General features: G+C 74.7%; 717 protein-coding genes, 4 tRNA genes, 10 pseudogenes and 4 riboswitches (1 of these 735 only partly in view). Of the genes and pseudogenes, 326 read left to right on the top strand and 405 right to left on the bottom strand.

Annotation, left to right across the window (positions count from 1 at the left end; genetic code table 11):
• Positions 1-876: hypothetical protein (locus ACSUPT_RS29110; protein WP_436946148.1), on the bottom strand; the 876-nt coding region annotated here is incomplete at its 3' end.
• Between the two features lie 28 nt (positions 877-904).
• Between ACSUPT_RS29110 and ACSUPT_RS29105 the strand changes: the two genes are divergently transcribed.
• The gene (locus ACSUPT_RS29105; RefSeq protein WP_351968086.1) at positions 905-1,099 is read left to right on the top strand and encodes a hypothetical protein; all 195 of its coding nucleotides are present in this window, start codon (positions 905-907) and stop codon (positions 1,097-1,099) included.
• 1,754 nt (positions 1,100-2,853) lie between these two features.
• On the opposite strand, the gene ACSUPT_RS29100 is transcribed toward ACSUPT_RS29105, so the two are convergent.
• On the bottom strand, positions 2,854-3,096 hold the full coding sequence (locus ACSUPT_RS29100) for a DUF6411 family protein (protein WP_399218555.1): 243 nt from the start codon (positions 3,094-3,096) through the stop codon (positions 2,854-2,856).
• Between the two features lie 1,109 nt (positions 3,097-4,205).
• On the opposite strand from ACSUPT_RS29100, the gene ACSUPT_RS29095 reads away from it, so the two are divergent.
• Positions 4,206-4,334, top strand: a complete 129-nt coding sequence (locus ACSUPT_RS29095; protein ID WP_436943058.1) for an endonuclease domain-containing protein — start codon at positions 4,206-4,208, stop codon at positions 4,332-4,334.
• Positions 4,335-4,401: 67 nt separating this feature from the next.
• Here the strand turns inward: ACSUPT_RS29095 and ACSUPT_RS29090 are convergent, their stop codons facing one another.
• Positions 4,402-4,560: a hypothetical protein gene (locus tag ACSUPT_RS29090; protein ID WP_399218509.1), complete on the bottom strand. Its 159-nt coding sequence runs from the start codon at positions 4,558-4,560 to the stop codon at positions 4,402-4,404.
• Between the two features lie 165 nt (positions 4,561-4,725).
• Here ACSUPT_RS29090 and ACSUPT_RS29085 point away from each other — a divergent pair, with 165 nt between their 5' ends.
• Positions 4,726-6,300 (top strand): hypothetical protein, encoded by a 1,575-nt coding sequence (locus ACSUPT_RS29085; RefSeq protein ID WP_436943060.1) that lies wholly within the window; start codon positions 4,726-4,728, stop codon positions 6,298-6,300.
• Positions 6,301-6,553: 253 nt separating this feature from the next.
• On the opposite strand, the gene ACSUPT_RS29080 is transcribed toward ACSUPT_RS29085, so the two are convergent.
• From ACSUPT_RS29080 to ACSUPT_RS29070, 3 genes are all read right to left on the bottom strand, one after another.
• Entirely contained in the window at positions 6,554-6,922 is a 369-nt protein-coding gene (locus tag ACSUPT_RS29080; protein WP_351968334.1) for an STAS domain-containing protein, read from the bottom strand.
• Positions 6,919-8,367, bottom strand: coding sequence for a PP2C family protein-serine/threonine phosphatase (locus ACSUPT_RS29075; protein ID WP_436943063.1), 1,449 nt, complete (start codon positions 8,365-8,367; stop codon positions 6,919-6,921). Before ACSUPT_RS29075 ends, ACSUPT_RS29080 begins: the two co-directional genes overlap by 4 nt.
• Before the next feature lie 834 nt (positions 8,368-9,201).
• Positions 9,202-9,339: a hypothetical protein gene (locus ACSUPT_RS29070; RefSeq protein ID WP_436943064.1), complete on the bottom strand. Its 138-nt coding sequence runs from the start codon at positions 9,337-9,339 to the stop codon at positions 9,202-9,204.
• Positions 9,340-9,993: 654 nt separating this feature from the next.
• Here ACSUPT_RS29070 and ACSUPT_RS29065 point away from each other — a divergent pair.
• The 6 genes from ACSUPT_RS29065 to ACSUPT_RS29040 all read left to right on the top strand — a co-directional run bounded on the left by ACSUPT_RS29065 (position 9,994) and on the right by ACSUPT_RS29040 (position 15,724).
• Positions 9,994-10,362, top strand: a complete 369-nt coding sequence (locus ACSUPT_RS29065) for a TolB family protein (RefSeq protein ID WP_436946147.1) — start codon at positions 9,994-9,996, stop codon at positions 10,360-10,362.
• A gap of 303 nt (positions 10,363-10,665) precedes the next feature.
• A complete protein-coding gene (locus tag ACSUPT_RS29060; protein WP_436946146.1) occupies positions 10,666-11,061 on the top strand; it encodes an amidohydrolase family protein in 396 nt (131 codons plus the stop codon).
• Between the two features lie 816 nt (positions 11,062-11,877).
• On the top strand, positions 11,878-12,909 hold the full coding sequence (locus ACSUPT_RS29055) for a hypothetical protein (protein WP_436946145.1): 1,032 nt from the start codon (positions 11,878-11,880) through the stop codon (positions 12,907-12,909).
• Positions 12,910-13,452: 543 nt separating this feature from the next.
• A complete protein-coding gene (locus ACSUPT_RS29050; RefSeq protein ID WP_436946144.1) occupies positions 13,453-13,848 on the top strand; it encodes a hypothetical protein in 396 nt (131 codons plus the stop codon).
• A gap of 246 nt (positions 13,849-14,094) precedes the next feature.
• The gene (locus ACSUPT_RS29045) at positions 14,095-14,703 is read left to right on the top strand and encodes an NPCBM/NEW2 domain-containing protein (RefSeq protein ID WP_436946143.1); all 609 of its coding nucleotides are present in this window, start codon (positions 14,095-14,097) and stop codon (positions 14,701-14,703) included.
• Between the two features lie 70 nt (positions 14,704-14,773).
• A complete protein-coding gene (locus tag ACSUPT_RS29040) occupies positions 14,774-15,724 on the top strand; it encodes a hypothetical protein (protein ID WP_436946142.1) in 951 nt (316 codons plus the stop codon).
• Positions 15,725-16,195: 471 nt separating this feature from the next.
• Here ACSUPT_RS29040 and ACSUPT_RS29035 read toward each other — a convergent pair whose 3' ends face one another.
• On the bottom strand, positions 16,196-16,639 hold the full coding sequence (locus ACSUPT_RS29035) for a hypothetical protein (protein WP_399218500.1): 444 nt from the start codon (positions 16,637-16,639) through the stop codon (positions 16,196-16,198).
• Positions 16,640-17,917: 1,278 nt separating this feature from the next.
• Between ACSUPT_RS29035 and ACSUPT_RS29030 the strand changes: the two genes are divergently transcribed.
• The gene (locus ACSUPT_RS29030) at positions 17,918-18,895 is read left to right on the top strand and encodes an L-threonylcarbamoyladenylate synthase (protein ID WP_436946141.1); all 978 of its coding nucleotides are present in this window, start codon (positions 17,918-17,920) and stop codon (positions 18,893-18,895) included.
• 160 nt (positions 18,896-19,055) lie between these two features.
• On the opposite strand, the gene ACSUPT_RS29025 is transcribed toward ACSUPT_RS29030, so the two are convergent.
• The 4 genes and pseudogenes from ACSUPT_RS29025 to ACSUPT_RS29010 all read right to left on the bottom strand — a co-directional run.
• Positions 19,056-19,697 (bottom strand): carbonic anhydrase, encoded by a 642-nt coding sequence (locus tag ACSUPT_RS29025; protein ID WP_436946140.1) that lies wholly within the window; start codon positions 19,695-19,697, stop codon positions 19,056-19,058.
• A 29-nt stretch (positions 19,698-19,726) separates the two neighbouring features.
• Positions 19,727-19,897 carry a hypothetical protein gene (locus ACSUPT_RS29020; RefSeq protein WP_436946139.1) on the bottom strand — a complete coding sequence of 57 codons (171 nt, stop codon included), beginning with the start codon at positions 19,895-19,897 and terminating at the stop codon, positions 19,727-19,729.
• Positions 19,898-20,272: 375 nt separating this feature from the next.
• Positions 20,273-21,835, bottom strand: coding sequence for an FAD-dependent oxidoreductase (locus ACSUPT_RS29015; protein WP_436946138.1), 1,563 nt, complete (start codon positions 21,833-21,835; stop codon positions 20,273-20,275).
• Between the two features lie 130 nt (positions 21,836-21,965).
• Positions 21,966-22,137: pseudogene (locus ACSUPT_RS29010) on the bottom strand (site-specific integrase); the annotation flags it as partial.
• An 802-nt stretch (positions 22,138-22,939) separates the two neighbouring features.
• Here ACSUPT_RS29010 and ACSUPT_RS29005 point away from each other — a divergent pair.
• The 5 genes from ACSUPT_RS29005 to ACSUPT_RS28985 all read left to right on the top strand — a co-directional run bounded on the left by ACSUPT_RS29005 (position 22,940) and on the right by ACSUPT_RS28985 (position 27,750).
• On the top strand, positions 22,940-23,647 hold the full coding sequence (locus tag ACSUPT_RS29005) for a carbohydrate-binding module family 20 domain-containing protein (RefSeq protein ID WP_404146202.1): 708 nt from the start codon (positions 22,940-22,942) through the stop codon (positions 23,645-23,647).
• Positions 23,648-24,092: 445 nt separating this feature from the next.
• Positions 24,093-24,218, top strand: a complete 126-nt coding sequence (locus tag ACSUPT_RS29000; RefSeq protein ID WP_399218492.1) for a hypothetical protein — start codon at positions 24,093-24,095, stop codon at positions 24,216-24,218.
• Between the two features lie 868 nt (positions 24,219-25,086).
• Positions 25,087-26,097 (top strand): aldo/keto reductase, encoded by a 1,011-nt coding sequence (locus ACSUPT_RS28995; protein ID WP_365724040.1) that lies wholly within the window; start codon positions 25,087-25,089, stop codon positions 26,095-26,097.
• Positions 26,098-26,139: 42 nt separating this feature from the next.
• The gene (locus ACSUPT_RS28990; RefSeq protein WP_351968344.1) at positions 26,140-26,559 is read left to right on the top strand and encodes an SRPBCC family protein; all 420 of its coding nucleotides are present in this window, start codon (positions 26,140-26,142) and stop codon (positions 26,557-26,559) included.
• Between the two features lie 201 nt (positions 26,560-26,760).
• Entirely contained in the window at positions 26,761-27,750 is a 990-nt protein-coding gene (locus ACSUPT_RS28985) for a phosphotransferase family protein (protein ID WP_436946137.1), read from the top strand.
• Between the two features lie 1,009 nt (positions 27,751-28,759).
• On the opposite strand, the gene ACSUPT_RS28980 is transcribed toward ACSUPT_RS28985, so the two are convergent.
• Complete coding sequence (locus ACSUPT_RS28980) at positions 28,760-29,365, bottom strand: dihydrofolate reductase family protein (protein WP_436946136.1); 606 nt, start codon at positions 29,363-29,365, stop codon at positions 28,760-28,762.
• A gap of 101 nt (positions 29,366-29,466) precedes the next feature.
• On the bottom strand, positions 29,467-29,901 hold the full coding sequence (gene tpg / locus ACSUPT_RS28975; protein WP_436946283.1) for a telomere-protecting terminal protein Tpg: 435 nt from the start codon (positions 29,899-29,901) through the stop codon (positions 29,467-29,469).
• Between the two features lie 769 nt (positions 29,902-30,670).
• Between tpg (ACSUPT_RS28975) and ACSUPT_RS28970 the strand changes: the two genes are divergently transcribed.
• Both ACSUPT_RS28970 and ACSUPT_RS28965 read left to right on the top strand, forming a co-directional pair.
• Positions 30,671-31,000, top strand: a complete 330-nt coding sequence (locus tag ACSUPT_RS28970; RefSeq protein WP_365724032.1) for a PadR family transcriptional regulator — start codon at positions 30,671-30,673, stop codon at positions 30,998-31,000.
• A gap of 2 nt (positions 31,001-31,002) precedes the next feature.
• Complete coding sequence (locus ACSUPT_RS28965; protein WP_436946135.1) at positions 31,003-31,392, top strand: DUF1048 domain-containing protein; 390 nt, start codon at positions 31,003-31,005, stop codon at positions 31,390-31,392.
• 237 nt (positions 31,393-31,629) lie between these two features.
• Here ACSUPT_RS28965 and ACSUPT_RS28960 read toward each other — a convergent pair whose 3' ends face one another.
• Positions 31,630-32,310 (bottom strand): esterase/lipase family protein, encoded by a 681-nt coding sequence (locus ACSUPT_RS28960; protein WP_436946282.1) that lies wholly within the window; start codon positions 32,308-32,310, stop codon positions 31,630-31,632.
• Positions 32,311-32,746: 436 nt separating this feature from the next.
• Here ACSUPT_RS28960 and ACSUPT_RS28955 point away from each other — a divergent pair, with 436 nt between their 5' ends.
• Positions 32,747-33,244 (top strand): TerB family tellurite resistance protein, encoded by a 498-nt coding sequence (locus ACSUPT_RS28955; RefSeq protein WP_436946134.1) that lies wholly within the window; start codon positions 32,747-32,749, stop codon positions 33,242-33,244.
• 247 nt (positions 33,245-33,491) lie between these two features.
• Here the strand turns inward: ACSUPT_RS28955 and mgrA are convergent, their stop codons facing one another.
• Positions 33,492-34,484 carry an L-glyceraldehyde 3-phosphate reductase gene (gene mgrA / locus ACSUPT_RS28950; protein WP_436946133.1) on the bottom strand — a complete coding sequence of 331 codons (993 nt, stop codon included), beginning with the start codon at positions 34,482-34,484 and terminating at the stop codon, positions 33,492-33,494.
• 113 nt (positions 34,485-34,597) lie between these two features.
• Here mgrA and ACSUPT_RS28945 point away from each other — a divergent pair, with 113 nt between their 5' ends.
• Positions 34,598-35,494 (top strand): LysR family transcriptional regulator, encoded by an 897-nt coding sequence (locus ACSUPT_RS28945; RefSeq protein WP_436946132.1) that lies wholly within the window; start codon positions 34,598-34,600, stop codon positions 35,492-35,494.
• 382 nt (positions 35,495-35,876) lie between these two features.
• On the opposite strand, the gene ACSUPT_RS28940 is transcribed toward ACSUPT_RS28945, so the two are convergent.
• Positions 35,877-36,929, bottom strand: a complete 1,053-nt coding sequence (locus ACSUPT_RS28940) for a GlxA family transcriptional regulator (protein ID WP_436946131.1) — start codon at positions 36,927-36,929, stop codon at positions 35,877-35,879.
• A 137-nt stretch (positions 36,930-37,066) separates the two neighbouring features.
• Here ACSUPT_RS28940 and ACSUPT_RS28935 point away from each other — a divergent pair, with 137 nt between their 5' ends.
• Both ACSUPT_RS28935 and ACSUPT_RS28930 read left to right on the top strand, forming a co-directional pair.
• Positions 37,067-37,990, top strand: coding sequence for an NADP-dependent oxidoreductase (locus ACSUPT_RS28935; RefSeq protein ID WP_399218554.1), 924 nt, complete (start codon positions 37,067-37,069; stop codon positions 37,988-37,990).
• A 141-nt stretch (positions 37,991-38,131) separates the two neighbouring features.
• Entirely contained in the window at positions 38,132-38,719 is a 588-nt protein-coding gene (locus ACSUPT_RS28930; RefSeq protein ID WP_436946130.1) for a peptidase inhibitor family I36 protein, read from the top strand.
• A gap of 226 nt (positions 38,720-38,945) precedes the next feature.
• Here ACSUPT_RS28930 and ACSUPT_RS28925 read toward each other — a convergent pair whose 3' ends face one another.
• Both ACSUPT_RS28925 and ACSUPT_RS28920 read right to left on the bottom strand, forming a co-directional pair.
• Positions 38,946-39,875: an EamA family transporter gene (locus tag ACSUPT_RS28925; protein ID WP_436946129.1), complete on the bottom strand. Its 930-nt coding sequence runs from the start codon at positions 39,873-39,875 to the stop codon at positions 38,946-38,948.
• Complete coding sequence (locus ACSUPT_RS28920) at positions 39,872-40,699, bottom strand: SDR family NAD(P)-dependent oxidoreductase (protein ID WP_436946128.1); 828 nt, start codon at positions 40,697-40,699, stop codon at positions 39,872-39,874. The genes ACSUPT_RS28925 and ACSUPT_RS28920 overlap by 4 nt, the downstream gene beginning before the upstream one ends.
• A gap of 158 nt (positions 40,700-40,857) precedes the next feature.
• Here ACSUPT_RS28920 and ACSUPT_RS28915 point away from each other — a divergent pair, with 158 nt between their 5' ends.
• Entirely contained in the window at positions 40,858-41,442 is a 585-nt protein-coding gene (locus tag ACSUPT_RS28915; RefSeq protein WP_351965988.1) for a TetR/AcrR family transcriptional regulator, read from the top strand.
• A gap of 391 nt (positions 41,443-41,833) precedes the next feature.
• On the opposite strand, the gene ACSUPT_RS28910 is transcribed toward ACSUPT_RS28915, so the two are convergent.
• Together ACSUPT_RS28910 and ACSUPT_RS28905 are read right to left on the bottom strand one after the other, a co-directional pair.
• On the bottom strand, positions 41,834-42,097 hold the full coding sequence (locus ACSUPT_RS28910; protein WP_361662655.1) for a GlsB/YeaQ/YmgE family stress response membrane protein: 264 nt from the start codon (positions 42,095-42,097) through the stop codon (positions 41,834-41,836).
• Between the two features lie 139 nt (positions 42,098-42,236).
• Entirely contained in the window at positions 42,237-43,952 is a 1,716-nt protein-coding gene (locus tag ACSUPT_RS28905) for a BCCT family transporter (RefSeq protein ID WP_436946127.1), read from the bottom strand.
• A gap of 991 nt (positions 43,953-44,943) precedes the next feature.
• Here ACSUPT_RS28905 and ACSUPT_RS28900 point away from each other — a divergent pair.
• Positions 44,944-46,932, top strand: coding sequence for a VWA domain-containing protein (locus ACSUPT_RS28900; protein WP_436946126.1), 1,989 nt, complete (start codon positions 44,944-44,946; stop codon positions 46,930-46,932).
• Between the two features lie 217 nt (positions 46,933-47,149).
• On the opposite strand, the gene ACSUPT_RS28895 is transcribed toward ACSUPT_RS28900, so the two are convergent.
• A complete protein-coding gene (locus ACSUPT_RS28895) occupies positions 47,150-47,554 on the bottom strand; it encodes an STAS domain-containing protein (protein ID WP_436946125.1) in 405 nt (134 codons plus the stop codon).
• A gap of 107 nt (positions 47,555-47,661) precedes the next feature.
• On the opposite strand from ACSUPT_RS28895, the gene ACSUPT_RS28890 reads away from it, so the two are divergent.
• The 3 genes from ACSUPT_RS28890 to ACSUPT_RS28880 all read left to right on the top strand — a co-directional run bounded on the left by ACSUPT_RS28890 (position 47,662) and on the right by ACSUPT_RS28880 (position 49,111).
• On the top strand, positions 47,662-47,994 hold the full coding sequence (locus ACSUPT_RS28890) for a helix-turn-helix transcriptional regulator (protein WP_361662667.1): 333 nt from the start codon (positions 47,662-47,664) through the stop codon (positions 47,992-47,994).
• Positions 47,995-48,253: 259 nt separating this feature from the next.
• Positions 48,254-48,835, top strand: coding sequence for a TIGR00730 family Rossman fold protein (locus ACSUPT_RS28885; protein WP_436946124.1), 582 nt, complete (start codon positions 48,254-48,256; stop codon positions 48,833-48,835).
• A 114-nt stretch (positions 48,836-48,949) separates the two neighbouring features.
• Positions 48,950-49,111, top strand: coding sequence for a hypothetical protein (locus ACSUPT_RS28880; protein WP_436946123.1), 162 nt, complete (start codon positions 48,950-48,952; stop codon positions 49,109-49,111).
• Between the two features lie 216 nt (positions 49,112-49,327).
• On the opposite strand, the gene ACSUPT_RS28875 is transcribed toward ACSUPT_RS28880, so the two are convergent.
• On the bottom strand, positions 49,328-50,686 hold the full coding sequence (locus tag ACSUPT_RS28875) for a hypothetical protein (protein ID WP_436946122.1): 1,359 nt from the start codon (positions 50,684-50,686) through the stop codon (positions 49,328-49,330).
• 438 nt (positions 50,687-51,124) lie between these two features.
• Between ACSUPT_RS28875 and ACSUPT_RS28870 the strand changes: the two genes are divergently transcribed.
• Entirely contained in the window at positions 51,125-52,396 is a 1,272-nt protein-coding gene (locus tag ACSUPT_RS28870) for a vanadium-dependent haloperoxidase (RefSeq protein ID WP_436946121.1), read from the top strand.
• A 614-nt stretch (positions 52,397-53,010) separates the two neighbouring features.
• On the opposite strand, the gene ACSUPT_RS28865 is transcribed toward ACSUPT_RS28870, so the two are convergent.
• Complete coding sequence (locus ACSUPT_RS28865; protein ID WP_436946120.1) at positions 53,011-53,499, bottom strand: MarR family winged helix-turn-helix transcriptional regulator; 489 nt, start codon at positions 53,497-53,499, stop codon at positions 53,011-53,013.
• Between the two features lie 65 nt (positions 53,500-53,564).
• Here ACSUPT_RS28865 and ACSUPT_RS28860 point away from each other — a divergent pair, with 65 nt between their 5' ends.
• Together ACSUPT_RS28860 and ACSUPT_RS28855 are read left to right on the top strand one after the other, a co-directional pair.
• Positions 53,565-53,933: a tautomerase family protein gene (locus ACSUPT_RS28860; protein WP_436946119.1), complete on the top strand. Its 369-nt coding sequence runs from the start codon at positions 53,565-53,567 to the stop codon at positions 53,931-53,933.
• A gap of 267 nt (positions 53,934-54,200) precedes the next feature.
• Positions 54,201-54,821, top strand: a complete 621-nt coding sequence (locus ACSUPT_RS28855; protein ID WP_436946118.1) for a hypothetical protein — start codon at positions 54,201-54,203, stop codon at positions 54,819-54,821.
• Between the two features lie 136 nt (positions 54,822-54,957).
• On the opposite strand, the gene ACSUPT_RS28850 is transcribed toward ACSUPT_RS28855, so the two are convergent.
• The 4 genes from ACSUPT_RS28850 to ACSUPT_RS28835 all read right to left on the bottom strand — a co-directional run bounded on the left by ACSUPT_RS28850 (position 54,958) and on the right by ACSUPT_RS28835 (position 58,256).
• Positions 54,958-55,509, bottom strand: coding sequence for a hypothetical protein (locus tag ACSUPT_RS28850; RefSeq protein WP_436946117.1), 552 nt, complete (start codon positions 55,507-55,509; stop codon positions 54,958-54,960).
• A gap of 355 nt (positions 55,510-55,864) precedes the next feature.
• Positions 55,865-56,734 carry an AraC family transcriptional regulator gene (locus ACSUPT_RS28845; protein WP_361662694.1) on the bottom strand — a complete coding sequence of 290 codons (870 nt, stop codon included), beginning with the start codon at positions 56,732-56,734 and terminating at the stop codon, positions 55,865-55,867.
• Between the two features lie 187 nt (positions 56,735-56,921).
• A complete protein-coding gene (locus ACSUPT_RS28840; RefSeq protein ID WP_436946116.1) occupies positions 56,922-57,314 on the bottom strand; it encodes a GntR family transcriptional regulator in 393 nt (130 codons plus the stop codon).
• A 6-nt stretch (positions 57,315-57,320) separates the two neighbouring features.
• Positions 57,321-58,256 carry a DUF1648 domain-containing protein gene (locus ACSUPT_RS28835; protein WP_436946115.1) on the bottom strand — a complete coding sequence of 312 codons (936 nt, stop codon included), beginning with the start codon at positions 58,254-58,256 and terminating at the stop codon, positions 57,321-57,323.
• 396 nt (positions 58,257-58,652) lie between these two features.
• On the opposite strand from ACSUPT_RS28835, the gene ACSUPT_RS28830 reads away from it, so the two are divergent.
• The 3 genes from ACSUPT_RS28830 to ACSUPT_RS28820 all read left to right on the top strand — a co-directional run bounded on the left by ACSUPT_RS28830 (position 58,653) and on the right by ACSUPT_RS28820 (position 62,173).
• Positions 58,653-59,366: an AAA family ATPase gene (locus tag ACSUPT_RS28830; RefSeq protein WP_436946114.1), complete on the top strand. Its 714-nt coding sequence runs from the start codon at positions 58,653-58,655 to the stop codon at positions 59,364-59,366.
• A gap of 365 nt (positions 59,367-59,731) precedes the next feature.
• Positions 59,732-61,378, top strand: a complete 1,647-nt coding sequence (locus tag ACSUPT_RS28825; RefSeq protein ID WP_436946113.1) for a serine/threonine-protein kinase — start codon at positions 59,732-59,734, stop codon at positions 61,376-61,378.
• A gap of 372 nt (positions 61,379-61,750) precedes the next feature.
• The gene (locus ACSUPT_RS28820; RefSeq protein WP_436946112.1) at positions 61,751-62,173 is read left to right on the top strand and encodes a VOC family protein; all 423 of its coding nucleotides are present in this window, start codon (positions 61,751-61,753) and stop codon (positions 62,171-62,173) included.
• Between the two features lie 184 nt (positions 62,174-62,357).
• Here ACSUPT_RS28820 and ACSUPT_RS28815 read toward each other — a convergent pair whose 3' ends face one another.
• On the bottom strand, positions 62,358-63,266 hold the full coding sequence (locus ACSUPT_RS28815; RefSeq protein ID WP_436946111.1) for a LysR family transcriptional regulator: 909 nt from the start codon (positions 63,264-63,266) through the stop codon (positions 62,358-62,360).
• A 118-nt stretch (positions 63,267-63,384) separates the two neighbouring features.
• Here ACSUPT_RS28815 and ACSUPT_RS28810 point away from each other — a divergent pair, with 118 nt between their 5' ends.
• Both ACSUPT_RS28810 and ACSUPT_RS28805 read left to right on the top strand, forming a co-directional pair.
• Positions 63,385-64,089 carry a type 1 glutamine amidotransferase domain-containing protein gene (locus tag ACSUPT_RS28810; protein ID WP_436946110.1) on the top strand — a complete coding sequence of 235 codons (705 nt, stop codon included), beginning with the start codon at positions 63,385-63,387 and terminating at the stop codon, positions 64,087-64,089.
• Positions 64,090-64,425: 336 nt separating this feature from the next.
• On the top strand, positions 64,426-65,604 hold the full coding sequence (locus tag ACSUPT_RS28805; RefSeq protein ID WP_436946109.1) for a spore photoproduct lyase family protein: 1,179 nt from the start codon (positions 64,426-64,428) through the stop codon (positions 65,602-65,604).
• A 212-nt stretch (positions 65,605-65,816) separates the two neighbouring features.
• Here ACSUPT_RS28805 and lanL read toward each other — a convergent pair whose 3' ends face one another.
• The 3 genes from lanL to ACSUPT_RS28790 all read right to left on the bottom strand — a co-directional run bounded on the left by lanL (position 65,817) and on the right by ACSUPT_RS28790 (position 69,938).
• On the bottom strand, positions 65,817-68,498 hold the full coding sequence (lanL, locus tag ACSUPT_RS28800) for a class IV lanthionine synthetase LanL (protein ID WP_436946108.1): 2,682 nt from the start codon (positions 68,496-68,498) through the stop codon (positions 65,817-65,819).
• A gap of 2 nt (positions 68,499-68,500) precedes the next feature.
• Positions 68,501-68,683 carry an SflA family class IV lanthipeptide gene (locus ACSUPT_RS28795; RefSeq protein ID WP_351966012.1) on the bottom strand — a complete coding sequence of 61 codons (183 nt, stop codon included), beginning with the start codon at positions 68,681-68,683 and terminating at the stop codon, positions 68,501-68,503.
• A gap of 487 nt (positions 68,684-69,170) precedes the next feature.
• Positions 69,171-69,938 carry an SDR family NAD(P)-dependent oxidoreductase gene (locus ACSUPT_RS28790; RefSeq protein ID WP_403504931.1) on the bottom strand — a complete coding sequence of 256 codons (768 nt, stop codon included), beginning with the start codon at positions 69,936-69,938 and terminating at the stop codon, positions 69,171-69,173.
• A gap of 411 nt (positions 69,939-70,349) precedes the next feature.
• Between ACSUPT_RS28790 and ACSUPT_RS28785 the strand changes: the two genes are divergently transcribed.
• Positions 70,350-70,604, top strand: a complete 255-nt coding sequence (locus ACSUPT_RS28785; protein ID WP_351966014.1) for a hypothetical protein — start codon at positions 70,350-70,352, stop codon at positions 70,602-70,604.
• 361 nt (positions 70,605-70,965) lie between these two features.
• Positions 70,966-71,643 (top strand): LysE family translocator, encoded by a 678-nt coding sequence (locus ACSUPT_RS28780; protein ID WP_436946107.1) that lies wholly within the window; start codon positions 70,966-70,968, stop codon positions 71,641-71,643.
• 81 nt (positions 71,644-71,724) lie between these two features.
• Here the strand turns inward: ACSUPT_RS28780 and ACSUPT_RS28775 are convergent, their stop codons facing one another.
• On the bottom strand, positions 71,725-72,072 hold the full coding sequence (locus ACSUPT_RS28775; RefSeq protein WP_399218454.1) for an NIPSNAP family protein: 348 nt from the start codon (positions 72,070-72,072) through the stop codon (positions 71,725-71,727).
• On the opposite strand from ACSUPT_RS28775, the pseudogene ACSUPT_RS28770 reads away from it, so the two are divergent.
• Positions 71,962-72,222, top strand: a pseudogene (locus tag ACSUPT_RS28770) (transposase); the annotation flags it as partial. The gene ACSUPT_RS28775 and the pseudogene ACSUPT_RS28770 sit on opposite strands and share 111 nt — an antisense overlap.
• A 159-nt stretch (positions 72,223-72,381) precedes the next feature.
• Here ACSUPT_RS28770 and ACSUPT_RS28765 read toward each other — a convergent pair.
• Entirely contained in the window at positions 72,382-73,158 is a 777-nt protein-coding gene (locus ACSUPT_RS28765) for a MerR family transcriptional regulator (RefSeq protein WP_436946106.1), read from the bottom strand.
• A gap of 95 nt (positions 73,159-73,253) precedes the next feature.
• Between ACSUPT_RS28765 and ACSUPT_RS28760 the strand changes: the two genes are divergently transcribed.
• A complete protein-coding gene (locus ACSUPT_RS28760) occupies positions 73,254-74,348 on the top strand; it encodes a serine hydrolase domain-containing protein (protein WP_436946105.1) in 1,095 nt (364 codons plus the stop codon).
• 21 nt (positions 74,349-74,369) lie between these two features.
• Here ACSUPT_RS28760 and ACSUPT_RS28755 read toward each other — a convergent pair.
• The 4 genes and pseudogenes from ACSUPT_RS28755 to ACSUPT_RS28740 all read right to left on the bottom strand — a co-directional run.
• Positions 74,370-74,791 (bottom strand): annotated as a pseudogene (locus ACSUPT_RS28755) (transposase); the annotation flags it as partial.
• Positions 74,792-74,894: 103 nt separating this feature from the next.
• On the bottom strand, positions 74,895-75,188 hold the full coding sequence (locus tag ACSUPT_RS28750; protein WP_436946104.1) for a hypothetical protein: 294 nt from the start codon (positions 75,186-75,188) through the stop codon (positions 74,895-74,897).
• 73 nt (positions 75,189-75,261) lie between these two features.
• A pseudogene (locus ACSUPT_RS28745) lies at positions 75,262-76,149 on the bottom strand (IS5 family transposase).
• A 167-nt stretch (positions 76,150-76,316) separates the two neighbouring features.
• Complete coding sequence (locus tag ACSUPT_RS28740) at positions 76,317-78,755, bottom strand: SCO7613 C-terminal domain-containing membrane protein (RefSeq protein WP_436946103.1); 2,439 nt, start codon at positions 78,753-78,755, stop codon at positions 76,317-76,319.
• A 463-nt stretch (positions 78,756-79,218) separates the two neighbouring features.
• On the opposite strand from ACSUPT_RS28740, the gene gdhA reads away from it, so the two are divergent.
• From gdhA to ACSUPT_RS28700, 8 genes are all read left to right on the top strand, one after another.
• The gene (gene gdhA, locus ACSUPT_RS28735) at positions 79,219-80,577 is read left to right on the top strand and encodes an NADP-specific glutamate dehydrogenase (RefSeq protein WP_436946102.1); all 1,359 of its coding nucleotides are present in this window, start codon (positions 79,219-79,221) and stop codon (positions 80,575-80,577) included.
• Between the two features lie 273 nt (positions 80,578-80,850).
• Entirely contained in the window at positions 80,851-81,021 is a 171-nt protein-coding gene (locus tag ACSUPT_RS28730) for a 50S ribosomal protein L32 (RefSeq protein ID WP_436946101.1), read from the top strand.
• A 4-nt stretch (positions 81,022-81,025) separates the two neighbouring features.
• Positions 81,026-82,198 carry a GTP-binding protein gene (locus ACSUPT_RS28725; RefSeq protein ID WP_436946100.1) on the top strand — a complete coding sequence of 391 codons (1,173 nt, stop codon included), beginning with the start codon at positions 81,026-81,028 and terminating at the stop codon, positions 82,196-82,198.
• 358 nt (positions 82,199-82,556) lie between these two features.
• Positions 82,557-82,859 (top strand): ArsR/SmtB family transcription factor, encoded by a 303-nt coding sequence (locus ACSUPT_RS28720; RefSeq protein WP_436946099.1) that lies wholly within the window; start codon positions 82,557-82,559, stop codon positions 82,857-82,859.
• Positions 82,856-83,248 carry a VOC family protein gene (locus ACSUPT_RS28715; protein ID WP_361659448.1) on the top strand — a complete coding sequence of 131 codons (393 nt, stop codon included), beginning with the start codon at positions 82,856-82,858 and terminating at the stop codon, positions 83,246-83,248. The genes ACSUPT_RS28720 and ACSUPT_RS28715 overlap by 4 nt, the downstream gene beginning before the upstream one ends.
• A gap of 221 nt (positions 83,249-83,469) precedes the next feature.
• Positions 83,470-84,135 carry a hemerythrin domain-containing protein gene (locus ACSUPT_RS28710; protein ID WP_436946281.1) on the top strand — a complete coding sequence of 222 codons (666 nt, stop codon included), beginning with the start codon at positions 83,470-83,472 and terminating at the stop codon, positions 84,133-84,135.
• A 520-nt stretch (positions 84,136-84,655) separates the two neighbouring features.
• Entirely contained in the window at positions 84,656-86,641 is a 1,986-nt protein-coding gene (locus ACSUPT_RS28705; protein ID WP_436946098.1) for a SpoIIE family protein phosphatase, read from the top strand.
• 468 nt (positions 86,642-87,109) lie between these two features.
• Positions 87,110-88,207 carry a hypothetical protein gene (locus tag ACSUPT_RS28700; protein ID WP_436946097.1) on the top strand — a complete coding sequence of 366 codons (1,098 nt, stop codon included), beginning with the start codon at positions 87,110-87,112 and terminating at the stop codon, positions 88,205-88,207.
• Positions 88,208-88,249: 42 nt separating this feature from the next.
• On the opposite strand, the gene ACSUPT_RS28695 is transcribed toward ACSUPT_RS28700, so the two are convergent.
• The 5 genes from ACSUPT_RS28695 to ACSUPT_RS28675 all read right to left on the bottom strand — a co-directional run bounded on the left by ACSUPT_RS28695 (position 88,250) and on the right by ACSUPT_RS28675 (position 95,481).
• The gene (locus ACSUPT_RS28695) at positions 88,250-89,845 is read right to left on the bottom strand and encodes a vanadium-dependent haloperoxidase (RefSeq protein WP_399218443.1); all 1,596 of its coding nucleotides are present in this window, start codon (positions 89,843-89,845) and stop codon (positions 88,250-88,252) included.
• 311 nt (positions 89,846-90,156) lie between these two features.
• Positions 90,157-92,685, bottom strand: coding sequence for a hypothetical protein (locus tag ACSUPT_RS28690; protein WP_436946096.1), 2,529 nt, complete (start codon positions 92,683-92,685; stop codon positions 90,157-90,159).
• Between the two features lie 48 nt (positions 92,686-92,733).
• The gene (locus ACSUPT_RS28685) at positions 92,734-92,958 is read right to left on the bottom strand and encodes a hypothetical protein (RefSeq protein WP_436946095.1); all 225 of its coding nucleotides are present in this window, start codon (positions 92,956-92,958) and stop codon (positions 92,734-92,736) included.
• A gap of 239 nt (positions 92,959-93,197) precedes the next feature.
• A complete protein-coding gene (locus ACSUPT_RS28680; protein WP_351966030.1) occupies positions 93,198-94,361 on the bottom strand; it encodes a serine hydrolase domain-containing protein in 1,164 nt (387 codons plus the stop codon).
• Between the two features lie 31 nt (positions 94,362-94,392).
• Positions 94,393-95,481 (bottom strand): alpha/beta hydrolase, encoded by a 1,089-nt coding sequence (locus ACSUPT_RS28675; RefSeq protein WP_436946094.1) that lies wholly within the window; start codon positions 95,479-95,481, stop codon positions 94,393-94,395.
• 168 nt (positions 95,482-95,649) lie between these two features.
• On the opposite strand from ACSUPT_RS28675, the gene ACSUPT_RS28670 reads away from it, so the two are divergent.
• Together ACSUPT_RS28670 and ACSUPT_RS28665 are read left to right on the top strand one after the other, a co-directional pair.
• Positions 95,650-98,157, top strand: a complete 2,508-nt coding sequence (locus tag ACSUPT_RS28670) for a helix-turn-helix domain-containing protein (protein ID WP_436946093.1) — start codon at positions 95,650-95,652, stop codon at positions 98,155-98,157.
• Positions 98,158-98,734: 577 nt separating this feature from the next.
• Positions 98,735-99,301 carry a hypothetical protein gene (locus tag ACSUPT_RS28665; protein ID WP_436946092.1) on the top strand — a complete coding sequence of 189 codons (567 nt, stop codon included), beginning with the start codon at positions 98,735-98,737 and terminating at the stop codon, positions 99,299-99,301.
• A gap of 134 nt (positions 99,302-99,435) precedes the next feature.
• On the opposite strand, the gene ACSUPT_RS28660 is transcribed toward ACSUPT_RS28665, so the two are convergent.
• Positions 99,436-99,975, bottom strand: a complete 540-nt coding sequence (locus ACSUPT_RS28660; RefSeq protein WP_436946091.1) for an SMI1/KNR4 family protein — start codon at positions 99,973-99,975, stop codon at positions 99,436-99,438.
• 354 nt (positions 99,976-100,329) lie between these two features.
• Between ACSUPT_RS28660 and ACSUPT_RS28655 the strand changes: the two genes are divergently transcribed.
• Positions 100,330-101,370: a vWA domain-containing protein gene (locus ACSUPT_RS28655; protein ID WP_399218435.1), complete on the top strand. Its 1,041-nt coding sequence runs from the start codon at positions 100,330-100,332 to the stop codon at positions 101,368-101,370.
• Positions 101,371-101,413: 43 nt separating this feature from the next.
• On the opposite strand, the gene ACSUPT_RS28650 is transcribed toward ACSUPT_RS28655, so the two are convergent.
• From ACSUPT_RS28650 to ACSUPT_RS28600, 11 genes are all read right to left on the bottom strand, one after another.
• The gene (locus tag ACSUPT_RS28650) at positions 101,414-102,511 is read right to left on the bottom strand and encodes an insulinase family protein (protein WP_436946090.1); all 1,098 of its coding nucleotides are present in this window, start codon (positions 102,509-102,511) and stop codon (positions 101,414-101,416) included.
• Positions 102,512-102,543: 32 nt separating this feature from the next.
• On the bottom strand, positions 102,544-103,734 hold the full coding sequence (locus tag ACSUPT_RS28645; RefSeq protein WP_436946089.1) for an insulinase family protein: 1,191 nt from the start codon (positions 103,732-103,734) through the stop codon (positions 102,544-102,546).
• The gene (locus ACSUPT_RS28640; RefSeq protein WP_436946088.1) at positions 103,731-104,960 is read right to left on the bottom strand and encodes an MFS transporter; all 1,230 of its coding nucleotides are present in this window, start codon (positions 104,958-104,960) and stop codon (positions 103,731-103,733) included. Before ACSUPT_RS28640 ends, ACSUPT_RS28645 begins: the two co-directional genes overlap by 4 nt.
• Positions 104,957-105,700: a hypothetical protein gene (locus tag ACSUPT_RS28635; protein ID WP_351966042.1), complete on the bottom strand. Its 744-nt coding sequence runs from the start codon at positions 105,698-105,700 to the stop codon at positions 104,957-104,959. The genes ACSUPT_RS28640 and ACSUPT_RS28635 overlap by 4 nt, the downstream gene beginning before the upstream one ends.
• On the bottom strand, positions 105,697-106,533 hold the full coding sequence (locus ACSUPT_RS28630; protein WP_436946087.1) for a hypothetical protein: 837 nt from the start codon (positions 106,531-106,533) through the stop codon (positions 105,697-105,699). The genes ACSUPT_RS28635 and ACSUPT_RS28630 overlap by 4 nt, the downstream gene beginning before the upstream one ends.
• 663 nt (positions 106,534-107,196) lie before the next feature.
• Entirely contained in the window at positions 107,197-108,207 is a 1,011-nt protein-coding gene (locus tag ACSUPT_RS28625; protein WP_436946086.1) for a hypothetical protein, read from the bottom strand.
• Between the two features lie 175 nt (positions 108,208-108,382).
• A complete protein-coding gene (locus ACSUPT_RS28620; RefSeq protein ID WP_436946085.1) occupies positions 108,383-109,315 on the bottom strand; it encodes a hypothetical protein in 933 nt (310 codons plus the stop codon).
• Between the two features lie 187 nt (positions 109,316-109,502).
• On the bottom strand, positions 109,503-110,342 hold the full coding sequence (locus tag ACSUPT_RS28615) for an aldo/keto reductase (RefSeq protein WP_403500281.1): 840 nt from the start codon (positions 110,340-110,342) through the stop codon (positions 109,503-109,505).
• A 15-nt stretch (positions 110,343-110,357) separates the two neighbouring features.
• Complete coding sequence (locus tag ACSUPT_RS28610) at positions 110,358-110,717, bottom strand: nuclear transport factor 2 family protein (RefSeq protein WP_436946084.1); 360 nt, start codon at positions 110,715-110,717, stop codon at positions 110,358-110,360.
• Entirely contained in the window at positions 110,714-110,956 is a 243-nt protein-coding gene (locus tag ACSUPT_RS28605) for a heme-binding protein (RefSeq protein WP_436946083.1), read from the bottom strand. The genes ACSUPT_RS28610 and ACSUPT_RS28605 overlap by 4 nt, the downstream gene beginning before the upstream one ends.
• A 39-nt stretch (positions 110,957-110,995) precedes the next feature.
• On the bottom strand, positions 110,996-112,201 hold the full coding sequence (locus ACSUPT_RS28600; protein WP_436946082.1) for an MFS transporter: 1,206 nt from the start codon (positions 112,199-112,201) through the stop codon (positions 110,996-110,998).
• Between the two features lie 140 nt (positions 112,202-112,341).
• On the opposite strand from ACSUPT_RS28600, the gene ACSUPT_RS28595 reads away from it, so the two are divergent.
• Positions 112,342-112,815, top strand: a complete 474-nt coding sequence (locus ACSUPT_RS28595; protein WP_436946081.1) for a MarR family winged helix-turn-helix transcriptional regulator — start codon at positions 112,342-112,344, stop codon at positions 112,813-112,815.
• 46 nt (positions 112,816-112,861) lie between these two features.
• Here ACSUPT_RS28595 and ACSUPT_RS28590 read toward each other — a convergent pair whose 3' ends face one another.
• The 3 genes from ACSUPT_RS28590 to ACSUPT_RS28580 form a co-directional block, all read right to left on the bottom strand.
• Entirely contained in the window at positions 112,862-113,350 is a 489-nt protein-coding gene (locus ACSUPT_RS28590; protein ID WP_436946080.1) for a VOC family protein, read from the bottom strand.
• A gap of 124 nt (positions 113,351-113,474) precedes the next feature.
• Positions 113,475-114,635: a low temperature requirement protein A gene (locus ACSUPT_RS28585; protein ID WP_436946079.1), complete on the bottom strand. Its 1,161-nt coding sequence runs from the start codon at positions 114,633-114,635 to the stop codon at positions 113,475-113,477.
• Between the two features lie 289 nt (positions 114,636-114,924).
• Positions 114,925-115,863, bottom strand: coding sequence for a LysR family transcriptional regulator (locus ACSUPT_RS28580; protein ID WP_436946078.1), 939 nt, complete (start codon positions 115,861-115,863; stop codon positions 114,925-114,927).
• A gap of 128 nt (positions 115,864-115,991) precedes the next feature.
• Here ACSUPT_RS28580 and ACSUPT_RS28575 point away from each other — a divergent pair, with 128 nt between their 5' ends.
• A complete protein-coding gene (locus ACSUPT_RS28575) occupies positions 115,992-117,215 on the top strand; it encodes an MFS transporter (protein ID WP_436946077.1) in 1,224 nt (407 codons plus the stop codon).
• 13 nt (positions 117,216-117,228) lie between these two features.
• On the opposite strand, the gene ACSUPT_RS28570 is transcribed toward ACSUPT_RS28575, so the two are convergent.
• Positions 117,229-117,660, bottom strand: coding sequence for a hypothetical protein (locus ACSUPT_RS28570; protein WP_351966048.1), 432 nt, complete (start codon positions 117,658-117,660; stop codon positions 117,229-117,231).
• Positions 117,661-117,926: 266 nt separating this feature from the next.
• On the opposite strand from ACSUPT_RS28570, the gene ACSUPT_RS28565 reads away from it, so the two are divergent.
• The 3 genes from ACSUPT_RS28565 (at position 117,927) to ACSUPT_RS28555 (ending at position 120,230) form a co-directional block, all read left to right on the top strand.
• Entirely contained in the window at positions 117,927-118,940 is a 1,014-nt protein-coding gene (locus tag ACSUPT_RS28565) for a beta-ketoacyl-ACP synthase 3 (RefSeq protein ID WP_436946076.1), read from the top strand.
• Between the two features lie 70 nt (positions 118,941-119,010).
• Positions 119,011-119,247, top strand: a complete 237-nt coding sequence (locus ACSUPT_RS28560) for an acyl carrier protein (protein ID WP_351966050.1) — start codon at positions 119,011-119,013, stop codon at positions 119,245-119,247.
• Positions 119,244-120,230 carry an alpha/beta fold hydrolase gene (locus tag ACSUPT_RS28555; protein ID WP_365725756.1) on the top strand — a complete coding sequence of 329 codons (987 nt, stop codon included), beginning with the start codon at positions 119,244-119,246 and terminating at the stop codon, positions 120,228-120,230. The genes ACSUPT_RS28560 and ACSUPT_RS28555 overlap by 4 nt, the downstream gene beginning before the upstream one ends.
• Before the next feature lie 60 nt (positions 120,231-120,290).
• Here the strand turns inward: ACSUPT_RS28555 and ACSUPT_RS28550 are convergent, their stop codons facing one another.
• The gene (locus ACSUPT_RS28550) at positions 120,291-121,022 is read right to left on the bottom strand and encodes a DUF4328 domain-containing protein (protein WP_436946075.1); all 732 of its coding nucleotides are present in this window, start codon (positions 121,020-121,022) and stop codon (positions 120,291-120,293) included.
• A 293-nt stretch (positions 121,023-121,315) separates the two neighbouring features.
• A complete protein-coding gene (locus ACSUPT_RS28545; protein ID WP_436946074.1) occupies positions 121,316-121,975 on the bottom strand; it encodes a TetR family transcriptional regulator in 660 nt (219 codons plus the stop codon).
• Between the two features lie 120 nt (positions 121,976-122,095).
• On the opposite strand from ACSUPT_RS28545, the gene ACSUPT_RS28540 reads away from it, so the two are divergent.
• Both ACSUPT_RS28540 and ACSUPT_RS28535 read left to right on the top strand, forming a co-directional pair.
• On the top strand, positions 122,096-123,289 hold the full coding sequence (locus tag ACSUPT_RS28540) for a cytochrome P450 (protein ID WP_351966053.1): 1,194 nt from the start codon (positions 122,096-122,098) through the stop codon (positions 123,287-123,289).
• Positions 123,286-123,510 (top strand): ferredoxin, encoded by a 225-nt coding sequence (locus ACSUPT_RS28535; protein WP_361659586.1) that lies wholly within the window; start codon positions 123,286-123,288, stop codon positions 123,508-123,510. Before ACSUPT_RS28540 ends, ACSUPT_RS28535 begins: the two co-directional genes overlap by 4 nt.
• A gap of 903 nt (positions 123,511-124,413) precedes the next feature.
• On the opposite strand, the pseudogene ACSUPT_RS28530 reads toward ACSUPT_RS28535, so the two are convergent.
• From ACSUPT_RS28530 to ACSUPT_RS28515, 4 genes and pseudogenes are all read right to left on the bottom strand, one after another.
• Positions 124,414-125,805 (bottom strand): annotated as a pseudogene (locus tag ACSUPT_RS28530) (DUF7507 domain-containing protein); the annotation flags it as partial.
• A 394-nt stretch (positions 125,806-126,199) separates the two neighbouring features.
• Positions 126,200-127,360 (bottom strand): oxygenase MpaB family protein, encoded by a 1,161-nt coding sequence (locus ACSUPT_RS28525; RefSeq protein ID WP_351966061.1) that lies wholly within the window; start codon positions 127,358-127,360, stop codon positions 126,200-126,202.
• A gap of 55 nt (positions 127,361-127,415) precedes the next feature.
• Positions 127,416-128,468 carry a polyprenyl synthetase family protein gene (locus ACSUPT_RS28520; RefSeq protein WP_436946073.1) on the bottom strand — a complete coding sequence of 351 codons (1,053 nt, stop codon included), beginning with the start codon at positions 128,466-128,468 and terminating at the stop codon, positions 127,416-127,418.
• Positions 128,461-128,811, bottom strand: a complete 351-nt coding sequence (locus ACSUPT_RS28515; protein ID WP_361659540.1) for a polyprenyl synthetase — start codon at positions 128,809-128,811, stop codon at positions 128,461-128,463. The genes ACSUPT_RS28520 and ACSUPT_RS28515 overlap by 8 nt, the downstream gene beginning before the upstream one ends.
• Positions 128,812-129,073: 262 nt before the next feature.
• On the opposite strand from ACSUPT_RS28515, the gene ACSUPT_RS28510 reads away from it, so the two are divergent.
• Positions 129,074-129,775 carry an adenosylcobinamide amidohydrolase gene (locus ACSUPT_RS28510; RefSeq protein WP_436946072.1) on the top strand — a complete coding sequence of 234 codons (702 nt, stop codon included), beginning with the start codon at positions 129,074-129,076 and terminating at the stop codon, positions 129,773-129,775.
• On the opposite strand, the gene ACSUPT_RS28505 is transcribed toward ACSUPT_RS28510, so the two are convergent.
• The gene (locus ACSUPT_RS28505; RefSeq protein WP_436946071.1) at positions 129,753-130,172 is read right to left on the bottom strand and encodes a PPOX class F420-dependent oxidoreductase; all 420 of its coding nucleotides are present in this window, start codon (positions 130,170-130,172) and stop codon (positions 129,753-129,755) included. The genes ACSUPT_RS28510 and ACSUPT_RS28505 overlap by 23 nt on opposite strands.
• Positions 130,173-130,416: 244 nt before the next feature.
• Entirely contained in the window at positions 130,417-131,058 is a 642-nt protein-coding gene (locus ACSUPT_RS28500; RefSeq protein ID WP_436946070.1) for a hypothetical protein, read from the bottom strand.
• A 203-nt stretch (positions 131,059-131,261) separates the two neighbouring features.
• On the opposite strand from ACSUPT_RS28500, the gene ACSUPT_RS28495 reads away from it, so the two are divergent.
• Complete coding sequence (locus ACSUPT_RS28495) at positions 131,262-132,122, top strand: S1 family peptidase (protein WP_351966066.1); 861 nt, start codon at positions 131,262-131,264, stop codon at positions 132,120-132,122.
• 227 nt (positions 132,123-132,349) lie between these two features.
• Here the strand turns inward: ACSUPT_RS28495 and ACSUPT_RS28490 are convergent, their stop codons facing one another.
• On the bottom strand, positions 132,350-132,967 hold the full coding sequence (locus tag ACSUPT_RS28490; protein ID WP_351966090.1) for a hypothetical protein: 618 nt from the start codon (positions 132,965-132,967) through the stop codon (positions 132,350-132,352).
• 413 nt (positions 132,968-133,380) lie between these two features.
• Here ACSUPT_RS28490 and ACSUPT_RS28485 point away from each other — a divergent pair, with 413 nt between their 5' ends.
• Together ACSUPT_RS28485 and ACSUPT_RS28480 are read left to right on the top strand one after the other, a co-directional pair.
• Entirely contained in the window at positions 133,381-133,788 is a 408-nt protein-coding gene (locus ACSUPT_RS28485) for a HEAT repeat domain-containing protein (protein WP_436946069.1), read from the top strand.
• A gap of 179 nt (positions 133,789-133,967) precedes the next feature.
• Entirely contained in the window at positions 133,968-134,831 is an 864-nt protein-coding gene (locus ACSUPT_RS28480; protein ID WP_436946068.1) for a hypothetical protein, read from the top strand.
• Between the two features lie 74 nt (positions 134,832-134,905).
• Here the strand turns inward: ACSUPT_RS28480 and ACSUPT_RS28475 are convergent, their stop codons facing one another.
• A complete protein-coding gene (locus ACSUPT_RS28475) occupies positions 134,906-136,159 on the bottom strand; it encodes a glycoside hydrolase family 64 protein (RefSeq protein WP_436946280.1) in 1,254 nt (417 codons plus the stop codon).
• Positions 136,160-136,482: 323 nt separating this feature from the next.
• Here ACSUPT_RS28475 and ACSUPT_RS28470 point away from each other — a divergent pair, with 323 nt between their 5' ends.
• Together ACSUPT_RS28470 and ACSUPT_RS28465 are read left to right on the top strand one after the other, a co-directional pair.
• Entirely contained in the window at positions 136,483-136,944 is a 462-nt protein-coding gene (locus tag ACSUPT_RS28470; protein ID WP_365729122.1) for a cupin domain-containing protein, read from the top strand.
• A gap of 210 nt (positions 136,945-137,154) precedes the next feature.
• Entirely contained in the window at positions 137,155-138,900 is a 1,746-nt protein-coding gene (locus ACSUPT_RS28465) for an ABC-F family ATP-binding cassette domain-containing protein (protein WP_436946067.1), read from the top strand.
• A gap of 157 nt (positions 138,901-139,057) precedes the next feature.
• On the opposite strand, the gene ACSUPT_RS28460 is transcribed toward ACSUPT_RS28465, so the two are convergent.
• Together ACSUPT_RS28460 and ACSUPT_RS28455 are read right to left on the bottom strand one after the other, a co-directional pair.
• Complete coding sequence (locus tag ACSUPT_RS28460; protein WP_436946066.1) at positions 139,058-140,707, bottom strand: trypsin-like serine protease; 1,650 nt, start codon at positions 140,705-140,707, stop codon at positions 139,058-139,060.
• A gap of 193 nt (positions 140,708-140,900) precedes the next feature.
• Positions 140,901-141,347, bottom strand: coding sequence for a hypothetical protein (locus tag ACSUPT_RS28455; protein WP_361659568.1), 447 nt, complete (start codon positions 141,345-141,347; stop codon positions 140,901-140,903).
• Between the two features lie 222 nt (positions 141,348-141,569).
• Here ACSUPT_RS28455 and ACSUPT_RS28450 point away from each other — a divergent pair, with 222 nt between their 5' ends.
• Together ACSUPT_RS28450 and ACSUPT_RS28445 are read left to right on the top strand one after the other, a co-directional pair.
• Positions 141,570-141,911 (top strand): tetratricopeptide repeat protein, encoded by a 342-nt coding sequence (locus tag ACSUPT_RS28450; RefSeq protein ID WP_351966074.1) that lies wholly within the window; start codon positions 141,570-141,572, stop codon positions 141,909-141,911.
• Between the two features lie 256 nt (positions 141,912-142,167).
• The gene (locus ACSUPT_RS28445) at positions 142,168-143,370 is read left to right on the top strand and encodes a globin domain-containing protein (RefSeq protein ID WP_361659571.1); all 1,203 of its coding nucleotides are present in this window, start codon (positions 142,168-142,170) and stop codon (positions 143,368-143,370) included.
• A gap of 212 nt (positions 143,371-143,582) precedes the next feature.
• Here the strand turns inward: ACSUPT_RS28445 and ACSUPT_RS28440 are convergent, their stop codons facing one another.
• Complete coding sequence (locus ACSUPT_RS28440) at positions 143,583-144,317, bottom strand: response regulator transcription factor (protein WP_361659574.1); 735 nt, start codon at positions 144,315-144,317, stop codon at positions 143,583-143,585.
• 239 nt (positions 144,318-144,556) lie between these two features.
• Between ACSUPT_RS28440 and ACSUPT_RS28435 the strand changes: the two genes are divergently transcribed.
• Entirely contained in the window at positions 144,557-145,021 is a 465-nt protein-coding gene (locus ACSUPT_RS28435) for a pyridoxamine 5'-phosphate oxidase family protein (protein WP_403503639.1), read from the top strand.
• Positions 145,022-145,219: 198 nt separating this feature from the next.
• On the opposite strand, the gene ACSUPT_RS28430 is transcribed toward ACSUPT_RS28435, so the two are convergent.
• Together ACSUPT_RS28430 and ACSUPT_RS28425 are read right to left on the bottom strand one after the other, a co-directional pair.
• The gene (locus tag ACSUPT_RS28430) at positions 145,220-146,914 is read right to left on the bottom strand and encodes a GAF domain-containing protein (RefSeq protein ID WP_436946279.1); all 1,695 of its coding nucleotides are present in this window, start codon (positions 146,912-146,914) and stop codon (positions 145,220-145,222) included.
• Between the two features lie 161 nt (positions 146,915-147,075).
• Positions 147,076-148,233 carry an FAD-dependent monooxygenase gene (locus tag ACSUPT_RS28425; protein ID WP_351966078.1) on the bottom strand — a complete coding sequence of 386 codons (1,158 nt, stop codon included), beginning with the start codon at positions 148,231-148,233 and terminating at the stop codon, positions 147,076-147,078.
• 73 nt (positions 148,234-148,306) lie between these two features.
• Between ACSUPT_RS28425 and ACSUPT_RS28420 the strand changes: the two genes are divergently transcribed.
• The 4 genes from ACSUPT_RS28420 to ACSUPT_RS28405 all read left to right on the top strand — a co-directional run bounded on the left by ACSUPT_RS28420 (position 148,307) and on the right by ACSUPT_RS28405 (position 151,571).
• Positions 148,307-148,864: a TetR/AcrR family transcriptional regulator gene (locus tag ACSUPT_RS28420; protein WP_436946065.1), complete on the top strand. Its 558-nt coding sequence runs from the start codon at positions 148,307-148,309 to the stop codon at positions 148,862-148,864.
• A gap of 339 nt (positions 148,865-149,203) precedes the next feature.
• Complete coding sequence (locus tag ACSUPT_RS28415; RefSeq protein WP_361659580.1) at positions 149,204-149,800, top strand: choice-of-anchor C family protein; 597 nt, start codon at positions 149,204-149,206, stop codon at positions 149,798-149,800.
• Between the two features lie 231 nt (positions 149,801-150,031).
• Entirely contained in the window at positions 150,032-150,370 is a 339-nt protein-coding gene (locus ACSUPT_RS28410) for a methyltransferase domain-containing protein (protein WP_436946064.1), read from the top strand.
• A gap of 142 nt (positions 150,371-150,512) precedes the next feature.
• Positions 150,513-151,571, top strand: coding sequence for a GNAT family N-acetyltransferase (locus ACSUPT_RS28405; protein WP_436946063.1), 1,059 nt, complete (start codon positions 150,513-150,515; stop codon positions 151,569-151,571).
• 298 nt (positions 151,572-151,869) lie between these two features.
• Here ACSUPT_RS28405 and ACSUPT_RS28400 read toward each other — a convergent pair whose 3' ends face one another.
• The 4 genes from ACSUPT_RS28400 to ACSUPT_RS28385 all read right to left on the bottom strand — a co-directional run bounded on the left by ACSUPT_RS28400 (position 151,870) and on the right by ACSUPT_RS28385 (position 154,820).
• Entirely contained in the window at positions 151,870-152,430 is a 561-nt protein-coding gene (locus ACSUPT_RS28400) for an RICIN domain-containing protein (RefSeq protein WP_351966083.1), read from the bottom strand.
• A gap of 328 nt (positions 152,431-152,758) precedes the next feature.
• Positions 152,759-153,211 (bottom strand): hypothetical protein, encoded by a 453-nt coding sequence (locus tag ACSUPT_RS28395; protein WP_365727036.1) that lies wholly within the window; start codon positions 153,209-153,211, stop codon positions 152,759-152,761.
• A gap of 225 nt (positions 153,212-153,436) precedes the next feature.
• Positions 153,437-154,024, bottom strand: coding sequence for a GNAT family N-acetyltransferase (locus tag ACSUPT_RS28390; protein WP_351968389.1), 588 nt, complete (start codon positions 154,022-154,024; stop codon positions 153,437-153,439).
• A 133-nt stretch (positions 154,025-154,157) separates the two neighbouring features.
• Positions 154,158-154,820: a lysophospholipid acyltransferase family protein gene (locus ACSUPT_RS28385; protein ID WP_351968404.1), complete on the bottom strand. Its 663-nt coding sequence runs from the start codon at positions 154,818-154,820 to the stop codon at positions 154,158-154,160.
• A gap of 165 nt (positions 154,821-154,985) precedes the next feature.
• On the opposite strand from ACSUPT_RS28385, the gene ACSUPT_RS28380 reads away from it, so the two are divergent.
• Positions 154,986-156,305 carry a cation:proton antiporter gene (locus ACSUPT_RS28380; RefSeq protein WP_436946062.1) on the top strand — a complete coding sequence of 440 codons (1,320 nt, stop codon included), beginning with the start codon at positions 154,986-154,988 and terminating at the stop codon, positions 156,303-156,305.
• A gap of 18 nt (positions 156,306-156,323) precedes the next feature.
• On the opposite strand, the gene ACSUPT_RS28375 is transcribed toward ACSUPT_RS28380, so the two are convergent.
• Together ACSUPT_RS28375 and ACSUPT_RS28370 are read right to left on the bottom strand one after the other, a co-directional pair.
• Positions 156,324-157,163, bottom strand: a complete 840-nt coding sequence (locus ACSUPT_RS28375) for a hypothetical protein (RefSeq protein WP_351968391.1) — start codon at positions 157,161-157,163, stop codon at positions 156,324-156,326.
• 47 nt (positions 157,164-157,210) lie between these two features.
• On the bottom strand, positions 157,211-157,831 hold the full coding sequence (locus ACSUPT_RS28370; RefSeq protein WP_351968392.1) for an L-threonylcarbamoyladenylate synthase: 621 nt from the start codon (positions 157,829-157,831) through the stop codon (positions 157,211-157,213).
• A 161-nt stretch (positions 157,832-157,992) separates the two neighbouring features.
• On the opposite strand from ACSUPT_RS28370, the gene ACSUPT_RS28365 reads away from it, so the two are divergent.
• Positions 157,993-158,280 (top strand): hypothetical protein, encoded by a 288-nt coding sequence (locus ACSUPT_RS28365; RefSeq protein WP_351968393.1) that lies wholly within the window; start codon positions 157,993-157,995, stop codon positions 158,278-158,280.
• Positions 158,281-158,525: 245 nt separating this feature from the next.
• Here ACSUPT_RS28365 and ACSUPT_RS28360 read toward each other — a convergent pair whose 3' ends face one another.
• Positions 158,526-159,011 (bottom strand): C40 family peptidase, encoded by a 486-nt coding sequence (locus tag ACSUPT_RS28360; RefSeq protein ID WP_351968394.1) that lies wholly within the window; start codon positions 159,009-159,011, stop codon positions 158,526-158,528.
• Positions 159,012-159,014: 3 nt separating this feature from the next.
• Positions 159,015-159,189: riboswitch (cyclic di-AMP (ydaO/yuaA leader) on the bottom strand.
• 442 nt (positions 159,190-159,631) lie between these two features.
• Here ACSUPT_RS28360 and ACSUPT_RS28355 point away from each other — a divergent pair.
• Both ACSUPT_RS28355 and ACSUPT_RS28350 read left to right on the top strand, forming a co-directional pair.
• On the top strand, positions 159,632-160,660 hold the full coding sequence (locus ACSUPT_RS28355; RefSeq protein WP_361664816.1) for an isopenicillin N synthase family dioxygenase: 1,029 nt from the start codon (positions 159,632-159,634) through the stop codon (positions 160,658-160,660).
• A gap of 156 nt (positions 160,661-160,816) precedes the next feature.
• Positions 160,817-161,680: an MBL fold metallo-hydrolase gene (locus tag ACSUPT_RS28350; protein ID WP_399218391.1), complete on the top strand. Its 864-nt coding sequence runs from the start codon at positions 160,817-160,819 to the stop codon at positions 161,678-161,680.
• Between the two features lie 116 nt (positions 161,681-161,796).
• Here ACSUPT_RS28350 and ACSUPT_RS28345 read toward each other — a convergent pair whose 3' ends face one another.
• A complete protein-coding gene (locus tag ACSUPT_RS28345; protein WP_436946061.1) occupies positions 161,797-162,792 on the bottom strand; it encodes an oxidoreductase in 996 nt (331 codons plus the stop codon).
• A gap of 129 nt (positions 162,793-162,921) precedes the next feature.
• On the opposite strand from ACSUPT_RS28345, the gene ACSUPT_RS28340 reads away from it, so the two are divergent.
• From ACSUPT_RS28340 to ACSUPT_RS28330, 3 genes are all read left to right on the top strand, one after another.
• Positions 162,922-163,974 carry a lactonase family protein gene (locus ACSUPT_RS28340; protein ID WP_436946060.1) on the top strand — a complete coding sequence of 351 codons (1,053 nt, stop codon included), beginning with the start codon at positions 162,922-162,924 and terminating at the stop codon, positions 163,972-163,974.
• Positions 163,975-164,014: 40 nt separating this feature from the next.
• Positions 164,015-164,407, top strand: coding sequence for an iron chaperone (locus ACSUPT_RS28335; RefSeq protein ID WP_351968399.1), 393 nt, complete (start codon positions 164,015-164,017; stop codon positions 164,405-164,407).
• A gap of 86 nt (positions 164,408-164,493) precedes the next feature.
• Positions 164,494-165,324, top strand: a complete 831-nt coding sequence (locus ACSUPT_RS28330; protein ID WP_351968400.1) for an aldo/keto reductase — start codon at positions 164,494-164,496, stop codon at positions 165,322-165,324.
• A gap of 226 nt (positions 165,325-165,550) precedes the next feature.
• Here ACSUPT_RS28330 and ACSUPT_RS28325 read toward each other — a convergent pair whose 3' ends face one another.
• Positions 165,551-166,033: a DUF6098 family protein gene (locus tag ACSUPT_RS28325; RefSeq protein WP_351968401.1), complete on the bottom strand. Its 483-nt coding sequence runs from the start codon at positions 166,031-166,033 to the stop codon at positions 165,551-165,553.
• Positions 166,034-166,281: 248 nt separating this feature from the next.
• Here ACSUPT_RS28325 and ACSUPT_RS28320 point away from each other — a divergent pair, with 248 nt between their 5' ends.
• On the top strand, positions 166,282-169,152 hold the full coding sequence (locus ACSUPT_RS28320) for a DNRLRE domain-containing protein (protein WP_436946059.1): 2,871 nt from the start codon (positions 166,282-166,284) through the stop codon (positions 169,150-169,152).
• Positions 169,153-169,179: 27 nt separating this feature from the next.
• Positions 169,180-169,698 carry a hypothetical protein gene (locus ACSUPT_RS28315; protein ID WP_436946058.1) on the top strand — a complete coding sequence of 173 codons (519 nt, stop codon included), beginning with the start codon at positions 169,180-169,182 and terminating at the stop codon, positions 169,696-169,698.
• A 177-nt stretch (positions 169,699-169,875) separates the two neighbouring features.
• Here the strand turns inward: ACSUPT_RS28315 and ACSUPT_RS28310 are convergent, their stop codons facing one another.
• Positions 169,876-170,814 carry a peptidoglycan-binding protein gene (locus ACSUPT_RS28310; protein WP_436946057.1) on the bottom strand — a complete coding sequence of 313 codons (939 nt, stop codon included), beginning with the start codon at positions 170,812-170,814 and terminating at the stop codon, positions 169,876-169,878.
• A 245-nt stretch (positions 170,815-171,059) separates the two neighbouring features.
• Here ACSUPT_RS28310 and ACSUPT_RS28305 point away from each other — a divergent pair, with 245 nt between their 5' ends.
• Together ACSUPT_RS28305 and ACSUPT_RS28300 are read left to right on the top strand one after the other, a co-directional pair.
• Positions 171,060-171,653, top strand: a complete 594-nt coding sequence (locus ACSUPT_RS28305; protein WP_436946056.1) for a L,D-transpeptidase family protein — start codon at positions 171,060-171,062, stop codon at positions 171,651-171,653.
• A 156-nt stretch (positions 171,654-171,809) separates the two neighbouring features.
• Positions 171,810-172,703 (top strand): NAD(P)-dependent oxidoreductase, encoded by an 894-nt coding sequence (locus ACSUPT_RS28300; protein WP_436946055.1) that lies wholly within the window; start codon positions 171,810-171,812, stop codon positions 172,701-172,703.
• A gap of 65 nt (positions 172,704-172,768) precedes the next feature.
• Here the strand turns inward: ACSUPT_RS28300 and ACSUPT_RS28295 are convergent, their stop codons facing one another.
• The 7 genes from ACSUPT_RS28295 to ACSUPT_RS28265 form a co-directional block, all read right to left on the bottom strand.
• Positions 172,769-173,500 (bottom strand): peptidase E, encoded by a 732-nt coding sequence (locus tag ACSUPT_RS28295; protein ID WP_361664798.1) that lies wholly within the window; start codon positions 173,498-173,500, stop codon positions 172,769-172,771.
• Between the two features lie 165 nt (positions 173,501-173,665).
• Positions 173,666-174,262 carry a dihydrofolate reductase family protein gene (locus ACSUPT_RS28290; protein WP_351964312.1) on the bottom strand — a complete coding sequence of 199 codons (597 nt, stop codon included), beginning with the start codon at positions 174,260-174,262 and terminating at the stop codon, positions 173,666-173,668.
• Positions 174,263-174,386: 124 nt separating this feature from the next.
• Positions 174,387-174,947 carry a GNAT family N-acetyltransferase gene (locus ACSUPT_RS28285; RefSeq protein ID WP_361664792.1) on the bottom strand — a complete coding sequence of 187 codons (561 nt, stop codon included), beginning with the start codon at positions 174,945-174,947 and terminating at the stop codon, positions 174,387-174,389.
• 153 nt (positions 174,948-175,100) lie between these two features.
• A complete protein-coding gene (locus ACSUPT_RS28280) occupies positions 175,101-176,405 on the bottom strand; it encodes a phytase (protein WP_351964310.1) in 1,305 nt (434 codons plus the stop codon).
• A gap of 227 nt (positions 176,406-176,632) precedes the next feature.
• Positions 176,633-178,240: an MFS transporter gene (locus ACSUPT_RS28275; protein ID WP_436946054.1), complete on the bottom strand. Its 1,608-nt coding sequence runs from the start codon at positions 178,238-178,240 to the stop codon at positions 176,633-176,635.
• A gap of 180 nt (positions 178,241-178,420) precedes the next feature.
• Positions 178,421-178,894: a MarR family winged helix-turn-helix transcriptional regulator gene (locus tag ACSUPT_RS28270; RefSeq protein WP_436946053.1), complete on the bottom strand. Its 474-nt coding sequence runs from the start codon at positions 178,892-178,894 to the stop codon at positions 178,421-178,423.
• A gap of 357 nt (positions 178,895-179,251) precedes the next feature.
• Positions 179,252-179,713 carry an SRPBCC family protein gene (locus ACSUPT_RS28265; RefSeq protein WP_351964307.1) on the bottom strand — a complete coding sequence of 154 codons (462 nt, stop codon included), beginning with the start codon at positions 179,711-179,713 and terminating at the stop codon, positions 179,252-179,254.
• A 285-nt stretch (positions 179,714-179,998) separates the two neighbouring features.
• Between ACSUPT_RS28265 and ACSUPT_RS28260 the strand changes: the two genes are divergently transcribed.
• From ACSUPT_RS28260 to ACSUPT_RS28245, 4 genes are all read left to right on the top strand, one after another.
• Positions 179,999-180,499, top strand: coding sequence for a SigE family RNA polymerase sigma factor (locus ACSUPT_RS28260; RefSeq protein ID WP_365731084.1), 501 nt, complete (start codon positions 179,999-180,001; stop codon positions 180,497-180,499).
• Positions 180,492-180,932 carry a hypothetical protein gene (locus ACSUPT_RS28255; RefSeq protein WP_351964305.1) on the top strand — a complete coding sequence of 147 codons (441 nt, stop codon included), beginning with the start codon at positions 180,492-180,494 and terminating at the stop codon, positions 180,930-180,932. Before ACSUPT_RS28260 ends, ACSUPT_RS28255 begins: the two co-directional genes overlap by 8 nt.
• A 104-nt stretch (positions 180,933-181,036) precedes the next feature.
• Positions 181,037-182,281 (top strand): hypothetical protein, encoded by a 1,245-nt coding sequence (locus tag ACSUPT_RS28250; RefSeq protein WP_436946052.1) that lies wholly within the window; start codon positions 181,037-181,039, stop codon positions 182,279-182,281.
• A gap of 110 nt (positions 182,282-182,391) precedes the next feature.
• Positions 182,392-183,366, top strand: coding sequence for a TIGR03557 family F420-dependent LLM class oxidoreductase (locus ACSUPT_RS28245; RefSeq protein ID WP_351964303.1), 975 nt, complete (start codon positions 182,392-182,394; stop codon positions 183,364-183,366).
• A gap of 78 nt (positions 183,367-183,444) precedes the next feature.
• Here the strand turns inward: ACSUPT_RS28245 and tpg (ACSUPT_RS28240) are convergent, their stop codons facing one another.
• On the bottom strand, positions 183,445-183,999 hold the full coding sequence (gene tpg / locus ACSUPT_RS28240) for a telomere-protecting terminal protein Tpg (RefSeq protein ID WP_351964302.1): 555 nt from the start codon (positions 183,997-183,999) through the stop codon (positions 183,445-183,447).
• A gap of 3 nt (positions 184,000-184,002) precedes the next feature.
• A complete protein-coding gene (tap, locus tag ACSUPT_RS28235) occupies positions 184,003-186,420 on the bottom strand; it encodes a telomere-associated protein Tap (protein ID WP_436946051.1) in 2,418 nt (805 codons plus the stop codon).
• A gap of 497 nt (positions 186,421-186,917) precedes the next feature.
• Here tap and ACSUPT_RS28230 point away from each other — a divergent pair, with 497 nt between their 5' ends.
• The 4 genes from ACSUPT_RS28230 to ACSUPT_RS28215 all read left to right on the top strand — a co-directional run bounded on the left by ACSUPT_RS28230 (position 186,918) and on the right by ACSUPT_RS28215 (position 190,488).
• A complete protein-coding gene (locus ACSUPT_RS28230) occupies positions 186,918-187,166 on the top strand; it encodes a hypothetical protein (protein ID WP_436946050.1) in 249 nt (82 codons plus the stop codon).
• Positions 187,163-188,443, top strand: a complete 1,281-nt coding sequence (locus tag ACSUPT_RS28225; RefSeq protein ID WP_436946049.1) for a globin domain-containing protein — start codon at positions 187,163-187,165, stop codon at positions 188,441-188,443. The genes ACSUPT_RS28230 and ACSUPT_RS28225 overlap by 4 nt, the downstream gene beginning before the upstream one ends.
• A gap of 168 nt (positions 188,444-188,611) precedes the next feature.
• Positions 188,612-189,796, top strand: coding sequence for a threonine synthase (locus tag ACSUPT_RS28220; protein ID WP_436946048.1), 1,185 nt, complete (start codon positions 188,612-188,614; stop codon positions 189,794-189,796).
• Positions 189,793-190,488: a helix-turn-helix transcriptional regulator gene (locus tag ACSUPT_RS28215; RefSeq protein ID WP_436946047.1), complete on the top strand. Its 696-nt coding sequence runs from the start codon at positions 189,793-189,795 to the stop codon at positions 190,486-190,488. The genes ACSUPT_RS28220 and ACSUPT_RS28215 overlap by 4 nt, the downstream gene beginning before the upstream one ends.
• An 86-nt stretch (positions 190,489-190,574) precedes the next feature.
• Here the strand turns inward: ACSUPT_RS28215 and ACSUPT_RS28210 are convergent, their stop codons facing one another.
• Positions 190,575-191,288, bottom strand: a complete 714-nt coding sequence (locus tag ACSUPT_RS28210) for a carbonic anhydrase (protein WP_436946278.1) — start codon at positions 191,286-191,288, stop codon at positions 190,575-190,577.
• Between the two features lie 180 nt (positions 191,289-191,468).
• The gene (locus ACSUPT_RS28205) at positions 191,469-192,557 is read right to left on the bottom strand and encodes an MGDG synthase family glycosyltransferase (RefSeq protein ID WP_436946046.1); all 1,089 of its coding nucleotides are present in this window, start codon (positions 192,555-192,557) and stop codon (positions 191,469-191,471) included.
• A gap of 198 nt (positions 192,558-192,755) precedes the next feature.
• Between ACSUPT_RS28205 and ACSUPT_RS28200 the strand changes: the two genes are divergently transcribed.
• Genes ACSUPT_RS28200 through ACSUPT_RS28190 form a run of 3 tightly spaced genes read left to right on the top strand, consistent with a single transcriptional unit; the run spans position 192,756 to position 195,281 of the window.
• A complete protein-coding gene (locus ACSUPT_RS28200) occupies positions 192,756-193,520 on the top strand; it encodes an SDR family NAD(P)-dependent oxidoreductase (protein ID WP_351964295.1) in 765 nt (254 codons plus the stop codon).
• A gap of 10 nt (positions 193,521-193,530) precedes the next feature.
• A complete protein-coding gene (locus ACSUPT_RS28195) occupies positions 193,531-194,412 on the top strand; it encodes a DMT family transporter (protein WP_351964294.1) in 882 nt (293 codons plus the stop codon).
• A complete protein-coding gene (locus ACSUPT_RS28190; RefSeq protein ID WP_436946045.1) occupies positions 194,406-195,281 on the top strand; it encodes a polysaccharide deacetylase family protein in 876 nt (291 codons plus the stop codon). The genes ACSUPT_RS28195 and ACSUPT_RS28190 overlap by 7 nt, the downstream gene beginning before the upstream one ends.
• Positions 195,282-195,456: 175 nt before the next feature.
• Here ACSUPT_RS28190 and ACSUPT_RS28185 read toward each other — a convergent pair whose 3' ends face one another.
• Positions 195,457-195,666, bottom strand: coding sequence for an acyl-CoA carboxylase subunit epsilon (locus ACSUPT_RS28185; protein ID WP_351964292.1), 210 nt, complete (start codon positions 195,664-195,666; stop codon positions 195,457-195,459).
• A 633-nt stretch (positions 195,667-196,299) separates the two neighbouring features.
• On the opposite strand from ACSUPT_RS28185, the gene ACSUPT_RS28180 reads away from it, so the two are divergent.
• Genes ACSUPT_RS28180 through ACSUPT_RS28170 form a run of 3 tightly spaced genes read left to right on the top strand, consistent with a single transcriptional unit; the run spans position 196,300 to position 199,239 of the window.
• The gene (locus ACSUPT_RS28180) at positions 196,300-197,454 is read left to right on the top strand and encodes a type III polyketide synthase (protein ID WP_365729116.1); all 1,155 of its coding nucleotides are present in this window, start codon (positions 196,300-196,302) and stop codon (positions 197,452-197,454) included.
• 55 nt (positions 197,455-197,509) lie between these two features.
• Positions 197,510-198,700: a cytochrome P450 gene (locus tag ACSUPT_RS28175; RefSeq protein ID WP_436946277.1), complete on the top strand. Its 1,191-nt coding sequence runs from the start codon at positions 197,510-197,512 to the stop codon at positions 198,698-198,700.
• Positions 198,697-199,239, top strand: coding sequence for a cupin domain-containing protein (locus tag ACSUPT_RS28170; protein WP_365729114.1), 543 nt, complete (start codon positions 198,697-198,699; stop codon positions 199,237-199,239). Before ACSUPT_RS28175 ends, ACSUPT_RS28170 begins: the two co-directional genes overlap by 4 nt.
• A gap of 205 nt (positions 199,240-199,444) precedes the next feature.
• Here the strand turns inward: ACSUPT_RS28170 and ACSUPT_RS28165 are convergent, their stop codons facing one another.
• A complete protein-coding gene (locus ACSUPT_RS28165; protein WP_351964289.1) occupies positions 199,445-199,900 on the bottom strand; it encodes an SPW repeat protein in 456 nt (151 codons plus the stop codon).
• Between the two features lie 205 nt (positions 199,901-200,105).
• On the opposite strand from ACSUPT_RS28165, the gene ACSUPT_RS28160 reads away from it, so the two are divergent.
• The 4 genes from ACSUPT_RS28160 to ACSUPT_RS28145 all read left to right on the top strand — a co-directional run bounded on the left by ACSUPT_RS28160 (position 200,106) and on the right by ACSUPT_RS28145 (position 203,538).
• Positions 200,106-201,077, top strand: a complete 972-nt coding sequence (locus ACSUPT_RS28160; protein WP_436946276.1) for an ADP-ribosylglycohydrolase family protein — start codon at positions 200,106-200,108, stop codon at positions 201,075-201,077.
• A 237-nt stretch (positions 201,078-201,314) separates the two neighbouring features.
• Positions 201,315-201,530 (top strand): hypothetical protein, encoded by a 216-nt coding sequence (locus tag ACSUPT_RS28155; RefSeq protein ID WP_351964288.1) that lies wholly within the window; start codon positions 201,315-201,317, stop codon positions 201,528-201,530.
• A gap of 326 nt (positions 201,531-201,856) precedes the next feature.
• Positions 201,857-202,300, top strand: coding sequence for a subtilase-type protease inhibitor (locus ACSUPT_RS28150; protein WP_399218370.1), 444 nt, complete (start codon positions 201,857-201,859; stop codon positions 202,298-202,300).
• A gap of 188 nt (positions 202,301-202,488) precedes the next feature.
• Positions 202,489-203,538, top strand: a complete 1,050-nt coding sequence (locus ACSUPT_RS28145) for a hypothetical protein (protein WP_436946044.1) — start codon at positions 202,489-202,491, stop codon at positions 203,536-203,538.
• Positions 203,539-203,735: 197 nt separating this feature from the next.
• Here the strand turns inward: ACSUPT_RS28145 and ACSUPT_RS28140 are convergent, their stop codons facing one another.
• From ACSUPT_RS28140 to ACSUPT_RS28130, 3 genes are all read right to left on the bottom strand, one after another.
• Positions 203,736-204,176, bottom strand: coding sequence for a response regulator (locus ACSUPT_RS28140; RefSeq protein ID WP_399218367.1), 441 nt, complete (start codon positions 204,174-204,176; stop codon positions 203,736-203,738).
• 191 nt (positions 204,177-204,367) lie between these two features.
• Complete coding sequence (locus ACSUPT_RS28135) at positions 204,368-205,321, bottom strand: aldo/keto reductase (protein ID WP_436946275.1); 954 nt, start codon at positions 205,319-205,321, stop codon at positions 204,368-204,370.
• 347 nt (positions 205,322-205,668) lie between these two features.
• Positions 205,669-206,070, bottom strand: coding sequence for a hypothetical protein (locus ACSUPT_RS28130; protein WP_351964286.1), 402 nt, complete (start codon positions 206,068-206,070; stop codon positions 205,669-205,671).
• A gap of 186 nt (positions 206,071-206,256) precedes the next feature.
• On the opposite strand from ACSUPT_RS28130, the gene ACSUPT_RS28125 reads away from it, so the two are divergent.
• Positions 206,257-206,634, top strand: coding sequence for a plasmid stabilization protein (locus tag ACSUPT_RS28125; RefSeq protein ID WP_351964285.1), 378 nt, complete (start codon positions 206,257-206,259; stop codon positions 206,632-206,634).
• Between the two features lie 19 nt (positions 206,635-206,653).
• Here ACSUPT_RS28125 and ACSUPT_RS28120 read toward each other — a convergent pair whose 3' ends face one another.
• From ACSUPT_RS28120 to ACSUPT_RS28110, 3 genes are all read right to left on the bottom strand, one after another.
• Complete coding sequence (locus tag ACSUPT_RS28120; RefSeq protein ID WP_351964284.1) at positions 206,654-207,322, bottom strand: HAD family hydrolase; 669 nt, start codon at positions 207,320-207,322, stop codon at positions 206,654-206,656.
• Between the two features lie 69 nt (positions 207,323-207,391).
• Positions 207,392-208,099: a DUF6766 family protein gene (locus ACSUPT_RS28115; RefSeq protein ID WP_361660344.1), complete on the bottom strand. Its 708-nt coding sequence runs from the start codon at positions 208,097-208,099 to the stop codon at positions 207,392-207,394.
• A gap of 87 nt (positions 208,100-208,186) precedes the next feature.
• Positions 208,187-208,600, bottom strand: coding sequence for a hypothetical protein (locus ACSUPT_RS28110; protein ID WP_351964282.1), 414 nt, complete (start codon positions 208,598-208,600; stop codon positions 208,187-208,189).
• Positions 208,601-208,838: 238 nt separating this feature from the next.
• On the opposite strand from ACSUPT_RS28110, the gene ACSUPT_RS28105 reads away from it, so the two are divergent.
• Positions 208,839-209,390 carry a DUF6328 family protein gene (locus tag ACSUPT_RS28105; protein WP_351964281.1) on the top strand — a complete coding sequence of 184 codons (552 nt, stop codon included), beginning with the start codon at positions 208,839-208,841 and terminating at the stop codon, positions 209,388-209,390.
• Here the strand turns inward: ACSUPT_RS28105 and ACSUPT_RS28100 are convergent.
• Positions 209,372-210,919, bottom strand: coding sequence for an ATP-dependent DNA ligase (locus tag ACSUPT_RS28100; RefSeq protein WP_436946043.1), 1,548 nt, complete (start codon positions 210,917-210,919; stop codon positions 209,372-209,374). The genes ACSUPT_RS28105 and ACSUPT_RS28100 overlap by 19 nt on opposite strands.
• A 765-nt stretch (positions 210,920-211,684) precedes the next feature.
• On the opposite strand from ACSUPT_RS28100, the gene ACSUPT_RS28095 reads away from it, so the two are divergent.
• Positions 211,685-212,731, top strand: a complete 1,047-nt coding sequence (locus ACSUPT_RS28095) for a phosphatidylinositol-specific phospholipase C domain-containing protein (RefSeq protein ID WP_403503489.1) — start codon at positions 211,685-211,687, stop codon at positions 212,729-212,731.
• 111 nt (positions 212,732-212,842) lie between these two features.
• Here the strand turns inward: ACSUPT_RS28095 and ACSUPT_RS28090 are convergent, their stop codons facing one another.
• The 7 genes from ACSUPT_RS28090 to ACSUPT_RS28060 form a co-directional block, all read right to left on the bottom strand.
• On the bottom strand, positions 212,843-214,240 hold the full coding sequence (locus ACSUPT_RS28090) for a DUF6397 family protein (protein ID WP_436946042.1): 1,398 nt from the start codon (positions 214,238-214,240) through the stop codon (positions 212,843-212,845).
• 132 nt (positions 214,241-214,372) lie between these two features.
• A complete protein-coding gene (locus ACSUPT_RS28085; RefSeq protein WP_351964278.1) occupies positions 214,373-214,780 on the bottom strand; it encodes a roadblock/LC7 domain-containing protein in 408 nt (135 codons plus the stop codon).
• Positions 214,781-214,879: 99 nt separating this feature from the next.
• Positions 214,880-215,464, bottom strand: coding sequence for a GTP-binding protein (locus tag ACSUPT_RS28080; protein ID WP_351964277.1), 585 nt, complete (start codon positions 215,462-215,464; stop codon positions 214,880-214,882).
• Positions 215,445-215,852 (bottom strand): DUF742 domain-containing protein, encoded by a 408-nt coding sequence (locus ACSUPT_RS28075; RefSeq protein ID WP_404145880.1) that lies wholly within the window; start codon positions 215,850-215,852, stop codon positions 215,445-215,447. The genes ACSUPT_RS28080 and ACSUPT_RS28075 overlap by 20 nt, the downstream gene beginning before the upstream one ends.
• Before the next feature lie 18 nt (positions 215,853-215,870).
• The gene (locus tag ACSUPT_RS28070; RefSeq protein ID WP_365727630.1) at positions 215,871-216,308 is read right to left on the bottom strand and encodes a roadblock/LC7 domain-containing protein; all 438 of its coding nucleotides are present in this window, start codon (positions 216,306-216,308) and stop codon (positions 215,871-215,873) included.
• Complete coding sequence (locus ACSUPT_RS28065; RefSeq protein ID WP_436946041.1) at positions 216,305-219,112, bottom strand: sensor histidine kinase; 2,808 nt, start codon at positions 219,110-219,112, stop codon at positions 216,305-216,307. Before ACSUPT_RS28065 ends, ACSUPT_RS28070 begins: the two co-directional genes overlap by 4 nt.
• Before the next feature lie 264 nt (positions 219,113-219,376).
• On the bottom strand, positions 219,377-220,240 hold the full coding sequence (locus tag ACSUPT_RS28060) for an MHYT domain-containing protein (RefSeq protein ID WP_436946040.1): 864 nt from the start codon (positions 220,238-220,240) through the stop codon (positions 219,377-219,379).
• A 148-nt stretch (positions 220,241-220,388) separates the two neighbouring features.
• On the opposite strand from ACSUPT_RS28060, the gene ACSUPT_RS28055 reads away from it, so the two are divergent.
• The 3 genes from ACSUPT_RS28055 (at position 220,389) to ACSUPT_RS28045 (ending at position 222,672) form a co-directional block, all read left to right on the top strand.
• On the top strand, positions 220,389-220,988 hold the full coding sequence (locus ACSUPT_RS28055) for a class I SAM-dependent methyltransferase (protein ID WP_436946039.1): 600 nt from the start codon (positions 220,389-220,391) through the stop codon (positions 220,986-220,988).
• A 214-nt stretch (positions 220,989-221,202) separates the two neighbouring features.
• Positions 221,203-221,523 carry a hypothetical protein gene (locus ACSUPT_RS28050; RefSeq protein ID WP_399218357.1) on the top strand — a complete coding sequence of 107 codons (321 nt, stop codon included), beginning with the start codon at positions 221,203-221,205 and terminating at the stop codon, positions 221,521-221,523.
• A 243-nt stretch (positions 221,524-221,766) separates the two neighbouring features.
• Positions 221,767-222,672 (top strand): hypothetical protein, encoded by a 906-nt coding sequence (locus ACSUPT_RS28045; RefSeq protein WP_436946274.1) that lies wholly within the window; start codon positions 221,767-221,769, stop codon positions 222,670-222,672.
• 425 nt (positions 222,673-223,097) lie between these two features.
• Here ACSUPT_RS28045 and ACSUPT_RS28040 read toward each other — a convergent pair whose 3' ends face one another.
• Both ACSUPT_RS28040 and ACSUPT_RS28035 read right to left on the bottom strand, forming a co-directional pair.
• Positions 223,098-223,283: a hypothetical protein gene (locus ACSUPT_RS28040; protein ID WP_436946038.1), complete on the bottom strand. Its 186-nt coding sequence runs from the start codon at positions 223,281-223,283 to the stop codon at positions 223,098-223,100.
• A 73-nt stretch (positions 223,284-223,356) separates the two neighbouring features.
• Positions 223,357-224,430, bottom strand: coding sequence for an acyl-CoA desaturase (locus ACSUPT_RS28035; RefSeq protein ID WP_436946037.1), 1,074 nt, complete (start codon positions 224,428-224,430; stop codon positions 223,357-223,359).
• A gap of 325 nt (positions 224,431-224,755) precedes the next feature.
• Here ACSUPT_RS28035 and ACSUPT_RS28030 point away from each other — a divergent pair, with 325 nt between their 5' ends.
• Together ACSUPT_RS28030 and ACSUPT_RS28025 are read left to right on the top strand one after the other, a co-directional pair.
• Positions 224,756-227,722 (top strand): DEAD/DEAH box helicase, encoded by a 2,967-nt coding sequence (locus ACSUPT_RS28030; protein ID WP_436946036.1) that lies wholly within the window; start codon positions 224,756-224,758, stop codon positions 227,720-227,722.
• On the top strand, positions 227,719-229,077 hold the full coding sequence (locus ACSUPT_RS28025; protein WP_436946035.1) for an SWF or SNF family helicase: 1,359 nt from the start codon (positions 227,719-227,721) through the stop codon (positions 229,075-229,077). Before ACSUPT_RS28030 ends, ACSUPT_RS28025 begins: the two co-directional genes overlap by 4 nt.
• A 283-nt stretch (positions 229,078-229,360) precedes the next feature.
• On the opposite strand, the gene ACSUPT_RS28020 is transcribed toward ACSUPT_RS28025, so the two are convergent.
• Positions 229,361-230,206: a bifunctional 5,10-methylenetetrahydrofolate dehydrogenase/5,10-methenyltetrahydrofolate cyclohydrolase gene (locus ACSUPT_RS28020; RefSeq protein WP_404146272.1), complete on the bottom strand. Its 846-nt coding sequence runs from the start codon at positions 230,204-230,206 to the stop codon at positions 229,361-229,363.
• 59 nt (positions 230,207-230,265) lie between these two features.
• Positions 230,266-230,354: riboswitch (ZMP/ZTP riboswitch) on the bottom strand.
• Positions 230,355-230,532: 178 nt separating this feature from the next.
• Between ACSUPT_RS28020 and ACSUPT_RS28015 the strand changes: the two genes are divergently transcribed.
• Positions 230,533-231,252 (top strand): leucine-rich repeat domain-containing protein, encoded by a 720-nt coding sequence (locus ACSUPT_RS28015; protein ID WP_361660300.1) that lies wholly within the window; start codon positions 230,533-230,535, stop codon positions 231,250-231,252.
• A 566-nt stretch (positions 231,253-231,818) separates the two neighbouring features.
• Here the strand turns inward: ACSUPT_RS28015 and ACSUPT_RS28010 are convergent.
• Both ACSUPT_RS28010 and ACSUPT_RS28005 read right to left on the bottom strand, forming a co-directional pair.
• Positions 231,819-233,150 (bottom strand): MFS transporter, encoded by a 1,332-nt coding sequence (locus ACSUPT_RS28010; RefSeq protein WP_436946034.1) that lies wholly within the window; start codon positions 233,148-233,150, stop codon positions 231,819-231,821.
• Positions 233,147-233,569, bottom strand: a complete 423-nt coding sequence (locus tag ACSUPT_RS28005) for a MarR family winged helix-turn-helix transcriptional regulator (RefSeq protein ID WP_436946033.1) — start codon at positions 233,567-233,569, stop codon at positions 233,147-233,149. Before ACSUPT_RS28005 ends, ACSUPT_RS28010 begins: the two co-directional genes overlap by 4 nt.
• 1,154 nt (positions 233,570-234,723) lie before the next feature.
• On the opposite strand from ACSUPT_RS28005, the gene ACSUPT_RS28000 reads away from it, so the two are divergent.
• Positions 234,724-235,227, top strand: a complete 504-nt coding sequence (locus ACSUPT_RS28000) for an NUDIX domain-containing protein (RefSeq protein WP_436946032.1) — start codon at positions 234,724-234,726, stop codon at positions 235,225-235,227.
• Positions 235,228-235,303: 76 nt separating this feature from the next.
• Here ACSUPT_RS28000 and ACSUPT_RS27995 read toward each other — a convergent pair whose 3' ends face one another.
• A complete protein-coding gene (locus ACSUPT_RS27995; RefSeq protein ID WP_436946031.1) occupies positions 235,304-235,699 on the bottom strand; it encodes a GNAT family N-acetyltransferase in 396 nt (131 codons plus the stop codon).
• 834 nt (positions 235,700-236,533) lie between these two features.
• Between ACSUPT_RS27995 and ACSUPT_RS27990 the strand changes: the two genes are divergently transcribed.
• Together ACSUPT_RS27990 and ACSUPT_RS27985 are read left to right on the top strand one after the other, a co-directional pair.
• Positions 236,534-240,892, top strand: a complete 4,359-nt coding sequence (locus tag ACSUPT_RS27990) for a phage tail protein (protein ID WP_436946030.1) — start codon at positions 236,534-236,536, stop codon at positions 240,890-240,892.
• A complete protein-coding gene (locus ACSUPT_RS27985; protein WP_399218349.1) occupies positions 240,889-241,542 on the top strand; it encodes a hypothetical protein in 654 nt (217 codons plus the stop codon). Before ACSUPT_RS27990 ends, ACSUPT_RS27985 begins: the two co-directional genes overlap by 4 nt.
• Here the strand turns inward: ACSUPT_RS27985 and ACSUPT_RS27980 are convergent.
• From ACSUPT_RS27980 to ACSUPT_RS27880, 21 genes are read right to left on the bottom strand one after another with little or no spacing between them, the layout of a single operon-like run.
• Positions 241,521-241,808 carry a hypothetical protein gene (locus tag ACSUPT_RS27980; protein ID WP_436946029.1) on the bottom strand — a complete coding sequence of 96 codons (288 nt, stop codon included), beginning with the start codon at positions 241,806-241,808 and terminating at the stop codon, positions 241,521-241,523. The two genes, ACSUPT_RS27985 and ACSUPT_RS27980, sit on opposite strands and share 22 nt — an antisense overlap.
• 4 nt (positions 241,809-241,812) lie before the next feature.
• Positions 241,813-244,119, bottom strand: a complete 2,307-nt coding sequence (locus ACSUPT_RS27975; RefSeq protein ID WP_436946028.1) for an AAA family ATPase — start codon at positions 244,117-244,119, stop codon at positions 241,813-241,815.
• A 5-nt stretch (positions 244,120-244,124) separates the two neighbouring features.
• Positions 244,125-245,981 carry a hypothetical protein gene (locus ACSUPT_RS27970; protein ID WP_436946027.1) on the bottom strand — a complete coding sequence of 619 codons (1,857 nt, stop codon included), beginning with the start codon at positions 245,979-245,981 and terminating at the stop codon, positions 244,125-244,127.
• On the bottom strand, positions 245,978-246,511 hold the full coding sequence (locus ACSUPT_RS27965; RefSeq protein ID WP_399218346.1) for a hypothetical protein: 534 nt from the start codon (positions 246,509-246,511) through the stop codon (positions 245,978-245,980). The genes ACSUPT_RS27970 and ACSUPT_RS27965 overlap by 4 nt, the downstream gene beginning before the upstream one ends.
• 2 nt (positions 246,512-246,513) lie before the next feature.
• On the bottom strand, positions 246,514-247,653 hold the full coding sequence (locus ACSUPT_RS27960) for a hypothetical protein (RefSeq protein ID WP_351964254.1): 1,140 nt from the start codon (positions 247,651-247,653) through the stop codon (positions 246,514-246,516).
• Positions 247,650-249,740 (bottom strand): hypothetical protein, encoded by a 2,091-nt coding sequence (locus ACSUPT_RS27955; protein ID WP_436946026.1) that lies wholly within the window; start codon positions 249,738-249,740, stop codon positions 247,650-247,652. Before ACSUPT_RS27955 ends, ACSUPT_RS27960 begins: the two co-directional genes overlap by 4 nt.
• A gap of 3 nt (positions 249,741-249,743) precedes the next feature.
• The gene (locus tag ACSUPT_RS27950; protein WP_399218344.1) at positions 249,744-251,102 is read right to left on the bottom strand and encodes a hypothetical protein; all 1,359 of its coding nucleotides are present in this window, start codon (positions 251,100-251,102) and stop codon (positions 249,744-249,746) included.
• The gene (locus ACSUPT_RS27945) at positions 251,099-253,105 is read right to left on the bottom strand and encodes a phage tail protein I (protein WP_436946025.1); all 2,007 of its coding nucleotides are present in this window, start codon (positions 253,103-253,105) and stop codon (positions 251,099-251,101) included. The genes ACSUPT_RS27950 and ACSUPT_RS27945 overlap by 4 nt, the downstream gene beginning before the upstream one ends.
• On the bottom strand, positions 253,102-255,138 hold the full coding sequence (locus ACSUPT_RS27940) for a putative baseplate assembly protein (protein ID WP_436946024.1): 2,037 nt from the start codon (positions 255,136-255,138) through the stop codon (positions 253,102-253,104). The genes ACSUPT_RS27945 and ACSUPT_RS27940 overlap by 4 nt, the downstream gene beginning before the upstream one ends.
• Complete coding sequence (locus ACSUPT_RS27935) at positions 255,135-257,075, bottom strand: putative baseplate assembly protein (RefSeq protein ID WP_436946023.1); 1,941 nt, start codon at positions 257,073-257,075, stop codon at positions 255,135-255,137. The genes ACSUPT_RS27940 and ACSUPT_RS27935 overlap by 4 nt, the downstream gene beginning before the upstream one ends.
• Complete coding sequence (locus ACSUPT_RS27930) at positions 257,072-257,566, bottom strand: GPW/gp25 family protein (protein ID WP_351964248.1); 495 nt, start codon at positions 257,564-257,566, stop codon at positions 257,072-257,074. The genes ACSUPT_RS27935 and ACSUPT_RS27930 overlap by 4 nt, the downstream gene beginning before the upstream one ends.
• Positions 257,563-258,264, bottom strand: a complete 702-nt coding sequence (locus ACSUPT_RS27925) for a phage baseplate assembly protein V (RefSeq protein WP_436946022.1) — start codon at positions 258,262-258,264, stop codon at positions 257,563-257,565. Before ACSUPT_RS27925 ends, ACSUPT_RS27930 begins: the two co-directional genes overlap by 4 nt.
• On the bottom strand, positions 258,261-259,442 hold the full coding sequence (locus ACSUPT_RS27920; RefSeq protein WP_361660248.1) for a phage late control D family protein: 1,182 nt from the start codon (positions 259,440-259,442) through the stop codon (positions 258,261-258,263). Before ACSUPT_RS27920 ends, ACSUPT_RS27925 begins: the two co-directional genes overlap by 4 nt.
• Positions 259,443-259,452: 10 nt before the next feature.
• The gene (locus ACSUPT_RS27915) at positions 259,453-260,124 is read right to left on the bottom strand and encodes a CIS tube protein (RefSeq protein ID WP_351964245.1); all 672 of its coding nucleotides are present in this window, start codon (positions 260,122-260,124) and stop codon (positions 259,453-259,455) included.
• A gap of 4 nt (positions 260,125-260,128) precedes the next feature.
• Positions 260,129-260,308, bottom strand: a complete 180-nt coding sequence (locus tag ACSUPT_RS27910) for a putative phage tail protein (protein ID WP_351964244.1) — start codon at positions 260,306-260,308, stop codon at positions 260,129-260,131.
• 5 nt (positions 260,309-260,313) lie between these two features.
• A complete protein-coding gene (locus ACSUPT_RS27905) occupies positions 260,314-260,832 on the bottom strand; it encodes a phage tail protein (RefSeq protein WP_351964243.1) in 519 nt (172 codons plus the stop codon).
• Entirely contained in the window at positions 260,829-262,343 is a 1,515-nt protein-coding gene (locus tag ACSUPT_RS27900; protein WP_436946021.1) for a phage tail sheath family protein, read from the bottom strand. The genes ACSUPT_RS27905 and ACSUPT_RS27900 overlap by 4 nt, the downstream gene beginning before the upstream one ends.
• Position 262,344: 1 nt before the next feature.
• Positions 262,345-262,800 (bottom strand): phage tail protein, encoded by a 456-nt coding sequence (locus ACSUPT_RS27895; RefSeq protein ID WP_351964241.1) that lies wholly within the window; start codon positions 262,798-262,800, stop codon positions 262,345-262,347.
• A 32-nt stretch (positions 262,801-262,832) separates the two neighbouring features.
• Positions 262,833-265,097, bottom strand: a complete 2,265-nt coding sequence (locus tag ACSUPT_RS27890) for a phage tail sheath family protein (RefSeq protein ID WP_399218335.1) — start codon at positions 265,095-265,097, stop codon at positions 262,833-262,835.
• A gap of 11 nt (positions 265,098-265,108) precedes the next feature.
• Positions 265,109-265,840: a carboxypeptidase regulatory-like domain-containing protein gene (locus tag ACSUPT_RS27885; RefSeq protein WP_436946020.1), complete on the bottom strand. Its 732-nt coding sequence runs from the start codon at positions 265,838-265,840 to the stop codon at positions 265,109-265,111.
• Positions 265,837-266,415 (bottom strand): DUF4255 domain-containing protein, encoded by a 579-nt coding sequence (locus ACSUPT_RS27880; RefSeq protein WP_351964238.1) that lies wholly within the window; start codon positions 266,413-266,415, stop codon positions 265,837-265,839. Before ACSUPT_RS27880 ends, ACSUPT_RS27885 begins: the two co-directional genes overlap by 4 nt.
• A 321-nt stretch (positions 266,416-266,736) precedes the next feature.
• On the opposite strand from ACSUPT_RS27880, the gene ACSUPT_RS27875 reads away from it, so the two are divergent.
• Complete coding sequence (locus ACSUPT_RS27875) at positions 266,737-266,934, top strand: hypothetical protein (protein WP_351964237.1); 198 nt, start codon at positions 266,737-266,739, stop codon at positions 266,932-266,934.
• Between the two features lie 203 nt (positions 266,935-267,137).
• Entirely contained in the window at positions 267,138-267,836 is a 699-nt protein-coding gene (locus tag ACSUPT_RS27870) for an AfsR/SARP family transcriptional regulator (protein ID WP_436946019.1), read from the top strand.
• Positions 267,837-268,214: 378 nt separating this feature from the next.
• Here the strand turns inward: ACSUPT_RS27870 and ACSUPT_RS27865 are convergent, their stop codons facing one another.
• Both ACSUPT_RS27865 and ACSUPT_RS27860 read right to left on the bottom strand, forming a co-directional pair.
• Entirely contained in the window at positions 268,215-269,045 is an 831-nt protein-coding gene (locus ACSUPT_RS27865; protein WP_436946018.1) for a nucleotidyltransferase domain-containing protein, read from the bottom strand.
• Between the two features lie 222 nt (positions 269,046-269,267).
• On the bottom strand, positions 269,268-269,705 hold the full coding sequence (locus tag ACSUPT_RS27860) for a hypothetical protein (RefSeq protein WP_436946017.1): 438 nt from the start codon (positions 269,703-269,705) through the stop codon (positions 269,268-269,270).
• 345 nt (positions 269,706-270,050) lie between these two features.
• Between ACSUPT_RS27860 and ACSUPT_RS27855 the strand changes: the two genes are divergently transcribed.
• Complete coding sequence (locus ACSUPT_RS27855) at positions 270,051-271,088, top strand: hypothetical protein (protein ID WP_436946016.1); 1,038 nt, start codon at positions 270,051-270,053, stop codon at positions 271,086-271,088.
• A 163-nt stretch (positions 271,089-271,251) separates the two neighbouring features.
• Here the strand turns inward: ACSUPT_RS27855 and ACSUPT_RS27850 are convergent, their stop codons facing one another.
• The 3 genes from ACSUPT_RS27850 to ACSUPT_RS27840 all read right to left on the bottom strand — a co-directional run bounded on the left by ACSUPT_RS27850 (position 271,252) and on the right by ACSUPT_RS27840 (position 272,661).
• Positions 271,252-271,593 (bottom strand): hypothetical protein, encoded by a 342-nt coding sequence (locus ACSUPT_RS27850; RefSeq protein ID WP_365726297.1) that lies wholly within the window; start codon positions 271,591-271,593, stop codon positions 271,252-271,254.
• 32 nt (positions 271,594-271,625) lie between these two features.
• Positions 271,626-272,090, bottom strand: a complete 465-nt coding sequence (locus tag ACSUPT_RS27845) for an AbfB domain-containing protein (protein ID WP_351964233.1) — start codon at positions 272,088-272,090, stop codon at positions 271,626-271,628.
• Between the two features lie 358 nt (positions 272,091-272,448).
• Positions 272,449-272,661: a hypothetical protein gene (locus ACSUPT_RS27840; protein WP_351964232.1), complete on the bottom strand. Its 213-nt coding sequence runs from the start codon at positions 272,659-272,661 to the stop codon at positions 272,449-272,451.
• Between the two features lie 430 nt (positions 272,662-273,091).
• On the opposite strand from ACSUPT_RS27840, the gene ACSUPT_RS27835 reads away from it, so the two are divergent.
• The 8 genes from ACSUPT_RS27835 to ACSUPT_RS27800 all read left to right on the top strand — a co-directional run bounded on the left by ACSUPT_RS27835 (position 273,092) and on the right by ACSUPT_RS27800 (position 284,528).
• A complete protein-coding gene (locus ACSUPT_RS27835; protein ID WP_351964231.1) occupies positions 273,092-273,511 on the top strand; it encodes a helix-turn-helix transcriptional regulator in 420 nt (139 codons plus the stop codon).
• Between the two features lie 10 nt (positions 273,512-273,521).
• Entirely contained in the window at positions 273,522-273,938 is a 417-nt protein-coding gene (locus tag ACSUPT_RS27830; RefSeq protein ID WP_351964230.1) for a VOC family protein, read from the top strand.
• An 80-nt stretch (positions 273,939-274,018) separates the two neighbouring features.
• Positions 274,019-276,409, top strand: coding sequence for an excinuclease ABC subunit UvrA (locus ACSUPT_RS27825; protein WP_351964229.1), 2,391 nt, complete (start codon positions 274,019-274,021; stop codon positions 276,407-276,409).
• A 210-nt stretch (positions 276,410-276,619) separates the two neighbouring features.
• Positions 276,620-277,177, top strand: coding sequence for a TetR/AcrR family transcriptional regulator (locus ACSUPT_RS27820; protein ID WP_399218325.1), 558 nt, complete (start codon positions 276,620-276,622; stop codon positions 277,175-277,177).
• 167 nt (positions 277,178-277,344) lie between these two features.
• The gene (locus ACSUPT_RS27815) at positions 277,345-279,042 is read left to right on the top strand and encodes an alpha/beta fold hydrolase (RefSeq protein WP_436946015.1); all 1,698 of its coding nucleotides are present in this window, start codon (positions 277,345-277,347) and stop codon (positions 279,040-279,042) included.
• A gap of 217 nt (positions 279,043-279,259) precedes the next feature.
• On the top strand, positions 279,260-281,035 hold the full coding sequence (locus ACSUPT_RS27810) for a SpoIIE family protein phosphatase (RefSeq protein WP_399218323.1): 1,776 nt from the start codon (positions 279,260-279,262) through the stop codon (positions 281,033-281,035).
• Positions 281,036-281,085: 50 nt separating this feature from the next.
• The gene (gene nadE / locus ACSUPT_RS27805) at positions 281,086-281,919 is read left to right on the top strand and encodes an ammonia-dependent NAD(+) synthetase (RefSeq protein ID WP_361664940.1); all 834 of its coding nucleotides are present in this window, start codon (positions 281,086-281,088) and stop codon (positions 281,917-281,919) included.
• Positions 281,920-282,224: 305 nt separating this feature from the next.
• Entirely contained in the window at positions 282,225-284,528 is a 2,304-nt protein-coding gene (locus ACSUPT_RS27800; protein WP_436946014.1) for a BTAD domain-containing putative transcriptional regulator, read from the top strand.
• A gap of 144 nt (positions 284,529-284,672) precedes the next feature.
• Here the strand turns inward: ACSUPT_RS27800 and ACSUPT_RS27795 are convergent, their stop codons facing one another.
• Positions 284,673-285,281, bottom strand: coding sequence for a peptidoglycan DD-metalloendopeptidase family protein (locus tag ACSUPT_RS27795; RefSeq protein WP_436946013.1), 609 nt, complete (start codon positions 285,279-285,281; stop codon positions 284,673-284,675).
• Between the two features lie 268 nt (positions 285,282-285,549).
• Between ACSUPT_RS27795 and ACSUPT_RS27790 the strand changes: the two genes are divergently transcribed.
• Positions 285,550-286,176, top strand: coding sequence for a GNAT family N-acetyltransferase (locus ACSUPT_RS27790; RefSeq protein ID WP_351964221.1), 627 nt, complete (start codon positions 285,550-285,552; stop codon positions 286,174-286,176).
• A 71-nt stretch (positions 286,177-286,247) separates the two neighbouring features.
• Here the strand turns inward: ACSUPT_RS27790 and ACSUPT_RS27785 are convergent, their stop codons facing one another.
• The 3 genes from ACSUPT_RS27785 to ACSUPT_RS27775 all read right to left on the bottom strand — a co-directional run bounded on the left by ACSUPT_RS27785 (position 286,248) and on the right by ACSUPT_RS27775 (position 291,086).
• Positions 286,248-286,700, bottom strand: coding sequence for a hypothetical protein (locus ACSUPT_RS27785; protein ID WP_436946012.1), 453 nt, complete (start codon positions 286,698-286,700; stop codon positions 286,248-286,250).
• Positions 286,700-290,257, bottom strand: coding sequence for a polymorphic toxin type 17 domain-containing protein (locus ACSUPT_RS27780; protein ID WP_436946011.1), 3,558 nt, complete (start codon positions 290,255-290,257; stop codon positions 286,700-286,702). Before ACSUPT_RS27780 ends, ACSUPT_RS27785 begins: the two co-directional genes overlap by 1 nt.
• Positions 290,258-290,498: 241 nt before the next feature.
• A complete protein-coding gene (locus ACSUPT_RS27775) occupies positions 290,499-291,086 on the bottom strand; it encodes a DUF6461 domain-containing protein (RefSeq protein WP_436946010.1) in 588 nt (195 codons plus the stop codon).
• 186 nt (positions 291,087-291,272) lie between these two features.
• Here ACSUPT_RS27775 and ACSUPT_RS27770 point away from each other — a divergent pair, with 186 nt between their 5' ends.
• Complete coding sequence (locus ACSUPT_RS27770) at positions 291,273-291,794, top strand: hypothetical protein (protein ID WP_436946273.1); 522 nt, start codon at positions 291,273-291,275, stop codon at positions 291,792-291,794.
• 94 nt (positions 291,795-291,888) lie between these two features.
• Here ACSUPT_RS27770 and ACSUPT_RS27765 read toward each other — a convergent pair whose 3' ends face one another.
• Positions 291,889-292,275 carry a VOC family protein gene (locus ACSUPT_RS27765; protein ID WP_436946009.1) on the bottom strand — a complete coding sequence of 129 codons (387 nt, stop codon included), beginning with the start codon at positions 292,273-292,275 and terminating at the stop codon, positions 291,889-291,891.
• Between the two features lie 228 nt (positions 292,276-292,503).
• On the opposite strand from ACSUPT_RS27765, the gene ACSUPT_RS27760 reads away from it, so the two are divergent.
• From ACSUPT_RS27760 to ACSUPT_RS27750, 3 genes are read left to right on the top strand one after another with little or no spacing between them, the layout of a single operon-like run.
• Positions 292,504-293,187: a HemK2/MTQ2 family protein methyltransferase gene (locus ACSUPT_RS27760; protein ID WP_351964216.1), complete on the top strand. Its 684-nt coding sequence runs from the start codon at positions 292,504-292,506 to the stop codon at positions 293,185-293,187.
• Complete coding sequence (locus ACSUPT_RS27755; RefSeq protein ID WP_351964215.1) at positions 293,171-293,389, top strand: CDGSH iron-sulfur domain-containing protein; 219 nt, start codon at positions 293,171-293,173, stop codon at positions 293,387-293,389. Before ACSUPT_RS27760 ends, ACSUPT_RS27755 begins: the two co-directional genes overlap by 17 nt.
• Before the next feature lie 2 nt (positions 293,390-293,391).
• Positions 293,392-294,420 carry an iron-containing redox enzyme family protein gene (locus tag ACSUPT_RS27750; RefSeq protein WP_436946008.1) on the top strand — a complete coding sequence of 343 codons (1,029 nt, stop codon included), beginning with the start codon at positions 293,392-293,394 and terminating at the stop codon, positions 294,418-294,420.
• 138 nt (positions 294,421-294,558) lie between these two features.
• Here the strand turns inward: ACSUPT_RS27750 and ACSUPT_RS27745 are convergent, their stop codons facing one another.
• The gene (locus ACSUPT_RS27745; protein WP_351964213.1) at positions 294,559-294,729 is read right to left on the bottom strand and encodes a DUF5670 family protein; all 171 of its coding nucleotides are present in this window, start codon (positions 294,727-294,729) and stop codon (positions 294,559-294,561) included.
• Positions 294,730-294,959: 230 nt separating this feature from the next.
• On the opposite strand from ACSUPT_RS27745, the gene ACSUPT_RS27740 reads away from it, so the two are divergent.
• The 3 genes from ACSUPT_RS27740 to ACSUPT_RS27730 all read left to right on the top strand — a co-directional run bounded on the left by ACSUPT_RS27740 (position 294,960) and on the right by ACSUPT_RS27730 (position 297,069).
• The gene (locus tag ACSUPT_RS27740; protein WP_351964212.1) at positions 294,960-295,109 is read left to right on the top strand and encodes a hypothetical protein; all 150 of its coding nucleotides are present in this window, start codon (positions 294,960-294,962) and stop codon (positions 295,107-295,109) included.
• Between the two features lie 386 nt (positions 295,110-295,495).
• Positions 295,496-296,485: a hypothetical protein gene (locus ACSUPT_RS27735; RefSeq protein WP_436946007.1), complete on the top strand. Its 990-nt coding sequence runs from the start codon at positions 295,496-295,498 to the stop codon at positions 296,483-296,485.
• A gap of 131 nt (positions 296,486-296,616) precedes the next feature.
• The gene (locus ACSUPT_RS27730) at positions 296,617-297,069 is read left to right on the top strand and encodes a peptidase inhibitor family I36 protein (RefSeq protein ID WP_403505599.1); all 453 of its coding nucleotides are present in this window, start codon (positions 296,617-296,619) and stop codon (positions 297,067-297,069) included.
• Between the two features lie 130 nt (positions 297,070-297,199).
• Here the strand turns inward: ACSUPT_RS27730 and ACSUPT_RS27725 are convergent, their stop codons facing one another.
• The gene (locus ACSUPT_RS27725) at positions 297,200-297,403 is read right to left on the bottom strand and encodes an MbtH family protein (RefSeq protein WP_436946006.1); all 204 of its coding nucleotides are present in this window, start codon (positions 297,401-297,403) and stop codon (positions 297,200-297,202) included.
• Positions 297,404-297,602: 199 nt separating this feature from the next.
• On the opposite strand from ACSUPT_RS27725, the gene ACSUPT_RS27720 reads away from it, so the two are divergent.
• The 9 genes from ACSUPT_RS27720 (at position 297,603) to ACSUPT_RS27680 (ending at position 322,563) form a co-directional block, all read left to right on the top strand.
• Complete coding sequence (locus ACSUPT_RS27720) at positions 297,603-299,927, top strand: lantibiotic dehydratase (protein WP_436946272.1); 2,325 nt, start codon at positions 297,603-297,605, stop codon at positions 299,925-299,927.
• The gene (locus tag ACSUPT_RS27715) at positions 299,927-301,432 is read left to right on the top strand and encodes an amino acid adenylation domain-containing protein (RefSeq protein WP_436946005.1); all 1,506 of its coding nucleotides are present in this window, start codon (positions 299,927-299,929) and stop codon (positions 301,430-301,432) included. Before ACSUPT_RS27720 ends, ACSUPT_RS27715 begins: the two co-directional genes overlap by 1 nt.
• Positions 301,429-302,559: a threonine ammonia-lyase gene (locus ACSUPT_RS27710; protein ID WP_436946004.1), complete on the top strand. Its 1,131-nt coding sequence runs from the start codon at positions 301,429-301,431 to the stop codon at positions 302,557-302,559. Before ACSUPT_RS27715 ends, ACSUPT_RS27710 begins: the two co-directional genes overlap by 4 nt.
• On the top strand, positions 302,556-302,840 hold the full coding sequence (locus ACSUPT_RS27705) for an acyl carrier protein (RefSeq protein ID WP_361664973.1): 285 nt from the start codon (positions 302,556-302,558) through the stop codon (positions 302,838-302,840). The genes ACSUPT_RS27710 and ACSUPT_RS27705 overlap by 4 nt, the downstream gene beginning before the upstream one ends.
• 5 nt (positions 302,841-302,845) lie before the next feature.
• Complete coding sequence (locus tag ACSUPT_RS27700; RefSeq protein WP_436946003.1) at positions 302,846-305,191, top strand: lantibiotic dehydratase; 2,346 nt, start codon at positions 302,846-302,848, stop codon at positions 305,189-305,191.
• Between the two features lie 261 nt (positions 305,192-305,452).
• On the top strand, positions 305,453-312,013 hold the full coding sequence (locus ACSUPT_RS27695; RefSeq protein ID WP_436946002.1) for an amino acid adenylation domain-containing protein: 6,561 nt from the start codon (positions 305,453-305,455) through the stop codon (positions 312,011-312,013).
• A gap of 298 nt (positions 312,014-312,311) precedes the next feature.
• A complete protein-coding gene (locus ACSUPT_RS27690) occupies positions 312,312-319,634 on the top strand; it encodes an amino acid adenylation domain-containing protein (protein ID WP_436946001.1) in 7,323 nt (2,440 codons plus the stop codon).
• Positions 319,631-321,265, top strand: coding sequence for a cytochrome P450 (locus ACSUPT_RS27685; protein WP_436946000.1), 1,635 nt, complete (start codon positions 319,631-319,633; stop codon positions 321,263-321,265). The genes ACSUPT_RS27690 and ACSUPT_RS27685 overlap by 4 nt, the downstream gene beginning before the upstream one ends.
• Positions 321,266-321,306: 41 nt before the next feature.
• Positions 321,307-322,563, top strand: coding sequence for an MFS transporter (locus ACSUPT_RS27680; RefSeq protein WP_436945999.1), 1,257 nt, complete (start codon positions 321,307-321,309; stop codon positions 322,561-322,563).
• Positions 322,564-322,667: 104 nt separating this feature from the next.
• Here the strand turns inward: ACSUPT_RS27680 and ACSUPT_RS27675 are convergent, their stop codons facing one another.
• From ACSUPT_RS27675 to ACSUPT_RS27665, 3 genes are all read right to left on the bottom strand, one after another.
• Complete coding sequence (locus ACSUPT_RS27675; protein WP_399218309.1) at positions 322,668-325,577, bottom strand: helix-turn-helix transcriptional regulator; 2,910 nt, start codon at positions 325,575-325,577, stop codon at positions 322,668-322,670.
• A gap of 150 nt (positions 325,578-325,727) precedes the next feature.
• Positions 325,728-325,961 carry a hypothetical protein gene (locus ACSUPT_RS27670; RefSeq protein ID WP_436945998.1) on the bottom strand — a complete coding sequence of 78 codons (234 nt, stop codon included), beginning with the start codon at positions 325,959-325,961 and terminating at the stop codon, positions 325,728-325,730.
• 74 nt (positions 325,962-326,035) lie between these two features.
• Positions 326,036-329,197: a type 2 lanthipeptide synthetase LanM family protein gene (locus ACSUPT_RS27665; RefSeq protein ID WP_436945997.1), complete on the bottom strand. Its 3,162-nt coding sequence runs from the start codon at positions 329,195-329,197 to the stop codon at positions 326,036-326,038.
• Positions 329,198-329,913: 716 nt separating this feature from the next.
• Between ACSUPT_RS27665 and ACSUPT_RS27660 the strand changes: the two genes are divergently transcribed.
• The 5 genes from ACSUPT_RS27660 to ACSUPT_RS27640 all read left to right on the top strand — a co-directional run bounded on the left by ACSUPT_RS27660 (position 329,914) and on the right by ACSUPT_RS27640 (position 333,998).
• The gene (locus ACSUPT_RS27660; protein ID WP_351964197.1) at positions 329,914-330,540 is read left to right on the top strand and encodes a helix-turn-helix transcriptional regulator; all 627 of its coding nucleotides are present in this window, start codon (positions 329,914-329,916) and stop codon (positions 330,538-330,540) included.
• Positions 330,537-331,265 carry a helix-turn-helix transcriptional regulator gene (locus ACSUPT_RS27655; RefSeq protein ID WP_436945996.1) on the top strand — a complete coding sequence of 243 codons (729 nt, stop codon included), beginning with the start codon at positions 330,537-330,539 and terminating at the stop codon, positions 331,263-331,265. Before ACSUPT_RS27660 ends, ACSUPT_RS27655 begins: the two co-directional genes overlap by 4 nt.
• A 170-nt stretch (positions 331,266-331,435) precedes the next feature.
• A complete protein-coding gene (locus ACSUPT_RS27650) occupies positions 331,436-331,864 on the top strand; it encodes a hypothetical protein (RefSeq protein ID WP_403502284.1) in 429 nt (142 codons plus the stop codon).
• A gap of 71 nt (positions 331,865-331,935) precedes the next feature.
• Positions 331,936-332,517 carry a carbonic anhydrase gene (locus ACSUPT_RS27645; RefSeq protein WP_351964194.1) on the top strand — a complete coding sequence of 194 codons (582 nt, stop codon included), beginning with the start codon at positions 331,936-331,938 and terminating at the stop codon, positions 332,515-332,517.
• Between the two features lie 11 nt (positions 332,518-332,528).
• Entirely contained in the window at positions 332,529-333,998 is a 1,470-nt protein-coding gene (locus ACSUPT_RS27640; protein WP_436945995.1) for a SulP family inorganic anion transporter, read from the top strand.
• Between the two features lie 282 nt (positions 333,999-334,280).
• Here the strand turns inward: ACSUPT_RS27640 and ACSUPT_RS27635 are convergent, their stop codons facing one another.
• The 4 genes from ACSUPT_RS27635 to ACSUPT_RS27620 all read right to left on the bottom strand — a co-directional run bounded on the left by ACSUPT_RS27635 (position 334,281) and on the right by ACSUPT_RS27620 (position 340,764).
• Positions 334,281-334,901, bottom strand: a complete 621-nt coding sequence (locus ACSUPT_RS27635; RefSeq protein WP_403502280.1) for a hypothetical protein — start codon at positions 334,899-334,901, stop codon at positions 334,281-334,283.
• A gap of 331 nt (positions 334,902-335,232) precedes the next feature.
• Positions 335,233-335,751, bottom strand: a complete 519-nt coding sequence (locus ACSUPT_RS27630) for a hypothetical protein (protein ID WP_403502277.1) — start codon at positions 335,749-335,751, stop codon at positions 335,233-335,235.
• 166 nt (positions 335,752-335,917) lie between these two features.
• Positions 335,918-338,869, bottom strand: a complete 2,952-nt coding sequence (locus ACSUPT_RS27625) for a tetratricopeptide repeat protein (RefSeq protein WP_436945994.1) — start codon at positions 338,867-338,869, stop codon at positions 335,918-335,920.
• Positions 338,866-340,764 carry an HSP90 family protein gene (locus ACSUPT_RS27620; protein ID WP_436945993.1) on the bottom strand — a complete coding sequence of 633 codons (1,899 nt, stop codon included), beginning with the start codon at positions 340,762-340,764 and terminating at the stop codon, positions 338,866-338,868. Before ACSUPT_RS27620 ends, ACSUPT_RS27625 begins: the two co-directional genes overlap by 4 nt.
• A 291-nt stretch (positions 340,765-341,055) precedes the next feature.
• On the opposite strand from ACSUPT_RS27620, the gene ACSUPT_RS27615 reads away from it, so the two are divergent.
• The 4 genes from ACSUPT_RS27615 to ACSUPT_RS27600 are packed head-to-tail and all read left to right on the top strand — an operon-like array spanning position 341,056 to position 343,271.
• Complete coding sequence (locus tag ACSUPT_RS27615) at positions 341,056-341,616, top strand: TetR/AcrR family transcriptional regulator (protein WP_436945992.1); 561 nt, start codon at positions 341,056-341,058, stop codon at positions 341,614-341,616.
• Positions 341,613-342,023: a DUF6463 family protein gene (locus ACSUPT_RS27610; RefSeq protein WP_436945991.1), complete on the top strand. Its 411-nt coding sequence runs from the start codon at positions 341,613-341,615 to the stop codon at positions 342,021-342,023. Before ACSUPT_RS27615 ends, ACSUPT_RS27610 begins: the two co-directional genes overlap by 4 nt.
• Positions 342,020-342,529 (top strand): hypothetical protein, encoded by a 510-nt coding sequence (locus tag ACSUPT_RS27605; RefSeq protein WP_436945990.1) that lies wholly within the window; start codon positions 342,020-342,022, stop codon positions 342,527-342,529. Before ACSUPT_RS27610 ends, ACSUPT_RS27605 begins: the two co-directional genes overlap by 4 nt.
• 7 nt (positions 342,530-342,536) lie before the next feature.
• Positions 342,537-343,271, top strand: a complete 735-nt coding sequence (locus ACSUPT_RS27600; RefSeq protein WP_436945989.1) for a YqjF family protein — start codon at positions 342,537-342,539, stop codon at positions 343,269-343,271.
• 122 nt (positions 343,272-343,393) lie between these two features.
• Here the strand turns inward: ACSUPT_RS27600 and ACSUPT_RS27595 are convergent, their stop codons facing one another.
• Entirely contained in the window at positions 343,394-343,993 is a 600-nt protein-coding gene (locus ACSUPT_RS27595) for a TetR family transcriptional regulator (RefSeq protein WP_436945988.1), read from the bottom strand.
• On the opposite strand from ACSUPT_RS27595, the gene ACSUPT_RS27590 reads away from it, so the two are divergent.
• Together ACSUPT_RS27590 and ACSUPT_RS27585 are read left to right on the top strand one after the other, a co-directional pair.
• A complete protein-coding gene (locus ACSUPT_RS27590) occupies positions 343,887-344,645 on the top strand; it encodes a class I SAM-dependent methyltransferase (RefSeq protein ID WP_436945987.1) in 759 nt (252 codons plus the stop codon). The genes ACSUPT_RS27595 and ACSUPT_RS27590 overlap by 107 nt on opposite strands.
• Before the next feature lie 60 nt (positions 344,646-344,705).
• Positions 344,706-345,515, top strand: coding sequence for a class I SAM-dependent methyltransferase (locus tag ACSUPT_RS27585; RefSeq protein ID WP_436945986.1), 810 nt, complete (start codon positions 344,706-344,708; stop codon positions 345,513-345,515).
• Between the two features lie 103 nt (positions 345,516-345,618).
• On the opposite strand, the gene ACSUPT_RS27580 is transcribed toward ACSUPT_RS27585, so the two are convergent.
• The 3 genes from ACSUPT_RS27580 to ACSUPT_RS27570 all read right to left on the bottom strand — a co-directional run bounded on the left by ACSUPT_RS27580 (position 345,619) and on the right by ACSUPT_RS27570 (position 350,293).
• On the bottom strand, positions 345,619-346,110 hold the full coding sequence (locus ACSUPT_RS27580) for a hypothetical protein (RefSeq protein ID WP_436945984.1): 492 nt from the start codon (positions 346,108-346,110) through the stop codon (positions 345,619-345,621).
• Positions 346,107-348,635 (bottom strand): molybdopterin oxidoreductase family protein, encoded by a 2,529-nt coding sequence (locus tag ACSUPT_RS27575; protein ID WP_436945982.1) that lies wholly within the window; start codon positions 348,633-348,635, stop codon positions 346,107-346,109. The genes ACSUPT_RS27580 and ACSUPT_RS27575 overlap by 4 nt, the downstream gene beginning before the upstream one ends.
• A 173-nt stretch (positions 348,636-348,808) precedes the next feature.
• Positions 348,809-350,293, bottom strand: coding sequence for a glycoside hydrolase family 71 protein (locus tag ACSUPT_RS27570; RefSeq protein ID WP_436945980.1), 1,485 nt, complete (start codon positions 350,291-350,293; stop codon positions 348,809-348,811).
• Positions 350,294-350,730: 437 nt separating this feature from the next.
• Between ACSUPT_RS27570 and ACSUPT_RS27565 the strand changes: the two genes are divergently transcribed.
• On the top strand, positions 350,731-352,233 hold the full coding sequence (locus tag ACSUPT_RS27565; RefSeq protein WP_436945978.1) for a bifunctional phosphatase PAP2/diacylglycerol kinase family protein: 1,503 nt from the start codon (positions 350,731-350,733) through the stop codon (positions 352,231-352,233).
• On the opposite strand, the gene ACSUPT_RS27560 is transcribed toward ACSUPT_RS27565, so the two are convergent.
• On the bottom strand, positions 352,223-353,188 hold the full coding sequence (locus tag ACSUPT_RS27560) for a nucleoside hydrolase (RefSeq protein ID WP_436945976.1): 966 nt from the start codon (positions 353,186-353,188) through the stop codon (positions 352,223-352,225). The genes ACSUPT_RS27565 and ACSUPT_RS27560 overlap by 11 nt on opposite strands.
• A 271-nt stretch (positions 353,189-353,459) precedes the next feature.
• Between ACSUPT_RS27560 and ACSUPT_RS27555 the strand changes: the two genes are divergently transcribed.
• The 5 genes from ACSUPT_RS27555 to ACSUPT_RS27535 all read left to right on the top strand — a co-directional run bounded on the left by ACSUPT_RS27555 (position 353,460) and on the right by ACSUPT_RS27535 (position 359,684).
• On the top strand, positions 353,460-354,086 hold the full coding sequence (locus ACSUPT_RS27555; protein ID WP_436945974.1) for a DUF6230 family protein: 627 nt from the start codon (positions 353,460-353,462) through the stop codon (positions 354,084-354,086).
• Position 354,087: 1 nt separating this feature from the next.
• Positions 354,088-354,624, top strand: coding sequence for a DUF6114 domain-containing protein (locus ACSUPT_RS27550; RefSeq protein ID WP_436945972.1), 537 nt, complete (start codon positions 354,088-354,090; stop codon positions 354,622-354,624).
• A gap of 209 nt (positions 354,625-354,833) precedes the next feature.
• On the top strand, positions 354,834-355,499 hold the full coding sequence (locus ACSUPT_RS27545; protein ID WP_351964178.1) for a hypothetical protein: 666 nt from the start codon (positions 354,834-354,836) through the stop codon (positions 355,497-355,499).
• 192 nt (positions 355,500-355,691) lie between these two features.
• A complete protein-coding gene (locus ACSUPT_RS27540) occupies positions 355,692-357,305 on the top strand; it encodes a phospholipase D family protein (protein ID WP_436945970.1) in 1,614 nt (537 codons plus the stop codon).
• 66 nt (positions 357,306-357,371) lie between these two features.
• Positions 357,372-359,684 (top strand): SpoIIE family protein phosphatase, encoded by a 2,313-nt coding sequence (locus ACSUPT_RS27535; protein ID WP_361664994.1) that lies wholly within the window; start codon positions 357,372-357,374, stop codon positions 359,682-359,684.
• Here ACSUPT_RS27535 and ACSUPT_RS27530 read toward each other — a convergent pair.
• From ACSUPT_RS27530 to ACSUPT_RS27520, 3 genes are all read right to left on the bottom strand, one after another.
• A complete protein-coding gene (locus tag ACSUPT_RS27530; RefSeq protein WP_361664997.1) occupies positions 359,628-359,936 on the bottom strand; it encodes a DUF5133 domain-containing protein in 309 nt (102 codons plus the stop codon). The genes ACSUPT_RS27535 and ACSUPT_RS27530 overlap by 57 nt on opposite strands.
• A gap of 49 nt (positions 359,937-359,985) precedes the next feature.
• Positions 359,986-360,780, bottom strand: a complete 795-nt coding sequence (locus ACSUPT_RS27525) for a GNAT family N-acetyltransferase (RefSeq protein ID WP_436945968.1) — start codon at positions 360,778-360,780, stop codon at positions 359,986-359,988.
• Positions 360,781-361,035: 255 nt separating this feature from the next.
• Positions 361,036-362,385, bottom strand: coding sequence for a UDP-glucose dehydrogenase family protein (locus ACSUPT_RS27520; RefSeq protein ID WP_436945967.1), 1,350 nt, complete (start codon positions 362,383-362,385; stop codon positions 361,036-361,038).
• A 446-nt stretch (positions 362,386-362,831) separates the two neighbouring features.
• Here ACSUPT_RS27520 and ACSUPT_RS27515 point away from each other — a divergent pair, with 446 nt between their 5' ends.
• On the top strand, positions 362,832-363,857 hold the full coding sequence (locus ACSUPT_RS27515; protein ID WP_436945966.1) for a hydroxyacid dehydrogenase: 1,026 nt from the start codon (positions 362,832-362,834) through the stop codon (positions 363,855-363,857).
• A gap of 248 nt (positions 363,858-364,105) precedes the next feature.
• Here ACSUPT_RS27515 and ACSUPT_RS27510 read toward each other — a convergent pair whose 3' ends face one another.
• A complete protein-coding gene (locus tag ACSUPT_RS27510) occupies positions 364,106-365,245 on the bottom strand; it encodes a hypothetical protein (RefSeq protein WP_436945965.1) in 1,140 nt (379 codons plus the stop codon).
• Between the two features lie 357 nt (positions 365,246-365,602).
• On the opposite strand from ACSUPT_RS27510, the gene ACSUPT_RS27505 reads away from it, so the two are divergent.
• Complete coding sequence (locus tag ACSUPT_RS27505) at positions 365,603-365,980, top strand: hypothetical protein (protein ID WP_351964170.1); 378 nt, start codon at positions 365,603-365,605, stop codon at positions 365,978-365,980.
• 201 nt (positions 365,981-366,181) lie between these two features.
• On the opposite strand, the gene ACSUPT_RS27500 is transcribed toward ACSUPT_RS27505, so the two are convergent.
• The 5 genes from ACSUPT_RS27500 to ACSUPT_RS27480 form a co-directional block, all read right to left on the bottom strand.
• Entirely contained in the window at positions 366,182-366,958 is a 777-nt protein-coding gene (locus ACSUPT_RS27500; protein ID WP_361662984.1) for a peptidoglycan DD-metalloendopeptidase family protein, read from the bottom strand.
• A 59-nt stretch (positions 366,959-367,017) separates the two neighbouring features.
• Positions 367,018-367,899, bottom strand: coding sequence for a C40 family peptidase (locus ACSUPT_RS27495; protein ID WP_436945963.1), 882 nt, complete (start codon positions 367,897-367,899; stop codon positions 367,018-367,020).
• A gap of 63 nt (positions 367,900-367,962) precedes the next feature.
• Positions 367,963-368,886: an RNA polymerase sigma factor gene (locus tag ACSUPT_RS27490; RefSeq protein ID WP_436945961.1), complete on the bottom strand. Its 924-nt coding sequence runs from the start codon at positions 368,884-368,886 to the stop codon at positions 367,963-367,965.
• Positions 368,887-369,005: 119 nt separating this feature from the next.
• Positions 369,006-369,668: a M15 family metallopeptidase gene (locus tag ACSUPT_RS27485; protein WP_436945959.1), complete on the bottom strand. Its 663-nt coding sequence runs from the start codon at positions 369,666-369,668 to the stop codon at positions 369,006-369,008.
• Positions 369,669-369,848: 180 nt separating this feature from the next.
• Positions 369,849-372,968, bottom strand: coding sequence for an AfsR/SARP family transcriptional regulator (locus ACSUPT_RS27480; protein ID WP_436945957.1), 3,120 nt, complete (start codon positions 372,966-372,968; stop codon positions 369,849-369,851).
• Between the two features lie 455 nt (positions 372,969-373,423).
• On the opposite strand from ACSUPT_RS27480, the gene ACSUPT_RS27475 reads away from it, so the two are divergent.
• The gene (locus tag ACSUPT_RS27475; RefSeq protein ID WP_351964165.1) at positions 373,424-373,810 is read left to right on the top strand and encodes a peptidase M23; all 387 of its coding nucleotides are present in this window, start codon (positions 373,424-373,426) and stop codon (positions 373,808-373,810) included.
• A 111-nt stretch (positions 373,811-373,921) separates the two neighbouring features.
• Positions 373,922-374,605, top strand: a complete 684-nt coding sequence (locus ACSUPT_RS27470; protein ID WP_436945956.1) for a TNT domain-containing protein — start codon at positions 373,922-373,924, stop codon at positions 374,603-374,605.
• 186 nt (positions 374,606-374,791) lie between these two features.
• Here the strand turns inward: ACSUPT_RS27470 and ACSUPT_RS27465 are convergent, their stop codons facing one another.
• A complete protein-coding gene (locus ACSUPT_RS27465) occupies positions 374,792-375,712 on the bottom strand; it encodes an adenosine kinase (RefSeq protein WP_436945954.1) in 921 nt (306 codons plus the stop codon).
• 368 nt (positions 375,713-376,080) lie between these two features.
• On the opposite strand from ACSUPT_RS27465, the gene ACSUPT_RS27460 reads away from it, so the two are divergent.
• Positions 376,081-377,265, top strand: coding sequence for a phosphodiester glycosidase family protein (locus ACSUPT_RS27460; protein WP_436946271.1), 1,185 nt, complete (start codon positions 376,081-376,083; stop codon positions 377,263-377,265).
• 100 nt (positions 377,266-377,365) lie between these two features.
• Here ACSUPT_RS27460 and ACSUPT_RS27455 read toward each other — a convergent pair whose 3' ends face one another.
• The 11 genes from ACSUPT_RS27455 to ACSUPT_RS27405 all read right to left on the bottom strand — a co-directional run bounded on the left by ACSUPT_RS27455 (position 377,366) and on the right by ACSUPT_RS27405 (position 388,957).
• Entirely contained in the window at positions 377,366-377,560 is a 195-nt protein-coding gene (locus ACSUPT_RS27455; RefSeq protein ID WP_351964162.1) for a hypothetical protein, read from the bottom strand.
• A 163-nt stretch (positions 377,561-377,723) separates the two neighbouring features.
• Complete coding sequence (locus ACSUPT_RS27450; RefSeq protein ID WP_399218282.1) at positions 377,724-378,416, bottom strand: ABC transporter ATP-binding protein; 693 nt, start codon at positions 378,414-378,416, stop codon at positions 377,724-377,726.
• Positions 378,409-379,473 carry an ABC transporter ATP-binding protein gene (locus ACSUPT_RS27445; protein ID WP_436945951.1) on the bottom strand — a complete coding sequence of 355 codons (1,065 nt, stop codon included), beginning with the start codon at positions 379,471-379,473 and terminating at the stop codon, positions 378,409-378,411. The genes ACSUPT_RS27450 and ACSUPT_RS27445 overlap by 8 nt, the downstream gene beginning before the upstream one ends.
• Positions 379,470-380,474: an ABC transporter permease gene (locus tag ACSUPT_RS27440; RefSeq protein ID WP_436945949.1), complete on the bottom strand. Its 1,005-nt coding sequence runs from the start codon at positions 380,472-380,474 to the stop codon at positions 379,470-379,472. The genes ACSUPT_RS27445 and ACSUPT_RS27440 overlap by 4 nt, the downstream gene beginning before the upstream one ends.
• Complete coding sequence (locus ACSUPT_RS27435; RefSeq protein ID WP_399218545.1) at positions 380,467-381,432, bottom strand: ABC transporter permease; 966 nt, start codon at positions 381,430-381,432, stop codon at positions 380,467-380,469. Before ACSUPT_RS27435 ends, ACSUPT_RS27440 begins: the two co-directional genes overlap by 8 nt.
• Before the next feature lie 191 nt (positions 381,433-381,623).
• A complete protein-coding gene (locus tag ACSUPT_RS27430) occupies positions 381,624-383,243 on the bottom strand; it encodes an ABC transporter substrate-binding protein (protein ID WP_399218280.1) in 1,620 nt (539 codons plus the stop codon).
• 103 nt (positions 383,244-383,346) lie between these two features.
• Entirely contained in the window at positions 383,347-384,441 is a 1,095-nt protein-coding gene (locus ACSUPT_RS27425; RefSeq protein ID WP_436945948.1) for an acyl-CoA dehydrogenase family protein, read from the bottom strand.
• Positions 384,438-385,625, bottom strand: a complete 1,188-nt coding sequence (locus ACSUPT_RS27420; RefSeq protein WP_351964157.1) for an acyl-CoA dehydrogenase family protein — start codon at positions 385,623-385,625, stop codon at positions 384,438-384,440. Before ACSUPT_RS27420 ends, ACSUPT_RS27425 begins: the two co-directional genes overlap by 4 nt.
• Positions 385,622-386,638, bottom strand: coding sequence for an NADPH:quinone oxidoreductase family protein (locus ACSUPT_RS27415; RefSeq protein ID WP_361663011.1), 1,017 nt, complete (start codon positions 386,636-386,638; stop codon positions 385,622-385,624). The genes ACSUPT_RS27420 and ACSUPT_RS27415 overlap by 4 nt, the downstream gene beginning before the upstream one ends.
• A 192-nt stretch (positions 386,639-386,830) precedes the next feature.
• Positions 386,831-387,598 carry a PIG-L deacetylase family protein gene (locus ACSUPT_RS27410; protein WP_361663014.1) on the bottom strand — a complete coding sequence of 256 codons (768 nt, stop codon included), beginning with the start codon at positions 387,596-387,598 and terminating at the stop codon, positions 386,831-386,833.
• A gap of 57 nt (positions 387,599-387,655) precedes the next feature.
• A complete protein-coding gene (locus ACSUPT_RS27405) occupies positions 387,656-388,957 on the bottom strand; it encodes an alpha/beta fold hydrolase (protein WP_436945945.1) in 1,302 nt (433 codons plus the stop codon).
• 300 nt (positions 388,958-389,257) lie between these two features.
• On the opposite strand from ACSUPT_RS27405, the gene ACSUPT_RS27400 reads away from it, so the two are divergent.
• Complete coding sequence (locus ACSUPT_RS27400) at positions 389,258-389,707, top strand: DUF4383 domain-containing protein (protein WP_403503523.1); 450 nt, start codon at positions 389,258-389,260, stop codon at positions 389,705-389,707.
• 35 nt (positions 389,708-389,742) lie between these two features.
• Here the strand turns inward: ACSUPT_RS27400 and ACSUPT_RS27395 are convergent, their stop codons facing one another.
• From ACSUPT_RS27395 to ACSUPT_RS27375, 5 genes are all read right to left on the bottom strand, one after another.
• The gene (locus tag ACSUPT_RS27395) at positions 389,743-391,077 is read right to left on the bottom strand and encodes a vWA domain-containing protein (RefSeq protein ID WP_436945944.1); all 1,335 of its coding nucleotides are present in this window, start codon (positions 391,075-391,077) and stop codon (positions 389,743-389,745) included.
• A gap of 13 nt (positions 391,078-391,090) precedes the next feature.
• Positions 391,091-392,266, bottom strand: coding sequence for an AAA family ATPase (locus tag ACSUPT_RS27390; protein WP_403503517.1), 1,176 nt, complete (start codon positions 392,264-392,266; stop codon positions 391,091-391,093).
• Complete coding sequence (locus tag ACSUPT_RS27385) at positions 392,263-394,140, bottom strand: ankyrin repeat domain-containing protein (protein ID WP_436945942.1); 1,878 nt, start codon at positions 394,138-394,140, stop codon at positions 392,263-392,265. Before ACSUPT_RS27385 ends, ACSUPT_RS27390 begins: the two co-directional genes overlap by 4 nt.
• Positions 394,137-395,435: a gala protein gene (locus tag ACSUPT_RS27380; protein ID WP_436945941.1), complete on the bottom strand. Its 1,299-nt coding sequence runs from the start codon at positions 395,433-395,435 to the stop codon at positions 394,137-394,139. The genes ACSUPT_RS27385 and ACSUPT_RS27380 overlap by 4 nt, the downstream gene beginning before the upstream one ends.
• Before the next feature lie 63 nt (positions 395,436-395,498).
• Positions 395,499-395,571: transfer RNA gene (locus tag ACSUPT_RS27375), tRNA-Cys, on the bottom strand.
• 82 nt (positions 395,572-395,653) lie between these two features.
• On the opposite strand from ACSUPT_RS27375, the pseudogene ACSUPT_RS27370 reads away from it, so the two are divergent.
• The 7 genes and pseudogenes from ACSUPT_RS27370 to ACSUPT_RS27340 all read left to right on the top strand — a co-directional run bounded on the left by ACSUPT_RS27370 (position 395,654) and on the right by ACSUPT_RS27340 (position 402,871).
• A pseudogene (locus ACSUPT_RS27370) lies at positions 395,654-396,813 on the top strand (CapA family protein).
• 223 nt (positions 396,814-397,036) lie between these two features.
• Positions 397,037-399,574: a nitrate- and nitrite sensing domain-containing protein gene (locus ACSUPT_RS27365; RefSeq protein ID WP_436945939.1), complete on the top strand. Its 2,538-nt coding sequence runs from the start codon at positions 397,037-397,039 to the stop codon at positions 399,572-399,574.
• Entirely contained in the window at positions 399,571-399,984 is a 414-nt protein-coding gene (locus ACSUPT_RS27360; RefSeq protein ID WP_351964146.1) for a roadblock/LC7 domain-containing protein, read from the top strand. The genes ACSUPT_RS27365 and ACSUPT_RS27360 overlap by 4 nt, the downstream gene beginning before the upstream one ends.
• Positions 399,984-400,352, top strand: a complete 369-nt coding sequence (locus ACSUPT_RS27355; protein ID WP_351964145.1) for a DUF742 domain-containing protein — start codon at positions 399,984-399,986, stop codon at positions 400,350-400,352. The genes ACSUPT_RS27360 and ACSUPT_RS27355 overlap by 1 nt, the downstream gene beginning before the upstream one ends.
• Positions 400,339-400,938: a GTP-binding protein gene (locus tag ACSUPT_RS27350; RefSeq protein WP_403504586.1), complete on the top strand. Its 600-nt coding sequence runs from the start codon at positions 400,339-400,341 to the stop codon at positions 400,936-400,938. The genes ACSUPT_RS27355 and ACSUPT_RS27350 overlap by 14 nt, the downstream gene beginning before the upstream one ends.
• Before the next feature lie 185 nt (positions 400,939-401,123).
• Positions 401,124-401,960 carry a pentapeptide repeat-containing protein gene (locus ACSUPT_RS27345; RefSeq protein WP_436945938.1) on the top strand — a complete coding sequence of 279 codons (837 nt, stop codon included), beginning with the start codon at positions 401,124-401,126 and terminating at the stop codon, positions 401,958-401,960.
• 89 nt (positions 401,961-402,049) lie between these two features.
• Positions 402,050-402,871, top strand: a complete 822-nt coding sequence (locus tag ACSUPT_RS27340) for a class I SAM-dependent methyltransferase (protein ID WP_365727615.1) — start codon at positions 402,050-402,052, stop codon at positions 402,869-402,871.
• A gap of 33 nt (positions 402,872-402,904) precedes the next feature.
• On the opposite strand, the gene ACSUPT_RS27335 is transcribed toward ACSUPT_RS27340, so the two are convergent.
• The 4 genes from ACSUPT_RS27335 to ACSUPT_RS27320 all read right to left on the bottom strand — a co-directional run bounded on the left by ACSUPT_RS27335 (position 402,905) and on the right by ACSUPT_RS27320 (position 408,391).
• Positions 402,905-403,186: a LuxR C-terminal-related transcriptional regulator gene (locus ACSUPT_RS27335; RefSeq protein WP_436945935.1), complete on the bottom strand. Its 282-nt coding sequence runs from the start codon at positions 403,184-403,186 to the stop codon at positions 402,905-402,907.
• Positions 403,072-405,807, bottom strand: coding sequence for an ATP-binding protein (locus tag ACSUPT_RS27330; RefSeq protein WP_436945934.1), 2,736 nt, complete (start codon positions 405,805-405,807; stop codon positions 403,072-403,074). Before ACSUPT_RS27330 ends, ACSUPT_RS27335 begins: the two co-directional genes overlap by 115 nt.
• Positions 405,808-405,950: 143 nt before the next feature.
• Positions 405,951-407,333, bottom strand: coding sequence for a cytochrome P450 (locus ACSUPT_RS27325; protein ID WP_399218267.1), 1,383 nt, complete (start codon positions 407,331-407,333; stop codon positions 405,951-405,953).
• A gap of 11 nt (positions 407,334-407,344) precedes the next feature.
• A complete protein-coding gene (locus ACSUPT_RS27320) occupies positions 407,345-408,391 on the bottom strand; it encodes a terpene synthase family protein (RefSeq protein ID WP_361663053.1) in 1,047 nt (348 codons plus the stop codon).
• Positions 408,392-409,210: 819 nt separating this feature from the next.
• Here ACSUPT_RS27320 and ACSUPT_RS27315 point away from each other — a divergent pair.
• The 6 genes from ACSUPT_RS27315 to ACSUPT_RS27290 all read left to right on the top strand — a co-directional run bounded on the left by ACSUPT_RS27315 (position 409,211) and on the right by ACSUPT_RS27290 (position 417,221).
• Positions 409,211-410,806, top strand: coding sequence for a M4 family metallopeptidase (locus ACSUPT_RS27315; protein WP_403504597.1), 1,596 nt, complete (start codon positions 409,211-409,213; stop codon positions 410,804-410,806).
• An 83-nt stretch (positions 410,807-410,889) separates the two neighbouring features.
• Positions 410,890-411,825: a MerR family transcriptional regulator gene (locus ACSUPT_RS27310; RefSeq protein ID WP_436945932.1), complete on the top strand. Its 936-nt coding sequence runs from the start codon at positions 410,890-410,892 to the stop codon at positions 411,823-411,825.
• A gap of 249 nt (positions 411,826-412,074) precedes the next feature.
• On the top strand, positions 412,075-413,883 hold the full coding sequence (locus ACSUPT_RS27305; RefSeq protein WP_399218265.1) for a S8 family peptidase: 1,809 nt from the start codon (positions 412,075-412,077) through the stop codon (positions 413,881-413,883).
• 203 nt (positions 413,884-414,086) lie between these two features.
• Positions 414,087-414,284: a putative ATP-grasp-modified RiPP gene (gene tgmA / locus ACSUPT_RS27300; RefSeq protein ID WP_351964135.1), complete on the top strand. Its 198-nt coding sequence runs from the start codon at positions 414,087-414,089 to the stop codon at positions 414,282-414,284.
• Positions 414,285-414,301: 17 nt separating this feature from the next.
• Complete coding sequence (tgmB, locus tag ACSUPT_RS27295; RefSeq protein WP_436945931.1) at positions 414,302-415,228, top strand: ATP-grasp ribosomal peptide maturase; 927 nt, start codon at positions 414,302-414,304, stop codon at positions 415,226-415,228.
• A 70-nt stretch (positions 415,229-415,298) separates the two neighbouring features.
• A complete protein-coding gene (locus tag ACSUPT_RS27290) occupies positions 415,299-417,221 on the top strand; it encodes a transglycosylase domain-containing protein (protein WP_436945929.1) in 1,923 nt (640 codons plus the stop codon).
• 71 nt (positions 417,222-417,292) lie between these two features.
• On the opposite strand, the gene ACSUPT_RS27285 is transcribed toward ACSUPT_RS27290, so the two are convergent.
• Together ACSUPT_RS27285 and ACSUPT_RS27280 are read right to left on the bottom strand one after the other, a co-directional pair.
• Complete coding sequence (locus tag ACSUPT_RS27285; RefSeq protein WP_436945928.1) at positions 417,293-418,195, bottom strand: AAA family ATPase; 903 nt, start codon at positions 418,193-418,195, stop codon at positions 417,293-417,295.
• Positions 418,196-418,232: 37 nt separating this feature from the next.
• A complete protein-coding gene (locus ACSUPT_RS27280) occupies positions 418,233-419,339 on the bottom strand; it encodes a UbiA family prenyltransferase (protein WP_436945926.1) in 1,107 nt (368 codons plus the stop codon).
• A gap of 96 nt (positions 419,340-419,435) precedes the next feature.
• Between ACSUPT_RS27280 and ACSUPT_RS27275 the strand changes: the two genes are divergently transcribed.
• The 4 genes from ACSUPT_RS27275 (at position 419,436) to ACSUPT_RS27260 (ending at position 423,418) form a co-directional block, all read left to right on the top strand.
• Positions 419,436-420,521 carry a type III polyketide synthase gene (locus ACSUPT_RS27275; RefSeq protein WP_403504078.1) on the top strand — a complete coding sequence of 362 codons (1,086 nt, stop codon included), beginning with the start codon at positions 419,436-419,438 and terminating at the stop codon, positions 420,519-420,521.
• Between the two features lie 12 nt (positions 420,522-420,533).
• Positions 420,534-421,082, top strand: a complete 549-nt coding sequence (locus ACSUPT_RS27270) for an isoprenylcysteine carboxyl methyltransferase family protein (protein ID WP_436945925.1) — start codon at positions 420,534-420,536, stop codon at positions 421,080-421,082.
• A gap of 220 nt (positions 421,083-421,302) precedes the next feature.
• Entirely contained in the window at positions 421,303-422,316 is a 1,014-nt protein-coding gene (locus ACSUPT_RS27265) for an NAD(P)/FAD-dependent oxidoreductase (RefSeq protein WP_436945923.1), read from the top strand.
• Positions 422,317-422,440: 124 nt separating this feature from the next.
• Complete coding sequence (locus ACSUPT_RS27260) at positions 422,441-423,418, top strand: SDR family oxidoreductase (protein WP_361664346.1); 978 nt, start codon at positions 422,441-422,443, stop codon at positions 423,416-423,418.
• A gap of 35 nt (positions 423,419-423,453) precedes the next feature.
• On the opposite strand, the gene ACSUPT_RS27255 is transcribed toward ACSUPT_RS27260, so the two are convergent.
• Together ACSUPT_RS27255 and ACSUPT_RS27250 are read right to left on the bottom strand one after the other, a co-directional pair.
• On the bottom strand, positions 423,454-425,064 hold the full coding sequence (locus ACSUPT_RS27255) for a phytoene desaturase family protein (RefSeq protein WP_436945922.1): 1,611 nt from the start codon (positions 425,062-425,064) through the stop codon (positions 423,454-423,456).
• A gap of 3 nt (positions 425,065-425,067) precedes the next feature.
• Positions 425,068-425,514 (bottom strand): SRPBCC family protein, encoded by a 447-nt coding sequence (locus tag ACSUPT_RS27250; protein ID WP_365728614.1) that lies wholly within the window; start codon positions 425,512-425,514, stop codon positions 425,068-425,070.
• A 524-nt stretch (positions 425,515-426,038) separates the two neighbouring features.
• Here ACSUPT_RS27250 and rox point away from each other — a divergent pair.
• Positions 426,039-427,487 carry a rifampin monooxygenase gene (rox, locus tag ACSUPT_RS27245; protein ID WP_436945920.1) on the top strand — a complete coding sequence of 483 codons (1,449 nt, stop codon included), beginning with the start codon at positions 426,039-426,041 and terminating at the stop codon, positions 427,485-427,487.
• 236 nt (positions 427,488-427,723) lie between these two features.
• Here the strand turns inward: rox and ACSUPT_RS27240 are convergent, their stop codons facing one another.
• Positions 427,724-427,945, bottom strand: coding sequence for a hypothetical protein (locus tag ACSUPT_RS27240; RefSeq protein WP_351964124.1), 222 nt, complete (start codon positions 427,943-427,945; stop codon positions 427,724-427,726).
• A gap of 272 nt (positions 427,946-428,217) precedes the next feature.
• Here ACSUPT_RS27240 and ACSUPT_RS27235 point away from each other — a divergent pair, with 272 nt between their 5' ends.
• From ACSUPT_RS27235 to ACSUPT_RS27225, 3 genes are all read left to right on the top strand, one after another.
• The gene (locus tag ACSUPT_RS27235) at positions 428,218-430,683 is read left to right on the top strand and encodes an aminotransferase class III-fold pyridoxal phosphate-dependent enzyme (RefSeq protein WP_436945919.1); all 2,466 of its coding nucleotides are present in this window, start codon (positions 428,218-428,220) and stop codon (positions 430,681-430,683) included.
• Between the two features lies 1 nt (position 430,684).
• The gene (locus ACSUPT_RS27230; RefSeq protein ID WP_436945918.1) at positions 430,685-432,070 is read left to right on the top strand and encodes an aldehyde dehydrogenase family protein; all 1,386 of its coding nucleotides are present in this window, start codon (positions 430,685-430,687) and stop codon (positions 432,068-432,070) included.
• Between the two features lie 329 nt (positions 432,071-432,399).
• A complete protein-coding gene (locus ACSUPT_RS27225) occupies positions 432,400-433,227 on the top strand; it encodes a lysozyme (RefSeq protein WP_436945916.1) in 828 nt (275 codons plus the stop codon).
• Positions 433,228-433,368: 141 nt separating this feature from the next.
• Here the strand turns inward: ACSUPT_RS27225 and ACSUPT_RS27220 are convergent, their stop codons facing one another.
• Positions 433,369-433,737: a cupin domain-containing protein gene (locus ACSUPT_RS27220; RefSeq protein WP_351964120.1), complete on the bottom strand. Its 369-nt coding sequence runs from the start codon at positions 433,735-433,737 to the stop codon at positions 433,369-433,371.
• Positions 433,738-434,268: 531 nt separating this feature from the next.
• Here ACSUPT_RS27220 and ACSUPT_RS27215 point away from each other — a divergent pair.
• From ACSUPT_RS27215 to ACSUPT_RS27190, 6 genes are all read left to right on the top strand, one after another.
• Positions 434,269-435,813 carry an MFS transporter gene (locus ACSUPT_RS27215; protein WP_436945914.1) on the top strand — a complete coding sequence of 515 codons (1,545 nt, stop codon included), beginning with the start codon at positions 434,269-434,271 and terminating at the stop codon, positions 435,811-435,813.
• A 16-nt stretch (positions 435,814-435,829) separates the two neighbouring features.
• Positions 435,830-437,656 carry an asparagine synthase (glutamine-hydrolyzing) gene (gene asnB, locus ACSUPT_RS27210; protein ID WP_436945912.1) on the top strand — a complete coding sequence of 609 codons (1,827 nt, stop codon included), beginning with the start codon at positions 435,830-435,832 and terminating at the stop codon, positions 437,654-437,656.
• Positions 437,657-437,966: 310 nt separating this feature from the next.
• Entirely contained in the window at positions 437,967-438,869 is a 903-nt protein-coding gene (locus ACSUPT_RS27205; RefSeq protein ID WP_436945910.1) for an endonuclease/exonuclease/phosphatase family protein, read from the top strand.
• 158 nt (positions 438,870-439,027) lie between these two features.
• On the top strand, positions 439,028-441,031 hold the full coding sequence (locus ACSUPT_RS27200) for an ATP-binding protein (RefSeq protein WP_436945909.1): 2,004 nt from the start codon (positions 439,028-439,030) through the stop codon (positions 441,029-441,031).
• Between the two features lie 540 nt (positions 441,032-441,571).
• Positions 441,572-444,034: a helix-turn-helix transcriptional regulator gene (locus ACSUPT_RS27195; protein WP_436945908.1), complete on the top strand. Its 2,463-nt coding sequence runs from the start codon at positions 441,572-441,574 to the stop codon at positions 444,032-444,034.
• Positions 444,035-444,314: 280 nt separating this feature from the next.
• Complete coding sequence (locus tag ACSUPT_RS27190; protein WP_436945907.1) at positions 444,315-444,884, top strand: hypothetical protein; 570 nt, start codon at positions 444,315-444,317, stop codon at positions 444,882-444,884.
• Here ACSUPT_RS27190 and ACSUPT_RS27185 read toward each other — a convergent pair.
• Both ACSUPT_RS27185 and ACSUPT_RS27180 read right to left on the bottom strand, forming a co-directional pair.
• Positions 444,796-445,545, bottom strand: coding sequence for a hypothetical protein (locus ACSUPT_RS27185; protein ID WP_403504012.1), 750 nt, complete (start codon positions 445,543-445,545; stop codon positions 444,796-444,798). The genes ACSUPT_RS27190 and ACSUPT_RS27185 overlap by 89 nt on opposite strands.
• Before the next feature lie 170 nt (positions 445,546-445,715).
• Positions 445,716-446,750: a helix-turn-helix domain-containing protein gene (locus tag ACSUPT_RS27180; RefSeq protein WP_436945906.1), complete on the bottom strand. Its 1,035-nt coding sequence runs from the start codon at positions 446,748-446,750 to the stop codon at positions 445,716-445,718.
• Positions 446,751-446,858: 108 nt separating this feature from the next.
• On the opposite strand from ACSUPT_RS27180, the gene ACSUPT_RS27175 reads away from it, so the two are divergent.
• Together ACSUPT_RS27175 and ACSUPT_RS27170 are read left to right on the top strand one after the other, a co-directional pair.
• A complete protein-coding gene (locus ACSUPT_RS27175; protein WP_361663926.1) occupies positions 446,859-447,758 on the top strand; it encodes an alpha/beta hydrolase in 900 nt (299 codons plus the stop codon).
• Positions 447,759-447,838: 80 nt separating this feature from the next.
• Positions 447,839-449,227: a serine hydrolase domain-containing protein gene (locus tag ACSUPT_RS27170; protein WP_436945905.1), complete on the top strand. Its 1,389-nt coding sequence runs from the start codon at positions 447,839-447,841 to the stop codon at positions 449,225-449,227.
• Between the two features lie 211 nt (positions 449,228-449,438).
• Here ACSUPT_RS27170 and ACSUPT_RS27165 read toward each other — a convergent pair whose 3' ends face one another.
• The 3 genes from ACSUPT_RS27165 to ACSUPT_RS27155 all read right to left on the bottom strand — a co-directional run bounded on the left by ACSUPT_RS27165 (position 449,439) and on the right by ACSUPT_RS27155 (position 451,231).
• Positions 449,439-449,735: a hypothetical protein gene (locus ACSUPT_RS27165; RefSeq protein WP_351964110.1), complete on the bottom strand. Its 297-nt coding sequence runs from the start codon at positions 449,733-449,735 to the stop codon at positions 449,439-449,441.
• A 373-nt stretch (positions 449,736-450,108) separates the two neighbouring features.
• The gene (locus tag ACSUPT_RS27160) at positions 450,109-451,002 is read right to left on the bottom strand and encodes a DUF2637 domain-containing protein (RefSeq protein WP_361663922.1); all 894 of its coding nucleotides are present in this window, start codon (positions 451,000-451,002) and stop codon (positions 450,109-450,111) included.
• Positions 450,995-451,231 carry a hypothetical protein gene (locus tag ACSUPT_RS27155; protein ID WP_351964108.1) on the bottom strand — a complete coding sequence of 79 codons (237 nt, stop codon included), beginning with the start codon at positions 451,229-451,231 and terminating at the stop codon, positions 450,995-450,997. Before ACSUPT_RS27155 ends, ACSUPT_RS27160 begins: the two co-directional genes overlap by 8 nt.
• 964 nt (positions 451,232-452,195) lie before the next feature.
• Here ACSUPT_RS27155 and ACSUPT_RS27150 point away from each other — a divergent pair.
• The 5 genes from ACSUPT_RS27150 to ACSUPT_RS27130 all read left to right on the top strand — a co-directional run bounded on the left by ACSUPT_RS27150 (position 452,196) and on the right by ACSUPT_RS27130 (position 456,711).
• Positions 452,196-453,377, top strand: a complete 1,182-nt coding sequence (locus ACSUPT_RS27150; RefSeq protein WP_436945903.1) for a S1 family peptidase — start codon at positions 452,196-452,198, stop codon at positions 453,375-453,377.
• Positions 453,378-453,914: 537 nt separating this feature from the next.
• Positions 453,915-454,436, top strand: coding sequence for a hypothetical protein (locus tag ACSUPT_RS27145; protein WP_351964106.1), 522 nt, complete (start codon positions 453,915-453,917; stop codon positions 454,434-454,436).
• 1 nt (position 454,437) lies between these two features.
• Positions 454,438-454,881, top strand: a complete 444-nt coding sequence (locus ACSUPT_RS27140) for a phage holin family protein (RefSeq protein WP_351964105.1) — start codon at positions 454,438-454,440, stop codon at positions 454,879-454,881.
• Positions 454,857-455,546, top strand: a complete 690-nt coding sequence (locus ACSUPT_RS27135) for a DUF3618 domain-containing protein (protein ID WP_351964104.1) — start codon at positions 454,857-454,859, stop codon at positions 455,544-455,546. Before ACSUPT_RS27140 ends, ACSUPT_RS27135 begins: the two co-directional genes overlap by 25 nt.
• Positions 455,547-455,727: 181 nt before the next feature.
• Positions 455,728-456,711, top strand: coding sequence for a YihY/virulence factor BrkB family protein (locus tag ACSUPT_RS27130; RefSeq protein ID WP_436945900.1), 984 nt, complete (start codon positions 455,728-455,730; stop codon positions 456,709-456,711).
• A 59-nt stretch (positions 456,712-456,770) separates the two neighbouring features.
• On the opposite strand, the gene ACSUPT_RS27125 is transcribed toward ACSUPT_RS27130, so the two are convergent.
• Positions 456,771-458,468, bottom strand: a complete 1,698-nt coding sequence (locus ACSUPT_RS27125) for a cellulase family glycosylhydrolase (RefSeq protein ID WP_436945899.1) — start codon at positions 458,466-458,468, stop codon at positions 456,771-456,773.
• A 191-nt stretch (positions 458,469-458,659) separates the two neighbouring features.
• On the opposite strand from ACSUPT_RS27125, the gene ACSUPT_RS27120 reads away from it, so the two are divergent.
• Positions 458,660-459,223, top strand: a complete 564-nt coding sequence (locus ACSUPT_RS27120) for a PadR family transcriptional regulator (RefSeq protein WP_351964101.1) — start codon at positions 458,660-458,662, stop codon at positions 459,221-459,223.
• A gap of 181 nt (positions 459,224-459,404) precedes the next feature.
• A complete protein-coding gene (locus ACSUPT_RS27115) occupies positions 459,405-461,126 on the top strand; it encodes an acyl-CoA dehydrogenase family protein (protein WP_403505350.1) in 1,722 nt (573 codons plus the stop codon).
• A 139-nt stretch (positions 461,127-461,265) separates the two neighbouring features.
• On the opposite strand, the gene ACSUPT_RS27110 is transcribed toward ACSUPT_RS27115, so the two are convergent.
• Positions 461,266-461,886 carry a TetR/AcrR family transcriptional regulator gene (locus ACSUPT_RS27110; RefSeq protein WP_351964099.1) on the bottom strand — a complete coding sequence of 207 codons (621 nt, stop codon included), beginning with the start codon at positions 461,884-461,886 and terminating at the stop codon, positions 461,266-461,268.
• A 131-nt stretch (positions 461,887-462,017) separates the two neighbouring features.
• On the opposite strand from ACSUPT_RS27110, the gene ACSUPT_RS27105 reads away from it, so the two are divergent.
• The 3 genes from ACSUPT_RS27105 (at position 462,018) to ACSUPT_RS27095 (ending at position 465,391) form a co-directional block, all read left to right on the top strand.
• Positions 462,018-462,956: an alpha/beta fold hydrolase gene (locus ACSUPT_RS27105; RefSeq protein WP_351964098.1), complete on the top strand. Its 939-nt coding sequence runs from the start codon at positions 462,018-462,020 to the stop codon at positions 462,954-462,956.
• A 345-nt stretch (positions 462,957-463,301) separates the two neighbouring features.
• Complete coding sequence (gene ctaD / locus ACSUPT_RS27100) at positions 463,302-465,020, top strand: aa3-type cytochrome oxidase subunit I (protein WP_351964097.1); 1,719 nt, start codon at positions 463,302-463,304, stop codon at positions 465,018-465,020.
• A complete protein-coding gene (locus ACSUPT_RS27095) occupies positions 465,017-465,391 on the top strand; it encodes a hypothetical protein (RefSeq protein WP_399218238.1) in 375 nt (124 codons plus the stop codon). The genes ctaD and ACSUPT_RS27095 overlap by 4 nt, the downstream gene beginning before the upstream one ends.
• Here ACSUPT_RS27095 and ACSUPT_RS27090 read toward each other — a convergent pair.
• The 4 genes from ACSUPT_RS27090 to ACSUPT_RS27075 all read right to left on the bottom strand — a co-directional run bounded on the left by ACSUPT_RS27090 (position 465,378) and on the right by ACSUPT_RS27075 (position 468,779).
• On the bottom strand, positions 465,378-466,196 hold the full coding sequence (locus ACSUPT_RS27090) for a cytochrome c oxidase assembly protein (protein WP_351964095.1): 819 nt from the start codon (positions 466,194-466,196) through the stop codon (positions 465,378-465,380). The genes ACSUPT_RS27095 and ACSUPT_RS27090 overlap by 14 nt on opposite strands.
• Positions 466,193-466,696: a DUF2243 domain-containing protein gene (locus ACSUPT_RS27085; RefSeq protein WP_351964094.1), complete on the bottom strand. Its 504-nt coding sequence runs from the start codon at positions 466,694-466,696 to the stop codon at positions 466,193-466,195. Before ACSUPT_RS27085 ends, ACSUPT_RS27090 begins: the two co-directional genes overlap by 4 nt.
• Before the next feature lie 274 nt (positions 466,697-466,970).
• Positions 466,971-467,570, bottom strand: a complete 600-nt coding sequence (locus ACSUPT_RS27080) for a hemerythrin domain-containing protein (protein WP_351964093.1) — start codon at positions 467,568-467,570, stop codon at positions 466,971-466,973.
• A gap of 9 nt (positions 467,571-467,579) precedes the next feature.
• A complete protein-coding gene (locus ACSUPT_RS27075; protein WP_351964092.1) occupies positions 467,580-468,779 on the bottom strand; it encodes a hypothetical protein in 1,200 nt (399 codons plus the stop codon).
• A gap of 243 nt (positions 468,780-469,022) precedes the next feature.
• On the opposite strand from ACSUPT_RS27075, the gene ACSUPT_RS27070 reads away from it, so the two are divergent.
• Positions 469,023-469,547 carry a DUF1360 domain-containing protein gene (locus tag ACSUPT_RS27070; protein ID WP_351964091.1) on the top strand — a complete coding sequence of 175 codons (525 nt, stop codon included), beginning with the start codon at positions 469,023-469,025 and terminating at the stop codon, positions 469,545-469,547.
• Positions 469,548-469,765: 218 nt separating this feature from the next.
• Here the strand turns inward: ACSUPT_RS27070 and ACSUPT_RS27065 are convergent, their stop codons facing one another.
• The 3 genes from ACSUPT_RS27065 to ACSUPT_RS27055 all read right to left on the bottom strand — a co-directional run bounded on the left by ACSUPT_RS27065 (position 469,766) and on the right by ACSUPT_RS27055 (position 471,888).
• Complete coding sequence (locus tag ACSUPT_RS27065) at positions 469,766-470,233, bottom strand: SPW repeat domain-containing protein (protein WP_351964090.1); 468 nt, start codon at positions 470,231-470,233, stop codon at positions 469,766-469,768.
• A gap of 60 nt (positions 470,234-470,293) precedes the next feature.
• Positions 470,294-471,253 (bottom strand): Rieske 2Fe-2S domain-containing protein, encoded by a 960-nt coding sequence (locus ACSUPT_RS27060; protein WP_351964089.1) that lies wholly within the window; start codon positions 471,251-471,253, stop codon positions 470,294-470,296.
• 95 nt (positions 471,254-471,348) lie between these two features.
• Complete coding sequence (locus ACSUPT_RS27055; protein ID WP_351964088.1) at positions 471,349-471,888, bottom strand: hypothetical protein; 540 nt, start codon at positions 471,886-471,888, stop codon at positions 471,349-471,351.
• Between the two features lie 134 nt (positions 471,889-472,022).
• Here ACSUPT_RS27055 and trxA point away from each other — a divergent pair, with 134 nt between their 5' ends.
• A complete protein-coding gene (gene trxA, locus ACSUPT_RS27050; protein ID WP_351964087.1) occupies positions 472,023-472,409 on the top strand; it encodes a thioredoxin in 387 nt (128 codons plus the stop codon).
• 159 nt (positions 472,410-472,568) lie between these two features.
• Here trxA and ACSUPT_RS27045 read toward each other — a convergent pair whose 3' ends face one another.
• The 3 genes from ACSUPT_RS27045 to ACSUPT_RS27035 all read right to left on the bottom strand — a co-directional run bounded on the left by ACSUPT_RS27045 (position 472,569) and on the right by ACSUPT_RS27035 (position 475,139).
• Positions 472,569-473,753 carry a thiolase family protein gene (locus ACSUPT_RS27045; protein WP_436945895.1) on the bottom strand — a complete coding sequence of 395 codons (1,185 nt, stop codon included), beginning with the start codon at positions 473,751-473,753 and terminating at the stop codon, positions 472,569-472,571.
• Between the two features lie 135 nt (positions 473,754-473,888).
• Positions 473,889-474,167, bottom strand: a complete 279-nt coding sequence (locus ACSUPT_RS27040; RefSeq protein ID WP_351968509.1) for a hypothetical protein — start codon at positions 474,165-474,167, stop codon at positions 473,889-473,891.
• 129 nt (positions 474,168-474,296) lie between these two features.
• Complete coding sequence (locus tag ACSUPT_RS27035) at positions 474,297-475,139, bottom strand: TIGR02452 family protein (RefSeq protein ID WP_436945894.1); 843 nt, start codon at positions 475,137-475,139, stop codon at positions 474,297-474,299.
• 137 nt (positions 475,140-475,276) lie between these two features.
• Between ACSUPT_RS27035 and egtA the strand changes: the two genes are divergently transcribed.
• From egtA to egtD, 4 genes are read left to right on the top strand one after another with little or no spacing between them, the layout of a single operon-like run.
• Positions 475,277-476,773, top strand: a complete 1,497-nt coding sequence (gene egtA / locus ACSUPT_RS27030; protein WP_436945892.1) for an ergothioneine biosynthesis glutamate--cysteine ligase EgtA — start codon at positions 475,277-475,279, stop codon at positions 476,771-476,773.
• A complete protein-coding gene (gene egtB, locus ACSUPT_RS27025) occupies positions 476,770-478,092 on the top strand; it encodes an ergothioneine biosynthesis protein EgtB (RefSeq protein ID WP_399218231.1) in 1,323 nt (440 codons plus the stop codon). The genes egtA and egtB overlap by 4 nt, the downstream gene beginning before the upstream one ends.
• Positions 478,093-478,099: 7 nt before the next feature.
• Complete coding sequence (egtC, locus tag ACSUPT_RS27020) at positions 478,100-478,903, top strand: ergothioneine biosynthesis protein EgtC (protein WP_436945890.1); 804 nt, start codon at positions 478,100-478,102, stop codon at positions 478,901-478,903.
• Positions 478,900-479,865, top strand: a complete 966-nt coding sequence (gene egtD / locus ACSUPT_RS27015) for an L-histidine N(alpha)-methyltransferase (RefSeq protein ID WP_351966195.1) — start codon at positions 478,900-478,902, stop codon at positions 479,863-479,865. The genes egtC and egtD overlap by 4 nt, the downstream gene beginning before the upstream one ends.
• On the opposite strand, the gene ACSUPT_RS27010 is transcribed toward egtD, so the two are convergent.
• The 3 genes from ACSUPT_RS27010 to ACSUPT_RS27000 all read right to left on the bottom strand — a co-directional run bounded on the left by ACSUPT_RS27010 (position 479,760) and on the right by ACSUPT_RS27000 (position 482,997).
• A complete protein-coding gene (locus tag ACSUPT_RS27010; RefSeq protein WP_436945888.1) occupies positions 479,760-480,815 on the bottom strand; it encodes a lysophospholipid acyltransferase family protein in 1,056 nt (351 codons plus the stop codon). The two genes, egtD and ACSUPT_RS27010, sit on opposite strands and share 106 nt — an antisense overlap.
• Positions 480,815-481,594 (bottom strand): GNAT family N-acetyltransferase, encoded by a 780-nt coding sequence (locus tag ACSUPT_RS27005; protein WP_436945886.1) that lies wholly within the window; start codon positions 481,592-481,594, stop codon positions 480,815-480,817. The genes ACSUPT_RS27010 and ACSUPT_RS27005 overlap by 1 nt, the downstream gene beginning before the upstream one ends.
• Before the next feature lie 152 nt (positions 481,595-481,746).
• Positions 481,747-482,997 carry an extracellular solute-binding protein gene (locus tag ACSUPT_RS27000; RefSeq protein WP_351966197.1) on the bottom strand — a complete coding sequence of 417 codons (1,251 nt, stop codon included), beginning with the start codon at positions 482,995-482,997 and terminating at the stop codon, positions 481,747-481,749.
• Between the two features lie 207 nt (positions 482,998-483,204).
• Between ACSUPT_RS27000 and ACSUPT_RS26995 the strand changes: the two genes are divergently transcribed.
• On the top strand, positions 483,205-483,435 hold the full coding sequence (locus tag ACSUPT_RS26995) for a dodecin (RefSeq protein WP_351966198.1): 231 nt from the start codon (positions 483,205-483,207) through the stop codon (positions 483,433-483,435).
• A 67-nt stretch (positions 483,436-483,502) separates the two neighbouring features.
• Here the strand turns inward: ACSUPT_RS26995 and ACSUPT_RS26990 are convergent, their stop codons facing one another.
• The 4 genes from ACSUPT_RS26990 to ACSUPT_RS26975 form a co-directional block, all read right to left on the bottom strand.
• Positions 483,503-483,841, bottom strand: coding sequence for an STAS domain-containing protein (locus tag ACSUPT_RS26990; protein WP_351966199.1), 339 nt, complete (start codon positions 483,839-483,841; stop codon positions 483,503-483,505).
• Positions 483,842-483,843: 2 nt separating this feature from the next.
• Positions 483,844-485,166, bottom strand: coding sequence for a PP2C family protein-serine/threonine phosphatase (locus ACSUPT_RS26985; RefSeq protein WP_436945884.1), 1,323 nt, complete (start codon positions 485,164-485,166; stop codon positions 483,844-483,846).
• Entirely contained in the window at positions 485,166-485,969 is an 804-nt protein-coding gene (locus ACSUPT_RS26980) for an alpha/beta fold hydrolase (RefSeq protein WP_351966201.1), read from the bottom strand. Before ACSUPT_RS26980 ends, ACSUPT_RS26985 begins: the two co-directional genes overlap by 1 nt.
• A gap of 253 nt (positions 485,970-486,222) precedes the next feature.
• Complete coding sequence (locus ACSUPT_RS26975; RefSeq protein WP_351966202.1) at positions 486,223-486,711, bottom strand: LNS2 domain-containing protein; 489 nt, start codon at positions 486,709-486,711, stop codon at positions 486,223-486,225.
• Between the two features lie 47 nt (positions 486,712-486,758).
• On the opposite strand from ACSUPT_RS26975, the gene ACSUPT_RS26970 reads away from it, so the two are divergent.
• Positions 486,759-487,883, top strand: coding sequence for an LLM class flavin-dependent oxidoreductase (locus ACSUPT_RS26970; RefSeq protein WP_436945883.1), 1,125 nt, complete (start codon positions 486,759-486,761; stop codon positions 487,881-487,883).
• Between the two features lie 75 nt (positions 487,884-487,958).
• On the opposite strand, the gene ACSUPT_RS26965 is transcribed toward ACSUPT_RS26970, so the two are convergent.
• The 3 genes from ACSUPT_RS26965 to ACSUPT_RS26955 are packed head-to-tail and all read right to left on the bottom strand — an operon-like array spanning position 487,959 to position 491,384.
• Positions 487,959-488,705, bottom strand: a complete 747-nt coding sequence (locus ACSUPT_RS26965; RefSeq protein WP_351966204.1) for a succinate dehydrogenase/fumarate reductase iron-sulfur subunit — start codon at positions 488,703-488,705, stop codon at positions 487,959-487,961.
• Entirely contained in the window at positions 488,702-490,651 is a 1,950-nt protein-coding gene (locus ACSUPT_RS26960; protein WP_436945882.1) for a fumarate reductase/succinate dehydrogenase flavoprotein subunit, read from the bottom strand. The genes ACSUPT_RS26965 and ACSUPT_RS26960 overlap by 4 nt, the downstream gene beginning before the upstream one ends.
• 1 nt (position 490,652) lies before the next feature.
• Positions 490,653-491,384 carry a succinate dehydrogenase cytochrome b subunit gene (locus tag ACSUPT_RS26955; protein WP_351966206.1) on the bottom strand — a complete coding sequence of 244 codons (732 nt, stop codon included), beginning with the start codon at positions 491,382-491,384 and terminating at the stop codon, positions 490,653-490,655.
• Positions 491,385-491,481: 97 nt separating this feature from the next.
• Here ACSUPT_RS26955 and ACSUPT_RS26950 point away from each other — a divergent pair, with 97 nt between their 5' ends.
• Positions 491,482-492,369, top strand: coding sequence for a LysR family transcriptional regulator (locus ACSUPT_RS26950; protein ID WP_351966207.1), 888 nt, complete (start codon positions 491,482-491,484; stop codon positions 492,367-492,369).
• Here the strand turns inward: ACSUPT_RS26950 and ACSUPT_RS26945 are convergent.
• The 4 genes from ACSUPT_RS26945 to ACSUPT_RS26930 all read right to left on the bottom strand — a co-directional run bounded on the left by ACSUPT_RS26945 (position 492,366) and on the right by ACSUPT_RS26930 (position 496,411).
• A complete protein-coding gene (locus ACSUPT_RS26945) occupies positions 492,366-492,866 on the bottom strand; it encodes an ATP-binding protein (RefSeq protein ID WP_436945881.1) in 501 nt (166 codons plus the stop codon). The genes ACSUPT_RS26950 and ACSUPT_RS26945 overlap by 4 nt on opposite strands.
• Before the next feature lie 379 nt (positions 492,867-493,245).
• Positions 493,246-493,659 (bottom strand): STAS domain-containing protein, encoded by a 414-nt coding sequence (locus ACSUPT_RS26940; protein ID WP_436945880.1) that lies wholly within the window; start codon positions 493,657-493,659, stop codon positions 493,246-493,248.
• Positions 493,656-494,768, bottom strand: a complete 1,113-nt coding sequence (locus ACSUPT_RS26935; protein WP_365730402.1) for a cobalamin-dependent protein — start codon at positions 494,766-494,768, stop codon at positions 493,656-493,658. Before ACSUPT_RS26935 ends, ACSUPT_RS26940 begins: the two co-directional genes overlap by 4 nt.
• The gene (locus tag ACSUPT_RS26930; RefSeq protein ID WP_436945877.1) at positions 494,765-496,411 is read right to left on the bottom strand and encodes a PP2C family protein-serine/threonine phosphatase; all 1,647 of its coding nucleotides are present in this window, start codon (positions 496,409-496,411) and stop codon (positions 494,765-494,767) included. Before ACSUPT_RS26930 ends, ACSUPT_RS26935 begins: the two co-directional genes overlap by 4 nt.
• Before the next feature lie 280 nt (positions 496,412-496,691).
• Between ACSUPT_RS26930 and ACSUPT_RS26925 the strand changes: the two genes are divergently transcribed.
• Together ACSUPT_RS26925 and ACSUPT_RS26920 are read left to right on the top strand one after the other, a co-directional pair.
• Entirely contained in the window at positions 496,692-497,252 is a 561-nt protein-coding gene (locus ACSUPT_RS26925; protein ID WP_351966212.1) for a VanZ family protein, read from the top strand.
• Positions 497,253-497,420: 168 nt separating this feature from the next.
• Positions 497,421-498,770 (top strand): APC family permease, encoded by a 1,350-nt coding sequence (locus ACSUPT_RS26920; protein ID WP_436945875.1) that lies wholly within the window; start codon positions 497,421-497,423, stop codon positions 498,768-498,770.
• Between the two features lie 49 nt (positions 498,771-498,819).
• Here the strand turns inward: ACSUPT_RS26920 and ACSUPT_RS26915 are convergent, their stop codons facing one another.
• From ACSUPT_RS26915 to ACSUPT_RS26900, 4 genes are all read right to left on the bottom strand, one after another.
• Positions 498,820-500,988 (bottom strand): putative bifunctional diguanylate cyclase/phosphodiesterase, encoded by a 2,169-nt coding sequence (locus ACSUPT_RS26915; RefSeq protein WP_351966214.1) that lies wholly within the window; start codon positions 500,986-500,988, stop codon positions 498,820-498,822.
• Entirely contained in the window at positions 500,985-501,797 is an 813-nt protein-coding gene (locus tag ACSUPT_RS26910) for an SAM-dependent methyltransferase (RefSeq protein WP_351966215.1), read from the bottom strand. The genes ACSUPT_RS26915 and ACSUPT_RS26910 overlap by 4 nt, the downstream gene beginning before the upstream one ends.
• A 256-nt stretch (positions 501,798-502,053) precedes the next feature.
• Entirely contained in the window at positions 502,054-503,103 is a 1,050-nt protein-coding gene (locus ACSUPT_RS26905; RefSeq protein WP_361664188.1) for an SCO0930 family lipoprotein, read from the bottom strand.
• A 225-nt stretch (positions 503,104-503,328) separates the two neighbouring features.
• Positions 503,329-503,730, bottom strand: a complete 402-nt coding sequence (locus ACSUPT_RS26900) for a hypothetical protein (protein ID WP_436945874.1) — start codon at positions 503,728-503,730, stop codon at positions 503,329-503,331.
• A gap of 118 nt (positions 503,731-503,848) precedes the next feature.
• Here ACSUPT_RS26900 and ACSUPT_RS26895 point away from each other — a divergent pair, with 118 nt between their 5' ends.
• The 3 genes from ACSUPT_RS26895 to ACSUPT_RS26885 all read left to right on the top strand — a co-directional run bounded on the left by ACSUPT_RS26895 (position 503,849) and on the right by ACSUPT_RS26885 (position 505,446).
• On the top strand, positions 503,849-503,974 hold the full coding sequence (locus ACSUPT_RS26895) for a hypothetical protein (protein WP_361664180.1): 126 nt from the start codon (positions 503,849-503,851) through the stop codon (positions 503,972-503,974).
• A gap of 18 nt (positions 503,975-503,992) precedes the next feature.
• Positions 503,993-504,757: a hypothetical protein gene (locus ACSUPT_RS26890; protein ID WP_351966218.1), complete on the top strand. Its 765-nt coding sequence runs from the start codon at positions 503,993-503,995 to the stop codon at positions 504,755-504,757.
• 164 nt (positions 504,758-504,921) lie between these two features.
• Entirely contained in the window at positions 504,922-505,446 is a 525-nt protein-coding gene (locus ACSUPT_RS26885; protein WP_436945872.1) for a hypothetical protein, read from the top strand.
• A gap of 141 nt (positions 505,447-505,587) precedes the next feature.
• Here the strand turns inward: ACSUPT_RS26885 and ACSUPT_RS26880 are convergent, their stop codons facing one another.
• Positions 505,588-506,112, bottom strand: coding sequence for a hypothetical protein (locus ACSUPT_RS26880; protein ID WP_365730894.1), 525 nt, complete (start codon positions 506,110-506,112; stop codon positions 505,588-505,590).
• A 313-nt stretch (positions 506,113-506,425) separates the two neighbouring features.
• On the opposite strand from ACSUPT_RS26880, the gene ACSUPT_RS26875 reads away from it, so the two are divergent.
• On the top strand, positions 506,426-507,103 hold the full coding sequence (locus ACSUPT_RS26875; RefSeq protein ID WP_351966221.1) for a class F sortase: 678 nt from the start codon (positions 506,426-506,428) through the stop codon (positions 507,101-507,103).
• Positions 507,104-507,218: 115 nt separating this feature from the next.
• Here the strand turns inward: ACSUPT_RS26875 and ACSUPT_RS26870 are convergent, their stop codons facing one another.
• Positions 507,219-508,103: a polysaccharide deacetylase family protein gene (locus ACSUPT_RS26870; RefSeq protein ID WP_365729735.1), complete on the bottom strand. Its 885-nt coding sequence runs from the start codon at positions 508,101-508,103 to the stop codon at positions 507,219-507,221.
• Between the two features lie 107 nt (positions 508,104-508,210).
• Positions 508,211-509,392 carry a CapA family protein gene (locus ACSUPT_RS26865; protein WP_436945870.1) on the bottom strand — a complete coding sequence of 394 codons (1,182 nt, stop codon included), beginning with the start codon at positions 509,390-509,392 and terminating at the stop codon, positions 508,211-508,213.
• Positions 509,393-509,653: 261 nt separating this feature from the next.
• On the opposite strand from ACSUPT_RS26865, the gene ACSUPT_RS26860 reads away from it, so the two are divergent.
• From ACSUPT_RS26860 to ACSUPT_RS26850, 3 genes are all read left to right on the top strand, one after another.
• Entirely contained in the window at positions 509,654-510,229 is a 576-nt protein-coding gene (locus tag ACSUPT_RS26860) for a sigma-70 family RNA polymerase sigma factor (RefSeq protein WP_399218218.1), read from the top strand.
• A 191-nt stretch (positions 510,230-510,420) separates the two neighbouring features.
• Complete coding sequence (locus ACSUPT_RS26855) at positions 510,421-510,900, top strand: hypothetical protein (RefSeq protein ID WP_436945868.1); 480 nt, start codon at positions 510,421-510,423, stop codon at positions 510,898-510,900.
• Positions 510,901-511,034: 134 nt separating this feature from the next.
• Positions 511,035-512,141, top strand: coding sequence for a carboxylate-amine ligase (locus ACSUPT_RS26850; RefSeq protein ID WP_361662057.1), 1,107 nt, complete (start codon positions 511,035-511,037; stop codon positions 512,139-512,141).
• Positions 512,142-512,179: 38 nt separating this feature from the next.
• Here ACSUPT_RS26850 and ACSUPT_RS26845 read toward each other — a convergent pair whose 3' ends face one another.
• The 4 genes from ACSUPT_RS26845 to ACSUPT_RS26830 all read right to left on the bottom strand — a co-directional run bounded on the left by ACSUPT_RS26845 (position 512,180) and on the right by ACSUPT_RS26830 (position 516,590).
• On the bottom strand, positions 512,180-513,382 hold the full coding sequence (locus ACSUPT_RS26845; RefSeq protein ID WP_361662060.1) for a sensor histidine kinase: 1,203 nt from the start codon (positions 513,380-513,382) through the stop codon (positions 512,180-512,182).
• Positions 513,379-515,112: a cation acetate symporter gene (locus ACSUPT_RS26840; RefSeq protein WP_436945866.1), complete on the bottom strand. Its 1,734-nt coding sequence runs from the start codon at positions 515,110-515,112 to the stop codon at positions 513,379-513,381. The genes ACSUPT_RS26845 and ACSUPT_RS26840 overlap by 4 nt, the downstream gene beginning before the upstream one ends.
• Positions 515,113-515,121: 9 nt before the next feature.
• Complete coding sequence (locus ACSUPT_RS26835; protein ID WP_351966229.1) at positions 515,122-515,523, bottom strand: hypothetical protein; 402 nt, start codon at positions 515,521-515,523, stop codon at positions 515,122-515,124.
• A 320-nt stretch (positions 515,524-515,843) separates the two neighbouring features.
• Positions 515,844-516,590, bottom strand: coding sequence for a LytR/AlgR family response regulator transcription factor (locus tag ACSUPT_RS26830; RefSeq protein ID WP_351966230.1), 747 nt, complete (start codon positions 516,588-516,590; stop codon positions 515,844-515,846).
• A 95-nt stretch (positions 516,591-516,685) separates the two neighbouring features.
• Here ACSUPT_RS26830 and ACSUPT_RS26825 point away from each other — a divergent pair, with 95 nt between their 5' ends.
• Positions 516,686-517,078: a hypothetical protein gene (locus ACSUPT_RS26825; protein WP_436945863.1), complete on the top strand. Its 393-nt coding sequence runs from the start codon at positions 516,686-516,688 to the stop codon at positions 517,076-517,078.
• A gap of 7 nt (positions 517,079-517,085) precedes the next feature.
• Here the strand turns inward: ACSUPT_RS26825 and ACSUPT_RS26820 are convergent, their stop codons facing one another.
• The 3 genes from ACSUPT_RS26820 to ACSUPT_RS26810 form a co-directional block, all read right to left on the bottom strand.
• Positions 517,086-517,946 carry an Fpg/Nei family DNA glycosylase gene (locus ACSUPT_RS26820; protein WP_436945861.1) on the bottom strand — a complete coding sequence of 287 codons (861 nt, stop codon included), beginning with the start codon at positions 517,944-517,946 and terminating at the stop codon, positions 517,086-517,088.
• 185 nt (positions 517,947-518,131) lie between these two features.
• A complete protein-coding gene (locus ACSUPT_RS26815) occupies positions 518,132-520,279 on the bottom strand; it encodes a SpoIIE family protein phosphatase (protein WP_351966233.1) in 2,148 nt (715 codons plus the stop codon).
• Positions 520,280-520,337: 58 nt separating this feature from the next.
• Positions 520,338-521,528, bottom strand: coding sequence for a DUF6777 domain-containing protein (locus ACSUPT_RS26810; RefSeq protein WP_436945859.1), 1,191 nt, complete (start codon positions 521,526-521,528; stop codon positions 520,338-520,340).
• Between the two features lie 224 nt (positions 521,529-521,752).
• Here ACSUPT_RS26810 and ACSUPT_RS26805 point away from each other — a divergent pair, with 224 nt between their 5' ends.
• The 3 genes from ACSUPT_RS26805 to ACSUPT_RS26795 are packed head-to-tail and all read left to right on the top strand — an operon-like array spanning position 521,753 to position 524,639.
• The gene (locus tag ACSUPT_RS26805) at positions 521,753-522,628 is read left to right on the top strand and encodes a YndJ family protein (protein WP_351966287.1); all 876 of its coding nucleotides are present in this window, start codon (positions 521,753-521,755) and stop codon (positions 522,626-522,628) included.
• Entirely contained in the window at positions 522,625-523,179 is a 555-nt protein-coding gene (locus ACSUPT_RS26800) for a DUF1990 family protein (protein WP_436945858.1), read from the top strand. Before ACSUPT_RS26805 ends, ACSUPT_RS26800 begins: the two co-directional genes overlap by 4 nt.
• Before the next feature lie 11 nt (positions 523,180-523,190).
• The gene (locus ACSUPT_RS26795; RefSeq protein WP_436945856.1) at positions 523,191-524,639 is read left to right on the top strand and encodes a lipase maturation factor family protein; all 1,449 of its coding nucleotides are present in this window, start codon (positions 523,191-523,193) and stop codon (positions 524,637-524,639) included.
• A 292-nt stretch (positions 524,640-524,931) separates the two neighbouring features.
• Here the strand turns inward: ACSUPT_RS26795 and ACSUPT_RS26790 are convergent, their stop codons facing one another.
• The 6 genes from ACSUPT_RS26790 to panD form a co-directional block, all read right to left on the bottom strand.
• Complete coding sequence (locus ACSUPT_RS26790; protein ID WP_351966237.1) at positions 524,932-525,099, bottom strand: hypothetical protein; 168 nt, start codon at positions 525,097-525,099, stop codon at positions 524,932-524,934.
• Positions 525,100-525,374: 275 nt separating this feature from the next.
• Positions 525,375-526,841, bottom strand: a complete 1,467-nt coding sequence (locus ACSUPT_RS26785) for an SDR family NAD(P)-dependent oxidoreductase (protein WP_351966238.1) — start codon at positions 526,839-526,841, stop codon at positions 525,375-525,377.
• A gap of 51 nt (positions 526,842-526,892) precedes the next feature.
• Positions 526,893-527,699, bottom strand: a complete 807-nt coding sequence (locus ACSUPT_RS26780; protein ID WP_399218214.1) for a (2Fe-2S)-binding protein — start codon at positions 527,697-527,699, stop codon at positions 526,893-526,895.
• 71 nt (positions 527,700-527,770) lie between these two features.
• The gene (locus tag ACSUPT_RS26775; RefSeq protein ID WP_436945855.1) at positions 527,771-529,144 is read right to left on the bottom strand and encodes a transglycosylase family protein; all 1,374 of its coding nucleotides are present in this window, start codon (positions 529,142-529,144) and stop codon (positions 527,771-527,773) included.
• A 224-nt stretch (positions 529,145-529,368) separates the two neighbouring features.
• The gene (locus ACSUPT_RS26770; protein WP_351966241.1) at positions 529,369-529,587 is read right to left on the bottom strand and encodes a hypothetical protein; all 219 of its coding nucleotides are present in this window, start codon (positions 529,585-529,587) and stop codon (positions 529,369-529,371) included.
• A gap of 130 nt (positions 529,588-529,717) precedes the next feature.
• Positions 529,718-530,143 carry an aspartate 1-decarboxylase gene (panD, locus tag ACSUPT_RS26765; protein WP_351966242.1) on the bottom strand — a complete coding sequence of 142 codons (426 nt, stop codon included), beginning with the start codon at positions 530,141-530,143 and terminating at the stop codon, positions 529,718-529,720.
• A 480-nt stretch (positions 530,144-530,623) separates the two neighbouring features.
• Here panD and ACSUPT_RS26760 point away from each other — a divergent pair, with 480 nt between their 5' ends.
• On the top strand, positions 530,624-533,209 hold the full coding sequence (locus tag ACSUPT_RS26760; RefSeq protein ID WP_361662096.1) for a GmrSD restriction endonuclease domain-containing protein: 2,586 nt from the start codon (positions 530,624-530,626) through the stop codon (positions 533,207-533,209).
• A 183-nt stretch (positions 533,210-533,392) separates the two neighbouring features.
• Here the strand turns inward: ACSUPT_RS26760 and ACSUPT_RS26755 are convergent, their stop codons facing one another.
• The 10 genes from ACSUPT_RS26755 to ACSUPT_RS26710 form a co-directional block, all read right to left on the bottom strand.
• On the bottom strand, positions 533,393-533,716 hold the full coding sequence (locus ACSUPT_RS26755; protein ID WP_351966245.1) for a hypothetical protein: 324 nt from the start codon (positions 533,714-533,716) through the stop codon (positions 533,393-533,395).
• 24 nt (positions 533,717-533,740) lie between these two features.
• Positions 533,741-537,985: a polymorphic toxin-type HINT domain-containing protein gene (locus tag ACSUPT_RS26750; RefSeq protein ID WP_436945854.1), complete on the bottom strand. Its 4,245-nt coding sequence runs from the start codon at positions 537,983-537,985 to the stop codon at positions 533,741-533,743.
• 735 nt (positions 537,986-538,720) lie between these two features.
• The gene (locus ACSUPT_RS26745; RefSeq protein ID WP_436945852.1) at positions 538,721-539,857 is read right to left on the bottom strand and encodes a hypothetical protein; all 1,137 of its coding nucleotides are present in this window, start codon (positions 539,855-539,857) and stop codon (positions 538,721-538,723) included.
• A gap of 153 nt (positions 539,858-540,010) precedes the next feature.
• Positions 540,011-540,640, bottom strand: coding sequence for an RICIN domain-containing protein (locus tag ACSUPT_RS26740; protein ID WP_351966248.1), 630 nt, complete (start codon positions 540,638-540,640; stop codon positions 540,011-540,013).
• A 32-nt stretch (positions 540,641-540,672) separates the two neighbouring features.
• Positions 540,673-541,311 carry an RICIN domain-containing protein gene (locus ACSUPT_RS26735; RefSeq protein WP_436945850.1) on the bottom strand — a complete coding sequence of 213 codons (639 nt, stop codon included), beginning with the start codon at positions 541,309-541,311 and terminating at the stop codon, positions 540,673-540,675.
• 278 nt (positions 541,312-541,589) lie between these two features.
• Complete coding sequence (locus ACSUPT_RS26730; protein ID WP_436945848.1) at positions 541,590-543,167, bottom strand: AbfB domain-containing protein; 1,578 nt, start codon at positions 543,165-543,167, stop codon at positions 541,590-541,592.
• A gap of 642 nt (positions 543,168-543,809) precedes the next feature.
• The gene (locus tag ACSUPT_RS26725) at positions 543,810-545,165 is read right to left on the bottom strand and encodes a GH1 family beta-glucosidase (protein WP_351966251.1); all 1,356 of its coding nucleotides are present in this window, start codon (positions 545,163-545,165) and stop codon (positions 543,810-543,812) included.
• Between the two features lie 56 nt (positions 545,166-545,221).
• Positions 545,222-546,061, bottom strand: a complete 840-nt coding sequence (locus ACSUPT_RS26720) for a carbohydrate ABC transporter permease (protein ID WP_351966288.1) — start codon at positions 546,059-546,061, stop codon at positions 545,222-545,224.
• A gap of 28 nt (positions 546,062-546,089) precedes the next feature.
• The gene (locus ACSUPT_RS26715; RefSeq protein ID WP_436945846.1) at positions 546,090-547,085 is read right to left on the bottom strand and encodes a carbohydrate ABC transporter permease; all 996 of its coding nucleotides are present in this window, start codon (positions 547,083-547,085) and stop codon (positions 546,090-546,092) included.
• 14 nt (positions 547,086-547,099) lie between these two features.
• Positions 547,100-548,416, bottom strand: a complete 1,317-nt coding sequence (locus tag ACSUPT_RS26710) for an ABC transporter substrate-binding protein (RefSeq protein WP_436945845.1) — start codon at positions 548,414-548,416, stop codon at positions 547,100-547,102.
• 190 nt (positions 548,417-548,606) lie between these two features.
• Between ACSUPT_RS26710 and ACSUPT_RS26705 the strand changes: the two genes are divergently transcribed.
• A complete protein-coding gene (locus ACSUPT_RS26705; protein WP_351966254.1) occupies positions 548,607-549,932 on the top strand; it encodes an ROK family protein in 1,326 nt (441 codons plus the stop codon).
• Positions 549,933-550,174: 242 nt separating this feature from the next.
• Here the strand turns inward: ACSUPT_RS26705 and ACSUPT_RS26700 are convergent, their stop codons facing one another.
• The 3 genes from ACSUPT_RS26700 to araD form a co-directional block, all read right to left on the bottom strand.
• Complete coding sequence (locus ACSUPT_RS26700; RefSeq protein WP_436945844.1) at positions 550,175-552,373, bottom strand: discoidin domain-containing protein; 2,199 nt, start codon at positions 552,371-552,373, stop codon at positions 550,175-550,177.
• Between the two features lie 195 nt (positions 552,374-552,568).
• Positions 552,569-555,043 carry an alpha-L-arabinofuranosidase C-terminal domain-containing protein gene (locus ACSUPT_RS26695; protein ID WP_436945842.1) on the bottom strand — a complete coding sequence of 825 codons (2,475 nt, stop codon included), beginning with the start codon at positions 555,041-555,043 and terminating at the stop codon, positions 552,569-552,571.
• Positions 555,044-555,423: 380 nt separating this feature from the next.
• On the bottom strand, positions 555,424-556,161 hold the full coding sequence (araD, locus tag ACSUPT_RS26690; protein WP_436945840.1) for an L-ribulose-5-phosphate 4-epimerase AraD: 738 nt from the start codon (positions 556,159-556,161) through the stop codon (positions 555,424-555,426).
• Between the two features lie 364 nt (positions 556,162-556,525).
• On the opposite strand from araD, the gene ACSUPT_RS26685 reads away from it, so the two are divergent.
• On the top strand, positions 556,526-557,548 hold the full coding sequence (locus ACSUPT_RS26685) for a LacI family DNA-binding transcriptional regulator (RefSeq protein WP_399218540.1): 1,023 nt from the start codon (positions 556,526-556,528) through the stop codon (positions 557,546-557,548).
• Positions 557,549-558,086: 538 nt separating this feature from the next.
• Here ACSUPT_RS26685 and yjfF read toward each other — a convergent pair.
• The 4 genes from yjfF to ACSUPT_RS26665 all read right to left on the bottom strand — a co-directional run bounded on the left by yjfF (position 558,087) and on the right by ACSUPT_RS26665 (position 562,830).
• Entirely contained in the window at positions 558,087-559,106 is a 1,020-nt protein-coding gene (yjfF, locus tag ACSUPT_RS26680; protein ID WP_361662136.1) for a galactofuranose ABC transporter, permease protein YjfF, read from the bottom strand.
• Complete coding sequence (locus tag ACSUPT_RS26675; RefSeq protein WP_436945838.1) at positions 559,103-560,206, bottom strand: ABC transporter permease; 1,104 nt, start codon at positions 560,204-560,206, stop codon at positions 559,103-559,105. Before ACSUPT_RS26675 ends, yjfF begins: the two co-directional genes overlap by 4 nt.
• On the bottom strand, positions 560,203-561,762 hold the full coding sequence (locus ACSUPT_RS26670; protein WP_403501648.1) for a sugar ABC transporter ATP-binding protein: 1,560 nt from the start codon (positions 561,760-561,762) through the stop codon (positions 560,203-560,205). Before ACSUPT_RS26670 ends, ACSUPT_RS26675 begins: the two co-directional genes overlap by 4 nt.
• 69 nt (positions 561,763-561,831) lie before the next feature.
• Positions 561,832-562,830, bottom strand: coding sequence for an ABC transporter substrate-binding protein (locus tag ACSUPT_RS26665; protein ID WP_436945835.1), 999 nt, complete (start codon positions 562,828-562,830; stop codon positions 561,832-561,834).
• Positions 562,831-563,313: 483 nt separating this feature from the next.
• Between ACSUPT_RS26665 and ACSUPT_RS26660 the strand changes: the two genes are divergently transcribed.
• Together ACSUPT_RS26660 and araA are read left to right on the top strand one after the other, a co-directional pair.
• Complete coding sequence (locus ACSUPT_RS26660) at positions 563,314-565,014, top strand: ribulokinase (protein ID WP_436945834.1); 1,701 nt, start codon at positions 563,314-563,316, stop codon at positions 565,012-565,014.
• 71 nt (positions 565,015-565,085) lie between these two features.
• Positions 565,086-566,597: an L-arabinose isomerase gene (araA, locus tag ACSUPT_RS26655; RefSeq protein ID WP_436945832.1), complete on the top strand. Its 1,512-nt coding sequence runs from the start codon at positions 565,086-565,088 to the stop codon at positions 566,595-566,597.
• A 109-nt stretch (positions 566,598-566,706) separates the two neighbouring features.
• On the opposite strand, the gene ACSUPT_RS26650 is transcribed toward araA, so the two are convergent.
• The 5 genes from ACSUPT_RS26650 to ACSUPT_RS26630 form a co-directional block, all read right to left on the bottom strand.
• Positions 566,707-567,090, bottom strand: a complete 384-nt coding sequence (locus tag ACSUPT_RS26650) for a signal peptidase I (protein WP_351966264.1) — start codon at positions 567,088-567,090, stop codon at positions 566,707-566,709.
• A gap of 263 nt (positions 567,091-567,353) precedes the next feature.
• The gene (locus ACSUPT_RS26645; RefSeq protein WP_351966265.1) at positions 567,354-567,917 is read right to left on the bottom strand and encodes a dihydrofolate reductase family protein; all 564 of its coding nucleotides are present in this window, start codon (positions 567,915-567,917) and stop codon (positions 567,354-567,356) included.
• 291 nt (positions 567,918-568,208) lie between these two features.
• Entirely contained in the window at positions 568,209-569,003 is a 795-nt protein-coding gene (locus tag ACSUPT_RS26640; protein ID WP_404145374.1) for an ABC transporter ATP-binding protein, read from the bottom strand.
• Positions 569,000-570,013, bottom strand: a complete 1,014-nt coding sequence (locus ACSUPT_RS26635; protein ID WP_436945830.1) for a FecCD family ABC transporter permease — start codon at positions 570,011-570,013, stop codon at positions 569,000-569,002. The genes ACSUPT_RS26640 and ACSUPT_RS26635 overlap by 4 nt, the downstream gene beginning before the upstream one ends.
• Positions 570,010-571,035 (bottom strand): ABC transporter substrate-binding protein, encoded by a 1,026-nt coding sequence (locus tag ACSUPT_RS26630; protein ID WP_436945829.1) that lies wholly within the window; start codon positions 571,033-571,035, stop codon positions 570,010-570,012. The genes ACSUPT_RS26635 and ACSUPT_RS26630 overlap by 4 nt, the downstream gene beginning before the upstream one ends.
• Positions 571,036-571,074: 39 nt before the next feature.
• Positions 571,075-571,276, bottom strand: a riboswitch (cobalamin riboswitch).
• A gap of 241 nt (positions 571,277-571,517) precedes the next feature.
• Between ACSUPT_RS26630 and ACSUPT_RS26625 the strand changes: the two genes are divergently transcribed.
• Together ACSUPT_RS26625 and ACSUPT_RS26620 are read left to right on the top strand one after the other, a co-directional pair.
• The gene (locus ACSUPT_RS26625) at positions 571,518-572,126 is read left to right on the top strand and encodes a hypothetical protein (protein WP_436945827.1); all 609 of its coding nucleotides are present in this window, start codon (positions 571,518-571,520) and stop codon (positions 572,124-572,126) included.
• 108 nt (positions 572,127-572,234) lie between these two features.
• Positions 572,235-573,683 carry a PepSY-associated TM helix domain-containing protein gene (locus ACSUPT_RS26620; protein ID WP_436945825.1) on the top strand — a complete coding sequence of 483 codons (1,449 nt, stop codon included), beginning with the start codon at positions 572,235-572,237 and terminating at the stop codon, positions 573,681-573,683.
• A 105-nt stretch (positions 573,684-573,788) separates the two neighbouring features.
• On the opposite strand, the gene ACSUPT_RS26615 is transcribed toward ACSUPT_RS26620, so the two are convergent.
• The 4 genes from ACSUPT_RS26615 to ACSUPT_RS26600 form a co-directional block, all read right to left on the bottom strand.
• Entirely contained in the window at positions 573,789-574,337 is a 549-nt protein-coding gene (locus tag ACSUPT_RS26615; protein ID WP_361663711.1) for a protease inhibitor I42 family protein, read from the bottom strand.
• Positions 574,334-574,822: a GNAT family N-acetyltransferase gene (locus tag ACSUPT_RS26610; protein ID WP_436945823.1), complete on the bottom strand. Its 489-nt coding sequence runs from the start codon at positions 574,820-574,822 to the stop codon at positions 574,334-574,336. Before ACSUPT_RS26610 ends, ACSUPT_RS26615 begins: the two co-directional genes overlap by 4 nt.
• A gap of 204 nt (positions 574,823-575,026) precedes the next feature.
• Positions 575,027-576,052: a hypothetical protein gene (locus ACSUPT_RS26605; RefSeq protein WP_361663717.1), complete on the bottom strand. Its 1,026-nt coding sequence runs from the start codon at positions 576,050-576,052 to the stop codon at positions 575,027-575,029.
• A gap of 135 nt (positions 576,053-576,187) precedes the next feature.
• Entirely contained in the window at positions 576,188-577,189 is a 1,002-nt protein-coding gene (locus tag ACSUPT_RS26600; RefSeq protein ID WP_436945822.1) for a VOC family protein, read from the bottom strand.
• Between the two features lie 152 nt (positions 577,190-577,341).
• On the opposite strand from ACSUPT_RS26600, the gene ACSUPT_RS26595 reads away from it, so the two are divergent.
• A complete protein-coding gene (locus tag ACSUPT_RS26595; protein ID WP_436945820.1) occupies positions 577,342-578,421 on the top strand; it encodes a MerR family transcriptional regulator in 1,080 nt (359 codons plus the stop codon).
• 28 nt (positions 578,422-578,449) lie between these two features.
• On the opposite strand, the pseudogene ACSUPT_RS26590 reads toward ACSUPT_RS26595, so the two are convergent.
• Positions 578,450-579,333, bottom strand: a pseudogene (locus tag ACSUPT_RS26590) (IS982 family transposase); the annotation flags it as partial.
• Positions 579,334-579,393: 60 nt separating this feature from the next.
• On the opposite strand from ACSUPT_RS26590, the gene ACSUPT_RS26585 reads away from it, so the two are divergent.
• Positions 579,394-579,936 carry a DapH/DapD/GlmU-related protein gene (locus ACSUPT_RS26585; protein ID WP_365727829.1) on the top strand — a complete coding sequence of 181 codons (543 nt, stop codon included), beginning with the start codon at positions 579,394-579,396 and terminating at the stop codon, positions 579,934-579,936.
• Between the two features lie 326 nt (positions 579,937-580,262).
• Here ACSUPT_RS26585 and ACSUPT_RS26580 read toward each other — a convergent pair whose 3' ends face one another.
• From ACSUPT_RS26580 to ACSUPT_RS26570, 3 genes are all read right to left on the bottom strand, one after another.
• Positions 580,263-581,261 carry a winged helix-turn-helix domain-containing protein gene (locus ACSUPT_RS26580; RefSeq protein WP_361663726.1) on the bottom strand — a complete coding sequence of 333 codons (999 nt, stop codon included), beginning with the start codon at positions 581,259-581,261 and terminating at the stop codon, positions 580,263-580,265.
• Between the two features lie 76 nt (positions 581,262-581,337).
• Positions 581,338-582,564: a YncE family protein gene (locus ACSUPT_RS26575; protein ID WP_436945819.1), complete on the bottom strand. Its 1,227-nt coding sequence runs from the start codon at positions 582,562-582,564 to the stop codon at positions 581,338-581,340.
• A gap of 181 nt (positions 582,565-582,745) precedes the next feature.
• Positions 582,746-583,594 carry a rhomboid family intramembrane serine protease gene (locus tag ACSUPT_RS26570; RefSeq protein ID WP_436945818.1) on the bottom strand — a complete coding sequence of 283 codons (849 nt, stop codon included), beginning with the start codon at positions 583,592-583,594 and terminating at the stop codon, positions 582,746-582,748.
• Between the two features lie 149 nt (positions 583,595-583,743).
• On the opposite strand from ACSUPT_RS26570, the gene ACSUPT_RS26565 reads away from it, so the two are divergent.
• The 4 genes from ACSUPT_RS26565 (at position 583,744) to ACSUPT_RS26550 (ending at position 586,491) form a co-directional block, all read left to right on the top strand.
• On the top strand, positions 583,744-584,256 hold the full coding sequence (locus tag ACSUPT_RS26565) for a gluconokinase (RefSeq protein WP_404145343.1): 513 nt from the start codon (positions 583,744-583,746) through the stop codon (positions 584,254-584,256).
• A 282-nt stretch (positions 584,257-584,538) separates the two neighbouring features.
• Positions 584,539-584,955: a DUF1622 domain-containing protein gene (locus ACSUPT_RS26560; protein ID WP_361663735.1), complete on the top strand. Its 417-nt coding sequence runs from the start codon at positions 584,539-584,541 to the stop codon at positions 584,953-584,955.
• Positions 584,952-585,248: a hypothetical protein gene (locus ACSUPT_RS26555; protein WP_436945817.1), complete on the top strand. Its 297-nt coding sequence runs from the start codon at positions 584,952-584,954 to the stop codon at positions 585,246-585,248. Before ACSUPT_RS26560 ends, ACSUPT_RS26555 begins: the two co-directional genes overlap by 4 nt.
• 187 nt (positions 585,249-585,435) lie before the next feature.
• On the top strand, positions 585,436-586,491 hold the full coding sequence (locus tag ACSUPT_RS26550) for a glucose 1-dehydrogenase (protein ID WP_436945816.1): 1,056 nt from the start codon (positions 585,436-585,438) through the stop codon (positions 586,489-586,491).
• Here ACSUPT_RS26550 and ACSUPT_RS26545 read toward each other — a convergent pair whose 3' ends face one another.
• Positions 586,492-587,040 (bottom strand): DUF488 domain-containing protein, encoded by a 549-nt coding sequence (locus ACSUPT_RS26545; RefSeq protein WP_361663738.1) that lies wholly within the window; start codon positions 587,038-587,040, stop codon positions 586,492-586,494.
• 140 nt (positions 587,041-587,180) lie between these two features.
• On the opposite strand from ACSUPT_RS26545, the gene ACSUPT_RS26540 reads away from it, so the two are divergent.
• Positions 587,181-588,353, top strand: a complete 1,173-nt coding sequence (locus ACSUPT_RS26540) for an FUSC family protein (RefSeq protein ID WP_351966284.1) — start codon at positions 587,181-587,183, stop codon at positions 588,351-588,353.
• A 45-nt stretch (positions 588,354-588,398) separates the two neighbouring features.
• Here ACSUPT_RS26540 and ACSUPT_RS26535 read toward each other — a convergent pair whose 3' ends face one another.
• The 3 genes from ACSUPT_RS26535 to ACSUPT_RS26525 all read right to left on the bottom strand — a co-directional run bounded on the left by ACSUPT_RS26535 (position 588,399) and on the right by ACSUPT_RS26525 (position 591,457).
• The gene (locus ACSUPT_RS26535) at positions 588,399-590,201 is read right to left on the bottom strand and encodes a thiamine pyrophosphate-requiring protein (RefSeq protein ID WP_361663741.1); all 1,803 of its coding nucleotides are present in this window, start codon (positions 590,199-590,201) and stop codon (positions 588,399-588,401) included.
• Positions 590,202-590,372: 171 nt separating this feature from the next.
• On the bottom strand, positions 590,373-591,041 hold the full coding sequence (locus ACSUPT_RS26530) for an NADPH-dependent FMN reductase (RefSeq protein ID WP_361664907.1): 669 nt from the start codon (positions 591,039-591,041) through the stop codon (positions 590,373-590,375).
• 242 nt (positions 591,042-591,283) lie between these two features.
• Positions 591,284-591,457, bottom strand: a complete 174-nt coding sequence (locus tag ACSUPT_RS26525; RefSeq protein ID WP_436945815.1) for a hypothetical protein — start codon at positions 591,455-591,457, stop codon at positions 591,284-591,286.
• A 233-nt stretch (positions 591,458-591,690) separates the two neighbouring features.
• On the opposite strand from ACSUPT_RS26525, the gene ACSUPT_RS26520 reads away from it, so the two are divergent.
• The 4 genes from ACSUPT_RS26520 to ACSUPT_RS26505 all read left to right on the top strand — a co-directional run bounded on the left by ACSUPT_RS26520 (position 591,691) and on the right by ACSUPT_RS26505 (position 595,930).
• Complete coding sequence (locus ACSUPT_RS26520) at positions 591,691-592,113, top strand: DUF350 domain-containing protein (protein ID WP_351968464.1); 423 nt, start codon at positions 591,691-591,693, stop codon at positions 592,111-592,113.
• 1,323 nt (positions 592,114-593,436) lie between these two features.
• Positions 593,437-594,096, top strand: coding sequence for a Pr6Pr family membrane protein (locus ACSUPT_RS26515; protein ID WP_361664912.1), 660 nt, complete (start codon positions 593,437-593,439; stop codon positions 594,094-594,096).
• Positions 594,097-594,102: 6 nt separating this feature from the next.
• Positions 594,103-594,828, top strand: coding sequence for a hypothetical protein (locus ACSUPT_RS26510; protein ID WP_436945814.1), 726 nt, complete (start codon positions 594,103-594,105; stop codon positions 594,826-594,828).
• 115 nt (positions 594,829-594,943) lie between these two features.
• Positions 594,944-595,930 (top strand): sterol desaturase family protein, encoded by a 987-nt coding sequence (locus ACSUPT_RS26505; RefSeq protein ID WP_436945813.1) that lies wholly within the window; start codon positions 594,944-594,946, stop codon positions 595,928-595,930.
• A 214-nt stretch (positions 595,931-596,144) separates the two neighbouring features.
• On the opposite strand, the gene ACSUPT_RS26500 is transcribed toward ACSUPT_RS26505, so the two are convergent.
• Both ACSUPT_RS26500 and ACSUPT_RS26495 read right to left on the bottom strand, forming a co-directional pair.
• Positions 596,145-596,639 carry a hypothetical protein gene (locus tag ACSUPT_RS26500; RefSeq protein ID WP_351968460.1) on the bottom strand — a complete coding sequence of 165 codons (495 nt, stop codon included), beginning with the start codon at positions 596,637-596,639 and terminating at the stop codon, positions 596,145-596,147.
• Positions 596,636-598,087: a WGR domain-containing protein gene (locus ACSUPT_RS26495; RefSeq protein ID WP_436945811.1), complete on the bottom strand. Its 1,452-nt coding sequence runs from the start codon at positions 598,085-598,087 to the stop codon at positions 596,636-596,638. The genes ACSUPT_RS26500 and ACSUPT_RS26495 overlap by 4 nt, the downstream gene beginning before the upstream one ends.
• Positions 598,088-598,312: 225 nt before the next feature.
• Between ACSUPT_RS26495 and ACSUPT_RS26490 the strand changes: the two genes are divergently transcribed.
• Positions 598,313-599,080 (top strand): peptidoglycan recognition protein family protein, encoded by a 768-nt coding sequence (locus tag ACSUPT_RS26490; protein WP_403505422.1) that lies wholly within the window; start codon positions 598,313-598,315, stop codon positions 599,078-599,080.
• On the opposite strand, the gene ACSUPT_RS26485 is transcribed toward ACSUPT_RS26490, so the two are convergent.
• Positions 599,046-599,717 carry an SGNH/GDSL hydrolase family protein gene (locus ACSUPT_RS26485; protein ID WP_399219919.1) on the bottom strand — a complete coding sequence of 224 codons (672 nt, stop codon included), beginning with the start codon at positions 599,715-599,717 and terminating at the stop codon, positions 599,046-599,048. The genes ACSUPT_RS26490 and ACSUPT_RS26485 overlap by 35 nt on opposite strands.
• 221 nt (positions 599,718-599,938) lie before the next feature.
• Here ACSUPT_RS26485 and ACSUPT_RS26480 point away from each other — a divergent pair, with 221 nt between their 5' ends.
• Entirely contained in the window at positions 599,939-601,687 is a 1,749-nt protein-coding gene (locus ACSUPT_RS26480; protein ID WP_436945808.1) for a sigma-70 family RNA polymerase sigma factor, read from the top strand.
• Positions 601,688-601,888: 201 nt separating this feature from the next.
• On the opposite strand, the gene ACSUPT_RS26475 is transcribed toward ACSUPT_RS26480, so the two are convergent.
• From ACSUPT_RS26475 to ACSUPT_RS26465, 3 genes are all read right to left on the bottom strand, one after another.
• On the bottom strand, positions 601,889-602,815 hold the full coding sequence (locus tag ACSUPT_RS26475) for a CAP domain-containing protein (RefSeq protein ID WP_436945806.1): 927 nt from the start codon (positions 602,813-602,815) through the stop codon (positions 601,889-601,891).
• 243 nt (positions 602,816-603,058) lie between these two features.
• Entirely contained in the window at positions 603,059-603,271 is a 213-nt protein-coding gene (locus ACSUPT_RS26470; protein WP_351967864.1) for a DUF4287 domain-containing protein, read from the bottom strand.
• Positions 603,272-603,343: 72 nt separating this feature from the next.
• The gene (locus tag ACSUPT_RS26465; RefSeq protein ID WP_436945805.1) at positions 603,344-604,012 is read right to left on the bottom strand and encodes a DUF998 domain-containing protein; all 669 of its coding nucleotides are present in this window, start codon (positions 604,010-604,012) and stop codon (positions 603,344-603,346) included.
• A 155-nt stretch (positions 604,013-604,167) separates the two neighbouring features.
• On the opposite strand from ACSUPT_RS26465, the gene ACSUPT_RS26460 reads away from it, so the two are divergent.
• From ACSUPT_RS26460 to ACSUPT_RS26425, 8 genes are all read left to right on the top strand, one after another.
• Positions 604,168-604,362, top strand: coding sequence for a hypothetical protein (locus tag ACSUPT_RS26460; protein ID WP_436945804.1), 195 nt, complete (start codon positions 604,168-604,170; stop codon positions 604,360-604,362).
• Between the two features lie 104 nt (positions 604,363-604,466).
• On the top strand, positions 604,467-604,790 hold the full coding sequence (locus tag ACSUPT_RS26455; protein ID WP_351967867.1) for a CU044_2847 family protein: 324 nt from the start codon (positions 604,467-604,469) through the stop codon (positions 604,788-604,790).
• Between the two features lie 88 nt (positions 604,791-604,878).
• Positions 604,879-606,390 carry a hopanoid C-3 methylase HpnR gene (gene hpnR, locus ACSUPT_RS26450; RefSeq protein ID WP_436945802.1) on the top strand — a complete coding sequence of 504 codons (1,512 nt, stop codon included), beginning with the start codon at positions 604,879-604,881 and terminating at the stop codon, positions 606,388-606,390.
• A 42-nt stretch (positions 606,391-606,432) separates the two neighbouring features.
• Positions 606,433-607,467: a 2-dehydropantoate 2-reductase gene (locus ACSUPT_RS26445; protein ID WP_351967869.1), complete on the top strand. Its 1,035-nt coding sequence runs from the start codon at positions 606,433-606,435 to the stop codon at positions 607,465-607,467.
• A 253-nt stretch (positions 607,468-607,720) separates the two neighbouring features.
• On the top strand, positions 607,721-608,689 hold the full coding sequence (locus ACSUPT_RS26440) for an alpha/beta hydrolase (RefSeq protein ID WP_351967870.1): 969 nt from the start codon (positions 607,721-607,723) through the stop codon (positions 608,687-608,689).
• Complete coding sequence (locus tag ACSUPT_RS26435) at positions 608,686-610,737, top strand: hypothetical protein (protein WP_436945800.1); 2,052 nt, start codon at positions 608,686-608,688, stop codon at positions 610,735-610,737. The genes ACSUPT_RS26440 and ACSUPT_RS26435 overlap by 4 nt, the downstream gene beginning before the upstream one ends.
• Positions 610,734-611,669: an AAA family ATPase gene (locus ACSUPT_RS26430; RefSeq protein ID WP_351967872.1), complete on the top strand. Its 936-nt coding sequence runs from the start codon at positions 610,734-610,736 to the stop codon at positions 611,667-611,669. Before ACSUPT_RS26435 ends, ACSUPT_RS26430 begins: the two co-directional genes overlap by 4 nt.
• The gene (locus tag ACSUPT_RS26425) at positions 611,662-616,878 is read left to right on the top strand and encodes a NaeI family type II restriction endonuclease (protein WP_436945799.1); all 5,217 of its coding nucleotides are present in this window, start codon (positions 611,662-611,664) and stop codon (positions 616,876-616,878) included. The genes ACSUPT_RS26430 and ACSUPT_RS26425 overlap by 8 nt, the downstream gene beginning before the upstream one ends.
• A 201-nt stretch (positions 616,879-617,079) precedes the next feature.
• On the opposite strand, the gene ACSUPT_RS26420 is transcribed toward ACSUPT_RS26425, so the two are convergent.
• The 4 genes and pseudogenes from ACSUPT_RS26420 to ACSUPT_RS26405 form a co-directional block, all read right to left on the bottom strand.
• Entirely contained in the window at positions 617,080-618,471 is a 1,392-nt protein-coding gene (locus ACSUPT_RS26420; protein WP_436945798.1) for an erythromycin esterase family protein, read from the bottom strand.
• On the bottom strand, positions 618,468-618,713 hold the full coding sequence (locus tag ACSUPT_RS26415) for a DUF2180 family protein (RefSeq protein ID WP_351967875.1): 246 nt from the start codon (positions 618,711-618,713) through the stop codon (positions 618,468-618,470). Before ACSUPT_RS26415 ends, ACSUPT_RS26420 begins: the two co-directional genes overlap by 4 nt.
• Before the next feature lie 174 nt (positions 618,714-618,887).
• Positions 618,888-619,784 carry a glycosyltransferase family 2 protein gene (locus ACSUPT_RS26410; protein WP_436945796.1) on the bottom strand — a complete coding sequence of 299 codons (897 nt, stop codon included), beginning with the start codon at positions 619,782-619,784 and terminating at the stop codon, positions 618,888-618,890.
• A gap of 200 nt (positions 619,785-619,984) precedes the next feature.
• Positions 619,985-622,027: pseudogene (locus ACSUPT_RS26405) on the bottom strand (glycoside hydrolase family 15 protein).
• A gap of 419 nt (positions 622,028-622,446) precedes the next feature.
• On the opposite strand from ACSUPT_RS26405, the gene ACSUPT_RS26400 reads away from it, so the two are divergent.
• Positions 622,447-624,525 carry a pectinesterase family protein gene (locus tag ACSUPT_RS26400; RefSeq protein WP_436945794.1) on the top strand — a complete coding sequence of 693 codons (2,079 nt, stop codon included), beginning with the start codon at positions 622,447-622,449 and terminating at the stop codon, positions 624,523-624,525.
• A 122-nt stretch (positions 624,526-624,647) separates the two neighbouring features.
• On the opposite strand, the gene ACSUPT_RS26395 is transcribed toward ACSUPT_RS26400, so the two are convergent.
• The 4 genes from ACSUPT_RS26395 to ACSUPT_RS26380 form a co-directional block, all read right to left on the bottom strand.
• A complete protein-coding gene (locus ACSUPT_RS26395; RefSeq protein WP_436945792.1) occupies positions 624,648-625,280 on the bottom strand; it encodes an NADPH-dependent F420 reductase in 633 nt (210 codons plus the stop codon).
• 238 nt (positions 625,281-625,518) lie between these two features.
• Positions 625,519-626,634: a hypothetical protein gene (locus tag ACSUPT_RS26390; protein WP_436945791.1), complete on the bottom strand. Its 1,116-nt coding sequence runs from the start codon at positions 626,632-626,634 to the stop codon at positions 625,519-625,521.
• Positions 626,631-627,314 (bottom strand): response regulator, encoded by a 684-nt coding sequence (locus ACSUPT_RS26385; protein ID WP_436945789.1) that lies wholly within the window; start codon positions 627,312-627,314, stop codon positions 626,631-626,633. Before ACSUPT_RS26385 ends, ACSUPT_RS26390 begins: the two co-directional genes overlap by 4 nt.
• A complete protein-coding gene (locus tag ACSUPT_RS26380) occupies positions 627,311-628,585 on the bottom strand; it encodes a sensor histidine kinase (RefSeq protein WP_436945787.1) in 1,275 nt (424 codons plus the stop codon). Before ACSUPT_RS26380 ends, ACSUPT_RS26385 begins: the two co-directional genes overlap by 4 nt.
• 198 nt (positions 628,586-628,783) lie before the next feature.
• Between ACSUPT_RS26380 and ACSUPT_RS26375 the strand changes: the two genes are divergently transcribed.
• Positions 628,784-629,227 carry a DUF6223 family protein gene (locus ACSUPT_RS26375; protein ID WP_436945786.1) on the top strand — a complete coding sequence of 148 codons (444 nt, stop codon included), beginning with the start codon at positions 628,784-628,786 and terminating at the stop codon, positions 629,225-629,227.
• Between the two features lie 322 nt (positions 629,228-629,549).
• Here the strand turns inward: ACSUPT_RS26375 and ACSUPT_RS26370 are convergent, their stop codons facing one another.
• Together ACSUPT_RS26370 and ACSUPT_RS26365 are read right to left on the bottom strand one after the other, a co-directional pair.
• Complete coding sequence (locus tag ACSUPT_RS26370; RefSeq protein WP_436945784.1) at positions 629,550-630,134, bottom strand: GNAT family N-acetyltransferase; 585 nt, start codon at positions 630,132-630,134, stop codon at positions 629,550-629,552.
• Between the two features lie 238 nt (positions 630,135-630,372).
• Complete coding sequence (locus tag ACSUPT_RS26365; protein ID WP_436945782.1) at positions 630,373-631,071, bottom strand: helix-turn-helix transcriptional regulator; 699 nt, start codon at positions 631,069-631,071, stop codon at positions 630,373-630,375.
• A gap of 62 nt (positions 631,072-631,133) precedes the next feature.
• On the opposite strand from ACSUPT_RS26365, the gene ACSUPT_RS26360 reads away from it, so the two are divergent.
• Positions 631,134-631,571, top strand: a complete 438-nt coding sequence (locus tag ACSUPT_RS26360) for a hypothetical protein (protein WP_436945780.1) — start codon at positions 631,134-631,136, stop codon at positions 631,569-631,571.
• A gap of 268 nt (positions 631,572-631,839) precedes the next feature.
• On the opposite strand, the gene ACSUPT_RS26355 is transcribed toward ACSUPT_RS26360, so the two are convergent.
• The 6 genes from ACSUPT_RS26355 to ACSUPT_RS26330 form a co-directional block, all read right to left on the bottom strand.
• Complete coding sequence (locus tag ACSUPT_RS26355; RefSeq protein ID WP_361662174.1) at positions 631,840-632,763, bottom strand: YihY/virulence factor BrkB family protein; 924 nt, start codon at positions 632,761-632,763, stop codon at positions 631,840-631,842.
• A gap of 120 nt (positions 632,764-632,883) precedes the next feature.
• Positions 632,884-634,404 carry a protein kinase domain-containing protein gene (locus tag ACSUPT_RS26350; protein WP_436945778.1) on the bottom strand — a complete coding sequence of 507 codons (1,521 nt, stop codon included), beginning with the start codon at positions 634,402-634,404 and terminating at the stop codon, positions 632,884-632,886.
• Between the two features lie 309 nt (positions 634,405-634,713).
• A tRNA-Pro gene (locus ACSUPT_RS26345) sits at positions 634,714-634,787 on the bottom strand.
• Positions 634,788-634,836: 49 nt separating this feature from the next.
• Positions 634,837-637,497: an ATP-binding protein gene (locus tag ACSUPT_RS26340; RefSeq protein ID WP_436945776.1), complete on the bottom strand. Its 2,661-nt coding sequence runs from the start codon at positions 637,495-637,497 to the stop codon at positions 634,837-634,839.
• 329 nt (positions 637,498-637,826) lie between these two features.
• Positions 637,827-638,843 carry a hemolysin family protein gene (locus ACSUPT_RS26335; protein WP_399219887.1) on the bottom strand — a complete coding sequence of 339 codons (1,017 nt, stop codon included), beginning with the start codon at positions 638,841-638,843 and terminating at the stop codon, positions 637,827-637,829.
• On the bottom strand, positions 638,840-640,171 hold the full coding sequence (locus ACSUPT_RS26330; protein WP_351967901.1) for a hemolysin family protein: 1,332 nt from the start codon (positions 640,169-640,171) through the stop codon (positions 638,840-638,842). Before ACSUPT_RS26330 ends, ACSUPT_RS26335 begins: the two co-directional genes overlap by 4 nt.
• Before the next feature lie 544 nt (positions 640,172-640,715).
• On the opposite strand from ACSUPT_RS26330, the gene ACSUPT_RS26325 reads away from it, so the two are divergent.
• The 3 genes from ACSUPT_RS26325 to ACSUPT_RS26315 all read left to right on the top strand — a co-directional run bounded on the left by ACSUPT_RS26325 (position 640,716) and on the right by ACSUPT_RS26315 (position 642,536).
• Entirely contained in the window at positions 640,716-640,934 is a 219-nt protein-coding gene (locus ACSUPT_RS26325; protein WP_351967902.1) for a hypothetical protein, read from the top strand.
• 93 nt (positions 640,935-641,027) lie between these two features.
• Entirely contained in the window at positions 641,028-642,008 is a 981-nt protein-coding gene (locus ACSUPT_RS26320; protein WP_436945773.1) for a sporulation protein, read from the top strand.
• Between the two features lie 72 nt (positions 642,009-642,080).
• The gene (locus tag ACSUPT_RS26315; protein ID WP_436945771.1) at positions 642,081-642,536 is read left to right on the top strand and encodes a tellurite resistance TerB family protein; all 456 of its coding nucleotides are present in this window, start codon (positions 642,081-642,083) and stop codon (positions 642,534-642,536) included.
• Positions 642,537-642,966: 430 nt separating this feature from the next.
• Here the strand turns inward: ACSUPT_RS26315 and ACSUPT_RS26310 are convergent, their stop codons facing one another.
• Together ACSUPT_RS26310 and ACSUPT_RS26305 are read right to left on the bottom strand one after the other, a co-directional pair.
• On the bottom strand, positions 642,967-643,902 hold the full coding sequence (locus tag ACSUPT_RS26310) for a M56 family metallopeptidase (RefSeq protein ID WP_351967905.1): 936 nt from the start codon (positions 643,900-643,902) through the stop codon (positions 642,967-642,969).
• A gap of 7 nt (positions 643,903-643,909) precedes the next feature.
• Positions 643,910-644,320 (bottom strand): BlaI/MecI/CopY family transcriptional regulator, encoded by a 411-nt coding sequence (locus tag ACSUPT_RS26305; RefSeq protein WP_361665067.1) that lies wholly within the window; start codon positions 644,318-644,320, stop codon positions 643,910-643,912.
• A 212-nt stretch (positions 644,321-644,532) separates the two neighbouring features.
• Between ACSUPT_RS26305 and ACSUPT_RS26300 the strand changes: the two genes are divergently transcribed.
• Positions 644,533-645,147 carry a DUF309 domain-containing protein gene (locus tag ACSUPT_RS26300; RefSeq protein WP_436945768.1) on the top strand — a complete coding sequence of 205 codons (615 nt, stop codon included), beginning with the start codon at positions 644,533-644,535 and terminating at the stop codon, positions 645,145-645,147.
• A gap of 177 nt (positions 645,148-645,324) precedes the next feature.
• Here ACSUPT_RS26300 and ACSUPT_RS26295 read toward each other — a convergent pair whose 3' ends face one another.
• The 3 genes from ACSUPT_RS26295 to ACSUPT_RS26285 form a co-directional block, all read right to left on the bottom strand.
• Positions 645,325-645,705: a DUF488 domain-containing protein gene (locus tag ACSUPT_RS26295; RefSeq protein WP_361665061.1), complete on the bottom strand. Its 381-nt coding sequence runs from the start codon at positions 645,703-645,705 to the stop codon at positions 645,325-645,327.
• 429 nt (positions 645,706-646,134) lie between these two features.
• Positions 646,135-647,505 carry a carbohydrate-binding protein gene (locus ACSUPT_RS26290; protein WP_436945766.1) on the bottom strand — a complete coding sequence of 457 codons (1,371 nt, stop codon included), beginning with the start codon at positions 647,503-647,505 and terminating at the stop codon, positions 646,135-646,137.
• 92 nt (positions 647,506-647,597) lie between these two features.
• A complete protein-coding gene (locus ACSUPT_RS26285; protein ID WP_399219879.1) occupies positions 647,598-648,548 on the bottom strand; it encodes a LysR family transcriptional regulator in 951 nt (316 codons plus the stop codon).
• A 428-nt stretch (positions 648,549-648,976) separates the two neighbouring features.
• Here ACSUPT_RS26285 and ACSUPT_RS26280 point away from each other — a divergent pair, with 428 nt between their 5' ends.
• The 5 genes from ACSUPT_RS26280 (at position 648,977) to ACSUPT_RS26260 (ending at position 656,613) form a co-directional block, all read left to right on the top strand.
• Positions 648,977-651,196, top strand: a complete 2,220-nt coding sequence (locus tag ACSUPT_RS26280) for an NADP-dependent isocitrate dehydrogenase (protein ID WP_351968479.1) — start codon at positions 648,977-648,979, stop codon at positions 651,194-651,196.
• Positions 651,197-651,360: 164 nt separating this feature from the next.
• On the top strand, positions 651,361-653,247 hold the full coding sequence (gene dnaK, locus ACSUPT_RS26275; RefSeq protein ID WP_436945763.1) for a molecular chaperone DnaK: 1,887 nt from the start codon (positions 651,361-651,363) through the stop codon (positions 653,245-653,247).
• A gap of 272 nt (positions 653,248-653,519) precedes the next feature.
• Positions 653,520-653,945, top strand: a complete 426-nt coding sequence (gene grpE / locus ACSUPT_RS26270) for a nucleotide exchange factor GrpE (protein ID WP_404150124.1) — start codon at positions 653,520-653,522, stop codon at positions 653,943-653,945.
• A 78-nt stretch (positions 653,946-654,023) separates the two neighbouring features.
• Positions 654,024-656,189, top strand: a complete 2,166-nt coding sequence (locus ACSUPT_RS26265; protein ID WP_436945761.1) for a SpoIIE family protein phosphatase — start codon at positions 654,024-654,026, stop codon at positions 656,187-656,189.
• A 37-nt stretch (positions 656,190-656,226) separates the two neighbouring features.
• A complete protein-coding gene (locus ACSUPT_RS26260) occupies positions 656,227-656,613 on the top strand; it encodes an STAS domain-containing protein (RefSeq protein WP_361665179.1) in 387 nt (128 codons plus the stop codon).
• An 80-nt stretch (positions 656,614-656,693) separates the two neighbouring features.
• On the opposite strand, the gene ACSUPT_RS26255 is transcribed toward ACSUPT_RS26260, so the two are convergent.
• Positions 656,694-657,635, bottom strand: coding sequence for an AEC family transporter (locus ACSUPT_RS26255; protein WP_404150129.1), 942 nt, complete (start codon positions 657,633-657,635; stop codon positions 656,694-656,696).
• A 343-nt stretch (positions 657,636-657,978) separates the two neighbouring features.
• On the opposite strand from ACSUPT_RS26255, the gene ACSUPT_RS26250 reads away from it, so the two are divergent.
• The gene (locus tag ACSUPT_RS26250; RefSeq protein ID WP_361665185.1) at positions 657,979-658,434 is read left to right on the top strand and encodes a DUF6234 family protein; all 456 of its coding nucleotides are present in this window, start codon (positions 657,979-657,981) and stop codon (positions 658,432-658,434) included.
• Between the two features lie 28 nt (positions 658,435-658,462).
• On the opposite strand, the gene ACSUPT_RS26245 is transcribed toward ACSUPT_RS26250, so the two are convergent.
• Positions 658,463-659,389, bottom strand: a complete 927-nt coding sequence (locus tag ACSUPT_RS26245) for a hypothetical protein (RefSeq protein WP_436945758.1) — start codon at positions 659,387-659,389, stop codon at positions 658,463-658,465.
• Positions 659,390-659,568: 179 nt separating this feature from the next.
• On the opposite strand from ACSUPT_RS26245, the gene ACSUPT_RS26240 reads away from it, so the two are divergent.
• Together ACSUPT_RS26240 and ACSUPT_RS26235 are read left to right on the top strand one after the other, a co-directional pair.
• Positions 659,569-659,733, top strand: coding sequence for a hypothetical protein (locus tag ACSUPT_RS26240; protein ID WP_436945756.1), 165 nt, complete (start codon positions 659,569-659,571; stop codon positions 659,731-659,733).
• Between the two features lie 90 nt (positions 659,734-659,823).
• Positions 659,824-662,094 carry a heavy metal translocating P-type ATPase gene (locus tag ACSUPT_RS26235; RefSeq protein WP_436945754.1) on the top strand — a complete coding sequence of 757 codons (2,271 nt, stop codon included), beginning with the start codon at positions 659,824-659,826 and terminating at the stop codon, positions 662,092-662,094.
• A 112-nt stretch (positions 662,095-662,206) separates the two neighbouring features.
• Here ACSUPT_RS26235 and ACSUPT_RS26230 read toward each other — a convergent pair whose 3' ends face one another.
• The 3 genes from ACSUPT_RS26230 to ACSUPT_RS26220 form a co-directional block, all read right to left on the bottom strand.
• Positions 662,207-663,787: an MFS transporter gene (locus ACSUPT_RS26230; protein WP_436945752.1), complete on the bottom strand. Its 1,581-nt coding sequence runs from the start codon at positions 663,785-663,787 to the stop codon at positions 662,207-662,209.
• Positions 663,788-664,076: 289 nt separating this feature from the next.
• Complete coding sequence (locus ACSUPT_RS26225) at positions 664,077-664,541, bottom strand: VOC family protein (protein WP_399217510.1); 465 nt, start codon at positions 664,539-664,541, stop codon at positions 664,077-664,079.
• A gap of 265 nt (positions 664,542-664,806) precedes the next feature.
• Positions 664,807-664,880 (bottom strand) — tRNA-Pro (locus tag ACSUPT_RS26220).
• Between the two features lie 558 nt (positions 664,881-665,438).
• On the opposite strand from ACSUPT_RS26220, the gene ACSUPT_RS26215 reads away from it, so the two are divergent.
• On the top strand, positions 665,439-666,635 hold the full coding sequence (locus ACSUPT_RS26215) for an acyl-CoA dehydrogenase family protein (protein WP_351968285.1): 1,197 nt from the start codon (positions 665,439-665,441) through the stop codon (positions 666,633-666,635).
• A gap of 87 nt (positions 666,636-666,722) precedes the next feature.
• On the opposite strand, the gene ACSUPT_RS26210 is transcribed toward ACSUPT_RS26215, so the two are convergent.
• The 5 genes from ACSUPT_RS26210 to ACSUPT_RS26190 are packed head-to-tail and all read right to left on the bottom strand — an operon-like array spanning position 666,723 to position 670,824.
• Positions 666,723-667,301 (bottom strand): GAF domain-containing protein, encoded by a 579-nt coding sequence (locus tag ACSUPT_RS26210; RefSeq protein WP_351968284.1) that lies wholly within the window; start codon positions 667,299-667,301, stop codon positions 666,723-666,725.
• Positions 667,298-667,924 (bottom strand): GTP-binding protein, encoded by a 627-nt coding sequence (locus ACSUPT_RS26205; protein ID WP_351968283.1) that lies wholly within the window; start codon positions 667,922-667,924, stop codon positions 667,298-667,300. The genes ACSUPT_RS26210 and ACSUPT_RS26205 overlap by 4 nt, the downstream gene beginning before the upstream one ends.
• Positions 667,902-668,273, bottom strand: a complete 372-nt coding sequence (locus ACSUPT_RS26200) for a DUF742 domain-containing protein (RefSeq protein WP_351968282.1) — start codon at positions 668,271-668,273, stop codon at positions 667,902-667,904. Before ACSUPT_RS26200 ends, ACSUPT_RS26205 begins: the two co-directional genes overlap by 23 nt.
• Positions 668,274-668,276: 3 nt before the next feature.
• Positions 668,277-668,711, bottom strand: a complete 435-nt coding sequence (locus ACSUPT_RS26195) for a roadblock/LC7 domain-containing protein (protein ID WP_351968281.1) — start codon at positions 668,709-668,711, stop codon at positions 668,277-668,279.
• Positions 668,712-668,718: 7 nt separating this feature from the next.
• Positions 668,719-670,824, bottom strand: coding sequence for an ATP-binding protein (locus ACSUPT_RS26190; RefSeq protein ID WP_436945748.1), 2,106 nt, complete (start codon positions 670,822-670,824; stop codon positions 668,719-668,721).
• 579 nt (positions 670,825-671,403) lie between these two features.
• Here ACSUPT_RS26190 and ACSUPT_RS26185 point away from each other — a divergent pair.
• The 4 genes from ACSUPT_RS26185 to ACSUPT_RS26170 are packed head-to-tail and all read left to right on the top strand — an operon-like array spanning position 671,404 to position 676,099.
• Complete coding sequence (locus ACSUPT_RS26185; protein WP_436945746.1) at positions 671,404-672,546, top strand: polyprenyl synthetase family protein; 1,143 nt, start codon at positions 671,404-671,406, stop codon at positions 672,544-672,546.
• Positions 672,543-674,111 carry a phytoene desaturase family protein gene (gene crtI / locus ACSUPT_RS26180; RefSeq protein ID WP_436945744.1) on the top strand — a complete coding sequence of 523 codons (1,569 nt, stop codon included), beginning with the start codon at positions 672,543-672,545 and terminating at the stop codon, positions 674,109-674,111. The genes ACSUPT_RS26185 and crtI overlap by 4 nt, the downstream gene beginning before the upstream one ends.
• Entirely contained in the window at positions 674,098-675,096 is a 999-nt protein-coding gene (locus ACSUPT_RS26175) for a phytoene/squalene synthase family protein (protein WP_436945742.1), read from the top strand. Before crtI ends, ACSUPT_RS26175 begins: the two co-directional genes overlap by 14 nt.
• Positions 675,089-676,099, top strand: coding sequence for a DUF5914 domain-containing protein (locus ACSUPT_RS26170; RefSeq protein ID WP_403504542.1), 1,011 nt, complete (start codon positions 675,089-675,091; stop codon positions 676,097-676,099). The genes ACSUPT_RS26175 and ACSUPT_RS26170 overlap by 8 nt, the downstream gene beginning before the upstream one ends.
• A 327-nt stretch (positions 676,100-676,426) precedes the next feature.
• Here ACSUPT_RS26170 and ACSUPT_RS26165 read toward each other — a convergent pair whose 3' ends face one another.
• The 3 genes from ACSUPT_RS26165 to ACSUPT_RS26155 all read right to left on the bottom strand — a co-directional run bounded on the left by ACSUPT_RS26165 (position 676,427) and on the right by ACSUPT_RS26155 (position 681,280).
• Entirely contained in the window at positions 676,427-677,989 is a 1,563-nt protein-coding gene (locus tag ACSUPT_RS26165; protein ID WP_436945740.1) for an FAD-dependent oxidoreductase, read from the bottom strand.
• Between the two features lie 64 nt (positions 677,990-678,053).
• The gene (locus tag ACSUPT_RS26160) at positions 678,054-679,280 is read right to left on the bottom strand and encodes a lycopene cyclase family protein (RefSeq protein ID WP_436945739.1); all 1,227 of its coding nucleotides are present in this window, start codon (positions 679,278-679,280) and stop codon (positions 678,054-678,056) included.
• 899 nt (positions 679,281-680,179) lie between these two features.
• Positions 680,180-681,280, bottom strand: a complete 1,101-nt coding sequence (locus ACSUPT_RS26155) for a MerR family transcriptional regulator (protein WP_436945738.1) — start codon at positions 681,278-681,280, stop codon at positions 680,180-680,182.
• Positions 681,281-681,441: 161 nt separating this feature from the next.
• On the opposite strand from ACSUPT_RS26155, the gene ACSUPT_RS26150 reads away from it, so the two are divergent.
• The 3 genes from ACSUPT_RS26150 (at position 681,442) to ACSUPT_RS26140 (ending at position 683,632) form a co-directional block, all read left to right on the top strand.
• A complete protein-coding gene (locus ACSUPT_RS26150) occupies positions 681,442-682,050 on the top strand; it encodes a sigma-70 family RNA polymerase sigma factor (RefSeq protein ID WP_436945736.1) in 609 nt (202 codons plus the stop codon).
• Positions 682,051-682,152: 102 nt separating this feature from the next.
• Positions 682,153-682,998 (top strand): DUF4397 domain-containing protein, encoded by an 846-nt coding sequence (locus ACSUPT_RS26145; RefSeq protein ID WP_436945734.1) that lies wholly within the window; start codon positions 682,153-682,155, stop codon positions 682,996-682,998.
• Positions 682,991-683,632 carry a class F sortase gene (locus tag ACSUPT_RS26140; protein ID WP_436945732.1) on the top strand — a complete coding sequence of 214 codons (642 nt, stop codon included), beginning with the start codon at positions 682,991-682,993 and terminating at the stop codon, positions 683,630-683,632. Before ACSUPT_RS26145 ends, ACSUPT_RS26140 begins: the two co-directional genes overlap by 8 nt.
• Before the next feature lie 337 nt (positions 683,633-683,969).
• On the opposite strand, the gene ACSUPT_RS26135 is transcribed toward ACSUPT_RS26140, so the two are convergent.
• The 4 genes from ACSUPT_RS26135 to ACSUPT_RS26120 all read right to left on the bottom strand — a co-directional run bounded on the left by ACSUPT_RS26135 (position 683,970) and on the right by ACSUPT_RS26120 (position 688,021).
• The gene (locus ACSUPT_RS26135; protein ID WP_436946270.1) at positions 683,970-684,506 is read right to left on the bottom strand and encodes a Dps family protein; all 537 of its coding nucleotides are present in this window, start codon (positions 684,504-684,506) and stop codon (positions 683,970-683,972) included.
• 268 nt (positions 684,507-684,774) lie between these two features.
• Positions 684,775-686,034, bottom strand: a complete 1,260-nt coding sequence (locus tag ACSUPT_RS26130; RefSeq protein ID WP_436945730.1) for an MBL fold metallo-hydrolase — start codon at positions 686,032-686,034, stop codon at positions 684,775-684,777.
• Between the two features lie 140 nt (positions 686,035-686,174).
• On the bottom strand, positions 686,175-686,951 hold the full coding sequence (locus ACSUPT_RS26125; protein WP_351966639.1) for an SGNH/GDSL hydrolase family protein: 777 nt from the start codon (positions 686,949-686,951) through the stop codon (positions 686,175-686,177).
• A gap of 152 nt (positions 686,952-687,103) precedes the next feature.
• Positions 687,104-688,021 carry a M23 family metallopeptidase gene (locus tag ACSUPT_RS26120; RefSeq protein ID WP_436945729.1) on the bottom strand — a complete coding sequence of 306 codons (918 nt, stop codon included), beginning with the start codon at positions 688,019-688,021 and terminating at the stop codon, positions 687,104-687,106.
• A 2-nt stretch (positions 688,022-688,023) separates the two neighbouring features.
• Positions 688,024-688,186: riboswitch (cyclic di-AMP (ydaO/yuaA leader) on the bottom strand.
• A gap of 738 nt (positions 688,187-688,924) precedes the next feature.
• On the opposite strand from ACSUPT_RS26120, the gene ACSUPT_RS26115 reads away from it, so the two are divergent.
• Positions 688,925-689,734: a tyrosine-protein phosphatase gene (locus tag ACSUPT_RS26115; protein WP_351966637.1), complete on the top strand. Its 810-nt coding sequence runs from the start codon at positions 688,925-688,927 to the stop codon at positions 689,732-689,734.
• A gap of 78 nt (positions 689,735-689,812) precedes the next feature.
• Here ACSUPT_RS26115 and ACSUPT_RS26110 read toward each other — a convergent pair whose 3' ends face one another.
• The 17 genes and pseudogenes from ACSUPT_RS26110 to ACSUPT_RS26030 form a co-directional block, all read right to left on the bottom strand.
• On the bottom strand, positions 689,813-689,992 hold the full coding sequence (locus ACSUPT_RS26110; RefSeq protein ID WP_399217847.1) for a DUF6126 family protein: 180 nt from the start codon (positions 689,990-689,992) through the stop codon (positions 689,813-689,815).
• Positions 689,989-690,600: an XRE family transcriptional regulator gene (locus tag ACSUPT_RS26105; protein WP_351966635.1), complete on the bottom strand. Its 612-nt coding sequence runs from the start codon at positions 690,598-690,600 to the stop codon at positions 689,989-689,991. Before ACSUPT_RS26105 ends, ACSUPT_RS26110 begins: the two co-directional genes overlap by 4 nt.
• A gap of 58 nt (positions 690,601-690,658) precedes the next feature.
• Positions 690,659-692,044 (bottom strand): aspartate aminotransferase family protein, encoded by a 1,386-nt coding sequence (locus tag ACSUPT_RS26100; protein ID WP_361662381.1) that lies wholly within the window; start codon positions 692,042-692,044, stop codon positions 690,659-690,661.
• 13 nt (positions 692,045-692,057) lie between these two features.
• Positions 692,058-693,080 (bottom strand): adenosyl-hopene transferase HpnH, encoded by a 1,023-nt coding sequence (gene hpnH / locus ACSUPT_RS26095; RefSeq protein WP_351966633.1) that lies wholly within the window; start codon positions 693,078-693,080, stop codon positions 692,058-692,060.
• A 5-nt stretch (positions 693,081-693,085) separates the two neighbouring features.
• Positions 693,086-693,691, bottom strand: coding sequence for a phosphorylase family protein (locus ACSUPT_RS26090; protein ID WP_436946269.1), 606 nt, complete (start codon positions 693,689-693,691; stop codon positions 693,086-693,088).
• Positions 693,692-693,859: 168 nt separating this feature from the next.
• Entirely contained in the window at positions 693,860-695,935 is a 2,076-nt protein-coding gene (gene shc, locus ACSUPT_RS26085) for a squalene--hopene cyclase (RefSeq protein WP_436945727.1), read from the bottom strand.
• Between the two features lie 169 nt (positions 695,936-696,104).
• Complete coding sequence (locus tag ACSUPT_RS26080; RefSeq protein ID WP_436945725.1) at positions 696,105-697,205, bottom strand: polyprenyl synthetase family protein; 1,101 nt, start codon at positions 697,203-697,205, stop codon at positions 696,105-696,107.
• Positions 697,202-698,608, bottom strand: a pseudogene (hpnE, locus tag ACSUPT_RS26075) (hydroxysqualene dehydroxylase HpnE); the annotation flags it as partial. The pseudogene hpnE and the gene ACSUPT_RS26080, both read right to left, overlap by 4 nt.
• Positions 698,609-698,612: 4 nt before the next feature.
• Positions 698,613-699,563 carry a presqualene diphosphate synthase HpnD gene (gene hpnD / locus ACSUPT_RS26070; protein ID WP_436945724.1) on the bottom strand — a complete coding sequence of 317 codons (951 nt, stop codon included), beginning with the start codon at positions 699,561-699,563 and terminating at the stop codon, positions 698,613-698,615.
• A complete protein-coding gene (gene hpnC, locus ACSUPT_RS26065) occupies positions 699,560-700,471 on the bottom strand; it encodes a squalene synthase HpnC (protein WP_436945722.1) in 912 nt (303 codons plus the stop codon). The genes hpnD and hpnC overlap by 4 nt, the downstream gene beginning before the upstream one ends.
• A 328-nt stretch (positions 700,472-700,799) precedes the next feature.
• A complete protein-coding gene (locus ACSUPT_RS26060; protein ID WP_351966629.1) occupies positions 700,800-701,603 on the bottom strand; it encodes an ABC transporter ATP-binding protein in 804 nt (267 codons plus the stop codon).
• On the bottom strand, positions 701,596-702,525 hold the full coding sequence (locus ACSUPT_RS26055) for an ABC transporter permease (protein ID WP_351966628.1): 930 nt from the start codon (positions 702,523-702,525) through the stop codon (positions 701,596-701,598). Before ACSUPT_RS26055 ends, ACSUPT_RS26060 begins: the two co-directional genes overlap by 8 nt.
• A gap of 109 nt (positions 702,526-702,634) precedes the next feature.
• A complete protein-coding gene (locus ACSUPT_RS26050) occupies positions 702,635-703,507 on the bottom strand; it encodes a glycosyltransferase family 2 protein (RefSeq protein ID WP_351966627.1) in 873 nt (290 codons plus the stop codon).
• Between the two features lie 5 nt (positions 703,508-703,512).
• The gene (locus ACSUPT_RS26045; protein ID WP_399217528.1) at positions 703,513-704,292 is read right to left on the bottom strand and encodes a CDP-alcohol phosphatidyltransferase family protein; all 780 of its coding nucleotides are present in this window, start codon (positions 704,290-704,292) and stop codon (positions 703,513-703,515) included.
• Positions 704,270-705,331 (bottom strand): iron-containing alcohol dehydrogenase family protein, encoded by a 1,062-nt coding sequence (locus ACSUPT_RS26040; RefSeq protein WP_351966625.1) that lies wholly within the window; start codon positions 705,329-705,331, stop codon positions 704,270-704,272. The genes ACSUPT_RS26045 and ACSUPT_RS26040 overlap by 23 nt, the downstream gene beginning before the upstream one ends.
• Positions 705,319-706,056 carry a phosphocholine cytidylyltransferase family protein gene (locus ACSUPT_RS26035; protein ID WP_361662397.1) on the bottom strand — a complete coding sequence of 246 codons (738 nt, stop codon included), beginning with the start codon at positions 706,054-706,056 and terminating at the stop codon, positions 705,319-705,321. The genes ACSUPT_RS26040 and ACSUPT_RS26035 overlap by 13 nt, the downstream gene beginning before the upstream one ends.
• Positions 706,053-707,852, bottom strand: coding sequence for a DUF5941 domain-containing protein (locus ACSUPT_RS26030; RefSeq protein WP_399217850.1), 1,800 nt, complete (start codon positions 707,850-707,852; stop codon positions 706,053-706,055). Before ACSUPT_RS26030 ends, ACSUPT_RS26035 begins: the two co-directional genes overlap by 4 nt.
• 381 nt (positions 707,853-708,233) lie before the next feature.
• Here ACSUPT_RS26030 and ACSUPT_RS26025 point away from each other — a divergent pair, with 381 nt between their 5' ends.
• From ACSUPT_RS26025 to idi, 3 genes and pseudogenes are all read left to right on the top strand, one after another.
• On the top strand, positions 708,234-709,172 hold the full coding sequence (locus ACSUPT_RS26025) for a cation diffusion facilitator family transporter (RefSeq protein WP_361662400.1): 939 nt from the start codon (positions 708,234-708,236) through the stop codon (positions 709,170-709,172).
• A gap of 228 nt (positions 709,173-709,400) precedes the next feature.
• Positions 709,401-709,904, top strand: a pseudogene (locus ACSUPT_RS26020) (GNAT family N-acetyltransferase); the annotation flags it as partial.
• Between the two features lie 121 nt (positions 709,905-710,025).
• Positions 710,026-710,619: an isopentenyl-diphosphate Delta-isomerase gene (gene idi, locus ACSUPT_RS26015; protein ID WP_351966621.1), complete on the top strand. Its 594-nt coding sequence runs from the start codon at positions 710,026-710,028 to the stop codon at positions 710,617-710,619.
• 177 nt (positions 710,620-710,796) lie between these two features.
• Here idi and ACSUPT_RS26010 read toward each other — a convergent pair whose 3' ends face one another.
• A complete protein-coding gene (locus ACSUPT_RS26010; protein WP_351966648.1) occupies positions 710,797-711,240 on the bottom strand; it encodes an ATP-binding protein in 444 nt (147 codons plus the stop codon).
• A 257-nt stretch (positions 711,241-711,497) separates the two neighbouring features.
• Here ACSUPT_RS26010 and ACSUPT_RS26005 point away from each other — a divergent pair, with 257 nt between their 5' ends.
• From ACSUPT_RS26005 to ACSUPT_RS25990, 4 genes are all read left to right on the top strand, one after another.
• The gene (locus tag ACSUPT_RS26005; protein WP_351966620.1) at positions 711,498-712,241 is read left to right on the top strand and encodes an enoyl-CoA hydratase/isomerase family protein; all 744 of its coding nucleotides are present in this window, start codon (positions 711,498-711,500) and stop codon (positions 712,239-712,241) included.
• A gap of 165 nt (positions 712,242-712,406) precedes the next feature.
• A complete protein-coding gene (locus ACSUPT_RS26000) occupies positions 712,407-713,270 on the top strand; it encodes an SCO6745 family protein (RefSeq protein ID WP_436945718.1) in 864 nt (287 codons plus the stop codon).
• Positions 713,271-713,406: 136 nt separating this feature from the next.
• On the top strand, positions 713,407-715,839 hold the full coding sequence (locus tag ACSUPT_RS25995; RefSeq protein ID WP_436945717.1) for a Tex family protein: 2,433 nt from the start codon (positions 713,407-713,409) through the stop codon (positions 715,837-715,839).
• Between the two features lie 225 nt (positions 715,840-716,064).
• Positions 716,065-716,262: a hypothetical protein gene (locus ACSUPT_RS25990; protein WP_351966617.1), complete on the top strand. Its 198-nt coding sequence runs from the start codon at positions 716,065-716,067 to the stop codon at positions 716,260-716,262.
• Between the two features lie 181 nt (positions 716,263-716,443).
• Here the strand turns inward: ACSUPT_RS25990 and ACSUPT_RS25985 are convergent, their stop codons facing one another.
• The 3 genes from ACSUPT_RS25985 to ACSUPT_RS25975 form a co-directional block, all read right to left on the bottom strand.
• A complete protein-coding gene (locus ACSUPT_RS25985) occupies positions 716,444-718,081 on the bottom strand; it encodes an ABC-F family ATP-binding cassette domain-containing protein (protein ID WP_436945715.1) in 1,638 nt (545 codons plus the stop codon).
• Positions 718,082-718,150: 69 nt separating this feature from the next.
• Positions 718,151-719,452 (bottom strand): M14 family metallopeptidase, encoded by a 1,302-nt coding sequence (locus ACSUPT_RS25980; RefSeq protein WP_436945714.1) that lies wholly within the window; start codon positions 719,450-719,452, stop codon positions 718,151-718,153.
• Positions 719,449-721,668, bottom strand: a complete 2,220-nt coding sequence (locus ACSUPT_RS25975; protein ID WP_436945712.1) for a Xaa-Pro dipeptidyl-peptidase — start codon at positions 721,666-721,668, stop codon at positions 719,449-719,451. The genes ACSUPT_RS25980 and ACSUPT_RS25975 overlap by 4 nt, the downstream gene beginning before the upstream one ends.
• A 203-nt stretch (positions 721,669-721,871) precedes the next feature.
• Between ACSUPT_RS25975 and ACSUPT_RS25970 the strand changes: the two genes are divergently transcribed.
• Positions 721,872-723,488 (top strand): M1 family metallopeptidase, encoded by a 1,617-nt coding sequence (locus tag ACSUPT_RS25970; protein ID WP_436945711.1) that lies wholly within the window; start codon positions 721,872-721,874, stop codon positions 723,486-723,488.
• 159 nt (positions 723,489-723,647) lie between these two features.
• On the opposite strand, the gene ACSUPT_RS25965 is transcribed toward ACSUPT_RS25970, so the two are convergent.
• Entirely contained in the window at positions 723,648-725,819 is a 2,172-nt protein-coding gene (locus ACSUPT_RS25965) for a hypothetical protein (RefSeq protein ID WP_399217535.1), read from the bottom strand.
• A 283-nt stretch (positions 725,820-726,102) separates the two neighbouring features.
• On the opposite strand from ACSUPT_RS25965, the gene ACSUPT_RS25960 reads away from it, so the two are divergent.
• Complete coding sequence (locus ACSUPT_RS25960; RefSeq protein ID WP_351966611.1) at positions 726,103-727,152, top strand: LacI family DNA-binding transcriptional regulator; 1,050 nt, start codon at positions 726,103-726,105, stop codon at positions 727,150-727,152.
• Between the two features lie 267 nt (positions 727,153-727,419).
• On the opposite strand, the gene ACSUPT_RS25955 is transcribed toward ACSUPT_RS25960, so the two are convergent.
• The gene (locus tag ACSUPT_RS25955; protein ID WP_436945710.1) at positions 727,420-730,188 is read right to left on the bottom strand and encodes a glycosyl hydrolase; all 2,769 of its coding nucleotides are present in this window, start codon (positions 730,186-730,188) and stop codon (positions 727,420-727,422) included.
• A gap of 248 nt (positions 730,189-730,436) precedes the next feature.
• Between ACSUPT_RS25955 and ACSUPT_RS25950 the strand changes: the two genes are divergently transcribed.
• The 4 genes from ACSUPT_RS25950 to ACSUPT_RS25935 all read left to right on the top strand — a co-directional run bounded on the left by ACSUPT_RS25950 (position 730,437) and on the right by ACSUPT_RS25935 (position 735,189).
• Complete coding sequence (locus ACSUPT_RS25950; protein ID WP_436945709.1) at positions 730,437-731,741, top strand: ABC transporter substrate-binding protein; 1,305 nt, start codon at positions 730,437-730,439, stop codon at positions 731,739-731,741.
• Between the two features lie 159 nt (positions 731,742-731,900).
• Complete coding sequence (locus ACSUPT_RS25945) at positions 731,901-732,881, top strand: carbohydrate ABC transporter permease (RefSeq protein WP_399217854.1); 981 nt, start codon at positions 731,901-731,903, stop codon at positions 732,879-732,881.
• Positions 732,878-733,714 (top strand): carbohydrate ABC transporter permease, encoded by an 837-nt coding sequence (locus ACSUPT_RS25940; RefSeq protein ID WP_351966608.1) that lies wholly within the window; start codon positions 732,878-732,880, stop codon positions 733,712-733,714. Before ACSUPT_RS25945 ends, ACSUPT_RS25940 begins: the two co-directional genes overlap by 4 nt.
• Positions 733,715-733,788: 74 nt before the next feature.
• Positions 733,789-735,189, top strand: a complete 1,401-nt coding sequence (locus ACSUPT_RS25935) for a GH1 family beta-glucosidase (RefSeq protein ID WP_351966607.1) — start codon at positions 733,789-733,791, stop codon at positions 735,187-735,189.
• Between the two features lie 226 nt (positions 735,190-735,415).
• Here ACSUPT_RS25935 and ACSUPT_RS25930 read toward each other — a convergent pair whose 3' ends face one another.
• Positions 735,416-736,288, bottom strand: a complete 873-nt coding sequence (locus tag ACSUPT_RS25930; protein ID WP_436945706.1) for an oxygenase MpaB family protein — start codon at positions 736,286-736,288, stop codon at positions 735,416-735,418.
• Positions 736,289-736,618: 330 nt separating this feature from the next.
• On the opposite strand from ACSUPT_RS25930, the gene sph reads away from it, so the two are divergent.
• Positions 736,619-737,638, top strand: coding sequence for a sphingomyelin phosphodiesterase (gene sph, locus ACSUPT_RS25925; RefSeq protein ID WP_436945705.1), 1,020 nt, complete (start codon positions 736,619-736,621; stop codon positions 737,636-737,638).
• On the opposite strand, the gene ACSUPT_RS25920 is transcribed toward sph, so the two are convergent.
• Both ACSUPT_RS25920 and ACSUPT_RS25915 read right to left on the bottom strand, forming a co-directional pair.
• Positions 737,611-738,417, bottom strand: coding sequence for a GNAT family N-acetyltransferase (locus ACSUPT_RS25920; RefSeq protein ID WP_436945703.1), 807 nt, complete (start codon positions 738,415-738,417; stop codon positions 737,611-737,613). The genes sph and ACSUPT_RS25920 overlap by 28 nt on opposite strands.
• Positions 738,418-738,497: 80 nt before the next feature.
• Positions 738,498-738,983 (bottom strand): Appr-1-p processing protein, encoded by a 486-nt coding sequence (locus tag ACSUPT_RS25915; protein WP_436945702.1) that lies wholly within the window; start codon positions 738,981-738,983, stop codon positions 738,498-738,500.
• A 125-nt stretch (positions 738,984-739,108) separates the two neighbouring features.
• Between ACSUPT_RS25915 and ACSUPT_RS25910 the strand changes: the two genes are divergently transcribed.
• Positions 739,109-739,852, top strand: a complete 744-nt coding sequence (locus ACSUPT_RS25910; protein ID WP_351966602.1) for a MerR family transcriptional regulator — start codon at positions 739,109-739,111, stop codon at positions 739,850-739,852.
• A 29-nt stretch (positions 739,853-739,881) separates the two neighbouring features.
• Here ACSUPT_RS25910 and ACSUPT_RS25905 read toward each other — a convergent pair whose 3' ends face one another.
• The 5 genes from ACSUPT_RS25905 to ACSUPT_RS25885 form a co-directional block, all read right to left on the bottom strand.
• Complete coding sequence (locus ACSUPT_RS25905) at positions 739,882-740,373, bottom strand: hypothetical protein (protein WP_436945701.1); 492 nt, start codon at positions 740,371-740,373, stop codon at positions 739,882-739,884.
• Positions 740,374-740,640: 267 nt separating this feature from the next.
• A complete protein-coding gene (locus tag ACSUPT_RS25900) occupies positions 740,641-742,812 on the bottom strand; it encodes a 3-hydroxyacyl-CoA dehydrogenase NAD-binding domain-containing protein (RefSeq protein ID WP_436946268.1) in 2,172 nt (723 codons plus the stop codon).
• Between the two features lie 95 nt (positions 742,813-742,907).
• Positions 742,908-744,122, bottom strand: a complete 1,215-nt coding sequence (locus ACSUPT_RS25895; RefSeq protein ID WP_351966600.1) for an acetyl-CoA C-acetyltransferase — start codon at positions 744,120-744,122, stop codon at positions 742,908-742,910.
• A gap of 63 nt (positions 744,123-744,185) precedes the next feature.
• Positions 744,186-745,331 carry an acyl-CoA dehydrogenase family protein gene (locus ACSUPT_RS25890; protein ID WP_351966599.1) on the bottom strand — a complete coding sequence of 382 codons (1,146 nt, stop codon included), beginning with the start codon at positions 745,329-745,331 and terminating at the stop codon, positions 744,186-744,188.
• Positions 745,328-746,473, bottom strand: a complete 1,146-nt coding sequence (locus ACSUPT_RS25885) for a CaiB/BaiF CoA transferase family protein (protein ID WP_365726453.1) — start codon at positions 746,471-746,473, stop codon at positions 745,328-745,330. Before ACSUPT_RS25885 ends, ACSUPT_RS25890 begins: the two co-directional genes overlap by 4 nt.
• 276 nt (positions 746,474-746,749) lie before the next feature.
• On the opposite strand from ACSUPT_RS25885, the gene ACSUPT_RS25880 reads away from it, so the two are divergent.
• Positions 746,750-747,943, top strand: a complete 1,194-nt coding sequence (locus ACSUPT_RS25880; RefSeq protein ID WP_436945700.1) for a saccharopine dehydrogenase family protein — start codon at positions 746,750-746,752, stop codon at positions 747,941-747,943.
• A gap of 26 nt (positions 747,944-747,969) precedes the next feature.
• Here ACSUPT_RS25880 and ACSUPT_RS25875 read toward each other — a convergent pair whose 3' ends face one another.
• The 3 genes from ACSUPT_RS25875 to ACSUPT_RS25865 all read right to left on the bottom strand — a co-directional run bounded on the left by ACSUPT_RS25875 (position 747,970) and on the right by ACSUPT_RS25865 (position 750,289).
• Positions 747,970-748,347, bottom strand: a complete 378-nt coding sequence (locus tag ACSUPT_RS25875) for a VOC family protein (protein ID WP_351966596.1) — start codon at positions 748,345-748,347, stop codon at positions 747,970-747,972.
• The gene (locus tag ACSUPT_RS25870) at positions 748,344-749,051 is read right to left on the bottom strand and encodes an endonuclease V (protein WP_436945698.1); all 708 of its coding nucleotides are present in this window, start codon (positions 749,049-749,051) and stop codon (positions 748,344-748,346) included. The genes ACSUPT_RS25875 and ACSUPT_RS25870 overlap by 4 nt, the downstream gene beginning before the upstream one ends.
• 86 nt (positions 749,052-749,137) lie before the next feature.
• The gene (locus ACSUPT_RS25865; protein WP_436945697.1) at positions 749,138-750,289 is read right to left on the bottom strand and encodes a WD40/YVTN/BNR-like repeat-containing protein; all 1,152 of its coding nucleotides are present in this window, start codon (positions 750,287-750,289) and stop codon (positions 749,138-749,140) included.
• 151 nt (positions 750,290-750,440) lie between these two features.
• On the opposite strand from ACSUPT_RS25865, the gene ACSUPT_RS25860 reads away from it, so the two are divergent.
• The 3 genes from ACSUPT_RS25860 (at position 750,441) to ACSUPT_RS25850 (ending at position 753,980) form a co-directional block, all read left to right on the top strand.
• Complete coding sequence (locus tag ACSUPT_RS25860; protein ID WP_351966593.1) at positions 750,441-750,857, top strand: SsgA family sporulation/cell division regulator; 417 nt, start codon at positions 750,441-750,443, stop codon at positions 750,855-750,857.
• A gap of 421 nt (positions 750,858-751,278) precedes the next feature.
• Positions 751,279-752,898, top strand: a complete 1,620-nt coding sequence (locus ACSUPT_RS25855; RefSeq protein ID WP_361663517.1) for an ABC-F family ATP-binding cassette domain-containing protein — start codon at positions 751,279-751,281, stop codon at positions 752,896-752,898.
• Between the two features lie 107 nt (positions 752,899-753,005).
• Positions 753,006-753,980, top strand: a complete 975-nt coding sequence (locus ACSUPT_RS25850) for an acyl-ACP desaturase (protein WP_351966591.1) — start codon at positions 753,006-753,008, stop codon at positions 753,978-753,980.
• An 18-nt stretch (positions 753,981-753,998) separates the two neighbouring features.
• Here the strand turns inward: ACSUPT_RS25850 and ACSUPT_RS25845 are convergent, their stop codons facing one another.
• The 3 genes from ACSUPT_RS25845 to ligD all read right to left on the bottom strand — a co-directional run bounded on the left by ACSUPT_RS25845 (position 753,999) and on the right by ligD (position 756,301).
• Positions 753,999-754,223, bottom strand: a complete 225-nt coding sequence (locus ACSUPT_RS25845; protein ID WP_351966644.1) for a WhiB family transcriptional regulator — start codon at positions 754,221-754,223, stop codon at positions 753,999-754,001.
• A 259-nt stretch (positions 754,224-754,482) separates the two neighbouring features.
• Entirely contained in the window at positions 754,483-755,286 is an 804-nt protein-coding gene (locus tag ACSUPT_RS25840; protein ID WP_436945696.1) for a VOC family protein, read from the bottom strand.
• Between the two features lie 7 nt (positions 755,287-755,293).
• The gene (gene ligD, locus ACSUPT_RS25835) at positions 755,294-756,301 is read right to left on the bottom strand and encodes a non-homologous end-joining DNA ligase (protein WP_351966589.1); all 1,008 of its coding nucleotides are present in this window, start codon (positions 756,299-756,301) and stop codon (positions 755,294-755,296) included.
• Between the two features lie 66 nt (positions 756,302-756,367).
• Between ligD and ACSUPT_RS25830 the strand changes: the two genes are divergently transcribed.
• Positions 756,368-757,432 carry an ATP-dependent DNA ligase gene (locus ACSUPT_RS25830; RefSeq protein ID WP_436945694.1) on the top strand — a complete coding sequence of 355 codons (1,065 nt, stop codon included), beginning with the start codon at positions 756,368-756,370 and terminating at the stop codon, positions 757,430-757,432.
• Positions 757,433-757,545: 113 nt separating this feature from the next.
• On the opposite strand, the gene ACSUPT_RS25825 is transcribed toward ACSUPT_RS25830, so the two are convergent.
• Positions 757,546-757,740 (bottom strand): hypothetical protein, encoded by a 195-nt coding sequence (locus ACSUPT_RS25825; RefSeq protein WP_351966587.1) that lies wholly within the window; start codon positions 757,738-757,740, stop codon positions 757,546-757,548.
• A 171-nt stretch (positions 757,741-757,911) separates the two neighbouring features.
• Between ACSUPT_RS25825 and ACSUPT_RS25820 the strand changes: the two genes are divergently transcribed.
• Complete coding sequence (locus tag ACSUPT_RS25820) at positions 757,912-758,172, top strand: hypothetical protein (protein WP_351966586.1); 261 nt, start codon at positions 757,912-757,914, stop codon at positions 758,170-758,172.
• A gap of 24 nt (positions 758,173-758,196) precedes the next feature.
• On the opposite strand, the gene ACSUPT_RS25815 is transcribed toward ACSUPT_RS25820, so the two are convergent.
• On the bottom strand, positions 758,197-758,646 hold the full coding sequence (locus ACSUPT_RS25815) for a YchJ family protein (RefSeq protein ID WP_351966585.1): 450 nt from the start codon (positions 758,644-758,646) through the stop codon (positions 758,197-758,199).
• Positions 758,647-758,769: 123 nt separating this feature from the next.
• Here ACSUPT_RS25815 and ACSUPT_RS25810 point away from each other — a divergent pair, with 123 nt between their 5' ends.
• A complete protein-coding gene (locus ACSUPT_RS25810; RefSeq protein ID WP_351966584.1) occupies positions 758,770-760,548 on the top strand; it encodes a hydroxysqualene dehydroxylase in 1,779 nt (592 codons plus the stop codon).
• A gap of 26 nt (positions 760,549-760,574) precedes the next feature.
• Positions 760,575-761,918 (top strand): 6-phospho-beta-glucosidase, encoded by a 1,344-nt coding sequence (locus tag ACSUPT_RS25805; RefSeq protein WP_436945690.1) that lies wholly within the window; start codon positions 760,575-760,577, stop codon positions 761,916-761,918.
• A gap of 212 nt (positions 761,919-762,130) precedes the next feature.
• Here the strand turns inward: ACSUPT_RS25805 and ACSUPT_RS25800 are convergent, their stop codons facing one another.
• From ACSUPT_RS25800 to ACSUPT_RS25790, 3 genes are all read right to left on the bottom strand, one after another.
• Positions 762,131-762,964 carry an SAM-dependent methyltransferase gene (locus tag ACSUPT_RS25800; RefSeq protein WP_351966582.1) on the bottom strand — a complete coding sequence of 278 codons (834 nt, stop codon included), beginning with the start codon at positions 762,962-762,964 and terminating at the stop codon, positions 762,131-762,133.
• A 108-nt stretch (positions 762,965-763,072) separates the two neighbouring features.
• Positions 763,073-763,309 (bottom strand): DUF397 domain-containing protein, encoded by a 237-nt coding sequence (locus tag ACSUPT_RS25795; RefSeq protein WP_351966581.1) that lies wholly within the window; start codon positions 763,307-763,309, stop codon positions 763,073-763,075.
• Complete coding sequence (locus ACSUPT_RS25790; RefSeq protein WP_436945689.1) at positions 763,310-764,176, bottom strand: helix-turn-helix domain-containing protein; 867 nt, start codon at positions 764,174-764,176, stop codon at positions 763,310-763,312.
• Positions 764,177-764,390: 214 nt separating this feature from the next.
• On the opposite strand from ACSUPT_RS25790, the gene ACSUPT_RS25785 reads away from it, so the two are divergent.
• The 4 genes from ACSUPT_RS25785 to ACSUPT_RS25770 all read left to right on the top strand — a co-directional run bounded on the left by ACSUPT_RS25785 (position 764,391) and on the right by ACSUPT_RS25770 (position 768,420).
• Positions 764,391-764,921 carry an ATP-binding protein gene (locus ACSUPT_RS25785; RefSeq protein WP_399217558.1) on the top strand — a complete coding sequence of 177 codons (531 nt, stop codon included), beginning with the start codon at positions 764,391-764,393 and terminating at the stop codon, positions 764,919-764,921.
• A 5-nt stretch (positions 764,922-764,926) separates the two neighbouring features.
• Positions 764,927-765,403, top strand: a complete 477-nt coding sequence (locus ACSUPT_RS25780; RefSeq protein ID WP_361663493.1) for a hypothetical protein — start codon at positions 764,927-764,929, stop codon at positions 765,401-765,403.
• A gap of 460 nt (positions 765,404-765,863) precedes the next feature.
• Positions 765,864-766,805, top strand: coding sequence for a homocysteine S-methyltransferase (gene mmuM / locus ACSUPT_RS25775; protein ID WP_436945688.1), 942 nt, complete (start codon positions 765,864-765,866; stop codon positions 766,803-766,805).
• Between the two features lie 121 nt (positions 766,806-766,926).
• Entirely contained in the window at positions 766,927-768,420 is a 1,494-nt protein-coding gene (locus ACSUPT_RS25770; protein WP_436945687.1) for a LacI family DNA-binding transcriptional regulator, read from the top strand.
• Between the two features lie 68 nt (positions 768,421-768,488).
• On the opposite strand, the gene ACSUPT_RS25765 is transcribed toward ACSUPT_RS25770, so the two are convergent.
• A complete protein-coding gene (locus ACSUPT_RS25765; RefSeq protein WP_436945685.1) occupies positions 768,489-768,995 on the bottom strand; it encodes a hypothetical protein in 507 nt (168 codons plus the stop codon).
• Positions 768,996-769,185: 190 nt separating this feature from the next.
• On the opposite strand from ACSUPT_RS25765, the gene ACSUPT_RS25760 reads away from it, so the two are divergent.
• Together ACSUPT_RS25760 and ACSUPT_RS25755 are read left to right on the top strand one after the other, a co-directional pair.
• Complete coding sequence (locus ACSUPT_RS25760; RefSeq protein WP_436945683.1) at positions 769,186-769,635, top strand: GNAT family N-acetyltransferase; 450 nt, start codon at positions 769,186-769,188, stop codon at positions 769,633-769,635.
• Positions 769,636-769,743: 108 nt separating this feature from the next.
• The gene (locus tag ACSUPT_RS25755; protein ID WP_436945682.1) at positions 769,744-770,454 is read left to right on the top strand and encodes a Clp protease N-terminal domain-containing protein; all 711 of its coding nucleotides are present in this window, start codon (positions 769,744-769,746) and stop codon (positions 770,452-770,454) included.
• Between the two features lie 47 nt (positions 770,455-770,501).
• Here ACSUPT_RS25755 and ACSUPT_RS25750 read toward each other — a convergent pair whose 3' ends face one another.
• From ACSUPT_RS25750 to ACSUPT_RS25740, 3 genes are all read right to left on the bottom strand, one after another.
• A complete protein-coding gene (locus tag ACSUPT_RS25750; protein ID WP_436945681.1) occupies positions 770,502-771,566 on the bottom strand; it encodes a hypothetical protein in 1,065 nt (354 codons plus the stop codon).
• A gap of 58 nt (positions 771,567-771,624) precedes the next feature.
• The gene (locus ACSUPT_RS25745; protein ID WP_399217563.1) at positions 771,625-771,924 is read right to left on the bottom strand and encodes a hypothetical protein; all 300 of its coding nucleotides are present in this window, start codon (positions 771,922-771,924) and stop codon (positions 771,625-771,627) included.
• A 337-nt stretch (positions 771,925-772,261) separates the two neighbouring features.
• Entirely contained in the window at positions 772,262-773,167 is a 906-nt protein-coding gene (locus tag ACSUPT_RS25740) for an alpha/beta fold hydrolase (protein ID WP_436945680.1), read from the bottom strand.
• A 207-nt stretch (positions 773,168-773,374) separates the two neighbouring features.
• Here ACSUPT_RS25740 and ACSUPT_RS25735 point away from each other — a divergent pair, with 207 nt between their 5' ends.
• The 3 genes from ACSUPT_RS25735 to ACSUPT_RS25725 all read left to right on the top strand — a co-directional run bounded on the left by ACSUPT_RS25735 (position 773,375) and on the right by ACSUPT_RS25725 (position 775,727).
• Positions 773,375-774,001: a TetR/AcrR family transcriptional regulator gene (locus tag ACSUPT_RS25735; RefSeq protein WP_436945679.1), complete on the top strand. Its 627-nt coding sequence runs from the start codon at positions 773,375-773,377 to the stop codon at positions 773,999-774,001.
• A 112-nt stretch (positions 774,002-774,113) separates the two neighbouring features.
• Positions 774,114-774,848 (top strand): hypothetical protein, encoded by a 735-nt coding sequence (locus ACSUPT_RS25730; RefSeq protein ID WP_436945678.1) that lies wholly within the window; start codon positions 774,114-774,116, stop codon positions 774,846-774,848.
• A gap of 24 nt (positions 774,849-774,872) precedes the next feature.
• Entirely contained in the window at positions 774,873-775,727 is an 855-nt protein-coding gene (locus ACSUPT_RS25725; RefSeq protein WP_436945677.1) for a class I SAM-dependent methyltransferase, read from the top strand.
• A gap of 70 nt (positions 775,728-775,797) precedes the next feature.
• On the opposite strand, the gene ACSUPT_RS25720 is transcribed toward ACSUPT_RS25725, so the two are convergent.
• The 3 genes from ACSUPT_RS25720 to ACSUPT_RS25710 form a co-directional block, all read right to left on the bottom strand.
• Entirely contained in the window at positions 775,798-776,250 is a 453-nt protein-coding gene (locus tag ACSUPT_RS25720; protein WP_351966568.1) for a hypothetical protein, read from the bottom strand.
• 202 nt (positions 776,251-776,452) lie between these two features.
• A tRNA-Leu gene (locus tag ACSUPT_RS25715) sits at positions 776,453-776,540 on the bottom strand.
• 152 nt (positions 776,541-776,692) lie between these two features.
• Positions 776,693-777,637, bottom strand: a complete 945-nt coding sequence (locus tag ACSUPT_RS25710) for a beta-ketoacyl-ACP synthase III (RefSeq protein WP_436945675.1) — start codon at positions 777,635-777,637, stop codon at positions 776,693-776,695.
• 206 nt (positions 777,638-777,843) lie between these two features.
• Between ACSUPT_RS25710 and fdhD the strand changes: the two genes are divergently transcribed.
• Entirely contained in the window at positions 777,844-778,698 is an 855-nt protein-coding gene (gene fdhD / locus ACSUPT_RS25705) for a formate dehydrogenase accessory sulfurtransferase FdhD (protein WP_399217568.1), read from the top strand.
• A 322-nt stretch (positions 778,699-779,020) separates the two neighbouring features.
• Here the strand turns inward: fdhD and ACSUPT_RS25700 are convergent, their stop codons facing one another.
• Positions 779,021-779,425, bottom strand: a complete 405-nt coding sequence (locus ACSUPT_RS25700; protein WP_403502758.1) for a (2Fe-2S) ferredoxin domain-containing protein — start codon at positions 779,423-779,425, stop codon at positions 779,021-779,023.
• The gene (locus ACSUPT_RS25695; protein WP_436945672.1) at positions 779,422-779,562 is read right to left on the bottom strand and encodes a hypothetical protein; all 141 of its coding nucleotides are present in this window, start codon (positions 779,560-779,562) and stop codon (positions 779,422-779,424) included. The genes ACSUPT_RS25700 and ACSUPT_RS25695 overlap by 4 nt, the downstream gene beginning before the upstream one ends.
• A gap of 547 nt (positions 779,563-780,109) precedes the next feature.
• Between ACSUPT_RS25695 and ACSUPT_RS25690 the strand changes: the two genes are divergently transcribed.
• On the top strand, positions 780,110-781,933 hold the full coding sequence (locus ACSUPT_RS25690; protein WP_436945670.1) for an AMP-dependent synthetase/ligase: 1,824 nt from the start codon (positions 780,110-780,112) through the stop codon (positions 781,931-781,933).
• A 275-nt stretch (positions 781,934-782,208) separates the two neighbouring features.
• On the opposite strand, the gene ACSUPT_RS25685 is transcribed toward ACSUPT_RS25690, so the two are convergent.
• From ACSUPT_RS25685 to ACSUPT_RS25665, 5 genes are all read right to left on the bottom strand, one after another.
• Entirely contained in the window at positions 782,209-783,009 is an 801-nt protein-coding gene (locus ACSUPT_RS25685; protein WP_436945668.1) for a hypothetical protein, read from the bottom strand.
• Complete coding sequence (locus ACSUPT_RS25680; protein WP_361663149.1) at positions 783,009-784,295, bottom strand: VWA domain-containing protein; 1,287 nt, start codon at positions 784,293-784,295, stop codon at positions 783,009-783,011. The genes ACSUPT_RS25685 and ACSUPT_RS25680 overlap by 1 nt, the downstream gene beginning before the upstream one ends.
• 160 nt (positions 784,296-784,455) lie before the next feature.
• Positions 784,456-786,507, bottom strand: coding sequence for a PE-PGRS family protein (locus tag ACSUPT_RS25675; RefSeq protein ID WP_436945666.1), 2,052 nt, complete (start codon positions 786,505-786,507; stop codon positions 784,456-784,458).
• A 44-nt stretch (positions 786,508-786,551) separates the two neighbouring features.
• Positions 786,552-787,406: a class I SAM-dependent methyltransferase gene (locus ACSUPT_RS25670; RefSeq protein ID WP_436945665.1), complete on the bottom strand. Its 855-nt coding sequence runs from the start codon at positions 787,404-787,406 to the stop codon at positions 786,552-786,554.
• A complete protein-coding gene (locus tag ACSUPT_RS25665) occupies positions 787,403-788,425 on the bottom strand; it encodes a cupin domain-containing protein (protein ID WP_436945663.1) in 1,023 nt (340 codons plus the stop codon). Before ACSUPT_RS25665 ends, ACSUPT_RS25670 begins: the two co-directional genes overlap by 4 nt.
• Positions 788,426-788,522: 97 nt before the next feature.
• On the opposite strand from ACSUPT_RS25665, the gene ACSUPT_RS25660 reads away from it, so the two are divergent.
• Positions 788,523-789,362 carry an NmrA family transcriptional regulator gene (locus ACSUPT_RS25660; protein ID WP_361663155.1) on the top strand — a complete coding sequence of 280 codons (840 nt, stop codon included), beginning with the start codon at positions 788,523-788,525 and terminating at the stop codon, positions 789,360-789,362.
• A gap of 181 nt (positions 789,363-789,543) precedes the next feature.
• On the opposite strand, the gene ACSUPT_RS25655 is transcribed toward ACSUPT_RS25660, so the two are convergent.
• Positions 789,544-789,849, bottom strand: a complete 306-nt coding sequence (locus ACSUPT_RS25655) for a 4a-hydroxytetrahydrobiopterin dehydratase (protein WP_361663158.1) — start codon at positions 789,847-789,849, stop codon at positions 789,544-789,546.
• A gap of 163 nt (positions 789,850-790,012) precedes the next feature.
• Here ACSUPT_RS25655 and ACSUPT_RS25650 point away from each other — a divergent pair, with 163 nt between their 5' ends.
• A complete protein-coding gene (locus ACSUPT_RS25650; RefSeq protein ID WP_351964778.1) occupies positions 790,013-790,819 on the top strand; it encodes a helix-turn-helix domain-containing protein in 807 nt (268 codons plus the stop codon).
• Between the two features lie 3 nt (positions 790,820-790,822).
• Here the strand turns inward: ACSUPT_RS25650 and ACSUPT_RS25645 are convergent, their stop codons facing one another.
• The 4 genes from ACSUPT_RS25645 to ACSUPT_RS25630 all read right to left on the bottom strand — a co-directional run bounded on the left by ACSUPT_RS25645 (position 790,823) and on the right by ACSUPT_RS25630 (position 793,657).
• Entirely contained in the window at positions 790,823-791,236 is a 414-nt protein-coding gene (locus ACSUPT_RS25645; protein ID WP_351964777.1) for a hypothetical protein, read from the bottom strand.
• A 276-nt stretch (positions 791,237-791,512) separates the two neighbouring features.
• Positions 791,513-791,935 carry a hypothetical protein gene (locus tag ACSUPT_RS25640; protein WP_436945660.1) on the bottom strand — a complete coding sequence of 141 codons (423 nt, stop codon included), beginning with the start codon at positions 791,933-791,935 and terminating at the stop codon, positions 791,513-791,515.
• Positions 791,936-792,002: 67 nt separating this feature from the next.
• Entirely contained in the window at positions 792,003-793,163 is a 1,161-nt protein-coding gene (locus ACSUPT_RS25635; protein ID WP_351964775.1) for a zinc-dependent alcohol dehydrogenase, read from the bottom strand.
• Between the two features lie 20 nt (positions 793,164-793,183).
• Positions 793,184-793,657, bottom strand: coding sequence for a hypothetical protein (locus ACSUPT_RS25630; protein WP_351964774.1), 474 nt, complete (start codon positions 793,655-793,657; stop codon positions 793,184-793,186).
• Between the two features lie 312 nt (positions 793,658-793,969).
• Between ACSUPT_RS25630 and ACSUPT_RS25625 the strand changes: the two genes are divergently transcribed.
• Positions 793,970-794,272, top strand: a complete 303-nt coding sequence (locus ACSUPT_RS25625; RefSeq protein WP_351964773.1) for an STAS domain-containing protein — start codon at positions 793,970-793,972, stop codon at positions 794,270-794,272.
• 332 nt (positions 794,273-794,604) lie between these two features.
• Here ACSUPT_RS25625 and ACSUPT_RS25620 read toward each other — a convergent pair whose 3' ends face one another.
• Positions 794,605-795,057 carry a DUF4383 domain-containing protein gene (locus tag ACSUPT_RS25620; protein WP_351964772.1) on the bottom strand — a complete coding sequence of 151 codons (453 nt, stop codon included), beginning with the start codon at positions 795,055-795,057 and terminating at the stop codon, positions 794,605-794,607.
• A gap of 233 nt (positions 795,058-795,290) precedes the next feature.
• Between ACSUPT_RS25620 and tdh the strand changes: the two genes are divergently transcribed.
• The 3 genes from tdh to ACSUPT_RS25605 all read left to right on the top strand — a co-directional run bounded on the left by tdh (position 795,291) and on the right by ACSUPT_RS25605 (position 798,595).
• Positions 795,291-796,319: an L-threonine 3-dehydrogenase gene (gene tdh / locus ACSUPT_RS25615; RefSeq protein WP_351964771.1), complete on the top strand. Its 1,029-nt coding sequence runs from the start codon at positions 795,291-795,293 to the stop codon at positions 796,317-796,319.
• Between the two features lie 46 nt (positions 796,320-796,365).
• Positions 796,366-797,559 (top strand): glycine C-acetyltransferase, encoded by a 1,194-nt coding sequence (locus tag ACSUPT_RS25610; protein ID WP_351964770.1) that lies wholly within the window; start codon positions 796,366-796,368, stop codon positions 797,557-797,559.
• Between the two features lie 103 nt (positions 797,560-797,662).
• Positions 797,663-798,595: a LysR family transcriptional regulator gene (locus ACSUPT_RS25605; protein ID WP_351964769.1), complete on the top strand. Its 933-nt coding sequence runs from the start codon at positions 797,663-797,665 to the stop codon at positions 798,593-798,595.
• An 84-nt stretch (positions 798,596-798,679) separates the two neighbouring features.
• Here ACSUPT_RS25605 and ACSUPT_RS25600 read toward each other — a convergent pair whose 3' ends face one another.
• From ACSUPT_RS25600 to ACSUPT_RS25590, 3 genes are all read right to left on the bottom strand, one after another.
• Positions 798,680-800,116 (bottom strand): amino acid permease, encoded by a 1,437-nt coding sequence (locus ACSUPT_RS25600; protein ID WP_436945656.1) that lies wholly within the window; start codon positions 800,114-800,116, stop codon positions 798,680-798,682.
• Positions 800,117-800,184: 68 nt separating this feature from the next.
• Positions 800,185-802,359: a phage holin family protein gene (locus ACSUPT_RS25595; protein ID WP_351964791.1), complete on the bottom strand. Its 2,175-nt coding sequence runs from the start codon at positions 802,357-802,359 to the stop codon at positions 800,185-800,187.
• 162 nt (positions 802,360-802,521) lie between these two features.
• Entirely contained in the window at positions 802,522-802,926 is a 405-nt protein-coding gene (locus ACSUPT_RS25590) for a hypothetical protein (protein WP_351964767.1), read from the bottom strand.
• 58 nt (positions 802,927-802,984) lie between these two features.
• Here ACSUPT_RS25590 and ACSUPT_RS25585 point away from each other — a divergent pair, with 58 nt between their 5' ends.
• Together ACSUPT_RS25585 and ACSUPT_RS25580 are read left to right on the top strand one after the other, a co-directional pair.
• A complete protein-coding gene (locus ACSUPT_RS25585; RefSeq protein WP_404144824.1) occupies positions 802,985-803,752 on the top strand; it encodes an MBL fold metallo-hydrolase in 768 nt (255 codons plus the stop codon).
• Positions 803,749-804,393, top strand: coding sequence for a DedA family protein (locus tag ACSUPT_RS25580; RefSeq protein WP_351964765.1), 645 nt, complete (start codon positions 803,749-803,751; stop codon positions 804,391-804,393). Before ACSUPT_RS25585 ends, ACSUPT_RS25580 begins: the two co-directional genes overlap by 4 nt.
• An 85-nt stretch (positions 804,394-804,478) precedes the next feature.
• On the opposite strand, the gene ACSUPT_RS25575 is transcribed toward ACSUPT_RS25580, so the two are convergent.
• From ACSUPT_RS25575 to ACSUPT_RS25565, 3 genes are read right to left on the bottom strand one after another with little or no spacing between them, the layout of a single operon-like run.
• Positions 804,479-805,534: an MBL fold metallo-hydrolase gene (locus tag ACSUPT_RS25575; RefSeq protein WP_436945653.1), complete on the bottom strand. Its 1,056-nt coding sequence runs from the start codon at positions 805,532-805,534 to the stop codon at positions 804,479-804,481.
• Entirely contained in the window at positions 805,531-806,790 is a 1,260-nt protein-coding gene (locus tag ACSUPT_RS25570) for an aminotransferase class I/II-fold pyridoxal phosphate-dependent enzyme (RefSeq protein WP_351964763.1), read from the bottom strand. Before ACSUPT_RS25570 ends, ACSUPT_RS25575 begins: the two co-directional genes overlap by 4 nt.
• Before the next feature lie 34 nt (positions 806,791-806,824).
• On the bottom strand, positions 806,825-807,589 hold the full coding sequence (locus ACSUPT_RS25565) for an ANTAR domain-containing protein (protein ID WP_436945651.1): 765 nt from the start codon (positions 807,587-807,589) through the stop codon (positions 806,825-806,827).
• 224 nt (positions 807,590-807,813) lie between these two features.
• On the opposite strand from ACSUPT_RS25565, the gene ACSUPT_RS25560 reads away from it, so the two are divergent.
• Positions 807,814-809,040, top strand: coding sequence for a PAS domain-containing protein (locus tag ACSUPT_RS25560; RefSeq protein ID WP_436945649.1), 1,227 nt, complete (start codon positions 807,814-807,816; stop codon positions 809,038-809,040).
• Positions 809,025-809,156, top strand: coding sequence for a hypothetical protein (locus ACSUPT_RS25555; RefSeq protein ID WP_436945647.1), 132 nt, complete (start codon positions 809,025-809,027; stop codon positions 809,154-809,156). The genes ACSUPT_RS25560 and ACSUPT_RS25555 overlap by 16 nt, the downstream gene beginning before the upstream one ends.
• Before the next feature lie 42 nt (positions 809,157-809,198).
• On the opposite strand, the gene ACSUPT_RS25550 is transcribed toward ACSUPT_RS25555, so the two are convergent.
• Both ACSUPT_RS25550 and ACSUPT_RS25545 read right to left on the bottom strand, forming a co-directional pair.
• Positions 809,199-809,990, bottom strand: a complete 792-nt coding sequence (locus ACSUPT_RS25550; protein WP_361663187.1) for a SigB/SigF/SigG family RNA polymerase sigma factor — start codon at positions 809,988-809,990, stop codon at positions 809,199-809,201.
• A gap of 482 nt (positions 809,991-810,472) precedes the next feature.
• Entirely contained in the window at positions 810,473-810,655 is a 183-nt protein-coding gene (locus ACSUPT_RS25545) for a hypothetical protein (protein WP_351964759.1), read from the bottom strand.
• A gap of 287 nt (positions 810,656-810,942) precedes the next feature.
• Here ACSUPT_RS25545 and ACSUPT_RS25540 point away from each other — a divergent pair, with 287 nt between their 5' ends.
• The 3 genes from ACSUPT_RS25540 to ACSUPT_RS25530 are packed head-to-tail and all read left to right on the top strand — an operon-like array spanning position 810,943 to position 812,383.
• Positions 810,943-811,305, top strand: coding sequence for a DUF2795 domain-containing protein (locus ACSUPT_RS25540; protein WP_351964758.1), 363 nt, complete (start codon positions 810,943-810,945; stop codon positions 811,303-811,305).
• Between the two features lie 33 nt (positions 811,306-811,338).
• Positions 811,339-811,767 (top strand): CBS domain-containing protein, encoded by a 429-nt coding sequence (locus tag ACSUPT_RS25535; protein ID WP_351964757.1) that lies wholly within the window; start codon positions 811,339-811,341, stop codon positions 811,765-811,767.
• A gap of 55 nt (positions 811,768-811,822) precedes the next feature.
• On the top strand, positions 811,823-812,383 hold the full coding sequence (locus ACSUPT_RS25530) for a type 1 glutamine amidotransferase domain-containing protein (protein ID WP_351964756.1): 561 nt from the start codon (positions 811,823-811,825) through the stop codon (positions 812,381-812,383).
• A gap of 145 nt (positions 812,384-812,528) precedes the next feature.
• Here the strand turns inward: ACSUPT_RS25530 and ACSUPT_RS25525 are convergent, their stop codons facing one another.
• Positions 812,529-813,104: a TIGR03086 family metal-binding protein gene (locus ACSUPT_RS25525; protein WP_361663193.1), complete on the bottom strand. Its 576-nt coding sequence runs from the start codon at positions 813,102-813,104 to the stop codon at positions 812,529-812,531.
• Between the two features lie 134 nt (positions 813,105-813,238).
• On the opposite strand from ACSUPT_RS25525, the gene ACSUPT_RS25520 reads away from it, so the two are divergent.
• A complete protein-coding gene (locus tag ACSUPT_RS25520) occupies positions 813,239-814,402 on the top strand; it encodes a baeRF2 domain-containing protein (RefSeq protein WP_351964754.1) in 1,164 nt (387 codons plus the stop codon).
• Positions 814,403-814,511: 109 nt separating this feature from the next.
• Here the strand turns inward: ACSUPT_RS25520 and ACSUPT_RS25515 are convergent, their stop codons facing one another.
• Genes ACSUPT_RS25515 through ACSUPT_RS25505 form a run of 3 tightly spaced genes read right to left on the bottom strand, consistent with a single transcriptional unit; the run spans position 814,512 to position 818,061 of the window.
• Positions 814,512-816,353: a transketolase gene (locus tag ACSUPT_RS25515; protein WP_436945643.1), complete on the bottom strand. Its 1,842-nt coding sequence runs from the start codon at positions 816,351-816,353 to the stop codon at positions 814,512-814,514.
• A 1-nt stretch (position 816,354) separates the two neighbouring features.
• Entirely contained in the window at positions 816,355-817,692 is a 1,338-nt protein-coding gene (locus ACSUPT_RS25510) for an NAD(P)/FAD-dependent oxidoreductase (RefSeq protein ID WP_351964752.1), read from the bottom strand.
• Positions 817,693-817,719: 27 nt separating this feature from the next.
• Positions 817,720-818,061: a hypothetical protein gene (locus tag ACSUPT_RS25505; RefSeq protein WP_351964751.1), complete on the bottom strand. Its 342-nt coding sequence runs from the start codon at positions 818,059-818,061 to the stop codon at positions 817,720-817,722.
• Positions 818,062-818,188: 127 nt separating this feature from the next.
• Between ACSUPT_RS25505 and ACSUPT_RS25500 the strand changes: the two genes are divergently transcribed.
• Together ACSUPT_RS25500 and ACSUPT_RS25495 are read left to right on the top strand one after the other, a co-directional pair.
• The gene (locus ACSUPT_RS25500) at positions 818,189-819,055 is read left to right on the top strand and encodes a class I SAM-dependent methyltransferase (RefSeq protein ID WP_436945641.1); all 867 of its coding nucleotides are present in this window, start codon (positions 818,189-818,191) and stop codon (positions 819,053-819,055) included.
• A 24-nt stretch (positions 819,056-819,079) separates the two neighbouring features.
• Positions 819,080-819,448, top strand: a complete 369-nt coding sequence (locus ACSUPT_RS25495) for a VOC family protein (RefSeq protein WP_351964749.1) — start codon at positions 819,080-819,082, stop codon at positions 819,446-819,448.
• A gap of 191 nt (positions 819,449-819,639) precedes the next feature.
• Here the strand turns inward: ACSUPT_RS25495 and ACSUPT_RS25490 are convergent, their stop codons facing one another.
• Positions 819,640-820,218, bottom strand: a complete 579-nt coding sequence (locus ACSUPT_RS25490; protein ID WP_399217584.1) for a GNAT family N-acetyltransferase — start codon at positions 820,216-820,218, stop codon at positions 819,640-819,642.
• 125 nt (positions 820,219-820,343) lie between these two features.
• On the opposite strand from ACSUPT_RS25490, the gene ACSUPT_RS25485 reads away from it, so the two are divergent.
• On the top strand, positions 820,344-821,090 hold the full coding sequence (locus tag ACSUPT_RS25485; protein WP_351964747.1) for a GntR family transcriptional regulator: 747 nt from the start codon (positions 820,344-820,346) through the stop codon (positions 821,088-821,090).
• Positions 821,091-821,164: 74 nt separating this feature from the next.
• Positions 821,165-822,259, top strand: coding sequence for an adenosine deaminase (locus ACSUPT_RS25480; RefSeq protein WP_436945637.1), 1,095 nt, complete (start codon positions 821,165-821,167; stop codon positions 822,257-822,259).
• Positions 822,260-822,296: 37 nt separating this feature from the next.
• Here the strand turns inward: ACSUPT_RS25480 and ACSUPT_RS25475 are convergent, their stop codons facing one another.
• From ACSUPT_RS25475 to ACSUPT_RS25460, 4 genes are all read right to left on the bottom strand, one after another.
• Positions 822,297-823,241: a S66 peptidase family protein gene (locus ACSUPT_RS25475; RefSeq protein WP_399217860.1), complete on the bottom strand. Its 945-nt coding sequence runs from the start codon at positions 823,239-823,241 to the stop codon at positions 822,297-822,299.
• Between the two features lie 89 nt (positions 823,242-823,330).
• Complete coding sequence (locus ACSUPT_RS25470) at positions 823,331-825,322, bottom strand: prolyl oligopeptidase family serine peptidase (protein WP_436945635.1); 1,992 nt, start codon at positions 825,320-825,322, stop codon at positions 823,331-823,333.
• A 19-nt stretch (positions 825,323-825,341) separates the two neighbouring features.
• Positions 825,342-826,703, bottom strand: a complete 1,362-nt coding sequence (locus ACSUPT_RS25465; RefSeq protein ID WP_361664272.1) for a M20/M25/M40 family metallo-hydrolase — start codon at positions 826,701-826,703, stop codon at positions 825,342-825,344.
• Positions 826,696-827,158 carry the 3' portion of a M55 family metallopeptidase gene (locus ACSUPT_RS25460; protein ID WP_351964743.1) on the bottom strand. Its footprint extends 371 nt past the window's final position, so the window shows 463 of its 834 coding nt (coding positions 372-834); its start codon lies off the right edge, out of view — the gene reads right to left on this strand; its stop codon occupies positions 826,696-826,698. Before ACSUPT_RS25460 ends, ACSUPT_RS25465 begins: the two co-directional genes overlap by 8 nt.

The raw sequence follows: 827,158 nt of genomic DNA, 5'->3' as shown, positions 1-827,158 counted from the left end.
CCCGATCGCCACCCGTGTGGCCGTGCAGCTGCGTGTCGGGGTGATGACGAAGTAGCTCACGCCTTTCTCATCCAGGGCGGTGACGTTGATGCCGATGTCCTTCTGCGGCGTCCACTCGGTCGGTGAGGAGCCGATCGGGTGCATCTTGGCGGTCAGCTGTCTGTGGGCCGGCAAGACGGTGCTGGGAGTTTGCGCCGTCCTGGTGGGGGCGTTGCTGGTCGACCTGGCGGTGGGTGAGCTGTCGGAGGGGTCTGGATCGGGGGTGCCCGAGGTGACCGGGGGACGGGTATCGGTGGTGTCGGTGGTGTCGGTGGTGTTGGTGAGGATCGCGATGCCGGCCCAGCCCAGCAGGGGCAGGGCGACAGTCGCCGTGGCCAGCGTCCAGGGCCGGGTGCGTCTTGGGCCGGCCGGAACCTGTCGGGCATGGTCGTGTGATCCGTCCGCCGCTTGGGGTGGGAGGGAGGGCAGTTGGACGTTTCGCTTTGTGGGCGGGGCGGGTGTGTCGTGTGATCCGTCCGCCGCTTGGGGTTGGGGGGAGGGCAGTTGGACGTTTCGCTTTGTGGGCGGGGCGGGTGTGGTGGAGCGGGCGGCGTCGGCGCGTTTCCAGCGTTCCAGGCACGCGGCCACCGCGGGCTCGCCGCCCAGCGCCCAGGCGATGGGCTCGGCAGTCTCCCAGCGTGGGAGTCGTTTGCCGCTGAGGACGTCGGAGATGGTGCTCTCCCGCACGGTGGCATCCGGGTACCGCGTTCGGCTCCGCCGCACGATGGTGGTGTAGCTGGGCTTTGCCGCGTCCCGGTGGAGTTCGCGCATCCAGGCGGCGAACTCCGCGACCGGTTCGGTGGCCCTTCCGGTTTCTTCGGAGTCGTTCGCTGTCATTCGGTTTCCCCCTAAGCCCAGGTCGTGGGTGGCTCACTGGTGCCTGTCCGCACTCGTCGCTATCTCATCGAGGCTCATCGTGTACGTGCTCGCCGTTCTCGCCCTGCTCATCCTTGCCGGTATCGCGATCGGGCGGATCGCCTATCAGAACCCCGCCCTGGGCACCGCCATGGTCACCGCCACCACCGTCCTCGCCCTCCTCTACACCGTCCTGCAGAGCTGACGCGGCAATGCCCGCTGCCCGCTCGGGGCAGCGGGACCGGTCGGCCGGGGCGTGGTGAGCACGCCCCGGCCGAGCAGGCTGTGCACACCGGGCGTTAAGCGCCAGGAAGACCGCCATGCCCGAGTCGGCTTGAGCAGTCCCTTGGCCGGACCTCGCACCCTCAACCTCACCACCGTCGGTGAGGGCACGCCGAGGAAAGCGGCCCACCGGCCGGGCCGAGGAGCCGGGATTCCGGAACTCGACCGGGGGGTGGCCGGGCAGCAGGCCGCACACCGGCCGGCCGGGCGGGCGGCACCGGGCCTGGCACCCCCCTTGCTTCGCTGGGTCCTCGCTTCCCTTGCGGGGCTGCCCCGGCAGCCCTTCACAGTCCCGCCACCGGCCGCGGTGGAACTTCGAACCGGTCACCGGGCGCAGCCCACGGCCGGTTCCTTCGCGGCCTCCCCGACCGGGACGGCAGGACCCCTTTTTTCACTGACTGACCGGAGGTCACCCAGCATGCTCGACACCCTGCTCACCCTCGTGCTGCCCGTGGCGCTGTGCCTGGCTGCGGTCTGCCTGACCGTCGTCTGCGTCGTCGCGCTCAGCTGGGCCCGCCGTACCGACACCGTCAAGGTGGCCCGGGCACTGCCGGAACCGATGCTGACCGTGTCCGTCCCCGTCGCGGATCTGCGGCCGGGATGGGCGGGGGGCGGAGTGGGACGGGTTCCGGGCGTTCCTTTCCGTCGACGCGGGCCGGGTGTGCTGCGCTGCAGGGGCGGTTGTGAGATGGCGCCCGGTGTTTCCGGAGATCGTGGCCGGCGCCGTGCAACTGCCGGACACAACCGCCGCCCAGCACGGGCGTGCCGCCTCCAGCGCCCAGCTGACCGCCCACCTCTCGCAGCACTCCTTCCCCGCCCCGGAGAAGCCCGGGGTGGAGGAAGCCGAACCGGCCGTGGGCTGGACGCGATGGAGGTCCTGGCGGCGAACGCTTCCCGTGGGCCCTGGCCGCGCAGGAGACGCGACTCTGGCCGGACAGGGAGTTCGTCGACGTCGCGCTGAGCGCGGTGCGCGCCGAGGAACCCTTGGGACACATCGAGCGCCTGGAGGCGTTCGTCGAGCAGCACCGCAAGCGCATCTGGCGATGCGCCCTGGACGCCGACGTCCAGGGCGCGGGCCCGCACGGCGGGTGCGGTGGCGATGCCCGGACTCACTGGCGATGCCGGACTCACTGGCGATGTCGAACTCACCGGACAGTGCGATCACGGCCACAGTGCCGTCGGTGCGTGCGGGACGTCCGAGACGGTCCCCCTCACACGGAACGCTTGTCAGTCCGGTCTCGAGAGGGTGCCGGTCGTGGACGGGGCGGGGCTCACCCACGCGCCACTGGACCGCCGGCACCCTCAACGGTGACGCCGCCGACGGCGTACTGGCGAAGGCGGCCTGGTCGCGGCCTGACACCTGGTCCTCACGACAGGGGAAGGTGCGGTGACGACCATGCGCCTCGATCCGAACCCCGGGAAGCGGAGCGCGAGCTGTCCGTCCCGTAGGACCCGAGGACCCGCCGACCCGGGCCGTGCGACGCCCGGCATCCCTGACGACCCGATGAAAGGTGCGGCTCTCGCCACTCCGCCCACAGCGGGGCGGGCACGGCCGCCGCGGTACCCGCTCTCCTGGACGGCCGGCTGCCAGGAGCCGGATGTGCTGCTCGCCCTCGCCGGCACACAGCGGCCCGGCCGCCGACGGGGATTGCGTGCCGGGCCGAACGGGGCGCGGGGTCAAAAGGGCATGTGGCCCCGCATGCGGCGGCCGAGCGAGCCACTCCTACCGACCGCCTTGGAGCTGCTGCTGAACGGCTTGCTCAAGAGGCGGCCCAGCGGGCCGGGGGCCTTGCCGCCCGCGCGGGAGCCCAGGCCGAGGGTCTTCTGAGTACCTTGCTCGGCATGCCTGGAGAGGCGGGGCAGGAAGAACGCCAGAACGGCGAGTATGACGCAGACAGCGATGATTCCGGCGATCATCATGGTGGGACCCCACCCCTTCTTCTGTGGTGCACTGACACTTCGTCGTGTGCGACCGCGTGTACCCGTCGAATCTTCCGCCACGCCCCGGCTCCGGCCGCCGCCTGCGACTTCGTCCACGACGTATGGGGCCTCAGGCGCCGTTGCCGGCGGCCCCCGGTCGACGACGGCCAGGCGGTCACGGGAAACGTCCGAGAAGCACCTGCGGGGCATCGGCAGCCTTGAGGCGCTGCGCCAGCCCGGCTGCCACCGCGAGACCGCCCACCGTTCCACGTACGCGAACAGGCCGGTGTGTTCGGTGAGCATCGCGAGCACCTGGTCGCGGGCGGCGTCCACGGCCTGGTGCTCGGTGTCGGTGACGAAGCCGAGCCGCCGTACGTGCGCGTTTTCGTCTTCGTCCTTCCCACTCCCATCGAGTCAGGTCGGGGGCGACGACCACGTCCACCGTGAGGGCGAAGGTGTCGACGTCGTTCGGTGTACGGGGGGGGTGGGATGCTCGTGTTCACGTACCAGTTCCACAGCCCGCCGCCCGTGTAGAACGCGTTGACGCTGAACCACGCGGCCAGCGCCTTCCACAGCAGCAACTCGGTCTCCCGCCACACCGCCACACCGCCCCCCCCCCCCCCCCCCCCCCCCCCGAGCCCCTACACACCGGTCGCCATCGCACCGAACACCACCACGCGCGCACCGAGCGGTCGCCGTCGGTACGGGCCTTGACGTAGAGGGCTGGCCAGTGGGTCTCGGCTCCCGGCTAGCAGGCGGCTACCAGGGCCTCGCTGGTGTCGGCGATGACGCGCCCCACCGCCTCAGCGCGCCTCGGGGCCGTGGGCAAGCCGCCGTCCGGGGACGGCGGCTTGCCCAGACTTCTCTTGGGCTTGCCCACGGCTACCGGCGCCGCCCGATCCGGAACACGCCGCGGCCCTTGGCCACCGCCGGTGGTTCGGCCGCCGCTCGGGCTACGGCCTCTTCCGCCTGGCGGCGCGCGAGGCGTTCGGCTTCGGCCCGATCCCTGGCCGCGTCCGCGCACGATCCGCACAGGCCGTCGCCCCAGGACCGGTCTCACCCGCGTACCTGCGTCCAGCGGTCGTCGGTGAGCCTCGCCCCGCAGTTCCGTGCCCACCGGCCGCTGCGCTGTCTGCGGTGAGACGGACCCTCGCATGGGCTGCGACCACAACCACGCCACCGGACTGGTGCGCGGGTCGTTGTGCGTCTCCTGCACCCTTGCGAGGGCCTCGCCGTGAGGGGCCGGCCGCGAGCATGCGCTGAGACAGCTGCCAGGGTGGGCCCGATCCCGGGAAGAAGCACTCGTTACCAGGGGATGTGGGTGAGCGCCCATGCGAGCAGGGTGCTGGTGGCAGTGGCGGTGGCGGCGCTGGCGACCGCCAGGACGAGCTGGCCGGGCCTTCGGCCGGCACGGGCCCTCATCGCGAGCCGGTGGTGCCGACGGTGGTTCGGGTGCTTCTTCACGGTCGTCTCCCCTTCGATGTGCCTGACTTCTGTGCCCCCGGATGGAGCAATTGGTATGACTGTCAGTCAGTGCGGGCCCAGGTTGAAGCGACGCAGGGTTATGGGCACGACAACCATGGCCCTGAGCCCGACAACAAGGGGTTGTCGCCCCGGGGGAGGGGACGAATGGCAGAGAACGCCAGCGGTAAAGGGGGCCGTCCGTGGGGGGAGCTGAAGGGCGGGAGGCCGGAGGCCAATGACCTGGCCACGGCGATGCGCAAGTGGCTCCGTGCCTCGGGGATGACAGCGAGGCAGTTCCACGCGAAGCTGCAGCCGGAGGACTTCACCGGCGGCAGAATCCCGTCGATCGACACCGTCTACAGCCGGTTCGCCGGCATCGCCCCGGACTGGGAGTTCGTCAGCGCGGTCGTCCACATCTGCTCGCCGGACGTGGTCACGATGAACAAGTGGAAGGGTGAAGCCCAGGAGCTGTGGAAAAAGTGGGTCGCCGCGGAGCGCGATGGCAAGAAGGCCCGCAAAGGCGTGGCGCAGCACGGTGGCCTTGTCGTCGAAGTGCCCGATATTCCCGGCCTTCCGGCCACGGCCTCCGCGGATGAGCGTCTGCTCGCCGCGTACGACAAGATCCAGCAGATGTACGAGGCTCAGCTGATTGCCACCAAGAGCCACCATCGCCTCGAGATGCTGCTGTTCCTCATGCTCGGCAGGGAGAACGACCACCTCCAGCACATCGCGCGCCTGGAGCAGCAGCTCGACAGCGTCATGGAACAGCGCACGCCGGACCCTGCCCAGATCGCCACCCTCCGCACCATGATCGAAGAGGCGGAGGTCAGGGAGCGGCAGCTCCTCCAAGCCCGGGACAAGGCGCAGACCGAGCGTGACATCGCTCAGCAGATGCTCGACCACGCCAACCGGACGATCAAGTGCCTCCAGGAGGAGATCGAAAGGCTCAAGGCCGGCGCGGTGTCCATGGGGACAACCGTCGTACGCCTTGAGGACGCCTTCGTCAGCGGCCTCAACGACGTCGACGGAGCGCTCGGGCAGATCCAGCGGATCCTCGAAGAGGAGCACGACCAGCTCTACCGCCTGCGGCGGCGACTGGGGTGGCGTCTGGTGGATGGCGGCATCGCCTCCGCCCCGCACGTCATCGCCGGGCAGGTTGTCGATCCTGCCGGCCGCGAACATCCGATAACGCCCGACAATCCGCCGACCGGGCAGCTTGCGGCCTCCGCCTTTCCCGACAACCCGGCCACCGGCCACGCACTGCCCAAGCCCAGGCCGCCCGCCCTCCTCCTGGCGCAGCGCATCGGGCGGGCCACCGCCTCCGCGAAGAGCGTGGTCCGGCGCGGCGTCCACACGGCGGTGCCGTATACGTTGCGCTTCACCGTGCTCGTGATGATCGCCGTGTGGTCGATGATCGTCGGCAGCACCTTCACGGAGATCCGTCGCGGCGACGCCTCGCTGCTGAGCGTGACTCTCAGCGCGGTGGCCGGTCTCGTCCTGCTCGGTTGTTTCCAGATCAGAGTGAGGCAGATAGTCAAACGGGGCATGACCCGGGAACACGCGTGGGAGGGCGACTCCCTGTTCATCGGCACCACCAGGCAGAGGGTCATCCAGTACTACGTCCGGACGCCGACGCTTCTTCAACTGGTGGGACTGGCGCCCTCCCTCACTGCACCCCAGTACCTCGGCCCCCTCGACACGCTGGGCCGGGAGCTCGCGCATTTCCTCGGCATGGCCTAGGGGTCGGGGTCGTTCGTGGTCTCGGCGGGGCGGTAGGGGCTGACGGGCTGACAAGGGGGCCGGTGATTGCGCCGTGTTCGTCTGGTCCTCCGACACAGATGGCGCACAAGGGGGCAGGGCCGGGGCGCGGTCGGACCGGCCCTGCCGGACGGGGGGCCGGGTCGGCCCCTTGCAGACCCGATTCGCCGGTTCGCCTCCGGGAGGGGGACTTCAGCGTCGCGGGCTGTGCAGTGCTGACCGGCGAGCGGGGGTTTCAGGCGGTGGTGCGGTTGCCTTGGCGTGCGGCGAGCGCGGCGTCGGCGCTGGGGTGGACGGGCAGGAAGGTGTCCATCCCGGTGACGCTGAGCAGGCGGCCCAGCCGGTCGGGGATGGCCGCCAGGGTCAGGGAGCCGCCGGCGTCCTTGGCGCAGCGCCAGATGCCGACGAGGGCGCCCAGGCCGGAGGAGTCGCAGAAGGTGACGCCTGAGAGGTCGGCGACCAGGTCGGGGTGGCCGTCGGCGAGGAGTTCCAGGGCGCGGGCCCGCACGGCGGGTGCGGTGGCGATGTCGAACTCACCGGACAGTGCGATCACGGCCAGGGTGCCGTCGGTGTGCGGGACGTCGATGTGGAATGCGTCGGTCATGGGCGTCGGTTCTCCTGCCCGACGGAGGCGTCGGCGGTCGGGGCGGCGGCGCTGTGGGCGGTGGTGGTGATGCCGCAGGGAGCGGCGTCGGGGGTGGGGACGGACAGGGCCAGCAGTGCCACGTCGTCGCGTTCAGTGTCGGGCAGGGTGTCCAGGAGGGCGACGGTGTCGTCGATCAGGGCGCCGGCACCGACCGGCGCCGGCCGCCGGGTCAGGAAGTCGATCAGGCCCGTGTCGGCGAGCATGCGGCCATCGGCGGTGCGGGCCTCGGTCAGCCCGTCGGTGTACAGCAGCAGTCCCTGGCCCGGTGCCAGGTGCAGGGTGCGTGAGGCGAAGGCGGCTTCGGCGAACGCGCCGACCAGCATGCCGCCCTTGGCGTGGACCGCCTCCACCAGCATGCCGCCGTCCTGGGTGGGGCTGAGGTGGTAGGCGGGCGGGTGGCCGCCGGTGGCCAGCGTGACCGTGAAACCGCCGTCCCGGGCCGGGTCGAGCAGACCGAAGACGGCGGTGCAAAAGCGGGTGCCGACCGCCGCGTCCAGCAGCAGCGCGGTGTTCAGGGCCTTGAGCGCGGCCGTGGGTTCGGCGTCGACGAGGGCTGCGGCCCGCAGCGTGTAGCGGGTCAGTGAGGTGATCGAGGCGGCTTCGGCGCCCTTGCCGCACACATCGCCCAGGAAGAACGCCCACCGGTCCCCGCCCACGGGGAAGACGTCGTAGAAGTCGCCGCCCACTTCCTGGGGGGAGGCGGTCTTGTAGTGGCAGGCCACCTCCAGCCCCGGTACCGCGGGCAGTGCCGGGGGCACCAGGGTGCGCTGCAGGGTGGAGGCGAACGCGGCGATGGCCGCCTTGTCCCGCTCCGCGCGCTGCCGGGCCTCCTCCTCCGCCTGGCGTTTGTCCTGCTCGGCGCGCACGACGTGCAGCGCGGACAGCCGCAGCTCAAGCTGGTCACGCACCACCGCGGCAAGGTCCGCGAGCGTGGCCGAATCCGCCTCGCAGATCTCGCGGGGGCGGGTGTCCAGGACGTTGACCGTGCCCAGCCGGTACCCGTCGGCGGTGATGATCGGAGCGGCGGCGTAGAACCGTACCCCCATCGGACCGGCGACCAGCGGGTTGGAGCAGGCGACCGGATCGAGCAGGGTGTCGGGGATGACGGTGGTGTCATCGGTCAGGACCGCCGAGGCGCACAGGCCCGGATCCCGGCCGATCTCGGTGACGCCCTCCAAGCCGTGCGTGGCCTTGAACCAGATCCGGTCCTCGTCCACGATCGTCACCGTCGCCACCGGCACCTCGAACAGGCGGGCGGCCAGCGCCGCGACTCTGTCGTAGGCGCCGTCCGGCGGAGTGTCGAGAATGTCGTAACGGCGCACCGCCGCCATCCGCGCCGCCTCGACCGACGCGGCCGGCGGGTCCTTCGGAGTTATCGCAGGCGGGCTGGCTTGCTCCGGCATGGTCCTCGTCTCGTCATCCCCCCCAGGAAGGCACCGACCAGGCAGCCAGCACCCCGAAACCCTACCGAACACCCCGGCGTCACCGCTCAGAAGGCGCCGCCGAGCGGCCGGTCCGTAGGCTTGCGGAAGAAGCCCGTGACCCACGGGCGTACGCGCTCACGGTCAGCCGGCGTGGCAGTGCCCACGTACTCCCCCACGATGTCGTTCCGGCCGGCGGGCCCCGTTCGGTGGAGTGGATGCCGGGCACGTGGTGTCCACTCCCGGAGGGTGGGCTCCACGCGGGGTGGAGTGGAGGCAGGGCGTTGCCGGTGCGCACCACCGCACCGGGTGCGCACCACCGGGTCCACTCGGTGGCCGGTGTCCCGGCCGCGGTGCGGTTTCGGGCTGCTGCCGGCGGTGCGCCTGCTGGCCGTCCGAGCGGACCGGGCGGACCGGACGGACCGCGTCGGAGTCGGCCTGTGCGGTGTGGCGGTCCCCCGCGGGCGCGGGCGTCGACCCGTGCGGTGTGGCGGTCCCCCGCGGGCGCGGGCGTCGGCCTGTGCAGTGTGGCGGTCCCCCGCGGGCGCGGGCGTCGACCCGTGCGGTGTGGCGGTCCCCCGCGGGCGCGGGCGTCGGCCCGTGCGGTGTGGCGGTCCCCCGCGGGCGCGGGCGTCGGCCCGTGCGGTGTGGCGGTCCCCCGCGGGTGCGGGCGTCGGCCTGTGCAGTGTGGCGGTCCGCGCGGGTGCGGGCGTCGGCGGCCGCCTTGGTGAACGCGTCCTGGAGGCGGCGTAGTCGGCCGGCGGTGAGATCGAGGGCCCACGTCCGTAGGGGACTTCCGCAGGGCCCGCAGCGCCGTCAGGGCGATCGCCTCCCCGCCAGCGGCACGTCCGGGTCCTGGTCGTCGTGCCCGGGGTCGGCCGTCCCGGGCGCGAGCAGCTGCTCGGGCATCGCCGCCTGCTGGTGGGCGACGTCGTCGTACGCCCGGCCCCGCACGGCGGTGGCGGGCGGTGGCGGGGGCGGTGGGCAGCTGTTCGCGGATTGCCGCGCCGGCGAGGACGGTGCGCTCGTACGGGAGCGGGACGCGGGGTCTCCCCGCTCCCCCGCGTCGTGGCCCGGGGGCCGGTGCGGGGCCGGGTCGCCGGGACCGGGCCCCGGGGGATGCCGGTCCGGGCCGGGCACGGGGGCTGAAGGCGGGCGGAGGGCGGCGAGCGGCGGGCGGCGGGCGGCGGGCCACGCTCCGCGCTCCTGCACCGTGTCCACTGCGCGGCCGCAGGGCGGTTGGAGGTGACGGGTGTGAGGCGGGGACGCGCCCCTCACCTTCTGTGCCCTGCGGCACGCCCGCGGCCGGTGCACGGACGGCCGGCCAGGAACGGTGTATCGGGCGGCCGTCGTTCGCGGCGCCCGACAGCATGGAGCGCGCGCCGGCGGATGCCGGGACGGCGGCCGGTGCGCAGCCGGGGTGCCGGGTGGCGTGGTGAGGGAGCGGTGAGGGTGGACGAGGGGTGTTTCAGCCGGCGCGGTCTGCTGCGGGCTTCCGCGGCAGGGCTGGCGGTGGCCGCGGTGCCGGCCGTTTCCTGCGGGGCGGCGGCCGGCGCCGGCCTTGCCGGGTGCGGGGAGGGCGGGGAGACCGTCCCTCGGTACCGGGAGGTGACCGGAGGGTCGGTCACCGCGTCGCGGGACGGGTCCGTGCTGATCGTCGAGGTGCAGGGCGTGCTGTGGCGGGTCCCCCCGCAGGGCGGGACTGCTGCGCGGATCACGGAGTGGGAGCTGGAGGCCACGCGGCCGGCGTTGTCACCGGACGGCGCGACGCCGGCGGTGGGCGGCTACCCCGGCGGCGGCTTCCATCTGTGGACGCTGCGGACCGACGGCAGCGCACTGCGGCGCATCACCGACGGGCCCTGGGACGACCGGGGCGTGGCCTGGTCGCCCGACGGCAGCCGTCTCGTCTCCGCCTCCGAGCGCGGCGCAGACCCGGTGACCGGGGCGCCGTTCGGCCTGTGGACGGCCAAAATCTGACCACCCACCTCCAGGCGACCCAGCGGCTGCCGCACGGCCACGCCACCACCCCGGCCGGCCGCCTGTACCAGGACGTCGTCGAGCAGTACGCCGACGGCGCTTTCGCCCTGGTCATGACTCCGTTCTCGGCGCAGTGCCTGCTGGGAGCGGACCCGGCGCCGGCCGACGACCCGCGGGTGCGTGCCCTGATGCCCCCGTGGGACGCCGCCGTGGTCGGGGAGCGTGCGCGCACCCCGCCCACGCGTGCGCAGCGGGCGGCGCTGGCCACCGAGATGGGCCACTACCGCCGTCTCACCGCCGCCGGTGCCCGGGCGGCGTTGGGCACCGACGCGCCCCTGGTCCCGCCCGGCCTGTCCCTCCATCTGGGTCTGCGCGCCCTGCACCAGCACGGTTTCACCCGCGGCCCGGGCGCTGCACTGCGCCACCACCGTCGCGGCACGGCTGTTCGGCGTCGACCGCGACCTGGGCACCGTCGAACCCGGGAAGATCGCCGATCTCACCGTCGTCGACGGCGACCCCTTCACCGACTTCGGGTGTCTCGTGCACACGGTGCTGGTCCTGCGCGACGGTGTCGTCCACCGCCGGGAGGACCTGGTCCGTCCCCGGGAGACCACCGCCCGCCCAGCCCCCCGCTGCGGTACCTGGCTCGACGTCGCCGAGTATCTGCAGCAGGGCTCGTGCTGCCACCCCAGCGACTGACCTCGCCCCCAGGCGGCTCGCGCAGCAGCCCAACTCGAAGGCCCGGTTTTCGTGTCGATGCGCGGTTGACAAGGGGTTCTGCTCCGGCCTGGGAGCCGGGCACCAAAGGGGGTTCCCACAGGCTCTTCGAAGTGGCGCCCCAGGGAGTCCCCTTGGGCTTGCCCAGTGCGGGCCGGGTCGGCGGTGCAGGCAAACGGGGAGCGGGAGCGGCCCGCTGGTATTGCCCCCAGAGCGCGTCTGGGCCCCGGGCCTGACCCGCACGCTCCATACCGGTAGCGACTGCCCGCGATCCTGGCCAGGGGCGGCCGGTGGGCGTGCCGGAATCCCGGTCGTCGCATCACGGCCCCGCCACCGGGAGGGGATGTGGCACCGCCCGGGGCTGCGGCCCGGCACGGCGCGGCGGTCATACGACCGGGAGCGGGGCCGTGATGCGACGGCCGCTTGTCACCGGCGGCGCAGGGCGAACGCGACATCGAACGCGCCGATCAGCGCCGAGGCCATCGTGCCCCAGCGCTGATCGGCGCGGCCGGCGAGGGGTGGGCCAGGCACAGGTAGCCGGTGGCGCCCAGGAGAAGGCCGACGACGACCACCACAAGCATGAGCACAACGGGATCGGTGCCCGCGCGCTGCTGGGTTGGCTGCACGGGCATGGCTCTGGTTGCGAGAACGGACAGCGGATGTTCGCCGGTTCAGGAGGCAGTCGGCCCCGGCGAGCGAATCGCAATGTTCACGGCTTTCGACGACAGCACTGGTACCGCGAGGTTGCTGCCGGGGCGCTCGATGGCCGGGGCCACGGGGTGTCTAAGGTCGCGTTCCATGACGAGGACCACGCCCCCACGCCCGCTCGATGTCGAGGTGCCGTTCCCGGAACTGGCTGCCTACCGAGGTACGACGACGCGGCTCCACCCGCGGCCCGGCAGCCCTCAGCTGTCGGCCAGCTCGGTGGGCGGCCCGATACTGTGGCCGGCGGACGAGCCGTGGCCGGTATGCGGTGAGGCCCACGGCCGCGGGTGGGGACGGCGCCCGGCCGACACTCACCGCGACCGGCAGGTCCTGACTGCCGCGTGGGACCCGGCACAGAACCCGCACCCCACGCAGGAGGAACGAGAGCTCCTGACCGAGCTGCGCCTGGAGCACCGGCTCCCCGAAGTGCCGCAGACGGATGCACTGCCGATGATCGGCCTGGCGCAGCTGTACCGGCGCGATGTCCCCGACCTTCCGGCGGGGCCGGACGACTGCGACCTGCTCCAGGTGTTCTGGTGCCCTTCCAACGCGCATGGCCCGAGCCAATCCGACCTGGAGCTGCACCTGCGCTGGCGGCGGTCCTGGGAAGTCGGGGACGTACTGGCCATACCCCCACAGCCGCCGGTCGCCGGGTCCGACGGGTTCGTGCCCGAGCCGTGCGTGCTGCACCCGGAACAGGTGGTCAGCTACCCGTTCGCCGGCCTCCTGCCCGAGGAACTGTGTGCCCGGCTCGACGCCTGGGACGAAGCCCAGGAAGAGCCGGCCGCTGGGTCGACTGACGCCAACGCGGCCGTTCCGGTCGGCTACCAGTACGACCTGTCCATCCCGCCCGGCTGGCGCGTCGGCGGCTTCGCCTCCTGGCACAAGACCGACCCGTACCCCATGGACTGTCGGACCTGCAGCACACCGATGCGCCTGCTGCTGACCATCGACAGCTCGGAATGGGACGGCGGCAGCGGCAGCTGGAAACCGCTTGAAGACCGAGACCTGCCCACCCATCTGCACTCCACCCCCACCAAAGTCACCGTGGGCCGATTCGGCGAGCTCAACGTCTTCGCCTGCCCCACCGATCCCGACCACCCGCACCGCTGGAGCATCCAATAACTCACCAGCCCTCACCTGGTACGGCACTCCGACCGCCGGTGAGCGCGATGCTCACGCTTCTCATGCACATCGAGCCCGCCGGGCCGCCGACGCCTCCCAGACTCGTGTACAGATGCTGTCGGCTCTCGTAAACAAAGCCACAGGCTCCCGGCCCTGGTGCTGGTGCTGGGTCGGTAGCGGTGGACATGAGGTTCCCCTCCCGGGTAGGCGCCTACGGACGATCCGCAGACAAGACGCAGCGCAGCGCGCTGCGGACCGGCACCGAGGCCGCCCTCACCCGGCACCTGGGGTGCCGGCAAGCCTCTCGGTCGGTCCGAGCCGGCCAGTGCCGGTGGACATGAAGGTCCCCTCTCCAAGTAGGCGCCTGCGGGCGGTCCGCGGACAGCAGGCGGCAATGTCGGCCTCAGGTCTGTGTCGTAGCCCGGAGACGGGCGGACAGCAGGGCGCGACAACACACAGTGCGGCGCCGGCCGATGGGCTTGTCGGCACCGTGGACTGGCCGGCCGATTGCTTCCTCTGTCTCAGTTATAGCCATCTGAAGCGGTGGACCGGCCCAGGTCGCTGAACGGCAAGGACATCACCGTCTCCGGCCTTGCCCGCGCGGCGAGGGTGGATCGCACATTCCTCTACCGACACCGGGACCTCCTCGAGCGTGTTGACCCCGCCGCATCGGTACCGCCGGCGCAAGGGCGGATCGCAGCCGTCAGCCGGGCATCCCTCCAGATCGACCTGGCCAACGTCCTCGAACGCAACAAGCGCCTCGCCGCGCGCGTTCTCCAGTTGGGAAAACGCCTCTCCCAGACCCTCGGCGAAGCCGCCTGGGCAGAGTCCGGTCTCGGGGCACCGGCCGACATCGACAAACTCCAGCGACGCATCACCATGCCCGAACAAGAACTCGCCGACACACGAGGGCAGCTGGAGAAACGAACCGACGAATAGGACGCTTCCCGGGCGGACTACCGGGAACTGACCCGGGCCCTGAACCAACCCCGCTGACCACCAGTCCAGACTAGCTGACCCCGCAGCCACCCCAGGGCAGTGACTACGCGCCGCTGCGCGGGTCGGGTGATGCACGAAGTGCGGCAGCACGTCGTGGAGGCCATGGTGGAGTGACCAGGTCGCTGCCCGTTGCGCGTCCGGAACCGGGTCCCGCCCCCGGGTGTCGTGAACCTCTCAGGAGGACGAATGACGATCTCCGCTCGCCGTCCGGGCTGGCGCAGGGCTGTGGTCAGCTGCGTCACGACAGCTGCAGCGATGGCCATAACCGCCTCCTGCGGGGGCGGGAAACCCAGTCCTGACCAAGCCACGCGCACTGTCACCAAAACGCCCCCGACCGTGACAGTCACCGCAAGCGAGACCTCCGTGCCCACGAGCAGCCCAGCCTCACAAAGTCGGTACCTCAGTGAACTGGAGCCGCTGACGTCGACCCAAGGCGTAGACACAAGCGCAGTTGAGATCAACGGGAAAGGGTTCGCCCGGAGCGTCACGCTAACCGCCAATGCTGCAGGTCCGGTCAATTCCGCCGAATACAACCTTGGTCGCCATTGGCATACATTTACGGCCACAGTTGGATTGCGCGACGATTCCCCCACCGGGGGAACCCTTACCTTCGAGGTAGCGATCGACGGGACGCGAGAATATCGGGAGACCATCCGTCTCGGAGAATCACGAGCAGTCAGACTCGATGTCAGCGATGCCCTACGACTCAAGCTGACGGTTACCTACACCGGCCATGACGCCGGAAACGTCTACTACGGCTCCTGGGGTGACGCAGGGTTGAAAAGTAGCCGTTGAGATTGGGAGGCCGGAGGGATCCCCGCTGCCGCTGCGACGGCAGAGCCTGGTAGCAGGAAGGATGGAACCCATGATCAGAGCCCGGGTGATTTTCGCTGTGGCCATGACGATAGCGCTGTCAGGCTTTGGTTCTGCAAGCGCCTCCCCACTTCTGCCATCAGATGCGCCGGCACCTCCACAGTCGAGCGGTCAGCAGTACCAACAAGCCGATGGACTTACCCTCCTACTATTGGGAATACGGCGGGAGCCTGACACGAGCAGACCCGGATGGGATCAGGTAACAGTCGAGTTGGGAATCCGCAACAATGGCCGTACGCCACAAAGCCCTTCCGTAGTCAACTGGGGTGGCGAGTTTGCGGTTGCCGAGGGAGAAGCCGCCTACTCGTTTGAGATTGAGAACGCCGCCACCTTGGAATCAACAATGCTTCCACCGGGCTTCGCCATATGTGGGAAGCTGGAAGAGAGTAGAGCCGATGTCGTCGTCCCTACGGCTGTGGGCTACATTCCCTCCACGTTGCGCCCCGCCAAGATGAACTTCAATAGCTTCCCTCCAGTGGACCTCACCAAAAGGCCAAGTTCGTCCGGATGCGCGGCGACCCCGCCTCCTCCCAATCTACCGAAAGCCCCTGTGAAAGTCCCCCTTACAGTGGCATCCGCAACTAAGGGCGAGCTGGAGATCAAAGGATATCAGCCATTCCCAACAGCTCCCTTTGGCGGGCTAACCCGCCTCAATGCGCGAATAGAGAACCCGGACCGGTTCGGCGACTTGAACCTGCCGGACCTGATATTCTGGCTAATAGACAGGGACGGGGTCGCTCGTTACGCCTATGAAATCGAAGGCAGCGAATGGGCGAGGGAGAACTGCGAAATTAATCAACCGGGTCCCCTCACTGTGCCACCCGCAACCACGGCAAACGCCCGCGCATGCTATCCCTACAGACCAGGGGGAAAGCCATTCGTCGTGATCGTCCAGGATGGAACAGAGATCCTGTCCGTAGTACGACTTCCCGTCCCGGGGTGACGCCTACAAACCCACCCGCGGTGTCGCGCTGGCTCTCCCGGACCCGGCGGCTACCGCGCAGGCCGCTTCACGCCCGGCTCGCCAAGCTCCCTGTGCGTGCTCACGCCCGCCGACCATACCGAGCGTCAGTTCGCCACAGGCTCGCGCCCCAGAGAAGCGGCGACCACTCCGCCACTTCGCGGGCCGAGCGCGGGCTGCACGCGTACTGCTCGCCCGCGTAGGAGCCGAGCCAGCACGGCCGGCCAGCCGAGGGTGAGGGGCGGAGCGCCGAGCAGCACGCGGCACGGCACCGACCGCCTGGCAGGAGTGGCGCCAGGCGGTCGGTGCCGTGCAGGACGCGATCACGGAGGCGGCCGCAGTGGCTCGGTGAGCCGCGCTGGGCGGTTGAAACAGCGCTCCGGGCCGCCGCCAGCCGCCCACAGGACCAGACGCGTCATGATCGCTGGACATGCCTAGTGGAACAGGCAGCGCTTACGTGGGCGTTTCGATGGCCCACCTTGTCCCCGCCCAGCCGGCGTGGTCCATGAGCTGAACGGTGTCGGCACCTGGGCGGCCATCAAGCATTCGGTTCCCATGCGCCACCCCGAGGCAAGTGAATACAACGGAGTTCTCTATAGGGGAGCGCAGCCATTTAGTTCCCGTAAACGGCTCGCCGATATGTTGAACAAGTTGTACGGTGCCGGTTGCCGTATTGCCGTCGAGGTATCTTTTTTCACTGAACGATTGAACGACGTCGGCAATATCGAGCAGGTTCAGGTCCTGCAAGTTGAGAAAGGTGAACTGACCAGAACCAAGGTGGGCCATCTCCCATCGCGCACCGGGAGCGTCCCTGTTTTTCAGACTCGTCGTACCGGATTGGTAATGGCCGGCGAGATACTTGTTGGCGGCTTTGTTGTAGAGGTGCACCGTCACCATGGCGGGAATCCGTTCCTTTTGCGCTAAGGGCGGATTTCGCATCGCCCCGACGCGCTTTTGCAACCCCTCTACCCAGACTCACCCGCATGCACTAGTCGTGCAACTCGCGTGGCCCCGCCCTCCTTGCCCTCGCAGTCCTCGTTGTCCGCGGACGCATCAAACGCTGGCTGGACACCGGACCGCTGACGGCCCTGCGGCCTCGGGGCGCGGCGTACGTCGGCGTAGAGGCGGGTCCGTACGCCCGACTCGCCGGGGACTCACCGGACAGTGGCGGTGCCGGACGTCGCCCACAGCCGCTCCAGGGCATCCGTCACCGTACGGGGCGGTCGCCTCGTCGGCGGCCGCGATGCTGGGTGGTGCAGGCGCGCAGGGCGGCCTCGAAGGCCCGGCCCGCGAGCGGGTCGGGCAGGGCCTCCTCCGGCGCGCCGGCTCGGCCGCCGCCTCCTGGACGTATGCGGCGAGCTGCACCGCGAACTGATGGAGGGCGGAGGGCGGCAGGTGGTGGGCGTCGGACAGGGCGAGCATCTCCTGGACCAGGCACTCTCGGGTGGCACGGCACGGCCGACCGGGGCCGCGCCGGGGAGGCCCGCGCACACCGGCCGGGAGCTCCGGCCCGCAGGGCGGGCAGAGCGTCGGCGGCCACGGGCGGTACGGGGATGGGACGCCACCGCGCCAACGGGGATGACGCCGGACAGGGCCGTGCGCAGGCCGCGCAGCGTGGCGGCGAGGCCCGGGGCGTCGAGGCGGCCCTGCCAGGAGGTCGGCGTCTCCATGCTGGTGGCGTCGGCGAGGGCGGGCCAGGTGTCGTTGAAGGTGGACAGGTCCCAGACCGCCTCGCGCAGCCGCCGCTCGTTCTCCCGGCACCAGGCGCCGGTAGCCCGGTCGCGGGCGCGCTCGGCGCGCTGGAGCTCTGGGGTAGCGGTCGCCGTGGTAGCAGGCGGCGTCGCGCTGCAGGCGGATGTAGCGGGACTTGGCGCTGCAGCGGCTGGGATGGGAGGTGGTCGGCGATCTCCTGCCAGGACGCCTCGCGGGCGCGGGCGGCCCAGGTGAGGTCGCGCTCCGGATGTGGAGGGTGGCACGGGCCTCGTCGAGGAAAGTGAGCGCGGCGAGGACGTCACTGGCCGGCATCTCCGGTTGCTCGTGGCCCTGGACCGGCACCGGGAAACGATGGAACAGCGGCTGGCGCTAGCTGTTGATCTTGGGCAGGTCATGGGGCTGTGGCCGCGTTGACATTGATCGAGGCCGTCGCCGGTCCTTTGCTCTCCTAGGATTGCGAGGATGACGGCAAGAACCAGTGACATCGCGAAGGCGGCCGCTGTGCTGCGCGCCGGCGGCTTGGTGGCTCTCCCGACGGAGACCGTCTATGGTCTGGGCGCCAACGCCGAGGACCCCGCCGCCGTCTCGCGGATCTTTCAGGTAAAGGGACGTCCGCCTTCGCACCCGCTGATCGTCCACATCGGCGACGTTGCGGACTTGGACGACTGGGTCGAGGACGTGCCCCTGGCTGCCCGCCTGCTGGCCGAACGCTTCTGGCCGGGACCCCTCACCCTGGTCCTGCGCCGCGGTCCGCGCGTCCCGCTGGAAGCGACCGGCGGCCTGGAGACGGTCGCTGTGCGTGTGCCGGACCACCCGATCGCGCTCGCGCTGCTAGAGGTGTTCGGCGGCGGTGTCACAGCCCCGTCCGCCAACCGCTTCGGCTCGGTCAGCCCCACCACCGCGGACGACGTCCGTGCCGAGCTGGGCGACGCCGTCGACTTCGTGCTGGACGGCGGTCGCTGTGAGGTCGGCGTCGAGTCCACCATCGTCGATGTCACCGGCGAGACCCCGGCCATTCTGCGCCCCGGCGGGGTGACCCGTGAGGACCTCGAAGCGGTGCTGGGATACCCGCTCATCGTGCCGACGACCAGTCACGTCCGGGTGCCGGGACAGCATCCGTCGCACTACGCACCGAGGGCGCGGGTCGTCCTGGTCGAGCCGGAGAAGGTCGTCGCCGAGGCGGAGCTGGCGCAGGAGCTGGGGCACCGGGTGGGTGTCTTCCTTCCTACCTCGTTCACGGGGGCGCCGGTGAAGGCGCACGCCGTGGTGGCGGTCCCCGCGTCGATGGCGGCCTACGCGCGCGGCCTGTACGGGTTCCTGCGCGAACTCGACCAGGAGGGATGCGACCTCATCATCGCATCCTTGCCGGCGGAGGAGGGGCTGGGACTGGCGATCGCCAACCGGCTCCGCCGCGCCGCTGGACCCCGTACCACCGTGTGAACCACCCGGACAACCAACCGCTCGCAGGCCAGGGCTTGTGAGCATGCCGATCCCACCGGAGACGACTGCCCCAGGCCCTGACCCACGTCAGCCCGCGGCCTCGCTGGGTTGGCGCGGGCGGCGGGCTGGACTCGCGGTCGATCTGAGCGAGCGGGGGAGGTCAGGACGCGGTGGGAACCGCGACGTCGAGGCCGCGGGCGGCGACGAGCTGGGCGCTGCCGTCGGCCAGCCGGTAGGACAGTCCCACCACGGCGAGGCGGCCGGCCGCCACCCGCTCGGCCAGGACGCGGGAGCGTTCCAGTAGCAGGTCCACGGTGTGTTCGATGTGCTCGGCCAGGATCTCCTCGGCGCTCTCGCGTCCGGCGGCGCGGGCCGCCAACACGCTCGGGGTCACCCGTTCGACGACGTCCCGGACGAAGCCGCCCGGCGTCTGTCCGTTCTCCAGGGCCGAGCAGGCCGCGGCGACGGCACCGCACGAGTCGTGGCCCAGGACGACGACCAGCGGCGCGTTGAGGACGCTCACGCCGAACTCGATGGAGCCGAGGACTTCCGTCCCGGCGACGTGCCCGGCCGTGCGGACGACGAACAGGTCGCCCAGCCCGCGGTCGAAGATGATCTCGGCGGCCAGCCGGGAGTCGGAGCACCCGAACAGCACGGCGAACGGCTGCTGGGACGGTGCGATCTCGGTACGGCGGACAGCGTCCTGGTTGGGGTGCTCGGGGGTGCCGGAGACGAAGCGCTGGTTACCGGCCATGAGCAGCTCGAAGGCGCCGCGGGGCGTCGGAGTCTGGATCTCGGTCATGACGGCAGCCTACGAGCGGGCACCAGCCGTCACACCACCTGGTGCCGCCCCAGGCCGCCGGGGCGGGCCACGTCGGGCAGCCTGGTCATCACCCTCAGGCGCCGGGCGAGGGTGGTCTGGGTGCGGAGTCTCAGCGCGCGACGGTGCTGCCCCGCCTCGTACGGTGACCCGTCCAGACTCCGTTCGTCGTCCACGTCCACACAACGAGCCAGGCGCTGCCCGCGCTGTCCGCCGACCGAGGGCAGACCGGCCCTTCGCCGCAGCGGCGAAGGGCCCTTCCCGACCTGCTCGGCGGCCTACGACCGCTGCGGGATCCGGGCTCGGCCGAAGAGGTGTGACCCCGGTCCGGGTGACCGCCACCGCTGATTGTCCCGGCGGAGACGGTTGCACTGGCGACCGGCTCGTAGGGCGCCGGGAGCGGTAACACCGGTGGCGGGCGTGGCGGCGGGTGCGTAGGCGGCCGGTGAGCCCCGGGCCGCTGCTGGGCCGGGACTGGGGTGCGGACGGCCGCCACACCGGGTGGGTGCAGCGGCCGTGGGTGGGATCGGCTCGTGGTTCGGGTCAGCAGCGGCGGATCACCCCGGCGTCACTGCATCCTCTGGCACGCCGAACCACTCCTCCAGCGCTTCCGCCAGCCCGGCCGTCGGCGTCGGCGCCTTCGCCTCCGCGTCGGCTGCCCAGGCGGTGAAGCCGTCCGGGCGGACGAGGACCGCTGCCAGTTTCGGGCGGGAGGGGCAGCCGGCCGTCAGGGTGTCGACGCGGCCGGCATATCCCGCAGCCAGGTCCCGGAGCTCCGGGTCGTCGGTGAGGTCGAGCAGGAGTGCGCGGCCGCCGTGGAGGTGGTCCGCGAGGCGGTCGCCGTCGGTGAGTTCGAGGTCCGGGGCGCTGCGGCCGGTTAGCGGGTGCTCGCCCGCCAGCTCGTACTGCACTTTGCCACCGTTGAGCCGCGCGGTGAGGTACGTGGTGCCCGCGACCGTCCCCGCCAGGTCGCTGACGATCTCGCGCAGGGCCCGGGACTGCGGGTCCGGGCGCATGGCCGCGACCTGGGACCGGGTCCAGTCCAGGACCCACGCACCGACCGGGTGCCGCTCGGCGGTGTACGTGTCCAGCAGCCCTTCCGGCGCCCAGCCGGCGATCACCGCGGCGAGCTTCCAGCCGAGGTTCATCGCGTCCCCGATACCCAGGCTCAGCCCCTGGCTGCCGAACGCGGAGTGCACGTGCGCCGCGTCACCCGCCAGCAGCACCCGGCCCTTGCGGTAGTCGGTGACCTGGCGGGCGTGGTCGGTGAAGCGGGTCGCGGTCTGCACTTCGGTGATCGTGATGTCCACGCCGGAGACGCGGCGCAGCCGTGCCTGGAGGTCCTCGGTGGTGACCGGCGCGTCCCGGTCGGCCGGCGGGCCGTCGAACTCCACGGTGACGACGCGGCCCGGCATCGGCCCGTAGGCATACACCCCGGTGTCCGTGGCGGTCCAGCCGATCTTCAGATCCTCGGCGCCGGTCATCTCCGCGACTGCCTGGTGACAGGTGATCTCCGGTTCCGTACCGGGAAATGCGAACCCCGCGAGCTTGCGGACCGTGCTGCGGCCACCGTCGCACCCCACGAGCCAGCCGGCGCGTATGGCCCCGTGGCTGGTCCGCACTGTGACGGTCTCGTCGTCCGCGTCGAAGCCGGTCAGCGCCACTCCCCGGCGCACGTTGACGCCGAGCTCGTCCGCCCGCTCGCCGAGCAGCCGCTCGATGTCCTGCTGCGCGACGAAAGCGATCTCGGCGGCGGGTCCGGCATCGCTGAGGCCCGGCTCCGTACGGTCGACCAGGTCGGCACGCAGCATGATTCCGGCGAAGTGCCCGACGATCCCGAGCCCTCGGCCCGCAGCCCCGCCCGCGTCCTCGCTGTGCTGCTCGCGTATGAATGCTTGGAAGCGGTCCATCGCCTGCCGCTGCACCTCGGCCAGCGCGGGCAGCATGCCCCGGCGGTAGAGCGCCTCGGCGCTGGGCGTGGTGATCGCCCCGCCCTTGATCGTCGGGTTCACTTCGGTGAGGCGTTCCAGGACGGCCACCCGCGCGCCTCCGAGACGGAGCTCGCAGGCCAGCATCAATCCGACCGGGCCGCCTCCGGCCACCACTACGTCATAGTCCATGGCGCCGACTATGACCGAGGGTCGAAAAGGCCAAAAAGGCGCAGCGGTGTCAAGGACCCGCCCCAGGAGGAGAACGTGCAAGGAACGAGGCTCATCGGCTGCTATCGCCTGGCGCGAACAGGCTGGTCAGCTACGAGATCGCCTCGGGGGACGGCTTGAAGTAGCGGCGAAGGTTCTCCGGCCTCTTGTGCCGGGACTTCACCATCAGCAGGGAGGCGCCCTGCTCACCACGTGGGTCAGGGCGGAATGGCGGTACCCGTGCAGGTCCCAGCCGGTTCCGGCCCGCGTACGGCGGTGTGGTCGCGCGCGGCGGGGACCGGCAGGCGGTGGGCGTCGGTCAGCGTGAGTGCATCTGCTGGAACAGGCGCTCGCGGGTCGCGCGGTCAGCCTGTCGACGGGCCGCGCCGGGGAGGTCCATGCTCGCCAGCCGGGGGCTTCAGCGCGCAGAGCGGGCAGGGCGTCGGCGGCCGCCTTGAGGACCCCGCCAGCCGGGCCGCGGTACCCGCGTTGCAGCCACCCAGCTCAACGCGGCCGGGGCAGTTGACAGCGGTAGGCAGCGAGGCCCGGGCCGTTGAGGCGGCCCTGCCAGGAGGCCGGCGTCTCCATGTTGTGGCGTCGGCGCGGGCGGGCCAGGTGTCGTTGAAGGTGGACAGGTCCCCAGACCGCCTCGCGCAGCCGCCGCTCGTTCTCCCGGCACCAGGCGTCGGTGGCCCGGTCGCGGGCCCGCTCGGCGCGTGTTCACGGAACAGGGGGCGGTGGCCAGGGAGTTCCCGAAGCACCGTGAAAGATTTTGCGTCATGTTGCGCAAGGCGGGAGCAGCCCCCAGCGAGGCCTGGGCACGGTCGCGAGGTGGCCTATGGGTGATCGCCGTGCGCCCGGTCGGCCGCCGTATCCTCGACGAACAGCTTGATCGACTTCGCACCCCGCTTCCGATGGTCCGTTCAGAACTTTAAGAAAGCCGCGACGCGAGCGGGGTGCAACGGCTGAATTGCATGCACGGATGAACGCTTGAAGTGCAATCAGTCACCTGAGGACTTCAAGTTGTGTTGGGATGAGCGCGGTCGGCGGACGTGGATCCGCCGCCTCATTCATCGAAGGGATGTCATGCTCTCGATACGTCACCGCGTGCCCGCCGCCCTGCGGCCGGTGCTCGCGCTCGCCGTGCTCCTGGCCGGACTGCTCATCGGCACGGCCCCCCACGCCCAGGCGGCCGCGGCGCAGGACTCCTCCGTCACCTTCCGCGTGCAGGCCACCACGGCGGGGGAGACCCTCCTCGTCACCGGCAACGTCCCGCAGCTGGGAGCCTGGGACCCGGCCAAGGCCGTTCCCCTGGGCACCACCGCGAGTTCTTATCCGAACTGGTCGGCCGGCATCCAGCTGCCCGTCGGCGCCACCGTGCAGTACAAGTACCTCAAGCGCTCCCCCACCGGCACGGTGACGTGGGAGAGCATCCCCAACCGCACCCTGACCGTCTCGCCGAACGCGCCGGGCAACCACGACAGCTGGAACGTCAGCCCCGTCTCCGCCTCGTTCCACGCCACCGCCACCACCAACTGGGGCCAGAACCTCTACGTCGTCGGCAACCTCCCCGACCTCGGCAGCTGGGACCCGGCCAAGGCCGTCCCCCTGACCACCGGCTCCGCCTCCTACCCCCTGTGGACCGGCGCCCACCAGCTGCCGCCCAACACCACCGTGCAGTACAAGTACCTGAAGAAGAACCCCGACGGCACCGTCACCTGGGAGAACGGTGACAACCGCACCGTCGTCACCCCGCCCACCGGCACCCTGACCGTCAACGACACCTGGCGCTGACGCCCGGCGTGGGGCCGAGGGATATGTGATGGATACCCCTCGGCCCCACGCCCGCCAGTATGGCTCTCCCAACGACGTCCCCGCACGACCGTGTGTCGACGGTCTGCCTCCCGACCTGAAGCGCCTGCTCGCCTTTGCCGGTGTGGCACGCGATGTGGGTGGGGCGCATCGACCGCAAGATCGCCGCAGTCCAGCAGCGGCAGGCCGAGGAGGAGCGGGCCCGTCGGCTGCGGCCCGCGCCGCCCGACTGGGTCGCCTTTTTCGGCGGCGACTTCGAGGCGCTCCCGCGCGCCCTCGACCCGAACGTGAAGCTGACGGTCGACACCCCCGACGGGGTGGTCGTCACCCTCGGCTCCACCAAGGTCGCTGCCGGCGCCCGCATGTTCTCCGGCGAAGTCGCCCGCCATCGGCCCGTGCTGCTCAACGGCGTACCCGGCCACATGTCGTGGCGCCCCGACGGACCCTCCTCTCCGTCATCGCCTTCACCGTCCTCGAAGCCCGGATCACTGCCCTCCACATCGTCGTCGACCCGGTCGAACTCGCGTCGGTCCAACTGCCCGCCCCTGCCTGAGCTGGTCTCGTCAGAGCCTCCCCACAAAGGTGCCGGCCCTGGCAAACGGGCGCAGGATGCGACAAGGTCGAAGATGCGTCGTGGTCCGCCCCGTACACACGGGGCCGCAGGCTGTCCATCCTGGCCGCCGCATCCCGCACACCACCGCCCCTTTGGCCGACCGCAGGACCTAAGCGTTCGCGGAGTTGAGGCGCGCCGCCGTCTGTGGTTCCTGGGTGGGGCCGCGCACCGGCCGAAGTCCGTTCTGCGGCCACCGGAGGAGCGCACCGAGCACCCGTCCTCCCCTGCCCGGATCAGCAGCCGGTGGACGGTCCGCCCGTCGGGGCCTGGCGGGACTGCACGGGGCTGTACCGCCAGCGGGCGCCGTCCCGGACGTACACGGCGCGACGGTGGCGCGGCGGCCACGTCGTCACCGCGGGCTCATGCCACTGCCTGATCCGAGGTGATGCCGTGGGCGGTGATGTCCTCGCGCTCACCGATCGCGGCGAGCCGCACCGCCTCACTGTGGCGGCCCTCCCGCGCGGCCCGCGCGACGGCCTGGTGCCGGGCGCCGAACGGCAGACCAAGCGCGGGGCCGGGTCGACTCGTCCTCCTCGCGGTGGGGTGCCGGCTTGTGCAGGGGCCACCGGCTCGGTAGGGGCCGTGCCTCCTCAGCGGCGGCTGTCTGCCTTCCCCCTCCTCCTGGCCGCCGTGTCTTGACGAGCGGGAACGCCGCGATGCGGACCATGGCGCGGACGCAGGTAAGCAGCTCTTGCATTAGTCGGCGTATGCAATTAGCGTCTGCTCATGGATTAGCGCGCTTGCATCTGAATGTGCGTGCCCGTACGGGGCCTCTCGGCCCTCCCCCACCCTCGCAAAGGCACTCTCCATGTCGCTCAAGCACATCCTTCCCGGCCGTCTCGGCTTCGGCACCGCTCCGCTCGGCAACATGTTCCGCGCCATCCCTGACAACGAGGCCGCCGCCACCGTCGAGGCCGCCTGGGACCACGGCATCCGCTTCTACGACACCGCCCCCTTCTACGGCGCCGGCCTGGCCGAGGAGCGGCTCGGGGAGGTCCTCGCCGGCAAGCCGCGCGACGCGTACGTGCTGTCCACCAAGGTCGGCCGGGTCGTCCTCGATGAGCACGAGACCGACGTGCCGGACTTCGGCGAGAAGGGCGGCCTGTTCGAGCACGGCAACCCGAACAAGATCCTTCACGAGTGGACCGCCGAGGCCACCGAGCGCTCCATCGAAGGCAGCCTCAAGCGGCTGGGCACCGACCGCCTGGACATCGTCTGGGTCCACGACATCGCCCAGGACTTCCACGGCGACCTGTGGCTGCAGAAATTCGAGGAGGCCCGCACCGGTGCCTTCCGCGTCCTGTCCCGCCTCCGCGACGAGGGCGTCATCAAGGCCTGGGGCCTCGGCGTCAACAAGACCGAGCCCATCGAGCTCACCCTCGCCCTCGACGAGCCGCAGCCCGACGGCTTCCTCCTCGCCGGCCGCTACACCCTCCTCGACCACGAGCACGCCCTCACCCGGCTGCTCCCCATGGCCCAGGAGCAGAACGTCGACATGGTCGTCGGCGGCCCCTACAGCTCCGGCATCCTCGCCGGCGGCACCCACTTCGAGTACCAGCAGGCCCCCGCGGAGATCATCGAGCGCGTCGGCAGGCTCAAGGCTTTGGCGGACCAGCACGGCGTCAGCATCAAGGCCGCCGCCCTGCAGTTCTCCCTCGCCCACCCGGCCGCCGCCGCCGTCATCCCCGGCGCCACCCGGCCCAGCCGGATCGCCGAGGACACCGCCGCCCTGAACGAGAGCATCCCGGCCGCGTTCTGGACCGACCTGCGCGCCGCCGGCCTGGTCAGCCCGGCCGCCCCGCTCCCGAACCACGCCTGACCTCACACCCCCGCGCCTCCCGACCGCCTCCGGAGCACCACCATGGCTTCCACATCCGTCTCCCGCGTCGTTCCCGCCTCCCCCCAGCAGGTCTGGAGCCTGATCGGCGGCTTCGACGCCCTCCCGGACTGGCTCCCGTACATCCCCCAGAGCACCGCCCTCGAAGGCGGCCGGGTCCGCCGCCTGACCAACCCTGACGGCGACGTCATCATCGAGCGCCTGGTCGGCTTCGACGAGGCCGAGCGCCACTACAGCTACGCCATCCTCGAAGCGCCGTTCCCCGTCGACGGCTACGTCTCCACCCTCCGCGTCCACACGGTCCCCGGCCGCGACGACATCGCCGAGGTCCAGTGGTCTGGTCGCTTCAACCCCGACGGCGCCACCGAGCAGGAAGTCGTCGACCTGTTCACCGGCATCTACGCCGACGGCCTCGACGCCCTGCACAAAACCCTCGCCGCCTGACACCGACGGCCCACCCGCACGGCCCGGACACGCCCCCGCGTGCCCGGGCCGCGGTCCCTTCCCGGGCTCAATCGGAACCGGGACCGACGCATACCGCCTCGCCAGCACAGGAGTACGAGCCGACGAACCCGCCAAGGCCGCCTGATGCACTGGAAGCCGACTCGGCCCAACGGAGCACCTGAGCGGGGATAGGGTCGTCGGATGCCCCAGCTCACGGATGGTGAAGCCTTGTCAGGAACCGTGCATGAGGCCCTGGGGGCGAAGGCCCGCCTCGTCGGAGTGGACCGGTTGCGCGGTGGGAGCAAGAAGGGGGTCTACCGGGTTCACACGAGCGGATCACATGCCGCGAGCGTGATCGTCTACAGCTGGGCCGCGCAGGAGAACTTCTGGCCGACTGCGGAAGCCGTCGACCCGGCCCACCCGTTCGCCCCCGCCTCCGGGCTGGCCCCCTTCCTAGCGGCCCAGCGAAGACTGGACGGGCTCGGAGTCCGGGTTCCACGAGTCCTCCTCGCAGATGACAGCCGACGCCGCTACCCGGCGGACGTGGCAGTTGTCGAGGACGTTGCCGGCGGCACTCTGGAAGCGCTCCAGGAAAGGGATCCCGTACGAGCGTCGCATGCCTTGAGCGAGCTGGCCGCCATGCTCGACGTGATGCACCGGCAGCACAGTCAGCGCTACGGCAGGGTGGACGTGCTCGAACGGGGCGACACAGCGAGTGGCGATTCATGCGAGCGACTGGTGCTCGAACGTGCCATCAAGGACCTCGCCGAGGCAGCCGAACGCGTCCCCAGCATCGGGTCAGCCGCAGCTTCTTTGCATCATCGGCTGCAGGAACTGGCCACACGAGTGGCTCCGCGCACGCAGCACGGACTGATCCACGGCGAACTCGGGCCCGACCATGTCCTGGTCGATGACTCCGGCCACCCGGTCCTCATCGACATCGAGGGCCTGATGTTCTTCGATGTCGAGTGGGAGCATGTGTTCCTGCAGCTTCGTTTCGGTGACCAGTACCCAGTCCTGTCCCGCCCCGGACTCGATCGTGCACGGCTCGACCTCTACATGCTGGCGATGCGCCTCTCACTGGTGGCCGGCCCCCTTCGCCTGCTCGACGGGGACTTCCCGCACCGCGCTGTGATGCGGGAAATCGCCGAGCACAACGCCAAGGAAGCGCTGGCTCTGGTGGTCTCATAGCACCGCCTCCGCCACATACGCATCGCCTCTGCCGCAACCTACCTCGACGGCCAGCCGCCCCTGCCGGGCGGCCGGCCGTCCGCGTTCCCCTCGGCTCACTCGGCAGAGCCGTCATTTATCCGACCGACGGACATACGGAGACGTCGGCTGTGCCAGCAGCACGCAGTCGGCCTGGTCCAGGACGTCGTGATCACCATCGGTACGTCCCCGCAGGGCGCGGAAGCCTGCTTCCGGAAGGTCGCGGTTTTCGTGGACCTGCTGGCAGCGAAAGCTGGCGGAGCGAAACAGATCCGGACGGGGAGGATCGGACGGAGCGGGGCGGGGCAGACCGGGCGGGGTGGGGCGGGTACGGCACGAGGGCCGTCGGCGGTCCCGGACGGTGGTGGAAGCGGTGGACGCAGACCGGGCCGGGGCATCGCCACCACCACCTGCCTCGGTACGCCCTTGCACGAGGCGGTCCGGCTGCGCGAGTCCCTTGCGGGCGGGCACACCGCCGTCCCGCCGCAGCAGGACGGCGGGACGCGGCGGCCATCGGCATCAGGCGGGCCGGCCCGGGCAACGAGCAGCGGGGCGGCGGGGCAGGAGGACCGTCGGCGTCGGGTGGGGCCTGGGCGGCAACGAGCAGGGAGACGGCCGGGGCCGTCGACGTCGAGGCGGGCCGGGGCAGCGCGCACCGGCCCGCCGCTGCGGGACGGCGAGCAGCGGGACGGCGGGAACGCCGGTGGTGGGGCGGGTCGGCACCAGGACGCGGCACGGAACCGTACAGACAGTTTCACCGTCGTGCCCGACGCGGCACCCACAGGACCGCTCCCCCAGCACAGGCGGCTCCCGCCAGGCCGCCGGTGCGCGCGGGTGACAGGCGTGTGCCGCCGGACGGCATCGACTCAGCCGCGGCAACGACGACGCTGCCACCCGCCGTGCCAGTTCCCTCTCCGCACCGCTGTCAGGTCCTGCTCCGCGCCCGCCGGCACCGGACTGACGGCCCTCCAGACCGGCCTTCGGGGCCACGTCACGCAGAGACGCCGAGCGGCGGGTGCTCGAGCACGCGCGGCTTGTACTCGACCAACTGGGTCCGGCCGTCGAAGGTGCGGTGATCGATCATCTCGAGGGCGACGTCCGGATAGCCGTCGTAGATGCGTTCTGCGCCCGTGGCCCCGGTGATCACCGGGAACATCACGACGCGGAAGCGGTCGACGAGCCCAGCTCGGAGCAGGGACCGGCACAGGCTGAGGCTGCCGATCGTGCTGAGAAGCCCCGAGCCATCCGACTTCATGGCGCGGACCGCCTCGACGGCATCACCGCGGACGAGCGTGGAATTGGCCCACGCCAGCGGCTCCGCGAGCGAGGAGGAGAACACCACCTTGGACGCCTGCGTGAGCGCGTCGACGGACGCCTCCTCCTCGGGCCTGAACTCGTCCTGGCCCTCCGGGACCTCGCCCGCGGCGAAGCCGGACATCAGGCGGTAGGTATTCGCTCCCATCAAGTAGGTAGCCTCGGGCTGCTCGCCGAGCCATGCGAGGTACTCCGGGCCCTCCAGGCCCCAGAACCCGGGCCATCCCTCTCCCGATGCGTAGCCGTCGAGGGAGGTGATGAAGTCGACCAGAAGCTCCGACATGGCGGTTTCCTTTCCTGGGTGTCACGAGCTTGGACCGCGCGGGAGCCGCAAACTCATCGGCCGCCCCGTGGAGCAAGAGAAAACCCATGACGCGCAGTCGATCAGATCGGCGGAGCGCCGCCCGCGAACGGCCCGGGCCTGGCCGTCATGCTCAGCCGGGCCGAGGACAACGCCCAGGGCGCACCGAACCAGCGGGCCGGGCCGGTGGAGCGACGGTCCGCCCCGAGGTCGAGGTAGTCGATGTCGGTGGACTGCATCTCCAGGTCGTCGGCGCGGCGGCCGCCGTCCTTGAAGTAGATGTCCTGGAGTCCTTCCGCGATGATCTGCCGCAGCTGCCGCTCCCCCGTGCCCGCGCCGCGGGTGGCGAAGAGGCGCTGCGCGTACTCGGGTGGCAGATGGAGCGCCACGCGGCGTACGGGACTGTCGTCGGTGGTGCGGATGGGCGCGGTGTACTCGAACCAGGCACGGGCTGGATAGTGATGTCGCCCGTGGTGGGGGCGTGCTGGCGCCGCTGTCGGCGTACGCGGGGCTGTCAGCGCTGCCGTACGGCCGCGTCGATCCGCGCGGCCACGTCAGGTCGCGGGTGCCTGCGGGCGCCCGCAGCGGTAGCGGGGCCGCCGAGTCGGCGGTGACACCGATCTACGCCGCTGGAGCAGCTGGACCCCCGCTGCGGGAGCGGAGACATGGGGGGGTGGGATGGTGGCGTTCGGTCGCAGGCCGTGCTGGCGTAGCGCGTGGGATGGCGGTGCGAGTGGCGAGCACGCTGTGGTGGTGCGGTACACCGTGTCGGGGTCGGGTTCACGGGCGTGTGGTTGTTGCCGGGGGTAGGTGGGGATGGCGTGCCGCGTCAGGCGGGTGGAGGGGCGGCGGCGATCAGATGGTGGCCGTTGGGTGCTGTGTGGGTGGATCAGCGCGCGAAGATCATGATCAGGATGCCGGTTGCGATCGCGCTGATGAGGAGTGATCCCAGACAGCCGATCCGGTTACTGAAGAAGAGCATGATGTCCGGCTACCCCGAAAGGCCTGCGACAGCCGTGATGGTTGTGGCTTTGGGTGGTGGGTTGGTCGCGTAGTTCTCCGGTGCGCGGTCGCTTGTGGTCCTTCTGTGTCGCGGGGCGGGGTGTCTTGGGGCCTTGGCGGTCGGGGTCGCGGGCGGGGGGCGCGGTGTGACGTGCGGGATGGGGGGTGCCGGCGGGTCGCCAGGTCCGACCCCCGCCCGCTACTCCGTCTTGCTAAGTACCGGTAGTCAGCGTTACGGTGTACTGGTACTCAGCGTCGCTTACTAGTGCAGGGAGGGGGTTTCGCGTGGGCAAGCTTGAGACGGAGATGCTCAAGGGCACGCTGGAGGGCATCATCCTCGCTTCGCTGTCCGGCCGTCCCGCCTACGGCTACGAGATCACGGCGCGGCTGCGGGAGCAGGGCTTCTCCGACCTCGCCGAGGGCACCATCTACGCGCTGCTGCTGCGGATGGAGAAGCGCGGCCTTGTCGACGTGGAGAAGGTGCCGTCCGAGAAGGGACCGCCCCGCAAGGTGCATTCCCTGAACGCCCAGGGGCGCCAGTACCTCGAAGAGTTCTGGAGGACCTGGAGCTTCCTCTCGGAACGACTGGAACAGCTCCGCGAAGGGGGCAAGTGATCATGTCCGATGCCGAGAAGAGCGGCCTGGTCGCGAAGCTGATCGGACCCAGGAAGCGCTGGAGGGCGTACAAGGCGCGCGTGAGCGAGCTGCCCGACGGCTACCGCACGGCCGCCGAGGCCGTCGAGCGGTACCTGATGAACTTCGTGCCGGCCGACACCGAAAGCAGCACGGCGATGTTCGAAGACCTGGCCGACCTGTTCGAGCAGGCCGCAGCGGAGGGGACACCGGTCCGCGAGGTGGTGGGCGAGGACCCGGCGGACTTCGTCGACGCGTTCGCCGCGAACTACTCCGACGGCGGCTACACCCCGGCCCGCGCCCGCAAGCAGCTGGCCGACGACCTCACGCGCGCCGACAACGAGGCCTCGAGGGCGGCCGGCAACACCCTTTAGCCCGCGGACCCGGGCGCGGCACCCACCGCGCCCGGGTCCGGCTCCCCCGCCCGGACCGCCCGGCCGACCGCCGGATCGTTTTCGGCGGTGACGACGCGGTCCCCGCGCCGTCCCGCCGGCTGGGCGGCGGCCACCGACTCGGCGCCCCCCCCAACGCAGGACTCCCGCCGAAGCCGTGCGGGCGCCACTCCCCCGCCGCACCGCCCGCTCAACCCACCGTCCAATAGTCCTCAAGGCCTACCGGAGGTGCGCCTTGACCTGGTGGTAGACCGTCCGGTCGGTGCGCAACCCGCTGTGGTCGAGGCAGGCGGTAGTGGTGTTGACCGCTCCGGTGAGAGCCACGCTGCTCGTGGGGTTGATGACACTGTCGCAGGGTGATCCCCACGTGGCGTAGCGGGCCGAGCCAGGGGTTTCATCACCGGAGTTGAGAGCGTTGAGGAACGCGGACCCCGGCCGCATCTCGACACAGGGAGCGCCACCGCACCAGCGTGCGGTCTGGGTGCCGTGGTTGGGTCCTCCCAGGGAGACCCACGCGTCGACCTTGCCGGCGCCGCCCAGGTTCTTGAGGTAGTAGCGGGAGGACAGGGCGCCCATCGAGTGGGTGACGAGATCCACCTTGGCGGCACCCGTGGCCGCCAGCACGCGTCGGATCTCGTCGGCGAGTTCCCTGGCCGTGGTGGCGTTGGACTGTGTGGCGTCGTACGTCCAGGCATGGAGATGTCCGGTCGGCCAGCCGTCGGCCTTGAACCGGTCAGCCATGGTCCGCCAGGCAGAGCCGTCGGAGTTCCACCCGTGGACGAAGACGACCGGGTCGTGGCGGGCGGCTTGCTGACGGCCGCCGGCCGCAGCGGCGGGAGCGGGAAGAAGGGCCACGAAGGCCAGGAGGAGCAGAGCCAAGCTCCGCGGCAGATTCCTGATCACTCCCGTATTCCAGCGTGCAGGCAACGGCAGCGGCTCCCTCCGCCCGCTCCACTCACCCGACCGGCTGCAGCGATTCACCACAGGAGTGACACACCCCGCCAGCCGCACGCACCCGCGCATGCATGCGTGCACAGGAGCAGACCCGCTGGCCGCCGATCACCGAACCACCGGCCACACGCCACCCCTGGCACAACAGCCGGACCACTCACCGGGCCGTGAGCCCGGGCACCGGACCGCTGCTGCGGCCCCGCTGGGACCGCAAGCATCGGCGTCCGCCCCGACCCTGCGGGTTTCGCTCACACGTGCCCCTGGGCCACCCATCGGGTGGAGTGCCGGAATCGGATGACGCGATGCGGGGCGCGGCATTGAAGATCGGATGCGGAGCGGGGCGTCATCCCAGACGCCGGCCGGCCGGAACCGTGAGGGATGGAACATGACGACAGCGCAGATGGTGCCGATGAGTGAGCTGTGCCAGGACCTGTACGGTCTTTCGGCCGCCACCCAGGAGGCGTTCCTCAACTACGGGAAGGCCCTGCTGGTGATCGCCGGTTCCGACGGCGAGGTCAGCGAGGCCGAGTACGCCTGGCTCGTCGACCACCAGCGGCGCATGGGCGCGCCGGAGGAGGTCATCGAGCTCTACAGCACGTTCGACTACCGCAAGGCCGACCTCAGGGACCTGCTGCCCGCCATCCGCACCGACGTGGAGACGTGGCAGGCCGCCCCGCACCTCGTCTACCACGCGATCCAGATGTGCGGCGCGGACGGTGTGTACACCCAGGCCGAGAAGGCACAGGTCCTGAGGGCCGCACGCCTGATGGGCGTACGCGACGACATCGTGCTGTCCCTCCATGCCCTGGTGGACATGGAACGGGCCGTACACGACCTGCGCGCCGCGCTCTTCCACGTCGACAGCGCACCGGCGAACGTCTGACCGGCGCGAGATAGGGGCGGGGGGTGCATCGCGACAGCGCACGGGCATCCGCCGACGCCGGCCGGGCAGTGGCCGGCGGCTGAGCGCTCCACTGGGGTGGGCACTGCGGCGGCGGGGGACCCGTCCACGCCTTCGCGGGTCCGCGCCCACCCCCGCCCGGCCACGCCCCGGCGGGCGCGTCAGGTCCCGCCCGGGGCGTGGCCAGGTGGAGGCGGGGCACTCGGTCCCGGCAGACGAGCCGCCCGCGCTACGGCCGCAGGACGGCATCGATCCGCGCCAGCTCCTCGGTGTCGAAACCGAGGTTGCCGACAGCCGCGACGCTGTCCTCGAGCTGCCGCGGGCTGCTGGCGCCCACCAGAGCGGACGTCACCCGGCCACCGCGCAGCACCCAGGCGAGGGCGAGCTGGGCCAGGCTCTGGCCGCGGGACCTGGCGATCTCGTCCAGCGCGCGCAACCGGGCGACCAGGTCCTCGGTGACCGCGTCCCGGGCCAGGAACGGGCTGTCGCTCGCGGCCCTGGAGCCCTCGGGGATGCCGTCGAGGTAGCGGCCGGTGAGCAGGCCCTGCTCCAGCGGGGAGTACACGACGGAACCGACCTGCAACTCGTCCAGGACATCGAGCAGGCCCTCGTCCTCCGGCCGGCGGTCCAGCATCGAGTAGCGCGGCTGGTGGACCAGGAGCGGCGTACCCAGCTCGGCGAGGATGCGGGCGGCTTCGCGGGTCTGCCCGGCGGAGTAGTTGGAGACCCCGACGTAGAGGGCCTTGCCCTGCTGCACCGCCGTGTGCAGGGCGCCCATCGTCTCCTCCAGCGGAGTGTCCGGGTCGAAGCGGTGCGAGTAGAAGACGTCGACGTAGTCCAGCCCCATGCGCTTCAGGCTCTGGTCGAGCGAGGCCAGCACGTACTTGCGTGAACCCCACTCACCGTAGGGGCCGGGCCACATCAGGTAGCCGGCCTTGGTGGAGATCACCAGCTCGTCGCGGTACCTCGCGAAGTCGGCCCTCAGCGCCTCGCCGAAGGCGGACTCGGCGCTACCGGGCGGCGGTCCGTAGTTGTTCGCAAGGTCGAAGTGGGTGATTCCGAGGTCGAAGGCGCGGCGGAGGATGGCGCGCTGGGTCTCCACGGGCCGGTCGGGCCCGAAATTGTGCCACAGGCCCAGGGACAAGGCCGGCAGCTTCAGGCCGCTGCGTCCAGTGCGCCGGTAGGGCATGCCGGCGTAGCGGTCGGGGTGTGCGGTGTACAACGCGACTCCAGAGGGATTCGGCACACGATCTGGTGGCGCCCACTCTGTCCCGGACAGCAGTCAGCGGTCCAACAGAAGAATCCGATGGGATTCAGCGACTACGCTTCTCAATCATGGAATTGCGCCAGCTCCGGTACTTCGTCGCGGTCGCCGAGGACCAGCACTTCACCCGGGCCGCCGAACGCCTGATGGTGTCCCAGTCGGCCCTGTCGGCGTCCATCCGGGCGCTGGAGCGGGAGCTGCGGGCGCCGCTGTTCGTGCGGACCACCCGCCGGGTGACGCTCACCGAGGCCGGACGCGCGCTGCTGACGCAGGCCGAACGGATCCTGGCGCAGGTGCGCTCCGCGCACGAGGCGGTGGCCGCCGTACAGGGCGTGCTGCGCGGCACGCTCGCCCTCGGCACCGAGCAGTGCATCGCCGGGGTGCATGTGGCGCGGCTGCTGGCGGCCTTCCGCCGCCGGCACCCGGACGTGGAGATCCGGCTGCGGCAGACCGGCTCCGGCGACCTGGCCGACCAGGTCGCTGCCGGGCGCCTCGACCTGGCGTTCGCCTACCGCACCCAGGCCGACACCGACCAGCTGCGCTCCCTGCCGCTGACCGACGAGCCCATGACGGTGCTGTGCCACCCCGGCCACCGCCTGGCGTCCGCCCCGGCGGTGCTCGGCCCGGCGGACCTCGCCGGTGAGGTCTTCGTCGACTTCCACCCCGACTGGGGTCCGCGCCGCACGACCGACGCCGCGTTCGCCGCCGCGGGTGTCACGCGCACGGTCGCGCTGGAGGTCAACGACGTCCACAGCCTGCTGGACCTGGTCGACGAGAACCTCGGGATCGCCGTCGTGCCCCGGCACTTCCGGCACAAGCGCCCCACGCTCAGGGCCCTGCCGCTCAAGGGCGCGGGCGACACAGCGTACGAGACGGTCGCGCTGCTGCCACCGGAACGCGCGACCAGCCCCGCCGCGCGAGCGCTGATCGCCCTCCTCGAAGCCGGAGCCGCGGACGAGGCGCGGTGACACAGACGGCAAATGCCCCGGCAGTCAGCGAGGGGCCGACACCGGCAGGCCCGACAGCGGGCGCCGGCCCGGCCGGTGGCCGCTGCGGGGCGCAGGCCCGGCCACGGGACCCGGGCCAGCGGAGGCGCGGCCCCAGCCGCAGGGCGCGGGGGCGCCGGCCCGTGACCGGCGGCCCCGCGCGAGCGCGGACCTCCGCACGTCGGCCACCGCTAGGAAGGCGACACACCCCTACACGAGGCGGTTTGGCTGCGCGAAGCCCTGGCGGGCAGGCCCCCCCCGGGTTGCCCGTCTGCGCAGCACCGATCGACCGCACCCGGACGGCATACGCCACGGGTGCGACGCGGCGCCCCGCGTTGAGCTGCCGGCACCCGCCGTGTGCTGATCACGCCGACCCCCGCGCGTCCGGGCGCTGCCCGGTGAGACCGGCACCGAAGGCCCGGCGGTAGGCGGCGGGTGAGATCCCGAACGCGCTCCTCATGTGGGCCCGCAACGAGTTACCCGAGCCGAACCCGGACCGGTGCGCCACCACGTCGACCGGCAGGTCGGTCGTCTCCAGCAGCTGTTTCGCGAGTTCCAGACGCTGCACCGTCAGCCACTGCACCGGCGTCATCCCGACCTCGTCACGGAACCGGCGGGTGAAGGACCGCAGGCTCATCCGGGCCTGCTCGGCGAGTCGGGCGAGAGTGAGTGGTTCCGCGAGATGTCCCAAGGCCCAGGCGCGCGCCGCCGTGGTGCTGGCCTGCGCGGGCTCGGGGACGGGACGGTCGATGAACTGGGCCTGCCCGCCGTCCCGCCAGGGAGGCACGACGCACATGCGGGCCGCACGGTTGGCCGCCGCGGCGCCGTGGTCACGGCGGATCATGTGCAGGCACAGGTCGACGCCCGCCGCCACACCCGCGGAGGTCAGCACGTCGCCGTCGTCGACGAAGAGCACCTCCTCGTCCAGCTTGACCCGCGGATAGGCGCGACGGAACTCCGGAGCCAGGTTCCAGTGCGTGGTGGCCGGCCGTCCGTCGAGCAGCCCGGCGGCGGCGAGAACGTACGAGCCCGTGCAGATGGACACCAGGCGGGCGCCCGGCCGGATGCCGGCGATCGCGTCGCGGACCTTGGGCGGCAGCGGCCTGCCCCGGGCCAGTTCCGGCATCGCGTGCGTGGGCGGGACGATCACGGTGTCGGCCTCGGCGAGCGCCTCCGGACCGGCGGTCGGCTGCACGGTGAAACCCGCGTCGCTGAGGACGGCCGCGCCGTCCACCGTGCAGATCGTCACCTCGTACAGAGGACGGCCCTCGGCGTCCGCGACGCTGCCGAACACCCTCGACGGGATGCCGAGTTCGAAAGGCGGTACGCCAGGAAGGGCGAGCACGGCGACGCGGTGCACTCCGACCGGCATCCGTTCCGACGCATCCGTCACGACGCCCTCAGGCACCACACTCATGGCCAGATCCTGTCACACAGTGGCCAGACGGCCAGCACCGTACGGCCGCTGACTGCCCCAGGGTGTACCTGTCGCCGCCGGGAAAGACACCGGCGGCATCCGGACGGGAAACGGAGACGAGGCAAACGATGCAGACGATGCGCGCCATGGTCGTGGAGCAGTGGGGCGGACCCGAGAACCTGGTCGAGCGTGAGATGGAACGCCCGGAGCCCGGCCTGAACGAGGTCCTGGTCCGGGTACACGCGGCCGGGGTGAACCCCGTGGACTGGAAGACCCGCGCGAGCGGAGCCCTCATCACCTGGGGCGAGGTGCCCGTCGTCGGCTGGGACGTCTCCGGCACAGTGGAAGCCGTCGGCCCCGGCGTGGGCATCTTCCGCCCCGGCGACGAGGTCTTCGGCATGCCCCTGTTCCCGCGTCAGGCGGGCGCATACGCCCAGTACGTCGTGGCGCCGGCCCGCCACCTCGCGCCGAAGCCCGCGTTGTTGACGCACGTGGAGGCCGCGGCGCTTCCGCTCGCCGCCCTCACCGCATGGCAGGCCCTCGTCGACACAGCGCACCTCCGCCCCGGCGAGCGGGTCCTGGTCCACGCCGCAGCCGGAGGAGTGGGCCACCTCGCCGTACAGATCGCCAAGGCACGCGGCGCGCACGTCACCGGCACGGCGAGCGCGGGCAAGCACGACCTGGTGCGGGAGCTGGGGGCGGACGAGGTGGTCGACTACCGCACCACCCGCTTCGAGGACGTCGTCTCCGACATGGACGTCGTCCTGGACAGCCTCGGAGGAGAAACCGCCGAGCGCTCCCTGAAAGTACTGCGTCCCGGAGGCCGGCTCATCACCCTCCCCGGCCCCGACGACGTCCCCGCCACCCACGACGGTGTGCGGGCCGCCTGGATCCTCGTCGAACCCGACCACCACGCACTCCGCAACATCACCACCCTCGTCCACCAAGGCCGGCTCAAGCCCATCGTCCACACATCACTGCCACTCGCCCAAGCCGCAACAGCACACACCATCGGCGAGCAAGGACACACCACAGGAAAAATCGTCCTGACCAACACGTAGCCGGCCTTGTCCGGCAGGTCGAGGGCAAACGACGCCGTCCCGTCTGGCCGGGCATCCGGCCGGAATACCCCCTGCGGGGCCGATCGCCCTGCGGCTAGCGTGCGGTGCGTCCCGCTCCATACTCGAGCGAAGAGGTCCCCGATGCGCACACGAAGCAAGTTAGTCGGCATATTGGCGGCCGCGGCCCTGGCGGCCGTGGGCGTGGTCTCCCCTTCCAGCGCGGCCTCGGCACCCACCACTCTGGAGGCGAGGATCACCGCCGAGGCGACGACGGCCGGACTCAGTGCCCAGGAGGTCACTGAGCTTCAGGGCAAGGTCGACGCCGAGCTGAAGCGCGCTCCCGCAGGGGCGAAGCAGATCAGTCTGAATCAGATCGCCTACCGTGACGGTGCGGTGATCACGCTGACGCTTCCGGGCGAGAAGCGCGCCCGCGCGGTGGCGGGTACGCCCAACTGCCCGTACGGGTCGGCGTGCCTGTGGGAGCACCCCAACTTCGAGGGCACGCGATTCGAGCGGTCCTTGCCGTGCCACACCTGGATCGACCTGGGAGCGTTCAGGGACCGGACCTCGTCGTACCAGGACAACCAGACCGCCGCCGCCTACCACGTGACGTACAACGACGGGCAGGGGGTGCTGTGGTCAACGCAGAACACCAACGGCCTGAGCAGCTACGTCGGTGACAGCCGGAACGACAGGGCGGATTGGATCATGCTGACGGGGGCGTGCTGAGCCTCGGGGAACCGTCCCTATTGTCCGCCGCGTGAACGCCGCCGCCTTCATCCCTCCGTGGAGGGGTGAAGGCGGCGTACGGGTTGTACGTGCCACCGACGTCAATGCTGGTTTTGTCTCGGAGGCGTTCTTCGACCGCGCCTGCTCGTCCCCACCCCCTTTATCCCGTAAGGCAGCGTCTGCACCTGTCAGCCCGGCGCCCTTTGATCGGCGCGGCCGCCCGCGTTCAGGCGGTCTGGTCGGTGGCCGGGTGGAGCGGGTCAGGTTTCGGGACCGGTCGGCGCAGGCCGGCGGCGACACCGGCTGTGACCAGCAACGCTCCGGCGATGTCGGCCAGTTGTGGCCGGCTGAGGCCGAGTGCCACGGTGGTGAGGAGTGCGCCTACCGGTACCAGGCCGGCGAAGAGACCGGCGCGGTCGGCGCCGAGGCGGCGTAGCGCGTCGTACCAGAGGAAGAAGGCGGCCGCGGTGACGGCCGCGCCGAGGTAGGCGAAGGCGGCGGCCTCGCCGGGTGCGGGCAGCCGCAGCGCGTCCGTCCCGTCCAGGGCGAGGCCGGTGAGCAGGAGCATGGGCACGGACAGGGCGGCAGGGTAGGCGGCGACCCTCAGCGGGCCGAGTTTGGGTAGGAGCGGGACGGCCAGCAGGGAGAAGGCGACCTCGCCGGCGAGCGCGCCCAGCGAGAGCAGCAGGCCCTTGAGGCTGCCTGTGCCGAGTCCGGCGGCGACGGCTGTGCCCAGCGCCACCACGATCGCGGCGCCGACCGTGCGGGGCTCGGGGCGCCTGCGCTCCATCAGGGGCCCGGCGAGGGCCAGTACGAGGGGGACCGCTCCGACCACGGCGGCGATCATGGCCGGTCCGGCGTGGCGGGTGGCCTCGACGAGGAAGACGTTGAATCCCGCGAGGCCGGTCGCGGCCAGCGCGATGAGCAGCAGGGCGTCGCGGACGGTCAGACGGGCGGGCGGCAGGCGCCGGCGCGCTGCGACGGCAAGCAGGATCGCCGCGGCGAGCGCGTAGCGCAGGGCCTGCCCTGTGAAGACCGGGTAGTCGGCGATGGTCGCGGACACCGCGGTCGAGGTGCCGACGAGCAGCATCGCCGAAGCGGCGGCGACAGCAGCGGTAGCGGGAGCGGTGGAGGCATGGGCGGTGGAGGGTCTCATGCGGCGTGGCCCGGGGATACGGAGGGAGCGGCCGGGGTGATGGGGGCGGCCAGGACCTTGCGGGTGACGCGTTCGGCGATGGCCGCGACCAGGGCGCGCGGGCGGCGGGGCGCCAGGTGCGCGGTCAGGGCGTTGCCGAGTCCCGGGGCGAGATAGCCGCGGTCGCGTTCCAGCGCGCGCAGTGCGGCGCGTACGACGGGTTGCGGAGTGGTCATGGAGCCGGTGACCGCCGCCCGGGGGGTGCCGATGGTGTCGAAGAAGGCGGTCGAGACCGGACCGGGGCACAGGGTGAGCACCCGGATGCCACGTCGGCGGTACTCCTGACGCAGGGCGAGGCCGAAGTTGAGGACGAACGCCTTGGCCGCGCCGTAGACGGCGAAGTAGGGAGCGGGCTGGAACGCGGCGTTGGACGCGACGTTGACCACCGCTCCGCGGCCGCGTTCCAGCATGCCGGGCAGCAGTTCGTGGGTGAGGCCGACCAGTGCGACGACGTTGACCATCAACTGGTCGTGGTCCCGGCTCGCGGGAATGTCCTCGAAGCGGCCGCACGTGCCGAACCCGGCGTTGTTGACCAGCAGGTCGACGCTCAGGCCACGGGCTGCCAGCCGGTCGGCGATGCGGCGTGCCGCACCCGGCTCGGCGAGGTCCTGGACCATCACGTGGGCACGGATGCCGTGCTCGGCGGTCAGGCGCTCGGCGAGCGCGGCGAGCCGGTCGCCGGAGCGCGCCACAAGGATCACGTCGTACCCCCCGGCGGCGAGCTGCGCGGCGAACTCCTCGCCGAGGCCGGACGACGCTCCGGTGACCAGGGCAGTGCTGCTCATACGGTCCTCCCCGTTTCCTTCAACTGACGGCAACTGGAAGGAGTATGTGCCAGCAACTCCCCTATCCGCAACAGTCTTGTTGCAGATGATGGGGTCATCGCGTCATCGGTGTATGGTTTCCGGAGATTGACAAGGTCCGGCGTGCGGCAGGAGGCGTGATGAGTGAGACCGCGGGACGACCGCTGCGGGCAGACGCCGAGCGCAGTGTGCGCGCGATCCTGGAGGCAGCCGAACGGGTCCTCGCCGAAGAACCCGGCGCTTCCCTGGAACAGATCGCCGCGGCAGCGAACGTGGCCCGCACGACCATCCACCGGCGGTTCGCCAGCCGGCAGGCACTCATCGACGCACTGGCGTCATCCGCCGCGCGCCAACTCGCCCGCGCAGTCGACGACGGCAGGCCCGACACCGCACCGCCGCTGGTCGCGATGCACCGCATCACAGCCAACGTGCTACAGGTCAAAAGCGCCTGGGCGTTCGCCCTGGAACTGCCCTCCGACCCCGGCAGCGAAGCCGCCGCCCTCCACGAGGACATCAACCGCCGCTGCCTCGCCGTACTCAAGCGCGCCCAGGACGACAAGCTCATCGACGCGGCGGCCGACCTCGACTGGGTACGCCGCGTCTACTACGCACTCATCGGGGAATCCCTGCGCGGCAACACCGACGACACCGACCCCGACACCCTCGCCACCCGCATCATCGACACCCTGTTGCACGGCGCCGGACCGCACACCAGAACCACCTGACCCGAACCCAGTCGGCTACAGCCCAGGCCCACCAACGCCACCTCACACGCGCTGGCAACGGGCCCCAGACGGCTGGCAACTCGGCTTCCAGATGCGCTTCTTCGCTGCCTGCCCTGGCGATTTACATGGCCCGCTGCGGGCTGGAGGGCTCACACGACTTGCCGGCCGACTCCCGGCCGGCCGGGTCACGCAACCACGCACCCCGGCGGGCGCGGCGCAACAGGTTGGACCAGGAGGAGCCGGTTTTCTGCCGTACGGCGGGGGCCAACGGCTGAACGTCGGGCTGCCGTACGAGCTCTGGGGCGGTCGCTCCCCGCCGCAGTAGGGGCGGGAAATGCGCTCGGCCGTCCGGCAAAGTGCCGGACGGCCGAGGGGAACACCCAGGGGTGGGTCAGCGGCGACCTTTGAGACGTTCGACGGCGGCGACGCCGCCTGCGGCGAGCGCGATCTGGATGGCCAGTTCGATCCAGTCGACGCCCTTGGTGTCCGCCACGCCCATGGCCGCTGCGAGCGCGGTACCGATCAGGGCGGCGACGATGCCGACGACGATGGTCCAGAGGATGCCGGTGTGCTGGCGGCCGGGCAGCGCCAGGCGTCCCAGCACGCCGATGACCGCGCCGATGACGATGGCGGTGACAATGCCGGAGATCTCCATGCCGTCCCTTCCTTGAGGCCGTGTGCTGCTTCGGATGCCCCCTGCCCCCGCGTTCACGCACCAGGTGGGGATGCGGGAGAGGGCCCGCCCAGGGGCTTCCCCGGACGGGCCCTCTCCCCCGCCCCGCACGGCAACCCCCTCAGCCGGGTCCGTCCTTCTTCGCGGTGCGGTTCCCGGTGGGTCGGGGTGCCTCGCCCTGCGCGGGGCCGATGCGGATCTCGAAGTCGCCCGCGTACTTCTCGTGCCCCGCGATCACCGCCTCCTCGACGGCCTCCTCGGCCAGTTCGCCGCGGACGATCAGCGGGTCCCGGCGAAGGTCCTTCATCAGGGCCCAGCACATGCCGATCATGACCAGGACGAACGGGGCGGCGACCAGGATCGTCAGTTGTTGCAGGCCCGCGAGCGCGTCGCCCTTGCCCTCGCCGACCAGCAGCATCACCGCCGCGACGCCGCCGGTCACCACGCCCCAGAAGACGACGACGAACCGGGCCGGCTCGAAGGTGCCCTTCTGGGAGAGGGTGCCCATGACGATGGAGGCGGCGTCGGCACCCGAGATGAAGAAGATGCCGACCAGGATCATCACCAGCAGGCTCATGACGCCCGCGACCGGGAACTCCTGCAGCACACCGAAGAGCTGGGCCTCGGGCGTGGGCGCGTCCCCCAGGCCTCCCCGCTCCTTCAGCCGCATGGCCGTTCCGCCGAAGACGGCGAACCAGAGCAGGCTGACCGTGCTGGGCACCAGGATGACGCCGCCGATGAACTGGCGGATCGTCCGGCCCCGGCTGATGCGCGCGATGAACATGCCGACGAACGGCGTCCAGGAGATCCACCAGGCCCAGTAGAAGACGGTCCAGCTGCTCAACCAGTCGGCGACGCCACCGCCGCCGGTGGACGCCTCCGTGCGACCGACCAGGGTGGGCAGTTCGTCGAAGTACGCGGCGAGGGAGGTGGGGATCAGGTCGAGGACCAGGATGGTGGGGCCGGCGACGAAGAGGAAGAGGGCGAGGACCGCGGCGAGCACCATGTTGGTGTTGGAGAGCCACTGGATGCCCCTCTCCACGCCGGAGACCGCGGAGACGACGAAGCAGACGGTCAGCACGGCGATGATGGTCACCAGCAGTCCGGTCCCGGCCCGGCCGAGCCATCCCACCTCGCGCATGCCGCTGCCGATCTGGAGCGCGCCCAGCCCCAGCGAGGTGGCGGATCCGAACAGCGTGGCGAAGATGGCGAGGATGTCGATCACCCGGCCGGGGAGGCCGTCGGCGCGCTTCTGGCCGATGAGCGGTACGAAGACGGCGCTGATGGTCTGCCGCCGCCGGCGCCGGAAGGTGCTGTACGCGATGGCGAGGCCGACCACGGCGTAGATGGCCCACGGGTGCAGGGTCCAGTGGAAGAGCGTGGTGGCGAGGGACGTCTGCATGGCGTCCGCCGGGTCGGCGGGGTCGGTGCCCGGCGGCGGGGTGGTGTAGTGCGCGAGCGGCTCGCTGACGCCGTAGAACATCAGGCCGATGCCCATGCCGGCGCTGAACATCATGGCGATCCACGAGACGGTGCTGAACTCGGGCTTCTCGTGTTCCTGTCCCAGCTGGATCCGTCCGTACCGGCTGATCGCGAGCCACAGCGCGAAGACGACGAAGCCCGACGCGGCCAGGACGAACGCCCAGCCGCCGTTGTGCATGAGACCGTCGAGCAGCGTGTCGGAGACGCTCTGGAGCGTGTCGGTCGCCACGGCGCCCCAGACCACGAAGCCCAGGGTGAGCACCGCCGTCACACCGAAGACGAGCGGATCGGTGGTGGGCGCCTCGCCCTCGTGCGGGTGGCGGCCGGGGAAGGACGCCTTCACGGGCAGACGCATCCTTTGCACCGGTTTGGGTTGCTCCTGAGACACACGCGGCACCTTTCACGATCATGGCCGGATATGGCTGTCGATACCCCGTACCACGTGGTTAACGCCTGAACCGGGAGCAACAGGCCCCAATGGCCACCCGCGTGAGGCGGTGCGCAGCGGGTGTCGAGGGGGGGTACGGGCAGGGCCTCTCGCTCGGGCTGCCGCAGCGACGGCACCAGGACACCGTGCGCAGTCCCGCGCAACAGGCCGCGCGGGGCCCGTTCGACAGTTCGGTCCGACCCGATGCGCCGAGCGTCCGGGGGCCGCCCGTCCGGACGTCCGTCGGCCTGCCGTCCGCGGGCAGGGCGAGACCGGTGGAGGGCGTGGCGGGGGGGCACGGCATGTGCGGAGTGTCGAGAACGCGCCACAGGGGGCGGGGCCGGGAAGTCCGGTCGGCGGCCGGGGTGTCCCCGGCGCAGTCGGTCGTCCCCGGGGGGCTTGCCCGCCATGTTGCCCTCCCCCACGCCTCGCCCCGCGTGAGGGTTTCGGAGGTACTCCGTCGTCTCAGCCGTCGGTCGTCGCGTCAGGGGTTCGGAGGGTCTGCGGACCTCGCCGGTGCGCGGCGTCGGCCGTGCTGCCGGTCGCGGTCGGCGAGACAGGCGACGGGCTGCGGCGCCGACGGCGGGCCTCACGCCGCGGCAACCGGGTCGAGTGAGGACGTGCGGCGGACGGCCATCACGCCTCGAGGGACCGTTCCCCGCATGGCGAGGCGGCAACGGACGCCGGGGAGAGCGGGGCACTTGGGGCTGCATGCGCTCGCGGGTGGTTCCGGCCGCGCGACGGCGTGCCGCCGGCCTGAATGCGCACGGATGAGCGATTCCACTGGGTGGTTGACGCATTACCCGGAGTGAGTGATATTCCGTTCCGGAGTGCGGGGACCGGTCGCGTCAGGCGCCGGTACCGCGCCGATTCCAAGGGGGGAATCATGCGATCACCCACCGCGCGTGGGCTCAGAGCCATGCCCTTTCGCCGTCTCCTGGCCACCATCGCGGCGCTGGCCGCCGCGGTGGCGGGTGCGTTGGTCTGGGCGCCGGCCGCCTCGGCGGCGCCGTTGCCCGGGGCGTCCGCCAGTCCCACGACCGTCCCGCGGTACGGCGTCTCCACGGTGACGCTGACGCTCGACGGGGAGAGCAGCACCCAGTCGACGCCGACCGACCTGGTGCTCGTACTGGACGAGTCTGGCAGCATCAACGACACGGAGTTCGGCCAACTGACGGACTTCGCCGACAGCGTGGTCGCGGCGGTCGCCGACGACGGTCTGTTCGCGAACGGCGGGCGAGTCGGCGTCGTGGGCTTCTCCCAGATTGCGCAGGACGTCAGCCCGCTCAGCGCCGACGAAGGCGCCGTCCGCAGCGCCATCGTGAACAACACTCAGATGCGCAGCAGCACCTGCATCTCCTGCGGTCTGGACCGGGCGGGCGTTCAGCTGGGGCCCGACGACCCCCAGCGGAACCAGGTGGTGATCGTCATCACCGACGGCAACGCCAACCCGGGTGACCCGACGGCCTCGGCGGCGGCCGCGCTGCAGGGCAAGGCGACCGTCTTCGCGGTCGGTGTCGGCGACGGGGTCAGCCAGGCCACGCTGGAGACGGTCGCGAGCGGTCCCGGCAGCGACAACACCTTCACGGTGGGCAGCTTCGACGATCTCGCCGATCTCCTCGAGAAGCTCGTCGAGGCCGTGTCGGTGCCGGGTGCGACCCATCCGTCCATCGCGGTCACCCTGGCGTCGCCGTGGAAGCTGGTGCCGGGTTCGGTGGACGCCAATCTGGCCGGTTCCTCGATCGGCGGTGTGACCCCGGACGGGTTCACCTGGTCGCGGGCCGACCTCGGCGACGAGCAGCTCGTGATCACGTACCAGGTCAAGCACGTCGGCGCGCCGTGCGGCCCGTTGGACGTCAACTCGTCGGTGGCGTACCACGACGACGAGAACGCCGCGGTGGTGTTCCCGCCCGTCGTCGTCACCGTGACCTGTGTGCCTCCGGTCGCCGACGCCGGGCCGGACAAGTCCGTCGCCGAGGGGTCGTCCGTGGCGCTCGACGGGTCGGGCAGCCATGACACGGACGGAGTCGTCACCTCCTACGCGTGGGGCGGGGCCGACGCGGGGGTCGGGACGCTCTCGAACGCGGACGCTCCGGTGGCCACCTACAACGGTCTCGACGACGGGGCCGACACCGTGTCCCTGACCGTGACCGACGACAACGGGCTCGTCGACGACGACAGCACCACCGTGACCGTGCAGAACGTCGCGCCGAGTCTCACGCTCACGTCCTGCCCGGTGGACCCGGCCGCGGTGAACACCGATGTGTCGTTCACCGGCACGTTCACCGATCCGGGCACGCTCGACACCCACGAGATCACCGTGGACTGGGGCGACGGGACCACGACCACGCCGGTCACCTCCCCGGTGGGCGCCACCCACCAGTACGCCGCGGCGGGCATCTACGACATCGCCGTCACCGTCACCGATGACGACGGCGGCTCGGACACCGAGACCTGCGGCTTCGTCGTCGTCTACGACCCCGAGGGCGGCTTCGTCACCGGCGGCGGCTGGATCACGTCGCCTGCCGGCGCCTATCCGGCGGACCCGTCGGCGACCGGCCGGGCGAACTTCGGGTTCGTGTCCAAGTACAAGAACGGTGCGACCGAGCCGAGCGGCAGCACGGAGTTCCAGTTCAAGGCCGGTGCCATGAACTTCCACTCCGGCGACCACCAGTGGCTGGTCGTGGCGGGCGACAAGGCGATCTTCAAGGGCACCGGTACGGTCAACGGATCGGAGGGCTACAGCTTCATGCTCACCGCGACCGACGCGAGCCCCGACCGGTTCCGGATGAAGATCTGGAAGACGGCCGACTCGGCCCTCGTCTACGACAACCAGATGGGTGCGGCCGACACCGCCGCTCCCACCACCGCACTCTCCGGCGGCTCCATCGTGATCCACAAGAACTGAGGGGGACGCGTACACCTCACCGCGGCCGGCCCGGAAGCATCCGGGTCGCCGCGGTGCTGAGGGGAGGAAGCCCCGGTACTGAGGGGATGGTCGCGGCGCTGAGGGGATGGTCGCGGCGCTGAGGGGATGGTCGCGGCGCTGAGGGGATGGTCGCCGCCCCGGCGCAGCCTGCTCGTGCGCGCGCGGTGCGTGGGCGACCGCCCGGCGGACCGGCGGGTCAGGAGGCGACGGCCTCCTCGACCGTGTCCCGGATCTCCAGGAGGGTGTCAGCTCCGGTGATCTCGAAGAGCCTGCGCACCCGGGGCGAGGGCGCGACCAGGCGCAGGGCGGCCGTGCGGTGGATGAGGATCAGCAGGTTCAGGAAGGCCGAGTCCGCGAAGGTGATGCCCGAGGCGTCCAGGACGACGGTGGAGTGCTCCTCGGACGCGGCCTTCAGTGCCGCCGCCAGCGGTGTGATCGTATGCAGGTCGCAGTCGCCCCGAGCGGCGATCACACAGGTACCGCGTGACTCGTACCGCACCACGTCGACGCCCAGCGAGGCGCGCTCGCCGGTGTCGCCCGGCGCAGGTGTACCGGCGGTGCGGCGGCAGAGGGTGGGCATGACGGCCTCATCCCAGGGCACCTTCGGGCTCCTCCCCTTGGCTCCCACACGGAAGCACAGTCATCAGTTACATGAAAGATATGTCATGCAAAGAGTTTCCGGCAATACGTGTCTCCTAGAATGGCCTCATGGTTGGAACACCTGAATCGCACACCGGATGGACGTTCATCACCAGCCACGCGCGTGTCCTGGCAGCCATCGCCGACAACCCGAACATCCGCGTCCGTGACATCGCCGCCCACTGCCGGCTCACGGAGCGCGCCGTCGCCCGGATCATCTCCGACCTCGAGCAGGACGGATACCTCTCCCACACCCGCGAGGGACGCACGAACACGTACCGCATCGAGCCCGACAAGGTGCTGCGCCACCCGGCCGAAGCGGGACTCACCGTGGCCTCCTTGCTCTCCCTGCTCGTGCGCGACGAGACCGAACGCACCAAGGCACCGGCCGAGTCGCACTGACGCGCGCCGGGCCCGCCGGGGGCGCCGGGCTTACCGGGATGGCCGGGCTGGCCGGACTGGCCGGGCTGGCCGGGGCGAACGTCCGTCGGCATGCGCGGCCTCAGCCGTGCGGCCGGGTCCGCGGGTGGCCCGCCGCGGGCCCGCCGGACCTCTTCCGCCCAGCGCCCTCGCCGTCCGCGTCTCCGGGGAGCAGTCTGGGCCGCGCGCCGCAGTGCCTGTGGTAGACCGGAAACCGCCGCAACCAGCAACGGAGGTCCGCATGCGCCGCCTCGCAGTCTTCCTCGCGTCGTCGGACGGACGCGACCCGGCGTACGCGGAGTTGGCCGCGGGCGTCGGCGCGGAGCTGGCCCGGCGGCGCATCGGGCTCGTCTACGGCGGTGGCCGCCGGGGTTTGATGGGCGTGGTGGCGGACAGCGCGCTGCAGGCGGGTGGCGAGGTCATCGGTGTCATTCCGCGCAGCATGGTCGACCGGGAGTGGGCGCACGAGGGGGTCACCGAACTGCTGGTCTGCGACTCGATGCACGAGCGCAAGGCACTCATGGCCAGGCACGCCGACGCCTTCGTCGCCCTGCCCGGCGGGCTCGGCACCCTCGAGGAGGTCTTCGAGGTCTGGTCCTGGCGTCAGCTGGGCTTCCACGACAAGCCCATCGGCTTCCTCGACGCGGGAGGCTTCTGGACGCCGCTGCTCGACGCCCTGCGCGGCATCGCCGACGCGGGGTTCCTGCCCGAGCCGACGCTGGACGACCTTGCCGTCGCCCCCGACCTGTCCGGCCTGCTGGCGGCACTGGAGGACCGGCTTCGCGAAAACCGGCGGCCCGCGCACGGAGAAGACCTGAGGTAGGCCGTCCAGGACGGCGGTGCCACCCAGGGCCTCGGGGGGGGCGCCGGAGACCGTCGTTGCCTGCGCGGCGCCGGCGGGTGTCGCTCCTGACTGCTGTTCCGGTGCGGCGTGCCGGTGCCGGGTACGCCGCTGTGGACGGCCGGCATGGCGTTCTTCGGGCGGAGCCCCGGCAACGAGATGGCCGTCGACGACTCCGCCCCGCGGTGGAAGGCGATGCGCGCGGACGTGCTCGCGGGCCCGTCCTTGACCGAGGGTGCCGAGGAGCACCTGGCGTAGCTCGTCCGGGGGCTGCACGCCGCGTGGCGGCAGACGGCCAGCCGCCCTACAGAGGCCGGCGACGGCGCGAAGGTGGACCTGTTTGACAGCAAGGCCGGCAATCCCGGCCAGGGCCTGCGCCCTCTCCGGGACCCGGACGCCGTCGAGGCGACGAGGGCAACGGCTGAACCGGAGCGCGACGTACGGTGGAGACGTGGCGCATACCGGCCCGAGCTGTCAGAACGGCGGTTCGGTGGAGTAGGCGCCGTCCCAGGCGGGTGTGGTCGGTCTCCTGATCGGCTGCTGGAGGAGTCGTACAGCGTCTTGGACGCGGCCGAGCTCGATAAGGCGCTCGGCACGAAGAGAGCTGTCGACTGCCGGATGCTGTGCGAGGAGTGCGTCGGCTTCCTCGGTGCGGCCGGCTTTGGCAAGCACGTCCGACAAGGCCCAGGCCGCGTACCAGGTGTCGCCCTCGGGATGAGACCGCGCCAGCTCGATCGCTTCGTCGAGCAGGCCGCAGTCGGCCATGAGCGGAAGCCGCATGCGGAAGAGGTCCCAGTCCTCCTTGCCGCCGCTTCGCGCCTTGATGGCATCGAGGTGGGCCAGGCCCTCCCGGGACCGGCCGTGGTCGGCGTACAGGGTGCAAAGAGTGTGGACGAGCCAGTCCTCCGCGTCGTGTTCGGTGAGCGCGCGCAGCACCTCGATCGCCTCCTCGCTCCGTCCGTGCCGGACCAGGAGCTCGGACAGCGGCACAGCCACATGCCACATACCGGACGGCGTGGCACCGAAGACGCGGTAGGCGGCGATCGCGCCTTCCACGTCGCCGCGTTCCTCCAGCACTTCGGCAAGGCGCTGCACGGCGTGCCCGTGGTGCTCGGACGCCGCGTACGCACGCAGTTCCGTGATCCGGTCGTGTCTGGCCAGCAGGTCGGCCAGCTGGTCACGGCCGTTGACGGAGGTGATCTCGCGGGTGTGCAGCAGGGCGATCGCCTCCTCGACCCGGCCCTGGCGTTCCCTGATCGTGGCGAGCAGGCCGACGGCGTTGGACGGTTCCAGTCGAAGGTTGCCGCAGTCCGGGTCGTCGCAGGCAGGGACCGCCGCTTCCATCCGGGCCTCCAACAGGGCCGCCGCTTCCTCGTCCATGCCCGCCGTTTCGGCGACGTCGACCAGGCACTCGGCGAGGAACCAGTCCTGGATCCCGGCGCGCAGCAGCACGAACGCCTCGCCGCTGCGGCCGTGGCGGGCCAGCAGGCGCGCGAAGAAGTCCAGCGCCAGCCGGTCGCCGGCCTCCGCGTACGGGCGGGACAGTGCGATCGCCTCCTCTGCCCGGCCCCAGCCCTCCAGCAGCTCCGCCCGGGCTTGGGCCGCCGGCCACCAGTTCGTGGCGACGTACGGAGCGAGCACCTCCAACGCCTGCCCGTGCCGACCCCGATGTCCGAGCAGCCGGGCCCATTCCAGCGCGCAGAACCACTCCCCGCGGCCGGCCTGGAACTGCACTTCCCGCTCATGACCGAGTTCGAGAAGCCGGGCCACCAGCCGCGGAGGAATGCAGCCCGTCAGCGTTCGGGCCCGGTAGTCAAGATCAGCAGCGTCCACGACAGCGCACCTTAGCCCTCACCACCGACACGGCCCGCACGTCGGGGCCATCGCGTGTGAGGGCAGGCGTCGGTAGACGATCGTTTCCTGAAGATCGCCCGGAAGGGCCCCCCAGGCCCCGCAGAAAACCCTTCAACCTGGGGGCCAACAAACCCTCACCGTGCCCTACCTGTTCCGGTGTTCGGCCATGCCATGAGGTCCAGCGGGCGGCTAGGACGCGATCCGCCGCGCACGCCCGTAGCACCGTCTCGGTTCCGCCGGGGGTCGCGCTTCCCCTCCCGCCCCTGGTGTGCGCCCCTGCGCGGGGGTGGGCGCCGCACTGCGTGGTGCTTCCGCGAGCCCTCTTCCGTCCGAATGCCAGGCGGCGCCACCGGCGGCATGGTGGGGGAAACGCCACGGCCCCGTGGCGGAAGAGGTCCTGGAGGTGACCGGATGCACATGCGGAAAGCTGCGGGCAGAGGCGGTACGGCGGTCCTGGCGGCGTTGGCGCTGATGGGAGTGGCGGGCGGGGCGCCTGCCAAGCAGGACGCCGTCCACCCGCGCCAGGAGTCCACGGGGTCGGTGATCGCGGAGTGGGCCGGACGGGTGTCGGGGACCGTGGACCCGGAGGGGGTGCTGCGCGCTCCGGACGAGGCGGTGTGGCACGCGTACGTGTCCCTGGCCATGTACAACGCGGTGGTCGGCGTCGAAGGCCGTTACGCCCCGTACCGCTGGCAGGCGCGCGCGCCGGAGGGCGCGTCGGCCGAAGCCGCTGCGGCGACCGCGGCGTACGAGGTGCTGGTGACCGGGTTCCCGAAGGCCGGTCCCGCGTTGGAGACGGCGTGGAAGGCATCGCTGGCGAAGGTCCCGGACGGCCCGGCCGAACAGGCGGGCGTGACGTTCGGGCAGCGGGCGGCGAGGCACATCGTGAAGCTCCGGGCGAACGACGGGCGCGGCGCCTCCGTGCCGTTCACGCCCGCCCCGGCGCCCGGGGTGTGGCGGCCGACACCGCCGCAGTACGAGGGCTTCGCCACGGCGTGGATCGGCCGGTTGCGCCCCTTCCTCATGGAGGAGCCCGGCCAGTTTCGCCCCGGGCCACCGCCCGCACTGACGTCGTCCCAGTACGCCAGGGACCTGGCGGAGGTGCAGGCGTACGGCGCCAGGACCGGCTCGCTCCGGAGCGCGGGCCAGACGGAGACCGCGCGGTTCGTGGCGCGTGTGGAGATCCAGCAGGCACTGGGCGACCACGCCGCGCGGCACGGCTTCGACATCACCGAGACGGCCCGCCTGTACGCGGTCGCGAACACCGTCATCACGGACGCGATGATCGCCGCCTGGGACGCGAAGCTCCACTACGGCACATGGCGGCCCATCACCGCCATCCGCGAAGCGGACACGGACGGCAACCCGGCGACCCGGGCCGACCCGGCCTGGGAGCCCCTGCTCACCACGCCCGCGCACCCCGACTACCTCAGCGGGCACGCCACCTGGGCGGGAGCGCTGATGCGGGCCCTGGAGGAACTGTTCGGCACCTCCCGCGTCGACCTGTACATCCACTCGGCCGGCACCGGTACGACCCGGCACTACGAGTACGCCGCGGACTACGTCCGCGACGTCGTCGACGCGCGCGTGTGGGCCGGCATCCACACCAGGACCGCGGACGTCGTGGGCAGCCACACCGGGGAGAAGGTCGCGGCATGGTCGTTGAGGCGGTACTTCCAGCGCACATGACCGTGCCCCCGGCGGGAACCGGGCCGATCATGCTGCCCGGTAGGGTCTCGGCGTGGCGAAGACGAGCGTGAGCAACGAGACGGACGGCATGCTCTGCCTGTGGGTGGAGCCTTGGGGAACCGATCACTGGATGCGTCCGGGAGAGGAGTTCACCGTCGCGACGCGGACAGCGCCTGAGGACTCCCCGTTCAATGTCGTCGTCCACCACAGGGCGTCACGGTGTGGGTGAACTCGGCCCATGATGCCGAAGTCTTCGACAAGAACGGCAACCCGGCTCCGTGTGGGCACCAGCGTCCCGCTGAAGCGGAGTTCTGAGGATTCGCTCCGGCTCAGGCCGGGGGCCAACCGCACACCGGACAAGTCGGCTGGCCGCACGGCGGCCGACCACGCCCGGGACTACGGGACACCCGGCAGGCCGTCCGGCGACATCATCCCCGCTGGCCAGAGTCAGGCGCCGTACCGGTGGTGGAGCGGGAACGCTTACCGGACGGCTACGCGTCGGCCCACCCGGCCGCGTTGGAGTACGAGACGTCTTCCTTCATGACCGCAAGCATGGCGGAAGGGTGTGACATGGGGGGCTGCGGGCCGCGCTGCGCCAGCTTCGCCAAGGGCCGTTACCCGGGCTGCGCGTCGCGGTCCTGGTCGCCCGCCTGCTCCAGGGCGGTTTCGTAGGCGTGCAGGGCGGTGATGACTGTGGCGCGTTCCGCGGGGGCGAGGCCGCTCATGACGCGCTCCCACGCGGAGGCGCTGCCAGACAGCCACTCCCTGATGGGCGCGGCGTAGGCGGGGGCGATGGTGATGATGCGGCGGCGCCGGTCAGCGGGATCGGCGGTGCGCTGGAGGACCCCTGGCCGTGACAGTTCGCTGACCATGAGGCTGATGGTCGTCGGGGCCACCTCCAGCCGGGCAGCCAGCTCGTTGACGCTGGTGGGACCGTCGTACTCCAGATGGGCCAGCAGCGCGAGATGCCGCGGCGCCAGGTCCAGGCCCTGGAGCGCTGGAGGGATGGGCAGGCGCTTGGCGCGGCCGACCAGCCGCGGCATGAGCAACAGCAGCGTACGGACGGCCTCGTCGACGGCTGGACCGTCCGCTCCCGTGGACATCGGCAACCTCTCCCATATAGCTTTGATGACAAAGGCTTTGGACTCAAAGGAAATGAGGCTCCACTATGCCGCATCTGACCGTCCACCTGCCAGAGATCAGGCTGGCCGGCAACGAGGCCCGGCTCGTCACCGCACTGACCGACGCCATCGTCGACGTCTACGGCGAGTGGGCCCGCGACCTCGTGAGCATCCGCCTGGCCGGAGTCCCCGCAGGTCGTTTCGCACAGGGCGGCAAGGCCGTCGACACCAACGCCTCGGTGGTGCTGGGGGTTCGCGCCGGCGTCTTCGACCGCCCCGACGCCGCACAGATCACCGCGCGCCTCGGCACCGCGCTCACCCGCGTCGCCGGTGACGACCTCCGCGCGGGCACCATGGTCGAACTCGTGGCGTCACCACCGGAACGCACCTTCGTCGGGGGCACCCTCGCTGTCTGACCCCCATCCGGGCGACCTCGCCGCTTGCGCTTCTCGGCATGAGGCGATCGACCACTGCTTGCTGTCCGGCTCGGATGCGGGTGGCGGCAAGACGGTATGAGGGGGTGCCGGTTCCGGGATGTCACCGCCGCAGGTGCAGCGGTCGCCACGATGGGCGCCCGCAGGGCCCGCTCCTCATCTGGCACCAGGGGCGCTCGGTCATCACCGCAGCACGCAGAGGGTGAACCCCCCGGATGGGTGTGCGGCCGTGCTTCACAATGTCTGCCTGTGACGAGCACCTTGATGACCACGGCCATCGCGGTCGTCGGCACGCTGCTGGGCAGCGGGCTGACGGCGCTTGTGACCGCTCGGATCGAGCGGCGGAGGAATGAGGCTCTGGAACGGCAGCAGGTACGCCAAGAGGCGGCGCAAGACCGTGCCGCGCTTCGTGAGCTACGGGTCGAGCACCGGAGGTGGCGCCGGGACCGTCGACAAGCTGCCTACCAAGGCTTGATGGACGCGGCTCATGAAGCGCAGGGGGCTGTCTGGCAGCTGGCACGGCTGACGCTGGAGCCCTACGACCAGCAGCGTTACGACATACGGCGTGGTGCTGCCATCGATGCGGTACGCGCGACTCGGCAGGCGGCGAATACGGTCGAGCTCGAAGGGCCCGCCGATGTGGCGCAGGCTGGTGTCGAGTACGCCGAAGCCCTGGATCGGCACATCCACCCGCCTGTTCAGTACCTGATGGAACTCAGCAAGGGGCCGCTGACCGATGAGCAGAAGGACCGCTACCGTTCCTCGGCGGCGGAGACGGGCCTTCTCGTGGAGGACCTGCGGCGGCGCTTCGTCTCTCTCGCCCGCGTGGCTCTGGACGAGGTGGTGGACGAGGCCGACCAGGGGACGTAGGCGGCTGCATGAGGTGTGGAGGGCGATCGGACCTCTCCTCGGGGTCTCCGCGGCGCTCACGGTCCCCGGCCCGTCGACACCCCGCCGCTGAGATCTCGGCTCGGAGTACGGGCAGCCTGAAGCGCTGACGAGCTGTTCAGCCGGTGGTTCGTGAGGCGTCCAGGGAACCGGCGAAGCCGGCGAGCGTCTGGTAGTCGTTCTCCCGTAGACCGATCCGCGGGTTGACGTGGTGCAGGAGCGCGGGGCCTTGGTGGTGGGCGGTCACATACGTCTGATCCCGCTCGCTCTGCTCGTCGTCCACCCAGGCGAAGGGACGACCGTCCGCGTAGTCAACCAGCGGCCCGGTCTTCCAGTGGACTCCATCAGGGCGTTCTTGGAGTAGGACGTCGCCGAAGTCGACGAAGGGAAGTTCCGGAAGGCCCACAACCGGTGCGATCCATCGGTTGGCGTCGCCCATCCATGTGGTGGCCCAGCACAGCTCGAAGCCGAGTCGGAGCAGGGTTCGCCCGTGCTCGGGGTTGAGCCAGACGCGTAGGGCGCGCCGTCGGCGCGGGAAACCCCCATCATTCTCATGGGCGTCGTTCCGGGGCACTCTGAGTGTGGTGTACCCGTCGGGACGTCTCTCCGGCTGGGCCGCATAAGGGTTGAGCGGACCGTCCACGTCCAGGAACAGCAGCGGTCGGTTCACGGTTCCCCCGGTTTTGCTCAGTGTGGACTGCCCCGGTCAGCGTAGCTGTGGGAGTGCTTCGGCACGGGGGCCGGTCCGCGTGGTGATCACGATATGGCGATGTGATCACGGCATCGGAGTCGTGCCGGGTTTCCCGTGCCGCAGTCACCGATGCGACAGGCTGAGCAGGCCTTTCTTGCCTCATTCACAGCTTGGTGAGCGTGTGGGGCATCGCTGCGCCCGTGTCGGGGCTGGCCTTGTCATCGGGCCCACCAGCCGAGTCGGGCAGCGGTGTCCGCACGACCGTGGTGGCTGAGCGCTCCAGTCCGGGGGCGCCGGAGCTGAAGCGCTCAGCCGCGCCGGGTGGTCAAGAGCCTCACGCGGGTTCGACGGGGAGCCACAGCTCGCAGGTCGCGGTGCTCACGTCGTCCGCGCGCTCGAGGAACGCGACGATCGACGGGCCCGGCCGCAGCCGCCACGGGTTGGAGGGGAACCACTCGGTCGCGGTCGCCGCCCAGGTCGTCTGCAGGGCCTGCGGGTAGGGTCCGCTGATGCGGAAGACCGCCCACATCCCGGCCGGTACCTCGATGGTGTCGAGCCCGTCCGGGACCGGTGTGTCCCGGGCGAGGGCCACTCCGTGCAGGTAGGTGAGTTCGCTGCCCTCCCTGGCGTCGGGATCGACGCCGTCGCTGACCTGCAGCAGGCCCCTGGGTTCGGTGTCGCTGAGGGCCTTCAGCCGCAGGTGCTCCTCCTGAGGCAGCGCGGCGATGTGCTGCTGGATGTGCGGGTTGACGCCCTGGTGGATGAGCGGAACGCGGGCGGCGTGTCCTGCCAGCCGGAACGCGGGGCGGTCGGCGAGGCGGGTGTCCATGGGGTGAGTCCCTTCGACGGTCAGGCGGAACCTGAGCTGCGGTTGCGTACGCAAGGGGCCTCCGTCTCGGCGCACGTCGCCGGGGCCGGCACCGTGGACCGCCCGGAAAGCGCGCCCGAACGCCTCACCGGAGCCGTATCCGTGCCGGACGGCGATGCTCAGCAAGTCCTCCTCGCCCCGCACCACGGCGGCCGCCGCGACGGTCATGCGGCGGCGCCGCACGTACTCCGACAGGGGCATACCGGCCAACGACGAGAACATCCGGCGCAGGTGGTACTCGGTCGTACCGAGCGACGCTGCCAGGCCGTCGAGGTCGAGCTCCTCCGCGAGGTGCCGCTCGACGAGGTCGACGAGCTGGTTGAGTGCCGAGATCATGAGGCCTCCTTCCGACTCCAAGCCTGGCGGCAGGCAACCCGGCCGTGCCCGACCACGGCGAACCGATCCGATCAGGTGCCTGGACCGGCACCCGGCAGACGCACCCTCCCATGGCCGCTGCCCACCCCCAGGGCTCCACCGGGGACGTGGGTCCCGAACGGCCGAGCGCAAGCACGGACCTACGCGTTCAGCTTCCCGCGGCCGGGGGCGGGGTGGCGGGTTCGCCGGACAGGCAGTGGTGCACCATGGACAGGAGCTCCTGGTCGGTGAGGCCGAACTCGCGTGCCTGGGCGATGAGGCCGCGTACGGCCTCGGTGAGCCGGGCCCGGTCCGCGACGCCGGGTGCCGCGGTGATCACGGCGCCCCTGCCTCGGCGCAGCTCGATCAGGCCCTCGTCACGCAGTCGCTGGTAGCCGCGCAGCACGGTGTGCACGTTGACGCCCAGCGACTCCGCGACCTCGCGGGCAGGCGGTAGCCGCTCGCCCGGCGCCGCCGAGCCGTCGGCGATCGCTCCCCGCACGCATGCGGCGATCTGCTCGCCCAATGGCACGGGAGAGTTCGCAAGTACCCGGAACAGCATTCCGGCTCACGCTCCTGTCGCGTGGCGGTGCACCAGGCCGTTGAGCAGGCCGGCCGCGGTCGTGGAGTCGTCGACGGTGACGACGTACGCGCGTCCCCCCGTCGTACGGACCGACAGTGCCTCCCCCGAACGCAGCACCACGCCCCGCCGGTTCCGCCGTACCCGGTAGCCCCAGCCGCCGAAGTCGCCCATGGCGTCGACCTGGACGCTGCCGGCGCTGACGACGCTGTCGAGCGGCACGGTGAGCCGCGGCCTGGGCACGACCGTGGAGGCGACGGTGAGACCGCGCCGGTCGACGGTCACGCGTACGGCCGCGAACGCTGCGCACAGGAACCCGAGGGCCAGCGGCAGCAGTCCCGCCTGCCAGGGGCCGAACACCATGGCGAGCAGCCCGCCGAGCCCGACGAACCCGGCCGGCAGCAGCAGTGCGCGCGAGATGACGGTACGGCTCCACGCCGCGGCCTCCCCCTCGGCCAGGACGAGCGCGGGCGTCGGCCGCGCGGGCTCGCGCCGCGGGGCGCCGCTCGTCAGCCACCACGTCACGGCGCCGGTGACCACGCCCGCGAGCAGGAGTACGGCCGTGTGCCACATCGGCAGGTGTACGTCGGAGGGGTCCTCGACATCCGTGTTGGCCAGGACGGTCAGGACCAGCGGATAGCCGAGCGTGACAGCCGTGCCGGCGCCCACCGCGGCGGTCATCCGCGCCCCCGGGCTCTCCTTGGAGGCCAGCATCAGCACGGTGAACAGCAGCCCGAGACCGGCGAGCAGGCCTGCGCCGGACCACAGTGCGGTGACCCGGCTCGCGAATCCGTCAGCCCCGCCGTCCCCCGAGAAGTGAATGGCGATGCGGCCCGGCAGCCGGTCGTAACTCAGCAGAAAGACCCCGACGTAGACGGCGGTGGCGAGGCCGAACGGAACGGCTGTCGGAGCGCACCTGCGCATGGCTGTCATCTGACTCCCCCTCATGCTGTTGTTCGCATTGAAGTAGAACAATGCCAGTCTACGACCCGGCCCGCCGCGCGCAACAGCCCGGTGTCGAGGCCGAAGTCGCCCACACGGCAGGCGGCACGCCGGGAGTCTGCGACGCGGGCGCGCATCCGGGGCGCCCACCGGCTGTGCCGCCGACTGGTGGCCAGGGGCAGACGGCGCGCTGGTCTGCGGGGGCCGGTTGCCGGGGCACGGTCTTAGCGACGCGAACGCCGGGACGGCGGCGCGGCACAGTCGGCGCATCGACGTGCCGCACGGGCCTTGGCCGGCGGGTTGTGGCGCCTCGCTTCCGGCAGGAGTACGCGCACGTCGTGCGTTCGTACGGGCTCCGAGTGCGGCGACACTGGTTGCGTGATTATCGAACGCGCGTATGCCAATCTCCCCTCGGACCACGAGGACGCCTGGCCCTGGTCGGTGCCCTGCGTCCGGCAGCTGCTCGACGAGGGGCTGCGGTTCACCGCACCGGTGACCTTCCTGGTCGGTGAGAACGGTTCGGGGAAGTCGACCCTGGTCGAGGCACTGGCGGAGGGGTTCGGCCTGGACTCCTACGGCGGCTCCCACGACTGGCGCTACGCTTCCCCGCGCGGCAAGTCACCCCTCGGTGAACGTATGAAATTCGACGCCGCCTCGGGGCGCGGGCGCCGTATGGCCACCAGCTGGTCGGCCCGCAAGGGGTTCTTCCTGCGCGCCGAGACCGCGCTCGACGCCCTGGACAGGGAAGGCTTCGCGCCGGAGCACGTCAGCCATGGGGAGGGCTTTCTCGCGGCGTTCCGCGGCAAGTTCCTCCACGCCGGGCTCTATGTGCTCGACGAGCCGGAGGCCGCGCTCTCCTTCTCCTCGTGCCTCGAACTGATCGGGCACATCGACCGGTTGGCCAAGGGCGGCGGCCAGGTCGTCTGCGCCACGCACTCCCCGCTGCTGACCGCGCTGCCGGGCGCCGACATCATCGAGGTCGGTGAGCACGGAATGCGGCAGGTCGCCTGGCGGGAGCTCGGCATCGTGGACCACTGGCGCCGCTATCTCTCCGACCCGCACGCCTATCTGCGGCACATCGTCGAACCGTAGGCGCTGCCCCTCACGCCTCGCCGCAGTCTCATGGGCAGTTGCATCGGCGCCCCTACCGCATCGGGGGCGCCCGCCGTCGGGGCAAGCAGGTCGTGGCAGCCGGCAACCGGCACCGCGACGGCTGTGGCGTCGCGGCCGCTCCCCCACGGCGGCGCCCACCACCGACCGGGGTGCCCGTCTCCACCACGGCCACCGTGCTGCCGTCCCGCCCGACCGACAGCAGGCTGATGCCGGTGGCTCCCCAGGACGTGTCGGTGCGCAGGCCGTGGATGCGGGCGCGCAGGTACGGATCCCCCTCGTCGGCCGCCGGGTCGCGGCTGGGGGGCAACTCGGCGTACACGCTGGTTCGTTGGCATGATGAGACCATGACGAACCACGGGGGACAGCAGGAGCCGACCAGCTACGCGTTGCAGCCACCGGCCAAGCCGCCCGCGGCTGCGCGGGGCGCGGCGCCCCGAACGCCGCACGTGCCGACGGAGGTGCCGGGTGGGTCGGGCGAGGCGGCCGCGCCCGGTCCGGAGTCCGGCGCGGGGCGGCTGGTGGGCGGACGGTACCGGCTGCTGGAGCGGCTCGGTGCCGGAGGCATGGGGACCGTCTGGCGGGCGCGCGACGAGGTGGTGGACCGGGACGTGGCCGTCAAGGAGCCGCGCCTGCCCGACACGCTCACCGCCGGTGAGCGCCACAACGCCCACCAGCGCATGGAGCGGGAGGCCCGCGCGGCCGCCCGTATCGACCACCCCTCGGTGGTCACCATCCACGACGTCGTCACGGAGGACGGCAGCCCCTGGATCGTGATGGAGCTGGTACGGGGCCGGTCCCTCGCCGACCTGCTCGACGAGGGCACGCTTCCCCCGCCGGAGGCGGCGCGGATCGGCCTCGCGGTGCTCGGAGCGCTCACCGCCGCGCATGAGGCCGGGGTGCTGCACCGGGACGTGAAGCCCGGCAACGTCATGCTGGGCCGCCACGACAGGGTCATCCTCACGGACTTCGGTATCGCGCAGGTCGAGGGGGAGCAGAAGCTGACCGAGACGGGCGGCTTCGTCGGCTCCCCCGAGTACGTCGCCCCCGAGCGCGTGCTGGGACGCAGGCCCGGGCCCGAGTCGGACCTGTGGTCGCTGGGCGTGACGCTCTACCAGGCCGTCGAGGGGGTCTCGCCGTTCCGCCGTCAGACCACCCCGTCCACGCTGCAGGCGATCCTCCTCGCCGAGCTGGCGCCCGCTCAGCACGCGGCGGAGCTGAGCGAGGTGATTCGCGGGCTGCTGCGCAAGGAGCCGGAGGCCCGGCTGTCCGCTCCGGAGGCGCTGGCGATGCTGCGCGCCGCCGCGGCGCCGCCCTCCGAGACCCGGCCGGTGCGGGACGCCGACCGCCCCGGCCCGGCATCCGCCGGCTCCGGCGGGCTCCCCTCCGCTGCCGGCCGCTCGGCGCGCCGGAGGCGGTTCGCGTTCGCGGCGGCCGCGGGGGCGGCGGTGCTCGCCCTGGTCACGACGCTGGTCCTCCAGTTCACCGGGGACGAGCTGCCGGAGGGGTGGAAGCGGTACGACGAGTACCGGATGCAGCTCTCCGTGGCGGCGCCCGCGGACTGGAAGATCACCACCGAGGACAACCTGGACAACCAGGCCGGGCCCTACACCGCGACCCGGTACACCTCTCCGTCCGGTGACATGTCGATCCTGGTGGACGAGTTGCAGAACGTCACCGAGACCGCCATGGCGACCGCTGAACGCTGGAAGCGCGAGTACACGGAGGCCACCCCGCCGCAGGGCGGCCGGCCCGCCGTGGCGGCCGCGAAGGCGGACAGCCACCAGGGCCGGGACGCCGCGCTCTTCACCACCACCTACAACGTCGACTCGGAGGGAACGCCCCGCCGTCTGAACAAGACGCTCGTGGTGGTCAGCTCCCGCCAGGAGCGGCTCACCCTCACGGTCTCCCTGCCGGCCGGGAAGCATGCCGAGAAGACGGCGGACGAGCTGCTGGGCAAGGCGCGGTCGGCGTTCGAGATCCGCGACCTGTGAGAGCGGCGCGGGGCGCCCGGCCCGGCCTTTACCAGGGCCGGGCGCGCCGCGCATGAGAGGAGCGGAGGGACGGCCGGGCGCGGGCGAGCGGACGCGACGAGCCGGGGCCCCGCGGACGTGTCCGGTGTGGTGGACGGCGTGCCCGGAACGACGGGCGGGACGGAAACGGGGTCGGGCGGGCGGGACCGGAACGGGTCGCGCAGGGCGGGCGGGACCGGGACGGGTCGCGCACGGCGGGCGGGACAGGAACGGGTCGCCCCGGGCCGGCCCGGCAGGAGCGTCGGGTGTCGCGCGGGCGGCGATCGGCAGGGATCCTCCGGCGGCTTCCGGGAAGGCTGTGAGGACCCGCCCCGCAGACCGTGAGGAAGACCGATGACCCAGTACCCCCAGCTGCTGCACACCGTGCTGGACACGACCAGGCCCCGGGAGCTGGCCGAGTTCTACCGGCTCCTGCTCGGGCTGGTGTACCGCCCCGGCGACGAACCGCCGGAGGACGGCACGCCCGACCGGCCCGAATGGCTCGTGCTGCGCGCGTCCGACGGGACGAACCGGCTCGCTTTCCAGCAGGTCGAGCGCCTGCCCCGCACGACATGGCCCGCGCACGACGTCCCCATGCAGGCGCACCTCGACCTCACCGTCCCGGACACGGCCGAGCTGACCAGGCAGCGGCGACGGGCTGAGGAACTGGGCGCGGAACTGCTGCTCGACCGGTACGACGACCCGGACGAACCGCTCTACGTCTTCGCGGACCCGTCGGGTCACCCCTTCTGCATCTTCGTGCGGACGCCGGGCTGACAGCGCCAGGCCGGTCCGCCAACGGCCCACAGGGACCGTGCGGGATCGGGCGCCAGCGGGCCGGTTCCAGCCGGAGCGACCGCTGCCGTAGCAGAGGGGCGGCCCGTACGGGCGGTGGCCACGGGCACGCGGAGGAGCGTCGAACCAGCCGACCCCGCTCTCCCAGCGACAGCGCGTGGCACCCTCACAGGGAGCCCCACGCGGCGGCATGCTCGGCCAGGTGGCGCTGGAGGTGCTGTACGGCGGGCTGGACGGGTCCGGAGCGGGTGACCAGGTACAGGGTGTTGAGCGGCGGCACGGCGCTGCGGTGGAGCTGCTCCAGCGAACCGGCGTGGAGGGCGGCTTCCACCAGGTAGCGCGGAAGGACCGAGATGCCCGTGTCGGCGGCCACCGCGGCCAGCACGGACCGCAGGTCGGGCACGACGAGGGCCACCGGATTGGGCGGGCGGCGCCCGAACTCGCTGCGCCAGTACCGGCGGATGATCGGCAGTTCCTCCGCGTAGGCGACCAGCGGCAGGTGCGCGAGCGCGGCGACCGGGTCGTCCTCGAGGCGCTGCCGGTCGAGGGAGCGGGCCGCCGTGGGGGTGCCGACCAGGACGAACTCCTCGTCGACGTACGGCGTCGCGGCCAGGCCGCGCAGGGCCGCCGGCGGCCGGACCGAGGAGACGACGAGGTCGAGCCGGCCCTCGGACAGCAGGGTGAGCAGGGGCTCGGCCTGGTCCAGCGTGAAGCGCAGGCGCAGGCCCTGGCGGGTCAGGGCCGCCACGGCGGGCAGGAGCCGGGCGGCCGTGAACTCGGCCGGCGCCCCGATGCGCACGGTGGCCCGCAGGTCCGCCGCGTCGCCGTCCCCGTCGAGAGCGTGCCGCAGGCCGTCCAGGTGGGGGCCCACGCGGCGGGCCAGCTCGTGGGCCCGGTCGGTGGGGTGGGCTCCGCCCCGCGAGCGGATGAACAGCGGGCCGCCCACCTGCTGCTCCAGCCGCGCCAGTTGCCCGCTGACGGCCGGCTGGGACACCCCCAGTGCCCCGGCGGCCCTCGTCAGCGATCCCCGGCGGTAGATCTCCAGGAAGGTGGCTAGCAGATCCAGGTCCCTCACGTCCCCACCGTACATAAGAAAATCTATGGCCTGGCGTGTGCGGTGCCCGCTTTCGCGATGCACGCTGGGGACGTCCCCTCCGGACACCCCGATGACTCGCGAAAGAGGAACGTTTCCCATGGCGAAGATCCTGATGATCGTCTCGGCGGCCGACCGTCTCACGCTGGCGGACGGCTCCGAGCACCCGACGGGCTACTGGGCCGAGGAGGTCGCCGCCTCGCACAGGGTGCTCGTCGAAGCCGGCCACAGCGTGGACATCGCCACCCCCGGTGGCGTCCGGCCCACCGTCGACGCCATCTCGCTCGACGAGCGCGGCGGTGTCGACCCCGCGGAAGGCGCCGCCTTCGCCAGCTACCTCCAGTCCATCGAGCCGGACCTCGCGGCGCCGCTGGACCTGGCCACCGTACGCGCCGCCGACTACGACGCCTTCTACCTGCCCGGCGGCCACGCCCCGATGGCCGACCTGGCCGACGACGCGCGCCTCGGCGCGCTGCTCGCCGACGCCGACGCGAGCGGCCGCGTCATCGCCGCGCTCTGCCACGGCGTCGCCGGGCTCCTCAGTGCCACCCGGACCGACGGCGCGTTCCTCTTCGCCGGGCGCGGCCTGACCGGTTTCACCGACGAGGAGGAGAAGCAGGGCGGACTCGGTGAGCGGACCCCGTGGTTCCTGGAGAGCCGGCTCGCCGAGCGCGGCGCCGACGTCAGGACCGGGGCCCCGTGGAGCGACACGGTGATCGTCGACGGCAATCTGATCACCGGGCAGAACCCGCAGTCCAGCGTGGCCACCGCCCGGCAGGTCGTCGCCGCCCTGTCGGCCGCCTGATCCCGGCCCCGGTCCCGCCTGCCACTTCCGTCGCACGGGGTGTGGCGGCGGGCTGGCCCGCCGTGCTCCGCCCCCCGCGGCCCCCCGCGCCCTTCGCGTCCGGCCGCGGCGTTCGCCGGGCGGCGCGGGACCGGCGCCAGGGCGGGTGACCAGCCCCGTACCGCCCCGGCTCGGCAGCGGAGGAGCCGACGGCACCGGCGCCGTACGCCCGCCGGTCCGTGAGCCCGCCGTGGGCGGAGGCGGGACCCGTACAGTGGGAGTGCTGGCCGCGTTCCCCCGACTCCCGGCCCCGCGCGCCACCCCCGTACCTCTCGCACCACCTGTACCGGAGCACTCATGGACGACCCGTCCACCGCCGCGGACGACGGTTCCGGCACGCTGTTCGGGCTCGACGCGCTCGGTGCCGCCGGGCCGGCGGAGGTCCACGCGAAGCCGGCCTTCCGGGACTCCGCCGCGGCCCGCCGGCTGCTGCCGGTGCGGGAGATCCACGCGGAGCCCGCGGCGGCCGCCTCCCCGCGCGGCCGGCAGATCATCGCCCGGTTCCCCGAGGCCAGGGTGGTCACGGTGGACTCGCACTGGGGCATCCCCGGACTGCACGGCAACGAGGGCAACGTCGAGCGCTGGGTCCGGGTGAAGGGCGAGACGCTGGTCCTGGGTGAGAGGAAGACGCTCACCGTCCGCCCCAACGGCCGGTCGGCGGACTGGATCGCCCCGGGCGCCTCCAACGGCTGCGCCATGGCGTGCGCCTACTGCTACGTGCCCCGGCGCAAGGGTTACGCCAATCCCATCACCGTCTTCACCAACGGCGACCGGATCATCGCCCACCTCGCCCGGCACATCCGGCGGCAGGGGCCCAAGCCCGAGCCCAACCAGTGCGACGACGAGGCGTGGGTGTACGACATCGGCGAGAACGGCGACTGCTCGGTGGACGCGCTGATCTGCGACAACACCGCGGACTTCGTGCACGCCTTCCGGCAGTGGCCGACCGCGAAGGCGTCGTTCGCGACCAAGTTCGTCAATCCCGACCTGCTCGCCCTCGACCCGCGCGGCCGGACCCGCGTCCGCTTCTCCGTGATGCCCCCGGACGACTCCCGGCTGCTGGACGTGCGCACATCGCCGGTCGCCGAGCGCATCCGCGCGGCCGCCGACTTCGTGGACGCCGGGTACGAGGTGCACTTCAACCTCTCCCCCGTGGTGATCCGTCCGGGCTGGCAGGAGGCGTGGGCGGACCTGCTGCGCCACATGGACGACGTCCTTCCGGCCCGGGTGAAGCGGCAGGCCGCCGCCGAGGTGATCATGCTGACGCACAACCGTGAGCTGCACGAGGTCAACCTCGGCTGGCATCCCCGGGCCGAGGACGTCCTCTGGCAGCCGGAGCTCCAGCAGGCCAAGCGCTCCGAGAACGGCGCCGTCAACGTCCGCTACCGCAACCGGGTCAAGGCGGAGGCGCTGGAGGCCCTGCACGCCCTGATCGGCCACCACGCACCCTGGCTGCGCGTCCGGTACGCCTTCTGACCGCGGCGTGGACCACGGCGCGCGGCCACAGGTGGCCGCGGGGGTCGGCTCGGGCCCGGCGGGCCCCGTGTCGGGTGGCCCACGTAGGTCCGAGGCCGTGTCGCCCGCCCCGTGCCCGGGAAGGCTGGGACGGCCGGGCGGCGGCAGGGGTGACGACGGCCCGCTCCCTGCCCGGGCGGGTCGTACGGTGGGCTGGGGCCCGGTCGCCGAGGTCAGGCGACGAGGCCGAGCCGTGGGCCTCCCTGGTGGCGCAGGCGCCTGAAGAACGCCAGCACACCGGCGGAGCCGCCGGCCCAGGTGGCGCTCGGGCGGGCCAGGCCGGTGTCGGGGAACACCGGCTTGGACCAGGTGCCGCCGCTGCGGCTCAGGACGAGCAGGGCGACGGTCTCGGCCGCGTCCCGGAACTCCTGCGACCCGGAGACCCGCGCGACGTCGACCATCAGATCGCCCACCCCCGCCAGCCCGCAGCACTGCGTGACCAGCGGCATCCGCGGTGCCAGCGCGGCGCAGGCACGCGCGGCCCTCTGCGCCAGGTCGAGGTAGCCGGGATCGCCGAGCAGTTCGGCCGCCCGCAGCAGGACCGCCCCGATGCCGGCCAGACCGCGGCACCACGAGCCGTAGCGGCGGGTCGCCCCCGGCCGGGCGGCGGCCGCGAGGATGTCCGGTGTCGCGGCGGCCAGGCGCGCGGCGGCCTTCTCCGAGCGGCTGACCGCCTCCGCGTCCCCGGTCGTGGCACCGTATTCGAGCAGGAACCAGGCGATGCCCGCCTCGCCGTGCGCGACGCCCTCGCCCAGGGCGGCGCTGCCGGGGGTGTCGGGGCCGGTCGGGACCAGGCGGGCGGTCCCCGACGCGAGCATCCGCTCGCAGTGGGCGGCGCCGGCCAGGTGGCCGTCCGCGGCTTCCGGGTCGCCCGCCTTACGGGCGTGCCGGGCCAGCAGCAGACGGCCCAGGCCGATCCCGGCGGCGCCCGCGATCAGGTCCGCCTCGGGTGGTCCGCCGTCCGGTGCCCGCTGCGGCAGCAGGAGCCGCCAGGGCCGTGCGGGCGTGTCGGGGCCCCCGTGCCAATCCGCCTGGGTGAGGAAGAGCTCCACTCCGGTGTGCCCGGTGTAGAAGGCCGGTGGCAGATTTCTGGACTGCCGCGCGGTCCACCGCGCCAGCGCGGTGACGGCCGACCGGATCGCGGGCCGGTGTACGTGGTGGAGGAGTTCCAGTCCCAGACCGGAACTGCCGCCGTAGACGTCGACGGAGGTGGGGACGTTGAGCCGCGCTGCGCCCTGGGGGTCGGCGATCGCCTGCGCCTCGGCGGCGCAGTACGCGGCCGTGTGCTCGATGATCTCGTCCAGCAGGTCGTCGTCGATCCGGGGGCGGGCGGCCGGTGGCCGGGGCGGGGGCGTGGCCGTGCCGGTGCGCAGGCGGTCGGCGGCGGCAGCCCGTACGTCCGCGTCGAAACTCAGCAGGCCCGTGATCGCCGAGCGGATCTCCCGGTGGGCGCGTCCGGGCAGCGCCCACGCCAGACAGGCGAGGGTCCGGTCCCGGTTGACCTCCCGGTCGGGGTCGACGATCACCGGGTCCATGCCGGTGGCGGCGAAGAAGAGGGTCGCGCCGAGGGCGTAGAGGTCGTCGGCCGGGGTCGCCGGTCCGGTCGCGCGCAGGACCGGCCCGCCGTATCCAGGCGTCGCCCCGCCGGGGCCCGTGCCGCGCAGTTCGCTGATCCCGAAGTCGATCACGTGGCAGTGGCCGGGGCCCGCGGCGTCGAGCACGACGTTGTCCGGTTTGAGGTCGCGGACGACCACGTCGCGGTCGTGGATGGCGTCGAGGACGCGCAGGAGGCGGCGCGCGAGGGCGGAGAGGGTACGGCCGGGCCGGGTGCCGTCGTCACGGTAGGGGCCCTGTGCCAGGACGTCCCTGCGCAGGTCCCGGTCGCCGCAGCTGCTCATCACCAGGTACTCGTCCTGCCGGTGGGCGAAGTAGTCCACGGCGCGTGGCACGCCGGCGACGCCTTCGAGGGCGGTGAGGACCGTGCGCTCGTTGCGCAGCCGGTGCCGGGCGTCGGTGCCGGACTCGTCCTCGCCGACGAACGCCCTGGCCTCTTTGACCACCACGGGCAGCGCGAGGACGCGGTCGAACGCGCGGTAGACGTTGCCCGTCGCCGCCCGCGTGATGCCGGTCGTCACCGTGTAGCGTCCACCGCCGAAGCCGGCCGCGGAGGGCTCGGGGGCGGGTTCGCCGCGGGGCGTGCTGCGGGGTCCGGCGGCGGGTTCGCCACCGGGCACGCTGCGGGGGCCCTGGTCGGGTTCGCCTCGGGGTTCGTCGCGGGATCCGGTGCCGGGCTCGTCGCGGGCTTCGGTGCCGGGTTCGCCGCCTGCCGAGAAGGGGTCGCGCGCCCAGGGCGGGCAGCGGTAGCGGCCGACGGCCAGACCGTCGAACAGCCGGCCGTCCGGGCCCGTCATGACGGACTCCAGCCGCCCACTGCGACCGGTCCGGTAGTCGCCGGTGAAGGGGCCGTAGCGGTAGTAGACCGGCGCGCCGGGGTCGACGCGCCGGTCGCTGACGACGCGCGGGCCCTCCCGGCCGCGCAGGACGGCGGCCAGTTCGCGGGCGATCCGCACCACGCCGTCGGGCGGCGGGTAGACGGTGACCGCCTTGCCGACGGCCGCCGCACTCACCGTCCCGGAGTTCAGACGACGCAACGTCTCGGCGTCCCGGGCGAACTTCACGTGGCAGACGTGCCGGGAGAGCACCGGCACCATCAGCGCGATCGTCGTGTCGAGGTCACCGGGGCGCGCCGAGACGTGCAGCTTCCAGCCGTGCTCCATCGCCGGCATCCGCGGATCGTTCAGGTACGACCACGTCTCGTCGCACCAGCCGCTGCGGCCGGCGATGGAAACGGCCACCGCTACGAGTTCAGATCACACGCGAAACGGGTGGTGGCGGTCACCCAGGGGTCGGAGAGGCACGCGGTGTACTCCCGGTCGGTGCGGTCGTCGTCCTCGAACGCGATCGCCTCGTCGTCGAAGGCCAGCGGACCGGCGTCGCGGAAGTCGACGGTCTCCGAAAGATCCGGCACGGTTACGGGCATGTGACGCCTCCATGATCTGTCCAGCACGGATGAGCAGGCACGGGCCGACACGAGCCGGTGGACCGATCGGGCCGAAGACTCGCTGGACCACGGTAGGGAGGCGCCACCCGAGCTGACAAGGGGTCAGATGCGTTGGGCGCCCACGCATTTCGGCGTCGAGCCGTCCGGGCGGCGGTGACCGGTACCCGCCCACGGGCCGCATCGGCGCGGACGCCTCACTGCCGGGGGCGCTCCGTACGTACGCCCGTCGGCATGGTCCTGCGAGCCGTGCCCCGGGTGCCCTTCGCCGCTCCCCCTGGTGCCGCGAACGCGAGCCGCCACCCACCCAGCCGCGGCGGGGTGGCCGCGGGCCGGGGCGGCTGAGTGACGCCGGAGGCGGACCCCACCGCGCACGGCACACGGGGGCGCCGCCCGAGCAGGGGTTTCCCGGCCGCGGGCGGAGGGCCGCCGTGATGCGCCCGGGCTCCGGTCGGCGCCCCGGCGGACCTCAGGTCCTGAGGTATGAGGCGCCGTTGAGGTCCAGAACCGTGCCGGAGGACCACTCGGCGGCGGGGGACGCCAGCCACAGCACTGCGGCCGCGATCTCGGCTGGCTCGGCGACCCGGCCGAAGGGGCTCTGCGCCCGGATCGCCTCGCCCTCCGGACCTTCGAGGCGGGCCGCCACCCGTTCCGTCGCGAAGAAGCCCGGAGCGACCGACGCGACGGCGATGCCGTACGGGGCGAGCGACACCGCGAGGGACTGGCCGAGGGCGTGGACGGCCGCCTTCGTCGCCCCGTACGCCGGATGGTCCGGCTCACCGCGGAACGCGCCGCGAGACCCGATGTTGATGATCCGTCCGCCGTTCCCCTGGTCGATCATCCGGCGCGCCGCCAGGTGGCTCAGATGGGCGGTGGCCAGCAGGTTCACGGACACGTGGCGGTCCCAGGCCGCCACCCAGTCCTCGTAGGACGTCTCGGGCAGCGGGTGAGGGGTGTTCACCGCCGCGTTGTTGACGAGGACGTCGATCCCGCCGAGCGCGTCGGCGGCCGCCTCGACCAGCCTCGCCGCGCCGGCCGGGTCGGCGAGGTCCTGCCCGATCCGTACATGCCCGGTGCCCGCGAGGCTCTCGTACGTCCGGCGGGCCTCCTCCTCGCGCGAGGAGTAATGCACGGCGACCCGGTCACCGTGGGCGGCGAACGCCTCGGCGACCGCCCGCCCCAACCCGCGCGACGCTCCGCTCACCAGCACCCGACGACCCGACGCGGGAAACCCCATGGCCCCTCCTCCACTCAGACAACACAGCATGACAACCGGACCACCACCCCACACCATCCCTCGACGCGCCCGGACACCGGGCCGTGCCGCGAGCATGCCGCCCCGGCCGTCCCGCGAGGCCCGCTCGCAGACGGGAAGCACCGGCCCCTGCTGAGGGCGTCATCGAGCGTCGCGTCCGCGACCGGCATGTAGTGGTCAGAGGGGCTGCGGCAGTCCTGGCACGATCCCCGTCGGGGGCCCGAGGCCGTACGTGATCTCCGGCGCGGACGGGCGCCGTTCTCCCTTGGACGGCCGCGCCCTTCGCGCACCGGCGGCCAAGTCGCCGTATAGGGAGGGCGCTTGGGGGTATCCGGGTGGCGCCGGACCCCTGGCGGGCCGGCTCTCACCCTCATCATCCCGAAGGAGTGGCACATGAGCACGCAGTACGGCAGTCAGTCCACCGGTCAGCAGCGCGCGGCGACCAGCAACGTGCTCAGCATCATCGCCATCGTGCTCGGCGCGGTCGCCCTGCTCTTCCTGCCGATCGTCTTCGGCGCCATCGGTCTCGTGCTGGCCATCATCGCCATGACGGTCCGACGGGAGCGCCTCGCCACGGTCGCCCTCGTGGTCAGCGCCGTCGGCCTGGTCGGCGGCATGATCCTCGGCGCCCTGGTCGCCAGCGCCTGACAGTGCCTGTACCTCAAGGCCGACGATCCGCGCCCGTGCAGCCCGCCGGGGGCTCCGACCACGGGCGGGCGCCGTGGCGGCGGCTTCTGCCCTTCGCGCCCGTCCGTGCGACCGGTTCCGTGATCTGCCTCCGCCCCGCCGCCTCGGCGTGCAGCCGGAGGAAGACGCCCTTGATGTGGAGCGCATCGGGCGCAAGGTGAAGCTCCGTGGTCAGTCCGTCGCGAGACCGGCCGATGGCATTGTCATCCGTCTCGTCGGCCGGGGCCCCTCGTCGGGGCTCCGGCCGCGTGCTGCTGTGCGCGCGAAGGTGGCGTCGGCTGTGACGGCCCAGTGAGGTCTTGTTTCGGCGCAGACCTGTGCGATGGGCGCGGTGATGCGCCGCCCCCAGTCCCGTCGACCGGTGCACCACCTCAGTACTGCCACGGTGCTTGCCGTGTTACTTCTGTCAGCCGTCCCAGGACCGAGCGTGCTCTTCGTCATCGGACGAGCTCTCGCCCACGGGCGTAGAACGGCGTTGTCTTCTGTCCTCGGCAACGCGCTCGGCGGCTACGTGCTTGTCATCGTGGTGGCCATGGGCGTGGGGAGCGTGGTCGAGCGTTCGGTCCTGCTCTTCAACGTGATCAAGCTGGCCGGGGCCGCTTACCTCGTCTTTCTCGGCGCGAAGGCGCTGCGGGCGAGCTGGAGGGACCGGGCGATCACGAGGACCGCCTCGGGTGCCGCGCCCGGCGGTGGCGGCGGCTCGGTGCGGGCGGGGTTCGTCGTCGGGGTGACCAACCCGAAGAGCATCGTCTTCCTCACCGCCGTCCTGCCTCAGTTCGTCGACCCGGAAGCCGGCCACGCAAGCCTCCAGATGCTCCTGCTGGGGCTGGTCGGAGCCCTGCTGCAACTGGTCTCCGACGGCATCTGGGGGCTGACCGCCTCCACTGCGCGTGCCTGGCTGGGTCGTTCTCCCCGCCGCATGTCACTGATCGGTGGCACGGGAGGGCTGGCCATGATCGGCCTTGGGGCCTCTGTCGCCGTCACCGGCCGCGCGGATTGATGCCGATGCCCCACCCGACGAGCGCCGCCACACCGCACTCGACGGACACCCGCCCATGACCCGCGTCAACGACGCTGCGGGCTAGGGCGATGTGCTGGGCGGTGCGGCGGCGCCTTGGGAGGACGCGGGCAGCAGAGGGCGCATGAACGTGCGCTCGTAGCGCAGTACGCAGCCGCTCTCGTCCCTGATGCGGTCGGCTTCGATGAACTCGGGTTCCGTGCCGAACAGTGCTCGGTACTGCTCGTACGCGGCGAGGCTGGGGAAGCTGAACAGGGCGAACGCCTTGTCGCTGGCGCCCTCGGCGGGGAGGAAGTAGCCGTGGTGGGTGCCGCCGTGCCGGTCCACCAAGTCCATCCACCGGCGCCCGAACTCCTCGAACGCCTCGATCTTCGCCGGATCGATCACGTACTCCACCACGCAGGTAATCATGCTCCGAGGCTAACGCGGTCGTCCGCGCCGACCAGGGTCCGCATACGGTGGCGGACCCGAACCGGTGCTCCCTGGTGGGACATGCCCGAACGCCATGGGCCGTGGGACCGGGTCCATGACCTGTTCCGGCGCCGGCAGCGGGACGGCACCCGGGCGAGGATCCCCACCCGCCTCCAGGCCGAGGCCGACGCCAAGGGTCTGATCACCTGCGACGTCGACGTCGACTCATCGTCTGCCGGGCCATGGTCACCCCGCCTGCCTCCGACTCCGGCTCCCATGAGTCTCCGGAAGCCCCCCAGGGGCAGTTCGTCACTGGCGCGGGATATCGATGCCTGCCGCGCGCAGGTGCTCCTCGACCAGCCCGTTCAGCCGGGCGATGGACGGTGCCTCGTCCTCCCGGTGGTGGTTGACCACGCCGTACCGCGAGGCCGCGTCGGGACCGTGCGGTCGCTTGGCCGGCAGCGTCAGCAGCGCGCGGACGCCCAGCAGGTTGGCGGCCACCGCTGAGGCCAGCTCCTCGATCCGCGGGTCGTCGGGGTCCCAAGACCTCGCCTCCCAGCCGCGCTTGGTCAGCTCGACGAACTCGGGGTCGTCCAGCCGGTGTTCGAGGTTGTCGAGGAAGAGGTCGAAGACCTCGGGAGTCAGCGCCCTCGACAGCACGAGGGCCTCCCGCTGGGTGGTGACGTAGTCGGGGCTGAAGTCGAGCTCGGCGAGTCGGTCCAGGACCGCGCAGGCCCGGTCGGGCAGCAGGGCGCGGTCACCGTGGGCGAGCCGGTGCAGGGTGTCGCGGCGGGCGGTCAGCTCCTCGATCTGTTCGGTGAGCCGGCGGCGGACGTCGTCCAGGGCGGTGGCGAACCGCTCGGGCTCGGCGTCGAGCAGCTCGCCGATCTCGGCCAGCGGCACACCCGCCCCGGCCAGGGCCCGGACCTGGACAAGGCGCAGCAGGTCGGCCGAACCGTAGCGCCGGTAGCCGGAATGGTCCCGTTCCGGTTCGGCGACCAGGCCGAGCCGGTGGTAGTGCCGCACCGTCTTGACGGTGATCCCGACGAAAGCCGCCGCCTGACCGATCGTGAGCCTCTCTGCCATGGGGTGAGCGTAACGCTCCTCCCTCGCCTTGACCTTGACCTTGGGTCAGGGTCCACGCTCATCCCACACCCGCTGACGCGAGATGAGGAATCACCATGACCGAGCAGGACACCGCCGCCGCGCAGGACCGCCTCGAGCTGCGAAAGGCCATGCAGGAGATCGTCGACGCCGGTTTCGCCGGGGTGCATTTGCGCGTGAACGACGAGCTCGGCGAGTGGGTCGGCAGCGCCGGCGTGAGCGAGCTGGGCCGGACGGCGAAGCCGCCGACCGACGGGCACTTCCGGGTCGGCAGCGTCACCAAGACCTTCGTCGCGACCGTCGTGCTGCAGCTCGTGGACGAGGGCAGGCTCGGCCTTGAGGATCTGGTGGCCGATCACCTGCCCGAGCTCGGGCTCGACCGGCGGATCACGGTAAGGATGCTGCTGCAGCACACCAGCGGGATCTTCAACTTCACCGGCGAGTTCTCCGCCGACGGCACGGTCGAGCCCGGTGTGGTCGCCGGCTTCGGCAAGGAGTGGGTCGACCTCCAGTACGCGACCTTCCGACCGGAGGAACTGGTGCGGGGGGCGCTGGCGAAGCCGGCGCGGTTCGAGCCGGGCACGGCCTGGAGCTACTCCAACACCAACTACGTCCTGGCCAGGCTGCTGATCGAGAGGGTCACCGGCCGCTCGCTGCCCGAGGAGACGCATCGGCTGATCCTGGGTCCTCTCGGTCTGACGGGCACCCTGCTCCCGGAGACCCGGGAGGATATCCCCGAGCCGCACGCCCGCGGCTACTTCGGCTACGACGACGCCGGAAAATGGAAGGTGGTCGACACGACCTGCTTCAACCCCTCCTGGGTATCGGCCGCCGGCGACATGATCTCGACCAGCCGGGACCTCCACACGTTCTTCTCCGCGCTGAACAGCGGCAAGCTCATCTCGGCCGAGCTGCTGGCCCAGATGCGCGTCGCGGACCCCACGATGGGTTACGGCCTGGGGGTGTTCGTGGAGGAGCTGGACGGCGGCGGCACCGTCCTCCACCACAACGGAGGGTTCTGGGGCTGGGGCGCGCTGATGTACAGCACGCCCGACGGCACCAAGACCCTGACCGGCTCGCTGACGTCCGGGGGCATCGAGATGGACCTGCCCACCATGGCCACGACGTTCGAGAAGGTGAAGCAGACGCTGGTCAAGGCGGTGTTCGCCTAGAGTCTGTTGTGAAAGTGCTGGTCACAGCCACTTCTTGATGGCTGCGACCAGTACGGTCGCTGCGTAGCGGACGGCGAGTTCGTCGTACCGGGTGGCGACGGGCCCCGTGGCGCTTGAGCCGGTTGATTCCGCAGACCGCGTGCCGCTGCTTGTAGTCGTCCTTGTCGGACTTCGGCGGCCGCCCGCCGCGCGATCCGCGCTTGAGGCGGTTGCGGACCCGGTCCGCCGGGACCGGGATGGTGGCCTTGATCCCGCGTCTGCGCAGGTAGGAGCGCTTACGGCGGGAGTCGTACGCCTTGTCGGACCGGACCCCGGTCCGGGCGCTTGCGCGGCCTGCCAAGCCCCAGGCGGCGAACCCGGACGGCCTCCAGGACCGGCTCGCATTGCGGGGCGTCGCCCCGCTGCCCGGCTGTGATCACTACGGACAAGGGCTTCTGCCCCTGAGGGCGTCACCTCCATGTCCCGCAGGTGCCGCGGTCGGGGTAGGACCCTCCTGCGCGCCTACCGTGCACCCGCGGGGCCCGCTACTAGGCACTGTCCGGCCGATCATGCTTCGGGGTTGACGGTCCGCAGGTCGTAGAGGTAGGAGCGGTCATCCTTGAAGCTGCGCCAGACGGTGGCCGGGGGTTCGGGTTCGTCAGCCAGGCTGTTGAGGGGATGGGCGGTGACGAGGCCGTCCGTGATCTCGCAGTGCCAGCCGTCGGCCGGCGACCAGACACACCACACCTTCCCGTCCGTTCGGCGGTAGGCAGGACGGCCGTTGTGCTCGCCGTCCCGTTCGAAGTGGTAGCGGAGGCCGTCTATATGGCGCACGAAGGTAAAGGATGCGAGTGCCGTCATACCTTCGGCACTGTATGAGATGACGCTGCCGGTGGCTAAGCGGTTCTGCGAGTAACCAGATGCAGGGCGCATCTCACGGGCGGAGCCAGAGCCGGATTACGGCGACGGTGACGGTGCCGTGGAAGACGTAGGCCCTCTTGTCGTAGCGGGTGGCGACGGCCCGGGAGTTCTTGAGCCGGTTGATCGTTCGCTCGACCTCGTTGCGGCGTTTGTAGATCCCGCTGTCGAAGCCGGTGGGCCGACCGCCCTTGCTTCCGCGTCTTGTGCGGTTGGCCCGCTGGTCCTTCGGCTCGGGAATGGTGTGCTTGATCTGGCGTCTTCGCAGGCAGCGGCGATTGCGGCGTGAGCTGTATGCCTTGCCGCCGCCGAGGCGGTCTGGCCGGGTGCGTGGCCGTCCGCCCTGCGGTCGGGGGATGGCGACCCGTTCGAGGACCTCGATCATCTGCGGGGCGTCGCCCCACTGGCTGGGCGTGAGGAGGAACGCCATAGGCCTGCAGCCGCCCTCACCGGCGAGGTGGATCTTGCAGGTCAGTCCGCCCCTTGACCGTCCGAGTCCTTCGTCGGGGCGGTGGTGCCGAGGCGTCGTCCTTTTTTCGGGATGCGCGGCTTTTTCTCGCGTGCCCTGGCCGCGTGGGCACGGCAGGACGTCGAATCGACGCTGACCATGCTCCAGTCGATCCGGCCCTCGAGATCGGCGTCCGCCTGGACAGCACGCAGAATCCGGTGCCACGTGCCGTCCGCCGACCAGCGCCGGTGCCGCTCGTAGACGGTCTTCCAGCTGCCGAAACGCTCCGGAAGATCCCGCCACGGTATGCCCGTTCGCACCCGAGACAAGATCCCGTTGATCACCCTGCGGTGATCACTCCACCGGCCCGCCACGCTGCCCCGACACCGGCACATGCGGCTCCAACCGGCCCCACTCGGCATTCGTCAGATCACCCCGCCCCCTACAGGGAACAATGAGCCACTGACCCGACCGTCACATGGTCCGCCGGACAGTGCCTAGGCGGGCGCGGCCAGTTGGGCCGGCGCGGCCGGCCAGTGCGTAGCGATCGGTGGTCGCCGAGGCGGTCGGGGCCGAAGCCGGTGTCCACGGCGCGGCCCCGGCCTGCCCCGCCAGGCGGTCCGTCAGCCCATGCGGCCCACCGCATCGCGCAGGCGCCGCAGTTCGCGCAGGCGCCGTTCGTAGGTCGCGCCCACCATGAGCAGCAGCAGTCCGGCCAGCGCCGGAGGCAGCCAACGCGGCAGTACGCCCACCATGGCGGCGACGTACGGCGCCAGTTCGTGCAGCGCCACCAGCAGCAGGACGCCGCCGCCCAGCAGCAGCGGTGCCTGCAGGCGTCGGCGTGCCCCGCCCAGCGTGACGGCCAGCGCCACCGCCCCCAGCAGCAGCGGCCGCGACGAGTCCGCGTCGCCCCAATCCGCGCACAGGCTCGGCAGCAGGCCCGCCGCGAGACCCGGCCCGTAGGCGGCCCACGACCCCGTACCGGCCTCCCGCTTTCTGCCCAGCGCGCCCACCACCAGCGCCGGCACCGCCACCGGCAGCGCGTACGCCTCCGGAACCGTCACGTCCCACAGGGCGAGCCGCACCCACGCCGCCGCCACGAGCAGCAGCGCGGCCAGCGGTCCGGCCACCCGCAGGCGCTCCTTGCGCAGTGCCGTCCCCGCCGCGACGACGCCCGCCAGTCCCAGCACCAGCGCCAGCACTCCCGGCCGCCCCGCCGAGAGGGCCACCGCCACCGCGCCCACGGCCGCGCCGGCGCCTTCCACGGGTACGGCCGCCGCGTCGTGCCGCAACCGGGCGCCGAGGCAGGCCGTCGCGGCGGGGACGGCCAGGAGCGCCGCCCCCACCCAGTGCGCTGGCCAGCCCGCAGCCGCCCCGGCCGCGCCCGTGAACCCGGCGGCCGCCGCCACCGCCCCGCACGCCGACGCGGCCCGCAGCCACGGCCTCGACCCGGCAGCCGCGGAGGCACCCGTCCACAGCAGGGCCAGCGCCGCCAGCACCACGAGCGTCGCCGCACGCGTCGCCAGCCCGGCCACCGCCACGCCGGCCGCCGCCGCCACCGCGCACCCGAACCCGGAAGCCGCGACGACGTTCACGCCCGGCGCCGCCCCCTCCAGCCCGGCGGCCACGCGCGTGGGGCGTACCGCCACCGCCAGCAGCGCCGCCACCACCAGCAAGTGCGCCGCGAGCACGGCCCCGTACGGCAGGCCCGCCGCCACCGGCACCGTCCACGCCGCCAGCGCCCCCAGCCCCAGGGCACCGCACCGCGCGGCGACCCGCACGCCCGGGCCCCCGACGCCGGCGGGCACCGACGCCCCGGACGCCAGGACACCGCCCACGAGGGCCACCGTCACCACAGCCGGCCACACCGGCGCCGGCTCGGCGCCCGGTCCCTCCAGTGCCGCACCCGCCCACACGTCAGGCACGAGCGCCGTCTGAACCCATATCAGCAGCGGAACGGCCACCAGCAGCCCCAGCCCCATGATCCCGTCCGACGCCCACACCAGCCCGCGTCGCACCGCCTGCGGCACCACCCGCACCGCCGGCGCGGCGGCCACCGCGAGTATCAGCAGCGACGCGCAGGCCGCGTACGTCGGCCACGCCCACGCCGCGGGCACCACCGCACGCAGCAGTCCGCCCCCGGCGGCCGCCCAGGCCGCCGCCGCCACCATCGCGCACGCCACCGCCCCGGCGCCCGCGACCCGCCACCCAACGGCCACCCCGAGTGCCGCGCCCGCCAGAAGCAGGAGCGCGGGCTCCACGCCGCCGCGCAGCGACGCCTCGAAGGAGGTGAGCAGCGCGTACCCGGCCGTCACTCCGGCCGCCGACCACGCGGTGACCCGGACCGCGGCCGAGCGGGCCCGCAGCGCCGGCAGCGCGTCCGCGGCGCCGGTCGCCAGCAGCACCCAGGCCACGGTCCGCGCGTCGCCGCCGAAGGCGACCACCGCGACAGTCACGGGGAACTGCCCCAGCACCACGGCCGCGGGCAGCGGCGCGCGCAGCCCGCGGAACGCCAGCCCGTACCCGGTCCACAGCACGGCCAGCAGTGCCGCGGCCGCCGCCGTGTACCCGGACGCGCCCCATGCCCACGGACCGGCGAGCAGGTACAGCGCCCACGCGTCCAGCACGGTCAACGCCAGCGCCAGCGCCGCCACCGTCTCCGCCGTCGCCCTCAGGCCGCGCCGCAGCAGCACCGCGGGTACCGCGAGGGCCACCACCGTCACCGCGCCCAGCACCGCGGTACGGCCGCCGATCCCCAGCACTCCCCAGCTGAGCAGCGTGAACGCCAGTGCGGCGATCACCAGCAGCGCCCCGCCGAGCGCCAGCAGCACCGTCCGCACGCCCCACGCGGACGCCTCGCCGTCCGTCCCGGCCCACCCGGACGCACCGCCGGGCACCGCGCCCGCCGCGCCCGCGGCTCCGCCGGGACGCGCGGCCTGCGTCCCCAGCACGTCGACCAGCCACGCACGGCGCGCGAGGAGCATCGCCCGGCGCGAGTCCAACAGGGCCAGTTCACGATCGATGAGCACCAGCTCCTGGGCCGGTGACGGAATGCTGTCCATGCCGGGCAGTGTCCGAGCCGACACGTCCTCGCCGGATGGGCGCGGGTACTCAGACCCCGCTGAGTAGCCGGGGGCGGCCGGCGCGCCCCGGCCATCCGGCGACGGCCCGCAGCCACCCCGCTCGGTGGCGGCGACCCGGCGGGTACGGCGTCATGCGACCCGGCGGGTACGGGGGAACGGGAGCGCGCTGTTCCCGGCCGGACGGCGCGCGCCGTACGGTGCGGGCTTGCGTGATACGGGCCCTCCCCGCTTGCGGGAGTCTCAGAGTCCGGACAGTTGGCACACCCGCGCTGGCCTCGGGCTTTACACAGGGGTAACACTGTGGGGCCGGCCGTTTCCCGGGCGGGCAGCGGCAACGCGCTGACGAGCGGCCCGGGGCGGCGGCCGTCCCGCGCGCGGCAACGGCGCCGAGCGCCCATCACCGGTCCCGTACCGGTAACAGCCGTGTCAGAAAGGGCCCTTCGTGACGACCCGAGACGACAGCAAGACCAGGCTCGACGCCCTGCGCGTCGAGATCGAGCGACGCAACCCCGCGCAGCCGGAGTTCCACCAAGCCGTTCACGAGGTGCTGGAGACGCTGGCGCCGGTGCTCGCGGCGCGGCCCGAGTACGCCGAGCCGGGCCTCGTCGAGCGGCTGTGCGAGCCGGAGCGCCAGATCATCTTCCGGGTGCCCTGGCAGGACGACCAGGGCCGCGTGCACGTCAACCGAGGCTTCCGCGTGGAGTTCAACAGCGCGCTCGGTCCGTACAAGGGCGGTCTGCGCTTCCACCCGTCCGTGAACCTGGGGATCGTCAAGTTCCTCGGCTTCGAGCAGGTCTTCAAGAACGCGCTGACCGGTCTGGGCATCGGCGGCGGCAAGGGCGGCAGCGACTTCGACCCGCGCGGCCGCAGCGACGCGGAGGTCATGCGCTTCTGCCAGTCGTTCATGACGGAGCTGTACCGGCACATCGGCGAGCACACCGACGTACCGGCCGGCGACATCGGCGTCGGCGGGCGCGAGATCGGCTACCTGTTCGGGCAGTACCGGCGGATCACCAACCGCTGGGAGGCCGGTGTCCTCACCGGCAAGGGCACCGGCTGGGGCGGCTCGGCGATCCGGCCCGAGGCCACCGGGTACGGGAGCGTGCTGTTCGCGGCGGCGATGCTCCGCGAGCGCGGCGAGGACCTGGAGGGGCAGACGGCCGTCGTCTCCGGCTCCGGCAACGTCGCCGTCTACACCGTCGAGAAGCTGCTCGCCCTCGGCGCCAACCCGGTGACCTGCTCCGACTCCAGCGGATACGTGGTCGACGACAAGGGCATCGACGTCGATCTGCTCAAGCAGGTCAAGGAGGTGGAGCGCGGACGGATCAGCGAGTACGCCGAACGGCGCGGGGCCTCGGCGCGGTTCGTGCCCGGCGGCCGGGTCTGGGAGGTGCCGGGGGACATCGCGCTGCCGTCGGCCACCCAGAACGAGCTGGGCGAGGACGACGCGGCCGCGCTCGTGCGCAACGGTGTGAAGGCGGTCGCCGAAGGCGCCAACATGCCGACGACGCCCGACGCGGTACGGCTCTTCCAGCAGGCGGGGGTCGCCTTCGGCCCCGGCAAGGCCGCCAACGCGGGCGGGGTGGCGGTCAGCGCCCTGGAGATGGCGCAGAACCACGCGCGTACCGCGTGGACACCGAACCGGGTGGAGGAGGAGCTGGCCCGGATCATGAACGACATCCACACCACCTGCCATGAGACCGCCGCCCGCTACGGGGTGCCGGGCGACTACGTCACGGGCGCCAACATCGCCGGTTTCGAGCGGGTCGCGGACGCGATGCTCGCCCAGGGCGTCATCTGACGCGGACGCGCGTACGCGGACGGGCGCGCGCACTCCGCCGTCGCGCCTCGGCGGCGTGCCGGGCGGCGTGCTCGGGCATGCCCGTCCGCGTCGGGCCTCGCGCCGTCGGCCGGTGGGCGGGGCGTACGGCGTGGGCCGCCGCGGCCGGTGCCGCCGCCCTTCCCCGGTCTCCGGGCGGGGGCGGTGGGACCGCGCCGGGCCCCTCGGACCCGCAGTTCGATAATGACAGTCGTTTTCATGTAGCGTGAGGGTCGCCCGACCCAGGAGAACGACATGACCGTCCCCGAACGCCCCATGCCCCGCGCCGGCACCCGCCTGCGTCGCACGCCGGTGACGGCGGCTCCGCCGTACCCGGTGTCCGCCGCCGTCGACGCCGGCACCCGCCCCGTACCGCGATGGACGGCCGAGGCGTACGAGCGCGGCCTCCCGCGACAGGAGGGCTGACCGCGTGCGCAACCGCCGACTCCCCGTCACCGTCCTGTCCGGCTTCCTCGGCGCCGGCAAGACGACACTGCTCAACCACGTCCTCGCGAACCGGGACGGCCTGCGCGTCGCGGTGATCGTCAACGACATGAGCGAGGTCAACATCGACGCCGCGCTGGTGCGCGGCGGCCAGGCCGCCCTGTCCCGGACCGAGGAGCGCCTGGTCGAGATGACCAACGGCTGCATCTGCTGCACCCTGCGCGACGACCTCCTGGAGGAGGTGGACCGGCTGGCCAGGGAGGGGCGTTTCGACCACCTCCTGATCGAGTCCAGCGGCATCTCGGAGCCGATGCCGGTCGCCGCGACCTTCGCCTTCCCCCGTGATGACGGGGCGACCCTCGCGGACCTGGCCCGGCTCGACACCATGGTCACCGTCGTCGACGCGGCGAACTTCCTTCCCGAACTGACCGGGGGCGACGGGCTGGCCGAGCGGGATCTCGCCGCGTACGAGGACGACGAGCGGACCGTCAGCGATCTGCTCATGGACCAGGTCGAGTTCGCCGACGTCATCGTCCTCAACAAGCTCGACCTCGTCACACCCGGGGAAGCCCGCCGCCTGCGGGCCGCACTGAGCCGGCTCAACCCGGCCGCCCGCGTCGTCCCCGCCACCATGGGCCGCGTGGACCTCCGCGAGGTGCTCGGAACGCGCCTCTTCGACCTGGAGCGCGCCCAGCAGGCGCCCGGCTGGGTCAGGGAGCTGAACGGCGACCACGTCCCGGAGACCGAGGAGTACGGCATCTCCAGCACGGTCTTCCGCTCCGACCGCCCCTTCCACCCCGGCCGGCTGTGGGACTTCGTCACCCGGCAGATGGACAGCGGCGCGTTCGGGCAGGTGCTGCGCTCCAAAGGCTTCTTCTGGCTCGCCAGCCGCCCTCACGTGACCGGGCTGTGGTCGCAGGCCGGGTCCGTGGCACGCTTCGAACCGTCCGGCGCGCGGGACTCGGACACCACGCAGGGGCAGGAACTCGTGTTCATCGGCACGGGCCTGCGCGCGGACGCCCTCGGCGCGGCACTGTCCGCATGCCTCCAGCGCCCCGGCGAGCGTCCTCCGGCCGACGATCCGTTCCCCGCCTGGGAGACGTACGGCATCGACGCCGCGTGCGAGCACGAGCACGCGGAGGCGGCGCTGCCGGCCTGAGACCCCGGGCCGGGCGGTGGTCGCAGCCACGGCACCGCCCGGCCCGGCACCACACCCGCCGTCCGGGTCCGTCGGCGCGGGATCGGTGCGGCGCCCGGCCGTCCGAGCCGTTCCCCGGGGACCTGGCGGAACCGCCTCGGCGGGCCCGGCCCTCCGGTCGGCGGCTGTACTGCTGGGGCTCTATGACGCACCGGTGCCCGACGCCGTGGCGGTCCAGCGGCTCGCACCGCCGACGTGTGCGGTGGGGGTCTCCGGTGAGGGGAAGAGCCCCGGCGTCGCCCCCGTCCGCGCCGGGTTCGCGTATCGGCCGGCGCACCACGACTTGATAGGCAAGCCCTGACTTGCCTATGGTGGAGGCGTGGCCGACGACCTGTTCAAAGCACTGGCCGAGCCCACCCGCCGCATCATCCTCGACGAGCTCACCGAGAAGTCCGGGCAGACCCTGTTCGAGATCTGCTCGCGCCTGAGCATGAAGCACCAGCTCGGCATCTCACGCCAGGCGGTCTCCCAGCACCTGGCCGTCCTGGAGGCCGCGGGACTCGTCGAGACCAGGCGGGAGGGCCGCTACAAGTTCCACGACCTCAACACCGCCCCCCTGCGCCGGATCACCGAGCGATGGCTCGTGCCCGACGCCTCCGCACCGGAAGAGAGCACCCCATGAAGATCCACCTGCTCAGCGTCTTCGTCGACGACCAGGCCAAGGCCCTGCGCTTCTACACCGAGATCCTCGGCTTCGTGAAGAAGCACGACGTCCCCGTGGGCGAGAAGGACCGGTGGCTGACCGTCGTATCGCCCGACGAGCCCGGCGGCACCGAACTCCTCCTGGAGCCCGCGGGCCACCCGGCCGTCAAGCCCTACCGCGACGCCCTCGTCGGGGACGGCATCCCGCTCGCCCAGTTCGCCGTCGACGACGTGAGGGCGGAGTACGAGCGCCTGCGCGGCCTCGGCGTCCGCTTCGTCCAGGAGCCCCTGGAGATGGGCCCCGTCACCACGGCCGTCTTCGACGACACCTGCGGCAACCTGATCCAGATCGCGACCAAGCCCGAGTAGGCCCTCCTGCGGCCCGGCCACGCGCCGTGCGCCGGTTCCTTCCCGGGAGGGCGGAGCCGGTCGCACGGCGCGGCGTGCGCCGGCTCGACCCGCCCCGCTGGGGGGCGGGTCGCGAAGCGCGCGGGGACGGGCCTGAAGGTCATCGCAGCGGGTAGCCGACGTGGGGATCGCCGTACAGGGCGCTGTGCCGGGAGAGCGAAGGAGACGGACGATGACCGTCCATCGCGCGACAGAGCGTCGAGGAGCTCGGCGGCTACGGCAGCGTCCTCGCCCGGCAGCGCCGGGACCACGCCGAGCTGGACCGCCTCATGTCGCTGTACGAGTCGGGCGCGGGGTCGCGGGAGGAGCGGCTGCGGACCCTCAAGGCCGTCGTGCGGCTCACCTTCAGCCACGCCTTCGCGGAGGAGACCGTGCTGTGGCCGGCGCTGCGGCGACTTGTCCCCGACGGGCAGGAGCTGACCGCCCGGGTCGAGGCGGAGCACCAGCGGATCAACGACCTGGTCGCGGAGCTGGAGCGGACCGACCCCGACGACCCGCGCCACGACGGTCTCGCCGCCGAGGCGTTCGCTCTGATCCGCGAGGACATCCGCGACGAGGAGGACCTCCTGCTGCCCCGGCTGCGCGACGCCGTCGACGCCGCCCGTCTCCGGCAGCTCGGCGCGGCGTGGGAGACCGTGCGCCGTACCGCTCCCACCCACCCGCATCCCGCGGTGCCCCGGAGGCCCCCGGCCAACGCCCTGCTCGGCGTGGCGCTGAGCGCCTTCGACCGGGCGAGGGACCTCTTCCCGGCGGGTGTCCGGGCTCCGCGCGGCAGGACGGCGCTGGCGGTGGCGGCCGGGCTCGGCACGCTGTGGCTGATCAGCAGAGGCGTACGGCGCGGACGCTGACCCTCGCGGGGCCCGCTGTCCAGGGGTCCGCTGTCCTGGGGCCCGCTTCCCTGGGGCGCGCCCCGGCCCGGCGGGACCCCTGGGGCGCGGGCCCTCTCCCTGGGCAGAGGGGCGCGGAACTCGGGCTGGCCTGCCGTACGGGACGCGGGCCGACGACACGAGGCGTGACGACGACACGGGGCGTGCCGGCGAGGCCCCGCGCGGAACGGGGCCGCCCCGCGCGACGCCCGTACCGGAGTCGTACAGGCGGTCGCCCGCACACCGCCCGCCGGGCGGACCGGTACCGCCGTGCCCCGGCCCGCCCGCCGCCGCGCCGCGTCCTTCCCCGCTCCGCCCGTCGCGCGGGCGGCCGACCACGGCACCGGAGCACCCGCGTGGCGCCCGGTGCGGGCGGCGTGCGTCGGGAGAATGGACGAGGCGTTGGCGGCGACAGTGGAGCGAGGTGCCAGGTGCGGGTACGCGACGCGCGGCGGGGCCCTGTCCGGCCGGCGGTCCGGTGGGCGCGGGCGGCGGAGGGCCGGTGGTGAGTGCGCCCGGGCCCCTCGATCCGGGGCTCTTCGAGGAGACGGTGGCGGCGGTGGCCCTGTTCGCGGGCCCCGAGCACCGGCTGGTCCACCAGAACGCCGCCAGCTGCCGGATGCTCGGCGCCCGGCCGCTGGGCCTTCCGGCGAGGGACGCCTTCCCCGAACCGGACGCCGACGAGTTCCTGTCGGTACTGGACGACGTCATCGCCACCGGGCGGCCCCGGCGGCTCCCCGACTCGCGCGAGCCCGACCCCGGCGCCTCGGAGCAGGCCCGGTACTTCGTCTACTCCTGCACGCCCGTCGCGCTGCCGGACGGCCCCGGCGTCATGGTCGTCGCGCTGGACACCACGGCCGAGACGCTGGCGCTCGAACGGTTCGAGGCGCTGGTGTCGGCGGTGTCGCAGATGGTGTGGGTCCTGCACGCGGACGGGTCCGCCGAGGAGATCGTCCCCGGCTGGGAAGAGCTGACCGGGGCTCCCTGGCACGGGTGGATGGACGAGCGCTGGGACGCCTACATCCACCCGCGGGACCTGGAGGGGCTGCGGCGCGGCTGGCTCTCGGCGGCCCAGGACCCTCCGGGGGTCTTCGAGCACACCTTCCGGCTGCGGACCGCGGACGGCTCCTACCGCCACGTCTTCACCCGCTGCGTGCCCATCCTGCGCAAGGGCCGCGCGGAGGAGTGGGTGGCCGCGGCCGCCGACGTGGAGGACTCGTGGGTCGCCGCGCTCCGCGAGCGTCTCCTCGCGCAGGTCGCGGAGGTGTCGGGCGGAAGCCTGGACGACGCGTTCGACGCGCTGGTGCGGGTCATCGTGCCCGACCTCGCCGACTCCTGCGTGGTCCTGCTGCTCTCCCCCGAGGAGTGGCCGCTGCCGGACCACGCGACGGTCACGGCCCGGCGCGTCGCCTCGGCGACCCGTCCGGGGCTGCCGGCCCGGCCCGCCCTGAAGGGGCAGAGCGTCACCGTCGGCGGCGCCGTGCGGGAGGTGCTGGAGAGCCGCGCCCCGCGCACGTTCCGCCTGCCGGCGGGCGGCCGGGTGCCGCCGGGCCTGGTCCCGGCCGTCACCGAACGGTGGCTGGCCGCCGCCAACGCCACCAGTCTGACGCTCGTCCCCCTGGCCGTCGACGACATCGTCATCGGCTACGCCGCCGCCAGCACCAACGGCGACACGCCCGTCCCGGGTCCCGCCGAGGTCGAGCTGCTGCGCAGGGTCTTCCACCTGGCGCAGCGGCCCATCCGGCGGGCCCTCGACCTCCAGCAGGCCCGCCGCACCGCGCTGCGCCTGCAGCGGGCCCACCTCACCGACCCGCCGGCCGTGCCCGGCGCCAGCCTCGCCGCCTGCTACCAGCCCGCCAGTTCGGCCGACGAGATCGGCGGCGACTGGTACGACGCCATCGTCCACGCCGACGACAGCCTCGTCCTCGACATCGGGGACGTCGCCGGCCACGACCTCACCGCGGCCACCACCATGGGCCAGCTCCGCAGCATGCTGCGGGGCCTCGTCTGGCACAAGGGGCCCGGATGCACGCCCGCGGCGCTCCTGTCGATGCTGGAGGACGCCGCGGAGGGGCTGGACATCGCGTCCTTCACCACCGCCGTCCACACGCATCTGCGCCGGCGGCCCGACGGCACCTGGGCGATGGCGTGGTCCAACGCGGGCCATCCCCCGCCTCTGCTGGTGCCCGCGCGAGGAAGGCCCCTCTTCCTCACGGGCACCGGCGAGGATCCGCCGCTGTGCGTCGCCGCCGGGGTGCCCCGTACGACCCACACCCGCGTCCTCGCGCCCGGCGACACCCTGCTGCACTACACCGACGGCCTCATCGAGACCCCGGGCGCCTCCCTCGACGACGGCCAGCGGCGCCTGCTGCGGGCGGTCGCGCACCACCGGGACGAGCCGCTTCCCGAACTGCTGCGCCGCCTGCGGGAGCTCTCCGACGACCGCGACGACACCGCCATGATCGCCTTTCGCGCGCATGTGAACTAGAGGCCGGTCCGGCCTCCGGAGCCGCCGTCCCGATGCCCCCGCGCCTGTCTCCGGCCCGTGCGCGGTGGGGGCGTGCGTGGCGCGCCGGGGGCGCACGGGTGTCAACGGCGTATGTGCGCGGGGTTCCGCGGGTGATCAGTCCTCTTGGCGGGGGTTCGGTGCGCCATTCTTGGGCGGGTGCCGCTCCTCGCGCGTTCGCAGGGAGCGACATCCTGCGGCGCGGGGAAGCGCGTGCGTCCGCGTTCAACCGCCCGGCGCGTTCCGCCTCCGCGTCCGTACGGGCTCCGGTGCGTCGCCGCCGTCCTCGCTCTGTCGCGCCGCCCCGCGACGCGGAGGTGGAGGCGGCGCCGCCGGACCCCGCCGCGCGGCCGGTGCGGTCCTGTGCCGGGGCCGTGCGCCGGCACGCGTCGGGGCCGTCGTCGGCCGGGGCGCCGCAACGATCGGGACGAGGAACGAAGAAGGTGGCACATGACGGTGGCTCAGGGCGTCTTGGCGGCGGTGGCGACGGCCGTCGTCGGTGTGCCCTTCATCGCGGCACTGGCCGCGTGGGCGAGCGGGGAGTGGGAGACGGACACCGAGGCGCCCCGTGACGGCCGTCCGGACCGGCTCGGCGCCGACCGCCGGCGGGTGTCGCTGGAGAAGGCCGGGGCGAACGCCCCCGGCGGCCGGGACGGCGAGACGGCATCGGGCTGCTTCGTCCTCCTCGTCGTCGCCGCCGCCATCGCCCTGGTGGAAGTGGCACTGGCCGCCCCGGGCCCCGACGACGGCTGCGTCTGGGCCGTCGCCGCCCTCCCCGCGCTGACGGCGGCAGCCGTCCCCGTCCTGCGACACCGCAAGGGCGCCCGCGGCCTGGAGCTGGCCGTCCACGCCTCCGGGGCGCTGACGCTGGCGGCCGGGTGCCTCAGCGTCGCGGGTTTCGTCACCGGGCCCGCCGCCCACGGGCCCGGCCCGGCCCTCCTCGCCGCCACCGGTGCGGGCGCGGCGGCCACGGCCGTACTCGCCCTGGTCCGGGCCCGGGTGACGCTCACGGTCGTGCCGGCCGCCGCCGCCGTGCTGGTCGCCGTCTTCGGCCTGATCGCCTCCGACGTCCACGACTCGGCCGGCTACGCCGTCCGCTACGGGCACCCCGTCCGCATGCCGCTGCCCTCCGGTTGTGTGAGCGGCGAGACCATGGCGTGCGCGGTCACCTGGAGCGACTCGCGGCACGGCCCCTCCTCCGTCTTCGAGGACGGTCAGCGGATCGTCGTCCACTTCAGCAAGGAGGGCCGGTCGCACTACGCGCGCTACTACCGGCTCGGCGGGTTCTACCGGCCCGGAGACGAGAACGACCCGAACGGCGTCTTCCTGGACACCCGGGCCGTCGGCGACGAGGCGTATGTGACCCTCGGCTACGAAGCCGGCCCCTTCACGCCGTTGGGCCGCCTCCGCCTGACGGGGCCGATGTGGGCGGCCCTCCCCCTCCTCCTGCTTCCGCTGGCCCTGCACCTGTACCTGGTCAGGGAACGGGCGGAGCAGCCGCTGCGGCGGTACAGGCGGGGCGAGGCGTCGCCGGCGCCCACGGCCTGAACGCCCACAGGCGGGCGGCGGCACGTGGGCGCCGTTCCCCGGTCACTTGACGAGCAGGCGGAAGGTCGCGCCGTCGGCGAGCACCTGGCACTGGTACTGCGTCCACCGGTGCTCATCGAGCAGCTTCTGCCCCTGGTCGGGGCAGGTGTCCCGGTTGTACGCCGTCCCGAAGGAGACCCAGTCGGCGGAGGAGTTCGGGCCGAGGTGGTGCGACGTCACGTGGGCGCCGATCCGCCCGCCGCTGGCCAGGCCCTGTTCGGCGTCCCAGCGGTAGTGGACACCGAGCCACAGACGCGCGAGGGCGTTCTCCTCGGCGGCGGCGGAGAAGCTGTGGAACCGCCGGATGACGCCCTGCGCGTGCGGGTCCTCGGTGGCCGCGTCGAAGGTCATCTGGTCCTGGCCGAACCAGTACGACATGACCCTCGCCCAGGCACCCGCGAAGGTCGCGTGGCCGGAGACGTAGGCCGGGAAGGGCGGGCTGAAGCTCCGGCCGCTGCGGTCGGCCGACAGGGGGCGCCACGACGGGTCCGCCACCGTCGCCGCGTTGCCGTCGTCGTCCAGGTTGACGGCGCTCTCCGGGCGCCACAGGTCGATCGGTGTCTCGTACTTGGCGTGCCAGGCGGCGATCCCCGCGTCGGCGAGCGCCAGCGACAGCATGGCGAACAGCTTGGCCGTGCCCGAGGTCTGGACGCGCTGCTGGGCGACCAGGGTCTGGGTGTTCGCGAAGATCTGGCCGATGGGCTTGTACGTTCCGTCCAGGTCGTTGGCCCAGAAGTGGGCGGCCTGTGTCTGGTCGGGCGTACGCGTGGTGGAGGTGGCGCCGCCGAGGCGCTTCACCTCGTTGACCTGCGCGGCGTACTCGGGGCTCGCCAGCAGCTCGGGCATGGAGGTCTTGCCCGCGGGGAGCGGGGGCCGCACCTGGTCGAGCGTCGTCAGCGTGAACGGCTTCACCTTGCCCCAGTGCGGTGTGACCGCCGCGCCGGAACCGGTGGGCCGCCAGAAGCCCGGCTGCGTGCTGCCCGGGTAGGCGGTGGCGGCCGCGGCTCCATCGCCGACCCGGGCGTTCACCACGGCTTCGGCCGCCTTGGTGCCCACATCGGCTCCGGCCGCACGTGCGGTGTCGGTGACGGTCGAGGGCACGGCGGCCTGAGCCGCCCGCAGATCGGCGGAGAAGTCGAGGTCCGGCCACACGCTCGTCAGGGCCCGGAAGGCGGCGTAGTCGACGGCGGTGTCGTAGTCCGGGGTGGTTCCCGCCGCGAGCGGCACCTTGACCAGGTACGGCTGCCCCAGGCACCCGACGGGACGCACGCACTTGGCGGAGTTGGCCGCGTCGTAGATCGCCACGTGGACGATCGCGCTCGCCCGCGCCAGTTCGGTGGGTGCCGCGCTCGCCCCGGTCAGTTGGCGGAACGTCCGCTGCAGGACCTTGTTCCAGTAGACGACGTGGTCCCTGTCGACCGTCACCTCGGCGCGCGGCGCGGCCGCGACCTGGTGGGACGGGAGGGACGGAGAAGCGAAGACGGCCGCCAGGGCCACCGGCAGCGCCGTCGCGAGCCGCTTCCACCTCCGCCGCGCGGGCGGGGCGGCTCCGGCCGCGCTGGACGAGGGACGGCCTGCGGCCGGGGTTCTCTGACGCAACTCTCACTCCTGTGGGACGAGGACGTGTCGCCGCGCGAGGGCGCACGAGAACCGGCCGCCCCCTGCGGCCCGGGAACCGCAGGAGGAATCCTGGTGCTCACGGCCGCCTCGGGCCATACCCTTCCCGGCCAACCGCCGACGGCCGGTACGGACGGGACCGCGGACCACCGACGGCCGGTACGGACCGGGCCGTTCGGACGCGACGTCCCGCCGGGGCCGCGCCGTCCACCGCGTCGGCGCACGGCCGGGCATGGCGCCGAACCTCCGGCCTGGTGCGGGGGGGCGGACGGTCCACGCCGCGCGGGCCGTGGTCAGCGCCGGAGCCTGCTCGTCGCCTTCGCCGCCCGGCGGCGCAGTAGGAGGCCGCCTAGGGTGAGACACGCGAGGAGCGGCAGGGACGCGAGCGCGTAGGGCCACCGGCTCGGCTCCGCGGAGGCGGGTGGGGCGTACGCCTCGCGCGGGGGCGGGTCCAGGGGCCGGGAGCTGGTGAGGCCGCCGAGCCAGACCGCGCGGCCGGTGCTCGTCGGCGCGTGCAGCGACGCGCGGGTCGAGGCGGCGAGCCCGGGGTGGTCCTGGGCGAAGGCGGCGGCGCCGATCCGCTTCCGGTCGACCCGGGTGAAGTCCACGCCGCCGTAGACGTAGGTGCTGGTGTAGAGGTAGTCGCCCTTCCTGGTGCGGTGCCTGACGGTGAACTCGCCGTTCCGGTACGACCGGACGTAGCGGTCGAAGACCTCGCGGGGTGTCCACTTCTCCCTGGAGGACCAGCGGCCGATGTCGCCGGTGCCGATGACGTCGGAGTACGCGGTCTGCCGGGAGGCGCCGCGCTCGCGGAACCATTCGGCGGCGATGCGGCTCGCGTAGACCCGGCGCAGGTCGGCGTATTCGGGTGCGCGGTTCACGGCGTTCTGCACCTGCGGCAGGATCGTCGTGCGGTAGAGGGACTCGTTGTGCTCGGTGGTGGCCTTGTCCTGCCGCGGGCATCCGCCGGCGCCGCCGACGCCTTCGGCCTCGACGAGGTCGGATTCCATCCTCACCAGCAGCGGTGCGTCCAGGATGTGGAGTTCGTCGCCGTTCTCGTGGACGGTGGCGGTGCCGGGGACGATCCACTGCCGCATCTGCAGGCACTTGGCCGCGCCCCGCAGGGACGCCCAGAACGCCCTGCCGCCCGGGGTGTCGGGGTGGATGAACTTCGCGACCGACTTCTTCATGGCCAGGTCGGCTTCGAGGAGTACGCGTCCGGCGTCGGTCCTGCCGAACCGGGCGTCGATGATCCGGCCGGGCTCGTCAGGGTTGAGGTTGACGGTGAAGGCGGCCGGCGGCAGGGCCAGCCAGACGAAGAACGAGTCCGAGGCGAGCCGGGCCGCGCGGCGCCCTCCGAAGGACGTACGGCCGGTGGGCAGCCGGTCGGCTCTGAAGGCGTACTCCACGCCGGAGCCGTTGTGGCGGGTGTCGGAGACGTACCGCAGTTCGAGCGTGGAGAAGTCGACACCGCCCAGGTCGGGCGGGGTGACCGCGGGGGCGTCGCCGTCCGCGGCGAGGCCCTCGACGTGCCAGTCCTGGATCAGCCCGGCCCGCAGCGCCTGTTGCAGCGAGTCGGCAGACGCCGCGACGGCCTGGGCCAGCGGGCCGTCGGCCGCCAGCTGGCCTGGCGCGGCGAGGACGTCCGGGACGGCCGCGTCACCGGCCGGTGCTGCCTGCGGCCCGCCGGGACGGCCGGTGGGCGCCTGGCCCGCTCCGCCCTCCGCGGGCGGGCTGTGGAGGGAGCCCGGCGGCACGCGTTGCCCCGTCGCCGGGAAGTACCGGACGTCCGCCTGGACGCGGTGCTTCGCCGCCAACTCCTCGATCATCCTGACCGATCCCGGGGTGGGCCGCTCGCCGAACACGGCGAGCAGTCGGCAGCCGGTCGCCCGGGCGATCTTCAGCAGGTCGTCGAACTGCTTGCGGCCCTCCGCGGTGTCGACGTCCTTGCCGGACTTGGTCTCCACGATGACCTTGAGCCGCTCGAAGTCCGCGGCGTCGAGCGGGCGGTCCTTCTTGTGCAGGCGCAGGCCCGCGAGCCGGGGAAGGAGCTCGCGCGGCACCCTCTGGCCGAAGCGCCAGCGGCCCTCGGGGTCGAGTCCCTCCCTCTCGATGTACTCGGCCCTGACCAGCCGCTCGAACGCCGCGCCCTTGCGCTTGCTGTTGAAGGCGTTCACGTACCCGGCGCGCCACTCCTTCCAGTCGGGTACGGAACTGCCCTCCTTCTGCACCTTCCAGTGCGCGAAGAGGAAGTCCCTGGACGCCCAGGTGTACTGGTCGGGGAGGCCGATGCCCTTCAGCACGTGGTCCGGGGGCTCGGCGACCGAGCTCAGCACACCGGGTTCGTTGAAGACCGTCTTCTCGAACAGCGCGCGGAACTTCTCCCACGTCGTGCCCTTCTTGGTGTACGTCTTCCAGCGGGCGAACAGGTGCTCCCGCGTGCCGCGCGTGTACGTGCCCTTCGTGCCGATCCGGGCGAGGTCGGCCTGCGTGGGCTCGGGGACGGTGTTGAGCGCGTCGGCGCTCTCGTACGTGTACACGCCCCTCGGGTGCGTGTCGCGCGTCGGCTCGACGCCGGGGAGCGGGAAGTCCTCCGTCGCCGCGGCCCCCGGCGCGCAGGGGCCGGCCAGGCCCGCCAGAGCGACCAGGCTCAGGCCGGCCGCGAGGGCGACCGTGCGGAAGCGGAGCAGCGCGGGGGGCGCGGGAACCGTGCGGCCGCGGCGCGGGTGCGCCGGCTGCGGAGGTGTGCGCGGCGGCAGGTGGCCGCGGGGCGCGACGTACGGGACGCCGCCCCGCCCCTCCCCCGGGGTCGTGTCGGACATGCTGTTCCCTTCTCCCGACGCGTGCGTCCGCGGACGGCGGTCGGCCTGCTACCTCTGGCACGCGTCGATGACCACGAGCAGCAGAATCGTGATCCCCACCATCGGAAGGCAGCCGGGCGAGTTGGGGTTCTTGCGGTTGACCTCGAAGCTACCGCCGGGAAGAAGCCCGGGGTGGCGGTCGGCGTAGTGCGCGATCGCCGCGTCCTCGCTCTGCGACTGGGTGCTCCAGCTGGTGGAGAACCCGCATTCACCGCACCGGTAGAGGAATGCCATGACGACTCCTTGTCACTCGATCGAATGAGGCGGGCAGGGCGCGGCGACGGCGGCCGCGGGGTGGTGGGGAGAGCCGGTCCGGAGACCGGCCGCCGCCGGCCGGGCTCCGGTGGCCGGGCTCCGTTGGCCGGTTCCCGGCCGGGCGGTTCGGCCGGCCGCACCGGCCGGCGCGCGGGTGGCCCCGTGGACGCGCCGGCCGGGCTCGCGGGCGCCGCCGCCGCGCGGAGGCGGGTACGGCGTCAGGGGGTGCGGTCGGCGCCCTCGCACAGGGCCGTGTCGAGGAGGGCGGTGAACGTGCTGTCCGGGCGGTTGACCTGGAACAGCACGTTGGTCACGACGGACGCGTGCCGGCCGTCCTCGGTGGCGAGCGTCTGCGACATGTAGCCGGGCACTCCCCCGCTGTGGCCCCAGGCCGCGATGCCGCAGGAGAGCGTGTATTTCCCCAGGCCGAGGCCCAGGCCGCCGCCGCTGCCCGGTTCGACCTCGCGGATCTTCCGCATCTCGGCCAGGCCCGCGGCCGAGACGACCTTGCCCGCGAGCAGGGCCTGGTTGAACGTGGTGAGGTCCTTCAGGGTCGAGATGATCGCGCCGGCGCTGCTGTAGAGGGACGGGTCGTAGGTGAGGGCCGGGGTCCAGAGGAAGAAGCCTCCGACCCGGACGCCGTGGTATCCGTTGACGGCCGGGGTGGGCAGGGCGCGGTCGCCGGGGGCGGGGAACACGGTCCGGCTCAGGCCGAGCGGTGCGATGACGCGGTCCGTGACGGCCCGGTGCACCGGCTGCTGCGTCACCTTCTCGATGAGCATGCCGAGGACGAGGTAGTTGGTGTTGGAGTACGTGATGCCGGCGCCGGGTGCGGAGACCGGCGGGCGGCTCAGGCCCTTGCGCACCGATTCGGCCAGGTCGTAGGTGCCGTCCGGGTTGGCCTTGGGGGTCTCGGTGACCGGATACGGGTTGTACGCGGCGAGGCCCCCGGTGTGCTGGAGCAGGTGGCGCACGGTGATGCGGGTGCCGTCGTAGCCGTTGCCGGTGACGACGCCGGGCAGGTAGTCCGCGATGGGGGCGTCCAGGGAGACCTTGCCCTCGTCGACCAGTTGCAGGACCACCGCCGCGGTGAAGGTCTTGGTCTGGCTGCCGATGCGGAAGTGTTCGTCGGCCTGGATGGGGCGGTTGGCGTTGACGGTGCCCGTCCCGGCGGACAGCGTCCAGGAGCCGCGCGCGTCGCCCGCGTGCACCGCCGCGCCCGGTCCGGCTTCCGCCTGGAACGCCTTGAGCGCCGCGAGCGTGGCCGGGTGGTCGTCCGCCGCCGTCCCGGCGTGAGCCGCCGGGCCCGACATCGTCAGCAGGGTCGCGCACACGGCGCCGGCGACGACGCAGCGGCGCTTTCCGGTTCGGTTGATCGCCATGGTGTCTTCTCCTCGGTGAAGGGTGCTGCCGTCAGTTGGTCGCCGCCGCGGCGAAGGCCGCTTCCAGGCGCGGGACGTAGTCCGCGAACGCGGCGGCCCAGCAGCCGTAGTTGTGGCCGCCGTCGCAGCGGGGTGAGAGGGACGCCCCGTCGGCGTAGTCGACGAGGCGGCTGGGGATGCCGAGCCGGTCCAGGCGGGCCTTGACGGTGGCGGCGGCCCTCGCGGTGTTGGCGTCGATCACTCCCCGGTCGCCGGTGTAGAGGGTGACCTCGGTGTGGGCGAGCTTGGAGAGGTTGGCGGGGGCGGCGGGGTCGTAGGCGTTCCAGAGGCGGTCGGCGCCGAAGACCGGGTACGGGGAGCCGAAGATGGCGTCGCTGTCGACGTACGGGCCGTATCCGGTGCACGTGCCGCTGCCCGAGGTGCTGGAGGAGCTGCTGACCGCGCACCAGGCGCCGGCGAGGTTGAGTTCCGTGGCCAGGACCGCCGCGCGCACCTCGGCCATACCGAAGTCGATGCCGCCGGACAGCGAGGCGGTGTGACCGAACAAGTCGGGCCTGGCCTGGGCGTAGTGCAGCGCGCCGGAGCCGCCCATGGACACGCCGGTGACGGCCCGGTGCGCGCGGTCGGGGACGGTGCGCAGGTTGGCGTCGATGAAGGGGACGACCTGCTCCAGGTGGAACGTCTGCCAGTCGGCCCTTCCGGCCGCGGTGTTCTGCATGAGCCAGTTCGCGTACCAGCCCTTGAGGCCGCCGTCGGGGACGACGGTGATCATCTTGTCGGAGCGCAGGGCGGGAGCGGCCGCCGCGTCGTCCACGCTGCCGCCGCCTCCGTGCAGGAAGTACGTCACGGGCCAGCGCTTCTCCGGATGGGCGGCGTACCCGCTCGGCAGGAAGACGCGGATCTTGTGCGGGCCGGCGACGTGCGGTGTGGTCACGGTGATCGTGAAGTCGGTGCTGGAGCGCACCTCGGCGTCCCCGACCCGGGTCAGTCCGAATCCGTCGGTGAAGCGGGGTGTCGCCGGGGTGTCCGCCTGGGCGGCCGGCCCCATGAGCCCCGTCAGCCCCAGCGCCGCGAGGAGCGCGGCGGCGGTGCCGAGACGGCGGCGCCGCGGTGATCTCATCGTCCGTTGTCTCCTTCTCGTGTTCTCGTGAGGTGGCCGGCGTGGCCGCCGGCTCGATCACGATGGGGTTCGCGCAGGTCGGACAACAGGCCATGGGACCGGCCATGCGTGGCCGGTCGCCGCGCTACGCTCTGGCTGCCGCCGTACCCGTGCGAGGTGGGAGCCGAATTGACGGAGGAACTGGGCACGCTGCTGCGCCGGTTACGCAAGCAGGCGGGTCTCACGCAGGAGCAGTTGGCGGAGCGGTCCGCGGTGAGCGTGCGCACCATCCGCAGGCTGGAGACGGGGCGGTCGGCCGACCACCGGCTGACGACCTTGAACCTGCTGGCGGACGCCCTCGGTGCCGACGCGGAGGAGCGGCGGCGGCTCACCGACTGCTGGGCGGGCAGCCGGCCGTCCGCCGGGCCTGAGCGGCAGGCCGACGCGCCGGACGGGCAGGCGGCCGCCGAGCCCCCGCCCGTCCAGCCGCACGACCCGCGGATGCCTCCGGTGCCCTCGGCCGTTCCCGCGCCGCGCACGCCCGCCACCGCGCCGCGCACGCCCGCCACCGCGCCGGGGGCGCCCGCGCCTACGCCGGGGCCGGCGGCGGGACCGCCGCCCGCGTCCCACTCCCCCACCCCCGTGCTCGCCGACGCCGCCGCCTCGCTGGCCGCTGAGGTCAGGCGTCGCTGGCGACGCGAGGAGGGGCAGCGCCGCGTCCACGATCCGTTTCCGCTGCCCGTACGGTGGCAGCCGCTCCCCCGCCATCTGACGGACCACCCCGAGAACGTCCAGCGTCTGCAACCCGGCGTCGTGGCGGACGGCCCGGACCTGACGGGCGATGTGCGGAGCGTCGTCCACACCTACCGCGGCATCGCGTCCGGCAGGCTGGTGATCCTCGGGCGGGCGGGTTCGGGCAAGTCGATCCTGGCCATCAGGTTCGTCCTCGACCTCCTCGCCGCGCCGGAGGCCCCCGCCAGGGTGCCGGTCATCTTCGGTCTGGGCTCCTGGGACCCGGCCGCCACCACGTTCCGGGACTTCCTGATCGACCGGCTCCTCCAGGACCACCCCCATCTGGCCCGCCGGGTCGCCAGCGGCTCCACGCTGGCCGCCGCGCTGGTGGACGCCGACCTGATCCTGCCGGTCCTCGACGGCTTCGACGAGATCGCGGAGAAGCTGCGCCCGCCGGCGCTCGACGCTCTCAACGCCACGGCGCTTCCGCTGGTGCTGACCAGCCGCCGGGACGAGTACGCGCGGGCGGTCCGCGCCGCGAACACACCGCTCGTGTGGGCCGCCGGGATCGAACTCACCGACCTCACGGTCGAGGACCTCGCCGCCTACCTGCCCCGGTCCGCCAGGTTCGCCCCCACCGAAGGCGCCGCCGGCGGCGGCCCGTGGGAGCTGGTCCTCGGACGGCTGCGGAGTGCCGACACGCCGGCCGCCGTCCGTCTCGCGGAGGTCCTGCGCACCCCCTTGATGGTCGTCCTGGCACGGACGATGTACGGCGAGGCGCCGGGGAAGGACCCGGCGGAGCTGCTCGACGCCGCGCGGTTTCCCACCGCGGGCCACCTGGAGGAGCATCTGCTGGCCGGCTTCGTCCCGGCGGTCTACCGGCGCCGGGCCCCCGAACGGCACGAGGACGGCCGCGGGCAGCGGAGCTGGGACCCGGACCGCTCCGAGCGGTGGCTCGGCTATCTGGCCCACTCCCTGAGCCGGGGCGCGACCGGCCGGCGGGACCTCGCCTGGTGGCGGCTCGGCCACACCCTGCCGACCCCGACGCGCATCCTGCACGTCACGCTGGTGTCCGCGCTGTGCATGGCCGCGGCCACCTGGCTCGTACAGCTGCTGGCCCTGCCCTCGGGTGTCCTCGGGCCGATGGGGCTGGAGACCGTGGTGCTGCAGGGCGCGCTGGTCGGGGTGCTCACCGGCGCCGCGTTCGGCATCGCCTACTCGGTCCTGACCGTCTTCAGCCGGGCACCCGCGGTCCCGTCCCGGGTGCGGCTGAGACTGCCCGCAGCCGACCGCCGGGTCGGACGGCGGCCGGTCCGCGCGTTCACGGCGCGCTTCGGGTTCATGATGCTGGGCGGGTCCGTGCTGGGCGTCGGGTACGCCTGGGCGGTCGCGCTGCTGCGGGCCCTGGACAACGGCCTGCCGCTGTGGGAGACGGCGATGGCCAGGGACACCCTCGTCAACATGCCGGTCTTCGCGCTGATCTTCGGGCTGTCGTCCGGTCTCGTCTTCGGGATCCTGGCGGCGTTCGAAGCGCCCATGGACATCACCGCCGCGGCCACCCCGCTGCGGCTGCTGTCCGTCAACCGCGCGACGGCGGGCCAGCAGATCCTCGTACTCGTACCGATGCTCACGGCCGGCATCGCCGTCTGCGGGTACGCCGTGACCGGCCTGCTCCAGGGACTTGTCGGGCCGCTGCTGTGGCCGCTGGAGGGCGCTCTCCTCATCGGGGCGGTCGCCGGGCTGGGCGGCTCCACGTCGTATGTCTTCGCGTTCAGCGCGTGGGGGCAGTGGCTGACGCTGTCCCGGGTGTGGCTGCCGCTGACCGGCAGACTGCCGTGGAACACCGCCGCGTTCCTGGAGGACGCCTACCGGCGGGGTGTCCTGCGTCAGGCGGGTGCCGTCTACCAGTTCCGCCACATCCGCCTGCAACACCACCTGGCTCACGCCTACCGCCACCGCGGCTGACCGGCGATGCGGCTGACCGGCGATGCCCCGGCGTCGCGGAGCAACAGAGCGGTTCGCGGGCGGGGCCGTTCGCAGAGATGCCGCTCCTCATCGAGGCAGCGCGGTGCTCATCCGATCGGTTCCTCGCAGTCCGCATGGGCGGACCGTGTTGCGTCGGAAGGGTCAGTCGGGCCGGAAGTTCCCGACGGATGAGCAACGTGCGGGCACGAAGGTGGGCTCGCTACCGGGGCGCGTGAGGCGCCGTAGCGTATGTGGAGGCGGATGAGGCGTCGACGGTGGTTCTGACCGCGGCACCCCTCGGAGGGGGTCGTCTGGGCACTCGAGAGAGCAACGGCACCCGCGAGTGCCGCAGGAAAGTGGATGGAGCGCCGCCCGCCAACGCACTGCGGCGGCCGCCCGTTTGTCTCGTAACGCTGGAAAAGTGCGGGGAGGAAGCTCTGCATGCCGGCACGGAGGGACGGACTGTTGGCTCAGGCTGGGCAATCAAGAGAAAGACAACTCACAGCCAACTTGATTGAAATATCATCAAATCGCTTCCCCTCTGCTTCCCCGCACCCTGAAAGAGAAGAACCTGACTGTGAGCGAGCAGACCGTCGCCATCCCCCCGATGCCGGAAACGCCTCCTCCATCTCCCCGACGGAAAAATTATGGCCCGTTCCTGGTCGGCCTCGGCACAGGGATCGCGACAAGTGGCGTCGTGGCACTGATCCTTTTCCTCACGATCGGCGGCTCCCGCGCGTCCGATGCACCAGCCGTAGCCGTTTCGCCGTCGGCAAGTACCACACCGGCGGCTGCTGCCACGGCTCAGGAAGCCACCGAGGCCCCTGAGGAGGTGTTCAACAGCACCCCTGGGGCGGGTGACTTCACCATGACCCTCAAAATCACCTCGAAGCAGTGTTTCGGCTCTGCCGGGTGCAACCTCACCGTGGAACCGCAGGTGTCCTACGCCGGACTGCTGCCGCTGGACCCGGGCAAGGAGTATTCCCTCACCTATGAGGTGCACGGCTCCGAGGATGGCTCGATCATTCAGACGATGGAGCTGTCCGACCAGACTTCCTTGTCATACCGACCCACCGTACTGACAACGTCCACAAGCAAGACCAAGCTGACCGTCGAAGTCACGGATGTGGAGGAACGCGGGTAGGCGACAGCTCATCCCCGGCGGCAGGGGGCGGTCGGTCTGAACGGACGTCGCGGCAGCCGCGTGAGGCCGTTCCACAGGCGGCAGCCGCACCGGCTGGGCCGCCTCGCGCAGCTGCGGGGCCTCACTCCGTGCGGTTACTCCAGCACGTCATCGTTGGATTCGAACCGGTGGTCCTGAGAGAGAAGACCGGAGAAGTACCCGCTCTCCGCCTCACCGGTCAGGATGGAGAGGAGGAACGGGGCGCACGAGGTGGCGTGGTGCTCCCATCCGGGTCCCCTGCCCTCGTTGAGCATCACGGTCCACTCGTCCGGCTTCAGTCCCGGCCGGACCAGCCAGTACACGTACGCCCCGCTGCCCTCGACGTACGCCCAGGGGATGACCCGTGCTCCCGTGTCCCGGACCTCGTCCGGGACCGGCTCCGTCTGCCACAGACAGGCCAGGACCTCGGCTCGCTCCGCTGCCGCGGCGACGAGTTCATAGTCTTCGTCCGGGCACGCGGGGTCCAGGAGCCAGACGGTCTCGTCGAAGACACCGCCGCCGTAGATTTCGACGAGTTGCTTGTAGTCGCCGGGAAGCGGCGTGCCCAGTGCCTGCTCGACACCAGGCCAGTCACGGGAGTGCCTCGGGCCGGTGGGCGGGATGAGCGCGGTGAGGCGTTCCACGGCAGGATGCACAGCGGACGGGTTCCTTTCCGAGTGGCCACGCGTGTCACACGCGTTGAGGGCGCTGACGATAGTGGTACCGATGCCGAATCAGCTGCGGTTCTCCGTCTCCTGGCTGCTGTGAGTCCCGGCGCGGCACCTCAACTTCCCCTGCGGAATCAGCACTTCACCAACACCCCGCCTATTCAGCCCACTCCCCCCTCCCGCCACTCCGGCACCGCCGGTGGTCCCACCGCGACCCTGCTGGAGCGCCGGGGCTGCGCCCCGAGGCGGTGCGGGCTCGACCCGGTCTGCGGGCCCGGCCGATTGTCAGTGGTGGGTGAGACGGTGGAGACATCGAGTTCGGAAACGAGGGGGAGCCCGACCATGTCCGGAAGCCAGAACTACATCAACCACGTCGCCCTTGTGCTGGACGCCAGTTCGTCCATGTCGCACCTGCGGAACAAGGTCGTCGACGTGGCCGACCAGCAGATCGCCTACCTCGCCCGCCGGTCCAGGGAACTGGACCAGGAGACCCGCGTCACCGTGTACGTGTTCGCGGACAAGGTGGAGTGCGTCATCTACGACAAGGACGTACTGCGCATGCCGTCGCTCAAGCAGCTCTACCGGGTCGGCGGCATGACCGCCCTGCTCGCCGCCGCGCTCAAGTCCCAGCGCGAACTGGCGCAGACCGCCCAGCTCTACGGCGACCACAGCTTCCTGACGTTCATCCTCACGGACGGTCAGGAGAACGCCAGCCACCGCTGCCCGGACGCCCCCGCCACCGACCAGCGCCGGCTCACCGAGGCCGTCTCCGAGATGATCGAGACGCAGGACGACAACTGGACGCTGGCCGTCCTCGTACCGGACCAGATGGGCAAGCGCGAGGCCATGGCGTGCGGCTTCCCCAAGGACAACATCGCCATCTGGGACGCCACCAGCACCCAGGGGCTCGAAGAGGCCGGACAGGTCATCCGCGCTGCCACCGAGAAGTTCATGGTGGGCCGTACGAAGGGCATCCGCGGCTCGCGGGCGGTGTTCTCCACAGGCGCGGACGTGGTCAACAAGGACTCGATCAAGGCAGCCGGTCTCACCCCGGTCAAGCCGTCGGACTACCAGCTGGTCGCGGTCACCCGCGACGCCGCGATACGCGACTGGGTCGTGGAGAGCGGTCACACCTACCGCACCGGGTGCGCGTTCTACCAGCTGAGCAAGTCGGAGAAGATCCAGGCCCGCAAGCAGATCGCGGTCCTGGAGAAGAAGACGGACCGGGTCTACACCGGGCCGCAGGCCCGCGCCCTCCTCGGCCTTCCCGACACGGAGGTACGCGTCAAGCCCGACCACAACGGCGACTACACCATCTTCGTCCAGAGCACGAGCGTCAACCGGAAGCTCGTCCCCCACACCCGGCTCCTCATCATGGCCTGACCCCCGGCCGCGCCACCCGGGAGGCAATCGGGGTGCCGGCCGGTCAGGCCGGCCAGGGCGTCATGCGGTCCAGCAGGGACTCGGCCGTCTTCGTGGCGAGTGCCTGGTCGTACGGCTCGGTCCACTGCTCCCATCGCGGGCCCGTGCCGGTCGCCTCGGCCAGCAGGGCGTCCCGCACGTGCCACGGCAGGTCCATACGGCTGCGGCGGGCGGCGTAGCCCTGTGCGGCCGCCGCCACCGCCGTGGAGACCACCTTGGGCCGGTGCTCCTCCGACAGCAGCGCGTCCCGCAATGCGGCCGCGGCCTCCGCGCCGTTCCGGGCGTCGCCCTCGCCCCGGTACGCGGACAGGACGAGGTCGCCCCGGGGGCAGCGCAGCGCCATGGCGCCCAGCGGGGTCGCCGCCATGGACCTCGCCAGCCGGTCCGCGGGCGAGCCCGGGCGGATCAGCGCCTCGTCCAGGCAGTCCTGCCACGCCGGCCGGGGATCGGCGTGGCGGGGGCCATGGGTGTGGGCGATGCCCCAAGCGGGCACCGGGCCGGGCGCCCGAGCCGGCGGGGCGTCCGCCTCGGGCCGGGGCGGGCCTCCGGGGAAGAGCTCCAGGCCGGTGTCGAGGTGGTGCCCGGTGACAGGGCCTGCCAGGACGAGTGTGGCCGACCGGGCACCGTAGTGCTCTTCGACATGGGAGAGGACGCCCTCCGGGGACACCTCGCGCACCGTGTCGGGGGCCGCGTCGAGTTCGCGGCCCAGGCCCGTCTGCGGGACCAGCAGCTCCGCCACGGCGGCGCCCACTCCGTGCCCCGCCGCGCCTGCCGTCATGGACAACTCCAGCGCCACCACGGGGCGTTCCCGCTCCACCGCCCGACGCAGCCGGGCCGGGTCCGGACGGGTGAGCGCGGCGAAGGCCCGTAGCGCCGCGTCGGCCTCCTCCGGCATCACGTCCGCCACGAACGTGGTGTGGTGGCAGGAGGTGACCGCCGCGATCGCGAACGAACCCATCACCGCGTGCGGCACCGCCGCCGGCACGGCGTGCTCGCACACATGCGCCAGCCCCGGCGCGCCCACCGGATCGAGGGCGAAACCCACGGGTACGGCCAGGCCGATCGAGACGTGTGGGGCCTCCGGCAGTACGACGGCCCGCACGCCTCCCACCCGCACCGCTTGTGCCGTCCGCGTCACCAGGCACCCTCCAGTACGCGCTCCAGCCGGTCGCGGTCGGCCACATCGCCGTGGACCGCCCACTGGGGGCGCGCCCCCTGCGGTATCCCCGCCGGCGGTGCCGGATCCTCGGCACGCGGCATGCCTCGTACCGTCGCCTCCAGCACGCACCGCTGCTGCGCCGTCGGCGCCTGCGCGGCCCGCAGGCGCGCGAGGGCCGCGCCACGCGCCCGCGCGAGGCCCGCCGCCGCCTCCCGCGCCGCGGAGGCGGGGAGAGGAGCGGCCGTGAACTCCCTCGCGGTGGCGGCCATGTGGCGGGCGCAATCCTCCAGCCGGTCCGGTGTCGTACTGACCGTCATGACCAGTGCCACCGAGCCGCCCCGTACCAGCGGCACCGCGGCGATTCCGTACGCCAGGGCGCGCCGAGCCCGCAGGGACGCGAACAGCCGACCGGTGTACGGGCGGCCGAGCAGCTCGGCCGCGACCGCCGCGTAGCCCGCGGCCCCCGGGCCTGCGACCGGCAGGGCGAGGGTCAGCTCGGCCCTTCCCGTCGCCGCAGCCGCCGGAGTCGTACCGCTTGTCGCCGCCCCGCCCGTCCCAACCCCGGCGGCGCCGCCCGCGGCGCCTACCGCCACGGCGGTCGTACCGCCCGTGGCCGCAGTCGGCCCGGCAGGTCGCTGTCGGCCCGGCGCGTACGCCACGGGGCCGGCCGTCCAGGTTCGGCTCGGCGTCTTTGGGGGCTCGTAGGCGTGATCGGCCGGGGCAGGGTGCCGGTCGGCGCAGTGCCAGGCGGCCAGCACCCCGTCGATCTCCTCCCCGCTGTAGGTGTCGTCGTCCGCGCCCCAGCACGCCGACCACCGGCTGCGGCCCCACGCCGCGCACTCCACCGTGTGCAGCGCGCGCTCCAGCGGGTCGGCCAGTTCCGCACGGGCCGCGGACCGGCGCAGGGCGTTCAGGGCCTGCGCCGCCCGGTCGCTGACCGGGTCCATCACCGCCCAGGCGCTCTCCGGCAGGGCCGCGTCGTCCGCCCATACGTGGACCTGCACACCGTGCGGCGTCAGCACCGCCCGCAGCGCGCCCCCCGCGGCCGCGGCCCGGCCGGCCGGGCTTCCGCTCAGCGGGGAGGTCGCGACGGCGAGCGCGAGCGCCGCGAGACCCGGCCGGTACGCGGTGAACCCGCCCGGCACCCAGAAGGCGTGCGCCGTCACGCGGCGGCCCCCGACTTGTGCCAGCCGGCGAGGAACGCCGCGGTCAGGCCGGCGGCCGCGACGGCCCCGATGAGGATGACCGGGCCGAGCGCGTACGTGTCGGCCAGCGCGGGGAGCAGTACCGACGAAGTGGCGAGCGCCGCGTTGGCGACGCTCCGGCGCAGCGCCATGACCTGGCCGATCATGGCGGTGTCGGTCTCCTTCTGCCAGCCGATGGAGGCTCCTGCGGCGATGAACGAGTTGGCCACCCCGCCCAGTACGCCCGCGAGCAGCATCAGGGGCAGCGGCGCGGCGCCCATCACCGCCACCGCCACGGCCGTCAGGGGCACGAACGCGGCGCCCAGCAGCAGGGAGGTGCGGGGTGTCCAGTCGCGGGACGGCAGGACCACCATCGACACGAACACCCACGCGGCGCCGACGCACGCCGGGTACCAGCCGGCCTGGGACTCGCCCAGGCGCTCGCTCGCCGCGACGATGACCGCGGCGGTCGCCCCGCCGAAGAACAGGAAGTACGCCGCCTCCGCGCACAGCAGGCTCCGCAGCCGCGCGGTGGAGCGTACGAGGGTGAACCCGGCGCCGAGCCGCAGCCGGGCGCGCACGGGCGTGTCGGCCGGTGCGGGTGCCGTGCGGCGTGCCCGTACGGCGAGGATGCACAGCGCGCTCGCGGCGAACGAGGCGGCGTTGACGAGCAGGGCCGCCGCCGGACCGAGGTGCGCGAACAGCAGGGCGCCGGCCGGCGGTCCGAGGACGATCGTCGCTCCGGTCAGGCCCTCGAAGCGCGATACGGCGGCGGGCAGGGCCGGTTCGGGCACGATCTCGCGGATCAGTCCCTGGAGGGCCGGCACCGTGACGGTGTTGACCGTCTTGACGAGCGCGGCGCACACCAGGGCCGCGGGCACCGAGCGCAGCGCCACCGCGCCCAGGAGGGCGAGGACCAGGCCGACCGACAGCACTTCCCCGGCCAGGACCAGCCGTCGCCGGTCGAGCCGGTCGGCCAGCACCCCCGCCCACGGCGCCAGGACGATGACGGGGAGCGTCTCGACGGCGAACGTCAGTCCGGAGGCCAGCGCGGAGCCCGTCTCGGCGAGCACCCACAGAGGCAGCGCGATGTACTGGATCATCGTGCCGGACATGGAGAACAGCTGCCCCGTCCACAGCAGGGCGTAGTCGCGGCCCGGCGCGGCCGGCTTCCCCGAGGGCTTCACGGCGTGGGCGGCGGAGGTCATGCTGCTCCCCCCGGCCAGCCGCTCAGGCGGGCGGTCGCCTGGGGTTTCGTCTCGTGGTCCGGCGCCGCCGCGAACACCTCGGCGACCGCCTCGGCCAGGACGTCCAGGGCGTCCAGGGCGCGGGTGTCGCTGGAGTTGGCCTCGACCTCGAACCACCAGTGGGCGGCGCCCTCGTCGGCCCGGCCGCCCAGGGGTGTGAGTCTGCTGCTGTCCAGGGTCAGCCCGAGGACGAGCCCGTCGCCCAGCCGCCACATCACCTTGCGGCGCCGCTGCACGGCCTTGCCGTACGGGGCGAGCTCGTCGAGGCCGGTGCCCAGCCGGCGGTGCAGCCGTTCGACGGGCGCGGTGGCGCCGCGGGTGACCGCCCGTGAGATCTCCTGTGTCGGCACGCGTTCGGCGACCTCCAGCGCGTCACGGCGGTCGCCGGCGTAGCGCACGGTCTCCTTCAGTACCAGCCAGCCCGTGCCGGTCATGGCCCCGTAGTTCACCAGGGCCGCCAGGGAGAGGCCGGTGTCGTTGAGCCGCCACGAGGGGGTATCGAAGTACAGCGCGGACTGCGCGAAGGTGTGGAGTTCGCCCACCTCGCCGGTGAGGGACTTGGCCGCCGTGTCGAGGACGGCGCGCACGAGGTGGTCTCCGCGTTCCGGATGCTCCGCGTCCCAGTCGGCGGCGGCGTGGTCGACGCGCCACTTGTACTCGTACTCGACTCCGACCAGTGCGGATGGTGTCTGGCTGGTCACGCAGGCGCCCCTGTCGTGGGTGAGGTGGGGGTGGGGGGTGGCGGGGCCGGTGCGGTCTCCGGCCGGCGGCTTGACCCGGGCGGGGCGGTCTCCGGCCGGTGGTCCGGCACCGGCGGGACGGTGAGGACGTCGCACTCGGCCGGATCCATGCCGATGGCCGCGGCGCAGGCGTCCCGGACGGCGGCGGCTGCCGGGGGCGCGGGCCGGAAATGGCCGGACTTCAGGTTCACCACGGCGCCGGTGACGCGGCCGGAGAATACGGGGGTGATTTCACCAGCGGCGCGCACGCGGAGCCGTTCCGGCACCAGCATGGGGTGCGCGACGGGAACGCCCGCCACAGTGGCCCGGTTTCTGCCCAGAATGAGGTCGGCCATGCGGAAAGGCCGCGTCCAGATCCGGAGCCGGCTTTCGTCGTCCACGACGTACATATAGGCGACCGGACGATCCTGGGGCTCCGGTTTCCAGTCCTCTAGGAATACGACCTCATTCCGCATCGATTTCGCGGCGGAGGCGTATTTCGTCTCGAACACCGCCCGGTCGAACTCGATGACCGGAGGGTCCCCGCCGAGGATCCGGACAGGCGGTGGGGGGCCTTCGGGGAAGGGGCTCAGGTCGTACAGGCGCTGAATCCCGCGGGCGACTTCGCGCCGTTTCGGCCTGAGCAGTTCGACTGCCGGTCCGGTGGCGTCGAGCAGCGCGAACCGGATGGTGACCAGCTCCTCCATCAGCACGAACACCCTCGCCTGCGAGGACGGCCCGTACCGCTGGACGTACCGGCGCTCCACGTCGTCGAATCGCGCGATGAGCCGGCGCGCTTCGGCTTCCTCTATCATGCCGCTTGGCTCCGTCGTCATGGCGAGAGCCCGGAAGGGCGGGACGCGTATCGGGCGTCCCGCCCTTCCGGCTTTCTCAGGCGCTGGTGAACCCGGCCTGCGTGGCGGCGAGCGCCTCGCGGGTGTCGGACTCCAGACCAAGCTCCTCGAGCTCGGCAACCAGGGCGTCGATACGCGACTCGGTCATGTCACTCTCCTTTCGGTTCGGTGATCAGACACAGACGACGGTGAAACGGAATCCGGTGCTCGCACACCGTCTTCCGGCCACGGCCGAGGAACATCTAACGATAGGGACACCCACCCGTCAACGGAAGTTACCGGGAATTTCCCCAGGCTCTTCGACGCCTATGTAAACCTTCGATCTGCAATTGACCGAAAACGCTTTCCAAGCGCGTCCGGATCGCCCTCCTTGTTCGCATAAATCGACGCTGTAAGCGAAGGGGCTTGTTCCGGATGGCCGAGAAGGTTCGGTGCCGGCGTGCCGTCCGGGGTGGCGCGGGGAGTTCTCGACGTGGGCGTCGTCGGCCGCGCCCGGATGCCTTCGGCGCGGCTGGATCGGGCCGCCGCGGCCGGGCGGGCACCGGCAGGCGGCGCGGGATCGACGCTGGGCGGGATGCGGGCCGGTCCCCCGGCGGCGGGACCGGCCCGTATCCCGTCCCCGCGTCAGCGGGCGTCGGCCACGTGGGCCAGCAGGGCCGCCGCGTCCTCGGGCGCGAGGGGGCCTTCGTACACCAGGTCGCCGGTCATACCGGGGAAGAAGCGGCCGGCGGGCCAGCTCCTCTGGTACGGGGGCGGGTCGACGACGACCAGCCGGACACCGTTCACGCGGGGGATGTCGGCGGGGTTGCCCTCGTTCCAGATCCATTCGCCGTCGGCGCCCACGAGGTTGAAGGAGCCGGTGGTCGGCACCATTCCGGGCTGGTCCCGGCAACAGGCGACGGCCTCGGCCGAGGGGGCCTGGCCCTGCACGAGACCCCGGCCGATCAAGGCGTCGGCGAGCAGCGTGTACAGCTGGAAGTTGTCCCCGATACCGGACATGCGCAGGGCGAAGGCCGCTCCGGTGGCCCGGTCCAGGGCGATCAGCGGTTCGTCGTCCAGGACGGCAAGGGCGTACGCGAGGCACTTGAAAGGCTCGCCGGACAGCTCGGCCACACGCGCCACGGCAGCCCGCAGTTCCCGGCGGCCGGGGGTTTCGCGGCGTACCCGCGGCGAGTTGAGCATCGCCACACAGGCCATCTCGAACTGCGGGAGCGCCTGCCACGCCATGACGGGCTCGAAGCCGAACGTCTCGAAGTCGGCCTCCCGCACCTCCTCGCCCTCGTGGTCGGGCAGTTCGCCCCGGCCCGCCGCCGCCCATCGTTCGCAGAAGGCTGCGGCCTGCTCGAACGCGTCCAGGGCGCCCGCGAAGACGGCGGGTGCGCAGCCCGTCGGGTCGGCGCCCCCCTCCACGCACGCGCCGACCATCACGGCCACCACGCCTCGCGGCCCGGGCGGAACCTCCGTGAGGAGCGCGGCGAGCCGGGGCCCGGCGTCCCGCAGCTCGTCATCGCCCGCATCGCCGAAACCCCGCGTCAGGTCGGCGAAGGCGCGCTCCGCGGCGTCGGCGTCCTTGGCGCGTACGGCGAGGTCGAATCCCTTGACGGCGGCTGAAATCCGCCTGCGTCTGAATATCACCCGCGCACCATAGCCGCCGTCTCCGACAGCCCGGCGCGCCAGACACCTCGGGCGTCTCCGGACTCCCGCGCCGCGCGAGACCACTGAGTGCATCGAGGTCCCGGGACGTCGGTGGCGGGGTGCGGTGGCTCCCGTTGCGACGGGGGCGCGGTCCTGCCAAGAGCCGAGTCCGCTCTCAGGCTTCGACGCGCATCCACGTGTCGCCGGCGCGAAGCCACAGAAGGCCGTCACGGCCCTGGCCGCAGCGCATGACCACCCGTCCGGGCACTCGAAGCCTGCGCTGCCCGGTCACGTTCGAGGTATCGCCATCCAGCTGGACACGCACCACCCGGGTCGACCTCCAGTGGTGAACGCGTCTGGTCAGGACCGCTCGATGACCTCGTACGGCGAACCCGTCCGGGTCGTGTACGGGGCTGGGCCAGCTGGTCACCTCTCCGGTCGACGGGGTGATCCGCGTCAGGAACGTGCCGCCCCGCCGACTGCCTGAGTACCAGACCAGCCAGACCCGGTCTCCCTCGGTGGCAGCGGTGCATCCCTCCAGAGGCGTGTCAGGAAGGCGGTTTCCCGGAGCCCAGGTGGCCCGGCCATCGGCGCTCCAGCCGGCGAGTCCGGCTGCGGACTCCGGGTGCCCTCCGTAGATGCCTTCGTCTCCGTAGGCCGTCCAGATCGATCCCTCGCGGTCGGTCACCAGAGCGGGGATGTCGTCGCCGACGCAGAAGGCGGCTTCCTGTTCACCGCTCTCCAGGGAGAACACCACCGCGTTGGGGCTCCATGCTCCCGACTCGTCCTGGCCCGCCCGACCGCCGACGATGAGCAGCCGGGCGTCCGGGAGGAGAGCGATGTGGCTCGGGCGGACCGGGACGTCCTTGACCGGTCGACGCCGCAGCGAGCCGTCGGCCTGGCGCGTCATGAGCACCGCGTCGAAGGGGACCTGCGGGACCCATCCCACCCACCCCTTCACGTAGCGACTGCGGCGCAGGCACTGCCGGTGGACGAGCAGAACAGCCAGCTCCCCCGCCGGGCCGGCGGTCCACCACAGAGGGCGCCGCCCCGCCCAGAGATCCGTCACGGGCCGCTTCCAGACCCTCTGCACGTCGACCGTCGACATCGCACCCCCCTGCCGTCAGATGCAGCACCGAACATAACTGCTGACGAGAGCGGTGGCGGGCCGAGGGCCGGAGGGAGCGCCCCCCTGGTGCGGGACCGGCTCTCGAAGACCCCACGGGTTCCGCCTCCGCAGCGGGTGTCGTGCCGGTCCTGACAGCCGGTCCGGCCGGCCACCCCTGCCCCTCAGGTCAGGCTCCGTTGAACTCGTCCGGGTGCGGGCCGGTGCGCAGGTCGCGGTCGAGGCCGGCGATCGCGGTCATCTCGTCGTCGGTGAGGGTGAAGTCGAAGACGTCGAGGTTCTGGCGGATGCGCTCGGGCGTCACCGACTTGGGGATGACGATGTTGCCGAGCTGCAGGTGCCAGCGCAGGACGACCTGGGCGGGGGACTTGCCGTGCCGGCCGGCGATGTCCGTGATCGCCTCGTCCTTGAGGACCGCCCCCTGTGCGAGCGGGCTCCACGCCTCGGTGGCGATGCCCAACTCGGCGTGCGCCGAGCGCAGTTCGCTCTGCTGCAGGCCAGGGTGCAGTTCGACCTGGTTGACGGCCGGGACGAGCTCGGCGCCGTCGATCAGCCGCTTCAGGTGGTCGGGCTGGAAGTTGGAGACGCCCGCCGTGCGGACCCGGCCGTCGGCGACGAGCTTCTCGATGGCCTTCCACGTCTCCTTGTACAGGTCACGGGCCGGGGTGGGCCAGTGGATCAAATACATGTCGACGTACTCGAGGCCCAGCTTGGCCAGGCTGTCGTCGAAGGCGCGGAGCGCGGCGTCGTAGCCTTGGTCGGCGTTCCACAGTTTGGTGGTGACGAACAGGTCCTCGCGGGCGATCCCGGAGGCGGCGAGGGCCTTGCCGACGCCCGCCTCGTTGCCGTAGATCGCGGCGGTGTCGATGGAGCGGTAGCCGGCCTCGAGGGCGGAGGAGACGGCGGCGGTCGTCTCCTCGTCCGGGACCTGGAAGACGCCGAAGCCGAGCTGGGGGATCTCGACGCCGTTGTTGAGCGTGACCGTGGGGATGCTGCTGTTCGATGCCATGGTGCGGTTGCCCTTTCAGACGGTAGTACGGGGTGTGCGGGGGGTGAGGGTGTAGCGGACGGTCTGGGCGCTGATGAGTCCGTCGCGGAAGACGAACGTGTCGACGCCGTCGGTGACCTCGTGGGTGTCGGTGACGGCGCTCCACCGCAGGAACAGCACGTCACCGGCGAACTGCGGGCTCAGCTGCCAGTCGGCGTCCGGCAGGTCGGCGAGCAGCCTGCCGATGCCCCGCCGTACCCCCTCGCGTCCCGTGAGCGTGCCCTCGGGGGTGAGGAAGACGGCGTCCTCGGTGTAGTTCCGGCTGATCAGGTCCAGGTCGCCGGTGGTGAGCCGGTTGCCGTGGTCGGCGAAGACCTCTTGCGGCGTGCGGCTCATCGGGCGGACCCGGCGAGCTCGGCGAGCGCGGCGGTGGCGAAGCCGTGGTCCTGGCCGGGGGTGCCGCCGCCGACGCCTATCGCGCCGACCAGCCGGCCGCCGCGGTGAACGGGGATGCCGCTTGCGTCGAGGACGGTGACGCTGACCGTCACCCCGGCGGCCTCCACGGCGCGGCGGGCGGCGGTGACCAGCGTCTCGGCGTCCCGCGTGGTCAGCGGGGCTGGGGTGGTGGTGCTCATGAGAGGTCCTTCTCGAAGGGGTGGCTGTGGGCGGGCGGGTCAGGCGGGGACAGGCGCGGGGTCGGCCGCCGCGGAGCCGGTCACGACGCGGCTCGCCCCGCGGGTGCGCCGGTCCAGACGGGCCGCGAGGAGGGCGAGCAGCAGCGCCGTACCGGAGAGGATCGCGCCGACCCAGTTGGGGGCGGTGAAGCCGAGGCCCGCGGCGATCACGACACCGCCGAGCCAGGCGGCGAGGGCGTTGCCGAGGTTGAAGGCGCCGATGTTGGCGGCGGAGGCGAGGGTCGGGGCGGCCGAGGCCTGGTCGAGCACCCACTTCTGCAGCGGCGGCACGGTCGCGAAGCCGAGGGCGCCGATCAGGGAGAGGGTGATCGCGGCGAGGAGCTTGTGGTGTGCGGTGGCCGTGAACAGCAGCAGGGCGGCGGTGAGGGCGGCCAGGGCGGTGAAGAGCATCGGCATCAGGGCGCGGTCGGCGAACTTCCCGCCGAGCAGGTTGCCGAGGAACATGCCGACGCCGAACAGGACGAGCAGCCAGGTCACGGCGCCCTCGGTGTAGCCGGCGACCTCGGTCATCATCGGTGAGATGTAGGTGATCGCGGCGAACACCCCGCCGTACCCGAGGACGGTCATCGCCATGGCGAGCCAGACCTGGACGTTGCGGAAGGCGGCCAACTCACCGCGGACGCTCACCGACTCCGGGCGCCCCGCCTCGGGGACGAGCCTGGCCACGCCGAGGAGACCGACGACGCCGAGCGCGGCGACGATCGCGAAGGTGACGCGCCAGCCGGCCGCCTGGCCGACGTACGTGCCGCCGGGGACGCCGACGATGTTGGCCACGGTCAGCCCCATGAACATGAGGGAGATCGCGGAGGCCTTCTTCTGCGGGGCGACGAGGTCGGCTGCGACGACGGAGCCGATACCGAAGAACGCGCCGTGGGCGAGGGAGGCGACGATCCGGCCGGTCAGCATGAGGCCGAAGCCGGGGGCGACGGCCGACAGGACGTTTCCGGCGATGAACAGGCCCATGAGGAACATGAGCATCTTCTTGCGGGAGACGCGGGTGCCGAGCACGGTCAGGAGCGGGGCGCCGATGACGACGCCGAGCGCGTAGCCGGAGACCAGCCAGCCGGCCGTCGGGATGGTGACGCCGAAGTCACCCGCGATCTGGGGCAGCACACCCATGATCACGAATTCGGTGGTGCCGATCCCGAAGGCCCCGATGGCGAGGGCCAGGAGCGCGAGTGGCATGGAGGACAACCTTCCGGATGCTTGCATGGAGCGCTTACACCGGAAGACAATACTTGCACGCGCGGGATAGATGCAAACGCTCGCGAACTCTGACTGTATGTAGTCGGCGTATGCAACCACCGAGGGAGAAGGAGGCCGTCATGACCGCAGCCGCCCCCGCCCTCACCGCCCTGGCGCAGGGCTGGTGCGCCCTCTCCCTCCTGCACGGCAGGATCGAGGCCCATGTCGAGCGGGCCCTGCGGTCCCGCCACGACCTCGGCGTGCGCGAGTACTCCCTGCTCGACGTGGTCAGCCGCCAGCACGACGGCGAAGGCGGCCACCTGCAGATGAAGCAGCTCGCCGACGCCGTCGTCCTCAGCCGGAGCGCCACCACCCGACTCGTCACCCGGCTCGAGGACCGCGGCCTGCTCCTGCGCTACCTGTGCCCCACAGACCGCCGCGGCATCTACACCAACGTCTCGGCCGACGGCCTGCGACTCCTGGAAGAGGCCCGCCCCACCAACGAGACCGCCCTGCGCGAAGCCCTCGCTCAGGCCGCCGCGGACCCGCGACTCGCGCCCCTGGTCCGCGTGGCCCAGGACACGGGCGCGTCGGCGGCGGTGCCCGCGGCGTGAAGCGCGGTCCGGCCACCCCCTGATCCCGCCGGGGCCGCCCGGCACGTCAGTTGGCGAACCCGCCCTTGGGTTCGATGATCTCCAGGTTGGTGCCGTCGGGGTCGTTGAAGTAGGCGACCCTCGTGCCGAGCGCCGCCTCCGGGGTGACCTCGCCCGCGACGAACGTGTAGTCGTCGCCCAGGAAGCCGTAGCCGGCGTCCTTCATCCGCTGGTACACCGCGTCGAAGTCGTCGACCTTGAAGCACAGGTGCATGGAGCCCGGCCGGTTCGCCTTGCCGTTGGTGCGCTCGCCGATCGGATCCTGGAACTGGATCAGGTCGATGCCGAGCCCGTCGATGTTGATCGTCGCGTACCGCAGCTTCGCGTTCGGCAGCCCCTGCGTACGGCCGAACCTCTCGCTCTCCATCGTTCCCCGGGCGACGGGCTCGCGCCCTGTCAGGGCCGAATAGAACGCGATCGAGGCGTCCAGATCGGACACCGAGATCCCTACGTGGGCGGCCTGGGTGAGGTGCATCGACGTGTCGGCGACAGCCATAGGGGAGTCCTCCCGGATTCGGGCCTGTGCGGGTACCTCTGGCAATTCTTCCGAAAGTGACGCATTGCGCATCCTGTCGCGCCGGGCGGGCCAAGCGTTCGCCTGCGATGTGGCGGCAGGGCGCTCAGGTGCCTGCGGCCATCGTCTTGAGCACCCATTGGTGCACCCGCTTCAGTGCGGTGACGAGCGTGACGAGGATCAGCGCCAGGAGCAGTACGGACACCAGCGGCGGCAGCCACAGCGCGGCGACGCCGGCGGCCGCGAGGGCTAGGCAGCCGAGCAGGCGTGCGCCCCAGGCACGGCCGGTGGAGACGTAGTACCACCATGCCTGCGTGATCACGTACAGGATCGGGCCGCCGAACAGCAGGAGGGCGACCTCGGCGCTGCCGTGCCCGGTGGGGTGGCTGATCGCGAGTTCGGCGCCGACGGCGAGCGCGACCAGGGCGGCCAGCGTGCTGTACTGCCCGCTGACCGCGTGCCGGACCAGGAGGAGCGCGTCGTCCGTCGTCTTGACGTGCAGGGTCAGAATGTCCTCGCCGCCCTTGAAGTAGCTGGCGCACAGGCATACGACGGCCACGAACACCCCGAGGGCCGCCGCCACCGTGGCGGCCTCGACCGGGGCGTCGGAGATCGCCGTGCCGATGGTCAGCACGGTCTCGCCGAGTTGCAGGATGATGAACAGCCGGATCCGCTCGACCATGTGCTCGGCATCGAAGGTCAGGTCCCTGGACGAGAGGACGTTGCCGGGCAGAGGGTGGGCCAGCCACACACCGGCCATGTCGACCAGGGCGGCCGCTGCCCACCAGCCGAGCCGCGGCCCGTGGTCCATGGAGGCGCCGATGAGCCACAGCGGTACCGAGAGCAGCGCCCATGCCGTGACGCGGCGGTAGTGCCGGCGCAGGAACGGGGTCGGCGCGGCGACCGCGGCCGTGACGTCGGCCAGGAGCAGGATCGCCGCCAGGGGCACGACGAACGCCCAGGGCCGGTCACCGAAAGCGTGCGGGATCTGCGCGTTCATGAAGAGGCCGAGGCCCATCACGACGAGGACGAGCCGGTGCGTCAGCGGCCGTTCGACGTCGAGGAAGGTGGCGTCGAAGCTGGTCAAGGCCCAGGTGGACAGCACGGCGATCAGCATCACGGCGGTCTCGGCGGCCCCCCGCCAGGACAGCTCGTCGTGCAGGTGGTGGGCGAGCTGGCCGACCGCGAACACGAACACCAGGTCGAAGAACAGCTCCAGCGGGGAGACGCTGCGGCGCAGGTTCCTGACGAACGACCCGCTGGTCATGTGGCGGCTCCGTTCGCGGACGGCATGCTGCGGGATGACCTCCTCAGGCACGGCATGGATTCACGATCCGGCCTCACCACCTGTCCCGCAACGCGAAGCCCCCGGGCACGCCGCAGCCTCGCGAGCCGGACGCGGGCCCGCTCCAGGTGCCACTGCGTCCGCCTCACACGGGCGGGGGCGGTTCTGGTGGCTCGGGGCGTGTGCGCGGCGGTCTCTCCGCGTCCCCGGAGGTGGAGCGATCAGAGACGTCCCAGTGGTGCGGGGCGGGGTGGGCCGCGGCGTTCATCCGTTACCGGGTGAGGCGGGGCAGCGCGGTGGCGACCGCTTCCGCGAAGGCGCGGACGCGGGCGTTCTCGCGGGCTGCGTGCCAGACCAGGCCGAGCGCGGAGTCGGGCAGGCCGCTCACCGGCACGTGGGCGATGTCCCGGCGGTGGTGGTACTCGGCGGTGGGGTGGCAGAGCAGCATCGTGCCCCGGTTGGCGGCGACCAGCGACAGGCCCTCCTGGAGGGTGGCGGCCTGCGGGCCCCGCGCGACCGGGGCGCCGGACGGGGTGCGGGTGGGGGCCTGCTCCTCGCGCCAGTAGTCCGGTGCCGGGCCGGACACCCCGACGAGCCGCGTGTCCGCCAGGTCCTCGGCGTCCAGGGCGCTCCGGGCGGCGAGCGGGTGCTTGCGGGAGACCGCCAGGTGCCGGGGGTGGCGGGAGAAGACCGGGCCCAGCACCAGTCCCGGCTCCCGGACGGGCAGCAGGACCACGGCGGTGTCCACCTCGCCCCGGTGCAGCGGCCCGAACGGGTCGGACAGCGGCACCTCCGTGATGCGGGTCTCGCAGCCCGGGTGGCGCTCCTCGAACTCCCCGATCAGCTCCGTGAACCCGTAGCCGACCGCCCCCTGGAAGCCGATCCGCAGCGGGCCGCTGTCGCCGAGCGCCGCCGCACGGGCGTTGGCGACGGTGGCGCGCAGGGCGGTGTAGGCCGGGCGCAGTTCGCGCAGGAAGTCCTCGCCGAGCGGGGTGAGCCGCACCCGTCGGCTGGTCCGGTCCACCAGGCGGGCGCCGATGCGGTGTTCCAGGGCGCGGATCAGCTGGCTGACACGGCCCTGGGAGACGTACAGCCGTTCACCGGTCCTTCCGAAGTGGAGCTCCTCGGCGAGGACGAGGAAGCACTCCAGTTCGCGGAGCTCCAGGGTGCCCACCGGTGCGAGTCCGCCGCCGGTGACGGTGGCTGCCATGTCGTGTCCCTCCAGCGGTGTGCCCCCGCGCGGTCGTCCGTGGCGTCCGCGCCGTCGATCAGTCCGCCTCATGGAAGCATGAGCGGCTCGCGCTTGTTCCGCCCGCGGGGCGGGAGTTGGCTGGGGGCATGGCGAACGTTGACGACGTGCCCGTATCCCTGTCCGCTTCCGCGCGCCCCTCACGGGGCGGGTGGCCCGGCGTCGTGGCGGTCGCGGCCGGCACCTTCACGGTGGTGACGTCGGAGATGCTGCCGGTCGGGCTGCTCACCCCGATCGGCGGTTCCCTGCACGTGAGCGAGGGCACCGCCGGGCTGACGCTGACCGTGACCGGTCTGGTCGCCGCCCTGTCCGCGCCGCTGGTCGCCGCGGCGGTGGGGCGGCTGGACCGGCGCACGGTGCTGTGCTCGCTGATGGCTCTGCTGGCGGCGGCCAACGCGCTGTCTGCCTGGTCGCCGGAGTTCGCGGTCATGGTGGGGGCGCGGGTGCTGGTCGGCATCGGCATGGGCGGCGTGTGGGCGCTCGCGGGCGGCCTCGGGTCCCGGCTCGTCCCGGCCCGGTCCGCCGGGCCCGCGACGTCGGTGATCTTCAGCGGGATCGCCGTCGCCTCGGTGGTGGGCGTGCCGGCCGGCGCGTACCTGGGGGAACTCGCCGGCTGGCGGGCGGCGTTCCTCTCCGTGGCCGGGCTGGCGTCGCTGGTGGCCGTCGCCCTGGCCGTCCTGCTGCCGCCGCTGCCGGCCGGGCGGGCGGTCGCGCTGGGCGGGGTGGTGCGGCTGCTCGGCGACGCCCGGGTGGTGACCGGGCTTGTGGTGGTGGCCCTGCTGGTGACCGGGCACTTCGCCGCGTACACGTACGTACGGCCCGTGCTGGAGGAGGTCTCCGGCGTCCGGGCGTCCATGGTGGGGACGCTGCTGCTGGTGTACGGGGTCGCCGGGATCGCGGGCAACTTCCTGGCCGGCGCCCGAGTGGGCCGGTCCCTGCGCGGCACACTGCTGGTGGTGTGCGCGACGCTGGCCGGGTCGGTGCTGCTCGTCCCGCTGCTCGGCCTGTCCGTCGCGGGCGCGGCGGTCCTGCTGGTGGTGTGGGGCCTCGCGTACGGCGGTGTGTCGGTCAGCGCCCAGACCTGGCTCGCCCTGGCCGCGCCCGAGGACCGGGAAGGCGTCACATCGCTGTTCGTCGGCGTGTTCAACGGGGCCATCGCGCTCGGCGCGTTCGCGGGCGGCCTGGTGGTGGACGGCTTCGGCGCCCGCGCGGTCCTGCTGCCGGCCGGCTTCCTGGCGATCGGCGCGCTGCTGGCCGTGCTCCTGGGCCGGGCGCCGTCGCCGGCCGCCGGGCCGGCGGGTGCGCGGGACTGAGCCGGGGTGCGGCCTAGGGGGCGGGGAGGACCCTCGCTCCCCGTTCGGTCCGCTCCTCCTCGCGCAGGATCACCGCGTGCACCGATCCCGAGCGGGCGACCAGCACGTCGGGGACGTGGTCCTCGTAGAAGCGCAGGTGGCCGATCGAGCCCGGGGTCGTCGTGCGGGCGCCGAGCCAGGCCACGAGCCGGTCCAGGTCGTCGAACTCGTCCGGGTGGACCTCCTGGCGCACGGTCAGCGCCCAGCCCCAGTCGTCGGAGGCCAGCTCCCCCACCAGTACGCCGCCGATCCGCCGCGCGGGTCCACGGTCCTCCCACAAGGGGTACTCGTAGTCGCCCCGCACACCGCCCTCCTGGCCCAAGTGCCAGCGCAGCACGGCGAGATCGGCCTCCGGCAGGTCGCTCGGCAGGTCCAGGGCGAGCTGGAACTCGTAGATGTCCGCCATGATCAGGAGGGTACGCGCGGGCACGTCAGCCACATGGACCGGGGGGCGGCCCCGGCGACGCCGGCACGTCGGCGCCGTGGGCTGGGGGCGGCCCCCGCGGCGTCAACGGATGCGGCCCCACCACCCGTTCGGGTGTGGCGGGGGCGGCGTCGGTATGCCTGCCGGGTTTGGGCAACGGGTGCTGTTTTCATGGGCCGAATGAGCGAAGAGTTGCCTTGGTGTGCGGTGGTCCGGGTGCGGTGCGGCCGTGGTGCGGGGGAGGGAAGGTGAGGGCCCCGGCCGCCGCCGTACTCACCGGGCTCGGGGCGTGGCTGCCGCCGCGGCGCGTCCCCAACAGTGAGCTGTGCGCCCGCCTCGACACGTCCGACCAGTGGATCCGGGAGCGGATCGGCATCGCCGAGCGCCGGTTCGCCGAACCGGACGTGTCCACCGGCGACATGGCCGCCGCGGCCGGGGCGCGGGCCATGGATTCGGCCGGCGTGGACACCGTGGACGCGGTCCTGCTGGCGACGAGCAGCCCCGACCACCCGTGCCCCGCCACCGCCCCCTGGGTCGCCGACCGGCTGGGCCTGACGGGAGTGGCCGCGTTCGACGTCGCCGCGGGCTGCTCCGGCTTCCTGTACGCCACGACGGCCGCCGCCGGTCTGATCGCGTCGGGGACGGCGGGCCGCGTCCTCGTGGTGGGCGCGGAGACGATGACGTCGATCGTCGACCCCGGCGACCGGGCGACCGCGCCGATCTTCGGCGAGGGGGCGGGCGCCGTGGTCCTGGAGGCCGGTCCCCCGCACGCGGAGGGCGCCCTGGGGCCGGTCGTCTGGGGCAGCGACGGCTCCCTCGCGGACGCCATCGTCGTGCCCGCGGGCGGCGCGCGCGGCCGGTACGGACGGGAACAGGCCCCGCGCGGCGACTTCCACGTCCACATGCGCGGCAACGAGGTCTTCCGCCACGCCGTGCGCAGGATGACGGCCGCCGCGCGGGACGCCGTCGTCTCGGCCGGCTGGGAGATGCCCGACGTCGACCGGCTGATCGCCCATCAGGCGAACCAGCGCATCACCACCGCCGTCGCCGACGCCCTCGGGGTACCCGCCGGAAACTGCCCGTCCAACATCCGCGAGGTGGGCAACACCGCCGCCGCGTCCCTGCCGCTGCTGCTCGCCCACGCCGCCGACCGGGGCGATCTGAAACCGGGCCACAAGGTGCTCCTCGTCGCCTTCGGCAGCGGTCTGGCCTGGGCGGCGACCACCCTCGTCTGGCCCGCCGGACTCGCCGCCCGCCTGTAGCCCGCCGCACGCCCGCAGCCGCCGCCGGCCGGGGGCCCTCCCGGACGGCACCGATCCGAAGAGAGACCGTATGACGTTCGAACTGGTCAAAGAGATCCTGACCACCAAGGGCGGCCTCGCCCCCGGCCCGATCACCCCCGACGCCTCGCTCGCCGGGGCGGGTGTCGACTCCATGGCCCTCGTGGTGCTGTCCCTGCAGATCGAGGACCGGCTGGGCCTGGAGATCAGCGAGGACGACCTGTCCACCGCCGCGAGCGTCGGCGAACTCGCGGACATGGTCGCCCGCCACGCGGAGCGCCGCGTATGACGCACGGCACCGCCGACCTGCTCCCCGTCGGCGCGGCGGACCTCCGCGAGGACCTGCGCAGGCTGCGCCGGCGCGGACTGCGGTACGCCTGCCGGGTGGTGAGCGCCGACGGCGGGCGCGGCGGCCTCTCCGGCGGGGCGGTCGCCGAGCCGCTGCTGCTCCTCGGCGGCGCGCTGCAGGACATGTACGCCTGGCCGCGGCTGGAGCGGTACGTCGCCCCGTACACGCCGGTCGTCCTCGTGGACCTGCCCGGTACGGGCGTCGCGGACGACCTGCCGGCGCACGAGGGGTTCGACACCCTGGCGGACGCGGCGCTGCACCTGCTGGACGAACTGGGGCTGCCGCGCGTCAACGTGCTCGGCGCGTCGTACGGGGTGCCCATCGCGTACCGGATGGCTCAGCGGTGCCCGGGCCGGGTGTCCCGGCTGCTGCTGGCCGGTGCCACGCACCGGGTGACCGACTCGATGCGGGCCTTCCTGTGGGAGGCCGTCTCGCACATCGAGCGCAGCGCCCCGGCGCCCGGGGAGTCGCTGGACGGCCCGTGCGCGGCGAACGGCGTGTACGCGGACCGGCTGGTGCGCTATCTGGTCAACACGGCCGAGCAGGAGCGGGTGCGGCAGTCGGCGGCGGTGCAGCGGCTGCTGCGGCGGCAGGCGCTGCGCACCACGTGGCGGCAGTCGCTGCGGCACGCGGCGTGCCACCGGCGGGTCCTGGAGCCCGCCCTGCTCCCGGCCGGCGGGATCGAGGGCGTACCCACGCTGGTCTTCACCGGGGAGTACGACATCACGACCTCCCCGGAGCAGAACAGCGCGGTCGCCGCCACGATCCCCGGCTCGCGGCTGGCGCTGCTGAAGGACGCCGACCACATGGCGCACCTGGAGTGCGACGCCGAGTACGCCGACCTGGTGCTGCGCTTTCTGCGCGGCCAGTCGCTGGAGGGGCTGGCGTACTGCGACACGTACGACGTGGCGGCGCGGGGCTGAGGCCCGTCGCTCCGGAGGCCCGCGAGGGGCGCGTCCTGACGGGTCCTCCGGCCGCCCGGGTCAGTTCGCCGCCACCGTCGCGGGCGGCTGCTGTCCGGTGCGGCGCGCCATGGCCTTGGCGTACTGCATGGCGGTGAGCCGCCGGACGAACACGATGGCGGCCACGGCCGCCACGAGGTCGAGGACGCTGCTCGCCGCCAGGCCCAGGGCGGCGCGCCGCACCGCGTCGTACTCCTCGGCGCGTTCCCACAGCCTTTCGGCGGTGCGGCCGGCCAGCGAGGTCAGGACCCAGAGTGTCCACCAGGTGTTCAAGGCGGCGCGCGGCGCGCGCTCGCCGAGTTCGCTCGCGTCCCAGATGTCGCCGGCGATCCTGCGGGGGATCCACAGGTTGGCGATGGGGATGAACCAGGCTCCGATCGCCCAGCCCGGGGTGCGGCGCTGTTCGGCGGGGCCGAACACCTCGGCGTTGGTGCGGGCCCGGTGGAACCAGACGATGAAGACGATCCCGGTGGCGATCAGGGCCATCAGCGAGAAGGAGGCGGAGAAGTACATCAGCATGTCGGCACGGTCCGCCGTCGCGGTGAGCGCGTCGTACTGGTCCTCGTCCGCCGTGTAGAGCTTCCCGATCACCGTGTACGAGTTCAGCGCGGCGTAGGCGGCCAGGGCGTCCAACAGCGCGACGAGCGCGAGGAGTCCGGTCACGCCGTACGACAGGCCGACGATCGAGCGGAGCGGCTTGACCGGCGGCGGCGCCCACGAGGGCGGCGCGGCGGCCGCAGGGTGCTCAGCCACCTGCGCGGCCGGGGCGGGCGTGGGGGCGGCGGATGCCGGGGCGGGTGGGGCGGCGGCCTCGCATCGGGTGCAGAGACGGGAAGCGCCGGTGACCTCGGTCGCGGCGCATCTGGAGCAGGGCATGGTGAAGGGACCCCCCATGGGTGTCGGACGACGGGCAGCCGGAAGAAGCGGGATCCCCTCCCCCAGGGCTCCCCGCGCGGCTGGACGACCCTACGCGGGGGCCGGTCCCCAGTCCAACGGGAAACCGTGCGGACGCGAGCGCACGGCCGCGGCGCTGGGCCGGCGCTCCGTCACATGGCGGGGCCGCACGGGGATGGGTCGCCGGGGGCGTGCCGCGTGCCGGGGTCACGCATCAGGCGGGTCACGGCGTCGGTGACGAGGCGGGTGACCTCGGCGGGGTCCGCGTCGGCCAGGGGGCGCTTGCGGATGACGACGCGCATCAGGCCGATGCCGAGCAGCCAGGCGAGGGCGAGGTCGGCGCGCAGGGCCCGGTCGTCGGTGTCGCCGAGGGTGGCGAGGGCGCGGGCGTAGTCGGCGCCGAGGGAGGTGACCGCCGCCGACACCTCGTCCTGCGCGCCGACCGACCGCAGCAGCGTCTCCAGGGACCGGCCCGCTCCGGTCGCCTCGCCGCCCTCGTCGGGCGGGGACGCGAGCATGTCGGCCAGGACCGTCTCCACGAGCCGCTCGGGCGGGGTCGTACGCAGCTGTTCCAGGCCGCTGCGCGCGATGGCCTCGCCGAACAGGGCGCGCTTCGATCCGAAGTGGCGGAAGAGCAGGGCCTGGTTGACGCCCGCGCGGGCGGCGATGTCCCGTACGGTCGCCCGTTCGTAGCCGCGTTCGGCGAACAGCTGCGACGCCGCGGTCAGCAGTCGCTCCCGCGTCGGTCCGCCGCCGCCCCGCCGCCGGGCTGCTCCGGTCCCGGTCCCGGTCTGCGTCCTGCCGGACTCCACCCAGCCGCCCCTTCCTGTGCCGTCCGCCGCCCCGGCGCGGGGCCTGACGAGGCGCCGTTGACCGCCGCCGGGGCCAACTCTAGGTTGGTAAGCAGCTGCTTACACCAGGGAGGTTTCCCCGTGACGACCGCGCGCGAAGAGACTCCGATCGCCTATCCGTTCAACGAACCCGAGGGGCTGGACCTCGCCGACGCCTATGAGGAGGCGCTGGAGCGGCCCGGCCTGTTACGCGTCCGCATGGCCTACGGGGAGCCCGCCTGGCTGGCCACGCGGTACGCCGACGCCCGCCTCGTCCTCGGGGACCGGCGGTTCAGCCGGGCCGCGTCCCGTTCGCACGACGAGCCTCGCCAGTCCGAGGCGCAGCAGGACGCGGGCATCCTGGGCATGGACCCGCCGGAGCACACCCGGCTGCGGACCCTGGTGGCGAAGGCGTTCACGATGCACCGGGTCGAGAAGCTCCGCCCGGACGTCCGGAAGCTGACGCACGGCTTCCTCGACCGCATGGAGGAGACGGGCCCTCCGCTGGACCTGGTGGAGCACTACGCGCTGCCCATCCCGGTCGCCGTGATCTGCCGGATGCTGGGCGTGCCGGAGGAGGACCAGCCGAAGTTCCGGGTGTGGAGCGACGCGGCGCTGTCCACCAGTTCGCTGACCGCCGAGGAGTTCTTCCGCAACCGCGAGGAGCTGCGCGCGTACATGGCCGGTCTGGTCCAGGACCACCGGGAGAACCCGCGTCCCGACCTGATGACCGCGCTGATCGACGCCCGTGACACCGGCGACCGGCTCACCGAACTGGAGCTGGTGGACCTGTGCGTGGGCCTGCTGGTCGCCGGTCACGAGACGACGGCCAGTCAGATCCCGAACTTCGTGTACGCGCTGCTGGAGCACCCCGACCAGCTGGCGCTGCTGCGGGAGCGGCCGGAGCTGATCGCGGGCGCGGTGGAGGAGCTGCTGCGGTTCGTGCCGCTCGGCAGCGGGGCCGCGTTCCCCCGGTACGCCACGGAGGACGTCGAGGTGGGCGGCACCCTCGTACGGGCCGGGGAGCCGGTGCTGGTCGCGGTGGGCGCGGCGAACCGGGACGCGCTGAAGTTCACCGCGCCCGGCCGGCTGGACATCACCCGCACGCACGTGCAGCACCTGGGGTTCGGGCACGGCGTCCACCACTGCCTGGGGGCGCCGCTGGCGCGGGTGGAGCTGCAGGAGGCGCTGCTGGCGCTGCTGACCCGCTTCCCCGGACTGCACCTCGCGGGGGACGTGGTGTGGAAGAACCAGATGCTGGTGCGCGGGCCGCGCGAGATGCCGGTGGGGTGGTGAGGGCGGTGGACTGGACGGTCGAGGTCGATCCGGGGCTGTGCATGGGCTCGGGGATGTGCGCGGCGCTCGCGCCGGACCTGTTCCGGCTGGAGGGCGCGTACGCGGAGCCGGTGCGGGGCCGGATCGGTGAGGACGAGCGGGCCCTGGACGCGGCGGACTCGTGCCCGGCGCTGGCCATCACGGTCCGCGACGGCACGGGGACGGTGGGCCCCCGGCCCTGACGCCTGGCGCTGAGCACGACGGAGGCGCCCGGCCCCGGTGCGGGGTCGGGCGCCTGCCCGGTGTTCCGGCGGCCTCGGCGCTGTGGCCGTGTCGCCACGGCGGTGTCGGGTCGGCGGCGCCGCGGGCGGTGGCCGTGGCCTTCTCGGGCCGATGGCCGTACCGGGTCAGTCGGCGATCTTGACGTACGTCAGGTAGGAGCGGTCGCCCTGGAAGGCGGAGGACTGGAGGGTGGCGTCGTCGAGGCCGTCGCCGGGGCCGCCGCCGCGGAGGATGGCCTGGACGCGGACGGTCTTCGAGCCCTGCGCGGCCGAGACCGTGACCAGTCCGGTCAGCGGGGTCGGGCCGTGCGTGCAGTGCTGGAAGCGGGTGTCCGGGGCGGCGCGGAACTGATGCTGGGCCGACTGGCGGGGGCCGAGTTCGACGGCGCCGCTCTGGACGTGGACGAGGCGGACCTCGGTCCACAGGTTCGTCCCGCCGCCGTAGTCGACGGTCGCGCAGATCTGCGTGTCGATGTCGCCCAGCACCAGGTACACGCCCGGGTGGGGAAGCGTGACCTGCAGGGGCGTGTTCGCCCAGGTGTCGCTGACGCGGGTGGGCCTGAGGTCGGTGTCGGCGACGGGGACGGCCGCCTCGCCGCGTACGGGGGTGAGGTAGGCGCGGACGCGGTGGTCCTGCGGGCAGTCGCCGGCGGCCGGGGGTGTGACGACGACGTCGACGGACTGCCGGTTGTCGGCGATGCGGGCCGGTGCGGGCCCGGAGGTCCCGGTGACGCGGACGCGCGGGACGAGCAGGCCGGTGGGGGTGCACTCCAGGGCGTTGCAGGGGTCCGGGGCGATGTCGGCGGAGCCGCAGGGGCCGCAGGGAGGAGGCGGGCAGGGCTGCGGAGGGCAGGGGGACGGCGGGCGGGGGCCCGCGCAGGGGTCGCAGGGCGCGGCTTCCTCGACGCAGACGGTGACGGTGTCCGTGTTGTCGCCGGGCCGGGGGTCGGTCTCGTTGGCCTCCGCGGTGGCGGTGTTGGTGAGGGGGCCCGCCTCGGTGGCCTTGGCGCGCAGGGTGAGGGTGGCGGTGGCGCCCTCGGGCAGGTCGCCCACGGTCCAGCGTCCGGTGGCGGGGTCGTAGGAGCCGGCGGTGGCGGTGGCGGAGACGTAGTCGAGGTGGTCGGGGAGCTGGTCGGAGAGGGTGACTCCGGTGGCGTCGTTGGGGCCGGTGTTGCGTACGGTGACGCGGTAGGTGACGGTCTGGCCGACGGTGACGGTGGTCGCGTCGGCTGATTTGACGACGCGCAGGTCGGCTGCCGCGCGGACCTCGGTGACGGCCTCGCCGGAGGTGGCGGTGAGCGGCTCGGGGGTGTCGCCGAGGCGGTTCTCGTAGGTGGCGGTGGCGGTGTTGATGACGCGTCCGCCGGCTGCGGCCTCGTCGATGGTGACGCGGTATTCGACGGTGGTGCCGCCCGGCAGCGTCCCGGTGTCGGGGAGGCTGCCGCCCTGCCCGCTGGTGGCGCCGTTGCCGAGGTGGAAGACGACCCGGTCGCCCTGGGGGGCGACGTATGCCTGGTCGTCGCCCGGCTGGTCGGTCTTGGGGCCCGTGTTGGGGCCGTCGACGATGCGCAGGGAGCCCGGCACGTAGGTGGTCCCGGCCGGGACGGCGTCGGTCAGGACGAGGTTCTCCGCGGCGCCGCCGCCCTCGTTGCGGGCGGTGATCCGGTACGTGATGACGTCGCCGACCTCCAGCGGGCCCTCCGGGACGGCGGTCTTGGTGAGGACGACCAGGGGGGCGGTGCCGAAGAACACCCCGTCGAGGAAGTTGCCGACGCTCTGGTTGCCGCCGGCCGCCGAGACGGAGCGGAAGGCGAACCTGGTCATGGTCTGGCCCGGCGGCACGGTGTAGGTGCCGGTGTAGTAGCCCCAGGCGCCGGTGCCGTCGGTGAACCGGCGCTGTTCGACGGTGGCTCCGGGGGCGCCGATGTCGAGGGCCATGGTGTCCAGGCCGAGGCGCCCGCGGTGGTAGAGCCGCCAGTACAGGGTGGTGCCGGGGGTGGTGGGCAGGTCCTGGTAGAGGGTGGAGACGTGGTTGGCGTTGAGTTCGGCGAACTGGGCGCCGTCGGCGGCCGGCACGCCGTTGAAGCCGGAGCGCCACAGTTCGATCCTGTGGTCGGGCGCGGTGGTGAGCCAGCCGGGGACCCGGCGGGCCTCCTGCGTCTGGGAGGCGTCCGGCAGGATCTCGACGCCGGTGACGGTGGGCTCCTCGAAGCTGCCGTTGACCAGTGCGACGCGCAGCGGAACGGGTGTGGTCACGGGCCTTCCCCCTTCGGGTACTGCTCGGTCGGGCCGTCGGCCGGCACGCGGAGGCGCGGGCCGGGGCGGCCGGCGGGCAGGGGAAGGACAGCGCATCGGAGCGGTGGGCGGGCAGGGGGCGGCCGCCGGTCCCGGCCAAGTGCGCCCGGCGGGTTTGACGGTGGGTGTACGGGACACGCGACGGCGCGCCGCGCCACGGGGCCGTCGCGTCCATGCCACGTGTGGCGCACGGGCTCCAGCGCGACCAGCCGCCCCGGCGTGATTGGCCGGAACGCCCGCCGCGCCGGGCGCCCTTCACCACTCGATGGGTGGATTCACCGGTGCGCGGAGTTGACGGCCTGCGGGCTTCGCGCGCGCTGGTGGCGGCGCGTTCGTCCGTGGAGCCTGCGGGTGGTCAGCCGACGGTCGGGGGAGGCGGGGTCCAGCGGCGGTTGACGGGGACGGAGGAGGAGACGCCGTAGTCCTTCTTCAGCTCCTCCGGGATGGCGTAGTGCATGACGCGGCCCCGGGTGAGGGACGACAGTTCGAAGACGGTGGTGAGGTGGCCGATCCGGTCCAGTGCCCACGCGGCCATCGGCGCCCGGTCCTCGAGGCTCTCCAGCAGGCCGAGGAGGTGCGGCGCCGCCTTGACGACGGTGTCCCACGGGGTGCGGGGCACGTCCAGCCAGTCCGCGCAGGTGTCGCCGATCAGGTAGCGGACGAGGGCGGAGACGACCGGGTCGAAGAACGTGCCGGGCACGACCTGCTCGTACAGGTCGATGAGCTGCCTGGTGAGTTCGGCGCCCTCCGGGGAGGGCCCCATGTGCCGGACCATGTACAGGTCGAGGAAGCGGCGGGCGTCCTCCAGGGTGGCCGGCGACGCGGCCTGGTCGACGCCGAGCATGGCGCCGACGACCCGCCAGGCGTAGAAGTACGCCCGCGCCCCCTCGTCGGACATGTGGATGCCGAGCCGGTGGAGGCTGTCCAGCACCAGCAGCGAGAACAGCAACTGGCCACCGATCATGTCCTCCTGGCAGATCGGCGTGCCGAGCGCGGCCACGTCCCAGCGGTCCTCGCGGCGCAGGTGGTGCCGGATGGCGGCGTGCAGCAGCCGCACCTTCTGCGCGGCGGGCACGAAGCGGCTGCCCGCCTCGAACGCGTCGGGCCGCATCAGGTAGACGGTGAACTGGCCGGTCTCCGCCATGCGTTTGGACGGGTACTTCAGGGAGTGCGTCGCGGACAGGAGCCGCGCCACGTGCGGGACGACATAGCAGGCGGGCATGGAAGCGAACGACAGGGCGGTGGAGATGTGCACGTTGTTGTCGGTGAAGAAGAGGCGGGCCTTCTCCATCTCGCCCCAGTCGACCCAGGCCGGGGGCGCGGAGGTCTCCCGCAGGTAGTCGCGGGCCACGTCGGGCAGCCCCTCGGGGAGCGGGGCGCCGACGGTGGAGACGTACCGCATCAGCGTGTTGAACTTCCCCACCTCTCCCCGTTCGAAGAGGGTCGCCACGGTCGCGTCGGCGAGTTCGTCGCCGACGAGCCGCAGGGCGTCCATCGACGCCTCGGTGTACGTCATCGCGGGGCTCCTTGCTCCTTGTCGTCATACCTCGCCCGGCGGCGGGGCGGGTGCGTCAGTACCGGCGGTCGGCCGCCGCGTGGGCGAGCGCGGTCAGGGCCGCGGCGGCGTGCGGCGGGACGTCCATGTCGTCGACGGCGCGGACGGCCTCCTCCACACGGGCGGCGATCATCCGCTCGACCCGCTCGGGGGCCTTGAGGCGGCGCATCAGGTCGCGTGCCTCGCGCAGTCCGTCCGCGTCGAGGTCGGCCCGGCCCAGCAGGGCCCGCAGCCGGGCCCGCTCGGTGTCGTCCGCGACGGCCCAGGCCTCGGCGAGGAGCGCGGTGGGGCGGTGGGCGCGCAGGTCGTCGGCGCCGTCCTTGCCGGTGCGGGCGGGGTCGCCGAACAGGCCGAGCAGGTCGTCGCGGAGCTGGAACGCCTCGCCCAGCGGCAACCCGTACGCGCGGTAGGCCTCGCGCAGCCGCTCCCCCGCCCCGGCGAGGAGGCCGCCGATGAGGAGCGGCTGCTCGACGGTGTACTTGGCGGTCTTGTACCGGACGACCTGCAGCGAGGCGGCGGTGTCCGGGGGCGTGCCGGTGCGCAGGATCTCCAGGCACTCCCCCGCGATCAGCTCCCGGGCGAGGGCGCCCCACAGCGGGCGGGCGCGGGCCAGGTACGCGGCGGGCAGGCCGCTGGCCGCGAACAGCTGCCCGGCGAGCGCCATCAGCAGGTCGCCCACGAGCATGGCGAGGGACCGGGCGGCGCCCGCGGCGTGCGGGCGCCCGCCGAGCGCCGCGCGCAGGGCGACGTGGGCGGTGGGCAGGCCGTGCCGCAGGGGGCTGTCGTCGATCAGGTCGTCGTGGACGACGGCCGCGGCGTGCACCAGTTCCATGGAGGCCGCCGCGCGGAGCAGGGCGTCGCTGTCCGGCTGGCCGGCCGCCCGCCAGCCCCAGTAGCAGAACGCCGCCCGCAGCCGCTTGCCGTGCGCGACCGCCGCTTCCAGCCGCTGGGCCACGGGGTGCAGTTCCGGGTCGACGGCGACCAGCGCGTCCGCTTCCCGTTCCGTGTACCGCGCCAGTACGGCGTCCACGCGGGCCTTGAAGGCGGCGGGCTCGTAGCGGTCAGTCACCGTCGGGGCGGGGTGGCGCGGCCGTGGTGGCCTCCGCGGCCGTCGGCGGGGCGGCGGGCCGGGGCCGTTCCGCTTCCGCTTCCGCGCGGCGGGTGGCGGCGTGCCGGGCGAGGGTCTCCAGGTGCGGCGGCGGCAGGGCGGTGCACCGGTCCAGCAGCAGCCGCCCGCGCGCGGCGAGGTCCCGTTCGGTCTCCGCCGCCAGGTCCGGCAGGTCGGAGCGGCGCAGCAGTCCCCGGAACGTCTCCGCGGCCGTCCGCACGGTGCTCAGGGCCACGTCGGCGAGCCCCGCCACCAGCAGCACCGCCTGCTCCTGCGGACCGCCGCGCCCGCTGTCGTCCCCCATGGTCCTCCTCCACCGGCCGGTGGGCGGCGCCGCACCGGCCGCCCCGCCACAGCCTTCTGACCCGGTGGGGGGGCGGGAGACGGGAACTCACCAACGAGTGATCACTTCGCACGCGCGTACGGAGGCGGCCGACGCGACAGGGACGCGGCAGGCGAGAGGGGGTGGCGCGCGGTGGGGGCGGGGGCGCGCGGTGGGAGCGGGGGCGCGCGTACGATCAGCCGGTTCCCGTCCCGTAAGGAGTGCCGTGTCCCAGGAGTGCCCGGTGACCGCCCCCGTACCCGCGCCGCGCGGCGCCGCCGCGGCCGCGCTGCCCGTGCGGAGGCTGACCCGCGTCGAGGACGGGGAGCGGCTGCACGCGCTGCTCTGGCGCGCCGGCGACGGCTGGCGGATGGTCAGCAGCGCCGTCCTGGGCGGCGGGATCGGGGAGCGCGCCTGGGTCCTCAACGCCCAGGTGTCCCACGGCTACCGGCGTACGGACCCGGACCGCCACCTGGCCGGGCTCGCCGCCGCGGCGGGGGCGCGGGGGCCGGGCGTGGGGCTGATGACGGCCGCGGACGTGTCCCGGTACGGCCACGCGGAGGACGGCGGGGTCGGCGCCGTCGCGACGGCCGGGCTCGGGGTGCGGGGCTGGGCCGCGTCCCCCGCCGCCGGCACGGCCGTGCCGACCGGTCCCGGCACGGTCAACATCGTGGTCGCCGTGCCGGTGGCGTTGAGCGACGCCGCGCTGGTCAACGCCGTGGCCACGGCGACGGAGGCGAAGGTGCAGGCGCTGCTGGACGCGGGCTACGACTGCTCCGGCACGCCCACCGACGCGGTGTGCGTCGCCGCTCGCGTGCCGCGCCCCGGTGTGGAGGTCCACGCGTTCGCGGGGCCCCGTTCGCTGTGGGGCGCGCGCCTGGCCCGTGCGGTGCATGCCGCGGTGCGTGGCGCCGCGCCGGAGGTCACGGCTGGTCGTTGTCCTTGAGCGCGCCCCAGCCGTGCCAGCGGTCCACCTCGATCCAGGCGCTGACCCGGGCGCGGTCCCGTACCCGGTAGTCCTTGCCGCGGTAGTGCCGGGCGAGCCGGTCGATGTCGGCAAGGCCCTCGTCGTCCCGCAGCTCCACCACCCGGCCGATCAGGGTGACATGGGTGTACCAGGACCGCTCGTCGAGCACGGTGAGCGTGACGCGCGGGTCCCTGCGGATGTGGGCCAGCCGCTTGCGGCCCTCGTCCATGTTGATCAGCACCCGGCCGTCGTCCTCCCAGAGGTACCAGGTCGCCGTCGAGACCGGCTGCCCGTCGCGGCGGAGCGTCGACAGGACGGCCGGGTTGGGCTTGCGGAGCAGGGCGACGGCCTCGTGGGGCAACGGGGGCTTGGACATGGCGGCTCCTCCTCGGTCGGCCCGGCCCGGTCGTACCGCCGGACCGTTCGTCAGCGTACGTGTGCCCGCGCGGGCCTGGTTCTCGCATGCCGCGGGCGCGGTCGTCCGCCTCCGGCCCGCCCGGCGGCGTGGCGGGGTGCCCGGCCGGGGGCGGGTGTGCCGGGGCGGGGCCGACGGGGTGCCCGGCCGGAGGGCGTGTGGGCCGGGCCGCGGCGGACGGGGTGCGCCGCCGGGGGCGCGCCGGTCACACGTACTCGCCGAGCGGCGTGACGAGGACGACGCGGCGGCCGTGCACGTAGTCGCGGCGGGGCCGGGTCGCCGGCCTGGCGGGCGCGTCGAACGAGTGCCGGCGGCGCCGGGACCGGCGCTTCCCGCGTGGACGCGGCGGAGCGGCGGCGGGGCCGCCCGGTTCGGCGGCCGGGTCCGGGGCGGCGCCGGCTTCGGGGCGCCGGGGAGAGCGCGGGGGCGGGGCGGGGGTGCGGGCGGCGTCCGGGGCCGACGGGGGCGGCGCCTCGGCGAGCGGGCGCTCCTCACGGGCGGGACCCGATGCCGGGGCCTGCTGCGCCCCGGGTACGGGACGGGGCTCTCGTGCCCGGGCCTGGCGCGCCCCGCGCAGGGGACGGGGCTCTCGTGCCGAGCCCTCATCGGCGAGCGGGCGCTCCTCGGGCGCGGGGCCGGACTCCGGAGCCTCGCGGGTCCGGGGCGCGCGGTGGGTTTCCCCCGCCTGACGGCCGTCTGACGCGGGATCGGGCCACAGCGCGTCCTGCCGCCACACCAGGGGTATCGCGGTCTGGCCGTCGAGCCGCGCCGGGGGCGGGTCCGACAGCTGCTGTTCCACGGCCCGCAGCCGGGCCCGCGTCTTCGACGGGATCACGCGTCCCTCCATTCCGTTCACCGTGCAGTCTCCACTGCCCTCCGGTCGGCGCCTCACTCCGGGGGCGGTGTTCGGCGCCGCGGCGGGCGGCACGGCGGTCACGGAGACGGCGGGCGGCCGGGCGGTGTGCCCCTGGCCGAAAAAGAGTTCTTGTCGGGGACATGCCCATTCCCAAGAATGCGCATGACCATCCGCCCCCAGGAAGGACCCCCCACATGAAGAAGCCCCTCGCCGGAGCGCTGCTCGCTCTGGCGCTCCTCGGCATCGGCGCGGCGCCGGCGGCGGCAACGTCCGCCCCGGCTTCCGCCCCCGCGTCCGCGTCCGCGCCGGCCCCCGCGGCCGTCGCCGTGGACTTCGCCGGGACGGTGGCCCTCAGCAACTGCTCCGGCTCCGTCGTGCGGCTGCCCCAGTCGCAGCCGGACGACCCGGCCCTGGTGCTGTCCAACGGCCACTGCCTGGAGGGCGGCATGCCGGGCCCCGGCGTGGTCGTCGTGAACCGGCCCTCGACCCGCAGCTTCACGCTCCTGAACTCCGCCGGCAACCGCGCCGCGACCCTGCGGGCCGGCAAGATCGCGTACGCGACGATGACCGGCACGGACGTCTCTCTGTACGAACTCACCAGCACGTACCGGCAGATCGAGACCCGCTACCGCATCAAGGCGCTGGAACTGGACACGGTCCGGCCCGCGCAGGGCACGGCCATCAAGGTCGTCTCCGGCTACTGGAAGCGGATCTACAGCTGCGCGGTGGACGGATTCGCCTACCGGCTCAAGGAGGCCGACTGGACGTTCACCGACTCCATCCGGTACACGGCGGCCTGCGACACGATAGGCGGCACCTCCGGCTCGCCCGTGATCGACACGGCGACCGGCAAGGTCGTCGCCGTCAACAACACGGGCAACGAGTCCGGTGGCCGCTGCACCCTCAACAACCCGTGCGAGGTGGACGAGAACGGCACGGTGACCGTCCGCCAAGGCATCAACTACGCCCAGCAGACGTACACGATCGCCCCCTGCGTCGGCACCGGCAACAAGATCGACCTCAGCCGTCCGGGCTGCGCGCTGCCCAAGCCGTAGCCACCGCCCGCTCCGTGGCCTCCGGCCGTCCGGTGCGCGCACAGCCGCCACGCTCGCGCGCACCGGACAGCCGCGCACTGGACGGCCACGCACCGGGCGGCGACGCACCGGACGGCGACGCACCGGACAGCCGCGCACGGGTCGGCCGCGTCGCACCCGACAGCCGCGCACGGGACGGCGAGGCACCGGTCGATGGCACCCGGCCGGCGGCACTCCGGTCGGCGGCGCTAGCGCGGGGCCGGCGCCTCCCACCCCTCCATGCCCACGGCGCGCGCGACGGCGGCCACGGCCGGCGCGCCATGGCCGGGCAGCAGGCGGGACGCCCAGTCGCCCACGAGCCCGAGGAAATCCGCCAAGTCCCGCTCGGCACCGGCCAGAAGCCGCCGCAGCACCGGAACCGGAACCTCGATCACCGGGCCGCCGTTCCGGGAGGTGTCGGGCGTCAGCCGGACGGTGTCGCCGTGCCGCTCCGCGTACGCGTCGGGGTCGTGGCCGAACGAGACACCGCCGTCGCCGTCGAGCACGCGGTACCAGTCCCGCCACTCCTCCAGTCCGTTGCAGCAGCCCGGCAGGAAGACGGTGCCGGAGTCGTCCACGACCCGCATCCCTCCGGGTGCCTGGGGGATCTCGGCGGTGAGCAGCCCGTGGACGAAGGAGCCGAGCGGGTCGGCGGGGCGGCCGGGGCCCGCCGCGACGTCGTTGTATTCCGCGACGCCCATCACCGCCGCCCCGACCTCCTCAGGCGTCAGCCGGCCGCCGAGCGGCATCAGGCCGTACGTTCCGCGCTCCGCGACGGGCCACAGCGCGAAACCGTCGGTGGACGGGGTCTCCAGGACGGGCTGCATCACGATCACCCGAGCCAGTCTCGCCCACCGTGTCGGCCGGGCACCGGGCGGGGCCCGTCTCCCGCCGGTGGGGGCTCACTTCGCCGGACGGTTTCGGGCGTTGACGCACGGGGCCGTTCCGCCCCCTCGCGGAGTGCCGGTCCCGCGCGCCCGGCGCCGCCGGCGGTCGGGCGCTCCCCCGCGCGCGTCAGGCGCGGGAGACCGCGTGCCCCGGCCGACTCCCGGTCGGCGGGCACTCCCCGCGCGCCTCGGGGCGCACCGGCGGGCGCGGACCGGCAGACACTCCCGGCGCGCCGGGCGGAGACCGACGGGCAGGGCTCGGGCGCGACCCGGCGGGCGGCTTCGGGCGCGGACCGGCGGGCGCGGACTGGCGGGCCGTGCTCGGGCGCCAGGCCCTGTGCCAGGATGCGGGGGTGATCTCCGGCGAGCCCCATGACCCGCTCGGCCCGGCCCTGCTGGACGCGCGCTCCCCCTCCTGGGCGGTCAGGGCCGCCGCCGGGCGGCGGCTGGCCGTCGCGGCACGGGAGCCGGGCGTCGCGCCGGTGCTGCACCGCCTCCTCCTCGACGACCGAGACACCGCGGTCACGCAGGAGACGGCGGAAGCCCTGCTCGAACGGTGGGATGTCCACGGTCTGCGCCTCGTCCTGGCCGCGCTCGCCGTCGCCGACGACGACACGGGCGACCACATCGACAGCGCGCTCCACAACATCTGCCACCAGTCGCGTGAGGACGAGGCGCGGCTGAGGGCGCTCGCCTCGGAGCTGGTGCGGGACGGCGACCCCGGCGTGAGCGGGATGGCACGCGAGATCCTGGACGGGTAGCGGTCCCGCCGACCGGCCCGCGCCCGTCCCCGCCCTTCCTCCGTACGCCCCGCGCCGCACGGCCGGGCGCGGACGCGGCCACCCCTCGATCGAACGCGTTCAAAAGCTCTGACAGGATGAGGCTCGCCGCGGGGCCCTGGGTGCCGTGCGGTCGGCCGCGCGTGGAGGGGGTGGCGGCGGTGGGACAGGAACGGTCGTACGGCCGGATGGTCCTGGTGTCGATGCTGGTGCTGTTCCTGGAGGCGGTGCTCGGCCTCGTCGCGGCAGTGGTGCGCGCCGAGACGCTGCCGGTGCCGAACGCCTGGTCCGGCTTCACCGCCGGGCCGCTGACCCTGCCGTTCTTCCTCGTGGCGGGCGCCGTGCCCGGGGCGGCCGTCTCGGTGCTCCTGGTGATCCCCGCCGTACGGCTGAGCGGATTTCTCGGGCGGCGCCTCAGCGGCCGCGAGGCGTGGTGGTGGGTCCCGCTCGTCGTGGGCGCCGGTCTCGCGCCCGTGGGCGGGTGCGCGCTCGTGGCGGGCGCCGGTCCGCTGACGGTCCTTCGGTGGTGGCTCGTCGCCGTGGTCGCGCTCACCGTTCCGGTTCTGCTGTGCCGCGTGCGGCGGGCCGGCTTGTTCGGCCCGGTGGCGCTGTGGGGCACCCTCGTCGTCCTGTCCGCCGCCACCGCCGGCGGCGCCGCGCTGCGCACGGGCCTGCTGGAGCCGTACCGCCCGCCCGCGCTCGCGCGGGACGCGCTCGTCGGGACGTGGACGGACGGCGGGGGCGGGACGGTCACGTTCGCGGCGGACGGCGCGGTGACGGTGTCCGGCGGGGCCACCCACTCCCTCGGCGAGGACTTCACCGTGACCGTGGGGAGATGCGCCGGGCGGGGCGCCTGGACGTTCGAGGCGGCGCGGAACACCTGGGCGCAGAAGGTGCACACCGCCGTCGACGCCTGCGCGTGGGACCCGTGGCACGTGGGCGGCACGCGGGACCGGGTCGTCCTCTACCGGTACGTGGGCGACCTGGACACCCCGGACGTGTACGGGCTGACCAGGGCGCCCTGACCCCGCGATGCGGTGGCCGCCCGGCGCCCTGCGCGCTGCCGGGAGGCCACCGGGGTCCGGGGTCGTGCCCGCGGCTATCCGACCGTCAGGGTGAAGCGGCGCGGGTTGCCGTCGTGGGCGGCGCCCGAGACGTCCGGGCGGCCGTCGGGGCGTACGTCGTCGTACGGGAAGGCGTACCCGATCGGGGTGTGGGCGTGGACGGCGCGCGCCCAGTGGTTGGTGGACGGGTCGCGGTAGTAGTCCGAGGGCGCGGGTCCGTTCGGCTGGTCGGGGTGGGTGAGGAGCGTCGTGCGGTTGAAGCCCGCGGCGAGCCGGGCCAGCAGCGCCTTGCGGTCGTCGGAGTCGCCGGGGTTGTTGGCGAACGGCCCGTGGTTGCAGGTGAAGACGTCCTTCGACGTGGGCTTGGTGAAGCTGTGGCCGCCGGTGAAGGTGAGGACGTCGCCGTAGACCCGGCCGGTGCGCACCCCGCGGCCGCCCTGGAGGTCGATGCGCAGGTCGGTGGTGCGGTACTTCTGCCAGACCCGGTCGATGTAGCCGGTGAACGCGTCGCGGAACGGCATCTGCGCGGGGCGGTCGAAGTACGGCGCCATGAGGTTCTGCGGGGAGATGACCCGCAGGACGCTCCCGTTCGACGCGCGGATGACCAGCTTGTCCCACGGCTGCCCGTCGCGCGCGGCCTGGGCGACGAGGTCGTCCGCGATCCGCTGCACGGCGCCGGCCGGGAGCGGGGCGACCGTGTGGGTGGCGTCGCCGGTGAGGGTGAGGCCGATGGGCAGCGCGGTCACCAGGTCGACGTAGCTGATGTTGGCGTACAGCTGCTGCGGGTTGAAGGTGAACTCGGCGAACGACCAGATCCGGTTGTAGTTGCGGTCCGAGGGCGTCGCGAAGGCCGGTTCGACCAGGGCGGGGCCGGGGTTGAGGAAGAAGTCCAGCTTGTTGTCGCGTACGAAGTAGACACGGGCGCCGTACATCTGCGGCAGCGTCAGCACGACCGGGCCCGCGCCGGCCGGGCGCAGGGGTATCGCGCAGTCCACGGGCAGCGGCGTCATCGTGCCGGCGGGCGACTCGGGGCGGTACACGCCGCCGCCCGGGCGCAGCAGCACCCAGCGGCCGGTGCCCTGTTCACGGCCGGTGACGTAGGCGTGGACCGTGCCCGGAAGGGACCGGTTCTCCAGGGCCAGTTCGCACGTGGCGGGCGCGGCGGACGCCCGGCCCCCGAGGCCGAACGCGGTCGCCGCGGCGGCGACCGCGGTACCGGCGAGCAGCGACCGGCGGGTGAGGCCGCGCGAGGGGAGGCGGTGCGAGGGGGTGCCGGGGCGTGACGACATGTCAGATGCCATGGGGATGCACTCCTTGTGGGGGAAGAGGAGCTGTGGGGTGCGGCCACTCTGGCGCCGGGGGCCGGAGGCGTCAAGACATGGAGCTGAGAGCGCTCTCAATTTTGCTCGGTCTTCACAACTTGGCGCCCACGTCGGGTTGTTGGCTGCATGCCCGCGGCGCTCCGGCGGGTCGGCCCGGTGCCCGCCCCTGGGACGCGTACGGTGACGGATACGCGCGGCGGATACGCGGCCGACCGCGCGTGCGGATACGCGCGGTGGGTGCGCGCGGCGGAGGGCGGGAGGCGGTACGCGTGGCGGAGGGCGGGGCGGCCGTGCCGGACTGGAGAGAGCGACTCGGCCTGGAGGCGCATCCCGAGGGCGGGTACTTCCGGCGGATCTACACCAGCCCCCAGGTCGTGGCCACCGCCCACGGGCCGCGCCCGACGGCCACGTCCATCCACTACCTGCTCACCCGCGACCAGCCGGTCGGCCGCCTCCACCGCAACCGCGCCGACATCCTGCACTTCCTCCTCGACGGCGGCCCGGTCGAGTACGTCACCCTCCCCCCGGACGGCCGACTGGAGCGGACCGCCCTGCGCACCGGCGACCGGCAGTTCCTCGCCGTGCCCGGCGGGGTGTGGAAGGCGTCCCGACTCGTCGGCGGCGCGGACCACGCCCTGGTGGCGGAGGTGGTGACGCCCGGGTTCGACTACGCCGACCACCGGTTCGCCGGACCCGAGGACTTCGCCCACCTGCCGGCGCTGCGCGACGCGCTCGCCCCGTTCCTGCGCTGAAGCGCGACCGGTCCGCGCGTAAACCCTTCGACGCCGGCGCGCCGCTTTCCGTAGACTCGGGTCCATGGGTTCGTACTACTTCTTTCTCTGATTCCGGGCGCGGGCACGCGGTGACCGCCGGCCTTCAGGCCGTCGCGGCGACGCCGTCGTCCCCTTCCCCAGGCCCATGAACCCGGCCTGTGCCCAGGCATTCCACTCAGGGAAAGAACCATGCGCGACCGCGCCCCCTCTCAGCTGTCCGTCAAGGACGTCGCCAAGTCGTACGGCCCGCGGACCGTCCTCGACCAGGTGTCCTTCTCCGTCCGCCCCGGCGAGCGCGTCGGGATCGTCGGCGACAACGGCTCCGGCAAGTCGACCCTGCTGCGGCTGCTCGCCGGCCTCGACCGGCCCGACTCCGGTGAGATCAGCGTCCGCTTCCCCGGCGGTGTCGGGCATCTCGCCCAGACCCTGGCGCTCCCGCCCTCCCGCACCGTGCAGGACGCGGTCGACCTCGCCCTCGCCGACCTGCGCGCGCTCGAGCGGCGCATACGGGAGGCCGAGGCGGGCCTCGCCGACGCGACCCCCGAACGGCTCGACGCGTACGGCGAGCTGCTGACCTTGTTCGAGGAGCGCGGCGGATACGAGGCGGACGCCCGCGTCGACGCGGCGCTCCACGGCCTCGGTGTGGGCGGGCTGGCGCGGGACCGGACACTCGGCTCGCTGTCCGGCGGCGAGCAGTCGCGCCTGGTGCTGGCCTGCGTCCTCGCCTCGGGCGCCGAACTGCTGCTGCTCGACGAACCGACCAACCACCTGGACCTCGCGGCCGTCCGGTGGCTGGAGGACCGGCTGCGCGCCCATCGGGGGACCGTGCTGGCGGTGACCCACGACCGGGCGTTCCTGGAGGCGGTCGCCACGGCGATCCTGGAGGTCGACCGGGACACGCGGGGAGTGCACCGGTACGGCGACGGCTGGGCCGGGTACCGCGCCGCGAAGGCCGCCGACCACCGCCGCCGCGTGCGGGAGCACGAGGAGTGGCGGGACGAACTGGCCCGTACGGAGGCGCTGGTCGAGGCCGCGGGGCAGCGGCTCGCCGCCACCGGCAAGGACCCGCGCGAGGGGTTCGGCAAGCACCGGCGCTCCTCGGAGGCGAAGCTGTCGGGCCGGGTGCGCGCCGCCCGCGTGCGGCTGGAGCAGCTGCACCGGTCGCCGGTGCCCGCACCGCCCGAGCCGCTGCGGTTCACGGCACGCCTCGGGGGTGGGGCTGCGGTGGACGGCGCGGTCCCCGACGGGGCGGCGCCGGGCGCGGCGGCGGTGGGCGCGGCGGCGGTGGGCGCGGCCGTACCGGGCGGGGCGGTGCCTTCCGGGGCGTCCGGGGGGATGCGCGAGGCGGTGCCCGGGGGCGTGGTCGCCGAGCTGGCGGACGTCGTCGTGGCGGACCGGCTGCGGCTGCCGCGGCTGCGGATCGGGGCGGGGCAGCGTCTGCTGGTGTCCGGCCCCAACGGCGCGGGCAAGTCGACGCTGCTGCGCGTCCTCGCCGGTGAGCTGCGCCCCGACACCGGTACGGTCCGCCGCACCGGGCGCGTCGGGTACCTGCCGCAGGAGCTTCCCGCCGTGCCGTCGCGCGGGTCGCTGCTGGCGGCGTACGCGGCGGGGCGCCCGGGGCTGCCGGAGGAGTACGCGGACGAGCTGCTGGCGCTGGGGCTGTTCCGTGAGGACGACCTGGACGTGCCGGTGGCCGCGCTCTCGGCGGGCCAGCAGCGAAGGCTGGAGCTGGCCCGTCTGGTGGCCCGCCCGGTGGACCTGCTGGTCCTGGACGAGCCCACCAACCACGTCTCGCCCGGTCTCGTCGAGGACCTGGAGGAGGCGCTGGCGCGGTACGGGGGCGCGGTGGTGGCCGTGTCGCACGACCGCCGGTTCCGGGGCGGCTTCACCGGCGACCGGCTGGAGCTGCGGGACGGGCGGGTCGCGACGGCCTGAGCTCCGGGCCGCCCGCGCCGCCTCCGTACCGGCCGGGCGGCTCGGGCCGGCCGGCATAGGCCGGTACGGCGCGGGCGGGTGCGGCGGTCCACGGGCCCCGGGCCGCCCGCGCCGCCTCGGTGCCGGCCGTGCGGCGCGGGCGGGGGCCGCGGTGCGGTCAGAGCATGCCGGTGACGCTCAGGTGGGTGGGCGTTCCGGCCGCGCCGGTCAGGGCGACCGGGACGGTCGGGGCCCAGGTGCGGTCGGCGTGCCGGGTCGTGTGGAGGACCTTGCCGTCGGCGGTGACGGCGGCCACCTGCAGTTCGCCGTCGACGTGCGCGGCGCTGACGGACCTCGCCGTGACCGTGCCCCAGACGCCGGAAAGGTTGCCGTACACGGTCCAGCTGCCCGCGCCGTTGCGGACGGTGTGGTACTGCTTCGTCCCGTTGTCCGTGGCGATGACGACGTGCGCGTCGGTGCCGACCCCGGCGATGGCGACGGACGAGACCGGTCCGGTCACGCCGACTGCCCCGGTCATGTCGCCCCAGCCGGTCCAGCGGCCGGTGCCGGTGTCGCGGACGGTGTGGTACGGCTTGCCGCCGGTGACCGCGACGGTGTGGAGATTGCCGCCGACGCTCGCCGTGGCGACGGAGGTCACCGCGCCGATCGGTCCGGCGGCGCCGGCCACGTCGCCGAAGCGGGTCCACTGGCCGGCGGCGTCGCGGCGGGTGTGGAACACCTTGTTGCCGGCGAGCGCGACGACGTGCAGTTCGTGGCCGATGGAGACCGCGGAGACCTGCTGGACGTTGCCGAGGGTCCCGGCGACCGCGCCGACGTCGCCGAACGCGGTCCAGGTGCCGTCGCCCCGGCGTATCGCGTGGCGGAGCTTGCCGGCCGCGTCGATGGCGAGGACGTGGGTGTCGCGGCTGAGGCCCGCCGCCGCGACCGCGCGGGCGGAGGCGAGGACGCCGCCGATGCTGCCCGCCTCGGCCTGGACGTCGCGGAAGCCGCCCCACGTGCCGTCGGCGAGCCGGACGCCCTGGTAGAGGCCCTGGTCGGTCTGGACGAAGGTGCGGGACTTCCAGCCGGGCTGCGCGGCCCGCACGTCGACGACCCACTGGCGGAGGTCGTCGACGCGGGAGGCCACGGCGTTCCTGCGGGTCTCGGTCTCCGGGACGCCGAGGCAGCCGGCCTTCCAGGAGCGGCTCGCGAGGGCGACCACCGCGCCGGAGGCGTCGGTGACGGGGCCGCCCGCGTCGCCCTGGCAGATGGCGTCGCCGGTCTGGGCGCCCTCGATGGCGAGCTCCGTCGCCGTGGCGGAGGTGGTGGTGAAGGCCGCCGTGTGGATCCGGTCGGGGACCCAGGCGGTCTTCGTACGGCCGAAGCCGGCGGCGGTCAGGGCGGTCCCGGCGGCGGGGGCGCCGCCGTCGGCGAGCCTGGCCGGGGTGACGCCGGTGGCCTCGCGGTCGAGCCGCGCGAGGAGCACATCGCGGTCGTCGCGGGGGAACAGCTCCGCGATCGTGTACGTGCCGGTTCCCGCGGTGACCTTGACCGGCTCCAGGGGCTTGCCGGGTGCGACACCGGTGCCGGGCGTGGCGGTGAAGCAGCTCTGCGAGGTGAGCAGCCACTGGGCGGCGATCAGGGTGCCGGAGCAGCCGCGGGCGGTGGCGGGGTCGCCGACGGTGATCTGGACGGTGTGCGCGTGGGTGCCGGCCGTGTCGGGCGTGCCGATGGCGGCGACCGCCGTGCCGGGCGGCAGCAGGCCGGCGCCGAGCACGGCGGTCAGACCGAGGGCCGTCCAGGCGGACCGGGGACGGGCACGGAGCATGGAGGTCTTCCTTCGTCGTGTGGGAACGTCACATCCCTTGTGCGGAGGCGGTGTCGAAGTGAACGCGGGAACACCACGACCGTGGGATCCCGTGCAGACTACCGGGGGAGACGGATTCTTCGATCTTGAAATTCGCCGCGTTCCGGCGGCAGTTGGCGGAGGCCGGGATTCCGGCGCCGGGGCGGAAGGGGCGTCAGCCGTAGGTGCGGCGGCACAGTTCGGCGAGGGAGGGGTCCACGGTGCCCCGCGCCGCCTGGCACAGGTCGCGCATCTGGACGGACTGCCGCACGGCGGGCCGGGGCAGGGGCGCGGGCCGCTGCGCGCCCGGGTCGTCCCCGGCGGCGGGGCGCCCGTCCCGCCCCGGCGCTGCGTCACGCGTGTCGGCCGGCCGGGGCGGCCGCTCGGCGGCGCGGCGGGAGGCCGCCGCGCGGGACGGGCCGGGTCCGGCGTCGGCCAGCTCCTCGCGCGGTGCCGCCGGCGCCGGGGGCGCGGCGGGCGGAACCGGCCGTGAGGGGCGCCCCGCCGCGGGTGCGTCGTCCGCGGCGGGTGACGGGGCGGGGGGACGGCCCTGCACGGAGGTGCATCCGGCGAGCGCGAGCAGGGCGGCCAGCATCACGGGGGCGAGGCGAGAGGTACGCATACGGCTACGGTGCCCGCCGCCCCCTAGGACGGAGGGCGGGACGTGCCGGGGGCCACCGTGACGGGTGAGAGCGCTCACAGGGCGCTGACGGCGGACGCGGCCGAACGGGTGGGGTGGCGGGACGCGCTCCGGGCCCGGGGGCGACAGGTAGTGGAATTTTCAACGATCAGCGGGCGTTCCCCGTACCGCAGCCCGGCGAGGGCGTACCAGAGAGGGAGCGCAGTGAGCGAGACGTACTTCGAGTTCGGCACGGCCGCCGACCGGTGGGACCGCGCCCAGATGTTCTTCGAGGCGAAGGAGTACCAGACCGCCGCCCGTATCCTGCGCGGCCTGGTCGCCGAGTTCCCCGGGCAGACCGCCCAGCGGCTGCTGCTCGCCCGCGCCTACTACCACTCCGCCCAGCTCAAGCGCGCCGAGACGGAGCTGCGGGCGGTGCTGGAGCGCGACCCCGTCGAGGGGTACGCCCGGCTGATGCTCGGCCGCACCCTGGAGCGGCAGGGCCGTCACGCGGAGGCGGCCCCGCACCTGCGGATGGCTGCCGCGATGTCGGGCGAACCGGCGTAGCCCTCGCGCCGCGGGGACGGAGGCCGGACGGCCCGCACGCAGGGGCCGACGTGCCCCTCCCCGTCCGGCCCCCCGGGGCCCTGTGTCCCGGCCCGCTGGACGCGCTCCGGTCCGGAAGGCCCCGGTCGGCGGGCCCTTGGTCCCGCCGACCGGCGGGACCGGACCGGGGCGTGCGCGGGGCTGCTACACAGGGAGTGCCTGCCGGAGTCCCGCCACCGCGCGGCACCTCCAACTCCCCCTTTCCCCCAGGAGCGTCATGCTGTCTGCCGAGTCGGCCGCGATGATCCGGGCCACCCTGCCTGCCGTCGGCGGGGCGCTGGACGAGATCACCACCCGGTTCTACGCCACGATGTTCGCCGACCGCCCCGAGCTGCTGGACGGCATGTTCAACAGGGGCAACCAGGCCGGCGGCGCCCAGCGCCGGGCGCTCGCCGGGTCCATCGCCGCGTTCGCCGGGGCGCTGCTCACCGAGCCCGGCACCCGCCCGGACACGCTGCTCGCCCGCATCGCGCACAAGCACGTGGCCGTCGGCGTCACCGACGACCAGTACACGATCGTGCACAAGTACCTGTTCGGCGCCATCGCGGAGGTGCTCGGCGACGCCGTCACACCGGAGGTGGCCGCCGCCTGGGACGAGGTGTACTGGCTGATGGCCGGCGCCCTCATCGCCCAGGAGGCGCGGCTCTACCTGGAGGCACAGGTCAGGCCGGGGCACCCGTGGCGGCAGTGGACGGTGGTGGAGCGCCGGGAGGAGACGGGTGACACCGTGTCGTTCCTGCTGCGCCCCGCCGACGGCGCCCCCGCGCCGCGGGCCCGCGCCGGGCAGTACGTCAGCGTGCGGGTCCGGATGCCCGACGGGGTGCACCAACTGCGCCAGTACAGCCTGTCGTCGGCGCCCGGGGACGAGGTGCGCAGGATCACCGTCAAGCGGGTGACCGGCGAGGGGGCGCCCGACGGGGAGGTGTCGAACCTGCTGCACCGCACCGTCGGCGCCGGTGACGAGCTGACCCTGTCGGCCCCGTTCGGCGACGTCGTCCTGGACGATTCGGACGCGCCGCTGGTGCTGGTCTCCGCCGGGATCGGGTGCACGCCCATGGTGGGCATGCTGGAGCACCTGGCCGCGACCGGCTCCACCCGCCCCGTCACGGTCCTGCACGCCGACCGCTCGCCCGCCGCCCACGCGCTGCGCGCCGACACCGGCCGGCTGGTGGCCGAACTGCCCGACGCGGACGCGGTGTTCTGGTACGAGAGCGACGCGCGGGGCGTGCCGGGTGCCCGTACGGGCCTGATGCGGGTCGACGAGGTGGACGTACCGGCCGACGCGAGCGTGTACCTGTGCGGGCCGCTGCCCTTCATGCGCGAGGTCCGCGGGCGGCTGCTGCGGGGCGGCGTACCGGCGCGGAACATCCGCTACGAGGTGTTCGGCCCCGATCTGTGGCTGGCCGACGCCACCTCCTGAGCCAGGGTCCCCCAGCCCCTGGGCCGACGCCCGGCTCCCCTCCCCCGGAAGCCGGGCGTCCGGCATGCCGGGACTCCCGCCGGGGCCCGGCGTGGCCTGGAGGCCGCACCGGGACGTACCGCCTCGCGGTGGCGGCCGGTCGGCCGGGCGCGGGTGGGCGTACGGCCCGGTGCGGGGAACGTACGGCCCGGTGCGGGAGCCCTTCCCGGCCGTCAGCCGCGGGTGCGGCCGTCGCGGCCCGGCGCGGTTCCGCCCCGCTCCTCGGGCGTCCCCAGGGCCTGGGTGGCGATGACGGCGGCCTGGACGCGGCGTTCGACGCCCAGCTTGGCGAGGAGCCGGGAGATGTTGTTCTTGACGGTCTTCTCCGCCAGGTAGAGCCGCTTGCCGATCTCCCGGTTCGTCAGCCCCTCCCCCACCAACGCCAGGATCTCCCGCTCGCGCTCCGTCAGCCCGGCCAGCGTCGACGGCGCCTGCTCCCGCGGCTGTTCGGCACCGCCGCGCAGGCGGGCCATCACGCGCGCGGTGGCGCCGGGGTCCAGCATCGACTGTCCGGACGCGACCGTGCGCACGGCGTGGACCAGGTCCGTCCCGGTGATCTGCTTGAGCACGTACCCGGACGCCCCAGCCATGATCGCGTCCAGCAGGGCCTCCTCGTCGTCGAAGGAGGTCAGCATCAGACAGGCCAGCTCCGGCATGCGGGAGCGCAGTTCGCGGCAGACGCTCACGCCGTCCCCGTCCGGGAGGCGGACGTCGAGGACGGCGACCTGGGGCCGCAGCGCGGGGACGCGCGCCAGCGCCTGCTCGGCCGTGCCGGCCTCCCCCACCACGGTGAGGTCCGGCTCGGCGTCCAGCAGGTCGTGCACCCCGCGGCGCACCACCTCGTGGTCGTCGAGCAGGAAGACCCTGACCGGTTCCTTCTCGCCGGGGCCGCCGCTGCTGTCCGTCATCGCACTCTCCGTCGTTCCGCCTGGACCCCGGGGAAGGGGCATCCTCCGCATCGTGCCCGTCCGGCGGGACGTTCGGCCAGGGCCGTTCGGCCCTGATGCCGCGGGTGCCCGCCGTTCGGGTCGCCGCTCGCGTCCCGAAGGGGTCCGTTCGGCCCTGTCGCGGCAGATGGCGCCCCGGCACCCTGGCCGGAAGGCACCCTCACGGGGCGGACGCGGAGCCGGAACAGAAGGTGGGCACGATGAACGACGCAGCCACGCAGCGAACGGTGGCCGGCCACCGGGAGACGGTGGCACCCCGGCGCATGGCCCACCTCGGGCGCGCGGAGGCGCTGCGGCTGCTGGGCACGGTCTCGCTGGGGCGGATCGTCTTCACGCAGCACGCGCTCCCCGCGATCCGCCCGGTCAACCACCTCATGGAGGGCGACGACATCGTCGTGCGGCTGCACGACGGCGCGACGCTCGCCTCCGTGGTGGCGCCCACCGACACGGGCGGGGTGGTGGTGGCGTACGAGGCGGACGCCATCGACCCGGAGACGCATCTCGGCTGGAGCGTGGTCGTCACCGGCTACGCCCACCGCATCACGGACGCCGGGGAACTGGCGCGGGTCGCCGCCCGGCTGCGGCCGTGGGTGGCGGTCCCCGCGGCGGACGCGGCCCTGCGCATCCGCCCCGACCTCGTCACGGGACTGCGGCTGACGGTCTAGGGGGCCTGGTCGACACGCGGGGCGCGGCCCCGTCCCGTACCGGCACCCTGCCCGTACGGGGCCTTCCACGGGACGCTGCCGGTCCCGCACGATCACGGTCGGCACGTCTCGGCCGGCACGATCCCGGTCCCGCGCAGGCCCTTCCCCGTCCGGTGCCCGGTCCCGTCCGGTGCCCGGTCCCGGCGGGCAGGCGGTGGGTCAGGCGTCGCCGCGGGTGAGCGGGGCGCGCCACACGAGGCGGGCGCCGCCCCCGTCCGGGCGGCCGGTCCGCAGGGTGCCGCCCACGGCGCGGGCGCGTTCCTCCAGGTTGCGCAGGCCGCTGCGCCTGCCGCCCTCGGGGATGCCCCGGCCGTTGTCCGTCACCGTCAGGACGACCTCGTCGGCGGTGGCCTGCAGGGACACCTCGACGCGGGTGGCGTGGGCGTGCCGGGCGGCGTTGCTGAGCGTCTCGGTGAGGGCGGCCATCACGTGTTCGGCCACCTCCGGCGGCACGTCCGTGTCGAGGAGGCCCTCCATGCTGAGGCGGGGCGGGAAGCCGAGCGTGTCGGCCGCCTCGCCGACCGCGCGGGCGGCGCGGGCCCGCAGGCTCGGCCCGGCGTCCTCGTCGCGGGCGCGCAGTCCGAAGATGGTCGAGCGGATGATCTTGATGGTTTCGTCGAGGTCCTCGACGGCGCGGGTGACGCGTTCGGCCGCGCCCTCGTGCCGGACGAGCCGTGCGGCGCTCTGCAGCGTCATACCGGTGGCGAAGAGGCGCTGGATCGCCAGGTCGTGGAGGTCGCGGGCGATGCGGTCCCGGTCCTCCAGCAGGGCGAGCTGTTCGGCGTCGGTACGGCGCTGGGCCAGCTCCAAGGCGAGCGCCGCCTGCCCGGCGAACGCCAGCAGCGGCTGCAACTCGCCCTCCGTGAAGACGGGTTCGCCCTGGCGGCGGGCGAGCAGCAGGACGCCGCGCGTGTCGTGCGCCTCGGTCCCCAGGGGTACGGCGACGGCGGGGCCCATGCCGTCGAAGCGGCGGGGTCCGGCCGCGTAGCGCTCGTCGTCGGCGAGGCCCGTGGTGGTGACCGGGGCGCCCGCCTCGTAGGCGGCCCCGGACAGGGTGCCGGCGGCGGGGACGACCAGGCCGCGGCGGCGCTCGCCGCCCGCGCCCAGGGCCAGTTCGACCACCAGGTCCTGCGTGCCGGGGACCGGCACGGTCACGTCGGCGAGCGCCGCCCCGGTGATCTCCCGGGCGCGGCGGGCGATCAGCTCGAGGACGCGCAGGCGCGGGCTGCCGGAGAGCAGATTGTGGGTGATCTCGGCGTTGGCCTGCAGCCAGCGCTGCTGGCGCTGGGACGCCTCGTACAGGCGGGCGTTGTCGATGGCGACGCCGGCGGCGACGGACAGGGTCGCGATCACCGACTCGTCCTCGGCGTCGAAGTCCTGGCCGCCCCGCTTGTCGGTGAGGTACAGGTTCCCGAAGACCTCGTCGCGCACGCGGATGGGCACGCCGAGGAACGTCCGCATCGGCGGATGGTGGGCGGGGAAGCCGTACGACGCCTCGTGGCTGCTCAGTTCGCCGAGCCGCAGCGGCTCGGGCTTGCGGATGAGTTCGCCGAGGATGCCGTGGCCGGCCGGGAGGGGGCCGATCCTGGCGATCTCCTCGTCGGTGAGGCCGACGGTGAGGAACTGCGACAGGGTGCGCCCGTCGGGGCCGATCACGCCGAGCGCCCCGTACTGCGCGTCGACCAGCAGCGCGGCGGCTTCCACGATGCGCCGCAGCACCTGCGAGAGGTCCAGTTCCCGGCCTACGGAGACGACGGCCTCCAGGAGGCTGTGCACCCGGTCGCGGGTTCCGCGGGCGGCGTTGATGCGCGCCTGCAGTTCCTCCAGCAGCTCGTCGAGCCGCATCCGGGGCATCCGCGACAAGGGGCCCTCGACGCCCACCGGTCCTCCTCCATCGATCGCCCGCTGTGCACCGGCAGCCTATCGGCCGGGTGTACGAGCGCGGACGCCGCTCCACGCCCGCCACCAGGGGAGGTGCCGCCCCCGTACACCGCTCGCCGCGGGGCGCGGCCGCGTCAGCCCAGCCGGGGCGGGGTCCAGGCGTGGTGCCGGAGGATCATGCGTGTCGCGGCGCGGGAGGGTGTCAGCCGCATCGCCGTGTTGCGCAGGCCGACGGCCAGCGGGTGGGAGAGCCGCTGGCCCAGCCGTCCGGCTTGCCGGGCGGCGCGGGCGACCGCCTGGGCGCGCGGCCGGCGCTCCGCGTCGTAGCGGGCGAGCGCGGCCTCGGTCGTGGGCTCGGTGGCGAGCGCGGCGGCGAGGGTGACCGCGTCCTCGAGCGCCTGGCAGGCGCCCTGTCCGAGGAACGGGGTCATCGCGTGCGCGGCGTCGCCGAGCAGCGCGATCCGGCCGGCGGTGTACGAGGGGAGCGGTGTGCGGATCTCCCCGACGTCGTGGTGCAGCACGGCGCCGGGACGGGTGGCGTCGAGCAGCGCGGGGATCGGGTCGTGCCAGTCCCGGAACCGTCGGCGCAGCTCTGCCAGCGGGTCGGCGAAGCGCGTCCCGGCGGGCAGGCTGAGGACGGCGTGCCACTCGGCCCGCCCGTCCCGCAGGGCGATGTGTCCGAACTCGGCGCCCCTCCCCCAGGTCAGCTCGAAGTCGGTGCGCAGCTCGACCGGTTGCCGGGTGATGGCGCGCAGCACCGTCGAGCCGCTGTAGACGGGTCCGGGGTGGGCCGGGAAGAGAAGGCCGCGCACCGCGCTGCCGATGCCGTCGGCGGCGACGACCAGGTCGGCGTCCAGGACCGTGCCGCCGCAGTCGACGCGCACCGTGCCCGGGCCGGTCTGCCGGACCGGGCCGGCCTGGGAGCCGATCAGCAGGGACTCGGCGGGCAGGGCCTCGCGGAGCAGCCGGTGGAGGGTGGAGCGGGCGATGCCCATGATGGGGGTGCCCACCGCCTTCTCCAGCACCGCGCCGTCCATCCGGGACAGCCAGCCGCCGTCCGGTGTGCGGGTGCCGCCCTTGTACTGGCCGCGCGAGGCGCTTCGCACCGCGTCCCCGACGCCGAGTTCGTCCAGGGCCCGCAGGCCGTTGGCGGCCAGGGATATGCCCGCTCCGGCGTCGTCGAGCGTGGACGCGCGCTCGACGACCGTCACGTCCCATCCGATACGGCGCAGGCCGATCGCGGCGGCGAGCCCGCCGATGCCCCCGCCGACCACCACTGCCGCCTTGCCCATGCCTGACCCCCAGAGTCTTCTACATCTGTAGAAGATCACCTTATCCGAGGCTCTACAGGTGTAGAAAGGAGCCATGGCTTCGGATCGGCGCACCCTCCTCGCGGACGCGGCTCTCGACGTACTGGCCGACGAAGGGATGCGCGGCCTGACGCACCGGGCGGTCGACCGGCGGGCGGCGCTGCCCGCCGGCACCACGTCGGCGTACTTCCGCACCCGGGCCGCGCTGCTCACCGCACTCGTCACGCGCCTCGTCCGGCTCGACCAGGCGGAGCTGCAGACGATGGCCGAACGCCTCGCCCCCATCCGTACGTCCGGGGAGCTGGTGGACGCTCTGGTATCGCTGACCCGTCAGCGGCTCACCGGAGAGGGCCGCCGACGCTCGCTCGCCCGCTACGCGTGCGCCGTCGAGAGCGTGCGGGACCCCGAGCTGCGCGAGATCCTCATCCCCCGTGAGAACGCCGGCCGCGAGGCCGTCCGGCTGTTCCTCGCCCAGCGGGGGGTGCCGGATGTGGAGACCCGCACCCACACACTGCTGACCTGTGTCGACGGGCTGGTCTTCGACCGGCTGGTGTCCGGCGGAGAGGTGGCGCGCGAACCTCTCGAAGGCCTTGTCGCCGCCGCGCTGCGCTAGACCGCGCCCCGGAACCCCGCCCGGCGGGCACACCCCGTACCGTTCGCCCGTTCACCGTCCGCCTTCATGCGGCGCACCGCGCCGCTCCCGCCGCCACGGTCGGCGAGAACCGCGCGGCCGTCGTGGCGCGGGCCGCGCGGCCCGTGGCCGGTTCGCGGTGGGCGTGCGCGCCGGGGTCCGCGCCGGCCCGCCCGCTCGGGCGACTGCCGGGGAGCGCCCGCGCACCACGCCGAGCGGCGGGCGCTCCCGCACACCCGGCCGGCCCCCTTCTCGCGCCTCTCCCGCAGCCGGGACGCTGAACGTGCTCCACCGGATCATCACTCATCCCAGGAGGGCACCATGGCGTTATCCCGCTCCTTCGCCACCACGGTCGCGGCCGGCCTGCTCGCGGCCGGGACGGTCGTGGCGATGGCCGCCCCGGCCTCGGCGGCGAGCCGCTTCGACGACGGCAGCTTCGAGTACCCGACCGCCCCGGCGAACTCGTTCCAGACGGTGTCCAGCGGCCAGAGCATCGGCCCGTGGCGGGTGACGAGCGGGGCGGTGGACCACATCGGCGCCGGCTTCTGGCAGGCCGCCGAGGGGGACCAGTCCGTCGACCTCAACGCCACGCAGCCCGGCACGGTGTCGCAGACCTTCACCACCACGGCCGGCAGGAAGTACACCGTCACCTACGCGCTGGCGGCGAACCCGGAGGGCGGCCCGGCCGTGAAGACGGGCCGGGTCCTGGTGGACGGGCAGAACTTCCAGGACTTCTCTTTCGACTCCACCGGCAAGACCCGCGCCGCCATGGGCTATGTGACCCGGCAGGTGACGTTCGTGGCCAACGGGCCGACCACGACGCTCGGCTTCACCAGCACCGTGGCGGGCGCGTACGGCCCGGTCATCGACGACGTACGGGTCGACGACGCCTGCTGCTCCTGTTCCTGCTCCTCCTAGGCGGGACGGCCGCAGCGGCGCTCACGGCGACGACACCCTCGCGGCGCGGCGGCCCCGGGCCGTGCCGACCGGAGACAACCCGGTCGGCACGGCCCTTCGCCCGCGTGCGCCCGCCGGGGAGCGCTCGCGGCCAGGCGGCCCCCGGGCCCCGCCGGACACCGTCGGGCGCGCTCTCGGACGGCCCGGCGCCGTCGGCACCGCCCGGCGGCGCCGGGTGCGTACCGTCGGGGTATGCCGCAGCTCTCGCCCCGTCTCGCCGAAGCCGTCGCCGCGCTGCCGCTCGCCCCGCATCTGCGGGTGCTGGAGATCGGGTGCGGGCCGGGAGCCGCCGCCCGCGCTGTCGCCGCGCGGCTGGACACCGGGCACATCCTGGCGATCGACCGGTCGGCGGCCGCGGTGGCGCGGGCGCGGGCCGCCTGCGCCGACGAGATCGCCTCCGGCCGCCTCACCGTACGGCTGTGCGCCGCCGAGGAGTTGCACCGGAGCCCGGAGAAGGGCCGTTCGACCTCGTCTTCGCCTTCCGGGTCGGCGCGCTCGACGGACGCCATCCGGAGGCGGGGCGCCTGGTGATGGCCCGTGTCGCCGCAGCCCTCGCGCCCGGAGGGCGGGTCTTCACCGACGGCGGCGATCCCCTGCGGGAGTTGCCGGTACGGCGGGGATGACCGCGGAAAACCCGTGTACGGGGCGGGGGCCGCCGCATAGGGTCGCCCCCATGCCGATCATGGGTCCACAGGACATCGACGAGGCGGTCGCCGCCACCACCTCCGCGCTGCGCGGGGTGACCGACCGGGACTGGTCCGTTCCGGCGAACGGCCTGGAGTGGAGCTGCCACGACACGGCCGTCCACATCGCCGACGACTTCACCGGATACGCCACCCAGCTGACGGGCCGTGCGACCCACGGGTACGCCCCCTTCGAGGTCGTGGCGGCGCCCGGCACCACCCCCGACGGCCTGCTCCGCGTGCTGGAGGCCACGGGAGGGCTGCTGGCCGCGGCCGTGTTCCGCACGCCCCCGGACGTCCGGGCCTGGCATCCGTACGGCGTGGCGGGCGGGGACGGGTTCGCGGCCATGGGGGTCGTCGAGGCGCTCGTGCACACCCACGACATCCTCACCGCGCACGGCGTGCACGACTGGCAGCCACCGGCGCACCTGTGCGCACGGGTGCTGGAGCGGCTGTTCCCGCACGTCCCTCGCGACGGCGACCCGTGGCGGGCGCTGCTGTGGGCCACGGGCCGCGGTGAGCTCGGCGGCCTGCCGCGCCTCGGCGCGTGGCAGTGGTTCGCCGACCCGATCCGCTCCGAGCGGCTGGTCCTGTGCGAGCTCGGGCCCCGTCTCGCGGCGGATCTGCACGAGGGCGGCAGCGGCGGGTTCGCGTGGGCGGGCGGCGGCCCGGAGGAGGGGACGCGGTTCTCCGGGGGCATGGTGGTGCGGGCGCACGAGGCCGGCTCGTACCGGCCGGGCTGGGGTGCGTACGCCATCGTCCGCGCCTCCGACGGCCGCGCCGTGGGCGGCATCGGTTTCCACGCCGCGCCCGGCGCCGACGGGGAGGCGGAAGTCGGGTACGACATCGTGACGGCGGAACGCGGCAAGGGCTACGCCACCGAGGCCCTGCGCGCCCTGGCCGGCTGGGCGTTCACCCGGCCGGAGCTGACGGCGCTGCGCGCGACGGTCGAGCAGGACAACGCCCCGTCCCACGCGGTGGTCGAGAGGGCCGGGTTCACGCGGACCGGCGCGTCCGACGACGGCGTCCGCTACAGGCTGTCGCGCTGACCCGCGCCGCGGGAGCGGCCCGGGCGAGATCGCTGCGGCGCCCGGCAGGGGGCGAGGGGCCGGGGTGCGGAGGCGGCGCCCCGGGTCTTCGCGCGGGACCCGGCGGCTGGGACCTCGAGACAGCCGTCGTCCGCGCGGCGCCTGACACTGTTTCGGCCGGGCCTCATGACTCGGGGCCCGGCCCGGCCCGGCGCGCCCGGGGCGGGGCGGACATGCCTCCGGCCCGGCCCGGCGTGCCTCGGGCCCGGCCTGATGGCCGGGCCCGAGAGGGAGCCGGGGAAGTGGTCGCCGGGAGGTACTACCAGGCGGCGTCGTTGGCGCCGAGACGCCACAGCCGGTCGTCGGTGGGCATGGCGGTGTTGAGGTAGAGGGTGTTCCAACTGCCGTCGCTGTAGCGGTTCAGGGTCAGGGCCAGGGACTGGGCGACCTTGGGCTGCCAGATCCACCAGCGGGAGTTGTTGTCGTACTCGGGGCGCAGGACCCAGCGCTGCAGGTCGGAGCCGTCACAGGTGCGGACGACCACGGTCGTGCCGCGGGTGGGGGTGGCGGAGGACGGCTGGAGGCACTTGCCGGCCGCCTGGTTCTTGAACGTCATGGTCCACCGGCCGTTCTCCCAGGCACCGCCGACCTCGTCCCAGTTCTCGGTGCGGTACTTCCAGCCGGGGTCGCGCAGGCTGATCGCGGTGGCGCCCTCGCCGGTGGAGTCGTTGAGGAGGGCCAGGCGGCTGCCGTCGGTCTTGTTGAACAGGTCCTGGTTGGTGCGGTCGGCGGCGGAGGCGCCGCCCGCGGTGAGGGTGCCGAGGAACGCTGTGGTGACCGCGGCACACACGACGGCGCGCGCGAAGCGACGAGAGGACATCGGTCTCCTAGGACATGCGGTGCGTCGGGCCCCCGCGTGCGCGGGGCCGAGGGGACATGGAGCCCCACCAAGGGTGATCGCTCGCATGCGTATGGTGCACGGCGCACGAAGGCCCGCCGTACGCACGCAGGCCGGATGGCGCGAAACGAGAGAAGCGAGCCAATGTCGGCCCACTACGCGGCAAGGCGGGACAGCAAGGGCAGAAACGGTTCATCGATGGACCGGCGGGCGCGTGTCGGAACGCTTCCGAACGACCGAAACCCGCTCGTCCGCTTGTATGAACCCGTCCGGCCGCTCGCGGACGGGTCGACCGCCCGGCGACGCGCGGTCAGTGGAACCAGACGACGAGCCGGACGTTCTCCGGGCCGTGCACCTCCCCCAGCGTGCGCATCACGCTCCACACGGGCCCCCAGTGGGTCCCGTCTCCCGCGACCGATTCCCGGCTCCTGCTTCCCGAGCGGTCCGTCATCCCCCAGTCGGCGCGCGCCAGTTCCGCCCAGGTGATCCAGGTGGTGCCGTGCACGTCGCGTGGTCCGCCACAGGCCGCGAATTCCGCGCGCACCGTCTCCGAGGCGTCCGGCGGGAACCCGCGCCCCTCGGCGAGCGGTTCGAACCCGAAGCTGTTGCGCACCCCGAAGAGGCAGGCGAACGCGTCGTAGGAGTTGCCGTTGTTGAGCAGCCAGAGGTCGACGGCGGCCTGCCATCGGGAGTCCTCGTCCTCCGGACCCCACAGCCGGGCTCCAGGCCGGCACTCGATCATCCCGCTCGCCTCGGTGGACATACGTACTCTCTCCTTCCGGTCTCGGGCCCGCCTCCCCGTGGCGGTCCGCGTCACGGCTCACTCCGCGCCGCCGCCGCATCGCCACGGCGCCCCGCCCGGTGCGCCCCGGTCCCCGCGGCCGCCTCACGAACGGCACGCGTACGTCTCCAGCCGCCTCACGAACGGCACGCGTACGTCCCCGGCCGCCTCACGAACGACACGCGTACGTGTCCGGCCCCACCGGGCTCAGCGCGCCGCGGTCTCCGGGTGGACCCGCTCGTTCTCGCCGGCCCCCGTGCGCAGGCGCCAGATCACATGGACGCCGGTCTCTCCGGGGGCCTCGGGGCCCTCCGGCGCACGCACGCGCGCGACCTCCGTGAAGCCCAGGCGGGCCGCGACGGCGCCGCTCGCGGGGTTGGCCTCGTCGTGGTGGATCTCGACGCGGTCGATCCCCGGCAGCTCGCGAGCCGCCCCGACCAGCGCCGCGGCGGCCATCGTGGCCAGTCCCCGGCCCGTCCACGCGGGATGGAGCCAGTACCCGAGGTCCACGCCGCCCGGCCCGATCCGGCGGTGCACCCCGCAACTGCCCACGGCGTGCCCCTCCGAGGTGATCGCGTAGGCGAACGCCTGCCCCGTGGTCCACTGCTCCTCGGCGAACGCCAGGAACCGCTCTCCCTGCTTCCGGTCGTGGGTGGCGGCGAAGGGCATCCACGGCAGCAGGTGGTCACGCGACTCGGTGATCAGCCGGTGCAGGGCGTCGATGTCGTCCGCGCGCCATCGGCGCAGCTCGACATGTTCGAAGCGCAGCACGTCAGAGGGCTTTTGATGATCCATGGCGGGAATGCTGCCGGAACCCGGGGGCGTCGACAACGGCTTTACCCGCCCGCCGGCGGGCGACCGCCGGAAGCGCCGGGGCGGGCGGCGTGCGGGGGCCCGCGATGTGGTGCGCGCCCGTGGGCCTGCACGTCTACGCGGCGAGGGCGGCGGGCCCGTCGAGGTGGGTGACAGCGGTCCGCCAGGCGGCCGTCACCGCGGCGTGGGCCCGGCTCGTGGTGAGGGCGCGGTCGCCGGCCGGGGTCAGCGGGGCGCCCACATGGACGTGCAGGGCGGGGCGGCGCAGCGGGGCGGTGAGGACGCCCGCCACCTGCTTGACGGGGTTCCCGGACGTGATCCGGCGGGCGCCCGCCTGGCCCAGCGGGACGACCGGGGCGCCGGTGCGCTCCGCGAGGCGGGACAGGCCGGTGCGGAAGGGTCCGGGCGGCGCCTCGGCGGCGTCCTCGCGGGTGGGGATTCCCCCTTCGGCGTAGATGAGGACGATCCGGTCCCGCTTCAGCGCCGCCTCCGCCAGGTCGAGGGCGTCGGCGGCCCGGCGGTCGCCCCGGTGCACGGGGATGTGGCCGCCGCGGGCGAGGGCACCGCCGAGCAGCGGGATCCGCCACAGCCCGGCGGCCGCCATGACGACCGGCCGGACACCGAGGCGGTGCAGTGCGGCCAGGACGACGGCCGGGTCGGCGAGGGAGGTGTGGTTGGCGACGACGATGCTGCCCGGCGCGAGGTCCGCGTCCCGGTCGGCGGTCACCGTGAGGCGGCCGAAGGCGGGGACCACGGCATGGGCGAGGCGGCTGAGCATGAGGAGTCTCCCGGTGGCGGCGATGTCGCTCGTCATCGTCGGCGGCGGGCGGGCCGCGGGGACTGAGCACCTGTACTCATCTCGCGCCTGTGTGCGTACCCGGATGTGTCGTGTGACGGGTGGGTCGCTCGGGTGGGGGGCGTACCCATGGGGTGGCTGGGGCACATGTCTGCGGTGATCTCGGGTGACTTCCTCTTCACGCTGTTCGGGGCCGGAGCGCTGGCCGCCGCCGTGCTGCCGCGGCTCGTGGCGGGGCGGCCGCTGTCGATGCCGCTCGTCTTCCTGCTGTGCGGGCTGCTGTTCGCGGCGTTGCCGCTGCCGCTGCCCGAGGTCGACCCCGTGGGCCACCGGGTGTGGGTGGAGCACCTCACGGAGATCTGCGTCATCGTGTCGCTGATGGGTGCCGGGCTGGCGCTGAACCGGCCCGTGGGGTGGCGGCAGTGGCAGGCGTCGTGGCGTCTGCTGGGCGTGACGATGCCGCTGACCATCGTCGTCACCGGTCTGCTCGCCTGGTGGCTGCTGGACTGGCCGCCGGCCGCCGCGCTGCTGCTCGCCGCCGTGCTGGCGCCGACCGACCCGGTGCTGGCGTCCGAGGTGCGGGTCGGCGCGCCGACCGAGTCGGAGCACGACGAGGACGAGGTGCGGTTCGCGCTGACCAGTGAGGCGGGGCTCAACGACGGGCTGGCCTTCCCCGTCGTCATGGCGGCGGTCGCGCTGGCCGGCGCCGCCGGGGCCGGGCTGTCCGGGGACTGGGTCGGGGAGTGGCTGCTGGTCGACGTGGTCTACAAGTGCGTCGTCGGCGTCCTGGCGGGCATCGCCGTGGGCAAGCTGCTCGGCTGGCTGTTCTTCCGCGCCGGATGGCAGGCGATGCGGCTGTCCGAGCACCGGGACGGCTTCGTCGCGCTGGGCGCCACGTTCCTCGCGTACGGGGTCACGGAGCTCGCCCACGGGTACGGGTTCCTCGCCGTGTTCGTCACCGCCTGCCGCATCCGCGCGGCCGAGCGCGCGCACGGCTACCACGCCGTGCTGCACGACTTCGTGGAGCAGATCGAGCGGCTGATGACGGCCGGGCTGCTCTTCCTGCTGGGCGCGTTCGTCGCGCGCGGCGGCCTCGCCGGGCTGACCTGGCAGGGCGCCCTGGTGGGTCTGCTGCTGCTGCTCGCCATCCGGCCCGTGACCGGGTGGGTGGCGCAGCTGGGTACCGCCGCGGGTCCCCGGGAGCGCGTGGTGACGGCGTTCTTCGGCATCCGGGGCATCGGCTCGCTGTTCTACCTCGCGTACGCGCTCGGCGCGGAGGGATTCCACGTCCCGGCCGGTGAGCTGTGGGCCGTGGTGACCTTCACCATCCTGGCGTCGGTGGTCCTGCACGGGGTCAGCGCCTCACCGGTCATCTCGCGCCTCGACCGGCTGCGGCTGCTCAAGGCGCGGCGCAGGCACGGTGACGAGCGCCCCGGCGACGACGAGGTCGCGCACGAGCGGCTGTGACGCGCCGGGCGGTGCCGGTCAGCCGGCCGGCAGGAACCAGTGGGCCGCGAACGCCGCCGCCGGTCCGTACGGATGGCCGGGCTCGGTGAGCTGCCGGTACAGGAACTCGGTGGCCGTGCAGTCGAACAGCTGCCCCTCGTGGGGGCCGACCTCCGTGGCGTACACCGGCCACCGGTCCGGGTCCGGGTCCCCGGTGAGCCAGTAGAAGGTCTGCTCGTGTTCGTTGGCCGACCAGGGCAGCAGGCCACCCGGCGCCGGGTAGGCGGGGTGGGGCCGCCAGGGCGCGGGACCGGACCGGGCGTGCGCCGCCGCGTCCTGACGGATCCGCTCCGGGTCGTTCAGCTCCAGGAACCCGTCGAACAGGCCCGTACCGAAGGCGTCCACGGTCGCCTTGAAGTCGCCGGGCAGGGGCGTGCCCAGGCGCGCTTCGTGTTCCGCCCAGTCGATCGACAGGGCGGGGGTCCGGTCCCATCCCGTCACGGCCGTCAGGCGCTCCAGCCAGGAGGCGCCCGGCGGCAGGTCGCTGACGGAGGGCACGGTCCGCCGCGCCACGACGAGGGCCGGGCGCCCGTCCGCGGCCCGGCCGGACGCTATCCAGCGGCTGCTGAACGTCCACACGTGCCGCCAGGCCGTGCCGTCCAGGCGGGGCAGCGCCGCGAGGGCGGCGGCGGTGACGGGTCCCGGACCGCCGTAACGGGCCGTCAACTCCCGTGCCACGGCCTCGGCGTCGGTCCGGCCGGGCCGGGCGAGGCAGGTGTGGCCCGCCGCGTGGCCCGGCTCCGGGCAGGTCAGGTCCGTGGTGTCCGGCCAGGTGAGGCGGGCCACCTCCGCCAGGAGCCGCTGGGCGTCGTCGTTCATGCGGAAAGTCAAGCACCCGCCACCGACAGGGGCGCCGGCAGGAGGGGCTACTCGAAGCGGGAGGGGTCGCCCGCGCCCCGGCGGACGATCTCCGGGGCTCCGCCCGAGAAGTCGACGACGGTCGTCGGGGCCGTACCGCAGTCGCCCGAGTCGAGGACGGCGTCGACGACGTGGTCGAGCTGGTCCTTGATCTCCCAGCCCTGCGTCATCGGCTCCTCCTCCCCCGGCAGCAGCAGCGTGCTGGACACGAGCGGCTCGCCGAGCTCGGCCAGGAGCGCCTGGGTCACGGTGTGGTCGGGGATGCGGACCCCGACGGTCTTCTTCTTCGGGTGCTGGAGCTGGCGCGGCACCTCCTTCGTCGCGGGGAGGATGAAGGTGTAGCTGCCGGGGGTGGCGGCCTTCAGCGCCCGGAACACGTCGTTGTCGATCTGCACGAACTGGCCGAGCTGGGCGAAGTTCTGGCAGACGAGCGTGAAGTGGTGGCGGTCGTCCAGGTTCCGGATGGTGCGGATGCGCGACAGCCCCTCGCGGTTCCCCAGCTTGCAGCCGAGCGCGTAGCAGGAGTCGGTGGGGTACGCGACGAGGGCGCCGGAGCGGATCATCTCGGCCACGCTGCCGATCACGCGGCGCTGCGGGTCGTCGGGGTGCACATCGAAGTACTTCGCCATCCGACGAGCCTAACGCGGTGCCGCGCGCGGCGCCGCCCGGCGCCGGTGGGGCCGATGCGGGCGGCGTCACCGCGCGGGCGCACCGGTGCGGTTCTCGCCGGGAGCCGGGGCGGCGGTCGCGGGACCGTGTCCTGGGGGCGGGTGGCGCCGTTGATCCGGGTATGACCAAGACTCACCGTATGCTCGCCGCCCTCGCGTTCGCCGCCGGGGCGTCCGCTCTCGCCGCGCCCGCCGCGAACGCGTCCGTCGTGCCGATCGGCCCCGGCGGCCCCTCGCTCCTCAGCCAGGTGGACGACCTCGCCACGAGCGGGGTCGACGAGGACCACCGCCACCAGGTGCCGAAGGTGACCGAGCAGTTCGGCGGGCTCAGCGGCGTGCAGCAGCTGGGGCAGCTGCGGCAGGTCGTCGCCCCGGTGGCGCCCGTGCTCGGACTGGTGCCGGGACTGTAGGACCCGCCCACCCCTCGGAGGCGGCCCTCGAAGCGTGCCCCCGGACATGATGGTCCGGGGGCACACTCATGGGCGGGACTTCATGTGCCGGAGCCCTCGCGGGCCGGTCCGGGGCCGGGTCCTGGGCCTGGCGGCCGGTCAGGTTCGAGACAAGGGCGCTGGCCTGTCCGGCCGTCAGGCCCTGGGTGGCGGTCCGGGATACCGGCACGGCGCCACCCGGGGCACCGAGCATGCCCCGCGGGGTCTCAGCGGACCCGGCCGAACAGGACCTTGCTGGTCCAGAGCCGCTCCAGCTTGACCACGGAGCCGGCCTTCGGGGAGTGCCAGATGCGGTTGCTGCCGGCGTAGATGCCGACGTGGTACACCCGGCCGCCGGAGTGGAAGAACACCAGGTCGCCCTTGCGGAGGCTGGACGCCGAGATGTGGCGTGTCTTGTTGTACTGCTGCTGCGCGGTGCGCGGCAGGTTCTTGCCGGCCTTCTTGTAGGCATACAGCGTCAGGCCGGAGCAGTCGAACCGGGTCGGCCCGGCGGCCCCGTACTTGTAGGGGGAGCCCTTCTTCGACGCGGCCACGTTGAGGGCCTTCGTCGCGTACGACGGACCTGCCGTCTGCGCCTGCGCCTCGGGGGTGGCCCCCGGTGCCAGCAGGGTGCCGGCGAGGGCGGCGACGGTCAGCGCCGAGACGGCGCCGGTCCGGGACAGCTTGGACGGAACGTGATTCTGCGCGGTCATGCGCAACCCTTCGTCATCCGCCTGCGAAGGATGACCTGTCGGGTTCGGGCTGCGAAGTTGCCCGGCCGCTGACGCGGCTTCACCCCAAGGAACGGCCCTGGCGGGCACGTCCCGTACTGCTGGGTCCTCCACTCCTGCCGATCCACTTCGTGTCGACCAGATCCGGACGGCGGCAGGACTCGGCGTCCGCCCGGACCGCCTCGCCACGGCGGCGAGGGCTTGTCGTCGTCAAGGATCTTGACCCATTTCGGGAGGGATCTTCGAACGGAATCGGCATTTTGTGAGACTCCTCACCGTTGGCCGGATCGGCGTGTCGCGGATGGCCGAAGGGTTGCGGAGGGGTGTCCGCGGGGTGTGTGGCGGACGTCTCGGAGCGCTCGTGATCGCGGCGCGTTACCCTGTCCGGGTGACTCTTCTCGTGATGCGCCGACACGTCGACTACGTGCGCGTCACGACCATGAGCTGTCTGCGCCAGGACTGACTTCTCCCCTTCTCCACCTCTCCACCGGTCCTGCAGCGACGCACCCTCCCGGCACACTCCCGCCGGAGCCTTCCGTACGCCGCGTTCCCGTCATCCTCGGGCAGCAGGGCCTCGTCACACGCGAAACGGAAGCCACACCATGCCTGCCACGACCGCCACCGCCGCCCCCTCCGCCGCCCCGGTCCTGCCCGTCATCGACCTGTCCGCCGCCGACGACCCGCGCACCCGCGAGGCGTTCCACCGGGACTTGCTCGCCGCGGCCCGCGACGTGGGGTTCCTGCATCTGACCGGGCATGGTGTCAGCGAGCGGGAGATCGCCCGGATCATGGAGCTGACCAGGGCGTTCTTCGCACTGCCCGAGGCCGACCGGCTGGCGCTCAGCAATCTGAACTCGCCGCACTTCCGGGGCTACACGCGCGTCGGGCACGAGCTGACCGGCGGCCGTTCCGACTGGCGCGACCAGCTGGACGTGGGCGCCGAACGCCCCGCTCCCGCGGTGGGCCCGGACGACCCGGCGTACCTGTGGCTGGAGGGGCCCAACCAGTGGCCCGCGGCGCTGCCGGAACTGCGCACGGCCGTCCTCGACTGGCAGGACCGGCTCGCGGCCGTGGCGCACCGGCTGCTGCGGGAGCTGCTGACCGCGCTGGGCGCGCCCGCCGACTTCTTCGACGACGCGTTCGCCGAGCGGCCGCACCTGCACACCAAGCTCGTCCGCTACCCCGGTTCGGCGCCGGAGGGGGACGGCCAGGGGGTGGGCGCGCACAAGGACTACGGCTTTCTGACGCTGCTGCTCCAGGACGAGGTGGGCGGTCTGCAGGTGCGGTCCGGCGACGGATATCTGGACGTGCCGCCCCGGCCCGGCGCGTTCGTCGTCAATCTGGGCGAGCTGCTGGAGATCGCGACCGACGGGTACCTGTCGGCGACCGACCACCGGGTGGTGAGCCCTCCCGGGGCGGTGGAGCGGTTCTCCGTGCCGTTCTTCTACAACCCCCGGCTGGACGCGGTGATCGAGACGGTGCCCGGCCCGTATCTGAAGGACGCCCCCGGGGTCGCCCAGGACCGGGAGAACCCGCTGCACGCCGAGTACGGGCGCAACGAGTTGAAGGGCTGGGTGCGGGCCCACCCCGAGGTGGCCCGGCGCCACCACCCCGAGCTCGTCGCCGGCTGACCGTCCACGCGTGCGGGGCCCGGGCGGCGCGCCGCGGGCCCCTGCCCGGCCCGTGGCGCGCGCCGGTGCGCGGCGGTCCCCGCGGGTGCACGATGGGGGTGCGGAGGTGTCCGCCTCGGCCGCGAGCGCTCGACCCGGGGGAAGAGGAGCGCCGCCATGACCGCACACAAGGCCGGCCGGGACACCACGGTCCTGAGCGACTCGCTGCCCGTGCCGGGGATCGGTTTCCTCGCCGTCAACGCGTTCGTCGTGCACGCCCGGGAGCCGGTGGTGGTGGACACCGGTCTCGGGCTGCCCGACCGGGACTTCGTGTCCGCGGTCGCTGAGGCCGTCGACCCAGCGGACGTCCGCTGGATCTGGCTCACGCACCCCGACCGGGACCACACCGGCGGGCTGTTCGCGCTGCTGGCCGCCGCCCCGGAGGCGCGGATCGTCACCACGTACATCGGCGCCGGGATCATGTCGACGGAGCGGCCGCTGCCGATGGACCGGGTGTACCTGCTCAATCCGGGGCAGTCGCTGGACGTGGGCGACCGCACCCTGCGTGCGTTCCGGCCGCCGCTGTACGACAACCCGGCCACGGTCGGCTTCTACGACGACCGGTCCCGCACCTGCTTCAGCTCCGACTGCTTCGGCTCGCCCCTGCCGTCCGCCGAGCTGGCGGAGGGCGAGGACGTACGGGCGGTGGGCGCGGAGGAGCTCCGGGCCGGGCAGCTGCTGTGGGCGACGATCGACAGCCCGTGGGTGCACCTGGTGGAGGACCGCCGGTTCGGGCAGGCGCTGAAGCCGCTGCAGGAGATGGACCCGGAGCTGGTGCTGTCCGTGCACCTGCCGCCGGCGCCGGGGCTGATCGGGCGGATGCTGGACACGCTGAGCCTGGCGCCGGGCTCCGATCCGTTCGTCGGGCCCGACCAGGCGGCGCTGGAGCGGATGCTCGCCGGGTTCGAGCCGGGTGCCGAGGCCGGGCCGGGGCCCGTGCCGGAGAAGCCCCAGACCACCGCGCCGCCCGTCGTCGCCTGAGCCACCGGACGCCCACTCAGGCCGCTCGGCCGCTCAGGCCACCCCGCCCGCTCAGGCCGCTCGGCCCGCTCAGGCCGCTCCGAGCGTGCCCCCGGTACGACTCCGCCCGGCGCGGCTCAGCCGGCGGCTGCGAGCGCGGCCAGCAGCTCGGCCTCCCGGCCGGCGCTGAGGCCCGCGCGGCGCGGCCGGTCCAGGCCCTGTTCCCGCTCCCAGCTCAGGGTGTCCGCGAGGAGTGCGGCCACGCTCCTGTGGCGCAGGCCGGCCGCGCGGGCCGCCGAGCCGTCGCGCGCGGACCAGCCCTCGTAGCCCGGTTCGGCCAGCCACATCGGCAGCGACTCGTGGCCCATGTACTGCTCCACGCCCCGGGCCAGCAGCCACGCCGGATCGGCCGGGACGAGCGGTCCGGTGTGGCCGCCGGCGGCCCGGGACAGGGCCAGCCACTCGTGGAACGGCACGACCGGGCCGACCGCGTCGTACGTACCGGTCGTGCCGGCCTCGGCGCAGTCGAGCAGCCACGCGGCGAGGTCCCGTACGTCGATCGCCTGGGTCGGCAGGTCGGGGGCGTCCGGGACGAGCATCGGCCCATGCGGGTCGCGGGCCGCGCGGGCCGCCCAGTAGCCGGAGCGGCCGCTCTCGTCGCCGGGCCCGCCGATGAGTCCGGCGCGCGCGATCAGGAGCCGGTCGCCCACGGCGGCGGCCGACGCCTGCTCGCAGGCGGCCTTCGCCTCCCCGTACCCCGACCGGTCCGCCTCGCCGCCCTCGGCCGGGGGAAGGAGCGGCGCGGACTCGTCGGCGCCGATCGCGGCGTGGGAGGCGTAGGCGCTGATGGAGGAGACGTACGTCCAGTGCCGGGCCGTGCCGACGAGCGCGGCGAGCGCTCCCCGGACGAAACCGGGCTGCCACGACACCTCGACGACCGCGTCCCAGGCGCGGCCGGTGAGCGGCGCGTACGCGTCGGGGTCCCGGCGGTCGGCGGGGACGAGCTCCGCGCCGTCGGCGACCGGCCCGCTCTCTCCGCGGGCCAGGCAGGTCACGTCGTGGCCGCGGCCGAGCGCCTGCCGGGACACCTCCCGGCTGAGCCAGGCCGTCCCACCCAATACAAGGATCTTCATACCGTCACCCAAGCAGTCCGCGGCGCGGTGCCGGACGCGGTTCGCCCACAGCGCATCGAGGGGCGGTGGTGACCGGTGCGGGCCGCCGGTCGTTACCGGGTAGGTACGAATGCGACGAAAGGGACAATCATGGTGCGGAGTGGCGGGGCCTGGGCGTACATCGGCTCGTTCACCTCGGGCGGCGGGCAGGGCATCACCGTCGCCTCCGTCGACCTCGGGAGCGGGGCGCTCACCCCCGTGTCGGCCGTCGGCGGGCTCGTCAACCCGTCGTGGCTCACGCTCGACCGGGCGGCGGGCGTGCTGTACGCGGTGGGCGAGGCGGAGGCCGGCGAGGTCGCGGCCTTCCGGGCGCGGGGCGGGGAGCTGACGCCGCTCGGCCGGCCGGTCGCGGTGGACGGCGCGGGCCCCACGCACCTGAGTGTCGTCGGGCGCAGGCTGCTCACCGCCAACTACGGCTCCGGCGGCGTCAGCAGTCTGCCGCTGGACGGCGACGGGGCGGTCGGCGGGCCGGCCGTCGTCCTCGCCCACCGGGGCTCGGGGCCCGACCCGGAGCGGCAGGAGGCCCCGCACGCCCACCAGGTGCTGCCCGCCCCGGGCGGCCGGTGGGTGCTCACCACGGACCTGGGCACCGACTCGGTGCGGGTCTGCGCGCTGGACGCGGACAGCGGGGAGCTGCGGGTGCACGGGGAGGCGGGGCTGCGGCCGGGCTCCGGGCCGCGGCACCTCGTCTTCCACCCGGACGGCACGTCCGTGTACGTCCTGCACGAGCTGGTGCCGCAGGTGACGGTGTGCCGGTGGGACGCGGCGGCGGGGCGGCTGGAGCCGCTGTCGGAGGTGGCGCTGGAGGGTGACGGCACCGACCCTGGGGACGTGCGGCCGTACCCGTCGGTGCCGGCGGTGTCGGCGGACGGGCGGTTCCTGTGGGCGGCCGTGCGGGGCGCGAACACCGTGGTCACCCTGGACCTGGAGGACGGTCCGGAGAAGCCGCGGCTCGCCGGAAGCGTGGACTGCGGGGGCGTCTGGCCCCGCGACCTGGTCCCGGACCCGTCGGGGCGCAGGCTGTACGTGGCCAACGAGTGGTCGGGGGACGTGACGTGGTTCGAGGTGGACCCGGTGGACGGGCGGCCGCGGCGCGGCGGGTCGGTCGAGGTGCCCGCCGCCGCGTGCGTGGTCCTCGCCTGAGCGGCCCGGTGACCGGCCGGAGCGTGTGGGAGGCGGTGCCATGGCGGAGCACTTCGCGAGCGTGGACGCGTATGTCGCGTCGTTCCCGCCCGAGGTGCGGGAGGTCCTCGAGGAGATCCGGCGGACGGTCCGCGAGGCGGCGCCCGAAGGGGCGGGCGAGCGGATCTCGTACGGGATCGCGGCCGTCACCCTCGGCGGGCGCGACCTCGTGTACTTCGCCGGGTGGAAGCGGCACGTCAGCGTGTATCCCGTGCCGGAGGGCGACGCGGCGTTCCGGCGGGACGCCGGGCCGTACCGCTCCGGGCGGGGCACGCTGCGCTTCCCGCTGGACCGGCCCGTGCCGTACGGGCTGGTGGCGCGGCTGGTGCGGCACCTGGCGGCCGAGCGGTCCGCACCCGGCGGGCCGGGCGGGGAGCCCGGGGCGGCGGGGTGATTCCGGCCGGTCGGCGGGGAATGCCGCGGGCCCCGGTGATCGTTGTGATGTGGAGTAGCAACCGACGACGTAAGGATCGACCGCACGTGAGCAAGGTCCCCTCCCTGACCCTGAACAACGGTGTCTCCATGCCGCAGCTCGGTTTCGGCGTCTGGCAGGTGCCGGACGCGGAGGCCGCCGAGGCGGTGGGCACCGCGATCGAAGCCGGGTACCGGAGCATCGACACCGCCGCCGTGTACGAGAACGAGCGCGGCACCGGGCAGGCCGTCAAGGCGTCCGGGCTCCCCCGCGAGGAGCTGTTCGTCACCACGAAGCTGTGGAACAGCGAGCAGGGGTACGACTCGACGCTCCGCGCCTTCGACGCCTCCCTGGAGCGGCTCGGCCTCGACTACGTGGACCTCTACCTGATCCACTGGCCGGTGCCGGCTCGCGACGCGTACGTGGACACGTACAAGGCGTTCGAGAAGATCCTCGCCGACGGGCGCGCCCGTGCCATCGGCGTGTCGAACTTCCTGCCGGAGCACCTGGAGCGGCTGATGGACGCCACGTCCACGGTCCCGGCCGTCAACCAGATCGAGCTGCACCCGCAGCTCGCGCAGGCCGGGGCGCGCGCGTTCCACGAGCGGCACGGCATCGCCACCGAGGCGTGGTCGCCGCTGGGCCAGGGCCGCGGTCTGCTGGAGGTGCCGGCCGTCGCCGCCGTCGCCCGCAAGCACGGGCGGACCCCGGCGCAGGTGGTGCTGCGCTGGCACCTCCAGCTGGGCAACGTGGTGATCCCGAAGTCCGTGACGCCCTCGCGCATCCGGGAGAACATCGAGGTGTTCGACTTCGAGCTGGACGGCGAGGACATGGCGGCGTTCGCGGCGCTCGACGAGGGCCGGCGGCTCGGCCCGGACCCGGCCGCCTTCGGCGGCTGACACCACCCGGCGCCGACGTCCAGCCGTCTTCGGCGGCCGGACACCGGCCGGGAGAGCGGTACGGGAAGGGGCGCGGTCGCGATCGGCGGCCGCGCCCCTTCCCGTACGCCCGGACATCCCGTACGCCCCATACGGCGGCCGCGGCGCGCACGCTCCGCACGGCCGCCGCAGCCCGTGCCCCCCGCGGCTCTCCCGGGCCCGTTAGGCGGGGCCGGCCGGCGGTGCCTCACCGGCGGCGCATCGGCCCCCACGGGCGGCGCTGGCGGGCCACCTCCTCCTCGGCCTCCCGGATGACGGCGAGGTCGATCCAGCAGACCGGCTCCACGTCGCGGAGCAGCGGCTCGTTGTCCGGGCCGCGCGCCACCTCCCGGCCGCGCAGCGCCCAGGGCCGTACGTCGCCGTCGCGTTCCTGCCGCAGATGGCAGTAGTCGTACAGGCGGCGGGCCACCCAGAGCCGTACCGGGCGGTCCTCCCACCAGCTCTCGATCTGGAGAGGGTTCGCCGACAGGCCCGGCAGGGGGATGCCGGTCAGATGGTCGGCGCTGCGGGTGTCCTCCATGTCCTCGGCCGGGCTGCGCGACCAGCGGACGAAGAGGCGCCCGTGCCGCTCCACGAGATCGGCGAGCTCCGCCAGGGTGCCGACGGTCGGCAGCTCCGTGACACCGTCGGGGGCCGTGGTGCGGTCCGGCGCCGCTACGGTCTCGTCCATGGGTTCGCCCTCCTCGTCGTACGGGATCACCGGGCGCGTACCCGTCCTCGGCCGGATGACTCCCGGAGCCCGTCACCGCAGGTGGGGAGGGTGGCCGGGGGGCCTCGCGGGGCTCGGGGGCGGGCCTACCTGACAGAGTATTCCGCACATGTTTGCCTCCCGGCGTCGCGCGCGGCGACGCTTCGTCCGCCAGTTCCGACGCGGCAGACGCAGTGCTCCCGCAGTGACTGTTCCGGAGGCTGAAACACGTGCACAGAACGACCCCGAAGGGCGCAGGGGCGCCAAGACGGCGCCGGGTCGCCGGCCCCCTCGCCCTGGTCCTGCTCGCCGAGACCGCCCTCCTCGCGGCGGTCGCCACGCCCGCCGCGGCGGCGGAGCCCGCGTCCGGCGGCTCCGCCGGCACCGCCCGCAGCGCGGCGTCCGCCGCCGTCGGCGAGGAGGCGGCGGCCCGGCTGACCGCCGAGGCGCGCGACCGCCGCGTCGAGGTGGTCGGCGCCCGCACCGAGACCACCACCCTGTGGGCCAACCCGGACGGCACCATGTCGCTGGAGACCCACGCCGGGCCGGTCCGCTTCCGCAAGGGCGGCGCCTGGGTGCCGGTCGACACGACCCTGGTCCGCAACGCCGACGGCTCCGTCACCCCCAAGGGCCACCCGCGCGGACTGCGGCTCGCGGGCCGTACGGACGCCGGGGGCGGCGACCTGGTCACGCTCGGCACCGGTGAGCGCGCCGTGACGCTGGGCTGGCAGGGCGCCCTGCCGGAGCCGGTGCTCAAGGGCAGCAAGGCCACGTACGTCGACGTCATGCCCGGCACCGACCTGGTGGTGGAGGCGACCCGGACCGGCTTCGAGCAGTTCCTGGTCGTCAAGGACCGGGCCGCGGCCGAGCGCGCCGCCTCCTTCACCCTGCCGCTGCGCGCCAAGGGCCTGAGGGCCGCGGAGAACGCCGCCGACGAGACGGTCACCTTCACCGACGCGGCGACCCGCGAGAAGGTCGGCACGCTGCCGACGCCCGCCATGTGGGACGCGTCGCGCGACAAGCGCGGCCGCGCCGGGACGAACCGCGCCGACGTGGACCTCGACGTGCGGCCCGCCGCGCGGGGCGAGGGCTACACGCTGGCGGTCTCCGCGGACCGGCGGTTCCTCGCCGACGAGGACACCGCGTACCCGGTGACCATCGACCCGGCGATCTACTTCGGGACGAACTTCGACACGACCGTCGTCAACGGCTCCACCGCCGACATGTCCGGCGAGGTGGGCCTGCGGGTCGGCCGCGAGTGGCAGAAGAACGAGGCCCGCTCGTTCATCTCCTTCCCGCGCCACGAGGCCGTGACGGGGCAGGACGTCCTCAACGCCGAGCTCAACCTGTTCGCCACCTGGTCCGACACGTGCGAGGCCCGCTCCTGGGAGATCTGGGACACCGGCGTGGTGTCGTCGGCGACCCGGTGGAGCACCCAGCCGGCCTGGCGCACCAAGGCCAGGACCTCCACGGTGACGCACGGCAACACCAACTGCGGGCCGCGCTGGATCTCGGAGGACATCACCTCCCTCGTCAAGGAGTGGTCGCGCGTCGACCGCTCCGTGGACACGCTCGGTCTGCGCGCCACCGACGAGACCGACTACACCGCCTTCAAGATCTTCGCCTCCGGCGACGACGCCGCGCACGCGCCGTCGATCCTGGTGACGTACGAGACCCCGGCCGACCCGGTCAAGGACCACGTCGAGTACTGGAACGACATCCTCCAGCAGGCGTACCGGGAGCAGGGCGGCGCGCCCGGCCCGCTCGCCCGCGCGGGCGCGATGATGCACGGCGCGATCTACGACGCGGCGAACTCCGCCAAGTGCGCCGAGGGGCCGACCCGCTGCCTGGGCGCCCCGTACCTGGTGAAGGCGACCGCGTCCAACGGCGCCCTGCCGGACATCAACAGCGCCATCGACCACGCCGCGTTCGACGTGCTGCGGTCGGTGTTCCCGGGCCAGAACTTCGACACGGCCATCGCCAACGCCCGCTCGACGATCCCGGCCGCCGTCACGGCGGAGCAGCGGGCCGCGGGCACGTCCGTCGGCCAGCAGGCCGCTGCGGCGATGCTGAACGCCCGGCAGAACGACGGCTCCACCACGGTCGTCCCGTACACCGGCAGCCAGACGCCCGGCTACTGGCGCCCCACGGACGGCACGGCGGCAGCGACGCCCGGCTGGGGCCTGGTGAAGCCGTTCGCGCTGACCTCCGGCTCGCAGTTCCGGCCGGCCGGGCCCGGCGGGCACACGACGATGAGCGGGCTGCTGGCCAGTTCCGCGTACGCCACGCAGGTCAACGAGGTGAAGAGCCTCGGCCGCGCGGACTCCACGACCCGTACGGCCGACCAGACGCAGGCGGCCCTGTTCTGGGCGAACGACCTCGACGGCACCTACAAGCCGCCGGGCCAGCTGTTCGAGCACACCCAGACCCTGGCGCGCCAGCGGAACCTGACGGTCACCGCCAACGCCAAGCTGTTCGCGCTGGTCGCCTTCTCGATGGCGGACGCCGGCATCGCCTCGTGGGACGCCAAGTACCAGACGGACATCGACCTGTGGCGGCCCGAGAGCGCCGTCCGCCTCGACGGCGACGGCAACCCGGCGACGACGGCCGACCCGAACTGGCAGCCGCTGTCGTACAACACGCAGGGCGAGCACTTCTCCCCCGCGTTCCCCGCGTACGTCTCCGGGCACGCCACGTTCGGCGGCGCCTGGGCCAAGGCGATGCAGCAGTGGTTCGGCACGGACGCCATCCCCTTCACCGGGACGACGGACGACCCGCACGCCGTCGGGGTGACCCGCACGTTCCCCGGCTTCTCCGCCGCCGCCGAGGAGAACGCGGTGGGCCGCGTCTGGCTCGGCGTGCACTACCGCTGGGACGGCACGGAGGGCGTGGCCACCGGCACCAAGGTCGCCGCGCACGTCGCGTCGACCAAGCTGAAGCCCAACTCGGCGGCCAGTTGGGTCACGTACGAGGACCTGCACAACCTGGGCGGCTGCGACGCGCTCGGCAAGCGGCTCGTCGCCGAGCACCGCTGGACCGCCTACCAGTGCGTGGCGGTCGACCCGGTCAGCACCCCCGACCACGTCCTCTACGTCAAGTAGTCCGGGACCGAGGAGGAGACAGAAACGATGCGTCTGATGCAGAAGGCGTCCCTCGCGGCCGTGGCCGCGCTGGCCGCCGCCGGAATCGCCGCGCCCCTCTCCCTGGCCGACGCGGAGACGACGGCGGGCAGCCGTGCCGTCGCCGCCGCCGACCCGGACGCGCTGCTGCCGGCCCCCGCGAACCCGCGGATCTCGGACGGCCCGTACGCGGGCTTCCAGTTCTGCGCCGCGCCGCAGAAGCCGGTGGTCACCTCCGGCACGCCGACGCTCGGCGCCACGCTGGAGGCCGTCGCCCCGCCCGGGACAGTGGAGAAGCCCGGCGACCATGCCCGGCCCGGCCACCAGGTGGTGTTCGAGATCGAGGAGGCCGACGGCACGCGGGTGCTGCGCAGGCAGCTGGTCACCGAATCCGCGCAGAACGCCCACTTCCAGGTGCCGCGCGGCAAGCTCGCGAACGGCGAGTACCGCTGGCGCGTCCGCGTCCAGGACGGTCCGGCCACCGCCCCGTGGACCGCGTGGTGCGGCTTCACGGTCCGCCTCGGCTGACCTGGACCCCAGCGACACCGGGCCCCGGCCGCAGTGCGGCCGGGGCCCGGTCGTGTGCGGGACGTGGCGGGGGTGCGGTCGTGGGTGCGGCGCGGCGGGGGTGCGGTCGTGGGTGCGGCGCGGCGGGGGTGCGGCTCCGGCGGGATGCCGTGGGGCGGCTTGTCGCCGGGCGCCGGATCAGGCGGGCGGCGCCGCGGTGAGGGAGCGCCAGGTGTGCTCGTCGACCGTGCCGGTGGGCGGCAGGGCGTGGCGCTGCTGGAAGTCGCGGACCGCCTGACGGGTCGCCGCGGTGTACGTGCCGGTGATGTCGGCCGGGTGCCCGGCCCATTGCAGGAGGTCCTGGACCGCCTCCACGTGCGGGCCCCGGTCCCCCGGCGCCGCCGGAACGGTCAGCATCCGCCAGGTGTGCCTGCCGACCTTGCCGTCCGGCTGGAGTCCGTGGCGCCGCTGGAAGGCGACGACCTCCGCTCGGGTCTCCGGTCCGAAGACGCCGTCCGTGCGCAGCGTGTGGCCGTGCGCCTTCAGCAGGCGCTGGACGGTCCACGCGAGCGAGGACGTCTCGCCCCTGCGCACCAACGGCCAGTCCGGGGCCACCGGCGTGGCGCGGCCGGCCGACGTGCGCGGCCCCTCCGCGGTGGCCGGGTCCAGCGCCCCGCGCGTCGCCGTCCAGCCGGTGATGAGGACCGCGGCGGTCAGCGCCGCGGCGAGGAGGGCGCGGCGCACGGTGCCGCGCCGGGGCCCCTCCCGCGGATCAGGGGCCTCCGGGGCGGCGTGGTGCGGGTCGTGGTTCCGCGGGGCCTGCGCCGTGGCCGTGCGCTGTCCGGCGGCGGCCCGGGCGCTGCGGGCCAGGTCGAGGGCGGCCGGCAGGTCGTCCGGCGGGGCGCCGAGCACCGTGTGCAGGGCCCGTACGGCGTCCGGGGGCGCCGCCAGCGGGTGGGCGGGGTTCAGGTAGCGCGACAGCGTGGTCTGCGTGACGCCGATCTTCCGGGCGAGCGTCGCCTGGGTCGGCTTGCCCGCTCCCCCGCGTGCGGAGGCCTCCCACCACGTCCGCAGCAGCGCGGACAGCTCGCGGCAGTCCGATCCGTCCGCCGTCCCGTTCGGCAGCGCCTGTGCCATGTGCCCTCCCGAGCTTCATCAGCGTGCATCACCGCACGTCACAGCCGTGCATCGGCGCATGCATGATTCCGCATCGGCCAGGCCCCCCGGATCGCTCCCCGGGGGCCGCCGGCTGCCCCATGGTGGTTGCCGACGGCCCGCGCCGCCCCGGTTCCCGCAGCTTCCACGGGGCCGTTCCCGGCGCGGGGCGCCTTCCCCGGTCTTGGGGAGGCGCTCGTACAGAACCCTCGAAGGAGTGATCAGCCATGTCCGTGATGTCCTACCTCGGTTTCCGGTCCGCCGCGATCGGTGCCGGTGTCGTGAGCCTGCTGGCGGGTGCGGTGGCCACCGCGCCGCAGGGGCTGGCCGCGTCGGCCGGGGCCCGTGAGGCCGCGGCCGTCACCACCCTGAAGTTCACCCGGAACCACGGCGACCCGCGGGACTCGCGGCTGGCCGTGGTGCGCGGCGGCAGGACCGTGGCCGTGTTCCGTGCCGGTTCGGGCCTCGGCAAGGACCACGCGAAGGGCCGCGACGAGTGCGCGAGCAACGCGGGCTGGCTGCCGGCCGGCGCGTACAAGGTGGGCCAGCGGACCACCCGCTACAACGGCAACGTCATCAAGGGCTACGCGATCCCGCTGAGCAACAAGACCTGTGAGAACGGCAGGACGTCGCGCACGGAGCTGTTCATCCACAGCGAGATGACGCGCAACGGCGGGCAGGGCAAGCCCGAGGGCCAGCGGTGGGACGGCGTGAACGACTACAAGTCGTTCGGGTGCATCAAGCTCTCGCCGAAGGACATCAAGAAGCTGTTCGGTGTGCTCGGGCAGGGCTCCGCGCCGACCAGGCTGACGGTCCGCTGACACCGCGGCCGCGCCGGGTGCCGCCCCGGGGGGCGGGCGGCGCCCGGCGCGGCGCCTGCCCGGCGGCGGCGCGCGGAGCGGCCTGGGATCATGGACGGGCACCGCACCGGCCGGTCCGGCCGACGCCCCGAACCGTACGAGCAGAAGGCTGATGCCATGACCGACACCGTCACCGTGAGCGTCCTCGGCACCGGGATCATGGGCGCGGCGATGGCCCGCAACCTCGCCCGCGCCGGGCACGCCGTGCGCGTCTGGAACCGCACCCGCGCCAAGGCGGAGCCGCTCGCCGCCGAAGGGGCGTACGTCGCGGACTCCCCCGCCGACGCGGTGCGGGGCGCCGACGTCGTCCTGACCGTGCTGCACGACGGCGCGGCCGTGCTGGAGGTGATGCGGCAGGCGGCGCCCGGACTGCGGGCCGGCACGGCGTGGGCGCAGTCCACGACGGCGGGGCTGGAGGCGACGGAGGGGCTGGCCGGGTTCGCGCGGGAGCGGGGCCTGGTGTTCTACGACGCGCCGGTGCTGGGCACCCGCGAGCCCGCCGAGGCGGGGAAGCTGGTCGTCCTCGCGGCGGGTCCCGCGGAGGGCCGGGCGTCGGTGGCGCCGGTGTTCGACGCGGTGGGCGCCCGCACGGTGTGGACCGGCGAGGACGGCGCGGAGGGCAGCGCCACGCGCCTGAAGCTGGTGGCGAACAGCTGGGTCCTGGCCGTCACCAACGCGACCGGGGAGGTGCTGGCGCTCGCCAAGGGCCTGGGCGTGGACCCGGCGGACTTCTTCGACGCGATCGGGGGCGGCCCGCTCGACATGGGCTATCTGCGTACCAAGGCCGCGCTGGTCCTGGAGGACCGGCTGTCGCCGGCCTCCTTCGCGGTGTCCACGGCCGCGAAGGACGCCCGGCTCGTCCTGGAGGCGGCCGAACGGGCCGGGGTGCGGCTGGACGTGGCGGCCGCGAGCGCCGAACGCCTGGCCCGCGCCGCCGAACTGGGCCACGGCGACGAGGACATGGCGGCGGCCTACTACGCCGGCTTCGACGGGGCCGGCGGGGAGCGCTGACCGGCGGCGGCGCTCGGCGCCGGGGCGGGTCAGCGCTGACGGACGGTGCTCGGCGCCGGGGCGGGTCAGCGGGCCGGTGTGCCGAGGAGCCGGCACGGTATCCGCCGCTCCGTCAGGCCGCCCCGGCCGTCCGGGTCGACCCGGTACAGCGCCGCCTCGGGCGTGCGGGTGACCGCCTCCGTCAGCTCGCCGCCGGTGAACAGGGCGGCGGCGCCGTCCTCCAGGGCCCAGCCGCCCGGCAGGTCGCCCGAGGTGACGGCCGCGCGGTAGGAGGGGCGGCGGCCCGGCTCGGTGTCGTAGTGCGGGCAGACCGAGCCGGAGAGCAGGCCGAGCCCGTCCGGGAGGTGGGTGAGCGGCCCGTAGGAGTCCGTGTGGGACCCCTCGGCCCAGCAGTTGGCGCCCGCGCTGATCCCGCAGAGCAGGGTGCCCCGGTCGTACGCCTCGCGCAGCAGCCGGTCCACCCCGTGGACCCGCCATACGGCGAGGAGGTTCGCGGTGTTGCCGCCGCCCACGTAGACGACGTCCTGCGACAGGAGGAAGGCGCGCAGCGCGTCGTCGTCCAGCTCCCTGCGGAACAGCTGCAGCACGGACGGCACGCAGTCGTCGCGGTCGCCGAACGCGGCGTGGAACTTGTCGACGTACGCCGCGGCGTCGCCGCTCGCCGTCGGCAGGAAGCACACGGAGGGCCGTGACGCGCGGGCGTGGCCGAGGACCCAGTCGTCCAGTACCGGGTCGTCGTCGAGGGAGAAGCCCCCTCCGAGCAGGGCGATGCGGTGCTGCGGGGCGGCGACGGGCACGGGCCCTCCTGGGGGTTCGGACGGTGCGGACGATCCGCGGCTCCCGGTGGACGATGCCGTGCAACACCCTTGTCCCGCAACCCGATTGGCGCGGCTTGGGCCCTGCCGGGCGGGCGGTGCGGGAGGCGCCGCCCGCCGGGGCGGTGGGACGTGGGCCGCGGGGGTCTACGCCTCGGCGGCGCGGCGGTAGGTGCTCACCTGGACGCCGGCCTTGCTGGTGGCCGTGGCGGCCAGCTCCAGCGTGAGCTTGCGCCCGTTGCCGGGGAAGATGGACTTGCCGCCGCCGAGGATCACCGGCATGAGCATCAGCCGCAGCTCGTCGGCGAGGTCCTCGTCCAGCAGGGTGCGGGCGAGGGTGGGGCTGCCCATGACGAGCAGGTCGCCGCCTTCGGCCGCGCGGAGCTCCCGGATACGGGCGACCGCCTCGCCGCCGGGGACGCGGGTCGTGTTCTCCCACGTCAGGTCGGAGTCGTCCAGGGTCCGGGTGACGACGTACTTGCGGATGGCGTTCATCCGGTCGGCGAACGGGTCGCCGGCCCGCTCCGGCCAGGCCGCCGCCATGGCCTGCCAGGTGCGCCGGCCGAAGAGCAGGGCGTCGGCGTTCTCCAGCGCCTCGTCGAAGGCGCCGCCGACGACCTCCGGGTCGAAGAACGGGTGCGTCCAGCCGCCGTGGGCGAAACCGCCGTCGGTGTCCTCCTCGGGGCCGCCCGGTGCCTGCACGACGCCGTCGAGGCTGATGAACTCGCTGATCACGATACGCATGGGTGTCCCGTTCCTGGTGTGCGCGGCGTTGACGAGAGGGGAGACCGTCCCGCCCCGGGAAAGTCATCGGCCCTCATCCCACCACACGCCGTGACGTGGATCACGCCGTCCGAGCGGGGTGTGCTCAGCGCGGGTGGCGCGCGGCGCGCCACTCGGGGGCGAGGACGGCCCAGATTTCCTCGTCGTGCCGCTCGCCCCGGTACGGGTGGCTCTCCCTGAGCACGGCCTCACGTGTCATGCCGAGGCGGCGGGCGACGGCGATGCTGGGCGCGTTGCCGGACGAGACGACCCATTCGACGCGGTGGATGCCCCGTTCCTCCACCGCCCAGTCGATGATCACGCGGGCGGCGCGGGTCACCAGTCCCCGCCCGACCCCGGCCGGTTCCAGCCAGCAGCCCGCCTCGGCGGTGCCGCGGGCGACGTCCATGGTGCGGAAGATGACGGCGCCGACGAGGGTGCCGTCCAGGTGGATGCCGGCGATGCGGCCGGTGTCGGACGCGGCCTTGTCGGCGTACGCCTGGAGGAACGCCCGGCTCGACGCGAGGTCGGTGACGACGTCGGGCAGCCCGTTGAACCGGCCGATGAACGCGCGGCCCCGGTCGATGTGGGCGAGGAACTCCTGTGCGTGGCACGGTTCGAGCGGGCGCAGCGCGGCGCCGTCGTCGCCCAGCGGTATCGCGTACATCGTCATCTCCCCGTCGGGCGTCGGCTCCTCGGCGCACGGATCTTCTCACGCCGGCCGCGGCGCGGGCCGGCCGGGCGGTGGGAGCGTGCCTCGTACGCGGACGGTCCGCGCCGGAGGTGCCGGCGCGGACCGCGGTCGTGCGAGGGAGCGGGGTCAGTCGTCGAGGGCGTCCATGACCTGGGCCAGGTCGACGAACTTGAAGTTCGTCGCGTCGCGGTCGTCGGCGGCCGGGGTGTCCTCGCCGTCCTGGACGACGAGGAGGCCGTTGGGGTACTTGCGGCCGAGCGGGGCGTTCAGCACGGCGGCGCCGTCGCACTCCTCGGAGCCGTCGAGGGCCGCGGAGGCGGCGACGCGGAAGCCGCCCTCGTACTCGTTGTCGTCGGACAGCTCGCGGTCATAGGCGGCGAAGGTGTTGTCGCCCTGGCTGGAGGCGAGGATGTAGCCGTCGCCGTCCGCCTCGGTGAGCAGGGTCAGGCCCTCCACGTCGGCGGAGAGGCGGTCGCCGCCGTGGCCGGGGTCCGGGGCGGTGGGCGAGCACTCGTCGCTCTCCTCGTCGTACGCCGCCGGGACGCCGTACTCGCGGACCTTGTCGATCAGCACGGGTGTGCCGGTGAGGTCGGCGCGCAGCCGCCAGACGCCGACGTCCTCCTGCCCGGCGTACAGGGTGCCGTTGGCGGGGTCGACGACCATGCCCTCGACCTGCGGGAGTTCACCGGGCTCGCCGCACGGGGACCAGGAGGCGCCGTCGGGCAGGCGGAAGGAGGAGGGCAGGTCGAGCGTGCGGACGGTGCGGTAGCCGACGGTGCCGCCGGGGCGGGCGACCAGTTCCAGCAGGGCGACGGTGGTGCGGTTGTTGCGGCTGACCAGCGCGTAGGAGCGGCGGGTGGACGGGTCGGTCCAGGTGGCGAGGCCGTAGGCGGTGTCCTGCTCGTTGATCTCCTCCTGGTTCGCGGAGAAGACCGGCGCGGCCTGCGGGTCGGTGACGTCGGTGAGCGGTCCCGCCGGGTTGTCGCGGTCGATCCGGTAGACGCGGAGCCGGTCGTGGCCGCGGTCGCTGACGACGGCGAGGTCGGAGCGGGTGCCGGCGAGGGCGGTGCCCTGGACGAGGTCGACGTTGTTGAAGCGGCCGGGCGCGTCGTCGGGCCCGGCGGGCGGGGGCGCGGGCAGGGACTGGACCTGGCGTGCGTCGAGGTCGTAGACGCGCAGTCCGCCCTCCTTGGCGGTGGCGATGACGAGGCTGCGGTCCGGGGCGGCGGCGTTGCGCCAGATCGCGGGGTCGTCGGCGTCGGCGTTGCCGCCCTCGTCGTCGTCGTGGAGCGGCGCCGTCTCGGCGCGGGCGGTGACGGCGGGCAGGGCGTCGCCGGAGGTCGCCGCCCAGGCGGGCACGGCGGTGCCGGCGAGGGCGGTGCACAGCAGCAGCGCGGCCGCGGTGGCGGGGAGGGCGGGGCGGACGGTCACGTACGTCTCCTCCGGATCGGGGGGGTGGCGGTGTGTGCTCCGCGAGATCGTCCGGGGGTGCGGGGGCGGCCGGGTTACGGGGCGGGGACGGGGGACGGTCGGCGTCGCGAACAGGCGGTACGCGGAGGGCGCCGGTCGGGTCCGCGCCGCAGCGCGCACGGCGACGGGGGCGCCGCGCCCGCCGGGTGGGCGCCCCCGTCCGCGTACGCCGGGTCCGGCCGCGTGCGTCAGTCCCGGACCGGGCCGGTACGGGAGCGCAGGCCGGCCGCCGCGAGGGCGGCGCCCAGCAGGCAGAGCACACCCGTGACGGTCGCCGCGAGGTGCACGCCGCCCATGAACGCCTGGCCGCTGCCCTCCACGACGGCCGCCCTCAGCGGTCCGGGCATGTCGGCGGAGACGGGCGCCACGCCCATCGCGACGGCGTCCTTCGCCTCCGCCAGGCCGGCGGCGACCGGCTCGGGGACGCCCGCCCGGATGAGCTCGCCGTTCAGGGTGGAGCCGACGCGGCCGCCGATGAGGGAGACCAGCACGGAGGTGCCGAGCGCCCCGCCGACCTGGAGGGCGGTCGCCTGGAGTCCGCCGGCGACGCCGCTGTCCCGGACCGGCGCCTGCCCGACGATGGCGTCGGACGAGGCGGCCAGGACCATGCCGACGCCGAGGCCGAGGGCGATGAACGGCGGCCACATCGTCGCGTACGGGGAGCCGGTCTCCCAGGTGAGCATCCCGAACGCGGCGGCGGCCTGGAGGAGCATGCCCAGCGGCATGGTGAGCCGGGGCCCGAAGCGTCCGGTCAGCGCCGCGCCGAGCGGGGCGGCGACGAGCGAGGCGCAGCTCAGTGGCAGGGTGCGCACCCCGGCCTCGACGGGTGTGTGGCCGCGCACGTTCTGCAGGTACAGCATCACGAAGAAGATCACGCCGAGCATGACGAAGAAGTTGAGGGCGGTGACGACCGTGCCGACGCTCAGCGAGCGGTTGCGGAACAGCCGCATCGGGAGCAGCGGGTGGGCGACGCGCGTCTCGTACCGGGCGAACACGGCGAGCAGCGCGACACCGGCCGCGACGGCGCCGAGGGTGCCGGGCGAGGTCCAGCCCCACGTCTCGCCCTTGACGACGCCGAAGACGGCGGCGAGGAGCCCGGCGGCCAGCAGGACGACCCCGGCCACGTCGAAGCGGCGGGGGCCCTCGGGGCTGCGGCTCTCGGGGAGTACGGCGGCGCTGACGAGCAGGGCGAGCACGCCGATGGGCGCGTTGACGAAGAACACGGACTCCCAGGAGACGTGTTCCACGAGGAGGCCGCCGACGATCGGGCCGAGCGCGGCGGACACGGTCGACACCATGGCCCAGATGCCGACGGCCATGCCGAACCTGCGGGGCGGGAAGACCGCGCGGAGCAGGCCGAGGGTGTTCGGCATGAGCAGGCCGCCGAAGAGGCCCTGCGCGGCGCGGAAGGCGATCACGCCCTCGATGGACCCGGCCAGGCCGATGGCCACGGAGGCGAGGGTGAAGCCGGCGATGCCGGCCGTGTAGAAGGTGCGGCGGCCGAAGCGGTCGCCGAGCTTCCCGCCGAGGATGAGCGTCGCGGCGAGCGCCAGGAGGTAGGCGTTGGTGACCCACTGGAGGTCGGCCGTCGACGCCCGGAGGGTGCGGCCGATCTCGGGGTTGGCGATGGCGACGACGGCGCCGTCGAGCTGGACCATGAACAGGCCGAAGGAGACGGCGACGAGCGTCAGCCAGGGGTTGGCCCGCCGTCCGGTGGCGCCGCCCGCCCGGGTCGGGGAGGCGGCGGAGGCGGGTGCGGAGGCGGCGGGAGCGGATGCCGGTGGGGTCGCGGGCATGGGGGTGCGGGGTCCTCGGGAGGTGAAGGTACGGAACGGGGGCGCGCCGCGCGACGGGGCGGGCGGCACGGAAGGGCGGCGCGCGGCGGGGTGCCGGGCGCGCGGGTGCGCCGCGCCGTACGGGCAGCGGCGAGGCCGGCCGTACGGGCGGTGGGAAGCGCAGGTGGGCGGCTCGGCGGGTCAGCCGGCCGAGGGGTGGATGTGGCGCGCCAGTGAGGTGAGCGCGCCGACGGCGGAGCCCAGGGCGTCCATCTCGCCGTCGGTGAGGTGGTGCAGCGCGCGGGCGAGGTGCGCGGTGCGCACACGCTGGACATCGGCCAGCTCCCGGTGGGCCCGGGGGGTCGGGTGGAGGTGGGTGATCCGCTTGTCCGCCGTGTCCGGCCGGCGCTCCAGGAGGCCTGCCTCGGTCAGCTGGGAGACCAGGGCGCTGACGTTGTTCGGCCGCATCAGGAGGGCGTCGGCGGCCTCGCGGACGGTGGCGCCCTCGTGCCGCATCACATGGCGGAGCAGCGCGATCTGCGCCTCCGACGGCTTGGGGTGCCGGACGTCCTGGGTGACCCGGCGCTCCAGGGCGCGGTTCAGCTCCGGCAGGCACGCCGCCAGCGCCGAGGCGAGGCGGTCGGTGTCCGGGGCGGACGCGCGGGAGTCGGGCATCCTCGAAGGTTAGGTCTGACGAGATAGGTATGTCAACGTAGCTATCGGCCCCGGGAGGGTGGTGAGGGCGAGGTGCGGCCGGCACGGCCGCGGGCTCCGGGGCCCGGGCTGGCACAGCGCGCCCGCGGTGCCGGCGACCGGGGCGGGGGCCGGGGGCCTCCGGGGCGGGGGCCGGGGGCTGCCGGGCCGGGGGCCTGGGGCGGCCGCAGGGGCCGGGGGCGGGCGGTGGCGTGGAAAAGCGGAAGGGACCGCGTGGTGCGGTCCCTTCCGCTCGTCCGGGGATTCATGGACGGCTCCCAAGGGTCCGGGCCGGCTCGCTCGCCGGTCCCGGCCGGCCGCCGGGCTTCCCGGTGTCCGTCAGCCGCCCGGCCTGATCCGGCCGCGCCAGGCGCCGGACTCGCCGCCCCGGCTCTCGATGTACTCCTTGAACCGGCGCATGTCGCCCTTGACGCGGCGGTCGATCGTGCCGGTCATGTCGGCCGCCTTCTCGGCGGCGCCGCTCGGCTCGACGTCCATCACCAGCTCGACGCGCGTGTGGGTGTCGTCCACGCGCTGGAAGCTGACGACGCCCTTCTGCTGGGTGTCGCCGCCGACCGTGCGCCAGGCGATGCGTTCGTCGGGGAGCTGGTCGACGATCTCGGTGTCGAACTCGCGCCGGACACCGCCGATCTTCGTCGTCCAGTGGTTGTGCCGGTCGTCGAGCTGCCTGACCTCCTCGACGCCCTCCATGAAGTTCGGGAACTCCTCGAACTGGGTCCACTGGTTGTACGCGGTGCGGACCGGCACCTCGACCTCGACGGTCTCCTTCACCTTGCTCATCAGTCGCTCCTTGCCTCTGGTGACTCCGGCGCGGCGGGCAGACGCCGCGCTTCGGCACGCGACTCCGGGTAACCCGCTCACGCCGAGTCATGCATGCCCGTCGCGGGAGGTGCCCGGCGGGACCGGCCGCGGGGGCCGGTGACGGACTCGTTAGCCTGGCCGCCGGGGCCCGCCCCCTCCCCCCGGTCCCGCCCCGGCGGCGCGGAACCGGGGCCTCCGGGGCCCGCCCGTCCACCGAGCGCCGGCCCGTGGACCGCGCACGCACCGACCCGCTGGAGAACCGCTGTGACCGACGAGGAGTTCGCCGCGTTCTACGCGCAGGCGGTCCGGCGGCTGACCGGGCAGCTGTACGTGATGACGGGCGACTTCCACGAGGCGCAGGACGTCGTGCAGGAGGCGTTCGCCCGCGCGTGGGCCAGGCGCCACCGCATCGACCAGGACCTCGGTCCTGAGGCGTGGGTGCGTACCGTGGCGTGGCGGCTGGCCGTCAGCCGCTGGCGGCGCGTGGTGCGCGGGCAGCGCGCCTGGCGGCGGCGCGGCGACCCGGCCGCGGTCGGCGAACCCGACGCCGCGGCCGTGGACCTCGGCGCCGCCCTGCGGCGGATGCCGGCCCGGCAGCGGCAGTGCGCCGCGCTGTTCTACGTCTGCGATCTGACCGTCGAGCAGATAGCCGCCGAGACGGGGCTGTCGGCGGGAACGGTCAAGACGCATCTGTCCCGGGCGCGGGCCAAGCTCGCCCTGTACCTCGACGACCACGTCCCCGCCGTGGAGGAGCGCGATGTCTGAGCACGACGACCGGCTGGCCGCCGGGCTGCGCCGAGCCGCCCGGTACGCCGCCGAGCGGTCCACCCCCGCCGACGTGGGCGCGGTCCGGGCGCGTGGCCGGGCGCTGCGGCGGCGGCGCGCGACCGCCGCGGGGGCGGGCCTGGTGTGCGGGGGCGCGGCCGTGGTGCTCGCCGTGTGGGCGGGTACGCAGGAGCCCGCCCCGCCGGCGTCGCCGGGTCCGGCGGCCTCCACCGCGACGGCCCCCGCGCCCGTACCGACCATCCCGGCGTCGGGGCTTCCGGCGCCGACCGGTTCCGCCTCGGCGGACGCGGCGCGGACCGGCTCCGTGGACACGCCGCCCGTTCCCTCGCCGACCGTGCCGCCCCAATCCCAGCCCGCCGCAGACGAGTCGGGCGGCGGTCGGGCACCCACCGGGCGCGCCGGGCGGGAGTGAGCTGCGTCTCACCGGTCAACCGGCCCGTCGGCGCGGGCGTATCCCCGGCAGCGACCACATTCCCCACCGGGCCTCGCCAGGGCCCGCCGAAGGAGCCGATGCCGGTGCCGACCACACCGACGACCCTCGTCCCGCCCCGCACGAACCGCCGCGCCCGCGCGGACCGGCCGGGCGGCCCCTCCCCCGCGCCGGAGCGGGGGCCCGCGTCCCCGCCGCCGACGGCCTGGAGGCGTGGCCCGGCGGCCCGTTCCGCGTTGCTCGTGTGCGCCGTCCACGCGGGGAGCGCGGCGCTGCACCTGCTGGTGCTGGCGCTGATGGTCCCGCCGGGAGGGTCCGGGGTGCGCGACCGGCTGCTGGCGTGGGACGCGCGCCACTTCGTGGACATAGCGGCCGGTGGTTACCCGTCCGGATTCACGTACGACGAGAAGGGCGAACTCACCGGGAACGAGCTGGCGTTCTTCCCGCTGTACCCGCTCGCCGTGCGCGCAGCCGCCTTCGTGACGGGCCTGGAGACGGGTACGGCGGCGATCGTCACCGCCCATCTGGCGTTGCTGGGCGCGCTGTTCGCGGTGCACGGGCTGCTGGCGCGGCTGCACGGGGAGCGGGCCGCGCTGGCGGGGGTGGTGCTGCTGGCGGGGGCGCAGCCGATGGCGGTGGCGTTCCTCATGGGGTACAGCGAGGCGCTGTTCCTGGCGCTGGCGGCGGGCGCGCTGCTCGCGCTGCACCGGCGGGCGTGGCTGACGGCCGGTTCGCTGGCCCTGCTGTGCGGGCTGACCCGGCCGGTCGCGCTGGCCGTGGCGCTCGCGGTGGCGGTCGCGGCGGCGGGGCACCTGCTGCGGCGGCGCCGGCTGGAGGTCCGTCCGCTCGCCGCGGTGCTACTGGCCTGCGCGGGGACCCCCGTGTATCTGGTGTGGGTGGGGGCGCGGCTCGGGCGGATGGACGCGTGGTTCCTCATCCAGCGGGCCGGGTGGGGCACCGGCTGGGACCACGGGGCGGCGTTCGCGCGGTTCCTGCGCGAGGCGCTGACCCGGCAGGACGGCTGGGTGCCGGTGAGCACCGCGGTGCTGGTCCTCGTGGTGCTGGGCGGGACCGCCGCGGCGTGGCGGCGCGGGGCGTGGCCGCCGCTGCTGGTGTACGGCACGGCGGTGGTGGTGCTGGCGGTGGGCCAGTCGAACTACTACCACTGCAAGCTGCGGCTGCTGCTGCCCGCGGTGGTGTTCCTGGTGCCGGCGGCGCGTGCCCTGGCGGACGCGCGGACGCGCACGGCGGTGGGGGTGCTCGCGGGGGCGGTGCTGTTCGGCTGCTGGTACGGCGCGTACATGCTGACGACGTGGCCGTACGCGATCTGACGGGGCACGGGCGCGTGGCGGTACTCCGTTCGGCGGGGCGGGGCTGTTAGTCGTCCGGTTCGCGGGGTACCTCTGCGCGGACCGGACGGTTCCACGCTCAGGGGTGTCGTATGGAGATCGGGTACAAGCTGGCGGCGGAGGCGTACGCGCCGGGTGAGCTGGTGCGGCAGGCGGTGCTGGCGGAGGAGGCCGGGTTCGACTTCGTCGAGATCAGCGACCACTTCCACCCGTGGCTGGACAACCAGGGGCACTCGCCCTTCGCCTGGACGGTGCTCGGGACGATCGCGGCGAAGACGAGCCGGATCGGGCTGGCCACGGGCGTGACGTGTCCGACGATGCGCTACCACCCGGCGGTGATCGCGCAGGCCGCGGCGACGCTGGCGCTGCTGTCGGAGGGGCGGTTCGTGCTGGGCGTCGGCTCGGGCGAGCGGCTCAACGAGCATGTCACGGGCGAGGGTTACCCCGCGGTGGCCGCCCGGCACGAGATGCTCCGCGAGGCCCTGGAGATCATCCGCCTGCTGTGGAGCGGCGGCTACCGCTCGTACGAGGGGAAGCATCTGCGGCTGGAGGACGCCCGGGTCTTCGACCTGCCACCGGCGCCACCGCTGATCGCCGTGGCGGCGAGCGGCCCGGACTCGACGCGGATCGCGGCCGAGCTCGGCGACGCGCTGTTCGCCACGGAGGCCAAGCCGGACATCGTGCGGGGCTACCGGGACGCGGGCGGTGAGGGCCACACGTACGCGGAGGTGCCCATGGCGTGGGCACCCGACGAGCGGACGGCGGCGCGCGCGGCGCTGGAGACGTCGCGGTGGGCGGTCACCGGCTGGAAGGTGATGAGCGAGCTGCCGAACCCGGTGAACTTCGACGCGGCCACGACGACCGTCCGCGAGGAGGACATCCTGTCCGCCTTCGCCTGCGGCAACGACCCGGCCGCGTACGTGGAGAAGGCGCAGAGCTACGTCGACGCCGGTTTCGACCGGCTGGTCATGCAGAACGCGGGCCCCGACCCGGACGGTTTCATCGACTTCTACCGCCGCGAACTGGACTCCCGGCTGCGCGCGTTGAAGCCGGGCGGCGGCGCGTAGCCCGGCCACGGCCGGGGGCCGCCGGCCGGCGCCGGGGCTCCCGGCCGTGGCCGGTGCCCGCCCGGCGGCACGGCGCGGCTAGAACGACACGTCGAAGTAGTCGATGTCGGTGAACTCGACTTCGAGGGCGTCGGCGCGGCGGCCGCCGTCCTTGAAGTAGACCTCCTGGAGGCCCTCCGCGACGATCTCCCTGAGGCGCCGGTCGGTCTCGCCGCGCCGCTGCGCGTCGAAGAGGCGCTGGGCGTAATCGGCGGGCAGGTGCACCGTCAGGCGCCGCAGCCTTCCGTCGTCGGTGCTGCCGACGGGCGCGGTGTAGCCGAACCGGGCACGGGTCTCCACCGTGATCCCGGTCGCGGTGGCGGCCTGCCGGCGGCGTCGGTCGCGTACCCGCGGCTGCCAGCGCGCCCGTACCTCCGCCTCGATGCGGGCGGCGATGTCCTGCGGCGGGTGCCTGCGCGCGCCCGTGCGGTAGCGCTCGACGGAGCGCTGGGTGACGCCGAGGAGTTCGGCGACGGCGCGGGTCGACTTGAGCTTCCCCACGAGGAAGTTGACGCGGGCCCGCGTCGACTTGGGGGGTTCGCGGGTGAACGCCTCCTCGTCGGCGCGCCGCAGGGCGTCGTCGATGTCGCCCATGGGCTACTCCCCCTCCTCCATGACGGCGTCGCCGCCCTTGATGTGCCGGGCGGGGTTGTAGCGGCGCTCCATCAGGTCGACCGCCCACGCGGTCTCCTGGGTCCCCTCGTGCTTGGCGAGGCCCGGCATCGGCCCGAGGCGGAAGGCGCCGGGCAGCGGCGCGCCGTCGGGTGTGCGGGGCAGGAAGTCGCGGGGGCTCGGCCCCGGCGACGGGTAGACGACGCAGTCGGACAGGACCGCGAGCGGGTAACGGTCGGTGGCCTTCGCCGTGTTGAGCATCTTGCGGTGCATGTTGACCCGTGCCTTGGCGATCACCGCCGCGCGGATGTCGGGCCGCCAGGTGGGCCGGTCGAGCGCGGGCCAGCGCTCCCCGTCGCGGTAGTGGCGGCCCTGGGGCCGTTCGCGGAGCTTGCCGATGCCGCCCTTGACGGTCGACTTGACGGCGGAGAGGGCCATGGCGACCATGCGGTGCCGTTCGATGGCGGATCGCAGCCGGTCGTCGTCCGCGCCGGCCAGCTCGGCCAGCTCGGCGGGGTCGGCGTGGAGGAGGGCCGTCGCCGTGGGCTGGTGGTCGCCGATCGCGGCGCGCAGCCCGTCCGGCCCCGCGAGCACGGCGGCCTGGGCCGCGGCCAGTTCGCGTACCGTGCCGGGCTGCTCCGGGTCGGCCTGGCGGAGCAGCTGGTGGAGGGCGCTCCGGGCGAGGAACGCCGTGTCGTCGAGGTCCTTGGTGACGCCGATGTCGGCGAGGGTGGCGGCGTACGCGTCCCTCAGCCGGTCGTGCCAGGGGTCGAGGTACGGACCGCTCTCCGGCCGTACGAACGCCTTGACCGGGGCCACCTCGTAGCCGAGCTCCACCGCGTACGCGACGGTGGGCGTGGCGTACCAGGCGGGCCCTTCGGGGCGCAGGCCCGACGGGGTGAACGGCGAGGGGAGGCGCGGGTCGAGGTCGACGTGGGACAGGTCCACCAGCCACGACCCGGGGACCTTCTTGTCGAAGACCGGGCGGTCCACCTCGACGGGCCCGCCCAGACCGACGGTGAGGCGCGACGACGCGGCGAGGAACGCGGTGTTGAGGTCGATGCCGACCGCCCAGGGCTCCAGGCACTCGTCGTCCGAGAGCAGCGCGGGGTCGCGGACCCACTGGTACGCCTCCTCGTCGAGGAAGCCGTCCGTCCACCCCTGGGCGACCGGGTGCTCGGCGGGGGCCTCGGGCGGGGCCGGGTCGACGCCGTGTTCGCCGAGGCTGCCCGGGTTGTGCCCGGAGGTCCAGGCGCCGGTCGTCTCGTTCTTCACGGCGCGGGTGGGCGGCCGCAGGGCCGTCATCAGTTCGAGTCCGGTGACGGCGGTCGAACCGCGCGGGGTGAGGACGCGGCGGGCGTACACGCCGAGGACACGGGCGAGCTGCGGCGCGGGCAGGGCGGCGGCGTCGCCCCAGGAGCGGGGGTCGAGGGCGTCCCAGGGCAGGATTGCCAGCTGCACGCACTGGCGTCGCCCGGCCTCGGCGCGGCGGTAGACGCGGGGCCAGGGGCCGAAACCGCGCTGGGTGAGCTGCCACTTCGCCCGGGTGATCTGCCGGACGACCGGGTGGTCCTGCGGCAGGCGCAGGGAGCGGCGCGCTTCGGGGCCTTCCAGCCGGGGCGGGAGGCCGAGCCGCACGGCCGCGGCCTCGGTGAGGACGATCAGCGGGTCGGAGTCCTTGCCGTGCCGGTGCAGCCGCGGAGCGCCGAGCCCGCTCTCGGCGAGCGCCCACTCGACCAGTTCGGGGACGGTGGTGGCGGGGCAGTCCAGGACGAGTCCGCCGATGCCGTACGCGTTGCCGTCGCCGTCGAGGACGGCGAGGGGACCGTGCGGGAACCGCTCGTCCGGCGCACCCTGCGGGGCGGGCGCGGCGGCGGGCCGCCCCTTGGCCACCGGGGCGGTCCGGGGCGCGGGGCGACGGGGCGCGGGTGCTTGGGGGGGTGCGGGGGCGGCCGGGTGGGCGGTGGCGGGCGCCGCCGGGTGGGCGAGGACGGCCGGGGCCTGGGGGGCCTGTGCGGGGGCCGTGTCGGTCGGGGCGGGGGCCTGGGTGGTGGCCGCGTGGGACGGGGCGTGCGCGGCAGGGGCCTGGGGGGCGGGGACGGCCGGCTGGGTCCCCGCGGGGCCCGCGGGCGCCGGAGTGGCGGGCTCGGGTGCGGGCGGATACTTGGCGGCCCAGCCCTCCAGGAGCCGCAGATACGCCTGGAGGCGCGGGGGGCGCGGCTCGGAGCGGCCGTTCTCCCAGTTCTTGACCGTCTGTGTGGTGGACTTGAGGGCCTGCGCCAGCCGGGCCTGCGTCACGCCCGCCGCCTCCCGCAGCCGGGCCCGCTCGGCCGGCGGCGGCAGCTGCGGCTCGCCCTCCAGCAGCGCGTCCACCGCCGCGAACAGCTCTTCCTCGGTCGCCATCGGACACCTCCGCCGTCACCCTAGCAGGGGTTTATCCCCGTTTTTAGCTCCGGTTTTAACCCGGCGAGTCCTGGCAGCCAGGCCGGCGGCGCCTCCGCCGTCGACCCCATGCCATCGGCGCACCGGGCGACGAAAAAGGGGGCCGATCCCTGGAGGCGCACCGTGCGAGCCGGGGCCGGGCGTTCGGGCCGGAACCAGGGGCCGGTGGTCGGGCCGGACCCAGAGGCCGGTCGGTCGGAGCCGCGCACGGGGGCCCGCGTCGCGGCAGGGCCGAAGGGCCTTGCCGGGAAGGGACCTTGGGCCCGGTTCCGGGGCCTCTCGGCGGCGCTCCCCGGGCCGTCTGACGTGATGTGATCCGGATGCGCCCTCCGCTCCGTTCCGATCACCGCCGACGTGGGGCACGGCCCGTCCGCCGTACCGCCGCGCGCGGCCGTTCGGCATGTGCGCCGCACGGGGAGCGGGCGCGCGTACGCACGCACCCGACAGGAAGCGCCCCGATGTCCCGCACCGCCCTGCTCGCCCCCGTCCTCTGCGCCCTTGCCGCGGCCGCCGCCGCGGTGTCCTTCGCTCAGGGCCGCGTCTGGATGGGCGCCCTCTGGCTCCTGCCGGCCGGACTCACCTCCAACCTGGCCCTGTACCAGGCCCGACGCGGGCGCCGAAGGATTTGCGGGCCCGCCGCCCCGGCCACACCGGTCGGCGCGGCGGGCACGGTGTGCGGCGGCTGCGCGAAGCGGGTGTGCGCGTGAGCGACGACTACCACGCGCTGCTGGCCCGCCGCGAGGCCATGCGGCTGCGCGACCAGTTGCTCGCGCCCGTCTCGCGTGGGGCGAGGGGGCCCTCGGTGTCGTACGCCTCGCCCGCTCCCCGTACCGCGGAACTCGCGCCGGACGTCTACGACGGGGCCGCCGACCAGGAGCTGATCGTCCGGAACCTGGGGCTCGTCACACCGTTCGACACGCTGATCACCCACCTGTACGACGCCATGTTCGAGCGGCACCCGTACCTGCGGAAGCTGTTCCCCGAGTCGATGGAGTTCCAGCGAACCCATCTCGGCCGGGCGTTCTGGTACCTGATCGAGAACCTGGACCGGCCCGGGGAGGTGGACGCCTTCTGCACCCGGCTGGGCCGCGACCACCGGAAGCTCGGCGTGCTGCCGGTGCACTACGAGGTGTTCGAGGCCGCGCTGCGGGAGGCCCTCCAGCGGCACGCGGGCGGCCAACTGGGCGGGGACGTGACGGAGGCGTGGCTGCGCATGGTACGGCTGGCCGCGGCGGGCATGGTGCGCGGCGCCGAGGAGGCGCTGGCCGAACCGGCGTACTGGACCGCCGACGTGACGGGCCACGAGCGGCGCGGCCGTGATGTCGCGGTGCTGCGGGTACGGCCGTCCGCGCCGTACCCGTACCGGCCCGGCCAGTACGCGACCCTCCAGACGCCGCTGCTGCCGCTGACCTGGCGCCCCTACTCCATCGCGGGGGCGTCCGGAGCGGACGGCGAGCTGGAGTTCCACATCCGGCGCACCGGCCCGGCCGGGGTGAGCGACGCGCTCGTCACGGACACCGGCGTCGGCGACACCCTGAGGCTGGGGCCCGCGCAGGGCACCACGGTCCTGGACGGCGAGCTGACGCGCGACGTGCTGATCGTGGCGGGCGGCACGGGGTGGGCCACCGCCAAGGCGCTGCTGGAGGACTTCGCCGCCCGGCGCCCGCCGGGACGCTCCGCGCACCTGTTCGTCGGCGCGCGCGGCGCCGACGACCTGTACGACGGCCCGGCCCTGGACCGCCTGGAGAGCCGCTGCCCGTGGCTGCGGGTCGTCCGCGTCCTGGACGACGGCTCCGTCGGGCCCGCGCACGGCTCCGTGGTGGACGCGCTGGCCCGGCACGGCGGCTTCGACGGCCATGTCGTGTACGTCAGCGGCCCGCCGGCCATGGTGACCGCGGCGGCCTGGCACCTGGCGGCCACCGGGCTCCCGCCCGACCGCGTCCGCCACGACCCGGTACCGGACAGGGGCGTGATGCGGCAGTGAGGGGCGTGCGCCTTACCTTCCGCCGCATCCGCCAGTGCGGCAGACGGGCGACTCCTGTTGGACTGGTTGTCCACATTTGGAAAATCCGTCTAGAGTGAAGTGGCAGGATGCTCGCCGGGCCGTGAGACCCAGCGACAGCGCGTCGAGTGAGAGAAGCCGGAACCGCCCTTGAATCCCGAGCAGCACTCAGCCGTCACCACCCCCCACCTGTACGACCGGTCCGGAAAGCGCTACTCCCTGGACACCCCCCGCTGGCGGGGCGAGGACGGCAGCCCCCTCGCCGTCAGCGCACTGCCGGGTCTGCGTCCCGAGCAGATCGATACCGCCGAGCGGTCCCTGTGGCGCTATCGTGCGGCCCTGCCCGTCCCGGCCGCCCGCCGGGTGAGCCTCGGCGAAGGGTGCACGCCGATGATCCCGCTCGACTGGGCCGGCCGGCGCGTCCACTTCAAACTGGAGTGGTTCAACCCGACCTCCAGCTTCAAAGACCGGGGCGTGTCGGTGATGATGTCCCACCTCGCGGCGCACGGCGCCGACCGCGTGCTTGAGGACAGTTCGGGCAACGGCGGTTCCGCGGTGGCCGCCTACGCCGCCGCTGCCGGTATCCACGCCAAGATCATCGTTCCGGCCGCCACCTCGGCGGCCAAGATCCTCCAGGCCCGCGCCTACGGAGCTGAGATCGAGCTCGTGGTCGGCACCCGCGACGAGGTCTCGGACGAGGCGATCCGGCAGTCGGAGCGGATCCCCTACGCCAGCCACAACTGGCACCCCATGTTCATCCAGGGCACCAAGACCATCGCCTACGAGATGTGGGAGTCCCTCGGCTTCACCGCGCCTGACAACGTGGTGCTCGTGGCCGGGGCCGGCAGCAACGTCATCGGGTGCGACGTCGCGTTCGGTGAGCTGCTCCACGCCGGCCAGATCGACAGGCTCCCGCGCCTGTTCGTCGGTCAGCCCGAGCACTGGGCGACCATCGCCGACACGTTCAACGGCATCGACCCGGCCAGCCGGGGCGAGCGCGTGCCGACGATCGCCGAGGGCGCGTCGATCGCTCACCCGGTCCGGCTGCCCGAGGTGGTGGAGGCCATACACCGCTCCGACGGCGCCGCCTACGCCGTCCCCGAGGCGGAGATCCATGCCGCGGTCCGCGCTCTGTGTGCGCGGGGCCTGTACGCCGAGCCGACCAGCAGCGTCGCAGCGGCCACCCTCGACCACTTCATCTCGTCCGGAGAGATCGCTCCGGACGAGACGACCGTGGTCGTGCTCACCGGTGCGGGACTGAAGTCCGCCGAGAAGATGGCCGCGGTGTTCGCCGAGCACGGTGAGGACGCGCGGGAATCGAGCAGCGCCCGATGACGCTCCCCACCGGCCGAGCGGAAGACGAGCACGCGGACCAGCCCGCCGTACCGGAAGGCAAGCGCCACATACAGGATGACGAGCACCTCATCCGGGAGGCCGAGCGCATCGCCGTCGCCATCGGGCGCATGTTCCCGGGTCTGTGCGAGGTCGTCCTGCACGATCTGCGTCTGCCTGACAACGCCATCCGCGTCATCGAGAACAACCTGTCCGGGCGGCGGATCGGCGATCCCGCCACCGAACTGGGCCTTCGCCGTATCGCGGACCCCGACTACCCCAGCGTCATCCAGAACTACAGCAACCAGTTCCCCGACGGACGCCCGGCCAAGAGCACCTCGATCGGCATCAAGAACGCCGAGGGACGCTATGTCGCGGCCCTGTGCCTGAACCTGGACGTCAGTACGCTGTCGCCGTTGGCCCTGACCCTGGCCAACCTGGTCGCCACGGATACCGAACACCAGGGTAAGGCCCTGGAGACGCTGCGTGACCGCACCGGACGCGAACTCCGGTCGGCCATCGACTCCTTCGCGGCGGAGCGCTCCAGCACCCCGCGTGGTCTCAACCGTGACCAGAAGCGCGAGCTGGTACGTCGGCTGTATCGCGAGGGCTTCTTCGAGAGCCGCAGCTCCGCACAGCTCATAGCCGACCAGCTCGGCGTCTCCCGGGCGACGGTCTACAACTACACCAAGTAGCCGTACCGACAAACGCCCCGGAACCGGCCGGACGTGTGCGTGGCCGTTCGGGCGAGACTGTCACCCGACCGGCCGTGCGCGTGGGTTCAGTCGACCCGTTCCACCCGCTGGGTGTCCAGTTCGTAGCGGGCGCCGACGATGGCGAGGCGGCCCGTCGCGGTGCGGGCGGCCAGGTCCGGCTCGGCGGCGAGGCGTGAGCGGACCAGGCGGATGTTCGCGGTGATCGTGGCGTCGACACGGGCCTGGCCGGTCTGGCCGTGGTCGATGGCGGGGCGGATCTGCTCGGCGACGTACGCGATGTGCGCCGGCAGCTGCTCGCCGCTCTCCTCCGCGTGGACGGCGGCGGTGACCGCGCCGCACGACTGGTGGCCCAGCACCATCACGAGCGGGATGTCCAGCTCCAGGACCCCGTAGGCGATGCTGCCCAGGACCGCCTCGTCGAGGACGCAGCCCGCCGAGCGCACGGTCATCAGGTCACCGAGGCCCTGGTCGAAGACCAGCTCGGGCGGGACGCGCGAGTCGATGCAGCCGAGGACGAGGGCGAACGGGTGCTGACCCGACACGGAGAGCAGGCGGTCCGTGCCGGATTCGTGCGGGTGGGTCTGGTGGCGCGTGGCCCAGCGGCGGTTGCCGTGCCGCAGGGCGCGCAGCGCGGCGCGCGGGGTGTCCGGGCGGTCGGCGGTGGCGGGCGCGGCCACCGCCGGTGCGGCGGGCAGGGCGGCGCCCGCGCCGAGCACGGCACCGCCGGCCAGCGCGGCCCGCAGCAGCGCCCGCCGGTCCGGCCGGCCGGCGCCGCGCACCGCGGCGGGGTCCGCGGGCGCGGTGGCGTGTGCGGCGTCGCGGCCGGAGGCGAGGGCGCGGGATATGAGGTCGGGTGTCGAAGTCACGCCCGGCACCGTAAGGCGCCGTACCCGTGCCCCGTCCGTGTCTTGGTGTTCCGTTGGCCGCGCCTTGGACGAATCGTGAAGCGGCGGGGCCGCTCAGGTGAGGCAGGTGAGGAGTTCGGCGGCGTCGTCCCGGAAGAGGGCGCGTCCCCTGGCGACGCGTTCGGCGCGGGCCGGGCCGTCGGGGACGAGGCGTGCGGCGGCGTCGAGGAGGGACGGAAGGTCGGGTGCCGCCGTCGTGAGGCCCTCCGCCGCCATGTGGCGTACGCCGTCGGCGCCGTGTCCGGGGATGGGGCGGTAGGCGACGACGGGGAGGCCCGCGGCGAGCGCCTGGACGGCGGTCTGGCCCGCCGCGTTGTCGACGAGGAGGCGGGCGGAGGCCATCAGGGCGGGCAGGTCGTCGGTCCAGCCGAGGGCGACGGCCCCCGGAACGCGTGCGGTGCGGTGCCGCAGGCCCTCATCGCGGCCGCACAGGACGACCGGCCGCAGACCGTGCCGCACCAGGGCGTGGGCGGTGCGCGGCAGGTCCGAGCCGACGCCCCAGGCGCCCGCCGACAGCAGGACGGTCGGCCGGTGCGGGTCCGGCGGCGGGGCGGGCGGCGCCTCGGCGGCGGCGTGGAAGGCGGGCGGTACGACGGGGCCCGGCGCGGAGGTACGGCGGCCCGTCCCCGTGCGGGCGGCGTCGGCGGCGCCGGGGCTGACGCACAGGTACAGGTCGTTGCCGGGGTGGAGCCAGGCGCGGTGGACGGCGAAGTCGGTGACGTACACGGCGCTGGGGGCGCTGAGGGTGCCGCGTTCCCGCATGCGGCCGGTGATCTGCGCGGCGAGGTGGAAGGTGGAGACGACGACGTCGGGGCGGAGGTGTGCGGCGAGGTGCCGCAGGGGCCGTTCGGCGAGGGCCGCGAGGGGCGAGGTGTCGGGGCGGGGCACGGCGGGCCCGTCGGCGCGGGGCGGGGGCGGGGCGAGGAAGACCCGGTAGATCGCCGAATAGAGCGGGGGGACGCGGCGTACGACGGTGCGGTAGAAGGCGCGCAGGGCGGGCCCGGTGCCGGGCGGGAGCAGCGTCAGGACGTCGTGGACGTGCGCGTCGTGGCCGTGCGCCCGCAGGCGGCGGGCGAGTTCGGCGGCCACGGCGTCGTGGCCCGCGCCCATGCTCGCGCTCAGGACCAGGCAGCGCCGCGTCATGTGGTCGCCTTCCGTGGCGGGATGCGGGTCGCTCCCATCGTGCGGGCGTGGGCGGCGCGGGGCGGTCCGGGCGGGCCTGTTCGGGTGGTTCGCGGGCCCGGCGCCCCGTCGCGGCGGGGCGGTCCGGGGAGAAACCTGGAATCTGTCGGGAGCGGGGCCGTCGAGCGGGACGGGTGCGCGCGAGTGCGGAGGTCTGGCATGGCGGGAACGGCACGGCCGGTCGTGCTCATCACGGGCGCGTCCTCCGGGATCGGGGAGGCGGTGGCCGAGCGGTTCGCGGTGGACGCCGAGCGGCGCTGGCGGCTGCTGCTGGCGGGCCGGGACGAGGCGCGGCTGGCGGAGGTGGCACGCCGTACGGGCGGTGTGGGACTGACAGGCGACCTGGGCGACCTGGCGGGCGTGGAGTCGCTGGGCACGCGGGCGCTGGAGCGTGCCGGGCGGGTCGATGTGCTGGTGGCGGCGGCCGGGATCGGCTGGGCGGGGCCGTTCACGCGGACGCCGCCGGAGATGGTGGAGCGGCTGGTGGCGGTGAACCTGACGGGGGTGATCCAGCTGGTGCGGCTGGTCCTGCCGGGGATGGTGGAGCGCGGGAGGGGCCGGGTGGTGCTGATCAGCTCGATGGCGGGCTGGGCGGGGGTGGCGAACGAGGCGGTGTACGCGGCGACGAAGGGCGGGCTGCTGGCGTTCGCGGAGAGCCTGCGCTACGAACTGGCGGCGACGCGGGTGGGGGTGACGTCGGTGCTGCCGGGCGCGGTGGACACGCCGTTCTTCGCGCACCGCGGCGCCCCGTACCACCGCGAGCGGCCGCGGCCGGTGCCCGCGCGGCGGCTGGCGGACCTCGTGTGGCGGTCGGTGGTCCACGGGCGTGACGAGGTGTTCGTACCGGCGTGGCTGGCGGGTCCCGCGCGGCTGCGGGGCGGCGCGCCCGGGTTCTTCCGGGCGATGGCCAAGCGGTTCGGCTGAGCGGCGCGCGATGCTCGCTCTCTCGATCTGCCTGGCGCTGCTGGCGGCGGTCGGCAACGCCGCGGCCTCGGTGCTCCAGCGGCGCGCGGCCGCCGACACGGGCGCTGCGGACGAGCGCTCGGCCGCTCCGTCCCGGGGGTGGCTGCCGCGTCTGATGCGGCGGCGGGTGTGGGTCTGGGGTTCGGTGATGCTGGCGCTGTCGGGGATCTTCCAAGCGCTGGCTCTGGCGACGGGGCCGCTGGCGGTGGTCCAGCCGGTGATGAGTACGGAGCTGCTGTTCACGCTGGTGCTGGGCGGGGTGGTGTTCCGGCAGAACCCCGACCGGCGTACGTGGTGGGCGTTCGCGGCGATGGCGGCGGGGCTCGCCGCGTTCCTGGCGCTGGCGGAGCCGTCCGGTGGTCGGGCGACGGTGCCGGCGGCGGACTGGCTGTGGGCGGGCCTGGTGATCGGGGCGGTGGCGGTGGGCCTGGTGGTGGTGGCGCTGCGGTTGCCGTCGGCGCCGCGCGCGGCCGTGCTGGGCGCGGCGACGGCGATGGGCTTCTCCGGGACGGCGGCGCTGCTGAAGGACGCGCTGGGCAGGCTGCCGGACGGGCTGGGGGCGGTGTTCGGCACCTGGCAGCTGTACGCGGCGGTCGCGGTGGGGCTGACGAGTTTCCTGATGCTTCAGGTGACGTTCCGGGCGGGGACCCTGGCGGCGTCGCAGCCCGCGTTGACGCTGGGCGACGCGCTGTTGAGCGTGGTGCTGGGCGTGTGGCTCTTCGACGAGCGGGTGATCGTGGGCGCGCGGGGCGTCTTCGAGGCGATCGCGGTGGCGGTGCTGGTGGTGGCGTGTGTGGAACTGGCGCGCTCGCCGCTGGTGACGGGCGGGGACGACGGGGAGGGCACATGGTGAGCGATGCGTCCCGCCGCCGGTGGCGCGGCGGCCCGGTCACGGTGTCTACCGCCGCGGGCCGTACGGCCGGGCGCGTGGGCGTGGCGGCGGTCGCGGGGCTGGTGGGCTGGCATGTCGTACCGGCCGGGACGTGGCTGCCCGGCGTACGCGCGGCGCTGTTGCCCGCGCTGGACGGACGGGGCCATCCGGGGCGGGTGGCGCTGACGTTCGACGACGGGCCCGACCCCGGGACGACGCCGCTGTTCCTGCGGGCCCTGGACCGCCTGTCGGTGCGGGCGACGTTCTTCGTGCTGGGCGAGCGGCTGGAGCGGGCCCCGGCACTCGGGCGGCGCATCGCGGACGAGGGCCATGAACTGGCCGTCCACGGCTGGCGGCACGATCCGCCGTGGGTGCCGCGGCCGGTGCGGGACGTGCGGGAGGTGGCGCGGGCGGCGGAGCTGGTGGCACGGACGGCCGGGCGGTGGCCGCTGTGGTACCGCCCGCCGTACGGGGTGCTGACCGGCGGCCGGTGGGCGGCGGCGCGCGCGGCGGGACTGCGGCCGGTGCTGTGGTCGGCGTGGGGCCGCGACTGGACGGCGGACGCGACGGCCCGCAGCGTACGGGCGGAGGTGGCCCGGAAGTTGCGGGGCGGGGCGACGGTCCTGCTGCACGACTCGGACGCGATGTGCGCGCCCGGTTCCTGGCGGGCGGCGCTCGGCGCCCTTCCCGGTCTGGTCGCCGAGTGCCGGGCGCGGGGGCTGGAGGTCGGCCCCCTGGCCGGTCACGGGGTGGGCGGCGCGTCCGTGGCGGAGGTACGGGGCGCCCGCAGACGTACGGAGGAGGCTCGGCGGCGCGCGGACGAGGCCCGCAGGCCTACGGGCGGCGTCTGAGGCGTGCAGGCCTCCGAGGCGGCCGGGGGTCCGCGTCGGCCGGGCGGCGTACGGGCCTCCGGGGAGGCCGGGCGGCGCCGCGACGACACGGCCTCGCGCGGAGTCGGCCGGCCCTGAGCCGCCCGGCGCGGAGGCGGCCCGGCGGCGTCCGAGGCGTACGTGCCGGGGGCGGGCGCTACGGCCGGTGGAAGGGCGCGCGGCGGGAGCACCAGGAGTGCGGGACCGGGTGGGGGTGCCAGTGGCGGTCCCACTCCGCGCGGTGGGCGCGGCGGTGCGGGTGGCCGGGGGTGTGTCCGCCGAGGACGAGGGCGCCCAGGACGGCGGTGATGGCGGCGAGCTCCGCGCTCGTCGGTGAACCGTGAACTATCCGCAGATGATGGCGCATTGGTCCATCGTGCGACGGGCGCGGCGGGCCCGCATCCGCTCCCGCCCTTGCCACGGCACCCGGCGCGACGACGCCGGTGGCGGTCCGGCGCGCCCCGCCGCGGTGTGCGCCGGGCGCGGCCACGCCGGTGCCGCACGGCGGCGGCAGGGCGCGGCGGGTACGCCCGCCGGGCGGCCCACGTCGATCCGGCGGGAACGCACCACGGCAGGCGGTGGTCGGGTGCGGCGACCGACAGCAGGTGCGCGGCGGGCGGCGGCGGGCGCGCGGCAGGCGGTGGTCGGCCCTCGGCCGTGGTCGCCGTCCGCCGCGTCGGTACCCGGCCCCGCGGGTGGGCCCGCGGCCTGGCGGGAGGCTCCGCGGCCCGGCGGGAGGCTCCGCGGCCTGGCGGGTGCGGGCCGGTGGGAGCCGTCGGGGTACTCCGGATGGCGGCCGGACGGGTGCCTGCCGTGGCGGCCGGACGGGTGAGTGCCTGGACGGCCCTCTTACGGCATATGCCCTGACCGCCGCCGTGTCGGGGCGCTCTCCGGGCCGCCGCGGGGTGACTCCATGCGGTCGCCTCGACGCGCGCGGTCGCCGGTGCTCGCACATTCTTTGAGTGAACGCGAGCAACACGCGACGAAAGGGCTCGACATCATGGCCACGTTGTGCAGACCCGCGGTGTCCGTCCCCGAGCATGTGATCACCATGGAGGAGACGCTCGACCTGGCGCGGACCATCCACGCGGACCACCCCCAACTTCCGCTGGCCCTGCGCCTGATGGAGAACACCGGGGTCCGCAAGCGCCACATCCTCCGGCCCATCGAGGAGACGCTGAAGCACCCCGGATTCGAGCAGCGCAACTCCGTGTACGAGGCGGAGGCGAAGGCCCGGGTGCCCGCGGTGATACGCCGTGCGCTGGAGGACGCGGAGCTGCGCGCCTCCGACATCGACGTGATCATCTACGTGTCGTGCACGGGCTTCATGATGCCGTCGCTCACGGCGTGGCTGATCAACACCATGGACTTCCGCAGCGACACCCGCCAGGTGCCCATCGCGCAGCTCGGCTGCGCCGCGGGTGGCGCCGCCATCAACCGGGCGCACGACTTCTGCAGCGCCTACCCGGACGCGAACGCGCTGATCGTCGCGTGCGAGTTCTGCTCCCTCTGCTACCAGCCGACCGACCTGGGCGTCGGCAACCTGCTGTCGAACGGCCTGTTCGGCGACGGGATCGCCGCGGCCGTCATGCGCGGCAAGGGCGGTACGGGCGTGGAGCTGGAGCGCAACGGCTCCTACCTGGTGCCGGAGACGGTCGACTGGATCGCGTACGACGTCCGGGACACCGGGTTCCACTTCAAGCTGGACAAGCGGGTGCCGGGCACCATGGAGCCGCTCGCGCCGGCGCTGAAGCAGCTGGCGGGGCAGCACGGCTGGGACGCCTCCGACCTGGACTTCTACATCATCCACGCGGGCGGTCCGCGCATCCTGGACGACCTCAGCAAGTTCCTCGGGGTGGCCCCGGAGGCGTTCCGCTTCAGCCGGGCCACCCTCACCGAGTACGGCAACATCGCCAGCGCCGTCGTGCTGGACGCGCTGCGCCGGATGTTCGACGAGGGCGGCACACCGGATTCCGCGCGCGGCCTGCTGGCCGGGTTCGGGCCGGGCATCACCGCGGAGATGTCGCTGGGCCGCTGGACCACGGGATCCTCCTCCGCCACCGCCCGCATCGCGTCGCGCGGCGCCGCGGTCACCGTCACGCCGAACGCGTTCGTCGACGCGTACACCACCGAGGAGCCCGACCGTGCTGGATGACACCACGACCACCGCGCCGGACCGGCGGGAGGGTGCCGGCGGTGCCGGGCCCGCCCTGCCACCGGTGCGGCACTGGCCGGCGCTCGACCTGCACGGGGTCGACTTCGACCCGGTGCTGGCGCGGCTGATGGAGGAAGGGCCGATCACCCGGATCAAGCTGCCGAACGGGTCCGGATGGGCCTGGCTGGTGACGCGGTACGACGACGTGCGCGCGGTGACGAACGACCCGCGGTTCAGCCGCAAGCTGGTCGTGGAGAACGACGTCACGCGCCTGGCCCCGCACTTCATCCCCGTGGACGGGGCGGTCGGCTTCGAGGACCCTCCGGACCATACGAGGCTGCGCCGCGCGGTGGCGCCCGCGTTCACCACGCGGGGCGTCGAGCGGCTGCGCGACCGGGCGCGCGAGATGCTCGACGAGCTGGTCGCGGGCGTGCTGGAGGACGGGCCGCCGGCCGACTTCACCGAGCGGCTGCTGGGCGCCTTCCCGCTCGCCGTCGTGTGCGAGCTGATGGGCGTCCCGGCGGAGGACCGGCCGCGGATGCACGAGTGGACCAATCTCATCCTGTCGTCGGCGCAGGGCGCGGAGCGCAGCCAGCGCGCCAAGGAGGAGATGTGCGGCTACTTCGCCGAGACGATGCGGCGGCGTCGCGGCACGGGCGGCGAGGACGTCATCGGTCTGCTGTCGGCCGCGGTGGAGGCCGGGGAGATCACCGAGTCGGAGTCGGTGGGGCTGGCGCTGCTGGTCCAGATCGGCGGCGAGGCGGTCACCAACAACACCGGCAACATGCTGTACATCCTGCTGAACAGGCCGGATCTGATGGAGCGGCTGCGCTCCGACCCGGAGGGCCGGCCGCGGGCGATCGAGGAGCTGCTGCGGTACATCCCGCACCGCAGCGCGGTCGGCCTGTCGCGGATCGCGCTGGAGGACGTGACCGTCGCGGGGGTGCGCATCCGCGCCGGTGACGCGGTGTACGTGTCGTATCTGGCGGCCAACCGCGACCCGGACGTGTTCCCCGACCCGGAGCGCATCGACTTCGACCGGTCGCCGAACCCGCATGTGTCCTTCGGGCACGGGCCGCACTTCTGCGTCGGCGCGATGCTGGCGCGGCTGGAGTCGGAGCTGCTGGTGGACGCGATCGCCGACCGGTTCCCGGGGCTGCGGCTCGCGGTGCCGGCGGAGGAGGTCCGCTTCCGGCGGGGCGCGCTGATCCGGGGTCCCGAGTCGATGCCGGTGGAGTGGGGATGAGCGCGCACGCCACGCCGGACGGGCTGCTGGTGCCGACCGGGCACGGCCGGACCCTGACCGCGCCCGCGCACCAGGTGACGTTCAAGGTGACGGGCGAGCACGCGCGGGCCGCGTCGAGCTTCGAGGTGGTCGTGCCGCCGGGCTTCGACGTGGGCGCCCATGTGCACGCGCACAGCGAGGAGCTGTTCTACCTGCTGGAGGGCGAGCTGGACGTGCTGGCCTTCGAGCCGCGCGTACGGACGCGGGACGACTGGCGCAACTGGGAGTCGGCCGGCGGGCGGCGGACGGTGCGGGCGACGCCCGGCACGGTGATCGTGGTGCCGCCCGGCTGCCCCCACGCCTTCGCCAACCGTACGGACGAGCCGGCGAAGATGTTCTTCCAGGCGTCCCCTCCCCCGGATCACGAGCGGTACTTCGAGGAGCTGCTGGAAATCCTCGACGGGGGCGGCCCCCCGGACCACGCCGCGATCGCGGAACTGCGGGCGCGGTACGACATCGAGCAGCTGACGCCGATGCGGCACGACGCGTCGGCACGCTGAGGACGCCGGTACGGGCGCCGCCGCGGCGGTTCCGCGCATGATGCGGTGGGGCCGGGCGGGGGCGTACACCGGCCGCGGGGACACATGCACGGCCCGGGGCCGCCTCCTGGTGAGGCGGCCCCGGGCTTTCCGCTGTCCGGGCCCCGCGTCCGCGCCGTACCGGTGACCGGGGCCGGGCGGGGCGGGGGCCGGTTCGGCGCGGGTGTCAGGTGGTCACCCTCCTGCGGCCCCGCGGCGCGCCGCCGCGCCGCTCACCCGTCGCGGCCATGGCGGCGCCCAGCAGCAGGGCGACGACGCCGACGACGATGTTGTTCCACACGCTGCGGGTCGTGTCGACGTTTCCGGCGACGAGCCACGGCGAGATGATCGTGAACGCGCCGATGGCCACGGCGCACCAGGCCATCGCGTGGGTCCGCTCGTACGCGCTTCCCAGCAGGCCGCCCATGCAGAGGGCGTACGCGATGCCGAGGATCAGGTTGCACACGGCGAGCGCCGTGAGCCCGTTGAACCCCACGATCCACGGGGATGCGGCCAGATAGACGCCGGTGAGGAAGGCCAGGGCCTCGAGGGCCTGCCCGCGTGGGGTGCTGGTGGCCTGTTCGAACCGGGCGCGCATCTCGGCGATGTCGGGGTGGTGCTCGATGGTCGGGTGGGTGGTCATTGCGGGCCGCCTCCTGTAGAAGCCTTTATCTGCCCTTTACCACCATCTAACGCCTGTTGGCCTATTCAGGTCAATAGCGACTTTTCCGGCGACTCCCTCGGGGGTGGCACGCGGCGGCCGCCGAAGACGGACCGGCGGGACGGACGGCTACGGCAGCGGACCGGACCGGCGCCGATAGCCTGCGCGGATGGAATCGGAGAAGCCGATGAAGCGCGGGACACGGAGGACCGGCGGCGGGCGCGCCGGGCGGGAGGAGCGGCTCCTCCGGGCGGCGGGGGCGGTCGTCGGCTCGGCGGTGGGGGACGCGCTGGGCGCGCCTTTCGAGTTCGGCCCGGAGGGAGCCCTCTCGGCGCGGTTCCCCGAGCCCGGCGCGGGGGGCGAGATGTGCGAAGGCGGCGGCTGGGATCCGGGCGAGGCCACGGACGACACGCAGATGGCCGTCCTCGTGGGCGAGTCCCTGCTGGAGCGCGGCGGACTGGACCTGCCGGACGTGTTCGCGCGTTTCCAGCGGTGGGCGGCGGCCGAGCCGAAGGACATCGGGCTCCAGACGGAGGACGTGCTGACGAGCGGCCGGACGTGGGACACGGCCGCCGAGGCCCACTTCCGCATGACCGGCCGCGCGGCCGGCAACGGCTCGCTGATGCGGGCGTCGACGAGCGCCGTCCACTTCGCGCGCGCCGGCCGGGCGGCCACCATGGACGCCGCCCGGCGCGTCGCCGCGCTCACCCACGGCGACCCCGCCGCCTGGGAGGGCACCGCCGTCTACCACGAGCTGGTGCGGGTCGCCCTGGACGGCGGCGACCCCCTCGCCGTACTGCCGGATGCCGTGGACCGCCTCGCCGCCGGGCAGCGGCCGCGCTATGCCGCCGTCCTCGCGCCGGACTGGCACCCCGACCTGGCGACCGAGTTCAACGGAGCCGTCTGGCCCTGCCTGGGGTCGGCCGTGTGGGCGCTGCGCACCACGACGACATTCGAGGGGGCGCTGCGGGCGGCCGTCGACCTCGGAGGCGACACGGACACCGTGGCCGCGGTGACCGGAGGGCTCGCGGGCGCCCGGTACGGGCTGGACGCGATCCCCGCGCGCTGGACCGAGCCGCTGCACGTCCCCCTGCCCGGGTTCGGGCGCGTGCTGCGGGCGGAGGACCTCGTCGGCCTCGCACACCGGCTCGCGGGCTGAGCCCTCGCCGGGCAGGACCCGGGTGACCCGGGGCGCACCGGCAGCCCGGCCCGCGCGCGCCGGCCGTCCGGCTCCGCGTCCCCGCCCCGGGCCGAGCGCCGCACTACCGGCACAGGGTCGGCGCGGGCCCGCCGGGGCCGGACGCGACACCTTGGCGGCGTGCCGTCGTTGAGCAGCCGCAGAGGGTGTCCGCGCGGACACCTCGCGACGACCGCCGACCGACCGAGAGGGAGAACCATGAGCCTCCGCACCACCGCCACCACCGCTCTCGCCGCAGCCGCCGGGGCGCTGCTGCTCGGCGCGGCCGGTGCCGCCGCCCCCGCCCAGGCGGCGCAGACCGCCCCGCAGGCGCCGGACGCCCCGGCCTCGTCGAGCGACGGTGTGGCGCTGGTCAAGAAGGACACCGTCACACCCTGGTCCATCACCGACTTCCTGCTGGGAAGCGGGAACTGACGGAGACATCCCGACGGCCCGTGTATGTCCGGCAAGGGCATAAACGGAGTCGTTACCACCATGTTTCGGCCGTGTTGCGGCTCACACACCGCACCGTTTCACGCATGGTCCACGCTTGAACCGATTCGGCGACGGCCCGTCAACCTGCGGTGACACCCGGTCATCTACCGGGCTGTAACCTGGGGGTGCCGATTTCAGGTCACTGCTTCAAAGCGGGACAAAACCTGAAAACCTTCACTGAATGTGCGTCAACCCCTCGGGAACGGCAGGCTGTTCACGCACCACGACCGAACAGGATGTGAAGGAAAGTGATGACCATGAGGCACATGCGGACATCTATACGGCGTACTGCCATCTTCGGGGCGATCACCGCCGCTGCGATGACCGCGCTGGCGCCGGCCGCCGTCGCCGCCCCCGAGCGGGCGACCACGGGCGAGACGCGGCTCTACGCGCCGAACGCACTGGTCCTCACCATCGCCGACGGCGAGACGGCCGCCACGGCCACGCCGCTCCGCGCGGTGACGCTGACCTGTGCGCCGACCCCCGGCGGCACGCATCCCGCCCCCGCGGAGGCGTGCGCCGAGCTGCGCGCGGTCAACGGCGAGTTCTCCGCCTTGCGCGGTGACCAGGAGCGTGCCTGCGTCAAGATCTACGACCCGGTGGTCGCCATCGCCGAGGGCGTCTGGGAGGGCAAGCGCGTCCGCTACGAGCGCACGTTCGGCAACACCTGCGACCTCGCGAACCAGGCCGGTCCCGTCTTCTCCTTCTGAGCTCCGGGCCTTAGACCCGCGAGCCGGAGGCTTCCCGGCAGCGACCGGCCTCCCCGACGGCCCGCGCCCTCTCCACGGCATCCTCCCCTGCCACGGAGAGCGGCGCGGGCCGTCGCCGTGCGCGCGGCCGGTGGAGCGGCCGACACTGGTGGGGCGAGCACGGGCATACGTGAAACGGAACGTGAGCCATGGACGTGGAGAGCGTCGCCGACGAGTTGTACGGGCTGCGGCCCGCCGAGTTCACCGCGCTGCGGGACCGGCGCGCCGCCGAGGCGCGCACCTCAGGGGACCGCGAGCTGGCCGACCGCATCCGCGCCCTGCGGCGCCCGACCCTGGCCGCGTGGGCGAGCAATCTGCTCGTACGGGCCCGGCCGGACGAGGCACGCGCGCTGGTCGCGCTCGGCGACGGCCTGCGGCAGGCGCACCGCGACCTCGACGGGGCACGGCTGCGGGAGCTGGGCCGGCAGCAGCATGTGCTGGTGGCCGCACTGGCACGGGAGGCGCAGCGGCTGACGGCCGAGGCCGGGGAGAAGATCGGAGAGGCCGCCCGCGCGCAGGTGGAGGCGACGCTGCACGCCGCGCTCGCCGACCCCGACGCGGCCGAGGAGTGGGTGACCGGCCGCCTCGGCAAGGCCCTGAGCGCACCGGTCGGCTTCGCGGCCGCGGGGCTCGGGGGCGAGTCCGGGGCGCGGCACCTGTCCGTGGTGCCGCCCCCGTCCGGCGGTGCGCGGGAGGCGCCGAGCACCGGGAAGACCGGCGGCGCCCGGGCCAGGCTCTCCCTGGTGGGGCACCGGGGCGGTGGCTCGGCGAAGGACCCGGACGGCGGTGGTACGGCCCCGTCCGACGCGGCCGAGGCGCGCCGTGCCCGCCAGGAGCGCAAGGCGGAGCGGCGCGAGGCCGCACGGCGGGAGCGCGAGGAGCGCGAGGCCGAGCGGAGGCGGGCCGAGGAGGAGGCGGCCGCCGCCCGGCGGGAGGCGGCCGCCCGGGAGGACGCGGCCCGGCACGCCGCGGACGCGCTGGAGGGCGCCGAGCAGCGGGCCCACGAGGCGGACCTGCGGGTGACCGAGCTGGCCGCACTGCTCAAGGAGGCCCAGGCCCGGCGGGAGGCCGCCCACGGAGCCGTACGCGAGGCGAGGGAGCGGGTCCGCGAGACGGAACGCGCCGCGCGCGAGGCCGCCAGGCACGCCAGGGAGGCCGCGCAACGGCTGGCGCGCGGCACCCCGCGACGGGGCGGGTGAGTGTTCGGGACGCCGGTGGAGCCGGCGCGGTGCGGGTACGGAGCCGAGCGTAGGGCGATACGGGGACTGAGCCGCGGGTGCGGGGACTCAGCCGCGGGTGCGGGGGGTGCGTGGGGTGCGGGGACGGGTCGTGCGGGTGCGTGCCGGCGGGGACAGGGCCGTACCGCGGAGGCGGCCGGGGGCGGCGGGGCCGGACGCTAGTGGGCCGCGCGGGTCGTGGGCGGGGCCGGGACGCGCGGGGCGAGGTCCGGGGGGCGGTGCGCGAAGCGGTGGAGGTAGCCGACCTTGATGCACAGCGACCACGGGTCGATGGGCTTGACCAGCAGGTCCGCCGCTCCCAGGCGCATCGCCGTGCGGGACAGCTGCGCGTCGACGCCCATGCCGGTCACGAGGATGACCGGAATGCGGCGCGTCTGCTCCAGGCGCTGCATGTAGCGCAGTACGTCGAGGCCGCTCACCCCGGGCATGACGACGTCCAGGACCATCACCGCGACCCCGCCGCGCAGCACCGCCTTGAGCGCGGCGTCGCCGCTGGTCGCGGACTCCAGGGGGTAGCCGAGCGGTGCGAGGGCGCTGTACAGGGCGAACAGGTTGTCCTCGTGGTCGTCGACCAGGAGGACCTTGTCTCCGGCGGGCATGGGACCTCACCTCCGCTCCGGGGCCGCGCCGCTGCGTACCCGGCCCCCATCCCACCAGGATGCCCCCGGCGGCGCGCGGACGGCAGAGGCCCGACGCGACGGGTCCGGCCGGGTGGCCGAACCCCGCGCCGGGCGTTCCGGGAGGTCAGCGCCGGACACGGGCGCGAGCGCGGGCCGGCGGGAGGGACGCGTCAGCCGAGGAGCCGCTCCACCTCGGCCAGCTCCGCGTCGTCGAACGGCGCGGCGTCGAGGGCTCCGAGGTTCTGGTCCAGCTGGCGCACGCTGCTCGCGCCGACCAGGACGGAGGTGACGCGCGGGTCGCGCAGGGTCCAGGCGAGGGCGAGCTGCGCCAGCGTCTGGCCGCGTCCCGCCGCGAACGCGTTCAGCGCGCGCAGTCGGGCCAGCCTGTCGTCGGTGAGCACGTCCCGCTTGAGGAAGTGGCCGATGGCCATGCGCGAGTCGGCCGGAACGCCCTGCAGATAGCGGTCCGTCAGCTGCCCCTGGGCGAGCGGCGAGTACGCGATCACTCCGGCGCCGGCCTCGTCGGACGCGGCGATCAGCCCGTTCCGCTCGATGGTGCGGTCCAGCATGTTGTAGGCGTGCTGGTTGATCAGGAGCGGGGTGCCCAGCTCCCTGAGGGCGGCGGCCGCGCGGACCATCTGGTCGGGGCTGTAGTTGGAGAGGCCCACGTACAGCGCCTTGCCCTGGCGTACGGCGGTGTCGAGCGCGCCGACCGTCTCCTCCACGGGGGTGTCGGGGTCGGGCCGGTGGGAGTAGAACACGTCCACGTAGTCCAGCCCCATGCGGGCGAGGGACTGGTCGAGGCTCGCGAGGAGGTACTTGCGGGAGCCCCACTCGCCGTACGGGCCCGGCCACATGTCGTACCCGGCCTTGGTGGCGATGAACAGCTCGTCCCGGTAGGGGCGGAAGTCCTGGGCGAAGAGGGTGCCGAAGTTCGCCTCGGCGCTGCCGTAGGGCGGGCCGTAGTTGTTGGCGAGGTCGAAGTGGGTGACGCCCCGGTCGAAGGCGTGGCGCAGCACGGCGCGCTGCGTCTCGAGCGGCGTCGTGTCGCCGAAGTTGTGCCACAGGCCGAGGGACACCTGCGGCAGCAGGACGCCGCTGCGCCCGCACCGCTGGTACCGCATGGTCGTGTAGCGGTCGTCGGAGGCGCGGTAGGGGGCCGGTCTCACGGGGGTGCTCTCCTGCCTGGTCGGCGGGTGCGTGCGCCTCCGTGGCCGGCCGCGGGGACGCGGGCGGCCGGGGCGCACGCTGATCTCACTGTCCGACGAGGTTAACCGGCGTACGGCGGTCCCGCGGGGGCGGGCGGTCCGGGCGGTGGACCCGCCGGACCCGGCGTGGGGAGCGGCGGGGCGACGTAAGCGGGGGGGACGGCTGAGCGCGCCGACGCGTGGTCGGCGCGCTCAGGGGCCGGGCGCCTCGCCCGTGCGGGGCGGTCAGGCGGCCGGGGGCTGAACGGGCGGGGCGGGCTCGCTCAGCGGGAGGCGAGGAGGAGGCGGGTCTCCGTCTCGTGCTCTCCCGAGACGTGCTGGGTGGACCGCACGTCGAACAGCCTGCCGAGCGCCTTCTCGACCGCCTCCACCGAGTGGTGGTCACCGGTCAGCGTCGCCTCCACCTCCTTGCTGAGCCGGGGCGTCGCGGTGGGCTCGCCGGAGTGGGCGGAGCTGTCGAACGTGGCCATCCACACGGTGGGCTCCCGCCCGGACGAGGAGTGCGGGGTCACGTCCTCGCAGCCGGCGAAGACGTCGTCCAGCGCCTTGAAGACCGCCTCCGCGTCCGCGCGGCCGCAGTCGCTGAGCTGAACGGTGACGTCGCAGTCGGCGGGGTGGTCCCCCGTGGGCCGGTTCGCCGTGTCCTTTCCCGGGTCGCTTGCCATGGCGTTCTCCACGTCCTTCCGTCGGGTCCTGCGGAACGAGTACCCGTCTTCCCCGTGCCGCCACGGATGGCACCTGGGTGCCACTCCGCTGGCGGACGGGCACGGTGCGTGTTTGCGGGGAGGGATGCCTGGTACCGGGGTGGGACCGACGGGGGCCATCAGCAGGCACAGAGGAGAGGAACGGCCATGCCCGCAGGATCGAGCTCCAAGCGCGAGCGGCAGTACGAGCACATCAAGGACAGCGCCCGTGAGCGCGGCGAGGGCGAGAAGCGCGCCAAGGAGATCGCCGCGCGCACCGTCAACAAGGAGCGGGCCCGCAGCGGCGAGACGAAGTCCTCGGGCTCGTCGGGCTCGTCCGGTGGCAGGAGCTCCGGCAAGTCGGCGTCGCGCGGCTCCTCGTCGTCGCGGGAGACGTCGTCGTCGAAGCGCGGCGGGCAGGGCTCGCGGGGCGGCGGTTCGGAGGGCGCCACCTATGACGAGCTGTACGCCGAGGCCCGGAAGCGGGACATCCCCGGCCGGTCCTCGATGAACAAGGCGGAGCTTCAGCGCAAGCTCGGCAAGTGAGCCGGCCGGGGCGGCCGTCCTACGCGCTGTCCCCGCCGAGCGGGCTGTCGTCCAGGTGGGCGAGCAGGTCGGCGGGGTCGGCGTAGAGGGCGGCCGCTCCCGCGTCGGTGAGGTCCGCCCGCGGGATCCCGCCGCACAGCAGGCCCACGCAGGTCACCCCGGCGCGGGTGCCCGCCTTCATGTCCCAGACGGTGTCGCCGACGAACACCGACCGGTCGGCGGGCGCGCCGGCCAGTTCGAGCGCGTGCCGAACGGGGTCCGGGGACGGTTTGCCCTCCTCGGTGTCGTCGGCGCTGGCGATGGCCGTGACGGCGTCGTCGGCGTCGATGGCGCGGCGCAGCGCGGCGAGTTCGGCTCCGCCGGCGGAGGTGGCGAGGACGACGGTCCAGCCGCGCCCGGCGAGGGTCCTGAGCAGGCGGCCCGCGTCGGGCAGGGCCGCCAGGCGGTCGGAGTAGGTGCCGTAGAGGGTCTTGTGCGCGGCGCTGATCGACGCGTCGCCGCCGCGGTCGCGGTCGGGGTCGAGGAGGTGCTCGACGAGGTCTTCGGCGCCGAGCCCGATCGCGCGGTGGATGGCGTGCGTCGGCACGTGGTGGCCTGCCTGCCGGAAGGCCTCCCACCAGGTGGTGACGTGGAGGTGGTTGGTGTCGGCGAGGGTGCCGTCCACGTCGAACACGGCGGCGCGTTTCATCGGGGTCCTCTCTCTGTGCGGCCGGTCCGGCCGGTGGCTGTGTGCTGCGGTTTCCCCGCCCCGGCCGTCTCAGCCCTCGACGCCGGTCGCGCCGTGGGACGCGCCGACCGGTTTGGACTCCGGGGAGCCGCGCTGCCGCAGATACACGGAGAAGATCGCCATGGAGCCGATGGCGAGGAGCTCCGACTGCCAGTTCTGCAGCGTGCGGCTCCAGAAGTCCGGCTCCACCAGGTACTGCGACCACGGCAGCGGGCTCTCCAGCTCCCGCAGCCTCTCCTCGCCGAACGCGGCGGCGCCGCTGACGGACTGGGCGTACCAGGAGGCGAGGAAGACGGCGCACATCCAGATGCCGAGGGACCGGGAGTACAGGGACTGCCGCAGCCCGCCCACCCCGGCCCAGCGGGGCGAGTCGGGGGTGGCGTGGCGGCCGACGCGCTGGTCCTCGTCGGACTCGGTGCCGGCCTTGTGCATCTCCTTCGACTCCGGTGAGCCGCGCTGGAGCAGCCAGACGGTGCCGAACAGGTAGAGGAAGAACTGCAGGTACTCGGACTGCCAGTTCTCGGTCACGGCGACCGCGAAGTCGGCGGAGGTCAGATAGCGGCCGAAGCCGATGTGCTCGGCGCCGATGGCGCGCATCTCCTCGTTGTACTGGGCCTGCCCGGCGACGGCCTGGCAGAGGACGGTGACGAGGAACCCGGCGCCGAAGGCGAGGGAGAGGCCGTTGTCCTTGGCGAAGCGGAGGAGGCGGTTCTTCGGCTGCTTCGTGGACGGGCTCATCGGTGGGTCGCTCCGAGCACGCTGAAGTAGACGAGGCCGCTGAGGAGTGTGAGGGCGTACAGCGTGAACATGGTGCGCACGGCGGGGTCAGTCCCCTTTCACACGGCAGTCGTAGGGGCGCTCGGGGCGCGGCGTGCAGCCGGCCGCCCGGACCTTCCAGCCGTCCGGGAACCAGGTGACGAAGTACGTGTCGTGTTCCAGGACGACGCGGGCCTGGTGGCCGTACACGTCGGTGGTGCGGACCCGGCCCGGCGCCGGGAGGGCGGCGTCGGTGAGCCCTGCCTCGCAGGTCGGGCCCGGGTCCTGGGCCAGGGCCTGGCGGGTCGGCGGGGCGAGGAGCCGGCACGCGGCGGCGTGGTCGGAGCTCTCGGCGTGGCGGGCGAAGCGGAGGGCGGCGGTGTCGACGGCGTCGCGTTCGGCCTCGGGGGTGGCGCAGCCGGCGAGGACGGCGCTCGCGGTGGCCGCGGCGGCGAGCACGAGGACGGCGGGACGTCGGCGCACGGGCGGCTCGGCTCCTTTCGTCGCCTCGCCCCGGGGAGGTCCCGGAGGCACGGGTACGAGCATGGGGGCGCGGGGGCGGCCGGTCACGTCACCGCCGCGCGACACCCGGTGAGCTTCCTTCGGCTGCCGTATCGGCGTGCGGTCGTGCCGGCCGGGTCGCGGCGACGGCGACTCGGTGGGCTGGTGCGGGTGGGAGGGGGTACCAGGAACGGGTCGACAGCGAGGACAGGAGGGCGAAATGCCTGCTCAGGAGCGTGGCGCCGGCAGGGAGGCGGGCGGTGCGGCCGAGACCGGGGAGAGCGGCGAGCAGCAGGGGCTGTGGCGGGGGCGCCGTGAGACCCCGGAGGAGCGCGCCGACCGGCGGTGGGCCGAGCTGGTCCAGGAGATACGGGTGGCGCAGACGGGTGTGCAGATCCTGTTCGGCTTCCTGCTGACGGTGGTCTTCGCGCCGCGCTTCGCGGACCTGTCGGACGTGAACCGGGGCATCTACATCACCACCGTCGTCCTCGGCGCGGCGGCGACGGGCGCGTTGATCGGGCCCGTGTCGTTCCACCGGATCGTGTCGGGCCGCCGGATCAAACCGCAGACGGTGGTGTGGGCGTCGCGGCTGACGTTCGTGGGCCTGGTGCTGCTGCTGGCGACGATGGTGACGGCGCTGTTCCTCGTCCTGCGGGTGGCGACCCACGACGGTTACGTGCCGTGGCTGGTGTCCGGGGTGGCGCTCTGGTACCTGGTGTGCTGGTTCGTGCTGCCGATGTGGGCGCGGCACCGCTACACGACGCGTGACTGAGGACCTGCCAGCACCTGCTCCACCGTGTCGGCCTGGGCGGCGGGCTTGTCGGGGCGGTACCGCACGACCCGGGCGAAGCGCAGGGTGATCCCGGCCGGGTAGCGGGGCGAGCGCTGCAGCCCGTCGTAGGCGATCTCGACGACCAGCTCGGGCCGCACCCGGACGGTGAAGCCGTCGTCGGATTCGGCCAGCTCCCGCAGCCGGTCGGTCTGCCAGCGCAGCATCGTGTCCGTGAGGCCCTTGAAGGTCTTGCCGAGCATCACGAACGTGCCGTCGGCGGCGCGGGCGCCCAGATGCAGGTTGGAGAGGAGTCCGGTGCGGCGCCCGTGGCCCCATTCGGCGGCGAGGACGACCAGGTCGAGGGTGTGTACCGGCTTCACCTTCAGCCAGGAGCGGCCGCGCCGCCCCGCGCTGTAGGGCGCGTCGAGCGCCTTGACGAGCACGCCCTCGTGGCCCCGGTCGATGGTGTCGGCGAAGAACGCCTCGGCGGCCTGGCGCTGCGCCGGGTCGGCGGGGTCCGGGACGACGATCCGCCGCACCCGCTGGGGTTCGGGCACGAGACGCGCCAGCTCCGCGTGCCGCTCCCTGCCGGGCAGGTCCAGCAGCACGGCCCCGTCGGCGGCGAGGACGTCGAAGAACACGGGCGACACGGGGCGGGCCGCCGCGGCCGTGGCCACATCGACCCGTGAACCCACGCGGGACGCGGTCTCCTGGAACGGCACGGGCCTGCCCTCCGTGTCGAGGGCGATCACCTCGCCGTCCAGGATGAACCCGTCCGCGGCGATCTCCCGCGCGACGGCCACCACCTCCGGCAGCCGGTCGGTGATCTCGTCCAGCGAACGCGTGTACACCCGCACGTCGTCACCGGTCCGGTGCACCTGGACGCGGATGCCGTCGAGCTTCTCCTCCACGGCGCACGGGCCCAGCGTCGCCAGCCCGTCCGCGACGCTCTTCGCGGTGTGGGCGAGCATGGGCTGCACGGGCGTGCCGACGCGCAGACGGAACCGCTCCAGCGCCGGCGGCCCCTCGGCGAGCAGCGCCGTGGCGACCCGCGGGAGCGATCCGTCGAGCATCACCGCGCGGCGGACGTCGGCGGCCGGCGCATGGGCCGCCTTGGCGACAGCCTCCAGAGCGATCGCGTCCAGCGCGCCCTGCCGTACCTCGCCGGTCAGCAGCCTGAGCAGGAACCGCTGCTCGGGCGCGGTGGCCGCCGCTATCAGTTCGCGCACCAGGCGCCGCCGCTCCCCCTGCGAGCCCTGCCCGCTCACCCCCGCCAGCGCGGTCAGCGCGGCGTCCGTCCCGGCGACGGTGAGGGTGGCGTGGCCGGCGGGCGGGACCTGCTCCTTGAGCGTGCTCCACCCGATCCCGATCCGGCCCTGCGGCAGGCGGCCCGCGAGGTAGGCGATCACCAGCGGGACCTCCGCCGGAGGGGTCGCGGAGAACAGGTCGGCCAGCACGGCGATCTTCCCGGAGCGCGCCGAGACGGCGGCGACCTGCTCGGACACATCGGCGAGGCGAGCCAGCAGCATGCCGCCATCGTGCCTGTCCCCCGCCCCGACCGCACGCCGTACGACATGTACCGGCCGGGGCGCGCCGGTCGCGGCACGCGTGCGTACCGGGCAGACGCGGGGGTGCGGGAAGCGGGGGTGCCGGTCGCCCCGACCGACGGCGGGCGCCGGGAAGCGGGGGCGTACCGGTTTCCCCGGCCGACGCGGGCGGCGGGAGGGGCGCGTGCCGGTCGGTGGACGGCGCGGGGCGCCGGGACGGCGCGTACTGGTCGGCGGACAACGGCGGGAGTGGGTCGTACCGGTCACCCTGACCGACGCGGGGCGCTGGGGACGGTGCGTACCGGTCGGCGGACAGAGGCGGGAGCGGGACGCAGCGGTCGGCGGGGCGGCACCGGTCCCGGAGCGGGCGGCGAGGTGTCGGGTGGCGACCGGCCAGGACCGGGTGTCGGCCGGTTCGCGGTGCGGTGGTGTGGGTGGCGCTGTGCTCGGTGCTCTGCGCGGCGGGGGCGCTGGTGGGTGGTTGGGGCTCGGGGCGGTGGTGCACGGCGGGCGGCCTGGGCGTCGGGGGCCGGGACGGGGTGCTCGCCGGGGGCCCGGGGCGGTGGCGCGACGGGCGGCCTGGGCGGTGGCGCGTCAGGTGCCGCCGGTGTGCCGCCGGGTGCGGGGGATGTCGCTCGGGGGATGGCGGCGCGTGGTCGGAGATCAAGCCGCATGTCTCCGTTCCTTCACTCAACTCCCCTAATCTTCAGGCGACTTCAAGTGGCCGACGAGGAAACAGGGGCTGTTATGGGCGTGTTGGCACGTTCTGCGGGGGCCGTCGTGGTGGCGGGGGTCATGGTGCTGGGCGCCGCTCCCGGTGCGGCCGTGGCCGTCGATCCGGGGCAGCTGTCCTATGGCGCGTCGACGGCGGTGGGCGTCCACAACGCCTACGAGAAGACCAAGTACCGGTACTTCGCGGACGCCCTGGACTCGGGTGCGGCCATGCTGGAACTCGATGTGTGGACCAACGCGTTCGGCCGGTCCTGGCGGGTGTCGCACAGCAATCCCCTCGGCAACGACAACAACTGCGAGAACGCCGCGCACGCGGGCGAGCTGCGCACCAAGTCCCGCAACCAGGATCTCGGGGGCTGCCTCGCCGACATACGCGCCTGGCACGACGCCCACCCGGGGCACCGGCCGGTCCTGCTGAAGATCGAGATGAAGGACGGGTTCCAGGACCGCTACGGGCGGGGGCCGGCCGCGCTGGACGCGCTGCTGACGGCGCGGCTGGGTGACGCGCTGTTCCGGCCGGCCGATCTGATCGGCACCCACCCGGACCTGGACACGGCCGTCCGCACCGATGGCTGGCCCAGCCGCGCCCGCCTCGCCGGCAAGTTCATCGTCGAGCTGATCCCCGGCACGGTCGAGGAGGACAACCCGGCCGACTCCCTGTGGACCGATCGCGAGTACGCCGGCCATCTGCGGAACCTCGCCGCCGCCGGCCGGCTGGGGGAGGCCGGCGCGTTTCCGGCGGTGCACCGGGCCCAGGCCGGTGACCCCCGGCTGCGCTACTCGGACGCCGGACTGCGGCCGTGGTTCGTGGTGTTCGACGGGGACGCCTCGGTGTACGCGGGCGGTTCGGTGGACACCTCCTGGTACGCGCGACGGAACTACCTGGTCGTCATGACAGACGCGCACAACGTCGCCCCGGCCATCGACGGCACCAACCCGACCGAGGCGCAGGCCCGCGACCGGCTCGCCCTGCTGGCCGGGCGGCACGCCAGCATCGTGTCGGCCGACTGGTACCCGCTCCCGGCCGTCCTGTCGTCGGTCGTCCCCCGCGCGGGCGCCTAGGCAGATCCGTCACCCGGGGGCCGGAGCGTACGGGGGCATCCGGCCCTTCGGCACGGGCAAGGGGGTGTTGCCGCCCTCCGTCCGGCACGTCCGCCTCGGCGCCCGGGTGTGTCACCCCACTCGGGGCCTCCGCAGGCCGAGCCGGGCGAGGAAGCCCGCACGCGCGGTCTTACGGCGGCGCCTCTCCGGGCCGTGCGGCCGCACGGGACCAGGCGCCGGGCGGCCTGGCGCGGTGGGACCAGGATGCGCCTGCGGGCCGGGCGGTGCGGTGGGGCCGGGCGGCCCCACGGGGGCATGCGGCGCGGTGAGCGACGTCGGTGCGGGTCGTTGTCGCGTGCGGGGCGGCACCGGTCGGCCTTCTGCCCCGCCCCCTGCGTAGCTGGGCGGCACCGGCGTTCGCGTGGCCGCGCTGACCGCTGCTCCCGTGTCGGCACCCGCGCGGACGGCCATCCCGGCCGCCTGCGCCCAGGGGGTCCAGAATCCTTGGGCGGCCACTGGGGCCCCGATGGGCGGGCCGACTGGCTCTGCCGGGTCCGTCGCCGCAGACGAGGTCGCGCACGGTGCGACGTGCGGCGGCGTGAGCGATGACGCTGGTGCCACCGGCACAGCGGGGGACCACGGTGGGGGCGGCGCCGGCACTCCCGGCACGGTCGACCCGGGTGTGGCCGACCCCGGCACGGTCGAGCCTGGCGCAGCCGAGCCCGGCATGGTCGCCCACGGCTCCGTCGAGCCCGATGCCAGCGTGCCGGGGCCGAGCACCGGGGAGCGCCTCCGTGCCGCGCGGAGCGCTTCAGCCAGCTCCGCGCGCAGGCCCGCCGCTTCGTCCGGGTCGTCGGCGATCAGCAGCCGGTCCGCCACCGCACGGGCGGCGGGCGACTCCGGATGGCCGTGCGGCGGCGGGGGCCTCAGCCGCTCCAGGCGGGCCCGCTCGTCCATGTCCGGAACGACCGCGGCCAGCTCGTGCGGATCGAGGAACGACGCGAGCGCCGCCACGCGCGCCCAGGCGTCCCACGCCTGGTCCATCAGCAGTCGCCGGCGGCGGGCCCGCCATGTGCGCGGCCGGGCGTCCTCCCCCGCCTTGAGCCGCTCCCTGAGTCCGGCCGGCGCCCGGCCGGTGAGGAGCTCCCGATGGCGTGCCGCGGTCTCCACGACCTCGCGGGCCAGGTAGAGCCAGACGACAGCGCGGTACCGGTTCAAGTAGTAGGCGACGGGCGAGAAATGGCCGGTTCTCGCCAGTCGGGTGAAGCGGTCGGGCGAGATGCCGGCCAGTTCGGCCGCCTGCGCGGTGCCGACGGTGCGGACCCGGTCGCGCAGACCGGCCGGGAAGTCCGGCTCGGCCCGGAGCCGGTCGATCTCCTCCTGCGGGACCCTGGGCCGCCCGCCCGACGGCGCCGGTACCGTCCGCACCTGCCCCAGGTGCACCGCGAGATCGAACTCGCTTCGGCGCAGAACCAGTTCCTGTGCCGCCTTTCCGTAGGCGACGGTGTGTCCGATCTGATCGACTGACATGCGGCTCCCCCGAATCTCGACTTCGACTACTCTCTGTGACGAACGTAGCGCAGCCGGAGTTCCCCCGCGCGAACCTGTGGATAACTCGGTGTGATCGCGGCGGGCTTGGAGGGGTCGTGCGCGAGGGCCGGGTCAGGAGGCGTCGGGTGTGTCGGAGTGGCGTGATGCCACGGCCAGGTGGTCTCCGACGCGGTTGACGAGGAGCGTCATCTCGTAGGCGACATGGCCCACGTCCGCCTCGGAGGCGCTGAGTACGCAGAGGCAGCTGCCCTCTCCCGCGGCGGTCACGAAGAGTAGGGCCTCTTCGAACTCCACCATCGTCTGGCGGGCCTCCCCCACCCCGAAGTGGCGCCCGGCTCCCCGGGCCAGGCTGTGGAGTCCCGACGAGACGGCCGCGAGGTGCTCGGCGTCCTCGCGGGCGAGTCCGCTGCTGGCGGCGGTCACGAGTCCGTCGTTCGACAGCACCAGGGCGTGGTGTATGTGCGCCACACGCTGGGTCAGATCGTCCAGGAGCCAGTCGAGTTCCTTGTCGAGCGCCATGCCCGGTCCTCCCCGTTTTCGTATGTCCCCGTTTTCCCCGTGTCCGCGTAAGCCTTACCCACCGGGGTGGGCGCGGCAAGCGCCCTCCCGGTCACCTGGTCACGAAACGGTCTCGAGCATGCGGGCCGTGTGGACGCGCCCCGCGTGCTCGACGAGCCGTACGAGGACCTCCTTCCCGGAGTCGCGTTCGCGGGCGTCGCACAGGACGACGGGCGTTCCCGGGTCCAGGTCGAGGGCGTCGGCCACCTCGGGCGCGGAGTACGAGCGCGCGCCGGGGAAGCAGTTGACCGCGACGAGGAACGGGATGCCCCGGTGCTCGAAGTAGTCGACGGAGGGGAAGCAGTCCTGGAGCCGCCGCGTGTCGGCGAGGACGACGGCGCCCAGGGCTCCCTGGGACAGCTCGTCCCACAGGAACCAGAACCGGTCCTGTCCCGGGGTGCCGAACAGGTACAGGGAGAGACCGGACCGGATGGTGATCCGGCCGAAGTCCATGGCGACCGTGGTGGTGGTCTTGTGGTCCACTCCCCCGGTGTCGTCCACGTCCCGGCCGGCTTCCGTGAGCCGTTCCTCGGTGCGCAGGGGACGGATCTCGCTCACCGCTCCGACGAGGGTGGTCTTGCCGGCGCCGAAGCCGCCGGCCACGAGGATCTTCAACGCCAGGGTGTCAGAGGGCTCGAAGGCCATTGATCACTTCTCTCAGGATCTGTTCGTCGGGCAGTTCCGCCGCGGGTACCGGGCGGTGGACGGTGACGAGTCCGGCTTCGAGGAGGTCGCCGAGCAGGACGCGTACGACGCCCACGGGCAGGTCCGACTCGGCTGCCAGGTCGGCGACGGACTGCGTCGCGGTGCGGCACAGGGCCATGAGGACGCGGTGCTCGGGACCGAGGAGCAGGTCATCGGCGGTGGGCGGCTCGGGGGCCGCGGCCACGAGGGCGATCAGGTCGAAGCGGGCGGTGCCCGCGCCGGGTCTGGTGCGCCCGCCGGTCATGGCGTACGGCCGTACGAGGGGGCCGGCGTCGGCGTCGTACCAGCGGCTGCCGGGAGGGTGCGGGCCGCTGTCCTGGGGGGTCATCGCGCGCTGTCCGTTCCGTCAGCCGGCCGCCGGGGCGTGGACCGCGCGCGGCGGGGTGTGGAGGTGCTCGCCGACGCGCTTGACCAGGCGGGCCATCTCGTACGCGATGAGGCCGATGTCGGCGGAGGCGTGGCTGAGGACGGCCAGGCAGGAGCCGTCGCCGGCCGCGACGACGAACAGGAAGGCGTCGTCGAGTTCGACCATCGTCTGCCGCACCCCGCCGACGCCGAAGTGCCGGCCCGTGCCCTTGGCGAGGCTGTGGAACCCGGAGGCGACGGCCGCCAGGTGCTCGGCGTCCTCGCGGCCGAGGCCGCTGGAGGCGCCGACGGGCAGCCCGTCCGCGGAGAGTACGACGGCGTCGCGGACCTCCCGTACGCGTGCGATGAGGTCGTCCAGCAGCCAGTCCAGGTCCCGTGAGGCGTGGTGCCGCGCGGTGTGGCCCTCGTGGTCGGTCATCTTGCGTCTCCTTCGCTGCCGTGGGGGTGGGAACGGCCGCTGCCGGCCGCCGTTCCGGGGAGGGGCGGGCGGGCGGCTGCCGGGCCCGGCGCGGGGCCCCTGCCGCGCGCCCACCCCGCCCGGTAGGCCGCCATGCGGTCCCGGACCTGCTCTGGGGTGCGCTCGGGCGGGTCGTCGGCGGGCGGGTGCGGAGGCGGGTCCTGCGGCGCCGGGGGTGCCTGGCGCAGCTGGGGGGCGAGGCCGGCCTGCCGTACGCGGCGTGGCAGACCGTCGCCCGCTGGCCGTGGTTCCGGGGCGTGATCGGGGCCGCGGTCCCGCGCGGGGAGGGCGGCGGCAGGGGGCCGGGCCGACGCAGCGGCCCCCTGCGCGTGGGGATGCGCGGGCGTGTGGGGTGGGGCCGTCGGGCGCAGGCGTGCCGCCGGCGGCGCCGCGGGGGCGGAGTCCCGGGCGTGTGGCGCCGGTGCGCTGTCCCGTACGTGAGGCGCCGTTGCGCCGTCGCGTGGATATGGGGCCGGTGCGCCGTCCCGTAGCCGTGGGATGGGCGTGCTGCTGTCCTGTGGGCCGGGGGCGGGGGTGCTGTCCTGTGCTCGTGGGGTGGGGCGGCGGGCGGGCTCTCTGACGGGGAGGGTGCCCTGCAGCAGGTCGGTGGGGAGGAGTACGACCGCGGTGGTGCCGCCGTAGGCGGAGGTGCGCAGCTGGACCTTGATGTCGTGGCGGACGGCGAGTCGGCTGACGACGAACAGGCCGAGCCGGTCGCTGTCGAACAGGTCGAGCGACTCGGATCCGGCTATGCGCCGGTTGGCGTCTGCGAGGGCCTGCGGGCTCATGCCGAGGCCCCGGTCCTCGACCTCCAGCGCGTAGCCGCTGCCGACCGGTTCGCCGGTGACGCGGACCTTGGTGTGGGGTGGGGAGAACTGGGCGGCATTCTCCAGGAGTTCGGCGAGGAGGTGGGTGAGGTCGGCGACGGCGCCGCCGGTGACCGCCGTCTCCGGCAGGGGGTGGACCTCCACGCGCGCGTAGTCCTCGATCTCCGAGACGGCCGCGCGGACCACGTTGGTGAGGGGGACCGGGGTGCGCCAGGCGCGGCCGGGGGCGGAGCCCGACAGGATGATCAGGCTTTCCGCGTGGCGGCGCATGCGGGTGGTGAGGTGGTCGAGACGGAAGAGGTCACCGAGTTCGTTGGGGTCGTCGGCGCGGCGTTCCATGCTGTCGAGCAGATGGAGCTGCCGGTGGACGAGCACCTGGCTTCTGCGGGCGAGGTTGACGAAGACCCCGGAGATGCCGTCGGCGAGTTCCGCGCGTTCGACGGCGGCGTTGAGCGCGGCGCCGTGGACGGTGGACAGGGCCGCCGCGACCTGCCCGATCTCGTCGTGCGTGGGGGGTGCCTGCGGTGCCTCGGCGTGGATGTCGAGCTCCTCCCCCGCGCGCAGGCGCCTCATGGCGTCCGGGAGGCGGCGATGGGCGATGTCCAGGGCGGAGTCGCGCAGGCCGACGAGTTCGACGACGAGGGCGCGGCCGATCCGTACGGAGATGACGAGGGCGGCGGCCACAGCGGCGAAGCCGAGGAGGACGGCGGCGCCGGCGGGGGTGAGGGCGCCGCCGACGAGCGGATCGGCGCGGTCGGCGGCGGCCCTGCGGGCGTCGTCCTCCAGGGCGGCGAGGCGGGCCCGTATGGCTGTGTGGGCGGGGTCCCAGGTGGTGGCCGGGGCTGCCTCGGCGGCGCGGCGTGCCGTCGATGCCTTGGCGACGGCTTCCTCGGCGGCGGTGAGCCGCTGGTACGCGCTGCCGTCCGCGAGGCGGCGCCACGCGGTGCGGGCGGGGACCGGTAGATCGGCGGTGGCTCCCCGCAGCAGGGCGCGGCGGGCTTCGGCGGCTCCGGTGAAGTCGCGGCGGCGCTCTGCGGGGAAGGAGCCGGTGAGGTGGGCGGTGGTGAGCAGGGCGTCCTCCTGGGCGAGGAGTTCGGCCGCGCGGTTCAGGTCGAGGAGCACCCGTGCGGAGGCTCCGTCGGGGAGGTCGGGCAGGCGGGTGAGGGCGCCTTGGACGTCGTGGGCGGCGGCGATGATGTCCGTGTAGCCGTCGTGCAGCAGGCCCGCGGTACCGGCCGCCCGCGACCGGGTGGTGGGACGTGACGCCGGGGCCTGGGCCTGGAGGCGCAGGGGCTTGAGGCGGGCGGTCTCGTCGACGAACCGCCGCAGCCGGTCGGCGACTTCCAGTGGCAGGTCGCCAGTGTCGGCGGTGGTGTGCCGGCCGCCCAGCCGCAGGCGGGCGACGAGGGCGTCGGTACGGCGGACCCGCTGCCGCAGTTCGCCGGCGTGGACGGTGCCGGGCGCGGCGGCTTGGCGTACGGCGGCGCGGCGTTCTTCCTGCAGGGCGGTGACGGCCGCTCTGACGGGTTCTCCGACCCGCTGCTCGGCGCTCCGGGCCGCGCGGAGGTGGGCGATGTCCTGGGCGGTGGTCACGGTGGCGAAGCCCCACAGGGTGAGCAGGGCGACGACGGGGACCATGAGGAGGGCGATGACGCGGGCGCGCACGGTGCGGGCCCGTGGCAGCCGCCACGGGAGGCGCGGTTCGCCCCGCACCCCTCGGACGTGGTGCTCACGCGGTTCGCGGAGGCCACCGGGCGGGCGGGCCGTGCGCTCGCCCGGCTCGCGGGTCCTGGTCGGGCGGTCGCGGTGCTCGGCGGGCGGTGGCGGGGCCGCGTGGGCACGGCGGCCACGGGGCGGCCGGGAGGCGTCTCGGGGCGAGGGGGCCGGTGGTGGCGCGGCGGGCGTGTCGGCGCCGTCGGGTGTGCGGGGGCTGCGCATGGCCTCCTCGTTCCGGATGTTCGGGCGGTGCTGCGAGGTGCGGCGGGCGGGTTGGGGGGTGAGGGGCGGGTGGGTGACCGGTCGCGGGACGGGTGGTGCGGTCTCGTGGCGGGGCGGGGGCGGATCTGGTCCTGGCCGGGCGGCCGGGCGCGGGGGCTGGGCTGCGCCCCCGACGGTCGTACGGCCCCTGCGGGAGCCGGCGGCCGTGCGACGCCGGTGGGGCGACGACGCCGGGTGGGGTGCTGCGGGCCGTGAAACGACGGTTCAGGGCCGTTGCGGCCGGGGCTCGACGCGGGGGACGGTGCGGGCGGCGGCGCCCGCGGGGGCGGGGCCCGCGTCGCCGGGGTGGTCGGGCGCCGGGTACCGGACGGGGCCGTGCCGGGTCCGCTCGTACCGGGCCTGGCCGCGGGCCGCCGGGGAGAGGGCGACGAACGCCGCCGTGAGGAACAGGTACGAGCCGAGCCCCACGGCGAGCGGGAACACGAACTGCATGGCCGTGGCGCCCGGCAGCGGCTGGGCGGACGGTGCGACGTCGACGGTGACGGCGTACATGCCGGTGTAGTGCATGCTGCTGACGGCCGCGCCCATCACCGGGGAGGCGATCGCGACCGCCGCGGGCGACCGGATGTTCAGCGCGGCCCACAGCGCCGCCGTGGCGGCCGCGACGGCGATGACGACGGACATCGCGACGAGCAGCGGGTCGTACCGCACCGTGCCGTGCAGCCGGAGGGCCGCCATGCCGATGTAGTGCATGCTCGCCACTCCGATGCCGGTCGTCAGCCCGCCGACCAGCAGGGACCGGGCCCGCGGGTCGGGGCCCTGGGCGACGGCGAGGAGGCCGAGGCCGACGACCGCCATGGCGACGAGGAGGCTGAGCACGGTCAGCGGCACGTCGTAGCGGATGTCCGTGCCGGTGACGCCGAAGCCGAGCATGGCGACGAAGTGCATCGTCCAGATGCCGGTGCCCAGCGCCGAGGCGGCGGTGAGCAGCCAGTTGCGGCGGGCGGCGCCGGTCGCGCCCATCGCTCGGACGGTGCAGCGCAGGCCGAGGGCGGCTCCGACGCAGGCCATCGCGTACGACAGCACGGGGGTCAGCCAGCCGAAGGCGGCGTGGTCCAGGTGTCCCATGGGTCCGGGACCGTAGTCGGACAAGACACCCGGTTCGGGGACACATTCGAAAGCTGACGGAATATGACAGAGCGATGTTCCGGAACGATCGCGGACGTTCGTACGTGTGCGCAGGTTGCCGCACGCACGGGTGAGGGATCATGAACGCGTGAGCGACGACCACAGAGACGTCCAGGAGTTCTTCGCGGCGCGCGCGGCCGCCTGGGACGCGCGCTTCCCCGACGACGGTCCGGCGTACGAGGCCGCCGTCGCCGACATCGGGCTCAGGCCCGGCGACGCCGTCCTCGACGCGGGCTGCGGCACCGGGCGGGCGATGCCCGCGCTGCGGGCCGCCGTGGGACCGCTGGGCACGGTCGTCGGTGTGGACCTGACGCCCGAGATGCTGGACGCGGCCCTACGCGCCGGCCGGAACGGCAGCGGGGCGCTGCTGCTGGCCGATGTGGGAAGCCTGCCGCTGCGGGACGGCGCCTTCGACGCGGTGTTCGGAGCCGGTCTCATCTCCCACCTGGCACGGCCCGCCGAGGACCTGCGGGAGCTGGCGCGCGTGGTGCGGCCCGGCGGACTGCTCGCCCTGTTCCACCCGGTCGGGCGCGCCGCCCTCGCCGCACGCCACGGCCGGCGGCTCACCGGCGACGACCTGCGCGCCGAGGAGAACCTGCGGCCGCTGCTCGCCGGATCGGGCTGGCGGCTCCAGTCGTACGTGGACGAGGACAGCCGCTTCCTGGCGCTGGCCGAGCGGACGGCCTGACCTTCCGGGGGGCGCGGGCCTGGGACGGTGGCTGCCGGGGGGGGCCTGCCGGTTCGAGGCGTGGTCGGGTTCGGGGGACTGCGCGGTTCGGGCGCCTGCCCGGTTCCGGGCAGCGCACGGCCCACGCGCCCTACTGCGGTGGTGCCGCCGGGAATACGTTGGAGGGACGAGACGGCAGACGGCGACGCGTGCGCCGCACGGGAAGGTGGCCCCCATGTTCGACAAGCTGCGTGCGATCCTCCCGTTCCCCGCCCAGGCCCGCCGTGGCGCGGCAGCAGCGGACGGCGCGCCGGGCGCCGGTCTGCGGGCGCAGAAACGTCCGCACAACATCTTCGAGGCCGCGTCGGCCTACGTCGCCGCCTGTGCGGACGACGACGAGGACGCGATGGAGGAGGCGGCCGGCTGGGTGTCGCCGGAGGCGCTGTCCTTCGGCGTGCAGGAGCTGGCCTGCAGGGCGGTGATAGCGCTCGCGCGGGAGCGCGACGAGTCGCCCCACACGGTGGCGCGCGGTCTGCTGGGGCTCCCGCCCGGCTGAGTGGCGCCCGGGTCTCGACGGCTGGGTTACTCGCTGGTTAAGGTGCGCCGACCGACCCGCACGGCGTTCGACGGACGCACGCGGCGGGCTGTCGCGACTGTACGACGGGAGGCCGCCGTGACCGGTACGGACGACCAGCGCGCGGGTGGCGGGGCCGGACAGCAGGCCGGTTCCGCCGTCGGGCCCGCTGCCGAGGGCCCCGGCGGGACCGGTGCCGCGGGCGAGGCGGACGGCGACGACGCGCTGTATGTGCTGACGGCCCTGCTCCTCACGCCCGCCCGGTTCCCGAGCGTCCTCGGCGACGACTACCCGCAGGCGTGCCGGGCCCTGGGTCTGGAGCCGTACGCCGAGGGCTACGGGCTCGTGCTCGGGCAGGACGGCGACGGGGCGCGGTGGACGGTCGCCGTGGACGACGTGTCGCTGGTGGCGGTGGCGATCGCCGCGTGGGACTGCGGCATGGAGTACGACCTGTCGCCCGACGAGCGGAGCGTCGTCGCGGCGCTGCCGGGCTGGCCGCTCGCCCTGGCGGTCTCGGCGCCGGGCCTCCCCACGCCGCACGATCCGGAGACGGCGGAGGGAGACCCGCCGCTGCTGACGCCGCCCGACGAGACCCGGTGGGGTCCGGCGCAGCGGCGGCTCGGCGCGGACGAGATCGCCCTCCAGTGGGCGGCGTGGCGTGAGCAGCTCGGCGACGAGGATTTCGGCGCCGCCCAGCCGCCTGGCGCGGCACCCGGTCTGCATGCGGCGGATGCGCGGGCCGCCGCCGAGGGGCCGGCGGGCGGCGCGGCGCACGCCCGGCTGGAAGGCGGCGGTGGCACGGAGCGCGAGGGCGCGGCGCAGGCTGCCGGGGAGCGCGGCGGGCCTGCCGACGGGCCGGGGCCGGACGCCGCGGTGCGGCGGGTACTGGCCGAGGCGCGGGCCTACCTGGCGGACCCGCCGCCGCCCGGACGGGTGCGCTCCACGTTCGCGCCCGGCGGTGCGCGGATGCTGCGGGTGGACGGGCCGGGCTGGTCGCTGGTGGCGAGGACCGACGACATCGCCTTCGTCCTGCTCGACGAGCGGCCCGGCGAGGTGCTGCCCGTGGGGCGCGGCCCCCAGCTGCCGGGTCTGCTGGCGGGCCTGGACGCCATGGCGGTACGTCCGGGCTGAGGCCCGCACGCAGCACCTCGCGACCCAGCGGAGGCCGGCTCTGCACCTCTCCCCGGACGGGGATGAGAGGCAGGATGTCGCCAGGTCCGGTGCTGACGCCCTGAAAGGGGCGCGTGGGCAGCCCGGCCCCCTGACGGTGGGATACGGCACGGCCGCCTTCCCCTGCCCGTACGGGCCCGCTCCGAGTGAAGACTCCGAGCCTTCGCGGCTCATCTTCGGGTCGGACCTCGCTCGATAACGGACGACAAGAGTCGACTCCCCACCCACCGCGACGAAGCAGGAAATCGGCGGCAACGCTGAGGTGCGCGGTGGCGTCTGCGGGCGTGGGGCGCACGTACGGAGCCGTCGACGCGCCGCGCATCGGGCGCCGGGTGGAGCCGCCTGCGGAGAGCGGCGCGTACGGCGGGCCGCGTACGGCCCCGGGGTCAGCGGCCTATCTCGCGTCGCGCGGCCACCCGCTTGAGGCGGCGCCGCTGGCCGGGGTCCAGCGCCAGATACGCCAGGGCGGGCACGCCCAGCAGGATGAACAGGGACATCCAGAAGCCGATCAGGGGCATCAGCAGCAGCCCGACGGCCACTCCCCCGATCACGATCTTGGTCCTCGTCGACATGGACGCCTCCTTCTCGGCTGTCTGCACGGTGAACGCCCGGCCGGGCGTCGGAGTTCCGGCGGGCGGTGCCGGCTCAGGGGGCGGTGCGCAGCGGCTCGCCGACCGCGTGGAGATGGCCGAGCACCTGCCGGTACGAGTCGACGGCGCCGGTCTCCGTGTACGGGATGCCGAGCCGCCGGCAGTGGTCGCGGACGAGCGGCTGGGCGAGGCGCAGGTGGGGGCGCGGCATGCTGGGGAACAGGTGGTGCTCGATCTGGTAGTTGAGGCCGCCCAGCAGCCAGTCGGTGACGGCGCCGCCGCGGATGTTGCGCGAGGTGAGGACCTGCCGGCGCAGATGGCCCCAGTTGTCGTCGGCGCCGTCCTCGCCGGGCATGGCCATGCCCTTGTGGTTGGGGGCGAAGGCCATGCCGAGGTGGAGGCCGAGCAGCATCTGGTGGATCAGCGCGAAGAGCAGTGCCTGCCCGACGGGCATCGTGGCGAGGAGCAGCGTGGCGTAGCCGGCCACGTGCGCGACGAGCAGGCCGCCCTCCGCGAACCTCGCACGGCGTGTGCCGCGCCGGGCCCTGCCGGTGAACACCGCCTGGAAGCCGTACACCTTGAGCGCGAGCCCTTCGAGGGTGGTGAGCGGGAAGAACAGCCACGCCTGGTGCCGGGTGAGCCAGCCGCGCAGGCCGGTGCGGCCGTCCGCGTGGTGGCGGGCGAAGACGAGGACGTCGGGGGCGACGTCCGGGTCCTTGTCGACGTGGTTGGGGTTCGCGTGGTGGCGGTTGTGCTTGTCGTTCCACCACTCCTGGCTCATGCCGAGCAGCAGGTTCGCGTGGACGATCTGCAGGAGGTGGTTGGTGCGGCGGCGGGCGGCGATCTGGGCGTGCCCCGCGTCGTGGGCGATGAAGCCGGTGCGGGCGGAGAACACGGCCAGCGGGACGGCGAGGAGCAGGGTCCAGGGGGAATCGCCGTAGAGGACGAGTGCGGCGCAGACCGCCGCGAGGGCGAGGAGGTTGACGGTGATGCCGGCGGCGTACCAGCCGGGTCGCCGCTCCAGGAGGCCCTGGTCCCGGACGGCGCGCAGCAGGGGCGTGAACTCGCTCGCGCTGGTGCGGGTCGGCGCCGTGGTGCGCTCCGGTGGGGCGGCGAGGGCTTGGGGCATGGTGGTCTCCGGTCTCGGTTCTGCGGGCCGACGGTTCGGCGGGATGCGGGTGGGGCGGCGCGGGCCTCCGTACGCTGTTGCGGAAGCCCGTCGTGCCGTGGGCGACGTTGTACCCATGAACCTACGGAGAGGGCGGTGCCGCGGACCATGACGGCAGCACCCGTACGAGGTGGGGGCAACCCCTCCATCCGGAGTGGTGCGGACGCCACCCCGCCGCACCGGTGTGAGCCACCTCACGGCCGGAGGATTCCCTTCCGTCCGCGGCGTCCTGTACCGTCGGCGCTTCCACATCCGGCTAGTCAAATTTGAGGACTGCGTCAGCACCGTGCACTGGGACCCCACTCTCGCCGACCTCGCCCGCTGCTCCACCCTCTTCCTGCCCGCCGATCCCGCACGCGACGGGCGCCTCGTCTTCTGGGCGGACGACGGCGCCCCGCTGCCCGAGGCCCCCCGCTGCGGCGCCGTCGAGGAGGTGGACGTCGTCGCGGACGACGCCGCGTCGCGGCGTGTGCCGGCGCTCTGCCTGCCCGTGCGGGACGCCCTGCCGCTGCTGGCGCGTACCGGCGCCGGGTCGGTCGGCGACCCGTCGGGGTCATGCGCGTTCTGGGGGGCCGCGGCGCTGCTCGCCCTCGACCTCGTCGCGCGGGGCCGCCTGCTGCCCGGAGTGACGGAGGGCGGTTACGACGCCTGGCGGGTCGGCCCGCTCGCGGCCGAGGACCTCGACCGGGTGCGGACGCTCGCCGCGTCGATGCCTCCGAGCGCCCACGCGGTACCGGCGGGAACCGCCGAGGACGGGGCGGTGCTGCTGCCCGAACCCGAGGCGCTGCTGCGGGCGTTCCTGGACGCGGTGGCGGACGTGCTGCCCCGCACCCCGGCCGCGCCGCTCGCCGCGGGCGGTGCGCCCTTCGCGGACGTGGCCCCGCAGCGGGTGCCGGAACTGCTCGCGTGGGCGGCCGATGTGGCGGCCGGTCACGACGCCGGCGTGCGGCTCTCGCTGCGCATCGAGGTGACGGGCCTGGACGGCCCCGCCGCCGGCGAGCCCGCCACGGGGGAACCGGCCTTCCGTGCCGTGCCGCAGCTGCACCACGTCGGGGACGCGGCGCTCGTCGCGGACGCCGCCCAGGTGTGGTCGGGCGCCGCCGGCGCGGCGTTCGGGGCGTCGGCCCGCCGGGACGCGCTGCTCGCGCTGCGCCGTGCCGCCCGCGTGTGGCCCGCCCTGTCGCCGCTGCTGTCGGCGTCGGTGCCGGACGCCCTGGAGCTGGCCGACGAGGAGATCGCGGAGCTGCTGGGCGGCGCCGGGCGCGCGCTCGCCCAGTCCGGCGTACAGGTGCACTGGCCCAGGAGCCTGGCGCGGACACTCACCGCGAAGGCCGTCGTCGGGCCCCCGCGCGGCGAGGGCGACGGCGTGCCGTACGGGCGGGATTCCGGCCTGCCGTCGTTCCTCTCCGCCGACGCGCTGCTCGCCTTCGACTGGCGCTTCGCCCTCGGCGGCGAGTCCGTCGACCGCGCCGAACTCGACCGCATCGCCGAGGCGGGCCGTCCCCTGGTGCGGCTGCGCGACCAGTGGGTGCTGGTGGACCCCGAGGAGGTGCGGCGCGCCCGCGAGCGCCGGGACCGGCGCGTCACGCCCGTGGAGGCGCTCGGCGCCGTGCTGACGGGCACCACCGAGGTGGACGGCGCGCAGGTCGGTGTCGAGCCGTCCGGGTGGCTGCGGGAGCTGCGTGACCGGCTCGCGGACCCCGAGAGCGGCCCGCAGGAGGTCGCACAGCCCGCCGCGCTCGCCGCGACGCTGCGCGACTACCAGCTGCGGGGCCTGAACTGGCTGCACCGCATGACCTCCCTGGGGCTCGGCGCCTGCCTCGCCGACGACATGGGCCTCGGCAAGACCATCACGCTCATCTCGCTGCACCTGCACCGGCAGACCGATCCGGCCGCGGCGGGTCCGACGCTCGTCGTGTGCCCCACGTCGCTGATGGGCAACTGGCAGCGGGAGATCGAGAAGTTCGCGCCCGGCACGCCGGTCCGCCGCTTCCACGGGCCCCGCCGCGACCTGGACGGCGTCACCGACGGGTTCGTGCTCACCACCTACGGGACGATGCGGCTCGACAGCGGGCGCCTCGCGCGCGTGGACTGGGGCATGGTCGTCGCGGACGAGGCGCAGCACGTCAAGAACCCGTACTCGGCGACCGCCCGGCAGTTGCGGAACGTCGGCGGGCGGGCGCGGGTCGCGCTGACCGGCACGCCCGTGGAGAACAACCTCTCCGAACTGTGGGCGATCCTCGACTGGACGACCCCCGGACTGCTCGGCCGCCTCGGCACATTCCGCAGCAGGTACGCGCAGGCCGTCGAGGGCGGCGCGGACCCGGCCGCGGCGCAGCGGCTGTCCCGGCTGGTCCGGCCGTTCCTGCTGCGCCGCCGCAAGTCCGATCCGGGCATCGCTCCGGAGCTTCCCCCGAAGACCGAGACGGACCGTGCGGTCGCCCTGACGAAGGAGCAGGCCGGGCTGTACGAGGCGGTGGTGCGCGAGACGCTCGCCGCGATCGCCGCGGCGGACGGCATGGAGCGGCGCGGACTCGTCGTCACGCTGCTGACCGCGCTGAAGCAGATCTGCAACCACCCCGCCCAGTACCTGAAGGAGGAGGGCGCGCCGAGGCTCGCCGGCCGTTCCGGAAAGCTCGAACTGCTGGACGAGCTCCTGGACACGATCCTCGCCGAGGGGGCGAGCGTCCTCGTCTTCACGCAGTACGTGCGCATGGCGCGGCTGCTGCACGACCACCTGGCCGCGCGTGGCGTACCGGCGCAACTGCTGCACGGGGGTACGCCGGTCGGGGAACGCGAGGCGATGGTGGCGCGTTTCCAGAACGGGGAGGTGCCGGTGTTCCTGCTGTCGCTGAAGGCGGCGGGCACGGGCCTGAACCTGACGCGCGCCGGGCACGTCGTGCACTTCGACCGCTGGTGGAACCCGGCGGTGGAGGCGCAGGCCACCGACCGGGCGTACCGGATCGGGCAGACGCAGCCCGTGCAGGTGCACCGGCTGATCGCCGAGGGGACGGTCGAGGACCGCATCGCCGACATGCTGACGCGCAAGCGGCGGTTGGCGGACGCGGTGCTGGGCGGCGCGGGCGAGGCGGCTCTCACGGAGCTGACCGACGCGGAACTCGCCGAGCTGGTGCGGCTGCGCGCGGCGGACGGCGGTTACGACGGGGACGAGGGGCCGGAGAAGCACGGCGCAGCGGGCGCCGCGGATCAGACGGGTCTGGTGGACGGGACGATCGGGGGACGCGGACGATGAGCAGCGGATACGAGGACGAGGCGACCTTCGCCGCCCTGCCGCCCGCCCAGGGGCGGGCCTTCGCGGAGAGCTGGTGGGGCCGCGCCTGGCTGAAGGCGCTGGAGGACACGGCGCTCGACGGCCAGCAGTTGAAGAAGGGCCGCGCTCGCGCGCGCGCCGGTGCGGTGGGTGCCGTGACGGTGCGCCCGGGGCGGATCACCGCGGTCGTCACGGACCGGGACGGGACCGCGTACCGGGCCGATGTGCTGGTGCAGGAGCTGTCGGACGCGGAGTGGGACCGCTTCCTGGGCACGGCGGTGGAACGCGCGGGCCATGTCGCCGCGCTGCTCGACCGGGACATGCCTCCCCACCTGGTCGAGGACGCCGCGGCGGCCGGGGTGGAGCTGCTGCCGGGGCTCGGCGACCTGGAGGCCGAGTGCGCGTGCGAGGCGTGGGACCACTGTCCGCACACGGCGGCCCTCTGCTACCAGGTGGCGCGGCTCCTCGACCGGGACCCGTTCGTGCTGCTGCTGATGCGGGGCCGGGCGGAGCGGTGGCTGCTGGAGGAGCTGACGGCGCGCGGCACGGCCGACGGCGGTGCCGGGGAGGCCGAGGCGGCGGGGCCGGAGGGCGTACGGGCGGACGAGGCGTTCGCGATGGGCGGCATCCTGCCCCCGCTGCCCGGTCCGCCGCCGGTTCCCGAACGGGCCGGTGAGCCGCCGTCGTTGGACACGGAGACGGATCCCGGCGCGGCGGTGGACCCGGCCGCCCTGGAGATGCTGGCGGCCGACGCGGCACGGCGGGCACGGCGGATGCTCGCCGAGGTGCTGACCGCGGCGGACTCGACCACCGGCGGGCACTCCCCTGCCGGGCCCTCCCCCGCCGCTCCTTCCCCTGCCGGGTCCTCCACTGCCGGGCGCTCCGGTGCAGCGCCGGGCGAGGGCGTGTTGACGGTGGGCCAGGACGCGGTGCGCCTCGCCGCGGCCGCCGAGGCGGCGCCCGGAGTGGTGGCGCGGCTCGCCGCCGGGACGGGGCGGGACGCGGTGGGCATGGACCTCGCCGTACGGGCGTGGCGGCTCGGCGGTGCGGCGGCCCTCGCCGTACTGGAGGAGGAGTGGACACCGGAGCCCGCCGCGGCGGCGCGTGCCGAGGCGCTCGTCGCGGCTGCCGGGGAGGATGGGGAAGGGCCTGTGCTGCGGCCGCTGGGCGGCGGGCGCTGGTCCGGGCCGGGCGACGAGGTGCAGGTGCGGCTCGGGCGGGACGGCCGCTGGTGGCCGTACCGGCGGGAGGAGGGCCGCTGGGCCCCCGCGGGCCCGGCCGGGCACGATCCGGGCGCGGTCCTCGCCCCGCTGCTGGAGGGCGACGACACGCGGTGACGGCGCCCGGGGCGGGGCGGTGCCGGGCGGCGTGACGGCACGTCCGGGCGCCGTACGGGCACGGGGCGGCACCGCTGCGGCGGTGCACGGCGGCAGCGTCGTACGGGCACTACCGCGGCGCGGCGGGTGCGGCGGCGCACGGCAGCAGCGTCGTACGGGCGGTATCGAGGCGTACCGGGTGCGGCGGCGTACGAGGACGGTGGCGCCGCAGCGGGTGACCGCCGACCGCGCCGGGAGGGGCGCGGCCGGCGGTGACCCGGGCGGCCCCTCGGCCGCCCGGGCGTCAGGCGGTGGTGGCGCCGAGCTGCTGTTCGGCGGCGTCCACCGTCTGCGCCAGCAGTGTGGCGATGGTCATGGGGCCGACGCCGCCGGGGACCGGGGTGATGAGCCCGGCGCGCTCGGCGGCGGCCTCGAAGTCGACGTCCCCGACGTTGCCCTCGTTGTAGCCGGCGTCGACGACGACGGCGCCGGGCTTGATGTCCTCGCCCTTGATGAAGCGGGCACGGCCCACGGCGGCGACCACGATGTCCGCCTCCCGCACGGCGGCGGACAGCTCGGCGGCGGGCGTGTACGAGTGGCAGTACGTCACCGTGGCGTTCCGCGCGAGCAGCAGCATCCCGGCGGGCTTGCCGAGGATGGCGCTGCGGCCGACGACGACGGCGCGCTTGCCGGCGGGGTCGACGTCGTACGCGTCGAGCAGCCGCATGATGCCGCCGGGCGTGCAGGAGACGAAGCCGGGCAGGCCGAAGCTCATCGACGCGAACGAGCTGGTGGTGACGCCGTCGACGTCCTTCTCGGGGGCGATCGCCTCGAACGCGGCCCGCTCGTCGATGTGCCGCCCCACCGGGTGCTGGAGGAGGATGCCGTGCACGTCCGGGTCCTCCGAGAGGTCCCGCAGGGTGGCGACGAGCTCCTCGGTGGTGGTCGTGGCGGGCAGCTCGACGTGGCGCGAGCGGATGCCGGCCTTCTCGCAGCGGGCGCGCTTCATCCGCACGTAGGTGACGGATGCGGGGTCCTCTCCGACGAGGACGGTCGCGAGGCACGGCTGCTTGCCGGTGCGGCGGGTGAGGCCGGCGGCGCGGGCCGCGGTCTCCTCGACGAGGCGGCGGGCGAGGCCGCTACCGTCCATGAGGCGGGCGCTGGCGGTCGTGGACACGGGTCCTCCTGGGCGTCGGCAGACAGATGCGTGCTGATCGCCCAGGCGCGCGGCAGGTGGCGGGGTCCGCCGGGCCGCTCCCCGGTGGTACTCCACCCAAGCGCCAGTCACGGCCCGCCCCCACTCTACGGCAGGCCGGGACGCACGGGGGCGCCGGGCCGGGCGTGCAGGAGGCGCAACGGGGCACCGGCTCGCTGCCGGGCGGGCCGGGAACGTGGGCGGCGGCGAAATCCGGGGGTGCCGGCCGGGCGCGCGCACCACAATCAGGGTCCCGACCGGCGGATGCGGAGGAGACGGCAGTGCGGCACACCCTGAACCTGTGGCGGCGACAGCTCGGAGAGGTACCCGGCACGGTCTGGCAGCAGACCGGACTGCAGGTGCTGATCCTCGCGGACAACGGCCTCACCCACCTGCCGCCGGACATCGGACGGCTGCGGAGGCTGACGACCCTGGACCTGGGCCACAACGCCCTCACGTCGGTCCCCGACGAGCTGGGTGATCTGAGCGGGCTCAGCGACTTCCTCTACCTGCACGACAACCGGCTGTCACGGATCCCCGGCACTCTCGGCAATCTGACCCGGCTGCGCTACCTCAACATCGGCGAGAACGAACTGGCGGAACTGCCCGAGGCGTTGGGGTCCATGACCGGGCTGGTCGAACTGCGGGCGCAGCACAACCGGCTCGCCGCGCTCCCCGACTCCCTCGGCGGGCTGGGCGGACTGCGGGAGCTGTGGCTCCGGGGGAACGCGCTCACGCGGGTGCCGCCGTCGGTCGCCGCGTTGCGGGAGCTGCGCCATCTGGACCTGCGCGAGAACCTCCTGAGCGAGGTGCCGCCTTCGCTGGCCGGCCTTCCGCGTCTGCGTCAGATCGACGTGCGGGGCAACCGGATCAGCCGGCTTCCGGAGTGGCTCCTGGAGCTGCCCGCGCTCGAGAAGCTCGATCTGCGCTGGAACGCGGTCGACCCCTCGCTGCCGCTGGTGCGGGAGTTGGAGCGGCGGGGGTGCGTCGTCCTGGCGTGAACACGGCGCGGGGGTCGTCGTGTTCGGCGGGAGGGGCGGGGGTGTCGGCGTTTCGGCCATGCCCCTTCCGGGCGCCGCCCCACGTGCCGCACGGGTGGTGTAGGGGAGTCGGTGGCGCGGGGGTCGGCACGCCAGCCGGGCCCTGTGTCACGCGAAGATCCGGACCGCAAGCACGCCCGCCCCCCGAACACGGCGCGTACAAGGCCGTCCTGCGCGGCAGGATGTGTGAGGACCAGATCATCGTCCTGATCTCGCACCACCTCGCCGGCGTCGTGGAGTGCGATCGCTTCTTTCTACGAGACGGGCCGAATCGTCGAATCGGGCTCGCACGGCGAGCTCATGGCGCCCGGCGGTCTCTACGCACGCACGTGCACCCTCAGGCCGAGGGCTGCCGGTCCCGCGACACCACTGTGGAAGGGGCGGCGTCATGAGGGCCGGGGCGCGAAGGTGGTCGGCCCCGCCGTCCGCCCGGCACCGGGCGGGACACCCGGCGCGGTGAACGTCCGCGAGGTCCGCCAAGGAGGACTCGTAGGTCCGTCGTCGTGGAACGCCCTTGGCCAGGGGCGTCAGAGCACCGCTTTCGACGGCCCCTCGCCGAGCCCGATGTCGGCCCCGTGCCCGGCTTGCACACCAGGGGTTTCAGGTCCAGTCCGCTCCTCCGTAGGGGGCGGTGTGCGGTAGGCGCGAAGGGGGCCGTTGGCCGCCGCCACGGCCGCGATCGCCAGCACGGCGGACAGTCCGCCGAAAACGAGCGAGAAGGACGCCGAGGTGGCCGAGGCCAGCAGGCCGCCGCGAAGGTTGCCCAGTTCGGGACCTGCGACGCCGATGACGTGTTCCACCGAGGAGACCCTCCCCCGGTACGCGTCCGGGGCCTCCAACTGGACCAGCGCCCCTCGGGTGATGACGGACACCGTGTCGGCGGCGCCCGCGACGGCCAGGCAGGTGAGCGCCAACCACAAAGGTCCCGCCAGGCCGAAACAGGCCAGCGCCAGCCCCCAGACAGCGGCTGCGGAAAGCTGGACGAGACCGCCACGGCGCCAACGTGTGACCGTGCCGGAGAGCAGTCCGGCCGTGATTCCCCCGACCGCGACGGCCGAGAGGAACAGACCGAGGGTCTGTGGGTTTCCGCCGAACCGGATCTCGTTGACGAGCGGGAAGAGCGCGACCGGCATGGCGAGCAGCGTTGCGGCCAGGTCTGTGGCCATCGAGCCCCACAGGGTCGGGCGGCGCAGGATTCGCCAGCCACCCCGCCCCGGACGCCGCTTTTCCCCGGCTGCCCCGGCGCCGTCGGGAGGCATGGCAGGCAGGCGGGTCAGTGAGAGTGCCGCGATGGTCGCGGTCACGACCTGGGCGGCGTATGCGGCAGGGACATCCCAGCGGGCGATGAGCAACCCGGCCAGCACGGGCCCAGTCAGCATGGCCGCCTGGAAGGAGACGTTCATCAGCGCGAGGCCGGCCGCCACCTGATCGCTCGGCAGCAGCCGGACGGGCAGTGTGCGCCGCGCGGGGGCGCCGAGAGCGCTGCAACTCGTCCCCACGGCGACCAGGGCGAGCAGGAGGAGCACGCTGCGGTTGCCCGCCACCGCTTGGGTGTGCAGTCCGGCGGCGGCCAGCAGACTGCCCACGGTGGTGACTCGCACCACCGCGCGGCGGTCGAAGGTGTCGGCCAATGTGCCGCCGAGCAGCCCGAACAGCACCATCGGCAGCCCGGTGGCGAGCCCGATGGCACCTGTGCCCACCGGGCTGCCGGTCAGCTCCCAGACCTGGGCCAGCACCGCCACAGTGGCTATCTGTCCGCCGAGTTGAGACGCGGAGGTGCCGATCCACAGGTCACCGAACGGCCTGCTGCCGCGCAGTGGCCGGGTGTCGAGGAAGCGGATGACGCCGCGCCCGCTCATCGCGGCGGCTCGACGAGGTGATCAAGAATCCGTCGGCGCATCGGCCGGCGGTCCAGCGCCCGCCGCACTTCCTCGACGACGGCGGTCATCGCGTACGGGATCTCGCGGTCCAACTCGGCGACGGTGTCGTGGGTGGCACGCCACTCCGCCTCGAGGAACGGCACCAGTGACCGCGCGTGCTCGGTCAGGTCGATTCGCCGGGTACGGGCGTCAGGCCCGGGCTCGGAGGTGACCAGCCCTTCCTTGCGCATGGCGGCGACGGTCTGACTGGTGGCGGAGTGCGAGCGCCCCAGGGACTTCGCCAAGTCGCGAATGGTCATTGGTCCGGTATGGGCGAGCCGGATGAGCGGATAGGCGAACCGAGGCCGCACTCCTTGGATTCCGCGCTCGACGTAGACCTGCTCGATCTCGGCGTCCATGGCCGCCAACAGCTCGTGCAGGGAGTGCCAGGGGTCGGGTACCGCCGTGGGGTCAGAAGGTGTCACAGCGCTAATATAACAGCGCTCATACATGTCCTTGGCAGGATCGTCCTCGAGACGCTCGCCTGCGGGGGCGCGACTGACACTCGACGTACACCGAATCCCTCGCACCGCCGTCGAGCGCCGCCGGCTGCGGAGGCACCACAAGGCCCGCGCCGAGGAGCTGCTCACTGCCGAGGCGGGGCGGTGCGGTCGTCCGCGCACGCACCGTCAGCCGCACTGCGATGGACACCGCAACGCCGTTGCGGCCGCTGGGGTACGACCGGCGCTCATGTCGTTCGACTTCCCCCTCCTACTGGGCCCTTCATGACCTGCGGTCCACGGCGGCGTTCCCGATGCCCCCACGACGCGAGCATGCCGCCGGTCTCCGCGCAGGACGGCCTTCGCCACCAGGCGCTGTGCCTTTGGCGGCCGGCCGGCCGCGGGGAAGATGAGCGTGGAAACAAGACCATCTGCCGGATCTGTGGATACGGCGAGGAGATGCTCTGGAAGGGTGGCCGGCCGACGGCGGCCATATGCCCGTGCTGCGGCCACGAGTCCGACGTCGGTGACTCCAGCCTCATGAGTCCGCGCAATTGCCGCGGTTACCGGGTGGGACACGGCGCCCAGCGGCACAGCGCGCTGGAGGAGCGTAAGCACCTGCTCCGCGGCTGGGACCTGCTGCGGCAGATGGCGAACATCCCGCCCGAGTGGCGTTGCCCCGGTCTGCCGCCGGCGCGGCACACCCGCGGTCATGGCGTTGGAGGTGTGCGACCGCGTGGACCTCTCCCGCTCGCCGCCCTGCCGGAACGGAGGTCGCCCACTGCCGCGCCGGGCTCGACGCGTACCGGTCGGGAGCTGCTCTCGCGGTCCCATTGCGGGAGGCCGGCGATCCGTTCGCCCACGACCCGGAACGCGACCGGCTGCGGCTCGTTCCCAGTGTCGTGGGGTGACCGCACGAGCCGGCGGCGGGGGGCTTCGCCCAGCCGGTGCGCGACCCGGGCCCCGGGCGAGCCCGTACGGCCCCGGCCCGGTCGCTCGTCGGCCCCCGACAGCACGCCCGGCACCGGCGGTTCGCGCAGCGGCCGCCCGCATCCCCGAGGAGGACCCCGACAGTGAGCACGACATGGCTGCCGCCGGAGGAGTACGTGGCGAGCCTGCCGAAGGCGGCGATGTTCGGTGCCGTGTTCTTCACCGACGAGCAGGACCGGCCGGTGCAGCTCCACGCCGTGTACAGCTCCGAGCACCCCTGGCAGTGGCCCGGTGGTACGGCCGAGGCGGGCGAGCGGCCGTGGGAGACGGCCGTGCGGGAGACGAGTGAGGAGACGGGCCTGGTGGTGCCGGGGCCGCCGCGGCTGCTGGCGGCCGTCTTCGGGCTGCCGTCGGCGGACTGGCCGGTCGCGACGGTGGGCTTCGTCTTCGACGGGGGGCGGCTCACCGACCGGCAGATCGCGGGCATCCGCCTCGCGCCCGACGAGCACGACGAGGTCCGTGTCCTGTCACCGGAGCAGTGGCGGGGCCTGATGCCCGGCCGGGACTTCGACCGGCTCACCGCCGTCATGGAGGCCCGCAGGACGGGGACGCCCGCCTACTTCGACACCTGGGACTGGGACACATAGCCGACGGCAGGCGTCCGCCCACCGGCAGCGCGGCGGCACCGAGGCGGCCGTGGCGTGAGCGGGCCGGGGGCTGCGCTTACAGGGCTATCAGGCCCGCTGCCGTGCTTCTGAAGCCGCACGCGTCGAGGTAGAAGCCGGTCAGGTGCTCCTCGAAGTCGACGTGGAGCCAGGCGCAGCGCGCGGCGCGGGCCCCTTCGGCCGCGGTGGCCACCAGGGCGGCGCCCACGCCACTGCCACGCCGGTGCCGGGCGACCACCGTGTCGAGGAGGAAGGCGTGGGCCCCGCCGTCCCAGGCGACGTTGACGAAGCCGATGAGCGTGCCGTCCTCACGGGCGCAGACCCAGCCGAGGCTGTGGCGCAGTAGCCGCTCCCGCCAGTCGGTCACGCCGACGGGGTGCCCGAAGCCTTCCGCGTGCAGGGCGTTCAGCGCGGCGTTGTCGATGTCGCCCCGCCACTCGTAGGTGATCGTCATGGCCGCATCGTAGGTGCGGCCGAGGCCGGAGGGGCGGGGCGCGTGGGGCTCCGGGCGCGGGTGCGGAGACGTCTCGGGGATGCGGGGGTGACGCGGCCGTCACGGGGCGGGCGGCAGGGTGGCTCGGGGCTGCCGGGCGGTTGCGCCTCCCGTGGCTTCGCCGTGCCGTGGGAGGGATGCCGTCCGATGCCAGTGCCGAAGGTCCTCGGGGTGCGGCCGCAGACGGTGACGGAGACCGTGTCGGCGCCGACGGTACGGCGTGCCGGGGAGCACGGTTCCGTACGAGCCCCTTCCGGCGCGTCCAACGCCGGGGTGGCCGCCGCCCTGGCGGCAGGGGCGGGCACCGCCGCGCCGCCCCTCCCCGGGCGCGGCGACGGCCCGGGCGCCCAGGACGCCTTCGGCAACGGCGCCGTCGCCGGTGCCGCCGGGCGCCTCGTACCGGCCGGGCGCCTCGTACCCGCCGGGTTGCCGTCCTCGACGGCGCCCGACGCGGACGGCGGGCCGCGGCATTCGGGCGGGCGCGACCCGGCAGACGGTCGGGAAACCGGAGCGGCGTCGGAGGCCGGAGCGGCGCGGGAAGCGGTGGGGGACGTACGGAAGGCGGAAGGGGGTGCCGTTTCCCCGGGGTCACAGGCGCCGCCCGAATCCCCGCCCCGGACACCCGAATCCCGGGCACCCGACTCCCAGGCACCCGAGTCCAAGAGGTCCGATTCGCAGGCGGCCGAGTCCCCGGCGCCGGAAGGACAGGGCGCGTCCGAGGGGCAGTCCACGGGAGGCGGGCGGCGGCGCGGCGGACCGCAGTCCGATCCCGAGTTCGCCGCGCTCAAGAGGGACGTGACCCGCAAGAAGCGCGCGCTCGCCGCGTCGCATCCGCCTCCGCGCGCCGAAGCCGCCGCCGCGCAGGACGCCGCGCTGCCGCCGGGCGACGACATCGAGGCGCAGGGCAAGGCCGCCAACGCGGAGAAGATGAACGAGGCCAAGCCGAAGGAGTTCGACAAGGACGCGTTCATCCGGGCCGTCGAGAAGGCGGTCGCGGACCGGGCCCCGAAGAACCTGGACGAGGCCGACAAGTTCGCCGGTTCCGGCAAGGCCGAAGAGGTCCGCGCCGAGGTGCACGGCAAGGTCGGGCAGGGCAGGGCCGACTCCGCCGAGCAGATCGCCACGACGACCGCCGCCCCGCCCGACACATCGGCGGCCGTCCCCAAGAAAGTCGTGCCGATGGCCGCCGACCGGCCTCCCGGCGCCCCCGCCGCGCCGAACCCCGCCCAGGCGGTCCCCGACAGGCTGCCGCCGTCGGCCACCGACCTGTCGGCCGGGCCCGCCGAGGTCGAGCGCCGGATGGCGGACGCCCAGGTCACCGAGGCACAGCTGAAGAAGTCCAACGAGCCCGCTTTCACCAAGGCGCTGGGTGAGAAGAAGGCCGCCGAACGGCACTCGTCCAGCGCGCCCGGGCGGCTGCGCAAGCACGAGGCGGCCGAACTGCGGGCCTCCACCGCGCGGGCCAGGCGGCTCGGCGCCGAGGCGATGGGCGCGATGGGCGCCGAGCGGGTGCGCACCGGCCGGCAGGTGGACACGGGAAAGGGCGGCGCCAAGAGCCGGGACGAGCAGAAGCGGGCCCGGGTCACGGCTGTCCTGCAAGGCGTGTTCGACACGATGAAGAAGGACGTCGAGGCGATCCTCGACGGGCTGGACACGCTGGTGGACGAGCAGTTCGGCCGGGGCGAGAAGGCGGCGCGGGAGGCGTTCACCGCCGAGCACCGGCGGAAGATGGACGAGTACAAGGACCGCCGCTACGCGGGCGCCACCGGCAAACTCCGCTGGGTGCGGGACCTGTTCGCCGGGCTGCCCGCCGAGGCCGACAGGATCTTCGAGGAGGCCCGCGACGGCTATGTGCGCCGCATGCGGCAGGTCATCTCCGACGTCGCCGACACCATCGGCGCGGAGCTGAACCGGGCCAAGCGGCGCATCGCCCAGGGCCGGGCCGAGATGCGGGACGCGGTACGCGGGCTCCCGGCCGACCTGCGGGCCGTCGGGCAGCAGGCCGCGGCCGAGTTCGCCGACAAGTTCGACGAGCTCACGCGGACCGTCGACGACAAGGGCACCCAGCTGGTCGACACGCTCGCGACGAAGTACACCGAGGCCCTGAAGTCCGTCGACGACGAGATCGCCGCCGAGAAGGAGAAGAACAAGGGCCTGGTGGCGAAGGCCGTGAACGCCGTCAAGGCCGTGATCAACACGATCATGGAGCTGAAGCGGCTGCTGCTCGCGGTGCTCGCCAAGGCCGCCCAGGCGGTCATGCTGATCCTCAAGGACCCGGTCGGCTTCCTGCGCAATCTGGTCTCCGCCGTCGGCGCCGGTCTGCGGAGGTTCCTGCAGAACATCGGGCGCCACCTCCAGCAGGGCATCCTGTCGTGGCTGCTCGGCAGGACCGCCGAGGCGGGCCTCGAGGTGCCGGCGACGTTCGACACGCAGGGCGTCGTACGGATGCTCGGCGGGGTGCTGGGCCTGACGTGGCAGAACATCCGGGGCCGGATCACCCGCAAGGTCCCCGAGCCGGCCGTCGCGGCGGCCGAGACGTCGGTGCCGCTCCTGGCCGACGTCCGCAGACGGGGCATCACGGCGATGTGGGCGGACCTCCGGCCGCGCGTCGGGGACCTGCGCAGACAGCTGCTCGACAACGTGATCGCCTATGTCACGCCGACCATCGTCGTCGCGGGCATCACCTGGGTGATCTCGCTGCTCAACCCGGCGTCCGCGTTCGTCCGCGCCGTGAAGCTGATCGTCGACTTCGTACGGTTCATCGTCACGCAGGCCCGCCAGATCTTCGCGTTCGTCAACGCCGTGCTCGACGCGGTCATCGCCATCGCGCGCGGCGGCAGCGGGGGCGTACCGGCCATGGTGGAACGGGCCCTGGCCCGCTCGATCCCCGTCCTGCTGGGCGTCCTCGCGGCGATCCTGGGCGTCGGGGGCATCGCGGCGCGGGTCCGGCAGATCGTCCAGCGGCTGGCCGCCCCCGTCAACCGGGCCGTCGACGCGGTCATCGACAAGATCGCCGGGCTGGTCAGGAAGGCATGGGCGAGGATCAGGTCCTCGTCGGGCGGTGCGAGGTCCCCGGACCGCCGCGCCGACGCCGACCGGCCCGCGAAGCCCGGAAGGCCCGCGAAGCCCGGAAGGCCGGGGCGCCGCGACCGGCCGGGCAGGCCGGGCCGTCCCGACCGGCGCCGCGGGCCAGAGCGCCGCACACCCGGCCGGCGGCGGCCGCGGCGCGACGACCGCCGGGACCCGAAGCGGCGGAACGCGCGACGGAGGGACCCGAAGCGGCGGGACCCACGCGCCCCGAGGGTTCGGCGCCGTCCCGACCAGCGGTCCAGGAAGGACATGCTGCGCGCGCTGGACGCCGCCGTACGCGACGCCACACGGCTGCTCGACGCGGAAGGCGCGACCGAGGAGAGCATCCGGCGCGGCCTCCCGGCGATCAAGGCCCGGCACCGCCTCACCCGGATCGCGCTGGAACAGCCCGCCCCGAACCGGTACTTCGTCACGGTGGCGATCAACCCGACGCGGCGCACGTCGTACCGGGACCTGTTCCCGTACGAGATCGGCAGGGCCCGCAGACCGATGGCCGTCCGGCGGCACGAGCAGGCCGTGGTCGACCAGCTCAGCCACCTCACCCAGCCCTTCCAGGGCAACGAGTCGTGGATCGGGTTCGTCGTCAACATGGCGGCGATCCCCGACGAGATCAAGAAGAACCCGAACGTGGCGCTCCGGTACCTCGACGAGGCGTGGGCCGGCACGGGGGCGAGGAACGCGGCGGATCTCGCGGAGGCGCGCACCGCCGTCGTGATCGGCGTCAACACCTTCGACCGACTGAACCCGGACGGCGCGGACCCGGTCCATGCCGCGGTCCACGCCGTCCGCAAGCGGCCGGAGCTCCGGCTGGCGGTGTTCGGCTTCCTGTGGACGCCCCGGTGGGTCGACCGCCGCACGAACTCGGACGCCGGCCTGGAGGAGGTGCGCGCCGCCTACCGGAAGCTCAGCGGCCGCCACAAGCGGCGGGCCGAGGCGGAGGAGCGGGGGCTGCGCGACAAGGGCGCCCTGCCCTACGGGCTGTTCCGCGAGGAGGTGCTGCGCTCGGACTACACCCGCCGGGCCGTGGACATCCTCAAGCCGCCGGTGAACCGGCAGGTCCACATCGTGAGCCAGGACGCCGACACCGGGGTCTCCGCACGCAGCGGCGTCGGGGTCCTCAGGGCGTACGAGAAGGTGCTGCGGGAGATGGAGCGCCACCCGCTGCTGACGATCGGCGGCTACCACTACGAGGACTTCGACTGGGGCCGCAACGCCGACCGGCGGGGCAGGCAGCTGACCGTCCTGGCCAACCGGCTGGACCGGGCCATCCGGGAGGCCATCGCCCGCGAGTACCCGCAGATGCTCTACCCGACGGAGCCGAACATGCTGATCAAGGCGTGGGACGAGGAGGGCTCGGGCGGGATCTTCCAGAACGCCAGGACGGCCGCCCTGCTCACCGCCGGGGACCAGGCGCGCACCCAGGGCAAGCTGTTCGGCGTGGGCAGCGCGGAGGGGCGGACCTTCCGCAACGAGCTGATGCGGATCTTCGGTACGGACTTCTCCGTCGCCTACGCCCCGGAGGCGAGCACCAGCACCAGTCCCCTGCCGCGCGATCTGACGCGGGGGCTCACCGTCCGGCCGGAGGCGGTCCGCCTGGCCGCCAAGGGGCGGATGCGCGGCAGGAGGTGGCTGGAGGCCATCCGGGTCAGCCACCGCATGTACGCGCTGATCATCCAGTCCCAGTCGAACGCCAGCGCCAACACCCTGGCCAGGGAGTTCTCCCGGGTCAGCGGACTCGGCCCGAGCGTCCAGGACCAGCTGCGGACCAAGGTGTTCGTCCATGTCGAGGACGTCGCCATGCTGATGGCCGACAACCCCCGGCTCACGGCCGAGAGCCCCGTCGTGAAGTCCCGGCTGGGCCGACTGGAGGCGAACGTCAGGGAACTCCTCGAAAGCGACATCGCGGAGAAGGAACGTGTCAGGAAGGGCATCGAGCAGGCGCAGAAGATAACCGAGGAGATCATCTCGGCGATGACCGCTTCCGAGCTGACCGGACTGTGGCAGCGTATCCGCCGGGCACTGGACGACGCCACGAAGCGGCGGAGGCGAGGAGGACGACGATGACCCCGGAGGCTCTCGACGCCCTGCGGGCTGAGGCATCACGTGACGACTACGCGTCGATGGCCCGTCTCGCGCGCGCACTGTACGAGACGGGGCTCGGCCCGGCCGAGGTGCTGCGCGAATGCTACGGCGTCACGTTCCCGCCGGAGGTGTTCGTGCTCGTCGCGGGCGGCCTGTGGCGGCTGGAGCTGCGCGCCCGCTTCACCAACCAGCCGTGGCAGCCCGCCGTCCCCCCTTCCCTGGGGGGTCCGTCGGCCAGGATCAACAGCATGGCCGCCACCGAGCGGCGGCTGCTGGCGGAGGACCCGGACCTGATGCCGCTCTGCGGCATCCCGGCCGTCGCGTTCGACACGCCCGACCAGGTCGTCTGCTACCGGCTCGGTGAGCTGCGGGAGGGCCGCTCCACGGTGTTCTCCCTTGCCCGGACGGCTCCCGCCGGCACGGCGGTGCGCTGCGGGGACTCCCTGCTGGAGGTCCTGCACGGCGAACACGTCCGGGCGGTCCGGCGGCTGGAGGCGCAGCGGGACAGCCCGTCGAACCGGGGCGCCGGCTCCGTGGACGACGAGGAGGTCGAGGAGGAGTACGCGGCGCTGGAGCGGGTGCGGGAGCTGCGGCGGCGGGCGGACGCCTGTCAGGGGGACGCGGGGGCCTGAGCGGCCTTCCGCACCGGCTCCGGCAGCAGGGCCGCGGGCCCGGATGCGGCGGGGCCCGCCTGGGCGGCCGCGCCCGCGACCGCCGCGTTGCCGACCTGGTCGTGCCCGGCCGCCAGGAGGCGTTCGAAGGCCGTCGGCGGCTTCACCGGGGCCGGTTCGGCGGCCGGCGGCGTCTGGCGGGCCGCCGCCGCGGACTCCTGCGGCCGCGCGGGCGGGACGGGGGCGACGAGCCGGTGGAGGGAGAGCGGCGGTTCGCTGGGCAGCATCGGGTCACCCCTGGGTGGCGTCGTCTGAGGCGTTGTCGAGCAGGTGGGCGTGCGGGCCCAGTTCGGAGGGCCGCAGCAGCCTGGCCTCCCGCTGGAACTGGCGTGCCACACCCCGTACGACGTGCCGCATGCCGATCGTGTCGGCGCCGCCGTCCGCCGCGGCCAGGGCGGCGGTGCGGGCAGCCGCCGTGATGCCCGCACCCGTCATGTCGAGGCGGGCCAGCGTGTCGAGGTCCACGTCGGCGGCGAGCGGCGCCTGCGCCGGGAAGGCGAGCCGCCACAGCCTGCGCCGCTCCGCCGCGCCCGGGCGGGGGAAGTGGACCACGAAGTGGAAGCGCCGGGTGAACGCCGGGTCGATGTTGTCGCGGAGGTTGCTGGTGAGGATCACCAGCCCGTCGCTGGCCTCCAGGCGTTGCAGCAGATAGCCGACCTCCATGTTGGCGTACCGGTCGGTGCCGTGCTTGACGTCGCCGCGTTTGCCGAACAGGGCGTCGGCCTCGTCGAACAGCAGCACCGCGTGGCTCTCCTCGGCCTGGCGGAACGCGGTCTCCATGTTCTTCTCCGTCTCGCCCACCCACTTGGACACCACCTGGGCGAGGTCGACCTTGAGCAGTTCCAGGCCGAGCATGCCGGTGACGATCTCGGCGGAGAGCGTCTTGCCCGTGCCGGGCTCGCCGGTGAACAGCGCCTTGACGCCGCCGTGCGCGCCCCGGCGGGCGAAGCCCCAGGTCTCCGCGACGCGCGGCCAGGCGCGGAACGCCGAGGCGATCTCGCGGATCTGGCGCAGCTGCACGTCGGGCAGCACCAGGTCGTCCAGGGTGCGCCGGGGCGCGATGGAGCGCACGGCGCTGCCGGTGCGGCCCCGGGTGACGGTGGCGATGGCGGGTTCGACGTGGTCGGCGACCGGGGCCGGGAGGCCGTTGCCGGCCAGGCGGGCGCCCGCGTGGGCGACCGACGCCACGGCGCGCAGTTCGCCTCCGCTCATCCGGTACCGGGCGGCCAGGTCGTCGACGCGCGGGCCGTCCAGGCCCGGGATGGCCGCCGACCACATGGCCCGCCGTTCGCCGAACCCGGGCTGCGGGAGGGCCGCTTCGGCGTAGGCGCGCGCGGCGAGCAGCGGTGCCGGGCGCCAGGGGCGCAGTCCGGTCAGGCACACCGGCAGCCGGGTGCGCAGCACTGCGGCGGTCACGCTGTCGGCGTACGGGCGCCGCCCCTCGCCGTGCAGGTCGTCGGTGGGCACCCACAGCAGGGCGCCCAACGCGGCGGCCGTGCGCAGGTCGGCTTCGAGGTCGCCGGTCAGGGTGCGCAGTGGTACGGCGGCGGCCCCTGCCAGGGCGTGGACGGCGTCGCGCTGGCCGTCGGGCGGGGCGCCCCAGAGCCCCGCGAGGTCGATGTGGCCGGCGGCGAGCGCCCGGCCGAGCCGGGTGAGCCGGTCGGATGCCGGGTGCGGGAGCGCGGGTGACGGCCCTCGCTGGGCGACCTCGCCGGGATCGTCGCCGATGAGGCCGGCGTCGGTGCCCCAGCCGAGCAGGAAGTCCAGGACGCCCGGCCCGGGGACCAGTTCGAGGGCGAGCTCGACGGGGGCGTCGCCGTGCGGGCGCAGGAGGCCGTACCGGCGCAGCGGACCGGCGGGGCCGAGGGCGCGGCGCAGCGCGAGACGGGCGGCGGGCTCCGGGTCCGGCGCGACGCCCTGCGGTCCCGCGCCGGGCTGGGAACGGGGGTCCTGCTGAGGTGCGGAAGCGGACTCCCGTCCGAGGCCCTGCTGCGGTGCGGGACCCTGCTCCGGTCCGGGACCCTGCTGCGGTGGGGTGCCGGGCTCCGGTCCCGTGGCGGCGCCGTTTGCGACTGCGGACTCGGTCGCCGCCAGGGCCGCGACGGTGACCAGCAGTTCCACGTTCGGCAGCCGGCGGTTCAGGTTGTCGACGATGTAGGCGTAGATCCGCTCGTAGCCCCGGTCCAGTTCGGGGGCGGCGGCCAGCAGCAGGACGTCCTGCTCGGCGCGGGTGAGGCCGTACGCCGCTGCGAGGGCGTCCAGGGGCAGGCGCACGCCGTCGGCCGCGGCGCGGCGCCGCAGGCGCTGTTCGGCTTCCGGTTCGCGGTGCCGGGGCAGGCAGGGGCTGGTCAGCGCGTCGGCGGCCGCGCCCACCTCGCCGAGCAGTACCTCGACCTGCTCGTCCGTCACGCAGTAGGGCGTGAGGTCCGGCCGGCTGAGGCGGGCGGCCAGCCGTGCCTGCCGCACCACGGCGGCGCGCAGTGCCCGGTGGATGCCGGCGAGGCGGATGCGCAGGTGGTCCAGCGCCGGTTCGCCCATGGGGATCAGCCTCCGGTGAAGGTCAGGGGCCGCCCGCCGAGCCACGGCACGTCCGGCACGTCGGCGAGCAGTCCGCCGCGCAGCAGGTCCGTGTGGCGCCGCCCCAGCGGGACGCGGACCCGTACGGCGTCGCGGTCGAACCGGACGGTGGCCTCCAGGTCGGCGAAGCGGTGCAGGGCGAGCAGCGGGTCGGGGGTCTCGCGGTCCCGCCACAGCGTCCAGGCGATGGTCGACAGGCCGAGCAGCGCGGCGAGGGTGGCGGTGCGCTCCAGCGCGCCGCCGGGGTCGAGCGGTACGGCGCGGCGTTCGGCGACGAAGGCGGCGGTCAGCTCCGCGAGCCGCGCGGTGTGGCCGGGCAGCCCGGCGGCGAGCGCGGGGGCGGCCCTCGGCCGTGCCGCGCCGGTCCACAGCGGCGTACGCCACGGCAGCCGTACGGCCGGATCGCCGCGCAGCGGCCGCAGCGCCGTCAGGAACGGCACGTCCGCCGCCGCCAGTACGGTGAGGGTGCCGGGCGGCAGGGGGCCGTCGCAGACCAGCACGGGCGGCCGTCCGCAGGCCCGCCAGTGGGGCAGGAGCGCGGCCGGGTCGTCCGCCCAGGCGAGGGGGAACCCGCCCTGTGCGTCGGCGAGGAGGAGCCCGCCGGCGTCCGTGCCGGTGAGCAGCAGCGGCTCGGCGGGGTCGTGGCCCCGGCTCACGGCGAGGGCGAGGACACCGTCGAGTACGGGGAGCGCGGGGCGTACGGCGCGCGCGAAGGCGGTCAGGGCCTCCTCGGGGACGGGCGGTTCGAGCCCGGCGAACGCCGCGGCCGCCTCGCTGTCCCGCTCCTCGCGGCGCCAGCCGCGCGCGGTCGCCCCGAGCACCTTGTACGCGAGGGCTGCGGCGAACAGCGGTGCCTCGTCGGCCAGTTCGACACCCGCCAGGGCCGGGCCGACGGCGTCGAGCCAGCCGATCCGCGCCAGGGGCCCGGCAAGCAGGAACGGCAGCGCGGACCACACCCGCACCTCCCCGGCCGCGGGGGCGGGGCGCGCGCGGCTCCCGCGAGGCGCCTGGGCGGTGGGCGCCGGGCCGTCCTCGTCCGTCAGCGCCCGCACCAGCCGCACCGCCTCAACGCGGCCGGCCGACTCCGCGTAGGCGGCGCACAGGGCGGGCAGCGCGTCGTTCCCGCCCGCACGCAGCGCTTCGGGCAGCACCCCGCCCGGTACGGCTCCAAGGCGGGCGCGCCGGACCAGTTCGGCGAGCAGCCGGGCGGCCACCGGGGCGGACGGGGCGTCGTCCGCGCCGAGCAGGGCGAGGGCGTACGCCCGGAGGGAGCCGGTGGGCAACAGGGCCAGCAGCGCGTCCAGTTCGTCCCGCTCCGCCAGCTCCCCGAAGAGCGCGGCGGCCGTGGGCGGGGTCCAGGGGGCCGCAAGGGCGGCGAAGACCTCGTCGAAGGGCACGGGGGCGTCGGGCGGCGTCCCGGCGGGGGCCCGCGCCGGGTGGACCGGCCCGACGCGCACCTCGGCCTCCGGGTGGAAGGCGCCGCTCCACCCGGTCCGTCCGGGGCGGATGGTGACGGTCACCGGTTCGGTGATCTCCAGGTCGGGGCCGTCCCCGGTGAGTTGCGGCGCGAAGTGGTCCGCCAGCCACTCGGGGACGGTGTCGATCACCTGCTGGACGAGACCCCGCGGGTCGGGGCCCCAGCTCCACCCGCCGCGCCGCGCCACCGTCACCGTGCACCGCAGCACGGAGAGCTCGCCGTCGTCCCCGGCGGCGGCGGAGGCACGGGGGGCCGCGGAGGCCCCGGCGGCGCCCGGCGCGGCGCAGGCCCCGGGCGTCCCGGCCGTCCCCGGGGCCCCCGGTCCGTGTCCGGCGGGCGCGGTCATGTCACCGTCACCCTCTCCAGGCGGCCCGCCCACCCCGCGACGAGGGTCAGGACCCCGTGGGTGCCGCCCGGTTCGACCGCCAGGGGCAGCTTCACCCGGTCGCCTTCCGCCGGGATCTCCCCCGCGAGGACATGGGTGTGCTGGTCGTCGGAGACGAGCGCGACCACGGGGGCCGGCCGGGTCGGGGCGACCGGAACGGTGACGGTGAGCCCGTCGGCGGCGAGCCTGACGCCGCCGCCCGTCCAGACGGCCAGCCGGGCCGGTGCGGGCCCGGGCCTGCCGTCGGCGGACCGCTCGACGCCGAACGCCAACGGATCGGTGAGGAGGGCCGGTTCGTCGTCGACGGCGGTCGCGGCGAGGTCGCGGGCGTTGAGCGGGAGCACGGCGGTGCGTCCGGCGCCGAGCGCGACCCGCAGCGGCAGGGCGCGTCCGACGAGCCGGGCCGGGTCCGCGGGTGCGGCGGCGCCGGTGAGCGCCAGCGCGCCGACGACATGGCCGGTGGCGGCCGTGTACAGGACGGTGAGGGCCATCGTCAGCCACCGCCGTTCGTCGCCGCGACGGTCGCCAGGACGAGGAAGTCGACGGCGCCGGGCCGTTCGACGACCTCGGCCGGGGCGGCCAGCGGGTCGTAGAGGCGGGTCCTGCACCTCACGCGGCGTTCCCCGTCGACGGCGGCCTCCACGGTGCTGACGAGCGCGGAGTCGGTGCCGGGCGGCGGGATGCGCGGTGTGAGCCAGACGTGGACGAGGACGCGGCCGTCGGCGACCTGCTCCGGGGCGACGCCGGGCGGGAGCGGCAGCAGCATCCCGTCCGTCGCGGTCCCGGACGCGACCAGGGTGCTGCCGGCGGGCATGCGGCCGCTGAAGCTGCCCTCGACGGTGAGGTTGCCGTTGGCCGCGACGGTCATCAGCGGGGCCACGGTGCCGCTGCCCTGGTAGAGGCCGAAGACCAGGCTCGGCTGGTCGCCGCCGGACAGGACGAGCGCGGGCTCGCCCTCCAGCGGGTCCGGGCGCGTCCGCAGGGTCAGCGCTCCGGACCGGGCGGCGACGGTGTCCGCCCGTACCCCGGTGAAGCGCACGCCCACGCCGCGCGCCTCGGCCGCCACGCCGTCGAAGTGGCCGTCGGCCCAGCGGACGTACCCGAGCAGGACGAGCCAGCGCTCCGGCGGTTCGGCGGGCGGGGCGCCGGGCGCGGGCGGGCGCTGCTCCTCGGCGAGCCGCTCGTCGCCGAGCCGCCCGAAGAGGATCTGGTACGACTCCTCGACGCGGGTGCGGGTGGCGCCGCCCGCGCAGGAGAGCGGCGCGGGCGCGGTGACGGGGTCCCGGTCGGCCGCGGTGAGGAACACCGGGTAGGGCTCGTCCGTCGGCTGGTCGGCGCCGTTGACCTCCTCGAAGTCGCTCTCGCGGAGCACGACCCGCTCGGTGAGGACGATCTCCCGGCCGGTGCCGTCGACGGCGAGGCCGGGTGCGACGCCGACCTCGACGTGGCGGGCGCCCGTCAGCGGGTCGGTGCGGGGCGTGGCGGTGAGGCCGAGCCCCTCGGCGACGCCCCAGTCGTGCAGGTGCCGGGCGTGCCGGACGGCGAGGCCGCGCGCGTACGCGACGGTGGCGGTCAGGTCGGCGGCTGCGAGGACCTGGCCCTCGTGGAAGGCGGGGCGCAGCGGGCCGGTCATGACGTCTCCCCGGTCTTGCGGCCGCGGGAGGAGCGGGTGCGGCGGGCCGGGGGCGGCGCGGGCTCGTCCGGGGCGGGGCCTCCGCCCGGCTCGGGCCCGCCTCCCGCGTGGCCTGAAGAGGCATCCGCGGGACCGGCTGCGGCGTCCACCGGACCCGAAGCGGCGCCCGCCGGGCCGGAATCCGCGCCCGCCGGGCCGGCTGTGCCTTCGAGGCCGGCGAGGCGGGCCTCCAGGCCCTCCGGTACCTGCCGGCGGAGCCCGGCGACCTGCGTCTGCGCGCTGCCCAGTTCGGCGCGCACGCCCTCCAGCGCGGTCGTCAGCTCGGTCACCCGGGCGCGCAGCGCGGCCAGCTCCCGCAGGCTGTCGGTGACTTCGGCGGGGGTCGTGTAGACCTGTTCGTGCAGCGCCTTCGGCGGGGTCTCGCCCGGTGCGGGGGTGAGGAGCAGGGACAGCATCTCCTCCAGGTCGCCGCCGCGGGGCCAGTCGCCGAGCAGGCCCTGCGCGTACGGTCGCGCCACGTCGCCGTCCGGCGGGAGTTCCGGCGGGTCGTGCGGCGGTACGGGCCGGCAGCACAGCCGTTCGGCCAGCTCGCGGAGCCGGTACAGCTTCGGCAGCCACTCGCCGTACGCCGAGCCGCCGGGCAGCACCTGCTCGCGGGTGGCCGAGCAGACCCGTACGACCTCGCAGCCGTCCAGCTCCACATGGGCGAGCAGGACGTCGGTGTCCGTGCTGTCGCCGCACGGCGGGTTGAGGGTGGCGCAGGCCGCGTCGGTCAGGAAGCTCCGCAGCGCGGCGGTGAGCGCCGCCCCGGCCTCGGCGGTCTGCCGGAACTCGGCGGCGGTCGCCGTCGCGGTGCTGTCGGACGGCGGCGCCGGGAGCGGCGGCGGCACGTCGACGGCGGCGGTCCGGGCGCGCAGCCGGCAGTCGCCGGTCTCGCCGGTCTGGTCGAGCCGGCCGAGCAGCCATTCGCGGATCAGCGCGAGGTCGGCACGGAACTCGGCCCGCAGCGCGTGGCTCAGGGGCGTGCCCTGGGCCAGCATCCGCACCTCCAGCGGCGCGTCGGGGTCGCCTCCGTCCGGTACGGCGCGGGCCGCCGTCTCGGTCACGACCGCGCGGGCGAGGGTGCGGCGCAGCGGGTCCGGCCAGGCCGCCTCGGGGTCGCCGGAGCGGAGCCGGTCGCAGGCGGCGCCCAGGGCGGCGCGGGCCTCCCGCACGCCGGCGAGGTCCGGGTAGGCGCGCCTGAGCCGCTCCTGTCCGGCCTCGTCGTGGGTGTCGTACCGGGCGACGGACGCGGCGAGCGCGCGGACGTGCTCGGTCATCTCGCGCGCGGCGGGCGGGGGCGGCGGCCCCTCGCCGCCCGCGTGGTCGCGCAGCCAGGCGAGGGACGCGGCGTAGCGGCGGGCGTCGGAGGCGTCGAAGCGGAACGTCCTGCCGGTGGCGGACGAGGCGGTGAACAGGGCGTCCAGGTAGCGGCCGAGCCGGCGGTCCCTGGTGCGGGCCCGGTCGGCGCGCGCGAGGTCGCCGACGCGGGCGAGGAGCCGGGTTCCGGGGTTGTGGCGGTGGTCCTCGCCGTCGTCGTCGCAGCGGACGACGAAGTGGAAGCCCTCCTGGACGCGGGAGGGCACGCAGCCGGGCGTGGCGCAGGGCTCCTCGGTGGCGTACGGGGCGACCGGTTCGACGGGCAGCTCCCGGTAGCGGACGTACAGGCCGTAGCGGCGCCCCGCGTCGTCGCAGTCGTCGCCGCAGTCCGTGCCGAGGGCGGCGGTGCGCCGCTCCCGGACGAGGGCGCGCACGTCGACCTGCTCGGCGCAGGGGACGACGATGTCGTTGCCGGCGCAGTCGAGGGCGTGGCCCGGCTGCACCGTCACCGCCCCGCCGCCGCAGGGGGCGCAGGTGACGGTGAGGCCGCAGACGACTCCGGGGCCGTACAGGGAGCGGTTGTGCAGCCTGCGCTTGGCGGTCGTGTAGTCGACCAGCAGGCTCAGGTCGTCCTCGGTCAGCAGCTGGCCCGCGAAGAAGCGCGGGCGCACGAAGGCGGAGGTGCGGGTGGCGTCGCCACCGCAGCCGCATCCGCAGTCTGTTCGCATGGGTCAGCGCTCCTTGATGAAGAACCAGCTCTCGAACACGTCTCCGCCGGCGCCGGTGCCGGACGTCCAGGGGCCGATGCCCGACGGCGGCAGGTCGCGGCCGTCCGGGCCACCGGAGGCGTCGGTGGCCCCGGCCCGCCCGATGAGGGGGACGCGCCCGCCGACGTGGGTGCCGTCGACCGGGCGGCGGCAGCGGTCGAGGAGGAACGCGGCCCGGACGGTGATCATGACGCGGTCGCCGTCCTGGAGCGTCTCCCGTGTGGTCTGCCGGTAGCGGAACTGCCGGGTGAACTCGCCGCACCCGGCGTCCGGTTCGGCGAAGGCGCCGCCCATGTACCAGGTGGAGGCGTTGCGTCCGCTGCCGCCCTCGATGACCTGGAGCTCCACCACTCCGGGCCGCAGCGAGTCGGTGCGCACACCGTCGGAGAACCGCACGACCAGTCCGGCGTCCTGGTCCTGGGTGCCGAGCAGCGCCCTGGCCTCGTCGATGGTGTAGGTGTGGCCGTGGATCCAGTTGACACCGGTGATGACGGTGGGCACGTGGCGGCCGAACGGGCGGCGGACGTTCATGTGGATGCTGCGGCGGGGCGGCGGGCGGTGCCAGTCCACGTGGTCGACGCGGGCCAGCCACAGGACCTTGTGCGGGCCGGGGGCGCAGCAGGTGTCGCAGCGGTCGTCGGCCGGCGGTTCGCAGCCGGTGACGCAGACGCGGAAGCACTCCTCCGTCCAGCCGTGGGCGCAGTCGGAGGTGTCGGCGCAGGCGTCGTTGTAGACGGCGCGGGTCGGTTCGACGGGCCGTTCGGCGTAGCGGACGCCGATCCACACCGTGTCGGTGTCGCGCTCATGGGGCGGCAGCGCCTTCCACAGGTCGACCACGTGGCCGCCGTGTACGGCGACCTCGTTGCCGTCGCAGTCCACGGCGAGGCCGGGCGTGATCCGCACCCTGGCGCGGCGCGGCCGGTGCGCCACGTCCTCGCCGTGCCCGTCGGCGCCGTCCGGCGCGGTTCCGGCGGTCGCGGACGGGTGCGGGACGCCCTCGGCCGGATGGGCCCCTCCAGGCTCCGGTACGCCTCCTCCGCCCGCGAGGCCGGTCCCGTCGACCGCCGGTCCGGTCGCGTCGGACGCCGTGCCGGAGTCGCCGCCCCCGGTCCGGCAGTCGTCGTCCGGCACCGGTTCGACGAACAGCCCGCACACCACGCCGTAGCCGAGGAGCCGGCGCACGTGCCGCTTGGCCTTCTCGCGGTGGTAGTCCTGTTCGCGCTGGAAGTCCCTGGCCGCCAGCATCTGGCCGTGGAAGTACCGCAGCCTGCGCGGTGGCTGCTCGTCGGACTGCGCGGTCATCGGTGTTCCCGTCTCCGTCATCGCCCCGTCCTCTCATGACACTCGTGTGTGCACGCCGACGGCGCAGGCGACTCCCACGCCCACCCCCCGGCGCGCTCCTGCGGGTCCCGGCCTGAGCACCGCGTCGCGGTCGAGCCGCGGCGGGCGGGCTCCGCCCAGCACGGGCGGCGGCAGCGGGACGAACGCGGTGTCCACGCCGACCGCGGACCGGGAGCCGGCCACGAACCCGGCGGTGCCGGTGCGTACCGCCCCGAGCGTGTGCGCGGGCGCCTGGCGCCGCACCAGGCGCCCCAGCGCCTCCGTGTCCGCCGGTCCCGCGGGCAGGAGCACCCGGAACGGTGTGCGTGGGCGCTCAGCGGATCGCCGTCCGGGTCGCCGTACGCCCGCAGCGGCGCCGCCCCGAGGGCGGAGCCGCCCGTCCGGAAGCGGCTCGCCGACCGGCCGAACAGCCGTACGCCGCCGAGCCCCCGCCGCCGGCCCGGCGCGGGTCCGGCCGGCGGTCCGCCGGAGCCGTCCGCGGCCCGCAGGGACGCCCAGGCGCGCTCTGCCGCCAGTTCCTCGACGACCGGCGTCACGCCGAACACGATGCGCACGGCCTCCCGCAGCGCCCACGGCGTGCCCCGGCGCCGATACAGCTCGGGCGCGGCGGCGAGCAGCGCGCGCCGGGTCGGGGCGTCCCAGCCGGCCTCGAACGACAGGCCCAGCAGTCCGGCGAGCCACGGCAGGACCCGGTCGGGGACGCCGTCGGGGTCGAGGAGGGCCGGGTACCGCTCGACGATCCGGTCGAGTTCGGCGAACGTGGCGTCGAACAGGGACAGGAACCGCTCGGTGAAGTCGTCCGCCGCCGGGTCCTCGCGGAAGGCGGGCGGCAGCAGGTCGGCGCTCGTAACGCGGGGGAAGTCGAGCCTGATCCGGCGGACGACGGGGGTGGCCGCGCCGTCGCCGGTCAGACGCAGCCTCAGCCGCAGGAAGCGGCCGGGCGGCTGGTCCACCAGGAAATCGGCGGCGCCCGGCGCCGACGACTGCCAGTCGCTCGGCTCGTACCGGCCGTCCTCGGTGACCACCAGGCCGACCGACACGGCGGTGCCCGGCGGCACGTCGGCGTCCACGCGGACCCGGTGCCAGCGGCAGCGGGACACGCCGCTGTCGATCAGGGTGGTGAGGTACGAGCCGTTCGTGACGTACGCGCCGGGGTGCGGCGGCGGGGTGGCGCGGGGTGCGCCCCGCCAGGTGTGGCAGCGCGTCACCGGACCGTCCGGGGCGCGCTCCGTCAGGCAGAAGCCGTCGTCGTCGGCGGCGGTCAGCGCGGACGGCGGCAGGGCCTCGGCCAGTTCGGCGAGGGTCGCGGTGCGAAACGGCCCGCGGGGGCCGCCCCGGTGGACGCGGAGCCGGCCGCCGTCGTCGGTGAGCAGCCACACGGTCCGCCCGGGACCGGTGCGCAGCCCCGCGACGTCGCCGCGGGCGCCGGTGCGCAGCACCCCGTGGAAGCCGCCCGCCGTGTCGTACCGGAGCAGGTCGCTGCCGCCCCGGCGGGCGACCAGCACCTCGTCGTCCGGCCCGAGCGCCGCCCACCGGGGGTGGCGTACGGGGATCACGCCCGCCGGCTGGGCGCCGTCGCCGCGCCAGACGAGGACCCGGTCGGACTCCACGACGGCCAGCCGGTGTCCGCGCGCGGCGACGGAGAGGGGCTCCCGCAGCGTGCCGGGGTCGCACGGGGGCGGCCACACGGGGGTGAACGCGCCGTCGCAGGGGTCGCGGCGCAGCAGCAGCCGTTCCCCGGGGACCAGCAGGTACCAGGAGCACGGTCCGCATCCGGGGGCGAGCCGCGGGTCGGGGAACCAGGGCAGCAGCTGCGCGCGGGTGGGGCCTTCGGGTGCGGCGCCCGGGTGGGCGAGGCGGACCCCGGCCGGGTCGTCGAAGCCGACGAGTCCGCCTGTGCCGGGTTCGCTCCCGGCGGGCGTCTCGTCCCAGCCGGTGTGGGCGTCGAGGAGGCGGAACGTGGCGGGGCGTGGGGCGCAGGTCATGGCCGGTCTCCTACGGGGATGAGCAGCGGGCGTTCCGGCCAGACCAGGTCGTGGGGTCCGATCGCGTGGTCGGCGCAGGGCGGCAGCCGTACGCCGTCGACGGTGAGCGAGAGCCGGGAGACGGCGAGGACCCCGTCGGCCGCGAGGAGGCGCCGCACCAGCGGGGCGTGCCGCACGGCGCCCCCGAACGGCCACCCGTCGCCGTCCTCGCCGCCGCGCAGCGGGTCCAGATGGAGGCGTACGGCGTCGCGTGCGGCGGCCAGGACGGCGGCGCGGTCGAGGTCCGGGTCGAGGGCGAGCCACGCCTCGACGGCGACCCGCCGGTAGGTGGCGGGGGCGGCGACGACGGTGACCCCGGCGGGGGCGGCCTCGCGGGTCAGGTGGTCGGCGACGGCCCGCAGCGTGGCGGCGCCGGGGACGGGCGGTTCCCCGCTGTCGTCGCCGGGCGGGACGACGAGGACGCCGACCACGCCGGGGATGGGGACGCCGGGGAAGTCGGGGTGCAGTCCGGGCACGCCCCGTGCGCGGGCCACGGAGGCGCCCGGCGCGCGGACGGCGAGCACGCCGTAGTCGGCGGGGGCGACGGCCCGGCCGCGGGCCCGCAGTTCGCCGACGCCGCGGCGTACCGCGTCGGCGTCGCCTTCGCCGTCGGTGCCGCCGGACGAGGGGAAGGGGTTGGTGACGCCGACGACGTGGGGCAGGCCGGTCACCGGCGCGTTGACGGCGCCCGCGCGGACGGCTCCGGCCGCGCCGCCGCCGACGCGGTAGCGGACGGCCCGGACGTTGCGGAAGCCGGGCGGTACGGCGGCGCCGTGAACGCCGTCGCCGAAGGCGACCTCGCCGGTTGCGTGGTCGACCGTGAAGACCCGGTCGTCGGCGCCGTACGCGGCCAGGCTCTCCACCTCGTGCCAGCGGGAGGCGGTGCCCGCCGTGGTGCCGAACACGTCGGCGCCCGGGTCGTCGTCGACCTCGATGACCACGGAGCCCTTCAGCACGGGCACCTGACTGAGCGTCATACGGCGTCCGCCGCCCGCCCCGGTGTCCTGGACGGGCTGCAGCGGCTCGTCGCGGACGGTGCGGGCGGCGGTGGCGGTGACCGTGTTCAGGCGCAGTCCGGTCAGCACCGGCGCGGGCCGGCCGAAGGCGCCGTGCGCGATCCGCACCCGCAGCCAGCGCAGCGGCGGCCGGGTGCGGGCGCCGGGCGGCCTGCCGGGCGCCCAGGAGCGCGGGACGCGCAGTTCGAGGGTGCCGCTCGTGCGGAACGCGGCCGTGGAGTCGCGGACGACCTCGGCGGGCACGAGCCGGGTCCCGTCGAGCACGTCCCACCGCAGCAGCGGCGCCGGGGACGGGGGCACCGCCGCGCCGGACACGGCGGGCGCGGGCGGGGCTCCGGCGACGACCAGGCCGAGGGTGAGGCGCGGATGGGGGGAGGCCGTCCCGGCGAGTCCGATCCACAGGCTGTTGCCGGGCTCCGGGTCCCGGCCGAACGGCGGGAAGGGGTGGCTCGGCCCGGCCGGTCCCGGCGGCACCGTCTGCAGGGTGCCGCCCTCCTCCACGGCGAGCGCGGCGAGCGTGGCGGGGGTGGCGTACAGGTCCTGGTCGGTCTCGAACACGGTCTGCCCGGCCGGGCCGGACGCGGCGCTCTGGAATCCGGCCGGTACGAGGACGGACGTGCCGTCGGGCGGGTTGACGGTGAACTCCAGCAGGACGGCCGCCGCCCCTGCCGGGCGCCGCCGCACGCCCGCCGTCGCCAGGTGCTCGGCGAGGACCTTCTCCGGCAGCCGGTTGACGCGGGCGAGCACCGGCTCGGCCTGGGTGCCGAAGAGGCGTACGAGGGCGACGCCGGCGTCCTGCCGGTCGGGGTCGGTCCAGTCGGGGGTGTAGCCGGCGATGCGGCTCCGCACGGCGGCGCGCACGGCCTCACGGGTCGCCTCGGTCAGCTCGGGCTGGACACCGGCGGGCGCCGGGCCGGGCACGATCCGGCCCTCGCCGTCCTCCCGCGCGGCCCTCTCCCACCACACGGCGCCGGTCATGCCAGTCCCTCCCCCGGTTCGACGGCGGGCACGATCCGGGTGTGGACCGCGCGCAGCACGGGCAGTTCACCCGGCCGGAGCGGCACGTCCCGGCAGGACTCGTCCGGCACGGCCCCGTCGAGGCCCACCGCGACGGCGTGGACGTCCGCCAGGTCGCCGAGCGCCCGCTGCGCGGCCCGCAGCAGCGCCGACGGCCGCAGCGGTCCGCCGAACGGCCACCCCTCGCCGTCGTCGCCGCCCACCAGCGGGTCGAGATGGCGGCGCAGCGCCCCGGTGAGCAGCGCCGACACGCGGGCCCGGTCGGCGGGGGCGCCCGACAGGTCGGCGCGAAGCTCCACATCCCGGTAGCGGGGCGCGCGGACGAAGACCTCGGCGGTGAGCAGCCGGGCGGCCTCCAGTCGGGCGGCGACCGCGCACAGCGTGCCGGGGTCGGGCACGGGGGCGGCGACGAAGTCCTCGCGGTCCGGGTCGTCGCGCGGAGCGGCCGGCACGACGTGGACGGTGACCGCTCCGGGGACGTGGGCGCACGGGAATCCGGGGTGTTCGCCGAGCGCGGCGTGGGCGCGGGCGACGGCGACGCCGGGGGTGGTGCGGGCGAGGGCGACATGGTCGTCGGCGGTGACCCCGCGGGTCACCTTGCCGAGGGACGCGGCCGCGCGGCGCCTGGCCTCGGCGACGGTCTCCGGGTCGGTGCCGCCTTCGGCGCGCACCACGTTGGCTGCGGTGAGCGCGGCGGGGGCCTCCTCGGCGGGGACCCAGTTGGCGGTCATGCCGCCGTTGCCGCCGCGGCCGCCGCCGACCGCGTAGGCGACGCTCACGTCGCGGCCCGGCCGGGGGATGCGGCCGGTGAGCCCGTCGCCGAACACGACGGCGCCCCGGTCCCGGTCGAGGACGAACACGCGGTCGGCCGGACCGCCGAAGGCCAGGTCCGGTGCGGGCCGCCACTCCTCGCCGCCGATCCGCACGCGCGCCTCGACGAGCTGCCCGGCGGCGTCGGGGAGGAGGAGTTCCTGGCCGGGCAGTTTGAGCCAGGCGGCGGTCTGGTCCCGGAGGTCGGCGCCGCTCGCGGTGAGCCACCGGAGGTGGCGGGCGGCGGAGGCGTTGACGGCGAGCTGGAGCAGGCGGGGCGGCGCCGTGTGGGTGGCGGCCGGGGTGGACAGGAGGACGCCGCAGTCGCGTGTGGTCCAGCCGGCGGGCGGGTGGAGCCGCACGATGCCGGAGCGGCGGAGCCCCGCCGTGCCGTCCTCGACCCTGGCGAACGGGCCGTGCAGAGCGGTGCCCGGCCGGAACCAGGACCAGGCCAGCTCGGCGGGGGGCGGCACGTCGTCGACGGCGCCGGGCAGCCACGCGGCAGCCGGCCCCGCCGTCCGGTCCAGTTCGAAGAGCAGGCTGAGCGGGCCCGGCGCGGGGTGCGCCCCGCTGAGCGGCAGGGTGAAGCGGACGGCCGCCGGGGCGCCGTCGGCCGCCAGGAGGGGCACGCCCCGGCGGGCGGCGAGGTCGGCGGTGCGGTCGCGGTCGGTCCACACCGTGACGTCGGCGCCTTCGGCGAGCGGGAAGACGGCCACGTCGTCGTCGAGGGTGAACACGGTGTGCCCTGCCGGGTCGCGGGTGAGCGGAGTCCCGGCGGGCACGACCGGGACGGGGACGCCGTCCTGCCGGGCGGTGAGGCGCAGCACGGTCGCCGCGGGCCGGGCGGGGCGGGGCGGTTCGAGGCCGAGCAGCCGCAGTAGGGCGACGACGAGGGCGTCGGGCACCTGGTCGAGCCAGTACAGGCGCTGTTCGAGGAGGTAGGCGAAGAGTTCGAGGAGGGTGACGCCGGGGTCGACGGGGGCGTGCAGGGTCCACAGGCCGTCCGACTCGGCGGGGATGCGGCGGCGGACGGCGGCCGTCATGTCGGCCCAGGTGAGGTCGTCCAGCCGGGGCGGGGGCAGGGTCACGGCACGCTCCCCTCGAAGCCGGCGGCGGGCGTGTGGCCGGTCGCGCCCGCGGGGCCGCCGAGTGCGGTGGGACCGGTGGTCCCCGCGGGGCCGCCGAGCGCGGTGAGGCCGGCGTAGTAGGGGAAGACCAGGTTCGCCTTGGTGTTGCTGCGCCGGATGCGGTAGACGACGGAGACGGTGATCCGGGTCGGGTCGTCCGGGTCGGCCTCGGCGCGGACCTCGTCCAGTTCGACGCGGGGTTCGTGGGCGCGTACGGCCTCGGCGACCGAGTGCTCCAGGTCGCGCAGGTTCTGCGCGCTGCCGGGCGCGAAGACCAGTTCGTGCGCCCGGGTGCCCAGGTCGGGCCGCATGACGCGCTCGCCGGTGCCGGTGAGCAGCAGGGCGCGCAGGCAGTGTTCGATGCTCTCCTCGCCGACGGCGTAGCCGAGCCGCCCGGACGCGTCGGGCAGGATCGGGAAGCGCCAGCCGGTGCCCAGGAACTCGTCGCTCACGCCGTCCTCGCCTTCCTGGACAGCACGGCCGGGGTCAGCGGCGGGGCGGGCGGTCCGGTGGGTCCGGCGGCGGTCGGGTGGGTGTGGGTGTTGAACGCCTGGAGCAGCGCGTTGCCGAGGACGAGGGGTTCGGTGGCGCCGCCGCCGAGGTCGATGGAGGGCGAGTCGACCGTCAGCCGGGGTGCCTTGAGGGTGATCTCGCCCTGGGCGGTGACGGTGACGCTGCCGCCGTCGGCGGCGGTGATGTGCAGGGCCCTGCCGGTGTCGTCGAGTTCCAGGACGTGCCCGGCGGCGGAGGTGATCCGCACGGCGGCCCGGCCGGGGGTGTCGTCCAGGAGGACCTCGTGGCCGTGCCGGGTGCGGATGGTCTTCTGGTCGCGTCCGTCCGTGCGGGCGGTGGGCGGCTTGTCCTTGCCGTTGTAGAGGCCGCCGAGCACGATCGGGAAGCGCATGTCGCCGTGGACGAACGCGACGAGGACCTCGTCGCCCTTCTCGGGTACGAAGAGGGTGCCGTAGCCGCCGCCCGCGTAGGGCTGGCTGACGCGGACCCAGTCGGTGACGGTGACGTCGTCGAACCAGGGGAAGCTGAGCTTGACCCGGCCCTCGTCGTCGCCCTCGTTCTCCACGACGAGGGCCTCCACGACGCCGTAGTACCGCTTGTCGGTGCTGCGGGCCCGCGGTGTGGTCCTGATGGTCACTGGTCCCCCTGGTGGATGCGCCGTCCGGTGAACTGGGTGAAGAACCCGCTGGTGTTGAGGGTGTGCTCGACGCGCTTGACGAAGTACATGCCGGAGAAGCGGCGCCCGAGGCCGTGGATCTCCAGGTTGTCGCCGGGCCGCAGTTCGGGCAGGCCGGCCACCTTGCCGGTCGCGGTGATGAACTCGTAGGCCCGCTCCCGCAGGAGGCTGACGGCCAGGGCGCGGGCCTCCTCGTCGCTGCCGACGGGGGCGTCGACGACGACCTCCTGGCGTCCCTGGAGGGTGGACTCGGCGACCTGGGGGCCGCTCTGGCCGTCGGCGGTGTTCTGCCCGGCCGGCAGGTTCTCGGCGGTGGCGGTGTACGCGATCGCCTGCTTCGCGCGCGGATCCCAGCCGCGTACGGTGACCTTGCTGACCTGCTGGGACACCGTCAGCGTCGGGGTGAACTCCATCAGGTTGGGGATCAGCCCCTGGGGCCGGTCGGTGGGGCCGGTCGACAGGCCGGGCGCGTACGCGAGCCGGTACACGCGGATGGGCCGGGCGTCGCGCCCGTCGGTGGGCTTGACGAAGTAGAGGGTGTCCTCGCCGGTCACGGGGTCGGGCAGGATGTGGCAGTCGAAGTCGAGGCGCTTGGCCCGTTCGAGCAGGAACGTCGCGTCGTCCTGGTTCTTCTGCACCACCCGCTCGTGGACGGGCCCTTCGCGGGTGACCTCGATGCGCAGGTGGTTGCGCCGGGCGATCTGCTCGGCGATCCGCCAGTCGGGCAGGTCGCGGTAGATCTTCACCTCGTTCCCGGTGGGTTTGCGGTCCTTGAGCCGCAGCAGTCCGTCGACGCCGCTGACCTGGACGGTCGGGGACGCGCTCTCGGTGAACCGGGGGCTGAGCGTGGAGATGGTGCCGGTGGCGACGGTGAGCAACCGGTCGGCGTAGCCGAGCCGTACGGAGACCCGGCCGCCGAGCCGGAGGCGGGGCGAGTCGCTGTGCTTGAACCGCAGGTTCACGTCGTCCCAGTTGTTGAGCGTCAGGTCGAAGCCGGACATCTCGTCGATGTCCCGGTTCACCTTGATGTCGATGATGTCGTTCTTGGTGGACGGGTCCATCTCCAGGCCCTCGATGCGCACGTCGAACTCGGGCGCGTACCGGTCGGGCGAGGCGACCTCGGGGGCGGGGCTCCTCATCGCGCGCTCCTCACGGCAGCCGGGGCACGGTGAGCACCCGGCCCGGCCGCAGGTCCCTGGGGTCGGTGATGCCGTTCGCGCGGGCCAGTTCCCGCCAGGCGTCGGGCCGCCGGTAGAGGGTGCCGGCGATGGAGCTGAGGGTGTCGCCGCGGCGCACCACGTAGCTCTTCTCCACGGTGGGCGAGGAGCGCGGGCGTTCGGCGACCTGCGCGGCGGCGGGGCGGAACTCCTTGAGGGTGAGGTCGAGCATCGCCCGCAGGGGTACGCCGTCGGGCCGGAACAGCTGGTAGGCGACGTCGAGTTTCTCCACGACGCCGGTGAAGACCTCCTCGTCCCACACGAACCGCACGACGGGCGGGGCGTGTTCGCGGCTGTCGGGGCGCAGCAGGTTCCGTACGGCGTCGACGTACGCGGCCCGCACGTTCTCCAGCGTGTCGGAGGTGTCGACGAGCGCCTGGACGGTGAGCGTCTCGGTGCCGCCGCGCACGTACTGCAGGGGCGGGGTCTCCAGGCCGGGGATGGTGACCTCGGCGAAGGTGTTGCTCTTGCTCAGCTTGTAGTCGGTGGGGTTGAAGCGGAGGGGGATGCGCCGCCTCCGCTCGTCGGCGATGACCGGCCGGACGATCTCCAGGCGGGCGCGGGCGGAGCCCTGGCGGGCGAGGGACACGGGCGTCACGTTCACTGGGTCAGCCCTCCCCGTCGCCGAAGCGGCGTTCGGCGTCGGTGCGCCGGGCCCGGTCGCAGGCGTCCTCGTACAGCTTCGCCCAGGCGCGGATGTGCTGGTTGAACAGGCGGGTGAACACGGCACCGTCGTCGCCGTCCACCTGGAAGCGCACTTCGAGATGGTGAATGGTCACCTTCGGCACGCCGGTCACCTCCCTCGGTCCGGTCGCGGCGGGAAGTCCGCCGCGGTGTCCTGCGCGACCCTGGTCAGCCCCTCGTGGGCGATCTCCAGGGACTCGACGGCGATCGCGTTCTGCTCGGCGTGCAGGTCGGGGCCGGTCCACTTGGCGGCCAGCCCGCCGTGGAAGGCCCAGGCGGCGCCGGGCACCCCGTCCGGGCCGAGGACGATCACCGCGCCGTCGCGGCGGGCGCCCAGCGAGTCGGCGAGCCCTGCGCGGTACCAGGCCCACAGGCCCGGGTCGCGTACGACGCCGCGCTTGAGGGTGATCCGGTTCCACGTGTGGCGTACGGGGAGCTGGTGCACCGAGTCGTTGCGGCCGCCCTCCGGGTAGGCCGTCACCTCCAGCTGCGCGCCGAGCCCGGTGACCTCCTGGAACGCTCCGGCGGCGACCAGCGGCAGCAGCAGGGCCTGCGCGGACGGCAGATACGCGTCGCCGGGATCGAGGGTCACCAGGAAGCGGTACTTCGGCAGCGGGTCCTCGTTCACGCCTCGATCACCTCCAGGCCCCGGTCCTGGCCGAGGACGAGGCGCAGCCGGATGAACTCCATGGGCACGGCGGGGGCGACCTCGACCTCGCAGACGAGCCGCCCCGGGTCCTGACCGGGCGGGTTGTGGGTGTCGTCGCACGCGACGCGGAACGCCTGCTCGGGGCGCGCCCCGGCGAGGGCCCCGGAGCGGAACGCGGACAGCAGCACCGAGGTGATCGCCCGGACGAGGGTCAGGCGCAGCTCCGGCGAGTTGACCTCGAACACGAGCGGCCCGGCCGCCCTGCGGATGGCGCGCACCAGCAGGTGCGTCAGGCGCCGGTGGGCGATGTGCCGGTGGCGCGGGTCGGCGGACAGGGTGCGGCCGCCCCAGACGACGAGCCCCCGGCCGCGGGTGCAGCGCACCAGGTCGACACCGGCGTCGAAGAGCCGCGCCTGCTGCGGCTCGGGCAGTTCGGCCGCCAGGTCGACGGCCTCCAGGATCACGGCGTTGGCGGGCGTGTGGTGGGCGCCGCGCTCCGCGTCCAGCCGGGCGATGACGCCGAGGACGTGCCCGGACGCGGGGACGGCGCGCGTCCCGTGCCGGTCGGGGACGCGCAGGCCCGGGTGGTAGACGGCGGCGCAGCCGAGGAGCGCGGCGTCGCCGCCCGCGGTGAGCGTCCCGGCCCAGGCGACGGCCTCGTCGACGGAGGCCAGCGCGGGCGGCACGTCGAGGACGGCGAGCCGGTCGTGGAGCGGGGCGATGGTGCGCAGCAGCGTGAGCACCACCTCCGTGTGGGCGTCTGCGGCCAGGTCGGTGCCGAGGTCGGGGAGCGCGACGAGCGCCGGTTCGGGCAGCTCGGCCTGGAGGGCGACGGCGTCCTCGTAGGCGTCGCGTGCGGGGGGCAGGTCGGTGCCTCCGCCGAGGGTCATGTCCCAGGAGCGCGAGATGGGGCCGGGCAGGCCGGGCGGTGGCGGCGGGCCGTCCGGGACGAGGCGGATGTACCGGGACGCGGCCATCCGGTCGGCGAGTCCGGGCAGCGGCAGGCCGGGGAAGATCTCGGGCGGTTCGCCGGGCACGGTGACGCGGACGCTCACGGTGGGCGGCCCGGCGACCGTGCTGGCCTGGTAGCGGATGGCGACCCGGCCGCCGTTGGCCCAGGTGCCGGGGCTGGTGGCGACCACGTGGCAGCGTTCGGCGGGCAGTCCGCTCAGCGGGCCGGCCGTCCAGGCCGCGCGGGCCGTCGCGGCCGGTCCGCAGACCCGCACCACCCAGGCGGTGCGGCCGCCGTTCTCGAAGAACCCGCGCAGGGCGTACGGGGTGGCGTGGCCGCCGCCCTGTCCGGGGGCCGCGCCCTGGGGCGGGCCGAAGGCGGCCACGACGTCGTTCCAGTTCTCCACCCGTACCGGGGCGCCGACCGGGCCCCGGCGGAGCCGGCCGAGGAACACCGCCACGTCGGTGCGCAGCGGCTCCGCCCCGTCGCCGCGCGGCGCGGACGTCAGGGACACTCCGGGAAGGGCTTCACCGGCCATGTCAGACGTCGATCTCCAGCTTCTCGACCGCGAGGACGAGCGTCTCCATGGCGATCTCGTTCTTGGTGGCGCTCAGCGTCGGGCCGGTGTACTTGGTGGGCCAGGCGCGGTCGAAGTTCCAGCGCATGGCCTCCTGCCGGTTCTCGTCGAGCAGCACGATCGAGCCGGAGGTGCGGCGCACCTTGCCGTTGAGCGCTTCGACGATCCAGTTCCAGAAGCCGACGTGGCCGGTGACGCCGCGCTTGAGGGTGATGTTGGTGAACTTCTTCAGCCCGGGGATCTTGCGGACGGTGATGTCCTCGCTGCCGTTGCGGTACTCGATGGGCGGGATCTCCAGCTCCAGTCCGCTGACCTCGGTGAAGGAGCCGCTGACCGCGACGCCGTCGTCGCTGACGTTGGTGACGATGAGCTGGAAGTTGTAGGACGCGTACGGGTCGTCCCTGGTCACGGGCGGCATGGCGGCCCCCTCCTCGTTCCTCGGTCGGGTGCTCAGGTGGTCGGGGTCTCGCGGGTCCTCTGCTGGATCCGGAAGATCACGAACTCGGCGGGGTGGACCGGCGCGACGCCGACGACGCAGATGAGGCGGCCGTTCGCCAGGTCGTCCTCGGTCATGGTGGTGCGGTCGCAGGCGACGAAGAACGCCTCGTCGGCGGTGGTCCCGGCGAGGGCGCCGCCGCGCCACACGGTGGTGAGGAAGTTGCCGACGGTCTGGCGGACCAGCGCCCACAGCGACTCGTCGTTGGGTTCGAAGACGACCCACTGGGTGCCCTCGTCGATGGACTCCTCCAGGTAGAGGAAGAGCCGCCGGACGTTGACGTACTTCCAGGAGCTGTCGGAGGACAGGGTCCGCGCGCCCCACACGCGGTGGCCGAGCCCGGGGAAGTACCGCAGCGCGTTGATGCCCTTGGGGTTGAGCAGGTCCTGGTGGCGGCGGGTGATGTCCTGGGCGAACCCGTCGGTCTGCCGGATCCCCCGTACGACGACGTTGGCGGGCGCCTTGTGGACGCCGCGCTCCACGTCGACGCGCGCGTAGATGCCGGCGATGTGGCCCGACGGCGGCACCTCGACGTCGCGCTGGGTCGCGGGGTCGCGGGTGACGAGCCAGGGGTGGTAGAGGGCGGCGTACTTGGTGTCGAACGGCTCGCGGAACGCCTGGATGCCCTCCATGTCGAGGCCGTCGCGCGGGTCGAGGATCGCGAACCGGTCCTTCAGCAGCTCGCAGTGGGTGACGAGGGCGGACTCGACGGTGCCGGACCACATGCCGGGCACCGCGCAGACGGCCACCTCGTCGATGTCCTCCAGGGCGACGATGCCGGTGCGCCGCCCGCTGCCGCCGTCGGTGCCGGTGAAGTCGGCCACGGTCAGCGACTCGTAGGCGTCGTCGCCGTCGGAGAGGGTCAGCCAGGAGCCGACGGCGGGCACCGGGAAGCGCGCGGGGTCGGTGGACAGGTCGGGCAGGGCGGTGGCGCGCACCAGCTGCGAGCGGGCGGCCAGCGCGGTCACGAGGTCCGCCGGGCCGTCGCCGGTGAGCCGCAGCCCGGGGAAGTTCTCGGTGACGGTGGCTCCGCCGGGGTCGGTGAAGCGGGTGGCGACCTCGGCCTCGACCAGGTGGACCCGGTCGGTCTCGAAGAGCGTCCCCGGTACGTCGCGGTCGAAGGTGACGGTGTCGCCGCCGGCCGTCTCGACGGTGAGGCAGGTCAGTGCGGTGCCGTCGTCGACCTGGACGACGGCGCCCGCGTACAGCCTGCCGGCGCCGCCGACGCGCAGGGTCCGGCCGGGCGCGGTGGTGCCCCTGCGGACCCGGCGCACCGTCAGGCCGCTCTCCCACGCGGGGTGGGCGGTGCCCGCCGGGAGGGTGAGGGTGACCCTGCCGTCGGCGACGGGCCCGACCTGGACGGGGAAGCGGGCGGCGCCGATCTGCGCCCACACGTCGTCCGGGAGTTCAGCGGGGTCGAGTCCGGTGACGGCGGCCACCTCGACGGTGGTGCTGTCCTCGGGCGCGTCGGCGACGAGGCGGGTGACGAACAGCCCGCCTTCCGCCGGTTCGGGCAGGACCGGCAGGACGGCGCCCACCACGGGCTGGACCCGCACCTGGACGCCGCCGCCCCAGGAGCCGGGGCTCACGGCGGAGAACCGCAGCGTCGCTCCGGTGCCGCGCTCCCCCACCTGGACGTAGTCGCCGCGCGAGGCGCGCACCTCGGCGGGCAGCGGCTGGTCGAGGGTGACGCTGCGGGTGGCCGTCTCGTACGCGGAGACCGTCGCCGTGTGGACGGCGCTCCGGTCGTCGCCGCGGAACACCTGGAGCTGCTGCCCGACGCCGGTGAAGCCGATCAGATGGCCGAGCCGCAGCCGGGTCTCGCCGCGCGCGGCGTCGGCGGCGACGTGGCTGACCAGGCCCTGGCCGAGGACGCCGGAGGCCGCCCTGGCTCCGCCGCTCGCCACGCGCTTGACGTACAGGCGCCGTCCGCCGTTGTCGAAGAATCCCTTGACGGCCAGGGGGAACAGCCACCAGCGGCCGCCTTCCGCGTGGTCGCCCGCCCAGGCGTCGCGTACGGACGCCTCCGGCTCGGGCAGGAAGCCGCCGAAGAGGTTCTGGAACTCCAGGAAGTTGGTGACGAGTTTCGGCTTGCCGGTGTACGGGCCGCGAGCGGTGACCCCGACCATGCCGGCGGTACTGGTGCTCACTCCCGCGATCGGCCGCGGCCCCGCGTCGATCTCCTCCACATAGACGCCGGGACTCAGGTACTCGGCCATGGGTGGGCTCCTCAACTCTCGCGGATCTCGATGACGTGACGGCGTGCCGCGTCGCGGGGCAGGCGCACGACGAGCGCCCCGGTCCGTCCCGGCCGCTCGGTGGCGCGGAGGCGGAAGGTCTCCTCGGTGGCGTTCTCGTCGGCCTTCTCGCCCTCCCAGCGCAGGGCCAGCCGGAAGGCCCCGCCGGCGTCGCAGAGGGTGCGCTCGTGCCACGGCGCCAGATCCCGGCTGGTCCGCCCCTCGGCCTCCACCAGGGCGTTCGCGACGGGCGCCCCGCCGTCGGCGTCGACCACCACGCCGTGGACGGTGCGGACGCGCGGCGGGTACGGGTACGAGGGCGCCGGCAGCAGCCGCACCAGCCGGGGCTCGGCGGGGAGGGCCGGCGGGTGGGTGTCGTCGTGGGGGTGGACGAGGAACTCGACGCCGGCGAGGTCGGCCCGGAACGGCTCGCCGTCCGCCGGGTACAGGGGCAGCCGGCCGGCGGCGGCGAACCGTACGCGGTGGAGCTCCGGCGGGGCGTCCCGGGGCCGGGCGCGCCTGCCGAGCCCGGGGAAGGCGAGCGCCCCGCTGGGGGTGCGTACCGCCGCGTCGTCCAGCGGCAGCCAGACGCCGTCCGCGTCGTCGAACCGTTCGAGGCGGACCTCCACGCCGGTGGTGCGCACGCGCCGCGTGTGCTCGTCGTACGGCACCAGCCAGACGGGGCTGCGGAGCGTCGACCGGGCCAGGGGCAGGAAGGCGCTCATGGCGTCGCCGTCCCCTCGATGGTCCGGCTGCGCACCGGGCGGACCGCCGTCTCCACGGCGGAGTCCAGGTCGACGACGCGCACCTCGTAGTTGAGCGACAGCCGGTACGGCTTCTGGATCGCGTACCAGACCCACGACTTCTGGTCCAGGGTCAGCGGCGTCAGGGTGAGGTGCAGGGCGTCGGTGCTGCCGGCGAGGCTCCCGGAGAGCTGCGCCCCGTCGAGGATGGCGTCGTCGTAGAAGGTCTGCAGGGCGCGCCCCAGCATGCGGTGCTGGGTGGCCTGGTCGCCGCCCCAGGGGGTGATCAGGTACCGCAGGAGCAGCGCCATGGGCGGTTTGCGGGTGGTGGGCGGGCCGGGCGGCCCGGACCGCACCGGGGGCCGGTTGCGCGAGGTGGGGTCCTCGGCGATCTCGTAGAGGAACACGGTGAGTTTGGGCGGTGGTGTCTGCACGGTCTCGGAGAGGTCGTTCAGCTCCGCGATCGGCGGTTCGACCTGGCTGAGCCCGCGCAGGGAGCGCGTCAGCGTGTTCACGATGACCGACGAGACATCGGCGATCACCCCGAAGTCACCCATGCGAAGCCCCTCCCCTACGCGTGCGGACCGCGTACGGCGAGAGCATGGCGGGCCCCGTGTGAGCGGTCCGCGACGGTCCCGTCGCGCGGGCGTCACCCGCGCCGTCACCGCGCTCGTCGCGACCGCGTCTTCGCGGCGGGGACGGCACGGGGACGCCGGAGGGCCCGGCCAACGGGCTGGATCCGGCCGGTGGAGGGCCCCGGAGGCGGTGCGGAGGGGCCGGCGGCGCGCGTCTTCGGGCGGCCCGCCGCGGCCCCACGACGTCGGCGGGCACGGCGCGACGACGCCTCCGTGACACCTGTGGGTGACACTCGCTCTCTCATGGAGACCCCTTCGACGCGGTACGGCGTCCTCGTGCTCAGGGTGTGGCTGGAAGACGGCGAGGCGGACCGTTTCCGCGCGCGGATCATCCGGACCGTCGACGGGAAGCGGGAGGCCGCCGCGGCGGCGAGCGAGACGGAGGCGGTGCTTTCGGTGGTGCGGGTGTGGCTGGATGAGGTGCTGGAAGGGGACGGGTGACGTTTCCGCGACGCTCCGATGATTCCTTTTTGACGCCCGTCCCGCTATTGATCGGGTGTGGGGTGAGAGACGTGCCCGTAGCATGGCTTCGAAAAGAGGGCGCGCGGGACCGGAGATCACCCAGTCAACATCGATCGGGGGCGTCGATGAGCGGACAAGCAGATCTTATTACTTTGAGGTTGCTCAAGGGATTCGCACTCGCGGTGGGACGCACCAGCATTCCCGTGTGCTCCAGCATTCAACGGCTGCTCGCCTTTCTGGCCCTGCAGGACATGCCGCGCTCCCGCACGTACGTGGCCGGGAGCCTCTGGCCCGACGTCACCGCGTCCCGCGCCAACGCCAACCTGCGGTCGTCCCTCTGGAGGGCGGCGCGCATGGGCCACCCGGTCATCGACGTGTCCGCGCGCGAACTGGCCCTCTCCCCGCACATCGCGGTGGACCTCCACGAGGCGGTCGCGCGGGCCCGCCGGCTGCTGGACAGCACCCGCCCCTGCGAGGACATCCTCACCATGCGGACCCTGGAGATCCTCTCGGCGGACCTCCTGCCCGAGTGGCCGGAAAACGACTGGATGCGCATCGAGCAGGAGCAATACCACCAGCTCCGGCTCTACGCCCTGGAGGCGATGACCGAGCGCCTCACGTCGGCCAAGCGCTTCGGCGAGGCCGTCGCAGCGGGCCTCGCCGCCGTCTGCACCGAGCCGCTGCGGGAGAGCGCCCACCGCGTGCTGGTGAAGGCCCACCTGGCCGCCGGGAACCGCGGCGCGGCGCTGCGCCAGTACGAGCAGTGCCGCCGGGTCCTCCACGAGGAACTGGGCCTGGAGCCGTCCGCGTCCCTGAGGGAACTGGTGCCGCTCACCACCGACCCCCCGCCCCGCCCCCGCCTCCAGCCCTCCGGCGCGTAAGCCCGACGGCCGGCCTGCCCCACGGGCGGGATGTGCTTTCGGGTGGGGGTGTCCTGCGAGCGGATCGCTCACGGCTGGGGTCGCACTGCGGACGGCTTGCCAGCGGTCGGCTCTGCCCTGCGGTGGGGCTTGCTTACCGGCCGGGTCGCCCGGCGAGTGGCCATTCCCTGGGCATCGGCTTTCCCCGGAACAGGCGAAAGGCCGAAATGCGTTCCGATTCCCGGACATCCGGCAAGGGCGGGGTTAATGGAGGCGTTCGATTTCCAGCAGGGCGAGATGAGCGGCGGCGTCTTTTCCAGAGGAAAGTCCCGGTCGGCGTTATCCGCCGTCGGGGCCGCCGGCCGGGGCCACCGTACGAGTCCGGTGGCCCCGGGGTGGTCAACGAGGGTCGTTCAGGTGGCTGCCGATCTGTTCGTGCAGCTCGTGCGGCACGTGGACGGTCCAGCGTTCGGCGGCCTCGGCGGCCAGGTCGCGGCTCCAGCGCCAGCTGTTGCGTGCCGCCGTGCGCACGTCCTGTTCGCGGGCGGCGGCCGTGGTGGAGACGTAGCGGTGGCGGTCGCTCTCGGGCAGGTCCTGTTCGAGCGCGCGGCTGGGGGTGAGCCAGTGGGCCGTGCTGTCGCGCAGCAGGCGGCAGAGTTGGAGTTGCAGGGGTCCGATGACGGTGTGGAGCAGGGCGTGGGCGCGGGCGATCTCGCCGCGGGCCAGGACGTGGGCGAGCATGAGCGTCCAGTTGGTCAGCTCGTTGGTGAGCTGCTGGGCGGTGGTCACCGGCTCGGGCGGCTGGAAGGCGGCCAGTCGCCGGGCGGCCCGGGTGAGCCGGCCGGTGCGGTCGAGCAGGACGGCGTCGTCGGGGCGGGGCAGGTGCACCATGCCCCGCCAGGCGGGAATCTCGTCGATGCCGGGACCGGCCGCGGTGAGGTGGAACTCGCCTCGCATCAAGTCGTCGAATACGACGGCGAGAACGCCGTACATGTTGGTGTAGGCGAGCCGGAGCGGTGCGAGCCGCGCCAGGAAGCCGGGGCCGTCGAAGTCGGCGAGGTGGTCGTCCCGGACGTAGAGGTAGGCCTCGATGTCGGAATGGGCGTCGGCCTCGCCTGCGGTCCACGATCCGTAGAGCAGGACGCCCTCCAGCCGCAGGTCGGCATGGGCGAGCTGCCGCAGACGTGCGATGCGGTCGTCCAGGGCGGAGCGGGCGGAGTGAACGGACATGGTGTGGTCGTGTCTCCTGAGGTGAGCGTGCGGGCACGCTGACGGAGCCCGGCGCCTGCCGGGCGGATGCCGGTGGGACTGCCACGGCCCACTCAGGAGAAGTTGCCCATGGGCGGGATGATAGGGGACGGCCCGCTCCCGGCATTCGACGTACGCGGCACCGGCTCGTCGGGCGTCTGGGTGCGGGGCGTGGCCGCTGGGTGTGCGGTCCGCGGCGTGGCCTCAGTCTCCTTCGAACCCGGCTCCTCGCCGTCCGAAGTCGCTCCAGTCGGCCGGCGGGTACGTCGCCTGCGGCGCCGCGAGAGCGACGTCCACCGCGATCGCGAACTCGCCCGGGAAGAAGCCCAGATCCCGCACCAGTTCCATCGCCCGTACGGTCGCCTCGCCGAGCGGGCGCGCCATGCGGTCCGCGCCGGAGGGGAAGCCCACGGGGCTCATCTCCGCCATGCGGAGCGCGTGGTCCGCCCGGTGGTCCAGGCCCAGGACGGAGTGGCCGGCGGCCAGGGCGACCCACTTGAGCGCCTCGGCCATCGCGTTCGACAGGTAGGTGACGCCCTGCAGCGTCTGCATGGGGCTGCCGGCGCCGACGTCTCCGTACGGGCGCGGCCCGTACTGCCGCTCCAGCCGTTTCCGTTCGCCCTCCAGCAGGGTGTGTGCCATATCCAGCACACGGCCGACACGCGCCAGTTCGGTCAGATCACACGGCATCTCGTTCGCTCCGTTCCCACCCGTCGACCGGCCCGACTCTACGAGGGGCGATGGTGCGGGCGGAGCCCGTCGCGCAAAGCCGGCCGGAAGGAGTGACCGGGAGACCGGTCGCGTATCGCCGCGGCCGTGGTGCGAACCGGTCGGTACCGGCAGCCGCCTTCTGGCCCTGCGCTGCCGGGCGCGTGGAGGGCGGGCCCGTGTCCGCTCTCCCGTACAGGTACGCGAAAGACGTACACGCCCTCGCGGTCAGCCGTCCGCCGGCGGGCGGCCGGCAGCGCGACCGTAGACTCGCGCGCCATGGAAGAGATGTTCGAGCTGGGGACCGTCAGCTGCCCGTCCGGGACCCTGGTGCTCATGGACGGTGGCCACCTGGGGCTGTGGAGCGGGGACCGGTCGCCGGCGGACATCGATCCGGCTCACCTGGGGATCGACGACGCCGCCGTGGCCGCCGATGTCGCGGGCGCCGTCGACTTCGTCGTCACCGGGCCGGACGCCTCCGAAGCCGCGCGGAGCTTCGACCGGCAGCCGGGATCCAGGCTCCACGACATCCCGGCTTCGCAGGCCGCCGGCCTGGAGGCGGCTTTCGAGGGGCACTGCCGGTCAGCCGGTCTGGACGCCCGGCTGGAGGCGCTGCCCGTCCGGGAGGCACACGCCCACAGGGCGCGCCGGACCGCCGAAGAGGGCGGGGGCGGCTTTCTGATGTTCGGGGTGCCCGTCGTCGCGGTGGGCGGCGTACCCCGCGACCGGCAGCTGCCCGTTCTGGCCGCTCGGGTCGGCCACGGCGAGGGTGCCGGGGAACGCTGGTCCGAGATCTCGATCCGCATGGGTGAGGGACGGGTGGCGTCATCGGTCTTTCTCGGTGACATCGGCGTGGACTGGGCTCGTGTGCTGTTCGGTGACGTCGAAGCGCTGAGCGTCTGGCAGCACGACGAGCCGGTGGACGGTCTGGCCGACGTGGCGTTCTGGGGCGCTGCGGCGGAAGAGGCGGCGGCGGTGTTCGCCGCGCCCGGACTCGGCGAGGCGGGCGAGGACGGAGTGCGCGGGTGGACCGGCCTGCCGCTCCCGGAGGCATGGGATCGGGCACGGGCTCTCTTGAGGTGGAAGGACGAGACCGGACGCCGCATGGCGGTGGACTTCCGGCCGCACTCCCATCACTGGCAGATCATGCGCGAGGTACGTGCGTCGCCGGTGGAGGCCGGAGCCCTGGACCTCGCTGGTGCGCGCGTGCTGTGCGCGATGACGAGCTGGGGCGACGGCTTCTTCCCCGTGTTCGCCGACCGGGACGCGTCCGGTGGCCTCCTCGCTGTGAGAGTCCGCTTCGCCGACGGGGTCTGACGGCCGTCCCGGAAGTCCCGGGTGCGTGGTCACGGCTCGTGCGGCGGCCGGCGACCGCCGCACGAGCGCTCCGGCGCAGCGGTGTACGGCATCGGGCCGGCCTCCGTCCACTCCGCGGCGGCCGCGCGGGGCGGTTGCCGGCCCGGTTGCCGTGAGGTGGGCCTCAGTTGACCACGTAGCTCAGTTCGTACAGCGCGCCCGCGCCGTCGAACCGCTTCCGTATGGTCCCCCGGCCGGCTTCCTCGGGCTTGAGGGAGACCGTCCCCACGAGGCGCGCGGGCATGCCCGAGCCCCGGTCCACCTCGTGCAGAGCGAGCTGTACGTCGCCGCCGAAGACCGGCACGAAGATGTCCAGTTCCTCCGTGGTGCCCTCGCGCATGGACACGGTGCCGCTGGTGGGGAAGAACTGCACGCCCCCCACGCGGCTCAAGACGATCTCGTCCTCTCCGTCGGGGTCCTGGCAGGTGGCCGCGGTCAGCTCCAGGAGTTTCGCGAGAACGGACATGGGGCCCTCCAATGACGCGAAGAGACAGTGGCCTACTGGTCCGCGAGCGGCGGCGCGATCCGGAAGCACGCGGACTGGAGTTCCGGAGGGGTGTTCACCCGCTCCGCGAAGAGCGTGAAGTCCCTGTGCCGGATGAAGCGGTCGGGGAACCGCACCGAGCGGAAGGAGACCTGGTTGGGGTCGATTTCCGCGCTGACCAAGGTGAATGTCGAGTCGTGGCGGACCTCGGCCGCGACCTCGGGGTCGTCGATTCCGGTGAAGAACTTGCTGTGGATGCGGAAGTCGTCGAATGTCGCGATGCGCAGGCAGAAGCCCAGGGGAGGCTCGGCCCGCAGCAACTGCCCCGTCTGACCGATGGCGAGGTCGGCGGTCCATTCGAAGGTGGCGTCAGCACGGTCGGCGTCGGTTTCGACTTTCGCGATGTCGACCGAACCGCCTCGATCCATGATGAAGAAATCCGGGAGATTGTTCGAGAAAAGGGAGAGCCTTGCGGACATCGTGGCCTCGTTCCGCGACGTGTCCATGGAAGTGTCGACGCCTCATCACGGCTGCGGGGTGAGTCGGCGGTGAGGGTGACCGTGACCCCGTGGGCGAGGAGACGAATCGGCATCTCGCGCCGCACCGGCTGCCGCCGCGAAGGCGGGTGCCGAGTCATCCGCCACTCCGAGGGGCCCATACGGGTGACAGTTCTCTCTCCATCATGGGCCGCCTGCGGATCGAACGCCACCGTTGTATTGCGGTTGCGCATTCCACAGTCGCGAATTCAATCAGCCGCTGATTCCACACGCGGCTGACATGTGTGCGCGCCTCACCGTCCGGTGCCGGGTATCGCTCGCCCTTTTCCCGGGAGCCGGGTCATGGTCGGGGTGCGTCCGAATCGGCCTCCGCGGGGGGAAGGGCCGTGTGGCCCTCCGCCCAGTTGTTCACCCATCCGCACACCCCGCACGCGTAGCGGCCGTTGAGGCCGGACACCTGCGATCCGCACGCGGAGCACATCGTCGTCGTGATCTCCGGGGTCGTCGGCTCGGCGGCGGCCGGCTCGCGCTCCGGTTCCCATCTACTGGTCATCGCCGGGACAACCTACCCGCGCGGGCGGAGGCGACACCCTCGACCATCCGCACCCCTGCGAGCAGACCCAGCCGCTCCCCTGCTGCAACGCGGGCGCGCCGCACCGCTGGCAATTCACCGGCGTTCCTCCATCCGGGCCACGCCGCGGGTTCCCCCCGGCTCCGCCACCACCCTGCCCCATGCCGCGCGGGCGCGGAAGGCGCACACGGGCCACGTTGTGGTGCGATCGGGCCCGCCGCCCCGTCCGCACGCCGGGCCGCGGCCCTGGCAGCGGTGCCCGCGACGAGGACGGGAGGCCGGAGCGGCCGGAACGGGCCGCCCCGACCGGGCCGACGACCGGAGGCCCGCGGGGCCCGGGCCCCCGACCGGCGGGCCCGCACGGCCCGCTCCGGCGGCCACCGGGCCGGGACGGGCGTGGGATGCTGGACGGATGACGCTTTCGGACCTGGTTCGGCTCCGCCGGGCCCGTGACCTCATGGACCGCGACTACGCGGAGCCGCTGGACGTCCCGGCGCTGGCGCGGGCCGCCCACATGTCGGCCGGCCACTTCTCGCGCAGCTTCCGCGCCGCCTTCGGCGAGACCCCGTACAGCTATCTGATGACGCGCAGGATCGAACGCGCCAAGGCGCTGCTGCGGCGCGGCGACCTGTCGGTGACGGAGGTCTGCTTCGCGGTCGGCTGTACGTCGCTGGGCTCGTTCAGCTCGCGGTTCACGGAGCTGGTGGGCATGAGCCCGAGCGCGTACCGGGCACGCTCCCACGAGGCGGGGGCGGCCATCCCGGCGTGCGTCGCGAAGGTCTTCACGCGACCGGTCAGGAATGGAGAAGCGAAGGCCGCGGGCGCGCCGTAGCGTAAGCCGCATGGACATCAGACTCTCGCAGTGCTTCATCGCCGTCGACGACCACGACAAGGCGCTCGGCTTCTACCGGGACGCGCTGGGCCTGGAGGTGCGCAACGACGTCGGTTTCGAGGGGATGCGCTGGGTGACCGTGGGCTCGCCGTCGCAGCCCGATGTGGAGATCGTGCTGGAACCGCCGCTCGCCGACCCGAACGCCTCGCCCGCCGACCGGCAGGCCATGGCCGAGCTGCTCGCCAAGGGCATGCTGCGCGGGGTGATCTTCTCGACGGAGGACTGCGACGCGGCGTTCGAGAAGATCAGCGCCTCCGGTGCGGAGGTGCTGCAGGAGCCGATGGACCAGCCCTACGGCGTCCGCGACTGCGCCTTCCGCGACCCGGCGGGCAACATGGTGCGCCTCGCGCAGCGCCGCACCGCGTGACCCCCGCCACCTCGACGACCGCCACGACGACCGCCGGGGGCGCCGAGCCCGCCGGCCGGAGCCTGACCGATGGAGATCCGATGAGCAGGGCCGCGAGGTCCGCGGCGGAGCCGTCCGCGCCGTATGCCGCCGACCGCCACGACCTCATCCGCGTGCAGGGAGCGCGCGAGAACAACCTGAAGGACGTCAGCGTCGAGATCCCGAAGCGCCGGCTGACGGTGTTCACCGGGGTCTCGGGCTCGGGCAAGAGCTCGCTGGTGTTCGACACGATCGCGGCCGAGTCGCAGCGGCTCATCAACGAGACGTACAGCGCGTTCGTACAGGGTTTCATGCCGACGCTGGCACGGCCCGAGGTGGACGTGCTGGACGGGCTGACCACGGCGATCATCGTGGACCAGCAGCGGCTGGGCGCCGACCCGCGCTCCACCGTCGGCACGGCCACCGACGCCAACGCGATGCTGCGCATCCTGTTCAGCCGGCTCGGCTCGCCGCACATCGGACCGCCCTCCGCGTACGCGTTCAACGTCCCGTCGGTGCGGGCCAGCGGCGCGATCACGGTGGAGAAGGGCGCCAAGAAGGCGGTGAAGGCGACCTACACCCGCACCGGCGGGATGTGCGTCCGCTGCGAGGGCCGGGGCTCGGTCTCCGACATCGACCTGACGCAGCTGTACGACGACTCCAAGTCGATCTCCGAGGGCGCGTTCACCATCCCCGGCTGGAAGTCGGACAGCTTCTGGACCGTGCGGCTCTACGCGGAGTCCGGCTTCCTCGACCCGGACAAGCCGATCCGGGACTTCTCCGAGCGGGAGATGCGCGACTTCCTGTACCGCGAGCCCACCAAGGTCAAGGTCGAGGGGGTGAACCTCACGTACGAGGGCCTCATCCCCAAGATCCAGAAGTCGTTCCTGTCCAAGGACCGGGAGGCGATGCAGCCGCACATCCGGGCGTTCGTGGACCGCGCGGTCACCTTCACCACCTGCCCCGAGTGCGACGGCACACGGCTGACCGAGGCGGCCCGGTCGTCCAGGATCGAGGGGATCAGCATCGCCGACGCGTGCGCCATGCAGATCAGCGACCTGGCGCAGTGGGTGGGCGGCCTGGAGGAGCCGTCGGTGGCGCCGCTGCTGGCGAAGCTGCGGCACACGCTCGACTCGTTCGTGGAGATCGGCCTCGGCTATCTGGCGCTCGACCGGCCGTCGGGCACCCTGTCGGGCGGCGAGGCGCAGCGGGTGAAGATGATCCGGCACCTGGGCTCGTCGCTCACCGACGTCACCTATGTCTTCGACGAGCCGACCGTCGGCCTGCACCCGCATGACATCCAGCGGATGAACGATCTGCTGCTGCGGCTGCGCGACAAGGGCAACACGGTGCTCGTGGTGGAGCACAAGCCCGAGGTGATCGCGATCGCCGACCATGTGGTGGACCTCGGCCCGGGCGCGGGTACGGGCGGTGGCGAGGTGGTGTACGAGGGGACCGTCGAGGGGCTGCGGGCGAGCGGCACCACCACCGGGCGGCACCTCGACGACCGGGCCGCGCTCAAGGAGGCGGTGCGCGAGCCGACCGGCGTCCTGGAGATCCGCGGCGCGAACGCGAACAACCTGCGCGACGTCGACGTGGACATCCCGCTCGGCGTGCTGACCGTCGTCACCGGCGTGGCGGGCTCCGGCAAGAGCTCGCTGATCCACGGGTCGGTACCGGCCGGGGCGGGGGTCGTGTCGGTCGACCAGAGCCCGATCAAGGGTTCGCGGCGCAGCAACCCGGCGACGTACACGGGGCTGCTGGAGCCGATCCGCAAGGCGTTCGCGAAGGCCAACGGCGTGAAGCCCGCGCTGTTCAGCGCCAACTCGGAGGGCGCCTGCCCCACCTGCAACGGCGCCGGTGTCGTCTACACCGACCTGGCGATGATGGCCGGGGTCGCGACCACCTGCGAGGACTGCGAGGGCAAGCGGTTCCAGGCGTCGGTGCTGGAGTACCGGCTCGGCGGCCGGGACATCAGCGAGGTCCTGGCGATGTCCGTCACGGAGGCCGAGGAGTTCTTCGGCGCGGGCGAGGCGCGCACCCCGGCGGCCCACCGGATCCTGGACCGGATGGCCGACGTCGGCCTCGGCTACCTCACGCTGGGGCAGCCGCTGACCACCCTGTCCGGCGGTGAGCGGCAGCGGCTGAAGCTGGCCACGCACATGGGCGAGAAGGGCGGCGTCTACGTCCTGGACGAGCCGACGACCGGTCTGCATCTCGCCGACGTGGAGCAACTGCTGGGCCTCCTCGACCGGTTGGTCGACTCGGGCAAGTCCGTCATCGTCATCGAGCACCACCAGGCGGTCATGGCGCACGCGGACTGGATCATCGACCTGGGTCCCGGCGCCGGCCACGACGGCGGGCGCGTCGTCTACGAGGGCACGCCCGCCGACCTGGTGGCCGGCCGGTCCACCCTCACCGGCGAACACCTCGCGGAGTACCTGGGCCTCTGACCGCCAAGTTCCCGGGCCTGCGACCCGCCCCGCACGGACGCGGCGACGAACGCCGTACCGCGCGGGGCGAGCACCGCCGGGCCGCCCCTCGCCGGGGCGGCCCGGCGCGTACGCGGGTCCCGGTGCGGCCGGGGGCCCCGCGGCGGCGTACCGGGGGTCCCGGAGCTGCCGGGGGTTGCAAGAATATGCAGACCGGTCTAGCTTGACGTCATGGGACAGAAGGGCGCCGAGACGCGGGCACGACTCCTCGACGCGACACAGGAGTTGATGGAGAGCGGCGGCTACTTCGGCGCCGGGCTCAACCAGGTGATCGCGGCCAGCGGGGCACCCCGCGGTTCGCTGTACTTCCACTTCCCGGGCGGCAAGGACCAGTTGGTCGGCGAGTCGGTGCGGCGGGCGGGCCGGGCGATCGGTGAGGCCCTGGAGGACCTGGCCGGATCCGGAGCGTCGGACACCGAGTTCGTCGGCGCGGTACTGCGACAGCTGGGCGACCGGCTGGAGGCCTCGGACTGGCGCAAGGGCTGCCCGGTGGCGACCGTGGCACTGGAGACGGCCGCCACCAACGACGCGCTCCAGGCGGCCTGTTCGGAGGTCTACCAGTCCTGGGAGGCCGCTCTGCGGACCCGCCTCGCCGCCCGTCCCGACGCCGACGACCTGGCGGTCACGATCCTCGCCCTGGTCGAGGGGGCGCTCCTGCTGGCCCGGGCGCACCGCAGCCGGGACCCCCTGGACCGCGTCGCCCGCAGGATCGACGCGCTGCTGGCCTGAGGCGGCGCGGCCCCCTTCACGCCCGGCCACCGACAGGGGCCCGAAGCCCCGCTCCCACCCCGCCGACCCCGCTACACACGGCCCGCCACCTCAGGCGGGCCCTTCTACGGCCCCCAAAATATGCAGACCGATCTATTCCTTCCCGTCCCCGGATCACAAGGAGCCCCATGGACGCGATCGTCTTCGGCGCGACCGGTTTCATCGGCCGCCACCTCGTCGCCGAACTGCTCGGCCGGCGCCTGCGGGTCGCGGCGGCCGTACGCCGCGACACCCTCACCCCCTGGCTCGCCGCCCGCGGGACGGACACCACCCGGCTGGAGATCGTCACCGCCGACATCACACGCCCGCTCGCCGGGCTGCCGCCGGCACGGGACGTCTACAACACCGCCGGCCGCTACGCCTTCGGACTGACCGAGCGGGAGGCCCGGGCGACCAACGTCACCGGAGCGCTGCACGTGCTGGAGTGGGCGGCCTCGCTGCCGTCGCTGCGGCGGCTGGTGCACGTCAGCGGGTACCGGGTGGGCGGCACCGACGGCGCCCCTCCCGACCCGTCCGTGCTCGGCGCCTACGAGGCGTCGAAGGTGGAGGGCGATCGCGCCGTACGCGCCCGGGCCCGCGAGCTGGCGGTCCCCTTGAACATCGCCAACCCCAGCAGCGTGATCGGGCCTGGCCAGTACATCGGTCTCGCCTCGCTCGTGAAGGAGCTGTGGAACGGCAGGCTGCCCGCGCTGCCCGGCGGCCCCGACACGTTCGTGCCCGTCGTCACGGTCGGCCACCTCGCGCGGTTCCTGGCCGAGATTCCCTCGGGCCCGGCCGGCGAGCACTACTGGGTGCTGGACGACGCCACTCCCCCGCTGCCCGAGCTCGTCCGCGTCCTCGCCGCGCACACGGGCGTACGGGCTCCTCGCCGGGGCGTGCCCGTCGGGCTGCTGCGGCGGCTGCCGCGCGCGCTGACGGGCGTCGACCCGGAGACGCTGTCGTTCCTGTCCGCCGACCGCTACCCGACCGCCTCCGCCCGGGCCTTCGCCGAGGCCGCCGGGCTCGACATGCCGCCGGCCGCCGACGCCCTGCGCGCCTGGGCGGACGACCTGGTGGCCGCCCGCTTCGGCGCAGCCGCGTCCCCCTGGGCGTCCCCCTGCGGCTTCCACGCGGTGGCCGGCACCCGGACCTGGACGGCCGGGGACCGGGACCGGCCCGCCTATGTCCTGCTGCACGGGCTGCCGGTGAACGGCGACGTGTGGGCGCCCCTCGCCGCCCGCCTCGACGGGCCCGTCCTCGTGCCGGACCTGCCGGGCCTGGGACGCTCGGCGGCCCCGGCCGACTCGACGGACCGGTGGCTCGACGACCTGATGGCGCCGGTGCGCGGCCGCCCCGTCCTGGTCGCGCACTCGGCGGCGTGCGGACCGGCGGTGCGCTTCGCCGCCGAGCGCCCGGAGCGGATCGGCGGGCTCGTCCTCGTGTCCCCGTCGTTCCTCCAGGCGCCCGGCGCGCGCCTCGCCGGCTCGGCCCTGGCCGCGCCGCTGCTGCGCCGCGTGTCCGCCGCCCGGCTCGCGCGGGCGCTGGGTGTGCCGGAGGGGCCCGCGGTGGAGAGCGCGGTGGCGGACCTGCGCCGTCCGGGCGTGGCCCGCAGGACCGTGGCGGCGCTGCGCGCGGACGCCGCCGGGCGTGACCGGTCGCGGGCGCTGCTGGACCGGGTCGCGGTCCCGGTGCGGATCGTCGTGGGGGCGGACGACCCCCTGGCCGTACCGGTCGGCCACCCGGTGACCGCGATCGCCGGGGCCGGCCACTACCCGCAGCTGACCCACCCGGCGGAACTCGCCCGCCACCTGGGCGCGACGGCCGCGGGCGCCCCGGCGGGGGGATGACGGCGCGCCCCTCCAGGCACCCCGGTCGGGCCGCCGGGCACCGCCCGCGGGTCTCCGGGGCGCCGTGGCGGCACAGCCGGACAGCGGGCGTCGCGCTACCGGGGGCCGGTGTGGCGCAGCCGGGCAGTGGCCGGCGCGGCTCCGGGCGCCGGGTGGCGCAGCCGGACGGGCGCGGGGGCGGCGCCGGCGGGAGAATGGGGCCTGTCAGGGAGGCTGGATGACGGACCCCGCGGGCCGGCAGGCCGATGAGCTTCCACGCGGCACGGCGTGGGAGGCGTTCGGCGGGGTGCTGGCCGCCCTGAGCGCCGGGGCGTACCTGGTGGACGACAGCAGTCGCGTCACCGCCGTCAACCCGCTGGCGGAGGAGCTGCTGGGGCGCCCGGCGGCCGGCCTGGTCGGCGGGGACGCGCACGACCGGCTGCACCGCGACCGGCACGGCGAGACCCTGCCGAAGACGCAGTGCCCGGTGCGCGAGGCCGTGCTCGCCGGGCGCACGGCCCAGGGCTCCGACGAGTGGATGCTGCGCGGCGACGGGACACTCCTGCCGGTGTCGTGGTTCGTCACCCCGTGCGAGACCGGCGCCCCGCACGGGACCTCGCTGGTGGTCTTCCATCCGCTCGACTCGGCCTGCCCGCCCGAGGAGCAGCCGCCGGAGGCGCGGCCGTCGCTGACGGAGCTGGAACGGCTCGCGCTGCTCGCGGAGACGACCACCACCCTCACGTCCACGCTCGACGTGGACGAGGCGCTGAGCCGGCTGGTGCGGCTGGTGGTGCCCCGCCTGGCCGACTGGGCGGTCGTCGACCTGATCACCGAGGGCGAGGAGGTGTGGCGCTCGGCGGTCGTCCACTTCGAGAACGACGCCCTCGTCCACAACGACGCCCTCCAGGGCCCGATGCCGCCCGTGCCGGTCGGGTCGATGATGCCGCTGTCGCGGGCCCTGCGCGGCGTGGCCCCCGCGCTGATCGGACCGGAGACGTACCAGGGCCCGCCGGATTCGGGGATCGCGGTGGAGCAGCGGCGGCTGTTCGAGGCGACGGGGATGCACTCGGCGGTCATCGCGCCGATCCGCGGCCTGCGGGAGGTGCTCGGGGCGCTGACGCTGGGCCGGTCGGAGCGGCCCGAGGCGTTCACCCCGTCCGACATGGCGCTGCTGGAGGACATCACCCGCCGGGCCGGGCTCGCCCTGGCCAACGCCCGCCTGTACGAGCGGCAGCGGAAGGTCGCGGAGACGATGCAGCGGCATCTGCTGCCGCAGCTGCCCACCGTGCCCGGTCTGGAGATGACCGCCCGCTATCTGCCCGCCCCGGACGCCTCGCACGTCGGCGGCGACTGGTACGACGCGTTCCCGCTCGCCGACGGCGCGACGGCGCTGGCGGTCGGGGACGTCGTCGGCCACGACCTGGAGGCCGCCGCCGGCATGGCGCAGCTGCGGAACATGCTCCGGGCCTACGCCTGGTCTCAGCAGAAACCCCCGAGCAAGATCGTCGAGTGGCTGGACGACGCGTCGCTGCACATCGCGGAGGTCTCCATGGCCACCCTGGTCTTCGGCCGGGTCCGCGTCGACGGTGCCGGGGCGTCCGTGCTGACCTGGACGAACGCCGGACACCCGCCGCCGCTGCTGGTGACGCGTGAGGGGTCGGCCCGCTTCCTCACCGAGGGCGCCGGCGTCCTCCTCGGGCTGGGGGCGCACCGGCCGCCCACCGCCCGGCCTGACGCGTCGACGCACCTGCCGCCGGGCTCGACGCTGCTGCTGTACACCGACGGGCTGGTCGAGGCGCCGGGCACCCCGCTCGACGAGGGCCTGGAGGCCCTGCGCCGCATCGCCGCATCGCTCGCCCACCGCCCGCCGGCCGCCTTCGCCGACGCGCTGCTCCGGCTGGCGCGGCCGGCCGCCAACGAGGACGACGTTGCCCTGCTGGCCGTACGCGTCCCCGCCCGAGGTCGCGCGGGCGCGGGCGGTCCTGGCCCGGGGCGCGGCGGGGGCGCTCGGTAGGGTGGGCGGGCAGCACATCGTGAGCGAACACAGCGGAACCAGGAGCAGACGTGAGCGAGCCGGCGCCCATCGCCCTTCAGCAGGAGATCGCCCGGGAACTGGAGGTCGCGGAGACCTTCGACGCCGAGCGGGAGATCGAGCGCCGGGTGGCCTTCCTCACCGAGCGGCTGACCTCCACCGGCCTGCGCTGCCTGGTGCTGGGCATCAGCGGCGGCGTCGACTCCACGACCGCGGGCCGGCTGTGCCAGCTCGCCGTCGAGCGGGCCCGCGCGGCCGGGCACGAGGCCCGGTTCTACGCCATGCGGCTGCCCTACGGCGTCCAGGCCGACGAGCACGACGCGCAGCTCGCGCTCTCCTTCATCCGGGCCGACGAGGTGCTGACCGTGGACGTCAAGCCGGCGAGCGACGCCGCGCTGCGGGCAGCGCTGGACGCGGGTGTGGCCTTCCGCGACGCCCACCACCAGGACTTCGTGCTGGGCAACATCAAGGCCCGGCAGCGCATGATCGCCCAGTACGCGGTGGCCGGCGCGCACGACGGGCTGGTCGTCGGCACGGACCACGCGGCGGAGGCGGTGTCCGGGTTCTTCACCAAGTTCGGTGACGGCGCGGCCGACCTGGTGCCGCTGACCGGTCTGACCAAGCGCCGGGTGCGTGCCGTCGCGGACGCGCTGGGCGCCCCGGCGGAGCTGGTGTGGAAGACGCCGACGGCCGACCTGGAGACCCTGGCGCCGGGCAAGGCGGACGAGGACGCGCTCGGCGTCACGTACGACGACATCGACGACTTCCTGGAGGGCAAGCCGGTCGACGCGCGTGCCTTCGACATGATCGTGCGCCGCTACCGCCTCACCGAGCACAAGCGCCGGCTGCCCATCGCCCCGCGGTGAGCCGGTGGGCGGTGAGCCCGGTAGCCGGTGAGCTCGGTGGCCGGTGTGTCCGGTAGCCGGTGAGCCCGTTGGGCGGTGAGCCCCGTAGCCGGTGCGTCCGGTAGCCGGTGAGTCCCGTGGCCGTGCGTGCGGCGGCGGCAGGCAGCCGCCTGGGCCGCGCCTGGACGCCGTCCCGGTCGACGGGACGTGACGCCCCGGTGTACCCCTCTCGTACGGGATCGCTGAACTGCTGTTCGGCGGTCCCGCGCGCCGCTACTCTGTCCCGCAGTCACGGGCCGTTACGCACTGTCACGGGGGGCGCGCGGATGGGGGAGCCGGTGTTCGGCGTGCTGGGACCGCTCCGGGTGCGGGGGCGCGGCACACCGGGGCCCGTACCGCTCGGCGGGCCGAAGCCGCGGGCCGTGCTGGCCACACTGCTGCTGCGGCCCGGCGCGTTCGTCTCGCTCGACGTGCTGACCGAGGTGCTGTGGCCCGGCGGGGCGCCCCGGTCGGCGGTCGCCAACGTCCGTACGTACGTACGCGGCGTACGGCGGGCCCTGGCCGCGGCCGGGGTGGCGACCGACGGGCTGCGCACCCTGCCCGCCGGCTACGCCCTCGACGTGCCGCCCGGCGACCACGACCTGCTGCTGTTCGAACAGCGCCTCGACCGGGCCCGCGCCGCCCGCGACCGCGGTGACGACGGCACGGCCCTGCGCGGGTACGAGTCGGCGCTCGCCCTGTGGCGCGGCGGGGTCCTCCAGGACCTGCCGTCCAGCGTCGTGTGGGACCCGGCGCTGACCCGCGCGGAGGAGCTGCGGTCGCTCGCCGCCGACGAGTGCCTCCAGCTGCGGCTGCGCCTCGGCGAGTACGCGTCGCTCGTCGCGGACCTGCGGGCGCGGCTCGCGCAGGACCCGCTGCGGGAGGACCTGTGGCAGATGCTCGTCCGCGCCCTGCACGGTGCCGGGCGGGCCGCCGACGCGCGGGCCGCGTACGCCGAGGCGGAGCGGGTCCTCGCCGCCGAGCTGGGCGTCGCGCCGGGCGCGCCCCTGCGGGCCGCGGGCGACGAGGTCAACGGGTACGCGGTGTGCCGGCGCCCCGCCCCGCCCGCGCCGGTGTGCCAGCTGCCCATGGACGTGCCGGACTTCACGGGCCGGGACGAGGAGGTCGCGGCGCTGGAGGAGCTGCTGTCGTCGGCGCGGCGGCGGCCGGTCGTCGCCGTCGTGTCCGGGCCCCCCGGATCGGGGAAGTCGACGCTGGTGGTGCACGTGGCGCACCGCGTGCGCGAGTCGTTCCCCGACGGGCAGCTGTTCGCGGACCTCGGCGGCATGAGCGGCGAGCCGCGTGCGGCGGAGGACGTCCTCGCGGAGATGCTGCGCGGGCTGGGCGTCATCGACGACGCCATACCGGCCGGTCCCGGCGAGCGGGCGGCGCTGCTGCGCTCCCGGCTGGCGCAGCGGCGGGTGCTGATCGTGCTGGACGACGCGGCGTCCGCCGCCCAGGTGCGGCCGCTGCTGCCGGGCACCGGCGGCTCCGCCGTGCTCGTCGGATCGCGCCGCCGCATGCCGTCCCTGCCGGCGCACCCCTGTCCGCTCGGGGTGATGCGGCGCCGGGACGCGCGGGCGCTGCTCGGCAGGATCATCGGCAAGGACCGGCTGCGCGCGGCGGGCGACGACGCCGACCGGGTACTGGCCGGCTGCGGGCTGCTGCCGCTGGCCGTGAGGATCGCGGGCGCCCGGCTGGCCGACCGGCCCGGCTGGTCCGTTGCCGCGCTGGCCGACATCCTGCACGACGAGCGGGGCCGGCTGGACCAGCTGCGGACGGATGAGCTGGAGGTGCGGGCGAGCGCCGAGCTGAGCTACCGGCATCTGCCGGGGCGGGCGGCCGCCGCGTTCCGGGCGTTCGGCGAGCTGCCCGGCGAAGCGGTGGCGGGCTGGCTCGTCGCGGTCGCCGCCGGGGGCGCGCGGGAGTCCGGGGGCGCGCCCGAGCCGCTGGAGACGCTGCTCGACGAGCATCTGGTCGAGGTGACCGGCACCGATCCGCTGGGCCTGCAGCGCTACCGGATGCACGACCTGCTGCGCATCTACGCGCGTGAACGCGCCGAGGCCGACCCCGCGCCGGTGCGGAGGGCCCGGAGGCTGCGGGTGGTGGACGCGCTGATCGCGGTGGCCCGCTGCGCGAACGCGGCGATGCCCAGCCGGTTCCCGGGCGTCCTCGGCGAGCCGGTGGCGCTCGCCGGGCCGGCCGCGCGGGTCGCCGGTGCGGTGCGGGCGCGGCCCGTGGAGTGGTTCGAGAGCGAGCGCCGCGTCCTGGTCGCCACGGTGGAGGACGCGCTGCGCCTGGGCGATCCGGCACGCGCCGCCGACCTGGCCGTGGAGCTCGCCGGGTTCTTCCACCTGCGGGGCTGCTACGGGGACTGGCTGCGCACCCACCGGCTGGTCCTGGCGGCCCTGCCGCCGGACGGGGACGTGCGGACGGCGGCGCTGCTGCGCGACCTGGGCCGGCTCCACCTGCACCAGGACCGCTGCGCCGAGGCGCGGGCCGCGTTCGAGCGTTCGCTGTCGGCGTGGCGGCGGCTCGACGCGCGCGACCAGGCAGAGCTGGTGGACGCGAAACTGCGGGTGCTGCGCTGAGCGGGGCCGGCGGGCGCGGGCTCGGGTAGCGCGAGCGGGCGGCTCGGGTACCGCGGGCCGGCCGGTCCTCCGGGGTGCGGGCCGCGGGTACGGCGGCCCGGACGCGCCGCCGTGCCCGCCGCCCGGAGGGGCCGCCGCGCCGGGTCAGCAGCCGTTGGTGCTGGTCTGGTAGCGGACCAGGTAGTCGTACCAGGTGACGCCCTGGACGACCGCGACGACGACGGAGCCGTTGTGGATCTGCTCGTAGTGCAGGTGCGGCGAGAGGTCGTAGAGCGCGGAGGAGGCGCCGACCGTGCCGATGCGCCGGCCGCGGGTGACCGTGTCGCCCTTCTGGACGTCACGGGTGTTCAGATGCGCGTACCGGGTCTGCCAGCCGTCGCCGTGGCTGATGACGACCGTGTTGCCGTAGCCGGTGCCGGTGGAGTAGTACGAGGCGGTGACGGTGCCGCCCGCGCTGGCGAGGACGCGGCGGCCGAGGTCGTCCGGGTTGCCGTCGGCGTCGTAGTGGTTCCAGTCGATGGAGTGGGCGGGGCTGTGGCCCTGCCAGTTGCTGCCGCGCCACGACTGGCCGCAGACGAACGGCATGCGGAACGCGGGACGGGTCGACTCCGCGCTCACCGCGGACGCGGTCCGGGCCTGGTCCTGCCGGGGCGCGTGGGCCGTCGCGGCGGAGTCGGGCGCCGCCGCCGCGAGCGCGGCCATGCCGCTGAGGACGGCGAGCAGCCGGCGGCCGCGCCTGGTGCGTCTCTGCATGGTTCCTCCCGTTGGTTCGCCGAGATGTCGCGGCGATTGAAGGGGGAGGGCATACAAAGCGCATACAACCGCCGCGGCGGCGGGCCGAGCCGGTGCGCCGCGGGGGACGCGCGGGCCGTGCCGCACGGGGTGCGGGCCGTGTTGCGGGGGGTGCGCGGCGGACTACAGTGACATCTGAGATCCATGGGGGTACCGGCGGGTCTCCACGACGGCCGCACTCCGGCGCTGCGGGGCCGCCGGCGGGAATCGGTCCGGGGAGCGAGCCACGATGACCATCGACGTCCGTCCGGCCACCGTCTTCGAGGACGTCCGCGCGGTGCTGGGCCCAAAGTCGCCGGGCGCCAACGTCTGCTGGTGCCTGAGCTACCGGATTCCGTCGAAGCTCAACAACGAGCTGCGCGGGCCCGACCGGGGCGCCTACGTGGCCCGGCTGTGCCGCGCCGAACCGGCGCCGGGCGTGCTCGCGTACGACGGTGACGAGCCCGTCGGCTGGGCGGCCGTGGCGCCCCGCTCGGAGACGTCCTTCGCCCGCAACCGCAAGATCCCCCACGTCGACGACCTGCCCGTGTGGTCGCTGTGGTGCGTGCGGGTGCGCCCGGGCCACCGGAAGCAGGGGATCTCACACGCCCTGATCGCCGGCGCCGTCGAGTTCGCCCGCGCCCACGGCGCGCCGGCGGTGGAGGCGTACCCGCTGGACAACGGCGACGCGCGGGTCGATCTGACCATGGCGTACGCCGGACTGCGGAAGAACTTCGAACGCGCGGGCTTCGTCCACGCCGCCGACACGACGTCCGTGCTGGCCGGCCATCCGCGGGTCCTGATGCGGCTCGACCTGCGCGGTCCGGCGCCCCGGCGGCGGGCGCGCGCCGCCGCCGACGTGGAAGCCCGCGCGTAGCCCCGCCGGCGAGACGGATCCGGGCGGCGGGGCCGGCGGGGCCCCGCCGCCCGGAGCGGCACGGACGCGCGTCAGAGGTCGTCGCCGTCGCCCTCGTAGTCGGCCTCGTCGGTGTCCTGGCCGGTCAGCGGGTCGACGCCGAGGCCCGCGAGGAGCCAGTACGCCCCGCAGGCCGTGCGCCGCTCGTCGCGCTGGTGCTCGGGGACGAGGACGCCTCCGGTCCTGCCGGACGGGTCGTCCAGCTCGAAGCGCGCCTCGTCGAGGCCCAGTCGCGCGATCAGCGGACGGACCGTGGAGAGCAGCACCCGGTCAGGGCGCTCCCCCGCGGCGGGCGGCAGCACCACCATGAGCTCCACCAGGAACCCGCGGCGCAGCCCCGCCGGGTCGGCCTGCTCGAACGAGACGGTCGCGGGCGCCAGTTCGGCCACCAGCTCCAGGCACTCGCGCATGGACGCGTCGGCCGTGGCCGCGTCCCGGGTGTTGAGGAACACCCGGACCACGACGTCGGTGGGCTTGAACAACATCAGTGGGTCACCTTGCCGTCCTTCGAGATGTTGGCGTGCGAGTAGTCCTTGCCCTGATTCTTGCTCCCCGCGAAGGTCTCGAAGCCCTTGCCCTTCGGGATCTGCACGTCCCACTCGTCCTTGCCGTCCTTGGCACGGGTCCAGACGTTGCCGTACTTGTCCTCGAAGCCGCCGCCCCTGATCTGCGGGCGCTTGACGTCCCAGTCCTTGCGCGGCACGAAGGGCACCGGGCCGTTCGTGGGCAGCCCGAACTTCTCCGCGGCCTGCACGTACCGCTTGTTCTTGTACGCCTTCGCCGCGTCGCCGGACAGCTTGTTCATCTTGGTGAGCGCGTCGTGCCACTGGTTGGGCGACAGGTGCTTCAGGCTGTGGGCGGCCTTGCCGACCCAGTCGAGGTCGGTGGCGTGCTTCGCGAGGTTGTCGAACTTCTCCAGGTACTTCGCGAACTTCGCCGGCTTGGCGAGCGCGTCGCCCGCGTACGGGATCAGCGCGGCGGCCGACAGGCCCGCGGCCTCGATGTCGCCGCGGAACAGGCTGAGCAGGCCGGAGGCGCCGTCGCTGACGGGCGACGGGTCGAAGATGCCCGTGACGTCGAGCACCAGCGCCGCCTTGTCGGCGGCGGACAGCCCGCCCTCGCCGGTCAGGTCCTCGCCGTCGCCGGGGTAGTCCTGCTCGCCGGTGCCGATCTCGGTGCCGTCGTCCTTCGTCGCCTCCTCGATGAGCTTCACCACGGCCGTCAGGACCGCCTCGTATGCCGCAGCGGCGGCCTGGGCCGCGTCCTTGCCGGCGGCGACGGCGGCGGCCGCGGCACGGTCGGCCTGCTCGTAGGCGTAGTCGGCGGAGGCCGCCGCCCGTGCGGCGGACGCGGCCGCCGCGCTCGCGGACCGGCCGGCCGCGGCCGCCGCGTCGGTGGCCCGGTCGGCGGCCGCCCTGGCCTGGCGGGCGGACTCGGCGGCCTGCCGTGCCGACGCGTCGGCCTGCTCGGCGGAGCGGGCGGCGTCGGCGGCGTAGCGCTGGGCCGCCTCCGACGCGTCCTTCGCCTGGCGGGCGTAGCCCTGCGCCGCCTCGGCGGCGCCGCGCGCGTCCGCCGCGGCCTTGGCGCCCTCGGCGGCCTGCTGCTCCGCCCTGGCGGCCGACAGCGCGGCGTTGGCGACGAGCCGGCGCACGGACGCCACGTGGACGGCCGTGTCGTGGTCCTTCTTCGCCGCCTTGTGCTGGGCGAACTCGACGAAGGTGCGCAGCAGCGGCGGCGGCCCGGCGAGCGCGATCTCGGCGGCGGCCTTGGTGTGGGCGCCGCCGTTGTTCATGATCCGCAGTGTCTCGGCGCGGTCGTCCTCCTCGCGGGCCTTGTGCTGGCCGGTCTTGATGAAGTCCCGCAGCGCCTCGGTGGTTCCCGCGTCGATCGCGGCGCTGCCCTCCCGGCGTACGGCGGGGCCGCCGGTCTGCATGATCTCCAGGGTGCGCACCCGGTAGTCGTCGGCCATGACGGTGTGCTGGCCGGTCTCCAGGAACTCCTTGACCCGCGCGTGGTCGCCGGCGAGCGCGGTCTCGGCGGCCGCCTTCATCGCCTCGCCGCCGGTGAGCAGCAGATGCGTCACCCGCGCGCGGTCGTCCTGCTCCTCCGCGACCTGACGGCCCGTCCGCACCCACGTCATGACGGCCTCGTCGGTGCCCGCGAGGGCCTCCTCGGCGGCCTTGGCGGTCCACGGCCCGCCGTCCTCGGCCAAGTGCAGCGCCGCCTTGCGGGCCTTGGCGAGGGCGACGGCGGGCTCGGTCGACGGCGCGGCGGCGTCGGCGAGGAGCTGCTTGGTCTCCGCGTCGCGCCGGGCGGCCTCCGCCTCGTCCCAGGCGATGCGCGCCTGCTGCTCCTCGTACTTGTGCTTCAGGTCCTCGGCGGCCTGTACGGCCTGCTCCTTGTCGGCGGCCAGCTCCGCGGCCTCGGTCTCGCGGGCCAGCGCCTCGGTGCTGCGGGCCTGGTCGGCCGCCGCGCGCGCCTGCTTGGCCGCGGCCAGGGACGCGTCGGCGTGGGCGGTCGCCTTCCTGGCCCAGTCCGCGGCCTGGCCGGCGTGCGCGGCGGCGTCCTCGGCGGCCGCTGCGGCCGCGTCGGCGTGCCGGGCCGCGCTGTCGGCGGCGGCGCGTGCCTGCTGCGCGGCGGCGGCCGCACGGGCGGCCAGCGACTCGGCGCGGTCGGCCGCGCTGTTGGCGACGGCGGCGGCGCGGCGGGCCTCGGCAGCGGCCGCTGCGGCCCGGCGGGCCTCGGCGCCCGCCGTCGCCGAGTGTGCTCCGGCCTCGGCCGCCGCCGCGGCGGCGGCGGCCGCGTTGGCGCCGGCGTTGGCGGCGGCGCGGGCGGAGCCGACGGCCTGGCCGATCGCCTCGATCGCCTTGTCGACGGCGGCAGCCGCGGTGCGCGCGCCGGCCGCGGCCGTACGGGCGTCCTGCGCCGCCTGGCGGGCGGCGGCGGCCTGGCCGGCGTCCTTCACCGCGGCGCTCGCCGAGTGGTAGGCGCGGGAGGCGGCCTGGCCGGCGGCCGCTGCCGCGGAGGCCGCAGCCGTGGCGGCGTTGGCGGCGGTGCGGGCGGCCGATGTGGCCTGGTTGGCGGCGCCGATGGCGGTACGGGCGGCCTGGGCGGCGCCCTGCGCGGCCTCGGCGGCGCGCCCGGCGGCGCGGCTCGCCTTCTTGGCGTCGTCCTTGGCGGCCGCGGTCTCCTCGGCCGCGCGGACGGCGGCCTTGCGCGCCTCCTCCGCGGCGGCCTCGGCCTTGGCGGACGCGGCCTTGGCAAGGTCGGTCTCCCGCTTGGCGCGCCTGCTCGCCTCGGCGGCCACCGCGGCGAGCTGGGCGACCGTCATGGTCTCCTGGTCGCGGGCGCGGGCGGCGTGCTGCCCGTTGTCCAGGAACTCCCGGACGTCGTCGGCGGTGCCCGCCAGGGCCTCGGCGGCGGCCTGCCGGACGAGGGGGCCGCCCGTGTTCATGATCTGGAGGGTGCGGAAGCGGTCGTCCTCCTCGCGGGCCTTGTGCTGGCCCGTGGTGAGGAAGGCGCCGAGCGCCTCGTCCGTACCGGCGTCGAGGGCCGTCTGCCCCGCGGCGCGCACGGCGCGGTCCCCGGTGGCCATGACGCGCAGGACCTCGGCGCGCTGGTCGTGCCGGAGCGGGCCTGGTATGCCGGACTCCAGGAAGGCGCGCAGGTCGGCGGGGGTTCCGCTGAGCGCGCGCTGCGCCGCCTCCCGCACACCGGGGCCCGCGGTGTTGAGCAGCCGCAGCGCCGTCAGGCGGTCGTCCTCCTCGGCCGCGACGCGCATGGCGTCGTCCAGGAACTCCCGGACGTCGGCGTCGCTTCCGACGAGGGCCTGTTCGGCGGCGAGCCTGGTCGCCGGGCCGCCGGTCTTCCACACTTCGACGACGCGGGCACGGGCGTCGGAGGCCGGCTGGTCGGAGCCGGTCCGCGCGGGCGCCGCCTCGGCGGTCGCCGTGCCGAACACGCTCAGGGCCACGGTGAGGGCCGTGGCCGCGAGCAGAGCCGGTCGTGAACGCCGCCCGGGCGGCGTGATGATCGGGTTCATGCCCCTTTTCTCCCCTGGGCTTTCCGGGGGCGCCGGTCGCTGTCGCCCCCTTCTCTCTGCACGGAAAATGATCACACAAGTGCGGGAGTGGTCAGGAGAGTTGGGGAGAGGCGAAGGCGGCCGTCCGGTGGCCGCCGGTCCGGCCGTCCGCTGCCGTCCGGTGGTCGCAGGGCCGGCCGGTGGTCGCGGAGCAGCCGGGCGGTGATCGTGGGCGGCCGGCCGGTGGGTTCCGTCCCGGTCGTCAGGGGCGGGGCAGGGGGCGGAGGCTGCCGCTCCAGCGCCGCTCGTCGTCGCCGGGTGGAGTGACCCGCAGTCCGAACGCGCGTTCCGCCAGCTCCAGGACGCTGTGCGGCGAACCGGTCCGCCCGGGGACGAGACCGAGCGGGCGCATGAACGGGTCGAGCCGCCTCGGGTCCCGGCCCGTCGGCTCGACGGGGACCAGTGTGTCGAACGCGACGACGATCCCGCCGTCGGCGGCGTACGCGAACCGGTGCGCGGGCTTCTCGTTGCGGTGCAGCGCGACGGCCTCCGTCCCGCGCGAGACGGCGCCCAGGACGCCGTCGTCCAGCCCGTGGACACCGCCCTGCTCCCAGGCCCACGTCCAGGCGCCGTCGGTGCCGGTCGTCACCACCGGCTCGTCCTCGTCGAGCAGGGTGTCGCCGAACTCCTCCGCCAGTTCGCCGTGGTGGCGCGGCGCCAGGGTGTCCGGGTCGGCACCCATGCGCGTCAGCAGGTCGACGGGCGTCAGGCCCTTGGCGAAGGTCAGCGTGTAGAAGGGGATGTCCCCGCGGAAGAGGGCCAGCCCGCCCGCGGCACCGGTGGTCGTCATGGCGGGGAATGGTGTCACGCCCCGCTGACATCCCCGGCCGGGGCGGTGCCCGCAGGTCCGTTCACCCGGTCGGGTGCGGTGCGCCGAACGCCCGCCGGGCGGCTCCCCCGGCCTCTACGATGGCCGTACGGCTCCGGCGCCGGGGCCGGGACACCCCCGCGCGCGGAGAGGGCCACGCCTGTGACGATGCCGCCGGACGCCGAGAAGTGGCCGCCCAGTTACCCGCCCAGGACCCCGCCGCCGCCCAAGCGCCCCGTCGAGCCTCCCCGGCCCGAGCGGCAGGGCGCGGAGGTTATCGCCGTGCGGCCCCGGGCGCGGGTGCGGATCGCCAACCGGCGCGCCGGGAACTGGACGTACGACACCGCCGCGTGGGCGGCGCACTCGACTCCGGCGCGCGCCGCCCGGGCCGTGCTGGACCGGCTGCGGTCCTGGGGGTACGGCCTTCCCGACCAGCACCCCGTAGCCGTGATCACCGCGCGGCTGGTGCGGGCCGCCGTCGCCGACGGGGGGCGCCGCGCCAGCGTCCACCTCGCCGACCAGGACCTCGACGGCCAGGTCGTGGTGCTGGTCCTGTCCCACCAGCGGTCCGGCGTCCCGGAGGACGAGCGGCTGCTGCGGGAGGTCACCGGGCTCGGCGCGGTCGCGGCCGGCACGGAGGACGGCCCCGAGGACGGCGCCCGGCGCCGCTGGGCGGTCGTGGAGGTGTGACGGCGACGGACGGGCCCGGTCCTCGGCAGCCATCGGGATGAAGACGGACGGGCTCAGTCCTCGGGCTCGGCCATCAGCGTGAAGACGGACGGCCTCAGCCCTCGGGCTCGGCCATCAGGATGAAGGAGTGGCCCGCCGGGTCCGCGTACGTGCGGACGTCCCGGGCGCTCCCCGAATCCTTGGCCTCCACCGGTCGCGCCCCCAGCCCGACCGCCTCCCGCTCGGCCTCGTCCATGTCGGCCGCCGCGACCCTGATGTGCAGATGCGCCTGCTGCGAGTCGTCCGGTCGGGGCCAGCTCGGCGGCGCGTACCCGTGGTCCCGCCGGATCGCCAGTCGCACACCGTCATGGCCGACCACCTCCACGTAGTCGGGATCGGGGCAGCGGCGCACCTCGGCGCCCAGGAGGCTCGCGTAGAACTCGGCCAGCGCCTCCGGCTCCGAGCAGTCGAGGACCAGGACGCTTCTCTTCGCTACGGTCATGACCCCCTTCTGCCCCCGGACCGGGACAACACGCCTCCACCGCCGGGGAGTTGGCCTTCCCGTCCGCGCGTGCACGCGCCCGCCCGCGCACACCGCCCGCTCCCCCGGCCTGCGGGTTTCACACCGCGGGACCCGCCGAAGGGGGATGAAAACGGCATCGAGGGGCATCCGGGGAGCGAGAACGCCGGGCGGCACCGGGCCGCCGGCACGATCCTGCGAGGAGCCGCCATGCCGAGTCTGCTCGACACCGGCCTGACCGGTGGGGCCCTGCGGCTCGCCCCGGGCGTCTACGCGCCCCAGTCCGACACGTTCCTCCTCAAGGAGGCCATCGAGCGCGAGAAGCTGCCGCCCGGAGCGGAGGTGCTGGACGTCGGCACCGGCAGCGGGGCGCTCGCCCTGGCGGCCGCGCGGCGCGGCGCCCGCGTGACCGCCGTCGACCGGTCGTGGCGCGCCGTGCTCACCACCCGGCTGCACGCCGCGCTCGCCGGGCAGCGGGTCCGCGTCCTCCACGGCGACCTGCTGGAGCCCGCGGCGGGCCGCCGCTTCGACCTGATCGTGTGCAACCCGCCGTACGTCCCCTCGCCCCGGAAGCGGCCGCCCCGGCGGGGCGCCGCCGTCGCCTGGGACGCGGGCCCCGACGGCCGGGCGGTCCTGGACCGGATCTGCGACGGCGCCCCCGCGCTGCTGCGGCCCTCGGGTGCCCTGCTGCTGGTGCAGTCGGCGCTCAGCGGGGTCGCGCCCACCCTCGGACGGCTGGAGCGGGCGGGGCTGACGGCCACCGTCGTCCGGCGCAGCGTCGTGCCGTTCGGGCCCGTGCTGCGCGAACGCTCCGGCTGGCTGGAACAGCAGGGCCTGATCGAGCCCGGCCAGGAGAAGGAAGAGCTGGTGATCATCCGTGCCCACCGCCCCTGACGAGAACAGCCCGGCCGACGGGCCCTGCCGGGTCACGGTGACCCGCGAGGGCCCGCTGCTGCTCGACGGCCCGGTCGAGGTCGTCCTCGACGACGGGACCGTCGTGCGGTCGGACCGCTTCACGGTGGCGCTGTGCACCTGCCGCCGCAGCCGCGCCTACCCGTGGTGCGACACGAGCCACCGCCGACGTACGAAGAGGTGACCATGCCAGACCAGGACCACGACCGGATGCGGCACGTGGCGGACGACCGTCCGGAGGGCGAGCTGCCGCCCGCCCGCGGGGAGCTCTCCCAGGGGGTGCTGGACGCGCTGCGCCGCCCCGTGGGCGCCCCCGTGCCCGACGCGGGCGCCGCGCGGGGCGCCGAGCCGCTGGGCGACGACCTGCAGCTGGCCCTCTACCTCTGCTACGAGCTGCACTACCGCGGCTTCGACGGGGTCGACCCGGCCTGGGAGTGGGACCCCGGCCTGCTGGCCCTGCGCCAGGCCCTGGAGGGCCGCTTCCTCACCGAGCTGCGCGCCCGCACCGAGGGCCACCCGGATGTGGCCGACGCGCTGGACGAACTGCTGGTGGAGCCCGTCGACGGCGAGGGCGTGTCGCACTTCCTGCGGGACAAGGGCGAGCTGTGGCAGCTGCGCGAGTACGCCGCCCAGCGGTCGCTGTACCACCTGAAGGAGGCCGACCCGCACGCGTGGGTCATCCCCCGGCTGCGGGGCAGGGCCAAGGCGGCGTTCGTGGCGGTCGAGTACGACGAGTTCGGCGGCGGGCGGCCCGAACGGGTCCACGCGCGCCTCTTCGCCGACCTGATGGCCGACCTCGGCCTCGACACGCGCTACGGCCGGTACCTGGACCACACGCCCGCCCCGATGCTGGCGAACGTCAACCTCATGTCGCTGCTCGGACTGCACCGGGCCCGCAGGGGTGCCCTGGTGGGACATTTCGCGACGGTCGAGGTCACGTCGTCGCCGGGTTCGCGCCGGCTGGCGGAGGCCATGCGCCGTACGGGGGCGGGGCCGGCGGCCGAGCACTTCTACGCGGAGCACGTGACGGCCGACGCGGTGCACGAGCAGATCGTCCGCAGGGACGTGATCGGCGGGCTGCTGGACGACGAGCCGGGCCTCGCCCCGGACGTGGCGTTCGGGATCGCCGCAACCGTCCACCTGGAGGACCGCCTCGGCGAGCACCTGCTGCGCGCCTGGCACGAGGGAGCCACCAGCCTGCGCACCCCGCTCTGAGCGGCAGCTGCCGCGCGCGGTGAACGCCCCGTGGCCCTCCCCCGGTATGGCGGGTGAACGCGCCGTGGCCCTCCCCCGGTGTGTCGGGAGAGGGCCACGGCAGGCGGCGCGGGGGCCGTTGACCAGGGATACCGGCGTCTACCAGCGGTACCAGCGTCCTCGTCGGCCGCCGGTGCCCGCCGACCGCATCACGAAGCCCAGCAGCCACACGACGAGCAGGATGACCGCGATCCACCACAGCGCTTCGAGGGCGAAGCCCGCGCCGAAGAGGATCAGGATGAGCAGAAGGACCAGAAGAAGGGGAACCATGATTATCAGCCTCCGCCACCCCGTGTGCCCCGCCGCACCGGGCGTACACGTCGCTGCTCCAGGAGGGTGGCGCGGGAGGCCGGAGCGGATCCGGCACGTATGGACACCGTCACGCGGGGCAGTCGGTTGTCACGGGGCCGTGGAGCTCCGGCGGGCGCCGAGGCGCGCGGAGTGCCACCCGGCGTCCTGCCGCGGAGCGCCGCCCCGGCATTCGTACGAGAGGAGAGGTCATGCCCGGTCTGGTGAATCGCCTCAAGGAGTTCGGCCGCAGCCCGCAGGGGCGGCGGCTGGTGGATTCGGCGCGACGGGCCGCCGCCGACCCGCGCAAGCGGGAGCAGGCCCGGCAGCTGTTCGGCAAGCTGCGCTCCGGGCGCCGCTGAGGCCACCCGTTGACGGTCACCCGCGGGGACGACGACGTCCCCGCGGGTGACCTCTTTTGTGCGCGGTCCGGGGCCGATTCCCGCGGGCCCTCCGCTCTCGCGGGCCGTCCCGGGAGTCGCCCGGCTCCCGGCCTCCCCCGGCCGACCGGCTCCTGACACTCGGCCGTCCCGGGACCCGCCCGCCCCCGCGCGCTGCGGCGGGTGACGGCCCGGCCCGCGGCCCTGCGCGGGGAACCGAGGGAGGGGCGGCGCCGAACATTCGGAACGTCTTCGAAAGGCTGCCGGCGGGCCCGTGGCCTCCCCGAGACTCCTGGATGTCGGCGGGTGCGGCGCCCCACGGGGGAGGCGCCGGCCCGGTCGCTTCGGACGCGAGGAGCCTCGTCATCATGGACGCCGGGAAGGAGTCACCCGCCGGCCGGCCGCCGAGCCGGCGGCGGTCCGCCGTCAGGCCCGGCGGGCCGGTCTGGGCGGCCCTGCTGCTCGCCACCGCCGTCACCGTCACCGGATGCGCCGGTGGTCCGCCTCCGCAGCCGGCCCCGGCGGCGCAGCCTCCGGCAGGCACCCAGCCGGCCGGGCCCGCGCCCCGCACGACCGCCACGGCCCCGGAGCGGAGCCTGCTGCACCGGGCGGAACAGGAACTGCTGCGCTCCTGCATGGCGACGGCGGGCTTCGAGTTCCGGCCCGTCCCGGAGAACCCGCTGCCCGAGGCGCGCGACTTCCCCTACGTCGTCGACGACGTGCGGTGGGCGCAGCGGTACGGCTACGGCGGCGCCTTCCGGGAGCGGGCGCGGCGGCTGCGCGACCAGGACCCCAACCGGGTCTACCTGCGGGGCCTGCCCGACGAGCGGCGCCGCGCCGCGGTCGCCGCGCTCAACGGCACGCCCGGCCGGCCGGGGCTGCGCGCCGAACTGCCGGGCGGCGCGGTCATCGGCCACAGCGCCGACGGCTGCCAGGTCGCGGCCTGGCGGCACCTGTATGGGGACGCGCAGACCTGGTTCGCGGCCCTCACCCTCGTCGACAACCTCGGCGGGATGCGGCAGCGGCGGGTCACCGCCGACCCGGCGTTCCTGGCGGCCGTACCGCGCTGGGCGGCCTGTATGCGGCGGCACGGGGCGCCGTACGGCAAGCCGGCCGACACCAGGGCGGCGTTCCTGGGCGGGGAGCGCCGCGCGGACCCGGCGCGGGAGGTCCGTACCGCCGTAACGGAGGCGCGCTGCGCGCACAGCAGCGGCCTGGCCGCCGTCGCGGGGGACCTGGACCGCCGCCACGGCGAGTCGCTGCGCCGGGAGCACCGCGCAGCCGTCGAGCGGGTGGCCGCGCTCCGCGCCGCCGCGCTGCCCCGGGCACGGGCCGTACTGGCCGGCCTTCGCGACTGACCGGCCCGTCGCCCGTCACCGGCCCCGCCGCCCGTCACCGTCCGCCGGCCCGCTCACGGGGCCGGCCCACAGTCCCCCGCGCCCTGCGCGGGTCCACCGCACCGTTCGCACACCTCAGAGGAGATTTCCCCATGTCGCAGAACCGAGGCACGCTGGTGTCCGCCGCCGCCCTCGCCGTGGCCGCGCTGGGCCTGGCGCCGACCGCCCACGCCCAGGACAAGGCCCCCGCCGTCGCGGCGCCCGCCGTCGCCGACGCGGCGGCGGCGGACGGCTACCTGTACGCCTGGGAGCACGCGTGGAAGGGCGGCCGCCAGGCCACCTGGTACGGCGACAGCTCCAACTGGGTCGACCGGAACATGCGCAACCAGGCCTCGTCGGTGCACAACAACGGCTTCGCCGGCGCCTACGACGACGTCCTGCTCTACTGGGACGCCGGTCACGGCGGCGCCGCGTACTGCCTGCGCAACGGCAACTACCTGATGGACATGCGCTACGACCGCTTCCCGTACAACGGGACCGGCGGCGGGCAGGCGATGAACGACAACATCTCCTCCCACCGCTGGGTGGACTACTGCCAGAACTGACGCGCGGCACGACCCGGGCCCCCGCCACGGCACGACCGTGGCGGGGGCCCGCTCGCGTGGCGGCCGCCCGGCTCAGTCACCCGCCGGCCCGACGGCGGCGGAGGAGGGCGCCCAGGGCGGCGGCGCAGGCTCAGGCGTCCGCCGACGCCAGGTGGCGGCGCAGGCTCAGGGGGCGCATGTCCGTCCAGACGCGGCCGATGTGGTCCAGGCACTTCTGACGCGAGCCGGTCGTGCCCTCGGCGTGCCAGCCGGCCGGCAGCGGGCGGTCCGCACGCCAGATCGAGTACTGCTCCTCGTCGTTGAGCACGACCTGGTACTCCTCGCTGTCGCTCATCTCGCTCGGTCCTCCATGGCTCGGGTCGGTAGACGGGCCCAGCGTGGCCCCGGCGGCGGCCGGGCGACAGGGACAAACGCGCAGCAGCACCGGCGGTGTGCCGTGCGGCTCCTTCCCTGGTGGGCGTGTACGGGGTCCCGGCAGTGTCTGCGGAACCACGAACCAGGCCCTCCTCGGAAGGAGTTCCGCCATGCCGGACATGCCGGAGACCGTTCACCTGCCCGTCGGGGGGTGGCGCCTGTGGGAGCACTTCGCGCTGCGCGGGCCCGGCTTCCCCGCCGAGGGTGTGCTGCGGCTGGCGCCGCCCGGACTCGCGGAGACGGCCGACAAGTTCACGGCGGACCAGGCGCCGGCCGGCCCCGAATGGCAGGCCTTCACCGAGGAGTTCGACGCGGGCGCCGTACGCACGGCCGGACTGCTCCAGGAGATCGCGGCGAGCCCGCGCTTCCGGGCGGCGGTCGCCTGGCAGAACCCGGCCGTCCTGCGCACGGGAGTGGCGCCGTTCCTGGCGTGGACGCCGACCGCGGCCGGGCGGACCAGCATGCCGAGGCAGCGGGAGGAGCTGGTCGCGCACTACTGGCAGCGGTTCTGCGTGAAGAACGACACCATCGGCTTCTTCGGGCCGGTCGGCTGGGGCCGCTGGGACCTGGGCCGGGAGGACATCGCCGTCGATCCGGGCAGCGGCTTCCTCGCCGACTCCCGGGTGTACTTCTCCAGCTGGGCGATCGACGCGCTCGCCAGGACGCTGGACGCCGACCCGGCGCTGCGGGCGTGGATACCGCCGCGCCGCGTCCCGTTCGTCCGGATGGAGAACGGGACGGTGCGCGTGCCGGGGCGGCGGCCGCGGCCGGTGCCGGCGACGGAGCTGGCGGTGCTGGGCCTGTGCGACGGGACGCGGACGGTCGCGGAGATCGCCGCCGCGGCCGGCCTGTCCGCGGCGGAGGCGGAGGAGTCCGTACGGGCGCTGGTGGCGGGGCGCTGGGTGCACTGGCGGCTGGAGGTGCCGTCCGGCACGTACCCGGAGCGTGAGCTGCGGGCGATCCTGGAGCGGATCGGCGACCCGGCGGTCCGTGAACCGGCGCTGGAGCGGCTGGCCGTACTGGAGCGGGGCCGCGACGCGGTGGCGGCGGCCGGGACGGACGCCGAGGCGCTGACGGCGGCGCTCGGCGCGCTGGAGGCGGACTTCGCGGCGCTCACCGCCACGGAGGCCCAGCGGGCGAAGGGTGCGAAGACCGCGCCGTGCCGGGGCGTCGTCTACTCGGACTGCCGCCGGTCGGCGACGGCGGTCCTCGGCACACGGCTGCTCGGGGAGCTGACCCCGCTGGCGCTGTGCCTGACGGCGGCCCGGTGGATGACGAACCGGGTGGCCGAACGCATCCGCGGGCGGCTGCGGCCGGTGTACGAGCGGCTGGCCGCCGACGCGGACGGGGGCCGGGTCGACCTGGCGGCGCTGTGGCTGGCGTGCCTGCCGTCGCCGCATCCGAAGGCGGAGGAGGACGTCGCGGCCGTGCAGGCGGAGCTGCGGGCGAAGTGGGCGCGCGTCCTGGAGGTGCCCCAGGGGGCGCGCCGGGTGCGGCGGTCGTCGGCGGAGCTGGCGGAGCGGGTGCGGGAGGAGTTCGACGAGCCGGGTGACGGCTGGTCGCTGGCCCGCTACTTCAGCCCGGACGTGCTGGTGCTCGCCGAGGACGCGGACGCGGTGGCGCGGGGCGACTTCGAGCTGCTGCTGGGCGAGATGCACTGCGCGCTGAACACGATGGGCGCCTCGCTCTTCGTCCACCAGCACGCCGACCGGGAGGCGCTGGTGGCGGAGACGTCCCGCGACTTCCCCGGGCCGCGGCTGCTGCCGATGCTGCCGAAGGAGCTGCCGCTGAAGTGGTCGACGCGCAGCAGGCCGTCGCTGGAGCGGCCCGAGGACTACCACGTGGCGCTGGTGGACCACACCGGTGACCCGTTCCGGCAGCGCACGGTGCTCGCCGCCGACGTGGCGGTGGAGGACCGGGACGGCCGGCTGGTGGCGGTGCTGCCGGACGGTGCCGTATTCGACGTGCTGGACGTGTACGCCAACACGCTGACGCAGCGTGTGATGGACCGCTTCACGCTGCGGCCCGAGGGCGACCACACCCCGCGCATCAGCGTCGACCGGATGGTCGTGGCGCGTGAGACGTGGACGCTGCCGGTCGCGGAGATGGGCTTCAGCGACGAGAAGTCGGAGGCGAGGCGGTTCGTACGGGCCAGGGCGTGGGCGCGGGACCGGGAGCTGCCCCGGTTCGTGTTCGTCGTGTCGCCGGCCGAGCCGCGGCCGTTCTACGTGGACTTCGACAGCCCCGTGTACGTGAACATCTTCGCGAAGGCGGCGCGCAGGCTGGCCCGCCAGGACGCGGGGGCGCGGCTGGTGGTGAGCGAGATGCTGCCGACGCCGGAGCAGGCGTGGCTGACGGACGACGAGGGGCGCGCGTACACCTCGGAGCTGCGGTTCGTGGCGGTGGACCAGACGGTGGCCGGCCCGGGCGAGGGGGGCGCGTGATGCGGACGTTCGTGGACGAGATCGCCGCGCATGCCGCGCGGGAGCCGGGCCGGGTGGCGGTGAGCACGCCCGGCGGGGAGCTGACGTACGCCGAGCTGACCGCCCGGATCGACGCGCTGGCTCGGACGCTGGCCGCGCGGGGGGCGCGCGCCGAGACGGTGTGCGCGGTCGCCGTGGCCCGCGGGGTCGACGCGATGATCGCCGTGGCCGCGGCCGTGCGGTGCGGTGCGGCGTTCCTCACGCTGGACGTGGAGCAGCCGCCGGCCCGGCTGGCCGCGCTGGTGCGCAGCGGCGGCGCGGACCTGCTGGTGACGACGGAGGCGCTCGCCGGGCGGCTCCAGCTGCCGGTCCCGGGGCGGCCCGTGCTTCTGGACCGGCCGGAGCCCGGGGACGGGCGCGGCGCCCTGCCGGCGGGGCCTCCGCACGGGCGGGCGCTGGCGTACGTCAGTCACACCTCAGGCTCGACCGGCGAGCCGAGCCCCGTGCTGGTGGAGCACCGGTCTCTCGACTCGTACCTGCGGTTCGTGGCGGCGGACTTCGGGCTCGGCCCGGACACGGTGGCGCTCCAGGTGGCGCCGCTCGGCTACGACGCGTCCGTACGGGACACGTTCGCGCCGCTCCTCGCGGGCGGGCGGCTGGTGGTGGTGCCCCGGTCGGCGGTGCTGCGCCCGGAGGAGTTCGGCGCGGTCGTGCGGGAGCACGGGGTGAACGCGCTGCTGAGCGTGGTGCCGTCGTTCCTGGCGTTCCTGGCGGGCCGGCCGGACGGGGCGGGGCTGCTGGAGGGCGTACGGCTGGTGGTGAGCAGCGGGGAGTCGCTGCGCCCGTTCCTTCGGGCGGGCGGCCGGGCGGTGGTCGAGGACCGGCTCGTCAACCAGTACGGGCCGACGGAGTGCACGATGACGTCGACCCGGTACGACGTGCCGGCCGATCCGGTGACGGACGCGGACGTCGTCGGGACGCCCATCGACGGGGTGGTCGTGCGGCTGCTCGACGAGGAGCTGCGGCCCGTGCCGGAGGGCGCGGTGGGCGAGGTGTGCGTCGGCGGGATCGGCGTCGCCCGCGGTTACCGGGGCCTTCCCGCCCGTACGGCGGAGTGCTTCGTGCCGGACCCGGCGGGTCCGCCGGGGGCGCGGCTGTACCGGACCGGCGACCTGGCCAGGAGCGGCCCCGGCGGGCTGCACCTGCTGGGGCGCCGGGACCGGCAGGTGAAGATCCGCGGCTACCGGGTGGACCCCGCCGAGGTGGAGGGGGCGCTGCTGGCCCACCCCGGCGTCACGGGGGCGGTCGTCACGGCCGCCGAGGACGGGCAGGGGCGGGTGTTCCTCGTCGCGCACGTGACCGGTGACCTGGACGGCACGGGCGACGGGGCGCTGCGGGCGCACCTGGCGGCGACGCTGCCGCCGCATCTGATGCCGCGCAGGTTCGTCCGGCTCGCGGAGCTGCCGACGACGCGCAGCGGCAAGGCGGACCGGCGGGCCCTCGCGGACGCGGCGGCCGCGTCGTGACCGCGTACCGGGGCGGGCTGACCCCCGCCGACGTGGAGCGCGCGGCCGAGCGCGTCGCCCGGTACACGCGGCGCACGCCGCTGCTGCCGGGGCTCCCGGCGCGGGGGCGGCGGCGCGGCGGCTGGGGGCTGCTGCTGAAGGCGGAACACCTCCAGCACAGCGGGTCGTTCAAGCTGCGCGGCGCGGCGAACGCGGTGCTGGCGCTGGGCGCCCGCGCCCTCGTGACCGGCTCGTCCGGCAACCACGGGATCGCCCTGGCCCGGCTGGCCGCTCCGATGGGCGTGCGGGTGACGGTGGTGCTGGCGGCCGGGACGAGCCCGGCCAAGGCGGACCGCATCCGCGCCCTGGGCGGGCGGACGGTGAGCGTGCGGGGCGGCGTCGCCGAACGGGAGGAGCGGGCGCGGCAGCTGGCCGAGGAGACCGGCGCGGTGCTCGTGCCGTCGTCGGACCACGAGCTGGTCGTGGCCGGGCAGGGCACGGTGGCCCGCGAGATCCTCGCCGACGTGCCGGACGTGCGGACGCTGTACGTGCCGGTGGGCGGCGGCGGGCTGCTGGCCGGGGTGTGCCTGGCCGCCCGCGACCACCCGGTGCGGATCGTGGGCGTGGAACCCGAGGGGACACCGCGGTACGCGCGCTCCCTGGAGGCGGGCCGGCCGCTGCGGCTGCCGCCCTGCGACACGGTGGCCGACGGGCTGCGGGCGCAGGCGCCGGGCGAGGTGCCGTTCGCGGTGGTGCGGGACCGGGTGGACGACCTGGTGGCCGTGTCCGACGCCGAGATCCTCACCGCCACCGACCGGTTGCGCCGCCTGGGCGTCGAGGCGGAGCCCAGCGGCGCCGTGGCCCTCGCGGGGGCGCTGCGCGCGGGACGGCTGCGCGAGCGGGCCGTCGCCGTGGTGTCCGGCGGCAACACCCTGGCGGCGCTGACCGCCCGTACGGACGTGACCGGACGCACGGACCTGACCGGACGCACGGACCTGACCCGACGTACGGAGCCCGGCCGCGTCGGCCCGGCCGGCCGTGCGACCCCGGACGACCTGACGTATCCGACCGAACCCATCGAGCCGGGCGGCCACGCCCGGCGGACCGCGCCGACCGGCGCGCGACCCGAACTGGAGGAGACCCGATGAGCGAGACGACCACCACCACCCTGACCGCCCCCGCCGCCACCCCGGGCGTGGAGGCCCTCACCGAACTGCTCGTCGACGTCTACCGCGACGCCCTCGGCGCGCCCGGCCTGGACGAGCAGAGCGACTTCTACGAGAACGGCGGCGACTCGCTCACCGCCTTCCAGGTGACCGCGCGCCTCCAGGACGCCCTGGGCGTGGACGTGCCCGTGGCGCTGGTCTTCGCCTACCCGACGCCGGCGGACCTCGCCGACGTCGTCCACAGCGACCTGGTCGAGGGGTGAGCGCCGTGGAGGAGCGTGACGGGGTGTGGCTGCCCGGCGGCCGGTGGCGGCTGTGGGAGCAGTTCGCCCTGCGGGGGCCGGGCTTCCCCGCCGGGGGGGTGCTGCGGCTGGCCCCGTCGGGGCTCGCGGAGGCGGCCGACAAGTTCGCGCAGGACGACACGGCGGGCACCGGCCCCGGCGACCCGGAGTGGGCCGACTTCACGGAGCGGTTCGCACAGGCCGCCGTGGAGAGCGCGCACCGCCTCCAGGACATCGCGCGGACACCGGCGTTCCGGGAGGCCGTGGCGTGGCAGAACCGGCCGGTGCTCACCTCCGGGATCGCGCCGTTCCTGGCGTGGACGCCGACCGCGGCCGGGCGGACCAGCATGCCGAGGCAGCGGGAGGAGCTCGTCGCCCACTACTGGCAGCGGTTCTGCGTCAAGAACGACACGATCGGCTTCTTCGGGCCCGTCGGCTGGGGCCGCTGGGAGCCGGACGGGCCGGGGGTGGAGGTCGATCCGGGTGAGGGGCTGATCGCCGCGACGGAGGTGTACTTCGCCGGGTGGGCGATCGACGCCCTCGCCGCGCGGATCGACGCCGACCCGGCGCTGCGGGAGTGGGTGGCGCCCCGCCGGGTGCCGTTCGTGCGGATCGCGGGCACGGAGGTGACCGTGCCCGGCCGCCCGGCGCGGACCGTCGGCGCGGACGAGGCGGCGGTACTGGCGCTGTGCGACGGGGTGCGGCCCGTGCGGGACATCCGCGCCGCGCTGCCCGGTGTGGACGTGCCGGCCGTCCTCGCGGACCTGGTGAGGCGCCGCTGGATCGTGTGGAAGCTGGAGGTGCCGGCCGGGGCGCATCCCGAACGGGCGCTGCGGGGCTGGCTGGAGCGGGTCGGCGACCCGGAGGCGCGCGCACGCTGGACGGCGGCGCTGGACGCGCTGGAGCGCGGCCGGGACCGGGTGCGGACGGCCAAGGGCGCCGACGCCGTGGTGGCGGCGCTGACCGCTTTGGAGGGCGAGTTCGCGGCCCTCACGGACACGGCGGCGGTACGGGAGAAGTCCGCCGGCACGGCGCCGTGCCGGGCCGTCGTGTACGCCGACTGCCGCCGCGCGGCCACCGTCCGGGCGGGCCGCGCCGTGTACGAGGCGCTGGCGCCGCTGGAACCGCTGCTGGCCAGTTCGGCGTGGCTCACCGCGCGCCTCGCCGAGGCGGTGATGGCCGAGGCGCGCGGGGTGTACGAACGGCTGGCCGCTCAGGGGCCGGTGGACCTGGCGTCGTTCTGGTTCGCGTGCATGCCGGTGCTGCACGGCTCCGCCAGGGCGCGGGCGGACGCGCTCCAGCGGGAGTTCCGCGAGCGGTGGGCGGCCGTCCTGGCCGTGCCCGACGGGGCGCGCCGGGTGCACAGAGCCCTCGCGGACGTCGCGGGGCCGGTCGCCGAGCACTTCGGCCCGGGCGGGGGCGCCCCCGCCGGGGCGGGGTGGACGGCGGCGCGGTACGCCAGCCCGGACGTCATGGTCGCCGCGGCCGGCGCCGAGGCCGTCGAGCGGGGCGACTTCGAGCTGGTGCTCGGCGAACTGCACCTCGCCGCCAACACGCTGGGCGCCTCGCTGTTCGTGCACCAGCACCCCGACCCCGGCGAGCTGGTGCGGCTCACCCACCGCGACCACCCCCGGCCGCGCCTGATGCCGCTGCTGCCGAAGGAGCACCGGTCGCGGCTCTCGGTCCGCACCCGGCACGCCCTGGTCCGGCCGGAGGACTACCACGTGGCGCTGGTCGACGTGACGAGCGGCGCCGGCCGTCCCCGTACGGTGCTCAGCGCCGATGTGACGGTGACCGAGCAGGACGGCGAGCTCGTGGTCGTGCTGCCGGACGGCGCCCGGTTCCCGGCCGTGGACGTGTTCGCGCATGTGCTGACCACGCTGGCGATGGACCTGTTCCAGATCCTGCCGGAGGACGGCCACAGCCCGCGCGTCACGGTGGACCGGCTGGTCGTGGCGCGGGAGACCTGGCGGCTGCCGGGACCCGACCTGGACTTCGCCGACGAGAAGGACGAGGCGCGCCGGTTCGTACGGGCCCGGCGGTGGCGCGCGCGGCACGGGCTGCCCCGGTATGTGTTCGTGGTGCTGCCGACCGAACCGCGGCCCTTCTACGTGGACTTCGACAGCCCCGTGTACGTCAACATCCTCGCGAAGGCCGTGCGCCGCATGGTCCGCAAGGAGCCCGACGGGCGGGTCGTCGTCACGGAGATGCTGCCGACGCCCGAACAGGCGTGGCTGGTCGACGACCAGGGCGCCGCGTACACCTCCGAGCTGCGGTTCGTGGCGGTCGCCGAGGACTCCGCGCCGGCCGGCGGGAACCGGGGGGCGGTCTGACGATGGCCCGGCGGCGGAACGACCAGGACATGGCGGCGGTCCCCCGGGACGTGGCGGCGGGCTGACGGCGGCCGAGTCACGTCCGCGCGGGCCGCTGAACGGCGGCGCGCCCGGCCGGTTTCGGCGGGGCGCGCCGCCGTCGGCGCTTCCGGGCGGCCGCCGCGGGTGCGGGCCTCTGCGCGTGCGGCTGCGTCTTCTTCCCTACTGGGCGCGCGCCGCAGCCGCGAGGGTGGAGGAAATCCACCGCTTGGGAGGCCCGCAGTGAAGGTTGGCGCAGCTGTTCGCACCGTATCGTCCGCGCAGCGGAGGCTGTGGTTCCTCGACCAGCTCAGCCGAGGTTCCGCCGACTCCCTGCTCCCGCTGGCGCTCCGCTTCCGCGGCGCTCTCGACGTCCCCGCCCTGGAGCGGGCGCTGGCGGGTGTCGTGGCCCGCCACGAGGTGCTGCGGACCCGGTTCGTCACCGTGGGCGGGGAGCCCGTCCCGCGGGTCGACCCGCCCGGCGCGTTCACCGTGCGCCGGGTGGCGGCGGCCGACGCGGACGAGCTGTTCGCACGGGAGCTGTCCCGTCCGCTGGACCTGGCGCAGGAACCGCCGCTGCGGGCGGTCCTCGCCCGGACCGGCCCCGACGAGCACCTGCTGCTGGTCGTGGTCCACCACATCGCCGTGGACGGCTGGTCGTGGGACGTGCTGCTGCGGGAGCTGGCGGCCGGGTACCGGGGCGAGGAGGTCGCTCCCCCGCCGCTCCAGTACGCCGACTTCGCGCGCCTGCAGCACGAGCGGCTGAGCGGGCCGCGCATGGAGCGGCTGCTCGGCTACTGGCGCGACCGGCTGGCCGGCGCCGCGCCGCTGGAGCTGCCCACCGACCGGCCCCGCCCCCGCTTCTGGGACGGCTCCGGCGACGTGGTCCGCTTCGACCTGCCGGCCGGGCTCGTGGCCGGCGTGGACCGGCTGGCCCGCTCCCACCGGGCGACCCGGTACATGGTGATGCTCGCCGCCTACCAGGCGCTGCTGGCGCGGTACTCGGGCCGGACGGACATCGCCGTGTGCACGACCCTCGCCGACCGGGGCGACCCGCGCGCGGCGGATGTGATCGGGCCGTTCGTCAACACGATCGTGCTGCGCACCGACCTGGCGGGCGACCCGCCGTTCGCGGAGCTGCTGGGCCGGGTGCGGGCGGGCGCGCTGCGGGACTTCTCGCACGCCGAGGCGCCGTTCGACCGGGTGGTGCAGGCGGTGGGCGGGGCGCGCGACCTGTCGCGCCACCCGCTGGCGCAGGCGTCGTTCACGCTGCTCAACACCCAGCGGCCGCCGGAGCTGCACGGGCTGGACGTGGAGCTGGTCCCGCCGCCGCTGCGCGGCACCCCGCTGGACGTGTTCCTGGACCTGGGGGCCCGCCCCGACGGGACAGTTGCCGCGCGGCTCCAGTACTCCACGGCGCTGTTCGACGAGGCGACGATGCACCGCTTCCGCGACGGGTACACGGCGCTGCTGGGCGCGGTGGTGGACGCGCCGGACGCGCCGCTGAGCGAGACCGCGGCCGGCCTGGCGCCCCTGACGGGTGCGCGGCCGGCGGCGGCCACCGCGCGGGCGGAGCGGGGCGGCGCCGCGCCGGCCGAGGACGCCGAGGCCCGTGCCGTGCCGGTGGACGGCCGGGAGGGTGCCGCGCCGGTGGACGGCCGGGAGGGTGCCGCGCCGGTGGAGGACGGCCGGGACGGTGCCGTGTCCGAGGATGGCGCCCCGGCCGGGGCCGTGCCGTTCGCGGTGGCGGGTGACGCCGACGCGGTGGCGCTCGTGTGCGGGGACGAGTCCCTCACGTACGGCGGGCTGGACGCGCTGACCGGCGGGGTGGCCGCCGCGCTCGCCGCGGACGGGCTGCGGCCCGGCGACCCGGTGGGCGTGCTGGTGCGGCGCGGCGCGGGCGCGGTCGCCGCGATGGCCGGCGTGTGGCGGGCCGGCGGGGTGTACGTACCGCTCGACCCGGCGCTGCCCGGGGAGCGGCTGCGGTTCATGGTGGCCGAGGCCGGGGTGCGGTGCGTGGTGGCCGACGCCTCGACGGCGCAGGCGGCGGCGGCGCTGGACGTGCCGGTACGGCCCCTGGAGTCCGTGCGGCCTGAGCCGGGCGCGCCGCGTCACGTGCCGGACCCGCGGGAGCTGGCGTATGTCGTCTTCACCTCGGGTTCCACGGGCCGCCCCAAGGCCGTCGGGGTGGAGCACCGGGCGCTGTCCGCCCATGTGGCCGCCGCCCGCGAGGCGTTCGGGATCACCCGTGACGACCGGGTGCTGGCCTTCTCGTCCTTCTCGTTCGACGCCTCGCTCGACCAGCTGCTGCCCGCACTGTCGCGGGGCGCGACGGTGGTGGTCCGCCCGGACGAGCAGTGGCATCCGGCGCGGCTCGTCGAGGAGGTCCGCCGCCGCGCGCTGACCGTGGTGAACCTGCCGCCCACGTACTGGACCGAGCTGGTGCGTTCGCTCGGCGACGACGCGGGTGCGGCCCTGGCGTCGCTGCGGCTGCTGATCCTGGGCGGCGAGGCCGTGCGACCGGAACCGCTCGCCGCGTGGCGGGCGCGGGTGCCGCATGTGCGGGTGTGCAACGCGTACGGGCCGACGGAGACGACCGTCACGGCCACCACGTACGACGTGCTGCCCGGCGCGGACGACCCGCGGGGCACGGTGCCGATCGGCGGGCCGCTGGGCGCGCGCCGGGCGTATGTGGTGGACGAGCGCGGCGAGGCGGTGGCCGCCGGGGAGACCGGCGAGCTGCTGATCGGCGGCCCGGAGCTGGCGCGTGGCTATCTGGGGCGGCCGGGGCTCACGGCGGAGCGGTTCGTACCGGACCCGTTCGGCGGGACGGGCGGGCGGCTCTACCGGACCGGGGACCTGGTGCGGCGGCGGCCGGACGGGCGGCTGGAGTTCGTGGGGCGCGTGGACGACCAGGTGAAGGTGCGGGGCTTCCGGGTGGAGCTCGGCGAGGTGGAGGCCGTGCTGCGCGAGTGTCCCGGTGTGGCGGCGGCGGCCGTCGCGGCCCGGCCCGACGCGAGCGGGTCGCTGAGCCTGGCGGGATACGTGGTGGCGGGCCCGGCCGGGACGGCGGAGCCGGGTGCGGTGGAGTCCGGCGCGGTGGAGCCGGGGGCCGCCGCGGGGCCGGGCGCCGTCGCGGGGCCGGGCGCCGTCGCGGGGCCGGGCGAGGCGGCCGGGACGGGCGGGGCCGGCGTGGCGCCCGGGGTGGAGCCCGGCGTGCTGCGGGCGTGGTGCGCGGCGCGGCTGCCGCACTACGCGGTGCCGTCGGAGTTCGCGGTGCTGGACGCCCTGCCGGTGAACGCCGCCGGAAAGCTGGACCGTTCGGCCCTGCCGGCCCTGGGGGCGGACGACCGCGCGGCGGGCGGCCCGGCGTACGCGGCGCCCCGCGACGCGACGGAGCGGGTCGTCGCGGAGATCTGGGCGGAGGTCCTGGGCGTGGAGCGCGTCGGCATCGACGACGGGTTCTTCGAGCTGGGCGGGCACTCGCTGCTCGCGACGATGGCCGTGTCCCGGATCGCCGAGCGGCTGGGCCGCGAGGTGGAGCTGCGCACCCTGTTCGAGAACCCGCGCATCCGCGAGTTCGGCCCGCTGGTCGGCGCGGCCCGGCGGGCGGCGGGCGGCGGCGGGGTGGTGCCGGTGGACCGGTCGGGTCCGCTGCCGATGTCGTTCGCCCAGGAGCGCATGTGGTTCCTGGACCGGATGTCGGACCGGGGCGACGAGTACGTGCTCTGGTACGCGTGGCGGGTGCGGGGCGGGCTCGACCGTACGGCCTGGCAGGGCGCCCTGGACGACGTGGTGGCCCGGCACGAGGTGCTGCGGACCGCGCTGCTCGAGGTGGACGGGCGGCCGGCGCAGCGGGTGCGCGGCCCGGTGCCGGCGCCGCTGGAGTGGCACACGGTCGCGGACGGCGGCGGCGCCGGCGCGGACGGCGCGACGCTGGACGCGGTACGGGAGCGGGCGGCGGCGTTCGCGACGCGACGGTTCGACCTGGCGGCCCCTCCGCTGCTGCGGGCGGGCGTGTGGGAGCTGGCCCCGGACGACCATGTGGCGGTGATCGCGTTCCACCACGCGGCGACGGACGGCTGGTCCAAGGACGTGCTGGTAAGCGAGTTGACCGCCTGCTACACCGCCCGGCTGGCCGACGGGCGGGCCGAGCTCCCGGAACTCCCGGTGCAGTACGGCGACTTCGCGGTCTGGCAGCGGCGCGCGGCGGAGGACGGCGCGCTCGACGGGCCGCTGGACTACTGGGAGTCCGCGCTGGCCGGCCTCGCGCCGCTGGAGCTGCCGACGGACCGGCCGCGTCCCGCCGTGTGGTCGGGACGGGGCGCGGCCATCGAGGTGGACCTGCCGCCGTCGCTCGCCGAGGGGCTGGACGAGCTGGCCCGCCGGCACGGGGCGACCCGGTTCATGGTGCTGCTGGCGGTCGTGCAGATCGTGCTGGCCCGCTGGTCGGGGCAGTCGGACGTGGCGGTGGGCACACCGGTCGCGGGGCGCGGGCAGCTGGAGCTGGAGCGGCTGGTGGGGCTGTTCGTGAACACCGTGGTGCTGCGCGGCGACCTGTCGGGCGAGCCGACGTTCGAGGCGTTCCTCGGCCGGGTCCGGGAGAGCGTGCTGGGCGCGTTCGACCACCAGGACGTGCCGTTCGAGAAGCTGGTGGAGCGGCTGCGGCCGGAGCGTGACGCGTCCCGGAACCCGCTGTTCCAGGTGATGTTCGACGTGCAGGAGAGCCCCGTCGGCGGGCCGCGCGCCCAGGGCCTGGACGTGGCGCCCTTCGCGCTGCCGTGGCGGTCGGCGAAGTTCGACCTGACGGCGACGTTCCTGCTGTACCCCGACCGGTTCGCGCTCAACGTCGAGTACGCGACGGACCTGTTCGACGCGGCCACGGTCACCCGGTTCGCCGGGCATGTGGCGCGGGTCCTGGAGTCGGTGCTGGCCGGGCCCGGCGTGCCCGTGGGGCGGCTGGAGATGCTGCCGGAGGCCGAGTACGCGGAGCTGGTCGGCCCGGTGGACGCCGCAGCCCCGGCGGTGGCGCAGGTGCCGCCGTACGCCGTGGCGGGCGAGCCCGGGGCGGTCGCCCTGGTCTGCGAGGACGCGCGGCTGACGTACGGGGAGCTGGACGGGCTGGCCGGCGGGCTGGCGCGGGAGCTCGCCGGCGCGGGCGCGGGCCCGGAGACGGCGGTCGGGGTGTGCCTGGGGCGGGGGCTGTGGTCCGTCGTCGCGATGGCCGCGATCTGGCGGGCGGGCGGCGTGTACGTGCCGCTGGACCCGCGCCTGCCCGAGGAGCGGCTGCGGTACATGGTGGAGCGCGCCGGGGTGCGGCACGTCGTCACCGACCGGGCGACGGCGCCGCTCGCCGCGGGACTGGGCGCGCCGGTCCTCGACGTCGGCACGGTCGGCCCCGACCCGGACGGCCCCCGGCACACGCCGACGCCGCGCGAGCTGGCGTGCGTCATCTTCACCTCCGGGTCCACGGGCCGGCCCAAGGCGGTCGGCGTGGAGCACCACGCCCTGGCGGCGCACGCGCTCACCGCGCGGCAGCGCTTCGGGATCACCGCCGACGACCGGGTGATGAACTTCGCGTCGTTCTCCTTCGACGCGTCGCTGGAGCAGGTCCTGCCCGCGCTCGGCGCCGGGGCCGCGGTGGTGATCCGCCCGGACGAGGTGTGGACCGTGGAGGAACTGGCCGAGCGGGTCCGCGCGGAGGGGGTCACCGTCATGGAGGTGACGCCGTCCTACTGGGAGGAGATCGCCGCCCGGCTCGACACCGTCGGCGACGCCCTGAAGGGGCTGCGGCTGGTCGTGACGGGCGGTGAGACCCTGCCGTCCGCGCCGCTCGCCCGGTGGTTCGCGCGTCTGCCGCACGTGCCGATCCAGAACACGTACGGGCCCACCGAGACGGTCATCTCCGCCACGTCGCGGCTGGTGACCGGGCCCGTCGAGGGACGGGTCCCGATCGGCACGGCCTGGGGGGCGCGCCGCCTGTATGTGGTGGACGCGCACGGCGGGCTCGCACCGGTCGGCGTACCCGGCGAGCTGCTCGTCGGCGGGCCGGAACTGGCCCGCGGCTACCTGGGGCAGGCGGCGCTCACCGCGGAGCGGTTCGTACCGGACCCGTTCGGCGGGACGGGCGGCCGGCTGTACCGGACGGGCGACATCGTGCGGCGTCTGCCCGACGGGGAGCTGGACTTCCTCGGCCGCACCGACCACCAGGTGAAGATCCGCGGGTTCCGCATCGAACTGGGCGAGGTCGAGGCCGTCCTGGAGGCGCACCCCGGCGTGCACGCCGCCGCGGTGATCGTCCGCGAACTGCGCGGCGACCGGGCGCTCGTCGGGTACGCCGCCGGGCGGGACCTGGACACGGCGGAGCTCGCCGCGTGGTGCCGGGACCGGCTGCCCGGCTACATGGTGCCGGCCGCGTTCGTCGCGCTGGACGCGCTGCCCCGCACGGTGCAGGGCAAGTGCGACACGGCCGCCCTGCCCGACCCCGAGCCGCCCGCGACGGCCGGGTCGGTCGCCCCGCGCACCCCGACCGAGGTGGTGACCGCGCAGGTGTGGGCCGAGGTGCTGGGCCTTCCGCAGGTCGGCGTGGAGGACGACTTCTTCGCGCTGGGCGGCCACTCGCTGCGCGCGGTCGCCGTGGCGTCCCGGCTGCGGGCCGCGTTCGACTGCCCGGTGCAGGTGCGCGACCTGTTCGAGCACCCGACGGTCGAGCGGCTGGCCGCCGAGGTGGAGCGCCGGCTCGTCGAGCTGATCTCCGCGATGAGCGAGGACGAGATCGACCTGTCGCTGACGGCCGACTACTGACGCCGGTCCCCCGGCGGCGGGTGGGCCGCCGCCGGGGCCACCGGGTCGCCTCGGCGTCCGGGGCGCGGCCGCCCACGCGCGGCGCCCGCCCCTGCCCCTCACGTACCCACCACCGCCGGTGCCTTGGAGCACGACCGCGGACCAGGCGGGCACCGGCCGGCCCCACGGCTTCCGGCACGACCGCGGACCACTGCGAAGAACACCGACCGCTGACGACTTCCGGCACGACCGCAGACCACTGCGGGCACCGACCGCTGATGACTTCTGCTCACCGACTCTCCGATGGGACGGAACCCCGATGACCACCGCACACGCCGAACGCGCCACCGCATCACCCTCCTCCCCCTCCCCCGCCCCCTCCGCCCCGTCGGGCTCCGGGCTCTCGCCGGCCGCGCGCCGCCTCCTGGAGCTCCGCCTGCGCGGCCGGGCCGGCGCCGCGCCCACGGGCATCCCCCGCCTGGACCCCCGCCCGGAGCTCGTCCCGCTGTCGGCGGCGCAGCAGCGCCTGTACTTCCTGCACCGCCTCGACCCGGACGGTGTCGAGTACCTGATGCCGGCCGCCTGGCGGTTCACCGGCCCGCTGGACACGGCCGCGCTCGACGGGGCCGTCCGCGACCTGGTCGGACGCCACGAGCAGCTGCGGGTCGTCTTCACCGAGGAGGACGGGGTGCCCGCGCAGCGGGTCCTCGACGGGGAGCCCGCCGGCCTCGACGTGGTGGAGCTGCCCGCGGCCGTACGGGAGGGCGGCGCCGACGCGCTCGCCGCGGCCGTGCGGGAGGTCGCCGCGCAGCCCTTCGACCTCGCATCCGAGCCCGGCTTCCGGGCGGTGCTGCTGCGGGTCGCGGACGACGACCACGTGCTCGTCCTGGCCCTGCACCACATCGTCGCGGACGGCTGGTCGCTGGACGTGCTGCTGCGCGACCTGGCCGCCTTCCACCGGGCCCGTGTCGAGGGCACCGACGCCGCCCTGCCGGCCCTGCCCATCGCGTACACGGACTACGCGGTGTGGCAGCGCGGCAGCGACCACGGCGACGACCTCGCCTACTGGCGCCGCACGCTCGCCGGGCTGACCCCGCTGGAGCTGCCCACCGACCGTCCGCGCCCCGCCGAACGCTCCTACACCGGCGCCCTGCACACGGTGGAGCTGCCCGAGGAGCTGACGAAGCGGCTGCGGGCCCTGGGCGAGCGCCTCGACGCGACCACCTACATGACGCTGATGTCGGCGTTCCAGGCGACCCTGGCCTTCCACAGCGGGCAGGACGACATCGCGATCGGCACCGTCGTGGCCAACCGTGAGCGGCCCGAGACGGAGCAGCTCGCCGGATTCTTCGTGAACACCCTGGTCGTGCGCACCGATCTGTCGGGCGACCCGACCGGCGACGAGCTGCTGGGCCGTACGCGGGAGAGCGTGCTGGGCGCGCTGTCGCACCAGTCGCTGCCGTTCGAGAAGGTCGTGGACGAGCTGAGCCCCGAACGCGACCTGGGCCGCAATCCGCTGTTCCAGGTGCTGTTCACCCACACCCCGGTCTCGTCGGGCGTCTTCCGGCTCGGGGAGACGGCGGGCACGGCGTTCCCCATCGACCTGACGACGGCGAAGTTCGACTTCACGCTGGACGTGCTGGAGGGCGACGGGCGGATCGCGCTGCGGTTCGTGTACCGCCCGGACCTGTTCACCGAGGAGTCCGTGTCCCGGTTCGCCGCGCACCTGGTGGCGGTGCTGCGGGCGTTCGTGCGGGTGCCGAGCGTGCCGCTGAGCGAGATGGCGCTGCTCACCGACGAGGAGATCGGGGAGCTGCTGGGCCCGGACGGCCCCGCGAACCGCCCCGCGCTCCCCGAGGTGGGCGCGGGGCCGGAGGCGGCCGAGTCCGCCGCGCCGCGCGGTGCCCTGGAGCGGTTCGCCGAGCAGGTGCGGCGCGCCCCGGACGCCGTCGCCGTGTCGGGCGGGGGGCGGAGCCTGACGTACGGGGAGCTGGACGCCGCGTCGCGGGCGCTGGCCGGGCGGCTGCGGGCGGCCGGCGCGGGGCCGGAGCGGCTGGTCGGCGTGTGCGTGGAGCGCGGCCCGGAGCTGGCGGTGGCGCTGCTCGGGGTGTGGCGGTCGGGGGCGGCGTACCTGCCGCTGGACCCGTCGCACCCGAAGGCCCGCCGGGAGTTCACGGTGACCGACGCGGGCGTGTCCCTGGTGGTCGCGGGCGGTGCGGGGCGCGCGGCCGTGGAGGGCCTGCCGGTGGAGGTGGTGCCCCTGGAGGGCGGCGGCGCGGGCGACGGCGCGCACGGGGCCTCGCTCGAGGAGGCGCCGGGCGCGGACCGGCTGGCGTACGTCATCTACACGTCCGGTTCCACGGGCCGTCCCAAGGGCGTGGAGCTGACGCACGGGAATCTGGCCTGGCTGCTGGACGCGGCCGACCGGCACTTCTCCTTCGGCGCGGACGACGTGTGGACGCTGGTGCACTCCCCCGCGTTCGACTTCTCCGTGTGGGAGCTGTGGGGGCCGCTCACCTCGGGTGGCCGGGTCGTGGTGCTCACCGACGACGAGGTGCGCGACCCGGCGGCGGTGCTGCGGGTGCTGCGCGAGGAGCGCGTGACGGTGCTGAACCAGACGCCCGCCGCGTTCAAGGGGCTGCGGGCGCACATGGCCCAGGCCGGCGCCGTCTTCGCGGACCTCGCGCTGCGGACGGTGGTCTTCGGCGGGGACGCGTTCGACGCGCGGGACTACCGCGACTGGTTCACCGTCCCGGAGGACGAGCGGCCCGCGCTGGTCAACATGTACGGCATCACCGAGACAACCGTGCACGTCACGTACCGGCTGATCACCGAGGCGGACACGGTGTCGCCGGTCACCTCGCCCATCGGACGGCCGCTGACCGGCCAGCACGGCTACGTCCTGGACCGGTTCCGGCGGCTGGTGCCCCGCGGCACGGTCGGTGAGCTGTACGTCGCCGGCGGCGGCGTGGCGCGCGGCTACCGCAACCGCCCGGAGCTGTCCGCCGAGCGGTTCCCCGCCGACCCGTTCGGCCCCGGCGGGACGCGCATGTACCGCACGGGCGACCTGGTGCGGGTGCTGCCCGACGGGGAGCTGGCGTACGTGGGGCGCGCCGACCACCAGGTGAAGGTGCGGGGCTTCCGCATCGAGCCGGGCGAGATCGAGACGGCGCTGCGCGCCCTGCCCGGTGTGGCGGACGCCGCCGTGGTGGCCCGCCCGGAGCCGCAGGGCGCCCGGCTGGTGGCGCATCTGGTGCTGACGGAGGGCAGGCCGCTGGACGCGGCGGACCTGCGGGACCGGCTGCGGCTGACCCTGCCGTCGTACATGGTGCCCGCGCTGTTCGTGCGCCACGACCGGCTGCCGATCACCGCGAACGGCAAGGTGGACCGGGGGGCGCTGCGCGCGGTGGCGGGTGACGCGGCCGCCGCGCCCGCCGGGTACGTCCCGCCGCGCGGCGCGGCCGAGGAGGCGCTCGCCCGGGTGTGGGCGGAGGTGCTGGGCGTGGAGCGGGTCAGCCGCGCGGCCAACTTCTTCGACCTGGGCGGCGACTCGATCCTGGCGCTGCGGGTGATCGGCCTGGCCCGGTCGGCGGGGCTCGCGCTCACGGTGCCGGACCTGTTCCGGGCGCCGACGCTGGGCGACCTGGCGGGCCGGGCGACGGCGGCCGACGGGGAGGCGCCGCCCGCGGTGGAGCCGTTCTCGCAGCTGGACCCGGCGGACCGGGAGCGGCTCCCGGAGGGCCTGGAGGACGCCTACCCGCTGACGATGCTCCAGGCCGGCATGCTGCACGAGATGCTCGCCGACGAGCGGCGCGGCGCGTACCACAACGTCACCGACCTGAAGATCACCGTCCCCGAGGGGTTCGACCCGGCGGCGTTCCAGGCGGCGGTGGACGCGGTGGTGCGGGAGCACGGCATCCTGCGGACCTCCGTGGACCTGGTGTCGTACTCCGAGCCGCTCCAGCTGGTGCACCGCGAGGCGTCCCTCCCGGTCGGCTACACGGATCTGCGGGGCCTGCCCCGGGAGGAGCAGCGCGCGGCCCTGCGGCGGTACGTGGACGAGGAGTTCGGGCGCCGGTTCGACCTGGCGGCGCCGCCGCTGGTCCGCATCCACCTGCACCACCTCACCGACCGGGAGCTGCGGCTCACCCTGACGGACTGCCATGTCGTCCTGGACGGCTGGAGCCTCACGTCGCTGATCGCCGATCTGCTGGACCTGCACCGGAAGGCGGTGGCGCAGGGCCGCGAGCCGGGTCTGCCCGCCGCGCCCCGGTTCGCGGAGTACGTGGCGCTGGAGCGGGCGGCCCTGCGGGACGAGGAGAGCCTCGCGTACTGGCGTACGGCGCTGGACGCGCTGAGCCCGGTGCGCTTCACGCGGCGCGGCGCCGACGACGAGGAGGCCGCGGGCGGCGTGTACGAGACGAAGCGCTCGTACAAGCGGCTCGCCGGGCCCGTCGGGCGGCTCGCGCGGCAGGCCGGCGTGCCGCGGCGGACCGTGCTGCTGACGGCCTTCCACCACCTGATGGGCCTGTACGCCGAGCAGGACGACAGCGCGGGGCACGCGATCGGGCTGGTCACCAACGGCCGGCCGGAACTGCCGGGCGCTGACCGGATGCGCGGGCTGTTCCTCAACACGGTGCCGTTCGGCGTGGAGCGCCCGCGCGGCAGCTGGCTGGAGTACCTGAAGGCGGTGTTCGCGGCCGAGCAGGACATGCTGCCGCACCGCAGGGTGCCGCTGGTGCGGCTGGCGCAGCTGCGGCCGGGTGAGCCGAGCCCGGTGCAGGCGGTGTTCAACTTCGTCAACTTCCACCGGCTGTCCGGCGACACGTGGGACGAGTCCATGGAGATCGCCCGCACGATGTTCCCGCTGCTGGTCAACGCGTCCGTGGACGGCTTCCAGCTGGACGCCGACCCCGCGTACGTGTCCCCGGCGACGGCGGACGAACTGGCGGACCTGCTGTGCGCGGTGCTGGAGACGATGGTGACCGCACCGGACGCGCCCGTCACCCGTCCCGCGCCGCGCGGCGAGGCGCGGGAGCGGGCGCTGGCCCAGGCGCGCGGGGCGGACCTGCCCGGCGAGGGGCTGATGTTCCACGAGTGCGTGGCGCGGCACGCCGCCCGCACCCCCGGGGCGGTGGCCGTCGCCCACGGGGACGAGGAGGTCACGTACGCCGAACTGGACGGGGCCGCCGAGCGGTTGGCGGCGCGGCTGCGGAGCCTGGGGGTGGGCCCGGAGGCGGTCGTCGGGATCTGCGTGGACCGCGGCCCGGACATGCTCCGTGCGGTCCTCGGCGTGCTCAAGGCGGGCGGGGCGTTCCTGCCGCTGGACCCGCAGCACCCGGTGGAGCGGCTGGCGTTCACGGCCCGCGACAGCGGCATGCGGGTGCTGCTCACGCAGTCGCCGCTGGCCGGGGCGGTGCCGTTCGACGGTCCCGTGCTGCGCCTGGACGACCCGGCGGTGTGGGAGCCGTCGCCGGAGCCGGTGGCCGGGGCGCCCGCCGTGACGCCCGACACGACCGCGTACGTCATCTACACGTCCGGCTCGACGGGCACCCCCAAGGGCGCGGCGGTCCCCCACCGGGGCCTGACGAACATGCTGGAGGGCCAGCGGGACCTGGTGCAGCCGTCACCCGGCGACCGGGTGCTGCAGTTCGCGTCGTTCAGCTTCGACGCGTCGATCCTGGAGATGACGTGGGCGCTCGCCAACGGCGGCCGGCTGTGCACCGCGCCGAAGGAGGCCCTGCGGCCCGGCCCGGACCTCGCGGAGACGCTGCGCGCGTACGGGATCACCGGGACGATGCTGCCGCCCAGCGCGCTCGCGGTGCTCGGCGAGGACCGGTTCCCGGACCTGGCGGTGCTCCAGGTCGCCGGTGAGGCCTGCCCCGCGGAGCTGGCCCGGACGTGGTCGCGCGGCCGGCGGATGTACAACGTGTACGGGCTGAGCGAGACCTCGTCGTGGTCGGTCGCCGCACGTCTGACGCCGGACTGCCGGCGGGCGCCCATCGGCCGCCCCATCCGCAACACGCAGGTCCACGTCCTCGACGACGACCTCCAGCCGGTCCCGGTCGGCGTGCCCGGCGAGATCCACCTCGGCGGGTACGCGGTCGGACGGGGCTACCTCGACCGGCCGGAGCTGACCGCGGCGGCGTTCGTCCCCGACCCGTACGGGGCGCCCGGCGACCGGCTGTGCCGCACCGGCGACATCGGCGTACGGCGGCCGGACGGCCAGGTGGAGTGGCTGGGCCGGCGGGACGGCCAGGTCAAGCTGCGCGGATTCCGCATCGAGCTGGGCGAGGTGGAGCACGCGCTGCGGGAGCTGCCCGAGGTGCGGCAGGCGGTCGTCCTGCTCCGCCGCGACCTGCCGGGCGGCGAACCGGCCCTCGTCGCCTACGTGGTGCCCCGCGAGGGCTCCGGCGCGGGCGAGGAGGAGCTGCGGCGCGGGCTGCGGGCGCGGGTGCCCGGCTACATGGTCCCGGCGTTCTTCGTGACCCTCGGCGACCTGCCCGTCAACACCAGCGGCAAGATCGACAAGCGGGCCCTGCCGTTGCCGCCCGCGGGGCGGGAGCGGGGCGGCGCCCCGTACGTCGCGCCCCGCACACCCGCCGAACTGCTCCTGGCGGAGGTGTGGCGCGGGGTGCTGGGCGTCGACGAGGTCGGGGTGCACGACGACTTCTTCCGGCTGGGCGGCAGCTCCCTGTCCACCGTGCGGGTGGCGGCGCAGGCGACGGCGCGCGGCCTGCGCGTGACCGTCCGGGACCTCATCGAGGCCCCGACCATCGCCCAGCTGGCGTCCCGTGCGGGGACGGCGCCCGGCGCGGAGGTCCGCTCCGAGGTGCGGCTGCGGGACGGGGACGGCGCGCCGCTGTGGTGCGTGCACCCGACGGGCGGGAGCGCCGCCTGGTACGTGCCGCTCGCCCGGGAGCTGCCGCCGGGCCGGCCGGTGCGGGCGTTCCAGGCGCGCGGCCTGCTGGGCGGGGTGGACCCGACCACGGTGGCCGGGATCGCGGCGAACTACGTCGCCGAGATCACCGCGCACGGCGGGCGCGGCCCGCACGACCTGCTGGGCTGGTCGATGGGGGCCAACCTGGCGCTGGAGATGGCCACGCAGCTGTACGCGGCCGGGCACACCGTGGAGCCGCTCGTGCTGATCGAGCCGTACCTGCCGAACCCGGTGGCGGCCGAGCGGCTGGCCGGCGTGGGCCGCGACATGGTGACCGCGCTCGGCATGCGCGACCGGATCCGCGGGCTCGCCCCTTCCGCCGAGCGGGAGGCGGCGGTGGCGGAGCTGACCGCGCTGCTGCTGGGCGCGGGGATGAGCCCGAGCGAGGCGGCGCTGGTGGAGAACGCGCCGATCGAGGTGTGGCACTCGCTGCTGGTCGCGCTGGCCGGCTACCGGGTGCGCCCGTACCCGGGCCACATCCACCTGGTGGTGGGCAGCACGGCGGCCGGGCTGCCCGAGGACGAGCCGATGCCCGGACTGGACGTCGGATACCGGACCTATGTCGAACGGTGGCGCGAACTGGCGCTGGGCGGGCTGACGGTCCATGTCACGGAGGGGGACCACATGTCGATGATGTCCGAGCGGCTGATGCCCGCGACCGCCGCGCTGCTGGCGAAGATCGGGACGGGGGTCGCGCGATGAACCCGGTCACCACGGCCCCGCACGGGCACGCCACCACCACGCCCATGGCGCCGGCCCCGGTCGCGCCCACGGCCCCCACCGAGCGCACCGGCACCACCTCGGCCGCCACCACCGCACCGGCTCCGGCTCCGGCCGCGCACGGGTCGGCCGCCACCGCACCGGCCACGGCCCCGCACGGGTCGGCCGCCGGCTGCCCGGTCCACGCGGCCGCGGCCCCGGCCCCGGCCGCCACCACCGCTCCGGCCGCGCCCGCGCACGGGTCGGCCCCCGCGGCCACCGGCTGCCCGGTCACGGGAGGGGCGGCCGCCACCGCCCCTCCCCGCCCGGCCGGGACACGGGCCACGACCGTGACGGCGGCACCGGCCTCCGCGCCCACCGGCACGCCCGCCTGCGCGGCCGGCACCCGCGCGCCGGGCTTCACCGAGCAGTACCTGCTCTCGCCCGCGGTCAACGCCGACCCGTACGGCTACCTCAACGCGCTGCGCGACCACGACCCCGTCTACTGGAGCGCGATGCACCGGGCGTGGCTGGTCACCGGCCACGACCACCTGATGCACTGCCTGCGCGACCCCGCCGTCTCGGCGGACCGGGTGCGGCCGCTGATGGACGCCGTGCCGGAGGGCGCCCGCGACGACGCGGAGCGGGCGTTCGGCATCCTGTCCCGCTGGATGGTCTTCAACGACCCGCCGCAGCACCGGCGGCTGCGCCAGGTCTTCCAGGACCAGTTCGCCGCCCGGGCCATCGGCCGCTACCGCGCCTTCGTGGAGCGGGCCGCCCGTGCCATGGCGGACCGGCGGGCCGCGCCCGGCAAGGCCGGGGACCTGGTCGCCGACATCGCCCGGCCGCTGCCGGCGCTGGTGTTCGCCCGCTGGCTGGGCGTGCCGCAGGCCGAGGCGCCGTCCTTCTGGTACTGGAACGCCCGCGTGGGCGACCTGGTCCTCGGGGCGGCGCAGGAGGAGCGCGAGTACCGCACGTCCCTGCAGTCCCTGGTCAATCTGGAGGACTACCTCGCCGACCTGGTGCGGCAGCGCCGGGCCGACCCGAAGGACGACCTGATCAGCGCCGTGCTGGCGGGCGGCCGCATCGGGACGTCCGTCAGCGAGGAGGAGTTCGTCGGGATGCTCACGCAGATGGCGTTCGCGGGCGGCGAGACGACGAGCAACCTCATCGCGAACACGCTCCTCGCCCTCCTCGCCCGGCCCGACCAGCTGGCGGCTGTCCGCGAGGACCCGGCGGCGCTGGTGCCGATGGCGGTGGAGGAGACGATGCGCTTCGACGGGCCGTCGAAGATGTCCATCCGCATCGCCGCCGGCGACCTGGACCTCGACGGCCGGGCGGTACGGGCCGGGGACCGGCTGTTCCTGGTCACCGCCGCCGCCAACCGGGACCCGGACCGGTTCGCCGACCCCGACCGGTTCGACGTCAGGCGCGGCAGCGGCGGGCCCATGCACCTGGGCTTCGGGTTCGGGGCGCACTTCTGCGTCGGCGCGGCCCTCGCCCGGCTGGTCGCCGTGAGCGCGGTCGACGTGCTCGTACGGGAACGTCCCGGCCTCCGGCTGGTCGACGAGCCCCTGTCCTGGCAGCCGTCGCTGCTCAACCGCGCGTTGACGGCCCTGCCCGTCCGCTACTGACCACCCGCCGCCCGCTGGGGCGGCGAGACGAAGGGTTCGACATGGCGAACACTCTGACCAGCGCCGGGGCGCGGCTCTGGTCCCCCGCCCGGCAGCGGTCGTTCCGGCTCCTGTGGATGGGCCAGTCGCTGTCCCTGCTGGGTGACGGCTTCAGCTACATCGCGTTCTCGTGGATCACGCTGAGCCTCACCGGCTCGACGCTGAGCCTCGGCTACGTGCTGGCGTTCCAGGCGGTGCCGCGGGCGGTGCTGACCCTGGTCGGCGGGTCGCTCAGCGACACCTGGTCCAGCCGGACGCTGATGGCGTTCTCCAGCTGGGCGCGCGCCGCCCTGATGGTGACGGTGGGGCTTCTGGGTCTGGCCGGTTCGCTGACGGTGTGGATGCTGTGCGCGGCCGCGGCGCTGTTCGGCGCGGTGGACGCGTTCTTCCAGCCGGCCAGGGCGTCCATCCTGCCGACCGTGGTCGACAAGGAGACGCTGGCGCCCGCGAACGCTCTGCTGGGGGTGGGCGCCAAGGTGTCGGCGGTGCTCGGCCCGGCCGTGGGCGGCTTGGTGGTCGCGGTGGCGGACGCGCCGGTCGCGTTCCTGGTGGACGGCGTGTGCTTCGCCTTGTGCGGGCTGTGCGTGGCGAGCATCCGGACGCTGCCGGCGAAGCCGCAGGGGGACGGGGACGCGGGCGGTGCGGACGCGCCCGCCGCGTCGCTGGGCGCCCGCATCCGGGAAGGGCTGCGCTACGCGTGGGACGACCCGCGCATCCGTACGGTGCTGGTGGTGGACATGGCGGTGACGTTCTGCCACTCGGGGCCGTTCACGGTGGGCTTCGCGACGCTGGCGAAGGTCGACCTGGAGGGCGGCTCCACGACGCTGGGCCTCCTCAACGGCGCCCTGGCGGGCGGGGCGATGCTGGGCGCCCTGGCCGGCGGGATGGTCGGCGGGCGGCCCCGCGTCGGGCTGATGATCGCGGCGCTGGCCGGGTGGCTCGCCCTCGGCATGGGCGTCCTCGGGACGGTCGGCAACACGGCGGCCGCGCTCGGCACGGTCCTGATGATGGGCTTCGGCATCGGCTTCCAGGGCGTGTTCGGGGTGAGCTGGATCCAGCGGAACATCGACGGCTCGGTGCTGAGCCGGGTGATCTCGGTGGACATGGTCCTCGGGTACGCCGTCGCGCCGCTGTCGCTCGTCGTGTGCGGGGCGCTCGCCCAGTCGGGCACGGCGCCGATGTTCGCGCTGACGGCGGTGATCCTGACGCTGACCGCGCTGGGGATCCTCGCCTCGCGGACGGTGCGCGAGATGCGCTGAGGGCCCCGCGCCCGAGCGCCGGACCACCGCGGACCGTACGCCCCCGAACGGGGTGCCGTACGGTCCGCGCGGCCGTCCGCGGCGGTTGCCCGGCCGGGCGGGGCTCAGGACGCGAAGGACACCGAGAACTCGCACAGGGCCGCCCGGTTGGTGCGGCCGGTCTTGGTGCCGAGGCTGGCGATGTGCTTCTCGACCGTGCGGGGCGAGATGTACAGCCGGTCGGCGATCTCCTTGTTGCCGAGCCGCTCCGGGAGCAGTTGGAAGACCTCGTACTCGCGGACCGTGATCCCGAGCGCCCGCAGCTCCTCCGGGATGCGGCTGCTGCCGGTGCGGTGCTGGTGGACGGGCGCGCCGAGCCGGCGCAGGGCGGCGCGGCAGGCGTTGGTGACGGCGGGCACGGACGCCTGGTGGAAGTGGTGCTCGGCGCGGCGCAGCCAGGCGACCGGCTCGCCCCAGCCGTGCGTGTGGGCGTCCTCCGATATCAGCCGCAGCGCCAGGTGCAGCGCCGTCGGGTACGGCTCCGCGACGCGCAGCGCCTCGGCGGCGGCGCCGGCCGCGTCGGCGGGGCGGCCCTCGCGGCCGAGCAGCACGGCGTCGGCGAACAGCACGAACTGGCGGTTCCAGCGCATGCGGCCGGGCGCGGTCGCGGCGGTCTCCTCCTGTTCGGCGCGGCCGGCGTCCCCGGCGAGCACGTCGAGGAGGACGCCGATGCCGTACCGGCCGCTCAGGTAGTAGGTGCTGGGGTTGGCGTGCTCCAGTGCGGCCACGTCCCGCAGCGCCCGTACGGCGCCGTCGCGGTCCTCCTCCATGAGGGCGCAGAACGCGCGGGCGAGCCCGATCGTGAGCGGCTCCTCCTGCGAACCGGCGCCGTCCCATTCGGCGAACGCGGCCAGCGCCTGGTCCATGGCGGCCCGGTCGCCCTGGTGGGCGGCGAGGGTCGCCTGCGCCATCAGCACGTACCGGCTGGCGGGGGCGAGGCGCAGGCGCCGCACGACGGCGAGGCACTCGTCGGCCGCGCGGCGGGCCGTGCCGAAGTCGCCGCGCAGGACGGCGTCGAGGACGAGGATGCCGTCGATGGTGTGGACGATGGTGGCCGAGCCGAGCCGCAGCGCCTCCTCGCGGGCGGCGAGCAGCGGGGCCGTACTGCCGTCGGTGAGCCAGTTGTTGCCGCCGATGCGGGTGAGGGCGTACATCCGCTGGAGGGGCAGCCGGTGCTGCTCGGCGGTGAGGAGGGCGGACTCCAGGAGCGCGGTCGACTCGTCGAAGTCCCGTTCGCGGGCGAGGGTGGCGAGCAGTTCCCACGCCTGGCAGACGGCGGAGGGCAGGTGGTGGCGTTCGGCGGCCTGCAGGGCGGCGCGGGCCAGTTTCTCGGCCTGCTGGGTGCAGTCGGGGCCGGGGGTGTCGAGGGCCAGGTAGGCGGCGGCGACGTCCACGAGGGCCCCGGCCCGTTCGTCGGGGCCGCGGCGCAGCAGGGCGCGGGCGTGGGCGATGGCGCGGTTGCCGTCCTCCCAGCGGCCGGCGGTGTGGGCGACCTTGGCGAGGCGGGTGTGCAGGGCGGCGAGGCGGGAGACGGTCAGGTCGGTGCCGGCGAGGGCGTTCAGCTCGCGGGCGAGGCTGAACGCCCGGTCGAAGTCGCCGGTCTCGGCGAGCGCGGGCAGCAGTGTCTCCAGGACCTCGGCGCGGCGGGTGGCGTCGCCGCTGTCGGCGAGGAGCCGCTCGGCGCGGGAGAGGAGGGTGACGGCGGAGCTGATCGCCCCGGCGGCGAGCGCGCGCCGCCCTGCCTCGGCGAACAGCCGCCCGGCCTCGGTGACGTCGCCTTCCTCGGAGCGCAGCCCGGCGGCGAGCTGGCACCAGTCGCCCTCCAGTCCGGGGTGGAGGGCCTGGACGGCGGCGGCGGCCCGGCCGGCGAGTTCGGCGCGGCGGCCGGGGGTGAGCTGGGTGAACAGCGCCTCGACGGTGAGGGGATGGCGGAAGGCGTACCAGTCGGGTGCGGGTTCGTCGGGGACGACGAGGCGGGAGGCGACCCCGGCGTGGAGGTGGCTGAGGAGTTCGCGGTCGTCGACGCCGGTGACGTCCTGGAGGACGGTCAGGGGGAAGCGCCGTCCGATGACGGCGGCCGCCGAGAAGAGGTCGCGGGCCTGCGGGCCGAGCCGGTCGATGCGCTGGAGGAGGCCCTTGGCCATGGAGGTGGAGACGTCGCCGCGCAGGTCGCCCACGACCTTCCAGCCGTCGTCGCCGTTGACGAGGGACCCGCTGGTGACCATGGATTGGAGGCGTTCCTCGACGAGGAGCGGGCTGCCCGCGCTGTCCTCCCACAGGCGTTCCAGGGCGGCCTCGGGGACGCCGTCGACGTCGGTGCCGAGCTGGGACGCGGCGAGGGCGGCCACCTCGTCGCGGGTGAGGGAGGCCAGGTCGAGGGTGGTCCCCACGCGCCGCCAGCGGGCCGACTCGGCCAGGTCAAGGGCGTCGCAGGGCTCGGTGCGGATGGTGGCGAGCAGCACGACGGGCGCCTGGTCGAGGTTGTCGACCAGGTACTCGACGACGGCGAGCGTCTCGGGGTCCGCGTCGTGCAGGTCCTCCAGGAGCAGCAGCGTGCCGCGGTCCTTGCCGGTGGCGATGAGCAGCCGCAGCACGGCCTCGCCGAGGACGATCATGGAGCTGCCGGCCTGGACGTCGCCGCCCCAGTCGGGGATGAGCCGCCCGAGGACGGGCCGGTAGGGGCCGAGGGGCAGGTCGTCCAGGGGTTCGCCGCCGCGGAACAGCGACATGAGGGCCTCGGTCAGCGGCCGGAACGGGACGGCGGGGCCAGTGGTGGTGGACCGGCCCCGCAGTACGCGCATCCCGTTGCCGACGGCCATGCCGACCGCCTCGGCGGCGAGCCGGGTCTTGCCGATGCCCGCCTCGCCGACCAGGAACACGCCCCGCCCGCGCTGGGCGCACGCGTCGGTCAGGGCACGGGCGAGTTCCCGTAAATGGAGGTCACGTCCGACGATGTGCGGAACATGTGAACGCATGAGCGCATGCTAGTGCGCGGTGCCGCGAACCGGTCAACGGTTGCGGAAGTCCCCCGTACCGGCCGGGCCCGCCGGTCGGCGGGCCCTGTGCCTCGTACCTGGCGTACCGGGCGGGCCGGGCATGGATGGGTCGCGCGGGGTGGCGGGGTGTCAGCCGTGCACGTTGGGCGCGGAGACGCTGGTGTCGAACGAGCTGAGGGTGATCACGATGCCGCTGGTGAGGACGAGGCCGGCGAGGGCGCGGGCGCGGGCGCAGGCCCGGTTGCGCCCGGAGAGGGCGATGCCGCCGGCCGGGTCGGCGCCCACGGCCGTCTGAAGGGCCTCCACCTCGGCCGGGGCGGCGGAGGTGACGGCGGCGGTCGCGGAGGCGGCGGTGTTCTGCATGGCAGTGGTGGCCTTTCTTCTCGCGGAAGGAGGGTGAGGAGCGTGGTGCGGTGGCGCCGGGCGGCCGGTGGCGGTCAGCGGCGCCGGCGGGTGTCGAGGAGCAGGACGGAGGGGACCTCGTCGGGGAAGGCCAGCCGGAGCAGTTGGTGGCCGATGCCGGAGAGGCCGGTGAGGAGGCCGGGGGACGGGACGTGGCCGGGGGTTCCGCAGCGGTGGCCGTACTGCTGGAGGCCGCCGAGCACCTCGCCGGTGCGCCGCGTCAGCGCGTCCCGCGCCCCGTCGTGGTCGTGCCCGGCCAGCGCGGCGAGCAGTTCCAGGGAACCGAGGGCTCCCTGGCGGATGCTCAGGTCGTTGCGGCAGCCGGAGCCGTCCAGGTGCCGCACCCACCGGTCGGCGTCGTCCCACAGGTCGGCGGGCGGCAGGGCGTCCAGGGCGGCGAGCGCGGTTCCGGGCAGCCCCGCGTACCAGCCGCCTTCCCCGCCCGCCCGGTGCGGGGCGGCCAGGAGAGCCGACCGCAGCAGGGCCGTACCGGTGCGGGCGTACGACTCCGGGGCCGGCCATCCGGATCCGGCCGGGCCCGCGGGCGCGTCCGCCGCGAACCGCAGCAGTGCCCAGCCCGTCCCGGCGTCGCCGTGGGCGAATCCGGGGTCGCCGCAGGGCCTTGCCGCCGCGCGGGCGAGCCGTGCGGCCAGCCGGTGGGCGAGGGCGGCGGCGCGGGGTGCCGCTCCGGTGCGGTGGGCGGCCAGGGCGGCGGCCAGCGCACCGGCGAGACCGTCCGCCAGCGCGGCGGGCACGCCGTCGGGCGCCCCGGCCGCGTCGCCCGCCTCGTCGTCGCCGTACGCGGCGCCTTCCAGGGCGTCGAGGGCGAGCGGCAGGTGGGCGAGCAGTCCGTCGTCCAGCAGCGGCGCCAGCCGGGCGGTGGCGTAGACGATGCCGCCGATCCCGTGCAGGGCGCCCGGGCCCGCGGCGGCGCCCAGCGAGGGGTCGCCGGCCAGCGCGGCCAGCAGTCCGGGCAGCGGCGCCACGGCCTGCCGGGCGAGGTCCGTGTAGCGGCGGGCCCCGGCGAGCGCGCCGAGCTCGGCGAGGAACAGCGCGACCCCGCAGTAGCCCTGCGCGAGGCCGGCGCCCATGGGCAGGACCGCCCAGTGGCCGGCGGCGACCTCCTCCAGGCCCAGCCAGTTGACGCGCCCTTCACCGTGCACGGCGCGGGCGGCGACCTCGTCGGCGATCCCGCAGGCGGCGCTCAGCAGGCGGGAGGCGTCGGGTGCGACGGGCGCGGCCGGGTGCACGGACAGCTCCGAACGGGGGCTCTCGCTGCCGGAGTTGGCGTGGGCGACGGCGAGCGTCGCGTTGACGATCCACTCCTGGTCGTAGCGGTCGACCTCGCCCATCGCCGTGATCTTGTCGCGGGCGGCGGCGAGCGCGGGCCGCGCGAGGACCCCGTCGAGGCGTGTGCCGCGCGCGGTCCACACGTCGGGGTGCGCCGGGCGGTGGGAGAAGAACGGCACGTCACCGGCCCACAGGTCGGCGATCTCGTGCTCCACCAGGCGCTGCCGGGCCGGGTCGTGCGCGGACTCGGTCCACAGCAGGGAGAACACGGAGTCCCGCGCCAGGGCGTCGCCGAGGACGCCGGGGTGCGTGGACTCCTCCAGGAGGGTGGCGTAGAGGCGGGTGGAGCGGGCGATGAGGCGCCCCCGCCCGTCGGCCCAGCGGTCGAGGAGGCCCCCGAGGAGTTCGGCGCGGTGGTCGGTGATCGCCCCGTACGCGTCCCGGAAGCCCTCCAGGAGCGCGGCGCGGTGGTCGGCGTGCCGGACGGGGCGCCCGTCGGGGACGGGCCGGTTCTGCGCGGCGGGGCTGCGCACCGGGCCGCGCACCATGCGCATGGCGTCCGTGCCGCAGTCCTCCCAGCGCATCCCGTCGCTCGGGTACGCCTCGCCGTCCGCGCCGCCGAGCCCGGAGATGTCGAGGGCGCCGTTGTCGCCGATGAGGAGGCTCGGCAGCAGGCAGGTGCGGTGGACGGAGACGCTCAGGGCCTCGGCGGCCGGGTCGGGGCCGGCGGTCGTCGCCTGCGGCAGGTCGGCGTGGAGCAGGGTCTCGGCGTCCACGAGGAGCGGCTGGTCGCCCTGGGCGATGACGTTCTCGTAGTGCATGTCGACCCCGTCGAGCGCGTACAGCAGGGCGAGCAGCGCTCCCTGGCGCCGGTAGAACCGGTCGAGTTCCAGGGGGCCGCGGCACCAGCGGTGCGCGATGAACTCCATCCAGCCGTGGCCCGCGCGGCGGACGGTGCGCGGGGTGCGCAGCCCCAGGCCGGGCGTCTTGCCGTTGAGCCAGGCCACCGCCCGGTCCAGCAGCGTGTGCTGGTCGAGGGGGCGGGGCTTGTAGACGACGGTGCGGCCCCGGGCGAAGCGGAGGAGGGCGACGGACCGGCCGCCCTGGTGGGCGTCGCCGCGGTCGAGGTCGACGCGGACGAGCGGGCCGGGGTCGTCGCCGTCGCACAGCCCGGCGACGATGGCGGCGCGGTCGTCGGCGTAGCGGGCCATCAGTTCGGCGGTGGCGGCGGCCGTGTTGAGGCAGGTCTCGCCCAGCATGCGGGCGAGGACCGGGTAGCGGGCGAGCAGCGCGGCGAGGGCGTCCGGCGCGCACAGGCCCTCGACGAAGGCGGTGAACCGCTCGCGGGGCGTGGCGCCGGCGAGGAGGCCGCCGGTGCGGGCGTGGTGCAGCTCGGTGACGAGGGTGCGGGCCGCCTGGCGGGTGAGCCGTTCGCCCAGCAGCGCCTCGAAGGCGGTCCGCGCGGCGGCCGTGTCGGCGGGGGCGGTGCGCGCCTGTGCGGCGACGGACGTCCAGGCGGCGGCGATGAACGGCCGCACCACCGGCAGGAACACGGCGGGCCCCTCGGCGGCGCCGTCCTCCCGCACGGGCTCGCTGGCCGCGCCGGTGAGGGCGTCCTCCACGAAGCGGGCCCACTCCGGCCGGGTGGCGCGGGCCGCGAGGCGGCCGGCCGGTTCGGCGGCGAGCCCGAGGGCGACGTCCTCGCCGACGCCGAGCGCGGCCAGTCGCCCGGCGAAGCCCGCGGCGTCCCCGACGGACCACGGCACCGGAGTGTCGGCGGCGGGCGCGGCGACCGGTGCCGGGGCGTCCGGCGCGGCCAGCCGTTCCCGCAGGGTGAGGCCGGGGGCCCACCAGGCGGGAGGCAGCGGGCCGAGATGGGCTTCTCGGGCGAGGGCGGTTTCAGTCACGTCGATGAAACTCCCAGAGCCCGGCGGCGCGCACATGGGGGCCGGTCCCCCATATTCTGCGCGGCCGCCCCCATGGGGGGCGGGACCGGCCCCCGTGGACGGCCCGCTCGCCGGCCCCGCGGGGGCGTGACGGGCACGGATCCGTACGGGAGGGGGCCCTGCCCCGTACGCGCCGGCGCCTCGGCACCCGTACGGGCGGGCGTCCCGGTCCCATGGGGGTGGTCGCCCTGGGGGTCCGTGCGGGAGGGTGGTCCCGTCCCGGTGGGGGGCGGCGCCCCGGGCCCCGCACGGGAGGCCGTGCGCCGGGGCCGTACGGGCAGCTGCCCCCGGCCCCGCGGGGAGGGTGCCCCGAAGGCCCGTGGCCCGTACGGGAGCGGCGCCGCGGAGGCCCGTAGCCCGTACGGGAGGGGCGCCCGGCCGCGCGGCGGCGGGTTCGGCCCTCGTACGGGGGCGGCGCCCGGAACCCCGTACGCGTACGGGCCGTTCCGCCCGGGTGCCCGTGGCCGTGCAGCCGCCGCTGCCGGGCGCCCCGCGTGCGTACCGCCCCCCTTCCCGCCACGTGCCCCGGCGGCGGCCGCGTGGGTGCGGGCCCCGGCCTCCCCATTCCGGCCCGTGCGGTGGCGCAAAAGTGGGGGCGGGGGCCCGATGCACGCGGCGGTCAGGGGCCGGACGCTGGGTGCAGTGCCGCTACCCACGTCGCATGTTTGGAGGACTCGGTGGGAGAACCCGTGCTCGTCAGCGTCGTCGCCCTGGACCCGGTGCTGGAGGCCGGCATCCGGAGCACCCTGTCGGCGTGTCCGGAGATCGCCCTCACCACCGCGGCGGGCGAGCCGCGGGTCGTCGTGATGACCGTCGACCAGGTGTCCCCTTCCGAACTGGACGCCCTCCGGTCGGTCCGTGAGGCCCCGTCCCAGCCGGAGGTGGTCCTCGTCGCCAGCCGCCTGGCGCCCGGGGACGCCCTGCACGCCCTGGCGGCCGGGGCGCGGGGCCTGCTGCGCCGCTGCGAGGCGGACGCCGCACGGCTCACCCGCGCCGCGCTGGCCGCCGCGCGGGGCGACTGCACCCTGCCGCCCGACCTGCTCGACCGGCTCCTCCAGCACGCGGAGGCGGGGGGCGCGGGCACCGGCGGCTCCTCGCCCGCCTGGGCGGGGGCGAGCCTCGACGACCGCGAGCGCTCGGTGCTGCGCCTGGTCGCGGACGGCCACGAGACGAACGAGATAGCGCGGCGCCTGTGCTACTCGCCGCGCACGGTCACCTCCGTGGTGCACGACATCACCCGCCGGTTCCGGCTGCGCAACCGCGCGCACGCCGTCGCCTACGCGCTGCGGACGGGGCTGCTGTGACGGCCCTGGCGCAGGCCGCCCCGCCGGCCCAGGCCTCGGGCCCGGCGCAGGCCCAGGCCCGGATGCAGATGCCGTCCGGAGCCGCGGCGGCGGTGACGGGTGTGCGGGTGCGGGTGGTCCACGCGGCGGGCGGCCCGACGGCGGCCGGAGGGGCCGCGTCGTGCGGGCGGGTGGCGGCGCTGCTGCGGCAGGCGGGCATCGAACCGGTCACGGGGCCCGGCGCGCCGGACGAGCCGGCCGCCGGCCCGGGTACCGCCTGGCCCGACGCGGTCACCGTGGCGGTCACCGCGACCGTCGAGGAGGCGGTGGCGCTCTGCTCGGGCCCCGGCGACCGGCTGCTGGCCGTCTGCGACACGGTGTCGCCGTCCGGTCTGCGCGACGCGCTGCGGGCCGGGGTCCGCGCGGTCCTCCGCTCCCCCGACCTCACCCCGCCGCAGCTGGCCGCCGCCGTGTACGGGGCCTGGCACGGCGACAGCCGCGTGCCGTACTCGGCGCTGGTGCAGCTGCTGGGCGGGGCGCGGGCGGCCGACCCGCCGCGTCTGACACCGCGCCAGCACTCGGTGCTGTCGCTGATGGCGGAGGGGCACGGCAACGCGGTGATCGCCCAGACCCTGTCGTGCTCACCCCACACGGTGAAGAACACCGTGTACGAGCTGATGGGCCGTCTTCAGGCCCGTACCCGCGCCCAGGCGGTGGCCTGCGCCGTCCGATGGAGCATCATCTAGTTTTTCGCCACATCGGGTTGTTTTTCAGTCGGAAATACCCTCCGTTCACCGTGTCGCCGTAACCCCGCAACCTCCGCCGACATTACTCTCCATTGACCCGGCCTTTAATTCGTCTTGGTGAAGCCGGGCCCCCGACTTGGAGAACACGGCCCCGGAGGGAGGGACGGCACATGCGCTCATCCGCCCCGGTCAGGACGGCCGCGCGGGCCGTCCTGACCCTCCTCGTGCCACCCCTGGCGGTGCTCGCCCTCGTCGTCGCGCAGTTACTGATCCTCACCGCCCCGGCGCACGGCCGCACTCCGGGCCCGCACACCGGGGCGGACATGCCCCGCCTCCACGCCCCGGCCGCCACCGCGCAGCACGCGGGCACCGGGAAGCGGGACTGCGACCAGCCCGCGGCCGCCGTCGGCGACGCCCCGCGCGGCCGCGACCGGCACCGCCCGTGCGGTCACGCGCCGCTTCCCCCGCAGGCCGACCGCCCGTCGTGCGCGGCCGACGCGGCGGCGGACCGCGTCCGGGCCGGCCCCGTCCCGCTGCCGCGCCGGGAGAGACCGCCCACCTCCCGTGTCCTCGCCCGCCTCCAGGTGTTCCGCTGCTGACCGGCGCCGTCCCATCCGGCCCCGTCTCATCGGTCCGACGCGCCGTTACGGCGCGCCAGGAGGAAACACCTATGCAGCCCCTCATCGACAACGCCCGCTCGTTCGGACAGCGCCCTGAGGAGTTCGCCAAGCTGGCGGAAGGCCAGTCGCCCGAGGTCCTCTTCATCACCTGCTCCGACTCGCGGGTCGTCCCCGCCCTGATCACGGGCGCCCGCCCCGGCCAGCTGTTCGAGCTGCGCACGGCGGGCAACATCGTCCCCCCGTACACCTCCGGCCGGCCCACCGGCGAGGCCGCCACGATCGAGTACGCCGTCGAGGTCCTCGGCGTGCGCGACGTGGTGGTGTGCGGCCACTCCCACTGCGGCGCCGTGGGCGCCCTGGTGCGCGGCGACGACCTCAGCGCCGTACCGGCCGTCCGCGAATGGCTGGCGCACGCCGTGCCCGAACCGGCGACGGGACGGCCCGACGACCCGACCGTCGCGGAGGCCGTCCAGCACCACGTGCTGGCCCAGCTGCTGCGGCTGCGCTCGTACCCCTGCGTCGAACAGCGCCTGCGGGACGGCCGGCTCACGCTGCGCGGCTGGTACTACGAGGTCCACACCGGGTCCGTGCGGGAGCACCGCGCGGACACCGACTCGTTCGAGTCCCTGTGAGGGCGGACACCGTGGCGTCCCGATTCCCCCATCTGCGGCAGGACTTCGCCGCCTCGCTCGTCGTCTTCCTCGTCGCCCTCCCGCTCTGCCTGGGCGTCGCCGTCGCCTCCGGGGTCCCCGCCGAACTGGGCCTGGTCACCGGCATCGTGGGCGGTATCGTCACCGGCCTGATGCGCGGCAGCAGCCTCCAGGTGTCCGGCCCGGCGGCCGGCATGACCGTGCTCGTCTTCGAGGCCGTCCACGAGTTCGGACTGCCCGCCCTCGGCGTGATCGTGCTGCTGGCGGGGCTCCTCCAGATCGTCCTCGGCGCGCTGCGCTGGGGCCGCTGGTTCCGGGCGATCTCCGTGTCCGTCGTGGAGGGCATGCTCGCCGGGATCGGCCTCGTCATCATCGCCGGCCAGGTGTACGCCGCCGCCGGCGTGGAGGCCCCCACCTCGGGCCTCGGCAAGATCGCCGGGTTGCCCGGCGCGATCGTGGAGGTCGCCGGCAGCGGTACGGCGCTGCTGTCGCTCGCCGTCGGCGCGGGCACCATCGGCGTGATGGTGCTGTGGCAGCGGATGCCGGAGCGGGTCCGCACGGTCCCCGGCGCGCTCGCCGCGGTCGTGCTGGCTACCGCCGCCACGCAGCTGCTGTCCCTGCCCCTGGCGACCGTGGAGGTCGACGGACTGCTCGACGCCGTCCAGCCGCCCGGTCTCGACGCCTTCGGCCGGCTCGGCGACATCGCCCTGCTGGGCACCGTCCTCGCCTTCGCGCTGATCGCGTCGGCGGAGTCGCTGTTCAGCGCGGCGGCCGTGGACCGCCTCCACGACGGTCCGCGCACCCGCTACGACCAGGAGCTGATCGCCCAGGGCACCGGCAACACGGTCTGCGGTCTGCTCGGCGCCCTGCCGATGACCGCGGTGATCGTCCGCAGTTCCGCCAATGTGCAGGCGGGCGCCCGCACCAAGGCGTCGCGGGTGATGCACGGCGTATGGCTGCTGCTGTTCGCGACACTGCTCCCGGCGACCCTGGGGCTCATCCCGCTCGCCGCGCTCGCCGGCGTCCTGGTCCACGCGGGCTGGAAGCTGATCCCCTTCCGGGCCGTCGTCTCCCTGTGGCGCGCGCACCGCGGGGAGGCCCTGATCCTGGTCGTGACGGCGGTGTCCATCGTCGCGGTCAACATGTTCGAGGGCGTACTGATCGGGCTCGCCCTGTCGGTGGCGAAGGCCGCGTGGGACGCGTCCCACATCCGCCTGAACGTCGTCGACCCGGGCACGGGCCCCGTCCTCGCCCAGCTGACGGGGAACGCCACGTTCCTGCGGCTGCCCAAGATCCTCGACACCCTGGAGGCCCTCCCCCACGACCGGCCGGTGGAGCTGGACCTGTCGGGTCTGCACCACCTCGACCACGCGTGCCGCACGGCACTGGAGAACTGGTCGGAACGCCACAGCGCCACCCTGGCGGCCGCCGAGGCCAGACCTCCGGAGCCGTCCGCCCTGTAACCCCCGGAGCCGCCCGCCCTGTGACCCCCTGGGCAGAGCGCCCCGCGACGCCCGGACCGTCCTCCCGGTGACCCCGGGCCGTGCCGACGCGTCCCCTTCGGACGGGGGCCCCGACCACCTCGGGCCCCCGTCCACGCACCTGTGGGGCACCCACCCCGCACCATTGGGCCCCGGCCCGCACCATTGGGCCCCAGTCCGCCCCTTTGGGCGCCGGTCCGCACCTTCGGGCCCATTCCCGCACCCGCGTCCTCGGCCGCCGTCACCCACGGCGGCGGACGGCGTTCAGCCCATGGGCCGCCTGGCCTCTGCGCGCACTTGGAGCACCTGCTTCGCGGTGGCGTCGAGGTCCACGGACCCAGGCCCCTGACCGGTGTCCGCGTCCGCGGCGGAGGCGCGGAAGGCGACGTAGCCGACCGTGTTGGCGTCCCCCCACGCGCAGACCGGGACCGTGGCGGTGCCCGACGCGTCCTTGGACAGCAGGACCGTGCACTCGAGTTCGACATCCGAGCCGGCGGGCCTGATCGTCCTCGACGGACCGGGCGCGCTCATGCCGTCGGCCTCCCGCATCCCCTTCAGCAGACTGGCGCGCTCCCGCTCGGGGAACTTGAACTGGCCGTACATCCCCACGAGCACCAGGCCCTGGTGCCCGTCCGCGGCCGTGCCGCTGTACGAGCCGACGACGGAGGAGGCGGTGCGCGACGAGGGCCCGTCGTAGTCGGTCTCCTTGCGCGCCTGAGCGTCCGCCTCCGCCGAACTGTCCTCGACCAGCCGGTAGTCACCGCCGAGGAGCGTGGCGGGCACGGTGAGGCGGTACTCGGCCGCCGGGAACGGCCGCGCGGCGCCGCCGCCTTCCATGAGCTGCTTGCCCAGATACGACAGACCGGCGAGACCCGCGAGCGACACCGCGACGATGCCGACGACCAGCCATGGCCGTCCGCCGCGCCGTGACGGCGGCCCAGCGGGCGGCGCTCCGAGAGGGGGCGCGCCCCAGTGCCCGGGTGCCGGGTACGCCGGCTGCGGATACCCGGGGGACGGCTGCGCGTAGGGGCCCGGCTGCTGAGGCGGGGCGCCGTACGGTCCCGGCGGCGGCTGGTGCCCGTACGGTCCCGGCTGCGGCGCCTGCCCGTACGGTCCCGGCGGCTGGGACGCTCCGTGGGGGCCGGGTTGCCGAGTCGGGGGTATGGGCTGATTCATGATCACAGACTAGGTGATGCCCCGGTACGTCCGCCGCGCCTTACGGCCTGGGCTGAAAACCCCATGAGGCGGGCCACCGCCACCGGCTACGGCGGCCGGGCGGGGCGGCCGTCACGGCATGGGGGATCCCCAGCCCGTCCAGGCGGGCGAGCAGCCGGCCGTGTTCCGCCTCGGTGAGGGCGAACCAGAGCGACGTTCCCGTGTCGGCGGCGCTCAGCAGCACCCGCTCGCCCCGTTGGCATTCGGCGTAGATCGTGTAGGGCGCGAGCTCCCGCAGGACACCGAACTGGATGTCGTCGTGGACGTCGATCGCGATGCCCATGCGGGGGTCCCGGCGGAAGCGCTCGGGTGCGGCCGCCTCCCCGAGGGCGACGGCCAGCTCGTAGGAGCCCGCCACGTCGGACGGCCACGGCTCGTCGCTGTAGGCGTCCAGGGACGCGGTGTGCAGCGCGGGCCGCAACACGCTCAGTGCCTCCCGGCACACGCGCGCGGCGTCCTCGGGCCGCGTGCCCTCCGCGAGGACGAACGGGCTCCTGGGCTCATCGGTCTGTCCATGCATCAGCCGATGCTCCCACGCCGCCGTGGGCGCCCCACCGCCCGTGCCCGCCGGTCACACAGGTGCCTGCCTTCCTTGCCCGCCGGTCACCCGCGCGCCGTCCCGTGGCCGGTGCGGCCCGCAGCGGGGAAGGGGGCGCCCGGCCTTCGGCAGCCGGGCGCCCCATCGCTCAGTCCTCCCGGGCCCACTCCTCCAGCCGGGCCCGCACCCGCGTCAGCATCCCGCGGGCCTCCTCCGTGTCGATCGCCTCCAGCTCCCGGGCGAGGGAGCGAAGGCGGGCCTCGGCCTCCTGCGGCCGGTCCAGCTTCCTTTCGAGCCAGGCCGCGTAGAAGACGGTGCGGACGCGATCACCCAGCACGTCCGGCCCGAGGTCCGCGAGCACCCGCTGGGCCCGGTCCAGGAGTTCCAGCGCCTCGCCGTGCACGTCCTCGGCGGACCGGCGCACGCCCTCGACCGCCTCGGCGCCCTCGGCACCCTGCGCGGCTTCCGCGGTCTCGGCTTCGTGGCCCTCCACCAGCAGTTCCGCCATCTGCGCCCAGGTGTGGGCGCGCTCCTCCAGCAGCACCGGGCCGTCGCCCTCCAGTGCCGTCAGCGCGCGGCCCATCAGCTCGCCGGCTGTCGCCCGGTCGCCCCGGCCCGCTTCGAGCCAGGCGAGGGAGCGCAGCGCACGGGCCTGGGCCCGCGGTTCGCCCACCTGCTCCCACAGCGCGATCGCCCGGTGGTACGCGGACGCGGCCTCGTCCGCCAGCTCGCCCAGCCGGGCGAGGTTCTCGGCGGCGAGCGTCGCCAGCTGGGCGTGCGCGCCCTGGTGCTCCCACCCGGCGGCGACCTCGGCCGCGCGGAGGTACTGCTCGGCGGCGCCCCGGTGGTCGCCGAGCGCCCGCAGGTTGCGCGCCAGGGCGTCACGGGCCTGTACGGCCTGGTCGTCGCCGTGCTCCAGCAGGTCCGGCAGGGCCGACTCCAGCACCTCCGCGGCCTCGGCGGACCGCCCGGCCTCGCCGAGCGCCCGGCCGAGCACCAGTCGGGCGTACGCCCCGGCGCCCTCGGTGTCGCCCGCCGCGTCGTACCAGTGGGCCGCCTCGAGGGCGTACTCGGCGGCCTCCGCCTCCTTGCCGTCCTGCGCGTAGAGCGCTTCCGCCAGCGTGAGGCGTACCCCGGCCAGGTCGTGCGGGGAGGTCAGTTCGGCGCTGTGCCCGTAGGCCTCGCGCGCCGACTCCTCCGCCTCCGCGGTCCGGCCCAGGCGCAGCAGCAGACGGGCGCGGGTGGCGAGCGGTGCGGCCGCCTGCCAGGGGCGTCCGGCTTCGAGGGAGCGCCGGGCGGCGCGGGTCAGCAGGGTGTGGGCGGCCTGCGCGTCGCCCGCCTGCCAGGCCAGGTCGGCGCGGGTCTCGTCCGCCTCCGCGAGCAGGTCGTCGACTCCGCCGCCCGCGGCGTCGGCGTCGAGGTACGGCGCGAACCGCTCCTCGAACGCGGCGAGGGCGGCGTCGAGGCGGCCGGCGCCGTGGTCGTCCGTGTCGTGGTCGAGCATCGCCTCGGCCTTGGCCCGCATGAGGGCGACGGCGGCGATGCGGCGGACGCGGGTCGGTTCGGCCGGATCGAGCGCCTCGGCGGACGCGGCGGCCTGCGCGAACAGGGCGCGTGCCTCGTCGGGTCCGGCACCGGCCCGCAGCGCGGCGACGGCGACGCGGAGCTCGGCGAGCACGGCCCTGCCGGGCTCGCCCGCCTCGCGGTAGGCGGCGACGACCCGCTCGAACCGTTCGCGGGCGTCGCCGTCGTCGGCGCGGCCCGCGGCGAGGGCCCGGTGGTCGAGGAGGTCGGCGGCGAGCAGGGGGTCTCGGGCCGTGTCCGCGTCGGTGGCGACGGCGGCCACCCGGTCCCACGCGGCGTCGGCGCGGGGGTGCCCCTGGCCGCGCAGCCGCCGTGCCTCGGCGACGAGTTGGGCGAGGGTCGCCGTGTCGTCCCGTACGGGCTCGGGGGCGGCCGGGGCGGGTGCCGCGGCGGGCACCGCGGTCGAGGGGCGTACGCCGAGGGGCAGGGCGGCGAGCAGCGGCTCCTGCTCCAGCCGGCGCTTGAGGCGGCCGGAGACGACGGTGCTGCCGTTGCGGGCGTCGAAGCGGGCGGCGATGGCGGTGGCGTCCGCGTCGAGCAGGTCGTGCAGATCGCGTACGGTGCGCTGCTCGCCCTGGTAGGGGACGGCCGGCTGGTCGCCGGCGCCCAGGGCCAGCAGGCGGCGGAGCAGGACGAGGGTGCCCGTCAGCAGTTGGAGGCGTGCCCACGGGTTGCCGTCGGAGGCGAGGTGCGCCGCGTGTTCGGCGAGCAGTTCCAGGCCGCGTGCCTCGTTTCCGGTGAGGGCGCAGAACTCGATGTGCAGGCCGACGGACGGCAGCAGGCTCTCGTTGCCCCGGGCCATGCGGTAGCCGCGCAGGTGGTGGGCGCGCGCCTGGTCGTGGCGGCCGGTGCGCACCAGTGGCAGCAGGGACTTGGCGAGGACGCGGTGCGGCTCCTCCATGCAGGTGCTCGTGCCGTCGAGGACGGGGGCCCAGACCTGCAGCGCCTTCTCGTCGTCCTCGCCGCGCCAGTGGGAGCCCTGGGCGTTGATCTCGCAGGCGTGGCAGTTGGCCATCTCGTCGCGGTCGGCCGCCGTCCACGCGGCGAAGGCCCGCTCGGCCCGCTCGCCGTCGCCCGTGTCGACGGCGAGTTCGTACTCGGCCTGCCGGACGGCTCGTTCGCTGTATCCGGCGGTGCGGTAGCGGCGCTCCATCTCGGCGAGCCACTGCTCCATGGTGGCGAGCGGGATCTCGGGGAGCGTGAGCATGCCGGAGCTGACCCACTTGAACACCCAGTGGAAGGTGTGGGTGTCGCTGCTGCAGAAGGCCGAGGGGTCGCGGTCCCACTCCTGGAGGAGCCGGGCGAACGGGACGAGCATCTTGCCGCGCTCGGTGCTGTACTCGTAGGCGCGGATGGCTCCGAACAGGGCCTGGCGCAGCAGCGCGGGGTCGCCGGCCGCCTCGGCCGCGGCGACGAGCTCCTCGGCGCGGGCGTTGCGCAGGAGGCCGTTGGGGGCGCGGTCGTTCTCCCACAGGGCACGGCGGATGGCTTCGGGCGAGTGTTCCGCGGTGGTCACTTGTCGTCCTCCTGGGTGTCGCGGGCGGTGGTGGGGTGGGTCGCCCATTCCAGGAGCCCGAGGAAGGCCCGGTTGAGCAGTGAGGTGTCGGCGGGGCGCAGGGGGCGCTGTGCCATGAGCAGTGCCTGTCCGTACAGCGATTCGACGGCGGTCCCGGCGAGGTCGGCGTCGGTGATGGCGGCGATGCGGCGGACCAGGGGGTTGTTGTGGTTGAGGACGAGGCGGGCGCGGGGGGCGGCGCCGCGCAGCGCGCCGAGGATGTCGCTCCACAGCGGGTCGGCGCCCTCTTCGGCGGCGGCGCGGTCGCGTTCGTGCCGTGCCTCGCGGTCGTCGAGGTAGAGCGCGGGGACGGTGACCGGCTGGAACGCGCGCAGGGCGACGTCGCAGCCGAGCGGGTCGAGGCGGGCCCTGGCGGTGGCGAGGAAGCCGGAGAGCGCGAGCTCCTGCCGGGGTTCGACGGGGTCGAGGTGGGCGGTGACGGCGCCGGCGTCGAGCTCGCTGACGGTGACGCCGTCGCGGACCTGCGGGAGCAGGGCGATGAGGTCGGTGTCGTAGGTGTAGCCGCCGTTGACGACGCCGAGGCCGTGTGCGGCGGCGATGGGCGCGACCTGGCGGAACTCCTCCACGGTGCGGGTGAAGTGCACGCGGGGGTGGGCGCGGACGAATGCGTCGAGGGTGACCTGCCCGTCGCTGGTCTCGAAGGGCAGCCACGGCAGCATCAGCCGGAACAGTTCGGTGTCGTGCCGCGCCATCGACTTGACGCCCAGGTGGTGGACGGCGAGGAAGGCGGCGAGCCGGTCCGGGTCGCCGGCGGCCAGTTCGGTGAGCCACTCGCGGACGCGGCCGCCGAGGGCGTCGCGCACGGCGGCGAGGGTCTCGTCGTCGTAGAGGTTCTCGCGGGAGGCGGTGGGGCGCAGCGTGTCGGTGTCGAGGACGACACGGACGAAGAACGCCCAGTCGGGCAGCAGGTTGTCCGCGCGGTCGGTGAGGAGCATGCCCTTGAGGTAGACGCGGTGGGCGGCGCGGCCCGCGGGGCTGGTGGCGGTGGGCAGCACGTAGGCGACGCCCCGCACTCCGGCGACGGGCAGGTCCAGATCGATGGAGTCGAGCGGGGTGAACCCGAAGACGCGCGCGCAGTGCCCGGCGAGGGCGACCCGGCGGGCGGTGGGCGTGGGGTAGGGCCGGTCCCACACGGCGGGCCGCTCGGTCAGCGGGCGGTCGGTCGCGTCGGGGCCGGTGAAGGTGACGTCGTACGGCAGCAGGGAGCCGAAGTCGCGGGCGAGTTCGGCGACGCGCCGGGGGTCGGTCCACTCCTCGGCGCCCGGGCGGGGCTCCAGGCGGACGGTGGTGCCGGGCTCGGGGCGGGCGTCGTCGGGGAGGGTCCGCACGGTGTACGAGCCGTCGTCGGCGGCCAGCCACTCGACGGGGGGCTCGCCGGGCTTGCGGGCGGAGCGGGAGACGACGCGGATCTGCCGGGCGACGACGAAGCAGGCGAGCAGTCCGATGCCGAACTGGCCGAGGAATTCCCGCCGGGCGCTGTCGAGGGCGTCCCGCTTGGAGCTGCGGCCGATGGTGGCGAGGAGGGTGTGCACCTCGTCGGCGGTGAGCCCGATGCCGGAGTCCTCCATGACGACGGCGTCGCCGGTGGCCGTGAGGCGGATGCGCGTGGGCGCCGACGGGTCGTGGGCGAGGCGCGCGGTGACGGCGTCCACGGCGTTCTGCAGCAGCTCGCGGACGTAGACGCGGGGGCTGGAGTACAGGTGGTGGGACAGCAGGTCCACCAGGCCGCGCAGGTCCACCTGGAAGGTGTTGACGGACGGCTCGGGGGACGCGGACTGCCGCGACGGGCCGGACGGCTCGGGGGTGTCGGGCGATTCGGATGCGGTGAGGTTCATGGGCAGCTCTGAGCAGCCACGCGGCACCGGACGGCGGCCGCGGGTGCGGGTCGGGCGATCGCGGGGTCCCCCCCTCACGATGCGCAATGGGCCCGGCCCGCCCGGTCGGCGCGCGCATCGGGCACGTGACCGGGGAGGACTCGGAATTCACGACCATCGTAGGGATCGCCACCGACAATGCCCAGGCGGTATTCCCCCGCCCTGGGGAAAACCGCGCGGGGCTCCGTACCATACGGTACGGTATGGTGGTCGGAGGAAGCAGTGAGGACCGGAGAACGGGCGGGGCGGCGTATGGCGGACAGACGGGACTGGCTGGAGGAAGGGCTCCGCGTACTGGGCGAGGAGGGGGCGCCGGCGCTGACCGTCGACCGGCTCGCCGCGCGCCTGGGGCTGACCAAGGGCTCGTTCTACCACCACTTCAAAGGCATGACCGGATACAAGACCGACCTGCTCGCCCACTACGAGGCGGAGCACACCGGCCGGTACATCGCCGACGCCGAGCGCGAGGGCGGCGCCGCCCCGCGCGACCGGCTGCTGCGTCTGCGCGATCTGGTCCTCCAGGACAAGGCCGGCAGCGACCGGCTGGAGATCGCCATGCGCGCCTGGGCGCTGCAGGACCCAGAGGTCCGCGCCCTGCAGCAGCGCGTGGACGAGCTGCGCGTCGGCTATCTGCGGGAGCTCGTCGGCGGCGCGGGCGGCGGGGACGCCGACGCGACGCCGCTCGCCCGCCTGCTGTATCTGCTGCTGGTCGGCGCCCAGCAGCTGGTACCGCCGCTTCCCGCCGAGGAGTTGCGGGAGGTCTACGGCCTGGCGCTGCGTCTGGCGCCGCAGGAGGAGGGACCCGGCACATGAGCGGACTGGCGCGCTGGATACCGCGGCTGATCATCGCGACCGCGGCGCTGCACTTCGTCTGGGCGTTCGTCCAGCCCCACGCCTGGGCGGACATCGCCGGAGAGGGCTTCTTCCGGACCTCCGTCGACACGGCGGCGCCGGACTACTTCGCGCGTGAGGCGAGCATCTGGTTCATGGCCTGCGGGGTCGCGCTGCTCGCGCTGGGCACCATGTCCCGGCACGCGCTGCGCGCCACCGGGCGCCTGCCGGCCCAGGTGGGCTGGTACCTGCTGGTTCTGGGCGTGCCGCTGTGCGTCTTCTCCTTCCCGGTCACCGGCAGTTGGGCGCTCATCGCCATCGGCGTCCTGGCCCTGGCGGCGAGCCGCCGTGCCGCGCCGCACGACGCGCCCACGCGGGGCCGGCCGTGACGCCCGTGGAGCCGCTCCCCGCGCCGCCGCCCGCCCGCTGGGCGGTGTGGGCGGCGTGGGCGGCGCCGCTGGGCGTGCTGCCCTCCGCCGTGTGGCGGGTCGCGGTCGGGGTCGGCAACGGCCACACGGCGGTGGAGAGCGCCTACATGGTGGGCCTGAGCGGGTTGACGGTCCCTCTGGCGTATCTGACGGTGGGGCTGGTGAGCGGCTGGGGCCGGGTCTTCCCCCGGTGGCTGCCCGTCGTGGGCGGGCGGCCCGTGCCCGGGCGCGCGGTGCTGCGCGTCGCCCGGACCGGCGGGGCGCTGCTGGTGCTGATCACCCTCTACGGCGTCGCCAACGGCGTCTTCGGGTTCGTGGAGGAGGGTCCGCGGCTCATCGCGCAGGAGCGGGAGTATCCGCAGCCCCCGGCGTGGGTGGCGTACCTGTACCTGCCCGCGGCGGCCTGGGGGTTCCTCGTTCTGGCCGTCTGCCGCGACTACGCCCGGCGGATGCCCCGTCCGGCATGATGGGCGCATGACGGAGCCGTACGAGGCGCTGACCGCGACCACCCCGCGTGTGGTGCGCCGCCCGGTCCTGTCGCAGCGGTGGACGGATGTGGTGTTCCTCCACTGGCCCGCCGCCCCGGCGGACGTGGCGCCGCTGCTGCCGCACGGCACTCGCCCCGACGTGCTGGACGGCACCACGTATGTGGGTCTCGTCGCGTTCCGCATGGAGGCGGTGGCGTTCGGGCGCGGCCCCGCCATGCCGTATCTCGGCACGTTCCCGGAGACGAACGTACGGCTCTACAGCGTCGACGCCCGGGGCCGGCGCGGGGTCGTGTTCCTGAGCATGGACGCCGCCCGGCTGCTGCCCGCGCTGGCCGGGCGGGCCGCCTTCCGGCTGCCGTACCGCTGGGCGTCGATGCGCATCAGCCGGTCGGGCGACCGCCTCACGTACACGGGGCGCAGGCTCGCGGCGGGAGGGGCGGCCGGGTACCGGCTGACCGTCGAGGCGGGCCGGCCCCTGGACGGGCCGAGCGACCTGGACATGTTCCTCACCGCCCGCTGGGGCCTGCACGCCGACTGGTACGGCCGCACGCTGTACCTGCCGAACGACCACCCGGCCTGGCCGCTCCACCACGCGCGCGTGGAGCACCTGGAGGAGAACCTCGTCCAGGCGGCGGGGCTGCCCGCGCCGGCGGGTCCGCCGTGCAGCGTCCTCTACTCCCCCGGCGTACCGGCCCTCTTCGGCGTACCCGCAGCCGCATAGGGCCCGTGGGCTGCGCCCACGACTTGGTCCGGGCGGCCGCACACCCGGTCCGCGGCACCGCTGTTCCGGTGATCGCCGTCAGCGCGCGTCCGGCAGGGCCGGGCGGGCGCGGGCGGCGGTCCTCATCCGCGGGGCGTCCGCAGGGCGGGGCCGACGAGCGCGGCCACCATCCGCTCCACCGTCTCGGCGGTGGGCGGGGGGCCGGTCCGGTCGGCGTACAGCAGGTGGCCCCCGCCGATCAGGGCGGGGGCCAGCGACTCCACGTCGGCCTCCGCCGCCAGGCGGCCGAGGTCGCGTTCAGCGGTGAGGTACGCGGCCAGTGAGGCCGTGGCCTCGGCCAGCAGCGGTACGCCGGTGGGCCACCTCCGGCGCAGCCGCGCCCGCAGTTCGTCGCGGGCGGCGACGAGACCCACGACCGCGAGGGCGACCGTGCCGAACAACTCGGCCAGGGCAGCCGTCAGATTGCCGGTGACGGTGCCCGTGCCCGCCGCGCCGCGCAGCTCTGCCGCGCGGGCCTCCACACCGGCCGCGCGGTCCTCCACCAGCCTGGCGAGGAAGTCGTCGAAGTCCGTGAAGTGCCGGTGCAGGACGCCCTTCGCGCAGCCGGCCTCCGCCGTGACGGCCCTGCTGGTCAGCGCGCTGGGCCCGCCGTCGCGCAGGACCCGTTCGGCGGCGTCGAACAGCTGCCGCCGCACCTCGCGGATCGCCACCCCTGTCGGCATCGGCACGGGCATCGCGGCCCGCCTGTTCCGCGCGGCCGGCTGCGCGGTGCTCGGCGTGGACCCCGACGCGCGGATGGCCGACGTGGCGCGGCGGCGGGGCGACCGGGTCGAGGTGGCGGCGTTCGAGGAGTGGGACCCCGCGGGCCGGTCGTTCGACGCCGTGGTGTCGGGCCAGAGCTGGCACTGGATCGACCCGGTGGCCGGCGCGGCGAAAGCCGCCGAGGTGCTGCGGCCCGGCGGCCTGCTGGCCGTCTTCTGGAACGACGGCCGGCCACCGCGCGAGCTCGCCGACGCGTTCGCCGAGGTGTACCAGCGGGTCGCGCCCGACGTACCGGCCGCGCGGCTGTGGAGGGCGAGCGCCGAGGAGCCGTACGCGGCCGTCATCCGCCGGGCGGCGGACGGGATGCGGGCGGCGGGCTCGTTCAGCGAGCCGGAGGTGTGGCGCTTCGCGTGGGAGCTGCCGTCCACGCGCGACGCATGGCTGGACCACCTGTTCACGACGGGCGGCCACGCCGGGCTGCCCCCGGCCACTGTGGCGCGGCTGGCGGCGGGCGTCGGCGCCGCCGTGGACGCGGCGGGCGGCTCCTTCACCGCGCGGTTCACGACGGTCGCGCTGACCGCGCAGTGCGCCGAATCCGCTGCTCGCGCGTGAGCGGCCCGCCGGGTAGCGTTCTCGCCTGCCCGTTGGGGCGGATGACTTCCCGGGGGGGCAATGACGGAATTCGACGCGTGCGAGCGGCGGGCGTGGGACGGGCGGGCCTCCGCCTATGCGCGCGGGTTCGCCCGCCTCTGCGCCCACCCCGCGGGGAGGCTCCTCGACGCCGCGCGGGTCGGGCCCGGCTGCCGGGTCCTCGACGTCGGCACGGGGCCGGGGACCGTAGCGGCGGGGGCGTACGCGCGCCGCGCCGACGTGACCGCGGTGGACGCCGAGCCGAGCATGGTGGAACTGGCCGCCGGCAGCGTCCCCGGCGCGGATGTGCGGGTCGTCGTACTGCCGCGTCTGCCGTTCGGGGACGGCCGGTTCGACGCGGTGGTCGGCAACTTCGTGATCAACCACGTGGGGCGGCCGCGCGCGGCACTCGCCGAGCTCCGCCGGGTGACCCGGCCCGGCGGCCGGATCGCCCTGACCACCTGGGGCAGTCCCAGGGGCGCCGGCCAGGAGCTGCTGGGGCGCGCCGTGGCGGCGGCGGGGGTGGACCTGTCGGCGCACCTGCCCCGCCTGGCGCCCGAGGAGGAGTTCCCGCGCACCGAGGAGGGCTTCGCCGGTCTGCTGCGCGGCGCCGGGTTCACGGACGTGTCGTGCGCGCGGCTTTCCTGGGACCACCGCACCGGTCTGGAGGAGTGGTGGAGCGGCCCCGCGGCGGGGGTGGCGATGATCGGTCAGGCCATCGTCGCCCAGCCCCCGGCGACGGTCGCCGCGATACGGCGCCACCTTGGTGTGCTGGCGGCCGAGTTCACCGCGCCCGACGGCAGCCTGGTGCTGCCGCACACGGCGCTGCTGGCATCGGGGCGCGCCGGCTGAGGTGGCCGCCCATCCGCTCCAGGGGCCCTGCCGAGTGCTCCGGCCGGGCGGCGCGCCGTCCCTGGCGTCCCCGCGCGGCGGCGGCCGGCCGCCGTACGGCCGCTCAGAGCGCGGTCAGCACCTGCGGGGACAGGATCTTGATCATGCTGTTGGTCCAGCGCATCTGGCGCAGCGTCTGCGGGTGGCAGTGGGAGGCGAGGGCCAGGAGCGTGTCGTCCCTGGTGGCCTGCGCCGCCTGGGCGAGCATCTCCCAGTACAGCGAGTTACCGGCGGCCGCCAGGTGCAGTTGGCGCAGGTCCCACAGGAGCAGCAGGCCCGGTTCGGGGCGGTGGCCCATCGCTTCGGCGGCCTTCTCGCGCAGCGCCGTGAGGACGCCGGGAGGTTCGGTGCCGTCGAGTCCGACGAGGCGCACCTCGCGCTCGCGGGCGGTGTCGGCGAGCCGTTCGGCGTGCTCGCGGGACCAGCGGGCGAGGTCGGTGGCGACATGGCGGACCTCGTGGTCGGTGCTGTGCCGTTCCCCGACGGCCGTCAGGTGCCGCGCGAGGTGCCGTTCGCCGTGGTGCAGGGCCCGCAGGGTCAGGGTGATGCCGTTCACGCGCCGTCGCCTCCTCCAGGGCCGTTCCAGGGCATGGCGTCCGACTCGGCCACGCGCGCGGAGGGCCCGCCTTCGGTGCCGGGCACGACACGCGGGCCGGACCCGCCGCGCGCCGGGGCGGACGCGGGGGCCGGTGCGGGCGCGGACGCGGTGGTCGTCGGGGCGGGGGCGGGGGTGCCGTCGCCGCGTTCGACGAGGGTGAGCGCCGCCGCGGCCGTCTTGAACAGCGGCTGCTTGGAGACCGGGTCCCAGTCCGTGATGGTCGTCTCGTTCGCGGCCCGCCCCGGCGTACCGTCGCCGGGCCCCTGGCCGTCCGGGGTGTCCCAGTAGCCGTAGTGGAACGGTACGAACAGCAGGCCCCGGCGGATGTCCGTCACGCGGAGCCGCCCCCGCAGGGCGCCGCGCGGCGTGGCCACCTCGACCAGGTCGCCCTCGGCCAGCCCCCGGGCGGCGGCGTCCTCGGCGGACACCTCCACCCACACGTCGGGCGCGGCGGCGTTCAGCTGCGGGGCGCGGCCCGTCTTGGTCCGCGTGTGGAAGTGGTAGACGGTACGGCCGGTGGTCAACTGGAACGGGTACCGCTCGCCCGGCTCCTCGTGCGGGGGCACATAGGCGGCGGCCTTCAGCATGGCCTTGCCGTCCGGGTTGAGCGCCCGGTACTCGACCGGTTCGGTGGCCGCGCCGGTGACCAGGTCCTTGCCGTACGACTCGCACACGTCCGGCGCGGCCCAGCTGACGCCCTCCGTGTAGAGGCGCGCGGTGCCCTCCGGGGCTCCGTCGTGGCATGGCCACTGGATACCGCTCCCGCCGCGCAGCTTTCCGTAGGTGATGCCCGTGTAGTCGCAGGGGCGGCCGGCGCTGCACCGCTTCCACCCCTCGAACGCCGACTCGGGGTCGTGCCAGGTGACGAGCGGGCCGCCGTCCTTGTCGCGGAAGTCCATGCGGGCGGCGTAGTCGAGGAAGATGTCCAGGTCGGGCCGGGCCTCGCCGGGCGGTTCGACGGCCTTGCCGGAGAGGTGGACCGTGCGGTCGGCGTTGGTGAAGGTGCCGGTCTTCTCCCCCCAGGTGGCGGCGGGCAGCACCACGTCGGCGAGGCGGGCGGTCTCGGTGAGGAACAGGTCCTGCACGACGACGAACAGCCGGTCCTGGGCGAGGATCGAGCGGATGCGGGACAGCTCGGGCAGGGAAACGGCCGGGTTGGTGCCGCTGATCCACAGCATGCGGATCGACCCCTGCTCGGCGTACCGGAACATCTGCATGGCGTGGGTGGGCGGTCCGTGGTGCGGGATGGCCGACGGGTCGACGTTCCACACCCTGGCCAGGTCCGCGACGTGCTCCTCGTTCTGCCAGTTGCGGAAGCCCGGCAGGTCGCCGTTGGCGCCGCACTCGCGGGTGTTCTGGGCGGTGGGCTGGCCGTTCATCTGGAGGACGCCGGCCCCGGGGCGGCCCAGCATGCCGCGCAGCAGGTGCAGATTGTTGATCTGGACGGCGGCGGCGGTCGCCTGATGGGACTGGTACACGCCCTGGAGCACCGTCGACAGCAACCGCCGCGCCGTGCCGAGCAGTTCGGCCGCCTCGGCGATGCGGGCCGCGGGCACGTCGCAGATCCGCGCCGCCCACGCGGGGGTGGTGTCCGCGACGCGGCGGGCCAGTTCGTCGAAGCCGACCGTGTGCGCGGCGACGTAGTCGTGGTCGACGCGGTCGGTGCGGATGATCTCGTGGAGGAGGGCGTTGAGCAGCGCCACGTTCGTGCCGACGCGCGGCGCGAGGTGGACGTCGGCGCGCCGGGCGACGCGGGTGGGCCGCGGATCGACGCACAGGAGGCGGGGCGGGTCGGCGCCCTCCAGCCGGTCCAGGACCCGCATCCACTGCACGGGCTGCGTCTCGGCGATGTTGTGGCCGAACAGGGCGATCGTGTCGGCGTGGTCGATGTCGTCGTACGAACCGGGCTGGCCGTCGCAGCCGAACGACTCCTTCAACGCCTCGGCGGCGGTCGACGTGCACAGACGGGTGTTGCCGTCGAGGTGGTTGGTGCCGATGCCCGCGCGGGCGATCACCGCGAGGGTGTAGTACTCCTCCAGGAAGAGCTGGCCGGTCGTGTAGAAGCCGATCGCACCAGGACCGCGCTCCCCGAGCAGTTGCCGGGAGCGGCCGGTGATCCGTTCCATCGCCGTGTCCCAGTCGGTCTCCACGAGCCGGCCGCCCTCGTGGACCAGGGGACGGGTGAGGCGGTCCGGTGAGGCGTTGGCCTGCCAGCCGAAGAGGTCCTTCGGGCCCAGCCGCCCGTGGTTGACCCGGTCCACGGCCCGGCCGCGCACCCCGACGATGCGCCCGTCGCGTACGGCGATGTCCATCGCGTCGCCGTCGGAGTGCAGGATCGACGCGGACTGCACCCACCGCTCGACCGTGCCGGGGTCGATCCCTTCGGCGAGGTACGTGTCCACCCGCGCCGGCCATGTCCCGCCCCGCCCGTACGGGGTCCGCCCGCCCCACGGCTCCGCGATCCGGTCGACCCATCCGCCCATCGTGGCTCCCAGCTCCGCACGCCCGGCACCTGCCGGCGCGCCCGGTTCGGCAGCGGGCGCGCCAAGGCATCCATCGGTACCCGGAGGAGCCCGCCTCTAACGCCGGCCGCCGCCGTTCGCACCACTCCGGAAGCTGCGGGCCCTGTCGGCGGCGCGTGCGGGTTCCCGGGCGGTCAGAGACAGCAGGGCGGGGTGGGGCGGCCACTGGTGGCGGCGTAGTACTGGAGGTCCTGCACCTGCGGGTGGCGGACCACCTGGTAGGGCAGTTCGACGGCCGCGGCGGTGCGGCCGTCGCGTACCGCCGCCGCCGACACCTCGCCGGTGCGCAGCGGCACCAGCACGGGGGACGTCCCCGCGGGCACCGGCTGGCTGGTGGTGACCGTACCGACGGTGACGCGCAGCGTGGCGGGGCGGGTGAGGAAGGCCAGGACCTCCACCGTGTCGCGGGCCTCCTCGCTGCTCTCGCGGAGCCTCATCAGCCGGGTCTGGCCGCCGGTGGGCACCGCGTCGGCGAACTGCGTGCGGGAGGTGACGTACAGCGTGTCGCGCAGGATCGCCGGCCATGTGCCGGTCTTGAAGCGCGTCAGGTAGTAGGAGGTCAGGTCCAGGTAGGCGTGCCCGTTGTGCAGGGAGGGCGCGACGTGGGTGCTTTCGGAGTAGTCGTTCCACGTGGTGAGCTGCACCCAGTCCGCGCCGCCCGCGATGGCGCGGTGCCAGGTGGCGCGGAGGGTCGCGGTGTTGCCGGCCTCGTCGTACACGCCCTGGCTGGGGCGGGCGTCCTGGACCGCGACGGGCTGCATCCACAGCTTGCCGAGGCGGTGGGCGATACGGGCGTCGCGACCGGGGTCGTCGGGCTGCGTGTAGGTGCGCACCCCCCAGTCGGAGAAGCCGTGGCTGATCGGCGCGAACTCCTCGTGGTGGGCGCCGAAGTCGAGGAACACGGGGAAGAACGCCGTCCGCACCCCGTGCCGGGCGCGCAGGTCGTCGAGGAGCGCGGACCACCAGCCGGCACTCCTGGCCTCCGCCTTGAACGGGGACACGACGAGGCGCCCGTCGGACAGCCGGTGCGCTGCGGGGCTGCGGCCGAGTTCGGCGAGGGCGTCGGCGATCTCGCGGGGGCTCTCGGTGGTGAGGGACGCCATGTCGGGCATCAGGACGATCCGGAAGCCGGGGTCGACCGACCGGGCGGCCTCCAGCATCAGCCGGCAGCGCTCCCAGTTCCTGCCGGACAGGGACAGCACGTCGAGGGTAAAGCCGTCGAGACCGGCGGCGCGCGCGGTGCGGACCTCCTGCTGGAGGTTGGCCAGCTCCCAGTCGCCGCTCTTGGGGCGGACGGGCTGCGGCCGGTCGCGCAGGAGGCCGCCGTACGCGCGATGCTTGCCGTTCTCACCGTGCGGGGTGAGGTAGTGGCGGGCGTAGTAGTCGCGGCGCGGATCCTCGTTGTCCAGGGAGAGCGGGTACGGGGTGAAGTAGTGCGCGAACACGAGCTTGCCGCGGGCGCGCAGGACGGCACGGTCAGGGAGGTCGAAGGGCAGCGCGGTGGCGGCGTCCGCGCGCGCCGTGTCCCCCGGTTCGCCGGACGTGCCGCCGGCGCGCGGGTCGCTCTCCCAGGCGGCGGCCAGGCCCGTGCACAGAACGGCGAGCACCAGTCCGATCACGCCGCCCAGAAGGGACCGCCCCCGCAGGCGGCCCCGACCGTGGCGCCGCGGGGCGGCGCCCGGCCCCCGGCGGGATGGGCGGGCCCGGGAGGGTTCGCCGTGGTGCGACCGGACTTCGGCGTGTCCGCCGAGTAGCGAGCGCTTCTCGTCCTGCCCGCGGCGGGGCTGTGGCTCCCCGGCGCTTCCGTGGTGTTCCGTCCGCATCGCGACCCCTCTCCCCCGCCCGCCGTGCGCGGCACGCCGTACAGCAGTAGAGCGGATCGCCACGAGCCGGACAACCTTCCTCCACGAACGGGGGAACGCCCACCGGAAGCATTGCCGTGAAGGCATACGCCCGGCCCGCCCGGCAGGCGTCGCACCGGCATCGATGGGTACGTTGGCGCCGTCGGGCACGTTGACGCGCGCCGGAGCGTTTCCGGGTACGAGGAGGAGAGCCGATGCGAGAGGCACCCAAGGCGCGGAGCGTGCTGAGCCGACTGGACCGCGCGATGTTCGCCCAGGTGGCGCAGCGGACCTGGCCCGCGGCGGAGCCCGTGCTGCCGCGGCTGAGCGCCAGTGCGAACCGGGGGGCGCTGTGGCTGGGCATCGCCGCCGGCATGTGGGCGCTGGGCGGGGCTCGGGGGCGGCGGGCGGCGGTGCGCGGGGTGGCGTCGCTGGCCCTCGCCTCGGTGACGGTGAACACGCTGGCCAAGGGCGCCGTGCGACGTCAGCGCCCGGTGATCGACCGGGTGCCGCTGGCGCGCCGGCTGCCGCGCCAGCCGCTGACCACGTCGTTCCCGTCCGGCCACTCGGCGTCCGCGGCGGCGTTCATGACGGGCGTCGCACTGGAGTCGCGGGGCATGGGCGCGGCGCTGGTGCCGGTCGCGGCGTCGGTGGCCTTCTCCCGTGTCTACACGGGCGTCCACTACCCGAGTGATGTGCTGGTGGGGATGGCGCTGGGGGCGGGTGCGGCGTTCGCGGTACGGGGGCTGGTGCCGACGCGGGATCTGGTGCCGGTGCCCGCGCGTCCGCGCGCGAAGGTGCCGGCGCTGCCAGACGGGGGCGGTCTGGTGGTCGTGGTGAACCCGTCGTCGGGGGCGGGGACGCATCTGATGGACCCGGCGACGCAGATCACGACGCTGCTGCCGAAGGCGGAGGTGCTGCTGTGCCGTCAGGGCGTCGATTCGCTGACGGACCTGCTGGAGACCGCCGCCGCCGAGGCCGCCCGGCGCGGCGGGGTGTTCGGGGTGTGCGGCGGGGACGGAACGGTGAACGCCGCGGTGGCGCCCGCCCTGCGCCACCGGGTGCCGCTGCTGGTCCTGCCGGGCGGCACGTTCAACCACTTCGCCGCCGACCTGGGGGTGGACTCGGTCGCGGACGGCTGCCACGCGCTGGCCGAGGGGCACGCGGTGCGGGCCGATGTGGGCCGCGTCCGGTTGCACGGCGGGCGCGGAGCGGCGCGGGAGCCGGTGTACTTCGTCAACACCTTCAGCCTGGGCGTCTATCCGGAGCTGGTACGGCTCCGCGAGCGCTGGTCGCCTCGGATCGGCGGGCCCGCCGCCACCCTGCTCGGCGCGGCCCGTGTGCTGCGTACGGCGGCCCCGCTGCGGGCGGAGGTCAACGGCAGACCGCGCTCGATGTGGTTCCTGTTCGCCGGGAACGGGGTGTACCGCAGCGTGGGTTTGGCGCCGCTGCGTCGCCATGATGTGGCGGACGGGCTGCTGGATGTGCGGATCGCACAGGCGGGGCGGCTGGCGCGGCCCCGCCTGCTGGCGACGGCGGCGGGCGGGCTGGCCCGTACGCGGCTCTACGCCGCCGCCCGGACGACGGGCCTGCGGGTGACGGGGCTGCCGCCCGGTACCCATATGGCGTTTGACGGTGAGGTGGTGCCCGCGGCGCCCGGCCTGACGATCGACAAGCTGCCGGAGGCGCTGACGGTGTACCGGCCACTCACCGACTGAGCCCGCCTCCCGTCGGGGCGGGTCGGCCGAGGGTGCGTACGGCGTCCACGATCAGGTCCCAGTAGGCGGGCACGTCCACGTCGACGGCTACATGCGCGTTGGGGGCGGCTCCCGTGACGCCGTCGAGGTCGACGACGGTGGCGCCGCGTGTGTGGGTGCCGGTCAGCTCGACGGCCACCGGCACGTGGACGAGGGTGAGCAGGTCCGGGGCGGCGATGTGGGCGACGGTGAGCGGGTCGTGCAGGGGCGGGGCGGGGAAGCCGAACACCTCGCGGTAGGTGTCGCCGAAGTAGGTCAGCAGTGCGGCGCTCATCTCGGCGAGTGGAGTGCCGAGGGCCTTGACGCGCGCGACGACGTCGGGCGTGGCGAGCGCGCGGTGGCTGACGTTGAGGCCGATCATCGTCAGGTGGAGTCCGCTGCGGAAGACGACGTCGGCCGCCTCCGGGTCGGCGAGGATGTTGAACTCGGCGGCGGGCGTCCGGTTGCCTCGCTCCGTCGAGCCGCCCATGAGGACGATCCGTTCGATCCTGTCGGCCAGTTCGGGGTGGGCGAGCAGGAAGGCGGCGATGTTGGTGAGCGGCCCGGTCGGCACCAGCGTCACCGGCTCCGGGTGGGCGCGGAGCGTGTCGCGGAGGAAGGTGACGGCGTCGCGGCCGTCGACCGGCACGTCCGGCTCGCCGAACTCGGGGCCGTCCAGCCCCGATTCACCGTGGATGTCCGGTGCGACGATGCCGGGTCCCCGCAAAGGTTCGGCCATGCCCGCGGCGATCGGCACGCCTCGGACACCGGCCGCGGTGCACACCCGGCGGGCGTTCAGGGTGGTCTTCTCCACGGTCTGGTTGCCGGCGACCGTGGTGATCCCCAGCAGCTCGATACGGGGGTGAGCTGCGGCGAGCATGATGTTGAAGGCGTCATCGTGCCCCGGGTCGCAGTCCAGGATCACGGGAACGGGCATGAGGTCTCCTGAAGATCCGTCGAGTAGGCCGAAAAGCGTCGTTCGTCAACCTTGCCAACACCCACTGGCACTCTTACATTCAACCCGTCGGTAACACCCGCGAGTAGGCCTGATGGCAGGTCACACCCCTCGCGGTCGCTCTCCGCTCATCGATTTTCCGCGCACCGCCGCGTCCCCCCGGCGGCCCGCCTTCGAGCAGGGTCTCCCGCTCCATCCGATATCCGTGGCCGACGGTCACCGCGGCCGTGGACAGCAAGAGAGGGGATATTTCATGAGAAACGCACCTGGGAACGGCGAGGACGAGGTCGTCGGCCGTATCCAGTGGAAACGCTTCGCCGCCCTGTCCGTGCCGGGGGTCGCCCTGACCGCCGCGTTGGGAGTCGCCCTGTCGAGCGGCGCCCTGGCCGCTTCGTTCGCCGTGTCGGGCCAGCAGTTCAAGGTGTCGGCGGACAGCCTGACGGGCAAGGGGTTCGCGCAGTACGGCAGCATCGACACGAACGCCCGTGAGGAGCTGCTCCCCGTGGCGGTCACCGCGATCGGCGAGGCGAAGCTGCACAACCTGTGCCAGTCCGTCGTCACGACGCTGCCCGTCATCGGTGACATCTCGTTGAACCTGACAGCGGGGAAGAAGAAGCCGGTCGAGGCCACGAACCTGTTCGTGGACGCCGCCCAGCTCTCCGGCGACGCCGGTTTCAACAACATCGAGATCGGCCGTGACGCCTCCACCCTGGACAAGGGCCCCGAGGGCGCGCAGGGCATGCAGGACCTGTTCGGCCAGCAGGCGGACGATGTGACCATCTCCAATCTGGAGCAGGTGGCCTGGGCCACCAACGCCGGCACGTTCAAGTTGTCCGGCCTGAACATGAAGATCACCAAGGGCAAGAAGGAATGCTTCTGACATGCCGTCACCGGCCGACGGGGCGACGCGAGAGCCTTTGAGCGGTTCCCCGGACAGACTCCTGGCGGACGAGCACCACGGCAAGGGCCTGAACCAGACCTCCGCCGCGCTCGGGACTCCGGTCCGCCCCGGTCTGCGGGGCAGGTGGCGCCGCTGGCGCAGGAGCCGGCCCTTCTGGGGCGGGCTTCTCACCATCCTCGCCGGGGCCGAGATCTGCGCGATCCCCCTGGCACCCCTGGAGGTGATGCTCCACCAGGGCATCGCCGGAGTCCCCTCCGTACTCCTAGGCATTGTCATGATCATGCTAGGCGTTTCGGTCTGGGTGTCCCCGCAGTACCGCTCACTCGCCGGAGTCGTCACCACCGTGATCGCGGCCGCCGCGCTGGTCATGTCCAACCTCGGCGGGTTCCTCATCGGCACCCTCGTCGGCATCCTGGGCGGCGCCATGATGTTCGCCTGGCAGCCGGTCGAGCCCCGGCATCGCTCGCACACCGCTCCCCCGTCCCCCGACACCTCGGACACCCCGGCCGAGGCCTGACGGCAACCTCGCCCGCGCCGCCGCCGTCTCCGGCCGTCGCAGGCATCCGATGGACGCAGGCATCCGACGGGGCCGCCACCCCCGGCCCCGTCACCGCTCACGCTTCTCACCGCAACCCGTGGTCCCCACGGATCTCCGTACTTTCTCGGGCCCCCCACACCCGCAGCGGTGTGACACCCCGTCACACCATCCCCGAAGGAGAACGCCACATGGCAACCCTCACCCGCAAGGCACTCTCCCTGGGCACCGGCCTGGCCGCCGTCGGCGCCCTGGTCTTCGCCGGCTCCACCGCCACCGCCGCGCAGGCCGCCCCGGCCCTCGCCGGCTCCACCACCGTCACCCCCGCGGGTCACGGCTTCAAGGCCACGCTCAGCGGCAAGGCCACCTTCAAGGCCGGCACGGTGACCGTCACCTGCGCGGTCTCCTCCTCCACCGGTCAGGTCCCGTCGGCGCCGGGCAACCACAACGCCGCGGGCCCCGTCTCCAGCGCGATCACCCCGCCGACCTTCTCCTCCTGCACCACGAGCATGGCCGGCGTCAGCGCCACCGTCACCACAAGTGGCGCGTGGACCGTGTCCATGCAGCACGGCTCGCCCATCGTCGCGTCGTTCGCCGTCCCCGTCGGCGGCCTCGTCGTCAAGACGTCCGGTCTCGCCAGCTGCACCGTCACCGCGGCGCCCACCGCACCCGCCACCACCAGCGGCAGCTGGACCAACGGCGCCCCGTCGTCCCTGGCGTTCAGCAACGCCCAGGTGCCGATCAAGGTCGTCGGCGGCTTCGGATGCCCGACCAGCGCCACCTCCTCGTCGTTCTCGGCCACCTACCTGGTGACCGACACGACCGACCCGGCGCAGCACATCACGGTCTCCAGCTGACCGTCCCGTCCCTCCGGCAGCGCCACCCGCGCCGCCGGAGGGACCCGCGCGCGGCACGGCGGCCCTCCCCCGCCGTGCCGCGCGCACCCATGTCACATCCCCGGGCCGGGCCCGCCCGTGACGCACCCCGGATGAGCGGGCCGGATACGGGTACCCGCCGGGCGGAGGAGCGTACGGACGAGAGGCCGTGCCGTGGAGCCCACCGACTGGCTGCTGACCGCGACCGAACGCGGCAACCCCGCCGTCCGCCTGGACGCGCGCCGGGGCGAGGCCGCCTGGTCGCGGGGCAACGACGTGCGCCCCCTCGTACACGGCGCGGTCTACTTCTCCGAACTGCTGGCCGCGCTCCGCGCCCAGCGCCCCGGCGATCTGTGCCTCTTCACCGACTGGCGGGGCGACCCCGACGAGCGGCTCGACGGCGAGGGCACCGAGATCGCCCGGATACTCGGAGACGCCGCCCGCCGCGGGGTGATCGTCAAGGGGCTCATCTGGCGGTCCCACCTCGACCGCTTCCGCTTCAGCGCGACCGAGAACCGCCACCTGGGCACGGAGATCGAGGCCGCGGGCGGCGAGTGCCTGCTCGACATGCGCGTACGCCCCGGCGGCTCCCATCACCAGAAGTACGTCGTCCTCCGCCACCCCGGCCGCCCCGAACGGGACGTGGCGTTCGTCGGGTGCACCGACCTGTGCCACAGCCGGCGCGACGACGCCGCGCACCACGGCGACCCGCAGGCACTGCCCATCGCCGACGCCTACGGGCCGCATCCGCCGTGGCACGACATCCAGCTCGCCGTACGCGGACCGGCCGTCGGCGACATCGAGGCGTGCTTCCGCGAGAGGTGGGACGACCCGGCGCCCCTCACCCGCAGCCCCTTCACCCGCATCCGCCAGCTCGCCCACCACGAGGACACCGACGCGGCGCCCCTTCCGCCGCAGCTGCCCGACCCACCGCCGTGCGGCACGCAGACCGTGCAGGTACTGCGCACCTATCCCCGGCGCCTGGTGCACGGCTACGACTTCGCGCCCGACGGAGAGCGGAGCATCGCGCGCGGCTACCTCAAGGCGCTGCGCCGCGCCCGGGCGTTGATCTACCTGGAGGACCAGTACCTGTGGTCCACGCACGTCGTCCGGTGGTTCGCCGCGGCACTGGCCGCCAATCCGCGGCTGCGGCTGATCGCTGTCGTCCCCTCCTACCCCGAGCAGGACGGACGGCTGTCGCTGCCGATGAACCTGGTCGGACGGATCGCCGCGCTCGACCAGCTGCGGGCGGCGGGCGGCGACCGGGTCGCCGTGTACGGGCTGGAGAATCATGCGGGAACCCCCGTGTACGTCCATGCGAAGGTGTGCGTCATCGACGACGTGTGGGCCGCGGTCGGGTCCGACAACGTCAACCTGCGCTCGTGGACGCACGACTCGGAACTGTGCTGCGCCGTCGTGGATGAGACGGTTGACGAACGCCATCCGTATGACCCGGGCGGGCTCGGAGATGGAGCCCGTCGCTTCGCCAGGGAACTGCGCCTCACCCTGGCCCGTGAACACCTTGACCTGGGGCCGGCCGGCGACGATCACGGTCCGGACCCGCTGTGCGACCCCGAAGGGGTGTTCCGGGCGTTCGCCGCCTCGGCGGAGGCGCTCGACGCCTGGCACGCGGGCGGGCGGCGCGGGTCCCGCCCGCCGGGCCGGCTGCGCGCGTACCGCACTCCGGAGCTGCACCGGGCCGTCGCCGCGCTGTCCACCCCCGCCTACCGGCTGCTCGTCGACCCCGACGGCCGCCCCCTCGGCCTGCGCCGGCGCAACGCCTACTGAGGCGCCCCGCGCCGACCGGTGGCCCGCTCCCGGGCGGCTTCGAGGGGGCTGTGCCATGCTCGGAGGGTGGACGAACCGCGTGTCCCGACGGACGGCGACGCCTCGGACGTGGTGGCGCTCGCCAGGGTCGTCGCGAGGCTGCGCGCCCGGGTCGACGAGCTGGAGGAGACGCTCGCGACGAGCACGCTCAAAGAACGTGCGAAGGGCGCGCTGATGGCGCGCGAGGGCCTGTCGGCGCGCGAGGCGGAGGCCGCACTGGTACTCCGGGCCGAGCATCGGGGCCGTACTCTCGCCGACGAGTGCTGGGCCGTGCTGGGCGCCACGCAGAAGGTCCCGGCCCGCAAGGAGACGGCTCGCAGGAGCGCCGCCCCCGACGCGACGGCGCGGGTCCTGCTGGACGTGCTGCGGGGTCCCGCGCACGTCGCCGGGGTGCTGGTCTGCGAGGAGGCGCCGCACGGCGGGCTGGTCCTGCTCGGTCACGCGGGGCTGGACGCGGCCGCGGCGGCCCGCTGGTCGCGTGTGTTGTCCTTCTCGGGGCAGCCGGGCGGCCCGGCGGCGCTGACGGCGCTGCACAGCGGGCAGCCGGTCTGGCCCGACCGGACGCCCATGCCGGACGGCGCCGTCGCGGCATGGGTGCCGTTCTTCGGGAACGGCGGGCCGGCCGGCATCGTGTTCGGATTCCTGCCCGCCGGGCCGGGCGGTTTCGACGCGGCGGCACGCGAGCTGCTCCAGGAGGCCGCCCGGTCGGCCGGCCGCTGCCGCACCGCCCCGGCACGCGGCACGACCGAGGACGACCACGGTGGCGGCGCAGCGGCCGTGACGGATGCGGCTCCCTCGGGGCCCGGCGTGGAGGAGGTGCGGGCGGTCCTCGGCGCGCTGCCCGGGTCCGCCGTCCTCCTCACCCCGATCCGCTCGCCGGGCACCGGCGAGGTCGAGGACTACCGGATCGACGCGGCCACGCCCCGCTCACTGGACTGCGCCGGCCGGCGCGGCGCCGAACTGGTGGGGAGGCGCATCCTGGAGACGTACCCCACGCTCGCCGGCACCGACCAGTGGCGGGGCTACGCCGGCACGCTCCTGACAGGGGTGCCGTACGAGAGCGAGCCGTTCACCTACGAGGAGGTGACCGCCGGCACGCCCCGGCTCACGACCTGGACGGTGCGGGCCGCACGGCTCGGCGAGCGGCTCCTCGTCTCCTGGTCCTCTCACGACGAGGAAGCCCACGAGGCGCGCCGCCGGCAGCAGATGGAACGCCTCGGCGACCTCGGCTGGGCGGAGTGGAGCGTCCGCACCGGCGAGACAGCCTGGTCGGAACGCACCTACCGGATCTTCGGCCGCGCCCCGTCGGACTCGCCGCTGTCCTGGACGGAACTCCCCGACCATGTCGTGCCGGAGGACGCGCCGCACCTGCGGGAGGCCACACGCCGGCTGCTGCGGGAGGGGGAACCGCTGGACCGGACGTTCCGGATCAGGACGGAGTGCGGGCTCCGGCACCTGCGGCTCGTCGCCGAGCCCGTCACGGACGCGGAAGGCGCCACCGTGGAGGTGCACGCCCTCTACCAGGACCTCACCGCGCAACGGCAGGCCGAGCAGGCCCTGCTGGAGTCGGAGCGGGCGGTCCTCGTCCACCGGGGCCTGCTGGAGGCTGAGCGGTCACTCGCCACACGGCTCCAGCAGGCTCTGCTGCCCCACCAGGACCGGACCCTCACGGTCGCCGGGCTGCGGGCGGAGGTGTTCTACCTGCCGTCGCAGGCCGGACTCAACGTCGGCGGCGACTGGTACAGCGCCATCGACCTGCCGGACGGGAGCGGGCTCTTCGTGATCGGCGACGTGGCGGGGCACGGCATCGACGCGGTGGCGACGATGGCGCAGCTGCGATTCACCGCCAAGGGCATGATCGTCACCGGTTCACCACTGCCGGACGCCCTGGAGCGGCTGAACGCCCTGCTGATGCACGCCCCGGAGGGCCGCCACTCCACCGCGACGCTCATCCTGGCCCGCTACCGGCCGTGGGACCGCACGCTGACGTGGGCACACGCCGGGCATCTGCCGCCGCTGCTCGTCCGCGACGGCGACGCGCGCTTCCTGACGCCGCCGTACGGGATCATGCTGGGCGCCACCGCGGACTGCTCGTACGAGGAACAACACTTCACGGTGGCGCCCGGAGACCATCTGCTGCTCTACACGGACGGGCTGGTCGAGCGGCCCGGCGAGGACATCACCGCGGGCCTCGACCGGCTGGCCCGGAGGGCGGGCGGCGCGGTGCGCGCGGCGGGCGGGGTGGAGCGCCTCGCCGTACGGCTGACGGAGGCGCTGTCCCCGTCACGACGCGACGACATCTGCCTGCTGCACCTCACGCTGCCCCCCGACGGCGTCTGAAGTCCGGCCTGCGGGGACTATCGACCGGTCGGTCAGCAGCGAGTCGTCCTCCGGGCGGGCGCCCGGCAGCCGGTGCCGGGCGGCGACGAGCGCCGCGTCGATGTCGCGGGTGCCGGTGGAGACGCACAGCGTGTACGCGACGTCCTCCATGCGCTGCCGTACCTCCGGTCCGCCGTTGTGGGCGTCGAGCTTGCTGAGCGCGGTGTACTCCTCGATCAGCTTCGTCAGGACGGCGGGGTGGGCCATCAGCACGACACGTCTCCTTTCGTACGGCCATCTCGTACGGCCAGGGGACGTCCGCTTACCCGGCCCTCCCGTCGTCACACACCCGCCTCCGGCGGCCCCGTCGGCGGGTGTGTGACGCCCTCGGGCGGCTCAGGTCAGGAGCAGCTGCCCCGCCGCGTCGTCGTGGGCACGCTGGGGGCGGGGGAACGGCGCAGGCGGATGCTGCGCGGTGGCCGACAGGCGCAGTTCGATGATGGAACGCCGTGGGCCACTCCTCGTGGAGGACCGAGTAGAACGCCGTGTCGCGGACCACTCCGTCCAGGCCCCGCGAGTGGGCGCGGCGGACGCCCTCGCAGGTCGCCCCGAGGCGTTCGATCGCCGCCCGGGAGCGCGTGTTGCGGGCGTCGGCACGCAGGGTGATCCGGCGCACGCCCCACGTCTCGAAGGCGTGGTGCAGCATGAGCAGCTTCGCTTCCGCGTTGGCACCCGTACCGCGCGCGCAGCCCGCGATCCAGGTGTTGCCGATCTCCGCCGCGTCCGGCACGGCGGTGAGCGGATCGCCGTACGGGACGCCGGTGACCGGCGGCCACACCACGGGGCCCCGCCAGTAGTCCAGCTCCAGGAACCTGGTCGAACCGACGACACGCCCGTCGGCGGTGGTGACCAGGGCGAACGGGAGTGCCCGGCCGGCCGCCTGATCGGTCAGCGCGCGGGCGATGTAGTCGTGTGCCGCCTCCAGGCCGTCCGGCACCGGGGTGTAGGCGTACGCGGCGCGATCCTGCGCGCCGGCCCAGGCGAGGCCCTCCGCGTGGCGCATGGCCAGCGGCTCCAGGCGCACGGTGCGCCCGGCAAGGACAACAGGTACTGGCACGGAACCTCGGGTCTTCCAGGAGCAGGGGATCTCCCGCGCCGGCAGGGCGGCACGCGAGTGATGGGGAGTGCTCGCCTTGCCGGGGCCGTCCGCGTCACTGGAGGTGCGCGGGCGGACGAGCCGCTTCGACACCGGGGCGAGGAGGAACAGTATGCAGCCACCGCCCCTCCCAGAACAGAACCCCACACGAACCTCGGCACACGTGCTGGTGAAACCCGGCTCCGGCGCGCTCACCAGCGGCTACGCGGAGGTCCCTCAGGCGCTGGGCGCGGGGTACGGCGTGCCGTCGCCGAACGCGGTCGTGGCGCGTTCCGGGAGGCGGTTTCCGGCGCTGCGGTAGGTGAGCGGGAGACCGGCCAGGCGCTCGGGGAGGAGGCAGTTCTTGCCGTCGACGATGACGGCCGGGGCGGCGAGTTCGGCGGCGAGGACCGACCAGTCGGCCTCGATCGTCTCGGGCCACTCGGTGAGGACGGCGACCGCGCGGGCGCCGCGCAGGGCGGTCCGCAGGTCCGGGCAGGGCCGCGCGCCGGGGAACAGGGCGGCCAGCTCGTCGGCGTCCATGGCGGGGTCCCACACGCGCACGCCGGCCGTCTCGGCGAGGAGCTGCGGTACGACCGCCCGGCTCGGCGCGGCGCGCATGTCGTCGCTCCACGGTTCGTAGCGCGCGCCGAGCACGGCGACCTCGCTGTGCTGGAGATCCGCGCCGAGCTCCTCGCGCAGCGCGTCGCGGACCAGGGCGGCCTGTCCGCGGTTGACGTCGATGACCGCGTTCAGCAGCGGGGTGGGCAGTCCCCGGGCAGCGGCCCAGTGGGAGAGGGCGGCCGTGTCCTTCGGGAGGCAGGAGTCGCCGAAGCCGAGACCGGGCTGGAGGAAGGCGTGCCCGATGCGCGGGTCGAGGCCGACCGCCTGCATCACCTGGTCGATGTTGAGGTCCGGGGTGGCGCAGAGGCGCGCGCACTCGTTGGCGAAGCTGATCTTCGTGGCGAGGAAGGCGTTGCTGGCGTACTTGGTCATCTCGGCCGTGGTGGGCGTGGTGACCACCCAGGGGCAGGTCAGCGCGCCGTACAGGGCGTGCAGGACGTCGATGACGGGCTGCGCCCACACACCGGCGACCACGCGGGAGGGGGTCGTCCAGTCGTCGAGGGCGCTGCCCTGGTTGAGGAACTCGGGGTTGTACGCGTACCGCTCCCGCAGCCGGGGGTGCTGGGCCATGAGGCGTTCGCTGGTGCCGGGCGGCACGGTGGACTTCAGCACCACGTGAGGGGCGGGCAGCAGTTCGGCGACCTCGGCGAGGGCGGCCTTGACCTGTGACAGGTCGGCGGTTCCGTCGTCGGCGGGCGGTGTGCCCACGGTGATGAGGACGATCTCGAAGGGCTCGGTCACATGGGTGCGGGTCAGGTCGGGGGCGAAGCGGAGCCGCCCGGTCTCCAGGGCGAGGTTGAGCTCCTGCTGGAGCCCGGGTTCCGACACCGGCGTGCGGCCCTCGGTGAGGGACCGCAGGCGCGCCGGGTCCTTCTCGATGCCGGTCACGTAATGGCCCTGCCTGGCCAGGGCAACCGCCCCGGTCACGCCGACATAGCCCTGTCCGACGACGGCAACGCGCATTCCCCAGCCTCCTCAGACGGTGCGGCGGCACCAGTGCGGCACCGCACGCCAGCCTGTCCGTCGCCGCCTGGCCGGGCCACCGGCGAAGTCCGGACGGGTGACCGACGGATGCCGTGCCTCCCCTGCCCCTGCCTGTCCGGGCGCGGTGATGGCGGGCTCGCCGTGCGGCGCCCGCCCCCGGCCGTTGCGCGGGCCCTGGGCGCCGTACGGTGGTGCTCTGCCTTCGGCGGTGCCGCGTCCGCTCGGCGGTGCCAGGCCGCTTCGCGGCGGTGCCGGGCGGGTGGCCGGGCGCCGTGCCGTCCGGCGGATGCGCCGCGGCCTCCCTGTTGGCCGGTCGCCGCTGTATCGGGCTGCGGGCCCCGTCTGCTCCACTGGTACGCGAGCGGCCGGAACCGGCCGGCGTCCGCGCTTGCCGCGGTTCCGCAGCGACCCCCTGGGAGCCGTCCATGCCCAGCCTTTCCGCCCGCCGTCGGCCCCGGACCGTCCTCGCCATGGAGCCACGGGTGCGGGACGCCCTCTTCGACGCGGCGGCAGTGGACCGGCTCATCGCCGTCGCGAACACCGACCCCTTCGCCGTCGTGCAGGACTTCAGCGCTGCCGAACACATGGCCGCGCTCGCCGGGGCGGAGGTGCTGCTCACCGGCTGGGGCTGCCCGCCGCTCACGGAGAGCGTCCTGGATCGGATGCCCCGGCTCCGTACGGTCGTTCACGCGGCGGGGTCGGTGAAGCACCACGTCACCGACGCCTGCTGGGCCCGTGGGCTCACCGTCGCTTCGGCGGCCGAGGCCAACGCCCTGCCCGTCGCCGAATACACCGTCGCCGCGATTTTGTTCACCGGTAAGCGGGTGCTGGACTCGCAACGTGCCTACCGGCAACGCCGCGACCGCGTCGACATGTTGAATCTGCTGGCCGGAGCGGGCAACTTCGGCCGTACGGTCGGTGTCGTCGGCGCGTCCCGGATCGGCCGGCGCGTGATCGCGCTGCTGCGCCCCTACGACCTCCGGGTGCTGCTGTACGACCCGTACCTGTCCGGGGAGGAGGCGAGCCGACTGGGCGTCCGGCTGGTGGACCTGGACGAATTGGCGCGAGCCTGTGATGTGGTGAGTCTTCACGCACCGGAACTGCCCGAGACGCGACGTCTGTTCGACGGGGCGCGGCTCTCCCTGATGCGGGACGGCGCGACTCTGATCAACACGGCACGCGGCTCGCTGGTGGACACCGAGGCGTTGACAGCCGAACTGGTGGCGGGGCGACTGAACGCCGTGCTGGATGTGACGGAGCCGGAAGTGCTCCCGGGGGACTCACCACTGTATGACCTGCCCAATGTGCTGCTGACCCCGCATGTCGCCGGGTCACTCGGCAACGAGCTGGGCCGGCTGGTCCACGCGGCACTGGACGAACTGGAGCGGTACGCGGCCGGGCTTCCCTTCGCCGGTCCTGTACGCCCCGACGATTTGCACCGCTCAGCGTGAGCGGTCCGCGCTGACGTGAACCGGCGGTGCGTGTGTGTGGCCTTCCGTCTCCTCCGCCCATACGCCCATACGCTCGCCGCCGCGCGTCGCTCCCCCGAGGAGTCTTGACGCCGCCGTACGCAGGGAGTGGGCTTTTACCGGCGGCCCGCCTGGCACTCCCCCGTCCTGGTCTCACCCACGACGAGGGAGCGGAGGACGCCGTGTCCTCGGGGCTGGTGACCTTCACCAGTGGGGCGCAGGCGTCGCGCTCAGCAGATCGGGACGCCGGGCACCTGGTTGTCGGGGGAGCTGAGATAGATGTTGGTCATGTAGCCGCCGTACTGGGGCAGGTACGCCCACCAGTCGTTGACGTACGGCGGGACGCTCACCTGCTGGCCCCGCTTCTGGCAAGAGACCAGGACCTCCACCCCGGCCGGGAGGGTCGTCAGCGCCGTCGAGGTGGTGGTGGCCTGGGCGCGCACCCGAACGCCGCTCCCCCATGTGCCGATCCAGGTGCCGGCGGGGCGGGTGGCGCCGGGGACGTTCAACGAGCGGGTCAGCCGGCCCACGTCCGTGTACGCCTTGCCGTACGCGGTGCCCTCGGGATGGAGGGTGAGGACGGCGACGATGGACCGGTCGCCGGTGCCCACGACGCCCGTGGTGTGGAGTGCCGGTCGGGCCAGATCGATCGCGGTGGCCGAGGCGGGCGCCGGGGCAGCCGTGGCGGTGTCCGAGTGCGCCGTGGTGCTCGCGGCCCTGGTGGCGGTGCAGCCGCCGGATTCGAAGCCCGACCAGCCCTGCTTCACCGCCCAGGGCCGGTTGAACGCGCCGGCTATGCCGAAGTGCTGGTCGTAGCCGTCGGTGGCGCATCGGGTCGACTGCCGGAGGTTGCCCATGATGTAGTCGCGGACGGACTGCGGGGCACGGTCGAGGAGGTAGCGGTATACGGTGACCGTGTCACGGGCCGACAGCGCCGTATAGCCCCAGAAACCCGGATGGGTGGCCGGGGGCCGTGCCGTGTCGAGGAGGCCGAGTCGGGAGACCATCCGGTCGATCATGGCGCCCTGGCCGTGGTTGACCCAGAAGTAGCTGGCCGCGCTGTCGTCGCTGCCGCGCAGCATGGCGTCGGCACGAGAGCGGTCGGCCGCCGACAAGGCGTCCGGGCCGTTGTTCCAGACGAGGTCCAGCGCGATGAGGATCTTCACGACGGACGCCGACCGGAACGGGGCGGCGGCGTTGACCTGTTCGGTGAATGTGCCGGTCTGCCGGTCGAAGACGGCGACCCCCGCGGTGACGCCGGCCGGCACCTGGGCGGTAGCGGCCCGGGCGGCCGGGGGCGTCACATCCGGTGCGGAACCGGGAGTGGCCATGGCGGCCGCGGCCGAGGACAGCACTGCTGCCAGAGCCATGGCCACGGCGCCTGTCAGTGCGCGTAACGGGGAACGGTGAGCAATCACGGTGTACGGCCTCCAAGAGGAGTGGGGCAGTCGTGCGGGGCGCGGGCCGGTCAAGCGCCAGGACCGTCGCGAGTCCTGTGGCACTGCTCCCTCCGGTGGGCATCGGGCCGCCGGAAGGACGGTGACGATGGCGGTCGTCGGCGCGCTTCACCTGAATGACGGGCGGACTGCGCTCCCTGTATGAGGCCGAGGCTGAATTGGCCTGTCTTGGACACATCGTGGGTCCGAGTCATACGGGAGCGTGACGCAACCCGTCCTGTGGGCAAGCCACCTCGCGGCCCTGACGGGCCCCGACCCACGGAGACACCCATGTCCCAGCGCACTGCCCGACGCGCCCTCGCCGGTGCGGCCGCCGGCGCCGCCCTCGTCATGTTCGGCGCGACCGGCACCGCGCATGCCGGTGCGAGCAACTTCTATGTCTCGCTCCAGACGAACAGCAATGTCCGCACCGCCCCCAACACGAGCAGCACGGTCGTCCTCAACACCGGTTGGACGGTCGACCGCTACTACATGGAGGGCCTGTGCTACGTGCGCGGCCAGTACGTCAAGATCGGTACGTACGGTACGGACGTCTGGTACCACGGCCATGTGGTCGACGGGCAGTTGAAGGAGCCCACACGCCACTACGTCTATGTGTGGGGCGGCAATGTCAACATCGGCGCGGACCCGTCGGGCCGGCCCTGCTGACCAAGGACACGGCGGAAGCCGAACGCCCCTGGCACCGCGCACGAGCGCGGCGCCAGGGGCGTCTTGTCATAAGGCGGGAGCGCAGTCGGAGGTGCGGCTCAAAGGCGGGGTAGATGGCCGTGAGCCACCGGTGGGAACGGCGAGGGCGGTGAGGCGGGCTGCCGCAGCCCGCCTCACCGCCCTTTCATCGGTGGGTACCGGTCAGCAGGTACGCACTCCCGGCAGCCACGCGTCCGGGTGGTCGATGTAGATGTTGGAGACGTAACCGCCGAGACCGGGGATGTACGACCAGGCGTCGTTGCTGTAGCCCTCGGCGTGGACCATGTCGCCGCGCTTCTGGCATTCGACGTACACAGGGGTCGGGCCGCTCAGGGTGCGCACGATGGCAGCGCTGAGCCGGGCGTCCGCACGGACGTTGACGCTGGTCCCCCACGTGGTGAAGTTGGTGGCGGGGGTGCCCCCGCCACCTCCCGGGGTGCAGGGCAGGCTCACGCCGCGGGCGGCGAGGTAGGCGAACGGGTCCATGCCGCGCGTGCTGGACGTGGAGCTGTGCGCTTCGAAGTGCAGGTGCGACCCGGTGGACTGGCCCTCGCTGCCCATCTTGGCGATCAGCGTGCCGGCGTTGACCCGGTTGTTGACGAAGACGAGCCGTTCCTTCATGTGACCGTACTCGGTGACCGTGCCGTCGTCGTGGCGGATGCGGATCCACTGGCCGTAGCCGCTGGCGGTGCCGGAGGCGATGACGGTGCCCGGACCGGTGGAGTAGATCGGCGTGTACAGGGCGTTGGCGATGTCCACTCCGTCGTGGCCGGAGTGGTAGCCCTGGGTGACCCGGCCCGCGGCGGGACAGGCACCCGCGTAAGCGGTCGCGCCCGCGGGAGCCGATTCGGCGGCGACGGCGGTGAACGGGAGCAGAGCGGCCACCGCTGAGGCGGCGGCGAGGACACCGAGGGACTTGGTGCGCGTTTTCAGCTGCATGGGACCTCTCCTTGAACGTGAAGGGTGGGTGAAGGGCACAGTGGGTTCGCGGGGCGTGCTCAGCACGCGGGGACGCCGGGGAGCCAGGCCGCCGGGTCGTCGATGTAGATGTTGGAGATCCACGCCTTGTAGGCGGGCAGGTAGGACCAGGCGTCGTTGCTGTAGCCCTCGGCGTGGACCATCTGGCCGCGCGCCTGGCACTGCACGTCGACGGGGGTCGGGCCGGGCAGGCGCGTCACGGGCGGCTTGCTGGTGCCGGGCTCGGGACGCAGGCTGACGTCGGTGCCCCAGGTCATGAACCGCTTCGTGCCGGCGGGAGGCTGGCTCGTCGCGCCGGTGATACGCAGGGCTCCGGCGTACTGGGCGTTCAGTCGTACGTCGCTGACCATCACGAGCGTGCCGGACTCCCGGGCTTCGACCATCTTCCCGTTGCCGAGGTAGATGGCGATGTGGTGGACGGAGCCCAGGTTGCCCGGGTCGGAACCCCACAGCAGCAGGTCGCCCGGCTGGAGCGGTGCGAGGCCCTGGTCCCGGGTGAAGCGGGCGGTGGCGCCGCTGAACCTGGCCTGGTTCCAGGAGCCTTCGGGGAGCAGAATCCCGGCACCCTGCCAGGCGGCGTACTGCACGAGGTGCGAGCAGTCGAACCCCTTGACCTGGCTGTCGTGCGCGCCGGGTCCTCCCCCGGGGTAGTCCTGCCCGTACGTCGGGCCGTGGATCGAGCCGCCTCCCCAGGAGTAGGGCACGCCGATCTGCGAGCAGGCGGCGTTGACGATGGCCGCCGCCTGGGTGGACGCGCTGGTGAGCGGGCGGCAGTCGGCAGCCGTCGCGGCGGCGCTCGCTGCGGGCGCCGCGGTGGCGGGCCCTGCCGCGGTGGTGGTCAGCGAGGCCGCCAGGAGGAGGCTCCCGGCTGCGGAGGCGAGTACGTGGTGCGTGCGACGCATGTGCTTGCTTCCCCCTGTTCGTGTGCCGCCGTGGCGACGGCCGTACCGGTGCGGCGCGGTTGGTCAGGCCGCCGCGGCCCGTGGGGCGGCGACGCGGGCGCGGTCGGCGCCACCGCGGGTCTTCGTGGTGGTGACGGGGCGAGGAGCCGTTTCGTATGAGCCGAGTGCGGCACGCATCTTGGCGAGTGCGCGCATGCGGTTGCGCTGCACCGTGCCGCGGTGGGTGCCGAGCCGCTCGGCGGCCTGGTCGTGGGTCAAGCCCTCCAGGTCGATGAGGATCACCGCTGCGGCCTCCTTCGGTGACAGCACGCGCAGCAGGGCGACGGTGACTGCCTCGGCCTCACGTGCGGCGAGCCCGCCGTCCCAGCCTTGTTCTGGCAAGCGATCGGTACTGCGCTCCCGGCGTGAGGGGTGGAGCCAGGAGTCCCGCAGCAGATTCGTCGCGGCCGCGCATGTGTAGGCGTACGGGTGTTCCTGTCGGGCCAGGGTGCGGATCCGGGCGCGGTGGGAGAGCCGCAGGTAGGTCTCCTGGAGGAGGTCGTCGGCGTCGTGGGGGTTGCCGGTCAGGGAGATGAGCCGGCGGCGCAGCCTGGGCATGGCCGCGATGAACTGGGCGTCGAATTCCTCCGGGCTCATCCGGTTGGCGCAGGCGGTGAGTCCGGCCTCGAACGATTCCGCCATGTGGCCCGCCGAAGCCTCCGCTCGGGTGGTCCCGGCGCGGGGTGTCGGGGCGAGGGCGCGCTCGACCATCGCGATCAGGTCGTCGGCGCGGGGATCACCGGCGGGCTCCCCCGTGCCGGTGGACTCGGCATAGCGGGTTTCCCCCGCCAGTGCGGCCGCTTCGACCGGGTGGACGGCGCGCAGGGTGCCGACGCGGACGGGCTGGGGTGCGGTGTCGGTGGTCGTGTCGGCCGGTGCGGGGACGACGACGAGGGTGGTGGTGTGAAGGTTCCCGGTGGTCCTCTTGGTGGTGCGGTTGGCGTGCACGTGCTTCCCCCGATTGGTGTGCGGTGCTCTCCGTCGGCGTGCAGGGCGACCGTGGTGCCGTGGCTCTCGCGCTCGTCGGGCGCGTGGGTGTTGCTCGGCGTGCGGCCGGTGGTGTGTGGTCAGGCGGAGCGGGGCCGGTCGGCGGGCCCGTACGGTGCTGCGGGTCGGCCGCTGAGCAGGGCCCAGTACCGGTCGCCGTACGACCAGTGCCACCACTCGGTCGGGTAGTTGACGAATCCGGCCGCGGTCATGGCCTGGCCGAGGATGTCGCGATGGCTCCGGGCCTCGGCCGTGATGCCGGGCGCGGCGGTGCGGCACCGGCCTCCGCTCTCCTCCGGAGTGGCGTTCACCTCGGTGCCGAGCGGCAGTTCGACGCCGTCGTCGGTGCACAGGGTGAGGTCGACGGCGCCGCCGCTGACATGCGGGGCGACCTCGGGTGGAGAGATGTAGGCGCTGGTCAGCTCACGTATGCGGGTCGGCGGGGCGGTCGGGTGCTCGGCCCGCATGACGGTCGCGTACTCCTCGTAGTAGCGACGTTGGAGTGCGGGGGGCCGGAATCCCTCCACGACGAGGAGCCGTATCCCTGTGGGGAGTCGTTTTTGGGCGTCGAGCAGCCGGTCCGCGACACCGGCGCGGACGTGGGCGTAGGAACCGTCGTCGTCGGCTTGCCGGGCGTCCACGAGCAGGGATCCGGTGGCACGCAGGTCGACGAGGCGTTCGCCGGTCTCGGCCACACCGGTGCTCGCGACTCTCGGATCGGAGAGCAGGATGATCTCGGTCACGTTCCGAGCGTGCCTGCGGCCTCTGCAGAAACGCTGCAGATCTTCTGCAACGCGAGCTCGGCAGCGCGATCGCCGTCATGCAGGGGCTTTGCAGAGCTGTTGCAGCCATGCGACCGGTCCCCAGTGGACCGGAGACGAAGCCGGGGCCGGGGGCCTGTTCAGGGCCGCCCGGCGGCCCTGTCAGGGCTGTCGCGGGGTTTCGTCCTTCTCCCTGCTCCCGAGTGCGAGGAAGATCTCCAGTGCCTCGCCCCAGGCCTTCCCGGCGGCCTCCCTGTCGCCGCGGCCGGCCGCGGCGGTGCCGAGATCCCGCAGGGTGCGGGCCCGCCACAGGGGCAGGCCCATCCGGTCCCACAGGGCGAGCGCCTGGCGCAGTTCGCGCGTCGCGCCGTCCCAGTCACGGCCGGCGATCCGGGCCTCTCCGAGGGAGCGCAGGACGAGCGCTTCGCCGAAGAGGTCCCGCCGCTGCTGCGTGATCTCCAGGCACCGCTCGAGCTGGTCCCGGGCCTGGTCCACCTTGCCCTGGCGCAGCCGTACCTTGGCCATGGCTTGAGCGGTGTAGAGCGCGCCGAAGGCGTCGCCGGTGTTCTCGAAGAGGTGCCGGGCGTCGCGCAGCAGCCGCTCCGCTTCCGACAGGTCGTCCTCGGCCCGGTGGCACAGGGCGAGGGAACGCAGGGTCAGCCCTTCCCCTCGCCGGTCATCGGCCTGCCGGTACCTGCGGAGCGCGCTCGTGAGTGCGTCCCGTGCCGCCTGCTGGTCGCCGCGGTCCCGGTGGATGGCTCCGATGCCGTACTGGATTGCGGCGAGGGCGGCTTGGTCCTCGGAGTCCCCGTACGCCGTGGCCGCGGCCTCCAGCAGCTCCAGGCCCTCGGTGAAGCGGCCCTGTTCCCGGCGGACGTGTCCCATCCCGGCGAGGGCGTCGGCGCGGCCGCGTGCCACTCCCGTCTCGTCGAAGAGGCGCAGGGCGTCCTGGAAGTAGGTGAAGGCGTCGTCGAACCGGTCCTGTTCGAGGCGGAGCCGGCCCAGACCGTGCAGCAGCCACGCCTCCCCCTCGGTGTCGCCGCTGCGGCGGACCGCCGCGAGGGCGTCGGTGTGGGAGCGGGACCAGGCGTCGAACTGGTTGTACAGGGCTGCGGAGCTCGCTATCAGGACCGCCGCCAGATCACGGGCCGCGTCGGCCATGCCGTTGTCCGCGCAGTGCGTGACGGCGGCGACGAGGCAGGACTGTTCGGAGGCGAACCAGGCGGAGGGCGTCAGCAGGAGTTCGTCGGCGAGGTGCGGTTCGGGCAGATCGGTGGGTTCCCGGCCGGGCAGCAGCCGGGGTGTTCCGCCCGGTCCGCGTGCGGCGGCCGTCCGACCGAGGTGCAGCCACCAGTCGACGAGGCGTCCCACGGCGGCCGCGCGTTCCTCGGGGGTTTCGTCGGCCAGGCAGCGTTCACGCGCGTGTTCGCGGGCCAGGTCGTGGATGCGGTAGCGGGTCTGGCCGGTCATGTCGACACCGACCAGTTCCACGAAGTGGCAGTCGACCAGTGTCTCGACGGCTTCTTCCGCGTCGTCGGGTGTGATGTCCAGGAGGGGCGCGGCGACCCAGGCGGCGAAGTCGGGCAGTTCCAGCAGTGCGAGTCGGCGCAGCGCCCGGCGTTGCCGCTCGGTGAGTTCGGCGTAGCCGAGTTCCAGGCCGGCGCGTACCTCGAGGTCTCCCGCTTGGAGTTCGTCGAGGCGGCGCCGCTCGTCGCGGAGCCGGGTGGCGAGACGGTCGGCGGTCCAGTGGGGCCGCGCGGCGAGCCGGGCTCCGGCGATGCGTACGGCGAGGGGCAGTCGGCCGCACAGCGCGATGATCTCGGCGGTCCGGCCTGGTTCGGCCCATGCGCGCTTCTCGCCGGCGACCTTGACGAACAGTTTGAACGCCTCGTCCTCGGCGGGGGCGGCGAGGTCGAGATGGGCGGCTCCTTCGAGGGCGACGAGCCTTCGGCGGCTGGTGATCAGGACGGCCGAGCCCGGCCCCGGCGGCAGGAGTGGCCGCAGGTGGGCTTCGCCGACCGCGTTGTCGAGTACGAGCAGGACGCGGCGGCGTGCGATGTGGCTGCGGTACGTGCCGATCAGCTCGTCGGGGCTGCCGGTCAGGGTGTCCGGGTCGACTCCGAGCGCTCGCAGTAGTCGGGCGAGGGCGTCTGCGGTGCGGACGGGGGCGGCGTCGGACGCGCGGAGATCGACGAAGAGCTGTCCGTCGGGGAAGAGGGCGGCGAGCCGGTGCCCGATGTGGACCGCGAGGGCGGTCTTGCCGACGCCGGAACGCCCGGAGATCACCCCGACCGGGGCGGCGGTGCGGGTGGGGTCGCCGGCGCCGCGGAGGAGTTCCGACGCCCAGGCGATTTCTGCCTCCCGGCCGACGAAGTCCGCCACGTCGGGAGGCAGATGGCAGGGCATGGGTGACGCGTCGCGGCCGGGCGCGGGTGGTGGCTCGGCGGTCCTGGTGGCCTGGTGGGGCACGTCGGGCGGTGGCTGGTCGCCGATGGGTACGCCCCGCGACGCGGAGGGGGCGGACCCGGTCGCGTCGGCGGACGGGCGGGCTGCGGGAAGGGAGGCGGGGGCGGTGACGGGTGTGCCGAGGAGGTCCGTGTCGCCGGTGAGGAGCGCTTGGTGGAGAGCGCGCAGCTCGGGCCCGGGGTCGATGCCGAGTTCCGCTCGGAGGTGGCGGCGGCCCTCGTCGTAGACGCGCAGCGCGTCGGGGACGCGGCCCATGCGGAACAGAGCCGTCATGAGCTGACCGCGCAGCCGCTCCCGCACGGGGTCGTCGGCCACGAGCGCGTACAGCTCGGCGACGATGTCCGGGCCACCGCCGAGCGCCAGCTCCGAGGCGAACCGGGCCTCCAGGGCCGCTCGGCGCAGTTCGGCCAGGCGGGCGGACTCGTTCCGGGCGAAGGACTGACCGAGGCCCTCCAAGGCGTCCTTGCCGCGCCACAGTGCGAGGGCTTCGCGGAATGTCGCCACGGCTCCGGCGTGGTCACCGGCGGCGGCCTTGCGCCGGCCGAGTGCCAGGGACTTCTCGAAGACGTGGGTGTCGACCTGGTCGAGGGGGAGTTCGGCCACATAGCCGGGTGATCGCGTACGCACCACTGCGTCGCCGCCCTCGACTCCTTGCAGGGCGCGGCGCAGTGCGGATACGTGGGAGGCGACGAGGGCGCGCGCGGTGGCGGGGGCCTGCTCCTCCCAGACGAGGTCCACCAGCCGCTCGACGGACAGGACTTCTCCCGCTCGGACGAGCAGGGCGGCCAGGATGGCGGTCGGTTTGGCGCCGCTCACACGGAGCCTGCGGTCTCCGTCCCACACTTCGACAGGACCGAGTAAACGCACATCCAGCATGGTCCCCCGAGTCCCCCTGTCACGGCGTCCGTACAGGGTGGAGACGATACCGGCGAGAGCCTTCGGACACGACTGTCACCGGGCTGCCGATTCGCAGTCCGGTCCGAAAAGCGTCGCCTCATGCGGGGCCTTCGTCGTCCGGTCGGATGACCTCGCCTTCGTCGTCCAAGGGTCCTTCGCATGGGTGACGGGGTGGACGGCGCTCTCGTATGAGCGTCGAGTCCAGTTTTCTGTCGGAGAGACGTATCCGGCCGCGCCACGGCCGGTCACTGACGGGGTCGGGCAGCCTTGCGAGAAGTCTTCGGAAGTTCGGTCATACGGAGAGAGCCCGCCACCCGTCCCCCCCTTCGACAGCATCGCATCAGGTGTCGATGCATCCGAGAGGGGAGCGACCGATGACGAAGCGAGCCGGCCGACTGCGCCGCATGGCTGTTGCCGGGGCAGCGGCGGCGGGCGCTGCCGCGACCCTGGTGACCGCCGCCCCCGCCCAGGCGGCGGCGAACGCGACCACCGTGTACGTGTGGGCGACGGATGTGAACATGCGCAGCTGCAACTCGTTCTCCTGCCCGACCTACGGCTCGATCAAGGTCAGTCGTATGAACGTCACGGCCTTCTGCCAGAACCGTGGAGACGTCGTACGCGACGGCGCCTATGTGAACGATTGGTGGCTGCTGGTCGACGCGGGCGGTCCGAAGGGCTGGATCAGCGCCGTCTATGTACGCGGCGGCAGCAACTGGGGACCGATACCCGGGGTGTCGACGGACTTCGCCGACTGCCAGTGACGGGAGACGGGGCATCTCGGCCGGAAACCGCCCTGGCAATCACCCGCCGAAGCGTGTCCGGTTCACTACGGTGCGCGAGGAACCTTCCCCGCACTCTAGGAGCTACGCGACGTGAACCGTCTGCGCGCTGTCCTGTCCGCACTGGCCCTGGCCGTCACAGCGCTGTCCGCGCCCGCCGTGCCCGCCGTGGCCGCGGAATCCTCCGCCGTCGATGTCCGCAAGGCGCGCCCCGCTGCCTGCACAGATGCCTTCCAAGGTGATTCCCGGCTGGGGCCCAAGTATCTGCCCCGCCCTTCTGAGAAGCCCGTCGGGCCACTGCTGAAGGGTTACCAGCGGACTGGTGGGCTGTCGGCGAAGGCGTTTCTCGCCAAGTACTGGAAGGAGGAGAGTGCCGAGGGGCCAGCCGGCTGGAAGTACCCGCCGAACGACGGCTTCGCGGAGGTGAACGGCAGGGTGGACAAGCACGTGGAGGTGCTGGAGCCCGGTGAGGAGCTGGACCGGTTAGGCTCCGAGTACGGCTCCTACCTCGCCCCGGCCGGTGACCCCTATGCGAAGCGGGCGCTGCCCCCGCAGAACCTCAACACGCGGGACGCCGCCTTCCCCTGCGACTACCACGTGTACCGCGTCGAGCGGCCGTTCCCGGTGTGGCAGGGCAGGATCGCCCCGTGGTTCGAGCAGCCGGGTGGTGGTCAGCAGATCAAGCTCGATCCTGCGCTTCTGGACCCGGGGGCGGGCCAGCGGCTGAGCGTGAAGTGGCTGCTGGAGCAGCCCTTCCTGTCCCCGGTGAGCCGCTGAGGCTGAGGCTTGCTGCGGGTGCCGCCCCTACAGGGAACCGGGCGGAGGGGCGGCACACGTCAGTTCGGGATCGCCCGCCGCTTGCCCGGCTGCGACCGGAGCGGCGAGTGGTTCGATGCTGGGCAGCCGGTGTGGGGCTGAGGCTTGGCCTGGCCTGCCGTGGCATCGGTCTCCGGCGCCGTGGGGTCAGGGGGTGGAGCGAAGAGGTGCGGCGCGGGTGAGCAGGGTTTCGCGGTCGATGGGTTTGGTGCGGGTCGACGGGACGGTGCAGGCGTGCGCGCCGGCTACGGCGCCGAGCAGCGCGGAGGTGCGCGGGGGTTTACCGGTCAGACGGCCGAACAGATAGCCGGCGGCGAAGGCGTCACCCGCGCCGTTCGAGTCCACCACGGGTGAAGGGGGCGTGATGGTCGGGATGTGGGTCAGCTGGTCGTCCGCCAGGAGGTAGGCGCCTGCCGCGCCTGCCGTGGCGATGACTTCCCTGGCCCGGCCCTTGGCCGCGATGTCACGCATGGTCCGCTCCGGGTCGTCCAGTGAGGCGGCGGAGACGAAGACGATGTCGGCGGAGTGGGCGAAGGTCGCGTGGTACGGGTTCTCGCCGTCCCAGTCGTGCAGGTCCGTCGAGACGGTGACGCCGGCCGAGCGGAGCGTGGGCAGGGTGTGGGCGCAGGGCTGGGTGATCGAGACGTGGGCGTGGCGGCTCCTGGAGGCCAGGGCGGTGACGGTCTCGTCGGGGAGCCGGTCGGTGTCGTCGCCTCGTGTCGCGTCGTAGAGCGAGAGTCGGCGGCCGTCGGGCGAGACGAGGTTGACGGCGCGTTTGGTGCCGGCGGGCTGCTTGACCTCGGTCAGGGGGATGCCGTGTTCGCGATGCAGCGTACGGACAAGATCGCCCTCGGGGTCGTCGCCGATCATGTCGAGGTGGTGGGTGCGCAGGCCGAGGGCGTGCAGCCCGAGGGCGACGAAGTCGCCGGTCTGTCCGGCGCGGGTCTGGATGCCGGGCCGGATCATGTAGCTGTCGGCCAGCGGAAGCGGCAGTGCGGGGACGTACACGATGGTGTCCACGCCGGCGCCGCCGAGGACCAGTACGTCGATGTCCTGGTTGCTGCTCATGGGGTTCCTTCCGTGGCAGAGGTGAGGCCTCAACGTATCGGGAGGTGGAAGGCCGGGGGTGCGGAGTCGGGGATCAGGGGGCGGATGGGGGCTTTCCAGATGGTGCAGGGGGGGTGTGATGCGGCTGGGGGTGGGACGGAGTTGCGGGACTGGTGGTGATCAGGGGATCGGTCGGAGGGGGTCTGTGGTGGCGCTCCTGATGAGGCGTCGGCTGTGTTGGTTGGCGGGAGCGGTGGTGGGGCAGCTTTTCGGGGATTGGTGTGCGGGTTCCCGACGCGGTGGGGGGCGTGGTCATGAGACGGCTGCGGTGGCGGGCCGGGGTGCTCGCAGCGCTGTTGGGAAGTGCGTTGGCCGGGACGGGGCTTGCCATGCCACCTGCTGCGGGGGCGACGGCTGGGCGGGCGTCGGTGGCGTCGGTCGTGTCGGACACCCGGTGGGTGGCGACGGGTGTGGGATACCGGGTGCTGGACGTTCCGTCGTCGCGGGGTACGGCGCGGGTGCATCTGTTGACGGTGGACCTGCGTGAAGGGCGGGTTTCGGTCGGCTTGCTGTATCCGGGGGTTGTCGCGGGGCGGGCGCCGCTGTCGGCGCTCGCGGATGGGGCCGGCGCCGTGGCCGGGGTGAACGGTGACTTCTTCAACCTGTCCGAGGCGCAGCACCCAGGTGTGCCGGCGACGGGCGCTCCGGTAGGTCCTGCGGTGGCCGACGGGCGGGCGTTGAAGGCGGCCGTGCCACGCGGTCAGCGGTTCGGTCCGGCGCTTCCTCCTGGGACCAACACCCGTATGGTGCTGGGCGTCGACGGCGACGGGCGGGCGCGGCTGGGTGAGTTGGCGCTGTCCGGGGAGGTGCGGACGTCGGAGGGGCGGATCGGGCTGGGCGGGTTGAACCAGTACGCCCTGCCGGTGGGTTCGGTGGGGCTGTTCACCCGCGACTGGGGCTCCGTGTCACGGCTGCGGGCGACGTGTGGGACGGATACGGACCGGGGCGCGCCGTGCAGTACGGAGACGTATGAGGTGCGGGTGCGCGGGGGGCGGGTCGTGGGGGTGGCGGACGCACCCGGGGCGGGGGCGATCGCGGCGGGCACGCAGGTACTCGTGGGGCGTGAGGCGGGCGCGCGCTGGCTGCGGGGCCTGGCGGTGGGCGACCAGGTGTGGGTGGGGCACCGGCTCGTGCCGGTCGGCGGGGAACCGGATGTGTCCTTCCGGTTCGCGGTGGGCGGATACCCGGTGCTGCGCGAGGGGCGGCCGCTGACCGGGATGGACGCGGTGACGAGTGCGGTGCGTTCCGCAGCCGGGGTCGCGGACGGCGGGCGGCGGTTGCTGCTCCTCGCGCTGGACGGTGGCCAGGAGTTCCGTTCGGGGCTGACGGTGGTCGAAGTGGCGGCGCTGTTGCGGGACCTGGGCGCGTCCGACGGGGTCAACCTGGACGGTGGCGGGTCGTCGACGCTGGTGGCTCGCATGGACGGCGCCGACACGGTACGGGTGCTGAACCGGCCCAGTGGCGGCGCCGAGCGGCCGGTGCCCAACGGGATCGGGGTGTTCGTCCGTCCGTGAGGTGGCGGGGCCACCGGTGCGCCGGCGGGGGCGCCTGGACTGGCCTCCGGCTCCGGCGGGCGCCGGGCCCGCCGGTCGCTGAAGCCGGAGGCCGGTCGTCCTACGGGTGAACGCTGCTGACCACGTCGGCGGTGGCGGAGACCCCGTTGTAGATGGTGGGGGCGATGCTCGTACCGGCGAGGAAGAAGCCGAGCAGGCCGCAGACGATCGCGTGGGAGAGCTTCAGGCCGCCGCTGCGCAGGAAGACCACCGCCAGGATCAACAGAAGCAACACGACGGAGATGGTTACGGCCATGTGTCGTCCTCCTCGGCCCGGTGCCGCACGGGTCGTACGGCGTTCGGCGGCCAGTCTGACCCAGCGGCGGCGCCGGACGGCCGTACGGCATGTGGGCCGAACGGGTACGAATGGCCCGGCCGTTACGTCGGACGGGAGGTGCGTGGCGGGGAGGGCGGTGGGGTCAGCTGCCTTTCATCGGGGCTGTGGCGAATGCCGGGGCGCGGGTGAGGGACGCCCAGTGGACCGTGCGGTCGCACCAGCGGTCCAGGAGGACTTGGTCGTGGCTCACGGCGAGGAGCCCGGCGCCGTGTTCGTCCCGGTACTCCTCGACGGCGGCGACGAGGGCGGCGGTGGTGGAGGCGTCGAGCATGGCGGTCATCTCGTCGCACACGAGCCAGCGCGGGCGCAGCACCAGGGCGCGGGCCAGGCAGGCGCGCTGGAGCTGGCCGTCGCTGACCTCGTGGGGGCGGCGGGACAGCAGGTCGTCGGTGAGGCCGACGCGGTGGGCGAGTTCGGCGGTGCGCGCGGGTCCTTCGGCGCGGCGGCCGGTGGCGCGCAGGGGCTCGGCGATCAGGTCGCGCAGGGTCAGCCGGGGGTCGGCGGAGAGGCGGGGCTGCTGGAAGACGACGCCGATGGCGGTGCGCAGTTCGCGCGGTGCGCGGTGGCGCCAGCCGCGTACCGTCCGGCCGTCGACGGTGACGTCTCCCCCGTCGGGGCGGTGCAGGAGGGCGGCGACGCGGGCCAGGGTGGATTTGCCGCAGCCGCTCGGGCCGAGCAGGCCGACCGCCTCGCCGGGGGCGACGGTCAGCGAGACGTCCCGGAAGACGGGGGTGTGGCGGTCGTATCCGGCGGTGAGTGAGGTGAGTTCAAGCACGGGCGGTCTCCTCGACGGCGGTGGCCGTCCCCGCGGGGGCGGGGTGCCCGGGGGCGGCGATGGGGCTCGCGTCGGAGGCGGGCGAGGGAGCGGGCGTGACGGGTACCGGGTGGTGGCAGGCGGTGCCGCCGGTGAGGGGTGGAAGGGTGCGGCAGATGTCGGTGCGGCGGGTACAGCGGGGGGCGAAGGCGCAGCCGTCGGGCAGGGCGCCCAGTTCCGGGGGCATGCCGGGGATGGGGGTGAAGTCCCGTTCGGGCAGGGCGGCGAGGAGGCCGCGTGCGTACGGGTGGCGGGGCCCCTCCGCGCCGAAGAAGCGGTCGGCCGCGGCGACTTCCACGATGCGGCCCGCGTACATGACCGCCACGCGGTCCGCGATGCGTTCCGCAGCCGCCAGGTCGTGGGTGATCAGCAGCAGGGCCCGGCCCTCGTCGGCGTGGCGGCGCAGTTCGTCGACGGTCCGCTCCACCAGGTCCCGGTCCAGGCCGGTCGTGGGCTCGTCCGCGAGGAGCAGCGGCGCGTCGCCGACGAGGGCGAGGGCGGTCGCGGCTCGCTGTGCCTGGCCGCCGGACAGCTGGTGCGGGTGGTGGTCGAGGAGCCCGGCGGGGAACGAGGCGCGTTCCGCGGCCGCTTCGGCCGCCGCGCGCAGCGCCGCACGCCGGGTGCCGGTCAGCTCGCGCAGGGTTTCCTCGAGGTGTGCGCGGACGGTGCGGACGGGCGTCAGGTGGGCGGCCGGGGACTGCGGTACGAGGCCGACGCGCCGTCCTCGGACGGTGCGGGCGAGGGTGCGTTCACCGGCGGTCAGCAGGTCGACGGCGGGGGTGCCCGGCGTGTCGTCGGGGGCGGTGAGCAGCGCCGTGCCGGCCGTCTGGGCGTTGCCGGGGAGCAGGCCGAGGAGGGCGGAGGCGAGGACGGACTTGCCGCAGCCGCTCTCGCCGACGAGGGCCAGGCACTCCCCCGCGGCGAGGTCGAAGCTCACGCCGGTGACGGCCGCGATGTGGCGGCCGCCGCGCATCCGGAAGCGGACGGACAGGTCCCTGACGGTCAGCACCGGGGTCACAGCATCAGCTCCGATCGGCGGCGGGGGTTGAGGCGTTCCCGCCAGGCCCCGGCGAGTCCGGCGATGGCGAGGGTGGGGATGATCAGGAACAGTCCGGGGAACAGGGTGGGCCACCAGTCGCCCGCGAGCAGCGAACCGCGTGCCGTCTGCACCAGGTTGCCGAGGCTGGCCTGGTGGGCGGGGAGGCCGAGGCCGAGGAACGACAGGGCGGACTCGTGCCACATGGCGTGCGGCACCATCAGCACCGCCGCGAGGCCCGCCTGCGGCAGGACGGCCGGCAGCAGATGGCGGACGGTGACGCGCCAGCGGGAGGCGCCGCCGGAGATCGCGGCGTCGATGTACGGGCGGGAGCGCAGCGACAGCACTTCGGAGCGGACGATCCGGGCGGTGGACAGCCAGTGGGTGACGGCGACGGAGGCGATGACGGGCCATACGCCGGGCCGGAACATGGCGACGACGAAGATGCCGAGCAGCAGGTGGGGAACGGACGCGAACGTGTCGACGGCCCGCATGACCAGCCGGTCCGCCCAGCCGCCGAGCGCGGCGGAGAGGGCGCCGACGGCCGTGCCGACGACGGTCGCGACGAGCGCGGCGACCAGTCCGACGAGGAGTGAGACGCGGAGCCCGTACACGCAGCGCAGCAGGAGGTCGCGGCCCATGTCGTCGGTGCCGAACGGGTGCGCGAGGGAGGGCGGCTGGAGCTTGAGTGACAGGTCGACGGCCTGCTGGTCGAGCTGGGCCAGTGGCGGGACGAGGAGCACGGCGAGGACGACGGCGCCGGTGATGGCGGCGGACGCGGTGACGCGGACGGTCCGAGTGGAGCGGCGCGTGCGGCCGTGCGACCGCCAGGCGGTGGCGGCGGGCGCGCCGGGCGGTGCGGGTTCCTCGCCGGGCGGGGCCGCCGAGGGGGTCTCGGCGGGCGTGGTCGGCAGCTCGGGCCCGTCGGGCGAGGCGGGCACGGGGGCCGTGCCGGGTGTGGTGGTGGGGGTGCGGTCAGCCATGGAAGCCCACCCTCGGGTCGGCGAGGGCGTACAGGAGGTCGGAGAGGAGGTTGCCGAGGAGGACCGCGGCGGTGGCGAGGACGGTGAGCGCGGCCAGCAGGGGGAAGTCCACGGACATGGCGGCCTGGACCGTCGCGGCGGCGATGCCGGGCCAGCTGAAGACGGTCTCCACCAGCAGGGCGCCGGTGATGAGTTCCGGGACGCGGGAGCCGATCAGGGTGAGCACCGGCAGGAGACCGGAGCGCAGGGCGTGGCCGAGGAGGACCGTCCGCTCGCTCAGCCCGCGGGCGCGGGCGCCGCGCACCGGGTCCTCCTCCAGCGCGTCGGCCACGCCCTGCCTGACGTACAGCAGGAACCAGGGCAGCTGGGAGAAGCCGAGGACCAGGGCGGGCAGGACCAGGTGGGAGGCGACCTGGCCGAAGGTGACCGTGTCGCTGGCCGTGTCGGTGAGCCCGCCGGCGGGCAGGACGCCGAGCTTCAGGGCGAAGACCCAGATCGCGAGGAGCCCGAGCCAGAACGCCGGGGCCGCCTCCAGGGTGTACGCGACGGACGTGACGGTCCGGTCCAGCATGCCGCCCTGGCGGCGGGCCGCCAGGACGCCCAGGACCGTGCCGGCCAGGACGGCGACGGCGAACGCGGCGGCGGCCAGCAGCACCGACCAGCCGATGCGTTCGGCGATGACGTCGGCGACGGGCTGCCGCATGACGCTGGAGTCACCGAGGTCACCGGTGAGGGCGGACGTCAGCCAGCCCCACCAGCGGGGCACCAGCGGCTGGTCGGCGCCGAGGTTGGCGCGGAGCTGGTCGAGGTTCTCCTGGGAGGCGGTGAGGCCGGCGGTGCCGGCGTACGCCTTGACCGGGTCGAACGGGGACGCGGCGGCGACGGCGAACACGCCGAACGTGACGAGCAGGAGGACGGGGACGGCGGCGACGGCCCGCCGCCCCGCCATCCGGGCCATCGGCCCCCACGGGAACCGCCCGCGGGCGGCCGGGGTGCCGGAGCCGTCCGCCACGGCCCCGGCGCTTGAGCCGTCCGCGACGACCGGGACGGCCGGGGTGCCGGTGTCGCCGGGGACGGCCGGGACGCCGGTGTCGCCTGAGGCATCGGGGACGCCCGGCGCTCCGGGGGCGCCGGGGGTGCTGCGGTGGGTCACTTCGCGGCGCCCTTGGGGGTCCAGTCCTCGACGTTCCACCACGGGCCCGCGGCGAGGCCGTGGTCGTGCGGCTCGACCTGGGTGGACAGGCCGTCCCAGCGGTCGCTGACGACGTACAGGTGGTCGATGTGGGTGAGGAAGGTGTAGCCGGGGTTCTTGACCAGTTCGCGCTGGACGGTGTCGTAGGCGGCCTTGCGGGCGGCCTTGTCGTCGGTCTTCCGGCCGTCCTCGAGGGCCTTGTCGACGGCCGGGTTGGTGTACCAGGCCATGTTGTTGAAGCCGTCGCCGGCGAGGGTGGACTTGAGAAGGAGGTACTGGTCGAAGTCGGGGTCGCCGGGCGAGCCGCCGCCGGCCAGGACGGCGTCGTGCTTCATCCGCGGCTCGATGACCTCCCAGGTGCCGGCCTGGGTGGTGATCTCGATGCCGGCCTTCTTGGCGTCGGAGGCGTAGGCGAGGGCGTGGTCCTGGCGGAGCTTGTCGCCGGAGACGTACCAGAGGGGGAAGGAGGCGCGGACGCCGTTCTTCACACGGACGCCGTCGGGGCCGGGCTTCCAGCCGGCGTCGTCGAGGATCTTCTTCGCGGCGGCGAGGTCGTGGCGCCGTTCGGTGCCCTTGGCGAACCATTCGCTGCCGGTGGGGACGGGGCCGTAGGCGGGCTTCCCGGCGCCTTCCAGGATCTTGTCGACCATGGCCTGGCGGTCCACGGCCAGGTCGAGGGCGCGGCGGACGGCGATGTCGCCGGTGACCTTGTTGTGGGTGGGCAGGGTGACGGTGCGGTAGTCGTAGGTGGTCGCCGCGTACGTCTTCCTGCCGGGGTCGTTCTTGAAGCCCTTGGCGAGGTTCGGCGGGAGGATCGCGCCGTCGAGGTCGCCGGAGCGCAGGCGGGTGGCGCGGACGTCGTCGTCCTTCACGATCGCCATCGTCAGCTTCTTGACCTTCGGTTCGCCGCCCCAGTAGCGGGGGTTGGCCTTGAAGGTGAGCTTCTCGCCCTTGGACCAGCCGGTGAGGACGTACGGGCCGGTGCCGATGGGCTTGGTGGTGAAGGGGCCGGAGTTGACGTCCTGGCGGGCGGCGACGTGCTGCGGCGCGATGGCGAGGACGGTGCGCTGGGCGAACGCCGCGTACGGGTACTTGAGGGTGAAGACGACCGTGTCGTCGCCGACGGCCTTCACGTCCTTGAGGGCGTCCAGCTCCGTCTTCGACGGGTTGTTGGTCCGCTTGTCGAGGATGGTGCGGTACGTGAAGACGACGTCCTTCGCGCCGAAGGGCCGGCCGTCGCTGAAGGTGACGCCCTTGCGGAGCTTGTACGTGTACGTGAGCCCGTCGGCGCTCACCGTCGGCAGGGCGGCGGCGAGGGCGGGCTTGAGCCGCATGTCGGCGTCGAACGCGAGCAGGCCGTCGAAGACCTTGGAGTTGCCGTCCTTGCCGTAGCCGAGGAGGGGGCTGAGCGTGTCGGGCTCGTAGGCGATGCCGACGACGACGCTGTCGCGTGCGGCGGAGCCGCCGCTGGAGCCGGAGCCGTCCGGGTTCGAGCAGGCCGCCGCGGTGAGCGCCAGAGCGGTGGCCAGCGCCGCGGCGGCCGTGCCGCGTATCGGTCGGACGGTTCGGGCGGTCATGCGCCACACCCCTTATGTAAGATCAACTGTTGTTGCGAACTCTTCGCAATTAAACAGCATGTACAGGGGCGTGTCGTCAAGGGACCCTTACGGGAGCGGCTCCTTACGGGGTGGGGGCGGGAAGGTCCGCGAGGGCGGCGACGGTGTCCTTGTGGTGACCGGGCGCGCCGAAGGCCAGTTGGTCGCACTTGGCGCGCTTGAGGTAGAGGTGCGCCGGGTGCTCCCAGGTCATGCCGATGCCGCCGTGCAGCTGCACGCACTCCTCCGCCGCGTGGACGGCGACGCGGGAGCAGTACGCCTGGGCGACCGCCACCGCCAGGGGCGCGTCCGGGCTGTCGGTGGCGAGGGCGTCGGCGGCGTTGCGGGCGGCGGCGCGGGCCCCGGCGACCTCCAGCCACAGTTCGGCCATGCGGTGCTTGAGGGCCTGGAAGGAGCCGACGGGGCGGTTGAACTGGTGGCGGGTGCGGGTGTGCCGTACGGCCTCCTCCAGGCACCATTCGGCGAGCCCGAGCTGTTCGGAGGCGAGCAGGCCCGCCCCCGAGAGCAGCCCGGACCGGAGGGCAGCGCGGGAGGTGCCGGCGTCCGCCAGCCGGGTGCCGGGCGCGGTGGCCGCGACGGTGACGGCCGCCAGGGGGCGGGTCAGGTCGAGCGGAGTCTGGGGGCGGATGTCCGCGTCGGCGGCTTCCACCGCGTGGAGGCCGTCCGGGCGCGGCACCAGGAGCACATCGGCGAGTACGGCGTCCGCGACGGCGAGGATCGCGCCCGCGGGGCCGGCCGGGTCGGCGGACGTGGCGTCGGTGGCGGTGGCGGTGAGGGGGACGGCCAGGACGGCGGTGCGGCGGCCCGAGGCGAGGTCGGCGAGCAGCCCGGCGGCCTCGCCGGACGGGCCGAGGGCGAGCAGGGTGCGCGTGGCGACGACGGAGCTGGTGAGGTACGGCAGCGGGGTGACCGCGCGGCCCAGCTCCTCCAGCACGACGGCGGCCTCGCGGTGGCTCGCGCCCTGGCCGCCGAGCTTCTCGGGGACGAGGAGGCCGGCGGCGCCGATGTCCCCGGCGAGGGCGCGCCACAGCTCCGCGTCGTGCGGGCCCCGGCCCTCCAGGCGGCCGGGCAGCGTGGCGGGGGCGGCGCGGTCGGCGAGCAGGGCGCGTACGGCCGCCCGCAGGTCCGACTCGGTCTCGGAGTACAGCAGGTCGGTCATCGGGCGAGGTCCTTCCACGGCACGTCCTTGTCGTCGCGCGGCTCCGGGGGCAGTCCGAGGACGCGTTCGGCGACGATGTTCAGCAGCACTTCGCTGGTGCCGCCCTCGATGGAGTTGCCCTTCGAGCGCAGGTAGCGGTAGCCGGCGTCGCGGCCGGTGAAGTCGACCAGCTCGGGGCGGCGCATGGTCCAGTCGTCGTACAGCAGGCCCTCGTCGGCGAGGAGTTCCACCTCCAGCCCGCTGATCTGCTGGTTGAGGCGGGCGAAGGCGAGTTTCATGGCGCTGCCCTCGGGGCCGGGGCGTCCCGCGGCGAGCTGCTGGCGCAGGCGCTCTCCGGTGAGCCGGGCGACCTCGGCGTCCACCCACAGGTCCAGGAGGCGCCGGTGCAGATCGTGGGTGCGCAGCTCGGGGCGGGTGCGCCAGGTGTGCGCGGCGCGCCCGATCATGCCGCCTTCGCGGGGGATGCGGGCGCCGCCGATGGCGACGCGCTCGTTCATGAGGGTGGTGCGGGCGACCGCCCAGCCGTCGCCGACCTCTCCGAGGCGGTGGCTGTCTGGGATGCGTACACCGGTGAGGAACACCTCGTTGAACTCGGCCTCGCCGGTGATCTGGCGCAGCGGCCTGACCTCCACGCCGGGGTCGGTCATGTCGCACAGGAAGTAGGTGATGCCGCGGTGCTTGGGCGCGTCGGGGTCGGTGCGGGCGATGAGGATGGCCCAGCGGGCGAGGTGGGCGCTGGACGTCCAGACCTTCTGGCCGTCGACCAGCCAGGTCCCGTCGTCGCCGCGTACGGCGCGGGTGGCGAGGGCGGCGAGGTCGGAGCCGGCTCCCGGTTCGCTGAACAGCTGGCACCACACCTCCTCGCCGGTCCACAGCGGGCGAAGGAAGCGGCGCTTCTGCTCCTCCGTGCCGTAGGCGAGGATCGTCGGCGCGGCCATGCCGAGGCCGATGCCGATGCGGCGGGGGTCGTTGTCGGGGGCGCCCGCGGCGGAGAGCTCGGCGTCGACGACGGCTTGGAGGGCGGGGTCGGCGCCCAGGCCGCCCAGCCCCTCGGGGTAGTGGACCCAGGCGAGGCCCGCGTCGAACCGGGCGTTCAGGAAGGCCGCGCGGTCGGTGGTGGCGGGCGGGTGGGCGGCGAGGAGGGCGCGTACCCGGTCGCGGAGGTCCGCCTCGGTGACGGTCATCGTGCGGCCCCTTCCCGGCCGCGGCCGGCGGCGTCCCCGGCGGCCGGGGCGGAGTCGGCGGCGGGCAGGACGACGAGGCGGCCCGTGGTCGTGCCGTCGGCGACGCGCTGGACGGCGGACGCGGCGTCGGCGAGGGCGACGCGTTCGCTGACGAGCGGCTTGATCAGGCCCTTCGCGGCGTATTCGGTGAGCGTGGCGTGGCACTCGCGGACGGCGGCCGGGTCCTTCTGCTGGTACAGGCCCCAGTGGAGGCCGAGGATCGCGTAGTTCTTGACCAGGGCGTGGTTGAGGGCGGGCGCGGGGATGTCGCCGCTGGCGAAGCCGACGACGACGATACGGCCCTCGAACGCCACGCACTTGGCGGACGCGGCGTACGCGGGGCCGCCGACCGGGTCGTAGACGACGTCGGCGCCCCGGCCGCCGGTCGCTTCCTTGACGGCGGCGACGATGTCGTCGGTACGCCGGTCGATGACCGTGTCGCAGCCCAGCGCGCGGGCCGCGGCCGCCTTGTCGGCGCCGCCGACGACGCCGATGACGCGGGCGCCGGCCGCCTTGCCGAGCTGTACGGCCGCACTGCCGACGCCTCCGGACGCGGCGTGGACGAGGAGGGTCTCGCCCTCGCGCAGGGCGGCGCGGCGGTGCAGGGCGAACCAGCCGGTCTGGTAGCCGATGTGCAGGGCCGCGGCCTCGGCGTCGTCCAGGGTCTCCGGGGCGGGGAACACGGCGGCCTCGTCCGCTATCGCGTATTCGGCGAGCCCGCCGTGCGGGAGCGCCGGGGTGGCGATGACGCGGCGGCCGTCCTCCGTGTCGGCGCAGATCTCCACACCCGGGGTGAACGGCAGCGGGGGCCGGACCTGGTACTGGCCGCGGCACAGGAGGGCGTCGGGGAAGTTGACGTTCGCCGCCCTCACCTTGAGCAGCAGCTGTCCGGGGCCGGGGACGGGCCGCTCGGCCTCCTCCAGCCGCATCACCTCGCCGGGCTCGCCGTTCTGGTGTACGCGCCATGCCTGCATCGGGGCCTCCACAGAGAGTCGGGCAGTACCGCAACGGCTCGCATACTAAGCGGTCGCTTGCCCGCTGGGAACAGTACGGCCCGCGAATCCCCCGCCCCGGAGGCCGCGCCCGCCCCCGGAGAGCGCACCCGCCGCCCCGCCCGGCGGGCGCCGCCCGGGGCGGGACACGGGCACGGCGGCCACCGGGGCGGGTCAGCGCGGGAACAGTTCGAAGGTGACCGCGGGCACGCCGCCGAACCGGTCGGCTGCCGCCTCCGCGCCGCCGGTGAGGAAGGTGCGGCAGTACGCCTCGGGCTCCTCGTCCGTCAGCGCCTCGATGTAGGTACGGTGTTCGAGGAGGGAGCGGACGGCGCGCTCCAGGCCCGGCCGGGCGTCCACGGCGTGGGTGGGGCGGGACGAACCGGCGACGGCGACCCAGCGCACCCCGTCCCACGGTTCGAGGCCCTGCTCGGTCAGCTCCGGGAAGATCCACCGGTTGCCGGCGTCGGACGCCGCGTCGAGGGTGGCGCGGCCCACGGCGACGTGGTCGGGGGTGTTCCAGGCGACGCCGCCCCAGGTGTCGCGGTGGTTGAGGGTGATGACCAGCTCGGGGCGGTGGCGGCGGATCGCGGCGGCGATGTCCCTGCGCAGGGCGGTGCCGTACTCGATGACGCCGTCCTTGTGGTCCAGGAACTCCACCGTCTCGACGCCGACGACCGCCGCGCCGGCCCGCTGCTCCCGCTCGCGCAGCGGCCCGCACACGGCGGGCGCGAGGGTGTCGATGCCGGCCTCGCCGCGCGTGGCCAGCACGTACACGACCTCGCGCCCGGCGTCGGTCCACCCGGCGATTGCCGCCGAGCAGCCGTACTCCAGGTCGTCGGGGTGTGCGACGACGGCGAGCGCCCTGTGCCAGTCCTCGGGCATCGGGCGCAGCGGCGGGGGCCCCTGACGGTCCGTCGGCTCGTTGTCCTGATCGCTCATGGGCGCAGGATACGGGCGCGGCGCCCCCGCCGGTGTGCTCACCGGGCGTACCGGTTGTCAGGCTTCGCCGCGGGCGAGGGACAGCAGGCGGTCCAGGACGCGGGTGCCGCTCGCGCGGACGCCGTCGTGCTCGTACTCGTCCGTCACCCAGGTCCGCAGCCCGCGGATGGCGCGGGCGGTCTCCAGGGAGTGGGCGGCGTCGACGTACATGTCGTCGTGGTAGACGGCCGCCGCGACGGGGACGGTGTTGGCGGCCAGGCGCTCCGGGGCGTACAGGGCGGGCCAGTCGGCGCGGGCGGCGAGGAGTTCGGCGGTCTCCCTCAGGGGGCGCAGGGCCGGGTCGACGTCGAAGTGCCAGGGGTGGATGGTCTCGCCGGTGAACAGGACCGGGTCGTCGCCCGAGAGCGCCGCCGCCGCGTCGAACTCGGGGAACTCCCCGCGTACGCGCTCGGCGGCCCAGGCCGTCGGGCCCTGCCCCTGGGCGTAGATGGCCTCGTGGAGGACGGCGTACAGCGGCCGGGACGCGAAGGAGAGGTGGGACTGCACGGCCTCCAGGAACGCGTCGGACAGCGCCGGGCCGGACGCGGTGGGTACGAACGCGTCCTCCAGCAGGTAGTGCAGCTGGTGGCTGCCGTCGCCGCCGCCGAGGAGGATGCCGAGGGACTGGAACGCCTCGACCGTCAGCCGGTAGCCGCCGGGCAGCACCACGGGGTGCGCGGCCAGGTGCTCGGCGATGCGGCGGGCCCGGTCGACGTCCTGTGGGTAGCGGTCGTAGTGGGCTTCGTTCTTGCGGCGGATGCGGGGGTAGGCGGCGCGGTACACCTCGTCGGCCGTCGCGTGGAGGGACGGCAGGCCGCCCGTGATGACGACCGTGTCGAGGCCGTGGGGGGCGGTGGACAGGTAGTGGGTGGCGCAGAAGCCGCCGAAGCTCTGCCCGAGGACGGTCCAGGGCGCGTCGCCGGTGAGGCGGCGGCGGATGAACTCGCAGTCGCGGACGATGGAGTCGGCGCGGAAGTGGGCCAGGTAGCGGGCCTGCTCCGCGGGCCCGCCGCGCAGGGCCAGCGTTTGCCGGTCGGCCCGCGTGGAGCGTCCGGTGCCGCGCTGGTCGAGGAGGAGGACGCGGTGGTCCTGGACGGCGCGCGCGAGCCACGCCTGCTTGCCGAAGAACCGGCGGGCGGCGCTGCCGGGGCCGCCCTCCAGGTACACCAGCCACGGCAGCCGGTCGGTGTCGGGCGGTCCGGCGGCGGTGACCTCGCGTCCGTAGACCTCGATCTTCTCACCGGAGGGGTCGTCGTGGTCGAGGGGGACGGTGAAGTGGTGGTCGGTGAGGACGACGCCGGGCTGGCGGTACGTGGGCACTGCTCCTCCTGTCGGGCTTCCTGCGGTGTGTCGGGATTCTCGCGGGGCGGAGCCTTCGGGCTGCCTGCGGGGCCCGGGCTCCCGGCCGGCTCTTCCGGTCGGCCGCCCGCGCTCAGTGGATCACAGCGCCCGGGGAGGGCCGGGGGCGGGTCGGGAGGTGCGAGTACGATCCGACGGGGTCCCGGCGCGGGTCCGCCGGGTCGCGGCCGGCCGGTGAGCGGGGGCCCGGCGGGGGTACCCGTCGGCGGGCCGCGAGGTGTGGAGCGGCCCGTTCCGGTCGTCTGGTGGAAGGGCATGGCCATGAGCAGCGCATCCCGCGGGACGTCGGTGTCCGGTTCCCCCGTGCGGCGTGCGGCGCTGCTCGTCGGGGTGGTGTTCCTGCTGTTCGGCGCGCTGGGGTTCGTCCCGGGGGTCACGAGCGGCTACGACTCGCTGGCGTTCGCGTCGCACGAGTCGGACGCGAAGCTGTTCGGGCTGTTCCAGGTGTCGGTCCTCCACAACATCGTGCATCTGCTGTTCGGCGTGGCCGGGGCGGTCTCGGCCCGGACGGCCGTCAACGCCCGCGCGTACCTCGTCGTCGGCGGGCTGATCTATCTGGCGCTCTCCGTGTACGGCGTGATCATCGACCTGGACAGCGCGGCCAACTTCGTCCCGGTCAACACCGCGGACAACTGGCTGCACTTCGGACTCGGCATCGGCATGGTGGCGCTGGGACTGGGGCTGCCGCGGCCGGCGGACGCCGGCGCCTGACGGAGCGCCGGGCGGGCTACGGAGCGCCGGGCGGGCTACGGACCGCCCGTGAGGGGGACGCGGACCGCCTCCACCCAGGCGGGCGGCTGGGGGGCGCCGGCACCGATCAGGGCGGCGACGATCCTGCAGCCGGACGGCTCGCGGTCGGGCCACGGCGTCAGCCCGTCGGTGAGGACGACCACGATGCCGGGGCGCTCGGGCCGGGCGAGCGCCGCCTCGATGCCGACACGCAGGTCGGTGCCCCCGCCGCCGCCCAGCCGGACCTCGTCGGCGCAGGCCACCCGCGTCACGGCCTGCACGGCGGCGTCGCAGGCGAGGACCGTGACCCGGTTGCCGCGCACCCCCACCTCGCGCAGCACCCCGGTGACCTCCGCCATCTCGGCGGCCAGTTCGGCGTCGCCCATCGAGCCGGAGGTGTCCACGACGACGGCCACCCGCGGCAGCGGGCGCCGCAGGCTCGGCAGGACGACGCCGCGCAGCGCCGCGGAGCGGCGGGAGGGACGCCGGTACGTGTAGTCGACGGCGCCGCCCGCCCACGCGGCGGCCTCGCGCACCGCGCCGGCGAGCGCCCTGCGCCAGTCCACGGCCGGCTCCAGCACCCGCTCCGCCCAGCGCTGCCAGCCGCCCGGCAGCGTGCCGCGGCCGCGCAGGTGGGCGCGCATGGCCTCGGCGGTGGTCCGGCGCAGCGCCTGCGCCTCGGCGCCGCCGATCCGGGCGGGTCCCTCCGGGCCGGTGAGGTCCCAGGGCGAGGGCTGCCCGTGCGAGCCCGACCCGCAGTCGTGGCCGCGCACATCCGGGGGCAGCGCCGTGACGTACTCCTCGAACATCCGGCCCTCGGGCAGGCCGTACAGGCGGGGCTCGACGCGTCCGGCGGGGAGGGGAAGGCCGTCGGCGATCAGGTCGTCGTTGATCTCGCAGTCCTGGGCGACGTTCACCCGGTACCGGTCGTGCTTGTCGGCTGCGGGGAGCCGGTCGGCGCGGCCGTGGTGGTCGCGCAGCAGGTGGGCCACCTCGTGCAGCCAGACGGCGGCCAGCTCGGCGACCGGGGTGGCGGCGACGAACGCGGGCGACACGTACGCCCGCCAGTGCCGGTCCACGCCCATGGTGGGCACCCGGTGGCTCTCGACGACGGTCAGCGCGTAGAGGGCGGACGCCAGATACGGGCGGTCGGTGGCCGCGCGGTAGCGCGCGGCCAGCAGCTTCGTCCGGTCCAGGGCCGGGGCGGCGGCCGGTCCGGAAGCGGGGTGCGGGTCCGCCGATCCCGGAGCGGGGTGCGGTGTGTCGGGGCCGGGGTGCGGGTCCGCCGATGCGGGGGCGGGGTGCGGCGTGGCGGGGCCGGGCTGAGGGGCGGCGGGCTGCTGGGCGGCCATGCGGGGCCCCGTCTCAGCCCGGCAGGGCGCCGGAGCGCTGGAGCAGGTCCACGAACGCGTCGATGCCCGGCGGTACGGGCCAGTCGGGGGCGCGCATCGCGGCCAGGTCGGTGGCGGCGCGGGCGGCGACGTCCGGCACGCCCGCCTCGACGGCCTTGGCGAGGACCGCCCAGCCGGCCTCCCAGCGCTCGCGTGTGAGGTCGCTCTGGATGGCGGAGACCACGGCGATGAGGAACGCGAGCTGGCGGTCGCCCCGCTCGGGCAGGCTCACCGCGCCGGGGTCGGCGAGCACCCGCTCGGGGTCGGGCAGGTCCAGGTGCTCCAGGTACGACAGCAGCTCGATGCCCGCGCCTTCGCCGACCGCGCCGGTCAGCGCGGCGGCCAGGGCCTCCCGGCCGGCGCCGGTCGCGTACCCGGCGGCGAGGAGCCGCAGCGCCATCTCCCAGGTGCGCGGCGACGGCCAGGCCCGGCCGCGGCTCTCGGCGTCGTCCGGCAGGTGGTGGACGAGGCCGGGGCGGGCGGTCAGGAAGCCGGACACCGCGCCGCGGGCCCGCGCCACCGCGCCCGGCACCTTCGCGGGGTCCACGGTGCCGACGTGGAACTCCGGCCATGTGCCGGCCATGCCGCGGGCGACCGTGCGCGGGTCGTGCGTCCAGCGCAGGTGCACGAACCGGTTGGCGAGCGGCGGGCTGAGGTGCCAGCCGTCGGCCGCGCTGGACGGCGGGTTCGCGGCGGCGACGATCCGCACGGATTCGGGCAGGGCGAGGCTGCCGACCCGGCGCTCCAGGACGACGCGCAGCAGCGCGGCCTGCACGGCGGGCGGCGCGGACGACAACTCGTCGAAGAACAGCAGGCCGTGACCGGTGCGGGCGAGGCGGACCGCCCAGTCGGGCGGGGCCATCGGCACACCGGTGGTGGCCGGGTCGTCGCCGATGACGGGCAGGCCCGCGAAGTCGGACGGCTCGTGGACGCTGGCGACGACCGTCTCCAGCGGCAGGCCGAGCCCGGCGGCGAGCTGCGCCAGCCCGGCGGACTTGCCGATGCCGGGCTCGCCCCACAGGAGGACCGGCTGGTTGGCGGTGACCGCGAGCGCCAGCGCCTCCAGGCGGGGGTTGGCGGCGGGTTCGGTGCGGGTGGCGCCGATACGGGCGTTGAGCGCGTCGGCGGCGGCGAGCGGGGTGGTGGTCACGCCTCGTCCTTCACGTCGTCGCCGCCGGACCCGCCGGGCAGGTGGGACCCACGGGACGGGTGGGACCCTCCGGACGGGTGGGGCCCGTCGAACGGGCCGGTTTCCGCGAACGGGCCGGTTCGGCCCGACGGGCCGGTCTCGTCGTCCTGGGGCTCCGCGTCGACCCCGCCGTACTCCTCCCACCAGGCCGAGCCCAGGCCCGGGTGGTCCCGTTGGACGCGCTCGCGCAGGAACCGCAGGTCCCGGCGGCCGTAGATGCGCACGAGGTGGGCGAGCGAGCGCTGCTGGTGGTCCAGCACGTCCACGCGGGCCCCGGCGGCGAGCAGCGCGTCGACCAGGGCCCGGCTGCCCCGGTCGTTGACGGCCGTGAACAGCGGCGTGCGGCCGAGCGCGTCGCGGGCCTCCAGGTTCACGCCCGCCGCCAGGAGCCGGGGCAGCAGTTCCTCGTGGTCCATCAGGTTGAGGACGTGCAGCAGCGTGCGGCCGTCGGCGTGGCGGACGTGCGGGTCGAGCCCCGCGTCCAGCAGGGCGGTCACACCGGGGGTGTCGCCGTGCTGGGCGCGCAGGAACAGCTCCTTGCGCAGCGCGTCCAGCGCCCTGGGGAGCCTGAAGCCCCGGGAGGTCCACGCCCGCTGGACGGCGAAGCAGCCGGTGACGGCGCCGCCGAAGGCGCTCAGCGCCCGCTCGCGCCGCTGCTCGTCCTCGGTGTGGGGCATCCGCAGGGCGCCGTCGCGGAAGGAGACCTCGTGCCACTCGCCGCGGCAGCGCACCCGGACCGGCGGCGGCGGGCAGGGGCCGGGCGGGCCGTACGCCGGTTCGGGCCGGGACTCCCCGGCGTCGAGGGCGGGGAACAGGGAGCGGGTGACGAGCGGGTGCAGTTCACGGGGTGCCACTCCCCCGCCGCGCAGCAGGTCCAGGTCGGGCAGGCGCCGCCAGTGCGCCTCCGCCAGCTCGGGCACGCCGTCCACGTCCTCGCGGACGGCCTCGCTGATGCGGACCTCCGCGTCGGCTCCGGGCCCGGACGGCTCGAAGAGGAGGACGGTCTGCCAGCCGAGGGGGATCAGGAAGCGCTCGCCGCGTCCGTGCGCGGCGAGGCGCCGCACCTCGGCCGCGACCCGCGCGACGTCCATGTGGCGGGAGCCCAGCAGCGCGCGGGGACTGGTGGGCGCGGGACGGTAGCGGGTGCGCGGCGGTGTCGGGTCGTAGTCGATGCCCGCGGCGGTGAAGGCGCCCTCGTAGTCGCCGGCGTGGAAGGCGAGGTCGATCCACTCGCTGCGCCCGGCGGGGTCGCCGGGGCCGGGGTCGGCGGCGGGCAGTTCGCGGGCGGTGCGCAGGGTGCCGTCGGGGTGGCAGAAGGGGGCGCGGTCGGGGCCGCCGCCGACGCGCTCGCGCAGGTCGTCCGCGTGCCGGGCGTCCCACAGGTGGCGGGCGGTCGTCCAGTCGTGGGTGAGGGCGGGGCGGCGCGGCAGGGGGCCGCGGGGCGCGCCGAAGCGCAGGGTGAGGCGCTGGGGGCCGGACCTCATGCGCGGGGTGGTGACGTACAGGCACGGGCCGGGTGTTCCGTACGCGGCGATGACGACGTCGATGCCGGTGGCGAGGGTGGTCCGGCCTCCCAGGACGCGGGGCAGGTGCCAGCGCAGCAGGTCGGGCGCGAGGTGGCGCAGGTCGTCGAGGAGCGCGGCGGCGGTGCCGGCGCCGTGGCGGCGGGCGACGGCCGCCGGGTCGAAGGCGACGTCGACGTGCGCGGTGGCGCAGGCCGCGGCCCAGTCCCCGGCGAGACGGTGCGCGGTGGCCCGTTCGATCATCCAGCGGGGCACCGCGTGGCGGCGGGCCCGGCGCCAGGAGGAGGCCTCGTCGGGTGGCGGGAGGGTCACCGGTGGACACTTCCTATCGCGCGCAGGTCGGGGTGTGCGGGCCGTGCGGGGCGCACGCGCCGGCGGAAGTCGCGCTTGACGCGGCGGGGCAGGCCGGGGCCGAGGCCGACGTACTCCAGGGCGGAGTCGTCGGGGACGGCGGCGAGGAGGGTTTTCGCGCCGCGCCCGGTGAGCCCGGTGTGGCGCAGTTCGAGGGTGCGCAGGGGGCTGCCGGGCAGGGCGCGGGCGAGGGCGGCGGCGCCTTCGTCGCCGGTGTGGTTGGGGGGCGCGCCGAGGCTGCGCTCCGACCGGGGGCGGCCCAGGTCGAGGGCTTCGACGCCGTGGAGGGCGGCGGCCAGCGCGCGGGCGCCTCCGGGTCCGATGCCGTTGCCGCCGAGGCCGAGGTGGAGGGGCCGGGCCGGTTCGGCGGACGCGGCGGCGGCGAGTACGGCGGCGCCCTCGTCGCGGAGGTGGTTGGCCGGGAGGTACAGCTCGGTCACCCCGGCGTCGCGGGCGAGGGCGGCGAGGAGCGGCGCGGCGTCGGCGGTGAGGCCGTTGCCGCCGAGGAAGAGGCGCTCCAGGGGGCGTTCGCGGGCGGTGAGCGCGTCGAGGAGCGCGCGCAGGCCGGCCGTGGTGAGGCCGGTGTTGACGAGGTCCAGGGTGCGCAGGGCGGTGTTGCGGCGCAGGGCGTCGGCGAGGGCGCGTACGCCGTCGTCGCCGACCGGGTTGCGCTTGAGCCACAGGGCGCGGACGGTGTCGTCGTCCGCGAGGCGGGCGGCGAGGGCGGCGGCGCCCGCGGGGCCGACGCGGTTGCAGCCGAGGTAGAGGGTGCGCAGGCCGTGGCCGGGGCCCAGGGCCTCGGCGACCGTGCGGGCGCCGTCGTCGCCGATGCCGTTGGTGCCGAGCAGCAGGTGCGCGGCGTGCGGGGAGGCGGCGGCCGCGGGCAGGACGCGGGCCGCGCCGTCGGGGCCGAGGCCCTGCTTGCACAGGTCGATACGGCCGTCGGCGCGCAGGGTGCCCAGCGGGTACGTCTCGTCGGCGGCCACCGGGTCGGCGGCCGCGAGGCGGGCGAGCAGCGGGCCGAGTGCGGCGGGGTCGGCGAGCGGCGGGGCCGGGTGCTCGATCGCCGGGCAGCGCACGGGGACCGGGGCCTCGGGGGCGTCGCGGCCCGCCCGGCGGGAAGGAGCCGGGGGCTCGGGGGCGCGGCCCTCACGGCGACAGGTGACCGGGGCCTGGGGGGCGCGGCCCTCACCGGTGAACGGAACCGGGGCCCGGGGGGCGCGGCCGTCGCGGGGGGAAGGGGTCGGCTCCGTCATCACCACTCCACCGGTTTTCCGCGCCGGTGCCCGGCGTTCGACGTCTCCACGATGAGAAGGCGGCAAGACCGGTCGGATTCGAACCGACGTCCTCCAGCTTGCTGCGTGGGCGCGACGACCTCTGCGCTACAGCCTTGCCGCGCGTGATCATAGCGACGCCCCGTACAGACGGTCGATCGCGGGGTGGCCGGTCCTTCGCACGGGGCTACGGTGGAGGGATGAGCGGGGAGTCGGCGGTGACCCTGTTCCTCTGCGGCGATGTGATGCCGGGGCGCGGAGTCGACCAGATCCTGCCCCGTCCCGGCGATCCGGCGCTGTGGGAGGAGTACGTCGCGGACGCCCGCGCGTACGTGGCCCTCGCGGAGGCCGTGAACGGTCCCGTGCCCCGCCCCGCCGACCCGTCCTGGCCGTGGGGCGAGGCGCTGCCGCTGCTCGACGCGGCGGCGCCGCACGTGCGGGTGGTGAACCTGGAGACGAGCGTCACCCGGCGCGGCGCCCCGTGGCCGGACAAGGCGGTGCACTACCGGATGTCCCCGGAGAACCTGCCGTCGCTGGCGGCCGCCCGGCCCGATGTGTGCGTGCTGGCCAACAACCACGTCCTGGACTTCGGCCGGGAAGGGCTGCTGGACACGCTCGACGCGCTGCACGCGGCCGGCTTGCGGACGGCGGGCGCCGGGCGGGACGCCCGGAGGCGCGCCGTCCGGCCGCGGTTCCCGTGCCGGGCGCGGCGGGCGGGCGGCGGGTGCTGGTGTTCGCGTGCGGGATGCCGTCGAGCGGCGTACCGGAGGAGTGGGCGGCCGCTCCGGGCCGGGCGGGGGTGGACGTGGTGCCCGCCGCGACCGGGGAGGCCGCCCGTGAGGTCGTGCGGCGGGTGCGGGAGGTACGGCGGCCGGGCGACCTCGTGGTGGTGTCCGTGCACTGGGGGTCGAACTGGGGGTACGGGGTGCCGGACGGTCACCGGCGGTTCGCGCACGCGCTGGTGGACGGCGGGGTGGACGTGGTGCACGGCCACTCCTCGCACCACCCGCGCCCCCTGGAGGTGTACCGGGGCAGGCCGGTGCTGTACGGCTGCGGGGACCTGGTGGACGACTACGAGGGGATCGGCGGGTACGAGGAGTTCCGCGGCGAGCTGCGCCTGCTGTACCTGGCGGCGCTGGACGCGGACACGGGCGCGCTGCTCGGGCTGCGGATGGCGCCCCTGCGGGCGCGGCGGCTGCGCCTGGAGCACGCGTCGGCGGCCGAGCGCGACTGGTTGCGGGGGACGCTGGACCGGGTGAGCCGCGGCTTCGGGGTGCGGGTGGAGGCCGAGGGCCCGGAGCGGGGCGGGATGCTCCGGGCGGTGCTCCCCGGCCCGGCGACCGGAGGTCCGCACGACTGAGGCGTACGCCTGATACGCCCTCAATCGTCCGCATAGCGCTGCGGAACGCTCGCGGAATAGCACGTTCCGATCATCATGACAACCTGACCCGAACCGGATCTGGCTGGTTATGATCGGCACCCCCACGCGTCACCGGAGCCGGACCGGCGGTCCCCCCGGCCCTTCCCCAGGGCTGCGCCGATACCGGTCGCCGCCCTGTCCCCGCTCCCGCTCCCGAGGGCCGATGTCTGCCATGGAACCCGAGGGCACGCGAGGCCCGTCGACCCGCCGTCGGCGGCGCACCGTGCGCCTGCGCACCCTGCTCGTCATGCTCGCCGTCGTCCCGACCCTCGCCATGGGCGCCCAGGTCGTCGTCACCGCCGACCGGCTGCTCGAGCAGTCGGAGCACCTGCGCTCCGACGTGGACACCGGCGAGCGGATCGGCCTGCCGCTCTACACGCTGATGACCGGCCTCCAGGCGGAGCGCAGCGCCACCGCGGCGCACTGGAGCGACCCCGGCCTGCCCGAGTCGGAGCTGACGGCCCGGCGGGCGGCCACGGACCGGGCGGCCGCCGCGTTCCGCCGGGCCGCCGCACTCGGGGGCGCGGGCTCCCAGGAGGCGGACCGGCGGCTCCTGGAGATCCGGGAGGGCCTCGACGCGCTCCCCGGCCAGCGCGAGCGGATGGACTCCCGCACCGGCTACCCCGACACCACCGTCGCCTACTTCAACGGGCTGATCAGCCAGGTCATCCGGTTCTACCAGGACGCGTTCAGCCACACCGAGGACGGCGAGCTGACGCAGGAGAGCCAGGTGGTGGTCTCCCTCTTCTCGGCGGCGGAGATGCTGGCCCAGCAGGACACCGCGATCGCGCTGGCCGGCCCGTCGCGGGAGCTGTCCGCGTCCCGGTTCGCGGAGCTGCTCAACCTGGTGGGCGCGCACCGGTACCTGTACGACCAGTCCATCGCGCCGTACCTGCCGCCCGAGGACGCGGAGCGGTACGCGCGGCTGGTCGGGTCGGGCGCCTGGCAGGCCAAGACCCGCATCGAGAACCACATCCTGTCCGACCACAAGGACCTGCCCTCCGGGGTGCGGCTGCCCCGCGAGGTGACCGGCTGGTCCACCACCCACGCCTCCTGGCGCGCCGAGCTCGAAGCGCTCAACGCCGCGCGGACGAAGGGCCTCCTCGCGCACGGCGACGCGAAGGCGTCCGCCCTGGAGACCGAGGTGACCTGGCTGATCGCGCTCAGCTCGGCCGGGCTGCTCGCCGTCGTCGGGGTCGTCGCGGCCACCACCCGCTCCGTGCTGCGCAGGCTGCGGCTGCTGCACGACCGGACGGTGCGGGTCGCCGACACGGTCCTGCCGGACGTGGTGGCCCGGCTCCGCGACGGCCGCCCGGTCGACGAGGAGGCGCTGCCGTCGGTACGCAGCGACCGGGACGAGGTCGGGCAGATCAGCGACGCGTTCGCGCGGGTCGTCGCCGTCTCGGTGGACGGGCACCGCGAACTGGCGGCGGAACGCCACGGCTTCGGCAGCTTCGCGGCGGGCATCGCCTCCCGCACCGGCAACCTGGTGAGCCGTCAGCTCAGCCTCACCGAGGAGCTCCAGGACACCTTCGGTGCCGACGAGGCGCTGCTGGCACAGCTGATGAAGGCGGACCAGCTCACCGTCGGCATGCGCCGCCAGATCGAGAACCTGCTCATCCTCGCGGGCGGCGAGGTGCCCGACCCGCACACCGAGCCGATGCGCGTCGCCGACCTGCTGCTCGAGGCGGCCGCCGAGGTGGAGGAGTTCCGCCGGATCGACCGCCAGGCGCTGGACGAGATCAGCGTGGAGCCCCGTGTCATCAGCCAGGTCAGCCATCTCCTGGCCGAGCTGCTGGACAACGCCACCCGCTTCTCGCCGCCCCGGTCGCGGGTGGTCGTCCGCGCCGAGCTCGTCGCGGACGGGCTGTCCGTGGAGATCGAGGACCGGGGCCCGCGCGTCAGCCCCGAGCGGTACGCGGAGATGAACGCCCGCCTCCACTCGGCGCCGCCGTACGCGGTCCTCGCGGAGGAGGCGCACCGCCTCGGCCTCTTCGTGGTGGGCCACCTCGCCGACCAGCTGGGCGCCACCGTGACGCTGCGCCGCTCGGTGTTCGGGGGCACGTCGGCCGTGGTGGTCATCCCCGGGCGGCTGCTCGTCCCGACCGCGGACGGTGCCGTACGCAAGCCCGCCCCCGCCCCGGCACCGGTACCCCTCCCGGCGCGCCGGGCCCCGGCGGCCGTCCCGGCCCCGGCACACGACACGGCGCGGGCGGGGGCGCCGGACCCGGCACACGACGCGGCGCGGATCGGGGCACCCGGCAAGGCCGCCGGCCGGGCACGGCACACCGCGGCGGACCCGGCCGGGGACAGGGCGGCCGGCCCGGTGCCGCAGCGGGCGGAGCACGGCGCGGCCGGCGACGAGGTGGTACGCGGCGACGCGGCCGTCAGGCCGGAGCTGGTCCTCCACCCGGGCGCCGCCCTGCCCGTGCGGACGGCCCGCCCGAGGGCGAAGGCACCGAGCGCCGGCACGGCGCCCGGCGGCACCCGCCCGCCGCTGCCCGAACGCGTCCCGCAGACCCACATGGCCGAGGAGCTGCGCAACCCGCGCGCCGGGGCGGACGGCGCGGGCGCGCGAAACGGCGGCACCAGCGCACACGACCGTGCCGAGGCGACCCCCGAAGAGGTGGCGGACGCCTGGGCGGACTACGAGGACGGGACCCGGAAAGTGGAAGCGGAACTCCGACAGGATCAGCCATGACAACGACGAACGACATGATCTACAGCGTTCTGGACAACAACCTCAGCAGGATCGCCGGCATCGAGGGCGCCGTGCTGCTGTCCAACGACGGCATCAAGCTCAGCGCCTACCTGCTGGACCGTCCGCAGGCGGAACGCGTCGCCGCGGCCGCCTCGGGCATCGCGTCCACCATGAAGGCGATCTCGCGAGAGATCGACGGCGGCCGGGTGATCCGGCAGCTCGTCGAGATGGACGACCGGTACCTCTGCATCGTCGGCTGCGGGGAGGGCAGCACCCTCATCGTGGTCACGTCCCGCAAGGCGCGCCTCGGCGAGCTGGGCGGCGAGGCCGTACGGACGGCGCAGGCGCTCGGCGAGTGGCTGGCCACGCCGGAGCGCGCGCAGGCGCCCTCGTCGCCGACCGGCGCGTAATGGCCGACGCGCCGCAGCGTCCGGGCCGCCGGCCGCGGCTGTACGCCCTCACCGAGGGCCGTACGGCCGCGCCGCGGACCGTCCTCACCATGGACACCACCATCACGGCGGCGGTCGCGCCCGGCGACGAAGCCCACGACGGGCTGCCCACCCAGTGGCAGCGGGTCCTGGCGCTGTGCCCGCCCCCGGAGGGGCGGGCCGTCGCCGAGATCGCCGCGCGGATGGGCATGCGGCTGACCCCGATGACGCTCCTGCTCGGTGAGCTCGCGGACCGCGGGCTCGTCCGTCACCGGCCGCCGCTGGAGGGGGCCGAGACCACCAACGTCCACCTGCTCATGAGAATCAGGGACAACCTTGCCCGGATATGACCCCGCAGCGGCCCGCCAGGAGCCGGCCCCCGTCAAGATCCTCGTCGCCGGCGGCTTCGGGGTCGGCAAGACCACCCTGGTGGAGACGGTCTCGGAGATCGAGCCGCTGCGCACCGAGGAGCGGCTGACCGCCGCCGGGGTCGGCGTCGACGACCTGGACGGCATCGAGGCGAAGACGTCGACGACCGTGGCGATGGACTTCGGCCGGATCACCCTCACCGACGCGGGGGTGGTCCTCTACCTGTTCGGCACACCGGGGCAGGAGCGCTTCTGGTTCATGTGGGACGACTTGCTGCAGGGCGCGCTGGGCGCGGTCGTCCTGGTGGACACCCGGCGGCTGGACCGCAGCTTCCCGGCGGTGGACTTCTTCGAGAACCGCGGCCTGCCCTTCGTGGTCGCGGCGAACTGCTTCTACGGGGAGCAGCCCTACACCGCCGACGAGATCCGGGCGGCGCTGCGGCTGAGCGACCCGCAGACGCCGGTGCTGATGGTGGACGCGCGGGTCCGCGCCGAGGTGCGCGGGGTGCTGCTGTCGCTCCTCGACACGGTCATCGCCAAGGCCCGCGCGGCCACCGCCGCCTCCTGATCCGGGTCCTGGCGGGGCGGGGGCGGGCGCGGAAACCGGTCGGGGAGAATGGGAGCCCGTACGGGGCCGCCGCCGGCCCCGCGCCCGCCCGCAGCTTCCCGAACCGCCCGACGACCCGAACGCGCGCCCGGCGGGGACCGCCCCGCGCGGCCCCGCGGCGGCCCGCACCTAGGAGACCCACCGCCGTGAAGGCCCCGTCCCCCCGCGTCCCGCACACCGAACGCTCCGACCTGCGGGCCGACTGCGCCGACTGCTTCGGGCTGTGCTGTGTGGCGCTGCCCTTCGCCAGGTCGGCCGACTTCGCCGCCGACAAGCCCGCCGGCACGCCGTGCGGCAACCTCGGCGCGGACTTCCGCTGCGGCATCCACACGCGGCTGCGCGACAGCGGCTACACGGGCTGCACGGTCTTCGACTGCTTCGGCGCCGGACAGAAGGTGTCGCAGGTGACGTTCGGCGGCCGCGACTGGCGTGCGGAGCCGGACGCGGCGCGCGAGATGTTCGCCGTCTTCCCCGTCGTACGGCAGCTGCACGAGCTGCTGCGGTACGCGGCCGAGGCCCTGGACCTGCCGGCGGCGCGGCCCGTCCACCGCGAGCTGCGGCGCCGCCACGACGAGATCGACGCCCTGACGCGCGGCGACGCCGGATCGCTGCTCGCGCTGGACGTGCCGGCGCTGCGGGCGGAGGTGAACGTCCTGCTGCTGCGGGCGAGCGAACTGGCCAGGGCCGCCGTACCGGGGCGCCGCAAGGACCACCGGGGTGCCGATCTGATGGGGGCGCGGCTGCGCGGGGCGAAACTGCGGGGCGCGAGCCTGCGCGGCGCCTATCTGATCGCCGCGGACCTGTCGGGCGCCGACCTGCGCGACGCGGACCTGATCGGCGCGGACCTGCGGGACGCCGACCTGTCGGGCGCCGACCTGACGGGGGCGCTGTTCCTGACCCAGCCGCAGCTGACGGCCGCCCACGGCGACGGTGCGACCCGCATCCCGGCGACGCTGCGGCGGCCGGGGCACTGGGCGGGCTAGCACGGCGTGTCCCCGCCGCGGCGCGCGGCCGCCGGTGCACGGTGGAGCGGCAGTGGTCCGCATCTGGGAGACACCACCGGGAGGACGCCATGTCGCGCAGCGGGTCCGCGGGGACGCGGAGGGACCGGTCGAAGGCGTCGTACAAGGTGCGGTACGCGCTGAGCCATCCGGAGCGGGTCGTGCCGTATGTGCGGCGGGCCGGGCGGGATCTGTGGCTGCGGCTGCGCAGCGGCGGCGACCACGTGGCGTACTACCGGGCGGTGATGGCCAGCGACACGGCGCGCAGCCCGGAGGCGGCGGTGGGCGGCGGGCCGTCGCGGGAGCGGTGGCTGGCGATCGGCCGGATGCAGTTCGACTACCTGCTGGAGCACGGGCTGCGCCCGCAGGACCGGATGCTGGAGATCGGCTGCGGCAATCTCCGGGCCGGGTGGCGGTTCATCGAGCATCTGGAGCCGGGCCACTACTACGGGATCGACATCTCGCCGGACATCCTCATCGAGGCGAAGCGGACGCTGGTGCGGTACGGGCTGCAGGACCGGATGCCGTATCTGACGCCGGTGGACGACCTGACGCTGGACTTCCTCCCCGACGGCTGGTTCACGGTGGTCCACGCGCACAGCGTGTTCTCCCACTCGCCGCTGGAGGTGATCGACGAGTGCCTGGCGAACGTGGGGCGGGTGCTGGCGCCGGGCGGGTTCTTCGACTTCACGTACGACCGTACGGAGGGGCGCGAGCACCAGGTGCTGCGGGAGGACTTCTACTACCGGACCGAGACGCTGGTGCGCCTGGCGCGGCGGCACGGGCTGCAGGCGCGGTTCATGGACGACTGGGAGCGGCTGCCGCACGGCCAGTCGAAGCTGCGCGTCACGCATCCTCAGCCGCAGGCGGAGCCGGACCCGACGGCCCCCTGAGCCCGGCGCCCCGCGGCGGGGCGCCGGGACGGTTCACAGGCCGAGGGCGCGGCGCAGTCCGAGCCGGTCGGTGCCGAGCTTGGTGAACACCGCCGACAGCACCTCGGAAACGGTCTGCTCGTCGCTGCGCAGCCGCCCGGCGATGGCCGTGTTGTCGAGGCCCTCCGCGGCCAGCAGCGCCGCCGACTCCTCACGGGTCGTCAGGGTGTCCCGGTCGGCGTGGGCGGGGCGCCGGGGCCGCAGCCCCGCGGCGGAGAGCTGCTCGCGCGCCCGGGCGGCGAGGGTGTCGGCGCCGCAGGCGACGGCGGCCTCCATGCCCCGGTAGAGCTGCTGCGCGGCCTGGTCGAGGTTGCCCATGGAGCGCAGCGCCGTGCCCTGGTCGACCAGCGCCTGCGCCAGTTCGTACGCGGCGGGCGACTGCTCCAGGTGGCCGACGGCCTCGTCGAGCAGCGGGATCGCGCGGGCCGGTTCGACGACCGCGGCGGCGATCCGCAGGGCCTGCCCGATGGCGCGGCGGTGCCGAACGCGCGGGCCCGGTTGACGGCCTCGTCGGCCTGCTCGCGGGCCTCGTCCGGCCGCTGGTCGGCCAGGGCGAGGGCGAGGTCCAGCTGCCAGGGGCTCCAGGCCGGGTTGTGGGCGCCGCGCTGCCGGAGCCGCCGGCCGACGGCGGTGAGCTGCTGGACGGCCTCGTCGGTCCTGCCGCCGGCCAGCAGGAGCCGTCCCCTGACGGCCTGCGGGTCGGGGTAGACGACGGTCTTGGGATTCTCCTCGCCGAAGCGGTAGCGGTCGGCGATCCGCTGCGCCTCGTCGGTGCGGCCGCGGGCGAGGAGCGTCTCGATGAGGGTGCCGATCGCGTACAGCTGGGCGGGGATGCCGCGGTCGACGCGGTCGGCGATCTGCAGTCCGCTGCGGACGAAGTCCTCGGCCTCCGCGAGCCGTCCGCGCCGGTAGCGGATGTAGCCGAGGAGGGTGTACGCGAAGGAGAGGTGGGCGCCGCGCCAGCCCTTCGCCTCGAACTCGGCGATGCCCTCGTGGAACAGCTCCTCGGCGCGGCCGGGCTGGTCGCAGTACATCAGTGTGAGGGCGACGACGGCCGGTACCTCGAAGCCGAAGTCCTGGTCGGTCCAGCTCATTCCGCCGTGCAGGGCGCGCTCGGCGTAGTGGAGGGACTGGGCGACGGGCTCGCCGCGCATGACGATGTCCCAGGCGCGCAGGCCGAGGATGTGCCGTTCGGCGAGGTCGCGGCCGGTGACGTGCCTGGCGAACTGGGACAGCAGCCGGGACCGGCCGGGCGCGTCGGGGTCCGCGGCGTTGACCGCGTTCCACTTGAACTGCTCGGCCTGCATCCGCAGCCGCGTCCTGGCGCTGGTGGTGTTCCCGGCCTCCTCTGCGAGGAGTCCGGTGGCCTGCTCCATCTGGCCGGTGTGCGCGAGGGCCTGGGCGAGCCGGTAGGTGACGGCTTCCCGCAGGTCCGGGTCGATCTTGGGTTCCTCCAGGGCGGCGCGGAGCTGGTTGACCGTGGTGGCGGGCTCGTGGGGCAGGTTGGCGGAGCCGAGTTCGAAGAGCACCTGCGCGCGGTCCTCGATGTCCGGGGGTTCGCGCAGGGCGCGGGCGAGGTAGCGGCGGGCGGCATCGGGCGCGCCGGCGGACAGGCTGTCGCGGGCCGCGCGGCGCAGCTGCTGGACGACCCACGGGTCGCCTTCCGGGTGCAGTTCGAGGATGTGGCGGGCGGCGGCGGTGGCGCCGAGGCCCGCGTCGACGAGGGCGGTGGCCGCCATGCCGTGCATGCCGACGCGTACGCCGTGCGGGATGGAGGTGTAGACGGCGGTGGCGATCAGCGGGTGGTGGAACTCGACGACCCGCTCGCCTTCCGTGCGGGAGTCGGTGATCTGCAGGATGCGGGCCTTGTCGAGCAGCGCGGCGGCTTCGGCGAGCGGGGAGTCGCCGAGGGCGGCGACGGTCCCGACGATGCCGGCGGGGACGCCGCTGCCGACGACCGCGGCGGCCCAGGCGAGGCGGCTGGCGGACGGGCCGAGTTGTTCGAGCCGTTCGATGAGGCCCTTGCCCTTGACGGCGGAGGCGAGGTCGCGCAGTTGCGGGATGCTCTCCTCGCGCGGGACGAGTCCGCGGCGCCGGCCCTTCTCGGTGAGTTCGACGACCTCGTAGGGGTTGCCGCCGGTGATGGCCCAGCATTCGCGGCAGAAGAGTTCGTCGGCGTTCTGTCCGAGGGTGGTGCGGATGATGCTGCTGACGGCCGCGGAGGTGAGCGGGGACAGCTCGTGCGCGAGGGTGCGGTCGCGGGCGACGAGGGCGTGCAGGCGCATGGCCTCCCGCGGCAGTTCGTCGGGTCGGCAGGCGACGGCGATGAGCATGCCGAGCTCGGCGGCGCGGGAGGCGAAGGCGGTGAGCCAGGCGAGGGATTCGGGGTCGGCCCAGTGGACGTCGTCGAGGGTGAGGACGACGGGTCCGTTGCGTACGGAGAGGTTGGTGACGACCCAGTCGAGTCCGTCGCGGACGCCCTGCGGGTCGGGGCTGGCGCCGGGCTTGGGCGCGGACAGTCCGGTGGCCGGGGCGACGATGTCGTACCAGTCGCCGAGGATCTGGCGGCGCTCGTCCTCGGGCATGGCGGCGAAGACGGGCTGGACGAACTGGCGCATCACATGGAACGGGACCTGCCGCTCCTGCTCGCCGCCGCTCGCGCAGAGCACGGTGCAGCCGCGCTCGCGGGCGAGCCGGCGGAGGCGTTTGAGCAGTGTGGTCTTGCCGACTCCGGCCGGTCCGGCGAATCCGATCACCCCGCCCTGGCGGGCGGTGAGCCCGCCGTCGGGCGAGGTGCCGCACAGGCCGTCGAGCGACCGCTCGATCGCTTCGAGCTCGGATTCCCGTTCCAGCAGCGGGGCCGTGTCTCGTCCCCGCTGCTCTCCGGCCGTTGTCATGACGTGCCCCCTCCAGCGCGTGCGGCCGAGTCTAGGGGCATGACAGCGGGAAGTTGCCCTGGCGGACCATTCTTTGGGGAATATCGCCACTCATATGAGGGGAACGCTGTATCCTTCGCTGACGCTGCCGCCGGGACCGGGTTTCAGTCGCGGGCCACGGGGATCATCGGCAGGGCGTCGGGGAGCGGGATGCCCGCGGGCACCTCCTTGACCGTGGAGCCGGGTGCGGGCCTGAGCCGCCAGCGGCGGCCGACGCTCGCGACGGCGGTGAGGATCTCCGCCACGGCGAAGGCGTCCCCGATGCACTTGTGCTGCCCGGCGCCGAACGGGATGAAGCTGTCGAGGCGCGGCAGCACACGGGACGGATCGGTGTCGTTCCAGCGCTCCGTGTCGAACGCGGTGGGGTCGTGGAAGAGCTCCGGGTCGCGGTGGAGTGCGTAGGGGCTGTAGGCGAGTTCGGCTCCGGCGGGGATGTCGACGCCGCCGAGGGTGACCGGGGTCAGCGGCCGCCTCGTGAACAGCAGCGGCGAGTGGAGCCGCAGCGACTCCTCGAAGACCCTCTTGGTGTAGGTGAGCGAGGGCAGGTCCTCGGGGCGTACGGGGCGGTCGCCCACGACCTCGTCGATCTCGGCGTGGACGCGGGCCTCGACGTCGGGGTGGCGGGCGAGTTCGTGGAAGATCCAGGCGAGGGTGGTGGACGCCGTCTCGGTCCCGCCGAAGAGGATGGTGATGAGTTCGTCGCGGACCTGTTCGGCGCTCATGGTGTCGCCGGTCTCGGGGTCCTTGCTCGCCAGGAGCAGGGAGATGAGGTCGTCGCGGCCGCGGTCCTCGGGGCCGTGCTCGGCGACGACCTCGTCGATGATGGAGCGCAGGCGGGTGGCGGCGGCGTTGAAGCGCCGGTTGAGGGGGATGGGCAGGCGGTCGAAGGCCTTGGGCATGACCGTGCGGACGAGCATGCCCTCCAGGATGATCGGGAACGACCGGTGGACCTCGCGTACGGCGGGCTGGTCCACGTCGCCGGAGAAGATCATCCCGGCGACGGCGGAGAGGGCGAAGCGGCGCATCTCCCGGTCGACGCGGATCTCCCGCCCCTCCGTCCACGAGGCGGCCATGGCGTCCGCCTCGCGGCACATCAGCTCGGCGTAGCGGGAGATGCGGTTGCGCTGGAACGCCGGCTGCATGAGGCGGCGCTGCTTGCGGTGGAAGGCGCCGTCGGTGGTGGCGATGCCGTTGCCGAAGAGGGGCCGCAGCTTCTCGAAGATGCGGCCGCGGCCGAACTTGTGGGCCTCGCCGACGAGGACGGTGTGGATGAGGGCGGGGTCGGTGAGCACGTGCAGGGGCCAGCCGCCGAGGTCGACGCGGACGACGGGGGCGATACCGCGCAGCGACTCCAGGAAGGCGATGGGTCCCCGGGAGAGCTGGAGGGCGTGGCCGAGGACGGGCAGCCGTCCGGGCGCCACGGGGGCGCGTCCGGCCGTGCTCCCGCGGCCGGGTGCGGTGGTGGGGGTGTGCCGGGTGTCGGTCATGGGATGTCCCCTCAGGTCACGGAGACCAGGTCCGGGCGGGTGTAGGCGGCTTCGAGCCCGGCGGCGAACCGCTCGTCGCGGTACCGGGTGCAGTCGTGGCGCTGCCAGAGGTCGGCGCCGATCATCCAGTCCTCGTACCCGCGGACGCGGTGTTCCACGGCGGTGCGGGCGGCCGGGTCGGTGACGCCGAGCGCGTCCAGGGCGCGGGGCAGGTCGCGGGCGGCGGCGCGGAATTCCTCGACGCGGTCGTGGATACGCCGCTCCACGGCCCGTACGGCGTCGGGGAGGGTGAGTCCGTGCCATGCGGCGAGGAGCGCGGCGAGGTTGTTGGTGTCGCCGCAGGAGTACTCCTTGGGGAGCGAGAAGACGTCGTTGCCCCAGGAGATGACGTCGATGGCGCTGAAGAGGAGCTCCCGCAGGGCGGGGCTGCGATGGAGGTGCTCGGGGACCTCGATGCCCTGGTCGGCCTCCACCATGTCCATCATGGGCAGGAGTTGGGAGCTGTGGCGGCGGGTCTGGATGTAGTCCTCGACGGTGGGGCGGTGTCCGGGGCGCCGGTTGGCGGCCTCCTCGTCGAGGGAGCGGAGCATGCGCGGGACATGGCGACGGTAGCGGTCCCGCAGTAGCGGGGTCATGCCGGCCAGGATGCGGTCGCAGAGTTCGGCGAAGGACGCCACGAGGGGGTTGTCGCGGGCGGGTCCGGGCACGCCGGCCCCCGCGGCGCCGGTGGCATGGAGGGCGATGGCGTCGGAGAGGGGCTGCCAGTCCTGGACGCGGCCGGTCCTGATGAGGAGGTCGTGCTGGTCGTCCAGGACGAAGGACCAGGCCATCCACTGGGAGAGCAGGAGCAGCCGCTCGTAGGGGGCGCCGCGGCTGACGCGGGCGGAGAGATGGCCGAAGCCGATGCCCGCGAACTGCTCGCTCGCCGCCGTCTCTATCAGGCCCCGCTCGACGGCCCAGGCGGTCGCCTCGGCGTTGGCGCGGTCGCCCGCGGGGTCCTTGGAGTTCTCAAAGGGAAGATGAAATTCCGGAACGGTAAAAGGGTCGAGATGGGGCATTGATCTCCCTCCGAAGGAAATCCCGGTCCGCATTCCCCCGGTTCGCCCGCTCTCGGCCGGAGGCCGGTATCGAGCACGCGACCGGAGGGCCGCACGCCGTGACTCACCTTGCTCACTCCGGCCGCGGAACAGCTCGTTTCCCGTCCGGACGGGGACTGCGCCGAGCTGCTCTTTGAAGCCATTCGCGCTTATTAACCCGTATCGTGATCGACACTGTCAATATCATTCGGCCGGGCTCGCACCCAGGGTTTCCCCGCGTGCCAGCGGATTATTCGAAAGGGCATATGCGGGCTTTCCGTTCGCCCGGTTCGGTGGTGTTTTCGGCGGCTTGGACCGGCGCACCGGCCGGACGTCCCGCCGGTGCCGCACCCCGCGCGCACCCGGCCGCACATCCGCACGCGGGTGCCCGCGTCCCGCACGCCGGGACACGGGTCCGCACGCGCGCCCGCGCGCCCTCGCGGGCGCGCTTCCGTACACCGGGGGGCGGTGGCCGGTATCCGCGCATCGGGCGCCGTCCGCCCACCACCGGACAGCGCGCCATGGAACGAGTCGTTCCGCGACGGAACGAGGCGATCGCGACGTACGCCGAAAAAATCCGACGTACCGCCAACAGGTGTCCGCTGAGCGAACGTTGGACCACACCTTCAGGACAAGAGCTGGTCAAGAACTTGATTGAGCACTGTCAATCCATGGTCGTCTCCTGGCAGTCTCCTCCGCATCCCCATCCCCCACGGATCGAGAGAAGGAGACCGCGTGTCCCCGAACTCCCGCACGTCGCGGCGTACTCTGCGCGCCGCCGCCCTCGCCGCCACCGCCGCCATGGTCGTGGTGGGCGTGCAGTCCGGTACCGCCACGGCCGGTGACGCCGCCACCGGCTCGGCCGCCCTCGACCGGGCCGCCGGCGCGACGGCGCTGCCGCTCGCCGCCGCCGACCGCGTGGCGGCCATCCGCTCCGCGCAGGCCGGGGCCGCCGCCACCGCCGAGCGCCTCGGACTCGACACGGCCCGCGAGAAGCTGGTCGTCCGGGACGTGGTGAAGGACGCCGACGGCACCGTGCACACCCGCTACGAGCGCACGTACGCGGGCATCCCGGTGCTCGGCGGCGACCTGGTCGTCCACACCGCCAAGGACGGCCGCACCAAGGGCGTCACCAAGGCGACCCAGGCGAAGATCGCCGTGGCGGACACCGAAGCCGCCCTGGCACCGGCCGCCGCCCGCAAGGGCGCCCTGGCCGCCGCGGCCGCCGAGGACGAGGTGACCGGCACGCCGTCCGCGGCCGCGCCCCGCAAGGTCATATGGGCGGCGAGCGGCAAGCCGGTCCTGGCGTACGAGACGGTCGTCCACGGCCTCCAGCACGACGGCACCCCGAGCGAGCTGCACGTCATCGCGGACGCCGCGACCGGCAAGGAGCTGTACTCCTACCAGGCCGTCGAGACCGGCAGCGGCACCAGCCAGTACAGCGGCACCGTCCCGCTGGGCACCACGGCCACCGGCTCCGGCTACACGCTGACCGACGCCGCCCGCGGCGGCCACAAGACGTACGACCTGGGCGGCGGCACGTCCGGTACCGGCACGCTGTTCACCGACGCCGACGACACCTGGGGCAACGGCCTGCCGACCAACCGCCAGACGGCCGCCGTGGACGCCCACTACGGCGCCGCGCTCACCTGGGACTTCTACAAGTCCGAGCTGGGCCGCAACGGCATCGCGGGCGACGGCAAGGCCGCCTACTCGCGCGTCCACTACGGCAACGCGTACGTCAACGCCTTCTGGCAGGACAGCTGCTTCTGCATGACGTACGGCGACGGCGCCAACAACGCCAAGCCGCTGACCTCCATCGACGTGGCCGGCCACGAGATGACCCACGGCCTGACCTCCCGCACCGCGGGCCTGCGCTACAGCGGCGAGTCCGGCGGCCTCAACGAGGCCACCAGCGACATCCTCGGCACCTCCGTCGAGTTCCACGCCAACAACCCGAGCGACCCGGGCGACTACCTCATCGGCGAGAAGATCGACATCCGGGGCAACGGCACGCCGCTGCGCTACATGGACAAGCCCAGCAAGGACGGCAGCTCCGCCGACTTCTGGTCGCGCTCGGTGGCCCGCATGGACGTCCACCACTCCTCGGGCGTCGGCAACCACTTCTTCTACCTGCTGTCCGAGGGCAGCGGCGCCAAGACGATCAACGGCGTCTCCTACGACTCGCCGACCTACGACGGCACTCCCGTCACCGGCATCGGCCGCGTCAAGGCGTACCAGATCTGGTACAAGGCCCTGTCCGTGTACATGACGTCCAGCACGAACTACGCGGGCGCCCGCACGGCCACCCTCCAGGCGGCCACCGACCTGTACGGGGCGAACAGCGCCGAGTACCAGGCCGTCGCCAAGGCGTGGGCCGCGGTCAACGTGAAGTGACGTAACGATTCACCGCCACTCCCCCGCCGTACCGGGCCGCCTGTCCGCCCCGGTACGGTGGGGGCCCGCCGAGGGAGGTGACGGTGTCCGCCGACGGGACGTGGAGCATCGGGGAGCTCGCCGAGCAGGCCGGCACCACCGTGAAGACGGTGCGGTACTACTCGGAGCTCGGGCTGCTGCCGGAAGCCGCCCGCAGCGCCGGCGGCCACCGCCGGTACGGGGCCGGGGCGCTGGACCGGCTGCGGCTGATCCGGTCGCTGCGCGGCCTGGACCTGCCCGTCGCCGAGGTGGGCCGGCTCCTGGACCGCGAGGACGCCCTGGGCGAGGCGCTGGAGGGCGCCGTCGCGGGTCGGCTGCGCGAACTCGGCTCCGCCATGGCCCGGTTGCGCTGGCGGGAGGCGTCCCTGCGGCTGCTGCGGGACTGCCCGGCCGAGGAGCGCGCCGACCGGCTGCGGCTGATCGGGGCGCTGGACTCCCCGCCCAGCACGGCCCCGGTGGCGCGGTTCCTGCGCCGGGTGCTGCCGCCGCGGCTGCCCGCCCGGCTGGTCGCCTCGATCATGGACGCGGCCGTCCCGGCGCCGCCCGACGACCCGGCGCCCGCGCAGGTACTGGCCTTCGCCCGGCTGCACGCGCTGGCGACCGACGCGGCCGGCGCGGTCAGCGTGTGCCGGCCGGTGGCGAACACCCCGGAGGGCACGTGCCGTCCGGCCGTGCTGTACGACGGGCTCGCCGAGGCGTTCGCGCTGGCAGCGCCGGACGTGCGGGCGGACCGCGCGCCGACGGGCGGCGAGGCCCTGGACTGCTTCGTGGCGGCCCACGCCGCGATGCGCTCCGCCCGCGACACCCCGGAGTTCCGGCGGCGGCTCAGCCGCTACCTCGACGAGGTCGCCCACCCCCGGATCGACCGCTTCTGGCAGCTCACGGCCGAGGCGGCCGCCACGGCGGAGCCGACGTTCGGCGCCCTGGACGACTGGCTGCGCGCGGCACTGGCCCGGGACGTGGCGGAAGCGGCGCGCTGAAGCCCCCTCCCCCACACGGGAGTCGGGGCCGGTCCGGCGTGCCGAGGCGGCCGCTGCGCCCGCGTCCGTCCGCTCGGGGCATCCGCGGTCCGGCGTGCCGGACACGCTCGGGGAGCCCGGGTGACCGGCCGGTGAACAACCTGTGCGAAAAGACCTCTTCCCTTGACGTGCTCATGAATGAGATCTTTCGCGTCGACCACTTCTCACCCGGCCGGCCGGCCCGACCCGTCGGCGGCCTTCGGAGGACTCATGCTGCCCCACATATCCGCCGGGCTCCGGCGTTCGGCCGCCGTCGCCGCTCTCGGCGCGGCCGTCGCCCTCGCGGTGCCGGCGGCCCCCGCCGCCGCGAGCGCGCAGGCACCGGCCGCCGCGCCCGCCGCCGTCCCGGCCGCCGCGGCCGCCCCGGCCGGCGCCTGGGCCGCGGGCACCCGCGCGTACCTGGTGATCACCGCCCCGGGCGACACCTCGGCCGTACGCGCCGCCGTCGCCGCGAACGGCGGCACCGTCTTCGCCCACTACGACGCGATCGGCGTGGTCGTCGCGCACTCCGCGTCCACGTCGTTCGCCGCCACGATGCGCGGTGTCACCGGCGTGCAGCAGGTCGGCGCGACCCGCACCTCGGACGTGCCCGCCGACGCGTACGCCCCGGCGATCCCCGCCTCCCCGGCGCAGAGCCCGACGACGCTCACCGAGTCCAACCGCTGGGACATGACCCAGATCAAGGCCGACCAGGCGTGGGCCGTCACCACCGGCTCCGCCACCGTGAAGGTCGGCGTCCTGGACACCGGCGTCGACGACCTCCACCAGGACATCGCGCCCAACTTCAACGCCGCCGACTCCGTCTCCTGCGCCTACGGCAAGGCCGACACCCGCGCCGGCGCCTGGCGCGACGTCGGCACCCACGGCACGCATGTCGCGGGCACCATCGCCGCGGCGAAGAACGGCAAGGGCGTCGTCGGCGTCGCGCCGGGGGTGAAGATCTCCTCCGTCCGCATCGCGGAGCCCGGCACGTCGATGTTCTACGCCGAGAACACCATCTGCGGCTTCATGTGGGCCGGCGACCACGGCTTCCGGGTCACCAACAACAGCTATTACACCGACCCGTGGATGTTCAACTGCCCGGACGACCCCGACCAGGCCGCCATCATCGAGGGCGTCCGGCGGGCCCAGGCGTACGCGGAGAGCAAGGGCTCCCTCCAGGTCGCCGCGGCGGGCAACTCCAACTACGACCTGGCGAACAAGACCACGGACACCTCCAGCCCCAACGACTCGACCCCGGTGACGCGCCGGATCACCAACGCGTGCCTCGACATCCCGACCGAGCTGCCGGGCGTCGTGACGGTCGCCGCCATGGGCCGCGGCAACGTGAAGGCGTCGTACTCCAACTTCGGCCAGGGCGTCATCGACATCGCCGCGCCGGGCGGTGACGGCTCGTACGGGGTGTACTCCACGCTGCCGGGCGGCAAGTACGGCAACATGAACGGCACCTCCATGGCGTCCCCGCACGTGGCGGGTGTCGCCGCGCTGATGGTGAGCGTCAACCCGGCCCTCACCCCGGCCGACCTGCGGGCCCGGCTGGCGGCGCAGGCGACGGACACGGCCTGCCCGTCCGACAGCCGCTGCACCGGCACCACCGCGAACAACGGCTTCTTCGGCGAGGGCCAGACCGACGCGCTGAAGGCCGTCTCCGGCGGGACGACGCCGCCCGCGCCGGGCCGGTACTTCGAGAACCTCACCGACGTGGCCGTCCCCGACAACACGACCGTGGAGAGCCCCATCTCGGTCACCGGCCTCACCGGCAACGCCCCCGCCGCCCTGAAGGTCGGCGTGGACGTCAAGCACACCTACCGCGGCGACCTCGTCCTGTCGCTGGTCGCCCCGGACGGCACGGTGTACCCGCTGGAGGACTTCGCCAACGGCGACAGCGGCGACGACGTGGTCAAGACGTACACGGTCGACGCCTCCGCCGAGACGGCGGCGGGCACCTGGAAGCTGCGCGTCCGCGACATCGCGACCCAGGACACGGGCCGCATCGACGCCTGGAACCTCACCTTCTAGTCCCCACCGCGCGCACGCGACGGCGCACCGCCGTCCCGGGCCAAGGGCCCGGCCGCCTCCCAGGCGGCCGGGCCTCTCGCGTTCCCGCCGGGACAAGAGCCCGTGTCAGGGCGTCGGGTGACGGTGTGTGGTGAGATCCCTACGCCGCTTCCCCGTACTGGTCGGTGGACACACCACCCACCGAGCGGGGATGAGACCGAGCCATGAGCAGACCGTTCGCCCTCCAGTACGCCGTGCCGGCCGGCACCTCGGACGACGCGGCGCTCCCGTACGCGTACGACTCCGGCCTCCAGTTGAACGTCCTGCCCGACGGGCGGCCCGCCGTGTGCGACCCGGCGGTGCTGCGCGCGGCGGGCACGACGACGTCCAAGGCCGGCTCCCAGACGCATTTCGACGACTGACGGCGAGGCGGCCCGCGATGACCGTGCTGATCCTCACCTGCGAAGGGGACGTCACGGCGGACCTGGTGGTGGCCGAACTGGCCGCGCTGGGCACGCCGCTGGTACGACTCGACCCGGCGGACCTGCCGGGCCGGGCGGCGCTGTCCGCCGAGTACGCGAGCGGCGACTTCGACGGCTACCTGTCCGTGGACGGCCGGATGGTCGCCGCCGCCGCGCTGCGGGGCGTGTGGGTCCGCCGCCCCGGCCCGCCCGCCGCCCTCGCCGCCGAGCCGTCCGACTGGCTGACCGCCGAGACGGGCCAGGCCCTGTACGGGATGCTGGCGTCCACGGACGCCCGCTGGATGAACCCGCCGGGCGCCGCCGAGAGGGCCCGGCTCAAACCGTGGCAGCTGCGCGCCGCGCACGGCAGCGGCTTCGCCGTCCCGCCGACCGTCGTGACGACGTTCCCGCGGGTCGCCGAGCAGTTCGCGGCGCGGCACGGCCGGGTGGTCGTGAAGACCCTGTCCGGGCCGCCGCGCGGGGAGCCGCGCATCGCGGTGCCGACAGCGCTGGTCGGCGCGGACGCGGACTTCGCCGCCGTGGCGGCCGCTCCGACCCTGCTCCAGCGCTATGTGCCCAAGCGCGCGGACATCCGCCTGACGGCCGTGGGCCGGAGGCTGTTCGCGGCGCGGAAGACCGCCGCCGAGGGCCAGGTCGACGGGCGGTACGGCGACACGGGGCACGGCTGGGAGCCGACCGCCGTGCCGGAGCGCATCGAACGGTCCGTGCGCGCCTACACGGCCGCCGCGGGCCTCGCGTACGCCGCGTTCGACTTCGCGGAGGACGAGGAGGACGTGTGGTGGTTCCTGGAGTGCAACCAGGGCGGCCAGTTCGGGTTCGTGGAGCTGGACACCGGACTGCCGGTGGCGCGGGCGATCGCCGAGTGGCTGGCGGGCACGGCGTGAACGGGCGGGGGCCCCGTCCCGTAGGAGAGGGCGCATGCCGGCGCCGCCGTACGAAGGGGAGCGCGCTTCCGTGATCCTTTCCCGTGTCCTCGCCCGGACCCGCGTCCGCGCTCCCCGTCCGGGACATGACCGCGCCGGGGCCCTGCGCCGCCTCCGTGTCGACTACCCGCGCCGGGGGCGGCGGGGCGCGGCCCGCTTCGTGCCGTCGTGGCGGCAGCTGCTCGCCCTGGCGCTGCTCGGCTGTGCGGCCGCCGCCGGGCTGCTCGGCTGGCTGTACGCCACGACGCCGATCCCGGACGTCAACGCCGAGGCCCGCTCGGAGGCGACCGTCTACTACTGGGCGGACGGCAGCCAGATGGTCTCGGTCGGCCCGGTCAACCGGCAGAACGTCCCCCTCTCCGACATCCCGGAGCCCCTCCGGAACGCCGTGATCGCCACCGAGAACGCCACCTTCTACAGCGACCCCGGCTTCTCGGTGCGCGGTCTGGCCCGTGCGGTGGTGAACACGGTGCGGGGCGGCGAGCTGCAGGGCGGCTCCACCATCACCCAGCAGTATGTGAAGAACACCTATCTGACGCAGGAACAGACCCTGTCGCGCAAACTGCGTGAACTGTGCCTGGCGGTGAAGCTGTCCCGGTACCTGACGAAGGACGAGATCCTCCAAGGGTATCTGAACACCAGCTGGTTCGGGCGCGACGCGTACGGGGTGCAGGCGGCGGCCGTCGCCTACTACGGCACCGACGCGCGCAACCTCGACCCGTCGCAGGCCGCCCTGCTGGCCGCGCTGCTCAAGGGCGGCGACTTCTACGACCCCGGGTTGAGCGAGCAGCACCGCCGCCGGGCGGAGGCGCGGTGGCGGTATGTCCTGGACCGGCAGGTGGAGGCGGGGTTCATGACGCGGGCGCAGCGGGCGGCGTACCGGGACTTCCCCGAGCCGCGCTCCCGTTCGGTGGCGGGCGGCATGGCGGGCCAGATCGGCTATCTGGTCGACGCGGCCAACAAGGACCTGCGCAACAGGACGGGCCTGACGGCCGAGGAGCTGGGGCGCGGCGGCTACCGCGTCCGTACGACGTTCGAGCGGGCGGCGGTGGACCGGCTGACGCGTGCGGTGGAGGGGGTGGCCGCCCGCGCGGCGGCCGGCTCCGGCGGTGCCCCCGGCGGGGGCGGGGACGGCGCCGTGGGCGGTGGGGAGCCGCAGTTCGGGGCGGCGTCGGTACGGCCCGGTGACGGGGCGGTGCTCGCGCTGTACGGCGGGCCCGACGCGACCCGCCACTTCACCAGCAACGCCGACACGGCGGGCGTGCCGGTCGGGTCCGCGTTCGCCCCGTTCGTGATGGCGGCCGCGCTGCGGAAGGGTGTCCGGGGCGACGACGGCACGGACGGCACGCAGGCCCTGCGCCGGGCCCTGGTGCGGGCCGACGCCGAGGTGTTCCTGCGGCTCGGCGAGGCGGTCGGGCCGGCCGAGGTGCGGGACGTGGCGGTCGGCGCGGGGCTGCTGCCCGGCAGCATGGCCGCGCTGGAGCCGCGGTTCGCGCTGGGCACGTCCACGCCGAGCGCGATCAGGATGGCGGGCGCGTACGGCACGTTCGCGACGGGCGGGCTGCGGGCGGAGCCGTACTCGGTGACGGCGGTGACGTACCGGGGCGCGCCGCTGGAGGGGCTGGAGCGGCCGGCCGCCCGGCAGGTGCTGGAGCCGGAGGTGGCCCGGGAGGTCGCGCGGGGCCTGCGGGACGTGGCGGTGGAGGCCGTCGACCCGGACACCCTCCGGGCGCTGGGGCCGGTGGCCGCCGGGCGTACGGGCGGCGCGGACCGGGCGGAGGCGGCGTGGTTCGTCGGCTACGGCGAGGACCTGTCGACGGCGGTGACGGTGTTCCGCCCCGGCCCGCGCGGTGCCGGGCTGCTGCCGCTCACCGGGCCGGACGACGGTGAGCTGCCCCTGCGGGCCTGGTCGGCGTACATGACGGCGAGCGCGGCGGCCGCAGGCGGGGGCTGAGGGGCGGAGGCTGGGAGCCGGGGTGGGGGCGCGCGGTGCGGTGTGGGCGGGCCGCACGCCCTCGGCTGGGGCTACTTCTCCTCGTAGTCCTCCCGCCTGACCCCGGCCTCCTCCATCGCCTCGCGCAGGGAGCGGCCGGAGCCGCCGGGCTGCCGTTCCTGCTGGTCTTCGGTCTCGGTGGCCTCGATGACGTCGTCCGTGGTGGTGGTCTTCGGACGGTTCTCCTCGGGAACGGTCACCTCGATCCCTCCTCCGTGCGTCGGGTCCTGTGCGTCGGTCGGCGGGTACCCGGGCCGCCCCGCGCGATGCCTCCCGGCAGCCGGGTCCACCTGCTGACCGGCGGCCGCTTCGTCGCGGACGGGTGCTTCGTCGCGGACGGGTGCTTCGTCGCGGGCGGGTGCCTCCTCGCGTACGGGTGCTTCGTCGCGGGCGGGCGGCGGGGCGGCGGGCGGGGCCGGATCGCGGTGGACGGGCGGGGTGTCCCGCGGCGGCGGTCCGCCGGGGGCCGGGCGTACGGTGAAGCCGCCCCGCCCGTCCATCCGGACCTCCAGCACCGCGTCGAACCCGTCGGCGCGCGACGGTCTGCGCAGCCGGGCGAGGGTGGCGCGGAAGCCCGCCTCCGGTACGCGCTCCCGGCCGTGCCGTGCGGCGTTGCGGCGCAGCGAGCCGGGCACGTCGGGCGGGAACCAGTACGCCGTGGCCGTGGCGCCGTGGGCACGGGCCTCGGACACGAGCGGGCCCCACTCCTCGGGCGACGGGTTGGTGTTGTCGACCGCCACCGGGCGGCCCGCGGCCAGCGCCTCGGCCACCTGGGCCATCTGCCGCCGCTGCTTGTTCCGGGCGCCGCGCGGGAAGAGGTCCTTGCTCACCAGCGCGTACCGGCCGGCGAGGCGCTGCCGGTAGAAGGTGGACTTGCCCGCGGCCTGAAGTCCCACGAGAACGGCCAGGTCCGGTGTCTCCTGCTGGTCGGGCATGGGCGGGCCTCCTGCCGTTCGGTCGCCGCCGGGGCCGTCAGAAGAGGGCGGCACCCCGCCATACCAGCATGGCCACGTCCAGGCCCGCCACGGCGATCGCCGCCATGAACGGCACGCGGGGCCGGTGCCGGCCGTACGCGGTGCCGGCCGCCGCCGTCAGCGCGGCGACCGTGAGACCGGCCGCGCCCAGGGCGTCGGGGCTGCCCGCGGCGATGACCGCCGACGCGAGGACCAGCGGCAGCGGGGTGAGCAGCCGCGTACGCCGGGGGCCCAGCCGCTGCGGCCAGCCGTGCACGCCCGTGGCGCGGTCGGCCGCGATGTCGGGCAGGGCGTTGCCCAGATGGGCCCCGACCCCGAGGAGCGCCCCGGCCGCCGGGAGCCACCAGGGCGGCGCCGGGCCGCCGGGCACCCCCAGCACGACGAACGCGGGCAGCGCGGCGAAGCCGACCGCGTACGGCAGCCAGGACAGCGCCGTCCCCTTCACGCCGAGGTCGTACGCCCAGGCCGCGGCGACCGCGAGGAGGTGGACGGCCCCGGCGGCGGCGCCGCACGCGAGGGAGAGAGGGACGCACAGGGCGAGCGCGGCGAGGCTCGCGGCCCGCACGGCGCCTTCGCTGACGACGCCCGAGACGACGGGCTTGTCGCGGCGGCGGGCGGCGCGGTCGCGGCGGGCGTCGACCGCGTCGTTGCACCAGCCGACCGACAGCTGGCCGGCCAGGACCGCCGCCGCCACCGGCAGGACGCCCGCGAGGTCCTGCCCCGCCGCGGCGGCCAGCGCGGTGGCGAAGAGGGTGACGGCGGCCGTCGGCAGCGGATGGCAGGCCCGGGCCAGACCGGTGACCATCCGGTACGCGGACCGGGCGGCCCAAGCGGCTCCCGGCGGGGCGGGAGCGGCGCCCGGCGGGGCGGGTTCCGGCAGCTTCAGGGCGGGGTCCCGGAGGACGGTGGCCGGGAGAGCGGGGTCCCGGAGGACGGGGTCCGGGAGGGCGGTGTCGCGGAGGGCCGCCGTGTCCGGCGGACCAGGGGTGTCCAGCTGGACGGGCGCGGGGCCCGGTCGGCGCGGGGAGGCGGCCGGGCGTTGCGGTGGAGCGGCCGGGGGCGGTGAGGCGGGCGGCGGGGCCGGCGTGGGTTCGTGGGCGTCCACCCGGGGATCGTAGGGCGCCCAACGGGGGATCCCCCGGTACGGCGCGGCGGCGCGGGGGCAGGGATGACCGCACGCCGTACCGACCTGGAGCCTCCGATGACCCGGATCGCCGCCGTGCACGGGGTCCTCGCCCCGCACCGGCACCGCCAGCGCGACCTCACCGACATGGTGGCCCGCGCCTGCCTGCCCGCCGGTGCGGACCGCCGCGCCCTGGACCGGCTGCACGCGGGCGCGCTGGTGGAGACCCGGCACACGGCGCTCCCCCTCCACCGGTACGGCGAGCTGGCGGACTTCGGCGCGGTGAACGACGCGTACATCTCCGCCGCCGTCGACCTCGGGACGCGGGCCCTCGCGGGGGCGCTGGACGCGGCGGGCATGTCGCCGCGGGACGTCGACCTGGTGCTGTTCACGTCGGTGACCGGGATCGCGGCGCCGTCCGTGGACGCCCGGGTGGCCGGGCGGCTCGGGCTGCGGCCCGACGTGCGGCGGCTGCCGCTGTTCGGGCTCGGGTGCGTGGCGGGCGCGGCGGGGCTCGGGCGGCTGCACGACTGCCTGGCGGGGTGGCCCGACCGGGTCGCGGTGCTGCTGTCGGTGGAGCTGTGCTCGCTCACCTTCCAGCGGTCCGACGCGTCGCCCGCGAACCTGGTGGCGACGGCGCTGTTCGGCGACGGGGCCGCAGCCGTCGTGGCCTGCGGGGCCCGGCGCTCCGCGGGCGGCACGGCGACCGGTTCCGGCGCGGGCGCGGGGCCGGCGGTGGTGGCGAGCCGGAGCCGCCTCTATCCGGACACGGAACGGCTGCTCGGGTGGGACGTCACCGCGGCCGGCTTCCGCGTCGTGCTCGACCCGGCCGTGCCCGACGTCGTGCGCAAGCACCTCGCGGCGGACGTGGACGGCTTCCTCGCCGAGTACGGGCTGGCGCGCCGCGACGTGACGCGGTGGGTGGCCCATCCGGGAGGTCCCCGGGTGCTGGACGCGGTCGCGGAGGCGCTCGACCTGCCGGACGGCGCGCTCGACGTGAGCCGCAGGTCGCTGGCGTCGGCCGGGAACCTGTCGTCCGCGTCCGTGCTGCACGTGCTGCGGGACACCCTCGCGGCCGATCCCCCGCCCCCGCCGGGCACGCCCGGCCTGGTGCTCGCCATGGGGCCGGGCTTCTGCACCGAACTGGTCTTGCTGCGCTGGTAGGAACGGAGAGACGTGAACGCGTACGCCCTGCTGGTCCTGGCGGTCGCCGCCGAACGCGGTGCCGAACTGGTCGTCGCGCGCCGCAACGCGCGCTGGAGCACGGCGCGCGGCGCCGTGGAGTTCGGGCGGCGGCACTACCCGGTGATGGTGGCGCTCCACACGGGCCTCCTGGCCGGCTGCCTGGCCGAGGTGTGGCTGGCGGGGCGGCCGTTCGACCCGGCGCTCGGGTGGACCATGCTGGCCGCCGTCGCCGGGGCGCAGGCGCTGCGCTGGTGGTGCGTGGTGACGCTGGGGCCGCGCTGGAACACGCGGGTGCTGGTGGTGCCGGGGCTTCCGCTGGTGGCGGGCGGGCCGTACCGGTGGCTGCGCCACCCGAACTACGTGGCGGTCGTCGTGGAGGGCGTCGCGCTGCCGCTGGTCCACGGGGCGTGGGTGACGGCCTTCGTGTTCACGCTGGCCAACGCCGCGCTGCTGGCCGTGCGGGTGCGCTGCGAGGAGGCGGCACTGGAGTGGGCGGCGCCGGGCGCCGGGGTCGCGCCGGTGGGGGCTGCGGGCCGGTGAGAGGACTGCGGACGGGCGCCCCGGTAGTGACCGGCGAGCGGTTGTACGGGGCGGTGGTCGGCGCGGGGCTGTACGGGGCGGTGGCCGGCGCGGGGCTGTACGGGGCGGTGGCCGGCGCGGGGTTGTGCGGGACGATGGCCGGAGCGCGGGCGCGTCCCCGGGTGGTGGCCGGTGTGGGGCCGGTGAGCGGCCCGCGGGTGGGCGCCGGTGGTGGGCGGGCGTGATCGACGTGCTGGTGGCCGGGGGCGGCCCCGCGGGTCTGGCCACCGCGATCCGGGCCGCGCTCTCCGGGATGGAGGCCGTCGTCGTGGAGCCGCGGCCGAACCCGGTCGACAAGGCGTGCGGGGAGGGCGTCATGCCCGGCGGGGTGCGGTCGCTGCGGGCGCTCGGCGTGGAGCCCGGCGGCCGGCCGCTGCACGGCATCCGGTACGTGGAGGGCCCGCACCGCGCGCAGGCCGTGTTCCGCGGCGGCACGGGCCTCGGGGTGCGCCGGACGGTGCTGAGCGCCGCGCTGGCCGAGCGGGCGGCGGAGCTCGGCGTACGGGTCGTGCCGGGCCGGGTGGGCGAGGTGCGGCAGGGCCCGGACGGGGTGCGCGCGGCCGGGCTGCGGGCCCGGTGGCTGGTCGCGGCGGACGGGCTTCACTCCCCCGTGCGCCGGGCGCTGGGCCTGGACCTGCCCGGGCGCGGGCCGCGCCGGTACGGACTGCGGCGGCACTACCGCGTAGCGCCCTGGTCCGGCTTCGTGGAGGTCCACTGGTCGCGGGAGGGCGAGGCGTATGTGACGCCCGTGGCGGAGGACCTGGTGGGGGTGGCGGTGCTGACGGGGGCCCGGCGCCCGTACGACACGTGGCCGGCCCTCTTCCCGGAGCTGGCCGAACGGCTGGGCGGCGCCCCGGCCGGGGAGGTGCGCGGGGCCGGGCCGATGCGGCAGCGGGTGCGGGGCCGGGTCGCCGGGCGGGTCCTGCTGGTGGGGGACGCCGCCGGGTACGTGGACGCCCTGACCGGGGAGGGTGTCGCCCTGGCGCTGGCGTCGGCGGACGCGGCGGTGCGCTGCCTGCGCGCGGGGCGCCCGGAGGCGTACGAGGCGGCGTGGCGGCGGCTGTCCCTCCGGCACCGGCTGCTGACGGGCGCGCTGGTGCGGGTGGGCTGCCAACAGGCGGCCGGGCGGCTGATCGTACCGGCGGCGTCCCGCCTGCCCCGGGTCTTCGCGGCGGCGGTCCACGCCGTGCAGTGAGGGCGCGGGAGTGGGCCGGGCCGCGCGGGGTACTCCGTCGGGCGTCCGTGCCGGTCGGGAACGACGTCCTGTTGTACGTCCGTCCCGGCGGTGTCGCGTCTGCCGAGCAGCCGTGGAGGTCGCCGTGCGCGTCAAGGATCTGGTCGTGGTGGTCACCGGGGCGTCCAGCGGGATCGGCAGGGCGACCGCGCTGGAGTTCGCCCGGCACGGTGCCGCGCTGGTGCTGGCCGCGCGCGGCGCGGAGGGGCTGGAGGCGGTCGCCGGGGAGTGCCGCGCCCACCGGGGCGCCCGTGCGCTGGTCCTGCCGGTCGACGTGGCGGACGAGGCGGCCGTCGCGGAGCTGGCCCGGCGGGCGGTACGGGAGTACGGGCGGATCGACGTGTGGGTGAACGCGGCGGCGGTCGCCGTGTTCGGCGCCGTGGAGGACGTACCCGCCGACGAGGTGCGGCGCGTGCTGGACGTGAACGTCGTCGGATGCGTCAACGGGGCGCGGGCCGCGCTGCCGGTGATGCGGCGCCAGGGCGCGGGCGTGCTGGTGGACGTGTCGTCGGTGCTGGGTCTGGTGTCGTCGCCGTACAACAGCGCGTACACGATGTCGAAGCACGCGCTGCTGGCGTTCGACGCGTCGCTGCGGCAGGAGCTGCGGCTCGCGGGCGAGCGGGGCGTCCATGTGTGCACGGTGTGCCCGGCGACCGTCGACACGCCGTTCTTCCAGCACCTGGCCAACCGGACGGGCCGCCGGGTGCGGGCCATGCCGCCGGTGTACACGGCGCCCCGGGTCGCCCGTGCGGTGGTGAGCGCGGTGCGCCGGCCGAGGCGCACGGTGTTCGTGGGCGTGTCGGCGCGGTCGCTGCGGCTGGTGGAGGCGCTCGTGCCCGGTGCGGTGGAGCGGACGCTGGCGGTGAAGGTGGACCGTACGCATTTCGTCCGGGGCGAGGGCGCCCCCGACCGCGACGGCACGCTGTTCGCGCCGCAGCCGGGGCCGGGCAGCGTGGGCGGCGGCTGGCACGGCAGGACCCGCACGGCGGGGCGGCGCGCGGGCGCGGCGGCGGTGGCCGGGGCGGGCGTGGCGGCGGCGCTGAGGCGGACGCGGGGGCGGTGACGCCCGTGCGGTGTGCGCGGAGCCGCGCGGCGTTCTCAGTGGGGGCGGCGGACCAGTCGCTGACCCGCCGCGAGCAGTGCGGCCGTCGGCGCGCCGCTGGTGCGCAGGGCCGCGCGGGCCGCGTTGGCACCCGGCGCACCGTGGACCCCGCCGCCCGGGTGCGCCGAGGCCGACGCCAGGTACAGGCCCCGTACCGGTGTCTCGGGGCGCCCGGTGCCCGGCACGGGGCGGAACAGCAGCTGCTGGTGGAGCGCGGAGGTGCCGCCGTTGATGGCGCCGCCGTGGAGGCTGGCGTCCAGGGCCTCCATCGTGGGAGGGGCCAGGACGCGGCGGGCGCGGATCGCGGAGCGGAACCCGGGGGCGTACGTCTCGACGACGGCCTCCATCCGGTCCGCCATGCGCTGCTGCTCGCCGGTGGTCCACGCGCCGGTGAGCCGGTCCGGGCCCGCGTCGCCCACGACGGTGCGGGGCACATGGGTGTACGCCCACGCCGACTCGGTGCCGGCGGGTGAGCGGGACGGGTCGGCGGTCGTCATCTGGCCGAGCACCAGGAACGGCCGGTCGGGGACGAGCCGGCGGGCGATCTGCGCGGCGAAGCGGGTCAGCTCGTCGACGCCGTCCGCGAGATGGACGGTCCCGGCGCGGGCGGGGCCGTCGGCCGTCCAGGGGATGGGCCGGTCGAGCGCCCAGTCGACCTTGACGGTGCCGAAGTCCCACTGGAAGCGCCGCATGTCGTCGCGCAGCCGGCCGGGCAGGTGCTCCCAGGCGACGAGCCCCCCGTACAGGGCGGGCGCCGGCACGTCGGCCAGCACGGCGCGGCGGGCTGCGGTGAACTGCCCGTCGGCGGTGCGCACCCCGACCGCCCGGCCGTCGCGCACCGCCACCTCCGTGACCCGCCGCCCGCAGCGGATGGTGCCGCCCCGGTCGGCGAGGCGGCGGGCGAGCGCGGCGGTGAGGGCGTCGGCGCCGCCGAGGGGCACGGGGAAGCCGACGCTCTGGCCGAGCATGCACATCAGCCAGCCGAAGCCGCCGCCGAGCGCCGTCTCGGGCGTGAGGTCGGCGTGCAGGGCGTTGCCGGCGAGCAGCACCCGCCCGCCGTCGCCCGTGAAGGTCTCCTCGCCCAGGCGGCGGGCCGGCAGGAGGCCCAAGCGGGCGAGGCGCAGCCCGTCGGCGACGCCCAGCCGGGCGGCGAGCCGCAGGCCGGGCCGTACCGGCGGGAACGGCGTGAACAGGGCGCGCAGGGCGTCCGGGCGGACGCGCTCCCACAGGTCGTACAGGCCCTGCCAGGCGGCGCCGTCACCGGGGGCGAAGCCCTCCAGCCCCGCCGCGGTGCGTTCCGGGTCGCGTTCCAGTACGGCGCAGCGGCCGTCGCGCAGGGGGTGGGCGACGACGGCCGGTGCGTGGCTCCAGCGCAGGCCCCACGCGTGGAGGCGCAGGGAGCGGATGACCGGGGAGGCGGCGGTGAGCGGGTAGAAGGAGCTGAACAGGTCGTGCGCGTAGTCGGGGTGGACGCCCCGGTCGGTGCGCACGGCGCCGCCCGGCTCGTCCTGGGCCTCCAGGACCTCGACGGACCAGCCGCGGTCGGCGAGGAGGTTCGCGGCGACCAGGCCGTTGGGGCCGGCTCCGATGACGACGGCGTCGGCCATGGGTCAGGCCGCCGTCGTGTGCGTGGCCTCCACGACTTCGGCGAGTCGGCGCAGCATGCGGCGGTGGCGGAGCTGGATGGCCGATTCGAGGAGGGCGTTGTGGAGCCGGGCGCCCGGCCCGCGCAGGGGATGCTCGTCGACGATGACGAGGGTGTCCTCGCCCCACGGCACGATCTCGATGGCGACGCGGGCGGTGCCGGCGGGGCCGCTCCTGACCTCCAGTTCGAGCCGGTTCGGCGGTTCGAGCCGGCGGACGACGGTGGAGCCCTCGAGTCGTACGGGGCCGAGGGCGACGGAGTACCGGAGGGTGGCGCCGACCTCGGGCCAGGTGCCGAACAGGGGGCTGGTCTCCTCGGTGCCGACGACCCATTCGGCGTACTTGTCGGGGTCGCTGAGGACCTCCCACACCGCTGAGGGCGGGCTCTGGATGAGGTGGTGCCGTACGGCCATGCCTGTTCCTCCGCGGCCGGGGTCACCCGCGGTGCGCGGGGTGACGGTCTGCGTCGACGGGACCTCTGACGGGTGTCCCGGCGGCCGCGGGTCAAACCCGGCCGTGCGCGCGAGCCCGGCCGTGCGCGGGGACCCGGCCGTGCGGGCGAGCCGGGCCGTCGTGGGGACCCGGCCGTGCGCGGGGGTCCGGCCGTGCGGCGAACCACGGCGGGCGTGCGCACCGCGGGCGTACGGGCGGACCGGGCCGTGTCGGAAGCGCCCGCACCGTCGTACGGGGCGGTCCCGGAGGAGTGACCGGCGGCGACGGGGCCGCGGAAAAGACAAAGGCAAGGAGGTCACCGACTCCTTGCCACTCTCAAGGTATAGCGCACGGGGGGCCTTGCGGCAAGGCCCCGGGGGTGGCGCAGAATGACCGGCCCGGGGTCGGAACGCAGGGAAACGACCGCTTCGCGACGTATCTGCGCTTTTATCGCATGCGGCGCCCCGGCTCCGACTGAAGTCCCCCTTCCTGAACGGGTGTTGTGATGATCGACGTGATCGTGGTCGGCGGCGGTCCGACCGGCTTGATGCTGGCCGGCGAGTTGCGCCTGCAGGGTGTGCGGGTGGTCGTGCTCGAGAGGCTGGCCGAGCCGACCGGGCAGTCCCGCGGACGCGGACTGCACGCGCGGAGCGTCGAGATGATGGACCAGCGCGGGCTGCTGGAGCGGTTTCTCGCGGTCAGTGAGAAGTTCCAGGTCGGCGGTCTGTTCGGCGGCATCGTCAAGCCGTGGCCGGACGGGATGGACACGGCCCACCCGTACACGCTGGCCACCCCCCAGCCGGTCACGGAGCGGCTGCTGCACGAGTGGGCCGTGGAGCTGGGCGCGGAGATCCGGCGGGGCAGCGAGGTGGTCGGGCTGAGCCAGGACGACGAGGGGGTGACCGTCGAACTGGCCCCGGGCGACGCCCGTGACGGGGGCGGTACGCGGCTGCGGGCGCGCTACGCCGTCGGCTGCGACGGCGCGCGGAGCACGGTGCGCAGGCTGCTGGGCGTCGGCTTTCCCGGCGAACCCGCCACGGTGGAGACGCTGCTGGGCGACATGGAGCTGACCGAGGACCCGGAGACGGTCGCCGCCGTCGTCGCGGAGGTCCGCAAGACGCAGCTGCGGTTCGGCGCCATCCCGGAGGGCGACGGGGTGTACCGGCTGGTCGTGCCCGCCGACGGGGTGGCGGAGGACCGCACGGTCCCGCCGACCCTGGAGGAGTTCAAGGAGCGGCTCCGGGCCGTCGCGGGCACCGACTTCGGCGCGCACTCGCCGCGCTGGCTGTCCCGGTTCGGCGACGCGACCCGGCAGGCGGAGCGGTACCGGGTCGGGCGGGTGCTGCTGGCCGGCGACGCCGCGCACATCCATCCGCCGACCGGCGGCCAGGGGCTCAATCTCGGTGTCCAGGACGCGTTCAACCTCGGCTGGAAGCTGGCCGCCGAGGTCAACGGCTGGGCGCCGGACGGGCTGTTGGACAGCTACCACGCCGAACGGCACCCGGTGGGGGCCGCCGTGCTGGAGAACACCCGCGCGCAGATCGCCCTGCTGGGCACCGATCCGGGGGCGGCCGCGCTGCGCGGACTGTTCCTGAGGCTGATGGACTTCCAGGAGGTGAACCGGTACATCACCGGGATGATCAGCGCGGTCGACGTCCGCTACGACTGCGGCGAGGGCCATGAGCTGCTCGGCCGGCGCATGCCGGACGTGCCCCTGAGCCGGGGCCGCCTGTACGAGCTGACGCGCGGCGGCCGGGGCCTGCTGCTGGACCGGACGGGCCGGCTCTCGGTCGGGGGCTGGGCGGACCGGGTGGAGTACGTGGCCGACACCGGCGCCGGACTGGAGGTGCCCGCGGTGCTGCTGCGCCCGGACGGCCATGTGGTGTGGGTCGGCGAGGAGCAGGAGGACCTGCTGGAGCGGCTCCCGAGGTGGTTCGGCGCCCCGGTCAGCTGACGCGGCGCGCGGGGAGGGCGCCGCCGCCGTAGCCCTCGGCCTTGAGCCGCGACCCGTCCCCGACGTGCAGCCCTCGGCCTTGAGCCGCGACCGGTCCCCGACATGGAAGTCGGGCAGCAGGGGCCCGCCGGGCCGCAGCACCCGCCGGTGAGGACCACCACGCCCCCGGCCCGGCGGGCTGCCGGTTCGCGGGGGCGTGCGGTCGTGGGGCGTCGGGGTGCGGCGGCGCGACGGGTTCAGTGGTCCGCGGGCCGCCCGGGGGTGTCGCCGTGGGCAGGGGGGTGTTTCCGCACGGACTCCTGGGCCGGGCGGCTCGGGGTCAGGGAGTCGGCGGCCTCGCCGTCGTCCGGGTCGGTCTCGTCCCGGTCGAGCCGCAGCTCGGCTTCCTCCACCTCGTGGAGGACCTGCTCCGCGGCCGTCCTCGGGGTGCGTTCCGTCTTCTGGTGCGTCTCCTTCATGCACCTCGTGTTCCTCGCGTACCGCCCGCTACACCCGTGCGTCCGTCCGGCGGCGTCCGGGAGGGGGCGCGGGCACGGGAGGCCCTCCGGAGGGGGCTGCCCGGGCCCCCGGGCAGCCCCTGGAGCCGCAGGTCGCAGGTGCTCGATCGCCCCTCCGGTCTGCCCCGATCCAGTTGAACACGTCGCTGTCTCTTCCACCCTGCCGCGCACTAGCATCCCCGCGAAGAACACCGGAAATGAAACATTCGACCGAATGCCGATGTGAGGACGCGATGACCGCACTCAACGCGATGACGGCACCGCTCGCCGATGTGGACCTCCTGGTGAAGCGGGACCAGTCCCGTCTGATCCACCCCCACCTCCCCGGTGACGTGCCCGATCGGCTGATCATGGTGGAGGGGTCGGGCTGCCGGTTACGCGACGCGCACGGCCGCGAGTACCTCGACGCCACCGGCGGGCTGATGCTCGCGCACGTCGGCCACGGGCGGCGTGAACTGGTCGAGGCCGCGGCCGGGCAGATGGCGAGGCTGGAGTACTACAGCAGCTTCCACGAGTTCACCAACGAGCCCTCGATCAGGCTCGCGGACCGGCTGATCGAGCTCGCGCCCGCCCCGATGGAGCGGATCTACTTCACCAGCGGCGGCGCGGAGGCCGTCGACGCGGCGCTGCGCATGGCCCGGCTCTACCACCACCGCCGCGGCGAGCGGGACCGCACCTGGGTCCTGGCCCGCAACCTCGGCTACCACGGGGTCACGTACGGCGGTGCCGCGGCGACCGGTCTGCCCATGTTCCACCAGGGTTTCGGGCCCATGATGCCCCACGTGCGGCATCTGACGCCGCCGATGCCCTTCCACCCGGAGATGTACGGCGGTCAGGACCCGACCGAGTTCTGTCTGCGCGAACTGCGCGAGACGATCGAGGAGATCGGCGCGGAGAACATCGCCGTCATGATCGGCGAGCCGATCCTCGGCGTGGCGGGCGTGGTGGAGCCGCCGGCCGACTACTGGCCGCGCGTACGCGAACTGCTGTCGGCGCACGGGATCCTGCTCATCCTGGACGAGGTCATCACGGCGTACGGCAGGACCGGGCACTGGTTCGCCGCCGACCGGCTGGGCGTGGCGCCCGACTTCATCGTCACCGCCAAGGGGCTGACATCGGGTTACTTCCCGATGGGCGCGCTGCTGGTCGCCGACCACGTGGTGGACGTCGTCACCCGCGACGAGGGCTTCGTCGGCGGCTACACCTACAGCGGGCACGCGACCGGCTGCGCGGTGGCCCTGGAGAACCTGGCCATCCTGGAGCGGGAGGACCTCCTGGCCGCCGCCACCCGGATCGGCGACCGCCTCGGCGAGCGGCTGCGCCGGCTGGAGGAGCTGCCCGTGGTCGGCCAGGTCCGGCAGATCGGCCTGATGATCGGCATCGAGCTCGCCGCCGACCCGGACACCGGGGAGCCGCTGTCCGCCGAGTGGGTACCGCCCCTGGTCCGGGAGCGCTGCGGCGTCATCGTCCGCAACAACCCCAACACCGTCCTGATGAGCCCGCCGCTGGTGATGAGCGAGGAGGAGGCGGACCGGGTGGCGGAGGCCGTGGGCGGCGTCCTCACCGAGTACGCCTCCCGCAGGCGCGGCCCCTCCGCCGCACCCACCCGCGCCCTGCCGGTGCTCGACCGGCCGTGGGAGCGGCCGCCGTCGATGTCCGACCTGCTCGCCGCCGCCATGGAGTGGCACTTCGACCCGAAGACCGGCTCGCGCTTCTGGCTGGAGCGCGCCAGGACCCTGGACTTCGACCCGCGCAAGGACGTCCGCACCGAGGCCGACCTGGCTCTGTTCCCGAACGTCGTGGACGAGCTGCGGGACGTCCGCGTGGAGGACCTCGTCCCGCGCGGCTACGGGGACCAGCCGATCCCGCTGGAGGTGTACGAGAGCGGCGGGACGACCGGTGCGCCCAAGCGCATCGCCTGGCTGCCCGACCTCCACGAGCAGCTGATCACCTGGCACTGCGCGGTCCTCGACGACCGGGGGGTCCCCCGCGGGGCGAACTGGCTGACGATCGGCCCGAGCGGACCGCACATGTTCGGCCCCATGGGGCGCTCCCTGGCCCATCGCCGCGGGGGCCTTCCGTTCACCGTCGACCTCGATCCGCGGTGGGCCAAGAAGTGCGTCGCCGAAGGCAGGAGCGAGGAGGCGAAGAGGTACCTCGCGCATGTCCTCGACCAGGTCGAAACGATCCTGCGGACCCAGGACGTCGGTGTCGTCTTCACCACGCCGCCCATCCTGGAGGCGCTCGGCGCGGACGAGGAGCTGGCCGGACTGGTCAACGCGAAGGTCCGCACCCTCATCTGGGGCGGGGCGTCGATGAGCCGGGACACGCGGAGCCTGCTGCGCGACGAGGTGTTCCCGCGGACGCGGCTGCTCGGCTTCTACGGGAGCACGATGGTCGGCGCGGGGATGTACGAGCGGGACGGGCTCGCCGCCGACGAGCCGTCGACCTTCGACCCGCCGTACCCCTTCGTCAGCATGCGGGTCGTCGACCCGGACACCGGCCGGACCGTGCCCTACGGCGAACGCGGACAGGTCGTCATGAGCCACGTCAGCCGCAGCATGCTCCTGCCCAACAACCTCGAACGGGACACCGCGATCCGGGTGCGCCCGGCCGAGGGCTCCGGCGGCGACGCGGTCGCCGACATCAGACCGGTGCCGACGTTCGACGGGACGACCGTGGTCGAGGGGGTCTACTGACATGCCGGACTCCGCGGAACCCCTCCACCTCGACGCGCTCGGCCCCGGCGGGCCCTACCGGACGCACGAGACGGACGTCGTCCACGACGTCACCGGCCGTCCCGTCGCGCGGCTCAGCATGGTGCCGCGCCTCTACGCGCGGCGCACGCTGACGGCGCTGCGGCGGGCCGAGCCGCTGCCGCTGGACGAGCGGGTGGCGGCGCTGGCCGAGGCCGGGCGGCTCTTCGCCACCGCCACCCTCGGCGGGCTGACGCCCGAGCGGTACGAGCACACCGTCGCCCGCGTCAGCGGCCTGCCCCTCGGGACGGTGCGGGAGTCGACCGGCACCCTCGCCACCGGGCTGGCCGGGGCGTACGGCTTCGCCTCGCAGGCCCGGCCGCGCGGCAGCAGGGACAGCGCCCCTGGCACGGGAACGGCCGCGTGGCTGCGGCGCGGTGAGGTCTTCGCCGCGCTCACCGCCGGCAACCACCCCGGGATCCACGCCCAGTGGGTGGAGGCGCTGGCGCTGGGCTACCGCGTGGCGCTGCGGCCCTCGCGGCGCGAACCGCTCAGCGCGCACCGGGTGGTGAGCGCGCTGCACGCGGCCGGGTTCGGCGGGGACCAGGTCGCCCTGCTGCCCAGCGACCACGGCGTGGCGGACGAGCTGGTGGCGGGCGCCGACCTGGCGATCGTCTACGGCGGGGACGCCGTGGTCGACAAGTACCGCGCCAGTACGACCGTGCTGCCGCACGGGCCGGGGCGGGCCAAGATCCTGCTGACGGCGGAGACCGATGCCTTGCGGCATCTCGACACGATCGTCCACTCGGTCAGCCGGCAGGCGGGCGCGGAATGCGCCAACACGACGGCCGTCTTCGTGGAGGGCGACCCGGCGCCGGTCGCCGAGGCCGTGGCCGCGCGCCTGGCCGAGCTCCCGTCCCTGCCGCCGACGAGCGAGCAGGCGGTCCTTCCGGTGCGGGAGCTGGACGCCGCGCGGTCCCTGGAGAAGTACCTGCACGCCGCGGCCGCCGGTGCCAGGGCGTGGCTGGGGGGTGACACGGTCGTCGCCGACCTCGGTGACGGTTCCGCCGTGCTGCGCCCCGCGGTGTTCCAGCTGGACCGGGCGGACGCTCCGCAGGCGCGACGGGAAATGCCGTTCCCCTGCGTGTGGTTCGCGCCGTGGAGCCGAGCCGACGGCCTGGCCCCGCTGCGGGACACGCTGGTGCTGACGGCGCTGACGTCCGATCAGGAACTGGTGGCACGGCTCCTGAGCGACCCGGACATCCGGAACCTCCATGTCGGCGACCACCCGACCGACGTGCTGGTGCCGGGCCTCCCCCACGACGGGTACCTCGGCGAGTTCCTGATGCGCAGCAAGACCTTCACGGGCGGGCCGGTTCCGGTGGCGTAGGGCACGGGGGCGGGCGGGGTAGGGGCCGTGCGGACAGCGGCTGCCGGGGCCCGGGGCGGCGGCTCCGGGCCCCGGCGGGGTGGCGGCCACAGCGGCGGGCGGATGCCTGGCGCCGGGACCGGGGCGGGCGCCGGAGGGCGGGCGGGGGCGTGGCGCCGCGCGGCCGTGGCGTGAAAGTTCCGTCCGCCGACGGCCGTCGCCCCAGCTTGGCGGCGCTTGCAGAGGCGTAGACCAACGGCGTTCGCGCCCCGCCCTTCCCCGGCGCGTTCTACGTGCGTAGCGTGAATCCGCCACCTGACATGTTCACCTCAGGCTTTCGGAGGCACGCCATGCCCGTGCACAGATCCGGAACGACCCGAACCGCCGTGGCCACGGCCCTGCTGGCCGTCCTGGCCCTCCTCCTCACCCTCCCCGGAGCGGCGAACGCCGCCGACAAGCCCGGCAAGCCGCCGCGCGGCTCCGCCCGCATGGGCATGGGCGTCCCCGCCCACGACGGCGTCGGCGGCATCCCGCCCGCCGACCCCTACGCCACCCAGACGGAGGGCGTGGACGTCTCCAGCCACCAGGGCAACGTCAACTGGCCGGCGCTGTGGACGAGCGGCGTGAAGTGGGCGTACGTGAAGGCCACCGAGGGGACGTACTACAAGAACCCGTACTTCCCGCAGCAGTACAACGGCTCGTACGACATCGGCATGATCCGGGGCGCCTACCACTTCGCGACCCCCGACACGACGAGCGGCGCCGCCCAGGCCGACTACTTCGTCAACAACGGCGGAGGCTGGTCCAGGGACGGCAAGACCCTGCCGGGCGCGCTGGACATCGAGTGGAACCCGTACGGGTCGGCCTGCTACGGCAAGACGCAGGCCGGGATGGTCAGCTGGATCCGCGACTTCCTGGCCCGCTACAAGCACCGCACGGGCCGCGACGCGGTGATCTACACGGCGACTAGCTGGTGGAAGCAGTGCACGGGCAACTACGGCGGCTTCGGCGCCACGAACCCGCTCTGGATCGCGCGGTACAACACCACCGTCGGCGAACTCCCCGCCGGGTGGCCCTACTACACGATGTGGCAGTACACCTCCACGGGTCCGATCGTGGGCGACCACAACCGGTTCAACGGCGCGTACGACCGCGTCCAGGCCCTCGCCAACGGCTGAGCCGGGCGCGACGGGGGGCGGGCCGGGGGTGTGCGCACACCGCGACACCCCCGGCCCGTGGGCCCGCCCGGCTCCCGCGCCCGCCGGGCTCCCGGCCGGGGTCGGGGGCTCCGGCGGGCCACCGGTACGTGCGGGGGCCGGTCAGCCGGCGGGACGGGCGTAGTCGCCGAAGCCGGTCCAGTCCAGGGTCACGCAGGGCTCGTCGCCCACCACCCAGGCGTCGTGGCCCGGCTCGATCATGATGAAGTCGCCGGGGCCGGCCTCGCCGCTCTCCCCGTCGTCCATCACGATCTTGATCCGGCCGCTGACCACGTACCCGGTGTGGGCGGCCTGGCAGCTGTCGGTGCCCACGAGCGGCTTGACGTGCTCCGACCAGCGCCAGCCGGGCTCGAAGACGGCCCGCCCGACGGGGCCGCTCTCGGTGTTCAGCAGATCCAGCCGTCCCTTGTCGCCCTCGAAGGGACGCGTCTCGTCGGCCGCGTCGAAATTCCTGCAGACGATTCCTGCCATGGTCGTCCGCCTCCCAGGGAGTGCCGCTTCCCCCGAGTCCTCTTCCAGGCTACGCGCGCCCCGCGAGCCCGCGCGGCCAGGCGGACCGCACCGTCCCCACCCGGCGGCGCCCCGCCCACCGGCCCTCCGGAGCAGCCCCCGGCCCGGCCGCTGCGACGCCCGACGCCCTGACCCCCGAGGCCCGGCCGGCGGGATCCGGCCCCGGCCGCGGACGGCCGCGCCGCCACGGATGATCTTCAGCCACTTTTCCGCGCCCTCGTCGGCGGCGTCGCGGCGGGCGGAACCGGAACCGCCGGTCGGCGCCCCGCCGCCGGTTCCGCCGGGGGGCCCGCAGGTGGGCGCCCTTCGGCGGTCCCCCGGGCCCGCCGCCGCCCCACCCCGCCGACCGAAGACGGCGGGCGTTGCCGCCCTTCGGGTTCCGGCCTGATCGGCGCGGCCGGCCGAAGGACCGGGAACCTCCACCCCCGCGCCTCCGACTACTGGAACGAGGCCGCCGACCGGCGGCCGCGCAGACGAGGGGGAGGGCCCAGGGTGTCAGACCACGGTTTCGGTTCGGAACCGTCCGGTCACATACCGGAACCCGCCGACCGCTGGCTCCTGGTCGCGGTGGCGGGCCTGCTGTCGTTCGTGGCGATGCTGGACATGAACATCGTCAACATCGCGCTCGCGGCCATCTCGGACAGCCTGGACGTGTCGGCGGCGACCGCCCAGTGGGCGGTGCTCGGGTACCAGCTCCCGGTCGTGGCCCTGCTGCTGCCGGTGGGCCGGTGGCTGGACGGGGTGGGACAGCGCTCCGCGCTGCTGGTCGCGGCCGGCGGGTTCGCGGTGTGCAGCGCGCTCGCCGCCGTCGCGCCCTGGGTGGCGTGGCTGATCGCCGCGCGGATCGCCCAAGGCGCCTTCGGCGCCGTGCTGTTCGTGCTCATGCCGGTGCTGGCGATCCGCTCCGTACGGCCCGAGGCGCGCGGGCGGGCGATGAGCGTGCCGGCGACGCTGGGCCCGCTCGGCGCGGTGACCGGCCCCGCGGTGGGCGGACTGCTCCTGGACCACCTGGGCTGGCGCGCGGTGTTCCTCGTGAAGATCCCGGTCTGCCTGCTGGCGCTGGTGGTCGCCTGGCGGGCCATGCCGAAGGACGGCCGGCTGCGGGGACTGGACCGGCGCGCCCTCGTCGACACGGCGCTCGTCGCGACCGGCGTGACGGTGCTGCTGGTGTCGCTGACGCTGGCCTACGACGCGCCCGGGTGGCTGCTGCCCGCGCTCGCCGCCGTGCCGCCGCTGTGGTGGTGGCTGCGCGGACCGGGCGGCCGCCCGGTGACCGGCGCGCTGCGGGACTCGCGCGCGTATCCGGCGCACGGGGCCGTGCTGGGCCTGGCGGCCGGGTTCGCGGCGACGCACTACGTGGCGGCCCTGTACCTCCAGCGGGACACCGGGTTCTCGGCGACGGCGACCGGGCTGGCGCTGCTGGCGTTCCCGCTCGGGATGGGCGTGGCGGGGCCGGTCGGCGGGCGGCTCGCCGACCGGTACGGGGCCCGGCCCGTCGCGGTCGTCGGCGCGTCCCTCACCGCCCTGGGCCTGCTGCTGCTGGTGCCGCTCGGCGACGACTGGTCGCTGCCGGACATCGCGTGGCGGCTGGCGCTCGCCGGTGTCGGCATGGGCCTCAACGGCGGCCCCACCCAGGCCCTCGTCATGGGCGCCGCGCCACGGGAACGCACCGCCACCGTCGCCGCCACGCTCCAGCTCGCGCGCAGCCTGGGCTTCACCGTGGGACCCGCGCTGGCGACCGCCGCGTGGGGTCTCGCGGGACCCGCCGACGGGGTGCGCGCCGGCCTCGCCCTGGCCGCCGTCGCCGCCTGCGCCGCCGTCCCGCTCATCGCCTTCCGGGGCCGTACGGCCCCCTCCCCCGCCGGCGAGAGGGCCGGGGCGGCACCCGGCACGTCCCCCGCGACGGCCCCCGCCGCGGCAGCCGGCGGCCGGACCCCCGGCACGCCCCCCGAAACGGCCGCCGGTCCACGCGACCGGACGGCGACCGACGAAGAACCCGACGAGACGACCGACGCGGCCTCCGCCGCCCGCCCCTGAACCAGGAGAACCCCCCATGTGCGGAATCACCGGCTGGGTGTCGTTCCACCGCGACGCCCGTGAACAGGCCCCCGTCATCGAGGCCATGACCGCCAAGCTCACCCCGCGCGGCCCCGACGCCGGAGGCGTGTGGGTCGGTGAGCACGCGGCGATCGGTCACCGGCGCCTCGCCGTCATCGACATATCCGGCGGCGTCCAGCCGATGCTGGACCGCCCCGACTCCCCCGCCGTCGTCCTCACCTACAGCGGCGAGGTGTACAACCACCATGAACTGCGCGCCGAGTTGCGCGGTCTGGGGCACGTCTTCCATACCCGCAGCGACACGGAGGTCGTGCTGCGCGCGTACGCCCAGTGGGGCGAGGCGATGGCGGACCGGCTGGAGGGCATGTTCGCGTTCGCCGTGTGGGACGAGCGGGAGCAGCGGCTGCTCCTGGTGCGCGACCGGCTGGGCGTGAAGCCGCTGTTCTGGGCTGCCGTCGACGGCGGCCTGGCGTTCGCGTCCGAGCCGAAGGCGCTGTTCGCGCACCCCGAGATCCGGCCGCGGGTCGACGCGGACGGACTGCGGGAGGCGTACAGCCTCCTGTTCAACACCGGGCCGACCGTCTGGTCCGGGGTCCGCGAGGTGGAGCCCGGCGGGCTGCTCGTCCTCGACCGGGGCGGCATCCGCGAGCGCCGCTACTGGCAGCTGGAGGCCACCGCGCACCGCGACGACCAGGACGCCACCGTGGAGCGGGTGCGCGAGCTGGTCGGCTCCGCCGCCCGCAGCCAGCTGGAGGCGGACGTCCCGCTGTGCAGCCTGATGTCCGGCGGCATCGACTCGACGGTCCTGACCGGTCTGCTCGCCGAGGAACTGCGCCGCCGCGAGGGCGCGGACGCCCGCATCCGCTCGTACGCGGTGGACTACAGCGACCAGGCGGAGGAGTTCACCGGCGACGTCCTGCGCACCGGTCACGACACCCCGTACGCCACCGAGGCGGGGGCGTACATCGGCACCGACCACAGCACCGTCATCCTCGATCCCCGGGCGCTGCTCGACCCGGAGAACCGCAAGGCCGTCGTCATCGCGCGGGACTCGCCGATCGGCGTCGGGGACATGGACACCTCGCTCTACCTGCTGTTCGGCGAGATCCGCAAGCACTCGACGGTCGCCCTGTCCGGCGAGGCCGCCGACGAGGTGTTCGGCGGGTACCCGTGGTTCCACAACCCGAAGGCGCTGGCGGCCGACACGTTCCCGTGGCTGCTGGTCACCGGCGACGAGGCCGCCATGCCGATGAACCCCGAACTGGGGCTGGGCCTCGCGGAGTTCCGCGCCGACACCTACCGCAGCGCCCTGGCCGCCGTGCCGCACCTGGACGACGAGACGCCACAGGAGCACCGGCAGCGCGTCATGCAGCACGTGTCGCTGACGCGGTGGCTGCGCCAGCTCCTGCACCGCAAGGACCGGCTGAGCATGGCGCAGGGCCTGGAGGTCCGCGTGCCGTACTGCGACCACCGGCTCGTCGAGTACGCGTTCTCCACGCCGTGGTCGCTCAAGAGCTTCGACGGCCGCGAGAAGAGCCTGCTGCGCGCCGCCGGTGCCGGGTACGCGCCGGACTCGGTGCTGCACCGGCCGAAGAACCACTACCCGGCCACCCACCACCCGGACTACAACCGGGGCCTTCAGGAGATGGCGCGTGACGCGCTCACCGTCGACCAGGTGCGGGCGCTGGCCGACGAGACCCTGATCAAGCCGTGCCTGGACACGCCGCCCGACCGCCTGGAGTGGGGCCACCGCCTGCGCCTGGAGCGCGTCGTGGACCTGGCGCTGTGGCTGGACCACTACAAGCCCGAACTGGCCCTCTGACCCGGCCTTCCGAACTGCCGCGCCCGCGCCCCTTCCCCCGGGGGCGCGGGCGCGGCCCTTTCCCGGCGGTCCCTTTCGCGGTGGCCCCTTTTGCGGCGGCCCCGGTCTCCCGGCCGCCCGGACGGCCGCCGTGGCGACGGCCCCGCGCGGGAGGGCCTCGTGCGCCCCTGCGCCCCGTACCGGATGGCCCTCCTGCGGCCCCGTACCCGGGCGGTTGTGTACGGCCCCGCGCGCGGGCGTGTGAAGGCCGGTCGTACGGTGGTGGCGTGCGCCCGCGGCCGCGTGCGGCGCCGGGGCGGGAGGGGGCGGAATGCGGGTGCTGACCTGGAACGTGTGGTGGCGCTTCGGCCCGTGGGAGCAGCGGCGGGACGCCGTCCTCGCGGTGCTGCGCGACCTGCGGCCCGACGTCGTCGGCCTGCAGGAGGTGTGGGCCCGCGACGGGGAGAACCTCGCCCGGTGGCTCGCGTCCCGGCTGGGCATGCACTGGACGTGGGCGCCGTCGCGGGCGCCGCAGGGCTGGCAGCGGCGGATCGGCGACCCGGCCGTGGAGGTCGGGAACGCCGTACTGAGCCGCTGGCCCATCGCGGAGCGCGCCACGGCGGAGCTTCCCGCGCCCGAGGGCGAGGACGACGGACGACTGGCCCTGTACGCGGGCATCGACGCCCCCTCGTGCCGGGTGCCGTTCTTCACCACGCATCTCAGCTCGGCCGACGACGCCTCCGCGCTGCGCTGCCGCCAGGTGGAGGAACTGGCCCGGTTCGTGGCGGCGCACAGCGAGGGGACCGCTTTCCCACCCGTGGTGACGGGCGACTTCAACGCGTGGCCGGACTCCGACGAGGTACGCCGGTTCGGCGGCTACAAGACGGCCCCCGTGGTGCCCGGGCGGGTCCTCGTGGATGTCTGGGAGTACGCCGACCCGGCGCAGCCGTCGGCGACCTGGGACGCAGCCAACCCGTACGTCGCCGCGCGCCACTCGCCGAGCGTCCGCATCGACTACATCCACGTCGGTCCGCCGGGCCCCGGCGGTCTCGGCGCACCCCGCTCGGTGCGGCGCGCCGGCGACGGGCCCGTGGCGGGCGTCTGGCCGTCCGACCACGCCGCCGTGCTCGCGGACTTGCGGGACCACTCCGACGCCGCGGAGCCGGACACGGCCACGGGCCCGGCGCCCGCGACGCGGGCGGACAAAGACTCGAAGGGTCGGCGGGCGGTGTGAATCGGCGGTCGGCCCGCCCGACCGACGACACCATTGCGCCGTTCGGGCGTTGAGGTACCCGTGAGGCCGCCGCAGAGACGATTCTGCATGAGGGGGATCGGCCCCTGCGCCGCGGCGTCACCGGTGAGGCCGATGACGAACGTGCGGAGAGTGACCAGGTGGGGAAGCACGGTGGCGGGCCCGGGGTACCGCCCGCGTACGGGACGCGTGACGCGCTGGTGGGGCGCGACCGCGAGGTGTCCGAGGTGCGGGAGCTGGTGGCGGCTCATCGCCTGGTGACCGTGGTGGGCGGGGTCGGGGTGGGCAAGAGCCGCCTGGCGGCCGCGGCACTGCCGGGCGCCGGGCGGACGCGGACGGGGCCCGGTCCCCGGGAGCGGGTCGTACGGGTGCGATGGCGCGGCACCCGTCCGGCCTCGCCCGGGCAGGTCGCCGCGGCGGTGTTCCACGCCGTCACGGGGGCGCCCCCGCGCTCCGGGCCGGTCGGCGTCGCGGACGTGGCGGCGCGGCTCGCGGGGAGCGGACGCACGCTGCTCTTCCTGGACGACATGGACGCGGCGCACCGGGCGTGCGTCGGCGTGGTCCGGGAGCTGCTGGAGGCCGTGCCCGGCCTGCGCGTGCTGGTGACGGCGCGCCAGCCGCTGGGGCTCGGCGAGGAGCGGGTGTGCCGGCTGGGTCCGCTGCCCGTGTCGGCCGGCGCGGCGGGTGTGTCGCCGGCGGCCGAGCTGTTCCTCGCCGCGGCGAGGGAGGCGTGCGGCGACGCGGTGGCGGACGCGGTCGGTCCGGCCGCGGCGGAGGAGGTGTGCCGGTCCCTCGAGGGGCTGCCGCTCGCGATCACCATGGCCGCGCAGCAGCTCGCGGACCGGAGCGCCGACGAGCTGGCGCGGGCGCTGCGGCACGGCCAGTGCTGGCTGACGAGCGAGCGGGCCGCGCTGCGCCGCCACCGTTCGCTGCGCAGCGCCGTGGGTGCCGCGTACGCGCTGTGCGACCGGACGGAGCGGGTCGTGTGGGCGCGCGGCAGCGTGTTCGCGGGCGGCTTCGACGAGTCGGCGGCGGCGTTCGTGTGCGTGGGCGGGAGCGTCGCGCCGCAGGACGTCCCGGCGTGCCTGGCCCGGCTGGCCGCCGCGGGCGTGCTGGAGCTGATGGGCGAGCCGGGCGGGTTGCGCGCGCCGCGGTACCGGATGGCGCGGGCCGCGCGGGACTTCGGCACGGAACGGCTGTGGGAGGCCGGGGAGGCGGAGATCGCCGCCGAACGGCTCGCGGTGCACGCGCGGCGCGTCGCGGTGGTGGCGGAGGGCCTGTGGAACGCCGGCGGCCAGGCGCAGGCCGCGCAACTCCTCAGCGACGAGCGGGAGAACCTGCACGCCGTCCTCGACCGGGCGGTACGGCGGCCGGAGCAGGCCGGCGAGGTGCTGGAGACGGTGGCCGGGCTGTGGTTCTGGTGGGTCGTGTACGGGGAGCGGGAGGCGGGGCGCCGCCATCTGCTGCGGCTGCTGCCGCACGCCCCGGCCGACCGGCCGGTGACCGTGCGTGCGCTGTGGCTGGCGGCGTGGCTGTCGGCGTGCGACGCGCCGCGCACGGCGGACGAGCTGCTGCGGCGGGCGTGGCCGGCGGCGGTGATGCTCGGCGACAGCGCGGCGGTCGGGCGGATCGCCCATGTGCAGGGGGTCCTCGCGCTGCACGAGGGCGCCCTCGCGGAGGCCGCCGACCACTTCCGGGAGGCGGCGTCGCTCGTGCCGGCGCGGGCGCCCGGCGGGCCGTCCCCGGCGGTGAGCCTGGCGGCGCTGGCGGTGGCGCAGGCCGGGTTCGCGCCGGGCGCGGCGCACCGGACGGCGCGGCGCGCCCTGGCGCAGCGGGAGGCGCGCGGTGACGCGTGGGCGACGCTGGTCGCCCGGTACGCGCAGGCGTACGTCGACCAGCGGCGCGGTCACCCCGGCCGGGCGTGGCGCCGTACGCGCAGGGCGCTCGCGTCGCTGGACGCCCGCCTGCCGCTGCCGTACGGCTCCGACGCGCTGCGCCGGTTGCTGGAGGACCTGGAGCGCGGCGCCCCCGGCCGGCCGCCGCACGCCGCGAAGGCGGCCGCGCCGGCCCCGCTCGGCTTCGAGGCCCCCGCCTCCCCGCCGCGCGGCGCACCACCCCGCGACACCTGCGCGGCGGTCCGCTGAGCGGCGGCCCGGCGAGGGAAGACGGGTGGAGAACTCCGGCGAGGACCGGAGGCCGGCCAGCCGGAGGCGTCCGGCGGAGGCGGAAGGCGGGGGCGTCCGGCGGAGGCCGGGGGCGGGGGCGTCCGGCGGAGGCCGGGGACGGGTCTGGCGGTCGCGGCCGACCTCAGTCGACGCGAACGTCAGTCGCCGCGAACGTCGGCCATCGCCTGCTCCCGCCCTCGACCGGCGTGCGCGGAGGCGACCGGACCGGTGGGGCCGGTGCCCGCCCCCGCCCCTGGGCCGGTCGGGAGGTCCGTATCTCCGCGCGGGCGGAGGAGGGATGCACGGACCAAGGACTACCCGGCGGAGGCGCTGTCGTAGGCGCCGCGCGGCGCTTGTCGTGCTTCCTTCGTCCGGCGCCGTGCGGCGGGGCGGGGTGGTGAGGTTGGCACGATCGGGTGGATTGGGCGGCGGCCGGGGCTCCCGTCGCGCCGCCCCGCATACGCTGTGGCGTCGCCGCGGCGCGGGCAGCCGGCGGCGCTCACGCGCTACGGGGGTGGCATGGGTTTCGGGTACGGACAGCGGCGCGGCGGGCAGCTCCCCGCCGAGCGCACCGGTTTCGTCGGGCGCGCCGCGGAACTGGACGCCGTGGCCCGGGAGCTGGAACGGCACCGGCTGGTCACGCTGACCGGTCCCGGCGGGGTCGGCAAGAGCCGGGTGGCGCTGCGGGCGGCCGCGCGGCTGCGGGAACGGTTCCCCGACGGAGTGTGGCTGGTCGAGCTGTCGGCGCTGCGCGACCCGGATGCGCTGCCCGCCACGCTCGCGGCGGTGCTGGGACTGTCGGAGCGGCCCGGTGCGCCGCCCCTCGACGCGGTGGTGGCCGGTCTGCGGGAGAAGCGGCTCCTGGTCGTGCTGGACACCTGCGAGCACCTCATCGACGCGTGCGGGACCTTGAGCGATGTACTGCTGCGGGAGGCCGAGGGGGTGGCCGTGCTCGCGACGAGCCGGCAGCCGCTGGACGTGCCCGGGGAGCGGTGCGTACCGGTCGGGCCGCTGGAGGGGGACGACGCGGTGGAGCTGTTCGCGCGGCGCGCGGCGGACGTCGTACCGGACTTCGCCGTGACGCCGGACAACCGGGCGCGGGTGGCGGCCCTGGTGGAGCGGCTGGACGGGGTGCCGCTGGCGCTGGAGCTGGCCGCCGTGCGGCTGCGTGCCGTGCCGCTCGCGGAGCTGGTGGCGCGGCTGGACCGTCCGCTGCGGGTGCTGACCGGGGGCCGGCGGTGCGCTCTGGACCGGCACCGCTCCCTGCGGGCGGCGATCGGCTGGTCGTACGAGCTGTGCACGCCCGGCGAGCGGCTGTTGTGGACGCGGCTCTCGGTGTTCCGCGGTCCGTTCACGCTGTCGGCGGCCGAGACGGTGTGCGCGGGCAGTGGTCTGGCCGGTGAGGAGGTGCTGGAGGCGCTGGTGGGCCTCGTCGACAAATCGGTTCTGCGGCGCGTGGGCGACGAGGGCACGCGGTATGTGCTGCCGGACGCGGTCCGCCGGTTCGGCGGGGAGCTGCTGGAGCGCTCGGGTACCGCCGGGCTGTTCCGCGACCGGCATCTGGAGGCGCACGCCTCGTTGGCGCGGCGGTTGTGGACGGGCCTGCTGACGCCGTCGCAGGCCGCGTCGTACCGAGCCGTGCGCGAGGGGGCGGCCGACGTGCGGGCCGCGCTGCGGCACGCGTACGGCTCCGGGGGGCGCGCCGTGCGGGGCCTGCGGCTGGCCGCGCGGATCACGCCGTACTGGCGGGCGGCGGGGGCGTCGGCGGAGGGGCGGCAGTGGATCGACGAGGGTCTGGAACTGGTGCCGGAGGAGTGCCGGGAGCGGGCGTGGGGGCTGTTCGCGACGGGGCTGCTGGCGGTGTGGTCGGCCGACCGCGCGTTGGCGGCGGAACGATTCACCGCGGCCGTCGAGGCGGCACGGCGCACCGGAGACGGGCGGGTGGAGCTGTACGCCGACGCGTATCTGGGGGCGCTGGCCGCGCTGGACGGGGACGTGGAGGCCGGGACGGCGCGGGTGGAGGCGGCGCGCCGCCGGATCGCGGCGGCCGGGGACGCCCTCGGCGCGGCCGTCGTCCACGGCGAGGGCGCGCTGCTGCGGGCGGCGCTCGGGGACACGGCCGGCGCGCTGGAGTGGTGCGGGGCGGCCCTGGAGGGCTTGCGGGAGACGGGTGAGCGGCAGTTCTCCGCCGCGGCGCTGACCGTGCGGGGGGCCGTGCTGTGGCGGGCCGGGGCGTACGAGGCGGGCGCCGAGGCGCTGCGCCGGGGCCTGGCGTGGGCCGGTGAGGTCGGGGACGTGCCGGTCGGGGCTTCGGCGTGCCGCGTTCTCGGCTGGCACGCGGCGCGGCGGGGGCGGTACGCGCGGGCGGCGTGGCTGCTCGGGTACGCGCAGGGCGCCCACCCGCTGCGGGAGGACCCGGTGGTGACCGTGCCGGCGCTGCTGCGGGAGCACATGTCCGTGCGGCACCGGGCGCGGTCCGCCCTGGGCCGGGAGGGGTTCGAGGCACATCTGCGGGCCGGGGCGGGGCTGTCGCTCCCGGAGGTGCTGGCGGCGGTACGGGAGGACGTGGACGTACTGGACGCCGCCCCGCCGGACGGCGGGTCACCGGACGGGGTGGCGGCGGGCCGTGCCGCCCGGCGCGCGGGTGCGCGGGGTGTGGGCGCGCCGCACACCGGCGTACCTGCGGACGCGCCCCGGCCCGCTGTGGCGGCGCGCGATGCGGGGGTGCTGACGCCCCGCGAGCGGGAGGTCGCCGCGCTGGTGGCGCGCGGGCTGTCCAATCGGGAGGTCGCCGAACGGCTGGTGATCTCCAAGCGGACCGCCGACGCCCATGTGGAGCACATCCTGGCGAAGTTGGGGGTCCGGTCACGCAAGCAGATCCCGCCGCCGCACGATGAGCCGCCCGTGAGCGGCCCCGCGGCCGGGGAGCCGCGGGTGCACGCGCCGCCCGCCGGGGATCCGCCCACCGGGACCGCGAGGTGAGCGCGTACGTATACCGAGCCGTCCCGGGCTCCGGGAATCCGGATACCGATCTCGTGGCGAATTCCCGACAGTGCCGTGCCCGGCAGGTCACGCTGGTAGGCGCCCCCGGAGGGGCGGGAAAGTGCGCGGGCCGGCCGGTGGCCGCCGTCGTCCCCCCGCGGCCGCCCCGGTGAGAGGCCGGCGCCGCCTCCCCCTCCGGTGGTCGGACCGGTGGCCGCCCCGACGGGCCGGGGCGGCCGCGGTCGAAGCGCACCCGGCGCCCCCTACGGAGAGGAACTCCTTGACGCACCGCCCCGAGACCGACGGCCCCCGGCGGCTCTCCACGGACACCGCCCGCTGGCCCGGCACCCCGCACCGGCCGGCCACCGGCCTGCCCGCACCCGGCACCCGGCAGCGGTCGGACACGGCCCCGCCCTGGCCCGGCACCCCGCAGCGGCCGGCCGGCGCCGGGCCCTGGCCTGCGGCCCCACCGGGCGGCACCGCGGCCGGGCCCCTTCAGGCGAATCGGTTCTCCGTGCGGCGCCGCTGGACGGTGCCGCCCTCGACGGCCGCGCCGCGCCCCGGGAACGTTCCGGTGGCGCCGGCGGCGGAGGTCGCACGGCCCCCGGCGGGGACCATGCCCCTCGACGTGATGCCCTTCGAACTCCAGGTCGGCGACTGGCTCCCGTTCACCGACGAGGTGGCCCGCCGTGTGGTGGACCTGCGCGCGGTCGGCCCCGGCAACGCCTACCGGCGGGTCGACGTGGGCGACGTGCCGGCGCTCACCGTGACCCACCGGGTGCGGGTGTACCGCGACGTGGCGCGCGTGGTGCGGCCGGAGCGCGGCGGTGGCGCAGCTGCCGCCAGGTAGCGGTGGGGCAGGGGCCCTGCGGCCGGTCCTTGAGGAAGTCGCGGTACGGGACCCGGCGCGGCCGCGGCCCGGTCTCCACCCAGTGGCCCTTGCCGGACACGGTGTCCCAGGTGCCGTTGGGCATCGGCAGGTAGCCGCGTCGGCCGGACTTGTCCTGCGAGGTGATCTGGAGGACGTCGGCGTGTCCGCGGCGGCGGCGCAGGACGACGCAGTAGTGCCGCGCGGCCTGCTCGCTGTCGCGGAACGGCACCATCGCGAGCCAGACCTCGCCCGGCAGCGGCCGGCCCCGCTCCCGGCGGCGTACGACCCCGCGGAAGACCAGGGCGGTGACGCCGGCCGCGAGGCTCTCCAGAGTGGCGCCGAAGGTCCAGTCGTCGGTGCCGACCCGGTCGCGGACCCACAGGGCGACCAGCGCGCACAGCGCCAGCAGCACCGCCGTGCGGACGGCGAGGCCGGGCGCGCGGCCGGGGCGGCGGCGCCCCGCCGACCAGGTCACGGTCAGCGCGGTCAGCACGGAGACGGCGCCGAGCGCGGCCCACTCCCACCAGAGCGGCTGCTGGGGCGGCGACTGCGCCGCCATCAGGTCGGACACGGTCAGCGGCGACGTCAGCAGCTGCCCGAGTATGCCGACGGCCGGCACCAGGGCCAGGCAACCCCACATGGCTCTTCCCCCTCGTCCCGCTCCCCGTCCGTCCCGCCGCTCCGGGACTCCCCCGGCAGACCCTCGCAGACTGGGTGCCGCCGCGGCATCCGCAGATCGTCGTAGGCGAGGCCGTAACCGTACGCGGACGGCGCGGGGACCACACTGGACCGAGGGGAGTTGACGATGCGTCAGTTGTCGAGGAGCCGCCACGCGGTCAGGGCGACCCGCGCGCGGGTCAGGCCCGCGGGCTCCGTCAGGTCGATGCCGAGAGTCCTCGCGATCTGTTCGAGCCGGCGGGCGACGCTGCTGTGGTGCAGGTGCAGAAGGTCGGCGGCGCGGCGCAGGGAGCCGGTGGCGCAGTAGGCGTCCAGGGTCTCCAGGTCCTCCGGGCTGCCGGCGACGCGGGCGACGGCGGCCACGTCGGCGTTGCCCGCCGCGGTGTCGCGCGGCACGTCGGCGAGGAGGGCGAGCGCGCCGAGGTCGGCGTGGCGGACGACGGGGTCGCGCGGGGTGGTGAAGCGCAGGGCGGTCCGGGCCTGCCGCCAGGACGCGGCGGTGCCTTCGGCGGCGCCGAGTCCGGCGCGTACGCCCTCGGGGAACCGGGTGGTGTCCACCGCGGCGGCCAGGATGACGCCGACGTCGGCGAGCGCCGCCGCCTTGACCGGCCCGGCCGGGCAGATCAGCCCGCCGATCCGGTCGAGCGGCAGCGACGTGCGCACGGCGACGACCTGGACGGGACGGCCGGCGGCGAACCCGAGGAGGCGCAGCGCCCGTGCGCGGGCGGCCTCGTCGCCGGTCGAGCTGACGGCCAGTTCGACGAGGGCGGGGTCGGCCATGGTCGTCCGCGCCGGGCCGTACCGCTCCACGGCGGCCGCGGCGGCGATGGCGAGCCGTTCGAGCAGCACCTCGTCCAACGGGTGGGCGGGCGTGGCGCGTTCCAGCCACACCGTGCCGATCTCCTCTTCGTCCAGGGTGACCGGCACCGTGGTCGTCGCGGGGCCCGCCGGGCCGGGCTCCTCCGCGCCGGCGGGTGAGACGCGGATCGCCCGTCCCGTGCCGTGGAGGCGGAGGCCGACGACGCATTCGGCGAGGCCGGCCGAGGCCCGGGCGAGCGCCGGGAGGTCGACGCGGCGCCGCATCAGCGTGTCGTAGAAGGCGACGACGCGGATGGCGCCGTCGACGTACGAGTCCACTCCGGACAGCCGTTCGGCCAGTGCCTGCATGGGGGAAGGATAGGCGGGCGGCGGCGCGCCAAGTGGCGCGCGTCCGGGGGCGGATGGGCGACGGACGGCGGATGACCGGGGTGGGGCGCGGCCGTGAGGATGGCCGGCATGGACCCAGAACTCGAAGCGTTCATCCCGTTCCTCCCGCCCCTCGACCTGGCCGACCCGGTCGCCGCGCGCAAGGTGTTCGCGGAACGCGCCGCGTCCGTGCCGGCGCCCGACACCTCGGGCCTGGAGATCGAGGACCGCGTGGTGCCCGCCGACCCGGAGGTGCCGGTACGGATCTACCGCCCGCACGGCGCCCTGGGGGGCGCCCTGGTCTGGCTGCACGGCGGCGGAGGCGTCTTCGGCGACCTCGACACGGAGCACCCGTGGGCCGCCCGGCTCGCCTCGCAGTCCGGCGCGGTGGTGGTCTCCGTGGCCTACCGGCTGGCGCCGGAGCATCCGTTCCCGGCCGCGCTGGACGACGCGTACGCCGCGCTGCGGTGGACCGCCGGGCACGCCGGCGAGCTGGGCGTCGACCCGGCGCGCATCGCGGTGGGCGGGCACAGCGCGGGCGGCGGGCTCGCGGCGGCGACGGCGCTTCGGGCGCGCGACGAACAGGGCCCGCCGGTCTGCTTCCAGCTGCTCAACGAGGCCGGTCTCGACGACCGGCCGCTGACCTGGTCGCGGCGGCACTTCACCGATGTGCCGTGGTTCGACAGCCGCCAGGCCGACGCCGCGTGGCGGCACTACCTGGGCTCGGCGCCGGGCACGCCGTACGCCGCCCCGGCGCGGGCCGACGACCTGTCCGGGCTGCCGCCGGCGTACATCGCGACCGCGGAGCTGTGCCCGAACCGCGACGAGGACATCGCCTACGCGCTGCGTCTGCTCCAGGCGGGCGTCTCGGTGGACCTGCACCAGTGGCCCGGCACGTTCCACGGGTCGCAGGCGATCCTGTCGGCCGCGGTGTCGCAGCGTCAGATCGCCGATGTGTGCGCCGCCGTGCGCCGCGCCCTCGCCCCGTGAACCGCCCGGTCCGGGGAGCGTCCCCGGTCACCGGTCCCGTGGGCCGCCGTGCCCTGCCCGACCCACCCGAGAGGAAGACCATGAGGATCAGACTGGTGTTGTGCGGATGCGTGGCCGCGCTGAGCGTGAGCACGACCGCGGTCGCGGCGGTGCCCCTGCCCGACGGGCCGGGGGCCGCGGCGGCGGGCGGCGCGGGGGCGGTCCGTGCCGGGACGTTCGGCGCGGGGGCGGTCGGCGCGGGCGCGTCGGCCGGTTTCGACACCGAGCGGCTGGGTGCCGCGATGGACGCCGTGCACGAGGCGGGGATGCCGGGCGTGTACGGCGAGGTGCGCGGCGAGGGCCGGGTGTGGCGCGGCGCCTCGGGGGTCGCCGACCTCGCGACGGGCCGTCCCGTCACACCGGACATGCGCCAGCGCGTCGGCAGCATCACCAAGACGTTCACCGCCGCCGCGGTCATGCGGCAGGTCGAGCGGGGGCGGATCGAGCTCGACGCGCCGATCGGCCGCTACCTGCCGGAGCTGGTGCCGGGCGAGCGCGGCAGGCGGATCACGGTGCGGATGCTGCTGAACCACACCAGCGGCATCCCCGACTACATCCCGTACGCGTTTCCGTCCCTCCAGGGCTTCCCGACGGATCCGGACGTCTCGGCCCGGAGCCTGGAGGACAACCGGTTCCGGCAGTTCCGTCCCGCCGAGCTGATCGAGATGGGGCTCTCGGCGCCTCCCGCCGGGGAGCCGGGGGCGCGGCCGGGCGTGTACTCCAACACCAACTACGAGATCCTCGGGCAGCTCCTGGAGCGCGTCACGGGCATGGGCGCCGAGGAGTACATCACGCGCGACGTCATCCTGCGCGCCGGGCTGCGGCACACCGCGTTCCCGGACGGGCCGCGCATCAAGGGGCCGCATCCGCGGATGTACGAGGGGCTGTGGGGGCTGCTCGATCCGCCGCGCGACTACAGCGTCTACAACATGTCCTGGGTCACCATGGGGGCCGGTCTGGTGTCCACCATGGGTGATCTGAACCGCTTCTACGCCGCGCTGCTCGACGGGCGGATCGTCAGCCCGTCGTCGCTGGCGGAGATGAAGCGCACGCTCCCGGTGCAGGCCCTGGACGGCTCGGTGATCGAGTACGGCCTCGGCCTGCACAAGGTCGTCACCCCGTGCGGCACCTTCTGGGGCCACGACGGCTCGGCGTGGGGGGCCGGGACGGTGTCCCTGACGCGGGCCGACGGCGGGCGGCAGATGTCCGTCGCGGTGAATCTCGCGCGGTGGCGCGCTCCGGGCGCGGCCGGGCACGACCCGATCGACGCCGCTCTGACGGCGCTGTACGACGAGGCGATGTGCGGCGACGGCGTCGCCGGGGCCGGGAAGGGCGGTTCGTCGCGGGGTGCGGCTGACGTCCTGCTCCCGGCCGGCGTGGTGGGCTCGCGTCCGCCGTCCCCCGTCGGCGGTGCGGTCCGGGAGGACTAGGGCCTGTCTCTCGGATCAGCCCGACTCCGTGGCGCGGTGTCTTTGCCTGTGGGTGAGCGGGGCGTGGTGCGTGCGGATGCAAGGCGGAGGAGGGAGCCATTGCGGTGGGGGCATCTCCCAGCGGTAGCTGGGGGACACTGGCGACCGACGACAACGCCGCAGACGTGCGGGCCAGGCCCCGCGGCCCCGGGAAGATCCGAAAGACAGCCCCCTAGCCGCCGAACCGGACGTACACGGAGCGGCAGGCGCGGATGACGTGGCCGCGCAGGCGGGTGGCGGCGGACGGCTCCCGTCCGGCGTCGCCCGCGCCGTCCGGGGGCTGGGCGGGCGCGTCGTGGCGGCGGGTGAGGAGCTGGGCGTTGGCTTCGAGGACCTGGATCATATGGCGGCGGCGGCGCAGTTCGGCCGCGTCGAGCCGGGACATCCCGATCCGTAGGGACGAGCCGAACGCCGACACCATCGAGCACGCGGACGCGCCCGCAAGGAGGAGCCACAGCGTGGTGTCCACAGAGGTGTTCCTTTCGTAGTACCGCAGGGGGGGTGGGGCCGGCTGCCCGGTGCGCGGGCGCGGGGCCCGCGCGCGGGTGTGTGCCCTCCTCGCGGCGGCGGCGCGGGCCCGGTGGGCGCCCGGACGGCCGCCCGCCCGGTGGGGCGGTGGCGGACCGTCCGCGGTCCGGTGGTTCCGTCCGTGGACCGGAGCACGGTGGTTGCGTCCGTGGACCGGGGTCCGGTGGTCGGCCGTGCCCGGGGCCGGAGGGTCCGGTCCGTGGGGCGGTGGGGCGGTCCGGCCCTTGGCCGGTGGGCCTCGGGGCCGGTCGCCACCGGTGCCCCGGGCCGTGACGCCGCCGCGGGGAGGGGTGCCGGTTTCTCGGGGGTGCGGTTCAGAGAAGGCGCTTGCCCGGGGGTGTCTGCCGGGGCAGGTGGGTCCCCAGGGGCTGCGCGGCCGTACGGCCGGGGCGGGCCGCCGGGCGCTGGACGCGGCGGCCGCGCGTGGGCCTGCGGGGCGGCCGGGTGAGGGTGATGAGGCGGACCAGCTGGTGGAAGCAGGCCAGGGACGCCACGGTCGGCAGGGCCGCCGCGGCCGTGTCGGTGAGGGTGCGGGGGGCCTGGGCGACGCAGAGCAACATCGCGGTGAAGGAGAACAGCAGGACGACGACCCAGGAGTGCACGGCCCGCCGCTGGTGGACGGCGGCCCGCAGGATGGACAGGGACGCCACCAGCCACGGCCCGTAGACCAGCAGCGGCCACCAGTTGACCACGTCGGCGGAGGTGCGGGGCTCGGCGATGTCGCGCAGCGGGTCGTACGCGATGACGCCGCCGAAGACGCTCACCATGGAGACGAGGACGGCGGCGACGGCGGCGATGGAGTAGCTGACCGTCGGGACCCAGCCGATGGAGCCGCGGCGGGTCTTGCGGTGGCCGGGGCCGGCGGTGCGGCGGACCGGGGGCAGGTCGGCGGTGATCTGCGTGAGTCCGGCGAGGTGGTCGTGGTCGTGGGGGTAGTCGGTGTCGTCCGGGGGGTGGACCACGGGCGGGTGGACCACCGGAGGCGGGGTGTTCCGCTCGGCCTTGATGGCGTCCTGGAGGAGGGAGGCCAGTTCCTCCGCGGGGTCCCAGGAGGAGTCCAGCAGGCCGCCGGGGCCGCCGTATCCGGCGAGGTCGTCCGGCGGGACAGTGGGGACGTCGGGTGGCAGCGACGCCCAGGCCTGGGTGCCGGTGCGGTCGTGGAAGCCGTAGGGGGTGCCGTAGGAATCCCCGGCGCCGTAGTCACGCATGCTGGTGCTGCCCTGCCTGCTTCCCGGCCATCATGGCCACTCTGCCGGGTGACAGTTCGGCGTTCTTCCACGAACATGAGAAATCCCGCTCGATTCGCTCCATCGTGCTGACGAATTCCGCCAGAACGGGGGCGGACCAGGTGAGCGGGATCGACTGGCCGGTGCCCAGGAGTTTTCCGTTGGCGCCCCCTGAGAGGGTCGACGCGGGAATGAAGACGAAGTCGCCCATGGCCACGGAACTGTGCGCCCAGCCGGGGACTCTGGCGCGACCGGAGGGGTAGCTGTCGGTGAGCGTTGCTGCCATATCCCGCCTAACGCAACCCTCATCGCCTGGATGCGCGGCATCCGGGTGACGGAGGCACTCCATTCGTGTGAAGCACTGGCGTTTTATCAGTTCTGCACCACGGGAACAGGCTTGCCCGACTCCGACAACCCCCGGCAAATCGCCCACCATTCGGCGTTGATCATATCCTTCGCGCGGAATTCCGTGTGAAGCCGCGCGGTAGATGCCCGGCGCCGGCTCCCCACTGGCCGGCACCCTGTCCGCCGACCGTCACCCCGACCGCCGGCCTCGCCCGCCCCTCCGGCCGCACAGGGCCTGCCCGCCACACCTGCCTCTGGGTCACACCGGCTCCCGCGCGCCACATCCCTCCCCGCCGGTCACGAGGCGACCGCGCTCCCCCGGGCGTCACACGAGCAGCCCGCGCCCCGCAGGACACCCCCGGCCCCTCTCCACCGGGCGGCCTGCCACAGCGCCCGCTCCCAGGGAGCGCCCCCACTCCCTCGCGCCGCCTTCGCCCAGGCGGCAAGGCGCCACGCGTACAGCCTTGACGCCGCCGGACCGCGGCCACTGGCCCACGGCCACGATCAAGCTCGGAGTGCCCTACGGCAGGGGCAACCGGCGGCCCCCCGCACGGCCTCCCGTCGGCGAATCCGGCGACCCGTCCGACCGGTACAGCGGTGTCACGGCAGGCGGAGCCGGCCGGATGCGGCGCCCCGTCGGCCGCGCGTGGACGGGCCGCCGACGCGGGCGAGGGATGGGTCCGAGCCAAGCCGAGCGATTGGCATGGACCTGCCATCCCGAAGTCGCTACTCTCTGCCGTACGCCGCTTGAGAGCGCTCTCAGTACGGCTTCCCGGGCGGCTGCTCCCCCACACACCGATCCCTGTCAGTGATGACGGAAGGGAACCCCCGTGAGACGTACGACGTTCGTGGGCACCGCGCTCACCTCCGCGCTGCTCCTGGCCACGGCGACCCTCGGCCTCTCCCCCGCCTCGGCCGCATCCGCCTCCGGCTCCCCGGCCCCGGCCTCCTCCGCTCCCGTGTCCGTGCGGGCCGACGCCGCGCTCTCGCCGGGGCTGCTCACCGCCATGGGCCGTGACCTCGGCCTGACGGAGGCGCAGGCCGCGGCCCGCCTCCGCGCGGAGGCCGCGGCGCGCGGAGTCGAAGCACCGGCCCGGAAGGCGGCGGGCGCCGCCTACGGCGGCTCGTGGTTCGAGGCCGGTTCGGGCCGGCTCACCGTCGCGGTGACGGACGCGGCCAAGCGGTCCGCCGTCGAGGCCGCCGGCGCCGACACGGTCCTCGTACGCCACAGCGCCCGGCAGCTGGACGCCGCGAAGGCACGCGTCGACCGGCTCCCGGCGCCGTCCGGCGTGGTGAGCTGGCATGTCGACCCGGAGGCGAACGCGGTCGCCGTCAACGTCGTCGCCGACCGCCGCGACGACCCGGCCGTGCGGGCCTTCGTGGCGCGCGCCCGCCAGGCGGCTCCCGTGACCGTGCGGACCACCGGCGACGTGCCGCGCACCTTCGCCGCGGGCACGGTCGGCGGGGACCCCTACTACACGGGCAACGTCCGCTGCTCCATAGGTTTCTCGGTGCACGGCGGCTTCGTCACGGCCGGCCACTGCGGCAGGCAGGGCGCGGCCGTGTACGGCTGGGACCGCAGCTACATCGGCACGTTCCAGGGCTCGTCGTTCCCGGACAACGACTACGCGTGGGTGAGCGTCGGCAGCGGCTGGTGGACCGTGCCGGTGGTCCTCGGCTGGGGCACGGTCCCCGACCAGCTGGTGCGCGGCTCGGCCGAGGCGCCGATCGGCGCGTCCGTGTGCCGCTCCGGGTCCACGACCCGCTGGCACTGCGGTGTCGTCCTCGCCAAGAACGAGACCGTCAACTACAGCCAGGGCCCGGTGCACCAGATGACCAAGACGAGCGTGTGCGCCGAGCCGGGTGACTCCGGCGGCTCGTTCATCAGCGGCGACCAGGCCCAGGGCGTCACCTCCGGCGGCTGGGGCAACTGCTCCGGCGGCGGCCAGACCTGGCACCAGCCGGTCAACGAGATCCTCAACCGCTACGGGCTCCGCCTCCACACCGCCTGACAGCGGTACGGCGCCGGGGCCCGGCTCCCCCGGGCCACGGCGCCGCACGCCCCGCACGGCTCCGGGGCACGGCGGCCCCGTACGGCTCCGGGCGCCACGCACACGGGGCAGGGGGGCGCGGCGGGTCGGGAGCCGGGGTGCCCTGCCCCGCCCGCGTACCGGCTCCGACCTGCCGGGCGCCAGCTCCAAGGGGTGCACACCCTCCCCGTGCGCCCCGCCCATGTGGCGGTCCGCCGCGCCCCCGGTACGCCCGCCGGACCCCGCGCCACGCGGGGCCGCACCCCGCCTTCCCGTCCCGTTCCGGTCCCCCTCCTGGCCGGGACGGGGTCGGAAGGCGGGGCTTCGCCCTGTTTTGCGACGGCGCACGGTGGTACCCGCGAGCCCGACACGCAATCCGGCGGGCCCCGTTTCGGCGGGGGTCCGCAGCCGAAGGAGGAGTGGCTTATGACTGATGCCGGTCGGGTTCGGCAATCGGGCGAGGTGGCGAAGGAACAGGCCTCGGCCACGGCCTCTCGCGCCGGTCAGGCGGGCCGCGAAGTGGCCGGAAGCGCCGCCGAGCAGGCGAAGGCGGTGGCCGGCGAGGCCCGCCAGCAGGTGGGCAGCGCGGTCCGGGACCTCCGCAGCCGCGTGCGCGAGGAGGGCCAGGGCCAGACGGAGCGGCTCGCCGGGACCGTACGGCAGTGGGCGGACGACCTCGAGAGCATGGCGAGCAACGCACCGGGCGACTCCCCGGCCCGCGGTCTCGTCTCCCAGGTCGCGGACGGCGGACGCCGGGCCGCCGACTATCTCGACCAGCGCGGCATCGACGGCCTCATGGGCGAGCTGCAGGACTTCGCGCGCCGCAAGCCGGGCGCCTTCCTCGGCGGAGCGGTGCTGGCGGGCCTGGTGGCCGGCCGGCTGATGAAGGCCGGCAAGGCCGTGTCCTCCGGTGGGGACACGGGTTCCGCCGACGGCGACGTCCGCCAGACGGCGACGGACACCGGTGAGCCGGTCCTGCCGCCGGGCGCACCGCCGCGCACGGAGCTGCCGGAGTACCCGGAATACCCGCGGGTGGTGTGACATGGCGACGTTGTACTCGCGGACCCGCGGCGGCGCTCACACCCCGCCGTCCGACGAGGTGAGGTCGGCGGACCGCTCGGCCGGTGAGCTGCTGGCCGCGGTGACGGCCGACGTGCAGCATCTGCTCCGGCAGGAGGTCCGGCTGGCCAAGGCCGAGATCCAGGAGGAGGCGACGAAGGCCGGCAAGGCGGCCGGGATGTTCGGCGGCGCCGGCTTCGCCGGTTACATGGTGGCCCTGTTCCTGTCGCTGGCGGCCGTGTTCGGGCTGGCCAACGTGATGGACGCGGGCTGGGCCGCGCTGATCGTCACCGCCGTGTGGGCGGTGATCGCGGGCGTGCTGTTCATGCTCGGCCGGTCCCGCATGCGGGAGGTGTCGCCGAAGCCGGAGCGCACGATCGAGACGCTGAAGGAGGACGCACAGTGGGCACGTCACCCGACCAAGTGAGGGCCGACATCGAGGCGACCCGCAACCGCCTGTCGCAGAACGTGGACAGGCTGGCCGACCGGACCAGTCCGAAGCGGATGATGCGCAGGCGCACCGACCGGGCGCGCTCGGCCGCGTCGGGCCTGCGGGCCCGGGTCATGGGCGTCGCCTCGGACACCGGCGGAGCGGCGGCGGACCGCACCCGCCACGCGGCGCACTCCGCGCAGGAGAGCGCCGGGCACGTCGGCGAGGCCGTGAAGCACGCGCCCGAGCGGGCGATGCGGCAGACGCAGGGCAATCCGCTGGCGGCCGGCGTGATCGCGTTCGGCGCGGGCATGCTCGCCGGTTCGCTGCTGCCCGAGTCGAAGTCGGAGCAGCAGGCGGTGAGCCGGGTGTCCGACCGGGCCGGCGAGATGATCGAGCCGGTCAAGGCGGCGGCGGTGGAGTCGGCGCAGCGGCTGAAGGACGAGGCCGCGCAGACGGCCCGGCAGACGGCCACGCAGGTCAAGGACACCGCGGCGGAGGCCGCCCGCACCACCGGCGAGCAGGCCCGCGAGCAGGCCACGCACCTCAAGGAGCAGGCGCGCGAGTCCGGTCAGCAGGTCGCGGGCGAGGTGCGCGGCGGGCAGCAGGGCCAGGGCTCCGGTGACACGCCGGGTTCCGGCTCCTCGCCGGGTTCCGTCTAGCCGAGCCGCGCTGTGAACGGCCGCGCCGGGCCGGTCCGGATTCCGGGCCGGCCCGGCGCCATCCCGTAGGCATCCCTCAGGCGTCCCCCGGGCGCCCCGTACGGCATCCCCCGGACGTCCCGTACGCCGCCCCCGGGACATCCCGTACGGCATTCCTACGGCGTACTGCGAGGAGGAGCCCATGGACCGCGACGCGCGTACGCGACACGACGGCCCCGCGCCCGACGACCACGGACCGGGGACGGGCGAGGCGGCGCGGGGGCCCGCCCAGCTGCCGGGCCGCTCCTACGGGTCCGTCCTGAAGCGGACCGTCAAGGAGTTCAAGCAGGACAACCTGACCGACTGGGCCGCGGCGCTCACCTACTACGGGGTGCTGTCGATCTTCCCCGCCCTGCTGGCCCTGCTGTCCATCCTCGGGCTGATGGGGACATCCACGATCCGGCCGCTCATCGACAACGTGGGGCAGCTGGCGCCGGGCGCCGCACGGGACATGCTCACCAGCGTGCTGGAGCAGCTGGAGGGCAGCCAGGGGAAGGCCGGGCTGGCCCTGGCCGTCGGTCTGGCGGTCGCCCTGTGGTCCGCGTCCGGGTACGTGGCGGCGTTCATGCGGGCGTCCAACGCCGTGTACGACATCGGGGAGGGCCGCCCGGTGTGGAAGACGCTACCGGTACGGCTGGGCGTCACGCTCGTCGTGGTGGTCCTGCTGGCGCTGATCGCCGTCGGCGTGGTCTTCACCGGCGGCCTCGCGCGGCGCACCGGGGAGGTCCTAGGCGTCGGCGAGACGGCGGTGACGGTCTGGAACATCGCCAAGTGGCCCGTGATGGTCGTCCTGTTCAGCCTGATCATCGCCCTGCTGTACTGGGCGGCCCCCAATGTGCGGCGCGGCTTCCGCTGGGTGCTTCCGGGCGGGCTGCTCGCCATCCTCCTCTGGATGGTGGCGTCGGCGCTGTTCGCCCTGTACGTGGCGAACTTCTCCAGCTACGACAAGACGTACGGCAGCCTGGCCGCCGTGATCGTGTTCCTGGTCTGGCTGTGGATCTCCAACATCGCGATCCTTCTCGGCCTGGAGTTCAACGCGGAGCTGGAGCGGGAGCGGGCCATCGAAGCGGGGCATCCGCCGAAGGCCGAGCCGTATGTCGAACCACGGGACACCCGGAAGCTCTGAGTGCGGGACGGGTGGTGGCCGGAGGCACCGCCTCCGGCCACCCGTCCGTCCGTCGGCGGTCAGCCCGTGGCGCAGGCCGCGCCGCCGAGGGTGAACGCCGCCGGGGCGGTGTTGGCGGAGCCCCGGGCGCCGGTGAAGCCGAGGGTGACCGCGCCGCCCGCCGGGACGGTGGACGTGTAGGAGGCGGGGGTGACGCTCACGGCGGCACCCTCCTGGACGGCGGTGCCGCCCCACATGTGGCCGATCGTCTGGCCGTCGGGGAAGGCGAAGCGGAGGGTCCAGCCGCCGAGCGCGGTGGTGCCGGTGTTCCGCAGGGTGATCTCGCCCTGGAAGCCGCCGGGCCATTCGTTGACCACGCGGTACGCGACCGAGCACCCCGCTGCGGGTGTGCCGCCGTCGCCGGTGGTGACGGTCGCGGTGGCGGAGCGCGCGGAGCGGTTGCCGGCGGCGTCGCGGGCGTACACGGCGAAGGTGTACGCCGTGCCGGGGGCGAGTCCGGTCACGGTGGCCGACGGCGTGGTGGAGGAGGCGACGCGGCTCTCCGTGCCGCCGGTGACGCGGACGACCTCGTAGCCGGTGACGCCGGTGTCGTCGGTGGCGGCGGGCCAGGTCAGGGTGACCGACGTGGCGGTGACGGCCGAGGCGACGGGGGTGCCGGGCGCGGTGGGCGGCCGGGTGTCACCGGGTGTTCCGCCGCCGAAGACGGTGGCCTCGCGGGAGGTGTCGGCGATGCCGTGGACACCGTGGAAGATCCGCTGCCCCCAGCCGCTGAGCCGACCCGGGTCGAACGCGGTCGCCAAGTCGAGGACGGGGTCGGTGTTGCCGCTCCACGACCAGGCGAGGTAGCCGAGGCGGAGCCGTTCGGCGGCGGCGAGCATGGTGTCCTCGTCCGGGTCGCCCCACTGGTCGGGCGGCCCGCCGAACTCCCCGATGACCAGCGGCAGTCCGGCGTCGACGAAGGCCTCCAAATAGTCGGTGATCTCGGCCGCGGTGTCGAAGACGCTGTACATGTGGATCGAGAAGAGGAGGTTGCCGGTCGGGTCGGCCTCGTACACGGAGAGGGCGTTGGCGCGCATGACGCCCTGCCAGTCCTGGCCCCAGTTGGGCGCGTCGATCATGAGGGTGTGCGCGAGGCCGGCGGCGCGGAGCTTCTTGACGGCGGCGATGGTCGGGGCGGTCCATCCGGCGGGGTCGGTGTTGCCCCAGGGCTCGTTGCCGATGTTGACGATGACGTAGTCCTCCTGGCCCGCGAGGACGTCCTTGAGGCCGATCCAGTAGTCGGCGGCCTGGTCGAGGGTGGCGGCGGCGGGCTCCTCGCCGTAGCCGGTCGTGTCGTGCACCTCCAGGACGCAGATCATCCGGTTGGTCTTGCACCGGTCGATGACGGCGGCCACGTCGGCGGGGCCGTTGCGGGTCCAGCGGTGGCCGTTGGAGAGGACGACGCGGACGGTGTTGGCGCCGAGCGCCTTGATGTCGGCGAACGAGCGGGTCTGGCCGGGATACCAGGTGTGGGCGTGGTTGACGCCCCGCATGACGAAGTCGTTGCCGTTGCCCTCGACCAGTCGGCCGCCCTCGATGTGGAGTCCGGCGGCGGTGGCGGCTCGCGGCCGGTCGACGGCGCCGGGCGGGGCCGCGGCGTCCGGGGCGGCGTGGGCCGCGGCCGGGACGCCGGGGGCGAGGAGGACGAGCAGCCCGACGAGGGCGGCGAGCAGGGCGCGCGGGGACCTTCGGGTTGGGGCGGTTCGTACGGTTCTCACAAGCGGCTCCAGGGGTGAGACGCGGGGAAACAGACGATGGGAGCGCTCCCACTCAACCGACATGCCGCGTACGCGTCAACACCTGGCGCACCGGCCGCTCCCCCGCCCCGCCTCCGCCCGGCGCGTGAGCCGTGTCTCACCGGGCCCGGCCGGGCTTGTCTATGCAACTAGTTGCATAGCAGGATCGCGGTATGGCGCTCGAACACGCGATCCTCGTCTCCCTGCTGGAGAAACCCGGCTCCGGTTATGAGCTCGCCCGGCGGTTCGAGCGGTCCATCGGCTACTTCTGGACCGCCACCCACCAGCAGATCTACCGCGTGCTCAAGCGCATGGAGGCCGACGGCTGGGTGGAGGCGCGGGGCGTGCCGCAGCGGACGCGCCCGGACAAGAAGGAGTACTCGGTCGCCGACGAGGGCCGCAGGGCGCTGTCCCGGTGGCTGCACGACCCGATCGAGCCCGAGAGCGTCCGCCACGACCTGGCCGTGAAGATCCGGGGCGCGGCCTTCGACGACCCGGCGGCGCTGATCCGGGAGGTCGAGCGGCACCAGGGCATGCACCGGGACCGGCTCGCCCACTATCTGGCGGGCGAGCGGCGCGACTTCGGCGACGCCCCGGACGACGCTCCCGGTCCGCCGGACGCCGGGCGGGAGCTCCAGCACGCGGTGCTGCGGGGCGGCATCGCGTACGAGCGCATGATGATCGACTGGCTGGACGACGTACTGGCGACCCTCCACCGGCTGGGCGCCGCCCGCTAGCCCCGACGGCGGCGCCCGCGGCCGGCCACCGCACCCGGCACGCTGCACGCGCCTCCCCGGCGCCCACCGCGCACACCGCGTCCGGCGCCCCTGGCCGGATGCCGCCCCCGGCCCGCACGCCACCACAAGCCTCACGAACACACCCACACCCGCCACCCCCGAACCGGAAAGGTGAACCGGCATGGCCGACTCCCTGCTGTTCAACCCCCGCACCTACGACCCGGCGCACTTCGACCCCGAGACGCGCAGGCTGCTGCGCGCCACCGTCGACTGGTTCGAGGAGCGCGGCAAGCGCAGGCTGATCGAGGACTACCGGTCCCGCGCCTGGCTGGCGGACTTCCTCGCCTTCGCGGCGAAGGAGCGGCTGTTCGCGACGTTCCTCACGCCCGCGTCCGACGCCGGCGGCCAGGCCGGCAAGCGCTGGGACACGGCCCGGATCGCGGCGCTCAACGAGATCTTCGGCTTCTACGGACTCGACTACTGGTACGCGTGGCAGGTCACCATCCTGGGCCTGGGCCCGGTCTGGCAGAGCGGCAACGCCGAGGCCCGCGCGCGTGCCGCCGAACTCCTCGACCAGGGCGAGGTGTTCGCCTTCGGCCTCTCCGAGAAGACCCACGGCGCGGACATCTACTCGACCGACATGCTGCTGGAGCCGGACGGCGAGGGCGGCTTCCGCGCGACCGGCTCCAAGTACTACATCGGCAACGGCAACGCCGCCGGACTCGTCTCCGTCTTCGGCCGCCGCACGGACGTCGAGGGCCCCGAGGGTTACGTCTTCTTCGCCGCCGACAGCCGCCACCCGGCGTACCACCTGGTGAAGAACGTCGTCGACTCGTCGAAGTACGTCAGCGAGTTCCGCCTCGACGGCTACCCGGTGCGCGCCGAGGACGTCCTGCACACGGGCCGCGCCGCGTTCGACGCCGCGCTCAACACCGTCAACGTCGGCAAGTTCAACCTGTGCACGGCGTCCATCGGCATCTGCGAGCACGCGATGTACGAGGCCGTCACCCACGCGCACAACCGCGTCCTGTACGGCCGCCCCGTCACCGCGTTCCCGCACGTGCGGCGCGAGCTGACCGACGCGTACGTCCGCCTGGTCGGCATGAAGCTGTTCAGCGACCGCGCCGTCGACTACTTCCGCTCCGCGGGCCCGGACGACCGCCGCTACCTCCTCTTCAACCCCATGACGAAGATGAAGGTCACCACCGAGGGCGAGAAGGTCATCGACCTCATGTGGGACGTCATCGCCGCCAAGGGCTTCGAGAAGGACACCTACTTCGCGCAGGCCGCCGTGGAGATCCGCAGCCTGCCGAAGCTGGAGGGCACCGTCCACGTCAACCTGGCGCTGATCCTCAAGTTCATGCGCAACCACCTGCTCGCCCCGGTGGACTACGCGCCCGTCCCGACGCGACTGGACGCCGCCGACGACGCGTTCCTGTTCCGCCAGGGGCCCGCGCGCGGTCTGGGCGCGATCCGCTTCCACGACTGGCGGCCCGCGTTCGACGCGTACGCGCACCTGCCGAACATCGGCCGCTTCCGGGAGCAGGCGGACGCCCTGTGCGCGTTCGTCACGACTGCGGCGCCGGACGAGGAGCAGAGCCGCGACCTGGACCTGCTGCTCGCCGTCGGCCAGCTGTTCGCGCTGGTGGTGCACGCCCAGCTGATCCTGGAGCAGGCCGCGCTGAAGGGCCTGGACGAGGACGTGCTGGACGAGCTGTTCGCGGTGCTCGTACGGGACTTCTCCGCGTACGCGGTGGAGCTGCACGGCAAGGACTCGGCCACGGACGCGCAGCAGCGCTGGGCGCTGGACGCGGTGCGCCGCCCGGTCGTGGACGAGGCCCGCTCGGCCCGCGTGTGGGAGCGCGTCGAGGCGCTGTCCGGCGCGTACGAGATGGCGCAGTAGGACACCCGGGACGCCGCAGGACGCGTCCCGCGCGAGGAGGCGAGGGCCGGACGGGCGATGCCGTCCGGCCCTCGCCGTGCGGTCGCGCCGTGCGGTCGCGGCGGGCCGTCGCGCACCGCGCGGCGCGGGCGCGTGCCGGTCAGCGCCCGGCGGGCAGCTCCGCGGGGAAGATCCGGTCCAGGTGGTGGCGCAGGACCTCGGCGGCGGACTCCGGCGTGCGCTGGCCGACCAGGACGCTCGTGCCCAGCCCCGCCGACAGGGCGAGCAGGCCGGCCGCCTCGATACGGGCGTCCGGGCCGGGCGGGGCGAGCCCGTCGCGCCGGGCGCGTTCGATCAGCGCGGCCACGCCGTCCTCGGCGGCGTCCGGCTCGCGGATGAACGGCTGGGCGGCGAGCGCCGGTTCGGTCACGGAGAGCACGGCGTACGACGTGTAGACGAGGTGGAAGGTGCGGCTCTCCTCATCGGTCGGCAGGGCCGCCGTCAGGATCGCCTCGACCGTGGCACGCGCCCCCGGCTCGTCGCCCGCCGCCGCGACGCGCGCGGAGACGCGCTGCCCGAACCGGTCGGCGAGGTGCCGCAGGCCGTACAGCAGCAGCTTCTCCTTGGTCTCGAAGTAGTACTGCACCAGGCGCAGCGACACCCCCGCTTCGGCGGCCACGTCGCGCATGCCGACGGCGTGCAGCCCCCGGCGTCCGGCGACGCGGAGCAGCGCCTCGGCGATCTCGGTGCGCCGTTCCGCGTGGTCGACGCGCTTCGGCATCGGTGTCCGCCTCTCGTCCACGACTCCTGTGGGGCCTTTCACGGCCCGGTCCGGCAGCCTTGATGGTACATCCGTACCACTGTGATGGTACGGTCGTATCATCAACAGGCGATGCCTCCGGAGGTGCCACCGTGCCCGAGACCAGGACCCGCGACGGTCACCGCGACCCCGCCCCCGACCCCCGCCGGGACGTCGGGCGCTATGTGAACGACGACCTGCGCGAGCGCTACTTCGCCGCGTGCGACGCCGTGTACGCGCTCGGCGCGGCCGCCGTGGCGGAGACGGATGTGGAGACCGCCTACGGGACCACCCACGTCTACCGGTACGGCCCCGACGACCCATCCGGCGCCGACCGCACACCGGTCGTCCTGGTGCACGGCGCGGGCAGCTGCTCCGCGATGTGGTACCCGAACACGCCCGCGCTCAGCGCCGAGCGCACGGTCTACGCGATCGACACGCCGGGCGACCCCGGGCGCAGCGTGCAGCGGGAGCCGCTCCACCGGCCCGAGGACGCCGCCCGCTGGCTGGACGAGACGCTCGACGGCCTCGGGCTCGACCGGGTGCACCTGGTCGGCACGTCGTACGGCGGGTGGCTCGCGCTCAACCAGGCGCACCGCGCGCCGGGCCGCCTCGCCTCGGTGACGCTGCTCGATCCGGGCGGCCTGGAGAAGGTGGGGCTGCGGTTCTTCGCCTGGATCTTCGTCAGCCTCTTCGCGACGTTCGCCCCCAAGGCGCTGCGGCCGCGGCTCGCGGCGTGGCTGGAGCAGCCGGTCCTCGTCGTGCCGGAGCTGCGGGCGATGATCCGGGCGGGCGTGCGCGCGTACCGCATCCGGCGTCCCGCGCCGCTTCCGCTGACCGACGAGGAGCTGGCGTCCGTCCGCGTGCCGCTCTATCTGGTGCTCGGCAGGCGGAGCCTTCTGGTGCACCCGGAGCGGCAGGTCGAGCGGGTGCCCCGGCTGGTGCCGGGGGCCCGGGCGGAGATCGTCGCCGACACGGGCCACGGCCCGCAGATCGACCACGCGGACGAGGTCAACCGGCGGATGCTGGCCTTCATGGAGTCGGTGGACTGACCCCGGCGGAGGGTCCCGGCCGGCGTCCGGGCGCGGTCGGCGGCCGAGCGTTCCGGGCCGTGCGGGCGGCGCGCCCGGCCCCGCGTGTCAGGCGCGGCGGGCTGTTGACGGGGGTGCGCCCCCTCCGGCCCCGCCGCCGCCGGGGCCCGCCCGGGCGCCGGCCCGGCCGGGCCGGCGCCCGGGCGCGGGGGGCGCGGCGCGGCGCGCGCGGGACACCCGATCCGGTGACAGATCACGGCGCGTGGCCTCATTCCACGGCGCGCACTCGGCCACTCTCCGTAATGTTCCCTCGGTCGCGACAGGGGGCGATGGTCGCGTTCCCCCGCCTGCACCGATGGGATTCACATGGTCACATCCACGGAGCCGCCCACCCTCGTGCCCGTGAAGGGGCGCGGACTGGGGCGTATCGCCGTCGACTGGCTCACCACGACGGACCACAAGAAGATCGGGCACCTGTACCTGATCACCTCGTTCGGCTTCTTCCTGTTCGGCGGCCTCCTCGCGCTCCTGCTGCGGGCCGAGCTGGCCAGGCCGGGCCTTCAGCTCATCTCCAACGAGCAGTACAACCAGACGTTCACCCTGCACGGCACCATCATGCTGCTGCTGTTCGCCACCCCGACGTTCGCCGGGTTCGCCAACGCGATCATGCCGTTGCAGATCGGCGCCCCGGACGTGGCGTTCCCGCGGCTGAACATGCTGTCGTACTGGCTGTTCCTCTTCGGCGGCCTGATCGTCGTCGCCAGCCTCCTCCAGCCGCAGGGCGCCGCCGACTTCGGATGGACCGCGTACACCCCGCTCAGTCGCGAGGAGCGGTCACCCAGCCCCGGCTCCGATATGTGGATCATGGGCCTGGCGCTGTCCGGCTTCGGCACGATCCTCGGCGCGGTCAACTTCGTCACGACGATCGTCTGCATGCGCGCCCCCGGCATGACGATGTTCCGGATGCCGATCTTCACCTGGAACGTGCTGCTCACGTCGATCCTCGTCCTGCTGGCGTTCCCGGTGCTGGCCGCCGCGCTGCTGGTGCTGCAGTCGGACCGCCAGCTCGGCTCCCATGTCTTCGCACCCGAGTACGGCGGCTCCCTGCTGTGGCAGCACCTGTTCTGGTTCTTCGGCCATCCCGAGGTCTACATCCTCGCGCTGCCGTTCTTCGGGGTGGTCAGCGAGGTCATCCCGGTCTTCTGCCGCAAGCCGCTGTTCGGGTATGTCGGCCTCGTCGGCGCCACCATCGCCATCACCGGGCTCTCGGTCACCGTGTGGGCCCACCACATGTTCGCCACCGGGGCGGTGCTGCTGCCGTTCTTCTCGTTCATGACGTTCCTGATCGCGGTGCCGACCGGGGTGAAGTTCTTCAACTGGATCGGCACCATGTGGAAGGGGTCGATCAGCTTCGAGACGCCGATGCTGTGGTCGGTCGGCTTCCTCGTGACGTTCCTCTTCGGCGGTCTGACCGGTGTCATCCTCGGCTCCCCGCCGCTCGACTGGCACGTCACCGACACCTACTTCGTGGTGGCCCACTTCCACTACGTCCTGTTCGGCACGATCGTGTTCGCCATGTTCGCCGGGTTCCACTTCTGGTGGCCGAAGATGACCGGCACGATGCTCGACGAGCGGCTCGGCAAGATCCACTTCTGGACGCTGTTCGTCGGGTTCCACCTGACCTTCCTGGTGCAGCACTGGCTCGGCGCGGAGGGAATGCCCCGCCGGTACGCGGACTACCTCGCCGCCGACGGCTTCACCGGACTGAACATGCTGTCCTCCATCGGCGCCTTCGTCCTCGGGCTGTCGACGCTGCCGTTCCTGTACAACGTGTGGAAGACGGCCCGGATCGGCAAGCGCGTCGACGTGGACGACCCCTGGGGCTACGGGCGGTCCCTGGAGTGGGCGACGTCGTGCCCCGCTCCCCGCCACAACTTCGTCACCCTGCCGCGCATCCGCTCCGAGTCCCCCGCCTTCGACCTGCACCACCCCGAGATGACCGCCGTCGACCGGGGCTGGAACCAGGGACGCGACGTGGTGGACCCGGACAACAAGACGGTCGTCTCCCGCGAGGACGGCAAATGACGCCGGGCCGCGCGCACGGGCGGGAGGAGGCCGCCGACACGGCCGCGGGCATGGCGCGGCTGGAGGGCTATCTGGCGGGCCAGGCCCATCTCCGGGAGGCGCGGACCCGGGCCGAGGCGTTCGTCCAGCGGCTGCCGTGGCTGACGGCCACCGAGCGGGAGGAGATCGCCGAACGGTACGCGGAGGCGTACGCCGAGCAGATCGCGCAGGCGCTGCGGCTGGTGGTGCGCCGGGCCGCCGAACTGCGCGAGGAGTACACCCAGCGGTACGAGGAGCTGCGCCGGCGGCTCCTGTGCGCCACGGTCGCCGCGCTCGCCGCGGGTGCCGCCGCCCTCGCCGGGCTCGCCGCCTGGGCGCTCACCCCGCGCTGAGGACCGCCGCCCCGGGGCGGCCCCGCACCCGCGCGGCGCGGCCCCGGCGGGCGTACCACTCGACGGCCAGGACGGCGGCGAGCGCGCACTCGACGAGGTCGCCGCCGTAGTACATGAGCTGGGCGCCGGCCCGCAGGTCGGCGCCCGCGTACCCGGTGCCGGGCGGCGGCGCCGCGTACAGCGTCTTGGCCAGCACGGCGTGCGCGGCGCCGGCCGCGAGCAGGGTGACGCCCCGTACCGCCAGGCCGCACCGGTGGCGTACCGGGTCCAGCCGGCACACGGAGAACGTGAACAGCAGCCCCGCCGCCAGCAGGTGGAACTGGACGGCCGCGTCGAGCAGCGGCCTGTGGTGGGCGGCGGCCATCAGGGGGGTGCGGTGCAGCAGCCACAGGCCGCCCATGTCGAGGAGCGCCGCCACCGGCGGGAACACCAGCCACGCCGCGGGCCGTGACCGCGCCACCGCGAGCAGGCCGCGACGCACCCGGCCCGGCCGCAGGGAGCGCAGTGCCAGTGTCAGCGGCCGCCCCAGGACCAGCAGTACGGGCGCGGCCATCGCCGTGACGACATGGTGGGCCATGTGCGCGGTGAACGGCCCGCCCGGGGCGGGGAGCAGCATGGCGTGGGCGAGCGCCAGGCAGCCCGCGGCGAATGAGCCGTCGCGCCGCCACGGCCAGGCGTCGCCGCGCCGCCGCAGCCGCCACGCGGCCAGGGCGTACCCGGCCGCCGCCGCCAGCGCCGCCGCCGCGACGGCCGTCGCGAAGCCCCCGCCGGGAACCGCGTGGGGGCCGGCCGCCTCCGGTGTCACGCGCCCGCTCCCCCGCCGTCCGTGCGGCGCCGGGCCCGCACGGCGAGGACGGCCCCGGCGAGCAGCAGCAGGAGGCCCGCGCCGTTCCACGCCCAGTCGTAGGGCGTCACGTCCACGCCGTAGCGGATCTGGTGGACGCGCAGCACCTTGTGGTCGACGATCCCGTCGAACAGCTGGAAGCCGCCGAGGCCCAGAAGGAACCCGGCGCGCGCGTGCGGCCGGGAGAGGGCTTCGAAGCGGCGCAGGTCCGCGTAGAGGGCGCCGCCCGCCACCAGGGCGATCACCTCCGCCGTGTGCAGGAGGCCGTCCGAGAGCAGCCCGACGCCCGGTGTGGAGCGGTCGAAGAAGTGGTGCCAGTGCAGGAGCTGATGGAAGACGATCTCGTCGACGGCGGCCATCAGCGCGGCCCCGATCAGTGCGAAGACCGCCAGGGAACGCCGGGGGCGCGGGGTGCCCCGGGGTGGGGGCCCGCCGTGTCGCGGGGCCGTTCCGCTCGCCATCGCCGTCGTCCTCTCCCCTCCGCGCGCTCCCGCGCCCGTCGCCGCCCGCGTCCGCCACCGGGCGTCGGTGACCTCCGGGGCGTCGGTTCTCCGGGCGGCGGTCCGGCTCTGTCCGCACGGCGCCGCCCGCCGCCGTCGCATGCCTGCTGTCACACGCGTGCCGTCACACGCCTGCCGCCGGTCGACGGTCCGGCCGGGCCGGCGGGCCGTCGCCTGAGGGGGCTGGTGCGCGCCGCCAGCGCGGCGGTGCGCACCGGCCCCCGTGGGCCACCGGTCAGCTCTTCATGGCGGAGCGCACCGCGTCCCTCGTACGGTCCATCAGTGCCGCTACCGGGCCGAGCAGGGCGTTGGCCGTGCCGGACTCGACGCCGGGGTGGGGGCGGGTCGGGGCCATCGCCTCGGCCGCCTTCACCGCGCGGGCCATCGCCGCGAGCCTGCCCGGGTCGCCGTAGCGGCGGATGTGGGCGAACTCGTAGCGCTCCTCGGCGCGGGCGTGCTCCTGCACCGCGACCCGCAGTTCGAGAAGGCGCGCCGCGAAGTCCGGGGAGTCCGGGTCCATGTCCTCCAGGGCGGCGAGCACCTCCTTGGCCTCGCGCTCCTCGGCGAGGCGCTCCTCGACGACCCCGTCGCCGCCGGGCAGCTCGCGGCGGGCGAAGGGGTGCACGACCTCCTCCTCCGCCGTCTCGTGCACGGCGAGCAGGCGCACCAGCCGGTGGAACGCGTCGCGCCGCTCGTCGCCCGTGGCGCCCTCCACCTCGTCGAACAGATTGCGGATGTCGCCGTGCTGACGCATCAGCAGCGACACGACGTCGTCGTCCGGGGCGTTGTCGTCGCCGGCGTGCGGGGTGGCGGGGGTGGGTGCGGTCTTCGCCATGGTCTCTCCTCACTTCTCCCGCATCGCCGGGTCGGGGTGCTCGCCCTCGGTCTCCAGCCGGTACTCGCGGCCGAACATCTCCCGGTGGTCCGCGACGACCCGCTCGCTGGGCGGTTCCTCGTCGCCGTTGAGCCGCGCCTGCATGGCCTCGAACCGCTCGTGCGCCTCGCGCACGTACCCGGCGCCGAGGGTGGTGAGGTCCATCTGCGTGTCCAGCAGCTCCCGCAGGTACGCCTTGTTCGGCTCGAAGGTGAGCACGTTCGGCAGTTCGGGCGCCAGCACCTCGGCGGGGTCGCGGCCGTCGTGGCGGCGCATCAGGTCGCAGGCCAGGTGGAGGTGCTCCAGCTCCATGTTGAGGTGCAGCTCCCACAGCGCCTTGACCTTGGGGTCGCTCTCCTGCTCCATGAAGGAGTAGTAGAGGTAGCACTCGTTGTACTCGTGGTTGACGAGCTGCTCCCACCAGGTCTCGCCCGGGTCCACCAGGGACTCGTAGTGGGTGACGTGCTCCTCCTCGATGAGGCCGATCTCCTGGTACAGCTGCCGGGCGATCGGCTCCATGTAGGTGGGGCCGGTGTTCATGTAGAAGTTCATCGTCTGCTGCTCCGCCGACATGATCGTCAGCGCGTGCAGCTTCGACAGCGGGTTCGTCTGGTCCTTGGCGTACGGGTCGCGGACGTTGTCGTACGGGTCCCGGTGGTGGAACTTGGTGGGGCGGCCCGGCATGACCTCGGTCAGGCCGTCGACGATCGACTCGGCCTTGCGGTGCTCGATCATCTCGTACAGGTTGGCGTACCGGTACAGGTGGTCGAAGTCCTCCAGGACGCCGAACTGGTACGCCTGCTTCAGGTACGGGTCCGGTTCCATCCGCGCCACCCAGGCGGTCAGGTCCACGGCGACCTGCTCGTACGCGATGGTCGTCTCCAGCACCGAGGACACGCCCGGCAGGAGCCAGTTGACCGCCTTCTGCTGCTGCGCCTCGATGTAGCGGACCTGAGCGAGCTGCCGCTTGACCTCCGGGTCGACCGTGTTGCGGGCCAGCTGGTGGCTGAAGAGGATGGCCTCCACTTCGATGCCGTTCATGGTGATGACGCGGCAGCGGGTGTAGGGGTCACTGTGGTCGGGGTCGATGGGCCGCACGTTGAGCTCGCGCCAGTTGCGGATCTGGCGGTCCAGGGGGATGCCGCGTTGTTCGAGGGGGTTGAACGTCATGGACGGTTCCTTCGCGGGTGCGGGATCACAGCGGGGGCCGGGTACCCGCGATACGCCGCCTATGGGGAAAAACGGCGTGATCTTGCGAGTATGGCCGGTTTCCTTCCATCCGTACCGTTGCCGGTCCCGGTCGGCCAGCGGCGATGGCCCAGTCGGCCGAGGTCACGCCCGGGCGGGTTCGCGCGGGCGGCACGCGGGCACCCGTGGCAGGGCCAGCGTGTACGTCGACAGCGAGGAAGCAGGATGGCGAAGCTGATCAGCCGGGCCGCCGAACGGGTGCGCCGGGCCTATGTCCGGGGGGACGACCCCTCGCCGGTCGGCGGGCACGCCGCCGCGCTCGCCGCCTACGCGGTGTACACCGCGGCGTGGACGGCGGCCGTACGGCGCCGGGGGCGGGCGCTGCCGGAGCGGCCCGAGCCGTGGGACCTGGCGCTCACCTCGGTGGCGGCCTTCCGGCTGAGCCGGCTGGTCAGCAAGGGGGCGGTCACCCGTCCGCTGCGGGCGCCGTTCACGGAGTACCGCGGACAGCAGGCGGCGCCCGCCGAGGTGCACGAGGAGCCGCGTGACGGCGCCGCGCACACCGTGGGCGAGCTGGTGTCCTGCCCCTTCTGCCTGAGCGTCTGGACGGTCACGACGCTGACCGCCGCCGGGCTGCTGTGGCCGCGCGCGACCCGTACGGTCACGGGCGCCCTGACGGCGCTCGCCGGGGCGGACACGCTCCAGCTGGCGTACAGCGCCCTGACGGAGAAGGTGGCCGGGGACGACTGAGCCGACTGGGCCGGAGGCGGCCGAGGACGGTGGTCGCGCTCCTCCTGGTGACCGGAGGCCCGTCGCGGCCCGGGGCGGGCAGGGCGGCGGGCGCGGGGACACGGAGGCGAGCGGCCGCCAGACCACGGAGGCCGTGGCGGGCGGGCGCGGGAAGACGGAGGCGGTGGCGGGCCGCAGGGGCCCGCCACCGCCTCGTCGTGTGGCCGCGTGCGCCGTGGTCAGCCGGCGCGGTGCCGGCCGCGCGCGCCGCCTCCGCCGTCGCGCGGCTCCGAGGCCTTGAACAGCAGCAGCGAGACGACCGACAGGACGATGAGGACGCTGCCGGCCGCCACGTGGAAGACGTGCGCGCCGTCCGCGAAGACCACCGTGTCGCGCAGGCCCAGCAGCCAGGGCGACGCCACCAGCCAGGCGCCGGCGGCCAGCACCGTCAGATCCGCCCACCGGCCCAGGTGCCATTTGAAGCGGGCCATCGCCACGAACAGCACGACCATGCCGACGCCCAGCTCGTTGCGGTGGGCGTCCTTGCCGGTCATCGGGTCGCCGTTCACCCACGGGGCGACGAACAACGCGACGGCCGTGAGCACCAGCAGCAGGCTCACCAGCTGGTCCCGCTGCCCTTCCCGCAGGGCCCTCCGGACCTCGGGGGCCAGGGGCTCCCGCACTCTCGTCAGCGCTTTGCCGGCCATGTCCTCACATCCTTTCCTCCACGTCTCGGCGATGGCCGCCACCGCCCGCCGGGCCGCCTCTCACGCGGCCTCCTCGCCGGCGCCCCGCCCGGCATCGCCCTGGTGCCGCAGCCGCACCTCCAGGCGGTCGCCCACCTCCCGTGTGTCGAAGGACGGCTGCGGCGCGGTGGCGGGGCCTTCGGCGTTCCAGCCGTCGGCCAGCCGGAACAGGCTGCCGTGCCAGGGGCAGCGCACGCAGCCGTCCTCGATGTCGCCCTCCGACAGCGGTCCCGCCATGTGGCTGCACCGGTCGGCGAGCACATGGACGGTCGCGGCGTCCTCGCGGAAGACCATCACCTCCACCTCGCCGGCCCGGCGCCGTACCGGGCGGCCCACCGGGAACTCGGAGACGGCGCCCACGTCGTGCCAGCCGGGACCGACCGCGTGCGAGACGTACTCGGCGTGGTTGGCGCCCGCCGCCTGCCGGTACGCGAGGTGGCCGCCCAGCGCCCCGCCGGCGGCGACCACCGACAGCCCGGCCAGGCCCAGTGCCTTGCCGCGCCACACCCGCCCGCGGCGGCGCGCCAGGTACGAGGACGCGTACAGGGCGACCGCCGTCAGATTGGCGGCCGCGTGCACCAGGCCCACGCGCTGCTGCTCCTTCGGCAGGTCCGCCCAGTCGGTCCAGCCGGCCACCGCCGCGGGGCCGGCCGTCGCGAGGCCCACGCCGATCAGGGTCCGGGCGGCGCGGCGGTGGCCGGGCAGCGCGTCCAGCACGGCCGCCGACAGCCAGCTCCCGAGCGGCACCTGCACCATCAGCGGATGGACGGGGTGGCCGAGCCACCGTCCGTGCAGGGCGTCCCGCCCGGCGCCCAGGGGCACCGCGTGGACGGCCGAGCGCACGGCGTCGATGAGCCGGTCGGCGCCGGGCCACCGCTCCAGCCGGTCCACACCGCGCAGGACCCGTCCGGGCCCGTCGGCCGAGGGAAGGACGCGGCGCGCCGCCCGCGCCGCGCGAAGGGGCGTGAGTGATCGTTCCATGCCGGACCGAGTAGCCCGCCGCGCGCCGGGGAAACTCCGGCCGGCCCCGGACCTTGCGGCATGCGCGGCAGGAAACCGGTGCCGGTCGCGCGCCCTCAGCGGCCGCGCCCGTGGGCCGCTCCCCGCGGGAGCGGGCCGACATCGGCGTGGCGGCCCGGCCGGACGGCCGCGTGGCGCTGTCCCGGGCCCGGACCGCTCCGGCCGGCCAGCGCGTCGGCGACGAGCCCCGTCGCGAAGGCGTAGACGGCCTTGTGCGCGAGGTCCACGACGAGTTCACGGCGCGGCCAGGTGGCGGGCGGGGCGCCGACGCCGGTGGCGTTCTCCAGGATCTGGTCGTTGGTGAGGCGGACCACGGCGAACTGCGCGGACGACAGCGGGCCGCGCAGCCCGGCGTGGGCCATGACGGAGCGCAGCACGCCGAGCGCGGCGGCCTGCCCGAAGTGCATGGCCAGGTTCACGGCCGCCGACTGCTCGCGGGGCCGCTCCGGCATGCCGGTGAGCCGTTCCAGCACGCGTGCGGGGACGTACGAGTCGGGTCTGCCGGTGAGGCGCTGCTCGGCCTTCTCACCGAGCGTCATCACCAGGCCGCCCGCCGCGCCGGCCACGAGTCCCTGCCACAGAGCACGTTTCATCATGCGGCGCCGGGTACCCGGCGTGGCGCGTGGCACCCGCGCCTTTCCCGCGCCCCCGCGCGGGAGGTGCCGGGGAATAGGCCTGTCCCGGGCGCCGTTGTGGCGGGCACCGACGAACCCCCTGAGAGGCGGACGGCATGAGCACGATCGAACTGACCAAGGAGAACTTCGACCAGGTCGTGTCGGAGAACGACTTCGTCCTGATCGACTTCTGGGCTTCGTGGTGCGGCCCGTGCGTCCGCTTCGCCCCGGTCTACGAGACGGTGTCGGAGCGCCACCCCGACGTGGTGTTCGCCAAGGTGAACACGGAGGCGGAGCAGGAGCTCGCCGCCGCCTTCGAGATCCAGTCGATTCCGACGCTGATGATCGTCAGGGAGAACGTGGCCGTGTTCGCCCAGCCGGGCGCGCTGCCCGAGCCCGTTCTGGAGGACCTGATCGGGCAGGCGCGGGGGCTGGACATGGACGAGGTGCGCAAGTCCATCGCGCAGGCCCAGGCCGGGCAGGCGCCCGGCGCGGCGGGCTGAGCCTTCCGGCGCGCGGGGCCGGGCGGGAGCGATCCCGCCCGGCCCCGCCGTGTGCGCGGACCCGGGGCCGGCCCGTACGGCTCCGCGGCGCGCGGACGCGGGGGCCGGCGCCGCCCGGGAGGCCCGCGCCGGTCCGGGGACGCGGGCCGCGCGGTGCGCCTACCGCTCCAGGACGACGGCGATGCCCTGGCCGACGCCGATGCACAAGGCCGCGACGCCCGTGCCCGAGCCGGCCGCGGCCAGCTGGTGGGCGACCGAACCGGCGAGCCGGGCACCGGAGGCGCCGAGCGGGTGGCCGATCGCGATGGCGCCGCCGCGCGGGTTGACGACGGCCGGGTCCAGTTCGGGCCACTCCGCCAGGCAGCCGAGCGCCTGCGCGGCGAACGCCTCGTTCAGCTCCATCACCGACAGGTCCGCGAAGGTGCGCCCGGCGCGGCCGAGGGCGCGCTGGACGGCCTCCACCGGGCCGAGGCCGAACAGCTGCGGCTCGATGCCGGTCACCGCCGAGGTGCGGATGCGGGCCAGCGGCTCGCGGCCGCAGGCGCGCAGGCCGTCCTCGTCGACGAGGAGCAGCGCGGCCGCGCCGTCGTTGAGCGGCGAGGCGTTGCCGGCGGTGACCGTGCCGTCGGTGCGGAACGCGGGCTTCAGCTTTGCCAGGGCCTCCATGGAGGTCGCGTCGCGGATGCACTCGTCGCGGGTCAGGTCCACGCCCTCGTAGGGCACGACCTCGCCGTCGAAGAGGCCGTCGGCCCAGGCCCGCGCGGCCTTGCGGTGGCTGGCGAGCGCGAAGGCGTCCTGCTGCTCGCGGCTGATGGCGTGCTTGTCGGCGACCTGCTCGGCGCCCTCGCCCAGCGTCACGGTCCACTCGGCCGGCATGCGCTTGTTCACCATGCGCCAGCCGAGCGTGGTCGAGTACATCTGCTCGTGTCCGGCCGGGAAGGCCCGCTCCGGCTTGGGCAGCACCCACGGGGCGCGCGACATCGACTCGACGCCGCCCGCGAGGACGACCGACGCGTCGCCCAGGGCGATGGCGCGGGCTGCCTGCACGACCGCTTCGAGACCGGAGCCGCACAGCCGGTTGACGGTCACGCCCGGCACGGTGACGGGCAGCCCGGCGAGGAGCACGGCCATGCGGGCCACGTCGCGGTTGTCCTCGCCCGCGCCGTTGGCGTCGCCGAAGTAGACGTCGTCGATGCGGGCCGGGTCGAGGTCCGGGGTGCGGTCCACCAGCGCGCGCACCACGTGCGCGGCGAGGTCGTCGGGGCGGACGGAGGAGAGGGCACCGCCGAACTTGCCGATCGGGGTGCGGACGGCGTCGACGATGTAGACGTCGCGGATGCTCATCGGGGTCTCTCCCACAGGCTGGTGCGCGCCTACGGGCCCCGTACGCGCGCGTACGTACGGTGAACGGGTGTTCACTACCGACGGGGCGAGTCTCCGGCTCCGGGGCGGTCGGTGTCAACGGCCGCCCGGCGCCCGTCAGGCGGGGCCGGCGTCCCTGACCCGCGCCGACAGGCCGTAGTCCAGTTCCGAGCCGTCCACCAGGAGCGCCTCCACGGTGCGGGTCTCCGGGTCCACGTCGGCGACGAGGCCGCCGCCGGCGTACCGGGGGTAGCCGGAGGCGCCCGTCTCGCCGGTGGCCTCCACGAGGGCCGAGCGGATCGCCACCTCCGCCAGATGCGCGGCGTCGCGCCCCTCCGCGTGCTCGGGCACGATGAGGATCTCCAGGCGCTTCGGGTGCTGCCGATGTGTGTCCATGGTCGTGACGCTAAGGACGTACGGCGTCCGGCGCACGTCAGGGGCGCGCCGTCGGGGTGCCCGCGCCCGTCCGCGGGGGTCCCGCGCGGCGCGCGGCGGCACGGGTTGAGGGGGGCGTGCGCCGGGGTGCTAGCGGTTGCGTACGGGCCGCGGCGTCGCGAAGGCCGCGCGGAACGCGCCGAGCGTGTGCTGCTCGCGCGTGCGGTCCAGCACGCCGAAGACGACCTCGTCGAAGTGGCCCGCGAACCGGCCGGCGCCGGTGAGCAGCGCGCGGAAGGCGCCCGCCACCTCGGCCGGGTCGTTGCGGAACACGCCGCAGCCCCAGGCGCCCAGCACGATCCGCCGGTAGCCGTGGGCGACGGCGGTCTCCAGGACGCGTTCGGCGCGCGACGCGAGGGCCGCCGGTATGCGGGAGGCGAGCCGGGGCGTACGGGCGCGGATGACACCGGCGTTGGGCGCGGGCGAGGTGAGGAAGCCGGCGGTGTACGGGCGGTCGAGGAGCCGGCCCCGGTCGTCGCGGAAGACGGGGACGGCGGGCGAGTGGATGACCCGGTCCGTGTAGAACGGGTCGCGGTCGGCCCGGTGGTGCTCGTAGTACCCGGGGGCGCGCAGCAGCGTGGCGTACAGCGCGGAGGCGCGGCACAGGGCCTCCTCCTGCGCCTGGGCGCCGTTGAGGTAGCCGCCGCCGGGGTTGCGGGCGGAGGCGAAGTTCAGGACGGCGACGGGCTGTCCGGGTGCCGCGGCGGTGAGGCGGCGGGCCGCCTCGGTGCTGGACTCGCCGGTCACCTCGATCCGGGTGGCGCGCCCGGTGTCCGGGGTGGCGGGGACGGGGCCGGGGCCGTGGAGGGTGGTGCCGTCGAGGGCCCTGGCGATCAGGTCGGCGAGGTCGACCTCGCCCGCGGGGGTCCGGTAGCGGCCGGCCGCGACGATCTCCTCGGTCTCCCGCGCGATACTGCGTAGACGTGCGCTCATACCCGGCATCGTTGGTGATCACACGGATCGGCCGCAACGGGTTTATCCGGCATGTGCCGTTCACGCGGGCACCCTTGTGCGCCTCGGCGGCGGTGGCTTAGGTGGAACGGTACGCCCGCGACAGGAGGAGCTGACCCATGCCGTCGAGCGCCTTCCCGGACGGCGGTCCGCCGCTGACGGAGGACGAGGCCGAGGACCTGCTTCGGTGCATCTGCTTCAAGACCGGACCGCCCGGCGCGGTCGGCGTCGAACTGGAGTGGTTCGTCCACGATCTGCACCACCCGTACCTGCCCGTCCCCCGCGACCGCCTCCACACCGCGTTCACCGCGCTGCGCGCCCTGGACCTGGGGTCGTCGCTCACCGTCGAACCCGGCGGACAGCTGGAGCTCAGCTCGCCGCCCGCCGCCTCCCTCGCCGCCTGCGTCGCCACCGTCACGGCCGACCTCTCCGCCGTACGGGACGTGCTAGCCCGTCTCGGCCTCACCCTCACCGGCTCCGGCACCGACCCGTGGCTGCCCGCGCGGGAACGGGTGCTGCGCGAGCCGCGCTACGACGCGATGGAGGTCTACCTCGACCGCTGGGGCACTGCCGGGCGGACCATGATGCGCGACTCGGCGTCCGTGCAGGTGTGCGTGGACTCCGGATACGAGGAGCCGGGCCCCCTGGGATACGCGCGGCGGTGGCGGCTGGCGCACCTGCTGGGTCCGGTGCTGGTCGCGTCCTTCGCCAACTCCCCCACCCTGCACGGCCGTCCGACCGGGCTGCGGTCCTCGCGGCAGTCGCTGTGGGCGGGCATCGACCCGCTGCGGGGCACGGCGCCGCCGGCCGGGCGGGAGCCGCGCGCCGCGTGGGCGCGGCACGTCCTGGACACACCGGTGATGTGCGTCCGCGCGGCCGAGGGGCCCTGGGCCGTGCCGGAGGGGCTGACGTTCCGGCAGTGGCTGCGGTCGGGGGCGATGCGGGCGCCGACGCGCGCGGACCTCGACTACCACCTGACGACGCTGTTCCCGCCCGTGCGGCCGCGCGGCACCCATCTGGAGCTGCGGATGCTGGACGCGCAGCCGGGCGCCGACGGCTGGGTGGTGCCGCTCGCGGTGACGGCGGCGCTGTTCGACGACCCGGAGGCGGCGGAGGCGGCGTACCGGCTGCTGCTGCCTCTGGCGGAGACGGCGGGGCCGCTGCCGCCGCCGAGGGACGCGCACTGGCGGGCGGCGGTCCGGGACGGGCCGGCGGCGCCCGCGCTGCACCGGGCGGCGGTGGAGTGCTTCACGCTGGCGCTCGGCGCGCTGTCCCGCGCGGGGGCGCCCGCCGCCGTGCGGGACGCGGTGGGCGCGTTCCACGAGCGGTTCGTGCTGCGGCGCCGCTGCCCGGCCGACGATCAGCGGCTCGCCCCGGTGACCCTGCCGAGGCCGCCGTCCCCCGACGCCCGCCCGGCCGCGGCCCCGCCCGCGCCGCCGAAGGCTCCGGCCGGCGCCGTGCCCGTACCTCCCCCGGCCGACGCCGCTCCCGTACCTCCTCCGGCCGACGCCGCTCCCCTGCCGCCGCCGCTCCGGCCGCGGCCAGCCGCGCCCGCGGCACCCGCGCCCGGCGCGGCCGCACCCCGCCCCGACTCCGGGAAGGAGCCCCGCACATGACCGTCACCGCCTCCCCCGAGACGCTCAGGCGACGGGCGCACGACGCGCTGGCGGCGGCGCGGGCGCGTACCGCCCTGCTCACCGAGTGCGTCGACGACGGCGAACTCACCGCGCAGCACTCGCCGTTGATGTCCCCGCTCGTCTGGGACCTGGCGCACATCTCCAACCAGGAGGAGCAGTGGCTGCTGCGCTCCGTGGGCGGCCGCGCGGCGCTGCGGCCCGAGATCGATCCGCTGTACGACGCGTTCCAGCACCCCCGCGCCAGCCGGCCTTCCCTGCCGCTGCTGCCGCCGCGCGAGGCGCGGGCGTACGCGGCCGAGGTGCGTGACCGGGTCCTCGACGTCCTCGACGCGGCCCGCTTCGAGGGCGGTCCGCTGGTGGACGCGGCGTTCGCGTTCGGCATGATCGCCCAGCACGAGCAGCAGCACGACGAGACGATGCTGATCACCCATCAGCTGCGCCGTGGGCCCGCCGCCCTGACCGCGCCCGAGCCGCCCGGCCCCGGCCCCGACGCGGCCGCGCTCCCCGCCGAGGTGCGGATACCGGGCGGGCCCTTCACCATGGGCGTGTCGCACGGGGACGAGCCGTGGGCGCTGGACAACGAACGCCCCGCCCACATCCGGTCCGTGCCGGAGTTCTTCCTCGACACGGTGCCGGTGACGTGCGGCGCGTACCGGCACTTCATCGACGACGGTGGCTACCGCGATCCGCGCTGGTGGGCACCCGAGGGATGGGAGCAGATCCGGCGGCACGGCATCGGCGCGCCGCTGTTCTGGCGCCGCGAGGGCGGGCAGTGGCTGCGGCGGCGCTTCGGCGTCGTGGAGCCCGTGCCGGACGACGAGCCGGTGCTGCACGTCAGCTGGTACGAGGCCGACGCGTACGCGCGCTGGGCGGGGCGGCGGCTGCCGACGGAGGCCGAGTGGGAGAAGGCCGCCCGGTACGACCCCGTCTCCGGCCGGTCCCGGCGCTACCCGTGGGGCGACGCCGAGCCGTCCCCGGACCACGCCAACCTGGGCCAGCGGCACCTGCGGCCCGCCCCGGCCGGGGCGTATCCGGCCGGGGCGTCCCCGCTGGGCGTGCGGCAGCTGATCGGGGACGTGTGGGAGTGGACGGCGAGCGACTTCCTGCCGTACCCGGGGTTCGTGGCGTTCCCGTACCGGGAGTACTCGGAGGTCTTCTTCGGGCCGGAGCACAAGGTGCTGCGGGGCGGGTCGTTCGCGGTGGCGCCGGTGGCCTGCCGGGGGACGTTCCGCAACTGGGACCTTCCGGTGCGGCGGCAGATCTTCGCCGGGTTCCGCACGGCGCGGGACGCGGGGTGATGCGCTGATGTGCCGTCACATCGCATGGGCGGGCGCCGGGCCGGTGGCGCTCGGGGAGCTGCTGGTGGCGCCCGCGCACGGGCTGTACCGGCAGTCGTGGGCGCCGCGCAGGCAGCGGTACGGGACGGTCAACGCCGACGGCTTCGGCGTCGGCTGGTACGCGCCGGGCGACCCGGTGCCGGCCCGCTACCGCAGGGCCGGGCCGGTGTGGGCCGACCCGTCGTTCGCGGACCTGGCGCGGGTGGTGCGCTCCCGCGCGGGCCTGGCGGCCGTACGGGACGCGACGCTGCCCGGCGCGGACGGGGAGGCGGCCGCCGCGCCCTTCGCGTCCGGGCCCTGGCTGTTCAGCCACAACGGGGCGGTGACCGGCTGGCCCGGCTCGGTCGCCGCGCTCGCGGCCGGACTGCCGCCCGCCGAACTGCTCGCCCTGGAGGCCCGCAACGACTCGGCGCTCGTGTGGGCGCTGGCCCTGCACCGGCTGGGGCGCGGCGACCCGCCGTCCGACGCGCTCGCCGGGGTGGTCCGCGACGTGGCGGCAGCCGCGCCCGGATCGCGGCTGAACCTGCTGCTGACGGACGGCACGGCGGTCACCGCGACGGCGTGGGGCGACACCCTGTGGTACCTGGCAGGGCCCGGCCGCCCCGCGGTCGTGGCGTCGGAGCCGTACGACGACGATCCCGGCTGGCGCGAGGTGCCGGACCGGACGGTGCTGACCGCCGGGGCCGACGGCGTGACGGCCCTCCCCCTGGACCCGCCGCACTCCCCCGCCCTCCTTCCCGCCGCCGAACCGTTCGAGGAGTCCCCCGCGTGAGCCCGTTCCTGCTGACCCGCACCCTGCCCGAGGGCACGACCGGCGCCGATCTGCGCGCCGACGTGCGCATCGGCCTGACCCGCACGCCCAAGGAGCTGCCGCCGAAGTGGTTCTACGACGCGCGGGGCAGCGAGCTGTTCGAGGAGATCACCCGGCTGCCCGAGTACTACCCGACCCGCGCCGAACGGGAGATCCTCGTCGCCCGGGCGGCGGAGATAGCCGCGGCGACCGGCGCCCGCACCCTGGTCGAGCTGGGTTCCGGCTCGTCGGAGAAGACCCGGCACCTGCTGCGGGCGCTGCGGCCCGGCCTGGTGGACTACGTGCCGGTGGACGTCAGCGAGTCGGCGCTGACCGGCGCGGCCGGGACGCTCACCGCCGAGCTGCCGGGGCTGCGGGTGCACGCGCTGGTCGCCGACTTCACCCGGGGCCTGGCCCTGCCGGGCACTCCGGGGCCCCGGCTCGTGGCGTTCCTGGGCGGCACGCTCGGCAATCTGCTGCCGCGTCAGCGCGCCGTCTTCCTGCGCTCGGTGCGGTCGCTGCTGGAGCCGGGGGACGCGCTGCTGCTCGGCACGGACCTGGTGAAGGACGAGGCGACGCTGGTGGCGGCGTACGACGACGCGGCGGGGGTGACGGCCCGGTTCAACAAGAACGTGCTCGCGGTCCTGGCCCGGGAGCTGGGAGCGGACGTGGACCCGGACGACTTCGAGCACGTCGCCGTGTGGGACCGGGACCACGAGTGGATCGAGATGCGGCTGCGGGCCCGCCGCGCGCTGACCGTGAAGATCCCCGAGCTGGGACTGGCCGTGCCGTTCGCGGCGGGCGAGGAGATGCGGACGGAGGTGTCGGCGAAGTTCCGTCAGGAGGGCGTCGCGGCGGAACTGGCGGCGGCACGGCTGGAGTTGTCCCGGTGGTGGACGGACGCGCAGGGCCGGTTCGCGCTGTCGCTGGCGACGGCGGTCTGAGCGGGTACCGCCCCGGGGCCCGGCACCGGGGCGGACGCTGACAGGACCACCGCTGCCGGGACGGCCGGTGACAGGGCGGTCGGTGGCAGGGCGGCCCGCCTCGGCGTTTCCGGCGCCGTGGTCTCCGCGGCGTCCGAGGCGTCCGTGGCCGCGGCCGGGCAGTCGGCCGCGGGCACCGGCCCCGCGACCGCGGTCCGGGCGGCGCGGGCGAGGGCGCGGCGGTCGGGGTGGGCACCGTGCGGGACCGGTTCGAGGAGCCGGATCTCGGCGGTGAGCCGCCCGGCCGCCGCGACCCGCCACAGCGAAGCGGCCAGCGGGTCGTCCCCGACGAACGCGGCGGGACCCGCGGGCCGGTAGGTGATCCGTACGGGCTGGACGGCGGCGCCCGCGTCGAGCGCGGCCTGGAAGGCGGCCGGGCGGAAGGCGCCGTGGGCGCGGCCGCACCAGGTGGAACCCTCGGGGAAGACCACGACGCGGTGTCCGGCGGCCAGGGAGCCGGCCAGGTCGCGTACGGCGCCGGGCAGGGCGCGCAGCCGGTCCCGGTCCAGGAAGTGGGTGCCGCCGAGGGCGGCGAGGCGCCCGAGCAGCGGCCAGTGGCGCACCTCCCGCTTGGCGACCATCCGGCCGGGCAGGACGGCGGCGACGAGCGGCACGTCCAGCCAGGAGACGTGGTTGGCGACGACGAGCAGCGGTCCCGGCGGTGGCGGGGCGCCGGTGACGCGCACCCGCACGCCGAAGGCGCGCAGGACCGTGCGGCACCACAGCCGGGTCAGCCGGTGGCGGGCGGCCCGGCCGAGCGGGGCGGCCAGCGGGGCGAGGGCCACCCCGGCGAGTACGGCGGTGAGCCCGGCGGCCAGGCGCAGCGCGGCGCGCGGGGGCCCGGCCGCCGGGCGGGCGCGGGTCGCGCACCGCTCGGGGCGGCAGGGCGCGGTCGGCAGCCAGGCGCTCATCACTCCGCGCCGAGCGACAGGAAGTGCCGCAGGTAGCGGGGGTTGGCGCGGCGCAGCGACAGCAGCACGTACAGGTCGGCGACGCCGAAGTCGGGGTCGTGGGCGGGGGCGCCGCACACCCACGCGCCGAGGCGGAGGTAGCCGCGCAGCAGCGGCGGGAGTTCGGTGCGGCCGGCGGGGCGGGCGACGCCTTCGGGGGACCACAGGCGGTGCGGGGTGACCCAGTACTCCTCGGGCGCGAGGTGCTTGGCCTTGACGGTGTCCCAGGTGGCGGCGGCGAGGGTGCCGCCGTCGGCGAGCGGCAGGGAGCAGCAGCCGGCGAGCCAGTTGCGGCCGGTGCGGGCCATGTAGCGGGCGATGCCGGCCCAGATGAGGGAGATGACGGCGCCGTTGCGGTGGGCGGGGTGCACGCAGGAGCGGCCGAGCTCGACGAGGTCGTCGCGCAGCGGGGCGAGGCGCGCGAGGTCGAACTCGCCGTCGGAGTAGAGCCGCCCGGCTATGCGGGCCCGTTCGGGCGGCAGGAGGCGGTAGGTGCCGACGACCTCGCCGGTGGTGTCGTCCCGTACGAGGAGGTGGTCGCAGTACGCGTCGAAGGCGTCGGTGTCGAGGCCGGGCTCCGGCCCGTCGAGGCGGGCGCCCAGCTCGCCCGCGAAGACCAGGTGCCGCAGGCGCTGCGCGGCCCGCACCTCCTCCTGCTCGCGGGCGAGGAGGACCCGGTAGCGGGGTGCGGGCGCCGGGGCGGGGGTGACCGGGGCCGGGGCCGGGGTCGTCGTGGTCATGGAGGCTCCTTGGCCGGGCGGCGGGGGCGACCGCGGGGGTGCGGTGGCCCGTACCCCTACTTGTGCCGTCGCCGCCTGGATTCGACGTGACCGCCCGGCGGAGCGTGGATGTGCGGCGGCTGAATGACCGGTTCGCCGCCGCGCCCGGCCCGTCAGCCGGAGAGGGCCTCCGTGATGGCCTGGGAGGCCCTGCGGGCCGCGGTCTCGGGGTCCTCGCCCCGCAGGACGGCCGTCATGTAGGGCTTGATGGGGTTGTCCGCCTCGACGTCCGCCCACTTCGGAGAGTTGGGCGTGGCCCGTCCGCGCGCGGCGCCCGCGGCCATCGCCGCGGTGGCCTCGTCTCCCTCCACGACGGAGGCGAGGGAGGTCTTGTTGGGCACGTAGTGCATGGTGCGGGCGAGGTCGGTCTGCCACTCCTCCCCGGCGAGGGCGGAGACCACGTCGATGGCGGCGGCGCGTTCACCGGCGTTCACGGGGACGACGAGGTCGGAGCCGCCGGTGAACACGGCGCCCGGCCGGCCGGCGGTCTTCCCGGGGATGGGGAAGAACCCGAGGCGCGAGGCCATGGACGGGTTGTGCTCCTGGATGGCGGCCGCGGCGCCGGGGGTGGCGATGATCTGGGCGACGTCGCCCTTGGCGAACACCTCGGCCTGCGGCGGGTTCTCCTCGTCGGCGTCCTTCGGCCCGCTGCCGAGGGACTGGAGGGTCTGGTAGAACTCCATGCCCTTGAGCGCCGCGGGGGTGTGGAGCGCGCCGGTCCACTCGCCGTTCTTCTCGACGGCGAGTTCGCCGCCCTCGTCCCAGATGAAGCCGGAGAGCGTGTACCAGTCCTGGCCCGCGAGGTAGATGCCCTGCGCGCCGGTCCCGTTGATCTTCTCGATGTCCTCGATCCACTGCTCGCGGGTCTTCGGCGGCTCCTCGACGCCGGCCCGCTGGAAGAGGTCCTTGCGGTAGATGACGACCCGGTTCGCCGCGTACCAGGGGATGCCGAACTGGCTGCCGTCGATGCTGCCCGGCTCTGCGAGGCCGGGCAGCCACTCCTCGCGGCCGAGGTCGCGCACGGACTCCAGGGTCAGGTCGTACAGGAGGTCGGTCTCGGCGTACTGGGCGACCTGGGTGTTGCCGACCTCGATGACGTCCGGGGCGTCCTCGCTCGCCAGGGCGGCGGTGACCTTCTTGCCGATGCCGGTCCACTCCTGGATGACGATCTCCAGCCGGACGCCGGGGTTCTCCTGCTCGTACGTGGTGGTGAACCGCTTCAGGAACTCGTCCGACGCGCTGCCCTTCATCAGCCAGACCGTGACGGTCCGCGTGCCGCCGTCCTGGCCGGGGACGAGGCCGCAGCCCGCCAGGGCGAGGCTGGAAATGATCGCGGTGGGGCAGGCGAGCAGGCGCTTCTTCACGTAGGTCACCTTTGGCTTGAGGCGCGGGAGGGGCCGACCCGACGTGGGGGGAGCGAACGCGTTCGCACGGGCGATGGCTGGATTTTGGTATGTACCAATGGACGGGTCAAGTCCGGAGCGCCCGCCTCGCGGTCCCGCGCGCCCTGGGGCACCGTGGAAGGGGCGCGCGGCGGGCGCGCCCGCACCACCGTCGACGAGGAGACCGCCATGTCACACCACACGTATCGCGTCACGGAGATCGTGGGTACCTCGCACACCGGCGTGGACGAGGCGATCCGCAACGGGATCGCGCGGGCCGCGCAGACGCTGCACAACCTGGACTGGTTCGAGGTGACGCAGATCCGGGGGCACCTGGAGGACGGCAAGGTGGCGCACTACCAGGTGGGGCTGAAGGTCGGTTTCCGGCTCGACGGCCCGGACGCGGGCGACGAGGCCTGAGGCCCGGCCGCCGGGACGGACGGCCCGGGCGTCCGGCGGGGCCGGGACCCGGCGTTCCGGCGCGGGGTCAGGACTGGTCGGCGGTCTCGGCGCCGGTCTCGATGGTGAAGACCTGGTCGAGGCCGACCAGCCGCAGCACGCGCAGGGTGTGGGGCGGCACGGCGGCGAGGGCGATGTCCGCCCCGGCGTCCAGGGCGTGGGCGCGGGCGGCGATCAGCGCCGTGATGCCGCTGGAGTCGCAGAACTCCATGGCGCGCAGGTCGAGTACGAGACGCTGCCCCGGGCTCAGGGCGAGCCGGCCGACCACGTCGCGCAGTCCGGGGGCGCTCGCGTAGTCGAGTTCGCCGGAGACGGCCAGCACGGGACCGGTCGCGGCGTCTTGTGTGGTGATCGTCAGTCGGCTCATCGTCAGTTCGTGGTGCGGGGGCCGGTGGCGGTGACCCCGAGGGCGAGCAGTGCGGTGTCGTCGTCCAGGCCGTCACCGAAACCGGCCAGCACGTCGGTGAGGGCCTTGACGACGGCGTGCGGCGGTTCACCGGCGTGGTCGAGGGCGAAGGCGAGCAGTCCCTCGTCCCCGTAGCGGCCGACGCGGTCCTCACCGGTGCGGGCCTCGGTGAGGCCGTCAGTGTAGAGCAGAAGCGTGTCGCCGGGGCCGAGCACGGTCGAGGCGCTGGTGAAGGGCGCGGACGGCAGCACGCCGACCAGGAGTCCGCCGGGCGTCGGCAGGAAGTCGGCCGTGCCGTCGGCGCGCAGCACCACGGCGGGCGGGTGGCCGCCCGACGCGAGGCGGACCGCGACCTGTCCGGGCTCGGGGCCCGGTTCGAGCGTCCCGACGACGGCGGTGCAGTACCGGGGGTCGCCGCTGCCGGCGTACCGCTCGTGGAGGACCTGGTTCAGGGTCGTCAGGGCGGCGACCGGGTCGGGGTCGTGCAGCGCGGCGGCGCGCAGGGTGTAGCGGGTCAGCGAGGTGACGGCGGCGGCCTGGGGGCCCTTGCCGCAGACGTCGCCCAGGAAGAAGGCGAAGCGCTCCTCGCCGAGGGGGAAGACGTCGTAGAAGTCGCCGCCCAGCCGGTCGGGCGACGCGGTGTGGTAGTACGCGGCCGTCTCCATGCCCGGGATCGGCGGCAGGGTGTCGGGCAGCAGCGACTGCTGCAGCACGGCCAGCGCCTCCTGCAGGCGGGCCCGGTCGGCCTCCGCCCGCTTGCGCGCCTCCTCGGCGGCCTGCCTGCGGCTGAGCAGCTCCTTCTCGTAGGCACGGCGGTCGCGGGCGTCGAAGAGGGTGCTGCGGATGAGCAGCGGCTGCCCGGTCGTCCCGTACTTGACGACGGAGGAGACCATCACGGGGATGCGCTCGCCGTCGGCCCGCTTGACGTCCATGGCTATGCCGCTGACCTCGCCCTGCATCCGCAGCAGCGGCGCGTAGTGGGTCTCGTGGTACAGCTTGCCGCCGACGGTCAGCAGGTCGCTGAAGCGCATCCGGCCCACCACGGCGTCCCGGTCGAGGCCGAGCCAGTGGAGCAGCGTGGTGTTGATCTTCGCGATGGTGCCGTCCATCAGCGTGGACAAATAGCCGCAGGGGGCGCTCTCGTACAGGTCCTCGACGCTGTCCTCCAGCAGCGCCGCGAAGGCCGCGGCGTCCGCGCGTGACCCGTCCCCGGCGTCCGCGTGATCCCCCGCGTCCTCTGTCTCCTCGCCGTCCCTCGGCTCCGGCTCCCGGCCGGCGCGGCACATCACCGCAGGCCCGTCAGGAAGGCGGTGATGGCCTCGTTGGTCGCCGCGGGAGCGGACAGGTGCGGGCAGTGGCCGGTGGCGTCGAGGGTGACCAGGGTCGAGCCGGGGATGGCCCGGTGGACGAAGGCGCCGACCTCGCGGGGCGCGATGACGTCGTCGGAGCACTCCAGTACGAGGGTCGGGACGGTCACGGTCTTCAGGTCGTCGCGCGAGTCCGACCGGAACGTGGTCCGGGCGAAGACGCGCGCCATGTCCGGGTCGGTGGCGCAGAAGCTGTTCTTCAGCTCCTCGCCCAGCTCGGGCCGGTCCGGGTTGCCCATGATCAGCGGCGCCATGGCCGCGGACCAGCCGAGGTAGTTGAGGTCGAGGGACTCCAGCAGCTCGTCGATGTCCTCGGAGCTGAAACCGCCCCGGTAGCCCTCGTCGTCGATGTACCGGGGGGACGGGGCGACCATGATCAGCGCGCCCAGCCGCTCCGGGGCCTGGCGGGCGGCGAGCACCCCGGTCATCGCGCTCACGGAGTGGCCGACGAACACGGCGTCGCGCAGGTCGAGCGCCTCGCAGACGTCGACCACGTCCTGGGCGTAGCCGTCCAGCGAGGAGTACCGCTCCTCCGTGAACGCGGACGGGTCGGCGCCGCCCGAGCCCACGTAGTCGAACAGCACCACGCGGTAGTCGTCGGCCAGCGCGGGCACGGTCAGCCGCCACATGTTCTGATCGCAGCCGAAGCCGTGAGCCAGGACCACCGTCCGCCCCTGGGGGTTCCCGGTGACGGTCACGTTGTTCCTGCGCTCGATGTCCATACCAATCAGTCTCTCAGACCCCGCACGCGCCTCCGGTGCGATCCGGATCACCCCGGTCCGGGCGCGGAGCTGCCCCGGACCCGCCCCGGCGCGCGGGCGGCCGGACGCCGGTGGTACGCCGGGGCACCCTCCCGGACGGGGTCCCCGTTGCGCCCACCCGTTCCGCCCCGGCGGAACGACTGCCCGCAACGGGGCGGGCCCGTGCCCGAGCGGAGGCGCCGCGAGGCCGCCGGTCCGCGCGCCGGGAGCGCGGTCAGGTGCGGCCCTCCTTCTCCTGCGCCTGGTGCAGGGCGGGCGAGCCGAGCGCCCAGTCGGCGCGTACGACGCGGAAGCCGGCCTTCTCCGCGGCCTCGCACACGAGTGCGTCGTCGTCGACCAGCATGCGCACCTCGCGGTTCCGGCTGATCCGGCGCAGCACCTCCATCTTGGTGAGCCGGGCGGGCCGCCGGTCGTCGTCGCGGCGCATGTGGAGGCGCCCCTCGGGCAGGCCGTGCTCGGCGAGCCAGTCGAGGCTGTCCTGCCGGCAGCGCTCGGGGCGCCCGGTCAGGTAGCGGATCTCACACTGCCGCGCCGCCTCCAGGCAGAGGGCGACGCCGGGCGGCAGCGGCGGGTCCTGCGGGGCGGCGTCGAAGAACGCGTCCCAGTCGCGCGGGGTCCGCTCCAGGAAGTGCTGCCGGTGCCGCGCGTCGGAGAGGGTGTTGTCCAGGTCGAACACGGCCAGGGGTCTGCTGTTGCTCGTCACGTCGTCAGCGTAGGGAATCCGGCGGGGCGGGAGGCGTTGTACCGGGTGTGAGTCCTTCTGCCGTCGCCCCGCTGCCGCTGCGCCTGTCCGTGCTCGACCGCTCCCGGATCCGCGAGGGCGGTGACGCCGCCGGGGCCCTGCGCGACACGGTGGATCTGGCGCGGGACGCGGAGGCGTGGGGCTTCCACCGGTTCTGGGTGTCCGAGCACCACGGGGTGCCCGGGGTCGCCGGGTCGGCGCCCACGGTGCTGGCGGCGGCCGTCGCCGGGGCGACCTCGTCCATCCGGGTGGGGACCGGCGGGGTGATGCTGCCCAACCACCGGCCGCTGGTGGTCGCTGAGCAGTTCGGAGTGCTGGAGGCGCTGTACCCGGGCCGGATCGACATGGGTGTGGGCCGCTCGGTGGGGTTCACCGACGGCGTGCGGCGGGCGCTGGGACACGGCAAGGAGGACGCCGAGGACTTCGCCGAGCGGCTGGACGAGCTGCTGGGCTGGTTCCGGGGCACACAGGGCACGCACCCGGGGGTGCGGGCGCTGCCGTCGGAGGGGCTGCGCGTGCCGCCGTTCGTGCTGGCGACCGGCGCGGGGGCGGGGATCGCGGCGGCGGCCGGACTGCCGCTGGTGATCGGCGACCTGAGCGGCCGGGCGAAGGTGCTGGAGGCGATCGACCGGTACCGCTCCGGGTTCCGCCCGTCCGTGTGGGCCGCCGAGCCGTACGTGGTGGTGGCGGGGACGGTCGCGGTGGCCGGCACGGACGAGGAGGCGGCGCGGCTGCTGGTGCCGGAGTCCTGGTCGATGGCGTACGCGCGGACGCACGGCACGTTCCCGCCGCTGCCCCCGGCCGGGGCGGTGGCGGACCGTGCGATGACGGCGCGGCAGCGGGAGTACTTCGAGGCGGGGCTGCGCGGCCACGTCCATGGCACGGAGGCGCGGGTGCGCGCCGCGCTGGAGCGGGTCGCGGCGGAGACCGGCGCGGACGAGCTGCTGGTGACGACGAGCACGTACGACCGCGCGGCGCTGCGCGACTCCTACCGGCGCCTCGCCCGCCTGGCCGGCCTGCGCCCGCCCGCACCGGCGCGGCCCGAGCACGGAACCACGGACGGGCACGGAGCCACGGACGGGCGCGCCGCCCCGGTCCGGCACGGCGCCACGGTCGGCGGGGCGGCGGGGTGACGGGGCCGGGCCGGGGCTCCGCCGCCCCGGCCCGCCGGCGGGCCCGCGCCCCCGTGGCCCCGCCCGCGCGCGAGGTCAGCGGGCGCGGCGGCGGTTGGCGCGCAGCCACTCGCGGTTCATGGCGGAGATGGACGGCAGCGGAATGCCCTTGGGGCAGGCCGTGGCGCATTCGCCGGTCAGGGTGCAGCCGCCGAAGCCCTCCTCGTCCATCCGCGCCACCATGTCCAGCACCCGGCTCTCCCGCTCGGGGGCGCCCTGCGGCAGCACGTTCAGGTGGTTGACCTTCGCCGAGGTGAACAGCATGGCCGAGCCGTTGGGGCAGGCCGCGACGCAGGCCCCGCAGCCGATGCACTCGGCGTGCTCGAAGGCGTAGTCGGCGTCGGCCTTGGGCACGGGCGTGGCGTGCGCCTCGGGGGCGGAGCCGGTGGGCGCGCTGATGTAGCCGCCGGCCTGGATGATCCGGTCGAACGCCGACCGGTCCACGACGAGGTCCTTCACCACCGGGAAGGCCGCCGCCCGCCACGGCTCGACGTCGATGGTGTCGCCGTCCTCGAAGGACCGCATGTGGAGCTGGCAGGTGGTGGTGCGCTCGGGGCCGTGGGCGTCGCCGTTGATGACGAGGCTGCACGCCCCGCAGATGCCCTCGCGGCAGTCGTGGTCGAAGGCGACGGGCTCCTCGCCGCGCAGGATCAGCTCCTCGTTGAGGGTGTCGAGCATCTCCAGGAAGGACATGTCCGGGGAGATGCCGTCGACCTCGTACGTGGCCATGGCGCCGGGGGTGTCGGCGTTCTTCTGGCGCCAGACGCGCAGGGTGAGCCTCATGCGTAGCTCCGCTGGGTGGGGTGGACGTACTCGAAGACGAGGTCCTCCTTGTGGAGGACGGGCGCGCTGCCGGTTCCGGAGAACTCCCAGGCGGCGGCGTACGAGAACTCCTCGTCCTTGCGGGCGGCCTCGCCGTCCGGGGTCTGGGACTCCTCGCGGAAGTGGCCGCCGCAGGACTCGGTGCGGTGCAGGGCGTCCAGGCACATCAGCTCGGCGAGCTCCAGGTAGTCGACGATCCGGTTGGCCTTCTCCAGCGACTGGTTCAGCTCCTCGCCGCCGCCGGGCACCCTGACGCGCCGCCAGAACTCCTCGCGGATCCGCGGGATGCGTTCGAGGGCCTCGCGCAGGCCCTTCTCGGAGCGGGCCATGCCGCAGTGGTCCCACATCAGTTCGCCGAGCTCCCGGTGGAAGGAGTCCGGGGTGCGGTCGCCGTCGACGGCCAGCAGCCTCTCCAGCCGGTCCCTGGTCTCCCGTACGGCGGCGACGGCGGCCGGGTGGGTGTCGTCGACGCCGTCCCGGTGGGGGTTGCGGGCCAGGTAGTCGTTGATGGTGGACGGCAGGACGAAGTAGCCGTCGGCGAGCCCCTGCATCAGCGCGGAGGCGCCGAGCCGGTTGGCCCCGTGGTCGGAGAAGTTCGCCTCGCCGATCGCGAAGAGGCCCGGCACGGTGGTCTGGAGGTCGTAGTCGACCCACAGCCCGCCCATCGTGTAGTGCACGGCCGGATAGATCCGCATGGGGACCTCGTACGGGTTCTCGGCGGCGATCCGCTCGTACATGTCGAAGAGGTTGCCGTACTTCTCCTCGACCTTCTTCCGGCCCATGCGGCGGATGGCGTCGGCGAAGTCCAGGTAGACGCCCTGGCCGCCGGGGCCCACTCCCCTGCCCTCGTCGCAGACGTTCTTCGCGGCGCGCGAGGCGATGTCGCGGGGCACCAGGTTGCCGAACGACGGGTAGATCCGCTCCAGGTAGTAGTCCCGCTCGTCCTCGGGGATCTCGTGGGGCGGGCGGGTGTCGCCCTTCGCCTTCGGGACCCAGATGCGGCCGTCGTTGCGGAGCGACTCGCTCATCAGCGTCAGCTTCGACTGGTGGTCGCCGGTGCGCGGGATGCAGGTGGGGTGGATCTGGGTGAAGCAGGGGTTGGCGAAGTACGCGCCGCGGCGGTGGGCCCGCCAGATCGCGGTCGCGTTGGAGTTCATGGCGTTGGTCGACAGGTAGAAGACGTTGCCGTAGCCGCCGGTCGCCAGGACCACCGCGTCCGCGAAGTGGGTGCTGATCTCGCCGGTGACCAGGTCGCGGGCGACGATGCCGCGCGCCCGCCCGTCGACCACGATCAGGTCGAGCATCTCGGTGCGCGGGTGCATCTCGACGTTGCCCGCGGCGATCTGCCGGGACAGCGCCTGGTACGCGCCGAGGAGCAGCTGCTGGCCCGTCTGGCCGCGGGCGTAGAAGGTGCGGGAGACCTGGACGCCGCCGAAGGAGCGGGTGTCGAGGAGGCCGCCGTACTCGCGGGCGAAGGGGACGCCCTGGGCGACGCACTGGTCGATGATCTGGACGGAGATCTGCGCCAGGCGGTGGACGTTCGACTCGCGGGCGCGGAAGTCGCCGCCCTTGACGGTGTCGTAGAAGAGGCGGTGGACCGAGTCGCCGTCGTTGCGGTAGTTCTTCGCGGCGTTGATGCCGCCCTGCGCGGCGATGGAGTGGGCGCGGCGCGGTGAGTCCTGGTAGCAGAACTGGACGACGCGGTAGCCCTGTTCGGCGAGGGTGGCGCCGGCCGAGCCGCCCGCGAGGCCGGTGCCGACGACGATGACGGTGTGCTTGCGGCGGTTGGCCGGGTTGACGAGTTTCGCCTCGAAGCGGCGGGTGTCCCAGCGCTCGGCGATGGGGCCCTTCGGGGCCTTGGTGTCGGCGATGGGCTCGCCGGTCGTGTAGGCGGTGTAGGCGCTCATGTCAGCTGACGACTCCGGTCATGACGGCGACGGGCACGGCGACGAAGCCCGCCGTGAGGACCAGGGCGAGCGTGTTCGCGACGGCCTTGAGGGCGCGGTCGCGGCGGGCGCTGCCCGCGCCGAGGGTCTGCGCGGCGCTCCAGAAGCCGTGCCGGATGTGCAGGCCGACGGCGAGCATGGCGACGAGGTAGATGACGTTGCCGTACCAGGTGGAGAAGGTCGCCACGACGTTCTCGTACGGGTGGCCCGGCTGGGCGTTCTCGTTGACGGTGAGGGTCGTCAGGTCGAGCAGGTGCCACACGACGAACAGCGCGATGATCACGCCGCCCCAGCGCATGGTGCGGGTGGCGTAGCTCGCCCGGCGCCGCTTGTGGACGTACCGGACGGGCCGCGCCCTGCGGTCGAGCCGGGTCAGCTGGTACGCCGACACGCCGTGCGCGACGACGGCGGCGAGCAGCACGACCCGGACGATCCACAGGGCCCAGCCGTGGTGGAGGACCGGGGCGCCCATGGTGCGCAGCCAGTGGCCGTACGCGTTGAACTCGTCGGGGCCGAAGAAGACCTTCAGGTTCCCCATGACATGGGCGATGAGATAGCCGAGGAGGATCAGGCCGCTGACGGCCATGACGGCCTTCTTGCCGACGGTCGATCCGAGGAAGGTGCGCCGGGGAGGGCGCGAGGGGGAGGGTTTCCGCTCCGTCCCCGAGGGGTGCGTCCGCGATGCCAGAGCCATGTCTCCCGACGGTAGGGCCGGACGGCCCCAGTGGTCCAAGACATGGCCGGGCTGATCTTGATAGGCGCCGCCTATCGTTCCCGCTTATGCTGGCCGTATGCAGTTCCAGCAGCTCGTGTACTTCGTGGCCGTCGCGGAGACGCGGCACTTCACCCGCGCCGCCGAGCGGGTCCATGTCTCGCAGCCCTCGCTGTCGCAGCAGATCCGGGCGCTGGAGAAGGAGCTGGGCGCGGAGCTGTTCAGCCGGGCGCGCGGCAACATCGCCCTGACCGACGCGGGCGAGGCGCTGCTGCCGCTGGCCCGGCGCATCCTGGCCGACGCGGACACGGCCCGGCAGGAGGTGCAGGAGCTGGCGCAGCTGCGGCGCGGGCGGGTGCGGCTGGGCGCGACGCCGAGCCTGTGCACGGGGCTGCTGCCCGAGGTGCTGCGGGCCTTCCACGACCTGTACCCGGGGATCAGGCTGTTCATCGAGGAGGGCGGTTCGCACGACCTCGTGCGGGGTCTCGCGCGCGGGGCGCTGGACCTGGCCCTGGTGGTGCTGCCGCTGCCGTCGCAGTCGCCCGCGCTGACGACGGTGGAGCTGCTCCAGGAGGACCTGGTCGTCGTGTCGTCCGCCGCCGACCCGGCGCCGCGCCGGCCGGTGCGGATCGCGGACCTGCAAGGGAGGCCGATGGTGATGTTCCGGCACGGGTACGACCTGCGGGAGCTGACCGTCGCGGCGTGCCGGGCGGAGGGCTTCGAGCCGTCGTTCACGGTGGAGGGCGGCGAGATGGACGCCGTGCTGGGCTTCGTACGGGCCGGTCTGGGCGTGGCGGTGGTGCCGAGCATGGTCGCGGCGCGGGCGGGGCGGGACGTGCGGGTCACGGCGCTCGCCCCGCCGGGGCTGCGGCGGACCATCGCGCTGGCGCACCGCAGCGACGTGGCGCCGCCGCGCGCGGCCCGCGAACTGCAACGGGTGCTGCTGCGCTCGACGGTGGGCGGCTAGGAGGGGGCGATCTCGTTCTCGTGGTGCGGGAACACCAGGTCGAGGCCGCCGCCGTCCCCCGCCTCGGTCCGGCCGGGTGGCGGGGGGTGGCTCTCCGGCTCACCCGGTGTCCCCCGCAGGGGGAGGACGGCCGTCACCGTCTTCCCGCCCGGCGCGGGTGCCACCGTGACCCGGCTGCTGAGCCTCAGGACGAGCGGCCAGCCGAATCCCCCGGAGGCGGCGGGGTCGTCGCGCGGCCGGGTGTGCGGGAGCGCGGGAGAGGCGTCGGCGACGCTGACGACGAGATCGTCCCCGTCCAGCTCGGCGTGGAAGCCGGTGACGCCGCCGCCGTGCCGCGCGGCGTTGGTGACCAGTTCGGTCACCACGAGGAGGATGTCGTCCGCCACGCCTGCGGGGACCGCATCGTCCTCGCGGGTGCCGAGGAGGCGGCGCACCCGGGCGCGGGCGGCCGCGACGGCGGTCTGCGGCCGGTCGGCAGTGTGCTCGGCGGCCGTCATGGTCCCTCCTGCGGCGCACGGGTGACGGTCCTCGCCCCGCACGGCTGCCGCGCGGCCGCTCCATGGCCGGTGCCGCGCGGCGGCGGGCGTCCGCCGTCGGCTCGCGGTACGGGCGGTGGTGGCGTCGGGGCGCGCGTCGCCGCCGGGGCTGCGTCGCTCATGCCGCCATTCTCCCGCGCCGCCGCGTGCTCCGCGGGCGGGACGCGGGACGAGGCGGCCCCAGGAGCCGGGACGGGACGCCGCCGGTCCGGCGGTAGCGAGGGTCAGCCGGGCTACCGCCGGGGACGCGGGCCTGAGCGCGGGGGGTGGGGCCCGAGCGCCGGGAGCGGGGGCCTGAGCGCGGGGGGCGCTCGCGGGACCGCTCCGTGTCCCGCGCTCCCTACGGATTCTGCGGCGGCGGAACGGGCCGCGTACCGGCGGCCTGCTCCGCCGCGCCGGGCACCTGGCCGTCCGCCTCCCCCGTATCGGAGAAGAGGTGATCGGTGCAGGTCAGTTCCAGGATGCGGTCGAGCAGCACGGGCCGGTTGTCCAGGTGGAGCCGGGTGCCCTTCTCGTCCGCCTTGCGGCGGATCATGAGCAGGGCGGCGAGGCCCAGCGAGTCGCACAGGGTCAGCCCGGCGCAGTCCAGATGGAGCCGGCGGGGCGGCGGATCGGCGCTCAGGCAGGAGCGCGCGGCGGCGGTGAGGTCGTCGGCGGTCTCCCAGTCGAGCTCGCCGGCGAGGCGGATGCGGGCGACACCGGAGCGGTCCAGGGTCGTCACCAGGTCGAAGGCGTCGTTTCGGTCGGCAGTCATAGGTGAGAGGCGGGGCCGGGGACGGGGGGACGGGACGCTCGCGCCAGGAGCGCGGCGCGGCCCCGCGCGAGGAGGGCCAGGGCGCGGGGGAAGTCTTTCAGCTGTTCCCGCAGGAGGACGAGGGCGGGGTCGACGACACCGGCGGGGACGCCGCGCGCTTCCAGGACGTCGCCGGTCCAGACGAGGAAGTCCGTGAACAGCCGGTCGTCGTCGGTGTAGAGCGCGGCGCCGAGGAAGTCCACGATGTGGGCGAGGTCCTCGGCGGTGCGCTCGCGCTGGGCGTCGGTGTAGGCGCGTACCGCCGGCAGCCGTTCCTCGAGTCCCCGCAGGGTCTCGCGCACCAGGTCGCGCCGGTCACGCAGGACCAGGGTGTACTCCTGGTCGTCCAGGTGCGGCAGGTCGTCCACGGTCAGCCGGGCGGCGCCGGGCGCGGGGACCGCCAGGCCGAGGTCGAGGACGTCCGCGGCGCCGCGGGCGTCGGGGGCCCAGGCGTCGGCGCCCAGCAGCCGGGCGTGGCGGCCGTCCGCGCCGAAGGCGGCCCCGCCGGCCAGGACGGGGATGCCGACGGCCTGCGCGGCGGTGATCGCCATGTGGGCGGCCGGGAGGCGCGTGGGCAGCGACGAGGAGAGCGCCAGCGCGGCGGGGGCGGTCCGGTGCAGGTGGGCGATCAGGTGCGGGGCGGGCACGTGCGCGCCGAGGAAGTCGACCCGGTGGCCGCGGTGGCGCAGTACCTCGGCCATGAGCCGCGCCGGCAGGGCGTGCCACTCGCCGTCCACGCAGGCCACGGTCACCGTCCCGACGGAGCGGGACGGCGGTGGCGGGGCGCGGTGGGCCATGGCGGCGATGACCCGCTCGTGGATGGCGGTCGCGGCGTGCTCCTGGGCGACGGTGAGGCGGCCCGCCGCCCACGCGTCGCCGACGGAGCGCTGCACGGCGCCGATGACGTCCAGCAGGAGGTCCTCCGCGGCGGCGCCCTCGTCGAGGGCGGCGAACAGCGCCCGCGCGGCGGCGTCCTCGTCGTGGTCCCGCACGGCGGCCCGCCACAGTGCGTCGCGTGTCCGGGCCAGCAGGGTTCCGTCCGACGCGACGGCGATCGTCGTCTCACTCATGCGGTGTACCTGCCCCGTGTGTGGCCGTCCACCGCCGTCAGATGCGTCGTACGGGGCGCGGTGATCGCCATGAGGGCGATGTCGTCCTGCCGGTGGTCGCCGATCCACGTGGCGTTGGCCATCTTGACGTGCTCGACGACGGCCTCGGCCGGCATGTCGGCGCACTCCGCCAGCGCGGCCCGCAGCCGGTCCTCGCCCCACATCACGTCGCCGAGCGGACCGCCCTTCGCCTCGGTCAGGCCGTCGGTGTAGAGCAGGCAGGTCTCGCCGGGCTGGAGGTCGGCGTGCGCGGTGGTGGACCTGATGTCGGGCAGCGCGCCGACCAGGGTGCCGGCCGTGGGCGCCTCCTCCACGGAGCCGTCCTGACGGACGATCAGCGGCGCGGGGTGGCCCGCGCTGGTCAGCCGCAGGTGGGTGACGCCGCCGCACCGCCGCACCGAGGCGAGGACGAGGGTGGCGAAACGGGTGTGGTGGCCGTTGAGGAGGGCGCCGTTGAGGAGCCGCAGCAGCTGCCCGTGGTCGTCGGCCATCGGCAGCAGCGCCTGCAGGGTGTTGCGGATCTTGCCGGTCAGCACCGCGGCCTCCAGGCCCTTGCCGCACACGTCCCCCAGCACCGCCAGGGTCTCGTCGCCCGGACCGCTGCCGGGGTGCACGTCGTAGAAGTCGCCGCCGACGCGCTCGGTGTCCTTGGAGGCGCGGTAGCCGCCGGCGAACTCCACGCCGTGCACCTGCCGCAGGGCCGGGGGCAGCAGCTCGGCCATGAGCGTGGCCGTGATCCGGCTCTGCTCCATGTACAGCCGGGCGGCGGACAGCGCTATGCCGGCCCGCGCGGCGAAGACCCGCGCGAAGACCTCCTCGGACGCGTCGAACGCGGCCTGGCCGCCGCGCCGCAGCAGGATCAGCGCGCCGGCCGGGACGCCGTGCCCGGGCAGCGGGGTGACCGCCACCGACCCGACTCGCCCGGCCAGGGCTTCCGGCACCACCCAGTCGGGCAGCGCCGCGGGGTCGATCCAGCGGGACGGCACCGGGGGGAAGCCCCGCAGCGCCTCGGCGAGGCCGGGCACGGCCGACGGGTCGACCCGCGCCGTGGCGTGGGTCACCGTGCCGTCGACGGCCACCGCCAGCGGGTGGCGCCGGCCCGACGCGGGGGCCACCAGGACCGCGGCGTCGGCCAGGTGCTCGGCCGCCAGACGCACCGTCACCTCCATGCACCGCTCGGTGTTGAGGGAGGCCAGCAGACGGGTCGAGGCGTCGGCCAGGAACGCGGTGCGCCGCTGCTCGTCGCGCAGTGCCGTCTCGGCGAGCGACCGGGCGGTGTCGTCGACCAGCCACCACACGGTCTCGCCGTGCTCGCCGGGCGTCGGATGGGCCTCGAGCGTCGACGGGCCGTGGCTCCCGCGCACCGGCTCCGCCGCGCCCGAGCCGGCCCGCCGGTGGCCCTCCACGAGCCAGCCGGGCGCCACCTCGGCCAGTGGCGCCCCGCGCACCGCGCGCGGGAACAGGGCGGTGGCCCGCGCGTTCGCCTCCACGACGGCACCGGAGGCGTCCACGACCAGCGCGGGGTAGGGCGCCGCCATCCAGGAGGCGCCCACGGACGTCATCAGGCCCTGCGCCGGGCGCGGGGGGCCTTCGCAACTCGTCATATCCCCGGGCCCGCTTCCGCGGACCCGATCACCTTCCACTGGAAGACACGGTTCCCCCACCATCCCTCAGACGGGTCGGCACATCAACCTCGTACCCGCCGGACCCCACTTCGACCCGAGGGACCGGGCCGGCCGGCCGCGCGCGGGCGTCCGTCCCCCGGGGTGCCCTCGCGCCCCGCGTGGCGCCGCGTCGCGGCGGGGTAGGGCCGGCGCGGGCGTGTGCCGCCCCGGCGCCGGGGTAGCCGCCGCCGTGGAGGCGGATCGGTCCGGGAGGGGCGGCATGGTGTGGACGCGGTGGAGGGAATCGTCCGGGCGGTCGGGGAAGGACGCGGAACGGGACGCACCGCTCGACGCCGCGCGGTGGTCGCGGGGCGCGCGCGTCGCGCTCATGCTGGTGGCGTTCGTGGTGATGGTGGGCTTCGCGGTGATCCTGGCGCGGCTGACGCTGGAGCCGTCGGCCGCGTCCGAGCGGCTGACGCACACCAATCTGCGCCCCGGTGACTCCATCCGCGACTACCTCTCCCGCCCCGCGTTCCGCGACACGGTGAAGCAGCTGGGCGGCAACATCGCCCTGGGCGTGCCGTTCGGGCTGCTGCTGCCCGTGCTGGCGCCGCGCGCCCGCGGCCTGCTGCGGGTCGTCGTCGCGACCGCCGCCGTGATGACGCTGGTGGAGCTGGTGCAGGGGGCGCTGATCACCGGGCGTGCCTTCGACGTCGACGACGTGATCCTCAACAGCGCGGGCGCCCTGCTGGGGTACCTCCTCCTCGGGCGCAGGCTGGGCCGGGCCGTCCACCCCCGGCGGCGCCACTGGTGGCACCGGTTCACCCGGCGCGCCCCCTGAGCGGCACAGCCACAGGCACCGGCACCGGCGGGGCCGCCCGGCCGTGTTCGCACCGCCGCCCGGCCGCGCCGCGCCGCGCCGCGCCCGGCACCCGCCCCGGTGCGGCCCGTACCGGCACGATCCGACAGCCGCGCGTGTCGCGGCGGCGCGCGGGGAAGAGGGAGGTGCATGGCCACCTCCCAAGACGCCCCGCTGCGGCGTGCCCTGACCACCCGTCTGCTCTACTTCTTCATCCTCGGGGACGTTCTGGGCGCGGGCGTGTACGTCCTCATCGGCCAGATCGCCGCCGACGCGGGCGGCGCCGTGTGGGTGCCGCTGACCGTCGCGCTCGCCCTGGCCCTGCTGACGGCCGCCTCGTACGCCGAACTGGCGACGAAGTACCCGCGCGCGGGCGGGGCGGCGCACTACGCGACCCTCGCCTACGGCCCGTTCGCCGGGTTCCTCGCGGGGTTCTGCATGCTCGCCGCCGGGGTCGTCTCCGTCGCCGCGCTCGCGCGGGGCTTCGCCGGCGACTACCTGTCCGTCTTCGTCACCCTGCCGGTCGGCCCGGTCGCCGTGCTCTTCCTGGTGGCGCTGGCGCTGCTCAACGCGCGGGGCATCCGCGAGTCCACCCGCGCGAACGTGGCCGCGACCCTGGTCGAGGTGGCCGGTCTCGCCGTCGTCGTCGTGCTCGGCGCGTGGATCCTGCTGCGCGGCGACGGCGACCCCGCCCGGCTCACCCGGCTCGGGACGGCCGAGCACGGCGCTGCGGCCGCCGTCCTGACCGGGGCGGTGCTGGCCTACTACTCCTTCGTCGGCTTCGAGACCTCCGTGAACGTCGCCGAGGAGACCCGGGACCCCCGCCGCTCGTATCCGCGCGCCCTGTTCGGCGCGCTCCTCACCGCCGGGGCCGTGTACGTCCTGGTGGGCCTGGCGGCGTCCGCCGCCGTCCCGACCGGCACCCTCGCCTCGTCCAGCGGGCCGCTGCTGGAGGTGGTGCGGGCCGCGGGCGGCGTGCCGGAGCGCCTCTTCGGCGCCATCGCCCTGGTCGCCGTCGCGAACGGGGCGCTGCTCACCGGCATCATGTCCTCGCGCCTCGCGTACGGGATGGCCCGCGACGGCCTGCTGCCCCGGTTCCTGACCGCGGTGCTGCCCGAGCGCCGCACTCCGTGGGCCGCGATCGGCACCACCACGGGCCTCGCGGTGCTCCTCGCCCTCACCAGCGGCGTGGCCGCGCTCGCGTCCACCCTGGTGCTGCTGCTCCTCGTGGTCTTCCTCATGGTCAACACGGCGGTGCTCGTCCTGCGCCGCGATCCGGGCGAACCGGGTCACTTCCGGGCGCCGACCGTGCTGCCCGTGCTCGGCGCCGCCTCCTGTGTGCTGCTCGCCACCCGCGTCGAGCCCGGGGTGTGGCTGCGCGGGCTGGCCGTCGTCGGGGCGGGGCTGCTGCTGGGCGCCGCCGCGGGCGTACGGCGCAGGCTGGCCGCGCGGCGGGCGGAGCGCGGGCGCGCCGAGCCCGGCCGGGTCGCCGGCGGTTAGGCCGCGGCCGGCGGGGCGGACGGACCCGCCCGCTCCGGGGCGTCGCCGGCTAGACGGCGTCGGCGAGCAGCAGGGCGTGGATGCGGTCCGGGGCTCCGGGGCGGGCGTAGTACCAGCCCTGGGCCGTGTCGCAGCCCAGGGCGCGCAGCTGCTCGGCCTGCGCCGCGGTCTCCACGCCCTCGACGGTGACGGCCAGTTCGAGGCTGTGGGCCAGGGAGACGATGCCCTCCACGATCTTCATGTCCACCGGGTCCGCCGGGTGCTGCTGCATCCCGCGGGTGAAGGAGCGGTCGAGTTTGAGGACGCTCACCGGGAGGCGGCGCAGATTGGCGAGGTTCGAGTAGCCCGTGCCGAAGTCGTCCAGGGCGATGTCGACGCCCATCTCGGCGAGCTGCCGCAGCGGCTTGAGCAGGTCCTCGTCGGCGCCTATCAGGGCGGACTCGGTGACCTCCAGGCACAGGGCGCCCGGCGCGAGGCCCGAGCGGTCCAGGACGTCGGTGATGTCGCCGACCAGGCCCGGATGGTGGAGCTGGGTGGGCGACAGGTTCACGTTGATGCGCAGGGGCCCGCCGTCGGCGTGGCGGTGCTTCCAGAACCTGGCCTGCCGTACGGCCTCCTCCAGCACCCAGCGGCCCAGCGGCACGATGAGGCCGGTGTGCTCGGCGAGCGGGATGAACCGGTCGGGGCCGAGCACCCCGTGCTGCGGGTGGCACCAGCGCACCAGGGCCTCCGCGCCGTGCACGGTGCCGTCGCCGAGGTGGACGAGCGGCTGGTACTCGATGAAGAACTCGCCCCGGTCCAGGGCGGTGGGCAGGGCGGTCGTCAGGCCGTGCCGGGTGATGGCGCGGGCGTCGGCCTCCGCGTCGGCCCGCTCGAAGCGGTTGCCCCCCGCCGACTTGGCCCGGTACATGGTGATGTCCGCGCTGCGCAGCACGTCCGCGGGGCCGCGCTCGCCGGCGCGGCCCTCCACGATGCCGATGCTGCCCCGTACGGTGATCTCGCGCCCGTCCAGGCTGATCGGGGTGGACAGGGCGGCGAGGATGCGGCCGGCCAGCTCCTCGGTGTCCCGGTCCGTGACGTCGGGTCCGGTGGTCAGCGCGACGAACTCGTCGCCGCCGAGCCGGGCGACCATCTCGCCGGGTGCGGTGGCGCAGGACTGCAGCCGGTCGGCGACCTCGACCAGCAGCCGGTCCCCCGCGGCGTGGCCCAGGCTGTCGTTGATGGCCTTGAAGCCGTCCAGGTCGAGGTAGCACAGGCCGAAGCGGGTCTCCTCGCCCGCCGCGAGGGCCTTCTCCAGGCGTTCGGAGAACAGGCTGCGGTTGGGCAGCCCGGTCAGCGCGTCGTGCGTGGCCTCGTAGCGCAGCCGCAGATTGAGCAGCCGCCGCTCGGTGGTGTCCTCCATGAGGGCGAGCTGGTACTGGGGGCGGCCCTCCGGGTCGCGCAGCAGGGAGACCGTCAGATTGGTCCACAGGACGGTGCCGTCGGAGCGGTAGAAGGGCTTCTCGACGCGGAAGTGCTCCCGTTCGCCGCGCACCAGCTCCCCGTACAGCTTCCACACGTGCGGGGCGTCCTCGGGGTGCACCCACTCGGTGACCTTGCGGCCGCGGACGATCTGCTCCAGTCCGCCGAACATGCGGGTGAGGGCGCCGTTGACGTCGAGGACGTTGCCCTCCAGGTCCGCGATGCCGATGCCGATGGCGGCGTCCTCGAAGACGGCGCGGAACCGTGCCTCCGTGGCGTGGAGGGCCTGCTCGGCGAAGGCGCGGGCGGCGAGCGCGGAGCGGGCGATGGCCTCCTGCTCGCTGAGGGTCCGCTCGCGCAGCGCCCGCGCGAACCCGGCGGCCAAGGCGTGCTGGAGCCGGGCGCAGCGGGCCCGCAGATCGTCGGCGGGCGTGTCCGCGCCGGTGCCGCAGTAGAGCACCAGGTACGACTCGACGACGCTGAGCGTGCGGCTCAGGACGTCCGGGTCGGTGCAGTGCGCGGCGATCAGGGCCGCGCCCACCTCCTGTGCGGGCGTCACGTCGAAGGGCCGGGCCCGCAGGGCGGCGCTGAGCGTCCGGGCGAGCGGCAGCAGGTGCTGTTCGAACTCGGTGCGGGTCATCGACGTGGCGGTGACCGGGAAGATGGCCCGGCTCCATATGGTCGCGAACCGCTGGAGTCTGTCCTCCAGGCCGTCGGGTTCCACGCGGGAATCCGACGCCTGCGCCGGCGTGCTCACCCCTTGCGCCCCACCCCGGCGAAGCCCGAGAAGGCGTAGGGGTCCTCCTGCTCGGGCGGGGTGTCGGGCCGCCAGTGGGGCATCGACACGAGGCCGGGTTCGACCAGCTCGCAGCCGTCGAAGAAGCGGGCGACCTCCTCGCGGGAGCGCATCACCAGCGGGCTGCGGATGTCGCGGTAGACGCCGACCGTGCCGCCCGCCTGCTCCTGCGGGACGGGGATGCCGTCGAACGAGGCGTGGGTGACGACGATGAGGCTGCCCGGCGCGAGGGCGTCGCGCAGCTCGGCGACCGCCTCGTAGGGCCGGTCGGCGTCCTCCAGGAAGTGCAGGACGGCGACGAGGAGCAGCGCCACGGGCCGGTCCAGGTCGAGGAGGCGGGCGACCTCGGGGCTGCGCAGGATGTCCTGGGGCTTGCGGAGGTCCGCGGCGGCGATGTCGGCGCGGTCGTTGCCCTCCAGTACGGCCTTGCTGTGGGCGACGGCGACCGGGTCGTGGTCGACGTACACGACGCGCGCCGCGGGATCGGCCTGCTGGGCGACCTCGTGGACGTTGCCGAACGTCGGTATGCCGGAGCCGATGTCGAGGAACTGGGTGACGCCCTCGGCGACGGCGTGGCGGACGGCGCGGCGCATGAACGCCCGGTTCGCCTGCATGATCTTGGGGAGACCCGGCAGGAACTCCATGGCCCTGCGCGCCGCTTCGCGGTCGACCTCGAAGTTGTGGGAGCCGCCCAGGTAGTAGTCGTAGATGCGGGACACGCTCGGCACCGACAGGTCGATGCCCGGCGGGGCCCAGGCGGGACGGTCCATCGAATCTCCAACAGTCGCCACGGTGTTCGGCCCTGAAGCGGGCCGGTGTTCGAGCCGAGGCTACTGATCGCCCGCCGGGAGGGCGAGGGGAAACGGAAAAAAGCGGTCCGTTCTTCGTCACAGGCCACGGGCACGTGCGTGCCCGGGCACGCGTGCGGGCGGGTGCCGACGCGCACGCGGACGTACGGCCCGCCGGTCCCCCGAGGGGAGGGACACGGCGGGCCGCCGCCCCGGCCGGAGTCGCGCGTGGGGGACTCTACTTGGGCGCTCCGACCAGCTTTCCGTCGGGCGAGACGGCGTACCAGGTGCCGCCCACGCCCTGACCGTTGGTGTCGCCGGGCTTCTTGTCGCCGGCGAAGGTGTAGAGGGGCCAGCAGTCGATGGTCTGCTGCTCCTTGCCGTCGGGCCGCTTGAAGGTCACATAGCCCTTGGTGGTGATGCCCTCGGTGTCGTTCTTGGCGACGGGCTCGACGACGGGCCACTTCTTGAGGCAGTCACCGGTGCATGCGGTCCTCATGGGCCAGGCGGAGTCCTTGGTGAAGCGGTAGACGGTCCTGCCTCGGGCGTCCACCACGATCTCGCCGAGCTCGGGGTCGTCGGCGACGGACAGCCCGGCGCGGTCGGCGGGCTGCGCCCCGGAGCCCCCGGCCTCCTCGCCGGTCTCCTCGCCGCCGTCCCGCGCGCCGGAGCCGGAGCCGGAGCCCGCCGGGACGGGTTCCCCCGACGCCTTGCCCGGCTGGGCCTTCTTGCCGTCGGGGGCCGCCGCGAACCAGGTGCCGCCGACGCCCTGCCCCTTGGCCTCGCCGGTTTTGGTGTCCTTCGCGTACCGGTACATCGGCCAGCCGTCCACGGTGAGCTGCTTGGTGCCGTCGGGGCGGGTGAGGACGCCCAGGAGCTCGGGGTCGACCCCTTCGGGGGCCTTCGCGCCGTCGGCGGTGACGACGGGCCAGGTCCTGGCGCAGTCGCCCTCGCAGGCGGACTTCGGCGGGTTGGGCGTGTCCTTGTCGAAGCGGTAGAGCGTACGGCCCTCGGCGTCCATCAGCACGTCGCCGAACTCGCTGCCCTTCCACACGCCGAGCTGCCCGGCGGCCGACGTGGGGGCCGCCCCGGCGGACGCCCCGGTGCCGGAGCCGTAGCCGTATTCGCCGCCGTTGCCGTAACCGCCCTGGCCCGGGGCGCCGGCGGGGGCGGCGGCTCCCACGCTCTGGCCGCCGATGCGGTCGCCCTGCTCCTGTCCGCAGGCGGTCAGCGTCATCAGGGCCGCCACCGCAGTGGCCGCGAGCGCGGTGTTGCGCCGGTTCCTCATCTCGACTCCCGTCGTCTTGCCGTTCCTCGTGGCGCCCGCGGTGCGCCGTGTCATGGCCCTAGGTACGGGCCGGGGGGCGGGGAGCGTTCAACGGGCCGGGAAAGTCGGGCGAGTTCCCCGCCCGCGGTGGTGCGGGGACACCACTCCCGCCGGTTTGGGGACGGGTGTTCGGGCGCCTCCACCATCGGGGGAATGGGCGCGCGGTGCGGGGCGGGCCGTCGTTGATCAGATCATGTTCCTCGGCGTGTACGGACCCCTGGCCGCACGGGCGTTGGCGAGCGCGGCGCTCGTGTGCCCGCTCGTGCTCACCCCCGCACTCTCGGCGCCGGCCGCGGCGCACAGCTGCGCCCACGCGACGACCGGCCCCGGAGCGGGCGCGGTGGTCGTCGTGGGCGGCTCACGCTGCACCCCCTCGCCCGTTCCCTCGCCCACCGTCCCCTCGACGCCTCCGCCGACCCCCGCACCGAGCCCCTCCCCTCCGGTGCCCCCGGCGCCCAGCGCGACACCCGCGCCGACCCGGCCGCCCACCGGTTCCCCGCCGGGTCCCACCCCGCCCCCGCCGTCCCCCGCCCCCGCGCCGCCCTTACCGTCCGTGAGCCCCGGCCCGTCGGTGCCCGTGCCGACCACGCCGCCCGCTCCGGCCCCGGCGCCGCCCGGCCTTCCGCTGCCGCCCGCGCCCGTGCCACCGGGGCCGTGGCAGTCGGGGCCGTGGCCGTCGGCGGTTCCCGGGCAGCAGCCGCCGCCGGTGCACGGCTACCGGGGCGTGCGGCGGCAGAAGGCGGACAGCGGTCCGTCGATGGTGTCGCTGATGCTCCTGCTCACCGCGCCGGCCGTGTTCGCCGCGGCCGTCCTGCGCCCCCGCTCCCGCTGAACCCGAGAGGCACTCCCCATGTCGGAATGGCTTGTTCTCACCCTGGCGATGGCCGCCGCGTGCGCGGTCGTCCTCACCATCGCCGTCATCAACAACCGCCGCGTCGGCGAGGACGACGACCCGACCGAGACGCCGGACGTCATGGAGTACATGACGATGATGATCGGCGTGGTCTACGCGATCGTCCTGGGCCTGGCCATCGCGGGCGTCTGGGAGGGCCGCGGCGCCGCGCAGGAGAGCGTCCGCCAGGAGGCGCAGGCGCTGCACGAGGTGGTGGCCCGCTCCGAGGTGTGGCCGGCCCAGGTGCGGCAGCGGATCGCCGCGGACGTGGACACCTACGTCCGGCACGTGGTGGGGCCGGAGTGGGAGGCCATGGCCGAGGAGGGCGAGGTCACCGCGCGGGGCGACGAGCTGCTGCTCCAGGTGCGGCGCACGGTCGCCTCCTACCGGCCGGCCGACCCGCACGAGGCGGAGGCGTACCAGCCGCTGGTCGACCAGGTGGCGGCGGCGGACGACGCGCGCAGCCAGCGGGCGGACACGGCGGGCGAGACGATGCCGGGCGTGGTGTGGTTCGGGCTCATCACCGGGGCGCTGGTCGCGGTGGGGCTGATCTTCGCGCTGCAGATCCGGCGGACGTTCCGTGAGCTGCTGCTGGCGGGGCTGTACAGCGCGCTCATCGCGTTCCTGCTGTTCCTGATCTGGGCGATCGACGCGCCGTTCGGCCGGGGCGTGTCGGCCACGACGGAGCCGTTCCTGCACCATTTCCCGCATCTCGGCGACTGAGCGGGACACGGATGTGGGCCGGGCGGGTGAGTGAATGCCCCATTCGCCCGTCCGGGGTCGCGGGTGTGGTAGTGCGCTTCTAGCGTTCCGGACATAGAGGGTCATGTCACAGCTTCAGCGGAAGCCGTTTCCGCACTGCCCCTCGGGACCGGAGGACTCATTCCATGCGTGCGATAGGTGCCGCTTCCGCCGCTCTGCTCGGAGCGGCGGCTCTCGCCCTCACCGCTCCCCCCGCGGTCGCGGTGGACCCGTTCGTCGTCTCCCCCTCGACCGTCAATCCGGGCGGCCGTGTGACGCTGTCCGCGCCCGGCTGCCCCGGCACGGCGATGGCGTCGTCGGGCATCTTCGACACCGTGACCATCCCGGCGGGCGGTTCGGCCCTGGCCACCGTCGACTGGGACGCCCGGCGGGGCGCGGTCTACACGGTGTCCTTCACCTGCGCCGGGGGCTCCCCCGGTACGGCCCGGCTGACCATCGCGTCGGCGACGACCAGTTCCACCTCCGTGCCGACCGTGACCCGGACGGCCACCGTCGTGACCACCGCGCCCTCGGGTGTCCGGGGCGGCCTCGGCGGCAGCGTCGGCACCTGGGACGCCGGTGAGCTCGCCGCGGGCGGGGCGCTGGTCGCAGCGGCGGCCGCGGGCACGGTGTTCGTGGTCCGCCGCAGGGCCGCGAGCCGCCGCCACTGAACCGGCCGCGTCCGAAACGCGTCCGGGAACGTGTCCAGAACGCGTCCGGGAAGAGGAGAGCCAGGCGTACGCCCGTCGCCCCGGGTCCCTGCGGGGACTCGGGGCGACGGGCGTAGTCGGCCGACCGGGAGGTTCGGCCGGTCAGGCCTTTCCGCCGCTCAGACGGCGACGGCGGCTGACGAACACGGCGCCGCCCAGGGCCGCGGCCCCCACCATGGACGCGCCGATGGTCATCTCGGTGGAGCTGGGCGCCATGGAGCCGCCCAGGCCGCCGTCCGTGCCGTGCCCGCGGATGACCGTGAACGAGGCGGTGGCGACCCGCGAGCTGCCGGTGCACCTGACCGCGAGGTTGTAGCGGCCGGGGGTGGCGTGGTCGTAGATCCGGGGATCGGCGGCCGAGTTGCCCGAGGGGTTGACCGACAGGGCCGTCTTCGGGAACGCGTTGGACGTCACGACGCCGCCGCGGGAGCAGCCCGTGACGCTCACCGCCAGGGCGCCGCCCTGGTGCACGTGGGTCGGGGAGACCGTGACGTTCGTCGGACCGTGGCCACCGTTGCCGCCGATGCCCGTGTCGTTGTCGCGGTCGGTGGCGGCGGCGATCGGCGCCGTGAATCCGATCACCGCGCAGGCGGTGGCGGCCACCGCGAGGGCGCGTGAAGCACGCATCGTTGAACCTCCAGCGGAAGACGCCCCCAAAGCGGTGCTCCGGGAAATCGACGGATGCGCCTTCCATGACGAACCCTCACCGGATATCCGGATAGTCGCATTCCGGCGGTGCGCCACCCCGGTGAGGCGACACGCCCGGCCCGGAGCGGGCGAATCTGACGGACCCGCAGGTCACGGAGTGTCAGGCCGTTTTCACGGATGACCCGGATGGGCCCTCACCCGTCTGCCGCGCCGCCACCCGTTCGCCGCTCTGTGATCGCCGGGTCCGGGGTCCGCGCTTACCGTGCCGGAAGGAGGCCACGAAGGGAGAACCATGGGCCTGGAGCGCACCGGCGTCGGGGACCGCAGTGCCTGGGACGTGATCAGAGGACGCCGGCCGTGGGGCGCGCTGGCGCTCGTCATGCTCACCGGACTGGCCATGATGCGCAACGGGATGGACGCGCCGTCCGGGCCGCCCCAGCCGGTCGGAGCGGTCTCGGCGGAGCAAGGGCGCAGGGTCGCCGCGCCCAAGCCGTCGGCCGGGCTGCGCCCGCTGTCGTACGCGCCGGCGTCCCGGGTGCGGATCGAGTCGCTGAAGGTGGACGCGCCGGTCATCGACGTGGGCCTGGACAGCGAGGGCTGGATCAGCGCTCCCCCGCCGCAGGACCCGAACCTGGCGGGCTGGTACCAGAACGGCATCTCGCCGGGCCAGTCGGGGACGTCCGTGATCGTCGGGCACGTCGACAACGACTCGGGGCCCGCCGTCTTCTACGCGCTGGGCACGCTCAAGCCGGGCGCGAAGGTGGAGGTGACCCGGTACGACGGGCGGGTGGCGGTGTTCCAGGTGTACGGCGTCGAGGTGTACGAGAAGGACGACTTCCCCGGCGTACGCGTCTACGGGGACACCGGCCACCCCGAGCTGCGGGTCATCACCTGCGGCGGCGACTACTCGCGCGCCGGGGGCTACGACGGCAACGTGGTGGTCTTCGCCCGGCTGGTCGCCACCCGCTGACGCCCGCCGACCGGAGCGCACCGGGGCCCCCGCCGCGCAGGGCGGGGGCCCCGGTGCCGTCGGCCGCGCGGCGCCGGGGCGCCGGGCGGCCGTGCGGGAGCCCCGTGGGCCGGTGTCACCGGCGGGGCACGGTGAGGTGGTATCCCTCGTCGATCAGCCGGGGCAGATAGGTGCGCAGGGCGCGCACGGTCTGCGAGCGGTCGCCACCCGCGTCGTGGGAGAGCACGACGACGCCGGGTCCCGCGCCGGTCAGCACGCGGTCGACGATGGTGGCCGTGCCGGGCTCCTGCCAGTCGAGGGTGTCGACGGTCCAGGCGAGCGGTTCCATGCCGAGTTCGGCGCCGATCTCGAAGGAGAGGCGGTTCCAGGCGCCGTACGGGGCGCGGTACCACAGGGGGGCGGAGCCGAGCGTCCGCTCGATCACGTCGCTGGTCGAGCCCAGTTCGGCGCGGATGCGGGACGGCGGGAGCTTCGGGATGAGCGGGTGGGACCAGGAGTGGTTGCCCACCACGTGCCCGTCGTCGGCCATCTCCCGCAGCAGGTCCGGGTGGTGGACGGCCATCTCGCCGCAGACGAAGAACATGGCCCGCACCCCGTAGTCGCGCAGGGTGGCGAGGATCGCCGGGGTGTAGCGCGGGTCGGGCCCGTCGTCGAAGCTGAGGACCATCGTGTTGCCCGTGCCGGACACCCGGAGGAACGGCCGCTGCCGCACGGGCGGCAGGGCGCGCCGGAAGCGGGGCGGGGCGTAGGAGGTCATGGGCTGGAGCCGGTAGGAGGAGGGGGCCATCGGCCGCCCGGCCGCGCCCGCGCCGGGGCCTGCCGCGGGGGCCGCCGGGCGGGGTGCGCGCGGCGGGGAGGGGCGTGCGGGCGGCGCGGCGTTGGTGGTGCCGGGCGCGACGGCCCGGTCGAGGCTGAACAGACCGATGGTGGTGGTGGCCCCGAGCGCGGCGGCGATGCGCAGCACCATCCGCCGCCCGGAAGGCATCTGGTCTTTTTTCATGACCAATGCTCCGCACGGGCGACGGGTGGATGAGGTGTGCGACACCGGGCGCGCGGGGCGAAAGCACCCGCCCGGCCGAGCGGCCGCGGGGCCGGGCCGCCCCGGTTCTACGGAGTGGCGCGGACGAGGCCCTGGGCGGCCGCGCCCCGGCTGAGGACGACGCCGGTGATGCGCTCCCGTACGGGGGCGAGGGCGGTGTCGCCGGAGGTGACGGCGGCGTTCAGGTCGATGACGCGGTTGGCCTCCGTGTCGAACCACTGGGGGATGAACTCGGCGCGGGTGACCTGCCAGCGGTCGCCGGGGGTGCGGGGCGGGGCGAAGGTGAAGCGGCCGATGGTGCCCTCGTTGCCGCGCGGGTCGTGGGCGCCGGAGTGGTTCACCATGGCCCCGGCGATCTGGTCGCCCATGCCGTAGACGATCCAGGTGCCGTTGACCTTCTCGTACGCCTGGGGGACGTGGGCGTGGGTGCCGAGGATGAGGTCGATGTCGGGGCGTCCCGCCGTGGTGGAGGCGGTGAGGGAGCGGCCGAGTCCGAGCTGCTGCCGGTCGGGGGCGGTCTGCCACTCGGTGCCCCAGTGGAGGCTGACGACGACCACGTCGGCTCCGGCCTCGCGGGCGGCCCGCGCGTCGCTGAGGATGCGGCTCTCGTCGATGAGGTTGACCGACCAGGGCCGGTCCTCGGGGACGGGGATGCCGTTGGTGCCGTAGGTGTAGGCGAGGTGGGCGACGCGGGCGCCGCCGGCCTCCAGCAGGACCGGGGTGTTGGCCTCGTCGGCGGTGCGGGCGGAGCCCGCGTGCCTGATGCCGACGCGGTCGAGGTGGTCGAGGGTGCGGCGGATGCCCTCGGGGCCGGCGTCCAGGGTGTGGTTGGAGGCGGTGGAGCAGGAGTCGTAGCCGGTGGCGCGCAGGGCGTCGGCGACCTGCGGCGGCGACTTGAAGGAGGGGTAGCCGGTGAAGGGCCCGCCGTCCCGGCCGTAGACGGTCTCCATGTGGCAGATGGCCAGGTCGGCGGCGGAGATGACGGGGGCGACGCCGGCGAGCATGGGGCGGAAGTCGTATCCGGTGCCGTGCGCGTCGGCGCGGGCCGCCCGGATGACCGAGGCGTGCGGGAGGACGTCCCCGGTGGCGGCCAGCGTGAACGGCCGCGGGGCGGGCGGTCCGGCGGGCGCGGTCCCGCCTCCGGTGGCGGCCTGGGGCGCGGGGGCGGCGGACCGGGGCGTGGCCGTGCAGGCGGCTGCGGTGGTGGCGGCGAGCAGGGCGGTGGCGGCGAGGGCCGTCCGGCGGGGCATGGGGGGCTCCTGGGGGTCGGGACGAGTGGAGGGGACCCTCCCGAATGCACAGCGGACATCGACCTCAGTCAATCACTGAATATGACAAATACGATAAATTCGCTGAATTGGCGTCATGTCCGCGCGGCGACCGTTCGGCGCACCATTCGCCGCTCGGTGCGACCGCTCGCCGCACACCTCGGTGCGTCGGCTGTCCGGACGGGCCCGGATGCGTTCGGATACCGCTCGTGGGTCCTGGAGCCGCGGGAAGGGATGTGAACGATGACGACGGCCATGACGACCACCGACGAGCGGGCCTTGGAGGAGCTCCAGCGGGAGCACGGACCGGCGCTGCTGAGCTTCCTCCTCGGTCTCACCCACGGCGACCGGCAGCGCGCCGAGGACCTGCTCCAGGAGACGCTGGTGCGGGCCTGGCAGCACCCGGAGGCCTTCGAGGCGCCGTACGAGTCGATGCGGCCGTGGCTGTTCACCGTGGGCCGGCGGCTCGCGATCGACGCGCGCCGCTCGCGGCTGGCCCGCCCGACGGAGATCGGCGACGGGGTCCTCGCCTCCACGCCCGACCCGGCCGACGCCACCGAGTCGGCGGTCGCCGCGCTCGACGTGCGGGCGGCGGTCGCGGAGCTGAGCCCCGCCCACCGGGCCGTACTGGAGCGGATCTACTTCGACGGGCTGACGGTCAGCGAGGCGGCGGAGGAGCTCGGTATACCCGCCGGGACGGTCAAGTCGCGCTCGTACTACGCGCTGCGGGCGCTCGGCCGGTGCCTGCCCGGCTACAGCCGCTCCCGGCCCTCCGGCGGCCGGGGCCGGCCGGCGCGCACGGGGCGGCCCCCCGCCTGAACCCGGTGGCCACGGGGACACCAGCGGATACGTTCCTTCCCACGCGTAACGCCACGGACGCGAACGTATGCGAAACCACACCGTGAAGTTGTGCAAACAGCGGCTCCGGCCCCGCCTCGTCATGGAGGCTCGTCATCGAGGGTGCGTGGCCGAGCGACGCGCGGAAGAACGTCCGGGAGAAGGTGGGAACGTTGCGGCCCGAGAGCACGAACGGCACCGGCGGGGGCGGCCTGGCCGTCCCGATGGACTGGCTGTGTGCCGAGTACCTGGCCGATGAGCTGCTGCGCAGGGGCGGTCTCGTGGAGACCGGATCCCTGGAGTACGTGGCGGGCCGCCGGACGCTCGCGCTGACGGTCTACCTCAGCGACGGCGCGGCACCGGAGGAGCGGCTCGACGAGTGGCTGGACCGCACCTCCCACGGCCACCCCTGGCCGGAGTGGGTGCGCGAGCGGCTGGCCGAGCGCCGCGCCCGCGAGGGCGAGGGCGAACCGGGGCTGGCCCTGGCGCTGGAGACCTGGCGGCTGCTGGAGGAGACCGAACTTCTCGCGGCGGATCTGGAGACCCTGCCCGCGCCCCCGGCGGGCGCGGCGGTCGACGAGTCGGCGCGGGTGTGGCTGCCGTCGTGGCGGCTCGGCCTGCCGCTCGGCCATCTGTCGCTCCACCTGTACTGAGCCCGCCCGGAGGCCGGAAACGCACCGTTGCCCGCTCCGGCGGCGCCGGTCATCCTGTGGGCGGCCGCCGGTTCCTGCCGGCGCCGCGCCGAGCACGGGTCCGTACGGCTGGGGCGGGAGTGGTGGTGGTCCGGATGGTCGCGGTACCCGGGGCCCGCGAGGTGACCCTGGGGGTCGAGGAGGAGTTCCTGCTGGTCGACCCCGTCGACGGCGCCCCCGTGGGCGGCGCGGGCGACGTGCTGGACGCCGAGCGCGGCCTGCGCGGCCCGGACGGCGGACCGGCACCGGGCCGCGGACTCCAGCGGGAGCTGCTGGCCTCGATGGTGGAGACGGCGACGGGCGTGTGCACCGGCCTGGCGGAACTGCGCGCCGAGCTGACCGCCGCCCGCGCCCGCCTCGACGGCGCCGCGCGCAAGGCCGGGCTGCGCCCGCTCGCCAGCGGTACCGCCCCGATGGCCGCCCCGGCCCGCGCGGTCACCCCGACCCGGCACTACCGGCAGATGGCCCGGCTGTACGGGCGGCTCACCGACGAGACGGAGACCTGCGGCTGCCACGTCCACGTCGGCGTGCCCGACCGGGAGTCCGCCGTCGCGGTCCTGAACCATCTGCGGCCCTGGCTGCCGGTCCTGCTGGCGCTCTCCGCCAACTCTCCCTACCACCGGGGCGCCGACACCGGCCACGCCAGCTGGCGCGTGCTGGCGCTGTCCCGCTGGCCCACCCACCAGATCCCGCCGCGCTTCGCGTCCGCCGCCCAGTACGACCGGACGGTCGCCGCCCTGCGCCGCTCCGGCGTGCTGCCGTCCCGCGCGGGCAACGCCTACTGGTGGGCGCGCCCCTCCCACCACCTGCCGACCGTGGAGGTGCGCGTCGCGGACGTCACGCCCACCGTGGACGAGGCGGTCCTCCAGGCCGGTCTGACCCGCGCCCTGGTGACCTGCGCGCTGCACGCGGTCGTACGGGGCCGCCCCGCCCCCCGGCTGCCGGACCACGCGGCGGGCGCCGCGCTGTGGACGGCCGCCCGGTACGGGGTGTCCGGTCCCGCCCTGCACCCGGAGACCGGCGAGCGCGTCCCGGCGGCCGAGGCGGTACGGGCGCTGCTGCGCCGGGTGCGGCCCGCGCTGGAGGCCAGCGGCGACGAGGCGGAGGTGCGGGAGCTGGCCGAGCGGGTGCTCGCCCGGGGCTCGGGCGCCGACCGCCAGCGCCGCCGCGCCGCGCCCGGCACGCCGTGGGAGACCCTGTAGGACCGGCGCCGGGCGTGCCGGGGCCCCGGGAGGGGCGGTCAGGGCGGGTCGCGGTGGACGCCCGCGCGGTACTTGGGGATGCGGACGGTGACCTTCATCCCCGCGCCGACGCCCGTCTCCACCACGAGGCCGTAGTCGTCGCCGTACACCTGGCGCAGCCGCTCGTCCACATTGGACAGGCCGATGCCGGACGACGGGGGGCGCTCCCCGGCGAGGATGGCGCGCAGCACGGCCGGGTCCATGCCGACGCCGTCGTCCTCGATGGTCACCACCGCCTCGGCGCCCGCGTCCTGTGCGGCGATGGTGATCCGGCAGGTCGTACGGGAGTCCTCCAGGCCGTGCTTGACGGCGTTCTCCACCAGCGGCTGGAGGCACAGGAACGGCAGCGTCACCGGCAGCACCTCGGGCGCCACCTGCAGGGTCACCTGGAGCCGGTCGCCGAACCGGGCCCCGGCGAGCGCCAGGTACTGCTCGATGGAGCGCAATTCGTCGGCGAGCTGCGCGAAGTCGCCGTGCCGGCGGAAGGAGTACCGGGTGAAGTCGGCGAACTCCAGCAGCAGTTCACGCGCCCGCTCCGGATCGGTGCGCACGAACGAGGCGATGGCGGCGAGCGAGTTGTAGACGAAGTGCGGGGAGATCTGGGCGCGCAGAGCGCGGATCTCCGCCTCGATGAGCCGGGTGCGGGACAGGTCCAGTTCGGCCAGTTCGAGCTGGACGGACACCCAGCGGGCGACCTCCGTCGCGGCGCGCACCAGCACGGCGGACTCGTGGGAGCCGTAGGCGACGAGCGCGCCGACGACGCCCTCCTCGCCGGTCAGCGGCGCGACGACGGCCCAGCGCAGGGGGCAGCCGGGGTCGGCGCACCCGGCGCGGACGCTCTGCCCGCGCCCCGAGGCGACGACCTCCGCGACATGCTCCATGACCTGCTCGGCGTGGTGGGCGCCCGTACCGTCCCAGGCGAGGACGCCGGTGCGGTCGGTGAGCGCGAGGGCGTCCGTGCCGAGCAGAGGGCGCAGCCGGCGGGCGGCCTTGCGGGCGGTGTCCTCGGTGAGCCCGGCGCGCAGGGGCGGGGCGGCCAGGGAGGCGGTGTGCAGGGTGTGGAAGGTGGCGCGTTCGACGGGGGTGCCGAGGTCCAGGCCGTCGCGCCGTTCGCGGCGGGCGGCCAGCCGTCCGAGGGCGAACCCGGCGGCGAGCAGCAGCGCCCCGGTGGCGGCGAGCGCGGCGAGGAGCGTGCCGGTCACCGTTCGGCCCCCTCGGGGTGGGCGCGGCCGATCAGCCCTTCGGGCAGGTGCAGCCGGGCGAGGGTGGCCTGCGTGCCGGGCGGGATGCGGCGGGGCGTGGCGAGCGAGACGCCGACCATGGTGAGGAAGCCCAGCGGCACGGACCAGACGGCGGGCCACGCCATCAGCGTGTGCGGCCAGCCGTCGGGGGCGAGCCCGGCACGGGTGGCCATGACGGCGGTGAGCGCGGCGCCCCCGCCCGCGAGCAGCCCCGCGACGGCGCCGGGCGGGGTGAGGCGCCGCCACCAGATGCCCAGCACGAGCAGCGGGCAGAACGAGGACGCGGACACCGCGAAGGCGAGGCCCACCGCGTCGGCGACCGGCACGTTCGACGCGACGAGGCTCAGCCCCAGCGGCACGCCCATCGCCAGCGGCGTCGCCAGCCGGAAGTGCCGCACGCCCCGCGCGGGCAGCACGTCCTGGCCGAGGACGCCGGCGACCGACATGGTCAGCCCGGACGCCGTCGACAGGAACGCGGCGAACGCGCCGCCCGCCACCAGCGCCCCCAGCAGGTCCCCCGCCGTACCCCCGACGAGCCGGTCGGGCAGGACCAGCACCGCGGCGTCGGCGTCGCCGGTCAGGGCCAGTTCGGGCGCGTAGATCCGGCCGAGCGCCCCGTACACGGGCGGCAGCAGGTAGAACGCGCCGACCAGGCCGAGGACGACGAGGGTCGTGCGGCGCGCGGCGCGGCCGTGCGGGCTCGTGTAGAAGCGGACGGCGACGTGCGGCAGGCCCATGGTGCCGAGGAACGTGGCGAGGACCAGCCCGTAGGTGGCGTAGAGCCGCTGTCCTTCCGGGCCGCCGGACAGGGAGCCGGACCAGCCGAGCGGGTCGTCGGGGTCGGGTGCGCGTCCGGGGACGTGGGCGCCGGGCGGGAAGCCGAGGACGGTGCCGGCCTCGACGCGGTGCAGCCCCTCGCCCAGTACGGCGGTCCGCCCGTCGTACGCGGCGCCGTCGACGGTGCCGGTGACGGTGACGGTCAGCGGGGCCTCCAGGTCGAGGCGGACGGTGTCGTCGACCCGTACGGAGGTGTGTTCGCGGAAGACGGCGGGCGCGTCGAACCTGGCGCGCGGCGCGTCGTCCGCGAACCAGGCCGCGACCAGGAACAGCGCGGGCACGAGCAGCGCGGTCAGCTTCAGCCAGTACTGGAACGCCTGGACGAAGGTGATGCTGCGCATCCCGCCCGCCGCGACCGCGCCGGTGACCACGACGGCGACGAGGAGTCCGCCGAACCAGTCGGGCGCGCCCGTCAGGATCTCCAGTGTGAGGCCCGCGCCCTGGAGCTGGGGCAGCAGGTACAGCCAGCCGATGCCGACGACGAAGAGGCTGGCGAGGCGCCGCACGTGGGGGGATTCGAGGCGGGCCTCGGCGAAGTCGGAGAGGGTGTACGCGCCGGATCGGCGCAGCGGGGCGGCGACGAGGACCAGCAGCACCAGGTATCCGGCGGTGTAGCCGACCGGGTACCAGAGCATGGCGGGGCCCTGGAGGAGGACCAGTCCGGCGACGCCGAGGAAGGAGGCCGCCGACAGGTACTCGCCGCTGATGGCGGCGGCGTTCAGGGCCGGCTTCACGGTGCGGGAGGCGACGTAGAAGTCGGAGGTGGTGCGGGAGATCCGCAGCCCGAGGGAGCCGATCAGGACGGTCGCGGCGACGACGGTGGCGACCGCCGCCATCGCGTGGGTCTGGTTCACCGGCGCGGCTCACCTGCCTTCGACGAGGCCGGTGAAGTCGCGCTCGTTGCGCTCGGCCCGGCGCACGTACCAGCGGGCGACGAGCCACAGGACGGGGTGGACGGCGACGCCGAGCGCGGCCCACAGGAACGGCTCCGCGGACGGGGCCGCGCCGCCGGGGGCCAGTGCGGCCGGGAGGGTGAGGAGCAGCGGGAGGGAGCCGACGAGCAGGGCGAGGGCGCCGAGCGCCCACAGCGCGGCGCGCAGCTGGCTGCGCATCAGGGACCGGACGTAGGTGTGGCCGAGGGTGGTCTGCTCGCTGATCTCGGAGCGGGCGGGCGCGGGGCGCGGCGGGCGGCGCCGGGAGCGGGGCACCCCGGTGACGGTCTCGCGTCGGGGGCGGCGCGTCGCTGGCTGCGGCTCTGGGGGCATCGGCGTCCGGTTCGGTGCGGTGGCGGGGCCGGGGTGTGCCGGTGTGCCTCCGTGTCCCACGGGGCTCGGGGCCTCGGCTGGTCCCGGGTGCCGGGGTCTCGGGGGCCGGCTGGTCCCGGTGCTGGGATCTCGGGGGGCTCGGCGGGTGTCGGGTGGTCGGGGATGGGGCGGGTCGCGGGTGCTCGGGTCGGGCGGGTCTCGGGGCGTCGGCGGGTCTCGGGGGGTGGAGTCTACGCAGATCCCCTCCGGGCGGGTAAGCGGATTGTCCTACCCGTGACCTGCGGATCGTTCCGTGCCGCGCGGCCGGAGCGGGGAGCGGGTCATGCGCGGACGTGGCGCATCAGCAGGTCCCGCAGCTGACGGGCGTGGCGGCGGCTGACGGACAGCTCGGCGCTGCCCACCCGTACGGTCGTGGCACCGCCGTCCAGCCGCAGTTCGTCGATGCGGCCGAGCGCGACCAGGTGGCTGCGGTGTATCCGTACGAAGCCGCGCGCCGCCCAGCGCTCCTCCAAGGTGGAGAGCGGGATACGGACGAGGTGGCTGCCCTCGTCGGTGTGGAGGCGCGCGTAGTCGCCCTGCGCCTCGACGTACGCGATGTCGTCCACGGGCACGAAGCGGGTGACGCCGCCCAGCTCCACGGGGATCTGCTCGGCCGGCGGTTGGGCAGCGGGGGCGGGGCCGGACAGGTCGCTGACCCGCCGTACCGCTTCGGCGAGGCGCTCCTTGCGGACCGGCTTGAGGACGTAGTCCACCGCCTTCAGATCGAACGCCTGCACGGCGAACCCCTCGTGGGCGGTGACGAACACGACGAGCGGGGGGCGCGCGAACCCGGCGAGCAGCCGCGCCACGTCCAGTCCGGTCAGCCCGGCCATGTGGATGTCGAGGAAGACCACGTCGACGGCCTCGTCGCCGTCCGGGCCCGCCTCCAGGGCCCGGCCGATGCGGCGCAGCGCCTCCGTGGCGTCGGTGGCGCCCTCCGCGCTGCGCACCCTCGGGTCGGAGCGCAGCAGGTAGAGCAGCTCCTCGAGGGCGGGCTTCTCGTCGTCGACGGCCAGTACGCGCAGCATGCAGCGGAGTGTAGGCGCGGGCCGGTTGAGCGGGAAGCGCCCGCCGTACGTACGGATCTGGGCAGATCCGTACGTACGGGAGCGAGGGACCGGGGATGGGACGGCCGGAGCGGCACGACGCGGTGGGGGCCTACGCGCTGGGCGTGCTGGAGCCGTACGACGAGCTGTGCTGCGCGGAGCACGTGGCGCGGTGCGCGAGCTGCGCGCTGCGGCTGGTGGAGCTGGCGGAGGTGGCGTCCGCGCTGGCGCAGCTGACGGGCCGTACGCCGCTGTCCCCTCCGCCCCGCCGCCGCGCGACCCCGTCGGCCTCGTCCGCGGCGACGGCCGGGTCGGGGTCGTCGGCCGGGTCAGGGTCGTCGGCCGGGTCAGGGTCGTCGGCCGGGTCGGGGCCGCGGGGGCGGCGGGCCCGGCGGGTGCGGGGCTGGTGCGTGCGCGGGTGGCGGGTGCCGGGGTGGCCCGCGGGCCGGCGGCGGGCGGGGCGCGGGTAGCGGCGGGCTACTTGAGCAGCCGTGAGAGGCGCCGGTCCGCGAGCGGTCTGCCGCCGGTCTGGCAGGTGGGGCAGTACTGCAGGGACGAGTCGCTGAACGACACCTCCCGGATGGTGTCCCCGCACACGGGGCAGGGCTCGCCGGTGCGGCCGTGGACCCGCAGCCCGCTCTTCTTCTCCGCCTTCAGCCTGCCGGCCTCCAGTCCGTGGGAGCGGGCGACGGCGTCCGCGAGCGTGGTGCGCAGCGCCTCGTACAGGGTGGTGATCTCGTCGTCGCCGAGGTTCTGGACGGGTTTGAACGGCGACATGCGGGCGGCGTGGAGGATCTCGTCGCTGTAGGCGTTGCCGATGCCCGCGATGAGGCCCTGGTCGCGCAGGGCGCCCTTGATCTGCCGCCGCTCCCCCGCCAGGAGCGCGGCGAAGGCGTCACGGTCGAAGCCGTCGGCGAGCGGGTCGGGGCCGAGCCGGGCCACGCCCGGGACCTCGGCCGGGTCGTGGACGAGGTGCACCGCGAGCCGCTTGGTGGTGCCCGCCTCGGTCAGGTCGAAGCCGTCGCCGCCGGTCAGCGCGGTCCGCAGCGCCAGCGGTCCCTTGCCGGGGCGGGGCGGGCCGGGCGGCAGCTCGTCGCGCCACTGGAGCCAGCCGGCGCGGGCCAGGTGGATGAGCAGATGGAGGCCGCCGGCGGTGATGTCGAGGTACTTGCCGTGCCGGCCCACGGCGGTGACCCTGGCCCCTTCGAGGGCGCTGAGGGGCGGGTCGTACGTCTTGAGGACGCTGATCGCGACGGGCAGGACGCGGGCGATCTCCTTGCCGGTCAGATGCGCGTCGAGGAACTCGCGGAGCGCTTCCACCTCGGGCAGTTCGGGCATGGTTCCAGACTGCCGCAGGAGGCGGCGGCACGCCTCACCGGACACCCCGGCCACCGGGCCGCGTCAGGACGCCCGAAGGCCATGGGCCCTGCCGCACGAACGCCCACAGAATCCCTGACGGCCCCGGGCGCCCGTAAAGGACACCTGAGACCCCCAGTCCCGGCAGCCCGCCCGAAGGCCCCTGTTCAGCAGCGCCACATCCGGCTGCCCGCCTCGCTCGCCGGGCCCACCGCGCCGTGGTCGCGCCGGAGCCCGCGGGTCTCCCCGGAGCGCTCCGGCACGGCGAACTCGCACCAGACGCACTTGCCGCCGCCCCGCGACTCGACGCCCCACACGTCGGCGAGCTGGTCCACGAGCATCAGGCCGCGCCCCGAGACGCCGCTGGTGTCGGCGTCCCGGCGGCGCGGCAGGACGCTGGAGCGGTCCTCGACCTCGACGCGGAGGCGCCGCTCGTGCCCGGTGAGCATCCGCAGGGTGACGACCGCCCCGCCGTCGGTGTGCAGGAGCGCGTTGGTCATCAGCTCGTCGGCGGCGAGTTCGATCTCGTCGGCCCGCTCCCGCGCGCCCCAGGCGCGTACGGCGGCGCGGATCATGTGGCGGGCGGCGCGCAGCGCCTCGGGGTCGTTCTGCGCGACGTGCTGCTGGAGCCGGCCGCCGGACTGCGGGCTGTAGCCGACGCGGCGGCGCAGCAGCAGGATCGCCACGTCGTCGTCGCCGCCCCGCTCCCCCACGGCGTCGCACAGCTGGTCGGCGAGGGTCTGGAGGTCGGCGGGGCCGCTGCGGACGCGGTCGGTGAGCCAGCGCATGCCCTCGTCGAGGTCGGCGCCCGGCTGCTCGACGAGGCCGTCGGTGTACAGGACGAGGGTCTGGCCCGGGTCCAGTTCGAGGACGCTGACGGGGTAGTCGAGCGCCCCGAACTCGGCGGACAGGCCGAGCGGCAGCGCGCCCTGCACGCACACGCGGCGGCATTCGCCGTCGGTGTCGCGCAGCAGCGGGTCGACGTGCCCGGCCCGTACGACCTGGACCACGCCCGTCGCCAGGTCGACCTCCATGTAGGTGCAGGTGGCGAACCGGTCCGTGTCCAGCTCGCGCAGGAAGACCGAAGCGCGGGCCATGACGGTGGCGGGGGTGTGGCCTTCGGCGGCGTACGCGCGCAGCACGATCCGCAGCTGGCCCATGACGGCGGCCGCGTGGGTGTCATGGCCCTGTACGTCCCCGATCACGGCGCCGACCCGGCCGCCGGGCAGCGGGATCACGTCGTACCAGTCGCCCCCGATGTCGCGGCCGAGCCGTCCGGCCCGGTAGCGGACGGCGACCTGCGCGCCGGGGATGTCCGGGATGCGGCGCGGGAGCATCGCCTGCTGGAGGCCCTCCGCCAGGTCGTGCTCCTGCTCGAACAGCATGGCCCGCTGGAGGCTCTGGGCGATGCTGCTGCCGAGCGCGACGAGGACGTCGCGTTCGTCGGGCGTGAAGCCGTTCTTGTCGCTGTACAGCAGCCCCAGGGCGCCGATCGGGCGGGCCTGGGCGATGAGGGGCAGATAGGCGGCCGAGGTGATGCCCAGGCCGGTGATGTGCGGCCAGAGGACCGGGTACGAGGCGGCGAAGTCCTCGGGCGAGACGATGAAGCGGGGCGCGAGGGTGCGGATGACCTCGCTCATCGGGTACTCCTCGTCCACGCGCGTGTAGCGGGTGCCGGGGACGAAGGAGCCGCGCGGCCCGTCGGCGACCAGGTGGATGCGCCCGCCGGGCTCCAGCAGGCCCATGACGAGGCTGGTCGCGCCGAGGTGCTCCAGGCCGTGCGAGTCGATGAGCACGTCGATGACGTCCTGGACGGTGCGGGCGTGGGCGAGGGCGGCGGTGGTGGACTCCACGACGCTGGTGCGGCGGCGCCGCTCGGCGTCCACGCCGACGCGGGTGGTGGACTCGGCGAGCTCCTGTGTGGCGTCGCGGACGATGCCGATGATGCGGTGCGGGCGGCCGTTGCCGTCGCGGCGGATGAACCCCTGGGTGTGGGTCCAGCGCAGCCGGCCGTCGCGGGTCCGGACGCGGAAGTACGCGCCGTAGTGGCTGCTGCCGTTCTTCAGGGCCTGCGCCACCATGCCGTCGAGGCGCACGGATTCGCCGGGGGGAACCCTGCGCCCGAGGCTCTCGGGCCGCCCGTCGTACTCGGCGGGGTCCATGTCGAACAGGCCGAGGGCGATCTCGTCCATGTGCATGAGCCCGGTGTCGAGGTCCCAGTCGAAGCAGCCCATGCGGTTGAGGGACAGGCTCAGATCCGGGTGGGCGGGCCAGTCCTCGGGGAGCGACAGGGCGTCCGCTGCCGGATCAACCATGGAGCCACTCTGCCATCATTTGCCGGGTTTATCGACCTCGGGGCGGCTCAACGGCGCCTCACTCCCCGGCTGCCGGGTCCGGGAGCGGGCCGTACAGGACGTCACCCCCGGACGGCTCGTCCAGGGCGGGCGCGTCGCCTTCCGGATGCGCGTCGGGCAGGGCCGGTTCCGGCCCGGCGTCGGGTTCGCCCGGCCCGGCCGGCTCCGGGGCGGGGGGCTGCTCGGGCGCCGCGGGCGGCGGTTCGGCCTCGGCGGCGGGCGGCCGCGCGGCGGACGGCGGGGGCGGCGGGACGGCCGGGGACGGGCTGCCGGGCGCCGCGCCGGGGCCCGCGGGGCGCGCGGCGGGCCCCGCGTGGGCGGCGTCCGGCACGGGCGCGTCCGCCACGTGCCGGGCGGCCTCGTAGGCGGGGGGCACGGCGGGCTTGCGGTCCTCGTCGCCCCGGCTGCCGGCCTTCCGTTCGAGCCAGGTGTCGTTGAAGACGTTGACGAGGAGCAGGCTGTCGAGGGTCCGCTGCGTAGGGGTGATCAGCACCACTCGTTCGGGGCGGAAGCCGGGCCAGGGCTCGCCCCGGTACGCGGTGGGGGGCGGCGCGTCGGCGGGGTTGCGCAGCGGGTTGCCGGCGGCGCAGCGGACGCGGGGCGCCCCGTAGGAGTCGACGAGGACGGCGGTGCCCGCCTGGAGCACGGCCTGGTACGGGAGGGCCGCTCCGTCGCGGTAGCCGTGCCCGGTGACGCGCGTGTCGGCGCGGAGCATCACGGGCGTGAGGCCGCGCAGCCAGGCGCCGAGCCCGCGCGGGGTGACCCCGGCGGCCTGGGCGAAGGCGCGGGCCTTGGCCTGGTCGGCGGCGAGGAACCGGGCCTGCTGGTCCACGTCGCAGCTGGGCAGGGAGTGCGTACCGCCGTACAGGCCGGGTGTCGCGCCGTCGACCGTGCGCGGTCCGGCCTGCGCGGCGGCCCGGTTCGCGGGGCCGGCGGACGCGGAGGGCGGAGGCGGGGTGCGCGTGGCGGAGCGGTCGGCGGTGAGGACGGTGGAGGCGGTGAAGGGGTGCGGGCCGGGTTCGGCGGCCGGCTGGAGCAGGGGTACGGCGTCCGCCGACGGCGAGGGCCGTGCGGCGGGGCGGTCTCCGCCGCCGCAGCCGGTGGCGAGCAGCCCGGCCACGGCGGCGAGCGAGGTGAGGACGACGGGGGCACGACGGGCGCGCGCCGAGGGGAGGCGTGGTTCCGAGGGGCGGCGTGTGGGTGGACGCACGCGCATCTCCCGCCTTTCCACCGAGCTGATCCGGACAGGTCCCTCCATATCTGCCGAACCGCGCGGTCGCCCGCAACCGGCGTTCGGCCACCCGGAGGTACCCGTCACGGATACGGCGCAGCCGCCCTGCGGCCCACCCGTCCACGACTTGAACATGTTCAAACCGGCGCGGTAGGTTCACAGCGCCTTGAACACGTTCAAAGAAGGGAAGGGGGGTGGTCTCCGTGCCGGTGCTGGTCGACCTGATCGTGATGCTGGGCATGCTGGTGATCGTTCCGATGGGCCTGCGGCTGGCCGAGGCGCCGGAGACGGGCCCGGCCGTCCGGCTCTGGCCGCTGTTCGCCGTGCCGGGCGCGCTCTCGCTGTGGCTGCCGCGCGGCACCACCGCCACCGCCCTGGCCTGCGTGTACGCGGCCGGCGCGCTGCTGCTGGCCTCGGCCGCCGCACGGCGCGCCGCCGCGCACCGGTCGCTCGCGCCCGCCGAGGTGGCGCTCGGCACCGCCCTGGTCAGCCCCGCCGTGGCCGCGACCGCGCTCGTCGCCGAGCGGAGCGGGTACCCGCTGTTCGGATTCGACCTGGAGATCCTGGACCTGACCGTGCCGCACTTCCACTACGCCGGGTTCGCCGCGGCGCTCGTCGCCGGACTGGTGCACCGCGCCGCTCCGGGCAGCCGCCCGGCCGCGTTCGCCGCGCTGAGCGTTCCCCTCGGCACCCTGCTGGTGCTGCTGGGGTACTTCGTCGACGACTGGGCCGAGCTCGCGGGCGCCGTCGTGCTGACGGCCGGGATGTGGACCGTCGGGCTGCTCACCTGGCGCGATGTGCGCGCCTCCACGGGCGACCGCGTCGCCCGCGCGCTGCTCGCCGTCTCCGCCGCCGTGCTGGTGGCGACCATGCTGCTGGCGCTCGGCTGGGCGGTCGGCCAGGCGACCGGGCTGCCGCACCCGAGCCTGGCGTGGATGGCGGCGACCCACGGCGTCGCCAACGCCCTCGGCTTCGCCCTCTGCTCCCTGCTGGCGTGGCACCGGCTGCCGCGCCCCGCCCCCGGACCGCTGCCCCGTCCCCGTACGGCCGCACCGCACCATGAGGAGACCCCCGCATGATCCGCCTCGCCCGCGCCCTCCGGCGCACCGCCCCCGCGGGGGCGCCCGCCTTCACCTATCCGGAGGTCGGCGCGACCCGCACCCCCGAAGCCCTCCCCGACGGCTACCACCACCTGCGCCACCGCACCCTCGTCGGCCGCGGCCGGGACGCCTTCGAGGCGGCGGGCGCGGCCGTCACCACCTGGCGGATGCACCGCGAGACCGGCGTCCGCCTGCGGGCCGACGCGGTCCGCGCGGCACCGGGCGTGCGCGTCCGCGTCTGCGTGGGCGCCGGCCCGCTCGAGTACGGGGTGCCGTGCGAGGTGGTGTGGACGGCGTACGAGGAGACCCGCACCGGCTTCGCGTACGGCACCCTCACCGGACATCCCGAGAACGGCGAGGAGTCCTTCGTCGTGGAGCAGGCGCCCGACGGGTCGGTCTGGTTCACGGTCACCGCGTTCAGCCGCCCCGCCCGCTGGTACACGCGGCTGGCCGGGCCGCTCGTCCCGCCGCTCCAGCGGTGGTACGCGCGCCGTCTCGGCCGCGCCGTGCGGAGGATCGCGGGCGGCTGATACTGGAGGGGATGGAGCCGTTCGCCTGGTTCGCCTCGTCCGACCACTGGCTGGGCCGCCTGCTCTTCCAGCGGGGCCTCGCCGGGATCTACCTGGTCGCGTTCCTCTGCGCGGCGCTGCAGTTCAGGGCGCTGATCGGCGAACGCGGGATGACCCCCGTGCCGGAGTACCTGCGGCGGGTGCCCGCGCGCCGGGCGCCCAGCCTCTTCCGGCTGCACTACTCCGACCGGTTCTTCGCGCTGTGCGCCTGGGCGGGCGCCGCGCTCGCCCTCGCGCTGGCCGCCGGGGCGGGGGACGCGGCGCCGCTTGCCGTGTCCATGCTGATGTGGGCGGTGCTGTGGGGGCTGTACCTGTCGATCGTGAACGTCGGCCAGACCTGGTACGGCTTCGGCTGGGAGTCGCTGCTGCTGGAGGCGGGCTTCCTCGCGATCTTCCTCGGCAACGACGAGACCGCCCCGCCCGTGCTGCTGATGTGGCTGCTGCGCTGGCTGGTGTTCCGCGTCGAGTTCGGCGCGGGGCTGATCAAGCTGCGCGGCGACCGGTGCTGGCGCGACCTGACCTGCCTGTACCACCACCACGAGACCCAGCCGATGCCGGGCCCGCTCAGCTGGTTCTTCCACCGTCTGCCGCGCCCGCTGCACAAGGTGGAGACGGCCGCGAACCACGTCACGCAGCTGGTCGTCCCCTTCCTGCTGTTCACCCCGCAGCCGGTGGCGACCGCCGCGGCCGGGCTGATCGTGGTGACCCAGCTGTGGCTGGTGCTGTCGGGGAACTTCTCCTGGCTGAACTGGATCACCATCGTGCTGGCCCTGTCCGCCGTCGACGGCGCCCTCCTGGCCGCCGCGCCCCGCCTGCCCGATCCGCCCCTGTGGTACGCGGTGCTCGTCGTCGCCGTGACCGTGCTCGTCCTGGTCCTGAGCGTGCGCCCGGTGCGGAACCTGCTCTCCCGGCACCAGGCGATGAACCGCTCCTTCGACCCTCTGCACCTGGTCAACACCTACGGCGCCTTCGGCACGGTCGGCCGGGTCCGGTACGAGATCGTCGTCGAGGGCACCGACGAGCCGGTGGCCCGCGAGGGGACGGTGTGGCGGGAGTACGGGTTCAAGGGCAAGCCCGGCGACGTGCGGCGGCTGCCGCGCCAGTTCGCCCCGTACCATCTGCGGCTCGACTGGCTGATGTGGTTCGCGGCGCTCTCCCCGGCGTACGCGGCCGAGTGGTTCGGGCCGTTCGTGGAGCGGCTCCTGGAGAACGACCGGGACACGCTGCGGCTGCTGCGGCACAACCCGTTCCCCGACGCTCCCCCGGCGCTGATCAGGGCGCGGCTGTACCGGTACCGGTTCACGACCTGGCGGGAGCTGCGGGAGACCGGCGCCTGGTGGCACCGGACCCCGGTGCGCGACTTCCTGCCGCCGACGCGGCTGGACCGGACGGCGTCGCCGCGCGGGGGCGCCCGCCGCTGAGGGCGGCGCACGGGGCACGCGGCGGCGCGGCCGGGAGGCTTTCGGCGCCGGGCCGGAGGCGACCGAAGCGCTGGGTGAAGCCCTGGTCAAAGCTGGTGGGTGCGGGGGGTCTCGGCTACCTTTCAGCGGCAGTGAGCCGGGCCGAGCGGATGCCGATGACGTTCGGCCCGGCGGTCTGCCCCGCCGAGGCAGCACCGTCCGGTGTGTGCTCTCCCGTGTCGGCACCGGACGGACGAAGCCCCGTGCCCCGCCATGACGGCCGGGGCACGGGGCTTCGCGCCCACCGGGGCGCTCAGTCGACGCTGGGCAGGATGTGGGGCTCCGCGAGGTCGTCCTCGTACCCGGCGAGCCGGATCGGGGCCGAGCGGGCCCACACCTCGAGGCTGCCGAGCTGATCCGAACGGGTGGACCGGGCGGGCGGATCGGCCGGCTTCTCCTGCGTGGTCGCTTCTGGTGTCACCGCGCACTCCTTCGTGTCGCGAACCTGGGGGACGATGTGCTGCCGTTCGGTCGCGGTGGCGCCGGTCTCCGGGCGGGACCGCGGCCCTTCGGTGCAGGCCGGCCCCGCGGCCGGCCCCAGGGAGTTCGTGAATCCCGGTCGGCCGGCCGTCCGCCTCAGAGTAACCACATGAGCGCGCCCGCGCTCGATGGAACGCATCACACCGTCGAGATCCGGACACAGTGGCCCGGAGTGCCCCATTGCGGGCACTCCGTGTCGTCAACGGCGGTCGACGGTCACCACTTTCCGGGCGCGTAGTCCTTCAGGAAGCAGCCGTACAGGTCCTCGCCGGCCTCGCCGCGCACGATCGGGTCGTAGACCCGCGCCGCGCCGTCGACGAGGTCGAGCGGGGCGTGGAAGCCGGCCTCGGCCAGCCGCATCTTGTCCGGGTGGGGCCGCTCGTCGGTGATCCAGCCCGTGTCGACGGCCGTCATGAGGATGCCGTCGGACTCGAACATCTCCTGGGCGCTGGTGCGCGTCAGCATGTTGAGCGCGGCCTTCGCCATGTTCGTGTGCGGGTGCCCCGCGCCCTTGTAGCCGCGGCTGAAGACGCCCTCCATCGCGGAGACGTTCACCACGTACTTGCGGCGGGCCGTGGACGCCGCCATCGCCGGGCGCAGACGGCTGATGAGGATGAACGGGGCGGTCGAGTTGCACAGCTGCACCTCGAGCAGCTCCACCGGGTCGACCTGCTCGACGGTCTGGATCCAGCTGTTCACGGGCGCCAGGTCGGGCACCAGGCCGCCCGCGTCGATGGCCGTGCCGGCCGCGATCCGCGCCGGGGTCGCCGAGCCGCTGACGAGGGCCAGGTCCGTGACGTCCTGCGCGGTCAGCCCGTCACCGGTGCGCGCCGACGGCAGGGCGGCCACGCTCTCGACGGCGCCGCTGCCGAAGGTGCCGATGACCTCGGCGGCCGGCAGCTCGCCCGCCGGCAGCGGCGCCGACTCGGCGGCGACCAGCTCGCTGTACGCCTGCCGGGAGCGGCGCACGGTCTGCGCGGCGTTGTTGATCAGGATGTCCAGCGGACCGGCCGCGGCGACGGAGTCCGCGAGGGCGACCACCTGCGCCGGGTCGCGCAGGTCGATCCCGACGATCTTCAGCCGGTGGATCCACTCGTCGCTGTCCGGCTGGGCCTTGAAACGGCGGATCGCGTCGTTGGGGAAGCGCGTCGTCACCGTCGTGTGGGCGCCGTCGCGCAGCAGCCGCAGCGCGATGTACATACCGATCTTGGCGCGGCCGCCGGTGAGCAGCGCGCGGCGGCCGGTGAGGTCGGTGCGGGCGTCGCGGCGGGCCCGGTTCTCGATCGCGCACGACGGGCACAGCTGGTGGTAGAACGCGTCGACCTGGACGTACCGGTCCTTGCAGATGTAGCAGGAGCGGGGGCGCTGGAGGATGCCCGCGATCTCGCCCGCGGCGGAGGAGCTGGGCAGCAGGCCCTGCGTCTCGTCGTCGATGCGCTCGGCGGAGCCCGTCGCGGTGGCCTCGGTGACCGCCCGGTCGTGCGCCGTCTTGGCGGCCCGGCGCTCCTGGCGGCGGCGCTGCTTGACGGTCCGGTAGATGCCGGCCGTGGCGCGCCGGACGGCGATCGCGTCGGGGTGGTCGATCTCCAGCTTGTCGAGCTCGTCGAGCACGCTCAGGCAGACGGCCAGACGCTCGGGGTCGATGCCCGGCCCGTACGCGTGGTTGTCTTCTGTCACCGTCATGGCCGCTGCCGTTCCTCGATCACTCGTTTGCCACGTTCCAAAAGTGGCACTTTACGGAGCCGACGCCCCGCCCGCCAAACCCGGCTTGCGCGGGGCGCTCCGGGGCGGGCTGTCGAACACGCAGTCGCCGCACAGTCCGCCGCCCGGTGTGCGGTAGTACAGGCAGCAGGTACGGCGCCGCAGCGCGGGCGGGCGGACGGTCCCGGCGAGGTCCGGGTCGTCGAGCAGCCCGGCGGTGAGCGCGGCGGCACGGCGGGCCGCGTCGGGGCGGCCGTGGCGGTCCGCCCAGCGGGTGAGCTCGCGCAGGGCGCCGCCCAGCGCCGACCCGGCGTTGCCCCACAGGAGCCGCCCGGAGACGGGCCCGGCGGCCCGCAGGGCGTCCGCGAGCGGGACGAGGTGGCCGTACTGGACGACCCGGCGCAGCTCCGGCACGGTGCCCGGGCGGGTGGCGGTGCCGGACCACCACAGCTCGTCGGGCGTGGAGCGCGCCGGGTCCCAGTGGAGCGTGGCGGGCGAGAGGTCCGGTACGACGCCGTACAGCGCGGCCGACCCGAGCGTCACCGACCAGAGCCGGGCGGCGAGGCCGAGCTGCGCCATGGAGGCGGCGACCCGGTACTCGGGCGTGCGCAGCCCGTCCGCGATCCGCGCGACCCGCACGGCGAGGGGGCCGCCGCCGGGAGCGGGGGCGGCGGTGGCCGACCGGGCGGGGGCGCCGTGGCCGTGCCGGGCGGCGTACGCGTCGGCGAGGGGGACGTAGGGGCCGGGTCCCGGCGGCTCGGTCGCCAGGACGAAGAACCCGCCGACGGCGCTCAGGCCCCGCAGTTCGTCGGCGGTGAGCGCCCGCGCCTCGGTGTCCATCCCGTGCCCTCCCCTGGTGCCGCCCGGCCGGGCACCACGGTAGCGGTGCGGGGCCGGGCGGGGCGCGGGGGTCAGAGGTCGACCCCGCCCCTCCTGAGGTAGGCGAGGGGGTCGATGTCGGAGCCGTAGCCGGGTCCGGTGCGCACCTCGAAGTGCAGGTGCGGGCCGGTGCTGTTGCCGGTGGAGCCGGAGCGGGCGATGCGCTGGCCGCTGGTGACGGTCTGGCCGGCGCGGACGGTGAGCGCGGAGAGGTGGGCGTACTGGCTGTACTTGCCGTCGTCGTGCCGGAGCACGATCTGGTAGCCGTACGCCCCGGCCCATCCGGCGGAGACGACGCGTCCGGAGGCGACGGCCTTCACGGAGGTGCCGGTCGGCACGGGGAAGTCGACGCCCGTGTGGTAGCCGGAGGACCAGGACGAGCCGGGCTTGCCGTAGCGGGTGCCGGGCGCGGAGTCGACGGGCGCGCTGAGGCCGTCGGTGCGGGGCTTGGAAACGGCGGGCTGGGTCCGGGGCTTGGCGGCGGGCTGCTGGACTCTGGGCTTGGCGGCGGGCTGGGTCCGGGGTTTCGCCGCGGGCTGCTGGGCTCTGGGCTTCGCGGCGGGCTGGGTCCGGGGCTTCGCGGCGGGCTGCTGGGCTCTCGGCTTGGCGGCGGGCTGGGTCCGGGGCTTGGACTGGTCGCCGCGGGTCTTGGGCCCGGCCTTGTCCGAGGGGCCTGCCGTGGGCTTGTCCGGGGCCTTGGTGGAGGGCCCGGTGCCCGGTCTGGGCTTGGCGGGGGCCGAGGCGCGGAGGGTGAGCTTCTGGCCCGGGAAGATCAGGTCGGGGTCGTCCCCGATGACCGTGCGGTTCCGCTCGTACAGCCGCTGCCAGCCGCCGGGGACGCGCTCGTCGGCGGCGATGCGGGACAGCGTGTCGCCGCGGGCGACGGTGTAGCTCTCGCGGCGCTGGTTCGGAATGGTGGTCGGCGTGGCGGGCCGGTCGGCGCGGTCACCGCGGGTCTGGGTGCGGACGGCGGGCGCCTTGGCCCGGTCGCCGTCGTCGCCGGTGCGGCTGTCCGTGCGGACGGCCGGCTCCTCGCCGCCGCGGGTGAGCCCGGCGCGTTCGGAGCAGGTCGGCCAGGCGCGCGGGCCCTGGCCCTTGAGCACCTTCTCGGCGACCGCGATCTGCTGGTCCTTGGTCGCCAGGTCGGCGCGGGGCGCGTAGCGGGTCCCGCCGTACGCCTCCCAGGTGGACTGACTGAACTGGAGGCCGCCGTAGTAGCCGTTGCCGGTGTTGGTGTGCCAGCGGTTGGTGGACTCGCAGGCGGCGACCTTCTCCCAGACGTCGACGGACGCCGCGTGGGCGGTTCCGGCGCCGATCAGCGGCAGGGCGCTGCCGATCGTGACGGTTAACGAGGCGCGGTTGAGACGGCTCGGCTGCTGCCGGCGGTGTCGTCCCCGTACGGCCATGGCGGTACCCCCCTGTGCACAGGTCAGCAGCCGCCCAAGCTAGAGGCGGGCGCCACGGCGTGACAAGGGGGCGCACAGAGCGCAGGGGGCGCGGACCGCCCCGTACGTGTACGGCGGTCACGGCGCCGGGCGCGCCGGGGGTCCCGTACCGCCGCACGGGTAGGCCCGCACGGCGCGTCCCCGCGCGTGTGCTCCCCCGCCGGTCCGGCCGGCGGGGTGCCGGTTCAGCCGAGGGGGCCCGGGGACGGGTCGGGGTCGGGCACCGGGTCGGGTCCGGGGGGCTTGGGCACGGGGTCCGGCGTGGGCACCGGGCCGGGTGCCGGATGCGGCGGCGGGGTCGGTACGGGCCCGGGGCCCGGCGGCGGCTCCGGCGGGGGCGCCGGGTCGGGCACGGGGGCCGGGTCCGGCATGGGCGGCACGGGATCGGGTCGGGGCTCGGTCATGGCCTCTCCCTGGGGACGGCGGTCACTGCCCTGTCGAGGGTCTCGCGCTGCGCGTTCCCCCGCACGCCCAGGCCATGCCCGCCGGGCCCGTACGGGATACGGGCGTCGGCGGGTCCGGTGGCCGTCGTGGTCAGCGGTCGGTCGGCACGGCGTGGGGGCTGCGCGCGGTGTCGGTGCCCGGCACGGGGGCGGAGGCGTCGGAGCCGAGCTCCACGATGCGGTTGGCGCCGTCGACGTGGACGACGCGCGGCACGAGCGCACGGGCCTCGGCGTCGTCGACCTGGGCGTAGCTGATGAGGATGACCAGGTCGCCGGGGTGGACCAGGTGCGCGGCGGCGCCGTTGATGCCGATGACCCCGGACCCGCGCTCGCCCTCGATGACGTACGTCTCCAGGCGGGCGCCGTTGTCGATGTCGACGATGTGGACCAGCTCACCGGGGAGCAGGTCGGCGGCGTCCATCAGGTCGGCGTCGATGGTGACCGATCCCACGTAGTGCAGGTCGGCCTGCGTCACCGTGGCCCGGTGGATCTTCGACTTGAACATGGTTCGCATCATCGAGGTACTCCCAAAGATAGGCTCCCTGCCTGCTCTCGCAGGTCAAGGGCGGTATCCGCAGAGTACAACCATCCGCGTGTCCGGACAGCTGCCGCCAGGTGTTTGAGGACTCACACTTCTTCCTGAGGGCGTAGCCCGTCACGGCTCCGTCGGCCCTTCGGCCTGCACCAGTGAGCGGCACCGCGTGGACTCCTCCGGACGCATGTGGTCCAGGGGCAGGCGATCGACTTCGGCGCCCGCGTGACAGTGGGGACGGGAGTCACGGTGCTCATGGAGGAGGAAGCGGTCCGGATCATCCGCTACGTCCGCCGGCCCACCACCACACCCCGGCGGCCCACGTACACGTGTCGGCCCGGTTCGGAGAACGGGATGTGACCGGTTCTCCGTTGGTTCCGCACATCCTGGAGCTTTTCGATACGGAGACCGGCCGGGCCTGGTGTAATCCTCGGCGGAGGACCGAGGTTCAAGGGGGAGCGCGGAATGCAGGCCAAGGAGACGTTGTTCGCCGATCTCATGCAGGGCCGGGCCCAGCAGTTCCAGGTGCCGCTCTACCAGCGGACGTACTCCTGGACCGAGAAACACCTCAAACAGCTCTGGAGCGACGTCCTGGAACAGGCCGGGCTGCTGGAGTCAGGTGAAGAGAAGGGGAGCACGCACTTCCTCGGCTCGGTGGTGCTCGCACCGTCGCCGCAGAACGACGCGACGTTCCCCCGCTGGCTCGTCGTCGACGGCCAGCAGCGGCTGACCACGCTGTCCCTGGCGCTGGCCGCCATCCGCGATCACGTCGCGGACACCGCGCCGGTCGAGGCGCAGCGCATCGACGAGCAGTACCTGATCAACAAGTGGAAGAGCGGCGACGACCACCTCCGCCTGCTCCCGACACAAGCGGACCGGAAGCAGTTCGCCGCCCACATCCGCGGCCCCCTCACCGACCAGGACACCGGCAGCGGCATCGCCACCGCCTACGCCTTCTTCCGCAAGAAGCTCGTCGAGGCGGACGATCCGGCGGCTCCGCAGGACGTGTTCCGCATCGAGCAGGCGATCACCTCCCGGCTCGCGCTGGTGGCGGTGACCGCCGAGCGCGGCGACAACGTGCACCGCATCTTCGAGTCGCTCAACAACACCGGCCTCAAGCTGAGCCAGGCCGACCTGCTGCGCAACTACCTCTTCATGCGGCTTCAGGCCCGCGGCGAGCACGTCTACGAGAGCTACTGGCTCCCGCTGCAGAAGAGTCTGAGCAACGATGAACTGGAACAGCTCATGTGGCTCCAGCTGGTGCTCGACGGGGACGACCGGGTGCGCCGCCAGGACCTGTACGCGGCCCAGCAGAGGCGCTTCGAGGACACCAGGGCCGACGAGGCGGAGATCGAGGAGTACATCAGGGAACTGCACCGCCGCAGTGCCCACTTCCGTCGGCTGCTGCACCCGGAGGAGGAGCCCGATCCCGCGGTCCGGGCCGCGCTCCGCCGCCTGGACGCGTGGCAGGCGGCCGTCACCTACCCCGCCCTGATGCTGCTGTTCGACCGGCGCGAGCGCGGGGAGCTGGACTCCTCCGAGACCGCCCGCGCCCTGGCGTACATCGAGAGCTTCCTCGTCCGCCGGATGATCTGCCGGGTCCCGACCAACAACCTCAACCGGATCTTCCAGGCCGTGCCCGGGCAGCTCCCGCTCGACGTACCCGTCACCGAGGGGCTGCACCGGCTCCTCTCCTCCGAGAACCGCTTCTGGCCCGACGACGCCGAACTGCGCGAGAAGATCAGGACGGCGCCGTTCTACCAGTACGGCCGGTGGCAGCAGCGCAAACTGGTGCTGCAGCGGCTGGAGGAGAGCTACGGGCATCCCGAGCCGGTCGACTTCGCCGCCGCGCAGCTCACCGTCGAGCACGTCATGCCGCAGTCGCCCGGCGAGGAGTGGCTGCGCGCGCTGGGTGAGGAGGCCGACGAGGGCGAGACCGCGGAGGAACTGCACGCTCGGTTTCAGCACACCCTCGGCAACCTGACGCTCACCGCGGTCAACGCGGAGCTGTCCAACCACCCCTTCGAGCGCAAGCAGGACTTGCTGCGGTGCAGCCATCTGGAGATGAATCGCCGCATCGCCGCCACCGAGCGCTGGGGCGTGCGCGAGATCCTGGCCCGCGCCGACGAACTCGCCGACCACGCCATCGCGTTGTGGCCGGCCCCGCTGCGCGGAGTCGGCCGTGCGGAACGCAACCGCGACTGGCAGCTCGCCCACCAGGTCCTCGCCGCGCTCCCCCACGGTACCTGGACCTCGTACGGTGACCTCGCCGCGTTCCTCGGCTCCGGCGCCCAGGCCGTGGGCAACCACCTGGCCAACACCCCCGGAGTGGTCAACGCGTACCGCGTCCTCACCTCCGAGGGCAAAGTCTCCGACGGCTTCCGGTGGGCGACGCCCCAGGAGGCGGGAGGTGATGACGTCCGCGCCCGGCTGGCCGCCGACGGCATCCGCTTCACGGCCGCCGGGGCCGCCGACCCGGCCCAGCGGCTCACCGCCGAGGAGCTCGCCTCGCTGCTCGCCGGCACGGACGACGACCGGGCGGACGGCGAGGACACCGCCCAGGACGGAACCGCGGAGACACCGGGCGAGGAGACCCGCGCCGAACGGTTCTTCCGCCAGCTCGCCGCGGACGACTCCCCCGAGACGGTCGAAGCGGTCCGCGCGCTCTTCGCCCACTGGGAGGCGCTCGGCGGCTGGATCGGCCACGGCGCGGGACATGTCACCACGAGCGCGTACCTCATGCTCGGCAAGGCCGGCGGCCCCGGTCGCGGCATCTGGCCGATGACGCTCTACCCCGGTGCGGGACGCGGCGGTACGGCGGAGGTGGTGTTCCAGTACATGGCCGCACGGGAGCCGTTCACCGACCGCGCGCTGCGCGCCGAGCTTCTCACCCGCCTCAACGCCCTGGACGGCGTCGACATCCCGGAGGGCAAGCTGGAGCTGCGCCCCAACGTCCGGCTGTCCCTGCTGGAGAAGGACCGCAACCTGAAGCTGCTCACCGAGACGCTGACGTGGTTCAGGGACCGCTGGGAGAGCCGGGGCTCCTCCTGAGCGGTGCCCGCCGGGCGCACCCTGCCCGCACCGTCCTGCCGCCCGGCGGGTACGGCTCGCAGCCTCACACGTGGCCGTCCCCGCCCGGCACCGCCCCCGGACACGTGGACGGCCCCGCGGCGGGTGCCGTGGGGCCGTCTCGTGGGGTGCGCGGTCATGGGCGCGGGCCGGGCCCGGTCGCCGTCACGTCGCGCGGCCCGCCTCCAGGTACTGCTCGTAGACCTGGCGGGAGAGCGCCGCGTAGGCGTGGAGAGCGCGGGCGGATTCCCGCACCTCCGGACTTCCCCCGGCGATCAGCCGTTCCGCCCGGAGCAGGATGTCGTCGAGGAAGGCGAACACATCGGTCTTCGGAGGGTCGAAGACCCCGTGCTCCACCAGGTTCGCCGCCGACATCAGGTACTCGTCGGACACCAGCAGATCGGTGCGCAGGTCCCGCGTCTCCTCGTCGACTCCCTTGGGGGGACGTACGAGTTGGCGCCAGACGCTGTAGGAATCGAGGAAATCCATGGGCTCCGCGGCTTCTTCCCGTTTCTAGTGGTCGTCGTCGTACCAGAAGCTGACGAGCTTGCCGTTGTGGACGATGCCTCCCACGCCTCCGCCGGGTGTCGTGTACTTGACCCCCTTGCTGCCGTCGGCCAGTTCGATGAGCTTCGCGTTCATTCTGGACTTGGCGGGGTTCGACTCCAGCCACGCCTTGGCGTCGGCCTGGTACTCCGCCTCCGTCTTGCCGAGCGGCTTGGCGTGCTTGTCGTAGTGGTGTGCGAAGCTCTCGGCGAGCGTCCGGTTGGGGGACGTCCAGACGGTGGCCAGTTCCTCGTCGCACGGCGTGGCGTTGTGGACGAGTACCGGTGTCCCGGCCGCCAGCACGTAGTACGTGTGGAGATCGTCGACCGTCAGGTTGTACACCCGCATCGGCTCGGTGTACGCGCGGATGCCGACGAGTTCCCTCAGCTCGCCCCCGGGGGTGCGCAGCCGGTCGCCCGCCGTGAGGTACTCGGCGTCCACCCAGTGCCCGCGGCTCGCGACCCAGAACGGGTGCCCGTCGGTCGCCGTGACCGTTCCCGTGGCGTCGCCCGCCGGGCCGTCGGTGTCGACGGTCAGTTCCCGCAGGCTCTTGGTGCCCTCGCCGGTGATCAGGTCGGTGACGGCGCGGCTCTCGGTCCTGCCCGTGAGCGGGTCGGTCGCCAGGACGTGCTCACCGACCCGTACGTCCTCGATGGGCTTGCGGGCGCCGTCGGCCATGAGCACCGGCGTGCCCGGCGCGAAGCTGTTCTTCTTGCCGCCCGGCGCGCACGGCGGCGGGTTCTTGCGGAACTTCTCGAGGATCTCCTTGCTCTTGTCGACCAGCTTCTTCGCCTTGGCGGAGTTGTCGAGGAAGTCGTCGAGCCCGCCGACGATCCTGATCAGCGCCTTGGTGATCGCCGGGGTCTCCTTGATGACCTTCAGCGCCTTGCCCCAGGGCAGGGAGCCGACCACGGCCCAGAAGCAGCTCTCGAAGTTGCCCTCGCTGAAGCACTTCTTGATGTCCTCGAAGAGGAGGTCGACAATGATCTGCCCACCGTTCTCGATGAGGAAGTCCGCGAGGTCCTTGGCGGCGAGTGCGCGTGCCTTCTCCAGCTCCTCCGGTGTGATGCCGGCGAGCTTCAGGGCCTCCATCTCCGCTTCGGTGAGGTCCCCGAGCGAATCGCCCTTGCTCTCGGCGGCCTTCGCCGCCGCCTCGCGGGCCTTGCGGTCCTGTTCGCGCTGGTACTCCTCGGCCCGCTTCGCGGCCTCGTCCGCCTCGTGGGCGTAGCTGTTGGCGTTCTTCGCCGCCGCCTCCGCCGACTTGGCGTGGCTCTCGGCCGACTCGGCGAACTTGTTCGCGTCGGCGGCGTCCTTCTCGGCCTGGGCGGCGGCGCCCTGGGCGACGCTCGCCTCCTTCTCGGCCAGGTTGGCGGCGCTGTTGGCGGCCACGGCGTGGCTGTCGGCCTCGGCGGCGGCGCCCCGGGCGCGGGCCGCCTCGGCCTCGGCCTGGTCGGCGGCGTTGCGGGCCGCCGTCGCGTCCGCGTAGGCCTGGCCGGCGGCGGAGCGGGCGAGCTTCGCGTCGGCCTGCGCCTGGGCGTCCGCCTCGTTGGCGCGGGCCGCGGCGGCCCGTGCCTTGGCGCCGTCCTCGGCGGCCTGGGCGGCCGACTTCATGGCCGCTGCGGCGGAGCGGGCGGCCTTCGCGGAGGAACGCGCCGCGTCGGCCGCGGCCTTGAAGGCCGGGGCGACCTGGGCGTTGGCCCGCTTGGCGGCGGCCTCCGCCGCGTCGGCGGCCTTCACGGCCTCCGCGGCCTTGGCGTCCGCCGAGGCGACCTGCTCGGCGCCCATCTGCTCGGCCGCGGCGGCGACCGCCGCGGCGAAGTCGGCGTCCGCGTCCTTGCCGGTGAACGGCGCGGTGATCGCGATGGCCGTGTCGGCCGGTTCGGCGATGCCCGCGGCGGTGCTGCGGGCCGCCGCCGCGGCGGTCGTGGCGACGGTCGCCTGGACCCGTGCCATGGCCGCCTCGCGTACGGCGCCCTGAGCCTCCTCCTTGGTGCGGTTGGCGGCCTGGAGGGAGTTGCCCGCCTCCATGGCGGCGAGGCCGGCGAGCCGGGCGGACTCGTGCGCGGCGATGCCGGCGCGGGCCTCCTGGGCCGTGGCCTCGGCGGCCTTCTCGTCGGCGCGGCGGGCGGCCGCGCGCGTCAGGGCCGCCTCGGCCTCCGCCTTGTTCGCGGCGGCGTTCGCGGCGGCGGCCGCGGCCTCGGCCTTGTTCGCGGCGGCGTTGGCGCGCGCGGCGTGGGCGGTCGCCTCGGCGGCGGCGGCCCGTGCCCGGGCGGCGGCCCCCGCGGCCTCCGTGGCGGCGGAGCGGGCCCGTACGGCCGCGCCGCTCGCGGTGTCGGCGGCGCCCCGGGCCTGCCGGGCCGCGGTGCCCGCCGTCTCGGCGTCGGCTCGGGCGGCGTCCGCGGCGGCGCGGGCCACACCCGCGTCGACGGTGCCGCGGCCCGCGGCGGCGAGCGCCTCGGTGGCACGCGCGCGTGCCTCCTTGGCCTGGTGGTTCTGCTCCGCCTTGAAGGCGGCGTTCCGGGCGTTGCGGGCGTTGGTCTCCTCGGCCCTCGCCCGGCGGTCGGCCTCGGCGGCGATGCCCTCCTGGTGGGCCGCGTCGGCGCGCGCGGCGGCCGCCGTGGCGGCGGCGGCCTGGGCCTGTGCCCGTGCCGCGGCGGCGGTACGGGCCTCGGCCTCGGCACGCGCGCGTGCCGCGGCGGCGATGTCCCGCTCGCGTTCCGCGCGGGCGCGGGCGGCTGCGGCGAGGTCCCGCTCCCGCTCGGCGATCTTGCGCTGCTCGGCGGCGATCGCGGCCTGCCGCTGCGCCTCGACACGGGCCTCGCGGGTCTTGCGGGCGTGCTCCCACGCCGCGCGCTCCGCCTGCTCGGCGGCCACCCGGGCCTGCTTGGCCCGCTCGGCGGCGGTCGCGGCGACCTGGGCCTGCTTGGCGGCGGCCTCGGCGAGCCGGGCCGCGGCCTTGGCGTGCTCCTCGGCGTTGGCGCGCCACTTGGCGGCCTGCTGCGCGTGCAGTTCGGCCTGGTTCTTCGCGTTGAGCCCGGCGGCGTCGGCGGCGGTGGCGTCGACCGCGTGCCGTGCGGTGGCGGCGGCCTTCGCGGCGGCGTCCGCGGCGGAGGCGATGCCGGACGCGACCTCGGACCACTGGACGCCGTGCTCCAAGCCCGTGCCGACCAGGACGTCCGCCTGGACCTTGGCCTGGGCGGCGGCGATCCCGGCGGCCTTGGCGGCGTCCTCGGCGTACCCGACCTGGCGCGCGACCTCCGCCTTGACCTGCGCGTAGTCCGACAGGCGCTTGCCGGCCCGGTCGGCCGCCAGCATGCGGTCCGCCTCGCGTGCGGCCGAGGCGGCCGACGACATGGCGTTGGAGGCGTCCTTGAGCGCCTTGACGGCGTCGCCGTGCGCGGCGATCAGCTTGGTACGGGCCTCGGCGGCGACGGCGGCCTTGCGGGCGAGGTCGCGGAGGCGTTCGGCGGCCTCCTGCGCCTCCTTCTGCGCCTTCTCGTGCGCGGCCCGGTCGTCGGCGTCCTGCCTGGCCGCGGCCTGGTAGCCCTTCTCCAGGAACTCCGCGATGACGGCGGCGTCCCCGGACTCCAGCGCGGCCAGCGCGGCCCGCTTCACGGCGGGGCCGCCGACGGAGGCCAGCATCTCGACGCGCTTGCGGTTCTCCTCGGCGCGCTTGGCGGCGTTCTGCCGGTCCGCCTCGTCGCGCTGCCTGGCGATGGCCGCGCCGAAGGCCAGGAAGTCGGCGCGGTCCTGAGCCGTGCCCTTCAGGACCCGCTCGACCTCGGCGTCGAAGAACGGTCCGCCGGTGCCGCGCAGGGCCTCGATCGTGCGGCGGTTCGTCCCGTCGACGTCGGCGCGCTTGTCCTTGGCGCGCTGCCGCGCCTCGGCCTCCCCGCGCTCCAGGAAGTCGCGGACGGCGTTCGGGTCGGTGCTCGCCAGCGCCGCCTTGGCGGCCTCGCGGACTTCCTCCTCCTCGTCGAACTCCGCGAAGTCCTCCACCAGTTGGCGGTCCCGCTCGTCGCTCAGGCGCTGGAGCTCGGAGGTGGCGGCGGGTGCCGGAGCGTTGTCGCTCGGCGGTTTCACCGCCGCCGCGAACCGGTCCAGCGACTGGAGCGTGCGCGCCGGCGACATCTGCTCGGTGCGTACCGAGGTCGCGGCCGCGGCCTCAGCGGTGGCGGTGCCGAGCACCGCCACGGCGATCGCCGCGGACACCGCCTTCCGTACGCGCGCGGCCGCGCTGACGCGCGGCCCTCCGGCTCTGGGCCGGAACCTTCCCCTCACGGGAAACCCCCCTAGACGAATGATCGTGGAAATCCCGCCCCGGTCACGGGCGGGTGGTCGTTGGGCCGCCACGCGGCCCGGCCGGTGCGTGTCCCCCGGCCGGTACGTGTCCCCGGCCGGTACGTGTCCCCGGCCGGTGCGTGTCCCCGGCCGGCAGGGCCGACCGGCTGCGGCTGCGGCCCTGGTCGTGGGCCGGGCGGGCGGCCGGGGTCGGCCCCCGGTCAGGGGCGGACCGGCTTTCCGGTCCCTGGTGCGGGCCACTGGCTTGGCTGCCCCGCCCCCGGTCACAGGGCGGTGGCTGCCCGTCCGGCCCCCGGTCAGGTGCCGACCGGCCCTGCGCGTGACGGGCCACCCGCTTCCGGCTCGGGCCCAGGTCAGGGGCCTCGCGCCGTCGCGGGCAGCCGTCACTCCCCCGAGCCCCCTCCCGAGTCGGCCCCAGGGCGATCGGGCGGGCACCACGGGGTACCCCGCCCGGAGGGCCACGCATGCCCGGCGGGCCACGAGGCCCGGCACCTCGCGGGTGCCGGGAAACTGCCCGGCCTCGCACCGGTGATGGGTCCGGCACGGCTGCCGCTCCGGCCCCGTCAGGGCCGAACCGGCCCCGGCCCCGGTCGCGGGCCACCGGCCTCCCTGCGCCGGTCGCGGGTCAGGCGACGGGCTGCCCGGTCAGCCCCGGGCGCGGCTCTCGCCGTCCTGGGCGCGGTCGTACATGGACTGCCAGAACGCCGCCGCCTCGTCCGCCGCGGCCCGCTCCCCGGACCACGCGGTCTCGTGGTCGGCGGCGGTGCCGGAGATCGCCTGCCAGAGGCGTTCGGCGGACTCGCGGGACAGCTGGGCGACGTTCCGCCAGTTCTCCGCCTGGGCCGCCGCGGCGGCCTGTTCGGCCTGCCAGGCGCGTCGTGCCGCACCGGCGTGCTCGGACACCGCCTGCCACGCGCGTTCGGCGTCGGCGCGGGCGCGGGCGGCGTCCGCCGCACCGGCCACGGCCGCCTCGGCCGCCGTCGCCTCCGCGATGAGGCGGGTCAGCGTGTGGTGGCGGGCCGCCTCCGCGTCGGCCACGCGGGCGCGGTAGGCCGTCAGGTCCAGCGTGGCGCCGGTGGCCCAGCCGTAGCCGAAGAACTCCGCCACGTCGTCGTCCGCGGCACCGGGCCGCAGCGCCCACTGGGCCGCGACCCGCACCTGCTCTCCCGGGTCGCGCAGGCCGAGGGTGCGGACGAACTCGCGGTCGGCGGCGGCGACGTCCAGCCGCTGCTGCTCGCCCGCCTCGCGCGCGGCGCGGTCAAGGCGCTGCGCCTCGGCGTACCCGGAGGCGGCGAACGCGGCCTGCGCGGCGACGCCGCCCTTGAGTGCCCGTGTCGCGGCGGCCCGTACGTGCGGGGAGAACTCCGCCGTGTGGGTGGCGATCACCCGCTCGCAGAACGCCTTGTTGCGGGCGCGGGTCTCCCGGGCGCGCTGCTTCGCGGCGTCGAAGCCGCCGCCGGGGGCGAGCCACTCCAGGACCGCCTGGTCGCCCCGCGTGCTGCGCAGGGCGTTCCACGCCGACGTCCGCACCTCGGCGGCCGGGTGGGTCTTCGCCATCGTCGTCACCCGCTTGCGGGCCTCCTCGACGGCGGCGGCCAGCTCCGGCGACGGCACCTGCGCCTGCTCTGGCACCTGCGCCTGCTCCTGCGCAGGCGAGGAGGCCGGTGCGGCGCCGGCCGTGGACGCCACCTGCCGCGGCGCGGCGGCCGGGCTGCCGGCACCGGCCCACGCCGGTACGCCGCCCGCGAGGGCGATCGCCCCGGCGAGCGCGCCGACGGTCACCGCCCGCGCGCCTCTCCACTGACCACTCAACTCAAGACCCCCTCGGAATGAAGTACGGTTCACGGCCGCCGGGGCGGGGCCGCGGGCACGGACCCGCCCCTTCGCGGCGTGCGACGGACGCCCACGCGTGCGCGGGCGCTCCGGCCGGCCGGGTCACGCGACCGGCCGGACCTGCCACAGCTGGGCGTCGGTGCGGTTGCAGGTGTACAGCTGGACGTCGATGCCGTTGTCCTGCTTCTTGCCGGGCACGTCGGCGCACATCTCGTCGGCGTGCGCGGGCTGGAGCTCGTACAGCTTGCGCACCGGGTCGACCAGCGTCATCTGCCAGCGCTGGTGGTCCCCCTGGCCGCAGCCGAACTGCTGGACGGCCGCGCCCGACTTGACGCTCTGCCCCTGGACCTCCAGGCACTTGCCGCTCTTGGCGTTGCGCAGCTCGAAGGTGCCGCCGCGCGCGGCGACGGCGTTCCACTTCTGGGAGTCGGTGCCGTTGCAGGCGTACTGCTGGACGTTGACGCCGTCTGTGGTCTTGCCGCCCTCGGTCTCCAGGCACTTGCCGCTGTGGGCCGCGGTGAAGGTGACGGCCTGCTGGGGCAGCTTGAAGCGGGCGGCGGCCTCCGCCCGTGCGGCGGCGGCCGCGGTGGCGGCCTCGCGGGCCGCCTCGGCGGCGGTGCCGGACACGGTGGGCGTGCCGGGGTCGCCGTCGGCCTGGACGGCGGTGGCCGTACCGGCGAGGACGGCGAGGGCCGCGCCCGCGGTCAGGGCGGCCCGGATGATGCGAGACATGGGCGATCCGTTTCTGTCGCGTGTACGGGGGCTCAGGCGGCCGTGGCGGGGTGGACGCGCCACTGCTGGGCGGCCGAGCCGTTGCAGGCCCACAGCCGGGCGGCGGCGCCGTCCGCCTTGCTGCTGGACTCGACGTCCAGGCAGCGGTTCATGGCGGCCGGGGTGTGGGCGGGCCGCAGCTCGTACAGCTCGTTGGCGATGTCGACCATCACCAGGCGCCAGCGCTGGTTCTGCGCTCCCACGCACCACCACTGCTGGACGACGGTGCCGCTCTTGGTGCCCGCGGCCTCCACGTCGAGGCACTTGCCGCTGTGGCCGAAGCGCAGTTCGAAGGTGCCGGCGCCGGTGGGCACCAGGTCGATCTGCTGGTTCCCGGCGTCGGCGGCGCAGGCCGACTGGACGCTGTTGACGCCGTTGCGGAGGCTGGCGTTGGGAATCGTGAGGCACTTGTCGCTGTGGGCGGCCCTGAGCTGCACCGCCGAGGGCGCCGAGGCCGCGGTGGCGGCGGCCCTGGCGTCACCGGGGTCCCCGGCGGACGTGGAGACGGCGGTGGTGGCGGCGGCGGGGGCCAGCTGGGGGCGCGCCTCGTCGGCGGCGGCCACGGTCACGCCGCCGGCGAGCGCGGCGACACCGGCCGCGACGGCCAGGGCGGATCGGACGATCCGGGACATGGGGTGGTTCCGTTCTTCTCAGTAGGGAGGGGAGGGCCCGGCGGACGGGCGGGCGGCCGGGGCGAAGCCGGGGCGACCGGCGTGATCGGCGCGATCGGCGCATGAGCCGTGGGCGACCCACGCGGTCCGCACACGAGCCTGGGGCGACCGGCGGGGTCAGCGCGTGAGCACGGAGCAGCCCGCACGGTCGGCGCGTGAGCCCGGAGCAGCCCGCACGGTCAGCACACGAGCCGGGAGAAGCCCGCACGGTCAGCGCGTGAGCCGGCGGGGCCTCGCGGTCAGCGCGCGAGCGGGGTGACGAGCTTCCAGGTGGCGTCCTGGGCGAAGTCCTTCTCGGCGTCGAAGCGGTTCTTGGCGGACTTGTTGGCCGCGAAGAGGTCGCCGTAGTACTCGCGCAGGAAGCGACCGGGCTGGGCGGCCGACTCGAAGGACGTGCCGGAGCCGCTCAGCCCCTTCTTGGCGCACCAGGTGGCGTCCTTGCGGAACTGGGTGCTGTTGTCGCTCGCGGCCATCCTGACGCGGAGGTCCTTGTGCGTGAGGTAGTGGCCGAGCTTGCGGGAGGACTCGAAGGAGTAGCAGCCGGGCTGGCCGTTGAGCGCGGGGACGACGACCCAGGTGCCGTCCTCCCGGTCGGTCTGCTTGGACGCGGCGGACAGCGGGGCGAGGAACGCCTCCCCGGCGTCGGGCGCGGACTGCCGGATGTAGAAGCCCGCGGGCTTGCCGCTCGCAGGCTGGAAGGACTGGCGCTTCGCGCGGTACTGGTTCTCCGCGGTGAGGAACTTCGCGATGTCGTCGTCGCTGCCGGCCAGGGCCTTCTTCGCGGTGGCCACCAGGTGGGGGTTGACGCCGGTCTTCTCGGCGGCGGCCTGGATCTGGAGGGCGAGGCGGCGGTTGGCGTCGGCGATCTGCTTGCGGCGCGCCTCGTCGTCCTTCTTGTACGCCTCTTCGGCGCCGGTGTGGATGAACTGCTTCCACACGGCCGGGTCGGGGCTGAGGACCGCGCGCTGCGCCGCCGCGTACAGCTCGCTCGACCTGGCGTCGGCCGGTGCCGCGCGCAGCAGTTCGCGGATGAAGTTGTCGTCGCCGAGGGTCAGCATGGCCTCGGACGGCGTGATGCGGAACAGCGCCGCCGCGTTGGTGCGGGCGGCGATCTCCTTGCGCCGCTCGGCCTCCGCGCGGTCCTTCTCCTCCAGCTCCTTGAGCTCGTTGGCGACGTCGCGCGAGTGGGCCTCGCGGGCGCCGTTGGCGATGAACTCCTGCCAGGCGGCGGGGTCCGCGGCCAGGGCCGTCGCGGCGGCGGCGCGGACCTCGGGGCCGGCGGCCTCGTGGCGCAGCACGGCGCGGATGAAGTTGTCGTCGCTCAGGTCGAGCAGGTCGGGGCTGTTGGGGATGCCGATGGCGATGAGCGCCTGGGACTTGGCGAGCCGGGCGGCGCGCGCGGCGTCGGCCTTGTCCTTCTCGCGCTGCTTGTCGACGGCGTACGCCTCGTGGATGCCGGAGACGATGAACCGCACGTGGTCGTCGGCGGTCTCGCTCATCATGGCGGCCTCGGCCGCCTGGCGCACGGCGTCGAACGACTCCCCGCCGTCGCGGGCCTTCTGCCAGAGGGCGTGGATGAAGTCGTGGTCGCTGAGCAGCAGTACGTCCGGGCTCGGGTCGAGGCGCACGACGGCGGCGGCGTCGACCCGCTGGGTGTCGGTGGTGCCGATGCCGGCCGCCGCGGCCGGTGCGGCCGGCGGGGTGGCGACGGCGGCCTGCGGAGCGGCGACGGCGGTGACGGAGGCGAGCGCCGTGGCGGTCACGAGTCCGCGCGTGACGGCTCTGCGCACACGGGAGTTCGTGGTGCTGGTCTTCATTCTGGTTCTGGTCCCCCTGCTAGGTCCCGCACGCGGTTTCTCGGACGCGTGCGGGTGGTCGCGGCGCAGTCTTGAAGATCACCTGGGGGGAGTCAAAGTGGAATTGACCGCTCCTGTCCGATCAGCCGCCGGTATGGCCGTCCAACCCATGACTTGGCGCCAATCTTCGACTGAAAGGCGACTTGTGCGGACCGGTTCGGAACTCACGGGTAACGTGAAATGCGCACCTCCGTTTCGTCCATGACCAGGGCGGATGGCCGCGTATGGCAGGCGGGGGGCGGTCGCGTCCCAGTCGCCGCACGGGTCGACGGGCCCCGCCGCGCGGCGGGAGCGCGGTGGTCGGCGTTCGTGCGGGAGATGTGAGGAAGAAATGTGGGCGGGCCCACATGGGCTGGATCACCCGCGTCGATGCCTTACCATCCGCCGCCGCACCCCGCCCCAGTCGGCCGCGCGCCGCCCTCCGCCGACCACCGACCACCGACCGCCGTCCACCGTGGGCCCGGACCTCGGGCCGGCCGCGCGCCGCCGTCCACCGACCACCGAGCCGGGACCTCCGCCGGCCGCCCGCGCGCCCGCCGGTCGCCCGTGCCCGGTCCTCCCGCCGGCGCGGGTGCGCGTGCCGGCGGGAGGCTGCCGGGCGGGTCAGGCGTGGGCCTCCCGGTGGGCGCGGATGATGTCCGCGTACCGGCGGCCGCTCGACTTGACGGTGCGTGTCTGCGTCGCGTAGTCGACGTGGACGAGCCCGAAGCGCTTGTCGTAGCCGTAGGCCCATTCGAAGTTGTCGAGGAGCGACCAGGCGTAGTACCCGGCGAGCGGGGCGCCCTTGCGTACGGCGCGGGCGCAGGCGCTCAGATGCTGTTCGAGGTAGCGGGTCCGCTCGGGGTCGTCGACGGTGCCGTCGGGGCGGACGGTGTCCGGGAAGGCCGAGCCGTTCTCCGTGACGTACAGCCGGCGTACGCCGTAGTCGTCGGTCAGCCGCATGAGGAACGCCTCCAGGCCGTCGGCGTCGATCTGCCAGTCCATGCCGGTGCGGGGCACGTCGGGCAGGCGCACCTCGCGGGCGTACGGGACGGGCCCCGCCGGGTCGTCGGCGACCGTGACCGGGAAGTAGTAGTTGAGGCCGTGCCAGTCGAGCGGGACGGCCATCGTCTCCTGGTCGCCGGGGCGTTCCGGCAGTTCGACGCCGTAGAGCTCGCGCATGTCGGCGGGGAAGCCCCGGCCGTAGACGGGGTCGAGCCACCAGCGGTTGGTGTGGCCGTCCATGCGGGTGGCCGCCGCGATGTCCTCCGGCCGGGTGGACGCGGCGGCCACGGTCGAGTGGTTGGTCACGAGGCCGATCCGGGCGTCCGGCGCCGCCGCGCGGATCGCCCGCGCGGCCAGTCCGTGCCCGAGGAGCAGGTGGTACGAGGCGTGCACGGCGGCCGTCAGGTCGGTGAGGCCGGGGGCCATGCGGCCTTCGAGGTGGCCGATCCACCCGGAGCACAGCGGTTCGTTCAGGGTGGCCCAGCGGGTGACCCGGTCGCCGAGCCGCCCGGCGACGGCGGAGGCGTAGGCGGCGAGGTGTTCGGCCGTGTCGCGGACGGTCCAGCCGCCGCGGTCCTGCAGGGCCTGCGGGAGGTCCCAGTGGTAGAGGGTGATGTTGGGGGTGATGCCCGCGTCGAGGAGGCCGTCGACGAGCCGGTCGTAGAAGTCGAGGCCCGCCGCGTTGACCGGCCCGTCGCCGCCGGGGACGACGCGGGGCCAGGCGATGGACATCCGGTAGGCGCCGGCGCCCAGCTCCTTCATGAGGGCGATGTCCCCGGGCCACCGGTGGTAGTGGTCGCAGGCCACGTCGCCGTGGTCGCCGTTGTCGGTCTTCCCCGGGGTGTGCGAGAAGGTGTCCCAGATCGACGGGGCCCTGCCGTCCTCGGCGACGGCTCCCTCGATCTGGTAGGCGGAGGTGGCCGTGCCCCAGACGAAGTCGGGCGGGAAGGCGGCGAGATCAATCGGATCGGACACAGAGGGCCTCTCTGACGTGGTCGGAGGGGTGAGGGCGAGGACGGTGAGTGCGGCGGCTACTTGACGGCGCCGGCGGTCAGTCCGGTGACGAGGTAGCGCTGGAGGAGGAGGAAGCCGGCGACGACGGGCAGGCTCACGACCAGCGAGGCGGCCATGACCTGGTTCCAGTACACGTCGTTCTGGGTGGAGTAGCCCTGGAGTCCGACGGCGAGGGTCCGGGTGGTGTCGTTGGTCATCACCGAGGCGAACAGCACCTCCCCCCACGCGGTCATGAACGCGTAGACCGCGACCGCCACGATGCCCGGGACGGCGGCGGGCACGATGACCCGGAAGAGGGCGCCGAGCGGTCCGCAGCCGTCGACCTTGGCCGCTTCGTCGAGGTCGCGGGGCACCGACTCGAAGTACCCGATCAGCATCCAGACGGAGAAGGGCAGCGAGAAGGTGAGGTAGGTCAGGACGAGGCCGCCGCGGGAGCCGAAGAGGGCGATGCCCGTGGCGTTGCCGATGTTGACGTAGATGAGGAACAGCGGCAGCAGGAAGAGGATGCCGGGGAACATCTGCGTCGAGAGCACCGTGACCGTGAAGAGGCGCCTGCCGCGGAAGGAGTGGCGGCTGACGGCGTAGGCGGCGAACACGGCGATGGTGACGGAGCAGACGGTCGCCGCCCCGGCGACGATCAGCGAGTTCATGAAGTAGTCGGCCAGCGGAACGGTCTGCCAGATGTCGAAGTACGGGCGGACGGTGAGGTCCGAGGGGATCCACCGGAACGCGCCGGAGACGTCCTGGAGCGGCTTGAGCGAGCTGGAGACCATCACGTACACCGGCAGCAGGACGAAGCCGGCGAGGAGCGCCAGGAAGATCCGCCGGCTCCACAGGAAGGACCGCGGGGCGGCCATCGGGGAGCGGACCCGGCGCCGGGACGGGCTAGGCATCGGTCGCCTTCCTTCCTCGGGAGGTCAGCAGGAGGTAGGCGCCTGTCACGACGAGCAGGAACAGCAGCAGCAGGACGGACATGGCGGAGCCGGCGCCGAAGTTCCAGGTCTGGAACGAGGACTGGTAGATGTGCAGGGAGATGAGGTCCGCGGCCTCCGGCGCTGCCTTGCCGAAGAGGACGAAGGGGGTGTTGAAGTCGTTGAACGTCCACAGGAACAGCACGAGGACGAGGACCTGGTTGACCGGGCGCAGCGACGGCAGGGTGATCGCGCGGATCTGCTGCCAGATCCCCGCTCCGTCGAGGGCGGCGGCCTCGTAGATCTCCCGGGGGATGTTCTGCAGCCCGGCCATGACGATCAGGAAGGCGAAGGGCCAGCCCTTCCACACGGACACGACGAGCAGCGCGGTGAAGCTGTTGTCGCCGATCAGCCAGAACGGCGGGCTGCCGGTGAGGCCCAGCTGGTCGTGCAGGACGTGGTTGACCAGTCCGTTGTCCCGCTGGAACATGAACGCCCAGGTGATCACGGCGGCGTAGACGGGCAGCGCGTACGGGACGAGGAAGAGCGTGCGCAGGAAGCCGCGGCCGCGGAAGCCCTCCTGGAGGAAGATGGCGGCGGCGGTCCCGAGCAGCCAGCACAGCCCGACCGAGAGCAGGGTGAACAGACAGGTCGTGAGGAAGGACTTGAGCAGCGCCTCGCCGACGGGGGCGCTGAAGTCGACCGCGACGGAGTAGTTGCCCAGCCCGTTCCAGGGGGCGGTGGTCCAGTCGCGGATGTGGAACTGGGTGAGCTCCTTGAAGCTGACGACGACGCCGATCGCCATCGGCACCAGGTGGACGAGGAGTTCGAGCAGGAGCGCGGGGAGCAGCAGGAGGTACGGAAGGCCGATGCGGCGCAGCCGCCCGGAGCGGCGCGGGCGCGGCGCTCCGGGGGGCTTCTCATGTGCCTTCCGCTCACCTGTGCCGGGGGCGGCGGTGAGAGTGGTCATGGAGGGGTCCGTGCTCACTTCCGGGGCATCTGCTGCTGGGCCTTTTCGAGCTTGGCGCGCACCGACTCGGTGGTGACCGGCCGGCCGGCGGCGGCGTCGGCGAAGAGTTCCTTGACCGCGGTGCCGACGACGGTCTCGAACTGGGACTCCTCGGGGACCTGCGGGAGCGCGGTGGCGCTGGTCGCGAGGGTCTCGCGCAGGACGGCGAGTGACGGGGTGTCGAAGGCCGGGTCCTGCTGGGCGGTCTTGACCGGCGGGATGGAGCCGTAGGCCTTGTTGAGGATGACCTGCTCCTCGTCGCTGGTCATGAAGGCGACGAACTTCCTGGCGCCGTCGATGTTCTCGGTGTTCTTGAAGACGGCCAGGTTGATGCCGGCGACCATGGAGTTGGTGGCGGTGCCGGGGCCGGGCTTGCCGGAGCGCACCGGGGCGGGCACCACTCCCCACGCGTCGTCCTTCATGCCGTGGCTCTTGAAGGTGGCGGACGCGGTCTGCCACAGCACCATGCCCGTCTTGTTCCTGGCGAAGTCGCTCAGGGACTGGTTCTGGGCGTATTCGGCGTTGCCCGGGGCGATGATCTTGTGTTCGGCCATCAGGTCGACGTACTGCTTGACGGCGGCGACCGCGCCGTCGGAGGTGAAGTCCGGCTTGCCGTCGGGGGTGAAGAAGTCGGCGCCGTGCTGCTTGCCGAGGACGAAGACCTGGTGGATGTTGTTGGAGAGGTTGGACCCCTCGGCTCCGAGGCCGTTCCTGCCCTTGGCGGTGAGCTTCTGGCCGGCCGCGATCAGCTCGTCCCAGGTGGCCGGGGGCTTGGCTATGCCGGCCTCGGCGAACAGCTTCTTGTTGTAGTAGAGCGCGTAGGCCATGGAGTACAGCGGTACGGCGGCGGGGTCCTGGCCCCGGGCCCCGGTGGAGCCGAGGGCGGATGCCACGAAGCGGTCCCTGCCACCGATCGCGGCGAGGTTCTGCTCGTCCCAGGGCAGCAGGGCGCCGGTGGACTGGAGGGAGGCCGACCAGGTGTTGCCGATGTTGAGGACGTCGGGGCCCTGTCCGGAGGTGGTGGCGGTGAGGATCCGGTTGAGCAGGTCGGACCAGGGGACGACCTCCAGCTCGACCTTGATGCCGGTCCGCTTCTCGAACTTGTCGAGCTCCGGCTGGAGGACCTTCTTGTCGACCTCCAGGTTGGCGCCCTGGTTCGAGGCCCAGTAGGTGAGCGTCCGCGGCCGTTCGTCGGAGCCCTCGGAGCCGGAGGTGCCCCCGCCGCAGGCGGCCGCGGTGAGGACGAGCGAGAGGGTGACGGCGCCGGCGGCCGCGGCTCTGGTTCTGCGCATGACTTCAGGGGTCCTTCCGCGGAGGTACGGACTTCGTCTGCGGGAAGGGTGCGACACGGGTGGCGTCCCGCGTTCGAGCCCTGAAGCACCCCGCCGCTTAATTCACGGTGTGAGTTAAACCTCAAGTGAAGGTCGCGTCAAGGTCTCGACCCCATGTAGGTTGCGTCCAGGACATTGAGCACGAGGGGGCATGGTGAAGATGCGCAGCGGCCGTACGGTGCGTGACCTGCGGCGTGAGAACCGCACGGCGGTGTTGCAGCGGCTGTACTTCGACGGGCCCCTCAGCCGCTTCTCGCTCGGCCCGGTCACCGGCCTGAGCTCCGGCTCCGTGAGCAACGTGGTGTCCGAGCTCGTCGCCGAGGGACTGGTGGAAGAGGCCGGCAGCGTCGACTCGGCCGGCGGCCGCCCCCGCACGCTGCTGCGCATCCGCGCCGGCAGCGGCTACATGATCGGCGTGGACGTCGGTGAGACCCGTGTGCGGATCGAGCTCTTCGACCTGGCCCTCACCGAGCTCGCACGCGTCGAGAAGCCGCTGGAGACGGAGGGCCCGCGCCGGGTCGACCGGTACGACGTCGGCGTCGTCGTCGGGCATCTGCGCGAGGGCATCCCCGACGTGCTGCGCCAGGCCGGCATCCCGGCGGAGCAGTTGCTGGGCGTCGGCATCGGCGTGCCGGGCATCGTCGCCAGGACCCCCGAGGACGGTGCCGTGGTCCACGGCCAGACCATCGGCTGGGACGCGGTGCCGCTGGAGCGGCTGCTGCGCGAGTCCCGCCTCCTGCCGGAGAGCGTGCCGTACTACATCGACAACGGCGCCAAGACGCTCGGCCAGGCGGAGATGTGGTTCGGCGCCGGGCGCGGCGCGCAGAACGCGGTGGTGGTCCTCTTCGGTTCCGGTGTCGGCGCCTGCGTCGTCACCGACGACATGCGGTCCGGGGTGGCCCTGGAGTGGGGGCATCTGACCGTGCGGGTGCGCGGCCGGCACTGCCGCTGCGGCGCGAAGGGCTGCCTGGAGGCGTACGCCGGCGCCGAGGCGCTCCTGGAGCGGTGGGCGGAGGCGGGCGGTCGGCCCCCGGCCGGCGTGGACGAGGAGACGGCGCTGACCGCGATGCTCGCCGCCGCGTATCCCGCGCCCGACGGGGAGGGGACGGCTCCTCCGGCCGACGCCACCGCGCTGGCCGTGCTGGAGGAGACCGCGGAGTACCTCGGTGCCGGCTTCTCCGACCTGATCAACCTCTTCCAGCCGGAGCGCATCCTCGTCGGCGGCTGGGCGGGACTCCAGCTCGGCCGGCGCTTCCTCGACTCCGTGCGCACGCACGCCACCTCGTACTCGCTGAAGTACCCGGCCGCGCGTGTGGAGATCGACCTCGGCACGCTGGGACCGGACGCCGTCACGGTCGGGGCCGCGAGCCTGCCGCTCGCCGACTTCTTCGCCCGCGGCGGCCGCCGCGCGCAGGCCGATCCGGAGCAGCACAGTCCGGCCTGGCAGACGACCCTGCGGGAGCGGGCGGCGCAGTAGGCGCGCCCGCCGGTGACCGGCCTCGTCCCAGGCCATGGGGCGTCGGACCGGGCGGCGGCCCCTCCGGGCCGGGTCGCGGGGAGGCCATCCGGCCCGGAGGGGAGTCACCGCCGGTCCGGACCGGATGGCCGGCCGGCCGCCGGACCCGGCACCGGGCGGTGGACCGGCGGCCGGATGGCCGGGCGGTGGCCGGGCGCCGGGCGGTGGACCGGCGGTCAAGGGGACGCGCGGTGGACCGGCGGTCAGGGGAACGAGACGACGGTGGACGGCACCGTCGAGGTGCCGGCGGGGACCGTGGACGCTCCCGTCTCGTTGATGACGTGGTTGTAGTGGCCCATGCCGCCGAGGGACACCACCAGCAGGCTGTGGAACCTCACCCCGGGCTTGACCGGGGTCTTGAAGCCGTGGTCCTGGCGGATGCCGGGGTCGACGTTGTAGTTGCAGTAGCTGCCCAGGCCCCACGCCTCGTGGGTGTCCACCGTGTCGTCCACCCGGTAGGCGGCGTAGCCCTTGGTGGTGCCGTTCTGGATGGCGGCCTGGTTCGGCGCGTCGTACGCCTTCTCGTTCTGGTAGAAGATCGTGCGGCCGCGTTCGCCGTACCACTCGACGTCGTACTTGTTGAAGTGCTCGACGAACAGACCGGTGGCCAGCACGTCGTCACCGTTGACGCGGACGCCGTAGTCGGCGCGGTTGGTCTCCCAGCCCACGCCCTCGCCGTGGTCGGCGCGCCAGACCCACGTGTGGTCGATGATCACGTCGTCGCTGTTGACGACCATGCTGGTGGTGGCCTTGCCGGGGCCGGCGCCTCCGATGCGGATGTAGACGTCCTGGACGGTGGTCGGGTTGGCCGCGTGGTCGGCGGCGGCGCCCTGCGGGCCGATCTCCAGCAGGGTCGGGGAGTTGACCGGTCCCGCGTCGATCAGGAAGCCGGCGAGCCTGACCCCGTCCACGTCGGCGACCCTCATCGCCGTGACCCCGTTGTCGGGGATGAGCGTGGCCAGGCCCAGGCCGAGCACGATGGTGTTCGCCCGGTTGACGTTGACGGTCCGGTCGACGTGGTACACGCCCGGCGTGAACAGCAGGTGCAGGCCCTGCTCCAGGGCGGCGTTCATGGTGGCGGCGGTGGTCCCCGGCTTGACGACGTAGAACCGGCTCAGGGGGATCGACTCGCCCTGCGGCGTGCCGCTCGCCCAGGTCGTGCCGCGCGCGCCGGTGCGCCGGGCGGGCGCGAACACCTTGTACTCGTCGCCGTCCAGGTAGAGGAACGGCTTCTCGCGCGAGATCGGGGTGGTGTGCAGGGTGGTGTAGCGGGGCTCGGGGAAGCTGGTCGCCGGGGCGCCCTCGACGCCGGAGAAGACCTGGTTCCACACGGAGTTGGACCAGCCGCCGATCGCGCTGTCGCGGGTGTACCACTGCTGCTGCGAGTAGTTGCCGATCTGCCCGTCGACCTTGGTGTCGGCGATGTAGCCGCCGCTGGCCCAGCCGTACCCGTTCGGCGCGAGGTTGAGGCCGCCCTTGACGTGCATGCGGCGGAAGGAGGCCGCCTGCGAGACCGCCCACCGGTTGGTGCCGCTGACCGGGTTGAGCGCCAGGTTCTCCGCGGCCCGCCAGAAGTTCTGGGTGGCGTTGCCGTTGAACCAGCCGGCGTCGACCGTCACGTCACCGTTGATGGTGGTGTCGTCGGGCCGCAGGCCGAGGCCCGCGATCTGGGTGTAGAAGCCGATCTGGGCGTTGAGGCCGTGGTACGTGCCCGGCTTGAAGAGGAAGGCGTGCCGGCCGCTGCCGAACTGCGCCGACTCCTGCTGCCGGAACACCTCGTCCAGCTTGGCCTGGATGCCGGGGGTGGACGGGTCGAAGACGTGCACGTGGGGGCCGAGGTCGCCGCCGCCCGGCAGGGTCGGGCCGCCGTCGCCGCCCGTGGAGCCGTACACCTTGAACTCCCAGAGCGAGTAGCCGTATCCGGTGGCGCGGGCGGTGCCGAGCATCCGGACGTAGCGGGCCGTGCCGGAGACGTTCAGCGTCTCGGTGCCGCCCGCGCCGGAGGTGGTGGAGTAGGCCGTCGTCCAGTCGGTGCCGTTCTGGGAGGTCTCGATGCGGTACGCCTTGGCGTACGCGGCCTCCCAGCGCAGCTCGACCTGGCTGATCGCGGCGGCCGCGCCCAGGTCGACGCGCAGCCACTGCGGGTCGGAGAAGGCGCTCGACCAGCGGGTGCCGTGGTCGCCGTCGACCGCCGCGCCCGCCGGTGTCGCCGGGCCCTCCTGGCTGGACGCGGTGACGGGCCTGCCCTGGGACAGCAGTACGGGCGCGGCCTCGGCGTCCTGGGCGGGGGCGAAGGCGAGAAGGACCGCGGTGAGTGCGGTGACCACCGCGCCGACGACACCCCGGCGGGCGGCTTTGCGGGGTGGTGGTGGCGCCACGGACGGTATGCCGACTGGAGGCATGGGGGGCTCCTCGGGGACGAGAACGGCAGGGGGAGAGCGCTCTCGGGAACCATGCCCGCCGCGACAGGGGCGGTCAAGGGATCTGTCACTACTTATCTTTTGGCTTTCATTAAGCATCGGCCGGTGTGGGCGGCAGCGGGGGCGGCCCCTGGTGGCCGCCCCCGGTCCGCCCGGCCGGATGCCGGTCCGCGCCCGCTACCTCTGCCGGATCCGCAGGAACGTCACCGAGTTCGGCTGGAAGGTGTACGTGAACTTCTGCGACACCCCTGAGAAGGTCGAGCTCACGGGGGTGATCGCGGTGTCCGCCTCGGTGTTCACCGCGCTCCGGTCACCCGCCAGCGTGACCACCCGGGCCCTGGGGCCGACGTCGGCGCCGCCGAGGTCGACGGTGGTGCGGGCCGCCGTGTCCTGGGCGTTGACGACCTTGACGATCAGGTCGCCGGTGGCCTCGTCCTCGGTGACCACCTGGCGGAACGGCTCGGCCGCCTTGTCGTCCGTGAACTCGCCCCACTTCGCACCGTCGAGGTAGAGGCTCACCTGACGGCCCCGCACCTTGATCTCGATGTCGTACGTACGGCCCGTCTCGATCGACCCGGCCTTCGTCAGGAGCGTCGACTTGCCGCCGTTCACGGCCCGCTCGACGGCGGACTGGGTGTTGCCCCAGCCGCCGAGGTTCCACCAGTAGTGGTTGCCGGTGTCCTTGACGCCGAAGGCGACGAGGAAGCCCTCCCTGCCGGACTTCTTGGTGGCCTTCACCCGCAGGTCGTAGTCGTGCCAGGCGGGGTCGCCGGCGGTGATCAGGGTGTTCTCGGCGGCGGCGTCGGTCTGCACGTACTGGCCGTCCTGGACGCTCCAGCTGCCGGCGCCCACGTGCTTCCACCGCGACGTGTCGCCGGAGAAGTCGTCGCTCAGCAGTGTCGTACCGTCCGCCGACGTCACCCGCACGTCGTCGTACGCGGCGCTGGTCGCCCAGGTGGACAGGCCGACAGCGCCCGTGATGGGGCCGCTGACGGCCGGGGTGCCGGTCGCGGTCGAGGGCACGACCCGGTCACCGGTGTTGTTCATGAACAGCTTCTGGACCTCGTAGCTGGTCGAGCCCCAGGAGGCGCGGTTGTTGAACCAGATCATGTCCGGCCGCCACTGCGTGGCGTCCTCGTTGGCCAGCAGCGGCGCGTACGAGGCCAGCTTGACGACGTCCGCGTTGCGTTCGAGGCCGGTCATGAACGCCGCCTCGGCCAGCGCGTTCCCCCAGGTGTTGCCCTGCGACGCGTACTCGCCGAGGAAGACCTTGGGGCCCTTCCGGTCGTAGGAGTCGTAGCGGTCGTTGTTCCGCAGGAACCACTCGGGGCTGTTGTAGTAGTGCTCGTCCACCATGGCGACGCCGCCCTCGCGGTTGAGGCGCCAGAGGGTGTCGAAGGTGGTGCCGGTGTCGTCGGGACCGGAGTTGGAGACGACCGTGATGTCCGGGTACTTCGCCTCGATGGCCGTGCGGAACTTCACGAACCGCTCGTAGAACGGGACGGGGAGGTTCTCCTCGTTGCCGACGCCGATGTGGGTGAGGCCGAAGGGCTTGGGGTGGCCCATCTCGGCGCGCTTCCTCCCCCAGGTGGAGGTGACGGGCCCGTTGGCGAACTCGATGAGGTCGAGGGTGTCCTGGATGTGCCGCTTCAGCAGCGCCTCGTCGTCGGTGGCCCGGTTCTGGCCGCAGCCGGTCACCAGGGCGGGGACGACGGGCAGCGGCATGGCGCCGACGTCCTCGGCGAAGCGGAAGTACTCGTAGTAGCCGAGGCCGTAACTCTGGTTGTAGCCCCAGAAGTTGGCGTTGGTGGCGCGCTGCTCGACGGGGCCGATGGTGTCCTTCCACTGGTAGGCCCGCTTGCGCTGCCAGCCGGAGGCCTCGCTGTAGTCCTCCATGGACCCGGTGTTGACCAGGCAGCCGCCGGGGAACCGGACGAAGCCGGGCTTCAGGGCCTCGATCTTCTCGGCGAGGTCCTTGCGCAGGCCGTTGGGCTGGTTCTTGTAGGTGTCGCGCGGGAACAGCGACACCATGTCGAGGGCCGCCGCCCGCGTCGCGGCGACGGTGAGGCGGCCGCGGCTGCTGGTGCGCTCGGCGGTGAAGGTGGCGGTGTACTTGCGCCAGCCGCCCGTCGCCGCCACCTGGCGCGCCGTCGCGAGGGGGCCCGCCGCGTCCGCGATCCCGACGGTGAGGGTGGTGCCCGACTCGGCGCGGGCCCATACCGAGAAGTCGTAGCGCTTGCCCTTCTCCACCCGGATGCCGGTGTTGTAGCCGGAGTTCGTCACGGCCGAACCGGCGCCCAGGGAGAGGTAGTTGCGGTTCCGTTCGTGGAGCCGGCCCGCGTCGTTCACCACCTGGGCGGTGCCGTCCACCGCCCACGAGGTGAGCGGGGTGTAGCCGGCGTTGTCGGCGGTGGAGTACTCGAAGGAGCGGTTCTGCACGAGCTCGGCGTACAGCCCGCCGTCGGCGGCCCGGTTGATGTCCTCGAAGAAGACGCCGTACATCGTGTCGTCGATCGCCGGGCCCGCCGCGTCCGGGGCGACGGTGATCGTGTAGTCGGTGGCGGCCCCGGCCTGCGCGGCGGGTGGCGGCAGGACGGAGGCGGTGAGGAGGGCGGCGAGGCCCAGACCGATCTTGAAGGGGGTGGGTGACATGGAGGCTCCGCGACTCTCGTTGAAGGGATCGACATGCCGGAGAGGTGACGTCGAGCGGGCAGGTGAGGCCGTACGGCGCCGGGGCAGCCGTGCGGCGGTGGAGAAGCCGTACGGCGACGGGCAGCCGTACGACGGCGGGGAAGCCGTGCGGCGGTGGAGGAGCCGTACGACGATGGGCAGCCGTGCGGCGACGGGGAGCCGTGCGACGGTACGGCCGGGCGCCGGTGTGCCGGGCGGGGCGCCCGGGCGGATGAGGGGGTCTCGGCGCGTCCCGGACGCGCGCTGCACCTGGCCCCGGTGCCGGGGCCCACGGCCCGAGTGGACGGGCGGCCGGACCGGGGTGCCGGGGCGCACCGGCGCGGGGAGGGAGCCGCCCGCGGTCAGCGCGCGGTGGCGGGGGCGGCGTTGCCGTAGTAGGCGTCGGGTCCGTGCTTGCGGGTGAAGTGCCGGTCGAGCAGGTGCCGCGGCGGCTCGGAGTGGTCGGCGGGCGGACGCAGCGCCAGGGTGTGCAGCGCCATCTCGGCGACCGCCTCGCAGACGACGGCGTTCTCCAGCGACGCCGTCGCGGTGGCCCCCCAGGTGAAGGGGCCGTGCCGCGAGACCAGCGCGCCGGGCACCTCCTCGGCCCGGCGGGGATCGCCTTCGAGCATCGCCACGATCACCTGGCCGGTGTTGTACTCGTAGTCACGCGCGCACTGGGCGGCCGTCAGGTCGTCCGTCACGGGGATGGGGCCGTTGAAGGTGTCGGCATGGGTGGTGCCGAGCACGGGTATGGGGCGGCGGGCCTGCGCGAAGGCGACCGCGTGCGTCGAGTGGGTGTGGGTGACGCCGCCGATGGAGGGGAAGGCGCGGTACAGGCACCGGTGGGTCTCGGTGTCGGTGGACGGCCTGAGGTCCCCCTCGACGACCCTGCCGTCCTCCAGGGCCACCACGACCAGGTCCTCCTCGGTGAGTTCCGCGTAGGAGACGCCGGACGGCTTGATGACGAAGACCCCGGCGTCCCGGTCGACACCGCTGACGTTCCCCCAGGTGAGGGTGGCCAGGCCGGCTTCCGGTATCCGCAGGTTGGCCGCCAGGACCTCACGGCGGAGGTCCCCGAAGGAGAGGGGCTCGCTCACTACGTCTCACCGTCTTTCCGACATCGGCAGCGGCTCTTCGGAGAGTGCGCCCGCAGGAGCCCGCGTCCGTGCACGAGTGGATGGAGGGGACCGGACGACGCGGGCGTCGAGTGCCCATGCGTCGCACCCCTGGATTGTGAGCGCTAACATGGCGATAACTCAAGAGGTGACGCAGAAGTCACCCCGCTCTTACACGCGGCACGCCCGGTGGATGTGAACGCACACATCGCTGTTCGCCGGAGCAGGCACCCGGTCCGGCCCTGGGGGCGGCCGCCGCTCAGGCGGTACCTTGGCCAGGGGCCAGCCAGCGAACCAGGAAGGCAGAGGATTGACCCAGCTCCCGGACGTCTCCCGAGCGCCCACGATGGCGGACGTGGCGCGCGTCGCCGGCGTGTCCCACCAGACCGTCTCCCGCGTGCTCAGCGGCCACCCGAACGTCAGCGCCAAGACACGCTCCGCGGTGATGGAGGTCATCGAGCAGCTGGGCTACCGCCGCAATCCGGCGGCCCGCGCCCTCGCCACCCGCAGGACCCACACGCTGGGCGTCATCGCCGTCAACACGACGCTGCACGGGCCCGCCAGCACGCTCAGCGGCGTCCAGGAGGCGGCGCGGGACCGCGGCTACCTCACCTCGGCCGTCACTCTGCGCACGATCACGGACGCCTCGCTCACCGAGGCGATGCAGCACCTCATGGCCTGGGGCGTGGAGGGCGTGATCGCCATCACCCCGCAGCGCGACGCCGTGCGCGCCCTGGCCGCCCTGGACGCGCCGTGCCCCGTCGTCACCGTGGAGGGCGGCCACACCCTCGACCTGCCCGGAGTGTCGGTGGACCAGCACCTCGGGGCGCGGATGGTCACGGAGCATCTGCTCGCCGCGGGGCACTCCACGGTGTGGCACGTGGCCGGCCCCTCCGACTGGCTGGAGAGCGAGGCCCGCACCGCCGGCTGGGAGAGCGCGCTGCGGGAGGCGGGCGCCGACGTGCCGCCCGTGCTGCGGGGCGACTGGAGCCCCCTGTCGGGCTACCAGGCCGGGCAGCAGCTCGCGGGCCGGGCGCTGGCGTCCCACGGCCGCGGACCGGAGCTCACCGCCGTGTTCGTCGCGAACGACCAGATGGCGCTCGGTGTGCTGCGGGCCTTCCGGGAGGTGGGGCTGCGCACCCCGGCGGACGTGGCGGTGGCCGGCTTCGACGACATCCCGGAGGCCGAGTTCTTCCCGCCCCCGCTCACCACGGTCCGCCAGGACTTCGGCTCGCTCGGCCGCAGCAGCATCGGCCTGCTCCTGAACCACATCGAGGGCACCGCGACGGAGGCCGCGCACCTGACGGTCGCACCCGAGCTCATCGTGCGCACCAGCACCGCCCGCCGCAGGACCGCGGCCGAGGAGTGACCGCGCGGGGAGACCGGGCATCCGGCCCGGTCCGCCCCCGGCACCCTTGAGCCCCGGAACCCCGGCTCGATGTACGCACCCGCGCACGGGACCTTACGGCGTGGCGGGCGGGGGCAGACGGCGCCCGGCGAAGGGCGCCCCGGCCGATCGACGCGCTGCCCCCGGACGTGGAGCCCCGGTAGCGCCCCCCTCCGAGCACAGCGGCCCTGCGAGCGGCGCGTACGGGATCGTCGCCGCTCCCCCATCCCTCTGGCCCGGCCCGCAACCTGGCACCGGGTGCGGGCGCGTGGCCGCGCGGGCGGCGCCGGGCGTGCGCGTGGCCGCGCACCCGGCGGGTGCGCGTGCCCCGCCCCGTACCGGCCCGGGCAGCCGAACCTCCGCGCCTCCCCGCCCCCTTGCCGCCCGGCGGGCGGGTCGTCCCGCGCGGGGCCGGGCACAACGGCGGGCGCCGGGCCGCGCGCCCGGTCGGGCCGCGCACCCCGACGGGCCGCGTACCCCGACGGGCCGCGCGCCCGGCCGAGCGGTGTTCGGTCCGCGTTCAGTCGGTGGCGTCCCGCCGGCCCGTCATGAGCCGCTGGAGCACGATGAAGACGAACAGCAGGACGCCGATGACGATGCGCGTCCACCAGGAACTGAGCGTGCCCTGGAAGTTGATGACCGTCTGGATCGTTCCCAGGACCAGCACGCCGAGCGCGGTGCCCAGGACGAAGCCCGAACCGCCGGTCAGCAGGGTCCCGCCGATGACGGTGGCGGCGATCGCGTCGAGTTCCATGCCCATGGCGTGCAGCGGGTAGCCGGAGAGCATGTAGAAGGTCAGCAGCAGCCCGCCCAGCGCCGAGCACAGACCGCTGATCGCGTAGACCGCCACCTTGATGGAGCCCACCGGCAGGCCCATCAGCCGTGCGGAGGTCTCGTTGCCGCCCACGGCGTAGACGCCTCGCCCGAACCGGGTGTGGTGCAGGACCACGAAGGCGACCGCCAGGACGACCAGGGCGATGACCACGGAGACGGAGACGAACAGCCCTCCGGGTCCGTACAGCCGGGTCTGCGCCAGCGCCACGGTGGCCGGGTCGTCGATGGTGATCGACTCGGTGCTGATGGTGTAGCACAGGCCGCGTGCGAGGAACATGCCGGCCAGGGTGACGATGAACGGCTGGATCTCGAAGGTGTGGATCACCCAGCCCATGAGCGCGCCGCCGCCCGCCCCGATCATGAGGACCAGGGGGATGACGGAGGCCAGCGGCCAGCCGTGCACCTCGACCAGCCAGGCGGTCGTCATCGTGGACAGGGCGATCATGGAGCCCACCGACAGGTCGATGCCGCCGGTGAGGATGACGAAGGTGGCCCCGATGGCGACGACCAGCAGGAAGCCGTTGTCGATCAGCAGGTTCAGGACGACCTGGGCCGAGAGGAAGCCCTCGTAGCGCACCGAGCCGACGGCGAACATCGCCACCAGCAGGGCGGCGGTCACGATCAGGGGAAGGCGCGTACGCAGGCGCGACGAGACGGGGCCCGGCAGGAGCCGGGTGAGACGCGCGTTCGCGGTGCCGGTGCTCATGCGCGTACCTCCTGCTGCTGCGGGGCGGCGCCCGCCGTGGTGGTGGGGGACGGGGGCCGCGCCGTCCGGCGGCGGCGCAGCGCCTTCGCCCGGAAGGCCGGGGACTGGACGAGGCAGACCGCGATGACGACGAACGCCTTGAAGACGAGCGTGGTCTCGGGCGGCACCCCGAGGGTGTAGACGGTGGTGGAGAGGGTCTGGATGATGAGCGCGCCCAGGACGGTGCCGCCGAGGGAGAAGCGCCCGCCGGTCAGGGCCGTTCCGCCGATGACGACGGCGAGGATGGCGTCGAGCTCGATCCACAGCCCCGCGTTGTTCCCGTCGGCGCTGGACACATTGGAGCTGATCATCAGACCGGCGACGGCGGCGCACAGCGCGCAGAACACGTACACCAGCGTGAGCAGCCCGGCGGCGCGGATGCCCACCAGGCGGCTGGCCGCCGGGTTGCCGCCGACCGACTCGATGAGCAGGCCGAGCGCGGTGCGCCGGGTGACGAGGGCGGTGAGCGCGACGACGGCGGCCGCGAGCAGCACGGCGAACGGGAACGTGAACCAGTAGCCCCCGCCGATCATGTGGTAGGCGTCGCTGTTCACGGTGATGATCTGCCCGTCGGTGATCAGCTGCGCCACACCGCGTCCCGCGACCATCAGGATCAGGGTGGCCACGATGGGCTGGACGCCCACCCGGGACACCAGGACTCCGTTGACGAGGCCGAATACGGCCGCAACGCCGAGGGCGACGCCGGCGGCGGTGAGCACGGTGGTGACGCTGCCGGGGCTCGGTGACGACGCGATGTGCTCGCAGGCGAGCGCGCCCGCGATGGCGACGGTGGACCCCACCGAGAGGTCGATGCCCCGGGTGGCGATCACCAGGGTCATGCCGAGCGCCACCAGGATCAGGGGGGCGCCGAACTGCGCGATGTCGACGAGGCTGCCGTAGAGGTGGCCGTCGCGGACGCCGACGGTGAGGAAGCCGTCGGTGAAGACGGCATTGCCGAGCAGCAGGGTCAGCAGGACGAGCGAGGGCCACAGCAGTCGGTGGCCGGCCGCCCTTCGGACCAGGCCGCCGGCCGTCGCGGCCTTGGTGTGCTGGGAGGTCATGAGTCCGTTCCCGTGGCGATGGTGGCCAGGATGCGTTCCGGGGTGACGCTGTCGTCGTTGATCAGGGTCGCCACCATCCGGTGGTCCCTGAGCACGGCGACGCGATGGCTGAGGCGGAGCACCTCTTCGAGTTCCGCCGAGACGAACAGCACGGCGGTGCCGTCGGCGGCGAGGCGCGCCACGAGTTTCTGGATCTCCGCCTTGGCGCCGATGTCGATGCCGCGGGTGGGTTCGTCGAGGATCAGCAGCCGGGGTTCCGTCAGGAGCCAGCGCGCCAGGAGCACCTTCTGCTGGTTGCCGCCGCTCAGGTTGCGCACCTGCGCTTCGGGATCGGCCGGGCGGATGTCCAGCGCCTCGATCCATGTGCGGGTCAGTTCGTCCTGGGTGCTCCGGGACAGCGGCCTGGTCCAGCCGCGGGCCGCCTGGAGGGCGAGCACGATGTTCTCGCGGACGGTCAGCTCCCCCACGATCCCCTCGGACTTGCGGTTCTCCGAGCAGAACGCGATCTTGTGGGCGATGGCGTGGCGCGGGGTGCGCAGGGACACCGTCTCGCCCTCCACCCTCACCTGTCCGGCGTCGGCGCTGTCCGCGCCGAACAGCAGCCGGGCCGCCTCGGTGCGCCCGGATCCCAGCAGGCCGGCCAGGCCGATGACCTCTCCGGCGTGGATGTCCAGGTCGTACGGTTCGATGGATCCGGCGCGGGTCAGTTCCCGGGCCTGGAGGAAGGGCTCGCCCGCCGCCCGCTCCGCCGCCTCCCGCTGGGCGCGGTCGGACAGTTCGTCGAGGGTGGCGAGGGCGCCGCCGATCATGCGCTGCACCAGGGTCACCGGGGTGAGCTCCCCGATGGGGTACTCCCCTTCGAGGCGTCCGTTGCGCAGGATGGTGACGCGGTCGCAGATCTCGAAGACCTGGTCCAGGAAGTGCGTGACGAAGAGGATGGCCACGCCCCTGTCCCGCAGCCGCCGCACCAGGGCGAAGAGCTGCTCGACCTCCTCGCGGTCGAGACTGGAGGTGGGCTCGTCCAGGACGAGGACCTTCGCCGAGACGTCGACCGCGCGGACGATGGCGACGAGTTGCTGCACCGCCAGGGAGTGGGCGCCGAGCGGAGTGGTGACGTCGAGGTCGAGGTCCAGTTCCGTCAGGAGTTCGGCGGCCCTGCGCCGCAGCGCGGACCAGTGGACCAGGCCGAACCTGCGCGGCTCCCGTCCGATGAGGATGTTCTCCGCGACCGAGATGTTCGGGCAGAGGTTCACCTCCTGGTAGACGGTGCTGATGCCGGCCTGCTGCGCCTGGAGCGGGTCCGCGAAGGCGTGCGGCCGGCCGTCGACGAGGATGGTGCCGCCGTCGGCCGGGTGCACGCCGGTGAGCACCTTGATCAGGGTGGACTTGCCGGCGCCGTTCTCGCCCATCAGGGCGTGTACTTCGCCGGGGAAGAGCCGCAGGGCGACGCCGTCCAGGGCGAGCACGCCCGGGAACTCCTTGCGGACGCCCTGTGCTTCAAGGACCGGCCGCCGCTCGTCGGCGGCCGGGTTCCGCGGGGTGGATGGGGCTGCCATCCGCCCTCCTCTCATGGGGTCGGCGGAGGGCCGGAGGCGGTCCCCTCCGGCGTCCGGACGTCCGTGGCGTCAGTACCTGCGGGACGGCAGCGCCTCGGCGGCCTTGTCCTGGGTGAAGACGCCTTCCTCGACCTCCACGCGGGGCGGCACCTCCTCGCCCGCCGCGACCTTCTTCACCAGCTCCATCAGCTGGTCGCCGAGGAGCGGGTTGCACTCCACGACGACGTTGATCTTGCCCTCGGTCATCGCGACGAAGGCGTCCTTGATCCCGTCGACCGAGATGACCTTGATGTCCTTGCCCGGCTTCTTGCCCGCGGCCTCGATGGCCTGGATGGCGCCGAGGGCCATGTCGTCGTTGTGGGCGTAGAGCACGTCGATGTCCTGGTGCGACTTGAGGAAGGCCTGCATGACTTCCTTGCCCTTGGCCCGGGTGAAGTCGCCCGACTGCGAGGCGATGATCTTGAACTTGCCGTCGTCCTTGATGACGTCGGCGAAGCCGGCCTTGCGGTCGTTGGCGGGCGCGGAGCCGGTGGTGCCCTGGAGCTCGACGATGTTGACGGGGCCGTTCTCCTTGGCGTAGGCGGTGGTGAGCCACTCGCCGGCGGACCGGCCCTCCTTGACGAAGTCCGAGCCGAGGAACGTCTTGTAGAGGGAGGTGTCCTTGGTGTCCACGGCGCGGTCGGTGAGGATCACCGGGATACCGGCGTCCTTCGCCTCCCTCAGCACCGTGTCCCAGCCGGACTCCACGACCGGCGAGAAGGCGATGACGTCGACCTTCTGCTGGATGAAGGTGCGGATCGCCTTGATCTGGTTCTCCTGCTTCTGCTGCGCGTCGGAGAACTTGAGGGTGATCCCCGCCTTCTTGGCCGATTCCTGGACGGACTTGGTGTTGGCCGTGCGCCAGCCGCTCTCGGCGCCCACCTGGGCGAAGCCGAGGGTGATCCTGCCGTCGGAGCGGCCTCCGGAGGCCCCCGCGGAGCCGGATTCCGGGGCCTGGGTGGAACACGCGGTCAGCGCCGTGGAGGCGAGGAGGGCGATGCTGACGGCGAGAGCAGCTCTGCGAGCCATGGCGGTTGTCCTTTCGAGGTGCACGGAAGTACCCGTCCGTGCCACCGGGAGCGCGGCCGGCGTCAGGCATCGGGACAGGAGGGCGACCCTCGTCGAGGAGGGGACGCCGATGAATTGTGAGCGTTAACACTGCGAATCCTCAACCCCCTTGCACGCGTTATGTTTCCGTGATCCCGCAGCGGCCCGACGGCCCGCGCCGCGCACCTCGCGCGACACCCCGGCGGCCGGGCCGGCCCGGACACCCCTGCACGGCCCCGCATCGCGCGGCCGGACCGGGCCCGGACCCCAACCCGAGCCACGCGCACCCCATGCGGCGGCGTTCCGTCGCGGGCGGAGGTCCGCATACGTTTTCCGCACACCTCTTGCGTCCGGGATTGTTAGCGCTAACACTCCCAGGGAACCCACCGTCCGTCGGGCGCGGGCACCGCTTCCGGTACCGGCAGCGGCGTCCGCCGCCGCACGGCTACCCGAAAGGCAACCCCGGTGACGTCCGCCTCACCCCCCGCAGCATCCGCATCCCACCCCTCCGACGACGGCGAGCGCTACACCGTGGGCGTCGACTTCGGCACCCTCTCGGGCCGCGCCGTGGTCGTACGGGTACGCGACGGTGAAGAACTGGCCTCCGCGGTCCACACGTACACCCACGGTGTGATCGACCGTCAACTCCCCGGCTCGGGCACGCGACTGCCGCCCGACTGGGCTCTGCAGCACCCCGAGGACTGGCGGGACGTCCTGCGGCGGGCCGTGCCCGCCGCCGTGGCCGCGTCCGGCGTCCGCCCCGACGCGGTCATCGGCATCGCCACCGACTTCACCGCCTGCACCGTGCTGCCCACCCTGGCCGACGGGACGCCGCTGGCCCAGACGCCCCTCGCGGACCGGCCGCACGCGTGGCCCAAGCTGTGGAAGCACCACGCCGCGCAGCCCCAGGCCGACCGGATCAACGCGCTCGCGCACGCCCGGGGCGAGAAGTGGATCGGCCGGTACGGAGGCAGGATCTCCGCCGAGTGGCAGTTCGCGAAGGCCCTCCAGGTCCTCGAAGAGGACCCGGAGGTCTACGACGCCTGCGCACGCTGGATCGAGGCGGCCGACTGGATCGTCTGGCAGCTCACCGGCTCCGAGTCCCGCAACACCTGCACCGCCGGATACAAGGGCATCCACCAGGACGGCGGCTACCCCGGCGAGGAGTACCTGGCCGCGCTGAACCCCCGGTTCGCCGACTTCGTCCGCACCCGCCTCGACTTCCCCCTCTCCCCGCTCGGCTCCCGCGTCGGCTCCCTGTCCGCCGAGGCGGCCGCGTGGACCGGGCTGCGCCCCGGCATCGCCGTGGCGGCCGGCAACGTGGACGCCCACGTCACCGCAGCGGCGGCCCAGGCCGTGGAGGACGGGCGCCTGCTCGCCATCATGGGCACCTCCACCTGCCACGTCGTCAACGCCCCCGTCCTCGCGGAGATCCCCGGCATCTGCGGGGTCGTCAACGGCGGCATCGTGGAGGGCGCCTACGGCTACGAGGCCGGGCAGAGCGCCGTCGGGGACATCTTCGCCTGGGTCCTGGACCAGGGCGTCCCGCAGGAGTACCGCGACGAGGCCGAGGCGCGGGGCGAGGACCTGCACGCCCTGCTCACCCGCAAGGCGGCGGGCCAGCCGGTGGGCGGTCACGGCCTGATCGCCCTGGACTGGCTGAACGGCAACCGCTCCGTCCTCGTCGACCACCACCTCTCCGGCGTCATCGCGGGCCTCACCCTCGCCACCCGGCCCGAGGACGTCTACCGCGCGATGCTCGAAGCCACCGCGTACGGCACCCGGGTCATCGTCGAGGCGCTGGAGAGCGGCGGCGTGCCCGTGCACGAGTTCATCGTCGCCGGCGGTCTGGCCAGGAACGAGCTGCTCATGCAGATCTACGCGGACGTCCTGCGCCGCCCGGTCTCCCTCGCGGTGTCCGCGCAGGGCCCCGCCCTCGGCTCCGCCGTCCACGCCGCCGTGGCCGCCGGGGCGCACCCCGACGTACGCGCGGCGACGGCCGCCATGGGACGGCGGCGGCGCGCCGTCTACGTGCCCGACCCGTCACGGGCCGACGCCTACGACGCCCTCTTCACCCTGTACCGGCAGCTCCACGACCACTTCGGCCCGGGAGAGCTGCTGCACCGCCTGCGCGGCATCCGCAACACGGCACTCGCCGCGAACTGAACCCCCCGTCCCGCCCGGCCGCGCCCGCCGCGGCCGTCCCGATCCGCCATGCCGATTTTCCAGGAGCCCATGTGCCCAGCCAGCATTCCCCCGTGCGTGAAGTGTGGTTCCTCACCGGCAGCCAAGGGCTGTACGGCGAGGAGACCCTGAAGCAGGTCGCGCGGCAGTCGCAGGAGATCGCCACCGCGCTGGCCGCCACCGCCGGCCTGCCCGTCCGCGTCGTGTGGAAACCCGTGCTCACCGACGCCGACGCCATCCGCCGTGTGTGCCTGGACGCGGGCGCCGACGACCGGTGTGTGGGCCTCATCGCCTGGATGCACACCTTCTCCCCGGCGAAGATGTGGATCGCCGGGCTGGACGCCCTGCGCAAGCCGCTGCTGCATCTGCACACCCAGTCGAACGTGGCCCTGCCCTGGGACACCATCGACATGGACTTCATGAACCTCAACCAGGCGGCCCACGGCGACCGCGAGTTCGGCCACGTCCAGGGCCGCGTCGGAGTGCCGCGCAAGACGGTGGCCGGCCACGTCTCGGACCCGGTGACCGTCGAGCGCGTCGTCACCTGGGCGCGCGCCGCGGACGCCCGCGCCGAACTGGCCACCCTCAAGGTCGCCCGCTTCGGCGACAACATGCGCGACGTCGCCGTCACCGAGGGCGACAAGGTGGAGGCGCAGCTCCGCTTCGGCGTGTCCGTCAACACCTACGGCGTCAACGACCTGGTGGACGTCGTGGACCGCGCGCCCGAGAGCGGGATCACGGCCCTGGTCGCGGAGTACGAGGACCTCTACCGCCTGGCGCCGGAGCTGCGCGCGGGCGGCGAACGCCATGACTCGCTGCGCTACGCGGCGCGCATCGAGGCGGGTCTGCGCACGTTCCTCGACGAGGGCGGGTTCAAGGCCTTCACCACCAACTTCGAGGACCTCGGCGGCCTGCGCCAGCTGCCGGGCCTGGCCGTGCAGCGCCTGATGGCCGGGGGGTACGGATTCGGCGGCGAGGGCGACTGGAAGACGGCCGTCCTGCTGCGCGCGCTCAAGGTGGCCGCCGCGGGCCTGCCCGGCGGAACCTCGTTCATGGAGGACTACACGTACGACATGACGCCGGGCGGCGAACTGATCCTCGGCGCCCACATGCTGGAGGTGTGTCCGTCGATCGCCGCCGACACGCCCGGCTGCGAGATCCACCCGCTGGGCATCGGCGGCCGCGAGGACCCCGTCCGGCTGGTCTTCGACGCGGCTCCCGGCCCGGCCGTCGTGGTCGGGCTGAGCGACCTCGGCGACCGCTTCCGCCTGGTGGCCAACGAGGTGGACGTGGTCGCGCCGCCGCGGCCGCTGCCCGCGCTGCCGGTGGCCCGCGCCGTCTGGCGCCCCCGGCCCGATCTGCGGACGTCCACGGAGTCCTGGCTCATGGCGGGCGGGCCCCACCACACCGTCCTGAGCACGGCGCTCACCTCCGAGCACCTGGACGACCTGGCCGAGATGCTGAAGGTGGAGCTGGCCCTGATCGACGCGTCGACGACGCCCCGGCAGTTCCGCCGCGACCTGCGCTGGAACCAGGCGTACCACCGCCTGGCCCTCGGTATGTGAGGCGGCGTCCGGCTTCTCGCGGACCGGTGCCCGCCACCGGTCCGCACGCCGGCCGCCCCTGCGCCGGGCACGGCCACCGCGGCCCCGCCCCGCGCCCCGGCGGCCGCTTCTACGGACGCGGTCCGTCCTGCGGCGCCACCGCGTAGCCGGGCACGGAAGGCCATCGGACGGTCAGCACCACCGACTCCTCCTCCGCGTACCAGGAGTGGTCGACCCCGCGTCCCCACACGACGTAGTCGCCCTGCTCCTCCAGGACCACGTGACGGCCGGGGAGTTCGACGCGGAAGCGGCCGCTGACGAGGACCAGGACGGTGGTGCGTTCCTCGCCCCTCACCCACGCGAGCCGCCGGTCGCCGCGCGGGTGGACGCCCCACTTGATCTCCACGTCCCCGCTGTGGCGCGGATCGCCGGGGTCCTTGAAGTGGCCGAGGATCCAACCCCGGTCGAGCGGCGCGTCCTTGCCCGCGTTGCCCACGTACACGCTGTCTTCCACGCGCCGGGACTCTAGCAGCAGCCCCGCGTCCCGCCCGGGGGCCGTACGGCTAGGGCCTGTCTTTCGGATCAGCCCGACTCCGTGGCGCGGTGTCTTTGCCTGTGGGTGAGCGGGGCATGGTGCGTGCGGATGCAAGGCGGAGGAGGGAGCCATTGCGGTGGGGGCACCTCCCAGCGGTAGCTGGGGGACACTGGCGACCGACGACAACGCCGCAGACGTGCGTGCCAGGCCCCGCGGCCCCGGGAAGATCCGAAAGACAGGCCCTAGCGGACCACGCGGTAGCGGTGGTAGACGACCCCGGAGCCGAAGGTGCGGCTCTCGACGAGGGCGAGGTCCACCCGGCGCGCCTGCTGGGGGAAGTACGGCACACCGCCACCGACCAGCACCGGGTAGACCACGGTCCGGTACTCGTCGATCAGGTCCGAGGCGGCCGCCTGGGCGGCGAGGGTCGCGCCGCCGATCGCGATGTCGCCCTCCCCCGGTTCGGCCCGCAGCCGCCCGATCTCCTCGGCGAGGCCGCCGGAGGCCAGGCGGGCGTTGCCGCGCACCGCCGCGAGCGTGGTGGAGAACACCACCTTGGGGAGCGGCTTCCACAGCGCCGTCCATTCGAGCTGGGCGTCGTCGAGCTGCGTGTCCTGCTCGGCGGTCTCCCAGTACAGCATCGTCTCGTACAGCCGCCGCCCCAGCAGGTGGACGCCGACGTCCCGGATCTCGTCGATCCAGAAGCGGAAGACCTCCGGGTCGGGGCCCGTCCAGTCGAAGCTGCCGTCCGGCCCGACGATGTAGCCGTCGAGTGAGACGTTCATCGAGTAGGTCACGCTGCGCATCGGAAGTCCTCCTCGGTCGCCGCTCCGACAGTACGGCCGCCGGGCACCGCGTCCCGCGAAGCGACGCGCGGCGCCGGGGAAACGGGTGAGGCCCGCCCGCGGCCGCGTATCCGTCCTACCCGCGGCCGCGCACCAGGGATACAGGAAGTACGGGGGTGTCCCGCGGATCGAGCACAAGCCGAGAACCCGTCAAGCCCGGTGATGCGGTATGCCGCCGGTGCTCCGGGGTCGGGCCGGGCCGGGGGCCGGGTCGCCGCCGCCGGGTGCCCGGCGGCAGCGGCGGGCGGAGGGCTACCGTCCGGCGGCGGCACGCTCGCGGGTCAGGGTGCCGAGCACCCGGATGTGCGGGCGGCGGTCGGCGTCCGGGGTCGTGACGGTGACGCGTACGCCGTAGACGTCGGCGATCAGTTCCTCGCTCAGCACGTCGAGGGGCGTGCCGGCGGCCACGACGCGACCCTGCCTGAGGACCACGAGGTGGTCGCAGTACATCGCGGCGAGGTTGAGGTCGTGGAGGGCGACGACGCTGGTGACCTCCAGCTCCCGCACGAGGCTCAGCAGGTCGTGCTGGTGCTGGATGTCGAGGTGGTTGGTCGGTTCGTCCAGCAGGAGTTCGCGCGGCTCCTGTGCCAGGGCGCGGGCGATCTGGACGCGTTGGCGTTCGCCGCCGGACAGGGTGTGCCAGGACCGGTCGGCGCGGTCCGTGAGACCGGTGCGCTCCAGGGCGTGGCGCACGGCCCGCTCGTCCTCCGCCGACGGCGGGTTCCAGGCGCGCCGGTGCGGGGTGCGGCCGAGCCGGACGATGTCGGCGACGGACAGCTCGACGGTCGTGTCGGCCTGCTGCTCGACGACGGCGACCCGGCGGGCCACGTCCCGGCGCCGCAGGTCCCCGAGCGGCCTTCCGTCCAGGGTGACGACGCCGGAGGCGGGGGCCAGCACGCCGCACAGGACGCGCAGCAGGGTCGACTTCCCGGAGCCGTTGGGCCCGAGCAGCCCCGTCATGGCTCCCGGCGGCGGGTCGATGCCGACCCCGTCGAGGATGAGCCGCCCGTCGGCGGTGCGGGTGACGCGTTCGGCGGCGAGGGTCATCGGGGCCTCCTGCGGGTGCGGTGGAGCACGTAGACGAACGCCGGTACGCCCACCAGGGAGGTCATGACGCCGACCGGGACTTCCTGGGGGTCGATGACGGTGCGGGCGGCGGTGTCGATCCACACCAGGAACACGGCGCCGCCCAGCGCCGTGGCGGGCAGCAGCCTGCCGTGGCCGGGGCCGACGAGGGCGCGGGCCGCGTGCGGCAGCACCAGTCCGACGAAGCCGATGGCGCCGGCCGCGGCGACCAGGGCCGCGGTGAGGAGGGCGGTGGCGCAGAGCAGGACCAGCCGGGCGCGGGCGGTGTCGACACCGAGGGTGGCCGCCGCCTCCTGGCCGAAGGCGAACGCGTCGAGCGTCGTCGCGTGGCCCAGGCAGACGGCGAGCGCGAGCACCAGGACGGCGGAGCACAGCCACACGTCGGCCCATCCGGCGCCGCTGAGCGAGCCGAGCAGCCAGAACAGCACGCCCCGCGTGGTCTCGGCGTCGGCGGACGTGACGACGATGAAGGAGGTCAGCGCGGAGAAGAGCTGCATCGCGGCGACGCCGGAGAGCACCACCCGGTCGGTGGTGCCGCCGAGGGTGTGGCTGAGCAGCAGCATCGCGGCGAACGAGCACACGGCGCCGGCGAAGGCGCCGCCGGACAGGGACAGCGCGCCGCCGCCGGCTCCGAGGACGACCACGGCGACGGCTCCGGTGGAGGCGCCGGAGGAGACGCCCAGGACGAAGGGGTCGGCGAGCGGGTTGCGCAGCAGCGACTGCATGACCGCGCCGCACACGGCGAGGCCCGCGCCGCAGACCGCCGCGAGGAGCGTGCGCGGGAGCCGGAGGTTCCAGACGATGCCGTCGCGGATCGGGGTGAGCCCGGACGGCTCCCCGCCCACATGGGAGACGACGACGGACCAGACGTCGGTGACGCCGATGTCCGCCGGGCCGATGGTGATGGCCAGGGCGACGGAGAGGGCGAGCACGCCGAGTCCGGCCGTCGTGCGCAGCAGGGCGGCGGTCACCCGGAGAGGCCGAATCGGCGCAGGCCGGCGGCGACTTGTTCGATGCCCTCGACGGTGCGGATCGTCGGGTTCATGGACTGTCCGCTGAGCAGGACGTACCGCTTGTGGCGTACGGCGTCCATGGTCCGCGTCGCGGGGTTGGACTCCAGGAACTCGATCTTCTTCGCGGCGCTCTCGCCGGTCTGCGCCTTGCGGGTGAGGTCGCCGATGACGAGGACGTCCGGGTTGCGGTCGGCGACCGTCTCCCAGTTGATCTGCGGCCACTCCTCGGTCGTGTCGTCGAAGACGTTCTCGGCGCCGACCTCGCGGGTGATGACTCCCGGCGCCCCGCAGCAGCCCGCCATGTACGGGGACTGGGCGTCCGAGAACCAGTAGAGCAGGGTGACGTCCCGCGCGTTCAGCCCGGCGGTGGCCTTGGCGACCCGCGCCTTCAGACGTGCCGTGAGCTCCTCGCCGCGCCGCTCGACGCCGAAGATCCGCGCGAGGTCCCGTACTTCTCCGTAGACGGTGTCCATCGTCAGGGGCGTCGTGCGCACGCCGTCGCCGTCGCCGCTGTTGTCCTTGCCCACGCAGTCGGACGGGGAGAGGTAGGTGGGCACGCCGAGCTTCTCGAACTGCTCCCTCGTGGCCACTCCGCCTTTGCCGAGGGTGGAGGCGAAGGAGGCGGCGACGAAGTCGGGTTCGGTGTCCAGGACCTTCTCGAAGGACGGGTTGTTCTCGGCGAGCCTCGGCACTCCGGCGTTGGCCTTCTCCAGGCCCTTCATGACCGGGTCGGTCCAGGTCGCCGTGCCCGCCATGCGGTCGGCGAGGCCGAGGGCCAGCATGATCTCGGTGGTGCCCTGGTTCAGCGACACGGCCCGCCGGGGCCCGCCGGCGGGGATCCGCACCTGCTGCCCGCAGTTGGTGAGCGTGGTCGCCGCCTCGTCCGGCGGCGCGGCGGGCGCGGTGGCGCCGCATCCGGTGAGGAGCAGCGCTCCGCACAGGAGCACGGCGAGGGAAGCGGTCGGGCGCGTGACGGTCACGGCGTTGTCCTCGGCGTCGTGGGCCCATGCGCGGGGCCCGTCCGTACGAATGCGCCAGCAGGTCTTCGGACTCGGGGTCGTCCGGACGAGGCGCCTTCCCGGGCCGCGGATGCGCCCCAGTGGCTTCGTATGCCTCGCCCGTCACCCTCACCGCTGCGCGTCAGTTCCGGATTCGCACCGGATTCCCTGACCCACGTACGCACGGAACGTACGGAGTGCGACTGGCTTGCGCAAGTTACCACAGGCGGCGAGAGGGCTGGGAATTGCCCTGAATGCGGCTTTATTCCTGCTGTGATTCCGGCCACTTCGGCTCGAAATCTTCCTCGCCGGGAAGGGGTGCACTCACCACCACCCGAGACGCAACGCCCCTTCGGCGTCCGGGCAATGACGAAACGTCAGGAAGGATCACCCGCTCCTCCCCCGCTGCCCGCCCCGTCGTCCGGTGCCGCTGACCGGCCCATGGGGCTGACTACGTTGTGCCGGTGCGCGCACGGGACGGATGGCTGAGGCGGACGGCGAAGGGTCTGCTCTGCGCTGCCGCCTGCCTGATTCCGGGCGCGATCGGACATGTCGCGGCCGGCGGGTCGCTGCCGGGACCCGGGAGCCTCGCTCCGCTCTTCGCGGGCCTCACCGTGCTGGGCGTCGTCCTCTTCGGCGGCCGGCGGCGCCGCTTCGACGTCACCGTCCTCGTCCTGGGCGCGGCCCAGACCGGCCTGCACCTGGCCTTCCACCGGCTGTCGGCGCCCGGGGCGGGCGGCGGCCACCACGCCATGGCCGGGCACGATCCGACGGCGCACGCGCACCCGCACACGGCCGAGGCGGTCGCCGGGCACTTGCTGACCGGCGAGATGACAGCGGCGCACGCCCTGGCCACGCTGGGCGCCGCCCTCTGCGTCCTCCACGGCGACCGCGTCCTGCGACGCCTCGCCGCCCTCCTCCTGCCGCGCCTGGTCCTCCTCGCCCTCGCCGCGTGCCCCCTTCCCTCCGCGCGGCGGACGCCGCCGCCGTCCACGGCGGGCCACGTCCGCCTCCGCGTCCTCCTCACCCGCTGCCGCCCCCGACGAGGCCCGCCCGCGCCGACGGCCGCCTGATCGCCCGTACGCGATCACGACACCCGCCCTCCGGGCGGCTCCCATCACCTTTCGGCTTCGTCGTACGCGCGCGCCCACGTCGCCGCGCGTACTCCCTGGGGAACACGCATGTCTTCGACCATCGACCGCGATCCACCGACAACCGCCTCCGCACCGGCACGGGCCGGGCGAACCGGACCCCACCGGCAGGGCATACGGGCCCTCCTGGTCCGGCTGCACTTCTACGCCGGGGTGTTCGTCGCCCCGTTCCTGCTCGTCACCGCGCTCACCGGGCTCGTCTACGCCTTCGCCCCGCAGCTCGACCAGCTCGCCTACGGCGACCGGCTGCGGGTCGAGGAGGCCGGCGGGCCGACCCGCCCGCTGTCCGAGCAGATCGGAGCGGCGCGGGCCGCGCACCCGGAGGGCACCCTGTCCTCCGTCCTCACCCCGGCCGGGCCGGAGGACACCACCCGCGTGGTGCTGTCGGTCCCGGAGCTCGGCGAGCGGCAGCGCACCGTGTTCGTGGACCCGTACACCGCGGAGGTACGGGGCGAGCTGACCACGTCGTGGGGGTCGACGCCGCTGACCACCTGGCTCGGCGACCTCCACAAGAACCTGCACCTGGGCGAGGTCGGCCGCCTGTACTCCGAGGTCGCCGCGAGCTGGCTGTGGGTGCTCGTCGCGGGCGGTCTCGTCCTGTGGCTCGGCGGGAGCCGGGGCCGGCGGGCGCGGTCCGCGCGGGGTGTGCTGCTGCCCGACCGCGCCGCCCGCGGAGTGCGCCGGACCCGGGGTCTCCACGCCGCGACCGGGGTCTGGCTGGCGCTCGGCCTGCTCTTCCTCAGCGCCACCGGCCTGACCTGGTCCCAGTACGCGGGCGCACGCTTCGAGCAGCTGCTCGACACGGCCGGGGGGCGTGCTCCGGAGCTGGACACGCTGCTGCCGGGCGCGCGTCCGCCGGCCGGCGCGCAGGAAGGCGAACACGCCGGCCACGGCGGACACGGCGGGTCCGGGCACGCAGCCGACGCCGATCCGGCCGCCTTCGACAGGGCCCTCGCCACCGCCCGCGAGGCCGGCCTGGGCGGCGCCGTCGTCCTGACGCCTCCCGCGGACGCCTCCCGCGCATGGGTGGTGGCCCAGAAGGACGACGTCTGGCCGGTCCACTACGACCAGGTGGCCGTGGACACCGCCAGGGGCGAGGTCACCGCGCACACCCGCTGGTCGGACCACCCGCTGCCGGCCAAGCTGACCAAGCTCGGCATCCAGGCCCACATGGGCGTGCTCTTCGGGGTCGCCAACCAGATCGTGCTGGCGGTGGTGGCGCTCGGCCTGATCCTCGTCGTGTTCTGGGGCTACCGCATGTGGTGGCAGCGCCGCCCGACCCGCGACGGCGACCGGGCACGGCCCGGGAGGGCGCCCGCGCGCGGAGCGTGGCGCGGGCTGCCCCTGCCCCTGCTGATCGCGGGCGTCCCGGCGGTCGCCGCGCTGGGCTGGGCGCTGCCCGTCCTCGGGTGCACCCTGCTGGGCTTCCTCGCGGTGGACGTCGTGGTCGGCCGGGTCCGGCGCGCCCCGGCGCACTGACCCGGTGTTACCGGCGCGGCCCGGCGAACTGACCCGGTGTTACCGGCGCGGCCCGGCGCACTGACCCGGCCGTGTCGCCCCGACCGTTCCGCCCTGGTCCGCCGCTCAGCCGACGGTGACGGTGTAGGTGATGCGCTCGGGGGCGCCCGAGGGGGCGGCCGGACCCGCCGTCGGAGTGGCGGAGGGTCCGGCCGTCCCGGGGGGCCGGGTGGCGGTGTCGCCGCGGCAGGTGCTGAACGTGCAGTGCAGCAGCGTGAACCGGGTGGTGCCCCTGCCCTTGGCCTCGAAGGTGAAGGTGAGCCGGCCGCCGGAACCGGGCGCCGGCTCGCCGCCGGAGTCGGAGGCGTACTCCTCCCCGAGGCCGACCAGCACCGAAGGGTCGGGCGCCGGGCCGACGAGGTACCAGTACTCGCGGGTGGAGGGATTCTGGTCGACGGTGAGCGTGAAGCGTTCGCCCGGCGCGGCCGTGATGGCGGTGTCCTCCACCGGGCGGCTCGTCGTACGCCCCGGGGTGCCCGTGGAGCCGCCCGCCGTCGCGTCGGCGCCCTGGCCGCAGCCCGCGGCGAGGGCGAGCAGCGCGGCCGCCGCTGCCGCGGCACCGGCCCTCCGCGTACCGCCCCTTCCGGCCCGGCGCGGCGTCGGATGCCCGCTCACCCGCGCACCGATCCCGGGCCCGCCGGGACCGCTCCCGCGGGGATCTCGGCGACCACCTCGTCCCCCTCGGCGCCGTCCGTGGGCCGGAAGCCCAGCGAGACGTACAGGTCTCGGGCCGCCGTGTTGCCGGGGTGGTACGACAGGCGGAGCACCCGGCAGTCCTCGCGCCCGGCGAGCCACGCCATGAGCGTGCGCGCCGCCGCGCGCCCGATCCCCCGGCCCTGCTCCGCGCCGTCGACGAGCATGCCGCCGATCCAGTACGACCCCTCGTCGTCGCGTCCCCACATGACGTGGCCCACGACGGTGTCGTCGGCGCACACGGCGAGCGAGTGCCACACGCCCTCACGCATCGACAACAGCAGGTAGCGGGCGGCCAGGGCGGCCACGTACCGCCGCTGGTCGTCGAGAGGAGCGACGTCGGCGACGGCACGCCAGTTGTCGTCGTCCACGTCGTGCAGGGCGATACGCCGCCCCGTTCTGTCCATGAGCCCCAGGCTGATCACCGGTGCAGGCTACGCACCCACCGCCCCGCCCGCGAACCGATTACCCGACGTCTGCCCGCGGGGCCCGCACCGGGGTCACGGCGCAGCGCGTGCGGCGCATGGTCCGTGGGTGCGGTGTCTGGAGTTGCGGCGGCGTGATCCGGGAGGTGAGGGGCGCCGCTCGGGGCTGCCGCCTCGCCCGGTGGTTCAGTTGGTGCTGGCGTTGTAGCGGTGGTCGCCGAGGAAGCCGATGACGATCAGGCCGCTGTCGTCCGTGTCGTCGAGGAAGTGGAGCCTCGGCGCGGGCGGTGAGCCGTCGCCGATCCGGATGTGCTCGACCATGACCGCCGTGCCGCACTCCGCGATCTGCCGGGGCACGCGGAACGTCCGCTCCGCGCGGCCCCGGGGGCTGGTGCTGGCGAGCTGGCCCTCGTTGAGCGCGACCTTCTTGTCGCTGAGCAGCGGGGACGGCTGGTTCGCGCAGTAGGCCCTGAGGTTGGCCAGTTCGGGTCCGCAGTTGCCGCCGCGTGCCCGTGCCGCGTTCTTCGCCTCGGCGTACAGCTGCATGGTGGCCAGGGTGTCGGCGAGGCGGCCCCGCCACTGCGCGGCCTTCTGATGGTGGTCCAGCTTCCGCGCCTCGTCGGGGTCCGCGGTGATGACGAGGGACGCGCAGTACCGTCCGGCCCGGCGCAGCACGTCCTCGAACGTCGTGGCCTCCAGCCGCGCCTTCAGGGCCCGGGCGTCCCAGGTCTCCCGGGCTTCCTGCCGGGGCCGCAGCCGGGCGATCGCGGCGTCCCGCGCGCGCAGGGCGGCGTCCCGTTCCCTCTCGCTCTCCGCGAGCACGGCGGCGAGCGTCGCACGCTCCGCCTCGCTGTCCTCCAACCGCTTCCGCAGCTCGGCCAGTTCCGGCGGCGGGGGCGGCGGCGCGGGCGGTCTCGCGGTCCGCTCGTGCGCGTCCGGCGATGGGGGGCCGGGCCGTCGTTCGCGCTCCTCGCCGCCGGCCCCGGCTCCGAGCGCCTCCTTCAGGCGGCTCTCCGCCGCCCGGCGCGCCTCGCGCTCCCGCTCCAGGGCCCGTCTGAGCCGCGCGGCCTCCTTCTCGCCGGCCTCGACGGCCCTCCTCAGGTCCTCGGCCGCCTCCTGGGCGGCCTTCAGTCGCCTGAGGGTCTGGGCGGGCAGCTCGTGGTCCTCACCGCGCGGCCGGTCCGCGGCAGGACCGAACGGACTGGTAATCATTCAGCAGACGCCCCCTCACCACACCGTGGCCCTTGAGGATAGAGCCCCGGGGCCCGGCCGGGAGGCCGGTCCGCCGGGTCGGCGGCCGAGGGGTGCGCGGTCGCGTTCACGGCCGGCGGCGGACCGCGCGCGCTGTCACGGGGCCGCCTGCCGGAAGGCGATGGCGGCGCCCAGGGCCGCGGCGGCCGGTACGAGCACGTCGCCCCGGGGGGTCGCGCGGAGGGGGAAGCCGTTGCGCTGGAGCAGGGCCCGCGTGCGGCTCAGGTCGCGTACGGCGACGGTGTAGCCGACCAGCGCGGGCAGCGCGGCCGGCCGTTCACCGGGCAGCACCTCCGCCAGGCCGGACGCGGGTACGACGGTGACGGCGGCGCCGTCGAGGTGGAGGGTCCGGGCCGCGCCCCGCCGCGCCGCCGTCCGGCCGGTGTACGTCTCGTACCGGCGTACGGCGGTGGCGAGTTCGCCGTCGGCGACGCACAGGACCGCCTCGACGAGCTCCAGGGCGCCGTTGGGATGTGCCAGGTCCCGGGCGCCCTGGATGTCCGGGTCGAGGTCGGCGACGACCCCGAGCCGGCCCTCGCCGGACCGGCCTGCGCGGTCGGCGCCCGGCTCGTCGCCGGGCCCGTCGCCGTCGAACTCCACATACCGCACGGTCTCCACGGGGGCCGCCGCGCCGGGTGGTGCGGCGCGGCCGACGGTGTCCACCCCGCCGTGGCGCACACCGGCGCGGGCCAGCCGGTCCGCCGCGGCGTCGATGGCGGGCGAGGAGAACATCAGGATGTGCAGGCCCTCGAAGCGGTCCAGGTACGCCGCGACGCGATCGCTCGTCGCGCGGATGCGCTCCACCAGCCGGGGCAGTTGCCCGGCGGGGGCGCGCAGGGGGACGAGACGCGCGTCGTCGGGCAGCCGGCCGGGGCCGTCGTCACCCACCCGGGTCACCAGCTCGACGAAGGAGCGCGGGAAGTCGGCGTGGGTGTTCGCCACACCGAACGGCCGCGGCGCGGCGTCCTCGTGGGCGGCCATCGCGGGGCAGTGCGGCGGCGGCAGCGTGAAGCCCAGCCGCTCGTAGAGGCCGGTCGCCTCCACGAGGTCGTCCACGACGTGCCCGACGTGGTGGAGGCGCGTGATGTCGGAGGCCATCGGGGCAGCGTAACGGCCTTGCTCTGGGCGGGTGTTGGCGGCGTCCCGGCCGATCGGCACGGCCGTCGGGGGTGTGCGCTTGCGGGCCGTGCCCCGCCCGTGCCGGCAGGTCGTTTGACCCTCGACCTGGTGCAGGGCCCAGAGTTCCCGGTGTGGAGAACGACATGCGCAGCATCGGCGAGATGGCCCGCGACAGCGGTCTGGGGGTCAGCGCCCTGAGGTTCTACGACCGTGCCGGGGTGCTCGTACCGGCCTGGGTGGCGCCGGACAGCGGATACCGCTGGTACGGAGCCGGGCAGCTCGAGGAGGCCAGGATCCTGGCGCGGTTGCGGCGCGCCGGGATGCCGCTGGCGGACATCCGGCTCGTGCTGGCCGGCTGGTCCGGGGCGGAGACCGGGCTCGTACGGCGGCTGCTCGACGCGCATCTTCGCCGTCTCGAACAGGGCCTTTCCGACGCCCGTGACGCGTTCTCCGCGCTCCGTCCACTGCTCGACGACAGGGAGAACCCGATGACCTCACCGCTCGACACCGCCGTCCGGCTGTCCGCCGACGCGCCGGAGATGGCCGCCGCGCTGGACGCGGTCCGCTTCGCGGTCGGCACCGACCCGGAGCTGCCGATGCTGGACGGGGTGCTGCTCGACATCGAGGGCGGCGGTGTCCGGACCGTGGCGACCGACCGGTACCGCATGGCCGTCGGGCGGTTCCGTGCCGCCGGGCACGAGGGGGGCCGTACGCAGGTCGTCGTGCCGACGCCGCTGGTCGACGCGGCGCGGGCGCTGCTGCAGGGCGGCGGGGAGGTCCGGCTGTCCGTCGACGGGCGCCGGATGGTGCTGGAGGCCGGGGACCGCCAGGTGGCCGGTGACTGCCTCGGCGGCGAGTTCCCCGACTACCGGCGTCTGCTCCCCGTGCCCGGCGGGCGCCGCGCCCTCGTCGACGTGGCCGCCTTCCGCGAGGCCCTGGAGGCGGGCCCGGTCCGGTCGGGAGAGGCCGGCGGGCCGGACGTCAGCGTGCTCAGGCTGGGGGACGACTCCACGGTGACGGTGTGCCCGCACGAGGACGACGGCCCGGACCGGGTGGGCGTCAACCGCGGCTTCCTGCTGGAGGCGCTGGTCGCGGGCGCCCGCGACCGGCTGTGCCTGGAGGTCGGCGCCCCGACGAACCCGATCGCGATCCGCAGGCCGGACGACGAGGAGGGCTTCTCGATCCTGATGCCGGTCCGCCTGGAGGACTAGATGATCGATTCCAAGGGGTCGGTGATCGCGACGTGAGCGAGCGGAGGGTGTCTTGCCCGGTGTGGTCGTTGTGCCAGATCACGGTTGTCAGGGCGAGTATGCGCTGCATGAGCGGGCGATCACGCCGCGGGGTGTGCGTCCTCGGTGCTGTTCGAGGTCGAGCTGTCCCTTGAGGGTCTCGTTGACCGACTCGATGACCTGCCGCAGCGGCTTGAACAGGGACCCGCCGGGTCGCTGCCGTTCACCCTTGCGGGTCGGCCATAGCAACCGGGTGCCCTGCTGGGCAAGTTCCTCCTGGAAGACGCGGCCGTAGTAATTCCTGTCGCCGATCAGGATCTGGCCGGGCCGGGTGCTGACCAGGTGGGATTCCGCTGCAAACAAGTCCAGCAGGGTTTCGCGTTCGTCGGCCTTGGCTCCGGTCAGGGCGAAGGTGACGGGCAGGCCCTGGAGGGTGCACACACCAGGTGCAGCCGCCGGCCCCAGAAGAAGCGGCTGTGGCTGGCGCAGTAGCCGTACTGGGCCCATCCGGCCAGGTCGGAACCTTCACGGTCTCCCGTGAGCGGCCACATTCCACGGGTGTGGAGTCCACGATCCACACATCGTCACTCCACGCCGAGGTGCTGGTGGCCAGGACCCGGGTGACCCGGCGGAGCAGTTCGGCGGCCTTGCGCGACCGCTTGTTGTAGCCGGATCGCTGTGGCAAGTACGGGAAGAGATGCCGCAGGTGGGCCCGGGCATGCCGGAGCCACCTGGCTCGGAGGTGAAACCGAGCATGGCCTGCATCATCGCGAGGGTGACCAGTTCAGCGTCCGTGAGCCGCGGCGTGATCCCCAAAGTCGGCCGCACGGCGCCAGGTAGATCGACGGTCGTCGCATAGAGTGGCGTCGCGAGGGTGTCCAGGTTGTTCGTCACACAACGATCTTGGACACCCTCGTTCTCGTCTCTGCAGGCGCCCCTCGAAAGGACCGTGGCATGTCCAGCGACCGTCTCATGCGCATCCACAGCGCAGAGTTCCAAGCCATGGCCGAGAGGGTCCTGCGGGTCACCGAGCTCACCTCCCGCCTGAACGCCCTGCCTTTCGAAGACGAAGCGGGCAAGGCGGAGCTGTTCGGACAGATCCTCGGCAAGCCACTGCCGCCGAGAGTCACGATCTATCCACCCTTCTACACGGACCATGGCCTGAACCTCGACCTCGCCGATCGCGTCTTCATCAACCAGAACTGCACGTTCCTGGACTACGCCGGCATCCGGCTCGGCGAGCGCGTGATGATCGGACCGAAGGTCACGTTCATCACCAGCGGCCACCCGGTTGATCCCGAGGAGCGGCGGCTGTACCTCACCGGCGCTCCCATCGACGTCGCGGAGAACGTGTGGATCGGTGCCGGTGCCACGATCCTGCCCGGCGTCAGTATCGGCCGTGATGCCGTGGTCGCCGCCGGTGCGGTCGTGGCCGATGACGTTCCGCCGGCAAGCCTGGTGACCGGCAGTAAGGCAGCCGTGCACCGGCAGTGGTGACAAGCCCATCGGAGTCACGCCGCGCCCCCGTCTACTGGCAGCCATGCATCACATCGGAAGGCTCACGCCCGGCCCGAAGCAACTGGCTCCAGTCCAAGGGCGAGAGATCCTTCACTCGCTCACCCCGCGCGGTCACCGAACCCTTGGAATTGATCATCTAGGGGGAGGACGACCGGCGGGGCCGGGTTCGGCGGTCGGGGACACGCGGGGCCGGTGTCCGTCGGCTCAGGGATCGACGGCCGTGAGGCGGGTTCAGCGGTCACCGGGCCCGCGCGGCGCGGGCCCGGTGGGTTCAGCGGTCGACTACCCGCGAGGCGGGGTTCGGTTCAGCGGTCGGGGATGTCGGTGAGGAGGCGGGTCAGGGCCGTGCCGCGCGGTGTGGCCGTGACGACGACGTGGCGGCCCCGGCGCTCGCGGTGGAGGAGGCCGGCCGCCGCCAGCTGGTCGCAGTGGTACGTGAGGGTGCTGGGGCTCAGCGACAGTTCCCGGCTCAGCCGGCCGAGCGTGGGGCGCAGGAGCAGGCGGCGCAGGATCTGCGACCGCACCGGGCCGAGCACCAGCCCCAGCGGGTCGGCCTCCGCGGGTGCCGCCTCCCCCGGCTCGCCGGACTCCAGGTGGCCCAGGCCCGGCACCGGGTACGCGAACCACACCGCGTCGTCGCGGTCCACGCCGTACATGCCCGAGGTGAAGCCCGCCACGAGCGGCATCAGCACCAGCGGCCGGCCGGCCATCGACTCCACCCCGCAGCTGTGGGTGAGCCGCATCCGGCCCTCCTCGTAGCGCACCGGCGCCGGCAGGGTGCCGAGCAGCGCGTCGACGGCGCCCGTCACCACGGCGGCGCCGACCCGCTCGGTCTCCCGCGACAGCAGCGGCCCGGCCTTGCGCCACCTCGGGGCGACGGCGTCGGTGACGGCGTCCACGACCAGCGCGTACGCCGCGAGGAAGCCGCGCGGGTCGTCCATCAGGCCCCGCCAGGCCGGCGGCGGGGCGCCCTCGAAGTACGCGGACACCTCGGCGGCCGTGCGGTGCGGGTCCAGGGCGCGCAGCCGCGCGCCGACCTCCGCGAGGTCGAAGGCCGTCAGATCCGGGATGAGCGCCAGGCCGTCCGGCATGAAGCAGTCGCGCTGGGCGAGCACGGGGCGCACGGCGTCGAGGGCGCGGGTCGGCACCGCCATCCGCAGGGCCCTGCGCCACCGGGCGGGAACCCGCTCGGGCGGGGCCCTGAACAGGTCCTTCAGCACGGAGAACACGGTTCCTCCCGGATGGAGCGTCACCTGCACCGCAAGCCGCTCCACCGGGTCGAGACGCAGCATGCCACCGGTCACGCTTCCCCCCTGGTCCGTTCCCGCGCCCTCCACTGTGCCCGCCCGGCGCTCGCCGCGTCGAGGAGGCCACGCCGGGTCAGAGGACGGCGATGCCGAGGGGGCGTTCACCGACGGGGACGCGGGTCACCCGGCCCGTCGCGGTGTCGACGACGCTCAGCCCGTTCCAGTACCCGTCGCGGGTGAAGCCGCCGGAGACGTACGCCGTGGCGCCGTCGGCCGACAGCGCGACGTCCTCGTGCGGCCCGTCGAGGGGCACGAGCCGCTCCCGGCCCGCCGGCGTGCGGATGGTCAGCGACGGGCCGGCGTCCTCGGCCGGGTCGATCGGGCCGGTGCCGACGACGTACAGCGTGCCGTCGGCCGCGACCGCCGCGCCGTGCTGGTGGGTGTCGGCCGTCATGGGCTCGATCCGGACGCGGCCGGTCGCCGGGTCCACGACGGCCAGCCGCTCCCCCTCGAACGGCAGGAGCAGGGCGCCGTCGGAGGGGCGTACGACGGCGTAGTGCGGCTTCAGCCAGGAGCCGAGGCCGCCTTCGGTGCCGTACGGGGCCACTTCGACGCGCCGCGCCGACCCGTCGCGGGTGGTGACGACCGTGACGTCGAAGGAGTCGTGGTTCGTGACGTACACCTGCCGCCCGTCGCGGGAGACGTCCACGTCGAAGGGGCGGCGCCCGACCGGCACCGTCCGGACGACCTTCCGCCGCGCGGTGTCGACGACCTCCAGGGCGCCCTCGCGGCCGGGGACGTTCACGCCCACGTACACCCGGCTGCCGTCCGGGGACAGTGCGATGCCCATGCCGCCGCCCCGGTACTCGCCCGTCGTCACCGCACCGGTCGCGGTCGCGTACGGGATGAGCGCGGTGCGCTCGCGTGTACGGGTGTCCACGGCCGCGACGCCCTCCGCCGTCGCCACCCACGCCGTGCCGTCGGCGCCGAGCGCGATCCCGTAGGGGGCGGTGCCCACCCGGACCGAGCCCAGGTCGGCGGCCGCGCCGCGCGCGGACGGGTCGACGAAGGTGACGGTGTCCGCGCCGAAGTCCGTGACCAGGAGGGTGCCCGGCGGCGGGGCGGGGGCCGCGGAGTGCGGGGCTCCGGGTGTGCCCGCGCTCGCCGGGGCGGTGGCGGGGGGCGCGGACGCCGTGGGGGCGGCGGGCGGTGCGGCGGTGCAGCCGGTGAGCAGCGCCGCCGCGGCCAGGGCGAGCACGGCGGGCGTTTGTGCGGTGTGGGGGGTGCGGCGGTGCCGGTGTCCGCGCGGCGAGCGGGCCTGCCGGTACCGCGTGGGGGTGGGGTGGTCGTGCGTGTCCATGCCGGGCCCGTGACTCCGTCGTGTGGCGTGGTCGGGTCCCGGCAGGCGGCACGGGTGCGCCGCGCCGGCCTGCCGGGGGCGGCACCTGCGTACCGCCGTGGTCCAAGACTCCGCCCTGATGCGGCGGGGCGTGGTCATCCGATCGGCTGACACCGCCGTACGGCCGCGCCGGGCGTCCCCGTCACCAGCCCCGGCGCGGCCGCCCCGGCCAGGTCGGACCCGGCCGCGCCTGCCGGCCCCACAGCGGCCGCGGCGGCTCCTGCGGCGGTGGCGTGCCGCGGCGCAGCGGCCAGGCGCAGAGCATCCCGACGGCGAAGCCGACGACATGGGCCAGGTACGCCACGTTGCCCGCGCCGGAGACCCCGGCCCCGTACGAGAAGACAGCCTGGAGGACGAACCACAGGCCGAGCACCGACCAGGCCGGCAGGCGCAGCGGCAGCAGGATCAGGAACGGCACCAGCACCCACACGCGGGCGCGCGGGTAGAGCACCAGATACGCGCCGAGCACCCCGGCGACCGCGCCGGACGCGCCGATCAGCGGGGTCGGCGACGTCGGGTCGGCCAGTGCGAAGCCGTACGTGGCGGCGTAGCCGCACAGCACGTAGAAGAGCAGGTAGCGCACCTTGCCGAGGCGGTCCTCGACGTTGTCGCCGAAGACGAAGAGGAACAGCATGTTCCCGATCAGGTGTGCCCAGCCGCCGTGCAGGAACATCGCCGTCAGGACGGACAGCGGGGGCGACTTGTCGTAGTCGGGCGGGGCCACCACGCAGCCCGGCCCGGACGGCCCGAAGCCGATCTGGCCGGTCGGCACCAGCCGTGACATCCGGTCGTGGATCAGTTCGCGCGGCACGGCCGCCCACTGGTCGAGGAACGATTCCAGCCGGCACAGCTGCGCCAGTCCGGTGTCGCCGGCGAGGGAGCCCGCCATTCCGGGTGTGCGCAGGAAGACGACCACGTTGACGGCGATCAGCGCGTACGTGACCCAGGGGACCCGGCGCGCCGGATTCACATCATGAACGGGAATGGCCACAAGAGATCACTTCCCGGTCATATACGCATGAATCCGATGGGCGTTCTGATCTGTGCGCATTCCGGCCCCCGCTGGCGGACGCCTCGCGTACGGGGGCTTCCGCGCGGGTACCCGGCCGCCCACGGGAGGAACACCGAGGCGGGAGGGACATGCCCGATCACGCGTCTCCACTGGTCGTCGTCACCGGGGTCTCCGGCTCCGGCAAGTCCACCGTCGGCCGCGCCCTGTCCGGGCGGCTTGGCGTGCCGTACGAGGAGGGGGACGACCTCCACCCGCCCGGCAACATCGCCAAGATGGAGGCCGGCGCGCCGCTGACCGACGAGGACCGGGCGCCGTGGCTGGAGCGGATCGCCGCCTGGCTCGCCGCCCACCAGGGGCAGGGCGGCGTGATCACCTGCTCTGCGCTGAAACGGCGGTACCGCGACCGGCTGACCGCCGCCTCGCCGCGGGTCTTCTTCGTCCATCTGCACGGCCCGGCCGAGCTGATCGCCGCGCGGATCGCGGCTCGGCGCGGCCACTTCATGCCGGCGAGCCTGCTGCGCTCGCAGTACGCCGCTCTGGAGCCGCTCGCGCCGGAGGAGCGCGGCGCCGTCGTCTCCGTCGAGGGGACCCCGGAGGAGACGACCGATCTGGCCCTCGCCGCCGTGCGCGACGCGGGGTGAGGCCGGGGCGGGTCCACAGGGGTGGGCCGGGTCCGGCCGACGCGCCGGACGGGGCGGCTCAGGTGCGGCGGGTGTGGCGGGCCAGGCCGGGGTGCGATTGGTACGCCGGACGGGGCGGGTGAGCCGGGCAGGTCACGTGCGGCGGGTGGGGCGGGCCGGCCGGGTGCGATAGATGCGCCGGTAGCCGGCTGGGACGGGTGGGCCGAGGGGGCTGAGTGGGTCGGCTGGGCCGAGTGGATCATCGGGGGCATCGGGGCGGGACCGCCGGGGTACCCGCGTTCCATGATCCTGTCGGTGGAGCTCCTGCCCGAGTCGGCGCTGCGCGACGCCATCGGGGTCGTGGTCCGGCTCGTCGAGGCCGCCGGAGCGCTGATCATCTTCCTGGGCGCCGTCTGGGCGTTCGTCCAGTTCGTCAAGGCGGGCCTGCGGGGCCGCGACCGGGTCGCCGGTTTCAACCGGATCCGTCTGAGCCTGGGGCGCTTCCTCGTCCTCGGCCTGGAGTTCCAGCTCGCGGGGGATGTGCTGCGCACGGCCGTCGCGCCCAGCTTCACCGAGATCGGGCAGCTCGCGGCGATCGCGGCCATCCGGACCGCGCTCAACTACTTCCTCGGCCGCGAGATCGCCCAGGAACGCGCGGAGATCGCCCGGGGCGACGAGGCGGGCCGCGCGGAGCGGCCGGCCGGGGAGACGTCGCGGTGAACGCCTGGCTGCAGGCCGCCGCCGTGCTGGTCACCGGCGCGGGGCTCGCCGCCGCCGCGGCCGCGTACCGGATCACCCGCGACGTCCGCCGCGCCCTGTCCGTACTGCTCGACTTCCTGACCGCCGCCGGTCTGCTGCGGCTGGCCGGGGAGCCCGCGTGGGACGGCATCCTGACGGCCGCCGCCGTGATCGCCCTGCGTCGGCTGATCGGCTCGGGCCTCGCGCTGTCACGGGCAGGCCCGTGGGCGGTACGCGGCGGTCGCCGGGAAGCGGGGCCGGCCCGGCCTCCGTAGCGTGGACGAGACGTACGCGGCCCCGCGACCCGACCCGACCCGACACGACACGACACGACACGACACGACGGGGCGCGTCCCCCGCCCCGGTGAGCCCGACACGGCGGGACGCGTCCCCGCGACCCCGACACGGCGGGACGGGTCCCCCCGCGTTCCCGCCCCCTGATGTGGAACGGAGTGATGGCCCATGCGCGCACTGACCGTCCGACCGGGGCCCGGCGCCTCGATGGAGGTCCGGGAACTGCCGCGCCCCTCCCCCGCGCCGGGTGAGCTGCTGGTGCGCGGGCTGGCGCTGGGGGTGTGCGGTACGGACCGGGAGATCGCCGAAGGCCAGTACGGCACCGCGCCCGGCGGGCGGGACTGGATGGTGGCCGGGCACGAGTCGCTGGGCCGCGTGGAGCAGGCGCCCGACGGCAGCGGCTTCTCGCCGGGCGACCTGGTGGTCGGGGTGGTCCGGCGCCCCGACCCCGAGCCGTGCGGGGCGTGCGCGCGCGGCCATTTCGACATGTGCCGCAACGGCCGCTACAGGGAGCGGGGCATCAAGGAGCTGGACGGGTACGGCGCCGGGTACTGGACCGTGGAGTGCGACTACGCCGTACCCCTGGACCCGCGCCTGGAGCGGGTGGGCACGCTGCTGGAGCCGGCGTCCGTGGTGGCCAAGGCGTGGCAACAGGTGGACGCCGTCGGGTCACGCTCGTGGTTCGAGCCGCGGCGCGCGCTCGTCACCGGGGCGGGCCCGATCGGGCTGCTGGCCGCGCTGATCGGCGTGCAGCGGGGGCTGGAGACGCATGTCCTGGACCGGGTGGACGAGGGGCCGAAGCCCGGGCTCGTGCGGTCGCTCGGCGCCGTCTACCACAGTGGCGACGTCGGGGACGTGCTGGACGAGGTGCGGCCCGATGTGGTGATCGAGGCGACCGGCGCGGCGCAGGTGGTGTTCGCGGCGATGTCCGGCACCACCCCGTACGGCGTGCTCTGCCTGACCGGGGTGTCCTCCGCCGGGCGGCACGTCACGGTGGACGCGGGGATGGTCAACCGCGATCTGGTGCTGGAGAACGACGTGGTGGTCGGCTCCGTCAACGCCAACCTCGACCACTACCGGCAGGCCGCCGACGCGCTGGCCCGGGCCGACGCGGCCTGGCTGGAACGCCTGGTCACCCGGCGGATCCCCCTGGAGCGCTTCCGGGAGGCGTTCGAGGCGCGCGACGACGACGTGAAGGTGGTCATCGACCTCGACGGGGCCTGATCACCGACGGGACGGGGCCGCCGCGAGGTCGTCGTACACGAGGAGCCCGTCGTCGCGCAGCCGCACGCCGGGGGTGGGCGAGTGCGGCGTCAGCCGGCCGTCGTGCATCAGATGGGCGGTGGGCACGCCCCGCGCGAGGACGGCGAAGTCGGCGATGAGCCTCCGGTGGCAGCGCCACCACACCGCCTCGCCGCACATCACGGCCGTACGTCCGGCCCGCGCCGCGCCGGTCAGCCGGTCCATGGCGGCGACGAAACCCGGTGTGCGGGTGTGGGCGGCGTACCCGCGGAAGGAGTCGTTGCGCCAGACGACGTCCGGGCTGTCGGGCGGCGGTTTGCGGAACCCGCCGAGGTCCGGTTCCCACCGGTAGGCGATGCCGCTGTCCGGCAGCCACCCGGCGAGCCGGTCCCGCGACACGTCCGGGTCGCGGCGGCTGCCCGGCGCGGTGCGCACATCGACCAGGGCCCGCACACCCGCGCCTCTCAGCAGCTGGACGATGCGCTCGCGCGGGGCCGTGCCGTGTCCGAACGTGATCAGGCTCGCTTCCATCCCTCCAGCGTGGCGGGCCGGACCGCGGCGCGCAGCCGCTGGGCCCGCCACCCGGGCGCCGTACGGGGAGCGCCCGCCCGGCCGACGAGGAGCCGGGACGGGGAGGTGTGCGGACCCGCCCGGCGTGGCACGCGCACCGGATGGCGAAACCCTGGCACCACCTCCCCGAAGCCCTGCGCGCCGAGGCCCGCTCCACGGCCGGTGCGGTACGGAGCGCCTGCGCGGGTCCCGGACGTGAGCGCGACCTGGCCGCCCAGTCGCTCAAGGCCGCGCTCGCCGCGCTGGTCGCGTGGATCGTCGCGGGCCACGTGCTGCAGGCGCCGATGCCGTTCATCGCCCCCTGGGTGGCGGTCGCGCTGGTCCGGTCGACGGTCTACCAGTCGCTGGCGCAGAGCCTGGAGCAGCTCGCGGCCATCGCCCTCGGGACGACCCTCGCGACGGCCGCGGGCATGGCGGTGGGCGACCCGACGCTCGCCATGGTGCTGGTGCTGCCCGTCACGCTGCTGATCGGCAACTGGCGCAAGCTGGGCGACCAGGGCGTCTACGGCGCCACGGCGGCCCTGTTCACGCTCACCACGGGCGACCCGAGCGTCGACCAGGCCGTGGCGCGGCTGCTGGAGTCGGTGCTGGGCGCGGTGGTCGGCGTGGCGGTGAACATGCTGATCAGGCCCCCGGTGTACCTGCGCGACAGCCACAACGCGCTGCGCGGCGCGGCCGACGCGGCGGCGGAGTGCCTGACCGGTATCGCGCGCGGCCTGGCCGGTACCTGGGACCAGGGGGACGCCCTCGCGTGGGACCGGCGGGCGCGACGCGTGACGGAGCTGGTCGGCGAGGCGCGGGAGGCGCTGGCCCGCACCGAGGAGAGCGCCCGGCTCAACCCGGCCGCGCCCCGCCGCGCCGCGCTGCTGCGGCGGAGCGGGCCGTACGCGCACACGGTGTACGTGCTGGAGGAGCTCGCCCGCTACACGCGCGACCTGACGCACACGCTGGTGGAGGCCGCCGACGACGGCACCGCCAAGCCGCGCCCCGAGCCGGACGTGGCCGGGCGGTACGCGCGGCTGCTGGAGCGGGTGGCCGTCGCCGTGGAGGCGTTCGGGCGGGTCGTCACGGACGACTCGCGGGAGGCGCGGGAACGGCTGCGGCGGGCGGTCGCGCGGACCGACGCCGCGCACGAGGATCTGCGGCGGCTGCTGGCGGACCGGGGCACCGCCGACCCGGAGTGGATGGGGCTGTACGGCTCCCTCCTGGTCGACGCCCACCGGGCCGTGCAGCGGCTGCTGGAGGAGCCGCCGCACGACGGGGAGCGGTCATGACGCGGGCCGCCCGGCTCCCGGGGCGGCGCGGGGGCGCGGGCGTGGTCAGGACGTGCCGCGGCCGGTCAGGTGGCCCGCCAGTTCGGTGAGCTTCTGGCGGACGCCGCGCGTGACGATCCCGGCGCCGTCGGGGTCGCGTACGGCGGCCTTGGCCGCCTTCAGTCCCTGCTCGCCCATGATGTGCGGCGGGATCGGCGCGATGTCGGCGTCGACCTTGAACTCCAGGACCACCGGCCGGTCGCTGCGCAGCGCCTGGTCCCAGGCCGCGCCGACCTTCTTCGGGTGGTCGCAGTAGACGCCCTTGAGCCCGAGGAGTTCGGCGTACCGCGCGTACGGCACGTCCGGGATGTCCTGCGAGCCGGGGAACTTGGGGTCTCCGGCGAGGGCGCGCTGCTCCCAGGTGACCTGGTTGAGGTCCTGGTTGTTGAAGACGCAGAAGATCAGCGGCGGGCCGCCCGCGAGCCGGTCCCAGTACCGCTTCACGGTGATCATCTCGTTCATGCCGTTCATCTGGAACGCGCCGTCCCCGATGAAGGCGATCACCGGCCGGTCCGGGTAGGCGAACCGGGCGGCGATGGCGTACGGGGTGGCCGGCCCCATCGTGGCGAGCGTGCCGGACAGCGAGGCGTGCATCCCCTTGCGGAGCTTCAGGTGCCGGGCCCACCAGTTGGTGGCCGAACCGGAGTCGGCGGTGAGGATGCACCGGTCGGGCAGGCGCGGCGACAGTTCGGCGGCGACGCTCTGCGGGTTGACCTTGCCGCCGAAGCTCTGGTGGGCGCGCCGGTCCAGGACCCCGTACCACTCGGTGACGTCCTTCTCGATCTTCTTGCGCCAGGCGCGGTCCTTCTTGCGGTGCAGCAGCGGGATCAGCGCCCTGAGCGTCTCGCGCGCGTCGCCGACGAGATGGGCGTCCATCGGGTAGCGCATGCCGATCATGCGCCCGTCGATGTCGATCTCGACGCCGCGCGCCTGCCCCTCGTCGGGGAGCCACTCGGCGTACGGGAACGACGTGCCGACCATGAGGAGCGTGTCGCAGCCGCGGATCATGTCGTCGCTGGCCTTGCTGCCGAGCAGGCCGATCGGGCCCGTGACGAACGGCAGGTCGTCGGGGAGCACCTCGCGGCCGAGGAGCGCCTTGGCGACGCCCGCGCCGAGGAGTTCGGCCACCTCCACCACCTCGGACCCGGCGTGGGCGGCGCCCTGACCGATGATCATGGCGACCCTGGCGCCCTCGTTGAGGACGTCGGCCGCCTTGCGCAGTTCGGCCTCGTCGGGCAGGACGCGGGGGCGGCTCCAGCCGATGCTGGAGTAGACGGAGCCGTGCTGCTTGGGCGGCGAGGGCAGCGCGTCCTCCTCCTGGACGTCCTCCGGGATGATGACCGTGGCGACGGAGCGGGTGGTGAGCGCCGTCTTGAACGCCCGGTCCACGACGTGCCGCGCCTGCCCCGGATGGGTGATCATCTGGCAGAACTCGGACACGTCGGCGAAGAGCTGTTCGAGGGCGATCTCCTGCTGGTAGGCGGAGCCGAGGCTCAGCCTGCGCTGCTGGCCGACGATCGCCACGACGGGCTGGTGGTCGAGCTTGGCGTCGTACAGGCCGTTGAGCAGGTGGATCGCGCCGGGCCCCGACGTGGCGACGCAGCAGCCGACCTCGCAGGTGAACTTGGCGTGGCCGCACGCCATGAACGCGGCGGCCTCCTCGTGCCGCGCCTGGATGAACTCCGGCCCGTCCTGGGCCCGGCCGAACGCGCCGAGCAGGCCGTTGATCCCGTCGCCGGGGTACCCGTAGACGCGCTCGACGCCCCATCCGCGCACCCGTTCCAGCACGTAGTCGGCCACCGAAGTCATGGCGTCTCCCTCTGGTCCTGCCGGACCCCTCGTGGTCGCCGCCGGCCGGGGCGCGCCCCGGCCGGCGGCGCGGTCGGTCGTGCCGTCCGGGTCACCATGGCGGACGGCCACAAACGTCCGGCCCGGCCACGGGGAGGCGGGGCGGCGGTTTTCCGCCGGGGTGGCGCGGGGCTAGCGGGTTTCCGCCTCGATGCGGTCGACCGCCGGGTCGGGGCGTTCGCCGAGGTACTCGACCCATGCCTTCTTGACGCACGGGTAGTGCGTGGCGGCCTCGACGAGGTTGATGAAGTTGACGATGTTGGCCTCGAAGCGGTCGCGGAGGGTCTCGTCGGTGATGCGGCCGTCCGCCCCGAGCTGGGTGTGGGCGGCGGCGAGGGAGAACATGTCGGGGTAGACGCGGGCGCCGAGGTGCTCCAGCGGGACGCGCAGCGCCCACAGGCCGCGGTTGCCGCCGACCATCGAGGGCGACGCGGACAGCAGGAGCGCCTGCAGTTCGTTGAAGGGCTGCGGGCGGAAGCGGGACGTCCAGTCGATGAGGTTCTTCAGGACGCCCGGCACGGAGGCGTTGTACTCGGGCGAGGCGATGATCAGAGCGTCCACGGCGGTCAGCCGCTCCCTGAACCGCTGGGCGCCGGGCGGGATGCCGTCGGCCCGCTCGGCGTCGGCGTCGTAGTCGGGCACCTCGAATTCCTTGACGGTGGCGAACGAGGCCGACGCGCCGTTGGCGTCGACGGCGTCCACGGCGAGCCGGGCCAGTCTGGTGTTGAACGACTCGGCCCTCCGGGAGCCGGTCATGACGAGGATCGACAGCGGGCGGCGGTCGGTCGTACTGCTGCTCATGGGGCTGGGCCTTCCTGGGACATCGGCTCCCGGACGCCGGCGCGCGGCGGTCGCGGGGCGGGGCGGACAGCGACGGCGGTCGGCGGCGGGGCGGTCGGACGCGGGGCGGGGCGGACGGCGGCGGTCGGGCGGACGACGGCGGTCGGGCGGCGGGGCGGGCGGACGGCGGCGGTGGGGCGGACGGCGACGGTCGGGCGGCGGGGCGGGTCGCCGCGGCCGGCGCGGGTGAAGGTGAGCGGGCGTCAGGGCCCGAAGCCGCCCGTGCCGGCCTCGCGGGTGACCCGGGGCTCGCGGGTCACCCGGGCCTCGCGGACCACCTTCGTCCACCCGGCGTCGCCGCGCCGGTCCGTCGCGTGGCCGGCCACGCGGAGGCGGGGCGGCGGCAGGGCCCGCTCCGCCGTCACGTCGAGCGCCATCGGGTCGTTCCTCCCTGCGTCGGGCGGTGGGGGTCGCGGAGGCGACGGGGCAGGGTGTCCGCCCGTACCACTGTGCGCGGGAGCCGCCGTGACGCGCACAGGTGGCGGAGCCATACGGGTCACGGCCGTTCCCCCGCCCACGCGGGCGGACGCCCGTCGGGGGTGCGCTACATTTTCGTCGCCTTGACCGCGATCACTCACGATCACCTTCTGCAACGGGGAGCCGGCTCACCATGATCGACATTGTCAACGGACTCGGGCGGGCCTCCGCCTACGGCGGGCTCGGCCTGGTCCTGCTGATCCTCGGGATAGTCCTGATGGACGTGCTGACCCCCGGCAATCTGCGGCGGCTGATCTGGGAGGACCGCAACCGCAACGGTGCCCTGCTGCTGAGCTCGGCGCTGCTCGGCATCGGCGGCATCGTCTTCACCTCGATCTGGTCGACGTACGACGACTTCGGCAAGGGCCTCGTGTCGACCGCCGTGTTCGGCCTGCTGGGCCTGGTGATGATGGCGGTGGCGTTCGTCGTGGTGGACCTGATCACGCCTGGCCGGCTGGGGGCACTGCTGGTCCAGCCCGAGCCGCACCCCGCGGTGTGGGTGACGGCCTCCTGCAACCTGGCGGTGTCCGCGATCGTCTCGGCGTCCATCGCCTGAGCGGCCCCCACCGCCGATCCGGCGCCCACCGCTTGGAGCGGGGCTCGAGCGGGCCGGGCGGCCACCGCTTGGAGCGGGGCCCGAGCGGGTCGGGCGGCCACCGCTTGCCCGGGCCCGACCCTGTCCGGCGTCCACCGCTCGGGGCGGGCCCGACCCGGCCCGGCGGGCCTCGCCGCCCCGGCACACCGGCACCGGCACCCCGGTAAGGCGGCCCGGAGACGGCCCGGCAACCCCCACTGTTCGTACTGCGTGTCGCTCGGCTCGGCGCACCACCGTTCGACCGGGTTCAGCCGGAACGGGCCGGTGGAGGTGAGGTGCCGGGGTGATGGCGGGCCTACCTTATGGCGCAGGCCAGGACGATCCGGCGGCGCGGCGCCTTGACCTCCCACGCGGACCGGCGCCGCGTCCACCCCTCCGGCGCGGCCCGCTCCCCGACCGGCGGGAGTCACCGCACCGCCCTTCAGCATGGCAGGCGAAAGCGCCCCTCGGCCCGGCAGGCGAAGCCCGGCCCTCGGTCGCCCCCACGTACCCCCCCCCGTACATGCCGTTCGGCCAGTCGACTCGACCGAGCGGCATTCCCGTCGCATTCCACGCCCCGCGCGCGGGACAGCGGCGCCCGGACATCCGCGACCCGGCCGGAAACGAAATGGCCCGGCGGTTTGCCGGCCACATCGGGCGAACCGCAGCGCGAAACCCAGCGCCTCACGACTCCGCCCGACCCCGCGTACGCCGGCAGTTCACGCCCTTTCCGGGAGGAGACCGGCCCATCGAGCCGCCTTGGGACCCCTCGGGAAGCCTTTGGAACGGTTTGCCGAGTTCGGGGCAAGCAGCCGCCGCCACAAGGGGCTTGACGCATCTGGCACGGTGGGGAATGGTGATCACGACGGCCAGGCGTGATCTTCATTCGGGATGGACCAAGGGGGATGCCCTTTCATTGCTCGCGGCCCTCAATGAGACATTGAGGAGATAAGCCCCCGCTGGTTCCCCGTCGCCGGTATCCACCGACGTCTTCAGGCGGAACCGGCGCATCCACGCCCAGTCGGACATTCCGGCGGCAGCGATTTCGGCGCGCACTTCGAAGGTGCTTCAGATGGCTGCGCCGAGCGTGGGTGTCCGCCTCGAAGGTGATTCGTTCCCTCCGGTGCCCTGCCCGTAGCCCGCTCTTCGGGCCGCTCGCGATTTCCGGCAGCGGTCATCGGCTGATCGACTGCCCGACTGCCCGCCCCGTCGCTCGTGCGGCCCTTTTCCCGTCCGTCCTGGAGTAACCACGATGACCCACCCGCTCGCATTCCGCCTGGACGGCGCAGCCCCGTCCACGGGCCGATGACGCGCCCCCTGACTGGGACGCCGCCCCGGTCGGCCGGTCCCTGGCTGTCCGGTTGCCGGGCGCTGCTGGCCGTGGCGGCGTTCGCCGCCGTCGGCTGGGACGTCGGTCACCAGATCCTGCTCTCCGGGGTGAATCCGGTCGACGCCCTGAGCTACTTCACGATGCTCAGCAATCTGTTCGGCGCCACGGTCCTGCTCTGGTGCGCCGCCGCGGCGCCCAGCTCCCGCCGAGACCGGTACCGGGGGGCCGCCGTCGTCTACCTCATCGTCACCGGGATCGTGTTCGCGACCCTGATGGGCGGCGGTGAGGGCATGGAGAACGTGAACCCGTGGAGCAATGCCGTGCTGCACCAGATCATGCCTGTGGCGCTGCTGCTGGACTGGCTGACCGACCCGCCGGCCGAGCGCATCACGGTTCGGCAGTCGCTGTGGTGGCTGGCCTTTCCCACGCTCTACGCCGCCTGGATCCTCGTGCGTGGGCAGGTCGTGGACTGGTACCCGTACATGTTCCTCGATCCGCGGGGGCCCGACGGGTTCACGCCGGTGATACAGAACATCGCGGGCATGGCCGCGGCCGTCGCCGTCCTCGCCGTCGCCGTCTCCTGGATCGGAAACCTGCGCCGTGCCGCGTCCCACAAGACCGCGGCGGAGGGATGAGTGCCCATGTCCGAGAAACTCATCCGCGAGGCGGCGGCGAACAACGCCGCATGGTGTGAGGAGATGTGCCGGACGCACGGGGTGCCCGGGGTTTTCACCGGGGGTTTCTGGGCTGCCCCGCGCCATACGGTTCCCTATTATCCGCATCTGGTGACGGTCGAGCCCGCCGTCTCCAAGAGCGCCGCCACGGCTTTTCTGCGCGCCGATTCCGGCGGCCGCGGGGGCGGCTTCGCGGTGAAGGACAGCTTCGCCGACCTCGACCTCTCGGACGACGGATTCAGCGTCCTCTTCGAAGCGGAGTGGATTCACCGGCCGGGGCGGGCCCCCGCCCCCGAGGCTCCGCCGACGCAGGCGTGGCGGCGCCTCACCACCCCCGCCGAACTCGCCGTGTGGGAGCGCACCTGGCCGGGTCCGGAGGATGCGGCGACGATGTTCCCGGAAAGCCTCCTCGCCACCCCGGTCCTGTTCCTCGGAGGATTCTCCGAGGGGCGGCTGACTGCCGGAGCGGTCGCGAATGCCAGCGGTGGTGTGGTGGGCCTGTCGAACGTCTTCGGCCCGGCCGGGGAAACGTCCGCGACATGGGCGGGCGCGCTTTCCTGCCTCGCCCGGGAGGCCCCGGGAGTCGACGTGGTCGGGTACGAACGCGGGGATGCGCTGGCCGCCGCCCTGGAACACGGATGCACGCGCCTGGGGAAGCTCCGCGTATGGCTGCAGGACGGCACCGGGGAATGACGGCCATGACTTTCACGAATGCCACAGCAACCATGTCAACCGGCATGCGTACGGCGAAAGGAACAGAGGCGTGGGATCAGCGATGAACGAAGAGATGGGGGGTGGGCGCAGAGCCGTGAGATTCGCCATCAGGTACCTGAGTTACCCCTTCCTCATGGCGGTGACGCTCGGCACCGCCATATGCCTGGTCGACACGTCGTTTCCGCAGTTGCTCATCGTTCCGATGGTCACTGTCTTCGCCTCGGTCTATGTGGCCGTGCTGGAACGGGTGCAGCCGTTCTACGAAAGCTGGAACCGGTCCCGCAAGGACGTGGTGACCGACGCGACCTCCAGCCTCGTCGCCCTCTTCGGGGTCGCCCGGCTGATCGAGCCGCTCTTCCTGTCCGGGCTGTTCGCGGTCTCCGTGTACCTCTCCCAGGACCTGGGCTACACGCTGTGGCCCACGGACTGGCATCCGGTGGCCCAGGCGGTGCTCGCCCTCTTCGTCGGTGAGTTCTTCTACTACTGGATGCACCGCTGGGTGCACCAGTCGAAGGTCGCGTGGCGCTTCCACGCCGTCCATCACAGCTCCGAGCGTCTGTACTGGCTCAACTCGGCCCGCTTCCACCCGGTCGACTTCTTCCTCGACGACGTCGCGATCGTCTTCCCGCTCGCGCTCACCGGCTGGACGCTGCACAGCGTCTCCGGCCTGATCATCCTCCTCACCTTCTACAACTGCCACGGCGTCACCATGCACTCGAACATGGACATCCGCCTGGGCCCGCTGAACTACCTCGTCCCCGGGCCCGAGACCCACCGCTGGCACCACTCGCGCAACCTCTCGGAGGCGAACAGCAACTACGGCGGCAAGGTCGTCGTGTGGGACCTGCTCTTCGGCACCTTCTACAAGCCGAAGGACCGCAGGCCCCCCGAGGAGATCGGCCTCGCCGACAACGTCAAGATGCCCGACTCGTACCTGGGGCTGCTCGTCGCGCCCTTCCGCTACTCGAAGCTCCCTGTGCGGAGCGAGCCGGAACCGGCGGCACAGGCAGGACCGGCTGAACCGGCTGAACCGGCTGAACCGGCCGTGGCCGCGACGGCGCCACGACAGCCGCAGCCGTAACCGCACTGTCCGGGGCGGGCCCACGGGTCCGCCCCGACCCCGTCGACGGCGCTGGTCTACCGGCTCCGTACCCCGCTCGCTGTGTCCCTCACGTCCGCCGCCCCGGTGGTGGACCTGTAGGCCGCCGGCCGCCCCGGCGGCGCGCACGGCCGGCACGGCGACCGACGCCTCCCGCGCCCCCGTACCCGAGGCCGCCCGGTGCCCGGCCCGCACGTCAACCGTCCTCGTTCGGCAGGGGCTCGACCTCCAGGTGGCGGCGGCGCCGCGGCCCGCGGTACAGCAGCGCCTCCCAGCCGAGCCGCTCCAGGGCCCGCGCGCACCGCTCCAGGGCGGCCTCCTCCTCCTGCGGGGCGCCGCCGCCCGGCGGGCCCAGCCACTCGACCCGCACCTGCCCGGGCCGCTCGCCGGGGCCGACCCGGTAGCCCGTGCCGACCCTGCGCCCCTCGGCGTCCAGCGCGGACGGCGGGATGCCCGCGGCCTCCAGCGCCAGGGCGACCGCCCGCACCGGCTGGTTGCGCTCCCACGGCGCCGGTACGGCCCTGGGGTCGCCGCCCCGGAGGTTGGTGAGCCGCCGGATCTGCAGCAGCCCCTCGTACGCGACCCGCACCTCGTTGGCGCGCCGCTCGGCCGCCGCCGCGTCGGCCTGCGGGTCGGGGCGCGGCGGCCCGTCCCCGGTGGCCGCCTCGAACGCGCCGCCCGCCCCGGTCACCGCAGCCGCCTGATGTCACCGCGCACCCGGTAGAAGCCGCCCGCCGCGGCGTGCAGGGCGTCCACCACGTAGCGGGCGCCGGGCTCCCGTATGGCGCGCGGGAACTGGACGTTCCACGACGGTTCGTAGCCCTCGGACACGACGTGCACGCGGAGCCTGCCGCCCTGCTGGACGCACTCCACGACGACCGAACCCGCCGGGGCGTCCGTCACGGTCGCCACCGCGGCCGGGGCCGTCGCCGGGGCGTACGTCGGCAGCGCGGCGGCCAGCTTCACGTCCCGGGCGACGGGCACCGTGCCGCGCTGGGCGGCCTCGATCGCCGCCTCGCTCGCGTCCACGCAGACCAGCGAGCCGTCCGTCGTCACCAGGTACAGCCGCTCGTCGCGGTACTGCATCGACAGGGCGGAGCCGCCGCCCGTGCCGAGCTTCCACAGACGGGTGCCGTCCCGGTCGAAGCAGTACACGGACGACGCGGCGTCCCCGGCGAAGACGAACCGGCCCCCGGGCGACGTGGCGCACGCGTAGACGGCGCTGTCGCAGGTGTACGTCGCCTCGACGCGCCCGTCGTCCTTCGACAGCCGCTGCACGACCCGGTGGGCGGTGCCGGCGTACACGGCGGTGTCCTCCTGCCAGCCGAACAGCACGCTGCCCCTGGTCTGCGTGTGCCACAGCTCGCCGCCGCCGTCGGGCGCGTACGCCGTGACGCCCCGGTGGTGGCCGTGGTAGACGGCCCGGTCGTCGGCGCGGACCATCCAGGCGTGCTCGCCCTGGCTGCGCCGGGCCCACTGGTGCTCGTCCTCGTGGTCGATGACGGTGAGCCGGCCGGCGCGGTCCGACACGTTCAGCACGCCCTCGTGGATGTCGAGCCAGAAGATGTCGACGTCGGCCGAGATGTCGTACGCGGCGAACGGCAGCTTCGACGACAGGTCGTACACCCGGCCGTCGTCACAGCCCGCGTAGATCCAGAAGTCGTCCGCGACCAGGCACTTGACGCCGTCGGGCAGGCTGAAGCGGGCGAGGACGGCGCCGTCGTGGTCCAGCGTGTAGACGTCGCCCGACTGGTTGCCCACCCAGCACCGCTCGTCGTCGACGTGGATGCCGAACGCGGCCGAGCCCGTACGGAACCGCCACAGCACCGGCGCGACCGCGCGGGCCGTCGACGGGGCCGAGGCGACCTGGCGGCGGGTCACGGCGCGCGGGGCCCGCCGGCCGGGAACGGCGGGGGCGTACCCCTTGCGGACCTTCTCGCCCACCTTCTTCGCCGCGGCGGCGCGCGCCTTCTCCACCGTCGGGAACGTGGAGGTCTGGGTCTGGCCGGCGGCGCCGATCCGCCCGTACCGCACCGTCACGACCTGCCCGTCGACGGTCACCTCGTAGAACTTGTGCGCACCGCCGCCGTCCTGCGACAGCTCCAGGTACGTCGTCTCGGCGGACACAGCAGCAGACATGACTGACAGACCCCTCCCCAGGGCGGACCCGCGGCCTGTCCCGCGGGTCCCACTGGAAAAACCGTAGGACGGGCCACTGACAATCACCCGGTCACGGACCCGGCCGGGCGGGTGCTCCCGTACGGAGCACCACCGCGCGCGGCCCGCCACGGGGTCGGCGACGATGGTGACGACGAGGAGGCGGACCACGGCCGCGGGACGGTTGACGCGGAGGAGGCGGGGAGCATGCGGCTGCCGCGGACCCGCCGGGCACGGGCGGGCGTGTCCCTGGGCGTACTGGGCGCGCTGGTGACGACGAGTCTGCTGCTGGGGCCGTCGTCGGGCCCGGCGGGCTCCGGCGCCTCGGAGGCCCGCGGCACGTCCCCGCACCGCGCGGCCCGCCACCAGGGGCCCCGGCCGGTGATCGTGCCGCGTACGGCGTGGCACGCGGAGGCCGTGTCGACGGCGCCCGCCGCCCGGTACGCGCCGGCGGTGCGGGCGGCGGTCATCCACCACACGAGCACCCCCAACGGCTACGACTGCGCGGCCGTCCCCGCGACGCTGCGGGACCTGTACGCGGGGCACGCGTACGGCCGCGACTGGGACGACATCGGCTACAACTTCCTGGTCGACGCCTGCGGCACCATCTACGAGGGCCGGGCGGGCGGCGTCGACCGGGCCGTCGTCGGCGCGCACACCAAGGGCCTCAACGAGGGGACCGTCGGGATCGCGGCGATCGGCACGTTCTCCGAGGGCGCGGAGGTGCCCGAGCCGATGCTGGACGCGATCGCCCGGCTGATCGCCTGGAAGCTGGACCCGGCGGGCGCCGATCCGCGCGGCACGGTCACCCTCGTCTCGACCAGCGACGAATCGCGGTTCGCGGAGGGGACGACGGCCGTGCTGCCGGTCGTCAGCGGCCATGTGGACGGCTACGCCACCCGCTGCCCGGGGGCCGCGCTGTACGCGAGGCTTCCCGACATCAGCGCGCGTGCGGCCCGGCTGCAACGGCGCTGACCCACGCGTCGGCAATCAGCTGGTGGCCCGCGGGGGTGGGGTGCACCCCGTCGTAGATCCAGTGGGTGGCGGGCGCCCGCCGCGCCGCCTCGTCGAACACCGCCTGCAGGCGCATGAGTTCCACGCGGTGGGCGGCGGCGAGTTCGGCGACGGCCTTCTGCCGCAGCTGCACCTGCGCGGCGAGCGCGGCGTCGAAGTCCGCGTCGGCGCCGCCGGGCAGGCTGAACGGTTCGCACAGCAGCAGGCGGGTGTCCGGGAGCGCCAGGCGGGTGCGGGTGAGGAGCGCGTCGTAGACGGTGCGGAACCCTTCGGCGTCGAGGTCGTCGGATTCGCCGTCCACGACCCGCCAGGCGTCGTTCACGCCGATGAGGACGGACAGCACGTCGGGGGCCGGGTCGAGGGCGTCCGCCTGCCAGCGGGCGGCCAGATCGGTGACCTTGTCGCCGCTCACGCCGCGGTTGGTGAACCGCCAGCGGTGGCCGGGGGCCCGCGCCGCGGCACGGGCCGCCACCAGGTACACGTATCCGTGGCCGAGCTCCGCGTTCGGATGGGCGTGCGGGAGCCGGTCGCGGTCGCCGTCGGTGATGGAGTCGCCCTGGAAGAGGAGGTGCGAACCGGCGGGCACGTTGAGCGGCATGGGCACTCCGTGAGCCTGGGGCCTGGCGGCCGGACCTGGACGGTTTCACAGGGAACGTAAGTTCCGCGCGCCGCCCTCGGCAAGAGCCCGTGAGGCCGCCCGCGCGTTCGAAAGTTTCGGCGGACGGGGCCCACTGCGTAAGGTCGGCTGTTTTCTGTTGTCGGGGCCGCGCCGCCGGGTCCCCCTACGACAGGACGTACGCGAACGACGGCGAGGCAGGCATGCACAGGGACAGCGAGCACATACCGGAGCTGGTGAGCGCCGCCCGGGCGGGTGACGGCCGGGCGCGCGCACAGCTCGTGGAGGACTATCTGCCGCTGGTCTACAACGTGGTGGGGCGCGCGCTGGACGGGCACGCCGACGTCGACGACGTGGTGCAGGACACCATGTACCGGGCGCTGGACGGGCTGGGCGGGCTCCGCGAGCCGTCCCGGTTCAGGTCGTGGCTGGTCGCCATCGCGATGAACCAGATACGCCGCCGCTGGAACGACCGCCAGCAGGCACCGGTCGCGACGCTGGAGCGGGTCGCGGAACGGCCCGATCCGTCGGGCGACTTCGTGGACCTGACGATCCTGCGGCTGGGGCTTTCCGGGCAGCGGCGGGAGGTCGCCGAGGCGACGCGGTGGCTGGACGACGACGACCGGGAACTGCTGTCCCTGTGGTGGCAGGAGGCGTCGGGGCGCCTCACGCGCGCGGAGCTGGCGGAGGCGCTGGGCGTGCCGGCGCGGCACGCGGCGGTGCGGGTGCAGCGGATGAAGGCCCAGCTGGAGACGGGCCGGGTGGTGGTGCGCGCCCTGGCGGCGAAGCCCCGGTGCGGTGCGCTGGCGCGGCTGACGGAGGACTGGGACGGGCGGCCGGCGCCGGTGTGGCGCAAGCGCGTGGCACGGCACGTCCGGGGCTGCCGGGCCTGCGGCGGGCACTGGACGGACCTGATCCCGGCCGAGGGCCTGCTGGCCGGCCTCGCCCTGGTCGTACCGCTGGCCGGCTACCCGCCGGTCCCGGCTGCCGGGGGCGGCGCGACGGCCGTGACGGCGGCGTCGACGGGGCTGCCCGACGGGACGGCGGGCACGGTGGCGGACGGCGGGTCCGCGGCCGTCTGGTCGTCCCCCGCGCAGGCGAGAGCGGCCGGTTCCGGCCCGGGCGGCACCGCCGGCCCTTCCGGCGGGGAGCCGGGCATGGGCGGCGCGGTGGGCGGTCGGTCCGGCGCGGACGGCTCGGGCGGCGGGGAGCCCGGTGTGGGCGGCGCTGCGGAGAGCGGATCGGGTGCGGAGGCCGCGCGGGGTCTGACCGGTCCGGCCGGCCCCTCCGGGGGCGGGGCGCGTTGGCGGCTGCCCGCTGCCGTCGGAGGCGCGGTCGTCGGCGGGCTGCTGCTGGCCGCGCTGTGGCCGGTGGCGCCCGAGGCGCCCGCGCCCCTCACGGAGGGGCCGCCCGGGGGCAGGGCCGCGCCGGTCACGCCGTCCGCCGCGCCGCCCCCGTCCCGTACGGCCTCCCCGTCCCCGTCCCCTTCCCCGTCGCGGACCGCTCCCCCGAGCCCCACCGCCACCCCAACCCCCACCCCGACCCCCACCGTCGGCCCGCGGACCGCGCCGGGCGTGGCGCAGCGGCTGACCGCGCTGGTGAACTCCCGTCGCGCCGAGGCGGGGTGCGCCCCGCTGCGCCTGGACCCGAGGCTGACCGCCGCGGCCCGCGCCCACGCGCGCGACATGGTGGAGCGGGGCTACTTCGCGCACGCCGACCCGGAGGGCCGCCACGCGGACACGCGGATGGCCGAGGCCGGGTACGAGGCGGGCGCCTGGGCGGAGAACCTGCACCAGGGGCCCGAGGACCCGGCGGTGGTCGTCGAGGACTGGATGGACGGCTCGATCCACGAGGAGAACATGCTCGGCTGCCAGTACCGGGACACGGGCGTGGCGGCGGTGCCGGGGCCGGAGGGCACGGTGTGGGTGCAGACCCTGGCCGGCCCGGCGTGAGCCGCGGTGCGCCCGCTAGGGCCTGTCTTTCGGATCAGCCCGACTCCGTGGCGCGGTGTCTTTGCCTGTGGGTGAGCGGGGCATGGTGCGTGCGGATGCAAGGCGGAGGAGGGAGCCATTGCGGAGCACTGGCGACCGACGACAACGCCGCAGACGTGCGTGCCAGGCCCCGCGGCCCCGGGAAGATCCGAAAGACAGGCCCTAGGCGGAGGCGCCGAAGTTCTGCACCCACCAGGGGCCGTTGGAACGGGTGTTGACGCCGACACCTATGTCACGGAAGGCGCAGTTGAGGATGTTCGCGCGGTGGCCGGGGCTTTTCATCCAGTCGCGCACGGCCGTGGCCGGGTCCTCGGGGCCGCGGTGGATGTTCTCGGCCCAGGTGCTCCAGCGGTAGCCGGCCGCCTCGATCCGGTCGCCCGCGCTGAGCCCCTCGGGGGTGTCGTGCTCGTAGTAGTCGCGGGCGGCCATGTCGTCGGCGTGGCCCTGAGCGGCTTTCTGCAGAAGGCTGTTGGGGCGCAGGGCGGGGCAGCCGGCCTTGGCGCGTTCGGCGTTGGCGAGCTCGATGACACGACTGATGTGGTCCCCTCCCCCGCCGGTTCCGCCGGAGCCGCCCGGCTGGGAGGTGCGGAACCGGTACGGGTCGGCGCCCTCCGCGCGCGGGGTGGGCGCGGCGGTGCGGCGCTTCTCGGGGGCCGCGGGGCGCGCGGCGGCGGAGGCCGCGGCGGACTTGGTGGGCGCCGGACGGGACGCGGAGGGGCTCGCGCTCGCGGACGGCGATGCCGACGCCGAGGGCGGCGCGCTGGGTATGCCGGCGCTCCGGGTGGGGGTGGTGGCGGGGATGCCCGTCACGCGGCCGTCGAGGGACGGAACGGGCGCGACCGTACGCGCGGCCAGGGAGCCGTCCTCGTCGCCGGTGCCGCCGAGTACGAACGTCCCGGTCGCCACCGCGGCGACGGCGACCGTACCGGCGACGACGGTGCCGATGCCCTGGTAGCTCCAGCGGCGCTTGGCGTGGCGGTGGGGCGCCGCCGCGGCCCGGCGGCCACCGGAACGGCGACGCCGCCCGTGCCGGGCCGCCTCCCGCCGCGTGGCGCCGGAGTGGTCCTGGGGGTCTCGGGGGTGCTGCACGGAAACTCCGCTCTCTGCTCTCCTGCAAGGGGTGCCGGCTGTGGTCCGGCGACTGGGAGATCGGGCGCGGCGGCGGCGACAACACTTTCCTCGAAGATTTTTTCGCGAAAGCTACCTGCTGGACCGGCCCAGCGAAACCGCCGCCCGGTACGCACGCCCCGGACCGACCCCGCTGCCGCAGAGCGCCCCCGCCCGCCGCCGGACCGGCTCGGCGGAAGTGCCGGTCTGGGCGGGCGTTTCCGACTACCTGCCGGCGTCCTCGGCGAGGGTGTGGGCGACGAGGGCGTTGGCGTGGCCGTGCCCCAGGCCGTGTTCTGACTTGAGCCAGCCGACCAGCTCCATGTGCCGGGTGAGCGGGGAGGTGCGGATGAGCTCCTTCCACTCCGCGACCGGGCGGCCGTACTTCTTCTCGATGGAGGGGAAGTAGCTGGCGGGACCCTTCACCGTGTCGGTCATGAGATGCCCTTCTTGCTGGACGAACTGGATGATCTTGAGGTTGTCGATGAGACGTGCGAGGCCCGCTGTCGTCTAGCGGCGCGCCGGGGTCATGGCCAGGCGGGCCGTCACCGCGGCCAGCCACAGCAGGCCGAGGCCCGCTCCCGCGGTGAACGCGAGCACGGAGACGGCCGAGGACATGAATCCGGCGAGGACGGCGACGGGCACGAGGCGGGAGGCGACGGCCCAGCCGCGGTGGCCGCGGGCGGCGAGCGGACGGGCCAGGACGACGAGCGCCGCGCACAGAGCGAGGTAGCCGGCCGTCCCCGCCAGCATGTGCGCGAGGCCGTGGCCGCTCATCGCGGTGGTGGCGGGGGCGCCGGCGGGGAAGCCCGCGCCCGCGTCGGCCGGGAAGAGCGCGGCGGCCCAGAACGACGCGCCGAAGACCCCGACCAGGGCCGGCCCCCAGGTGCCGCCCGCACCGCCGCCCAGCGCGCGGCGCAGCCCGACCGCGCCCGCGATCAGCAGGGCGCCCGCCGCGAGGAAGTTCGCCGTCTGGATCCAGCCCGCCTCGCCGAGGGCGAGCTGGCTGATCGCGTTGCGCCCGAAGTCGAACCCGTCGCGGACGAGTCCCTGGGCGATGCCCGCCGCGAGGAACAGCGGCCCCGCGACGACCGCTCCGGCCATCAGCCCACGAGCCGCCGACCCCGACGTGGACGAGCTGTGGTCGGCGTGGGGGCGTGCGCTGAGCGTCTGGGTCATGTCGGGCCTTCCTCGTTCGCGTTTCGGTCGCACATATGACCGAGGGCGGGCGGTGAAGTCATCGACGGGGAGAGCGTGACCTGCATCACACTGACGGGACACGCGTCGGGCGGAGGGTGGGAGCCGCCCGGCGAGGCACCGCGGGCAGGCGGGCGGTGCCGTCTCGTGCGCAGCTGGAGGCGGGTCGTCCCTGGACCGCCAGCCCGGCGCCCGCGCGGTTCGCGTCCGGGCTACTGGCGCTGCTCGCCGTCCTCGCCTTCGGTCTCCGGGACCGCTCCGCCGCCTTCCCCTCGATCGCCTTCCCCTGGATGCCCGACGGCGCCACGGTGTACGACGCCCTGAACGAGTGACGCCACCGCCCGGTCCACCGGGAGACGGGGCCTTGGGAGGGGTGGGGTCGTCCCTCCGGGCGGTCCGGGGTGCGGCGGGGGCGCGGCTGGGTGAGGCTGGCCTCGTGGCGCAGCTGATCACGATCGACGTGGGCGACGGCGAGGACGGCACGGCCGTCTTCGAGGTCGACGACGACCTGCTGCCGGTGGAGCCGGAGGGTTTTCCCGGCGGGTCGGTCGCGGCCCGGGCGCAGGTGTCGCTCCAGGAGGCCCTGGACCAGCTGGGCCCCGCCCTGGCGAAGATATTCGACACGCTGCGCCGCCTGGGGCCGGAGGAGGCGGCGGTGGACTTCGGCCTGAAGGTGGGGGGCGAGGCCGGCGTCGTCGTCGCGAAGGGCATGGCGGAGGTGAACTTCGCCGTCCACCTCGTGTGGCGGCGGCACGGCTGAGCCGACCCGCGACTGCCCGGCGGACCCCGAGCCGCGATCCGAGACCCCGAACCCGCACACCCCCCTCGCCACACGGCTGGAGAACCCCATGCGCGTGCTGCTCGTCCACCCGAGTGCCCTGATGTACTCGGAGATCTTCCTCCGGCTGGAGCCGCTGGGCCTGGAGCGGGTGGCGGCCGCCGCGCGCGACGCCGGGCACCAGGTGCGGGTGGTGGACCTGCAGGTGCTGCCGCGTTCCGTACTCGACGCGGAGCTGCGGTCGTTCGCGCCCGAGGCGCTGGGCATCTCCCTGAACTACCTGGCGAACATCCCCGAGGCCATCGAGATCGCCAGGCGCGCCAAGGCCGCGGCTCCGGGGTGCTTCGTGTTCTTCGGCGGGCACAGCGTGTCGTTCATCGCCGAGCACGTGCTGCGCCAGGCGGAGGGCGCGGTGGACGCCGTCGTGCGCGGCGAGGGCGAGCCCGCGGTGGCTCCGCTGCTGGAGGCGGCGCGCGACGGCGGTCTCGGCACCGTTCCGGGTGTCGTCTCGGCGGAGGGGTGCGGGCCCGCGCCGAAGCTGCTGGACAGCCTGGACCGGCCGCGCCCGGCGCGCGACCTGATGCGCAAACGGAACCGGTACTTCATCGGGGAGCTGGATCCGTGCGCGTCGATCGAGTTCACCCGCGGCTGCCCGTGGGACTGCTCGTTCTGTTCGGCGTGGACGTTCTACGGGCGCAGCTACCGCAAGGCGTCGCCGGAGGCCGCGGCCGACGAGATGGCGTCGATCCGGGAGCCGAACGTCTTCATCGTCGACGACGTGGCGTTCATCAAGCCGGAGCACGGCGACGGCATCGCGGCCGCTCTGGAGCGGCGCCGCATCAGGAAGCAGTACTACCTGGAGACCCGCAGCGATGTGCTGCTGCGCCATCCGGAGGTGTTCGAACGCTGGACGCGGCTGGGGCTGCGGTACATGTTCCTCGGCATGGAGGCGATCGACGCCGAGGGGCTGGACCTGTACCGCAAGCGGGTCAGCCCGGACGACAACTTCCGCGCCCTGGAGGCGGCCCGGCGGATGGGCATCATGGTCGCCATCAACCTGATCGTGGACCCGGCCTGGGACAGGGAGCGGTTCCGCGTGGTGCGGGAGTTCGCGCTGAGCGTGCCGGAGATCGTCCACCTGACGGTGATGACGCCGTACCCGGGCACCGAGATCTGGCACACGGAGGCGCGGCAGCTGACGACGCGGGACTACCGCCTGTTCGACATCCAGCACGCCGTCGTCCCGACGAAGCTGCCGCTGGAGGAGTTCTACCGCGAACTGGTGCGCACCCAGGCCGTCCTCAACCGCAAGCACCTGGGGCTGCGCAACGCGGTGGGCGCCATGGGGGTGCTGGGCCGGAACCTGCTGCGCGGGCAGACGAACTTCGCCCGGATGCTGTGGAAGTTCGGCCGCGTGTACAACCCGGAGCGGCAATTGGCCGACCACCGGCGGCCGGTGCGCTACGAGCTGCCGGTGCCGGAGCACCGGGCGGCGCCTCCCAAGCGGCAGGAGCTGTTCATCCACACGCGTCCCGCCTCCCCCGTCCACCGCCGTCCGGCCCCGGAGGCGGACGGCGTGTGACGGCACCTCGACGGCTGTCCGCGCGGCGGCCACACTGGCTGCATGCCACTGAAGATCGCCGTGTTCGGCGCGGGCAGCATCGGGTGCCATCTGGGCGGCCTCCTCGCCGCCGTCTGCGAGGTGACGCTGATCGGCCGTCCCGCCGCGATGGAGGCCGTACGGGAGCGGGGGCTGCGGCTGACGGGCGGCGGGCGCCCGGACGCGCGGGTCGCCCCGGCGCTGCTGCGGGCGTCCAGCGCGCCCGCGGACGTCTCCGGCGCCGACTACGTGCTGGTCACCGTCAAGTCGGGGGCGTCACGGGAGGCCGCCGAGGCGATCGGCCCGCACCTGGGCCCGCACACGGTGGTGGTGAGCTTCCAGAACGGCGTACGCAACCCGCAGGTGCTGGGCGCGGCCCTGCCCGCGGGCACGGCGGTGCTGACGGGGATGGTCCCGTACAACGTGGTGCGTACGGGGCCGGCCGCGTTCCACCAGGGCACGGCGGGCGCGCTGATGGTCGACGACGTGCCGGACGCGGGGGCGCTGGTGGCGGCGCTGCGGCGGGCCGGGCTGGAGGTCGAGCCGCGCGGTGACATGCGGGCCGTCCAGTACGCGAAGCTGCTGATGAACCTGAACAACGCGGTCAACGCTCTGTCCGGGCTGCCGCTGCGCGAGCAGCTGGGGACGCGGGTGTACCGGCGGTGCCTGGCGCTGTGCCAGGAGGAGGCGCTCGCGGCATACCGGGCGGAGGGCGTGGTCCCGGCGCGGCTCGGTCCGGTGCCCGCGTCGTGGACGCCGCGGCTGCTGCGGCTGCCGGACGCGGTGTTCCGGCGGGTCGCGGCGGCGTCGCTGCGGGTGGACGCGCGGGCGAGGTCGTCCATGTGGGAGGACTTGGAGCGCGGCCGGCCCACGGAGATCGACTCGCTGCAGGGCGAGGTCGTGGCGCTCGCGTCCCGTCACGGACTGCCCGCCCCGGTCAACGCGCGTCTGGTCCGGCTGGTGCGCGAGGCGGAGGCGGCCCCTCCGGGCGGGGCGCGCCGCTGGTCGGCGGCGGAGCTGTACGAGGAACTGCGGCGGGCGGCGGCGGGCGCTGCTTGAGGCGGCTCGGTGGGCGGCCGTCGGTGGCCGCTGTCGCGTGGGCGGCCGTCGGATGGCGCGGCCGTCAGGTGGGCGGCTGCCGGGTGGACGGCCGTCGGGTGGGCGGCTGCCCGGTCCGCGTCATACTGGTCCCTCACGTGGAGCGACACGGAGCAACAGGGTTGTCCACAGGGCGTTTTCCACAGGGGTTGCCCGGCTTCGTCCGTACGCGAAAAGATCGTTCCCGGTCTGGACGATGACGAAGGGGGTGGCGATGAGGCCTCGTCTGGTGTTCGTCCACGGCATCGGCGGTCCCCGCGATGCCGGGGCGGAACTGCAGGAGTGGTTACGCGCGCTGGCGCACGGGGCGCGGGCGGCGGGACACGGCGGCAGCGTTTCGGGACTGACGGGCGGCTGGGCCGCTGACGCGCGCTTCGCCTACTACGGCGATCTGTTCCGCACGTCGGAGTCCCAGGGCGCCGGCGGCGCGGTCGGGACGCCGGGCGGGCGGGACGACGAGGAGCTGGTCGTGCGGCTGCTCCTCGAAGCGGTGGACGAGCGGCTGGCCGATCCCGATGTGGCGCCGCACGAGGCGCGCGTGCTGGCCCACGCCCGCGCCCAGCTGGTGCCGCCCGGCGGGGCGCAGGGGCTCGGCGCGCCCGGCCGGCACGCGGCGAACGCGCTGACGACGCTGCTGGCGCTGCCCGGACTGCGGTCGGCGGGCGGCTGGTTGAGCGGCCGGGCCACGATCGGCGTACTCGGCCAGGTCGCCCGGTACCTCAACCGGGGCGAGCCCGAGGGCGGGGTGACGCTGGACGCCCGGATCCGCGGGAGGGTCGCGGAGTGCCTCGACGATGACGGGCCGACGGTCGTCGTGGCGCACTCGCTGGGCACGGTCGTCGCCCTGGAGACCCTGCACGCCCACCGCGGCGAGGTGCCGCTGCTGATCACTCTGGGGTCGCCGCTCGGGACGCGGACGGCGGTGCTGCCGCGGGTGCGCCCGCAGCCGGTGTCCGCTCCCGCCTGCGTCGGCCGGTGGCTGAACTTCTGGGACAGGGACGACATCGTGGCCGCCCGGCCCCGGCTCGAGGAGTTCGTACGGGCGAACGCCTCGTCGGTGCGGCCGGTGAGCGGCCGGGTCGACTCGGACGGCGCGTGGGTGCACCCGGCGGCGCGGTACCTGGCGCAGGCCGCAGTGGCGGGCCCGCTCGTCGAGGCCCTGACCGCCGCCGCCACGTCATGACCGGCCCGCGGCACGCCCTGGTGATCGGGGCGCAGTGCCCCGGCCTGGGCCTGCTGGACGGGCTCGAGGACGCGGCGCGGGCGCTGCACGGCACGCTGACGGCGCCGTGGGCGGGCGGCTGCGAGAAGGACCCGCCGGGCGGGCCGTCGCTGCTGTGCGGCGACCAGGTGACGCGGGCCCGGGTGGAGGCGGCGGTCCGGGCGGCGGCGCTGGGCGCGGGCGACGCGGGCGCGGTGCTGGTCCTGGCGCTGATCGGCCACGGCATGGCCGGCGGCACGGGGCTGTACTTCATGGCGAGCGACTCGCTGCCGGAGGAGCCCCTGACGGCGGTGGACGTGGGTTCGCTGCTGGCGCAGGCGCTGGACACGCGGGGCCTGGCGGGGGTCATCGCCATCGTGGACACCTGCCACGCGGGCAACGCGGTGCCCGATCTGAAGTCGGTCGCCAACGGCATCCGGCAGGGCGACACGCGGCTGTCGCTGCTGATGGGGTCGGGTGCGGCGGAGGAGGCGTACGGACTGCGGTTCAGCAGGACCCTGGTGAAGGTGCTCCGGGAGGGGATCGCGGCGGGGGGCGAGGTGCTGGCGGCGGACGCCGTCGTGGAGGCCGTGCGGGAGGACGGCGGCACCGTGGGGCAGGCGATCTGGCGGGCCGAGTTCGACGGGGCGCGGTTCGGGCCGGGCCCGCTGTGGCTGGCGCGCAACTCCCGGCACGCGGCGCCGGGGGCGCGGCTGGGCCCGGTGGGGTCGGAGGAGCTGGCACGCGCCGTGGCGGCCGTGGACACGCCGGTGGACTGCCGGGTGACGACCGGCAAGGACCTCGACGCGGTACGGGAGGGGGTGGCCGCCGCGGAGCCGTCGCCTGCGCGGGAGTGGGCGCTCGACGTGGTGGACGCGCTGGGCGCGGCGGCGCGGACGGTCCGGCTGCTGGAAGCGTGGCCGGGGGCGCCGCTCACCTCCGGTCTCCTGCGGCGGGCGTTCGGCGGGGCGTGCCCCGGTCCGGTGGAGTCGCCCCCGGCGTCGTCGGGCACCGACCTGCTGCGGGACGTGGTGGAGTACCTGCTGCTGCGGGCCCCGGTTGCGGGCCGGCCGCGGAGGGCGCCGCTGGTGGACTTCGTGGCGCTGCTGGCGCACGAGACGGGGGTGGCCCCGGGGACTCCCGCGGTGCGCGACTGGGCGGCGGAGCTCGGTGCGGTGATCGATCTGAACGACGCGTTCGTGCGGCTCGCGGACCGGTCGCGGGAGACGCGGCTGCGCTTGGTGGTGAGCCTTCACGCGGCGGTCGGCGACGAGTGGCCGGAATCGCTCGCGGCGTGGCTGCTGGACGGCGGGGAGGTGCGGGACCGCGAGGAGTTCGCGTGCAGCCCGGACCGGACGGGTGTCGAGCGGCAGGTGGGCGCGGCGCTGCGGTGGGCGTCCCGGCTGGCCGCGGCGACGGGTGTGCCGCTGCGCCGTGTGGAGGTGGCGGCGCCCGCGCCGCTGCTGGTGCGGTGGCGGCCGGAGGAGACGGACTTCGGGATGCGCCTGGGCGCCGAGCACGACGTGGTCCTGCGGTGGAGCGACCGCATCCAGCCGCCCGACCATCTGTGGTGGATCAACGACCGGGCGCGCCGGACGCTGCAAGCCATGGAGGAGTGCCCCGACGGCGGCCGGCTGGAGTGGCTCGGCGAGACCGAGACGCGGCAGGTGCGTGAGCTGAGGGACCGGCTGCTCGCCGGTCCGCGCACCCGCGCGGTCGCGCTGGAGCACCGCCCGCCGCATCTGAGCGACATGCTGGAGACGCTGCTCGCCTCCTCGCCCATCGTGTTGTGGCCGGACGACGAGACGCATCGCGTCCCCGCGGAGGCGCGCCGCTACCTGGACGCGTACTGGCATCTGCTGCCGGGCGAGTTCTGCCGCGCGTACCGGGACCGGTGGAGCGGCGGGGACAGCGGGGGGCCGGGGCGCGGCCACCTCGCCCGGCTGCGCACGGTGTGGGACGACGCGGAGTGGCTGGAGTTCTGCAGGTGGTTCGAACAGTTCACGACGGATGGGGAGAGTCCCGCATGACCTGGCAGCCCTTCTACGCGGGAACCGGTGTCGCCGCGCGCGAGCGGGTGGAGCTGGCACCGCCGCCGCCCTGGCGGGTGTTTCCCCGCAGGTCCCTGCACGAGCAGTTCGTCCCTCCGCCCGGCCTGGTGGAGGCGGTGAACGCCGCGCTGCTGCTGCGCCGCCCGCTGCTGCTGACCGGCCCGGCGGGGTCGGGGAAGTCCACGGTGATCGAGCAGGTCGCGGCCGAGCTGGCGCTGGGCCCGGTCCTGCGCTGGCACATCACGTCCCGCAGCGGCCTGACGGACGCCCTGTACCGGTACGACGCGCTCGGCCGGATCCACGCGCAGCGGCTGGAGGGCCCGGGCGGCGGCGACGACATCGCGCCGTTCCTGCGGATGGGGCCGCTCGGCACGGCTCTGCTGCCGTCACCGCGGCCCCGGGCGCTGCTCGTCGACGAGATCGACAAGAGCGACCTGGACCTGCCCAGTGATCTGCTGGACGTGCTGGAGCGGGGCGAGTTCGAGATCCCGGAGCTCGCCCGGTACGGCAGGGACGTCGTCGCCGTACGGGAGTGGGGCGGCGACGCGCACCACGAGGTGACGCGCGGCCGGGTGCGGTGCACGGAGTTCCCGTTCATCGTGATGACCAGCAACGGTGAGCGCGACTTCCCGGCCGCGTTCCTGCGCCGCTGCATCCGCTTCACCATGCCCATGCCGACCCCGGAGAGCCTGCTCAGGGTCGTCGCCGCGCATCTGGGCGCCGACACGGCGGAGTCGGAGACGGCCGGGGAGCTGGTCGGCGTGTTCGTGGAGCGGCTCGCCGCCGGGGAGAGCCTCGCCGTGGACCAACTCCTCAACGCCGTGCACCTCCTGTCCGGGGACGGCGCGCCGGACGGGGAGCGCCGGCAGGCCGTCGTGGACCTGCTGCTGCGGGAGCTCTCCCGTGTCTGACGCCCTCGGCCGGGTGCTGGCCGCGCTGCGTACGGCCGTCCCGCACCTGGACCCGGCGGCGGGGAGCGGGGGCGGCCCGGCGGACGCGCTGGACGGCACGGCGCTGGCGGAGGCGCTGTGGCTGGCCGCAGCGATGGCCGGGCAGGGGGCGGCGGTCCCGGCGCCGGCCGACCCGCCGGAGCCGGCCGCGGTGCCGGGAGCGACCGCGCCGGCCCAGGAGGGGACCACGGCGCTGCGGAAGCGGGAACTCCCGGCGCCGGACCCGGTGGGCACAGGCGGTTCGCAGGCGCGGCCCGCCGGGGCGCGTCACCTCCACGAGCGGCTGCCGGGCGCCGCCACGCGGGTGCGGGGCCACGCCGTGGCCGCGCCGCGCGCCACCGGCCTGCCCCGGGCGCTGGAGGTGACGCGGGCGCTGCGGCCGTGGAAGCGCCCCTGGCCGGAAGGGCGGCGCGGCAGACTGGACATCGACGCGACGGTGGACGGCTACGCCCGCAGCGGCGAACTGATCCCGGTGTTCTCGCCCGCGCCGGAACGGTGGTTCGATCTGACGCTCGTCGTGGACCAGTCCCCTCAGATGCGCGTGTGGGAGGAGACCCTCGACGACTTCAACGGCGTCCTGGACCGGCTGGGGGCCTTCCGCACGCTCCAGGTGCGGGACCTGCGGTTCGACGACTCCGGCGGCCCGCAAGCGCCGGGGCAGCTGCGGCAGGCGGACGGGCGCAGGCTGGTGGTCGTCGTGTCGGACTGCGTGGCCGAGCCCTGGCGGCGGCCCCCCGTGTGGCTGCTGCTGCGCGAGTGGGCGGCCACCACTCCCGTCGCGCTGCTGAACCCGCTCCCGACGAAGCTGTGGCGGCGCGGCGGGCTGAACCTGCCGACGGTACGGTTCGCGCCCGCCGCGCCCGGGGCCCACCGCAGTCGCCTCCCCCACGCCGCGCCACCCCTGCTGGACCTGTCCGCGCCGGGCGAGTCACCCCCTGGCGGGACACCTGTCGGCGGGACGTCTTCTGATGGTGGGTCTGCCGGCGGGACGTCTCCTCACCTGGGCGGTGCGTCCCGTGCGGGAGCGGTCCTGGGTGGTGCGCCCCCTGCCGGTGCGGTCCCGGGCGGTGCGGCTCCCGGCGGGGCGGGCGCTGGCGGGGCGGTCGCCGGGGCCGGGGGCGCCGACGCGGGTGCGTGGCTGCCGATCCCCGTGCTGGCCCTTTCGCCGCACTCGCTCGACCGCTGGTCGCGGGCGTTGATGCGCGGCGCACCGGAGGGCTGTACGGCCGTGCTCGTCCCGCCCGGCGGACGGCTGCCCGGCCGGCCCAGGCCGCGCGCCCTGCCGGCCTCGCCCGGCACGGCCGCTCGGGGCTTCCTCCGTACGGCCTCGCCGCGTGCCGTGCGGCTCGCGGTGCTGTGCGCGCCGTTCGACCGGCTCAGTCTGCGGCTGCTGCATGTGATCCGCCGGGAGCTGGTGCCCGACGCGACGACCGCCGACGTGGCGGAGGCCGTGACGAGCGGCCTGTTCGAGCTGGGTCAGGGCGACGGCGACGCCGGGTCGCTGGAGCTGGTCCTGTCCGAGGACGTCAGGGCGGTGCTGCGGGAGCGGCTGCCCGCGCATGAGGCGTGGCGCGTCCACCAGGCGCTCGACCGGTACGTGGCCTCGCGCGGCGACGGGCGACCGGGGCTGCGCTCGGTCGCGTACGACGAGGCGGGCCCCCGCGAACTGCCCGCCGAGCAGGAGGCGTTCGCCCGCGCGTCCCGGCAGACACTGGAGCTGCTGGGGCTGTCCGTGCCCGCCGGGGAGCCCGCGGAGCCGGACCGGGGCGACGGCCGGGACGAGAGCAGGGACAACCAGGACCCGCACGGCGCGGAGACGGAGGGCTGGTCCGGGACTTCGGGCGGGTTCCCCCCGCCGCCCGACGTGTTCATCGGCGACGCGGACGTCGTCGATTCCCTCGTCGCACAGCTCGCGGCGCCGACCGCCGGTGTCGTGTGGGTGTCCGCCGTCGAGGACACACCCGGCACGGGGCGCACGGCCCTGGCGCTGCACGTGGCCCACCGCTTCGCCGGTGAGCGGTACTACGTGGACCTGCGCGGTTCCGGTCCGCATCCCGTACCGCCGGAAGCCGCGCTGCACCGGCTGCTGACGGAGATGGGCGCCTCGCCCGGCCCGGGGCCGCACACCGCGCGCGAGCTGGCCGCGCGGCTGGCGGAGGCGGTCGCCGGGCGGCGTGTGCTGCTCGTACTGGACGACGTGGCCGACCCCGGCCCGATGAGGGACCTGCTGCCCGTGGCGCCGGGCTGTGCCGTACTGGCCACGGTCACCGGCGTACGCGCCGTGCGGGGGCACCGGCTGCTTCCCCTGACGGGTGACGACGCCGTGCGCGTCGTCGCGGCCTGGGCCGGCCTGGACGGCGACGGGGACCGGGAGGCGCTGCGCGAGCTGACGGCCGACCGCGTGTGGTGGCCGCGCACGCTGCGCCTGGTCGGCTCCTGGATCGCCTCGGGCTCCGCGCCGCCTTTGCCCGAGCTGAGCCGGCTGGTCGGCACGATTGCCGTCGCCCAGCCGGCGGCGCTCGGACGAGCCGTTCTCGACCTGCGGCTGCGTCACCTCCCGGCGGACGACCGAGAGGCGCTGGCCCTGCTGGCCCGCCTCCCCACCGGTGAGGTGACCCGCACGGAGGCGTGGGCCCTCCTCGGCAACCGCCGGGCCGCGCTCACGATGCTCGACCGGTTGGCGCGCCACGGGCTGCTGGACCGGCGAGGTGCCGGGGTGTACCGGATGCCGCAGGACGTGCGGCGCCAGGTCCTCGCCGGGCACCCGCACGACGCCCGGGCCGCCGTCGCCGTCACGCGGCTCGTACGCCACCACCTCGCCGCTGCCGCCGCGCTCCACGAGGAGGAGCGCCCCGGCTCCGCGCTGGCCGAGAACCTGAGGGTGCGGGCCACCGAGGTCACCGACGACGGCCCCTCGCATGTGTGGCCGGCCAACGCGCTGGCACTGGCGGCCGAGGCGGCCACGCCGGCGCGGTCGCCGGACCACTTCGCCGACCTGCTCCTGCTGCTGCACGTGCAGGGCGCGTCGACCCCGTACCGCTCGCGGTTCGAGGAAGCCGCGAGGGCGCTGATCGAGGCGGCGCCGGCCGGAGCCGAGCAGTCGGCGGTCCGGGCCGTGGTCGCCCTGGCGTTGGCGCAGTACGCCGCCGGGGCGGTCGGCGAGGCGGCCCAGACGCTGGGCGACCTGCCGAGCGGCGCGTGGGACGAGGATCCGGCGCTGCGGGGGCCCGCGAACCAGCTCGCCGGGCGACTGGCGTGGGAGCGCGGCCGTCTGGAGGAGACCGAGGCGTTCCTGAGGCGGGCGCTCGACGCGTACCGCACGGACGGTGACCGCTTCGGCGTGGCGACGTGCGGCCTCGACCTGGCGTCGGTCCTCACCCGGCTCGGCTGGACCGACGAGGTGCTGCGGACGGTTCTGGAGGCGCTCGGCAGCCATCGGGACTCGGTACCCCACGCCCTCATGCGGCGGGGCCTGCTCGCCCTGGAGGAGGCGCTGGCGGCGGCCGGACGCCACCGGGAGCTGCTCACCGCGCAGGAGGCGTTGATCTCCCAGTACCGGACGGAGGGCGGGAACCCCCACGAGGAGGGCCTGGTCCTCGTCCGGATGGCGCGGACGCTGATCGCGCTGGGGCGGCTGCCCGACGCGGAGGCGTCGGCACAGGCGGCGCTCTCGCACCTCGACGCCGGGCCCGAGGGGGAAGCCGGCCGGGAGGAGGCCCGGCAGGTGCTCGCCGCGATCGCGCAAGCGGCGGCCGGTGCCGGGCCTGGCGGTCCCGCCGTCGTCCTCGCCCTGGCGGCCGACGGCGACGTCACCGTCACCGGACAGGCGCTCTCGCTCGCCCTCGCCTCGCTGGCGGACGTCCCCGGCATGCCGCGCGCCGGCCACCGGATGCTGGCCGGGGACGACCGGTGCGTGATGGTGCTGCCGTCCGAAGTACCGCTCGACACCCTGCTCGTCGGCCTGGCGCAGCGGCTGCCGGACGAACTGGAGGCGGCCGGCGGAAGGCCCGCCGCGCGCCTGGCCGTCCATGTCGGGGACGTTTCCACGCGGCGGGGCGGGATCGACGACTCCGATCCGCACATCGGGCTCACGGTGACGATGGCGGGTTCACGCCGACTCCGGGACCACTCGCGGAACTTCCCCTTCCACACGACGCTCTGCCTCTCGCCCGAGGCGTTCGAGCGGCTGGGCGGCCGGGACTCCGACGGTCTCGTGGCGGGGCGTTTCACCGCCCACGAGGTCGTCGAGGACGGGCAGGCCGTCTGCGTCGTACTCACCCCGCGCACCGACCTGTCCGCGTACGACGCCGAACTGCTCATGCTGGCCCGCGTGTTCAGCGACGGCGACCCGGACGGGCAGCTCATGGCCGCCGCTCTGCGGAAGTCCATCGACTCGGTGCTCGACCCCGAGCTGACGGGCCGCTACGACCCGGCCCGGCTCGACGAGCGGGAGAGGGAGCTGCTCGCCGGACGGCTGGCGCGGGAGCTGCGCGCCGGTTTCCCGGCGGCCGCGCGGTACCGGCTGAAGCTGTCGCTGGAGGGCGCCGGCTGGGCATTCTCGCCGGCCGATCACGGGGACATCTGCCTGGTCGTACGGGCGGACGAGGAGCACGCCCGCTGGTCGGCGGGGCTGGTGCGGATACGCCCCGGCATGACGGTCGCGCCGGTGCACGCGGACGCGCCGTCGCCGCTGACGCCGGAGGCCCGCACGGCGGTGCTGTGGCTGCATCGCGCCGCGCCGCTGCGGGAGAACCTGCTGCTGCGGCTGCGCGACGGGGACCGCGCCGCGATCCTGGCGCCCGCGTCCGCCGTTGAGCGCACGGCGGAGTTGTTCCGGCGGGTGCGGGAGCGGCCCGTGACCGAGGCGGCGCTGCGGCCCGTGTCGCGGCGCCGCGACAACGCCCGCACGGTCCGGGAGGCGGCTGCGCTGCTCCGCGAGGAGGGCGTGCTGGTGGTGGGCGGCAACCGGCGGGGCCGCGAGGTGGCCGGGGCCCTGCGGCTGCCCGTGCCGGACGCGGACGCCTATGTGAGCGTCCGGTTGACGCGGCGCCGCCCGCACCATGCCGGGCCGTCGCTCCTGGCGGGCGGTGTGGCGTGGGTCGTGGCCGGGCCGGACGATCCGCTGGAGCCGCTCCCCCGCGACCTGCCGAACCCCCGCCGACCGAGGTGACCGGAGCCCCGCGGGAGGCCCGGGTGACCGGCGCCCCGCCGTACTCGGCCGCGCCCACCGTGCCCGGGCGGTCCGGTTGACCGGCGTCCCGCCGTACTCGGCGGCGTCCACCGTGCCCGGGCCGTCCGGGTGTCCGGCGCCCCGCCGTGTTCCGCCGCGCTCGGGATGTCCGGGGTCTCCGGAGTGCGGGCGAGGAGGTGGTCACATGCCGGTGGGCCAGGTCTCCTCCTCGTGGGTGTCCGGCGGTCCGGTGGTGCGCAGCGGGGTCAGGGCGGTGGTGCGGTCGAGGTGCAGGAAGGCGTCGTACCGGTCGGCGGGCAGCGTCGGCACGTAGTTGCCCCAGCGTTCCCGCGCCGCGTGGTAGACGACGCCGATCGCCCGGTGGTCCCGTACGGCGGCGGTCCAGCCGCCGCTCTCCGTGCCGGGGAGGACGAACAGCGCCGGCTGGCCGGGCAGCGCCTCGTGCATCAGGTGCTCCAGGCTGCCGCTCCGGGCGGGCGGGACCCGCATCACGCGCGGTTCCGCACCCCAGAAGTCGGCGGCCAGGACGGTCCCCTCGTACGAGCCGAAGCCGATCAGTACGACGCCCTCGGCGAGGTGCCGTTCACGGACGAGCTGGCCGACGTTGACCATCCCGGCGTCGGCCATGCCGGTGGCGCGGGCGTCCCCGATGTGGGTGTTGTGCTCCCACACCACGGCCCGCGCTCCGGGGCCGTGGTGCCGCATGAGCCGGTCCAGGGTGTCGGCCATGTGGCGGTCGCGGATGTTCCACGCCTCGGGGCCGCCCCGGACCATGGCCCGGTAGTACGCCTCCGCTCCGGCGACCACCTCGGCGTTCTGCCGCAGTGCCAGCTCGGCCAGCCGGTCACCGGGCCCCCGACCCGCCACCGCCACGCCGCCGCCCCGGTCCGCACGCCCGACCGCGCCGCCCCGGTCCGCCACATCGGGGCCGCGCCGCAGGTCCACGAGCAGCGACAGCACCTCCGGCTCGCAGCCGGACGGCACCAGCCGGGCCGCCCTCGCGTACTCCTGCGGGTCCTCGGCGTACGGCTCGAAGCACCGGTACGCCTCCAGCGCGGCCTCCACCCGGTCAGGGTCGTGCCGCCGCAGATGGCCGAGCACCGCGTGCAGGGACTCCCACAGGCTGTACACGTCGAGCCCGTAGAACCCGACGCGCCGTCCGGCGGGCAGCCGCCTGTTGTACTCCCCCAGCCAGCCGACGAAGTCGGCGACGTCGGTGTTCGCCCACATCCACGCGGGCCAGCGGCGGAAGCCCGCCAGCACCTCGCGCGGGTCCTCCGGGGCGCCCGGTGCTCCGGTCACCACGTGGTGCACGGCCAGGCAGTCGGGCCAGTCGCCCTCCACGGCGACGAACGACACGCCGCGCTCCTCGACGAGCCGCCGCGTCAGCTCCGCCCGCCACCGGTAGAACTCGGCCGTCCCGTGCGACGCCTCACCGATCAGTACGTAGCGGGCGTCACCGATCCGCTCCATCAGCGGGTCCAGCGAACCGGGGCCGGTCAGCGGCAGCGCGTCGGCCCGCACCCGCCCGGCGTCACCGCCGGGCGCGCCGGCCCGTGCGGCACTCGTCACGGCCCGCCGCCGGCGTCGAGGAGCCCGCCTCCGTCGAGGGGGCTCGCGGCGTTCGTGTCGGGTACGTCGGCGCACACCCCGCACAGCATGCGCCGACCGCGCACCGGCTGCGACGGGCCGGGGCCGACCGGCTCGCGCACCGTCTCGCCCCGTACCCGCACATGGTCGCGGCACAGTCCGGCGCCGCAGAACCGGCACACCGCGACGGCCGGGTTCGGGCGGTCGCACTCGTAGCAGTTCACGGTCTTCCTCGCTCTCGCTGCCGGGGGCGGCGGTCGCCCGGGGTGGCCGCCGTCCGGGCCGGACGCCATCGGCGTCGGCGCCGTCCGCTGCGGCGGCCACGCGACCGGGCGCCACCCGTGTGCCGGACCGCCGACCGGGCCGTCACCGGTCGTGGCGGGCTTGCGGCCCGAACGTCATCCGACGTACCGGCGCGCGGTCGACTCGCGCTGCGCCTTCGCCAGGGTCCGCAGCCGCGCCTCCACCGGCGGAGGTACGACGCGACGCTCCCGCAGCACCCACGGCAGTCCGGCCGCCGCGGCCGCGAACGCCCGTACCGACGCGCGGTCGCGGGGCACGGTGCGGGCCAGGTGCAGCGTCCTGCGCAGGGCGGGGCCGACGGGGCGGCGCAGCCAGCAGAACCACAGGGTGTTGCGCAGCCCGTCGACACGCCGCTTCGTCGCGTCGCGCGCCTTGGACGGGGCGTGGTGGACGGTGAGGTCGGCGACGTACACGAGCCACCAGCCGAGCGTCGCCAGGTCCGTGGCCAGCAGTTCCTCCTCGCCGCCGAGCCAGAGCCGCTCGTGGAAGCCGCCGGCCGTGAGGAAGGCGTCCCGGCGCATGACGGTGGCCGCCGCGAGGAACGACCCGAGCGCGGGGCCGGGCAGCCAGTCGGGGCCGGGCACCGGCGAATCGCGCAGTTCCGCGACGATCGGGTCCTCCCGGCCACCCGGCTCCACCAGGATGCGCCCGGTCACGGCGGCCAGCCGCTCGTGCCGGTCCAGTACATCGGCGGCACCGGCCAGCGAACCGGGCTCCCACCAGGAGTCGTCGTCGCAGAAGGCGATGTACGGGGTGCGGGCCCGGCGTACGGCGAGGTTCCGGCCGACGGCGCCCAGATTGGCGCCCGGCGTGAGCAGGGTGACCTCCGGGTGGCAGCGGGCCACGGCGTCGGCGGTGCCGTCCGAGGAGGCGTTGTCCACGACGATCACCGGCGGCCGCTCGGGCAGCCGCACGGTGTTGTCGAGGGTGCGGAGCAGTTCGTCGCGCCGGTTGTGGGTGATGATCACGACGGTGGTGCGCGGATCGGTCACGTGGACGCCTCCTCTCCCCTGGCGGGCCGGGGCTCCCAGGCCCGGGGACCGCTGCGGGGGCCCCGGGGTGCTCCCTCCCGGCTACCGCTCTCGGGCCGGGTGAAACCGGCACCGCCGGACCGACGCGGGGAGGCCGGTGCGGGACGACCAGCGCGGGCGGCCAGTGCGGGCGCCGAGTGCCGGGCGGCCGGTGCGGGCGCTCAGGGCCGGTGCGGCCCGGTCGCGGCGGCCTCCGCCCGGGCGATGGCCCACGCCGCGTTGACCAGGCCGATGTGGCTGAACGCCTGCGGGAAGTTGCCGAGCGGCTCGCCCGTTCGGGGGTGGGCCTGCTCGGCGAGGAGGCCGAGGTCGTTGGCGTGGCCGGCGGCGCGCTCGAACACGGCGCGGGCCCGGTCGGTGCGTCCCGCGAGCGCGTACGCCTGGGCCAGCCAGAACGTGCACAGCAGGAAGCTGCCCTCGTCGCCCGCCAGCCCGTCGACGCGGCTCGCGGTGCGGTAGCGGCGTACGAGGCCGGTGCCGTCGGTGAGGTGGGTGTCGACGGCGTCCACCGTGGCGAGGACCCGCGGATCGTCGGCGGGCAGGAAGCCGGTCAGCGGCAGCATCAGCGCCGACGCGTCGAGGTCGTCGGAGCCGAAGGACTAGGTGTACGCGCCGACGGACGGGTTCCAACCGCGGGTGAGGATCGCGTCGCGGACCTCCTCGCGGGCGGCGCGCCACCGCCCTACCGGCCCATCCGCCCCGCCGACGTCACCGTCACCCCCACCGCCACCAGCACCTCCACCGGCACCGGCACCGGCACCTCCACCGGCACCGGCACCGGCACCGGCACCGGCACCGGTCAGGCTGCCGGCCAGGCGTACCGCGCGGTCGAGGGCGACCCAGCACATGAGCTTCGAGTACAGGAAGTGGCGGGGCTCGCCGCGGATCTCCCAGATGCCGTGGTCGGGCTGCCGCCACACCTCCGCCGCCGCGTCCGCCAGCCCGGCCAGGAACGCGCACAGCGGCGGCCGGGAGCGGAGCTGGTCCTCGAAGCGGGCGGCCGTGTCGAGCAGTTCGCCGTACACGTCGAGCTGCGGCTGCCGCCAGGCGCCGTTGCCGACCCGGACCGGCCGGCTGGCCGCCCAGCCGGCCAGGTGCGGCAGCTCGCGTTCCGTCAGATCGTGCTCCCCGCCCACGCCGTACACGATCTGGAGGTGCGCGCGCGACCAGCCGGTGGCAGCGGCGGCCGCCATGAAGGAGAAGAACTCGTCGGCCTCGTCCGGGCAGGCCGCCACCCACAGGGCGTCCATGGTGAACGCGGCGTCGCGCACCCAGGCGTAGCGGTAGTCCCAGTTCCGCTCGCCGCCGGGGTCCTCGGGCAGCGAGGTGGTCGGCGCGGCGACGACGGCGCCCGTCGGCTGGTACGACAGGGCCTGGAGGACGCGTCCGGAGTGGTGCACCCGCTCCTGCCAGGGGCCGGTGTACCCCTGGTGGGTACGGGACCACGCCTCCCAGGCGGTGAGGGTGTGTGCCAGTTCGGCGGCCAGCTCGCCCTGGTCCCACACGCGCGGCTCGGGCCCGCCGAGCGGCGCCCAGTGCAGCGCGAAGTGCAGGGTGTCGCCGGCCCGCAGGGTGGCCTCCCCGGTCGCCTCGTCGCCGTCGGCGTCGAGCGGCAGGGGGCTGTTCAGGGCGAGCACGGCGGGGCCGCCCCGGGCGAGGACGCCGCCGTCGCAGACCGTGAGCAGCGGGACGACGAGCCCGTACTCGGGCCGGGGCCGGCAGGTGACCGTGACGTCCACCGTCCCGGCGGTGCAGGTCACGGCGCGGATCAGCAGGTGCGGGGCCCGGGCGCCGAGGCGGTGCGGGTCGTCGCCCGGACCGGTGGCGAGGGCGTCGGTGAGGGTGAGCGTGCCGGTGGGGGTGGTGAAGGTGGTGCGCAGGACCATGCTGTCGCCGAGGTACGCCCGCGAGGTCCGGGCGGGGCCGCGGGGGCGGATGGTCCAGCTGCCCGCGCGCTCGTCCAGCAGGGCCGCGAAGACGGAGGCGCTGTCGAAGCGCGGGAAGCACAGCCAGTCGACCGCGCCCGTACGGCTGACGAGGGCGGCGCTGTGCCGGTCGGAGAGCAGCCCGTAGTCGCCGATGGGGGTGCGCGCCGGCCCCTCTCCGGGGTGTCCGGTACGCGGCTGCGGGCCCGCGGGCTCCGCGCGGGTCCCCGTACGGGTTCCGGTGGTGCTCGGTTCGGCGTCTCGGGGGTGACCGGGCAAGGCACGTCCTCCGCTCGCGTACGACACGCCGGCGCCGCAGCCGCCCGCCGCGTACGACGACACGGCGGCGCGCCGGCCCGCCCGACACGCGTACCCCGTCCGCCGCCGAGGTCACCGGCCGTGTGGCGGCGCCGCCCGATCGGCGCAGGACCCGGCCCGCCCAGCCCACCGGACGACCGCCCGCACCGCTTCCGATGCGACGGCAACCTTTCGCGCCGCCGCGGCGACCGACAGGTGCTCGGCCCCCTGCGCGAGCACCACGCCCCCCGGACGGACCGCAGACCACGGACCACACCCGCGCGAGACCGCAGACCACACCCGCACGCCCAGCCACAGACCACCCACCACAGACCACCCACCCCGCACGCACACACCCACGCACACGCATACGCACACGCACACAGCATCGGAGCCAGTACATGACGCAGACACGCCACCGGGCGCGCCACCGCAGGCGGCGGACGGCGCTCGTCGCCGGTGTCCCGCTCGCCCTCGCCGCCGCGGGCGCCCTCGCCTACGGAGGGGCGTTCGGGATCTTCGGCGGTCACGGCGGGCAGTCCGCCCACGCGGCGCCGGCCGCGCCCGCGTGGGCCGTCGAGGAGGCCGACGGCTTCGCCTCGGTCGACGCGCTCGGCCAGAACGGGACGTACGGCGGCCGGGGCGGCCGGACGGTCACCGTGCGGACCCTCGCCGACCTGGAGAAGTACGCGACCGCCGCCGAGCCGTACGTCATCGTCGTCGCCGGGACGATCGCGGTGAACCCGGTCGGCAAGGAGATCCGCGTCGCGTCCGACAAGACGATCGTCGGGTCCGGCACCAGCGGGCACATCGTGGGCGGCGGCTTCTTCCTCGGCCCGGGCGTCCACAACGTCATCATCCGGAACCTGACGATCCGCGACTCGTACCAGGGTGTCTGGAACGACAAGGACCACGACTTCGACGCCGTGCAGATGGACGGCGCCCACCATGTGTGGATCGACCACAACGACCTGCGGCACATGGCGGACGGGCTGATCGACGTGCGCAAGGACAGCACGTACGTGACGGTGTCGTGGAACCGGATGAGCGACAACAACAAGACGTTCGGCATCGGGTGGACCCCGAACACGGTCACCGACATCACGATCCACCACAACTGGCTGCGCGAGACCGAGCAGCGCAACCCGTCGACGGACAACGCGGCCCGCGCGCACCTCTACAACAACTACCTGGAGGACACGCCGGACACGCGCATCACCTCCGCGTACGGCAACTACGCGCGCGGCAGGACCCGGATGGTGCTGGAGAACAGCTACTTCCAGGGGATGCGGAACCCGGTCATCCGGGACGCCACGGCCGTGCTGGTGCAGCGCGGCAACGTCTTCTCCGGCACGAGCGGCCGCAACGAGAGCGGCGGCGGCGCGGCGTTCGACCCGGGGGCGTCGTACGCGTACAGGCTGGACCGCGCGGAAGCGGTGCCCGCGCTGGTGAAGGCGGGCGCCGGGCCGAGGGCGTCCATCGGTACGGCGGCGGCGACGGCGGCCGCCGCCCCGGCCGCGGTGCGGACGCTCACCGTCGCGAAGGGCGGCGGCGCCCAGTTCACCAGCGTGCAGAAGGCCGTGGACGCCGTACCGGCGGGCAACGCGTCGCGGGTGGTCATCTCCGTCGCGCCCGGCACCTACCGGGAGACGGTGAAGGTCCCGGCGAACAAGCCGCACGTCACGATCCAGGGCTCGGGCGGCAGCCGCAAGGACACCGTCATCGTCTACGGCAACGCGTCGGGCACGCCGAAGCCGGACGGTTCGGGCACGTACGGAACCGGGGGCAGCGCCACCGTGGCCGTCGAGGCCGACGACTTCCAGGCGCGCAACCTGACGATCGCGAACGACTTCGACGAGGCCCGCAACCAGCACCTGTCCGGCCACCAGGCGGTCGCCCTGCGCACGGCGGCCGACCGGGTGCTCCTCGACCGGATCATCGTCGAGGGCGACCAGGACACGCTGCTGCTGGACACCGCCGCGAAGGACCGGCTGGGCCGCGTGTACGTCACGGACTCGTACATCACCGGCAATGTCGACTTCGTCTTCGGCCGGGCCACCGCCGTGATCGACAAGTCGGTGCTGACCCTGAAGAAGCGCTGGAACGGCACGTCCGCCGGGTACGTCGCCGCGCCCAGCACCCCGGCGAACCGCAAGGGCTTCCTCATCAACCGGTCCGTCGTCAACGGCGATGTGGCGCCCCGCACCTTCCACCTCGGCCGCCCCTGGTACGCGGGCGGCGACGCGTCGCTGGACCCGCAGGTCACCGTGCGGGACACCACGCTGAGCGACGCCGTCAAGGCCGCCCCGTGGAGCGACATGAGCGGCTTCTCGTGGAAGGACGCCCGCTTCGCGGAGTACCGCAACTCCGGCCCCGGCGCGGGCGCCGCGAGCGCGGACCGGCCGCACCTGACCCCGGCGCAGGCGGCCGGCCAGGAGGTCGCGGACTGGCTCGGCGGCTGGACCCCCACCGCCTCCTGACGCGGCCCCTCACCCGTACGGCGTGCTGACGCCGCCCCTCATCCGTACGGCCCGCTGACCGCGCTGCCGCCCGTACGGCCTCCGGCGCCGCCGCACCGGCAGGCCGTACGGCTCAGCGGGGGTCAGCCGCGGACCGGGGGGACCACTCGGATGCCGAAGCCGTACGAGCCGAGGGCCTGGGCGATACCGATGAACAGCAGGCTGTAGTGCTCCTGGCCGCGGGCCGTGGCGATGCCGCCCAGGTCGAGCAGCGCGTCCTCCGGCCAGCCGAGGTCGGCCAGCAGCGCGCGGACCGTGCGCTTGGCCCCTGCGTCGTCGCCCGAGAGGAACACGGTGCTCGGGCCCTCCACCGACGCCGGGTCGACCATGAGCGCGCGGTCGATGGTGCACAGCGTCTTGACGACCCGCGTGTCCGGGAACGTCCGCTGGATCTCCTCGCCGAGGCTCTCCCCCAGGTGGGAGAGGTCGTTGTCCTCGGTGAAGCCGACCGCCACGTCCAGGAGCACCTTCCCCGCCAGCGCGGGCGCGCCGATCGCGGTGAGCAGCCGCACGGAGGCCGTGCCGGGTGTCGCGTTGACCACCACGCCTGCCCCGTCGACGGCGGACGCGCAGTCCACGACCGGTACGCCCTCGACGGGGGCCGGTCCGAAGCCGGCGGCGCGCCGCGAGCCGAGGACGGCCTCGTGCCCGGCCCGCGCCCACGCCCCGGCGAGGGCGCGCCCCACATTGCCTGTTCCGAGAATTCCGATCTTCATGACGGCGACGCTACGGCCGCCCGCGCCCCCGCCGCCTCGGCCCGGGGACAGGTGCTTCGTACCCCGTGGGTCCTACGGCCCCGGCGGCACCCCTCGGCCCGCGGCCCTGGTCCCGACGGCGGCCGGACAGGCCCGTTGGCCCGACGGCCACCGGGGACAGGCCCGTTGGCCCGAGTGACCGTCGGGGACAGGCCCGTTGGCCCGACGGCCGCCGGGGACGGGTCCGTCGGCCCTGCGGTCATTGGAAGCTGAGGCGGTGGGGGTGGGCCCGGTCGGCCGGGCACGTGTGGACGCGCATCAGGCCGCGTCCCAGGTAGACGCCGACCGGGTCGACGACGCGCGGGTCGATGTCGCGGGTGTCGCCGCCAGGCCCCCGGTCCTCCAGCGGGAGCCAGCCGGCGGAGGCGCCGTCGCACTCCCCCATGGCGACGGTCAGCAGCGGAGGCATCGGCGTCCCGCAGACCGGGCAGTCGACCGGCGCGGGGTCGGTCAGATGCCAGGAGGCGTAGCCTCCGACCTTCCAGCCGGGCGCGATGGACAGATCGCTCCGGTAGTCGATCTCCTCCGGCTCCTCGGCGCGGGCGGCCGCCATGGCCGCCTCGTACTCCTCGTACGTGGCGTAGCCCGTCGCGTCCCCGGTGCCGCCGTCGCCCTCCTCGTCCTCGCCGTCCTCGTCCTCGTCTCCGTCGTGGAGGCCGTCTTCCCACGCGTCGATCGCCTCCTGGAGCTCCTCGCTCAAGAGCCCGACGTACTCGTGCTCCACGACCTGCTCCGGATGGACCACGCACGGGGACGGGACGCACTCGGCGCGGCCGGCGACCGGGGGCTCGGGCTGCGGCTCCAGTACGGCTCCCACGGCGGCGGCGCGGCGCCATCTCAGCGCCACGTCGATGGTGCGCCCCGGCCCGTGCGCCTCGAACGGGCACCAGAACACCTGCAGCAGGTCGCAGCCGCCGGGCGCCGCGAGGTCCGGTACGTCCCCGGCGTGGAGCTGGGCTATGGCCAGCATCGGCAGCGGGTCGTCGTCCCGCAGCGCGGGCGCGTGGCGGCCGGGTGCCATGCCGTCCAGGGTGCGCCGCTCCTCGTCGGTGAGCTCCCGGCCCCGTGCGTCCTCCTCGATGCGGCGGCGCAGGCGCACGTCGGACAGCCGGTGGCCGGTGCCCTTGGGATGGACCGCCGTGCAGACCGGCCACGGCTCGTCGGCAGGCCACAGCAGCGGTCCGCCGACCGAGCTGTCCCGCGCCGTCGGCGCTCCGCGTCGCGGATGGAGCCGGGTCGCGGTGCGCCGGTACGCGGCGAGGCCGGGGAAGAGGGCCTCGGCGTCGACGGGGCGCGGGGGCGTGGTGCGGGTCATGCGGGGTCCTCCGGGGCCGTGCGGGCGTGCGGTACGACGAGGCCGGACTCGTAGGCGAAGACGACGAGTTGGGCGCGGTCGCGGGCGCCGAGTTTGATCATGGCCCGGTTGACGTGGGTCTTCGCGGTCATGGGGCTGATCACCATCCGTCCGGCGATCTCGTCGTTGGACAGGCCGCGTGCGACGAGGGCGACGGCCTCGCGTTCCCGGTCGGTCAGCTCGTCGAGGCCGGTGGGCGCGCCGGGGTCGGGCGGCTGGGTGACGTACCGGTGGATGAGCTTGCGGGTGATGGCGGGGGCCAGCAGGGTGTCGCCGCGGGCCGCGACCCGCACGGCGTGCAGGAAGTCCTCCGGCAGGACGTCCTTGACGAGGAACCCGGCGGCGCCCGCGCGCAGCGCGTCGAGGACGTACTCGTCCAGGCCGTGGTTGGTGAGGATGACGACGTGCACCCCGGTGAGTTTCGGGTCGGCGGCGATGCGGCGGGTCGCCTCGATGCCGTCCACTCGCGGCATCCGGATGTCGACGAGCGCGACATCGGGCCGGTGCGTCCGGGCCAGCGCCACGCCCTGCGCGCCGTCGGCGGCCTCGGCGACCACCTCGATGTCGTCCTCCAGGTCGAGGAGCGCGCGGAACCCGCTGCGGATGAGCGGCTGGTCGTCCACCAGCAGGACCCGGATCACGGCATCCGCTCCACGGGGAGTTCGGCGTGGACGGTGAAGCCGCCCCCGTCGCGCGGGCGCGCGCTGAGCCGGCCCCCGAGGGCGGTGACGCGTTCGCGCATGCCGAGCAGTCCGACGCCCGGCACCGGGGCGTCGGCGGGCGCGACCCTGCCGTCGTCGTCGACGCGTACAACGAGGGTGTCCGACCGGTGTTCGATCCGGACCGACGCGGTGGTCGCGTCCGCGTGGCGGGCGGTGTTGGTGAGCGACTCCTGCACGATCCGGTAGACGGTCCGGTCCACCGCGGCCGGCAGGCCGTGCCGGCGCCCTTCGACGGTCAGGGTCACGTCCAGGCCGAACGCCCGGGCGCCGCGCACGAGTTCGGGTACGTCGTCGAGGCCGCGCGCCGGGGCCGTGTCGTCGTCGCGCAGCGCCTCCAGGGTGGCGCGCAGCTCCCGGCTCGCCTCGCGGGCGGCCTCCTGGATGGCCAGCAGGGCCTCCGGGACGTCGTCGCCGCGTCGGCGGGCCACGTGCACGGCCACCTCGGCCTGGACCTTGACGACGGAGATCTGGTGCGTGAGCGAGTCGTGCAACTCCCGTGCGATGCGGAGTCGTTCCTCGTCGGCGCGGCGCCGCGCGGTCTCCTCCCTGGTGCGTTCGGCCTCGTCGGCGCGGCGCTCGGCCTGCCGCAGCGCCTCGCCGGCCGCGCCCGCCGCGACCAGCCAGGCGATCTCCAGGGCGCCGCGGGCCCGCGCGAACGCCTCCCCGGCGTCATACGGGCCCGACACCAGCGCCGCGAGCGGGAGCACGGCGAGCATGGCGACGCTCGCGACGGCCGTGGCGGTGCGGTGTCCGGCCCGTACGGCCGCGTACACGGCGAACAGGTACGCGACGACGGGCACGTCGAAGCCGGCCGCCTGGTGGCCGAGGGCGCACAGGCCGGTGGCGGCCAGGACCGCGAGCGGGGCGCGGCGGCGCCAGGCGAGCGCCAGTCCGCCAGCGGCCAGCAGCGCGTAGCCCGCCAAGTCGTAGCCGGCGGCGGCCGGATACGTCGCTGAGCGCTGCCCGGACAGGGCGGTGGCCAGCAGCGCCGCCGCCACGCCGACCGCCACGGCCCAGTCCGCCGCGCGGGCGCGCACCGGCACGGCGGCCCGGCCGGCGGCCCGGGGCGCGCCCGTGCCGCCCCCCGCTCCGGTACCCGCGGCCCCGGCCGTGTTCGTCCCGCTTCCGGCGCCCGCCCCCGAGGCCCCGGCCGCGATGGTCCCGCCCCGGACCCGCTCCCCTGCGTTCATGCGCGCACCCTAACCGGCCGTCGCCGTCGGGCGGGTCCCCCTGCCGGACGAGCGGCGGACTACCGCGCGCGCGGTACCGCCGCGCGTCCTGCGGCGCACGCGGCAGGGTGAAGTGTCCGCGTACGCGGGACGACCGGGGGCGGGCGCGGCCGTGATGCTCGTGGGGCATGTCCGTCGCAGGAGGAGAAGGAGCACCCCATGTCGGTCACCCTCGAGTTCGCCGTACCGGCGGCCGCGCATCTCGCGGTCCAGCCGCTCGCCGCCGACGTGTACACCATGGGTCCGGGGCGCCTGGCGGCCGCCGCGGCCGCGTTGGCCGGGCTCGTCGGCGTGGTCGCCGGCGCGCTGGCGCTGGCCCGCGCCACCGGCCGCACCACACGGGGCGACGCGCGTACCGGGGCCCTCGTGGCGTGGGCGGCGGGTGCGGTCGCCGTGACCGCGGGGGTCGCGGTCGTGGTCACCGCCGAGGGCGGGCTGGGCACCGGGAACGGCCTGGGCGGGGGCGTGGTGGCCGCGCTGCTCGGCCTGTCCGGCGCGGCCCTGGGCCACCTGGCCCGGTCCCGCACCGGCTCCCGGCGGCAGCGGAGCGCGGCGGGGCGGCAGGGCGTCCGTGACCTGGGGCGCGATGTCGCGGACGCGTAGCCTCCCGGTCGGGGCGTGCCCCTGCCGGGACCGGGCCAGGGCCGGACCGGGGGAGGCCGGCCGACGGGAAGTGGTGGCACCAGGCGGTCCGGGCGCCGGGGCGGGTCGGACCGGGGCCCCTACCGACGCCGGGCCAGGGCCCGAACGGGCGCGATCTGGAGGTGATCCACGCGGGGCCGGGCGGCGGCCGTACTGTTCCGGCCCCGCCCGGAGTGTTCGCCCGGCGGCATCGACGGCCTACGGGACCGCGCGACCGCCGACGCGTCGCCGGGCCGGGACGGGGGAAGCCGCTGACCACTCCCCCGCGTCCCCCGCATACGGCTCAGAGGTGCTCGCGCCGGGCCGCGTCCGGCGCCGCCGGGGACCGCCACTCCCGCCTGAGCAGCCCGAACACCCATGAGTCCGACACCTCGCCGTTGACGACGCAGTCTTCCCGCAACGTCCCCTCACGCCGGAACCCGAGCTTCTCCAGGACCCGGGCGGACGCCGGGTTGCGCGTGTCGACCTCGGCCTGGACGCGGTTCAGGTCCAGCGTGCGGAATCCCCACTCCAGCAGGGCGTGCGCGGCCTCCGTCGCGAAGCCGTGGCCCCACATCGCCTCGTCGAGGCAGTAGCCCAGCGACGCGCTGCGGTACTCCGCGTTCCACGCGGTCAGCGTGCACCAGCCGACGAAGGCCCCGTCGGATGCCCGGTCGATGGCCAAGCGCGCTCCGGTCCCGTCGTCCGCCATCTTCCGGCACGTCGCGAGGAAGCGCTCGGCGCGGGCCGGTTCGCTCCACGGCGGGGAGTCCCAGTAGCGCATCACACGGGGGTTGCCGTGCAGCGCGAAGAGGTGGCCGGCGTCGTCGTCGGCGAAGGGCCGCAGCCGCAGGCGAGCGGTGTGCAGGGTGGGGGTCGCCAGAGTCATGCGCGCCATCCTGTCCCCTCCACCGGGGAGCGGGACACCGGATATCCGCGCCCACGGCCCGGCACCGTGCCCCGCTGCCGGCCGACGGACGGCACGACCCGGCACGACCCGGCCCGGTCCCGGCCCGGCCCGGCAGCGTCAGCGGACGCGCGGGAAGCCGGACCCGATGTCCGGGCTGGGGCCGCCCGGACCGCGGACTCCCTGTCCTGCCGAAGGTGGCGACGGCCACGCCGCCGGCTCAGGCCGCCGGGCGCAGCCGGACACAGCAGTGTCCGGGGCCGGGTGCCAGGCACGCCTCGAACCCCGTCGCGTCCGCGCCGTCGAGGATGCCGCTCAGCAGACGGAGGTTCATGCCGCACACGAGGCTGGTGTGCTCCCGGGCCAGCGCGTGGAAGGGGCAGTTGGCGAGAAGGATGTCGTCGCCCTCGCGGCGGGGCTCGAAGCCGTATTCCTCCAGCAGGTCGACGACATCCGTGCCGCTCTGCCCGCCCAGTTGCCTGCCGAGCTCCTCGGCCTTGCGGTGCAGCACCCCGCGCACCGGCTCGCCGGTCGCGTCGGACTCCTCCACCGCCTGGGCGAGCAGCTTCCCGGCCAGCTCGTAGCGGCGGCCGGGCAGGGTGACGGCGATCTGCTTCGCCGAGCGGCGGTAGAGCTTGGCCGGCCTGCCCGCGCCCGGCCCGGAGCGTCCGCTGCGGCGTTCGAAGACGACGTCGAGGAGCCGCTCGTCGGCCAGCCGGTCCAGGTGGAACGCCGCGGTCTTCCGGGCCAGCCCGAGAGCGGCCGCCGCCTCGTCACGGCTCACCGGACCCGGCTGGCGCACGACGTGGTCGTACAGCCTCCTGCGGGTGGGCTCGTCGAGAGCGGCGACGGCGGAGACGTCCGCGTCGTGTACTTCCTCCGGGTTGTCCACGAACACCAGTGTAAAACCCTCGGCCATTGACTAAAGAGCGAGCGAGGTCTTCTATAGGAAATGAGCCTTGCCGATAGAAGGAGAGGGCCATGTCCTCCGCAACCACAAGCCCCAGCACCCCCACCACCCGGCGAGCGGCGCTCGCCGACCCCGGATACCAGGCGTTCGTGATCCTTCGCACCGGCTTCACGGTGGCGCCGATCCTGTTCGGACTGGACAAGTTCGCCAACCTGCTCGCGGACTGGCCCGCCTATCTCGCGCCGTGGATCGACGACGTCGTTCCCGGCAGCGCCCAGGCGGCCATGTACGCCGTGGGCGTGATCGAGATCGTGGCCGGCCTCGCCGTGGCGCTGGCTCCGCGCTTCGGAGGCTGGCTGGTGGCGGGGTGGCTGGCGGGCATCATCGTCAATCTGCTGACCATCCCGGACCACTACGACGTGGCCCTGCGCGACTTCGGGCTGCTCCTCGGCGCCGTCGCGCTGGCACGGCTCGCCCAGCGCTACCACACCGGGCGCCGGCGACCGTGAACGGGCGTCAGCGCCCGTGAACAGGCGACGGGACACAGGCCACGGGCCACAGGCCACAGGCCACAGGCCACGGGCCACGGGCCACGGGTCACGGGCGCACTGAACCGGTCGGCGGGCCAGGCCTCACGGCGTGAGCGCCGCGCCCGCCCCCTCCCGTGTGGCCCCCGGCCAGGCCCCACCGGGCAGACCGCCTACGGCCGCACAGCCGGTACGGGCCGTGGGCCCCGGGCCGGACGCGCCGGCTCCGCCGCCGTGCCGGTGGCCGGCGTCACCGCGAGGCGGCGTCGGCACGGTCGCCCGAGCAGGGATCCGGCCGCTCCGGGCGCCCGTCCCGCGCCAGTTCGGCGTTGAACTGCGCGCCCGCCAGCAGCACGACGTGGGAGACCCACAGCCACACCAGGAACGCCACCACGCCCGCCAGGGAGCCGTAGAGGCGGTTGTACGTCGCGATGTGCGACGCGTAGAAGGCGAAGCCCGCCGACGCCAGCAGCCACAGCAGCACCGCCAGCGCTCCGCCGGGCAGCGTCCGCCGCACACCGCGGGCCTCCGGCGGGCCCGACCAGAAGAGGAGCAGGACCAGGGCGACGACCACCGCGGCCAGCAGCGGCCACTTCAAGCCGGCCCAGACGAGGGCCGCCTGATGGTCCGTTCCCGTGCCCCGGCCGATGGCCCGGGCGACCCGCTCGGCGGCCGTGAGCGTCAGCACTCCGCTGACCAGCAGGGCGAGCACGGTCAGCGCCCTGAGCAGGATGGCGGGGAACGTCCGCCACGCCGGACGGCAGTCGGGCACGCCGTACATCGCGTGCAGCGCCCGCCGGAAGACGGCCAGGTAGCTGGAGGCCGACCACAGCGCGGCGCCCGCGGTGACCAGGAGCAGCAGCCAGCGGACCGACGGGTCCTCCCGCGGACTGCTCAGGGCCTGGGCGAGCACGGGACGGGCCGCCTCGGGCACGAAGTCCGCCAGTCGCGCGACGACCTCCTGGGGGGTGTCCGTGCCCAGCAGGGCGATGGAGAAGACCATCACCAGCAGGGCCGGGAAGACGGCCAGCACCGCGTAGTACGTCAGCGCCGCCGCCCAGTCGGTGAGGTCGTCCTCCCAGACGGCGACCGGTGTACGCGCCAGGGCACGCGCGTACGCGCCGTGGTCGCGCCGACCGGGCGCCGAGCCGCTCGCGGGGACACCGATCGTCATGACATCACCGCTCCGTTCGGGGCCTGCCGCCACCCGGCCGCCACCGCCCCGGGCGGGGGCCGGCGAGTTGCGTGTCTGGTGCCCCGTCAGGGCGGCGTCACGCCAGGGGGCGCGGCGCTGTCACCGCGCGTGCCTGCCCTTGGCCGGCTTCCCCTGCCGCGCCTGGGCCTTACCGGGAGCCTGACCGGCCGCTCCGGGGCCGGCCGCGCGGTCGCGCTGCCGCTCCGAGCCGCCGGCAGCCGACGGCGCGCCGCTGTCCGTCGCCGCGTCCGCTGCCGCGGCCCGGCCGTGCCCCGTGTGCGAGGGGGACCGCGGCGGCGCGGCGCCGTCGGCGGCTCCGGCCGGTGGAGCGGGCGAGGCGGCGGGGGCGGCCGGCGAAAACAAGGAGGGAGGGGCGGACCGGGAGGAGGAGGCGGACGCTCCCGACCGGTTCGCGTCCGGGGAGTCCGGCTCGGTCGTGGCGGGGCGGGGCGGACCGGACGCGGCGTTGTCCGCCTCGGCGGACGGCCCGCCCACCGAACCGGCCAGTCCGACGCCGAAGACGGTCAGGGCCGCGCCGGCGGTCAGCAGCATCCGGCCGGCCCTGCGCGGGGCGGGCCGGCCGGATGCGGTCCGTGCGGCCACCGGCCCGCCGTGGGCGGGGACGGCGGACTCGCCGCCGGCAGCCCCCGCCCCGGCGCCCGCCCGGTTCGGCCTCAGCGTGTCCGGGTTCCGCTCGCCATCGTCCTCGCCGCTCACGGGCGGATCCGCCGACGCGGAGGTCCCCGCCGGCGCGGAGGTCCCCGTCGGCGCGGTGGCGCCTCCCGCGAGGTCCTGCGACGCCAGGGCGGCCAGGGCGCGCCCACAGGCCGTGGCGTCCGGCCGTCGGCTCTCGTCCGCGTCGGTCATGGCTTCCAGCAGTGCGGCCAGCGCCGCCGGTATGCCCGGCGGAATGGCCGGGCTCCGGTGCAGTCGGGCGACCGCGGCCTCCAGCGGCGCCCCCGGGTACTCCAGTTCGCCCTTGATGGACTCGAGCAGCACCAGTCCCAGGCTGTAGATGTCCGCCGCCGGCCCGGCGCCCCGGCCCCGCACCTGCTCCGGGGCGATGTAGGCGGCGGTCCCGATCAGGGCGCCGGGGACGGTCTGGGCCGTGGCGCCGAGCGTCCTGGAGATGCCGAAGTCCGTCAGGTGGGGGGCGCCCGCCTCGTCCAGCAGGATGTTCGCGGGCTTGACGTCGCGGTGGACGACTCCGGCCTCGTGCACATGGGCCAGTGCGGAGGCCAGCGCGGCTCCGATCCGGCACGCCTCGGCGGGCGGCAGCGGGGCCGCGGCGATCCGCCGGCGCAGCGTCGTGCCCTTGACCAGCTCCATCACCAGGTAGGGCGTTCCGTCGTCCCGTCCGCAGTCGTACACGGTGACCAGGCCGGGGTGCTGCAACCGGGCCAGCAGCCGGCCCTCGCCGTCGAACCGCTCCTCCGTGTCGGCGGCACCGTCCGGGCGGAAGACCTTCACCGCGACCGGCCGCCGCAGGCGCAGGTCCAGGCCCTCGTACACATCGGCCGCGCCGCCGCGACCCAGCAGGTCGTCGAGCCGGTAGCGTCCGGCCACCACGTGGGCGGTGAGCCTGTTGTCCCATCGGATCGGCCACGAGCGGACTTTCATCCCTGCGCTCCCTGCGTCCTGTCGTCACCTGCCGTCGTCCGCCCGCCCACGTGTCCGCCGCCGGTGGCATGTCCGGCCGCGCGGGGTGCGAGCACCGTGTGCACGTGTGCCCCCTCAGCCGCCGGGCATCCCCCCGCCCCGCACCCGGCCTCGTGGACGGAGGTCCGGCGCGCTCCCCGGTCGCCGCCGGGCGCGACTGCGGCGGCCCGCTGACGCGGCCGGCGCATGGTCCCGGCAGGCCCCCGGAAACGCCCGAGGGGCCGTTTCGGATTCCTCCGAAACGGCCCCTCGGCCTGCGACTTCGCAAAGTCGGGACGACAGGATTTGAACCTGCGACCCCTTGACCCCCAGTCAAGTGCGCTACCAAGCTGCGCCACGTCCCGATGCGCTTCGGCCCGGACTCGCCGGGTGAGCGCGCAAGAGAACATTACCTCACCCTGCGGGCAGATCCGAAAGGGCCCCCTGGGCGCGGGCCGCCAGGGCGTCGGCGCCGCAGGCGGTGGCGAGGGCCGCCGCGCGGGCCAGCTCGGTGCGGGAGCCCAGGGCGACGCCGCGCTGGTGGCGGGCGAGGGCGTGTTCGTACGCGGACGGGGACGCCTCCAGGTGGCGTACCGCCTGCTCCAGGAGCGCGCCCGCCTCGTCGGGCGCGGCGAACAGGGCGGCGCAGCGGAGGGCTTCGCCCAGGGCGGTGCCGGTGCCGAAGCGCTCCGCGTGGGCGCGGGCCAGCGCCGCGTGGGCCGCCGCCCGGTCGGGGTCGTCGCGGGCGAGGGCGCGGGCCAGGTCGCAGGCCCAGGGCGCCCACACGCCGTTGTGCCGCCCGCGCGCCTCCAGGGCCTCGCCGGCCGCCTCCAGTTCGTCGGCCGCCTCGCGGGTCCTGCCCTCGGCGAGGAGGAGCCGCCCCCGTACGCAGGGCCCGTCGGGCAGCACCATGGCGCTGGGCCAGGGCGGGCCGAAGGCGTACGCGTCGGCCAGTTCGCGGGCCTCGCCGGTCCTGCCCCGCGCGAGGAGGGTGTCGACCAGCAGGCATACGGCGTCCCACTGCACGGCCAGGCCGCGGCCCGCCCGGTCGGCGAGGCGCAGCCCCTCGCGCAGGTACGCCTCGGCGCGCGGCAGGTCGCCCGCGCGGCGGTGCGCCAGGCCGAGCAGGGTGTGCGCGAACGCGAGGTGCGCGCCGCTCCAGCCGGATATCTCGTACGCGCGGACCGCCTCCTCGAAGAGGGCGCGGGCGCGGTCGGGCCGGTCCGTGAACGCGTACGCGATGCCGATCATGGCGGGCGTCTCGAACCCCCACTCCGTGTCGGTCCAGCTCACGCCGGGCGCGGGGCGGCCGTCGAGGAGGGCCCGGTCGCACAGCTCGACGACCCGCGTGGCGTCCTCTCCGCGCAGCATCGCGTCGAAGGCGCGCAGGGACAGCAGGGCGCGTTCGGCGTCGTCGGCGCCCGGGAGGTGGTCGGCGAGCGCGGCCAGGCGCCGGGAGCGGCCGTGCGGGTCGTCCTCGGCGGCGCGGAACGACTCGTACATGAAGTGGGCCGCCTCCAGGCGCGTGCGGGCGCGGCCGGGCGGGGTGCGGGCGGCCTCGGCGGCGACGGTCGCGGAGGCCTCGGCCAGCTGGTTGCTGTGGGCGAGGGCCTGGCCGAGGCGCCAGGTGGCGTCGGCGCGCAGGGCCGGGTCGAGTCCGGGCAGTCCGAGCGCGGAGCGCAGATGGCCGACGGTGGCGGCCGGTGAGGTGAGCAGGGCGGCGCAGCCGAGCTCGTACAGCACCTCGGCGTACGCGTCGGGCGGCGGGGGCTCCTGGAGCGCGCGTTCGAGGCAGCGGCGGGCGGCGTCGGGCGCGCCGACGGCCAGGTGTTCGCGGGCGGCCTCGCGGAGCTGGGCGACGAGCTCCGGGTCGTCGTCCGGGTGGACCTCCAGGAGGTGGCGGGCTGCGGCCGCGGCGCCGAGGCCCTCGCGGGTGACGGCCCAGGCGGCCCGCCCGTGCAGGGCGGTGCGGGTGGCCGGGGGTATCGACCGGTACACGGCGGTCGCGACCAGCGGGTGGGCGAACTCCAGCGGGTCGGAGCCGGTGACGATGCGGGCCTCGCGCAGCCGGGCGGCGCAGTCGGCGGCCTCCTCGGCCGGCATGCCGGCGAGGGTGGCGGCGAGCCGCAGCGGGATCTCGGTGCCGAGGACCGCGGCGGCCCACGCGAACCGGGTGGCGGCCGTGCCGAGGGCTTCGAGGCGGGCGACGAGGCCGCTGCCGCGCGCGGACGCGCCGAGGTCCCGCAGTAGTCCGGCGCTGCGGGCGACGGGCTCCAGCATGCGGTCGCGCACGGTCGCGAGGAGTTCGACGGTCTCGTAGGGGTTGCCGCCGGTGACGGCCCACACCTCGCGGCAGAACGGGTCGTCGGTGCGCTCGCCCAGCGCGGCACGCGCCAGGTCGGCGGTGGCGTCCTCGGTGAGGGCGTGGAGCGTGGTGGCGAGCCTGGCCTGCTCCTCGACGCGGCGCAGCAGGGTCGCGGCGGGTTCCGGGCGGTCGGCGGAGGCGTCGGCGCGGTGCGCGAGGACGATCAGCAGCGGCAGGCCCGGCAGGCGGCCGGCGTACTCCGCGAGCCAGTGCAGCGACTCGGCGTCCGCCCAGTGCGCGTCGTCGACGAGGACGACGAGCGGCTTGTCGCGCCGCTGCTCGGCGAGGCGGGTGACGACCCGGTCCAGGCCGTCCCGCACGCCCTGCGGGTCGGCGAGCGGCGCGCTGGGCGTGGCGAGGCCGAGGGCGGGCGCGGCGATGTCGAAGCGGTCGCCGAACAGCCGCCGCAGCAGGCCCTCCGGCAGCGGCATCAGGGCCGGTACGAGGAGCTGGCGCAGGACGTGGAACGGTACGGAGGTGAGTGTCTCGCCGCCCTTGCCGGACAGCACGGTGCAGCGGTCGGCGGCGCGGCGGCCGACCTCCGCGAGCAGGGACGTCTTGCCGATGCCGGCGTCGCCCCGGAAGACGAGCAGTCCCCCGGTGGCGTCCGGGCCGGTCAGCGCCTCGATCGCGTGTGCGGCGGCGGCCAGTTCGGGCTCCCGTTCCAGCAGCGGTACGGACAGCCGGTGTTCCGCCCTGAACGGCAGCATCCCCTTCCCCTTTCTCGCATGTGCGTTCGAGAGCGAGCGTAGTCGGGGACGGTGAGCGGAGGGGATGATTCAGGCCGTCCGGGCGAGTCGGCGCTGTCCGGACGGACCGCGATGCCGGGGGTTCCCGCCGAGCCCCCGGCGCGGCCGGCGGCCGCGAGGGGCCCTCGCACGCCTCCCCGGGGAGGGAGGCCGCGAGGGGCCCTCGGACGCTTCCCCGGGGAGGGAGGCCGCGAGGGGCCCTCGGACGCCTCCCCGGGGAGGGACGCGGGTCGTCGAGGGCCGCTCGCGGACGCACCGGCACCGGGCTGCCGCGCCCGGTGCCGGTCCGCTCAGGCCGGGGCGGGACCGACGAGTTCGGACAGGACGTCCTCCATGGTGACGAAGCCGATGACGGTGCCCTTGTCGCCGGTGACGGCGGCGAGGTGGGTGCCGCCTGCCCGCATCGCGGTCAGGGCGTCGTCGAGCGGGGTGTCGATCCGCACGCGGATGACGGGGTGGAGGGCGGCGCGGGGGAAGGGCTTGTCCCGCTCGGCGACGCCGATGGCGTCCTTGATGTGGAGGTAGCCCATGATCGTGCCGCCGGGCCCCACGACGGGCATCCGCGAGTAGCCGGCGCCGGTCGCGGCCTTCTCCAGCCGGGCGGGGGTGACGCGGTGGTCGACCGTGCGCATCCTCGCCAGCGGCACCAGGACCTCGCCGACCGGGCGCGTGCCGAGCTCCAGGGCGTCGCGCAGCCGTTCGCCGTCGGCCGGGTCGAGAAGGCCGGCCTGGCTGGAATCGGTGACGAGCCGGGCGAGTTCGTCGTCGGTGAAGACGGCGGAGACCTCGTCCTTGGGCTCGACCCTCAGCAGGCGCAGCAGCGTGTTGGCGAAGGCGTTGATGCCGAAGATGACCGGCTTGAGCACGCGGGTGAGCGCGACGAGCGGCGGGCCGAGGAGCAGCGCCGTGGGTACGGGCGCGGCCAGGGCGATGTTCTTGGGCACCATCTCGCCGAAGAGCATGTGCAGGTAGGTCGCGAGCGCCAGGGCGATGACGAAGGCGATGGGGTGGATGAGCCCCTCGGGCACGCCGATGGCGTGGAAGGGCGGCTCCAGCAGGTGGGCGATGGCCGGTTCGGCCACGGCGCCGAGCACCAGGGAGGAGACGGTGATGCCGAGCTGGGCGGTGGCCATCATCGCCGACAGGTGCTCCACGCCCCACAGCGTGGCCCTGGCGCGTTTGTCGCCGGCCTGGGCCCTGGGTTCGATCTGGCTGCGGCGCACCGAGATCAGGGCGAACTCGGCGCCGACGAAGAAGGCGTTGGTGAGCAGCGTCAGGGCGCCGATGAGCAGCTGGACGGTGGTCATCGGCTGATCTCCTGCCGGTCGCGGTCCGCCGCGGGGGCGGTGAGGACGAGGCGGTCGGCGCGGTGGTGGTCGACGTCGAGGACGGTGATGTCCCAGCCGGCGAGGTGCACGGTGTCTCCGGGCTCCGGGATGCGTTCGAGCAGGGTGGCGGTCAGGCCGGCGAGGGTCTCGTACGGGCCTTCCCCGGCGCGCAGGCCGATCCCGGCGAGCTCGTCGGTGCGGACGCCGCCGTCGGCCTCCCAGACCCGCCGGCCGTCCTCGGCGGCGGGCCGCGGGAGCAGGTCGGGGGCCTCGTGGGGGTCGTGTTCGTCGCGGACCTCGCCGACGACCTCTTCGATGATGTCCTCGACGGTGGCGACGCCGGCGGTGCCTCCGTACTCGTCGATCACGACGGCCATGGTGCGTTCCGCGCGCAGTCGCCCGAGGAGGGTGTCGACGGGCAGGCTGTCGGGCACCAGCAGCGGCGGTGTGATCAGTTCGGTGATCCGCGTCGCCTGCCGCTTGTCCTCGTCCAGGGCGAGGACGTCTCGGATGTGGACGGTGCCGATGATCTCGTCCAGGCTGTCGCGGTAGACGGGGAAGCGGGACAGGCCGGTCGCGTGGGTGAGGTTGACCGCGTCGGCCGCGCTCGCCCGGGCTTCGAGGGCCTTGACATCCACCCTGGGGGTCATGACGTTCTCGGCCGTCAGCTCTCCCAGGTGCAGGGTGCGTACGAAGAGCTCGGCGGAGTCCTCCTCCAGCGCGCCCTGGGCGGCGGAGTGCCGGGCCAGGGCCACCAGCTCCTCCGGGCCGCGGGCGTGGGCCAGTTCCTCGGCCGGCTCCAGGCCGAGGCGGCGCACGAACCGGTTCGCCGTGCTGTTCAGGTGGCTGATGAAGGGCCCGAAGGCGGCGGTGAAGCCGCGCTGCGGGGTGGCGACGACCTTCGCCACGGCCAGCGGCCGGGAGATCGCCCAGTTCTTGGGAACCAGCTCACCGATCACCATCAGCACCACCGTGGACAGGGCGACGCCGAGGATGGTGGCGATCGTGGAGGCCGCGGCGCCCGGACCGATCGCGGTCAGCGGTCCGCGCAGCAGGGCGGCCAGGGACGGCTCGGCCAGCATGCCGATCACCAGGGACGTCACGGTGATGCCCAGCTGGGCGCCCGAGAGCTGGAACGTCAGCCGCTTGACGGCCTTGAGGGCGCTGGCGGCGCCGCGCTCACCGGCCCCGGCGGCACGCTCGAGGTCGGCGCGCTCGACGGTGGTCAGGGAGAACTCGGCGGCGACGAACACCGCGCACGCGAGCGTCAGCGCCAGGGCGAGCAGGAGCAGCAGCAGCTCGGTCACCGTGCCACCCCCTGTGCGCAGCTCGTCGGGCGGGGTGTGGCACGGCTCGTACTGGGAGGTTCACCCATTGCGGGTCTGCTGCTCCTTCGTCACTCACCCGCCCCCGGGTGCGGGGGCGGTACGTCTTCGCGGGGAGAGGAAGTCTCCCCCACTCCATGGTAAAGGGCCGGTAAAGCACCAGTAAAGCCCCCCTCGAGTCGGCTGGTCACGGCGTGCGCGGGCTCCTGGCGCCCCGGCGTCCGGGGAGGGGCCGCGCCGCACCGGCCTGGCCCTATGCTTCTACAGTCGTGTAGAAAATGCGAGGGGCGGCCGGGGTGTAACCGGTCACCCCGCAGCCGGGAGGCGGTGCGCCATGCCCGGCCGCCGGTTCCCCACGGGAGCGGCCAGGGCTCCGTCGCCCTGGCCGCGGGCCCGGCGCGCCGGACGCGCTCGGCGGCTCCTCGCCGGCACGGCACCGGTGCCGTCGTACCCGGACGGCGCCTGCGCGGCCCCATGGGGCCCGCGTACCGCTGGTTTCACTCGCTATCGGCCTGGGAGGGCATACGTGGCTTCGATCGATCTGAGCAAGGTGCTGGACAAGGCGTGGGCGGACAAGCCGCTGACCGAGGTCCTCGCGGCGCCGGTGTCGGCGCTGAAGGGGGTCTCCGACCGTGACGGCGAGCTGCTGGAGGAGGCGTTCGGCGTCACCACCGTCGCCGGGCTCGCCGAGCTGAAGTACGTCCGCTGGGCCCAGGCCCTGGCCGCGCTGGACGCGGCGAAGTAGTCACCTCTCCGACCGCGGTGCCGCCGGGTCCCCCGGTCCGCAGGACCCGGCGGCACCGCGCCCCTTTCTCGCACGTGAAGGAGTGAACGCCGCATGGTGTTCAAGAAGTTGCTCGGCGCGCTCGGTGTGGGCGGCCCCACCGTGGACACGGTCCTCGACCCGGGCCCCGTCCGGCCCGGCGGCAGCCTGGCCGGCCAGGTGCGTCTGAAGGGCGGCGGCGCCGACTTCGACATCGGGCAGATCACCCTGGAGCTGGTGGCCCGGGTGGAGGCGGAGCACGACGGCGGAGAGGCCGAGGGCACGGTCGCGTTCGGCCGGGTCGCCGTCGCGGGCGGCTTCCGCCTGGCGCAGGGTGAGCAGCGGAGCGTGCCGTTCACGGTGGCGCTGCCGTGGGAGACGCCGGTCACGGAGCTGCACGGGCAGGCCCTGGGCATCGTGCTCGGGGTGCGCACCGAGCTGGCGGTGGCCGGAGCGAAGGACAAGGGCGACCTCGACCCGCTCACGGTCTCCCCGCTGCCGGTGCAGGAGGCGATCCTCGAAGCCCTCGGCCGGCTCGGCTTCGGCTTCAAGGCCGCCGACCTGGAGTACGGGCACATCCGGGGCACCGGCCAGCAGCTGCCGTTCCACCAGGAGATCGAACTCACCCCCGCCCCCCAGTACGCGCACGCCATGCGGGAGCTGGAGGTCACCTTCCTCGCCAACCCCGGCGGCATGGAGGTCGTCCTGGAGGCCGACAGGCCCGGCGGGTTCCTCTCCGGCGGCCACGACGCCGTCAGCCGGCACGTCGTCAGCCACGACGGTGCCGGCCAACGCGACTGGGACACCGTCGTCGACGCCTGGATCCGCCAGATGCCGGCCGGCCACGGCGCCCCCGCCCCCCACGGGCACACGGACGCCCACCCCTCCCACGACGGCCACGGCGGTCACCGCTCCGGGCCCGGCATGGGAACGGCCGTCGCCGCGGGCGCGGCCGGCCTGGCCGTCGGCGTGGCCGGCGGCCTCGTCGCCGCGGAGGTCGTCGACGAGGTCGGCGACTTCCTCGAAGGCGACGACCAAGGCGACGAAGAAGCCTGAACCATCCCCATGACGCGGAGGTGCGGGCCGGACTCCCCCGGCCCGCGCGCCGCTTGACGAAGGAGTTGCCCCGTGGCCCTGTGGGACCGCATCCGCGAATCGGCATCGACGATGCAGAGCCAGCTGATGGCGAAGAGGAACGACCTGAGGTCAGGCGCGTTCAGGGACGCCTCCATGGCGATGTGCGCGCTCGTCGCGGCCGCCGACGGCACCGTCGACCCGGCCGAGCGCCAACGCGTCGCGCAGCTGATCGCCGCCAACGAGGTACTGCGGAACTTCGACGCCGACGACCTGCGGCGGCGCTTCGAGGACAACCTGGCCAGGCTGACGGCCGACTTCGGCTTCGGCAAGGTCAGCGTTCTGCGGGAGATCGCCAAGGCCGCCAAGAAGCCCGCCGAGGCCCGCGCGGTCATCCAGATCGGCATCGTCATCGGCGGCGCCGACGGCGACTTCGACAAGGCCGAACAGGCCGTGGTCCGCGAGGCGTGCTTCGCCCTCGACCTGCCGCCCCACGAGTTCGACCTGTAGACCGCCGGCCGCCCACGAGTTCGATCCGTAGGCCGCCTGCCGCCCCCGCGGTGCGAGCGGCCGTCACCGCGACCGGCGCCGCCGTGGGCGTGGCGGACGGCAACGGCACCGACCGCGTCGAGCCGGCCGCCCGGATCGCATTCGCCGCGCGCGGCGGCGCCGGACGCCTCAGGGGCCGCCGACCCGCGCCGCGCGTACCGCCGCAAGGCCCGCCCCGGCCCACGTGGCACGTACGTCTCGTATCAAGGGGTGCCGCCCAGGCCGCGCGTACCGCCTCGCGGCGGGAACACCGGCCCACGCGGCACGTACGTCTCAGGGGCCGCCGCCCGCGCGGCACGTACCACCTCACGGCACGGGCACCGGCCCGCGCGACAGGCCCCGCCTCGGCCGCCCGGCATCCCGCCGGGCGGCCGTCGCGTACCGCTCCGGGCTACAGCGGGGTGGCGGCCTTCAGGACGAAGAACAGCGTCACGGCCGCGTTCGCCGAGGACAGCGCGGAGAGCGCGGTGCCCGCCGCGGCGGTCCACGCCGCCAGGCCCACCGCGGTGAACACCGACGGCCACGCGCGCACCGCCGGTGCCGGGCCCAGCAGCGCGCCCACGCGCCGGGGCACCGGCCCCGCCTGCGCGAAGTGGGCCAGGGTCACCGCGGGAGCTCCCCGCGAGACCAGGGCCGCCTTGCCGACCGCGCGGGCCGCCACCCGTCGGCTGCCCACCGCACCGGCCGCCTCCTCGTCCGCCCACCGCTCCGCCGTGAAGGCCACCGCGGTACGCAGCGGCCGCAGGAACGGATTGGCACGGGCCGCCAGCTGCACGGCGAGCAGGAACCGGTGGTGGCGGCCCGCGAGGTGAGCCCGCTCGTGCGCGAACAGCGCCCGCCGCTCGGCCGCCTCCAGGCACTCCAGCATCGCCGTCGACACCACCACCCGGCCCGCCCCGCCCCGGCGTCCGGGGAGCGCGTAGGCGTACGGATCGGCGTCCGGCAGCACCACCACCGACGTCGGCAGACCGGCCACAGCCCTTTCGGCCCGGTACCGCACCCGCAGATGCACCCACCACGTGCGGGCGCACGCCGCCACCACGGCCCCCAGCGCGGGGATGGCCAGCCGGCCGGCGACCTCGTCGTAGGGGACGGCCTCGCGCACCTCCGGGTCCGACCAGCCGTCGGGCAGCGGGTTGCCGGGCAGCTGCGCGGTCCCCACCACCATCAGCAGCGCCAGGCACACCGTGCTGCACACGGCCAGCACCCCGGCCACCACCGACAGCAGCACCGTGGCGGTCCGCGGGTGCAGCCGCTGCTCGGCCAGGCGCGCCACCGGCCACGCCGTCAACGGCAGCACCAGCGGCAGGAAGACGAAAACCCCCATGACGTCGTCAGTCCTCCGGCTCCGCGGCGCGCTCCAGCAGCTCCCGCAGCAGCCTCTCGTCCCCCGGCGGCAGGGAGGTGACGAAGCTCGCCAGCACCGCTTCCCGGTCCCTCTCCTGGTCCAGCAGCCGCCGCATCCGCAGCGCCGCCAGGCCCGCCTCGTCGGCGGCGGGCGACCACACGAAGGCCCGCCCCGACTTCTCCCTGGTCACCGCCCCTTTGGCCAGCAGCCGCGTCAGGATGGTGATCACGGTCGTGTACGCCAGGTCGCCACCGACCCGCTCCCGCACCCACGCCGTGTCCACGGGGCCGTCGGCCGCGCGCAGCGCACCGAGCACCTGGGCCTCCAGCTCTCCCTGACCGCGCCGAGCACGCCCTTGCTCCCTCACCCCGTCTCCCTCCGGTCGTCCCGCCCGCATGACCCGAGGCGGCCGTTCATCGTAACGACACCGCGGCGCGCCCTTCCTCCCCGCGACCCGTGCCGACCGCGGCCGGTCGGGCCGCGCCGCCACCCCGGCGCGCGGCATCGACGCCGGTGCGGCGAGGGCGGTGCCGGTATGGCAGCCCGGCGTCGGGCGGTGCGGGCGCCGGCGCGGTGCGGGCGTCGGCGCGGTGCGGGGACAATGGGCGGATGGACAGGGCTCGCAGGGACCGTGACGCGGAGGGCCGCGCGCGCAACGCGCGGCCACGGGACGGGCTGGGCAGGCCGCTGCCCTACGGGGCGCCGGGGGTGGAGCGGCAGCCCGAGGGCGTGGTGCGCTCGCCCGACGAGTCCCTGCGGGAGGCGCAGCGGCTGCTGGACGCGGGGATGCCGTTCCACGCGCACGAGGTGCTGGAGGACGCCTGGAAGTCCTGCGGGGACACGGGCCGCGCGGAGGAGCGCGAACTGTGGCGCGGCCTCGCGCAGCTGGCGGTGGGGCTGACCCACGCGGCGCGCGGCAACGCCCCGGGCGGCGCGCGGCTCCTGCTGCGCGGCGCGGACCGGATCGCCCCGTACGGTGCCGGGCCGGGCGCCCCCGGAACCGGGCCGTACGGGATCGACGTGGCGGGCCTCGCCGCCTGGGCGCACCGCCTCGCGGAACGGCTGGCCGGGACGGCGGACGGCGCCCCGGTCTCCGGTGGTGACCGGCACGCGGGCACGGAGCCGGCCGGGGAGGCGGGCCCGGAGGCGGCCGGGGAGGCGGCCGGGGACGCTGGCCCGGCGGTCGACCCGGTGGCGGAGGCCCCCCGCCTGACGGGCCGCTAGGCGCGTACGGGGCGGCAGGGTGGGGCGGGCGCCGTCAGGCGGGTGTGCGCACGGCGCGGCCGGCGACTCCTGACAGGCGCGCGGTGGAACGGCGGACGCCGGGGCGGGGCGCGCGTCGGCGCGGTACGGGCGAGGTCGGCCGGAAGCCACCGTGGGCCCCTCCCCCGACCGGTGGCGTCACCCGCCGCCGAGCCGGTCGCGCAGTACGGCGGCGTGGCTGCGGTCCGGTTCCCTGGCGGCCGTCAGCAGGGTGAGCGGGCCCTTCCGCGCGAGGTCCCGGACGTGTGCGAGTGCCTCGGCCGCCTCGGGTCCGGCGAGCTCGGCGTCGTACCGTCGCCGGAACTCCTCGAACACCTCGTCCGAAGCCGCGTCCTGCGCGTGGAACCAGCGGCGCAGCTCCGTCGACGGCGTCACGGACTTGGGCCACTCGTCGATCCGCGCCTCGGCCTTCGCCAGGCCGCGCGGCCACAGGCGGTCCACGAGCACCCGTACCCCGTCGCCGGGCTCGGGTGGCTCGTACACCCGCCGCAGCCGGATGCGGGGTACGGAACGACTCATTCCCCCAGCCTCGCCCGGCCCCGGCCGCCCGGCAACGCCCACCGTCCGACCGGACGCACGCCGGTCCGCGGCCGACGCGCCCGCGAAGCCCCGCACCGGGCGGACGACCCCCACCGGCCGAGGCCCCGCACCGCATGCGGCCCACCCGGTGCGCCCCCGCGAAGGCCCGCCACTCCCGGACCCGCAACGCGCCGGGCGGACGCCCGGGCCCCCGGCCCCGGACGGGGTCCGGTGCCGGGGGCCGGGTGCCCGGCGCCCCCGCCGGGCAGCGGCGGGGCGCCGGAAGGCTCCGGGGTGTCAGGGGGCCGGGCCCCGGAGGACGGTGAGGGCCCGGCCGCCCCCGGAGTACCGGGCGCCCGCCTGGCGCGGCGCGCCGGAAGACCCGGCCGGCCCCGCCCGCTGTGACGTTTCCGCGCCCGCGCGGCGCGGCTACACCCGCTGCCAGAGCGCCGGGGTGTTCGGCGGCTCCCAGCCGACCTGGGCCTGGTGCGGCTGGAGGCACCGGTAGGTGGCGCCGCCGTAGGTGACCTGGGCGCCCGCGCTGTAGACGGTGCCCGCCGCCCAGGTGCCGCCCGGCTCACCCGGAGGCTCGCCCGGCCCCGGACCGGGGTCGGTGGTCGTGGTGAGCGTCAGCGCGTACGCCTGGAGCAGCGGGTTGATCGGCTGGTGGTACGTCGTGCCGCCCGTGCGGCAGTCGCCGGAGCCACCGGAGGTGACGCCCTGGGCCTGGCTGCCGGAGATGTACGAGCCGCCCGAGTCGCCGGGCTCGGCGCACACGGACGTGCGGGTCACGCCGCTGACCGTGCCCTCCGGGTAGGTGACGCTCGTGTTGTGCTGCTGGATGGTGCCGCAGTGCCAGCCGGTGGTGGAGCCGGAGCGGCAGACGGACGCGCCGACGACGGCCTGCGTGGAGCCGGTGACCTGGACGTTCTGGCCGCCGGCGCCCTTGACGTACGGGGTGGAGCGCCAGTTGGTGTTGGCCGCCACCCACGCCATGTCGCGGCCGGGGAAGCTGGAGCCCTGGAAGGTGCCCTGGGCGACCTGGTTGAAACCGCTGGTGGAGGTGCCGACGCGGCCGCAGTGGCCGGCCGTGGCGAAGCCGTGCTGGGTGCCCTTGGTGATGGCGAAGCCGACGGAGCAGCGGCCGCCGCCGCCCATGTAGTACGCGTCGCCGCCCCGGATGTCGTACAGGGCCCGCGGCCGCTCGGCGGACGTCTCGACGCGGACGAGGGACCGGTCGACGGCAGCGGTCCTCAGGAGCGTCTCGGCGGCCGCGCGCCTGGTGGCGTGGACGGTGACGGAGTTGGTGCGCACGTCGACGTACCAGACGGGCACGTCACGGGTGTTGACGCGGGCGGCGGCCCGGTCGAGGGCGGCCTTGGCGGTGTCGAGGCGGGCGAGCGCGTGGCGGACCACGCGGGCCTCGGCGCCGGCGGCGCGGATGGCGGACGCGTCGGCGGCGTCGGTGGTGGCGACCGTCAGGGTCGCGGACTCGGCGCCCTGGACCCAGGCGCCCGCGTAGTCCGCGCCGAGGGCCGCGCCGAGGCGGCCGGCGACCGCGCCCGCCTCGGCCTCGTTGACCAGGCGCCGCTGGGCCTGGGGCGCGGTCAGACCCAAGTCCCGCTGCATCGCGGCCAGGACCTCGGGGGACGTCCGGTCGGCGCCCATGCTGACCGCCGCCGAAGGGGTGGTGGCGGGCGGTGCGGGCGCCGCGGCCGCCGCGCCGGGGAGCGCGGTGAGCACGAGGGCGCCGACGGCCGCCGCGGCGGCGGACGCGGCTCCGGCGTGTCTGTGGAGCATCGGGTGTTCTCCTCGGATTCGGGTGGGGGTTCCGAAACCGTAGGTGTTGCCGAACAGCCCTCAGAAGATGTCGTTTTTCCCTCTCTTCGGCGTTATGGGAGCGTCGACGCCCTCCAGGCGGCGTAACTGCGGCTGCGGGCCGCGGCCTCTGAGTGGGCGGCGCGCGCCAGGGCGGCGACGGACGGTGCGGCGGCGTCGGCGGGGGTGCCGGGGTGCCAGCCGATGAGGTGGCGCCATACGAGGGGCGTGCCGGCGAGCGGACGGGTGACGAGGCCGGGCGTGTCGGGGAACGTGGCGCGGCACAGCCCGACGGCGCGGCCGACCTGGACGAGGTGGACGCAGGACGCCGTGTCGGTCTCGTACACGCGGGCCGGGGTGAAGCCGGCGCGGGCGCAGGCGGCGTGGAAGCAGTCGGCGAAGCAGCCGTCGCCGGGGACGTCGGCCCAGGCGGCGTCGGCGAGGTCGGCGAGGTCGACCTGGTCGCGGGCGGCGAGCGGGTGGCCGGTGGGGAGCATGACGAAGACGGGGTCGGTGGCGATTTCCCGCCAGGTCAGCCGGTCGCCGCCGGGCGGGGCGCTGGTGCCGCAGGTGCCGATGAGGGCGTAGTCGAGGCGGCCCTCGGTGACGGCGGCGGCGATCTCCCGTTCGGACCAGGACGTGTGGGTGGTGACGGCCGCGCGCGGGTGGCCTGCGGCGAGCCGGTCGACGAGGGCGCCGAGGAGCGGCCCGTGGGTGCCGCCGAGCCGGAAGCGGCTTCCGGCCCCGTCCGCGGCGCCGCTGGCGAACCGTACGGCGTCCCGCTGGAGCTCGCTGACGGCGGGCAGCACGATCCGCGCCCGCTCCACGACGAGCTCGCCGAGGGGTGTGGGCCGTACGCCGTGCCGCCCCCGTTCGAACAGCGTCCCGCCCAGGGCCCGCTCGATCCTCTTGAGCTGGGCGCTGAGCGCGGGCTGGGCCAGTCCGAGCGCGGTGGCGGCCTTGGTGAGGCTGCCCGCGTCGGCGATGGCCCTCACCGTCCTCAGATGCCGCAACTCCAGGTCCATACCGGGAGCTTCGCCGCCCTGCGGCGACGGGGCAAGACTCTGGTCCAGACCTTTATCCCGGCGCCGCGGCCCGGCAGGAGGGCACCGCGCACGACCGGACCGGCCGGGCCCGCCCGACCCGGGGGCCAGCCCCTCCCGACCCGGGAGCCAGACCCGCCCGGCCCGGGGGCGAGACCCGCCCGACCTGGGAGGCCAGGCCCGCACGACCGGTGCGGTCAGGCCCGCACGGCTGGAAGGTCACGCCCGCGCGACCGGGTCGGCCGGGCTCGCGCGGCGCGGACGGCCCGGTCCCCGCGGCCGGCGCCGCCGGGCCGTCCCGCCCGCGGAAGGAGGACGCGGGAAATCCGTGGAGGGGGTCTGTCGAGAGGGGGTCGATCACGAGATATCTTGATGTCGAGCAATGTTACAGACGTGGAGCGGAGCACCCGGTGACTGACTCGACCATCATCTACACCCACACTGACGAGGCCCCGGCCCTGGCGACGTACTCGTTCCTGCCCGTGGTCCAGGCGTACGCCTCGACGGCCGGCGTCAGCGTCGAGACCCGCGACATCTCGCTGGCCGGGCGGATCATCGCGTCCTTCCCGGAGTACCTCCAGGAGGGCCAGCGGATCGAGGACGCGCTGGCCGAGCTCGGTGAGCTGGCCAAGACGCCCGGCGCCAACATCATCAAGCTGCCGAACATCTCGGCGTCGATCCCGCAGCTGAAGGCCGCCGTCGCGGAGCTGCAGGAGAAGGGCTACGCCCTCCCGGACTACCCGGACGACCCGAAGACGGACGAGGAGCGCGAGATCCGCGCCCGGTACGACAAGGTCAAGGGCAGCGCCGTCAACCCGGTCCTGCGCGAGGGCAACTCCGACCGCCGCGCCCCCGCGTCGGTGAAGAACTACGCCAAGGCCCACCCGCACCGCATGGGCGCCTGGACCGCCGACTCCAAGACGAACGTCGCCACGATGGGCGCCGACGACTTCCGGTCCACCGAGAAGTCGACGGTCATCGCCGAGGACGGCACCCTGCGCATCGAGCTGGCCGGCGAGGACGGCACGACCACCGTGCTGCGCGAGTCCGTGCCGGTCCTGGCGGGCGAGGTCGTGGACGCGTCGGTGATGCGCGTGGAGTCGCTGCGCGCCTTCCTCGCCGAGCAGGTCGCCCGCGCCAAGGCCGAGGGCGTGCTGTTCTCCGTGCACCTGAAGGCGACGATGATGAAGGTCTCCGACCCGATCATCTTCGGCCACGTGGTCCGCGCGTTCTTCCCGAAGACCTTCGCCGCCTACGGTGACGTGCTCGCCGGCGCCGGCCTCAGCCCGAACGACGGCCTCGGCGGCATCCTCAAGGGCCTGGACTCCCTGCCCCAGGGCGATGAGATCAAGGCGTCCTTCGACGCGGAGCTCGCCGAGGGCCCGGCGCTCGCCATGGTCGACTCGGACCGCGGCATCACCAACCTCCACGTGCCGAGCGACGTCATCGTCGACGCCTCCATGCCGGCCATGATCCGCACCTCGGGCCACATGTGGGGCCCGGACGGCCAGGAGGCCGACACCCTCGCGGTCCTCCCGGACAGCAGCTACTCCGGTGTGTACCAGGCCGTCATCGAGGACTGCCGCGCGAACGGCGCCTTCGACCCGGCGACCATGGGCTCCGTCCCGAACGTCGGCCTCATGGCGCAGAAGGCGGAGGAGTACGGCAGCCACGACAAGACCTTCGAGATCCCGGCGCCCGGCACGGTCCGCGTGGTCGACGCGGCCGGCGAGGTCGTCCTGGAGCAGCAGGTGGGCCGCGGCGACATCTTCCGCATGTGCCAGACCAAGGACGCGCCGATCAAGGACTGGGTGAAGCTGGCCGTCACCCGTGCCCGCGCCACCGGCGACCCGGCCGTCTTCTGGCTGGACGAGAACCGCGCCCACGACGCGCGCCTCATCGAGAAGGTCAAGGCGTACCTGCCGGAGCACGACACCGAGGGTCTCCAGATCGAGATCATGGCGCCGGTCGAGGCGACCAAGTTCTCCCTGGAGCGCATCCGCCGCGGCGAGAACACCATCTCCGTCACCGGCAACGTGCTGCGCGACTACCTGACCGACCTGTTCCCGATCCTGGAGCTCGGCACGAGCGCCAAGATGCTGTCGGTCGTCCCGCTGATGAACGGCGGCGGCCTGTTCGAGACGGGCGCGGGCGGCTCCGCCCCGAAGCACGTCCAGCAGCTGGTCAAGGAGAACTACCTGCGCTGGGACAGCCTGGGTGAGTTCCTCGCGCTGGCCGTCAGCTTCGAGCACTTCTCGCAGGTCACGGGCAACGCCCGGGCCAAGGTCCTGGCCGACACGCTGGACCGCGCCACGGCGACGTTCCTCAACGAGGACAAGTCCCCGACCCGCCGCGTCGGCGGCATCGACAACCGCGGCAGCCACTTCTACCTGGCCCTGTACTGGGCGCAGGAGCTGGCGCGGCAGACCGACGACAGCGCGCTCGCGGAGGCGTTCGCGCCCCTGGCGAAGACCCTCACCGAGCAGGAGGGCACCATCGTCGAGGAGCTGATCGCGGTGCAGGGCAAGCCGGCCGACATCGGCGGCTACTACCAGCCCGACCCGGAGAAGGCGGCGACGGTCATGCGTCCGTCCCAGACCTTCAACCAGGCGCTGGCCACCCTGGGCTGACACCGGTCCCGACCGGGGCCGATGCCCACCGCGCGCGGGCCGCGCCGGACACCCGTCCGGCGCGGCCCGCGCCGTTTCCGGAGCGGACCCCGCCCGCGCATGCCGGGCATATCCTGAAATGGACCTCGATAGTTCTCCGCAGAGTCGAGCTGAGGAGGATCGCGATGGCACGCGCAGTGGGGATCGACCTCGGTACGACGAACTCCGTGGTGAGCGTCCTGGAGGGCGGTGAGCCGACCGTCATCACCAACACGGAGGGCGCCCGCACCACCCCCTCGGTGGTGGGCTTCGCGAAGAACGGCGACGTGCTGGTGGGCGAGGTGGCCAAGCGGCAGGCGGTCACGAACGTGGACCGCACCGTCCGCTCCGTGAAGCGCCATATGGGCGACGCGGGCTGGCACTTCCCCGAGAAGGGCGACATCGACGGCAGGCGGTACACCGCGCAGGAGATCTCGGCGCGCATCCTGCAGAAGCTGAAGCGGGACGCCGAGGGGTATCTGGGCGAGGACGTCAGGGACGCCGTGATCACGGTCCCGGCGTATTTCAACGACTCCCAGCGCACCGCCACCAAGGAGGCCGGCGAGATCGCGGGGCTGAACGTGCTGCGGATCGTCAACGAGCCCACCGCCGCCGCCCTGGCGTACGGCCTGGACAAGGAGAACGACCAGACGATCCTCGTCTTCGACCTGGGCGGCGGCACCTTCGACGTGTCGCTGCTGGAGATCGGCGACGGCGTGGTCGAGGTGAAGGCCACCAACGGCGACACGCACCTGGGCGGCGACGACTGGGACCAGCGGGTCGTGGAGCATCTGGCGACCCGCTTCAAGAACGCGTACGGCATCGACCTGTCCAAGGACCGGATGGCGACGCAGCGGCTGCGGGAGGCGGCCGAGAAGGCGAAGATCGAGCTGTCCGCCGCGACCGAGACGTCGATCAACCTGCCGTATCTGAGCGCGTCGGCGGAGGGCCCGCTGCACCTGGACGAGAAGCTGACCCGCGCCCAGTTCCAGCAGATGACCGCCGATCTGCTGGAGCGCTGCAAGATCCCGTTCCAGAACGCGGTGAAGGACGCCGGGATCAAGGTCTCCGACATCGACCACGTCATCCTCGTGGGCGGCTCCACCCGCATGCCCGCGGTGACGGAGCTGGTGAAGGAGCTGACCGGCAAGGACCCGCACAAGGGTGTGAACCCGGACGAGGTCGTCGCGATCGGCGCCTCGCTCCAGGCCGGTGTCCTCAAGGGCGAGGTCAAGGACGTCCTGCTGCTCGACGTCACCCCGCTGTCCCTCGGCATCGAGACCAAGGGCGGCATCATGACCAAGCTGATCGAGCGCAACACCACGATCCCGACGAAGCGCTCCGAGATCTTCACCACGGCCGAGGACAACCAGCCGTCGGTGCAGATCCAGGTCTACCAGGGCGAGCGCGAGATCGCCGCGTACAACAAGAAGCTCGGCATGTTCGAGCTGACCGGTCTGCCGCCGGCGCCGCGCGGCGTCCCGCAGATCGAGGTGTCCTTCGACATCGACGCCAACGGCATCATGCACGTCACGGCCAAGGACCTCGGCACCGGAAAGGAGCAGAAGATGACCGTCACCGGCGGCTCCTCGCTCCCGAAGGACGACATCGACCGGATGGTCCGTGAGGCGGAGCGGTACGCGGAGGAGGACCGGACGCGGCGGGAGGCCGCCGAGACCCGCAACCAGGGCGAGCAGCTCGCGTACCAGACGGAGAAGTTCCTCAAGGACAACGAGGAGAAGGTGCCGGGCGACGTGCGGGCCGAGGTGGAGGAGGCGGTGAACGAGCTCAAGGAGAAGCTGAAGGGCGAGGACACCGCGGAGATCCGCACGGCCACCGAGAAGGTCGCGGCGGTCTCCCAGAAGCTCGGCCAGGCCATGTACGCGCAGAGCGGCGCGGGCGCCGGCGCCTCGGCGGGCGCGGGAGCCCCCGGCGACGGGCAGGGCGGCGGCGGCACGCCGGACGGGGACGAGGTGGTCGACGCGGAGATCGTGGACGACGACGACCGGGCGCGGCAGGGAGGTGCCGGATGAGGCGGGACCGGTTCCGTGTCGAGAGCCGCCCGGACCGCCGCCTGATGCTGGCGCCACCGCCGTCCGACCGGACGGCCCCGGCCCGGCCATCCCTCTCCCCCGCCCCGTCCGGGCCCCCGCGCCCGGACGGCGGCGGCGCGGAACACGGCGGTACGGCTCCGAGTGCCGCCGGCCGCGCGGACCGCGCCCGGCGCCCGGACGCTCCGGGTCCGGGGGGTGCCCCGGCCCCGGACGCGTCCGGCCCGCGTGGCGGAGGCGCGGGTGTCGCGGCCGTGGCGGCGGCGCTCGCCGAGCGGACACGGGACCTGCAGCGGCTGAAGGCCGAGTACGACAACTACCGCGGCCGGGTCCACCGCGACCGGCTCGCCGTCCGCGAGGTCGCCGTGGCCAACGTCCTCGCCCGGCTGCTGCCCGTCCTGGACGCCGTCGCGGAGGCGGCCCGGCACGGGGAGCTGACGGGCGGGTTCCTGCGGGTGGCCCGGCAGTTGGAGGACGAGACGGCCGCGCTGGGGCTCGTGGCGTTCGGCACGCCGGGCGAGCCGTTCGACCCGCGTGTCCACGAGGCGGTCGCGTACCGGGTGGTGGACGGGGTGGAGCGGCCGGTCTGCGCGGAGGTGGTCCGCTCCGGCTACCGGGTGGGCGGGCAGTTGCTCCGCCCCGCCGACGTGATCGTGGCGGGACCGCCCGCCGCCCGCTGACGTGCGGGGCGGCGCGGGCGCGGGGACGATGGTGCGACGGCGCGGCAGCCGTGGAAGCGGCCCCAGGTGGTGAACGCGATGGATGCCCGGCACCCGACCCCCGGCGACGGTGACGCCCCGGACACGGGCGCCGCGGCCGCCGGGCCCGGAGCCGCCGGGGCGCCCGCTCCCGGAGCGGCGGACGCGCCGGGAGCCGCGCCGCGGGGCGGTGTCGCGCCGTCGCCGCCCGGGGGGCTGCTGGACGTCCTGAACGTCGCCGCCGTCGTGCTGGACGACCGCGGGCGGATCGTCCTGTGGAGCCCGCAGGCCGAGGACGTGTTCGGGTACCGGGCCGAGGAGGCGCTCGGCCGGTACGCGGGGCGGCTGCTGGTCCGCGAGGAGCACCTCGACCTGGTCGTCGAGCTGTTCGCGCGGGTGATGGACGAGGGCCTGAGCTGGGCCGGGGTGTTCCCGGTGCGGCACAAGGACGGCGGCACGCGGCTGCTGGAGTTCCGCAACATGCGGCTGCGCGGCGAGAGCGGCGACCTCTACGCGCTGGGTCTGGCCACCGACCAGTCGACGCTGCGGGCCGTGGAGCGGGACGTGGCGCTGTCGACGCGGCTGGTCGCGCAGTCGCCGATCGGCCTGGCCGTACTCGACACGAACCTGCGCTTCCTGTCGGTGAACCCGGCGCTGGCCCGGCTCACCGGCGTCCCCGCCGAGGCGCACGTCGGCCGCGCCCTGCGCGAGACGATGTCGTTCCTCGACACGGCGCCCGTCGAGGCGGCGCTGCGCCGGGTGCTCGGCACGGGCGCGCCGCTCGTCGACCAGACCCTCGTGGGCCGCGTCCGGGCGGACCCGGAGCGCGAGCACGCCTGGTCGGTGTCGTACTACCGGCTGGAGGCGGGCAACGGCAAGGTGCTGGGCCTCGCGGTGTCCGTCGTGGACATCACCGACCGGTACCGCGCGGCGACCGAGGCCGCGCGGGCCCGGCGGCGGCTCGCCCTGGTGGCCGACGCGTCGGTGCGGGTGGGGACGACGCTCGATCTGCGGCGGACCGCCCGCGAGCTGGCCGACCTGGTGGTCCCGCAGCTCGCCGACGCGGCCGCCGTCGACGTGCTGGACGCGGCGCTCCGTACGCCCGGCGAACCGGGCGGGCCCGGTGCGGCCGGCGTGCGCAGGCGGCTGTTCCGGCCGCTGGCCGCCGCGCCCGCCGGCGGGCGGGACGACGACGCCGGCTGCCCCGGCGCGCCGTACGAGGCGGACGACGAGGGCCTGGTCGCGCGGTGCGTCGCGACGGGCGAGCCGTACCTGGTGCGCCGGGTGGCGGCGGACGACCTGCCGCGCCTGGTCCGCGGCGGTGAGACCCCGGACGGTCTGGCGCGGGCCGGGCTGCGCTCGTACCTGGTGGTGCCGCTGACCGCACGCGGGACCGTGCTGGGCGCCCTGTCGCTGCGGCGCACCCGCGACGCGGTGCCGTTCGACGACGACGATCTGGTGCTGGCGCGGGAGCTCGCGGGCCGCGCGGCGGTGGCCGTCGACAACGCCCGGTGGTACCAGCGGGAGCACGACACGGTCCTCACCCTGCAGCGCTCGCTCCTGCCCCACGCCCCGGAGCCCCGGCCCGGGCTGGAGCTGGCGCACCGCTACGAGCCGGCGGGCGCCGCCGGGGAGGTGGGCGGCGACTGGTTCGACGTGATCCCGCTCGCCGGCGGCAGGACGGCGCTGGTCGTGGGCGACGTCATGGGCAGCGGCGTCTCGGCGGCCACCACCATGGGCCAGCTGAGGACGGCGGCCCGGGCGCTCGCGGACCTGGACCTGGACCCGGCGGACCTGCTGCGCCACATGGACCACGGCACGACGGGGCTGCGGGACTCGACGGCGACGTGCGTGTACGGGGTGTACGACCCGCGCCGCCGGGAGTTCCGGGTCGCGAACGCGGGCCATCTGCCCCCGGTGCGGGTCCCCCTGGAGGGCCCGCCCCGGCTCCTGGACCTGCCGACCGGGGTGCCGCTCGGGGTGGGCGGGGTGCCGTTCGACACGACGACGGCCGTCCTGGAACCGGGCGACCGGCTCGTGCTGTACACGGACGGCCTGATCGAGGTGCGCGGCCAGTCCATCGACGCGCGCCTGGAGCAGCTGCTCGCCCTGTTGCGGGAGACGGGCGGCCGGTCGCTGGACGCGATGTGCGACGAGGTGCTCGACGCGATGCGCGAACCGGACGTGCACGATGACGTGGCGCTGCTGGTGGCCCGCGTCCACTGACGCCTCCGGCCCGCGCGGTGGGCGTTCTTGGTGGACCATGGAAGGGCAGGAGGAGCCCGACGGCGAGGAGGTCGTGGTGACAGCCGACGGCACAGGGCGCCCGGCGCCGGGGCAGGCGCCGCCCGTGGTGATCGAGTCGGCCGCGGGCGGGCGGGCCGTCCTGGTCTTCTCCGGGGAGCTGGAGGCGCACGCGGTGGGCCCGCTGGAGGAGGCGCTCGGCGACCCGCGGCTGCGGGACGCCGACGCGTGGGAGCTGCGCATGCACGGGCTGACCCGCCTGGACCTGCCGTGCGCGTACGCGCTGCTCCGCGCGGCCACGGTCCGCGACACCCCGGCCGTCCTCCATGTGCGCGGCGCGCACCGGGGCGTGCGCCGGTCGCTGCGGGAGGCCGGTCTGGAGACGGTGGCGACGTTCGAGGACTGAGCGCCGCGCCCACGCCGTACCACCCGCCCGTACCACCCGCCCGTACCGCGCTGCCGGACCGCGCCGCCCCGTCCGGTCGCTCAGCCGGCGTACGCCACCCACTGCGTCCACAGCGGGAGCAGGAGCAGCGCGACGACCGAGCTCTTGACGACGAGCGCGGCGGACATGTCCACGCTCACGTCATAGCGCTGGGCGAAGATGAACAGGTTCTGCGGGGCGGGCATCGCCGCGATGAGGACGAGGTGGTCGAGCCACGCGCCGTCCACCCCGAGGCCGTAGCGGCAGACGGCGAACGTCAGCAGGGGGAAGGCCACGCATTTGAAGGCGATGAGCCAGATCTCCTCCACGGTCGTCTCGCGCAGCTTCAGCCCTGTCCCGCCGAGGTGCAGTCCGAGGGCGAACAGCGCGACGGGCGAGGCGCTCTGCCCGACGAACGCGGAGCTGTCGAGGACGACCTGGGGCAGGCGCACGTCCAGCAGGTTGAGGACGATTCCGGCGTTGCAGGCGATGACGACGGGGGTGGCCAGGGACGCGCCGACGGCCGCGCCGAGCCGCCGTCCGGGACTCCCGGCGCGCTCGGGGCGGCCCAGCTCCATGATCGAGATGATGACCAGGGACAGCACGCAGACCTGGAACAGCAGGACGGGGAAGACGGGCGCCGCGTTGCCGAACAGCATGATGAACACCGGTACGGCGAAGTAGGCGGTGTTCACCTGGACGGCCGCCATGACGCGCAGGGCCACACCGCGCGGGTCGTGTACGCCGAAGGCTCGGGCGAGGCCGCCCGCCAGGACGATCGCGGCGCCGGTCGCCGCCGCGTAGCCGGTGATGGCCCGCCAGTCGAACAGCGCGGCCAGGTCGCTGCCGTAGATGTTGCCGAACAGGAAGCAGGGCACGGCGAAGAGGAACGCGTAGTCGGCGAAGACCTTGGAGCTGTCGGCGGGCACGGTCCTCCGCCGCGCGAGGAGCACCCCGCACCCGAACGCCAGCAGCACCGGCGCCAGTTTCTCCAGAGCAGCCACCGCGCCCACGCGCGCACCCCCGCATCCCCGTCGCTGACGGCGGCCGGCCTCGGCCGCCCTCGGCCGCTGCGACCGAACGCCATTGATCATCCTCCGCCGGCCCGGAGGATGCCCGGGCGGTGGGGCCTCCTGCCGACGGGCGGCGGCCCGGACGGGGGCGTCTTCGGCGGGCGGCGGCCCGGACGGGGGGCGTCTTCGGCGGGCGAGGGGCCTGGTGGCGGCGTCTCCGGCGGAAGGCGCCTCGGACGCGAGCGGTTTTCCGGCTGTGGCGGTCCGGGGCGGGTGGCGCGGGGTGAGTATCCGTACTCATGCGGCGGCGCCGCTCCGCGGGCACGGTGCTGGGATGAGCACTCCGCCGCCGGTCCCGCCTGTGCCCCCGGACCCCGCTGTGCCGCCCGGCCCCGCGAAGGCCGACCGGGGCGGGGACATCGCGTCGGGCTGTGCCCTGGTGCTGCTGGAGCTGGTGGCCCTGGCGGCGATCCTGCTGGCGTGGCCGTTCCTCGACCACTTCGAGCTGGACCCGCAGGCGCCCCGCGAGACGTTCTCGCTCTGGCGGTACCTCCCTGCCGTCGGGGTCCTCGGCGCGCTGGTCTTCCTGGCCGCCGCCCTGGCCGCGCGGGCGAGGGCCACGGTGACGGCCGTCTCGCAGCTGGTGATGGGCGTGCTGATCGCGGCGGTGCTGGTCGGCGGGGCGGCGCTGCAGCGGCACGAGGACGAGCGGAGCAGGCCCGTCCCGGCGCCCACCGGGTTCACCGGCTGCCGCAGCGGCGGCGACTCCGCCGACTGCCCGGGCGGCTGACGGGCCGCCGCGCCGGGTGGTTCCGCCGTCAGTGCGTGTGGCCGTCCGGCGCCTCGGGGGTCGCGCCGTGGCCGCCCGCGTGGACGGTGAACGCCGCGGTGCGGACCTCGCCCTGGTGCCGGAAGTCGAGGAACAGCCGGTACGCTCCCGCGCTCGGGGCCGTGGCCGTGAAGGAGACCTCGGGGCCGGGGCCGCCCTTGTCGGGGTGGACGTGCAGATACGCCAGGTCGCCGGCGCGCAGGGCGACGAGGTGCCCGTACGCCCCCAGATAGGGCTGCAGGTCGGTGACGGGCTTGCCGTCCTTGCTGATCGTCAGCTTCAGCCTGCCGGGCCTGCCCGGCGTCAGCGCCCCGTCCAGCGCGACCTGGTACCCGTCCACGCGGGCGGTCGTCGTGGCGGCGGGCAGCGGCCGGGGCGCGTACGTCCCCGCCACCGGCAGGTCGACGCCGAGGGTCACGTTCCTCGTGCCCTCGCCCGCCGGGGTGAAGTCGGCGAACGCCTTGTACGCGCCCGCCGCCGGCAGGTCCACCGGCGTCGACCAGGTGCCGTCCGCCGCGCGCACCGGGTGCAGATGGCGGTAGACGGTGAGGTCGCGCGAGGCGACGATGAAGTGCAGCTCCTTGCCGTGCTCGGTCTGGTACGCGGTGACCTTGCGGCCCTCGCGGTCCTTCACCGAGAACGCGACGACGCTCCGTCCGGCCGTGATCCGGGGGGTCTGAAGGGCCAGCGTGTAGCCGCCCTCGGAGACCTGGAGGCCGCCGGCCGCGGGCCCTCGAGCCGCCTCCTCATGGGCGGAGTGCCCGCCCTCCCCCTCTCTCGCGGGGGCCGCGTGCTCGGTGTGCGCCGGCTTGGCCGGTTCCTCCACCGGGCCGGCGGCCGTGCCGAGCCCGTAGGCGGCCCCGAAGGTCGCGGCGAGCGCGGCGGCGAAGGCGGTGATCTTCACTCCGGTGTTCATGGCTGCTCTCCCGTAGGCAGGTAAGCGCTGGTCTCTCCGCACCTCACAATACCCCCAGGGGGTACCCAGTCAAGCCGGGACGGCGACTTGCGCCGCATACGGGCGAGGGGTATACATAAACCCGGCCCGGATACCCCCCATGGGTATGTACGACGGGATTCCCGAACGAGGAGGCCCTCATGTCTTCCTGCTGTACTCCTGACGGCAGCTGCTCCACCGACGCCGCGTCCACGCCCACGCCCACCGACATGGCGGAACCGACCGTGACGGTCGGCGGCGAAACCGACGCGGCGGTCACCGCGAAGGCCGACGGCACCGGCACCGAGCCGGCCGTCCGCGCCTGACACCCCACCAGCAGCCCCACCCCGGCCGCCGGGGCCCGGTCCGCGCGACCGGGCCCCGGCCCCGGACCCCACCCGTACGAGGAGCAGGAAATGACGACCACCACCACCGGCACCGCCCAGGTCGAGCTGGCCATCGGCGGGATGACGTGTGCCTCGTGCGCGGCGCGCATCGAGAAGAAGCTCAACCGCATGGACGGCGTGGAGGCCACCGTCAACTACGCGACGGAGAAGGCCAAGGTCACCTTCACCGACGGCGTCTCGGTCGAGGACCTCATCGCCACCGTCGAGGCCACCGGCTACACGGCGCGGGAGCCCGCCGCGCCGCGCGGCGCGGGCGGCGACGACGGCCCGCCCCCAGGGGAGGGACAGGCGGACGAGGAGTTGCGGCCGCTGCGGCAGCGGCTCGTCACGGCCGTCGTCCTGACCGTGCCCGTCATCGCGATGGCGATGGTCCCGGCGCTCCAGATCGAGTACTGGCAGTGGCTCTCGCTCACCCTGGCCGCGCCCGTCGTGGTCTATGCCGCGTGGCCGTTCCACCGGGCCGCGTGGACCAACGCCCGGCACGGTGCGGCGACGATGGACACGCTGATCTCGGTGGGGACGGGGGCGGCGTTCCTGTGGTCGGTGTGGGCGTTGTTCTTCGGTACGGCCGGGACGCCGGGGATGACGCATCCGTTCGCGTTCACCATCGCCCGCTCGGACGGGGCGGGGAACATCTATCTGGAGGCGGCCGCGGGGGTGACGGCGTTCATCCTGGCGGGCCGGTACTTCGAGGCGCGTTCCAAGCGCAGGGCGGGTGCGGCGCTGCGGGCGCTGATGGAGTTGGGGGCCAAGGAGGTCACGGTCCTGCGGGGCGGGCGTGAGGTGAGGGTGCCGACCGGGCAGTTGGGGGTGGGTGACCGGTTCGTGGTGCGGCCGGGGGAGAAGATCGCCACGGACGGGGTCGTGGTGGAGGGTTCGTCGGCGGTGGACGCGTCGATGCTGACGGGTGAGTCGGTGCCGGTGGAGGTCGCCGTCGGCGACACCGTGACGGGCGCGACGCTGAACGCGGGTGGCCGTCTGGTGGTGGAGGCGACGCGGGTGGGTGCGGACACGCAGCTGGCGCGGATGGCGAAGCTGGTGGAGGACGCCCAGAACGGCAAGGCCGCCGCCCAGCGCCTGGCCGACCGCATCTCCGCCGTGTTCGTGCCCGTCGTGATCGCCCTGGCCGTCGGCACGCTCGGTTTCTGGCTGGGCTCGGGCGCGGGGGTGACGGCCGCGTTCACCGCCGCCGTCGCCGTGCTGATCATCGCCTGCCCCTGCGCCCTGGGCCTGGCCACCCCGACCGCGCTCATGGTCGGCACCGGACGCGGCGCCCAGCTCGGCATCCTCATCAAGGGCCCCGAGGTCCTGGAGAACACCCGCAAGGCCGACACCGTCGTCCTGGACAAGACCGGCACCGTCACCACCGGCCGCATGACCCTGCTCGCCCTGCACACCGCCGACGGCACCGACGAGACCGACGTGCTGCGGCTGGCGGGCGGATTGGAGAACGCCTCCGAGCACCCCATCGCCCAGGCCGTCGCGACCGGCGCCGCCGCCCGGATCGGCACGCTGCCCACACCCGAGGACTTCGCCAACATCCCCGGCCTCGGCGTCCAGGGCATCGTGGACGGCCACGCCGTCCTCGTCGGACGCGAGCAGCTCCTCGCCCAGTGGGCCATGGAACTGCCCGAGTCGCTGCGCCGTGCCAAGGAGGAGGCCGAGCAGACCGGGCGCACGGCCATAGCGGTCGCCTGGGACGGCCAGGCCCGCGCCGTGCTGGAAGTCGCCGACGCGGTGAAGGACACCAGCGCCGAAGCCGTGCGCCGGCTGCGCGCCCTGGGTCTGACGCCCGTCCTGCTCACTGGTGACAACGAGGCCGTCGCCCGCGCCGTCGCCGCCGAGGTCGGCATCGAACCCCGGCACGTCATCGCCGAGGTCCTGCCCGAGGACAAGGTCCAGGTCGTCAAGCGCCTCCAGGCCGAGGGCCGCAGCGTCGCCATGGTCGGCGACGGCGTCAACGACGCCGCCGCCCTCGCCCAGGCCGACCTCGGCCTGGCCATGGGCACCGGAACCGACGCCGCCATCGAAGCCGGCGACCTCACCCTCGTACGCGGCGACCTGCGCGCCGCCGCCGACGCCATCCGCCTCTCCCGCCGCACCCTCGCCACCATCAAGGGCAACCTCTTCTGGGCCTTCGCCTACAACATCGCCGCCCTCCCCCTGGCCGCCCTCGGCTACCTCAACCCCATGATCGCCGGCGCCGCCATGGCCTTCTCCTCCGTCTTCGTCGTCGGCAACAGCCTCCGCCTGCGCGGCTTCAAGGCCGCGAACGCCTGAGCCCGCGCGCCCCTCGCCTCCGTCGGGCCCCCACATCGAGCCGCCTCCCGGACCAGGCCCCGCCCGGTCCGGGAGGCGGCTCGATGCGATGACGCGACGCCGCACCCGCCGCTCACACGGCCCCGCCGCCCGGTCTCGCGTCCGGGTCCCGCCGGTGGGCGTCAGGGCCCGGCTCCAGTGGCGGGCCGGCGAGGGAGAGGTGCGAGCGGCACACGGGGTGCGGGGCCTGCTCGATCCGGTGCCGCAGACGCCGGGGGCGGACGAACACGACGGCCGTCGCCGACGCGGCGAGGAACAGCACCGCGGTCACCATGGCGGCGCGGTGGAGGGCGCGGTCCACCGCGGCGCCGGAGGTGTAGGCGTCGCCGGAGAGGCCCACCAGGAGCGGCAGGGCGGCGACGATCAGCAGCTGGGCGACCCGCGCCGCCGCGTTGTTCACACCGCTCGCCAGCCCCGTGTGCCGGGCGTCGACCGAGGCCAGGACGGTCGCCGTGAGCGGCGCCACGAACAGGCTCATGCCCAGGCCCATGACGAGCACCGGAGGCAGGATGTCCGTCGCGTACGCGGATCCGGGCCCGGCCCTGAGGAGCAGCAGCGCCCCGGCCGCGGCGACCAGGGGTCCCGTGATCAGGGGCAGGGCGGGCCCCACGCGCTGGGCGAGCTCACCGGCGCGGGCGGAGAGCAGGAGCATCAGGACGGTGATGGGCATCGTCGCGAGCCCGGCCTCCAGCGCGTCGTATCCGAGCGTCGTCTGGAGGTGGACGGGCAGCAGGAAGAGGATGCCGCCGATGGCCGCGTACAGGCACAGCGTCATCCCGTTGGTGGCGGAGAACAGCCGGGAGGAGAAGAGGGACAGCGGCATCATCGGGTTCCGGGCGCGGCGCTCGACGCGCAGGAAGGCGGCCCCCGCGCCCAGGGCGACGACTGCCGGGAGGACGATCCGCACGGCCGAACCCCCGGACGAGGCGCCGACCAGCGCGTAGCTCACGCCTCCCAGGGCGACCGCCGCCAGGCACGCGCCCCGGGTGTCGAAGGGGCGCCCGGCCGCGGCGGGGTCCCGGCTCTCGGGTACGGAGGCGACCGCGATGAGCAGCACGGCGACCGCGAGGGGGACGTTGATGAGGAAGATCCACCGCCAGCCGGGGCCGTCGATCAGCCAGCCGCCGAGGAACGGGCCGAGGGCGCCGGCGACCCCGGTCAGGCCGGACCAGGCGCCGACGGCGCGCGCCTGGTCGTCGGGGTGGAAGGACGCCTGCACCAGTGCCAGGGACGCGGGGGTGAGCAGCGCGCCGCCGACTCCCTGGAGCGCGCGGGCGGCGATCAGCACGGAGCCGTCCGGCGCGACGCCGCACAGCGCCGAGGCCGCGGTGAACCAGACGACGCCGACGACGAGCGCGCGCCGTCTGCCGATCCGGTCGCCGAGGGCGCCGCCCCAGAGGATCAGGGCGGAGAGCGTCAGGAGATAGGCGTTGACGACCCACTGGAGCACCGACAGGGAGGCACCCAGGTCGCGTCCCATGCGGGGCAGGGCGACCGTGACGACCGTGGCGTCGAGCATGGCCATGCCGGAGGCGAGCACCACGCAGGCGAGGACCCAACGCCCCCGCGGGGAGTCCAGCCGCAGGCCGCCCGCCCCGCCGCCGTCCCCGTCGCTGCCGCCGCCGTTTCCGTTTCCGCCGCCGCTTCTGTCCATGGCCTCAGCCTGCCCGTGCCCGCCGCCGGACGACGCACCGTTCCGACGTGTCCTTACTCCGTCGGGCTACTCCGACCGGCGCCGTCGCACGGGCGTTCCCCCACGTCACCGGCGCCCGGATACCGTCTCGTGGCGGGGTCCGGGGAGCCGGCCGCGCCGACCGTCCCGTGGGCCGTGCCCGGGGCGTGGCCCCGGCTCCGCGGTCCGCCGGCCCTGGGGTCACCGCGGCCGGGCGGGGGCACGCGCCGCACCGGCCCGTCCCGCGAGGGCATCGGCTCCGAGGTGTGTCTCAGGCGGATCCGGTGCCCGTCGGGCCCGGACCGATCCGTTCGGCCAGGGCGACGATGATGCCCGAGGGGCCGCGGAGGTAGCAGAGGCGGTAGACGTCCTCGTACCGCGCCACCTCGCCGATCAGTTCGGCGCCGTGGCGGCGCAGCCGGGCGATGGTGTCGTCGATGTCGTCGACGGCGAACATGACCCGGTGCAGGCCCAGCGTGTTGGGCGGCGGGTCGTGGGGGCCGCCGACCGCCGCGGGGTGGTGGTACCGGACGAGCTCCAGCCTGCCGTGCCCGTCCGGGGTCCGCATCATCGCGATCTCGCTGCGCACCCCTTCCAGCCCGACGGCCTGGTCCGCGAAGAGCCCCTCGATCGGCGCCCTGCCCTCGACCTCCATGCCCAGTTCGGTGAAGAAGGCGACGGCGGCGTCCAGGTCCTCGACGACGATGCCGACGTTGTCCATCCGCTGAAGCGCCATGGCGGTTCTCCCTCTGTGTCGCGCGGCGTTGTGGGTCACCGGTATACCGAGGAGGGAACCGGCGGCCCGTTCCCGACACCCGCCCGCGGGCCGCATTCCCCCCGCCCGCAGGCCGCATTCCCCCCGCCCGCGGGCCGCTTTCCCCGGTCCCGGGTCCGGCCCGTACCCGGCCACGCCGGTGATCACCGTCCGAATGGCACCCAAAAACGCTCAGGGGCCGTTTCAGATCACTCTGAAACGGCCCCTGAGCTGCGACTTTCTCAAGTCGGGACGACAGGATTTGAACCTGCGACCCCTTGACCCCCAGTCAAGTGCGCTACCAAGCTGCGCCACGTCCCGTTGCCCGTCTGACCTGGGGTTTCCCCCGGCCCGGCGTGCATGAGAACAATACCGCACTCCGGCTGGTGATCACTAACCGCTTTACCGGGACGCGCGTGTCCGGGCCAGGGGCGTGCGCCGCCGGGTGCGCGGCGCACCTTTCGCGCCCCTCACCGCCTCCGGGCGCCGGGCCGGTCTTCGGCCATAGGTGAACGCTGCGGAGGCGCCCGGTGACAGGAGGTGCGCCTGGCTGCCCGGAGGGGCCGTGGGGCCGGTGGGGCGGGGCGGAACGGCACACCGACCCAGGTGGGGGCGGCGGCGCCCCTCGCTTGCCGTTGGCATGTGGCAGCGAGACGTACGGCGGGAATGCCTTCGGGGGGCTGGCCAGATCGGGCGATGCCCTGCACAGTCCTCAACGGACGTCAATGAACCGTCTTTCAGACATTGTTCAAGACCGTGTTGAACCGCTCCCGGGAGATCAACACCATGAGGTGTCCGCCTGCTCGGGACGGGACCACTACCGATGCACCACCTGCTCGAACACCCGCGCGAGCAGGCGTTTCGCAGAGGAGGGCTCGCATGGACGGCTATTTCGCCGGTCAGCCGCACCACCAACTCAGACAACAGGTGAGGGAGTTCGCCGAGAGGGAGGTCAGACCACGGATTCCCGCCATGGAGGCGGCGAGGTCCGTCCACTACGAGCTGTCCCGGCTCATCGCCCGCCAGGGCTGGCTGGGCGCGACGATCGGCAGGGACCACGGCGGCATGGGCGTCGGGCACCTCGGCAAGACCATCATCATCGAGGAGCTGTCCCGGGTGAGCGCCGCCATGGGCGCCATGGTGCAGGCGTCCCAGCTGGGCGTCGCGAAGATCCTGCACTTCGGGAGCGAGGCGCAGAAGAAGACGTGGCTGCCGCTCATAGCCGCCGGCGAGTGCCTGCCCACCATCGCGGTGACCGAGCCGGAGTCGGGCGGCCATGTCCTCGGCATGACGGCCACCGCCGTCCGCGACGGCGACGACTACGTCCTCAACGGGCGCAAGGTCTTCGTCGGCAACAGCCATGTGGGCGATCTGCACGGGGTCGTCGTGCGCACCGGACCCGGCTCGAAGGGGCTCACCGCCTTCCTGGTGGAGAGCGACCGGCCGGGTCTGCGCGTCTGCGCCGAGCAGCCGACGATGGGCCTGCACGGATTCGGCTTCGGCGAGCTGCGGTTCGACAACTGCCGGGTCCCCGCCGACCACCGGCTCGGCGACGAGGGCGACGGGCTGGCCGTCGCGTACTCCTCCAGCGTCCTCTACGGGCGCGCCAACCTCACCGCCGTCTCCCTCGGCCTGCACCAGGCGATCCTGGAGGAGACGACCCGCTTCTGCGCACAACGGCAGCGCTACGGCGAGCCCCTGCACGCGCTGCCGACGGTCAAGCTCAAACTGGGGCAGCTCCAGTCGCGGCTGATGACGGCCCGGTTGACCGCGTACCACGCCGTGCACATGCTGGACCAAGGTCTGCCCTGCGACGCGGAGTTGATGAACGCCAAGCTGGTCAACGTCGAATGGGCCCTGGACTCGGCGCGCAACGCGATGGAGATCCACGCGGCGGCCGGGCTGTTCACGGACCGGCCCATCGAGCGCTATCTGCGGGACGCCCACCACATCTTCGCGCCGGCCGGGACGTCGGACGTCCAGCTGCTGCGGCTCGCGGAGGTGGCGCTGGGCACGGCGAAGGGCCAGTGGTCGGAGCGGCTCGCCGACGTCGTACGGATGGAGCCCGTCCCCTGAGACGCGGCGTCCCCGAGGGCCCTGCGCACCCTCGGGGACGATACGGGAGGAATCACGGCGGACCGGGACGCGCCCGGCGGTCGTGGGTCAGGGCCGGAGGCGGCCCTCCTCACGGCGGTGGATCTGCTCCACCAGCTCCGCGGCGAGCGACTTGATCGTCTCCAGGCCGGCGCGCCCCCAGGGCCGGGGCTCGGTGTCCACGACGCAGATCGTGCCGAGCGTCGTGCCCGTGCGGTCGATGAGCGGCGCGCCCAGGTAGGAGCGGATGCCGATCTCGTCCACGACCGGGTTGCCGGCGAACCTCGGGTAGTCGCACACGTCCTCCAGGACGAGGGCCTTGCGGCGCACCACCACATGCGGGCAGTAGCCGTGGTCGCGGGCCATGTAGCGGCTGACCGTGCCGTGGGCGGCGAGGTCCGCGCCGGAGTGGGTGCCCGAGTGCGTGCCCGTCGGGGTGTGCAGCCCGGCGAAGAACTGCCGGTTCTCGTCGATGAAGTTGACCATCGAGTACGGTGCGCCGGTCACCTCGGCGAGCCGGTCGGCGAACGCGTCGAACGCGGGGTCCGGGTGCTCCCCCAGGCCGAGTTCGCGCAGCCGCCGCACGCGGGCGGGTGCCTCCTGGTCGACGGGGGTGAGGAGGAGGTGTCCGGTCGGGTCGTAGGTCATGCGGATGCTCCGTAGCTCGGCGCCGGTGCCGGGGCCGGGTTGGTGGCCAGCAGGTGCTGGACCAGGGTGACGAGGGTCTCGATGCCGGACACGGCGATCCGGGCGTCGCACAGCACCACCGGCACCTCCGGCTTGAGGTCGATGGCGGCGCGCACCTCCTCGGGGTCGTACCGGTAGGCGCCGTCGAACTCGTTGACGGCGACGACGAAGCGGATGCCGCGCCGCTCGAAGAAGTCCACGGCGGAGAACGAGTCCTCGAGGCGGCGGGTGTCGGCGAGGACGACCGCGCCGAGCGCCCCCTCCGACAGCTCGTCCCACATGAACCAGAAGCGTTCCTGTCCCGGCGTGCCGAACAGGTACAGCACGTGCCTCGGGTCGAGGGTGATGCGGCCGAAGTCCATCGCGACGGTGGTGGTGGTCTTCGACTCGATGCCGTCGAGGCGGTCCGTGGCGGCGCTCACCTGTGTGAGCACCTCCTCCGTGCTGAGCGGTTCGATCTCGCTCACCGCGCCGACGAAGGTGGTCTTGCCGACGCCGAAGCCACCCGCGACGAGGATCTTCAGGGCGGTCGGGAAGACGTCCTCGGTCGCCGGCCGGCGTTCAGAGCCGTCGTCGTAGGCCATCGAGTACTGCCTCCAGCAGGGAACGGTCGGTCAGGTCGTGGTGGCGGCGGGGCTCCCGCGCGGTCAGCGCCCCGCAGTCGACCAGGTCCGAGAGCAGGACCTTGGTGACGACGGCGGGCAGCCGCAGATGCGCGGCGATCTCCGCGACCGACGTCGGCCCGTCGCACAGGCGCAGCGCCGTCGTGTGCTCCGGCCCGAGGGGTGCGGGCGGCGCCGTCCCGGTGGCCATGACGAGCGACAGCAGGTCGAGCGCGGCGGTGGGCCGGGTGCGGCCGCCGCTCACCGTGTACGGGCGGATGAGGCGGCCGGCCGCGTCGTCGAGCCACGGCCGGTCCTGTCGGTACGGCACGGCTCAGCGCCCCGCCGTTCCGGGCGCGGCCGCCGCGTGCCGGGCCGGGGTGACCAGGTACGGCCGTACGCTCTTGACCAGCATCGTCATCTCGTACCCGAGGACGGCGGCGTCCGTCTCGCGCCCGGCGACGACGGCGAGGCAGGTGCCGGAGCCGGCGGTGGAGACGAACAGCAGGGTGTTGTCGAGTTCCACGACGACCTGCCGGACCTCGTCGCCGTCGCCGAAGCGGGCGCCCGCGCTGCGGCCCAGCGAGTAGAGGCCGGAGGCGAGGGCGGCCATGTGGTCGGCGCTGTCCGCGTCGAGGCCGTGCACCGATTTCACCAGGCCGTCCGAGGAGAGCAGCACCGCGCTGCGGGTGTACGGGACTCGCTGGACCAGGCCGGCGAGCAGCCAGTCGAGGTCGGGGGCGTGGCCGCTGGGCACATCGCTCACCATGGTGCATCTACTCCTTGTGGGCTTCGTCGTGTCGCTGCGGTTCGTCGGCGGAGGGCGGGGCGGAGGGCGGCATGGACTCCGCCAGGCCGATGCCGCGCTGGAACGCCGCCATCAGTCCCGGATCGTGCAGCGGCTGGTCCTCGTGGCGGCGCCGGACGGGCTCGCCGCGCAACTGCGGGACGAGGTGTTCCTGCGCGCGCCGCTTCGGCAGCCGGGGCCGCCCGTCCCGGCCGTCCAGCGGGCCGGGGGCGGGGGCTTCGGCGGTCCGGGGGGTGGCGGGGGTCTGCGGCCGTGCCTGGGCCTGCGTCTGCGGCCGGGGCCGCGTCTGCTCCTGGGCGGGCAGTGGCAGGGCCTGGGCCGGTTGCCCCGGCGGCTGTGCCGGGGCGGGCTGCGGGGAGGGGGCCGTCGCGGGGTCCGGCGCCGTTTCCGGGCGGGCGCCCTGCTGCCGGGGTACGGGCGCGTGGGCGGCGGGCACGGCGGGCGGCGTCGCGGCGGCGCGCACCGGCTGGGGCGCCTGCGGCGGCGGGGTGGTACGTACCGGCTCGGGCGCGGCGGGGCCCTGGCCGGTCGCCGGGCCGGGGGCGTCGGCGGCGTACGGCGGCTGGGGGCGGTCGGGGTGTTCGCCCCGTACGGGCAGGGGTGCGGGCTCCCGGCCTTCGGCGCGGGCGGGGGCGGCGTGGCGCGGCCGGCGCGGCGGGAGGTCGCCGCCGTCGGCGCGGGCCGGGGCGCGTCCGGTGTCGTGCGCGTCGTACGGGGCGGGAATCGCCGCCCGCGCGGCGGCGGCCGGGACGGCGGCGGGCGGCGCGGCGGCCAGGGGCGCGGGGCCCGCGGTGTCGCCGGGCGCGCCGGTCTGCGGGCGGCCCGCCTGGTGCGGGTTCGCGGGGTCGGCGCCCAGGAGTTCCTGCGGGATGACCAGGACGGCCTGCACCCCGCCGTAGATGTTGGACTGGAGCCGTACGGCGATGCCGTGCCTGCGGGCCAGCGCCGAGACGACGTACAGGCCGATGCGGCCGTCCTGGAGCAGATGGGCGACATTGACCTGGTCCGGGTCGCAGAGCAGGGCGTTCATCTTCTCCTGCTCGCCGACCGGCATGCCCAGGCCGCGGTCCTCCACCTCGACGGCGAGTCCCGCGGTGACGTACTGGGCGCGCAGCAGGACCGTGGTGTGCGGGGCCGAGTACAGCGTGGCGTTCTCGACCAGTTCGGCGAGGAGGTGGATGACGTCGGCGACGGCGTGGCCGCGCAGGGTGCCGTCGATCGGCGGGACCAGTTTGACGCGCGGGTACTGCTCGACCTCGGCGATGGAGGAGCGCAGCACCTCCGTCATGGTGACCGGGTTGGACCACTGGCGGCGGGCGATGGCGCCGCCGAGGACGGCGAGGTTCTCCGCGTGGCGGCGGATGCGGGTGGCCAGGTGGTCGACGTGGAAGAGGCCCTTGAGCAGCTCGGGGTCCTCGACGGCGTTCTCCAGCTCGTCCAGGAGCTGGATCTCGCGGTGGACGAGGGACTGGAGGCGGCGGGCGAGGTTGACGAAGACCTCGACCTTCTGCTCGTTGCGGAGGCTGCTGGAGAGCTGGGACGCCTGGACGACGGCCGCGACGGCGGCGTCCTGGGCGCGGCCGAGCTCGTGGGCGAGCAGGTCCAGGTCGTCGCCGCGCGGTGCGGGCGGGGGCGCCTGCCGGGGCGGCGGCCGCTCGCCTCTGCGCAGCTGTTCGACGACGCCGCGCAGTTCGTTCTGCCCGCGCGCGGTGGTGCGGCGCAGGTCGGTGCAGCGGTCCCGTACGGACCGGGCGGTGCGGTCGGCGCCGAGCCAGGCGGCGGCGACGGCGGCAGCGGCGAGGGCCGCGGCGGCGCCGAGGACCGTCCAGAGGGCGGCGGTCGGCCGGACGCCGGCGGAGTGCAGGGTGAAGACGACCGCGCCGGCGCCGGCGAGCGCGGCGGCGACGGCCGGGAGCACGGCGGCGCGCAGGAGCCGGGGCCGTATGCGGGCGTCCGGCGGGGGCGTCGCGGGCTGCGGCCCGCCGGGCTGCGGCAGGGGGCGGGCGCCTGACCGGCCGTGCCGCCCGCCCTCTCGGCGGTCCGGCCGCGCGGCGGGTGCGCGAAGTGGAGACATCAGTGTCCTTGGTACGTGGGTCCCAGGGAATCGGCGTATTTCGGCACCGAACGGGTGCGCGGCATCGGACGGCGGGGGTCGGAACGCTGAACCGATGAGCCCACCGTTGATCACCGGCAACACACGGTAGTCGCCCGATGTTCGTCCGCGGTGGGCTGTCGCCAAACTTGCCCGTAGAGCGTCCCGCTCTGGTATGAGGGGTCGCACGGCCGCCCGAACCTCCGGGCGGTGCGTTTCCGGACATCCGCCGTCGCCGCCGTGTGCCGGGGCCGTTCCGTGTGCCGCCCCGGGCCCCGCTGCCCGGCGTGTGCGGGGGCCTCCTGGGCGCCCGCCCGTCCCGTCCGGGGGTCTCGCCCCGTCCTGCCCAGCCCGTCCGGGGGCCTCGCCCCTCCCTTGGGCGGCGCTGCCCCGGGCCCCGGACCCCGGTGCGGCCGCGCGCCGTCCGGTCGGTCCGACGGGTCCGATGGCGTGACGGTCCCGCGAGGAGCCCGCGGACCGGGCAGGTATCAGCGCATCCGTCCAGGGACGCCCACCGGAAGCACCGATGTGCAGGTGTCCGACAGGGAGAAGGGGTTGTGCATGCTGGAGCTGCGGCCCACCGCGGCCGGGCCGGTCAGGCCGGCCGACGGTCCGCTCACGGCCCGCGACGCGGCACGGGCCGCCGAGGCGGAGTTGCGGCGCGTGGTCGGCGAGAATCTGCGCCGCGCGCACGACACGGACCCGGTGTTCGCCCGTGAGGTCGCCGAGCGCGTCGGCGCGCTCGTCCTGCGCGGCGGGAAGCGGCTGCGCGCGGCGTTCGCGTGGTGCGGGTGGCGGGCGGCCGGGGGATCGGGGTGCGCGGCACCGGTCCTGCGCACGGGAGCCGCGCTCGAACTCGTGCAGGCGTGCGCGCTCGTCCACGACGACGTGATGGACGGATCGCCGCTGCGGCGCGGAGCGCCGTCCGTGCACGTGCAGTTCGCCCGGCTGCACGAGGCCGAGCGCATGGCGGGCCCCTCCGGGAGGTTCGCGTCGGCCGGCGCCGTGCTCGCCGGGGACCTCGCGCTGGCCTGGGCGGACGATCTGCTGGCCGAGACGGCGCTCCGCTCGCCGCACGGGCCGCGGCTGCACCGCGAGTGGCAGGCCATGCGCGGGGAGATGGTCGCCGGGCAGTACCGGGACGTCCGGGCGGAGGCGACCGGCGCGTGCGGGCTCGACGACGCGGTGGTCGTCGCCACCCTCAAGAGCGCGCTGTACACGGTGGCGCGCCCCCTGGCGCTGGGCGCGTCGCTGGCCGGTGCCGACGCCGCCGTACTGGGGGCCCTGCGGTCCGCCGGGCGGTCCGCGGGCCTGGCCTTCCAGCTGCGCGACGACCTGCTGGGAGCGTTCGGCGACCCGGCGCTGACGGGCAAACCGGCCGACGACGACCTGCGGACGCGCAAACCGACCTGCCTGCTCGCGATCGGGATCAGGCTGGCCGGGGCCTCCGGCGACCGGGAGGCGTCGGAGGTGCTCGGTCCGGGCGGTCCGCCCCCGTCCGACGACGGCGTGCGCCGGATGCGCGCGGCGCTGGAGCGCACCGGGGCGCGGACGGTCGTCGAGGCGGCCATCGCCGAGCTGGCGGAGGCGAGTCTGCGGCACTTCCGCCGGACGGGCGCGGACCGCGCGGCCCTGAGGGAGTTCGCGGCGCTCGTCGAGCGGGCCTCGGGGGCGCGCCCGGAGTACGCCGGGGAGGCGGCGTGAGGACCGTGCAGGGGCCGACGGGACACGTCGTCGTGGTGGGGGCCGGGCTGTCCGGGCTCGCGTGCGCGCTGCACCTGCTCGGCGCGGGCCGCGAGGTGACCGTGGTGGAGCGGGACGCGGGGCCGGGCGGCCGGGCGGGGCGCGTACGCATGGGAGGTTACGAGGTCGACACGGGCCCCACGGTCCTGACGATGCCGCACCTGGCCGACGAGGCGTTCGCCGCGGTCGGCGACAGCCTGGAGCGGCACGTCTCGCTGACGGCCCTGCACCCGGCGTACCGGGCGTCCTTCGCGGACGGCACCTCGCTCGACGTGCACACCGGGGGCGAGGCGATGGAGGAGGAGGTCAGGCGGTTCGCGGGCCCGTCGGAGGCGGCGGGCTACCGGGAGCTGCGGCGGTGGCTGCAGCGGTTGTACCGGGCGCAGATGCGGCGTTTCATCGACGCGAACTTCGACTCGCCCTTCCGGCTGCTCCACCCGGACCTGGCGCGGCTGGCGGCCCTGGGCGGGTTCGGGCGGCTGGACCGGCGGATCGGCCGCTTCCTCGCCGACCCGCGGCTGCGCCGGGTCTTCTCCTTCCAGGCCCTGTACGCCGGTGTCGCGCCGGCCAGGGCGCTGGCGGCCTACGCGGTCATCGCCTACATGGACACCGTGGCCGGGGTGTGGTTCCCGCGGGGCGGGATGCACGCGCTGCCGCGCGGGATGGCCGACGCGGCGGCGGGCGCCGGGGCCGCGTTCCGCTGGTCGGCGGAGGTCACCGCGCTGGAGCGGTCGGGGGGCCGGGTGCGCGCCGTGCGTCTGGCCTCGGGTGAGCGGATCGCGTGCGACGCCGTGGTGCTGACGTGCGAACTGTCCGCGGCGCACCGGCTGCTGGGGCGCGCCCCGAAACGTCCGGTGCGGCTGCGCCACTCGCCGTCCGCCGTCGTGCTGCACGCGGGGACGGACCGCACCTGGCCGGGGCTCGCCCACCACACGCTGTCCTTCGGCGCCGCCTGGGAGCGGACGTTCGACGAACTGACGCGCGAGGGGCGGCTGATGAGCGACCCGTCCCTGCTGATCACCCGTCCGACGACGCACGATCCCGGTCTGGCGCCGCCCGGCAGGCACCTCCACTACGTGCTGGCGCCCTGCCCGAACACCGAGGTGGGGCCGTCCGGGGCGGAGTGGCGGGACCTGGGCCCGCGCTACCGCGACAGCCTCGTCGCCGAGCTGGAGCGGCGCGGGCTGGACGGGTTCGCGCGGAGCGTGCGGGAGGAGATGCTGGTGACGCCGCTGGACTGGGAGGCGCAGGGGCACGCCGCGGGCGGTCCCTTCTCGGTCGCCCACACCTTCGCCCAGACCGGGCCGTTCCGCCCGCGCAACCTGGTGCGGGGCGTGGAGAACGCCGTACTGGCGGGGTGCGGCACCACGCCGGGGGTCGGGGTGCCCACGGTGCTGCTGAGCGGCAAGCTCGCCGCCGCCCGGGTGACGGGCGGGGCGCCGCGCCGCACCCGCTCCGGCCCCGTGCGGCGCGGCGCCGGGGCTGCCGTACCGGCCGTGGGAGGTGCCGCCCATGAGCCGTCGTGAGCTGGACGCGGCGGGGATCACGGACCCCGCCCTGCGCGCGGCCTACACCGAGTGCCGGCGGCTCAACGCCCGCCACGGCAAGAGCTACTTCCTGGCCACGAGGCTGCTGCCGGTGGAGCACCGGTCCGCCGTGCACGCGCTGTACGGCTTCGCCCGCTGGGCGGACGACATCGTCGACGACCTGGACCGGCGCCTGAGCCCCGGGAAGCGCGACCGCCTGCTGCGGCGCCTGGAGGGCGAGCTGGCCCGCGGGCTGCGCACCGGCCGCAGCGACGAGCCGGTGGTCCGGGCCGTCAGCGACACCGCGGAGCGGTACGGCGTCGAGCACACGCTGTTCGCGGACTTCCTCGCGTCGATGCGCAGCGACCTGCACGTCACGGACTACCCGACCTACGCCGACCTACGGGCCTACATGCACGGCTCGGCGGCGGTGATCGGACTGCAGATGCTGCCCGTCCTGGGCACGGTCGTCCCCCGTGAGGAGGCCGCCCCGCACGCCGCGGCGCTCGGTGTGGCGTTCCAGCTGACCAACTTCCTGCGCGACGTGGGCGAGGACCTGGACCGGGGGCGCGTCTACCTCCCCGCGGACCTCCTCGCCGCGCACGGCGTGGACCGGCCGCTGCTGGAGTGGAGCCGCCGCACGGGCCGCGCCGACCCGCGCATCCGGGCGGCCCTCGTCGCGGCGGAGGCCCTGACGAGGGGGGTGTACCGGAGCGCGGAGCCCGGCATCGCCATGCTCGCGCCGCGCACCCGCCCCTGCATCCGTACCGCGTTCTCCCTGTACGGCGCCATCCTGGACGCGATCGCCGACCAGGGCTACACGGTGCTGCACCGGCGGGCGGTGGTGTCGCGCCGGCGGCGGGCGGCCATGGCGGCCGCGGGGGTCGCGCAGATCGCGTGGGCGCGACGCGGCGCCCGTACCGGACACGGCGCGGCCCGCACCGGCGGCGCCGCGCTGCAGACGAAGGGAGCACCGGGTGAGTGACCGGACGGGCCGGGGCCGGTGGACTCCGCCGCTGCGGCGGCGGCGCGCGCGGCCGGACTGGGCGGCGCAGGAGCCGACGTGGCGGGAGGCGCGCCCCTCGCTGATCGCGGACGCGCTCAAGCGGGCCTCGGCGCGGCCCTCCGGCAACTGGTACGTCGTCGGCGCCTCGCGCGACGTGCGGGCCGGGGGCGGGCCCGTCGGCAGGACCGTGGGCGGGGTCGAGATCGTGCTGTGGCGGTCGGAGTCCGGGGAACTGCGGGCGGGGTCCGGCGTCTGCCCGCACCTCGGGGCGCCGCTGCGGGACAGCCGGGTGGTGTGCGGGACGCTGGTGTGCCACTGGCACGGCCTGGCGCTGGACGGCGGGCCGTTCACGGGCTGGGACCCGTACCCGGCGCACGACGACGGGGTGCTGGTGTGGGTGCGGCTGGACGCGGTCGGCGGGGAGGAGCCGTCGGAGCGGCCGGTGGTGCCGGTGCGGCCGCGGGCGGGCGGCGGCGTGGACGCCGTGTTCACGGCGGTGGGGCGGTGCGAGCCGGAGGACGTGGTCGCCAACCGGCTCGACCCGTGGCACGGCTCCTGGTTCCACCCGTACTCCTTCGTCGACCTGCGGGTGGCCCGGCCGCCGCGCGGCGAGGAGGACGACGTCTTCGTCGTCGATGTCTCCTTCCGGGTGACGGGCCGTCTGGTGGTGCCGGTGCGGGCGGAGTTCACCGCACCGGAGCCCCGGACGGTGGTCATGCGCATCACCGAGGGGGAGGGCAGCACGTCGGTGGTGGAGACGCACGCCACGCCGCTGACCGCCGAGTCGGCCGCGCGTCCGCGGACCGCCGTCGTCGAGGCGGTCGTCGCCGCGTCGGACCGGCGCGGCTTCGCCGTGGCGCGGGCGGCGGCGCCCGTGCTGCGCCCGCTGATGCGCCGGGCGGCCGGCAGGCTGTGGCGCGACGACCTGGCGTACGCGGAGCGGCGCTGGGAGCTGCGCAGCACGGGCCGGTTCCCCGGCTGAGCCGGGCTTCCTGCGGGCGGGTTTCCGGCGGGCGGGTTCCCGGCGGGCCGGGTCCCCGGCCGAGCGGAGTACGGGCGGGGCGTCCCGCGCCGGGGTGCGGCGGCGCGCACGCCGTACGGGCCGGGCGGGGGGTACGTCGTACGGGCCGGGCGGCCCCGTCGGCTGGGCGGAGTCGGTACGCCGTACGGACGGTCAGGGGCGGCAGCGCCGTATGGGCCGGGGCGGTCCCGTCGTACAGGCCGGGGCGGTCCCGTCGTACAGGCCGGGCAGGGGCGCTCCCCCGCCGGCGGCCGGGGGGACGCCGCGCTCCTCCTCCGGCCGCCCGCTTCATCGGCGGCCGAGGCGGCCGAGGCCGCCGAGGGCCCGCAGGGCGGCCGAGCGCCCGGCCCGGGGCACGGTCCACAGCACCTGCCCGCGCACGCCCCGGTCCGCCAGGAGGGCCCCCGCGGCGAGGAAACCGGTCGTGGCCGCGCGTTCCATCAGGGCCACGGGGAGGTCGCAGCGGATCGCGTCGCCGGCCAGCGTCACGTTCGGATGGGGCGTGCGCACCGGGGGCCGCCGGGCGTGGGAGCCGACCGGGAAGAACGGGCAGTCGGCGCGCCACTCGTGCAGCTCGTCCGTGATCCGCGCCTCGCGGGTCTCCGGGTAGACCCGGCGCAGGGCGTCGACGAGGCGGTGCCGCACCGCCGCGGGCTCCTGCCCGTCGGGGACGGCGTAGGCGTGCAGTTCCACCACGGAGCCGCCGGTCCGCGCGGCCCAGCGGGCGGCCTCGCCCTCGTAGCGGTCGAGGACGCTGACGTTGTCGAGGCCGTCGTAGCCGCTGGTGCCGAGGAAGCCGGGGCGGTCGGCGCGCACGGGCCGGTCGAGCCACAGCCGTGAGACCAGGAACGGCGGGGCCGTCGCCAGGGCGCCGACGTCGTCCCGCCAGGCCGTGGTGCCGAGCTCCGGGGACGCGGCCACCAGGGCGCGCAGCGCTCCCGGGTCGAGGGCGAGCACGGCGGCGTCGTGGTCGTCCCAGGTGCCGTCCGTGCGCACCCGCACGCGGCCGTCGCCGTCGGGGCGGACCTCGCGCACGGGCGTGTCCGTGCGGATGTCCGCGCCGAGGCGGTGCAGGTAGTCGCCGAGCGGCTCCCACAGGGCCTGCGGGAACGGCTCGGTGGGCACGTCGAAGAGCAGGCCCTCGGCGGAGCCGAGGAAGTAGATGTGGAACATCAGCAGCAGTTCGGCGGCGGACAGTGCCCGCGGGTCGGCGAAGAAGCTGCGGGAGAACACCTCGAAGGCCAGGTGGTGCGCGGCTTCCGGGAAGCGCACGCCCTCCAGGAACGCCGTCGCGCTCATGTCGTCGAAGCGCCGGTAGACGTCGGGGACGCGGACGTCGAGGAGCGGCAGGGCGGCGCGGGCGTCCATGGCGGCGAGATCGCGCCAGCCGAAGGTGGGGCTGAGGGCGACGAAGCCGAGGGCGCTGAGCGGCGGGGTGCGCGGGACGCGGGCGAAGCTGTCGGTCAACCCGCCGCTGTGCCGCAGCGGGTAGTCGGGCAGCGGGCGGAGGCGGTCGAGTCCGGGGTCCGTCCGCCGCAGCAGGCCGCGCAGGTTGTAGTACTGCCGGAAGAAGGCGTGGAAGCCGCGGCTCATGGTGACGCGGGACCCGTCGGAGAGCCGGACGCGCCGGCCCGCGAGGCGCCCGCCGAGCGACTCCTCGCGCTCGTAGAGGGTGACATGGGCTCCGCGTTCGGCCAGCAGGGTGGCCGCGGCCAGCCCGGCGATGCCCCCGCCGGCGACGGCGACGCGGGGCCGGTCGCCGGGCGCGAACCGGTCCCGGCCGGGCGGGGGCGCGATGATCTCCGCTTTGCGGTCGCGGCCTCGCCGGGCCGCGCGCCGGGCGGCGCTCACCGGGCTCCCTCCGGGTGCGCGTCGGTGCCCCGGCGGGCCGGGATGGTGTGGTCGCGCGGGGGCGTCATCGGTGTCGTTCTCCGGTTCGTGGGTCGTCGGGTGCCGGACGGCGGGGCAGGAACGGCAGTTCGAGGGTGGTGCGGAGCATCGGGGCGACGGGGGTGCGCAGGCCGATGCTCCACTCCTCGGCGGGGGATGTCGCCCCGTCGAGGAAGCGCAGCAGCCGTTCCGGCGGGACGCGCCGGAACAGGTCCGTGAAGAAGCGGGGGCCGTCGATCCGCCCGGTGTCCAGGGCCCGCAGCAGTACGGCGTCCATGGCGAGGGCCCGCCGGCCGTGGGGAGGCGGCACGGCCGCGCGCCCGGAGCGCAGGGCTGCGGCGATGGCGCGGCTCTGCCGCTGCACGGCGGCGAAGGTGTATCCGGTCGCGGGGCGGGTGGCGCCGCCCGCCGTGCCGATCCGGAAGACGGCGGGCCCAGTACGGCGGGGGAAGCGCGCGTCGGTCATGGGGATGACGCCCTGCTCCGCCGACTCGACCGTGAACGGGCCGAGCCGCAGGACGTCGCGGCAGTAGGCGGCCAGCGCCGCCTCGTACGCACTGGTGGTGAGCGGCGTCCGGGAGAATTCCGTGTACTCGACGAGCGCCCGGTCCGGGGCGAGGGGCAGGACGTAGCCGAAGGCCAGTCCGTGGCGGGGCTGCGGGACCCGGAAGTCCATCAGGTCGGCGACCGCCGGGTCGAACCGGCTCGTCGGTGTGCGGACGAACCAGCCGCGGAAGTGCTGGAGGAGCCGGGTGCGCGCGGGCGGCAGGGCGCGCACCGGCCGGGAGTCGAAGACGTGCCGGGCGGGGAGCGCGAGCGTCCGGCCGCCTGGTCCGGCGCAGCGCACCTCCGCCCCGCCGGGCGTGTCCCGCACCTCCTGCGCCGTCGCGCGCAGCACGTGGACGTTGGGGGAACGCGCGAGCCGGGAGTGCACCAGCCGTTCGAAGTCAGCCGACCGGATCATGCGGTACGTGAAGGGGGACGGGTCCACGGTGACCGCCCGGCCGTCACTGCCGTGGACGCGCAGCAGGGACCAGGTGGCGGTGACCGCCGCGTCGAGGACACCGGTGCCGCGGTCCCAGTAGCACCAGGTCCGCTCGGGTGGCCGCAGCGGCCCGTCCGGGGCCTCCACCAGCGTGACGGCGGGGTAGGCGGGTGCCGCCAGGCGATGGGCGAGGCTGAGTCCTGCCGCGCCCCCGCCGATGATCACCACGTCTCCGGCAGGCCGGGAGGCGGGGTCGTGGGGGCTCACCGGGCGTGCCGTCCGACGGCGCGGGCGCGCCGGGTGGCGGGGCGAGGGGTGCCGGTGGCGGCGGACACCGGCTCGCGTGCGCCGTCGGGATTCACTGTCGCCTCCGCTCTCGGGGTGGACGGACTCCGCTCTCGGGGTGGACGGACTCCAATCGCCGTCCGGCGGCCGCCGTCGCCCGCGTCCGGTCGCCGGTGGCCGGCGGCCGGTGACCGGCCGCAGGTCCATGGTCTGTTCCGCGCGACGGGGCTCCGCGGATGCGGCGCGCGCGGCCCGGCCGGCCGTCACCCGGACGCCGGGTCGGCAAGCGGTTCCCGTGCGGCGCGGGCGCCCGAGGCCGGGGCGCCCTGCACGCCGCCGGTGGGGCGGTGGTCCCCGCACACGTGTCCGCCGAGGGCGACCCGCGTCGTACGACTCGGGGGCCACGGACGGCACCATGGCGGGCAGCGCGCCGTGGACGGGGTGCACGGCGATCCGCTGCCTGCCGCTCGTGTCCGCGCCGTACAGCTCGGCCCGGTGTCGCGACCTCGTCCGGCCGCCGACGCCGTCGGAGGACTCGGGCAGCGCGACGGTCGGCCCGGTGCGGCACAGGCGCGGTGCGGTGCGCAGGCCGGTCCGGCGAGGCCCGCGCCCGCAACGACCGTGTCCGGAGCGTCGCGGTGACGACGGCTCATGTCCTCCTCCATGGGCACCTCCGGCGCTTGCGCGGTCCGCGCCCGGAGCCGCGCGGGGCGGCCCCGCAGGCCGCGCCGACGCCCGGCGGGACCGGAACCGCGCCGCGCCGCCCGGCTGTCCGGGCGCGCGCCCGGACAGCCGGGGCGCCGTACGCCCAAGGCCCAAGGCCCAAGGCCCAAGGCCCATCCGGGACGTTCCGCCCGGTGGCGCCGGGCAACCACGTCCGCCTACCCGCGTACGGCCGACTCCACCGCCGCGACGGCCTCCGCCAGCCCCGGAGGGTGCGGCAGGCCGGGTACGGTCTGCCGGGACCAGCCGGGCCCGAGGGTCAGGACGACCGGCCTCCGGCGGGCACCGCGCACGCCCCATTCGATGCCCGCGACGTGCTGGGCGAGCGGGCGGCTGGCCGTGGTGCGGGACTGGGCCCACAGGCCGACCGCCGACGGCCCGGTCCTGCGCACGGCGGCCACGAGCGACTCCACCGGCAGCGCGGCGCCGAACATGCGCACGGTCAGGCCGCGTTCGGCCAGCGCGGCGGCCAGCACCTCCAGTGGAAGGGTGTGGTTCTCGCCGGGCACGCAGGCGAGCACCGTGGTGCCTTCGGGCCGGTCGGCCGCCACGGGGGGCGTGTGGCGCCGCAGCGCGCCGGAGACGTGCCAGGACAGGAAGTGCTCGACCTCGACGTACCGCTCCCCCGACCCCTCCCACTTCCGGCCGACCGCCTGGAGCGTCGGCATGATGACCTCGGTCCACGCGGTGACCAGGCCGTGCCGGTCGATCGCGTCCGACAGGAGGGCGTCGAGGGCGGCGGCGTCGAGCCGCAGCGCCGCGCGGGCCACGCCCCTGCACTCCTGGCGCGCGTCGCCCAGCCGCAGTCCCCCGCCGGGGCGCCCCACCGCCCCGCCCGTCCGGCGCCGGACGGGCGGGGCGGTGCCGTCCGCGCGCGGCGCGGGAGCGGTGCCCTCCGCGCGCGGGGGCCCGGCGGCGTCCGCGCCGCGCAGGGCGAGGCGGGCGGCCTCCGCGGGCGGCACCCCGGTCGCCGTGAGGGCGCACATCCTCTCCAGGCGGGCGACGTCCCCGGTGGTCCACCGGCGGTGCCGGCCGTCGTCGCGCGCCGCCGGGCCCAGCCCGTAGCGGCGGTCCCACGAGCGGACCGTCGTGGGCGCCACGCCCAGGCGCCTGGCCACCTCGCCGGTGGTGAGCCCGCTGCCGCGCGTCGATTCCGCCGGGTCGTCGTCGCCGCCGCTCCGTGGCGGCCGGCTCGCGCCGCCCTCGGCGCCGCGGTGGCGCGCCGGCCCTGCCTTGCGGATCCGCTCATCCCTGCCCATGAGCCCAGCTTACGACGCACAAACGACGCACGTTGTCCGCGTCGTTTCGCCTCGGAAGACTGGACGCACGAGCCGGCGACAGCGGCGCACACGCCGTCCGGACCCGCTCCACGGGCGGCCTTCCGCGCCCGCACCGCGCAGACGGCAGGAGGCACAAGGCCATGTCCACCAGCACGCTTGACACCCGATTCCCCACGCCGGCCGCTCCGGAGAGCCCGTACGAGGACGAGCTCGCCCGCGGTCTGCTCGCCGCCGACGCACACGCGTTCGCGGACGTCTACCGGCGCTGGGGCTCACTCGTCCGCACCATGGCCACCCGCTCGCTCGGCGACGCCCACGAGGCCGAGGACGTCACCCAGCAGGTGTTCCTCGGCGCCTGGCGCGGACGGGACGGATACCGCCCGGAGCGCGGGCCCCTCGGCGGCTGGCTCGTCGGCATCACCCGCCGCAAGATCGTCGACGCTCTGGCCGCCAGGACGCGCCGCCTCACCCTCGTCGACAGCGTCACCCGCGACACCGGGGCGCGGCGCCACCACGAGGGCGCGGCCGACGAAGTCCTGGACCGGGTCCTCCTGGTGGACGCCATGTCCCGGCTGCCGCGCGCCCAGCGCGAGGTGCTGTGCCTGGCCTTCTACGAGGACCTGACGCAGACCCAGATCGCCGAGCGCACCGGCATGCCCCTGGGCACCGTCAAGAGCCACACCCGCCGCGGTCTGCTCCGGCTGCGGGAGGGGATCGAGCGGGGGCGCACCCCGGGGAACACCGCCTGACCCGCGCCGAGCGGCCGCGACCGCGCGCATCCGCCGCGCGACCCGTCCACGAAACACCCATGAGACCGCGCCATCGGCGCTCCCCCCGAAGGGATGATCCCCATGAACTCCCGTACTCCGCTGGTCCTCGGCGCGTCGGCCGGAGCCCTCACCCTCGCGCTCGCCGTCCCCGCCGCGGCCGCTCCCGGCGTCTCGGCGGACTCCGCCGCCGGTGAGGGCAAGGCGGCGGTGTCCGTCTTCCACGGCGTCCCCGGACTGACCGTGGACGTCTACGCCGACGGCGCCAGGCTGCTCGACGACTTCACGCCCGGAACGGTGAGCGAGCCGCGGCCCCTCGACGCCGGCACGTACGACATCCAGGTCTACCCCGGCGACCAGGGCCCGGACGACGGCACCCCGGCCGTCCAGAAGAAGATCGAGGTGCCCGCCGGAGCGAGCGCCACGATCGCCGCCCACCTCTCCGCCGACGGCAAACCGCAGCTCACCGCCTTCGTCGAGGACGAGACCAGGCTCGACGCGGGCAAGGCGGGCCTGACCGTTCGCCATGTCGCGGCCGCCCCGTCCGTGGACGTGCGGGCCGACGGCAAGCCGGTGTTCACGGCGCTGGAGAACCCGCAGCAGGCCACCACGACGACCGACGCGGGCGCCGTGTCCGCCGACGTGGTCCTCGCGGGGACCGGCACCGTGGCCATCGGCCCCGCCGACCTGAACCTGGAGGAGGGCACCAGCACGGTCGTCTACGCCTGGGGCAGCGCCGCCGACAAGAACCTCGGGCTGGCGACGCATACGCTCGGCGGCCGGGAGTCCGCGCCCGACGCCGTCCACGCGGGCGGCGCGCCCGTCGCGTCCGGCTCCGCCGCGCAGTGGCCGGCCGCTGCCTTCGTGGCCGGTACGGCCGCCGTGGCGGGCGCCTTGGCGGTCCGCCGTACCGCGACCCGGCGTGGGTGACACCGCGCGGCGGATCGGCGGCCTCGCCGTGGTGACGGCCGCCGCCCTGGCGGTGGTCCTCGCCCCGGCGGGCGCTCCGTCCCGGCACGGCTCCGCACCGCCCGACTTCGGCCGCGCGGGCACCGCGCACGCCGCGGTGCCCGGCGCCCTCCCCACCCCGCGGGCGCCCGCGCCGCCGACGCGTGACGCGCGGCCTCCCCAGCGGGTGCTGGTGCCGAGGGTGGGCCTCGACGCCCCGGTCCGGCCGGTCGGCGTCACCGGGGCGGGCGACATGGCCGTCCCGGCCGACCCGGCCGTCGCGGGCTGGTACCGCTTCGGACCGGCGCCCGGCGCTCCGCGGGGCTCCTCGGTCCTGGCGGGGCACGTCGACGACGACACCGGGGCACCCGGCGAGTTCGCCGCGCTCCGCCATGTCGCGGCGGGAGACCTGGTGGAGGTGCGGCGCGCCGGTGGCCCGCCGGTCCGCTACCGCGTCACCGCGCGTTCCACCGTCCCGAAGGGCTCCCTCCCCGACTGGGCGTTCCGCAGGGACGGCCCGCCGGTCCTCACCCTCGTCACCTGCGCCCCTCCCTTCGTCCCCGAGGACGGCGGCTACCAGGCCAACCTCGTCGTCACCGCGGAGCCGGTGCCCTGAGCCGGACCTCCCGGCGGGCGCCGGCGGCGCGGCGGGCACGGACGGGCAGGAGGGCGGCGGTGCGGCATGTCGATCCCACGCGTCTGGCGGAGCCGGCCCTGGGAAACGGCGTCGCACACGGGGACGCCGGGGCCCTGCGGCTCCCCGACCGCTCGGGCGGCGGGTGTGGCCGCGCCTCGTCACGGAGCCGGGCGCGGCGGCCCCGGCGGCGTCCGGCCCGCGGAGCCGGGCACCGCGCGGGGCCGGGCGCCGCGCGTGGCCGGGCGCCCGCCTGCTGGCCGCCCCGGTCGCGGGGTGGCGCGGGCGGGCGCACGCCGGGCGTCCGCCCGCGCGGGCGTCACGGCTGGTGGCGCGCCTGCTCGGCCGCCTGGCCGGCGGCGCCGGTCTCCGTGGTGGCCCCGCGGGTGCTGAGCCGCCCGCCGCTGGACTCCAGGTGCGCGCGCACGAACCACTGGAAGAGCTCCAGGCCGCGCAGCTGCTCGATGAGCATGTCCTGGGTGACCGGGTCCGAGGACTCGGTGGCGCGCATGGCCTCCCGGTGTTCCCTGATCACGGAGGTGTACACGAGGTCAAGCGCCCCCAGGTGCTCGATGGCCTCGGCACGTCCGATCGAGTAGTCGTCCCAGGTGCGCCGCTCCACCAGCGCGCCGGGGGTGCCGACCGGTTCGCCGCCGAGCGTAGAGATCCGCTCGGCGAGGTCGTCGGTCATGGCACGCACCTGGTCGACCTGCGGGTCGATCATCTCGTGGACGGCGATGAAGTGGGGGCCGACGACGTTCCAGTGGACGTGCTTGAGGGTCAGGTGGAGGTCGTTGAGCGAGTGCAGGCGCATCTGCAGCAGCTCGATGATGTCCTGGCTGTCCCGGACGTCCATTCCGGGGATGGTGTACGCGATGTCTGCGGGCTCTGGCGGCACGGCGGCGCTCCTTGCGCGTGCGGGGTCGGAGGGAGCAGACAACCACCGCTCGCGGCGATCCGACCGCACCCGCGCGCCCGTCCCGGCCCTTCTCACCGGTTCGGAGCAGGAGCGGCCGCGGGACGGGGGCGCCCCGGGACGCGGGTCCGTACGTCCTGGTCAGCGGCGCGCACGGGACCGGGGCGGCCTCGTCACGGGCCCGGCGGCGGCGCGCCGGGCGGCCTCGTCACCGGGGACGCGTACGGGGCCGTGTGCCGGTGGAGGGGTACGGCCCCCGGTCCTCACCGCTCGTGGGCCAGCCCCGCGTCGGGTGGGCGGTCTCCTCGGAGGACGGGAGCGGCGGCTCGGCGGAGTCGCGCCACGGGTGGTCGAGGGGCGTCGACACCGCGCGCCACCACGGCTCGGCGGGCACGGCCACCGCGGGCTCGAAGGGCTCGCCGGGCCGCGGCAGGGCGACGGACTGCCCGGCCTCCTCCGCCGCGTCCTTCGACCACTCCCCCGGCTCGGCCCACGGGTGGGGCGCCAGGTTGAACGTGGCCCAGTGGATCGGCAGCATCACACCGGAGGGGCGCCCGCCCTGGAGGTCGAGGTGGGCGCGCATGCCCTCGGCCGGTGTCATGTGGATGTCGGGCCAGAACTCCGAGTACGCGCCGATCTGGATCATCGTCGCGTCGAACGGGCCGTGCTGGGCGCCGATGTCGCGGAAGCCGGGGAAGTAGCCCGTGTCGCCGCTGTGGTAGATCCGGTGCTCGGGGCCGGCGACGGCCCAGGACGCCCAGAGGGTGTGCTGCCGGTTGCGCAGGCCGCGGCCGCAGAAGTGGCGGGCCGGGGTGGCCGTGAGGCGGATGCCGCGCACCTCGGTGGACTCGTTCCAGTCCAGCTCGCGGATCCGGGCGGGGGCCACGCCCCAGTGCTCCAGGTGGGCGCCGACGCCCAGCGGGACGGCGAAGAGGGTGTCCGTGCCGGCGAGGGCCCGGACGGTGGGCAGGTCGAGGTGGTCGTAGTGGTCGTGGGAGATCACGACGACGTCGACCGGGCCGAGCGCGGCCAGGGGCAGCGGGACGGGGTGCAGCCGCTTGGGGCCGGCGAAGGCGAAGGGCGAGCAGCGGTCGCCCCACACGGGGTCGAACAGGACGCGCGCGCCGTCGATCTCGGCGAGCACGCTGGAGTGGCCGGTCCAGGTCAGGCGCAGCCCGGAGGCCGGGGGCCGGGCCAGGTCGGCGGCCGTGGCCGGGTGCAGCGGTATGGTCCGGGCGGGGGCGCGCCGGACGCGCTCCTCCTTGCGGAAGTACGTCTTCGTGAACTCCACCGCCGAGCCGGAGGGGCGGTGGCGGGTGGCGCCGGGGTTGCGGAACGCGCCGTCGGCGAAGTGCGGCGAGCGCCGGATGCGGGCCAGCCGCTCGCCGGCGGGGTCGGCGCCGAAGGCGGCGGGGCGCAGGGCGCGGAGGCGGGCGCGCAGCCGTACGAGGGGGTCGTCGCCGGTCACGGCACCTCCAGGGGCTCGGGTCCCCTCCATTATGAGCGGACGGTACGACAACGCCCGCGCTCCGCGCTCCGTTCCCGCCGGGCCCGGGTCCCCGTCCCGCGCCCTGCGCTCCGGGGACCCGCGCGGCCGCCGCCCCGCCGCTACAGGGGCAGCAGGTCGGGGCGCTTGGCGGAGATGCGGTCGCCGGAGCTCTCGCCCCGCAGCCGGCGGCCGATCCACGGCACGAGGTACTCGCGGGCCCATTGGATGTCGTCGCGCCGGACCTCCAGCGTGCCGCGCGGCGGGAGCGGCGGCCACGGCTGGTCGGGGTCGGCCGGGACCTCCAGGCCGAGGACCTGGGCGGCGCGCAGCGCGACCCGGGTGTGGCCCTCGGGCGACAGGTGGAGCCGGTCCTGGTCCCAGGCGCGGCGGTCCTGCACGGAGCGCAGCGACCACAGGTCGAGTACCGGGCAGCCGTACCGGTCGGCGATGGCGCGCACATGGCCGTTGTACGTGGCGACCTTGCCCCGCAGATGGCGCAGGACCGGCACGCCGCGGGTGTCGAAGCCGGTGGTCACCACGACGGTGCCGATGACGGACCTCAGGTCGGCGACCGCGCGTTCGAAGCGCTCGGCCACGTCGTCGGGGTCGCTGCCGGGTCGGATGATGTCGTTGCCGCCGGCGCAGAACGTCACCAGGTCCGGGGCGAGTTCCTTGGCGCGGGGCACCTGCTCGGCCACGATCTGGTCCAGGAGCCTGCCGCGTACGGCGAGGTTGGCGTACCGGAACTCGTGCTCCTCCGGAAGCCGGTCGGCCAGCAGGACGGCGAGCCGGTCGGCCCAGCCGACGAAGCGGCCGTCCGGGCCCGGGTCGCCGACGCCCTCGGTGAAGCTGTCGCCGATCGCCGTGTACGACCCGATCACGTCGTTCTCCCCCATCGTCGAATCGTCTGCCACGGCCGCACATCATTCACCCCGAGATGTGACCTACGCGACCGTAAGGAGGGGTTGACGGGGCGTGATCTCCGCCACCGCGCGACGGCCCGGCACCCTTTCGGGGGCCGGGCCGTGGCGTTTTGGTGCGTTATGCGTCAGATGCTGACGCCGTGGCCGCGGAGGTAGGCCAGCGGGTCGATGTCCGAGCCGTAGCCGGGGGCGGTGCGGATCTCGAAGTGCAGGTGCGGACCGGAGGAGTTGCCGGTGGAGCCGGACAGGCCGATCTGCTGGCCGCCGCCGACCGACTGGCCGGCGGAGACGGAGAGGGAGGAGAGGTGGGCGTACTGCGAGTAGTTGCCGTCGGCGTGCTTGATGACGACCTCGTTGCCGTACGCGCCGCTCCAGCCGGCGGAGACGACGGTGCCCGGGCCGACGGCCTTGATGCTGGTGCCGGAGGCGGCGGCGAAGTCGACACCGGTGTGGTAGCCGGACGACCACATGGAGCCGGAGGCCCGGTACGGCGTGGTGACACTGGCGGAGACCGGGGCGGTGAAGCCGGAGCCGCTCTGGGCGGGGGCCTGCTCGCGCACGGGGGCCGGGGTCTCGGCGGCCGGCTTCGCCTCGGCGGGGGCCTCGGTCTTGGCGGCGGAACGGGAGGCGCGCTCGCCTCGCGTGTCGTCGGCCTTCGCGGGGCTCTTGGCGGTGTTCTTGGCGCCGAGGGTGAGCTTCATGCCCGGGTGGATGAGGCCCGGGTCGCTGCCGATGACCTCGCGGTTGTCGGCGTACAGCTTCTTCCAGCCGCCCTTGACGTTCTTGTTGTGGGCGATCTTGGCCAGGTAGTCGCCGGCGACGACGGTGTAGACGCGCGGGGCGGCCTTGCCCGCCTCGGCGACGGTCGCGACGGCCGCCGTCTGCGCGGGGGCGGCGGCCGGGGCCGCGGCGGGGGCGGCGGCGTGCGCGCCGGTCGCACCGAGGAGCGGGAGGGCGATGGCGGCGCCACCCGTACCGGCGGCGACGAAACCGCGGGTGAGGGCATGGGACTTGGTACGGCGGTGCTTACCCTTGGCGGGCATGGCGAATTCCTCTCCGGCGCCTGCGAGGTGAGCTGTCGGGTTCGGACTGGAGCTGTCCGGCCGCGCGTCGAGCGCGACTTCACCCCGAGCCGTACGGGAATTCCCGCACGGCGGACTACCTGGTTCCCCCGCTCCTGCCACACGTTGGATGGGTGCGAATTTCCGGGGCGGCGGCAGGATTCGGCGATCCGCCCGGCTGGAACGGGACGGTAAACGAGTGAGGACGACGGGAACAAGCGGATGGTTGCGCGGGCGCATTCACTCCGCGGAATTCACCGGGGAATTGCGGTCACCCTCCGTGGATTACGGATCATGAATTCCCGTGCGGCGCAGGGCTTTTGCGCGGCGCCGTCGGCCACGGTCCGTCACCTTTATGACGCTGCTCACGCGGCGGCGGCCATCTCCCTTGTTTCCAGGGCGCGTTATGACGTAGCAGAGCAATACGGACAGAAGCGACAGAAGCATCTTTAAGTGATCAGCGGCCCAACTCCTCGTCAAGTGGGAGGTAATCGCATCGTGGGTCCTGATGGGGCGCGAGGCGCGGGCGGGCCGGGGCACGGCAGCGGGCCGCCGGAGGGGCGCCCCCGGGGGCCCTGCGCCGGGCGGTGCGGAGGGGCGCACGGGAGCCGGGAGAAGGAGCGGCGTCGCCGGGGTCGGAGAAGGGGCGGTGTCGCCGGGGTGGGAGAAGGGGTGACACGGACGCCGGGAGGAGGGATGGCGCGGGGGCCCAGGGAAGGGGTGACACGGGGGCCCAGGGAAGGGGCGGCGCGGGGGCCCCGAGAAGGGGCGGGGCGACGGAGTGGGGGCGGGCGTCGGGCCACGCCGACCGGGGAAGCGATGTCGTATCGTCGGACCGCCAACCTGTCGGCGGACGTCGCCGACACCGGACACGGAGGAGCCCCCGTGACGCAGCTGCCGCCCTTCCCGTCGACCGCCGAACCGGAGCTGACCGGCGTCCGCAATTTCCGCGACGTGGGCGGGCTGCCGACCGTGGACGGGCGCCGGGTGCGGCCGGGGGTGCTGTTCCGCAGCGGTCACCTGGCGCACGCGACGGAGGAGGACGCGGCGTTCCTCGCGTCCCTCGGGCTGCACACCGTCTTCGACTTCCGCAACGCCGCCGACCAGGCCCTGGAGGGCCCGGACGTGGAGCTCCCGGGCGTCCGGAACGTCAACATCCCGCTGACCGACCCGGCCGACGGCGCCGAGTTCTGGACGATGGTCCGCGACGGCGACCTGGACCAGCTGCGGGAGCTGCTCGGCGACGGCAAGGCGGCGGCCCGCATGCGCGCCGCGTACCGGTCGATCATCGCGGAGCGCACCGCCGAGCACAGCCGGGTCCTGCACGCGCTCGCCGCCGAGAGCGTGCCCGCACTGATGCACTGCGCGGCGGGCAAGGACCGCGCCGGCCTGTCCATAGCGGTGGTCCTGCTCGCGGTCGGCGTGGAGCGCGAGGCGATCGAGGCGGACTACCTGAAGTCGAACGACCCGCACCGCCGGTACAAGGTCCGCCGCGGCGACTCGTCGCCCGCCGGCATGTCCTCCGAGGTCATGGAGCTGCTCAGCCCCCTGTTCGACGCGCGCGCGGAGTACCTGGACACGGCGTACGCGACGATCGAGGAGCGCTGGGGGTCGACCGAGCGGTACCTCGCCGACGGGCTGGGGCTGACCGACGAGACCCGCGAACGGCTGCGCGCCCGTCTCCTCGACGGCTGAGACGGCGGCACGGCCTGAGCCTGCACGGCCTGAGCCGGGCGCGGACGGCCGAGACGCCCGGGGGCGGGCTGAGCCGGGCTACTGGTTCTGCCCGCCCAGCATGAACAGCAGGTACAGGAAGGCCGCGAAGAGATGGCCCGCGACCAGGTAGGCGAACAGCCGTATGACGAGGTTGCGGTTGATCCACCGCTCCTGGGTGCTCGGGATGGGCTTCGGGTTCTCCGGCTCGGGCATGGCGTACCTCTCGGTTCTGCTCAGTGGTGCGCGGCGGGGCCGTCGCCGAGGCACAGGTCGGCGGCGGGGCTCTGCATGAGGGTGTGGACGAAGAGCAGCTCGGCGCCGCTCCGGGTGGCCGCGGCGATGCGGTGCGGGGTGAGCGAGTCGAAGTGGGCGCTGTCGCCCGGATCGAGGACGTGCACGGCGTCGCCGAGCGCCAGCCGCACGCGCCCGGCGAGCACGTAGAGCCACTCCTCGCCCGCGTGGACGCGCACCGCGTCACGCAGCCCCGTGTACGGGACCTCGACGCGCAGCGCCTGCATGGCCCGGCCCGCCGCGCCCGCCTGGTGGTACGTCCAGCCGCCGGCCTCGACCGGTTCGGCGCGGCCCGCCCGGACGACCGGGTCCGTGGCCGGGGCCACCTCGCCCAGCAGCTCCGAGACGGTCGTACCGTAGGTGCGGGCGAGCCCGAGCAGCATCGGCAGCGACGGCTGGCGGCGGCCGGTCTCCAGGCGGGACAGATGGGCCGGGGAGAGTCCGGCGCGCCGGGCGGCCGCCTCCAGGGTCAGGCCCCGGCGGCGGCGCAGGGCGCGCAGCTGGGGCGCGACGTCCGGCAGGCTCTCGGCCGGCTCTCCTTCGACGGTCGTCATACGACCATTGCGCCAGGAATTTTCCCGTGGGGCAATTTTCTTGCCCCACGGGCAAAAGTCAGCGGTTGGCGACCGCCTGCTTGACCAGGGTGCGCCCGAAGTCCCAGATCAGTCCACCGCCGCTGTGCGCCTCGTCCATCACATCGGTGAACGCGGTGACGAAGCGGTCGACGTCCGCCTCGCCGATGATCAGCGGCGGGATGAGCTTGATCACTTCCAGGCGGTCTCCGGAGACCTGGGTGAGGATGCGGTGCCGCTGGAGCAGCGGGACCACCACCATCTGCGCGAACAGTCCCCTGCGGGCCGTCTGGAGCATCGTCCAGCGCCCGCGCAGCGCCAGCGAGGCGGGCCTGCCGAACTCGATGCCGATCATCAGCCCGCGTCCGCGGACCTCGCGGAGCATCTCGTACCGGTCCGTGAGCGCGGCGAGCCGGGACTTCAGCAGGGCGCCGGTGCGGCGGGCGTTGCCGACGACGTCCTCGTCCTCCAGGACCGCGAGGACGGCGAGGCCCGCGGCCATGGCCTGGGCGTTGGCGCCGAAGCTCGCGGAGTGGACCACGACGCGGTCCATGGAGGAGTAGACCTTCTTGAAGATCCAGTCCTTGCCGAGCGTGGCGCTGACCGGCACGTACCCCCCGGACAGGGCCTTGGCGACGCACACCAGGTCGGGCTCGACGCCCTCCTCGTGCTGGTAGGCGTAGAAGTCGCCGGTGCGGCCGAGGCCGGTCTGGACCTCGTCGGCGATGAGGAGGGCGCCCCGCTTGTGGAGGAGCTCCTGGGCGGCGCGCAGGTAGCCGGGCGGGGCCTCGTGGACGCCCTTGCCCTGGACGGGTTCCACGATCAGCGCGGCCACGTCGCCGCGCCGCAGCTCCCGGTCGAGGGCGTCGAGGTCGCCGAGCTCGACGGCGGTGTCGGGCAGCAGCGGGGCGAAGCCGTCGCGGAAGCAGTCCTCGCCGTTGACGGAGAGCGCGCCGGTGGTGAGCCCGTGGAAGGCGTGGGAGCAGTACAGGACGCGGGGGCGGCCGGTGGCGCGGCGGGCGAACTTGAGGGCGGTCTCCACCGCCTCGGCGCCGCTGTTGCCGAAGTAGACCCGGTCCAGGTGGGGCGAGTGGGCGAGCAGCCGCTCGGCGAGCAGACCGGGCAGCGGCGCGCAGTCGAAGCGGGTGAGGTCGGGCAGGTCCAGGTCGAGCACGTCGTGCAGGGCGCGGCGCACCACGGGATGGTGGCGGCCCAGGCCCATGACGCCGAACCCGGCGAGCATGTCGAGGTAGTCGTGGCCCTCGGCGTCCCAGAAGTGGGCTCCCTCGGCGCGCTCGTACATCTTGTCGAAGCCGATGGTGTGCAGCATCCGCGGCAGCTGGTGGTTGAGGTGCCGGGCGTGCAGTTCGTACCGCTCGCGGGCGCGGTCGGCGAGCAGCTTCCGCAGGTCGAAGTCGGTGCTCATGCCTCGCTCCTCGTCAGGCCCTGCGGCCCGGTACGGCCTCGCGGGCGGCGCGCAGGGATTCGCGCAGGGAGCCCATGGTGGCGAGGACGGCGGTCGGTTCGTAGCCGCAGTGGGCCATGCAGTTGGCGCAGCGCGGGTCCTTGCCGCGTCCGTACGCCTCCCAGTCGGTCTCCTCCACCAGCTCCCGGTAGGTGGGGACGTATCCGTCGCTCATCAGGTAGCAGGGGCGCTGCCAGCCGAACAGGCTGTAGTTGGGGATGGCCCAGGCGGTGCAGGGGAAATCGGCCTTGCCCTCCAGGAAGTCGAGGAACAGTGGCGAGTGGTTGAGGCGCCAGCGGCGCCGGTTGCCGCCGGCGAACGCCTTTCTGAAGAGTTCGCGGGTCTGCTCCACGCCGAGGAAGTGCTCCTGGTCGGGCGCCTTTTCGTAGGCGTAGGCGGGGGAGATCATCATTTCGTCCACGCGCAGGTCGTCATTGAGGAAGTCGAGGACCTCGATGACGGTCTGGGGCGTGTCGGTGTTGAAGAAGGTGGAGTTGGTGGTGACGCGGAATCCGCGGCGCTTCGCCTCCTTGATGGCGGCGACGGCCTCGTCGAAGACGCCTTCCTTGGCGACGGATTCGTCATGGCGTTCGCGCAGTCCGTCGATGTGGACGGCGAAGGCGAAATAGGGGGAGGGGGTGAAGTCGTCCAGCCGCTTGCGCAGCAGGAGGGCGTTGGTGCAGAGGAAGACGTACTTGCGGCGGGCGACCAGCTGGCGGGTGATCTCGTGGATCTGGGGGTGCATCAGGGGTTCGCCGCCGGCGATGGAGACCATGGGCGCCCCGGACTCCAGGACCGCTCCGACCGCCTGGGCGACGGGCATGCGCTGCTTCAGGACGCCGGCCGGGTGCTGGATCTTGCCGCAGCCCTCGCACTTGAGGTTGCAGGCGTAGAGCGGCTCCAGTTCGACGATGAGGGGGAACTTCTCGCGCCTGCGGAGCTTCTGTCCAAGCAGATAGGTCCCGACCCGGACGGTCTGGCGGAGCGGCATGGCCATCTGGCTCACCTCCTGGGGAGCAGCAAGGAACGGTGCCATTCATGGAACGCGGGGAGTACGGCACGGAGAACACGGAAGGCTGATATTCCACCGCGTACCGTGCCGATTCGGACCAGTTCGTGCTCCGGGGCGTCCACGACCACCCGGACGGCGGCAACGGGGCGGGGCCCCGCCGCGAGTGCCGCGCGCAGGGTGGCGGCGGACTCCATGTCGACCGCCAGGGCGCCCGTGGCGCGCAGCGCGGCCCGCTCCTGTCCTCGTACGACGTGGTCGGAGCCGGTCAGCGGGCCGGTGTGCACGGTCCGGCCGGGCAGCGCCCGCGCCAGGGCCGCGACCAGCGCCTCGGGGGCCGTGCAGGGGGTGGCGCCGTGCGGGCCGCGCGTCTCGTCGGCGACGACCAGGTCGCCCGGGTGCATACCGGGGGCGAGCCCGGCGCAGAAGCCCGAGGCGATCACGGCCGCGGTGCTCAGCGGCCCGTCCCGCAGGGCGCCCGCCACGGCGCGGCGCGCCTGCTCGGGGCCCATGCCGGTGCGCAGCAGCGTCGCCCGGCCCGCCGCGCGGCCGCTGCGCAGCGCCAGGTGCTCGATGCCGAGCGCGCAGGCGACCAGCAGCGGCTGCCCGGCGCCGTACGGTCCGGACGGCGGCCCGGTCTCGTACGGGCCGGACGGGTGCGCGGTCTCGTACGGGCCGGGCGGCGGCGCGGCGGTGGGCGGCCGGGCCGGCGGTTCCGGTCGCGGCGGGCGGCCGGGGGGTCCGGTGGGGCCCGGTCCGGCGGCCACTCAGCGCCCCTTGCCGGGGGAGGGCTCCCCGTGGACGTACCGGCCGAGGGCGGTGAGCGGGAACACCTGCCGGTAGAGGTGGTAGTTGATGGAGAAGTCCCAGGGGAAGCCGGTGCCGGTGAAGTGCGGTTCGTCCCAGGAGCCGTCCTCCCGCTGCGTACGGGCGAGCCAGGCGACGCCCCGCTCCGCGGCGGCCGAGTCCCGCTCCCCCGCCGCGAGCAGCGCCATGAGCGCCCACGCGGTCTGCGAGGCGGTGGAGGCGCCCCGGCCGATCCACCCCTCGTCGCGGTACGAGCGAAGGTCCTCGCCCCAGCCGCCGTCCTCGTTCTGCACGGACTCCAGCCAGGCGACGGCCCGCCGGATCGCCGGGTGGGTCGTGGGCAGCCCGGCGGCGGTCAGCGCGGGCACGACGGAGCCCGTGCCGTACAGGTGGTTGACGCCCCAGCGGCCGAACCAGGAGCCGCGCGGGTCCTGTTCGGCGAGGAGCCAGGCGATGCCCCGGCGGGTGCGCGGGTCCTTGGCGCGGCCCTCGTGTGCGAGCATCTCCACCACATGGGCGGTGACGTCGGCGGACGGCGGGTCGATGACCTCGCCGAAGTCGCAGAACGGCAGCCGGTTGGGGAAGGGGCTGGTGTTGTCGGCGTCGAACGCGCCCCAGGCGCCGTCGCGGCACTGCATGCCGAGGGTCCAGCGGGCGCCGCGCTCGACGGCCGCGTCCACCCGCTCGGGGTCGGGGTGGCGCACCCGGCGCAGCGCGAGGATCACCTCGGCGGTGTCGTCGATGTCGGGGTAGGTGTCGTTGTGGAATTCGAACGCCCAGCCGCCGGGCGGCAGATGGGGCCTGCGCACGGCCCAGTCGCCGGGGCGTACGACCTGTTCGGCGAGGAGCCAGTCGGCGGCCCTGACGAGGGCGGGGTGGTCGGCGGGGAGCCCGGCGTCGGCGAGGGCGATGGTGGCGAGGCAGGTGTCCCAGACGGGCGACTGGCACGCCTCGACCATGCGGGCGCCGTCTTCGCGCCGTACGGCGAACCGGTCCAGCGAGTCCAGCCCGGCGCGCATCACGGGGTGCCCGAGGTCGTAGCCGAGGAGGTGGAGGGCGATCAGCGAGTACACGGCGGGCGGCTGGATGCCGCCCCAGCAGCCGTCGTTCTCCTGCCGTTCGAGGATCCAGCGGGCGGCGGCGTTCATCGCGGCCGCGCGCAGGGGGCGCGGCGCGATCCTGCGGTAGTGGTGGAGGGCCTTGTCGAGGCGCTGGAACAGCCCGTCCCAGGTGCCGGCCGGGGCGAGGGGGCGGGGCGGATTGGGCCGGCGCGGGTCGGTGTGCAGCTCGTCCAGCGCGAACGGCGCCGGGCGCACGGGCCGTTTGGCGGAGACGATGGTGAGCGGCACGATCGTCTGCCGGGCCCACTGTCCGAAGTCGTAGATGTTCAGCGGGAACCAGCGCGGCAGGTAGATCATCTCGGGCGGCAGTTCCGGCAGGTCCTCCCACTTCCACCAGCCGAAGAGGGCCAGCCAGATCCGGGTGAAGACGCGGGCGGCCGCGATGCCGCCCTGGTCGCGGACCCAGGCGGCGGCGCGGGCCATGTGCGGGGCGTCGGGCGGGTCGCCGGCGAGGCGCAGCGCCACATACGCCTCGACGGTGGTGGAGAGCTCCCCGGGCCCGCCGTGGAAGGTGGCCCAGGTGCCGTCGTCGCGCTGCTCGCCCCGGATGAAGAGGGCGGCGGCCTCGGTGGTGGCGTCGTCGCGGATGCCGAGGAACTGGCGCAGGAGCAGGTCTTCGGCGTCCATGGTGACGTTGGTCTCCAGGTCGCCCTTCCACCAGCCCTCGGCGTCCTGCCGGGCGAGGAGGTGGTCGACGGCGCGGCGCATGGCCGTCTCGGCCGCGGTGGCGGGGCCGCTCTCCACGGCGGGCGCGGCGAGGGCGCCCGTCGCGGTGGCCGTGGCCGCGGGGCCCGGCGGGATGGCGGTGGCCGTGGCGGCGGGGGCCGCGCCGGGGGCGGCGGGCGTCGCGGTGTCGTGGAGGTCGGCGGTCGCCGGGCCCGCGGCCTGGGCGCTTCCGTCGGTCGTCGCTGTCATGGCTTCCCCTTCGTGCAGTGGATGTGCTGCTGCCTCGGGTCTGCCGTCGGCCGGTGCCGTACGCGCGTGGCGTACGGCACCGGCCGGCGACCGCGACGTCATATGTGCCGGATCGGGCTCCCGGTGCGGGTCGGGAGGGCTCCGGGCGTGCGCGCGGCGGTGTTCGCGGTCATCGCTTCCGTACGACCACGAAGTCGGCGAGCGCGGTGAGCTGGGCCCGTACGCGCGCGGGCATGTCCACGCGGTCGAGCGCGCCGATGGCGACGGCGTGCTGGCGGCGGGCCTCCTCGGCGGTCCAGTCGCGGCCGCCGGCCTCCTCGATGAGGGCGGCGCGGGTGGCGAACTCCTCCTCCGAGAAGGAGTCGAAGTCCTGGCTCTTGGCGTCGGCGGTGAGCAGCTCGCCCAGCCGCTCGGACGCGGGGCCGCCGGCGGCGAGCGCGGCGACCACCGGGAGGGACTTCTTGCGCTGGCGCAGGTCGCTCCAGGTCTGCTTGCCGGTGGACTCCGGGTCGCCCCAGATGCCCAGCAGGTCGTCGACGGCCTGGAAGGCGAGGCCCAGGTGGTGGCCGTAGGCCTCCAGGGCGTCGGCGGTGGTGTCGTCGGCGCCGCCGAGCACCGCGCCGATGGAGGCGGAGCAGGCGAGCAGGGCGCCCGTCTTGTTGCCCTCCATCTCCAGGCACTCCTCGACGGTGACCCGCTCGCGGTGCTCGTACGAGATGTCCTGCGCCTGGCCGTCGATCAGCTTCCGGGTGGCGACGGTCAGCCGGCGGGTGGCGCGGCCGGCCTCGACCGTGCCGAGCTCCAGCAGCAGCTCGTTGGCGAGGGCGAACAGCGCGTCGCCCACGAGGATGGCCTGCGCGGGGCCGTGCACCTTCCACACCGTGTCGCGGTGGCGCCGCTGCTCGTCGCCGTCCATCAGATCGTCGTGCAGCAGCGAGAAGTTGTGGACGAGCTCCACGGCGACCGCGCCGGGGATCCCCGTCTCCGGCGGGGCGCCCGCCGCTTCGGCGGACAGCAGCGCGAGCGCCGGCCGGACGGCCTTGCCGCCGTCCCCGTCGGCGGGCCGCCCGAGGGCGTCGATCCAGCCGAAGTGGTAGGCGGCGACGGTGTCCATGGGCTTCGCGAGCCGGTCCACCGCCGCGCGCAGCACGGGGGTGGACAGGGTCCGCCCGCGGTCCAGCAGCGCGGCGACCTCCGCTGCGTCGACGGCGGGGTTCGCCGGGGGCACTGTCGGCACGGTCTCTCCTCTGTTTCCTGAACTCGGTCTCATGCCGCCTCCTCGAGCGGATGTACATGGGGGCGGCCGAGGGCCGAGAGAGCGGCGGCCGCGGCGGTGAAACCGCTGCGTACCGCTCCTTCCATGGTCGCGGGCCAGCCGGTGGCGGTCCACGCGCCCGCAAGATACAGGCCAGGCACGCGAGTTCGGGCACCGGGGCGCAGCCGGGCCACGCCGGGAGCGGGGGCGAAGGTCGCCGTGCGCTCGCGGGTGACGAAGAAGTCCGTCACCCGCGCGTGGCGCGCGGGCGGCAGCAGACGCCGCAGTTCCGGCACGTAGCGGGCGCGCAGCTCGGCGACGGGCGCGTCGATCTCCGCCTGGGCCGCCGACTGGGACACGGCGAGGTACTGGCCGCCGCCGGTGAGGCCGGCCGGTTCCGTGCGGTCGAAAACCCACTGGACGGGTGAACCGAGCGCGGCGAAGAAGGGGCGGCGCAGGACCGGACGGTCGTACAGGACGTGGACGTTGAGGATGGGGGCGGTGCCGATCCGCAGGAGGTCGCCGGGCGCGTCGAGGGCGCCGGGCGGGAGGAGGTCGTGGGCCTCGCGCTGCGGTACGGCGAGGACGACGGTGTCGGCGTCCAGGCAGTCGCCGGGCACGTCGACGACCCAGCGGCCGCCGTCGGCGGGGGTGACGGCGGTGGCCTTGGTGCGGACGGCGATCCGCACGCCGCGCGCTTCGAGCGCCTTGCGGGCGAGGGTGTCGTGGAGGTGGCCGAGGGGGACGCGGGCCCAGCCGATGTCCGCGGCGCCCGGTTCGGACAGCAGCCCGGTCTTGAAGACCATGGCGGCGAGCGCGAGGGAGGAGTGCGCGGCGGTGGCGTTGAGGGTGGCGACGCCGACGAGGTCCCACAGGGCCTCGACGGCGCGGCGGGACTGTCCGCGCCGGGCGAGCCAGCCGGCGAAGTCGGTGGCGTCGAGCGCGGGGTCGGCGGGGTCGAGGCCCTTCAGCGCGAGGGCGGCCCGGCCGACGGCGAGGCGCTCGGCGACCGACAGGTGCGGGTAGGCGGCGAGGCTGGCCGCCAGGTGCAGCGGTACGGGCAGGGCGCTGCGGCGCAGCCGGCCGAGGCGGGGCCCGCCGGGGCGGGCGGCGTCCAGGACGGGCACGTCGAGCCGGTTCTGGACGGGGGCGAGGTCCGTGCCGCCGACGCGGTCGAGGAACCAGCGGTAGGCGGTGCAGCAGCGCATGTAGACGTGCTGGCCGTTGTCGACGGTGAGGTCGCCGCGGCGGAAGGAGAACGCGAGTCCGCCGAGGCGGGGGCGGCCCTCCAGGAGGGTGACCCGCACTCCGGCGTCGGCGAGGCGCAGCGCGGCGGTCACCCCGGCGAGGCCGCCGCCGACGACGACGGCGTGGTGGCCGCTCATGGGCGCTCCCGGGGGCTGCGCGGACTCGGCGTGGCGTTCACGGGCGGGTCCTTTCGGTGCGGCGGGTGACCGTGCGGGTGTCCAGTCCGGACAGGCCGCGCACGGCGACGTACGCCTTCTCGCGGCCGGGCAGGGAGACGCGGCCGCGCAGGACGGCCGCCGGGTCCCGCTCGATCCGGTCGAGGAGGCGGCGGTAGATGCCGGCCATGGCGGCCACGCAGGCGCCGCTGCGCCGGTCGAGCAGCGGCAGCAGCCGGTAGCCCTCGGCGAACAGGGCGCGGGCGCGGCGCACCTCGTGGTGGATCAGGCCGGTGAAGTCGGCGTCCGGGGCCGGTGTGGCGGTGTGGAAGCCGCCGGAGCAGCCGAACGTGGCGAGTTCCTCGGCGGGCAGGTAGCTGCGGCCGTTGGCGGCGTCCTCGCGCAGGTCGCGCAGGATGTTGGTGAGCTGCAGGGCGAGCCCCAGCGTGTCGGCGTAGTGGGGGGCGCGGGCGGCGTCGCGTGCGCCCGGGGTCGTGCCGAACACGCCGAGGGAGAGGCGTCCGATGGCGCCGGCGACGCAGCGGCAGTACGCCTTCAGGTCGTCCCAGGTCTCGTACGTCCGGCCGCGCACGTCCATCAGGACGCCGTCGATCAGCTCGTCCAAGCCCTCGAGCGGCAGCGGGAAGCGGCGGGCCGAGTCGGCGAGCGCGACGGCCACCGGGTCCGTGTCGTCCTCGGCGACCGCGCCGCGCCGGACGCGGTCCAGCACGTCGCGGGCGGCTTCGAGGCGGCTCTGCTTGGCGTCGGGGCCCAGGGTGCCGTCGCCGATGTCGTCCACGCGCCGCGAGAACGCGTACAGGGCCGACATGGCCTGGCGCTTCCCGGCCGGCAGGAGGCGGATGCCGTACGCGAAGTTCCTGGCCTGCCGGGCCGTGACGGCCTCGCAGTAGCTGTACGCGGCCTGGACGGGCAAAGGCGTCTGCGCTGTCGTGTCCACGGTCCTGCTCACCCCTCTCCGCGCGCTGCTCGCCACACCGCTCCGGCGCGGCGGAGCAGGCGGTGTCTGGGGGCCCAAGGCGGTCCGGGGAGCACGTCGTACCGGGCGGCCCTGATGGCGTCGAGGGCGGCGTGGCCGCCGGCGACGAAGCCCGCGAGGAGGAGGCGGAGCCTGCCGTGGACGCCGGCGACGAGCGGGGCGCCTTCGTCCAGCAGGTCGCGGGCGCGCTGCGCCTCGAACGCGACGAGGGCGCGCACCGAGGCGTTGGCGGTGGGCCGGGCGAGGTCGGCCTCGGTGACGTGGAAGCGGGCCATGTCCTCGGCGGGCAGGTAGATCCGGTCGCGGCGGAGGTCCTCGGAGACGTCCTGGAGGTGCTCGACGATCTGGAGGGCGGTGCAGATGGCGTCGGAGCGGCGGACGCGCTCGGGCGTGGAGGTTCCGCTGACGGCGAGGACGAGCCGGCCGACGGGGTTGGCGGACAGTTCGCAGTAGGCGAGGAGGTCGTCGTAGGTCGCGTAGCGGCGGACCCGCTGGTCCTGGCGGTTGGCCTCGATGAGCGCGAGGAACGGCTCGGGGGCCAGGCCGTGGCGGCGGACGGTGGCGCGGACCGACTCCAGCAGCGGGTGGACGGGCCCCGCCTGCGGGATGCCGGCGTCCGTGCCGAAGCAGCGCAGCAGCTGGGCTTCGAGGGCGTCGAGGAGCGCCTCGGGGCCGTCGTCGGGGCGGGCGCCCAGGAGGCGGGCGTCGGCGCCGCCGGGGGCGAGGTCGCCGTCGCCGATGTCGTCCACGAGGCGGGCGAAGCCGTAGAGGGCCATCAGGTCGGCGCGCCAGGCGCGGGGCAGGAAGAAGGGGGCCACGGGGAAGTTCTCGTCCGTGGCCTTGTCGAGGGTCGTCCGCGCGGGAGCGTCGGGTGTCACCACCTGTCGGACACCCGTCGCCGTGGGCCGCCCGGCCTGGGGACGGCGGGTCCCTCGGCCAGCGGCGACCCGGGGGTCGGCTGGGGGTTCTCCGTCATGGCCGTCACGTCTCCCGTTCTACACTGCGCACCCGAAGCATCCTCTTTCGGACACGCCGCCGGTCCTCTGGAACCATCGCCGCACATGGCGTGAAACAACCGGTACAGCTTACGCCGTCCCCTCCGCACGGCCCGGTCGGCTCGCGGCGCGCGCACATGGCGCGGGGCCCGGGCCGGGGGTCCGGCCGGGCCCCGGCGGGGATGACGTGCGGTTTTCCGGGCGGCGGGCGCGGCTAGCGGCCGGTCTCCCGCTCGTACGCCCGCAGGACCTCGTCGGTCGGCCCGTCCATGAGCAGCTCGCCCTTTTCCAGCCAGAGGACCCGGTCGCAGGTGTCGCGGATCGACTTGTTGCTGTGGCTCACCAGGAAGACCGTGCCGGCCTCCTTGCGGAGCTCGCGGATGCGCTCCTCGGAGCGGATCTGGAACTTGCGGTCACCGGTGGCCAGCGCCTCGTCGATCATCAGGACGTCGTGGTTCTTGGCGGCGGCGATGGCGAAGCGGAGGCGGGCGCCCATACCGGAGGAGTAGGTCCGCATGGGCAGGGTGATGAAGTCGCCCTTCTCGTTGATGCCGGAGAAGTCGACGATGTCCTGGTAGCGCTCCTTGATCTCCTCGCGGGACATGCCCATCGCGAGACCGCCCAGGATGACGTTGCGCTCACCGGTCAGGTCGCCCATCAGCGCGGCGTTGACGCCGAGGAGGGAGGGCTGGCCGTCGGTGTAGACCTTGCCGCGCTCGGTGGGCAGCAGGCCCGCGATGGCGCGCAGCAGGGTGGACTTGCCCGAGCCGTTGGTGCCGATCAGGCCGATGGCCTCGCCCCGGTAGGCGGTGAAGGAGACCCCGCGCACGGCGTGGACCTTGCGCACGCCGCGGCTCTCGCCCTTGTCGCGCCGGAGTATCCGGCTGAGTGCCGCCGTGGCGCTGCCCCTGCCCGCCGAGCCGCCGCCGTTGACCCGGTACACGATGTGCACGTCGTCGGCGATCACGGTGGGGATGCGCGGCCCGGTCGGGCGGGCGCCGTCGATGTCGTCAGCCACGGCCGTACCGCTCCTCAGCCTTCCAGAAGAACACGAACCCGGCGACGCCCACGACGACCGCCCACAGCACCGCGGCCGCCCAGACGTGGTCGGGCAGGTTGTCGGAGGTGTAGCCCTCGATCAGCGCGAAGCGGATCAGGTCCATGTAGATCGCCGCCGGGTTGTACATCAGGACGTCGGCGATCCACGCCGGCTTGTCCCGCAGCATGATCGGGATGGAGAACATCACGCCCGACGCGTACATCCACGTCCGCATGATGAAGGGCATCAGCTGGGCCAGGTCGGGCGTCTTGCTGCCGAGCCGCGCCATGATCAGCGCCAGGCCCGTGTTGAACATGAACTGCAGCGCCAGCGCCGGCACGATCAGCAGCCAGGCGAGCGACGGGTAGCTGCCGAAGATCGCCACGATGACGAAGAGCACCAGCATCGAGTACAGCAGCTGCTGGAGCTGCTGGAGCGCGAGGGAGATCGGCAGTGAGGCGCGCGGGAAGTGCAGGGCCCGCACCAGGCCCAGATTGCCGGAGATCGACTTCACCCCGGACATCACCGACGTCTGCGTGAACATGAACACGAAGACGCCCGTCACCAGGAACGGGACGTAGACCTTCTTGTCCATGCCCTTGCCGGCCTCGAGGATCAGGCCGAAGATCGCGAAGTACACCGCGGCGTTCAGCAGCGGTGTGGCCACCTGCCACAGCTGGCCGAGGCGGGCCTGGCTGTACTGGGCCGTGAGCTTCGCCCGGGAGAACGTCAGGATGAAGTGACGCCGTCCCCACAGCTGCCGGACGTACTCCGCGAGGCCCGGCCGGGCGCCGCTCACCGACAGGCCGTACTTGGCCGCCAGCTCCGCCGGCGTCAGACCGTCGTCGGGCGAGGGCGGGACACTCACGGCGACCGCTCGGTCGTGGGTTGTCTCACTCACAGGTCGAAACTTTCGTGTTCACGGTGCGGGGGCGGAAGAGGTGCGGCGCCGGTGTCCGGGAAGGGCGGCGGCCCTTGACCCGGCACCGGTGCCGCCGGGTCCGAGCTTGTCAGATGACGGGCGGGCGGCCCAGTCGTGTGAGGCGCCACACCGTGCGCCACCGCATCGGCCGCCGGGGCCCGCAGGGCGTCGTCCAGCCCTCCTTGAAGCCCCCGAACCACGCCTTGAGCGCGGGCCCCGACGGGCGCCGCAGCAGGGTGAGCAGCAGCCACACGCCGACGTACACCGGCACCAGCGGCGCGGGCAGGTTGCGGCGGGCCAGCCAGACCCGGTTCCGCGCGACCATGCGGTGGTACACGGCGTGCCGGGAGGGGGCGGTCGTCGGGTGGTGGAGCACCATGTCCGACCGGTAGTCGATCATCCAGCCGGCGTCCAGGGCGCGCCAGGCGAGGTCGGTCTCCTCGTGGGCGTAGAAGAACTCGCCGGGCAGCGGGCCGACCTGCTCGATGACCTTGGTGCGTACGGCGCTGGCGCCGCCGAGGAACGTCGTCACGCGCGAGGAGCGCATCGGGTCGGAGGCGCGCAGCCGGGGCACGTGGCGCCGCTGGGTGACGCCCGTGTCCGGGTCGGCGATGCGGAAGCTGACGATGCCCAGCTCCGGGTCGGCGGTGAACGCCTCGCGCAGCAGCTGGGCGGTGTCCTTGTTCGGCAGCAGCCCGTCGTCGTCGAGGAACAGCAGCACGTCCACGTCGGAGCCGTTCGGGCCGAACGCCTCGATGCCGACGTTGCGGCCGCCGGGGATGCCCAGGTTCTCGGGCAGGTCCACGGTGCGGACCCAGCCGGGGACGCCGCGGACGGGGGCGCCGTTGCCGACGACGACGACCTCGACCGGCTCGCCGTCCTGGCGGGCGACGGACTCGATGAGGGCGTTCAGGTCGTCGGGGCGGTCGCCCATGGTGATGATGACGGCACCGAGCTTCATGTCCGTCACCTCAGCCTGCTGGACGCGAGGATCGACACCAGGTGCAGCACCGTCTGCAGCAGCGCGATGCCGGCGAGCACGGCGACGCCGAGGCGGCTGAAGAACAGGTCGCCGCGGACCGTGTCGGCGACGGCGAGGACCAGGATGAGCAGGCTGGCCTCGATGCCGAGGACGAGCCGGTGGAACTTGACCGCGGCGGCGGCGCGGCGGGCCAGCGCGAGGCCGGAGGAGCGCGGCTCGGACGCCGCCTCCTTCACCGGCGGCAGCCCGCCCTGGTGCCGGGCGACGGCGACCAGGTCGGTCTCCGCCTTGATCAGTACGGCTCCGAGCGCGGCGAACGTGCCGAGGAACGCCCACAGCCAGTCGATGCGCCCGCTGCCCCACAGGTCGGCGGCGCGCAGGCCGAAGCCGACCAGCACGGCCGCGTCGCACAGGTAGGCGCCGACGCGGTCGAGGTAGACGCCGCCGAGGGAGAACTGCTTCTTCCAGCGGGCGACCTCGCCGTCGACGCAGTCGAGCAGCAGGTACAGCTGGACCATGAGCACGCCGAGCAGGGCCCCGGGGATGCCCGGCACGAGCAGCGCGGGGGCGGCGAGCGCGCCGGCGACGGTCATCACGTACGTCAGCTGGTTCGGCGTGACCTTCGTCGTGACCAGGTGCCGGGTCACGCGCAGCGAGACCTCGCGCATGTAGAGGCGGCCACCCCAGTGCTCGCCGCTGCGCCGGTCCTTCACACCCGGCGGGTGGACGACGGGGCGGAGCTCAGCTACCGATGGTTTTTGCATAGTCGGCGTACGCGTCCCTGATCTGGTCGGTGGACAGGTCGAGGTGTTCCAGGATCGTGAACCGTCCCGGACGGGTCTGCGGCGCGTACTCCACGGCCGCGACGAACTCGTCGGCGGTGAAGCCGATGTCCGCGGGCAGCACCGGCAGCGCGTGGCGGCGCAGGACCTCCGCGAACAGGCCGGCCTCCTCGTGGGCGCCGCGCAGGTGCATGGCGAAGACCGCGCCGAGGCCGACCTGCTCGCCGTGCAGGGCGGCGCGGCGCGGGTACAGCAGGTCGAACGCGTGGCTGATCTCGTGGCAGGCGCCGGACGAGGGCCGGGTGTCGCCGCTGATCGACATGGCGATGCCGCCCAGGACCAGGGCCTCGGCGAGGACGACGAGGAACTCGTCGTCGCCGACGCCGCCGGGGTGGCGCAGCACGGACTCGCCGGCGGTGCGGGCCATGGCGGCGGCCAGGCCGTCGACGGGTTCGCCGTTGACGCGGTGGGAGAGCTGCCAGTCCGCGATGGCGGAGAGGTTGGAGACCGCCTCGCCGATGCCGGAGGCCACGTACCGGACGGGCGCCCGGCGGATCACGTCCAGGTCGATGACCATCGCGATCGGCGAGGGGACCCCGTAGGAGCCGCGGCCGTTGTCGTTGTCGAGGGTGGCGACCGGCGAGCAGATGCCGTCGTGGGAGAGGTTCGTCGCGACGGCGACCATGGGCAGGCCGACGCGCGCCGCGGCGTACTTCGTCACGTCGATGATCTTGCCGCCGCCGACGCCGACGACCGCGTCGTACCGCTTGCCGCGGATGGCGTCGGCGAGGCGGACGGCGGAGTCGATCGTGCCGTCGTCGACCGTGTACCAGTGCGCGTCGGGCAGCAGCGGCGCCAGCTTCTCGCGCAGGGCGCGGCCGGAGCCGTCGCTGATGGCCATGGCGAGCTTGCCGGACGCGGAGATCCGCTGGTCGGCGAGGAGGCCGGCCAGCTTGTCCATCGCGCCGTCGCTGATGTCGACGACGACCGGCGAGGGGATGAGCCGGGTCAGTACAGGCACGCGATCTCACGGCCCTTCGCGAGGTCGTCGTGGTTGTCGATCTCCACCCAGCGGACGTCTCCGATGGGGGCCACGTCGATCCGGAAGCCGCGGTGGACGAGCTCCTGGTAGCCGTCCTCGTAGTACAGGTCGGGGTCGCGCTCGAAGGTGGCCTTCAGGGCGTCGGCGAGGTCGTCGGCGGCCTCGGGCTCGATGAGGGTGACGCCGATGTACTCGCCGGTGGCGGAGGCCGGGTCCATGAGCTTGGTGATGCGGCGGACGCCGAGGCCATCCTCGGTGATGACCTTCATCTCCTCGTCGGCGAGGGACTTCACCGTGTCGAGGGCGAGGATGATCCGCTTGTCGCCGCCGCGCGCCGCGAGGAGGGTGTGCTCGACGGAGACCGGGTGGACGGTGTCGCCGTTGGCGAGGATGACGCCCTCGCGCAGCACGTCGCGGGCGCACCACAGGGAGTAGGCGTTGTTCCACTCCTCGGCCTTGTCGTTGTCGACGAGGGTGAGCTTCAGCCCGTACTTCGCCTCCAGGGCGGCCTTCCGCTCGTAGACGGCCTCCTTGCGGTAGCCGACGACGATCGCGGCCTCGGTGAGGCCCACCTCGGCGAAGTTGCCGAGGGTGAGGTCGAGGACGGTGGTGTCCCCGTCGACCGGCACGAGGGCCTTCGGAAGCGTGTCGGTGTAGGGGCGCAGACGCCGTCCGGCACCGGCTGCCAGTACGAGGCCGATCATGCGGGTTCTCCTTCGTCGTGTACGGCGGGTGCTCCGGAGGACACCCAGAAGCGGATGGACTCCGCGAGCCCCACCAGCGCCACGGCGCCGGCGAGGGCGGCGAGCGCCAGGGTGAAGCCGTCGCCGCCGCCCGTCGCGAGGAGTGCGGCGAGGACGGCCACCAGCAGCGTGCGCCCCTCCTGGCCGCCGAGCGTCCGCACCAGCCAGGCGGGCGGGGCGCCGGTGCCGCCGCGGATGCGGTACACCGTGTCGTAGTGATGGTAGGCGACGGCCGCGACCAGCCCGAACGCCGCCGGAAGGGCTCCGGGGGCGTCCGCGCGGGCGGCCAGCACGAGGACGGTGACGTACTCCGCGGCGCGCAGCACGGGCGGTACCAGCCAGTCCAGGGCGCCCTTGAGGGGGCGGGCCACGGCGGCGCCGGAGGTCACCGCGTACAGGACGGCGGCCAGGACGACGAGGGGCCCGTCGAGGGGCGCGGCACAGGCGGCGGCGAGCAGCGCGGCGGCGCCCGCGGCGGCGTACGGGGTGCGGCCGCCGAGCGGGCGGGCGACGCCCCGCAGCGCCTTGGCGGCGGCCTCGGCCAGCGCCCCGCTGTCGGCGAGGTCCGCGAGGGCGCGGGCGGCGCGGGCGGTGCGGCGGGCCTTGCGGGTCAGGGAGCGCAGGACGCGGCCGGCGGTGGTGTAGCAGGCGGCGAAGGCGCAGCCGGCGAGGAGCGCGTAGAAGACGACGCGCGGGGTGGCGACGGCGGTGAGCACCGCGATCATCGCCCAGCGCTCGCCGATGGGCAGCACGATCATGCGGCGCAGCCAGACCGTCCAGCCGACGCTGTCGAGCCGGTCGGAGAGGGCCGCGGTGGGGCTGGTGTTGCCGGTGGCGTCGTGGTTGGCCTCGTTGAAGGAGAAGTCGACGACGTGCCGGCAGGTCTGGAGGACCATCGCGCCGAGCGCGAGCGCCCACACGTCGTCGCCGCCGCGTGCCGCGCCGAGGGCGAGGCCGGCGTAGTAGGCGTACTCCTTGGCGCGGTCGAAGGTGGCGTCGAGCCACGCGCCGAGCGTCGAGTACTGCAGGGAGTAGCGGGCGAGCTGCCCGTCGGTGCAGTCCAGGACGAAGGAGAACAGCAGCAGCAGCCCGGCCGCGACGAAGCCGCCGCGGGTGCCGGTCGCCGCGCAGCCGGCCGCGACGAGCGCGGTGAGCAGCGAGGCGGTGGTGACCTGGTTGGGGGTGAGGCCCCGGCGGGCGCACCAGCGGGCGAGGTAGCGCGAGTACGGGCTGATGAAGAAGGTGGTGAAGAACCCGTCGCGGGACTTCACGGCGGAGCGGAGGCGCACGGCCTCGTCGTCCACGGCGGCGACGGCGTCGCGGGTCTCCTTGCGGGACTGCGGGTCGACGGGGACGGCGGCGACGAGGGAGCCCAGCTCCGGCCGGTGGACGGCGACGCCGTCGGCCTCCAGGGCCGCGGCGAGCGCGTCGGGCAGCGGGCCGTCCGCCGCCGGCCCGCCGGGCAGGGCCCCGAGGGCGCGGGTCAGGGACGGGCGGGCCTCGGGCTGGGCCGTCAGGGCGCCCGGGGCCGCGCCCGCGGGGAAGCGCGGGTCGGTCAGGGCGAGCCGCAGCGCGTGCTGGTGGCCGACGAAGCGCGGATCGACGACGGCGACGCGCTCACCCGCCGGTACGTCGGCGAGCAGCGCGGCGGTCTCGTGCGGGTCCGCGGCGGTGCGGACCTCGAAGCCCAGCGACCGCAGATCGCCCTCGAGCGGCGATCCGGGTACCGGAGGACCGGTGAGGATGGCGGTCGACAGACGAACTCACTCCTTGGAGCTGACAGAGCTGCTGGGTGCGCGGCGGCTCGGCCCGGTCGCGGGCGGCGGCACGTCGGCAGAGGCTATCGGATGGACGGAAGGCGCAGTTCACCGAGGTTTGGCGTGGACGGCGGCGCCCGGCCCGGGGGCGCGCTCATCATCCTCGATCACCGGCTCGGGCCACAAACCCCAGGTCGGGGCCGCCGCCGGCCGGGCGGACCGGGCGGTTCCGATCGGGGCGGGGCACGCTGCCGCCCGGAAGGGTGAAAGCGCAGGTCAGAGGCAATGACAACGGTGTTCAGCCTCAGCTTGCTCATACCCCCCACCCGTAGTTGACTGACCGCGCGGAACGCAGTCACGGAACTGATCGGGAGGCGTCTCATGGGGGCTGGGCACAACCACGGGCACACGCATGGAGGGCCGCCGCCGGGCACGGCGGGCGCCGCGCACCGCTGGCGGCTGCGGGTGGCGCTCGCCATCACGCTCTCCGTGATGGTCGTGGAGATCGTCGGCGGTGTGCTGGCCGACTCGCTCGCCCTGGTCGCCGACGCGACCCACATGGCGACCGACGCCGTGGGCCTGGCGATGGCGCTGTTCGCGATCCGGATGGCCAACCGCCCGGCCACCGCCAGGCGCACCTACGGCTACGCCCGCGCGGAGATCCTCGCGGCGCTGGCGAACTGCCTGCTGCTGCTGGGGGCGGGCGGCTATGTGCTGTTCGAGGCGGTGCAGCGGTTCGTGACGCCCGCGGAGACGAAGGGCGGCCTCGCGATCGTCTTCGCCCTGGTGGGCCTGGTCGCCAACATGGTGTCGCTGTCCCTGCTGGTGCGGGGGCAGAAGGACAGCCTCAATGTGCGGGGCGCCTATCTGGAGGTGCTGGCGGACGCGCTGGGGTCGGTGACGGTGCTGGTGGCCGCCGGGGTGATCCTCGCCACGGGCTGGCAGGCGGCGGACCCGATCGCGTCGCTGGTGATCGCCGTGATGATCGTGCCGCGCACGGTGAAGCTGCTGCGGGAGACGCTGGACGTGCTGCTGGAGTCGGCGCCGAAGGGCGTGGACATGACCGAGGTGCGCAGGCATCTGCTGGAGCTGCCCGGCGTGGAGGACGTCCACGACCTGCACGCGTGGACCATCACGTCGGGGATGCCGGTGCTGTCGGCGCACGTGGTGGTGGAGCCGAGCGTGCTGGACGGGGCGGGCCACGAGAAGATGCTGCACGACCTCCAGGAGTGCCTGGTGGGCCACTTCGACGTGGAGCACTGCACCTTCCAGTTGGAGCCGAGCGGGCACGCGGCGCACGAAGCGGGGCTGTGCCACTGATCAGCCGGCTGTTAGGCTTCCCCGTGGGAGACACCCGCACCGGTCCGGGAGAGGAGCTGAGGTTGATGACCGCGCAGGTCCGCGCCGCCCTCGGCGGCGAGACGCCCCGTTCTCACTCCCGTTCCCGGGTGTCCGGCTGACACGACGGCCGGGGACCCGCTCATCCAAGGGGTTTCCACGTTGTCGCACGACGACTTCTCCCGTTCCACCACTTCTCCCTCCCCGCTGCCGCGCTGGCGGACCCGTCCCGAGACGGCCGCCGACCGCGCCGCCGTGTACGCGGTGAACGCCGCGGCCTTCGAGACCTCCGCCGAGGCCGAGCTCGTCGACGCGCTCCGCGCCGACGCCGACGCCTGGCTGCCGGGCCTGTCGTACGTCGCGCAGGCGCCGGACGGCTCCGTCGCGGCGTACGCGCTGATCACCCGCTGCCGGGTCGGCGACGCCCCGGCGGCGGCCCTCGCCCCGGTGGCGGTCGCCCCGGAGCACCAGCGGCGCGGCGCCGGGCAGGCCGTCGTCCGGGCGGTCCTGGAGGCCGCGCGGCTGGCGGGTGAGCGGCTGGTGCTGGTCCTCGGCCATCCGGAGTACTACCCGCGCTTCGGTTTCGTACCGGCGTCGCGGTACGGCATCCGGCCGCCCTTCGACGTGCCGGACGAGGCGATGATGGCGCTGCGGCTGGACGGCGGCGAGGTGCCGGCGGGGACGATCACCTATCCGCCCGCGTTCGGCGTCTGACCACCGCCAGGGGGGCGGTCTTCGTCCGGGCGGACGCGTCGGCGGTGTCCCGGCGAGCGGTCCGCGTACGGCAGACTGAGGATTGCCCCCACAGGGCCGAGAACCGATGCGAAGGATGGTTATGCCGACCACACCCGCCACCGCGGCGACCAGCGCGCCGAGCGGAGCCGCACCGTCGATCATGCTGGAGCTGGTCGACGAGAACGGCACCACCATCGGCACCGCCGAGAAGCTGTCGGCGCATCAGGCGCCCGGTCGGCTGCACCGCGCCTTCTCGGTCTTCCTCTTCGACGAGGAGGGGCGGCTGCTGCTCCAGCGGCGGGCGCTCGGCAAGTACCACTCCCCCGGTGTCTGGTCCAACACCTGCTGCGGGCACCCGTATCCGGGTGAGGCGCCGTTCACCGCGGCGGCGCGGCGGGTGTCGGAGGAGCTGGGCGTGTCGCCCTCGCTGATGGCCGAGGCGGGCACGGTCCGCTACAACCACCCGGACCCGGTGTCGGGCCTGGTGGAGCAGGAGTACAACCACCTGTTCGTCGGCATGGTCCAGGCCCCGCTGCGGCCGGACCCGGAGGAGGTCGGGGAGACCGCCTTCGTGACGGCCCGGGAGCTGGCGGAGCGGCACGCGTCGGTGCCGTTCTCCGCGTGGTTCATGACCGTCCTGGACGCGGCCCGGCCGGCCATCAAGGAGCTGACGGGGGCGGCGGGCGGCTGGTGACCCCCGGCCGCCCCGCGCGGTCCCGACGGCGCGCCCCCGGTCGTACGCGGCCGGGGGCGTCCGCGTGCCGGGGGCGGGGTCCGCGGTGCGGGCATCCGTACGGTCACCAGGGCAGGGGCGGCCGCAGGGCCGCGCCGGGTCGCACAGGCGCGGGCCCGGCCGCAGGACGGCGCCCCGTCACAGGGGCAGGGCGGCCCAGATGATCTTGCCGCCGCCGGCGGTGTGCTGCACGTCGCACACTCCCCCGGCCTCGCGGGTGATCTCGCGGACCAGGAGCAGGCCGCGGCCGCCCGTCCGGGCGTCGTCGGCCTCCAGCGCCTTCGGCCGGTACGGGTGGTTGTCCTCGACGGCGACCCGCACCCAGCCCGCCTCGACCGCGACCTCCACCGCGAGCTGCGGGGAGAGCAGGGCCGCGTGCCGGACGGCGTTGGTCACCAGCTCGGAGACGATCAGCAGCAGGCCCTGGACCACGTCCGGTGACGCCGGGACCGCCTGACGTCGCAGCAGATCCCGCACGGCGTGCCGGGCCTGCGGCACGGAGGCGTCCACCGCGGGTGCGGTGAAGCGCCAGACCCCTTCGTACGACGGCGGCCGGGCCGGGACGCTTCCGCGGCTCTCCATGGTCCGGCTCCCGCCCTCGTGCTCGATTGTCGCCACGGATCCGAGTGTTGGCCTCGTGAAGCCCACCCTGGGAAGCTGACCGGAAGTGACCGCTTATCGCGAGAGTTCGACAGATTTACGCAGCGGTTCTTACGGATTCGACCGACCTTGAATGGCTTCTGTGTGGTGCCGGCTCCCGCCCGCGCCACTCCCGGTACGGCCGCCACAGCGGCCCCTCGCCGGCCGTACGGCGGCGCCGCCCGGATAGCATCCGGCGCATGGAGCCCCAGCTGCAGCACCGCGTCACGGACGGGGTCGCGACCGTCGTCATCAGCAACCCGGCCAAGCGCAACGCCATGACGGCCGCCATGTGGCGGGCCCTGCCGGAGCTGCTGGAGCAGCTGGCAGCCGACCGGGACGTGCGGGCGCTGGTCCTCACCGGCGAGGGGGACACCTTCTGCGCCGGCGCCGACATCTCGACGCTGCGGGAGCCGGACGACCGGCAGCCGTCGCTGGCGGTGCGCGCCGAGGAGGCCCTGGCCGCCTTCCCCCGGCCCACGATCGCCGCGGTGCGCGGCTACTGCGTGGGCGGCGGGTGCCAGCTCGCCGCCGCCTGCGACCTGCGGTTCGCGGAGGAGGGAGCGCGGTTCGGCGTGACGCCGGCGAAGCTGGGCATCGTCTACCCCTCCTCGTCCACCCGGCGGCTGGTCTCGCTGGTCGGGCCGGCCACCGCCAAGTACCTGCTGTTCTCCGCCGAACTGATCGACGACCGGCGGGCGCTGCGCACCGGGCTCGTGGACGAGCTGCTGCCGGCCGGCGAACTGGACGGCAGGGTCGCGGAGTTCGTCCGCGTCCTGCTGTCGCGGTCGCCGCTGACGCAGGCCGCCGCCAAGGAGTTCGCCTCCGGGGTGACCGACCGGGACGCGCACTGGGCGGAGGAGGCGCGCAAGAGCGGCGACCAGGCGGAGGGCGTGGCCGCCTTCCTGGAGCGGCGGACGCCGGACTTCACCTACCGGGGCTGAGCGGACCCGGCACCGGACCGGCATGGCCCCCCTCACACCGGATCGATGCGGGCCCCTTCGCACCGGACCGGGGCGGATCCCTTCGCGCCGGACCGGGGCAGCCTCTGCGCTCCGGACCGGGCGGCCCCCTTCGCTCCGTACCGACCAGTCGGTAACGTGTCGGCCATGACGATGCCTCTTCCGCCGCGCGCGGTGCGCCGCTGCCACCACCCGGTCAACCTCTTCCACTCGACCGTCTACTTCTCCCCCGAGTTCGCCGAGGAGCTGGCCGGCGTCGGGATCGCCGACCGGCACGCCGCCTACTTCGCGGGCCGCGCCGCGGCGATGGGCGCGGTCGGCGCGGGCACGGTGGCCGCCGCCTTCTACAACTTCAACCACGCCCTCATAGCCCGGCACCTGCCCGCCGTCTGGGAGACCGCCTCCCCGGCGGACGTGCTGGCGGCGCGGCTGCGCGCGGCCGACCGGACCGTACGGCGGCTGCTCGGCGACGCGGTGGACTCGGCCGGCATGGCGGAGGCCGCCGAGCTCGCCCTGCGCGCGGCCGAGGGGTGCACCCGGCACGCCCGGCCCCTGTACGCGGCGCACGCCGACCTGCCCGTGCCGGACGCCCCGCACCTGGCCTACTGGCACGCGGCGACGCTGCTGCGCGAGCACCGGGGGGACGCGCACCTGGCGGCCCTGCTGAGCGCCGGGCTCGACCCGCTGGAGGCCGTCGTCAGCCACGCCGCGACCGGCATCGGCATCTCGCCGCGGTGGGTGCTCGCGTCGCGCGGCTGGGAGCGGTCCGACTGGGACGCCGCCGTCGAGCGGCTGCGCGCCCGCGGGCTGATGGACGCGGAGGGCGCGCTCACCGAGGCGGGCGCCGCGCTGCGCGAGGAGGTGGAGGTCCACACCGACCGGATGGACACGGCGCCGTACGCCCACCTCGGCGCGGCCGGCGTCGAACGGCTCACCGAACTGGCCAAGGGCTTCCTCCGGCAGGCGGCCGCCGCGGGCGCGTTCCCGCGCGGCCTCACCGACGGGGACTGACCCCCGCCCGCCCGCGCGCCGCGCCCGCCCGGCGTGCGGGCGCGGCCCGGCGTGCCGGGAATGCGACACATCCGGGCCCGGCCAGGCAGAATGCGACGGCAACCTGGAAGCACGGGAAGGCGGGTCGGGACACACCGTGACGACGTCCATCGAAGGCAGGATCGCCGAGGAGCTCGGCGTACGGGAGCGGCAGGTCAGGGCGGCCGTGGAGCTGCTGGACGGCGGCTCGACCGTGCCGTTCATCGCGCGCTACCGCAAGGAAGCGACCGGGATGCTCGACGACGCCCAGCTGCGCACCCTGGAGGAGCGGCTGCGGTACCTGCGGGAGCTGGAGGACCGGCGCGCCGCGATCCTCGACTCCGTACGCGAGCAGGGCAAGCTGACCGAGGAGCTGGAGGCGCGCATCCGGGAGGCCGACACCAAGGCCCGCCTGGAGGACATCTACCTGCCGTTCAAGCCGAAGCGGCGCACGAAGGCGCAGATCGCCCGCGAGGCGGGGCTCGAACCGCTCGCGGACGGGCTGCTCGCCGAGCCTGGCGTGGAGCCGGCGGCGGCCGCCGCCGCGTTCGTCGACGCGGACAAGGGCGTCGCGGACCCGGCGGCCGCGCTGGAGGGCGCGCGGGCGATCCTCACCGAGCGTTTCTCGGAGGACGCCGACCTGATCGGCGAGTTGCGCGAGCGGATGTGGACGCGCGGCCGGTTGGTGGCGAAGGTCCGCGAGGGCAAGGAGGAGGCGGGGGCCAAGTTCGCCGACTACTTCGACTTCGCGGAGCCGTTCACCGAGCTGCCCTCGCACCGCGTGCTGGCGATGCTGCGCGGTGAGAAGGAGGACGTGCTGGAGCTGGTCCTGGAGCCGGAGGAGCCGGTCGACGGGCCGTCCACGTACGAAGGCATGATCGCCCGCCGGTTCGGGATCGCCGACCGGGGCCGCCCCGCCGACAAGTGGCTGGCGGACACGGTCCGGTGGGCGTGGCGCACCCGCGTCCTGGTGCACCTGGGCATCGACCTGAGGCTGCGGCTGCGGACGGCCGCCGAGGACGAGGCCGTACGGGTGTTCGCGGCGAACCTGCGGGACCTGCTGCTGGCCGCGCCCGCCGGGACCCGCGCCACGCTGGGCCTGGACCCCGGCTACCGCACGGGCGTCAAGGTCGCCGTGGTCGACGCGACGGGCAAGGTCGTCGCGACGGACACGGTCTACCCGCACGTGCCGCAGAACAAGTGGGACGCGTCCCTGGCGACGCTGGCGCGCCTCGCGAAGGAGCACTCCGTCGAGCTGGTCGCCATCGGCAACGGCACGGCGTCGCGTGAGACGGACAAGCTCGCCGCGGACCTGATCGCCCGCCACCCGGAGCTGAACCTGACCAAGGTGATGGTGTCCGAGGCGGGCGCTTCCGTGTACTCGGCGTCGGCGTTCGCCTCGCAGGAGCTGCCGGACCTGGACGTGTCGCTGCGCGGCGCCGTGTCGATCGCGCGGCGGCTGCAGGACCCGCTGGCCGAGCTGGTGAAGATCGACCCGAAGTCCATCGGCGTGGGTCAGTACCAGCACGACCTGTCCGAGGTGAAGCTGTCCCGGTCGCTGGACGCGGTCGTCGAGGACTGTGTGAACGGCGTCGGTGTGGACGTCAACACCGCCTCCGCGCCGCTGCTGTCGCGCGTTTCGGGCATCGGGTCGGGGCTGGCCGAGAACATCGTGGCGTACCGGGACGCGAACGGCCCGTTCCGGTCGCGGCGGGCGCTGAAGGACGTGCCGCGCCTCGGCCCCAAGGCGTACGAGCAGTGCGCGGGCTTCCTGCGGATCCGGGGCGGCGACGACCCGCTGGACGCCTCGGCGGTGCACCCGGAGGCGTACCCGGTGGTGCGGCGGATGGTGAAGACGACGGGCGGCGAGGTCGCCGCGCTGATCGGCAACACGGCGGTGTTGCGGTCGCTGCGGCCGGACGACTTCGTGGACGAGAAGTTCGGCCTGCCGACCGTGACGGACATCCTGCGGGAGCTGGAGAAGCCGGGCCGCGACCCGCGTCCGGCGTTCCGCACGGCCACGTTCAAGGAGGGCGTCGAGAAGATCGGCGACCTGGCGGCCGGGATGGTGCTGGAGGGCGTGGTCACCAACGTGGCGGCGTTCGGCGCCTTCGTGGACGTCGGCGTCCACCAGGACGGGCTGGTGCACGTGTCGGCCATGTCGCGGAACTTCGTCAAGGACCCGCGCGAGGTGGTGAAGCCGGGCGACGTGGTGAAGGTGAAGGTCCTCGACGTGGACGTGCCGCGCAAGCGGATCTCGCTGACGCTGCGCCTGGACGACGAGGCGGCGGCGTCCGGCCGCGCCTCCGGCGGGCAGCAGCGGCGTGAGCGGGGCGCCCGTCCCCCGCAGCAGCGCCAGGGCGGGGGCGCGGCGGCCGGGGCCTCCGGTGGCGCCCGGGGCGGCCAGGACCGGCGCGGTGGGCGCGGCGGCGAGCGGGGCGGCGACCGGCAGGCCGCGGCGCCCGCGAACAGCGCGATGGCGGACGCCCTGCGGAAGGCCGGACTCCTGGGCGGCCCGGACCGCTCCGGCGGGGGCCGGGGACGCCGCTGAGGCGGGGCCGGATCGGTGTGACGCCGCCGGGGCGGGACGGGGGTCTCCCCGCCCGCCCCGGTGGCGTCCGGGCGGGACCCGTTCGGTGCGCACCGGCTCGCCGGCGTCCCGCCCCGGTGCCGACGTGCGGGCGGTGGCGGGCCGTGTGAGTCTGGCCGGGTCGCCGGACGGTCCGGCGGCGGAGACCGGGTCGCCGGACGGTCCGGCGGCGGAGACGGAGCGGCCATGAACCAGATCGGCGACAAGCCCGAAGAGGTCCGCAGGCACCACGAGGAGGAGCGGCGCGCCGCACGCGGCGGGAAGCCCGGCGAGCGGGACGACGCGGCCGCGCAGGACGGGAAGGACCGGGCGCGCGGCGCGGCGCCCGACGACGAGGCGTACAGCACGTTCGACGCGTACGAGGAGCCGGAGGACCGCCCGTAGCTCCCGGCCGGCCGGGCGGTTCCCCGCCCCGGCCGGGCGCCGGCTCAGGCGGGTCGGCCGCGTGGGCGCGGCGGCCGGGCCGACGGCGGTCGCGGGCGCCGGCTCAGGCGGGTCGGCCGCGTGGGCGCGGCGGCCGGGCCGACGGCGGTCGCGGGCGCCGGCTCAGGCGGGTCGGCCGCGGTCAGATCTCGGTGACCTTGCCGGCCGCGACCTCCACGCGGCGGGTCACCCGGACGGCGTCGAGCATGCGGCGGTCGTGGGTGACCAGCAGGAGCGTGCCCGTGTACGCGTCGAGGGCGGACTCCAGCTGCTCGATCGCCGGGAGGTCCAGGTGGTTGGTCGGCTCGTCGAGGACCAGCAGGTTCACGCCCCGGCCCTGGAGCAGGGCGAGGGCGGCGCGGGTCCGCTCGCCCGGTGAGAGCGTCGTCGCGGGGCGCAGGACGTGCGCGGCCTTGAGGCCGAACTTGGCGAGGAGGGTGCGCACCTCCGCCGGTTCGGTGTCGGGTACGGCCGCGCAGAACGCGTCCAGCAGCGTCTCCTCGCCATGGAACAGCCGGCGCGCCTGGTCGACCTCGCCGACGACGACCCCGGAGCCGAGCGCCGCGTGCCCGGCGTCCAGCGGGAGGCGGCCGAGGAGCGCCGCGAGGAGGGTGGACTTGCCGGCCCCGTTGGCGCCGGTGATGGCGATCCGGTCGGCCCAGTCGACCTGCAGGGTCACCGGGCCGAAGGCGAAGCCGCCGCGCCGGACCTCCGCGTCGCGCAGGGTCGCCACGACGGCGCCCGAGCGGGGCGCGGCGGCGATCTCCATGCGCAGCTCCCACTCCTTGCGGGGCTCCTCCACCGCGTCGAGCCGCTCGATCATCCGCTGCGTCTGGCGGGCCTTGGCGGCCTGCTTCTCGCTGGCCTCGCTGCGGAACTTGCGGCCGAGCTTGTCGTTGTCCCCGGCCTTGCGGCGGGCGTTCTTGACGCCCTTGTCCATCCAGGAGCGCTGCATCTGGGCGCGGCCCTCCAGGGCGGCCTTCTTGTCGGCGTACTCCTCGTAGTCCTCGCGGGCGTGGCGGCGCGCCGTCTCCCGTTCCTCCAGGTACGCCTCGTATCCGCCGCCGTAGAGGGTCGTCCGCTGCTGGGCGAGGTCCAGTTCGAGGACCTTGGTGGCGGTGCGGGCGAGGAACTCGCGGTCGTGGCTGATGACGACCGTCCCGGCGCGCAGGCCCCGCACGAAGGCCTCCAGCCGTTCCAGACCGTCCAGGTCGAGGTCGTTGGTCGGCTCGTCCAGGAGGAACACGTCGTAGCGGGACAGCAGCAGCGAGGCGAGCCCCGCGCGGGCGGCCTGGCCGCCGGAGAGCGCGGTCATCGGCTGGTCGAGGCCCACGGTGAGGCCGAGCGCGGCGGCGGTCTCCCCGGCCCGGTCGTCCAGGTCGGCGCCGCCGAGGGCGAGCCAGCGGTCCAGGGCGGTCGCGTACGCGTCGTCGGCGCCGGGCGTCCCGTCGACGAGGCCCTGCGTCGCCGCGTCCATCGCCGCCTGCGCCGCGGCGACGCCCGTGCGGCGGGCGAGGAAGTCCCGTACGGTCTCCCCCGCCCTGCGCTCGGGCTCCTGCGGCAGGTGGCCGACGGTCGCGGTGCGCGGCGACAGGTGCACCTCGCCGTCCTCGGGGGTGTCGAGCCCGGCGAGGAGGCGAAGGAGGGTGGACTTGCCGGCGCCGTTGACGCCGACGAGGCCGATGACGTCGCCGGGCGCGACGACGAGGTCGAGCCCGGAGAAGAGGGTGCGCTCGGCGTGTCCGGCGGCGAGGTTCTTGGCGACGAGGGTGGCAGTCATCAGGACGCCGATCCTAGGCCAGGGGGCGGCTGCCCCGGTCGTGCGGGCGCCGCCCCCGGGGCGGGGCGGTCAGCAGCGGGGTACGGGGACGCCGTCCGTGAGGTGGTGCGCGGCGCGGGCGTCCAGCAGGAGCGGGACCAGGGCGCGCAGGGGCTGGCGGAGCGGGACGAAGGCGCCGGCGCCCTCCGGTACGGCCCGCACTCCGTGGAGGGCGAGCTCGTCGGACCACTCGGCGTACCGGGCGGGGTCCAGGCGGTAGCCGCAGGGCGGGTCCTGGAGGATCTCGGCGGGTTCGGCCGGGTCGTTGTCGGCGCCGCCCAGCAGGACCGGGCCCCGGTCGGCGTACCCGGCGGTGCGGGCGGCGGCGGTGGCCGCGGCGATGCGGTCGCGGCGCTCGGTGACGTACGCGAACGCGCCGTCGAGGGCGGCGAGGTGGCTGTCGACGCGGCGCCGGTGGTCGCGGGCCGGGTCGCCGCTGTCGGAGAGGGCGTTCTCGCGGGTCTCCACCAGCAGGCCGACCGCGTGTTTGACGCCGGTCGTGTTGCGCAGGATGCGCTCCTGGCCGTCCCCGGCGACCTGGCGGACCGGCTCTCCGGTGACGGGGTCGGTCCAGATGCCGTAGAGGCCGCTCGTGAAGCCCGCGCGCTCGGCGGCGGGCCGGACGTACGCCTCGGAGAGGGTGCGCGCCTCGCCGTGGACGCCGGGGCCCGTGTTGAGGTTGCGCGGCCACAGGGCGAGGAGGTCCTTCACGTAGTACGGCGGGGTGGCGCTGTACTCGTGGAGGTCGAGGACGACGTGCGGCCGGTGGTCGCGCAGGACGCGGGCGACGGCGCGCGCCTCGGCCGTGCTCAGGGCGATGTGGTCGCGGTTGACGTCGACGCCGTCGGCGTTGTGGCGGGTGTGGGCGGCGCGGCCGTCCGGGTTGGCGGTGGGGACGGCGAGGACGGCGGTGCGGGCCAGGAACCGGAGGGTGTCCGGGTCGCGGGTGTAGGCGAGGTCTCTGAGGGTGGTCAGGCATGCCTCGCGGCCTGCGGGCTCGTCGCCGTGCTGGCCGCACACGAGGAGGACGGTGGTGGTGGCCGCCGAGGGGGCCGCGCCGACGCGGACCAGGTGGAGGGGGCGGCCCTGGCGGGTGGTGCCGAGGGTGGTGAGGGTCGTCCTGGCGCTGCCCCGGTCGACGGCGGTGAGGAAGCGCAGCTCCTCGTCCTGGCCGGTCCAGTGGGCGCCGCCGCTCGTCTCGAAGCCGGTGCGGGGCGGCTGGGAGGCGCCGGCCGGGGCGGGGGTGGCGGTGGCCTGGGTGGGGCCCGCCGACAGGGCGAGGGCGGCGGCGCACGCGGTGAGGGCGGTCAGGGCGCGCGGGCGGAGGTTCATCGGGCGGCTCCCGGGATCGGCGGCTCGGTGCGCGGCGGGCGCGGGGCGTCCGGGCCGGAGCGGAGGGGCGGGGCGGTGGCGGTGGCGCTCGCGCGCGGTCCGGTCGGCGGGGTGGCGGTCGGCGGGGTGGCGGTGGGCGGGGTGGCGGTGGGCGGGGTCGGGCCGGGCGCGGTCGAGGGCCGGGCCGTGCCGGGGACGGTCGGCGGGGTGGCGGACGGGGGCGGGGTGTCCGCGCGGGGGCGGGGGACGGTGGCGAGGGCGTACGCGAGGGGGCCGCCGACGACCGGGACGCGGGCGTGGGTGCGGGCCAGGTCGAGGGTGAGCGTCGGGGTGGAGTCCGGCGCCTCGACGAGGTCCTCGTCGGTGCCCGCGACGATCAGGGCGAGCCGGTGCCCGGCCGGGACGACGTGGTCGGCGGCGTGCAGGCGGAGGGTGAGGGTGTGCGGCTGCCCCGGGTCGAGGGGACGCCCCTTGCGCGGGTCGGCCCAGGTCCCGAGGTCGGCCCAGCCGCGGCTGACGACGGTGAAGTCCGTGTCCGTCGTCCGGGCCCGGGTCTCCCGGTAGCAGGCGCTGTCGGCCGGGGTGCTCGCGCCCCAGCAGGTGCGGGCGTCGAGGGTGGTGATGCCTTCGCCGGGCGCCGCGTAGTCGCGGATGGTGGCGGGACCGAGGTCGACGAGGACGGCCGTGAGATGGGCGCTCGTGGTGGTCGGCGTGGCGGTGACGGTCACCGTGGCGGAGCCGGCGAGCCGCAGGTCGCGGGTGAGGGGGCGGGTGGTGAACCCGGCCTTGGCGGGGGTCGGGGTGTCGATGTGCGCGGCCCAGTCGAGTTCGCCGAGCGCGGGGTCGTCGGTGAACGTGGCGGTCGCGCCGGCCGGGGCGGGCAGCAGGCCGAGCGTGCCGACGCCGGGGGCCGGGCCGGGGGCGGGGCGCAGGGTGGTGGTCTCGGTGCCGGCCGGGGGCCAGACGCGGTCGGTGGTCCACTGGTCGGGGGCGCGTTCGATGTCGGCCATGGGCTCCCGTTCGACGCCGTTGTCGTATCCGAGGAGATGGTGGTCGAACCAGCGGTGCAGCGTGCGGACCCACGCGGCGCGGCGGAAGTCGAACGGATCGACGTGCCCCGTCCGGGAGAGCCAGATCTTCCGTTCGACGCCGTGCGCGGCGAGCGCGTCGAACCAGCGGCCGAGGTGGCCGGTGCGGACGTTGAGGTCCTGCAGCCCGTGGACGGCGAAGACGCTGGCGCGTACCCGGGAGGCGTCGGGGACGTGGTCGCGCGCGTCCCACAGCGGCGTCAGGTCGCCGGAGCGCGGGGCGCCTTCGGCGAGGGCCCGCTGCACGGCCTGGCATCGGGTGCGCGCCTCGGGGCTGTTGACGTAGTGGGACAGCCAGTCGGGGCCCGATCCGTAGAGGGGGGCGCCCTGGCTGAAGTAGTAGTCGTACCAGGAGGAGATGGCGCCGATGGGGACGATGGTCCTCAGGCCCTCGACGCCGGTCGCGGCGACGCCGTTGGCGACGGTGCCGTCCCAGCTCTTGCCGATCATGCCGGTGGCGCCGGTCGTCCAGCGCGTCGCGTGGGCGCGGGTGGTGCCCGTGCGGGTCGTGTAGGCGGGGGCGCGGCCGTTCAGCCAGTCGACGACGGCCTTGGCGGAGAGGACGTCGGAGCGGCCGCCGACGTCGACGCAGCCGTCGGAGCGATTGGTTCCGGCCAGGTCCACGGCGACGAAGGCGTAGCCGCGCGGCACGAAGTAGTTGTCGTAGTAGAGCGGGATTCCGGCGGGGGCTCCGTGCGCGTCGTACGTCTTGCGCTGGCTCTCGTTGCCGCGTCCGCAGCAGGAGTAGTACGGGCTGGCCTCCATGATGACGGGGACCTTGCGCCCGCGCCGCTCGGCCTCGCGGGGGCGGACGATGTCGGCGGCCACCCGGTCGGTCCGGCCGTCGCCGTCGCCGTCGAGGCCGGTGTCGACCCAGACGGACTCGCGGATCGCGTTCTCGTAGGCGTAGACGGGCCGGGAGACGTCGGGGCGGGGCGCCGCGTGGGCGGCCGGGGCCGTGCGGGGGGCGGGGGTCGGGGCGGCGTGGGCGGTGCCCGCCGGGACGAGGAGGGACATCAGGGCGGCCGCGGCCGCCGTCACCAGGGTCCTGCTCGCGAGGGGGGCCGTCGCCCCTCCCCGGGGTGAGCCGGGAGCGTGCGAGAGCGTTCTCCGCGTGCGTATCGGCATGGCCGGGACGGTACTGCCGTCAACGGCCCTGAAAAAGAGGGCGATTGCGGGGCAAGGGAGTCAGACGGGGTGAGCCGGGCCTCGCGGGTCCATGTCGGCCGGATGGCATTCGTGTGACGGCACAAGCCATGGACATGACTGCGCGGCCGCGCGCTGAATAGCGTTCGGACGAACCGCTTTTCCGACGAGTTGGAGAGTGATACGTGCACCGCAGACTGATCGTCCCCGGCGCGATCGCGGCCGCCCTGATGCTGGCGATCCCGGCCTCGGCCGCGGACTTCGCGCCGGGGGCGCCGGGCATCGGCGATCCCTACTACCCGGCCAGCGGCAACGGCGGATACGACGTCACCCACTACGACCTGCGGCTGAAGTACCAGCCGTCGACCGATCTGCTGGAGGGCACGGCGACGATCCTCGCCACCCCGACGCAGAACCTGTCCCGCTTCAACCTGGACCTCGGCCTGAAGGCGCTGGAGGTGCGGGTGAACGGCCGGAAGGCGTCGTTCAAGGCGTCCGGCGCCCAGGAACTGGAGATCACACCGGCGGTACCGCTGCCGAAGGACCGTCCGGTTTCGGTCGTCGTGCGGTACGCGGGCAAGCCGTCCGAGGTGAAGATCGACGGCTGGACGGCGTGGCACCGCACCCCGGACGGCGGTGTGGCCGCGCAGCAGCCCGAGTCGGCCGTCTGGTGGTTCCCGTCCAACGACCACCCGCTCGACAAGGCGACCTTCGACGTGTCGGTGGCCGTCCCGGACGGCACGCAGGCCATCAGCAACGGCGTGCTGCAGTCGCAGACCTCGCGGCTCGGCTGGACGCGCTACAACTGGCGGTCCGACAAGCCGCAGGCGACGTACCTGGCGACGCTGGCCGTCGGCAGGTACGACGTCACGACGGACACCACCGCGAACGGGCTGCCCGTCGTCAACGCGTACAGCAAGGACCTCGGGGCGAACGCGGGTGCGGCGCGGGCCAGCATCGAGCGGACCGCCGAGGTCGCCGAGTGGCTGGAGGAGGTCTTCGGGCCGTATCCGTTCAACGCCCTCGGCGGTTACGTGCCGAATGTGCGCAGCGGGTACGCGCTGGAGACGCAGACCCGGCCGTTCTACAGCCCGCGCCAGTTCGCGAACGGCTCCAACGTGTCGGTCGTCGTCCATGAGCTGGCCCACCAGTGGTACGGCGACAGCGTGTCCGTGAAGAACTGGAAGGACATCTGGATCAACGAGGGCTTCGCCCGGTACAGCCAGTGGCTGTGGTCCGAGCGCGAGGGCGAGGGCACCGCGCAGGAGCTGGCGGACTGGGTGTACGCCACGCGCCCGGCGGAGGACCCCTTCTGGACGGTCAAGCCGGGCGACCCGGGCGCGGAGAACCAGTTCCACGCGGCCGTCTACGACCGGGGCGCGATGGCGCTCCAGGCGCTGCGCAACGAGCTGGGCGACGAGGACTTCTTCCGCATCCTGAAGGGCTGGCCGACGGAGCGGGCGTACGGCAACGCCGAGGTGGCGGACTTCGTCTCGTACGCGGAGCGGCTGTCCGGCCGGGAGCTGGACGCGCTGTTCGACACCTGGCTGTACCAGCCGTCGAAGCCCGTGACGGGGCCGGCCCCGGCGGGTGCGCGGTACGGAGCCTCCGACGCGGCCCGGTCGGCGGCGCCGGCCCCGGCGGCCCCGCCGAAGTCCTGGGCCAAGATCGCCGCGACGAACACGATCCACGACCACGGCGACCACGGCGCTCACGACCACACCGGTCGCGGCGACCATGCCGGCCACGGGGAGCGCGCCGGCCGCACCGACGCCCACGACCGGCCGGCCGGCCGCCACTAGGCGGGCCCGTCAGCCCAGCACGCGCCGGGGAACGACGACGCCGGGGTGCCCTGGGCACCCCGGCGTGACGTCGGCGGCGAAGAAAGCGGAGGAACTGGTTTCTGGGAACGAAGAGAGAAGGAAGCCCCTCCATGGCCTCGCCGCGTCACACGCTAGCAGTCACGCCGGGATCAGCGCGCGCAGATTTTCCGGCGTGACGACCACCGAGTCCGGGTGCAGGCCCTCGGGACGCTCCAGGCCGATGTACGTGACCGGCCCGTCCGGCACGGCCGTGCCGTCCCACAGCGTGGTCGCGGCGGCCCGCTCGGCCAGCAGGCCGGTGAGGTGCCGGACCGTCAGGTGGTCGCGCTCCACGACGCCGCGCACCAGCGCGGCGACCGTCACGCGGTTGTCCTCCACCCGGTTGGCGGACGGGGTGCCCCGCAGATACACGTGCAGCCACTTGGCGCGCCACCGGCCGTCGTCCCCGCGCAGGAACACCAGCGGCAGCGCGACCCGGCCGGGGCCGCGCAGCTCCGACTTCATCCGGACCGTGCGCGCCTCGAAGGGGCGCCCCTGCTGCCCGGCCTCGCGCAGCATGAAGCCGAAGAAGGACTCCTCGGCCTCCTCGAAGCCCTCCCCGGAGAAGATGTTCACCAGCGGGACGACGAAGGTGCCGCGCACCGCCCCCAGGCGCAGGTCGATGAACTCCGACGCGCCGTCGGGGGCGTCCGTGACGTCGCCGGAGTGCGCGCCCTCGAACTGGGTGAGCGCGGTGTACGACAGCCAGCAGTCCGTCGTGTAGTCGGCGTCGAGCATCAGCGCCGACAGGTCGTAGTCGGTCCTTCGCGCGGTCTGCTTCCAGTGGACGAAGAAGCGCAGCAGCTCGCCGTCGACCGGGGAGAGGGAGCCCCGCGGCAGGACGCCGAAGCCGCCGGTCGCCGCCTTGCCGCTGAGCGGGAGCGCCACGTCCAGGATGTCGGGGTCGATCAGCAGGTGCCCCGGCTCCGGCAGCCGCCGGCGGGTCTCCTCGTCGAGCGCGGCCGCCAGGCGCCGGACGTCCTCCGGCGGCAGGGGCGCGCGGGTGTCGGCCGCGACGTGGGCGTGGCCGCGCCGGTTGACGAAGACCCGGCCGCGGTCGCTCTCCCCGGTGCGGTGGCGCAGATGGTCGCGGACCGACAGCAGGACCCGGCCGGAGACCTTCGGCAGGACCCGTTCCGCCGCGGCGACCACGGCCTCGCGGTCGTCCTCGCCGCGGCAGGCGCGCAGCAGGTGGTCCAGGGAGCGCAGCAGCTTGCCGGGGGCGGCCGTCAGGAGCCGGGCGGCACCGGCCGCGTCGCCCGCCGCGAGCAGCTCCTCGACGCGGCTCTCGAGGGTGCGGACCTGCTTGTCGCCCCGGGCGGCGGCGAAGACGTCCGCCGCGTGCGGCCACCGGGGGTACTCGTGCGGGTGCAGCCGCTCGCCGAGCCGCTTGAACGGCTCCCGGTACGGCAGGACGTCGGCGAGCTTGGCGGGTGCGGCCGCCACCACCGCGTCCAGCCCGGCGAGCAGGGCGCGGCGCTCGGACCGGCGCAGCGACCTGAAGCGCGTCGGCGCCGTCAGCGTCACGTCTCCGCCGGAGAGGGCGCACGCCAGGCGCAGCACGTCGGTGACGGTGTCGAGCAGGGGCTCCCGGCCCGCCGCGATCCGGGCCGCGTTGAGGACGGCGCGGTTCTCCCGGACCGGGATCTCCTCCGGCTGGGGGCCGTCGGCGCAGTACCGGGCGAGCGCGCGCAGATCGCGCAGGCCGTCGTCGCCCAGCGGCGTGGCGCTGCCGGCGAGGGCCAGGTACAGGGCGGTGACCTCGTCCTTCGCGGGGCCGCCCGCGTGCAGCACGGTCACCCGGTCACCCGCGGCGGCGATCAACTCCTCGTGGGCGCCGAGCATGTCGCCGTACGAGTGCTGCGGCGTGCCGTACGCCGGGAGGGTCAGCAGGTCGACCGCGCCGGCGTTCAGCTGGGCGAGCGTGCCCTCGCGCGTGGCGTCGTCGGCGAGGGCCTGGCGCACGCACCGGGCCCAGAACTCCGCCGTGTCGGGCACGCCCGCGGGGAAGTCGCGAAAGTAGGGGTTGTGCCGGACGTGGTCGCCGACCATGGCGCGGACGCAGTCGAGGGCGCGCCGGGCGATGGCGGCGACCGTCACACCGGACAGCCCCGACAGCCGCTCCAGCAGCTCCGTCGACAGCTTGAACCCCGCGGACATCAGCGCGATGTCGAACTGCCGGGCCGCCGCCTCGCCGCGTCCGGCGGGCCCGTCGGGCACGGGCAGGCGGCGGGTGTGCCGGAGGACCAGGGATTCGAGAGGGTGAACCATCCGCGCATCGTCGCAAAGGGACGCGCACCGAGGCACCGGGTTTTCGCACACGGGTCCGACGGGACCGACGCCTCCGGCGCGGGGCCGCACGTCTCGGACGCCGGGCCCGGACCCCGCACCGATCCCGTACCGGCCCCGCACCGACCCGGTGCGGGGCCGGGCCCGCGGGCCCGGGGGCCGTCGGGGCGGAGGCCGACGGCGGGGTGAGAGCGCTCTCACCAGTGTGGGAACCCGATATTCTGACCGGTGTACGCCCTGCCGCAGCCGCCCTGAGGAGCCCGCCTTGCCCGATCCGAGCCCGGGAACGCGTCCCACGCTCGAAGCCGTCGCGGCCCGTGCCGGGGTGTCCCGGGCGACGGTGTCGCGCGTCGTGAACGGCGGGGCGGGGGTGCGCCAGCCGCTCGTGGAGCGGGTGCGCCGGGCCGTCGAGGAGCTGGGGTACATCCCCAACCACGCCGCGCGGACCCTGGTCACCCGGCGCAACGGCGCCGTCGCGGTGATCATCGCGGAGCCGGAGTTCCGGATCTTCTCCGACCCGTTCTTCGAGCAGCAGGTGCGCGGCATCAGCCGGGAGCTGACGGCGCACGACTCGCAGCTCGTGCTGCTGTGGGTGGAGGGCGCCGGCGACTACGAGCGGATCGCCCGCTACCTCGGCGGCGGCCATGTCGACGGCGCGCTGGCGTTCTCGGTGCACGACGACGACGAGCTGCCGTCCATCGTGCGGCGGGTGAAGGTGCCGACGGTGTTCGGCGGGCGGCCCGGCTGGCCGGGCGCGACCGGCGAGCGGGCCGTGCCGTACGTGGACGCCGACAACCGGGGCGGCGCGCGGGAGGCCGTGCGGTATCTGCTGGGCCAGGGCCGGGAGCGGATCGCGCACATCGCGGGCCCGCGCGACCAGACGTCCGCGTCCGACCGGCTGGCCGGCTACCGGGACGTGCTCCTGGACGCCGACCCGGACCTGGTGGCGCAGGGCGACTTCACGGCGGAGAGCGGCGCCCGGGCCATGGCGGAGCTGCTGGAGCGGCGCCCGCGCCTGGACGCGGTGTTCGCGGGCAACGACCTCATGGCGTCGGGCGCCCTGCGGGTGCTGCGCGAGCGGGGCCTGCGGGTGCCGGAGGACGTGGCGCTGGTGGGCTTCGACGACATGGCGTCGGTGGCCGAGACGACGGACCCGCCGCTGACGACGGTCCGGCAGGACATCGAGGGCATGGGCCGGCTGATGGTGCGGCTGCTGATGCGCGCCCTCAACGGGGACGGCGACCCCGGAGCGGCGGGTGCCGCCCCGGGGTCGGTGATCACTCCGACGGAGCTGGTGCGCCGGGCCTCCGCCTGAGCCCGTCCGTACGGGCCTCCGCCCGAGCCCGTCCGTACGGGCCTCCGCCCGAGCCCCGTCCGTACGGGCCTCCGCCCGAGCCCCGTCCGTACGGGCCTCCGCCCGAGCGCCCGAGCCCCGTCCGTACGGGCCTCCGCCCGAGCGCCCGAGCCCCGTCCGTACGGGCCGGCGGCGCGTACGGACGGGGGCGTGGCGGCTGCTCCGGCGGGAGCCGGTCGCGGGGTCCGGTGTGTGCCGGACCGTGCGCGACGGCTCCGCGCAGCGGCCCTACGCGTACGGGATGACCAGGACCGAGCGGTCCGTGCCCGTCTGGAGGCGCGCCGTGCCGTTGCCGATGGCGTGCCACACCTCCAGGCGGACCGTGCCGCCCTTGAGGTCGCCGAGGGTTCCGGTGGCCGCCTTCAGGCCGCGTGACTGGTTGTACTCCTCCCAGCCCGCGACCGGGTCGGTCGCGAAGTAGTGATACGTCTCCGTGCGGTCGAAGGTGCCGTCGCCGGTCAGGTCGTAGCTGACCCGTGCTTGCTGGCCCAGGGCCACGTTGGTGCCCGCGTCGACCTGGAGGCGGAAGGCGGTGGCCGCGCCGGGCTGGAGCGTGCCGTTGACGCCGCGCGCCTCGTAGACGAGGGGCAGGTGCGGGGTGCCGTCGTAGTTGCCCCCGGAGGCCGAGGCGATGGTGTCGGCGCCGGCCGTGGCGCCGGTCGCCGTGGTGAGCGTGCCGCCGGTGCGCAGCTGGAAGGTGTTGCCGGTGGACGGGCCGGGCTGGCCGGGGTCCGAGCCGCCCGTTCCGGTGCCGGTGGCGGTGGAGCGGGCCGGGACGGTGAGCTTCGCGCCGTCGGAGAAGGTGACGGTGCGGCTGGTGGAGCCGTGGTTGTGCGCGGCGTACGTCCGTACCGTGCCCTTGGTGAAGACCGCCGACGTGGGCAGGTCGCCGGTGACGGACGGGTCGGGGGCGCCGAGCGTGTCCAGGGTGGTCAGCCAGTGGTAGGTGTGGGCCTTGGACTCGCCCTGCTCCGGGGTGTACGAGGCGTGCTGGGCGTCCCACTTGGACTTGGCGGCCGCCGGGTCGGCGAGCGACTGGAACTCCCACAGGATGTCGCGCCATTCGACGGCCTGGCCGCCGTTCTGCCGTTCCATCTCGGCGATGTTGCGGCGGATGGCGTCCTTGCGGGCCGCCAGGTGCAGCGAACCGCCGGTCACCGGCAGGACGTTGATGCCGTGGATCTCCTCCGGGTTGGCGGTCCACCAGGTGGCGTAGGCGCCGCCGCTCCCCCACACCATGCCGACCGTGTCATGGCCGAAGGCGGCGGGGAAGACCTGCTGGTCGGCGTCGAACCAGTACTGGCTGATCGCCTCGGACTCCGTGGTCAGGAGGTACACGCCGAGGTCGCGCAGGGCGGTGTCGCCGGTCGCCGAGCCCCACAGGACGAGGCCGGCGCTGAGGTTGGTCGACTCTGACGAGGACTCCTGGTTGTTGCCCGCGGCGAAGCCCTGGTGGCCGGAGGCCCAGCTGTGCCCGGCGTAGACGTCGAAGCCGCGCAGGAAGGGGAAGGCGGAGTCGGTGCGGCTGGGGTTGGCGGCGTCCCGGACGAGGGTCTTCACCATGCCGCCCCACGCCGAGTCGGCGGCCCAGGCCGGGTCGTACTGGGCGACGACGGCCGCCGCGTACACGTAGTACGAGTAGTGGAAGTGGTGGTCGTTCAGCTCGCTGTCGCTGCCGTACGAGGCGGGGTAGCCGATCAGCGTGCGCCAGGTGCGGTCGTAGCTGAACTCCGAGGCGCCGCCGGCCGTGAACCACTCCTGGAGGCGGCCCTTCAGCAGCCCGAGGAGCCGGTCGCGGACGGCCGTGTCACCGATCTGCTCGGCGACCGGGACGAGCTGGGCGAGCCGGCCGAGCGCCTTGCCGGTCCAGTAGGTGTCGGTGGCGCCGGAGAACGGGTCGGAGGCGTTCACCACCTCGTTCAGATAGCCGCGCAGCCGGGCCGCGTCGGTGCCGGACGCCTTGGGGAGCGCGGGCAGCACGGGGGCGGAGCGCTGGCTCGTGGTGAAGGTGCGGGACTCGCGGACCTTCATCGTGCCGCGGGGCGAGACGTAGGTGTACGAGGTGAGCGGGTCGGTGGTGTGCAGCCACTGGTGGCGGTAGAGGGCCTGGAGGGTGCCCGTCTCGGTGCCCTCCTGCGGCTGGGTGGTGAGCGTGTAGGTGGCCCGGACGGTGCCGCCGCTCGTGGACCAGGACGCCTGGGAGCCGGTGACGAAGCTGTAGGCGTACTTCTTGAACGTGGCGAGCGCGCCGGTGGAGGGCAGGACGGCGAGCGAGAAGTAGTCCTTGCCGGCCAGGCCCGCGGTGATGGTCGAGCCGGAGACCGTCCAGTCGGCGCCCGTGGGGGCGAACAGGGCGTAGTGGTGGCCGGCGACGGTGATGCCGAGGACGTTGCCCTGGTCGGCGAAGACGGTCGGCGCGGTGGCGGTGGTGACGCGGGCGTCGCCGCCGGTGCCCTTGGCGTACACGAAGGGCAGGCCGTGGCCGATGGTGGCGCGCAGGGTGCGGGCGCCGTCGGACCAGTAGGGGGTGACGGTCCAGTCGGACCAGGCGTCGGCCTTGGTGTCGGGCGCGTTGAGGCCGGTCAGGCCGAGGGTGAGGTCGCGCTTGTGGGCGAACTCGTACTGCCGTCCGTCCCCCACGATCGCGGGGGTGGTCGGGTAGCCGATGTCCAGGCCCGCGGCGGTGGCCTGATAGGTGAGCGGATGGCCGTACATGGGGGTGGAGTACGGGTTGTCGCCGTAGCGCTGGAAGGCGAGGGACGACCACCAGTCGTTGGTGGGGACCGGTCTGCCCTGGGCGGCCGGGGTGACCTTGGGCGTGACGGGGGTGCCGGTGTTGGTGATGGGTCCCGTGGTGCCGGGCGGGCGGGTGTCGGAGTAGCTGCCGGCGCCGACCGGGACGGTGGCGGCGGCCGCGGGGGTTGCGGCGGGGCCGGTGAGGCCGACGGCCGCGAGGGCCGCGGCCAGCACGACGACGCCTGAGCGGGGGGTTCTCATGGGGGATTCACCTCAGTGGTGAGGGTGGCGGTAGAGCGGTCCGAGAGCGCTCTCAAGTTCCTGGAACGTAAAACTCCTGAAACATGACTGTCAATACGGGTGACACCGCCGGGAGTTGGTGTGCGGCACAGCCGTTATGCGTTCGAGTCTTGACGTGGCACGGCCCGCCGGGGCACGCTCCCCCCACATTCTTGAGAGCGCTCTCAGTGAATGGTTCACCGCTCGATCGAAGCCAAGGGAGGCTTCTCATGCCCATCGCCCGAGCCGCCAGAAGGGCCGCCGCACGACTCGGTGCGGTCGCGCTCGCCGGAGCCATGCTCGCCGCCTGCGGGTCCGGCGCGTCGGACACCTCGTCCGACGCGGCGGGCGGCAAGGTCACGATCACCGTCGACCTGTTCGGCTCGTTCGGCTACAAGGAGGCCGGGCTGTACGCCGAGTACGAGAAGCTCCACCCCGGCGTCACGATCAAGCAGACCGACACGGAGGACGAGCAGGACTACTGGAAGTCCCTTCAGACCCGGCTCGCGGGCGGCGGCGGCCTCGCCGACGTGCAGGGCATCGAGGTGGGCCGGATCGCGTCCGTCACCCAGCAGCAGGCGGACAAGTTCGAGGACCTCGGCAAGTACGGCGCGAACGACCTGAAGGGCCAGTTCGCCGAGGCCAAGTGGTCGGCGGCCACCACCAAGGACGGCCGGGTGCTGGGCCTGGGCACGGACGTGGGCCCGGAGGCCATGTGCTACCGCACGGACCTGTTCAAGCAGGCCGGGCTGCCCACGGACCGCGAGGAGCTCGCCAAGAAGTGGGCCACGTGGGACGGCTATCTGGAGCTCGGCAAGCAGTACAAGGCGAAGGCCCCCGCCAAGAGCGCCTGGCTGGACAGCGTCGGCAGCCTCTACACCATCATGATCGGCCAGGAGGAGGAGCGGTACTACGACGCCTCCGGCAAGCTGATCTACGAGAACAACCCGGCCGTCAAGGCCGCCTGGGACGCCGCCACCGAGGCGGCCGCCTCCGGTCTGAGCGCCAAGCTCGACCAGTGGTCGCCGCAGTGGAACCAGGCGTTCGCCGCCGGGTCCTTCGCGACGATCCCCTGCCCCGCGTGGATGCTCGGCTACATCAAGGGCCAGGCCGGCGAGGCGGGCAAGGGCAAGTGGGACATCGCCAAGCTGCCCGGCGGCGCGGGCAACTGGGGCGGCTCGTACCTGGCGGTGCCGCGCGCGGCGAAGCACAAGAAGGAGGCGTACGAGCTGATCAAGTGGCTGACGGCGCCCGAGCAGCAGGCCAAGCTGTTCGAGAAGCAGGGCAACTTCCCCTCCTCGACCGGCGCCATCGCCAAGGTCGCCGACGCGAAGGACCCGTACTTCTCGGACGCGCCCATCGGGAAGATCTTCGGTGACGCGGCGAAGGAGGCCCCGGTGCAGGTCCTCGGCGTGCACGACAAGAACGTCGCCGACCAGATCACCAACGCGCTGAGCGAGGTGGAGCGCAAGGGCACCGACCCGGACAAGGCGTGGGCCAACGCCAAGAAGGGCGTGGACAACGTCATGGGCTGACCCGGCCCGCCGGCCCCGCCGGGCGCTGCCCGCCCGGCGGGGCCTCGCCACCGGCCGGGCGCCCCGGCCGGGCCCCTCGCCCGGCCGCGCTCCCACCCCCCGTACCGCCCCCGTCGACCCGTGAAGTACCGCCCCACCGACCTCCCGAAGGGCCGCACCGTGACCCTGACCGCTCCGGCGGGCACCGCCACACCGCCGACGCCACCCCCCGACCAGGCCGCCCGGGCCGCCAGGCCCTCGGCGGTGCGCCGGGCCTGGGCGACCGTCTCGCCGTACGCCTACATCGCCCCGTTCTTCACCCTCTTCGCCGCCTTCGGGCTCTTCCCGCTCCTCTACACCGCGTTCGTGTCGCTCTACCGGGTGGAGCTGCAGACCCCCGGCGACATGGAGTGGCGCGGGCTCGGCAACTACACGGCGCTGTTCACCGACGAGTTCTTCTGGATCTCGCTGCGCAACACGTTCACCATCGGCGTGCTGTCCACCGTGCCGCAGCTCGTCATGGCGCTCGGACTGGCCCACCTGCTCAACTACAAGCTGCGCGGCCGGACCTTCTTCCGCACGGCGATGCTCCTGCCGTACGCCACCTCCGTCGCCGCCGCGACGCTCGTCTTCGCGCAGCTCTTCGGCCGCGACTTCGGGCTGATCAACTACCTTCTCGGGCTGGTCGGGTTCGGCCCCGTCGACTGGCAGACGGGCACGGTCGCCTCGCAGATCGCCGTCTCCACCATCGTCATCTGGCGCTGGACCGGGTACAACGCGCTGATCTACCTGGCCGGCATGCAGTCCATCCCGAGCGAGCTGTACGAGGCCGCGGAGATGGACGGGGCGTCCCGCTGGCGGCAGTTCCTGCACGTCACCCTGCCCGGGCTGCGGCCGACCATCGTCTTCACGGTCGTCGTGTCCACCATCGGCGCCACGCAGCTGTTCGGTGAGCCGCTGCTGTACGAGGGCTCCGTCTCCGGCGGCATCTCGCACCAGTACCAGACGCTCGGCCTGTACATGTACGAGCAGGGCTGGGGCTTCTTCCACCTGGGGCGGGCCGCGGCCATCGCCTGGGTGATGTTCCTGCTCATCGTGGTGCTCGTGGGGGCCAACGCCCTGCTCGCGCGCCGCCGTTCCCGCAAGGAGGCCGGCCGATGACCGCACGCGCGGGGCGCACGCTGCACGGCGGCAAGGTCGCGTACGCCATCCTCGTCCTGGCCGTCCTCGTCTCGGCCTTCCCGTTCTACTGGACGATCGTCGCCGCCAGCCGGTCCAACGCCGACCTGGCGCAGGTCCCGCCCGCGCTGCTGCCCGGCCCGAACCTCCTGCGCAACATCCAGGCGGTGATGGAGGAGGCCGACATCGGCACGGCGCTGGTCAACTCCCTGATCGTGTCCGGGTCGATCACCGTCGGAACGGTGCTGTGCTGCACGCTCGCCGGGTTCGCCTTCGCCAAGCTGCGCTTCCGCGGCCGGGGGGCGCTCCTCGCGGTCACGGTCGGCACGATGATGATCCCGCCGCAGCTCGGCGTGATCCCGCTGTTCATGGTGATCGCCGAACTCCAGTGGGTGAACCAGCTCCAGTCGGTGATCCTGCCGGGCCTCGTCTCGGCGTTCGGGGTGTTCTTCATGCGGCAGTTCCTCGTGCAGGCGCTGCCGGACGAGCTGATCGAGGCGGCGCGGGTGGACGGCGCGTCGACCGCGCGGATCTTCTGGTCGATCGTGGTGCCCATCGCCCGGCCCGGCATGGCGGTGCTCGGCCTGCTGACGTTCATGGCCGCGTGGAACGACTTCTTCTGGCCCATCGTCGCCCTGTCCTCGCAGAACCCGACCGTGCAGGTCGCGCTGCGCCAGCTCGGCGGCGGCTATGTCCACGACCAGTCCGTGATCATGGCGGGCACGCTGCTGGGCACCCTGCCCGTGCTCCTCGTGTTCGGCCTGCTGGGCCGGCAGATCGTCGGCGGCATCATGCAGGGCGCGGTCAAGGGCTGACGCCCCGCCCCTGGCCGACACCCCCTTTCCCCCTTACTCGCAATCCCTCACCGATCGTTGGGAGTTCCCTCCTCATGACCGCTGTCGACGCACGGCTCCGTCCCGCGACGGGGCTCGCCTTCCCCGCCGGCTTCCGCTGGGGCACGGCCACCGCCGCGTACCAGATCGAGGGCGCCGCCACCGAGGACGGCCGCACCCCCTCCATCTGGGACACCTTCAGCCGCGTCCCCGGCAAGGTCCGCAACGGCGACACGGGCGACATCGCGGCCGACCACTACCACCGGATGCCCGAGGACGTCGCCCTGATGCGGGAGCTCGGCGTCACCGACTACCGCTTCTCCGTGTCCTGGTCCCGGGTGCAGCCCACGGGGCGCGGCCCGGCCGTGCGCAAGGGCCTGGACTTCTACCGGCGGCTGGTGGACGAGCTGCGCGCCGCGGACATCCGTCCGGTCGCCACGCTCTACCACTGGGACCTGCCGCAGGAGCTGGAGGACGCGGGCGGCTGGCCGCACCGGGACACGGCCGAGCGGTTCGCCGAGTACGCCGGGCTGGTGGCGGACGCGCTGGGCGACGGGGTGGCCACCTGGACGACGCTGAACGAGCCGTGGTGCGCCGCCTTCCTCGGCTACGCCTCGGGGGTGCACGCACCGGGCCGTACGGACCCGGCCGCATCGCTGCGGGCGGCGCACCACTTCAACCTGGGGCACGGCCTGGCCGTCCGGGCGCTGCGGGCGGCGCTGCCCCGCTCGGCGGAGGTGTCGCTGACGCTGAACCTGCACGCGGTGCGGCCGCTGACCGGTTCGGAGGCGGACCGGGACGCGGCGCGGCGGATCGACGCGCTCGGCAACCGGGTCTTCCTCGACCCGGTGTTCCACGGGCGGCTCCCGGAGGACCTGGTCGCGGACACGGCGGCGCTGACGGACTGGTCGTTCGTCCGGGACGGCGACCTGGAGGTGGCGGCGACGCCCGTCGACTCGCTGGGCATCAACTACTACTCCCCCACCGTCGTCGCGGCCGGCACCCACGAGGGCCCGTCGCCGTGGCCGGGCGCCGAGGGCCATGTGCGGTTCGAGCCCGCGCCGGGGCCGCGCACGGCGATGGACTGGCCGGTCGACGCCGACGGGCTGTACGAGCTGCTGGCCCGGCTGCGCGACGAGCTGCCGCGGGTCCCGCTGGTGATCACCGAGAACGGCGCGGCGTACGACGACTACGCCGACCCGTCCGGCGCGGTGCACGACCCGGAGCGGGTGGCGTACCTGCGCCAGCACCTGGCGGCCGTGCACCGGGCCATCGAGGACGGCGCGGATGTGCGCGGCTACTTCCTGTGGTCGCTGCTGGACAACTTCGAGTGGGCGTACGGCTACAGCAAGCGGTTCGGCATCGTGCACGTCGACTTCGCGTCGCAGCGCCGCACGCCGAAGGACAGCGCCCGCTGGTACGCGGACGTCATCGCGCGGGGCGGCCTGCCGGGGTAGGGCGGCCGGCCCGGCCTGGGGGCGGCAGGGCGAGGTCAGGGGGGCGGCATGGCCGGGGCGGTCGGGCCGGCCGTCCCTCGGCCGTGCCCCCTCGGGCCGGGCCCCCCTTGGGCCGGCGCCCTTGGGCCGGCGCCCTTGGGGCGGGCGGTCCTCTGGTCTGGGGGGCGGTCGTCTGGGCGGCCGGTCTCAACGGGGGCGGGCGGCCCCTTCGGCGGTGCGGTCCGGGTCAGCCCCGCCCGGCCGCCGTGCCGAGGCGGTGGGCGCGGCGCGCCTCGCGGGCGAGGGGCAGGTACCGCAGCCGCTCGGGCAGTACGGGCACGACGGCCCGCACGACCCGGGCGACGCGGCGCAGCCTGCGCTCCTGGGCCTCCGACCAGTCGACACCGATCGCGGCGCGCGCCTCGGGCGGCAGGAAACCCGCGGCGAGGAACGCGCGGGCGCGGGCCAGGCGGGGCCACAGCAGCGGCCACAGGGCGCGCAGCGCGAGCCGCACCGGCAGCGGGCCGCGCGCCGGCGGCGGGAGCGGGACGTCGGTGGCCAGCAGGTCGCGGACGACGGCGGTCATCTCGACCTCGCCGGCGAGGGCCTTCTGGTAGTACGGCCAGAACTCCTCGATCGTCTGCGGCATGTCGCGGTCGCGGATGCCGAGCACCCGCCCCACCTGGAGCCATTCGGCGTAGAGCGCGCGCTCCTGCGCGCCGGTCATGGGCCGGACGAGATAGCGGGCGGCGTACCGGTAGACGGGGAAGCCGGTGGCGTGGACCCAGGCGTACGTGGCGGGGGTGAGCGCGTGGTAGCGGCGGCCGCGCGTGTCGGTGCCCTGGATGGTGCGGTGGAGGCGGCGCAGCCGGCGGCCCTCCTCGGCGGCGGCGTCCCCGCCGTACACCCACAGCTGGAGGGAGCGCAGGGAGCGGTCGGCCCGGCCCCAGGGGTCGGTGCGGAAGACCGAGTGCTCGTCGACGCCGGCGCCGACGGCCGGGTGGGCGACCTGGAGGACCAGCGCCGCGGGAAGCATGAGCAGCGCGCGGACGTCGCCGGTGAGGCTCCACAGGACCCCGCCGGGCGGCGGCGGTGCGGGGTGGTCGTGGGCCTGGGTCATGGGGGCTGCTCCGGGTTCTGCGGGGTGCCGGGGGCGGGGTCCGAGGGGCGTGGCGGCGGGTCCGGGGACGGGCGCCGGACGGCCACCGGCACGGGCGCCGCGCGGCGGGGGTGAAGCGGCCCCGGCGCCGGTGTCCGTCGGGTGGACCTCCAGTATGCGAGGCGGGCGGACGGAGGGTCTCGCGGGGTCCCCGGCCCTCGCGTGGGGATTCTTCGCCGGGCTGCCCGATCTCCGCAAGATCTCCTCCATCCGTTGTCTACCCGAGAGTAACCGCGGCTGCTTTGATGTGCGGCGCCCCGTTCGACAGCCCGCCCCCACAAGGGAGTTGCCGTGCCCCAGTCCCCGCCGCGTTCCGTGCTCCGCCGCGCGCCGCGCGCCGTCCTGTCCGCCGCCCTCTCCGCGGCCCTGGCGGCGGTCTCGCTGGCGGTTTCGGCACCGTCCGCGGGCGCCGCTCCCGCGGCGGCCGAGGCCACGCCGAGCCTGAAGGTCCTGACGTACAACGTCTTCCTCTTCAACCGGACCCTGTACCCGAACTGGGGGCAGGACCACCGTGCCAAGGCCATCCCGGCGGCGCCGTTCTTCCAGGGCAACGACGTGGTGGTGGTCCAGGAGGCGTTCGACAACACCGCGTCCGACACGCTGCTGCGGAACTCCGCCGCGCAGTACCCGTACCGCACGCCCGTCATGGGCCGCTCCACGTCCGGCTGGGACGCGACGGGCGGGGCGTACTCCTCCACCACGCCGGAGGACGGCGGCGTGACGATCCTCAGCAAGTGGCCGATCCTCCGCAAGGAGCAGTACGTCTACAAGGACGCGTGCGGCGCGGACTGGTACTCCAACAAGGGCTTCGTGTACACGGTGCTGAGCGTGAACGGGCAGCGTGTCCACGTCGTCGGCACGCACGCCCAGTCGACCGACCCCGGCTGCGCGGCGGGCGAGGCCGCGCAGACGCGGGCCCGGCAGTTCAAGGCGATGGACGCCTTCCTGGACGCCAAGAACATCCCCGCGTCGGAGCAGGTCATCGTGGCCGGCGACTTCAACGTGGACTCGCGCACCCCGGAGTACGCGACGATGCTCGCCGACGCGGGCCTCGCCGACTCGGACGCCCGCACCGGGCACCCGTACTCCTTCGACACGGCGGAGAACACCATCGCGGCCGACCGCTACCCGGACGACCCGCGCGAGGACCTGGACCACGTGCTGCACCGCGCGGGGCACGCCCGCCCGGCCGGCTGGACCAACCTGGTGATCAAGGAGCAGAGCGCCCCCTGGACCGTGTCGAGCTGGGGCACCTCGTACACCTACACCAACCTGTCGGACCACTACCCGGTCGTCGCCTCCGCGCGGTAGCCGGGGCGGTAGTCGTACGGCGTCGTGGTGGACAGCACCGCGAAGCCGAGGCGGCCCAGGATCGGCCGGCTGTCGTCGGACGCGTCGACCTGGAGCCAGCGGTAGCCGCGGGCGGCGGCGATCCGGGCCCGGTGGACGACGAGGGAGCGGTACAGTCCGCGCCCGCGCCACTCGGGTACGGTGCCGCCGCCCCACAGCCCGGCGAAGCCGGTGCCGGGCACCAGCTCCATGCGCGCCGAGCTGACGGGCCGGCCGCCGGCCACCGCGACGACGGCGACGACCGTGCCGGGCGTCTCGGCGAGCTGCCGGACCAGCCGCTGCCGCAGCCGCGTCCCGTCGGTGGCGAACGCGCGGTCGTGGACCTCGGCCATGAGGTCCACCCCGGCGGCGTCCGTCACCGGCACCAGCTCCACGCCGTCGGGCGGGGCGGCGCCCAGCGCGGCGATCCGGTCGGCCTCGGCGACCATCAGCGCCTCCCCGGGGCCGGCCGAGAAACCGGCGGCGCGGAGGCGGTCGCCGAGGTCGCGCGGCTCGTCGTGGGCGTACAGCTTCCACTCGAACTCGCGGCCCAGCGAGGTGAAGTGGCGGATCTGCTCCGCGATGGCGGCGTCCGCGGTGGCGGCGGTGAGGCCGCTCCACACGACGCCGTTCCACGCCTCCGGCGGACCGGTCTGCCGGACGACGTCCCCCACCCGCTCGACCCGGCAGCCCGGCCCGTCCGCGGGCGCCTCCCGCCGCATCCGCCGGTCGAACAGCTCCCGTACTTCCCCATGGTCCATGGCGGCCACCCGACCACCTCCGGGCGAAGCCGGCAAACCCTTTTCGCCCCCGCCCCCACGGCTGACGGCCCCGCCGCCGTTCACCCGTCGTGGTCGTACACCGTGACAGGGATGCCGCGCGCCACCAGGCGCCCGGCTATCAGCGGCTCGACGCGGGACCAGCGGCCGCCCGCGAGGCCGCAGCCTATGCGGGGCATGTGGACGGACGCGCCCAGCTTGGCGGCCTTCCCGGCGAGCGCGTCCAGCGCGGCGTCGATCGCCTCGTACCGCACGGGGACGCCCTTGCTGCCGGTCCGTATCCCCCGCTGCCCGACCATGTTCGCCACCCACAGGTACGGCCCGACCTGGACGTACTGCACGGCGCCGAGGCCGAAGTCGTTCCCGGCGCGCTCCCGGTGCCAGCGGCGGTAGGCCGCCTCCGGCTCGGGCCAGCGCCGCGAGAGGGCGACGACGAACCCCTTGCCCCAGCCGCCCAGGTCGTTGCAGACATGCGCGATGATCTTCACGCCCTTGCCCAGCGGCGCGGTCGCGTCACCCTTCACATAGCGAATCCCCGTACCCGTCACACCCGCCACCGTAGGCGCCCCCACTGACAACGGCCCCGAAGATCTCCCCGCCCGGCGGTTTCACAGGGGTGGTGAGACAGCAATACTGTTGCAGCAGTGCGACACCGCAGGGAGACGAGGGCACCGTGGCGACCGAGACGCAAGCGCAGGCGTTCACCGTGGACGAGCTGGCGGCGCGCGCGGGGGTCACCGTCCGCACGATCCGCTTCTACAGCACGCGCGGGCTGCTGCCGCCGCCGGTCATCGGGCCCCGCCGCGTCGGCCGGTACGGCTCCGAGCACCTGGCGCGGCTGGCGCTCATCGAGGAGTTGCAGCATCAGGGCATGACGCTCGCGGCGATCGAGCGGTACCTGGAGCAGCTGCCGCCGGACGTCAACGCCCATGACCTCGCCATCCACCGGGCGCTCGTCGCCACGTGGTCGCCGGACAGCGTGGAGCGTCTGACGCGCGCCGAGCTGGAGCGGCGGGCCGGGCGTGAGCTGAGCGACGCGGACATGGAGCTGCTGGCCGCGATGGACGTGCTGTCCGGGCCCGACGAGGAGGGCGCCCTGCGCGTGGACCTCGGGCTGCTGCGGCTCGGGCTGCAACTGCTCGACGTGCCCATCCCGCACGCCACGATCGTGGCCGCCCGGGAGGTGCTGGTGGAGCACACCCGCGAGGCCGCGCAGGAGCTGACCCGGCTGTTCCGCGACGAGGTGTGGGACCCGTACCGGCGGCGCGAGCCCGACCCGGAGGACCCGCAGCGCGTCAAGGCGATGAAGTCGCTGTCGGCGCACATGCAGCCGCTGGTGGTGCAGGCCCTGGTGACGGCGTTCCAGCGGTCGCTGACCGACGAACTGCGCGCCGCCTTCCGGGCCCCGGACGAGTAGCCGGACCGTCGGGGGCGGCGCGCCCGGCGTCAGAGGTCACCCCGCAGGCGCACGTCGTAGTAGTGCTCGCCGGCGACGAGGACGGCCGTGACGTGGACGGGCAGGCCGTCCTGTGTGCGGGGCACCTCCTGGGAGGTCCGGCGGGTGAAGCCCAGGCAGACGCCGGGGACGAAGGGGTGCTCCGGCTCGGTCCGGTCGACGGTCCAGCCGCGCTCCTCGACCCGGCGGAACAGGTCCTCGGCGGGGGTCGTGAAGACGTCGTCGCCGTAGAGGAGCACCCGGACGTCGGTCCGGCGGCCTTCGCCGGGCCACCACAGCTCGACGGCGGTGACGGCATCGCCGGCTCCCTCCAGGAAGACGGTCACCGGGATGTCCCGGCACCTGGTGTGGATGACCGTCTCGTCGTCGTCCGTCTCGATTTCGGGCGTGCCCCAGGGGGATACGGCCGCGACGGCCTCGTCGGGCGTCATCCCGAGGCGTACGGGGCCGGCGCCGAGTGGCGGGTCCAGAACGAGATCCATGAGGTGTGGGTGCCTTCCGCGCGGGTGCGTTCGCTTGAGGATGCCGTAGCCGATCCGTACACGCGCGTGCGGCGGGAGCGGCGTGCGTACGAGCCGATCCGCCGCCCCGGCCACGTCTCGGGTACCGGGACGGGGACGGGAGGCGCCCGGCCGGTGGGGGTGGCTGGAAAGCGCCGTGCCGGTGCACCTCTTCACCGCGGGCACGGCAGCGCACCCCGGCGGGGCCCCGCCTGGAGGAAGACGGGGCTCCGACCGGGTGTTCGCGCCTCAGTCGGTGAAGGTCTCGCCCCGCTCCGCCTTCTCCAGCAGGAGCGCCGGCGGTGCGAAGCGGTCGCCGTAGCGGGCCGCCAGTTCGCGGGCGCGGGCGACGAAGCCGGGCAGGCCGCCCTCGTAGCCGTTGATGTACTGGAGCACGCCGCCCGTCCACGCGGGGAAGCCGATGCCCATCACCGAGCCGATGTTGGCATCGGCGACGGAGGTGAGGACGCCCTCCTCCAGGCAGCGCACCGAGTCGAGCGCCTCGGAGAAGAGCATCCGCTCCTTCATGTCCTCGAACGGCACCGCCGCGTCCGGCCTGGTGAAGTGCTCGCGCAGCCCCGGCCACAGCCGGGTGCGGCGGCCCTCCTCGTCGTACTCGTAGAAACCGGCGCCGCCGCTGCGGCCCGGACGGCCGAACTCGTCGACCATGCGGTCGATGACGGCCTCCGCCGGGTGCACCCGCCAGGTGCCGCCGACCTCCTCCACCGCGCGCCGCGTCTCGTTGCGGATCTTACGGGGCAGGGTCAGGGTCAGCTCGTCCATCAGCGACAGCACCTTCGCCGGGTAGCCGGCCTGCGCCGCCGCCTGCTCGATCGACGCCGGCTCGACGCCCTCGCCGAGCATCGCGACGCCCTCGTGGAGGAACTGGCCGATGACCCGCGAGGTGAAGAAGCCGCGCGAGTCGTTGACGACGATCGGCGTCTTGGCGATCTGCCGCACCAGGTCGAAAGCCCGGGCCAGCGCCTCGTCGCCGGTCCGCTCGCCCTTGATGATCTCGACCAGCGGCATCTTGTCGACCGGCGAGAAGAAGTGCAGGCCGATGAAGTCCGCCTGCCGCTCCACCCCTTCCGCGAGGACGGTGATCGGCAGCGTCGAGGTGTTGGAGCACAGCAGCGCGTCGGGCGCCACGACGCCCTGGACCTCCTGGAACACCTTGTGCTTGAGCGCCGTGTCCTCGAAGACGGCCTCGATGACGGCGTCGCAGCCCGCGAGGTCGGCCACGTCGGCGGTCGGCCGGATGCGGGCCAGCAGCGCGTCCGCCTTCTCGCGGCTGGTGCGGCCGCGCTCGACCGCCTTGGCGCAGAGCTTCTCCGAGTACGCCTTGCCCTTCGCCGCGGCCTCCTCGGTGACGTCCTTGAGGACCACCTCGATGCCCGCCTTCGCGCAGGCGTAGGCGATGCCGGCGCCCATCATCCCGGCGCCGAGCACGGCCGCCCTGCGGACGGTGCGCGGCTCGACGCCCCGGGGGCGGCTGCGGCCGGCGTTGACGGCCTGCAGGTCGAAGAAGAACGCCTGGATCATGTTCTTGGCGGTCTGCCCGGTCACCAGCTCGGTGAAGTAGCGGGACTCGACCGTCTGCGCCGTCTCGAAGTCGACCTGGGCGCCCTCGACGGCCGCCGCGAGGATGTTGCGCGGGGCCGGGAAGGGGGCGCCGTTCAGCTGCTTCTTCAGGTTGGCGGGGAAGGCGGGCAGGTTCGCGGCGAACTTGGGGTGCGCGGGCGTCCCGCCGGGGATCTTGTAGCCGGGCTCGTCCCAGGGCTGGCGGGACTCGGGGTGCGCGTCGATGAAGGCGCGGGCCTTGGCGAGCATCTCCTCGGAGGTCTCGGCGACCTCGTGGACGAGGCCGTTCTCCAGGGCGCGGCGCGGCGCGTACTGGGTGCCCTGGAGGAGGACCTTCAGCAGGGCGTCGGTGATGCCCATGAGGCGTACGGTGCGGGTGACGCCGCCGCCTCCGGGGAGCAGGCCGAGGGTGACCTCGGGCAGGCCGATCTTGGAGCCGGGCGCGTCGAGGGCGATCCGGTGGTGGGAGGCGAGGGCGATCTCGTAGCCCCCGCCGAGGGCCGCGCCGTTCAGCGCGGCGACGACCGGCTTGCCGAGGGTCTCGATCCGGCGCAGGGAGCGCTTGATGCCGTTCGCGGCGTCGAAGACGGCCTCGGCGTCACCGGGGCCGGCCTTCATCAGGTCGCCCAGGTCGCCGCCGGCGAAGAAGGTCTTCTTGGCGGAGGTGTAGACGATGCCGCGGATGGAGTCCTTCTCGGCCTCCGCCCGGTCGGCGACGGCGGCGATGGACGCGCGGAACGCCTCGTTCATCGTGTTGGCGGACTGCTCGGGGTCGTCCAGGACGAGGGTGACGATCCCGGTGTCGTCCTGCTCCCAGCGGATGGTGGAGCGCGTCGGCATGGCGGTCATGGATGCTTCTTCCGTTACGGGCCGTTGCGGGATGGGCGGGACGGCGGAGTCGGGGGGCGGCGCGGACGGTGCGGGGACGACCGCGGTCAGAGGCGTTCGACGATGGTGGCGATGCCCATGCCGCCGCCGACGCAGAGCGTCGCGAGGCCGTACCGCTTGTCCTGGCGCTCCAGTTCGTCCACGAGGGTGCCGAGGATCATCGCGCCGGTGGCGCCGAGGGGGTGGCCGAGCGCGATCGCCCCGCCGTTGACGTTGATCTTGTCGAGGGACAGGCCCATGTCGCGGGCGTAGCGCAGGACCACCGCGGCGAACGCCTCGTTGATCTCGACGAGGTCGATGTCGTCGATGGTCAGCCCGGCCTTGGCCAGCGCCTTGCGGCTGGCGGGGGCGGGGCCGGTGAGCATGATGGTGGGCTCGGAGCCGGAGACGGCGGCGGAGACGATCCGGGCGCGCGGCGTCAGCCCGTAGCGCTCGCCGACCTCGCGGGAGCCGACGGCGACGAGGGCGGCGCCGTCCACGATGCCGGAGGAGTTGCCCGCGTGGTGGACGTGGTCGATCTTCTCGACCCAGTGGTACGTCTGGAGGGCCACGGCGTCGAAGCCGCCCATCTCGCCCATGGCCGCGAAGGACGGCTTGAGCGAGGCGAGGCTGTCGGCGGTGGTGCCGGGGCGCATGTGCTCGTCGCGGTCGAGGACGACGAGGCCGTTGCGGTCCTTGACGGGGACGACGGACCGGTCAAAGCGGCCCTCCTTCCAGGCGGTGGCGGCGCGCTCCTGGGAGAGGGCGGCGTACTCGTCCACATCGCGCCGGGAGAAGCCCTCCAGGGTGGCGATGAGGTCGGCGCTGATGCCCTGGGGGACGAACCGGGTGTCGTGGTTGGTCATCGGGTCGGACATCCACGCGCCGCCGTCGGAGCCCATCGGGACGCGGGACATCGACTCGACGCCGCCGGCGAAGACCAGGTCCTCCCAGCCGGAGCGGACCTTCATCGCCGCCATGTTGACCGCTTCGAGGCCGGAGGCGCAGTAGCGGTTCTGCTGGACGCCGGCGACCGTGTCGGGCAGCCCCGCGGCGATGGCCGCGATCTTGGCGATGTCGGAGCCCTGGTCGCCGAGCGGCGAGACGACGCCGAGGACGACGTCGTCCACGGCGGCCGGGTCGAGGCCGGGCTGCCGGGCGCACATCTCCCGCATGAGGCCGACGACCAGGTCGATGGGCTTGGTGCCGTGCAGGGAGCCGTTGGCCTTGCCGCGCCCGCGCGGGGTGCGGATCGCTTCGTACACATACGCTTCGGTGGTCACTGTCGGGCCTTTCGCGTCGCGGGGATCGCTTCAACGTCGGTGGGGGCCGGCCGGCCGTGGCGGTCAGCCGAGCAGCGAACGGCCGATGATCTCTTTCATGATCTCGGTCGTGCCGCCGTAGATGGTCTGGATCCGCCCGTCGGTGAACGCGCGGGCGACCGGGTACTCGCTCATATAGCCGTACCCGCCGTGGAGCTGGAGACAGCGGTCGGCGGCCCGCTTCTGCAGTTCGGTCGCCCACCACTTCGCCATGGAGGCGTGGACGGCGTCGAGCCCACCGCCGTCGGCGTGCTCCTCGACGCAAGCGTCCACGAAGGCGCGTGTGACGGCGCACTCGGTGGCCAGCTCGGCGATCTCGAAGCGTACGTGCTGGAGCCTGGCGAGGGGCCGCCCGAACGCCTCGCGCTCCTTGACGTACGCGGTGGTGATCTCCAGCAGGTGCTCGGCGCCGGCCGCGGCGGCGACGGCGATGGCGAGGCGCTCCTGCGCGAGATGGGTCATCAGGTGGACGAAGGCGCCGTCGACCTCGCCGAGCAGGTTCTCCTTGGGGACGCGCACGTCGTGGAAGAACAGCTCGGCGGTGTCCTGGGCCTTCTGGCCGATCTTGTCGAGGTTGCGGCCGCGCTCGAAGCCGGGCATGCCGCGTTCCACGACGAGGAGGGACAGGCCGTGTGCGCCGCCCTCGGGGGTGGTCTTCGCGACGACGATGACGAGGTCGGCGAGGATGCCGTTGGAGATGAACGTCTTGGAGCCGTTGAGCAGCCAGTGGTCGCCGCGGTCCTCGGCGGTGGTGCGGATGCCCTGGAGGTCGGATCCGGCGCCGGGCTCGGTCATGGCGATGGCGGTGATCGTCTCGCCGGTGCAGAAGCCGGGCAGCCAGCGGCGCTTCTGCTCGTCGGTGCCGAGGTTCACCAGGTAGGGGCCGATGATGTCGTTGTGCAGGCCGATGGCGAGGCCGGGCGCGCCCGCGCGGGTGAACTCCTCGGCGAGGACGGCGGCGTAGCGGAAGTCGGGGTTGCCGCCGCCCCCGTACTCCTCGGGGACGGCGAGGCCGAGGAGGCCCTGCCGGCCGGCGGCGAGCCACGCCTCGCGGGCGACGATCCCGTCCTTCTCCCAGCGCGCGTAGTGCGGGAGGACCTCCTTGGCGAGGAAGGTGCGGACGGTGTCGCGGAACGCGTCGTGCTCGGCCCGGAAGATGCGGCGCTTCAACTCGGCCTCCTGTCGGTGGGGCGGATGCGGGGCACGTCCCAGTCGCGGGCCACCTCGTCGGCGTCGGCGCCGGGCGTCGCGGGCGGGCGGCGTACGGAGCCGGGGGTGGCGGAGAAGCGGGGCGCGGGCGCGGGCTGGGTGAGGCCGCCGTGCGCGGTGAACGTGCCGCGGGCGGCGAGGTGCGGGTGGTCGGGGGCCTCGCGCAGCGAGAGCACGGGCGCCACGCAGGCGTCGGTGCCCTCGAACAGGGCGGTCCACTCGGCGCGGCCGCGGGTGCGGAACCGGGCGGCGACGGCCGCGCGCAGCTCGTCCCAGCGGGCCGGGTCGTGGCGGGCGGCGGCGGTGTCCGGGTCGAGCCCCAGGAGGCGGGTGAACTCGTCGTAGAAGCGCTGCTCCAGCGCGCCGACCGCCATGTGGCCGCCGTCGGCGGTCTCGTAGGTGCCGTAGAAGGGGCAGCCGCCGTCCAGGAGGTTGGCGCCGCGCCGGTCCTGCCAGGCGCCGGCGGCGAGCATGCCGTGGATCATCGTGGCGAGGTGGGCGGCGCCGTCGGTGATGGCGGCGTCGACGACCTGTCCGGTGCCGCCCTCGGCGCGGGCGTGGTGGAGCGCCGCGAGGACGCCGACGACGAGGTAGAGGGAGCCGCCCGCGTAGTCGCCGAGGAGGTTGGCGGGGACGGTGGGCGGTTCGCCGGGCGCGCCGATCATGGAGAGGGTGCCGGTGACGGCGATGTAGGTGATGTCGTGGCCGGCGCGGGAGGCGAGCGGGCCTTCCTGGCCCCAGCCGGTCATCCGCCCGTAGACGAGCTTCGGATTGCGGGCGAGGCAGGCGCGGGGGCCGACGCCGAGGCGTTCGGCGACTCCGGGGCGGTAGCCCTCGATGAGGATGTCGGCGCGTTCGACCAGGTCGAGGACGGTCGCGGGGCCGTCGTCGGCCTTGAGGTCGACCAGGACGGAGCGCTTGTTGCGGTTGGTCAGGTCGTACGCCGGGTCGATGCCGAGGCCGGCGCCGCCGGGCCGGTCGACGCGTACGACGTCGGCGCCGAGGTCGGCGAGCAGCATGGCCGCGTACGGGCCGGGGCCGATGCCGGCCAGCTCGACCACGCGCACTCCGCCGAGCGGGCCGTTCCCTGTCGTCGCCGTCATCCGGCCCCCTCGCCACGCCACTGTGACACTTCCGCTGTAACAGTGATGATGTTAAGAACGTGTTCCACTGTGCACAACCCCCTTCCGGCGCGCCGCGCACACGGCTCGCGCCCCGGTCCCGGCGGGCGGCGCGGGAACCGGGCCCCCCCTTCCGGCGGCGGATCACCCGGCGCGGGGACCCGGCCCGGCGGCGGACCGGCCGGGGATCTCCGGCGGGCGCGGGCGCTAGCCTCTGCCTGCTGGAACCAGCCCACCAGAGCAGCGGCGGAGGACCGGATGGACACGCGGGACGGCACGGCACGGGCGTTTGACGTGGTTCTCTACGGCGCGACCGGCTTCGTGGGGGAGCTGACCGCCCGCTATCTCGCCGCGCACGCCCCGGCGGGCTGCCGCTGGGCGCTCGCCGGGCGGGACCGGGCGCGGCTGGAGCGGCTGCGCGACCGGCTCGCCGCCGAGCACCCCTCGTGCGCCGATGTGCCCCTGCTGGTCGCCGACGCGGGCGACCCGGCCGCGCTGCGGGAGCTCGCCGGGTCGGCGCGGGTGGTCGCCACGACGGTCGGCCCGTACCTCTGGTACGGCGAGCCGCTCGTCGCCGCCTGCGCGGACGCGGGCACGGACTACGTCGACCTAACCGGTGAGCCCGAGTTCGTCGACCTGATGTACGTACGCCATGACACGCGGGCGCGGGAGACGGGCGCGCGGCTGGTGCACGCCTGCGGCTTCGACTCCGTCCCGCACGACCTGGGCGTCTACTTCACCGTACGGCGCCTCCCGCGCGACGTGCCGCTGCGCGTGGACGGCTTCGTCCGGACGAACGCGTTCTTCTCGGGCGGCACCTTCGCCTCCGCGCTCACCGCGATGGGCCGCGCCCCGCACATGGCGCGGGCGGCGCGGGAGCGGCGGCTGCACGAGCCGCGGCGGGTGGGGCGGCGGGCCAGGGCGCCGCTGGGAGCGCCCCGGTTCAGCCCGGAGACGGGGGCGTGGGCGCTGCCGCTGCCGACGCTGGACCCGCGCGTGGTGGCCCGGTCGGCGGCCGCGCTGCCCGTGTACGGCCCGGACTTCCGGTACCGGCACTACGCGGCCGTGCGGACCCTGCCGATGGCGCTGGGCGGCGCGGCGGCCGTGGGCGCGGGCTTCGCGCTGGCGCAGCTGCCGCCCGCGCGGCGGTGGCTGATGGAGCGTTACGCGCCGGGCAGCGGCCCGGACGCCGAGCGCAGGCGGCGCAGCTGGTTCCGGGTGCGGTTCGTCGGCGAGGGCGGCGGGCGGCGGGTCTGCGCCGAGGTGTCGGGCGGCGATCCGGGCTACGACGAGACGGCGAAGATGCTCGCCGAGTCGGCGCTGTGCCTCGCCTTCGACACGGGCCTTCCGGCGGTGGCCGGGCAGGTGACGACGGCCGTCGCGATGGGCGACGCGCTGCTGGAGCGGCTGTGCGCGGCGGGCATCCGCTTCCGGGTGGCCGACGCACGCTGAGCGGCGCGACGGCCGGAGCCCCGCCGCTACTCCCGTACCAGGCAGAAGGGGTGTCCGGCCGGGTCCGCGCAGACGATCCAGCCGCGCCCCGGCCCGCCCTCGTCCAGGACGGCGGCGCCCAGCGCCACCGCCGCGTCGCGGGCCCGTGCCAGATCGTCCACGCCCACGTCCAGGTGGAACTGCTGGGGGTGCGCCGGGTCCGGCCAGCGGGGCGGCCGGTGGTCGGGGGCCCGCTGGAAGGCGAGGACCTGCCCGTCGGCCAGGTGCAGGGTCGCCCAGTCGTCGTCGAGGGACCACCGCGGGTCGGGCCGGTTCACCTCCCCGCCGAGCACGCCCTCGTAGAAGCGGGCGAGGCCGAGCGGGTCGGGGCAGTCGAGGACCACGCACTGCAGGCGGCCGGTCATGCGGCGCTCCCCTCGCGGACGGTGGCCTCGCGCAGGGCGCGGCGGCACAGGGCGTCGGCGTGCCGGGTGGTCTCCGGCAGCCGGTAGCGGGGCGTCAGCGCCAGCGTGTGGGCGCAGGCGTCGTCCAGGGTGACGCGGTGCCCGGCGGACACGAAGACCGGTTTCACCCCGTCGCGGGTGCGCACGGCACGCCCCACCTCCTCGGTGCCGGCCGTCAGCGCACTGGTGGCGCCGCGGGCGGGGCCCGGCTGCTCGTAGGTGAAGGTGAAGGGGTTCTTGGCGACGCCCAGCACCGGCAGGCCGGTCAGTACGCCCAGGTGGCTGGCGAGGCCGAAGCGGCGCGGGTGCGCCTGCCCGTAGCCGTCGCACACCACGAGGCCGGGGCCGGTGGACAGGGCGTCCAGCGCGGCGAGGACGGCGGGCAGTTCGCGGAAGGCCAGCAGGCCCGGCACGTACGGGAACGACACGCGCCCCACGGCGGTGGCCCGGTCGACCACGTCGAGGGTGCGGGCGTCCAGGACGACGGCGGCCGCGGCGACGAGATCGCGCTCGTCGTCGTACGCCACGTCGACACCGGTCACGAGGCCCGTGCCGACCGGGGGCCCCGGCTCGTCGAGCACGACGCGGGCGCGCAGTTCGTCCTGGACGGCCAGGGCCTCGGTCTCGTCGGCGGGCCAGCCGGCGGGCGTTTCGAGGATCGTCATAGTGCCCGTCAGCTTAGGGCGTCGCCGTGCCCCCCGCCCCCCGGCGGGAGGCGCCTAGGAAGGCGCCGGGGGCGGGCCGGCGCCCGTCAGCGGACCGGCGGCGCCCCGTGTACCGCGAGGCGCGCCGCCCGGCCCTGCGCGCCGGACGCCCAGCAGGAGAAGTCGGGCGTGCAGTCGACCGTGTCGTACGAGCCGGTGTCGATGGTCCGCCAGGTGCGGCCGCCGTCGGTGGTGAGGTCCGTGCCGGTCGGGCCGACCGCGAGCGCGGCGGACCGGCTGTGCGGCAACCAGGCCACGCCCGAGCGGTACGCGGGCGGCGGCGCGGCGGCCGGACGCCAGGTGCGGCCGCCGTCGCCCGAGACGGCGGCGGCCCGCGCCGAGGGCTGGTCGGCGCGGTAGTCGCCGCCGACGGCGATGCCGTGCGCCCGGTCGCGGAACGCGAGCCCGAACACGCCGCGCGCCGGGTCGCCCGCCGGGATCACCCCGTCGACGGCCCGCCATGTCAGGCCCCGGTCCGCGGAGTGCAGCACCCGGCCGGTCGCGCCGCCGCCGGTCGCCAGCCACACGTCGCGCGGGCCCGCGGTCACCAGGCACTGGCCGCTCGCCGCGAACCCGGCCTCGCCGGGCAGCGCCGCCGGCATGCCCGCGTCGGGCAGGACCCGCCAGGTGCGGCCGCCGTCCGCCGTGGACAGGATGCGGAACCTGCCGTCGACGGGGTCGCTCATGGCCAGGCCGTGGCGCCGGTCGAAGAAGGCCACGCAGTCGTAGAAGGCGCGCGGGTCGGGGTTGCGGAACGCCTCCGTCCAGGTGGCTCCGCCGTCCTCGGTGCGCAGGATGCGGGAGGCCTCGCCCTCGCCGATGGCCAGCACCACCGCGCGCCGCCCGTCGAACGCCTCGACGTCCCGCAGTTCCAGCTCCCCCGCTCCCGGCGGTGACACGTCCCGCCAGGTGCGGCCGCCGTCGGCGGTGCGCAGGACCGTGCCGCGCGAACCGGCGAGCCACGCCGTGTCGCGGTCCACGGCGGCGAGGCCCCGGAACCTGGCCGTGCTGCCGGTCGCGGACGGCTCCCAGGAGAGCCCGCTCCCCCGCTCCCCGGCGGCCGTCTCCGCCCTCTCGGCCCCGGGCGCCCCGGGCCGGGCGGCCTGCGCCGGCGGGCCGGTCAGCAGGGCGGTCGCGGCCACGGCCGCCCCGCACAGCGCCAGCGACGTCAACCGTCTCGTCTTCCCCTTGGCTCTCATGGCGCCGGAACGTACTGCCCGGCCCCGCCCCCGTCCAGACCGCCCCTTCGGCACCGCCTTCGTGACACAGGTCACAGTGGCCCGGAGTGCACGCCGTGGCCGGATTCGCCGTCCTCCCCCGTGAACTGGGAGACCTACGAGGGAGCCGGACGTGTCCACCGTCATCGAACAGGCCCTGCAAGCCCGTCTCGTCGCGTCGGCGCCCCGCATGGACGTCGTCCCCGCCGTCCTCAGCTACGACCCCGCCGACCCCTTCGCCGTCCGCATGGCCTTCCCCGCGTCCGCGACCCTCGAAGGGGTGGAGGCCGTGTGGGAGTTCTCCCGCGACCTGCTCGCGGCGGGGGCCGACGCGCCCGCCGGCGTCGGCGACGTGCGGATCCGGCCGTACGGCCACGACCGCACGGTGGTGGAGTTCCACGCCGTCGAGGGCGTCGCCATGGTCCACGTCCGCACCAGCGAGGTCCGTCGCTTCCTGCGCCGCACCCGCCACGCGGTGCCGGCCGGGTGCGAGCACCTCTTCCTCGACCTCGACCGGGACCTAGCGCTGCTGCTGCGCGACGCCCTCTGACGGGACGGGCCCCGCCCGGCGCGAGGCGCGACCCCGGGCCTGCGCGAGAGGCGCGCCCGGCCGGCGCGAGGCGCGACCCCGGGCCTGCGCGAGAGGCGCCGCCCCGGCCCGCGCCCGTTAAATCGATTGCGTCTCCCGTGGCGCCGCCCTAGCGTTCTTCTCGGCCCATTGCCGTCGATCGGAGTAGGACATTGCTCGTCTGAGGTCTTGAGACACCGTGCCGCCGCACCCGCGCGCCCTTCTGCGCGTGCCGTGCGTGCCGCCCGTGTACGACCTCGGCGTACGAGCCCGTCCCCCGCCGCGCCGCACCGCCCCTCACCGAGGGCGCCGTGCCGCGCGGTGTGCCGCAGCCCGCCCCGGTCGTCCACCCGGTGTCTCACCCGTTGCCCTGGACCCCTTCTCACGCAACCGGGAGACACTCATGTCACATCCCCCCACCCAGCCCGCACTCTCCTGCGCCGGCCTCGTCTTCGCCTGGCCCGACGGCACCCCCGTCCTCGACGGGCTGAACCTCGCCGTCGGCCCCGGCCGCACCGGACTCATCGGCCGCAACGGCTCCGGCAAGTCCACACTGCTGAAGCTGCTCGCCGGCGAGCTGGCCCCGCTCTCCGGGACCGTCCGCGCCGCCGGGGACATCGGCTACCTCCCGCAGGACGCGGCGCTGGACACGGCGCTGCGGGTGGACGAGGCGCTCGGCATCGCCGCGACGCGCGCCGCCCTGCACGCCATCGAGTCCGGGGACGTGCGGGAGGAGCACTTCACGGCCGTCGGCGACGACTGGGACGTGGAGGAGCGGGCCCGTGCCACGCTCGACCAGCTCGGTCTGGAGCGGGTCGGCCTGGACCGCACCACGCGGGAGCTGTCGGGCGGCGAGTGCGTCCTGCTGCGGCTCGCCGCACTCCTGCTGGCCCGGCCCGCCGTGCTGCTGCTCGACGAGCCGACGAACAACCTCGACCTGCATGCCCGGCGCCGCCTGTACGCCGCCGTCGACGCCTGGCAGGGCGTCCTCGTCGTCGTCAGCCACGACCGGGAGCTGCTGGAGCACGTGGACCGCGTCGCCGAGCTGCGCGACGGCGAGGTCACCTGGTACGGCGGCCCCTACTCGGCGTACGAGGAGGCCGTCGCCGCCGAGCAGGAGGCGGCCGAGCGGCTGGTCCGCGCGGCCGAGTCGGATGTGCGCAGGCAGCGGCGCGAGCTGGCCGAGGCCCAGGTGAAACTGGCGAAGCGGAAGAGGTACGGCGATAAGCAGGCCGCCAACAAGGTGGTGCCGCCGATCGTGGCGGGCGGGCTGAAGCGGGCCGCGCAGGTCTCGGCCGGCAAGCACCGGGCCGTCCACGCCCAGCGGCTGGAGCAGGCGCGTGAGCGGCTGGACGAGGCCGTGGAGGCCGTACGGGACGACGACGCGATCCGGGTGGAGCTGCCGTACACGGCGGTGCCTCCGGGCCGGGACGTGCTGCTCCTGCGCGACCTGACGCTGCGCCACGGGGTGCGGCTCGAAGGCGGGTTCGAGGTGCGCGGGCCGGAGCGGATCGCCCTGGTCGGGCGGAACGGGTCGGGCAAGTCCACGCTGCTGCGGACGATCGCCGGGGAGCTGGAGCCGGTGGCGGGCGAGGTCGCCGCGCACGTCCCGCTGCGCTTCCTGCCGCAGCGCCTCGACGTGCTGGACGACGGGCTGAGCGTCGTGGAGAACGTGGCGCGGTTCGCGCCCGACGCCACGCCGAACCGCATCCGGGCGCGCCTCGCGCGGTTCCTCTTCCGGGGCGCGAAGGCCGATCAGCGGGCGGGGACCCTGTCGGGCGGCGAGCGGTTCCGCGCGACGCTGGCGGCGCTGCTGCTGGCCGAGCCGGCGCCGCAGCTGCTGATGCTGGACGAGCCGACGAACAACCTGGACATGGCGAGTGTGCGCAGCCTCACCCAGGCACTGGAGGCGTACGAGGGGGCACTGCTCGTGGCCAGCCACGATGTGCCGTTCCTGGAGGCGATCGGCATCACACGCACGCTCGACCTGGACGCCCCCACCTCCACCCATAACGGAACGTAAGCGGGCACGGGCGGAGGCGGGCTTGGCGGGGGCCTTACGGCCTGCTTAACCTACGGTCTCGTAACCTACGAGCCCGTAGGTAGTGATCCGTTTTTCCAGGAGCCCCCGTGACCCTTACCTCTCCTCACCTCGGCAGTTCGGCGGAGTGGACCGATGCCCGGCTGCTGTACGCGTTGGAAGAGGTGGTCGAGAAGGAACTGAACCGCCACCTCAAGGTCGCCAAGGACTGGATGCCGCACGAGTACGTGCCGTGGTCGGACGGCCGGAACTTCCCCGGCCTCTTCGAGGACGGCGAGGCGTGGGAGCCGCAGCAGTCCAAGGTGTCCGAGGTGGGCCGGATCGCCCTGGTGGTCAACCTCCTCACGGAGGACAACCTGCCGAGCTACCACCACGAGATCGCCACCCTCTTCGGCCGGGACGGCGCCTGGGGCACCTGGGTGCACCGCTGGACCGCCGAGGAGGGCCGCCACGGCATCGTGATGCGCGACTACCTGCTCGCGTCGCGCGCGGTGGACCCGGACCAGCTGGAGCAGTTCCGGATGGCCCACATGAGCGAGGGCTTCGAGTCGGACAACCGCCACTCGATGCTGCACTCGGTGGCGTACGTGGCCTTCCAGGAGCTGGCGACGCGGATCTCGCACCGCAACACGGGCCACCAGTCGGGGGACCCGGTGTGCGACCGGATGCTGGCGCGCATCGCCCTGGACGAGAACCTGCACATGGTCTTCTACCGGAACCTGCTGGGCGCCGCCTTCGAGCTGGCCCCTGACCTGACCATGCGCGCGGTGCGGGACGTGGTGGTCAACTTCCGGATGCCGGGGCACGGCATGCCGGGCTTCGAGCGTGCCGCGGCCCGGATGGCCATCGGCGAGATCTACAACCTGCGCATCCACCACGACGACGTGCTGCAGCCGGTGCTGCGGTTCCTCAAGGTGCTGGAGATCGACGGCCTCGGCCCGGAGGGGCTCAAGGCGCAGGAGGAGCTGGGGCTGTACATGAACGGGCTGGACGCGGAGGCGGCGAAGTTCGACGAGAAGCTCGCCGCGCGCAAGGCCCGGATGGCGGCCCGCGCCGGGCACTGACGGCCGCCGGCACGGCGTTCAGCGGCGGCCGGCGCGCCGCCGCCGCAGCTCGTGCCGCTCCTGCTCGGACAGGCCGCCCCACACGCCGAACCGCTCGTCGTGCGTGAGCGCGTACTCCAGGCACGCCTCGCGGATGTCGCACAGCCCGCAGAGGAACTTGGCCTCGCGGGTGGAGGAGCCGGGCTCCGGGAAGAACAGCTCGGGCCCGGTCTGGGCGCACAGGGCGCTCTCCTGCCAGGACAGCTCGGCGTCCGCCGGGGCGAGGGCGAGCGGGGCGCGGGGCGCGGGGCGGTCGTCCGTGCGGGGCGTGGCGCGTACGTCGGCACGGTCGTCCGTGCGGTGGGCGGGGCGCTTCTCAATGGTGTGCGTCGGCATGCGGACCACGCTGCCCCACCGCGATAAACGACTCGTCAACAACGGATCAACGCCCGTAGAGCGGTCGCTTCCCCGCCAGCATGTCCCGCGCCCGGCGGCGGGACAAGGGGTTGCCCGGCCAGGCGTGTCACCGCGCCTGGCGCGTTTGCTCCACGACGGCGAAGCGGGCCCCGTACGGGTCGGTGAGCTTGGCGCAGCGGCCGATGCCCGCCAGGTCGGCGGGGCCCTTGCGGACCTTGCCGCCGCCGCGCTCGGCCTCCGCGAGGGCCGCGTCGAGGCCGTCCACCGCGAAGTACGGCGTCCAGGACGGGCCGGCCGCCTCGGACGGGTCGTCGGCGAGCGGGACGACGGCGCCGAACGCGTCCTCGATCGAGGCGACGCCCGTGCCGGCCGGCTGGAGCAGGATGGAGCCGGCGCCAGGCCCCCCGGCCTCCGTCGTGTGGGCCTCCATGCCGAAGACCATGTCGTAGAACGACAGGTCCGCGACCGGGTCGGGGGTGTACAGCTCCGTCCAGTACAGCGCGCCCGGCTCACCCACCGTGTCCAGGCCCGGGTTGCGCCCGGGCTCCCACACGCCGAAGCCGGCGCCGGTGGGGTCGGTGAACAGGGCCATGCGGCCGAGGTCCAGGACCCGCATCGGGTCGAGCGTGACGCTGCCGCCGCCCGCGCGCACGGCGGTCGCGGCGGCCTCGGCGTCCGGGGTGCGGAAGTACAGCGTCCAGGCGGGCTCGCCCTGCTCGGGCGGCACGGCCATGCCGCCCGCGACGGTCCGGCCGTCCCGCGTGAACATCCCGTAGCCGCCGACCTCGGGGCCGCCGGGGGCGAACTCCCAGCCGAACAGCGCCCCGTAGAAGGCGCGGGCGCCGTCCATGTCGGGGGTGCCGAGGTCGACCCAGACGGGCGCCCCGGTGACATAGCGGGTGGTCAGCATGGGGGTGTCACTCCTTCTTGGCGCGGCTGGGCTGCACGCGCTTGGGCTCTCCGGGCATCTTGGGGTAGTCGGGCGGGTACGGCAGGTCGCCGAGGCCGTGCTCCCGCTCGTCGCGCTCGGCCAGCTCCAGCAGGCCCTCCAGGCCGAAGGCGTGGTCGTCCATGTCGGCGTGGACGTCGCCCAGTTCGGCGTAGCGGGCGGGCATGGTGAGCAGGTCGAAGTCGCGCGGGTCGGCCGCGTCGAGCTCGTCCCAGCGCAGCGGTGCGGAGACCGGGGCGTGGGGCCGGGGCCGTACGGAGTAGGCGGAGGCGATGGTGCGGTCGCGGGCCGTCTGGTTGTAGTCCACGAAGATCCGCTCGCCGCGCTGCTCCTTCCACCAGGCGGTGGTGACCTTGCCGGGCATCCGGCGCTCCAGCTCGCGGCCGACGGCGATGGCGGCGCGGCGCACCCCGGTGAAGGTCCAGCGCGGCTCGATGGGCACGAAGACGTGCAGGCCGCGCCCGCCCGACGTCTTGGGCCAGCCGCGCAGCCCGTACTCGTCGAGGAGGGCGCGCAGTTCGTGCGCGGCGCGGACGGCGTCGGCGAAGCCGGTGCCGGGCTGGGGGTCGAGGTCGATGCGCAGTTCGTCGGGGTGGTCGGTGGCGTCGCCGCGCACCGGCCAGGGGTGGAAGGTGAGGGTGCCGAGGTTGGCCGCCCACAGGACGGCGGCGATCTCGGTGGGGCGGATCTCGTCGGCGGAGCGTCCGCTGGGGAAGGCGATGTGGGCGGTGGCGATCCAGTCGGGCAGGTTCTTGGGGGCCCGCTTCTGGAAGAAGGACTCGCCTTCGACCCCGTCCGGGAAGCGCTCCAGGGTGGTGGGGCGGTCGCGCAGCGCCCGGGTGATGCCGTCGCCGACGGCGAGGAAGTACCGGGCGACGTCCAGCTTCGTGAAGCCGCGCTCCGGGAAGTACACCTTGTCCGGGTTGGACAGGCGCACGGTCCGCCCGCCGGCCTCCAGCTCCACCGCTTCTCCCATGGGCGCCACGGTAGGCGGAGCACACCCAACGCGCATATCGGGACGATCCGGGCGCAGAATCGTGCCATGGACCTGCCGGTGATGCCGCCCGTGAAGCCGATGCTCGCCAAGAGCGTGAAGAAGATCCCGCCGGGGATGCACTACGAGGCGAAGTGGGACGGCTTCCGCGCGATCGTCCACCGCGACGGGGACGAGGTGGTGATCGGCAGCCGGACGGGCAAGCCGCTCACCCGGTACTTCCCCGAGCTGGTGGACGCGGCCCGGGAGCGGCTGCCGCGGCGGTGCGTGGTGGACGGCGAGATCGTCGTCGCGCACGGCGGGCGGCTGGACTTCGACCGGCTGACCGAGCGCATCCACCCGGCCGAGTCGCGGGTGCGGATGCTGGCCGAGCGGACCCCGGCGCGGTTCGTCGCCTTCGACCTGCTGGCCCTGGACGACGCGTCCCTGATGGACGAGCCGCTGACGGAGCGGCGGGCGGCGCTGGAGCGGGTGCTCGGCGGGGTGCGGCCGCCCGTGCACGTGGCGCCCGCGACGACCGACGCCGCGGTGGCGCAGCGGTGGTTCGAGCAGTACGAGGGCGCCGGGCTCGACGGGGTGATCGCCAAACCGCTGGACCTGCGCTACCGGCCGGACGCGCGGCTCATGTACAAGATCAAGCACGAGCGGACGGCGGACGTGGTGGTCGCCGGGTACCGGCTCCACAAGACCGGCCCCGTCGTCGGCTCCCTGCTGCTCGGCCTGTACGACTCCGGGGGCGCCCTCCAGCACGTCGGGGTGTGCGCCGCCTTCACGGCCGCGCGGCGGCGGGAACTGGTCGAGGAGCTGGCCCCGCTCGTCATGGACCCGCCCGACGGCCACCCCTGGGCGTCCTGGGCGGACGCGGCCGCCCACGAGACCGCCCGGCTGCCGGGGGCGCCGAGCCGCTGGTCGGGCAAGAAGGACCTGTCGTGGGTGCCGCTGCGCCCGCAACGGGTTTGCGAGGTGGGGTACGACCACATGGAGGGCGACCGGTTCCGGCACACGGCGCAGTTCCGGCGGTGGCGCCCGGACCGCACCCCGGAGAGCTGCGGCTACGCCCAGCTGGAGGAGCCCGTCTCGTACGACCTGGACGAGGTGCTGTCGGGACCCTGAGGGCGCGGGGGCGGGCGCGGGGCTCGGGACCCTGGGGGACGGGGCGCGGGGTGCGGGCGCCGGGCGCGGGTCCGCGATGGGCCCGCGCCCCGCGGTGTCGTCCCCGCCGGGGGTCACTCCCCCTGGCGTTCGCCCTTCGGGCCGCGGCCGCGTTCGGTGCGCGGGCCGCGGGAGCGCCATCCGGGTGACCTCTGCAGGGTCGCGTTGGCCTCCTCGTTGGCCTCCTGGTCGGAGACGCCGCGGTCCTCGGCCTCCTTGCGGAGCCGGGCGCGGTGGATGTCGTACTTCTTGCTGCCTGGCTCGGGCATGCGATCACCTCCGGCCCGGTCGGGTACCCCCCGGTCGGCCGGGAAACGCCGGAACGGTTGCAGGACGGATACAGACCCGGCGACGAACCGGTGCCCGCCAACCGTCACCATGGAGGGGTACACCCCGCACCCGGCGCCTGCCAGAAGCAGGACAGCAGTAAAGGACCTCACGTGACCGTGTCGCGTCTCATCCCCGTCCCGATCCCCGACCACGTCGCCGCCCTGATCGGTTCCTGCATGCCGACGGGCGTCCTGCAGGCGGAGATCGACGCCGAGTGCGCGGCCCGCGAGGTGCGCCGCTTCCGGGGTCCGATGTGCCAGGAGGACCAGGCCGACCGCGAGCACGCCCTGGCGGCGCTGGCCCGCGCGAACAAGATCCTCGCCGCGTACAACCCCGGTCTGGTGCTGCGTCCCGGCGGCGGGATCGTCTGACGGTCCGGCAGGGTCGTCCGCCGGTCACTCCCCGTCGAAGGTTCCGTCCACGTACAGCCACTGCCCGTCGGCCTTCTCGAAGCGGCTGCGCTCCCGCAGGGCGCCCGGCTCGCCCCGGTGGGTGTAGCGGGCCGTGAAGGTCACCGTGCCGGTGGTGTGGAAGAGGGTGCCGTCCTCGGCCGCGTGGACCTCCAGCCCCGTCCAGCGCATGTCCGGGTCGAAGTCGACCGAGCGCGGGCGGGTGGCCGGCGCCCAGGTGCGCAGCAGGTACGGCTCGTCGCGCACCACGAAGGCGCTGTAGCGGGACCGCATCAGCCGTTCGGCGGTCGGGGCGGTCGCGGCGCCCGTGTGGAAGCGCCCGCAGCACTCCCCGTAGGGGGCGGGCAGCCCGCAGGGGCACGGGCCCTCCGGCCGGACGGCCGGGGCCGGGGCGGGCGCGGCGGGGGACTTCGGGCGGGGCTTGCGTCGCGACATGGGGCCATTGTGCCCGGGGCGGCTTCCGGCCATTGTGCGCGGCCCGCTCCGCACGACGCTTCCGGGTCCCGGCACCCGCCCCTATCCTCCTGCGCCTGGTTACCGGCAGGTAGAGGGGGCGGCATGGACCGTACGGGTACGACACGACGCACGTTCGTCGCGGGCGCGGCCGCCGTCACCGGCGCGGGGCTGGCCGGCACGGGAACCGCCCGCGCGGCCGCGCCCCGCCCCGCGGGCGCCGGATCACCGGGGACGGTCGCCGTGCTCGGCGGCGGCGTCGCCGGGCTGACGGCCGCGCACGAACTGGCCGAACGGAACTTCCACGTCACCGTGTACGAGCGCCGCGCCCTCGGCGGCAAGGCGCGCAGCATGGACGTGCCCGGCAGCGCCAGGGGCGGCCGCCGCCCGCTTCCCGCCGAGCACGGCTTCCGTTTCATCCCCGGCATCTACCACAACCTGCCGGACACGATGCGGCGCATCCCCTTCCCCGGCAACCCGAACGGCGTCCACGACAACCTGGTGGCGCCCCGCGAGATGATGATGGCCCGCACGGGCCGCGAGGACCTGCGCTTCCCCATTCCGTGGCCGGGCCACCGCCCGGAGGCGCTCACCCTGGACGAGCTGCGCCGCGCCCTGACCGCCCTGCTCGACACGGCCGTCCGTCTGCCGGCGCACGAGGTGGCGTACTTCGTCAACCGGGCGCTGGTCTTCCTGACGAGCTGCCGGGAGCGGCGCGACGGGCAGTGGGAGCGCGTGCCCTGGTGGGAGTTCACCCGCGCGGAGCGCATGTCCGCCGACTACCAGCGCATCCTCGCCGTCGGCGTCACCCGCAACATCGTCGCCACCAAGGCGGAGGAGGCCAGCACCCGCACGGTCGGCACCCTCGGGGAGGCGTTCGTCCTCAACGCCCTCGGCCGGGGCGCGGACGGCCCGCCGGACCGCATCCTCAACGCGCCGACGAACGAGGCGTGGATCGACCCGTGGGTGGCGCATCTGCGCTCCCTGGGAGTCGAGTTCAAGGTCGGCTGGACGCTCCGGGAGATGCGGTACGGGGACGGCCGGATCACGGGCGCGCTGGTCGAGGGCCCGGACGGCGCCGGCCGCACGGTCACCGCCGACCACTACGTCAGCGCCCTGCCGGTGGAGCACGCCCGCCGGACCTGGGGCGCCGCGCTGCGGGCGGCCGACCCCCGGCTCGCCCGGTGCGACCGGCTGCGCACCGACTGGATGACGGGCATCCAGTTCTATCTGACCGAGCGCCCGCCGCTGGTCCGGGGCCATGTGAACTGCGTCGACTCGCCCTGGTCGCTGACGGCCATCGCCCAGGCCCACCACTGGACGGGCGGGGACTTCGCCGGCACGTACGGCGACGGCACGGTGGTGGACTGCCTGTCGGTCGACATCTCCGAGTGGGACCGGCCGGGGATCCTGTACGGGAAGACGGCCAAGCAGTGCACCCGCGACCAGGTCGCGCGGGAGGTGTGGGCGCAGCTGAAGGCCGCGCTCAACGACACGGGCGCTCCGGCGCTCAAGGACGGGGCGCTGCACTCGTGGTTCCTGGACCCGGGCGTGGACGGCCTCGGCACGCCGCACCCGACCAACGAGGACGAGCTGCTGATCCATCCGGTGGGGACGTTGCACAACCGGCCGGACGCGGCGACGCGGGTGCCGAACTTCTTCCTCGCCGGGGACTACGTGGCCGTCGACATCGACCTGGCGACGATGGAGGGCGCCAACGCCTCGGCGCGGCAGGCGGTCAACGCCCTGCTGGACCGGGCCGGTTCGGCGGCGCCGCGCTGCACGGTCCACGGCCTGTTCCGCCCGCCGGAGCTGGAGGCGCTGAAGCGGCACGACCTGCTGCGGTACCGGATGGGCCTGCCGAACGCGCTCGACCTGGGCTGACCGGCAAGGCAGTAGCGTACGGGGGCATGAGGCTGACGATTCTGGGCGGTGGCGGGTTCCGGGTGCCGCTGGTGTACCGGGCGCTGCTGGCCGACCGGGGCGAGGGCCGGGTCACCCGGGTCGTCCTGCACGACGTGGACGGCACGCGGCTGTCGGCGATCCGCCGCGTCCTGGCCGACCAGGCGGACGGGGTCGCGGACGCGCCCGCCGTGACGGCGACGACCGACCTGGACGAGGCGCTGGGCGGCGCGGACTTCGTCTTCTCGGCGATCCGCGTCGGCGGGCTCGCGGGCCGGGCCGCCGACGAGCGGGTGGCGCTCGCCGAGGGCGTGCTCGGGCAGGAGACGGTGGGCGCCGGCGGCATCGCTTACGGGCTGCGGACCGTGCCGGTGGCGGTGGACGTCGCGCGGCGCGTGGCGCGGGTGGCCCCGGACGCCTGGGTCATCAACTTCACCAACCCGGCGGGCCTGGTGACGGAGGCGATGGCGGGGGTGCTGGGCGACCGGGTGATCGGCATCTGCGACTCGCCGGTGGGGCTGGGCCGGCGGGTCGCGCGGGTGCTGGGCGCCGACCCGGACCGGGTGTGGATGGACTACGCGGGCCTCAACCACCTGGGCTGGCTGCGCGGGCTGCGGGTGGACGGCCGGGACCTGCTGCCCGGGCTGCTGGCGGACGAGGCGGCGCTCGGCTCGTTCGAGGAGGGCCGGCTGTTCGGCGCGGACTGGCTGCGGTCGCTGGGCGCGATCCCCAACGAGTACCTCCACTACTACTACGCCAACCGCGAGACCGTGGCGGCCTACCGGGACGGCGGGCGGACGCGCGGGGCGTATCTGCGCGACCAGCAGGCCGTCTTCTACGCGGAGGCGGCCCGGCCGGAGGTGCGGGCGCTCGACGCGTGGCGGCGCACCCTCGCGGAGCGGGAGGCCACGTACATGGCGGCGAACCGGGAGGCGGCCGGGGACACGGGGGGCCGCGCGGCGGAGGACCTGGAGCCGGGCGGGTACGAGCGGGTGGCGCTCGCGCTGATGCGGGCCGTCGCCCGTGACGAGCGGGCCACGCTGATCCTGAACGTCCGCAACCGCTCGGCGCTGCCGGGCCTCGACGCGGACGCGGTGGTCGAGGTGCCGTGCCTGGTCGACGCGAACGGCGCCCACCCGGTGTCGGTGGCGCCGCTGCCGTACCACGCGCTGGGTTTGGTGGCGGCGGTCAAGGCGGTGGAGCGTGAGGTGCTGGCGGCGGCGGAGAGCGGGTCGCGGGAGGCGGCGGTGAGGGCGTTCGCCCTGCACCCGCTGGTCGACTCGGTGGCCGTGGCGCGGCGCCTGCTGGACGCGTACCGGGCGCAGCACCCGGGGCTGGCGTACCTCGGCTAGGGCGTTTCCTGCGGCTGCTGCCCGACGGCCGGGAGGGCGGCGTTCGCTGCGGCCCTGCGCCGGCCGGAGGCCTGGAGGGCGGCGCTTGCTGCGGCTTTGCGCGCCGACCCGACGGCCGGACGGCCGCACGGCCGGGCTCCGGTGCGGGAGCACGGCCGTGGCGACGGGGTCGCGGCGGTGGTGGCCGCGGGGTCGCGGCCGGTGCGGCGGGGTCAGGGCTTGCGGGCCACTCCCGCGTATCCCGGGATCGGCTCGTCGCCCGCGACCGGGACGGGCTCGCCCAGCTCCGGGTGCCAATCGGCGGTCAGGGTGACGCCCGGCTCGACCAGCTCCAGGCCGTCGAAGAAGCGGGTGAGCTCCTCGCGGGTGCGGGGCCGCAGGGTGAGGCCGCGCTTCTGGTAGAGGGCGCGGGCCTTCTCGGCGCCCTCCGGGTCGAACTCGCTGGTCACATGGGACAGCACCACATAGCTGCCCGGCGCGAGCCGCTCGACGAGCCGGGCCACCAGTTCGTACGCGCCGTCCTCGTCGTCCACGAAGTGCAGCAGCGCCAGCATGGACAGCGCGATCGGCTGGGTGAAGTCGAGGACCTCCCCCGCGCGTTCGAGGATGGTCTGCGGGTCGCGGGCGTCGGCCTGGATGTACGCGGTGGCGCCCTCCGGGGTGGAGCGCAGCAGCGCCTCGGCGTGGGCGAGGACGATCGGGTCGTTGTCGCAGTAGACGATCCGCGACTCGGGCGCGACCTGCTGGGCGATCTGGTGCAGGTTGGGCTCGGTGGGGATGCCGGTGCCGATGTCCAGGTACTGGCGGACGCCCGCCTTGCCGAGCCAGCGGGTCGCGCGGTGCATGAACGCCCGGTTCACCCGCGCCATGTCCCGGCCCCTGGCGTCGATGGTGAGGAGCTGGCGGGCCATCTCCTCGTCGACCGGGTAGTTGTCCTTGCCGCCGAGGAACCAGTCGTACATCCGGGCGGGATGCGGCTTGCTCGTGTCGATCCGTACGCCACCTGCGGTGGGTACGCCGTCGGTGGCGGTGTCGTTCCCGGTCATCGGCTGCTCCAGGGGTCGGGGTCGGTGCGTGTGCGTTTCGGGTGCCGCGGTGCGCGGGGGTCGGCCGCGTGGTCATCACCGTGACGGACGCCACTGTATGACTGCGGGTCAGGTGAGCAGGAAGTCGGCCTTCCCGGACTTGGCGCCCTGGATGAAGGCGGCGATCTCCGCGGGGGTGTAGATGAGGGCGGGGCCGTCTGGGTCGGCGGACTGGCGCACCGCGACCCTGCCGTCGGCCAGCTTCATGGCCTCGATGCAGTTGCCGCCGTTGCCGCCGCTCCACGGCTTGTGCCACCCCTCGGCGCCGAGGTCGGCGGCGGGCATGCCGTTGTATATGCGAACCATTCACAGCTCCTTGCGGAAAGCCTGGAGGATTTCCTTCGTGCGTTGTGCGGAGGCGGCCTGCGCCGCCATGCGGTCCATGACCTCGAGGTGGGAGGCCACCTCGGGGCGCGCGTCGAGGTAGACGGCGCCGGTCAGGTACTCGCTGTAGACCATGTCCGGGAGTTCGGGCACGGCGAACCGGAAGAGGACGAAGGGGCCGTACGCGCCGGGGTGGTGGCCCGACGCGAACTCGGCCACCTGGAGGGTGACGTGCGGCAGTTCGGCCGCCTCGATCAGCCGGTCGAGCTGGGCCCGCATCACCGCCGGGGCGGTGCCGGGCGGGCGGCGGCGCAGCACCGTCTCGTCCATGACGACCCAGAACTTCGGGGCGTCCTCGCGCGTGAGCAGGCCCTGCCGCTCCATCCGCAGCGCGACATGGCGCTCGATGTCCTCGGGGCCGACCTGTCCGAGGGCGCCGGCGCGCAGGACGGCACGCGCGTAGTCCTCGGTCTGGAGCAGTCCGGGAACGAAGTGGGGCTCGTATGCCCGGATGAGGCTCGCCGCGCCCTCCAGGCTGACGTACATGCTGAACCAGCCGGGCAGGACGTCGTGGAACCGCTGCCACCAACCGGGCTTGTTGGCCTCCTCGGCGAGCCGCACGAAGCCGTCCGCCTCGGCGGGGTCGACGCCGTACGCCTGGAGGAGCAGCTGCACGTAAGGGATCTTGAGGGCCACCTCGGCCGTCTCCATGCGGCGGACGGTGGCCGGGGCCACGTGCAGGACCTTGGCGGCCTCCTCGCGCTTCAGGCCCGCGCGCTCCCGCAGATCCTGGAGTCGTCTGCCCAGTACGACCTGTCCCACCGTGGGGGCGGACCGCGGCTCGCTCACTTCTGACCTCCCACGCGCTTTTTCGTTGAGTGTGCCATGTGATGGCCAGAGAGAACACAGCACTCTGCAATTTTCAGAGTGCCTCTTGCCAAGTGTCGCCGACGGGAGGAAAGTATTCCGATGAACCAGTCGGTGAACCAGTTCACGCGGCTGCCGCGCGCTCTGCCCCGGGGAGATGCGGCGTACGGCGCCGCTCCCATGTGAGGAATCGGTCGTGGCACCTGGTAATGCGCTCACCCCCCAGCTCATAGCCGCTCGACCGGTGACCACGACACCGCTCCCCCACGGCCTGCCCCAGATCCCGCGGCCCCGCGCGCACACCGCCACGACCCACACCCCGGACGTCCGCCGCTTCGCGTTCGAGCTGCCCGCCCGCGCCGAGTCCGTCGCCAGGGCCCGCCACCTCGTCGTGGACCGCCTCGCCCTGTGGGGCCTGGCCGGGGACGTGCGCGACACGGCCGAACTCGTCGTCTCCGAGCTGTTCACCAACGCCGTCGTCCACACCGCCAGCGGCCGGGTCGTCTGCGAGCTGCGCGACCGCGGCGCGCATGTGCGGATCGCCGTCCACGACGAGGGCTGCCGCGTGACCGGACCGCGGCTGCGCACCGCCGAGCGCGAGGAGTGCGGCCGGGGACTGCTGCTCGTCGACGCCATGTCCAGCGCCTGGGGCAGCCATGACAGCCGGCACGGGGCGGGCCGCGTCGTCTGGGCGGAACTGGTCCACGACACGGCGGAACCATGCTGAGGTCCATGGTGTCCCTGCTGTCCGCGCACGGCCCGCACGCGGGGGCGGGAACGCGCGGCGCGCGCGACGGGGCGGGGCCGCACGGCCGCCCCGGGGAGGGCGGCCTGCGGGGGGAGGCGCTCGGCGAGGTCCAGCTGACCCCGCCGCCCCATCTGCCCGCCGTGCTCGGCTGCGACGCGGTCGGTGTGCCCGCGCGGCACGGGATGCGGCTGCTGAGCCGACTGCCCGGAAACGGCTGCGTGTTCGCCGACTCCGACTGGTGGTGGTGGCTCGTACCGGCCGGCTCGGACGCCGATCTGCGCTGGCCGCTGCCCGCCTGCTACGCGCCCGGCGGGTACGTCCCCGACCGGCGCCCGCGCCTGATGCGGCGCCCGGGAGCCACGTCCCCGTACACCCCGCCGATCCCGCTGTACCTGATGGTCTGCCAGCTCACCGGAACGGCCCCGGCGTGGACGGTCCCGACGGTGAGGTCGCCCATCTAGGGCGGGGGCCGGCTTCCGTGCGGGCCGGGGCGGGGGCAGGGCGGGCTCCCGTGCGGGCCGGGGGCGGTTGCTGACGGTCGCTGAGCTGATGGGGCGTCGGTTGGCCGCGAGGTCGGGGGCGTTGATTCGGAGCGCGTCAGGGGACGGGCTTTCGCGGCCGGGCCGGGCCGCAGCCGGGCTGGTCCGGGCCGGTACGGGCCGCAGCCGGGCGGAGGAAGCTCGCGGCTGCTTGGGGCGCTGGTGGACCTCGACTGGTGAATCCGGGGCCGGCGCGCATCCGCGTCGGCGGCGGCCGGCCGGTGCTCGGGGCGGGCCACCGGGCGCGGCCTTCCCACCCCGGCTCCAGGCTTGCGGCCCGGCGACGGGGTCGGCCCGGCTACGGGGGTCGGGGCCTGCGGTCGGGTGGCGGCACCCCGGCTGAGGCGAGCGGGCGGGAGTCCGGTTCGTTACGGTCGGCGGCATGACGACCGCCGCTCCCCCGCTCGCCGACGTCCTCGCCTCCTCCTCCGCCGTGGTCGTGCTCGACGGCGGGCTCTCCAACCAGCTGGAGGCCGCGGGCCACGACCTCCGTGACGACCTGTGGTCGGCGCGGCTGCTCGCCGAGGACCCCGGCGCGCTCGTCGCCGCCCACCGCGCCTACTACGAGGCGGGCGCCGACGTGGTGACGACCGCCGGCTACCAGGCCACCTTCGAGGGGTTCGCCCGCCGGGGCATCGGCCGCGACCGCGCCGCCGGGCTGCTGGCGCTCAGCGTGGACCTGGCCCGCGAGGCCGCCCGGCAGGTCCGCGACGCCGGGGCGGCACGCCCCCTGTGGGTGGCCGCGTCCGCCGGGCCGTACGGGGCGATGCTCGCCGACGGGTCCGAGTACCGCGGCCGGTACGGGCTCGGCACCGCCGCCCTGGAGGCGTTCCACCGCCCGCGTCTGGAGGTCATGGCGGCGTCGGGGCCCGACATCCTGGCGCTGGAGACCGTGCCGGACGCCGACGAGGCGCGCGCCCTGCTCCGGGCGGTGCGCGGCCTGGGCGTTCCTGCCTGGCTGTCGTACACCGTCAGCGGGGAGCGGACGCGGGCGGGCCAGCCGCTGGAGGAGGCGTTCGGGCTGCTGGCCGACGCGGAGGAGATCGTCGCGGTGGGCGTCAACTGCTGCGCGCCCGAGGACGCGGGGCGGGCGGTGGAGGTGGCGGCGCGGGTGACGGGCAAGCCGGTGGTCGCGTACCCGAACAGCGGCGAGGCGTGGGACGCGGCGGCGCACCGCTGGCGCGGCCCGGCGACCTACTCGGCGGACCGGGCGGAGGAGTGGCGGCGGTCTGGTGCGCGGCTGATCGGCGGCTGCTGCCGGGTGGGCCCGGACGCGATCGCCGCCGTGGCCGAGCGGCTTCGCGGGGAGCGGCGTCAGGGATAGCCGCAGGGCCGTCCGCGCCCGGCGATCACGGGGAACGCACGGGTCTTCCCGGCGAGTTGGGCCGCCGCCTAGGGTGGGGGGCCGATAGGAAGCGCTTACTACGACCGTTCGGAGGATCGCCATGAGGCGTACGGCGAGCGCCGCCGGGCCCACGTTGGCGGTGGTCGCCCGGGAGGCGGGCGTTTCGGTGCCGACCGCCTCGAAGGTCGTCAACGGCCGGGACGACGTGGCGCCCGAGACGCGGCGCCGGGTCACGGAGGTGCTGGACCGGCTGGGTTACGTACGCCGCCGCAGGTCCGGGCCGACCGGGCCGCACGGCATGGTGGACCTGGTGGTGTCCGCGCTGGACGGAGCGGGCGCGGCGGTGGTGCGCGGGGTGGAGCGGGCCGCGCACGCGGAGGGCCTGGAGGTCGTCGTGTCGGCGGGTCGGCACGTGGGGCGCGACCGGCTGGACCGGCTGGCCGCCCGTGGCACGGCCGGGGTGCTGTTCCACGGGGACGTCCCGAGCGGGGCCCAGGCCGCCTGGCTGGCACGGCACCGGGTCCCGTACGTACTGGTGGACCCGGTCCGGGAGCCGCCGCCGGGCACCCCCTGGGTGGGCGCGGCGGACCGGATGGGCGGGCACGCGGCGGCGGCACACCTCCTGGGGCTGGGGCACGAGCGGATCGCGGTGGTGGCGGGGCCCGCGCCGGGCCGGGCGGAGTCCGCGTGGCTGGCCGGCTGGCGGGAGGCGATCGCCGCGGCGGGACTGCGGGTCAGGCCCGACTACGTGTGGGGTCCGGGGCCCGACGGGGGCGATGCGGACATGGGCGGGGCGCGGGATATGGGCGGCGCGGACATGGGCGGGGCCCATATGGGGTCGGCGGACATGGGCGGGAGCCACACGGGCGAGGCCCACATGGGGACGCCCGATACCGGCGGGAGCCACACGGACGGGAACCATATGGCGTCGGCGGACATGGGCGGGAGCCACACGGGCGGGGCCCACGCGGGGACGGCGCCCGGCATGGAGGCTGCGGACCGGGGCGGGGCGCCCGGCGCGGGTGGCGCGTCCATGAAGGCGGCTTCGCGCATGGGCGGTGCGGACACGGGCCGGGCTGCGGAACCGCCCGGGTATGGAGTGCGGGCGGCGGACCCGGGCTCGGCGGGGGCGGAGGCCGACGGGGCCCGGCGGCGGATGCGGGAGTTGCTGGACCTGCCCGAGCCCCCCACCGCCGTGTGTGTCGGCTCCGACGCCTGGGCGGCGGCCGTGTACGGGGTGCTCGCCGAGCGGGGCCTGCGCGTACCGGACGACGTGTCCGTAGTGGGGTACGGCGACCTGCCGGAAGCGCGGTGGGCGGTGCCGGGGCTGACGACCGTGCGGCGACCGCTGGCCGGGGTGGCCGGGGCGGCGGTGTCCCTGCTGGCGCGGTTGGCGAGGGGCGAGCCGATGGACGGGTTACCGGTGGAACTGGCGACGGAACTGGTCGTCCGGTCCAGCACGGCCCCGCCACCCGCCGCCGGGCCCGCGCGTACCGGGATCCGGCGCCGCCCGGCCGGGGAGCCGCCCAAGGGCCGGCCTCAGCCCTCGGTCCCGCACCCGGCGGGACAGCCGCGCCCGGCGCGCCGACGGTAGACGGCGGCCCCACGGTAGACAGCGGGCCCACGGTAGACGGCGGCCCGAGAGCAGACGACGGACCGCGGTCAGCGGTACGCGCCGGAGACGCTGTAGGCGTAGACGCCGACGAGGGCCATGACGCCGAGGAGGATCGCCCACGACTTCAGGCTCGTGTGGCGCGAACGCCCCTTCTTCGCGGCGGACTTGGTCGTACGCTCCCGGGGCGCGCCGTCCCCGCCGCGCCGCCCGGCCCGGCCACCGGAGCGCGCGGGCTTCGTCCGTACCGCCCGGGACGGCTCCGCGTCGGCGGCCGCCTCGGCCAGGAGGCGGCGGCAGACGGCGGCGAGCTCGTCGCGACCGGCGGAGAGGCTCACGACCACCTCGGAGCGGGCGGGCGCGGTGGTGCCGCCGTCGATGATGCGGCCCGCGCGGATGAGCACGTCGTCGCGGGTGCCGCGCGGCGACAGACTGATCCACCGCCGTACGTGCTCGCCCCGGATGACGACGCCGCCCGACCGTTCGCGGTACAGCGTGTGCTCCCGCCACAGGAGTACCGCCAACTCCTCGGCCAGATCCCTGAGTCGCGTGTGCATGGCCTTCCCCTCCGCTCCGCAAACACGCGCTCGAACACGCATGCGCACCGCGCACTGTAGCGGGCGCGTCCGACAACCCGTCAGCGGGCGGCACCACCTCCGCCCCCGCGGCCCGGACACCACGCGACAAACCCCTCGGGCCACCCAGCGGGTAAGAGGCACAACACCACTTCACCCCTATACTCCCGCCATGCAACCGACGACGATCAGACGGGCCGCCGCACGGGACGCGGCGCGCCTCACCGCGATGGTCCAGGGGTCCGGCGCGTACCGGGGCAGGTACGCCCCGATGGTGGCCGGATACCAGGTGACCCCCGAATACATCCGCCGACACGAGGTCTACGCGGCCGTGGACGCCGCCGACCGCCCGCTGGGCTTCTACGCCCTGATCCTGCGGCCCGCGGAGCTCGACCTGGCGTTCGTGGCGGACGAGGCGCAGGGCACGGGCATCGGGCGACTGCTGCTTGAGCACATGTTCGACCGGGCGCGGGCGGCCGGACTGACGGAGGTCCGGGTCGTGTCGCACCCTCCCGCCGAACGGTTCTACCGGCGGATGGGCGCCGAGCGGGTGGGGACGGCTCCCCCGATGCCGCCGAAGGTCACCTGGGAGCGGCCGGAACTCCGGTTCACCCTCACCTGACGCCCACCGGGAGGGCGGCCCGGCCGGCCATCCGACGCGACGCCGACCCCGGCGGCCGCACGTCAACCGGCGGTTGACACCCTCAGAGTGTCAACTTAAGGTTGACGCATGACGAAACCCGGGAACGCCACCGCCTCCGTGCGCCTCGACGACCTCATCCAGGCCATCAAGAAGACCCACGACGACACGCTCGACCAGCTCTCCAGCGCCGTCATCGCCGCCGACCACCTGGGCGAGGTGGCGGACCACCTGATCGGGCACTTCGTGGACCAGGCGCGCCGGTCCGGCGCGTCGTGGACGGACATCGGCCGCAGCATGGGCGTGACCCGGCAAGCGGCGCAGAAGCGGTTCGTGCCGAAGGACCCGGGCGAGCCGACGGAGATCGACCCGAGCCAGGGGTTCAGCCGGTTCGACGAGACGGCCCGGAACATCATCGTCGCCGGGCACACCGCCGCGCAGCAGGCCGGCAGCGCCGAAATGGGCCTCCCCCACCTCGTGCTCGGCCTCCTGAGCGAGCCGGAGACGGCCGCCGTGCGGGCGATCACCGCGCAGGGCGTGGCACTGGACGCCGTACGGAGCGCCGCGACCGGCGCACTGCCCCCGGCCGCCGACGAGCCGCCGTCCCTGGTGCCGTACGACCACGCGGCCAAGAAGGTCCTGGAGCTGACGTTCCGCGAGGCCCTGCGCCTCGGGCACCAGTACGTCGGCCCCGAGCACCTGCTGCTCGCCCAGCTGGAGTACGAGAACGGCGACGGCCTGCTCAGCGGTCTCGGCATCGACAAGGCCGCCACGGAGGCGCACCTCACGGCGGCGCCCTGACCCCCGTCTCCCGGGGGCGCCTTGACCCCCCGTCCGCCGGTGGCGGCTCAGCCGAGCCGCCACCGGCGGACGCGGCCCGCGTGCGGGGTGAGCCAGGTGCCGTCGCCGAGCGGGACCACCCTGTCCCCCGCCCCGCACGGGTAGCGCAGCCGCCCCAGGCGGCGCAGCGTGTCGGCGGCGAGCAGCCAGTGCGTCCGCTCCGGCCGGCCGCCCCGAGGCGTCCAGTCGGCGGTGAGGAGGAGGTGCCGGCCGTCGAGCGCGTACACATGGGAGAACTCGTCGTTCTCGGTGTCCCACGACAGGTCGTCCAGGTCGAGTCCGGCCCGTGGCGACGGGTCACCGGCGTCGTACAGGGCCAGTTCGTACCGTTCGTCGTCGAGGCTCATGAACTCGGCGCGGCGCATGGTCACCACGCGGGACGAGCCGGGCACGAACGCGACGACCTGGTGGCGGTCCCCGCCGGCCCCCAGGACGCGCAGGGCGTCGGGCGCGGGCTCCATCCAGTACCCGGCCCAGCTGTACCAGGCCGTCCAGAACGACGCCGCCAGCAGCTCCCCGTCGGCCCGCCATTCCAGGTCCACCGCCCCGGAGACGGCCGCGACCGGCCGCTCGGCCAGGACGGCCCCGGTCCGCGCGTCCAGCAGGAGCAGGCGGTCCTGGCCGTAGCCGTACCGGGGCGGGTCGTCGTACACCAGGATCGCCCGCGCCCGGTCCTCGTCGGGCAGCAGCGTGGGCACCGCGGCGGCGACGAACCGGCCGCACGGGCTGGGCGCCGGGGCGCCCGGCGCGCGGGGCGGGCGGTGGCCGCCGTGCCACGGGTCGTGCGGCAGCTCCCAGCGGGTCGCGCCGTCGGCGGTGACGGCCCGCACGCGGGACGGCTCCGCGACGACGAAGCCGCCATCGGCGGCCGGCTCCACCCGCGCACCGGTCGGCGGCGCCCAGCTCGCGACCGGCTCGCAGGGACCGGCGAGGAACGCCTCGCGCTCGTACACGTCGACCCGCTCGTCCGTCCACACGCCGATCCGTCCGCCGGCCGTGGCCCGGACGTCGCCGTCCACGTCGACCGCGCCCATCGGGACGGCGTCGATCCGTATGTCCCCCGTCTCTCGCATACGGCGATCCTCACACGCCCCGCCACCGGCCCGCCCCCGATTTCGCGCGGCGGACGGGTCAGGTGCGCGGCGTCCAGCGGTACTTGCCGCCGCCGACCCACCGGACGGCGGCCGGATCGTCCAGGTCGACATGGGCCATCCCCGACTCGTGGGCGAGCCGGATCACGTCGACCATGTCGCGGGCGGTGCCGACGACCTCGCCCCTGACCTCGACCACGCGGTACGGCGGGTCGGCCGGGACGACGCCGAGGACGACGATCGGGGCGGGCGCAGGCAGGGGCGTCCCGTCGGGCCCGACCACGGGGAACGGGGCGGGGGCGGGGCCCGGGGTGCCTTCGGGGAGGTCGTCGTCGCTCATCGCTTCGGGTCTCCTTCGGTGCGGGCGGCGGCACGGGACGGGGACTGATCAGACATATACGGTTTATCACCCCGGCATGTCCCCGCGCCCCCCGTGAGCCGCCCCGCGACGCCCCCCGTGAGCCCTCCCGCGACGCCCCGCCCGCCGTTGAACCGTTCCCGCGACGCCCCGCCCGCGGCCAGGCCCCCGGGAGCCCGCGCGCCCGCCTACTCCACCCACGGAGACCTCGCCAGGCCGTCCACGGCGGACCCCGCACCGCCCACGGCGGCCGCCCGCCGTGGACGCCGCCGGGCCGCCGGTCGTCACCCGCCATGACGACACCCCGCGCCGCCGGCGCTCAGGCCGTGTGCCGCAGCACCTCCTCGGCCAACCGGCCGTCCAGGGCGGACGGGAGGGTGTGGCCCATGCCCGGCAGGGGGACCAGCCGGGCGCCGGGTATGGCGGAGGCCAGGGCCTCGGCGTGCGGGTAGGGGAACATCGGGTCGGCGGTGCCGTGGAGCACCAGCGTCGGCACGGCCACACCGGCGAGCTCGTCCGCGGCACCGCTCCCGGCGGCTCCGGCGAGCGTGTGGTTGAGGGCGGCGGACAGGTCGCGGGCCCGCTCGTACACCCGCGTCTCCATCGCCCGGTACTCGTCCTCGTCGTACGGCAGCTCCGGCCCGTGCAGGACGCGCCACAGCGGCATCCGCGCGCTGAGGTACCCCTCCAGGTCCGTCGCCGCGGCAGGCGGCGCCGACGCCAGGGCGGCCAGCAGTTCGCCCGTGGGCGGCGGGAGCTGGTCCGGGAGCGGCGGCAGCCCGGCCGCGGCGCGGCCGACGATGGCGGCCATGTCGGTGCCCAGCGGGGAAGAGGCGAGAGCGGTCAGGGTCAGCACACGGTCCGGGTGGGTGACGGCGAGCCGCTGGGCGATGACGCCCCCGAGGGACGCGCCGACGCAGTGCGCCTGCTCGACGCCGAGGCCGTCGAGGACCGCGAGGGCGTCCGCCGCCATGTCGGCGACCGTGTACGGGTGGGTGGCGAAGTCGACGGTGGAGGAGCGGCCCGCGTCCCGGTGGTCGTACCGGATGACCCGGCGGCCACCGGCGACGAGCCGCCGGACGAACCCGTCGTTCCACTGCACGCCCTGGGCGCCGGCGCCCATCAGCAGCAGTACCGCCGGGTCGTCGGGGTCGCCGAACTCCTCGGTCCACAGCTGGAGTTCCCCGGCCGGCACCATGCGCTCGGTCCCTGCGAAGCGGTCCATGTCGGTCCCGCGATCATTTTCCTGCATGGTCGTTCAGGTTAATGGGCGGCGGCGGCGAGCGCCACCGTTTTCCGGCCGGGACTCCGCGCCGGGCGCACGGGGTGGGCGCACGCGCCCGTACGGCTCCGGCCCGGCTGACGGCAGGCGTGCCCGTACGGCTCCGGCCCGGCTGGACGCGGGGGAAGGGGCCCCGGCACCCTGTTGCGCATGGCAGGGGTCAAGGGGCAGGTGCAGAAGCGGGGCGTGGAGCGGCGCCGCGCGATGGTCGACGCGGCGATCACACTGTTCGCGCGGCACGGCGTGCGGGGTACGGGTGTCGCCGCCGTCGCCGAGCGCGCCGGGGTCACACCGTCCGCCCTGATCCACCACTTCGGCAGCAAGGACGGGCTGCTGCGGGCCGTACTGGAGGAGGCGGACCGGCGGGCGCTGGAGCGGCTGTCGGCGACGCCGGCGGCGCGGCCCACCGTGCGGGAGGCGTTCGACTGGCTCGTACGCGACGTGGAGCACACGGCGGCGGCCGAGCGGGAACTGGCGGCGCTGCACACGACGCTGACCGCGGAGAACCTGGAGCCCGGGGCGGCGCTGCACACCTGGTTCCGGGACCGCAACCGGGCGCTGCGGGGTCGGCTCACGGAGGTGTTCCGGAGGGCCGTCGCGGACGGCTCGGCGCGCGCGGACCTGCCGGCGGAGAGGCTGGCGGCGGAGGCGGCGGCGTTCCTGGAGGGCGTCCATCTGCTGTGGCTGCTGGACCCGGAGCAGGTGGACCTGGCGGCCGTGAGCCGGGGCTACTTCGACGCGCTGGCGGCCCGCGTCGAGCCGCCGCCGGAGGGGTGAGGCGGCCGGTTCCGGGCCCCGAGGGGCGGCCCCTGCCCCTCCGGCCGCCCGCAGGCGGGCCCGGGCTCGCGGGCATAGCCTGGACGGGACGGATGGACGAAAGGTGGCGGCCATGGCGCACCGCGACATCGACCAGGCCGGGGAGCGCGCGGACCGGGCAGTGGACCCGCGCGGGAGCGCCGTACGTGACGAGGGGCGTGGGAGCGCCGTACGTGGCGAGCAGCCGCGGCGGCTGACGCCGGACACCGTGCGGGACCTGTTCGCCGACCGCGCCCCGCTGGGCCTGGTCCGGCTGTTCGAGGCGTCGGTCCCGCTGGTCCTGGACAGGGAGCCCGTGGAGGACGAGGAGCGGATGCACGCCGACCTGGCGGGACCTCTGCACCTGACCCCGCTCGGGCGCGGTGGCGACATGGTGCTGGCGGCGTTCACCGACCGGGCGGCGATGCTGGAGGCGGTACGCCGGGAGGACCGCGGCTACGAGGAGCTGTCCCCGGAGCGGCGCGAGGAGGCCCGCGCGTCCCTCAAGGAGATCTGCGTGTCGAACCCGACCGTGCTCGACGCGCACGTGTGCTTCTTCGAGGACGCCGGCGAGCAGGGCGACGAGGAGTGCCTCGGCCCGGAGCTGGGCTTCCCCAACCTGAGCCGGGTGCGGCGGGGCTTCCTCGGCACGCAGAACTGGAACGACGTGATCTCGTCGCTGAGCTGGTGCCGCTTCGACGTGTCGCTGTTCGACGCCTTCGACTGGCAGGGCAACGAGTTCTTCGCCCCGAAGGGCTGCAACACCCCGGACCTGGCCCGCTTCGGCTGGGGCGACCGCGCCGCGTCGATCGTCAACTGGGGTTCGTGACGGGGCGGCGGGTACGGTACGCGCATGACGGCCGACGACACGGAGCAGGCCCGGCCCGAGGAGGCCGTCCCGCCGGCGGTACGCGCGGTGTACGGCCCGGAGGATCTGAGTTCCGTACCCGCTTTCCGGGGCGGGTTCATCAACTTCGGCTGCTGGGACGGCATCTCCCTGGACGGCCCGCTCACGGCCGGGGACCGGGTGCGCAGCGAACGGCAGTTGTACCGGCGGGTGCTGAACACGCTGGACGGCGCCGGGGAGGGCCGAGGGCGGGCCCTGGAGGTGGGCTGCGGGCTGGGCCTGGGCTGCGCGCTGGCCCTGGAGGAGTACGCGTACGACGCGGTGACCGGGATGGACATCCACCCCGACCAGTTGGAGCGCGCCCGCCGCGCCAACGCCGCGCTCCTGGCGTCCGCGCCGGGGCGGCTGCGCCTGGTGCGGGGCGCGGCGGAGCGGATGCCGTGCGGGGACGGCGAGTTCGACCGGGTGTACTCGGTGGAGGCCGCCCAGCACTTCCGCGACCTGGACGCGTTCGCGGCCGAGTGCGCCCGTGTGCTGCGGCCCGGCGGACGCCTGGCGGTGGCGTCGTTCTTCGTGCCGGGCGAGGAGGAGCGGCCGGAGGCGGCCGATGAGCTGGCGGCGCGCCTGGACAGCTTCGCGTCGGGCCTCGACGCGGCCCGCCCGCTGGGGGCGCTGACCGGCGCGCTCGCGGCGGCGGGCCTGGCGGACGTACGGCCCGAGTCGATCGGCGCGTCGGTCTGGCCGGGCCTGGACCACTACCTGGCGGGCCTCGACCTGGGCGTGACCTGGCCCCGCGCCTTCCTCACCTCGTACCGCGACGGCCTGCTCGACTACTACCTGGTGACGGCGGCCGCCCCGTGACGCAAGGGGGCCCGGAGCCGCCGAGGGCCGCGTGTACGTCCGCCGGACGCCGCGTGCGCCGCCCGCCCGGTCACTGGAGGGCGCCGCTGCGTCTGCCCTCCTCCAGCAGGGCCCGCACCAGGGGCGACTTGATCCCCGGCGCGACGAACCAGAGAGGTGGAGCGGGGCGCCAGAAAGGCGTGTCCGGACGGCTCCGGGAGATCTCGACGCGGTGGAAGCCCGCGACGAGACCCGCCACCGCCGTCTGCCGCACGCCGGTGACCTCGCTCCACGCCACGGAGTCGCGCACCCGGCCGAATCGGTCGGTGACCGCCACGCCGTCCGCGCACAGGTAGCACCTGTTCACACCGAGGCGGGCGCTCAGCGCGCGCCATCCGAACTTCACGGCGTACACCCCGGCCACCACGGCCGTCATCACGGCCGCGTTGCCGTCGACCTGGGACGGGTCGACGACGGTGATGACGAGCAGGACCCCCCACAGCAGCAGCATGAAGCCGCGCAGCACCTGCATCGTGGCCCCCACGGCGGGGTTGATGACGGCGTAATGGCCGCGTATCTCCCCGAGTCCCGGATCGGCCCCCCTGAATCCCACTGACGCCCCCCTGCGGTCGAAGCCGGGTCGTCCGTGTCGCGCAAGTGCCCGGCAGGGCATGCCATACCCGCGCCGCCGCGCCCCCACGCGGCCGGGAACGCGGAAAGACCCCAGATCTACTGGGGTCTTTCGCTGGTGTCCGAGGGGGGACTTGAACCCCCACGCCCGATAAAGGGCACTAGCACCTCAAGCTAGCGCGTCTGCCATTCCGCCACCCGGACCAGGTGTCTGTCGCTTCGGGGGTGTTCCCCGCGGCGACATGGATAACTCTACCAGGGGTTTGAGGTGCCCTTCACCCTCATATCCCGTGGTCAGGCGGGGTGCCCGGTCCGTTCGGGGGTGGTTACGGAGGGTGAAGGGCGGGTGCTGCGGGCTACGGAATGCGGATGACCTGGCCGGCGTACGAGAGGTTGCCGCCGAAGCCGAAGAGGAGCGCCGGGGAGCCGGGGGGCACGTCGCCGCGGGCGACCAGCTTCGACAGGGCCATGGGGATGGACGCCGCCGAGGTGTTGCCGGACTCCGTGACGTCGCGGGCCACCACCGCGTTGACCGCGCCGATGCGCCGCGCCATGGGCTCGATGATCCGCAGGTTCGCCTGGTGCAGGACGACCGCCGCGAGGTCCTCGGGGGCCACCCCCGCGCGTTCGCAGACCTGGCGGGCGATGGGCGGGAGCTGCGTGGTGGCCCAGCGGTAGACCGCCTGGCCCTCCTGGGCGAAGCGCGGCGGGGTGCCCTCGATGCGCACCGCGTGGCCCATCTCCGGGACCGAGCCCCACAGGACCGGGCCGATGCCGGGTGTGCCGTCCGGGGCGGCCTCCACGACGGCCGCGCCCGCCCCGTCGCCGACGAGGACGCACGTCGTGCGGTCCGTCCAGTCGGTCACCTCCGTCATCTTGTCGGCGCCGATGACCAGCGCGCGGCGCGCCGACCCGGCCCGCACCGCGTGGTCGGCCGTCGCCAGGGCGTGGGTGAAGCCCGCGCACACCACGTTGAGGTCCATCGTGGCCGGCGACCCCATGCCGAGGCGGGCGGCCACGCGGGCGGCCGTGTTCGGGGAGCGGTCGATCGCCGTGGACGTGGCGACCAGCACCAGGTCGATGTCCGAGGGCATGAGGCCCGCCGACGCCAGCGCCTTCGCCGCGGCGTGGGCCGCCATCTCGTCGACCGGCTCGTCCGGTCCCGCGACGTGGCGGGTGCGGATGCCGACGCGGCTGCGGATCCACTCGTCGCTGGTGTCGACCAGGCGGGCCACGTCGTCGTTGGTGAGCACCTTGGCGGGCTGGTAGTGCCCGAGCGCGGCGATACGAGTGCCCGTCATGCCCGGGGACCCCCTCGGCTGGTTGGTACGGATGGTCAGGAGCCCCAAGTCTGGTCAGCGACTCACGGGTAACCCGCAGCGTGATCCCACAGCATTCGCGGCCGCCTCTTGGAGGGTCCGCCACATCGCCACCTGCCGGTTCGTGGGATGCGCCGTGCACGACAATGGGCTGCGGAGCCGTACGACGCGACGAGGGGACGAGGCACATGGGACGGGTCACGGAGCGGCGGCGCGTCATCCGCGTCCGGGACGGGGCCGTGTCCGTCCGGCCGGACACGCTCGTCGCCGAGGAGCCGCTGGAGATACGGCTGAACGGCAAGCCGCTCGCGGTCACCATGCGCACGCCCGGCGACGACTTCGCGCTCGCCGCCGGGTTCCTGGTCAGCGAGGGCGTGCTCGGCTCGGCGGACGAGGTGCGGAACATCGCGTACTGCGCGGGCGCCCGCGACGACGGCGGCAACACGTACAACGTGGTCGACGTGCGGCTCGCGCCGGGTGTGCCGGTGCCCGACATCAGCCTGGAGCGGAACGTCTACACGACCTCCTCGTGCGGGCTGTGCGGCAAGGCCAGCCTGGACGCGGTGCGCACGACCACCCGGTTCGCCCCGTCGGACGGACCGCCGGTGCGGGTCGGGGTGGACGTGCTGGCCGCGCTGCCGGACCGGCTGCGGGAGGCGCAGCGGGTGTTCGAGCGGACCGGCGGGCTGCACGCGGCGGCCCTGTTCTCCCCGTCGGGCGAGCTGATCGACGTGCGGGAGGACGTGGGGCGGCACAACGCCGTGGACAAGGTCGTCGGACGGGCCCTGCGGGAGGGGCGGCTGCCGCTCGGCGGGACGGTCCTGATGGTGTCGGGGCGTGCCTCGTTCGAGCTGGCCCAGAAGGCCGTCATGGCGGGCGTCCCCGTGCTGGCGGCCGTCTCCGCGCCGTCGTCGCTCGCCGTGGACCTGGCCGCCGAGACCGGGCTGACCCTGGTCGGGTTCCTGCGGGGCGGGTCGATGAACGTGTACGCCGGGGAGGAGCGGCTGCTCGGCCCCGACGGGGATCCGCTGACGGACGCGTGATCCCGCCGGGCCGGCGCCGGTCGCGGGCGGATGGCTCCGTACACACGGTTCCGGCTCCGGCTGGCGGCCCGGGGAAGCGGCGGTCAGCGGGGCGCCGCGTACGGGTCGGCCTCCGCGTCCCGCTGCCACGGCGGCGCCGCCTCCAGTGGCAGAGGGAAGCGCACCACCCGCCGCAACGGCAGCCGGGCGCTACGGGTGCTGTGGGCGCGCCCGCCGTCGCGAACTGGTAGCGCGGCGGGGCAACTCGACGCTGTGCGAAGGGTCGCTCAAATGCATCGCAGCAGGACGCCAGGGGCCTCGCCGGCTCCTCGCGGGGTGCGCGTCAGCGGGCCCTGCCCCCGGCCTCCTTCGGCGGGTCGATCATCTGGAGGGCGAGCGTCGCCGGGGGTTCGGCCACACCGGGGCCGCCCGCTTCGACCCAGGACAGGATGTCGTCCAGGCAGTCGTCGTCCAGCGCCCAGCCGATCCACGCCGCCCGGGCGCCCCTCCGCCGGGCCTCGGTGGACGGCTGGACGACCACGACGTTGGCCTGGCCGCACGGGCCGAGGCAGTCGCTCGTACGCACGGCCAGCCGCCCGCCGGACGCCGCCGCGGCCTGCCGCAGCCGCTCCAGCTGGCCGGCGTGGTCCGTGCCCGGGTTCTTGCGCGGGTCGCCGCAGCAGCAGCCCCGGCACACGACGAGCGAACAGGGCCGGGACGCCCCGGGACGTATCCAGCCGCGCGTCACCGCACGCCTCCGGCGACGAGGGGCGGGACGGGGCGGGTGGTCGCCACCGGGCCGGCGAGTGCCGGACCGGTGAGCGTCGGGCGGGCCGGTGTCGGGCGGGCGAGCGTCAGGCGGGCCGGTGTCGCGGGTGCGGGCATGGCTCTCACCGTAGCCGCCGTGATCTTGGCGTGCGGGGGTGGGTGCCACCGAGCCGCCCGCGTGCTCCCCGTACCCCCGGCGTGCCAGTGCGCCCGCGCGCCGGCCGCCCCGCGCGTGCGCCCGTCCGCGCTTCCCGGCGCCCGCGCCCGTGCCCGGCACCGCCCCGTGCGCATCCCTCGGGCGCGGACCCGGCCGCGTACGGGGCGCGGTCACGGCCCCGCGCACGACGCGGGCCCGCCTCGTACAGGGCGCGGGCCCGCCCCGTACAGGGCGCGGACCCGCCGCGTACGAGGAGGTTCCGCGCGGCACCGGTGGTCTTCGGCCATCCGCCCTGTGGCCCTCGCGTACGGATTCGGTGGAGATTCCCGCCGCCGGCCTCCGCCCCGGCCCCCGGCAGCCGCCGCTCCCCCACCTCCATGACCATGTGCTCACCGGTCTGACCTGTGCCGATGACATGTGTCCAGACTTCATCAAGAGCCTCCCGCCGAAACTCTCCGTCCGGTACCGTCACCCTCCGCTGTGCTGAGCGCCACAAGGAGCAGGCCATTGCGCGAGTTGACAGTCCCGCCCCTGGCGGCGGCTCCGCTGGTCGGCGGGCTGGCCGACGCCGTGTTCGACCACGCCGCGAGCGATCCGGACCGGGTCGCCCTGGGCCGGAAGGACGCGTCTGGGGTGTGGCACGACGTCACCTCCGGGGCGTTCAGGGACGAGGTGCTGGCTCTCGCCAAGGGGCTCCTCGCGCACGGCGTGCGGTTCGGGGACCGCGTGGCGGTCATGTCCCGTACGCGCTACGAGTGGACCCTCTTCGACTTCGCGCTGTGGACCGTCGGCGCGCAGCCCGTCCCCGTGTACCCGACGTCCTCCGCCGACCAGGTCCACTGGATGCTCCACGACGCCGGGGTCAGCGCGTGCGTGGTCGAGCACGAGGACCACGCGATGACGGTGGGTTCCGTCGTGGACCGCCTGCCGCATCTGAAGCGGCTGTGGCAGCTCGACCGGGGCGCGGTCGACGAACTGGTCGCCGCGGGGGCGCGGATTGCCGACGACGTGGTGCACCGGCACCGGCGCGCGGTCACCCCGGACTCCGTCGCCACCGTCATCTACACCTCGGGCACGACCGGCCGCCCCAAGGGCTGTGTGCTGACGCACGGCAACTTCATGTTCGAGTCGGACACGCTGGTGCGCCGCTGGGAGCCGGTGTTCCGCTCCAGGCCGGGTGACGAGGCGTCCACGCTGCTGTTCCTGCCGCTCGCCCATGTCTTCGGCCGCATGGTGGAGGTGTCGGCGGTGCGCGGCCGGGTCAAGCTCGGCCACCAGCCGCAGCTGGCGGCGGCCGCGCTGCTGCCGGACCTGGCGGCGTTCCGCCCGACGTTCGTGCTGGCCGTGCCGTACGTCTTCGAGAAGGTCCTCGCAGCGGCCCGGCGGCGGGCGGAGGCCGAAGGGAAGGGCGGTGCCTTCGAGCGGGCGGTCGAGGTGGCCGTGCGGTACGCGGAGGCGCAGGAGGACCGGGAGTTCGGGCTGGGGCCCGGGCCTTCGGCCGCGCTGCGGATGCGGCACCAGTTCTTCGAGAAGCTCGTGTACGCGAAGGTGCGTGAGGCGTTCGGCGGGCGGGTGCGGCACGCCATGTCGGGCGGCTCGGCGATGGACCGGCGCACCGGGCTGTTCTACGCGGGCGCGGGCATCACCGTGTACGAGGGGTACGGGCTGACGGAGACCTCGTCGGCGGCGACCGCCAACCCGCCGGAGCGGACCCGGTTCGGCACGGTGGGCCGGCCCGTGCCGGGCACCTCGGTGCGGATCGCGGACGACGGCGAGGTGTGGCTGCGCGGCCCGCAGGTCTTCTCCGGGTATCTGAACGACCCGGCATCCGGCGAGGCGGCGCTGCGCGACGGGTGGCTGGCCACCGGCGACCTGGGGGCGCTCGACGAGGACGGCTATCTGACGATCACCGGGCGGAAGAAGGAGATCCTGGTGACGACGAGCGGCAAGAGCGTGTCGCCGCTCGCACTGGAGGACCGCGTGCGGTCGCATCCGCTGGTCGCGCAGTGCGTGGTCGTCGGCAACAACCGGCCGTACATCGCCGCCCTCGTCACCCTCGACCAGGAGGCCGTCGACCACTGGCTGGCCATGCAGCGGCGCGACCCGATGCCGGCGGCCGAGCTGGTCCGCGACCCGGCCCTGGAGAAGGAGATCCGGCGGGCGGTCATCGCCGCCAACACGCTCGTCTCGCACGCCGAGTCGATCCGCACGTTCCGGATACTGGCGCATCCGTTCAGCGAGGAGCAGGGCCTGCTGACCCCGTCGCTGAAGCTGAAGCGGCGGGCGATCGAGAAGGTGTACGCGGTGGAGGTCGAGGCGCTGTACCGCTGACGCCACCGGACCCGCGGGCCCCCTGCCCCCTCCTGGACCAGCCCGCCCGCCGGGGCCCCGGCCCGCCGGAGCGCCCAGCCCACCGGGGGTCCGGCCCGCCGGAGCGCCCAGCCCACCCGGGGGTCCGGCCCGCCGGGGCTCCAGCGCACCAGGACGCCCGGCCCCGGCACCGCGCCCGACCCGGCCGGGCACCGCGTCCAGCCGGCACCGCGTCCAGCCCTGAGCCGCGTACGCGACCGGCGGCCGGGCCCCGTGTGTGCCCGGCCGCCGCCGCGTCACGGCCTGCCGGGCACCCCCGGCGGGCGGCCGTTGCCCCGGGTCAGGGTGTAGCCCCAGATGCCGGCCAGGGCGGCGAGCGCCGCTCCGCCCGCCGTCCACAGCCAGCGCGCCGACCACCAGCCGGAGGCCCAGCCGTCCTCGGGTTCCACGGTCGCCGACGAGCCCTGCACCAGCGGCTCGGACAGCCGGCCGTCCACGTCGGCGGCGGCCCCCGCGTCGTCGGCGGACACGTCCAGCGCCGCGTCGAAGGGCAGGCCGATGTCGGTCGCGGCGAGGCGGGTGGCGGTCAGCCGCACGTAGTACGCGCCGGGCAGCGGGTCGTTCGACCACGGTTCGGCCCAGCCGCGCACCGTGCGCAGACGGCAGGTGAGCGTGACCGTGCGGGCGTCCGCCGCGAGGCCGCGCGTGTCGCTGCCGTGGACGCACGCCTGGCGGCGGCGCAGCCCGTCGTACACGTCGATCCGCCAGGTGGCGGCGGCGCTGCGGGCGGACGTCTCGGGCAGGGTGACCGTGGCCCGGACGGTGGCCCGGTCGCCCGTGTCGGCGGGGAACTGCCAGTACAGGTAGTCGCCGGTGGACGCCTGGGCGGTCGCGCGCTGGCCGGGGCGGACGGCGGTGGCCGCGCGGAACGAGGTGCCCGCCTCCGTCGGCGCGGGCGGTTCGCCGTCCGTGGCGGCCGGGGTGGGCGTGGGGCTCGCGGCGGCGGCCGTGCCCGGTGCGGCGAGGCCGCCGAGCAGGGCGGCCCCGGCGAGCAGCACGGCGGTGGCGGCGGTGCGCGAGGTCCGTACGGTACGCATCAGTTGGTCCTCCAGACGGTGACGCGCCAGCGCGAGATCCAGCCCCACAGCAGTCCCGCGATGAACCCGGCGAGCGTGAGCGCGCCGAGCAGCCACCAGCCCCTGCCGAGGCCGAGGAAGGCGGTGTCGTCGGCGTCGCCCGGGCCGTCGACGACGGCGACGCTCAGCTCGACCGGCAGGCCGGGCGTGGTCTTGACGCCCGCGGGGGCGGAGAAGGAGTTGCTGACGCGCAGGCAGACCGTCTCGGCGGCGGGCTTGGCGGCGGAGTCGGAGTCGGCGCCCTCGATGTCGGGCCTGGGATAGCGCAGGCCCGTCGATATGACGTCGGTACGGCCGTCACCGGCCGCCTCGCCCCGCACGATCTCCCGCCCGGCCAGGGTCGACGCCTTCAGCAGGACGCCGTAGTCGCGGTGGACGGCGCGGTCGGCGGCGACGCTCACCGAGGCGCGCAGCTCCTGCCCCGGCAGCACCTCGACGCGGTACCAGCGGTGCTGGCCGAACGTCTCCCGGTCGGTGTACAGGCCCGGCTGGAGGACGGGCGCCTTGGCGCAGCTGCCGGCGCCCTCGGTGGCGACCGGGGTGAGGACCGGCTTGGCGGCGCGGTCGACCAACTGGCTCACCCTGGCCGACAGTTCACCGGTGTGCTGCACGGAGGTGTAGGTGCCGCCGGTGGCCTCGGCGATGCAGACGAGCTGGGCGCGGGTCTTGGCGTCGGGGACGAGGCCGAGCGTGTCGATGGTGAGGTGGATGCCCTTGGCGGCGATCTCCCGCGCGACCTGGCACGGGTCGAGGGGCGCGCAGGTGTCCTCGCCGTCGGTGATGAGGACGATCCGGCGGGTGGCGTCGCCGCCCTCCAGGTCCTTCGCGGCACCGAGCAGCGCGGGTCCGATGGGCGTCCAGCCGGTCGGGGTCAGCGTGGCGACGGCGGCCTTGGCCTCCGTGCGGTCGAGGGGCCCGACCGGGTAGAGCTGCCGGGTGTCCTTGCAGCCCTCCTTGCGGTCCTTGCCGGGGTAGTCGGCGCCGAGGGTGCGGATGCCGAGCCGCACCTCGTCGGGGACGGCGTCGAGGACCTCGTTGAACGCCTGCTTCGCGGCGGCCATCCGGGACTGGCCGTCGATGTCGCGGGCCCGCATGGACCCGCTGACGTCCAGGACCAGTTCGACCTTGGGTGGTTCCTTCGCGGCCGGTTCCCCGGCGTCGGCCCGGGCGGCCACCGGGGAGAGGCCGCCCGTCAGGGTGACCAGCAGGCCGCACAGACCGGCCGCCAGTCGCTTTCGTGTGATCATCGCCGGATCATAGTGAGGGCGTGAGGCCGCCCCCAACTCACCGGCCGGCCGCGGGCGTCCCGGAGGACCGGCACCGCTCGGACCGCTCGCCGGACCGCGCCGGACCGCCCCGGGCCGGTTGCCGGACCACGCCGGACCGCCCGGGGCCGCCCTGCCGGACTCAATTGCGCGGGCCGACCCCTTCGAGCATCCGCCGCATCACCGGCACGGGCAGGCCGGGGTTGGCGACCGCGTCGCGCAGGGTGGCGCGGTCGCGCAGCAGCCGTACGAGGGAGCGGGCCGGCAGAACGGGGTTGCGGGCCGCGGCGGTGCGGACCCCTTCGTCGACGTCGTCCAGGAGCCGTACCGCCGAGGCGGCCGACAGCCGGGGGTCCTCGGCGGCGCGGCGGCGCACCTCGGCGGCGGGGTCGCGGCTGAGGCGCTCCACCAGTTCCGGTGTCGACTGCGGGTCGTCGGGCGCGAGCCGCCGCATCCGGGGGCTGGGGTCGTCCGCGTACCGCAGGAGGCCCGTGCGGGGGAAGTTCGGGTGGCCGCGCGGCCGGTCGGGGTGGCTGAGACTGCCGTCCCACCAGCGCCACACCTCCAGCAGCAGGTCGGCGGGCGCGTCGTCGCAGGACTCGGCGAGGAACAGCCGTACGACGCTGTCCTCGTCGCGCGCCAGCCGCTCGACCGCGTCCGGCGGGAGGCGCCGGGCGCGGGCGGCGCCGGCGCGCAGCAGGGGGTGCGCGGAGGCGGCGCAGCGGCGCATCGCCTCCGGGTCGCCGTGGAGGGCGGCCACCCAGGACGGGGTGCGGCGCAGGGCGTGCGGGGCGACCGTGTAGGGGACGGACGCCCGCTGCTGCTCGGTGAGTTCGGGCCGTACGGACACGGCGAGGCGCACGGCGTCGTCGGGGTCGTGGCCGAGGGCGGCGACCAGGTCGGGCGGGAGGTGCGGGTTGGCGGCGAGCCGTTCGCGCAGCGTCGCGTCGGGGTGGGCGGCCAGGTGCTCGGCGAGGTCCCGTTCCAGGCGGCAGCGGCGTACGGCCGTCTCGCCCAGGTCCTCGGCCTCGTACACGGGGCGGGGCAGCGGGTGGTCCTCGTGGTGGGCGAGGAGCGCGGCGCGGCGGGCGACCGGGGCGGGATCGTCCAGGAGGCGGCGGCGGGCGGGTGCGTCGAGGTGCGGCCAGGCGGCCGGGCAGGCGGCGGCCCGTACGGCGGCGACCGGGTCGGCGGCGAGGGCGGCGGCGAACGGGCCGGGCAGGCCCGGCAGTTCGACAGCGGCGGCGCGGACGGTGGGGTTCGGGTGGGCGGCGAGGCGCTCGCAGGTGTCCGGGGAGAGGTCGGCGCGATGCCGGGCGGCACGCTCGACCAGGAGCTCCAGGCGGCGTGGCGCGGGCGGCGTGAAGAACAGGGCGTCCCACTGGGCTGCCGTCAAGTCCCGGCGTGCCTCGACGAGTTCGGCGCGGACACGCCAGTCGGGGTCGGTGGCGAGGGCTTCGGTCACGGCGGGCGGCAGGTCGCGGCGGTGGCCCGGGTACCCCACGCGCAGCCGGGCGAGGCGCACCAGTACGTCGTCGGGCGCCGACGGGTTGAAGCCGAGCCACTCGGCCCAGGCGAGGCGCAGCACGTCGTCGGCGGTCACGTCCCGGAAGAGGCCGGCCCAGGCGGCTTCACGCTGCCCGGGCGTCTCCTCCGCCTCGTGGAGCGCGGCCTCCTCGCGCCGCCGGCGCAGCCGGTCGAGGGCGGCGATCCGGACGCCGGTGCCCTCGCGGGCCGCGCCCAGCAGCGCCGAACCGTCCGGGGCGACGGCGGCGAACCGGCCCCGCCCGCCCACCAGGAGGGCCGCCGGGGCCCAGTCGGGGCGTGGCCGGACGCGGCGCCACACGAGGGGGACGTGCCGGACGGCGGCGGCGACGAGGAAGGTGCCGTCGCCGCCGATCCCGTACGCGGCGGCCGTCCGCGCCCAGTGGTCGCGCGCCCCGTCGTCGGACGCGAGGTGCACGGCGCCGCCGTTCCAGGCCGCGCCCGGCCCGCCGGCTGTGAGGGCCCCCGGCCCGTCCGGCACCTCCGCCGCGATGCGCAGGGCGGCCTGCGGCGCCGGCAGGTCGGCTGCACAGGCGCCGTACGCCCCGCCGTCCTCGGGGCCGCCGCGCAGGGGCTCCAGACCGGCGCTCTCCAGCAGGGCGTCGAGGCGGGCCGCCGGGGTGGCGGCGTCCGCCCATCCGTTCGTCATGGGGTCATCCTGCCGGGTGGCCGCCCCCGGCCGGTACGCCCGGCTCAGGAGGCGCGGCGGGCGGTGTGCACCGTGCGGGCGATGAGGAGGTGCACGTCCGGGCGGTGGTGGAGGCTCGCCGGGTCGTCCCGGTCGAGGAGCCGGTCGAGGGTGGCGAGGTCCTCGTCGGGGAGCCGTTCGTCGAGACCGGCGCGGGTGCGGGTGAACGTCATGACGATGTGCTCCCGCACGGCGGCGGGCACGGGTGCCGGGATGTCCAGCAGGAAGGTGCGGGTCCCCGACGGTACGAGTCCCACGGAGGCGAGCAGCGCCGCCCAGTCCTCGGTCTCCCGGCGGGCGCCGGGCAGCGAGGCCCGCATCTCGCTGAACCAGTCGGAGTGCGCGGCCTCGATCCGGGCTTCCAGGCCGGGCCGCCCGATGCCGATGTCGCGCGGGAGGTGCCGCGCCGTGAGGCCGCCCTCGACCAGGGCGATGAGCCCGCCGGGGCGCAGCCGCCGGGCGAGCCCCTCCAGGGCGGCCCGCTGGTCGCCGACGTGGTGGACGGACTCGCCCGCCCAGATCACGTCGGCCTCGCCCAGCGCGTCGACGTCGCCGGGGAGTTCCGCGCGCAGGGTGGTGACCCGGCCGCCGAGCCCGGCGGTGCGCTCGCGGGCCCGCTCCAGCAGCTCCGGGGTCGGATCGACGGCGACGACCTCCGCGTACGGGTAGGTCTCGGCGAGGAGGGCGGACAGGACGCCGGGGCCGCTGCCGACGTCGAGGACCCGCCGGGCGGCGCCCGCCGGGAGGATCCCCGTCAGCCAGGCCGCGGCCTGCCGGTGGAGCGGGTCGCGCAGTTCGGCACCGCGCTCCAGGAGGGGGAGCAGCGCGGTCCAGTCCATGTGGGTGTGGTCGTGAGTCATGGGGACAGCGTGCTCGCCGGGGCCTGCGGCGGCGAGGAACCGTGCCGGTCCGGCAACTTCCCGGTGCCGTTTCCCGTGGCCTTCCCGGTGTGGGCCGAGCGGTACTCCTGCGGGCTGACGCCGCGGACCCGCTTGAACGCGGCGCTGAACGCGAAGGCGCCGCCGTAGCCGACCTGCCGGGCGACCCACTCGACGGTCCGGTCGGTCTCGCGCAGCAGGTCGGCGGCGAGGGTGAGCCGCCAGCCGGTCAGGTAGGCCATCGGCGGCTCCCCCACCAGGTCGGTGAACCGGCGTGCCAGCGCGGCCCGCGACACCCCGGCGCGCGCGGCGAGGGACGCGACGGTCCAGGGGTGGGCGGGCTCGTTCTGCAGCAGCCGCAGCGCGGCGCCGACGACGGGGTCGCCCATGGCCCGGTACCAGGCGGGCGCGGCGGTGTCGGGGCGGGCGAACCAGGCCCGTACGGCGGCGATCAGCAGCAGGTCGAGCACACGGTCGAGGACGACGCTCTGGCCCGGGGCGTCCCGGCTGATCTCGTCCTCCAGGACCGGGGTGAGCGGGCACGTCCAGGAGTCGCCGGGCAGGTGCAGCAGGGGCGGCAGCGCGTCGAGGAGACGGCGGCTGACCTCGCTCTCCATCCGGTAGGTCCCGACGAGGACGCTGTCGGGCCCGTCGGCGGCGTTGCCCCAGGTGCGGACGCCGAGGCGCATCGACTGCTCCAGCGGCTCGCCGTGCAGGGTGCGGCAGGCGCCGCCGGGGCCGATGAGGGCCTGCGGCGGGGCGGCCGGGTCGCAGGCGACGGTGTACGGGGCGGGGCCGCGCGCCAGGGCGAGGTCGCCGGGCCGCAGCAGCACGGGGTCGCCGCCGTCGGGGACGATCCACGCCTGGCCGCGGCTGACGCACATCAGGCAGAGCGGCGCCCGGTCGTCGACCCGTACCGACCAGGGCGGGGCCATCACCATCCGCAGCAGGAAGGCGCCCCGCGCGCGGGGTCCGTCGAGGAGTCCGGCGAGCGCGTCCATGCCGGTGAGCGTAGCCGGGCGGGGATGTGGACTCCCGCGCAGGCGATCGAGCTTCCCGGACATGGCCGGGGCGGGGCGCGGCCGGGAGGCTGGACGCATGACACGGAACACGGATGCGCGGACGGTACTGGTGACGGCGGCGACGGGGAAGACGGGGCGCCGGGTGGCGGAGCGGCTGGCGGCGCGGGGGTTCGCGGTGCGGGCCGGGTCGCGCGGCGGAGGGACGCTGTTCGACTGGGAGCGTGAGGAGACCTGGGGGCCGGCGCTGGAGGGCGCCGGGCTCGTGTACGCGGCGTACTACCCGGATCTGGCGGCGCCGGGCGCGGTGGAGGCGCTGAGCGCGTTCGGCCGGCTCGCGGCCGGGGCGGGGGTGCGGCGGGTGGTGCTGCTGTCCGGGCGCGGCGAGCCGGAGGCGGCCCGCGCGGAGGAGGCGCTGCGCCAGGCGGCCGCGGGAGTCGGACTGGTGGTGGTGCGGGCGGCGTTCTTCGTGCAGAACTTCACGGAGGGCGCGCTGGCGGAGGGCGTGGCTGCCGGGGCGTTCTCGTTTCCCGCCGGGTCGGTCGCGGAGCCGTTCGTGGACGCCGACGATCTGGCCGACGTGGTGGTGGCCGCGCTGACGGAGGACGGCCACGCGGGCAAGGTGCACGAGGTGACGGGGCCCCGGCCGCTGACGTTCGCTCAGGCGGCGGCGGAGCTGGGCGCGGCGCTGGGCCGGGAGGTGCGGTACGTGCCCGTGTCGCGGGAGCGGTACGCGGCGGAGCTGGTCGGGTACGGGCTGCCGGAGCCGGAGGCGGCATGGCTGGCGGGACTGTTCGCGTCGCTGCTGGACGGCCACAACGCGTCGGTGACGGACGGGGTGCGGCGGGTGCTGGGGCGTGAGCCGAGGGACTTCGCCGACGCCGTGAAGGCGGCGTTCGCTCCGGGGGCGGGGGTGTAGGGCGGGCGGGCGGCGGGCGCGGGGCCGCCGCGCCCGCACCGGCCGCCGGGAGCCGTGGGCCGGTCACGTGCGGGGGACGTGACCGGCCTCGCCCGGTACGACGGCGGTCGGGAGGCGCCGGCGCGCCGGCGGCAGGGAGGACCGGTTCGGCAGCGGTCAGGAGGGCCCGGTGCGGCTGGGGTCAGGAGGCGCCGTGCGCGCCGGCGAGGGCGTCGACGCGGGCGGCCAGTTCGAAGTCCCGCTCGGTGACGGCGCCGCCCGCGTCGTGGGTGTTCACCGCGACGGTGACCGTGTTGTAGCCGAGGGTCAGGTCGGAGTGGTGGTTCAGCTCGTCCTGGACGCGGGCGATGTGGACGGTCATCGCGGCCGCCGCGGCGTGCGAGGCGAGGCGGTACGTGCGGGTGATCCGGTCGTCGGCGAGGGACCAGCCGGGCAGCTCCCGCAGCCGGTCCTCGATCTCCTTCTGCGACAGCGGTTCGGTGGGCATGTCCCGTCCTCCTTCTCGGTTCGGTGCCGGTGGGGGTGCGGCGATCCCGGCCCCGCGGCCGCGGCACACCGCCGGTCCCCGCGGTCCCGGCAACGCTCCCGACCCTACGGTCCGCCCCCCGCGCCCGGTGGTCAACACGTCCGACTGGGCTACCGTCTGCGGTATGACAACTGTCGCGACGGTCACGGGCGTAGGGGCTCTGCTGCGGGACTGGAGGGAGCGGCGGCGGCTGAGCCAGCTGGAGCTGGCACTGCGCGCCGACTCGTCGGCCCGGCACATCTCGTTCATCGAGACGGGCCGCTCCCGGCCGAGCGAGGAGATGCTGCTGCGCCTGGCGGAGCACCTGGACGTGCCGGTACGGGAGCGCAACGCGCTGCTGCTGGCGGCCGGTTACGCGCCGCGGTACAGCGAATCGGCGCTGGACGGCCCGGAGCTCGGCCCGCTGCGGGAGGGCATCGACCGCCTGCTGTCGGGCTACGACCCGTACCCGGCGATCGTGGTGGACGGCTCGTACGCGGTGCTGGCCGCCAACCGGGGTGCCGGGCTGCTGCTGCGGGGCCTGCCGGAGCACCTGCTGCAGGCGCCCAACGCGATGCGGATCACCCTGCACCCGGAGGGCCTCGCCCCGCGCATCCGGAACCTGCCGGAGTGGCGGGGGCATCTGCTGGCCCAGATGGAGCGGCAGATCGCGCTGGACCGCTCGGAGCGGCTGCGGAGCCTGTACGAGGAGGTGGCGGCGTACCCGGTGACGGGCGGCGGCCCCGACGGGGGCGAGGCGTCGGAGCCGTACCCGTACTTCGCGCTGCCGCTGCGGATCGAGGTGGACGGGCGGGTGCTGTCGTTCGTGTCGTCGATCTCGACGTTCAACACGCCGATGGACGTGACGGTCGCCGAGCTGGCCATCGAGACGTTCCTGCCGGCCGACGCGGCGACCGCCGCGTACCTCCGCTCGGTGCCCCTGCCGGGCTGACGGTCAGCGGGCGGCGCGCAGCGCGGTCCACTGCAGTGCGGCGAACCCGCCGACGGTCAGGGCCTGCGCGGGCACCCACACGGCTCCGGCGGTGCTGGGCTCCAGCCAGGCGACGAGCGCGACGACGCTGAGGACGGCCCACGCCACGTTGGCGTCCACGACGGCGGTGACGGCGGCCGGGGCGGGCCGCTGCCGGGAGGCGAGCGCCCCTACGGCGGCGGCGAACGCGACGAGGAACACCCCGAGCCCGAACAGCAGCGCGGCGTCGACCCCGAGCAGCCGCCCGAGCGGCCCGGACGCGGCGACGTAGGCGAGGCCGTTGGCTCCGGTGACGAGCGCGTCGAGCGCGAGGAAGCGGCGGAGCATGGCCCGCGGTTCGGTGGTGCGGGACAGTCCGGCGAGCAGGGCCTGGGACATGGCGGGATCACCCTCCATCGGGGTCGTACGGGTCACGGGGGCGGTGCGGGGGCCGTGGCGGCCCCGGTGCACACCACCCTGCCGGTCCCGCGGCGACGGGTCGATTACCCCGGGGGTAATGGCCGGGCAGGGGGCCCGCGCCCGCGGCCCGCACCCCGCCGCGTGCGCGCCGCCGCCGGATGTGGCCGCGTACGCGTGCGCGCCGCCGGACGTGGCCGCGTACGCGTGCGCACGCGCCGGTTCGGGCGCGTGCGCGGTGTCGCGGGCCGTGCGGCGTCACCCCCGGCGGCGACCGGGGCGGCGCCGTGCCGCCCGGCCGGTGGGCCCGCGCCGCGGCGTCCCGGCCCGCCACCAGGCGGCCAGCCACGCGGCCTCCATGGCCGCGTCCACCAGGTACGTGGCCCGGATGCGCCCCTTCGGGACGTACACGAGGTCGACGGCGAGGAAGGCGAGGGCCGTGCCGATGCCGGTGCGACGCGCGTGCCGTACGCCGTCCTCGCCGGCCGTGCCGGAGGCGGCGCGGAGCATGGTCCAGCCGGCGGACAGCAGGAGGGCCCCGCTGGTCTTCTGCAGCCAGCCGTCGGCGATCGGGCCGTAGACCCGGCCGAAGGTCCGGAGCGACACCAGCGGCCAGGCCCCGCCGACCACGTTGAACAGGCCCTGGGCGCGCGCGACCGTCCGCGGGCCGACGCGCGGCAAGCCGCGTCCGGCGCGCCTCACCGGCACCGCCTCCGCCCCGCCGCGCGCCGCGCGCCCGGCCGGCCGGTCACCCGGCCCGCCCGGGGCCCGTGAAGACGGCGCGGACGCATCCGTCGGTCTTCTCCTTGAACATGTCGTAGCCCTCGACGGCCCGGTCGAGCGGCATCGTGTGGGTCGCCAGGTGCGCGGTGGTGATCTCCCCCTTGGCCATGCGGTCCAGGAGCATGGGGATGTACCGCTGGCCGTGCTGCTGCGCGCCGCGCACGGTGAGGCCCTTGTTGACGACCGCGCCGAGGGGGAACTTGTCCACCGCCCCGGCGAACACGCCGAGGACGAAGACGGTGCCGCCCTTGCGGCAGGCGTGGACGGCCTGGCGGACGGCGGTCGGCCGGTCGGTCTGGAGGCGCAGCTGCTGCTTGACCTGGTCGTACAGATGCGCCGGGCCGTCGCTGTGGGCCTCCATGCCGACCGCTTCGATGCACACGTCGGGCCCGCGGCCACCGGTGCGTTCACGCAGTTCCGCGGCGACGTCGGTGGCGGTGTAGTCCAGGGTCTCCGCGCCGATGTGACGCTCGGTCATCTCCAGCCGCTCCGGGACGCGGTCGATGGAGATCACCCGCTCGGCGCCGAGCAGGATCGCCGCGCGCGCCGCCATCTGGCCCACGGCGCCGCAGCCCCACACGGCGACGACGTCGCCCGGCCCGACCCCGCCGAGGTCGGCGCCCATCCAGCCGGTCGGCACGGAGTCCGACGCGAACAGGGCGCTGATGTCGTCGACCTCCTCGGGCACGGGGAAGGCCCCGTAGTCGGCGAACGGGACGCGGACGTACTCGGCGTGGCTGCCGCGCAGGCCGCCCATGGCGTGCGAGTAGCCGAAGATGCCTCCGGACTCGTAGCCGAACATGGCCTGGCCGATGCCCGGGTTGGTGTTGGTGTTGTCGCACAGGGACCACAGGTCGTTGGCGCAGTACCAGCAGCGTCCGCAGCCGACGAAGGAGGCGACGACGACCCGGTCGCCGACCTTGTGGCGCCGTACGGCGGGTCCCGTCTCCACCACCTCGCCGATGAACTCGTGGCCGATGACGTCGCCGGCCCGCATGGCGGGGATGTAGCCGCCGATCAGGTGCAGGTCGGAGCCGCAGGTCGTGCCGGCGATGAGCCGCACGATGACGTCCTGCTCGTTGCGGAGTTCCGGGTCGGGTATCCGCTCGACGGAGAGCTCGTTCACTCCTTGCCAGCACAGCGCCTTCACAGCACTCCCTCCCCGCCCGACCGGCGGGCGACGATGTCGAGGACCTTCCCCGCCGGGGTGTTCCGCGTGGTGGGCGGCGCGTCCGGCAGCATCACCTCGCCCGCCTCCAGGACCGCCTTGGCCTCGCGCAGGGCGGTCCGCACCTCCTGGCGGGGGTCCTGGCCCGCGAGGCGTCCCGGCAGGGAGGCCTGCGCACGGGACGGGCCGTCCTTGAGCCGTACCGCCAGCTCCGTGCCGCGGTCTCCGGGAGCGGGGCGTACGCGGGCCTCCAGCCGGTCCGCCATCGTGTCCAGGGGTTCGGGCAGCGTGCCGCCGGGCATGACGTCCGTCGGCGCGCGGTTGATCGTGACGGTCAGCCACCGGTCGGCGGACTCGCTTTCGGCGGCGGCACGCGACCGGGTCCGGCGGGCCGCGACGGCCCCCGTCCCGACGGCCGCCGCCACCGCGAGTGCGGACGTGACGCGCTTCACCGGGCACCTCCTTCGTAGGGCTGCGGTCTGGACACCCTGCCGGCGCCCTTCGCGGGCACGGGCAGACGGCGCCCCCCTGCCGGGTGCCCCGCCCGGCCCGTACGACACGGGACCGCACCTCACGGGCAGGAGGACGGGCCTGGAGGCGCTCGCGTCCGGCGGCCGGGTGCCTCTCGCTCGCCGCGGGGGCCCGTGCCGGTTACCTCCCTCCCGGCAGGGCACCCGGAGGCCGTGGGACGGCACGGAGGCACAGGCGGAACGGCCGGCCGGGGACGGCGGCCGGGGACGGAGCCGCCGCGTCTCGTCGCCACGGTGACCGGCTCGCGCGAGAACCGGCCGGTGGTGACGGTGATCGGCGAACTCGACGCCGGCCAGGTCCCCTATCTGCACGCCACGCTGCTCGCGGCCCTCACCTCGTCGAGCGGCCTGGACCTGGACCTCTCGGCGGTGTCGGCCTGCGACCGGGCGGGCCTCCACCTCCTGCTCGCCGTCCACCGGCGTGCCGCGGCCGAGGGGAAGCCCTTCACCCTCACCGGCAGCAGCAGGGCCGTGCGGCTCGTGGCACGGCTCACCCACGCGGGGCACCTCCTCGGCGTACCGGCCCGCACCGCGTGACGCGGCCCTGCGGCGGGGGCTCCCGCCGGGGGCCGACCGGGTCGGGTGATCCGCAGCGCGACCGGGCACCGCGCCCGGGCACCTCGCGGCGCGGGCGGGCGAGGGCGTCAGACCCGCTCCGGCGGGCGTGAGGCGCCGCCCGGCACGGCCCGGACGCGTACCGGGAGGACGGCCCCGCAGCCCCGGGCACCGACACCGGCACCGGCACAGGCACAGGCACAGGCACAGGCACGGAGAACGCCGCGCAGCCCGTACCGGGCCGGAGGGCGCCACACGGGCCGGGACCGGGCAGCCCCCTGCTGCCCGGTCCCGTACGGTCGTCGTGGCGGGAGCTACCGGCTCGTGAGGCGGCCGGCGTCCCTGGTCAGGAGCACGCCGAGGGCGATCATGCCGGCCCCCAGGACGAAGTGCAGCCAGTTGTCCGCGGTGTTCACGGGGACGAAGTTGGCGGCGCTGTCGTGGTCGATGATCAGGCCGTAGAGCCACAGCAGCAGATAGACGGCACCGCCCCAGATCAGGAACTGGCGGGCGGTGGCGGCCGCGCGGGACATGGCGATCCCGGCGATGCCGAACAGCAGGTGCACGATGTTGTGCAGGACGGACACCTGGAACAGGCCGAACAGCTTCGCCTCGGAATGGTGCTCGGCGAACTTCAGCGTGTCGTAGTCCGTCGTGATCCCCGGGATGAAGCCGAGGATGCCCACCAGCAGGAATACGGCGCCGACCAGCAGCGCGGCCTGCTGCACGGGGGTGCGTGCGGTGGTCGTACGGGAGTGGCTTGCCATGAGCCGACCTCTTTCTCACGGGGCGGCGGGCGCCGCCGTCCGGCTCTCTCACCGGCCGACTACCCCTCACCCGCCCAGCCAGCCCCGTCGGCCCGGGTCGGCTTCGGTCACCCGATCGGCGGGGCGCGTGAAGCTGCGCTGTGGGACCGCTTAAGAAAACCTCGATGGACGCGGCCCGCCCGGATGGGCAGATTGGTCGCGTTCACCACTCTTTCCCGCCTGGAGTCGCCGCGATGAAGGCCCTTGTCAAGCAGAAGGCCGAGCCCGGCCTGTGGCTGATCGACGTTCCCGAGCCCGAGACGGGCCCCGGCGACGTGCTGATCAAGGTGCTGCGGACCGGTATCTGCGGGACCGATCTGCACATCCGCGCCTGGGACGGCTGGGCGCAGCAGGCCGTGTCGACGCCGCTGGTCCTCGGGCACGAGTTCGTCGGCGAGGTCGCGGCGGTCGGTTCCGACGTGCGGGACATCGCGGTCGGCGACCTGGTCAGCGGCGAGGGGCACCTGGTGTGCGGCAAGTGCCGCAACTGCCTCGCGGGCCGCCGCCATCTGTGCCGGGCGACGGTCGGGCTCGGTGTCGGGCGGGACGGGGCGTTCGCCGAGTACGTGGCGCTGCCCGCGTCCAACGTGTGGGTGCACCGGACGCGGGTCGACCTCGACATCGCGGCCATCTTCGACCCGTTCGGCAACGCGGTGCACACGGCGCTGTCGTTCCCGCTCGTCGGTGAGGACGTGCTGATCACGGGCGCCGGTCCGATCGGCATCATGGCCGCCGCCGTCGCCCGGCACGCCGGCGCCCGCAACGTGGTCATCACCGATGTGAGCGAGCCGCGCCTGGAGCTGGCCCGCAAGGTGGGCGCCACCCTCGCGGTGAACGTCGCGGAGACGAGCATCGCGGACGCGCAGAGGCAGCTGGGCCTGCGGGAGGGCTTCGACATCGGCCTGGAGATGTCCGGCCGCCCGGAGGCGATGCGCGACATGGTCGCCAACATGACGCACGGCGGGCGCATCGCCATGCTCGGCCTGCCCGCCGAGGAGTTCCCGGTCGACTGGTCGAAGATCGTGACGTCGATGCTCACCGTCAAGGGCATCTACGGCCGGGAGATGTTCGAGACGTGGTACGCGATGACGGTGCTGCTGGAGGGCGGCCTCGACCTGAGCCCGGTGGTCACCGGCCGGTACGCGTACAAGGACTTCGACGCCGCTTTCGACGAGGCGGCCACGGCCCGCAGCGGGAAGATCATCCTCGACTGGACCGCGTGACGGCCCGCCCCGCCCCCGTACCTCTTTCCTCCTAGGAGTTCCTCTGATGTTCGTGTCCGTACGCGACGAGCTGCGCGCCACCCTCGACGAGATCCGGGACGCCGGGCTGTACAAGCCGGAGCGGGTCATCGGCACCCCGCAGTCCGCGTCCGTCGCCGTGACGGCCGGCGGCGCGCCCGGCGACGTGCTGAACTTCTGCGCCAACAACTACCTGGGCCTCGCCGACCACCCCGAGGTCGTCGCCGCCGCCAAGGACGCCCTGGACCGCTGGGGCTACGGCATGGCGTCCGTGCGGTTCATCTGCGGCACGCAGGAGATCCACAAGGAGCTGGAGAGCAGGCTGTCGGCGTTCCTCGGCCAGGAGGACACGATCCTGTACTCCTCGTGCTTCGACGCCAACGGCGGTGTCTTCGAGACGCTGCTCGGCCCGGAGGACGCGGTGATCTCCGACGCCCTGAACCACGCGTCGATCATCGACGGCATCCGCCTGTCGAAGGCCGCCCGGTACCGGTACGCCAACCGCGACATGGCGGAGCTGGAGGCGCGGCTGAAGGAGGCGTCGGGCGCCCGGCGCCGGCTGATCGTCACCGACGGCGTGTTCTCCATGGACGGCTATGTGGCGCCGCTGCGGGAGATCTGCGACCTCGCCGACCGGTACGAGGCGATGGTGATGGTCGACGACTCGCACGCCGTGGGCTTCGTCGGCGCGGGCGGCCGGGGCACGCCCGAGCTGCACGGGGTGATGGACCGCGTGGACATCGTCACCGGCACCCTCGGCAAGGCGCTGGGCGGCGCGTCCGGCGGCTATGTGGCGGCCCGCGCCGAGATCGTGGAGCTGCTGCGCCAGCGCTCCCGCCCGTACCTGTTCTCCAACTCCCTCGCCCCGGTGATCGCCGCCGCGTCCCTGAAGGTCCTGGACCTGCTGGAGTCGGCGGGCGACCTGCGGGAGCGGCTGGACGCCAACACGAAGCTGTTCCGCACGCGGATGGCGGAGGAGGGCTTCGAGATCCTGCCCGGCGACCACGCGATCGCGCCCGTGATGATCGGTGACGCGGCGAAGGCGGCGCGGATGGCGGAGCTGCTGCTGGAGCGCGGGGTGTACGTGATCGGGTTCTCGTACCCGGTGGTGCCGATGGGGCAGGCCCGCATCCGGGTGCAGCTGTCGGCGGCGCACTCCACGGCGGACGTGGAACGCGCGGTGCGGGCCTTCGTGGACGCCCGCGCCGCGATGGAGGGCTGACGGCCCGCGCCCTCCGAAGGGGTGCGGATCCGCGGCCGGGGGCCGGTGGTGCCGGGTCCCGGCCGTGTGCCGCCGGGGTGTGCGGGCGGGTGACAATGGCAGGGTGATCGACCCCCGCCGGCTGCGCATCCTGCGGGCCGCGGCGGACCACCGTACGGTGACCGCCGCCGCCGCAGCCCTGTATCTCACCCCGTCCGCCGTCTCCCAGCAGCTCGCCGCGCTGGAGCAGGAGACCGGGCACACCCTGCTGACCCGCAGCGGCCGGGGCGTCCGGCTGACCCCCGCCGGGGAGATCCTGCTCCAGCACGCCAACGAGGTGCTGGCCCAGCTGGAGCGGGCGGAGGCGGAGCTCGCGGCGTACGCGGACGGGACGGCCGGCGAGGTGTCGGTCGCGGCGTTCGCGACGGGCATCGCGGAGGTGCTGGCCCCGGCGATCGGCCGGCTCGCCGGGACCCATCCGGGGATCCGCCTGCGCGTGCGGGACGCGGAGGGCGACGAGTCGCTGCCGCTGGTCCTGGACGGCGAGGCGGACCTGGCGCTGGCCGTGGAGTACCGGGGCGCGCCACGCGACGGCGACCGGAGGCTGGCGCGGGTGCCGCTGTACGCGGAGCCGTTCGACGCGGTGCTGCACGCCGGCCATCCGCTGGCGCAGGGCCCGGAGGTGGCGCTGGCCGCGCTCGCGGGGAGCGACTGGATCGGCCAGTCCCCGGGCAACCCGTGCCACGACATGATCCTGTTCGCCTGCGAGCTGGCCGGTTTCGAGCCGCGGTTCGTCCATGTGTCGGACGATTTCCGGGCGGTCGTGGCGCTCGCGGCGGCGGGTGCCGGGGTGGCGCTGGTGCCGCGTTCGGCGCTGCGCGGCATCGAGCTGAAGGACGTGGTGGTCCGGCCGGTGGCCGGTCCCGCGGCGTTCCGGCGGGTGTTCGCCGCGGTACGGCGCGGGGCCGAGGACCATCCGCTGATCCGGCCGGTCCTGGACGCGCTGGCCCGGTCGGCCGCCGGGCTCTCGTCACCGGCCGCGCCCGAGGCCGCCTGATCCCCGGCCCGGGGCGGGCCGCCCGACCCGCCCGCGGCGGCCCGGCCCGCCGGAACGGCAACCCTCAGGCGTCGGGGGCGGCACTCAGGCCTCGGGCGCGGCCTCGGCGGCGTCGCGGTCCTTGCGGGCCGACATCCACGCGTACACGAGCACACCGGCGAAGAGGAACAGCACGCCCTGGTAGACGGCGGCGTATCCGGAGCCGGCGACGAGCCACATCGAGAAGCCGGCCGCGAGCGCGGCGAGCACGCCGTCGCGGACCAGGCGGGCGCCCCGGACCCGCTCGCCCTGCCCCGAGAGCAGGAAGTAGATCTGCGCGGCCGTGGACAGCAGGTAGGGGACGGTCGCCGTGAACGTGGTGACGAGGACCAGCGTCTCGAACACGCCCTCCGAGCCGACCGTGTAGTTGTAGACCGTCAGCAGCGACGCGAGGACGACGGTGACCAGGACGCCGACCGTCGGGACGCCGCGCCTGCGGCGGGCGAAGACGCGCGGGAACAGGCCGTCGCGGGCCGCGGCGTACGGCGTCTGGGCGCTCAGCAGCGTCCAGCCGTTGAGGGCGCCGATCATGGACACCACCGCCATGCAGGCGATGGCCGTGCCGCCCCAGGTGCCGCCGAACATGGCGTCGACGGCGTCGGAGAACGGCGCGGAGGACTCGACGAGCCGGTCGTGGGCGACCGTGCCGAAGACGGCGACCGTGCCGAGCAGGTAGATCACGGCGGCGCCGAGGGTGCCGAGGACGGTGGCGCGGCCCACGTTGCGGCGCGGGTCGCGGACCTCGCCGGCGCTGACGGCGGCCGACTCGACCCCGAGGTAGCTGAACAGCAGGATCGCCGCCGACGCGGAGACGGCGCCGAGCGCCCCGGTGTCGCCGCCGTGGAAGGGGCCCAGGTTGTCCGCGTCGAAGAAGAACAGCCCGCCCACCGCGACGAGCAGCAGCGGGACGAACTTCAGGACGGTGGCGATCAGCTGGACCGCGCCGACGTACCGGGTGCCGGCGAGGTTGGCGAGTGCGGGCAGCCACTGGACGGCGAGGGCGGCGGCGATGGTCGCGGCGACCGAGCCGTGCAGCGGCAGCAGGACGTCCAGGTAGCCGACGGCGGCGACGGCGAGGGCGGCGTTGGAGACCCAGGCGGTGATCCAGTACGACCAGGCCGACAGGAATCCGGCGAAGTCGCCGAACGCCTCGCGGGCGTACACGTACGGCCCGCCGGTGCGCGGGTGTCGGTCGGCCAGCCGCCCGAAGACCAGGGCGAGGGCGATGGCGCCGACGGTGAGGACGGCGAACGCGACGAGGCTGATCGTCCCGTACGGCGCGACGGAGGCGGGCAGCAGGAAGATGCCGCCGCCGATGATGTTGCCCATGACCAGGGCGGTGGCGACGGGGAGGCCGAAGCGGCGGGCGTGCCTGCCGCCGTCCGCGCCGCCGGGGGCCGGGGCGCCGGGGGCGGCGGGGTGCGGGGTGCCCTGCCCGGCGGCGGGGCCGGGGGCCGTGTCCGGTGTGGTGACCGTGGTCATGAGGGGTGGTGCGCCTTTCTCCGTACAAACGTTCACCATGCTGGCGTACGGCGAAACAGCGCTCCAAATCACCCGTTTTTGTCCGGCGCGAGCCCCTCGGAAACCGGAAGACTTCCATCCGCTTGCCGCGCGGACGGCGATTCCTGCGCGGATGTGACCCGTGTCTCGCAAGCCGTGGCGGAAGGCGCAGCGGCCGGCCGCTCCGCACCGGGCGCCGCGCCGGCCCCGGTGCCGCGCCCCTCCTCCAGCCAGCGGCGCAGCACCCGGTGGACGGCCTCCGCGCCCACCAGCGCCTCGCCCTCGCGCGTCGGCGGGGACAGCTCGCGCGGCCACAGCAGGAACGCCTCCGACTGATCGCCGCCGAGCCCGCCGTGCGAGCCGATCTGGTCCTCGAAGGCGTGCACGCGGCCGGTGTCCGGGTCGTACATGGAGTTGACCATGATGTCCGCGACGTGCGGGAACGCGTCGGTGCGGCGGATCGCGTCGGCGGCGCCCGGACCGAAGGCGGCCAGCGGCCCCGCCCCGTCCACCAGCTCCGCCACCGGCGCCTCGAACCCGTCGGCGCCCATCACCACCGAGCCGTGCCGCTCGGAGCGGACCAGGACGAAGCCGATGCCCGGATGCCCCGCCAGCGTCCGCAGCAGCCCCGGGTAGCGGTGGTCGATCTCCTCCCGCGACATCCGGTGCGGCACGTCCGGGAACGACACGAGCCCCAGGTTCCCCGACGCCAGCACCAGCGGGCCCGCCCCGCGCGCCGGGCGCTCCCCGCGCCGCTCCCCCTCGACCGGCCGGTGCAGGGCGCTGAGCAGCGTGTTGCGGGCCTCCGCGCCGCTGGCGCTGTGCCGGGCGCGCCGTGAGACCGGCAGCCCGCACCCGGCCCGTACCAGGTCGCGGAGGGTCAGCCCGTACGCGCTCTCGAAGGTCTCGCCGAAGCTCTGGCCGTGGTCGGAGAGGAGCACGATCCGGTACGGGCGCGGGGCGTGCCCGGCGGCCTTGGCGATCAGCTCGACGGAGCGGTCCAGGCGGGTGAGGACCTTCGCGGCGTCGGCGCTGTACGGCCCGGAGTGGTGGGCGACCTCGTCGTACGCCACGAGGTCGGCGTAGACGGCGGTGCGGCCGGCCAGGACGTCGCCCAGCACCGCGGCGACCACCACGTCCCGCTCGACGACCGTCGCGAAGGCCCGCACGAACGGGTACACGCCGCCGCGCGGCACGCGGGGGGTGTCGCCGCGCAGCCGGGCGGCGAGCGACTGGCCGGCCTCCCGGACGACCTCCGCGACGAACGACATGGCGGTGCGGGTGGCGTTGGCGGGGTCGCGGAAGTAGGTGACGTACCCGGCGCGGGAGCGGATGCCGGGGCCGCGGCGGCCGGAGACGGAGAGCACCAGGGCGAGCTGGTCGGCGCCGCCGCCGAAGAGGTTGCCCCGGCTGGCCCCGTCGTCGGCGAGCAGGCCGGGGTCGCCGGTGCGGGCGGCGGCGCGGCGCTGGAGCTCCGCGGCGCTGGCGGGCCGGTTGCTCACCATCAGGCGGCCGGTGTCCTTCTCGTACCAGCGGAAGGCGGGCACGTCGTGGTTGGTGCCGTGCAGCAGGGCGAGCTGGCTGGCGCCGGTCTGGCTGGACCAGTCGGTCCGCCACGGGGTGAGCCGGTGCGTGGCGCCCTCCCAGGCGGCGAGCGTCGGCATGAGCCCGGCGTCGACGGCGTCGCGCAGCACGCGGTGGCCGACGCCGTCGAGCTGGAGGAAGACCGTGCCGGGCGGGGCGTCGGGGCGTGGGACCGCCCGGCGGCGCCCGGCGAGCCGGTAGAGGCGGCGGCCGTAGGCGTCGTCATCGCGCACGGCGAGGGCGGTGGAGGTCGCGGAGGCCACGGCGGACATGACGGCGGCCACGACGACGGCGTTGTCCGGGTCGGCCTCGCCGCGCCCGTCGGGGATCAGCCAGAGCGCGACCAGCAGCAGGGAGCCGTTGAGGAAGAACACCAGGACGCCCAGGACCAGCGCGGGCACCAGCAGCAGGGCCCGCACGACCAGGGGCCAGACGAGCGCGCCGAGCAGGCCGAACGCGCCCGCGCCCCAGGCGGCGGTGACGGCGGTGCGGGTCGCGCTGTCGCCGTCGTCGGACTGGAGCTGGAAGTCGGGCAGGGCCCCGGCGAGAACGAGCAGGGTGAGGGTCGACACGGCCCACACGACGACGACCCGCAGGGCGGCGCCGCCCAGCGACCGCCACCCTCCGACGCCTCCGCCCACGACCACGCCATCCGCCTCTCGCCGTTGCCGTCCGGGAGATCCAGCGTGGCACACGCCCGGTGCGCGGCGACCCGCGCGCGGGGCCGGACGGGTCGGCCCCGGCTCCGGCTCGGGGCGGAGCGGCCCGGAGGGACGCCGCCGGGGCACAGCGGCTCCGGAGTGTCAGCAGCCGTCGTAGCCCGCGGTGGGCATGGAGAGGCGGCGGTGCACCCGCGCCTTCATCTCCGTGTCGTACGACGGCTCGTCGAGGCACGCGGTCTCCAGGCGGACCCCGCGCCGCTCGCACTCGGCGAAGAAGGCCCGCGCCGATGTCACCGCCCGGTCGAGGACCCGCTCGTTGGGCGCCACGAACAGGTCCACCGCGCCCTCCTCCACGTCCGCCCACAGCGTCCGGTGGTCGGGGCGCATCCCGTAGAAGAGGAGCTGGCGGATCACGACATAGCCCTTGTCGGCGGCCCAGCGCTCGCACATGGCGTGCTGGCTGCGGGTGTCGACCAGGAACGGGTCGCGGTCCAGCTCTTCGAGCGGCGTCATGCTGGCGATCGCCGCCACGCGTACGTCGTCCATGGGCCGACCCTACTCCGGTCGGCGCCCCGTGGGAGGGGTCGCGTTCTACGCTCGTGGCATGGAGGTCACCTGGTGGGGCCACGCCACCTGCACGGTAGAGGACTCCGGCGTACGGGTGCTGACGGACCCGCTGTTCACCCGGCGGCTCGCGCACCTGCGGCGACGGCGGGGCGCGCTGCCGCCGCCCGAGGCGGCGCGCGCGGACGTGGTGCTGGTGTCGCATCTGCACGCCGACCATCTGCACCTGCCGTCGCTGGCGCGGCTCGCGCCGGGGACGCGGCTGGTGGTGCCGCTCGGCGCGACCCGTTCGGTGCCGGGGCTGCGGCGGCTGGCGGGGCTGCGGATCACCGAGGTCGGGGCCGGGGACGAGGTGAAGGCCGGCCCCGTGGTGGTACGGGCGGTGCCGGCCGCGCACGACGGGCGGCGGCTGCCGGTGGGGCCGCACCGCTCCCCCGCGCTCGGGTACGTGATCCGGGGCGCGGCCCGCACCTACTTCGCCGGGGACACGGGGCTGTTCGACGGGATGGCCGACGCGGTCGGCGAGGTGGACCTGGCGCTGCTGCCGGTCGGCGGCTGGGGCCCCTTCCTCGGCCACGGCCACCTGGACGCGGGGCGGGCAGCGCGCGCCCTGGCGCAACTGGCGCCGCGCGCCGCGGTGCCGGTCCACTACGGGACGTACTGGCCGATCGGGATGGACGCGGTGCGGCCGCACGAGTTCCACGCGCCGGGCGGCGAGTTCGCCCGGCTGGCGGCCAGGTGGGCGCCCGGCGTCGCGGTGCACCTGCTGGGCCACGGGGAGAGCGTGCGGCCGGGGGCGGGGCGGTGATCGCGGAGCTGGTGGGCCAGCTGCCGCCGGAGGAGACGCAGCGGGCCGTCGGCTACCCGTCGCTGTTCCTGCTGGTGGCGCTGGGCGCGCTGGTGCCGGTGGTGCCGACGGGGGCCGTGGTCAGCTCGGCGGCGGTCGTGGCGTTCCACCAGCCCTCGCCCCTGGCGCTGCTGTTCGTGTTCCTGGTGGCCGCGGCGGCGGCGCTCTCGGGCGACGCCTCGCTGTACTGGCTCGGGCGGCGCGGGGTGACCTCGCGGGGCGGGTCGCGGTGGCTGGACGCGCTGCGGAGGCGGGCGGACCCGGAGCGGCTCGCGCGGGCGCAGGAGACGCTGCGGGAGCACCGGGTGGGGGTGCTGGTGGTCTCCCGGCTGGTGCCGGCGGGGCGGCTGCCGGTGATGCTGGCGTGCCTGCTGGCGCGGATGCCGCTGGGCCGGTTCGTGCGGGGCGACGCGGCGGCGGTGCTGGCGTGGACGGCGACGTACCAGCTGATCGGGGTGGCGGGCGGGTCGCTGTTCCCGCACCCCTGGCAGGGCGTGGCGGCGGCGGTCGCGCTGGCGCTGCTGGTGGGCGCGGTGCCGCGGGTGTGGCGGTGGGCCCGGCGCCGGGCGGGACGGCGGGCGGGGCGCAGGCGGGCGGCGTAGCGCCGGGCGCCGGAGTGGGCGGTGCGGAGGCGGGCCGGGGCGGGGGCGGTCGCCGGGAGCGGGGGCGGTCGACGGGGGCGGAGGGTCAGGGCAGCACGCGCGACTCGCCGACCGCCAGGTCCCACAGCCGGTCGCCGGGCAGGCCCGTGGCCTCCCAGGCGGCGCGGAGGCGGGTCAGGGGTTCCAGGACGGGCTCCGACGACAGGACGAACGTCGCCCAGTGCATGGGCGCCATGATCCGCGCGCCGAGGTCCCGGAAGGCGCGGACGGCCTCCTCGGGGTCGGTGTGGACGTCGCCGAGCCACCAGCGGGGGGCGTACGCGCCGATCGGCAGGAGCGCCAGGTCGATGCCGGGGTGGCGGTCGGCGATGCGGCGGAACCAGTGGCCGTACCCGGTGTCCCCGGCGAAGTACACCCGGCGGCCGCGGCGTTCGGAGAGCACCCAGCCGCCCCACAGGGAGCGGCAGGTGTCGGTGAGGGTCCGCTTGGACCAGTGGTGGGCCGGTACGAAGTCGAAGCGGACGCCGCGCAGTTCGGCCCACTCCCACCAGTCGAGCTCGGTGACGGTGGTGAACCGGCGGCGGCGGAACCAGCGTCCGAGGCCGGCGGGGACGAACACCGGTGTGGTGCGCGGCAGTCGGCGCAGGGTGGGTGCGTCGAGGTGGTCGTAGTGGTTGTGGCTGATGACGACCGCGTCGACGGGCGGCACGTCCTGCCAGCGGACTCCCACGGGCGTGACGCGGGCCGGGGTGCCCAGGATGCGGCGGGACCACACGGGGTCGGTGAGGACGGTGAGACCGCCGATCCGCACGATCCAGCTGGCGTGGCCCGCCCAGGTGACGGCCACCGTGTCGGGCCCGGCGGGCGGCAGCGGGCCGGGCGCGAACGGCAGCCGGGGCACGTCGCGCAGGCCGTCGGCGCCGGGGCGTATGGCGGCGGAGCCCTCGCGGGCGAGGCGGGCGAAGGCGCGGACGCCGGGCAGCGGGGCGGTGAGCCTTCCGGCGAAGGAGCGGGGCCAGGCGCGGGTCTCGCCCAGCGGGCGGGCCCCGGACACCGGCGCGGGCCCGGTGCCGGTGCCGGGCGGCGCGGGCTCGGGGCGCGGGGCGGGGGCGGTGAGGTCGGCGGGTGTCCCGTCCGTCATCTGCGGGCTCCTCCAGCGGTGGCGGCGCGGTCGGTGCGCGGGGTGGCGTCGCGGAGTGCGGCCGACAGGGCGGCCAGGGCCTCGGCCACATGGGGCAGGGCCAGGGGGTCTTCGGCGTTCAGGGCCTCCAGCCGCAGGGCGGGCGTGGCGCCGAGCAGCGGGGTGGTGGCCAGGCGGACGCGCAGGGCGCCGAGTTCGTCGCCGAAGCGGTGCCCGCCGGGTACGGGGGTGCCGAGCCGCGCGGTGAGGTGGTCCTCCAGTTCGATGGAGTCGGTGACGCCCTGACCGGCGAGTGCGGCGCGCAGAGGGCCGAGGTCCGCGTACAGATGGCGGCCGGCCTCGGGCGGCAGGGCGAGCGCGCCGGCGGCGAGGACCGCGCGGTGGGCCTCGGCGGCCACGCGCGCGTGCAGGGCGGTCGCGGCGGCGTTGCGCGCCGTGACGGCCTCCGGTTCGTCCAGGGCGTGGGCCACGGCGGCGGCGAGCGGCCCCGGCAGGTCGGCGCCGAGCGCGGTGAGCACGTCGAGGGCGCGGGCGCGGTGGGCCGCGCCGGAGGGGCCGGCCGGGAAGCGGGCGACGGCGGCGGGCCAGGCGGCGGGAGTGACGGCGCCGGCCAGGTCGCACAGGACCGTGACGTCGTCGGGGTTCGTCTCGGCCGGGCTGACGAACACCGTGTCGTGCGGCCGGTGCACGGTGTCGCGCCAGGTCTCGTCGCTGACGATGTGCAGGCCCTCGCCGGCGGCGGCCTCGCACGCCTCGCGGACGAGTTCGGGCGGGGCGACCGTGCCGGTGGGGTCGTCGGCGACGCTGAGCAGCAGCACGGCGGGCCGGCCGCCCTCGGCGCGCACCCGCCGCACGGTCTCCAGCAGGGCGTACGGGTCGGGGACGCCGCCGCACTCGGCGGGCGTCGGCACGTGGTAGGCGGGCCGGCCCAGGAGGCGGACCTGCGGGGTCCAGGCGAGCGGGCAGGGGCGGGGCATCAGCACGTCGCCGCCGTGCGCGGCGAGCAGCGCCGTCAGCAGCGGTCCCGTGCCGGGAGACGCGGCGATGTCCTCGGGGTGGCAGCGCAGGCCGCGGCGGGACCAGTAGCCGCACGCCGCCTCGCGCAGCACCGGCCCGCCGCCGGGCGGCTCGGGGTCGGTGCGGGCCGCGGCGGCGGCCAGCAGGCCGGCCAGCTCGTCGACGACGGGCAGGCCCGTGTCGGGGGCGGGCGGGGCGTACCGCACCTGCCCGTGCCCGTGGGCGGAGCTGCGCGTCACCACGACCTCCCGTACGTCTGCGGACCCGAACCCTTTATACGAAGATTTGCGGTGGTTCGCCGTTCGGCGAACCCGTGGCCGGGGGCGGCGGGGCGAGCCGGGCCAGCTCCTTCTCCAGGCCGCGGCCCCGGCTGCGCACGATCTGCGCCGCCACGTCGGACAGCTTGCGGTTGGTGAGCTGCGAGACGCGCCGCAGCACGGCGTACGCCTCCTCGACGCCGCAGCCGAGGACGTGCATGACGATGCCGCCGGCCTGGTCGATGACGGGCCGGGAGCGCAGCGCCGACTCCAGCTGGCCGACCTCGGTGAGGGCGGCGCGGTAGCGGCGGTCGCGGACGAGTCCCGCGGTGGCCTCCTCTCCGAGTACGGCGGCGGGGCCGAGGGCCGCGCCCGCGAGCGCGCCGGGGCGGAAGCCGTACAGATTGAGGGTCACGAGGACGCCCGCCCGGTGGAAGGGCAGGGTCACGCTGCAGCGGACGCCCGCCGCGAGGGCGGCGGCGCGGAAGGCGGGCCACCGCTCGTCGTGGAGGAGATCGTCGGCGACGACCGGCGCGCCGCTGTCGAGGGCCGCCCTGATGGGCCCGTCGCCGCAGGCCGCCTGGACGCTGACGAGGGCGGCGAGGTCCGGGTGCGTGGCGGTGGTGCGGCGTTCGCCGCGCTCCTGCTCCTCCTCGTCGCCGAGAGTGGCCACGGCGCCGCAGCAGGCCGGGACCGAGCGGACGCAGCTCTCGGCGAGCTGCTGGAGGCGGCGTACCGCCGCCGCCGGGTCGGTGCCTTCGTACTCGGGCTCGATCAGCATGGGAGGCGTCTCCTTCCGGGGGTGCGGCTGCCCGCTGCGCGTGCGGTGAAACGACGCGCCACCGGGGGCGTGGGCGGGCCGCCGGCGCCCGGTGTCGCGATTACGGTGCTGGTTGTGCGGACGACGGGGCATACGTCCCAGGGGCGCGCGCGGGTGTGCGCTCCCGAGCACGGTGCTGGAACGGAAGCCGGGGCGGATACGCCGGGCGGAGCGGGAGTCCTGGGATGAGCGAGACCGGCGCGTTCGGCGAGGAGCTCGCGGACTTCGTCCGGCGCGTGGCGGAGCTGCGCAGTGCGCGCGCCCTGCCGCCGGAGGAGCAGCGGGGCGTACTGGACGCGGCGCTGTTCGAGCTGCAGCACGCCGCGGAGACGCTGTGGCCGCGGTACGAGCGGCTGGCGGCACGGGCCCCTGAGGGCACGTCGGCGGAGCGGCAGGAGCGGCAGCTGCTGAAGACGGTGTTCCAGCGGCTGCCGCTGCCGGTGGTGCTGATCGACCGGGACACGGTGGTGCGGCGGATGAACCTTGCGGCGACGACCCTGACCGGGGTGCGCGCCGGGTACGCCACGGGGCGCCCGCTGGCCGCGCTGCTCACGCCGGGCGACCGGGCGCCGTTCCGCTCGCAGGTGGCCGCGACCGCGCGCGGCGAGGGCGGGCGGAGTCTGACCGTACGGCTCCAGCAGCGGCCGAAGGAGCCCGTGCGGGCCACCCTCGCCGCGCTGGCCCTGCCGGGCGAGCCGCAGCAGACGGTGCTGCTCGTCCTCCAGCCGGGCGTCGCGGGAGCGGGGCCGAACGGCCCGGCGGGCGTGGGGCGGCGCATGGCGGCGGACCCGGCGGGGCGGCGCGAGGCGGGCGGAGCTGCCGGGGCGGAGCCCCCCGGACCCGGCGGCGGTTTCGCGGGGCCCGGTGGGACCGGTGCCGGTTTCGCGGGGCCCGGCGGCGCGGTCCGGGGGCGGCGGCGGCTGGGCGGCGCGCCGGACCTGGTGGAGGCGACCGAGCGGGCCGCGGCGCTGGACCTGGTGGACACCGTCGCGACGACCCTGCTGCGTACGCCGCCCGCGGACGCCCGGGGCGCCGTCGAGGCGGCGGCCCGGGTCCTGCACGGGCGGTTCGCCGACTGGGTGATCGCGGACCTCACGGCCGCCGGGGACGGCTCCGGGGACGCGGGGCCGGGCCCCGGGGTGGTGCGCCGGTGCTGGTGCTCGGGCCGCCGGACGACCCCGCGCTGGCGAAGGAGCTGGCCGCGCAGGACCCGGCGGACTGCCCCCTGGTGCGGGAGGTCGCGGCGGGCGGCTCGGCCTCGCTGCAGGTGCGCCCCGAGGACGCGCTGGCCCTCGGCACGGACACCGGCGGGGCGGCCGTGCTCGTACGGGCCGAGGTCAGTTCGCTGCTGTGCCTTCCGGTGGCCGCCGATGCCCCCGGCGCCGGGGAGCCGCGGGTGCTGGCCGTGCTGACGCTGCTGCGCACACGGGCGCGGCGGGCGTTCTCGATGGCGGAGGCGCAGGCGGCGGACGTGCTGTCCCGGCACGTCGGGCTGGCGATGCGCCGCCCGGACCCGCCGGGGCGGTAGCGCTTCCGGCCGGGCCCGCGCGGGCGGCGGCACGGGCACGCCCTACGCGGCGTCCCGCATGATGTCCTCCCGCAGCCGGTTGCAGCAGCGGCTGATCAGGCGGCTCACGTGCATCTGGGAGATGCCGAGGTCCTCGGCGATGCTGCTCTGCGTCATGTCGCGGAAGAACCGCATGTACAGGATCTTCTGCTCGCGCTCCGGCAGGCTGCGCAGCTTCGGTTTGACGGCCTCGCGGTCCACGACCACGTCGAGGGCGGGGTCGGGCCCGCCGAGCGCGTCGACGAGGGTGTAGCCGTCCTCCGTGCCGGGCAGTTCGGCGTCCAGGGACAAGGCGGTGAAGCTGTCGAGGGCTTCGAGGCCGGCGGCGGCCTCCTCCTCGGTCATCCCCGCCTTCTCGGCTATCTCGGCGACCGTCGGGGCGCGCCCGCCGACCGAGTGGGACAGCTCCTGGTACGCCACCCGCACCCGGCCCCGCAGGTCCTGGACGCGGCGCGGCACGTGCAGGGTCCACATGTGGTCCCGGAAGTGCCGTTTGATCTCGCCGGTGATGGTGGGCACGGCGAAGCTCTCGAAGGCCGCGCCGCGCGAGGGGTCGTACCGGTCGACGGCCTTGACCAGGCCGAGCGCGGCGACCTGCTTGAGGTCCTCCAGCGCCTCGCCCCTGTTGCGGAACCGGCCGGCCAGCCGGTCCGCCATCGGCAGCCAGGCACGCACGATGTCCTGGCGCACGCGGTCCCGTTCCTCGCCGGGCGGCAGTGAGGCCAGGCGGCGGAACGCCTCGGCGGTGTCGGGGGCGTCATCGTGCGGATGCTTCGAGTGAGCGAGCGTAGGCATGTGGTTCTCAGCTCCCTGAACGGCGCTGACGGTTGGCTGTCACCCCGGGGAAGCTCCGCCCCGGACCGGACGTGGACAGGCACGCCCGGAGCGGGGGTCCTCCGCTCCCACGGACGTGCCTCCGGTCCGAAGCACGAGTTGCGCCTGCCCGGGGCCCGGGGTGGCAAACGCCTTGAAACCACTCTCCGCCGGATCTCCCGGAACGGCTCGCCAAGGCGGGTGCGCGAGCGCCGGGACCACGGCGCCCGCCGGCCGGTCCGGCATGCGGGAGGCGGTATAGCCGCAGTTCGGGACGGCACCGGTCCGGGCCCGGCGCCCGCGCTGCCGAAGAGCGGGACATGCCGCCGTACGGGTGACACGCGGGGGCCGCGGGGTGCGCTCGCCGCCGGTGCTCCGGGGGGCCTCGGCGCGGGCTGCGCTCCACTCGCCGTATTCGACGCCTCGGCGCGGAGTACTCCAGTACCTCCGCGTGCGGGGTGCGCTCACTCGCCCGCGCTCAGGGCCTCGGCACCCAGCACCTCCGGCCCGGTCTCCGCCGCGTCGGCCGGTGGGACGTCGGCCGGCTCCGCGGGGAGCACCAGGTCCTCGTAGCCCGACATCGCCATGACGACCGCGAGCATCACGGGCGGCAGGGCCAGGGCGATCAGTACGGCCGTCACGTCCATCGCCCCGTCCTTCCGTCCGAGTCCGCGCCGCCCGTGGGCGGAGGCCCGCCACCGGGCCCGTCAGTCCGGCCGCCGGGCCGTTCAGCCCCGCCGCCCGTCGGCGGCCGGCCCCTCCGCGGCCGGCCGGTGGGCGCCCCGGCCGCCGGTGGATGCCCGCCCGTCGGCCGCAGCGGCGAGTCCCCCCGGCCCCCCGGGCCCAAACCGCCGGGCGCCGGGCGCCGGGGTTTGCGTCGGCCGCGCCGGGTACCCGCCCGGCGACCGACACACGCGGCACCTGGGAGGGCGCCATGCAGCGAGGCAGCGACCGGCTCAGCCGGCGTCAGGACGACGCGATGAAGCACCAGCTCGAAGGGCTGCTCCGGTCCGGCCACCCCACCCGTACGGAGGAGTGGCACGACCCCGAACCGGTGGCAGACGACGACCCGGACCTGGCCTTCGGGCGCGTACCGGGCGACACGTTCGAGGCGCTGCGCCTGGAACTGGCCCGGCACCTCGCCCGTACCCCGTTCCCGGCCCACCGGGGCGACCTGTTGCGCGTCCTGCGGGAGCGCCACGCACCCGATCCGCTCACCGAGCGGGTGGAGGACCTGCCCGGAGACCGCACGTACCGCAGCGTGCAGGACGTCGCGGTGGCCCTGCACCGCGCCTGACCGGCCGGGGCGACGGAGGGAGTGACGGCAGCCGTGGCGCAGCTCGTGAGAGAGGTCATGACGGCGGGCGTCGCCGCCGTGCGCCCCGACGCCTCGCTGGTCGAGGCGGCCCAGCTGATGCGGGCGCAGGACATCGGGGACGTGCTCGTCGCCGACGGCGACCTGCTCCTCGGGGTGGTGACGGACCGCGACATCACGGTACGGGCGGTCGCCGAGGGCGCCGACCCGCTGACCGTGAACGCCGAGACCGTGTGCACCCCGGACCCCGTGTGCGTGGGCCCGGACGACGAGGTGGCGACCGCCGTGCGCCTGATGCGCCGGCACGCCGTACGGCGGCTGCCCGTCGTGGCGGACGGCCGGCCGCTCGGCGTGGTGAGCCTCGGGGACCTCGCGGTCGCCGAGGACCCGGATTCGGCCCTCGCCGAGATCAGCAGGGCGGAGCCGAACACCGAACCCGCGTGAGGGACGTGCGGGCCAGGAAGCTGACCGTGCAGATGACGAGGAAGGGAAGTACATCGTGCGCATCGCGTTTCTCACGGCGCCCGAGGGCGTCGAACAGGTCGAGCTGACCGCACCGTGGCAGGCGGTGCTCGACACGGGGGACTCGCCGGAGCTGGTGTCCACCGCGCCCGGTGAGGTGCAGGCGTTCAACCACCTCGACAAGGCGGACACGTTCCCCGTCGACCGGACGGTGGACGAGGTGTCGCCGGACGGGTACGACGCGCTGGTCCTGCCGGGCGGCGTCGCCAACCCCGACGCGCTCCGGATGGACGAGAAGGCCGTGGCCTTCGTCCGCGGATTCTTCGAGGCCGGAAAGCCCGTGGCGGCGATCTGCCACGCGCCGTGGACCCTCGTCGAGGCGGACGTGGTGCGCGGCCGGCGGCTCACCTCGTGGCCGAGCCTGCGCACGGACATCCGCAACGCGGGCGGCGAGTGGGTCGACGAGGAGGTCGTCGTCTCGCGCGACGGTTCCGGCACCACGCTGGTGACCAGCCGGAAGCCGGACGACCTGCGCGCGTTCTGCGCGGCGTTCACGGAGGAGTTCGCGAAGGCCCGCGCCGGCGCCGAGGCCGCCTGAGCCGAGGCCCTTGAGCCCGGACCGACCGAGCCGGGGTCCCGTACCGCACGGGCGCCGGCCGCCCGACCCGGCGGCCGGCGCCCGTGGCGCGTGCGTACGGGTCGCCCGGCTCCGCGCCGGTTGTGCGCCGCCGCCGTCCCGTCCCTCAGGTGCGGCGGCCCATCATGTTCAGCAGCCGCGTCTGCGCGTCGGCGTCCGGCGGCGAGGGCACCGGATCGGCGAAGAGGCCCGACGAGGCCAGCGAGTCCGCGTACGGGGTGACCTCCCGCAGCGCGAAGTCCACCAGCTGCGGCGGGAGCCGCTCGTCGGCGCCGATCGCCCGCGACAGGTCCCAGGCGTGCACCACCGCGTCCGTGATCATCTGGGAGCAGTAGGCGGTGGCCGGCGTGTCACCGGACGACAGGGACACCGTGCGGTCCAGGGCGCCGTCCTCCGCGAACGCCTCCCGCGCCCGTGCCGCCGCCCGGTCCCAGGCGGCCACCGGGTCGTCGCCGAGCACGTCCCCGTCGTACGCGTCGCCGACCTCCGCGACGGTCCGCCCGTCCCGTACCAGGTCGGGGACCCACAGCTGTTCGCCGGTCAGGTGGTTGACCAGGGCGCGCACCGGCCACTCGGTGCACGGCGTGGGCGCGTCCCACTGGTCGTCCCTGATCGCGTGGACGCGCGACGAGAACAGGTCGAGGGCCTGCTTGTGCCGGTCCAGGAGCGGGCTGCCGGACATGGGTCACCTCCGTAGGGGGTCGGGGTTCCACTCTGTGCGGCTGCGGGGCTCCACGCGACAGCAGTGCGGCCGTGTGGCGTCCGGCCGCACGGGTACTCGCCGGGAACGGACATTCCGGCCTCCGGGAGGGAGCCATGCAACTCGCCTTTCTGACCAGTCTCTACGACCGTCCGGGCCCCTGGGCCAGCGTGTATCTCGACACGTCACGGATGGACGAGTCCGCCCAGTGGCGGCAGGAGCTCATGGCGCGCAACGCGTGCGACGAGCTGGCCGCGCTCGGGTGCGACGAGGCGACCGTGCGGGCAGTCCACGAGGCGCTGTCCGACTGGCCGCGGCCGGCCGGCGAGGCCGGGCGCGCGGTCTTCGCCACGCACGGCGAGGTCGTGCTCGACCCGCCGCTGGCCGTGCGGCCGCTCGCGCCGTCCCAGGTGTTCTGGTCGGCGCTCCCCCGCCTCGGCCCGCTGCTGGACCTGGCGGCGCAGGAGCCCGTGTGCCTGGTCGCCTACATCGACCGGTCCGGCGCCGACCTGGAGCTGCGCAGCCCCATCGGGGCGATGCCGGCCGGGCAGGTGCAGGGCAGGGAGTGGCCGATGCACCGCACGTCGAGCAACGCCTGGTCCGAGCGCCACTTCCAGCTCAGTGTGGAGAACACCTGGGAGGAGAACGCCCAGAAGGTCGCCGACGCGCTCGCGGACGCCGTGCCGGAGTACGGCGTGGACGTGGTCGTCCTCGCGGGTGACGAGCGGGAGCGGCGCTCGGTCCACGAGCGGCTGCCCGTCGCGCTCACCGCCGACGTGGTGGAGAGCGAGCACGGCGGGCGGGCCGCCGGGGCCCGCCGGGACCGGCTCGACGAGGACGTGCGGGCCGCGAAGGAGGCGTTCCTGCGGCGCAGGGCCGAGGCGGAGCTGGACCGGTTCCGCGCGGCGCGGGCCCCGGAGGGGGCGAGCGCCGCGGGCTCCACGGCGGCCGAGGGCGTGCCCGCGCTGGTGGAGGCGGCGCGTGAGCACCGGATCGCGGAGCTGCTGATCCGCCCGGAGGGCCCGGACGCGCACCGCCAGGTGTGGGTGGGGGCCCGTCCGGACCAGCTGGCGGTGCGGCGTTCGGAGACGCAGTACCTGGGCGACACCGAGCCGCTGCCCGCGCGGGCGGACGACGCGCTGCTCCGGTCGGCGCTGGCGACCGGCGCGGACGTGCTGCGCGTACGGCCCGAGATCGACGACGAGCTGCCGGTCGGCGGGCTCGGGGCGCTGCTGCGCTGGCCGTACGACGAGAAGGAGACGGAGGCCGCGACGATGTAGCGGCCGGCCCCTGTCCGGTCGCGTACGCGCGGGCGCCGACGGCCTCCGGCCGTCGGCGCCCGCTGTGGCTGCGGGGTTACGCGATGCCACGCGCCCGCTCTGTGCCGCGTTACGCGATGACCCGCTCCACCAGGAGCTTCACCGCCGACGCGATGGCGTCGGCGTCGATGCCGGCCTCGTGGAGCTGCTGCTCCGGGGTGGCGGATGTGGGCATGCCGCGGACCGCGAGGCGGGCCGTGCGGGCGGCGGGGCGGCCGTCGGAGAAGACCTCCGCGACGGCGTCGCCGATACCGCCCTCCGGGTGGTGGTCCTCGACGGTGAGCAGGCAGCCGGTCTGCCGGGCGGCTTCGTCGAGGGTGTCCGCGTCGACGGGCTTGACCGAGTACAGGTCGATGACGCGTACGGGGATGCCCTCGCGCTCCAGCAGGTCGGCGGCCTTGAGGGCCTCGTGCACGGTGGCGCCGGCCGCGACGACGGTGGCCTTGTCGTCGTCGTGGCGGCGCAGCACCTTGGACCCGCCGACGGGGAACTCCTCGTCGGGGCCGTACAGGACGGGCAGGTCGCCGCGTGTGGTGCGCAGGTAGCGGATGCCGTCGAGGCCGGCCATGGCGGCGACGAGGCGGACCGTCTGGTTGGCGTCGCACGGGTAGAGGACGGTGCTGCCGTGGACGGCGCGGAGCATCGCCAGGTCCTCGAGGCCCATCTGGGAGGGGCCGTCCGGGCCGATGGCGACCCCGGCGTGCGAGCCGACGAGGTTGAGGCCGACGCGGCTGACGGCGGCCATGCGGATGAAGTCGTGGGCGCGGGTGAGGAACGCCGCGAACGTGGAGGCGTACGGCACGTAGCCGCGCGCGGCGAGGCCGACGGCGGCGGCGACCATCTGCTGTTCCGCGATGTAGCACTCGAAGTACCGGTCCGGGTGGGCCTTGGCGAAGAACTCGGTGCGGGTGGAGTCGCTGACCTCGGCGTCGAGGGCGACGACCCGGCCGAGGGCAGAGCCGACGGCTTCCAGCGCGTGCCCGTACGCGGTGCGGGTGGCCACCTCGTCCCCCACGTCGAACCGGGGCAGTTCCGGCACGGTGTCCGGCGGCACGGCGGGGGGTTCGCCGTCCGGCGGCGCCTGGACGGTGACGCGGGCGTCGCGTACGCCGCCGAGCTCGGCGATCGCGGCCTGCGCGTCCTTCAGCGGCTTGCCATGCAGGCCCTCGCGGTCCTCGGCGGCCTCGACGCCGCGGCCCTTGTGGGTGCGGGCGAGGATCGCGGTGGGCTGCCGGGTGGTGGAGCGGGCCTCGGAGAACGCCGAGTCCAGGGCCTCCACGTCGTGACCGTCCACCTCGACGACGTGCCAGCCGAAGGCGTGGAGGCGCCGTCCGTAGGCGTCCAGGTCGTGCTCGTGGCGGGTGGGGCCGCGCTGGCCGAGCCGGTTGACGTCCACCACGAGGGTGAGGTTGTCCAGGTGGTTGTACGCCGCGTGCTCGACGGCCTCCCACACCGAGCCCTCGGCCATCTCGCTGTCGCCGGACAGGACGTACACGCGGTACGGCAGCCGGTCCAGCCTCTGCCCGGCCAGCGCCATGCCGACGGCGACGGGCAGGCCCTGCCCCAGGGAGCCGGTCGCCACGTCCACCCACGGCAGCCGGGGGGTGGGGTGCCCTTCGAGGCGGCTGCCGAGCGTGCGGTACGTGAGGAGCTCGTCCTCGTCGATGGCGCCCGCGGCCCGGTACAGCGCGTACAGCAGGGGCGAGGCGTGGCCCTTGGACAGGACGAGCCGGTCGTTGCCGGGGTGGTCGGGCCGGTCGAAGTCGTAGCGCAGGTGGTGGGCGAGGAGGACGGCCGCGATGTCGGCGGCCGACATGGACGACGTGGGGTGGCCGGAGCCGGCCGCGTCGGACGCGCGGACGGCGTCGACGCGCAGCTGCTGGCCCAGTTCGGTGAGTTCTTCGGGGCTCATGTCACTCCTTGCGGGGTGCGGGGCCGGTCTTGGCCAGCTCGGGCGAGGCCGTGTCGAGGGGGACCTGCCAGGAGCGGACCAGCCCGAGCTGGACGGCCTGGCGGGGCAGGGCCGCGTCCAGGAGCCAGTCGGCGGCGACCCGCACGCGGTTGCCGGGCATGGCGGCCAGGTGGTAGCCGCGGGTGACGGCTCCGGCGAGGATGCCCGAGAGGGGGACGCCGAGCGGGTTGGCGGCGGCCTTGACCCCGCCGAGGTCGACGGCGAAGCCGAGGTCGCTGTGGCGGTACGGGACGGGGTCGCCGACGCCGAGGGACGCGGCGACGTTGCGGGCGGCCACCTTGCCCTGCCGCGCGGCGTGCTGGGCGGTCATGGGCGTGAACTCGCCCGGCCGGTGCAGGTCCGGAACGGCGGCGGCGTCGCCGCAGGCGTAGACGCCGGGCTTGCCGGGCACCTCCAGCTGCGGGGTGACGACGAGCCGGCCGCGCTCGACGGGCAGGCCCAGCTCGGAGACGAGCGGGTCGGGGCGCACCCCGACGCACCAGATCAGGGAGCGCGTCGCCACGAACTCGCCGGTGTCCAGCAGGACGCCCTCACGTGTGGACTCCTTGACGGAGGTGCCCATGCGGACGTCCACGCCGCGGGAGCGGAGCACCTGGTCGGCGGTGTCCGACAGGCGCTTGTCGAGGCCCGGCAGGACCCGGTCGGCGACGTCGAGGAGCATCCAGCGGGGCCGTACGCCCTCGGGCCAGGCGGGGTGCTTGCGGACCAGCGCGTCGGTGAACATCTTGCCGTGGGCGGCGACCTCCGTGCCGGTGTAGCCGGCTCCGACGACGACGAAGGTGCAGCGCGAGGTGCACTCGGCGGGGTCGGCGGCGGACGCGGCGAGCTCCACCTGCCGGGTGATGTGGTCGCGCAGGTAGAGCGCTTCGGGCAGGCCGCGGAAGCCGGTGGCGTGCTCGGCGACGCCCGGGATCGGCAGGAGCTTGCTGACGCTGCCGACGGCGAGGACCAGCCGGTCGTAGCCGAGGTCGCCGGGGGTGCCCTCCGGGTCGGTGTAGTGGACGCGGCGGGCGTCGAGGTCGACGCGTCCCGCCTCGCCGAGGACGAGCCGTACGTGGCGCAGGGTGCCCGGCAGGGACACGGTGACGCGGCGGGGTTCGAGTACGCCCGCGGCGACCTGCGGCAGCAGGGGCAGGTAGAGGAAGTAGTCCGTGGGGTTGAGCAGGACGATCTCGGCACGTCCGCGCAGCGTGCGGGAGAGTTCGCGGGCGGTCTGGTAGCCGGCGAAGCCGGCTCCGACGATGAGGACGCGCGGGCGGCGCCGCGGCTGGGTGGTCACTGGGCCTCCCGAGGGATGGTGTGCGGTTCAGGCTCGGTGGTGCGGTGCCTCCGGGTCGGCGGGCGGCCCCGGCGGCGTCGCCGGTTCGGTCGGTTCGGCGGGGGCGGCGTCCTGCGGTGGCGGGGGCGGCACGACCGGGGCGGGTGAGGCTCCGGGCGCGACGACGCGGACCTCGCCGGGCTCACCGCCGTCGCCGGCTTGCGTGTCGGGTCCCGTGGGCTCCGGTTCGAGGGCGCGCAGGGGGTGGCGTTCGGCGGTGCGGGCGGCGCGGCGGCGGACCACCGTGACGAGCGCGGCCACCAGGGCACCGCCGAGCGCCGCGGTGGCCGCCCGGGCCGGCTGCCGGGACCGCGGGGTCTTGTTTCTCATGGGGCGCCGGGTACCCGGGGCGCCGCGCCGCTAACAGCCCGTGTCCGCCGACGTGGTGGGACGCGCGGCGGTCCCGCGGGGCCCGCCCGCCCACGGCCGTCCCACATCGCGAGAAAGCCGTCTCGCCATGCGGCGGAATGCCGTAGCGTGGCGCCCGTACCGCCCATCGAGTCGGACGGGGAGCGGAGCCGTGAAGGACGCTGTCTACACCCATGGACACCACGAGTCGGTGCTGCGCTCGCACCGCTGGCGTACGGCCGGGAACTCCGCGGCGTACCTGCTGGGCGAGTTGCGCCCCGGCCTGGAGGTGCTGGACGTGGGGTGCGGTCCCGGCACGATCACGGCGGACCTGGCCGAGCGGGTGGCGCCGGGCCGGGTGACGGCGGTGGACGCGTCGGCCGGCGTGCTGGAGCAGGCACGGGCGGCGGCCGCGGAACGGGGCCTGGACACGGTGGAGTTCGCGGTGGCGGACGTGCACGCGCTGGACTTCCCCGACGACAGCTTCGACGTGGTCCACGCCCACCAGGTGCTCCAGCACGTGGGGGATCCCGTCGGCGCGCTGCGCGAGATGCGGCGGGTGTGCCGGCCCGGCGGGGTCGTCGCCGTGCGGGACAGCGACTACGCGGGGTTCACCTGGTTCCCCGAGGTGCCGGAGCTGTCGGAGTGGCTGGCGCTGTACCGGCGGGTGGCGCGCGCCAACGGCGGCGAGCCGGACGCGGGGCGCAGGCTCCTGTCGTGGGCGCGGGCCGCCGGGTTCACCGACATCACGGCCGGCGCCTCGATGTGGTGCTTCGCCACACCCGGGGACCGTGCCTGGTGGAGCGGGCTGTGGGCGGACCGCACGACGCGGTCGGCGTACGGGCGGCTGGCGGTGGAGGCGGGCCACACGTCGCCGGAGCGGCTGGCCGCCCTCGCCGAGGGATGGCGGGAGTGGGGGCGCCACGACGACGGCTGGTTCGGGGTGCCGCACGGGGAGATCCTCTGCCGGGTGTGATCCGTTCCAACTACCCTGGTGCGCATGGAGATCCTCGGTACCACACTGCGCGTCTGCGTCGACGACCTGGACGCCGCGACGGCGTTCTACGAGCGCCTCACGGGAGCCCCGGCCCTGCGGTTCGAGCGCGGCGGGGTCCGCGTCGCGGCGGTCGGCTGCTTCCTCCTGATGAGCGGCCCCGAATCGGAGCTGGAGGTGCTGCGCAAGGTCACGGCGACGATCGCGGTGGCGGACGTGGACGCGGCGCACGCGACGCTGACCGAGGTGGGTGCGAAGATCGTGGCCGGTCCGGTGCCCACGCCGGTGGGCCGCAATCTGATCGCGATCCACCCGGACGGCTCGGTCTTCGAGTACGTGGACCGGCGCACGCCCGACGCCGACGGCACGCCGTAGGCACGGCTCTACGGGACGGTCCCCGGACGGACCGGTGCCCGCCGCCACGCGACGGCCCATCGCCGCGGGAAGGTCGTCGCCGGCGGGGAGGACCATCGCGAACGCCGGCGCGAAAAGCACCGGCCCCCAGGGGCGCGGCGGTCGGCGGCGCGGCGGTCGGCGGCGCGGCGGCCGGCGGCGCGGGGCGGCGGTCAGCGGCGGGGGCCGCCGACGGGCGGGAGGGGCATCTCCGCGGTGATCGCCCAGCGTTCGTGGTCGCGCCAGGCGCCGTCGACGCGGAGCATCGCCGGGGAGTAGCCCTCCTTGCGGAAGCCCGCGCGGCGCACCAGGGCGAGCGAACCGTGGTTGCCCGGCTGGATGTTGGCCTCCAGCCGGTGCAGTCCGAGCGGGCCGAAGGCGTGGTGGACGACGAGCGCGAGGGCCTCGCTCATCAGTCCGCGCCCGGCGGCGTGCGCGAAGGCCCCGTATCCGAGGGCGCCGCACTGGAACGCGCCCCGCACGATGTTGTTGATGTTGACGAACCCGGCGATGGCGCCGCCGTCGCGCTCGCACACCAGGTACCCGAGCCGGGCCGGGTCCTCGATGAGGGCGCGGGCGTATCCGGCGTAGGCCTCGGCCGTGTCGGGCGGGAACAGCCAGGGGTGGTGCAGGTCCTTGCTCTCCCGTGCCCGCGCGGTGAACTCCCCGGCGTCCTCGTGACGGAAGGGGCGCAGGCCCACGCGGGGGCCCTCGGCGAGGTACGGCGGGTGCGGCGCGGTGACGTCGGACATCGGTCCAGCGTAGATCGCCTCCACCACCGGCCCAAGCTTGTCAGACAAGCACGGATTGCCTGGTGGGCGGCGGGCGGCATACCGTGCGGGTGATCGGCGGACAGGCGAGCCAGGAGGTATCTGCGGTGGTCGGTGCGGAGCAGCGGCGTCCGGTCGTGGTGCTGTACGAGCGGATCGTCGACGCCATCAACGCCGGCACCTACCCGCCCGGCTCCACCCTGCCGTCCGAGCCGCGCCTCGCCGCCGAACTCGGCGTCAGCCGGCCTGCCCTGCGCGAGGCGCTGCTGCTGCTCCAGGAGGACGGGCTGCTGTCGGTGCGCCGCGGCGTGGGCCGCACCGTCAACGACCAGCCGCCCCGGCGCGGTTTCGAGCACGTCCGGCCCCTGGAGGAGCTGCTCGGCGCGGGCGCCCCCGTCCGCGTACGGGCGCTGCTGCGGACCGTGGAGGAGCCGACCGACTTCACCGCCCAGCACCTGCTGGCCCCCGTCCGGGCGGAGCTGCGGTTCTGGGAGTCCCTGCTGGCGGCCGAGGGCACGGCGGCGGCGCTCAGCCAGGAGTGGGCGGCGCCCGACGAGGTGCTGGAGCGGGCCCATCCGTCCTTCGCCGCCGCCCTGCGGGAGGCCGCGGCGCCGGAGCGCACCTCGATGCTGGCGGTGCTGGCCGGGGCGTCGCGCGGGGTGGCGCTCGGGGCGCACAGCGCGGTCACGGCGACCCTGCTCGGGCAGCGGCGCGGCGAGCAGCTGGACCGGCCGGCGGACACCCCGGCGGTGCTGGTCACCCAGGTCGTGCGGGTCGGGGAGACGCCCGTGCTCGCGGCCAAGCACATGCTGCCGACGGGCGCGCCCGCGCTGCCGGTGCTCCAGTCCAACTGAGCCCCGCGGCGCCCGGTGGGCGGCCTGTCGTACGGGTCACGGCACCCGCCGCGCGCTTGCCCTACACTCCGGTCATGCACTTGTCTGACAACCTCGCCTCGACCGTCTCCGTCGCGGACTGGATCCGCCGGGCCCCCAAGGCCGTGCTGCACGACCACCTGGACGGCGGGCTGCGCCCCGCCACGATCATCGAGCTGGCCCGCGCGTGCGGCTACACCGGTCTGCCCACCGAGGACCCGGCCGAGCTGGCCGTGTGGTTCCGCGACGCGGCCGACTCCGGTTCGCTGGAGCGGTACCTGGAGACGTTCGCCCACACCTGCGCGGTGATGCAGACCCGCGAGGCGCTGTTCCGCGTCGCGGCCGAGTGCGCCGAGGACCTGGCGGCGGACGGGGTCGTCTACGCCGAGGTCCGCTACGCCCCCGAGCAGCACCTGTCGGCCGGGCTGACGCTGGACGAGGTCGTCGAGGCGGTGAACGAGGGCTTCCGCGAGGGCGAGCGCCGCACCGGCGGCCGCGTCACCGTGGGCACCCTGCTCACCGGCATGCGCCACACGGACCGCTCCCTGGAGATAGCCGAGCTGACCGTCGCGCACCGGGACCGGGGCGTGTGCGGCTTCGACATCGCGGGCGGCGAGATCGGCAACCCGCCGTCCCGCCACCTCCCGGCGTTCCAGCACCTCAAGCGGCACAACTGCCACTTCACCATCCACGCGGGCGAGGCGGTCGGCGCCGAGTCGATCCACGAGGCCGTGCAGGTGTGCGGCGCGGAGCGGATCGGCCACGGCGTGCGGATCACCGACGACATCGCCGAGGACGGCACGCTCGGCCACCTCGCCGCGTACGTCCGCGACAACCGCATCGCCCTGGAGGTCTGCCCGACCTCCAACCTCCAGACGGGCGCCGCGAAGGACTACGCCTCGCACCCCATCGACCGGCTGCGCCGCCTGGGCTTCCGCGTCACCCTCAACACGGACAACCGGCTCGTGTCCGGCACCACCATGAGCGAGGAGTTCCAGCACATGGCGGACGCCTTCGGCTACGGCCCCGACGTGTTCGAGGAGTTCACCGTCGCCGCCGTCGAGGCCGCGTTCCTGCCGCTGCCGGAGCGCCGCCGGATCATCGAGGAGATCGTCCGCCCCGGCTACGCCGCGGTCCGCGCCGCCGGCTGACCGGACGCCGCACGCACCGGACGCCCGCCCCGCGCGCTCAGCGCAGGGCGGGCGTCTCCAGTACGAGCGTCCCGGCGTCCGCGTCCAGTACGGCTTCGACGCCCAGCGGCACGGTCAGCGCGGGCGTGCCGTGCCCGAAGCCCAGCTCCTCCACGACCGGCACCCCGAGCCCCCCGAGCCGGTCGAGCAGGACCGCGCGCACGGCCTCGTACGGGCCGCACTCCTCCCACGAGCCGAGCGCCACGCCCGCCACCCCGTCCAGCACCCCGGCCCTCAGCAGCTGCGTCAGCATCCGGTCGATCCGGTACGGCTCCTCCCCCACGTCCTCCAGGAGCAGCAGCCCGCCCCGCAGCGACGCCCGGCCGTCCGGCGTGCCGAGGCCGGCGGCGAGCAGGCTGAGGCAGCCGCCCACGGTGACGCCCCGGGCCCGCCCCGGCACCAGCGGCCGTGCCGTGCCCGCGCCGAGCACCCGTACCGCCTCCGGCTCCATCAGCGTGGCCCGCAGCGACTCCTGGGTGGCGGCGTCCTTGAGGAAGGCGGCCGCCCCGGCCATCGGCCCGTGCACGGTGGCCAGGCCCAGGCGCAGCGCGAACGCCTCGTGGAGCGCCGTCGCGTCGCTGAACCCGACGAACACCTTCGGCCCGGCGGCCCGCATCGCGTCCCAGTCGAGCAGGTCCACGATCCGCTGCGCGCCGTACCCGCCGCGGGCGCTGACCACCGCGTCCACGTCCGGGTCGCACCAGGCGGCCTCAAGGTCGCGGGCCCGGTCCTCGTCGGTGCCCGCCAGGTAGCGGAAGCCGGGGTGGCGGTCCAGGGCGTGCGGCAGGGCCACGGGGTCCAGGTCCCAGCCGCGCAGCAGGTCGAGCCCGGCCGCGAGGCGCTCCTCGGGCACCGGTCCCGAGGGGGCGACGACCGCGACCCGCGCGCCCGGCCGCAGCCGCTCCGGCCGGGTCAGCGGCGCGAGCGGCGCCGGAGCCGGCACCGGGCGCGGGGGCGCGGGCGGCTCGGCGGAGGACGACGGGGCCGGGGACGGTGCGGGCGGCCGCGGGGCGTCCGGGGAGGGCTGAGGGTTCACCTGGTCATCTCCAGCGGCGGTACGTCATCACGCGCGATCCCGAACGTCCGTACGTACAGGGCGAGTTCGGCCTCCAGGGCCCGTACCAGCGTCTCGGCGCGCCGGAACCCGTGCTGCTCCCCCTCGAACGCGAGGTACGCGTGGGGCACGCCCCGCCCGGCCATGCGGGCCAGGAACCGCTCGCTCTGCGCGGGCGGGCACACCAGGTCGTCAAGCCCCTGGAGCAGCACGAACGGCGCGCTGATCCGGTCCACCCGGCTCAGCGGGGAGCGCTCCTCGTACCGGGCCGGCACCTCGGCGAGCGGTCCGACGAGCGACTCCAGGTAGTGCGACTCGAAGTCGTGGGTCTCCCCCGCCGTGCCCCACGCGACCAGGTCGAGGACCGGGTAGCGGATGGCGGCGCAGGCGTAGACGTCGGTGGCCGTCAGGGACGCGGCGGCCGTCCAGCCGCCGGCGCTGCCGCCCCGGATGGCGAGCCGGGCCGGGTCGGCGGTGCCCTCGTCGGCGAGCGCCCGGGCGACGGCGGCGCAGTCCTCCACGTCCACCACGCCCCACTGCTCGCGCAGCCGCTCGCGGTAGGCGCGGCCGTAGCCGGTGGAGCCGCCGTAGTTGACCTCGGCGACACCGATGCCGCGCGAGGTGAAGTAGGCGATCTCCAGGTCGAGGACGAGGGGGGCGCGGCCGGTGGGCCCGCCGTGCGCCCACACGACGTACGGGGGCAGTTCGTCGCCGGGGGCGGTCCGGTCGGGGTTGTGCGGCGGGTAGACGTGGGCGTGGATCTCGCGGTCGTCCGGGCCGGTGAAGGTGCGCAGCTGCGGCTCGGGGTAGTACGCGGGGTCGACCGGGTCCTCGTGGGCGGCGCCGATGACGCGGGCGCGGCCGGTGCCGGTGTCCAGCTCCACCACCTCGAATCCGCTGCGCGGGCTGGCGGCGACGCCGAAGACGCGGCTGCCGTGCGCGGCGAGTGCGGGCGCCCACTCGGTCCACGGCCCGGCGGCGTCCACGAGCTCGCCGGTCTCCGGGTCGAGGATGCCGAGCGCGGTGGTGCCCTTCCCGTGGACGACGGCGACGAGCCCGCTGTCGAGCGGCTGGAACCAGCGCAGGCCGACCTTCCACAGGGGGCCGCCGAACTCCTCCTCGCGGCCGGCGCACAGGGCGGTCGCCGCGGTGGCGCCCGGCGCCTGCCGGTGCAGCTCCCACCAGCCGCTCCGGTCGGAGGCGTACAGCAGGGAGCCGTCGGCGGCCCAGTCGACCTGGCAGACCGACTCGTCCACCGCCCCGGCGACGGGCGTGACCGAGGCGAAGGGGCCTCCGGGCACGACCTCGCCGGTCATCACGAGCGTGCCGTCCCACGGCATGAGCGGGTGATCCCAGGCCAGCCAGGCGGCCCGGCGGCCGTCCGGGGAGAGCCGGGGCCCGGTGACGAACCGGTGCCGGTCGTCGGTGAGTTCCCGTATCGCGCTCCGGTCCTCGGCCGCCGATCCGTCGAGCGGCACGGCGGCGATGACGCGCCGCACGTCCGAGGGGCCCTCGCCGGTGTACTCCTCCAGGACGCACCACACCTCGGTGCCGTCCGGGTGGAGCACCGGGTCGGCCCAGCGCAGCCCGCCGCCGACCGCCGAGAGCGGGGTGAGCGGGCGGGGCGGGGCGCCGCCGTCCGGCTCGTAGGCGTACAGCCGCTGGTCGGGGAAGTGGCAGAAGACGACGAGCGGCCCGGCGCCGCCGTCCCGCGCGGTGCCGGCCCAGGGCTGCCCGCCGTACTCGACGACGCGGCTGCGGACGTTCCACGGGGCCGGCAGGACGGAGACCTCCCTGCCGTCGGAGGTCCGGCGGACCAGCGCGCGGCGGCCCCCCTCGGCGGGGCGCGGCGCGGTCCACCACACCTCGTCGCCGACCGTGCCGACGAACTCCGGCAGCCCGTCGTGCGCGGCGGCGAGCCGCGCGTCGATCGGCGACGGCCATGTTCCGTAAGGCCCCGTGGGCACCATGACGACTCCCCCCTGTGGGTCAGGCGTTTCGCAGACAGTGGTCGAGGACGCGGACACCGAAGTGCAGCGCGTCGACCGGGACACGCTCGTCGACACCGTGGAACATCGCCTGGTAGTCGAAGCCGACGGGCAGTTTCAGCGGGGCGAAACCGTAGCCGACGATGCCCAGCCGGGAGAACTGCTTGGCATCGGTGCCGCCCGACATGCAGAACGGCACGACCCGCGCGTCCGGGTCGAACCTCTCGATCGCGGCGCGCAGCGTGGCGTACGTCGGCGAGTCGACCGGCGCCTCCAGGGCGATCTCCCGGTGCTGGTACTCCCAGTGGACGCCGGGGCCGGTCAGCTCGTCCATCGTGGCCTCGAACTCCCGCTCGCCGCCGGGCACGACCCGCCCGTCGACATGGGCGCTGGCCGCGCCGGGGATGACGTTCACCTTGTAACCGGCGTGCAGCATCGTCGGGTTGGAGCTGTTGCGCAGCGTCGCCTCGACCAGCGCGGCGGCCGGGCCCAGCTTGGCCAGGAGGCCGTCGATGTCGAAGCCGGGGTCGTCCAGGTCCGGCGCGTCGATGCCGTGCAGCGCGGCCAGCTCGGTGAGGGCGGCGCGGACGGTGGTGGTGAGGCGGACGGGCCAGCGGTGCTCGCCGATGCGGGCGATGGCGGCGGCGAGGCGGGTGACCGCGTTCTCCCGGTTGACCTTGGAGCCGTGTCCGGCGCGGCCCTGGGCGGTCAGCTTCAGCCACGCCGTGCCGCGCTCGCCCGCGCCGATCGGGTACAGCGCCATGCCCGGTCCGGCGTGGAAGGTGTACGCGCCGGACTCGCTGATGCCCTCGGTGCAGCCCTCGAACAGGTCGGCGTGCCGGTCCGCGAGGAAGCCGGCGCCGTCCGCGGCGCTCGCCTCCTCGTCGGCGGTGTACGCGATGACGATGTCGCGGCGCGGCCGCACGCCCCGGCGCGCCCAGTCCCGTACGACCGCGAGGATCATCGCGTCCATGTTCTTCATGTCGACGGCGCCCCGGCCCCACACGACGCCGTCGCGGACCTCCCCGGAGAAGGGGTGGACGCTCCAGTCGTCGGGCTCGGCCGGCACCACGTCGAGGTGGCCGTGGACGAGCAGCGCGTCGGCGGACGGGTCGGTGCCCTCGATCCGGGCGACGACGTTGGTACGGCCCTCGGTCCGCTCCAGCAGACGCGGTTCGATGCCCGCGTCGGCGAGCCGTTCGGCGACGTACTCGGCGGCGGGCCGCTCCCGGCAGTCGCCGCCGCCGCGGTTGGTCGTGTCGATCCGGATCAGGTCGGAGGTGAACGCCACCACCTCGTCGAAGGCCGGCCCGTCCGACGGGTACCGCTCCTGCTCCCGGTCCTGAAGGGTCCGGTCAGCCATACTGCTCCTCCACTGCGGCCGAGACGATCGTGGTGACCGCCTTGAAGGTGCGGATGGCCTCGTACATCGTCTCGCTGGTGTACGCGACCCGGCGCTCCCCGCTCACCGCCACCCCCGGGACGACGGTGGCGGCCGCGGCCAGGTGCTCCGCGTCGAACTCCAGCTCCACGGTGTACGGGCCGCCGCGCACCGGCTCGTACCGTACGGCGAGACGCGTGGCGTCCTTCGCCGCGGCGCGGATGTCGGCGGCCGTCCGCGTGGGGGTGCGGCAGACCGCCGCGTACCGCGACACATGGTCTTTCACGGCGACCATACGCGCCTCGGGGGCGTAGCCCAGCGCGTCGCGGCAGGTCAGGTCGTCGCCGGTGACCAGGATGACGGGCACGCCGTACTCGGCGACGACATGCGCGTTGAGGTGTCCCTCGCTGGCGCGGACGCCGTTCAGCCAGACGCCG

This window comes from Streptomyces sp. SudanB25_2051, assembly GCF_964272635.1.
Classification (GTDB): Bacteria; Actinomycetota; Actinomycetes; order Streptomycetales; family Streptomycetaceae; genus Streptomyces.
Note: the sequence above shows the minus strand (reverse complement) of the source record. Positions and strands in the feature narration are given on the sequence as shown.

Bases quoted from the DNA above. Each gene is read 5' to 3' on its own strand.
- ACSUPT_RS27195 (WP_436945908.1), top strand. From the start codon at position 441,572: ATGGGTTTCGGGTACGGACAGCGGCGCGGCGGGCAGCTCCCCGCCGAG.
- yjfF (WP_361662136.1), bottom strand. From the start codon at position 559,106: ATGAGCACCGGCACCGCGAACGCGCGTCTCACCCGGCTCCTGCCGGGC.
- ACSUPT_RS25500 (WP_436945641.1), top strand. From the start codon at position 818,189: ATGCGGCGGAATGCCGTAGCGTGGCGCCCGTACCGCCCATCGAGTCGG.
- ACSUPT_RS27335 (WP_436945935.1), bottom strand. From the start codon at position 403,186: ATGGAGGCCGCCGTCGCCTGCGGCGCCGACACCCTCGCCGCCCGGGCG.
- ACSUPT_RS25505 (WP_351964751.1), bottom strand. From the start codon at position 818,061: ATGAGAAACAAGACCCCGCGGTCCCGGCAGCCGGCCCGGGCGGCCACC.
- ACSUPT_RS27505 (WP_351964170.1), top strand. From the start codon at position 365,603: ATGTCCCAGCGCACTGCCCGACGCGCCCTCGCCGGTGCGGCCGCCGGC.
- ACSUPT_RS28125 (WP_351964285.1), top strand. From the start codon at position 206,257: ATGCCCGCAGGATCGAGCTCCAAGCGCGAGCGGCAGTACGAGCACATC.
- ACSUPT_RS27060 (WP_351964089.1), bottom strand. From the start codon at position 471,253: ATGGAACGATCACTCACGCCCCTTCGCGCGGCGCGGGCGGCGCGCCGC.
- ACSUPT_RS28275 (WP_436946054.1), bottom strand. From the start codon at position 178,240: ATGCCCGCGACCCCACCGGCATCCGCTCCCGCCGCCTCCGCACCCGCC.
- ACSUPT_RS28760 (WP_436946105.1), top strand. From the start codon at position 73,254: ATGACCGAGCAGGACACCGCCGCCGCGCAGGACCGCCTCGAGCTGCGA.
- tdh (WP_351964771.1), top strand. From the start codon at position 795,291: ATGAAGGCCCTTGTCAAGCAGAAGGCCGAGCCCGGCCTGTGGCTGATC.
- ACSUPT_RS27510 (WP_436945965.1), bottom strand. From the start codon at position 365,245: ATGGCTCTGGCAGCAGTGCTGTCCTCGGCCGCGGCCGCCATGGCCACT.
- ACSUPT_RS28270 (WP_436946053.1), bottom strand. From the start codon at position 178,894: ATGCCCGACTCCCGCGCGTCCGCCCCGGACACCGACCGCCTCGCCTCG.
- ACSUPT_RS28690 (WP_436946096.1), bottom strand. From the start codon at position 92,685: ATGTCCGACACGACCCCGGGGGAGGGGCGGGGCGGCGTCCCGTACGTC.
- ACSUPT_RS28740 (WP_436946103.1), bottom strand. From the start codon at position 78,755: ATGGACAGCATTCCGTCACCGGCCCAGGAGCTGGTGCTCATCGATCGT.
- ACSUPT_RS28700 (WP_436946097.1), top strand. From the start codon at position 87,110: ATGACGGTGGCTCAGGGCGTCTTGGCGGCGGTGGCGACGGCCGTCGTC.
- ACSUPT_RS29075 (WP_436943063.1), bottom strand. From the start codon at position 8,367: ATGCCGGAGCAAGCCAGCCCGCCTGCGATAACTCCGAAGGACCCGCCG.
- ACSUPT_RS27975 (WP_436946028.1), bottom strand. From the start codon at position 244,119: ATGGGCGAACCGGCGCTGGACCACCTGCGCATCCGCCTCGCCGGCATC.
- ACSUPT_RS26870 (WP_365729735.1), bottom strand. From the start codon at position 508,103: ATGAAAAAAGACCAGATGCCTTCCGGGCGGCGGATGGTGCTGCGCATC.
- ACSUPT_RS27960 (WP_351964254.1), bottom strand. From the start codon at position 247,653: ATGACCGGCCCGCTGCGCCCCGCCTTCCACGAGGGCCAGGTCCTCGCA.
- mmuM (WP_436945688.1), top strand. From the start codon at position 765,864: ATGACGACCGCCGCTCCCCCGCTCGCCGACGTCCTCGCCTCCTCCTCC.
- ACSUPT_RS29015 (WP_436946138.1), bottom strand. From the start codon at position 21,835: ATGGACTATGACGTAGTGGTGGCCGGAGGCGGCCCGGTCGGATTGATG.
- ACSUPT_RS25975 (WP_436945712.1), bottom strand. From the start codon at position 721,668: ATGCCGATACGCACGCGGAGAACGCTCTCGCACGCTCCCGGCTCACCC.
- ACSUPT_RS27620 (WP_436945993.1), bottom strand. From the start codon at position 340,764: ATGAACCTCACCGCATCCGAATCGCCCGACACCCCCGAGCCGTCCGGC.
- ACSUPT_RS27865 (WP_436946018.1), bottom strand. From the start codon at position 269,045: ATGTCCGTTCACTCCGCCCGCTCCGCCCTGGACGACCGCATCGCACGT.
- ACSUPT_RS25670 (WP_436945665.1), bottom strand. From the start codon at position 787,406: ATGACTCACGACCACACCCACATGGACTGGACCGCGCTGCTCCCCCTC.
- ACSUPT_RS28400 (WP_351966083.1), bottom strand. From the start codon at position 152,430: ATGTCCTCTCGTCGCTTCGCGCGCGCCGTCGTGTGTGCCGCGGTCACC.
- trxA (WP_351964087.1), top strand. From the start codon at position 472,023: ATGAGCACGATCGAACTGACCAAGGAGAACTTCGACCAGGTCGTGTCG.
- ACSUPT_RS26835 (WP_351966229.1), bottom strand. From the start codon at position 515,523: ATGCCCCCAGAGCCGCAGCCAGCGACGCGCCGCCCCCGACGCGAGACC.
- ACSUPT_RS27825 (WP_351964229.1), top strand. From the start codon at position 274,019: ATGAGCAGGGCCGCGAGGTCCGCGGCGGAGCCGTCCGCGCCGTATGCC.
- ACSUPT_RS28820 (WP_436946112.1), top strand. From the start codon at position 61,751: ATGACCCAGTACCCCCAGCTGCTGCACACCGTGCTGGACACGACCAGG.
- asnB (WP_436945912.1), top strand. From the start codon at position 435,830: ATGTGCGGAATCACCGGCTGGGTGTCGTTCCACCGCGACGCCCGTGAA.
- ACSUPT_RS26390 (WP_436945791.1), bottom strand. From the start codon at position 626,634: ATGACCCGCACCACGCCCCCGCGCCCCGTCGACGCCGAGGCCCTCTTC.
- ACSUPT_RS26370 (WP_436945784.1), bottom strand. From the start codon at position 630,134: ATGACTCTGGCGACCCCCACCCTGCACACCGCTCGCCTGCGGCTGCGG.
- ACSUPT_RS28300 (WP_436946055.1), top strand. From the start codon at position 171,810: ATGACCGACACCGTCACCGTGAGCGTCCTCGGCACCGGGATCATGGGC.
- ACSUPT_RS27615 (WP_436945992.1), top strand. From the start codon at position 341,056: ATGGCGGACAGACGGGACTGGCTGGAGGAAGGGCTCCGCGTACTGGGC.
- ACSUPT_RS25490 (WP_399217584.1), bottom strand. From the start codon at position 820,218: ATGTCCGACGTCACCGCGCCGCACCCGCCGTACCTCGCCGAGGGCCCC.
- ACSUPT_RS28230 (WP_436946050.1), top strand. From the start codon at position 186,918: ATGTCCCGCACCGCCCTGCTCGCCCCCGTCCTCTGCGCCCTTGCCGCG.
- ACSUPT_RS28870 (WP_436946121.1), top strand. From the start codon at position 51,125: ATGCGGAAAGCTGCGGGCAGAGGCGGTACGGCGGTCCTGGCGGCGTTG.
- ACSUPT_RS26910 (WP_351966215.1), bottom strand. From the start codon at position 501,797: ATGGACCGTCCCGCCTGGGCCCCGCCGGGCATCGACCTGTCGGTGCCG.
- ACSUPT_RS26955 (WP_351966206.1), bottom strand. From the start codon at position 491,384: ATGGCTCTGGCATCGCGGACGCACCCCTCGGGGACGGAGCGGAAACCC.
- ACSUPT_RS26935 (WP_365730402.1), bottom strand. From the start codon at position 494,768: ATGAGTGAGACGACGATCGCCGTCGCGTCGGACGGAACCCTGCTGGCC.
- ACSUPT_RS27880 (WP_351964238.1), bottom strand. From the start codon at position 266,415: ATGGGTGACTTCGGGGTGATCGCCGATGTCTCGTCGGTCATCGTGAAC.
- ACSUPT_RS26350 (WP_436945778.1), bottom strand. From the start codon at position 634,404: ATGAAAGTCCGCTCGTGGCCGATCCGATGGGACAACAGGCTCACCGCC.
- ACSUPT_RS27465 (WP_436945954.1), bottom strand. From the start codon at position 375,712: ATGAGCAGCAACCAGGACATCGACGTACTGGTCCTCGGCGGCGCCGGC.
- ACSUPT_RS28835 (WP_436946115.1), bottom strand. From the start codon at position 58,256: ATGCGCAGGTGCGCTCCGACAGCCGTTCCGTTCGGCCTCGCCACCGCC.
- ACSUPT_RS27430 (WP_399218280.1), bottom strand. From the start codon at position 383,243: ATGACCGCCCGAACCGTCCGACCGATACGCGGCACGGCCGCCGCGGCG.
- ACSUPT_RS27670 (WP_436945998.1), bottom strand. From the start codon at position 325,961: ATGCAGAACACCGCCGCCTCCGCGACCGCCGCCGTCACCTCCGCCGCC.
- ACSUPT_RS27230 (WP_436945918.1), top strand. From the start codon at position 430,685: ATGCCGGACTCCGCGGAACCCCTCCACCTCGACGCGCTCGGCCCCGGC.
- ACSUPT_RS27955 (WP_436946026.1), bottom strand. From the start codon at position 249,740: ATGCGAACAGACTGCGGATGCGGCTGCGGTGGCGACGCCACCCGCACC.
- ACSUPT_RS26305 (WP_361665067.1), bottom strand. From the start codon at position 644,320: ATGCGGGCGGGACGACCGGAGGGAGACGGGGTGAGGGAGCAAGGGCGT.
- ACSUPT_RS25465 (WP_361664272.1), bottom strand. From the start codon at position 826,703: ATGGCTGACCGGACCCTTCAGGACCGGGAGCAGGAGCGGTACCCGTCG.
- ACSUPT_RS27420 (WP_351964157.1), bottom strand. From the start codon at position 385,625: ATGACCGTCACCGAGGCGGACCTCCGCGACCGGGTACGCGCCCTCCTC.
- ACSUPT_RS28495 (WP_351966066.1), top strand. From the start codon at position 131,262: ATGAAGAAGCCCCTCGCCGGAGCGCTGCTCGCTCTGGCGCTCCTCGGC.
- ACSUPT_RS26005 (WP_351966620.1), top strand. From the start codon at position 711,498: ATGGAGCCCCAGCTGCAGCACCGCGTCACGGACGGGGTCGCGACCGTC.
- ACSUPT_RS27010 (WP_436945888.1), bottom strand. From the start codon at position 480,815: ATGAGCGCCTGGCTGCCGACCGCGCCCTGCCGCCCCGAGCGGTGCGCG.
- ACSUPT_RS28130 (WP_351964286.1), bottom strand. From the start codon at position 206,070: ATGGCAAGCGACCCGGGAAAGGACACGGCGAACCGGCCCACGGGGGAC.
- ACSUPT_RS27995 (WP_436946031.1), bottom strand. From the start codon at position 235,699: ATGACGATCACCTACGAGTGGCGGGGCGACATCGACAACGCCGCGCTG.
- ACSUPT_RS28040 (WP_436946038.1), bottom strand. From the start codon at position 223,283: ATGTCGACGAGGACCAAGATCGTGATCGGGGGAGTGGCCGTCGGGCTG.
- ACSUPT_RS25710 (WP_436945675.1), bottom strand. From the start codon at position 777,637: ATGACGGGCACTCGTATCGCCGCGCTCGGGCACTACCAGCCCGCCAAG.
- ACSUPT_RS27400 (WP_403503523.1), top strand. From the start codon at position 389,258: ATGAGCAGCGCATCCCGCGGGACGTCGGTGTCCGGTTCCCCCGTGCGG.
- ACSUPT_RS28595 (WP_436946081.1), top strand. From the start codon at position 112,342: ATGACCGCAGCCGCCCCCGCCCTCACCGCCCTGGCGCAGGGCTGGTGC.
- ACSUPT_RS27780 (WP_436946011.1), bottom strand. From the start codon at position 290,257: ATGAACCCGATCATCACGCCGCCCGGGCGGCGTTCACGACCGGCTCTG.
- ACSUPT_RS26675 (WP_436945838.1), bottom strand. From the start codon at position 560,206: ATGACCTCCCAGCACACCAAGGCCGCGACGGCCGGCGGCCTGGTCCGA.
- ACSUPT_RS27275 (WP_403504078.1), top strand. From the start codon at position 419,436: ATGACCCGGATCGCCGCCGTGCACGGGGTCCTCGCCCCGCACCGGCAC.
- ACSUPT_RS25480 (WP_436945637.1), top strand. From the start codon at position 821,165: ATGCACTTGTCTGACAACCTCGCCTCGACCGTCTCCGTCGCGGACTGG.
- ACSUPT_RS27415 (WP_361663011.1), bottom strand. From the start codon at position 386,638: ATGCAGGCATGGCGCGTACACCAGAACGGCGAGCCCGGCGAGGTGATG.
- ACSUPT_RS28455 (WP_361659568.1), bottom strand. From the start codon at position 141,347: ATGCGTACCTCTCGCCTCGCCCCCGTGATGCTGGCCGCCCTGCTCGCG.
- ACSUPT_RS25550 (WP_361663187.1), bottom strand. From the start codon at position 809,990: ATGCCTACGCTCGCTCACTCGAAGCATCCGCACGATGACGCCCCCGAC.
- ACSUPT_RS26265 (WP_436945761.1), top strand. From the start codon at position 654,024: ATGGATGCCCGGCACCCGACCCCCGGCGACGGTGACGCCCCGGACACG.
- ACSUPT_RS28035 (WP_436946037.1), bottom strand. From the start codon at position 224,430: ATGCCCCAAGCCCTCGCCGCCCCACCGGAGCGCACCACGGCGCCGACC.
- fdhD (WP_399217568.1), top strand. From the start codon at position 777,844: ATGGGACGGGTCACGGAGCGGCGGCGCGTCATCCGCGTCCGGGACGGG.
- ACSUPT_RS28560 (WP_351966050.1), top strand. From the start codon at position 119,011: ATGACGTTCGAACTGGTCAAAGAGATCCTGACCACCAAGGGCGGCCTC.
- ACSUPT_RS27730 (WP_403505599.1), top strand. From the start codon at position 296,617: ATGTCGCAGAACCGAGGCACGCTGGTGTCCGCCGCCGCCCTCGCCGTG.
- ACSUPT_RS27250 (WP_365728614.1), bottom strand. From the start codon at position 425,514: ATGGCCGTACGGCACCACCTCATCCAGAGCCCGCCCTCAGCGGTGTGG.
- ACSUPT_RS28290 (WP_351964312.1), bottom strand. From the start codon at position 174,262: ATGCGTATCGTGATCAGCGAGTTCATCAGCCTCGACGGCGTCGTGCAG.
- ACSUPT_RS26320 (WP_436945773.1), top strand. From the start codon at position 641,028: ATGGTGTTCAAGAAGTTGCTCGGCGCGCTCGGTGTGGGCGGCCCCACC.
- ACSUPT_RS26960 (WP_436945882.1), bottom strand. From the start codon at position 490,651: ATGAGCGCCTACACCGCCTACACGACCGGCGAGCCCATCGCCGACACC.
- ACSUPT_RS27595 (WP_436945988.1), bottom strand. From the start codon at position 343,993: ATGCCGACAGGGGTGGCGATCCGCGAGGTGCGGCGGCAGCTGTTCGAC.
- ACSUPT_RS26210 (WP_351968284.1), bottom strand. From the start codon at position 667,301: ATGACCTACGACCCGACCGGACACCTCCTCCTCACCCCCGTCGACCAG.
- tgmA (WP_351964135.1), top strand. From the start codon at position 414,087: ATGAGCAGACCGTTCGCCCTCCAGTACGCCGTGCCGGCCGGCACCTCG.
- ACSUPT_RS25620 (WP_351964772.1), bottom strand. From the start codon at position 795,057: ATGGCAAGCCACTCCCGTACGACCACCGCACGCACCCCCGTGCAGCAG.
- ACSUPT_RS27180 (WP_436945906.1), bottom strand. From the start codon at position 446,750: ATGCAGGCACTGGCCGAACGGCTGTCCGGAGTGGACTCGTACGTCGAC.
- ACSUPT_RS26205 (WP_351968283.1), bottom strand. From the start codon at position 667,924: ATGGCCTACGACGACGGCTCTGAACGCCGGCCGGCGACCGAGGACGTC.
- ACSUPT_RS25940 (WP_351966608.1), top strand. From the start codon at position 732,878: ATGACCGCACGCGCGGGGCGCACGCTGCACGGCGGCAAGGTCGCGTAC.
- ACSUPT_RS27255 (WP_436945922.1), bottom strand. From the start codon at position 425,064: ATGGCCGACGCCGTCGTCATCGGAGCCGGCCCCAACGGCCTGGTCGCC.
- ACSUPT_RS26950 (WP_351966207.1), top strand. From the start codon at position 491,482: ATGCAGTTCCAGCAGCTCGTGTACTTCGTGGCCGTCGCGGAGACGCGG.
- ACSUPT_RS27885 (WP_436946020.1), bottom strand. From the start codon at position 265,840: ATGAGCGCCTTCCTGCCCCTGGCCCGGTCGACGCTCCGCAGCCCCGTC.
- ACSUPT_RS28910 (WP_361662655.1), bottom strand. From the start codon at position 42,097: ATGGAGATCTCCGGCATTGTCACCGCCATCGTCATCGGCGCGGTCATC.
- ACSUPT_RS28390 (WP_351968389.1), bottom strand. From the start codon at position 154,024: ATGGATCATCAAAAGCCCTCTGACGTGCTGCGCTTCGAACATGTCGAG.
- ACSUPT_RS28925 (WP_436946129.1), bottom strand. From the start codon at position 39,875: ATGAGACCCTCCACCGCCCATGCCTCCACCGCTCCCGCTACCGCTGCT.
- ACSUPT_RS26685 (WP_399218540.1), top strand. From the start codon at position 556,526: ATGGCGGACGTGGCGCGCGTCGCCGGCGTGTCCCACCAGACCGTCTCC.
- ACSUPT_RS25985 (WP_436945715.1), bottom strand. From the start codon at position 718,081: ATGACTGCCACCCTCGTCGCCAAGAACCTCGCCGCCGGACACGCCGAG.
- ACSUPT_RS26155 (WP_436945738.1), bottom strand. From the start codon at position 681,280: ATGGGCAGGGATGAGCGGATCCGCAAGGCAGGGCCGGCGCGCCACCGC.
- ACSUPT_RS27945 (WP_436946025.1), bottom strand. From the start codon at position 253,105: ATGACCTGCGCCCCACGCCCCGCCACGTTCCGCCTCCTCGACGCCCAC.
- ACSUPT_RS28655 (WP_399218435.1), top strand. From the start codon at position 100,330: ATGTCCGGAAGCCAGAACTACATCAACCACGTCGCCCTTGTGCTGGAC.
- egtB (WP_399218231.1), top strand. From the start codon at position 476,770: ATGACCGTCACCGCCTCCCCCGAGACGCTCAGGCGACGGGCGCACGAC.
- ACSUPT_RS27365 (WP_436945939.1), top strand. From the start codon at position 397,037: ATGTCTGCCATGGAACCCGAGGGCACGCGAGGCCCGTCGACCCGCCGT.
- ACSUPT_RS27220 (WP_351964120.1), bottom strand. From the start codon at position 433,737: ATGGCAGGAATCGTCTGCAGGAATTTCGACGCGGCCGACGAGACGCGT.
- ACSUPT_RS25740 (WP_436945680.1), bottom strand. From the start codon at position 773,167: ATGGACCGCTTCGCAGGGACCGAGCGCATGGTGCCGGCCGGGGAACTC.
- ACSUPT_RS26540 (WP_351966284.1), top strand. From the start codon at position 587,181: ATGGCGAAACCCTGGCACCACCTCCCCGAAGCCCTGCGCGCCGAGGCC.
- ACSUPT_RS27585 (WP_436945986.1), top strand. From the start codon at position 344,706: ATGACGGAATTCGACGCGTGCGAGCGGCGGGCGTGGGACGGGCGGGCC.
- ACSUPT_RS26825 (WP_436945863.1), top strand. From the start codon at position 516,686: ATGGGACGGCCGGAGCGGCACGACGCGGTGGGGGCCTACGCGCTGGGC.
- ACSUPT_RS28090 (WP_436946042.1), bottom strand. From the start codon at position 214,240: ATGTCAGTCGATCAGATCGGACACACCGTCGCCTACGGAAAGGCGGCA.
- ACSUPT_RS25990 (WP_351966617.1), top strand. From the start codon at position 716,065: ATGAACCAGATCGGCGACAAGCCCGAAGAGGTCCGCAGGCACCACGAG.
- ACSUPT_RS26250 (WP_361665185.1), top strand. From the start codon at position 657,979: ATGAGCACTCCGCCGCCGGTCCCGCCTGTGCCCCCGGACCCCGCTGTG.
- ACSUPT_RS25870 (WP_436945698.1), bottom strand. From the start codon at position 749,051: ATGACGATCCTCGAAACGCCCGCCGGCTGGCCCGCCGACGAGACCGAG.
- ACSUPT_RS28775 (WP_399218454.1), bottom strand. From the start codon at position 72,072: ATGATTACCTGCGTGGTGGAGTACGTGATCGATCCGGCGAAGATCGAG.
- ACSUPT_RS26300 (WP_436945768.1), top strand. From the start codon at position 644,533: ATGGACAGGGCTCGCAGGGACCGTGACGCGGAGGGCCGCGCGCGCAAC.
- ACSUPT_RS28805 (WP_436946109.1), top strand. From the start codon at position 64,426: ATGGACGACCCGTCCACCGCCGCGGACGACGGTTCCGGCACGCTGTTC.
- ACSUPT_RS28375 (WP_351968391.1), bottom strand. From the start codon at position 157,163: ATGAACGACGACGCCCAGCGGCTCCTGGCGGAGGTGGCCCGCCTCACC.
- ACSUPT_RS26470 (WP_351967864.1), bottom strand. From the start codon at position 603,271: ATGACCGACACGGTGAAGGGTCCCGCCAGCTACTTCCCCTCCATCGAG.
- ACSUPT_RS25810 (WP_351966584.1), top strand. From the start codon at position 758,770: ATGGACCGTACGGGTACGACACGACGCACGTTCGTCGCGGGCGCGGCC.
- ACSUPT_RS28990 (WP_351968344.1), top strand. From the start codon at position 26,140: ATGGCTTCCACATCCGTCTCCCGCGTCGTTCCCGCCTCCCCCCAGCAG.
- ACSUPT_RS25750 (WP_436945681.1), bottom strand. From the start codon at position 771,566: ATGCGAGAGACGGGGGACATACGGATCGACGCCGTCCCGATGGGCGCG.
- hpnH (WP_351966633.1), bottom strand. From the start codon at position 693,080: ATGGCCATGCCGCTCCGCCAGACCGTCCGGGTCGGGACCTATCTGCTT.
- ACSUPT_RS28065 (WP_436946041.1), bottom strand. From the start codon at position 219,112: ATGCGCAGCCCCCGCACACCCGACGGCGCCGACACGCCCGCCGCGCCA.
- ACSUPT_RS26495 (WP_436945811.1), bottom strand. From the start codon at position 598,087: ATGTCTGCTGCTGTGTCCGCCGAGACGACGTACCTGGAGCTGTCGCAG.
- ACSUPT_RS28920 (WP_436946128.1), bottom strand. From the start codon at position 40,699: ATGAGCAGCACTGCCCTGGTCACCGGAGCGTCGTCCGGCCTCGGCGAG.
- ACSUPT_RS27840 (WP_351964232.1), bottom strand. From the start codon at position 272,661: ATGACCAGTAGATGGGAACCGGAGCGCGAGCCGGCCGCCGCCGAGCCG.
- ACSUPT_RS28915 (WP_351965988.1), top strand. From the start codon at position 40,858: ATGAGTGAGACCGCGGGACGACCGCTGCGGGCAGACGCCGAGCGCAGT.
- ACSUPT_RS26295 (WP_361665061.1), bottom strand. From the start codon at position 645,705: ATGAGTCGTTCCGTACCCCGCATCCGGCTGCGGCGGGTGTACGAGCCA.
- ACSUPT_RS26730 (WP_436945848.1), bottom strand. From the start codon at position 543,167: ATGAAGACCAGCACCACGAACTCCCGTGTGCGCAGAGCCGTCACGCGC.
- ACSUPT_RS28150 (WP_399218370.1), top strand. From the start codon at position 201,857: ATGCGGACATCTATACGGCGTACTGCCATCTTCGGGGCGATCACCGCC.
- ACSUPT_RS25560 (WP_436945649.1), top strand. From the start codon at position 807,814: ATGAGCGAGACCGGCGCGTTCGGCGAGGAGCTCGCGGACTTCGTCCGG.
- ACSUPT_RS27115 (WP_403505350.1), top strand. From the start codon at position 459,405: ATGGCCGACTCCCTGCTGTTCAACCCCCGCACCTACGACCCGGCGCAC.
- ACSUPT_RS26100 (WP_361662381.1), bottom strand. From the start codon at position 692,044: ATGAGCACCGACTTCGACCTGCGGAAGCTGCTCGCCGACCGCGCCCGC.
- ACSUPT_RS26720 (WP_351966288.1), bottom strand. From the start codon at position 546,061: ATGGCCGCCCCGCGGTCCTTCCTGTGGAGCCGGCGGATCTTCCTGGCG.
- ACSUPT_RS27440 (WP_436945949.1), bottom strand. From the start codon at position 380,474: ATGGCTGACCGCACCCCCACCACCACACCCGGCACGGCCCCCGTGCCC.
- ACSUPT_RS25600 (WP_436945656.1), bottom strand. From the start codon at position 800,116: ATGACCACGGTCACCACACCGGACACGGCCCCCGGCCCCGCCGCCGGG.
- ACSUPT_RS27120 (WP_351964101.1), top strand. From the start codon at position 458,660: ATGGCGCTCGAACACGCGATCCTCGTCTCCCTGCTGGAGAAACCCGGC.
- ACSUPT_RS25950 (WP_436945709.1), top strand. From the start codon at position 730,437: ATGCCCATCGCCCGAGCCGCCAGAAGGGCCGCCGCACGACTCGGTGCG.
- ACSUPT_RS26245 (WP_436945758.1), bottom strand. From the start codon at position 659,389: ATGAACACCGGAGTGAAGATCACCGCCTTCGCCGCCGCGCTCGCCGCG.
- ACSUPT_RS26190 (WP_436945748.1), bottom strand. From the start codon at position 670,824: ATGTCTCCACTTCGCGCACCCGCCGCGCGGCCGGACCGCCGAGAGGGC.
- ligD (WP_351966589.1), bottom strand. From the start codon at position 756,301: ATGGGAGAAGCGGTGGAGCTGGAGGCCGGCGGGCGGACCGTGCGCCTG.
- ACSUPT_RS26175 (WP_436945742.1), top strand. From the start codon at position 674,098: ATGAGCCGTCGTGAGCTGGACGCGGCGGGGATCACGGACCCCGCCCTG.
- ACSUPT_RS27225 (WP_436945916.1), top strand. From the start codon at position 432,400: ATGCCCGTGCACAGATCCGGAACGACCCGAACCGCCGTGGCCACGGCC.
- ACSUPT_RS28160 (WP_436946276.1), top strand. From the start codon at position 200,106: ATGAAGCGCGGGACACGGAGGACCGGCGGCGGGCGCGCCGGGCGGGAG.
- ACSUPT_RS26440 (WP_351967870.1), top strand. From the start codon at position 607,721: ATGAGGCCTCGTCTGGTGTTCGTCCACGGCATCGGCGGTCCCCGCGAT.
- ACSUPT_RS26920 (WP_436945875.1), top strand. From the start codon at position 497,421: ATGGCCACCTCCCAAGACGCCCCGCTGCGGCGTGCCCTGACCACCCGT.
- ACSUPT_RS27940 (WP_436946024.1), bottom strand. From the start codon at position 255,138: ATGACCGGCGCCGTGTGGTGGGAGAGGGCCGCGCGGGAGGACGGCGAG.
- ACSUPT_RS27330 (WP_436945934.1), bottom strand. From the start codon at position 405,807: ATGACAACGGCCGGAGAGCAGCGGGGACGAGACACGGCCCCGCTGCTG.
- ACSUPT_RS28840 (WP_436946116.1), bottom strand. From the start codon at position 57,314: ATGCTGTTCCGGGTACTTGCGAACTCTCCCGTGCCATTGGGCGAGCAG.
- ACSUPT_RS28200 (WP_351964295.1), top strand. From the start codon at position 192,756: ATGGCGGGAACGGCACGGCCGGTCGTGCTCATCACGGGCGCGTCCTCC.
- ACSUPT_RS26820 (WP_436945861.1), bottom strand. From the start codon at position 517,946: ATGCCCGAACTGCCCGAGGTGGAAGCGCTCCGCGAGTTCCTCGACGCG.
- ACSUPT_RS29030 (WP_436946141.1), top strand. From the start codon at position 17,918: ATGACGGCAAGAACCAGTGACATCGCGAAGGCGGCCGCTGTGCTGCGC.
- ACSUPT_RS28255 (WP_351964305.1), top strand. From the start codon at position 180,492: ATGTCTGAGCACGACGACCGGCTGGCCGCCGGGCTGCGCCGAGCCGCC.
- ACSUPT_RS26710 (WP_436945845.1), bottom strand. From the start codon at position 548,416: ATGCGCAGAACCAGAGCCGCGGCCGCCGGCGCCGTCACCCTCTCGCTC.
- ACSUPT_RS26195 (WP_351968281.1), bottom strand. From the start codon at position 668,711: ATGGTGAGCGATGTGCCCAGCGGCCACGCCCCCGACCTCGACTGGCTG.
- ACSUPT_RS25930 (WP_436945706.1), bottom strand. From the start codon at position 736,288: ATGACCCAGGCCCACGACCACCCCGCACCGCCGCCGCCCGGCGGGGTC.
- ACSUPT_RS28370 (WP_351968392.1), bottom strand. From the start codon at position 157,831: ATGGCGAAGTACTTCGATGTGCACCCCGACGACCCGCAGCGCCGCGTG.
- ACSUPT_RS28890 (WP_361662667.1), top strand. From the start codon at position 47,662: ATGGTTGGAACACCTGAATCGCACACCGGATGGACGTTCATCACCAGC.
- ACSUPT_RS28265 (WP_351964307.1), bottom strand. From the start codon at position 179,713: ATGAGCAAGGTGAAGGAGACCGTCGAGGTCGAGGTGCCGGTCCGCACC.
- ACSUPT_RS26490 (WP_403505422.1), top strand. From the start codon at position 598,313: ATGCGGCTGCCGCGGACCCGCCGGGCACGGGCGGGCGTGTCCCTGGGC.
- ACSUPT_RS28010 (WP_436946034.1), bottom strand. From the start codon at position 233,150: ATGAGCGGGCGCGGCGTCATCCGCTTCCTCGACACCCGGCCACTGCGC.
- ACSUPT_RS27320 (WP_361663053.1), bottom strand. From the start codon at position 408,391: ATGCCCCATCTCGACCCTTTTACCGTTCCGGAATTTCATCTTCCCTTT.
- ACSUPT_RS27080 (WP_351964093.1), bottom strand. From the start codon at position 467,570: ATGGCGAAGACCGCACCCACCCCCGCCACCCCGCACGCCGGCGACGAC.
- ACSUPT_RS25855 (WP_361663517.1), top strand. From the start codon at position 751,279: ATGTCACATCCCCCCACCCAGCCCGCACTCTCCTGCGCCGGCCTCGTC.
- panD (WP_351966242.1), bottom strand. From the start codon at position 530,143: ATGATGCGAACCATGTTCAAGTCGAAGATCCACCGGGCCACGGTGACG.
- ACSUPT_RS26940 (WP_436945880.1), bottom strand. From the start codon at position 493,659: ATGACTGCCGACCGAAACGACGCCTTCGACCTGGTGACGACCCTGGAC.
- ACSUPT_RS29035 (WP_399218500.1), bottom strand. From the start codon at position 16,639: ATGGTGACGGTGCACCTCTACAACAAAGCCGCCAACAAGTATCTCGCC.
- ACSUPT_RS26795 (WP_436945856.1), top strand. From the start codon at position 523,191: ATGGAGCCGTTCGCCTGGTTCGCCTCGTCCGACCACTGGCTGGGCCGC.
- ACSUPT_RS28355 (WP_361664816.1), top strand. From the start codon at position 159,632: ATGCCTGCCACGACCGCCACCGCCGCCCCCTCCGCCGCCCCGGTCCTG.
- ACSUPT_RS25695 (WP_436945672.1), bottom strand. From the start codon at position 779,562: ATGCCCGCACCCGCGACACCGGCCCGCCTGACGCTCGCCCGCCCGACA.
- ACSUPT_RS25685 (WP_436945668.1), bottom strand. From the start codon at position 783,009: ATGCGTACCGTACGGACCTCGCGCACCGCCGCCACCGCCGTGCTGCTC.
- ACSUPT_RS28315 (WP_436946058.1), top strand. From the start codon at position 169,180: ATGCGTCTGATGCAGAAGGCGTCCCTCGCGGCCGTGGCCGCGCTGGCC.
- ctaD (WP_351964097.1), top strand. From the start codon at position 463,302: ATGGTCACATCCACGGAGCCGCCCACCCTCGTGCCCGTGAAGGGGCGC.
- ACSUPT_RS27725 (WP_436946006.1), bottom strand. From the start codon at position 297,403: ATGAGCGACAGCGAGGAGTACCAGGTCGTGCTCAACGACGAGGAGCAG.
- ACSUPT_RS27130 (WP_436945900.1), top strand. From the start codon at position 455,728: ATGGACCGCGACGCGCGTACGCGACACGACGGCCCCGCGCCCGACGAC.
- ACSUPT_RS26760 (WP_361662096.1), top strand. From the start codon at position 530,624: ATGCAGGCCAAGGAGACGTTGTTCGCCGATCTCATGCAGGGCCGGGCC.
- ACSUPT_RS29025 (WP_436946140.1), bottom strand. From the start codon at position 19,697: ATGACCGAGATCCAGACTCCGACGCCCCGCGGCGCCTTCGAGCTGCTC.
- ACSUPT_RS25645 (WP_351964777.1), bottom strand. From the start codon at position 791,236: ATGTCCCAGGCCCTGCTCGCCGGACTGTCCCGCACCACCGAACCGCGG.
- ACSUPT_RS28995 (WP_365724040.1), top strand. From the start codon at position 25,087: ATGTCGCTCAAGCACATCCTTCCCGGCCGTCTCGGCTTCGGCACCGCT.
- ACSUPT_RS26400 (WP_436945794.1), top strand. From the start codon at position 622,447: ATGACGCAGACACGCCACCGGGCGCGCCACCGCAGGCGGCGGACGGCG.
- ACSUPT_RS26225 (WP_399217510.1), bottom strand. From the start codon at position 664,541: ATGGCGCTTCAGCGGATGGACAACGTCGGCATCGTCGTCGAGGACCTG.
- ACSUPT_RS28825 (WP_436946113.1), top strand. From the start codon at position 59,732: ATGACGAACCACGGGGGACAGCAGGAGCCGACCAGCTACGCGTTGCAG.
- ACSUPT_RS27850 (WP_365726297.1), bottom strand. From the start codon at position 271,593: ATGTCCGTTCTCGCGAAACTCCTGGAGCTGACCGCGGCCACCTGCCAG.
- ACSUPT_RS26050 (WP_351966627.1), bottom strand. From the start codon at position 703,507: ATGAAGCTCGGTGCCGTCATCATCACCATGGGCGACCGCCCCGACGAC.
- ACSUPT_RS26515 (WP_361664912.1), top strand. From the start codon at position 593,437: ATGACGCGCCCCCTGACTGGGACGCCGCCCCGGTCGGCCGGTCCCTGG.
- ACSUPT_RS28730 (WP_436946101.1), top strand. From the start codon at position 80,851: ATGACCGTCCCCGAACGCCCCATGCCCCGCGCCGGCACCCGCCTGCGT.
- ACSUPT_RS27235 (WP_436945919.1), top strand. From the start codon at position 428,218: ATGACCGCACTCAACGCGATGACGGCACCGCTCGCCGATGTGGACCTC.
- ACSUPT_RS28005 (WP_436946033.1), bottom strand. From the start codon at position 233,569: ATGGACGCCGAGATCGAGCAGGTCTACGTCGAGCGCGGAATCCAAGGA.
- ACSUPT_RS25920 (WP_436945703.1), bottom strand. From the start codon at position 738,417: ATGGACCATGGGGAAGTACGGGAGCTGTTCGACCGGCGGATGCGGCGG.
- ACSUPT_RS25815 (WP_351966585.1), bottom strand. From the start codon at position 758,646: ATGTCGCGACGCAAGCCCCGCCCGAAGTCCCCCGCCGCGCCCGCCCCG.
- ACSUPT_RS27680 (WP_436945999.1), top strand. From the start codon at position 321,307: ATGGCGAACACTCTGACCAGCGCCGGGGCGCGGCTCTGGTCCCCCGCC.
- ACSUPT_RS26550 (WP_436945816.1), top strand. From the start codon at position 585,436: ATGCGCGCACTGACCGTCCGACCGGGGCCCGGCGCCTCGATGGAGGTC.
- ACSUPT_RS28075 (WP_404145880.1), bottom strand. From the start codon at position 215,852: ATGACCCCCCAGGACAGCGGCCCGCACCCTCCCGGCAGCCGCTGGTAC.
- ACSUPT_RS25800 (WP_351966582.1), bottom strand. From the start codon at position 762,964: ATGACCGGGAACGACACCGCCACCGACGGCGTACCCACCGCAGGTGGC.
- ACSUPT_RS27770 (WP_436946273.1), top strand. From the start codon at position 291,273: ATGCCGCCGGACGCCGAGAAGTGGCCGCCCAGTTACCCGCCCAGGACC.
- ACSUPT_RS27785 (WP_436946012.1), bottom strand. From the start codon at position 286,700: ATGTTGTTCAAGCCCACCGACGTCGTGGTCCGGGTGTTCCTCAACACC.
- ACSUPT_RS27380 (WP_436945941.1), bottom strand. From the start codon at position 395,435: ATGACGGAGCCGACCCCTTCCCCCCGCGACGGCCGCGCCCCCCGGGCC.
- ACSUPT_RS28900 (WP_436946126.1), top strand. From the start codon at position 44,944: ATGCCCTTTCGCCGTCTCCTGGCCACCATCGCGGCGCTGGCCGCCGCG.
- ACSUPT_RS25935 (WP_351966607.1), top strand. From the start codon at position 733,789: ATGACCGCTGTCGACGCACGGCTCCGTCCCGCGACGGGGCTCGCCTTC.
- ACSUPT_RS28865 (WP_436946120.1), bottom strand. From the start codon at position 53,499: ATGTCCACGGGAGCGGACGGTCCAGCCGTCGACGAGGCCGTCCGTACG.
- ACSUPT_RS28340 (WP_436946060.1), top strand. From the start codon at position 162,922: ATGGTGCGGAGTGGCGGGGCCTGGGCGTACATCGGCTCGTTCACCTCG.
- ACSUPT_RS26735 (WP_436945850.1), bottom strand. From the start codon at position 541,311: ATGTCCCGGATCGTCCGATCCGCCCTGGCCGTCGCGGCCGGTGTCGCC.
- ACSUPT_RS27435 (WP_399218545.1), bottom strand. From the start codon at position 381,432: ATGGCCCGGATGGCGGGGCGGCGGGCCGTCGCCGCCGTCCCCGTCCTC.
- ACSUPT_RS26445 (WP_351967869.1), top strand. From the start codon at position 606,433: ATGCCACTGAAGATCGCCGTGTTCGGCGCGGGCAGCATCGGGTGCCAT.
- ACSUPT_RS25880 (WP_436945700.1), top strand. From the start codon at position 746,750: ATGGACACGCGGGACGGCACGGCACGGGCGTTTGACGTGGTTCTCTAC.
- ACSUPT_RS25865 (WP_436945697.1), bottom strand. From the start codon at position 750,289: ATGAGAGCCAAGGGGAAGACGAGACGGTTGACGTCGCTGGCGCTGTGC.
- ACSUPT_RS27565 (WP_436945978.1), top strand. From the start codon at position 350,731: ATGCGAGAGGCACCCAAGGCGCGGAGCGTGCTGAGCCGACTGGACCGC.
- ACSUPT_RS28165 (WP_351964289.1), bottom strand. From the start codon at position 199,900: ATGACCACCCACCCGACCATCGAGCACCACCCCGACATCGCCGAGATG.
- ACSUPT_RS25765 (WP_436945685.1), bottom strand. From the start codon at position 768,995: ATGCACACGCGACTCAGGGATCTGGCCGAGGAGTTGGCGGTACTCCTG.
- ACSUPT_RS27900 (WP_436946021.1), bottom strand. From the start codon at position 262,343: ATGGCCGGTGAAGCCCTTCCCGGAGTGTCCCTGACGTCCGCGCCGCGC.
- idi (WP_351966621.1), top strand. From the start codon at position 710,026: ATGCCGACCACACCCGCCACCGCGGCGACCAGCGCGCCGAGCGGAGCC.
- egtA (WP_436945892.1), top strand. From the start codon at position 475,277: ATGCCGTCGAGCGCCTTCCCGGACGGCGGTCCGCCGCTGACGGAGGAC.
- ACSUPT_RS25955 (WP_436945710.1), bottom strand. From the start codon at position 730,188: ATGAGAACCCCCCGCTCAGGCGTCGTCGTGCTGGCCGCGGCCCTCGCG.
- ACSUPT_RS28790 (WP_403504931.1), bottom strand. From the start codon at position 69,938: ATGGGGTTTCCCGCGTCGGGTCGTCGGGTGCTGGTGAGCGGAGCGTCG.
- ACSUPT_RS27720 (WP_436946272.1), top strand. From the start codon at position 297,603: ATGCCGGAGACCGTTCACCTGCCCGTCGGGGGGTGGCGCCTGTGGGAG.
- ACSUPT_RS26585 (WP_365727829.1), top strand. From the start codon at position 579,394: ATGTCCAGCGACCGTCTCATGCGCATCCACAGCGCAGAGTTCCAAGCC.
- ACSUPT_RS26525 (WP_436945815.1), bottom strand. From the start codon at position 591,457: ATGGCGCTCGACGTGACGGCGGAGCGGGCCCTGCCGCCGCCCCGCCTC.
- ACSUPT_RS26620 (WP_436945825.1), top strand. From the start codon at position 572,235: ATGTCTTCGACCATCGACCGCGATCCACCGACAACCGCCTCCGCACCG.
- ACSUPT_RS25805 (WP_436945690.1), top strand. From the start codon at position 760,575: ATGAGGCTGACGATTCTGGGCGGTGGCGGGTTCCGGGTGCCGCTGGTG.
- ACSUPT_RS27160 (WP_361663922.1), bottom strand. From the start codon at position 451,002: ATGCGTGACTACGGCGCCGGGGATTCCTACGGCACCCCCTACGGCTTC.
- ACSUPT_RS29045 (WP_436946143.1), top strand. From the start codon at position 14,095: ATGACGATCTCCGCTCGCCGTCCGGGCTGGCGCAGGGCTGTGGTCAGC.
- ACSUPT_RS28750 (WP_436946104.1), bottom strand. From the start codon at position 75,188: ATGACGGCACTCGCATCCTTTACCTTCGTGCGCCATATAGACGGCCTC.
- ACSUPT_RS27410 (WP_361663014.1), bottom strand. From the start codon at position 387,598: ATGAGCGATCAGGACAACGAGCCGACGGACCGTCAGGGGCCCCCGCCG.
- ACSUPT_RS28195 (WP_351964294.1), top strand. From the start codon at position 193,531: ATGCTCGCTCTCTCGATCTGCCTGGCGCTGCTGGCGGCGGTCGGCAAC.
- ACSUPT_RS28420 (WP_436946065.1), top strand. From the start codon at position 148,307: ATGGCTTCGGATCGGCGCACCCTCCTCGCGGACGCGGCTCTCGACGTA.
- ACSUPT_RS26135 (WP_436946270.1), bottom strand. From the start codon at position 684,506: ATGGACGTCCGGGACAGCCAGGACATCATCGAGCTGCTGCAGATGCGC.
- ACSUPT_RS25590 (WP_351964767.1), bottom strand. From the start codon at position 802,926: ATGGACGACGTACGCGTGGCGGCGATCGCCAGCATGACGCCGCTCGAA.
- ACSUPT_RS28060 (WP_436946040.1), bottom strand. From the start codon at position 220,240: ATGGGACACCTGGACCACGCCGCCTTCGGCTGGCTGACCCCCGTGCTG.
- ACSUPT_RS28305 (WP_436946056.1), top strand. From the start codon at position 171,060: ATGTCCGTGATGTCCTACCTCGGTTTCCGGTCCGCCGCGATCGGTGCC.
- ACSUPT_RS27875 (WP_351964237.1), top strand. From the start codon at position 266,737: ATGGAGACCCCTTCGACGCGGTACGGCGTCCTCGTGCTCAGGGTGTGG.
- ACSUPT_RS28385 (WP_351968404.1), bottom strand. From the start codon at position 154,820: ATGCTCAGCCGCCTCGCCCATGCCGTGGTCCCCGCCTTCGGCCGCCTC.
- ACSUPT_RS25650 (WP_351964778.1), top strand. From the start codon at position 790,013: ATGACAACTGTCGCGACGGTCACGGGCGTAGGGGCTCTGCTGCGGGAC.
- ACSUPT_RS27775 (WP_436946010.1), bottom strand. From the start codon at position 291,086: ATGACGACCACCGGTGCCGCGGGCGGGCTGGCCCTCTTCCGCGGGGAC.
- ACSUPT_RS28100 (WP_436946043.1), bottom strand. From the start codon at position 210,919: ATGCTGCTGGCTCGCCTCGCCGATGTGTCCGAGCAGGTCGCCGCCGTC.
- ACSUPT_RS28930 (WP_436946130.1), top strand. From the start codon at position 38,132: ATGCGCACACGAAGCAAGTTAGTCGGCATATTGGCGGCCGCGGCCCTG.
- ACSUPT_RS28245 (WP_351964303.1), top strand. From the start codon at position 182,392: ATGGAGATCGGGTACAAGCTGGCGGCGGAGGCGTACGCGCCGGGTGAG.
- ACSUPT_RS27140 (WP_351964105.1), top strand. From the start codon at position 454,438: ATGGCGACGTTGTACTCGCGGACCCGCGGCGGCGCTCACACCCCGCCG.
- ACSUPT_RS25565 (WP_436945651.1), bottom strand. From the start codon at position 807,589: ATGCTGATCGAGCCCGAGTACGAAGGCACCGACCCGGCGGCGGCGGTA.
- ACSUPT_RS25745 (WP_399217563.1), bottom strand. From the start codon at position 771,924: ATGAGCGACGACGACCTCCCCGAAGGCACCCCGGGCCCCGCCCCCGCC.
- ACSUPT_RS28810 (WP_436946110.1), top strand. From the start codon at position 63,385: ATGGCGAAGATCCTGATGATCGTCTCGGCGGCCGACCGTCTCACGCTG.
- ACSUPT_RS25675 (WP_436945666.1), bottom strand. From the start codon at position 786,507: ATGACGAACGGATGGGCGGACGCCGCCACCCCGGCGGCCCGCCTCGAC.
- ACSUPT_RS28425 (WP_351966078.1), bottom strand. From the start codon at position 148,233: ATGGGCAAGGCGGCAGTGGTGGTCGGCGGGGGCATCGGCGGGCTCGCC.
- ACSUPT_RS27740 (WP_351964212.1), top strand. From the start codon at position 294,960: ATGCCCGGTCTGGTGAATCGCCTCAAGGAGTTCGGCCGCAGCCCGCAG.
- ACSUPT_RS26600 (WP_436945822.1), bottom strand. From the start codon at position 577,189: ATGGCCTCCGACATCACGCGCCTCCACCACGTCGGGCACGTCGTGGAC.
- ACSUPT_RS28050 (WP_399218357.1), top strand. From the start codon at position 221,203: ATGTTCGACAAGCTGCGTGCGATCCTCCCGTTCCCCGCCCAGGCCCGC.
- ACSUPT_RS28155 (WP_351964288.1), top strand. From the start codon at position 201,315: ATGAGCCTCCGCACCACCGCCACCACCGCTCTCGCCGCAGCCGCCGGG.
- ACSUPT_RS26850 (WP_361662057.1), top strand. From the start codon at position 511,035: ATGGTCGCGGTACCCGGGGCCCGCGAGGTGACCCTGGGGGTCGAGGAG.
- ACSUPT_RS28085 (WP_351964278.1), bottom strand. From the start codon at position 214,780: ATGGCGCTCGACAAGGAACTCGACTGGCTCCTGGACGATCTGACCCAG.
- ACSUPT_RS28140 (WP_399218367.1), bottom strand. From the start codon at position 204,176: ATGCCCGCCGGAGACAAGGTCCTCCTGGTCGACGACCACGAGGACAAC.
- ACSUPT_RS26335 (WP_399219887.1), bottom strand. From the start codon at position 638,843: ATGACCACCGTCCAGCTGCTCATCGGCGCCCTGACGCTGCTCACCAAC.
- ACSUPT_RS28190 (WP_436946045.1), top strand. From the start codon at position 194,406: ATGGTGAGCGATGCGTCCCGCCGCCGGTGGCGCGGCGGCCCGGTCACG.
- ACSUPT_RS27650 (WP_403502284.1), top strand. From the start codon at position 331,436: ATGCGCTCATCCGCCCCGGTCAGGACGGCCGCGCGGGCCGTCCTGACC.
- ACSUPT_RS25495 (WP_351964749.1), top strand. From the start codon at position 819,080: ATGGAGATCCTCGGTACCACACTGCGCGTCTGCGTCGACGACCTGGAC.
- ACSUPT_RS27455 (WP_351964162.1), bottom strand. From the start codon at position 377,560: ATGGCCGTAACCATCTCCGTCGTGTTGCTTCTGTTGATCCTGGCGGTG.
- ACSUPT_RS28215 (WP_436946047.1), top strand. From the start codon at position 189,793: ATGACGCTCCCCACCGGCCGAGCGGAAGACGAGCACGCGGACCAGCCC.
- ACSUPT_RS27575 (WP_436945982.1), bottom strand. From the start codon at position 348,635: ATGGGCGGATGGGTCGACCGGATCGCGGAGCCGTGGGGCGGGCGGACC.
- ACSUPT_RS28845 (WP_361662694.1), bottom strand. From the start codon at position 56,734: ATGATCTCGGCACTCAACCAGCTCGTCGACCTCGTCGAGCGGCACCTC.
- ACSUPT_RS26880 (WP_365730894.1), bottom strand. From the start codon at position 506,112: ATGCGTGCTTCACGCGCCCTCGCGGTGGCCGCCACCGCCTGCGCGGTG.
- ACSUPT_RS26125 (WP_351966639.1), bottom strand. From the start codon at position 686,951: ATGGGGGAGAACGACGTGATCGGGTCGTACACGGCGATCGGCGACAGC.
- ACSUPT_RS27790 (WP_351964221.1), top strand. From the start codon at position 285,550: ATGACCATCGACGTCCGTCCGGCCACCGTCTTCGAGGACGTCCGCGCG.
- ACSUPT_RS28500 (WP_436946070.1), bottom strand. From the start codon at position 131,058: ATGGAGGGACGCGTGATCCCGTCGAAGACGCGGGCCCGGCTGCGGGCC.
- ACSUPT_RS27520 (WP_436945967.1), bottom strand. From the start codon at position 362,385: ATGCGCGTTGCCGTCGTCGGACAGGGCTATGTCGGCGTGACCGGGGCG.
- ACSUPT_RS26925 (WP_351966212.1), top strand. From the start codon at position 496,692: ATGGTGTGGACGCGGTGGAGGGAATCGTCCGGGCGGTCGGGGAAGGAC.
- ACSUPT_RS26025 (WP_361662400.1), top strand. From the start codon at position 708,234: ATGGGGGCTGGGCACAACCACGGGCACACGCATGGAGGGCCGCCGCCG.
- ACSUPT_RS28115 (WP_361660344.1), bottom strand. From the start codon at position 208,099: ATGAGCCCGTCCACGAAGCAGCCGAAGAACCGCCTCCTCCGCTTCGCC.
- ACSUPT_RS25760 (WP_436945683.1), top strand. From the start codon at position 769,186: ATGCAACCGACGACGATCAGACGGGCCGCCGCACGGGACGCGGCGCGC.
- ACSUPT_RS25585 (WP_404144824.1), top strand. From the start codon at position 802,985: ATGGAGGTCACCTGGTGGGGCCACGCCACCTGCACGGTAGAGGACTCC.
- ACSUPT_RS27155 (WP_351964108.1), bottom strand. From the start codon at position 451,231: ATGGGCGACTTCGTCTTCATTCCCGCGTCGACCCTCTCAGGGGGCGCC.
- ACSUPT_RS27765 (WP_436946009.1), bottom strand. From the start codon at position 292,275: ATGACCGTAGCGAAGAGAAGCGTCCTGGTCCTCGACTGCTCGGAGCCG.
- ACSUPT_RS26260 (WP_361665179.1), top strand. From the start codon at position 656,227: ATGGAAGGGCAGGAGGAGCCCGACGGCGAGGAGGTCGTGGTGACAGCC.
- ACSUPT_RS27715 (WP_436946005.1), top strand. From the start codon at position 299,927: ATGCGGACGTTCGTGGACGAGATCGCCGCGCATGCCGCGCGGGAGCCG.
- ACSUPT_RS27240 (WP_351964124.1), bottom strand. From the start codon at position 427,945: ATGAAGGAGACGCACCAGAAGACGGAACGCACCCCGAGGACGGCCGCG.
- ACSUPT_RS27355 (WP_351964145.1), top strand. From the start codon at position 399,984: ATGGCCGACGCGCCGCAGCGTCCGGGCCGCCGGCCGCGGCTGTACGCC.
- ACSUPT_RS26080 (WP_436945725.1), bottom strand. From the start codon at position 697,205: ATGAGACCGAGTTCAGGAAACAGAGGAGAGACCGTGCCGACAGTGCCC.
- ACSUPT_RS26215 (WP_351968285.1), top strand. From the start codon at position 665,439: ATGGACGGCTATTTCGCCGGTCAGCCGCACCACCAACTCAGACAACAG.
- ACSUPT_RS26480 (WP_436945808.1), top strand. From the start codon at position 599,939: ATGCACAGGGACAGCGAGCACATACCGGAGCTGGTGAGCGCCGCCCGG.
- ACSUPT_RS27855 (WP_436946016.1), top strand. From the start codon at position 270,051: ATGGAAGAGATGTTCGAGCTGGGGACCGTCAGCTGCCCGTCCGGGACC.
- ACSUPT_RS27645 (WP_351964194.1), top strand. From the start codon at position 331,936: ATGCAGCCCCTCATCGACAACGCCCGCTCGTTCGGACAGCGCCCTGAG.
- ACSUPT_RS27745 (WP_351964213.1), bottom strand. From the start codon at position 294,729: ATGGTTCCCCTTCTTCTGGTCCTTCTGCTCATCCTGATCCTCTTCGGC.
- ACSUPT_RS26560 (WP_361663735.1), top strand. From the start codon at position 584,539: ATGATCCTGTCGGTGGAGCTCCTGCCCGAGTCGGCGCTGCGCGACGCC.
- ACSUPT_RS26185 (WP_436945746.1), top strand. From the start codon at position 671,404: ATGCTGGAGCTGCGGCCCACCGCGGCCGGGCCGGTCAGGCCGGCCGAC.
- ACSUPT_RS26830 (WP_351966230.1), bottom strand. From the start codon at position 516,590: ATGCTGCGCGTACTGGCCGTCGACGACGAGAAGCCCGCCCTCGAGGAG.
- ACSUPT_RS25660 (WP_361663155.1), top strand. From the start codon at position 788,523: ATGACACGGAACACGGATGCGCGGACGGTACTGGTGACGGCGGCGACG.
- ACSUPT_RS28105 (WP_351964281.1), top strand. From the start codon at position 208,839: ATGCCTGCTCAGGAGCGTGGCGCCGGCAGGGAGGCGGGCGGTGCGGCC.
- ACSUPT_RS29005 (WP_404146202.1), top strand. From the start codon at position 22,940: ATGCTCTCGATACGTCACCGCGTGCCCGCCGCCCTGCGGCCGGTGCTC.
- ACSUPT_RS26945 (WP_436945881.1), bottom strand. From the start codon at position 492,866: ATGACGGCCGCCGAGCACACTGCCGACCGGCCGCAGACCGCCGTCGCG.
- ACSUPT_RS27170 (WP_436945905.1), top strand. From the start codon at position 447,839: ATGAGGATCAGACTGGTGTTGTGCGGATGCGTGGCCGCGCTGAGCGTG.
- ACSUPT_RS28605 (WP_436946083.1), bottom strand. From the start codon at position 110,956: ATGAGCACCACCACCCCAGCCCCGCTGACCACGCGGGACGCCGAGACG.
- ACSUPT_RS28335 (WP_351968399.1), top strand. From the start codon at position 164,015: ATGGCGGAGCACTTCGCGAGCGTGGACGCGTATGTCGCGTCGTTCCCG.
- ACSUPT_RS28465 (WP_436946067.1), top strand. From the start codon at position 137,155: ATGCGCGACCGCGCCCCCTCTCAGCTGTCCGTCAAGGACGTCGCCAAG.
- ACSUPT_RS25730 (WP_436945678.1), top strand. From the start codon at position 774,114: ATGGCGCACCGCGACATCGACCAGGCCGGGGAGCGCGCGGACCGGGCA.
- ACSUPT_RS28945 (WP_436946132.1), top strand. From the start codon at position 34,598: ATGGAATTGCGCCAGCTCCGGTACTTCGTCGCGGTCGCCGAGGACCAG.
- ACSUPT_RS27685 (WP_436946000.1), top strand. From the start codon at position 319,631: ATGAACCCGGTCACCACGGCCCCGCACGGGCACGCCACCACCACGCCC.
- ACSUPT_RS27395 (WP_436945944.1), bottom strand. From the start codon at position 391,077: ATGGCCGCCCAGCAGCCCGCCGCCCCTCAGCCCGGCCCCGCCACGCCG.
- ACSUPT_RS26230 (WP_436945752.1), bottom strand. From the start codon at position 663,787: ATGGACAGAAGCGGCGGCGGAAACGGAAACGGCGGCGGCAGCGACGGG.
- ACSUPT_RS27830 (WP_351964230.1), top strand. From the start codon at position 273,522: ATGGACATCAGACTCTCGCAGTGCTTCATCGCCGTCGACGACCACGAC.
- ACSUPT_RS25680 (WP_361663149.1), bottom strand. From the start codon at position 784,295: ATGATCACACGAAAGCGACTGGCGGCCGGTCTGTGCGGCCTGCTGGTC.
- ACSUPT_RS25610 (WP_351964770.1), top strand. From the start codon at position 796,366: ATGTTCGTGTCCGTACGCGACGAGCTGCGCGCCACCCTCGACGAGATC.
- ACSUPT_RS27890 (WP_399218335.1), bottom strand. From the start codon at position 265,097: ATGGCCGAGTACCTGAGTCCCGGCGTCTATGTGGAGGAGATCGACGCG.
- ACSUPT_RS25795 (WP_351966581.1), bottom strand. From the start codon at position 763,309: ATGGTTCGCATATACAACGGCATGCCCGCCGCCGACCTCGGCGCCGAG.
- ACSUPT_RS25875 (WP_351966596.1), bottom strand. From the start codon at position 748,347: ATGACCGGCCGCCTGCAGTGCGTGGTCCTCGACTGCCCCGACCCGCTC.
- ACSUPT_RS28630 (WP_436946087.1), bottom strand. From the start codon at position 106,533: ATGATAGAGGAAGCCGAAGCGCGCCGGCTCATCGCGCGATTCGACGAC.
- ACSUPT_RS28440 (WP_361659574.1), bottom strand. From the start codon at position 144,317: ATGACGGACAGCAGCGGCGGCCCCGGCGAGAAGGAACCGGTCAGGGTC.
- ACSUPT_RS26120 (WP_436945729.1), bottom strand. From the start codon at position 688,021: ATGCCCGCCAAGGGTAAGCACCGCCGTACCAAGTCCCATGCCCTCACC.
- ACSUPT_RS28415 (WP_361659580.1), top strand. From the start codon at position 149,204: ATGGCGTTATCCCGCTCCTTCGCCACCACGGTCGCGGCCGGCCTGCTC.
- shc (WP_436945727.1), bottom strand. From the start codon at position 695,935: ATGACAGCGACGACCGACGGAAGCGCCCAGGCCGCGGGCCCGGCGACC.
- ACSUPT_RS28445 (WP_361659571.1), top strand. From the start codon at position 142,168: ATGCTGTCTGCCGAGTCGGCCGCGATGATCCGGGCCACCCTGCCTGCC.
- ACSUPT_RS26340 (WP_436945776.1), bottom strand. From the start codon at position 637,497: ATGCTGCCGTTCAGGGCGGAACACCGGCTGTCCGTACCGCTGCTGGAA.
- ACSUPT_RS26780 (WP_399218214.1), bottom strand. From the start codon at position 527,699: ATGGACACCGAGGCGCGGGCGCTCACCGCCGACGAACTGCGGGGCCTG.
- ACSUPT_RS25725 (WP_436945677.1), top strand. From the start codon at position 774,873: ATGACGGCCGACGACACGGAGCAGGCCCGGCCCGAGGAGGCCGTCCCG.
- ACSUPT_RS29085 (WP_436943060.1), top strand. From the start codon at position 4,726: ATGGCAGAGAACGCCAGCGGTAAAGGGGGCCGTCCGTGGGGGGAGCTG.
- ACSUPT_RS26890 (WP_351966218.1), top strand. From the start codon at position 503,993: ATGTCGGAATGGCTTGTTCTCACCCTGGCGATGGCCGCCGCGTGCGCG.
- ACSUPT_RS26520 (WP_351968464.1), top strand. From the start codon at position 591,691: ATGATCGACATTGTCAACGGACTCGGGCGGGCCTCCGCCTACGGCGGG.
- ACSUPT_RS25575 (WP_436945653.1), bottom strand. From the start codon at position 805,534: ATGACGGACGGGACACCCGCCGACCTCACCGCCCCCGCCCCGCGCCCC.
- ACSUPT_RS26395 (WP_436945792.1), bottom strand. From the start codon at position 625,280: ATGAAGATCGGAATTCTCGGAACAGGCAATGTGGGGCGCGCCCTCGCC.
- ACSUPT_RS26380 (WP_436945787.1), bottom strand. From the start codon at position 628,585: ATGAACGCAGGGGAGCGGGTCCGGGGCGGGACCATCGCGGCCGGGGCC.
- ACSUPT_RS28095 (WP_403503489.1), top strand. From the start codon at position 211,685: ATGGGCGTGTTGGCACGTTCTGCGGGGGCCGTCGTGGTGGCGGGGGTC.
- ACSUPT_RS28120 (WP_351964284.1), bottom strand. From the start codon at position 207,322: ATGAAACGCGCCGCCGTGTTCGACGTGGACGGCACCCTCGCCGACACC.
- ACSUPT_RS27075 (WP_351964092.1), bottom strand. From the start codon at position 468,779: ATGACGTTCAACCCCCTCGAACAACGCGGCATCCCCCTGGACCGCCAG.
- ACSUPT_RS28580 (WP_436946078.1), bottom strand. From the start codon at position 115,863: ATGGCAGCCACCGTCACCGGCGGCGGACTCGCACCGGTGGGCACCCTG.
- ACSUPT_RS26360 (WP_436945780.1), top strand. From the start codon at position 631,134: ATGTCCTCCGCAACCACAAGCCCCAGCACCCCCACCACCCGGCGAGCG.
- ACSUPT_RS26235 (WP_436945754.1), top strand. From the start codon at position 659,824: ATGACGACCACCACCACCGGCACCGCCCAGGTCGAGCTGGCCATCGGC.
- ACSUPT_RS27835 (WP_351964231.1), top strand. From the start codon at position 273,092: ATGACGCTTTCGGACCTGGTTCGGCTCCGCCGGGCCCGTGACCTCATG.
- ACSUPT_RS27460 (WP_436946271.1), top strand. From the start codon at position 376,081: ATGCCACCTGCTGCGGGGGCGACGGCTGGGCGGGCGTCGGTGGCGTCG.
- ACSUPT_RS28185 (WP_351964292.1), bottom strand. From the start codon at position 195,666: ATGCGCCATCATCTGCGGATAGTTCACGGTTCACCGACGAGCGCGGAG.
- ACSUPT_RS26545 (WP_361663738.1), bottom strand. From the start codon at position 587,040: ATGGAAGCGAGCCTGATCACGTTCGGACACGGCACGGCCCCGCGCGAG.
- ACSUPT_RS25770 (WP_436945687.1), top strand. From the start codon at position 766,927: ATGAGGCGTACGGCGAGCGCCGCCGGGCCCACGTTGGCGGTGGTCGCC.
- ACSUPT_RS26045 (WP_399217528.1), bottom strand. From the start codon at position 704,292: ATGCAAAAACCATCGGTAGCTGAGCTCCGCCCCGTCGTCCACCCGCCG.
- ACSUPT_RS28785 (WP_351966014.1), top strand. From the start codon at position 70,350: ATGAGCACGCAGTACGGCAGTCAGTCCACCGGTCAGCAGCGCGCGGCG.
- egtC (WP_436945890.1), top strand. From the start codon at position 478,100: ATGTGCCGTCACATCGCATGGGCGGGCGCCGGGCCGGTGGCGCTCGGG.
- ACSUPT_RS26010 (WP_351966648.1), bottom strand. From the start codon at position 711,240: ATGGAGAGCCGCGGAAGCGTCCCGGCCCGGCCGCCGTCGTACGAAGGG.
- ACSUPT_RS28525 (WP_351966061.1), bottom strand. From the start codon at position 127,360: ATGACGTACACCGAGGCGTCGATGGACGCCCTGCGGCTCGTCGGCGAC.
- ACSUPT_RS28515 (WP_361659540.1), bottom strand. From the start codon at position 128,811: ATGGGGGACGACAGCGGGCGCGGCGGTCCGCAGGAGCAGGCGGTGCTG.
- ACSUPT_RS28940 (WP_436946131.1), bottom strand. From the start codon at position 36,929: ATGAGTGTGGTGCCTGAGGGCGTCGTGACGGATGCGTCGGAACGGATG.
- ACSUPT_RS28360 (WP_351968394.1), bottom strand. From the start codon at position 159,011: ATGACCGCGCAGAATCACGTTCCGTCCAAGCTGTCCCGGACCGGCGCC.
- ACSUPT_RS27065 (WP_351964090.1), bottom strand. From the start codon at position 470,233: ATGGCCGGCAAAGCGCTGACGAGAGTGCGGGAGCCCCTGGCCCCCGAG.
- ACSUPT_RS26465 (WP_436945805.1), bottom strand. From the start codon at position 604,012: ATGACCCAGACGCTCAGCGCACGCCCCCACGCCGACCACAGCTCGTCC.
- ACSUPT_RS28310 (WP_436946057.1), bottom strand. From the start codon at position 170,814: ATGGCACAGGCGCTGCCGAACGGGACGGCGGACGGATCGGACTGCCGC.
- ACSUPT_RS26565 (WP_404145343.1), top strand. From the start codon at position 583,744: ATGCCCGATCACGCGTCTCCACTGGTCGTCGTCACCGGGGTCTCCGGC.
- ACSUPT_RS26875 (WP_351966221.1), top strand. From the start codon at position 506,426: ATGGGCCTGGAGCGCACCGGCGTCGGGGACCGCAGTGCCTGGGACGTG.
- ACSUPT_RS27950 (WP_399218344.1), bottom strand. From the start codon at position 251,102: ATGACGGAGACGGGAACACCGATGACCGCGCAGTCCGACGAGCAGCCA.
- ACSUPT_RS26715 (WP_436945846.1), bottom strand. From the start codon at position 547,085: ATGACCACTCTCACCGCCGCCCCCGGCACAGGTGAGCGGAAGGCACAT.
- ACSUPT_RS25515 (WP_436945643.1), bottom strand. From the start codon at position 816,353: ATGAGCCCCGAAGAACTCACCGAACTGGGCCAGCAGCTGCGCGTCGAC.
- ACSUPT_RS28685 (WP_436946095.1), bottom strand. From the start codon at position 92,958: ATGGCATTCCTCTACCGGTGCGGTGAATGCGGGTTCTCCACCAGCTGG.
- ACSUPT_RS27795 (WP_436946013.1), bottom strand. From the start codon at position 285,281: ATGCAGAGACGCACCAGGCGCGGCCGCCGGCTGCTCGCCGTCCTCAGC.
- ACSUPT_RS25470 (WP_436945635.1), bottom strand. From the start codon at position 825,322: ATGGTGCCCACGGGGCCTTACGGAACATGGCCGTCGCCGATCGACGCG.
- ACSUPT_RS27325 (WP_399218267.1), bottom strand. From the start codon at position 407,333: ATGACCGACACCCGGCACACCCCCACCACCGCACCCGGCCGCGGGAGC.
- ACSUPT_RS28680 (WP_351966030.1), bottom strand. From the start codon at position 94,361: ATGGCGATCAACCGAACCGGAAAGCGCCGCTGCGTCGTCGCCGGCGCC.
- ACSUPT_RS25525 (WP_361663193.1), bottom strand. From the start codon at position 813,104: ATGTCCGGCAGCCCGCTCCTGGACCGGCACAAGCAGGCCCTCGACCTG.
- ACSUPT_RS26285 (WP_399219879.1), bottom strand. From the start codon at position 648,548: ATGGACCTGGAGTTGCGGCATCTGAGGACGGTGAGGGCCATCGCCGAC.
- ACSUPT_RS28145 (WP_436946044.1), top strand. From the start codon at position 202,489: ATGGACGTGGAGAGCGTCGCCGACGAGTTGTACGGGCTGCGGCCCGCC.
- ACSUPT_RS27035 (WP_436945894.1), bottom strand. From the start codon at position 475,139: ATGAGCGCACGTCTACGCAGTATCGCGCGGGAGACCGAGGAGATCGTC.
- ACSUPT_RS26705 (WP_351966254.1), top strand. From the start codon at position 548,607: ATGGTGAAGATGCGCAGCGGCCGTACGGTGCGTGACCTGCGGCGTGAG.
- ACSUPT_RS26510 (WP_436945814.1), top strand. From the start codon at position 594,103: ATGTCCGAGAAACTCATCCGCGAGGCGGCGGCGAACAACGCCGCATGG.
- ACSUPT_RS27205 (WP_436945910.1), top strand. From the start codon at position 437,967: ATGCGGGTGCTGACCTGGAACGTGTGGTGGCGCTTCGGCCCGTGGGAG.
- ACSUPT_RS25840 (WP_436945696.1), bottom strand. From the start codon at position 755,286: ATGCTGACCACCCGCTATGTCACCGGGGCGCCCGTCTGGGTCGACCTC.
- ACSUPT_RS26000 (WP_436945718.1), top strand. From the start codon at position 712,407: ATGACGATGCCTCTTCCGCCGCGCGCGGTGCGCCGCTGCCACCACCCG.
- ACSUPT_RS26800 (WP_436945858.1), top strand. From the start codon at position 522,625: ATGATCCGCCTCGCCCGCGCCCTCCGGCGCACCGCCCCCGCGGGGGCG.
- ACSUPT_RS26530 (WP_361664907.1), bottom strand. From the start codon at position 591,041: ATGAGCAGCAGTACGACCGACCGCCGCCCGCTGTCGATCCTCGTCATG.
- ACSUPT_RS28475 (WP_436946280.1), bottom strand. From the start codon at position 136,159: ATGTCGTCACGCCCCGGCACCCCCTCGCACCGCCTCCCCTCGCGCGGC.
- ACSUPT_RS26640 (WP_404145374.1), bottom strand. From the start codon at position 569,003: ATGACCCTCGCCGCCGAACGCGTCACCCGCACCGCCGACGGGCGGCTC.
- ACSUPT_RS27425 (WP_436945948.1), bottom strand. From the start codon at position 384,441: ATGACCGACCTGCTGTACTCCGAGACCGAGTCGGACCTGCGGGCGGCC.
- ACSUPT_RS27675 (WP_399218309.1), bottom strand. From the start codon at position 325,577: ATGCGTTCACATGTTCCGCACATCGTCGGACGTGACCTCCATTTACGG.
- ACSUPT_RS27750 (WP_436946008.1), top strand. From the start codon at position 293,392: ATGCCAGACCAGGACCACGACCGGATGCGGCACGTGGCGGACGACCGT.
- ACSUPT_RS26905 (WP_361664188.1), bottom strand. From the start codon at position 503,103: ATGAGGAACCGGCGCAACACCGCGCTCGCGGCCACTGCGGTGGCGGCC.
- ACSUPT_RS27340 (WP_365727615.1), top strand. From the start codon at position 402,050: ATGTCGCGCAGCGGGTCCGCGGGGACGCGGAGGGACCGGTCGAAGGCG.
- ACSUPT_RS28590 (WP_436946080.1), bottom strand. From the start codon at position 113,350: ATGGCTGTCGCCGACACGTCGATGCACCTCACCCAGGCCGCCCACGTA.
- ACSUPT_RS25885 (WP_365726453.1), bottom strand. From the start codon at position 746,473: ATGACGGCGACGACAGGGAACGGCCCGCTCGGCGGAGTGCGCGTGGTC.
- ACSUPT_RS26785 (WP_351966238.1), bottom strand. From the start codon at position 526,841: ATGACGGTGACAGAAGACAACCACGCGTACGGGCCGGGCATCGACCCC.
- ACSUPT_RS28080 (WP_351964277.1), bottom strand. From the start codon at position 215,464: ATGGCCTTCGAGCCCTCTGACACCCTGGCGTTGAAGATCCTCGTGGCC.
- ACSUPT_RS27610 (WP_436945991.1), top strand. From the start codon at position 341,613: ATGAGCGGACTGGCGCGCTGGATACCGCGGCTGATCATCGCGACCGCG.
- ACSUPT_RS28955 (WP_436946134.1), top strand. From the start codon at position 32,747: ATGACGACAGCGCAGATGGTGCCGATGAGTGAGCTGTGCCAGGACCTG.
- ACSUPT_RS28885 (WP_436946124.1), top strand. From the start codon at position 48,254: ATGCGCCGCCTCGCAGTCTTCCTCGCGTCGTCGGACGGACGCGACCCG.
- ACSUPT_RS28180 (WP_365729116.1), top strand. From the start codon at position 196,300: ATGGCCACGTTGTGCAGACCCGCGGTGTCCGTCCCCGAGCATGTGATC.
- hpnR (WP_436945802.1), top strand. From the start codon at position 604,879: ATGCGCGTGCTGCTCGTCCACCCGAGTGCCCTGATGTACTCGGAGATC.
- ACSUPT_RS28585 (WP_436946079.1), bottom strand. From the start codon at position 114,635: ATGACCAGCGGGTCGTTCGTCAGGAACCTGCGCCGCAGCGTCTCCCCG.
- ACSUPT_RS25540 (WP_351964758.1), top strand. From the start codon at position 810,943: ATGCAGCGAGGCAGCGACCGGCTCAGCCGGCGTCAGGACGACGCGATG.
- ACSUPT_RS28675 (WP_436946094.1), bottom strand. From the start codon at position 95,481: ATGAGATCACCGCGGCGCCGCCGTCTCGGCACCGCCGCCGCGCTCCTC.
- ACSUPT_RS25545 (WP_351964759.1), bottom strand. From the start codon at position 810,655: ATGGACGTGACGGCCGTACTGATCGCCCTGGCCCTGCCGCCCGTGATG.
- ACSUPT_RS26150 (WP_436945736.1), top strand. From the start codon at position 681,442: ATGTCCACCAGCACGCTTGACACCCGATTCCCCACGCCGGCCGCTCCG.
- ACSUPT_RS28600 (WP_436946082.1), bottom strand. From the start codon at position 112,201: ATGCCACTCGCGCTCCTGGCCCTCGCCATCGGGGCCTTCGGGATCGGC.
- ACSUPT_RS27920 (WP_361660248.1), bottom strand. From the start codon at position 259,442: ATGAGGAGCCCCGCCCCCGAGGTCGCCTCGCCCGACCGGTACGCGCCC.
- ACSUPT_RS28555 (WP_365725756.1), top strand. From the start codon at position 119,244: ATGACGCACGGCACCGCCGACCTGCTCCCCGTCGGCGCGGCGGACCTC.
- ACSUPT_RS25655 (WP_361663158.1), bottom strand. From the start codon at position 789,849: ATGCCCACCGAACCGCTGTCGCAGAAGGAGATCGAGGACCGGCTGCGG.
- ACSUPT_RS26755 (WP_351966245.1), bottom strand. From the start codon at position 533,716: ATGGATTTCCTCGATTCCTACAGCGTCTGGCGCCAACTCGTACGTCCC.
- ACSUPT_RS27110 (WP_351964099.1), bottom strand. From the start codon at position 461,886: ATGCCGAAGCGCGTCGACCACGCGGAACGGCGCACCGAGATCGCCGAG.
- ACSUPT_RS27070 (WP_351964091.1), top strand. From the start codon at position 469,023: ATGGCGAAGCTGATCAGCCGGGCCGCCGAACGGGTGCGCCGGGCCTAT.
- ACSUPT_RS28205 (WP_436946046.1), bottom strand. From the start codon at position 192,557: ATGACGCGGCGCTGCCTGGTCCTGAGCGCGAGCATGGGCGCGGGCCAC.
- ACSUPT_RS26695 (WP_436945842.1), bottom strand. From the start codon at position 555,043: ATGTCACCCACCCCCTTCAAGATCGGTCTGGGCCTCGCCGCCCTCCTC.
- ACSUPT_RS26980 (WP_351966201.1), bottom strand. From the start codon at position 485,969: ATGGACATCGAGCGCAGGAACAACGTGACCGTCACCGGGAACCCCCAG.
- ACSUPT_RS28860 (WP_436946119.1), top strand. From the start codon at position 53,565: ATGCCGCATCTGACCGTCCACCTGCCAGAGATCAGGCTGGCCGGCAAC.
- ACSUPT_RS26290 (WP_436945766.1), bottom strand. From the start codon at position 647,505: ATGCTCCACAGACACGCCGGAGCCGCGTCCGCCGCCGCGGCGGCCGTC.
- ACSUPT_RS29080 (WP_351968334.1), bottom strand. From the start codon at position 6,922: ATGACCGACGCATTCCACATCGACGTCCCGCACACCGACGGCACCCTG.
- ACSUPT_RS26860 (WP_399218218.1), top strand. From the start codon at position 509,654: ATGACGACGGCCATGACGACCACCGACGAGCGGGCCTTGGAGGAGCTC.
- ACSUPT_RS27545 (WP_351964178.1), top strand. From the start codon at position 354,834: ATGGCAACCCTCACCCGCAAGGCACTCTCCCTGGGCACCGGCCTGGCC.
- ACSUPT_RS26965 (WP_351966204.1), bottom strand. From the start codon at position 488,705: ATGAGGCTCACCCTGCGCGTCTGGCGCCAGAAGAACGCCGACACCCCC.
- ACSUPT_RS26985 (WP_436945884.1), bottom strand. From the start codon at position 485,166: ATGTGCCGCGCCGGCCGGGAGCCGGAGCCGAGGGACGGCGAGGAGACA.
- ACSUPT_RS28490 (WP_351966090.1), bottom strand. From the start codon at position 132,967: ATGCAGCCCGTCCTGGAGACCCCGTCCACCGACGGTTTCGCGCTGTGG.
- ACSUPT_RS26885 (WP_436945872.1), top strand. From the start codon at position 504,922: ATGCGTGCGATAGGTGCCGCTTCCGCCGCTCTGCTCGGAGCGGCGGCT.
- ACSUPT_RS28325 (WP_351968401.1), bottom strand. From the start codon at position 166,033: ATGGACGAGACCGTAGCGGCGCCGGACCGCACCACGGCCCCCGACGGT.
- ACSUPT_RS27555 (WP_436945974.1), top strand. From the start codon at position 353,460: ATGAGAAACGCACCTGGGAACGGCGAGGACGAGGTCGTCGGCCGTATC.
- ACSUPT_RS27970 (WP_436946027.1), bottom strand. From the start codon at position 245,981: ATGACCGCGCCCGCCGGACACGGACCGGGGGCCCCGGGGACGGCCGGG.
- ACSUPT_RS28980 (WP_436946136.1), bottom strand. From the start codon at position 29,365: ATGTCGGAGCTTCTGGTCGACTTCATCACCTCCCTCGACGGCTACGCA.
- ACSUPT_RS28765 (WP_436946106.1), bottom strand. From the start codon at position 73,158: ATGGCAGAGAGGCTCACGATCGGTCAGGCGGCGGCTTTCGTCGGGATC.
- ACSUPT_RS25965 (WP_399217535.1), bottom strand. From the start codon at position 725,819: ATGGTTCACCCTCTCGAATCCCTGGTCCTCCGGCACACCCGCCGCCTG.
- ACSUPT_RS27600 (WP_436945989.1), top strand. From the start codon at position 342,537: ATGACGGAGCCGTACGAGGCGCTGACCGCGACCACCCCGCGTGTGGTG.
- ACSUPT_RS27560 (WP_436945976.1), bottom strand. From the start codon at position 353,188: ATGCCCGTTCCCGTGATCCTGGACTGCGACCCGGGGCACGATGACGCC.
- ACSUPT_RS27305 (WP_399218265.1), top strand. From the start codon at position 412,075: ATGCTGCCCCACATATCCGCCGGGCTCCGGCGTTCGGCCGCCGTCGCC.
- ACSUPT_RS26365 (WP_436945782.1), bottom strand. From the start codon at position 631,071: ATGGCCGAGGGTTTTACACTGGTGTTCGTGGACAACCCGGAGGAAGTA.
- ACSUPT_RS26485 (WP_399219919.1), bottom strand. From the start codon at position 599,717: ATGCCGCTCAACGTGCCCGCCGGTTCGCACCTCCTCTTCCAGGGCGAC.
- ACSUPT_RS27095 (WP_399218238.1), top strand. From the start codon at position 465,017: ATGACGCCGGGCCGCGCGCACGGGCGGGAGGAGGCCGCCGACACGGCC.
- ACSUPT_RS25755 (WP_436945682.1), top strand. From the start codon at position 769,744: ATGACGAAACCCGGGAACGCCACCGCCTCCGTGCGCCTCGACGACCTC.
- ACSUPT_RS28070 (WP_365727630.1), bottom strand. From the start codon at position 216,308: ATGACCGACCACGAGGGCCACACCGCGCGGCACCACGCCTCACGGGAC.
- dnaK (WP_436945763.1), top strand. From the start codon at position 651,361: ATGGCACGCGCAGTGGGGATCGACCTCGGTACGACGAACTCCGTGGTG.
- ACSUPT_RS28620 (WP_436946085.1), bottom strand. From the start codon at position 109,315: ATGTCGACGGTCGACGTGCAGAGGGTCTGGAAGCGGCCCGTGACGGAT.
- ACSUPT_RS27085 (WP_351964094.1), bottom strand. From the start codon at position 466,696: ATGGCGAGCGGAACGGCCCCGCGACACGGCGGGCCCCCACCCCGGGGC.
- ACSUPT_RS28395 (WP_365727036.1), bottom strand. From the start codon at position 153,211: ATGTCCACCGAGGCGAGCGGGATGATCGAGTGCCGGCCTGGAGCCCGG.
- ACSUPT_RS25780 (WP_361663493.1), top strand. From the start codon at position 764,927: ATGGTGTCCCTGCTGTCCGCGCACGGCCCGCACGCGGGGGCGGGAACG.
- ACSUPT_RS26815 (WP_351966233.1), bottom strand. From the start codon at position 520,279: ATGGTTGATCCGGCAGCGGACGCCCTGTCGCTCCCCGAGGACTGGCCC.
- rox (WP_436945920.1), top strand. From the start codon at position 426,039: ATGATCGACGTGATCGTGGTCGGCGGCGGTCCGACCGGCTTGATGCTG.
- ACSUPT_RS27550 (WP_436945972.1), top strand. From the start codon at position 354,088: ATGCCGTCACCGGCCGACGGGGCGACGCGAGAGCCTTTGAGCGGTTCC.
- ACSUPT_RS26700 (WP_436945844.1), bottom strand. From the start codon at position 552,373: ATGCCTCCAGTCGGCATACCGTCCGTGGCGCCACCACCACCCCGCAAA.
- ACSUPT_RS28460 (WP_436946066.1), bottom strand. From the start codon at position 140,707: ATGCTCCGTGCCCGTCCCCGGTCCGCCTGGACGGCCCTCGGTCTGACC.
- ACSUPT_RS25520 (WP_351964754.1), top strand. From the start codon at position 813,239: ATGCAACTCGCCTTTCTGACCAGTCTCTACGACCGTCCGGGCCCCTGG.
- ACSUPT_RS25900 (WP_436946268.1), bottom strand. From the start codon at position 742,812: ATGCCGACGCGCTCCACCATCCGCTGGGAGCAGGACGACACCGGGATC.
- tap (WP_436946051.1), bottom strand. From the start codon at position 186,420: ATGGCGACCGAGGAAGAGCTGTTCGCGGCGGTGGACGCGCTGCTGGAG.
- ACSUPT_RS26035 (WP_361662397.1), bottom strand. From the start codon at position 706,056: ATGATCGGCCTCGTACTGGCAGCCGGTGCCGGACGGCGTCTGCGCCCC.
- ACSUPT_RS28615 (WP_403500281.1), bottom strand. From the start codon at position 110,342: ATGGCATCGAACAGCAGCATCCCCACGGTCACGCTCAACAACGGCGTC.
- ACSUPT_RS27690 (WP_436946001.1), top strand. From the start codon at position 312,312: ATGACCACCGCACACGCCGAACGCGCCACCGCATCACCCTCCTCCCCC.
- ACSUPT_RS26645 (WP_351966265.1), bottom strand. From the start codon at position 567,917: ATGCGCAGCGTGACCTACTCGATGAACGTCTCACTCGACGGCTACATC.
- ACSUPT_RS28380 (WP_436946062.1), top strand. From the start codon at position 154,986: ATGTCTGCGGTGATCTCGGGTGACTTCCTCTTCACGCTGTTCGGGGCC.
- ACSUPT_RS26240 (WP_436945756.1), top strand. From the start codon at position 659,569: ATGTCTTCCTGCTGTACTCCTGACGGCAGCTGCTCCACCGACGCCGCG.
- ACSUPT_RS26145 (WP_436945734.1), top strand. From the start codon at position 682,153: ATGAACTCCCGTACTCCGCTGGTCCTCGGCGCGTCGGCCGGAGCCCTC.
- ACSUPT_RS27980 (WP_436946029.1), bottom strand. From the start codon at position 241,808: ATGCTGCCCAGCGAACCGCCGCTCTCCCTCCACCGGCTCGTCGCCCCC.
- ACSUPT_RS27495 (WP_436945963.1), bottom strand. From the start codon at position 367,899: ATGCGTCGCACGCACCACGTACTCGCCTCCGCAGCCGGGAGCCTCCTC.
- ACSUPT_RS26430 (WP_351967872.1), top strand. From the start codon at position 610,734: ATGACCTGGCAGCCCTTCTACGCGGGAACCGGTGTCGCCGCGCGCGAG.
- ACSUPT_RS26355 (WP_361662174.1), bottom strand. From the start codon at position 632,763: ATGACGATCGGTGTCCCCGCGAGCGGCTCGGCGCCCGGTCGGCGCGAC.
- ACSUPT_RS27315 (WP_403504597.1), top strand. From the start codon at position 409,211: ATGGTCGTGGTGGGCGTGCAGTCCGGTACCGCCACGGCCGGTGACGCC.
- ACSUPT_RS27630 (WP_403502277.1), bottom strand. From the start codon at position 335,751: ATGCATGGACAGACCGATGAGCCCAGGAGCCCGTTCGTCCTCGCGGAG.
- ACSUPT_RS28025 (WP_436946035.1), top strand. From the start codon at position 227,719: ATGAGCAGCGGATACGAGGACGAGGCGACCTTCGCCGCCCTGCCGCCC.
- ACSUPT_RS27860 (WP_436946017.1), bottom strand. From the start codon at position 269,705: ATGGCACACACCCTGCTGGAGGGCGAACGGAAACGGCTGGAGCGGCAG.
- ACSUPT_RS27040 (WP_351968509.1), bottom strand. From the start codon at position 474,167: ATGGACACACATCGGCAGCACCCGAAGCGCCTGGAGATCCTCATCGTG.
- ACSUPT_RS26670 (WP_403501648.1), bottom strand. From the start codon at position 561,762: ATGGCAGCCCCATCCACCCCGCGGAACCCGGCCGCCGACGAGCGGCGG.
- ACSUPT_RS28795 (WP_351966012.1), bottom strand. From the start codon at position 68,683: ATGCCCGTAACCGTGCCGGATCTTTCGGAGACCGTCGACTTCCGCGAC.
- ACSUPT_RS26930 (WP_436945877.1), bottom strand. From the start codon at position 496,411: ATGACGAGTTGCGAAGGCCCCCCGCGCCCGGCGCAGGGCCTGATGACG.
- ACSUPT_RS27815 (WP_436946015.1), top strand. From the start codon at position 277,345: ATGGACGCGATCGTCTTCGGCGCGACCGGTTTCATCGGCCGCCACCTC.
- ACSUPT_RS27055 (WP_351964088.1), bottom strand. From the start codon at position 471,888: ATGATGAAACGTGCTCTGTGGCAGGGACTCGTGGCCGGCGCGGCGGGC.
- ACSUPT_RS26610 (WP_436945823.1), bottom strand. From the start codon at position 574,822: ATGGACAGAACGGGGCGGCGTATCGCCCTGCACGACGTGGACGACGAC.
- tpg (WP_351964302.1), bottom strand. From the start codon at position 183,999: ATGGGCGACATCGACGACGCCCTGCGGCGCGCCGACGAGGAGGCGTTC.
- ACSUPT_RS28285 (WP_361664792.1), bottom strand. From the start codon at position 174,947: ATGTACGCGATACCGCTGGGCGACGACGGCGCCGCGCTGCGCCCGCTC.
- ACSUPT_RS26535 (WP_361663741.1), bottom strand. From the start codon at position 590,201: ATGACTTCGGTGGCCGACTACGTGCTGGAACGGGTGCGCGGATGGGGC.
- ACSUPT_RS27820 (WP_399218325.1), top strand. From the start codon at position 276,620: ATGGGACAGAAGGGCGCCGAGACGCGGGCACGACTCCTCGACGCGACA.
- ACSUPT_RS25665 (WP_436945663.1), bottom strand. From the start codon at position 788,425: ATGGACGCGCTCGCCGGACTCCTCGACGGACCCCGCGCGCGGGGCGCC.
- ACSUPT_RS28780 (WP_436946107.1), top strand. From the start codon at position 70,966: ATGGGCGCGGTGATGCGCCGCCCCCAGTCCCGTCGACCGGTGCACCAC.
- ACSUPT_RS25980 (WP_436945714.1), bottom strand. From the start codon at position 719,452: ATGAACCTCCGCCCGCGCGCCCTGACCGCCCTCACCGCGTGCGCCGCC.
- ACSUPT_RS26775 (WP_436945855.1), bottom strand. From the start codon at position 529,144: ATGGCCGTACGGGGACGACACCGCCGGCAGCAGCCGAGCCGTCTCAAC.
- tgmB (WP_436945931.1), top strand. From the start codon at position 414,302: ATGACCGTGCTGATCCTCACCTGCGAAGGGGACGTCACGGCGGACCTG.
- ACSUPT_RS29055 (WP_436946145.1), top strand. From the start codon at position 11,878: ATGACGAGGACCACGCCCCCACGCCCGCTCGATGTCGAGGTGCCGTTC.
- ACSUPT_RS25825 (WP_351966587.1), bottom strand. From the start codon at position 757,740: ATGCCCGAGCCAGGCAGCAAGAAGTACGACATCCACCGCGCCCGGCTC.
- ACSUPT_RS27185 (WP_403504012.1), bottom strand. From the start codon at position 445,545: ATGTGGGGTTGCCTGGCCCTGGTGCCGGCCGTCGGCATACTCGGGCAG.
- ACSUPT_RS26310 (WP_351967905.1), bottom strand. From the start codon at position 643,902: ATGGGGGTTTTCGTCTTCCTGCCGCTGGTGCTGCCGTTGACGGCGTGG.
- ACSUPT_RS28435 (WP_403503639.1), top strand. From the start codon at position 144,557: ATGAACGACGCAGCCACGCAGCGAACGGTGGCCGGCCACCGGGAGACG.
- ACSUPT_RS28965 (WP_436946135.1), top strand. From the start codon at position 31,003: ATGTCCGATGCCGAGAAGAGCGGCCTGGTCGCGAAGCTGATCGGACCC.
- ACSUPT_RS26995 (WP_351966198.1), top strand. From the start codon at position 483,205: ATGTCACACCACACGTATCGCGTCACGGAGATCGTGGGTACCTCGCAC.
- ACSUPT_RS27500 (WP_361662984.1), bottom strand. From the start codon at position 366,958: ATGCAGCTGAAAACGCGCACCAAGTCCCTCGGTGTCCTCGCCGCCGCC.
- ACSUPT_RS27845 (WP_351964233.1), bottom strand. From the start codon at position 272,090: ATGTCCGCAAGGCTCTCCCTTTTCTCGAACAATCTCCCGGATTTCTTC.
- ACSUPT_RS26865 (WP_436945870.1), bottom strand. From the start codon at position 509,392: ATGCCCCGCCGGACGGCCCTCGCCGCCACCGCCCTGCTCGCCGCCACC.
- ACSUPT_RS27895 (WP_351964241.1), bottom strand. From the start codon at position 262,800: ATGCCGCCCGTGACCAGGGACGACCCGTACGCGTCCTACAACTTCCAG.
- ACSUPT_RS27800 (WP_436946014.1), top strand. From the start codon at position 282,225: ATGGGGGAGCCGGTGTTCGGCGTGCTGGGACCGCTCCGGGTGCGGGGG.
- ACSUPT_RS26435 (WP_436945800.1), top strand. From the start codon at position 608,686: ATGACCGGCCCGCGGCACGCCCTGGTGATCGGGGCGCAGTGCCCCGGC.
- ACSUPT_RS26575 (WP_436945819.1), bottom strand. From the start codon at position 582,564: ATGGACACGCACGACCACCCCACCCCCACGCGGTACCGGCAGGCCCGC.
- ACSUPT_RS28640 (WP_436946088.1), bottom strand. From the start codon at position 104,960: ATGACCTCCGCCGCCCACGCCGTGAAGCCCTCGGGGAAGCCGGCCGCG.
- ACSUPT_RS28610 (WP_436946084.1), bottom strand. From the start codon at position 110,717: ATGAGCCGCACGCCGCAAGAGGTCTTCGCCGACCACGGCAACCGGCTC.
- ACSUPT_RS27965 (WP_399218346.1), bottom strand. From the start codon at position 246,511: ATGGCCCTCACCGTCCTGTACACGGCCGCCACCGGCCATGTCGTCGGC.
- ACSUPT_RS27475 (WP_351964165.1), top strand. From the start codon at position 373,424: ATGACGAAGCGAGCCGGCCGACTGCGCCGCATGGCTGTTGCCGGGGCA.
- ACSUPT_RS28935 (WP_399218554.1), top strand. From the start codon at position 37,067: ATGCGCGCCATGGTCGTGGAGCAGTGGGGCGGACCCGAGAACCTGGTC.
- ACSUPT_RS28345 (WP_436946061.1), bottom strand. From the start codon at position 162,792: ATGAAGATCCTTGTATTGGGTGGGACGGCCTGGCTCAGCCGGGAGGTG.
- ACSUPT_RS28365 (WP_351968393.1), top strand. From the start codon at position 157,993: ATGACCAAGACTCACCGTATGCTCGCCGCCCTCGCGTTCGCCGCCGGG.
- ACSUPT_RS26770 (WP_351966241.1), bottom strand. From the start codon at position 529,587: ATGACCGAGCCCCGACCCGATCCCGTGCCGCCCATGCCGGACCCGGCC.
- ACSUPT_RS28505 (WP_436946071.1), bottom strand. From the start codon at position 130,172: ATGTCCAAGCCCCCGTTGCCCCACGAGGCCGTCGCCCTGCTCCGCAAG.
- ACSUPT_RS28020 (WP_404146272.1), bottom strand. From the start codon at position 230,206: ATGGACGGTAGCGGCCTCGCCCGCCGCCTCGTCGAGGAGACCGCGGCC.
- ACSUPT_RS29040 (WP_436946142.1), top strand. From the start codon at position 14,774: ATGATCAGAGCCCGGGTGATTTTCGCTGTGGCCATGACGATAGCGCTG.
- ACSUPT_RS27005 (WP_436945886.1), bottom strand. From the start codon at position 481,594: ATGACCACGACGACCCCGGCCCCGGCCCCGGTCACCCCCGCCCCGGCG.
- ACSUPT_RS28135 (WP_436946275.1), bottom strand. From the start codon at position 205,321: ATGCGGTACCAGCGGTGCGGGCGCAGCGGCGTCCTGCTGCCGCAGGTG.
- ACSUPT_RS28350 (WP_399218391.1), top strand. From the start codon at position 160,817: ATGACCGCACACAAGGCCGGCCGGGACACCACGGTCCTGAGCGACTCG.
- ACSUPT_RS27810 (WP_399218323.1), top strand. From the start codon at position 279,260: ATGACGGACCCCGCGGGCCGGCAGGCCGATGAGCTTCCACGCGGCACG.
- ACSUPT_RS27705 (WP_361664973.1), top strand. From the start codon at position 302,556: ATGAGCGAGACGACCACCACCACCCTGACCGCCCCCGCCGCCACCCCG.
- ACSUPT_RS28575 (WP_436946077.1), top strand. From the start codon at position 115,992: ATGGCGAACGTTGACGACGTGCCCGTATCCCTGTCCGCTTCCGCGCGC.
- ACSUPT_RS28430 (WP_436946279.1), bottom strand. From the start codon at position 146,914: ATGCCCCGGATGCGGCTCGACGAGCTGCTGGAGGAACTGCAGGCGCGC.
- ACSUPT_RS27285 (WP_436945928.1), bottom strand. From the start codon at position 418,195: ATGCCCGACCAGCAGGAGACACCGGACCTGGCCGTTCTCGTGGGACTT.
- ACSUPT_RS28570 (WP_351966048.1), bottom strand. From the start codon at position 117,660: ATGGCGGACATCTACGAGTTCCAGCTCGCCCTGGACCTGCCGAGCGAC.
- ACSUPT_RS26375 (WP_436945786.1), top strand. From the start codon at position 628,784: ATGTCGGTCACCCTCGAGTTCGCCGTACCGGCGGCCGCGCATCTCGCG.
- ACSUPT_RS26740 (WP_351966248.1), bottom strand. From the start codon at position 540,640: ATGTCTCGCATCATCCGGGCCGCCCTGACCGCGGGCGCGGCCCTCGCC.
- ACSUPT_RS26990 (WP_351966199.1), bottom strand. From the start codon at position 483,841: ATGAGCCGACTGACGATCACCACACAAGACGCCGCGACCGGTCCCGTG.
- ACSUPT_RS28905 (WP_436946127.1), bottom strand. From the start codon at position 43,952: ATGCGTCTGCCCGTGAAGGCGTCCTTCCCCGGCCGCCACCCGCACGAG.
- ACSUPT_RS26105 (WP_351966635.1), bottom strand. From the start codon at position 690,600: ATGACGACCGTCGAAGGAGAGCCGGCCGAGAGCCTGCCGGACGTCGCG.
- ACSUPT_RS26665 (WP_436945835.1), bottom strand. From the start codon at position 562,830: ATGGCTCGCAGAGCTGCTCTCGCCGTCAGCATCGCCCTCCTCGCCTCC.
- ACSUPT_RS28170 (WP_365729114.1), top strand. From the start codon at position 198,697: ATGAGCGCGCACGCCACGCCGGACGGGCTGCTGGTGCCGACCGGGCAC.
- ACSUPT_RS27985 (WP_399218349.1), top strand. From the start codon at position 240,889: ATGACCCCGGAGGCTCTCGACGCCCTGCGGGCTGAGGCATCACGTGAC.
- ACSUPT_RS27175 (WP_361663926.1), top strand. From the start codon at position 446,859: ATGGACCCAGAACTCGAAGCGTTCATCCCGTTCCTCCCGCCCCTCGAC.
- ACSUPT_RS25735 (WP_436945679.1), top strand. From the start codon at position 773,375: ATGGCAGGGGTCAAGGGGCAGGTGCAGAAGCGGGGCGTGGAGCGGCGC.
- ACSUPT_RS27360 (WP_351964146.1), top strand. From the start codon at position 399,571: ATGACAACGACGAACGACATGATCTACAGCGTTCTGGACAACAACCTC.
- ACSUPT_RS28405 (WP_436946063.1), top strand. From the start codon at position 150,513: ATGCCGATCATGGGTCCACAGGACATCGACGAGGCGGTCGCCGCCACC.
- ACSUPT_RS28715 (WP_361659448.1), top strand. From the start codon at position 82,856: ATGAAGATCCACCTGCTCAGCGTCTTCGTCGACGACCAGGCCAAGGCC.
- ACSUPT_RS25905 (WP_436945701.1), bottom strand. From the start codon at position 740,373: ATGGATCTCGTTCTGGACCCGCCACTCGGCGCCGGCCCCGTACGCCTC.
- ACSUPT_RS27045 (WP_436945895.1), bottom strand. From the start codon at position 473,753: ATGAGCATCCGCGACGTCTACATCGTCGACGCCGTCCGCACCCCGATC.
- ACSUPT_RS28410 (WP_436946064.1), top strand. From the start codon at position 150,032: ATGCCGCAGCTCTCGCCCCGTCTCGCCGAAGCCGTCGCCGCGCTGCCG.
- ACSUPT_RS29100 (WP_399218555.1), bottom strand. From the start codon at position 3,096: ATGATGATCGCCGGAATCATCGCTGTCTGCGTCATACTCGCCGTTCTG.
- ACSUPT_RS28985 (WP_436946137.1), top strand. From the start codon at position 26,761: ATGCCCCAGCTCACGGATGGTGAAGCCTTGTCAGGAACCGTGCATGAG.
- ACSUPT_RS26605 (WP_361663717.1), bottom strand. From the start codon at position 576,052: ATGATTACCAGTCCGTTCGGTCCTGCCGCGGACCGGCCGCGCGGTGAG.
- ACSUPT_RS27515 (WP_436945966.1), top strand. From the start codon at position 362,832: ATGCCCAGCCTTTCCGCCCGCCGTCGGCCCCGGACCGTCCTCGCCATG.
- ACSUPT_RS27760 (WP_351964216.1), top strand. From the start codon at position 292,504: ATGCCGAGTCTGCTCGACACCGGCCTGACCGGTGGGGCCCTGCGGCTC.
- ACSUPT_RS25830 (WP_436945694.1), top strand. From the start codon at position 756,368: ATGGACCTGCCGGTGATGCCGCCCGTGAAGCCGATGCTCGCCAAGAGC.
- ACSUPT_RS27735 (WP_436946007.1), top strand. From the start codon at position 295,496: ATGGACGCCGGGAAGGAGTCACCCGCCGGCCGGCCGCCGAGCCGGCGG.